Origin of the sequence: Cellulomonas sp. JZ18, assembly GCF_009720485.1 — a bacterium.
GTDB lineage: Bacteria > Actinomycetota > Actinomycetes > Actinomycetales > Cellulomonadaceae > Cellulomonas.
The window spans coordinates 2,697,033-3,619,778 of the sequence record NZ_CP045245.1 but is presented as its reverse complement, the minus strand read 5'-3'; the positions used below and the strand labels follow the sequence as shown (position 1 = coordinate 3,619,778).

General features: G+C 75.5%; 788 protein-coding genes, 7 tRNA genes, 3 rRNA genes, 1 other RNA gene, 48 pseudogenes and 1 riboswitch (2 of these 848 running past the window's edge). Of the genes and pseudogenes, 566 read left to right on the top strand and 281 right to left on the bottom strand.

Annotated elements, in window-relative coordinates; all coding sequences use genetic code 11:
- Positions 1-4,242: the 3' portion of an Ig-like domain-containing protein gene (locus tag GC089_RS16300; RefSeq protein WP_155378520.1), read on the top strand. The gene continues 1,158 nt to the left of window position 1, outside the view; the window shows 4,242 of its 5,400 coding nt (coding positions 1,159-5,400); the start codon falls outside the window, past its left edge; its stop codon occupies positions 4,240-4,242.
- Positions 4,243-4,326: 84 nt separating this feature from the next.
- Here the strand turns inward: GC089_RS16300 and GC089_RS16295 are convergent, their stop codons facing one another.
- Positions 4,327-4,869 carry a GNAT family N-acetyltransferase gene (locus tag GC089_RS16295; RefSeq protein WP_230684894.1) on the bottom strand — a complete coding sequence of 181 codons (543 nt, stop codon included), beginning with the start codon at positions 4,867-4,869 and terminating at the stop codon, positions 4,327-4,329.
- A gap of 80 nt (positions 4,870-4,949) precedes the next feature.
- Here GC089_RS16295 and GC089_RS16290 point away from each other — a divergent pair, with 80 nt between their 5' ends.
- From GC089_RS16290 to GC089_RS16275, 4 genes are all read left to right on the top strand, one after another.
- Complete coding sequence (locus GC089_RS16290; protein ID WP_230684893.1) at positions 4,950-5,282, top strand: helix-turn-helix transcriptional regulator; 333 nt, start codon at positions 4,950-4,952, stop codon at positions 5,280-5,282.
- Positions 5,279-6,001 carry a cation transporter gene (locus GC089_RS16285; protein ID WP_155378518.1) on the top strand — a complete coding sequence of 241 codons (723 nt, stop codon included), beginning with the start codon at positions 5,279-5,281 and terminating at the stop codon, positions 5,999-6,001. The genes GC089_RS16290 and GC089_RS16285 overlap by 4 nt, the downstream gene beginning before the upstream one ends.
- A gap of 104 nt (positions 6,002-6,105) precedes the next feature.
- Positions 6,106-8,394 (top strand): glycoside hydrolase family 3 protein, encoded by a 2,289-nt coding sequence (locus tag GC089_RS16280; protein WP_155378517.1) that lies wholly within the window; start codon positions 6,106-6,108, stop codon positions 8,392-8,394.
- Between the two features lie 112 nt (positions 8,395-8,506).
- Positions 8,507-10,780, top strand: a complete 2,274-nt coding sequence (locus tag GC089_RS16275; RefSeq protein WP_155378516.1) for a glycoside hydrolase family 3 N-terminal domain-containing protein — start codon at positions 8,507-8,509, stop codon at positions 10,778-10,780.
- Between the two features lie 21 nt (positions 10,781-10,801).
- Here GC089_RS16275 and GC089_RS16270 read toward each other — a convergent pair whose 3' ends face one another.
- Positions 10,802-11,725 carry an NADP-dependent oxidoreductase gene (locus GC089_RS16270; protein ID WP_155378515.1) on the bottom strand — a complete coding sequence of 308 codons (924 nt, stop codon included), beginning with the start codon at positions 11,723-11,725 and terminating at the stop codon, positions 10,802-10,804.
- Positions 11,726-12,110: 385 nt separating this feature from the next.
- Here GC089_RS16270 and GC089_RS16265 point away from each other — a divergent pair, with 385 nt between their 5' ends.
- Entirely contained in the window at positions 12,111-12,341 is a 231-nt protein-coding gene (locus tag GC089_RS16265) for a hypothetical protein (RefSeq protein ID WP_155378514.1), read from the top strand.
- 277 nt (positions 12,342-12,618) lie between these two features.
- Here the strand turns inward: GC089_RS16265 and GC089_RS16260 are convergent, their stop codons facing one another.
- Positions 12,619-13,380: a hypothetical protein gene (locus GC089_RS16260; protein ID WP_155378513.1), complete on the bottom strand. Its 762-nt coding sequence runs from the start codon at positions 13,378-13,380 to the stop codon at positions 12,619-12,621.
- A 98-nt stretch (positions 13,381-13,478) separates the two neighbouring features.
- A complete protein-coding gene (locus GC089_RS16255; RefSeq protein ID WP_155378512.1) occupies positions 13,479-13,745 on the bottom strand; it encodes a hypothetical protein in 267 nt (88 codons plus the stop codon).
- Positions 13,746-14,102: 357 nt separating this feature from the next.
- Between GC089_RS16255 and GC089_RS16250 the strand changes: the two are divergent.
- Both GC089_RS16250 and GC089_RS16245 read left to right on the top strand, forming a co-directional pair.
- Positions 14,103-14,930: pseudogene (locus GC089_RS16250) on the top strand (oxygenase MpaB family protein); the annotation flags it as partial.
- A gap of 226 nt (positions 14,931-15,156) precedes the next feature.
- On the top strand, positions 15,157-15,603 hold the full coding sequence (locus tag GC089_RS16245) for an ATP-binding protein (protein ID WP_230685295.1): 447 nt from the start codon (positions 15,157-15,159) through the stop codon (positions 15,601-15,603).
- Positions 15,604-15,711: 108 nt separating this feature from the next.
- On the opposite strand, the gene GC089_RS16240 is transcribed toward GC089_RS16245, so the two are convergent.
- From GC089_RS16240 to GC089_RS16225, 4 genes are all read right to left on the bottom strand, one after another.
- On the bottom strand, positions 15,712-16,458 hold the full coding sequence (locus GC089_RS16240; protein ID WP_155378511.1) for a glycerophosphodiester phosphodiesterase family protein: 747 nt from the start codon (positions 16,456-16,458) through the stop codon (positions 15,712-15,714).
- Complete coding sequence (locus tag GC089_RS16235) at positions 16,455-17,825, bottom strand: ABC transporter substrate-binding protein (protein ID WP_155378510.1); 1,371 nt, start codon at positions 17,823-17,825, stop codon at positions 16,455-16,457. The genes GC089_RS16240 and GC089_RS16235 overlap by 4 nt, the downstream gene beginning before the upstream one ends.
- Before the next feature lie 127 nt (positions 17,826-17,952).
- Complete coding sequence (locus GC089_RS16230) at positions 17,953-18,873, bottom strand: carbohydrate ABC transporter permease (protein ID WP_155378509.1); 921 nt, start codon at positions 18,871-18,873, stop codon at positions 17,953-17,955.
- Positions 18,870-19,841 carry a carbohydrate ABC transporter permease gene (locus GC089_RS16225; RefSeq protein WP_155378508.1) on the bottom strand — a complete coding sequence of 324 codons (972 nt, stop codon included), beginning with the start codon at positions 19,839-19,841 and terminating at the stop codon, positions 18,870-18,872. The genes GC089_RS16230 and GC089_RS16225 overlap by 4 nt, the downstream gene beginning before the upstream one ends.
- Before the next feature lie 386 nt (positions 19,842-20,227).
- Between GC089_RS16225 and GC089_RS16220 the strand changes: the two genes are divergently transcribed.
- Both GC089_RS16220 and GC089_RS16215 read left to right on the top strand, forming a co-directional pair.
- Positions 20,228-20,629: a VOC family protein gene (locus tag GC089_RS16220; protein WP_155378507.1), complete on the top strand. Its 402-nt coding sequence runs from the start codon at positions 20,228-20,230 to the stop codon at positions 20,627-20,629.
- A 112-nt stretch (positions 20,630-20,741) separates the two neighbouring features.
- Positions 20,742-21,374 carry a Rho termination factor N-terminal domain-containing protein gene (locus GC089_RS16215; RefSeq protein ID WP_230684892.1) on the top strand — a complete coding sequence of 211 codons (633 nt, stop codon included), beginning with the start codon at positions 20,742-20,744 and terminating at the stop codon, positions 21,372-21,374.
- A gap of 25 nt (positions 21,375-21,399) precedes the next feature.
- On the opposite strand, the gene GC089_RS16210 is transcribed toward GC089_RS16215, so the two are convergent.
- The 4 genes and pseudogenes from GC089_RS16210 to GC089_RS20240 all read right to left on the bottom strand — a co-directional run bounded on the left by GC089_RS16210 (position 21,400) and on the right by GC089_RS20240 (position 23,817).
- Entirely contained in the window at positions 21,400-22,296 is an 897-nt protein-coding gene (locus tag GC089_RS16210; RefSeq protein WP_155378506.1) for a glycosyltransferase family 2 protein, read from the bottom strand.
- A complete protein-coding gene (locus GC089_RS20250; protein ID WP_370514028.1) occupies positions 22,293-22,703 on the bottom strand; it encodes an adenylyltransferase/cytidyltransferase family protein in 411 nt (136 codons plus the stop codon). Before GC089_RS20250 ends, GC089_RS16210 begins: the two co-directional genes overlap by 4 nt.
- 209 nt (positions 22,704-22,912) lie before the next feature.
- Positions 22,913-23,206, bottom strand: a pseudogene (locus tag GC089_RS20245) (PfkB family carbohydrate kinase); the annotation flags it as partial.
- Between the two features lie 53 nt (positions 23,207-23,259).
- Positions 23,260-23,817, bottom strand: a complete 558-nt coding sequence (locus tag GC089_RS20240; protein ID WP_370514027.1) for a PfkB family carbohydrate kinase — start codon at positions 23,815-23,817, stop codon at positions 23,260-23,262.
- Between the two features lie 168 nt (positions 23,818-23,985).
- Between GC089_RS20240 and GC089_RS16200 the strand changes: the two genes are divergently transcribed.
- The 6 genes from GC089_RS16200 (at position 23,986) to GC089_RS16175 (ending at position 30,628) form a co-directional block, all read left to right on the top strand.
- Complete coding sequence (locus GC089_RS16200; protein ID WP_230684891.1) at positions 23,986-25,143, top strand: glycosyltransferase family 9 protein; 1,158 nt, start codon at positions 23,986-23,988, stop codon at positions 25,141-25,143.
- Complete coding sequence (locus GC089_RS16195; RefSeq protein ID WP_155378505.1) at positions 25,140-26,162, top strand: glycosyltransferase family 9 protein; 1,023 nt, start codon at positions 25,140-25,142, stop codon at positions 26,160-26,162. The genes GC089_RS16200 and GC089_RS16195 overlap by 4 nt, the downstream gene beginning before the upstream one ends.
- Entirely contained in the window at positions 26,143-26,805 is a 663-nt protein-coding gene (locus tag GC089_RS16190; RefSeq protein ID WP_155378504.1) for a histidine phosphatase family protein, read from the top strand. Before GC089_RS16195 ends, GC089_RS16190 begins: the two co-directional genes overlap by 20 nt.
- 600 nt (positions 26,806-27,405) lie before the next feature.
- Entirely contained in the window at positions 27,406-28,533 is a 1,128-nt protein-coding gene (locus GC089_RS16185; protein ID WP_155378503.1) for an iron-containing alcohol dehydrogenase, read from the top strand.
- A 176-nt stretch (positions 28,534-28,709) separates the two neighbouring features.
- The gene (locus GC089_RS16180; RefSeq protein ID WP_155378502.1) at positions 28,710-29,828 is read left to right on the top strand and encodes an ATP-binding cassette domain-containing protein; all 1,119 of its coding nucleotides are present in this window, start codon (positions 28,710-28,712) and stop codon (positions 29,826-29,828) included.
- Entirely contained in the window at positions 29,825-30,628 is an 804-nt protein-coding gene (locus GC089_RS16175; RefSeq protein WP_155378501.1) for an ABC transporter permease, read from the top strand. The genes GC089_RS16180 and GC089_RS16175 overlap by 4 nt, the downstream gene beginning before the upstream one ends.
- Positions 30,629-30,647: 19 nt before the next feature.
- On the opposite strand, the gene GC089_RS16170 is transcribed toward GC089_RS16175, so the two are convergent.
- Positions 30,648-31,208 carry a MarR family winged helix-turn-helix transcriptional regulator gene (locus GC089_RS16170; protein WP_370514026.1) on the bottom strand — a complete coding sequence of 187 codons (561 nt, stop codon included), beginning with the start codon at positions 31,206-31,208 and terminating at the stop codon, positions 30,648-30,650.
- A gap of 70 nt (positions 31,209-31,278) precedes the next feature.
- On the opposite strand from GC089_RS16170, the gene GC089_RS16165 reads away from it, so the two are divergent.
- A complete protein-coding gene (locus GC089_RS16165; RefSeq protein ID WP_155378499.1) occupies positions 31,279-31,521 on the top strand; it encodes a hypothetical protein in 243 nt (80 codons plus the stop codon).
- Positions 31,522-31,554: 33 nt separating this feature from the next.
- Here the strand turns inward: GC089_RS16165 and GC089_RS16160 are convergent, their stop codons facing one another.
- The 3 genes from GC089_RS16160 to GC089_RS16150 all read right to left on the bottom strand — a co-directional run bounded on the left by GC089_RS16160 (position 31,555) and on the right by GC089_RS16150 (position 33,246).
- Positions 31,555-32,406, bottom strand: a complete 852-nt coding sequence (locus GC089_RS16160; protein ID WP_155378498.1) for a hypothetical protein — start codon at positions 32,404-32,406, stop codon at positions 31,555-31,557.
- 79 nt (positions 32,407-32,485) lie between these two features.
- A complete protein-coding gene (crcB, locus tag GC089_RS16155; protein ID WP_155378497.1) occupies positions 32,486-32,860 on the bottom strand; it encodes a fluoride efflux transporter CrcB in 375 nt (124 codons plus the stop codon).
- Positions 32,857-33,246 carry a CrcB family protein gene (locus GC089_RS16150; protein WP_230684890.1) on the bottom strand — a complete coding sequence of 130 codons (390 nt, stop codon included), beginning with the start codon at positions 33,244-33,246 and terminating at the stop codon, positions 32,857-32,859. Before GC089_RS16150 ends, crcB begins: the two co-directional genes overlap by 4 nt.
- A 118-nt stretch (positions 33,247-33,364) precedes the next feature.
- Here GC089_RS16150 and GC089_RS16145 point away from each other — a divergent pair, with 118 nt between their 5' ends.
- Entirely contained in the window at positions 33,365-34,579 is a 1,215-nt protein-coding gene (locus GC089_RS16145; RefSeq protein WP_196250738.1) for a phosphotransferase, read from the top strand.
- Positions 34,576-35,028: a hypothetical protein gene (locus GC089_RS16140; protein WP_155378494.1), complete on the top strand. Its 453-nt coding sequence runs from the start codon at positions 34,576-34,578 to the stop codon at positions 35,026-35,028. Before GC089_RS16145 ends, GC089_RS16140 begins: the two co-directional genes overlap by 4 nt.
- A 58-nt stretch (positions 35,029-35,086) precedes the next feature.
- Here the strand turns inward: GC089_RS16140 and GC089_RS16135 are convergent, their stop codons facing one another.
- The 3 genes from GC089_RS16135 to GC089_RS16125 all read right to left on the bottom strand — a co-directional run bounded on the left by GC089_RS16135 (position 35,087) and on the right by GC089_RS16125 (position 38,984).
- Positions 35,087-36,310 (bottom strand): MFS transporter, encoded by a 1,224-nt coding sequence (locus GC089_RS16135; protein WP_230684889.1) that lies wholly within the window; start codon positions 36,308-36,310, stop codon positions 35,087-35,089.
- Positions 36,311-36,639: 329 nt separating this feature from the next.
- Positions 36,640-37,302 (bottom strand): response regulator transcription factor, encoded by a 663-nt coding sequence (locus tag GC089_RS16130; protein ID WP_155378493.1) that lies wholly within the window; start codon positions 37,300-37,302, stop codon positions 36,640-36,642.
- A complete protein-coding gene (locus tag GC089_RS16125) occupies positions 37,299-38,984 on the bottom strand; it encodes a cell wall metabolism sensor histidine kinase WalK (RefSeq protein ID WP_155378492.1) in 1,686 nt (561 codons plus the stop codon). The genes GC089_RS16130 and GC089_RS16125 overlap by 4 nt, the downstream gene beginning before the upstream one ends.
- A 591-nt stretch (positions 38,985-39,575) precedes the next feature.
- Here GC089_RS16125 and GC089_RS16120 point away from each other — a divergent pair.
- Positions 39,576-42,059, top strand: coding sequence for a glycogen/starch/alpha-glucan phosphorylase (locus GC089_RS16120; protein WP_155378491.1), 2,484 nt, complete (start codon positions 39,576-39,578; stop codon positions 42,057-42,059).
- A 91-nt stretch (positions 42,060-42,150) separates the two neighbouring features.
- Here GC089_RS16120 and GC089_RS16115 read toward each other — a convergent pair whose 3' ends face one another.
- From GC089_RS16115 to GC089_RS16100, 4 genes are all read right to left on the bottom strand, one after another.
- Positions 42,151-43,743, bottom strand: a complete 1,593-nt coding sequence (locus GC089_RS16115) for a methyl-accepting chemotaxis protein (protein WP_230684888.1) — start codon at positions 43,741-43,743, stop codon at positions 42,151-42,153.
- 135 nt (positions 43,744-43,878) lie between these two features.
- The gene (locus GC089_RS16110; RefSeq protein WP_155378490.1) at positions 43,879-44,664 is read right to left on the bottom strand and encodes a LysR family transcriptional regulator substrate-binding protein; all 786 of its coding nucleotides are present in this window, start codon (positions 44,662-44,664) and stop codon (positions 43,879-43,881) included.
- Complete coding sequence (trmB, locus tag GC089_RS16105; protein ID WP_155378489.1) at positions 44,661-45,392, bottom strand: tRNA (guanosine(46)-N7)-methyltransferase TrmB; 732 nt, start codon at positions 45,390-45,392, stop codon at positions 44,661-44,663. Before trmB ends, GC089_RS16110 begins: the two co-directional genes overlap by 4 nt.
- A 47-nt stretch (positions 45,393-45,439) precedes the next feature.
- Positions 45,440-46,003 (bottom strand): VOC family protein, encoded by a 564-nt coding sequence (locus GC089_RS16100; RefSeq protein ID WP_155378488.1) that lies wholly within the window; start codon positions 46,001-46,003, stop codon positions 45,440-45,442.
- Between the two features lie 371 nt (positions 46,004-46,374).
- Here GC089_RS16100 and GC089_RS16095 point away from each other — a divergent pair, with 371 nt between their 5' ends.
- Positions 46,375-47,409: a cation diffusion facilitator family transporter gene (locus tag GC089_RS16095; RefSeq protein WP_155378487.1), complete on the top strand. Its 1,035-nt coding sequence runs from the start codon at positions 46,375-46,377 to the stop codon at positions 47,407-47,409.
- Between the two features lie 9 nt (positions 47,410-47,418).
- Here GC089_RS16095 and GC089_RS20235 read toward each other — a convergent pair whose 3' ends face one another.
- The 3 genes from GC089_RS20235 to GC089_RS16085 all read right to left on the bottom strand — a co-directional run bounded on the left by GC089_RS20235 (position 47,419) and on the right by GC089_RS16085 (position 49,367).
- Positions 47,419-47,931 carry a hypothetical protein gene (locus GC089_RS20235; RefSeq protein WP_370514025.1) on the bottom strand — a complete coding sequence of 171 codons (513 nt, stop codon included), beginning with the start codon at positions 47,929-47,931 and terminating at the stop codon, positions 47,419-47,421.
- Complete coding sequence (locus tag GC089_RS20230; protein ID WP_370514024.1) at positions 47,925-48,428, bottom strand: alpha/beta hydrolase; 504 nt, start codon at positions 48,426-48,428, stop codon at positions 47,925-47,927. Before GC089_RS20230 ends, GC089_RS20235 begins: the two co-directional genes overlap by 7 nt.
- 282 nt (positions 48,429-48,710) lie before the next feature.
- On the bottom strand, positions 48,711-49,367 hold the full coding sequence (locus tag GC089_RS16085) for a histidine phosphatase family protein (RefSeq protein WP_155378486.1): 657 nt from the start codon (positions 49,365-49,367) through the stop codon (positions 48,711-48,713).
- 208 nt (positions 49,368-49,575) lie between these two features.
- Here GC089_RS16085 and clpB point away from each other — a divergent pair, with 208 nt between their 5' ends.
- The 4 genes from clpB (at position 49,576) to GC089_RS16070 (ending at position 53,656) form a co-directional block, all read left to right on the top strand.
- Positions 49,576-52,158 (top strand): ATP-dependent chaperone ClpB, encoded by a 2,583-nt coding sequence (gene clpB / locus GC089_RS16080; RefSeq protein ID WP_155378485.1) that lies wholly within the window; start codon positions 49,576-49,578, stop codon positions 52,156-52,158.
- A gap of 58 nt (positions 52,159-52,216) precedes the next feature.
- Positions 52,217-52,858, top strand: a complete 642-nt coding sequence (locus tag GC089_RS16075; protein ID WP_155378484.1) for a UdgX family uracil-DNA binding protein — start codon at positions 52,217-52,219, stop codon at positions 52,856-52,858.
- 92 nt (positions 52,859-52,950) lie between these two features.
- Complete coding sequence (locus tag GC089_RS19400; RefSeq protein WP_230684887.1) at positions 52,951-53,133, top strand: hypothetical protein; 183 nt, start codon at positions 52,951-52,953, stop codon at positions 53,131-53,133.
- A gap of 37 nt (positions 53,134-53,170) precedes the next feature.
- Positions 53,171-53,656: a DedA family protein gene (locus GC089_RS16070; protein ID WP_230684886.1), complete on the top strand. Its 486-nt coding sequence runs from the start codon at positions 53,171-53,173 to the stop codon at positions 53,654-53,656.
- 24 nt (positions 53,657-53,680) lie between these two features.
- Here the strand turns inward: GC089_RS16070 and GC089_RS16065 are convergent, their stop codons facing one another.
- From GC089_RS16065 to GC089_RS16025, 9 genes are all read right to left on the bottom strand, one after another.
- Positions 53,681-54,295, bottom strand: coding sequence for a hypothetical protein (locus GC089_RS16065; RefSeq protein ID WP_230684885.1), 615 nt, complete (start codon positions 54,293-54,295; stop codon positions 53,681-53,683).
- Positions 54,296-54,301: 6 nt separating this feature from the next.
- On the bottom strand, positions 54,302-55,093 hold the full coding sequence (locus tag GC089_RS16060) for an exodeoxyribonuclease III (RefSeq protein ID WP_155378483.1): 792 nt from the start codon (positions 55,091-55,093) through the stop codon (positions 54,302-54,304).
- Positions 55,094-55,169: 76 nt separating this feature from the next.
- Positions 55,170-55,994: an SDR family oxidoreductase gene (locus GC089_RS16055; RefSeq protein ID WP_155378482.1), complete on the bottom strand. Its 825-nt coding sequence runs from the start codon at positions 55,992-55,994 to the stop codon at positions 55,170-55,172.
- Complete coding sequence (locus GC089_RS16050) at positions 55,991-56,245, bottom strand: hypothetical protein (RefSeq protein WP_155378481.1); 255 nt, start codon at positions 56,243-56,245, stop codon at positions 55,991-55,993. The genes GC089_RS16055 and GC089_RS16050 overlap by 4 nt, the downstream gene beginning before the upstream one ends.
- Positions 56,246-56,327: 82 nt before the next feature.
- Positions 56,328-56,510, bottom strand: a complete 183-nt coding sequence (locus GC089_RS16045; protein ID WP_155378480.1) for an Rv0909 family putative TA system antitoxin — start codon at positions 56,508-56,510, stop codon at positions 56,328-56,330.
- Between the two features lie 156 nt (positions 56,511-56,666).
- Positions 56,667-56,942 carry a DUF1778 domain-containing protein gene (locus tag GC089_RS16040; protein WP_155378479.1) on the bottom strand — a complete coding sequence of 92 codons (276 nt, stop codon included), beginning with the start codon at positions 56,940-56,942 and terminating at the stop codon, positions 56,667-56,669.
- Between the two features lie 589 nt (positions 56,943-57,531).
- Entirely contained in the window at positions 57,532-59,052 is a 1,521-nt protein-coding gene (glpK, locus tag GC089_RS16035; RefSeq protein ID WP_155378478.1) for a glycerol kinase GlpK, read from the bottom strand.
- Positions 59,053-59,103: 51 nt separating this feature from the next.
- The gene (locus GC089_RS16030; RefSeq protein ID WP_155379288.1) at positions 59,104-59,829 is read right to left on the bottom strand and encodes an MIP/aquaporin family protein; all 726 of its coding nucleotides are present in this window, start codon (positions 59,827-59,829) and stop codon (positions 59,104-59,106) included.
- A 177-nt stretch (positions 59,830-60,006) separates the two neighbouring features.
- On the bottom strand, positions 60,007-61,818 hold the full coding sequence (locus GC089_RS16025; RefSeq protein WP_155378477.1) for a glycerol-3-phosphate dehydrogenase/oxidase: 1,812 nt from the start codon (positions 61,816-61,818) through the stop codon (positions 60,007-60,009).
- A gap of 184 nt (positions 61,819-62,002) precedes the next feature.
- Here GC089_RS16025 and GC089_RS16020 point away from each other — a divergent pair, with 184 nt between their 5' ends.
- Both GC089_RS16020 and GC089_RS16015 read left to right on the top strand, forming a co-directional pair.
- A complete protein-coding gene (locus tag GC089_RS16020; protein WP_155378476.1) occupies positions 62,003-62,995 on the top strand; it encodes a sugar-binding transcriptional regulator in 993 nt (330 codons plus the stop codon).
- 9 nt (positions 62,996-63,004) lie between these two features.
- Positions 63,005-63,532: an amino-acid N-acetyltransferase gene (locus tag GC089_RS16015; protein ID WP_155378475.1), complete on the top strand. Its 528-nt coding sequence runs from the start codon at positions 63,005-63,007 to the stop codon at positions 63,530-63,532.
- Positions 63,533-63,538: 6 nt separating this feature from the next.
- On the opposite strand, the gene GC089_RS16010 is transcribed toward GC089_RS16015, so the two are convergent.
- Positions 63,539-64,453, bottom strand: a complete 915-nt coding sequence (locus GC089_RS16010; RefSeq protein ID WP_230684884.1) for an A/G-specific adenine glycosylase — start codon at positions 64,451-64,453, stop codon at positions 63,539-63,541.
- A 244-nt stretch (positions 64,454-64,697) separates the two neighbouring features.
- Between GC089_RS16010 and GC089_RS16005 the strand changes: the two genes are divergently transcribed.
- A complete protein-coding gene (locus GC089_RS16005) occupies positions 64,698-65,246 on the top strand; it encodes a hypothetical protein (protein ID WP_155378473.1) in 549 nt (182 codons plus the stop codon).
- Positions 65,247-65,273: 27 nt separating this feature from the next.
- Here the strand turns inward: GC089_RS16005 and disA are convergent, their stop codons facing one another.
- Both disA and radA read right to left on the bottom strand, forming a co-directional pair.
- Positions 65,274-66,350: a DNA integrity scanning diadenylate cyclase DisA gene (gene disA, locus GC089_RS16000; RefSeq protein ID WP_155378472.1), complete on the bottom strand. Its 1,077-nt coding sequence runs from the start codon at positions 66,348-66,350 to the stop codon at positions 65,274-65,276.
- A gap of 44 nt (positions 66,351-66,394) precedes the next feature.
- Entirely contained in the window at positions 66,395-67,837 is a 1,443-nt protein-coding gene (radA, locus tag GC089_RS15995) for a DNA repair protein RadA (RefSeq protein ID WP_155378471.1), read from the bottom strand.
- Positions 67,838-68,211: 374 nt separating this feature from the next.
- Here radA and GC089_RS15990 point away from each other — a divergent pair, with 374 nt between their 5' ends.
- The 4 genes from GC089_RS15990 (at position 68,212) to topA (ending at position 73,438) form a co-directional block, all read left to right on the top strand.
- The gene (locus tag GC089_RS15990; RefSeq protein ID WP_155378470.1) at positions 68,212-68,781 is read left to right on the top strand and encodes a hypothetical protein; all 570 of its coding nucleotides are present in this window, start codon (positions 68,212-68,214) and stop codon (positions 68,779-68,781) included.
- A gap of 46 nt (positions 68,782-68,827) precedes the next feature.
- Positions 68,828-69,505: a histidine phosphatase family protein gene (locus GC089_RS15985; protein WP_155378469.1), complete on the top strand. Its 678-nt coding sequence runs from the start codon at positions 68,828-68,830 to the stop codon at positions 69,503-69,505.
- Positions 69,506-69,644: 139 nt separating this feature from the next.
- Positions 69,645-70,619 (top strand): phosphatase PAP2 family protein, encoded by a 975-nt coding sequence (locus tag GC089_RS15980; protein WP_155378468.1) that lies wholly within the window; start codon positions 69,645-69,647, stop codon positions 70,617-70,619.
- 80 nt (positions 70,620-70,699) lie between these two features.
- A complete protein-coding gene (gene topA / locus GC089_RS15975; RefSeq protein WP_155378467.1) occupies positions 70,700-73,438 on the top strand; it encodes a type I DNA topoisomerase in 2,739 nt (912 codons plus the stop codon).
- 55 nt (positions 73,439-73,493) lie between these two features.
- Here topA and GC089_RS15970 read toward each other — a convergent pair whose 3' ends face one another.
- Positions 73,494-74,525, bottom strand: coding sequence for a LacI family DNA-binding transcriptional regulator (locus GC089_RS15970; protein ID WP_155378466.1), 1,032 nt, complete (start codon positions 74,523-74,525; stop codon positions 73,494-73,496).
- 237 nt (positions 74,526-74,762) lie between these two features.
- On the opposite strand from GC089_RS15970, the gene GC089_RS15965 reads away from it, so the two are divergent.
- The 4 genes from GC089_RS15965 (at position 74,763) to GC089_RS15950 (ending at position 79,859) form a co-directional block, all read left to right on the top strand.
- Positions 74,763-76,082, top strand: coding sequence for an ABC transporter substrate-binding protein (locus tag GC089_RS15965; protein WP_155378465.1), 1,320 nt, complete (start codon positions 74,763-74,765; stop codon positions 76,080-76,082).
- Between the two features lie 100 nt (positions 76,083-76,182).
- A complete protein-coding gene (locus tag GC089_RS15960; protein WP_155378464.1) occupies positions 76,183-77,133 on the top strand; it encodes a carbohydrate ABC transporter permease in 951 nt (316 codons plus the stop codon).
- Between the two features lie 9 nt (positions 77,134-77,142).
- A complete protein-coding gene (locus GC089_RS15955; RefSeq protein ID WP_155378463.1) occupies positions 77,143-77,964 on the top strand; it encodes a carbohydrate ABC transporter permease in 822 nt (273 codons plus the stop codon).
- Positions 77,961-79,859 (top strand): glycoside hydrolase family 127 protein, encoded by a 1,899-nt coding sequence (locus GC089_RS15950; RefSeq protein WP_155378462.1) that lies wholly within the window; start codon positions 77,961-77,963, stop codon positions 79,857-79,859. Before GC089_RS15955 ends, GC089_RS15950 begins: the two co-directional genes overlap by 4 nt.
- A gap of 57 nt (positions 79,860-79,916) precedes the next feature.
- Here the strand turns inward: GC089_RS15950 and GC089_RS15945 are convergent, their stop codons facing one another.
- A complete protein-coding gene (locus tag GC089_RS15945; protein ID WP_155378461.1) occupies positions 79,917-80,339 on the bottom strand; it encodes a VOC family protein in 423 nt (140 codons plus the stop codon).
- 103 nt (positions 80,340-80,442) lie between these two features.
- Here GC089_RS15945 and GC089_RS15940 point away from each other — a divergent pair, with 103 nt between their 5' ends.
- From GC089_RS15940 to GC089_RS15905, 8 genes and pseudogenes are all read left to right on the top strand, one after another.
- Positions 80,443-81,438 (top strand): YafY family protein, encoded by a 996-nt coding sequence (locus tag GC089_RS15940; protein WP_155378460.1) that lies wholly within the window; start codon positions 80,443-80,445, stop codon positions 81,436-81,438.
- 810 nt (positions 81,439-82,248) lie between these two features.
- Positions 82,249-82,815, top strand: coding sequence for a hypothetical protein (locus GC089_RS15935; protein ID WP_155378459.1), 567 nt, complete (start codon positions 82,249-82,251; stop codon positions 82,813-82,815).
- A gap of 476 nt (positions 82,816-83,291) precedes the next feature.
- The gene (locus GC089_RS15930) at positions 83,292-84,305 is read left to right on the top strand and encodes a Gfo/Idh/MocA family protein (protein WP_155378458.1); all 1,014 of its coding nucleotides are present in this window, start codon (positions 83,292-83,294) and stop codon (positions 84,303-84,305) included.
- Between the two features lie 236 nt (positions 84,306-84,541).
- A pseudogene (gene tmk / locus GC089_RS15925) lies at positions 84,542-85,147 on the top strand (dTMP kinase); the annotation flags it as partial.
- Positions 85,148-85,247: 100 nt separating this feature from the next.
- On the top strand, positions 85,248-86,384 hold the full coding sequence (locus GC089_RS15920; protein ID WP_155378457.1) for a DNA polymerase III subunit delta': 1,137 nt from the start codon (positions 85,248-85,250) through the stop codon (positions 86,382-86,384).
- Between the two features lie 115 nt (positions 86,385-86,499).
- A complete protein-coding gene (locus GC089_RS15915) occupies positions 86,500-88,026 on the top strand; it encodes an alpha/beta hydrolase (protein ID WP_155378456.1) in 1,527 nt (508 codons plus the stop codon).
- A gap of 113 nt (positions 88,027-88,139) precedes the next feature.
- Positions 88,140-88,212: transfer RNA gene (locus GC089_RS15910), tRNA-Thr, on the top strand.
- Between the two features lie 526 nt (positions 88,213-88,738).
- Entirely contained in the window at positions 88,739-88,939 is a 201-nt protein-coding gene (locus tag GC089_RS15905) for a hypothetical protein (protein WP_155378455.1), read from the top strand.
- 88 nt (positions 88,940-89,027) lie between these two features.
- On the opposite strand, the gene helR is transcribed toward GC089_RS15905, so the two are convergent.
- The 4 genes from helR to GC089_RS15885 form a co-directional block, all read right to left on the bottom strand.
- Positions 89,028-91,166 (bottom strand): RNA polymerase recycling motor ATPase HelR, encoded by a 2,139-nt coding sequence (helR, locus tag GC089_RS15900; protein ID WP_230684883.1) that lies wholly within the window; start codon positions 91,164-91,166, stop codon positions 89,028-89,030.
- Between the two features lie 231 nt (positions 91,167-91,397).
- Positions 91,398-91,718: a hypothetical protein gene (locus GC089_RS15895; RefSeq protein WP_155378453.1), complete on the bottom strand. Its 321-nt coding sequence runs from the start codon at positions 91,716-91,718 to the stop codon at positions 91,398-91,400.
- A 1-nt stretch (position 91,719) separates the two neighbouring features.
- A complete protein-coding gene (locus GC089_RS15890; RefSeq protein WP_155378452.1) occupies positions 91,720-91,911 on the bottom strand; it encodes a hypothetical protein in 192 nt (63 codons plus the stop codon).
- A gap of 284 nt (positions 91,912-92,195) precedes the next feature.
- A complete protein-coding gene (locus GC089_RS15885; RefSeq protein ID WP_155378451.1) occupies positions 92,196-93,596 on the bottom strand; it encodes a hypothetical protein in 1,401 nt (466 codons plus the stop codon).
- A gap of 70 nt (positions 93,597-93,666) precedes the next feature.
- Between GC089_RS15885 and GC089_RS18540 the strand changes: the two genes are divergently transcribed.
- Positions 93,667-94,401, top strand: coding sequence for a hypothetical protein (locus GC089_RS18540; RefSeq protein WP_196250737.1), 735 nt, complete (start codon positions 93,667-93,669; stop codon positions 94,399-94,401).
- Positions 94,402-94,406: 5 nt separating this feature from the next.
- Complete coding sequence (locus tag GC089_RS18535) at positions 94,407-94,781, top strand: D-alanyl-D-alanine carboxypeptidase family protein (RefSeq protein WP_196250736.1); 375 nt, start codon at positions 94,407-94,409, stop codon at positions 94,779-94,781.
- A gap of 147 nt (positions 94,782-94,928) precedes the next feature.
- Here the strand turns inward: GC089_RS18535 and ligD are convergent, their stop codons facing one another.
- The 3 genes from ligD to GC089_RS15865 all read right to left on the bottom strand — a co-directional run bounded on the left by ligD (position 94,929) and on the right by GC089_RS15865 (position 99,194).
- Positions 94,929-95,996 (bottom strand): non-homologous end-joining DNA ligase, encoded by a 1,068-nt coding sequence (gene ligD / locus GC089_RS15875; protein ID WP_155378449.1) that lies wholly within the window; start codon positions 95,994-95,996, stop codon positions 94,929-94,931.
- A 91-nt stretch (positions 95,997-96,087) separates the two neighbouring features.
- Positions 96,088-99,009, bottom strand: coding sequence for a helix-turn-helix transcriptional regulator (locus GC089_RS15870; protein WP_230684882.1), 2,922 nt, complete (start codon positions 99,007-99,009; stop codon positions 96,088-96,090).
- Positions 98,991-99,194, bottom strand: a complete 204-nt coding sequence (locus GC089_RS15865) for a hypothetical protein (protein ID WP_155378448.1) — start codon at positions 99,192-99,194, stop codon at positions 98,991-98,993. Before GC089_RS15865 ends, GC089_RS15870 begins: the two co-directional genes overlap by 19 nt.
- 336 nt (positions 99,195-99,530) lie before the next feature.
- Between GC089_RS15865 and GC089_RS15860 the strand changes: the two genes are divergently transcribed.
- From GC089_RS15860 to GC089_RS15835, 6 genes are all read left to right on the top strand, one after another.
- A complete protein-coding gene (locus tag GC089_RS15860; protein ID WP_155378447.1) occupies positions 99,531-99,767 on the top strand; it encodes a PspC domain-containing protein in 237 nt (78 codons plus the stop codon).
- A 104-nt stretch (positions 99,768-99,871) separates the two neighbouring features.
- A complete protein-coding gene (locus tag GC089_RS15855; RefSeq protein WP_230684881.1) occupies positions 99,872-100,312 on the top strand; it encodes an ATP-binding protein in 441 nt (146 codons plus the stop codon).
- A gap of 249 nt (positions 100,313-100,561) precedes the next feature.
- A complete protein-coding gene (locus GC089_RS15850) occupies positions 100,562-102,112 on the top strand; it encodes a chromosome partitioning protein (RefSeq protein WP_155378446.1) in 1,551 nt (516 codons plus the stop codon).
- A gap of 129 nt (positions 102,113-102,241) precedes the next feature.
- Complete coding sequence (locus GC089_RS15845) at positions 102,242-102,829, top strand: RNA polymerase sigma factor (protein ID WP_155378445.1); 588 nt, start codon at positions 102,242-102,244, stop codon at positions 102,827-102,829.
- A 507-nt stretch (positions 102,830-103,336) separates the two neighbouring features.
- Positions 103,337-104,539 carry a hypothetical protein gene (locus GC089_RS15840; protein WP_155378444.1) on the top strand — a complete coding sequence of 401 codons (1,203 nt, stop codon included), beginning with the start codon at positions 103,337-103,339 and terminating at the stop codon, positions 104,537-104,539.
- A gap of 162 nt (positions 104,540-104,701) precedes the next feature.
- Positions 104,702-105,655, top strand: coding sequence for a 5'-3' exonuclease (locus GC089_RS15835; protein WP_155378443.1), 954 nt, complete (start codon positions 104,702-104,704; stop codon positions 105,653-105,655).
- Between the two features lie 76 nt (positions 105,656-105,731).
- On the opposite strand, the gene GC089_RS15830 is transcribed toward GC089_RS15835, so the two are convergent.
- The 3 genes from GC089_RS15830 to GC089_RS15820 all read right to left on the bottom strand — a co-directional run bounded on the left by GC089_RS15830 (position 105,732) and on the right by GC089_RS15820 (position 111,690).
- Entirely contained in the window at positions 105,732-106,577 is an 846-nt protein-coding gene (locus GC089_RS15830; protein WP_155378442.1) for a DUF3806 domain-containing protein, read from the bottom strand.
- 106 nt (positions 106,578-106,683) lie between these two features.
- The gene (locus tag GC089_RS19770; RefSeq protein WP_155378441.1) at positions 106,684-110,826 is read right to left on the bottom strand and encodes a S8 family serine peptidase; all 4,143 of its coding nucleotides are present in this window, start codon (positions 110,824-110,826) and stop codon (positions 106,684-106,686) included.
- Positions 110,827-111,039: 213 nt separating this feature from the next.
- Positions 111,040-111,690, bottom strand: a complete 651-nt coding sequence (locus tag GC089_RS15820) for a protein-L-isoaspartate O-methyltransferase (RefSeq protein ID WP_155378440.1) — start codon at positions 111,688-111,690, stop codon at positions 111,040-111,042.
- 970 nt (positions 111,691-112,660) lie between these two features.
- On the opposite strand from GC089_RS15820, the gene GC089_RS15815 reads away from it, so the two are divergent.
- The 5 genes and pseudogenes from GC089_RS15815 (at position 112,661) to GC089_RS15800 (ending at position 118,584) form a co-directional block, all read left to right on the top strand.
- On the top strand, positions 112,661-113,788 hold the full coding sequence (locus GC089_RS15815) for a D-alanyl-D-alanine carboxypeptidase family protein (RefSeq protein WP_155378439.1): 1,128 nt from the start codon (positions 112,661-112,663) through the stop codon (positions 113,786-113,788).
- A 39-nt stretch (positions 113,789-113,827) separates the two neighbouring features.
- Positions 113,828-114,289: pseudogene (locus GC089_RS19385) on the top strand (ATP-binding protein); the annotation flags it as partial.
- 305 nt (positions 114,290-114,594) lie between these two features.
- A complete protein-coding gene (locus tag GC089_RS19380) occupies positions 114,595-114,999 on the top strand; it encodes a hypothetical protein (RefSeq protein WP_230684880.1) in 405 nt (134 codons plus the stop codon).
- A gap of 116 nt (positions 115,000-115,115) precedes the next feature.
- Positions 115,116-115,556, top strand: a complete 441-nt coding sequence (locus GC089_RS15805; protein ID WP_155378438.1) for an OsmC family protein — start codon at positions 115,116-115,118, stop codon at positions 115,554-115,556.
- A gap of 76 nt (positions 115,557-115,632) precedes the next feature.
- A complete protein-coding gene (locus GC089_RS15800) occupies positions 115,633-118,584 on the top strand; it encodes an FAD-binding and (Fe-S)-binding domain-containing protein (RefSeq protein WP_155378437.1) in 2,952 nt (983 codons plus the stop codon).
- A 10-nt stretch (positions 118,585-118,594) separates the two neighbouring features.
- Here GC089_RS15800 and GC089_RS15795 read toward each other — a convergent pair whose 3' ends face one another.
- Complete coding sequence (locus GC089_RS15795) at positions 118,595-119,008, bottom strand: VOC family protein (RefSeq protein ID WP_155378436.1); 414 nt, start codon at positions 119,006-119,008, stop codon at positions 118,595-118,597.
- A gap of 82 nt (positions 119,009-119,090) precedes the next feature.
- Entirely contained in the window at positions 119,091-119,654 is a 564-nt protein-coding gene (locus GC089_RS15790; protein WP_155378435.1) for a TetR/AcrR family transcriptional regulator, read from the bottom strand.
- A 187-nt stretch (positions 119,655-119,841) separates the two neighbouring features.
- Between GC089_RS15790 and GC089_RS15785 the strand changes: the two genes are divergently transcribed.
- The 4 genes from GC089_RS15785 to GC089_RS19370 all read left to right on the top strand — a co-directional run bounded on the left by GC089_RS15785 (position 119,842) and on the right by GC089_RS19370 (position 123,404).
- The gene (locus GC089_RS15785) at positions 119,842-121,398 is read left to right on the top strand and encodes an MFS transporter (protein WP_155378434.1); all 1,557 of its coding nucleotides are present in this window, start codon (positions 119,842-119,844) and stop codon (positions 121,396-121,398) included.
- Between the two features lie 165 nt (positions 121,399-121,563).
- Positions 121,564-121,860: an MTH1187 family thiamine-binding protein gene (locus tag GC089_RS15780; protein WP_136518424.1), complete on the top strand. Its 297-nt coding sequence runs from the start codon at positions 121,564-121,566 to the stop codon at positions 121,858-121,860.
- 174 nt (positions 121,861-122,034) lie between these two features.
- Positions 122,035-122,745 carry a hypothetical protein gene (locus tag GC089_RS19375; protein ID WP_230684879.1) on the top strand — a complete coding sequence of 237 codons (711 nt, stop codon included), beginning with the start codon at positions 122,035-122,037 and terminating at the stop codon, positions 122,743-122,745.
- Positions 122,746-123,164: 419 nt separating this feature from the next.
- On the top strand, positions 123,165-123,404 hold the full coding sequence (locus tag GC089_RS19370; protein WP_230685268.1) for a hypothetical protein: 240 nt from the start codon (positions 123,165-123,167) through the stop codon (positions 123,402-123,404).
- Positions 123,405-123,429: 25 nt separating this feature from the next.
- Here GC089_RS19370 and GC089_RS15770 read toward each other — a convergent pair whose 3' ends face one another.
- The 6 genes and pseudogenes from GC089_RS15770 to GC089_RS15745 all read right to left on the bottom strand — a co-directional run bounded on the left by GC089_RS15770 (position 123,430) and on the right by GC089_RS15745 (position 129,045).
- Positions 123,430-124,437 carry an alpha/beta hydrolase gene (locus tag GC089_RS15770; protein WP_196250928.1) on the bottom strand — a complete coding sequence of 336 codons (1,008 nt, stop codon included), beginning with the start codon at positions 124,435-124,437 and terminating at the stop codon, positions 123,430-123,432.
- 97 nt (positions 124,438-124,534) lie between these two features.
- A complete protein-coding gene (locus GC089_RS15765; protein ID WP_155378433.1) occupies positions 124,535-125,506 on the bottom strand; it encodes a zinc-binding dehydrogenase in 972 nt (323 codons plus the stop codon).
- 94 nt (positions 125,507-125,600) lie between these two features.
- Complete coding sequence (locus GC089_RS19365) at positions 125,601-125,912, bottom strand: hypothetical protein (RefSeq protein ID WP_230684878.1); 312 nt, start codon at positions 125,910-125,912, stop codon at positions 125,601-125,603.
- 77 nt (positions 125,913-125,989) lie between these two features.
- Positions 125,990-126,328 (bottom strand): annotated as a pseudogene (locus tag GC089_RS20225) (maleylpyruvate isomerase N-terminal domain-containing protein); the annotation flags it as partial.
- Between the two features lie 56 nt (positions 126,329-126,384).
- The gene (locus GC089_RS15750; RefSeq protein WP_230684877.1) at positions 126,385-127,623 is read right to left on the bottom strand and encodes a homoserine O-acetyltransferase; all 1,239 of its coding nucleotides are present in this window, start codon (positions 127,621-127,623) and stop codon (positions 126,385-126,387) included.
- A gap of 102 nt (positions 127,624-127,725) precedes the next feature.
- Positions 127,726-129,045, bottom strand: a complete 1,320-nt coding sequence (locus GC089_RS15745; RefSeq protein WP_155378430.1) for a bifunctional o-acetylhomoserine/o-acetylserine sulfhydrylase — start codon at positions 129,043-129,045, stop codon at positions 127,726-127,728.
- Between the two features lie 434 nt (positions 129,046-129,479).
- Between GC089_RS15745 and GC089_RS15740 the strand changes: the two genes are divergently transcribed.
- Together GC089_RS15740 and GC089_RS19360 are read left to right on the top strand one after the other, a co-directional pair.
- Positions 129,480-130,754 carry a glycoside hydrolase gene (locus GC089_RS15740; protein ID WP_230684876.1) on the top strand — a complete coding sequence of 425 codons (1,275 nt, stop codon included), beginning with the start codon at positions 129,480-129,482 and terminating at the stop codon, positions 130,752-130,754.
- Positions 130,694-131,020, top strand: coding sequence for a C40 family peptidase (locus GC089_RS19360; protein ID WP_370514121.1), 327 nt, complete (start codon positions 130,694-130,696; stop codon positions 131,018-131,020). Before GC089_RS15740 ends, GC089_RS19360 begins: the two co-directional genes overlap by 61 nt.
- Positions 131,021-131,132: 112 nt before the next feature.
- On the opposite strand, the gene GC089_RS15735 is transcribed toward GC089_RS19360, so the two are convergent.
- The gene (locus tag GC089_RS15735; RefSeq protein ID WP_155378429.1) at positions 131,133-131,633 is read right to left on the bottom strand and encodes an inorganic diphosphatase; all 501 of its coding nucleotides are present in this window, start codon (positions 131,631-131,633) and stop codon (positions 131,133-131,135) included.
- A gap of 151 nt (positions 131,634-131,784) precedes the next feature.
- On the opposite strand from GC089_RS15735, the gene dacB reads away from it, so the two are divergent.
- The 20 genes and pseudogenes from dacB (at position 131,785) to GC089_RS15640 (ending at position 157,166) form a co-directional block, all read left to right on the top strand.
- Positions 131,785-133,197: a D-alanyl-D-alanine carboxypeptidase/D-alanyl-D-alanine-endopeptidase gene (dacB, locus tag GC089_RS15730; RefSeq protein ID WP_155379283.1), complete on the top strand. Its 1,413-nt coding sequence runs from the start codon at positions 131,785-131,787 to the stop codon at positions 133,195-133,197.
- A 117-nt stretch (positions 133,198-133,314) separates the two neighbouring features.
- Positions 133,315-134,424 carry a zinc-dependent metalloprotease gene (locus tag GC089_RS15725; RefSeq protein ID WP_155378428.1) on the top strand — a complete coding sequence of 370 codons (1,110 nt, stop codon included), beginning with the start codon at positions 133,315-133,317 and terminating at the stop codon, positions 134,422-134,424.
- The gene (gene tilS / locus GC089_RS15720) at positions 134,421-135,515 is read left to right on the top strand and encodes a tRNA lysidine(34) synthetase TilS (protein WP_155378427.1); all 1,095 of its coding nucleotides are present in this window, start codon (positions 134,421-134,423) and stop codon (positions 135,513-135,515) included. The genes GC089_RS15725 and tilS overlap by 4 nt, the downstream gene beginning before the upstream one ends.
- Positions 135,516-135,518: 3 nt before the next feature.
- Positions 135,519-136,073, top strand: a complete 555-nt coding sequence (gene hpt, locus GC089_RS15715) for a hypoxanthine phosphoribosyltransferase (protein ID WP_155378426.1) — start codon at positions 135,519-135,521, stop codon at positions 136,071-136,073.
- A gap of 131 nt (positions 136,074-136,204) precedes the next feature.
- Entirely contained in the window at positions 136,205-138,250 is a 2,046-nt protein-coding gene (gene ftsH, locus GC089_RS15710) for an ATP-dependent zinc metalloprotease FtsH (RefSeq protein WP_155378425.1), read from the top strand.
- A gap of 76 nt (positions 138,251-138,326) precedes the next feature.
- Positions 138,327-138,929, top strand: a complete 603-nt coding sequence (gene folE, locus GC089_RS15705) for a GTP cyclohydrolase I FolE (RefSeq protein ID WP_196250925.1) — start codon at positions 138,327-138,329, stop codon at positions 138,927-138,929.
- A gap of 83 nt (positions 138,930-139,012) precedes the next feature.
- Entirely contained in the window at positions 139,013-139,951 is a 939-nt protein-coding gene (folP, locus tag GC089_RS15700; RefSeq protein WP_155379281.1) for a dihydropteroate synthase, read from the top strand.
- On the top strand, positions 139,948-141,675 hold the full coding sequence (gene folK / locus GC089_RS15695) for a 2-amino-4-hydroxy-6-hydroxymethyldihydropteridine diphosphokinase (protein WP_155378424.1): 1,728 nt from the start codon (positions 139,948-139,950) through the stop codon (positions 141,673-141,675). Before folP (GC089_RS15700) ends, folK begins: the two co-directional genes overlap by 4 nt.
- Positions 141,672-142,163: a DUF3180 domain-containing protein gene (locus GC089_RS15690; RefSeq protein ID WP_155378423.1), complete on the top strand. Its 492-nt coding sequence runs from the start codon at positions 141,672-141,674 to the stop codon at positions 142,161-142,163. Before folK ends, GC089_RS15690 begins: the two co-directional genes overlap by 4 nt.
- Positions 142,164-142,248: 85 nt before the next feature.
- The gene (locus GC089_RS15685; protein ID WP_155378422.1) at positions 142,249-142,770 is read left to right on the top strand and encodes a PH domain-containing protein; all 522 of its coding nucleotides are present in this window, start codon (positions 142,249-142,251) and stop codon (positions 142,768-142,770) included.
- A 59-nt stretch (positions 142,771-142,829) separates the two neighbouring features.
- Positions 142,830-144,278 (top strand): annotated as a pseudogene (locus GC089_RS15680) (PH domain-containing protein); the annotation flags it as partial.
- Between the two features lie 193 nt (positions 144,279-144,471).
- Positions 144,472-145,530, top strand: a complete 1,059-nt coding sequence (locus GC089_RS15675; RefSeq protein WP_155378421.1) for a Rossmann-like and DUF2520 domain-containing protein — start codon at positions 144,472-144,474, stop codon at positions 145,528-145,530.
- A complete protein-coding gene (panC, locus tag GC089_RS15670; RefSeq protein WP_155378420.1) occupies positions 145,527-146,498 on the top strand; it encodes a pantoate--beta-alanine ligase in 972 nt (323 codons plus the stop codon). The genes GC089_RS15675 and panC overlap by 4 nt, the downstream gene beginning before the upstream one ends.
- Positions 146,495-147,055 carry an aspartate 1-decarboxylase gene (gene panD, locus GC089_RS15665; protein WP_155378419.1) on the top strand — a complete coding sequence of 187 codons (561 nt, stop codon included), beginning with the start codon at positions 146,495-146,497 and terminating at the stop codon, positions 147,053-147,055. Before panC ends, panD begins: the two co-directional genes overlap by 4 nt.
- Positions 147,056-147,099: 44 nt before the next feature.
- Positions 147,100-148,746: an L-aspartate oxidase gene (locus tag GC089_RS15660; RefSeq protein ID WP_230684875.1), complete on the top strand. Its 1,647-nt coding sequence runs from the start codon at positions 147,100-147,102 to the stop codon at positions 148,744-148,746.
- A 210-nt stretch (positions 148,747-148,956) separates the two neighbouring features.
- Complete coding sequence (locus tag GC089_RS15655) at positions 148,957-153,768, top strand: endo-1,4-beta-xylanase (RefSeq protein WP_196250734.1); 4,812 nt, start codon at positions 148,957-148,959, stop codon at positions 153,766-153,768.
- Positions 153,769-153,951: 183 nt separating this feature from the next.
- Positions 153,952-154,869, top strand: a complete 918-nt coding sequence (gene nadC, locus GC089_RS15650) for a carboxylating nicotinate-nucleotide diphosphorylase (RefSeq protein WP_196250733.1) — start codon at positions 153,952-153,954, stop codon at positions 154,867-154,869.
- Between the two features lie 131 nt (positions 154,870-155,000).
- Positions 155,001-156,521: a lysine--tRNA ligase gene (gene lysS / locus GC089_RS15645; RefSeq protein ID WP_155378415.1), complete on the top strand. Its 1,521-nt coding sequence runs from the start codon at positions 155,001-155,003 to the stop codon at positions 156,519-156,521.
- Between the two features lie 25 nt (positions 156,522-156,546).
- The gene (locus tag GC089_RS18530) at positions 156,547-156,720 is read left to right on the top strand and encodes a hypothetical protein (RefSeq protein ID WP_196250732.1); all 174 of its coding nucleotides are present in this window, start codon (positions 156,547-156,549) and stop codon (positions 156,718-156,720) included.
- Between the two features lie 89 nt (positions 156,721-156,809).
- The gene (locus tag GC089_RS15640) at positions 156,810-157,166 is read left to right on the top strand and encodes an Lsr2 family protein (RefSeq protein WP_155378414.1); all 357 of its coding nucleotides are present in this window, start codon (positions 156,810-156,812) and stop codon (positions 157,164-157,166) included.
- An 84-nt stretch (positions 157,167-157,250) separates the two neighbouring features.
- Here GC089_RS15640 and GC089_RS15635 read toward each other — a convergent pair whose 3' ends face one another.
- Both GC089_RS15635 and xylA read right to left on the bottom strand, forming a co-directional pair.
- Positions 157,251-158,684, bottom strand: a complete 1,434-nt coding sequence (locus GC089_RS15635) for a xylulokinase (RefSeq protein WP_155378413.1) — start codon at positions 158,682-158,684, stop codon at positions 157,251-157,253.
- A 178-nt stretch (positions 158,685-158,862) separates the two neighbouring features.
- On the bottom strand, positions 158,863-160,053 hold the full coding sequence (xylA, locus tag GC089_RS15630; protein WP_155378412.1) for a xylose isomerase: 1,191 nt from the start codon (positions 160,051-160,053) through the stop codon (positions 158,863-158,865).
- 99 nt (positions 160,054-160,152) lie between these two features.
- Between xylA and GC089_RS15625 the strand changes: the two genes are divergently transcribed.
- The 3 genes from GC089_RS15625 (at position 160,153) to GC089_RS15615 (ending at position 164,601) form a co-directional block, all read left to right on the top strand.
- Positions 160,153-161,469, top strand: a complete 1,317-nt coding sequence (locus GC089_RS15625) for an ROK family transcriptional regulator (RefSeq protein WP_196250731.1) — start codon at positions 160,153-160,155, stop codon at positions 161,467-161,469.
- Positions 161,470-162,092: 623 nt separating this feature from the next.
- Positions 162,093-163,202: a beta-propeller fold lactonase family protein gene (locus tag GC089_RS15620; RefSeq protein ID WP_230684874.1), complete on the top strand. Its 1,110-nt coding sequence runs from the start codon at positions 162,093-162,095 to the stop codon at positions 163,200-163,202.
- A gap of 64 nt (positions 163,203-163,266) precedes the next feature.
- The gene (locus GC089_RS15615) at positions 163,267-164,601 is read left to right on the top strand and encodes a glycosyltransferase (RefSeq protein ID WP_230684873.1); all 1,335 of its coding nucleotides are present in this window, start codon (positions 163,267-163,269) and stop codon (positions 164,599-164,601) included.
- A 21-nt stretch (positions 164,602-164,622) separates the two neighbouring features.
- On the opposite strand, the gene GC089_RS15610 is transcribed toward GC089_RS15615, so the two are convergent.
- Both GC089_RS15610 and GC089_RS15605 read right to left on the bottom strand, forming a co-directional pair.
- On the bottom strand, positions 164,623-165,135 hold the full coding sequence (locus GC089_RS15610) for an RNA polymerase sigma factor (protein WP_155378410.1): 513 nt from the start codon (positions 165,133-165,135) through the stop codon (positions 164,623-164,625).
- Positions 165,132-165,770, bottom strand: a complete 639-nt coding sequence (locus GC089_RS15605; protein WP_155378409.1) for a hypothetical protein — start codon at positions 165,768-165,770, stop codon at positions 165,132-165,134. Before GC089_RS15605 ends, GC089_RS15610 begins: the two co-directional genes overlap by 4 nt.
- 137 nt (positions 165,771-165,907) lie before the next feature.
- Between GC089_RS15605 and GC089_RS15600 the strand changes: the two genes are divergently transcribed.
- A complete protein-coding gene (locus GC089_RS15600) occupies positions 165,908-166,648 on the top strand; it encodes a phosphoglyceromutase (protein ID WP_155378408.1) in 741 nt (246 codons plus the stop codon).
- Between the two features lie 234 nt (positions 166,649-166,882).
- Here the strand turns inward: GC089_RS15600 and phoU are convergent, their stop codons facing one another.
- Positions 166,883-167,557 (bottom strand): phosphate signaling complex protein PhoU, encoded by a 675-nt coding sequence (phoU, locus tag GC089_RS15595; protein ID WP_155378407.1) that lies wholly within the window; start codon positions 167,555-167,557, stop codon positions 166,883-166,885.
- A gap of 164 nt (positions 167,558-167,721) precedes the next feature.
- On the opposite strand from phoU, the gene GC089_RS15590 reads away from it, so the two are divergent.
- From GC089_RS15590 to pstB, 6 genes are all read left to right on the top strand, one after another.
- Complete coding sequence (locus GC089_RS15590) at positions 167,722-168,939, top strand: cell wall metabolism sensor histidine kinase WalK (RefSeq protein WP_155379279.1); 1,218 nt, start codon at positions 167,722-167,724, stop codon at positions 168,937-168,939.
- Complete coding sequence (locus GC089_RS15585; RefSeq protein WP_155378406.1) at positions 168,936-169,649, top strand: response regulator transcription factor; 714 nt, start codon at positions 168,936-168,938, stop codon at positions 169,647-169,649. The genes GC089_RS15590 and GC089_RS15585 overlap by 4 nt, the downstream gene beginning before the upstream one ends.
- Positions 169,650-169,878: 229 nt before the next feature.
- Complete coding sequence (gene pstS / locus GC089_RS15580; RefSeq protein WP_155378405.1) at positions 169,879-171,009, top strand: phosphate ABC transporter substrate-binding protein PstS; 1,131 nt, start codon at positions 169,879-169,881, stop codon at positions 171,007-171,009.
- A 151-nt stretch (positions 171,010-171,160) separates the two neighbouring features.
- On the top strand, positions 171,161-172,165 hold the full coding sequence (gene pstC / locus GC089_RS15575) for a phosphate ABC transporter permease subunit PstC (protein ID WP_155378404.1): 1,005 nt from the start codon (positions 171,161-171,163) through the stop codon (positions 172,163-172,165).
- Positions 172,165-173,229 (top strand): phosphate ABC transporter permease PstA, encoded by a 1,065-nt coding sequence (gene pstA / locus GC089_RS15570; RefSeq protein ID WP_155378403.1) that lies wholly within the window; start codon positions 172,165-172,167, stop codon positions 173,227-173,229. Before pstC ends, pstA begins: the two co-directional genes overlap by 1 nt.
- A gap of 38 nt (positions 173,230-173,267) precedes the next feature.
- A complete protein-coding gene (pstB, locus tag GC089_RS15565) occupies positions 173,268-174,047 on the top strand; it encodes a phosphate ABC transporter ATP-binding protein PstB (RefSeq protein WP_155378402.1) in 780 nt (259 codons plus the stop codon).
- Between the two features lie 116 nt (positions 174,048-174,163).
- Here the strand turns inward: pstB and GC089_RS15560 are convergent, their stop codons facing one another.
- The gene (locus tag GC089_RS15560) at positions 174,164-174,829 is read right to left on the bottom strand and encodes a hypothetical protein (RefSeq protein ID WP_155378401.1); all 666 of its coding nucleotides are present in this window, start codon (positions 174,827-174,829) and stop codon (positions 174,164-174,166) included.
- 313 nt (positions 174,830-175,142) lie between these two features.
- Between GC089_RS15560 and GC089_RS15555 the strand changes: the two genes are divergently transcribed.
- The 3 genes from GC089_RS15555 to ispF all read left to right on the top strand — a co-directional run bounded on the left by GC089_RS15555 (position 175,143) and on the right by ispF (position 176,951).
- The gene (locus GC089_RS15555) at positions 175,143-175,625 is read left to right on the top strand and encodes a CarD family transcriptional regulator (RefSeq protein ID WP_136518458.1); all 483 of its coding nucleotides are present in this window, start codon (positions 175,143-175,145) and stop codon (positions 175,623-175,625) included.
- Between the two features lie 76 nt (positions 175,626-175,701).
- The gene (gene ispD / locus GC089_RS15550) at positions 175,702-176,448 is read left to right on the top strand and encodes a 2-C-methyl-D-erythritol 4-phosphate cytidylyltransferase (protein WP_155378400.1); all 747 of its coding nucleotides are present in this window, start codon (positions 175,702-175,704) and stop codon (positions 176,446-176,448) included.
- The gene (ispF, locus tag GC089_RS15545) at positions 176,445-176,951 is read left to right on the top strand and encodes a 2-C-methyl-D-erythritol 2,4-cyclodiphosphate synthase (protein WP_155378399.1); all 507 of its coding nucleotides are present in this window, start codon (positions 176,445-176,447) and stop codon (positions 176,949-176,951) included. Before ispD ends, ispF begins: the two co-directional genes overlap by 4 nt.
- Here ispF and GC089_RS20220 read toward each other — a convergent pair.
- Both GC089_RS20220 and GC089_RS20215 read right to left on the bottom strand, forming a co-directional pair.
- A complete protein-coding gene (locus GC089_RS20220) occupies positions 176,932-177,531 on the bottom strand; it encodes a DMT family transporter (RefSeq protein WP_370514023.1) in 600 nt (199 codons plus the stop codon). The genes ispF and GC089_RS20220 overlap by 20 nt on opposite strands.
- A complete protein-coding gene (locus GC089_RS20215; RefSeq protein ID WP_370514022.1) occupies positions 177,450-177,893 on the bottom strand; it encodes an EamA family transporter in 444 nt (147 codons plus the stop codon). Before GC089_RS20215 ends, GC089_RS20220 begins: the two co-directional genes overlap by 82 nt.
- Positions 177,894-178,036: 143 nt before the next feature.
- Between GC089_RS20215 and GC089_RS15535 the strand changes: the two genes are divergently transcribed.
- The gene (locus GC089_RS15535) at positions 178,037-178,276 is read left to right on the top strand and encodes a hypothetical protein (RefSeq protein WP_155378398.1); all 240 of its coding nucleotides are present in this window, start codon (positions 178,037-178,039) and stop codon (positions 178,274-178,276) included.
- Positions 178,277-178,334: 58 nt separating this feature from the next.
- Here GC089_RS15535 and GC089_RS15530 read toward each other — a convergent pair whose 3' ends face one another.
- Positions 178,335-179,315, bottom strand: coding sequence for an NADP-dependent oxidoreductase (locus GC089_RS15530; protein WP_155378397.1), 981 nt, complete (start codon positions 179,313-179,315; stop codon positions 178,335-178,337).
- A gap of 349 nt (positions 179,316-179,664) precedes the next feature.
- On the opposite strand from GC089_RS15530, the gene GC089_RS15525 reads away from it, so the two are divergent.
- From GC089_RS15525 to GC089_RS18525, 5 genes are all read left to right on the top strand, one after another.
- Positions 179,665-180,417, top strand: a complete 753-nt coding sequence (locus GC089_RS15525; protein WP_196250729.1) for a TetR/AcrR family transcriptional regulator — start codon at positions 179,665-179,667, stop codon at positions 180,415-180,417.
- A gap of 88 nt (positions 180,418-180,505) precedes the next feature.
- Positions 180,506-181,930 (top strand): cysteine--tRNA ligase, encoded by a 1,425-nt coding sequence (cysS, locus tag GC089_RS15520; protein WP_155378396.1) that lies wholly within the window; start codon positions 180,506-180,508, stop codon positions 181,928-181,930.
- Between the two features lie 65 nt (positions 181,931-181,995).
- Positions 181,996-183,000, top strand: coding sequence for a 23S rRNA (guanosine(2251)-2'-O)-methyltransferase RlmB (rlmB, locus tag GC089_RS15515; RefSeq protein WP_155378395.1), 1,005 nt, complete (start codon positions 181,996-181,998; stop codon positions 182,998-183,000).
- A 150-nt stretch (positions 183,001-183,150) separates the two neighbouring features.
- Positions 183,151-183,342 carry a hypothetical protein gene (locus GC089_RS15510; RefSeq protein WP_155378394.1) on the top strand — a complete coding sequence of 64 codons (192 nt, stop codon included), beginning with the start codon at positions 183,151-183,153 and terminating at the stop codon, positions 183,340-183,342.
- Positions 183,339-184,328, top strand: a complete 990-nt coding sequence (locus tag GC089_RS18525) for a hypothetical protein (RefSeq protein ID WP_196250728.1) — start codon at positions 183,339-183,341, stop codon at positions 184,326-184,328. The genes GC089_RS15510 and GC089_RS18525 overlap by 4 nt, the downstream gene beginning before the upstream one ends.
- Before the next feature lie 7 nt (positions 184,329-184,335).
- Here the strand turns inward: GC089_RS18525 and GC089_RS15500 are convergent, their stop codons facing one another.
- The 4 genes from GC089_RS15500 to GC089_RS15485 form a co-directional block, all read right to left on the bottom strand.
- Entirely contained in the window at positions 184,336-185,631 is a 1,296-nt protein-coding gene (locus tag GC089_RS15500; RefSeq protein ID WP_155378393.1) for a DUF4032 domain-containing protein, read from the bottom strand.
- Between the two features lie 100 nt (positions 185,632-185,731).
- Positions 185,732-186,859 carry an ABC transporter ATP-binding protein gene (locus GC089_RS15495; RefSeq protein ID WP_155378392.1) on the bottom strand — a complete coding sequence of 376 codons (1,128 nt, stop codon included), beginning with the start codon at positions 186,857-186,859 and terminating at the stop codon, positions 185,732-185,734.
- A gap of 260 nt (positions 186,860-187,119) precedes the next feature.
- Positions 187,120-187,926, bottom strand: a complete 807-nt coding sequence (otsB, locus tag GC089_RS15490) for a trehalose-phosphatase (RefSeq protein ID WP_155378391.1) — start codon at positions 187,924-187,926, stop codon at positions 187,120-187,122.
- Complete coding sequence (locus GC089_RS15485; RefSeq protein ID WP_155378390.1) at positions 187,919-189,400, bottom strand: trehalose-6-phosphate synthase; 1,482 nt, start codon at positions 189,398-189,400, stop codon at positions 187,919-187,921. Before GC089_RS15485 ends, otsB begins: the two co-directional genes overlap by 8 nt.
- Before the next feature lie 112 nt (positions 189,401-189,512).
- Between GC089_RS15485 and GC089_RS19345 the strand changes: the two genes are divergently transcribed.
- From GC089_RS19345 to GC089_RS15460, 5 genes are all read left to right on the top strand, one after another.
- Positions 189,513-191,702 carry a serine/threonine-protein kinase gene (locus tag GC089_RS19345; RefSeq protein ID WP_230684871.1) on the top strand — a complete coding sequence of 730 codons (2,190 nt, stop codon included), beginning with the start codon at positions 189,513-189,515 and terminating at the stop codon, positions 191,700-191,702.
- Positions 191,703-191,836: 134 nt separating this feature from the next.
- The gene (locus GC089_RS15475) at positions 191,837-192,340 is read left to right on the top strand and encodes a hypothetical protein (protein WP_155378389.1); all 504 of its coding nucleotides are present in this window, start codon (positions 191,837-191,839) and stop codon (positions 192,338-192,340) included.
- A 66-nt stretch (positions 192,341-192,406) separates the two neighbouring features.
- Positions 192,407-193,333 carry a thioredoxin domain-containing protein gene (locus tag GC089_RS15470; protein ID WP_155378388.1) on the top strand — a complete coding sequence of 309 codons (927 nt, stop codon included), beginning with the start codon at positions 192,407-192,409 and terminating at the stop codon, positions 193,331-193,333.
- 87 nt (positions 193,334-193,420) lie between these two features.
- A tRNA-Thr gene (locus GC089_RS15465) sits at positions 193,421-193,497 on the top strand.
- Positions 193,498-193,574: 77 nt separating this feature from the next.
- The gene (locus tag GC089_RS15460; protein WP_155378387.1) at positions 193,575-194,846 is read left to right on the top strand and encodes an MFS transporter; all 1,272 of its coding nucleotides are present in this window, start codon (positions 193,575-193,577) and stop codon (positions 194,844-194,846) included.
- A 2-nt stretch (positions 194,847-194,848) separates the two neighbouring features.
- Here the strand turns inward: GC089_RS15460 and GC089_RS15455 are convergent, their stop codons facing one another.
- Positions 194,849-195,520 carry a response regulator transcription factor gene (locus GC089_RS15455; protein ID WP_155378386.1) on the bottom strand — a complete coding sequence of 224 codons (672 nt, stop codon included), beginning with the start codon at positions 195,518-195,520 and terminating at the stop codon, positions 194,849-194,851.
- A gap of 93 nt (positions 195,521-195,613) precedes the next feature.
- Here GC089_RS15455 and GC089_RS15450 point away from each other — a divergent pair, with 93 nt between their 5' ends.
- The 5 genes from GC089_RS15450 to GC089_RS15430 all read left to right on the top strand — a co-directional run bounded on the left by GC089_RS15450 (position 195,614) and on the right by GC089_RS15430 (position 199,764).
- The gene (locus GC089_RS15450) at positions 195,614-196,768 is read left to right on the top strand and encodes a sensor histidine kinase (RefSeq protein WP_155378385.1); all 1,155 of its coding nucleotides are present in this window, start codon (positions 195,614-195,616) and stop codon (positions 196,766-196,768) included.
- Between the two features lie 213 nt (positions 196,769-196,981).
- A complete protein-coding gene (locus tag GC089_RS15445) occupies positions 196,982-197,392 on the top strand; it encodes a hypothetical protein (RefSeq protein ID WP_155378384.1) in 411 nt (136 codons plus the stop codon).
- A 16-nt stretch (positions 197,393-197,408) separates the two neighbouring features.
- Entirely contained in the window at positions 197,409-198,002 is a 594-nt protein-coding gene (locus GC089_RS15440) for a signal peptidase I (protein WP_155378383.1), read from the top strand.
- Positions 197,999-199,141 (top strand): hypothetical protein, encoded by a 1,143-nt coding sequence (locus tag GC089_RS15435; protein WP_155378382.1) that lies wholly within the window; start codon positions 197,999-198,001, stop codon positions 199,139-199,141. The genes GC089_RS15440 and GC089_RS15435 overlap by 4 nt, the downstream gene beginning before the upstream one ends.
- 227 nt (positions 199,142-199,368) lie before the next feature.
- Positions 199,369-199,764, top strand: coding sequence for a hypothetical protein (locus GC089_RS15430; RefSeq protein WP_155378381.1), 396 nt, complete (start codon positions 199,369-199,371; stop codon positions 199,762-199,764).
- A gap of 89 nt (positions 199,765-199,853) precedes the next feature.
- Here GC089_RS15430 and GC089_RS15425 read toward each other — a convergent pair whose 3' ends face one another.
- Both GC089_RS15425 and GC089_RS15420 read right to left on the bottom strand, forming a co-directional pair.
- On the bottom strand, positions 199,854-200,675 hold the full coding sequence (locus tag GC089_RS15425; protein WP_230684870.1) for an SGNH/GDSL hydrolase family protein: 822 nt from the start codon (positions 200,673-200,675) through the stop codon (positions 199,854-199,856).
- Between the two features lie 89 nt (positions 200,676-200,764).
- Positions 200,765-201,442 carry a uracil-DNA glycosylase gene (locus tag GC089_RS15420; RefSeq protein WP_155378379.1) on the bottom strand — a complete coding sequence of 226 codons (678 nt, stop codon included), beginning with the start codon at positions 201,440-201,442 and terminating at the stop codon, positions 200,765-200,767.
- A gap of 244 nt (positions 201,443-201,686) precedes the next feature.
- Between GC089_RS15420 and GC089_RS15415 the strand changes: the two genes are divergently transcribed.
- The 4 genes from GC089_RS15415 to groL all read left to right on the top strand — a co-directional run bounded on the left by GC089_RS15415 (position 201,687) and on the right by groL (position 204,993).
- Positions 201,687-202,016, top strand: a complete 330-nt coding sequence (locus tag GC089_RS15415) for a DUF3263 domain-containing protein (RefSeq protein WP_155378378.1) — start codon at positions 201,687-201,689, stop codon at positions 202,014-202,016.
- 87 nt (positions 202,017-202,103) lie between these two features.
- Positions 202,104-202,718, top strand: coding sequence for a LytR C-terminal domain-containing protein (locus GC089_RS15410; RefSeq protein ID WP_196250727.1), 615 nt, complete (start codon positions 202,104-202,106; stop codon positions 202,716-202,718).
- A 149-nt stretch (positions 202,719-202,867) separates the two neighbouring features.
- The gene (locus GC089_RS15405) at positions 202,868-203,071 is read left to right on the top strand and encodes a cold-shock protein (RefSeq protein WP_155378376.1); all 204 of its coding nucleotides are present in this window, start codon (positions 202,868-202,870) and stop codon (positions 203,069-203,071) included.
- A 296-nt stretch (positions 203,072-203,367) separates the two neighbouring features.
- Positions 203,368-204,993 (top strand): chaperonin GroEL, encoded by a 1,626-nt coding sequence (gene groL, locus GC089_RS15400; protein ID WP_155378375.1) that lies wholly within the window; start codon positions 203,368-203,370, stop codon positions 204,991-204,993.
- 42 nt (positions 204,994-205,035) lie between these two features.
- Here groL and GC089_RS15395 read toward each other — a convergent pair whose 3' ends face one another.
- From GC089_RS15395 to flgN, 6 genes and pseudogenes are all read right to left on the bottom strand, one after another.
- Positions 205,036-205,677 carry a hypothetical protein gene (locus GC089_RS15395; RefSeq protein WP_155378374.1) on the bottom strand — a complete coding sequence of 214 codons (642 nt, stop codon included), beginning with the start codon at positions 205,675-205,677 and terminating at the stop codon, positions 205,036-205,038.
- A 407-nt stretch (positions 205,678-206,084) separates the two neighbouring features.
- Positions 206,085-206,954: pseudogene (locus GC089_RS20210) on the bottom strand (HDOD domain-containing protein); the annotation flags it as partial.
- Positions 206,955-207,024: 70 nt separating this feature from the next.
- Positions 207,025-207,465 (bottom strand): flagellar assembly protein FliW, encoded by a 441-nt coding sequence (gene fliW / locus GC089_RS15385; protein ID WP_230684869.1) that lies wholly within the window; start codon positions 207,463-207,465, stop codon positions 207,025-207,027.
- Positions 207,462-208,349 (bottom strand): flagellin, encoded by an 888-nt coding sequence (locus GC089_RS15380; protein ID WP_155378373.1) that lies wholly within the window; start codon positions 208,347-208,349, stop codon positions 207,462-207,464. Before GC089_RS15380 ends, fliW begins: the two co-directional genes overlap by 4 nt.
- A gap of 5 nt (positions 208,350-208,354) precedes the next feature.
- The gene (gene flgK, locus GC089_RS15375; protein WP_155378372.1) at positions 208,355-209,779 is read right to left on the bottom strand and encodes a flagellar hook-associated protein FlgK; all 1,425 of its coding nucleotides are present in this window, start codon (positions 209,777-209,779) and stop codon (positions 208,355-208,357) included.
- A 16-nt stretch (positions 209,780-209,795) separates the two neighbouring features.
- Positions 209,796-210,290, bottom strand: a complete 495-nt coding sequence (flgN, locus tag GC089_RS15370; protein WP_155378371.1) for a flagellar export chaperone FlgN — start codon at positions 210,288-210,290, stop codon at positions 209,796-209,798.
- Positions 210,291-210,670: 380 nt separating this feature from the next.
- Between flgN and GC089_RS15365 the strand changes: the two genes are divergently transcribed.
- From GC089_RS15365 to GC089_RS15160, 43 genes and pseudogenes are all read left to right on the top strand, one after another.
- Entirely contained in the window at positions 210,671-211,528 is an 858-nt protein-coding gene (locus tag GC089_RS15365; protein WP_230684868.1) for a sigma-70 family RNA polymerase sigma factor, read from the top strand.
- Between the two features lie 603 nt (positions 211,529-212,131).
- Complete coding sequence (locus GC089_RS15360; RefSeq protein ID WP_155378369.1) at positions 212,132-212,635, top strand: glycosyltransferase family 2 protein; 504 nt, start codon at positions 212,132-212,134, stop codon at positions 212,633-212,635.
- Positions 212,569-213,696, top strand: coding sequence for a hypothetical protein (locus tag GC089_RS15355; protein ID WP_196250726.1), 1,128 nt, complete (start codon positions 212,569-212,571; stop codon positions 213,694-213,696). The genes GC089_RS15360 and GC089_RS15355 overlap by 67 nt, the downstream gene beginning before the upstream one ends.
- Before the next feature lie 111 nt (positions 213,697-213,807).
- Positions 213,808-214,911 carry a flagellin gene (locus GC089_RS15350; RefSeq protein WP_155378367.1) on the top strand — a complete coding sequence of 368 codons (1,104 nt, stop codon included), beginning with the start codon at positions 213,808-213,810 and terminating at the stop codon, positions 214,909-214,911.
- 134 nt (positions 214,912-215,045) lie between these two features.
- Positions 215,046-216,452 carry a flagellar filament capping protein FliD gene (fliD, locus tag GC089_RS15345; protein ID WP_155378366.1) on the top strand — a complete coding sequence of 469 codons (1,407 nt, stop codon included), beginning with the start codon at positions 215,046-215,048 and terminating at the stop codon, positions 216,450-216,452.
- Between the two features lie 12 nt (positions 216,453-216,464).
- Positions 216,465-216,920 (top strand): flagellar export chaperone FliS, encoded by a 456-nt coding sequence (gene fliS / locus GC089_RS15340; protein ID WP_155378365.1) that lies wholly within the window; start codon positions 216,465-216,467, stop codon positions 216,918-216,920.
- A 1-nt stretch (position 216,921) separates the two neighbouring features.
- Complete coding sequence (locus tag GC089_RS15335) at positions 216,922-217,275, top strand: hypothetical protein (protein ID WP_155378364.1); 354 nt, start codon at positions 216,922-216,924, stop codon at positions 217,273-217,275.
- Positions 217,276-217,487: 212 nt separating this feature from the next.
- Positions 217,488-217,828: pseudogene (locus GC089_RS15330) on the top strand (flagellar basal body rod protein FlgB).
- Positions 217,828-218,220 (top strand): flagellar basal body rod protein FlgC, encoded by a 393-nt coding sequence (flgC, locus tag GC089_RS15325; protein ID WP_155378363.1) that lies wholly within the window; start codon positions 217,828-217,830, stop codon positions 218,218-218,220. Before GC089_RS15330 ends, flgC begins: the two are co-directional and overlap by 1 nt.
- Positions 218,220-218,528, top strand: a complete 309-nt coding sequence (gene fliE / locus GC089_RS15320; RefSeq protein ID WP_155378362.1) for a flagellar hook-basal body complex protein FliE — start codon at positions 218,220-218,222, stop codon at positions 218,526-218,528. Before flgC ends, fliE begins: the two co-directional genes overlap by 1 nt.
- Positions 218,528-220,126: a flagellar basal-body MS-ring/collar protein FliF gene (gene fliF, locus GC089_RS15315; protein ID WP_155378361.1), complete on the top strand. Its 1,599-nt coding sequence runs from the start codon at positions 218,528-218,530 to the stop codon at positions 220,124-220,126. Before fliE ends, fliF begins: the two co-directional genes overlap by 1 nt.
- Complete coding sequence (gene fliG, locus GC089_RS15310; protein WP_155378360.1) at positions 220,123-221,121, top strand: flagellar motor switch protein FliG; 999 nt, start codon at positions 220,123-220,125, stop codon at positions 221,119-221,121. Before fliF ends, fliG begins: the two co-directional genes overlap by 4 nt.
- On the top strand, positions 221,114-221,800 hold the full coding sequence (locus GC089_RS15305) for a FliH/SctL family protein (RefSeq protein WP_155378359.1): 687 nt from the start codon (positions 221,114-221,116) through the stop codon (positions 221,798-221,800). The genes fliG and GC089_RS15305 overlap by 8 nt, the downstream gene beginning before the upstream one ends.
- Positions 221,797-223,134: a FliI/YscN family ATPase gene (locus GC089_RS15300; protein ID WP_155378358.1), complete on the top strand. Its 1,338-nt coding sequence runs from the start codon at positions 221,797-221,799 to the stop codon at positions 223,132-223,134. The genes GC089_RS15305 and GC089_RS15300 overlap by 4 nt, the downstream gene beginning before the upstream one ends.
- The gene (locus tag GC089_RS15295) at positions 223,131-223,577 is read left to right on the top strand and encodes a flagellar export protein FliJ (protein WP_155378357.1); all 447 of its coding nucleotides are present in this window, start codon (positions 223,131-223,133) and stop codon (positions 223,575-223,577) included. The genes GC089_RS15300 and GC089_RS15295 overlap by 4 nt, the downstream gene beginning before the upstream one ends.
- A 786-nt stretch (positions 223,578-224,363) precedes the next feature.
- The gene (locus GC089_RS15290) at positions 224,364-224,945 is read left to right on the top strand and encodes a flagellar hook-length control protein FliK (RefSeq protein WP_155378356.1); all 582 of its coding nucleotides are present in this window, start codon (positions 224,364-224,366) and stop codon (positions 224,943-224,945) included.
- Positions 224,946-224,956: 11 nt separating this feature from the next.
- Positions 224,957-225,418: a flagellar hook assembly protein FlgD gene (locus GC089_RS19765; protein WP_155378355.1), complete on the top strand. Its 462-nt coding sequence runs from the start codon at positions 224,957-224,959 to the stop codon at positions 225,416-225,418.
- Positions 225,419-225,444: 26 nt separating this feature from the next.
- A complete protein-coding gene (locus GC089_RS15280) occupies positions 225,445-226,623 on the top strand; it encodes a flagellar hook protein FlgE (protein ID WP_155378354.1) in 1,179 nt (392 codons plus the stop codon).
- The gene (locus GC089_RS15275) at positions 226,620-227,330 is read left to right on the top strand and encodes a D-alanyl-D-alanine carboxypeptidase family protein (protein ID WP_230684867.1); all 711 of its coding nucleotides are present in this window, start codon (positions 226,620-226,622) and stop codon (positions 227,328-227,330) included. Before GC089_RS15280 ends, GC089_RS15275 begins: the two co-directional genes overlap by 4 nt.
- Positions 227,331-227,478: 148 nt before the next feature.
- Complete coding sequence (locus GC089_RS15270; protein WP_230684866.1) at positions 227,479-227,766, top strand: flagellar FlbD family protein; 288 nt, start codon at positions 227,479-227,481, stop codon at positions 227,764-227,766.
- On the top strand, positions 227,766-228,557 hold the full coding sequence (locus tag GC089_RS15265) for a motility protein A (RefSeq protein ID WP_155378352.1): 792 nt from the start codon (positions 227,766-227,768) through the stop codon (positions 228,555-228,557). Before GC089_RS15270 ends, GC089_RS15265 begins: the two co-directional genes overlap by 1 nt.
- Entirely contained in the window at positions 228,554-229,453 is a 900-nt protein-coding gene (locus tag GC089_RS15260) for a flagellar motor protein MotB (protein ID WP_155378351.1), read from the top strand. The genes GC089_RS15265 and GC089_RS15260 overlap by 4 nt, the downstream gene beginning before the upstream one ends.
- Positions 229,454-229,498: 45 nt before the next feature.
- Positions 229,499-230,023 carry a flagellar basal body-associated protein FliL gene (gene fliL, locus GC089_RS15255; protein ID WP_155378350.1) on the top strand — a complete coding sequence of 175 codons (525 nt, stop codon included), beginning with the start codon at positions 229,499-229,501 and terminating at the stop codon, positions 230,021-230,023.
- Between the two features lie 150 nt (positions 230,024-230,173).
- Positions 230,174-231,124 (top strand): flagellar motor switch protein FliM, encoded by a 951-nt coding sequence (locus tag GC089_RS15250; RefSeq protein WP_230684865.1) that lies wholly within the window; start codon positions 230,174-230,176, stop codon positions 231,122-231,124.
- Complete coding sequence (fliN, locus tag GC089_RS15245) at positions 231,121-231,822, top strand: flagellar motor switch protein FliN (protein WP_155378349.1); 702 nt, start codon at positions 231,121-231,123, stop codon at positions 231,820-231,822. The genes GC089_RS15250 and fliN overlap by 4 nt, the downstream gene beginning before the upstream one ends.
- Positions 231,822-232,241 (top strand): flagellar biosynthetic protein FliO, encoded by a 420-nt coding sequence (locus tag GC089_RS15240; RefSeq protein ID WP_155378348.1) that lies wholly within the window; start codon positions 231,822-231,824, stop codon positions 232,239-232,241. The genes fliN and GC089_RS15240 overlap by 1 nt, the downstream gene beginning before the upstream one ends.
- On the top strand, positions 232,238-233,098 hold the full coding sequence (gene fliP, locus GC089_RS15235) for a flagellar type III secretion system pore protein FliP (RefSeq protein WP_155378347.1): 861 nt from the start codon (positions 232,238-232,240) through the stop codon (positions 233,096-233,098). Before GC089_RS15240 ends, fliP begins: the two co-directional genes overlap by 4 nt.
- Positions 233,098-233,370 (top strand): flagellar biosynthesis protein FliQ, encoded by a 273-nt coding sequence (fliQ, locus tag GC089_RS15230; protein WP_155378346.1) that lies wholly within the window; start codon positions 233,098-233,100, stop codon positions 233,368-233,370. Before fliP ends, fliQ begins: the two co-directional genes overlap by 1 nt.
- Positions 233,371-233,398: 28 nt before the next feature.
- The gene (locus tag GC089_RS15225) at positions 233,399-234,139 is read left to right on the top strand and encodes a flagellar biosynthetic protein FliR (RefSeq protein ID WP_155379276.1); all 741 of its coding nucleotides are present in this window, start codon (positions 233,399-233,401) and stop codon (positions 234,137-234,139) included.
- The gene (locus tag GC089_RS15220) at positions 234,136-235,287 is read left to right on the top strand and encodes a flagellar biosynthesis protein FlhB (protein WP_155378345.1); all 1,152 of its coding nucleotides are present in this window, start codon (positions 234,136-234,138) and stop codon (positions 235,285-235,287) included. Before GC089_RS15225 ends, GC089_RS15220 begins: the two co-directional genes overlap by 4 nt.
- Positions 235,284-237,347 carry a flagellar biosynthesis protein FlhA gene (locus GC089_RS15215; protein WP_155378344.1) on the top strand — a complete coding sequence of 688 codons (2,064 nt, stop codon included), beginning with the start codon at positions 235,284-235,286 and terminating at the stop codon, positions 237,345-237,347. Before GC089_RS15220 ends, GC089_RS15215 begins: the two co-directional genes overlap by 4 nt.
- A 633-nt stretch (positions 237,348-237,980) precedes the next feature.
- Positions 237,981-238,478, top strand: coding sequence for a hypothetical protein (locus GC089_RS15210; protein ID WP_155378343.1), 498 nt, complete (start codon positions 237,981-237,983; stop codon positions 238,476-238,478).
- Positions 238,479-238,549: 71 nt separating this feature from the next.
- Entirely contained in the window at positions 238,550-238,930 is a 381-nt protein-coding gene (gene csrA, locus GC089_RS19760) for a carbon storage regulator CsrA (protein WP_196250725.1), read from the top strand.
- A 208-nt stretch (positions 238,931-239,138) separates the two neighbouring features.
- Positions 239,139-239,375 (top strand): annotated as a pseudogene (locus GC089_RS19330) (Hpt domain-containing protein); the annotation flags it as partial.
- A 506-nt stretch (positions 239,376-239,881) separates the two neighbouring features.
- Positions 239,882-241,489: a chemotaxis protein CheA gene (locus tag GC089_RS15200; RefSeq protein WP_230684864.1), complete on the top strand. Its 1,608-nt coding sequence runs from the start codon at positions 239,882-239,884 to the stop codon at positions 241,487-241,489.
- Complete coding sequence (locus tag GC089_RS15195) at positions 241,486-241,905, top strand: chemotaxis protein CheW (RefSeq protein WP_155378342.1); 420 nt, start codon at positions 241,486-241,488, stop codon at positions 241,903-241,905. The genes GC089_RS15200 and GC089_RS15195 overlap by 4 nt, the downstream gene beginning before the upstream one ends.
- Before the next feature lie 106 nt (positions 241,906-242,011).
- Entirely contained in the window at positions 242,012-243,661 is a 1,650-nt protein-coding gene (locus tag GC089_RS15190; protein ID WP_230684863.1) for a methyl-accepting chemotaxis protein, read from the top strand.
- A 28-nt stretch (positions 243,662-243,689) separates the two neighbouring features.
- Entirely contained in the window at positions 243,690-244,814 is a 1,125-nt protein-coding gene (cheB, locus tag GC089_RS15185; RefSeq protein ID WP_155378341.1) for a chemotaxis-specific protein-glutamate methyltransferase CheB, read from the top strand.
- A pseudogene (locus tag GC089_RS20205) lies at positions 244,811-245,787 on the top strand (protein-glutamate O-methyltransferase CheR). Before cheB ends, GC089_RS20205 begins: the two are co-directional and overlap by 4 nt.
- Positions 245,784-246,167 carry a response regulator gene (locus GC089_RS15175; protein ID WP_155378340.1) on the top strand — a complete coding sequence of 128 codons (384 nt, stop codon included), beginning with the start codon at positions 245,784-245,786 and terminating at the stop codon, positions 246,165-246,167. Before GC089_RS20205 ends, GC089_RS15175 begins: the two are co-directional and overlap by 4 nt.
- Positions 246,164-246,616, top strand: coding sequence for a chemotaxis protein CheX (locus tag GC089_RS15170; RefSeq protein ID WP_155378339.1), 453 nt, complete (start codon positions 246,164-246,166; stop codon positions 246,614-246,616). The genes GC089_RS15175 and GC089_RS15170 overlap by 4 nt, the downstream gene beginning before the upstream one ends.
- 76 nt (positions 246,617-246,692) lie before the next feature.
- Positions 246,693-247,055, top strand: a complete 363-nt coding sequence (locus GC089_RS15165; RefSeq protein ID WP_230684861.1) for a response regulator — start codon at positions 246,693-246,695, stop codon at positions 247,053-247,055.
- Complete coding sequence (locus tag GC089_RS15160) at positions 247,052-247,543, top strand: hypothetical protein (RefSeq protein WP_230684860.1); 492 nt, start codon at positions 247,052-247,054, stop codon at positions 247,541-247,543. Before GC089_RS15165 ends, GC089_RS15160 begins: the two co-directional genes overlap by 4 nt.
- A 64-nt stretch (positions 247,544-247,607) precedes the next feature.
- Here the strand turns inward: GC089_RS15160 and GC089_RS15155 are convergent, their stop codons facing one another.
- On the bottom strand, positions 247,608-248,846 hold the full coding sequence (locus tag GC089_RS15155) for a pyridoxal phosphate-dependent aminotransferase (protein WP_155378338.1): 1,239 nt from the start codon (positions 248,844-248,846) through the stop codon (positions 247,608-247,610).
- A gap of 260 nt (positions 248,847-249,106) precedes the next feature.
- Here GC089_RS15155 and urtA point away from each other — a divergent pair, with 260 nt between their 5' ends.
- From urtA to GC089_RS19310, 10 genes and pseudogenes are all read left to right on the top strand, one after another.
- Positions 249,107-250,384, top strand: a complete 1,278-nt coding sequence (gene urtA / locus GC089_RS15150) for an urea ABC transporter substrate-binding protein (protein WP_370514021.1) — start codon at positions 249,107-249,109, stop codon at positions 250,382-250,384.
- A 119-nt stretch (positions 250,385-250,503) separates the two neighbouring features.
- A complete protein-coding gene (urtB, locus tag GC089_RS15145; RefSeq protein ID WP_155378336.1) occupies positions 250,504-251,388 on the top strand; it encodes an urea ABC transporter permease subunit UrtB in 885 nt (294 codons plus the stop codon).
- Positions 251,385-251,669 carry a hypothetical protein gene (locus GC089_RS19315; RefSeq protein ID WP_230684859.1) on the top strand — a complete coding sequence of 95 codons (285 nt, stop codon included), beginning with the start codon at positions 251,385-251,387 and terminating at the stop codon, positions 251,667-251,669. The genes urtB and GC089_RS19315 overlap by 4 nt, the downstream gene beginning before the upstream one ends.
- Positions 251,606-252,610 (top strand): urea ABC transporter permease subunit UrtC, encoded by a 1,005-nt coding sequence (gene urtC / locus GC089_RS15140; protein WP_230684858.1) that lies wholly within the window; start codon positions 251,606-251,608, stop codon positions 252,608-252,610. Before GC089_RS19315 ends, urtC begins: the two co-directional genes overlap by 64 nt.
- Positions 252,607-253,386 (top strand): annotated as a pseudogene (urtD, locus tag GC089_RS15135) (urea ABC transporter ATP-binding protein UrtD); the annotation flags it as partial. The gene urtC and the pseudogene urtD, both read left to right, overlap by 4 nt.
- Before the next feature lie 109 nt (positions 253,387-253,495).
- The gene (urtE, locus tag GC089_RS15130) at positions 253,496-254,188 is read left to right on the top strand and encodes an urea ABC transporter ATP-binding subunit UrtE (RefSeq protein WP_155378335.1); all 693 of its coding nucleotides are present in this window, start codon (positions 253,496-253,498) and stop codon (positions 254,186-254,188) included.
- Between the two features lie 56 nt (positions 254,189-254,244).
- Complete coding sequence (locus GC089_RS15125; RefSeq protein WP_155379272.1) at positions 254,245-254,928, top strand: GntR family transcriptional regulator; 684 nt, start codon at positions 254,245-254,247, stop codon at positions 254,926-254,928.
- 255 nt (positions 254,929-255,183) lie between these two features.
- Positions 255,184-258,821, top strand: a pseudogene (gene uca, locus GC089_RS15120) (urea carboxylase).
- Between the two features lie 247 nt (positions 258,822-259,068).
- Positions 259,069-260,364, top strand: a complete 1,296-nt coding sequence (locus tag GC089_RS15115) for an amidase family protein (RefSeq protein ID WP_230684857.1) — start codon at positions 259,069-259,071, stop codon at positions 260,362-260,364.
- On the top strand, positions 260,361-260,657 hold the full coding sequence (locus GC089_RS19310; RefSeq protein ID WP_230684856.1) for a hypothetical protein: 297 nt from the start codon (positions 260,361-260,363) through the stop codon (positions 260,655-260,657). Before GC089_RS15115 ends, GC089_RS19310 begins: the two co-directional genes overlap by 4 nt.
- A 52-nt stretch (positions 260,658-260,709) precedes the next feature.
- Here the strand turns inward: GC089_RS19310 and GC089_RS15110 are convergent, their stop codons facing one another.
- Positions 260,710-261,003 carry a DUF4031 domain-containing protein gene (locus GC089_RS15110; protein ID WP_155378334.1) on the bottom strand — a complete coding sequence of 98 codons (294 nt, stop codon included), beginning with the start codon at positions 261,001-261,003 and terminating at the stop codon, positions 260,710-260,712.
- Positions 261,004-261,279: 276 nt separating this feature from the next.
- On the opposite strand from GC089_RS15110, the gene GC089_RS15105 reads away from it, so the two are divergent.
- Positions 261,280-261,570 carry a WXG100 family type VII secretion target gene (locus tag GC089_RS15105; protein ID WP_155378333.1) on the top strand — a complete coding sequence of 97 codons (291 nt, stop codon included), beginning with the start codon at positions 261,280-261,282 and terminating at the stop codon, positions 261,568-261,570.
- Between the two features lie 56 nt (positions 261,571-261,626).
- Here GC089_RS15105 and GC089_RS15100 read toward each other — a convergent pair whose 3' ends face one another.
- The 3 genes from GC089_RS15100 to GC089_RS15090 are packed head-to-tail and all read right to left on the bottom strand — an operon-like array spanning position 261,627 to position 264,896.
- Complete coding sequence (locus GC089_RS15100) at positions 261,627-262,418, bottom strand: hypothetical protein (RefSeq protein ID WP_230684855.1); 792 nt, start codon at positions 262,416-262,418, stop codon at positions 261,627-261,629.
- A gap of 10 nt (positions 262,419-262,428) precedes the next feature.
- Complete coding sequence (locus tag GC089_RS15095) at positions 262,429-264,171, bottom strand: HAMP domain-containing sensor histidine kinase (RefSeq protein ID WP_230684854.1); 1,743 nt, start codon at positions 264,169-264,171, stop codon at positions 262,429-262,431.
- Positions 264,168-264,896 carry a response regulator transcription factor gene (locus tag GC089_RS15090; protein WP_155378332.1) on the bottom strand — a complete coding sequence of 243 codons (729 nt, stop codon included), beginning with the start codon at positions 264,894-264,896 and terminating at the stop codon, positions 264,168-264,170. The genes GC089_RS15095 and GC089_RS15090 overlap by 4 nt, the downstream gene beginning before the upstream one ends.
- On the opposite strand from GC089_RS15090, the pseudogene GC089_RS20200 reads away from it, so the two are divergent.
- A pseudogene (locus tag GC089_RS20200) lies at positions 264,835-265,434 on the top strand (hypothetical protein); the annotation flags it as partial. The gene GC089_RS15090 and the pseudogene GC089_RS20200 sit on opposite strands and share 62 nt — an antisense overlap.
- 80 nt (positions 265,435-265,514) lie before the next feature.
- Positions 265,515-265,898 carry a type 1 glutamine amidotransferase gene (locus GC089_RS20195; protein ID WP_370514020.1) on the top strand — a complete coding sequence of 128 codons (384 nt, stop codon included), beginning with the start codon at positions 265,515-265,517 and terminating at the stop codon, positions 265,896-265,898.
- Positions 265,899-265,998: 100 nt separating this feature from the next.
- Here GC089_RS20195 and GC089_RS15080 read toward each other — a convergent pair whose 3' ends face one another.
- The 6 genes from GC089_RS15080 to GC089_RS15055 all read right to left on the bottom strand — a co-directional run bounded on the left by GC089_RS15080 (position 265,999) and on the right by GC089_RS15055 (position 274,469).
- Positions 265,999-266,763, bottom strand: coding sequence for a PspA/IM30 family protein (locus GC089_RS15080; RefSeq protein ID WP_155378331.1), 765 nt, complete (start codon positions 266,761-266,763; stop codon positions 265,999-266,001).
- Positions 266,764-266,819: 56 nt separating this feature from the next.
- Positions 266,820-268,886 carry a TPM domain-containing protein gene (locus GC089_RS15075; protein ID WP_196250724.1) on the bottom strand — a complete coding sequence of 689 codons (2,067 nt, stop codon included), beginning with the start codon at positions 268,884-268,886 and terminating at the stop codon, positions 266,820-266,822.
- Positions 268,887-268,984: 98 nt separating this feature from the next.
- The gene (locus GC089_RS15070; protein WP_155378329.1) at positions 268,985-269,548 is read right to left on the bottom strand and encodes a DinB family protein; all 564 of its coding nucleotides are present in this window, start codon (positions 269,546-269,548) and stop codon (positions 268,985-268,987) included.
- Between the two features lie 98 nt (positions 269,549-269,646).
- Positions 269,647-270,069: a TIGR03667 family PPOX class F420-dependent oxidoreductase gene (locus tag GC089_RS15065; RefSeq protein ID WP_155378328.1), complete on the bottom strand. Its 423-nt coding sequence runs from the start codon at positions 270,067-270,069 to the stop codon at positions 269,647-269,649.
- A gap of 229 nt (positions 270,070-270,298) precedes the next feature.
- Positions 270,299-271,945: a DNA repair helicase XPB gene (locus GC089_RS15060; RefSeq protein ID WP_155378327.1), complete on the bottom strand. Its 1,647-nt coding sequence runs from the start codon at positions 271,943-271,945 to the stop codon at positions 270,299-270,301.
- A gap of 58 nt (positions 271,946-272,003) precedes the next feature.
- Positions 272,004-274,469, bottom strand: coding sequence for a helicase-associated domain-containing protein (locus tag GC089_RS15055; RefSeq protein WP_155378326.1), 2,466 nt, complete (start codon positions 274,467-274,469; stop codon positions 272,004-272,006).
- Positions 274,470-274,584: 115 nt separating this feature from the next.
- Between GC089_RS15055 and GC089_RS15050 the strand changes: the two genes are divergently transcribed.
- Positions 274,585-275,817, top strand: a complete 1,233-nt coding sequence (locus GC089_RS15050) for a M20 family metallopeptidase (protein ID WP_230684853.1) — start codon at positions 274,585-274,587, stop codon at positions 275,815-275,817.
- A gap of 63 nt (positions 275,818-275,880) precedes the next feature.
- Here GC089_RS15050 and GC089_RS19305 read toward each other — a convergent pair whose 3' ends face one another.
- The gene (locus GC089_RS19305; protein ID WP_370514120.1) at positions 275,881-276,198 is read right to left on the bottom strand and encodes a TraR/DksA family transcriptional regulator; all 318 of its coding nucleotides are present in this window, start codon (positions 276,196-276,198) and stop codon (positions 275,881-275,883) included.
- 313 nt (positions 276,199-276,511) lie between these two features.
- Between GC089_RS19305 and GC089_RS15040 the strand changes: the two genes are divergently transcribed.
- The 6 genes from GC089_RS15040 to GC089_RS15015 all read left to right on the top strand — a co-directional run bounded on the left by GC089_RS15040 (position 276,512) and on the right by GC089_RS15015 (position 284,503).
- On the top strand, positions 276,512-276,895 hold the full coding sequence (locus tag GC089_RS15040; protein WP_155378324.1) for a cold-shock protein: 384 nt from the start codon (positions 276,512-276,514) through the stop codon (positions 276,893-276,895).
- Between the two features lies 1 nt (position 276,896).
- Positions 276,897-277,916, top strand: a complete 1,020-nt coding sequence (locus GC089_RS15035; protein WP_155378323.1) for a DUF3027 domain-containing protein — start codon at positions 276,897-276,899, stop codon at positions 277,914-277,916.
- Positions 277,913-281,050: a sacsin N-terminal ATP-binding-like domain-containing protein gene (locus GC089_RS15030; protein WP_230684852.1), complete on the top strand. Its 3,138-nt coding sequence runs from the start codon at positions 277,913-277,915 to the stop codon at positions 281,048-281,050. Before GC089_RS15035 ends, GC089_RS15030 begins: the two co-directional genes overlap by 4 nt.
- 44 nt (positions 281,051-281,094) lie before the next feature.
- Positions 281,095-283,383 carry a carbon starvation CstA family protein gene (locus GC089_RS15025; protein ID WP_196250723.1) on the top strand — a complete coding sequence of 763 codons (2,289 nt, stop codon included), beginning with the start codon at positions 281,095-281,097 and terminating at the stop codon, positions 283,381-283,383.
- Positions 283,380-283,610 (top strand): CstA-like transporter-associated (seleno)protein, encoded by a 231-nt coding sequence (locus tag GC089_RS15020; RefSeq protein ID WP_370514018.1) that lies wholly within the window; start codon positions 283,380-283,382, stop codon positions 283,608-283,610. Before GC089_RS15025 ends, GC089_RS15020 begins: the two co-directional genes overlap by 4 nt.
- A 65-nt stretch (positions 283,611-283,675) precedes the next feature.
- Entirely contained in the window at positions 283,676-284,503 is an 828-nt protein-coding gene (locus GC089_RS15015) for a CAP domain-containing protein (protein ID WP_155378322.1), read from the top strand.
- Positions 284,504-284,524: 21 nt separating this feature from the next.
- On the opposite strand, the gene GC089_RS15010 is transcribed toward GC089_RS15015, so the two are convergent.
- Positions 284,525-284,812 carry a DUF2530 domain-containing protein gene (locus GC089_RS15010; RefSeq protein WP_230684851.1) on the bottom strand — a complete coding sequence of 96 codons (288 nt, stop codon included), beginning with the start codon at positions 284,810-284,812 and terminating at the stop codon, positions 284,525-284,527.
- A gap of 22 nt (positions 284,813-284,834) precedes the next feature.
- Positions 284,835-285,413, bottom strand: coding sequence for a low molecular weight phosphatase family protein (locus tag GC089_RS15005; RefSeq protein ID WP_155378321.1), 579 nt, complete (start codon positions 285,411-285,413; stop codon positions 284,835-284,837).
- A gap of 84 nt (positions 285,414-285,497) precedes the next feature.
- Between GC089_RS15005 and GC089_RS15000 the strand changes: the two genes are divergently transcribed.
- From GC089_RS15000 to GC089_RS20185, 9 genes and pseudogenes are all read left to right on the top strand, one after another.
- Positions 285,498-287,372, top strand: a complete 1,875-nt coding sequence (locus GC089_RS15000) for a DUF4012 domain-containing protein (protein ID WP_155378320.1) — start codon at positions 285,498-285,500, stop codon at positions 287,370-287,372.
- Positions 287,373-287,409: 37 nt separating this feature from the next.
- On the top strand, positions 287,410-287,991 hold the full coding sequence (locus tag GC089_RS14995; protein ID WP_230684850.1) for a peptidase: 582 nt from the start codon (positions 287,410-287,412) through the stop codon (positions 287,989-287,991).
- A gap of 166 nt (positions 287,992-288,157) precedes the next feature.
- Positions 288,158-289,732, top strand: a complete 1,575-nt coding sequence (locus GC089_RS14990) for a polysaccharide biosynthesis tyrosine autokinase (RefSeq protein ID WP_155378319.1) — start codon at positions 288,158-288,160, stop codon at positions 289,730-289,732.
- A gap of 1 nt (position 289,733) precedes the next feature.
- Positions 289,734-290,963, top strand: coding sequence for a hypothetical protein (locus tag GC089_RS14985; RefSeq protein ID WP_155378318.1), 1,230 nt, complete (start codon positions 289,734-289,736; stop codon positions 290,961-290,963).
- A gap of 74 nt (positions 290,964-291,037) precedes the next feature.
- Positions 291,038-292,405 carry a lipopolysaccharide biosynthesis protein gene (locus tag GC089_RS14980; protein WP_155378317.1) on the top strand — a complete coding sequence of 456 codons (1,368 nt, stop codon included), beginning with the start codon at positions 291,038-291,040 and terminating at the stop codon, positions 292,403-292,405.
- Positions 292,406-292,419: 14 nt separating this feature from the next.
- A complete protein-coding gene (locus GC089_RS14975; RefSeq protein WP_155378316.1) occupies positions 292,420-293,355 on the top strand; it encodes a glycosyltransferase in 936 nt (311 codons plus the stop codon).
- The gene (locus GC089_RS14970) at positions 293,352-294,167 is read left to right on the top strand and encodes a glycosyltransferase (RefSeq protein ID WP_155378315.1); all 816 of its coding nucleotides are present in this window, start codon (positions 293,352-293,354) and stop codon (positions 294,165-294,167) included. The genes GC089_RS14975 and GC089_RS14970 overlap by 4 nt, the downstream gene beginning before the upstream one ends.
- A pseudogene (locus GC089_RS20190) lies at positions 294,164-295,132 on the top strand (glycoside hydrolase family 99-like domain-containing protein); the annotation flags it as partial. The gene GC089_RS14970 and the pseudogene GC089_RS20190, both read left to right, overlap by 4 nt.
- On the top strand, positions 295,045-295,416 hold the full coding sequence (locus tag GC089_RS20185; protein WP_370514119.1) for a glycoside hydrolase family 99-like domain-containing protein: 372 nt from the start codon (positions 295,045-295,047) through the stop codon (positions 295,414-295,416). The pseudogene GC089_RS20190 and the gene GC089_RS20185, both read left to right, overlap by 88 nt.
- A 1,211-nt stretch (positions 295,417-296,627) precedes the next feature.
- On the opposite strand, the gene pseC is transcribed toward GC089_RS20185, so the two are convergent.
- Both pseC and pseB read right to left on the bottom strand, forming a co-directional pair.
- A complete protein-coding gene (gene pseC / locus GC089_RS14960; RefSeq protein ID WP_155378313.1) occupies positions 296,628-297,764 on the bottom strand; it encodes a UDP-4-amino-4,6-dideoxy-N-acetyl-beta-L-altrosamine transaminase in 1,137 nt (378 codons plus the stop codon).
- A gap of 7 nt (positions 297,765-297,771) precedes the next feature.
- Positions 297,772-298,755, bottom strand: coding sequence for a UDP-N-acetylglucosamine 4,6-dehydratase (inverting) (pseB, locus tag GC089_RS14955; RefSeq protein WP_155378312.1), 984 nt, complete (start codon positions 298,753-298,755; stop codon positions 297,772-297,774).
- An 82-nt stretch (positions 298,756-298,837) separates the two neighbouring features.
- On the opposite strand from pseB, the gene GC089_RS14950 reads away from it, so the two are divergent.
- Positions 298,838-299,587: a cytidylyltransferase domain-containing protein gene (locus tag GC089_RS14950; RefSeq protein WP_230684849.1), complete on the top strand. Its 750-nt coding sequence runs from the start codon at positions 298,838-298,840 to the stop codon at positions 299,585-299,587.
- Positions 299,587-300,993 (top strand): bifunctional UDP-2,4-diacetamido-2,4,6-trideoxy-beta-L-altropyranose hydrolase/GNAT family N-acetyltransferase, encoded by a 1,407-nt coding sequence (locus GC089_RS14945; RefSeq protein WP_155378311.1) that lies wholly within the window; start codon positions 299,587-299,589, stop codon positions 300,991-300,993. The genes GC089_RS14950 and GC089_RS14945 overlap by 1 nt, the downstream gene beginning before the upstream one ends.
- Positions 300,994-301,042: 49 nt before the next feature.
- On the opposite strand, the gene pseI is transcribed toward GC089_RS14945, so the two are convergent.
- On the bottom strand, positions 301,043-302,101 hold the full coding sequence (gene pseI, locus GC089_RS14940) for a pseudaminic acid synthase (protein WP_230684848.1): 1,059 nt from the start codon (positions 302,099-302,101) through the stop codon (positions 301,043-301,045).
- Positions 302,102-302,138: 37 nt separating this feature from the next.
- Complete coding sequence (locus GC089_RS14935) at positions 302,139-303,638, bottom strand: sugar transferase (RefSeq protein WP_155378310.1); 1,500 nt, start codon at positions 303,636-303,638, stop codon at positions 302,139-302,141.
- Between the two features lie 239 nt (positions 303,639-303,877).
- Here GC089_RS14935 and GC089_RS14930 point away from each other — a divergent pair, with 239 nt between their 5' ends.
- Complete coding sequence (locus GC089_RS14930) at positions 303,878-305,383, top strand: NCS2 family permease (protein ID WP_370514118.1); 1,506 nt, start codon at positions 303,878-303,880, stop codon at positions 305,381-305,383.
- Between the two features lie 112 nt (positions 305,384-305,495).
- On the opposite strand, the gene GC089_RS14925 is transcribed toward GC089_RS14930, so the two are convergent.
- Both GC089_RS14925 and GC089_RS14920 read right to left on the bottom strand, forming a co-directional pair.
- Positions 305,496-305,987: a hypothetical protein gene (locus GC089_RS14925; protein WP_155378308.1), complete on the bottom strand. Its 492-nt coding sequence runs from the start codon at positions 305,985-305,987 to the stop codon at positions 305,496-305,498.
- A gap of 29 nt (positions 305,988-306,016) precedes the next feature.
- The gene (locus tag GC089_RS14920) at positions 306,017-306,499 is read right to left on the bottom strand and encodes a VanZ family protein (RefSeq protein WP_155378307.1); all 483 of its coding nucleotides are present in this window, start codon (positions 306,497-306,499) and stop codon (positions 306,017-306,019) included.
- Between the two features lie 106 nt (positions 306,500-306,605).
- Here GC089_RS14920 and GC089_RS14915 point away from each other — a divergent pair, with 106 nt between their 5' ends.
- Positions 306,606-307,931: a UDP-glucose/GDP-mannose dehydrogenase family protein gene (locus tag GC089_RS14915; RefSeq protein WP_155378306.1), complete on the top strand. Its 1,326-nt coding sequence runs from the start codon at positions 306,606-306,608 to the stop codon at positions 307,929-307,931.
- Positions 307,932-307,968: 37 nt separating this feature from the next.
- Here GC089_RS14915 and GC089_RS14910 read toward each other — a convergent pair whose 3' ends face one another.
- On the bottom strand, positions 307,969-308,520 hold the full coding sequence (locus tag GC089_RS14910) for a CAP domain-containing protein (RefSeq protein WP_155378305.1): 552 nt from the start codon (positions 308,518-308,520) through the stop codon (positions 307,969-307,971).
- 81 nt (positions 308,521-308,601) lie between these two features.
- Between GC089_RS14910 and GC089_RS14905 the strand changes: the two genes are divergently transcribed.
- From GC089_RS14905 to GC089_RS14895, 3 genes are all read left to right on the top strand, one after another.
- Positions 308,602-309,048: a MarR family winged helix-turn-helix transcriptional regulator gene (locus tag GC089_RS14905; protein ID WP_155378304.1), complete on the top strand. Its 447-nt coding sequence runs from the start codon at positions 308,602-308,604 to the stop codon at positions 309,046-309,048.
- On the top strand, positions 309,045-310,403 hold the full coding sequence (locus GC089_RS14900; RefSeq protein ID WP_155378303.1) for an MFS transporter: 1,359 nt from the start codon (positions 309,045-309,047) through the stop codon (positions 310,401-310,403). Before GC089_RS14905 ends, GC089_RS14900 begins: the two co-directional genes overlap by 4 nt.
- A gap of 156 nt (positions 310,404-310,559) precedes the next feature.
- A complete protein-coding gene (locus GC089_RS14895; RefSeq protein ID WP_155378302.1) occupies positions 310,560-312,374 on the top strand; it encodes a DUF4012 domain-containing protein in 1,815 nt (604 codons plus the stop codon).
- A 138-nt stretch (positions 312,375-312,512) separates the two neighbouring features.
- Here GC089_RS14895 and GC089_RS19300 read toward each other — a convergent pair whose 3' ends face one another.
- Positions 312,513-312,755: a hypothetical protein gene (locus tag GC089_RS19300; RefSeq protein ID WP_230684847.1), complete on the bottom strand. Its 243-nt coding sequence runs from the start codon at positions 312,753-312,755 to the stop codon at positions 312,513-312,515.
- 66 nt (positions 312,756-312,821) lie between these two features.
- Between GC089_RS19300 and GC089_RS19295 the strand changes: the two genes are divergently transcribed.
- Entirely contained in the window at positions 312,822-313,175 is a 354-nt protein-coding gene (locus tag GC089_RS19295; RefSeq protein WP_230684846.1) for an LPXTG cell wall anchor domain-containing protein, read from the top strand.
- A 72-nt stretch (positions 313,176-313,247) separates the two neighbouring features.
- Here the strand turns inward: GC089_RS19295 and serC are convergent.
- Positions 313,248-314,386 (bottom strand): annotated as a pseudogene (gene serC / locus GC089_RS14885) (phosphoserine transaminase).
- A 193-nt stretch (positions 314,387-314,579) separates the two neighbouring features.
- Between serC and GC089_RS14880 the strand changes: the two are divergent.
- The 4 genes and pseudogenes from GC089_RS14880 to GC089_RS14865 all read left to right on the top strand — a co-directional run bounded on the left by GC089_RS14880 (position 314,580) and on the right by GC089_RS14865 (position 318,326).
- A pseudogene (locus GC089_RS14880) lies at positions 314,580-315,274 on the top strand (metal-dependent transcriptional regulator).
- Between the two features lie 287 nt (positions 315,275-315,561).
- Positions 315,562-315,787: riboswitch (cyclic di-AMP (ydaO/yuaA leader) on the top strand.
- A gap of 2 nt (positions 315,788-315,789) precedes the next feature.
- Complete coding sequence (locus GC089_RS14875; RefSeq protein WP_155378301.1) at positions 315,790-316,572, top strand: C40 family peptidase; 783 nt, start codon at positions 315,790-315,792, stop codon at positions 316,570-316,572.
- 164 nt (positions 316,573-316,736) lie between these two features.
- On the top strand, positions 316,737-317,282 hold the full coding sequence (locus tag GC089_RS14870) for an HNH endonuclease (protein ID WP_370514017.1): 546 nt from the start codon (positions 316,737-316,739) through the stop codon (positions 317,280-317,282).
- 114 nt (positions 317,283-317,396) lie between these two features.
- The gene (locus GC089_RS14865; protein ID WP_155378300.1) at positions 317,397-318,326 is read left to right on the top strand and encodes a universal stress protein; all 930 of its coding nucleotides are present in this window, start codon (positions 317,397-317,399) and stop codon (positions 318,324-318,326) included.
- Positions 318,327-318,372: 46 nt separating this feature from the next.
- On the opposite strand, the gene GC089_RS14860 is transcribed toward GC089_RS14865, so the two are convergent.
- Complete coding sequence (locus tag GC089_RS14860) at positions 318,373-318,846, bottom strand: Lrp/AsnC family transcriptional regulator (RefSeq protein WP_155378299.1); 474 nt, start codon at positions 318,844-318,846, stop codon at positions 318,373-318,375.
- Between the two features lie 152 nt (positions 318,847-318,998).
- Here GC089_RS14860 and GC089_RS14855 point away from each other — a divergent pair, with 152 nt between their 5' ends.
- Entirely contained in the window at positions 318,999-320,315 is a 1,317-nt protein-coding gene (locus GC089_RS14855; RefSeq protein ID WP_155378298.1) for a hypothetical protein, read from the top strand.
- A gap of 122 nt (positions 320,316-320,437) precedes the next feature.
- Here the strand turns inward: GC089_RS14855 and rocD are convergent, their stop codons facing one another.
- The 3 genes from rocD to GC089_RS14840 all read right to left on the bottom strand — a co-directional run bounded on the left by rocD (position 320,438) and on the right by GC089_RS14840 (position 323,166).
- Positions 320,438-321,667 carry an ornithine--oxo-acid transaminase gene (rocD, locus tag GC089_RS14850; protein WP_155378297.1) on the bottom strand — a complete coding sequence of 410 codons (1,230 nt, stop codon included), beginning with the start codon at positions 321,665-321,667 and terminating at the stop codon, positions 320,438-320,440.
- The gene (ddaH, locus tag GC089_RS14845) at positions 321,664-322,491 is read right to left on the bottom strand and encodes a dimethylargininase (RefSeq protein WP_155378296.1); all 828 of its coding nucleotides are present in this window, start codon (positions 322,489-322,491) and stop codon (positions 321,664-321,666) included. Before ddaH ends, rocD begins: the two co-directional genes overlap by 4 nt.
- 156 nt (positions 322,492-322,647) lie before the next feature.
- Positions 322,648-323,166 carry an SRPBCC family protein gene (locus GC089_RS14840; protein ID WP_155378295.1) on the bottom strand — a complete coding sequence of 173 codons (519 nt, stop codon included), beginning with the start codon at positions 323,164-323,166 and terminating at the stop codon, positions 322,648-322,650.
- 33 nt (positions 323,167-323,199) lie between these two features.
- Between GC089_RS14840 and GC089_RS14835 the strand changes: the two genes are divergently transcribed.
- Positions 323,200-324,192, top strand: a complete 993-nt coding sequence (locus GC089_RS14835; protein ID WP_155378294.1) for an aldo/keto reductase — start codon at positions 323,200-323,202, stop codon at positions 324,190-324,192.
- 110 nt (positions 324,193-324,302) lie between these two features.
- On the opposite strand, the gene GC089_RS14830 is transcribed toward GC089_RS14835, so the two are convergent.
- Complete coding sequence (locus tag GC089_RS14830; protein WP_196250721.1) at positions 324,303-325,022, bottom strand: hypothetical protein; 720 nt, start codon at positions 325,020-325,022, stop codon at positions 324,303-324,305.
- Entirely contained in the window at positions 325,022-325,561 is a 540-nt protein-coding gene (locus tag GC089_RS14825; protein ID WP_370514016.1) for an OsmC family protein, read from the bottom strand. The genes GC089_RS14830 and GC089_RS14825 overlap by 1 nt, the downstream gene beginning before the upstream one ends.
- Positions 325,562-325,666: 105 nt before the next feature.
- Between GC089_RS14825 and GC089_RS14820 the strand changes: the two genes are divergently transcribed.
- Entirely contained in the window at positions 325,667-326,173 is a 507-nt protein-coding gene (locus tag GC089_RS14820; RefSeq protein ID WP_155378293.1) for a GyrI-like domain-containing protein, read from the top strand.
- 38 nt (positions 326,174-326,211) lie between these two features.
- Here the strand turns inward: GC089_RS14820 and GC089_RS14815 are convergent.
- The 3 genes and pseudogenes from GC089_RS14815 to GC089_RS14805 form a co-directional block, all read right to left on the bottom strand.
- Positions 326,212-327,593: pseudogene (locus GC089_RS14815) on the bottom strand (GntP family permease).
- A gap of 45 nt (positions 327,594-327,638) precedes the next feature.
- A complete protein-coding gene (locus tag GC089_RS14810) occupies positions 327,639-328,145 on the bottom strand; it encodes a gluconokinase (RefSeq protein ID WP_155379261.1) in 507 nt (168 codons plus the stop codon).
- Positions 328,146-328,233: 88 nt separating this feature from the next.
- Positions 328,234-328,737 carry a class I SAM-dependent methyltransferase gene (locus GC089_RS14805; protein ID WP_196250720.1) on the bottom strand — a complete coding sequence of 168 codons (504 nt, stop codon included), beginning with the start codon at positions 328,735-328,737 and terminating at the stop codon, positions 328,234-328,236.
- A gap of 101 nt (positions 328,738-328,838) precedes the next feature.
- Here GC089_RS14805 and GC089_RS14800 point away from each other — a divergent pair, with 101 nt between their 5' ends.
- Together GC089_RS14800 and GC089_RS14795 are read left to right on the top strand one after the other, a co-directional pair.
- Positions 328,839-329,249, top strand: a complete 411-nt coding sequence (locus tag GC089_RS14800) for a transferase (RefSeq protein ID WP_155378291.1) — start codon at positions 328,839-328,841, stop codon at positions 329,247-329,249.
- 91 nt (positions 329,250-329,340) lie between these two features.
- A complete protein-coding gene (locus GC089_RS14795) occupies positions 329,341-330,009 on the top strand; it encodes an AIM24 family protein (RefSeq protein ID WP_155378290.1) in 669 nt (222 codons plus the stop codon).
- A gap of 101 nt (positions 330,010-330,110) precedes the next feature.
- On the opposite strand, the gene GC089_RS14790 is transcribed toward GC089_RS14795, so the two are convergent.
- The 4 genes from GC089_RS14790 to GC089_RS14775 form a co-directional block, all read right to left on the bottom strand.
- On the bottom strand, positions 330,111-331,517 hold the full coding sequence (locus tag GC089_RS14790; protein ID WP_230685259.1) for a UDP-glucose/GDP-mannose dehydrogenase family protein: 1,407 nt from the start codon (positions 331,515-331,517) through the stop codon (positions 330,111-330,113).
- A 166-nt stretch (positions 331,518-331,683) separates the two neighbouring features.
- On the bottom strand, positions 331,684-332,820 hold the full coding sequence (locus GC089_RS14785; RefSeq protein WP_230684845.1) for a right-handed parallel beta-helix repeat-containing protein: 1,137 nt from the start codon (positions 332,818-332,820) through the stop codon (positions 331,684-331,686).
- Positions 332,807-335,038 carry a right-handed parallel beta-helix repeat-containing protein gene (locus tag GC089_RS14780; protein ID WP_155378288.1) on the bottom strand — a complete coding sequence of 744 codons (2,232 nt, stop codon included), beginning with the start codon at positions 335,036-335,038 and terminating at the stop codon, positions 332,807-332,809. Before GC089_RS14780 ends, GC089_RS14785 begins: the two co-directional genes overlap by 14 nt.
- Positions 335,035-336,390: a glycosyltransferase gene (locus GC089_RS14775; RefSeq protein ID WP_155378287.1), complete on the bottom strand. Its 1,356-nt coding sequence runs from the start codon at positions 336,388-336,390 to the stop codon at positions 335,035-335,037. Before GC089_RS14775 ends, GC089_RS14780 begins: the two co-directional genes overlap by 4 nt.
- A 459-nt stretch (positions 336,391-336,849) precedes the next feature.
- Here GC089_RS14775 and GC089_RS14770 point away from each other — a divergent pair, with 459 nt between their 5' ends.
- Complete coding sequence (locus GC089_RS14770) at positions 336,850-338,202, top strand: MFS transporter (protein WP_155378286.1); 1,353 nt, start codon at positions 336,850-336,852, stop codon at positions 338,200-338,202.
- Positions 338,203-338,269: 67 nt separating this feature from the next.
- On the opposite strand, the gene GC089_RS14765 is transcribed toward GC089_RS14770, so the two are convergent.
- The 4 genes from GC089_RS14765 to GC089_RS14750 are packed head-to-tail and all read right to left on the bottom strand — an operon-like array spanning position 338,270 to position 340,911.
- Positions 338,270-339,097, bottom strand: coding sequence for a hypothetical protein (locus GC089_RS14765; RefSeq protein WP_155378285.1), 828 nt, complete (start codon positions 339,095-339,097; stop codon positions 338,270-338,272).
- The gene (locus GC089_RS14760) at positions 339,084-340,340 is read right to left on the bottom strand and encodes a hypothetical protein (protein WP_155378284.1); all 1,257 of its coding nucleotides are present in this window, start codon (positions 340,338-340,340) and stop codon (positions 339,084-339,086) included. Before GC089_RS14760 ends, GC089_RS14765 begins: the two co-directional genes overlap by 14 nt.
- Positions 340,337-340,624: a hypothetical protein gene (locus tag GC089_RS14755; RefSeq protein ID WP_136518607.1), complete on the bottom strand. Its 288-nt coding sequence runs from the start codon at positions 340,622-340,624 to the stop codon at positions 340,337-340,339. The genes GC089_RS14760 and GC089_RS14755 overlap by 4 nt, the downstream gene beginning before the upstream one ends.
- Positions 340,621-340,911 carry an SAV_915 family protein gene (locus tag GC089_RS14750; protein WP_155378283.1) on the bottom strand — a complete coding sequence of 97 codons (291 nt, stop codon included), beginning with the start codon at positions 340,909-340,911 and terminating at the stop codon, positions 340,621-340,623. The genes GC089_RS14755 and GC089_RS14750 overlap by 4 nt, the downstream gene beginning before the upstream one ends.
- 230 nt (positions 340,912-341,141) lie before the next feature.
- Between GC089_RS14750 and GC089_RS14745 the strand changes: the two genes are divergently transcribed.
- Positions 341,142-341,214, top strand: a tRNA-Arg gene (locus GC089_RS14745).
- A gap of 1,238 nt (positions 341,215-342,452) precedes the next feature.
- On the opposite strand, the gene GC089_RS14740 is transcribed toward GC089_RS14745, so the two are convergent.
- Both GC089_RS14740 and GC089_RS19290 read right to left on the bottom strand, forming a co-directional pair.
- Positions 342,453-343,175 carry a DUF6338 family protein gene (locus GC089_RS14740; RefSeq protein WP_155378282.1) on the bottom strand — a complete coding sequence of 241 codons (723 nt, stop codon included), beginning with the start codon at positions 343,173-343,175 and terminating at the stop codon, positions 342,453-342,455.
- Between the two features lie 335 nt (positions 343,176-343,510).
- Positions 343,511-344,011, bottom strand: a complete 501-nt coding sequence (locus GC089_RS19290) for a site-specific integrase (RefSeq protein ID WP_230685258.1) — start codon at positions 344,009-344,011, stop codon at positions 343,511-343,513.
- Positions 344,012-344,736: 725 nt separating this feature from the next.
- Here GC089_RS19290 and GC089_RS14730 point away from each other — a divergent pair.
- A complete protein-coding gene (locus GC089_RS14730; protein ID WP_155378281.1) occupies positions 344,737-346,980 on the top strand; it encodes a P-loop NTPase fold protein in 2,244 nt (747 codons plus the stop codon).
- Between the two features lie 214 nt (positions 346,981-347,194).
- Here GC089_RS14730 and GC089_RS14725 read toward each other — a convergent pair whose 3' ends face one another.
- Together GC089_RS14725 and GC089_RS14720 are read right to left on the bottom strand one after the other, a co-directional pair.
- Positions 347,195-348,409, bottom strand: coding sequence for a hypothetical protein (locus tag GC089_RS14725; protein ID WP_155378280.1), 1,215 nt, complete (start codon positions 348,407-348,409; stop codon positions 347,195-347,197).
- An 84-nt stretch (positions 348,410-348,493) separates the two neighbouring features.
- A protein-coding gene (locus tag GC089_RS14720) for an IS3 family transposase (RefSeq protein WP_155378279.1) occupies positions 348,494-349,653 on the bottom strand; the annotation gives its coding sequence in 2 pieces (ribosomal slippage) (positions 348,494-349,372 and positions 349,375-349,653; 1,158 coding nt in all).
- A gap of 276 nt (positions 349,654-349,929) precedes the next feature.
- Here GC089_RS14720 and GC089_RS14715 point away from each other — a divergent pair.
- The 10 genes and pseudogenes from GC089_RS14715 to GC089_RS14675 all read left to right on the top strand — a co-directional run bounded on the left by GC089_RS14715 (position 349,930) and on the right by GC089_RS14675 (position 364,060).
- A complete protein-coding gene (locus GC089_RS14715; protein ID WP_155378278.1) occupies positions 349,930-350,958 on the top strand; it encodes a 3-oxoacyl-ACP synthase III in 1,029 nt (342 codons plus the stop codon).
- Positions 350,959-351,002: 44 nt separating this feature from the next.
- Positions 351,003-353,653: pseudogene (locus GC089_RS14710) on the top strand (alpha/beta fold hydrolase).
- Positions 353,650-354,630: an NAD-dependent epimerase/dehydratase family protein gene (locus GC089_RS14705; RefSeq protein ID WP_155378277.1), complete on the top strand. Its 981-nt coding sequence runs from the start codon at positions 353,650-353,652 to the stop codon at positions 354,628-354,630. Before GC089_RS14710 ends, GC089_RS14705 begins: the two are co-directional and overlap by 4 nt.
- Before the next feature lie 80 nt (positions 354,631-354,710).
- Positions 354,711-355,742 (top strand): aldo/keto reductase, encoded by a 1,032-nt coding sequence (locus GC089_RS14700; RefSeq protein WP_155378276.1) that lies wholly within the window; start codon positions 354,711-354,713, stop codon positions 355,740-355,742.
- A gap of 317 nt (positions 355,743-356,059) precedes the next feature.
- Entirely contained in the window at positions 356,060-357,928 is a 1,869-nt protein-coding gene (locus GC089_RS14695) for an endo-1,4-beta-xylanase (RefSeq protein WP_196250719.1), read from the top strand.
- Between the two features lie 484 nt (positions 357,929-358,412).
- The gene (locus GC089_RS14690; RefSeq protein WP_155378274.1) at positions 358,413-360,578 is read left to right on the top strand and encodes a DEAD/DEAH box helicase; all 2,166 of its coding nucleotides are present in this window, start codon (positions 358,413-358,415) and stop codon (positions 360,576-360,578) included.
- A 52-nt stretch (positions 360,579-360,630) separates the two neighbouring features.
- Positions 360,631-361,617 carry an MsnO8 family LLM class oxidoreductase gene (locus GC089_RS14685; protein WP_155378273.1) on the top strand — a complete coding sequence of 329 codons (987 nt, stop codon included), beginning with the start codon at positions 360,631-360,633 and terminating at the stop codon, positions 361,615-361,617.
- A 47-nt stretch (positions 361,618-361,664) separates the two neighbouring features.
- Positions 361,665-362,756, top strand: a complete 1,092-nt coding sequence (locus tag GC089_RS14680; RefSeq protein WP_155378272.1) for an FAD-binding oxidoreductase — start codon at positions 361,665-361,667, stop codon at positions 362,754-362,756.
- Between the two features lie 71 nt (positions 362,757-362,827).
- Positions 362,828-362,992 (top strand): hypothetical protein, encoded by a 165-nt coding sequence (locus tag GC089_RS18510; protein WP_196250718.1) that lies wholly within the window; start codon positions 362,828-362,830, stop codon positions 362,990-362,992.
- A gap of 279 nt (positions 362,993-363,271) precedes the next feature.
- On the top strand, positions 363,272-364,060 hold the full coding sequence (locus GC089_RS14675) for a hypothetical protein (RefSeq protein WP_155378271.1): 789 nt from the start codon (positions 363,272-363,274) through the stop codon (positions 364,058-364,060).
- 12 nt (positions 364,061-364,072) lie between these two features.
- Here GC089_RS14675 and GC089_RS14670 read toward each other — a convergent pair whose 3' ends face one another.
- Complete coding sequence (locus GC089_RS14670) at positions 364,073-364,885, bottom strand: SDR family oxidoreductase (protein WP_155378270.1); 813 nt, start codon at positions 364,883-364,885, stop codon at positions 364,073-364,075.
- A gap of 73 nt (positions 364,886-364,958) precedes the next feature.
- On the opposite strand from GC089_RS14670, the gene GC089_RS14665 reads away from it, so the two are divergent.
- Positions 364,959-365,573 carry a TetR family transcriptional regulator gene (locus GC089_RS14665; protein ID WP_155378269.1) on the top strand — a complete coding sequence of 205 codons (615 nt, stop codon included), beginning with the start codon at positions 364,959-364,961 and terminating at the stop codon, positions 365,571-365,573.
- Between the two features lie 49 nt (positions 365,574-365,622).
- Here the strand turns inward: GC089_RS14665 and GC089_RS14660 are convergent, their stop codons facing one another.
- Complete coding sequence (locus GC089_RS14660; RefSeq protein ID WP_230684844.1) at positions 365,623-366,651, bottom strand: LacI family DNA-binding transcriptional regulator; 1,029 nt, start codon at positions 366,649-366,651, stop codon at positions 365,623-365,625.
- 240 nt (positions 366,652-366,891) lie between these two features.
- Between GC089_RS14660 and GC089_RS14655 the strand changes: the two genes are divergently transcribed.
- The 12 genes and pseudogenes from GC089_RS14655 to GC089_RS14605 all read left to right on the top strand — a co-directional run bounded on the left by GC089_RS14655 (position 366,892) and on the right by GC089_RS14605 (position 379,001).
- Positions 366,892-367,986, top strand: coding sequence for an ABC transporter substrate-binding protein (locus GC089_RS14655; RefSeq protein ID WP_370514015.1), 1,095 nt, complete (start codon positions 366,892-366,894; stop codon positions 367,984-367,986).
- Positions 367,983-368,186, top strand: coding sequence for a hypothetical protein (locus tag GC089_RS20180; protein WP_370514014.1), 204 nt, complete (start codon positions 367,983-367,985; stop codon positions 368,184-368,186). Before GC089_RS14655 ends, GC089_RS20180 begins: the two co-directional genes overlap by 4 nt.
- A gap of 107 nt (positions 368,187-368,293) precedes the next feature.
- Positions 368,294-369,145, top strand: coding sequence for a carbohydrate ABC transporter permease (locus tag GC089_RS14650; protein WP_370514013.1), 852 nt, complete (start codon positions 368,294-368,296; stop codon positions 369,143-369,145).
- A complete protein-coding gene (locus GC089_RS14645) occupies positions 369,142-370,041 on the top strand; it encodes a carbohydrate ABC transporter permease (RefSeq protein ID WP_155378267.1) in 900 nt (299 codons plus the stop codon). Before GC089_RS14650 ends, GC089_RS14645 begins: the two co-directional genes overlap by 4 nt.
- Before the next feature lie 26 nt (positions 370,042-370,067).
- Positions 370,068-371,765, top strand: a complete 1,698-nt coding sequence (locus GC089_RS14640) for a glycoside hydrolase family 13 protein (RefSeq protein WP_155378266.1) — start codon at positions 370,068-370,070, stop codon at positions 371,763-371,765.
- A 179-nt stretch (positions 371,766-371,944) separates the two neighbouring features.
- Complete coding sequence (locus tag GC089_RS18505; RefSeq protein WP_230684843.1) at positions 371,945-373,777, top strand: cellulose binding domain-containing protein; 1,833 nt, start codon at positions 371,945-371,947, stop codon at positions 373,775-373,777.
- Positions 373,778-373,884: 107 nt separating this feature from the next.
- Positions 373,885-374,178 carry a hypothetical protein gene (locus GC089_RS14630; RefSeq protein WP_155378265.1) on the top strand — a complete coding sequence of 98 codons (294 nt, stop codon included), beginning with the start codon at positions 373,885-373,887 and terminating at the stop codon, positions 374,176-374,178.
- A 128-nt stretch (positions 374,179-374,306) separates the two neighbouring features.
- The gene (locus GC089_RS14625; protein WP_155378264.1) at positions 374,307-376,757 is read left to right on the top strand and encodes a molybdopterin oxidoreductase family protein; all 2,451 of its coding nucleotides are present in this window, start codon (positions 374,307-374,309) and stop codon (positions 376,755-376,757) included.
- Complete coding sequence (locus tag GC089_RS14620) at positions 376,754-377,236, top strand: hypothetical protein (RefSeq protein ID WP_155378263.1); 483 nt, start codon at positions 376,754-376,756, stop codon at positions 377,234-377,236. Before GC089_RS14625 ends, GC089_RS14620 begins: the two co-directional genes overlap by 4 nt.
- A complete protein-coding gene (locus tag GC089_RS14615) occupies positions 377,236-377,889 on the top strand; it encodes a hypothetical protein (RefSeq protein ID WP_155378262.1) in 654 nt (217 codons plus the stop codon). Before GC089_RS14620 ends, GC089_RS14615 begins: the two co-directional genes overlap by 1 nt.
- 193 nt (positions 377,890-378,082) lie before the next feature.
- Positions 378,083-378,199 (top strand): annotated as a pseudogene (locus GC089_RS19285) (NAD(+)--rifampin ADP-ribosyltransferase); the annotation flags it as partial.
- A gap of 160 nt (positions 378,200-378,359) precedes the next feature.
- Entirely contained in the window at positions 378,360-379,001 is a 642-nt protein-coding gene (locus GC089_RS14605; protein WP_155378261.1) for a maleylpyruvate isomerase N-terminal domain-containing protein, read from the top strand.
- Between the two features lie 141 nt (positions 379,002-379,142).
- Here the strand turns inward: GC089_RS14605 and GC089_RS14600 are convergent, their stop codons facing one another.
- Complete coding sequence (locus tag GC089_RS14600) at positions 379,143-379,580, bottom strand: hypothetical protein (protein ID WP_230684842.1); 438 nt, start codon at positions 379,578-379,580, stop codon at positions 379,143-379,145.
- 73 nt (positions 379,581-379,653) lie between these two features.
- Between GC089_RS14600 and GC089_RS14595 the strand changes: the two genes are divergently transcribed.
- Positions 379,654-380,529, top strand: coding sequence for a L,D-transpeptidase (locus tag GC089_RS14595; RefSeq protein ID WP_230684841.1), 876 nt, complete (start codon positions 379,654-379,656; stop codon positions 380,527-380,529).
- A gap of 19 nt (positions 380,530-380,548) precedes the next feature.
- Here the strand turns inward: GC089_RS14595 and GC089_RS14590 are convergent, their stop codons facing one another.
- Positions 380,549-381,412 (bottom strand): potassium channel family protein, encoded by an 864-nt coding sequence (locus GC089_RS14590; protein WP_155378260.1) that lies wholly within the window; start codon positions 381,410-381,412, stop codon positions 380,549-380,551.
- Positions 381,409-383,292 carry a glycoside hydrolase family 15 protein gene (locus tag GC089_RS14585; RefSeq protein ID WP_155379256.1) on the bottom strand — a complete coding sequence of 628 codons (1,884 nt, stop codon included), beginning with the start codon at positions 383,290-383,292 and terminating at the stop codon, positions 381,409-381,411. The genes GC089_RS14590 and GC089_RS14585 overlap by 4 nt, the downstream gene beginning before the upstream one ends.
- Before the next feature lie 431 nt (positions 383,293-383,723).
- Between GC089_RS14585 and GC089_RS19280 the strand changes: the two genes are divergently transcribed.
- From GC089_RS19280 to GC089_RS14545, 9 genes are all read left to right on the top strand, one after another.
- Positions 383,724-385,127, top strand: a complete 1,404-nt coding sequence (locus GC089_RS19280) for a proton-conducting transporter membrane subunit (RefSeq protein WP_230684840.1) — start codon at positions 383,724-383,726, stop codon at positions 385,125-385,127.
- A 17-nt stretch (positions 385,128-385,144) separates the two neighbouring features.
- Positions 385,145-386,515 carry a hydrogen gas-evolving membrane-bound hydrogenase subunit E gene (gene mbhE, locus GC089_RS19275; protein WP_230684839.1) on the top strand — a complete coding sequence of 457 codons (1,371 nt, stop codon included), beginning with the start codon at positions 385,145-385,147 and terminating at the stop codon, positions 386,513-386,515.
- Positions 386,512-386,844: a sodium:proton antiporter gene (locus tag GC089_RS14575; RefSeq protein WP_155378259.1), complete on the top strand. Its 333-nt coding sequence runs from the start codon at positions 386,512-386,514 to the stop codon at positions 386,842-386,844. The genes mbhE and GC089_RS14575 overlap by 4 nt, the downstream gene beginning before the upstream one ends.
- A complete protein-coding gene (locus tag GC089_RS14570; protein ID WP_155378258.1) occupies positions 386,841-388,457 on the top strand; it encodes a monovalent cation/H+ antiporter subunit D family protein in 1,617 nt (538 codons plus the stop codon). Before GC089_RS14575 ends, GC089_RS14570 begins: the two co-directional genes overlap by 4 nt.
- Positions 388,454-388,813 carry a Na+/H+ antiporter subunit E gene (locus GC089_RS14565; RefSeq protein ID WP_155378257.1) on the top strand — a complete coding sequence of 120 codons (360 nt, stop codon included), beginning with the start codon at positions 388,454-388,456 and terminating at the stop codon, positions 388,811-388,813. Before GC089_RS14570 ends, GC089_RS14565 begins: the two co-directional genes overlap by 4 nt.
- Positions 388,810-389,067, top strand: coding sequence for a monovalent cation/H+ antiporter complex subunit F (locus GC089_RS14560; protein WP_155378256.1), 258 nt, complete (start codon positions 388,810-388,812; stop codon positions 389,065-389,067). The genes GC089_RS14565 and GC089_RS14560 overlap by 4 nt, the downstream gene beginning before the upstream one ends.
- On the top strand, positions 389,064-389,405 hold the full coding sequence (locus tag GC089_RS14555; RefSeq protein ID WP_155378255.1) for a monovalent cation/H(+) antiporter subunit G: 342 nt from the start codon (positions 389,064-389,066) through the stop codon (positions 389,403-389,405). Before GC089_RS14560 ends, GC089_RS14555 begins: the two co-directional genes overlap by 4 nt.
- Position 389,406: 1 nt before the next feature.
- Positions 389,407-389,616 (top strand): hypothetical protein, encoded by a 210-nt coding sequence (locus tag GC089_RS14550; protein ID WP_155378254.1) that lies wholly within the window; start codon positions 389,407-389,409, stop codon positions 389,614-389,616.
- Between the two features lie 62 nt (positions 389,617-389,678).
- Positions 389,679-390,248 (top strand): DUF4334 domain-containing protein, encoded by a 570-nt coding sequence (locus GC089_RS14545; protein WP_155378253.1) that lies wholly within the window; start codon positions 389,679-389,681, stop codon positions 390,246-390,248.
- Here the strand turns inward: GC089_RS14545 and GC089_RS14540 are convergent.
- A complete protein-coding gene (locus GC089_RS14540) occupies positions 390,245-390,727 on the bottom strand; it encodes a hypothetical protein (protein WP_155378252.1) in 483 nt (160 codons plus the stop codon). The two genes, GC089_RS14545 and GC089_RS14540, sit on opposite strands and share 4 nt — an antisense overlap.
- 111 nt (positions 390,728-390,838) lie before the next feature.
- Between GC089_RS14540 and GC089_RS14535 the strand changes: the two genes are divergently transcribed.
- From GC089_RS14535 to narI, 6 genes and pseudogenes are all read left to right on the top strand, one after another.
- On the top strand, positions 390,839-390,958 hold the full coding sequence (locus GC089_RS14535; protein WP_155378251.1) for a type II toxin-antitoxin system prevent-host-death family antitoxin: 120 nt from the start codon (positions 390,839-390,841) through the stop codon (positions 390,956-390,958).
- A gap of 245 nt (positions 390,959-391,203) precedes the next feature.
- Positions 391,204-392,379: an MFS transporter gene (locus GC089_RS14530; protein WP_155378250.1), complete on the top strand. Its 1,176-nt coding sequence runs from the start codon at positions 391,204-391,206 to the stop codon at positions 392,377-392,379.
- 453 nt (positions 392,380-392,832) lie between these two features.
- Positions 392,833-396,179 (top strand): annotated as a pseudogene (locus GC089_RS14525) (nitrate reductase subunit alpha).
- Between the two features lie 37 nt (positions 396,180-396,216).
- Positions 396,217-397,869 (top strand): annotated as a pseudogene (gene narH, locus GC089_RS14520) (nitrate reductase subunit beta); the annotation flags it as partial.
- Positions 397,870-398,215: 346 nt separating this feature from the next.
- Positions 398,216-398,809: a nitrate reductase molybdenum cofactor assembly chaperone gene (gene narJ / locus GC089_RS14515; protein WP_155379255.1), complete on the top strand. Its 594-nt coding sequence runs from the start codon at positions 398,216-398,218 to the stop codon at positions 398,807-398,809.
- A complete protein-coding gene (narI, locus tag GC089_RS14510; RefSeq protein ID WP_155379254.1) occupies positions 398,806-399,570 on the top strand; it encodes a respiratory nitrate reductase subunit gamma in 765 nt (254 codons plus the stop codon). Before narJ ends, narI begins: the two co-directional genes overlap by 4 nt.
- Positions 399,571-399,704: 134 nt before the next feature.
- Here narI and GC089_RS14505 read toward each other — a convergent pair whose 3' ends face one another.
- The 3 genes from GC089_RS14505 to GC089_RS14495 all read right to left on the bottom strand — a co-directional run bounded on the left by GC089_RS14505 (position 399,705) and on the right by GC089_RS14495 (position 401,278).
- The gene (locus GC089_RS14505; RefSeq protein WP_230684838.1) at positions 399,705-400,226 is read right to left on the bottom strand and encodes a GrpB family protein; all 522 of its coding nucleotides are present in this window, start codon (positions 400,224-400,226) and stop codon (positions 399,705-399,707) included.
- Complete coding sequence (locus GC089_RS14500) at positions 400,223-400,396, bottom strand: hypothetical protein (RefSeq protein WP_155378249.1); 174 nt, start codon at positions 400,394-400,396, stop codon at positions 400,223-400,225. Before GC089_RS14500 ends, GC089_RS14505 begins: the two co-directional genes overlap by 4 nt.
- Positions 400,397-400,564: 168 nt before the next feature.
- Complete coding sequence (locus tag GC089_RS14495; RefSeq protein WP_155378248.1) at positions 400,565-401,278, bottom strand: DUF4386 domain-containing protein; 714 nt, start codon at positions 401,276-401,278, stop codon at positions 400,565-400,567.
- Positions 401,279-401,391: 113 nt separating this feature from the next.
- On the opposite strand from GC089_RS14495, the gene GC089_RS14490 reads away from it, so the two are divergent.
- The 4 genes from GC089_RS14490 (at position 401,392) to GC089_RS14475 (ending at position 404,251) form a co-directional block, all read left to right on the top strand.
- The gene (locus tag GC089_RS14490) at positions 401,392-402,141 is read left to right on the top strand and encodes a TetR/AcrR family transcriptional regulator (protein ID WP_230684837.1); all 750 of its coding nucleotides are present in this window, start codon (positions 401,392-401,394) and stop codon (positions 402,139-402,141) included.
- 55 nt (positions 402,142-402,196) lie between these two features.
- A complete protein-coding gene (locus GC089_RS14485) occupies positions 402,197-402,616 on the top strand; it encodes an ester cyclase (RefSeq protein ID WP_196250717.1) in 420 nt (139 codons plus the stop codon).
- A 35-nt stretch (positions 402,617-402,651) separates the two neighbouring features.
- Positions 402,652-403,026, top strand: a complete 375-nt coding sequence (locus GC089_RS14480) for a nuclear transport factor 2 family protein (RefSeq protein WP_155378245.1) — start codon at positions 402,652-402,654, stop codon at positions 403,024-403,026.
- 154 nt (positions 403,027-403,180) lie between these two features.
- Complete coding sequence (locus GC089_RS14475; RefSeq protein ID WP_155378244.1) at positions 403,181-404,251, top strand: FUSC family protein; 1,071 nt, start codon at positions 403,181-403,183, stop codon at positions 404,249-404,251.
- A 7-nt stretch (positions 404,252-404,258) separates the two neighbouring features.
- On the opposite strand, the gene GC089_RS14470 is transcribed toward GC089_RS14475, so the two are convergent.
- Positions 404,259-405,095 carry a PhzF family phenazine biosynthesis protein gene (locus tag GC089_RS14470; RefSeq protein ID WP_155378243.1) on the bottom strand — a complete coding sequence of 279 codons (837 nt, stop codon included), beginning with the start codon at positions 405,093-405,095 and terminating at the stop codon, positions 404,259-404,261.
- 103 nt (positions 405,096-405,198) lie between these two features.
- Positions 405,199-405,588 carry a hypothetical protein gene (locus tag GC089_RS14465; RefSeq protein ID WP_155378242.1) on the bottom strand — a complete coding sequence of 130 codons (390 nt, stop codon included), beginning with the start codon at positions 405,586-405,588 and terminating at the stop codon, positions 405,199-405,201.
- Positions 405,589-405,834: 246 nt separating this feature from the next.
- Between GC089_RS14465 and GC089_RS14460 the strand changes: the two genes are divergently transcribed.
- Both GC089_RS14460 and GC089_RS14455 read left to right on the top strand, forming a co-directional pair.
- Entirely contained in the window at positions 405,835-407,145 is a 1,311-nt protein-coding gene (locus tag GC089_RS14460) for a helix-turn-helix transcriptional regulator (protein WP_155378241.1), read from the top strand.
- 576 nt (positions 407,146-407,721) lie between these two features.
- Positions 407,722-409,008 (top strand): PP2C family protein-serine/threonine phosphatase, encoded by a 1,287-nt coding sequence (locus tag GC089_RS14455; protein WP_196250716.1) that lies wholly within the window; start codon positions 407,722-407,724, stop codon positions 409,006-409,008.
- 13 nt (positions 409,009-409,021) lie between these two features.
- Here the strand turns inward: GC089_RS14455 and GC089_RS14450 are convergent, their stop codons facing one another.
- Positions 409,022-410,320, bottom strand: a complete 1,299-nt coding sequence (locus tag GC089_RS14450) for a nitrate/nitrite transporter (protein WP_155378239.1) — start codon at positions 410,318-410,320, stop codon at positions 409,022-409,024.
- A gap of 532 nt (positions 410,321-410,852) precedes the next feature.
- Between GC089_RS14450 and GC089_RS14445 the strand changes: the two genes are divergently transcribed.
- Positions 410,853-415,448, top strand: coding sequence for a hypothetical protein (locus GC089_RS14445; protein ID WP_155378238.1), 4,596 nt, complete (start codon positions 410,853-410,855; stop codon positions 415,446-415,448).
- A gap of 28 nt (positions 415,449-415,476) precedes the next feature.
- Complete coding sequence (locus GC089_RS14440) at positions 415,477-415,806, top strand: hypothetical protein (protein WP_155378237.1); 330 nt, start codon at positions 415,477-415,479, stop codon at positions 415,804-415,806.
- Positions 415,807-415,962: 156 nt separating this feature from the next.
- Here the strand turns inward: GC089_RS14440 and mscL are convergent, their stop codons facing one another.
- The 3 genes from mscL to GC089_RS14425 all read right to left on the bottom strand — a co-directional run bounded on the left by mscL (position 415,963) and on the right by GC089_RS14425 (position 417,909).
- Positions 415,963-416,748, bottom strand: a complete 786-nt coding sequence (gene mscL / locus GC089_RS14435) for a large conductance mechanosensitive channel protein MscL (RefSeq protein ID WP_230684836.1) — start codon at positions 416,746-416,748, stop codon at positions 415,963-415,965.
- Positions 416,745-417,161, bottom strand: coding sequence for a hypothetical protein (locus tag GC089_RS14430; RefSeq protein ID WP_155378236.1), 417 nt, complete (start codon positions 417,159-417,161; stop codon positions 416,745-416,747). The genes mscL and GC089_RS14430 overlap by 4 nt, the downstream gene beginning before the upstream one ends.
- 421 nt (positions 417,162-417,582) lie before the next feature.
- Complete coding sequence (locus tag GC089_RS14425; protein ID WP_155378235.1) at positions 417,583-417,909, bottom strand: FmdB family zinc ribbon protein; 327 nt, start codon at positions 417,907-417,909, stop codon at positions 417,583-417,585.
- Between the two features lie 212 nt (positions 417,910-418,121).
- Between GC089_RS14425 and GC089_RS14420 the strand changes: the two genes are divergently transcribed.
- Positions 418,122-420,713 carry a penicillin acylase family protein gene (locus GC089_RS14420; protein WP_155378234.1) on the top strand — a complete coding sequence of 864 codons (2,592 nt, stop codon included), beginning with the start codon at positions 418,122-418,124 and terminating at the stop codon, positions 420,711-420,713.
- Between the two features lie 15 nt (positions 420,714-420,728).
- Here the strand turns inward: GC089_RS14420 and GC089_RS14415 are convergent, their stop codons facing one another.
- Positions 420,729-421,451, bottom strand: coding sequence for a 5-formyltetrahydrofolate cyclo-ligase (locus GC089_RS14415; RefSeq protein ID WP_155378233.1), 723 nt, complete (start codon positions 421,449-421,451; stop codon positions 420,729-420,731).
- A 135-nt stretch (positions 421,452-421,586) separates the two neighbouring features.
- Between GC089_RS14415 and glp the strand changes: the two genes are divergently transcribed.
- From glp to GC089_RS14395, 4 genes are all read left to right on the top strand, one after another.
- Positions 421,587-422,825, top strand: a complete 1,239-nt coding sequence (glp, locus tag GC089_RS14410) for a gephyrin-like molybdotransferase Glp (protein WP_155378232.1) — start codon at positions 421,587-421,589, stop codon at positions 422,823-422,825.
- A 55-nt stretch (positions 422,826-422,880) separates the two neighbouring features.
- Complete coding sequence (locus GC089_RS14405) at positions 422,881-423,483, top strand: GNAT family N-acetyltransferase (protein ID WP_155378231.1); 603 nt, start codon at positions 422,881-422,883, stop codon at positions 423,481-423,483.
- Positions 423,484-423,606: 123 nt separating this feature from the next.
- Positions 423,607-424,818 carry a hypothetical protein gene (locus tag GC089_RS14400; RefSeq protein WP_155378230.1) on the top strand — a complete coding sequence of 404 codons (1,212 nt, stop codon included), beginning with the start codon at positions 423,607-423,609 and terminating at the stop codon, positions 424,816-424,818.
- A gap of 194 nt (positions 424,819-425,012) precedes the next feature.
- Positions 425,013-425,085: transfer RNA gene (locus GC089_RS14395), tRNA-Ala, on the top strand.
- Positions 425,086-425,285: 200 nt separating this feature from the next.
- Here the strand turns inward: GC089_RS14395 and GC089_RS14390 are convergent.
- Positions 425,286-425,555: a GlsB/YeaQ/YmgE family stress response membrane protein gene (locus tag GC089_RS14390; RefSeq protein ID WP_155378229.1), complete on the bottom strand. Its 270-nt coding sequence runs from the start codon at positions 425,553-425,555 to the stop codon at positions 425,286-425,288.
- Positions 425,556-425,743: 188 nt separating this feature from the next.
- On the opposite strand from GC089_RS14390, the gene GC089_RS19270 reads away from it, so the two are divergent.
- The 3 genes and pseudogenes from GC089_RS19270 to GC089_RS19260 all read left to right on the top strand — a co-directional run.
- Entirely contained in the window at positions 425,744-426,091 is a 348-nt protein-coding gene (locus GC089_RS19270; RefSeq protein ID WP_230684835.1) for a glycoside hydrolase family 20 zincin-like fold domain-containing protein, read from the top strand.
- Positions 426,058-426,624: a family 20 glycosylhydrolase gene (locus tag GC089_RS19265; protein WP_230684834.1), complete on the top strand. Its 567-nt coding sequence runs from the start codon at positions 426,058-426,060 to the stop codon at positions 426,622-426,624. The genes GC089_RS19270 and GC089_RS19265 overlap by 34 nt, the downstream gene beginning before the upstream one ends.
- A gap of 112 nt (positions 426,625-426,736) precedes the next feature.
- Positions 426,737-427,240: pseudogene (locus GC089_RS19260) on the top strand (family 20 glycosylhydrolase); the annotation flags it as partial.
- Here the strand turns inward: GC089_RS19260 and GC089_RS14380 are convergent.
- Positions 427,241-429,127, bottom strand: coding sequence for a dolichyl-phosphate-mannose--protein mannosyltransferase (locus GC089_RS14380; RefSeq protein WP_230685257.1), 1,887 nt, complete (start codon positions 429,125-429,127; stop codon positions 427,241-427,243).
- Between the two features lie 93 nt (positions 429,128-429,220).
- On the opposite strand from GC089_RS14380, the gene rsmI reads away from it, so the two are divergent.
- Entirely contained in the window at positions 429,221-430,075 is an 855-nt protein-coding gene (gene rsmI / locus GC089_RS14375; protein ID WP_155378228.1) for a 16S rRNA (cytidine(1402)-2'-O)-methyltransferase, read from the top strand.
- A gap of 70 nt (positions 430,076-430,145) precedes the next feature.
- Here the strand turns inward: rsmI and GC089_RS14370 are convergent, their stop codons facing one another.
- The gene (locus GC089_RS14370) at positions 430,146-430,739 is read right to left on the bottom strand and encodes an isochorismatase family protein (RefSeq protein ID WP_155378227.1); all 594 of its coding nucleotides are present in this window, start codon (positions 430,737-430,739) and stop codon (positions 430,146-430,148) included.
- A gap of 149 nt (positions 430,740-430,888) precedes the next feature.
- Between GC089_RS14370 and GC089_RS14365 the strand changes: the two genes are divergently transcribed.
- The 17 genes and pseudogenes from GC089_RS14365 to GC089_RS14295 all read left to right on the top strand — a co-directional run bounded on the left by GC089_RS14365 (position 430,889) and on the right by GC089_RS14295 (position 448,504).
- Positions 430,889-432,175: a sorbosone dehydrogenase family protein gene (locus GC089_RS14365; protein ID WP_155378226.1), complete on the top strand. Its 1,287-nt coding sequence runs from the start codon at positions 430,889-430,891 to the stop codon at positions 432,173-432,175.
- Positions 432,176-432,283: 108 nt separating this feature from the next.
- On the top strand, positions 432,284-432,451 hold the full coding sequence (locus GC089_RS18500) for a hypothetical protein (RefSeq protein WP_196250714.1): 168 nt from the start codon (positions 432,284-432,286) through the stop codon (positions 432,449-432,451).
- Positions 432,452-432,488: 37 nt separating this feature from the next.
- Positions 432,489-433,616 carry a PH domain-containing protein gene (locus tag GC089_RS14360; protein ID WP_155378225.1) on the top strand — a complete coding sequence of 376 codons (1,128 nt, stop codon included), beginning with the start codon at positions 432,489-432,491 and terminating at the stop codon, positions 433,614-433,616.
- A 9-nt stretch (positions 433,617-433,625) separates the two neighbouring features.
- Entirely contained in the window at positions 433,626-435,419 is a 1,794-nt protein-coding gene (gene metG / locus GC089_RS14355; RefSeq protein WP_155378224.1) for a methionine--tRNA ligase, read from the top strand.
- A 12-nt stretch (positions 435,420-435,431) separates the two neighbouring features.
- Positions 435,432-436,363 (top strand): annotated as a pseudogene (locus GC089_RS14350) (TatD family hydrolase).
- A gap of 244 nt (positions 436,364-436,607) precedes the next feature.
- A complete protein-coding gene (locus GC089_RS14345; RefSeq protein WP_155378223.1) occupies positions 436,608-437,810 on the top strand; it encodes a ubiquitin-like domain-containing protein in 1,203 nt (400 codons plus the stop codon).
- 249 nt (positions 437,811-438,059) lie between these two features.
- Entirely contained in the window at positions 438,060-439,442 is a 1,383-nt protein-coding gene (locus GC089_RS14340) for a resuscitation-promoting factor (protein ID WP_155378222.1), read from the top strand.
- Between the two features lie 140 nt (positions 439,443-439,582).
- A complete protein-coding gene (rsmA, locus tag GC089_RS14335; RefSeq protein ID WP_155378221.1) occupies positions 439,583-440,539 on the top strand; it encodes a 16S rRNA (adenine(1518)-N(6)/adenine(1519)-N(6))-dimethyltransferase RsmA in 957 nt (318 codons plus the stop codon).
- Complete coding sequence (locus GC089_RS14330; RefSeq protein ID WP_155378220.1) at positions 440,536-441,477, top strand: 4-(cytidine 5'-diphospho)-2-C-methyl-D-erythritol kinase; 942 nt, start codon at positions 440,536-440,538, stop codon at positions 441,475-441,477. The genes rsmA and GC089_RS14330 overlap by 4 nt, the downstream gene beginning before the upstream one ends.
- Positions 441,478-441,480: 3 nt before the next feature.
- A complete protein-coding gene (locus tag GC089_RS14325; protein ID WP_155378219.1) occupies positions 441,481-442,932 on the top strand; it encodes a sensor histidine kinase in 1,452 nt (483 codons plus the stop codon).
- Positions 442,925-443,584, top strand: coding sequence for a response regulator transcription factor (locus GC089_RS14320; RefSeq protein ID WP_155378218.1), 660 nt, complete (start codon positions 442,925-442,927; stop codon positions 443,582-443,584). The genes GC089_RS14325 and GC089_RS14320 overlap by 8 nt, the downstream gene beginning before the upstream one ends.
- A 145-nt stretch (positions 443,585-443,729) precedes the next feature.
- A complete protein-coding gene (locus GC089_RS14315) occupies positions 443,730-444,662 on the top strand; it encodes an ABC transporter ATP-binding protein (protein WP_155378217.1) in 933 nt (310 codons plus the stop codon).
- On the top strand, positions 444,659-445,780 hold the full coding sequence (locus GC089_RS14310; protein ID WP_155378216.1) for an ABC transporter permease: 1,122 nt from the start codon (positions 444,659-444,661) through the stop codon (positions 445,778-445,780). The genes GC089_RS14315 and GC089_RS14310 overlap by 4 nt, the downstream gene beginning before the upstream one ends.
- Before the next feature lie 93 nt (positions 445,781-445,873).
- Positions 445,874-446,350: an SRPBCC domain-containing protein gene (locus GC089_RS14305; RefSeq protein WP_155378215.1), complete on the top strand. Its 477-nt coding sequence runs from the start codon at positions 445,874-445,876 to the stop codon at positions 446,348-446,350.
- Positions 446,351-446,357: 7 nt separating this feature from the next.
- A pseudogene (locus GC089_RS20175) lies at positions 446,358-446,823 on the top strand (ATP-binding cassette domain-containing protein); the annotation flags it as partial.
- Between the two features lie 116 nt (positions 446,824-446,939).
- A complete protein-coding gene (locus GC089_RS14300) occupies positions 446,940-448,148 on the top strand; it encodes an ATP-binding cassette domain-containing protein (RefSeq protein WP_370514117.1) in 1,209 nt (402 codons plus the stop codon).
- Positions 448,145-448,504, top strand: a complete 360-nt coding sequence (locus GC089_RS14295; RefSeq protein WP_230684832.1) for a helix-turn-helix transcriptional regulator — start codon at positions 448,145-448,147, stop codon at positions 448,502-448,504. The genes GC089_RS14300 and GC089_RS14295 overlap by 4 nt, the downstream gene beginning before the upstream one ends.
- 22 nt (positions 448,505-448,526) lie before the next feature.
- Here the strand turns inward: GC089_RS14295 and GC089_RS14290 are convergent, their stop codons facing one another.
- From GC089_RS14290 to GC089_RS14280, 3 genes are read right to left on the bottom strand one after another with little or no spacing between them, the layout of a single operon-like run.
- Positions 448,527-449,723: a CynX/NimT family MFS transporter gene (locus GC089_RS14290; RefSeq protein ID WP_230684831.1), complete on the bottom strand. Its 1,197-nt coding sequence runs from the start codon at positions 449,721-449,723 to the stop codon at positions 448,527-448,529.
- A gap of 31 nt (positions 449,724-449,754) precedes the next feature.
- Complete coding sequence (locus GC089_RS14285; RefSeq protein ID WP_155378213.1) at positions 449,755-450,273, bottom strand: MarR family winged helix-turn-helix transcriptional regulator; 519 nt, start codon at positions 450,271-450,273, stop codon at positions 449,755-449,757.
- A gap of 54 nt (positions 450,274-450,327) precedes the next feature.
- Positions 450,328-450,951 carry a TetR/AcrR family transcriptional regulator gene (locus GC089_RS14280; protein ID WP_155379249.1) on the bottom strand — a complete coding sequence of 208 codons (624 nt, stop codon included), beginning with the start codon at positions 450,949-450,951 and terminating at the stop codon, positions 450,328-450,330.
- A 79-nt stretch (positions 450,952-451,030) separates the two neighbouring features.
- Here GC089_RS14280 and GC089_RS14275 point away from each other — a divergent pair.
- A tRNA-Gln gene (locus GC089_RS14275) sits at positions 451,031-451,102 on the top strand.
- A gap of 157 nt (positions 451,103-451,259) precedes the next feature.
- Here GC089_RS14275 and GC089_RS14270 read toward each other — a convergent pair.
- Complete coding sequence (locus tag GC089_RS14270; protein ID WP_155378212.1) at positions 451,260-451,415, bottom strand: hypothetical protein; 156 nt, start codon at positions 451,413-451,415, stop codon at positions 451,260-451,262.
- A gap of 257 nt (positions 451,416-451,672) precedes the next feature.
- Here GC089_RS14270 and glmU point away from each other — a divergent pair, with 257 nt between their 5' ends.
- From glmU to pth, 4 genes and pseudogenes are all read left to right on the top strand, one after another.
- A complete protein-coding gene (glmU, locus tag GC089_RS14265; RefSeq protein WP_155378211.1) occupies positions 451,673-453,340 on the top strand; it encodes a bifunctional UDP-N-acetylglucosamine diphosphorylase/glucosamine-1-phosphate N-acetyltransferase GlmU in 1,668 nt (555 codons plus the stop codon).
- Complete coding sequence (locus GC089_RS14260; protein WP_155378210.1) at positions 453,337-454,320, top strand: ribose-phosphate diphosphokinase; 984 nt, start codon at positions 453,337-453,339, stop codon at positions 454,318-454,320. Before glmU ends, GC089_RS14260 begins: the two co-directional genes overlap by 4 nt.
- 366 nt (positions 454,321-454,686) lie before the next feature.
- On the top strand, positions 454,687-455,292 hold the full coding sequence (locus GC089_RS14255) for a 50S ribosomal protein L25/general stress protein Ctc (RefSeq protein WP_155378209.1): 606 nt from the start codon (positions 454,687-454,689) through the stop codon (positions 455,290-455,292).
- 94 nt (positions 455,293-455,386) lie between these two features.
- Positions 455,387-456,003, top strand: a pseudogene (pth, locus tag GC089_RS14250) (aminoacyl-tRNA hydrolase).
- A gap of 34 nt (positions 456,004-456,037) precedes the next feature.
- Here pth and GC089_RS14245 read toward each other — a convergent pair.
- Positions 456,038-457,033 (bottom strand): DUF6492 family protein, encoded by a 996-nt coding sequence (locus GC089_RS14245; protein ID WP_155378208.1) that lies wholly within the window; start codon positions 457,031-457,033, stop codon positions 456,038-456,040.
- A 109-nt stretch (positions 457,034-457,142) separates the two neighbouring features.
- Entirely contained in the window at positions 457,143-459,902 is a 2,760-nt protein-coding gene (locus GC089_RS14240; RefSeq protein WP_155378207.1) for a PKD domain-containing protein, read from the bottom strand.
- Between the two features lie 797 nt (positions 459,903-460,699).
- Here GC089_RS14240 and GC089_RS14235 point away from each other — a divergent pair.
- From GC089_RS14235 to GC089_RS18495, 5 genes are all read left to right on the top strand, one after another.
- A complete protein-coding gene (locus tag GC089_RS14235; RefSeq protein ID WP_230684830.1) occupies positions 460,700-461,731 on the top strand; it encodes a hypothetical protein in 1,032 nt (343 codons plus the stop codon).
- Entirely contained in the window at positions 461,686-462,228 is a 543-nt protein-coding gene (locus GC089_RS19255) for a sugar transferase (RefSeq protein WP_370514012.1), read from the top strand. The genes GC089_RS14235 and GC089_RS19255 overlap by 46 nt, the downstream gene beginning before the upstream one ends.
- Positions 462,218-463,423, top strand: a complete 1,206-nt coding sequence (locus GC089_RS14230) for a DUF1972 domain-containing protein (RefSeq protein WP_370514011.1) — start codon at positions 462,218-462,220, stop codon at positions 463,421-463,423. The genes GC089_RS19255 and GC089_RS14230 overlap by 11 nt, the downstream gene beginning before the upstream one ends.
- A 16-nt stretch (positions 463,424-463,439) precedes the next feature.
- Positions 463,440-464,207: a CDP-alcohol phosphatidyltransferase family protein gene (locus GC089_RS14225; protein WP_155378206.1), complete on the top strand. Its 768-nt coding sequence runs from the start codon at positions 463,440-463,442 to the stop codon at positions 464,205-464,207.
- Between the two features lie 206 nt (positions 464,208-464,413).
- On the top strand, positions 464,414-465,910 hold the full coding sequence (locus GC089_RS18495) for a hypothetical protein (RefSeq protein ID WP_196250937.1): 1,497 nt from the start codon (positions 464,414-464,416) through the stop codon (positions 465,908-465,910).
- Positions 465,911-465,979: 69 nt separating this feature from the next.
- Here the strand turns inward: GC089_RS18495 and GC089_RS19250 are convergent.
- Positions 465,980-468,043, bottom strand: a pseudogene (locus tag GC089_RS19250) (glycosyltransferase); the annotation flags it as partial.
- Between the two features lie 149 nt (positions 468,044-468,192).
- Here GC089_RS19250 and GC089_RS14210 point away from each other — a divergent pair.
- The gene (locus tag GC089_RS14210) at positions 468,193-469,221 is read left to right on the top strand and encodes a glycosyl transferase (RefSeq protein ID WP_155378205.1); all 1,029 of its coding nucleotides are present in this window, start codon (positions 468,193-468,195) and stop codon (positions 469,219-469,221) included.
- The gene (locus tag GC089_RS14205) at positions 469,218-470,207 is read left to right on the top strand and encodes a glycosyltransferase family 2 protein (RefSeq protein ID WP_155378204.1); all 990 of its coding nucleotides are present in this window, start codon (positions 469,218-469,220) and stop codon (positions 470,205-470,207) included. The genes GC089_RS14210 and GC089_RS14205 overlap by 4 nt, the downstream gene beginning before the upstream one ends.
- On the opposite strand, the gene GC089_RS19245 is transcribed toward GC089_RS14205, so the two are convergent.
- The 3 genes and pseudogenes from GC089_RS19245 to GC089_RS14195 form a co-directional block, all read right to left on the bottom strand.
- Positions 470,171-470,845, bottom strand: coding sequence for a Coenzyme F420 hydrogenase/dehydrogenase, beta subunit C-terminal domain (locus GC089_RS19245; protein ID WP_255449015.1), 675 nt, complete (start codon positions 470,843-470,845; stop codon positions 470,171-470,173). The genes GC089_RS14205 and GC089_RS19245 overlap by 37 nt on opposite strands.
- A 62-nt stretch (positions 470,846-470,907) precedes the next feature.
- Positions 470,908-471,282 (bottom strand): annotated as a pseudogene (locus GC089_RS20170) (coenzyme F420 hydrogenase/dehydrogenase beta subunit N-terminal domain-containing protein); the annotation flags it as partial.
- Between the two features lie 89 nt (positions 471,283-471,371).
- Positions 471,372-472,442 (bottom strand): polysaccharide pyruvyl transferase family protein, encoded by a 1,071-nt coding sequence (locus GC089_RS14195; protein WP_230685255.1) that lies wholly within the window; start codon positions 472,440-472,442, stop codon positions 471,372-471,374.
- A gap of 176 nt (positions 472,443-472,618) precedes the next feature.
- On the opposite strand from GC089_RS14195, the gene GC089_RS14190 reads away from it, so the two are divergent.
- The 13 genes and pseudogenes from GC089_RS14190 (at position 472,619) to GC089_RS19240 (ending at position 494,498) form a co-directional block, all read left to right on the top strand.
- Positions 472,619-473,428 (top strand): hypothetical protein, encoded by an 810-nt coding sequence (locus GC089_RS14190; RefSeq protein WP_155378202.1) that lies wholly within the window; start codon positions 472,619-472,621, stop codon positions 473,426-473,428.
- Between the two features lie 197 nt (positions 473,429-473,625).
- On the top strand, positions 473,626-477,159 hold the full coding sequence (locus tag GC089_RS14185; RefSeq protein WP_230684828.1) for a PKD domain-containing protein: 3,534 nt from the start codon (positions 473,626-473,628) through the stop codon (positions 477,157-477,159).
- A 1,490-nt stretch (positions 477,160-478,649) separates the two neighbouring features.
- A complete protein-coding gene (locus GC089_RS14180) occupies positions 478,650-480,458 on the top strand; it encodes a polysaccharide biosynthesis tyrosine autokinase (protein ID WP_155378201.1) in 1,809 nt (602 codons plus the stop codon).
- Positions 480,459-480,635: 177 nt separating this feature from the next.
- Positions 480,636-482,474, top strand: a complete 1,839-nt coding sequence (locus GC089_RS14175; protein ID WP_155378200.1) for an ABC transporter ATP-binding protein — start codon at positions 480,636-480,638, stop codon at positions 482,472-482,474.
- 127 nt (positions 482,475-482,601) lie between these two features.
- On the top strand, positions 482,602-483,066 hold the full coding sequence (locus GC089_RS14170; protein ID WP_155378199.1) for an adenylyltransferase/cytidyltransferase family protein: 465 nt from the start codon (positions 482,602-482,604) through the stop codon (positions 483,064-483,066).
- A gap of 128 nt (positions 483,067-483,194) precedes the next feature.
- Positions 483,195-486,827 (top strand): transcription-repair coupling factor, encoded by a 3,633-nt coding sequence (mfd, locus tag GC089_RS14165; protein WP_155378198.1) that lies wholly within the window; start codon positions 483,195-483,197, stop codon positions 486,825-486,827.
- 118 nt (positions 486,828-486,945) lie between these two features.
- Complete coding sequence (locus GC089_RS14160; protein ID WP_155378197.1) at positions 486,946-487,569, top strand: dihydrofolate reductase family protein; 624 nt, start codon at positions 486,946-486,948, stop codon at positions 487,567-487,569.
- Positions 487,570-487,683: 114 nt separating this feature from the next.
- Entirely contained in the window at positions 487,684-488,310 is a 627-nt protein-coding gene (locus GC089_RS14155; protein ID WP_155378196.1) for a hypothetical protein, read from the top strand.
- Complete coding sequence (locus GC089_RS14150; RefSeq protein ID WP_155378195.1) at positions 488,307-489,251, top strand: MazG nucleotide pyrophosphohydrolase domain-containing protein; 945 nt, start codon at positions 488,307-488,309, stop codon at positions 489,249-489,251. Before GC089_RS14155 ends, GC089_RS14150 begins: the two co-directional genes overlap by 4 nt.
- Before the next feature lie 146 nt (positions 489,252-489,397).
- Complete coding sequence (locus GC089_RS14145; RefSeq protein ID WP_155378194.1) at positions 489,398-490,960, top strand: Re/Si-specific NAD(P)(+) transhydrogenase subunit alpha; 1,563 nt, start codon at positions 489,398-489,400, stop codon at positions 490,958-490,960.
- 4 nt (positions 490,961-490,964) lie between these two features.
- Positions 490,965-492,355: pseudogene (pntB, locus tag GC089_RS14140) on the top strand (Re/Si-specific NAD(P)(+) transhydrogenase subunit beta).
- A gap of 263 nt (positions 492,356-492,618) precedes the next feature.
- Positions 492,619-494,154 (top strand): endo-1,4-beta-xylanase, encoded by a 1,536-nt coding sequence (locus tag GC089_RS14135; RefSeq protein WP_230684827.1) that lies wholly within the window; start codon positions 492,619-492,621, stop codon positions 494,152-494,154.
- A complete protein-coding gene (locus GC089_RS19240) occupies positions 494,151-494,498 on the top strand; it encodes a cellulose binding domain-containing protein (protein WP_230684826.1) in 348 nt (115 codons plus the stop codon). The genes GC089_RS14135 and GC089_RS19240 overlap by 4 nt, the downstream gene beginning before the upstream one ends.
- A 48-nt stretch (positions 494,499-494,546) precedes the next feature.
- Here the strand turns inward: GC089_RS19240 and GC089_RS14130 are convergent, their stop codons facing one another.
- The gene (locus GC089_RS14130) at positions 494,547-495,350 is read right to left on the bottom strand and encodes a putative protein N(5)-glutamine methyltransferase (protein ID WP_155378193.1); all 804 of its coding nucleotides are present in this window, start codon (positions 495,348-495,350) and stop codon (positions 494,547-494,549) included.
- A gap of 132 nt (positions 495,351-495,482) precedes the next feature.
- On the opposite strand from GC089_RS14130, the gene eno reads away from it, so the two are divergent.
- The 9 genes from eno to GC089_RS14085 all read left to right on the top strand — a co-directional run bounded on the left by eno (position 495,483) and on the right by GC089_RS14085 (position 504,806).
- Positions 495,483-496,763 (top strand): phosphopyruvate hydratase, encoded by a 1,281-nt coding sequence (gene eno / locus GC089_RS14125; RefSeq protein WP_155378192.1) that lies wholly within the window; start codon positions 495,483-495,485, stop codon positions 496,761-496,763.
- A 552-nt stretch (positions 496,764-497,315) separates the two neighbouring features.
- Entirely contained in the window at positions 497,316-497,795 is a 480-nt protein-coding gene (locus GC089_RS14120; RefSeq protein ID WP_155378191.1) for a septum formation initiator family protein, read from the top strand.
- Between the two features lie 88 nt (positions 497,796-497,883).
- On the top strand, positions 497,884-498,462 hold the full coding sequence (locus tag GC089_RS14115; protein ID WP_230684825.1) for a DUF501 domain-containing protein: 579 nt from the start codon (positions 497,884-497,886) through the stop codon (positions 498,460-498,462).
- A 47-nt stretch (positions 498,463-498,509) separates the two neighbouring features.
- A complete protein-coding gene (locus GC089_RS14110) occupies positions 498,510-499,463 on the top strand; it encodes a Ppx/GppA phosphatase family protein (protein ID WP_155378189.1) in 954 nt (317 codons plus the stop codon).
- Positions 499,464-499,844: 381 nt separating this feature from the next.
- A complete protein-coding gene (locus GC089_RS14105; RefSeq protein ID WP_155378188.1) occupies positions 499,845-500,174 on the top strand; it encodes a PadR family transcriptional regulator in 330 nt (109 codons plus the stop codon).
- Positions 500,171-501,367 (top strand): hypothetical protein, encoded by a 1,197-nt coding sequence (locus GC089_RS14100; protein WP_155378187.1) that lies wholly within the window; start codon positions 500,171-500,173, stop codon positions 501,365-501,367. Before GC089_RS14105 ends, GC089_RS14100 begins: the two co-directional genes overlap by 4 nt.
- Positions 501,368-501,448: 81 nt before the next feature.
- Positions 501,449-502,972, top strand: coding sequence for a hemolysin family protein (locus GC089_RS14095; protein WP_155378186.1), 1,524 nt, complete (start codon positions 501,449-501,451; stop codon positions 502,970-502,972).
- Between the two features lie 156 nt (positions 502,973-503,128).
- Positions 503,129-504,604: an NAD(P)/FAD-dependent oxidoreductase gene (locus GC089_RS14090; protein WP_230685254.1), complete on the top strand. Its 1,476-nt coding sequence runs from the start codon at positions 503,129-503,131 to the stop codon at positions 504,602-504,604.
- 128 nt (positions 504,605-504,732) lie between these two features.
- A tRNA-Leu gene (locus GC089_RS14085) sits at positions 504,733-504,806 on the top strand.
- 3 nt (positions 504,807-504,809) lie between these two features.
- Here the strand turns inward: GC089_RS14085 and GC089_RS14080 are convergent.
- Complete coding sequence (locus tag GC089_RS14080) at positions 504,810-505,013, bottom strand: hypothetical protein (RefSeq protein WP_155378184.1); 204 nt, start codon at positions 505,011-505,013, stop codon at positions 504,810-504,812.
- 222 nt (positions 505,014-505,235) lie between these two features.
- Between GC089_RS14080 and GC089_RS14075 the strand changes: the two genes are divergently transcribed.
- From GC089_RS14075 to GC089_RS14060, 4 genes are all read left to right on the top strand, one after another.
- Complete coding sequence (locus GC089_RS14075; RefSeq protein ID WP_230684824.1) at positions 505,236-506,192, top strand: siderophore ABC transporter substrate-binding protein; 957 nt, start codon at positions 505,236-505,238, stop codon at positions 506,190-506,192.
- 79 nt (positions 506,193-506,271) lie between these two features.
- Complete coding sequence (locus GC089_RS14070) at positions 506,272-507,264, top strand: ABC transporter permease (RefSeq protein WP_230684823.1); 993 nt, start codon at positions 506,272-506,274, stop codon at positions 507,262-507,264.
- Positions 507,254-508,258 carry an iron chelate uptake ABC transporter family permease subunit gene (locus tag GC089_RS14065; protein ID WP_230684822.1) on the top strand — a complete coding sequence of 335 codons (1,005 nt, stop codon included), beginning with the start codon at positions 507,254-507,256 and terminating at the stop codon, positions 508,256-508,258. Before GC089_RS14070 ends, GC089_RS14065 begins: the two co-directional genes overlap by 11 nt.
- A gap of 39 nt (positions 508,259-508,297) precedes the next feature.
- A complete protein-coding gene (locus GC089_RS14060) occupies positions 508,298-509,056 on the top strand; it encodes an ABC transporter ATP-binding protein (RefSeq protein ID WP_155378182.1) in 759 nt (252 codons plus the stop codon).
- A gap of 17 nt (positions 509,057-509,073) precedes the next feature.
- On the opposite strand, the gene GC089_RS14055 is transcribed toward GC089_RS14060, so the two are convergent.
- Positions 509,074-509,967, bottom strand: a complete 894-nt coding sequence (locus GC089_RS14055; RefSeq protein ID WP_370514010.1) for a siderophore-interacting protein — start codon at positions 509,965-509,967, stop codon at positions 509,074-509,076.
- Positions 509,968-510,157: 190 nt separating this feature from the next.
- Here GC089_RS14055 and GC089_RS14050 point away from each other — a divergent pair, with 190 nt between their 5' ends.
- Positions 510,158-513,316 (top strand): efflux RND transporter permease subunit, encoded by a 3,159-nt coding sequence (locus GC089_RS14050; protein WP_155378181.1) that lies wholly within the window; start codon positions 510,158-510,160, stop codon positions 513,314-513,316.
- 96 nt (positions 513,317-513,412) lie between these two features.
- Here GC089_RS14050 and GC089_RS14045 read toward each other — a convergent pair whose 3' ends face one another.
- Both GC089_RS14045 and GC089_RS14040 read right to left on the bottom strand, forming a co-directional pair.
- A complete protein-coding gene (locus GC089_RS14045) occupies positions 513,413-514,294 on the bottom strand; it encodes an ABC transporter permease subunit (RefSeq protein WP_155378180.1) in 882 nt (293 codons plus the stop codon).
- Positions 514,291-515,283: an ABC transporter ATP-binding protein gene (locus GC089_RS14040; RefSeq protein ID WP_155378179.1), complete on the bottom strand. Its 993-nt coding sequence runs from the start codon at positions 515,281-515,283 to the stop codon at positions 514,291-514,293. The genes GC089_RS14045 and GC089_RS14040 overlap by 4 nt, the downstream gene beginning before the upstream one ends.
- Before the next feature lie 220 nt (positions 515,284-515,503).
- On the opposite strand from GC089_RS14040, the gene GC089_RS14035 reads away from it, so the two are divergent.
- The 3 genes from GC089_RS14035 (at position 515,504) to GC089_RS14025 (ending at position 519,004) form a co-directional block, all read left to right on the top strand.
- Complete coding sequence (locus GC089_RS14035) at positions 515,504-516,358, top strand: Bax inhibitor-1/YccA family protein (RefSeq protein WP_155378178.1); 855 nt, start codon at positions 515,504-515,506, stop codon at positions 516,356-516,358.
- A 114-nt stretch (positions 516,359-516,472) separates the two neighbouring features.
- Positions 516,473-517,879 (top strand): cystathionine beta-synthase, encoded by a 1,407-nt coding sequence (locus tag GC089_RS14030; protein WP_155378177.1) that lies wholly within the window; start codon positions 516,473-516,475, stop codon positions 517,877-517,879.
- Between the two features lie 129 nt (positions 517,880-518,008).
- Entirely contained in the window at positions 518,009-519,004 is a 996-nt protein-coding gene (locus GC089_RS14025) for an acetylxylan esterase (protein ID WP_155378176.1), read from the top strand.
- A 46-nt stretch (positions 519,005-519,050) separates the two neighbouring features.
- On the opposite strand, the gene GC089_RS14020 is transcribed toward GC089_RS14025, so the two are convergent.
- Together GC089_RS14020 and GC089_RS14015 are read right to left on the bottom strand one after the other, a co-directional pair.
- Complete coding sequence (locus GC089_RS14020; protein WP_196250713.1) at positions 519,051-519,650, bottom strand: TetR/AcrR family transcriptional regulator; 600 nt, start codon at positions 519,648-519,650, stop codon at positions 519,051-519,053.
- Complete coding sequence (locus tag GC089_RS14015) at positions 519,651-520,514, bottom strand: alpha/beta fold hydrolase (protein WP_155378175.1); 864 nt, start codon at positions 520,512-520,514, stop codon at positions 519,651-519,653. It lies immediately after the preceding gene.
- Positions 520,515-520,615: 101 nt separating this feature from the next.
- Between GC089_RS14015 and GC089_RS14010 the strand changes: the two genes are divergently transcribed.
- From GC089_RS14010 to GC089_RS14000, 3 genes are all read left to right on the top strand, one after another.
- Positions 520,616-521,020 carry an FKBP-type peptidyl-prolyl cis-trans isomerase gene (locus tag GC089_RS14010; RefSeq protein ID WP_155378174.1) on the top strand — a complete coding sequence of 135 codons (405 nt, stop codon included), beginning with the start codon at positions 520,616-520,618 and terminating at the stop codon, positions 521,018-521,020.
- 100 nt (positions 521,021-521,120) lie between these two features.
- On the top strand, positions 521,121-522,068 hold the full coding sequence (locus GC089_RS14005; RefSeq protein ID WP_155378173.1) for a transglutaminase domain-containing protein: 948 nt from the start codon (positions 521,121-521,123) through the stop codon (positions 522,066-522,068).
- 65 nt (positions 522,069-522,133) lie between these two features.
- Complete coding sequence (locus tag GC089_RS14000; RefSeq protein WP_155378172.1) at positions 522,134-522,541, top strand: hypothetical protein; 408 nt, start codon at positions 522,134-522,136, stop codon at positions 522,539-522,541.
- Positions 522,542-522,589: 48 nt separating this feature from the next.
- Here GC089_RS14000 and GC089_RS13995 read toward each other — a convergent pair whose 3' ends face one another.
- The 3 genes from GC089_RS13995 to GC089_RS13985 form a co-directional block, all read right to left on the bottom strand.
- On the bottom strand, positions 522,590-523,336 hold the full coding sequence (locus tag GC089_RS13995) for an aspartate/glutamate racemase family protein (protein WP_155378171.1): 747 nt from the start codon (positions 523,334-523,336) through the stop codon (positions 522,590-522,592).
- Between the two features lie 80 nt (positions 523,337-523,416).
- Positions 523,417-524,673, bottom strand: coding sequence for an FAD-binding protein (locus GC089_RS13990; RefSeq protein ID WP_155378170.1), 1,257 nt, complete (start codon positions 524,671-524,673; stop codon positions 523,417-523,419).
- A gap of 66 nt (positions 524,674-524,739) precedes the next feature.
- Positions 524,740-525,591, bottom strand: a complete 852-nt coding sequence (locus tag GC089_RS13985; RefSeq protein ID WP_370514009.1) for a type II CAAX prenyl endopeptidase Rce1 family protein — start codon at positions 525,589-525,591, stop codon at positions 524,740-524,742.
- Positions 525,592-525,673: 82 nt separating this feature from the next.
- Between GC089_RS13985 and GC089_RS13980 the strand changes: the two genes are divergently transcribed.
- Positions 525,674-526,657 (top strand): hypothetical protein, encoded by a 984-nt coding sequence (locus GC089_RS13980; protein WP_155378169.1) that lies wholly within the window; start codon positions 525,674-525,676, stop codon positions 526,655-526,657.
- Positions 526,658-526,716: 59 nt separating this feature from the next.
- Here GC089_RS13980 and GC089_RS13975 read toward each other — a convergent pair whose 3' ends face one another.
- Together GC089_RS13975 and msrA are read right to left on the bottom strand one after the other, a co-directional pair.
- The gene (locus GC089_RS13975; RefSeq protein WP_155378168.1) at positions 526,717-528,282 is read right to left on the bottom strand and encodes an ATP-dependent DNA ligase; all 1,566 of its coding nucleotides are present in this window, start codon (positions 528,280-528,282) and stop codon (positions 526,717-526,719) included.
- Positions 528,283-528,491: 209 nt separating this feature from the next.
- On the bottom strand, positions 528,492-529,169 hold the full coding sequence (msrA, locus tag GC089_RS13970; RefSeq protein ID WP_155378167.1) for a peptide-methionine (S)-S-oxide reductase MsrA: 678 nt from the start codon (positions 529,167-529,169) through the stop codon (positions 528,492-528,494).
- Positions 529,170-529,265: 96 nt separating this feature from the next.
- Here msrA and GC089_RS13965 point away from each other — a divergent pair, with 96 nt between their 5' ends.
- From GC089_RS13965 to ilvA, 3 genes are read left to right on the top strand one after another with little or no spacing between them, the layout of a single operon-like run.
- The gene (locus GC089_RS13965; RefSeq protein WP_155378166.1) at positions 529,266-530,510 is read left to right on the top strand and encodes a cystathionine gamma-synthase; all 1,245 of its coding nucleotides are present in this window, start codon (positions 529,266-529,268) and stop codon (positions 530,508-530,510) included.
- Complete coding sequence (locus GC089_RS13960; RefSeq protein WP_155378165.1) at positions 530,507-531,778, top strand: AI-2E family transporter; 1,272 nt, start codon at positions 530,507-530,509, stop codon at positions 531,776-531,778. Before GC089_RS13965 ends, GC089_RS13960 begins: the two co-directional genes overlap by 4 nt.
- The gene (ilvA, locus tag GC089_RS13955; RefSeq protein WP_155378164.1) at positions 531,775-532,983 is read left to right on the top strand and encodes a threonine ammonia-lyase; all 1,209 of its coding nucleotides are present in this window, start codon (positions 531,775-531,777) and stop codon (positions 532,981-532,983) included. Before GC089_RS13960 ends, ilvA begins: the two co-directional genes overlap by 4 nt.
- Before the next feature lie 72 nt (positions 532,984-533,055).
- On the opposite strand, the gene greA is transcribed toward ilvA, so the two are convergent.
- On the bottom strand, positions 533,056-533,541 hold the full coding sequence (gene greA, locus GC089_RS13950; RefSeq protein ID WP_155378163.1) for a transcription elongation factor GreA: 486 nt from the start codon (positions 533,539-533,541) through the stop codon (positions 533,056-533,058).
- Between the two features lie 317 nt (positions 533,542-533,858).
- Positions 533,859-534,398, bottom strand: a complete 540-nt coding sequence (locus GC089_RS19680) for a DUF4307 domain-containing protein (protein WP_155378162.1) — start codon at positions 534,396-534,398, stop codon at positions 533,859-533,861.
- On the opposite strand from GC089_RS19680, the gene mca reads away from it, so the two are divergent.
- Genes mca through GC089_RS13930 form a run of 3 tightly spaced genes read left to right on the top strand, consistent with a single transcriptional unit; the run spans position 534,363 to position 536,517 of the window.
- A complete protein-coding gene (gene mca / locus GC089_RS13940) occupies positions 534,363-535,250 on the top strand; it encodes a mycothiol conjugate amidase Mca (protein WP_155378161.1) in 888 nt (295 codons plus the stop codon). The two genes, GC089_RS19680 and mca, sit on opposite strands and share 36 nt — an antisense overlap.
- The gene (locus tag GC089_RS13935; RefSeq protein ID WP_155378160.1) at positions 535,247-535,651 is read left to right on the top strand and encodes a hypothetical protein; all 405 of its coding nucleotides are present in this window, start codon (positions 535,247-535,249) and stop codon (positions 535,649-535,651) included. The genes mca and GC089_RS13935 overlap by 4 nt, the downstream gene beginning before the upstream one ends.
- Positions 535,648-536,517 carry a carbon-nitrogen hydrolase family protein gene (locus GC089_RS13930; RefSeq protein WP_230684820.1) on the top strand — a complete coding sequence of 290 codons (870 nt, stop codon included), beginning with the start codon at positions 535,648-535,650 and terminating at the stop codon, positions 536,515-536,517. Before GC089_RS13935 ends, GC089_RS13930 begins: the two co-directional genes overlap by 4 nt.
- A gap of 121 nt (positions 536,518-536,638) precedes the next feature.
- Here the strand turns inward: GC089_RS13930 and GC089_RS13925 are convergent, their stop codons facing one another.
- Positions 536,639-537,373, bottom strand: coding sequence for a hemolysin III family protein (locus GC089_RS13925; RefSeq protein ID WP_155378159.1), 735 nt, complete (start codon positions 537,371-537,373; stop codon positions 536,639-536,641).
- Between the two features lie 157 nt (positions 537,374-537,530).
- Between GC089_RS13925 and GC089_RS13920 the strand changes: the two genes are divergently transcribed.
- The 5 genes from GC089_RS13920 (at position 537,531) to GC089_RS13900 (ending at position 542,802) form a co-directional block, all read left to right on the top strand.
- Complete coding sequence (locus GC089_RS13920) at positions 537,531-538,292, top strand: isoprenyl transferase (protein ID WP_155378158.1); 762 nt, start codon at positions 537,531-537,533, stop codon at positions 538,290-538,292.
- A gap of 349 nt (positions 538,293-538,641) precedes the next feature.
- Positions 538,642-540,018, top strand: a complete 1,377-nt coding sequence (locus GC089_RS13915; protein WP_155379241.1) for a PhoH family protein — start codon at positions 538,642-538,644, stop codon at positions 540,016-540,018.
- A gap of 224 nt (positions 540,019-540,242) precedes the next feature.
- Complete coding sequence (locus GC089_RS13910) at positions 540,243-541,169, top strand: metal ABC transporter substrate-binding protein (RefSeq protein ID WP_155378157.1); 927 nt, start codon at positions 540,243-540,245, stop codon at positions 541,167-541,169.
- On the top strand, positions 541,166-541,912 hold the full coding sequence (locus GC089_RS13905) for a metal ABC transporter ATP-binding protein (RefSeq protein WP_155378156.1): 747 nt from the start codon (positions 541,166-541,168) through the stop codon (positions 541,910-541,912). Before GC089_RS13910 ends, GC089_RS13905 begins: the two co-directional genes overlap by 4 nt.
- Complete coding sequence (locus tag GC089_RS13900) at positions 541,909-542,802, top strand: metal ABC transporter permease (protein ID WP_155378155.1); 894 nt, start codon at positions 541,909-541,911, stop codon at positions 542,800-542,802. Before GC089_RS13905 ends, GC089_RS13900 begins: the two co-directional genes overlap by 4 nt.
- 63 nt (positions 542,803-542,865) lie before the next feature.
- Here the strand turns inward: GC089_RS13900 and GC089_RS13895 are convergent, their stop codons facing one another.
- The 4 genes from GC089_RS13895 to GC089_RS13880 are packed head-to-tail and all read right to left on the bottom strand — an operon-like array spanning position 542,866 to position 550,723.
- Positions 542,866-543,588 (bottom strand): ABC transporter ATP-binding protein, encoded by a 723-nt coding sequence (locus GC089_RS13895; protein ID WP_155378154.1) that lies wholly within the window; start codon positions 543,586-543,588, stop codon positions 542,866-542,868.
- Positions 543,585-544,577, bottom strand: coding sequence for an ABC transporter ATP-binding protein (locus tag GC089_RS13890; protein ID WP_155378153.1), 993 nt, complete (start codon positions 544,575-544,577; stop codon positions 543,585-543,587). The genes GC089_RS13895 and GC089_RS13890 overlap by 4 nt, the downstream gene beginning before the upstream one ends.
- 42 nt (positions 544,578-544,619) lie before the next feature.
- On the bottom strand, positions 544,620-547,424 hold the full coding sequence (locus GC089_RS13885; protein WP_155378152.1) for an FtsX-like permease family protein: 2,805 nt from the start codon (positions 547,422-547,424) through the stop codon (positions 544,620-544,622).
- Positions 547,421-550,723 (bottom strand): FtsX-like permease family protein, encoded by a 3,303-nt coding sequence (locus GC089_RS13880; protein WP_155378151.1) that lies wholly within the window; start codon positions 550,721-550,723, stop codon positions 547,421-547,423. Before GC089_RS13880 ends, GC089_RS13885 begins: the two co-directional genes overlap by 4 nt.
- Before the next feature lie 283 nt (positions 550,724-551,006).
- Here GC089_RS13880 and GC089_RS13875 point away from each other — a divergent pair, with 283 nt between their 5' ends.
- Positions 551,007-553,379, top strand: coding sequence for a methyl-accepting chemotaxis protein (locus tag GC089_RS13875; protein ID WP_196250711.1), 2,373 nt, complete (start codon positions 551,007-551,009; stop codon positions 553,377-553,379).
- On the opposite strand, the gene GC089_RS13870 is transcribed toward GC089_RS13875, so the two are convergent.
- Positions 553,315-554,766 carry a class II fumarate hydratase gene (locus GC089_RS13870; RefSeq protein ID WP_155378149.1) on the bottom strand — a complete coding sequence of 484 codons (1,452 nt, stop codon included), beginning with the start codon at positions 554,764-554,766 and terminating at the stop codon, positions 553,315-553,317. The two genes, GC089_RS13875 and GC089_RS13870, sit on opposite strands and share 65 nt — an antisense overlap.
- Before the next feature lie 105 nt (positions 554,767-554,871).
- On the opposite strand from GC089_RS13870, the gene GC089_RS13865 reads away from it, so the two are divergent.
- The 5 genes from GC089_RS13865 (at position 554,872) to GC089_RS13845 (ending at position 559,921) form a co-directional block, all read left to right on the top strand.
- On the top strand, positions 554,872-556,161 hold the full coding sequence (locus tag GC089_RS13865; RefSeq protein WP_155378148.1) for an extracellular solute-binding protein: 1,290 nt from the start codon (positions 554,872-554,874) through the stop codon (positions 556,159-556,161).
- Entirely contained in the window at positions 556,158-557,135 is a 978-nt protein-coding gene (locus GC089_RS13860) for a carbohydrate ABC transporter permease (RefSeq protein ID WP_230684819.1), read from the top strand. The genes GC089_RS13865 and GC089_RS13860 overlap by 4 nt, the downstream gene beginning before the upstream one ends.
- Entirely contained in the window at positions 557,132-557,968 is an 837-nt protein-coding gene (locus tag GC089_RS13855; RefSeq protein WP_155378147.1) for a carbohydrate ABC transporter permease, read from the top strand. Before GC089_RS13860 ends, GC089_RS13855 begins: the two co-directional genes overlap by 4 nt.
- A 34-nt stretch (positions 557,969-558,002) precedes the next feature.
- Entirely contained in the window at positions 558,003-559,280 is a 1,278-nt protein-coding gene (locus GC089_RS13850) for an ABC transporter ATP-binding protein (RefSeq protein ID WP_155378146.1), read from the top strand.
- 317 nt (positions 559,281-559,597) lie between these two features.
- Positions 559,598-559,921, top strand: coding sequence for a DUF2087 domain-containing protein (locus GC089_RS13845; RefSeq protein WP_155378145.1), 324 nt, complete (start codon positions 559,598-559,600; stop codon positions 559,919-559,921).
- Between the two features lie 50 nt (positions 559,922-559,971).
- On the opposite strand, the gene GC089_RS13840 is transcribed toward GC089_RS13845, so the two are convergent.
- From GC089_RS13840 to xseA, 4 genes are all read right to left on the bottom strand, one after another.
- Positions 559,972-560,637 (bottom strand): carbonic anhydrase, encoded by a 666-nt coding sequence (locus GC089_RS13840; protein WP_155378144.1) that lies wholly within the window; start codon positions 560,635-560,637, stop codon positions 559,972-559,974.
- Complete coding sequence (locus GC089_RS13835; RefSeq protein WP_155378143.1) at positions 560,634-561,626, bottom strand: carbohydrate kinase; 993 nt, start codon at positions 561,624-561,626, stop codon at positions 560,634-560,636. Before GC089_RS13835 ends, GC089_RS13840 begins: the two co-directional genes overlap by 4 nt.
- Complete coding sequence (locus tag GC089_RS13830) at positions 561,623-561,895, bottom strand: exodeoxyribonuclease VII small subunit (RefSeq protein WP_155378142.1); 273 nt, start codon at positions 561,893-561,895, stop codon at positions 561,623-561,625. The genes GC089_RS13835 and GC089_RS13830 overlap by 4 nt, the downstream gene beginning before the upstream one ends.
- Positions 561,896-562,004: 109 nt before the next feature.
- Entirely contained in the window at positions 562,005-563,309 is a 1,305-nt protein-coding gene (gene xseA, locus GC089_RS13825; RefSeq protein WP_155379239.1) for an exodeoxyribonuclease VII large subunit, read from the bottom strand.
- Positions 563,310-563,458: 149 nt separating this feature from the next.
- Between xseA and GC089_RS13820 the strand changes: the two are divergent.
- Positions 563,459-564,495 (top strand): annotated as a pseudogene (locus GC089_RS13820) (4-hydroxy-3-methylbut-2-enyl diphosphate reductase).
- A gap of 13 nt (positions 564,496-564,508) precedes the next feature.
- On the opposite strand, the gene GC089_RS13815 reads toward GC089_RS13820, so the two are convergent.
- Entirely contained in the window at positions 564,509-565,855 is a 1,347-nt protein-coding gene (locus GC089_RS13815) for a DNA recombination protein RmuC (RefSeq protein ID WP_230684818.1), read from the bottom strand.
- A 254-nt stretch (positions 565,856-566,109) separates the two neighbouring features.
- On the opposite strand from GC089_RS13815, the pseudogene GC089_RS13810 reads away from it, so the two are divergent.
- The 6 genes and pseudogenes from GC089_RS13810 (at position 566,110) to GC089_RS13785 (ending at position 574,705) form a co-directional block, all read left to right on the top strand.
- Positions 566,110-566,876 (top strand): annotated as a pseudogene (locus GC089_RS13810) (ABC transporter ATP-binding protein).
- On the top strand, positions 566,852-568,411 hold the full coding sequence (locus GC089_RS13805; protein ID WP_155378141.1) for a hypothetical protein: 1,560 nt from the start codon (positions 566,852-566,854) through the stop codon (positions 568,409-568,411). Before GC089_RS13810 ends, GC089_RS13805 begins: the two are co-directional and overlap by 25 nt.
- An 81-nt stretch (positions 568,412-568,492) precedes the next feature.
- Positions 568,493-569,578, top strand: coding sequence for a redox-regulated ATPase YchF (gene ychF, locus GC089_RS13800; RefSeq protein WP_155378140.1), 1,086 nt, complete (start codon positions 568,493-568,495; stop codon positions 569,576-569,578).
- A 480-nt stretch (positions 569,579-570,058) separates the two neighbouring features.
- The gene (locus GC089_RS13795) at positions 570,059-571,876 is read left to right on the top strand and encodes an ABC transporter family substrate-binding protein (RefSeq protein WP_230684817.1); all 1,818 of its coding nucleotides are present in this window, start codon (positions 570,059-570,061) and stop codon (positions 571,874-571,876) included.
- A gap of 202 nt (positions 571,877-572,078) precedes the next feature.
- Complete coding sequence (locus tag GC089_RS13790; RefSeq protein WP_155378138.1) at positions 572,079-573,599, top strand: ABC transporter permease; 1,521 nt, start codon at positions 572,079-572,081, stop codon at positions 573,597-573,599.
- Positions 573,596-574,705: an ABC transporter permease gene (locus GC089_RS13785; RefSeq protein ID WP_155378137.1), complete on the top strand. Its 1,110-nt coding sequence runs from the start codon at positions 573,596-573,598 to the stop codon at positions 574,703-574,705. Before GC089_RS13790 ends, GC089_RS13785 begins: the two co-directional genes overlap by 4 nt.
- 17 nt (positions 574,706-574,722) lie before the next feature.
- On the opposite strand, the gene GC089_RS13780 is transcribed toward GC089_RS13785, so the two are convergent.
- Positions 574,723-575,337, bottom strand: a complete 615-nt coding sequence (locus GC089_RS13780; protein WP_155378136.1) for a hypothetical protein — start codon at positions 575,335-575,337, stop codon at positions 574,723-574,725.
- Between the two features lie 75 nt (positions 575,338-575,412).
- Here GC089_RS13780 and GC089_RS13775 point away from each other — a divergent pair, with 75 nt between their 5' ends.
- The 9 genes from GC089_RS13775 (at position 575,413) to GC089_RS13740 (ending at position 586,695) form a co-directional block, all read left to right on the top strand.
- Complete coding sequence (locus GC089_RS13775) at positions 575,413-577,233, top strand: ABC transporter ATP-binding protein (protein WP_155378135.1); 1,821 nt, start codon at positions 575,413-575,415, stop codon at positions 577,231-577,233.
- Positions 577,234-577,512: 279 nt separating this feature from the next.
- Complete coding sequence (locus GC089_RS13770; protein WP_155378134.1) at positions 577,513-579,486, top strand: ABC transporter substrate-binding protein; 1,974 nt, start codon at positions 577,513-577,515, stop codon at positions 579,484-579,486.
- 137 nt (positions 579,487-579,623) lie between these two features.
- Positions 579,624-581,555 (top strand): translational GTPase TypA, encoded by a 1,932-nt coding sequence (gene typA / locus GC089_RS13765; RefSeq protein WP_155378133.1) that lies wholly within the window; start codon positions 579,624-579,626, stop codon positions 581,553-581,555.
- Entirely contained in the window at positions 581,552-582,046 is a 495-nt protein-coding gene (locus tag GC089_RS19675; protein ID WP_255449014.1) for a PIG-L family deacetylase, read from the top strand. Before typA ends, GC089_RS19675 begins: the two co-directional genes overlap by 4 nt.
- Positions 581,956-582,522 carry a hypothetical protein gene (locus GC089_RS19670; protein WP_370514008.1) on the top strand — a complete coding sequence of 189 codons (567 nt, stop codon included), beginning with the start codon at positions 581,956-581,958 and terminating at the stop codon, positions 582,520-582,522. Before GC089_RS19675 ends, GC089_RS19670 begins: the two co-directional genes overlap by 91 nt.
- A gap of 9 nt (positions 582,523-582,531) precedes the next feature.
- A complete protein-coding gene (locus tag GC089_RS13755) occupies positions 582,532-582,933 on the top strand; it encodes a hypothetical protein (protein ID WP_155378132.1) in 402 nt (133 codons plus the stop codon).
- Positions 582,930-583,436: a flavin reductase family protein gene (locus GC089_RS13750; protein WP_155378131.1), complete on the top strand. Its 507-nt coding sequence runs from the start codon at positions 582,930-582,932 to the stop codon at positions 583,434-583,436. The genes GC089_RS13755 and GC089_RS13750 overlap by 4 nt, the downstream gene beginning before the upstream one ends.
- A 158-nt stretch (positions 583,437-583,594) precedes the next feature.
- On the top strand, positions 583,595-584,236 hold the full coding sequence (locus GC089_RS13745; protein WP_155378130.1) for a hypothetical protein: 642 nt from the start codon (positions 583,595-583,597) through the stop codon (positions 584,234-584,236).
- Complete coding sequence (locus GC089_RS13740; protein ID WP_155378129.1) at positions 584,233-586,695, top strand: VanW family protein; 2,463 nt, start codon at positions 584,233-584,235, stop codon at positions 586,693-586,695. The genes GC089_RS13745 and GC089_RS13740 overlap by 4 nt, the downstream gene beginning before the upstream one ends.
- An 85-nt stretch (positions 586,696-586,780) precedes the next feature.
- On the opposite strand, the gene GC089_RS13735 is transcribed toward GC089_RS13740, so the two are convergent.
- A complete protein-coding gene (locus GC089_RS13735; RefSeq protein ID WP_155378128.1) occupies positions 586,781-587,053 on the bottom strand; it encodes a hypothetical protein in 273 nt (90 codons plus the stop codon).
- Between the two features lie 103 nt (positions 587,054-587,156).
- Between GC089_RS13735 and fdxA the strand changes: the two genes are divergently transcribed.
- The 3 genes from fdxA to GC089_RS13720 all read left to right on the top strand — a co-directional run bounded on the left by fdxA (position 587,157) and on the right by GC089_RS13720 (position 590,193).
- Positions 587,157-587,483, top strand: a complete 327-nt coding sequence (gene fdxA / locus GC089_RS13730; protein ID WP_155378127.1) for a ferredoxin — start codon at positions 587,157-587,159, stop codon at positions 587,481-587,483.
- Positions 587,484-587,523: 40 nt separating this feature from the next.
- Positions 587,524-588,672: a succinyldiaminopimelate transaminase gene (gene dapC / locus GC089_RS13725; protein ID WP_196250710.1), complete on the top strand. Its 1,149-nt coding sequence runs from the start codon at positions 587,524-587,526 to the stop codon at positions 588,670-588,672.
- Positions 588,673-588,882: 210 nt separating this feature from the next.
- Positions 588,883-590,193, top strand: a complete 1,311-nt coding sequence (locus GC089_RS13720; RefSeq protein ID WP_155378126.1) for a citrate synthase — start codon at positions 588,883-588,885, stop codon at positions 590,191-590,193.
- Between the two features lie 117 nt (positions 590,194-590,310).
- On the opposite strand, the gene GC089_RS13715 is transcribed toward GC089_RS13720, so the two are convergent.
- Entirely contained in the window at positions 590,311-591,174 is an 864-nt protein-coding gene (locus tag GC089_RS13715) for a hypothetical protein (RefSeq protein ID WP_155378125.1), read from the bottom strand.
- A gap of 41 nt (positions 591,175-591,215) precedes the next feature.
- Entirely contained in the window at positions 591,216-592,184 is a 969-nt protein-coding gene (gene dapD / locus GC089_RS13710; protein ID WP_155378124.1) for a 2,3,4,5-tetrahydropyridine-2,6-dicarboxylate N-succinyltransferase, read from the bottom strand.
- A gap of 117 nt (positions 592,185-592,301) precedes the next feature.
- Between dapD and dapE the strand changes: the two genes are divergently transcribed.
- The 6 genes from dapE to GC089_RS13680 all read left to right on the top strand — a co-directional run bounded on the left by dapE (position 592,302) and on the right by GC089_RS13680 (position 598,733).
- Entirely contained in the window at positions 592,302-593,414 is a 1,113-nt protein-coding gene (gene dapE / locus GC089_RS13705; protein ID WP_155378123.1) for a succinyl-diaminopimelate desuccinylase, read from the top strand.
- A 107-nt stretch (positions 593,415-593,521) separates the two neighbouring features.
- Complete coding sequence (locus GC089_RS13700; protein ID WP_155378122.1) at positions 593,522-594,403, top strand: TIGR00730 family Rossman fold protein; 882 nt, start codon at positions 593,522-593,524, stop codon at positions 594,401-594,403.
- Between the two features lie 104 nt (positions 594,404-594,507).
- Positions 594,508-595,428 carry a dihydropteroate synthase gene (gene folP / locus GC089_RS13695; RefSeq protein ID WP_370514116.1) on the top strand — a complete coding sequence of 307 codons (921 nt, stop codon included), beginning with the start codon at positions 594,508-594,510 and terminating at the stop codon, positions 595,426-595,428.
- On the top strand, positions 595,425-596,711 hold the full coding sequence (locus GC089_RS13690) for a hypothetical protein (RefSeq protein WP_155378121.1): 1,287 nt from the start codon (positions 595,425-595,427) through the stop codon (positions 596,709-596,711). Before folP (GC089_RS13695) ends, GC089_RS13690 begins: the two co-directional genes overlap by 4 nt.
- 203 nt (positions 596,712-596,914) lie before the next feature.
- A complete protein-coding gene (locus tag GC089_RS13685; protein WP_013772033.1) occupies positions 596,915-597,082 on the top strand; it encodes a DUF3117 domain-containing protein in 168 nt (55 codons plus the stop codon).
- A 7-nt stretch (positions 597,083-597,089) separates the two neighbouring features.
- Positions 597,090-598,733 carry a M17 family metallopeptidase gene (locus GC089_RS13680; protein WP_155378120.1) on the top strand — a complete coding sequence of 548 codons (1,644 nt, stop codon included), beginning with the start codon at positions 597,090-597,092 and terminating at the stop codon, positions 598,731-598,733.
- Between the two features lie 69 nt (positions 598,734-598,802).
- Here GC089_RS13680 and GC089_RS13675 read toward each other — a convergent pair whose 3' ends face one another.
- Positions 598,803-599,435, bottom strand: a complete 633-nt coding sequence (locus tag GC089_RS13675; RefSeq protein WP_155378119.1) for an O-methyltransferase — start codon at positions 599,433-599,435, stop codon at positions 598,803-598,805.
- 323 nt (positions 599,436-599,758) lie between these two features.
- Between GC089_RS13675 and sigE the strand changes: the two genes are divergently transcribed.
- The 8 genes from sigE to GC089_RS13640 all read left to right on the top strand — a co-directional run bounded on the left by sigE (position 599,759) and on the right by GC089_RS13640 (position 606,298).
- Complete coding sequence (sigE, locus tag GC089_RS13670; RefSeq protein ID WP_155378118.1) at positions 599,759-600,343, top strand: RNA polymerase sigma factor SigE; 585 nt, start codon at positions 599,759-599,761, stop codon at positions 600,341-600,343.
- A complete protein-coding gene (locus GC089_RS19230; RefSeq protein WP_230684816.1) occupies positions 600,340-600,519 on the top strand; it encodes a zf-HC2 domain-containing protein in 180 nt (59 codons plus the stop codon). Before sigE ends, GC089_RS19230 begins: the two co-directional genes overlap by 4 nt.
- Complete coding sequence (locus GC089_RS13665) at positions 600,438-601,268, top strand: zf-HC2 domain-containing protein (RefSeq protein WP_230684815.1); 831 nt, start codon at positions 600,438-600,440, stop codon at positions 601,266-601,268. The genes GC089_RS19230 and GC089_RS13665 overlap by 82 nt, the downstream gene beginning before the upstream one ends.
- 482 nt (positions 601,269-601,750) lie before the next feature.
- A complete protein-coding gene (locus tag GC089_RS13660) occupies positions 601,751-602,947 on the top strand; it encodes a S1C family serine protease (RefSeq protein WP_230684814.1) in 1,197 nt (398 codons plus the stop codon).
- A 111-nt stretch (positions 602,948-603,058) separates the two neighbouring features.
- On the top strand, positions 603,059-603,439 hold the full coding sequence (locus GC089_RS13655; RefSeq protein WP_155378117.1) for a Sec-independent protein translocase TatB: 381 nt from the start codon (positions 603,059-603,061) through the stop codon (positions 603,437-603,439).
- Between the two features lie 127 nt (positions 603,440-603,566).
- On the top strand, positions 603,567-604,628 hold the full coding sequence (gene trpS / locus GC089_RS13650) for a tryptophan--tRNA ligase (protein ID WP_155378116.1): 1,062 nt from the start codon (positions 603,567-603,569) through the stop codon (positions 604,626-604,628).
- Complete coding sequence (locus GC089_RS13645; RefSeq protein ID WP_155378115.1) at positions 604,625-605,224, top strand: 2'-5' RNA ligase family protein; 600 nt, start codon at positions 604,625-604,627, stop codon at positions 605,222-605,224. Before trpS ends, GC089_RS13645 begins: the two co-directional genes overlap by 4 nt.
- Positions 605,225-605,233: 9 nt before the next feature.
- Positions 605,234-606,298, top strand: coding sequence for a YihY/virulence factor BrkB family protein (locus GC089_RS13640; RefSeq protein WP_155378114.1), 1,065 nt, complete (start codon positions 605,234-605,236; stop codon positions 606,296-606,298).
- On the opposite strand, the gene GC089_RS13635 is transcribed toward GC089_RS13640, so the two are convergent.
- The 5 genes from GC089_RS13635 to sdhC are packed head-to-tail and all read right to left on the bottom strand — an operon-like array spanning position 606,238 to position 610,679.
- The gene (locus GC089_RS13635) at positions 606,238-607,089 is read right to left on the bottom strand and encodes an aminoglycoside phosphotransferase family protein (protein WP_155378113.1); all 852 of its coding nucleotides are present in this window, start codon (positions 607,087-607,089) and stop codon (positions 606,238-606,240) included. The two genes, GC089_RS13640 and GC089_RS13635, sit on opposite strands and share 61 nt — an antisense overlap.
- Positions 607,090-607,142: 53 nt before the next feature.
- Positions 607,143-607,928, bottom strand: a complete 786-nt coding sequence (locus GC089_RS13630; protein WP_155378112.1) for a succinate dehydrogenase iron-sulfur subunit — start codon at positions 607,926-607,928, stop codon at positions 607,143-607,145.
- Positions 607,928-609,766, bottom strand: coding sequence for a succinate dehydrogenase flavoprotein subunit (gene sdhA, locus GC089_RS13625; RefSeq protein WP_155378111.1), 1,839 nt, complete (start codon positions 609,764-609,766; stop codon positions 607,928-607,930). The genes GC089_RS13630 and sdhA overlap by 1 nt, the downstream gene beginning before the upstream one ends.
- Before the next feature lie 53 nt (positions 609,767-609,819).
- Positions 609,820-610,278: a succinate dehydrogenase, hydrophobic membrane anchor protein gene (gene sdhD, locus GC089_RS13620; RefSeq protein WP_155378110.1), complete on the bottom strand. Its 459-nt coding sequence runs from the start codon at positions 610,276-610,278 to the stop codon at positions 609,820-609,822.
- Positions 610,279-610,280: 2 nt separating this feature from the next.
- Positions 610,281-610,679: a succinate dehydrogenase, cytochrome b556 subunit gene (gene sdhC / locus GC089_RS13615; RefSeq protein ID WP_155378109.1), complete on the bottom strand. Its 399-nt coding sequence runs from the start codon at positions 610,677-610,679 to the stop codon at positions 610,281-610,283.
- Between the two features lie 212 nt (positions 610,680-610,891).
- Between sdhC and GC089_RS13610 the strand changes: the two genes are divergently transcribed.
- The 13 genes from GC089_RS13610 (at position 610,892) to GC089_RS20155 (ending at position 625,775) form a co-directional block, all read left to right on the top strand.
- Positions 610,892-612,013: a mannose-1-phosphate guanylyltransferase gene (locus tag GC089_RS13610; RefSeq protein ID WP_155378108.1), complete on the top strand. Its 1,122-nt coding sequence runs from the start codon at positions 610,892-610,894 to the stop codon at positions 612,011-612,013.
- Between the two features lie 137 nt (positions 612,014-612,150).
- Positions 612,151-613,407: an amidohydrolase gene (locus GC089_RS13605; protein ID WP_155379234.1), complete on the top strand. Its 1,257-nt coding sequence runs from the start codon at positions 612,151-612,153 to the stop codon at positions 613,405-613,407.
- A 263-nt stretch (positions 613,408-613,670) separates the two neighbouring features.
- On the top strand, positions 613,671-614,789 hold the full coding sequence (locus tag GC089_RS13600; RefSeq protein ID WP_155378107.1) for a BMP family protein: 1,119 nt from the start codon (positions 613,671-613,673) through the stop codon (positions 614,787-614,789).
- 135 nt (positions 614,790-614,924) lie between these two features.
- On the top strand, positions 614,925-616,619 hold the full coding sequence (locus GC089_RS13595; RefSeq protein ID WP_155378106.1) for an ABC transporter ATP-binding protein: 1,695 nt from the start codon (positions 614,925-614,927) through the stop codon (positions 616,617-616,619).
- Positions 616,616-617,860, top strand: a complete 1,245-nt coding sequence (locus GC089_RS13590) for an ABC transporter permease (RefSeq protein ID WP_155378105.1) — start codon at positions 616,616-616,618, stop codon at positions 617,858-617,860. The genes GC089_RS13595 and GC089_RS13590 overlap by 4 nt, the downstream gene beginning before the upstream one ends.
- A gap of 516 nt (positions 617,861-618,376) precedes the next feature.
- A complete protein-coding gene (locus GC089_RS20165; RefSeq protein ID WP_370514007.1) occupies positions 618,377-619,210 on the top strand; it encodes an ABC transporter permease in 834 nt (277 codons plus the stop codon).
- Positions 619,211-619,221: 11 nt separating this feature from the next.
- On the top strand, positions 619,222-619,659 hold the full coding sequence (locus GC089_RS13580; protein ID WP_155378104.1) for a cytidine deaminase: 438 nt from the start codon (positions 619,222-619,224) through the stop codon (positions 619,657-619,659).
- The gene (locus GC089_RS13575) at positions 619,656-620,951 is read left to right on the top strand and encodes a thymidine phosphorylase (protein ID WP_155378103.1); all 1,296 of its coding nucleotides are present in this window, start codon (positions 619,656-619,658) and stop codon (positions 620,949-620,951) included. The genes GC089_RS13580 and GC089_RS13575 overlap by 4 nt, the downstream gene beginning before the upstream one ends.
- A gap of 111 nt (positions 620,952-621,062) precedes the next feature.
- Positions 621,063-621,311: a hypothetical protein gene (locus GC089_RS13570; RefSeq protein ID WP_155378102.1), complete on the top strand. Its 249-nt coding sequence runs from the start codon at positions 621,063-621,065 to the stop codon at positions 621,309-621,311.
- A gap of 22 nt (positions 621,312-621,333) precedes the next feature.
- On the top strand, positions 621,334-622,467 hold the full coding sequence (locus GC089_RS13565) for an adenosine deaminase (protein WP_155378101.1): 1,134 nt from the start codon (positions 621,334-621,336) through the stop codon (positions 622,465-622,467).
- Positions 622,464-623,171: a deoxyribose-phosphate aldolase gene (gene deoC, locus GC089_RS13560; protein ID WP_155378100.1), complete on the top strand. Its 708-nt coding sequence runs from the start codon at positions 622,464-622,466 to the stop codon at positions 623,169-623,171. Before GC089_RS13565 ends, deoC begins: the two co-directional genes overlap by 4 nt.
- A 155-nt stretch (positions 623,172-623,326) precedes the next feature.
- On the top strand, positions 623,327-625,222 hold the full coding sequence (locus GC089_RS20160; protein ID WP_370514115.1) for a DUF6055 domain-containing protein: 1,896 nt from the start codon (positions 623,327-623,329) through the stop codon (positions 625,220-625,222).
- Entirely contained in the window at positions 625,149-625,775 is a 627-nt protein-coding gene (locus GC089_RS20155) for a cellulose binding domain-containing protein (RefSeq protein ID WP_155378097.1), read from the top strand. Before GC089_RS20160 ends, GC089_RS20155 begins: the two co-directional genes overlap by 74 nt.
- An 11-nt stretch (positions 625,776-625,786) precedes the next feature.
- Here the strand turns inward: GC089_RS20155 and GC089_RS13540 are convergent, their stop codons facing one another.
- Together GC089_RS13540 and GC089_RS13535 are read right to left on the bottom strand one after the other, a co-directional pair.
- Positions 625,787-627,652 carry a phospho-sugar mutase gene (locus GC089_RS13540; protein ID WP_155379233.1) on the bottom strand — a complete coding sequence of 622 codons (1,866 nt, stop codon included), beginning with the start codon at positions 627,650-627,652 and terminating at the stop codon, positions 625,787-625,789.
- A 181-nt stretch (positions 627,653-627,833) separates the two neighbouring features.
- The gene (locus GC089_RS13535) at positions 627,834-628,721 is read right to left on the bottom strand and encodes a purine-nucleoside phosphorylase (RefSeq protein ID WP_155378096.1); all 888 of its coding nucleotides are present in this window, start codon (positions 628,719-628,721) and stop codon (positions 627,834-627,836) included.
- A gap of 131 nt (positions 628,722-628,852) precedes the next feature.
- Between GC089_RS13535 and GC089_RS13530 the strand changes: the two genes are divergently transcribed.
- Positions 628,853-630,394, top strand: a complete 1,542-nt coding sequence (locus GC089_RS13530; RefSeq protein WP_155378095.1) for an NAD(P)H-quinone dehydrogenase — start codon at positions 628,853-628,855, stop codon at positions 630,392-630,394.
- A 16-nt stretch (positions 630,395-630,410) separates the two neighbouring features.
- Here GC089_RS13530 and GC089_RS13525 read toward each other — a convergent pair whose 3' ends face one another.
- The 3 genes from GC089_RS13525 to GC089_RS13515 all read right to left on the bottom strand — a co-directional run bounded on the left by GC089_RS13525 (position 630,411) and on the right by GC089_RS13515 (position 633,632).
- Positions 630,411-630,938, bottom strand: coding sequence for an NUDIX domain-containing protein (locus tag GC089_RS13525; protein WP_155378094.1), 528 nt, complete (start codon positions 630,936-630,938; stop codon positions 630,411-630,413).
- Between the two features lie 14 nt (positions 630,939-630,952).
- A complete protein-coding gene (locus GC089_RS13520) occupies positions 630,953-632,764 on the bottom strand; it encodes a biotin carboxylase N-terminal domain-containing protein (protein ID WP_230684811.1) in 1,812 nt (603 codons plus the stop codon).
- A gap of 187 nt (positions 632,765-632,951) precedes the next feature.
- Positions 632,952-633,632 carry a nucleoside triphosphate pyrophosphatase gene (locus GC089_RS13515; RefSeq protein WP_155378093.1) on the bottom strand — a complete coding sequence of 227 codons (681 nt, stop codon included), beginning with the start codon at positions 633,630-633,632 and terminating at the stop codon, positions 632,952-632,954.
- 205 nt (positions 633,633-633,837) lie between these two features.
- Between GC089_RS13515 and GC089_RS13510 the strand changes: the two genes are divergently transcribed.
- The gene (locus GC089_RS13510; RefSeq protein ID WP_155378092.1) at positions 633,838-634,173 is read left to right on the top strand and encodes a YnfA family protein; all 336 of its coding nucleotides are present in this window, start codon (positions 633,838-633,840) and stop codon (positions 634,171-634,173) included.
- A 299-nt stretch (positions 634,174-634,472) separates the two neighbouring features.
- The gene (locus tag GC089_RS13505; protein WP_370514114.1) at positions 634,473-635,036 is read left to right on the top strand and encodes a vitamin K epoxide reductase family protein; all 564 of its coding nucleotides are present in this window, start codon (positions 634,473-634,475) and stop codon (positions 635,034-635,036) included.
- An 89-nt stretch (positions 635,037-635,125) separates the two neighbouring features.
- On the opposite strand, the pseudogene GC089_RS13500 reads toward GC089_RS13505, so the two are convergent.
- The 4 genes and pseudogenes from GC089_RS13500 to GC089_RS13485 all read right to left on the bottom strand — a co-directional run bounded on the left by GC089_RS13500 (position 635,126) and on the right by GC089_RS13485 (position 639,289).
- Positions 635,126-636,696: pseudogene (locus GC089_RS13500) on the bottom strand (DUF885 domain-containing protein).
- Positions 636,697-636,888: 192 nt separating this feature from the next.
- Positions 636,889-637,155 (bottom strand): acyl-CoA carboxylase epsilon subunit, encoded by a 267-nt coding sequence (locus tag GC089_RS13495; RefSeq protein ID WP_155378090.1) that lies wholly within the window; start codon positions 637,153-637,155, stop codon positions 636,889-636,891.
- Positions 637,152-637,694, bottom strand: coding sequence for a hypothetical protein (locus GC089_RS13490; protein WP_230684809.1), 543 nt, complete (start codon positions 637,692-637,694; stop codon positions 637,152-637,154). Before GC089_RS13490 ends, GC089_RS13495 begins: the two co-directional genes overlap by 4 nt.
- Complete coding sequence (locus GC089_RS13485) at positions 637,691-639,289, bottom strand: acyl-CoA carboxylase subunit beta (RefSeq protein WP_155378089.1); 1,599 nt, start codon at positions 639,287-639,289, stop codon at positions 637,691-637,693. The genes GC089_RS13490 and GC089_RS13485 overlap by 4 nt, the downstream gene beginning before the upstream one ends.
- A gap of 152 nt (positions 639,290-639,441) precedes the next feature.
- On the opposite strand from GC089_RS13485, the gene GC089_RS13480 reads away from it, so the two are divergent.
- The 3 genes from GC089_RS13480 to GC089_RS13470 all read left to right on the top strand — a co-directional run bounded on the left by GC089_RS13480 (position 639,442) and on the right by GC089_RS13470 (position 643,519).
- Positions 639,442-640,305, top strand: coding sequence for a biotin--[acetyl-CoA-carboxylase] ligase (locus tag GC089_RS13480; RefSeq protein WP_155378088.1), 864 nt, complete (start codon positions 639,442-639,444; stop codon positions 640,303-640,305).
- 83 nt (positions 640,306-640,388) lie between these two features.
- Positions 640,389-641,576, top strand: a complete 1,188-nt coding sequence (locus GC089_RS13475) for an adenylate/guanylate cyclase domain-containing protein (protein WP_230684808.1) — start codon at positions 640,389-640,391, stop codon at positions 641,574-641,576.
- Positions 641,577-641,911: 335 nt separating this feature from the next.
- The gene (locus GC089_RS13470; protein ID WP_155378087.1) at positions 641,912-643,519 is read left to right on the top strand and encodes a hypothetical protein; all 1,608 of its coding nucleotides are present in this window, start codon (positions 641,912-641,914) and stop codon (positions 643,517-643,519) included.
- An 82-nt stretch (positions 643,520-643,601) separates the two neighbouring features.
- On the opposite strand, the gene GC089_RS13465 is transcribed toward GC089_RS13470, so the two are convergent.
- The 3 genes from GC089_RS13465 to GC089_RS13455 are packed head-to-tail and all read right to left on the bottom strand — an operon-like array spanning position 643,602 to position 645,151.
- A complete protein-coding gene (locus GC089_RS13465) occupies positions 643,602-644,360 on the bottom strand; it encodes an SOS response-associated peptidase (RefSeq protein ID WP_155378086.1) in 759 nt (252 codons plus the stop codon).
- A 42-nt stretch (positions 644,361-644,402) separates the two neighbouring features.
- The gene (locus GC089_RS13460; RefSeq protein WP_155378085.1) at positions 644,403-644,570 is read right to left on the bottom strand and encodes a hypothetical protein; all 168 of its coding nucleotides are present in this window, start codon (positions 644,568-644,570) and stop codon (positions 644,403-644,405) included.
- Positions 644,571-644,608: 38 nt separating this feature from the next.
- The gene (locus tag GC089_RS13455) at positions 644,609-645,151 is read right to left on the bottom strand and encodes a hypothetical protein (protein WP_155378084.1); all 543 of its coding nucleotides are present in this window, start codon (positions 645,149-645,151) and stop codon (positions 644,609-644,611) included.
- A gap of 424 nt (positions 645,152-645,575) precedes the next feature.
- Between GC089_RS13455 and GC089_RS13450 the strand changes: the two genes are divergently transcribed.
- Positions 645,576-646,751 carry a multidrug effflux MFS transporter gene (locus GC089_RS13450; RefSeq protein ID WP_370514006.1) on the top strand — a complete coding sequence of 392 codons (1,176 nt, stop codon included), beginning with the start codon at positions 645,576-645,578 and terminating at the stop codon, positions 646,749-646,751.
- 43 nt (positions 646,752-646,794) lie between these two features.
- Here GC089_RS13450 and GC089_RS13445 read toward each other — a convergent pair whose 3' ends face one another.
- The 4 genes from GC089_RS13445 to adhE all read right to left on the bottom strand — a co-directional run bounded on the left by GC089_RS13445 (position 646,795) and on the right by adhE (position 651,748).
- Positions 646,795-648,024: a pyridoxal phosphate-dependent aminotransferase gene (locus tag GC089_RS13445; protein WP_155378083.1), complete on the bottom strand. Its 1,230-nt coding sequence runs from the start codon at positions 648,022-648,024 to the stop codon at positions 646,795-646,797.
- A gap of 50 nt (positions 648,025-648,074) precedes the next feature.
- A complete protein-coding gene (locus tag GC089_RS13440) occupies positions 648,075-648,200 on the bottom strand; it encodes a molybdopterin oxidoreductase (RefSeq protein WP_155378082.1) in 126 nt (41 codons plus the stop codon).
- 84 nt (positions 648,201-648,284) lie between these two features.
- A complete protein-coding gene (locus GC089_RS13435) occupies positions 648,285-648,821 on the bottom strand; it encodes a hypothetical protein (RefSeq protein WP_230684807.1) in 537 nt (178 codons plus the stop codon).
- A gap of 269 nt (positions 648,822-649,090) precedes the next feature.
- On the bottom strand, positions 649,091-651,748 hold the full coding sequence (gene adhE / locus GC089_RS13430) for a bifunctional acetaldehyde-CoA/alcohol dehydrogenase (RefSeq protein ID WP_155379227.1): 2,658 nt from the start codon (positions 651,746-651,748) through the stop codon (positions 649,091-649,093).
- 486 nt (positions 651,749-652,234) lie between these two features.
- On the opposite strand from adhE, the gene GC089_RS19225 reads away from it, so the two are divergent.
- The 5 genes from GC089_RS19225 to GC089_RS13405 all read left to right on the top strand — a co-directional run bounded on the left by GC089_RS19225 (position 652,235) and on the right by GC089_RS13405 (position 656,656).
- Positions 652,235-654,370 (top strand): SPFH domain-containing protein, encoded by a 2,136-nt coding sequence (locus tag GC089_RS19225; RefSeq protein WP_155378081.1) that lies wholly within the window; start codon positions 652,235-652,237, stop codon positions 654,368-654,370.
- A gap of 10 nt (positions 654,371-654,380) precedes the next feature.
- Positions 654,381-654,644: a hypothetical protein gene (locus GC089_RS20150; RefSeq protein ID WP_370514005.1), complete on the top strand. Its 264-nt coding sequence runs from the start codon at positions 654,381-654,383 to the stop codon at positions 654,642-654,644.
- Between the two features lie 106 nt (positions 654,645-654,750).
- The gene (locus GC089_RS13415) at positions 654,751-655,422 is read left to right on the top strand and encodes a VOC family protein (RefSeq protein WP_155378080.1); all 672 of its coding nucleotides are present in this window, start codon (positions 654,751-654,753) and stop codon (positions 655,420-655,422) included.
- A gap of 83 nt (positions 655,423-655,505) precedes the next feature.
- A complete protein-coding gene (locus GC089_RS13410; protein WP_155378079.1) occupies positions 655,506-655,943 on the top strand; it encodes a MarR family winged helix-turn-helix transcriptional regulator in 438 nt (145 codons plus the stop codon).
- A 38-nt stretch (positions 655,944-655,981) separates the two neighbouring features.
- Positions 655,982-656,656, top strand: coding sequence for an NAD(P)H-dependent oxidoreductase (locus GC089_RS13405; protein ID WP_155378078.1), 675 nt, complete (start codon positions 655,982-655,984; stop codon positions 656,654-656,656).
- Between the two features lie 57 nt (positions 656,657-656,713).
- Here GC089_RS13405 and GC089_RS13400 read toward each other — a convergent pair whose 3' ends face one another.
- Entirely contained in the window at positions 656,714-657,376 is a 663-nt protein-coding gene (locus GC089_RS13400; protein WP_230684806.1) for a response regulator transcription factor, read from the bottom strand.
- A gap of 17 nt (positions 657,377-657,393) precedes the next feature.
- Between GC089_RS13400 and GC089_RS18485 the strand changes: the two genes are divergently transcribed.
- The 7 genes from GC089_RS18485 (at position 657,394) to GC089_RS13370 (ending at position 662,782) form a co-directional block, all read left to right on the top strand.
- Positions 657,394-658,011 carry a hypothetical protein gene (locus GC089_RS18485; RefSeq protein ID WP_196250707.1) on the top strand — a complete coding sequence of 206 codons (618 nt, stop codon included), beginning with the start codon at positions 657,394-657,396 and terminating at the stop codon, positions 658,009-658,011.
- Positions 658,008-658,625 carry a sensor histidine kinase gene (locus tag GC089_RS18480; protein ID WP_230684805.1) on the top strand — a complete coding sequence of 206 codons (618 nt, stop codon included), beginning with the start codon at positions 658,008-658,010 and terminating at the stop codon, positions 658,623-658,625. Before GC089_RS18485 ends, GC089_RS18480 begins: the two co-directional genes overlap by 4 nt.
- A 108-nt stretch (positions 658,626-658,733) precedes the next feature.
- Complete coding sequence (locus tag GC089_RS13390) at positions 658,734-658,916, top strand: hypothetical protein (protein WP_155378075.1); 183 nt, start codon at positions 658,734-658,736, stop codon at positions 658,914-658,916.
- A gap of 117 nt (positions 658,917-659,033) precedes the next feature.
- Complete coding sequence (locus GC089_RS13385; RefSeq protein WP_155378074.1) at positions 659,034-659,561, top strand: PH domain-containing protein; 528 nt, start codon at positions 659,034-659,036, stop codon at positions 659,559-659,561.
- Positions 659,554-661,071 carry a PH domain-containing protein gene (locus GC089_RS13380; RefSeq protein ID WP_155378073.1) on the top strand — a complete coding sequence of 506 codons (1,518 nt, stop codon included), beginning with the start codon at positions 659,554-659,556 and terminating at the stop codon, positions 661,069-661,071. The genes GC089_RS13385 and GC089_RS13380 overlap by 8 nt, the downstream gene beginning before the upstream one ends.
- Positions 661,068-661,970, top strand: a complete 903-nt coding sequence (locus tag GC089_RS13375; RefSeq protein WP_196250705.1) for an ATP-binding cassette domain-containing protein — start codon at positions 661,068-661,070, stop codon at positions 661,968-661,970. Before GC089_RS13380 ends, GC089_RS13375 begins: the two co-directional genes overlap by 4 nt.
- Complete coding sequence (locus GC089_RS13370; protein WP_155378071.1) at positions 661,967-662,782, top strand: hypothetical protein; 816 nt, start codon at positions 661,967-661,969, stop codon at positions 662,780-662,782. The genes GC089_RS13375 and GC089_RS13370 overlap by 4 nt, the downstream gene beginning before the upstream one ends.
- Positions 662,783-662,792: 10 nt before the next feature.
- Here GC089_RS13370 and GC089_RS13365 read toward each other — a convergent pair whose 3' ends face one another.
- The 4 genes from GC089_RS13365 to GC089_RS13350 all read right to left on the bottom strand — a co-directional run bounded on the left by GC089_RS13365 (position 662,793) and on the right by GC089_RS13350 (position 664,498).
- Positions 662,793-662,996: a hypothetical protein gene (locus GC089_RS13365; RefSeq protein ID WP_155378070.1), complete on the bottom strand. Its 204-nt coding sequence runs from the start codon at positions 662,994-662,996 to the stop codon at positions 662,793-662,795.
- A 104-nt stretch (positions 662,997-663,100) separates the two neighbouring features.
- Positions 663,101-663,445 carry a hypothetical protein gene (locus tag GC089_RS13360; RefSeq protein WP_155378069.1) on the bottom strand — a complete coding sequence of 115 codons (345 nt, stop codon included), beginning with the start codon at positions 663,443-663,445 and terminating at the stop codon, positions 663,101-663,103.
- A gap of 241 nt (positions 663,446-663,686) precedes the next feature.
- Positions 663,687-663,762 (bottom strand) — tRNA-Arg (locus GC089_RS13355).
- An 82-nt stretch (positions 663,763-663,844) separates the two neighbouring features.
- Entirely contained in the window at positions 663,845-664,498 is a 654-nt protein-coding gene (locus GC089_RS13350; RefSeq protein WP_155378068.1) for a FadR/GntR family transcriptional regulator, read from the bottom strand.
- A 205-nt stretch (positions 664,499-664,703) separates the two neighbouring features.
- Here GC089_RS13350 and argS point away from each other — a divergent pair, with 205 nt between their 5' ends.
- The 27 genes and pseudogenes from argS (at position 664,704) to GC089_RS13220 (ending at position 690,978) form a co-directional block, all read left to right on the top strand.
- Entirely contained in the window at positions 664,704-666,386 is a 1,683-nt protein-coding gene (gene argS, locus GC089_RS13345) for an arginine--tRNA ligase (protein ID WP_155378067.1), read from the top strand.
- A complete protein-coding gene (gene lysA, locus GC089_RS13340) occupies positions 666,383-667,768 on the top strand; it encodes a diaminopimelate decarboxylase (RefSeq protein WP_155378066.1) in 1,386 nt (461 codons plus the stop codon). The genes argS and lysA overlap by 4 nt, the downstream gene beginning before the upstream one ends.
- A gap of 136 nt (positions 667,769-667,904) precedes the next feature.
- Positions 667,905-669,215, top strand: a complete 1,311-nt coding sequence (locus GC089_RS13335) for a homoserine dehydrogenase (RefSeq protein ID WP_155378065.1) — start codon at positions 667,905-667,907, stop codon at positions 669,213-669,215.
- A gap of 54 nt (positions 669,216-669,269) precedes the next feature.
- A complete protein-coding gene (gene thrC / locus GC089_RS13330) occupies positions 669,270-670,361 on the top strand; it encodes a threonine synthase (protein WP_155378064.1) in 1,092 nt (363 codons plus the stop codon).
- A gap of 3 nt (positions 670,362-670,364) precedes the next feature.
- Positions 670,365-671,339: a homoserine kinase gene (thrB, locus tag GC089_RS13325; RefSeq protein ID WP_155378063.1), complete on the top strand. Its 975-nt coding sequence runs from the start codon at positions 670,365-670,367 to the stop codon at positions 671,337-671,339.
- A 371-nt stretch (positions 671,340-671,710) separates the two neighbouring features.
- On the top strand, positions 671,711-673,804 hold the full coding sequence (gene rho, locus GC089_RS13320) for a transcription termination factor Rho (RefSeq protein WP_155378062.1): 2,094 nt from the start codon (positions 671,711-671,713) through the stop codon (positions 673,802-673,804).
- A 132-nt stretch (positions 673,805-673,936) separates the two neighbouring features.
- Positions 673,937-674,152, top strand: coding sequence for a 50S ribosomal protein L31 (gene rpmE / locus GC089_RS13315; RefSeq protein ID WP_155378061.1), 216 nt, complete (start codon positions 673,937-673,939; stop codon positions 674,150-674,152).
- Positions 674,153-674,290: 138 nt separating this feature from the next.
- Positions 674,291-675,382, top strand: coding sequence for a peptide chain release factor 1 (gene prfA, locus GC089_RS13310; protein WP_155378060.1), 1,092 nt, complete (start codon positions 674,291-674,293; stop codon positions 675,380-675,382).
- Positions 675,379-676,320 carry a peptide chain release factor N(5)-glutamine methyltransferase gene (prmC, locus tag GC089_RS13305; RefSeq protein ID WP_370514004.1) on the top strand — a complete coding sequence of 314 codons (942 nt, stop codon included), beginning with the start codon at positions 675,379-675,381 and terminating at the stop codon, positions 676,318-676,320. The genes prfA and prmC overlap by 4 nt, the downstream gene beginning before the upstream one ends.
- The gene (locus GC089_RS13300; RefSeq protein WP_155378059.1) at positions 676,317-677,132 is read left to right on the top strand and encodes an L-threonylcarbamoyladenylate synthase; all 816 of its coding nucleotides are present in this window, start codon (positions 676,317-676,319) and stop codon (positions 677,130-677,132) included. The genes prmC and GC089_RS13300 overlap by 4 nt, the downstream gene beginning before the upstream one ends.
- A complete protein-coding gene (locus GC089_RS13295; RefSeq protein WP_155378058.1) occupies positions 677,129-678,241 on the top strand; it encodes an MraY family glycosyltransferase in 1,113 nt (370 codons plus the stop codon). Before GC089_RS13300 ends, GC089_RS13295 begins: the two co-directional genes overlap by 4 nt.
- A complete protein-coding gene (locus GC089_RS13290; protein WP_370514003.1) occupies positions 678,238-678,711 on the top strand; it encodes a hypothetical protein in 474 nt (157 codons plus the stop codon). Before GC089_RS13295 ends, GC089_RS13290 begins: the two co-directional genes overlap by 4 nt.
- Before the next feature lie 161 nt (positions 678,712-678,872).
- Complete coding sequence (gene atpB / locus GC089_RS13285; RefSeq protein WP_155378057.1) at positions 678,873-679,658, top strand: F0F1 ATP synthase subunit A; 786 nt, start codon at positions 678,873-678,875, stop codon at positions 679,656-679,658.
- 103 nt (positions 679,659-679,761) lie between these two features.
- Positions 679,762-679,992, top strand: a complete 231-nt coding sequence (gene atpE / locus GC089_RS13280) for an ATP synthase F0 subunit C (RefSeq protein ID WP_089803054.1) — start codon at positions 679,762-679,764, stop codon at positions 679,990-679,992.
- Positions 679,989-680,570, top strand: a complete 582-nt coding sequence (locus GC089_RS13275; RefSeq protein WP_155378056.1) for a F0F1 ATP synthase subunit B — start codon at positions 679,989-679,991, stop codon at positions 680,568-680,570. Before atpE ends, GC089_RS13275 begins: the two co-directional genes overlap by 4 nt.
- The gene (locus tag GC089_RS13270) at positions 680,570-681,382 is read left to right on the top strand and encodes a F0F1 ATP synthase subunit delta (RefSeq protein WP_155378055.1); all 813 of its coding nucleotides are present in this window, start codon (positions 680,570-680,572) and stop codon (positions 681,380-681,382) included. Before GC089_RS13275 ends, GC089_RS13270 begins: the two co-directional genes overlap by 1 nt.
- A 69-nt stretch (positions 681,383-681,451) precedes the next feature.
- A complete protein-coding gene (atpA, locus tag GC089_RS13265; protein WP_155378054.1) occupies positions 681,452-683,080 on the top strand; it encodes a F0F1 ATP synthase subunit alpha in 1,629 nt (542 codons plus the stop codon).
- Positions 683,081-683,082: 2 nt separating this feature from the next.
- Positions 683,083-683,979 carry a F0F1 ATP synthase subunit gamma gene (locus GC089_RS13260; RefSeq protein ID WP_155378053.1) on the top strand — a complete coding sequence of 299 codons (897 nt, stop codon included), beginning with the start codon at positions 683,083-683,085 and terminating at the stop codon, positions 683,977-683,979.
- An 82-nt stretch (positions 683,980-684,061) separates the two neighbouring features.
- Positions 684,062-685,543: a F0F1 ATP synthase subunit beta gene (atpD, locus tag GC089_RS13255; RefSeq protein ID WP_155378052.1), complete on the top strand. Its 1,482-nt coding sequence runs from the start codon at positions 684,062-684,064 to the stop codon at positions 685,541-685,543.
- A gap of 43 nt (positions 685,544-685,586) precedes the next feature.
- Positions 685,587-685,871 carry a F0F1 ATP synthase subunit epsilon gene (locus GC089_RS13250; protein WP_155378051.1) on the top strand — a complete coding sequence of 95 codons (285 nt, stop codon included), beginning with the start codon at positions 685,587-685,589 and terminating at the stop codon, positions 685,869-685,871.
- A 39-nt stretch (positions 685,872-685,910) separates the two neighbouring features.
- A complete protein-coding gene (locus tag GC089_RS13245) occupies positions 685,911-686,330 on the top strand; it encodes a DUF2550 family protein (protein WP_155378050.1) in 420 nt (139 codons plus the stop codon).
- Positions 686,331-686,429: 99 nt separating this feature from the next.
- The gene (nucS, locus tag GC089_RS13240) at positions 686,430-687,125 is read left to right on the top strand and encodes an endonuclease NucS (RefSeq protein ID WP_155378049.1); all 696 of its coding nucleotides are present in this window, start codon (positions 686,430-686,432) and stop codon (positions 687,123-687,125) included.
- 91 nt (positions 687,126-687,216) lie between these two features.
- Entirely contained in the window at positions 687,217-687,708 is a 492-nt protein-coding gene (locus GC089_RS19210) for a TetR/AcrR family transcriptional regulator (protein ID WP_230684804.1), read from the top strand.
- On the top strand, positions 687,648-688,010 hold the full coding sequence (locus tag GC089_RS19205) for a hypothetical protein (protein WP_230684803.1): 363 nt from the start codon (positions 687,648-687,650) through the stop codon (positions 688,008-688,010). The genes GC089_RS19210 and GC089_RS19205 overlap by 61 nt, the downstream gene beginning before the upstream one ends.
- Positions 688,007-689,095 carry a YndJ family transporter gene (locus tag GC089_RS13230; RefSeq protein ID WP_230684802.1) on the top strand — a complete coding sequence of 363 codons (1,089 nt, stop codon included), beginning with the start codon at positions 688,007-688,009 and terminating at the stop codon, positions 689,093-689,095. Before GC089_RS19205 ends, GC089_RS13230 begins: the two co-directional genes overlap by 4 nt.
- The gene (locus tag GC089_RS13225) at positions 689,077-689,658 is read left to right on the top strand and encodes a DUF1990 family protein (RefSeq protein ID WP_155378048.1); all 582 of its coding nucleotides are present in this window, start codon (positions 689,077-689,079) and stop codon (positions 689,656-689,658) included. Before GC089_RS13230 ends, GC089_RS13225 begins: the two co-directional genes overlap by 19 nt.
- Positions 689,659-689,761: 103 nt before the next feature.
- Positions 689,762-690,978 (top strand): annotated as a pseudogene (locus GC089_RS13220) (N-acetylglucosamine-6-phosphate deacetylase).
- A gap of 45 nt (positions 690,979-691,023) precedes the next feature.
- Here GC089_RS13220 and GC089_RS13215 read toward each other — a convergent pair.
- Both GC089_RS13215 and GC089_RS20145 read right to left on the bottom strand, forming a co-directional pair.
- Positions 691,024-693,435: a glycoside hydrolase family 3 C-terminal domain-containing protein gene (locus GC089_RS13215; protein ID WP_370514002.1), complete on the bottom strand. Its 2,412-nt coding sequence runs from the start codon at positions 693,433-693,435 to the stop codon at positions 691,024-691,026.
- A gap of 80 nt (positions 693,436-693,515) precedes the next feature.
- Positions 693,516-694,103 (bottom strand): annotated as a pseudogene (locus GC089_RS20145) (glycoside hydrolase family 3 N-terminal domain-containing protein); the annotation flags it as partial.
- 283 nt (positions 694,104-694,386) lie between these two features.
- Here GC089_RS20145 and GC089_RS13210 point away from each other — a divergent pair.
- From GC089_RS13210 to GC089_RS13200, 3 genes are all read left to right on the top strand, one after another.
- On the top strand, positions 694,387-696,045 hold the full coding sequence (locus GC089_RS13210; RefSeq protein ID WP_155378047.1) for an extracellular solute-binding protein: 1,659 nt from the start codon (positions 694,387-694,389) through the stop codon (positions 696,043-696,045).
- A gap of 123 nt (positions 696,046-696,168) precedes the next feature.
- Entirely contained in the window at positions 696,169-697,074 is a 906-nt protein-coding gene (locus tag GC089_RS13205; RefSeq protein ID WP_155378046.1) for a sugar ABC transporter permease, read from the top strand.
- Complete coding sequence (locus GC089_RS13200) at positions 697,071-698,066, top strand: carbohydrate ABC transporter permease (RefSeq protein WP_155378045.1); 996 nt, start codon at positions 697,071-697,073, stop codon at positions 698,064-698,066. Before GC089_RS13205 ends, GC089_RS13200 begins: the two co-directional genes overlap by 4 nt.
- A gap of 58 nt (positions 698,067-698,124) precedes the next feature.
- Here GC089_RS13200 and GC089_RS13195 read toward each other — a convergent pair whose 3' ends face one another.
- Complete coding sequence (locus GC089_RS13195) at positions 698,125-699,132, bottom strand: LacI family DNA-binding transcriptional regulator (protein ID WP_155378044.1); 1,008 nt, start codon at positions 699,130-699,132, stop codon at positions 698,125-698,127.
- A gap of 278 nt (positions 699,133-699,410) precedes the next feature.
- Here GC089_RS13195 and GC089_RS13190 point away from each other — a divergent pair, with 278 nt between their 5' ends.
- From GC089_RS13190 to GC089_RS13165, 6 genes are all read left to right on the top strand, one after another.
- Positions 699,411-701,468: a beta-galactosidase gene (locus GC089_RS13190; RefSeq protein WP_155378043.1), complete on the top strand. Its 2,058-nt coding sequence runs from the start codon at positions 699,411-699,413 to the stop codon at positions 701,466-701,468.
- Positions 701,465-703,744 carry an alpha-xylosidase gene (yicI, locus tag GC089_RS13185; protein ID WP_155378042.1) on the top strand — a complete coding sequence of 760 codons (2,280 nt, stop codon included), beginning with the start codon at positions 701,465-701,467 and terminating at the stop codon, positions 703,742-703,744. Before GC089_RS13190 ends, yicI begins: the two co-directional genes overlap by 4 nt.
- 211 nt (positions 703,745-703,955) lie before the next feature.
- Entirely contained in the window at positions 703,956-705,407 is a 1,452-nt protein-coding gene (locus tag GC089_RS13180; protein WP_155378041.1) for a GH1 family beta-glucosidase, read from the top strand.
- 97 nt (positions 705,408-705,504) lie between these two features.
- Positions 705,505-705,807 carry a hypothetical protein gene (locus GC089_RS13175; protein ID WP_155378040.1) on the top strand — a complete coding sequence of 101 codons (303 nt, stop codon included), beginning with the start codon at positions 705,505-705,507 and terminating at the stop codon, positions 705,805-705,807.
- The gene (locus tag GC089_RS13170; RefSeq protein WP_155378039.1) at positions 705,804-706,703 is read left to right on the top strand and encodes an HAD family hydrolase; all 900 of its coding nucleotides are present in this window, start codon (positions 705,804-705,806) and stop codon (positions 706,701-706,703) included. Before GC089_RS13175 ends, GC089_RS13170 begins: the two co-directional genes overlap by 4 nt.
- 38 nt (positions 706,704-706,741) lie before the next feature.
- On the top strand, positions 706,742-707,488 hold the full coding sequence (locus GC089_RS13165) for an alpha/beta fold hydrolase (protein WP_155378038.1): 747 nt from the start codon (positions 706,742-706,744) through the stop codon (positions 707,486-707,488).
- Positions 707,489-707,560: 72 nt separating this feature from the next.
- Here GC089_RS13165 and GC089_RS13160 read toward each other — a convergent pair whose 3' ends face one another.
- Both GC089_RS13160 and GC089_RS13155 read right to left on the bottom strand, forming a co-directional pair.
- Positions 707,561-708,007, bottom strand: coding sequence for a hypothetical protein (locus tag GC089_RS13160; RefSeq protein ID WP_155378037.1), 447 nt, complete (start codon positions 708,005-708,007; stop codon positions 707,561-707,563).
- 9 nt (positions 708,008-708,016) lie between these two features.
- Positions 708,017-710,254: a hypothetical protein gene (locus GC089_RS13155; protein ID WP_230684801.1), complete on the bottom strand. Its 2,238-nt coding sequence runs from the start codon at positions 710,252-710,254 to the stop codon at positions 708,017-708,019.
- 276 nt (positions 710,255-710,530) lie between these two features.
- On the opposite strand from GC089_RS13155, the gene GC089_RS13150 reads away from it, so the two are divergent.
- From GC089_RS13150 to rrf, 7 genes are all read left to right on the top strand, one after another.
- The gene (locus tag GC089_RS13150; protein ID WP_155378036.1) at positions 710,531-712,549 is read left to right on the top strand and encodes a hypothetical protein; all 2,019 of its coding nucleotides are present in this window, start codon (positions 710,531-710,533) and stop codon (positions 712,547-712,549) included.
- Positions 712,546-712,689 carry a hypothetical protein gene (locus tag GC089_RS19195; RefSeq protein ID WP_230685294.1) on the top strand — a complete coding sequence of 48 codons (144 nt, stop codon included), beginning with the start codon at positions 712,546-712,548 and terminating at the stop codon, positions 712,687-712,689. Before GC089_RS13150 ends, GC089_RS19195 begins: the two co-directional genes overlap by 4 nt.
- On the top strand, positions 712,686-713,564 hold the full coding sequence (locus tag GC089_RS13145) for a hypothetical protein (RefSeq protein ID WP_230685293.1): 879 nt from the start codon (positions 712,686-712,688) through the stop codon (positions 713,562-713,564). The genes GC089_RS19195 and GC089_RS13145 overlap by 4 nt, the downstream gene beginning before the upstream one ends.
- A gap of 96 nt (positions 713,565-713,660) precedes the next feature.
- Positions 713,661-714,602, top strand: a complete 942-nt coding sequence (locus GC089_RS13140; protein WP_155378035.1) for a tetratricopeptide repeat protein — start codon at positions 713,661-713,663, stop codon at positions 714,600-714,602.
- A 789-nt stretch (positions 714,603-715,391) separates the two neighbouring features.
- Positions 715,392-716,914 (top strand): 16S ribosomal RNA (locus GC089_RS13135).
- 499 nt (positions 716,915-717,413) lie between these two features.
- Positions 717,414-720,521 (top strand): 23S ribosomal RNA (locus tag GC089_RS13130).
- An 81-nt stretch (positions 720,522-720,602) separates the two neighbouring features.
- Positions 720,603-720,719, top strand: a 5S ribosomal RNA gene (gene rrf, locus GC089_RS13125).
- Together the 16S, 23S and 5S rRNA genes form the textbook arrangement of a ribosomal RNA operon.
- A 532-nt stretch (positions 720,720-721,251) precedes the next feature.
- Here the strand turns inward: rrf and glgB are convergent.
- The 6 genes and pseudogenes from glgB to GC089_RS13095 form a co-directional block, all read right to left on the bottom strand.
- A pseudogene (gene glgB / locus GC089_RS13120) lies at positions 721,252-723,431 on the bottom strand (1,4-alpha-glucan branching protein GlgB); the annotation flags it as partial.
- Between the two features lie 62 nt (positions 723,432-723,493).
- Positions 723,494-724,348: a LacI family DNA-binding transcriptional regulator gene (locus tag GC089_RS13115; protein WP_230684800.1), complete on the bottom strand. Its 855-nt coding sequence runs from the start codon at positions 724,346-724,348 to the stop codon at positions 723,494-723,496.
- A gap of 142 nt (positions 724,349-724,490) precedes the next feature.
- A complete protein-coding gene (locus GC089_RS13110; RefSeq protein ID WP_230684799.1) occupies positions 724,491-726,845 on the bottom strand; it encodes a glycoside hydrolase family 2 protein in 2,355 nt (784 codons plus the stop codon).
- 367 nt (positions 726,846-727,212) lie between these two features.
- Positions 727,213-728,034 (bottom strand): carbohydrate ABC transporter permease, encoded by an 822-nt coding sequence (locus tag GC089_RS13105; RefSeq protein WP_155378034.1) that lies wholly within the window; start codon positions 728,032-728,034, stop codon positions 727,213-727,215.
- Entirely contained in the window at positions 728,031-729,005 is a 975-nt protein-coding gene (locus GC089_RS13100; RefSeq protein WP_155378033.1) for a carbohydrate ABC transporter permease, read from the bottom strand. Before GC089_RS13100 ends, GC089_RS13105 begins: the two co-directional genes overlap by 4 nt.
- A 10-nt stretch (positions 729,006-729,015) precedes the next feature.
- Positions 729,016-730,347: an ABC transporter substrate-binding protein gene (locus GC089_RS13095; protein ID WP_155378032.1), complete on the bottom strand. Its 1,332-nt coding sequence runs from the start codon at positions 730,345-730,347 to the stop codon at positions 729,016-729,018.
- A 210-nt stretch (positions 730,348-730,557) separates the two neighbouring features.
- Between GC089_RS13095 and GC089_RS13090 the strand changes: the two genes are divergently transcribed.
- Positions 730,558-731,799 (top strand): ROK family transcriptional regulator, encoded by a 1,242-nt coding sequence (locus GC089_RS13090; RefSeq protein WP_155378031.1) that lies wholly within the window; start codon positions 730,558-730,560, stop codon positions 731,797-731,799.
- Between the two features lie 100 nt (positions 731,800-731,899).
- Here the strand turns inward: GC089_RS13090 and GC089_RS13085 are convergent, their stop codons facing one another.
- From GC089_RS13085 to GC089_RS13075, 3 genes are all read right to left on the bottom strand, one after another.
- The gene (locus GC089_RS13085; protein WP_155378030.1) at positions 731,900-733,201 is read right to left on the bottom strand and encodes a phosphotransferase; all 1,302 of its coding nucleotides are present in this window, start codon (positions 733,199-733,201) and stop codon (positions 731,900-731,902) included.
- A complete protein-coding gene (treS, locus tag GC089_RS13080; protein ID WP_155379222.1) occupies positions 733,198-734,910 on the bottom strand; it encodes a maltose alpha-D-glucosyltransferase in 1,713 nt (570 codons plus the stop codon). The genes GC089_RS13085 and treS overlap by 4 nt, the downstream gene beginning before the upstream one ends.
- A 128-nt stretch (positions 734,911-735,038) precedes the next feature.
- Positions 735,039-737,045 carry an alpha-1,4-glucan--maltose-1-phosphate maltosyltransferase gene (locus GC089_RS13075; protein WP_155378029.1) on the bottom strand — a complete coding sequence of 669 codons (2,007 nt, stop codon included), beginning with the start codon at positions 737,043-737,045 and terminating at the stop codon, positions 735,039-735,041.
- Between the two features lie 364 nt (positions 737,046-737,409).
- Between GC089_RS13075 and glgP the strand changes: the two are divergent.
- Positions 737,410-739,978: pseudogene (glgP, locus tag GC089_RS13070) on the top strand (alpha-glucan family phosphorylase).
- Positions 739,979-739,982: 4 nt separating this feature from the next.
- Here the strand turns inward: glgP and GC089_RS13065 are convergent.
- Complete coding sequence (locus GC089_RS13065) at positions 739,983-741,635, bottom strand: FAD-binding dehydrogenase (protein WP_155378028.1); 1,653 nt, start codon at positions 741,633-741,635, stop codon at positions 739,983-739,985.
- A 15-nt stretch (positions 741,636-741,650) separates the two neighbouring features.
- Positions 741,651-743,861: a glycogen debranching protein GlgX gene (glgX, locus tag GC089_RS13060; RefSeq protein ID WP_155378027.1), complete on the bottom strand. Its 2,211-nt coding sequence runs from the start codon at positions 743,859-743,861 to the stop codon at positions 741,651-741,653.
- Positions 743,862-743,980: 119 nt separating this feature from the next.
- Between glgX and GC089_RS13055 the strand changes: the two are divergent.
- Both GC089_RS13055 and GC089_RS13050 read left to right on the top strand, forming a co-directional pair.
- A pseudogene (locus GC089_RS13055) lies at positions 743,981-744,774 on the top strand (electron transfer flavoprotein subunit beta).
- A gap of 49 nt (positions 744,775-744,823) precedes the next feature.
- On the top strand, positions 744,824-745,804 hold the full coding sequence (locus tag GC089_RS13050; protein WP_155378026.1) for an electron transfer flavoprotein subunit alpha/FixB family protein: 981 nt from the start codon (positions 744,824-744,826) through the stop codon (positions 745,802-745,804).
- Between the two features lie 12 nt (positions 745,805-745,816).
- Here the strand turns inward: GC089_RS13050 and GC089_RS13045 are convergent, their stop codons facing one another.
- Positions 745,817-746,473: a phosphotransferase gene (locus tag GC089_RS13045; protein ID WP_230684797.1), complete on the bottom strand. Its 657-nt coding sequence runs from the start codon at positions 746,471-746,473 to the stop codon at positions 745,817-745,819.
- A gap of 129 nt (positions 746,474-746,602) precedes the next feature.
- Here GC089_RS13045 and GC089_RS19190 point away from each other — a divergent pair, with 129 nt between their 5' ends.
- The 12 genes and pseudogenes from GC089_RS19190 to GC089_RS12990 all read left to right on the top strand — a co-directional run bounded on the left by GC089_RS19190 (position 746,603) and on the right by GC089_RS12990 (position 765,966).
- A complete protein-coding gene (locus GC089_RS19190) occupies positions 746,603-746,854 on the top strand; it encodes a hypothetical protein (protein WP_230684796.1) in 252 nt (83 codons plus the stop codon).
- Between the two features lie 141 nt (positions 746,855-746,995).
- Positions 746,996-748,149: pseudogene (locus GC089_RS13040) on the top strand (cysteine desulfurase family protein).
- Positions 748,149-749,216: pseudogene (mnmA, locus tag GC089_RS13035) on the top strand (tRNA 2-thiouridine(34) synthase MnmA); the annotation flags it as partial. The pseudogenes GC089_RS13040 and mnmA, both read left to right, overlap by 1 nt.
- 1,109 nt (positions 749,217-750,325) lie before the next feature.
- The gene (locus GC089_RS13030; RefSeq protein WP_155378025.1) at positions 750,326-750,697 is read left to right on the top strand and encodes a hypothetical protein; all 372 of its coding nucleotides are present in this window, start codon (positions 750,326-750,328) and stop codon (positions 750,695-750,697) included.
- A gap of 189 nt (positions 750,698-750,886) precedes the next feature.
- The gene (locus GC089_RS13025; protein ID WP_155378024.1) at positions 750,887-752,011 is read left to right on the top strand and encodes a serine/threonine-protein kinase; all 1,125 of its coding nucleotides are present in this window, start codon (positions 750,887-750,889) and stop codon (positions 752,009-752,011) included.
- A gap of 88 nt (positions 752,012-752,099) precedes the next feature.
- The gene (locus tag GC089_RS13020) at positions 752,100-758,069 is read left to right on the top strand and encodes an Ig-like domain-containing protein (RefSeq protein WP_155378023.1); all 5,970 of its coding nucleotides are present in this window, start codon (positions 752,100-752,102) and stop codon (positions 758,067-758,069) included.
- A gap of 31 nt (positions 758,070-758,100) precedes the next feature.
- Entirely contained in the window at positions 758,101-759,066 is a 966-nt protein-coding gene (locus GC089_RS13015; RefSeq protein WP_155378022.1) for a MoxR family ATPase, read from the top strand.
- Position 759,067: 1 nt separating this feature from the next.
- A complete protein-coding gene (locus GC089_RS13010; RefSeq protein ID WP_230684795.1) occupies positions 759,068-760,450 on the top strand; it encodes a DUF58 domain-containing protein in 1,383 nt (460 codons plus the stop codon).
- On the top strand, positions 760,447-763,008 hold the full coding sequence (locus GC089_RS13005; protein ID WP_155378021.1) for a transglutaminase domain-containing protein: 2,562 nt from the start codon (positions 760,447-760,449) through the stop codon (positions 763,006-763,008). Before GC089_RS13010 ends, GC089_RS13005 begins: the two co-directional genes overlap by 4 nt.
- 1,131 nt (positions 763,009-764,139) lie before the next feature.
- Positions 764,140-764,370: an FHA domain-containing protein gene (locus GC089_RS18475; protein ID WP_196250704.1), complete on the top strand. Its 231-nt coding sequence runs from the start codon at positions 764,140-764,142 to the stop codon at positions 764,368-764,370.
- The gene (locus GC089_RS12995; RefSeq protein WP_155378019.1) at positions 764,367-765,185 is read left to right on the top strand and encodes a PP2C family serine/threonine-protein phosphatase; all 819 of its coding nucleotides are present in this window, start codon (positions 764,367-764,369) and stop codon (positions 765,183-765,185) included. Before GC089_RS18475 ends, GC089_RS12995 begins: the two co-directional genes overlap by 4 nt.
- A gap of 169 nt (positions 765,186-765,354) precedes the next feature.
- On the top strand, positions 765,355-765,966 hold the full coding sequence (locus tag GC089_RS12990; protein ID WP_155378018.1) for a hypothetical protein: 612 nt from the start codon (positions 765,355-765,357) through the stop codon (positions 765,964-765,966).
- Here the strand turns inward: GC089_RS12990 and GC089_RS12985 are convergent.
- From GC089_RS12985 to eccD, 3 genes are read right to left on the bottom strand one after another with little or no spacing between them, the layout of a single operon-like run.
- Positions 765,955-767,211, bottom strand: coding sequence for a S8 family serine peptidase (locus tag GC089_RS12985; RefSeq protein ID WP_196250703.1), 1,257 nt, complete (start codon positions 767,209-767,211; stop codon positions 765,955-765,957). The two genes, GC089_RS12990 and GC089_RS12985, sit on opposite strands and share 12 nt — an antisense overlap.
- Entirely contained in the window at positions 767,208-768,581 is a 1,374-nt protein-coding gene (gene eccB / locus GC089_RS12980; protein WP_155378016.1) for a type VII secretion protein EccB, read from the bottom strand. The genes GC089_RS12985 and eccB overlap by 4 nt, the downstream gene beginning before the upstream one ends.
- 3 nt (positions 768,582-768,584) lie before the next feature.
- A complete protein-coding gene (gene eccD / locus GC089_RS12975) occupies positions 768,585-769,919 on the bottom strand; it encodes a type VII secretion integral membrane protein EccD (RefSeq protein WP_155378015.1) in 1,335 nt (444 codons plus the stop codon).
- 280 nt (positions 769,920-770,199) lie between these two features.
- On the opposite strand from eccD, the gene GC089_RS12970 reads away from it, so the two are divergent.
- The 15 genes and pseudogenes from GC089_RS12970 to GC089_RS12905 all read left to right on the top strand — a co-directional run bounded on the left by GC089_RS12970 (position 770,200) and on the right by GC089_RS12905 (position 788,136).
- Positions 770,200-770,514, top strand: a complete 315-nt coding sequence (locus tag GC089_RS12970) for a WXG100 family type VII secretion target (protein WP_155378014.1) — start codon at positions 770,200-770,202, stop codon at positions 770,512-770,514.
- Between the two features lie 22 nt (positions 770,515-770,536).
- A complete protein-coding gene (locus GC089_RS12965) occupies positions 770,537-770,839 on the top strand; it encodes a WXG100 family type VII secretion target (RefSeq protein ID WP_230684794.1) in 303 nt (100 codons plus the stop codon).
- 189 nt (positions 770,840-771,028) lie between these two features.
- Positions 771,029-771,478, top strand: coding sequence for a hypothetical protein (locus tag GC089_RS12960; RefSeq protein ID WP_155378013.1), 450 nt, complete (start codon positions 771,029-771,031; stop codon positions 771,476-771,478).
- The gene (locus GC089_RS12955) at positions 771,475-772,875 is read left to right on the top strand and encodes a S8/S53 family peptidase (RefSeq protein WP_155378012.1); all 1,401 of its coding nucleotides are present in this window, start codon (positions 771,475-771,477) and stop codon (positions 772,873-772,875) included. The genes GC089_RS12960 and GC089_RS12955 overlap by 4 nt, the downstream gene beginning before the upstream one ends.
- Positions 772,876-772,909: 34 nt before the next feature.
- On the top strand, positions 772,910-774,448 hold the full coding sequence (locus GC089_RS12950) for a hypothetical protein (RefSeq protein WP_155378011.1): 1,539 nt from the start codon (positions 772,910-772,912) through the stop codon (positions 774,446-774,448).
- A gap of 282 nt (positions 774,449-774,730) precedes the next feature.
- Complete coding sequence (locus tag GC089_RS12945) at positions 774,731-776,089, top strand: hypothetical protein (protein ID WP_155378010.1); 1,359 nt, start codon at positions 774,731-774,733, stop codon at positions 776,087-776,089.
- Positions 776,086-777,390: an FHA domain-containing protein gene (locus tag GC089_RS12940; RefSeq protein ID WP_155378009.1), complete on the top strand. Its 1,305-nt coding sequence runs from the start codon at positions 776,086-776,088 to the stop codon at positions 777,388-777,390. Before GC089_RS12945 ends, GC089_RS12940 begins: the two co-directional genes overlap by 4 nt.
- Positions 777,391-777,439: 49 nt before the next feature.
- A complete protein-coding gene (eccCa, locus tag GC089_RS12935) occupies positions 777,440-781,342 on the top strand; it encodes a type VII secretion protein EccCa (RefSeq protein WP_230684793.1) in 3,903 nt (1,300 codons plus the stop codon).
- Between the two features lie 66 nt (positions 781,343-781,408).
- Positions 781,409-783,789: pseudogene (gene ligA, locus GC089_RS12930) on the top strand (NAD-dependent DNA ligase LigA).
- Positions 783,790-783,880: 91 nt separating this feature from the next.
- Complete coding sequence (locus tag GC089_RS12925; RefSeq protein ID WP_155378007.1) at positions 783,881-784,204, top strand: hypothetical protein; 324 nt, start codon at positions 783,881-783,883, stop codon at positions 784,202-784,204.
- The gene (locus GC089_RS12920) at positions 784,201-785,961 is read left to right on the top strand and encodes a hypothetical protein (protein ID WP_155378006.1); all 1,761 of its coding nucleotides are present in this window, start codon (positions 784,201-784,203) and stop codon (positions 785,959-785,961) included. Before GC089_RS12925 ends, GC089_RS12920 begins: the two co-directional genes overlap by 4 nt.
- A gap of 76 nt (positions 785,962-786,037) precedes the next feature.
- Positions 786,038-786,439, top strand: coding sequence for a hypothetical protein (locus GC089_RS12915; protein WP_155378005.1), 402 nt, complete (start codon positions 786,038-786,040; stop codon positions 786,437-786,439).
- Entirely contained in the window at positions 786,436-786,777 is a 342-nt protein-coding gene (locus tag GC089_RS12910; protein ID WP_155378004.1) for a hypothetical protein, read from the top strand. The genes GC089_RS12915 and GC089_RS12910 overlap by 4 nt, the downstream gene beginning before the upstream one ends.
- 46 nt (positions 786,778-786,823) lie before the next feature.
- Positions 786,824-787,261, top strand: a complete 438-nt coding sequence (locus GC089_RS19180; RefSeq protein ID WP_230684791.1) for a hypothetical protein — start codon at positions 786,824-786,826, stop codon at positions 787,259-787,261.
- Complete coding sequence (locus GC089_RS12905; RefSeq protein ID WP_230684790.1) at positions 787,207-788,136, top strand: N-acetyltransferase; 930 nt, start codon at positions 787,207-787,209, stop codon at positions 788,134-788,136. The genes GC089_RS19180 and GC089_RS12905 overlap by 55 nt, the downstream gene beginning before the upstream one ends.
- An 88-nt stretch (positions 788,137-788,224) precedes the next feature.
- Here the strand turns inward: GC089_RS12905 and GC089_RS12900 are convergent, their stop codons facing one another.
- Positions 788,225-789,427 carry an ROK family protein gene (locus tag GC089_RS12900; protein ID WP_155378003.1) on the bottom strand — a complete coding sequence of 401 codons (1,203 nt, stop codon included), beginning with the start codon at positions 789,425-789,427 and terminating at the stop codon, positions 788,225-788,227.
- A 123-nt stretch (positions 789,428-789,550) separates the two neighbouring features.
- Between GC089_RS12900 and GC089_RS12895 the strand changes: the two genes are divergently transcribed.
- The 11 genes and pseudogenes from GC089_RS12895 to GC089_RS12840 all read left to right on the top strand — a co-directional run bounded on the left by GC089_RS12895 (position 789,551) and on the right by GC089_RS12840 (position 801,177).
- Positions 789,551-791,092, top strand: a complete 1,542-nt coding sequence (locus tag GC089_RS12895) for a sugar ABC transporter ATP-binding protein (RefSeq protein ID WP_155378002.1) — start codon at positions 789,551-789,553, stop codon at positions 791,090-791,092.
- Positions 791,089-792,143, top strand: a pseudogene (locus GC089_RS12885) (ABC transporter permease). The gene GC089_RS12895 and the pseudogene GC089_RS12885 overlap by 4 nt, the downstream one beginning before the upstream one ends.
- A gap of 52 nt (positions 792,144-792,195) precedes the next feature.
- Positions 792,196-793,251 carry a substrate-binding domain-containing protein gene (locus GC089_RS12880; RefSeq protein ID WP_155377999.1) on the top strand — a complete coding sequence of 352 codons (1,056 nt, stop codon included), beginning with the start codon at positions 792,196-792,198 and terminating at the stop codon, positions 793,249-793,251.
- Between the two features lie 91 nt (positions 793,252-793,342).
- Positions 793,343-794,523: pseudogene (locus GC089_RS12875) on the top strand (Gfo/Idh/MocA family protein).
- A 3-nt stretch (positions 794,524-794,526) separates the two neighbouring features.
- Complete coding sequence (locus GC089_RS12870) at positions 794,527-795,528, top strand: sugar phosphate isomerase/epimerase (RefSeq protein WP_155377998.1); 1,002 nt, start codon at positions 794,527-794,529, stop codon at positions 795,526-795,528.
- A 77-nt stretch (positions 795,529-795,605) separates the two neighbouring features.
- On the top strand, positions 795,606-796,028 hold the full coding sequence (locus tag GC089_RS12865; RefSeq protein WP_155377997.1) for a pilus assembly protein CpaE: 423 nt from the start codon (positions 795,606-795,608) through the stop codon (positions 796,026-796,028).
- Between the two features lie 61 nt (positions 796,029-796,089).
- A complete protein-coding gene (gatC, locus tag GC089_RS12860; RefSeq protein WP_155377996.1) occupies positions 796,090-796,407 on the top strand; it encodes an Asp-tRNA(Asn)/Glu-tRNA(Gln) amidotransferase subunit GatC in 318 nt (105 codons plus the stop codon).
- Positions 796,408-796,423: 16 nt separating this feature from the next.
- On the top strand, positions 796,424-797,923 hold the full coding sequence (gene gatA, locus GC089_RS12855) for an Asp-tRNA(Asn)/Glu-tRNA(Gln) amidotransferase subunit GatA (RefSeq protein ID WP_155379219.1): 1,500 nt from the start codon (positions 796,424-796,426) through the stop codon (positions 797,921-797,923).
- Positions 797,923-799,434, top strand: a complete 1,512-nt coding sequence (gatB, locus tag GC089_RS12850; protein WP_155377995.1) for an Asp-tRNA(Asn)/Glu-tRNA(Gln) amidotransferase subunit GatB — start codon at positions 797,923-797,925, stop codon at positions 799,432-799,434. Before gatA ends, gatB begins: the two co-directional genes overlap by 1 nt.
- Before the next feature lie 205 nt (positions 799,435-799,639).
- The gene (locus tag GC089_RS12845) at positions 799,640-800,185 is read left to right on the top strand and encodes a GNAT family N-acetyltransferase (protein WP_155377994.1); all 546 of its coding nucleotides are present in this window, start codon (positions 799,640-799,642) and stop codon (positions 800,183-800,185) included.
- Positions 800,186-800,235: 50 nt separating this feature from the next.
- Positions 800,236-801,177, top strand: a complete 942-nt coding sequence (locus tag GC089_RS12840; protein WP_155377993.1) for a 2-hydroxyacid dehydrogenase — start codon at positions 800,236-800,238, stop codon at positions 801,175-801,177.
- Between the two features lie 116 nt (positions 801,178-801,293).
- Here GC089_RS12840 and GC089_RS12835 read toward each other — a convergent pair whose 3' ends face one another.
- The gene (locus GC089_RS12835) at positions 801,294-802,670 is read right to left on the bottom strand and encodes a deoxyribodipyrimidine photo-lyase (RefSeq protein WP_155377992.1); all 1,377 of its coding nucleotides are present in this window, start codon (positions 802,668-802,670) and stop codon (positions 801,294-801,296) included.
- A 120-nt stretch (positions 802,671-802,790) separates the two neighbouring features.
- Here GC089_RS12835 and GC089_RS12830 point away from each other — a divergent pair, with 120 nt between their 5' ends.
- Positions 802,791-804,332, top strand: a complete 1,542-nt coding sequence (locus GC089_RS12830; protein ID WP_370514113.1) for a peptide MFS transporter — start codon at positions 802,791-802,793, stop codon at positions 804,330-804,332.
- Positions 804,333-804,432: 100 nt separating this feature from the next.
- Here the strand turns inward: GC089_RS12830 and GC089_RS12825 are convergent.
- A pseudogene (locus tag GC089_RS12825) lies at positions 804,433-805,412 on the bottom strand (LacI family DNA-binding transcriptional regulator).
- 141 nt (positions 805,413-805,553) lie between these two features.
- Here GC089_RS12825 and GC089_RS12820 point away from each other — a divergent pair.
- From GC089_RS12820 to ilvD (GC089_RS12800), 5 genes are all read left to right on the top strand, one after another.
- Positions 805,554-806,855 carry an ABC transporter substrate-binding protein gene (locus tag GC089_RS12820; protein WP_155377991.1) on the top strand — a complete coding sequence of 434 codons (1,302 nt, stop codon included), beginning with the start codon at positions 805,554-805,556 and terminating at the stop codon, positions 806,853-806,855.
- Positions 806,856-806,860: 5 nt separating this feature from the next.
- A complete protein-coding gene (locus GC089_RS12815; protein WP_155377990.1) occupies positions 806,861-807,913 on the top strand; it encodes a carbohydrate ABC transporter permease in 1,053 nt (350 codons plus the stop codon).
- Positions 807,910-808,791: a carbohydrate ABC transporter permease gene (locus GC089_RS12810; RefSeq protein ID WP_155377989.1), complete on the top strand. Its 882-nt coding sequence runs from the start codon at positions 807,910-807,912 to the stop codon at positions 808,789-808,791. Before GC089_RS12815 ends, GC089_RS12810 begins: the two co-directional genes overlap by 4 nt.
- Positions 808,792-808,900: 109 nt before the next feature.
- Complete coding sequence (locus GC089_RS12805) at positions 808,901-811,183, top strand: beta-glucosidase (protein ID WP_370514001.1); 2,283 nt, start codon at positions 808,901-808,903, stop codon at positions 811,181-811,183.
- A gap of 112 nt (positions 811,184-811,295) precedes the next feature.
- The gene (gene ilvD, locus GC089_RS12800; RefSeq protein WP_155377988.1) at positions 811,296-813,158 is read left to right on the top strand and encodes a dihydroxy-acid dehydratase; all 1,863 of its coding nucleotides are present in this window, start codon (positions 811,296-811,298) and stop codon (positions 813,156-813,158) included.
- A 45-nt stretch (positions 813,159-813,203) separates the two neighbouring features.
- Here ilvD (GC089_RS12800) and GC089_RS12795 read toward each other — a convergent pair whose 3' ends face one another.
- Complete coding sequence (locus GC089_RS12795; RefSeq protein ID WP_230684789.1) at positions 813,204-815,642, bottom strand: bifunctional diguanylate cyclase/phosphodiesterase; 2,439 nt, start codon at positions 815,640-815,642, stop codon at positions 813,204-813,206.
- A 170-nt stretch (positions 815,643-815,812) separates the two neighbouring features.
- Between GC089_RS12795 and ilvD (GC089_RS12790) the strand changes: the two genes are divergently transcribed.
- From ilvD (GC089_RS12790) to GC089_RS12770, 5 genes are all read left to right on the top strand, one after another.
- Positions 815,813-817,531, top strand: coding sequence for a dihydroxy-acid dehydratase (gene ilvD / locus GC089_RS12790; protein ID WP_155377986.1), 1,719 nt, complete (start codon positions 815,813-815,815; stop codon positions 817,529-817,531).
- Positions 817,532-817,594: 63 nt separating this feature from the next.
- Positions 817,595-818,176, top strand: a complete 582-nt coding sequence (locus GC089_RS12785; RefSeq protein WP_155377985.1) for a pyridoxamine 5'-phosphate oxidase family protein — start codon at positions 817,595-817,597, stop codon at positions 818,174-818,176.
- An 81-nt stretch (positions 818,177-818,257) separates the two neighbouring features.
- Entirely contained in the window at positions 818,258-819,997 is a 1,740-nt protein-coding gene (locus GC089_RS12780; RefSeq protein ID WP_155377984.1) for an alpha-glucosidase, read from the top strand.
- A gap of 63 nt (positions 819,998-820,060) precedes the next feature.
- Positions 820,061-821,050 carry an ABC transporter ATP-binding protein gene (locus GC089_RS12775; RefSeq protein ID WP_155379216.1) on the top strand — a complete coding sequence of 330 codons (990 nt, stop codon included), beginning with the start codon at positions 820,061-820,063 and terminating at the stop codon, positions 821,048-821,050.
- A complete protein-coding gene (locus GC089_RS12770; protein ID WP_155377983.1) occupies positions 821,047-822,048 on the top strand; it encodes a hypothetical protein in 1,002 nt (333 codons plus the stop codon). The genes GC089_RS12775 and GC089_RS12770 overlap by 4 nt, the downstream gene beginning before the upstream one ends.
- Before the next feature lie 48 nt (positions 822,049-822,096).
- Here the strand turns inward: GC089_RS12770 and GC089_RS12765 are convergent, their stop codons facing one another.
- From GC089_RS12765 to GC089_RS12750, 4 genes are all read right to left on the bottom strand, one after another.
- Complete coding sequence (locus GC089_RS12765) at positions 822,097-822,741, bottom strand: hypothetical protein (protein WP_155377982.1); 645 nt, start codon at positions 822,739-822,741, stop codon at positions 822,097-822,099.
- Positions 822,742-822,813: 72 nt separating this feature from the next.
- Positions 822,814-823,848, bottom strand: a complete 1,035-nt coding sequence (locus GC089_RS12760; protein ID WP_155377981.1) for an NAD(P)/FAD-dependent oxidoreductase — start codon at positions 823,846-823,848, stop codon at positions 822,814-822,816.
- A gap of 7 nt (positions 823,849-823,855) precedes the next feature.
- Entirely contained in the window at positions 823,856-824,377 is a 522-nt protein-coding gene (locus tag GC089_RS12755; protein WP_230684788.1) for an isoprenylcysteine carboxyl methyltransferase family protein, read from the bottom strand.
- A 4-nt stretch (positions 824,378-824,381) separates the two neighbouring features.
- Positions 824,382-825,461 carry a type III polyketide synthase gene (locus GC089_RS12750; protein ID WP_155377980.1) on the bottom strand — a complete coding sequence of 360 codons (1,080 nt, stop codon included), beginning with the start codon at positions 825,459-825,461 and terminating at the stop codon, positions 824,382-824,384.
- Between the two features lie 51 nt (positions 825,462-825,512).
- On the opposite strand from GC089_RS12750, the gene GC089_RS12745 reads away from it, so the two are divergent.
- From GC089_RS12745 to GC089_RS12715, 7 genes and pseudogenes are all read left to right on the top strand, one after another.
- Positions 825,513-826,403, top strand: a complete 891-nt coding sequence (locus GC089_RS12745) for a UbiA family prenyltransferase (RefSeq protein WP_155377979.1) — start codon at positions 825,513-825,515, stop codon at positions 826,401-826,403.
- Between the two features lie 339 nt (positions 826,404-826,742).
- Positions 826,743-828,602: an acetolactate synthase large subunit gene (locus tag GC089_RS12740; protein ID WP_155379214.1), complete on the top strand. Its 1,860-nt coding sequence runs from the start codon at positions 826,743-826,745 to the stop codon at positions 828,600-828,602.
- A 14-nt stretch (positions 828,603-828,616) separates the two neighbouring features.
- The gene (gene ilvN, locus GC089_RS12735; protein ID WP_155377978.1) at positions 828,617-829,141 is read left to right on the top strand and encodes an acetolactate synthase small subunit; all 525 of its coding nucleotides are present in this window, start codon (positions 828,617-828,619) and stop codon (positions 829,139-829,141) included.
- A 51-nt stretch (positions 829,142-829,192) separates the two neighbouring features.
- Positions 829,193-830,221, top strand: a complete 1,029-nt coding sequence (gene ilvC / locus GC089_RS12730; protein WP_155377977.1) for a ketol-acid reductoisomerase — start codon at positions 829,193-829,195, stop codon at positions 830,219-830,221.
- 90 nt (positions 830,222-830,311) lie between these two features.
- A complete protein-coding gene (locus GC089_RS12725; protein ID WP_230684787.1) occupies positions 830,312-830,869 on the top strand; it encodes an ASCH domain-containing protein in 558 nt (185 codons plus the stop codon).
- 76 nt (positions 830,870-830,945) lie between these two features.
- On the top strand, positions 830,946-832,004 hold the full coding sequence (locus tag GC089_RS12720) for a 3-isopropylmalate dehydrogenase (RefSeq protein WP_155377976.1): 1,059 nt from the start codon (positions 830,946-830,948) through the stop codon (positions 832,002-832,004).
- A gap of 156 nt (positions 832,005-832,160) precedes the next feature.
- Positions 832,161-833,269 (top strand): annotated as a pseudogene (locus GC089_RS12715) (branched-chain amino acid aminotransferase).
- An 88-nt stretch (positions 833,270-833,357) separates the two neighbouring features.
- On the opposite strand, the gene GC089_RS12710 reads toward GC089_RS12715, so the two are convergent.
- Positions 833,358-833,897, bottom strand: coding sequence for a DUF6069 family protein (locus GC089_RS12710; RefSeq protein ID WP_155377975.1), 540 nt, complete (start codon positions 833,895-833,897; stop codon positions 833,358-833,360).
- Between the two features lie 391 nt (positions 833,898-834,288).
- Here GC089_RS12710 and cimA point away from each other — a divergent pair, with 391 nt between their 5' ends.
- The 3 genes from cimA (at position 834,289) to GC089_RS12695 (ending at position 837,974) form a co-directional block, all read left to right on the top strand.
- Positions 834,289-835,902 (top strand): citramalate synthase, encoded by a 1,614-nt coding sequence (gene cimA / locus GC089_RS12705; protein ID WP_155377974.1) that lies wholly within the window; start codon positions 834,289-834,291, stop codon positions 835,900-835,902.
- 84 nt (positions 835,903-835,986) lie between these two features.
- Positions 835,987-836,817, top strand: coding sequence for a sensor domain-containing protein (locus GC089_RS12700; RefSeq protein WP_155377973.1), 831 nt, complete (start codon positions 835,987-835,989; stop codon positions 836,815-836,817).
- A gap of 74 nt (positions 836,818-836,891) precedes the next feature.
- Positions 836,892-837,974, top strand: a complete 1,083-nt coding sequence (locus tag GC089_RS12695; protein ID WP_155377972.1) for a lipoate--protein ligase family protein — start codon at positions 836,892-836,894, stop codon at positions 837,972-837,974.
- Between the two features lie 45 nt (positions 837,975-838,019).
- Here GC089_RS12695 and GC089_RS12690 read toward each other — a convergent pair whose 3' ends face one another.
- From GC089_RS12690 to GC089_RS12680, 3 genes are all read right to left on the bottom strand, one after another.
- Positions 838,020-838,349, bottom strand: coding sequence for a DUF202 domain-containing protein (locus GC089_RS12690; protein WP_155377971.1), 330 nt, complete (start codon positions 838,347-838,349; stop codon positions 838,020-838,022).
- On the bottom strand, positions 838,346-838,735 hold the full coding sequence (locus GC089_RS12685) for a YidH family protein (RefSeq protein ID WP_155377970.1): 390 nt from the start codon (positions 838,733-838,735) through the stop codon (positions 838,346-838,348). Before GC089_RS12685 ends, GC089_RS12690 begins: the two co-directional genes overlap by 4 nt.
- Positions 838,736-838,981: 246 nt before the next feature.
- Positions 838,982-839,773, bottom strand: coding sequence for a YggS family pyridoxal phosphate-dependent enzyme (locus tag GC089_RS12680; protein WP_155377969.1), 792 nt, complete (start codon positions 839,771-839,773; stop codon positions 838,982-838,984).
- A 36-nt stretch (positions 839,774-839,809) separates the two neighbouring features.
- On the opposite strand from GC089_RS12680, the gene GC089_RS12675 reads away from it, so the two are divergent.
- Positions 839,810-840,364, top strand: a complete 555-nt coding sequence (locus GC089_RS12675; protein ID WP_230684786.1) for a YqgE/AlgH family protein — start codon at positions 839,810-839,812, stop codon at positions 840,362-840,364.
- Between the two features lie 60 nt (positions 840,365-840,424).
- On the top strand, positions 840,425-840,823 hold the full coding sequence (locus GC089_RS12670; protein WP_155377968.1) for a YccF domain-containing protein: 399 nt from the start codon (positions 840,425-840,427) through the stop codon (positions 840,821-840,823).
- A 9-nt stretch (positions 840,824-840,832) separates the two neighbouring features.
- Here GC089_RS12670 and ybaK read toward each other — a convergent pair whose 3' ends face one another.
- The 4 genes from ybaK to GC089_RS12650 form a co-directional block, all read right to left on the bottom strand.
- Entirely contained in the window at positions 840,833-841,333 is a 501-nt protein-coding gene (gene ybaK, locus GC089_RS12665) for a Cys-tRNA(Pro) deacylase (RefSeq protein WP_155377967.1), read from the bottom strand.
- Positions 841,334-841,416: 83 nt separating this feature from the next.
- Positions 841,417-842,019, bottom strand: coding sequence for a VIT1/CCC1 transporter family protein (locus GC089_RS12660; protein WP_155377966.1), 603 nt, complete (start codon positions 842,017-842,019; stop codon positions 841,417-841,419).
- A 126-nt stretch (positions 842,020-842,145) separates the two neighbouring features.
- Positions 842,146-844,740 carry an RNA helicase gene (locus GC089_RS12655; protein WP_155377965.1) on the bottom strand — a complete coding sequence of 865 codons (2,595 nt, stop codon included), beginning with the start codon at positions 844,738-844,740 and terminating at the stop codon, positions 842,146-842,148.
- Between the two features lie 52 nt (positions 844,741-844,792).
- Positions 844,793-845,605: an aminoglycoside 3'-phosphotransferase gene (locus tag GC089_RS12650; protein ID WP_155377964.1), complete on the bottom strand. Its 813-nt coding sequence runs from the start codon at positions 845,603-845,605 to the stop codon at positions 844,793-844,795.
- An 80-nt stretch (positions 845,606-845,685) separates the two neighbouring features.
- Between GC089_RS12650 and GC089_RS12645 the strand changes: the two genes are divergently transcribed.
- From GC089_RS12645 to GC089_RS12635, 3 genes are all read left to right on the top strand, one after another.
- Positions 845,686-847,386, top strand: coding sequence for an AMP-binding protein (locus GC089_RS12645; RefSeq protein WP_155377963.1), 1,701 nt, complete (start codon positions 845,686-845,688; stop codon positions 847,384-847,386).
- A gap of 76 nt (positions 847,387-847,462) precedes the next feature.
- On the top strand, positions 847,463-847,894 hold the full coding sequence (gene rnhA, locus GC089_RS12640) for a ribonuclease HI (protein ID WP_155379211.1): 432 nt from the start codon (positions 847,463-847,465) through the stop codon (positions 847,892-847,894).
- Positions 847,891-848,643, top strand: coding sequence for an alpha/beta hydrolase (locus GC089_RS12635; protein WP_155377962.1), 753 nt, complete (start codon positions 847,891-847,893; stop codon positions 848,641-848,643). The genes rnhA and GC089_RS12635 overlap by 4 nt, the downstream gene beginning before the upstream one ends.
- Before the next feature lie 13 nt (positions 848,644-848,656).
- On the opposite strand, the gene GC089_RS12630 is transcribed toward GC089_RS12635, so the two are convergent.
- Complete coding sequence (locus tag GC089_RS12630; protein WP_155377961.1) at positions 848,657-849,565, bottom strand: 3-methyladenine DNA glycosylase; 909 nt, start codon at positions 849,563-849,565, stop codon at positions 848,657-848,659.
- Between the two features lie 90 nt (positions 849,566-849,655).
- Here GC089_RS12630 and GC089_RS12625 point away from each other — a divergent pair, with 90 nt between their 5' ends.
- Positions 849,656-850,303, top strand: coding sequence for a pyridoxal 5'-phosphate synthase (locus tag GC089_RS12625; RefSeq protein WP_230684785.1), 648 nt, complete (start codon positions 849,656-849,658; stop codon positions 850,301-850,303).
- Here the strand turns inward: GC089_RS12625 and GC089_RS12620 are convergent.
- Entirely contained in the window at positions 850,252-851,400 is a 1,149-nt protein-coding gene (locus GC089_RS12620) for a heparan-alpha-glucosaminide N-acetyltransferase domain-containing protein (protein ID WP_196250702.1), read from the bottom strand. The two genes, GC089_RS12625 and GC089_RS12620, sit on opposite strands and share 52 nt — an antisense overlap.
- Positions 851,401-851,551: 151 nt before the next feature.
- Here GC089_RS12620 and GC089_RS12615 point away from each other — a divergent pair, with 151 nt between their 5' ends.
- Entirely contained in the window at positions 851,552-852,367 is an 816-nt protein-coding gene (locus GC089_RS12615) for a methyltransferase domain-containing protein (protein WP_155377959.1), read from the top strand.
- Between the two features lie 10 nt (positions 852,368-852,377).
- Here GC089_RS12615 and GC089_RS12610 read toward each other — a convergent pair whose 3' ends face one another.
- From GC089_RS12610 to GC089_RS12580, 7 genes are all read right to left on the bottom strand, one after another.
- Positions 852,378-853,448, bottom strand: coding sequence for a GNAT family N-acetyltransferase (locus tag GC089_RS12610; RefSeq protein WP_155377958.1), 1,071 nt, complete (start codon positions 853,446-853,448; stop codon positions 852,378-852,380).
- Between the two features lie 136 nt (positions 853,449-853,584).
- Complete coding sequence (locus GC089_RS12605) at positions 853,585-853,878, bottom strand: hypothetical protein (RefSeq protein WP_155377957.1); 294 nt, start codon at positions 853,876-853,878, stop codon at positions 853,585-853,587.
- 130 nt (positions 853,879-854,008) lie between these two features.
- Positions 854,009-854,452, bottom strand: coding sequence for an SUKH-3 domain-containing protein (locus GC089_RS12600; RefSeq protein WP_196250701.1), 444 nt, complete (start codon positions 854,450-854,452; stop codon positions 854,009-854,011).
- Positions 854,449-855,150, bottom strand: coding sequence for a GNAT family N-acetyltransferase (locus GC089_RS20140; protein WP_155377955.1), 702 nt, complete (start codon positions 855,148-855,150; stop codon positions 854,449-854,451). Before GC089_RS20140 ends, GC089_RS12600 begins: the two co-directional genes overlap by 4 nt.
- 39 nt (positions 855,151-855,189) lie before the next feature.
- On the bottom strand, positions 855,190-855,645 hold the full coding sequence (locus GC089_RS12590) for an SUKH-3 domain-containing protein (RefSeq protein ID WP_155377954.1): 456 nt from the start codon (positions 855,643-855,645) through the stop codon (positions 855,190-855,192).
- 75 nt (positions 855,646-855,720) lie between these two features.
- A complete protein-coding gene (locus tag GC089_RS12585) occupies positions 855,721-856,161 on the bottom strand; it encodes an SUKH-3 domain-containing protein (protein ID WP_255449065.1) in 441 nt (146 codons plus the stop codon).
- A 208-nt stretch (positions 856,162-856,369) separates the two neighbouring features.
- Entirely contained in the window at positions 856,370-856,801 is a 432-nt protein-coding gene (locus tag GC089_RS12580) for an SUKH-3 domain-containing protein (RefSeq protein WP_155377952.1), read from the bottom strand.
- Between the two features lie 216 nt (positions 856,802-857,017).
- Between GC089_RS12580 and GC089_RS12575 the strand changes: the two genes are divergently transcribed.
- The 4 genes from GC089_RS12575 (at position 857,018) to GC089_RS12560 (ending at position 861,632) form a co-directional block, all read left to right on the top strand.
- A complete protein-coding gene (locus GC089_RS12575; RefSeq protein WP_155377951.1) occupies positions 857,018-857,800 on the top strand; it encodes a fumarylacetoacetate hydrolase family protein in 783 nt (260 codons plus the stop codon).
- Positions 857,801-857,894: 94 nt separating this feature from the next.
- Entirely contained in the window at positions 857,895-859,352 is a 1,458-nt protein-coding gene (locus GC089_RS12570) for a sodium:alanine symporter family protein (protein ID WP_155377950.1), read from the top strand.
- A gap of 34 nt (positions 859,353-859,386) precedes the next feature.
- Positions 859,387-860,886 (top strand): glutamate--tRNA ligase, encoded by a 1,500-nt coding sequence (gene gltX / locus GC089_RS12565; RefSeq protein ID WP_155377949.1) that lies wholly within the window; start codon positions 859,387-859,389, stop codon positions 860,884-860,886.
- Positions 860,883-861,632, top strand: a complete 750-nt coding sequence (locus tag GC089_RS12560) for an HAD family hydrolase (RefSeq protein ID WP_155377948.1) — start codon at positions 860,883-860,885, stop codon at positions 861,630-861,632. The genes gltX and GC089_RS12560 overlap by 4 nt, the downstream gene beginning before the upstream one ends.
- Before the next feature lie 28 nt (positions 861,633-861,660).
- Here the strand turns inward: GC089_RS12560 and GC089_RS12555 are convergent, their stop codons facing one another.
- The 5 genes and pseudogenes from GC089_RS12555 to GC089_RS12535 form a co-directional block, all read right to left on the bottom strand.
- Positions 861,661-862,158, bottom strand: a complete 498-nt coding sequence (locus GC089_RS12555) for a hypothetical protein (protein WP_155377947.1) — start codon at positions 862,156-862,158, stop codon at positions 861,661-861,663.
- Positions 862,155-862,964, bottom strand: a complete 810-nt coding sequence (hisN, locus tag GC089_RS12550; protein ID WP_155379209.1) for a histidinol-phosphatase — start codon at positions 862,962-862,964, stop codon at positions 862,155-862,157. Before hisN ends, GC089_RS12555 begins: the two co-directional genes overlap by 4 nt.
- Before the next feature lie 74 nt (positions 862,965-863,038).
- Positions 863,039-864,112 (bottom strand): ribosome small subunit-dependent GTPase A, encoded by a 1,074-nt coding sequence (rsgA, locus tag GC089_RS12545; RefSeq protein WP_155377946.1) that lies wholly within the window; start codon positions 864,110-864,112, stop codon positions 863,039-863,041.
- Positions 864,113-864,131: 19 nt separating this feature from the next.
- A pseudogene (aroA, locus tag GC089_RS12540) lies at positions 864,132-865,421 on the bottom strand (3-phosphoshikimate 1-carboxyvinyltransferase); the annotation flags it as partial.
- Between the two features lie 70 nt (positions 865,422-865,491).
- Entirely contained in the window at positions 865,492-866,037 is a 546-nt protein-coding gene (locus tag GC089_RS12535; protein WP_155377945.1) for a DoxX family protein, read from the bottom strand.
- 157 nt (positions 866,038-866,194) lie between these two features.
- Here GC089_RS12535 and GC089_RS12530 point away from each other — a divergent pair, with 157 nt between their 5' ends.
- Positions 866,195-866,956 (top strand): sigma-70 family RNA polymerase sigma factor, encoded by a 762-nt coding sequence (locus GC089_RS12530; protein ID WP_370514000.1) that lies wholly within the window; start codon positions 866,195-866,197, stop codon positions 866,954-866,956.
- Complete coding sequence (gene rsrA, locus GC089_RS12525; RefSeq protein ID WP_155377943.1) at positions 866,953-867,282, top strand: mycothiol system anti-sigma-R factor; 330 nt, start codon at positions 866,953-866,955, stop codon at positions 867,280-867,282. The genes GC089_RS12530 and rsrA overlap by 4 nt, the downstream gene beginning before the upstream one ends.
- Before the next feature lie 104 nt (positions 867,283-867,386).
- Here the strand turns inward: rsrA and GC089_RS20135 are convergent, their stop codons facing one another.
- Positions 867,387-867,461: a 50S ribosomal protein bL37 gene (locus GC089_RS20135; RefSeq protein WP_099052597.1), complete on the bottom strand. Its 75-nt coding sequence runs from the start codon at positions 867,459-867,461 to the stop codon at positions 867,387-867,389.
- A gap of 202 nt (positions 867,462-867,663) precedes the next feature.
- Here GC089_RS20135 and GC089_RS12520 point away from each other — a divergent pair, with 202 nt between their 5' ends.
- Positions 867,664-868,749: a type IV pilus twitching motility protein PilT gene (locus GC089_RS12520; protein ID WP_155377942.1), complete on the top strand. Its 1,086-nt coding sequence runs from the start codon at positions 867,664-867,666 to the stop codon at positions 868,747-868,749.
- A 32-nt stretch (positions 868,750-868,781) separates the two neighbouring features.
- Here GC089_RS12520 and GC089_RS12515 read toward each other — a convergent pair whose 3' ends face one another.
- On the bottom strand, positions 868,782-869,381 hold the full coding sequence (locus GC089_RS12515) for a GDSL-type esterase/lipase family protein (RefSeq protein ID WP_155377941.1): 600 nt from the start codon (positions 869,379-869,381) through the stop codon (positions 868,782-868,784).
- A gap of 110 nt (positions 869,382-869,491) precedes the next feature.
- Positions 869,492-869,665 (bottom strand): hypothetical protein, encoded by a 174-nt coding sequence (locus GC089_RS18470; RefSeq protein WP_196250700.1) that lies wholly within the window; start codon positions 869,663-869,665, stop codon positions 869,492-869,494.
- Positions 869,666-869,759: 94 nt separating this feature from the next.
- Here GC089_RS18470 and GC089_RS12510 point away from each other — a divergent pair, with 94 nt between their 5' ends.
- Positions 869,760-870,746: a GlxA family transcriptional regulator gene (locus tag GC089_RS12510; RefSeq protein WP_155377940.1), complete on the top strand. Its 987-nt coding sequence runs from the start codon at positions 869,760-869,762 to the stop codon at positions 870,744-870,746.
- A 141-nt stretch (positions 870,747-870,887) separates the two neighbouring features.
- Here the strand turns inward: GC089_RS12510 and GC089_RS12505 are convergent, their stop codons facing one another.
- The 6 genes and pseudogenes from GC089_RS12505 to GC089_RS12485 form a co-directional block, all read right to left on the bottom strand.
- Positions 870,888-874,754, bottom strand: a complete 3,867-nt coding sequence (locus tag GC089_RS12505) for a multifunctional oxoglutarate decarboxylase/oxoglutarate dehydrogenase thiamine pyrophosphate-binding subunit/dihydrolipoyllysine-residue succinyltransferase subunit (protein WP_155377939.1) — start codon at positions 874,752-874,754, stop codon at positions 870,888-870,890.
- A gap of 234 nt (positions 874,755-874,988) precedes the next feature.
- Positions 874,989-875,810 (bottom strand): ABC transporter permease subunit, encoded by an 822-nt coding sequence (locus tag GC089_RS12500; RefSeq protein WP_155377938.1) that lies wholly within the window; start codon positions 875,808-875,810, stop codon positions 874,989-874,991.
- Positions 875,810-876,352 carry an AAA family ATPase gene (locus tag GC089_RS20130; RefSeq protein ID WP_370513999.1) on the bottom strand — a complete coding sequence of 181 codons (543 nt, stop codon included), beginning with the start codon at positions 876,350-876,352 and terminating at the stop codon, positions 875,810-875,812. Before GC089_RS20130 ends, GC089_RS12500 begins: the two co-directional genes overlap by 1 nt.
- A 98-nt stretch (positions 876,353-876,450) precedes the next feature.
- A pseudogene (locus GC089_RS20125) lies at positions 876,451-876,783 on the bottom strand (ATP-binding cassette domain-containing protein); the annotation flags it as partial.
- A 9-nt stretch (positions 876,784-876,792) separates the two neighbouring features.
- On the bottom strand, positions 876,793-877,908 hold the full coding sequence (locus GC089_RS12490) for a cell wall metabolism sensor histidine kinase WalK (RefSeq protein ID WP_155377937.1): 1,116 nt from the start codon (positions 877,906-877,908) through the stop codon (positions 876,793-876,795).
- Positions 877,905-878,657: a response regulator transcription factor gene (locus GC089_RS12485; protein WP_155377936.1), complete on the bottom strand. Its 753-nt coding sequence runs from the start codon at positions 878,655-878,657 to the stop codon at positions 877,905-877,907. The genes GC089_RS12490 and GC089_RS12485 overlap by 4 nt, the downstream gene beginning before the upstream one ends.
- A 301-nt stretch (positions 878,658-878,958) precedes the next feature.
- Here GC089_RS12485 and GC089_RS12480 point away from each other — a divergent pair, with 301 nt between their 5' ends.
- The 3 genes from GC089_RS12480 (at position 878,959) to GC089_RS12470 (ending at position 882,415) form a co-directional block, all read left to right on the top strand.
- Positions 878,959-880,278 (top strand): hemolysin family protein, encoded by a 1,320-nt coding sequence (locus tag GC089_RS12480; protein WP_196250914.1) that lies wholly within the window; start codon positions 878,959-878,961, stop codon positions 880,276-880,278.
- The gene (locus tag GC089_RS12475; protein WP_155377934.1) at positions 880,278-881,321 is read left to right on the top strand and encodes a hemolysin family protein; all 1,044 of its coding nucleotides are present in this window, start codon (positions 880,278-880,280) and stop codon (positions 881,319-881,321) included. The genes GC089_RS12480 and GC089_RS12475 overlap by 1 nt, the downstream gene beginning before the upstream one ends.
- Positions 881,322-881,545: 224 nt before the next feature.
- The gene (locus tag GC089_RS12470; RefSeq protein WP_155377933.1) at positions 881,546-882,415 is read left to right on the top strand and encodes a M15 family metallopeptidase; all 870 of its coding nucleotides are present in this window, start codon (positions 881,546-881,548) and stop codon (positions 882,413-882,415) included.
- An 83-nt stretch (positions 882,416-882,498) separates the two neighbouring features.
- Here the strand turns inward: GC089_RS12470 and GC089_RS12465 are convergent, their stop codons facing one another.
- The 3 genes from GC089_RS12465 to GC089_RS18465 are packed head-to-tail and all read right to left on the bottom strand — an operon-like array spanning position 882,499 to position 884,982.
- Positions 882,499-883,407, bottom strand: a complete 909-nt coding sequence (locus GC089_RS12465; protein ID WP_155377932.1) for an aldose 1-epimerase family protein — start codon at positions 883,405-883,407, stop codon at positions 882,499-882,501.
- 4 nt (positions 883,408-883,411) lie between these two features.
- Complete coding sequence (locus tag GC089_RS12460) at positions 883,412-883,867, bottom strand: NUDIX hydrolase (RefSeq protein WP_196250699.1); 456 nt, start codon at positions 883,865-883,867, stop codon at positions 883,412-883,414.
- A complete protein-coding gene (locus GC089_RS18465) occupies positions 883,864-884,982 on the bottom strand; it encodes a glycosyltransferase (RefSeq protein ID WP_196250698.1) in 1,119 nt (372 codons plus the stop codon). The genes GC089_RS12460 and GC089_RS18465 overlap by 4 nt, the downstream gene beginning before the upstream one ends.
- Before the next feature lie 224 nt (positions 884,983-885,206).
- Here GC089_RS18465 and GC089_RS12455 point away from each other — a divergent pair, with 224 nt between their 5' ends.
- From GC089_RS12455 to GC089_RS12440, 4 genes are read left to right on the top strand one after another with little or no spacing between them, the layout of a single operon-like run.
- Positions 885,207-886,322, top strand: a complete 1,116-nt coding sequence (locus GC089_RS12455; RefSeq protein WP_155377930.1) for a Gfo/Idh/MocA family protein — start codon at positions 885,207-885,209, stop codon at positions 886,320-886,322.
- Positions 886,319-887,671, top strand: coding sequence for a DegT/DnrJ/EryC1/StrS aminotransferase family protein (locus GC089_RS12450; RefSeq protein WP_155377929.1), 1,353 nt, complete (start codon positions 886,319-886,321; stop codon positions 887,669-887,671). The genes GC089_RS12455 and GC089_RS12450 overlap by 4 nt, the downstream gene beginning before the upstream one ends.
- Positions 887,668-888,501: a formyltransferase family protein gene (locus GC089_RS12445; RefSeq protein ID WP_155377928.1), complete on the top strand. Its 834-nt coding sequence runs from the start codon at positions 887,668-887,670 to the stop codon at positions 888,499-888,501. Before GC089_RS12450 ends, GC089_RS12445 begins: the two co-directional genes overlap by 4 nt.
- The gene (locus tag GC089_RS12440; protein ID WP_155377927.1) at positions 888,498-889,556 is read left to right on the top strand and encodes an HD domain-containing protein; all 1,059 of its coding nucleotides are present in this window, start codon (positions 888,498-888,500) and stop codon (positions 889,554-889,556) included. Before GC089_RS12445 ends, GC089_RS12440 begins: the two co-directional genes overlap by 4 nt.
- On the opposite strand, the gene GC089_RS12435 is transcribed toward GC089_RS12440, so the two are convergent.
- The 3 genes from GC089_RS12435 to GC089_RS19170 form a co-directional block, all read right to left on the bottom strand.
- The gene (locus GC089_RS12435) at positions 889,517-890,587 is read right to left on the bottom strand and encodes a hypothetical protein (protein ID WP_155377926.1); all 1,071 of its coding nucleotides are present in this window, start codon (positions 890,585-890,587) and stop codon (positions 889,517-889,519) included. The genes GC089_RS12440 and GC089_RS12435 overlap by 40 nt on opposite strands.
- 190 nt (positions 890,588-890,777) lie before the next feature.
- Positions 890,778-892,601, bottom strand: a complete 1,824-nt coding sequence (locus GC089_RS12430; RefSeq protein WP_155377925.1) for an ABC transporter ATP-binding protein — start codon at positions 892,599-892,601, stop codon at positions 890,778-890,780.
- Positions 892,598-893,356, bottom strand: a complete 759-nt coding sequence (locus tag GC089_RS19170) for an ABC transporter ATP-binding protein (protein WP_230684783.1) — start codon at positions 893,354-893,356, stop codon at positions 892,598-892,600. Before GC089_RS19170 ends, GC089_RS12430 begins: the two co-directional genes overlap by 4 nt.
- A gap of 647 nt (positions 893,357-894,003) precedes the next feature.
- Between GC089_RS19170 and GC089_RS19165 the strand changes: the two genes are divergently transcribed.
- The 8 genes from GC089_RS19165 (at position 894,004) to GC089_RS12385 (ending at position 899,536) form a co-directional block, all read left to right on the top strand.
- Complete coding sequence (locus GC089_RS19165) at positions 894,004-894,669, top strand: hypothetical protein (protein WP_155377923.1); 666 nt, start codon at positions 894,004-894,006, stop codon at positions 894,667-894,669.
- Between the two features lie 176 nt (positions 894,670-894,845).
- Positions 894,846-896,066 (top strand): CpaF family protein, encoded by a 1,221-nt coding sequence (locus tag GC089_RS12415; protein ID WP_155379208.1) that lies wholly within the window; start codon positions 894,846-894,848, stop codon positions 896,064-896,066.
- A 3-nt stretch (positions 896,067-896,069) separates the two neighbouring features.
- Positions 896,070-896,930, top strand: a complete 861-nt coding sequence (locus GC089_RS12410) for a type II secretion system F family protein (RefSeq protein ID WP_155377922.1) — start codon at positions 896,070-896,072, stop codon at positions 896,928-896,930.
- Positions 896,927-897,856, top strand: coding sequence for a type II secretion system F family protein (locus GC089_RS12405; protein ID WP_155377921.1), 930 nt, complete (start codon positions 896,927-896,929; stop codon positions 897,854-897,856). The genes GC089_RS12410 and GC089_RS12405 overlap by 4 nt, the downstream gene beginning before the upstream one ends.
- 57 nt (positions 897,857-897,913) lie before the next feature.
- Positions 897,914-898,123 carry a hypothetical protein gene (locus tag GC089_RS12400; RefSeq protein ID WP_230684782.1) on the top strand — a complete coding sequence of 70 codons (210 nt, stop codon included), beginning with the start codon at positions 897,914-897,916 and terminating at the stop codon, positions 898,121-898,123.
- A complete protein-coding gene (locus tag GC089_RS12395; RefSeq protein ID WP_370513998.1) occupies positions 898,048-898,497 on the top strand; it encodes a TadE/TadG family type IV pilus assembly protein in 450 nt (149 codons plus the stop codon). Before GC089_RS12400 ends, GC089_RS12395 begins: the two co-directional genes overlap by 76 nt.
- Positions 898,494-899,012 carry a pilus assembly protein gene (locus GC089_RS12390; protein WP_370513997.1) on the top strand — a complete coding sequence of 173 codons (519 nt, stop codon included), beginning with the start codon at positions 898,494-898,496 and terminating at the stop codon, positions 899,010-899,012. Before GC089_RS12395 ends, GC089_RS12390 begins: the two co-directional genes overlap by 4 nt.
- Complete coding sequence (locus GC089_RS12385; RefSeq protein ID WP_196250696.1) at positions 899,009-899,536, top strand: pilus assembly protein TadG-related protein; 528 nt, start codon at positions 899,009-899,011, stop codon at positions 899,534-899,536. The genes GC089_RS12390 and GC089_RS12385 overlap by 4 nt, the downstream gene beginning before the upstream one ends.
- Before the next feature lie 52 nt (positions 899,537-899,588).
- On the opposite strand, the gene GC089_RS12380 is transcribed toward GC089_RS12385, so the two are convergent.
- Positions 899,589-900,665, bottom strand: a complete 1,077-nt coding sequence (locus GC089_RS12380; RefSeq protein ID WP_230684781.1) for a LacI family DNA-binding transcriptional regulator — start codon at positions 900,663-900,665, stop codon at positions 899,589-899,591.
- Between the two features lie 134 nt (positions 900,666-900,799).
- Positions 900,800-901,078 (bottom strand): hypothetical protein, encoded by a 279-nt coding sequence (locus tag GC089_RS12375; RefSeq protein ID WP_155377919.1) that lies wholly within the window; start codon positions 901,076-901,078, stop codon positions 900,800-900,802.
- Positions 901,079-901,215: 137 nt separating this feature from the next.
- On the opposite strand from GC089_RS12375, the gene GC089_RS12370 reads away from it, so the two are divergent.
- The 7 genes and pseudogenes from GC089_RS12370 to GC089_RS12340 all read left to right on the top strand — a co-directional run bounded on the left by GC089_RS12370 (position 901,216) and on the right by GC089_RS12340 (position 908,560).
- Complete coding sequence (locus tag GC089_RS12370; protein ID WP_155377918.1) at positions 901,216-901,593, top strand: hypothetical protein; 378 nt, start codon at positions 901,216-901,218, stop codon at positions 901,591-901,593.
- A 61-nt stretch (positions 901,594-901,654) separates the two neighbouring features.
- Positions 901,655-902,775 (top strand): peptide chain release factor 2 gene (gene prfB / locus GC089_RS12365; protein ID WP_155377917.1). Its coding sequence is split into 2 segments (ribosomal slippage): positions 901,655-902,351 and positions 902,351-902,775, totalling 1,122 coding nucleotides; the frame shifts between segments, so codons are not numbered across the junction.
- A 187-nt stretch (positions 902,776-902,962) separates the two neighbouring features.
- A pseudogene (gene ftsE / locus GC089_RS12360) lies at positions 902,963-903,651 on the top strand (cell division ATP-binding protein FtsE).
- 11 nt (positions 903,652-903,662) lie between these two features.
- Positions 903,663-904,576: pseudogene (ftsX, locus tag GC089_RS12355) on the top strand (permease-like cell division protein FtsX).
- Position 904,577: 1 nt separating this feature from the next.
- Positions 904,578-906,032 (top strand): M23 family metallopeptidase, encoded by a 1,455-nt coding sequence (locus GC089_RS12350; protein WP_230684780.1) that lies wholly within the window; start codon positions 904,578-904,580, stop codon positions 906,030-906,032.
- 130 nt (positions 906,033-906,162) lie between these two features.
- A pseudogene (smpB, locus tag GC089_RS12345) lies at positions 906,163-906,608 on the top strand (SsrA-binding protein SmpB).
- A complete protein-coding gene (locus GC089_RS12340) occupies positions 906,605-908,560 on the top strand; it encodes a DUF2207 domain-containing protein (RefSeq protein WP_230684779.1) in 1,956 nt (651 codons plus the stop codon). The pseudogene smpB and the gene GC089_RS12340 overlap by 4 nt, the downstream one beginning before the upstream one ends.
- A gap of 24 nt (positions 908,561-908,584) precedes the next feature.
- Here GC089_RS12340 and GC089_RS12335 read toward each other — a convergent pair whose 3' ends face one another.
- Positions 908,585-910,018, bottom strand: coding sequence for an NAD(P)/FAD-dependent oxidoreductase (locus tag GC089_RS12335; RefSeq protein WP_155377916.1), 1,434 nt, complete (start codon positions 910,016-910,018; stop codon positions 908,585-908,587).
- Positions 910,019-910,205: 187 nt separating this feature from the next.
- On the opposite strand from GC089_RS12335, the gene GC089_RS12330 reads away from it, so the two are divergent.
- Together GC089_RS12330 and GC089_RS12325 are read left to right on the top strand one after the other, a co-directional pair.
- Entirely contained in the window at positions 910,206-911,801 is a 1,596-nt protein-coding gene (locus GC089_RS12330; protein WP_155377915.1) for a RecQ family ATP-dependent DNA helicase, read from the top strand.
- Between the two features lie 72 nt (positions 911,802-911,873).
- Complete coding sequence (locus GC089_RS12325; RefSeq protein ID WP_155377914.1) at positions 911,874-912,122, top strand: DUF6480 family protein; 249 nt, start codon at positions 911,874-911,876, stop codon at positions 912,120-912,122.
- Positions 912,123-912,226: 104 nt separating this feature from the next.
- On the opposite strand, the gene GC089_RS12320 is transcribed toward GC089_RS12325, so the two are convergent.
- Positions 912,227-912,529 carry a DUF427 domain-containing protein gene (locus GC089_RS12320; RefSeq protein ID WP_155377913.1) on the bottom strand — a complete coding sequence of 101 codons (303 nt, stop codon included), beginning with the start codon at positions 912,527-912,529 and terminating at the stop codon, positions 912,227-912,229.
- A 128-nt stretch (positions 912,530-912,657) separates the two neighbouring features.
- A complete protein-coding gene (locus GC089_RS12315) occupies positions 912,658-913,719 on the bottom strand; it encodes an ATP-dependent DNA ligase (protein ID WP_155377912.1) in 1,062 nt (353 codons plus the stop codon).
- 226 nt (positions 913,720-913,945) lie between these two features.
- Between GC089_RS12315 and GC089_RS12310 the strand changes: the two genes are divergently transcribed.
- The 12 genes from GC089_RS12310 (at position 913,946) to GC089_RS12255 (ending at position 921,849) form a co-directional block, all read left to right on the top strand.
- A complete protein-coding gene (locus GC089_RS12310) occupies positions 913,946-914,350 on the top strand; it encodes a hypothetical protein (RefSeq protein ID WP_155377911.1) in 405 nt (134 codons plus the stop codon).
- A 157-nt stretch (positions 914,351-914,507) separates the two neighbouring features.
- Positions 914,508-914,984 carry a hypothetical protein gene (locus GC089_RS12305; RefSeq protein ID WP_155377910.1) on the top strand — a complete coding sequence of 159 codons (477 nt, stop codon included), beginning with the start codon at positions 914,508-914,510 and terminating at the stop codon, positions 914,982-914,984.
- Positions 914,981-915,430: a hypothetical protein gene (locus GC089_RS12300; protein ID WP_230684778.1), complete on the top strand. Its 450-nt coding sequence runs from the start codon at positions 914,981-914,983 to the stop codon at positions 915,428-915,430. The genes GC089_RS12305 and GC089_RS12300 overlap by 4 nt, the downstream gene beginning before the upstream one ends.
- Positions 915,430-915,960: a hypothetical protein gene (locus GC089_RS12295; RefSeq protein WP_155377909.1), complete on the top strand. Its 531-nt coding sequence runs from the start codon at positions 915,430-915,432 to the stop codon at positions 915,958-915,960. The genes GC089_RS12300 and GC089_RS12295 overlap by 1 nt, the downstream gene beginning before the upstream one ends.
- 515 nt (positions 915,961-916,475) lie before the next feature.
- Positions 916,476-916,772 carry a hypothetical protein gene (locus GC089_RS12290; RefSeq protein WP_155377908.1) on the top strand — a complete coding sequence of 99 codons (297 nt, stop codon included), beginning with the start codon at positions 916,476-916,478 and terminating at the stop codon, positions 916,770-916,772.
- A gap of 100 nt (positions 916,773-916,872) precedes the next feature.
- A complete protein-coding gene (locus tag GC089_RS12285) occupies positions 916,873-917,337 on the top strand; it encodes a hypothetical protein (protein ID WP_155377907.1) in 465 nt (154 codons plus the stop codon).
- A gap of 288 nt (positions 917,338-917,625) precedes the next feature.
- Positions 917,626-918,603 carry a peptidase gene (locus GC089_RS12280; RefSeq protein WP_155377906.1) on the top strand — a complete coding sequence of 326 codons (978 nt, stop codon included), beginning with the start codon at positions 917,626-917,628 and terminating at the stop codon, positions 918,601-918,603.
- Positions 918,604-918,753: 150 nt separating this feature from the next.
- Positions 918,754-919,120: a transfer-messenger RNA gene (ssrA, locus tag GC089_RS12275) on the top strand.
- Between the two features lie 181 nt (positions 919,121-919,301).
- Positions 919,302-920,495 carry a hypothetical protein gene (locus GC089_RS12270; RefSeq protein WP_155377905.1) on the top strand — a complete coding sequence of 398 codons (1,194 nt, stop codon included), beginning with the start codon at positions 919,302-919,304 and terminating at the stop codon, positions 920,493-920,495.
- Positions 920,495-920,944, top strand: coding sequence for a hypothetical protein (locus tag GC089_RS12265; protein ID WP_155377904.1), 450 nt, complete (start codon positions 920,495-920,497; stop codon positions 920,942-920,944). Before GC089_RS12270 ends, GC089_RS12265 begins: the two co-directional genes overlap by 1 nt.
- 27 nt (positions 920,945-920,971) lie before the next feature.
- Positions 920,972-921,262: a WXG100 family type VII secretion target gene (locus tag GC089_RS12260; RefSeq protein ID WP_155377903.1), complete on the top strand. Its 291-nt coding sequence runs from the start codon at positions 920,972-920,974 to the stop codon at positions 921,260-921,262.
- A gap of 74 nt (positions 921,263-921,336) precedes the next feature.
- Positions 921,337-921,849, top strand: coding sequence for a hypothetical protein (locus GC089_RS12255; protein ID WP_155377902.1), 513 nt, complete (start codon positions 921,337-921,339; stop codon positions 921,847-921,849).
- 34 nt (positions 921,850-921,883) lie between these two features.
- Here the strand turns inward: GC089_RS12255 and GC089_RS12250 are convergent, their stop codons facing one another.
- A protein-coding gene (locus GC089_RS12250) for an NAD(P)-dependent alcohol dehydrogenase (protein WP_155377901.1) crosses the window boundary here: on the bottom strand, positions 921,884-922,746 show its 3' portion. It continues 145 nt past the right edge of the window; only the last 863 of its 1,008 coding nucleotides appear in the window; its start codon lies beyond the right edge, outside the window — the gene reads right to left on this strand; its stop codon occupies positions 921,884-921,886.

Below are 922,746 nucleotides of genomic sequence, written 5' to 3'. Positions count from 1 at the left end.
GTCCGCAACGTCGGCCTCGACACCGCCGACGACAGCCGGTTCTTCGACGCGATCCCGACGGGCACCGCGTACGTGCCGGGCTCGCTGCGGGTGGACGGCGTGCCCGTCACGGACGAGCCGGGCGACGACGTGGGCGAGTTCGTCCGCTCCCCCCAGGGGCACGTGGTCGCGCACCTGGGCGCGGGCGCGACGGCGTCGGGCGGCGGTGCCATCCCGATCACGCCGGCCGGTGCGGACTCCCCGCACACCGTGACGTTCCGCGTGCGCGTGGGGTCGGACGTGCCCGACGGTGCCGACGTCGTCAACGCCGCCGCGATGACGTACCGGGGGCACACGACCCGCGCGGCCGCGTCCGCGACGACGAACGTCCTGCTCGACCCGGTGGTGGCGACCCCCGTCCCCGGCGCCACCGCGCCCGAGGCGGTGCAGGACATGGTGACGTTCCGGCCGCTGCCGGGTGCACGCACCACGACGGTCGCGGTCCTGGCGAACGACAGCGACCCGGACCGCGACCCGCTGCGGGTCGTGGGCGTGACGGACGCCGCCGGCGGCACCGTCACGGTGAACCCGGACGGCACCCTGACCTACGCGCCGCGTGACGACTTCGCGGGTCGCGACGTCTTCACCTACACGGTCGAGGACCCCAGCGGCCTGCGCTCGACCGCCGCGGTGCGCGTCACCGTGCTCAACGACGTGCCCGTGCCGGCGGCGGACTCCGCGACGACGGCGGGCGGCAGCGCGGTGGCCGTCCCGGTGCTCGCGAACGACCGGGACGCGAACGGCGACCGGCTCGCGGTCCGCTCCGCCTCGACGCCCGCGGGCGGCACCACGGCCGTCCAGGCCGACGGCACGGTGCTCTACACGCCGCGTGCCGGGTTCCGCGGCCAGGACTCCTTCACGTACGTCGTCGAGGACACGCGCGGCGGGTCGGACGTCGCGAGGGTCACGGTGACGGTCACGAACGCCGCGCCCGTCGCGGTCGCGGACGCGTACACGACGAACGCGGGCACCGCGGTGGACCTGGCCGTGCTCGCGAACGACCGCGACCCGGACGGGGACGCGACCTCGGCCGTGCTCGTCACCACGCCGTCGAACGGCACGGTCCAGCTGAACCCGGACGGCACCGGCCGGTACACGCCGCGCGCCGGCTTCCACGGCACGGACACGTTCACGTACCGCGTGGTCGACGGCTTCACCCCCGCCGCCCAGTCCGCGCCGGCGACCGTGACGATCACGGTGAACGGCGCGCCGGTCGCCCGTGACGACAGCGCGCAGGTGGCGGTGGGCGAGGACTCCGCGGTCGTCGCGGTGCTCGCCAACGACACCGACCCGGAGGGCCGCCCGCTGTCGGTCACGCCGGCCTCGCCGCCCGCGCACGGCGACGCCGTCGTGCTGCCCGACGGCCGGGTGCGGTACACGCCGACCACGGGCTGGGCGGGTGCGGACACGTTCACGTACCGCGTCACCGACGAGGGCGGCCTCACGGCGACCGCCACGGTCACGGTGACGACCGCGAACACGCCGCCCGTCGCGGTCGACGACGTGGCGTCCACCGCGACGAGCACGACGGCCCGTGCGGTCCCCGTGCTCGCGAACGACTCCGACGTCAACGTGGACGCACGCGTCCCGGGGCAGGCGCTGACGGTCGCGTCCGCGACCGCGGACAACGGCGCCACCGTGACCCGCAACGCGGACGGCACGCTCGACGTGACCCCGCGCCCGGGCTTCGCGGGCACGGTGACGGTCCGCTACGTCGTCGCCGACGGTGCGGGCGGCACCGCGACCGGCACGCTGCTGGTCGACGTCGCGAACGCCGCCCCGACGGCGCTGCCCGACGTGGCGGCCACCGACACGGGCGCGGCCGTCCTCGTCGACGTCCTCGTCAACGACAGCGACGCGAACACGGACGACACGCTCACCCTCGAGGGCGTCACCGATCCCGTCGACGCCGACGGTGCGGTGCGCGGCCGGGTGGTCGTCGAGGCCGGCGGCGTCCGCTACACCCCGCCGGCGGGCTGGGCCGGCACGGTCACCTTCGACTACGAGGTCGGGGACGGCCGTGCCGTCTCGACGGCGCGCGTCACCGTGACGGTCCGCAACAGCGCACCGGTCGCGGAGGCCTTCACGGCGACGACCGGCACGGACGCCCCCGTCCGCCTCGACGTGCTGGACCACGTCCGGGACGCGAACGTCCCCGGCAGCGACCAGGTGCTGAGCGTGACCGGTGCGAGCGCGGACCGCGGGGCGACGGTCGTGCGCGACGCCGACGGCTCGCTCACGCTGACGCCCGCGCCGGGCGCGAAGGGTGCCGTCACGGTCACGTACACCGTCTCCGACGGCGTCGACACGGCGACCGGGACCGTCACGGTCACGGTGCGCAACGCACCGCCCACGGCCCCGGAGCTCGTCCGCGCGACGCCCACGGGCACCGCGGTCACGGTCGACGTGCTCGCGCAGGTCACGGACGCCAACGGCGACGACGTGCACGTGGTGACGTACTCGCTGCCGGCCGGTCCGGACGGTGACCTCGCCGGCACGGTGCAGGGCAGCACGGACGGGCTCGTCACGTTCACGCCGGCCCCCGGCTTCGCCGGTCGCGCGTCCTTCCGGTACGTCGTGGCGGACGACGAGGACGAGGTCGAGGGCTGGGTGCGCGTCGACGTCGCCAACGCGGCGCCGGTCGCCGCGTCCGACACCGCGCGTACGGCCACCGGCACGCCCGTGACCGTCGACGTGCTGGCGAACGACACCGACCCGAACATCCCGGGCACGGCGCAGCGGCTGGCCGCCTCCGACCCGGTGGCGAGCGACGGGGCGCAGGCCGTCGTCGAGCCCGACGGGCGGATCACGGTCACCCCGGCGCCGGGCCACCGTGGCCCCGTGACGGTGACGTACACGCTGTCCGACGGCGCGGGCGGCACCGCGACCGGCACGCTCGTCGTGACGGTCGAGAACGCGGTGCCCGTCGCGGGCGACGACGGCCCGGTGAGCACCCCCACGGGCGCGCCGGTCCTGGTCGACGTCCTCGCCAACGACACCGACGCCAACACCCGCGACACGCTCGAGGTCGTGCCCGGCACGCTCGGGGTGCCGCGCGACGCCGACGGCACGCAGCAGGGCACGGTCGCGGTCGAGGGCCGCGCGGTGCGCTACACGCCGCCCGCCGGCTTCGCCGGCACGGTGACGTTCACCTACGCCGTCTCGGACGGCACGGACGCGGTGCGGGGGACCGTCACGGTGGTCGTGGAGAACGCCCCGCCCGTGGCGGTGCCGGACACGGTGCGCGTCCCCGCCGGCGGCACCGCCGTCGTGGACGTGGTCGCCAACGACACGGACCCGAACGTCGGGGCGACCGACCAGCGGCTCACGGTCACCGCCGTGCGCGCCGACCGGGGCGCGCGGGTCACGACCGGTGCCGACGGCCGCACGCTCACCGTCACGCCGGCACCGGGGTTCAAGGGCGAGGTCGCCGTGGCGTACACGGTCGCGGACGGCGCCGGCGGCACCGCCGAGGGCGTCCTGACGGTGACGGTCGAGAACGACGCGCCCGTGCTGCCGCCGGTGCGCGACAGCGTCGCGACGGCCCACGGCACCCCGGCGGTCGTCGACCTGCTCGACGGTGCGACGGACGCGAACGGCGACCCGCTCGAGGTCGTCGAGGTCGGGCAGCCGGTGGACGCCGACGGCACCCCGCGCGGCACGGTCACGGTCGTGCGCGGCGTCGCGACGTTCGCGCCGCCGGCCGGGTGGTCGGGCACGGTCACGTTCCGGTACGTCGTCTCGGACGGCACCGCCACGACCACGGGCACGGCGTCGGTGACGGTGGCCAACGGTGCGCCGGTCGTCGCGCCCGACGCGGCGACGGCCCGGGCCGGCGAGCCGGTGACGATCGACGTCCTGGCGAACGACGCCGACCCCGAGGGCGGTCCGCTGACCCTCGTCGGCGTCACGCAGCCCGCCTCGGGCTCGGTCGCGGTCGTCGGCGGCAGGCTCGTCCACACCCCGGCCCCGGGCTTCACCGGGACCGTGACGTTCACCTACACGGTGGCGGACGCGACCGGTGCGACGTCCACGTCCACCGTGACGGTCCAGGTCGTGGCGGCACCCGTCGCCGCGTCCACCGGTCCGCTGGCCCGGACCGGTGCGCAGCCGGCCGTGCTCGCCGGGGCCGCGCTCGTGCTGACCCTCCTCGGCACCGGGCTCGTCCTCGTGCGACGCCGGCGGGAGGCGGTCGCCCGCTGACGCGGGCGCACCGCGCGGGGCCCGGGGGACGGCACATCCTCCGGGCCCCGTCCCGTCCCCGGGCGGGACGGGCACGCAGGAGGGTCAGTCGGGGTCGTCCGGGCGGCGCCGCTCGAGCAGCAGCACGTCGCGCCAGACGCCCGCGCGCGGGCCGTGCACCATGCGGCCCAGCCGCTCGCGCCGCCCGACCACCCGGAACCCCACGGACGTGTGCAGGGCGATGCTCGCCGTGTTCTCGGGGAAGACGCCCGCCTGGACCGTCCAGACCGCACCGCGGTCCGCCGAGTCGAGCAGCGCGGTGAGCAGCGTGCGCCCGACGCCGCGCCCGTGCGCGTCCGGGTGCACGTAGACGGAGACCTCGACGACGCCCGCGTAGACGGCCCGGCTCGACGTCGGGCTGACGGCGACCCAGCCGAGCACGCGCCCGTCGTCGTCGACCGCGACGAACCGGTGGTCCGCCAGCTTGGCGGCGTCGAACTGGTCCCAGTCGGGCGGCTCCGGCTCGAGCGTCGCCTCGCCGGTGGCGATGCCGCGTGCGTAGATCTCGCGCACCTGCGGCCAGTGCGCGGGCTCGAGGGGGACGACGCGGACGTCCGGCGCGGACGGTCCGGGGGAGGGGGCGCTCACGCGCGCCATGCTGCCGCACCCGCCGGGCGCGGGCGCGCCCGGCCTGGCCGACGGTACAGATTCGGCTGTACTGTCGTGGCGTGGAGACCGTCACCCTCACGCACACGGCGGCGCTGGCCCGCCTCGGGCACGCGCTGTCGGACGAGACGCGCACGCGCGTCCTGCTCGTCCTGCGCGAGGCGCCGGCCTACCCGTCGGACCTCGCCGACGCCCTCGGCGTCTCCCGGCAGACGATGTCGAACCACCTGGCCTGCCTGCGCGGCTGCGGCCTCGTCGAGGCGGTGCCGGACGGCCGCCGCACCTGGTACCGCCTCGCCGACCCGCACCTGGCGCCCGCCCTCGGCGACCTGCTGCGCCTCGTCCTGGCCGTCGACCCGACCTGCTGCGCGACCGAGGGGTGCACCTGCACATGACCACGCTGCCCGTCCGCGCGGGGCTGCCGGCCGCCCGCCGCACCGTCCTCGAGCGGCGCGTGCGCCTCGTCGTGGCCGCGACCATCACCTGGAACGTCGTCGAGGCGGTCGTCGCCCTCAGCGCCGGCCGTGCCGCGTCCTCGAGCGCGCTCGTCGGCTTCGGCCTGGACTCGGTCGTCGAGGTCCTGTCCGCCGCCGCGGTGGCGTGGCAGTTCGCCGCACCCGACCCCCGCCGCCGCGAGCGGACCGCGATGCGGCTGATCGCCGTGTCCTTCTGGGGGCTCGCGGTGCTCGTCACCGTGGACGCGCTGCGCTCCCTGCTGGGCGCCGCCGAGCCGCACCCGTCGCCGGTCGGCATCGCGCTCGCCGCGCTGAGCCTCGCCGTCATGCCGTTCCTGTCGTGGTTCGAGCGGCGCACCGGGCGTGAGCTCGGCTCCGCCTCCGCGGTGGCGGACTCGCGGCAGACCCTGCTGTGCGCGTGGCTGTCCGCCGTGCTGCTCGTCGGCCTGCTGCTCACCGCGGGTCCGGGCTGGACGTGGGCCGACCCGGTCGCCGCGCTCGTCATCGCCGCCGTCGCCGTGCGGGAGGGCGTCGAGGCGTGGCGCGGGGACGCCTGCTGCGCACCGGCGGGGCTGCGCCGCGACGCCCCGGGTGCCGCGGGGGGCAGCGCCCCGGGCACCGCCGCGGACGGCTGCGCCGACGGGTGCTGCCGGACCTGACGCGTCCACGAGCCGCGTCCGCTCTGTACGGATACGTCCGCCACCCCCTAGCGTCGGGCGCGGCAGCACCGGCGGCGCCGCGCCGCCGGCACCAGGGGGGTGCCATGTCCGCCACCGCACGTCGTCCTGCCCGTCGTCCGTCCCGCCACCGGTGGCGCCTGCTCCTCGCGACCGCGTGCGTCCTCGCGGCGGCGCTGCCCGCCGGCGGGGCGTCCGCGGCCCCGGCCGCCGCCCCGCCGCCCTGGCGCGACCCCGCCCTGCCGGCCGCGACCCGCGCCGCCGACCTCCTCGCCCGCATGAGCCTGGAGGAGAAGGTCGGCCAGATGACCATGGTCGAGCGGCGGTACGTGACCGCCGACGCGCTCGCGGGCGGCGGCATCGGGTTCGTCTTCTCCGGCGGGGGCTCGCTGCCGCCCACCAACACGCCGGTCGGCTGGGCCGACATGTACGACGGGTTCCAGCGCGCGGCGCTCGGGACCCGCCTCGGCGTGCCGGTGGTGTTCGCCGCCGACGCGGTGCACGGGTTCGGCAACCTGCCGGGCGCGACGATCGTGCCGCACCAGATCGGCCTGGGCGCCACCGGCGACCCGGCCCTCGTGCGGGAGGTCGGCGACGTCGTCGCACGCGAGCTGACGTCGATGGGCATCGTGCAGAACTTCTCGCCGGTCGTCGCGGTGGTGCGCAACGACCGGTGGGGTCGCACCTACGAGTCGTTCGGCGAGGACCCGGCGGCCGTCTCGGCGCTCTCGGCCGGCCTGGTCGCCGGCCTGCAGGGGACGTCCGTCGCGGCCCGCGACCAGGTGCTCGCCAACGCCAAGCACTACCTGGCCGACGGCGGCACGACCGGGGGCGAGGACCGCGGCGACGCGGCGCTCACCGACGCGCAGGTGCGCGCGCTGCACCTGCCGCCGTTCCGGGCCGCCGTCGACGCCGGGGTCGCGTCCGTGATGGTCACGTACTCCTCGATCCGCGGTGAGCGCGTGCACGGGTCGCGGCACTGGCTGACCGACGTGCTCAAGGGCGAGCTGGGCTTCCGCGGGTTCGTCGTGTCCGACTTCGGCGCCGTCGACTACCTCGACGGCAACAGCCGCGACACCACCGCGTACGACGTGCGCACCGCGATCAACGCGGGCGTCGACGTCGTCATGGTGCCGGAGCGGTGGAAGCACTTCCGCGGGCTCGTCGTGCAGGAGGTGCAGGCCGGCCGGATCCCGCTGTCCCGGATCGACGACGCCGTGCGGCGCGTGCTCACGGCGAAGATCGCGAAGGGCCTCGTGGAGTCGCCGTTCGCGGACCGGGCGCGGCTCGGCGAGGTCGGGTCCGCGGCCCACCGGGCGGTCGCGCGCCGCGCGGTCGCCGCGTCCGTCGTCGTGCTGAAGAACGAGTGGGGCGTGCTGCCCCTGCCCCAGAGCGCCAGCCGCGTCCTCGTCGCGGGCGACGCCGCGGACGACGTGGGCCGGCAGTCGGGCGGGTGGACGCTCGGCTGGCAGGGCCGCACGGGCAACGCGATGCCGGGCACGACGGTCCTCGAGGCGGTCCGGGCGACCGCGCGCGGCACGGTCACGTACTCACCGGACGGCAGCGCCGCGGACGGCAGCCACCAGAGCGCCGTCGTCGTCGTGGGGGAGATGCCCTACGCCGAGTACGAGGGCGACGACCCGACGGGCGACATGCGCCTGTCCGCACGCGACCGCGCGACCATCGACCGCGTCGCCGCGGCCGGCGTGCCGATCACGCTCGTGCTGCTCACCGGGCGTCCCCTCGACGTCAACGAGGAGCTGCACCAGGTGCGGGCCGCGGTCGCCGCGTGGCTGCCCGGCACCGAGGGCGCGGGCGTCACGGACGTCCTGTTCGGCGACGTGCCGCCCACCGGCACGCTGCCGGTGACGTGGCCGTACGACGCCGTGCAGCAGCCGATCAACGCGGGCGACGGCAAGAACGCGCTGTTCCCGCTCGGGCACGGGCTGCGGTTCCCCGCGTCGCAGTCGGCGTACGACACGATCGGCGCCTCGTTCTACGACGACCAGCGCGGCACGCAGGTCGAGACGTGCACCGACACCGGCTGCGGGCAGGCCGTCGCGCACCTCGCCGACGGGGACTTCGTCGGGTGGTTCGACGTCGACTTCGGCGACCGGTCGCCGCGCACCGTGAGCGTGCGCGTCGCGTCGGGCGCCACCGCGTCCGGGACGCTCGAGGTGCGCCGCGGCACGAACCGCGGGCCGCTGCTGGCGCGCGTCCCGATCACGCCGACCGGCGGGTGGCAGGCCTGGGAGACCCGGACGGTCCCGCTGAGCGCCGCGGTCACGGGGGTGCACCGGGTGTACCTGCAGGTGGTCGGCCCGGCGAGCGGCGCCGAGGTCGGCAACGTCGGCTGGCTGCGCTTCGCCCGCTGACGGGCGCAGCACGTCCCAGCACGTCCCGGCGCACGCACGCCGCCCGCGCCACCGCGCCACGCCACGTCACGCCACGTCACGTCACGTCGTCACCAGGTCACCAGGGGGAACCGTGCCCGTCGCCGACCGTCGTGCCCTGCGCACGCGCCTGCTCGTCACCGCCGCCGTCGTCGCCGCCCTCGCCGTGCCCGCCGCGGTGCCGGCGGCGGGGCCCGCGCGTGCCGCCGCCCCACCGCCCTACCGGGACCCCGGCCGGCCCGTCACCGAGCGTGCCGAGGACCTGCTGGGGCGCATGACCCTCGACGAGAAGGTCGGCCAGATGACGCTCGTCGAGCGGCGCTGGCTCACGGCCGAGGCGCTGTCGAGCGGCTGGGTCGGCGTCGGCTTCTCCTCCGGCGAGTCCCGCCCGGCCACGAACACGCCCGCGGGCTGGGCCGACCTGTACGACGGGCACCAGCGTGCGGCGCTGCAGAACCGGCTCGGCATCCCGCTGCTGTACGCCGTCAACGCCGTGCACGGGTTCGGCAACCTGCAGGGCGCGACCGTCGTGCCCCACCAGATCGGCCTCGGCGCGACCGGCGACCCGGCGCTCGTGCAGCAGCTCGGGCGGATGGTCGCGCGCGAGGTCAGCGCGCTCGGCGTCGACGCGACGTGGTCCCCCGTGACCGCCGTCGCACGCGACGACCGGTGGGGGCGCACCTACGAGTCCTTCGGGGAGGACCCCGCAGCCGTCGCCGCGCTGTCCGCCGCGTACGTGCGCGGCTTCCAGGGCGGGTCGGTCGCGGACCGCGACGCCGTCGTCGCCGGCGCCAAGCACTTCGTCGCGGACGGCGGGACCGCCGGGGGCGTCGACCGCGGGGACGCACCGCTGACGCGTGCCCAGGTCGAGGCGCTGCACCTGCCGCCGGCGCGCGCGGCGGTCGACGCCGGGGCGGGCGTCGTCATGGTGTCGTTCTCCTCGATCGCCGGCGAGCGGCTGCACGGCTCGCGGTACTGGCTGACCGACGTGCTCAAGGGCCGGCTCGGCTTCGACGGGTTCGTCGTGTCCGACTACGGCGGCATCGACTTCCTCGACGGCGACGCGGGCGACATCTCGGCGTACGACGTGCGCACCGCGCTCAACGCGGGGATCGACGTCGTGATGGTCCCCGACGAGTGGCGGCGGTTCCACGAGCTGGTCGTGCAGGAGGTGCGGGCGGGCCGGGTGCCGCAGTCCCGGGTCGACGACGCCGTGCGGCGCGTGCTCATCACGAAGCTGCGCAAGGGCCTGTTCGAGGACCCGTTCGCCGACCGGGCGCGCCTGGGCGCGATCGGGTCGGCGGACCACCGCGCGCTCGCGCGCCGGGCGGTCGCCGCGTCGACCGTCGTCCTGAAGAACGAGTGGGACGTGCTGCCGCTGCCGCGCAGCGCGAGCAAGGTGCTCGTGGCCGGGGTCGCCGCGGACGACGTCGGCCGGCAGTCCGGCGGGTGGACGCTGCGCTGGCAGGGGCAGACGGGCAACGCGATGCCCGGCACGACGATCCTCGAGGGGGTGCGCGCGGCCGTGCGCGGGACCGTCACGTACTCGCCCGACGGCAGCGCCGCCGACGGCAGCCACCAGAGCGCGATCGTCGTCGTGGGCGAGGACCCGTACGCCGAGTGGCACGGCGACGACGACGGGGACATGCGCCTGTCGGCGCGCGACCGGGCCGTCATCGACCGCGTCGCCGCCGCGGGGGTGCCGATCACGCTCGTGCTGCTCACGGGCCGCCCGCTCGACGTCAACGCCGAGCTCCACCAGGTGCGCGCGGCCGTCGCCGCCTGGCTCCCCGGCACCGAGGGCGACGGCGTCACCGACGTGCTGTTCGGCACGGTCGCGCCGACCGGGCGGCTACCCGTCACCTGGCCGTACGACGCCGTGCAGCAGCCGATCAACGCCGGTGACGGCAAGAACGCGCTGTTCCCGCTCGGGCACGGCCTGCGCTACCCGGCGACCGCCTCGCCGTACGCCACGATCGGCGCGTCGTTCTACGACGACCAGCGCGGCACGGCGGTCGAGACGTGCACCGACGTCGGCTGCGGGCAGTCCGTGGGCCGCCTGGCGGACGGGGACTACCTCGGCTGGTTCGGCCTCGACTTCGGCGGCACGTCGCCCCGCTCGGTGAGCGTGCGGGTGGCCTCCGGCTCGACGGCGTCGGGCTGGCTCGAGGTGCGGCGGGACCAGAACCTCGGGCCCCTGCTGGCGCGCGTCCCGCTGTCCCCGACCGGCGGGTGGCAGCGCTGGGAGACCCGGACCGTCCCGCTGTCCGCGTCCGTGACCGGCGTGCACCGCGTCTACCTGCAGGTCGTCGGACCGCCGGACGGCACCGAGGTGGGCAACGTCAGCTGGCTGCGGTTCGACCGCTGAGGCCCCGGGGGCGCCGACGGGTCAGACCCGCACGACCACCTTGCCGCGCACGTGCCCGCCCGCGCTGGCCTCGTGCGCCGCGGCGGCGTCGGCGAGGTCGAACACCTCGGCGACGTCGACGCGCAGCCGTCCGGCGTCCGCGAGCGCGCTCAGCGCGTCCAGGTCGGCGGTGCTGGGGCGCACCCACACGTAGTGGCCGCCGAGCTCGTCACGCGCGGCGGCGTCGACGATGGACGCGACCGTGCCGCCCTCGGCGAGCACGGCCCGGGTCGTGGGCACGAGGTCGTCGGAGCCGTAGTCGAGGACGACGTCCACGCCCTGCGGCGCGAGCGCCCGCACGCGGTCGACGAGGCCCTCGCCGTACACGACCGGCTCGGCGCCCAGCGCGCGCAGGTGGTCGTGGTTCCGCTCCGACGCGGTGCCGATCACGCGGGCTCCGCGCGCGGCCGCGACCTGGACCGCGAACTGCCCGACCCCGCCGGCGGCCGCGTGCACGAGCACGGTCTGCCCGGCGCGGACGCCTGCGCGCTCGATGCTCTGGTACGCGGTGAGGCCCGCGAGCGGCACGGCCGCCGCCTCCTCGAAGGACAGCGACGCGGGCTTGCGGGCCAGCGTGCGCACGGGCGCGGCCACCAGCTCCGCGAACGTGCCGCCCTGCACCCAGTCCTTGCGCACGTAGCCATACACCTCGTCGCCAACCTGCAGCTCGGGGGTGTCGAGGCCGACGCGCTCGACCACGCCGGCGACGTCCCAGCCGGGCACGACGGGGAACGTCACGTCCATGACCTGGTCGAGGTACCCCGCGCGCATCTTCCAGTCGACCGGGTTGACCGACGCGGCGCGCACGCGCACCAGCACGCTGTCGGGGCCGACCTTGGGGGTGGGCTGCTCGGTGAGCTCGAGGACGTCGGGGCCGCCGTAGCGGGAGTAGGTGATCGCACGCATACCGGTGGCAACCTCGGCTGGGTGCGCGCTCTTCCCGGCGGTCGCACGCGAGTGGCGCCGCCCTGCGGAGACACCAAGGGGCTCGCGGCCGGACGAGGGCGGGCGCCCGTATCGTCGGCCGCGGCCTGCCCGAAGACCGGGTGGGTCGGTCGTCATCCCGCGCGCCCGTCCCCGCGGAGGGGCAGACGATGTCTCGCATGCGAGAGTTGCGGACCGTGTGGGGGTTGACCGAGGGAGAGGGCGGGCGGGTGCTGCCCGACAGGCCCGGGACCGGTGGGCCGTTTGCAACCCAAGCGGCGGGCAGACGAGACGGTGCTGACCGACGAGCTGCTGACGCGCCTGCAGCAGCTCTCGGACCGGTGCGACCCACCGCCGTGGACCGCCCATGGTCGAGGGCCGGGACCACGTGGCGGGCGAGAGCGTCATCCTGGTCGGTCGGGCCGGGGACCGGGGCGAGGACCTGTACGTCGTCCGCGACAGCGGGCCGGCTGGCCAGGGCGACCTGGACCTGATCGCCGCCGCGCGCACGTACTTGCCGGGGCGCGTCGACGAGGTGCGTACCTTCCGGGCCGCTCTCGACCGGGTCGCTCCGTCTGCGACGGGAGCGGACGAGTGAGGTAGGGCTCGACCCAGCGTGTCGGCCGTGCTCGACTCATCCGGCGGGGACGTGGCGGCTACCGTCCGACGTCGCGGCGGCGCGGCGGCACTCGGTGACCTCCTCGTGATGGAGCCGAGCACCGTCCCGGTCGGGTGCTCGGCACGGGCGTCCTGCACATTTTCGCGTTGATGACTGGTGTGGAACCTCGACGCGTCCTCCGCACGGCGTTGGGGCGCGCGACGTGGCCGTTCGTCCCGGTCGTGATCCGCTGGGCACATCCTGGACCCTCGGACGACTAGAGCGAACCCTCATCTGGGAACTCGTCGAGGATCTTGTCCTGCACGTTCGTGGGGATCAGGGTCGAGTAGATGATCTGGCCGGGAGCTGGCTGCACCCCCGCCGCCCCTCCAGGCTCAGCGAGCCAGTCGTCGGCGGGGATGTCGGGGATGCTCCCGAGTATGTTCGCAATAAGACTCGGGTCGATGAACCCCTCGGTGGCGATCACTAGGTAGGCCTCGCCATCGTCTGCCCGGACGTGCGCGCTGACTGTCGCGTTCGAGAACTCAGCAGTCCACCCCTTGCCCGTCCGGAGAGAGCGAGCGACAAGCCTGCGGACGACGAAGCGGATGGCGAGCACGACGGCAACGCCTTCCTCAAGACGCAGGCGCGTTTCGTCCTGGGAGTCCGGCAGCATCCACGAGGAGTCTGTCTTGGCTTTGGTGCCCTTCGCTTCCCGCTTCGCGATCGTCTCGAGTTCGGCGTAGACGTCGTCAGCGTTGCCGGCGCTGCGTGACCCGGCGGCCCCGATCCACCAGCCGCCGACCGGCTGATGGTCGGCCGGAAGCTCGGTCACTGCAGCGCGGAAGCGCCCGGCGCGCTGCTTGAACCACACCCAGTCATGAAGTGACCTGATGCGCTCCGCGCTCCCGCTGGCGACCTCAGTCGGCGTCCTCTGCGCCTTCGCGATGACCGGGTGGTCAAGGAGGTGCAGGGGGTCGTTGATGGGAGGGAGCGGAAGATCGAGATCATCCCGAAGGCACCGAATCGTGGGCCTCACGGGGGATCGTCGCAGTCACTCATGGTCGGCAAATATAGAGGCGTGCGGCCCGTAGGTGGGATACCCACGGGCCGCACGCCTACTTGGTGTTGACGTCGTCAGCGAGTCTCGTCGATGCCGCCGAGGGCGGCGATCTCCTCCTGCGAGACTCCGGTGAGCACAGAGACGGATGCGCCGAGCGATCCGTCAAGCTGCTTCAGGGCGTTGCTGACGCCCTCCTGGATCGCATCGCGGTGGTTGTCGATGTACTCGCGCACCGCCTGGTCGACGATGTCCTTCTTCGATCGACCGAGGAAATGTGCTGTGTGGCTGATGAGCTGATCGGTGTGAGCGTCAACCTTGATCGGGGCGGCAAGAGTTGCCATGGCGCTGCCCTCCTGGCTGTGGCGTACGCGCAACTTTAGGCACGGTACCCAAGTACCGTCAACCACTAGGTGCGCGCGGTACTTGACACGTACCGCTAGGCTGCTGCGCGAGGTACGAGCATAGGCAGCAGCCTAAGCATGCTTGTCTGGTTCGGTGGCGTCGCTCGCGCAGAAAGATGCAGGTCAGGGCACTAGCGAGCATTGCTTCGCGATGCGAGGCACCGCTTCGGGGTGCCATGGCCCCCAGGCCATGGTCCACAATCTGGACGGTGGTGTGACCTGGAGGCCATCTTGCGGCTCACCGCGTCCGTACGCGCTCAGCCCTTGCTCAGGTCCCGTCCCGCAGCGTGGGGACCCATGAGCGTCACCGACCCGGTGCGCCGGTGGCGCGCCCGCGCCGGCACGGCGCTCTTCCTGCGCGTGGCCGGCCCGCACGGCGAGCGCAGCCGGCAGCGCATCCACCACCGGCCCGGTCCGCGCTGGTTCGCGCCCGACGCCGCGATCCGCGTCGTGCACGGGGACGCGTCGATGTTCGTCGGCGGACTGCGCTCGCTGCTGCTGCAGTCGCTGCACCCGGCGGCGATGGCCGCGGTGGCGGACCACTCCGGCTACCGCGCGGACCCCTGGGGGCGGCTGTCGCGGACCAGCACCTTCCTCGCCGTCACGGTGTTCGGCACGGCCGACGACGCGCAGGCGGCCGTCGACGCGGTCCGGTCCATCCACGCGCGCATCCGCGGCGTGACGGACGACGGCGTCCCCTACGCGGCGGACGACCCCGACCTGCTGCGGTGGGTGCACGTCGCGGAGATCGAGTCGTTCCTCGACGCCCACCGCCGGTACGGGTCGCACCCGCTGGGCCCCGCGCGGGCCGACGAGTACGTCGCGCAGGCCGCACGCGTCGGGTACGCGCTCGGCGCCGTCGACCTGCCCGAGACCGTCGCGGACCTCACCGCCGCCCTCGAGGGGTACCGGCCGGTGCTGCGCGCGACGCCGGCCGCGCTCGACGCCGCGCACTTCCTGCTGCGCGAGCCGCCCGTGCCGGCCGCGCTGCGGCTCGGGTACGGGGCGCTCGCGCAGGCCGCGGTGGCGAGCCTGCCCGCCTGGGCGGTCGACGGTCTGGGGCTGCGGCCCGTGGGTCCGGTCCGCGAGGGGGCCGCGCACTGGGCCGGGCGGCAGGCGACGCGGACCGTGCGGTGGCTCCTCGCCGGGCAGCCGACGGCCGCCCCGGGGCCGCCCCGGGGCCGGCGGCGGCGCCCGCCGCCTGACGCCGGCACACCGCGCGGGCACCGCACGACCACGTCTTCGTCGCACGTCCAGGTCAGGGCCCTGCTCGACGGGCGCTCGGAGCCGGCGACGCCTAACGTGAGTGCGCGCGTGAGACCCCACGCACACACCCCCTCGGAGGAGCCCAGTGAGCGAGCAGCGCACCGACGGTCCACCCGACGTCGACGGGGGGCTGCGCACCTCCCGCCCGCCGGAGGGGTTCGAGCCGGTGCGCACGTGGACGATCGACACCACCGCCGAGCTCTCGCGCCTGCGGCACGAGCTCTCCGCCGCGACCGGCGGCCTCGACCCGGTCGGGGAGCGGATGGTGCTCATCGCCAGCGAGCTCGCGACGAACGCGCTGGTGCACGGCATCCCGCCGACCGAGGTGACGCTGCTGCGCCGGGACGACCAGCTGCTGCTCGACGTCGCCGACCACGACGTGAGCAGCTCCCCCGCCATCGCGGGCGAGCGGCCGGTCGGCATGGGCGGGTTCGGCCTGCAGATCGCCCGTCGCCTCTCGCAGGACGTGGGCTGGTACGCCGACGAGGACACGAAGCACGTGTGGGCCCTGCTGGACGTCGCCGGGCCCTGAGCCCGGGCCCGGAACCCGGGCCGTGGACCCGGTGGCGGACGCACGAACGGCGGCGCGGACCCGGTGGGGTCCGCGCCGCCGTCGCGTGCGGGTGCGGTGCGTGGCCGGTCAGGCCACCGCCACCGGGGTGCGCGCCGCCAGCCAGCCGGCCAGCCGGTCGGGCCGGTCGGTGATGATCGCGTCGACGCCCAGGGCGACCGCGGCCGCCCAGTGCTCCGGCTCGTCGAGCGTCCACACCATGACCTGCAGGCCGGCCGCGTGCAGCCGGTCCACCAGGCCCGGGTCGGCCGCGAGCAGCGGCCCGTACGGGTTGCAGGTCATGACGCCGAGCTCGGCGCACAGGTCGAGCAGGTCGTCGCGGACCTCGAACACGAGCAGGCCCCGGCGCAGCTCGGGGGCGGCGTCGCGCAGGGCGGCGACCGTCTCCGGCCAGAAGCTCTGCACGACGACCCGGTCGGCGAGCCCGGCGGCGAGCACCGGCTCGGTGACCGCCCGCACCTGGTCCACGGTCCACGCGCCCTTGACCTCGAGCAGCAGGTCGATGCCGGGCCGGCGCAGCAGCAGGTCGACGACCTCCGCGAACGTCGGCACGCGCTGCCCCGCGTACGCGGGCGCGAACCAGGCGCCCGCGTCGAGGGACCGCACGCGGGCCAGCTCGGTGGCGCCCACGGCGCCCGTGCCGTCCGTCGTCGCGTCCAGCGTGTCGTCGTGGATCACGACGACCTGGCCGTCGGCCGTGCGCTGCACGTCGATCTCGATGGACCCGGCACCCGCCCGCCACGCCGCCTCGAACGCCGCGAGGGTGTTCTGCGGCGCGACGGACGAGTTGCCGCGGTGCGCGACGACGAGCGTCACAGGTAGGGCTCCACGTTCTCGCGGTACGCGGTCTCGATCTTCGGCGTGATCGACTCGAAGGCCGCCGCGGGGTCGGTGCCCTGCAGGACGATCTGCTCGATGCCCTCGGTGAGGATCGCGTCGGCGCCGGGCACGAACACGCGGATCCAGTCCTGCGAGCGCGCCTTGTCGGCGAGCTGGTCGACCGCGGTGCGGAACTGCGGCGCCTGCTCGTAGACGGCCTTCATCGTGTCGGACTCGACGGCGGACGTGCGGACGGGCATGTAGCCGGTGTTCTGCGAGAAGTACGCCGTCTGGTCGGTGCCCGTGAGGAAGTCCAGGAAGATCGCCGCGGCGAGCTGCTGCTCGGGCGTGCGCGAGGACGGGATCGCCAGGCCGGTGCCGCCGGTCGGGGTGCCGCCGCCGTCCGGGCCGTCGGGCAGGTACGCCGTGCCGACCTCGAACGTCGCCGAGTCGAGGATGCCCTTGAGCGAGCCCGTCGAGCCGATCGTCGCCGCGACCGTGCCGGAGGCGAAGTCGACGGTCGCGTCCTCCGAGACCGTCGCGAGGGGCGCGTCACCGTGGAACAGGCCGCGCAGGAACTCGCCCGCCTCGAGCGCCTCCGGCGTGTCGAGGGTCGTCTCCCACTCGTCGGAGTACTGGCCGCCGTGGCCCCAGATCATGTTCTCGAACCACCACGCGGACCACGAGGTGCCGACCGACATGCCGAGGGGCGCCGAGTCGGCGGGCAGCTGCGGCTGGAGCTGGCCCGTCCAGGACGCGAACTCCTCCCACGTCTCCGGGCCGCGGTCGGGCAGGCCGGCGGCCGCCCACATGTCCTTGTTGTAGTAGAAGAGCGGCGTCGAGCGGGCGTACGGCGCGGCCCAGTGCTGCCCGTCGTACTCGTAGTCGCCGTACAGCGCCGGGACGAAGTCGTCGGTGTCCGAGCCCAGGTGCTCGAACACGTCGTCCAGCGGCATGATCTGGTCGTTCAGGTGGTACCGGAACCACCAGACGTCGGAGGCGATGACGAGGTCGGGCAGCTCGTCCGTCTGCGACGCGGCCTGGAAGCGCTGGGCGACCTCGTCGTAGTTGGCGCCCGCGGTGACGAGCTTGACGGAGATCTCCGGGTGCTCCTCCTCGAAGCGCGCGATGAGCTCCTCCTCGACCGCCTTCGAGGCGCCCGGGTGGTTGCTCCACCAGGTGATCTCGGACGCGGGCTCGACCTGCGACCAGTCGACGTCGGCGGCGGCCCCGCCGGATGCCGACGGGTCGTCGCCCGCGACGCTGGGGGCCGTGCAGGCGGTGAGGGTCAGGGCGCCGACGGCGGCGAGCGCGCCGAGGGCGAGGGCGGACGGACGACGGTTCCGCGCGGTGCGGTGGAACACGGGGTCTCCTCGGGGGTGTGCAGCAGGGGTGCTGTGCGCGGCCGGACGGCGCGCGCGGGGACCGGACCGGGGGTGGTCCGGTGGTCGGGGCGGGTGCCGGGGCGCGGTGCGCGCCCCGGCGGACGGGTCAGCCGGTGACGGCGCCCGTGGTGAGGCCGGCGACGAGCCGGCGCTGCAGGAGCAGGAAGACGAGCAGCACGGGGAGCGTCACGACGACCGTGGCGGCCAGCAGCACGCCCCAGTTCGACATGCCCTCGACGTTCTGCAGGAGCGTCAGGCCCACGGGGAGCGTCATCTTGTCGGGGTCGTCGACGACGAGGAACGGCCACAGGTAGTCGTTCCACTCGGTGACGACGGCGACGAGGCCGACGGCCGCGACCGTGGGCAGCGACATCGGGACGACGAACCGCCACAGCCGCCGCCAGTGCCCCGCGCCGTCGAGCTGTGCCGCCTCGAGCACCGAGGGGGGCAGCGTGAGGAAGTGCTGGCGGAACAGGAACGTGCCGAACGCGCTGGCCAGGCCGGGCACGAGGATGCCCTGGTAGGTGTTGAGCCAGCCGAGGCTCGCGACGAACGTGTAGTTGGGGATGATCGTGATCTGCGGCGGGATCATCAGGGCCGCGATGACGACGAGGAACACGGCCCGCTTGAACGGCACGTCGAGGAAGACGAGCGCGTACGCGCAGCACAGGCCGAGGACGACCTTGAGGCCGGCGCCCGCGACGGTCAGGCCGACGCTGTTCGCGAAGAGCGTGCCCAGCGGGATGGTGTCCGCGGCCTGCGCGTAGTTGGCGACGTCGAACCGCTCGGGCAGCCACTGCAGCGGCACCTGGTAGAGCTCGTCGGGCCGCTTGAGGCTGGCGAGCGCCATCCACAGCAGCGGCATCCCGAGCACGACGGCCGCGACGACCATGGCCAGCACGCCGCCGCCGTCGAGCAGCAGGGCCCGCGGGGAGCGGCCGCGGTGGGCCGGTGCGGGCGGGGACGCCGCGGGCGGCGGCGAGGCGGGCGCCGCAGCCGCCGGGCGTGGGGGAGTCTGGACGCTCATGCGTAGTGGACCTTCCGCTCGACGTAGCGCAGCTGGACCGCGGTGACCGCGAGCAGGAGGAGGAACAGGATCGTCGCGCCGGCGGACGCGTACCCGGCCCGGCCGTTGACGAAGCCCTCCTGGTAGATCTGGTACATCAGCGTCGTCGTGCTGCCGAGGGGCCCGCCCTGCGTCATCGCCTTGATGATGTCGAAGGACTGCAGCGAGGCCAGCAGCATCGTGACGAGCAGGAAGAACGTGGTCGGCGCGAGCAGCGGCAGCACGATCGAGCGCAGCGTGCGCGCGGGCGTCGCGCCGTCGAGCGCCGCGGCGTCCCGCAGGTCCTGCGGCACCGCCTGCAGACCGGCCAGGTAGATGAGCGCGACGTACCCGAGGTTCTTCCACAGGTACACCACGACGACCATGACCAGCGGCCACGGCGGCGTCGTGTACCACTGGGGCGAGGTGGCGCCGAACCAGCCGAGCACGGTCGACATGAGCCCGTACCGGGGGTCGAAGATGAACAGCCAGAGGATGCCGACCGCGTAGCCGGACAGCACGTAGGGGGCGAACGCGACCGTGCGCGCCAGGCCGCGGCCGGGCAGGCGCAGGTTCAGCAGCAGCGCGAGACCGAGGCCCAGCGCGAGCGCCCCGCCGACCGTCGCGAGCGTGAACACCGCGGTCGTGGTGAGGACGCGCGCGGTGGAGTCCGCGGTGAAGAACTCGACGTAGTTGCCGAGGCCCACGAAGCGGGCGACCGGCGAGCCGAGGTTCCACTGCATCGTCGAGAGGTAGAAGCTCTCGACGAGCGGGCGGTACACGAACAGGACGAGCAGCGCGACGTTCGGACCGGCGAGCAGCGCGAACCACGCGAGCGCGCGACGGCGGCGGGCGGCGCCGGTGCGGCGGACGGTCGGTGCGGGCGGGCGGGGTCCGGCGGGGTCCGGTCCGGTGCGGTCGGCCCCGGGCGGGGCGAGCACGGCAGCCATGGGTCTCCAGGCACGAGGGGGCGGTGCGACGCACGCGCGGCCCGCTGCGGCGTGACGGCCGGCGGTGCCCGCGGTGCGGCAGGGGGCGACGTCCCGGGTGGGGCGCCGGGCCCGACCTCGGCCGGACCGCGGACCACGCTAGGGAGCGCGGATACCGCAAAACGGACGCGACCGCGACCGTTGCGAGCGCGTTGGGCGAGTGTTCACGCAGGTCAGCCGCCGTTCGACGGGCCGACGCCGCGCCGGGTGCCCGCGTTCACCGGCCGGTCCCGTGCCGTTCCCGCAGCACCCGGGGCGTCCGCCGGGCGGAGAGGAGGACACGGTCCGTCCGCTTCCCGGAGGAGGGTGGGGAGCGCGGCACAGGGCCGGTGACGGAGGGAGCAGCCATGCTGCGCGGAGTCGCGACCATCTCCATCTACGCCGAGGACCACGCGGCGGCGTCCGCCTGGTACACGCAGGTGCTGGGCCTCGAGCCGTACTACCGGGTGCCGGGGTACCACGAGTGGCGCGTCGGCGACCTCGAGCACGAGCTCGGGCTCATCGACGCCGCCTACGCGCCCCCGAACGCGCTGGGCGAACCCGGCGGTGCGGTCGTGCTGTGGCACGTGGACGACCTCGAGGCCGCGCACGAGCGGCTGCTGGCGCTGGGTGCGACGCCGCGCGAGCCGGTCACCGAGCGCGGTGAGGGCTTCCGCACGGCCGTCGTCGTCGACCCGTTCGGCAACCTGCTCGGGATCATGCAGAACCCGCACTACGTCGAGGTCGTGGGACGCCGGACCGCCGGCTGAGGCGCCTGCCGCCTCGCCGTGCGGGCGCGCAGGTCCCCGACGAGCATGGGGACGACCCTGGCGGGCGGTGCCGTCGCGCGCCGCCCGCCGCACCGAGCGGGAGGAGATGCGCGTGAGCGAGGAACCGGGCAACCAGACGCCGGACACGCCCGACGTCAGCGAGACGGAGCTGCGCGAGAAGAGCGTCGACGAGCTGCGCGAGCTCGCGAAGGAGCACGAGGTCTCCGGCAGCTCCGGCATGAAGAAGGACGAGCTCGTGCAGGCGCTCGCCGGGACGCTGCAGGGCCTCGCCTCGGGCGACGGCGGCGGTGGTGTCGGCGGCGGTGGCGGAGGCGGGGACGGGGACGCGGACGACGTCGGCCCCGGCCCGGACGGCGGGCACGTGCGCACCGGTCCCGACACCTCGAAGTCCCTGAAGTACTCGCAGGAGGTCACGTCGCCCGACGACGAGCCCGAGCGCGCCGGCCGCAGCCTCGTGACCACGAGCCACGAGGTCATCAAGCAGTGGGCCGAGGACCGCGGCGGGCGCCCGGCGACGGTCGAGGGCACCGAGCACGACGACCACCTGGGCGTGCTCCGGTTCGACTTCGGCGACCAGGACGACCGGCTCACGCCCGTGACCTGGGACGAGTGGTTCGAGACGTTCGACGCGCGGCGCCTGAACTTCATCTACCAGGAGGAGCGCAAGGACGGGAAGCAGAGCAACTTCTTCCGGCTGGAGAGCCCGGACCGCGAGGACGGCTGACGCTGCCGCGCGCCGGCCGCGACCGTCAGCGGTCGGCGCGCGCGCGGTCGTTCGGTGCGTCCGCGTCCAGCACGACGTCGAACGCGTCGACGTCCCGCTGCTCGACCGTCGTCGGCGCCTCCAGGTGCACCGCACCGCTCGGCAGCAGCCCCGCCCCGCCGAACCGCTCCATGACGCGCCACTGCACGGCGACGTCCTCGCCCGCGTGGTCGGCGGGCAGCCGGTCCCAGAACCCGAACCCGCCCACGTCCAGCAGCGCCGCGCGCCGGTACAGCACGCACGCGCCCACCCACGCGACCTTGTAGGGCAGCCAGCCGCCCTCGGGCACCTCGACCTCCGCCGCCAGGTGCACGAGGTTCGCCGCGTTGTGCAGGGTCCACCGGTCGAAGCCCGGCTCCCCGCGGCGCACCCGCTCGGGCCGCACGCCGTCGCGCCACGGCTCGAACGGCGTGCGCTCGTGCGGGCGGTCGTCGTCGAGGTAGCTCAGGCCCTGCACGGCCGCGCCGACGAACCCGCACCCCAGCGTCGTCAGGGCGTCGTGCATCCGCGCGAGCATGCCCGGCTCGAGCCACACGTCGTCGTCGAGGAACAGCACGGTGTCCGCGCGGGCCTGGTCGAGCAGGAACTGCCGGTGCTCCGCCAGCCCGCGCCGCGGCAGGTGGCGCAGCACCTCCACCGGGCGGCCCTGGGCGCGCAGCACCCGGACCATCGCCTGCACCGCGGGGTCGTCGGTGCCCGGGTCGCCGGGGGACTGGTCGCTGACGACGACCCGGAAGCCGGGACCGTCCTGCGCCGCGAGCCCCGCCAGCGTGACCGCGAGCGCGCTGGCGCGGCCGGACGTGGGGACGAGCACGTCGACCGCCGGTGCGGGTGGCGCGGCCGGCAGCGGCCGCGCCCAGTCCCCGGACCAGCGGCGCGTCACGACGCGCCCGCGCCGCGCTCGGCCGGCTGCGGCGCGTCCCAGCGGATGCGCTCGACCATCGCGGTCGTCGAGTGGTGCGCGACGTAGTCGAGCATCGCCAGCTCGCCGCCGTACGCGCGCACGGCCTCGGCCTCGGCGAGCATCTCGGGCGTGTAGTCCCCGCCCTTCGCGTAGACGTCGGGGCGGATCCGCTCGATGAGCGGGATGGGCGTGTCCGTGCCGAAGACCGTCACGTAGTCGACGCACGCGAGCGCACCGATGACGGCCGCGCGGTCCTCGGCGCCGTTGATCGGCCGCTCGGGGCCCTTGAGCCGGCGGACGCTGTCGTCGTCGTTGAGCGCGACGACGAGCACGTCACCGAGCTGCCTGGCCTGCTCCAGGTACGTGGTGTGCCCGCGGTGCAGCACGTCGAAGCAGCCGTTGGTGAACACGATCCGGCGTCCGGCGCGGCGGTCGGCCTCGAGGCGCGCGAGCAGCTCGTCGGGCGGCAGGACGGGCCCCGGCCGGGGCGGCCGGTGCGGGTGGCGAGGCGCTCGACGAGGTCCGCGACCCCGCACACGGACGTGCCGAACTGCTGCACGACGACGTCCGCGGCGGCCTGCGCGACCTCCTGGCACACCGGCAGCGGCAGGCCGGCGGCGCGCGCGACCGTGAGCGCGGCGACGAACGTGTCACCCGCGCCCGACGCCTGCTTCTCCGTCGCGGGCTCGGCGACCGTGCGGTGCGGCTCCTCACCGGGCGCGACGAGCACGGTGCCGGCGGCGTCGAGGGTGACCACCGCCGCCGCCGCGCCGGACGCGGCGAGGACGGCGTCGCGCTGCGCGAGCACGGCGGCGGCCCGGTCGGGGCCGCGGGCGGCCAGGTGCGGGACCTCGAGGAGGGCCGCGACCTCGGCGGCGTTGGGCGTCACGAGGTCGGGCCGCAGGTCCGCCCAGCGCCGCAGGTCGTGCGCGTCGACGACGGTCAGGGCCGGACGCGCCGCGGGGGACAGGAGCGCCTCGCGCACCGGGCCGTCGAGCGCCCCGACCCCGTAGTCGCAGACGACGAGCACCCCCGGTCACCCGGTCCGGGCGCCGCGCGCCGCACCGCCGCCGCGACGTCCTCCAGGACCGGGGCGGGGTACGGCTCGGACTGCTGCTCGTCGACCCGGACGAGCACCTGGTCGGCCGCGAGGATGCGGTTCTTCGCCGTGGTGCGGACCCGGTCGCTGACCACGACGCCGCCGGTGTCGACGCCCGCGTCGGCGAGCAGGTCGAGCAGGCGGCGCCCGTCCGCGTCGTCGCCGACGAGGCCGACGAGCCGCACCCGCGCGCCGAGGGCCGCGAGGTTCGCGGCCGTGTTCGCGGCCCCACCGGGCGCGTAGCAGCGCTCGGCGACGTCGACGACCGGCGCGGGCGCCTCCCGCGTGACGCGGTCGACCGTGCCGGTCCACCACCCGTCGAGCACGAGGTCGCCGACGACGGTGACCTCGGGTGCGGCACCGCGCAGGCGCGTCAGCAGGTCAGCGGTCACGACGGACATGCGGGCCCTCCCGGTGGGGTCGACGGTGGTGCCAGAGAAGCACGCGAACCGGGCACCTGCTCGTCGAGCGCTCCTCCGATTGCCGCGCCCCGGCGCGGGCACTAGGAAGGCAGCGGACCTCGCAGCGTCGCAGGCCCTCGTCCCCGACCGACCGAAGGAGCCCCGCCCGTGGTCCTGCCGAGCCCGTCCGCCCCGCTGCCCGCCGTCGGCCCCCTCGGCGAGCGGTTCGCCGACGTGCGGCGCATCGCGGTGCTGCGCGGCGGCGGCCTGGGCGACCTGCTCTTCGCGGTGCCGGCGGTCGAGGCCCTGGCGCACGCGTACCCGGGCGCGGAGATCACGCTGCTCGGCAGCCCGATGCACGCCGCGCTGCTCACCGGGCGGCCCGGGCCCGTGCACGACGTCGAGGTGCTGCCCGTGGCGCCCGGCATCCGGGAGGCGCGCGGCCAGGAGGAGGACCCCGCCGCGACCGAGGAGTTCGTGCGGCGCATGCGCGAGCGCCGGTTCGACCTCGCCGTGCAGGTGCACGGGGGCGGGCGCAACTCCAACCCGTTCCTGCTGCGGCTCGGCGCCCGGCACACCGTCGGCACCCGCACCCCGGACGCCGTCCCGCTCGAGCGGTCGCTGCCGTACGTGTACTACCAGCACGAGATGCTGCGGGCCCTGGAGGTCGTCGGCCTGGCCGGCGCCCCGGCGGTCGCGCTCGAGCCGCGCCTGGCCGTGACCGACGAGGAGCGCGACCGCGCCCGGCGGCACGTCGGCGGCGGCGACCGGCTCGTCGTCGTCCACCCGGGCGCGACCGACCCGCGCCGGCGCTGGCCCGCGGAGCGCTTCGGGGACGTGGCCGCCGCCGTCGCGGCCGACGGCGCGCAGGTGCTCGTGGTCGGGGACGCCACGGATGTCGAGAGCGCGGACGTCGTCGTCGCCCGGGCGCAGGCCGCGCTCCCGCCGGCCGCGCGCGGCCGCGTCGCCTCGCTCGCGGACCGTCTCGACCTGGGGGAGCTCGCGGGCCTGCTGAGCCTCGCGGACGTCGTCGTCGCCAACGACTCCGGCCCGCGCCACCTCGCCCGCGCGGTCGGCGCGCCGACCGTCGGCATCTTCTGGTTCGGCAACGCGGTCAACGCCGGCCCGCTGGGGCGCTCGCAGGACCGCATGCAGATGTCCTGGACGTCGCACTGCCCCGAGTGCGGCATCGACTGCACGCAGGTCGGCTGGACCGCGCCGCGGTGCGAGCACGACCCGTCGTTCGTCGCCGGCGTCGAGGTCGCGCCCGTGCTCGAGGACGTCCGCGACCTGCTCGGCACCGCCGCGCACGAGGCGGTCGCGTGAGCCTCGTCCGCCGCTTCGGCCCCCGCCCCGACGCGCCCGAGCTGCTCGCGCTGCGCGCGCTCAAGCTCGGCGACCTGCTCGTCGCCGTCCCGGCCGTCCGCGCGCTGCGGCGCGCCCACCCGGAGCACGAGCTCGTCCTCGCCGTGCCCGAGTGGCTCGAGCCGGTGGTCGCACTGGTGGGCGGCGTCGACGTGCTGCTGCCCACCCGCGGCCTGGACGACCCGCTGCCGGTCGAGCCCGGCCGCGTCGACGTCGCGGTCAACCTGCACGGCAGCGGTCCCGAGAGCCGCGGGCTGATCGCGCTGCTGGAGGCCCGGCGCGAGATCGTCCACCACGTCGACGGCTGGGAGGGTGGCACCCCGTGGGTGCACGGCGTCCTCGAGCGGGTGCGGTGGACGCGGCTGCTCGCCGACCACGGCATCCCCGCCGACCCGGACGACGTCGGGCTGCTCGTGCCGCCGGTCGAGCCCGTCGCGCGCGGCGCCGCCGTCGTCCACGTCGGCGCGTTCTACGGGTCCCGCCAGTGGCCCGTGGACCGGTTCGCGCGCGTGGCACGGGCGCTCGCCGACGAGGGGCGCGAGGTGCTCCTGACCGGCAGTGCGGCCGAGGGGCCGCGCGCACTGGAGGTGGCCGCGCTCGCGGGCCTGCCGCAGGCCGCCGTCGTGGCCGGCGAGCTGGGGCTGACGGAGTTCGCGGCGCTCGTCGCCGCGGCGTCGCTCGTCGTCTCCGCGGACACCGGAGCCGCGCACCTGGCCTCGGCGTACGGCATCCCGTCCGTCGTGCTGTTCGGCCCCGCGCCCCCGGAGGAGTGGGGGCCGCCGCCCGGCCCGCACGTGGTGCTCACGGACGCCTCGGTACGCCGGGGCGAGACGTTCGCGCCCGACCCCGACCCGGCGCTGCTGGCCGTCACGGTCGACGACGTGCTCGCCGCGGTCCGGTCACTCGACGGCGTCGCGCCGCGTCCGCCGGCGGTGGACCTCGCACCGGCCGCGCCCGGCGCTGCCGTGCCGGCCCCGTGACGCAGCCCGTCGCGGGGGTGGGCGCGGTCCGGTCCGGCTGCTGCTTGTCCGCCACGGCCCGACCGCCTGGAACCTCGAGTCCCGGTACACGAGCCGGACCGACCTGCCGCTGCACGCGTCGGCGGCCGGCGCCCTCGCACCGGTGCGGGAGCGGCTGCGCGGCGCGGGCGTCGCGCGCGTCCTGGTGAGCCCGCTCCGCCGCGCCCGGGAGACGGTCGACCTGCTGGTCGCCGGCACCGACGCCGCCGCCCTGCCCGTCGAGGTGCGCGACGACCTGCGCGAGGTCGACTTCGGCGACTTCGAGGGCCGCACCAAGGACGACCTGCGCACGGGCGACCTCGCCGGCCCGTTCGCGGCCTGGTTCACGCCCGAGCACGACCTGGTCGCCGCACCGGGTGGGGAGTCGTGGGTGTCGGCCCAGGAACGCGCGCGCCGCGTGCTGGACGACGTCCTGGCGGACGGCCGCAGCGCGCTGGCCGTCTCGCACGGCTACCTGCTCAAGGTCCTCGTCGTCACGGCCGTGCCGGAGGTCCCGCTCACGATGGTCCGCGGCGGGCACCTGCCCAACGGCGGCGTGACCGAGCTGGTCCACGACGGCGAGGCCTGGCACCTGCGCTCGGCGGGCTGGACGGCGGCCGCCTGACCCGGCGGCGGCGCGCCGCTCCGACCGTCGGCCGCTGCCGCCCGTGGCACGACGCGACGCCGCACCTGGGCGCGGTGGAGCACCTCCGGCGTCAGGACCCGGCCGGGCGCATCCAGGAGCTGAGGCCGCCCCGCGCAACGCCGCCTGCTCCGCGCTGGGGCCCGCGGAAGGGTCCGCCCGCAGCATGTCGTCACGCTCCCGCCGGGTCCGGCGGGACCGGACCAGCACGGCGGCACCCGGCACGACGACGGCGGTCAGCAGCGTCGCGAGCAGCGCGATCAGCACCAGGGCCTCCACGCCTCGACGCTACCGGCCCCGCAGCGCGGCGGCACGAGGGGCGGTGCGGGTGAGGGGCGTCACGGGAACCGGGCGGAACAGGACCCCGGGCGCCGGCGTTGAGACGCGTGCCGCCCCGGTTCATGACCCCGGGCTCCAACACCAGCCGCTACGAGCGGCCACGCGCCGTGAGGCGTCTGTCGGGGCGGTCGCGCCGGGCCGGTGGGTGATCCCACCGGCCCGTCGTCGTTCCCGGCCCTCGTCCGTCCACCGTCCCCGCCACCGTCCCTGCCTGCCTGCGGGCACCGGCCTAGGGTCGGGGGCATGTGGACCTTCGCCACCGCGGGACGGGTCGTGGCCGGGCCGGGTGCCGCCGAGGGGCTGGCCGAGGTCGTCGGCGGGCTCGGTCGGCGGGTGCTGCTCGTCGCCGGCGGGCACGCGGACGCCGACGCGCTCGCGGGCGACGTGCACGTGTGGCGCCACCGCGGCGAGCCCGACGTCGAGGACGTGCGCGCCGGTGTGGCGCGGGCCCGCGAGGTGCGGCCCGACGTCGTCGTCGGCTGGGGCGGCGGGTCCGTCCTCGACACGGCGAAGGCCGTCGCGGCCCTGTGCCGCGGCGACGGCGACGTGCTCGACCACCTCGAGGTCGTCGGCGCCGGGCGCCCGCTGCCCGCGGACGCGCCGCCCGTCGTCGCCGTGCCCACCACCGCCGGCACGGGCGCCGAGGTCACGGCGAACGCGCCCGTGCGGGTGCCCGAGCACGGGGTCAAGGCGAGCCTGCGGGGGCGCACGCTGCTGCCGGCCGTCGCCGTCGTCGACCCCGTCCTCACGCTCGGCTGCCCGCCGCCCGTCACGGCGTCGTCCGGCGCCGACGCGCTCACGCAGTGCCTCGAGGCGTTCACGACGCCGCGTGCGACGCCGCTGACCGACCCCCTCGCGCGCGAGGGGCTGCGCCGCGCGGCGCGCTCGCTCGTGCGCGCCCACGCGCACGGGGACGACCTCGACGCGCGCACCGACATGAGCCTCGCGGCGCTGCTGTCCGGGACGGCGCTGGCGAACGCGGGGCTCGGCGCCGTGCACGGCCTCGCGGCGGCGCTCGGCGGGCGCCTGGGCGCACCGCACGGCGAGGTGTGCGCCGCCGTGCTGGCGGCGACGACGGCCGCGAACGTGCGCGCGCTGCGGCGCACCGACCCCGACGGCCCGGGGCTGCGCCGGTACGCCGAGGCCGCGCAGGTCCTCACCGGGAGCGCGACGGCCCGCCCCGAGGACGCCGCCGCGTGGCTCGCGGACACGGTCGGGACGCTGGGCCTGCGCGGGCTCGCGGCGCTCGGCCTGGCGGACGACGACGTGCCCGCGGTCGCCGGGGCCGCGCTCGCGGCGTCGAGCACGCGCGCGAACCCGGTGGTGCTGGGCCGGGACGAGGTCGAGGACGTGCTGCGCGCGTCGGCCTGAGCAGCCGGTCCACCCGGCCCTCCCGGATGTCGGTGGGCGGGTGCAGCATGGGTCGGACCGGGACGAACCGGACCTCGACGCCCCCGACGAGTCGCGGCGCCGGCACCGGTCGGTACCCGCGAGCGCACCGGGCGACCGCGTCCGGTGGCTGTCCGGCGACGAGGCGGAGGGCAGGCATGGCGACGGCGACGATCTCGGCCCAGGGGCTGGTGAAGCGGTACGGCGAGGTGGAGGCCCTGCGGGGCCTGGACCTGCAGGTGCCGCAGGGCACGGTGCTCGCGCTGCTCGGCCCCAACGGGGCCGGCAAGACGACGGCGGTGCGCATCCTCACGACGCTGCTGCGCCCGGACGGCGGCTCGGCCACCGTCGCGGGCGCGGACGTGCTGCACGCGCCGGAGGAGGTGCGCCGGCGCATCGGCCTCTCGGGGCAGTCCGCCGCGGTCGACGAGAACCTCACGGGCGCCGAGAACCTCGAGATGATCGGGCGCCTGTACGGGTTCCGCCGGCGGCGGGCCGCGGAGCGGGCGCGCGAGCTGCTCGCGGGGTTCGACCTCGCCGACGCCGCCGACCGGCCCGCCAAGACGTACTCGGGCGGGATGCACCGCCGGCTGGACCTCGCGTGCGCGCTGGTCGCGGAGCCGCCGGTCGTGGTGCTCGACGAGCCCACCACGGGCCTCGACCCGCGCAGCCGGCTGCAGATGTGGGAGGTGATCCACGGGCTCGTCCGCGCGGGCACCACGCTGCTGCTCACGACGCAGTACCTGGAGGAGGCCGACCGCCTCGCCGACGACATCGTCGTGATCGACCACGGCCGGGCGATCGCCCGCGGCACGGCCGACGAGCTGAAGTCGCAGGTCGGCGGTGAGCGCGTCGAGCTCGTCCTCGCCGACGCGGCGGACCGGCCGGCCGCCCGTGCCGCGCTGGCCGCGGTGGCCGCGGGGGACGAGGTGCACGACGGCGGCACCGAGCGGTCGCTGTCGGTCGCCGTGCGCGAGGGGGCACGGTCGCTGCGGGTCGTGCTGGACCGGCTGGAGGCCGACGGGGTGCGCGTGCTCGACGTCGGCCTGCGTCGCCCCACGCTCGACGACGTGTTCCTCACGCTCACGGGTCGCACCGCGGACGACGAGGCCACCCCGGGACGGGCCGGGCAGGACGGGGCCGGGCAGGACGGGACCGGGCAGGACGGGACCGGACGGGACGGGACCGGACGGGACGGCGGTGGCCGGCACCGGAGGGCCGAGGAGCGGGACGCCGTGCCCGCCCGCCCCGACGTCACGTCGGAGGTGCCGCGGTGAGCGCGCTGACCAGGACCGTCGTCGACACGCAGGTGGTGGCGAAGCGCAACCTGCTGAAGATCGTGCGGGTGCCCGAGATCCTCGTGGCCGTCCTCATCTCGCCGATCATGTTCGTGCTGCTGTTCGCCTACGTGTTCGGCGGGGCGATCGACCCGGGTGAGGGCGTCTCCTACCGCGAGTTCCTCATCCCCGGGATCTTCGCCCAGACCGTCGTGTTCGGGGCGACGTTCACGGGCGCCGGGATCGCCGAGGACATGCAGAAGGGGATCATCGACCGGTTCCGGTCGCTGCCCATGTCGCAGTCCGCCGTCCTGGCGGGGCGCACGCTCTCCGACGTCGTCTACAACGTGCTGTCGCTGGCGATCATGGCGCTCACGGGGCTGGTCGTGGGCTGGCGCGTGCGCGGCTCGTTGCTGGACGCCGCGGCGGCGTTCGCGCTGCTGCTCGTGTTCGCGTACGCGGTGAGCTGGATCATGGCGCTGGTGGGTGTGCTCGTGCCCAGCGTGGAGGTCATCAACAACGCGTCGTTCATCGTCATCATGCCGCTGACGTTCGTCTCGAACGCGTTCGTGCCGCTGGAGTCGTTCCCGTCGGCGCTGCGCGTCTTCGTCGAGTGGAACCCCGTGTCCACGCTGACGCAGGCGTGCCGCGAGCTGTTCGGCAACACGAACCCGGCGGCCGCGGTGTCGGACGCGTGGTCGATGCAGCACCCGGTGGCGTACACGCTGATCTGCGTGGCGGTGATCCTCGTGGTGTTCGCCCCGCTCGCGATCGCCCGGTACCGGCAGACGTCGCGGTGACGGCGCGCGGTGCCCGGGCTCAGGCCCGGGCGCCGCGCGGGACGGCGCCGCCGTCGTGCGTCTGCCCGTCGCCGGCAGCGCCCACGTCACCGGCAGCGCCCGCGTCACCGGCAGCGCCCGCGCCGTCGCCGTCCTCGGCCGCGCCGACCGCGTCGACGACGAGCTGCGCAGCACGTCGGATCTCGTCGACCTGCTCGGGCGTCACGCCGAGCCGCTCGACCATGGTGGCCGGGATGTGCTCCGCCCGGTCCCGCAGGGCGCGGCCGGCCGGGGTGAGCTGGATCGCGAGCGTGCGCTCGTCGCCGGCCGCGCGGGAGCGGACGACCAGCCCCATGGCGGCCAGGCGCTTGACGATCGGCGACGTGGTCGCGGGCTCCAGGTGCAGCAGGTCGGCGAGCGCGCGCAGCGAGAGCGTGCCGTGCTGCCACAGCGCGAGCATCGCGAGGTACTGCGGGTGCGTGAGCCCGAGCGGCTCGAGGAGCGGCCGGTAGAAGGCGACGAGCGAGCGTGCGGCCGCCGAGAGCGTGAGGCACACCTGGGCCTCGACCGCCAGGGGGTCCGTCGTCGTCGCGCGCGTCACGGCCCCGATGCTACCGCCACTCCTTCGTGCCCTTATGATGAGTGCGCTCACGAAAGGTGGAGGGGACCGCATGGCGCGAGGACGACGGTTCGACATGACCGACTGGCTCGCGCGGTACCTGCTCGGTCCTGCGTCGGTCGCGCACCCGCGACGTGCGGGCCGCAGCGCCACCGAGGAGGAGCGCCGCCGCGAGTCGGCGCTGCAGGCCGAGTTCGTGCGCGTGCGCGACGCGAGCGGCCGCGTCTACCTCGTCGACCGCGCGACGGCCGAGGCGACGGGCGCCACGCCTGTGGACGAGCCCGGGCGCCCCTGAGCGGCGGTCGGCCTCACCCGCACCCGACGCCGCTCAGCGTGACCGGCAGCCCGGGTCGCGGTACCCGCCGACGCTGACGCCGAACAGCTGCAGCAGCCCGGGGGCCGCGAGGCAGCGCAGGTCCTCGCCGACGCTCGTGCGCAGCACGCTGAGCGAGGGCTGCACGTCGACCGCCGTCAGCGACCCGCCGATGCGCGGGCCCTGCCCGCCGCACGACGACGCCCCGAGCGCGCCGGTGCCGGCCGCGGCGGCCAGGAGCACGTCGCCGCCGACGCCGCCGCCGCACACCCGCAGGTTGGTCCAGCGCGCGACATCCATGTCCCCCTCGACGGTGGTCCACGCGAACGTCATGTCGCCGCCGTGCGCGGCGAGGTCACCGCTCACGGTGCTGTCGACGACCCGCAGCCACGGCTGCTGCACGCTCGTCTCCACCACGACGTCGCCGCGCACGACCGTCTGGTCGAGGATGACGCTGCCGCGCGCCCGCACCGAGCCCTCGAGGTGCGCGTTCGCCGTCGCGAGGCCGGCGCCGCCCGTGAGGTGCACGTCGTCCCGCACGGTGGTCTGGATGAGGTCCACCGCGCCCGCGGACGCCACGACCCCGTCGACGAGCGAGCGGAAGAGGTTCGTGTGCGTGCCGGGCTCGACCCGCACGTCCCCGAGCACGTGCACCCCGCTGACGTCGCAGACCCGCAGGTCCCCGAGCAGGTCCCCGTCGAGGACGCGTCGCCCGCTGTCCGTGACGATCGGCCAGTCCGCCTGCTCGCTGCACCGGTACACGGGCGGGGCCGCCGTCGCGGGTGGCGCCGCCGCCAGGCCCGCGGTCACCGCCAGCGCCGCCGCCGTCAGCACGCGCGCGGGCGTGCCCCGTCCTCGTGCGGTCATGTCCGCCCCCCGTCGCACAGCCGTCGTGCGGCCAGTCTCCGCCGTGCCGCCGGGGCGGACAAGGGTGAGGAACCGGGCGTCAGCGCAGGAGGGTGCCGGCGAGCCCGACGCCCGCGGCCGCGGCCGCGACGCACGCCACGAGCGTCCCGACGGCGTTGAGCAGCGCGCGGCGCACCTCCCCGTCCCGTGCCAGCCGCACCGTGTCGACCGTCGCGGTGGAGAACGTCGTGAAGCCGCCGCAGAAGCCGGTGCCGGCGACGAGGAGCACGTCCGGCCCCAGCGCCCCCGCCGCGTGCCCTCCCGCGACCAGCCCGAGCAGCAGCGAGCCCGCCACGTTGACCAGGAACGTCCCGCGGGGGAACGGGGTACGGGTGCGGGCGGTCACCGCGCCGTCGAGCACGAACCGCGCGGCGGCCCCCAGCCCGCCGGCGAGCGCGAGCAGCAGCACCGTCACGGCCACGTCCCCGTCCGGCGCCGCAGCCGGGAGCCGGTGACGACCCCCGCGAGCGCCGCGAGCACGCCGACCCCCACGCTCACCACCCCGTACCCGACCGCGAGCAGGGCGTCGCCGCCGGCCAGCAGCCGCTCCACCTCGAGCGCGAGCGTGCTGAACGTCGTGAACCCGCCCAGCACCCCGGTGCCCAGGGCGAGCCGCGCGGCGCGCGCCGACGGTGACAGCGGCCCGTGGCCCAGCGCGCCGACGAGCAGCCCGAGCGCGAGCGCGCCCGCCAGGTTCACCACCGTCGTCGCGACCGGCCAGGCGCCAGGCCCGTCCACGAGCTCACCGACGCCGTAGCGCGCCAGGGTGCCGACCGCGCCGCCCGCCGTCACGAGGGCCACGAGCGCGGGGCGCCCGTGCGCGGGCCGGGCAGCACCTGGCCCGTCGTCCGCACGCACATGACAACCCTCTCATCCGGGTGTCACGCGGGCCCCACCCGCACCGGGTCGGATGGCTGCCATGACGACGACCGAGCGCGTGCTCCTGGGCCCCGCCGCCGGCGACGTGCTGGCCGCGGTGCTCGAGCCCGCGGGCCTGCGCGTGGAGCGGTGGGGACGTGACGCCGTGCACGCCCGCCCGGGGGCGGAGACGAGCGTCGGCTACGTCGTCGGCACCCGGCCCGCGGGCGCACCGGCGGCGGAGCCGGTCACGCACCACCTCACGGTCACGACGGCCGACGTCGACGGGCCCGGCGTGGCACGCGTGCGGGTCGGCGACGCCGCGCTCGCGGTGTGGGCCCACCCCGACGACCCGGCGCTGCCGGCCCTGCGCACGGCGAGCACGCCGGACCTGCTCGCGGGCGTGCTCGCTGGCGCGGGGGACGCGACCCGCGTCACGGCCCTGCGCACGGTGGCGTACCGGCCGCTGCGCCGCGCGGTCCTCGCCGCCGGCACCGACACGGGCGACCGCTGGGCCAAGGTGCTGCGCGCGGACCGCTCGACGGGCCTCGTCACGCGGCTGGCGCTGCTGCGCGGGGTCGACGTGCCGGTGCCCGCCACGGTCGCGCACACGCCGGGGCTCGTCGTCCTCGGGTCCGCGGCCGGGCGCCCGCTCGCCGACCACCTGATGGCCGGCGACGCCCCGCACCCGGGCGCGGTCCTCGAGCTGCTGAGCCGCGTCGCCGCCGTCCCGGCGGACGCGCTGCCCGCCCGGCCGCCGTGGAGCGCGCGGCTCGAGCAGTACGTCGCGGCGCTCGTCGACCACGCGCCGGACCTCGCGGACGTCGTCCGGTGGACCGCCGACGCCGTGCACGCGGCCGTCGCCGTGACCGACCCGGGTCCGGCCGGCGTCACCCACGGCGACCTGCACCCGGCCAACCTGTGGTGGGACGGGGCGACCGGCCTCGGCCTCGTCGACGTCGACACGCTCGGGCCCGGCCTGCTGGTGGACGACCTCGCGTGCCTGCTCGCGCACACGAGCGTCCTGCCGACCCTCGACCCCGGGTACCGCGCGGTGCCCGGCTGGCGCGACGCGCTGCTGCGTGAGGCGGACCGGGTCGTCGACCCGGTCGGCCTGCGGGCGCGTGCCGCCGCCGTCCTGCTCTCGCTGGCCGCGAGCCGGCCGGCGGAGCACCTGGTCCGTGCGTGGGCGCTGCTCGCGCGGGACCTCGTCCCCCGCCCCGTCCGGGGCGTCCCGGTGCCGGCCCCCGGCACCACCGAGAGGAGAGCATCGTGAAGAGGAACACCGCCGTCTGGCTCGTGTCCGGCGCCATCGGGATCGGCGGCGTGGCCGCCGCGTCCGCGGCCGCCGCCGCCGGGGACGACGCCCCGCTGCCCGCCGTGACGATCGCGCCCACGGCCGCCCCGACCGGTGCGGCCGTGCCCGGCTCGCCCGCCACGCCGTCCGCGGCGCCCGTGCCCGGCTCGGCGAGCACCCCGGCCGCGCCCGCAGCCCCGGTGCCCGCACCGGCCGACGCGGTCGTCGCGCCGCCGGCCGACCCGACGAACGTCGTGCCGGGCAGCCAGGTCACCACGGTGACGGCCGTCAGCGCGCCGTCGCCGCGGACGGCGGCGAGCACCGCCAGCCCGGCCAGCCCCGCCAGCCCCGCGTCCCCGGCGAGCCCCGTCAGCCCGCAGACGCCGCCCAGCCCGGCCAGCGCGCCGTCGGCCCCCTCGGCGGGCTGACACCCCCGGACCGCACGTGCGCCGCCCGACCCCCCGCGGGCGGCGCACGTGCACCGGGTCAGACCCGGGCGTCCTCCACGGCCGGTGTCGCCGCGTCGGCGTCGGCCTCCGCCATCGCCCGGCGTCCGGACGGCAGCGCGACGGCCACGACGACGACGAGCAGCAGCGCGACGCCGGCCGCGACCAGCAGCGACTCGACGCTGTACCGGTCGGCCAGCGGCCCGAACACCGACATGCCGAGCGGCATCGCGACCGCCATGACGATGCCGACGAAGCCGAACACGCGGCCCTGCCGCTCGGGCTCGACCTTCTCCTGCAGCACGGTCATCGTCGGCGTCGAGAAGAACGGGACGCCGAGGCCGATGAGGAACATGAAGGCGAAGAACACCCACAGGTTCGTCGAGACGCCGAGCCCGATGTTGAACAGCGCGAACAGTGCGGTCGTGCCGACGACCATGGCGATGCGGTTGCGCAGCCCGCCCCACGCCGCGACCGCGATGCCGCCGAGCAGCATGCCGACGCTGAACGCGAGCTCGTTGACCGTCAGCTTCCACACCTCGTCGCCGAACGTGCGCACGACCATGAGCGGGGTGAGGAACGACGGCGCGACGATGAGCACGAACACGACGCCCCACAGCAGCAGCACCCACCGCACGAAGGCGTGCGTGGCGACGTACCGCACGCCGCCGACGAGATCCGCGACGTAGCCCCGGACGCCCGCGACCTGGTCGGTGCGCACCAGCCGCTGGACGGGCACCAGGGCGAGCAGGCCGATGCCGATCAGCGCGGTGACGACGTCGACGAAGAAGATCGTCTCGATCGAGGCGGACGCGTACAGCCCGGCAGCCACGGCCGGGGCGACGAGCATCATCGCGGACTGGATCGTCTGGTTGATGCCGTTGACCCGCATGAGCTTCTCGGTCGGCACGACCTGCGGCAGCAGCGACGACACCGCAGGGGTCTGGATGCCCGCACCGGCCGAGCGGATCGCGGCGACCAGGTAGAGCAGCCACAGCTCGTCGTAGCCGGACAGCATGAGCAGGGCCAGGGCGAGCGTGCTCGCGGCGATCGTCGCGTCGGCGCCGATGATGAGCTTCTTGCGGTCGTGCCGGTCGGCCCAGACGCCGCCGAACACGGAGACGACGGCCTGCGGCAGGAACCCGAACACGGCGTACAGCGCCATGACGGCGCCGGACCGCGTCTCGAGCGTGAGGTGCCACATGATCGCGTACTGGACCAGCATCGAGCCGAGCAGCGACGACGTCTGACCCGCGAGGAACACCGTGACGTCGCGCCGCCACCGCGGCCGCTCGGCCTCGGTCAGCGGTGCGTCCGCCAGCGCGACGTCGACGTGCGCGTCGCCGGCCGGGGCGTCGGGGGACCCGCCGCCGGACGTGGCGTCCGGGGGCGTGCCGGTCGGCTGGTCCGCGGGGTCGGGTCCGGGCGTGGGGCAGACACGGGAGGTCCTCCGGCGGGGTGCGTGGGGTGTCGGTGGTGCAGACCGCCCGGGCGCGAACTCATCGGGTGGGCGTCGGACGACCCCACCCTGGTGCGGACCGCCCCCGCTGTCACGGGCTTTCGTACCCGCCGGCGCCGCCCGGCACGGGTCGGTCAGCGCGCCGCCAGGCGGTAGCCCATGCCGCGCACGGTCTCGACCCGGTCGGCGCCGACCTTGCCGCGCAGGTAGCGCACGTAGACGTCGACGACGTTCGACGACGGGTCGAAGTCGTACCCCCACACCTGCGACAGCAGCTGCTCGCGGCTGAGCACCTGGCCCGGGTGCCGCAGGAACGCCTCGAGCAGCCCGAACTCGCGCGCCGACAGGTCGACCTCGCGGTCGCCGACGCCCGCGCGCCGGGTCCTGAGGTCCAGGGACAGGTCGCCGGCGCGCAGCACGGTCGGCTCGTCGGCGGGGTCGGTGCGCAGCCGCACGCGGATGCGCGCCAGCAGCTCCTCGAACGTGAACGGCTTGGCCATGTAGTCGTCGGCGCCCTCGTCGAGCCCCGCCACGACGTCCCGGACCGTCGAGCGCGCGGTGAGGATGATGACCGGCATGCGGCTGCCGTGCTCGCGCAGCCGGCGCAGGACCGCCAGGCCGTCGCCGCCCTTGAGGCCGAGGTCGAGCACGAGCAGGTCGAACTCCCCGCTCGCGGCGAGGTCCAGCGCCTCGCGCGCGGTCGCGACGGTGGTGCTGCCGTACCCGGCGGCCTTGAGCCCCTTCGCGACGAAGCGGGCGATGCGGGTCTCGTCCTCGGCCACGAGGATCTGGGTCACGGCGTCCCTCCGGAGGTCGGGGCAGCGGCGGTCGGGGCAGCGGCGGTCGGGACGGCGGCCGGTCCCGGGGTGGCGCCGGACGGCGGGCCGGCGAGGGGCACGCGGACGGTGAACGTCGAGCCCCGGCCGGGGGTGGACACGACGTCCGCGGTACCGCCGTGCGCGTGCGCGATGGCCGCGACGATGGCGAGCCCGAGGCCCGCGCCCGGCCGCTCGTCGTCCTCGTCCGCCCGCGCGAACCGCTCGAAGACGCGGCCGACGTCGGCGGGGGCGATGCCGACGCCCTCGTCGGTCACCCACAGCTCGAGGTGGTCGTCCACCACGCGCGAGCCCAGCAGGATCGTCGACCCCTCGTCCGAGAACTTCACGGCGTTCGCCGCGAGCTGCAGCCACGCCTGCGTCAGGCGCTGCGCGTCGACGAGCGCGGTGCCCTCGGCCCGCGCCTCGACGCCCCACCGCCGCCGGCCGAGCGGGCGCACGTTGCCGGAGACCGTGTCGGTGAGCGCGCCGACGTCGTGCGGCGCGAACCGCACGAAGTCCGGGCTGCCGACCGTCGCGAGCGTGAGCAGGTCGTCCATCAGGCGGCCCATGCGGTCCAGCTCGTCGAGCACCAGCTCGCGCGTCTCCTGCGCGTCGGCCGGGTCGGCGGTGTCCATGAGCTCGACGTGCCCCCGCACGACCGTCAGCGGCGTCCGCAGCTCGTGGCCCACGTCGTCCAGGAGCGCCCGCTGGGCGCCGACGGCCGCCTGGATCCGGTCGAGCATCGCGTTGAACGCGCGGGTCAGCTCGGCCACGTCGTCGTTGCCGCGCACGGGCAGCCGCGCCGACAGGTCGGTGTCGGTGATGCTGCGCGCCGTGCGCCCGAGCAGGCGCACGGGGCGCAGCAGGCGTCCGGCCACGACCCACCCCACCACCGCGACGAGCGCGGCCGCGACCGCCGCGACGGCGGCGTAGGTGCCGAAGATGCCGACGAACGCCCCGCGCTCAGCGGTCCGGTCGTAGGCGAGGACGAGCACGGTCGTGCCGTCGGCGGCCGTCGTCGCGTCGGCGGGGCGCACCGGGATCACCGCGACCCGCCAGTCGGTGACCGCGGTCGGGACGCTGAGCAGGCGCGCGCTCGCGGTCAGCGCGGGGTCGGCGAGACGGGCGACCAGCTCGGCGTCGTCCTCCGGCCGCAGCACCACCGAGTCCGCGGCGACGACGGTCACGGCGCCGTCCTGCAGGGCGAGCATGCCCTCGGTGCGCGCGGGGACCGTGCGGGACATCGCGGTGACGACGAGCTCGTGCGCCGACGCGAACGGCCCGCCCGTCTGCGGGTCCACCCCGTCGGCGGCGAGCAGCCGGACCTGCTCGGCGTTGCGCCGCAGGTCGTCGTCGATGCGCGCGTCGACGCGGGCGCCGCCGAGCAGCGCCGCGACCCAGCCGGACACGGCGAGCGCGGCGCAGGTCGCGGCGAGGACGGCCGCGAGCACGCGGACGCGGACGGTGACGACCCGGCGCTCCGGCTCCGCGGACGGTGCGGGTGCCGCAGGCCCCTCGGGCGTCGGCGGTGTCGGGGGTCGGGGCGCGACGTCGACCGCCGGCAGCGGCAGCGTCGTCTCGACGGCGGACGGCGGCGGCACCGGTCGTGCGGCGCGGCGCGGCGGCAGGGCCGGCGGGCGCCGGCCGGTGGCGTCAGTCATCGTCGGCACCCGCGTCGTCGTCCTCGTCGTCACCCGCGTCGTCGTCGCCGTCGTCGTCCCCGTCGTCGTCGCCGTCGTCGTCCGCGGGGCGGGCTGGGGCGGCGCCGGGGCGACCGCGGTCGGCGTCGGTGCCGGGGCGGGGGTGCTGGGGACGCCGGTGCGGTGCCGGGACCACCCACGCCGGGGTCCGGGGTCGCGGGCGCCGGCGTGGTGGTCACGACGACGACCTCGCCGAGGCCGGTGTCCGCCGGTGGCGCGGCGGCGGCGCGCGTGACGAGCCAGCCGGCGAGCGCGAGCACGACGGCGCCCACGAGCGCGACCACGCCGCGTCGGCCCATGCCCGTCCTCCGTCCCCGCGCGCTCGCGCGCTGCGCCCCGCGGCCCGTCCCGGGTCCGCTCCGCGGACGAGGATGCCGCCGCCGGATGAGACGTGGATGAGAGTCTCGGCGTCGCGCGCTGCCCGCGACGGGCCGGGACGGGCCGACACGCCGGGCAGGACGCGCCGATCGTGCCGGGACGTCCCGATCCGTCCCGGGACCGCAGGGACCACCGGCCTGGCCCAACCCCCGGCGGCCGTCTAGCGTTGCGCAAGTGACTGAGAACCGTGTCAACGGCACCGCACCCGTGACCGCCCCCCAGCACTCCGTCGAGGGCTTCGTGAAGGAGTTCCTCCGCGAGCTGCACTTCGGGCAGGGCGTGACCCTGGCGCGCTCCAACGTCAACGACCAGTACCTCGCGCTCGCGCGCACGGTCCGCCAGTACCTCATGGCGCGCTGGCTGGAGACGGTCCGCCGCCAGATGGAGGCGCAGTCCAAGGCCGTCGCGTACCTGTCCGCCGAGTACCTGCTGGGCCGGCAGCTCGACAACGCGCTCATCGCGACCGACATGGCGGAGATCGTCGAGGAGGGCCTCGGCTCGCTCGGCATCGACCTGGCCACGCTGCGCGAGCAGGAGGTCGAGCCCGGCCTCGGCAACGGCGGTCTCGGGCGCCTCGCGGCGTGCTTCGTCGACTCGCTCGCGACGATGAGCGTGCCCTGCATCGGCTACGGCATCCGCTACGAGTACGGCATCTTCCGCCAGACGTTCGTCGACGGCTGGCAGGTGGAGCAGCCGGACACGTGGCTGGAGCTGGGCGCGCCGTGGGAGTTCCCGCACCCCGAGCACGCGGTCACCGTGCACTTCGGCGGGTCGACCGAGACGTACACCGACGAGGACGGCGTCGAGCGCACCCGCTGGAACCCGGCGTGGGACGTGCTGGGCGTGCCCTACAACTACATGGTCCCCGGGTACCAGAACGGGCGCGTGAACACGCTGCGCCTGTGGAGCGCGCGGGCGACGCGGGCGTTCGACCTGCAGATCTTCAACTCCGGCGACTACGCCGAGGCGGTGCGCGCGCAGACGTTCGCGGAGAACATCTCCAAGGTCCTGTACCCCGAGGACTCCACGCCGCAGGGCAAGGAGCTGCGCCTGCAGCAGCAGTACTTCTTCGTCGCGTGCTCGATCCGCGACTTCGTCGACAACGTCCTGCCCGCGGGCTTCGACCTGCACCGGCTGCCCGAGCGGATCGTGTTCCAGCTCAACGACACGCACCCCGTCATCGCGGTGCCGGAGCTCATGCGCATCCTCGTCGACGAGAAGAAGTTCGCGTGGGACGAGGCCTGGGCCGTCACGCAGCAGTGCTTCGCGTACACCTGCCACACGCTGCTGCCCGAGGCCCTCGAGGTGTGGTCGGTCGACCTGCTCGGCCGCCTGCTGCCGCGGCACCTCGAGATCATCTACCGCATCAACGAGGAGTTCCTCGCCCAGGTGCGCGAGCGGTTCCCGAACGACGAGCCGCGGCTGCGCCGCATGTCGATCATCGCCGAGCACCCCGAGCGGTCCGTGCGCATGGCGTACCTCGCGACGATCGCGGGCTCGAAGGTCAACGGCGTCGCCGAGCTGCACTCGCAGCTGCTGCGCGACAACGTCCTGCCCGACTTCGCCGAGGTCTGGCCGGACAAGTTCACCAACGTGACGAACGGCGTCACGCCGCGCCGCTTCATCCGCCTCGCCAACCCCGCGCTGTCGGACCTCGTCACCGACGCGATCGGCCCCGGCTGGCTGACGGACCTCGAGCGGCTGCGGGAGATGGAGCCGCTGGCCGACGACGCCGAGTTCCGCGAGCGGTTCCGCGCGGTCAAGGCGGCGAACAAGCAGCGCCTGGCGGACGTGCTCGAGCGCCGCGACGGCATCACGCTGCGCACCGACGCGATGCTGGACGTGATGGTCAAGCGCCTGCACGAGTACAAGCGCCAGACCCTCAAGCTGCTGCACGTCGTCTCGCTGTACGAGCGCATCACGACCGGCGAGCTCGACCCCGCCTCGATCCAGCCGCGCGTCTTCGCGTTCGGCGCCAAGGCCGCGCCCGGCTACACGATGGCCAAGCAGATCATCGGCCTCATCAACCACGTGGCCCGGACCGTCAACGCCGACCCTCGCGTGCAGGGCGCGCTGACGGTCGTGTTCCCGCCGAACTACAACGTGACGCTCGCGGAGAAGCTCATCCCGGCCGCGGACCTCTCGGAGCAGATCTCCCTCGCCGGCAAGGAGGCGTCCGGCACGGGCAACATGAAGTTCGCGCTCAACGGCGCCCTGACGATCGGCACGGACGACGGCGCGAACGTCGAGATCCGCCGGCTCGTCGGCGACGAGAACTTCTTCCTCTTCGGCCTCACCGAGCCCGAGGTGGAGCAGGTGCAGGCGGCCGGGTACCAGCCCTCGCGGTACTACGAGGAGAACCCGACGCTGCGCCGCGCGATCGACCTCGTCGCGTCCGGCGCGTTCGCGGACGGCGACCGGCAGTGCTTCGCCCCGGTCGTGTCCAACCTGCTCACCGAGGACCGCTTCCTCGTGCTCGCGGACTTCGCGTCGTACCTCGAGGCGCAGGACCGCGTCGACGCCGCCTACCGCGACCCGGAGGCGTGGACGCGCTCGGCGATCCTCAACGTGGCCCGCTCCGGCTTCTTCTCCTCCGACCGGTCGATGTGGGACTACATCGACCGCATCTGGCACACGCAGCCGGTCCTCGCGCGCTGAGGCGCGCGGGCGGCGCACGCACGGGCCGCACACGCACGGGCCCCCGCCGACCAGCCGGTCGGCGGGGGCCCGTGGCCGTCGGGGCCCGGTGTCAGCCCCGCAGCGCCAGCACCGACTCGTGCAGGCGGTCCGCGGTGGTCCGCAGCTCGTCCGCGGCGCCGCGGATCGTGGCGATGCTGCCCAGGGACCGGCGCTGCGCCTCCTCGACGACACCGACGCCCTGCTCGATGTCGCGTCCCTCGGTCGCCGCCTCGGCGACGGCGGCGGCCATGGACGCCGTCGTCACCGACTGCTCCTCGACCGCACCCGCGATCGTCGTCTGGTGGTCCTCGACGCGTCGCACGGCGTCGCCGATCCGCGCGATCTCGTCGACCGCGCGCCCGACCGCGTCCTGGATCGCCTCGACCTGGCCCGCGATCTCGCCCGTCGCGCGGGCGGTCTCCTGGGCGAGCTCCTTGACCTCGCCGGCGACGACCGCGAACCCGCGGCCCGACTCGCCCGCCCGCGCGGCCTCGATCGTCGCGTTGAGCGCCAGCAGGTTCGTCTGCTCCGCGATGCCGCTGATGACCTTGACCACGGAGCCGATCCGCGCCGAGGACGCGCCCAGCTCCTCGACGGTGCGCGCGGTGCGGTCCGCGACCTGCACGGCCTCCCGCACCACGGCGGACACCTCGGTCGCGTTGCGCGAGATCTCCCCGATGGACGCGTCCATCTGGTGCGCCCCCGCCGCGACGGCGTCGATGCGGTCGGCCGCCTGCCGTGCGCTCGCCACGACCTGCCGGGTCTGGGCCGCGGAGTCCTGCACGTCCTCCGAGAGCGACTCGCTCGACCCCAGCAGCGTGCTCACCGCACCGGTGACGGCCTCCGCCGACGCGCTCACCTCGGTCGTCGCCGCCGCGGTGCGGTCGAGCGTCGCGTTGAGGGCGGCGGCGAGCCGGTCGAGCTCGGTGCGACCGCTGCCCGTGTCGAGGCGTGCGTGCAGGTCGCCCGAGGCGAGCGCGTCCGTCGCGCGGCGCAGCGGACGGGTGATGGAGCGGGACACGGCCAGGCCGAGGACGGTGAGCAGCACGAGCGCGGGGAGCGCGACGAGCACGATCGGCACGGTGTCCGCGACCGCCGCCGCGCGGACGTCGTCCACGTAGATGCCGGAGCCGACGACCCAGCCCCACGGCTCGTACCCCGCGACGTACGACACCTTCGGCTGCGGCTCGTCCATCCCGGGCTTGGGCCACTGGTAGCGGACGGTGCCCGCGCCGTCGGCCTCGACGACGTCGACCATCGTCACGAACAGGCGCAGCCCGTCGGGGTCCTCGTGCTCGGTCAGGTCCTGGCCGTCGAGCTCGGGCTTGAACGGGTGCATGAGCATCGTCGGGTGCATGTCGTTGACCCAGAAGTACTCCTCGCCGGCGTACCGCAAGCCGCCGAGGGCCTCGAGCGCGAGCGCCTGCGCCTCCTCGGTGGTGAGGTCGCCGCGGTCGGCGAGGGTGCCGTAGTGCTCCACGACCCCCAGCGCGGACTCGACGACGTGCTGGGTGGCGGTCGTGCGTTCGGCGGTGATGCGTCTCTCGACGCCGGCCACCGCCACCACGGTCAGGAGCGCGAGCGCCAGCGCGGTCAGCACGACGAGGGCGATCATCCGCAGACGGATGGGCAGGGCCTTGAGGCGCAGCACGGGATCCTCCATTGGGTCGGCGTGCGGGTCCGTGCCCTCCGGTCGGCCGCGGACGCCCGGTCCTGAGAGGTCCGCGGCCGGTGACGGCCGCCGACGGGGCGTCGTCACCCGGTCGGGCGTGCCGGTCGCGTCCGTGCGTGATGCTGGTCAGCGCGCGCGACGTCCACGGCCACGGGCGGGACGAGCGCCGCGCGTGCCGGTGCGCGGCGTCCGCGGGGACGTGCCCCGGCCGGCGACCGCCGGCGCGGCCGGGGCCGGCGGTGCGGCGACGTCGCCCCGCGAGCTGCCCGCCGTGCGGCCGCGCACGATGCCCACGAGCTCCTGCACGAGCGGGTGCTCGGCGTCCCGGTGCCACACGAGCGCGACGCGCGAGGCCGGCACCTCGGGCACGTCGCGGACGGCGAACCGCGTGTCGCCGTGCTCGCGCGCGAGCGCGTGGGGGAGGACGACGACGCCCGCGCCGGACGCGACGAGGTCGAGCGCCGTGGGCGTGTCGGGCACCTGCGTGACCTCGGCGGCCCCGACGGCCGCCTCCGCACCGAGCACGTCGTCGGCGGGCACGAGCAGGGGCTCCGCGCGCAGGTCGTCGAGGTCGACGGCGTCGACGACGGTGAAGAGGTGCTCGCGCGGCACGACGACGACCGCGCGGTCCTCCCACAGCGGCACGACCGCCCACCCGTCGCGCGTGCTCGGCACCGGCGACGGCAGGCCGGGCGGCGGCAGGTCCGGCGACGAGGGGCCGGGAGACGACAGGCCGGGCGCCGGGTCCGGGGGCAGCCGCAGCACCGCCGCGTCCACGTCCCCCGCGAGCACGGCGGCGGCCGCACCGGCCGGTGCCGCGCGCACGACGTCGAGCGGCTCGTCGGGCACGCGCTGCGCCCACACGCGCGCCCAGCGGTCCGGCGAGACCCCGGGGACGAGGAGCAGCCTCATCGCACGCGCCGCACGACGAGGTCGGTGACCTGGTGTCCGAGGTCGAGGCCGCGCTGCTCGAAGCGGGTGACCGGGCGGTGCGCCGGGCGGGGCACCACGCCGCCCTCGAGCGCCGGGTCGGCGGCGAGGACCTCCGCCGCCTGCGCGGCGTAGTCCGCCCAGTCGGTCGCGACGTGGAACGTGCCGCCCACGCGGAGCCGGTCGCGCACCAGGTCGACGTGCGCCGGCTGGACCAGGCGTCGCTTGTGGTGCCGCGCCTTGGGCCACGGGTCGGGGAAGAACGCGTGCACCGCGTCGAGCGAGCCGGGGGCGACGGACGCCCGCAGCAGGCGCAGCGCGTCGCCGTGCGCCACACGCACGTTCGTCAGCCCCTCCCGCTCCACCAGGACCAGCAGCGCGGCGACGCCCGGCAGGTGCGCCTCGACGGCGAGCCAGTCCCGGTCGCGGTCGGCGGCGGCCATCGCCGCCGTGGCGTCGCCCATGCCGGAGCCGATCTCGAGCACGAGCGGCGCGGTGCGCCCGAACAGCGCGGCGGTGTCGAGCAGGCCGTCCGCGGTGCGCGGCGGTGCGGCCCGCTCGTCGTCGACCGAGAACCCCCAGCGGGGGAACAGCCGGTCGAGCGCGTCGGCGCGGTCGCGTCCGAGCGCGGCGCGGCGCGGGTGGAACGTGCGCAGGGGCTCGTGCGCCCGCGACGCGCGGTGCGTGAACACGTCCTCCGCCTGGCGCACGGTCACCAGGCTACGCGGCGGCGCGGCCGGGCCCGCCGCCGCCCGTGTCAGGCGACGACCTCCGGCGGTGCCTGCTCGAGCAGCGCGACGACCTCGCCGGCCGGCCCCTGCGCCAGGACGAGCCGGCCGTACGGGGTGTCCTCCGGGCCGCTGACGACGGCGCCGCCGACCTCCGGCACGCGCCGCGCGGCCTCCTCGGCGTCCGTCACCGCGACGTACCAGGTCCACGCCGCGGGGACGTCCGCGCCGACGCCGGCGCCGTAGCCGCCCACGCCGACGGCCGGGGTCCCTCCGACGGCGAGGGAGGTGTACGTGAAGTCCGGTGCGCTCATGTCCGTCTGCTCGTACCCGAACAGGTCCGTGTAGAACCGGCGGGACAGGTCCGGGCGGTGCGACATCTGCTCGGCCCACACGAAGGCGCCGGGCTCGTCCGTGACGTCCCAGCCCGTGTGCGCGCCCGGCTGGTGGAGGCCGACGACCGCCCCCGCGGGGTCCGCGAGCACGGCGACGTCGCCCAGGCCGAGCACGGTCATCGGCCCGGCGAGCAGCTGCGCGCCGGCGGCGACCGCGTGCCCGACCGCGAGCGTCACGTCGTCGGCCGCGAGGTACACGCACCACGCCGCCGCCGCACCCGCCTCGGCCCCCTCGGCCGCGAGCAGGCCCGCGACCCGGTGCCCGTCGACCGACGCCGTGACGTAGCCCCCGCCTCCGCGCGGGGCTCCGAGAACTCCCAGCCGAGCAGGCCGCCGTAGAACCGCTGCGCGGCGGCGAGGTCCGGCACCGTGATGTCGGCCCACGCCGGGACGCCGGCGGGCCAGGAGCTGTCGTGAACCGTCATGCGCGTCGTGCCGCCTCTCGTCCTGGCCGCCCCGGCACCCGGGGCCGGACCGCGGCACAGCCAACCATCTCGGACGCCCGTCCGCATCACGCCGGTCGTCGTCCTCGGGACGCGGCGCCGCCGGCGCTGTGCTACGCCGGACGCATGACGTCCACGCCCGACCGGCGGACCACGGCCCCCGACCCCGCCCGCGCGTCCGGGCGGAGCGACGACCGGGAGGGGCTCGCCGGGGACGAGGGTGCCGGCGGCGGGGAGTCGCTGCTGACGGTCGCGCTCGCGCTCGCGGCCAACGTGCTCATCGCGGTGGCGAAGTCGGTCGCGGCGGTCGTCACCGGCGCCGCGTCGATGCTCGCCGAGGCGGCGCACTCGTGGGCGGACGCCGGCAACGAGGTGCTGCTGCTCATCGCGCACCGCCGCGGCGAGCGGGCCGCGGACGCCGCGCACCCGCTCGGGCACGGGCGCGAGGTCTACGTGTGGTCGCTGTTCGCCGCGATCGGGCTGTTCGGCGTCGGCGCGGGCGTGTCCGTCACGCACGGGATCCAGGAGCTGGTGCACCCCGAGCCCGCGGGCTCGTTCGTCGTCGCGTACGTCGTGCTCGCGATCGCGTTCGTGCTCGAGGGCGTCTCGTTCGCGCAGGCGTGGCGGCAGTCGCGGGGGGACGCGCGACGCCGCCACCGCGGGCTCGTCGAGCAGGTGCTCGCCACGTCCGACCCGACCGTGCGGGCGGTCTTCTTCGAGGACGCCGCCGCGCTCGTCGGCATCGTCATCGCCGCGGCCGGCATCGCCGCGCACCAGGTGACGGGCTCGCCGGTGCCCGACGCGGTCGGCTCGATCCTGGTCGGGGTGCTGCTCGCCGTCGTCGCGCTCGTCCTCATCGCGCGCAACCTGCGCTTCCTCGTCGGGGAGGCGGTCGACCCGGGGCTGCGCGACGCGGCTCTGCGCCGGCTGCTCGCGATGCCGGAGGTGGCGCGCGTGACGAGCCTGCGGCTCGAGTTCGTCGGTGCCCGCCGCGTGTTCCTCGTCGGTGCGGTGGACCTGGCCGGCAACCCGGTGGAGGACGAGGCCGCGCACGTGCTCGCGCTCGTCGAGCGGCGCACGCGCGACGTCCCCGGCGTCGTCGGCGCCGTGCTGTCGCTCGCCGAGCCGGAGGAGCCCGCGCTCGTCCCGGCGGACGGCTGAGCGCCCCCGTCAGCCGCCCAGGCGCGCGGCGAGGAAGCGGCGGACCTCCTCGAGGTAGCGCTCGCGGGCCGGCGCGGGCGAGAGCGCGAGGTCGTGCGCGCCGCCCGACACCTGCACGAACGTCACGTCCGGCCCCAGCAGCGGCGCGCGGGCGGCGATCTGGGCCGGGTCGAGCACGGAGTCCGTCGTGAGCAGGGCGTCGTGGCGGCGGTCGTCGGGGCCGGCGGCGTCGGACGCCAGGACGAGCACGGGGCAGTCGACGGCGAGCCCGCGGGCGACACGTGCGTGACCGCGCCGCACCGTGCGCACGAAGCCCGCCCGCACCGCGAACCCGTGCGGCTTCCACGCGAGGTCGTAGTCCCACTCCCCGCCGGTGGCCGCGTGCAGCGCCTCGCCGTAGTGCCGCCCCAGGTGCGACACGACGAGCCGCGGTGCGACCCCGCCGACGACGTCGAGCACCTGCGTGAGCACGGTCCGCTCGAGGCGGCTGCCGCGCAGGTCGAGCCACGGCGAGTTCAGCACGAGCGCGTCGACGAGCCCGAGGCCCCGGCGCGCGTCCGCCCACAGCGCCGCGACCAGCCCCCGGTCGAGTGGGCGAGCACGACGACCCGCTCGTGCGTCCCGCGCAGCAGGCGCACCGCGGTGTCGATCTCCTCGGTGTACGTGGCCAGGTCGGTGATCTCGTTGGCGGGGCGGCCGGGCCGGATCGAGCGGCCGTAGTCACGCAGGTCGAGCGCCCACAGGTCGTAGCCGTCCTCGGCCAGCGCTGCCGCGACGTGCGGGTGGAAGAAGTAGTCGACGAACCCGTGCAGGTACAGCACGGCCGTGCGGGGCCGCGGCGGGGCCAGGTCCGTGGCCGTGTCCGGCGCCGCGTCGGGACGCCGGTGCACGAGCGTCGCGACCGGGTCGGGCGCACCGCGCCGGGACAGCGCGTCCGGGCGCAGCGGCAGGGTGCGTGCGACCCAGCCGGCGCCCAGCACGTCGTCGGTCTCGGGCGGTCCCACGGCGTCGTCGTCCACGGCGCCGATGCTGCCACCCGGCGCTGCCGACCGCGCCGGCGTCCCCCGCCCGCGCGTCGTCCACGCCGGGGCGTCCGCCCGTCGGGACAGGGCGGGCGACGACCCCGTGATCCGGCGCGTCGTCGCCGCGATGACGCGCCCGATCACGGGGTCGCGGCCGGTGGCGTCCCACGGTGCGGACCCGTGCGGCGGCGTGCTGCGCGGTGCCGGCCTGCTCGTCCCCGGCCGTGGCCCCCCGGAGGGCCGGGGACGAGCAGGCGGCGGTCCGCGGGTGGTGCGGCCTCAGGCGACCGACGGGACCGGGGTCGGCTGCGTCATGGGGCGCGCCGCGACGTGGCCCTGGCCGGCGACGTCGAGCGCGAGCTGCGTGATGCGCGCCGTGCCGTCCGGCTCGATCTCGACGGTCGACACCGACGCGTTCGGCAGCGGGACGAGGCCCACCGGGTCGACCGTCGCCAGGTACGCGCCGAGCGCCAGCCCGTGCCCGACGACGAGCACGTGCCCCTCCGGGTGCTCGGCGGCGATGCGTGCGAACACGGCGCGCGTGCGGCCCATGAAGTCGGCCGCGTGCTCCCCGCCCGGCAGGCCCGGGTGCGTGCCGGCGAGCACGTCGGTGACGAGGTCGGACCACGCGACGACGCCGTCGAGCGTCGACTCGGGCTTCTGCTCGTAGATGCCGAAGTGGTACTCGCGCAGGTCCGGGTCGGTGCGCAGCGGCACGTCGGGGTGGTGCCGCAGCAGCTCGACCGCGGTCGTCACGGCGCGCCCGGACGGCGACGCCCACGCCGCGGTGAACGGCACGTCGGCGAGGTACCGCGCGGTCGTGCGCACGCCCTCGCGTCCGGGGCGGGTCAGGGGCGAGTCGCAGCGTCCCTGCAGGATGCGCCGCGCGTTGAAGTGGGTGCGCCCGTGCCGGACGAGCGTCAGCGTGAGGGTCATCGGTGCCCTTCCTCTCCTGGTGTCACGGGGACGCTAGGCAGGGCGGGTGTCGGCCGGGCGACGCCGACGCGACGGTCCGGTGACGCGTGGACGTCGGCCCGCGCCAGCAGTGGTGAGCAGAGTTGAGCGGAATAGACTCAAGTCTGCGATCCGTTGAGGACGTCAGGAGAAACGACGACGTGCGGGGGGTCCCGCACAGGGAGGTCACGTGGACGCGAAGTTCACCACGCGGTCGCAGGAGGCACTCGGCGACGCGATCCAGCAGGCGAGCGCGGCCGGCAACCCGCAGCTCGAGCCGGCGCACGTCCTCAACGCGCTGCTGCAGCAGGAGGGTGGCGTCGCGAACGGGCTGCTCGACGCGGTCGGTGCCGACCGCACCGCGCTCGGCCGTGCCGTGCGCGGCATCCTCGTCAACCTGCCCTCGTCCAGCGGCTCGACGGTGGCGCAGCCCAGCGCGTCGCGGCAGACCGCCGCCGCGCTCGAGGCCGCCAACGCGGAGGCCCGCAGCCTGGGCGACGACTACGTCTCGACCGAGCACCTGCTCATCGGGCTCGCCGCCGGGCAGTCCGGCGTCGCCGACGCGCTGCGTGCTGCCGGGGCGTCACGCGACGCGCTCGTCGCCGCGCTCCCGTCGGTGCGCGGCAGCGCCCGGGTCACCACGCCGAACCCCGAGGGCACGTACAAGGCCCTCGAGCAGTACGGCGTCGACCTGACCCAGCGGGCGCGCGAGGGCAGGCTCGACCCCGTCATCGGCCGCGACGCGGAGATCCGCCGCGTCATCCAGGTGCTCAGCCGCCGCACCAAGAACAACCCCGTGCTCATCGGCGAGCCCGGCGTCGGCAAGACGGCCGTCGTCGAGGGGCTCGCGCAGCGCATCGTCGCCGGCGACGTGCCGGAGTCGCTGCGCGACAAGACGCTCGTCTCGCTCGACCTGGCGTCGATGGTCGCGGGCGCCAAGTACCGCGGCGAGTTCGAGGAGCGCCTCAAGGCCGTGCTCGCCGAGATCACGGCGTCCGAGGGGCAGGTCGTCACGTTCATCGACGAGCTGCACACGGTCGTCGGCGCGGGCGCCGGCGGCGAGGGCGCCATGGACGCGGGCAACATGCTCAAGCCCATGCTGGCCCGCGGCGAGCTGCGCCTGGTGGGCGCGACGACGCTCGACGAGTACCGCGAGCGCATCGAGAAGGACCCGGCGCTCGAGCGGCGGTTCCAGCAGGTGTTCGTCGGCGAGCCCTCGGTCGAGGACACCGTCGCGATCCTGCGCGGCCTGCGCGAGCGGTACGCCGCGCACCACCGCGTGGAGATCTCCGACGGCGCGATCGTCGCGGCGGCGACGCTGTCCGACCGGTACATCACCGGACGCCAGCTGCCCGACAAGGCGATCGACCTGATCGACGAGGCCGCCTCGCGCCTGCGCATGGAGCTCGACTCGTCCCCGGTGGAGATCGACGAGCTGCAGCGTGCCGTCACGCGTCTGGAGATGGAGGAGCAGTTCCTCGCCACCGCCGACGACCCGGCCTCGCAGGACCGTCTCGCGCGGCTGCGCGCCGACCTGGCGGACCGCCGCGAGGAGCTCGCCGCGCTCAACGCCCGGTGGGAGAAGGAGAAGGGCGGCCGCAACCGGGTCGGCGACCTGCGCGTGCGCCTCGACCAGCTGCGTGCCGACGCGGACCGTGCCCAGCGCGAGGGCGACCTCGCCACGGCCGGCCGCCTGCTCTACGGCGAGATCCCGGCGGTCGAGAAGGAGATCGCCGCGGCGGAGGCCTCCGAGGCCGAGCCGACCGAGGCGCCGATGATCGCCGAGAAGGTCGGCCCGGACGAGGTCGCCGAGGTCGTGGCCGCGTGGACCGGCATCCCCGCCGGCCGGCTGCTCGAGGGCGAGACGCAGAAGCTGCTGCGCATGGAGGAGGTCATCGGGGAGCGCCTGATCGGCCAGAAGGCGGCCGTCGCGGCGGTCTCCGACGCGGTGCGCCGCGCCCGGGCCGGTGTCTCGGACCCCGACCGCCCGACGGGCTCGTTCCTGTTCCTCGGCCCCACCGGCGTCGGCAAGACCGAGCTCGCGAAGGCGCTCGCGGACTTCCTGTTCGACGACGAGCGCGCCATGGTGCGCATCGACATGAGCGAGTACGGCGAGAAGCACTCCGTCGCCCGGCTCGTCGGGGCGCCCCCGGGGTACGTCGGCTACGAGGAGGGCGGCCAGCTCACCGAGGCCGTGCGGCGTCGGCCGTACTCGGTCGTGCTGCTCGACGAGGTCGAGAAGGCGCACCCCGAGGTGTTCGACGTGCTGCTGCAGGTGCTCGACGACGGCCGCCTGACGGACGGCCAGGGGCGCACGGTCGACTTCCGCAACGTCATCCTCGTGCTGACGTCGAACCTGGGGTCGCAGTTCCTCGTCGACCCGCTGCTCGACGAGGGCGCGAAGCGCGACGCCGTCATGGGCGCCGTGCGCACCGCGTTCAAGCCGGAGTTCCTCAACCGGCTCGACGACGTCGTCGTCTTCGACCCGCTGAGCCTGGAGCAGATCGGCTCCATCGTGGACCTGCAGGTCGGGCTGCTGGCCCGCCGCCTGGAGGACCGCCGCCTCACGCTCGAGGTCACGCCCGGCGCGCGCGAGTGGCTCGCGATCGAGGGGTACGACCCGGCGTACGGCGCGCGTCCGCTGCGCCGGCTGGTGCAGAAGGAGATCGGCGACCGGCTGGCGCGGTCGCTGCTCGCGGGCGACGTCCGCGACGGCGACACCGTGCACGTCGACCTCGGCGAGGGCGGCCTGACGCTCAAGGCCACCCGCTGACGTCCGCCCGGGCCTCGCTCGCCGAGCGGGCGGGGCCCGGGGTGGGCAGCCTGGGGGCATGGCGACGACGGACGACGTGGACCGGCCGGGCGCGCAGCACTGGGTGCCCGAGGGCGGCGACGTGGACGCGCTGCGGGACGCCGCACCGGCGTGCCGCGGCTGCGAGCTGTGGGCGCCGGCGACGCAGGTCGTGTTCTCCGAGGGGCCCGCGCAAGCCGCCGTGATGCTGGTCGGTGAGCAACCCGGCGACAAGGAGGACCTGGCGGGGGAGCCGTTCGTCGGGCCCGCCGGCCGGGTGCTGCACGAGGCCCTGGCCGCCGCCGGGCTCGACCCGGAGCAGGTGTACGTGACGAACGCGGTCAAGCACTTCCGGTTCGAGCAGCGCGGCAAGCGGCGGATCCACAAGACCCCGCTGGTCACGCACCTGCGCGCGTGCGTGCCCTGGCTCGAGGCGGAGATCGCCGCCGTGCGACCGCGCGTCGTCGTCGCGCTCGGCGCGACGGCCGCCCGCGGGGTGCTGGGACGCACGGTCGCGGTCGGCACGGAGCGTGGGCGCGTCCTCGACGCCGGCGGGCGGGCCGTCGTCGTCACGGCGCACCCGTCGTCCGTGCTGCGTCTGCGCGAGCGCGCCGAGCGCGAGGCGGCCACGGCCGCGATCGTCGACGACCTGCGCGTGGCGGCGGGCGCCGCTGCCGGCTGACCGTCGTCCCGCCCCCGCTCGGGACCGCCCGAGCACCGACCCGGGGGAAGGCCCACGCGCGACCGGCACACCCCCGTGGCAGCATCGACGGGATGGTCCACCACGCCGCCGCCCTGGCCAGCGCCCCGACGACGTCCGTGCTCGCCGCCGCCGGCGGCACCGAGCTGACCGGTCTGGCCGGCTGGGTGGTGAGCGTGATCGAGTCGCTGGGCCCCGTGGGGTCGGCCTGCTCGTCGCGCTGGAGAACCTCTTCCCGCCGATCCCGTCCGAGGTGATCCTGCCGGTCGCCGGGTACGTCGCGTCGCAGGGGACATGCCGCTGGGGTGGGCGATCGCGGCGGCCGTCATCGGCGCGGTGCTGGGCGCGTGGGTGCTCTACGGCCTGGGGTACTGGGTCGGGCGCGACCGGATCCGCCGCTGGATGCAGAAGATCCCGCTCATGGAGGCCTCCGACCTCGACAAGGCCGAGGGCTGGTTCGAGCGGCACGGCGGTGCGGCCGTGCTCATCGGCCGGTGCGTGCCGGTCGTGCGGAGCCTGATCTCGATCCCGGCCGGCGTCGAGCGCATGCCGTTCTGGAAGTTCACGCTGTTCACGCTGCTCGGGTCGGCCGTGTGGAACGGCGGTCTCGTGCTCGCGGGCTACCTGCTGGGTGCGCAGTGGGAGGACGTCGGCCGGTACAGCGACTGGCTCAACTACGCCGTCTACGTGGCGATCGTGGTGGTCGTCGGCAAGTTCGTGTGGGACCGCACGGGTGCCCGTGGCGAGCGCCGCCGGCACGCCGGTGAGGGAGCCGTCTGACCCGCCGGGCGCTGCGGCCCCGGCTCACCCCTCCTGCGGCACGCTCGACGACGAGCCGGTGACGGGCTCCGGCGGCACCGCGAGGCACAGGCCGGACCGGTCACCGTCGCGCCAGCCCGCCTCGGTCGGCGCCCACGTCACGACCTCGACACCTGCCGCCGCCTCCTCCTCGGTGAGCACGCACGAGCGCGCCACCCGAGCGTGCGCCGCCTCCTGACCGGGCCACAGGGCGTCCGGGTCGAAGCCGTACTCGCCGATCACCTGCGCCTCGTGCTGCTGCGCGCACGGCACCACGCGCACGCGCCCGACCTCGCCGTCGGGCGGCAGCTCGGCGAGGCAGGAGCCGGTGACGAGCTGGACCGACCAGGCGTCGACCGGCTCGGTGACGTCCGGCGGCAGGGGGCGCGTGCGCGCCTCGTCGACGAACCGGGTGACCACGAGCGACCCGCCGACCACGACCGCCAGCGTGACGGCGACGCCGGCGACGAGGCGCAGCCGGCGGCCGCTCAGCCGGGGCCGGCCCGCCCCCGGGCGGGGCACGGCGTCCCAGCCCTCGGCGTAGTGCGTCGGCGGGTTCGGGTCCTCGATCGGCCCGTGCTCGGGCGCGTCGTCGGGGCCGCCCGGGCGGGTCGTGTCCACGGGGCGTCAGTCCGCGATCTCGAGGACGACGGGCACGTGGTCGGAGGGCTGCCTGCCCTTGCGCTCGTCGCGCACGAACGTCACGTCCGTGACCCGCGCGGCGAGCGCGGGGGTCGTGATCGCGTGGTCGATCCGCATGCCCTCGTTCCGCGGGAAGCGCAGCTGCTGGTAGTCCCAGTACGTGTACGTGTGCTCGGCGGGCACGTGCGTGCGGGTGACCTCGGTCCACCCGGCCTCGGCGAACGCGCGGAACGCGTCACGTTCGGCGGGCGTCACGTGCGTGCGGCCGGCGAACCGCTCGATGTCCCACACGTCGGTGTCGAGCGGGGCGATGTTCCAGTCGCCGACGAGCGCGGTCTGCGCGGCCGGGTCGTCGACGAGCCACTTCTGCGCCGCGTCGCGCAGGGCCGCGAGCCACTCGAGCTTGTACGTGTAGTGCGGGTCGCCGATCTCGCGGCCGTTCGGCACGTACAGGCTCCACACCCGCACGCCGCCGCAGGTCGCGCCCAGCGCGCGCGCCTCGACCACGGGCGGGTCGCCCCACGCGGGCTGCCCGGGGAAGGACGTCTCGACGTCGGCGATCCCCACGCGCGAGACGATCGCCAGGCCGTTCCACTGCGAGTACCCGTGCGTGGCGACCTCGTACCCGAGGGCCTCGAACGGCTCCCGCGGGAACGCCTCGTCCTTGACCTTCGTCTCCTGCAGCGCGAGCACGTCCACGCCCGACCGCTCGAGGAAGGCGACCGCGCGCTCGCACCGCGCCCGCACCGAGTTGATGTTCCAGGAAGCCACCCGCACGGGACGGAACGCTACCGGCGCCGGGGGACAGCCCCGGCGCCGGCAACGGCCGTGCGTCCTGCCCGCGGGGGAGTGGTCAGGGGCGGCGCCAGTCGTCCGACGTCATGTGCGAGCCGGCCATCGGGCCCATCCGCAGCATCCCGCCGTCCACCGGCCAGGACGCCCCGGTGACGTACCCCGCCTCGGGGCCGCACAGGAAGCGGACGACCGCGGCGATCTCGCGCGCGTCGCCCGGACGCGCCACGGGGATGCCCGGCCGGTGCTTGCCCTCCAGGGGCGTCTCGTCCTCCTGGCCCGTCATGGGCGTCGCGATCTCGCCGGGCGCGACCGCGTTGACCGTGATGCCGTGCTCGGCGAGCTCGAGGGCCGCCACCTGCACGAGCAGCCCCAGACCGCCCTTGGCGGCGCAGTACGCGCCCGAGCCGACGCGGGGCGCGTGCTCGTGCACGCTCGTGATCGCGACGACCCGTCCGCCCGTGCCCTGCTCGACCATGTGCCGCGCCGCGGCCTGCAGGCAGACGAACGCGCCGTCGAGGTCGACGGACAGCACGTGCCGCCAGTCCTCGAACGTCGTGTCCAGCAGCAGCGTGGAGGTGCCCGTGCCCGCGTTCAGCACCGCCGCGTCGACCCCGCCCATCGCCCGGATCGCCTCGTCCACCACGGGTGCGGCCGCCTGCGGGTCGCCGAGGTCGAGGTACACCACGTGCGCCTGCGCACCGGCCGCCTCGACCTCCTCGGCGGTGGACCGCGCGCCCGCCTCGTCCTCGTGCCACGTGATCGTCACGTGCTCGGCGCCGTCCGCGAGCGCGACCGCGGTGGCCTTGCCGATGCCCGAGTCCGAGCCGGTGACAAGGACGCGCCGCGGGCGTGCGCCCTCGGTGGCGTCGGGCTGCGCGCTCATGCGTCACCGACCGACTGGTCGGGCGCCACCTCCGGGTCGTCGCCCTGCTGGTCGCGCCGGCCCCCGCCCTCGGGCGGGATCGGGGAGCCCGACCTGTCGAAGGTCGTGTCGTCGCCCTTGGGGCCCTGCGGGTTCTCCGCCCCGCCGTCGGTGTCGTCCAGCTCGGCCGCCAGCGTGGCGCCCGGCCCGGCCCCCTCGGTCTCCGCCGGGTCCTGCTCCGTCGCGCCCGTGCCCGTCACGTCCCTGCTCATGCCGCTCCTTCTCGTCCGTGCCGTCCTGGTGCCACCGCGACCCGGGCGGGGCGGACGTGACGCCCGGCCCCGCCCGGCCGGCTCACTGGTCGCCGACCTTCTTGTCGGCGGCCGACTGCGCCTTGTCGATCTGCTCGTCGTGCTTGCCGCCGGTGGCGGACGACGCGGCGTCGGAGCCCTTCTCGAGCGCGGCGTCGCTCGCCTGCTCGCCCTTCTCGCCCTGCATCGCGTCGGACGCCTTGCCCTTGAGGTCGTCGATGCCCATGCGTGTCACCCCTCGTGGTCGTCGGTCGGTGCCGTTCCATGCTGCGGTCCTCCCGCCGGGCCCGCACCCGCACCCGGCATCCGCGTCGGCGTCCCCGGTGGGCGCACGTCAGCCCTCGTCCCGGTCGAGCGCCGCGAGCCCCTCGGGGTCCTGCTCCTAGGCGAGGACGAGGGCGGCGAGGCCGGGATCCTCCGGCAGCCGGGGGTCGCGCACGTACCGCAGGGGGTCCCGGGCGATGGTGGCCATCTGCAGCCGCGCCTGCTGGTCGCGCCGCACGACCTCGCGTGCCGCGTCGAGCGCGGGCCCGAGCACGAACGAGGTGAGGTCCTGCTCCCGCAGCCGTGCGGCCTGCCGCAGCAGCGCCAGGCCGTCCTCGGTCAACCGCATGTGCAGGCGGGCGGTGCGCGGCCCGAACACCTCGTCCCAGCTCATGCCCGCACCGTACGGACGGCCGCCGTGCGCCGTCGGCGCCCGTCCCCAGCTCGCCTCGCGCCCGTCCCCAGCCCGCCTCGCGCCCGTCCCCAGCCCGCCAGGCGGCTCGTTGCGTCCCCAGCACGGCGACCGCCGCCCCGGGTGGTGCCGGCGCCGTGCTCGCGCTGCGCTCCGGAGCAGTCCGAGATCACGACACGGGCCCCGTGCCGTCTGCCCGCGAGGGTGGGGCACCTCGTCCGAGCGTGTGCGCACGGCGTGCGGACGAGCGTGCGCACGGGTGGCGAGGGCCTGCGGACTGCGGCGAGGGGCGTGTCGTCGGACTCCCCGACGCGTCCATGGGGCGCGCGCTGCTACCGGTGGTGTGCCCCCCGCCGCCAGCCGTGCGTACGCCTGTGCGCACCCCGTGCGTACACGCGCGGGAGACGTCTTCTCCCCGGGCCGGTGCGCGTTCGGCCGGCGGGAGCGGTGTGGAGCCTCGGTGTGCGAGGGGCACCGGCCGGGGCACGGCGAGGGCCGGGCGCCTCCCCGCACCCGGCCCTCGCCACCCGGTGGTCGCGGCGTCCCCTCTCGACGCCGCGCTCACCCGTCCTCAGCGCACGTCGTCGTCGACCCAGTCGAACGTGCGGGTGACCGCCTTCTTCCACAGGCGGTATTGACGGTCGCGCTCGTCGGCGTCCATCGACGGCTCCCACCGCTTGTCCTCGGCCCAGTTGTCCACGACGTCCTGCTCGCCGGACCAGAAGCCCACGGCGATGCCGGCCGCGTACGCGGCGCCGAGCGCGGTCGTCTCCGCGACCTTCGGCCGGATCACCGGCACGCCGAGGATGTCCGCCTGGAACTGCATGAGCGCGTCGTTCGCGACCATGCCGCCGTCCACCTTGAGCTCGGTGAGGTCGACGCCGGAGTCCGCGTTCATGGCGTCGAGCACCTCGCGGGTCTGGAACGCCGTCGCCTCCAGGGCCGCCCGGGCGATGTGCCCCTTGTTCACGTACCGCGTCAGGCCGACCAGCGCGCCGCGGGCGTCGGAGCGCCAGTACGGCGCGAACAGGCCCGAGAACGCGGGGACGAAGTACGCGCCGCCGTTGTCCTCGACCGTCGAGGCGAGCCGCTCGATCTCCGGGGCCGACGAGATGATGCCCAGGTTGTCGCGCAGCCACTGCACGAGCGACCCCGTCACGGCGATCGACCCCTCGAGCGCGTACACCGCGTCCCGGTCGCCGATCTTGTACGCGACCGTGGTGAGCAGGCCGTTCTTGCTCGGCACCGGCTGCGTGCCGGTGTTGATGAGCATGAAGTTGCCGGTGCCGTACGTGTTCTTCGCGTTGCCGACGTCGAAGCACGCCTGGCCGAACGTCGCGGCCTGCTGGTCGCCGAGGATGCCCGCGATCGGCACGCCCGGCACCATGCCGCCCTGGCGGCCGGTCCCGTACACCTCGGACGACGAGCGGATCTCCGGCAGCATCGAGACGGGGATCCCCATCTCGGCGGCGATCTCCTCGTTCCAGGTGAGCGAGTCGACGTTCATGAGCATCGTCCGCGACGCGTTCGTCACGTCCGTGACGTGCACGCCGCCGTCGGTGCCGCCCGTCATGTTCCACAGCAGCCACGCGTCGGTGTTGCCGAACGCGAGCCGGCCCGCCTCCGCCTTCTCCCGCGCGCCCTCGACGTTGTCGAGGATCCAGCGGATCTTCGGGCCGGAGAAGTACGTGGCCAGCGGCAGGCCGACGCGGTCCTTGTACCGCTCGGCACCGCCGCCGAGCGCGGCCAGCTCGTCGCAGATCTTCTGCGTCCGGGTGTCCTGCCAGACGATCGCGTTGTAGACGGGCTGCCCGGTCTCGCGGTCCCACACGACCGCGGTCTCGCGCTGGTTCGTGATGCCGACGGCGGCGATGTCGCGGTAGGTGAGGTTGGCGCGGGTGAGCGCGAGGGCGACGACCTCGCGGGTGTTGGTCCAGATCTCCGCCGCGTCGTGCTCGACCCACCCGGCCCTCGGGAAGATCTGCTCGTGCTCCTTCTGGCCGCTGGAGACGATCTGGCCGGAGTGGTCGAAGACGATCGCGCGCGTGCTCGTCGTGCCCTGGTCGATGGCGATGACGTACTGCTCGGACATGCGGGGTCCCTCCTGAGGGGCGTCGTCGGGGGAGTCGGTGGGCGGGCTGCGTCAGCCGATGTAGGCCTGCGCGACCAGGCCGGCGAGGACGCCGCCGACCAGGGGGCCGGCGACCGGCACCCACGCGTAGGACCAGTCGCTGCTGCCCTTGCCGCGGATCGGCAGCACGGCGTGCGCGATGCGCGGGCCGAGGTCACGGGCCGGGTTGATGGCGTAGCCCGTGGGGCCGCCGAGGCTGGCGCCGATGCCGACCACGAGGAGCGCGACGGCCAGCGGGCCGAGCTCGGACGGCGTGCTGCCGAACGCCAGGACGATGAACACGAGCACGAACGTGCCGAGGACCTCGGTGACGAAGTTCCAGGAGTACGACCGCAGCTCGGGGCCGGTGGAGAACACGCCCAGCTTCACCGCCGGGTCCGCGTCCATGTCGAAGTGCTTCTTGTACGCGAGGAAGGCGAGGGTGGCGCCGAGGAACGCACCGATCAGCTGGGCCACGACGTACAGCAGCGCGTTCCCCGCGTTCGCCTCGACCCCCGGCGCGAACTCCTCCGCCCCGCTGGTCCACAGGCCGGCGGTCACCGCGGGGTTCAGGTGCGCGCCCGACTTGAACGCGGCGAAGACGCCCGCGAACACCGCGAGGCCCCACCCGAAGTTGATCAGCAGCCAGCCCCCGCCGAAGCCCTTCGTGCGCGGCAGGATCACGTTCGCGACCACACCGGCACCGAGCAGGAGGAGCATCCCCGTCCCGATGATCTCGGAGACGAACGCCTCCGCCATCGTGTACTCGACTGTCTCCACTGGCAGACCTCTCTCTGTGACGTCGTTGTCGCGTGCGGGTCACGCCCTGCGGCGTGCCCCGGGCCCCCTGCGTGCGGCGGTGCCGCGGGTGACGAAGGTGGTGCGGTGCCGACCCGCCGGGGACCGGGTGCTGCCCGGTCCCCGGCGGGCCGGACGTCAGGTGCCGTACGGCGCGGCGGTGCCCCGTCCGGAGGGGGAGCCCGGCTTCGTGCCCGGGTCGACCTCGCCCCCGATCGGCAGGAGCGGCGTGATGTCCTGCGCGGCGAGCCGTGCGCGCTCGGCGGACTCGTCGTCCGGCTCGGCGGCGGCGGCGTCCTCCGCCTCCGCACGCGCGCGGTACGCCGCGATCTCGCGCTCGCGCGTCGCGTCGTCCCAGCCGAGGACGGGACCGATGAGGTCCGCGATCTCCTCCAGCGCGCCGACGCCCTTGTCCGCCTGCTCGTAGTTGAGCCGCGTGCGGTGCATGAGGACGTCGTCGAGGTGCAGCGCACCCTCGTGCGTGACCGCGTACAGGACCTCCGCCCCGATGTACGCGGGGGCGTTGCGCAGCGGCTCCGCCAGCTCGGGACGCTCGTCGATCATGTCCGTGAGCTCGTGGATCAGGGACCCGTACCGGTGCAGCAGGTGGTCCATGCGCGGGCGGTCCCAGCCGTAGCGCGCCGCGATCGCGCGGGCCTGGCGCTGCACGACGCGCAGCCCCTCCGCGCCGACGAGCGGCACGTCGTCCGTGATCGACGGCAGCGTCGTGGCGCGCGAGCCGATCGCGAAGTCGACGGCGTCCTTCGCCATGACCCGGTAGGTGGTGAGCTTGCCGCCGGCGATGACCGTCAGGCCGGGGGTGGGGGAGGCGACGGTGTGCTCGCGCGACACCTTCGCCGACGAGGTGCCCTCCTTCGTCCCCGGCTGCAGCAGGGGACGCAGGCCGGCCCACGTGCCGATGACGTCCTCGCGCGAGATCGGCCGTGCCAGCACCTGGTTCGCGTGCTCGATGACGTAGTCGATGTCGGCGCTCGTCGCGACGGGGTGCACGAGGTCCTGCTCGTACGGGGTGTCCGTCGTGCCGATCACCCAGTAGCGGGACCACGGGATGATGAACAGGACCGACTTCTCGGTCTGCAGGATCAGCCCCGTGTTGCCCTCGATGCGCGAGCGCGGCACCACGATGTGGATGCCCTTCGACGCGAGCACGCGCAGCCCGCCCTCGGTCTCGGCGAGGGCCTCCGTCTTCTCCGTCCACACGCCGGTGGCGTTGATGACGTTGCGCGCGCGGACGTCGAGGTGCTCGCCCGTCTCCAGGTCGACCAGCTCGGCACCCGTGACCGCGCCGCCGCTGGTGGTGTGCAGGCGCACGAGCTGGGTGCGCGAGGCGGCGTGCGCCCCGTACGAGACGGCCGTGCGGACCAGCGTCTCGACCAGCCGCGCGTCGTCGACGCTCGCGTCCCAGTACCGGACCGCGCCCACGGCGGCGTCGTGCCGCAGGTCGGGGAACAGGCGCTCCATGCCCTTGCGGGTCAGGTGCCGGTGGATCGGCATGGCGCGGCGCCCGCCGGAGACGGACGCGAGCGTGTCGTACAGCGCGACGCCCGCGCCCACGTACGCGCGCTCCCAGACCCGGTTCTCCAGCGGGTACAGGAAGCTCACGGGCTTCACGAGGTGCGGGGCCAGGCGCGTGATGAGCAGGTCGCGCTCGGTCAGCGCCTCGCGCACGAGGTGGAAGTCGAGCATCTGCAGGTAGCGCAGCCCGCCGTGGACGAGCTTGCTCGAGCGGCTGGAGGTGCCGCTGGCCCAGTCCTGGGCCTCCACGACGCCGGTGGACAGGCCGCGTGTGACCGCGTCGAGCGCGATGCCCGCACCCGTCACACCACCGCCGACCACCAGCACGTCGAGCTCGCTGTCGCGCTCCGAGGTGCGCCGCAGCGCCTCGAGGGCGTCCTGCCGTGCCTGCACCGTCAGGGGTGCGGTTCTCATGTGCGGGTCCTCCCCGGAGCCGTCGCGCGGCGTCGTGGTCGTTCGTCGGCTCCCTCGCGAGCGGCCCCCTCGCTCGCCGGATTCGTCGCGGCTATGGTCATCACGTCCAGAACGGACGCGCAACCGGACTGCACGAACGTGCAGCGGTTGACCCGCGCATGACGCACGCAGGGGGCGGTGCTGGATGTACGTGGAGCGGGAGCAGGACGTGCTGCGCGCAGCGTCGATGTACTACCTGCAGGACCTCAAGATGGAGGTCATCGCGCGGCACCTCGGCACGTCGCGCTCGACCGTCTCGCGGCTCATCAAGCGGGCCCGCGAGACCGGGCTCGTCGAGATCACGCTGCGTCCCGCGAGCACCCGTGCACCCGGCCTCGGCCGGTCGATCGCGTCGACGTTCGGCATCGAGACGTACGTCGTCCCCGTGCCTGACTCCGCCGGCACCGTCGAGCGCCTCGACCAGGTCGCGATGACCGCCGCGCGCCTGCTCGCCTCGTGGTTCGACTCCGACATGGTCATGGGCGTCGCCTGGGGGACGACGATCGCCGCGGTCTCGCGCTACCTCGCGCCCAAGCCCACGCGCGGGTCCGCGGTCGTGCAGCTCAACGGGGCGGCGAACATGCGCACGTCCGGCGTGGAGTACGCGAGCGACCTCATCTCCTCCTTCGGCTCCGCCTTCGGTGCCGCCGTGCACCACTTCTCCGTGCCCGCGTTCTTCGACTACCCCGACACCAAGGCCGCCATGTGGCGCGAGCGGTCGGTGCGCCGCGTGCTCGACATGCAACGACGTGCGGACATCGCCGTGTTCTCCGCCGGCGCGGTCGCGGGCGCCGTGCCGTCCCACGTGTACTCCGCGGGGTACCTCGACGACGCCGACGTGCGGCTCCTGCACGACGAGGGCGTCGTCGGCGACGTCTGCACCGTGTTCCTGCGCGCCGACGGCTCCTGGCAGGACGTCTCCCTGAACGAACGTGCGACCGGCCCCAGCCCCGACGAGCTGCAGCGCATCCCCCGGCGGGTCTGCGTCGTCGCCGGCGACAACAAGGTTGCGCCGCTGCTCGCGGCGCTGCGGGCCGAGGTCGTCACGGACCTCGTCGTCGACGAGCTCACCGCGACCGCCCTCGTCGACGCCGCCGCCGGCGGACACCGCGCGGACCGGCGCCGCCGGACTGTCTAGGTTGGGGACGTGAGCGCTCCCCAGGTCGTCGTGCGGCCGGCCCTGCCCGCGGACGTCCGGGCGATCCGCGCCCTGGTCGAGCCCTACGCCGCGCAGCGGATCCTGCTGGCCAAGGAGTGGGTCGGCTACTACGAGTCGGTGCAGGAGTTCGTCGTCGCGCAGGCCGGCGACGAGGTCGTCGGGTGCGGTGCGCTGCACGTGATGTGGGAGGACCTCGCGGAGATCCGCACGCTCGCGGTGGACGAGCGGTGGCGCGGCCGCGCGGTCGGCCACGCCCTGCTCGACACGCTCGTGGACCGCGCGCGCGGGCTCGGGCTGCGCCGCGTCTTCTGCCTGACGTTCGAGGTCGACTTCTTCCGCCGGCACGGGTTCCGGGCCATCGACGGGACGCCCGTGGCGCAGGAGGTGTACGCCGAGCTGCTGCGCTCGCACGACGACGGCGTCGCCGAGTTCCTCGACCTCGCCCGGGTCAAGCCGAACACGCTCGGCAACACGCGCATGCTGCTCGACCTCGCGGGGGAGGACGCCGCCGGCTGAGACGCGTCAGTGCGGCAGGCGGTACGTCGGCGCGTCGTCGACCGAGGCCGCCGGGACCCGCACCACCAGGCCGTCCGCGACGAGCGCGTCGACGCAGCGGACGAGCTGCGCCGCGTCCGGCCACACCGCGTCCACCGCGCTCGCGGGCACCGGGCCGAGGGCCTCGCGCAGCAGCGCCATGACGCGCCCGCGCACCTGCCGGTCCGTGCCGGTGAACGGCTGCGTGCGGCGGCGGTGCGCGTGCACGTCGCCGGGACGTCCCGCGGCCACCCACCGGCACAGCTCGCGCACCGGGCACGCGTCGCAGCGCGGGCTGCGGGCGGTGCAGACGAGCGCGCCGAGCTCCATCGACGCGGCGGCCCAGCGGGCGGCGGTCGCGTCGTCGTCCGGCACGTAGGACGCCGCCAGCCGTGTCTCGGCCACGGTCTGCGCGGGTGCGGGCAGCGCCTCGCCGGCGACCGTGCGCGCCAGCACGCGGCGGACGTTCGTGTCGAGCACCACGGACCGCCGCCCGAACGCGAACGCCAGCACGGCCGCGGCCGTGTACGCGCCGACGCCGGGCAGCGCCCGCAGCTGGGCCTCGTCGGCGGGCAGGTCGCCGCCGTGCCGCTCGACGACCGCTCGCGCGCACTCCTGCAGGCGCAGCGCACGGCGGGGGTAGCCGAGCCGGTCCCACGCCCGCAGCACGTCCCCCGTGGGGGCGGCCGCCAGGTCCGCGGGGCCGGGCCAGCGCGCCATCCACGCGCGCCACGCAGGCTCCACCCGCGCGACCGGCGTCTGCTGCAGCATCACCTCGCTGACGAGCACGCCCCACGGCGTGCGGTCCGCCGAGCGCCACGGCAGGTCCCGCGCGTGCGCGTCGAACCACGCGAGCACGGGGGCCCGCAGCGCGTCGGGGGCGGGGGCGTCGGGCGCGTGCACGCGCCCATGGTGCGGCACGCCGCCGACGTCGCCGACACGCCGCCCGGGCGTGGGCGCGTCGTGCGGCCCGGCACGGCCGCGGCTCGTACGGTGGACGACGCACCGCGGCGACCCGCGGCGACCTGCCCACCGGAGGAACCATGAGCGACCGGCACGTCCCGCAGCGCCTGCCCGCCCGCGTGTACTGGGTGCGGCGGTTCGTCGTGCTGGGGCTGCCGCTGCTGCTCGTCGTGCTGCTCGTCGTGTGGCTCGCCGGGCGCGGCGGCGACGGGGCCCCCACGGCCGCGACGTCCCCGTCGGCGCCCCGGCCGGTGCGGCGGCCGGCGGAGCCGCCGAGGAGCCCGCCGCGGACGAGCCCGCCGCCGAGGAGCCCGCCGGCGAGCAGGAGCCCGAGGGCGGTGTGGCCCCGTGCACCCCGGCGCAGCTCGGCGTCGCCATCACGCCGGGCGCGGAGACCTTCCCCGAGGACGTCGAGCCGACGTTCACCGTCAGCATCACCAACGCCGGCGACGAGCCGTGCCTCGTCGACGCCGACGACGCGAGCCGCGAGGTGCTCGTGACGTCGGGGTCGGACCGGATCTGGTCGAGCCGGGACTGCCTGCCTGCCGAGGTGGAGCCGCTGACGCTGCTGCTCGCCGGTGGTCAGGTGGACGAGCGGGTGCTCACCTGGCCGCGCGTGCGGTCCGCCGAGGGCTGCCCGGGCGGCCTGCCCGAGCCGGGGGAGGGCACGTACTCCGCCACGGTCGCGGTCGGCGGGGCGACGTCGGCCGCGGCGGTGTTCGGCCTCGGCTGACCCCCGGGGCACGCCCGCGGTGGTCGGTCAGACGTAGCGCTCGAGGATGCTCGACTCCGCGAGCCGCGACAGGCCCTCGCGGATCGAGCGGGCGCGCTGCTCGCCGACCCCGTCGACGGCCATGAGGTCCTCGATCGTCGCCGCGAGCAGCTTCTGCAGGCCGCCGAAGTGCGCGACCAGCCGGTCCACCACCGGTGCGGGCAGGCGGGGCACCTTCGACAGCAGGCGGTGACCGCGCGGCCCGACGGCCGCGTCGAGCGCCTCACCGCCGCCGGGCAGGCCCAGCACGCGGCCGATCGCCGCGATGTCGATGAGCTCGGTCGAGCCGAGCTGCGCGAGCTCGTCGAGCACGGACTCCACCGAGCGGCGACCCGTGTCCACGTAGTCGCGGATGACGAGCTCGCGCTCGGTGCCGACGCCGCCGACGAGCTCGTCGAGCTGGAGGGTGAGCAGGCGGCCGTCGCTGCCGAGCTCGACGACGTAGCCGGCGATCTCGTCGGCGATGCGCCGGACCATCTCGAGCCGCTGCACGACCGCGGACACGTCGCGCACCGTGACGAGGTCCTCGATCTCCAGCGCCGAGAGGGTGCCGCTGACCTCGTCGAGGCGGGCCTTGTAGCGCTCGAGCGTCGCGAGCGCCTGGTTCGCGCGCGAGAGGATCGCCGTCGAGTCCTCCAGCACGTGCCGGGAGCTGCCGACCCACAGCGCGATGATGTGCATCGAGGCGGAGACCGAGATCACGGGCAGACCGGTCTGCTTGGCGACCCGCTCGGCCGTGCGGTGCCGGGTGCCCGACTCGCTCGTCTCGATGCCGGGGTCGGGCAGCAGCTGCACGGCGGCGCGGACGATGCGCCCGCGCACGGGGTCGATGACCACGGCGCCGTCCATCTTGGCCAGCTCGCGCAGGCGCGTGGCGGAGAACTCGACGTCGAGCACGAAGCCGCCGGAGCACAGCTGCTCGACGGTCTCGTCCATGCCGAGGACGATCAGCGCGCCGGTCCGGCCACGCAGGATGCGCTCGAGGCCGTCGCGCAGCTCCGAGCCGGGGGCGACGGCGGCGAGGGTGGACCGGAGCAGGTCCTCCTGCGGGGTCTGGTGCGGCACGGCGGAATCGTATCGGGGGCGTGACGTGATGACCGAGACCGTCGTCACGCGTCGTCGTCGGACCGGTCTGCGGACCGGTCCCCGTCGGTGGGCGCCAGGCCCGCGAGGACGGCGGCGGCGAGGTCCGCGACCTCGAGCACGCGCAGCCCGTCGGGGACCGCGACCTCGCCCAGCGTGCCGAGCGGGACCACCGCGCGAGCGCAGCCGAGCCGGGCCGCCTCAGCGAGCCGGCGCCCCACGCCGGACACCGGGCGGATCTCCCCGGCGAGCCCGACCTCGCCCACCGCGACGAGGCCGGGGTGCACCGGCACGTTCTCGCGGGCGCTGACGGCGGCGAGCGCGAGCGCGAGGTCGGCGGCCGGCTCGACGACGCGCGCGCCGCCCACGGTCGACAGGTACACGTCCTGGTCGGCGAGCCGCGCGCCGAGGCGCCGCTGCAGCACGGCGAGCACCATGGCCAGCCGGCTGCCGTCCACGCCGCTCGTCGTGCGCCGCGGGTTCGGCACGACGCTCGGCGCGACAAGGGCCTGCACCTCCGCCGCCAGCGGTCGCCGGCCCTCGAGCGTGACGGTCAGGCACGTGCCCGGCACGTCGCTGGCGAGCCGGGACGTGAACAGGCCCGAGGGGTCCGCGAGCCCCACGATCCCGTGCTCGGACAGGTCGAAGCAGCCCACCTCGTCGCTCGGCCCGAAGCGGTTCTTGGTGGCCCGCAGCAGCCGCAGCCGCGCGTGCCGGTCGCCCTCGAACTGGCACACGACGTCCACGAGGTGCTCGAGCGTGCGCGGCCCGGCCACGGACCCGTCCTTCGTCACGTGCCCGACCAGCACCACGGGCATGCCGCGGGACTTGGCGGCCGCGATGAGCGCACCGGTCACCTCGCGGACCTGGGCGACGCCGCCCGCGGTCCCCTCGACCTGGGCCGAGGCCACCGTCTGCACCGAGTCGAGCACCAGGAGCTCGGGGTCGACCTGCTCGACGTGCCCCAGCACGGTCGCCAGGTCCGTCTCGTCCGCGAGCAGCAGGTGGGGGTCGAGCGCACGGATCCGGCCCGCGCGCAGGCGCACCTGCGCGGCCGACTCCTCACCCGTGACGTACAGGACCCGCCGGCCCGCGCGCGCCGTGCGCGCCGCCACGTCGAGCAGCAGGGTCGACTTGCCCACGCCCGGCTCCCCGGCGAGCAGCACGACCGCGCCGGGCACCAGGCCGCCGCCGAGGACGCGGTCCAGCTCGGCCACGCCGGTCGGTCGCGCCGTGGCCGCCTCCACGTCGATCTCGTGGATGGGGCGCGCGGGGTTGCGCGCGGGCGAGACCGCGACCGTGCGGGGCGCGCCGCCGCCGGGGCCGACGTCCTCCGCGACCGTGCCCCACGCCTGGCACTCGCCGCAGCGCCCGACCCACTTGGACGCGCCCCACCCGCACTCGGAGCAGCGGAAGGCGGGGCGGGCGTCGGCGCCGCGGTCGGCGCGCCGGGTCGTCGTGGGGCTCACGGGACGCACGCTACGGGGGACCACCGACACCGCTCGGTAGGCTGCCCGGGGTCCGGCGGCCGCCGGACAGCGACACGAGGGGGAGCCCGCCCGATGAGCGACACCGGACGACCGGGACCGAGCGGCCCCTGGGAGCCGACGAGCGGACCGGCGTGGGCGCCGCGCCAGGCCCCGCCGGGCAGCCGTCGGGCCCGGCCGGCGGACCCCGTCCGGCCGGCGGACCCGCTCACGCCGGCGCTCCCGGTCCGGCCGGCGGCGCCGCGGGGAGCGACGCCCCGGCGCCCGCTCCGCAGACCGCGTCCCGCCGCCCCGCGTGGCTCCTGCCCGTCGCGGTCGGCGCGGCCGTCCTCGTCGTCGCCGGCGTGGTGACCGGCGTGCTCCTCTCGCGCGGCGGCGCGCAGTCGCCCGCCGCGACCGCGACCACGGTCGTCCTGCCGTCCCCGACCCCCACGGTCGCACCCGCCGCCCGTGCCGCCACGACGGCCTTCGCCACCGCGCTGCCCGCCTCCGTGCTGCAGTACGCGCTCGCCACCTCCGAGGAGGACCCCGAGCCGGTCGCCGCGGGCGCGCTCGAGGCGTGGACGGAGACGTTCACCGACGGCGGCGCCGCGACGCTGACGGTCCGCGCGGCGCAGTTCGAGACGCCGGAGGAGGCGGCCGCGTACGCCGCGTCCCTGGTCGCGACGCTGCCGGCGGCGGCGCCGAGCCCGGCAGCGAGCCCCGCAGCGAGTCCGTCCACGAGCCCGTCCGCCACGGCGGACGACGCGCCCGCCCTGCCCGCGTCGGGCGAGGTCCAGGCCGGCGGCGCGGTCGTCGGCACCTACACGGTGGTCGACGCCGGGGACGGCACCGGCGTCGCCGTGTGGCAGAACGGCACGGCGGTGCTGCGGCTCACGGCCCCGGTCGAGGACGTCGCCGACGCGTACGCGGCCTTCCCGCTCTGACGCCGTCCCACCGGGCTCCCGCGGGGACGCGGGGCAGGATGGGCGGGTGCGCCTCCTCCTCGTCCGGCACGGGCAGACGTCGTCGAACGTCGGTCACCACCTCGACACGGCCGAGCCCGGCGCCGACCTGACCCCGCTCGGGCGGCGGCAGGCGGACGCGCTCGTGCCCGTGCTGGCGGGCCGGGGTGTCGACGCGGTGTACGCGTCCACCCTCGTGCGCACGCAGCAGACGGCGGCCCCGCTCGCGGCCGCGCTCGGCCTCGACGTGCAGGTGCGCGCCGGTCTGCGCGAGGTGTCCGCGGGGACGCTGGAGATGGCGTCGGACCACGCGTCCGTCATGGCCTACCTCGAGGCCGTCCTGCGCTGGGGCACGGGCGACCTCGCCGCGTGCGTGCCCGGCGGTGAGGACGGCACGCGCGCGCTCGCCCGCTTCGACGCGGTGGTCGAGGAGGTCGCGGCGGCCGCCCGCACCGCGGTCGTCGTCAGCCACGGCGCGATGATCCGCGCGTGGGTGGCGGCCCGCTGCGCGGACGTGGGCCCGGAGGGGGCCGCGACGCGGGAGCTGTCCAACACGGGTGCGGTCACGCTCGTCGGGGCGCCCGGCCGCTGGCGGCTGGAGGAGTGGCACACGCGTGCCCTCGGCGGCGTCGACGACCTCGCCGACGACGGCGCCGCGGCGGACACCGTGCCGCCGGCGGCGCTGCGGGGCCCGTCGCCGCGCTGACGGGCGGCGCGCGGGACGCGTCCGCCGTACCGGCGCGCTGTGCCGGTGGTGCGCTGGCCCTGTGAGGAGGCTGAGCGGGGGCGGCGGACCGTGCCCCTCGTCGCCCGGACGGACGCGCCGGTGTCCTACGGTGTGCGTCGTGCACGAGCGCCCGTCCGTCCCGCCCGTCCGGGCTGCGGCGCCCGCCGCGGGTCCCGCCCCGTCCGGCCGCCGCCGCGCGCGCGCCGTCGTGGTCGCGTGGGCGGTCGCCGTCGCGCTGGTCTCCGCACTCGCCGTCGGCGGCCTGTGGCGGCTGTTCGTCGCCACGTGGGCGGGGCAGCGGGTCGAGGACGCCGCGCTCGACGGCGCCCGGTTCGGGCAGGGCCGGCTGTGGACCGTGGCCGAGCCGGTGCTCGACGTCGTCTCCGTCGGGTTCGTCGCGGGCGTCCTGCTGGCGGCCGTGCTCATCGCCGTCGTCCGCCGCCGCTGGTCGCTGGCCGTGCAGGTCGCCGTGCTCGTCGGCGGCGCGAACCTCACGACCCAGGCCGTCAAGCGCCTGCTCGACCGCCCCGACCTCGGGGTCGGCGCGGACTACGGCAACACCCTGCCGAGCGGCCACACGACGGTCGCGGCGTCGGTGTCCGCGGCGCTGCTGCTGGTCGTGCCGCCGCGCGCGCGTCCCGCGGCCGCGGTCGTCGGCGCGGGCTACACGGCGGCGACGGGCGTCTCGACGCTCGTCGGGCAGTGGCACCGCCCGTCGGACGTCGTCGCCGCGGCGTTCGTCGTGCTCGCGTGGGTCGCGGTCGTGTGCGGTGCCATGGCGCTCACCCCCGCGCCCTCGACGACCACGGCGGCGCTGGCACGCGTGGCGGGCGGCGACCGCTGGTGGCGGCGCACGCGTGCGACGATCGTCGCGCTCCTCGTGGCGGGCGTCGGCACCGGCGCGTTCGCCGCGATGCTGCTCGCGCGGACGTGGGCGGTGCGCGGGGACGTGCCGACGGGACGCGGCGAGCTGGCCGCCTACGCCGGGGGCGTCTCGGCCGTCGTCGCGGCGTCCTGCCTGGCCTTCGCGGCCATGCTCGTCCTGCGGCACGCCGCGGGGTCGCGGGACGAGACGGCCGCCGCACGCGCTTGACGCGGGGACGTAGAGTCCCCCGGGTAACCCACCCCCTCCACCCCTCTCGCCCCACCCGTACGGCACGGAAGGCCGGTCAGATGTCAGCAGGGCGCAAGCTCGTCATCGTCGAGTCACCCGCGAAGGCGCGCACCATCGCCGGGTACCTCGGCGAGGGCTACGACGTCGAGGCGTCCGTCGGCCACATCCGGGACCTGCCGCAGCCGTCGGAGCTGCCGGCGGAGATGAAGAAGGGCCCGTACGGGAAGTTCGCGGTCGACGTCGAGCACGGGTTCCAGCCGTACTACGTCGTCGACGCGGACAAGAAGAAGAAGGTCGCCGAGCTCAAGAAGCTCCTCAAGGAGTCCGACGAGCTCTACCTCGCCACCGACGAGGACCGCGAGGGGGAGGCCATCGCCTGGCACCTGCTCGCGGAGCTCAAGCCCAAGGTGCCGGTCAAGCGGATGGTCTTCCACGAGATCACGCGCGAGGCGATCACGCGGGCCCTGCAGAACACGCGCGAGCTCGACGAGCGGCTCGTCGACGCGCAGGAGACGCGGCGCATCCTCGACCGGCTGTACGGGTACGAGGTCAGCCCGGTGCTGTGGCGCAAGGTCCGCCAGGGGCTGTCGGCCGGGCGCGTGCAGTCCGTCGCGACCCGGCTCGTGGTGGAGCGCGAGCGCGAGCGCATGGCGTTCGTCGCCGCCGACTACTGGGACGTCGTCGGGACGTTCGCCGTGCAGGACGCCGGCGAGCCGCGGTTCAGCGCGCGCCTGACGGGTGTCGGCGGGCAGCGCGTGGCCAGCGGGCGCGACTTCGACGACCGGGGGCAGCTGCGCACGCGGGACGCGGTCGCCCTCGACGAGGAGCGGGCGCACGCGCTCGTCGCCGGGCTCGCCGACGCGGACTTCACGGTCCGCTCGCTCGAGACCAAGCCGTACACGCGCCGCCCGGCCGCCCCGTTCACGACGTCGACGCTCCAGCAGGAGGCGTCCCGCAAGCTGCGGATGAGCTCGCGGCAGGCGATGCGCACGGCGCAGTCGCTGTACGAGAACGGCTACATCACCTACATGCGGACGGACTCGCCGACGCTGTCGACGCAGGCGGTGGACGCCGCGCGCCGGCAGGCCGCCGAGCTGTACGGCGCCGAGTACGTGCCGGACGCGCCGCGCGTGTACGCCTCCAAGGCGAAGGGCGCGCAGGAGGCGCACGAGGCCATCCGTCCTGCCGGCGACCACTTCCGCACCCCCGCGCAGGTGGCGCGCGAGCTCTCCGGTGACCAGTTCCGGCTGTACGAGCTGATCTGGAAGCGCACGGTCGCCTCGCAGATGGCGGACGCGCGCGGTCAGACGGCGTCGGTGCGCCTGGCCGCGACGGCGACGCCCGCGGGTGCCGAGCCGGTCGAGACCGTGTTCTCCGCGTCCGGCACCGTCATCACGTTCCGCGGGTTCCTCGCCGCGTACGAGGAGGGCCGCGACGTCGGCCGCTACGACGAGGCCGAGGCGTCCGAGGACGGCGCGCGCTCCGAGAAGGACGCCCGCCTGCCGCGCATGGCGGAGGGTGACCCGCTGACGGCGAGCGACCTCGCCGCCGACGGGCACCGCACGTCCCCGCCGCCGCGCTACACCGAGGCGTCGCTGGTCAAGGCGCTCGAGGAGCGCGGCATCGGCCGCCCGTCGACGTACGCCGCGACGATCGGCGTGATCCAGGACCGCGGGTACGTGACGAACCGCGGCCAGGCGCTCGTGCCGTCGTGGCTCGCGTTCGCGGTCACGCGCCTGCTTGAGGAGAACTTCGACCGGCTCGTGGACTACTCGTTCACGGCCGAGATGGAGGAGGACCTCGACGCGATCGCCGCCGGGCAGAAGGACCGCGTCGACTGGCTGACGGAGTTCTACTTCGGCGACCGCTCCGACTCCCCGGAGCGCGGCGGCCTGCGCGGCATCCTCGAGAACCTCGGCGACATCGACGCGCGCGACGTCAACTCCATCGACATCGGCGACGGCGTCGTCCTGCGCGTGGGCCGCTACGGCCCCTACCTCGAGGTGCCGGGCGAGGGGCCGGACGACGAGCCGCGGCGCGCGTCCGTCCCCGACGACCTCGCACCCGACGAGCTCACGCCGGCGAAGGCGCGCGAGCTGCTGGAGACGCAGCCCGACGGTGACAAGGTGCTGGGCACGGACCCGTCGACCGGCACGCAGATCGTCGCGCGCAACGGCCGCTACGGCCCGTACGTCACCGAGGTGCTGCCCGAGCCCGAGCTCGACCCGAACCTGTCGGCGGCCGCCCGCAAGAAGGCGCTCGCGGCGCAGCCGAAGCCGCGGACGGCGTCGCTGTTCAAGTCGATGTCGCTGGCCACGGTGACGCTCGAGGACGCGCTGAAGCTGATGTCGCTGCCGCGCGTGGTCGGCGTCGACCCGGAGTCGGGCGCCGAGATCACCGCGCAGAACGGCCGCTACGGGCCGTACCTGAAGAAGGGCACGGACTCGCGGACGCTCGCGTCGGAGGAGCAGCTCTTCACGGTCACGCTCGAGGAGGCGCTCGCGATCTACGCGCAGCCCAAGCGCGGCCGCGGCCAGACGGCGACGCCCCCGCTGCGCGAGCTCGGCACCGACCCGACGAGCGGCAAGCCGATCGTCGTGAAGGACGGCCGCTTCGGCGCGTACGTCACGGACGGCGAGACGAACCGCACGCTGCCCAAGGACGTGACGCCCGAGTCGATCACGCCCGAGCAGGCCGTCGAGCTGCTCGCGGAGAAGCGGGCGGCGGGGCCGGCGAAGAAGCGGGGCGCGGCGCGCAAGACGACGACCACCCGGAAGAAGGCGGCGGCGAAGGGCTGACGCCCGACGCCCGGTGCGGCGGCCGCGGCCCTCGTGGCCGCGGCCTCGCGGCCGGTCAGGACGCGCGCGGACCGGTCGAGCCGCGGGGGACCAGCCGGCAGTCCACCTGGTCGACGCCGCTGGCCGGCTCGCCCTCGATCGCCGCGAACAGCCGCGCGGCCGCGCGTCGTCCCAGCTCCTCGAGGTTCAGGTCGACGCTGGTCAGCGGGGGCCGGGCGTTGAGCGCGAGGACCTCCCAGTTGTCGTGGCCCGTGACCGCGACGTCCTCCGGGACGCGCCGGCCGGACTCGCGCAGCGCGTCGAGCACGCCGCGGGCGATCTGGTCGCTGCCGCACGCGATGGCGTCGAGGTCGGGGTGCTGCGCGAGCAGCAGCGCGGCGGCGGTGCGGCCCCACTCCTCGCTCCAGGTGCCGTACAGCGCCTGCCCGCCGACGAGCTGCAGCCCGGCGGACGTCAGCACGGCCGTCACGCCGGCGACGCGGTCGCGCGCGGCGCCGTAGGTCGGGTCGCCCGTCACGACGGCGATGCGCTCGCGCCCGCACGCGACGAGGTGCTCCGCCGCGAGCCGTCCGCCGCCGACGTTGTCGCTGACGATCGACATGTCCCGCGGGTCCTGGGACGGCGCGTACGCGTAGACGACGGGGACGGGCAGCGTCCCGAGGGACGGCCGCGGGTCGGGGCGTGCGCCCACGACGATGAGGCCGTCGACCCGCCGGCCCAGCAGGGCCTGCACGTGGTACTGCTCGCGCAGCGCGTCGCCGCGGGCGTCGGTGAGCATCACGGACATCTTGCCGGTGCCCGCCGCGTCCTCGGCGCCCATGAGCGTCGGGATGGAGAACCGGCCCTCGAGGTCGTGCGTGACGAGGCCGACCGTGCCGGAGCGTCCGCTCAGCAGGTGGCGGGCCAGCACGTTGGGCGAGAAGTTCAGCTGCTCGGCGGCGGACAGGACGCGCTCGCGCGTCTCGGCGCGGACCTGCTGCCGGCCGTTGAGCGCCTTGGAGGCGGTCCCGATGGAGACGCCGGCGAGCTTCGCCACGTCGGCGAGCGTGGTCGCGCGCCGACCGGTGGTCCCTGGCGTCGCCTGCATGTGCACCATCCTCGCGCCCTCGTCCGGGCCGCCCTGCCCGTGACCGCATCGTGATCGTAGCCGGAAAGGTTGCGCACCAGCAGTCCTTGACGCGTGCATCGACGCAGGTCTACCGTCCCGAAAAGGGTTTCCTTCCGATGCAGGAACGGCGACCTCCGGCGGTGCGGGCAGAACCGTCGGCGTGCTCCGGCACGGCACGGACACCACTTCAACGACGAAGTCCGAGGGAGTCTGAAGATGAAGCAGCGCCTGTCCCGGTCGCGGGCGAGCCGCGGTGCGGCCGTCCTGCTGGCCGCCGGCCTGGCCGTCACCGGCCTGGCCGCCTGCTCGGGGTCGGACGACGGCGGTGGCGGTGCCGCCGCCGAGGAGGTCGGGCCCGAGGGCGTCGACGACGGCACCACCCTCACGATGTGGACGCGCGCCCCGCTCGAGCGGCAGGCCCGTCAGCTCGTCGAGGCGTACAACGCGAGCCACGAGAACCAGGTCCAGCTCGAGATCGTCCCCAACGACGACATGGAGGGGAAGGTCGGCGGCGCGGCGACGAACGACGAGCTGCCCGACCTGCTCGCCGGGGACGTGGTCCGCCTGCCGTACTGGGTCGAGAACGGCCTGTTCACGGACATCAGCGAGAACATCGAGGGTCTCGAGTTCGCCGACGACATCTCCCAGGGCCACGTCGACGCGGGCACCAGCTCCGACGGCGCGCAGCACACCGTCCCGTTCGTCATCGACCTGTCCGTCATGGTGTGGAACAAGGCGCTGTACGCGGAGGCCGGGCTCGACCCCGAGCAGGGCCCGACGACGCTCGCCGAGTTCGAGGAGCACGCGAAGGCCGTCGCGGCGCTGGGCAGGCCCGGCGTCTCCGGGACGTACTTCGGCGGCAACTGCGGCGGCTGCGGCGTGTTCACGTGGTTCCCGTTCGTCTGGGCGTCCGGCGAGGAGGTGCTGTCCGAGGACGGCACCGAGTCGCTCATGGCGGGCGACGCCGCGCAGGAGGTCTACGCCACCTACGCCCGCCTGCAGGAGGCCGGTGCGATCGGTGCGGGCTCGCGCGAGGAGACCGGTGCGACCTGGACGGCGCCGTTCAGCAACGGCGAGGTCGGCGTCATGCAGTACCCGAACACGGCCGTGGCGGCCGCGATCGAGGCGGGCATCGACGTCGGCGTCACGCCGATCCCGGGCGTGGACGGCGGGCAGTCGACGTTCCTCGGCGGCGACGCGATGGGCATCTCGAAGGACTCGGAGAACGTCGCCCAGGCGTGGAACTTCCTCGCGTGGATGCTGTCCGACGAGACCCAGCTCGAGGTGATCGCCAAGGCCGGTGACGTGCCGGGCCGCATCTCGCTGCTCGAGAACGAGTACGCGTCCGCCGACCCGATCGCCCTGACGATGAACAAGGTCGTCGAGGAAGGTCGCACCCCCGTCGCCCCGTACTTCGCCGAGGCGTTCAACGCCTCGGGCAGCCCGTGGGTGACGCTCTTCCGGAACGCCGTCTTCGAGGGCTCCGACTCCGTGGCCGAGGACAACGCGGCCATCACCGAGATCCTCGCGCAGTAGCGCGGCGCAGCACCGCGCAGCAGGACCACGCCCGGCGACGCCCCGGCGGGGCGCCGTGACGACGCGGCGCCCCGCCCGGGCCCGGCCCGCAGGAGACCCCATGACCACCCTCGCCACACCCCGCCCGGGGTCGTCCGCCACGGCGGCGCCCGGTCCCGGGCCGCAGCGCCGTCGCCGCGACCGCCGGGCGCTCGCCGGCTGGGCGTACGCGAGCCCCACGGCCGCGCTCGTCCTCGTCTTCTTCGTCGTGCCGATCGGCCTCGTGCTGCTCATGTCCGGCTCCGACTGGAACCTGCTGGGCGGCAACCAGGGCACGAACTTCCCGGAGAACTTCACCGCGGTGCTCGAGCACCGCATGTTCTGGCCGGCCGTGGGCTTCACGCTGAAGTACACGGTGATCGCCACGCTCCTGCTCATCGCGCTCGGCCTCGGCCTCGCGATGCTCGTGCAGGAGTCCACGCGCTGGCGCGGCCTGCTGCGCACGGCGTTCCTGCTGCCGACCGCACTCGGCCTGGCGTCGGCGTCGCTGCTGTTCTACGCGCTGTACTCACCCCAGGTCGGGCCGGTGTCCGGGCTGCTGGACCGGCTCGGGTTCGCCGAGGGGCAGGTGTCGGTGCTCGGCAGCGCCGACGGCGCCCTGTGGGGGACGGTGCTGCTGGTCGTCTGGCGGTTCGCCGGCTTCTACATGCTGCTGCTGCTCGTGGGCCTGCAGGGCATCCCGCACGAGGTCTACGAGGCCGCGCGCATGGACGGCGCGAAGCCGTTCCAGGTGTTCACGCGCATCACGGTCCCGCTGCTGCGGCCGTCGCTCGCCCTGTCGACGATCATGTGCGTCACGGGCTCGCTGCTGGCGTTCGACCAGTTCTACATCCTGACGAAGGGCGGGCCGGACGGGTCGACGATGACCCTCGTCCAGCTGGTCTACAACCTCGCGTTCGAGTCGAAGCGCGACCTCGGCATGGCCGCCGCGCTGTCGGTGGTCGTGCTGCTGGCCCTCGTCGCCGTCAACGTCGTCCAGCTGCGGGCCCTGCGCGGCTCGTCGGCGGACTGAGGGGGCACCGTGCAGTCGTTCCGCGCGCTCTCGCGCACGCCGTTCTACGTCCTCACGGGCGGCCTCGCCGTCCTGTTCCTCTACCCGCTGATCTGGACCGCGATCAGCTCGGTGTCCCCGCAGCCCGGGTCCGCGCAGGTCGACGGCTTCGGGTTCGGCAACTACGCGACGCTCGCCACCTACCAGGCCGGCCTGCCGCACTACCTCGCCAACTCGCTCGTCATCTCCGCGGTCGCGGTCGTCCTGACGATCGTCGTCTCGACGCTCGGCGGCTACGCGTTCGCGCGGTTCCGGTTCCCCGGGAAGGACGCGCTGTTCCTGCTGACGCTGTCGATCCTCATGGTCCCGTACGCGACGCTGCTGATCCCGCTGATGATCTGGCTCAAGCAGCTCGGGCTGGGGAACTCGCTGGTGGGCGTCGGCATCGTCCTCGCGGTGTTCCAGCTGCCGTTCGCGATGTTCATGATGCGCATCTCGTTCGAGGCCGTCCCGAAGGAGATCGAGGAGGCCGCGCTCGTCGACGGGTGCGGCACGTTCACCGCGCTGCGCCGGATCCTGCTGTTCGCCGTCAAGCCCGGCCTCATCACCGTGGGCCTGTTCGCGTTCCTCGCCGCGTGGAACGACTTCATGGTCCCGCTGTTCCTCGTCGGCGGGGACGACCAGCCCCTGCCGCTCGCCCTGGTGAACCTGCGCCAGCAGGTCATGGGCGTCATCGACTACGGCGCGACGCAGGCGGGGGTCGTCGTCCTGACGATCCCGTGCGTCGTGCTGTTCCTCGCACTGCAACGGCACTACGTCAACGGCTTCATGTCCGGGGCCCTGAAGGGATGAGCACCATGGTGGGACGTCAGACGGCACCGATCGCCCCGGTGGCCCCGTCGACCGGTGCGCTGCGGCCCCTGGGCCTCGACGAGGTCCGGATCACCGGCGGGTTCTGGGGCGAGCGCCAGCACGTCAACGGCACGGCGTCGATCCCGCACTGCGACCACTGGGAGACGCGCGTCGGCTGGGTGGGCAACTTCCAGCGCGCGCTCGACGGGACGCTCGAGCACCGCACGGGCCGCGAGTTCGCCGACTCCGACGTGTACAAGATGATCGAGGCGATGGCGTGGGAGGTCGGCCGCACCGGCGACCCCGCGCTGGAGGCGCGCATCGCCGAGCTGACCGCGCTCATCGCGCAGGTGCAGGAGCCGGACGGGTACCTCAACACCCACTTCGGCCGACCGGGGCAGCCGCCGCGGTACTCGGACCTCGCGTGGGGCCACGAGCTGTACTGCGTGGGGCACCTGATCCAGGCCGCCGTCGCCCGGCTGCGCACCGGCCACGACGACGAGCTCGTGGCGGTCGCCCGGCGCGCGGCCGACCACGTGTGCGCCGAGTTCGGGCCCGACGGCCGCGACGGCGTGTGCGGGCACCCGGAGATCGAGGTCGCGCTCGTCGAGCTGGCGCGCGCGACGGGGGAGCGGCGCTACCTCGACCAGGCGCGGCTGTTCGTCGAGCGGCGCGGGCGCGGCACCCTGCCGGACATCGAGTTCGGGCGCGAGTACTACCAGGACGACGTCCCGGTGCGGGAGGCCACCGTGCTGCGGGGCCACGCCGTGCGCGCGCTGTACCTGGCCGCCGGGGCGCTGGACGTGGCCGTGGAGACGGGGGACGACGAGCTGTTCGCGGCCGTGGTGCGCCAGTACGAGCGCACGCTCGCGCGGCGGACCTACGTGACCGGCGGCATGGGCTCGCACCACCAGGACGAGGCGTTCGGCGAGGACTTCGAGCTGCCGCCCGACCGCGCGTACAGCGAGACCTGCGCGGGCGTCGCGTCCGTCATGGTCGCGTGGCGGCTCGCGCTCGCCACCGGCGACCTCGCGTGGGGCGACGTCGTCGAGCGCACGCTCTACAACGTCGTCGCGACGTCGCCCGCCGCCGACGGGCGCGCGTTCTTCTACACGAACCCGCTGCACAAGCGCGTGGCGGGCGAGGCGGCGGACCCCGACGAGGTGAGCGCGCGGGCCCTGTCACGGCTGCGGGCGCCGTGGTTCGAGGTGTCGTGCTGCCCGACCAACGTGGCGCGCACGTTCGCCACCCTCGGCGCGTACGTCGCGACGGTGAGCGACGACGGGCTGCAGGTCCACCAGTACGCGCCGTGCACCATCGACACCGCGCTCGGCGACGGGCGGCGGATCGGGGTGGAGGTGGCCACCGGCTACCCCGTCGAGGGGGACGTCGTCGTGCGCGTGACGACGGCGCCGGAGGGCGAGGCCGAGATCGCGCTGCGCGTGCCGGCGTGGGCCGTGGGGGCGGCGACGCTCGACGGGACGCGGGTGGACGGGCCGGTCGCCCGGGTGCGACGGACCTTCGCCGCCGGTGACGAGGTGCGTCTGACGCTGCCGGTCGGGCCGCGGGTCGTCGCCGCCGACGACCGCGTCGACGCCGTGCGCGGCACGGTCGCGGTGGAGCGCGGACCCGTCGTGCTCTGCGTCGAGTCGACCGACCTGCCCGAGGGCCTGCAGGTCGACGAGGTACGGATCGACCCCACGGCGCCCGTCGAGCCCGCCGGACCCGGTGCGGTCGCGCGCGGTGCCCGGGTCGCCGTCGTCGAGCGGCCGTGGCCGTACGACGACGCGTCGCCGGCACCCGCCGACGAGCCGCTCGACCTCGTGCTCACCCCGTACCACGACTGGGCGAACCGGGGGCCGAGCACGATGCGGGTCTGGCTGCCGACGACCTGAGGCGGCGCACGACGGCCGCGCGCACCGGGGGTCCGGGGTGCGCGGCCGTCGTCGCGCTCAGCCCCCGTGGGTGACCGCGACGTCGAGCACCCACGTCACGCCGAAGCGGTCGACGAGCATCCCGTACAGCGGCGCCCAGCCCGCCGGTGCGGGGTCCTGCACGACCGTCGCCCCCTCCGCGAGTGCGTGCCAGTAGCGCGTGACCTCGTCCGCGTCGTCGCCACGGACGGACACGAAGAAGGCGTTGGTGCCGCGCTCGTAGGGCAGCCGGCCCGGCACGTCGTACGCCATGACGTGGAAGCCGTCCGGCGAGACGACCTGCCCCCACATCACGTGGTCGGCCTCGGCGGGGTCCTGCACCGCGTGCGCGTCGGCGTACGTGACGACGGTGACGTCCCCGCCGAACACCTCCGCGTACAGCGCGAGGGCGGCGCGGGCGTCGCCGCGGAAGTTCAGGTGCGTGGTCGTGGTGACGGACATGGGTGTCTCCTCGGGGTCGGACGGCCGTGGCCGTCGGGGTCGGTGCGACCGTAGGGACGATCGGTGCCAGTTCCTGGCCGCGATGGCGCGCAGACTGGTCCCCATGGCAGTGACGAGCTCACGGACGCTGCGCCTGCTGTCGCTGCTCCAGCAGCGGCGGCACTGGTCGGGAGGGGACCTCGCCGACCGGCTCGGCGTCTCCCTGCGCACGCTGCGCCGCGACGTCGACCGGCTGCGCGAGCTCGGCTACCCGGTCGAGGCGCGGCCGGGCGTCGCGGGCGGGTACGCGCTCGCCCCGGGTGCCGCGCTGCCGCCGCTCGTGCTGGACGACGAGGAGGCGGTCGCGCTCGCGGTCGGGCTCGGTGCGGCCGCGTCCACGGGGGTGACGGACCTCGCGGAGCCGTCCGTGCGCGCGCTCGCGAAGGTCGTGCCCGTGATGCCGGCCCGGCTGCGACGGCGGGTCGACGCGCTGCGGTCCGTCACGGTGCCCGGGACGTGGGGCGCCGGTCCTGGCGGCGCGGGTGCGACCGCGGACGTGCTCACGGCCGTCGCCCTGGCCTGCCGCGACGGCGAGCGGCTCGCGTTCGCGTACACCGCCGCGGACGGCGCCCGCACCGACCGCACGGTCGACCCGTACCGGCTCGTGCCGCTCGGCTCCGCCTGGTACCTCGTCGCCTGGGACGTGGACCGCACCGACTGGCGCGTGTTCCGCCTCGACCGCCTGGACGTCCCGCGCGGGACCGGGCGCCCGTTCGCGCCGCGTCCGCTGCCCGCCGACGACGTCGCCGCCTGGGTGCGCGAACGCGTCAGCGGCGGTCCTGAGCGCCGACGGGTGGAGGCGGTGGTGGACGCGCCCGCGTCCGTGGTGCGCCGGCGCGTCCCGTGGTGGCTGTCGGCCGAGGACGAGCCCGACGGGCGCTGCCGCGTCCGCCTCGACGTCGACGACCTGCTGTGGGCGGTGACCGCGCTCGGGCTGGTCGGCACGGGGTTCACGGTCGTCTCGCCGCCCGAGCTGGTGACGACGCTGGAGCAGGTGGCGGGCCGTCTCGCGGCGGCGGCACGGGCGGGCGCGGCGACGGGCGGTGATCGTGACGTATGAGGGGGGCGACGACGCGTCGGCGTGGGAGGACGTCCTCGCCGGGGCGCGCCACGTGCACCGCGTCGCACTCGAGCGCGCGGTCCGACGGGCGGGACGAGGTGACGGCGACCCCGTGATCGCACGCGCCCCACGCGCGTCGGAGCGTCTGATCACGAGGTCACCGGAGGGCACGTCCCGACCGACGAGACGCGGATGACGACGACCCCGTGATCGCACGCGCCTCACGCGCGTCGGAGCGTGCGATCACGGGGTCACCGCAGGCGCGTCCCGACGGACGAGACGGTGCGGCTGTCGTGGGGGGAGCGGCAGCGCCGGCGCCCCGGCAGGCGCGGTGACCCGCCCACAGGCCGTCGCGCACGGTCGGCGTCCCCGTGTCGCCGCGGTGTCCGTCGACGGTGGGGTCCCGGCGTGCTGGGGTCCCCCCGTGCGTCCACCCACGCCCCTGCCCGCTGCGCTCCTCGGCCTCGCCCGGCGTCAGGAGGGTCTGCTGTCGGCTGCGCAGTGCGACGCGGCGGGCGTCGGGTCCGACCGGCGTCGCCGCCTGCGCCGCGCCGGTGTGCTGGTACAGGTCCTCCGCGGGGTCGACGACGCGGCCACCGCCCTCGCCGGCGCCCCGTTCCCCGCTCTCGAGCGCGGTCCCGCGCACGGGCGTCGGCGCGCCGCCTGGCTCGCGCTGCTCGCGGTCGGGGTCGAGCGCGCGGTCGCCGTGGGGCAGTGCGCGCTCGCGCTGTACGACGTCGAGGGCCTGCCCGCGCAGGTCCGACCGGAGGTCGCGCTCCCCGGGGCCAGCACCGTCGGCCCCGTGGCGGCGTGGTCGTCCGCGCCGGGGAGCCCGGTGAGAGCCCGTGGCAGCGGGCCGGCGCGCACCTCGTCGCCCCGACCGTGGCGCTGGCGCAGGCGGTCTGCGAGCTGCCCCGGGACCACGCGGTCGCCGTGCTCGACTCCGCGCTGCACCGCCGGCTGGTGCGCGAGGACGAGCTCGCCGCCGTCCGCGCGGCGGTGCGGGGGCGTCGCGGGGCCGCGCGCACGGCGGCGTGGTGGGACCTCGCGGACGGGCGGGCGCAGTCGCCGCTGGAGACGTGGGCTCGGCTGCAGTGCCGCGACGCGGGCGTGCCGCCCCACGACCTGCAGGTCGCGGTGCGGGACGGGGCAGGCGACGTGGTGGCGCACGGCGACCTCGGCTGGCACCTCCGGGACGGCCGGCTGCTCGTGGTGGAGGTCGACGGCGCCGGCCCGCACGGCACGCCCGCCGCCGTCTTCGAGGACCGCCGCCGCCAGAACCGCATCGCGACGACGGGTGCGCTGCTGCTCAGGTTCACGGCGCCCGACGTGCGCGCCGGACGGGTGGCGACGGAGGTGCGTCGGCTGCTGACGTGACACGTGCGGCCGACGTGACGCGGGCATCGGGCGCCGTCGCGACGTCCGCATGGCGGGCACCGGCGCGGGCGACCCCGTTATCGCACGCGCGAACACGCTCGGTGCGCGTCCGACGACGGGCTCACCGCGCGCCCGTCCCGGGCTACGAGATGGGGGTCTGCGGCCGGAGTGCGTCCGCTCGCGGGCTGCGTCTGCGTCACGGTGTTCGCAGGGTGGGCACTGGCGCGGGTGGCCCCGTGATCGCACGCGCGACCGCGTTCGGAACGCGTCCGATGACGGGGTCACCGCGCCGCCGTCGTGGGGGAGGGACGACGCGTGGTCGTGACGCGTCGCCACCGCGCGGGGGCGGTGCGCCGCCCGGTGGCGGTGCGATCGGGCGGCCCGTCGGTGCGGCCGGCAGGCGACCACGATGCGGGCGGCGGTGACCGGTGGCCGTCACCCGGACGGGTCCGCGTCCCGGCCGCTAGGTTGGCGCCATGGCTCGCACCGAGGACCCTCGTACCGCACCGCCGATCCGCTGGGGCATCCTCGGCGCCGGCAACATCGCCTCCACGTTCGTGCACTCCGTGCGCGAGTTCACGCGCGCGCAGGTCGTCGCCGTGGGCTCGCGGCACCGCGACCGCGCCGAGCGCTTCGCGACGGCCCACGGGGTCCCGACGACGCACGTCGGGTACCGCGAGCTCGTCGAGGACAGGCAGGTCGACGCCGTCTACGTCGCGACCCCGCACTCCGAGCACCGCGAGCACGCCCTGCTGGCGATCAAGGCCGGCAAGCACGTGCTCGTCGAGAAGTCCTTCACGCGCAACGCCGCCGAGGCGGAGGAGGTCTTCGCCGCCGCGCAGGCCGCGGGCGTGTTCGTGATGGAGGCGATGTGGACGCGCTTCCTCCCGCACGTGTACGCGCTGCACCAGGTCATCGAGGCCGGCGAGATCGGCGACATCGTCAACATCCGCGCCGACCACGGGCAGTTCTTCCCGTTCGACGCCGGCAGCCGGCTCTACGCGCCGGACCTCGCGGGCGGTGCGCTGCTCGACCTCGGCGTGTACCCGGTCTCCTGGGCGCACGACTTCCTCGGTGTGCCGACCGGCGTGCACGCGTTCGGGCAGCTGACCTCGACGGGCGTCGACGGGCAGATCTCCATGGTGCTCGAGTACGGCGACCAGGTGCAGGCCACGCTCAACACGACGCTGTGGGCCAAGACCCCCACGACGTCCTCGATCTCCGGTACCGAGGGGTACATCCGCGTGGCGGGCAGCTTCTACGGGCCGACGTCGTTCCGGCTGGCGCGTCGCGACGGGCGCGAGTGGACGTTCGAGCAGCCGTACGCGCGCGGGCTGCAGTACGAGGCCGCCGAGGTCGCCCGTCGTGTCGCGGCCGGTGACACGGAGAGCCCGCGGATGTCCTGGCAGGGCACGCTCGACGTCATGCGGACGATGGACGAGGTCCGCCGTCAGGTCGGCGTCGCCTACCCCGGCGAGACGTCCGCCTGAGGCGTCCTCCACACCGCAGCGCCCGCCCGCCCCGGCACCCCTGACGGTGCCGGGGCGGCGGTGCGTCCGGCGGCGGTGCGTCCGGCCGCGGTGCACGCCCTGCACGGCGGGACCGGGACGCGTCGTCCCCGACCGCTGGTCGGCGTCGGGGAGAGGCCGCCCGCCGGCGGGAGTGTCCGGGGCGGGCAGTAGCCTGACGCGGTGACCCCCCAGCCCCCGCCGGCGACCCCGCCGGCGTGTTCGTCTCGTTCGAGGGCGGCGACGGTGCCGGCAAGTCCACGCAGGTCGCGCTGCTCGGGCACCACCTCGCCGAGCTGGGGCGCGAGGTCGTCGTGACGCGCGAGCCGGGCGGGACGCCGCTGGGCCGCGAGCTGCGCCAGGCGGTGCTGCACGGCGAGGACCTCGACCCGCGCACCGAGGCGCTGCTGTACGCGAGCGACCGCGCGCACCACGTCGCGAGCCTCGTGCGCCCGGCGCTCGAGCGCGGCGCCGTCGTGCTGACGGACCGGTACCTCGACTCCTCCGTGGCGTACCAGGGCAGCGGCCGCGGGCTCGGCGCGGACGAGGTGGAGCAGCTCTCGCTGTGGGCCACGTACGGGCTGCTGCCGCACCTGACGGTCCTGCTCGACCTCGACCCCGCGGTCGGCCTCGCGCGGCTGACCGGGGACCCGGACCGCCTCGAGTCCGCCGGCGACGAGTTCCACCGGCGCACGCGGCAGGCCTTCCTCGACCGTGCGGCGGCCGACCCGGCACGCTGGCTCGTCCTCGACGCCACGCAGCCCGCCGACGTGCTCGCCGCGGCCGTGCGCGAGCGCCTGGCCCCGCTGCTGGGCGGCACCGCGACGCAGCCGACGGCGGCAGGGCCGGACGGCCCGGTGCCGGCGGGTGCCCGCGCCGCCTCCGCGCCCGCCGCAGGACCCCCGTGGCGGGAGGTGCCGCGACGTGAGCGTCTGGGACGACCTGGTCGGGCAGGAGCCGGCCGTCGCGGTGCTGCGGCACGCGGTGGAGGACCCGTCCGCGATGACGCACGCCTGGCTGCTCACCGGCCCGCCCGGGTCCGGCCGCTCCAACGCGGCACGTGCGTTCGCCGCCGCGCTCCAGTGCGACACCGGTGGGTGCGGGACGTGCCACGCGTGCACCACCGTGCTGGGCGGCACCCACCCCGACGTGACGCTGGTGGCGACGGAGGGCGTGTTCATCCGCGTCGACGCGACGCGGCCGCTGGTCGAGCTCGCGCAGCGGGCCCCGTCGCAGGGGCGCTGGCGCGTGATCGTGGTGGAGGACGCCGACCGGTTCAACGAGCAGAGCGCGAACGTGCTGCTCAAGGCCGTGGAGGAGCCGCCCGAGCGCACGGTGTGGCTGCTGTGCGCGCCGAGCCCCGAGGACGTGCTCGTGACGATCCGCAGCCGCAGCCGCTCCGTCGCGCTGCGGGTGCCGCCCGTCGACGCGGTCGCCGAGCTGCTCGTGCGCCGGGACGGCGTCGACCCGCGGACCGCCGTCGTCGCGGCGCGCGCCGCGCAGAGCCACGTCGGCATCGCCCGCCGGCTCGCCCGGGACCCGCAGGCGCGCGAGCGGCGCGCCGCCGTGCTCGGCATCGCGACGCGCGTGCGGGGCGTCGGGGACGCGGTGCTCGCCGCGGGCGAGCTCGTCGAGACCGCGCAGGCGGACGCCAGGGCGGCGACCGAGGAGCGCGACGTCGCCGAGAAGAACGCACTGCTGCGCTCGCTCGGCGCGGAGGGTGCGACGACCGTGCCGCCCGCCCTGCGGGCGCAGGTCAAGGCCCTGGAGGAGGAGCAGAAGCGCCGCGCGACGCGCGCCCAGCGCGACGTGCTGGACCGGGCGATGGTCGACCTGCTCTCGCTGTACCGGGACGTCCTCGTCGTGCAGCTCGGCGCCGGGGTCGAGCTGGTCAACGTCGAGCAGGAGGACGCCGTGCGCGCGCTCGCGGCGGGCTCCACGCCGGAGCAGACGCTGCGCCGCATGGACGCGGTCGGGCAGGCGCGGACCCGGCTGGCGGGGAACGTCGCGCCGCTGCTCGCGGTCGAGGCCATGGCGATCGCGCTGCGGCCGCAGGGCTGACGCGCCGACGTCCCCCGCAGGGACGGCGGACGTCCCGTGACGGCGTCGCGCAGGGCTCGTGCGGACGGGCGACGGGGCCGCCGGCGACGTCGGTGCCGCGGGATACCGTAGGCGCATGCCGACGCCCCCCGCCCTGCGCCGGTGCGCCCTCGTCGTCCTGGTCGTCCTCGCGCTCGCCGCGTGCAGCCCGGCGCCCCGGCACCAGGCCACCGCGCCCACGTCCGGCGGCGCCACCGCCGGTGCGGACGTCGACCCCGCGCTCGCGCCGTTCTACGAGCAGGAGCTCGAGTGGGCGGCGTGCGGTGCGCATCAGTGCGCGGAGGCGACCGTTCCGCTCGACTGGTCGCAGCCGGAGGGCGAGACGATCACGGTCGCGCTGCGGCGCGTCCCCTCGACCTCGGGCGACCCGGTCGGGTCGCTCCTGCTGAACCCGGGCGGCCCGGGGCACTCGGGCATCGACTACCTGCCCGCCTTCCAGCAGATGGTGAGCGCGAAGGTGCGGGCCGCGTACGACCTGGTCGCGTTCGACCCGCGGGGCGTGCAGGCCTCGTCGCCGGTCACCTGCGTCGAGCCGGCGGAGCTCGACGCGATGACGGCCTGGGTGCCCGACTTCAGCACCGACGCGGGCATCGCGGAGGCGGTCGAGCGCAACGCGGAGTTCGGCCGGGCCTGCCTCGAGCGGACCGGACCGCTGCTGGGGCACGTGGACACCGCGAGCGCGGCGCGCGACATGGACGTCCTGCGGGCCGCGCTCGGTGACGACGCCCTCAGCTACCTCGGGTACTCGTACGGCACGGACCTCGGCGCGACGTACGCGGCGCTGTTCCCCGAGCGCGTGGGCCGCCTCGTGCTCGACGGCGCGATGGACCCGACGCTCGACTCCGGCGAGGTCGCCGCGGGGCAGGCCGCGGGGTTCGAGAACGCGCTGCGCGCGTACGTGGCCGACTGCCAGGCCGCCTCCGGGTGCCCGCTGCGCGGCGACGTCGACGACGGCATGGCCCAGATCGGCGCGCTGTTCGACCGGATCCGGGCGAACCCGCTGCGGACGCAGACCGACCGCGAGCTCACGGTCTCGCTCGCGTTCGCCGGGGTCGCGACGCCCCTGTACGCGCAGCAGTCGTGGCCGGCGCTCACGCAGGCGCTGACGGCGGCGTTCGCGGGCGACGGCTCGCCCCTGCTGCAGCTCGCCGACCAGTACTACGGCCGCCAGCCGGACGGCACGTACGTGTCGAACCAGAACGAGGCGTTCACGGCGATCCTCTGCCTCGACGACCGCGCCCCCGCGGAGCCGGAGGCCATGCGCGCGGAGGCGGCCGAGATCGCCGCCGTCGCGCCGACCGTGGGGCAGTTCTTCTCCTACGGCGGCGCGGGCTGCGCGCAGTGGCCGGTGCCGGAGGTCGGGGCGCTGGACTCGTACGCCGCCGAGGGAGCGGCGCCGATCCTCGTCGTCGGCACGACGAACGACCCGGCGACGCCGTACGCGTGGTCGCAGGCGCTCGCGGAGCAGCTCTCGTCCGCCGTCCTGCTCACGTACGAGGGCGAGGGGCACACCGCCTACGGCCGCGGCAGCTCCTGCGTGCAGGAGACGGTGGACGCCTACCTGCTGACCGGGGCGGTCCCCGAGGAGGGTGCGCGCTGCTGACCCGCGGGGTGGCGCGCACCACCCGCCGCTGACTTTGGAGTCGGGCGCGGCGCCGGGTACAGTGGGCGCGCTCGCCGTTGCGGCGCGGCCTTCGGGTCGGCCGTCACGACAGCGCCGCCTTAGCTCAGTCGGCAGAGCGTCTCACTCGTAATGAGAAGGTCTGGGGTTCGATTCCCCAAGGCGGCTCGCACACGAAGGCCCCGCACCGGTCACCCGGGCGGGGCCTTCGGCGTCGTGGGCGCCACCATGCTGTCGTCGCCCTCGACGCTTGGGGACGACCGCCTCCACGCCGCAGCACGGCGGCGACACGTGGCGTCGCCCGCCGTGCACCGGCCCTTCGGGGCAGCGCGAGCGGCCGTCCTCGCGTGCCCGCAATTCTCGGGACATGTCAACCCCTGTGCCCCGGCCGGCAGAATGCCGAATCGTTTCAGCAAATGTCACCATCGACGCCGCATCGTCGCCCTGATAGCGTCGCAGCGAGCCCACTTACTCGATTAAGTGGCCTCTTCAACCGCCTGCAGGGGAGATGAATGATGCGATCCTTCCGAGCGTCGAGGCTTCGAGCGGTGGCCGCCGTGGCCGGCGCGTTCCTCATGAGCAGCGCCCTGGTCGCGGGACGTCCGCGCCGGCGGACGCAGCCACGTGGCGCATGGTGTCGAAGTACAACTGCTTCGAGATCCTCTACAACGGAACGTTCTACGCCCTCACCAACGTGTGTGCCAACAAGGTCTACAACGGCAAGCCGGTGGCGCTGTACGCCACCGTCTACGTCAACGGGCACAAGATGAAGCTGTGCATGCCGCAGGGCAAGCTGTACACGCTGGGCGTGCGGGGCGAATGGCTCTACGAGGGCGGCAGCTCGTGGCCGGACGGGTGTGACGCGTCGAGCGGCCAGATCTACCGGGTCCAGTAGCCCGCACGCCACTGCGGCGACCGGGTCGCCGACCAGGCGGGCTCCTGCCCGCCGACGGGGAGCACGCCGAGGCCCGGCGTGCTCCCCGTCACCCGGGCGTCAGCACCACCAGCTGCCGCGTCGCCCGCGTCATCGCCACGTACCGGTCGACCGCGCCCTGCACGCCGTCGCCCCAGGATGCCGGGTCGACGAGGACGACGAGGTCGAACTCGAGGCCCTTGACGAGCTCCGGCGGCAGCGAGCGCACGCGCCCCCCGTCGCCGGCGTACCCGGGCGCGCCGACGACGCACGCGGTGCCCTCGTCGTGCTCGGCGAGCCAGGCGCGCACGACCCGGTCGAGCTCGTCCACCGCGCCGTGGCGCACCGGGGGGCCGCCGCGCACCGACGTCGGCACGGTCACGTCGGGCAGTGCCTCGCGCACGACCCGCTCCGCCTCGACCATGACGGGCGCCGGCGTCCGGTAGCCGATGGTCAGCGTCGCGACGCGCACCCGCTCGAGCCCGACGCGGGCGAGCCGCTCCTGCCACGAGCCCGCGAACCCGTGCCGGGCCTGGGCACGGTCGCCGACGACCGTGAGGCTGCGCGACGGGCACCGCGCGAGCAGCATGTGCCACTCGGCGTCCGTCAGCTCCTGCGCCTCGTCGACGACCACGTGCGCGAACGGGCCCGCGAGCGGGTCCCCGTCGGCCGTCGGCCCGCCCGCCCCGGTGAGCAGCGCCGCCTCCAGGTCCGCACCGCGCAGCATCGACATGACCTGCATCTCCGTGTCGTCGGCGGCGAGGAGGTCCGCGACGACGTCGGCCCGCCGCGCACGCTCGGCCGCGACGGCCGCCGCCTGCCGGTGCGCGCGCCGCGGCGCGTCCGCGTCGCCCAGCCGGTGCCGTGCGGCGTCGAGCAGCGGCAGGTCCGCCACGGTCCAGGCGCGCGGGTCGGGGCGCTGGAGCAGGCGGACCTGCTCGGGCGCGAGCCACGGCGCGCAGAGCCGCAGGTACGCGGGGACCGACCACAGGTCGGCCACGAGGTCGGCGGCGTCGAGCAGGGGCCATGCCCGCCCGAAGGTGCGGCGCAGGTCCCGGTCGCGCGCCAGCGCGCGGCGCAGCGGGTCCGCCGGCACGTCGTCGTCGGCGTGCCGGTCGACGAGGGCGTCGAGCAGCGCCTCCCACACCTGGTCGCGCGCCTCGTTGTGGGGCGTACCGGGCTCGGCGGCGTCGAACGCCTCGGCCCAGTCGTCGGGCCCGACGGGGACGTCGACCCACGGGGTGTCGACGACGAGGCGGGCCGTCGGCGGCCGCTCGGAGAACCGCACCGCCGGCTCGATCGCCCGCACCATGTCCAGCGACGCCTTGAGACGGGCCACCTCGGGGTCGGTCTCCTCCACCGCCGTCGCGCCCTCCGGCACGAGGTCGCGCAGCGTGCACGTGCGCACGCCCTCCTCGCCCAGGCTCGGCAGCACGTCCTCGACGTACGCGAGGTACGGCGCGTGCGGGCCGACCACCAGCACCCCGCCCCGGCGGTGGCCCAGGCGCGGGTCGGAGTGCAGCAGGTAGGCGGTGCGGTGCAGCGCGACCACCGTCTTGCCGGTGCCGGGGCCGCCGTCCACCACGAGGGCGCCGTCCGACCCGGCCCGGACGACGGCGTCCTGGTCGGCCTGCAAGGTGCCGAGCACGTCGCGCATCCGGGGGGTGCGCGCCGCGGCGAGCTCGGCGAGGAACGCGGACTGGTCGTCGAGCGCCGCGTGCCCCGTCAGGCCGTCGGGTGTGAACACCTCGTCCCAGAAGTCGGTCACGCGGCCGCCGGTCCAGCGGTAGCGCCGGCGGCTGACGAGGCCCATCGGGTCGGCGTGCGTCGCGCCGAAGAACGGCGCGGCGGCGGGCGAGCGCCAGTCGACGAGCAGGCGCCGGCCGTCCTCGTCGGTGAGCCCCAGCCGCCCGACGTACACGGGCGCGGCGTCGTCCGCGCGGACCATGCGCCCCAGGCACAGGTCCGCACCGAAGCGTCGCAGCGTGCGCAGCCGCGCGGTCAGGCGGTGGACCTCCTGGTCCCGCTCGACGGCCTGCCCGGCCGGGCCCGCGGGGGCGCGTCGGACGGCGTCGAGCCGGGCGGACAGGACGTCGACGGACCGCGCGACGGCGTCGGCGACCGCCGTCAGGTGCTCCTCGTCCTGGGCGACGAGCGCGGGGTCCGCCTTGGCGGCGAGGCGTGCGGGCAGGGCGAAGACGCTGGTCACGGGGTACACGGTGGCGCTCCCATCGGTCGAGGTCGGTCATCCTCGACGACGACGGGGGCCTTGCCGCAAGACCCCGGGTCCGCTATACGTTGAGAGTGGCGGGGAGAGGTCTCTCCTCGCCGTCGTCGTTCCCGGGCACGTCGACCTACCCGGGCACGTCGTTCCCGGGTAGGTCGTTCCCGAGCCCGTCGTCCCCGGCCGGTCCTGTCCGAGCCGGCGCCCTGCCCCGACTCAGCCCTCGACGAACGCCAGCGCCTCCGCGACGAGGCCGCGCCACACGTCCGGGTCGGACGACGCGACGCGCACCCACTCCCGCATGGGCGGGCGGTCGACCGGGAACGGCAGGCCCTCGCCGGACGCCACGAGCTCCGCGACGCGCCGCGCGGGCAGCTTCACGACCAGGTGCTCGTGCGGCGTCATCGCCGCGATCCGCCCGTGCACGCGCAGCGTCGCCGTGCCGAAGTGCCGCGGCCCGGCCGCGGGCAGCACGACGCCCGGGACGTCGGTGAACGCCGCGGCGACGGAACGCAGGCGCTCCTCCGCCTCGGACACCTCAGGACGGGTTCGCCCCGCCGGGCAGGGGCAGGTCGTCCGGGTCCGGCGCGTCCGGCACGGCCGGCGGCGGGTCGTCGCTCGGCAGCGGCTGCTCCTCGCGCGGGTCGTCCGGCTGGGCGTCGTCGCCCGGGACGTCGGTGAACTGCGGCTCGTCGGGCACGGCACCCGGGTCGGGGATCGGGCTGCTCATCGCGCACCTCCAGGCGTGGTCTCGCGTCGGTCGCCGCGGGCGCGGCGGACGGGGACACGGTAGGGCGGCGAGGGAGCCGGCGCGCGGGCACGCAGCCCCGCGCCGGTGCGGGCGCGGGCAGCGACGGTGCGGGGCCGGCGTGGGGCTGTGCGGCGGGACGCACCGAGCCGGCGCGACGAGCGGGCGGGACGAGCCGCGCCGCCCGGACGACCCTGCGGGACGTGCCGAGGGGACGTGCCGACGGGAGTGCCGAGGGGACGAGCCGCCGGGACGTGCCGACGTCGTCAGAGGACGGGTGCCGCCTGCCCGACCACCTCGGGACCGCCCACCTCGTGCCCCCCGTCGGCGTCGTGCACGAAGGCGTGCGCGACGCGCATGCCGGGCTGCCCGGCCGCGGAGGCGTCGACGACGACGCGCGGGTACGGGCGGGTGTCGTCCGCGGGGGACGTCCAGCCGACGGCGGCGGCCGACAGGCGGCAGCGGCGCGCGTGGTCGCGGGCCTCGGCGACGCCCGCCGACCCGTGCGCGAACGTGGTCACGTGGAACCCGTCCTCGTCCTGCACCAGCACGAACGGGGCGACGCCCCGCTCGTCGGCCAGCGCCTGCTCCAGCGCGTGCTCGAGCGCGCGCAGCGCGAGGTCCTGCACGCGCGGGGTCGGGCGGTGCGGCAGGTCCTCGGGCGTGAGGGTCGAGACGGGTGCGACGACCGGCGTGGAGGCGGTGACGACGTCGGCCTCGGGCAGCACCGGCTCCGGCGCGTCGAGCGAGGTCGGCGCCGGGTCGTCGAGGGGGCCGGGGCCCGCCGTCGGACCGGCGTCCGGGAGGAGGGCCGGGGGCGGCGTCGCGTCCGCCGGTGCGGCGACCGCGTGGGCCGCCGGGGCCGGCGGGGCCGGCCGGTCGGACGCGGGAGGGGGCGCGTCCGACCGACCGGTCGAGGGCGCCGGTGCCGCGGACGCGGCGGCCGACGGCTGCGCCCCGCGGCGCCCGCGCGTGGGCAGGACGGGCGCGGGCGAGGAGCCCGTGGGGACGCGCACCGGCTCCCAGCCCGTCGCGGGCGGGGGAGCGGCGTGCCGTCCCGCGGCCGGCGGCGCGACGTCGGGCCGGGTCTGGTCGGCCGTCCCGTCGGTGCCGGGTGCAGCGGGCCGTGCGCTCGTCCCCGTCGCGTCGGCCGCGTCCGACGGGCCCGTGGGCACGGGCAGCGCGGGTGCGGGGAGTGCCGGTGCGGGTGCCGTGAGGTGCGCGGTCGCGCGTCGCACGTAGTCGACCGTCCACGGGGGCGTGCGCAGCCGCCAGCGCGCGTGGGCGTCGAGCACCGCGAGCACCGGCATGTGCACGCGTCCGCCGGCGACGACGCCGGGCGTCGCACCCTCGGGTCCCGGGCACATCATCCACACGGCGTCGGGGACGGCGTGCACGAGCAGGTCGCCGACCGCGATGCCCAGGGCCGCCGTGACCCCGGCCGGTGGGGGCGCGTCGGCGGCGTGGGTCGCCAGCAGCCGTGCCCACCGCGCGTCGAGGGCCTGCGGGTCGCGCACGTCGACGCCGTCGTCGTGCAGCCACGCGCGCAGGCGGTCCAGGTGCGCGGCCTCGGCCGGCGCGAGCGGACGGGCGAGGACGACGGGGCCGGAGCCGGGCGCGACAGCCGGTGCGGTCCCCGCCGGGAGGGTCGGCGAGGCGGTCTGCATGACCTGAGCATCGGCGTCGGCGGGGGGCGCCTTGAGCCTCGGATGTGTGACGGATGTGTGACAGCTCGGCGTGCGCGCCGGTTACGGTGGGAGCCGCCGTCATCCGCCCGTCCCCGTCCCAGCCGGGTCCCGTCCCGTCCCGTGGAGGTCCGACATCCGCCGCGCCGCCGTCGCCGTCGTCACCGCCGCGTCGCTCGCCCTCGGCGGCGCCGCCGGCGGGTGGGCGTGGTCCGCGGGCAGGCACGCGGAGGCCCTCGCCGAGCGTGCGGCCGCCGACGGGCGGGTCGCGGCCGTCGCGGCCGTCGCCGACGCCGACCGGGACGCCGCGAGCGCTGCCCGGGCCGCGCTCGTGGCGGCCGGCACGTCGGCGGTGCTCACCGGACCGCGAGCGGCGCTCGACGCCGTCCTGGCGCAGGGGCGCAGCACGCTGGACGGCTCGACCGGGCGGGTCGCCGACGACGCCGTGCGGCAGGCGCTCGCGGCGGTCCTGGACAGCGCCGGCGCCGAGGCCGGCACGGCGTCGGCCGCGCGGCTGCGGGTGCTCGCCGCGGACGTGGCCACCGCCGAGGCGGTGGTCCGCGACGCGGTCGCCGCGCACGACGCCGCCGCGCAGGAGGCGGCCGCGCAGGAGGCCGCCGCGGCACGCCGCGCCGCCGCGGCGTCGCCGCGCACCGGCCCCGCCGCCCCGGCCCCCAGCCGGCGGGCCGCTCGTGCGCGACGACGTACTCGGGCCCCGCGTTCTACACGTCCGCGCCGACGGACGGCGGCGACGGCAGCAACGGCCGGCTCCCGGCCTCCGCGCTGACGGCCGTGTCGTGGACCCGCGACTCGCGCGGCACGCCCTTCTACCTGCGGCACGACGCGGCGGCGGCGCTCGAACGGCTCAACGCGGCGTTCCGTGCGGACCTCGGGCACGACCTGGCGCTGGACCTGACGTACCGCGACTACGACACCCAGGTGGCCATGCGCGCGGCGCTCGGCTCGGTGGCCGCCACCCCGGGGACCTCGTCGCACGGCACGGGGCTGGCGATCGACGTGCCCGAGCTGCCGTGCGAGTACGGGTGGGGCACCGCCGCGCGTGCGTGGCTCGTGGAGCACGGGCCGTCGTACGGCTGGGTGTCGCCGTCGTGGGCGCGCCAGGACGGTTCCAACCCCGAGTACTGGCACTACGAGTACCGCGGCTGACCGGTCGTCCTGGCGCCCCCTCGCGGCGGCGCGCCGGCCCGGGGCCCGGTCCGGCCGGCGTCGGTCCAGGTCCCGGGCCAGGCCCGAGCCCGGCGCAGGACCGGCCACCAGCGCCCGCAGCAGCGGCACCCGGGCCGAGCCCGGCGGTCACCGGGGCCGGTCGCGGTCCTTGCTCGGCTGCACGCGCTTGGGCTCGCCCGGCATCTTCGGGTACTCCGGCGGGTAGGGCAGGTCGCCGTGCCCCTCGTCGCGCTCCTGCCGGTCGGCCAGCTCCAGCAGCGACTCGAGCCGGTGGCGCGGGGTCGCGTGCGCGACGAGCGGTGCGAAGAGGTCGCCCACCTCGGCGAGCCGTGCCGGCACGGTGCGCACGTCGAAGTCGTCGGGGTGCACCTCGCCGACCTCGTCCCAGGTCAGGGGCGTCGACACCGTCGCGCGGGCGTTGGAGCGGATCGAGTACGCCGAGGCGATGGTCCGGTCACGGGCCATCTGGTTGTAGTCGACGAAGATCTTCTGCCCGCGCTCCTCCTTCCACCACTTCATCGTCACCTGGTCCGGCAGGCGGCGCTCGAGCTCGCGGCCGAACGCGATGGTGGCGCGGCGGGCCTCGGTGAACGACCACTCCGGCTCGATCGGCACGAAGACGTGGATGCCGCGGCCGCCGGACGTCTTGGGCACGCCCTCGAGCCCGTGCTCGGCGAGCAGCTCGCGCACGTGCGGCGCGACCCGGGCGGCGTCGTCGAAGTCCGTGCCGGGCTGGGGGTCGAGGTCGATGCGGATCTGGTCGGGGCGGTCGACGTCGTCGCGCGTGACCGGCCACGGGTGGAACGTGAGCGTGCCCATGTTCGCGGCCCAGGCCACGACGGCCAGCTCCGTCGGCGCGACCTCGTCCGCCGTGCGGCCGCTGGGGAACGCGATGCGCGCGGTCTCGACGTAGTCGGGCGCGCCCTGCGGGACCCGCTTCTGGTAGAAGGCGTCGCCGCTGTTGTCCTGCCGGGTGGACATGCGTGCCCCCTCGAACACGCCCTTGGGCCAGCGCTCGAGCGTCGTCGGCCGGAGCAGCAGGGCGCCGAGGATGCCGTCGCCGACGGCGACGAAGTACTCGACGACGTCGAGCTTCGTCAGCCCGCGTGCGGGGAACACGACGCGGTCCGGGCTCGTGACGCGGACCGTGCGACCGCGCACCTCCAGCTCGACCGCGGGTGTCTTCTGTGCCATGGCTCACACCGTAGGGCCGGGTGCCGACATCCGCCCGGGCCGCCACGGCCACCTCCCGCGCGCGTCGCCCCAGGTGAGGGCCGCGGCGACGTCAGGGCGACGTCGACAGCAGGCCCCGGCGGTGCGCGACCGCGACCGCCTCCGTGCGCCCCGACGCCCCGAGCTTGGTCAGCAGGTTCGACACGTGCACGGACACGGTCTTGCCCGAGATGAACAGCCGCTCGCCGATCTGCCGGTTCGACAGACCCTGTGCCACGAGCGCGAGGACCTCCGCCTCCCGGGCGGTGAGCACGTCGGCGGTGGGCGCCCGCACGCCGTCGACGTCGAGCCGACCGCGGCGCACGAGGTCGCGCACGGCCGAGGCCAGCGGCACCGCACCCATGCGCTGCGCCGCCGCGAGCGCGGCCGCCGCCTGCGCCGACGCGCCCGTCCGGTCACCCGCACCGAGCAGCGCCTCCGCCCAGCGCCACCGCGACCGCGCCTGCTCGTACACGTGCCCGTAGCCGAACTCCTCGACGGTCAGGGCCCACGCCTGCGGGTCCGGCCGGCCGTGCGCGCGTGCGTGCTCGGCACGTGCCCGCGCCAGCCACGCCCGGCCCTCCGGGCCGATGCCGCCCGAGCGCGGCCGCCGGCCCTGCGCGGTGCGTTCCGCACGCTCGAGCCGGGCGTCCGCGTCGAGCAGGAGGTCGGTGACGTCGCCCCCGGTGAGCCGGGCGGCCGCCGCCTCGTCCGCCGTCGCGGCCAGCGCGAGCGCCATCATCCGGATGCCGCCGGTGTACATCTCGGGCCACACGGACCGCATGTGCGCGTCGACCCGGTCCAGGAGCGCCCGTGCCTCGGCCGGCCGGCCCTGCCACGTCAGGGCGTCGACGGCGTTGCCGCCCGCGAGCAGGGCGACGAGCGGGTCCCGGTCCCACCACGGCTCGAGCGCCGCGGCCCGCTCCACGGCGTCGGCGTCGCCGCGCGCGACCGCCGCCCACAGCCGCGCGGCGCCGACGAGCGCGACCGCGAGCCCGGGCGCGTCGCCGCCCTCCACCAGCCCGGCCGCGGGCGCGGCGAGGTCCCCGCGCGTGAAGCGCACCGTGGCGTCGAGCGCGTGCAGGTCCATGCCGTGCGGCGCCCACGTCATGCCGAGCGCGCGGGCACGTGCGAGGCCCTCCGCGGTCGCCGCCGCCGCGGCCTCCAGGTCGCCGACGTCGTAGTGCGCCGCGGCGAGGTTGTACCGGATCCGCAGCTCCGTGGCGCGGTCGTCGCCGGCCACCGCGCGCTCCAGCGCCTCGCCGAGCAGCCGCGTCGAGTGCACGTGGTCCAGGCGCTCGGCGACGGCCAGCGTGGCGAGCGCGTCCGACTCGGCCGCCGCGTCGTCCACCGCCCGGGCGATCTCCACGGCCCGCCCCGCGAGCTGCTCGGCCTCGTCCTCCCGGCCCGCGTTCACCGCCGCCCGCGCGTAGGTCGCGAGCGCCCACGCGCGTGCGGGCGTCGGGGCGTCCGGCAGCTCCGCGACGGCACGCGCGGCCTCGACGAGCGCGGTCGCGACGTCGTCGACCCCGAGCAGGTGCCGCGCGAGGGCCGTGCGCACCGCCGGCACCTCGGCGGACGGCGCGTCGTCCAGGGCCGACCGCGCCAGCTGCACCGCCCGGTCGGACGCGCCCGCCCGGCTCGCGGCGCCGGCCGCGAGCAGCAGCACGCCGGCCCGGTGCTCGGGCAGGTGCGCGGCCTCGTCCGGCACGGCGTCCCACAGCCGCAGGACCACCTCCAGGTGGCGCAGCTCCTCCGTCGGCGCCAGCACCCGGTGCGCCTGCACGGCCGCGTCCCACGACGCCCGCAGGGCCACCGGCAGGTCGGGCGCCCGCACCGCGTGCGCGGCCCGCTGCGCGGCCGTGCCGACGCCCGGGTCCGCGTCGAGCGCGCGCAGGAAGGCGCGGTGCACGCCGCTGAGCTCGCCGGGCAGCAGGTCGGCGTAGACCGCCTCCGCGAGCAGCGCGTGCCGGAACGCGATGCGGCCGTCCTCGACGACCAGGACGTGCTGCGCGACCGCCTCGCGCAGCGCGCGGTCCACCGCGCCCGGCTCGCGCAGCGCCGGGTCGTCGTCCGCCCGCGCGGCGGCGCGCAGCAGCGGCTCGTCGACGCGCCGGCCGGCCGCGGACGCGAGCTGCACCAGCCGCAGCGGCGCCGGGTCCAGCTGCTCGACGCGCGTGCGCAGCACGTCGCCGAGCGACCAGGGCAGCTCGTCGCCGTCGACGCCGGCCTCGAGCAGCTCCTCGGTGAAGTAGGCGTTGCCCTCCGCGCGCTCGCGCACGCGGCGCAGCACCGGGTCGGGCAGGGGGGCGCCCGCCACCGCCGCGGCGAACACGCGCAGCTCGTCCTCGGTGAAGGGGTCGAGCGGCAGGCGCTCCGTGCGCGGGTGGCGCGCCAGCTCCGCCGCGACCGGGCGCCACGGGTGGCGCCGGTGCAGGTCGTCGGTGCGGTACGTGACGACGACGAGCAGGTGCTGAGCCGTCAGGCGGGACACGAGGAAGCGCAGCAGGTCCCGGCTCGACGCGTCGGCCCAGTGCAGGTCCTCCAGCACGAGCAGCAGCGGGTGCGCGGGCGACGCGCACGCGGCGAGGGCCTCGACCACGCCCTCGAACAGCTGCAGCCGGTCGGCCGCGACGTCGCCCGCCGGCGACCCCGCCCCCGGCCCGGCGAGCCGGGCGAGCGCGGGCCGGTCCGCCACCACCGCGCCGACGGCGGCGGGGTCCAGCGCGTGCAGCGCGCCCAGGGCCTCCGCGAACGGCAGGTACGGCAGGCCGATCTCGCCCAGGTCGACGCAGTGCCCCAGCGCGACCCGCGCGCCGTCGGCCTCCGCGCGCGCCGCGAACTCCCGCACCAGCCGGGTCTTGCCGACGCCCGCGTCCGCGCCGAGCAGCACGAGCGCGGGCGCACCGGTACGCGCGCGGTCCAGGGCCTCGGTCAGCCGGGCCACCTGGGCCGCGCGCGCCACGAACGGGGTGCTCATCGGGCCGCGTGCCACGCCCCCGATCCTGGCAGCCCCCACCGACGCCCGGGTGCGCGCACGGTGGTGCGCCGGGCCCCGGCCGCCCGTGCGCGGCGGGCGCCCCGCCGCGTCGCCCGTCCGGCCGCGAGCGCACCCCGGACGCTCTCGCGCCGGTAGGCGAGCTCCGCGTCGAGCGCGGGCCCCCACGTCGTGGTGCTCATGTCGTCCTCCCTCGTCGTGCCTCGCGTGCCGGGCGACGCGCTCCGGCACGGCACCGACGGTCGTCGTGAGGCGGCCCGTCGCGCATCGGTCGGTCGCCGGGTCGTCGCGGGCGGGTGCCGGGGCGTCGGCACTGAGGTGCCCCCGTCCACCGTCTGAGGTACCTCAGGCGGCGCCCCCTCCCGCGCCGCGGGGACGTCGTGGCCCGGGGGACCCCGACCCGGGACGGTCCGCGCCTCCGGGTCGGGTCGGGGTCCGTCCCGGAGGCGCGGCGGCGCACCGCACGGAAGGCTCGTGGTCTCGGGTGCGGAGGGTCCGCACCGGGACGGAGGACACTGATGGACGGGATCCGCGGGGCGTTCGCACGGGCAGGCCTGGTGCGCCCGTACGCCGGACGGATGCTGGCGGGCGTGTGCGCCGGCGTGGCGGCGCGCGCGGGGGTCGACCCGTGGGTGGTCCGGCTCGCCCTCCTCCTGCTGCTGGTCCTGCCGGGCAGCCCCTTCGTCATCTACGCCGCGCTGTGGATCTGCATGCCGGCCCAGGGCTGGGTCCCGCCGGCGCGCACCGGCGTCTGACCAGGGGCGGAGTCGGTCCCCTCGTGCAGGACGGCCGACCCGGACCGGTGTCCGGCACGCGGGCCGACCGGCGCGACGGGCGTCCGTCGGGCACCCTGGGGGGCGTGGGTGACGTCCGGGACCTCCGCAGCGGACGGCGACGTGGTGCGCCGCCGCCCCTCCTCGACGACGAGCTGGTCGTGACCGCCGAGCGCAGCGCGTCCCGTCAGGCGCGGCACTGGGTCATGCGCTCGGTGGCCGCCGTGGGCGTCGGCGGCGCGGCGAACCAGGTCATCGAGCTGCTCGCCGGCGAGCTGGTCTCGAACGCCGTGGTGCACGGCCCCGCGGGCGAGCCGGTACGGGTGGCGGTGCGCGTCGACGGGGCGCTCGTGCGCGTCGCGGTGACCGACCGCGGCGGCGGCACGCCCCGCGTGCGGCACCCCGAGCCGACCGCCCCGAACGGGCGCGGCATGGCGCTCGTCGAGGCGCTGTCGACCTCCTGGGGCTCGGCCCGGCAGCCCGACGGCGGCACGACCGTCTGGTTCGAGGTCGACACCGACCTCTGAGCGCCGCCCGGGCACTCTGCGCCACGTCCCTGCCACGTCCCTGCCGCGTCCCGGCCACGTCCCCGCCACGTCCTCGGCGCGCCCGGGCACCCGCGCCACGGGCCGTCACCGCCCCGCCGTCCGCCCTCCCGACGCTGCCCGTTGTGCGCACATCGGGCAGGAGGGATACGTTCGTCCAGGATTTCAGGGCGGGACGGGCCCCGGCGCGCCACCTGCGGGGCGTCGCGGGCGGGCAGGACGGAGGGGACGATGACGGACAGCGGCGGCGACGTGGCCACGCGCGAGCCCACGACGACCGGGGCGCTGCCCCACATCGTCGCCGAGGTGCGCGAGGACGGCACGGGGGAGATCTCGGTCGACGGCGTGCTCGAGCGCATCGCGGCGGCCGACCTCGCGGAGGCAGGGGCGCAGATGACGGCGCGCATCGCGTCCCTCGCGCAGGAGGCCGGGCGTGCGCTGCCCGTCGAGGTGCGCGACCCCGACGGGCTGTGGGCGCTGCTCATCCACCCGGACGGCCGGGTGGACGAGGCCCCGGACGACGCCGACGAGGCCGCGCCGCTCACGGCTGCCGTGCCCGGGACGGCTGCCGTGCCCGCGACGGGCGCGACCGTCTCGGCGGCGCCCGCCCCGGTCCCCGCGACGCCCGTCGCCGCACCGGGCCCCGTGCCAGGCCCCGTGCCGGCGACCGGCACGACCGACGCGGCTCTCGGGAGCGGTCCCGTGCCGGTCGCCGGCACCGGCGCGACCCCCGCGGTCGAGCCGCCGGCCACCCGCCGCGGCGGCCCGGCGACCGGCGCCACCGCCGCGGTCGGCACGCGGCGCGGCGGTCCCGCGACCGGTGCGACGCCGGCCGTGGGCGGTGCGTCGCTGCCGACCCTCGACGACCTGCTCGCCGCGCGGCACCCCGCGCACAGCGGCCCCGCCGAGCAGGGGTGGCAGGCCACGGTGCGCCGCCTCACGTTCGGCGCCGTGCACCCCGCTCCGGGACGCGCCGAGCGCCTGCGCCGCTCCCAGGTGGAGGCGGTGCGACGCACGTTCGACGGCCCGCGCACCGTGGTCGTCGTCAACCCCAAGGGCGGGGCGCACAAGACGACCGCGACGATGCTGCTCGCCGCCACGTTCGGCCTGCACCGCGGCGGGTACACGCTGGCGTGGGACAACAACGAGACGCGCGGGACGCTCGGCTGGCGGTCCTCGCACGCCGACCACACGCGCACCGCCGTCGACCTGCTGCACGCGCTGCCGGACCTGACGGGCCGCGGCACGCTGCGCATCGGCGACCTGGACTCCTACGTGCGCACGCAGCAGGACGAGCAGTTCGACGTCCTGGCGTCGGACGAGAACGCCGCCTCGGTGTCGAGCGTGGACGCGCAGTCGTTCCGGTCGCTGCACTCGGTGCTCGCGCAGTTCTACCGGGTGCTCGTCGTCGACACCGGCAACAACATGCGCGCCTCGAACTGGCGGGCGGCCGTCGACACCGCGGACCAGCTCGTCGTCGTGTCGACGCTGCGCGAGGACACGGCGCAGTCCGCCGCGTGGGCGCTCGACGCCCTGCGCGCGACCGGCCACGAGGAGCTCGTGCGGCAGGCCGTGACGATCCTGTCCTTCCCCGAGCCGAAGGTCGACAAGGACCTGCGCCAGCGCCTGAGGTCGCACTTCGGTGCGCTCACGCGTGCCGTCGTCGAGGTGCCGCACGACCGCGCGCTGGTGGCGGGCGGCCCGATCCGGCACGCCGCCCTGCGTCCCTCGACGCGCGACGCCTGGCTCCGGGCGACCGCCGTGGTGGCCGACGGGCTCTGACGCACCCGGTCGGCGGGACGTCGCCGGGACCGTGCAAGATCGACGGGCCGTGCGACACCAGGGGGTGAGGGCGTCGCGCGCACGCGTGCCGCCCGCCGTCCGTGCCGACCACACCCGCCGGGAGCCGCAGTGCCGTCGCACCCTCCGCACCTCGACGTCGTCGCCGACGGGCCGGGCCCGGACGCCGGCCCCGACGCCGCCCCCGGCACCGGGCCCACCGCCGGAGTCCCCGCTCCGGCGCACGACGCGGCCTGGTACGACGCGCTCGTCCGCGAGCACGCGACGGCCGTCCACCGGTACGTCGCGCGGCGTGCCGGCGCCGGCGAGGCGGAGGACCTGACCGCGGACGTCCTGACGGTCGCGTGGCGCCGGCGGGACGACGTGCCGGACGGCGCCGAGCTGCCGTGGCTGTACCGGACGGCCGCGTTCGTCGTGGCGAACCACCGGCGCAAGGGTCGCCCCGTACCGGTCGCGGAGGTCCCCGACACCCCCGACGGGGACGACCCGGCCCTGCTCGCGGTCCGGGACGACACCGTGCGCACCGTGCTCGCGGGACTGTCGGCGCGGGACCGGGAGGTCCTGCTCCTGCACGCCTGGGAGGGCCTGACGGGCGAGGCGCTCGCGACGGTGCTCGGCACCGGCCGGGGCGGCGCCGACGCCGCCCTGTCACGCGCCCGCTCGCGGCTGCGCGCCGCGTTCGCCGCGGTCGACGCCTGACGGGCCGCCGCCCCCGGGCGGGACGCCGTGCGCCGGCACCGGCTGCAAGACGGGCGCCGGCGACGACACAGAAGGGTCAGGAGGGCGCACCGCCGGCCGGTCGGCCGTGACGCCGCAGCGTCCCGAGGAGGACACCATGGACGAGCCCCGCGAGCCCCACGAGCCGCACCCCGACGAGCCGCGCCCCCACGAGCCGCGCGCCGACGAGCCGCGGCGCGGCGCGCCGACCGGTGCGGCCGACCCGTCCGCCCCGCGGGCGCGGACGTCGACGTCCTCGACCCCGCGGCCGAGGACGCCGCGGTCGCGCGGGTCCGCGCCGCCGACCCCGCGGCGGACGCGACGCCGGACCTGCCGCGGCTGACGGCGCGCCTGGCGGACGCGACGGGCGTCCCGCTCGCCGCGCACACGGGCGGGGACGTCGCCGTCCCGGACGAGCTCGCGGCGGCACGCGCCCGGCGCCGCCCCGCCCGCTGGCTGCAGGTCGCCGCGGTCGGCGCCGGCGCGCTGGTGCTCGCGGGTGGGGGCTACGCGGCGGGTGCGACGGCCGCGGGCGACCCGGCGGCGCCGCCGATCGCGGTGCAGCAGCAGGCGGAGCGGCTCGCGGAGGGGGCGGCCGCCGCGACGGCCGCGGCGGACGCGCGCAGCATGATCGCGCCCGGGTTCGGCATGCGGACCACGTTCACGGGCGAGGGGCTGCCGACCGAGGCGGGCGAGGCGCGGGCGTGGGCGTTCGACGCGACGTCCGTGGCGACCGCCGACGCGGCGCGCCGCGTCGCGGAGGCGCTGGGCGTGACGGGTGAGCCGCGCGCGGAGTGGGGGCAGTGGGTCGTCGGGCCGAACGACGGCACGGGGCCGACCGTGACGCTGTCCGGGGACGGCCTGGGCAACGTCTGGTTCCACGACCCGACGCGGGACCCGTCGGCGTGCGGCACGTTCCCGGACGGTGCGACGTCGGACGGCGGCCGGTCGGACGGCGCCGGGAGCCAGGCCGTGCCCGAGCCCGCCGCCGTCGACCCCGGCTTCGCCCCGTCGGTGCCCGCACCAGCGGCACCGGAGCCGGCGGACCCCAGCGTGTGCGACGCCGGGTCGACGCCGACGGGTGACGCGGCCGTCGCCGCCGCGCGGGACCTCGTCGAGCGGCTCGGCGTGGACGCCTCCGGGTACGAGTTCTCGGTCCTGGACGACTCCGGGCTGCCCGGCCTCGTGCAGGTGCAGGCCGCGCAGGTCGTCGACGGCACGCAGAGCGGCGTCGCCTGGTCCGTGGGCCTGGTCGGCGACGGCGTGCAGTCGGCGTCGGGCCCGCTCGCGGCGCTCGTCGAGCTCGGCACGTACGACGTCATCAGCGCCGCGCAGGCGGTGGACCGGCTCAACGACCCGCGCTTCGGTGCCTCCTTCGGCGGCGTGATGCCCCTCGCGCGCGCGGCCGACGCCGCCGAGGACCTCGCCGCCGAGAGCGCCGTCGGCATCATGCCCGTCGAGCCCGACCGCACCGAGCCGACGGTGCCGCCGGTCCCGGCCCCGGGCTCGCCCATCGCCTGGCCGGTGCAGCGCGTCACGCTCGTCGACGCCCGCCTCGGCGTCACCCTCCTGACGGCGCCCGACGGCGCGACGGTGCTCGTCCCGGCCTGGGAGCTCAGGGACGCCGACGACCAGACGTGGAGCGTCGTCGCCGTCACCGAGGAGCAGCTGGACCTGAGCCCGGTCGGCTGACCGGGTACGACCCGCCGCCGTGAGCCGCGGCGGCCGCCGGGCGCGGGGGAGGGCCCGCGTCCGGCCCGGGCCGGTCGGCGTCGGAGGGGCGCCGGCCGGCCCGCTCGCGCGCCCGCCGGCGTGCGGCCGCCGCCGTCGGTGGGCATGGGTAGCGTTCGCCCCATGCCCGCCGGACGACTGCTGCTCCTCGACACCGCGTCGCTGTACTTCCGTGCGTACTTCGGCGTGCCCGACTCGGTGAAGGCGCCCGACGGCACGCCGGTCAACGCGGTGCGCGGGCTGCTCGACATGGTCGCGCGCCTGGTCACGGACCGGCGTCCGACCCGGCTCGTCGCGTGCTGGGACGACGACTGGCGTCCCGCGTTCCGCGTCGAGGCCATCCCGTCGTACAAGGCGCACCGGGTCGCGCAGGACGTGCCGGGCACGACGGGTGTCGAGGAGGTGCCCGACACGCTGTCGCCGCAGGTGCCGGTGATCGTCGACGTGCTCGCGGCGCTCGGCGTCCCCCGGCTCGGCGCGCCCGGCTTCGAGGCGGACGACGTCATCGGCACCCTGGTGGCGCGCGAGACGGCCCGGCCGTCGGGCTCGCGCGACGCCGTCGACGTGGTCACGGGTGACCGCGACCTGTTCCAGCTCGTCGACGACGAGGTGCCCGTCCGCGTGCTGTACACCGTGAAGGGCATCAAGGACCTGCTCGTCGTCGACCAGGCGCAGCTGCACGACCGGTACGGCGTGGCGACGGGCCGTGCGTACGCCGACATGGCGACCCTGCGCGGCGACGCCAGCGACGGCCTGCCGGGCGTCGCGGGCATCGGGGAGAAGACGGCGGCCGCACTCCTGCACCGCTACGGCACGCTCGAGGCCGTCCTCGCGGCCCGCGACGCCGGTGACCCCGGGCTCACGGCCGCGCAGCGGCGCCGCCTCACCGAGGCGGCGGACTACCTGGCGGCCGCGCCGCGGGTCGTGCGCGTCGCCGCCGACGCCCCGGTCGCCGACGTCGACGACCGCCTGCCGGCGACGCCGGCCGACCCGGACCGGCTCGTGGAGCTCGCGCAGCGGTGGGGCCTGGCGTCGAGCGTGCGGCGCGTCGTGGACGCGCTCGCGGCGGCGCGCTGACGGCCTGCAGCGACGCGGGTACGGACGGCCCCCGGACGCGCGGGGCGGCGCCGAGCGTGCGTCCGCGGGGGCGAGGTCAGCCCGTGGCCGGCAGCGCGGTCCGGACGGTCTGCACGAGCCGCTCCACCTGGTCGGTGAACCAGCCGGGGCGGGCGTCCTCCCAGTACTGGGCGACCGACGCGAGCGGGTAGACGAGGACCTCGGGCTCGTCGTGCGCGAGCACGATCTCGGTGCCGAACCGGTCGCTGACGGCGGCCCAGCGCAGCGCCGGGGCGCGGGCGACGACGAGGTCGCCGAGCGCGACGCCGAACGCGTCCGCGAGGGGCCGGTGGTCCGGACGCTCCTCGGCCTGCGCCCACTGCGTCCGCACCCGGTCGAACAGCGCGGCCACCGCCGCGGGGTCGGCGGGGTCGTCGCACAGGTCGGCCACGAGGGTGCGCTGCTGGGCGAGCCAGATCCGCTCCGCGGGGTTGAGCTCGTCGACGGTGTGCCCGAGGTCCGTCGCGGGCGGCTCGTCGTCACCGTGCGCCGGGTCGTCGGCGGACGGCGCCCCGGCGCCGTGGTCGGGCTCGTCCCGGGCGAGCGCCGCGGGCACCGGCGGCACGAGCGGGGTGAGGTCGTCCTGCGCCGCCCGTGTGGCCGGGTCGTGCGGACCGCCGGGACGTGCGGGCCACACCGGCGTCAGGACGAGCTCGTCCTCGTCCTCGTCGTCCTGGTCCTCGTCGGTCGCGGGGACGTCGGCCGGGACGTCGGGAGCGGGGGCGTCGAGAGCGGGGGCGTCGGCGTCCGCCCCGGGCGCGTCCGCGGTCGCCGCCGCGCCGTCCGGTCCGGGCTCCTCGACGGGAAGGGGTGCGTCGGCCGGCGCGTGCGGCGTCGGCAGCACGGATCCCTGCGGCGGCGTCCGTCGGTCGAAGAGGCCCATGGGAGGTGCATCGGCCCGCTCACCAGGTCTCTTGACGCACCGGGGGCCGGTGTCGCCCGGACGGACGTCCGTGGCGGCACCGGCCCCCGGTGGGTGCGGTGACGGCTCAGCCGACGCGGATCACCTTCGCGGCGGCACCCGGCAGGTAGCCCTCGTCGCCGCCGTACAGCACGGTGACGACGTTGGTGTGCCGCAGCGCGGGCAGCGTCACCTGCGCCGTGCCGTCGGTGAGCGGCACGACGTCCAGCGGACGCAGGCCGAGCAGGACGCGCACCGCCCCGGTACCGGCCGGCGCACCCTCCTGGCTGCCGCCGACCGTGACGGTCACCGTCGGGGTGCTGCCCCGCGGCACCGTCCAGGTGTCGGCCGAGAGGGTCACGCGCGGCGCGGCCCGCGTGACCTTGAGCTCGGCGCGCCCCTCGGACGCCGCGACGTCCGCGGTCCCCGTGAAGACGGCGACGAGCCGGTGCCGGCCCGCCGCGAGGTCGCGCGGCAGCTCGACGGTCGCGGTGCCGACGAGGCCCTCGACGACGAGCTCACCGCTCGCGACGACGTCGTCGCCCTCGCGGATCTCGACCGTGCCCGCGGGGGCCCAGCTCTGACCGGTCACCGTGACGGTCGCGGTGACGGGGGAGCCGTAGCGGACCGACGTGTCGGACAGCGCGAGCGTCGTGCGGGACGCCGACGGGGCGAACTCCCGCTCGACGACCTCCGAGGTGGACCCGGCGTAGCGCGGGGTGTCCGGCACGTACTCGGCGCGGAACCGGTGCGGCCCGGCGCCGAGCGACTCGGTGCCCCAGACGCCGCTGCCCTCGACGACCTGCGTCTCGCCGAGCAGCGTCTCGCCGTCGTAGACCCGGAACGTGCCCGTGGCCTCGGCCGGGTCGACCTCCATCTCGAAGAGCGTGCCCTCGCCGGCCGTCCACGCGGACTCGACCTCGAGCGTCGTGGTCGTCGGGATCGGTGCGGGCACCATCACGTCGACCAGCTGCGCGCGGTCGCCCGGCGCGTTGAGGTGGTGCAGCGCCAGGATCCGCGCGTCGTCCGCGCCCGGGCCCCGGTGCACGTCGACCGTCGCCCCGTCGAAGGACGCCGAGACGAACTCCGCGCCGATGTTCGACTCGAACCACAGCGGCGGGTCGTACGGGTCGACCGTGAACGGCCCGACCTCGTCGATCACCCCGTCGGCCGGGTACGCGTACTGGCTGTACGTCCGGACCCAGACGCCGAGCTGGGTGCCCGGCTCGACGCCCAGCGCCGCGAGCGGCACCGGGACGGTGATGACGTTGTTGTCGAACGCCCCGGCCTCGACCTCGCCCGCGAACGGGAAGACCAGCTCCGGACCGGCGAGCAGCTCCTCGGTCTCGAGGTCGTACGTCTCGACCACCGTGTAGTCCGCGTCGGCGATCTTGGCGACGATGCTCACGACGTCGGGCTCGCCGTCGCCGTCGGTGTCGACGAGGACGCGCGGCCGCAGGCTGTGGCCGATCACCGCCCAGTCGGCGTCGGTCGCGATGCCCACCCCGAGGTAGCCGTCGGCGGTCGGGTCGCCACCGGCGGCCGCGACCGCGGGCGCCGTGGACGCCCAGCCGACGTGCCGGATGTCACCGGCCGCCACCGTGGACGCCGACGTCTCGGCCTCCGCCGGGAGCGCCTCCAGGCGCGGGCTGTCGGCCGCGTGCACCAGCGGGGTGACGAGTCCGTACCAGCCCTCGGCCACGACGTCGCGGCCGCTGATCGCGAGCTCGGCCGTCTCGGCGCCGGCGTCGGCGAACTCCACCGGCGCGGCCTCGAGGTCGGTCGTGGGGCGGGGTGCCGCCTGCACGGGCAGGCGCCACTCCCGGTCGCCCGAGCTGAGCACGAGACGGCCGGACACCTGCGAGACGAACTCGCGCGCGAGGCCCTCGACCTGCTCGACCTCCTGCGTCGGGTCGATCTGGCGGGCGAGCGTCGCGGGGTCGGCGGTGAACGTCAGCGTGACGATCCCCGTGCCGCCCGCGGGCACGCGCAGGGACGCGGGGCTCGCGGTGATCGAGGCCTCGCCGGACGTGGTGCTCTCCGTCACCGCCGTCGTGTAGGTGCGGGCGGTGCTGCCGAGGTTCTGCACCGTGACGGCCTTGCGGATCGTCACGGGCTCGGCCCCGACCTGCACCACGCCGAACGCGACCGACGTCTGCTGCGGCCGCTCCGCGTTGTACAGGAGCGTGTCGTTCGTGACGGCCGCGAGGGCGTCCACGCGGCCGGAGCCGACGCGCGCGGGGCCGTAGGCCAGGTCACCGCCGGGCTCGACCGTGACGTCGTGGGTCGCGGTGTTCATGATCCCCGCCTTGACCTGCGCGGAGGACCAGCCCGGACGCGCCTCCTTGACGAGCGCGGCGATGCCCGCGACGTGCGGCGCGGCCATCGAGGTGCCGTTGCTCGTGGCGCCCGCGTTGCCGGAGCCGACCCCGGCGGACACGATCTGCTGGCCGGGTGCCGCGACGTCCGGCTTGGCCCAGCCGAGCGAGCCGTGCGCACCGCGGGACGAGGACTCGCTGAGCGTGTCGGCGCCGACGTCCTGCCGCGTGGACAGGGCGAGCGACGGCCCGATGTGCGCGACCAGCGTGCCCGCCTCGATCTCGGGCAGCAGCGCGTCGGTCGTCGCCGCCGTCATCTGGAAGCCCGGGATGGCGGTGTTGCCGGCGATGCCGGCGGGGAAGATGCGCTCCTCGGTGGGCAGCAGCACGCCGACCGCGCCGGCGGCCGCCGCGTTGTTGAACCGCGCGCCGGAGCCGCAGCCGCGGGTCGCGTCGTCGTCGTTCCACCAGAGGTAGGCGATCTTGCCGGCGACCGCGGCCGCCTGCTCGGGCGTGAACGCCGTGCAGCCCTCGAACCTGTCGCCGAGGTGGACGACGGGAGCCGTGACGTCCTCCCCGGTGTAGCTCACGGAGTTCTGGCCCGCGTGGCGGCCGACGAGCGCCGGGTCGGACGCCTCGGTGACCTCCATGGCGTCGAACGCGAGGTCCTTGCCGACGGACCAGGCGACGGTGAGCCCCGCCGGGCCGTTGCCCGGGGAGCCGCCGATGTCCTCGACGTCGCCCTCGTTCCCGGCGGACAGCACCACGACCGTGCCGAGCGCGGTGAGCTCGGCGACCTGCAGGCTCTCCGGGTCGTCCGCGGGGGCGCCGGCGGCGCCGAGCGAGAGGTTGAGGACGTCGAGGCGGTCGGAGAAGTCGCCGTCCCCGTTCGGGTCGGCCGCGTGGTCGAACGCGAGCGGCGTGAGGTTGGTGGACCCCGCGACGTCGCCGAACACCTTCAGCGCGTAGAGCTTCGCGGCCGGTGCGGTGCCCGGGCCGACGGGCCAGTCGATGACCGACTCGAGCGCCGAGTAGTCGCCGCGGAACGTCGTCCCGTCCGGCGTGATGCCGTAGCCGGCGGCCGTGCCGGCGACGTGCGTGCCGTGCCCGTGCACGTCGATCGGGTTCTCGTCCGGGACGGGCACGAGCTGCGGCCCGGTGCCGTCCGCGTCGTAGATCTCGCCGGCGAAGTCGATCCCGCCGAGGAACTTCTCGGGGTCGTACGAGCCCTCGGGGATCGGCCCGGTGCCGTTCTCCCCGTACGCGGCCTCGTAGGCCTCGACGGTGCCGGGACCGCCGAAGTCGGCGTGCGTGTAGTCGATGCCGGTGTCGACGATGCCGACGGTCACGTCGGTGCCGAGCACGCCCGTGTCCTGCCACGTCGCGAGGGCGCGGGTGAACTCGACCTGCGCGGCGTTGTCGAGCCGGCGCTCCGCGACGAGGCGGACCGAGACGACGTCGTCGCGGTCGGCCAGCGTGCGCAGCTGCGCCGCGTCGCCGACGACGAGCGCGCCGGAGACCAGGTTGGTGAGGGTCGCGATGCGCGTCGGCTCGGCGGCGAGCGTGCGCGCCCCGTCGGCGGCGTCGGCGGGGACGACCTCGGCGGCCTTCGCCTCGGTGACCTCGGCGGCGGCGACGACGTCAGCGGGGGCGCCGCCCTCCTCGGCGACCTCGACGCCCGCGGGCGTGTCGAGCTCGACGAAGGCGGTCACGGTGCCCTCCGCCTGGGCGAGGGCGGAGCCGACGCCGTCCTCGGTGTCGGAGCCGGAGGCCGGGACCGCGACGGCGGGGTCGCTGACGAGCAGGCCGGACAGCTCGTCCGGTGGTGGGGCGGCGCTCGCGGGTGGCGCGAGCAGCGCGGTGGTGAGGGCGACGGACGCGGCGGCGATGCCGGCGAGTGCACGACGTGGCATGGGCTCATCCCGGGTGTCGGATGGATGCTGGGCACGACCGGCGCCGTGGACTCACGGCCACGGCGTCATACCCGGTATGGCCCCTGTCACAGTTCCCCCGGGCAGGTGCACGCTACTCACCGGTAGGCGTTTCGTCACCCCTCTGCCGGATTCCGCGGACCGTCCCGGTGCGCCGGGTTCGCCCGACCGTCCCGTGCGCGTGCGCCGGACGGTTCAGCGCAACGGGACGAACACGTACGAACCGTGCGTCGTGACCTCGACCGACCCGTCGGGGTGCCGCACGACGCGGTGCATCGTCCGGACCACGGGGACGACGAGCACGCCGCCCGGTGCGAGCTGGTCGACCAGGGCGACGGGCAGCCGCGGGGCTGCCGCCGAGACGAGCACCCGGTCCCACCCGCCCGGTCGCGGCCGGCCGAGCACGTCGGGGTCCGCGGGTTCGAGGCGGGCCCACGGCGTGCCGGCCGCAGCGAGGTTGCCCGCGCCCCACGCCGCGACCGCCGGCTCCAGCTCGAGCCCGAGCACCTCGCCGGTGGGTCCCACGAGGTGGGCGAGGAGGGCCGTCGTCCACCCGGAGCCGGCGCCGACGTCCAGCACGCGGGCGCCCACGGGCACCGCGAGCAGCCGCAGCATCGCGGCGACGGTGCTCGGCTGGGAGCCGGTGGACCCGTGCCCGAGGGGGAGTGCGCGGTCCTCGTGCGCGTGCCGGCGCTGCGCGGCGGGCAGGAAGGCGGCGCGGTCGAGCGCGCGCATCGCGGCGGCGACGTCCGCCGCGCGCTCGCGCAGATCGGGGGGCGGGCCGTGCGGCGGTCCGGGGCCGTCGTCACCCGGCCCGTCGACGCCGCGCGGCGTCCGGTGCGCCATGACGGCAGCGTACGACCGCCCGGGCGGGTCGGCGCCCGGTCAGGGGGTGGGCGGGCCGGCGCCCGGTCAGGGGTGGGCGGGTTCCCGGCGGAGCGGACGGTGGCCGCGTGGGGCGCGACCACGGGGACCTGGCCCGTGGGTGCCGGCGTGCCCGCGACGTGGCGTCCGGTCTTCACGACGGGCACCTGCCCCGTGGCGACCGGCACGACGGGGATCTGCCCGGTGACCGCGGCGACGGGCGCGACGACGGGGATCTGCCCCGTGACCGCGGCGACGGGGGCGACGACGGGGACCTGCCCGGTGACCGCGGCGACGGCCGCCGGACGCGCGGCGGGGTCGACGACCGGGATCTGCCCCGTCATCGGGCCCGTGCGCGGGACGTCGGCCGCGGCCGGTGCCGCGGTGAACCGGGGCTTGCGGCCGGGGCGGCGGCGGAAGCGCCGCTCCTCGACGCCCTCGAGCGTCGTGGCGCGCCACACCGCGCCGCCGTTGAGCCGGCCGTCGGGCGGCGGCAGCCACGGCACCTTGCGGGAGAGCCAGACCCGGATCGTGGCGTGCTCGACGTCGAGCCGCCGCGCGAGCCGGGCGATGTCGTAGAGGTCGTCGAGCCCGCCGGCGTCGCCGTGCGGGGTCGGCGGCGTCCCCTCCGAGGTGGGGGCGACGGAGGGAGTCGACGGCGCGTCCAGGTCGGGCACGGGGGAAGCCTAGTGCCCGGCGACGCCGTGCCGTGTGACGGTCGCGTAACAGGATGTGCACACGATCTTCGCACCCGTCCGGGCTCAAGTGCACAGGTCGATCGTCCGACTCACCTAACGTGTTGCGCGTGAGTGACAGATTGCCGAGCCGTCGGCGTCGGTCGGGCGGCAGGCATGTCGCTCCGCGCCGTCAGCCGACCCCCCTCCGCCAGACCGCCCGGTGGAGCACGCCCCTGCCCGCGCGCCTCGCGCAGGGCGCCGTCGCCGTGGGCCTCGTGCTGAGCACGGGTGCCGTCGTCGTGACCGCGACCGCCGAGGAGCCGACCGCGACCCTCGCCGACCGGCAGGGCGACGAGACCCGCAGCGCGCCCGCCGTCGACCGCGCGGCGCTCGAGCGCACCGAGCAGCTGCGGTCCGAGGCCGTCGAGGTGGCGTCCGACGTCATCGAGCAGGCCTCCGTGGTGCGCGCCGACGCCGAGCAGGTGGCCGTCGCCCCCGAGGTCCTCGCGGAGCTCGACGCCGCGACCGCGGAGCTGCAGGCCGCCATCGCCCAGGTCGACGTCGCGCCGCTGACCCCGACCGACGCCATCCCGGACCGCGGGCAGGCGGCCTCGCGCTCGTCCGTCGACCGTGAGGCCCCCGCGACCACCGCCGAGCCCACGGCCGGCACGGACAGCGGGAGCGCGGCCACCCCGGCGCCGGAGGCCTCGCAGGGGCCGACGGCGGACCCGGCCGCCGTGCCCGCCGACCCCGCCGCCGAGGACGCGACCCTCCTCCCCGAGGGCGACGCACCGCAGCAGGCCTCCACCGTCCCCGACACCGGCGACCCGGCCACCGAGCCGCTGCGCGAGGCGCTCGACCGCGTCACCCGCGCCGCGGACGCCGCCCGTGCCTCCGCCGAGCAGAAGCGCGCGGAGGCCGCCGCCGCGCAGGCCGCCGCCGACGAGGCCGCCCGCGTCGCCGCCGAGCAGGCGGCCCAGCGCGCCGCGTGGAAGGCCTCGCTGCAGGGCTTCGCGAACGGGCGTGTGCCGGACTCCGCGCTGTGCGGCGTCGCCTTCGACGCGTCCGTGCGCCTGCGCTGCGACGCGGCCCAGGCCCTCGAGGCCCTCGACGCCGCGTTCGCCGCGCACTTCGGCCACCACCTCGACGTCACCGACTCCTACCGCTCCTACTCCGCCCAGGTGGCGTGCCGCGCCAACAAGGGCTCGCTGTGCGCGCGCCCGGGCACGTCGAACCACGGCATGGGCGTGGCGGTCGACATCGCCGGCGACGTGCAGTCGTTCGGCACCGCCGAGCACCAGTGGCTGCGTGAGAACGCCCCGGCGTACGACTGGACGCTGCCCGAGTGGGCGCGCGCCGGCGGCAGCAAGCCCGAGCCCTGGCACTGGGAGTACGTGGGCTGAGCAGGGAGGTCGTGACGTGCCGGTCCTACGATCGGCCGTATGACCGCGACGCCCCCGTCCGACCGGGACGAGCCGCTGGTCGGACGGGCGGGCGAGCTCGACGACCTCGACGCCCTGCTGGCCGGGGCGACGAGCGGGGCGGGCGTCACCGTGCTGCTGGAGGGCGAGCCGGGCGTCGGGCGCACCCGCCTCGTCGAGGCGCTGCAGCGCACGGCGGACCTCCTCGGGCTCGAGGTGCGCACCGGGCGCGCGGTCGGTCCGTCCGCCGGGCCGTACGCGCTGCTCGGCGACGCGCTGCTCGGCCCCGCCCACGGTCGCGGCACGGGCGGTGAGGCGCACGGCCCCGTGGTCGCCGAGCTCGCGGACCTGCTCGAGGTGCTCCCGCGCGAGCGCACCGACGCACCCGCCCGCTACGCCCGCGCCGACGAGCTGTTCGCGGCCCTCGTGCGGCGCAACGGCGAGCACGGTCCCTGGGTCCTCGTGCTCGAGGACCTGCACCTGGCCGACGCGTGCTCCCTGCGCCTGCTCGCCGCCCTCGCGGGCGAGGGCACGCTGCCGCACGCGCTCACCGTCATGACGACCAGGGCCGTCCCGCACCGCGACGAGCTCGCCTCGCTCGTCGCCGCGTGGACGCGTGCGGGCGCCCGCTACCTCGAGCTGCGGCCGCTCGGCGCGGCCGCGACCGTCGAGCTGGCGCAGACGCTGCTCGGCGCCAAGGTCGGCCCGCGGCTGCGCGGCGTCCTCGCGACGACGGGGGCAACCCGCGGCTCGTCGTCGAGGTGGTCCGCACCGCGCAGGCCTGCGGCGTGCTCGAGCAGCGCGACGGTGTCGTCGAGGCGGTCGGCACCGGGTGGCTCGAGGACCTGGACCGCGTGGGCCGGGCGCACGTCGAGCACCTGGGGCCGAGCGTGCTCGCCCTGCTCGGGCGCGCGTCGGTGCTGGGCTCGTCCTTCGTCGTGGGGGACCTGGCCGCGCTCGCGGGGGAGCCCGTCACCGAGTGCTGGCGGACGCTGCGGCACGGGCTCGCCGCCGGGGTCGTGCACGCGCGCGGCGACCGGCTGGTCTTCCGCCACGACCTCGTGCGCGCGGGCCTCTACGCGGGGCTGGAGCCGGAGGAGCGGCGCGCCCTGCACGCACGCGCCGCGTGGGCGCTGCGGGAGGCGGGCGCGCCGACGCACGTCGTCTCCGCCCACCTCGAGCGCGCGCGCTGACCCCTCGCGCGCGCCGCGGTCGGCTCCTAGGTTGGGTCCGGGGCGCGCGCCGCGCGTCCCGCGGCGCGGGCCGCCGGGCGGCGCCCTCGCCTCACCCCGGCACACCGAGGAGTCCCATGCCCACGCGCACCGCACGCACCGCCTGGAACGGTTCCCTGCAGGAGGGCAGCGGCCAGGTCGAGCTCTCCAGCTCCCGCGTCGGCACGTACGACGTGTCGTTCCCGAAGCGGGCCGCGGACGAGGCCGGCGGCACGACGAGCCCCGAGGAGCTCATCGCCGCCGCGCACTCGTCCTGCTTCGCGATGCAGCTCTCCGCGCTGCTCGGCGAGAAGGGCCACGCGCCCGAGTCGCTCGAGGTGACGGCCGACGTCACGCTCGAGCCGGACCCGGCCGGCGGCTTCCACATCTCGGGCATCGCGCTGAAGGTCCGTGGCGAGGTCCCCGGCATCGACGAGGCCGGCTTCCGCGAGGCCGCCGAGGGCGCCAAGGTCGGCTGCCCGGTGAGCAAGGCGCTCACCGGCACGACGATCACGCTCGACGCGCAGCTCGAGTCCTGACCGCCCCGCCCCCGCGCCCGGGGCCGCGCCGGACGCCCGGCGCAGGCCCCGGGCGCGGGGTGGGAGACTGCCGCCCGTGGCTGTGACGACCGAGAGGCCCGGTGCGGACGTCCGGGACGTGGTGCAGGCGCTGACGGGTGTCGTCCGCGGCGTGGTGGACGACTCGACGCGCCGGCGCGCCGAGTACTCCACCGACGCGTCGAACTACCGCGTCGTCCCGCGGGTCGTGGTGTTCCCCCGGGACACCGACGACGTGCTCGCGACCCTGCACGTCGCGCGGGAGACGGGGACGCCGGTCACCTCGCGCGGTGGCGGCACGTCCGTGGCCGGCAACGCCGTCGGTACCGGGATCGTCCTGGACTTCTCCCGCCACGTGAACCGCGTGCTCGAGATCGACCCCGAGGCGCGGACCGCGCGGGTCGAGCCGGGTGTCGTCATGTCCGCGCTGCAGCGCGCGGCCGCGCCGCACGGCCTGCGCTTCGGGCCCGACCCGTCGACGCAGGCGCGCGCGACGCTCGGCGGGATGATCGGCAACAACGCGTGCGGCCCGCGCGCGGTGGCGTTCGGGCGCACCGCGGACAACGTGGTGGACCTCGACGTCGTCGACGGCACGGGCCGGCGCTTCACCGCGCGCTCCGGCGCCGGCGCCCTGGACGTCGTGCCGGGACTGGACGGCCTCGTGCGCGGCGGCCTGGAGGTGATCCGCACCGAGCTCGGCCGGTTCACGCGGCAGGTGTCGGGGTACTCGCTCGAGCACCTGCTGCCCGAGAACGGCACCGACCTGGCGAAGGCCCTGGTCGGCACCGAGGGCACGCTCGTCACGCTGCTCGGCGCGACCGTGCGGCTCGTGCCGGTGCCGTCCGCGCCGGTGCTCGTCGTGCTCGGCTACCCGGACATGCCGTCGGCCGCCGACGCGGTCCCCGCGCTGCTCGCCCACCGGCCGCTCGCCGTGGAGGGCATGGACGCCCGGCTCGTCGACGTCGTGCGGCGGGTCCGGGGCGCGTCGGCCGTGCCCGACCTGCCGCCGGGTGCGGGCTGGATGATGGTCGAGGTCGGCGGCGAGACGCTCGACGAGGCGATGGCGAGCGCCCGCGCGCTCGCGGCCGACGCGGGCACCGACGCGGTCGGCATCTTCCCGCCCGGGCCGCAGGCCGCGGCGATGTGGCGGATCCGCGAGGACGGTGCGGGCCTCGGCGGGCGCACGCCGGCGGGGGAGCAGGCCTGGCCGGGCTTCGAGGACTCGGCGGTGCCGCCGGAGCGGCTCGGGGCGTACCTGCGCGAGCTCGAGGCCCTCATGGCCTCCCACCGGGTGGACGGGCTCGCGTACGGGCACTTCGGCGACGGGTGCGTGCACCTGCGCATCGACATGCCCCTGGTGGAGTCCGGGCAGCCGCTGCGCGCGTTCATGGAGGACGCGGCGGCGCTGGTCGCCGCGCACGGCGGCTCGCTGTCGGGGGAGCACGGCGACGGGCGGGCCCGCTCGGAGCTGCTGCCGGTCATGTACTCCGAGCGCGCGATCAACCTGTTCGGGGCGGTCAAGGACCTGTTCGACCCGCGCGACCTGCTCAACCCCGGCGTCCTCGTGCGGCCGAACCCGCTCGACGCCGACCTGCGCCGCCCGGCCGCCCGCCCGCTGCTCGCGGGCTCCGGCGGGTTCGCCTTCGCGCACGACGGCGGCGACATGACGACGGCCGTGCACCGCTGCGTCGGCGTCGGCAAGTGCCGCGCCGACAACCGCGCGGCCGGCGGGTTCATGTGCCCGTCGTACCTGGCCACCAAGGACGAGCGGGACTCCACCCGCGGCCGGGCGCGCGTGCTGCAGGAGATGGCGAACGGCACGCTGGTGACGAAGGGCTGGTCGTCCCCCGAGGTGCACGACGTGCTCGACCTGTGCCTGTCCTGCAAGGCGTGCTCGTCCGACTGCCCCGCGGGCGTCGACATGGCGCAGTACAAGTCCGAGGTCCTGCACCGCACGTACCGCGGCCGGCTGCGGCCGGTGAACCACTACGCGCTGGGGTGGTTGCCGCGCTGGACGCGGCTGGTCACCGGGCTGCCGGGGCTCGCGTCGCTCGCGAACGCCGTGCTGCGCGTGCGGCCGCTCGCGAAGGCGGTGCTCGCGGCGGGCGGCATGGACACGCGCCGCACGATGGTCTCGTTCGCGTCCGTGCCGTTCCGCGCGTGGTCGCGGACGGCGGGTGCCCGGTCCGGCGACGTGCGGGTGGTGGGGTCGGCGGCGGCCGACGGTCTGCCGACGGCGCCCGAGGGTGCGTCGGCCGGCGGCCGGCGTCCGCCCGTCGTGCTGTGGACCGACTCGTTCAGCGACACGCTGTCGCCGTCCGTGCCGCACGCGGCCGTGCGCGTCCTGCGGGACGCCGGCTACGAGGTGCTGGTCCCGGACCACGACGCGTGCTGCGGCCTCACGTGGATCAGCACCGGGCAGCTCGACGGCGCGCGCAGGCGGCTCTCGCACCTGCTCGAGGTGCTCGGCCCGTTCGCGGTCAACGGCGTGCCGATCGTCGGCCTGGAGCCGTCCTGCACCGCGGTGCTGCGCAGCGACCTGCTCGACCTGCTCCCCGACGACCCACGCGCGAAGGCCGTCGCCCGCGAGACGCGCACGCTCGCCGAGCTGCTCATGGCGCCCGCGCCCGTCGGCCCGGGGGACCGCTGGTCGCTGCCGGACCTGTCCGACGTCACGGCCGTCGTCCAGCCGCACTGCCACCACCACTCCGTCATGACGTACACCGCGGACCGCCGCCTGCTCACGCAGGCGGGCGCGCAGTTCTCCGCGCTGGCCGGGTGCTGCGGGCTCGCGGGCAACTTCGGCATGGAGAAGGGGCACTACGACGTGTCGGTCGCGGTCGCGGAGGCGTCGCTGCTGCCGGCGCTGCGGGACGCGCAGCCGGGCGACGTGTTCCTCGCCGACGGCTACTCGTGCCGGACGCAGGCCGACCACCTCGCGGGCGTGCAGGGCGTGCACCTCGCCGAGCTGCTGGCGGCGCACCTGCCGGAGCGGTCGGCGACGGCCTGACCGGTGCGGCTCAGCCGCCGAGGCCCTGCGCCGCCATCCACGCGGGGTCCGGCTCGACGGGCTGGACGAGCTCGACCACCAGCCCGTCGGGGCCGGCGGCCTGGAACCGGCGCTGCCCCCAGGGCTCGGTGACGAGGTCCTTGAGCACGGTGACGCCGGCGGCGGTCATGCGCGCGTGCTGCCCGTCGACGTCGGGCACGACCAGCGCGAGCATGGCCCCGCCGACGCCGGCCGCCGGTGCCGGCCACGTCGCGTGGTCGCCGCGGACGAAGTCGACGCGGACGTCCTCGCGGTCCGGGTGCTGTGTGCTGACGTACCAGCCGAGGTCGACCAGCGTGCGGAAGCCGAGGTGCTCCGCCAGCCACGCGCCGGCGGCGGTCGGGTCCGTGGCGGCGTAGGCGACGCCGATCTGCTGCACGTGCACGTGTCCTCCTGGGTCCGGGGCTGCGGGCGGGGGCGAGTCTGCCGCAGCCGGGCCGCGCGGGGCGACGAACGGGGGCTGCCGGTCAGTCGCTGCCGGGTCGGTCGCTGCCGGGTCGGGCTGTGCCGGGTCGGTCGCCGCCGGCGACGCGGTCGAGCACCTGGGCGACGACGCGGCCGTCGAGGTCGGCGTCGCCGGACCCGAGCAGCGCGTGCAGGAACAGCCCGTCGCCGACGAGCTGCACGAGCCGGGAGAGGACCGGGTCGTCGATCGTCCGGCGCAGGCCCGCGGCCCAGCCGTCGAGGTAGGCCGCCATGCGCTCCTGCGCGGGCGCGTACGTGCCGAGCAGTCGCAGCGCCGCGAGCATCGTGCGCTCCTCGGGTCCCTCGGCCGTCTGCGAGCCGTCGAGGAACCAGCGCGCGGCGCGGACGGGGTCCGTCGGGGTGGCGGCGTCGGCGGCGGCGGCCTCCGCGGCGAGGCGGTCGAGCAGGCCCGCGAACAGGTCGTCCTTGGAGCGGAAGTGGTAGAGCAGGCCGCCCTTGGAGACGCCCGCGCGCTGGGCCACGACGTCGAGCGTCGCGCCCGCCGGGCCGCCCTCGAGCAGCACGTCCTGGAGCGCGTCGAGGATGCGGTCGCGCGTCGAGGCCATGCGGCGAGCGTAGTGGGGACCGTCACCGTGGACCGGCCGGACGGTGCGGTGCTACTGTACCGGCTGGACGGTATAGCCACGCGGCGCGCTCGACGCTGCCGCGTCCGGTGCGGGGCAGGGACCCGCACCGTGCGCCCGTCCCCCGGGGCCCCGCCCGGTCACGCGGGAGACCACGACAGGAACCACCGTGTCCACGCACACGACCGCACCCACGCCCCCGGCCACCGCGACGACGCCCCGCGCGGGGGCCCGCGAGTGGCTCGCCCTCGCCGTCCTCATGCTCCCCGTGCTGCTGGTGAGCATCGACACGACGGTGCTCTCCTTCGCGCTGCCGCAGATCTCGCTCGCGCTCACCCCGTCCGCCGACCAGCTGCTGTGGATCGTCGACGTCTACCCGCTCATGCTCGCCGGCCTGCTCGTCACCATGGGCACGCTCGGCGACCGCGTCGGGCGCCGCCGCCTGCTGCTGATCGGCTCCGCCGGGTTCGGGCTCGTCAGCCTGCTGGCCGCGTGGTCGTCCGACGCGTCCCACCTCGTCGCCGCCCGTGCGCTGCTCGGCGTCTTCGGCGCCACCCTCATGCCCTCGACGCTGTCGCTGCTGCGCAACGTCTTCCTCGACGACGCCCAGCGGCGCCTCGCCATCGCGATCTGGGCGTCCGGGTTCGCGGGCGGCTCCGTGCTGGGGCCGGTGGTCGGCGGCTGGCTGCTGGAGCACTTCTGGTGGGGCTCGATCTTCCTGCTGAACGTGCCGGTGCTGCTCGTGCTGCTCGTCGTCGCGCCGTTCGTCCTGCCCGAGTCGCGCAACCCCTCGGCCGCGCGCCTCGACGTGCCGAGCGTCGTGCTCGCGACCGTCGGCATGCTGCCGCTGGTGTACGGCATCAAGACGACCGCCGGGCACGGCGTCGGCGCACTCGGACTGGGCGCGCTGGCGGTCGGTGCCGCGCTCGTCGCCGTGTTCGTGCGCCGGCAGGTGCGCCTGGCCGACCCGCTGCTCGACGTCGCGCTGTTCCGGCGGCCGGTGTTCGCCGCGTCGGTCGGCGCCAACTTCACGGCGTCGTTCGCGCTCGCCGGGCTCGTGCTCGTCGTCTCGCAGGTGCTGCAGCTCGTCGTCGGGCTGTCGCCGCGCGAGGCCGGGACGGCGCTGCTGCCGGGCGCGGTCGCGTCGATCGTGTCGGGGCTCGTCGCCGTGCGCCTCGCACGGGTCGCCCCGCGGTGGGCGCTGGTGCCCGCGGGCATGCTGCTCGCCGTCGCCGGGTACGCGCTGGGGGCCGTCGTCGCGCAGGACGTCGGCACGGGCGGCATCGTCGCGGTCTTCTGCCTGGTCGGCGCGGGCGTCGGCCTCGCCGAGACGCTGACCAACGACGCGATCCTCGCCTCCGTGCCACCCGAGCGTGCCGGTGCGGCGTCCGGCATCTCCGAGACGTCGTACGAGCTGGGCGCGTCCCTCGGCGTCGCGGTGCTCGGGTCCGTCCTCAACGCCGTCTACCGCGCCGACCTCGTCCTGCCCGCGGCCGTCGACGGGCCCGACGTCGACGCCGCCCGCCAGACCCTGGGCGGCGCCGTGGCGGTGGCCGACGGGCTGCCCGGCCCGGTCGGTGCGCAGGTGCGCGCGGTCGCCGAGGCGGCGTTCACGCACGGCGTCGCGGTGACGTCCGCGGTCGCGGCGGCCGCGCTCGCGCTCGTCGGCCTGCTCGTCGGCGTCGTCCTGCGCCGCGCGGGCCTGGGCCGCGCCGTCGACGCCTGACCCCACCCCCCGCCGCCCCCGTCCGTCGAGCGCGGTACCTACGGCGCGAGCGCGGGTGATACGACTACCGCGCTCGTCGCGCACCTACCGCGCTCGGCGGAGGGGCCGGGGACGGGGCGGCCGGGCGGGTGGACGTCGGCCCGTGGGGCGCGTCAGGGTGGGGGCATGCTCGTCGCGTTCTCCGTCGCCCCGCTCGGTGCGGGCGAGTCCGTGTCCGAGGCCGTCGCCGACGCGTTGCGCGTCGTGCGCGCGTCCGGGCTGCCGCACCGCACCGACGCCATGTTCACCACGCTCGAGGGGGAGTGGGACGAGGTGATGGACGTCGTCAAGCGCGCCACCGAGGCGGTCGGGCGGCACGGCGACCGGGTGAGCCTCGTGCTCAAGGCCGACATCCGACCCGGTCGCACCGGCGAGCTGCAGGCCAAGGTGGACCGCGTCGAGGCCCTGCTCGCGGACGACTGACGGACCCGTGCGCAGGCGACGGACGTCACCTGTGCGGGGGTGACGACGGGCTGACGTGGCCCGTCCCGGCATGGGACAGTGGTGGCCCGTGAGGCGCGTGCGGATGACGCGCGCCCACGGCGACGGTGCACGGCCCCGGCGCGGGCGCGTGCCCAGAAGGGGCCCGGACGCGACATGCCGATCTTCGAGCTCGACGAGGGGCGCCCCCGTCTCGTCCAGCCGATGCAGCCGCTCGCCGGGTCGTTCGCGCAGGAGGTCGGCGCCCTCGTCACGCACCACCTGGCCGCGATCGCCGGGGAGCCCCTGTTCGTCGTCCGCTCGCGCGCGGGTGCCGCCGACCGCGGCGACCTGCCCGAGCTCCTCGCGCTCGACGCCGCCGGCCGCCCCGTCGTCGTCGAGGTCGCCCAGGTGCTCGACGACGACGCGATCGTCGCCGCGCTGCGCCACGGCGGCGCCGCCGGGCGCATGACGACGTCCGACCTCGCCCGGGCGTACCACGCCGACCCCAGCCGGTTCGCGGTCGACTTCGCGGCGTTCCGGGAGCACGTGCCGGCGGGCGCGCAGACGAGCCGCCGCGACGGCGTGCGGCTGCTGCTGCTCTGCTCGGAGGTCGCCGCGGAGGCGGCGGACACGCTCGGCTTCCTGCGGGGCCGGCGCGGCAGGTCGAGGTGCTGCAGGTCGGCGTCGTGCGCGGGGACGAGCGGCGCCTGCTCGACGTGTCGCCGCTCGCGCTGCACGAGGGCGCGCGCCGCTCGGTGGAGCCGACCGCACTGCGGCTCGTGCGGTCCAGCGAGGGCTTCGCGTCCGTCGCCTACGAGGACCAGCAGCGCGGCCCCACGGCCCCGGTGCGCAAGGCGCCCCCCACGGGGGAGCTGCGCGCGGTGACGCCGCCCGTCCGTCCCGAGCCGCCCGCGCCCGTGCCGATCGGCCGCCGCGGGACGGTCACCGAGCCGACCCCCTTGCCGTTCCGGACCGCCGGACCCACGCCGGAGCCGCCGCCGCAGCGCGAGCCGCTGGACAGCCGCGCCCCGTCCGACCGGCCCGACGCGGGCGCCGGGGCGGCCACGCGCGCGGACGCGCCGACGCTCACGCCCGTCGCCGGGCTGCGTCTGCGGGTGCCCGGCGGCCAGGCGGACGAGGACGCGGACGCCGACACCGCGCCCACGCCGGTGGTCCGCACGCCGGACGCGCTCACCGCGGACCCGCTCACCGCGGCGCCCTCGGCCCCCGCCCCCTCGGGCACGACCACCGGCGCGGAGCGTCCCGCACCCGCGCGCGAGGGGTGGCCGTACCCGCAGCTCGCGATGCTCGCGAAGCGCCGCCGGGCCGTCACCACGCTCGTGTGGGCGCGGGAGCGCCGCGGGCAGCGGTTCACGGCACTCCTGATGCCCGACGGGCTCGTCGAGCTCCCCGACGGCACGCGCGTCGCGTCGCCGGACGAGGCGGCGACCCTCGTCTCCGGCGTCGAGGGCGTGGACGGGTGGCGCGCGTGGCGGCTCGGCGACGGCGGTCCGACGCTCGCGGAGGCGACGGACTCGCTCTGACGTGCGCCCGGGCCGGCCGGCCCCGTCAGCCCCAGCCGTACGCCGCGAGCCAGCGCGTGACCTCGGCGTAGAACCGCTCGCGGGCCGGCCGCGCCGACAGCGTGAGGTCGTGCATGCCGCCGGGGACCCGCACGAGCGTGCTCACCGGGCCGAGGTGGATGGTCCGGCGGGCGATCGCCTCGGTGTCGAGCACGATGTCCGCCGAGCGCATGTCGTCGGTCCAGCGCGGGCTGATGAGCGTGCGCGACGACAGCGCCGTGAGCACGGGGACGTCGATGCCGAGCCCGCGCGCGACCGTCGCGTGGCCCGCGATCACCGCGCGCAGCCAGCCGGCGCGGACGGGGAACGACGGGGTGGGGCGCCACCGCTCGTCGACGGTCCACTCGCCGCCCGTCGCCGCCGCGATCGTGCGCGCGTAGTACCCGGGGTCGATGTTCGGCAGCGGGGCGCGCGGCTGGAAGCGCGCGATCTGGTGGATCGCGGGCGCGCTGACGTGCCGCACGATCGAGGACCCCTGCAGCTCCAGCCACGGGCTGTTGAGCACGAGCCCGCTGACCTGCCCCGGGTGCCGGGCCGCCCACAGGGACAGCGTGAGCCCGCCGGTCGAGTGGCCCATGAGCAGGATCCGCGCGACGGGACCGAGCTCGGCGCGCACGCGTGCGAGGGCCAGGCCGATCTCCTCGTCGTAGGTGCGCAGGTCCTCGACGTACCCGGGGGTCTGGTGCGGGCGCAGCGAGCGCCCGTACTTGCGCAGGTCGAGCGCGTAGAACGCGGCGCCGAGGCCGTGCCAGTAGTGGGCGAGGGGCGCCTGGAAGAAGTAGTCGGACCAGCCGTGCACGTACAGCACGGCGCGTGCGGGCCGCAGGTCGGGGTCGGGCCGGTGACGCACGAGCGTCGCGACGACCGGTCCCTCGTCGTCGTCCGCGAGCGGCAGCAGCCGCGCCTCGAAGCCGTCCCCGAGGACGTCGGGCCGCCACGCGTCGGCGCGCAGGTCGTCCGACGTCCACGCCGGCGGGGCGGACGTGGCGGGCACGTCGGGCGCGGGCGGCACCGGCGCGCCCGGCGGCGGACCGACGGGCGCGCCGGTGCCCGTCGTCGGCTCCACGTGCGCTCCTCCCCGCCGGACGGCGTCAGACCTCGAGGACGATCTTGCCGAACTGCTCCCCGCGCCACATGCGACCCAGCGCGTCGGCCGCGCGCGCCAGCGGGTAGGTCGAGTCGACGAGCGGGCGCACACCCGTGCGCGCGAGGAACGCGAGCACCTGCCCGAGCTCGTCCCGCGTCCCCATGGTCGCCCCCACGACGCTGATCTCCTGGAAGAACACCCGGGTCAGCGACGCGGGCGCGGGGTCGCCGGACGTCAGGCCGGCGACGACGACCCGGCCGCCCGGCCGGACCGAGCGGACCGAGTGCTCCCACGTCGCGCGCCCGACGCTGTCGAGGACGACGTCGACGCGGCCGACGCGCGCACCGGGCTCGACCGCCGCCGCGGCACCGAGCGCGAGCGCGCGCTCGCGGCGGCCCGCGTCCCGGCCGGTCACGACCATCTCCAGGCCCGCCGCCGCGCCCAGCTGGACGGCCGCGACGGACAGCCCGCCGCCCGCGCCCTGCACGAGCACGCGCTGCCCCGGCTGGGCCCCGCCGGACCGGAACAGCATGCGGTACGCGGTCAGGTACGCGGTCGGGACGCACGCCGCCTCGACCCAGCCCAGCTCCGGCGGCTTGGGCACGACGTTCCACGCGGGCACGGCGACGCGCTCGGCGAGCGTGCCCGGGTAGCGCTCGGAGAGCAGCGAGCGCGGCTCGTCCGGGTCGACGCCGCGCCCGTCCGGCCCGCCCACCACGGCGTGCACGACGACCGGGCGGCCGTCCTCGGTCACGCCGGCGGCGTCCGTGCCGAGCACCATCGGCAGCCGGTCGGCGCCCAGCCCCACGCCGCGCAGCGACCACAGGTCGTGGTGGTTGAGGGACGCCGCACGCACCTCGACCGTGGTCCACCCGGCCGGGGGGTGGGCGAGGACGTCCGGCTCGGAGGCGTCGCCGACCTCGAGCCCGGACAGCGGGTCGTCGGCGGAGAACGCGGTGACGCGGGCGCTCAGCATGCCGTCACGCTAGCCCTGCCGTGCCCGCTCACCCGACCCGCACCCCGCGTCGCTGACACGCGGCGTCCGTGCGCCCGCCCCGGGGGCGCCGGCCTCACAGCAGCGGGAGGACGCGGCCGAGGTCCGGCACGGCGTCCGACGTGTAGCGCGCGCGCAGGGCGTCGGCGAGCACGTCGACGTCGTACGTGATGCGTCCCGCCGCCAGGCGCACCCACGTGCGGGCGTCGGTCACCTCGAGGTCCCAGCCGCCGCGCGCGACGACGATCGCCAGCAGCTCGTCGGCCACGAGCCCGAGCGCGCGGGGGTGGACGGGGTCCGGCACGGCGTCGGCGGGGCGGGCGCGGCGGACCGAGACGAGCAGGTCGTCCGCGTGGACGACGAGCTCGACGACGCGGGTGACGACCATCGTCGACAGCCGGACCGGTCCGCGCCGGGCCTGCACGACCGGGTCGCCGGGGCCGAGCGCGTCGAGGCGTGCGAAGGCCGCCCCTGCGCTGCGCTCGACCGCCCGACCGGGTCGTCGGCGTGCTCGGCGGCCAGCCGCCGGGTGGTCTCCGCGATGTCGTCCGCGTGCGCGGCGTACGAGCGCAGGTACTCGGCGAGCGAGAGCGGGGCCGCGCCGGGGGCGGCCGGCGTGCACACCGTCAGGGCCTCCAGCGCGCGGCCGAGGTGGGCCCACAGCTCCCCGACCGTCCAGCCGTCGAGCACGGACGGTGCGGCGGCGAGCGTCGGGTCCCCGACCTGGTCGACCCAGCGGCGCAGGCCGTCCCACTGGTCCTGGAGGGCGGCCCTCGCGGTGGCGACGTCGGCTCCGGTGCGCATCCGCCCATCGTGCCGCGCCGCCCGGCCGCCGGGCATCACCCGCGCGTGCGTCCCGGTCAGCGGTGGCCGGCGCGCTCCCGCAGGAAGTCCGTGACCAGGGCGCCGACCTGGTCCTCCTCGATGAGGAAGCCGTCGTGACCGTGCGCGGAGCGCACGTAGCGCACGGGTCCGGCCCCGGGCACCCCGGCCGCGACGCGCTCCGACTGCGCGGGCGGGAACAGCCGGTCGGAGTCGACCGCGACGACGAGCCCGCGCGCCGTGACCTGGGCGAGCGCCGCCTCCACGCCACCGCGGTCACGCCCCAGGTCGTGCGTGATCATCGACCGCGTGAGCGTCACGTAGGTGTTCGCGTCGAACCGCCGCGCGAGCTTGTCGCCGTGGTGGTCCAGGTAGGACTGGACGGCGAAGCGGCCGCCCTCGAGCGGGTCCTCGGCCCCCTGGGGGATGCGCCCGAAGCGCTCGTCCAGCTCCGCCGCGGAGCGGTACGTCTGGTGCGCGATCTGCCGGGCGATGCCGAGGCCCACGTGCGGGCCGTCGCCGTCGGCGGCGTCGTAGTAGTCGCCGTCGCGGTAGCGCGGGTCGGCGAGGATCGCGTTGAGCTGGGTGTGGAAGCCGGCGATCTGGTCGCCGCCGGTCTGCGCGCACGTCGCGATCGCCGCGAACGACTCGACGCGCTCCGGCGCGGAGGCGGCCCACTCGAGCACGCGCAGCCCGCCCATCGACGCGCCGATGACGAGCGCCCAGCGGTCGATCCCCAGCAGGTCCGCCAGCCGAACCTCCGCGGCGACCTGGTCACGCACGGTCAGCAGCGGGAACCGGCTGCCCCACGGCCGCCCGTCCGGCGCGGTGGAGGCCGGGCCGGTCGAGCCCTGGCAGCCGCCCAGCACGTTGGGCGCGACGACGAACCAGCGGTCGGTGTCGATCGGCGCTCCCGGCCCGACCATCGACTGCCACCAGCCGGCCGTCGGGTGCCCGTCCCCGGCGGGACCGGTGACGTGCGAGTCACCCGTCAGGGCGTGCAGCACGAGCACCGCGTTGCCGCCGTCCGCGTCGAGCTCGCCCCACGTCTCGTACGCCAGGCGCACGGCGGGCAGGCGGCCGCCCGACTCGAGCGCGAACGGGCCGAGGTCCGCGAACTGCCGTCGCCCGACGGGGTCCCCGTCGCGCCACGCCGCGCTCGCGGGGACCGGTCCGCGGGCGGGCAGCGGCCGCCGCGCGCCCAGGGTGGCCCCGCGGCGCGTCCACCGGCCCAGGTCGGGCGCGGCGCCGGCGGCGTCGCCCGCCCCGCCCGGCATCGCCGCACCGGGACGCGCGGGGACGCGTCGGACGGTGCGGGGGTGCCGGGGCGGGGCGGGGCGTCGTCATGCGGGTGGTGCTCCTCGTGTCGCGGTCCGTGCTCAGGCGCCCTTGGCGGCCCGGAAGCCGGCGTCCAGGTCGGCCAGGATGTCGTCGACGTGCTCGATGCCGACCGCGAGCCGCACGAGGCCCGGCGTCACGCCCGAGAGCTCCTGCTCCTCGGGGGTCAGCTGGCTGTGCGTCGTCGACGCCGGGTGGATGACGAGCGAGCGCACGTCCCCGATGTTCGCCACGTTCGAGTGCAGCTCGAGCGCCGAGACGAACGCCTGACCGGCTGCCGAGCCGCCCTCGAGCTCGAACGCGAGGACGGCACCGGCGCCCCGGGGAGCGTACTTCAGCTGGTTCGCGTGCCACGGGCTGGACTCCAGGCCCGCGTAGTGCACCCGCACGACGTCTTCGCGCGCCTCGAGCCACTCCGCGACCTTCTGCGCGTTGGCCACGTGCCGCTCGACGCGCAGCGACAGCGTCTCGATGCCCTGCGCGATGAGGAACGCGTTGAACGGGCTGATCGCGGCACCGAGGTCCCGCAACAGCTGCACGCGCGCCTTGAGGACGTAGGAGAGGTTGACGCCGAACGCGCCGCCGACGCCGAGGTCCCGCGCGAACACGAGCCCGTGGTACGACGGGTCGGGCTGGTTGAAGTTCGGGAAGCGCTCGGGGTGCTGCGCGTAGTCGAACGTGCCGCCGTCGACGATCACGCCGCCGATCGCCGAGCCGTGCCCGCCGAGGTACTTCGTCGCCGAGTGCACGACGACGTCGGCGCCCCACTGCAGCGGGTTGACCAGGTACGGCGTCGCGACGGTGTTGTCCACGACCAGCGGCACGCCGACCTCGTGCGCGACGCCCGCGACCGACTCGATGTCCAGCACGTCGGACTTGGGGTTCGGGATGGTCTCGGCGAAGAAGAGCTTGGTGTTCGGCCGGACCGCGTCGCGCCACGCCTGCGGGTCGTGCGGGTCGGCGACGAACGTCGTCTCGATGCCAAGCTTCGGCAGCGTGTAGTGCAGCAGGTTGTACGTGCCGCCGTAGAGCGACGGGCTCGCGACGACGTGGTCGCCGGCCTCCGCCACGTTGAGGATCGCGAACGTCTCGGCCGCCTGGCCGGACGCGAGCAGCAGCGCGCCGACGCCGCCCTCGAGGTCCGCGATGCGGTTCTCGACGACCTCCTGCGTGGGGTTGCCGATGCGCGTGTAGATGGGGCCGAGCTCCTTGAGCGCGAACCGGTCCGCCGCCTGCTGCGCGGAGTCGAAGACGAACGACGTCGTCTGGTAGATCGGCAGGGCGCGGGCGCCGGTGGCGGCGTCGGCGGTCTGGCCCGCGTGGATCTGGCGGGTCTCGAAGCTCCAGCTCTCGTTGCTCATGGGTGCTGCTCCTGGGGGCGGCGCCGGGGACCGGCGGTCGGGACGGGGGAGACCCGAGGAGCGCGCTGCCGTCGCCCGCCCGCGGGGGTGGTGCGCACGGGACGAGCCGGGGCTCGGCGGCGGCCGCGTGGAGCGACCGGCCGCGGGTACGGCCGAGCGTGCGCTGGTCAGCGACACATTCGGCGGGACATGTGACCGAGCGTACGTGCGGCGTCCCGAGAGGCGGTACGCGCGTCTCGCCCACTGGGACGAACGGCCGGTACCGAAGGGGCCGCGCGCCGACGTCCCGGCGCTCGCGGGAGGGCCCGGACGAGGGGTTCACCCGGTCGGCCGAGAAGGTCTGTCCGGGTTGCTCCCGAACCACACGGATGTGACTTCTGGGACGTGTGTGACAGGTGTTCACCAGAGGGAGAGGCGCGGGTAGCGTGCCGAAGGTGCACGACGACACGACGCCCGCGGCCGCCCCGACGGACGGCCCGGCGGACACCCGCCCGCGCGCTGCCGCCGCACCCCGCGCCGACCTCGCCGCCCCCCGCGCCACCGCCCGGCCGGGCGCCTGGACGCGCCACCGGCGCGTGCTCGCGGTGGCCCCCGTCGGCCTGCTGACGCTGGGCCTCGTCGCGTCGCCCGCGACGCTCGCGGACGCCGCGCCGAGCGACCGGGACGTGCGCGACGCCCGTGCCGCCGTCGGCCAGGCGCAGCGGTCGGTCGCGCAGATGGAGGTGCGCCTCGCGGAGCTCGCCGCCTCGGCGGACGCCGCCGAGGTCGCGGTCCAGGGGGCGGGCGAGGACTACGCGCAGGCGCTCGCCGACGCGGACGCCGCACGGGCCCGTGCGCAGGAGGCCGCGGCCCGGTCCGAGGCCGCCGGCGCCGAGGCGGAGGAGGCGCGCCAGCGGCTCGTCGCGGTGGCCCGGCAGCTCGCCCGCTCGGGCGGCTCGGTCGAGGCGCTGGAGGCCGTGCTGTCGGCCGACGGCTTCCAGGACGTCGCCCGGCGGTCCACGGCGCTCAACCGTGCGACCGGCAAGGCCGACGAGGCCGTCCAGGCGTTCAAGGCCGCGCTGCTCGTCGCCGAGACGATGCAGAAGCGGTCGACGCAGGCCGCGGCCGAGGCCGAGGACGCCGCGGCCGCCGCCGAGGACGCGCTCGCGGCGGCGCAGGACGCGCAGGCGGCCGCCGACGCCTCCCTGAGTGCCGGCCAGGCCGAGCGCGAGGGCCTCATCGCCGCGCTCGCGGCCGCCCGCCAGACGAGCGCCGAGGTCGAGCGCGCCCGCCAGGACGCGCTCGACGCCGAGCGCCGGGCCCGTGCGGAGGCCGCGGCGCAGGCGGAGCGCCTGCGCCCGGCGGCCGCACCGTCCGGAGGCTCCGCGGCCCCGGCCGCACCGGCCCCGGCCAACCCGGCGCCCGCGAACCCGGCGCCCGCCCCCGCGAACCCGTCCCCCGTGAACCCGGCCCCGGCCAACCCCGCACCGGCCCCCGCCCCTGCCCCCGCACCGGCGCCCGCACCGGCGCCCGCCCCTGCCCCCGCACCTGCGCCCGCCCCGCCCCCGCTCCGGCACCCGCCCCGAGCACCCCCTACGGGCTCGGTACGGGCACCTCGCGCGGCTCCGCCGCCGCCGGCGCCGCCGCCGTCGCGTGGGCGCAGAGCAAGATCGGCCTGCCGTACGTCTGGGGCGGCACGGGCCCGAACGGGTACGACTGCTCGGGCCTGACCTCCGGTGCGTGGCGCTCCGCAGGGGTCAACCTCAACCGCACGTCCAGGGAGCAGTACAAGCAGGTCCTCAAGATCTCCTACGACCAGATGCGCCCCGGCGACCTCGTGTTCTGGGGCAGCAACCCGAACAACCCCGACTCCATCACGCACGTCGCCGTCTACGCCGGCAACGGCCAGATCGTCGAGGCGTCACGCCCCGGGGTCCCGCTGCGCCAGGTCGCGATGCGCTGGTCGGGCACCATGCCGTTCGCCGGCCGCCCCTGACCCTGCGGCGTCCCGCCGGCCTCGTCGGTCCCGGCGGGCCCGGACGCGACGACGCCCGGCCACCCTCGCAGGAGGGGGCCGGGCGTCGTCGTGCGCCGCGGCGGGGCGGCGGTCAGTGGCCCGTGTCGTACCCGGCGTCGATCGCCCGCTGGCGCGAGCGCTCGATCTCGGCCTCCGCCTCGGCGCGGCCCACCCAGTGGGCGCCCTCGACGGACTTGCCGGGCTCGAGGTCCTTGTAGACCTCGAAGAAGTGCTGGATCTCCAGGCGGTGGAAGTCCGACACGTCGTCGATGTCCTGGCGCCAGGCGGCGCGCTGGTCGCCCGTCGGGACGCACAGGACCTTGTCGTCGCCGCCGGCCTCGTCGCGCATGCGGAACATGCCGAGCGCGCGGCAGCGGATCAGGCAGCCCGGGAACGTGGGCTCCTCGAGCAGCACGAGCGCGTCGAGCGGGTCGCCGTCCTCACCGAGGGTCCCCTCGATGAAGCCGTAGTCGTCGGGGTAGCGGGTCGAGGTGAAGAGCATGCGGTCGAGGCGGATGCGCCCGGTCGCGTGGTCCACCTCGTACTTGTTGCGCTGCCCCTTGGGGATCTCGATCGTGACGTCGAACTCCACTGTGCTTCCTCCACGCGTCCCCACCCGCCGGCCCTCGGTGCGGACTCAGGTGACCTTGGGCGCGTCGTCTCCCCGGGCGCCGTTGTCTCGGACAGTAGTGTGGCGCACCGGCGGGGCGGTACCGGTACCCGCACGAGCAGGGCGGGTGACGATGACCACAGCGGCGCGCGTGGCGGGCACCGCCGCGCTCGTCCTCGTGCTCGGCGCGGGGGCGTACGCGACGGCGGACGCCCACGACGTCGTCCCCGGGCTGGTGACGCTCGCACCGCCCGTGCCGGACCCGTCGCCGTTCCCGACGGCGCCCGGCGCGACCGAGCCGACAGCCGTCGCGCGGGCCCTGGCGGACCTCGACCCGCAGGTGCCGCCGCCGTCGTCGGCGGGTGTGCAGGCGCTCGTGGACGCGCTCGTCGCGGACCCGCGCCTGGGCCCCTCGGTGGGTGTGGTGGTGGCCGACCAGCTGACGGGCGACGTGCTCGCGGCGCACCAGCCGGACGCGGGCCGCGTGCCCGCGTCCACGGCCAAGCTCCTCACCGGGGTCGCGGCGCTCTCGCAGCTGGACCCCGACGCCCGGCTCGCGACGCGCGTGCTCGCGCTCGACGGGGACCGCATCGCCCTCGTCGCCGGCGGCGACGTGATGCTCGCCGCGGGCGAGGGGGACCCCGACGCCGTGCTCGGGCACGCCGGCATGGCGGACCTCGCGCGTGCCACGGCGGGTGCGCTGGCGCTGCGCGGCACGACGACGGTCGAGCTCGTCGTCGACGACACCCTCTTCAGCGGACCGACCGAGCACCCGGTCTGGGACCCCGACTACGTCGACATGGGCTTCACCGCCCCCGTCACGCCGCTCGCCGTCGACCTCGCCAAGCTCCGCCCCGGCGACTACCCGCCGCGCGCGGCCGACCCGTCGGTCGCGGCGGCGGAGGTCTTCGCGCAGCGGCTCGCCGAGGCCGGCGTCACCGTGCAGGGGAGGCCGACGCGTGCGTCCTCGCCCGCCGAGGGCCCCGAGCTGGCGCGCGTCGAGTCGGCCCCGATCGCCGACGTCACGCACTACTTCCTCGACACCTCGGACAACACGGTCACCGAGGTGGTCGCGCGGCTGGTCGCCGTCGACGCGGGCCTGCCGGGCAGCTTCGAGGGCGGGACGCAGGCGGTGCTGCGCGCGGTGGGGGCGCTGGGCGTCGACGTGACCGGCGCGCGGCTCGTGGACGCGTCGGGCCTGGCGACGACGTCGTCGCTGTCGCCGTCGCTGCTCGTCGACCTGGTGCGCCTCACGGCGGACCCCGCGCACCCGACGCTGCGGGACGTCGGGACGGGGATGCCCGTCGCCGGCCTGACGGGCACGCTGCACGACCGCTTCACGTCCTCGCCCGCACGGGGGCTCGTGCGCGCCAAGACGGGCAGCCTGCCCGCGGTGACGTCGCTGGCCGGCACCGTGCTGGACGCGCAGCGGCGTCAGCTCGCGTTCGTCGTGATGGCGGACCAGACGCCCCCGGGCGGGCAGTGGGCGCCGCGGCAGGCGGTGGACGGCTTCGTCACCGCGCTCGCCGCCTGCGGCTGCCGCTGACCCCGGAGGACCCCGGACGCCGCCGGCCGCGGTGACGCGGGCCGCTCGGTCGACCGGGCCGTGGACCGGGCCCGGCCCGGCCCGCCCCGCGGCCTGCCGCGGGGTTACCGTGACCCGATGGACCCCGCCACCGCCGGACCCGTCGACTGGCACGCCGCCGCCCGCGTCGCCGGACGCCTCGCCGCGCCGGGCCCGACGGCCGGCCGGGACGAGCTCGCGGCGCTCGTCGCCGAGCTGCGCACGTCGGCGGGCGTCGCCGCACGGCACGTGGTGGACGCCACGGGCATGGCCCCCGCGGACGGGCGGCCGGCGGACGTCCTCGCCCGCGTCCACGTCGTCGACCGGCCGCGCTGGGCGCAGGCCAACGCGGAGATGTTCGCCGTCATGGCCGCCCCGCTCGCGCGGCGCAGCGACGGCACCCCGGTCGAGGTCCCGGACGCGGCCCGCCTCGCCGCCGCCGCGCAGGCGGGCGGCGTGCTCGCGCTCCTGGCGGGGAAGGTGCTGGGGCAGTTCGACCCGTTCACGGCGGGTGAGGGGGAGGTCGGGCGGCTGCTGCTCGTGGCGCCGAACGTGCTGCAGGTCGAGCGGGCGCTCGGCGTGGACCCGCACGACTTCCGGCTCTGGGTGTCGCTGCACGAGCAGACGCACGCCCTGCAGTTCGCCGCGGCCCCGTGGCTCGCCGCGCACCTGCGCGCCCGCTCCGCCGAGCTGCTGTCCGACCTCGCCGACCTCGCGCCCCGCCCCGACCGGCCCCGCGACCGCGCGGCGCGGACGGCGGGGCCGCGCCTCGAGGACCTGCTCGGCGCCCTCGTGCGCGCCGTCACCGGCCCGGAGGGGTCGGGGGGCGTGCTCCAGGTGCTCACGCCGCGGCAGCGGACCGTGTTCGACGAGGTCAGCGCGGTCATGGCGCTGCTCGAGGGGCACGCGGACGTGATGATGGACGAGGTCGGCCCCCGGGTCGTGCCGAGCGTGCGCAGCATCCGCCGCGCGTTCGAGCGCCGGCGCGACCAGGCGGCGCGCGCGGGCGGGGTCGAGCGCGTGCTGCGTCGCCTGCTCGGCCTCGACCTCAAGCTGGCGCAGTACCGCGACGGCGCGGCGTTCGTGCGGGCCGTGCGCCGCACGGTGGGTCCCGACGGGTTCAACGCGGTGTGGTCGGGCGCCGCCGCGCTGCCGACGGCCGCCGAGGTCGGCGACCCGGCCGCGTGGGTGCGGCGCGTGCACGGGTGAGCGGACCGGCCCCCGCCGTCGCCGCGGTGCGCACGGCGGTGCGGCGCGCGCTCGCGGACGTCCCGGGCGGCGCGACCGTGCTCGTCGCGTGCTCGGGCGGTGCCGACTCCCTCGCGCTCGCGGCGGGTCTCGCGCACGAGGCGCGGCGCCGCGCGCGCACGGGCAGCGCCCTCGTCGCCGGTGCGGTCGTCGTGGACCACGGTCTGCAGGAGGGGTCGGCCGCGGTCGCGGAGACCGCGGCGCACGCGTGCCGCGCGCTGGGCCTCGACCCGGTGCGCGTGGTGCGCGCCGACGTCGGCGCCGCGGGCGGTCCGGAGGCCGCGGCGCGCGAGGCCCGGTACGGCGCGCTGCACGAGGTGGCCCGGGAGGAGCGCGCCGCCGCGGTGCTGCTCGGCCACACGCTCGACGACCAGGCGGAGGGCGTGCTGCTCGCGCTCGCGCGGGGCTCCGGCGAGCGCGCGCTGGCGGGCATGCGCCCGGTGCGTGGCGTGCTCCGCCGTCCGCTGCTCGCGCTGCGCCGCGCCGACACGGAGGCGGCGTGCGCCGCGCAGGGGCTCGTCCCGTGGCAGGACCCCACGAACGGGCGCGGGGCGGGCACCGGGCCGGACGCCGGTGCGCTGCCGCTGCGCAGCCGTGTCCGGCGGGACGTCCTGCCGCTGCTGGAGGAGGTCCTCGGCCCCGGCGTCGCACCGGCGCTCGCGCGCACGGCCGACGCCCTCGCCGAGTCCGCGGACGCCCTCGACGCGCTCGCGGCCGACCTGCTCGCGGACGCGCTGCGACCGGGGGACGGGGACGTCCTCGCGCTCGACGTCGACGCCCTCGCGGCCGCGCCCGCGGCGCTGCGGCGGCGCGCGCTGCACACCGCGGCGACGCGCGCGGGGGTCCCCGCGGGCGCCCTCGCGCGCACGCACGTCCTGGCGGTCGAGGCGCTCGTCGTCGACTGGCGGGGGCAGGGCGACGCGCACCTGCCGGGCGGACGGGTCGCACGCCGGGCGTGTGGCAGGCTCTACCTCGGCCGGCCCGACGCCACGTCGGGTGCAGCGGCCCGCGCGCGGCGGCGCGACGACGACGAGCACGACGGGCGGGAGTGAGACGTGGACGCGTCGGACATGGGCGACGACCTCGAGCGGGTGCTGCTGAGCGAGGAGCAGCTGCACGCGCGGCTCGACGAGATCGCGGCGCAGATCGATGCGGACTACGCCGGGCGGGAGGTGCTGCTCGTCGGCGTGCTCAAGGGCGCGGTCATGGTGATGGCGGACCTGGCCCGGCGGCTGAGCGTGCCGCTCGCGATGGACTGGATGGCCGTCTCGTCCTACGGGTCGGGCACGAAGTCGTCCGGCGTCGTGCGGATCCTCAAGGACCTGGACACCGACCTCACCGGCAAGAACGTCCTCATCGTCGAGGACATCATCGACTCCGGGCTGACGCTCAGCTGGCTGCTGTCGAACCTGCGCTCGCGCGGGCCGGAGTCCGTCGAGATCGCGACGATGCTGCGCAAGCCGGAGGCCGCCAAGGTGGAGGTGCCGGTGCGCTACGTCGGCTTCGACATCCCGAACGAGTTCGTCGTCGGCTACGGCCTGGACTACGCCGAGCGGTACCGCAACCTGCCGTTCGTGGGCACCCTCGCCCCGCACGTGTACGGCGACTGACCCGACCGGACGCCGGTCCACCGCGCGGCTGTGCCCTGGGCGAACACCCAGGGAACGTCCAGCGCCGCCGTGTACCGTCGAGGCCCGGTGTCCCTGCGAGCGGAGGATGAGGGGCCAGGCCCCGATCGCCCATGAACCTCAAGCGTCTCGTCCGCGGCCCCCTGCTGTGGGTCGCACTGGCCGTCGTCCTCACGGTGGTCGCCTTCAGCATGCTGCGCGTCCCCGCGGTCCAGCAGGTCGACACGTCCACGGGCCTCGAGCTGCTCGAGGACGGCAAGGTCGAGCAGGTCCTCATCACCGAGGGCACGCAGCGCGTCGACCTGACCCTCTCCGAGGCGTACAAGCCCGACGAGGACACGGACCTCGGCACGCAGGTCTACTTCTTCTACGTGACGCCGCAGGGCGAGCAGGTCGTCGACGCGGTGACCGCGGCCGACCCCGCCGAGGGCTTCACGTCGAAGGTGCCGCAGCCGTCCTGGTGGGGCAGCCTGCTCGGCATCCTGCTGCCGTTCGTCATCATCCTGGGCCTGTTCTGGTTCCTGATGTCGAACATGCAGGGCGGCGGCTCGCGCGTCATGAGCTTCGGCAAGTCGCGCGCCAAGCTCGTGAGCAAGGAGTCGCCGAAGGTCACGTTCGCCGACGTCGCGGGCGTGGACGAGGCGCTCGAGGAGCTCCAGGAGATCAAGGAGTTCCTCTCCGAGCCCGCCAAGTTCCAGGCCGTCGGCGCGAAGATCCCCAAGGGCGTGCTGCTGTACGGCCCGCCCGGCACCGGCAAGACGCTCCTCGCGCGCGCCGTCGCGGGCGAGGCGGGCGTCCCGTTCTACTCGATCTCGGGCTCGGACTTCGTCGAGATGTTCGTCGGCGTCGGCGCGAGCCGCGTGCGCGACCTGTTCCAGCAGGCGAAGGAGAACTCGCCGGCGATCATCTTCGTCGACGAGATCGACGCCGTCGGCCGGCACCGCGGCGCGGGCCTCGGCGGCGGGCACGACGAGCGCGAGCAGACGCTCAACCAGATGCTCGTCGAGATGGACGGGTTCGACGTCAAGACGAACGTCATCCTCATCGCCGCGACCAACCGGCCGGACATCCTCGACCCCGCGCTGCTGCGCCCCGGTCGCTTCGACCGCCAGGTCGCCGTCGAGCCGCCGGACCTCAAGGGCCGTGAGCGCATCCTGCAGGTGCACGCGCAGGGCAAGCCGATGGCGCCGGACGTCGACCTCACGGCCGTCGCGCGCCGCACGCCCGGCTTCACGGGTGCCGACCTCGCGAACGTCCTCAACGAGGCGGCGCTGCTCACCGCGCGCAAGAACGCGCAGATCATCGACGACCACGCGCTGGACGAGGCGATCGACCGCGTCATCGCCGGGCCGCAGAAGCGCACCCGCGTGATGAACGTCAAGGAGCTGAAGATCACCGCGTACCACGAGGGCGGGCACGCCCTGGTCGCGGCGGCGCTGCGCTACACCGACCCGGTGACGAAGGTGACGATCCTGCCGCGCGGGCGCGCCCTCGGCTACACGATGGTCATGCCGGTCGAGGACAAGTACTCCACGACGCGCAACGAGCTGCTCGACCAGCTCGCGTACGCGATGGGCGGCCGCGTCGCGGAGGAGCTCGTCTTCCACGACCCCACCACGGGCGCCAGCAACGACATCGAGAAGGCCACCGCGACCGCGCGGAAGATGGTCACGCAGTTCGGCATGAGCGCGCGCCTCGGCGCGATCAAGCTCGGCCAGGAGTCGAGCGAGGTCTTCCTCGGTCGCGACGTGGGCCACCAGCGCGACTACTCGGAGGACGTCGCGGCGGCGATCGACGTCGAGGTGCGGGCGCTCATCGAGCGCGCGCACGACGAGGCCCGCGAGATCCTCGTGGAGTACCGCGACGTGCTCGACCACCTCGTCCTCGAGCTGCTCGAGAAGGAGACGCTGAACGCCGAGCAGCTCGCGCAGGTCTTCGCGCCGATCACCAAGCGCCCCCCGCGCGACGTGTGGCTCTCGGGCGAGGACCGCGCGGTGAGCGACCGCGGACCCGTCATGACGCCGGCCGAGAAGGCGGCGCAGAACGGCCACCCGGTCGTCCCGCAGGACGAGGCAGCCGCGGCGAGCGGCGAGCGTCCGGCGACCGCGGTCGTGGAGGTGCCGCCCGGCCAGACCCCGGACACCGGCGGGCAGCACTGACGTGGGGGAGCGGACGGAGGCGGGCGTGACCGAGCAGGACGTGACCCGGCGGGACCCGGACTCGGTCATCGTGCCGATCGGTGACACGGGCCGCGGCGCCGGCAGGGCCGTCGGTCCGTTCGACGAGGAGCGCGCCGAGCGCGCGGTCCGCGAGCTGCTGCTCGCCGTGGGCGAGGACCCCGACCGCGAGGGTCTGCGCGAGACGCCGGGCCGGGTGGCGCGCGCCTACCGCGAGATCTTCGCCGGGCTGTACCAGGAGCCGCGCGACGTCCTGACGACGACGTTCGACCTGGGCCACGAGGAGATGGTCCTCGTGCGCGACATCGAGGTGTACTCCACCTGCGAGCACCACCTCGTGCCGTTCCACGGCGTCGCGCACGTCGGCTACATCCCCGGCGAGGACGGCCGCATCACCGGGCTGTCGAAGCTGGCCCGCCTCGTCGACGTGTACGCGCGCCGGCCGCAGGTGCAGGAGCGCCTGACGTCGCAGGTCGCGGACGCGCTCGTCGACGTGCTGCAGCCGCGCGGGGTGCTCGTCGTCGTCGAGTGCGAGCACCTGTGCATGTCGATGCGCGGCGTGCGCAAGCCCGGCTCCCGCACCGTGACGTCGGCGGTCCGCGGTCAGATGCGCGACGTCGCCACGCGCGCCGAGGCCATGAGCCTCGTCGCCGGGCGCTGAGCGCGGGCGGCGTGCCCGTGACCGCGCAGCAGCGTCTCGCCGCGTTGCCGGCGCCGCTGCGCGCCCCGGCACGCACGCTCGTCATGGGCGTCGTCAACGTCACGCCCGACTCGTTCTCGGACGGCGGGCGCTGGTTCGACCCCGACGCGGCGGTCGCGCACGGCCTCGAGCTGGCCGCGCAGGGGGCCGACCTGCTCGACGTCGGCGGGGAGTCGACGCGGCCGGGAGCCGCGCGCGTGCCCGTCGAGGAGGAGCGCGCCCGCGTGCTGCCGGTCGTGCGGCGGCTCGCGGCCGAGGGGGCCGCGGTCAGCGTCGACACCACGCGGGCCTCCGTGGCGCAGGCCGCCGTCGAGGCCGGTGCCGTGCTCGTCAACGACGTCTCCGGCGGCATGGCGGACCCCGAGATGGCCGCCGTCGTGGCGCGCACCGGGGCGGCCTACGTCGCGATGCACTGGCGCGGCCACGCCGACGTCATGGACGCGCACGACCGGTACGACGACGTGGTCGCCGACGTGCGCCGCGAGCTCGCCGCCCGGGTCGAGGCGCTGCGGGCCGCGGGTGTGCGCGACGAGCAGGTGGTGCTGGACCCGGGCCTCGGGTTCGCGAAGACGGGGACGAGCAACTGGCCGCTCCTGGCGCACCTGCCCCAGCTCGTCGCCGACGGCTTCCCCGTGCTCGTGGGCGCCAGCCGCAAGCGCTTCCTCGGCCACCTGCTCGCCGGTCCCGACGGCACACCCGCCGCGCCCGCGGCCCGTGACCACGCCACCGCTGCGGTCACGGCGCTGGCCGCCGCCGCGGGCGTGTGGGCCGTGCGGGTGCACGAGGTGGCGGCGTCCGCGGACGCGGTGCGGGTGGCGGCGGCGTGGCGTGCGGCGGGCGGGACCGGCGAGGACGCCCGTGACGTGGGGCGGGACGACGTGGAGGGGCGGGACGACGTGGAGGGCGGGACCGACCGCGGGCGCGCGACGGGGCGCGTCGGGCATGCTGCGGGTCGGACGCCCGGACCGGAGGGAGTGCGGTGAGCACGCAGGACGAGGTGCAGGACGGCGAGGGCCGCCGGCTCGACCAGATCAGGCTCGAGGGGATCCGTGCGACCGGGTACCACGGGGTGTTCGCGCACGAGCGCCGCGAGGGGCAGACGTTCGTCGCGGACGTCGTCGTGCACCTGGACACGCGCCGCGCGGCGGCGAGCGACGACCTCGCGCACACCGTGAACTACGGCGTGCTGGCGGAGCACGTCGCGGCCGTGCTGGCCGGTGAGCCCGCGGACCTGGTGGAGACCGTCGCCGAGCGCATCGCGGCGACGGTGCTCGCCCAGCCGCACGTGCAGGCGGTGGACGTCGCGGTGCACAAGCCGCAGGCGCCCATCACGGTGCCGTTCGGCGACGTCGTCGTGGCGATCCGCCGGGACCGCACGAAGCTGCCCGCTGCGGAGCCGTACCGACCCGCGACGGGGGAGGTGCGCCGGGCCGAGACCGGGCACCGGACGGCGCCCCGGCCCGAGACCGCACCGCTGCCCGTGACGCCCGCTCCCGGCGTGGCGGTGACCACCGAGGCCGCCCACCTGCCGCACGACCCGGCCGAGCTGCCCGTGGAGCTGCCGACGCCCGACGCGGGCCCGGACCGCACGACGCCGCTCGTGGTCGGACCCGCGCCCACCGGTGCGGTGCCGACGGGTGTGCTGCCGGCGGTCGCACCCGGCGCGCCGACCGGCCCGTCGGCGAACGCCTCGTCGCCGACCGGCCCGCTGCCGCCTCCGGGCCCGGTCCCGTCGCCCCACCACGACCCGCTCCGGCACGACCCGCTCCACCACGACCCGGTCCACACCGACGCCCTGCGCCACGAGCCCGACCACGCCGGGCCCGGCGAGGGCGGTACACCGTCCGCCGGCCCGCTCGGCGACGACCGCACGCAGCTCATGCCGCCGGTGCGGCCGGACGACGACGTCGCCGAGGGCGAGGTGCTGACCGACGAGCTCGACCGCGCGCCCGACGCGCCCGTGCAGACCGTCCTCGCGCTGGGCGCGAACCTGGGGCCCGCGCAGGAGACCCTCCGCCAGGCGGTCGCCGACCTCGCGTCCGTCCCGGGGCTCGAGGTCCTGGCGGTCTCGCCGCTCGCGCGCACCGCGTCGGTCGGCGGTCCGGAGCAGCCCGACTACCTCAACGCCGTGGTCGTCGCCCGCACGACGCTCGCCCCCCGCGAGCTGCTGCGCGCGGTGCACGCCATCGAGCAGCGGCACGGCCGCGAGCGGCTCGAGCACTGGGGCCCGCGCACGCTCGACATCGACATCGTGGTGCACGGCAGCACCCTCGCGGTGACCGACGACCTCGAGCTGCCGCACCCGCGGGCGCACCAGCGTGCGTTCGTGCTGGAGCCCTGGGCGCAGGTCGACCCCGAGGCCGTCCTGCCCGGGCTCGGCGGCGGACCGGTGGCCCAGCTCGCCGCGACCGCGCCCGACCGCGACGGCGTGCGCTGGATGGCGCTCGACTGGCTGACCACCCCCGTGCCCGCCGCGAGCCCGGAGCCCGACGGGCCGGAGCCGGCGCAGCCGCCGGCGGCCGACGACGCGCACCCGCAGCGCACCCGCTCGGGCCCGTTCGACCCGGTCGGGTCGGTGGACCCGGCGGGGCCGCCGCCCGAGGGCCCCCGGCCGTTCCTGCCCGTCACGGGCACCACGCCGTCGGTACCGCCGTCCGGACCCGCGCCCTGGGCGGGCGAGGCGCGCGGGGACGCGCCGCGACCGTGAGCGCGACCCGCCGGCGCACGCTCGTCCTGCTCGCGGCCGCCGTCACGGCGGTCACCTGGTGGGTCATGCGGATGACGGTCGCGCGCGGCGCGGCGACCCCGCCCGAGGTGCCGTGGCTCGTCGTCGCGGTCGAGCTCGTCATCGCCGGCGTCGTGCTGGCGCTCGGCTGGTCGGTGCGGCAGTACCAGCAGGGCAGGCGACCCACGCTGAACCCGCTGCGGGCGGCGCGCACCGCGGTGCTCGCCAAGGCGTCCTGCTACACCGGTGCGCTGCTCGTCGGCTGGTACGGCGGGCAGGCGCTGTCGCTGCTCACGGACGCCGACGTGCCCGGCAACCCGACCCGTGCCGCCGCCGCGGGGGTCGCCGCGCTGGGCGCGCTCGTGCTCGCCGTCGTCGGGCTCGTCGTCGAGCACTTCTGCCGCATCCCCCCGCCGGACGCCGACGCCGAGCGGCGCGTCGAGCCCGACGCCGACCCCACCGCGGGCTGAGCGCGCCCCCGTCCGTCGCCGGGCCCGGGCGGCCCACGGTCCGCAGGAGGGACCGCCGGGCTGCCGCCGGTGCCAGGATGAGGCCATGACCACCGACACCCCGGGGCGTGCCCCCGCGCCGTCCACCGGTCCGTTCGACCCGGCGGACGTGACGTGGACGCCCGTGTCGACGCGCCTGGCCACCGTGCGCCTGCTGCTGATCGGCCTGTGGGGCGGCGGGCTGGTCGTCGTCACGGCGGTGGTCGCGGCCCTCGTGGGGGTCGCCTGGCTGTGGGTGCTCCCCGCCGCGCTCGCCCTGCTGTTCGCGTGGTCCGCGGTGCTGGTCCGCCGGCAGGTCCGCGCGCTGGGGTACGCCGAGCGCGCCGACGACCTGCTGATCCGCCGGGGCATCCTGTTCCGCCAGCTCGTGGTGGTGCCGTACGGGCGCATGCAGTACGTGGACGTGAGCGCGGGGCCGGTCCAGCGGCGGTTCGGCATCGCGACGGTCCAGCTGCACACGGCGGCGCCCGGCACCGACGCGACGATCCCCGGCCTGCCCCCGCAGGAGGCGGCGCGTCTGCGCGACCGGCTCGCGTCGCGTGGCGAGGCGCGGCTGGCGGGGCTGTGAGCGCCGAGGTCCGGCCCGTGCCGGAGCAGGCGCCCGAGGAGGCGTACGACTGGCGGCGCATGCACCCGGTCACGCCGGCCCTGCGCGGGTGGAAGGTGTTCGCGGCCGTCGTCGCCGCCATCGGCTTCCAGGTCAGCGACGACCTGCGCAACCTCGCCGAGTGGGTGGGGCCGGGGCGTGCGTGGCTCGTGCTGCTCGGCGGGCTCGCGCTCGTGGCGCTCGTCGGCTTCGTGTACTCGGCGCTCGCGTGGCGGGTGACCCGGTTCGCGGTGACGGACGAGGCGGTGCACCTGCGCCAGGGGCTGCTGTTCCGCCAGCAGCGGCAGGCGCGGCTCGACCGGCTGCAGGCCGTCGACGTGGTGCAGCCGCTGCTCGCGCGCCTGCTGGGCCTCGCGCAGCTCAACCTCGAGGTCGCCGGCGGGACCGGCTCCGCCGTGCAGCTCGCGTTCCTGCGGGAGTCGGACGCGGAGTCGCTGCGCGCGCAGATCCTCGCGCTCGCGGCCGGCCTGCGTCCCGCGGCGGCCCGCCCGGGCGCGCCGGCGGACGGCGGCGCGAGCGCGCACGCGGCGACGTCGGCGGCCGGCGGACTGCGTGCGACGCCCGCCGGGGACGGCGCGACCGCGGACGACGTCCACCCCGGCGCGGGGACCGCCGGCCCCACCGGCGCGGACCTCACGGGTCCGCCGCCCGCCCACCCGGTGGCGCCCACGTTCGAGGCCGCTCCCGAGCAGGTCGTGTACGAGCTGCCGATGCCCCGCCTCGTGCGCTCGATCCTGCGCTCCACCGCGCCGTGGGTGTTCGTCGCCGCCGTCGTCGGGGCGCTCGTCGCCGTGGTCATGACGCGCGAGGTCGGGCCGCTGTTCCTCGTGGGTCCCGGTGCGCTCGGTGTCGGCGGCTACGTGTGGGGCCGGCTCAACTCGGGCGCGACGTTCCGCGCCGCCACGTCCCCGGACGGCATCCGGCTGCGCCACGGGCTGAGCGAGAAGCGGACGCAGACCGTCCCGCCCGGACGGGTCCAGGCCGTCCGGCTCACCCAGGGCCCGCTCTGGCGGGGACCCGACTGGTGGCGGGTCGAGATGAACGTCGCGGGGTACGGGCCGGAGGCGACGAACGCGTCCGTGCTGCACCCCGTGGCGACGCGGCAGGAGGCCGCGGTCGCGCTGTGGCTCGTGCTGCCCGACCTGGGCACCGACGACCCGCTCGGCGCGCTCGACGCGGCCTGCGCGGGCACCGAGGACGACGGCGGGTTCACCCCGGCGCCGCGCCGGGCCCGCTGGCTGGACCCGCTCGGGTGGCGGCGGCACGGCGTCCTCGTCACGCGCACCGCGCTGATCATGCGGTCCGGCCGCTGGTGGCGGACCGTCGTGGTCGTACCGCACGAGCGCACGCAGAGCCTCGCCGTCACGCAGGGGCCGGTGCAGCGCCGCCTCGGCGTGGCGACCTTCGTCGCGCACTCCACGCCGGGCCCGGTGTCGCCGCAGGTGGCGCACCTCGACGGCGCGGTCGCCGGGGCCCTGCTCGACGAGCAGGCGGAACGGGCCCGGCAGGCACGGGCCGTCGCCGGCCCCGAGCTGTGGATGCGGGCGGCGGAGGCGCCGCACGCCCCCGCGTCGATCGGGTCGGCCGCCGGCGCGCCGGTGGCGGACGCCACGTCGCCCCCCGCGTCGGCCCCCACGTCGCCGGGCGCCCCGGGGACGGCCGGTGAGCGCCGACCCCGCCGCCCGTCCGGGCCGGCTCGGGGTCGGCGTCGTCGGGGCGGGGCGCGTCGGCGCCGTCCTCGGCAGCGCGCTCGCCGGCGCCGGGCACCCGGTGGTGGCGGTGAGCGCGGTGTCGCAGGAGTCGCGCGAGCGCGCCGCGACGCTGCTGCCGGGCGTGCCCGTGGTCGACGTGCCGGAGGTCGTGCGCCGGGCGGAGCTCGTCCTGCTGGCGGTCCCGGACGACGCGCTGCCCGGGCTCGTGCGCGGCGTGGCGGAGACCGGTGGGTGGCAGGCGGGCCAGATCGTGGTGCACACGTCGGGACGGTTCGGGGTGGACGTGCTCGCGCCCGCGCGCGCGGCGGGCGTCATCCCGCTCGCGCTGCACCCGGCCATGACGTTCACGGGCACGTCCCTGGACCTGGCGCGCCTGGCCGGCTGCGCGTTCGCCGTGACGGCCCCCGCACCGGTGCTGCCGATCGGCCAGGCGCTGGTCGTCGAGGTCGGCGGTGAGCCCGTCGTCCTGCAGGAGGAGGCGCGCGGGCTGTACCACGCGGGGCTGGCGCACGCCGCGAACCACCTCGTGGTGCTCGTCGCGCAGGCGTCCGACGCGCTGCGTGCGGCCGGTGTGCCCGAGCCCGGGCGCGTGCTGCGCCCGCTGCTGGACGCGGCCCTGGACGGTGCGCTGCGGGCGGAGGACGCCGCCGGCCCGGACGGCCCGGGCGCGATCAGCGCCCTGACGGGGCCGGTGCGGCGCGGCGACGCGGGCACGGTCGGCGAGCACGTTGTGACGCTGGCCGCACTGGGGACCCGGACGGGGGCGGTGGACGTGCCGAGCGGGTACGGTGCCCTGGCCCGTGCGGCGGCGTCCCGGGCGCTGGCGGCCGGGCTGCTCGGGCCGGCGGACGCCCAGCGCGTGCTCGACGCGCTCGCGGGCATCAACGCCGGCCCCGGCGCGTTGGACCCACAGGACGGCCCCGGGCCGGCCCCCGGCCCGGCTGGGCCGGACGACGGGCAGGACGACGGGCAGGACGACGGCGGCACCTCGCCGCAGGAGGACGCATGACGACCAGTCCCGTGCTGGTGCAGGACCGCGCGGCGCTCGACGCGGCGCTGGACGCGCAGGACGAGGCCGCGCTCGCGGCCGCCGACGCGGCCGACTCCGGCCGGCCGTACCTGCGCGCGGTCGTGATGACGATGGGCGCGCTGCACGAGGGGCACCTCGCGCTCGTGCGCCGCGCGCGCGAGCTCGCGGACGCGGTCGTCGTGACGATCTTCGTCAACCCCCTGCAGTTCGGGGCCGGCGAGGACCTGGACCGCTACCCGCGCGACCTCGACGGCGACCTGCGTCTGCTGACCGGACCCGGTCTGCTGGGGGAGGGCGACGTGGTCCTCGCCCCGACGGCCGACGTCGTCTACCCGGACGGCGACCCGGTCGTGCGCGTGACGGCGGGGCGCCTCGGCGACGTGCTCGAGGGCGCTGCGCGCCCCGGCCACCTGGACGGCGTCCTGACGGTCGTGCTCAAGCTGCTGCACCTGACCCGCCCGGACGTCGCGCTGTTCGGCCAGAAGGACGCGCAGCAGCTCGCGGCCGTGCGCCGGATGGTCCGCGACCTGGACGTGCCCGTGGAGGTCGTCGCGCACCCCACCGTCCGCGAGGACGACGGCCTCGCGCGCTCGAGCCGCAACGCCTACCTCTCGCCCGACGAGCGCACGCGCGCGCTCGCGCTGTCCGCCGCGCTCGAGGCGGGCGCCGCGGCCGCGGGGGAGGGACCGGGCGCGGTGCTGGCCGCGGCCCGGCGCGTGCTCGACGACCGGCTCGCACCGCAGGACGCGGTGGACTACGTCGCGCTCGTCGACCCCGCGACGTTCGGGGAGGCCGACGCGACGACGACCGACGCGCTGCTCCTGCTCGCGGCGCGCGTGGGTGCGACGCGGCTCATCGACAACGCGCCCGTGACCCTGCGGGCCGAGACCCCGTCGGTCGACGCCCCGCAGGCGGACGGCCGGCGCACGGCCGGAGGTGCCGTATGACCACGCTCCAGCGCACGATGATGACGGGCAAGATCCACCGCGCGACCGTGACGGCGGCGGACCTGCACTACGTCGGCTCGATCACGGTCGACGCGGACCTGCTGGCGGCGGCGGACGTGCTGCCCGGGCAGCAGGTCGACGTCGTCGACGTGACGAACGGCGCGCGCCTCACCACGTACGCGATCGCCGGCGAGGCGGGGTCGGGCGAGGTGTGCGTCAACGGTGCCGCCGCCCACCTGGTGCGCCCCGGGGACGTCGTCATCGTCATCGCCTACGGCACGATGTCCGACGCGGAGGCGCGGACGTACTCGCCGCACGTCGTGCTCGTGGACGCCGACAACCGGATGGTCGACGTGGACGACGACCCGGGTCAGGTGCCGTCGGAGTGGACGGCCGAGGCGGGCCTCGTGCCCAGCGGGCTGCCGCTCGCGGAGGGTCGCGCGGCTGTCGCCGCCGGTCCGCACGCGCCTGCCGGCGGCGTCGCCGGGCACCCCGGGCAGGTGCCCGCGCCGCACGCGCCCGGTCATCCGGGCACGGGCGCCCCCGGCACCCGGTGACGCACCTCGCGACCCGCCTGGCGGCCCCGGCCCCCGGGTGGACCGTGCACGCCGACGCGGTGGTCGTGGGCTCCGGCATCGCCGGCCTCACGGCGGCGCTCGAGCTGCGTGCGCGGGTGGGTCGCGTGCTGCTGGTGACGAAGGACGTGCTGTCGTCCGGCTCCACGGTGTGGGCGCAGGGCGGGATCGCGGCGGCGCTCGACCCGCGTGACTCGCCCGCGGCGCACCAGCAGGACACGCTCGTCGCCGGTGCGGGGCTGTGCGACCCGCGCGCGGTCGAGATGCTCGTCACCGAGGGGCCCGCGCGCGTGCGCGAGCTCGTCGCACGGGGCGCGGTGTTCGACACCGGCCCCGACGGTGCGCTCAGCCTGACCCGGGAGGGCGGGCACCTCGCCGACCGCATCGCGCACGCGGGCGGGGACGCGACGGGTGCCGAGATCTCGCGCGCGCTGGTCGCGCAGATCGAGGCGGTGCGGCACGACCCGGGCATCGAGGTCGTCGAGCACGCCCTCGTGCTCGACGTCCTCACGGGCGAGCCGGGTCCGGACGGCGCCCCCGGGCCGGTGCGGGGCGTCACGCTGCACGTGATCGGCGAGGGCTCGCGCGACGGCGTCGGTGCCGCGCTGGCGCCGGCCGTCGTGCTCGCCACCGGCGGGATCGGGCAGGTCTACCGGTCGTCGACCAACCCCGCGCTGGCGACGGGCGACGGCGTGGCGGCGGCGCTGCGTGCCGGTGCCCGGCTCGGCGACCTGGAGTTCGTGCAGTTCCACCCGACGGTGCTGTGGCTCGGCTCGGGCGTGAAGGGGCAGCTGACGCTCGTCTCCGAGGCGGTGCGGGGCGAGGGTGCGTACCTGCTCGACACCGACGGCGTGCGGTTCATGCCGGACGTGCACCCGCTGGCCGAGCTCGCGCCGCGCGACGTCGTCGCCCACGCGATCGTGCGGCGCACCGCCGCGACGGGTGCCGACCACGTGTGGCTGGACGCGCGCCACCTGGGCGCCGACTTCCTGCGCCGCCGCTTCCCGACCATCCACGGGCGCCTGCTCGAGCATGGCATCGACCTGACGACCGACCTGGTGCCCGTGGCGCCCGCGCAGCACTACCACTCGGGCGGCGTCGTGACGGACCTCGACGGCCGGGCGTCGGTGCCGGGCCTGTACGCGGTGGGCGAGGTCGCGTGCACGGGTGTGCACGGCGCGAACCGGCTGGCGTCGAACTCGCTGCTCGAGGGCCTGGTGTTCGCGCACCGTGCGGCCCGGGACGTCGCTGCCCGCCTCGAGGGCGGGTTCCTCACCGCCGGTGACCCCGTGGAGCGACCGGGTGACGCGGCGCTCGTCCCGGCGGCGGCGCGCTCGCGCGTGCAGCGTGCCGCGACCGACGGGCCGGGCGTGCTGCGCTCGGGGGAGGGGCTGCGGCGCGCCGCCGAGACCCTCGCGGCGGTGCCCACGGACGCGCACCGCCGGCACGACGACGGCCGCGCGCTGGCCGCGCCCCAGACCGCGGAGTGGGAGACCACGAACGTGCACCAGGTCGCCACGGTGCTCACGCACGCCGCGCTCGAGCGCGAGGAGTCGCGCGGCGGGCACGCCCGGACGGACTTCCCCCGCACGAGCGAACGGTGGCGGGTGCGCGTGGAGGTGGCGCTGGACGGCGAAGGGGCCGTCCGCGTCTCGCAGCGCTCCCACGCGTAGCGCGCGGGACGTCTCCGCCGGATTCGACCGAAACTTTCTGGTCTCGGTTTCGTATCGCCGTTCGGCTGAACCTTCCCTCGGACACTGGTCCGACTTCATCATCGTCCCGTAGTTTCCAGCAGCACTGCCATCTTTTCGCGCAAGGGAGCGTCGATGCATCGGATGCGGAGGACCCGTAGGGCCCTCGAAACTATCGAGACAGGGGCGGCGGTGATCGGGCAGCAGCCCCCGTCGCGGAGGAAGCGGACCTACCGACCCGGGACCGCGAGCCGCTGGGCCTCCGTCCGCACGGCCCTGTCGAGCCGCGAGGGACGCCGCGGCGCCGTCGCGACGGCGGCGGCCGCCGCGCTCGTCGCCGGTGTCGTCGCGCCGCTGGTGGCCACGGCGGCCCCGGGCGACGTCGTCGTGGTGGCCGAGGACTTCGAGTCCGCCACCGCCGCGGCGCCGCAGGGCGTCCTCGTCCAGAGCGGCGGCCCGACGCTCGCGCAGGTGACCGAGGGGACCAACAAGGTCCTCAGCGTCACGGGCCGCGCGAACAGCTACGACTCCGTGTCCACGGCGACCGGCCTGTTCGAGGACGGCGTGGAGTACACGCTGAGCGCCAAGGTCAAGCTCGTCGACGACGTCGCCGGCGCCAGCGCCCGGCTCGTCGGGTACCGCGGCGCGGACGGCACGGGCGCGTACACGTGGGTCGGCAACACGGCCGTCAGCAGCACGGCGTGGACGACGATCCAGGGCACCTACACGCTGCCGGCCGGAGCCGTGCCGGCGAACGCCAAGGTCACGGTCGAGGTCTCGACCGAGTCCGCGTTCCCGAGCTTCCTCCTCGACGACGTGCGGATCACGAAGCCGGGCCCGACGGGCCCGGAGGCGGTCCTCGCCAGCGACTTCGAGACGGGGACGGCCCCGTGGGTCGCGCGCGGCGACGCGAACGTCACGGTCGAGCGCACGACCACGGCCGCGCGCTCCGGGACGGGCAGCCTGCTCGTCAGCGGGCGCAGCGCCAACTGGCACGGGGTGCAGACCCCGATCAACGGCCTCTTCGTCGAGGGCGCGACGTACGACGTGTCGGCCTGGGTGCGCCTCGCCCCGGGGCAGGACGACACGACCCTCAAGTTCTCGGTCGCGGAGCAGCCGCAGGCGTTCGTCCAGGTGAACGCGCCGGTGACCGTCACCGACGACGCCTGGGTGCAGCTCAGCGGCACCTACACCCGCAACGCGGGCGTGACCGGCGGCGACCTCTACATCGAGGCGGCGAGCGCCACGGCGTCCTTCCTCGTCGACGACGTCGTCATCACCGGCCCGCCGGCGGGTGGCGGCGAGGGCCCCGACCCGTCCGTCGTGCCGGGCGGCGCGGTGAACCCGACGACGACGCCCGTCACGGCGGCGCGCGGCACCGGCAAGGTCGCGGCGCTCACGTTCGACGACGGCCCGAACCCCGGCGAGACCGAGGACCTCCTCGACTTCCTCGCCGAGAAGGACGTCACCGCCACGTTCTGCGTCATCGGCCAGAACATCGAGGCGCCGGGCGGCGCGGCGATCCTCCAGCGCATCGTGCGCGAGGGCCACACCCTCTGCAACCACTCCACGGGCTACGCGGACATGGCCGCCATGACCGAGGAGCAGGTGCGCACGGACCTCGTCCGCAACCTGGAGATCATCCGCACCGCCCTCGGTGACCCGCAGGCCCAGGTGCCGTACTTCCGTGCGCCCAACGGCAACTGGGGTCGCACGCAGGCGGTGGCGGTGTCGCTCGGCATGCAGCCGCTCGGCGTGGTCAACACGATCAACGACTGGGCGACGCAGGACGAGGCCACGCTGACCGCGAACCTGCGCGAGGCCGTGCAGGAGGGCCAGATCGTGCTCGTGCACGACGGCGGCGGCGACCGTGCCGGTTCCGTCGCGGCGACGCGCACGGTCGTCACCGAGCTCCTCGAGGACGACTGGACGTTCACCCTGCCCGCGGGCGGTCCGGCGGAGCAGCCGACCGGCGGCTCGGTGTCGGCCGACTTCGAGGACGGCACGCTGCAGGGCTGGGGTCCGCGTGACGCCGGCTCGGGCGCGCCGACGGTCGAGGTGGTCGACGAGGGGCACGAGAGCGACCACGCGGCCCGCATCAGCGACCGCGCGTCGCAGGGCTCGGGCCTGCAGCACCCGGTCGCCGGGGTCCTGACCGAGGGCGCCCAGTACGAGGTCTCCGCCTGGATCAGGTTCGAGGGCGAGCCGGGGGAGGTGACGCTCAGCTACCGCCAGGTGCAGGGCGGCGCCGAGAAGTTCGGCCCGCTGGTCAGCTTCACGCAGGTCCCGGGCACCGACTGGACGCAGGTGACGGGCTCGTTCACGCTGCCCGCCGGTACCCAGGACATCTACTTCGAGACGGCGTGGGAGGGCGACGGGGTCCCGGGCAACACCTCGACGTTCCTGGTGGACGACATCGTCGTGGACGAGGTCGACTTCGTCGTCCAGGACCTGACGCCGCTGAAGGACACGCTCGACGTCCCGGCCGGTGTCGCGGTCGACCCGCGCGAGACGCTCGGCGGCCCTGCGCAGCTGACGCTCAAGCACTTCGACCAGATCTCGCCCGAGAACCACATGAAGCCGTACGCCTGGTACGACGCGGACAAGAACTTCGCGCCGTCCGCCGAGGGTGACGCCCTCATGGCGTTCGCCCAGGACAACGGGCTGCGGGTCTACGGGCACGTCCTCGTCTGGCACAGCCAGAACGCCGGCCAGAACGACGACCCCAACCAGGGCCGCGTCACGCCGGGCTGGATGTTCGAGGACGCCCAGGGCAACGAGCTGACGTCGTCCGCGGCCGACAGGGCGATCCTGCGTGAGCGGCTGCGCACGCACATCTTCGCCGTGGCGGAGCACCTCGCGACCACCTACGGCGAGTTCGGCTCCGAGTCGAACCCGCTCGTGGCCTGGGACGTGGTGAACGAGGTCGTCGACGACGGCGCCGCGTACGAGGACGGTCTGCGTCGCAGCGCCTGGTACCGGATCCTCGGCGAGGAGTTCATCGACCTGGCCTTCCGCTACGCGGACGAGGCCTTCAACGAGGAGTACGCCGCGGCGGGCACGGACCGTCCGGTCAAGCTCTTCATCAACGACTACAACACCGAGCAGGAGGGCAAGCAGCAGCGGTACTACGACCTGGTCCAGCGCCTGCTGGAGCGGGACGTGCCGATCGACGGCGTGGGTCACCAGTTCCACGTCAGCCTGGCGATGCCGGTCGACGCCCTCGAGGCGGCGATCCGCAAGTTCCAGGGGCTGGGCCTCGACCAGGTCGTGACCGAGCTCGACGTGACGACCGGCACGCCGGAGTCCGAGGCGAAGTTCATCGAGCAGGGCTACTACTACCGCGACGCCTTCCGGATGTTCCGGCAGTACGAGGACGACCTGTTCTCCGTCACGGTGTGGGGTCTGACCGACGTGCGCAGCTGGCGCGACTCGTCGGGCGGTCCGCTCCTGTTCGACGACGACGGCACGGCGAAGCCCGCCTACTACGGCGCGGTCGACGAGGAGCTGCCGGCGCGGGTGCGCACCGCGAACGTGTTCGCCGGTGACGTCGCGCTCGACGACGAGGCCACCTCGTCGCTCGAGTGGGAGAAGCTGCCGCTGCACGCGATCGAGTCGAAGGCGGAGTTCCAGCTGCGCTGGGCGGCCGACCACCTGACCGCGTACGTGACCGTGAAGGACGGCTCCGAGCAGCCGACGGACGGCCTCACGTTCGTCGTCGGCGACGAGGAGTACGCCTTCGGCCGGGACGGCGAGGGCGACGTCGAGGGCGTCGTCACGGAGCACGAGGGCGGCTGGTCCGCGGTCGTGCACCTGCCGCTCAGCGGCGCGACGCAGGGCAGCACGCTCCAGTTCGACGTGGCCGTCACCGACGGTGGCACCACGGCCGGCTGGAACACGCCGGGCGTGCTCGGCACGCTGTCCCTGCTCGAGCCGCTGTCGTACGTCGAGGTCGCGCGCGCCGCGGCGACGCCGCAGATCGACGGCGAGGCCGACGCCGCGTGGGCGGAGGCCGCCGTGGTGCGGACCGACAAGCAGGTCGAGGGCACGGCCGGCGCGACCGCCGAGGTGCGCACGCTCTGGGAGGGCGACACCGTGTACGTCCTCGCGGACGTGACGGACCCCGTCGTCGACCTGTCGGGCAGCGACCCGTGGATCAAGGACTCCGTGGAGATCTACGTCGACGCGGGGAACGCCAAGAACGCGGGTTACCGCTACGAGGACATGCAGATCCGCATCAACGCGGACAACGGGGTGTCCTTCGGGGCCGGCGGCACCGAGACCTACCAGCGCAACCGGGTGACGTCGGCGACGACGCGCACGGCCACCGGGTACCGGGTCGAGGCCGCGATCACGCTGGACGACCGCGGCGGCCTGGGGACGTTCCACGGCCTGGACTTCCAGGTCAACGACGCGTCCTCCGGTGTCCGCACGGGCATCCGCAACTGGGCGGACCCGAGCGGCCAGGGGTACCAGAGCCCGGCTCGCTGGGGCGTCGGCCGGCTCGTCGAGGCCGTCGACGAGCCGGGTGGCAACCCGGGCGAGAACCCGAGCAGCAAGCCGACGATCAGCCTCAGCGCGGCGCAGGTGCGCGCCGGCGGGCAGGTCGACGTCGCGCTCGCCGGGTTCGAGGCGGGTCAGAAGGTGGCCGTCTCCCTCGGTGCCGGCGCCACGGCGCGGGCCGGTGCGGCGGTCGCCGCCCCGGCGGGCAGCACGCTGCTCGGCACGGTGACGGTCGCGGCCGACGGCACGGCGACCCTGCGGGTCACGGTGCCGGCGAGCACGCAGGCCGGCGTGTACCTCCTGCAGGCCTCGGACGGCAGCACGGTGCTCGCGAGCACCTCGCTGACCGTGCTGGCCGCGCAGGGCGGTACCGGTGCCGGTCCGGGCGGCCTGGCGGTCACGGGTACGGGCATCGGGATCGGCGTCCTCGCCCTCCTGGTGCTGGCGGCGGGCGTGGCGCTCGTCGTCGCCCGCAAGCGGGGCATGCTCACGCGGCCCTGACGACGTGACCCGGTCGCGGCACGCGCCGCGACCGGGTCCCGCGTCACCGACCTCCCCGGAGGGCGGTGGCGACGAGCCCCACGGGCCGGTCCCCCCCGGCGGCCCGTGGGGCTTCGTCGTCCCCCGGGACCGCGCGCGGACGGCGCCCGGGGCGCGGCGCCCGGCGCGCTAGCGTGGCGCTCCGTGACGACGTCCACAAACCCCTGCCTGCCCGGCGACCCCGGGCCCGACCCCGCGGCGGTCGCGCGGGTCGTCGCCGCCGCGCTCGACGAGGACCTGGGCCCCGCACCCGGCCGCGACGTCACGACGCAGGCGACGGTCGCGGGTGCCGTCGTCGGCACCGCGGACCTGGCGGCACGCGCCGACGGCGTCGTGGCGGGCCTCGTGGTGGTCCCCGAGGTGCTCGCGCAGGTGGCCGCACGGCTCGGCCTGCCCACCCCGACCACCGCCTGGCTCGTGCCGGACGGCACCACCGTCGGCGCGGGCGACGTCGTGGGGCGGCTGACCGGTCCGGTCCAGGTGCTGCTCGTCGCGGAGCGCACCCTGCTCAACCTCGTGAGCCGCGCGTCGGGCGTCGCGACGCACACCCACCGCTGGACGCGGGCGCTGGCCGGCACGGGCGCCCGGGTGCTCGACACCCGCAAGACCACACCCGGCCTGCGTGCGCTCGAGAAGTACGCGGTGCGCTGCGGCGGCGGCACGAACAAGCGCATGGGCCTGCACGACGTCGCGATGGTCAAGGACAACCACGTCGTCGCCGCGGGCTCGGTCGCCGCGGCGGTCGCGGCCGTGCGCGCCGCGTTCCCCGACGTGCCGGTGCAGGTCGAGGTCGACCGGCCCGAGCAGGCCGACGAGGCGCTCGACGCCGGCGCGGACTTCCTGCTGCTGGACAACATGGACGACGCGACGCTGCGCGCCACCGTGGACCGGGTGCGGGCGCGCGAGCCGCAGACCGGGCACGTCGACCTCGAGGCCACCGGCAGCCTCACGCTCGACCGGGCGGCCGCGGTCGCCGCGACCGGGGTGGACTACCTCTCCGTCGGGGCGCTCACGCACTCGTCCCCGATCCTGGACCTCGGGCTGGACCTGCACGCCGGCTGACCGGTGCGCGGCGGCCGGCGAGCGGGCGCCGGACGCGCGTCCCGCGTCCCGGGCCCCGACGTGGCGGGGCGCACGTGCCCGCGCGAGCCCCGGCCGCCGGGAGGGCCCGCCGACGCCCGTAGGATTCGACGGTGACCTCCACGCCCGCCGATCCCACGGTGCCCGCCGACGACGTCCCCGAGCAGATCCAGGTGCGCCGCGCGAAGCGCGAGCGCCTGCTCGCCGCCGGGGTGGCGCCGTACCCGGTCGGCGTGCCCCGCACCACCACGGTCGCCGAGGTCCGGGCCGCGCACCCGGACCTCGAGCCGGGCGCGGAGACCGACGACGTCGTCGGCGTCGCCGGGCGCGTCGTGTTCCTGCGCGTCACGGGACGCCTCGCGTTCGCGACGCTCCAGGACGGCGCCGGCAACCGCCTGCAGGCGATGCTCAGCGAGAAGGAGGTGGGCGCCGACGCGCTCGCGTCCTTCAAGACGGACGTCGACCTGGGCGACCACGTGTTCGTGCACGGCCGCGTCGTCGCGTCCCGCCGCGGCGAGCTCAGCGTCATGGCCGACGAGTGGCGCATGGCGGCGAAGGCGATCCGGCCGCTGCCGAACCTCTACGAGGGTGCGGAGCTGTCGGAGGAGGCCCGCGTCCGCCAGCGGTACGTCGACCTCATCGTGCGCCCGGAGGCGCGCGACATGGTGCGCCTGCGCGCCGCGGTCGTGCGTTCCCTGCGGGAGAACTTCTGGCGCCGGGGATATCTCGAGGTGGAGACCCCGATGCTCCAGGTGCGGCCCGAGGGCGCGGCGGCGCGCCAGTTCGAGACGCACATGAACGCCTTCGACATCGACCTGTACCTGCGGATCGCGCCCGAGCTGTTCCTCAAGCGGGCGGCGGTCGGCGGGGTCGAGAAGGTCTTCGAGATCAACCGCAACTTCCGCAACGAGGGCGTCGACGCGACGCATTCCCCGGAGTTCGCGATGCTCGAGGCGTACGAGGCCTACGGCGACTACGACACGATGGCCGCACTCACGCAGGACCTCGTGCAGACCGCCGCGCGCGACGCGCTCGGCACGACGGTCGTGACCCTCGCCGACGGTTCCGAGTACGACCTCGGCGGCGAGTGGACGTCGCTGACGATGTACGGCTCGCTGTCCGAGGCGCTCGGCGAGGAGATCACGCACGACACGTCGGACGAGCACCTGCTCGAGCTGCTGGAGAAGGCGGGCATCGAGCTCGCACCCGCCCGGCGCAACCACGGCAAGATGGTCGAGGAGCTGTGGGAGCACCACGTGGGCTCGACCTTGTGGGCGCCGACCTTCGTCCGGGACTTCCCGGTCGAGACGTCCCCGCTGACCCGCGACCACCGCACCGAGCGCGGCCTGGTGGAGAAGTGGGACCTGTACGTGCGCGGCATGGAGCTCGCCACGGCCTACTCCGAGCTCGTGGACCCGGTGGTGCAGCGCGAGCGCTTCGAGGCGCAGGCGCTGCTGGCCGCGCGCGGCGACGACGAGGCGATGCGCATCGACGAGGACTTCCTCACGGCCATGGAGCACGCGATGCCCCCGTCGGGCGGCATGGGCATGGGCGTCGACCGCCTCCTCATCGCGATGACCGGTCAGGGCATCCGTGACACGATCCTTTTCCCGCTCGTGAAGCCGCAGGGCTGACGCTGTCATTGCGTCGGAGGTAGCCATGGACAACTGGGGCGGCGTTCTGGCCGCATTGCTGCCGTCGGTGGGCGTCGGCGTCATCTTCTGGTTCTCGATCCGCGCGATCGTGAACGCGGACCGCCGGGAACGGCAGGAGCTGGCGCGCCTGGAGGCGCAGGGCCCCGACGGCGTGCCGCCCGGGCGTGCGGATTCCTGAGGATTTCTGCGAACGTTTGACGGGTGGGAATACCTGGTGCGACGCTGTGCCACGTCACCCACTCCGAACAATTGCCTCGGGAGAACTCCATGGCGCAGAAGGTCCAGGTCCTGCTCGTCGACGACGTCGACGGCGGGACGGCCGACGAGACCGTCACCTTCGGTCTCGACGGTGTGACGTACGAGATCGACCTGACGTCCGAGAACGCCGGGAAGCTGCGCGACGCGCTCGCGCCGTGGGTCGGGCACGCGCGCCGCGTCGGCGGCCGTTCCTCCTCGGGCCGGTCGTCGTCCGGCCGGTCCTCCTCGGGCTCGTCGTCCTCGCGGGCGGCGCGTGCCAACGAGGCGCAGGAGATCCGTGAGTGGGCCAAGGAGAACGGCTACCAGGTCTCCGAGCGCGGCCGCATCTCGGCGGAGGTCCGCCAGGCCTACGACGCGGCGCACTGAGACCGTCCCCGCACGACGAGGGCCCGGCACCGTACGGTGCCGGGCCCTCGTGCGTCCGCGGACGCGGGCGGTCGCGCCGGGACGTCAGGAGGTGCGGTCCACCGTGAGCTCGCGGGCCGCGGCGTACTGCGCGCGCACCTGCGGCTCCACGGGCGCGCTGACGACCTCGGCGTCGGACGCGGCGGACCAGGCCGGGGGCGTGTCCGACCCCGAGAGCACCCACGCGGCCTGGCGCGCGGCGCCGTCGGCGACGTACTCGCCCGGCGTCGGCACGTGCACGTCGAGCCCGAGGACCGTCGGCGCGATGCGGCGCACGGCCTCCGACTGCGCGCCGCCGCCGATGAGGAACAGCCGCTCGACGGGCACGCCGACCTCGCGCAGCGCGTCGATGCCGTCGGCGAGCGAGCAGAGCATGCCCTCGACCGCGGCGCGGGCGAGGTGCGCGGGCGTGGTGTTGCCCAGGCGCATGCCGTGCAGCGCGCCCGTGGCGTCCGGCTTGTTGGGCGTGCGCTCACCCTCGAGGTAGGGGATGTGCACGAGGCCGTCCGCGCCGGCCGGGGCGGACAGCGCGAGCTCGGACAGGCCGGCGTGGTCGACGCCGAGGATGCGGCGCGCGGCGTCGAGGACCCGGGAGGCGTTGAGCGTGCAGGCCAGCGGCAGGTACGCACCCGTCGCGTCGGCGAAGCCGGTGACGAGGCCGGAGCCGTCCGCCGTCGGGGCCTTCGCGACGGCCGAGACGACGCCCGACGTGCCGATGGACACCGCGACGTCGCCCGGCTGCAGGCCGAGGGCGAGCGCGGCACCCGCGTTGTCGCCCGCGCCGGGGCCGAGCAGCGCGCCGCCGCCGGCGAGGCGGGGACCGGCCTCACGAGGACCGAGCACGCGCGGCAGGCGCGGGCGCGAGCCGAGCGCGAGCTCGAGCAGGTCCAGGCGGTAGTCCTCGGTGAACGGCGACCAGTAGCCCGTGCCGGACGCGTCGGAGCGGTCCGTGACCAGGCCCTCCCAGCCGACCTCGGCGAGCCCGCCCGCGAGCTTCCACGTCAGCCAGTCGTGGGGGAGCGCGACGGCCGCGACGCGCGCCGCGTTCTCCGGCTCGGCGTCGCGCAGCCAGCGCAGCTTCGTCACCGTCAGCGAGGCGACCGGCACCGAGCCGATCGCCGACGCCCACGCCTGCGCGCCCGCCGCGACGTCGCCGTCGCCGAGCTCCGCGACCAGGTCGCGCGCCGCACCGGCCGAGCGCGTGTCGTTCCACAGCAGCGCGTCGCGGACGACCTCGCCGTGCTCGTCGAGCGCCACCATGCCGTGCTGCTGCCCGCCCACCGCCACCGCGGCGACGTCGTCGAGACCGCCGGCCTGCGCGATCGCCTCCTGCAGCGCGTCCCACCACGCCGCGGGCGCCACCTCGGTGCCGTCGGGGTGCGTCGCGCGCCCCTGCCGGACCAGCGCGCCGGTCTCCGCGTCGCGCACCACCACCTTGCACGACTGGGTGGACGAGTCCACACCTGCCACGAGCGTCATCGCCTGTGCTCCTCCACGAGCTGGCCCGCGCCGGTCGGCCGCGGGTCGGGGGTCCGGGCGGGGAGGTGAGGCCGGCCGCGCCGCCCGGACGGGGCGCGGGGCCGGGACGGCGACGCCCGCCGGAGCCCCTGGACGGTGCCAGGGCGCTCCGGCGGGCGTGCCGGACGTGCGTGCTGCGTCAGCCGCGCGCGCCGAGCGCGTGCTCGAGCGCGAGCTGGTTGAGGCGCACGAAGCCGAAGCCGTGCGCGCCGACCTCGTCGGCGTCGAAGTCCTCGAACGCCGAGCGGTCGTTCAGCAGGTCGGCGATCGTCTCACCCTCGGCGAGCGTCGGCTCGGCGAGCGAGAGGACGCCGGCCGCCTCGAGGGCCTCCTGGACCTCGGGGTCGGCGCGGAACGCCTGCGCGCGCTCCTTGAGCAGGATGTACGTCGACATGTTCGCCGCCGCCGAGTCCCACACGCCCTGGAAGTCCTCGGTGCGCGAGGGCTTGTAGTCGAAGTGGATCGGGCCGGTGTACTTCGGGCCGCCGCTCGGGAAGCCGTTCTCGAGCAGGTCGACCGTGGCGAACGCCGAGAACAGGTCGCCGTGGCCGAACACGAGGTCCTGGTCGTACTTGATGGACCGCTGGCCGTTGAGGTCGATGTGGAAGAGCTTGCCCTGCCACAGCGCCTGCGCGATGCCGGTCGTGAAGTTCAGGCCCGCCATCTGCTCGTGGCCGACCTCGGGGTTCAGGCCGACGATGTCGCCGTTCTCCAGCGTGGAGATGAGGGCGATCGCGTGGCCGATCGTCGGCAGGAGGATGTCGCCGCGGGGCTCGTTCGGCTTCGGCTCGAGCGCGATGCGGAGCTTGTAGCCCTTCTCCTTGATGTACGCGGCGACGGTGTCGATGCCCTCGGCGTAGCGGTCGTGCGCGGCCTTCAGGTCCTTGGCCGAGTCGTACTCGGCGCCCTCGCGGCCACCCCACATGACGAACGTGTCGGCGCCGAGGTCGGCGGCGAGGTCGACGTTGCGCAGGACCTTGCGCAGGCCGAAGCGGCGCACGCGGCGGTCGTTCGAGGTGAACGCGCCGTCCTTGAACACCGGGTGGCTGAACGTGTTCGTCGTGACCATCTCGACCGTGATGCCGGTCTCGGCCAGGGCGCCCTTGAAGCGCTCGAGGATCTTGTCGCGCTCGGAGGCCGACGAGCCGAAGGGCACCACGTCGTCGTCGTGGAACGTCACGTGCGCCGCGCCGAGCTCGGCGAGCTTGTGCACCGACTCGACCGGGTCGAGCCACGGGCGGGTGTTCGAGCCGAACTGGTCCTGGGCGTTCCAGCCCACGGTCCAGAGGCCGAACGAGAACCTGTCTTCGGGGGTGGGCTTGCGCACCATGGCTCATCTCTCCACGTCGAGGGGTGGTGTTCCGGGCGACCGCCCGGCGGATTTGTTCTCGCGATGAATTTATCCACGGATCTCGGCTAGGGTCAACCCATGGCCGGGGCACCCGAGGACGTGCGCGGCGCCGTGCGGTCGCCGGCGTCCGGTACGTCCGGGCTGCCCGCCGACGACCCCGACGCCGCCCGCCGCACCCGGCACGGACGTGCGGCCGAGCGCGTGCCGGACCCGGTGCGCGCCCGCCGCCAGGAGCACCTGCGCGAGCACAACCTGTCGGTCACCCTGGCCCACGTCGTCGACGCCACGTCCCCACCGTCGCGCGCCCAGATCGCGGCGTCCACCGGACTGGCCCGGGGCACCGTCACCGGGCTGGTCGACGTGCTCATCGAGGCGGGCCTCGTGCGCGAGCTCGACCCCGTGTCCGCGGCGCGCGCGGGACGTCCCGCGGTGCCCCTCGCCCCCGCGCCCGGCCGGATCGCCGGCGTCGGCATGGAGGTGAACGTCGACTACCTCGGCGTGCGCGCGGTCGACCTCGCGGGCGGCGTGCTCGTCGAGCGCGTCGAGCAGGCCGACCTGCGCGGTGCGGACCCGGGTGACGTGCTCGACCGCCTCGCGGCCCTCGCCGGCCCGCTGCTCGCCGGCCTGCAGACCGACGGCGTCCGCGTCGCCGGCACCGCGCTGGCGCTGCCCGGGCTCGTCGACCGGGTCACCGGTCCGCTGCGGGTCGCGCCGAACCTCGGCTGGCGCGACGTCGACGTCGTCGCGCGCCTGGCCGCCGACCCGGTGCTCGCGGCGTTCCCGCCGCGCGTCGCCAACGAGGCGAACCTCGCCGCACGGGCCGAGGCCCACGCGCGCCGCGGCACCGGAGCGCCGTCGTTCCTCTACGTGTCCGGCGAGGTCGGCGTCGGCGGCGCCCTCGTGCTCGACGGCGAGATCTTCCTCGGCCGGCACGGCTGGAGCGGGGAGATCGGGCACGTCGTCGTCGACGGCTCGGCCCCCGACGGACCGGGGACGCTGGAGCGGCTCGCCGGGCAGGACGCCATCGCGGCGGCCGCGGGCCTGCCCGCGGGCAGCCGGTTCGCGGACCTGCTCCGCGCCGTCGAGGCCGGCGACGCGGCCGCCGTGGCCGCGGTCCACGCCGCGGCACGGTGGCTGGGCCTCGCGGTCGCGACCGTGGCCAACGTGGTCGACGTGGGCGCCGTGGTGCTGGGCGGCACCTTCGGGCACCTGTACCCGCACGTCGAGGGCCCGGTGCGCGCCGCGCTCGACGCGCACGTCATCTTCGCGCCGTGGTCCACCCTCGACGTCTCGCGCGCCCGCGCGGGGGAGTACCCGGCGATGACGGGCGGAGCCCTGGCCGTCCTGCGCCAGGTCGTGGCGGAGCCCTCCGTCTGGCTCACCCCCACCCCCTGACCCCGCCCCACATCCCCCCGCCCGCCCGGCCCGCTCCCAGCCCGCCCTTCGCCCCCACCCCGCCCTTCGCCCCCACCCCTCCCTTCGCCCCCACCCCTCCCTCCCGCGCCCTGGCACCTCCCTCCTTTCCCCTCCTCCGTCGCCCCTCCCTTCCTTCCCCTCCCGTATCCCGCCCTCCTCGCCGAGTTCGGCAGTTCTGCGCGAGTTCGGCAGTCGAAGGTCGCGAGCTCGGCAGCGAAGTGCCGAACTCGGCAGCGAAGTGCCGGACTCGGCGGAGGCGGGAAGCGGCCAGGTGTCGCCGAGGGGCGTCGGCGGGGGCGGTGCGTTCGTTCGGTCGCCGAGTTCGGCAGTTCTGCACGAGTTCGGCAGTCGAAGGTCGCGAGCTCGGCAGCGAAGTGCCGAGCTCGGCAGGGAAGTGTCGGACTCGGCGGAGGCGGGAAGCGGCCAGGTGTCGCCGAGGGGCGTCGGCGGGGGCGGTGCGTTCGTTCGGTCGCCGAGTTCGGCAGTTCTGGGCGAGTTCGGCAGTCGCAGGTCGCGAGCTCGGCACGGACCCGGCGGAGTCAGCGGTGGGGTGGGTCGAGGGTGGGGAGCGGGGAGGCGGTCGCGTCCGTAGGGTCGTCGCCGTGGACGACCTGACGACGCAGCCCGCACCCGCCACCGACGCCGAGACGCTCGCGCACGGCCCCGTGCCGCTGTGGGTCGGCACGTACCCGCACGCCGGCATCGGCACCGAGGCCGGTCTCGGGGAGGGGATCTGGCGCGTGGACCTCGACCCCGCGACGGGCGCCCTCGGCGAGCCGCGCCTGGTGGTCGAGACGCCCGCGCCGTCGTTCGTCGTCGCGCACCCGTCCGGGGCGATGGTGCACGCGGTCGCCGAGGACGACCCCGGCACGGTCACCGCGTTCGCCGTGCAGGAGGACGGCGGCCTCGCCCCCACGGTCACCGTGCCCGTCGGCGGCGCGCACCCGTGCCACCTGCTCCTCGCCGACGACGTCCTGCACGTCGCGTGCTACACCGACGGCGCCCTCGCGGTGCTGCCGCTGGCGCCCGACGGCACGTACGCCACCGAGGTGCTCGAGACGGGCACCCCGGCGCAGGTGTTCCGGCACGAGGGGTCCGGGCCGGTGACCGACCGGCAGGAGGGGCCGCACGCGCACTTCGTCGCCGTGACGCCGGACCGCCGTCACGTCCTCGTGGCCGACCTCGGCACCGACGAGCTGCGGCGCTACGCCCGCGCCGCCGACGGCACCCTCACGGCCGACGGCGTCGCCGCGTCCCTCCCGCCCGGCACCGGCCCCCGGCACCTCGCGTTCGCCCCGGACGCCCGGCACCTGTACGTCGTGGGGGAGCTCGACGCGGCCGTGCACGTGCTGGCCTGGGACGCCGCCGCCGCGACCGGCGCCCCCGTCGCCTCGGTCCCCGCGGTCGACCCCGCGCTCACGGGCGGTGCGACGCCGTCGCCGTCGCACGTGCTGCTCGAGGGGGACCGTCTCGTGCTCGGCGTGCGCGGCGCCGACGTCCTCACGACGTACCCGGTGGCCGCGGACGGCTCCCTGGGCGCGGGCACGTCAACCCGTCTCGCCGGCAGGACGCCCCGCCACCACGAGGTCGTCGCCGACTGGACGGTCGTCGCGCTGCAGGAGTCGCACGCGGTCGTCGTCCTCGACCACGACGGCACCGAGGTCGGCCGCGCGAGCATCCCGTCGCCGGCGTGCGTGGCGCGCGTGCGCTGAGCCGGCGGCCGCCCCGGACGGCCCGCGGCGTGCGCCCCTCGTGCGCCGGGCGACAATGGAGCACGTGACGGTCGAGCGAGCACCCCGGGTGGCCATGCTCTCGGTGCACACGTCGCCGCTCGACCAGCCCGGGACGGGCGACGCGGGCGGCATGAACGTGTACGTGCTGGAGCTCTCGCGCGCGCTCGCGGCCCGCGGGGCGCGCGTCGAGATCTTCACGCGCGCGACGTCGTCGGACCTGCCCGAGACGGTCGTGCTCGACGGCGCCGCACCGGACGGTCACCGCATCGCGGGCGCCGAGGCGCGCGACGTCCTGCTCGCGCGGGACGTGCCGGCGGGCGTCGTCCCGCCCGTCCTCGTGCACCACGTGCCCGCGGGCCCGTTCGAGGCGCTCGACAAGAACGACCTGCCCGGCGTGCTGTGCGGCATGGCGGCCGGCGTCCTGCGCTCGGAGGCCGCGCGCCGGCCCGGCTGGTACGACGTCGTGCACTCCCACTACTGGCTGTCGGGCCAGGTCGGCGCGCTCGCGGCGCAGCGCTGGGAGGTGCCGCTCGTGCACACCGCGCACACGCTGGCACGGGTGAAGAACGCGAGCCTCGGCCCCGGTGACAGCCCGGAGCCGACCGTGCGCGTGGTGGGGGAGGAGCAGGTCGTCGCCGAGGCGGACGCGCTCGTGGCCTCCACCGGCGTCGAGGCGCGGGAGCTCGTCGACCTGTACGGCGCGGACCCGCAGCGCGTGCACGTGGTCGAGCCAGGCGTCGACCTGGACCGGTTCGCGCCCGCACCGGCCGGCGGGCGCGAGGCCGCGCGGCGTGCCCTCGGCCTGCCGGCCGACCGGCAGGTCGTGCTGTTCGCCGGGCGCGTGCAGCCGCTCAAGGCCCCCGACGTGCTCGTCCGTGCGCTGGGCGTCCTCAAGGCGTCGGGACGGCCCGTCCCGCTGCTCGTCGTGCTCGGCGGGCCCAGCGGGCGGCCGACGGCGGTGCGCGAGCTGCTCGCGCTCGCCGCCACCGTGGGCGTCGCGGACGACGTCGTGGTGCGCCCCCCGGCGCCGCGTGACGAGCTCGCGCGCTGGTACCACGCGGCCGACGTCGTCGCCATGCCCTCCCGCTCGGAGTCGTTCGGCCTCGTCGCCGCCGAGGCGCAGGCGAGCGGCGTCCCGGTGCTGGCGGCGGCGGTCGGCGGGCTGCGCACGGTCGTCGACGACGGGGTCTCGGGCCGTCTCGTGCGCGGGCACGACCCGGCGCGCTGGGCGGACGTGGTCGCGGACGCGCTCGCGGACGACGCACGGCGCGCCGCGTGGGCCGGTGCCGCGCGGGGCGTCGCCGAGCGGTTCGGCTGGGACGCCGCGGCGGACCAGCTGCTCAAGGTCTACTCGGTCGCCGCCGAGCAGCGCGGCTGAGCAGCCGGCCCGCCGCGCCCGTCAGGAGGCGCGCGCCCCGACGCCGAGCGCCGCGCGCAGCTCGCCCCGCGCCCGCTGGTAGCGGCTGCGCGCCGTGGACGCGGGGACACCGGTCAGCTCGGCTGCCTCCGCCAGGGTGAAGCCGTCCCAGTGCACGAGCCGCACCAGCTCCGCCAGGTCGGGGTCGAGCCGGGCGACCGCGTCCCGCACCTCCGCACCCGCGTCCGCCGCGGGCGCCGTCGCCGCGTCCCCTGCGAGCGCCTCGCGCACCCGGTCCGCGAGCCGGCGCCGGCGCACCTCGCCGCGGTGGTGGTTGAGCAGCGTGTTCCGCGCGATGCCGAACAGCCACATCCGCGCCCGCTCGGGCTCGACCGGCAGGTCGTCGACGCGTCGCCACGCCGCGACCATCGCGTCGGCGAGCAGGTCGGCGGCGTCGGCCGGCCCGACGCGCCGGGTCAGGTAGGCGAGCAGGTCGGCGCCGGACGCGTCGAGCGCGACCGTCAGCCGCTCGTCCGGCGTGGGGCGGCGCCTCACCACTGCGCGCCCGGGCAGGAGATCTGGCCGCTGCGCTCCATCTGGACCTGCTCGAGGTCGAAGCCCTGGCGGACCAGCTCGGCGTCGATCGCCTCGCCCACGGCGCGGTGCACCGCCATCGAGTAGTGCCGGTCGGCGTTCCAGTGCGGGGTGCCGTAGTGGCCGGGCACCTCACGGCCCTGCGCGTCGAGCGCGACGACGTCCAGGTCCGCCTTCATGCGCGCGTACACGCCCTCGACGTCCGCGACCGCCAGCACGTCGACGCTCGCGAGCCACTCCTGCGCGGCCCGGGTCGCGGCCGCGTCCTGCGCGACGAAGTTCCCGATCCGCTCCTCGCAGACCGCGCCGCTGGGCAGCGTGTACGTGTAGGTCGCGGCGGGGGTGCGCGCCCACGGCGACCAAAGGTCGGACGTGGCCGCGGCCGCGCCGGCCCCGCCCGCGAGCAGCGCGACGGCCCCGGTGACGGCGACGGCACGGGGGAGGCGACGCACGACCGCGCTCGGACGGGCGTCGTGGCGTGCCTCCTGCACCATCGTCGCGAGCTCGTCGCGCAGCCGGGCGGACACCGGCGCGACGGCGGGGGCCGACGCGTCGAGGAGGTCGTCGAGCGCGTCGCGCCCGTGGTCGAGGGACATGGCCACTCCTGGGGTCGTGGGGAGCCTGCACCCCGTACGTGTCCGGCAGGTGGCCGGACGTCCACGGGTCCGCGACCACCCGACCGCGGGACGGACGTCCCTGCGCCCCGCCTGCGGCGCTGCGGCAGGATGGGCGCATGACCTACACCCTCGTGCTGCTCCGCCACGGCGAGAGCGAGTGGAACGCGAAGAACCTCTTCACCGGCTGGGTCGACGTCCCGCTGTCGGAGAAGGGCGTCGAGGAGGCCAAGCGCGGCGGCACGCTGCTCACGGACGCCGGCGTGCTGCCGGACGTCGTGCACACGTCGCTGCTGCGCCGTGCGATCACGACGGCGAACTACGCGCTCGACGCGGCCGACCGCCTGTGGATCCCGGTCAAGCGCTCGTGGCGCCTGAACGAGCGCCACTACGGCGCCCTGCAGGGCAAGAACAAGAAGCAGACGCTCGAGGAGTACGGCGAGGAGCAGTTCATGCTCTGGCGCCGCTCGTACGACGTCCCGCCGCCGGAGATCGAGCTGGGCAGCGAGTTCTCGCAGGACACCGACCCCCGCTACGCCGGCGAGCCGATCCCGCGCACCGAGGCGCTCGCGCAGGTGCTGGTCCGCGCGCTGCCGTACTGGGAGTCCGAGATCGTGCCGGACCTGAAGGCGCGCAAGACGGTCCTCGTCGCCGCGCACGGCAACTCGATCCGCGCGCTCGTCAAGCACCTGGACGACGTCGACGAGCAGACCATCGCCGGCATCAACATCCCCACCGGCATCCCGCTGCTCTACGAGCTCGACGAGGAGACGCTGAAGCCGACCGTCCCCGGCGGCACGTACCTCGACCCGGAGGCCGCGAAGGCGGCGATCGCCGCGGTGGCGAACCAGGGGCGCTGACCTGGCGCCCGGAGCCGCCGGCACCCGTGGGGTGCCGGCGGCTCCGTCGTGCCGGGCCGACGTCGGGCTCCCCTCCGGCCCGCGTCGGGTCCCGTCCGCCCCGGGCCGGGGGCGGGAACGACGAGGCGCCCGCCCCCTCCCCGGGACGGGCGCCTCGCGGTGCGAGCCGGGGTCACCGGCTCGGCGGTCGTCGGCGCGCCGGAGGTGTCCGGGCCGACGAGGACGGTGCCGGCCTCAGGCCGGACGGACCGCGGCGGGGTCGAGCGCGTGCGCGGTGTCCCCGGTGACGAGGTAGACGACGCGGCGCGCGACGGACACGGCGTGGTCGCCGAACCGCTCGTAGTACCGGCCGAGCAGCGTGACGTCGACGGTCTCCTGCACGTCGTACGACCAGGAGCCCGAGAGCATCGCCGTGAACGTGTCGGTGTGCAGCTGGTCGAGCAGGTCGTCGTCCTGCTCGATGCTCTCGGCGAGCGCCATGTCACGGGTCTCGAGCAGCGTGGTGGTGCGGCGCGCGACGCGCACGGCGGCGTCCTGCATCTGCGTGAACACGGCCGTGCAGTCGTCGGGCACCGCGACGCGCGGGTAGCGCGCCCGGGCGACCTGCGCGACGTGCCGGGCGAGGTCGCCCATGCGCTCCAGGGACGCGCTCATGCGCAGCGCCGAGACGACGACCCGCAGGTCGGTGGCGACGGGCTGCTGCTGCGCGAGCAGGCGCACGCAGCGGTCGTCCAGGTCCCGCTCGAGCGCGTCGATCGCGAGGTCGTCGGCGATGACGGACTCCGCGAGCCGCAGGTCGGCCGTGAGCAGCGCGACGCCCGCGTTGCTGACGGCCTGCTCGACCCGGCCGCTCATGGCCACCAGGTCCTCGCCGAGCTGCTTGAGCTCGGCCTCGAAGATGTCCCGCATGTGCTCCCTCTCTGCGCGCAGGTGCGCGGTGCGGCCCACACCGTCGCACGGCCCGGTGAACGTCCGCCACCGGGGAGGTGAACACCCGGCGGCCGTCGGGCGTCCGCGGCCGCGCGTGGCCGGATCGTCCCCGGACGTCGGCCTACTGTGGGCGCGTGGAGTGGATGGACGGCCTCGCGCCGCTGGTGGCCGGGGCGCTGGGGGTGCTCGTCGGCGCGTTCGCCGTGGGTGCGTTCCGCTGGAGCGAGCGCGTGCAGCACACCCTGCCACCGCAGCCCGAGCCCGCGCTCGACGACGGCCTGGTCCGCACCCTGGCGGTGCTCCGGTCCGCCGCGATCGTCCTCGACGCCGACGACCACGTGGTGCGCGCGAGCCCGCCGGCGCACGCGCTGGGCCTGGTCCGCGACGGGCGCCTCGTGCACGCCTCGATGCGTGACCTGGTCGCCGCGGTCCGCCGGGACGGCGTCATCCGCGACGAGGAGGTCGACGTGCCGCGCGGCCCCGTGGGTCCCGGTCGCCTGCTCGTGCAGGTCCGCGTGGCGCAGGTGACGCCGGAGCACGTGCTGCTGCTCGCCGAGGACCTCACCCAGGCGCGCCGCCTGGAGGCCATCCGCCGCGACTTCGTCGTGAACGTGTCGCACGAGCTGAAGACGCCGGTCGGGGCGCTGTCCCTGCTCGCGGAGACCGTGCAGGACGCCGCCGACGACCCCGACGCGGTGCGCCGGTTCACCGGGCGCATGCAGGCGGAGGCGCAGCGGCTGTCCGCGCTCGTCCACGAGATCATCGAGCTGTCCCGCCTGCAGGCGACGGGTGCGCTCGAGGAGCTCGCGCCGGTCCGCGTCGACGACGTCGTCGCCGAGGCCCTCGACCGGGCCCGCACGGGCGCCGACGCCAAGCACGTGCGGCTGACCGCGGGCGGCGCGAGCGGCGTGACCGTGTTCGGCGACCACAACCTCCTCGTCACCGCGGTGCGCAACCTGCTCGACAACGCGGTCGCGTACTCGCCCGAGGGGACCCAGGTGGGCGTGGGGGTGGAGCGTCGCGGCCACCTCGTGGAGATCGCCGTCGTGGACGAGGGGATCGGCATCGACCCCGCCGACCAGGAGCGCGTCTTCGAGCGCTTCTACCGCGTCGACCCCGCCCGCTCGCGCGACACCGGCGGCACCGGCCTGGGGCTGTCCATCGTCAAGCACGTCGCCGCGGACCACGGCGGCGACGTCTCCGTGTGGTCCCAGCCGGGCCGCGGCTCGACGTTCACGCTGCGCCTGCCGGTCGCGGACGACCGCACCGCGGGTGCGCCCGCGTCCCCGACCCCGCCGGCGGCGCCGGCGTCCCCGTCCGGCACCGCGCCGGCCCGACCGATGCCCAGGAGCACCACGTGACCCGCATCCTGCTCGTGGAGGACGAGGAGTCCTACCGCGACCCCCTCGCGTACCAGCTGACCCGCGAGGGCTACGACGTCGTCACCGCCGCGACGGGACCGGCGGCCCTCGAGCGTTTCGCCGAGGGCGGTGCGGACCTCGTGCTCCTCGACCTCATGCTCCCCGGGCTGCCCGGTACCGAGGTGTGCCGGCGGCTGCGGCTCGAGTCGGACGTGCCCGTCATCATGCTCACGGCCAAGGACGACGAGATCGACAAGGTCGTGGGCCTCGAGCTCGGCGCCGACGACTACGTGACGAAGCCCTACTCGTCGCGTGAGCTGCTCGCCCGCATCCGTGCGGTCCTGCGCCGCCGGGACGGCGCGCGCCCGGCCGCCGACGGGGACGAGGCGGGGGACGACGGCGTGCTGGAGCTCGCGCACGTGCGCATGGACGTCGACCGGCACACGGTGCACGTCGACGGCACGCTCGTGCCGTTCCCGCTCAAGGAGTTCGAGCTGCTCGAGCTGCTGCTGCGCAACCCCGGGCGGGTGCTCACGCGCGGGCAGCTCATCGACCGCGTGTGGGGGTCGGACTACGTGGGGGACACGAAGACGCTCGACGTCCACGTCAAGCGGATCCGCGCGAAGATCGAGCCGGACCCGTCGGCGCCGACGCTGCTCACGACCGTGCGCGGGCTGGGCTACAAGCTGTCGGACACGCCGGACGAGTGAGCGGCGGCCCGGCGCCGCGCCGGCGGGGCCGGGCGCCGGCCGTGGCGCGCGTCACGGTGACACCCGTCCGGTACGTGACCTGGGTCTCCTGCGCATCCTGGACGGTCGTTCGGTCGACCAGCGTTCATCCGGGGTTCACCGAGCACCGCCGTCGCGGTCACCTCGCGTCCCTACCGTCGGCATCGGCCGCGCACCGACCGGTGCGCGCGGATCGACAGGATGGGTCACAGTGAAGCTCTCCCCTCGCAACCGTCTCGGTGCCGTCGCCCTCACCGGCGCTCTGGCGCTGACCCTGGCCGCGTGCAGCTCCGGTGGCAACGCCGAGGAGCCCGCGGGCACCGCGGGTTCCGGTGACGAGGCTCCCGCCGAGCTGAGCGGTTCGCTCGCCGGCGCCGGGGCGTCGTCCCAGGAGAAGGCTGTCGCCGGCTGGATCGCCGGCTTCAACGAGCAGTACCCCGACGTGGCCGTCAGCTACGACGCGGTGGGCTCCGGCGGTGGCCGTGAGCAGTTCCTCGCGGGCGCCGTGCAGTTCGCCGGCTCGGACGCCGCGCTGAAGGAGGAGGAGCTCGCGCAGGCCGAGGAGCGCTGCGTCGGCGGCGAGGCCGTCGAGCTCCCGCTCTACATCTCGCCGATCGCCGTCGTCTACAACCTCCCCGACGTGGACGCGGAGAACATCAACATGTCGGCGGCGACGATCGCCAAGGTGTTCAACCGCGAGATCACGACGTGGAACGACCCGGCCATCGCCGCGGAGAACCCCGACGTCGAGCTCCCCGCGATCGACATCATCCCCGTCAACCGCTCGGACGAGTCCGGCACGACGGAGAACTTCACCGAGTACCTCGCCGCCGCGTCCGAGGGCGCGTGGCCGCACGAGCCGAGCGGCGACTGGCCGATCTCGGGCGGGCAGTCCGGCCAGGGCACGCAGGGCGTCATCGACACGGTGACGGGTGCCGAGGGTGCGATCGGCTACGCCGACGCCTCGCGCGCCGGTGACCTGGGCACGGTCGCGCTGAAGGTCGGCGAGGAGTACGTGCCGTTCTCCGCCGAGGCCGCCGCGAAGGTCGTCGACGCGTCCCCGCGCGCCGAGGGCGCCACGGAGAACCGCCTCGTGGTCGAGCTCGACCGCACCACGACCGAGGCCGGCGCCTACCCGCTGGTCCTCATCTCGTACCACATCGCCTGCTCGGTCTACGAGGACCAGGCCGACGCCGACAACGTGAAGGCCTACCTCTCCTACGTCGCGAGCGAGGCGGGCCAGGAGCGCGCCGCCGACCCGAGCGTCGCCGGTGCCGCCCCGATCTCGGACGACCTGCGCGCCGAGGTCCAGGCCGCGATCGACGGCATCACCGCGGGCTGACACGAGCCCCACGCATGACCACGACGGTCGGGAGCCGTCCCGGGACGCACGGTCCCGGGGCGGCTCCCGCCCTGCGTGCCGAGGCGGCCGGCGCCTGACGCCGGAGCCCCTCGACCCACCCTCCCCACCCTCCCCACCCACCGGAGAACCCGTGGCTCTCACCACCACTCCCCGCCGGTCCGGGACCTCCCCCGACGGCGAGCAGGTCGACGCCGGTGCGACCGTCCGCGCGGCGTCGACCGGGCGCGTCGGCAGCCGTGTCTTCGCCGGCCTGTCGACCGGCGCCGGCGTCCTGATCCTCCTGACGCTCGCCGCCGTCGCGGTCTTCCTGGTCATCCGCGCCTGGCCGGCGCTCACGGCGTCGTCCGAGGAGCTCGGCGACATCTCGTGGTTCAACGGCGACTCGGTCGCCGAGTACGTCGGGCCCCTGATCTTCGGCACGCTGCTCGCGTCGCTGCTGGCCCTGCTGATGGCCGTGCCGGTCTCGGTCGGCATCGCGCTGTTCATCTCGCACTACGCGCCCCGCCGGCTCGCGCAGAGCCTGGGCTACCTGATCGACCTGCTGGCGGCGATCCCGTCGGTGGTCTACGGCCTGTGGGGCGCGCTGTGGCTGCTCGGCGTCGTCAACCCGTTCTTCGAGTGGCTCTCCGGCGCGCTCGGGTTCATCCCGCTGTTCGCGGACTACCAGGCGCCCGCGAAGAACATCCTGTCGGCCTCGATCGTGCTGGCCGTGATGATCCTGCCGATCATCACCGCGGTCTCGCGCGAGGTGTTCCTGCAGACGCCGCGCCTGCACGAGGAGGCCTCGCTGGCCCTCGGCGCCACCCGCTGGGAGATGGTCCGCCAGGCGGTCCTGCCGTTCGGGCGCTCGGGTGTCATCAGCGCCTCGATGCTCGGTCTCGGCCGCGCGCTCGGTGAGACGATGGCGGTGCTCATGGTCATCTCGCCCGGGTTCCTCTACTCGTTCCACCTGCTCCAGCCGGGGCAGCACCAGACCATCGCCGCGAACATCGCCTCGAAGTTCCCCGAGGCCAGCGGGCTGTCCGTGAGCGCGCTCATCGCCACCGGTCTCGCCCTGTTCGTCATCACGTTCGCGGTCAACTTCGTCGCGCGGTGGATCATCGCGCGCCGCGCCGAGTTCTCGGGAGCCAACTGATGGCCGTCGACACCGCTCCCGCCCCCGCCACCTCGCTGGTCGACCCGTCCCAGGGCCGGCTGCCGCGCTGGGCCACGTGGGCCTTCCTCGCGGGCGGCCTGCTCGCCGCGTTCGTCCTGCTGCTCGTCCTCGGCACCCCGACCGTCGCCGGCGTCGTCGGGCTGGGCGCGGTCCTCTACGCGCTCGCCGCCACGGTGGCGTCGTTCGTCGTCGAGGGCCGCCGCCGCGCGGTGGACCGCCTGGCCACGACGCTCGTGACCGGCGCGTTCCTGCTCGCGCTCATCCCGCTGGTCTCCCTCGTCCTGCTCGTCGTCACGCGCGGCATGACGTCGTTCAGCTGGACGTTCCTCACCACGGACATGGTGGGGATCTTCGGCGACATGACCGAGGGCGGCATCGCGCACGCGGTCGTCGGCACGCTGCTCATCACGTTCGCGGCGGCGGTGATCTCGGTGCCGATCGGCCTGCTCACGGCGATCTACCTCGTCGAGTACGGGCGCGGCCCGCTGGCGCGCGCGATCACGTTCCTCGTGGACGTCATGACGGGCATCCCGTCGATCGTCGCCGGCCTGTTCGGCTTCGCGGTGTTCACGCTCGCCCTCGGGCCGGCGTACCGCGCGGGCATCATGGGCGCCGTCGCGCTGTCGCTGCTCATGACGCCCGTCGTGATCCGCTCGGTCGAGGAGATGCTGCGGCTCGTCCCGAACGAGCTGCGCGAGGCGTCGTACGCGCTCGGCGTGCCGAAGTGGCTGACGATCGTCAAGGTCGTGCTCCGCACCGCGGCCGCCGGCATCGTCACGGGCGTCATGCTCGCGGTCGCCCGCATCATCGGCGAGACCGCGCCCCTGCTGCTCACCGTCGGCCTCGTCACGCAGATGAACACGAGCCTGTTCGAGGGCCGCATGGCCACGCTGCCGGTGTTCGCGTTCCGCCAGTACGAGCAGGGCGGGACCGGCATCGACCGTGCCTGGGCCGCGGCGCTCACGCTCATCCTCATCGTCATGCTCCTCAACCTGCTCGCGCGGCTGATCAGCCGCTGGTTCGCCCCCAAGGGCGCCCGCTGACCCGCCGGCCCTCCCCGGACCACGAAAGGACCCTCCCCATGTCCAAGCGGATCGACGTCTCGGACCTCGACGTCTACTACGGCGACTTCCTCGCGGTCGAGGGCGTCACGATGGCCATCGAGGCCCGCCAGGCGACCGCGCTCATCGGCCCCTCGGGCTGCGGCAAGTCGACGTTCCTGCGCACCCTCAACCGGATGCACGAGGTCATCCCCGGTGCGCGCGTCACCGGCAAGGCCCTCATGGACGGCCAGGACCTCTACGGGTCGGACGTCGACCCGGTGACGGTCCGCCGGCAGATCGGCATGGTGTTCCAGCGCCCGAACCCGTTCCCGACCATGTCGATCGCCGACAACGTCCTCGCGGGCGTCCGGCTGAACAACCGCCGCATGTCGAAGGGCGACCAGCAGGACCTCGTCGAGCAGTCGCTGCGCGGCGCGAACCTGTGGAACGAGGTCAAGGACCGCCTCGAGCGTCCCGGGTCGAGCCTGTCCGGCGGTCAGCAGCAGCGTCTGTGCATCGCGCGGGCCATCGCGGTCAAGCCGCAGGTGCTCCTCATGGACGAGCCCTGCTCCGCGCTCGACCCGATCTCGACGCTGGCGATCGAGGACCTCATCGCCGAGCTGAAGAGCGACTACACGATCGTCATCGTCACGCACAACATGCAGCAGGCGGCGCGCGTGTCGGACAAGACGGCGTTCTTCAACATCGCCGGCACCGGCAAGCCGGGCAAGCTCATCGAGATGGACGACACCGCCACGATGTTCTCCTCGCCCCGCGAGCAGGCGACCGAGGACTACATCTCCGGCCGCTTCGGCTGACCGGCGCCTCGCACCGCCCGCAGGAGGCTCACGGGCGGCCGCACGGCCCGCAGGACGCACGAGGGGCGCCCGCCGTACGGCGGGCGCCCCTCGTCGTGCGCCAGGTGGGCGCGCGGTCAGCCCTCGTCGCCGGTGCCCTCGGTCTGCTCGGGGCCCTGGGCGCCCTCGCCCTCGGGGTCGGAGTCCTGGCCCTGCTCGGGCTCCGAGGCCTCCTGCGTCTGGCCCGGGGTGGGCGAGGGGGTCGGCGTGCCCGACGGCGTGGGCGTCTGGCCGATCGCCTCGAGCAGCGGCGCGTACTCGGCGAGGGAGCCGTCCATCACGGGGACCCGGACCTCGTCGCTGCCGCCGGCCGGCGTCGAGATCGTGACGGTGGTCAGGCCGCCGGGGATGGCGGCGACCTCGGCGACGGGGACCTCGACGGTCCGGTAGCGGCCCGGCGCGCCGACGGCGCCCATGAGCACGGTGCCGGAGCTCGGCACGTCGACCTCGACGGGCTCCGCGCCCTCGACCGCGAGCGTGACGCTCGTGTCCTCGCCGGAGTTGTTGGCGAGCGCACCGACGAGGATGCCCGGCCCGCCCTCCTCCTCGGCGAGCACGAGCAGGTTGAGCGCGCGCACCTCGTCCACCGTGATCGCCACGCCGTCCGACGGCGGGTAGTCGTCGACGGTCGTGATCTGGTTGGTCGCGGAGCAGCCGGCGAGCGCGGCGGCGGACGCGAGCGCCAGGGCGGCTGCGGCCGTCCGGCGGGCCGTGCGGACGGCACGGGGGCGGGGCGTGGTCACGGTGTCTCCTGCTCGACTCTGCGCTTGCTCGACTCGCGCGCGCGGCGTCCGGCCGGTCTCCGGTGGTGCAGGCGAGGCGGCGGCGGGCGGGCGCGGGGGCGGACCCGGTGGCCAGCCTACCGGGGGCGGGGGAGCGGGCGAGCCCAGGGCGCGACGCCGTGCCCCTCGTCACCCCCGCGACGTCCGCAGGTCGCCGTGCGGACTTCTGCAGGCCTCTGACCTGCGCTTTCATCATCCGGACGGTTGCCCGACGCCGGGTTCGGGCGGAATTGGGCGTGATACCATACACGTCTGCGAAAGGGGACACCGGCAGATGACTTTCACTGTTGGGGAGACCGTCGTCTACCCGCACCACGGTGCAGCCAAGATCGAAGAGATCAAGACCCGCACGATCCGCGGCGAGGACAAGATCTACCTCAAGCTCAAGGTCGCGCACGGTGACCTCACCATCGAGGTGCCCGCCGAGAACGTCGACCTCGTCGGCGTCCGCGACGTCGTCGGCCAGGAGGGCCTGGACCGCGTGTTCGAGGTGCTGCGTGCCCCGTACACGGAGGAGCCGACCAACTGGTCGCGCCGGTACAAGGCCAACCTCGAGAAGCTCCAGTCCGGCGACGTCATCAAGGTCGCGGAGGTCGTCCGCGACCTGTCGCGGCGCGACGCGGACCGCGGCCTCTCGGCCGGGGAGAAGCGGATGCTCGCGAAGGCCCGGCAGATCCTCGTCTCGGAGCTCGCGCTCGCCGAGCACACCGAGGAGGAGAAGGCCGAGGCCATCCTCGACGAGGTCCTGGCGTCCTGACGACACGGCCGACGGTCCGGGTGCGCGCGTCGCACCCGGACCTTCTGCTGTGCGCCCGACGCACCCGCCGCGCCGCATGAGCGTCGCCGCCGTCCTCACCGCCGCCGGCAGCGGGTCCCGCCTCGGGCACGCGCTGCCGAAGGCGCTGGTGCCCGTCGCCGGGGCACCGCTCGTGGCGCACGCCGCCCGCGCCCTGCTCGACGCGCGTCCCGCCGACGGGTCCCGGGTCGCCGCGCTCGTCGTCACGGCCCCCGCCGAGCACCTGGCCGAGATCGCCGACGCGCTGGCCGCGGTGCGCGGCGAGGGCGTCCCGGTCACCGTCGTCCCCGGCGGGCCCACGCGGCAGGCGTCGGTCGCCGCGGGCCTCGCCGCGCTGCCGCCGGACGCCGACGTCGTCCTGGTGCACGACGCCGCGCGCGCCTTCGCCCCGCCCGCCCTCGTGGCGCGCGTCGTCGACGCGGTGCGCGGCGGCCACCCCGCCGTCGTCCCCGGGCTGCCGGTGGTCGACACGGTCAAGCGGGTCGCGTCCTGGGGGACGGACGGCGGGCCCGTCGCCGAGACCCCGCCCCGCGACGTCCTGCGGGCCGTGCAGACGCCGCAGGGCTTCGCCCGCGCGGTGCTCGAGCGCGCGCACGCGGGTGGCGCCCACCGCGCCGGCGACGAGGCCACGGCGGCGTCGGACGACGCGGGGCTCGTCGAGGCGGCGGGCGGCCACGTGTGGGTCGTGCCCGGCGACGAGCGCGCCGCGAAGATCACGACCGCGCGCGACGTCGTGCTCGCCGAGGCGCTGCACGCCGCGCCCGTCCCCGGAGGTGCCCCGTGAACCTGCGCACCGGCATCGGCGTCGACGTCCACGCGTTCGACCCCGACCCGGCCCCCGGCGCCGTCCTGCACCTGGCCGGCCTCGAGTGGCCGGGCGAGGTCCCGCTCGCGGGGCACTCCGACGCCGACGTGGCGGCGCACGCGGCGGCCGACGCCCTGCTGTCGGCCGCCGGTCTCGGCGACCTCGGTGCCCAGTTCGGCACGAGCGACCCGCGGTGGGCCGGTGCGTCCGGCGCCGCCATCCTCGCCGAGACGGCGCGCCGGGTCCGCCGCGCCGGCTTCACCATCGGCAACGTGGCGGTCCAGGTCATCGGCAACCGGCCCAAGCTCGGGCCGCGCCGGGTCGAGGCGCAGGCGGTGCTGTCGATGGCGTGCGGGGCGTCCGTCACCGTCACGGCCACGACCACGGACGGGCTGGGCCTGACGGGGCGCGGCGAGGGCGTGGCCGCCATCGCGACGGCGCTGGTCACCGGGCCCGACGTCGTCACCGCGCCGGAGGGCTGACCTCCGCGGCGTCCGGCGTGACGTCGTCCCGGTGCTCCGGAACCGCGCGCTCCCGCGCGGCCGCCGCACGCCTCGCCGGTGCGCTGCCGAGCAGCACGCCCCCCACGACGAGCGCGCCGAGCGCGAGCTCGGCCGGCTCCGTCGGCTCGTGCAGCACGAGCCACGACGAGCCGATGCCGACGACCGGCACGAGCATCGAGAACGGTGCCACCACGCTCGACGGGTGACGCGACATGAGCCACGTCCACACGCCGGACCCCACGAGGGTCGCGACGAGGACCGTGAACAGCAGCCCGCCGACGGCGGCGAGGCCCGTCGGCGTCGTCAGCCCCGTCCACGACGCGCGGATCGCCTCCGGACCCTCGAGGGCGAGCGAGAGCGCGAGCATCGGCAGGGGCGGCACGACCGACATCCACAGCATGAGCCGGAACGGGGAGTCGGGACGCGCCTGGCGGTTGCACAGGTTGCCGAGCGCCCAGCCGAGCCCGCCGCACAGCGTCAGGACGACGGGCAGGAGCGTCGCACCGCCCTCGAGGCCGGCGCGGTGCACCGCGATGCCGGTGAGCCCGAGGACCGCCACGGCGACGCCCACCCCTGCCGGGGTGTCAGGCGCTCGCGCAGCAGCGCGGCCGCCAGGACGACCGTGAACGGCGCGGACGACTGGAGCACGAGCGACGCGAGCCCCGTCGGCATGCCGGTGTCCATCGCCAGGTAGAGGAAGACGAACTGCAGCACCCCGAAGCCCAGGCCGTAGCCGACGAGCCACCGCCACGCGACGCGCGGGCGCGGCACGAGCAGCACGGTGGGGACGGCGACCAGCGCCCAGCGCAGGGCCACGAGGAAGAACGGCGGGAACTGCTCGAGCGAGAGGTGGATCGCGGGGAAGTTCAGGCCCCAGGTCACCGCGACGAGCGCGGCGAGCAGGCGGTGACGGACCGGCACCCCACGAGTGTGCGGGTGCCGCGCCCCGCACGACCAGCGGACGCGGGTGCGCACGGTCGCAGGCGCGTCGGGCGGTGGGACGAGCGGGCCGCCAGTCGGACGGACGTCGCGATCCGGACGAATCGCCGGTACCGTGCGACGGCGTGACGATGCCCACCACCGACGAGCGCCGCCAGGCGCCGGACGCGGGCGCGGGCAACCACGCCGCGCCCCCCGCCCTGCCGCAGCGCACCCCGCCCCTGCCGGTCCGGCAGCGCAACCGCGTGCCGCTGGAGACCCTCGAGGCGGCCTACAGCGGCCTGCAGCAGGTCGACGAGCGGGCGCGGCCCGCCGCACCGGTCGCCCCGCCGCCGGACGTCGTCCTGCCCTGGCTGCAGCGCTGAGGCGTACCGGGCTGCAGCGCTGACGTGCCGGTGCCCGTCCTCGCCGGCGGGCGGCGCGTCAGTGCACGGGGCCGCGGTCGCCCGTCGCGGCCGCTGCGTCCGTGACGAGCACGAGCTTGCCGCCGGCGTGCCCCGCGCGTGACCGCTCGTGCGCGCGTGCCGCGTCCTCGAGCGCGTACGTCCCGGTGACGAGCACGTCGAGCGTCCCGTCCGCCGCGAGCGCGGTGAGCTGGGCCCGGGCGGCCTCCCGCACGTCCGTCCCGGGCTCCGCGCCCGGCCCGTGACCCAGCGCGCGCACCCCGAGCGCGGCCGCGCGGTCGAGCGCGACGAGCGTGGCGACGCGCCGCCGGTCGGCCACCAGCGCGACCGAGGTCTCGAGCGCCTCCGCGGTGCCCACGGCGTCGACCGCGGCGACGACCTCGCCGAGCCCGGCGGCGGCGTCGCGGACGCGGTCGAGCAGCCCTGGTCCGTGCGCGACGGGCACGGCGCCGAGGCGGCTCAGGCAGCTGTGCCAGGCGGGCGACGCGGTCGCCACGACGTGCGCGCCGCGGAGCACCGCGAGCTGCACCGCCATGCGTCCCACGCCGCCGGAGGCGCCGTGCACGAGCACGACCTCCTCCGCGTCGACCTCGGTCGCGACGACGGCGTGCAGCGCGGCCGCACCGGCGGAGAGCAGGCCCGCCGCGGCGGTGGCGGACAGCGAGGACGGCCGCCGCACGAGCACCTCCTGCGGCACCGTCACGAGGTCCGCGTAGCCGCCGCGGACCGGCCACGCCACGACCTCGTCGCCGGGCGAGAACCAGCGCACGCCGGTCCCGACCTCGCGGACGACGCCCGCGACCTCGAGGCCGAGCGCGACCGGTGGCGTCGCACCGGACCCCGGCGCGTAGCTCTTCCAGTCCCAGGGGTTCACGCCGGCGGCCGTCACCTGGACGACGACCTCGCCGGCCCCGGGGGCCGGCGTCCCGCGCCGGACGACCTGCAGCACCTCGGGCCCGCCGAGCGCCTGCGCCACGACGGCCCGACCCGTGTCACTCACGACGGACAGCCTGGCCCTGCGCGGCGCGGGTGGCCACATCGGCTGCCGTCACCCGTTGGAGGGAAGCGCGTGCGGCGTGTCACCCGCGGGGGTGGCGGCGTCGGGTCCGCCTGTGACCCGAGGGGGCGCAGGCGTGCGCACGCGCGCCAGGGCGGCCGCCGGGGACGAGGGCCGCCGTCGGCACGCGGCCTGGCGCTCATCGGCGGGTCGCGCGTCCCGATAGGTGGTTCTGAGCGCGCGTCCAGGACAAGTGCGTGAAATGCTTGACTATCGTCACGCGGGTCGATGAGATGATCCGTGAGCGTACTGCGGGGCCGGGGGGTCGCGCACGCCGTCGCGAGGAGGAGCCATGAACCGACTGCCCGTCGCCGAGCGCCGCGAGCAGCTCATCGAGGCCGCACTGACCGTCGCCAGCCGTGACGGCGTCGACGGTACGACCGTCCGCGCCGTCGCCGCCGAGGCCGGCGTGTCGCTGGGCGTCGTCCACTACTGCTTCCGGGACAAGGACGAGCTGCTGCGCGCGATGGCGCACGCCATCACCGAGCGGAACACCGCGCGCGCCATGGCGGAGATGCCGGAGCAGGCGCCCGTCCTGGACGTGATCCTCGGCGTCCTCGACGGCCTGTGGGCGAACATCCTCGCCACGCGCGGCCCGCAGCTGCTGACGTACGAGCTCACGACCACGTCGCTGCGCCACCCCGAGCTGCGGCAGGTCGGCGTCGACCAGTACGTCAACAGCTGGGCGGCGGCCGAGCACTTCCTCGAGGAGGTCGAGCGCGTCGGCGGCGTGACGTGGAGCGTCCCGCGGCACCTCGTCTCCCGGACGATCATCGCGGCGATCGACGGCTTCTCCCTCGCCTGGCTGGTCGACGGCGACGCGCAGGCGGGGTACGACGGCCTGCGGCTGTTCGCCGAGCACCTCGCCCGCCTGGCCGTGCCGACACCGCGGCTCGAGGCCGTGCTCGACGAGGAGGTCGAGGACGACGGCGCGACGGCCCCGGACCCGGGCGAGGCCAAGGGGACCGACGGCGACACCGCGCCGTCGGCGGACGTCACCCGCCTGGCTGCGCCGGCGACCCCGAACCTGACCGCGCTCGCATGAGACGTGCGGGCGCCGGCGACCCTCAGGGGGCGGGTCGCCGGCGCCCGGCACGGCGGCCGGGGCGTGCGCGCGCCGGTAGCCTGGGCCGGTGACCCTGCGGCTGTTCGACAGCGGCACCCAGACGGTGCGCGACTTCGTCCCCCTCGTCGAGGGCGAGGTCGGTGTGTACCTGTGCGGTGCCACCGTGCAGGCGCCGCCGCACGTCGGTCACGTGCGGTCCGGCGTGGCGTTCGACGTGCTCGTGCGGTGGCTGCGACGTTGCGGCTCCCGCGTCACGCTGGTGCGCAACGTGACCGACATCGACGACAAGATCCTCGCGAAGGCGGCCGACGCCGGCGCCCCCTGGTGGGCCTGGGCCATGACGAACGAGCGGGCGTTCACGGCGGCGTACGACGCCCTCGGCGTGCTGCCGCCCAGCTACGAGCCGCGCGCGACCGGTCACGTGCCTGCCATGCTCGAGCTCCTCACGCGGCTCGTCGAGAGCGGGCACGCGTACGTCGCGGGTCCGGGGGACGTCTACTTCGACGTCCGGTCGTGGCCCGCCTACGGCGAGCTGACGAACCAGCGGCTCGCCGACATGGTGGACTCCCCGGACGAGGCACGTGCCGGGGGCAAGCGCGACCCGCACGACTTCGCCCTCTGGAAGGCGGCGAAGCCGGGGGAGCCGGCGACGGCCTCCTGGGACACCCCGTACGGACGGGGTCGGCCGGGCTGGCACCTCGAGTGCTCCGCGATGGCGCACCGGTACCTCGGCGAGACCTTCGACATCCACGGCGGCGGCCTCGACCTGCGCTTCCCGCACCACGAGAACGAGCAGGCGCAGTCGCACGCCGCCGGGTACGGCTTCGCGCGGTACTGGTTGCACAACGGCTGGGTCACGCAGGGCGGCGCCAAGATGAGCAAGTCGCTCGGCAACGGCCTGCTCGTCTCGGCGGTGCTGGAGAAGGTGCGGCCCGTCGTCGTGCGCTACGCCCTGACCGTCGTGCACTACCGCTCGATGCTCGAGTGGACCGACGAGACCCTGCGCGAGGCCGAGGCGACGTGGGACCGTGTCGCGGGGTTCGTCGACCGGGCGGGCGAGCGCGTCGGGGCCGTGCCCGCGGAGGTCGTCGCGGGCGCGGAGCTGCCCGCGGAGTTCGTCGCGGCGATGGACGACGACCTCAACGTCCCGCGCGCGGTCGCGGTCGTCCACGACTGGATCCGCCAGGGCAACTCCGCCCTCGCGGACGACGCCGCGGACGCCGTGCGGCACCACCTGGTCACGGTCCGTGCGATGCTCGACGTGCTGGGCCTCGACCCAGGCAGCCCGCAGTGGGCGTCGCACGGCGACGACGACCGGTACGCACGCGCGCTCGACGCGCTCGTCACCGCCCAGCTCGAGGCGCGTGCTCAGGCGCGTGCCGCACGCGACTTCGCCACCGCGGACGCCATCCGCGACCGCCTCACCGAGGCGGGCGTCGTCGTCGAGGACTCGCCGACGGGTGCGCGCTGGTCGCTGCGCCCGCACGCCTGACCGGCACGCCGCACCGGGCGTCCGCCACCCACCCGTCCCGCCACCACACCACCGGAGGGCTTCCCATGGCCGGCAACTCCTCGCGCCGCGGCGCGACCCGCAAGGCGGGATCCAAGAAGGGCGCGACCGTCGGCAGCGGCGGGCAGCGCCGACGCGCCCTCGAGGGCAAGGGCCCGACGCCCAAGGCGGAGGACCGCGTCTACCACCCGGCGCACAAGCGCAAGGTCGCCGCGGAGAAGCGCACCACCACCGGGCGCACCACCTCCGGCCGTCCCGCCGCGGGGGCGTCGCGCAGCGCCGCGGGGTCGCGCGGCGGCCGGACGAGCTCGACGCACGAGATGGTGGCGGGCCGCAACTCCGTCCTCGAGGCCCTGCGTGCCGGCATCCCCGTCACCACGGTGTACGTGGCGGCACGCCTGGAGGCCGACGACCGCACGCGCGAGATCGTCGCGACCGCGGCCGAGGCCGGCTACCCGCTGCTCGAGGTCGGGCGGGGAGAGCTCGACCGGCTCACCGACGACGCCGTCCACCAGGGCGTGGCGATCCAGGTGCCGCCGTACGAGTACGCCGAGCCGGACGACCTGCTCGACGCCGCGGAGACGGCGGGCGCCGCCCCGCTGGTGGTCGCGCTCGACGGCGTGACCGACCCCCGCAACCTGGGCGCGGTGCTGCGCTCGGCCGGTGCCTTCGGGGCGCACGGCGTGCTCGTGCCCGAGCGCCGATCCGCGGGCGTCACGGCGGCCGCGTGGAAGGTGTCCGCCGGGGCCGCCGCCAGGGTGCCGGTGGCCCGCGCGACCAACCTGACGCGGGCGCTGCAGGCGTACCGGCAGGCGGGCCTGTTCGTCGTGGGCCTCGACGCCGGCGGGGACGTGCCGCTCGGGGAGCTGCCGTACGCGGGTGACCCGCTGGTCCTGGTGGTCGGGTCCGAGGGCAAGGGTCTGTCCCGGCTCGTGCGCGAGCAGTGCGACGCGATCGCGTCGATCCCGATCGCGTCGGCCGTCGAGTCCCTCAACGCGGGCGTGGCCGCGGGCATCGCGCTGTACGAGGTGGCGCGCCAGCGCGCCTCGTGAGCCCCGGGCTGCCAGGTCGGACCGGCCTGGCAGCCCTGCCGCACGGAGCAGCGGCGTCCGCGGGCCGCCTCGTGCGAGGTGCCCCGTCCCTTGTGGTCGCGGGTGGGGCGGGAGGACCCTGGTCGTCCCACACGAGCCAGGGGGGCACGCATGGCCACGTCCGAGCGGTTCTGCATGCGGGAACGGGACTACGTTCCCGTGGGCGAGTTCTGGAGGGCCGAGGACGGCACCCTCGTCCACCTGCGCGGTGAGCACGCGCACACCGACGACGGCATGCGGTGGCCGGCGACCTCCGAGTTCGACCTCGCCGAGCGCGCCGACGACGGCGGTGAGGAGCGGTGAGCGAACCGTCCACCACGCCGCCCGCAGGGGGCGGCGACCCGCCCGGGGACCACGTCGCGACCACGACCGGCGCGCGCGACAGCGCGGCGGAGGAGGCGGCGGCGGAGCAGGGCGCGGCCGAGGAGGCCGCAGCCGACGAGGCGGCGACGGCGGCCGCGGCCGAGGAGGCGGCGAAGCGGGCGCACGGACGCGAGCTGACGACGCTCGACGTCGAGGCCGACATCGCCTCGCGGCAGGCCTTCGCCACGTCGATGATCACGACGTACCAGGGAGCGTTCGAGCGCACCGCGGCAGCAGCCGAGACCGTGCAGAAGTCCGCCACGGCGATCTTCGCCCTCTACACGGGTGCGCTCACCCTCGCCTTCTCCGTCACCGACAAGCCGTTGCCCCTGCGCGGCGCGCTGCCCGCGATGTTCCTCGGTGCTGCCATCACGTTCGCCGCCGGCTACGTGGCGTACCTCGGGCAGGCCGCCCCGGTGCGGGTCGACCTCGGCGGGGAGTCCACGGCCGACCGCGTGGTCGGCCGGGCAGCCGCCTTCGGCAGGTGGTCGACGGTCACGGTGAACCGGCGCGCGCACTGGATGCGGACGGCGGTGTGGGCCCTGCTGCTGGGCGTGGCGACGTTGCCGCTGCCGTTCCTGACCCTTCCCGACGTGGTGACCACGACGGCCGACTGCGGAGGCGGCACCGAGCAGGACGAGCAGACCGGGGCGTGCCTGCCGACCTGGCCGGCGATCCCGACGGGCAGCGCGGAGGACGTCACGCTGCGCCAGGAGCTCCTGGAGGCGCAGGTCGCGGAGGTACGGGACGCGCGCGAGCGGGCCCAGGCCCTCGCCGGGCGCACCCCGACCGACGCGACGCTGGTCGCCGTCTGCGCCGGCGTGGGCGTGCTCCTGCTCGGGCTGGTGTTCTTCGTGCGGCCGGGCAGGCCCACGGACGACCGGACGAAGGACGCGGCGTCGGCCGCGCAGGTGCGGGAGGTCTGAGCGTGGCTCAGCCGATGAGCTGGTCGGGGTCGTGCTCGGCGTGCGGCACGCCGCTGTCGGCGTCCCGCAGGTCCTCCGCGCGCGTGCCGAGGACGGCCTGCTCGTCCGGCCGGGTCGGCAGGATGTTCTTCACGTAGCTCTTGACGACCTCGCTCATCGGCACGTCGCGGTGGTGCTGCTGCGACAGGTACCACCGGTGGTCGAGCAGCTCGTGGTACACCTGCGCCGGCTCCAGCTTGGTGCGCAGCTCGCGCGGCACGCTGCGCACGGCCGGCTCGAAGACGTCCGTGAGCCAGTCGTGGGCGACGAACGACTCGTCCTCCGCCTGCCGGTCGGTGGCCGCGCGGAACTCGTCGAGGTCGTTGAGCAGACGGCGCGCCTGGTTCTCCTGCACGTCGAGGCCCGTCAGGCGCATGAGCCGGCGCGAGTGGTGCCCGGCGTCGACGACCTTGGGCTGGATGCGGACCGTCGTGCCGTCGATGTCCGTGGTGATGTCGAGCTCGCCGACGTCGAAGCCCAGGTCGTTGAGCCGGTCGATGCGGGCCTGCACGCGCCAGCGCTCGCCGTACCCGAACGACTCGACCTCGGTGAGGGCCTTCCACAGCTCCTGGTACCGCTCGGCGAGGGCGTCGCCGATCGCGACGGCGTCGGCGTCCTCGTCGAGGAACTCGCCCGCCTGCAGGTCCATGAGCTCGCCGATGATGTTGACCCGCGCGACGTCGAGGTCGTAGGCCCGCTGGCCGTCGCTCAGCCGGTCGTGCAGGTCGCCGGTCTCGGCGTCGACGAGGTACGCGGCGAACGTCTCGGCGTCGCGGCGGAAGAGGGTGTTCGAGAGCGACACGTCGCCCCAGTAGAAGCCCGCCAGGTGCAGCCGGACCATGAGCACGGCGAGGGCGTCGATGAGGCGCGTCGCGGTGTCCGGGCGCAGCGACTGGCTGAACAGGGCCCGGTAGGGCAGCGAGAACTGCAGATGCTGCGTGATGAGCACGGCCTCGAGCGGCTCGCCGTCCGGGGCACGGCGCCCTGTGATGACGCCGACGGGCTCGACGCTCGGCACGTCGAGCCGGCGCAGCTGCCGCAGGAGCTCGTACTCGCGGTGCGCCACGGTCTCGCCGATCTCCTTGATCGCGACGACCCGGCCGGACATGCGTGCGAAGCGCACGACGTGCCGCGAGATGCCCCGGGGGAGCGCGGCGAGGTTCTCGGGCGGCCACTCCTCGAGCGGGACGTGCCAGGGGAGGTCGAGCAGCGCCGGGTCCGGGCTGGCCGCGGTGATCTGCAGACGCTGCGACGTGCCGGTCATGCGTCGATCCTCTCAGGTCGCGCCGGACGCGACGAGGCGGGCCCGGTCGGACCGGACCCGCCTCGTCGTGGTGCGTGGTGCGTGGTGCTGCTGCGGAGCGTCAGCCGAGGATGCGCTCGCCCGAGCCCGCGTGGAACAGGTGCTGCTCCTGCGGGCGGATCCGGACGTGGATCGAGTCGCCCTTGGCCGGCACCTGACGCGGGTCGACGCGCACGATGACCTGCGCGTCGCCGGCGCCCGAGTGCACCGCGTTGGCCTGGCCGAACTCGTTCGTCAGCGAGCCGTAGACGAACGCGTCCGAGCCGAGCTCCTCGACGATGTTGACGATCACCGGGAACGAGTCCGGCGTGCCGGCCGGCACGACGTCGAGCGACTCGGGGCGGAAGCCGACCGTGATGTGGCCCTTGTCGTCGTCCGCCAGGCGGCCGATGACGTCGCGCGGGAGCGCGAGGCGCGACTGGCCGACCGACGCGGCGCCGTCGAGCACCGGGAACGTGCCGATGTTCATGGCGGGCGAGCCGATGAAGCCGGCGACGAACACGTTGGCCGGCGTGTCGTACATCTCGCGCGGCGTGCCCACCTGCTGGAGGATGCCGTCCTTGAGGACCGCGATGCGGTCACCCATCGTCAGGGCCTCGGTCTGGTCGTGCGTGACGTAGACCGTGGTGACACCGAGGCGGCGCTGCAGCGACGCGATCTGCGTACGCGTCTGGACGCGGAGCTTGGCGTCGAGGTTCGACAGCGGCTCGTCCATGAGGAACACCTGCGGCTGGCGGACGATCGCGCGGCCCATGGCGACACGCTGGCGCTGACCGCCGGAGAGCGCCTTCGGCTTGCGGTCGAGGTACTGCGTGAGGTCGAGGATCTTCGCGGCCTCCTCGACGCGGGTGCGGATCTCCGCCTTCGGGGTGCCCGCGATCTTGAGCGCGAAGCCCATGTTGTCCGCGACCGTCATGTGCGGGTACAGCGCGTAGTTCTGGAACACCATCGCGATGTCCCGGTCCTTCGGCTGGACGTCCGTGACGTCGCGGTCGCCGATGAGGATGCGGCCGGCGTTGACGTCCTCCAGGCCGGCGAGCATGCGCAGCGAGGTCGACTTGCCGCAGCCCGAGGGGCCGACGAGGACGAGGAACTCGCCGTCCTCGATGTGGAGGTTGAGCGCGTCCACCGCGGGACGCTCGGTGCCCGGGTAGATCCGGGTCGCGTTGTCGAAAGTGACCGTGGCCATGAGCCGTCATTCCCTTCACCGGCAGGTACGTGCCGGACGATCCGTCGTGAAGAGTGTCAACGCGTGGTCCGTCCTGGCACCCCGCTGAGCTCGGTGTCTCCGCTGACACAGGCCGGGAGCGGTCGGGACGACCCCCCTCGGCCGGCGCCAGTATGGCACACGCCACGTCCGGGCTGTCCGGGTCGTCCGGTCCTGGCGGACGTCGCCGCCCGGACGGGCGCGCGGGCCCACCCGGACGGCCGACCCGGCGGGTGCGCTGGTCAGCGCGTCGCGCGCTCGACCGCGGCCAGCACCGCGACGACGTCCTCGGGCGAGCCGACGCGGTAGGCCGCCGCCGTCGCGCCCGCGCCGACCTTGACGGTGAGGTCGTCCGGGCCGAGCGCGGCGAACGCGTGCTCGTCGGTCACGTCGTCGCCGGCGTAGAGGACGACCGGGGCGTCCAGCTCGTGCCGCAGCGCCTGCAGCGCCGTGCCCTTGTCCGCGGGCAGCACCGTGAGCTCGACGACGTCCTTGCCGTGCAGCGTCCCGGCGCCCGTCTCGTGTCCCAGCGCGAGCGCCTCCTGCTCCGCGGGGCCGGCCACGTCGCGCTCCGCGAGGCGCGTGTGCACGACGACGGCCGTCGGCTTGGTCTCCACCCACACGCCGTCGCGTCCCCGGGCCACGGCCGCGGCGCGCGCGCCGAGCGCCGCGAGGCGGTCCGCCTGCTCGGCGGTGAGCTCGACCACGTCGCGGTCCAGGCCGTGGGCGGTCACGCGGGCGCGCTCGGCGCCGTGGCTGCCCACGAGGTACGTGCCCGCGGGCACCTGCGCGAGCGCGTGCAGGTCCGCCATCGCGCGCCCGGACACGAGCGCCAGCACGACGCCGGGCCGGTCGGCGAGCGCCGCGAGCACCTCGACGCCGGCGGGCAGGATCGCCGACGTCGACGGGTCGTCGACGAGCGGTGCGAGCGTGCCGTCGAAGTCGAGGGCGAGCAGCACGGGCCGCGCCGCCGGGTCGGCCAGCACCTGCTCCAGGCGCGCGGTCAGGGCGCCGACGTCCTGGGGCGTGGTCGGCGTCGGCTCAGCCATCGCGCCGGCCCCGCTCGCCCGCGTCGGCCGCGCCCTGCCCCGCGGGCACCGCCGTGAGCGCCGCGAGGAACTGCTGGGACCAGGCGGCCACGTCGTGCCCGAGCACCCGCCGGCGCAGGCGGCGCATGCGCTTGCGCGACTCGCGCGGCTCCATGTGCACCGCGTAGGTGATCGCGTCCTTCATGCCCGCGATGTCGTGCGGGTTCACCAGCACCGCGCCGACCAGCTCGTCGGCCGCGCCGGTGAACTCGCTGAGCACGAGCGCGCCGCGGTCGTCCGAGCGGGCGGCCACGTACTCCTTGGCCACGAGGTTCATGCCGTCGCGCAGCGCGGTGACGAGCATGACGTCGGCGGCCAGGTACAGGGCCGCCATCTCCTCCATCGGGAACGACTGGTGCAGGTACTGCACCGGTGCGTGCCCCACCGTGCCGTGGTCGCCGTTGATGCGCCCCACCAGCAGCTCCACCTCGTCGCGCAGCTGCTGGTAGGCGCCCACGTTCTCGCGGCTCGGGCTCGCGACCTGCACCAGGACGGTGTCCGTGGCGGACAGGCGCCCGTCCTCCAGCAGCTCGCCGTACGCCTTGACGCGGTGGCGGATGCCCTTGGTGTAGTCGAGCCGGTCGACGCCGAGCAGCAGGTGCGCCGGGTCGCCGAGCTCGGCGCGGATCTCCTTGGCGCGCGCCTGCACCTCGGGCGTGCGCGCGAGCTCGTCGAACGCGTGCGAGTCGATCGAGATGGGGAAGGCCGCGGCGCGCACGTGGCGCTGCTGCGGCGTCCCCTCGCCGACCGTGACGACCTGCCCCCGCGTCGTCAGGTCCGTCAGGCGCCGCACGACGCGCACGAAGTTGGCGGCGTCACCGGCGCGCTGGAAGCCCACCAGGTCCGCGCCGAGCAGCCCCTCGACGACCTGCGTGCGCCACGGCAGCTGCGCGAAGATCTCCAGCGGCGGGAACGGGATGTGGTGGAAGTACCCGATGCGCAGGTCGGGACGCAGCTCGCGCAGGTAGGCGGGGACGAGCTGCAGCTGGTAGTCGTGCACCCACACCGTGCCGCCGTGCGCGGCCCGGCGTGCCGCGGCCTCCGCGAACCGGCGGTTGACCCGCTGGTACGCGTCCCACCACTGGCGGTGGAACTGCGGCGGCGCGATGACGTCGTGGTACAGCGGCCACAGCGTGTCGTTCGCGAAGCCCTCGTAGTAGCGCTCGACGTCGACCTGCGACAGCGCCACGGGCACCAGGAGCGAGCCGTCGACGACGAACGGCTCGAGCTCGAGGTCGGGCGAGCCGCCCCAGCCGACCCACGCGCCCTCGTCCCCGGCGCCCGCCATCACGGGGGCCAGCGCGGTCACCAGACCGCCGGGGGACCGCGTCCACGTGGGCTCGCCGGACTCGTCCAGGCTGACGTCGACCGGCAGGCGGTTGGCGACGACGACGAGGTCGTAGCCGTCCTCGGGCACGTCGAAGGGCACGCGCATCAACTCCTCGGGATCGCTGCCGACCCTAGTCGTCCCCGAGGTGGGCCGCCCGGGCTGCGTCGCCCGTGTGGCGTCCCCCACGTGCGGCGACGCGCCCGCTAGCGTGCGGCGCATGGAGCGGATCGGCCTGACGCCGGGGTCGGAGATCGGCGGGTACACGGTGGTCGCGCCGCTCGGCTCCGGCGGGATGGGCACCGTGTACCGGGCGGTCGACGGCGGCGGCACGGCCGTCGCGCTCAAGCTGCTGCACCCGCACGTGGGCGCCGACGCGGCCGTGCGCGCGCGGCTCCTGCGCGAGGTCGCGGCGCTGCAGCGGCTGCGCCACCCGGCCGTCGCGGCCGTCCTCGACGCCGAGGCGGACTCGACCGAGGCGTTCATCGTCACCGAGCTCGTCGCCGGTCCCACGCTCACCGAGCGCGTCCGCACGGACGGGCCGCTCGACCCCGACGCGCTGCTCACGCTCGCGGAGGGGCTGCGCTCGGCGCTCGCGGCGGTCCACGCGGCGGGCGTCGTGCACCGGGACCTCAAGCCGTCCAACGTGCTGCTCACGGACGACGGGCCCGTGCTCATCGACTTCGGTCTCGCGCAGGGCGTCGACGACGACGCGACGCTGACGACCGCCGGGTTCGTGCTCGGGACGCCCGGCTACCTCGCGCCCGAGCTGCTCGACGGCGGCGAGCCCGGCCCTGCCACCGACCTGTGGGGCTGGGCCGCGCTGCTGGCGTTCGCGGCGACCGGGCGCGACCCGTTCGGGTCCCGGCCCGTGGAGGCGGTGCTCGCCCGCGCCCGCTCCGGGCAGGTGGACCTCGACGGGGTCGGCCCGCTGACCGCCGCCGCCGTCGCCGGTGCGCTGCGTCCCGCCCCGGGCGAGCGCACCGACCCCGAGGACGTCGTCGCCGCGCTGCGGGTGGTCGCCGACGAGGGTGAGCTGCCCGCCGGCTCGGACGCGGCGGCCGTCCTGGCGGCCCTCGCCGTCGGCGGTGCCGCGGCGCTGCCGGGCGACGAGCAGGACGCGGACGGTGCGGACGACGAGGACGCGGTGCCGGACGAGGTGCCGGACGAGGACGAGGTGCCGGACGAGGTGCCGGACGAGGACGCCGACCGCGGCCCTGACGGCGCCGGTGCGGACGACGTGGCGACGACCCACCTGGGCCGCGACGACGTGCCGACGACCGCCGTGCCGGCCGACGGCCCCGACGTCGTGCCGACGACGGCGCTCGCGACGTCCGCCGCGGCGGCCGCCGCCCTGGGCGCGCACGCCGCGGGCGACGGGCGCGACCGCGACGACACCGACGAGCGTGACCTCGACGGCCCGGACGACCCGGACGGTGACGGCCGCGACGCCGACGAGCCGGCCGCGACGACGGTCCTGCCGGCGGCGCCGCGCAGCGCCGGGACGACGGCCGTCGGCCCGCCCGAGGCGCCCGTGCACGACGGCCGCACGGTCGCCGTCCCGGTCGGCGCCGGCCGCGTCGACGGGGACGGGCCGGCGACGCCGGCCGGGGACCCGGCGCGCGACGGCGACCGGTGGGACGGCGACCGGTGGGACGACGACCGGTGGGACGACGACGGGTGGGACGGCGAGCGCGACGACGCCGGTGCCGACGACGACCCCGACGGCGTCGGGTGGATCGAGGACGACCTCGACCGCTCCGAGGGCCCGGTCACGGAGGGCTCCGGCTACGTCCGCCCGCCCGCGCGCCGCCGCTGGGGGACGCTGCTCGCGCTCGCGGTGCTCGTGGGCGCCGCCGGTGCGGTGGCACCGGGCGCCACCCTCGTCGTGGTGCTGCTGCTCCTCGTGGTCGTGCGCACCGTCGGGTGCGCGGTCGAGTCGATGCACGGGCGGCGGGAGCGGGCGGGGGTGCGGCGCTCGGACGTGCCGCTGACCGTGGTGGCGACGCCCTGGCACCTGCTGCGCGCGGTCGTGGGGCTGCTGCCGTCGCTCCTGGTCAGCGCGAGCGTCGGCGTGATCGCCGGCGGGGTCGCGTGGTGGCTGCTCGCCTCCGGGCGGTGGGTGCTCGCGGGCACCACGCCGGGGGAGCCGCCGTCCGGGCCCGAGGCGTCCGCCGTCGTCGGGGCGGGCGTGCTCCTCGTCGTCCTCGTCCTGTGGTTCGGGCCGCTGTCGCGGATGACGCGCACCGGTGCCCGGCGCGCGCTGGCGGGTGTCGCGCCCGGCTGGGTCGGTGCGCTGGTCGTCGTCGTCCTGGCGCTCGTCGCGGCCGCCGCGCTCGCCTACCAGGTCCTGCACGGGGCGTCGATCGAGTGGGCGCCGCTCCCGACGCCGGTCCTTCCGCAGCGCTGAGCCGCAGCGCTGAGCCGCAGCGCTCCGCCGTAGCGCCGAGTCCCGGCGCGGAGCAGGGCGGTGGCGGCGCGGTCGGCCCGGCAACGGGACGAACACCCCTCACCGACGGGCGCGGCAGCGCCTACCCTGGGCGCGTGCGTGCGCATCGGGGACCCGTGCCCGGGCACGCGCGCGCCCGCGCGCTGACGCTCGCCGGGTCGCTGCTCGCCCTCACGCCGCTGCTGGCCGCGGCGGAGGGGCGCGTCCTCGTGCACCGGTGCGTCGTCGCCGACGGCCCGGCCGCGGCCCTCGGCCTGCGCCTGGAGCTGCTCGCGTCCGCCGCGCACTGCCCGCAGGACGCGTACGCGCTCGGCGGCACCTCGCAGGGCGCGGTGCTGCTGCTGAGCGTCGCCGTCCCCGTGCTCGCGGGCCACCTGCTGCTCGCCGCGGCGGGGATCGGGCTCGGCGCCGTGCTGCACCGGGCGCGGGGCGTCCTCGCCGCGCTCGCGCGGGCGGCGGGCGTCCGGCGCGTCGAGCCGGTCACGCTGCCCGCCGCACCGCACCTGCGTCTCACCGCCCCCGTGCTGCCCGTGCTCGTGCGCGACGACCGGGGCCTCGTGCTCGTCCGGCCGCGCCGGGGACCGCCCGCGGCCTGCTGACCGGCCCACCGGTCCCGCGCCCGCACGTCCCGCCGGCAGCGCCGGCCCCCGAACCAGGAGCACCCCATGCCCACGAACGACCCCCGTCCCACCAAGGCGGAGCGCCGCGAGGACGCCCGCGCCAAGGCGCTCGCGATGCGCCAGGAGCAGGAGCGGCGCGCCAAGCGCAACCGCCTGCTCGCGGTCGGCGGCCTCGTCGCCGCCGTCGCCGTCCTCGCCGTCGTCGTCGTCGCGATCGTGCGCCAGGGCGCCGAGCGCGCCGAGGCGTACGGCACCGTCCAGTACGGCAGCGGCGACCAGACCGTCGCCCCGTCGCTCGACGAGGTCGAGGCGCCGGCCACCGCCGACGCGGGCGGCATCCCCGTCAGCGCGGCCGGGGTCGGCGAGACCAGCGAGGACGCCACGACCGTCGAGGTCTACTTCGACTTCATGTGCCCCTACTGCGGCCAGTTCGACGCGGCGAACTCCGCCGACCTCAAGGCCCTCGCGCAGGAGGAGGGCATCACGGTCGTGTACAAGCCGATCTCGTTCCTCGACGGGACCTCGCAGGGCACCTACTTCTCGACCCGCGCCGCGAACGCGCTCGCGGTCGTCGCCGACCAGTCGCCGGAGCACGTCGAGGACTTCATCACCGCGATGTACGAGAACCAGCCGGAGGAGGGCTCGTCGGGCCTCACGGACGCCGAGATCGCCGAGATCGCCGAGGGCGTCGGCGTCCCCGCGGACGTCGTGGAGCAGTTCACCGCCACGGTCGACGGCACCTACGAGGCGGCGACCGACGACGGCACCGAGGAGCGCGAGGGCACGTGGCGCACGTTCGCGCCGTGGGTCGCCGCGGCGACCGAGCAGGCGAACACGGACCTCGGTGGCATCAGCACGCCGTCGGTGCGGATCAACGGCGAGAAGTGGCCGGCCGGCCAGAACGAGCAGGGCCTGCTGTACCAGCCCGGTCCGCTCGCCGAGGCCGTGCGCGCGGCGGCCGCCCAGGGCTGACGCCCCACCCGCGTCCGCGGGCGCCCGTCCTCACCGGGGCGGGCGCCCGCGGCGCGTCCGGCGCCGGCCGGTAGGCTGGCGCCACTCGCCTCCTTAGCTCAGCTGGCCAGAGCAGCTGTCTTGTAAACAGCAGGTCGTCGGTTCGAATCCGACAGGGGGCTCCACGGGGCTCCACGGCGCGGCCGTCCCGGTCGGCGGCCCTCCCCGGCGCGGCGGCGCCCGCCCGGCCAGACTGTCGGGGATGTCCCACGACGACGCCCGGCCCACCGCCCGCGGCGGGTTCCTGTCCCGCGCGGCGGTGCTCGGCGTGTACCTGCCCGCGCTCGTGTTCGAGCTCGGCATGGGCGCGGTCGCGCCCGTCGTGGCCGTGCGCGCCGGGGAGCTCGGGGCCGACCTCGCCACGGCGGGCGTCCTCGCCGCGCTGCTCGGCGTCGGGCAGCTGCTCGGGGACGTGCCTGCGGGCGCGCTCGCCAGCCGCGTCGGGGACCGCGCCGCCATGCTCGTCGCGTCCGCGGTCGCCGTCGTCGCGCTCGCCGGCTGCGCGCTCGCCGACCGGGTCGGGCTGCTCGCCGTCGCCGCGCTCGCCCTGGGCGCCACCAACGCCGTGTTCATGCTCGCGCGGCAGTCGTACGTCACGGGCATCACCCCCGTGCTGTACCGCGCGCGGGCGCTGTCGACGCTCGGTGGCGTCGGCCGGATCGGCGTGTTCCTCGGGCCGTTCCTCGGGGCCGCGGTCATGCACCTGACGGACACCACGGGCGCGTTCTGGCTCGCGGTGGTGACGACCGCGCTCGCGGTGGTGGTGCTGCTCGCCGTGCCGGACGTCGAGGGGCCGCAGCACCGGCGCGGCCCGCGCGCCTCGGTGCTCGCCGTCGCGCGCGAGCACCGGCACGTGCTGCTCACGCTGGGCGCGGCCGTGCTGCTCGTCGGGGCCGTGCGCGGGGCGCGGCAGCAGGTCGTGCCCCTGTGGGGCGAGCACCTGGGGCTGGCACCGGCGACGACGAGCCTCGTCTACGGCGTCGCGGGCGCGCTCGACGTCCTGCTGTTCTACCCGGCGGGGCGCGTGATGGACCGGCGCGGCCGCCTGGCCGTCGCGGTCCCGTCGATGCTGCTCGTGGCGGCCGCGCTGCTCGTCCTGCCCACGACGTCCACCGCCGCCGGGCTCGCGGCCGTGGCCGTGCTGCTGGGGGCGGGCAACGGCGTCAGCTCCGGGCTGCTCATGACGCTCGGGTCCGACGTGGCCCCGCCGGGTGAGCGCTCGGCGTTCCTCGGCGTGTGGCGCCTGCTCCAGGACTCGGGCTCGGCCGCCGGGCCGCTGGTCGTGTCGGCGGGGGCCGCGCTCGGCAGCCTCGCGGCCGGCGTGCTCGCGGCCGGGACCCTCGGCGTCGCCGCCGCGGGGGCGCTCGCGCGGACCGTCCCGCGGTGGTCCGTGCACGCGTCGCGGCGGACGCGGCTCGCGGCGGGGCTGCGTCCCGACGGCCGTCCGGCGGCGCCCGGCGGAACGGCCGCCTGACGTCAGAGGGCCGGCCCGGTCTCCTCCAGCAGGCGCAGCGCCGCGCTCACGCGCGGGTTGCGTGCGGGGTCGGCGTCGATGCCGAGCGTGGCGTAGACCGCGTAGACGTGGTTCTGCACCGACTTCTCGGTGATGCCGAGCCGCTCGGCGATCCCCGCGTTGGACAGCCCCTGGGCGAGCAGGCGCAGGACCGCGAACTGGCGGTTCGTGAGCCGTGCGACCGACGACCCGTGCCGCGGGGTCATCTGCTCGAGCAGGGCCGGGTCGAGGACCGTCCGCCCGGCGGCCGCCGCCCGCACGGCGTCCAGCAGCGCCGCCTCGTCCGTCATGCTCGTCTTGGACAGGTAGCCCCACCCGTGCGCCACGTCCTTCGGCAGGTCGAGCAGCAGGTCCATCGCGTCGTGCGCGGAGAGCAGGAGCACCCCGAGGTCCGGCTGCTCGCGGCGCAGCTGCACGCCGAGGGCGATCCCGTTGCCGTCGGGGAGGTCGATGTCCATGACGACGACGTCGGCCACGCCCGGCCGCAGCGTCCGGCGGGCCTCGGCCGTCGAGTCCAGCGTCGCGACGACCTCGAGGTCGGCCGCGTCCTCGAGCGTCCGGCGGAGCATGGCGCGGAAGAGCGGCTGGTCCTCCACGACGGCGACGCGGAGCGGGCGGTCGTCGGGTGCGGTCATCGGGGCCAGTATCGTCGTCCCGCGCCGTTCGTGCGCGCCAGGCACGGCGGGGGTCGGGAGCGGATGACGGGGACGACCGGGGGTGCCACGCCCGTGGCGCACCGCAGGGACACCGTCGTCGACCGCCGCGTGCTGGTGGGCGTGTCGGCGCTCGTCGCCCTCGGCTACGGCACCGGTGCCTCGCTGCAGAGCACGTACATCTACTCCCAGCTGCTGCCGGAGTGGGCCGAGGTGAGCCTGCTGCAGCGCCTGGCCGCCAACGGCGTGGCGGTGGCCACGCTCGCGCTCGCGCTCGTGGCCCTGCAGGTGCACGCGCTGCCGCGCGCCGCAGCGGTGGTCCGCCGCGTCGTCCTCGCCTGCGCGCTCTGCGCCGCGGCGCGGGTCGCGGCCCAGGTGGTCGCGGGCGTGTACGCGCGCGACGACGTGGCGTCCCAGCGCGCCGAGCTCGTGGGTGGCCTCGTGGCCGCGCTGATCTCGGGCGGCGTGGGGACGGGGGCGATGGTGTGGCTGCGCCGCGCCCGGGCCCGCACGCGGGCGGCGGAGCGTGCCGCGGTCGCGGTCGAGCTGGCCGTCCGCGCGCTCGAGAACGAGGAGATCCGGGTCCGCCGGCAGGTCGCGGAGGGCCTGCACGGGACCCTCCAGCAGCGCCTGGTGCTCATCGAGGCCCGGCTCGCCGAGCTCGTGCGGCGCGGCCGCCTCCCCGACGAGGTCGTCGGCGACTTCGGCTGGGTGCGCGAGCAGCTCGCCGAGGCGCGGGACGCCGACGTGCGGCAGATGAGCCGGCTGCTCTACCCGGACCGGCTCGAGCTGGGGCTGGTGCCCGCGGTGCGCGCCCTGCTCAGCCGGCTGCCCGCCACGATCGCGACGAGCCTGCGGGCCAGCGACGCCGTGCGACGCCGCGACGACCCCACGCGCGACGACCTGCTCGTCGCCGACCGGCTGCTCGCCCTGCGCGTCGTCGAGGAGGCCGTGACGAACGCGCTCAAGAACGGGCCGCCCCAGCGCGTCGACGTCGTGCTCGACCTGGTGGACGACGTGCTCCTCATCGAGGTCGTCAACGACGGCGACCTGTACGCGCCGCGCCGGCCCGACCCGGCGTCCGGTACCGCCCGGCTCGCCGAGCGCCTCGCCGTCGTGGGCGGTCGGCTCGCGGTCGGTCCCGGGGCCACGACGGGCGCGCGCGTGGAGGCGCGCCTGCCCCTCGCGCCCGCCGTCGACGGCCGGCCCCGCGCCGGTGACACCGAGTGACGCCGGTCTCAACGGCCGTTCCGGGGGTCTGTCACAGCCGGTGACGACGTGTCGTCCGGTTCCTCCTCCCCGGTCCGGCACGTCCGCTCTCGTTCGGATGAAAGGGCCTGCCCGGCGTGCACGGGTGGGTGCGGCCACCTAGACGCACGTCCAGGAGAACGGGTGTCACGCCTACGGTCGCCCGAGCACCCCAACCCCTGTCGAGGAGTCGTCATGTCCAGCAGCCGCTCGTCCCGCACCCGCAAGGTCGCCGCCGTCTCGCTCGCCGTCGTCGGCGTCGCGGGTCTGTCGATGGCGTCCGCGTCGCAGCTCTCGTTCACGCCCGACTCGCAGCCGCAGATGCAGGCCGGCGTCGAGGTGGCCGGCGCGTGCCAGACGTCGCCGCTCACCGTGACCTTCGGCGAGCCGGCGCTCGCCGGCAGCACCTTCCGCTCCAGCACCGTCACCGTCGGCACGTTCGACGCCGCGTGCGTCGGCGAGTCGGCCAAGATCGCCCTGCTCGACGCCTCCGGCGCGCAGATCGGCACGACGTACACGGTGGCCAGCCTCACGGCCGGCCCCGTCACGGCGCCGATCGCCGGCGACGCGTCCGCCGTCGGGTCCGTCGCCGTCACGATCTACTGACGGTCCCACCGGCACCGTGACGCAGGAGCAGCACGCAGCACCCGACGTCCCTCGCGGGCGTCGGGTGCTGCGTGCTGCCGGCAGCGCCGCGCTCTGGGCGCTGCTCGCCGCCGCCGCCGTGCTGCTCTGGCCAACGAACCTCGGCGGCTGCACCAGCCTCACCGTGGTGTCCGGGCACTCGATGGAGCCCACCTACCGCACGGGCGACCTCGTCCTCGCGCGGTGCGGAACCCCCCAGGTCGGCGACGTCGTCGTCTACGTGCCCGAGGGGTACGGCGGGGCGCGCATCATCCACCGCATCACGGGCGGGGACGGCGACGGCTGGGTGCTGCAGGGCGACAACAACCCCGAGGTCGACCCGTTCGCCCCCACGGACGAGGACGTGGTCGGCGTCGCCCGCGTCCACGTGCCCGCCGTCGGGCGCGTCGGCCTGCTCATGACGAACCCGTGGTTCTGGGCGAGCCTGGTCGTCGTCGGCCTGGGACTGCTGGTGTGGCCCGGCAGGCAGGCCACGGCCGACGACGAGCCTGCGGGGGAGCCAGTCGCGCACGACGAGCCGCGCGGCGCGGGCCCCGTCACCGGGGAGCGCGTGGCCGAGGAGCGGCGGTGAGCCGGTCGCGCACCGCTGCCGTGCCACGGCTGCGGGCCGTCGTCGCGGCGCTCCTCCTGCTCGCGGTCGTGGCGCTCGCCGCCGGCACGAGCGGTGCGAGCGCGGCCGCACTGCCCCTCGAACCCGTGGCGCGTCCGTGGGCGACCACCTCCACGGGGTGCGCGACCGGTACCGCGGTGGTCACGCCGGCCACCGCCCGGGACGCGCACAGCGTCGCCGTCGGCGGGCTCGACGTGTCGCGCTGCTCGCGCACCGCCCGGCTCGAGGTGTGGGTCGTGGCCGCCGACGGCACCACGCGCACCCTCGTCGGCACCGTCGAGGGACGGGCCGCCGTGCCCGCGTCCCCACCGGTCACGGTCGCGCCGGACGGCGCCGTCGTGGTCCGCGTCGACGGGTGGGTCCGTCCTGCGACGCTCGCGCGGCCCGTCGCCCCCGGCGACGAGGCCGTGGTCGAGGCGGTGCCCGGCATCGAGATCACCGGCCGCCGCTGGACGCTCCCCGACGACCGGCAGGCGTGCGTCACCGTCACCGTCCGCGCCACGACCGTCCAGCCCGTCGAGTGGGCGCTCGAGGTCAACCCGCAGGCCGCGCCCTGGTACGGCGACACCCAGCTCGACCACTACGTCATCGAGGCGGACAGCGCGACGGCGCGGATGCTGCGCGACCACCCGAGCCGGGGCCGGCTGCAGGTCCGCGGCCAGTGGCAGTCGTGGGGCGAGTTCGCGCACCTGTCCCTGGACCCGGCGGACGCGTACCCGAGCGAGCGCACCGTGACGTTCTGCAACCGGAACCTGCCGCTCCAGCCGGCCGTCCCGTCCGCGTACGACGTGACGGTCACGCAGACCCGGTGGGACGCGCGCCCCGGGCCGAACGGGGACGTGCAGGTCTGCTACGCGGTGCTCGTGCGCGGCAACGGGACGAGCCCGTTCAACGTGGGCTGGACGGCGAGCGTCGACCTGTCGGCCGCCGTGGCGCACGTGCGCTCGTTCTCCGGCGGCACCTACCGCGTGCGGGCCCCGTCGGACGCCGAGCGCACCTCCGTGGTGTCGGGCACCGTCCTGACGCTGCGCAACGCGGAGTACGGCGCGCTGAAGAACACCGAGTCGCTGACGACGACGGTCTGCGTCACGCGCTGGTGAGCCCCGGTCGGCCGCCCGGGTGAACGGCGCGGCGACCCCTCAGGGCGGCCCCGCCGCGGCCGACATGGGCCGCCGCGGCGGGGTTGCTCCGGGCGGGTGGAGAGTCGGGCGAAACCCTCGGTCGCCTGGTCGGCGAGGCCCGGCGGACATAGCGTGACGGCACGCGCAACGCCGCGCCGGCCCTCCCACGGACGGGAGGGTGCACCCACCCACGGACGGGAGGGGCTGTGGTCGCACGCCACGTCCTCGCACGGCCGACCCCGCGCCGGATGCGCTGGGCGGCGGCCCTCGGCGCGCTCGGCGCCGCGGGTCTCTACTCCTCGGCGAACGCCGCCGACGACCTTCCCGACGCGGCGTCCGCCGCGTGCGCGACCGCCGAGGTCCGGTGGGGCTACGAGGTGGCGCTGGGCCACGACGGCAGCGGCTTCGGCGTGAGCGGCGTCCGCTTCGAGCACGTCCCCGCCGACTGCGACGGGCTGCAGGCCTCGGTGACGTACGTCGACGACGCCGGGCAGCTCGTGCACCGGTCCGCCCTGGCGCTGGGGACCGGGGCGGTCGACCTGCTGCCGGCCGAGGTGCCGGGACCGGTCGCAGCTGCCCGCTGGGTGCTCGCGCAGGGCTGACGCCCCCCGCGGTGAGGCGGACCGGGCGCGGCGGACCGGGCGCTGCGGACCGGCCGCGGCGGTGGCGGCCGCGGCGCGCGGGCGCCGGCTCAGAGCAGAGGCGTCGGGTCCGGCCGCTTGGGCCGCAGGAGGTCGCCCGACGACCGGCCGCGCAGCCGTCGGCGGGCCCACGGGTACGCGTGCTCGCGCAGCCACCGCGCGTCGGCGAGCACCCGGTCCCGGCGCGGGACGGGCGGCAGCGGTGCCAGCGGGTCGTCCCAGTCGTCCCGGTCGGGCGCCAGGCCGAGCGCGACGAGCGCCGCCTGCGCGACGCGCGTGTGGCCGTCGGTCGTGAGGTGGATGCGGTCCTCGGCCCACATGCGCCAGTCCGCGAGGCTGCGCATGCCCCACAGGTCGAGCACGTACGCGCCGTGCCGGCGCGCGACCGACCACAGGTGCGTGTTGTAGACGGCCACCCGCGCGCGGGTGGCCCGCACCAGCGGGCTCTCACGGACGTCGAAGCCCGTGCCGAGCAGCACGTCCGCGCCGGTCGCGCGCACGCGGGCGACCGTGCGCTCCAGCTCGTCCGCCAGCCGGTCCACGTCCACCGAGGGACGCAGGATGTCGTTGCCGCCCCCGATGAGGCTCACGAGGTCCGGCTCGAGCGCGAGGGCCGCGGGCACCTGCTCCTCGAGGATCGGGCGCAGCAGCCGTCCGCGGACGGCGAGGTTCGCGTACTCGAGCGGTGCGAGCCCGGCCGCGGTCCGCCGGGCCGAGAGGTGGGACGCGAGCTGGTCGGCCCAGCCGCGCGGCGGGGCGGCGCGACCGTCCGGGTCGTCCCAGAGGCCCTCGGTGAACGAGTCGCCGACGGCGACGTAGCGCGTCCAGCGGGGTGCGGGGGTGGTCCCCTGATCGGGGTCGGCGGTGCTCACCCGTCCACTATGCCGGGTCCTCCCGACAGCACTGCCCAGGGGCGGGGTGGGAACGGGGTGGAACGAGCGGGTACGTCACCGCCCGCCGGTCAGGGCAGGGTCCAGTCCACGGGCTCGGCACCCTGGGCCACGAGGAGCTCGTTGACGCGCGAGAAGGGTCGCGAGCCGAAGAAGCCGCGGCTCGCGGACAGGGGACTGGGGTGCGGGCTCGCGACCACCGGCACGTCGCCGAGCGCGGGACGCAGCTGCTGGGCGTCGCGGCCCCACAGCACCGCCACGAGCGGTCCGCCGCGCTCGACGAGCGCCTCGATCGCGCGGTCGGTCAGCCGCTCCCAGCCCTTGCCCCGGTGTGAGGCGGGCGCGCCGGGACGCACCGTGAGCACGCGGTTGAGCAGCATGACCCCGCGGTCGGCCCACGGCGTGAGGTCGCCGGTGGACGGCGGCGGGGCGCCCACGTCCGCCGCGAGCTCGGTGAACACGTTCGCCAGCGAGCGGGGCAACGGGCGCACGTGCGGCTGCACCGAGAACGACAGCCCCATGGGGTGCCCGGGCGTGGGGTAGGGGTCCTGCCCGACGACGAGCACGCGCACGTCGGCCAGCGGGCGGCGGAAGGCGTGCAGCACGGCGTCGCCCGCGGGCAGGTACTCCCGCCCGGCGGCGACCTCGGCGCGCAGGAAGTCGCCGGCGGCACGCAGCGCCGGCTCCGCGGGTGCGAGGGCGCGCGCCCAGTCGGGTGCGACGAGGGTGTCGAGAGGTGCGGGGACCACGGCGCCGCAGGCTACCGGTCGGCCGCCGTGCGCGCGGCGGGCCGCCGGACGCCCTGCCCGCGGGCCGGCGGGTGGACGTGCCGGCGGGTGCCGGACGCGCGGTCCCGGCAGCCGGCCGTGCGCCGCGCGGGCGAATGACACCCGTGTCGTTCGGCCCGTACCATGGCGGGGCCGTCCGCGAGGGCGGTGCGCGCCGGCCGCACACCGTGCCCGGCGCGCGAGGGACCGAGGCACCGGAGGCAGCATGGACGCGACGGCGGGCAGCGCGACCGCGACCCTCGACGAGGCCCCGTCCGCCGGGACCACGGCGGTGCCGGCCGGCTCCGGGCTCTCCGAGCGCGACCAGCAGGTCCTCGCCTTCGAGCGGCAGTGGTGGAAGTACGCGGGGGCCAAGGAGCAGGCGATCCGCGAGCTGTTCGACATGTCGGCCACCCGGTACTACCAGCTCCTCAACGCGCTGATCGACGACCCCGCCGCGCTCGCGCACGACCCGATGCTCGTCAAGCGCCTGCGCCGGATGCGCTCCTCGCGCCAGCGCGCACGCACCGCCCGCCGCCTGGGCGCGGACGCCTGAGGGGCGTCCCGGCGCCTGCCCGCCGGGTCACCCGCGCGGGTGCGGCGGTCCCCGCCGCGCACCGGTCCACCCGTTAGCCTTGCGGCCGTGAGCAAGGCCGACTACCCCTACCCGGACGACGAGTTCGACGTCGTGCCGCCCGACGGCCCCCGCGGCGTGCACCGCGCCCCGCGCTCGGCCTGGAGCCGCTGGTGGCCGTTCCTCGTCGTCCTGCTGGTCGTGCCGGTGCTCGCCTACGGGGCGGTCGCCTACCTGTCGCGCACGGGCGAGCTGCCCGTCGTGGGCGGCGGGACGCCGCCGGTCACCGAGGAGTCGCCGGCCGCCGAGGACCCGGCGGCGCCGGACCCGGGCGCCGAGGCGCCGGCCACGGAGGAGCCCCCCGCCGCGGAGACCACGCCGCCCGCACCCCCCGCCCCCTCGCCCGTCCTGTCGACGCCGGTCGAGGTCCTCAACGGCGCCCGCGTCTCGGGCCTCGCGGGCCGCGTCGCGGACGACCTGCGGGCCGCCGGCTTCACGAGCGTGACCCCGGACAACGCGACGACCGGGCTGCCCCGCCAGTCGACGGTGTACATGGCCTCGGAGGACCTGCGCGCGACGGCGGAGCTCGTCGCCTCGACGTCCGGGGTCCCGACGATCGCGGTCGACCCGCAGCGGGCGGGCACCGGGATCGTGGTCCTGCTCGTCTCCGACCCCGAGGCCTGACGCCCGTCGCTGCCGGTGCGGCGAGGCCCTCGCGCACCCACCCGTGCAGGCGGGCGAACCCCCTGGTCGCGCGGATGGGGCCGCCACTAGGCTCCACGCACCGGGGCGACGGCGGAGCGTCCCGGCCCACGGAGGGCGAGGAGCACGGCATGGCGCAGGGCACGGTCAAGTGGTTCAACGCGGAGAAGGGGTACGGGTTCATCACGCCCGACGGCGGCGGCCAGGACCTCTTCGTCCACTACAGCGCGATCCAGGTCTCTGGGTACCGCTCGCTCGAGGAGGGCCAGGCGGTGGACTTCGAGGTCGGCCAGGGCAGCAAGGGCCCGCAGGCCGAGCAGGTCCGCCCCCTCTGACGCACCCCCGGGCCGCGCACGGCGCACCCGACCACCGCGGGCCCGGCCCGCTCCGACCGGCCCGGTCGCGGACGCCGCGACCGGGCCGTCGTCGTCCACCGGCAGGGCCGGTGCTGCTTGCACTCGCAGGGGTCGAGTGCTAACCATTGACTTAGCACTCTCCGGTGGAGAGTGACAGCAGCACCACGGCCGTCAGGTGAGGGTGACCGCGTGCGTGACGTGAGCGCGCGCGGGCGCCCGTCCGTCGCGGGCACCGACCGGCCGACCCACGAACCCGGAAGAAGGATCACAGCCCCATGGCCAAGATCATCGCCTTCGACGAGGAGGCCCGGCGGAGCATGGAGCGCGGGCTCAACGCCCTCGCCGACACCGTCAAGGTCACCCTCGGCCCCAAGGGCCGCAACGTCGTGCTCGACAAGAAGTGGGGCGCGCCGACGATCACCAACGACGGTGTCTCCATCGCCAAGGAGATCGAGCTCGAGGACCCGTACGAGAAGATCGGTGCGGAGCTCGTCAAGGAGGTCGCCAAGAAGACGGACGACGTCGCCGGTGACGGCACCACGACGGCGACCGTCCTCGCGCAGGCGCTCGTCCGCGAGGGTCTGCGCAACGTCGCCGCGGGTGCGAACCCGATCGCCCTGAAGAAGGGCATCGAGAAGGCCGTCGAGGCCGTCACGACGCAGCTCCTCGGCCAGGCCAAGGAGATCGAGACCAAGGAGGAGATCGCCGCCACGGCCGCCATCTCCGCCGCGGACACCCAGATCGGCGAGCTCATCGCCGAGGCCCTCGACAAGGTGGGCAAGGAGGGTGTCATCACCGTCGAGGAGTCCTCCGGCCTGGGCCTCGAGCTCGAGCTCACCGAGGGCATGCGCTTCGACAAGGGCTTCCTGTCGGCGTACTTCGTCACCGACCCGGAGCGCCAGGAGGCGGTCCTCGAGGACGCGTACGTCCTGCTCGTCGAGTCGAAGATCTCGAACGTCAAGGACCTGCTGCCGCTGCTGGAGAAGGTCATCCAGGCCGGCAAGCCGCTGTTCATCGTCGCCGAGGACGTCGAGGGCGAGGCCCTGGCCACGCTCGTCGTCAACAAGATCCGCGGCACGTTCAAGTCCGTCGCCGTCAAGGCCCCGGGCTTCGGCGACCGCCGCAAGGCGATGCTGCAGGACATGGCGGTCCTCACGGGCGGCCAGGTCGTCTCCGAGACCGTCGGCCTCAAGCTCGACTCGGTCGGCCTCGAGGTCCTCGGCCAGGCGCGCAAGGTCGTCGTCACCAAGGACGAGACCACGATCGTCGAGGGCGCGGGCGACGCGGCGCAGATCCAGGGCCGCGTGAACCAGATCCGTGCCGAGATCGAGAACTCCGACTCGGACTACGACCGCGAGAAGCTCCAGGAGCGCCTCGCCAAGCTCGCCGGCGGCGTGGCCGTCATCAAGGCGGGCGCGGCCACCGAGGTCGAGCTCAAGGAGCGCAAGCACCGCATCGAGGACGCCGTGCGCAACGCGAAGGCGGCCGTCGAGGAGGGCATCGTCGCCGGTGGTGGCGTCGCGCTCATCCAGGCCGGCAAGCTCGCGTTCGAGAAGCTCGAGCTCGAGGGCGACGAGGCGACGGGTGCGCAGATCGTGAAGTACGCGATCGAGGCCCCGCTCAAGCAGATCGCCATCAACGCGGGCCTCGAGGGCGGCGTCGTCGCGGAGAAGGTGCGCAACCTCCCCGCCGGCCAGGGCCTCAACGCCGCGACCGGCGAGTACGAGGACCTGCTCGCCGCGGGCGTCAACGACCCGGTCAAGGTGACCCGCTCGGCGCTGCAGAACGCCGCGTCGATCGCCGGTCTGTTCCTCACCACCGAGGCCGTCGTGGCCGACAAGCCGGAGAAGGCCGCTGCGGCCCCGGCCGGTGGCGGCGAGGACTTCGGCGGCGGCTTCTGAGCCTGAGCCGGTCCACGACCGACTGAACGGCCCGAGGGCCGGTCACCCCCACGGGGTGGCCGGCCCTCGGCGCGTCCGGGCGCGGTCAGCGCGGCGGCGCGGGCGGACCCCACGGCGAGGCCGGCGGCTGGGGCGCGGTGCCCTCCGGCGCGGTCGGCGCCGCGGGCGCCTGCGGGACGGCCGGGGCGCCGTCCGCCGGCACGCCCTGGACGGGCGCAGCGGGGGCGGGGGCGCCGTAGGTGGGAGCGCCGTACGCGGGGCGCCGTAGGCGGGGGCGGCCTCCGGCGCGCCGTACGTGGGCGCCGCCTCGGGCGCGCCGTACGCCGGCGCGGCGCCCGGTGCGGCGTAGGCGGGAGCGCCGTGGCCGTACGGGAGGCCCGGACCCGCGTGCCCGTACGGGTCGAGCCCGTCGCCCGACAGGCCGAGCCGCGCCTCGAGCTCGCGCACGCGACGCTCGATCGGCCACTCCTGGAAGGCGAACATGATGATGAACACGAGGTTCGCGAGCGGGACGAGCACGAGCAGGCCGTGCCACAGGGTCCAGCCGGCCTTGCGGGCGACGCGCATGTACAGGTAGACGCCGAACGCGACGATCGCGGCGTAGAGCAGGCCCAGGAAGAGCATCCCGACGACGGCGCCGGCGGCCGCCCCGGAGTCGTAGGAGTCGTACGAGGCGAGCAGCACGGGGAGACCTCCGCAGGGGGTGGGGGACGGACGACCGCCCGGTCAGGCGGCCGCCGCGAGGTTGCTGGCCAGGGCGAGCGCCCGGGGACGGCGTCGAGGTACGCGTGCGCGACCTCGTACTCGTCGAGCCCGCTCGCGCGCACGCCCGCCGCGTCGTTCGCCTCGTGCGCGAGCACCGCGGCGAGCACCGGACCATAGCGCCCCGTGCGGTGCAGGAGGGCGTCGGCGACGTCGGACGAGACGCCCGTGTCGGCGACCACGCTCGTGGCGGGCACCCGAAGGTAGGACGACACCGCGGACAGCAGACCCACGGTGTAGCCGACGTCGTCGCCCGCCAGCCCCGCGCAGGCGGAGGCCCGGGTGAGCAGGTACCACAGCGCCTCCATGGACGCGGGCGTGGCACCGACCAGGGACGCCGTCGCGAGGGCCCCGAGGTGCCGCGGGCCGAGCAGGACGACGGCCTGCCGCACCGAGTCGACCTTGTTCCGCACGCCCATCGCGGAGGAGTTGACGAGGTGGAGCACGCGCACGGTGAGCACGGGGTCGGTCGAGACGACGCGGATGACCTCGCGCTGGTCGACGACCTCCTCCGAGAGCAGGCGCAGCAGCTCCAGGCACTGGACCTCGCTCACACCCCACGCGCGGTCCGTCGTGGTCGGGCCGTTGCCGAGCACGAGCGGCCCCTGGAGCAGCTCGGCGCCGGCGTCGAGCGCCGCCTGGACGCGCTCGCGCGTGGTCGCGCGCTCCGCGATGACGACCGTGCCGGACTGCACGGCGCGCGCGACGAGGTCGCCGAGCTGCGCCGGGTCGGCGGCCGCGTCGACCTTGACGAGCTGGACGTGCGGCAGGAGGGCGTCCTGCTCGGCCGTGCCGGTGTAGTCGGCGAGAGCGACGCGCACGTCCGCCGCGGCGAGCACCGCGAGGTGGTCGTGCAGGCCGGGCAGCGACGCCAGCGTGGGCGTCAGCTCGAGCGCGAGCCCGTGCGGTGCGGCCAGGAACGGGCCGGGGTCGACGAGGAGGCGGTGGGTCGCGCGCACGACGAGCGGGCGCCGACCGGCGACGAGCTCCGGGTCGATGAGGGAGTAGGCGGCGTCGACGAGGTGCTCGGCCGACGCCTCGGGCAGGGGCACGCCGTCCACCCCCAGCACGCGCCCTCGGACCGCGTACGCGTACACGCTGCGGTCGGGGTGCACGATCGGCTGGCGGTGGATGCTCGCCCCGGCGCGCGCGGTCGAGGTCGTCTCGGGCACAAGTCCTCCCAGATGTGGTCCCGTCATCCCATCGGCCGGGAGAGGGCGCACCTGAGTGCTGGCACCCAGACGGTGCCGCCGGCGTGGCCGCGGCGGGTCAGCCCAGCGGGGCGCGCAGCGGGAGGTCGGCGTCCAGGACGACCTGGCGCGCGCGTCCGTGCCGGGGCTCGACGACCACCGGTGCGAGGAGGTTGGCGGAGTGCCGCGCGCGGTCGTCGTCCGCGGGGTGCACCACGGCGAGGAGCACCGGGTCGGCCGCGTCGTCGTCCGGGTCGAGGGTGCGCAGGACGTCGTCCTCGAGCTCGGGGGCGTAGTCCGCGAAGAAGACGTGCGGCGCCACGACGAACAGGCGCACCGCACGCGCACCCTCCGGGGCGCTGCGCAGCGCGAACAGGACGCCCTCGTCGTCGAGCGGCTCCAGGGAGAACTCGTCGTGCCCGGGCAGCCCGGGCAGCTCGGCGACGAGCCGCAGCACGGCCGGCACGTCGCGCGGGCCGTCGGGCGTGCTGACCGCGACGCGGGACACCACGGCGCTCACCGCAGGAAGTCCAGGAGCGTGGGCTGCAGGGCCTTCGCGGTCGCGGCGAGCGCGCCCTGGTAGGCCACCTCCTGCGCCTGCAGCTCGATCAGCACCTCCGCGAGGTCGACGTCCTCGATGGCGGACACCTGGCCCGCGAGCGTGACCTTCTCGCCGGCGAGGGTGTCCGTCGCGTTCTTCACCTGGTTGTGCCGGGCGCCGACGGAGGCGACCTCGCGCAGCATGGTCGACATGCGTGCGTCCAGGGCCTCGATGTCGCTGTCGAGGCTCGTGCCCGCGCGGATCGTGTCCGCCATCTCGTCGAGGAGCGCGAAGACCGACCCGGTGCCCGTGCCGAACACCGCCGCGCCGTCGGAGTCGACGCGGACGGCGACCTCGGGGCCGACCTGCCGCGTGACGGTCGCACCGGCCGCCCCGCTGTGCGTGTAGTCCGGTCCGGGCCCGAAGGCCGACGTCGCGGAGGTGCCGGCGAAGACGGAGCGGCCGGCGTACTGCGTGTTGGCCTGCCCGTGCAGCTGCACGGCGAGAGCCTCCATCTCGGCGGCGAGCGCCTCACGCGCGCTCGCGCCCAGCGCGCCCGACCCGGCGCGGACCGCGAGGTCGCGCGCCTTGCGGACGATCGACAGCGACTCCTGGAGGGCGCCGTCCACGGTGGTCAGCCAGGCGTCGCCGTCGGCGGCGTTGCGCGTGTGCTGCGCGTTGGCCCGCTGGTCCGCGCGCAGCCGCAGGAGGTCGGCGGCGCCGGCGGGGTCGTCGGAGGGGACGGCGATCTTCGTGCCGCCCGACATGCGCGCCTGCAGCTCCGCGCTGCGCTGGAGGTTCGCCTGCAGGTTCGCCATGGTCGAGCGCTGCACGGTCTGCTGGGTGACGCGGCTGATGCTCATCGCCGTCACCGCCCCACGACGCCGGTGCGGTTGATCAGGGTGTCGAGCATCTCGTCGATCGCGGTGAGCACGCGGGCCGCACCCTCGTACGCACGCTGGTACGCGAGCATGTTCACGGTCTCCTCGTCGACGTCGACGCTCGCGTTCGCGAGCTGCTGCTGCTCGGCCGTGCTGAGCGCGACCGCGGCGACCTGCGCCCGTGACGTGGCGCTCGCGGTGCGCACGCCGATGTCGGTGACGGTACGCCGCCACTGCGCGTCGGGCCCGTCGGCGCCCGCGCCGATCTTCGCGATCGCGGCGGCGACCGACCCGTCGTAGGCGCCGAGGCCGTCGCCGCCCGCCGCGATCTGCGCGACGTCGGTGACGGCGACCCGCAGGCCGAGCGCGGCGGGAACCCCCGGCTCGAACCGGAAGAAGTCGATGTCCGTCGCGCCGTCGCGGGTGTGGCCCTCGCGGTGCAGCGCGTTGACCTGGCCGGCGATGGTGCGGGCGAGCTCGTCGTAGCCGGCGGCCGCCTCGGTCAGCACGCCGCCGCCGCCACCGGCGGGCGGGGCCAGGACGGTGAGCAGCCCCGCCACGCGCCCGTCCGCCAGTCCGACCGGCTGGTCCGGCCGGGCCGACCAGACGACCGACACGGCCTGACCGCCCGTCGCGGCGGAGAACGAGGTGGCGCCACGCAGCTCGATGGTGGAGAGCTTGTCGCCGCGCACGAGGGCGTTGCCGCCGACGAACACGTCGACCTGACCGTCGTCGCGCACGCGCGCGGTCGCGCCGACGAGGTCGGCGAGCTCGGTGACGAGCATGTCGCGCTGGTCCGCGAGCTCGTGCGCCTGCCCGCCCGCGTTCTCGATCGCGAGGATGCGCTCGTTGAGGTCCGCGACCTGCCCGGCGGCGACGTTGGTGCGCTCGACGAGCGCGCTCGCCTCGGTGCGCGCCTGCTCCCACTGGGTGCCGGCGGCGGAGTACATCGCGTGCAGGCGGTCGGTCACGGCCACCGCGCGCTCGAGCAGGACCGCACGCGCGGCGTCCTGGTCGCTCGACCGTGCGACGTCCGACCAGCCGGCCCACAGGTCCGACAGCTGGGCGCCGAGCGCGGTCTTGGCGGGCTCGCCGATGCTCTTCTCGAGCCGCGTGTAGGCGTCGGCGACGACGTCGAGCCGGCCGGCGCCCGCGGCGGCGGTGCGTACCCGGTTGTCGAGGAAGACGTCACCCAGGCGCTGGATGCCCGACGCGGTGGTGCCGAGACCGACGCCGTCCGAGGTGGAGAACATCGACGGCACGGTCGAGGCGGGCAGCGACGACAGCACGGCGCGCTGGCGCGTGTAGCCGACGGTGTTGACGTTCGCGACGTTGTTCGCGGCGACGTCGAGGGCGACGCGCTGCGCGACGAGCGAGCTGAGCGCGGTGCCGAGGCCGGAGAAGGTGCTCATGCGCGGGTGGGGTCCTTCAGATCGACCGGTCGAGGAGCTGGGCGGTGCGGGTCTCGCTCGCGCGCTGGCCCTGGCCGTCGTACGTGTCGACGGTGTCCTGCAGGGAGAGCAGCGTCTCCTGCGCGGCGCGGTGCGAGACCGCGAGGAGCTCGCGGTTGCCGTCCGCGAGGGCGGCGATCTCCGACGTGAGGGAGGCGAACGCGTCGCGGTGCGCGCGCAGGATGTCGTCCCACGGCGCGGGCGCGCGCTCGGCGAGCATCGCGAGGCTGGCGCCCGGGTCGACGCCCAGCTCGGCGGCGGCCGCGTCGACCTCGACCGCGCGGCCGACCTCGGCCGTGCGGATCTCGTCGAGCACGGACTCCACCTCGCGGGTCGCGTGGCCGAGCCAGCGGGTGCGGCCGGCGGTGAGGACGAGCTGCTCCTCCTCCAGCTTGAAGAGCAGGAGCTCGAGCAGGTGCCGCTCGCGCCACAGCACCTCGGAGAGGCGCTCGAGGGCGGGGCTGCGCGTCACAGTGTCACCTCCGGGCCGGGATGGGGCCGCCGTCGTCGGCGTATGCCGCCCTATCGGCCGGTCTGCGCCGTGCGTGATGCGTCCGCGGGGAGTTTTCCACGCGTCGGCTGCCGTGCCGCCTCGAGGCGCCGGTGCGCGCGCCGCGCCGGGCGCGGGTGCTCGTGGGTCGGCACGTCATCCTGGGTCGTGAGTGTGATGTCCATCACACCTGCATGCCTGCGCCCCGTCGCGCTCCTCCCTCATCGAACCGCTTCGGGGCGATTTGCGGCCGCCGGGGCTGTGGTGGTCGGTCCGCTTCGAATCGATTCGCGGCCCTTCCAGCGTGGACGCGTTCCCACGTCAAGGTCGGCGTCCAGCTGACCGACGCGGCAGGTGTGAGCGTGAACACGATCGACGAGCTCGTCCGCGAGCACCTCCCGCTCGTCGGCTACAACGTCAACGAGATGCTGCACCGGGTGCCGCCGAGCGTCTCCCGGGACGAGCTGGCGTCCGCCGGTGCCCTGGCGCTGGTCCTCGCGGCCCGTGCCTACGACCCCTCGACGAACGTGCCGTTCGCCCGCTACGCCTCGCTGCGCATCAAGGGCGCCCTCATCGACGAGCTGCGCTCGATGGACTGGGCCAGCCGCGGTGCGCGCCGGCGGGGGCGCGAGCTCGAGGCCGCCGTCGAGCAGCTGCGCGGCGTCCTCGGACGCACGCCGACGCGGGAGGAGACCGCCCACGCGATGGGCGTCGACGTCGCCGCGGTCGACGCCGCACGCGCCGACGCCGAGCGCCGGGTCCTCTCGCTCGACCTGCCCGACAGCACGGTGGCGGACACCGTGCGCGACGAGTCCGCCGGGCCCGAGGACGCCCTGCTCGCCGCGGAGCGCGTGCACTGGCTGCGCGCCGCGGTCGCCGAGCTGCCCGAGCGGCTGCGCACCGTCGTCGTCGGGCTCTACCTCGAGGACCGCTCCGTCGCGGAGGTCGCGGCCGACCTGGGCGTCACGCAGTCGCGGGTCAGCCAGCTGCGCACCGAGGCGCTGGCGCTCATGCGCGACGGCCTCAACGCGGCGTTCGAGCCGGGCCTCGTGCCCGCCGCCGAGCGTCCGCAGGGCGTCGCCGCGCGTCGCCGGCAGGGGTACTTCGCCGCCGTCGCCGCCCGTGCCGCCCTCGCGCCGGCCGTGCACGTCGACGGTCGCCTCGACACCGTCCCCACGCAGCGGGAGCCGCTCGGCCAGCACGCCGACCTGGTCGGCTGACCCCACCGCCGCGCGCGGCCCTGCACCGCCGGGGGAGGGCGCCCCGCCCGCCACGCGCCGCACACCGGCACGCCGACTTCGGCGGCTGACTCTCGAGACCCGCACCTGAACCTGCCGACCTCGGCGCAGACCCGCCGACCGCGGCGCAGACCCGCCGACCTCGGCGCTGAGCTGCCGACCTCGGCGCAGTCCGGTGCCGCGGGCCCTGCCCCGGCGCGTCCCCGGCACGCGCGCACGCCGAGTTCGGCGGTTGTGTCTCGAGATCCGCACCTGGAGTGCCGAACTCGGCGCGAAACCGCCGAACTCGGCGTAGTCCCGTGCCGGCGCCCGCTCACCTCGTCCCCGCGCACGCGCGCACGCCGAGTACGGCGGTTGTGTCGCGAGATCCGTACCTGGAGTGCCGAGCTCGGCGCGGAGCTGCCGAACTCGGCGGTGGGGACGGGGGCGGTGGGGACGGGCGCGGTGGTGGGGACGGGTGCGGTGGGGACGGGGGCGGTGGGGACGGGGCGCGGGGGTGGGAGCGGTGTGCGTCCGGTGGCTCAGCACGTGACCCCGGGTGCCGATGGGCCGAGCAGCACGTGTCCGACCACCCCAGGGGGAGCCATGTCCGCCAAGCGCCGCGCCACCGTCTCGGCCGTCCTCATCGTCAAGGACGAGGAGGCGGTGCTCGAGGAGTCCCTGCGCTCGGTCGCGTGGGCGGACGAGGTCGTCGTCTACGACACGGGCTCCACCGACCGCACGGTCGAGATCGCCCGCGCGCACGCGACCACGGTCGTCGAGGGCTACTGGGACGACGACTTCGGGGCCGCCCGCTCCCGGGCGCTCGCGCACGCGACGTCCGAGTGGGCGCTGGCGGTCGACGCGGACGAGATCGCCGTCGTGGACGCGGACCGGCTGCGGCGCGAGCTCGCCGCGTGCACGGCGGACATCGGGAACGTCATCGTCGTCAACGTGGGCGACCGCCCGCGGCTGCCCCTGGAGCCGCCGGGCGAGCTCGAGATCTTCCGCTTCGCCGGCTCGCGCCTCCTGCGCCGCGAGACGTGCCACTGGGTGGGCGCGCTGCACGAGCAGCCGCGCCTGCGTCCGGAGGTCACCGGCCGCCCCTGACCTCGGCGCGCATCACGAGCCTGGAGGTCCGGCACCGCGGGTACAACGTCGAGGTCGTCGCGGAGCGCGGCAAGGGCGAGCGCAACGTGGCCCTCGCGCAGCGCATGGTGGACGCCGTCGGGCCGGACACCCCACCCGCCGAGCGCGAGAGCCGGCGCGTGCACCTGGTGCGCTCGTACGTGTTCGCGGGGCGGCACGCCGACGCCGTCGAGCTCGCGGAGCAGATCCGCGTCGAGGGCTTCGTCGTCCCGGCGACGGCCGCCAGCCTCGCCCGCACCATGTACTCGGCCGGGCTCGTGATCGGGGACGACGCGCTGGTGCAGCGGTGGCTCGACGTGTGGGAGGAGCAGGACGCCAACCCGGCGTCCGCGCTCGCGGCCCGGGCCCGGTACGCCGCCGACCGTGGCGACGCGCACGCGACCCTGGCCGCCGTGCGCGCCCTGCCCACCACCACGCTCAACGCGCTCGGTGAGGAGGTGCGGCGCATCGAGCTCCTGCACGAGGAGATCTGGGCCCTGGTCCGGCTCGGCGACCGCCGACGTGCCCTCAAGGTGGCGGCGGCCGCGGTCGACGCGGGTGTCGCCCCGGGTGCCCCCGGCGCGCTCGGCGTGCTCCTCGGGCACGAGCGGACGGTCGCCCTCGCGTCCCGCCTCGACGAGCGGCTCTGGGGCGAGTACGTCACGCGCTGCGTCATGGACGCGACCGACGAGACCCGCACCTTCCTGCGCTGGATGCACGAGGCACGCCCGGGGGACGCGAAGGTCCTCGCCGCCGTGGCCCTGCTGCGGCCGACGCTCTCGCTGGAGGAGGCGGTCGAGTGGTCGGTCGACCTGCGCCGGCACGGTGCGGCCGAGCAGTGCCCGCTCGTGGCGTTCGCGGCCGACGTGCGCGTCGAGCCGCGCATCCGGGCGCTCGCCGGTGCACTGGCGTGGAGCGCGTACCGCGACGAGCGCGGCCTCGCGGGCCTGGAGGAGGCGCTCGCGCTCGTGCCCGCCGGTACCGAGGCGGCGCTGCTGGCCGAGCTCGAGGTCGTCGCCCCCGGTCTCGTCGGCGCGGCCTGAGCCGCCGGCAAGGAGGTGCGCGCGAATCCCTCAACCCCCGCACCCGCACCCGATAGGACGGACGTGCCCACGGACGGGCTGTCCTGACCCGACTCAAGGAGGAAGAGAACCATGGGTCTCTCGATCAACACGAACATCGCGGCGATGAACTCGTACCGCAACCTCTCGGCGACGCAGGGCGACCTGTCCTCGTCGCTCGAGAAGCTGTCGTCCGGCCTGCGGATCAACCGTGCGGCGGACGACGCGGCCGGCCTCGCGATCTCCGAGGGTCTGCGTGCGCAGATCGGCGGCACGAAGCAGGCCGTGCGCAACGCGCAGGACGGCATCTCCGTCGTCCAGACGGCGGAGGGCGCGCTCACCGAGACGCACTCGATCCTGCAGCGCATGCGCACCCTGGCGGTTCAGGGTGGCAACACCGGTGGTCTCTCCGCGGACGCGAAGAAGAACATCCAGGACGAGATGGACCAGCTCAACAAGGAGCTGACCCGCATCGCCGACACCACGCAGTTCAACGGCGCCAAGCTGCTGGACGGCAACTACAACGGCACGTTCCAGGTGGGTGCCAACACGGCGCCGGCCGACAAGATCGAGGTCAACCTGACCAAGATCACCGGTGGCGTCAGCGCCGAGGGCCTCGGCGTCGACGGCGTGCGCGTGGCCGACCTGGCCGCGAGCAAGACCTACAGCGCGGTCGCCGCGACGGCTGCCGGCAGCGTGACGATCGACGGTGGCGCCACGATCGCCATCGCCTCGGGCGCGACGCTGGGCGGCATCGCCACGGCGATCAACAACGCGGGCCAGACCGGTGTCTCGGCGGAGGTCGTGAACGGCGAGCTCGTCATCTCCAAGACGGGCGCGACCGGCGCGCTCGGCGTCACCTTCTCGGGCGTCACGGCGACCGAGGACGCCGCGGCGGCCGTCACCGGCGCGGTGGCCGACTCGGACGGCGCGATCGAGGCGATCGACAAGGCCATCACCACGGTCTCGTCGGTCCGCTCGGAGCTCGGTGCCGTGCAGAACCGGTTCGACCACACCATCAACAACCTCAACGTCGCGGTGGAGAACCTGTCCGCGTCGGAGAGCCGCATCCGTGACACGGACATGGCCGAGGAGATGGTGTCGTTCACGCGGGCGCAGATCCTGTCGCAGGCGGGCACGGCGATGCTCGCGCAGGCGAAGTCGCTCCCGCAGTCCGTCCTGCAGCTCCTGCAGTGACGTCCCCGGTCACCGTGAGGTGACCGGTACGAGAGCAGCACCGACCGGCGGTGGGCGGCCCCCGCCCACCGCCGGTCGTCGTATCGGGCCGGGTGCACCGGCCGGCCGGCACGGGACACGGAGGACCACCAGCGATGGCAGCGATCGACGGGCTCGTCAGCGGCATCAAGACCGCCGAGCTGATCGACAGCCTCCTGTACCTCGAGGCGGGCAACCAGCGGCAGCTCGCGACGAAGAAGGCGACCGCGCAGCAGCTCGCGACCGCGCTGCAGGCGCTGACGACGAAGGTCTCGTCGCTGGGCGAGTCCGCGACGACGGCGGCGAAGCCGGAGTCGTGGCGGGCCGTCACGGCGAAGGTCGAGCAGCCGGGGGCGACCAGCGGCGCCGCGCCGGCCGCGACCGCCACCGCGGACGCGACCGCCAGCGCGGGCACGCTCACGTTCCGGGTCGGTGCGGTCGCGCAGTCGCAGGCGTCGCTCGTCACCCTGCCCGCCGGGGACGCCTACGCCGGCGAGAAGCCGACGTTCACGATCACGCGGGGCGGCGAGACGACGACCGTCACCGCGCGCAGCGCCGACGTCCCCGACCTCGTCGACGCGTTCAACGCCTCGGGCACCGGCGTCCGGGCGACGGCGGTGAAGGTCGCCGTGCTCGACGGCGAGGGCCGCCCGACCGGGGAGACCTCCTACCGCCTCCAGCTCACCGGCACGGAGACGGGCGAGGACAACGCGTTCACGCTGTCCTACGCCGGCGCCGACGGCGACGTGGCGGTGGGTCTGGAGACGATCCGGACGGCCACCGACGCACGGATCACCCTCTTCCCCGGCTCGGGCGTGGAGCAGGTGCTCACGTCGTCGTCCAACACGTTCGAGGGCGTCATGACGGGCGTCGACCTCACGGTCGCCGCGGTCACCGCCGCCGACGCCCAGCCGCTGACCGTCACGGTCGCGCGGGACGACGCGGCGCTCAAGAAGCTCGCGTCGGGGCTCGTCGCGAACCTCAACACGGTGCTGTCGGAGATCTCGTCGCGCACCAAGCCGAGCACGACCACCGAGGCGGACGGCCGGACGGTCGTCAGCGGTGGCCTGTTCGCCGGCGACACCCGCATCCGCCTGCTGCAGCAGCAGGTGCTGTCCGAGGCGTCGATGCCGGTGGACGGTGTCGCCCCGGCGGACGTCGGCATCGTCATCGGCCGGGACGGCACGTTCACCTTCGACGACGCGGTGTTCACCGCCGCGCTCGCCAAGGACCCGGACCAGGTGCAGAAGGTCGTCGCCGGTGTCGCCGAGCGGCTCGCCACGACCGCCACGTCGGCGTCGCGCAGCGGCGACGGCACGCTCACGCTCGCCGTCGAGGCGCAGCAGAGCACCGTCCGCGACCTCGGTGACCGCATCTCCGACTGGGACGACCGGCTCGCGATGCGGCGCACCTCGCTCGAGCGCACGTACGCCGCGCTCGAGACGACCCTCTCGCGGCTCTCGTCGCAGTCGAGCTACCTCGCCAGCCAGATCGCCGCGCTCAACGCGCAGCCGACGAAGTAAGCAGGAGGCCCCATGTACGACGCACGCAGCCGCTACGTCGCGGCGGCGGTCGAGACCGCGAGCCCGGCGCGCCTGCTGACCATGCTCTGCGACCGCCTCCTGCTCGACGTCGAGCGCGCGGCGCACGCGCTGGGCGAGGGGCAGCGCCCGCACGCGACCCAGCACCTCGCGCACGCGCAGGAGATCGTCGCGGAGCTCATCGCGAGCCTCGACGTCGACGCGTGGGAGGGCGGGCCGCGCCTGCTGTCGATCTACACGTGGCTGCACGGCGAGCTGCTGGGTGCGGCCGCCGCGGGCGACGCCGAGCGCGTGCGGGCGTGCGCCCGGGTCGTCGAGCCGCTCGCGCGCACCTGGCACGAGGCGGCGGCCGCCGTGGCGGGCACGACGGCCCCGGCCGCGCCCGCTCCCGTGGCCGCCGCGTACGGGGCCGCCTCCGCGCCCGGCGCGGGCCTGCTCGGGGTCGGCTGACGTGACCCCGGCACCGGACCCGGCCGGCACCGTCGCCGCCGAGGGCTGGGACGGGCGCTGGGAGCACGCCCTGCACGAGCTCGAGCTCGACGTGGCCGACGCCGAGCGGCTGCTCGCCGCGGCGCACCTGCCCGACGTCGAGGAGGTCACGGCCCGCCGGTGGCGCCCGCCCGTGGGCCTGGGGCCGCTGCCCGCGCCCCTGCGCGAGCGCGCCCAGGCGCTGCTCGAGCACCAGCTCGACCTGGCGCGTCGCACGGCCGAGGCGATGACGCTCGCCCGGCGCCAGCTCGCCGCCGCGGACGCGATGCGCACCCGCCCGTCGGCGGTGCCGGTGTTCGTCGACACGCAGGCCTGACCTGCTGCCGGACGCCGCACGGGGACGAGTCGGGCCTTCCGCCCGCGCCGTGCGGCCGACCGGGTGAAGGTCGCACCGATACGTGTCAACACCTCTCACGCCCCGCCGGCGGGTGCCGATGGGGCGGTCGCAAGCACGGATGCTGCACAGCCAGGCCACGGATAGGCCGACCCCGCACTCGTCGTCGTCGGTGAGGTGGCCCCCGCATGGGCATGTTCGACTCCGTGAGCTCCCTCGCGCTCACCAGCGCGCTGGACGGCCTCGCGCTGCGCCAGCGCGTCATCGCGGACAACGTCGCGAACCTGCAGACCCCGGGTACCAGGCGAAGCGCGTCGCGTTCGAGGACGCGCTCTCCGCCGCGGTCCGCCGCGGCGACGGCGCCGTGGAGGCGACCGTCGCGCGCTCGCTCGAGCCGACCCGTGAGGACGGCAACAACGTCAACCTCGACGCCGAGACGCTGCTCAACGTCGACACGCAGCTGCGCTACCAGCTCGCGACGCAGGCGATCTCCGGCACGTTCTCCTCCGTCCGCACGGCGATGAGGACGAGCTGATGACGGTCTTCGGCGCGATCGGCATCGCGAGCACCGGGCTCACCGTGCACCGCAAGTGGCTCGACGCGGTCAGCGACAACATCGCCAACGTCAACACCGTCCGCGGCACCGACGAGGAGGCGTTCCGCGCCCGCTACGTCGTCGCGCAGGAGATGGCCGGCGGCGGCGTGCAGGTCGCCGGGGTCGTGCTCGGCGACGCCGAGGGCCGCGTGGTGCACGACCCGGACCACCCGCTCGCGGACGAGCAGGGCTACGTGCGCATGCCCGACGTCGACATGTCCTCCCAGATGACGCAGCTCGTCATGGCGCAGCGCGGCTACCAGGCGAACGCCGCCGTGGTGGACCGCGCGAAGGCGTCGTACGAGGCCGCCCTGCAGATCGGACGCAGCTGATGGTCACCTCCGTCACGCCCGTCACGGGCGTCGCCGGCGTGCTGCCGGTCGCCACCCCCGCCGCCCCCACCGCCCCCGACCCGGCCGCCGGCGCCGCGTTCGCCGGGGTCCTCGGCTCCGTCGAGCAGCTGCAGCAGATGCAGTCGACGTCGCAGCAGCTCGCCGTGCGCGCCGTGACCGGCGACCTCGACGACGTGCACGACTACACCATCGCCTCCGCGCAGGCCTCGCTCGCGCTCGAGCTCACCGCCGCCGTGCGCAACAAGGCCGTCGAGGCGTTCACCGAGATCATGAGGATGCAGGTCTGATGCCCGCCCAGGTGCAGGACGCGTTCGGCCGCCTCGCGGCCGCCGTCAAGCAGTTCTCCCTCGCGCAGCGCACGCTCGCGCTCATCGGCATCGCCGTGCTCGTGCTCGGCGCGGTCGCGCTGTCGAGCTGGATGTCCCGGCCCACGCTGGCCCCGCTGTTCTCGGGGCTGTCCGGCACCGACGCCTCGGCCGTCGTCGACGAGCTGACGTCCGCCGGCGTGCAGTACCAGCTCGCGGACGGCGGCAGCACGGTCCTGGTGCCGCGCGACCAGGTGTACGAGCAGCGGGTCGCGATGGCCGCCGCCGGCCTGCCCGCGGACGCCGACGGCGCCGGGTACTCCCTGCTCGACGCGATGCCCATGACGGCGTCGGAGTTCCAGCAGGAGAAGACGTACCAGCGTGCCCTGGAGGGGGAGCTGGCCAAGACCGTCGGCGCGATCGACGGCGTCGAGGCCGCCACGGTGCGGCTCGCGATCCCCGCGGAGACGGTGTTCGTCGAGGAGCGGCCCGAGCCGACCGCGTCGGTGTTCGTGCGCAGCCGCCAGGGCAGGACCCTCGGCGCGGACCAGGTCCAGGCGATCGTGCACCTGGTGTCCGCCGGCGTCGACGGCATGGACCCGACCGGCGTCGCGGTGGTCGACGCGGACGGCCGCGTGCTGTCCGCGGTCGGCGAGGACGCCACCGCCGGCGGGCTCGCCGACTCGCGGACCGCCGACTACGAGGGCCGTGTGCAGCGCGCGGTGCAGGCCCTGCTCGACCCGCTCGTCGGGCCGGGCAACGCGACCGTGAGCGTCAACGCCGAGCTGGACCTGGCGCAGACCGAGCGCACCACCGAGCAGTTCTCCGCCACGCCGGACACCCCGCCGCTGGGCCGCTCGACCCGCACCGAGGAGTACGAGGGCACCGGTGGCGCGGCCACCGGCGTGCTCGGCCCCGACAACATCGCGGTGCCGCAGGGCCAGGACGGCGGCGCGGGCACGTACTCGACGACGAGCGAGGACGTGACGAACGCCGTGAACAAGAGCACCGAGGTCGTCCGGCAGGCGCCGGGCTCGCTGCAGCGGCAGTCCGTGTCCGTCATGGTCGACCAGGCCGCGGCGGGCGGCCTGAGCATGGCCGACCTCGAGGCGGCCGTCGCGGCCGCCGCGGGCATCGACCCCGAGCGGGGCGACACGCTCTCGGTGCAGCGCATGGCGTTCGACACCACGGCCGCCGAGGCCGCGCAGGCGGCGCTCGCCGCCGAGGACGCCCGGGCGGACGCCGCGGCCCAGTCGAAGCTCGTGCGCGAGCTCGTGATCGGCGGCCTCGTGCTGCTGGTGGTCGTCGTCCTCGCGATCGTGCTCGCCCGGCGCGGGCGCCGTGCACGCCGTGAGTCGCTGGACCTCGGCGAGCTCGACGCCGCGACGGCCGTGCTCCCGCCGCTCGGCCTCGACCGGGACGACGCGATGCCGGTGCTGCCGCCGCCCCCGCCCGCTCCGGTGGTCCCGCCGCCGGTCGAGCGCAAGCGCGCCGAGATCAGCCAGCTCGCCGACGAGCAGCCGGAGCAGGTCGCCGAGCTGCTGCGCGGCTGGCTCTCGACCCCGGCGGGCCGGCGATGAAGCTGACCGGGCGGCAGAAGGCCGCGCTGCTGCTGCTCCAGCTGGGCCGGGAACGGGCCGCGCGCGTCATGTCGCAGCTCGACGTCCCGGAGATGGAGGAGCTGACCGCCGAGATCCTGCGCATGGAGCGCGTCGACCAGAAGCTGGCCGACGAGGTGCTCGAGGAGTTCTACGACGCGTCCGAGATGGGCCCCGGCCTCGGCGGCGGCGTCATGTACGCGCAGCACCTGCTCGAGGCGAACCTCGGCCGCGAGCAGGCGGAGTCGATGATCGAGCGGCTGCAGACGTCCCTCGCGGGGCACTCGTTCGAGTTCCTGCAGCAGGCCGACGCCCGCCAGGTCGCCTCGCTGCTGGACGGCGAGCACCCGCAGACGGTCGCGCTCGTGCTCGCGCACCTGCGTCCCGAGCACGCCTCGGCGATCCTCGCGGGCCTGCCGACGGACGTGCGCGGCGACGTCGCGCACCGCATCGCGCTCATGGAGCGCGCGTCCCCGGACGTCGTGACCGTGGTCGCGGAGTCGCTGCAGCGCAAGGCCTCGACGGTCCTCGCCCCGCGCGAGCTCGCGGCCGTGGGCGGCGTCAAGCCGCTCGTGGAGATCATCAACCGCGCGGACCCGACGACGGAGAAGTCGATCCTCGAGGGTCTGGTGGAGCGTGACGAGGCCCTCGCCGAGGCCGTCCGCAGCCTCATGTTCACGTTCGGCGACGTCGTGCTGCTCGAGGACCGTGCCGTGCAGCTCGTGCTGCGCCAGGTGGAGTCGGCGGCGCTGTCGCAGGCCCTCAAGGGCGCCGGCCCGGAGGTGCGGGACAAGATCCTGCGCAACATGTCCGACCGCGCCCGGGAGAACCTGGTCGAGGAGATGGAGATGCTCGGGCCGGTGCGCCTGTCGCAGGTCGAGGAGGCCCGCGCGGAGATCGTGCAGGTCATCCGCGGCCTCGAGGAGAGCGGCCAGATCGTCGTCCGGCGCGACGCGGAGGACGAGCTCGTTGCCTGACCTCGCCTTCGTCCCCGCGCCGCGCCCCGCGCCCACTCCCGCGCCCCGGCCGGCCCCGGCCGCCGCGGCGGCGCCCGCGCCCGCCCGTCCGGTGCAGTTCGTGCCCCTCGCCGGGGCGCGCACGGCCGACGCCGCCGACCGCGGCGCCGGGTACGCGGCCGGCTGGGCCGCCGGGTACGCGGCGGGAGCGCGCCGCGCCGCGCAGGAGGCCGCGCACGAGGAGGAGCTGCGCCGTGCCGCCGCCGCGGCGGACCGCGAGGCGCGCGCCGCCGCGCACGCCCGCGCGACCGCCGCCCTCGCGCTCGCGGCGGACGCGATGCGCGGGGCGGACGCGCCGGTCCTCGCCTCGGCGCTGGACGCGCTGCGCGCCGGCGCCCTGGAGCTGGCCGAGGCGCTGCTCGGCCACGAGCTGTCGGACGCGAGCGCCGCCGCCCGGGCCGCGCTCGCGCGCGTGCTCGCCGCGCCGGGTCTGCCGGACGAGCTGGTCGTCCGGCTGCACCCGCGCGACCTGGACGCGCTGGCGGCGGACGAGCACGCGGCGGTGCCCCCCGGCCTGCGGCTGGTGGCCGACCCCGCGCTGGCACCGGGGGACGCCGTCGCGGAGCACGCCGACGGCGAGCTCGACGCGCGGCTGGGCACCGCCCTCGCGCGCGTGCGCGCCGCGCTGGGGACCGCATGAGCACCGCGACCCTGCCGGACGCCCCGGCCGACGCGCGCTGGGACGCCGCCCTGCGGGCCGCGCGCCCGGAGGCGGTCGGCCGCGTGCGCGCCGTCGTGGGGCTCTCCGTCGAGACCGTCGGCACGGGCTCCGCCGTGGGCGACCTGGTCTCGATCGGCGACGGCCCCGACCCGCTCGTCGCGGAGGTCGTCGCGACCGCGGCCGGGTCCGCGCGGTGCATGCCGCTCGGGTCCACGGGCGGGCTGCAGGCCGGGATGCCCGTGCGCGGGCACGGCACGGGCCTGCGCGTGCCGGTCGGGCGCGGCCTGCTCGGCCGCGTCCTGGACGGCCTGGGCCGGCCCATCGACGGGCGCGGCCCGCTCGCCGCGGACGCGTTCGTGCCGCTCGACGCCGCGGCACCCCACCCGCTCGACCGGACGCGCGTCGACACGCCGCTCGAGCTCGGCGTCCGGGTGCTCGACTCGCTCGTGACCGCCGGGCGCGGTCAGCGCCTCGGCCTGTTCGCGGGGTCCGGCGTCGGCAAGTCCAGCCTGCTGTCGATGATCGCGCGCGGCACCGAGGCCGAGGTGTCCGTCATCGCCCTGGTCGGCGAGCGCGGCCGCGAGGTGCGCGAGTTCCTCGAGGACGACCTGGGCCCCGAGGGCCTGGCCCGGTCCGTGGTCGTCGTCGCGACGTCGGACCAGCCCCCGCTGGTGCGGCTGCGCTCGGCGTTCGTCGCCACCCGCATCGCCGAGCACCTGCGCGACGCGGGCTCGCACGCGGTGCTCATGATGGACTCCCTGACGCGCGTGGCGATGGCCCAGCGCGAGATCGGGCTGTCGGTGGGCGAGCCGCCCGCGACCCGCGGCTACCCGCCGAGCACGTTCGCGCTGCTCGCGCAGCTGCTCGAGCGCGCCGGCACGGGGCCGACCGGCTCCGTCACCGGGCTCTACACGGTGCTCGTCGACGGTGACGACCACAACGAGCCGGTCGCCGACGCCGCCCGGTCGATCCTCGACGGGCACGTCGTGCTCGACCGCCGCCTGGCGGTCGCGGGGCACTTCCCGGCGGTCGACGCGCTCGGGTCGGTGAGCCGGGTCGCGTCCCGCGTGACGACGCCGCAGCAGCGCGCGGACGCGACGCGGCTGCGCGCGGTCATGGCGGCGCGGCGGCAGGCGCAGGACCTGCTCGACGTCGGCGCGTACGTCGCCGGCTCGAACCCGCTGGTCGACACGGCCGTGGCGCACGCCCCGGCGATCGACGCGTTCCTGCGGCAGGGGATGGACGAGAGCGCGCCGGCGGCGCAGTCGTGGCAGCGGCTGCGGGCGCTGGTGGCGGCGATGGGGGAGTCATGAGCCGACAGTTCCCGCTGGCGGGCCTGCTGCGCGTGCGCGGCATGGCCGAGGACCGGGCGGCCGGTGAGCTGGCCTCGGCGCGGCGCGAGCAGCTGGCCGCGCAGGAGCGCGCCCGCGAGACCGCCGAGATGCTGGGCACGACCGGGCTGCCCGGGGTGCACGACGTCGTCACGTGGCAGGCGACCGTCGCGGGCCGCCTCGCGCTGCAGTCGCTGCTGGTCGAGCGCAGCGACGCCGCGCGGCGCGCCGCGGAGGTGGTCGACGCGCGCCAGGACGCGTGGTCCCGCGCGCGGACCGCGACGCGCACGGTGGAGAAGCTGCGCGACGCGCACGAGGACCAGGTCCGGGTCGAGGAGGACCGCGCCGAGCAGCGCGTCCTCGACGAGGTCGCCGGGCGCGTCCGCGGTGCGGGCGGCCCCGAGCACGAGGAGGAGGGGCGATGAGCGCACCGACCGTCGCCGCCACGGCACCGACGGCACGTCCCGCACCGGCACCCGTCGCGGGGGCGTCCCGCGCCGGCGGGGCAGCGTTCGAGGACGCCCTCGCCGCGGCCGCCGGGGCCCCGGCCGAGCGACCCGGCCCGCGCGACGCCGACCGCGCGTCGCGGGGCGTGGGCGACCGCGGTGCCGGACGTGCCGCCGAGCGCGCCACGGAGCCTGCCACCGGCCGCACCGCCGCCGACGAGACCCCGGCGGGTCCCGACGACACCGCGCCGGCCGGCGACGCGCCCACCGGCACGGGGCGGACGCCACCGGCACCGCGCCCGCCGGGGACGGTGCGGCCCCCGCCGCGCCCGCGCTGCCGCCCGAGCTGGTCGCGCTGCTCACCACCGCGGGTCCGTCGGCCGCGACGGACGCCCCCGCGACCACCGCGCCGGCCGCCGCGGCCGTCCCGGCCACGGCGACCGCGCCCGGAGCCGCCGCAGCGGTCCCGGGGTCCGCCGCACCGACCGCGGGGCGGGTCCCGCCGCGGCCGCCGCGAGCGGGACGGCCCCGGCCGACCTCCTCGTCGAGGTCCCCGCCACCGCCGCGACGACGGCCGGCGGCGCCACGACCGGCACGCCGCCCGCCCCGACGCCCGGCACCACGACACCCGGCACCACCACACCCGGCACGACGACGCCGGGCGCGACGACGGGCACGACGGCGGGCACCGCGACGTCCGGCACGACGCCGGCCGCCGAGACGCCCGTCCCGCCCACCGCCGCGACGGCGGCGGGGGACCCGCCGGTGTCGGCCGGCGCCGGCGCCCCGCCGGCCGGTGCGACGGCCGGGTCCGCACCCGCCGGCGGCGCCGGCGCGACGCTGCCGCCCGCCGTCGCGGTGGTCGCACCCCCGTCGGCCCCGCCGGCGGCGCAGCCGGCGGATCCGGCACCGGACGCGCGCCCCACGTCCTCGCCGGAGCCGCCCCCCGTCGCCGAGCAGCTCGGCGCGCGCGTCCGCAGCCTCGGGCTGGGCCGGCACGTCCTGTCGGTGCCGCTCGACCCCGAGCACCTCGGCGCCGCACGGGTCGTCGCGCACGTCACGGGCGACACGGTGCGGGTCGACCTCGCCGGCGCGACCGACGTGACGCGCGAGGCGCTGCGCGCGAGCCTCGCCGACCTGCGCCGCGACCTGCAGCAGGCCGGGCTGCAGGTCGACGTCGGCCTGTCCGGCGAGCCCCGGCAGCAGGGCTCGGGCCGGCCGGACGCGCAGCAGCGCGACGGCGCGGCCGGCACGCGTCCCGGCGGCACGCCCACGGGCGCCGCCGCACCCGCCACGTCCGCCCCCGCCGTGCCCGCGCACGGCGGCACCCTCGACCTCGTCGTCTGACCGGAGCCCGCATGAGCATCGACGTCTCCTACCTGACCGGCCCCCGCACGCCGGACCCGTCGGGCACCGGCGCGTCCGCCGCGTCCAACGGCGAGCTGGACAAGCAGGCGTTCCTCGAGCTGCTCGTCACGCAGCTGCGCTACCAGGACCCCAGCAGCCCCATGGACGCCTCGGCGCTCATGGCCCAGACCACCCAGCTCACCACGATGGAGCGGCTCGTCGAGCTCTCCGACACCCAGCGCGAGGCGTTCGCGCTGCAGATGCGCCAGTCCGCGGCGGGCCTCGTCGGCCACGACGTCACGTGGACCGACGCCGACGGCACGACCCGGTCCGGCCGGGTCGCGTCCGTGTCCTACGCCGGGACCGTGCCGACGGTGCGCGTCGGGGACGTCGACGTCCCCCTCGACGCCGTCGCCGCCGTCACGGCCGCGGCCCCCGCCGCCGCGCCCGCCGCACCCACGACCTCCGCCTGACGCGGACCACCCGAAGGGAACCGACCATGCTCCGCTCGCTCTTCTCCGGCATCAGCGGTCTGCGCAGCCACCAGACCATGCTCGACGTCACGGGCAACAACATCGCGAACGTCAACACGACGGGCTTCAAGTCCTCGCAGATCCAGTTCCAGGACACCCTGAGCCAGGTCGTGCAGAACGCCGGCGGCGCCCAGGACGGCGTCGGCGGCACCAACCCGGCGCAGGTCGGCCTCGGCGTGCGCGTCGCAGGCATCACGACGAGCTTCACCCAGGGTGCCTCGCAGCTCACGGGCCGCAGCACGGACATGATGATCCAGGGCGACGGCTTCTTCGTGGTCCGCAAGGGGGCCGAGACGTACTACACGCGCGCCGGCTCCTTCGACTTCGACGCGACCGGTCAGATGGTGCTCCCCGGCGAGGGCGCGCTGGTGCAGGGGTGGGCGGCCGTGAACGGCGTCGTCGACACGAACGGCCCGGTGGTCGACCTGTCCGTCCCGGCCGGCGCGGTGATGCCCGCGGTGGCGTCGACGAGCGCGGACTACACCGGCAACCTCGACGCGTCGGCGGCCGTGGGCACGAGCCTGACGCGTGCCATCACCGTGTACGACGCCACGGGCGTGGAGCGCGAGCTCGAGCTCACGTTCACCAAGGACGCGACCGGCTGGTCGGTCGCGGCGACCGACGGCACGACGACGGTCCCGGCCCAGGCGCTGGTGTTCGACGCCTCGGGCGCCCTGACGTCGCCGACGGAGCTGACCGTCGGCGCGGTGGCCGTGGACATCTCGACGATCACCTCCTTCGCCGGGCTGGAGAACGTGCGGGCGCGCGAGCAGGACGGGCAGGCCGCGGGCGTGCTGCAGTCGTTCGCGCTCAACCCGGACGGCACGATCGTCGGGTCGTTCTCGAACTCGCTCAAGCAGGTGCTCGGCCGCATCGCGATCGGCTCGTTCACGAACCCGGCGGGCCTGGAGAAGGCGGGCGGCTCGCTGTTCCGCACGACCGTCAACTCGGGCCAGCCGCAGCTCGGCGCCGCGGGCCAGGGCGGGCGCGGCACGCTGGCCGGCGGTGCGCTCGAGATGTCGAACGTCGACCTGTCGAGCGAGTTCACCAGCCTGATCGTCGCCCAGCGCGGGTTCCAGGCGAACTCGCGCGTCATCACGACGTCGGACGAGCTGCTGCAGGAGCTCGTCAACCTCAAGCGGTGAGCCCCGTCGAGGGCGTCACCGCGCTCGCCGCGCGGGTCGCCGAGATCCGTCAGGTCGTCGAGGGGCGCGCGCTGCCGCGCTCCTCGGCGGCCGGCGGGGCGTCGGGCTTCGCCGCGGTGCTCGCGGCCGAGGTCGGCGCGGCGGGCGGTGTGCTGGGTGGTCCGGCCGTGGGCGGGCTGGGCCCGGTGCTCGGCACGCTGACGACCGGGACGGGCGCGACGGGCGCGGTGTCGTCCGTGCCCGCGGCCGCACCGGCCGTCCCCGTCCCCGCCGGTCCCGACCTCACGCCGTCGTCGGTGCGTCGCATCAACGGCGACGCGCTGCCGGCCGCGCTGGCCGGGTACCAGAACGGGCGCGTGCCGGAGGCGGCGCTCAGCCCGGTCGGCACGGGCGGGCACCGCCTGTTCGCACCGGCGGCGCAGGCCCTGACGTCGATGATCGACGCGGCCGCGCGGGACGGCGTGACCATCGGCATCACGGACACGTACCGCACCTACGAGACGCAGGTGGACCTCGTGCGCCGCAAGGGCCTGTACTCGCAGGGCGGTCTCGCCGCCACGCCGGGCACCTCCGACCACGGCTGGGGGCTGGCCGCCGACCTGCGGCTCGACGACCGCGCGCTGACGTGGATGCGCGCCAACGCGGGCCGGTTCGGCTTCGCCGAGGACACCCCGCGCGAGCCGTGGCACTGGGCCTACCAGACATAGCGGTGCGTGCAGCCGGGCCCGGAGTCCTCACACCGGGCTGTGACCGGCCGATGGGAGGGGCGGTGACGACCCACGGACGGGTCGGCCGGCGGCCGCCACGGCGTCCGCAGCAGCTTGGTGACCAGGGACGGGATGCACCGTGATCGTCGTGACGCGCCTGACCGGAGCGCAGTTCGGGGTCAACCCCGACCTCATCCAGCGCGTCGAGTGCGCCCCGGACACCATCCTCACGCTCGTCGACGGGACGAAGCTCATCGTGCGCGAGTCGCTCGAGGAGGTCATCGCCCTCGTCCACGAGCACCGCGCCTCGCTGCTGGCCCGCTCGCGCGAGCTCGAGGCGCGCGGGCCGCTCGGCGCCGTCCCGGACCCGTCCGACGCCCCCGAGGACGACCACCGCGTGCCCCCGCCCGTGCCGCTCCGACCGAGGAGGCGCTGATGGACCCCGCCGGCCTCGTCGGCCTCGTCGTCGCCTTCGCCGCCATCTTCGGCGCGATGGTGCTCGAGGGTGCCGACCCGACGTCGATCTTCCTGCCCGCGCCGCTGCTGCTCGTCTGGGTGGGCACGCTGGGGGTCGGGCTCGCCGGGCACACCGTGAAGGACGCGCTCGGCGCCTTCGCGGCCGTGCCCCGTGCGCTGCGCAGCCGCGCGCCGCAGCCGGACGCGACGGTCGACGTCGTCGTCGGGCTCGCCGAGCGTGCGCGCCGCGAGGGCCTGCTGGCGCTCGAGGACGCCGCGCGCGACATCGAGGACCCGTTCCTGCGCGAGGGCCTGCGCTCGGCGATCGACGGCACCGACCCCGAGGACCTGCGCCTCATGCTCGAGGACCGCATCGCGAGCAAGCGCGCGACCGACCGCATGCACGCGAAGTACTTCCAGGACATGGGCGGCTACGCACCCACCGTCGGCATCATCGGCACCGTCATCAGCCTGGTGCACGTGCTCGAGAACCTGTCCGACCCCGCGGGGCTGGGCCACTCGATCGCCGCCGCGTTCGTCGCGACGCTGTGGGGCATCCTCTCCGCGAACGTCGTGTGGCTGCCGCTGGGCACCCGCATCCGCCGCATCTCCGACCTCGAGTGCCAGCAGATGGAGGTCACCCTCGAGGGCCTCCTGGCGGTGCAGGCCGGCGCGAACCCGCGCCTGGTGGGGCAGCGGCTGCGCTCGCTCGTGCCCGAGCAGCCGGGCCGCAAGGGCAAGGAGAAGGACAAGGACAAGGCGGCCGCATGAGCGCCGCCACCCGCGTCCACCGCCCGGCCCGCCGAGGCGGGCACGAGGAGGAGCACGTCAACCACGAGCGCTGGCTGGTCTCCTACTCGGACATGATCACCGTGCTCATGGCGCTGTTCATCGTGCTGTTCGCCATCAGCCAGGTCGACCAGCAGAAGTACATCGCGCTGCGCGCGTCGCTCGCGGCGGGCTTCGGCGACCACAGCACGCAGGAGTCGGTGCTCACGGGCAGCGACGGCGTGCTGGACGGGCTGAGCGCGACGGGCACGCAGCAGGCCGACGCGTCGAGCACGGCCGGCATCGTCGACGCCGACGCGGGCCTCGGCGACCAGGCGTCGCAGCCGACGGCGGCGCAGCCGTCCGTCGATCCCGCGGTGCTCGCGGCCGCGCAGGCGGAGGCGGCGCACCTGCAGGAGATCGCCGCGCACATCCGCGGCGCGCTCGCCGGCCAGGGCCTGGACGGCGTCGTGCAGATGCGCGTCGACGAGCGCGGGCTCGTGCTCGGCCTCGTCGCCGACGACGTGTTCTTCGCCCCCGCGTCCGCGCAGCTCACGCCGACCGCGCGGGCCGTCCTGGACGCCGCCGGGCCCACGCTCGTCGCGATCCAGGAGGCCGTGCGCGTCGAGGGGCACGCCAACGTGCTGCCCGTCGGGGGTCGCTACGCGACGAACTGGGAGCTGTCCGCCGACCGTGCGACGCAGGTGCTGCGCCACCTCGTCGAGGCGGACGGCATGCCGCCCACGCGCATCGAGGCCGTCGGCTTCGGTGACGCGCGCCCGCTCGTGGCGGGCATGGACGACGCCGCGCTCGCGGCGAACCGCCGCGTGGACCTCGTCGTGCTGTCCGGCGCGCCCGAGACGGTCCGCGCCCTGCTGCCGGCGGTGGGCGCACCGTGACGCAGCACCCGACCGTGACCGGCCCGACCCCGGGGGAGGAGTGACATGTCGCCCGTCGAGCAGCGAGTCGTGTCCTCGCAGAAGATCGGTGCCCGCCCGCAGCGGCCCATCGGCGCGTCCGCGCCGCCGCCGCCCGTGGAGGAGCCGAAGCCGTCCGGGAAGCGCCGGCGCCTGCTGCTGGTGCTCGGCGGCGTCGTCGTGCTGCTGGTCGTCGCGGCCGCGGCGTGGTTCCTGTTCCTGCGCCCGCAGGGCGGCGAGGCCGCGCACGCGCCCGAGCCGGCGCCCGAGCCGGGCGAGGTCGTGCAGGTCGAGCCCGTGAGCCTCAACCTCGCGGACGGCCACTACCTGCGCATCGGCCTCGGCCTGCAGCTGACCGCCGACGCCCACGGCGCCCCCGACCCGTCCCGTGCCGTCGACGCGGCGATCGCCCTGTACTCCGGGCGCACCGTCGCCGAGGTGCAGGACCCCGCGACCCGCGACGCGCTGAAGGCCCAGCTCGCCGCCACCCTGGCCGAGGTGTACGAGGGCGAGGTGATGGACGTCTACCTGACGAGCTACGTCACGCAGTGACGTGACCTGCCGGGCGCCACGGACGGCGCCCCCGTCGCTCCCTGCGCCGCCGCCCCGCGTCGGCCGCGCGACCGCACCCAGGACGGGTCGGGGGAGATTCACCCGCGCGGGACCGCTCACATCGACCCGGTGGCGGTCGATGGGCCAGTCGTGACAGCCGCCCCGACCACACCCGCGCGCGCCGTCGTGCCCGCGCGCCGGCGGTCGCGCACGACCGACCCGGTGCCGTACGACTTCCGCCGCCCCCTCACGCTCTCGCGCGAGCACGCGCGCCACCTCGAGATGGCGTTCCAGCGGTTCGCCCGCCTGTGGGGCACCCAGCTGACCGCCCGGCTGCGCGCCCTGTCCCAGGTCACGTTCGAGGACCTCGCGCTCATGCCGTACGACGAGTACGTCGGCGGTCTGCCCACCCCGACGGGCCTGTTCCTGTGCACCGTCGAGACGCCCCGCGGCACCGCGCTGCTGCAGCTGCCCGTGGCCGGCACCCTCGTCTGGGTCGACTACCTGTTCGGCGGCACGGGCCGCGGCGACGACCGCGAGGGCCGCGAGCTCACCGAGATCGAGACGACGGTCGTGCGCGAGGTCCTCGACCACGCGCTGGGCGACCTCGGCTACGCGTTCGCGGCCATCGCCCCGCTGGCCCTGTCGGTGCGCTCGGTGCAGTACAACCCGCAGTTCGTGCAGGCCGTCGCCGCGTCGGACGCGGTGCTGGTCGCGACGTTCGGCCTGCGCGTGGGCGAGCGCGTGGACACCGCGACGCTGATGCTCCCGGCCGACCCGCTGATGAACGCGCTGCGCGCGCCCGACCAGGGGCCCGCCGGCGACGACGCCGTCGCCGCGGCCGCCCGCACCGCCCGCGCCGACCTCGAGCGCGCGACGCTCGAGGTGCCCGTGGACGTCGTGGTCCGCTGCACGCCGCGCACCGTCCACCCGCGCGACGTCGTCGGCCTCGCCGTCGGCGACGTGCTCCCCCTGTCCCACCCCGCGAGCAGCCCGCTCGAGGTCGTCGTCGAGGACGTCGTGCTCGCGCACGCCGCCGTCGGCAGCCACGGGGCCCGGCTCGCCTGCCAGGTCGTCAGCGTCGAGGAGAACCGCGCATGAACCCCACCGCCACCGTCGCCGCAGCGGCCGCACGCGCCGCCGCCGCGGCCGCCACGCTCGTGCCGGCCGCCGCCCCGCTGACGGCCGTGCCGGCCGCCGACGCACCGCCCGCCGACTCCCCGGCGGTCGCCGCGGGCGTCGTCGGCCCCCGCGGCGGCGACCTCGTCGTCGTGCTCGGCCCGGCCGTCGTCCAGGCCCTCGCGGACGGTGCCGTCGCCGGCGCGCCGCTCGACCCGGCCGAGGCGCTGCGGCCCGCGCTCGCGGCGGCCGCCGCCGAGCTCGGCGACGGCGTCCTCGGCGCGGCCCGCGCGACGACGGCCGGCGAGGCGCTCGCCGCCGACGCCCAGGTCTTCGCGCTGCAGGCCGACGGCGCGACGCTCGCCTGGTGCGCCGTGCGGGTGCGTGCGGAGGAGCCGGCGGCCCGGACGGCCGTCCCGACGCAGCGCGGCGCGCACCTGCGCGTGCTCTACGACGTCGAGATGACGCTGACCGCCGAGATCGGCCGCACCAAGCTGCCGCTCAAGCAGGTCCTCGACCTCACGCCCGGCGCGGTGCTCGAGCTGGACCGCACCGCGGGCAGCCCCGCCGACATCGTCGTCAACGGGCGTCTCATCGCGCGCGGCGAGGTCGTCGTCGTCGACGAGGACTACGGCGTGCGCGTCACCGAGATCGTCGCCGGGTCGGACTCGGTCGGCTGATGGACGAGCTGCTGGTCGTCGGGCGCGTCCTGGTCTCGCTCGCGGTCGTCGCGGGCCTGATCTGGTACCTGGCCCGGCGGTTCGGCGGCGCCGGGCGCACGCCCGCCGACGACCGCGAGCCGCACGTGCGGGTGGTGGACCGGCAGGCGCTGGGCCGCAGCGCCGGCGTCGCGGTGGTCGCCGTGGGCAGCCGCCGCCTCCTCGTCGGCTTCGGCGAGCAGCAGGTCACGATGCTCACCGAGCTCGGCCCCGTGCACGAGCAGCCCGCGCCGGCCGTGCCGGCGCCGCGCCCGGCGCCCCGCGCCGACGCGCTGCCCGGCGCGCAGCTCCCGACGGGCGGGCTCGCGGGCTCGGTGCTGTCCCCGGCCACGTGGCGCGCGACGGTGCGCGCCCTGCAGGACCGCACGGTGCGCAGATGACGACGGCCGCACCGGTGGGGCGGCCGGCCGGACGCCGCGCCGCGCTCGTCCTGCTCACCCTCCTCCTGCTCGCGCTCCTCGGCGTCGCCGGGGCGGGCGGCGCGCAGGCCGCGGTCGGCCCGACCCCGCCCGCGGGCCCTGCGGCCCCCGCCGCCCCGGCCGCCCCGGCCGCCCCCGGCCTCGGCGACTCCGTGACGGTCGGGATCAACGGCATCAACGGCACCCCGAGCAGCTCGATCGTCGTCCTGCTCGGCATCACGCTGCTGTCGGTCGCGCCGTCGCTGCTGCTGCTCACGACGAGCTTCACGAAGATCCTCGTCGTCCTGTCGCTGACGCGGAACGCGCTCGGCCTGCAGGGCGTGCCGCCCAACCAGGTGCTCGCCGGGCTCGCGCTGTTCCTCTCGCTGTTCGTCATGGCGCCGGTCCTGGCCGGGGTCAACGACGCCGGCGTGCAGCCCTACCTCGACGGCCAGCTGACCTTCACGCAGGCGGTCGACGCGGGCTGGGCCCCGCTGCGCGAGTTCATGCTCGCGCACACGCGCGAGGAGGACATCGCGCTGCTCACCCGCGCGGCCGACGCGCCCAACCCCGCGACCCCGCAGGACGTCACCTTCCAGGTGCTCGCGCCGGCGTTCCTGCTCTCGGAGCTGCGCGCCGCGTTCATCATGGGCTTCGTCATCTTCGTGCCGTTCCTCGTCATCGACCTCGTCGTCTCCGCGGCGCTGATGTCGATGGGCATGATGATGCTCCCGCCCGTCATGGTGTCGCTGCCGTTCAAGCTCCTGCTCTTCGTCCTCGTCGACGGGTGGGGCCTCGTGGTCACCTCGCTCGTCGGCTCCTACACCGGGGCCGGCTGATGGAGCCGAACGCCGTCCTCGACATCGCCCTCGACGCGCTGGTCCTCTCGGCCAAGCTCTCCGCGCCGGTGCTCGTCACCGCGCTCGTCGTCGGGTTCGCGGTCTCCCTGGTGCAGTCGGTGACGCAGATCCAGGAGGTCACGCTCTCGTTCGTGCCCAAGGCGCTCGCGGCCGCCGTCGCGCTGCTCGTGTGCGGGCACTGGATGATCACCGAGCTCGTGTCGTTCACGCACGAGCTGTTCGCCCGCATCCCGGGGCTCGTGGGCGGCTGACGTGGACCCCGCGGCCGTGACCCTGCCCATGCCCGCCGTCGTGACGACGCTGCTCGTCGCGGTGCGGATGATCGCGTTCCTCGTCGTCGCGCCGCCGTTCGCACAGCGCGGCGTGCCGGGGCCGGTCAAGGTGGCGCTCGGCACCGGGCTCGCCCTCGCGGTGGCGCCGGGGCTCGACCCCGTCGAGCCGGCGAGCACGGCCGCGTTCGTCGGTGCGCTCGTCGTGCAGGCGCTCGTCGGCGCGGGCACGGGGTTCCTCGTCTACCTGCTCTTCTCGGCCGTGCAGGCCGCCGGCGGGCTCGTCGACATGTTCGGCGGGTTCCAGCTCGCGGCGGGGTTCGACCCGCTGATGATGACCAACGGCGCCCAGTTCAGCCGGCTCTACCAGCTGCTCGCGGTCGTCCTGCTGTTCGCCTCGGACGGCTACCAGCTCGTCGTGGGCGGGCTCGTGCGCACCTTCGACGCCCTCCCGCTGGGCGTCGGCGTCGACCTCGCCCGGCTGGGCACGGCCGCGGCGACGGGCCTGACGGACATGTTCCTCGCCGCCCTGCAGATCGCCGGGCCGCTGCTCGTCGTGCTGTTCCTCGCCGACGTGGGCCTCGGGCTGCTCACGCGCGTCTCGCCCGCGCTCAACGCGTTCGCGCTCGGCTTCCCGCTGAAGATCCTCATCACCCTCGTCCTCGCCGGGTTCGCGCTGCTCGCGCTGCCGGGGATCGTGCGCGCGCTCGCGGGCGAGGCGCCGACGCTCCTGCCGGGGGCCCTGCGGTGAGCGGCGGCGGGGAGCGCACCGAGAAGGCCACGCCCCAGCGGCTCAAGGACGTGCGGCGCAAGGGACAGCTGGGCCGCTCGCAGGACCTGTCCGCCTGGGTCGCGCTGGGCGTCGCGGCCGCGATGCTGCCGGGCGTGCTCGTGCGCGGCCGCGACGCCGCGCTCGACCAGATGATGCACGTGACCACCGCGGCGCGGACCGCCGACGTGCAGCTCGCGGTCGACGTGCTGCGCGACGCGCTGGTCAGCGTGGGCGCGACGCTCGGGCCGCTGCTCGCCGTGCTCGTCCTCGTCACGGTCGTGGTGGCCGCGGCGCAGGGCGGGGTCCACCCGCGCCGCCTGACGCCGAGGTTCGACCACCTCAAGCCGAAGTCGGCCGTCCAGCGGCTGGTCGGCGCCCAGGCGTGGTGGCAGGGCGCGAAGACGCTGCTCAAGACCTTCGCCGTCGCCGCGGTGCTCGTCGTGGGCGTGCAGCAGCTCGTGCCCACGCTCATGGCCTCGGGCCGGCTGCCGCTGGCCGCGCTGCTCGACGCCGCGGGCGCGGGCACCGCGGCGCTGCTCACCTGGGGCGTCGCGGCAGGTCTGCTGCTCGCGTTCGCCGACCTCGCCGTCGTCCTGCGGCGCAACCGCAAGGCCACGCGGATGACGAAGCAGGAGGTCAAGGAGGAGAACAAGCGCACGGAGGGCGACCCGCTCGTCAAGGGCGCGATCCGCCAGCGCCAGGCGCGCATGAGCCGCAACCGCATGATGGCGGAGGTCGCGGGAGCGGACGTCGTGCTCGTCAACCCCACGCACGTCGCCGTCGCGCTGCGCTACGAGCCCGGCACCGGTGCGCCCCGCGTGGTGGCGAAGGGTGCGGGCGCGGTCGCCGCCCGCATCCGCGAGCTCGCCGGCGAGCACCGCGTCCCCGTCGTCGAGGACGTGCCGCTCGCCCGCGCGCTGCACGACGCGTGCGACGTCGGCACCGAGATCCCCGAGCAGCTGTTCACCGCCGTCGCGCGCGTGCTCGCGTTCGTCATGGCGCTGCGCCGTCGCGGCGCCGCCGCGGGCCGGCACCGCCTGCCCACCGGCTCGGCCCTGCCCGCCGGCACCCCCGTCCCCACCCGCCGCGAGCGCGTCCGCTCCGCACGAGCGAGGAGAGACCCGTGAAGAACCGACCGATCGCGCAGATGGCGGTGCCCGTCGGCGTCGTCGGCGTCGTGCTGCTGCTGGTCGTGCCGCTGCCGCCGCAGCTGCTCGACCTGCTCATCGTCGTCAACATCACCGCGTCGCTCGTCATCCTGCTCACGAGCATGTACGTGAAGCGGCCGCTCGACTTCTCGGTGTTCCCGTCGCTCATCCTCGTGTTCACGCTGTTCCGCCTCGGCCTCAACGTGGCCAGCACGCGGCTCGTGCTGCGGGACGGGTTCGCCGGCCAGGTCATCGACGCGTTCGGCCACTTCGTGGTCGGCGGCTCGCTCGTCATCGGCCTGGTGATCTTCCTCATCCTGGTCGTCATCCAGTTCGCGGTGATCACGAACGGCGCGGGCCGCGTCGCCGAGGTCGGCGCGCGGTTCACCCTCGACGCGATGCCCGGCAAGCAGATGGCGATCGACGCCGACCTCAACTCGGGCCTCATCGACGAGGAGGAGGCGCGGCGCCGGCGCGCGGACATCGCGGCCGAGGCCGACTTCTACGGTGCGATGGACGGCGGCTCGAAGTTCGTCAAGGGCGACGCGATCGCGGGCATCGTCATCACCGTCATCAACCTGGTCGGCGGGTTCGCGGTCGGCATGCTCCAGATGGGCATGAGCGCCGGTGAGGCGATCGAGCGCTTCAGCCTCCTGACCATCGGCGACGGCCTGGTGACGCAGATCCCCGCGCTGCTGCTGTCGGTGTCCACGGGCATCGTCGTCACGCGCGCGACGGCCGAGGGCGACATGGGCACCGTCGCCTCGAAGCAGCTGCTGCAGTCGCGCAACGCGCTGCTCATCGCCGGCGGGGCCGCGGTGGCGCTCGCGCTGCTGCCGGGCATGCCGAAGCCGCCGTTCCTGCTGGTCGGCGCGGGCCTGCTCCTGCTGGGCCAGCGCGTCGGCGCGCGCGAGAAGGCCGCGGACCTCGCCGCCCGGGTCGAGGCGGACCAGGCGCAGGTCGTCGCGGCGCCGAGCGCGGACAGCCCCGAGCAGCTCATCGAGCAGATGCGCGTGCACACGCTCGAGATCCTGCTCGCGCCCGACCTCGTCGACCTCGTCGGCACCGGCCCGGAGCAGGACCTGCTCGCCCGCGTGCGCGGCCTGCGCCGCAAGGTCGCGCTCGACCTCGGCATCGTCGTGCCGCCCGTGCGCACGCGCGACAGCGTGGACCTGCCGCCCGCGACGTACGTCGTGCGGATCGCGGGCGTCGAGGTGGGCCGGGGCCAGGCACCCGCGGGTCGCGTCCTCGCGCTCGGCGACGACCTCGCGGCGCTGCCCGGCACGGCGGTGTCCGAGCCGGTGTTCGGCCTGCCCGGAAAGTGGGTGCCCGCGGAGCTGCGGCACGCCGCGGAGATGACGGGCGCGACGGTCGTCGACCGTGTGTCCGTGCTCATCACGCACCTCGGCGCGCTCATCTCCTCGCACGCCGCCCGCCTGCTGGGCCGCGAGGACGTGCGGGTGCTCACCGAGGGGCTCAAGCAGGTCAACCCGTCGGTCGTCGAGGAGCTCGTGCCGTCCCTGCTGTCGCTGGGCGAGGTGCAGCGCGTCCTGCAGGGCCTGCTCACCGAGCAGGTCCCGATCCGCGACCTCGGCCGCATCTACGAGGCGCTGACGCTGCGCGCCCGCGTCTCGACGGACCCCGAGGGGCTCGTCGAGGCCGCGCGCGGCGCGCTGGGCCCGGCGCTCGCGGCCCCGTACGTGCACGAGGGCGTGCTGCGGGTCGTCACGCTCGACCCGGTGCTCGAGCACCGGCTCGCCGAGAACCTGCGTCCGGGCGACCAGGGCAGCCAGCTGCTCGTCGAGCCGCAGCGGCTCGACGCGATCCTCGGCCAGCTGCGCGTGGCGGTCGCCCGGGCGGAGGCCGACGGCCGTGGGGTCGTGCTCGCGTGCGCGCCCGCCATCCGGCCCGCGCTGCGCCGGCTCGTCGCGCTCGGCGACCCCCGCCTGCCGGTGCTGTCGTACACCGAGGTCACGGCCGCGGGTGCGCAGGTCGACACCGCCGGGGTGGTGAGCGGTGACCACGCGATTGCTGCTTGAGGGGGACGACCTCACCGAGCTGGTCACGCACGTGCGTGCGCAGTTCGGGCCGACCGCGCGCATCGTGCAGGCCGAGCGCGTGCGCACCGGCGGCCTCGCCGGGTTCTTCGCCAAGGAGCGGTACGAGCTGACGGTCGACGTGCCGGACGAGCCGGACCAGCCGCTGCGCCGGTTCGCGCACCGGCCGCCGGCTCCGGTCGTCCCCGCGGACGCCGGCGGCCCGGCCGGGCTCGAGGCGCTGCTCGACGCGGCGGACCGCGCGGAGGCCGGCGCGGGGCCCGGCGACCCGGACGACGCGGCCGCGCCCGCGGGCGCGGCGCTCGCGCGCGCCTCGGACGAGGGGCGCGTGTCGACGTCGTCCCCGGACTTCGCGAGCGTGCTCGAGCAGGTGCGCGCCGGCGTCGGCGTGCCGGCCGCGGACGTCGAGGTGCCGCCCCCGGCGCGGCCGGTACCGGCGCCGTCCGCAGCGCCCGCGCCCGCGGCGGCGGCACCGGGGCCGGCGACGGTCGCCCTGCGTGCCGAGCTCGTGCGCCTCGGCGTCCCCGCCGCCGTCCTCGACGCGGGCCCGCTGACGCTCGCGGCCGTGCTCGCACGCGTCCCGACGCCCCCGCCCCCGCCCGCGGTGCGGGGGACGTGCTCGTCGTCGCCGGGGTCGGCGACGACGCCACGGCGGTCGCCCGCACGCTCGTCGCGCGCTGGCGCCTGCCGGACGACGCGCTCGTCGAGGTGGACCCCGGGCGCGCGCCGCTGCCGGCGCGGCTCACGGGGCCCCGGCGGGCCGGCGGTGCCGCCGGGGCGGGTGCGGCGGGACCGACCGTCGTCGCGCTGCGGGTGGGCCCGGACGCGCACGACCGGTCCGTGGCCGCGACCGTGCTGGGCACGATGCGCGCCGACCAGGTGTGGGCCGTCGTCGACGCCCGCACGAAGCCTGCCGACGCGGCGGCCTGGGTCGGCGCGGTCGGCGCCGAGCGCCCGGCGGACGCGCTCGCGGTGCAGGGGCTGCTGGACACCGCGGCACCGGGGACGGTCCTCGAGCTCGAGCGGCCGGTGGCCTGGATCGACGGTCTGCCGGCGTCCCGCCTGGTCTGGGCCGCGGCGCTCGGCCAGGAGCTCGACGCCGCGCTCGGCTGAGGACGCGGCGCGCCCCGCCGTGCGCCGGGTGCGGCGCGGGGGCCGCGGGACGGCGAGGTAGTGTCGCAGGCATGCTCGTGCTGACCCGCCGCGCCGGTGAGCGCCTCGTCATCGGTGACGACGTCGTCATCACCGTCATCGAGGTGCGCTCCGACGGGGTGCGGCTCGGCATCGAGGCGCCGCGGCACGTGCGCGTGCACCGGGCCGAGGTGCTCGCCGCGGTGGGCGAGGCCAACGCGCGCGCCGCCGCCGCGGACGCCGCCGCGGAGGAGTCCCTGCGCGGGCTCGTCCCGCCCCGCGGCACCCGCGGCCCGGCGCCGGCGTCGGGCGGCGCCGCCCCTGCCGGCCCGGCCCCTGCGGACCCGGCCCCCGCGGACCCGGCGCGTGCGGACGCGGCGGGCGCGGACGTGGCACGGCACGACGAGGGCGAGGGCACGGCCCCCAGCCGCTGAGCGGCGGCGGTCCCGCCCGCCACTCGTCCTCGCGACGCCCGCCCACGCGCACGGCCACGCCCCGCCCGGGCGCACGGCCCGTCGTCCGCGTGACCCAGCGCACGTCGCCGCGCCGCGCCGACGCGCTCGCGACCCCTCAGGTCGCGCCCGGTGCGGCCGATGGGCCCTCCGTGCGGGGCGCAGGTGCTCCGGGAGCGGGGAGGGGTGCATGGACGAGTTCGACGAGATCGTCCGCGAGTTCCTGGTCGAGAGCCTCGAGAACCTCGACCAGCTGGACCGCGATCTCGTGGCGCTCGAGGAGCAGCCCGGTTCGCGTCCGCTGCTGAGCAGCGTCTTCCGGACGATCCACACGATCAAGGGGACGAGCGGCTTCCTCGCCTTCGGCCAGCTCGAGCGGCTGACGCACGTGGGGGAGAACCTCCTCGTCCAGCTGCGCGACGGCAAGCGCTCGATGGACCAGCGCACGACCGACGTCCTGCTCGCGATGGTCGACCGCGTGCGGGACCTGCTCACCGCCATCGAGAGCAGCGGCACGGACGGTGACGTCGCGATCGACGACGCCGTGGCCCTCGTCGAGAGCGTGCTGGCGGACGTCCCGGCGCCCGCGGCGGTCGCCGCCGGCGACGCCGCGGCTCCCGCGCCGACGGCCCCCGCGCCGACGGCCCCGCCCGCTCCCGCGCCGGCCGAGCCCGCGGCGCCGGCCCCCGTGCCGGCCGCGCAGGACGCGGCGGCCGCCGTGCTGCCCGCACCGCACGAGCCCCCGCCGCGGAGCGCGCCCAGTCCGCCCCCGCGGCCACCGCACCCGCCCCGGCCCCCGCCTCCGCCCCGGCCCCCGCGGCCGAGCCGAAGGCCCCGGCCGAGGAGCACGGCCAGCGCGCGGCGGCGGCCGACGCCGCCATCCGCGTCGACGTCGCCCTGCTCGACGCGCTGGTCCGCCAGGTCGGCGAGCTCGTGCTGGCCCGCAACCGCATCAGCCGGCTCGCCGCCGCCACCGACGACGTCGACCTCGTGCGCTCCGCGCAGCGGCTCGACCTCATCGCGGGCGAGCTGCAGGAGGGCGTCATGCGCACGCGCATGCAGCCCATGGAGCACCTGTGGTCCAAGATGCCGCGCATCGTGCGCGACCTCGCCACGGCCTGCGGCCGCGAGGTGCAGCTCGAGCTCGTCGGCGGCGAGACCGAGCTCGACCGCAGCCTGCTCGAGGCCGTCCGGGACCCGCTCACGCACCTCGTGCGCAACGCCGTCGACCACGGCATCGAGCCGCCGGACGTGCGCGTCGCGGCGGGCAAGCCGGCGAAGGGCCGCCTCACGCTGCGGGCCGTGCACGCCGGCGGCCAGGTGGTCATCGAGGTCGCCGACGACGGGCGGGGCATCGACGCCGCCGCGGTCGCCGCCAAGGCCGTCGAGCGCGGCCTGCGCACGCCGGAGCAGGTCGCGTCCGCCTCGACGGCGGAGCTGCTGAACCTGCTGTTCCTCCCGGGCTTCTCGACCGCCGCCAGCGTGACGAACGTGTCCGGCCGCGGCGTCGGCATGGACGTCGTGCGCACCAAGATCGAGGCCGTCGGCGGCACGGTCGACGTCGAGACGACGCCGGGCGAGGGCACGGTGTGGCGTCTGCGCATGCCGCTGACCCTCGCGATCATCCCGGCCCTGACGGTCGAGTGCGCCGGGCGCGTCTACGCGGTGCCGCAGACCAGCGTCCTCGAGCTGGTCTCCGCGGACGGCCGCTCCGGCACCTCCGCCGTGGAGCACGTGCACGGCGCGCCGGTGTACCGGCTGCGCGGGCGCCTGCTGCCGCTCGTGCTGCTCGGTACCGCGCTCGGCGTCTCCGAGGCGACGCAGCCGCCGCCCGGGTCCGTCGTCCTCGTGCTGCAGGTCGACCGGTACCGCTTCGGGCTCGTGGTCGACCGCGTGCTGACCACCGAGGAGATCGTCGTGGAGGCGCTGTCCGCGCGCCTCAAGGGCGTCGGCGCCTACTCCGGCGCGACCGTGCTCGGCGACGGCGAGCTCGCGCTCATCCTCGACCTGCAGGCGCTCGCCCGGCGCAACCTCGCGGGCGACGCGGAGGCCGTGGAGGAGGACGAGCCGGACGTCGCGACGGACGCCGGCGACCCGGGCGAGGAGGTCCTCGTCGTCTCGGTCGACGACCGCCGCGTGTGCCTGCCGTCGCACCTGCTGACCCGGCTCGAACCCGTCCGCGTGGACGACTTCGAGCGCGTGGGCGGGCGGGACGTGCTGCGCTACCGCGGCGACATCCTGCCCCTGGCCCGCGTCGACCGGCTCATCGGGGCCGGCGACGGGCCGCAGGAGCAGATCGTCGTCGTGCTCACGCGCGGCTCGCGCACGGTCGGCCTGGTCGTGCACGGGATCGTCGACGTCGAGCGGGACCACGAGGCCGACCACTCGCCGGTCGCCGACGTGGGGCTGCTCGGCTCGACCGTCATCGGCGGCCGCGTCACCGAGCGCCTCGACTGGCAGGCGGCGGTGCGGGCGGCGGACCCGACGTTCCTCGACGACGAGCCCGAGTCCGCCGACGAGCTCGTGGGAGCCGCACGATGAGCAGGCTGGTGACCTTCGCCCTCGACGACGCCCGCTACGGCGTCGACGTCCAGCGCGTGCGCGAGGTGCTGCGCACCGCCACCGGGCCGCGCGTCCCGCTCGCGCCCGACGACGTCGTCGGCCTGCTCAACCTGCGGGGCCGCGTCGTGCCCGTCGTCGACCCGCGCGTGCCGCTGGGCCTGCCCTCCCGGGCGGTGCCGCCCGAGGCGACCCTCGTCGTCGTGCACGTGCACGACGAGGACGTCGCGCTCGTCGTCGACTCCCTCGGCGACGTCGTCGACGCCGACGAGGAGACGTTCGCACCCGCGCCGGAGACCCTCGACGCGAGCGTCCGCGCGCTGGTGCGCGGCGCCCACGTGCTGCCCGAGGGGCTGCTGCACGTGCTCGACCTCGACGCGACCGTGCCGGCGGCCTGACGTGGCCGCGTCGACGACTCAGGACCCGGTCCCCCCGGCCGATCGGTCGGGGCGGCCGGGCCCGACGGACCCCACCGACCACCCGCTGCCCTCCAAGGAGCCCGCGATGAGCATCATCACCACGGTGTGGCGCCGGCTGCGCCTGCGTGTCCCTCGGCCGCGGCTGCGTCTGCGGCTGCCGCGGGTCGGCGCCTCGGTGCTGACCAAGATCCTCGGTCTCGTCGCGCTCATGGCCGTGCTGACCGGGTCCGCCGGGGCGTACGCCGTCGTCAGCCTCCAGGACGTCGCCGACCGCAGCGCGCAGATCGTCGAGATGCAGGAGAAGACGCTCGTCGGCCTGGAGAACGTGCGCTACCAGCAGCTGCACGCCCAGCTCGTCATCGCCCAGCTCGCCGCGACGAACTCGCCCGAGGTGAAGCAGCGCTGGCTCGACGAGCTGGCCGCGACGGACGCGCTGCTCGCGGAGCAGGTCGCGGCGCTCGACTCCTCCGAGATCGGCTCCTGGGCCAGCTGGCAGGCGTTCTGGGGCGGCTTCAACCGGTGGCAGGACCAGCGCGACACCCTCCTCGTCCCGCCGGCGACGTCGGGCGACAGCGAGGCGTACGACCGGATGGTGCGGGACGTCAGCGAGCCGCTGGTCGCCACGTTCACCGAGTACCTCGACACCACCCGCGCCGAGCTCGAGGCGCACATGGGCACGACGGCCGACGAGGCCGCCGCGGCGGCGGACGCCGCCACGCGCCGGGTCGTCATCAGCTTCCTCGTCGCGATCGTCGGCGGCGTGGCGCTGGCGGTGCTCATGGGCCGCCGCGTCCGCGCCGGTGTCGTCAAGGTCCGCCGCTCGCTCGAGGCGATGGCGGAGGGCGACTTCACGGTGCCCGCCGACGTGCGCTCCCGCGACGAGCTCGGCGCGATGGCCGCCTCGCTCGGCCAGGCCCAGCAGTCCGTCCGCACGACGCTGACGGGGGTCGCCGAGGCCGCCCAGACCGTCGCCTCCGCGGCCGAGGAGCTGTCGGCCGCGTCCAGCCAGGTCGCCGCGGGCTCGGAGGAGACCAGCGCGCAGGCCGGCGTCGTCGCCGCCGCAGCGGAGCAGGTGTCGCGCAACGTGCAGGCGGTCGCCGCCGGTGCCGAGCAGATGGGTGCCTCGATCCGCGAGATCGCGCAGAACGCGTCCGAGGCGGCGCGCGTCGCCCACGCCGCGACGGCGGCCGCGCATAGCGCGAACGACACCGTCACGCGCCTGGGCTCGTCCAGCGCGGAGATCGGCAACGTCGTCAAGCTCATCACCAGCATCGCGGAGCAGACGAACATGCTCGCCCTCAACGCCACGATCGAGGCGGCGCGGGCCGGTGACGCGGGCCGCGGCTTCGCGGTCGTCGCCGGTGAGGTCAAGGAGCTCGCGCAGGAGACCGCGCGGGCGACCGAGGACATCGCGCGCCGCGTCGAGGCTATCCAGCAGGACACGACCGGTGCGGTCTCGGCGATCGGCGAGATCGGCTCCGTCATCGCCTCGATCAACGACTACCAGCTGACGATCGCCTCGGCCGTGGAGGAGCAGACCGCCACGACGAACGAGATGTCGCGCGGTGTCGTCGAGGCCGCCACGGGCTCGGGCGAGATCGCCGAGAACATCACGGGCGTCGCGACGTCGGCCCAGTCGTCGTCGCAGGTCGTCGGGCAGATGACGTCGTCGGTGTCGGAGCTGGCGCGCATGTCGGACGAGCTGCGCCGCCGCGTGGCCGCCTTCACGTACTGACGCGCGACGAGGACGGACGGACACGGACGTGGCACGGACCCGGGTGCTGGTGGTCGACGACTCGGTCGTCGTCCGCCGCCTCGTCACCGAGGTGCTCTCGCGCGACCCGCGCATCGACGTGGTGGGCGTGGCGGCCAACGGGCGCATCGCGCTCGCGAAGATCGAGCAGCTCGCGCCCGACCTGGTGACGATGGACGTCGAGATGCCCGAGCTCGACGGCATCGGGGCGGTGCGCGCGATGCGCGCCGCGGGCCACCGGCAGCCGGTGATCATGTTCTCGACGCTGACGGAGCGCGGCGCCGAGGCGACGCTCGACGCGCTGCAGGCCGGTGCGACGGACTACGTCACGAAGCCCGGCAGCACCGCCAGCATGGCCGCCGCGCTCGCGGAGGTCGCGGCGCAGCTGGTCCCGCGGATCCTCGCGCTCGCACCGCCGCGCGGCGGCGAGGAGGTGCGTGCTCCGGTCCGGCCCCTGCGGGCGGTCACCGCGCCGGCCGTCCCGGTCACGAGGCCCGCACCGGTCCCGGTGCTGCGGCCCGCCGCGCCGCACCACCGGGTCCGCCTGGTGGCGGTCGGTGCGTCGACGGGCGGTCCGGAGGCGCTCTCGCGGCTGGTGGGCGCGCTGCCCGTGCTGCCCGTGCCGGTCGTGGTCGTGCAGCACATGCCGCCCGTGTTCACCCGTCAGCTCGCCCAGCGCCTCGACCGGCTCGGGCCGGTCCGGGTGCACGAGGCGGAGCAGGGCCAGGTGCTCGAGCCCGGGCACGCGTACGTCGCGCCCGGCGACCGGCACCTCGTGGTCCGGTACGCCGCGGGCGAGCTGGTCGCGCACCTGGACGACGGCCCGCCGGTCAACTACTGCCGCCCCGCGGTGGACGTGCTGCTGCGCTCCGCGGTCGACGCGGTGCGCGGCGAGCTGCTCGCGGTCGTGCTGACCGGCATGGGTGCCGACGGCCGCGCGGGTGCGGAGTCCGTCGTGCACGCGGGCGGAACGGTCGTCGTCCAGGACGAGCCGACGAGCGTCGTCTGGGGCATGCCCGGCGCGGTCGCCACGGCCGGCTGGGCACATGCGGTGCTGCCGCTCGGCGAGATCGCCGACGCGGTGACCAGCACCGTCACGCAGGCGCGACGAGCGCCGGTCGGGAGGATCTCGTGAGCATCGCACGGCACACGTTCGCCTACGTGGCGGAGCACGTGCGCCGCACCAGCGCCATCCAGCTGGAGGACGGCAAGGAGTACCTCGTGGAGAGCCGGCTGATGCCGCTCGCGCGGGAGGCCGGCCTGCCGGACGTCGACGCGTACGTCGCGCGCCTGCGCGCCGAGCAGCCGGGCTCCCCGGCGCACGACGACGTCGTCGAGGCCCTGACGACCAACGAGACGTCGTGGTTCCGCGACGTCGCGCCGTTCGAGGCGCTGCGCCGGCACATCCTGCCGGCGCTCGCCGAGCGGGGCAGCCGGCTCGCGCCGCGGATCTGGTCGGCGGCCTGCTCGACGGGCCAGGAGCCGTACTCGATCGCGATGGTCCTGGCCGAGACCCTGGGGCCGGAGGCGCGTCCCGAGGTGCTGGCCACGGACCTGTCGACCCAGGTGCTGGAGCGCGCCCGGGCGGGCGAGTACACGCAGCTGGAGGTCAACCGGGGTCTGCCGGCGGCCATGCTGGTGCGGCACCTGGAGCGGCACGGCATGCACTGGCGCGTCGGTGACGCGCTGCGCCGCACGGTCACGTTCCGCCGGCACAACCTGCTCGACACCCCGCCCACGGGGGCTTCGACGTGGTGTTCCTGCGCAACGTGCTCATCTACTTCGACCTGCCGACGCGGCACGCCGTGCTGGAGCACGTGCGCACGGCGCTGCGCCCCGAGGGGTGGCTGGTGCTGGGGTCGGCCGAGACGACGAGCGGGGTGCACGACGGCTTCGAGCGGGTGCAGCTCGGCTCGACCGTCGCCTTCCGCCCGACGGCCCCGGCGCGGCCGGGTTCGCTCGTGCCGACGCCCTCCGCGGGCAGGTCGACGCCGGTGCCGGTGACGTCCGTCCCGCACCCTGCGGCCCCCGCCCTCGCGGAGACGATCGGGATGCTCCGCGACGCCGCCCCCACGCCGACCCCGACCCGAGGAGCTGGGCTGACATGAGAGCACTGGTCGTCGACGACTCGCGCACGATGCGCGTCATCGTGGCCCGGGCCCTGCGCACGCTGGGGTTCGAGACGGACGACGCCGAGCACGGCCAGGACGCCCTGGACAAGCTCGCCGCCACCGGTCCGGTCGACCTCGTGTGCGTGGACTGGAACATGCCCGTGATGGACGGCCTCGAGTTCGTCACCGCGGTCCGCAAGGACCGCTCCCTGCGGGGCATGACGATCATGATGGTCACCACCGAGAGCGAGCAGTCGCAGATCGTCCGCGCCCTGGCAGCAGGCGCGCACGAGTACCTCATCAAGCCGTTCACCGTCGACGCGATCCGCGACAAGCTCGAGCTGCTCGGCCTCGTCGCGGCCGGGGAGCCCGTATGAGCCAGGTCATCGCAGGCGAGGACGTCTACGCCATCGCGCAGGACATCTTCGCGTCCATGGTCGACGGCGACGTCGGCACGATCGTGCCCTGGGAGGGCGCGGCGCCGGGCTGGCAGGAGCCGCTCACCGCGTGGGTCGACCTGCACGGCGACTGGGCCGGGCGTGCCTCCCTGACGACCGAGACGAGCACCGCGCACGCGCTCGCCCGCGCCCTGCTCGGGTTCGGCGAGGACGAGCCGATCGAGCGCGCCGACCTGGTCGACGCGTTCGGCGAGGTGGTCAACGTCGTCGGCGGCAACGTCAAGTCGCTGCTCGAGACGACGGGTACGCTCGGTCTGCCGCAGGTGGCCGACGTCGACCCGGGTCTGCCGGGCGGGCTCGTGCTCACGGAGATGGTCCTGGCCTGGCACGGGCGGGCTCTGGAGCTCGTGGTGCGGGGCGTGCTGTGACGGCCGAGGCACCCGTGAGGACCAGGGGAGCGTCAGGGGTGGCTGTGCCGAGCCGCCCGGACAGGAGGAGGGACCGATGATCCGCGTGCTCATCGCGGACGACAGCCGCGTCATGCGCCAGATCGTCATCCGCACGCTGCGACAGGCCGGCTACGACTGGGACGTCCGTGAGGCGGCCGACGGGGCGCAGGCCCTGGCCGCCGTGCGCGCGGACGAGCCGGACGTCGTCCTGTCGGACTGGAACATGCCGGAGATGAACGGCATCGACCTGCTGCGCAGCCTGCGGGCCGAGGGCTTCTCGACGCCCTTCGGCTTCGTGACGTCGGAGGGCTCGGACGAGATGCGTGAGCTCGCCGAGCGCGAGGGGGCGCTGTTCCTCATCGTCAAGCCGTTCACGGCGGAGACCTTCCGCGACGCGATCGAGCCGGTGCTGGCATGAGCCTGGAGCCGCAGACGCCGCTGCCCAGCGCCAAGGACGTGCGCGACCTGCTCGAGAACCTGCTCGGGCGTGAGGTCGTCGTCACCACCGGCGGCGACATGGTGGACCCGGAGGCGCCCGGCGGGGCGCTGGTGGGGCTGTTCGTGGACCGGCTGCTGCACCTGCGCGCGATGATCCTCATGGACCTCGCGCTCGCGGCCTACGTCGGCGCGGCGATCGGCCTCGTGCCGCGGCCGGCCGCCGAGGACGCGGCGGCGGGCGGGCTGTCGCCGAACCTGGAGGAGAACGCGCGCGAGGTCATCAACGTCGCCTCGTCGCTGCTCAACGGCCCGGACGTGCCGCACGTGCGGCTCGACTCGGTGTACGCGCCCGGCGAGCCGCTGCCGGCCGACGTGGTGCCGTGGGTCAAGGCGTACGTGCGCCGCACGGACCTGCGGGTCGAGGTGAGCGGGTACGGCCGCGGCGGCTGGTCGCTGCTCGTCCTCTGACGTCCGCGCACGAGGGGCCCGCCGCGCGGCTGCGCGGCGGGCCCCTCGGTCGTCCGGGCGGTCCTCAGACGCGCGCGGGCACCTGCTTGTACGACGCCAGGAAGTTGCCGATCCGCTCGACCACCTCGGCGAGCACGCGTGCCTCCGGCAGCGTGACGAGGCGCAGGTGGTCCGGCGTCGGCCAGTTGAAGCCCGTGCCGGCGACGAGCAGGATCTGCTCGCTGACGAGCAGGTCGTACACCAGCTGCGCGTCGTCGTGGATCTCGTGCACCTCGGGGTCCAGGCGCGGGAACAGGTAGAGCGCGCCGTCGGGGCGCACGCAGTCGACGCCGTGGATCTTGTTCAGGCCCTCCCACGCCACCTGCCGCTGCTCGTGCAGCCGCCCGCCCGGCGCGATGAGCCCCTCGATGGACTGCACGCCGCCCAGCGCCGCCTGGATGGCGTGCTGCGCCGGCACGTTGGGGCACAGGCGCGTCGAGGCGAGCAGGGTCATGCCCTCGATGAACCCCTTCGCGTGCGCCTGCGGACCGGTGATCACGACCCAGCCGGAGCGGAACCCGGCCACGCGGTACGTCTTCGACAGCCCGTTGAACGTCAGGCACAGCAGGTCGGGCGCGACGGACGCCATCGGGACGTGCTGCGCGCCGTCGAACAGGATCCGGTCGTAGATCTCGTCGGCGAGCAGCAGGAGGCTGTGCTCGCGGGCGACCGCGGCGATCTGCTCGAGCACCTCGCGGCTGTACACCGCCCCGGTGGGATTGTTCGGGTTGATGACGACGATCGCCTTCGTGCGCGGGGTGATGCGCGCGCGGATGTCCTCGACGTCCGGCTGCCAGCCGGTCGACTCGTCGCACCGGTAGTGCACCGGCTTGCCGTCGGACAGGCTCGTCATGGCCGTCCACAGCGGGTAGTCGGGTGAGGGGATGAGCACCTCGTCGCCCTCGTCCAGCAGGGCCTGCAGCGTCATCGTGATGAGCTCGGAGACGCCGTTGCCGAGGTAGACGTCGTCGACGTCGAAGGTCGGGAACCCGGGGACGGTCTCGTAGCGCGTGACGATGGCGCGGCGCGCCGAGAGGATGCCGCGCGACTCGGTGTACCCGTGCGCGTGCGGGACGGCCGCGATGACGTCGGCGACGATCTGGTGCGGCGCGTCGAACCCGAACGCGGCCGGGTTGCCGGTGTTGAGCTTGAGGACGCGCCGGCCCTCGGCCTCCATGCGTGCTGCCTCGTCCAGCGCCTTGCCACGGATCTCGTAGAGGACGTCCTTGAGCTTGGCGGACTGGTCGAGGGGTCGCAGGAACATGCGCCGAGCGTAGTCGCCGCGCCACCGCGACCCGGCCGGAACGCGCCCGCCGTGGTACGCGCGCGCGGTGCGTCCCGGCCGGCGGCGGCGAAACCGACTGTTCACACCGGGGGTCGGCCAGCAGAAACACGACGTCCCTAGCGTCCTCGGCCATGGGCGCAGGGCTGTATACGCCGCGGGACACAACGCGGTGCGACGCGGAGCCCCGCCGACCCGAGCACGTCAGGACCTCCCGCTCGTCCCGTCGAAAGGCACCTGCGTTGACCACTCATCCCCTCCCCGTCCGGGCCTCCCGGGGTCGCGCGCTCGCGCTGTCCGCGGGCGTCCTCGCCACCGCGCTCGCCCTGTCCGCCTGCGGCGCCCGCGCCGGCGCCGAGACCGGTGCCTCGTCCTCCGGCGGCGCGTCCTGCGTCGACACGTCGGGCGACACGATCAAGATCGGCTTCCTGAACTCGCTGTCCGGCACGATGGCCATCTCCGAGCAGACCGTCCGCGACTCCCTCGACCTCGCCGCGGAGGAGATCAACGCGGCCGGCGGCGTGCTCGGCAAGCAGCTCGAGGTCGTCGCCGAGGACGGCGCCTCCGAGCCCACCGTCTTCGCGGAGAAGGCCGAGAAGCTCATCTCGTCCGACTGCGTGGCCGCCGTCTTCGGCGGCTGGACGTCGTCGTCGCGCAAGGCGATGCTGCCCGTCTTCGAGGGCAACGACGCGCTGCTGTTCTACCCCGTCCAGTACGAGGGCCTCGAGGCGTCGCCGAACGTCTTCTACACGGGCGCGACGACCAACCAGCAGATCATCCCCGGCATGGACTACCTGAAGGAGCAGGGGAAGACGAAGGTCTTCCTGGTCGGCTCCGACTACGTCTTCCCGCGGACGGCGAACAAGATCATCAACGCCTACGCCGAGGCGAACGGCATCGAGGTCGTCGGCGAGGAGTACGCGCCCCTCGGGCACACCGACTTCTCGACGATCGTCAACAAGCTCAAGGCCTCGGGCGCCGACGCGGTGTTCAACACCCTGAACGGCGACTCCAACGTGGCGTTCTTCAAGGAGTACAAGAACGTCGGCCTCACCCCCGAGGTGGCGCCCGTGGTGTCCGTCTCGGTCGCCGAGGAGGAGGTCGGCGGCATCGGCGTCGAGAACGTCGCGGGCCAGCTGACGGCCTGGAACTACTACCAGACGGTCGACTCCCCGGCGAACGCCGAGTTCGTCAGCGCCTTCAAGGCCAAGTACGGCGACGACCGCCCGACGTCCGACCCCATGGAGGCGGCGTACACGTCCCTCTACCTGTGGAAGGGCATGGTCGAGAAGGCCGAGTCCTTCGACGTCGCGGCGATTCAGGAGGCCGCGGACGGCGTCTCGTTCGACGCGCCCGAGGGCACCGTCACCGTGAACGGCGACAACCACCACATCGCCAAGACCGCGTACGTCGGCGAGATCCGCGAGGACGGCCTCATCTACCCGGTGTGGCAGTCCGACGGCCCGATCGAGCCGGACCCGTTCCTCGAGGGCTACGACTGGGCCGAGGGCCTGTCCTGACCCGACCCGCGCGCTCCGCGCGTCCCTGACGCGGCGGCCCGGCCGGTCCGACCCCTCGGCCGGCCGGGTCGTCGCCCGGCGCGGCGGCGCGTCCCACCCCACGACGGAAGGCGGCGGCGATGGACGCCCTGCTCCCTCAGCTGTTCGCGGGTCTGAGCCTCGGCTCGGTCCTGCTGCTCGCGGCGCTCGGCCTGGCCCTGACGTTCGGTCAGATGGGCGTCATCAACATGGCGCACGGCGAGTTCATGATGGCCGGCGCGTACACCGCGTTCGTCGTGCAGCAGCTGCTGCCCGACGCGGGGGTCTCGCTGCTCGTCTCGCTGCCGCTCGGCTTCCTCGTCGGCGGGCTGCTGGGCCTGCTGCTCGAGGTCACGCTCATCTCCCGCATGTACCGGCGCCCGCTCGACACCCTGCTCGTGACGTTCGGTGTCTCGCTCGTGCTGCAGCAGGCCGCCCGTGACGTGTTCGGCGCGCCCAACGTCGACGTGCGCGCGCCGTCATGGCTGTCCGGGGCGGTGCCGCTGCTCGGCATGGAGGTGCCGAGGAGCCGGCTGTTCATCCTCGCGCTCGCGGTCGCCGCGGTCCTCGCCCTGTCGGTGGTGCTCAAGGTGACGCCGCTGGGCCGGCGGATCCGCGCCACGGTGCAGAACCGCGACCTCGCCGAGACGTCCGGGGTGTCGACCCGGGCGACGGACCGGCTCACGTTCTTCGTCGGGTCCGGCATCGCCGGCGTCGCCGGCGTGGCGCTCACGCTGCTCGGGTCGATCGGCCCGACGCTCGGCACCGCGTACGTCGTCGACGCGTTCCTCGTCGTGGTCGTCGGCGGCATCGGCCAGCTCAAGGGCGCCGTGCTCGCGGCCGTCGGGCTCGGCATCCTGCAGGCCGGCTTCGAGTACTCGACGACCGCGAGCCTGGCCAAGGTGCTGCTGTTCGTCGTCATCGTCGCGTTCCTGCAGCTGCGGCCGCAGGGGCTCGTCTCGGTCCGCACGCGGAGCCTCGCGTGAGCGCCGCGCAGGTGGGCCCCGTGGAGGCGGCCGTGGCCCGCCCCGCCTGGTGGCGGCGCGAGGGCGTGCGCGTGTGGGGCGGCGTCGCGCTCGCGGTGGTGCTGCTCGTGGGCGTCGCGCCCGCGGTGCTCTCGGACTTCCGGCTCAACCTGCTCGCCAAGTTCCTGTGCCTGGCGATGGTCGCGGTCGGCATCGGCCTGGCCTGGGGCGCGGCGGGATGCTCGTGCTCGGGCAGGGCGTGTTCTTCGGCCTCGGCGGCTACCTCATGGCGATGCACATGAAGCTGTCGGACGCAGGGCCCGGCGGCGTGCCGGACTTCATGCTCCTGTACGGCGACGGGGTCGTGCCCGGGTGGTGGGAGCCGCTGCGCTCGCCCGTGGTGACCGTGCTGGCGATCCTGCTGCTGCCCGCCGGCCTGGCCGCCGTGCTCGGGCTCGCGGTGTTCCGCCGGCGCGTGCGCGGGGCGTACTTCGCGATCCTGTCGCAGGCGCTCGCGGCCGCGTTCGCGATCCTGCTCGTCGGCCAGCAGAAGGTCACCGGTGGGACGAACGGGCTCAACGGGTTCCGGTCGTTCTTCGGCTACGACCTCGCCGACCCGGTGAACAAGCGGATGCTCTACTACATCGCCGCCGGCGTGCTCGTCGTCATGGTCGTGGCGGTGCGGCTGCTCATGCGCTCGCGCTACGGCGAGCTGCTGGTCGCGGTGCGCGACCAGGAGAACCGCGTGCGGTTCCTCGGCTACGACCCGGCGGTCGTCAAGGTCGTCGCGTACGCGGTGGCCGCGGCGTTCGCGGCGGTCGGGGGCGCGCTGTTCGCGCCCGTCGCCGGGATCATCTCGCCCGCCGACGTCGGCGTGGTGCCGTCGATCGCGCTGCTGGTCGGCGTGGCCATCGGCGGGCGCGCGACCCTGCTGGGGCCCGTGCTCGGGTCCATCGCGGTGTCGTGGGCCGAGACCAGCCTGTCCGAGCAGTTCCCCTCGTTCTGGACCTACTTCCAGGGGGCCCTGTTCATCGGCGTCGTCGCGTTCCTGCCGAACGGGCTCGCGAGCCTCGGCGGGGCGCTGCGCCGGCGGCGGGCGCGCGGGGCCGCGGTCCCCGCGGTGGGGCCGGCGTCCGACGTGCGGCCCGGTGCGGGCAGCGCGGGCGGCGTCCCGGCGGACCCGCCGGCGGGCACACCCGACGTCACGACCGACACCGTCGACTCCGCCGGGAGGCACGCATGAGCGACACGACACCGGCGGCCGAGGCCGGGCGGCTCGACACCGAGGCGCTCGAGCAGGTGCTCGCCGCACCGGCCGCCCGGTTCCGGCACGACTACCTCGAGGTGCGCGGCCTGCGGGTCGAGTTCGACGGCTTCGTCGCGGTCGACGGCGTCGACCTCACCGTCACCCAGGGCGACCTGCGCTTTCTCATCGGCCCGAACGGCGCCGGCAAGACCACGGTCGTCGACGCCCTCACCGGGCTGGTCGCGGCCGGCGGGTCGGCGCAGTTCGGCGGCGTCGACCTGCTCGGGCGGCCGTCGCACCGCATCGCGCGGTCGGGCGTGGGGCGGACGTTCCAGACCGCGAGCGTCTTCGACGAGCTCACCGTGCTGCAGAACCTCGACATCGCGGCCGGCGCCCGGCGGGGTCCGCTGACCATGCTGCGACGGCGGCGGTCGGTGCCGCCCGAGGTCGAGGCGGCGCTCGAGACCGTGGGCCTGGCGCACGTGCGCGACCTGCCTGCGGGCGTCCTCGCCCACGGGCAGAAGCAGTGGCTCGAGATCGGCATGCTGCTCGTGCAGGACGCGCGCCTGCTGCTCCTCGACGAGCCGGTCGCCGGCATGAGCCAGGCCGAGCGCGAGGAGACCGGCCTGCTGCTGCAGCGCATCGGCGAGCAGCGGACCGTCGTGGTCGTCGAGCACGACATGGAGTTCCTGCGGGCGTTCGCGTCGTCGGTGACCGTGCTGCACCAGGGGAAGGTCCTCGCCGAGGGGACGGTCGCCCAGGTGCAGGCGGACCCGCGGGTCGTCGAGGTGTACCTGGGCACGGGCACGCACGGGCGCGGGTCGCGGACGGCGGCCGGCCCGGCTGCGGGACGGGCACGGCCACGAGCACGGAGGTGGAGTGATGCTGCAGCTGTGCGGGGTGCACGTCGGGTACGGGCGCACGGAGGTCGTGCACGGCGTCGACGTCGAGGTGCCGGCCGGGCAGGTCGTCGCCGTGCTCGGGCACAACGGCGCGGGCAAGACGACGCTGCTGCGGGCCGCGGTCGGGCTGCTGCCCGTGCGGTCGGGGGCCGTGCTGGTCGACGGGGACGACGTCACGCGGGCGCGGCCGCACCAGCGGGTGCGTCGCGGCCTGGCGTACGTGCCGCAGGGGCAGCAGTCGTTCGGGCAGCTGACGGCGCGCGAGAACCTGCAGCTCGTCGCCGACGCCGCCGGGTCGGGTGGGGCGCGCCGCGTCGACGAGGCGCTCGACCTGTTCCCCGCCCTGCGGGAGGTGCTGGGCCGGCGCGCGGGCCTGCTCTCCGGCGGGCAGCGCCAGCAGCTCGCGATCGCCCGGGCGCTGGTGACCGGTCCGCGCGTCATGGTGCTCGACGAGCCGACCGAGGGCATCCAGCCGTCGGTCGTCGCCGAGATCGAGGACGCGGTCGTGCAGCTCGCCGCGGGCGGGCTCGGGGTGCTGCTGGTCGAGCAGCACGTGGGCTTCGCCCTCGCGGCGGCCGCCCGGTACCACGTGCTGGAGTCGGGGCGCGTGACGGCCACGGGCACGGGCGGCGCCGAGCAGCAGGACGTCGTCCGCGCGGCGATGGCCCTGTGACGGGCGTGGTGCTGCCGGCACCGGGGGACGTCGGCGCAGGTCTAGGCTCCCCGGGTATGGGGACGGGGACGGGCGGGTCGCTGCGGGAGGCGGTCTACCACCGGCTGCGCGACGAGATCCTCAACGGCCGCGTCTCCCCGCGCGAGCGGCTCACCGAGCCGAAGCTGTCCAAGGCGTTCGAGGTGTCCCGCACGCCGGTCCGCGAGGCGCTCTCGCGCCTGCTGTCCGACGGCCTGGTGGAGCGCACCGACTTCGGGTACGCCGTCGTCGTTCCGTCCCTGGAGACGCTGCGCAACCTCTACGAGCTGCGCATCACGCTCGAGCTGCGCGGCATCGCCCGCGCCGTCGAGAACCCGCAGGTCAAGCACGACGCGGGCATGCTGCGCGCCGAGCTGGCCCGCTGGGAGGAGATGCGCGACGACGTCCCGGAGCCCGACCCGAGCTTCGTCGTCGTCGACGAGGGCTTCCACCAGGTGCTCTCGCGCGCGTCGGGCAACGCGCAGCTCACCGACGCCCTCGTCACCGTGAACCAGAAGATCCGCGCCGTGCGCATGCACGACTTCGTCGAGGACGAGCGCATCACGGCCACGATCGACGAGCACCTGGAGATCCTGCGGCTCGTGCTCGCCGACCGGCTGCCGGAGGCGCTCACGGCGCTGCACAAGCACGTGGGGGAGTCGCTCGAGGTCGTCATGGACCGGGCGTCGGCGGCGATGGCGCGCATGGCGCTCGCGGGCTGAGGCCGTCACCCGCACCTCTCATCCGCACCCCGTTGGTCAGACCGTCGAGTCGGGCGTCGCTGAGGACCACGACGGCGGTCTCGTCGTCACACGGCCCCGTGCCGCGGTGCCGCCCCACGGGGCCGTCGGTCGTAACGCAGCGTTCACGGCCGGACGCTCGGGGCGAAACACCACCCTCCTACGGTCCCGGATACCGGGGTGTATACAGCCCCGGTCGTCCTCCGGCCCCGCGCCGGACCGACCCGAGGGGCCGCCGTGTTCGACACCCTGCTCGTGGCCAACCGCGGCGAGATCGCCGTCCGGATCCTGCGGACCGCGTCCGCGCTGGGCCTGCGCACCGTCGCCGTCTTCTCCGACGCCGACGCCGCCGCCCCGCACGTGCGACTCGCCGACGAGGCGGTCCGCCTCGGCCCGGCGCCCGCCGCCGAGTCGTACCTGCGCGCCGACGCGGTGCTCGAGGCGGCGCTCGCCACCGGTGCCGGCGCGATCCACCCCGGTTACGGGTTCCTGTCGGAGAACGCAGCGTTCGCGGCCGCGGTCGAGGAGGCGGGCCTCGCCTTCGTCGGTCCGACGCCCGCGCACCTGGAGGTGTTCGGCGACAAGCACCGCGCCCGGGAGGCCGCGCGCGCGGCCGGTGTCCCGCTCATCGCGGGCAGCGGTCTGCTGGACGACGCCGACGCCGCCCTCGCCGCCGCGGACGCCGTCGGCTACCCCGTCATGCTCAAGGCCGTCGGCGGGGGCGGCGGCATCGGCATGCAGGCGTGCGACGGCCCGGACGAGCTGCGCGAGGCGTACGCACGCGTGCAGCGGCTCGCGCAGGCGAGCTTCGGGTCCGGCGGGGTGTTCCTGGAGCGCTTCGTGCGGCGCGCGCGGCACCTGGAGGTGCAGGTGTTCGGCGACGGCGCCGGGAGGGTCGTCAGCCTCGGGGACCGGGACTGCTCGCTGCAGCGCCGCAACCAGAAGGTCGTCGAGGAGGCGCCGGCGCCCGGGCTGCCGGACGCGGTCCGGGACGCGCTCGCGACGTCCGCGCGTGCCCTGACGGCCTCGGTCGCCTACCGCTCGGCCGGGACGGTCGAGTACGTCTACGACGTCGACCGCCAGGAGGTCTCCTTCCTCGAGGTCAACACGCGCCTGCAGGTCGAGCACCCGGTGACCGAGGCGATCACCGGCGTCGACCTCGTCGGCTGGATGCTGCGCCTCGCGCGCGGCGACGCGGACCTGCGCGACGAGCTCGCCGCGCTCCCCGACGACGGCCCGGCGCGCCGCGGCCACGCCGTCGAGGCCCGTGTCTACGCCGAGGACCCCCGCCGCGGCTACCAGCCGTGCGCGGGCCTGCTCACCGAGGTGGTCTACCCCGAGGGCGTGCGCGTCGACGCGTGGGCCGAGACGGGGCAGGAGGTCACGAGCCACTACGACCCGATGCTCGCCAAGGTGATCGTGCACGCGGACGACCGCGACGCCGCCCTCGCGGCCGCCACGGACGCGCTCGCAGGCACCTCGGTCGCGGGTGTCGTCACCAACCTGCCGCTGCTGCGCGCCGCGGTCGCCGAGGAGGCGTTCGTCGACGCGACGCACACGACCGGCACGCTCGCGCACGTCACCGACGACGAGCCGTGGGTCGAGGTGCTGCGTCCCGGCGTCATGACGACGGTCCAGGACTGGCCCGGCCGGCTCGGGCACTGGGACGTCGGCATCAGCCCGTCCGGCCCGATGGACGACCTGTCGTTCCGGCTCGGCAACGTCGCGCTCGGCAACCCCGAGGGGGCGCCCGGCCTGGAGTGCACGCTGCAGGGGCCCCGTCTGCGGTTCAGCCACGCGACGGTCGTGTGCGTGACCGGGGCCGACGCGCCCGTGACGGTGGACGGCGCGACCGTGCCGCAGTGGGAGCCGGTCGAGGTGCCCGCGGGGGCGGTGCTCGACGTCGGCGCCCCGACGGGGACCGGCCTGCGCACGTACGTGCTGCTGCGCGGTGGGCTCGACGTGCCCGAGTACCTGGGGTCGGCGTCGACGTTCTCGCTCGGCGGCTTCGGGGGGTACACCGGGCGGGCGCTCGCCACCGGGGACGTCCTGGTCCCGGCGGCGCCGGTCGGCGACGCGCCGACGCCCGTCGCGGTCCCCGAGGAGGCGCGGCCGCAGCTCGTCCACGCGTGGGAGCTCGCCGTGCAGGAGGGCCCGCAGCCCGCGCCGACGTACTTCACCCCCGACGACATGGACATGCTCTACGACGCCACGTGGCAGGTGCAGACGCACGCCAACCGCACCGGCATCCGCCTGACCGGCCCGAAGCCGCGGTGGGCCCGCCCGGACGGCGGGGAGGCCGGGCTGCACCCGTCCAACCTGCACGACAACCCGTACTCCGTCGGCGCGCTCAACGTCTCGGGCGACACCCCGATCCTGCTCGGACCGGACGGGCCGTCGCTCGGCGGGTTCGCGTGCCCGGTCACCGTGGTCGCCGGGCACCGCTGGAAGATGGGCCAGATCCGCCCCGGCGACACCGTGCGGCTGGTGCCGGTGCCCGAGGCGACGGCGGACGCGCTGCGCACCTCGACGGTCCGGCGGGCGGCGGCGTCCGTGCCCGCCGACCTGGCGACCGGCCCGGACGGCGACGACGGCGTCCTCGCCCGCGTCGCCGGCGACCCCGCCGACCCGCTCGGCCGCCCCGACGTCGTCTACCTGCGCGGCGCCGACGACAACGTGCTGGTCGAGTACGGCCCGATGGTGCTCGACCTCGGCCTGCGGATGCGGGTGCACGCGCTCGGCGAGGCGCTGCGGGCGCGCGCGCTGCCCGGCGTCGTCGACATCACGCCCGGCGTGCGCAGCCTGCACGTGCACGTCGACCCGGCGCTGCTGACCGTGCGTGCGCTCGTCGACGTGCTCGTCGCGCTGGAGGCCGACCTGCCCGCCACCGCGGACCTGGAGGTGCCGTCGCGGCGCATCCACCTGCCGTTCTCGTTCGACGACCCGGTCGTCGCCGACGCGATCGCGCGCTACACGGTCGGCGTGCGGCCCGAGGCGCCGTGGCTGCCGTCCAACGTCGAGTTCGTGCGGCGCGTCAACGGGCTGGCGTCGGGCGAGGACGTGCTGCGGACCATGACGGAGGCCGAGTACCTCGTCCTCGGGCTGGGCGACGTCTACCTGGGCGCGCCGCTCGCGGTGCCGCTCGACCCGCGGCACCGGCTCATGACGACGAAGTACAACCCGGCGCGCACGTGGACGGCCGCCGACACGGTCGGCCTGGGCGGCCAGTACCTGTGCGTGTACGGCATGGACTCGCCCGGCGGGTACCAGCTGGTCGGGCGGACCGTGCCCATCTGGTCCGGGCACCGCCAGCACGGCGTGTTCGAGCCCGGGACGCCGTGGCTGCTGCGGTTCTTCGACCGGATCGTCTGGCACCCCGTCGGCGCCGAGGAGCTCGCCGAGCAGCGCGTGGCGTTCGCCGCCGGGCGGCTCGAGGTGCAGGTCGAGCACGGCACGTTCTCCTACCGGGAGCACCTCGCGCTGCTCACCGAGCACGCGGAGGACATCGCCGCGTTCCGCGCGCACCAGGCCGCCGCGTTCGCTGCCGAGCGCGACGCGTGGGCCGCCGCGGGCGAGCTCGACGCGGCACCCGAGGAGGAGGCGCCCGCGGTCGCGCACGGGGTCGTCGACGCCGAGGTCGAGCTGCTCGACGGGCACGTGCTCGTCGAGGCGCCGATGGTCGGCTCCGTCTGGCGGGTCGAGGCCGCCGCGGGGCGGACGTGCGCGCGGGCGACCTGCTCGTCGCGCTGGAGGCCATGAAGCTGGAGCTGGCGGTGCCCTCACCGTCCGACGGGAGGGTGGTGCGGGTGCTCGTGGAACCGGGGCAGCACGTCGGGCCCGGGGCGCCGCTCGCGGTGCTGGCGGTGGACGCGTGAGCGCCGCGACGTCGACGGCGCGCGTCGTCGACGCGGCACCGGCGGGCGAGGACCGCGCACCCCAGGGCCCGGCGCAGGCGCGGGTGCGCGCCGCGTACGCCCGCATGCGGGAGGTCGACCGGCCCGAGGTGTGGATCGCCGTCGTGCCCGAGGCCGACGCGCTCGCGGCCGCCGCCGCCGTCGACGCCCGCGTGGCCGCGGGGAGGAGCTGCCGCTGGCCGGCCTCGTGCTCGCGGTCAAGGACAACGTGGACGTCGCGGGCCTGCCCACGACCGCCGGGTGCCCGTCCTACGCCACCCACCCCGCCGGGCGTCCCGGACCGGCCGCGCGCACCGCACCCGCCGTGCAGGCGCTGGTGGACGCGGGCGCGGTCGTGCTCGGCAAGACGAACCTCGACCAGTTCGCGACGGGCCTCGTCGGCACGCGCAGCCCGTACGGCGCCGTCCGGCACGCGACCCTGCCCGAGCGCGTGTCCGGGGGGTCGTCCTCCGGGTCGGCCGTCGCCGTCGCGCTCGGTGCCGCCGACATCGGGATCGGCACCGACACCGCCGGGTCCGGCCGCGTGCCGGCGGCGTTCCACGGCCTCGTCGGCATCAAGACGAGCGTCGGCCTCGTGCCGACGGACGGCGTCGTGCCGGCGTGCGCGTCGTACGACGTCGTCACGACGTTCACCCGGGACCTCGCCCTCGGCGCGCTCGCGACGCGGCTCATGGTCGGTGCCGGGGGCGTCGCCCCGCGGACCTGGCCGGCCGACGTGCGCGTCGCGCTGCGGGACGCCCCCGTCGTCGCGGTGCCGCGCGCCGAGGACCTGGCGCCGCTCTCGCCCGCCTGGCGGGACGCGTTCGCGGCCGCCGTCCGGCGCGTGCGCACGGTCGGCGGGCGCACCGTCGAGGTCGACGTCTCCGGCATGCTCGCCGCGGCACGCCTGCTCTACGACGGCGCGATCGTCGCGGAGCGGTACGCCGCAGTCGGGGACTTCCTCGCCACCGGGCCGGCCGACGCCGACCCGACCGTCGCCGCCATCGTCCTCGCCGGTGGCCGCGTCACCGCGGCCGACTACGTGCGCGACCGCCTGCGGCTCGACGCGGCCCGTGCCGAGCTCGCGCGCACGCTCGACGGCTGCGACCTGCTCCTGCTGCCCACCACGACCGAGCACCCGACCATCGCGGCCGTGCAGGCCGACCCGGTCGGGGTCAACCGGCGGCTCGGCACGTACACGAACTTCGTCAACCTGCTCGACCTCGCCGCGGTCGCCGTGCCCGCCGGCGAGGCGGACGGCGGGCCGTTCGGCGTCACCGTGCTCGCCCGCGGCGGCGAGGACCAGCTCGCGCTCGACCTCGCCGCGCGCCTGACGGCCCCGGGCCACGACGACGGTCCGCAGGGGCCGGGGGTGCGGGCGGCGGCGCGGCGGACGAGGTCCCCGTCCTCGCCCCGCTGCTCGTGGACGGCACGGTCGAGCTGCTGGTCGTCGGGGCGCACCTGCGCGGGCAGCCGCTGCAGGGCCAGCTCGCGGACCTCGGTGCGCGCTTCGAGCGGGCCGTGACGACCTCGGACGCCTACCGGCTCGTCGCGCTGGCGACGTCGCCCCGCAAGCCCGGACTGGTCCGCGTCGGGCCCGGTGCCGGCGCGCCGGTCGCGGGGGAGGTGTGGCGGCTGTCGCCCGGTGCGCTGGGCGCGTTCCTCGCCGACCTGCCGGCGCCCATGACCCTCGGACGCGTCGAGCTCGCCGACGGGACGTGGGTGGTCGGCTTCGGGTGCACGGCCGAGGCGGCGGCTGCCGGTGCCGACATCACCGACACCGGTGGCTGGCGGGCTGCCCTCGCGGCGGGGCGGTAGCGGCGCGGACGGCTCGGCCGTGCGGAGCGACACCGCGGAGGGCGGACACCGCTCAGGGGTGGTCGGCGGTCCCCGCGTCCGTCCTCCGGTCGCGCCCCGGCACGCGCAGGCCCGAGGCGCGCAGGCGGCGGACGAGCTCACGGGTCCCCACCGGGACCGCCCCGAGCCGGACCAGCTCGTCCCAGCGCTCGGCGGGCACGTCGTAGTGGTCGCGGTCGAACGCCCGGCGCGGGATGCCCGCCCGGGACGCGAACGCGTGCAGCTCGTCGTAGGACGCGTCGCTGACCAGGTGCCCCCACACGGTGCCGTGGCGGGGCCACAGCGGCGGGTCGAGGAGCACGGTCACCGGGCGAGCGTACGTCGCGTCTGCGCCGACGCCCGCCGAGCCGACCGGAGCCCAGCCGACCACAGCCCGAGCCGACCACAGCCTGAGCCGACCACAGCCTGAGCCGACCGGATCCCAGCCGACCACAGCCCGAGCCGACCACAGCCCGGGCGACGGTCGTGGTGCGCACCGTCCGCCGGCGGGCCGGCGACGGCGGCCCCTCCTGCTCCTAGCGTCGGCGCGTCCGTCGTCGACGGGTCGCCGCCGGGCGGCCGCGACGGGCGTGGAGGAGGTCCCATGAGCAGGTACGAGGTCGACGCCGCACACCTCGACGGGTCGGCCGCGGCGGTGATGGCCCGCGCGGCGACGATCCAGGCGGAGGTCGCCGGCATGCAGCGCCAGCTCACGGAGCTGCAGGCGTCGTGGCGGGGCGGCGCGGCCGGGGCGTTCTCGGCGCTCGTCGCGGAGTGGACCGCGACGCAGGCGCGCGTCGAGCAGTCGCTCGCGCAGATCGCCACCGCGATGCAGTCGGCCGCGCGCACCTACGCCGACGCCGAGGCCCACGCGGCGCGGCTGTTCACGCACTGACGCGGGCCGCCCGGGGCGTGCCGCCCGCGCGACCCGCTGCCCACGCCGGCGTGGCCTCAGCGCGGGTGCGCGGGCTGGGGGGTGCCGACGCCGGGCGGGGTCTGCGGGCCCTGCCCGTGCCCGCCACTGGGTGGGGCCGGGTCGTCCCGGGCGGCCTCCTCGAGGCGCGTCAGCTCCTTCTCCAACCGCTGGAGCTCGGCGGACACGTTCTGCCGCGCCGGCTCCTCCCAGGGCTGGGCGAGCGGGCTGACGAACAGCGAGGGGCGTGCCAGGAGCTTGCGCAGGATGCGGGTCCGGGCACGCACGTAGTCCTCGAGCGGCAGGTGCGCGTACTCGGCCCGCACGTCCTTCAGGTAGGCCTTGTACCGCTGCGGCTCGGCGGCGAGCATCGCGAGGTCCGCGTCGCAGAGGACCGCGCAGTCGATGTCGTGGCGGTCGGGGGAGTGGCGCACCAGCGCGGAGACCAGGTCGGCGACCCGCTGCGCCCGGGCGTCGGGGACCCCGAGCGCCGTGAGCTGCTCGCGGGCGAGCCGTGCGCTCGCGGCCTCGTCCTCCCCGCCCTTGTTGGCGTACGCCTTGCGCTCCGCCGAGTCGAACACGGCCCCGTGGTACCAGGCGGCGAGGCGGACGAGGTCGGGCTCGTGCGCCTCCTCGTCGAGCTCGTCGACGCGCGCGAGCACGTCCACCAGGTGCTTGACGTTGTGGAAGTGGCGCTCGGGACGGGACCAGCGGTCGAGGAGGTCCTCCCCGGTACGCCGGATCTCCTCGGCCGACGCGGTGCCGCCGGCTCCGACCACGCTGCGGGAGAAGGCCGGCAGGAGCCAGGCCGGTGCGTCATGGACGCCCATGGAACATGCCTCACGACGGTGACGTAGGACGCGTCATCGTAGCCACGTCCGACGGCGGAAGGGCATCCGTGGTCCCGCGAGCCGGACGCGCGCCCGGGTCCTCGGCGGCACCCTCGGCGCGCGCGCCCTCACGGCCAGGGCCCGGGGTGCCGCCGGCCGGGCCGTCCACGGGCAGCACCACGTGCACGGTCGTGCCGCCGCCCGGCGTCTGCGAGATGCCGACCTGCCCGTCGTGGGACGTCACGATCGCGGCGACGATCGCCATGCCCAGCCCGGAGCCACCGGACTCGCGCGTGCGCGAGGCGTCCACGCGGTAGAAGCGCTCGAAGACCCGGGCGGCGTGCTCCGGCGCGATGCCCGGCCCGTGGTCGCGGACCTCGAGCACCGCGGTGCGCGGCGCGTCCGCACCCGGCTCGCCCGGTCCGACGCGCACCTCCACGGGCGTGCCGGCCGGCGTGTGCTGCACGGCGTTGCCGACGAGGTTCGCCAGGACCTGCCGCAGCCGCGCCTCGTCGCCCTGCACCAGCACCGGTCCGGACCCGGCCGTCTCCAGCCGCACCGGCCGCTCCGGGTCGAGTGCACGCAGGTCGCTCACGGCGTCGGCGGCCAGCACCGTCAGGTCCACGGGCCCGAGCCGGCCCGGCCGGCCCTCGTCGAGGCGCGCGAGCGCGAGCAGGTCCTCCACGAGCGAGCCCATGCGCGTCGCGGAGCCCTCGATGCGGCGCATGGTGTCGTCCACCTGCTCCGGCGTCGTCGTGGCGCCCATGCGGTACAGCTCCGCGTACCCGCGGATGGTCGCCAGCGGCGTGCGCAGCTCGTGGGACGCGTCCGCGACGAAGCGCCGCATGCGCGCCTCGGAGGTCGTGCGCGCGTCGAACGCCTGCTCGATCTGGGCGAGCATGCCGTTGAGCGCGGCACCCAGCCGCCCGACCTCGGTCGTCGTGGGCGCGGTCGGCACGCGCCGGGAGAGCTCGCCCGCCGCGATGGCCGCGGCGGTGTCCTCGATCTCGTCGAGCGGACGCAGCGAGCGGCGTACCGCCCACGTGCCGGTCGCGGCGCCGAGCAGGACGATCGCGGTACCGCTCAGCAGCAGGATCCGGGAGAGCGAGACGACGGCGCGGTCGAGGTCGCGCTGCGGCAGCGCCACCGTGATGTAGCCGCTGCCGTCCTCGAGGGGGAACGTCACCGTGCGCCAGCGCGACCCGGGCCGGGAGGACGCGACCGTGTACGGCTCGCCGGCGCGGGCGGCAGCCTGCGAGACGGTCAGGTCGGGCACGTGCGGGCGCCCGTACTCGGCGAGCGTCGGCGCGCGGCCGATGAGCGGGACGTCGACGGCGCCGATCCGCGCCTGCACGTAGTAGTCGGAGGGGCCCACGGCGTCCAGCCCGGGCATCCCCGACAGCGCGTCGACGGTCTGCTGCGCCAGCCGGCGGCCCTCGTCCCGCAGCTTCGCGTCCGTCTGCTCGACGAGCGTGCGGCGCAGCAGGGTCGTGCTCGCCGCGCCGGCGAGCACGAGGCCCGCACCGAGCAGCACGACGATGATCGCGACCAGGCGCCGCACGAGCGGCACGGTCGCCCAGGCGGTGCGCAGGCGCGCGAGGGCGCCGGGCCCCGCGGACGGTCCGCCGGCCGGTCGTGCACCGGGCGTCGACGCGGCCGAGGTCGTCCCGCCGGCGCCCGGGCGCGGGTCGCGGTCCTCGCCCGGGGCGGACCCGTGCGGACCAGGTCCGCCCGGCGCACCGGCGGCCGTCACGTCGACTCGCGCAGCAGGTACCCCACGCCCCGCTTCGTGTGGATCAGCGGCGGCAGCCGCTCGCCGTCCGGCCCGGTGAGCTGGTCGATCTTGCGCCGCAGGTAGGAGATGTAGGACTCGACGATGTTCGCGTCGCCGCCCCAGTCGTACTGCCACACGTGGTCGAGGATCTGCGTCTTCGACAGCACCCGGTTCGGGTTGAGCATGAGGTAGCGCAGCAGCTTGAACTCGGTGGGGGACAGGTCGACCAGGTGGCCGGCACGCCGCACCTCGTGGGTGTCGTCGTCGAGCTCGAGGTCGGCGTACCGCAGCACCGAGGAGCCCAGGCCCTCGTCGGGCGCGGTGCGGCGCAGGATCGCCCGGATGCGCGCGACGACCTCCTCCAGGCTGAACGGCTTCGTCACGTAGTCGTCGCCGCCGACCGTCAGGCCCTGCACCTTGTCCGCGGTGTCGTCGCGGGCCGTGAGGAACAGCACCGGCACGTGCTGCCCCTTCTCGCGCAGACGGCGCGTGACGGTGAACCCGTCCATGTCCGGCAGCATGACGTCGAGCACGACGAGGTCCGGGTCGGTGTCGCGCGCGAGCCGCAGGGCGGACCCGCCGTCGGCGGCGGCGTGCACCTCGAAGCCGGCGAACCGCAGCGAGGTGGCCAGCAGCTCGCGGATGTTCGGCTCGTCGTCGACGACGAGGAGACGGGCCTCGGTGCCGCCGGTCGTGGTGCTCATGGCCACAGTCTCGCGCCGCGCGCTGGGAGGCGCCTGGGAGCAGGCGCCGACCGGACGGGCGAACCTGGGAGTTGGCTGGACGCGCCGGTCCGCCGAAACGGACGCGGCGGGACGAGCCGGGCGCCGCCGGGATCGTGATGGACATGTGACCTGGCCCTTCGGTCCCGCGCGGCGACGCGGCTACCGTGGAAGCGTGACCGCATACACCACCGACCGCGTGCTCGCCACCGGCGGTCCCGCGGAGGGCCGCGACGACGGCCCGCGCGACGCGCGCCGACCGCGCGTGACCGTCGTGCAGAGCTCCCCCGACGTGACGCTCGACCGCTTCGCCGACTGGCTGCGGGACGTCGACGTCCACCTCGTCCGCGCCGACCTCGGGGACCCCGTCCCCGGTCCCACCGAGGTGGGCGACGGCCTCGTCGTGCTCGGCGGCCAGATGAACGCCCACGACGACAGCTGTGCCCCGTGGCTGCCCGCCCTGCGCGCCCTGCTCGCCGTCGTCAGCGCCACCGACGTGCCGGCGCTCGGCATCTGCCTCGGCGCCCAGCTCCTCGCCGTGGCCCGTGGCGGTCAGGTCGAGGTCGCGGCGCCCCCGGGCGCGAGGCCGGCGTCGTCGACGTGCGGTGGCGGCCCGAGGCCGAGCAGGACGCGCTCCTGTCGGCCCTCGCGCTCGCGGCGGGCCGCGGCCGCACGACGCCGCAGCCGAGCATGCACGCCGACGCGGTGGTCGACCTGCCGCGCGGGGCCGTGTGGCTCGCGTCGTCCTCGACGTACCCGTTCCAGGCGTTCCGCATCGGTTCGGCCTGGGGCGTGCAGTTCCACCCCGAGGCGAGCCGCGGGACCATGGCGGCCTGGGCCGAGGCCCACGACGACGTCGACACCGCGGCCCTGCTCGCCCAGCTCGACGCCCGCGCCGACGAGGTGGAGGCCGCGGGCCGTGCGCTCGCCGAGGGCTTCGTCGGCGTCGTCCGCGCCCGCGCCGCGGTGCGCGTCCCGGTCTGAGGTCCGGCAGGACGGGCTGCCGCCGTGCACCCGTCGCGCCCGAGACGCACGACGGGCGTGCGACCCCGGTGGGGTCGCACGCCCGTCGTCGTCCGTGGGGTCAGGCCTCGATCTCGGGCGTGACCTGCGTGCCCTCGAGCTGACGCGGGGCGGAGCCCTGCTTGAGGGCCATGAGGCGCGCCTCGATCTCGAGCTGCTCACCGGCGGACTCGAGCTCGGCGAACTGCGAGTCCAGCGAGGACGCCGCGATCTCCGCCTGGCCGAGCGCCATGGCCTCCTCGCGGCGCACCTTCTCCTCGAAGCGGGCCAGCTCGCTCGTCGGGTCGAGGACGTTGATCGAGCCGATGGCCTGCTGCACCTGCTGCTGCGCCTGCGCCGACTTCTGCCGCGCGACGAGCGTGTCGCGACGCTGCTTGAGCTGGCCGAGCTTGTCCTTCATCTGCGCGAGGCCGCTCTTGAGCTTTTCGACCGTCTCGCGCTGCGAGGCGATGATGGGCTCCGCGTCGCGGACCTCCTGCTCGGCGGTGATCTGCTTGCCGATCGCGACCTTGGCCAGGTTGTCGAACCGGTCCGCCTTGACGGTGTCGCCCTGCGCGCGGGCCTGGTCGGCGGCCGACGAGGCGGCCAGCGCCTTCTGCCCCCACTCGCGGGCGGCGCGGACGTCCTCGTTGTAGTCCTGCTCGGCCAGGCGCAGGTTGCCGATCGTCTGCGCGATCGCCTTCTCGGCGTCCGCGATCGAGTTCGTGTAGTCGCGCACCAGCTGGTCGAGCATCTTCTGCGGGTCCTCGGCCTGGTCCAGCAGGGCGTTGATGTTCGCCCGCGCCAGCTGCGTGATCCGCCCGAAGATGGACTGCTTCTCCGTCATCGTCCCGTGCCTCTCGTTCGTACCGGAAAACCGTCTGGCCAGACGCCGCAGCGGCATCAGAAGCCGCCGTCGAAGCCGCCGTCGCCGAACCCGCCGCCGTCGAAGCCCCCGCCGTCGCCGCCCCAGCCGCCACCGCCACCGAAGCCGCCGCCGCCGCGCAGGATCGAGTCGAGCAGGATGCCGCCGAGCACCATGCCGCCGACGCCGGACACCATGTCGCCGGCGCCGCGGCGGCCGTAGCCGCGGCCGCCGTACCCGCCGGGACCGTAGCCGCCCCCGTAGCCCGCCATCTGCTCGGCGTTCTCGACGTCGATCTGCGCGAGCCGCTGCGCCTCCGCGACGAGCTGCTCACCCTGCTGGGCCGTGGCGAGCGCGGCCTCGGGGTCGGTCGCGCGCTGGTCGAGCGCCCGCATGCGCAGCCGGTCCGCCTCGGCCAGGCGCGTGCGCGCCTGCGGGCCGACGGCGCCGCGACGCGTGCTGACGTAGTCCGCCGTGGCGCGCACGGCCGAGTCCAGCCGGCCGAGGACGTCGTCGAGCAGCGCCTGGGCGCGCCGGGCACGCTCGGCGTGCTCACGCATCGGGGCCAGCGCCTCGTCGATCGCCGCCTCGGCGGCGGTGATGCGGCGCAGCGCGGCGATCGGGTCACCCTGGCCGGAGCGGGCCGCCGACGCGACCGCGACCGCCTCGCGGGCCTCGATCGCGCGCGGCTCGACCTGCGGGTTCCCGCGCGCGAGCCGCTGCGCGTCCGACAGGTCGCTCGTGATCGACGCGACCGCCGCGTCGAGGCGGGCGCCGACCGCGGCGAGGTCCTCGCCGGCGCTGTCCACCGCGTCGAGCAGGCGGCGGGCCTGGCCCAGCGCCTCCTCGGCGGCGCGCGCGTACCCGACGGCGGTGCTGCGGTCCCCGGCGGAGACGAGACCGCGGCCCTGGGCCACCGCGTTGCCGACCTCCTCGAGCAGCCGCTCGGCCTGGTCCGGGTTGCCGGAGACCGACGCCAGCGCGCTGGCGGGGTAACGGGCCGACAGCGCGGACAGCGCCGTGCGCGCCGGCTCGACCCGTCCACGCAGCGTCGCCGCCTCGCGCTCGTGCGCGTCGAGCGCGTCGTCCACGCGCTCCTCGATCGCGCGCAGGCGGTCGAACGCCTCCTTCTGCTCGTCCAGGCGCTGCCCGACCTCCCGGCACAGCCGCAGGATCGCCGCCGACGTGGAGCGGACCTGCTCCTCGGTGTCGGGGATGTCGTCGTCCAGCGTCTGGCGCAGGCGGAACGCCTCGGTCAGCCGCTGCCTGCCGTCGGCGAGGACGGCCTCGAACTCGCGCGTGGCCTCCGGGCCGAACTGCGCCTGCGCGAAGCCGAGCTCCTCGTCGGAGGAGCGCAGCGCGTCGTCGAGCCGCACGAGCGCCTGCGCCGAGCGGCGGTCCAGCTCGGGCGTGGGCACCTGGTGGAACTCGTCGGCGCTGCCCGCGACCCGGGTCGCGCCCGCCGTGTCGGGCAGCGGGGCGCCCGCGGGCTTCCTGTTGCGCCGCGTGAACGTCGTGAGCAGGAAGATCCCGCCGATGATCACGAGACCGACGAGCAGTGCGGTCATGAACCCTCCTCCGCCGCCGCCCTGCGAGGAGCCGGCCGACGCGGCCGCGTCCCCGGTGGCGGCGGCCTCGATGGCCTCGGCCGCGGCGACCGCGGCGCCGGCCCAGTCGTCCGTGCGGAGCGCGTCGCGTGCGCCGTCGAAGGCCGCGAGCAGCTCGTCCCGCGTGAGGTCCCCGGTCTGCTCCGGGGCGAACCCGGCACGCCGGGTCTCGGTGGCGACGGCGAGGATCAGGTCCTGCGAGCCGAGGGTGCTCTCCTGCGCCGTCGCCCGGGCCCAGTCCTGGCCCTGCTCGGGGCTCGAGAACTCCGGGACGTAGACGACGTAGAGCTGGTACGCGGTCTCGGCGGCCAGCTGGTCGAGCGCCGCCTGGACCTCCTGCTCCTCGCCCGGGGTGAGGACGTCCGACTCGTCGGTCACCAGGCTCGTCAGCGACGGCGGCGGGACCGCGGCCGCGGCACCCGCCCCGGCCACGAGCAGGGTCGCGCCCAGCGCGACCCCCGCTCCCACGGTGACGACCCGACCTCGCAGCGCACGCACCTGTCGATCCTTTCTCACGCCTGCATCCGTCGCAACGGACCGGACGGCCCCGGGGTTCCGGTGCCCGAGCGTCCGGGTGACGTGCACGGACGTCGGCGTCAGGTGCCCGCGCCGCCCAGGCCGGCCCGGTACAGGTCGCGCAGCACCCCGACCTCACCGCCGTGGTGCATCGTCTCGCGGTGGAGGTGCAGGGCCAGCGCGGCCAGCGGCTGGTCGGCGAAGTCCGCGCCGCGCGGTCCGAGCGGGCGCGCGAGGGCGTCGTCGTGGCAGGCAGACAGCCCGTCGTGCCAGGCCCGGTAGGACGCCTCGAGCAGGACGAGCGCCTCGGCCGCCGTCGACGGCAGCGACGTGGGACGCAGGCGCGGGTCGAACATGTCCGCGCCGTCCGGAGGGTCGCCGAAGAACGCCGCGGCGCGCGTGCCGAGGACGTCGACGGCGACGTGGGAGAGCCGCCACGCGAGCGTGGTCACGGGCGGCGGGTCGGGCTCGCGCGCGTCGACGCCGTCCGCCTGCCAGGTCCCGTCCGCCGTCGGCCGCACGGACCAGCAGCCGGGCACCGGCTCCCACAGGTACTCGTCGTCCGTCAGCCCCTGCACCCGGGGCCAGAGGCTGGTCTCCCAGTAGAAGGCGAGCTGGTCGGTCAGCAGCGGTCCCCAGCGCATGGCGTCCCCCTCGGCCCTCGTCCGCACGCGGGCGGTGCGGCCCCCTTCCTACCGGGAGCCACCGACACGCGTCGGGACGCGAGGCGCCGCCAGCGCCGTCACCACCCGCGCACACGCTCCGGGGTGACGCGCAGGACGACCGAGTAGTCCGCGTGGAAGTCCTCGGCCGTCATGCCGAGGTGGCGCAGCCCGCCCGCGTACTTGGCGTCGAACGCCGCCCGCACGTCGGCGGGGAGAGGGCCGTCCGCCACCGCGGCGGTCCCGGTCAGGACCTGCACGTCGTCGCCACGCGCGTCGGTGTTGAACGACAGCGCGACGGTCGGGTGCGCACGCACGTTGCGCAGCTTCGCCTGCCGGGGGCGGCTCACGACGTACGCCTCGTCGCCGGTCCACCAGAACCACACCGGCGTCGGCTGCGGCACACCGGCGGGGTCGACCGTCGTCAACCACACCACCTGCTCGTCGCCGAGCCGCTGCGCCGCGCGCCGGCCGAGGTGCGTCGTCGGGTCCAGGAGGGTCATGCCGGGGCAACCGTCACGTCGGCGCCGTCATTCCGGTGCGGCCCCACCCTCTCCTTCGCTACGCCCAGGTCCGTGGTGCTCGTGGTCGGATCTGGGCTGCGCTCCGTGCCGGGCGGGTGCGCTGGCGCGCCCCCACCCTCTACTTCGCTACGCCCAGGTCCTCCGTTCCCGTGGTCGGACCTGGGCTGCGCGAAGCGATCGGCGGGTGCCGCTGCGCGACCCCCACCGCTCACTTCGCTACGCCCAGGTCCTCCGCGTCGACGATGGTGTAGGCGTACCCCTGCTCCGCCAGGAAGCGCTGACGGTGGGCCGCGAACTCCTGGTCGACCGTGTCGCGTGCGACCACCGTGTAGAAATGCGCCGTCTTGCCGGACGCCTTCGGGCGCATGATGCGGCCCAGGCGCTGCGCCTCCTCCTGGCGGGAGCCGAACGACCCCGACACCTGGATCGCGACCGACGCCTCGGGCAGGTCGATCGAGAAGTTCGCCACCTTGGACACCACCAGCTTGGTGATCTCCCCGGACCGGAACGCGTCGAACAGCCGCTGCCGCTCCTTCACGGGCGTCTCGCCGGTGATGACGTCGGCGCCGATGTGCTCGGCGATCTCGTGCAGCTGGTCCAGGTACTGCCCGATGACGAGGGTCGGCTCACCGGCGTGCTTCGCGACGACCTGGTCGACGACGCGCTGCTTGCCGTCGGCCGTCGCCGCCAGGCGGTACCGCTCCTCCGGCTCGGCGGTCGCGTAGAGCATCCGCTCGTGGTCGGGCAGCGTCAGGCGCACCTCGACGCACTCCGCGGGCGCGATGTAGCCCTGCGCCTCGATGTCCTTCCACGGCGCGTCGAACCGCTTGGGGCCGATGAGCGAGAAGACCTCGTCCTCGCGGCCGTCCTCCCGCACGAGCGTCGCGGTCAGGCCGAGCCGGCGGCGTGCCTGCAGGTCCGCGGTCATCCGGAAGATCGGTGCGGGCAGCAGGTGCACCTCGTCGTAGACGACCAGGCCCCAGTCGCGCGCGTCGAGCAGCTCGAGGTGCGTGTACACGCCCTTCCGCTTCGTCGTCAGCACCTGGTAGGTCGCGATCGTGACGGGGCGGATCTCCTTGCGCGTGCCGGAGTACTCGCCGATCTCGTCCTCCGTGAGCGACGTGCGCTTCACCAGCTCGTCGCGCCACTGCCGGGCGCTGACCGTGTTGGTGACGAGGATGAGCGTGGTCGTCGAGCTCTTCGCCATCGCGCCGGCGCCCACGAGCGTCTTGCCGGCGCCGCAGGGCAGGACGACGACGCCCGAGCCGCCGTGCCAGAAGTTCTCGACCGCCTGGTTCTGGTACGGCCGCAGCGTCCAGCCGTCCTCGGCGAGCGCGATCGGGTGCGCCTCGCCGTCGACGTAGCCCGCCAGGTCCTCCGCCGGCCAGCCGAGCTTGAGCAGCACTTGCTTGAGGTGCCCGCGCTCGGACGCGTGCACGACGACGTCGGTCTCGTCGATGCGTGCGCCCAGCAGCCCCGCGGTCTTCTTGGACCGCATGACCTCGACGAGCACCGCCGGGTCGAGCGCGTGCAGGACCAGGCCGTGCACCGGGTGCTGGACGAGCTGCAGCCGCCCGTAGCGGGCCATCGTCTCCGCGACGTCGACGAGCAGCGCGTGCGGGACCGGGTAGCGGCTGTACTCGAGCAGCACGTCGACGACCTGCTCGGCGTCGTGCCCCGCGGCGCGCGCGTTCCACAGGCCCAGCGGCGTCAGGCGGTACGTGTGCACGTGCTCCGGCGCGCGCTCGAGCTCGGCGAACGGGGCGATGGCGCGACGGCAGGCGTCCGCGAGGTCGTGGTCGACCTCCAGCAGGAGCGTCTTGTCGCTCTGGACGATGAGCGGGCCGTCGGGCACGCGGTTCTCCTCCGTGGTCGGGGCACCGCCCGGGACGGGGCGGCGGGTCGTGCGGTCGTCAGTCGGGCGCGTCGGCGGGGACGACGGACGCGATGCGGTGCACCGCGACGGTCAGCTCGGCCTCGCGGCGCGGGTCGAGCGCGCGCAGGCGACCGCCCTCGACGCGCAGCGGACGCACGAGCCGCCGGTCCGACCGGCCGTCGGGACCGACCATCTCGACCCAGACGAGCGTGCGGGCCTGGGCCGCCTCGCGCAGCAGCAGCAACGCGTCCGCGGGGTCGGTTGTTCCGCCCGACGACGACCGGGCCGGACCGCTCGTCGTCGTCCGCGCACCGGTGACCGGGGACCGGCCCGGGCCCGACCGCGCGACGCGGGCCCGCTCGGCGACCGCGGCCGCCCGCGCCGACAGGTCGTCGGCGGGGCCCTCGCCGGGCCCGTCCCCGGGCCCGTCGTCGGGGCCGGTCACCGGCACCGCGCTCGCGTCGGCGCGCCGCAGGACGTCCACGACGCGGGCCGCGCGCGCCCGCACGTCCGGCTGGTGCACCGCACCCCCGTCGACCGCGCGCCGCCGGGCCCGCACCGCCGCACGCCCCCGCACCCGCCGGACCGGTGCGGCCGCGTGCACGACCGTGCCGCGGGCGTCCTCCGCCACGGGCGCCAGCCCCCGGGCGCGCAGCACCGCGAGGAGCTCGGCGGTCGTGGCGTCCGCGACGAGGACGGTCGGCGCGAGGGCCCGCAGCCCGAGGTCCGCCAGGCGCGGGTCCTCCGCGAGCCCGGCCAGCAGCGCCGGGTCGTCCGAGCGCACGTACGCGGACGCGGCGCCGGCACGCAGGCGCCCGTGCCGGCGGGCGACGTCCCGGACCAGGTACTCCAGCGGCTGCGGGACGCGGCCGCGCGACGCCGTCCCGAGCCGGGCGAGCAGGTCGTCCGCGGACGCGCCGGCGTCGAGCGCGCGCCGCACGGTCTCGGCGGTGAACCGGACCGTCAGCGCGCCGCCCCGCGACTCCACGCGGGCGGCGGACTCGAGCAGGTCCTCGAGCTCGGGGCTCGGCCGGCCCGGCACGACGCCCGTGAGGTCGCCCTGGAGCAGCACCTCGTCGACGGCGGCCGGCAGGTCCGCGGCCAGGGCGGCCGCCGGGTCGGGGACCGCGACGGCGTCGCCCGCGTCCAGGGCCGCGTCCTCCTCGAGCAGGGCGCGGCCGGCCGACGACAGCGCACCCGCCCCGAGCACGCCCAGCAGGGCGGCCTCCCGCAGCACGGCGTCGACGCTCGTGCGCGGCGGCACCGACCGCGGCGTGCGCCAGCGCAGCAGGGCGTGCACCGACCCGGCGTCGGGCGCCGACCCCGGGGCGAGCCCGGCCGGCACCTCCAGCACCGAGCGGCGCAGCCGCGGCACCCACGGCCGCGCGAGCTCCGGGTCGAGGGCCGCCCGCAGCGCGCCGCGCTCGTCCCGCTCGCCGACCAGCCAGGGCGTGCGCGCCGACAGCAGCCACGCGCGGGCGAGCCGCGCCCACCGGTGCGGCACGTCCTCCTCGTCCCAGACGTCCGCCTCGACGGTCGGCACGAACGACGGGCTCTCCTCGCCGTCGTCGGCGAGCAGGCCCGCCGACGCCGCGGTCTCCACGAGCCAGGCGGCCTCCGCCTCCTCCACGTCCAGCGCCTGCGCGGTGCGCCGCAGGTCGCGCGACCCGAGCCCGCCCGCCCGCAGGACGCCCGGCGGGGACTGCTCCCACAGCTGCAGGAGCTGGCGCACGAGCCGCACGACGCGCTCGGCCGCACCCGTGGACTCCGCGGCGACGAGGGCCGCGGGCCGCACGGGGACCGCGGTGAGGTCCGGCGCGAGCGCGGGGGCCCGGTGCGTGCGCCCGCCGCGCAGCCGCAGGGCGACGTCACGCGGCAGGACGACGTGCCGCTCGTCTCCGCGCGCGAGCACGCCGTGGGTGACGAGCCACTCGACGGCGCGCGCCGCCGGCCCACCGGCGGGCGCCCGGCCGACCGGGGGACCCCACAGGAGCGCGTCGACGACCTGCGCGGCACCCGCCGGGGCGTCCGCGAGCAACGCGCGCGGGTCCGCGGGGGCCTCCGCGACGCGCCGGCGGTCGGCGGCGGACGCGGTCGGGGCGAGGCCCGCGGGCGTGGCCCCGAGGGCGTCGGCGAGGCCCGGTGCGGCGTGCAGCCCGTCGCCCTCGGTCCACAGCAGGGCCAGGTCCACCGCGGCGTCCACGGCCCGCCGGACCGCGGCCGCGTCGTCCGCCCCCTCGGCCCCGACGGCGGCCACGACCTCGGCGCACGACGGTGCCGGCGCCTGCGGGTCCTCGGTCAGCACCACGACCGCCTCGACGACCTGCAGGACCAGCGCGTCCACGCCCGCCAGCGCCCGGTCCAGGCTGGAGCGGCTCGTCGCACGTGCCGCGAGCGACGCGAGGGTCGCCGGGGAGGGCGTGGCCAGGTCGGGACGGCGCGTCAGCAGCGCGACGAGGTCGTCGTCGCTGCGTGCGCGCAGGTACCCGGAGAACGAGGCCATCCGCACCACGATACGAGCGCCGCGCGCCGCGTGGGCGGCGGCAGGGGTCCCGGAGGGCGGCGCAGCCTTGTGTGGGAGGGTGGGAGCGACCGACGGGGCGAGGGGTGGGACGAGCGTGGTGGACGACGGGACGCACGTGGACCGCGACGTGCTGACGGGGCTGCTGGCGGACGCGCGCGCGGACCTGCCCGCGACCGCGGGGCTGCGCCACGCGCTGCACCGCGTCCCCGAGCTCGGCCTCGACCTGCCCGCGACGCAGCGGCTCGTGCTGGACGCGCTCGCGGACCTCGGCCTCGAGGTGCACACGGGACGCGGGCTGTCGTCCGTCACCGCGGTGCTGCGCGGCACGCGGCCGGGTCCGGCGGTGCTGCTGCGCGGTGACATGGACGCCCTGCCCGTCGCCGAGGAGACGGGCGAGGAGTTCGCCTCCGAGCGCCCCGGCGTGATGCACGCGTGCGGGCACGACATGCACGTCGCGGGGCTCGTCGGCGCGGCACGCCTCCTGGCGGCGCGCCGCGACGAGGTCGCCGGCTCGGTCGTCCTCATGTTCCAGCCCGGTGAGGAGGGGTGGCACGGCGCCCGCCTCATGATCGAGGAGGGCGTGCTGGAGGCCGCCGGCCCGCGCGTCGTCGCCGCGTACGGGCTGCACGTGGTCTCCTCGCTGCTGCCCGCGGGCGTCGTCTCGGGCCGCCCGGGCACGATGATGGCGGCGTCGGACAACGTGCGGATCACGGTGCACGGGCGCGGCGGCCACGCCTCGAAGCCGCACCTCGCGCAGGACCCGGTGACCGTGGCCGCCGAGATCACGCTCGCGCTGCAGGCGATGGTGACGCGCCAGTTCGACGTGTTCGACCCCGTCGTCGTCACGGTCGGGCACATCCTCGCCGGCAACCGCAGCAACGTGATCCCGGACGACGCGCACCTCGAGGCGACGATCCGCACGTTCAGCGCCGCCACGCACGCCGCCGCGCCGGAGCGCATCGCGCGCCTGGCCGAGCACGTCGCCGCCGCCCACGGGCTGTCCGCGACCGTCGACTACGAGCGCGGCTACCCGGTGACGTCCAACGACCCCGCGGAGGCCGCCCGCGTCGAGCGCGTCGCGCGGGACCTGCTCGGCGACGACGCGTGGGTGCCGGCGGACGCGCCCGTGCCCGGCGCGGAGGACTTCAGCTACGTGCTGCAGGAGGTGCCCGGCGCGTTCGTGTTCCTGGGCGCCACCCCGCCGGACGCGGACCCGGCGACCGCGCCGTACAACCACTCGCCGCGCTCGCGCTACGCGGACGAGGCGCTCGTACAGGGCTCCGCGCTGCTCGCGGCGCTCGCGCTCGACCGGCTCGCGCAGGGCTGACCGGCTGACCGGCGCGTCGCCCGGGACCGGCCTCCGGACGCGCGCGGCACGACCCGGGCGGCGTCACGACGACGCGTGCCGCACGCAGGTCGTCGCGGTCGGTCGCGCCTCCAGGCGTGCGGCGTCGATGGCCTCCCCGCCGACCGCGCACACCCCGTAGGTGCCGGCGTCCAGGCGGGCGAGCGCGGCGTCGACCTCGGCCACCCGTCGGCGCGCGTCCGCGGCGAGCGCCTCGAGCTGGGCGCGCTCGAACGCGATGGTCGCCCCCTCGGGGTCGTGCTCGTCGTCCACGTTCGCGCCGCGCGCCGCGTCGACGACGTCGGTGCGGGCGGCGCCGAGCGACGCGAGTCGCTCGGCCGCCTCCGCCCGCAGCGCGTGCAGCCGGGCACGGGCGCCGGCCCACGCGGTGGTCCGGTCCGTGCCCGCGTCGGTAACCGCGCCGGTGCCCTCGTCGGTACCCGCGCCCGTTCCCCCGACCGCGCCCTCGTCCGTCCCCGCGTCCGGGCCCGTCGTCGTGCCGCCCCGTCCGCCGTCGTCCCCGCGCGCCGTGTCCACGCCGACAGTCCAGCACCGGGCACCGACGTCCGCCGTCCCCGTCGTGCGCGGACGTCGCACGAAAGCGCGTGCGCGGCCCGGTAGCCTGGACGCTGCGTCCACCGTCCGTGGACGCACGTGTCTTTGCGAGGAGTCGGCGGTGCCTACCGGCAAGGTCAAGTGGTTCGACACCGAGCGTGGCTTCGGCTTCATCGCCGGCGACGACGGTGGCGAGGTGTTCCTGCACGCCTCCGCGCTGCCCGCGGGCGTGACCGCGCCCAAGCCCGGCACGCGCGTGGACTACGGCGTGGCCGACGGGCGGCGCGGCCCCCAGGCGCTCTCGGTGACCGTGCTCGACCCGGTCCCGTCGGTCGTCAAGGCCAAGCGCCCCCGCGCGGACGAGATGGCGGTCGTCGTCGAGGACCTCATCAAGGTCCTCGACAAGGTCGGCAACGACCTGCGCCGCGGGCGCTACCCCGAGGGTGCCCGTGCCGCGCAGTACGCCACGATGCTGCGCGCCGTCGCGGACAAGCTCGAGGCCTGACGTGCCCGCCGCTGTCAAGGACGCCGTCCTCGAGCGCGCGGTCGACCTCGCGCGCGCCGTCGCCGTCGAGATCGCCGAGGAGCCCGAGCACGTCGGCGAGTACCTCGGCGCGGTGCGCGAGTCCGAGCGCCTCGTCTCCCACCGCTTCGCCTGCACGGCGCGCGGGTACCGGGGGTGGGCGTGGACGGTGACCGTCGCGCGCGTGCCGCGCGGGCGCACCGCGACCGTGTGCGAGGCGGAGCTGCTGCCGGGCGAGGACGCGATCCTGCCGCGGCCGTGGGTGCCGTGGTCGGAGCGGCTGCGTCCCGGTGACATCGGTCCGGGCGACGTCCTGCCGTTCCGCCCCGACGACCCGCGTCTCGAGCCGGGCTGGACGCCCACGGGTGACCCCGAGCTGGACGAGGTCGCGATCGACGAGCTCGCGCTCGCCCGCGTGCGCGTGCTGTCGCCGCAGGGGCGCGACGAGGCCGCCGAGCGCTGGTACCGCGGGTCGCACGGGCCGACGAGCCCGGGCGCGGTGGCGTCGAGCGCGGCGTGCGCGTCCTGCGGGTTCCTCGTGCCGCTGCAGGGCTCGCTCGGCACGGTGTTCGGGGTGTGCGCGAACGCGTGGTCGCCGGACGACGGCAAGGTCGTCAGCCTCGACCACGGGTGCGGTGCCCACTCGGAGACGGACGTCGAGCAGGGGCCGTCGGAGTGGCCGTCGCCCGACCCGCTGGTCGACGAGACGAGCGTGGAGATCGTGGACCGCGCCGCCGACGCCCCCGCGCCGGTCGTCGTGGCGGCAACGGCCCCCGCGGAGGACGCCGCGGCCCCGGCCGAGGAGGCCGAGGTCCCCGCCGAGGAGGCCCCGGTCGACGCCGCGGACGACGCCGGCGACGCCGTGACGGGCGAGACCACGCCCGCGCCGGGCACCGACGTCCCCGTCACCGAGGACGTCCCGTCCGACGAGGACGCCGCGCTGCCGCCGGTCCCCGTGGAGGAGGCCGCCGCGCCGGAGGGCGACGGCGACACCTCCCGGTGACCGCCGACGTCTTCGGCACGGCCGCGCTGCGCGGCACCGTGCTGGAGGCGTGGCGGGCCTCGCCCGCACGGCTGCGCGAGGACGCCAACACCGAGGAGGACCACGCCCGCGGGTACTACCGCGACCGGGTCGTCGTCGAGCTCGCGCAGAACGCCGCCGACGCGGCGGTGCGCGCCGGCGTCCCTGGCCGGCTGCTGCTGCGCCTGACCCGGGACGACGCGGGCACGTGGACCCTCGTCGCGGCGAACACCGGCGCACCGCTCGACGCCGCCGGCGTCGCCTCCCTCGCGTCGATGCGGGCGTCCGCGAAGCGCGACGCGGCGCCGACGACGGTCGGCCGGTTCGGCGTCGGCTTCGCGGCGGTGCGTGCGGTCGCGGACGAGGTCGTCGTGGCGTCGACGAGCGGTGCGGTGCGCTTCTCGCTCGCGGCGACGCGGGCCGTCGTCGACGAGACCGCGGCCGCGCAGGCCGCGCAGGGGCGTCCGGAGCTCGCCGCGGAGGTGGCGCGCCGGGAGGGCTCGCTGCCCGCGCTGCGTCTGCCGTGGGACGCGCCCGACCGTCCGCCGACGGGCTACGACACGGCCGTCGTGCTCACGCTGCGCGACGCCGCGTCCGTCGACGAGGTCCGCCGGCAGCTCGCCACGGTGGACGACCCGCTGCTGCTCGCGCTGCCGGGTCTCGTCGAGGTCGTCCTCGAGGACGACGACGCGCCGCCCCGCAGGGTCGCGGACGTGGCGTCCCGGTGGCACCTCGGCACCGCGGAGGGGGAGCTGCCGCTCGCGCTGCTCGCCGACCGGCCCGTCGAGGAGCGCACGGCCCGCCGGTGGCGCGTGACGTGGGCGGTGCCGCGCCCGGGGGCCGCCGTCCGCCCGCCCGGCGTCGTCCACGCCCCGACCCCGACCGACGAGCCGCTGTCGCTGCCCGCGCTGCTCGTCGCGACGCTCCCGCTGGACCCGTCGCGGCGGCACGTCGCCCCCGGACCTCTCGCCGACGCCGTGCTGGACCTCGCCGCCGACGGGTACGCGGCGCTGCTGACCCGCCTCGCGTCGCAGGGGCGCGACGTGCTCGACCTCGTCCCGACGGGTCTGCCCGCCGGTCCGGTCGACGCGGCCCTGCGCGAGCGGGTCCTGCGGCTGCTCGCGGGCGCCCCCCTGCTGACGCCGGCGGCAGGGGGTGGCCTCGTCGAGCCCCGCCGCGCCACGCTGCTGACCGACCTGACCGACGCCCCCGCCGTCGAGGCGCTGGGCGCCGTGGTCGCGGGCCTCGTGCAGGTGCCGGCCGCCGGGCGCGCCGCCGCCCGTGCGCTCGGCGTGGAGGAGCGCACGCTGGCCGAGGTCGTCGACGAGCTGCCCGCGGGCGACGGCCTCGACTGGTCCGCGCTCTACGACGCGCTCGAGCCGGCGGCGGCCGACCCGCGCACGCGCGAGTCCCTCGCCGCGCTGCCGGTGCCGCTGGCCGACGGACGCACGGTCCGCGGCGCCCGGGGGACCGTCGTGCTCGACCCGGACCTCGCCGCCGCGCTCGCGCCCGGCACGCTCGCGGTGCTGCGGGCCGGCGGCCTGCGCGTCGTCGACCCCCGGGCCGCCCGTCCGCTGCTCGTGCGCCTGGGCGCGGACCGGCCGGACGCGGCGGCGCTGCTCGTGCACCGGGCCGTGCGCGCGGCGGTGCTCGCGCAGGCGGACGACGACGACCTCGTGCACGCCCGGGCGGTGACCGACGCCGTGCTCGACCTGGTGGCCGCGCTGCCGGACGTGCGGGACGCGGACGGGCCCGTCGGCGCGGACGTCGCCGGGCACGCGGCGGCGGCGTGGCTCGGGCTGCTGACGCTCACGGCGGCGGACGGGGAGCCGTCGCCGGCGCACGGCCTCGTGCTGCCCGGCTCGCCCGCGGCGGGGCTGCTGGACGACCGGGTGCTGGCGCCGGTCGCGGTGGACGAGCTCGACCGGTGGGGCCCGGCCGTGCTGACCGCGGTGGGCGTCCGCCACGACCTCGTCGTCACGCGGGTGCCCGACGTGGTGACGGGCGTCCTCGCGGACGACGACCCCGACGACCCGGCCGCGCTCGCCGCGGCGTCGCTCGACGGCTGGTCCGAGTACGTCGACCACCTCGCGGACGCCGTGGGCGCGGGGCTGTACGTCGGGGACGTCGACGCCGTCGCCGACCTCGACGCGGTCGTGGAGGACGCCTGGCCGGACGTGCTCGCGCACGTCGCGGCCCGGCCGCACCTGCGCGCGGCGCTGCTCACGCCCGTGCGGGCCGAGGGCTCGTCCGTGCCGCTGCCGTCCTACGCGGCGTGGTGGCTGCGCACGCGCGTGGAGCCCTCCCTGCCGGCGGTGTTCGCGCTGCCCGGGTCGGACGCGCCGGCCGGCCTGCTGCCCGCGGCGCCCGCCGCGTACGCGCACCTGGACCCGGACGTGCTGCGCGCGCTCGGCGGCGTCGGCGCGCTGGCGGAGCTGGGCCCGGCCGACTGGGACGAGGTGCTCGACCGGCTCGGCCCGGCCGGCACGCGCGTGGCGCCGGCCGTGGCGGGTGCGGTGTGGCGCGCGTGGGCGTCCGCGGACGTGGCGGGCACCCTCGCGCCGGACGTCGTCGTCGCCCTCACGGACGGCGCGGACGCGGTCGTCGCCCAGGCGGCCGGTGCGGTGGTCGCGGACTCGCCCGCCTGGTGGCAGCGCCGGGACGTCGGCGCCGTCGTCCCCGTCCCGCCGGGCGCCGCGGCGGACGCCCGCCTCGTGGCCGACCGGCTCGACCTGCCGTGCGCGTCCGACCGCGCGGCGGGGGTGGTCGACGACCCGGGGGAGACCGAGCCGGTGCCCGCCGAGGTCGCGGACCTGCTGCCCGGCGCCCCGCGTCCTGGGAGCGGCACGACGACCTGCGGGTCGACGGGGAGCCGGTCGAGTGGTGGGTCGAGGGCACCGGTGCCGACGCGCGCGTGCACGCCGTGCACCTGGCCGGTCTCGCCGCCGCGCTCGCGGCATCCGTCGGCGCGTGGCACCTGCGCGCGGTCCTCGAGGCGCTGCTCGTGGACCCGGGGCGCGGGGACGCGGTCCTCGACGTCCTGCTCGGCTGACCGCGTCGACCCCGTCCCGGAGCCGCAGGCTCGCTCACCGCGCGCTTCCGCACGCCGTCGTTAGGGTGCGAGACGAGGTGCCGAGGACCGTCTCGAGGGGGAGATGACGTGGCCGGACGTGGGCAGCGCGGTGCAGGGGGCGGCGGGGGAGCGGTGCTGGAGCAGGACCCGGCCCTGCCGCCGGTGGCGCTGGACGAGGCCGCGGTCGAGGCGGAGCACCGCCGGTGGACACCGCTGCGGATCGCGGTCTGGGCGGCGGTCGCGCTGCTCGGCGGGGTCGCGTGGGTGGTCATCGCGGTGGTGCGGGGCGAGACGGTCAACGCGATCTGGTTCGTGTTCGCCGCCGTCTGCACGTACCTCGTCGCGTACCGCTTCTACTCGCGGTACATCGAGAAGCACCTGCTGCGCCCGGACGACCGGCGCGCGACGCCCGCCGAGAGCCAGGCGGACGGCAAGGACTTCGTCACGACCGACCGGCGCGTGCTCTTCGGCCACCACTTCGCGGCCATCGCGGGCGCCGGGCCGCTCGTCGGTCCGGTGCTGGCGGCGCAGATGGGCTACCTGCCCGGGACGATCTGGATCATCGTCGGCGTCGTCCTCGCCGGGGCGGTGCAGGACTACCTGGTGCTGTTCTTCTCGATGCGCCGCGGCGGGCGGTCGCTCGGGCAGATGGCGCGCGACGAGCTCGGCGTGGTCGGCGGCACGGCGGCGCTGCTCGCGACGCTCGTCATCATGGTGATCATCGTCGCGATCCTCGCGCTGGTGGTCGTCAACGCCCTCGCCGAGAGCCCGTGGGGCGTGTTCTCCGTCGCGATGACGATCCCGATCGCGCTGCTCATGGGCGTCTACCTGCGGTTCCTGCGCCCGGGCAAGGTCGCCGAGGTGTCGGTCATCGGCTTCGTGCTGCTGCTGGCCGCCATCGTCGGCGGCGGGATGATCGCCGAGACGGCGTGGGGCGCCGAGCTGTTCACCCTCGACCGCACGACCATCGCCTGGGGCATCGTCGTGTACGGGTTCGTCGCCGCCGTGCTGCCGGTGTGGCTGCTGCTCGCGCCGCGCGACTACCTGTCGACGTTCATGAAGATCGGCACGATCGTCATGCTCGCCGTCGCGATCGTGCTGGTGCGGCCCGTGCTGGAGGTGCCCGCGGTCAGCGAGTTCGCGGCGACCGGCACCGGGCCGGTGGTCGCCGGGTCGCTGTTCCCGTTCCTGTTCGTGACCATCGCGTGCGGCGCACTGTCGGGGTTCCACGCGCTCATCGCGTCCGGCACGACGCCCAAGCTCGTCGAGAAGGAGCGGCAGACGCGGCTCATCGGGTACGGCGGCATGCTCATGGAGTCGTTCGTGGCGATCATGGCGCTCGTCGCCGCGCTGTCCATCGACCGCGGCATCTACTTCGCGATGAACTCCTCGGCCGCGGCCACCGGGGGCACGGTGGAGGGTGCCGTCGCGTTCGTCAACGGGCTCGGCCTGACCGGCGTCGACCTGACGCCCGAGGCGCTCACGCAGACCGCCGAGGACGTCGGCGAGGAGACGATCGTGTCCCGCACCGGGGGCGCGCCGACGCTGTCGGTGGGGCTCGCGCACATCATGCAGCAGGTCGTCGGCGGGTCCGGGATGATGGCGTTCTGGTACCACTTCGCGATCATGTTCGAGGCGCTGTTCATCCTCACCGCCGTCGACGCCGGCACCCGCGTCGCGCGGTTCATGCTGCAGGACAGCATCGGCAACGTCGTCCCCCGCTTCCGCGACACGTCCTGGCGGGTGGGCGCGTGGATCGCCACCGGGGTGATGGTCGGCGCGTGGGGGGCCGTGCTGCTCATGGGCGTGACGGACCCGCTCGGCGGCATCAACACGCTGTTCCCGCTGTTCGGCATCGCGAACCAGCTGCTCGCGGCCATCGCGCTCGCGGTCTGCATGGCGATCGTCGCGAAGCAGGGCGCCGCCCGGTACCTGTGGGTCGTGCTGCTGCCGCTCGGGTTCGCGGCCGCCGTGACGATCACGGCGTCGTTCCAGAAGATCTTCTCGCCCGTCCCCGCGATCGGGTACTTCGCGCAGCACCGCGCGTTCCGGGACGCGCTGGACGCGGGGGAGACGAGCTTCGGCACGGCGACGAGCGTCGAGGCGATGCAGGCGGTCGTACGCAACACGATGATCCAGGGCGTGCTGTCGGTCGTGTTCGTGACCCTCGCGATCGTCGTCATCCTCAGCGCCGCGTGGGCGACGTACGGGTCGCTGCGGCGCGGTGGCGCGCCGAGCGCGGAGCTGCCGCCGACGCCCTCGCGGATCTGGGCGCCCGCCGGGCTGCTGCCGACGCGGCCCGAGAAGGAGCTCGAGGCGGCGTGGCACGCGCACGAGGCCGCGCACCCACGTCCGCGCGTGCGGAGCCACGGGTGAGCGCGGCGCGACGCGTGACGGCGCCGGCGCCCGCCGCTCGCGGGCGACGGCGCGGGGTGCGCTGGTTCGTGCGCGCGCTGCTGGGGGAGGACGCCTACGAGCGGTACCTCGAGCACCAGGCCGAGCACGGCCGGGCGCCGGGGGACCCGGGTGTGCTCACCGCGCGGGAGTTCTGGCGCGACCGCACCGACCGCCAGGACCGCGCCCCGCAGGGGCGGTGCTGCTGAGCCGCGCCGGCTGCCCGACGTGTCCGGTTGACCCCGAAAGGTCACGTTCCGGTAACGTCCCTGTCGTGCCCGACTCCCCCGAGGTCCGCCGACGCGAGATCCGCCGCTGGCAGCAGCGGCGACGCAGGCAGGGGCGGTGGGCCCGGCGGCTCGCACCGCTCGGCGTCGTGGCCGTGGCGTCCGGTCTGGTCGTCGCGGTCGCGCCGGTGGCCCAGGGCCCGGCCGAGGTGGTGACGGCCACCGTCGACCTGGTGGACCGGGACCGCGGTGCGGCGTCGCGCAGCGCGACCCGCGACGAGGTGCCGACCGCCACCCCGGCCGCCACCCCGACCGCCTCCGCGACGGCGGCGCCGACGCCCGCGCCGACGCAGGCACCGGCCGCCGCGCCCACCGTGACGCCCGAACCGGCCGCCGCACCGCCGGCTCCCGACCCCGCGCCCGAGGCCGCGCCGGCACCGGCGGCGGGGCCCGCACCGCGCGCCCAGGAGCCGGCGGCGGCACCGCGGGCGGCGGCGGCCGCCCCGTCGGCGCCGGCCGACGCGATGGCCGCCCGGATCGTCGAGCTCACGAACGCCGAGCGTCGCGCCGCCGGGCTCGGCGACCTCGCCGTGTCGGCCTGCGCGGCGCAGCAGGCGCTGCAGCGCACGGCGGTGCTGGTGGCCCAGGGGCGGTTCGAGCACGACCCGCTGCAGCCGATCGTCGCCGCCTGCGGCGTCGGCACCGTGGGGGAGAACCTGTCGCTCGGCTACCGGACCGCGGAGGCGGCCGTCACCGGCTGGATGGGCTCCTCGGGGCACCGGGCGAACATCCTGCGCACGTCGTACCGGCAGATCGGCGTCGGGTGCACCGAGGGACCGCGCGGCTGGCTGTGCGCGCAGGTGTTCCTGGGCTGAGCCGGGGCGGGACCGCCGGGCTCAGCGGTCGGTGGCGCCGTCCGGGCCGAGCGTGGCGCCCGAGCCGTCGGAGGCGAGGCGGCCGTGCCGGCGGGACCACTCGACGCCCGCCACACCGACGAGGGCGCCGGCGCCGCACACCAGCACGGCGTCGGTCGTCGCGATGTCGAGGGCCCACAGGGCCGTCACGACCAGGAGCGCCACGACCCACAGGCCCGTGCCCCCGGCCATGACCCGTCCCAGGTCGACGTCCAGCGGCGGGGGCGGCGTGCGCTGGGGGTGCAGGAGGACGTCGAGGAGGGCGCGCACGTGCCGATGCTAGCCGCCGGGGTCAGCGCGCGGCCGTGACCAGGGCGTCCGCGACCGCGTCGACGGCCGGTGCGAGGGCCTGGAAGGACGCCCGGTAGACCGCGTCCGACTGGCCGATGGGGTCGACCACGTCGTCCTCGCCGGGCCCCGCCAGGTGCCGCACCCCGGCGGCGAGGGCCGGCAGGGCACGCACCCGCTCGCCCGGGGTCGACCCGGCCGCGGCGAGGGCGGCCGGGTCGACGTGCCGCAGCAGCCGCGCCAGCTCGAGCAGCGTGAACGTGCGACGGACCATCGCGGGCGCGTGCTCGACCACCGCCGAGCGGTGGGCGCGCGTGAGGGTGAGCACCAGGTCGACGTCCCGCAGCACCGCGGGCGTCAGCTGGCGGGCCGCGAACCCGTCGGCGTCCGCGCCCGCCCCGGTGATGAGCGGCACCATCGGCGGGCTCACCGCCGCGCCGACCACGGCCCGCGTGCCCGCCGACTCCACCACCACGTCCGTGCCCGCCAGGCGCAGGCGCAGCAGGCGCTCGACCGCGGGGGAGCGGCAGATGTTGCCCGTGCAGACGGTGAGGACGCGGGCGGGGTCGGGGGGCGTCGTCATGAGGGCACATCCTGCCGGACGGTTAGCATCGCGGGCGGCGCGTGCCCCGTCCGGAGCACGCCGCAGGCGAGGCGTGGGGGACGCGTGGCACATCCCGGGTGGGGCGAGCAGTGGGGGACCCCGTCGGTCCCGGCGGGCGCGCCGCCGGTGCCGACGTCGTCGGGGCGCCCACGTCGCGGGACCCGCGGCGCGCGCTCCCGCCGGCCGCTGCGCGTCGCGCTGCTGGTGACGCTCGGTGTGCTGCTGGTCGTCGTGGCGCTGGGGGCGTGGTTCGTGCGCGACGCGCTGCAGGCCCGGGACGCCCTGATGGCGGCCGCCGACGACGTCTCCCGGATGCAGGAGCTCGTCACCGCCGGCGACGTCGCCGGGGCCGAGGCGGTCGTGCCGGGCCTGCAGGAGCACGCCGCCGAGGCGCGCGAGCGCACGGACGGCCCGCTGTGGTCGGTCGCGCGCGCACTGCCGTGGGCCGGGCCGAACGTGAGCGCGGTGCAGACGGTCGCGTCCGTGGTCGACGACCTCGCGCAGCGCGCGCTCCCGCCGCTCGTGCAGGCGACGGCCGTCGTCGACCCCGCGGCGCTGGCCCCGGTCGACGGACGGCTCGACGTGGCGCCGATCGCCGCGATCGCTCCGCAGGTCACCGCCGCCGACGGCGCGGTCCGCGGGGCGGTGGAACAGCTCGCCGCGATCGACTCCGCCGAGCTGCTCGAGCAGATCGCCGCGCCGGTCGACGAGCTGCGGGACAAGGTCGCCGCCGTCGCCGCGGACACGGCCACGGCGTCGCGCGCGGTGCAGCTGCTGCCCGCGATGCTCGGCGCCGAGGGGCCGCGGCAGTACCTCGTCCTCGTGCAGAACAACGCCGAGCCGCGCGCGACGGGCGGCATCGCGGGCGCCGTGCTGCTGCTGCGCGTGCAGGACGGGGCCATCGAGGTCGTGGAGCAGCGGACGGGCGGCGAGCTCGCGGGTCTGGCTCAGCCCGTGGTGGAGCTGACGCCCGCCGAGCAGGACCTGTTCGGCCCGCTGCTCGCCACCGACATGCGCGACGTCAACTTCACGCCCGACTTCCCGCGCTCGGCGCGGATCGCGCAGCGCATCTGGCAGCAGGAGGTCGGGGCGGAGGTCGACGGCGTGCTGTCGGTCGACCCGGGGACGCTGGCGCTCGTCCTGCGGGCCACCGGTCCCGTCGCCCTCCCGACGGGGGGAGCGCTCACGGCCGACGACGCGGCGGCGCGCCTGCTCAACCAGGTGTACCTCGACATCGAGGACCCGCGAGCCCAGGACGCCTACTTCGCGGCGACCGCAGCAGCCGTCTTCGCGGCCGTCGCCGGTGGGCAGGGGGACCCGGCCGCCGCCGTGGACGCGCTCGCCGAGGCGGCGCGCCAGGGGCGCCTCATGGTGTGGTCCGCGGCCGAGGACGAGCAGGCGCTGCTGGAGGGCACCGTGCTCGCTGGCGAGCTGCGCGGCTCCGCGGCCGACTCCCCGGTCGTCGGCGTCTTCCTCAACGACGCCACGCAGGCGAAGGTCGGGTACTACCTCGACGTGGCCTGGGAGGCCGAGGCGGTGGAGTGCCGCCCGGACGGCTCGCAGCTCGTCCAGGTGCGGGGGACATATCGCTACGCACCGCCGGAAAACGTCGACGACCTCCCGGAGTACGTCCTGGGGCCGGCGCGCATCGTGCCGCCGGGGCAGCTGCGCGTGAATGCGCTCGTGTACGTCCCGGAGAATGGGCACCTGGAGTCCCTACGGGTGAACTCCGAAGAAACGCCGGTCCACGCGCAGATCCACGACGAGCTGTCGGTCGCGGCCCTGACCTGGACGTTCGAACCCGGACAGACCCGGACACTCGTGGTCGACCTGGTCACTCGTTCGGACCAGAAGGGGGACGTCCTGATCCGGTCGACCCCTCTCGCGCATTCGGGCGGGAACGTGACTGCGGTTTCCTCCTGCGCTGCCAACGGTTAGTGTTCGAACCGACACCCGCCTGCGTCGACGGTTCGACGTGAGCGGGATCCAGGTCCACACCCCGGGGGGGAACATGAAGTACCGCCGTTCGGCTGCCGCGGTGGCGCTCGCCGCCGCGCTCGCGCTCGCGCCCACCGCTGCCTTCGCCTACGGGGCTGCGGACTACACCAACACCGGCACCGTGTCGGACACGACGCCGGCCCTCGGCGACGCGTTCACCGTGACGGTCCAGGGCCCGGCGAACACGCCGGTCAACCTGACGATCACCTCGAACCCCGCCTCGATCCCGGACTCCGCGATCTCCATCGCGGGGACGCGCGTCGCGACGAAGACGACGAACGCCTCGGGTGTCGCGACCTTCTCCGTGACCCTGTCCCAGGCCGGCTCGTTCACGCTCGTCGTGACCGACGGTGTCTCCGGTGCGGTGCTCAGCACGCAGGCCGTCACGGTCGCGGCCGGCTCGGGTGCCGGCGGCACCGCGAGCGGCGGTTCCGGTGCCCTCGCGGTCACGGGTTCCGACGCCGCCCTGCCGCTCGCGCTGGGTGCCGGTGCGCTGGTGCTCGCCGGCGCCGGTGCCGCGGTGTACGCGAACAAGCGCCGCCAGGACGCGCGCGTCTGAGTTCTTCCGGGCGTACCGCCCGCGATGAGGGCCTCCCACGAAAGCGGGGGGCCCTCATCGGTTCGTGCAGAATGCGCCGTCCGGCAGCGCCCGGACGGTGACGGTGTTCGGCGCACGGCACAATGGAGTACGTAAAGCCTGTCCGAGCGAACCGGGGGAAGCGCGCGTGGAGTTGCAGGACTATCTGGGCGTCGTCCGCAAGCGATGGGCGACGATCGCGGTGCTGACCCTCCTGTGCGCGCTCGCGAGCGTCGTCTTCTCCTTGACGCGCACGCCCATGTACTCCGCGACCACGCAGTTGTTCGTGTCCGTCCAGGGCAGCATGTCGAGCAATGACCTCCTGCAGGGCGCGAACTTCACGCGTCAGCAGGTGGCCTCCTACCGGGAGCTGGTCACCTCGCCGCTCGTGCTCGCACCTGTCGTCGACGACCTCGCCCTCGCCCAGCGGACGGAGGACCTGGCGGCGCGCGTCTCCGCCGAGGCGCCGGTCAACACGTCGCTGATCAACATCTCGGTGTACGACGAGGACGGTGCGCTGGCGGCAGCCAAGGCCAACGCGATCGCCAACGAGTTCCGCGAGGTGGTCTCCGAGCTCGAGACGCCGGACGGGGCCGAGGCCTCCCAGGTGAAGATCTCGATCGTCCGGGAGGCCACCGTGCCCACCGGGCCGGCAAGTCCGAACACCAGGCTGGACCTCGGCATCGGCCTCGCGCTCGGGCTCGTGCTCGGCCTCGCGGTGGCGCTCCTGCGAGAGGTGCTCGACACCCGGGTCCGTGGAGAGGACGACGTGGCCCGGGTGACCGACTCGTCGGTCGTCGGGGCCATCGTCTACGACGAGGACGCGCCGAAGGCTCCGCTGATCGTCCAGTCGGACCCGCACAGTCCCCGTGCCGAGGCGTTCCGTCGGCTGCGGACCAACGTGCAGTTCCTCGAGATCGCGGATCGACCGCACTCGATCATCGTCACCTCGTCGGTTCCGGCCGAAGGGAAGTCGACGACCGCCATCAACCTCGCGATCGCGCTGGCAGACTCCGGAACGCGGGTCGCGCTCGTCGACGCCGACCTGCGCCGACCGGCTGTAGGCAGGTACATGGGCCTCGAGAGCGCCGCCGGCCTCACGACGGTCCTGATCGGACGCGCGACCCTCGACGACGTCGTCCAGCCGTGGGGGAACGGGTTCCTTCACGTCCTTCCCTCGGGGCAGATCCCGCCCAACCCCAGCGAGCTGCTCGGCTCCGCCGCGATGGCGCAGGTCCTGCGCGACCTGACCGCCCGCTACGACATGGTCCTCGTCGACACACCGCCGCTGCTCCCCGTCACCGACGCCGCGATCCTCGCCAAGTTCACAGGCGGGGCCCTGGTCGTCGTCGGGGCGGGCACGGTGCACCGCGGGCAGCTGGCGGAGTCGATCAAGGCCCTCGAGACGGTGGGGGCGCGCGTTCTCGGGCTCGTGCTGAACCGGGAGGCGCGCAAGGCGAGCAAGTCGTACGAGTACTACCGCTACGAGTCCGCTCCGGCGGCGCCGTCGCGCGGTGCTGCACGGTTCTGGCGGCGGCGAGGAGGGTCCGTGAGTGCGCCCGTGCCCACCGCCCAGACGCCCACCGTGGCCCCAGCGTCTGCTGTCGACGACGCGGTTCTCGCCGGCGCCGGGCAGTCGGCGAGGCTGTGGCCCGGCGAGACCTTCACCGAGTCCCAGCTGCGCGGGCAGCAGGCGGCTCTGCCTCCCCAGCACCGCCGCTGACGTGCTGCACGACCACGGGGGCCTCACGGGCGCCGTCCCGAGGTCCGCCCGGCTCATGGGCGCGGCGGCGATGTCGCGCGTCATGCTGGTGTGTCTCGCTGCTCTCGCGGTCAACGCCGTGCTCATCCAGACGGTCGTGCCGGAGGAGTCGTCTCTCAAGCAGCTGGTGCGTGGGTCTGTCCTCGCGCTCGTCGTCTTCGCGATGATGCTCAACAACACCCGCGTCGCACTCCCGATCGTGCTGCTGGTGCTCTCGTCGGCCGTGCTCCTCCTGGTCGCCAGGAACACGGACCAGTTCTCCTATGTGTTCGTCCTGTGCATGGTCGCCGCGCTCATGGCGGTACCGGAGCAGCAGGTCGAGCGTGCGGTGCTGCTCGGCTCTCTCGGGTCGCTGGCGCTCGTCCTCGTGTTCCTGGTCCTCGGGATCACACACAACGAGGTCCTCGACCACAGGAATCGGGCGACCTTCGGGACGAACGGGGCGCCGTTCTTCTACAACCTCGTGTACGGCGCCTGTGCGCTGCTCGTGCTCGTCGCCACGAAGCGGTTGCGCCGCGGTACCGCGGTGCTGGCCTGGGTCGCCGCCGCGGCGGCCGCCACGTACTTCTTCGTGCGCACCGACCTGCGCGGTGGGTACGTCTCCTTCCTGGCCTTCCTGTTCCTGATGCTCGTCACGCCCCGGCTCGGCCGGTCGGCGATGTTCCGGTGGATTGCAGGGTCCCTGCCCGTGATCTTCCTGGCGCTGTCGTTCTACATCGGCAGCCTCAAGCACAGCGAGGCGGCGAACGTCCTGCTGAGCTACCGCCCGATGCTGATCGGCGAGTTCCTCGAGCACGTGCGGCCGGTGGACTACCTGGTCGGCACGTCGGTCAAGCAGTTCGACGAGGTCGTCAGCTCGGTGACCACCGTCGACAACTCCTACCTGCACCTCCTCGTCGGCGGTGGCGTGCTGCTGTGCGCCGCCTTCGTGGTGCTCTACTGGCGGGCCGTGGGCGCGCTGCTCGACGGCCACCAGTACGCGGACGTCGCGTTCCTCGCGGCGACGATGCTGTACTTCAACACCGAGAGCATCCTGCTGAGGATCGAGAACCTCTTCGTCGTCTACACCTGGTACCTGGTGGTCAGGCACGGACTGGTGACGAGGCGACGGCAGGAGGACGTGGTCGGCGCGGACCGGACGGCGAGCGCGACGAGGGCGCGGACGGTGGCCCCGCGGCCGACGGTGGCATGACGGCCGCCGCTGCCTCGCCGCGCGGGGGCATCCTGGGCGACGGCCTCCTCTACACAGCCGCAACGGTCGCGCCGATGGTCAGCGCCGTCGTCGTGACGCCCCTCGTCACGCGAACGCTCGGCGGTGCCGAGTACGGCGTCGTCGCACTGGGCGTCGCGGCGTACCAGGTGCTCGGTGTCGTGCTCGCGCTCGGGCTGCCCGCGGCGATCACGCGCAACGCGCTGATCGAGGCCGCGGGCACGCGCGGAGCCGCGGGCACCGTGGTCCTCGGGTCCGGAGCCGTGGCTGTCCTGTCGGCGTTCGGCGTCCTCGGGGTCTCGGTACTGCCGATCCGCGTCGGCGGGCTCCCGGCCGACGTCCTGCGGCTCGCGCTCCTGTCGGGCGCGGGGCTGGCCGTCGTGACGTTGTGCCAGGCGCAGCTGCGTGCCGAGCGTCGCGTGGGCACGTTCGTCGCACTGGGCATCGGCACGGCCGTCCTGCCACCGGTGGCAGGGCTCGTGACGGCGTCGGCGACGCTCGCGCACGCGGACCGCTACCTCGGTGCCGTCTCCGTCGGGCAGCTCGCCGTGGCGGTGGTGGCACTCGCCGTGGTCGTGGCCTCCGCCCGTCCCGCCCCCACTCGCCGTGGGTGGGAGCACGCGCTGCGGATTGCCCTCCCGACCGTGCCGCACCAGCTCGCGACCGGCGGTGTGGTGGGGTGCCTCGTGCTCCTCGTAGGGAACGCGGCCGGCCCTGTCGTCGCCGGCCAGAGCCAGCTCGCACTGCTCGTCGGTACCGTCCCGGTCCTTCTCGTCGGCGCGTTCAACAACGCGTGGGCTCCGCACGTGTACGCCGTGCCTCCCGCGGACCAGGCGGCGTTCGTGGCACGGACCGCGCGGCCGGTGCTGCGGGTCGCCGCGTGCCTGGCCGTCGGGCTCGCTGCGGTCGCGCCGTGGGTGCTGCACCTCCTCGCCCCGCCGGAGCTCGCGCGACCGAGCGGCTGGGCAGCAGCCGGTCTCGCGGCCCTGGCAGCGCCGGTCTCGGTGCTGTACCTGTCGAACGTCCACCTCGTGTTCGCGTCGGGACGTACGGGACTGCTGGCCGTCACGTCACCGGTGTCGCTGCTCCTGGCGCTCGGCGCGTTCGTCGCGGCGAGCCGCGCGGGCGTCGTCGCCCCGGTCGCGGCGGCCTGCGCTCTCGTCGCCTTCCACGTGCTGCAGTCCGTCGCCGCAGAGGTGCTGCGCCGCCGCACAGGGCGCCCCTCGGTGGGCACGGCGCACCGCCTGCCCGTGGTCGGCGGCACGGTCGCGGCGGTCGTCGCCCTCGTCGCCTGGGACCCGCCCCACGAGGTGCGCGTCGTCGTGGCGGTGCTGGTCGCCCTCGCAGGCGCGGTCGCGCTCCGAGGGCTGGAGACCGCGGCCCGGCCCCGGCGGGCCGTCCCCGAGAGGACGGTCGGCAGGTGAGCGGGGTGATCTGCATGGCCGTGTACAGGCCGGATCCCGAGCTCCTCCGGCGTCAGCTCGTCTCCCTGCGCGAGCAGACGCTGGCCGAGTGGGAGTGCGTCGTCGGAGTCGACGGCAAGGACGACGAGGTCGTCGCGCTGGTCGCCGGGACGGTCGGGGACGACGAGCGCTTCCACGTGCGCGTCGACGAACCGCGGGTCGGGCACTACCGGCAGTTCGAGCGACTGCTCGAGCAGGTGCCCGCGGACGCGTCGTGGGTGGCGCTGAGCGACCAGGACGACGTGTGGGCGCCCGACAAGCTCGCTCGCCTCGTCTGCAGGCTGGGCCCTGCGGCGCTCGTGCAGGGGGAGGCGTGGGTGGAGTCGGTCGACGGGACGCAGCCGCGTGGGCGTGCCGTGCGACGACCCGTGAGGCGCCTCTCGGCGCTGTTGGCGGACAACCAGGTGACGGGCAGCTTCGCGGTGCTCAGGCCGGACGTCCTCGGGGCGGCGCTGCCGTTCCCCGCACCGACGCCGGCGGCCTACCACGACCACTGGCTCGCGGTGTGCGCACACCTCGCCGGAGGTGTCGTGACGGTGCAGGAGCCGCTGCAGACGTACGTGCAGCACGGGGCGAACGTCCTGGGGGAGCAAGGGGGGCGGTCCATGACGTCGCGCTGGCGGAGCCTCGTGCAGGGGGCGTCGGGGCGCCGCACGAGCCCGCTTCAGGTCGTCGCCGACGAGAGGTGGGCCTGGCGGGTGCGGATGGCCCGCGCCGCGGTGGAGCGGTTCGACGACGTCGACCCCGAGGACCGGGCGACCCTCGAGGCCTTCGCGGCCGGGGCGGCGTCGGTGCCCCTCGCACGGCTCGTCCTCGCGGACGTCGTCCGCGGTCGGGTCTCCCGGACGCGCGCCCTCGCGCTGCTGGCCGGCGCGCTCTGGGTGTCGGCCCATGGTGGGAGGACGGCATGAGCACGGACTGGACCCTGGTGACCGTGACGTACAACAACGCGGCGGAGCTGAGGCAGTTCTGGTCCGACGTCGACCTGGCCGGCGCGAGGTGGATCGTGGTCGACAACGCCTCGGCGGACGGCTCCGCGGACGTCGCTCGCGCCCTCGGAGCCGACGTCGTCGCCCTGGAGCGCAACGTGGGGTTCGGTGCCGCGAACAACGTCGGCCTCCGCGTGGCGGAGAGCGAGTGGCTCGCGTTCGTCAACCCCGACGTGCGGGTCGATCCGGCGTCGTTCGCTCAGCTCGCCGCTACGAGCAGGCGGTACGGGGCGCTCGTCGCGCCGGCGCTGCGCGGGGTCGACGGGAGCGTGCAGCCCAACGGCCGGGGACTGCCGTACCCCACCGCCAAGCTCGCCCACCGGGGCCTGTGGCCGGGCAGAGCCGCCCGGAGTGCGTACGTGGTGCCGCCCACGACTGAACCGGTGTTCGTGGCATGGGTCATGGGGGCCGCCGTGGCCGGTCCGACGGCGGCGCTGCGTCGGCTCGGCGGATGGGACGAGCGCTACTTCATCTACTACGAGGACCACGATCTCGGGCTGCGCGCCTGGCGGCACGGCATGCCCGTCGTGGTGGACCCCCACGCCGCGTGGACGCACGAGTGGAAGCGTGCGACCACCGGGCTGTCGTGGCTGCACTGGAAGCACGAGCTGCGCTCCGGCCTCGCGTTCTACCGGGCCTACCCCGAGCTCCTGCTGGGACCGCGTTCCGCCCGACGGCGGAACCAGGACGCAGCCCGCTGGACCGGACGCAAGACCGAGGAGCGTGCGCAGTGAGTGCCTCGAGGCAGCGCGGGGAGCTCGACGGGCGCCAGGACGGCGGCCGGGGTCGTCCCCGGGACGGTCTGCCGCGCACCGTCGCGTTCTACCTGCCCCAGTTCCACGCGATCCCCGAGAACGACCGGTGGTGGGGCGAGGGCTTCACCGAGTGGACCAACGTCCGCCGCGCTCGCCCGCAGTTCGCCGGGCACGACCAGCCGCGCGTGCCGACGGACCTGGGCTGGTACGACCTGACCGACCCGGAGGTGCTCGCGCGCCAGAGCCGCCTCGCCCTCGACCACGGCGTCGACGCGTTCTGCTTCTACTACTACTGGTTCTCGGGCCACCGGCTGCTCGAACGACCCGTGGACGACTTCGTGGCCGGCGGGGTCCCGATGCCGTTCTGCCTGTCCTGGGCGAACGAGAACTGGACGCGGCGCTGGGACGGCAAGGCCCGCGACGTGCTCATGGCGCAGGAGTACACGGCCGAGTCCGAGGCCGCGGTCTTCGCGGACCTGGCCCGGTACCTGGCCGACCCGCGCTACCTGCGTGTCCGCGGCGCGGCCGTGCTGCTGGTCCACAAGGTCGAGGACCTTCCCGACCCGCGCCGCCTCGCTGCCACGTGGCGGGCGGCCGCCGACGCCGCGGGGGTCGGGCCGCTGCACCTCGTGGCGACCGAGACGGTGCGCGGGCTGCGCCCGCACGACCTGGGGTTCGACGCGGTCGCGGAGTTCCCCCCGGTCGGGTCGAACACCCTGGGTGTCGCGCGACTGCGCCCCCTGGACCACGGCGGGGTCGACTTCCGGGGGCGGCTGCTCTCCTACCCGCGGGTGGCGCGGCGCTTCGCGCGTCGTCGAGACCCCGACTTCGTCCGCTACCCGGGCGTCATGCCGGCGTGGGACAACACGGCCCGCCGCGGCGAGCGCGCGACGATATTCGTCGGCAGCAGCCCGGAGCTGTACGCGCGGTGGCTCCGTGCCGCGCGTCGGCGGGAGGCGTCGGCACGGGGGCGGACGGCCTCGTCTTCGTCAACGCGTGGAACGAGTGGGCCGAGGGGGCGTACCTCGAGCCCGACCGCACCCACGGCGACGCGTACCTGCGCGCGACGGCCGGCGACGAGCCGGTCACCGGCGGAGCCGCAGCGGACGTGCCCACGGGTCGCGTGTCGCTCGCCTGGGCCGGGTCGCTCGTGCGCGCTGCGGCCTCGTCCGCCCTCAGCCGCTGGCGCCGCGTGCGCCGCGCCGCCCGCTCGCGGGGGCGCAGGTGACGGTGCCGGCGGATCCCGCGGCGGAGGAGGTCGTCGCGTCGCTGGCCGTGGGGGACCACGACCGTGGCGTCGCCCCCGCGCGGGCGGCGGTCGCGCTCGCGCTGCTCGCCGCCGGCGCCCTGCTCCGGAGACCGCGCCCCGTCCGGGGCCGGACGACGCGGACTGGTTGTTCGCGGCCGCGAACCCGGTGGCGCACGGCGCGGGGCTCGTGCGCGCCGTGGTCGCGGCGACGCGGGCCTCCGGCCCGCGGCTGGCCGTCGCCGCCGACGCGCGCCTGGCCGACGGCGTGGCTGTCGACCTGGACCTGCCCGGGATCGGCGTGCGCTCGGTGTGGCGGCACGCGCGCTGGCGCGACCTGGTAGCGGCGGTGCGGGCGAGCACCGTCCGCGACCCACGCTTCGGCCGGCTCGCGTGGGCTTACCTGGTCGCGGCCCAGACCGCCCGGTACCGCGTGGTGGACGAGGCGCTGTGCGCCTGGCGCGGCCGGCCCGCACTGCTCGTCGACTACGACCGGCACGCGTACACGCGTCCGGTGGTCGCCGCCGCCCGACGGCGCGGGTGGCGGGTCGTCACGCTCGTGCACGGCTCGCCGTCGCGGCAGACGTACCTCCCCGTGCTGGCCGACCACGTGCTCGTGTGGGGCGGGGCGCAGCGGGACTTCTTCGCCCACCACCAGCCGGCGGTCGGCACGACGGTCGTCGGCCGCGTCGACGTCGACGGGGAGCCGAGCGGCAGGCGTCAGGGTCGGCGGCACGTGGTGCTGTGCTCGTCCCTCGAGCGCCTGACGCCCACCGAGACCGACCGGCTGCTCGCGCACGTGGAGGCCAGCGCAGCCGACGGGGCCGTGTGCGTGCTGCGCGCCCACCCCCGCGGCGGGGAGCCCGGCGACGGCTGGGACCGCCTCGCGACCGCGGTCGAGCGCGTCGAGACGGCGCGAGGACCGCTCGTGGAGGCGGTGGGTGAGGGCGACGAGGTCGTGGTGGTCACGTCGACGGCCGCGGTCGACGCGCTGCTCGCGGGCTGCGACGTGCACGTCCTCGCCGACCACGACCGCCCGTTGCCGGCGGACCTCGCTGCGATCCGGGACGCCCGCACCACGGGCGACGCCGTCGACGCCGACACGCTGCGGCGCCGGGTGGTCGCGGCGGTCGGGGACGACGCGCGTCGTCGGCTCGCCGACGCGCTGACGGCGCTCACCCCGACCGCCCCGGTCAGTCCGCCGTCCCGGTGACCGCGCGGCGCACGGCCCCGATCACCCGGTCCACGTCCGCGTCCGTGAGGTCGGGGAAGAGGGGGAGCGAGATCTCCTCCGCGTAGTACCGCTCGGCGTTCGGGCACATGCCCCGGCGGTAGCCGAGGTCCTCGAAGACGGGGTGCCAGTAGGCCGGGATGTAGTTCACCTGCACGCCGATGCCGTCGGCGCGCAGCGCCTCGAAGACCTCGCGTCGGCGGCCGTCCAGCACCCGGAGCGGGTACAGGTGCCAGGCGGGAGCCGCACGCTCCGACCTCGCCGGGGTGCGGACTCCCGCCAGGTCGCGCAGCCCAGCGTCGTACCGGTCGTGGATCTGCGCACGCCGCTCGACGAAACGGGGCAGCCGCGCCAGCTGTGACGTGCCCAGCGCCGCCAGGACGTCGGGCAGGCGGTAGTTCAGCCCGAACGTGTGGACCTCCTGGTGCCACGGGCCCTCGTCGGGCGTGCGCTGGTGGGCCCTCTCGCGGACGAGCCCGTGGTTCTTGAAGCGGCGCGCGGCGAGCTCGAGGACCGGGTCGTCCGTCACGACGGCGCCGCCCTCGGCGGTCGTGAGGTTCTTCGTGGGGAAGAACGAGAACGTCGTCAGGTCGGCGAGCGACCCGACCGGACGTCCGTCCCAGGTCGAGCCGATCGAGTGCGCTGCGTCCTCGACCAGCAGCGCCCCGTGCGCGTGCGCCATCTCGGCGAGCTCGACGGGGCTGGCGGGCAGCCCGGCGTAGTCGACGGCCGTGACGACGCGCGTGCGGTCGGTCAGGGCCGCACGCGCGGCGTCGACGTCGAGGTTGCCCGTCGCGGGGTCGACGTCCGCGAAGACCACCCGTGCCCCGAGCAGCGCCGCGGTCGCAGCGGTCGCCACGAACGTCAACGGCGACGTCACGACCTCGTCCCCCGGTCGCAGGCCGGCGGCGGCGTACGCGACGTGCAGGGCTGCGGTGCCCGACGTCGCGCTGACCGCGGCCCGGGTCCCCGCCACACGCGCGATCGCGTCCTCGAAGGCGTCGACCGCAGGCCCGGTGGTGAGCCAGTCCCCGCGGAGCACGGCGGAGACGGCCGCGATGTCGGACTCGTCGATCGACTGACGACCGTAGGGGAGCATGCGGGCCTCAGCCGAACGTCGCGATCAGCTCGCGGAGCTGATCCGGGTCGAGCCAGAGGTCGTTCGTGTCCGAGCGGTACGTCCAGCCCTCCGGTACGGACTCGCCGTCGGCCGGCGGCTCGTAGCCCCAGCCCGAGACGTACGGCATGACGACGTACCGCTCGCCCAGCCGGATGGTCCGGCGGGAGTCGTCCGGCGCGATCATCTCCTCGTGCAGCTTCTCGCCCGGGCGGATGCCGATCTCGTGCGTACGGGTGCCCGGGGCGACGGCCTCTGCGAGGTCGACCACGCGCATGCTCGGGATCCGCGGGACGTACAGCTCTCCGCCGGTCATCAGCTCGAAGGAGTCGATGACGAACTTCACGGCCTGGGGCAGCGTGATCCAGAAGCGCGTCATCCGGTGGTCCGTGATCGGCAGCGACTCACCGGCCTGCGCGAGGCGCCGGAACATGGGGATGACGGATCCCCGTGACCCCATGACGTTCCCGTACCGGACGACGCAGAAGCGCGTGTCGCCGCTCGCGGCGTAGTGATTACCGGAGATGAACATCCGGTCCGCGCAGAGCTTTGTCGCGCCGTACAGGTTGATCGGGCTCGACGCTTTGTCGGTGGAGAGCGCGACGACCTTCTTCACGCCCACGTCGATCGCGGCGTCGATGACGTTCTGGGAACCGTCGACGTTCGTCCGCACGAACTCGAAGGGGTTGTACTCGGCGGTGTCGACCTGCTTCAGCGCAGCGGCGTGGACGACGAGGTCGACACCCGTCATCGCCCGGGTCAGGCGCTCGCGGTCCCGCACGTCGCCCAGGAACCAGCGCAGCCGCGGGTCGTCGCCGAACGCCTGGCGCAGCTCGTACTGCTTGAGCTCGTCCCGGCTGAACACCACGACGCGGCGCGGGTCGTGGTGGTCGAGCACCTCCCGCAGGAACGCCTTGCCGAAGGACCCTGTCCCTCCCGTGATCAAAAGGGACGAGCCGGACAGCATCGACATGTGGCACTTCTCCAGGAATCGTGACGGTGCGCCGCCCCCCAGGTGGACGTGCCGTGCCGCTTCATCATGACACAATGCGCGGGTGGCGACGGGGGTGGGTAGGCCGCGCGTCGTGGCGGTGGTGCAGGCGCGCGCAGGATCGACCCGCTTCCCCGGGAAGGTCCTCGTACGGCTCGGCGAACGACCTGTCCTCGCGTGGGTCGTGCGGGCGGCGCTCGCCGCCTCCGGCGTCGACGAGGTCGTCGTGGCGACGTCCGACACGGCGGCCGACGACGCGGTGGCGGCGCTCGCGGAGGAGCTTGGCGTGCGGGCCGTGCGCGGGCCCGAGCTCGACGTGGTCGAACGGTTCGCGATCGCCGCGGAGGTGACGCGTGCGGACGCGGTCGTGCGCCTGACGGCCGACTGCCCGCTGCTCGACCCGACGCTCGTGCAGGCCGTGGTGGGCGCGTGGCGCGCCGACCCGAGCCTGGAGTACGTCGCTTCGACGCTGGTGCGCACCCTGCCGCGAGGGCTGGACGTCGAGCTGCTCTCGCGGCCCGCGCTCGAGCACGTCCGGTCGGTCGCGACCGGGGCCGACCGGGTGCACGTGACGTCGCGTCTGTACGCGGTGCCGGGGGAGCATCGCACGCTCGGTCTCGTCGAGCAGGACGACGCGAGCGACCTGCGTGTCACGCTCGACACGCCGGAGGATCTGGCACTGCTGCGCGCGGTCGTCGACGAGCTCGGCGACCAGGCACGCGAGCGGCGCGCGCTCGTCGCGCTCCTGCGAGCGCGTCCTGATCTCACCGCCCTCAACGCGCACGTCCGGCAGAAGCGGCTCGAGGACGGATGATGCGGGTCCTGCTCCGCTGCGATGCGCGTCCCTCGACCGGCATCGGCCACGTCGTGCGCGCCGTCGCCCTCGCCGGAGCGGTCCGGCGACGCGGTGGCGAGGCCACGCTGGTCGGGACGGTCGACGTCCCGCTCGCGCGCCGGATCGTGACGGCGGCAGGTCTCGACCTGGTTCCGGCCGGCGAGGGACCTGCGGGAGTGCCGACCGAGGTGCTCCGCAGTGCGGACGTGGTGCACCTCGACACCTACGACACCATGTCGACGCCCTCGGACGTCCTCGTCTCCTCCCTCGAGGACGGCGTGTTCGGCCGTCGTCGCGCCGACGTCGTGGTGGACCCGTCCCTAGCTGCCTACGCGCAGGCCCGGCCCGAGGACGGCAGCGGCCTGGTCCTGGCCGGACCGCGCTACTCGCCCCTGCGCGCGCAGGTCCGGCGCGCCCGTCGCGTGCGTGCGCAAGGGGCGGGTGGGCACGTGGTGGTCGTGATGGGCGGTACCGACGCGGTGGGTGCGGCGGGCGCCGCGGTGCGGCTGGCGCTGCGAGCAGGCGCTACGCGTGTGACCGCGATCGACCCCGCTGGGACCCTGGGACCGGACGAGCCGCGCGTCACGGCGTTGCGCGCCGTCGACGACCTCGCGCAGCTGGTGGTCGACGCGGACGTCGTGGTGAGCGCCGCTGGTACGACCGTGCACGAGCTGGCGTGCATCGGCGTACCGATGGCGCTGGTTCCGGTCGTGGCCAACCAGGCCGAGTCGTACCGGTACGCCGTCGAGGCCGGCATCGCCCTGGGGCTGGGGCCGGTGCACGCGCTGCTCGCCGACGCCGCGGTGGCCGCTCGCCTGCGGGCCCTGGTGGCCGATCCCGGACAGCAGGAGAGCCTCGCCCGGCGCGGGCGGCAGCTGGTCGACGGTGCCGGGGCCGACCGGGTGGTGGACGCGTGGGCCGCGGCGCTCGGCGCCGGGCCGCGCGCCCGTCCGGCCGGTCGCGACGACGCGGCGCGGCTGCTCGCGTGGCGGAACGACCCTGTCACCCGCGCGGCGTCGCGATCCACCGAGCCCGTCACCGTGGAGGCGCACGAGCGCTGGCTCGACGGCGTCCTCGCCGACCCCTCCCGCACGCTGCTCGTCGTCGAGGACCCCACAGGGCCGCTGGGCACGGTGCGGTTCGACGCGCGCGGGAACGAGGAGGTGGAGGTGTCGCTGGCCCTCGCGCCCGAGCGGCGCGGTGGCGGCCTGGCGGTCGCGGTCCTCGCGGCCGCGCTCGCGCACCTGCGGGCCACCGCGAGGCCGATGCCGAGCGTCCTCGCCTACGTCCGGCCGGACAACGCCGCGTCGCTACGCCTCTTCCAGCGCGCGGGCTTCCGGCACGCCGCGGACGAGGACGGGATGCGCCTGCTCGCTTTGGACTGACGGTCCACGGTCGTGGCGACGGCCTGGCGACCGTGAGGTCCGGGACCCGTCAGACGTGCTCCCAGCGCAGGGGCGTGCCACGGCGGACGTCAGCGCGGAACGTGCGGCCCAGCACGGTGTCGAGGTGTGCGGGCTCGAGCCCTCCGGCAGGCCGGATCGACCGGACGTTCTCGCGCGTCACGGTCTCGCCGGCGCGGACGTCGGTGACGACGTAGAGCGACCGACGCAGCCGGCGGCTCTCGTCCTCGCCGGGTGTCGGCGCCAGGACCACGTCACCCAGGGCCTGCCAGGCTCGCTCGCTCTCCACGGCGAGCGCCGCCAGCTCGGCCGGCTCGAGCGAGAACGCCGCGTCGACCCCACCATCGGCTCGGGAGAGGGTGACGTGCTTCTCGACGAGCGAGGCGCCGAGCGCCACGGCGGCGATCGCCGCGCCGATCCCCGGCGTGTGGTCCGAGAGCCCGACGACCACGTCGAGCGCCGCCGCGAGTGCAGGGATCGAGCGCAGGTTCGACTCAGCGGGAGAGGCGGGGTAGGACGACGTGCACGCGAGGACGACGACCTGGTCGTTTCCCTCGGCGCGGATCGTGCGCAGTGCCCGCTCGACGTCGGAGAGGTGTGCGGCGCCGGTCGAGAGCACCACGGGCTTGCCCGTGCGCGCGACGAGGCGGAGCAGCTCCAGGTCGCCGATCTCCAGGGAGGCGATCTTGTACAGCGGCGCGTCGAGGTCCTCGAGCAGCCGGACGGCGGTCGCGTCGAACGGGCTGGAGAACGGCACCAGGCCGTGCTCGCGTGCCCGGGCGAACAACGGCTCGTGCCACTCCCACGGGGTGTGGGCCTCCTCGTACAACGAGTAGAGGGTCCGCCCGCCCCACAGCCCGTGCGCGTCCGAGACCCGGAACGGGGGCGTGTCCACGTCGATGGTGATCGTGTCCGCCGTGTAGGTCTGGAACTTGACCGCCTGCGCGCCGGACGCGGCGACGGCGTCCACGATGGCGAGCGCGCGCCCCAGGTCGCCGTTGTGGTTGCCCGACACCTCGGCGACCACGAAGGGGCGGCTGCTCGGGCCGATCTCGTGGTCGCCGGCCACGACGGAGCGCTGCACGTTCACCCGCACGATCCTAGGGCGGTCACGCGGTGGTCCCGCCTCACCGCGCGCCGTCGCGGCCGACGACAGCTCGCAGGGTGCGGGCGAGCAGCATGACGTCCCCGAACAGCGTCCAGTTCTCGACGTAGGAGACGTCGAGGCGCATCGCCGTCTCGGGCGGGAGGCTCGAGCGCCCCGAGACCTGCCACAGACCGGTGAGGCCGGGCTTGACGAGAAGTCGCCGATGAGCCGCCCGGTCGTACGTCGCGACCTCCGCCTCGATCTGCGGTCGCGGCCCCACCAGGCTCATCTCGCCGCGCAGCACGTTGAACAGCTGCGGGAGCTCGTCCAGTGAGTACCGCCGCAGCACCCGCCCCACGGGAGTGACCCGCGGGTCGTTCCTCGGCTTGTAGAACGCGCCGAGCTCCGTCACGCCCTCGGCTGCGAGCACCTCCTCGAGCTTCTCGTGCGCGTCCACCTGCATCGAGCGGAACTTGAGCATGTGGAACGGCTGCCCGTCCTTGCCGATGCGCTCCTGCTTGTACAGCACGGGCCCGCGGCTCGTCGCCTTCACGAGGACGGCGAGGACGAGCAGCAACGGGGAGACGAGGACGGTGATGACGAGCGCCCCGACCCAGTCGAACAGGGACTTCACCACGTACTTCGACCCCGTGAACCGCGGCTCGTCGACGTAGACGAGGGGGAGCCCGTTGACGGGGCGCATGAGCACGCGCGGCCCGGCGACGTCGGTGAGCGACAGCGTCAGCGCCATGTCCACCCCGGTGCCCTCGAGGTCCCACGCGAGCCGCCGCGCGGCGTCGGCGGTCATGGCGTCGGACCCGGCGACCGCGACGGCGGCGACGCCCCGCTCGCGGGCTACACGGGCGGCGTCGTCCTGCGTCCCCAGCACCGGGACGCCGTGCACCTGGTGGCCGCGCGGCGGGGCGACGCCCGAGACGCACACGCCGACCACCTCGTACCCGGCGCGCGGGTTGCGGTGGAACTCCTTGATGAGCGCGCCGACCTTGTGCAGCGGACCGACGACGAGCACGGGGGAGCGGTCGAGGCCGCGGTCGCGCCGCCGGTGCAGCTGCCGCCGCCACAGCAGCCGGCCGAGGAGCACGAGCCCGAGCCCCAGCGGCGCGGCGATGGCGAGGTAGCCGCGACCGATCTCCATGCGGAACATGAACGCGACGATCGCGACGCCGGCGAACAGGTGCCACGTGACCTCGAGGACGCGGGCGTACTCGCTGGGGCCGGCGCCGACGAGGCGACGGTCGCGCGTCCGGCCCACGGTCAGGGCGGTGAACCACGCGGCGAAGAGGACCACCGACACGCTCATGTAGGTGGGGGAGAACTCCCCGGAGACGACGGCGTCGACGCGGCCGTCGAGCGGGAAGCGGACGGCGTAGGCCAGTCCGACCGCGAGCGCGAGCGCGACGGCGTCGGTCAGGGCGATGCGGTCGGCGTACGACCGCGCCCAGTGCGTCGAGGACGCGGCCGCGCTCGCCGCGTCGGCCTCGGTGAGGTCGCGCGCGGTGACCCCCACCATGGCGCTCATGCTCCCCTCGCGTGATACGAATGGCATTCCACATCAGCCGGCGCGCAAATGCCAATGGGTCGGCGGTCCAGTTCGCAGGAACAAAACCGGACATTCCCCGCCATAGATGGCATCGTGCAGGCAAATGCGGGGTGAAATCGCCGTGCACGTGCGGGCGCGTGTGCGGAGCCGGGCCGTCGCCCCTGCGCGTCCCGGGCCCTGATGCCGATACGGACGGGCGCCGTGCCCGTGGCCCGGCTCTGCCAGACTTCGCCCATGGCGACAACTCCCCCGAGGAGAAGTCGGTCGCGACCTCCGCAGCCCCCCGCAACGCGGTCGACCGCTTCTTCAAGATCACCGAGCGCGGCTCCACCATCGGCGCCGAGGTCCGTGGCGGCCTCGTGACCTTCTTCACGATGAGCTACATCATCGTGCTCAACCCGCTCATCCTCGGCTTCGTGCCGGACGGCACGGGCCAGTTCCTCGGCGGCGGCACCGGGGACGGCAGCAACCTCCCGCTGATCGCGGCGGCGACCGCCCTGGTCGCGGGCGTGCTGTCGGTCCTCATGGGTCTGGTCGCCAACTTCCCGCTGGCGCTGGCGGCGGGCCTGGGCCTGAACGCGGTCGTCGCGTTCACGATCGCGTCGCTGCCGGACATGACGTGGGCCGACGCCATGGGCGTCGTGGTGCTCGAGGGTCTGATCATCCTCGTGCTCGTGCTCACCGGGTTCCGCACCGCGGTCTTCCGGGCGGTCCCCCGTGAGCTCAAGACCGCGATCGGCGTCGGCATCGGCCTGTTCATCGCGCTCATCGGCTTCGTCAACGCCGGCTTCGTGCGCCAGGGCGGCGGCACGCCGCTCGAGCTCGGCATCGGCGGCTCGCTCGCCGGCTGGCCGTCCCTCGTCTTCGTCGTCGGCCTGATCACGGCGATCGTGCTCATGGTCAAGCGCGTGCGCGGCGGCCTGCTCATCGCCGTCGTCGCCACCACCGTGCTCGCGGTGGTCGTCGAGGCGATCGCGAAGGTCGGGGGCTCGGACAACGGCGAGAAGCCCACCGGCTGGCACCAGAACGTGCCGGCGCTGCCCGACTCGCCGGTGTCCGTGCCGGACCTGTCGCTGCTGGGTCAGTTCTCGCTGTTCGGCGCGGTCGGCAAGATCGGGATCCTCGCGGTCGCGCTCCTCGTCTTCGCGATCCTGCTCGCGGACTTCTTCGACACGATGGGCACGATGGTCGCCGTCGGCTCGGAGGCAGGGCTGCTCGACGAGACCGGCAACCCGCCGCGGACCCAGCAGATCCTGCTCGTCGACTCGCTCGGTGCGGTCGCCGGCGGCATGGGCTCGGTCTCGTCGAACACCGCCTACGTCGAGTCGACGTCGGGTGTCGCGGAGGGCGCGCGCACGGGTCTGGCGTCCGTCGTCACCGGTGTCGCGTTCCTGCTGTCGACCCTGCTCTCGCCGCTCGTCGCGATGGTGCCGTCCGAGGCGGCCGCGCCCGTGCTCGTCGTCGTCGGCTTCCTCATGGTCACGCAGGTCGCGGGCCTGGACTGGAAGTCGCCGGAGATCGCGATCCCGGCGTTCCTCACGCTGGCGCTCATGCCGTTCACGTACTCGATTACCACGGGCATCGGCGCGGGCTTCATCGCGTTCGTCGTCATCAAGATCGCTGTGCGCAAGGCGCGTGAGGTGCACCCGCTCATGTGGGTCGCCGCGGCGGCGTTCGTCCTGTACTTCGCGCTCGGGCCCATTCAGGACGCTCTCGGCGTCTGACCGACCGCGCCGGCCCGCTCCCCTCGGCCGGCACGCCCTCCACCCGGCCCGGGTCCGCGCTCGCGGACCCGGGCCGCGTGCGTCCGGACGTCCCCGCCCGCGTCGTCCTCGGTCAGGACCGCGGGGCGCCCGTGATCTTCGGCTCCGGCTCCGGCTCCGGCGCGGGCTCGGGCGTCGGCTCCGACCCCGGCTCGCACGGCGTGACGGTGGCGGTCGGGCGCGGCCGGTCCGGACGCGGCCCGAACGTGTCCGACCGGTCGCCCATGAGCAGCGTCGCCCGCTGGTCGCCGTGGACGAGGACCAGGCTCGAGTCCGTCGTCCTGCGGCCCTGCCAGAGGATCTCGCTCACCTGCCGGACGACGCAGCGGACCTCCGGCTCGGACAGGGCGGGGTCGGCGACGATCTCGCCGGCGTACCGCTTGCCGCGGGTCCAGTCGCTGCGGTACTCCAGCGTCACGGACGTGACGCCGGGGATCTCGCCGATCTGCTCGGCCAGCACGTCGTCGGGCACCCCGCTGCCCGGCGGGAGCGAGCACGCACCGAGCGCGAGGCCGGCGACGAGTGCGGCGGTCGTGGCCGCGAGGGCGCGCCGAGGGCTCTGCATCCGCCGGACCTCCTCTGCCTCGTCGGGGATCAGAGGGTACCGGCCGGGGCGACGGCCGGCCGCCGTCGCGCGCGCCGGGCCAGCCACCACGCGAGCACCGCCACGCCCACCGCGGCGCCCAGCGTGTTCATGACCACGTCCTGCACGGTGGAGAACCGCTCGGGCACGACGCGCTGCACGGTCTCGATGACGACGCTCGTCGCGAAGCCGAGCAGCACGACCACCCACCACCGCCGCACCCCGAGCAGCAGCCCGACGAGCACCCCGAACGGCACGAACATCACGACGTTCGCGACGGCCTCGACGGGCTCGAACGCCAGCGGGACGCCGCGGTCGGCGAGCCACGCGAGGACCGTGCGCACGAGTCCGAGGGAGGTGTCGTGCGCGTGCCCCGGCGTGAGCGTGACCGCCGCGACGGCCGCGAGGTAGACCACGAGCGCGGGGACCACGACGCGCCGCCGCACCCGCAGCGGCACGGCGCTCGACGAGGGCGGGTCCACGGGGGCGGGCACCGGCACAGCATGCCGCGTCCCGCGGGGCGATCTTCACCCCGTCCACCCCGACCGCCCGCTACTAGAGTCGCGCAGGACCTCGACCCCGACGGCAGGCGGAGCACTCGTGCGCATCTCGGTCATCGGCTGCGGCTACCTCGGAGCGGTGCACGCGGCGAGCATGGCGTCCCTCGGGCACGACGTGGTGGGCGTGGACGTCGACGCGGACAAGGTCGCGCGGCTCGCGGCGGGCACGGCGCCGTTCTACGAGCCGGGCCTGCCGGAGCTGCTCGCGCAGGTGTCCGGCACGGGCCGGCTGCGGTTCAGCACCGACGTGGCGGACGTCGCGGGTGCGCAGGTGCACTTCGTGTGCGTCGGGACGCCGCAGAAGCACGGCGAGTTCCGCGCCGACCTGTCGTACGTCGACGCCGCGGTGGACGCGCTGCTGCCGCACCTGCGCCCCGGCGACGTGGTGGCCGGCAAGTCGACGGTGCCGGTCGGCACCGCGGAGGAGGTCGCGACGCGGCTGGCGCCGACGGGCGCGACGCTCGTGTGGAACCCGGAGTTCCTGCGCGAGGGCTTCGCGGTGCAGGACACGCTGCACCCGGACCGGCTGGTGTACGGCCTGCCGACGGACGGCGACGGTGAGCCGACCGCCGCGGGCGAGGCCGCGCGCACGCTGCTGGACGAGGTCTACGCGACCCCGCTCGCGGAGGGCACCCCGCTCGTCACGACGGACTACGCGACGGCGCAGCTGGTCAAGGTCGCGGCCAACTCGTTCCTCGCCACGAAGATCTCGTTCATCAACGCGATGGCCGAGCTGTGCGAGGCGACGGGGGCCGACGTCACGCGCCTCGCCGACGCGATCGGGTACGACGCGCGCATCGGCCGCCGCTTCCTCAACGCCGGCCTCGGCTTCGGCGGCGGCTGCCTGCCGAAGGACATCCGTGCGTTCATGGCGCGCGCCGGCGAGCTGGGCGTCGACCAGGCGCTGTCGTTCCTGCGCGAGGTGGACTCGATCAACATGCGCCGGCGCGTGCGCATGGTCGACCTGGCGCGGGAGGTCTGCGCGGGCTCGATCGTCGGCCGTCGCGTCGCCGTGCTCGGCGCGGCGTTCAAGCAGGACAGCGACGACGTGCGTGACTCGCCCGCCCTGTCCGTGGCCGCGCAGATGCAGCTGCAGGGCGCCCACGTCACCGTCACCGACCCGCAGGCCGTGGAGAACGCGCGCACCAGGTGGCCCGACCTCAAGTACGCCGCCACCGCGCTCGAGGCCGCGCAGGACGCGGACGTCGTGCTGCTGGCGACGGAGTGGGCGGAGTACCGCGAGCTGGACCCGCAGGCCCTCGGGGCCGTCGTGGCGCGGCGCACGGTCGTCGACGGGCGCAACGTCCTCGACCCGCGCGCGTGGCGCGCGGCGGGGTGGACCTACCGGGCGCTCGGCCGGCCCTGACCCGTGCGGCCGGGGCCGCGGACCGCCGACCCGCGCGTCACGGGCCGACGAGGACGAGCGAGCACAGCATCTGCCCGTCGTCGCGCGTGCACGCGACGGTCGCGGCGTCCAGCCCGGGGTCGACGACGTTCGCGCGGTGGCCCGGGGACCCCATCCACGCCTCGGCGACGTCGCGCGGGTCGGCCGCCGCGCGACTGAGGTTCTCCGCGGCGACGCTGCGCGGGGCGCAGGCGGCGAGCACGTCGTCGAGGGGCGCGTGCTCCAGCTCGCGGCCGACGAGGGCCTGCGCGCGCGTCCGGGCGACGTCGGCCGCGCAGGTCGCGGCGTCCCACGCCGGCAGCCCGGCGGTCTCGCGCTGCGCCGTGGTCGCCGCGAGCAGGTCGCGCGCGTAGTCGTCCGGGTCGACCCCGGTGAGGTCGACGACCGTCGGCGAGGTCGACGCGGTGGGCGCCGGCGGGGCGTCCGTCGGGGCCCGGGCGAGCAGCACGGCGCCCACGCCGAGCGCGGCGGCCAGCGCGAACAGCGCCGCGGCGAGCGGGGACGGCGCCCGCGTGCCGCGTCCCTCGCGGGCCGGGAGGTCACGTGCCACCCCCGCATGGTTCCACGAGGCGGCGCGAGCAGGTCGTTCGCCCTGCTAATGACTGCAGGTAATGAGGTAAGGTAATGACCTGTGACCACGACCTCCTCCGCACCCGCGGCCGCCGACCTCGCGCTCGCCGCGGAGCTGCGCGTCTCGCTCGGGCGTGCGACGCGGCGGATCAAGGGCGAGCGCGGCGACGCCGGCCTGTCCGACCCGCAGTTCAACGTCCTCGCGATCCTGCTCCGTGAGGGGCCCATGTCACCGGGGCACCTCGCGGACCTCGAGCGCATCCAGCCGCCGTCGATGACGCGCACCGTCAACTGCCTCGTCGAGCGCGGGCTCGTCCGCAAGGAGGAGCACCCCACCGACGGCCGTCAGGTCGTCGTGACGCTCACCGAGGCGGGGGAGGCCGAGGTCGCCGAGACGCGTCGCCGCCGTGACGCGTGGCTGTCCACCCGCCTCGCCGGCCTCAGTGCCGACGAGCGCGCCACCCTCGTCCAGGCCGCCGAGCTCCTCCGGAGGATCGCCGCCTCGTGAGCGCCACCTTCTCCTCCCTGCAGTTCCGCAACTACCGGCTGTGGTTCGCCGGTGCGCTGGTCGCCAACGTCGGCACGTGGATGCAGCGCGTCGCGCAGGACTGGCTCGTCCTCACGCAGCTGACGCAGGACTCCGGCGTCGCCGTCGGCGTCACCACCGCCCTGCAGTTCGGGCCGACCCTCCTGCTGTCCGCGTGGGCGGGCCTGCTCGCGGACCGCTTCGACCGGCGCAAGCTGCTCGTGATCACCCAGGTCGCGCAGGGCCTGCTCGCGGCAGGTCTGGGCGTGCTGGTGCTCGGCGGGCACGCCGAGCTCTGGCACGTCTACGTCTTCGCGGGGCTCCTCGGGTGCGTCACGGCGGTCGACGGGCCCGTGCGCCAGACGTTCGTCGCCGAGCTCGTGCCCGCGGGCCGGCTGTCCAACGCGGTGGGGCTCAACAGCGCCTCGTTCAACGCGGCGCGCCTGGTCGGGCCCGGTGTCGCCGGTCTGCTCATCGCCGCGATCGGCACGGGCTGGGTGTTCGTGCTGAACGCGGTGACGTTCGCCGCGACGATCGCCTCGCTCGCCCTCATGCGCCGTGCCGACCTCTACCCGATGCCGCACGCCAAGCGCGCCAAGGGGCAGATCCGCGAGGGCGTCGCGTACGTGCGCAACCGCACCGACATCCTCGTCATCATGGTCGTCGTCGGCGTGGTGTCGACGTTCGGCCTCAACTTCCAGCTCACGAGCGCCCTCATGGCGCGCCTCGAGTTCGGCCGCGGCGCCGAGGAGTACGGGATCCTCGGCTCGGTGCTGGCGGTCGGCTCGCTCACCGGCGCCCTGCTCGCCGCGCGCCGCGAGCGCCCGCGCGTGCGCCTCGTGATCGGCGCGGCCTTCGCGTTCGGCGTCACGACCGGCGTGATGGCGCTGATGCCGACGTACGTGACGTTCGCGATCGCGTGCATCCCCGTCGGCCTCGCGTCGCTCACGATGATGACCGCCGCCAACTCCGCGATCCAGATGAGCACCGACCCGGCGATGCGCGGACGCGTCATGGCGCTCTACATGATGGTCTTCCTCGGTGCGACGCCGGTCGGCTCGCCCATCGTCGGGTGGATCGGCGAGACGTTCGGCGCCCGCTGGTCGATCGGCGTCGGCTCGATCTCCGCGCTGCTGGTCTCGGTCGGGGCGGCCTGGTGGGCCCGTACGCACTGGAACGTGCGCGTGCGCTACCACGTGACGAGCCGGCCCCACGTGGAGGTCGTGCACCTCGGCCTGCCGGGCGAGGCGGGGACGGGCGCCGGCGGACGCCGGGCCGGTACGGCGCCCGCGCGCGTCGCCGCGCAGGAGGCGGCCGACCAGCAGCACGCGGCCTGACGCGAGGGGGACGGGCGTCGCGCCCCGACGCGGCGCGAGGCCCCGCGTCCCGGTCGGCCGCGGGTGCCGGCGCGGGTGACGGGGCGGGTGACGCTGCGGGTGAACCTGCGCCGAGGGCCGGTGCCCGATACGTCCGCGATGTCAGCATCGTGGACCGTGGAGCACACCGGACCGGCGGCGCCCGCCGCGAGCGACGACGTCCGTGCCGGCGCTGCGCCGGCAGCCGCCGGGCACCCGCTGCCGCCGCCCCGTCGGCGCCGCCGCACGGTCCTCCTCGTCGTCCTCGTGCCGCTCCTGCTGCTCGTCGCCGCGGCCGCCTGGGTCGGCGTGCGCGTGGCGCAGGCCGCGGACGCCCTCCAGGACGCGCGCGCCGCACTGGCCGGGGTCGAGGTCGACCCGCGCGCGGCCGGTGCCCTCGCGGACGGGCTCGCGGACGTGCGCACCCACACGTCGCGCGCCCGCACCGCCGCGTCCGACCCGCTGTGGCGTGCCGCGGAGGTCGTGCCCGTCGCGGGCGACCAGCTCACGGCCGTGCGCGTCGTGGCGACCGCCGTCGACGACCTCGCGCGCGACGCCCTGCCGGCGGTCGCCGAGCTCGGTGCGCTGCTCGACGGGGGCCTGCGCCTGCCCGACGGGCGGGTCGACGTCGCGGCCGTCGACCGCGGTGCGGCCGCGCTGGGTACCGCCGCCGCCACGACCGCCGCCGCGCACGACCGGCTGGCCGCGCTCGACCCGGACCGCCTGCTCGCGCGCCTCGCCGACCCGGTGCGCGAGGTCCAGGCGACGGTCGCGCGCGCCGACGCCGCGCTCGGTCCCGCCGCGCGCGGCGTCGCCGTGCTGCCGCAGCTGCTCGGTGCGCAGGGGCCGCGCACGTACCTCGTCCTCGCGCTCAACTCCGCCGAGCTGCGCGCGCCCGGCGGCATCGTCGGCGCCGTCACCGCCGTGCGCGTCGAGGACGGCGCCGTGACGGTCGTCGACCAGCGCAGCACCCTGGACCTGCGCTCGCTCGACGCGCCCGTGCTGCCGCTGAGCCCCGAGGAGGTCGCCACGCACACCGACCGTCTGGGCCGGTGGGTGCAGAACGCGGCCCTGACCCCGCACTTCCCGCGCACGGCCGAGCTCGTCGCGGCGCGCTGGGTGCGCGACGTGGGCGGGCCGGTCGACGGCGTCGTGGCCACCGACCCGGTCGCGATCGCCGGTCTCGTCGACGTGGTGGGTCCCGTGCCGCACCCGGACGGCGGCGAGCTGGGGGCCGACGGCTTCGTCCGGGCCCTGCTGCGCGACGTCTACCTGCGCCACCCGGAGAACGTGTCCGACGCCGTGTTCGGGGCCGTCGCGGCCGGCGTGGTGGCCGCGGTCGGGGAGGGGCGGGGGAGCGCGCCGGACCTCGTGGCCGCGCTGGCCCGGGCGGTCGACGAGCGGCGGCTGCGGGTGTGGTCCGCGCACCCGCCCGAGCAGGACGTCCTGGCCGCCTCGGTGGTGGGGGCCGCGTTCCTCGACGCGCCCTTCGCGGCCGACGCGGGCCTGTTCCTCGACGACGCGAGCCAGGGCAAGCTCGGCCTGGACCTGAGCACGGCGGTCACGTTCCGCGACGCGCGGTGCGAGGGGCCCGCCCCGCGGGTGACCGCGGTCCTCTCGCTGGACTTCCGGCCGCCCGCGGACGTCGCGTCGCTGCCCCGGGGCGTCGTCGGCTCGCCGGACCTCGGCGTGCCGCCGGGGACCCTCACGACGATCGTGTCGGCGTGGTCGCCGGCCGGCGGCGACCCGCTCGCGCTGCGCCGCGACGGCACGGCGGTCGGCGGCACGAGCACGACGCTCGGCGGGCGGCACGTGCAGCAGGTGCGCTCCGTGCTCGCCCCCGGCGCGCAGCAGGAGATCGCGGTCGACCTCCCGCTGCGCGACGGCGCGGTGACGGTGTGGACGACGCCGACCGTGACGTCGCCCGGCGTCGCGTCGTTCCGCTGCGGGTGAGCGACCCGCACGGCGTGCCGCGCCCGGGTGAAAACGGACAGAACGGACGGAATCACCCGGACGACTGCTCCCGGTGCGCCCTCCCCGGGACGACGATGAGCCCGATATGTCCGTATCGACGTCGGGAGTCGCCATGCGTCAGACCGTCCGGGCCGCGGGTGTCGCGGCCGTCCTCCTCGCGTCGGCCGGACTCGTCCCCACCGCCGCCTCGGCGCAGTACACCCCGCCCGCCGACGACTGCACGCGCGGCGTCGACGAGTACGGCGCCCCGCTGCCGTGCGAGGTGCGCGTGACCGTGCTGAACCCGATCTGCGACGACGACGTGCCCCGGCTGCGGTACGCGATCGAGGCCGTCGGCAGCAGCAGCACGACCGTCGACATCACCTGGGTCGACCCGGTGGGCGACGACGTCGTGCTCGCCGACCAGCCCCTCAGCGGCACCGTGCTGTGGCCGGGCGCCGTCGTCGGGCCGGGCGGGAAGGGGTCGACTGGCCGGGGTGGCGCCTCGAGAACGGCACGTGGGTCGAGGGCGACGAGTACGACTGGGTGCGGCCCGAGGTCACCGTGCGCTTCGACGTCAACCCCTCCAGCACCGTGACGGTCGCCTACCCGCCGTCGTCCCCGCAGTGCCTGACCTCGCCGCCGCGCACGGAGGTGCTCGCCGCGGCCGACGAGCCCGCCGAGCGGTCCGAGGTGCTCGCGGTGACCGGTACCCAGGCCGGCCTGCTCGCGGCCGCCGCGGCCGCGCTCGTGGCGCTCGGCGCCGGTGCCGTCGCGCTGCGGCGCCGCCGGCACGGCTGACGCGGCAGGCCCGTCGCCACGACGCCCGCCGCCCGGGCCCGCGCCCGGCGGCGGGCGTCGTCGTGCCCGGGCTCAGCGCAGGTGCTCGACCACGTGGTCGACGCACGCGGTGAGCGCGCGGACGTCGTCGGGGTCGACGGCCGGGAACATGCCGACGCGCAGCTGGTTGCGGCCCAGCTTGCGGTAGGGCTCGACGTCGACGACGCCGTGCCGGCGCAGCACCGCGGCCACGGCCGCCGCGTCCACGTCCTGCGCCAGGTCGACCGTGCCGACCACGGGCGAGCGCAGCGCCGGGTCGGTGACGAACGGCGTCGCCCACTCCCGCTCCTGCGCCCAGGAGTACAGGTGGCCCGACGACTCGGCGGTGCGCGCCGCCGCCCACGCCAGCCCGCCCTGGCCGAGCAGCCACTCGACCTGCTCGGCGAGCAGCACGAGGGTCGCGATCGCGGGGGTGTTGAGGGTCTGGTCCGCGCGCGAGTTCGTCACGGCGGCGGTGAACGAGAGGAACTCGGGGACCCAGCGCCCCGACGACTCCACGGCGGCGGCCCGCTCCACCGCCGCGGGGGACGCGAGCGCGAGCCAGAGGCCGCCGTCGGCCGCGAACGACTTCTGCGGGGCGAAGTAGTAGACGTCCGTCTGCGCGACGTCGACCGCCACGCCTCCCGCGGCCGACGTGCCGTCCACGAGGACGAGCGCGCCGGCGTCCTGCGAGCCGGGCACCCGGCGCACGGGCGCGAGGACCCCGTCGACGTCTCGTTGTGGGGCCACGCGTAGACGTCGGCGTCCGCCACGAGGTCCGGCACCGCCGCGCTGCCCGGCTCGGCGGTGACGACGTGGGGGTCCGCCAGGAACGGTGCCCGCGCGGTCGCGGCCGCGAACTTCGCGCCGAACTCGCCGAACCGCGCGTGCGCCGCGCGCTCGCGCACCAGGCACAGCGTCGCGACGTCCCAGAAGGCCGTCGACCCGCCGTTGCCGAGCACGACCTCGTACCCCTCGGGTGCGCCGAACAGCTCGGTCAGCCCGGCCCGTACGCGGGCGACCAGCGCCCGCACGGGCGCCTGCCGGTGGGACGTGCCGAGCAGCGACCGCCCCGCCGCGGCGAGGGCGTCGACCTGGGCGTCGCGCACCTTGGAGGGGCCGCACCCGAAGCGGCCGTCGCGCGGCAGCAGGTCGGCGGGGATCGTGACGGCGGGAGCCTGGGCGTCGGGCACGCGCCGAGGATAGGACGGCCCCGTGCGTCGACGCGGGGGCGTCCGCGCCGACGCGCGGGGGCGACGCGGGCGGGGCGCCGGGCACCGAGGGGGAGTCCGGGGGCTGCCCGTGCGGTCGCACCGGACGACTACCCTGGGAGCGGCACGCGGCGGGTCGACCTGCCGTGCGGAGCGCGACGTGGGAGGCCGAGCGGTGAGCGACCTGATCGACACGACGGAGATGTACCTCAAGACGATCTACGAGCTCACCGAGGAAGGCATCACCCCCTGCGCGCGCGCATCGCCGAGCGCCTCGGCCACTCCGGCCCGACGGTCTCGCAGACGGTCGCGCGCATGGAGCGCGACGGCCTCGTCGTGGTGACCGGCGACCGCCACCTCGAGCTGACGGAGGCCGGGCTGTCGAAGGCGGTGCGCGTCATGCGCAAGCACCGGCTCGCGGAGCGGCTGCTCACCGACGTCATCGGCCTGGACTGGCCGCACGTGCACGAGGAGGCGTGCCGCTGGGAGCACGTCATGAGCGAGCGCGTGGAGAAGCGGCTCGCGGCGCTGCTCGACCACCCGCACTTCGACCCGTACGGCAACCCGATCCCGGGGCTCGACGAGATCGGCGAGGAGCGCGCGCCCGTGCGGTTCCTCGACGGGGTCGTCCCGCTCACCGCGGCGGACGGCGTCGCGGGCGGCACGTCGGCGGTGGTCGCCCGCATCGCCGAGCCGCTGCAGGTGGACGTCGAGCTCCTCGAGCGGCTCGCGGAGGCCGGCGTCCGGCCCGGTGCGCAGGTCGCGGTCGAGCGCGCCGGCGGCGTCGTGACGGTCGGTGCACCGGGCTCCGAGACGGTGGTCGACCTGCCCCCGGAGATCGCGCGGCACATCTTCGTCGGGGCCGTCTGACCCCCGCCCCGCCCCGTCCACGGCGGCCCCGGACGTGCGTCCGGGGCCGCCGTGCGTGTCCCACGGGCGGGTGAACTCGCGCACACCGGGCCGCGCGCGGAGCGCTCCCACACGGGCGCTCCCGGTGCGGCCGTGCACGTCAGAGCGGGTTCCGCGGTGCGGCGACCGGGTGACCCCCGGACGGGCGTCCATGACCGTTCCGAGATCGTCGTGACCGGAGCGTGACAATCGCGGAAGGGGTCATGTACGTTCGTCCTGCTTCTCGGAACCCTCCTCCGTGGAAGCCCTTGAGCGGAACGCCGAACCCTGCCGCCGCCTCGAGGTTCCGTACGACTCGCCGGCAGGGGCGGGGGACCCAAATCGTGGGTACCGGAGACGGTGCCCTTGGGGTGAAGCCGGGCGGACGGACCGACAGCACGCACTCCGGTGCGCGCAGGTCGGCACGGACGACCGGCCGGGTGTTCTCCCACCCGAACCCGACAGCTCACCTCGCAGGCGCCAAGGAGAGGCACACGTTGTCCGAGAGCACCACCCGGGCGCGCCATCGCGCCGCGCGTCGTCCGTCGACGCCGCTGACCGAGCTCGCGAGCGTCGCCTCCGAGCAGATGGGGACCGTCGGACGTCGTTCCGCCGTCGTCGCCGCGTCCTCTGGCCTCATGGTCTCCATGCTGGCCCTTCCCTCCAGCGCCGCCCCCGGTGAGTCCGGTGGCGCCCTCGCCGCGGTCGACACCGCGGCCCTGACGGCCTCCGCGCGGGCCGTCCTCAACACCTCGCCGGTCGTGTCGGCGCCCGCGGAGGCCGTGTTCACGGTCGACGCCCCGGCGGTCACGGCCGTCAAGCCGACCCCGCCGCCGCCGGCCCCGGAGCCGGTCCGCACCCAGACGCGCGCGGCGTCGCGCACCGCGGAGCGTGCCGCCGCCACCCCGGCGGCGACGGCGAACAACCCGGTCCCGCAGAGCGTGTCGGGCAACGCCGTCCTCGAGGTCGCCGCGCGCTACGTCGGCGTCCCGTACGTCTCGGGCGGCACGACGCCCGGTGGCGGCTTCGACTGCTCCGGCTTCACGTCGTACGTGTACGCGCAGCTCGGCATCTCGCTGCCGCGCACGTCGTCGGCCCAGCGCAACGCCGGCACCGTCGTCTCGCGTGCGGACGCCCGCCCCGGCGACCTCATCTGGAGCCCCGGCCACATCGGGATCTACGCGGGCGGCGACATGATGATCGACGCCCCCCGCCCGGGGAAGACGGTCCAGTTCCGCTCGATCTGGCAGAGCTCGCCGACGTTCATCCGGATCGGCTGACCGGCCACGCCGATGTCACGAGGCCCCGACGACCACCACGGTCGTCGGGGCCTCGTCGCGTCCGGCGCAATGGGCGTGCGCGTACCCTGGTCCCGCATCGACGCTGTTCCTTCTCGTCCCGGTCCGGCAGCCAGCCGGCCCGACCACCGAGGTCAGGAGTGCACGTGCTGACGACCGTCCCCGCGCAGGGCCCCGCCGGTCCTGCCCCCGCGCCCGTGCCGACCCGCACGCTGCTCCTCAACGCCAGCGGTGAGCCCCTCTGCGTCGTCACGATGCACCGCGCCGTCGTCCTGGTGATGACGGGCAAGGCGACCGTCCTCGAGTCCGACGGACGGGTGCTGCACTCCGCCCGCGAGCAGATGCCGCTGCCCGTGGTGCTGGTGCTCCGCCGCTACGTGCACGTGCCCTCGCGCCGGCCCGTGCCGCCGACGCGCCGCACCGTGCTGCAGCGCGACGACCACCGCTGCGCGTACTGCGGGGGCGGTGCCGACACGGTCGACCACGTGCACCCGCGCTCGCGGGGCGGTCGCCACGAGTGGACCAACGTCGTCGCGGCGTGCGCCCGGTGCAACCACCGCAAGGCCGACCGGACGCTCTCGGAGCTCGGCTGGGAGCTGCCCTTTCGGCCCCGCGCACCCCGGTGGTCCGTCACGGTGGGCGGCGCCGCGGCGCGCACCGAGCCGGCCTGGTCGCCCTACCTGGTGGCGTGAGCCGTCCGGGGCGTCCGGCGTCCCCGCGAACGGTCATGGTTGTGCCACGATGGGGTCAGGAAAGCACCTGATGACCGTCGCGACGGGGCGGCGGTCACCGACGCGGAGGACGGCATGACGCGTGAGCACGGGATCCTCGTCGGGGTCGACGGGTCGGCGGCCAGCCTGCACGCCCTCGACTGGGCGACGCAGGAGGCACGGGTCCGCGGACGCGGGCTGCACCTCGTGGTCGCCTACGCGCTCCCGTCGTTCACGGCCGCGAGCCTCGACGGCGGCTACGCGGCCCTCGACGACGACACGATCCGGGCCGGCGCCCAGTCCGTGCTCGAGGAGGCCATGCTCCAGGTCGAGCGCGCCGGGGTGCCCGCCGAGGGGCGGGTCGTCACGGGCGACGCCGCGGCCGTCCTGGTCGAGACGTCCCGCACGTCCGACCTCGCCGTCGTCGGCACGCGGGGCCGTGGCGGTTTCGCCGACCGCCTGCTCGGCACGGTGTCGTCGGCGCTGCCCGCGCACGCGCGGTGCCCCACGGTCGTCGTGCCGCTGCGCGACGCCGAGGGGCACCCCGTGGACGGCGACCCGCCGGCGGTGCGCCCGGTCCGGCGCATCGTCGTGGGGGTCGACGGGTCGCCGCCGGCCGAGGCGGCGCTGCGGCTGGCCATCCGCGAGGCGCAGGTGTGGGACGCCGAGCTGTTCGCCGTCTCGGGCGTCCCGGTCGGGGCGATGACGGGCATGCTGGCGTGGCTGCCGTCGGCGGTCGACCACGAGCAGGTGCTGCGCGACGTCGCCGAGGGCCTGGACGTCGTCGTCGACCGCGCGCTCGCCGGCCACGAGGGCGTCCAGGTCAAGCGGCACGTGCTCGACGGCACGGGTGCGGAGCTGCTCACGGAGTTCTCCGCCGCGACGGACCTCATCGTCGTCGGCTCGCGCGGGCGGGGCGGGTTCGCCGGACTGCTGCTCGGCTCGACGAGCCAGGCGGTCCTGCACCACGCGCGGTGCCCCGTCATGGTGGTCACGTCGCGGTGCGCGGAGGACCTGACGCGCTGACGTGGCGGTCGCGTCGACCCGCGGCCCTCGGGGCGGCGGCGGGCGGTCAGGCGTCGCCGCCCGCCGGCGGGACGTCCGGCCGGCGGACGAGCGCCGAGAGCACGACGGTCGAGCGCGTGCGGGACACGAACGGCTCCGCCGCGAGCCGCTCGACGACCTGCTCGAGGTGGCGCATGTCCCGCGCCCGCACCTGGACCACCAGGTCCACGTCGCCGGTGACCGTGCTCGCGGCGACCACCTCCGGGTAGTCCTCGACCGCGGCCCGCATCGTGGCCGGGCTCGTGCGGCCGTGGCAGAACAGCTCGACGAACGCCTCGGTGTGCCAGCCGAGCGCCGCCGGGTCCAGCCGCACGGTGAAGCCGCGGATGACGCCGCGCTCGCGCAGACGGTCCACCCGGCGCTTGACCGCGGGGGCCGAGAGGGCGACCTGCGCCCCGAGCTGTGCGTACGTGGCGCGCGCGTCGTGCGCGAGCGCGCGCAGGATCGCGGTGTCGAGGTCGTCGAGGCGGTCGGCGTGCACGCGCCCATCCTCGCGCGTCGGGCGTACCGGTCGTGCACGGGCGTGCAGGACCAATGAGCACATGTGCCACCGATTGCGACACACCCGCTCAGGTCGGACGCTGCACGTGCCGATGGGGTCGTGACACCGACCTCGCCGAGGGGGACACACGCATGAGCGGACGGCAGGACTCCGGCGCGCGCCCGGACACCGCAGCAGGGACGGGCACGACGGGGGTACCGGGGCTGCCGACGCAGGCGGGGCCCGTCGCCTCCGCACCGGCACCCGTGGTGCCGACGCAGGCGGGACCCGCGGTGTCCGCACCGACGCCGCTGGTGCCGACGCAGGCCGGACCGGTGGCGTCGGCACCCACCCCGGTGGTGCCGACCCGGGCGGCGCGACCCGCGTCCGCACCGCCCGCCGCACCGCGCGCCGGCGACCTCGGGCACGTCCCGCAGCAGCGGCCCGCCGGGGTGCCGCCGCGTCCCCAGCGCGCGCGCCGCGCCACCGCGCTCGTCGCCACCGCCGCGGTGCTCGCGACCGCGGGCACGGTGTGGGCGGCCGACCAGGACCACCGGGCACGTGCCGCGGCGGAGGCGGCCGCCGACGCACGCGTCGCCGCGGCCGTCCAGGCGTCCGCCGCCGACGTCGCCGCCCCGCGTGCCGACACCGCGCACGCCGGCGCCGCCGTCGCGACGGGCCAGCGCGCCGACGTCGCCGCGGCCACGAGGGCGGCCGCCGACCGCGCCGTCGCCACCCTGGCCGCCTCCGCGCAGGCCGGGGACGGCCCGCGCGCGACGCTGCAGCAGGCCGTCGACGCGGCCTCGGGCGCCCTCGGCGCCCCGGCCGTCTCGCTCACGACGCTGCGCGCGACCACCGCAGCCATCGCCGCGCCGGAGCAGGCCGTCGTCGAGGCGCAGGCCGCCTGGCAGGCCGCCGAGGACGCGCGCCTCGCGGCCGAGCGGGCCGCCGCCGAGCAGGCCGCCGCCGCCGCGGCTGCCCGCGCGTCCGCCCGTGGCAGCGGCACCGCCGCACGCGCCCCGCGGGCCTCGGCACCGCGTCCCGCGGCCCCGCGCGCCGCGGCGCCGGCCCGGCCGGGCGCGGCCGCCGCACCCGCACCCGCACCCGCGGCGGGCCTCCCGGTCGCGGGGTCGGTGGTCGGCGTGGGCGACGTCGGTGCGGCGCTCAACGCGCACCGCGCCGCGAACGGGCTGGGTGGGCTCAGCATCGTCTCGTCCGGCGCCCGCGCGGAGCACGCCATGCAGATGGCCGCCTCGGACAGCATCTGGCACTCGGGTACGCGCGCCGGCTCGCCCAAGGCCCGGCCCGAGATCGTCGGCCGCGTCTCGCCGGCCAGCGCGAGCCGCATGATCGCGGCCTACGCGGCGTCGGACGGTCACAACCGGCAGATGCTCGGCAGCTACTCCACCGCGTACATCGGCGTCGTCCTGCACGACGGCTGGATGTACACGTCGATCACCTTCGGCTGACGCACCCGCGGCGCGTGCACCGGCGCCGGCCCGTCCGGACGGGCCGGCGGCCGGTGCACGCGGGCCGGTGCCGACACGCGGACGGGCGCCGGGCGTGCCGGTCCCCGGTCGCGGCGTCGACGTCACGGCGCGGTGAGCGCCTCCGTCAGCGCGTCGACCGCCCGGTCGAGGTCGTCCGCGTCCACCGTGAGCGGGGGAGCCAGGCGCACGGTCGCCCCGTGCGTGTCCTTGGCGAGGACCCCGCGCCCGAGCAGGCGCTCGCACAGCTCGCGCCCGGAGGCGGGGCCGCCGGGCAGCCCGGGCGCCACGTCGACGCCCGCCCACAGGCCGATCGTCCGCAGCCCGTGCAGGAGCCCGTCGTCCACCAGGGCCGCGAGCCGGTCGCCGAGGTGCTCGCCGAGGGTGCGGGCGCGGGCCTGCAACGTCCCCGGGGCGAGCAGGTCGACGACGGCGATCCCGACCGCGCACGCGAGCGGGTTGCCGCCGAACGTCGAGCCGTGCGTGCCGGCGGTCAGCACCTCGAGGACGTCGGCGCGGCCGACGACGGCCGAGACGGGGACCAGGCCCCCGCCCAGGGCCTTGCCGAGCGTGACGAGGTCCGGGCGCACGTCCCACCGCTCGCACGCGAGCGTCGAGCCGGCGCGGCCGAGGCCGGACTGGATCTCGTCGGCGACCAGCAGCACGCCCGCGTCGTCGCACACCCGCCGCACGGCGGGCAGGTAGTCGTCGGGCGGGACGACGACGCCCTGCTCGCCCTGCACCGGCTCGAGCAGGACGGCGACGGTGGTCGCGTCGACGGCCCGGGCCAGCGCGTCGGCGTCCCCGTACGGCACGGTGACGAACCCGGGGGTGTACGGGCCGAACCCGCGACGGGCGTCGGGGTCCGTCGAGAACGAGACGATCGTCGTGGTGCGGCCGTGGAAGTTGCCGTCCGCGACGACGATCGTCGCGCGGTCGGCGGGGACGCCCCGCACCTCGTAGCCCCACTTGCGGGACGCCTTGATCGCCGTCTCGACGGCCTCGGCACCGGTGTTCATGGGCAGCACGAGGTGCGAGCGCCCCGCGAGCAGCGGTCCGACCAGCCCGGTGAGGGCCTGGGCGAACGGCTCGAGCAGCTCGTGGTCGAACGCCCGCGAGGTCAGCGTGAGCCGGTCCAGCTGCGTCTGCGCCGCCGCGACGAGAGCGGGGTGCCGGTGCCCGAAGTTCAGCGCCGAGTACGCCGAGAGCAGGTCGAGGTACCGCCGCCCGGAGGTGTCGGTGACCCACGCCCCGTCGCCGCGCGCGAGGGTCACCGGCAGCGGGTGGTAGTTCGGGGCGAGGGCCGACGCCGTGCCGGCGGCGGCGGTGCTCATCGCCGCAGCTCGAGCGTGCAGCACTTCGCCCCGCCGCCGCCCTTGAGCAGCTCGCTCGTGTCGACGGGGACGGGCGTGTACCCGCGCTCGCGCAGCGCGCCCGCGAGGTGGGTGGCCGCCGGGGCGACGACGACGTTCTCGCCGTCCGACACCGCGTTGAGGCCCAGCACGGCCGCGTCCTGCTCGGTCGCGAGCACGGCGTCGGGGAAGAGCTGCTCGAGCACCGCGCGCGAACCGGGCGAGAAGGCGGGCGGGTAGTACGCGATCTGCGGGTCCTCGGGGTCCGCCGAGAGCACGGCCAGCGCGGTGTCGAGGTGGTAGTAGTGCGGGTCCACGAGCTCGAGGGAGATCACGGGGTGCCCGACGAGCTCCTGCAGCTCGGCGTGCGCCGCGCGGCTGGTGCGGAAGCCCGTGCCGGCGAGGATCAGCCGCCCGACGACGAGCATGTCGCCCTCGCCCTCGTTGACCTGCTCGGCGGTGTGGGTGACCCAGCCGCGGTCGGCGAACCACTTCTGGTACGCGGGGCCCTCGGGCTGGCGCTCGGGGTGGCGGAACCGCGCGGAGTACACGACGCCGTCGACGACGGTCGCGCCGTTCGCCGCGTAGACCATGTCGGGCAGGCCGGGCAGGGGGTCGATCGTCTCCACGGTGTGCCCGAGGTCGAGGTAGGTGTCGCGCAGACGGCGCCACTGGCGCACCGCCAGGTCCGCGTCCGTGTGCCGCGTGCGGTCCATCCACGGGTTGATCTCGTAGGAGACCGTGTAGTGGGTGGGCTCGCACATGAGGTACTGGCGGGCGGTGCGGCCGGGGGCGTGCGCGGTCATCGGGCTCCTCGTGGGTGCGGGTGGCACCGCGCACCGGTGGGCGCACGGTGCTTCGAGGGTACGAGCGCGCGCGGCGGCGGTCGGGCAACGGCACGTGCGCACCCGTGCCCGATCCGTTGCGTCGGACCGCGGGCGGCCGACGATCTGTTGCGCGGGTCAGCCCGCGAGCTCGCGGGCCGCGCGGGCCAGCACGACGCGCAGCATGACGGCGAGCGCCGGAGCCGTCAGCCGCGAGGACAGCGCCGCGGGCAGCGGCCCGGCCAGCGGCACGTGCTCCTCCCACGTGACGCGGCACCGTCCCGGCCCGGTCGGCCGGACGACGATGGACGCGCCGCCCAGCAGGAGGGGCCCGTCCTTGCGGTACACCGCGACGCCCGGCGCCGCTCCCGCCTCGTCACCGGCGGGCGGCTCGTACGTCGTGATCGTCATCCGGTCCGGCAGGCCCGGCGCGCCGAAGCGCGCGAGCGGACCCGAGACGGCCTCGATGCGGGTGCCCGCACGGGGGTCGCCGTCGGTGCTCACCCGCGTCTGCGGCACCCACCGGCCGTGGTTCCGGGCGTCGGTCAGCACCGCGAAGGCGACCCGCGCGGGCGCCTCGACGTCCCGCGTCACGCGCGTGCCGGCGACGCCGTCGGGGGCGGCGGGGCCCGCGGCTCGCGCGGTGGGCGTCGTCATGCACCGATCCTCCCCCGGGGTACGGTCGGGGGCATGCGGACGAGGGTTCTGGGACGGACGGGACGTGAAGTCGGGGTCGTCGGGCTGGGCTGCTGGCAGCTCGGCGGCGACTGGGGGACGGTCGGCGACGACACGGCGCTCGAGGTGCTCGACGCGGCGGTCGACGCCGGCGTGACGTTCCTCGACACCGCCGACGTGTACGGCGACGGCCGGTCGGAGAAGGTCATCGGCCGGTTCCTGGCCGAGCGGCCGGAGGTCGCGCAGCGCGTGACGGTCGCGACGAAGATGGGCCGCCGCGCGAACCCGCACGAGGCCGACGCGTACACGGCCGACGCGTTCCGCGCCTGGACGGACCGCAGCCGCGAGAACCTCGGCGTCGACACGCTCGACCTCGTGCAGCTGCACTGCCCGCCGACGGCGGTCTACTCCCGCGACGACGTGTACGACGCGCTCGACGCGCTCGTCGAGGAGCGCCGCGTGGCCGCGTACGGCGTCTCGGTCGAGACGGTGGACGAGGCGCTCACGGCGATCGCGCGCCCGAACGTCGCGACGGTGCAGATCATCCTCAACGTCTTCCGCCGCAAGCCGCTGGAGCAGGTGCTGCCGGCGGCCGCCGAGGCGGGCGTCGGCATCATCGCGCGCGTCCCGCTGGCGTCCGGCCTGCTGAGCGGCAAGTACGACGAGTCGACCGAGTTCGCGGCCGACGACCACCGCACCTACAACCGCCACGGCGAGGCGTTCGACGTCGGCGAGACGTTCTCCGGCGTGCCCTACGAGGTCGGCGTCGCTGCTGCCCGCGAGGTCGCCCGGCACACGCCGCAGGGCGCGACGACGGCCCAGCTCGCGCTGCGCTGGATCGTCGACCAGCCGGGCGTCTCCGTCGTCATCCCCGGCGCCCGCAACCCCGAGCAGGCGCGCGCGAACGCCGCCGCGGAGCAGCTCGCGCCGCTCGACGACGCGACGCTCGACGCGCTGCGCGACGTGTACGACCGCCGCGTCCGGGAGCACGTGCACGACCGCTGGTGACCTGCCTGGCCCCGGACGACCGACGGGACCCGGTGCGCGGCGAGGACGACCTCGCCCGTGCACCGGGTCCCGTCGCGTCCGGGGCCGGGGGCCGGGGGTGGGGGGCCGCGTCAGCGGCGGCCGGGCAGCGCCGGCAGCCGCGAGTACAGGGAGCGCGGCTCGACGTCGCGCGCCGATCCCTCGACCACCTGCGGGAACCGCTCCGGCGGGGGCCCGAACACCCGGCGGGCGCTCTCGACGACCGTGCGCCCGAGCGCCCGCCCGCCTGCGACGCCGACCGCCGCGCCGATGCCGTAGGGGGCCAGGCGCCCCAGCGCCAGACCGGCCATCTTGGCCGCCTGCTTCTGCAGCAGCTTGCGGGTGAGCGTGCTGTTCACCCTCTTGACCGTGTTCCGCGGCATGCGCGTCAGCAGCACCCGTCCCAGCTGCAGCGACGACGCGTCGGCGGCGCTGGCGACGGCCTTCGCGCCGTCCTCGCCCAGCACGCTCGCGAGCAGCAGCGCCTTGCGCCGCTCGGTGTCCTCGACGTCGATGCCGTGCACCGACGCGACCGCGAGGGAGAACGCCGCGGAGGCGGCGAAGAACGTGGCGACGTCGCTCACGGTCAGCGCCGTCGCGACGCCGGTCCCGACGACGGGGGCCGCGGCCGCCGCACCCACGGCGCCGCCGGCACCGGCGACGACCAGCAGGTACTCCTTCTCGAGCATCGTGACGAGCTGCGCCGGCGTGGCGTGCGGGTTGCGCCGGCGCAGGCTCTCCACGTGCGCGTGGATCGTCGTGGACGGGATGGTGACCGCCTTGTCGAGGGCGGCCGCGATCACCTTGGGCATCAGCGCTCCCCTGTCACGTGGAGGGTCGTGGTCGCGCCCGTGTGCAGCGTGCGCCCCACCGTGCAGTGCTGGTCGACGGCGCGGTGGACGACGGTGAGCAGGCGCTCGCGGGCGGCGGGGTCGAGCGCCGAGAGGTCGACCTCGAGCTCCTCCGTCAGGTGCGGGTAGCGGTCCTGCGCGGGGTCCGACGGCCCGCCCACGCGGATCGTCACGCGCACGTCGTCGCCGAGCCGGCGCGCCAGCGCGGCGTCGCTCGACAGGCCGGTGCACGCGCCGAGCGCGATCTTCAGCAGCTCCCCGGGCGTGAAGGCGCCCTCGTCGCCGACGGAGCCGACGAGCACCTCGGCGCCGCGGGAGCTGCGGCCGACGTACCGGCGGGTGCCGGTGCGCTCGAGCCAGAGCTTCGTGTCGCCGGCGTTGGCCATCGGGTCGGCGGGGTCGGAGGCGGCGGTCGCGGTCGCGGGAGCGCCGAGGGTGGTGCCCTCGGCGGCCGGCGCCGGGTCGCCCGCCAGGTCGCGCGCGTCCTGCTCGGTCGTCATGCGGCCGATCCTCGCACGCGGGCCCGACGCGCGCGCGTGGCGACCGGGCCGGTCGGCGCTGGCCCGTCACCGGGCGTGTCGCAGGGTCCGGCTACGGTGCCCGTCATGTCGCACGCCGCCCCGCCCGTCCTGCTCGTCTCGGAGCCGACGGTCCGCGTCGCCGCCCTGCGCCGCACGGTCCCCACGGACGCCCTGGCCTCGTTCTTCGACGCCGCGTTCCCGGCGGTCGCGACCGCGGTGGCGGCCGCCGGCGCCCGCCCCGCCGGTCCGGCGATCGCCTGGTACGCCCGGGTGCCCGACGCGACGGCGGAGCTCACGGCCGCCGTCCCGGTCGCGGACGCGGACCTCGGACCGCTCGGCCGGGTGGGCGACGACGCCGTGACCGTCGTCGACCTGCCGGGCGGGCGCGCGCTCGCCACCGAGCACGTCGGCCCGTACGACGGCATCGGGGGCGCGTGGGACCGGCTCGTCGCGCACTGGCGCGCCGAGCACGGCGGTACGGGGCGGGGCGACTTCTGGGAGGTGTACCTGACCGACCCGGGCGACGGCGCCGACCCGGCGACGTGGCGCACGCGGCTCGTCCTGCCGCTGGACCCCGCGCCCACGCGCTGAGGCGGCGGCGCGGGGCGACGTCCCCGGCCGACCCGGGGTCAGCCCAGCACGAAGAAGACCAGCGCGATGCCGAACCCCATGAGGCCGATGAGCGTCTCGAGGACCGTCCACGTCTTGAGCGTCGTCCGCACGTCCATGCCGAAGAACCGGCCGACCAGCCAGAACCCGGAGTCGTTGACGTGCGACGTCATGACGGACCCGGCTGCGACGGCGAGCACGATGGCGGCGAGCTGGACGCCGCTGAAGTCGCCTGCCGCGACGGCGGGCTCGATGAGCCCTGCCGTCGTGATGAGGGCGACCGTCGCGGAGCCCTGGGCGATGCGCAGGATCGTGGCGATGAGGAAGCCCGCGACGATGATCGGCAGGCCGAGGTCGCCGAGCGCGTCCTCGAGCGCGCCGCCGATGCCCGACGCGCGCAGCACGGCGCCGAACATGCCGCCCGCCCCGGTGATGAGGATGACCGAGGCGACCGGGCCGAGGGCCGACTCGAGGAGCCGCTCGATCGCCGTCTTGTCGCGGCCGCGCCGGCGGCCCATCACGTAGGCCGCGACCAGGACCGCGATGAGCAGCGCGACCGGGGTCGCGCCGATCGCGCGGGCGACGGCGACCCACGGGGCGTCCTCGACCACGCCGGCCGTGGTCAGCAGGTCGAGGCCGGTGTTGACGAAGATGAGCAGCAGCGGCAGCAGCAGCACGCCGAGCACCGTGCCGAACGACGGCGGGTTGGCGGGCTGGTCCTCGTCGGAGGTCCGGCCGAGCAGCTCGGGCACGGGCAGCACCCAGCGCCGGCCGGCCCACACGCCGTAGAGGTACGAGGTCACGTACCAGGTGGGGATCGCCACGACCAGCCCGAGCAGCACCACGAGGCCGGGGTTGGCGCCGAGCAGCTCGGACGCCGCGACGGGCCCGGGGTGCGGCGGCACGAAGACGTGCATGACGGAGAACGCGCCCGCGGTCGGCAGGCCGTACGTCAGCACCGACCCGCCCAGCCGTCGCGCGACCGCGAAGACGATCGGCAGCATCACGACGAGGCCCGCGTCGAAGAAGATCGGGAAGCCGAAGATCAGCGAGGCCAGGCCGAGCGCGAACGGCGCCCGCCTCTCCCCGAAGCGCCGCACGAGCGTGTCCGCCATGACCTTCGCGCCGCCGGACGTCTCGACCATCCGCCCGAGCATCGCGCCGAGCCCCACGAGCAGGGCCACCGAGCCGAGCGTCGTGCCGAACCCCGTCACGAGCACGTCGACGACCGCCCCGCGGGCACGCCCGTCGCGAACGCCGTGACGAGCGAGACGAGGATCAGCGCGACGAACGCGTGCAGCCGCAGCCGGATGATGAGGAACAGCAGCAGGGCGATGGCGGCGGCGGCGATGCCGAGCAGCGGCCCGGCCCCGAGCGTCTGCTCCCAGTCCTCCGGTGGCACGGGTCCTCCTGCGGGTCGGGCGTCCGCGGCGGTCCGCGGCCGCGGTCAGTCGACGGTCAGCCGGTCCTCGGCGGTGAGCCCGAGGGCGCGCAGGGTGCGGTCGGCGACCACGTCCGGGGGGACGTCGACGACGACGGTGACGCCCTGCTCCTCCTCGGCGAGGGGCTCGAGCGTCGCGAGCTGCGACGGCAGCAGGGTCTGCGGCATGAAGTGCCCGGCGCGGTGCGCCATGCGCCGCTCGATGAGCTCGGGCGGGGCCGTGAGGTGGACGAAGCGCACGCGTCCCTCGGCCGAGCGCAGGACGTCCCGGTACGTCCGCTTGAGCGCCGAGCACGTGACGATCGAGCTCTGCCCCGCGTGCGTCTGGGCCGTCAGCCAGTCGCGGATCGCGTCGAGCCACGGCCACCGGTCCTCGTCGGTCAGCGGCGTGCCGGCGGTCATCTTCGCGATGTTGGCCGGCGGGTGGAACTCGTCGGCCTCGGCGTACGGCCACCCGAGTCGCTGCCGCAGCAGGGACGCGAGGGTCGTCTTGCCCGACCCGGCCACACCCATCACGACGAGGTGCTGCACCGGCCTGCGCTCCACACCCCGGACCTCCGCCTCGTCCCCCACGCGCCACACCCTGCCGGAGGTGCGGCGATCAGGCCACCGGTACGGCGGTGAGGGCGAGGCGCTGCGGCCCGCCGGCGTCCGTGTGCTCGTCCCAGCGCCACCCGGCGGTGTCGAGCGCGGCGAGCAGGGCGGGGCGCACGCGGGCGTCGACCGGGTCCGGCGTCTCGAGCACGAGCACGAGCGTGCCGCCGGGACGCAGGTGCCCGCCCACCGCCGCGAAGGCGTCCGCCGGCACGCCCGTCCAGAACGCGTTGAGGTTCACCGCGACGACGACGTCGGCGGGCGTGAGGTCGCCCCGCTCCGGCAGGTCCGCCAGGTCACCGGTGGCGACGTGCCACGCGTCGTCCGGGCGGTGCTCGGTCAGCCACGCGGTGAGGGCGGCCGTGGCACGGGGGGAGCGGTCGAGGGCCTCGTAGCGGCGGACTCGGCCGGCGAGGAGCGGCGCGAGGCCGCGCGGTCCGCTGCCGAGCTCCAGGACGGCGCCGCCCGTCAGGCCGGTGACCAGGAGAGCGGCGGCGGTGTGCCGGTCCACCGGCACCTCCTCGCAGGACCCGGACGCGCGCGGACGTGTCCCCGCTCACCATACCGCCCGGCGGGAACATCCCATGACCCGCCCGCGTTGGGACGGGTGTTATGAGGAAGCGATACGAGGATCTCGAGACCGACGACGGCCGGGTCGTCCGCTACTTCCGGCACTCGAACGGCGGCGGCATGGTCGCCAAGGGGGCCCGCGTGGCCGACGACGCGTACGTCGCGGACGGCACGTGGGTGGACCCCGGCGCGCAGGTGGAGCCCGGCGCGCACATCGGACGGCACTGCTGGGTGGAGCCGGGCGCGGTCGTCGCCGCGGACGCGCACCTGGCGACGTCCGTGCACGTGGGACGTGACGCGGTCGTGGGCCGCGCCGCCCGCATCGGCTCCCGTGCCGCGGTCGGTGCCCGCGCCCGGCTGGAGGACGGCGTCGTCGTCGCCCCCGAGGCGCACGTCGACGAGGGCGCCGAGGTGCACCGCCGCGGCTTCCCGCCGCACGTCCTCGCGGCCTGACCCGCAGCCCGTACACCGCACTCCCGGACGCCCCGGCGGTTCACCCGTCGGGGCGTCCTGCCGTCCCCGGCCGACCGGCAGGATGGCTCCCATGCGCAGCGAGATCTTCGACCAGTCCAACCTCGAGGTGCCGGGCACCAGCCGCTTCGTCCTGCAGAACCGCAAGATGCTCAAGGTGACGCTGGGCGAGCCGGTGATCGCCGCCAAGGGCGTCATGGTCGCCTACCAGGGCGCCGTGCAGTTCCAGCACAAGGGCGCCGACAGCCTCGCGAAGTTCGTCAAGCGGGCCATCAGCAGCGACGACCAGGCGCTCATGACCGTGCACGGGCAGGGCGACGTGTTCTTCGCCCGCTACGCGCACGACGTGTTCATCCTCGAGCTCGAGGGCGACGCGATCAGCATCGGCGGCAGCAACGTGCTCGCGTTCGACGCGAACCTGCAGTGGGACCTGCACCGCACCCGCGGCGCCGGGATGATGACCGGCGGGCTGTTCTCGACGCTCATCCACGGGCACGGCGCGGTCGCGCTCACGTCCGACGGCACGCCCGTCATCCTCGACTGCTCGCAGCAGCCGACGTTCGTCGACCCGAACGCCGCCGTGTGCTGGTCGGCGAACCTCTCGCCCGAGATCGTGTCGAGCATGAACGTGTCCTCGCTGCTGCGCGGCGGGACGGGTGAGGCGTTCCAGTACAAGTTCCACGGGCCGGGCTTCGTCATCGTGCAGCCGTCCGAGGGCTTCCCGGTGGTGACCCAGGGCTGACGCCGGCGGAGGCCCGACCCGGCACGCCGGCACCACTAGGGGCGTGAAGCGTTGTGGACGCGATGTGACCACAACGCTTCACGCCCCTGGTGCGTGCGCCGTCAGCGCGTCGCCGAGACCGCCTGGCCCGCCAGCGCCAGGGCCGTCGCGAGGTCGACCTCGTCCGCCGCGGACGACGTGAGCTCGACCGTGCGCGGCAGCAGCGGACGGCCCAGCGCGCGGTAGTCCCAGCCCGCGGCGCGGTACGCGTCGGCGTCGAGGGCGTGCCGGCCGTCGACGACGCGACGGTGGGCGACGAGCCAGCCCATCATCTCCGGGTCGGCGGTGCGGAACTGCGCCCACTCCGTCAGCAGCACGACGACGTCCGCGCGGTGCACGGCCGCGGGCAGGCTCTCGGCGTAGGTGAGCTCGGGGTAGGCGCGGCGCGCGTTGCCCATCGCCTCGGGGTCGTACACCTGCACGATCGCGCCCTCCTCGTGCAGCATGCGGGCGACGTCGAGCGCCGGGGCGTCGCGGATGTCGTCGGAGTTGGGCTTGAACGCCGCGCCCAGGGCCGCGACGCGCACGCCCGCGAGGGAGCCGCCGGCGACCTCGCGGACGAGGTCCACCGTGCGCTGCCGGCGGCGGGTGTTGATGGCGTCGACCTCGTGCAGGAACGACACCGCCTGCCCGACGCCGAGCTCCGCCGCCCGCGCGGCGAACGCGCGGATGTCCTTGGGCAGGCAGCCGCCGCCGAAGCCGAGACCCGGCTTGAGGAACCGGCCGCCGATGCGGTCGTCGAACGACAGCGCCTTCGCCAGCAGGTTCACGTCGGCGCCCGTGGCCTCGCAGACCTCCGCCATCGCGTTGATGTAGGAGATCTTCGTCGCGAGGAACGAGTTCGCCGCGACCTTCACGAGCTCGGCGGTCGCGAGGTCGCACTCCACGAGCGGCGTGCCCCGGTCGAGCACCGGGCGGAAGGCCTCGGCGAGCTGCGCCGACGCCCACGCGGACGACGTGCCGAACACGAGCCGGTCCGGCGTCAGCGTGTCCTGCACCGCGTAGCCCTCGCGCAGGAACTCGGGGTTCCACGCGAGCTCGACGTCGGTGCCGGCCGGCGCGGACGCCTGCAGCCGCTCGGTGAGCGCCTGCGCGGTGCCGATCTGCACCGTCGACTTGCCGACCACGAGCGCGCGTCGCGTCAGGTGCGGCGCGAGCGCGTCGACCGCCGCGTACACGTACGACAGGTCCGCGGCCAGGGAGTCCTTGCGCTGCGGCGTGCCGACGCACACGAAGTGCACGTCGCCGAACGCGCCCGCCTCGGCGTAGTCCGTGGTGAACCGCAGCCGGCCGCTCGCGAGCGCCTCCACCAGCAGCTCCTGCAGGCCGGGCTCGAAGAACGGCACCTCGCCCGCGGCGAGGCGTGCGACCTTCGCCGCGTCCACGTCGACGCCCAGGACGTCGAAGCCGAGCGCCGCCATGCACACGGCGTGGGTCGCGCCCAGGTAGCCGGTGCCGATGACGGTCATGCGGGGGCGGGTGACGACCGGGTGGCCGTCGACCACGGTCGGGGTGTCGCGCGGCGTCTCGTTCATGACGTCCTCCAGGGTGTGCTCGGCCCGCCCACGGCGGTGCGCGGGCCGGGCGGGTGGGGTGGGGGAGTGGGCGGTGCGGGGTCGGCGGCGGACCGACCGGTCAGGTGCAGCCGTCGGGGCTGACGCCCCCGACGCCCGTGAGCAGGGCGTTCGAGCAGGCCACGACGTTGTCGCGGGCGGGTCGCGGGGCGACGAGGAAGCCGTCCGGGGAGTCGAGCTCGCCCTGGTTGCGGCGGAACACGTTGTCGGTGCCCCAGCCGTCGATGATCTCGTGCGTCTGGAAGCCGTCGAGGGTGCTGTGCCGGCCGGTGTTGTCCTCCACCGTCCAGGCGCGGCCCTTGACGTCGACCCAGGAGTCCGCCTCGACCAGGCCGCTGCCGTCGAACGCGTTGCGGGCGACGAGCCCGTCCTGCGTGCCCTCCTTGATGTCGACCGCCTCGCTCGTCGTCGCCCAGAAGGCGTTCGCGACGACGCGGTTGCGGTCGCTCGCGTCGGGCTCGCAGTCCGTGACGTCGCAGAAGTTGGACTCGGCCGTCCCGACGTAGACGCCCTCGCCGAACTTCGGCTTGCGCAGCCCGGTGTCGCTGACCGCGTTGCCCGTGACGAGGTTGTCGGTGCTGACGCGGCGCAGGTGGATCGCCTCGTCCCCGATGTGGTGGACGCGCAGGCGGGAGACCGTCGTGCCGACCGTCCCGTCCGCCATGAGCCCCTTCTGCGCGTTGCGGATGGTGAAGCCGTCGACGTGCCAGTGCTGCGCGCCGTCGAGGTGCAGGGCGTAGCCGCCCTTGATCCCCTCGCCGTCCAGCACCGCCCCGCGGCCGCCGCACAGGGCGATCGGCTGCTGGGCCGTGCCCGACGCGCGGGCCACGAACTCGCCGGCGTACACGCCGTCGGCCAGCCCGATGACGTCGCCCGGGGCGGCGCCGTCGAGCGCGGCCTGCAGCCCGTCGGCGTCGCTGACCGTGACCGTCGGCGCCGGGCACGCGGGCGCCTCGGCGACCGGCTCGCTCATCCAGTCCGGCATCGGCGTCGCGCCCTCGGCCGACGCGTCCGCGTCGTCGTCCTCGTCGTCGTCCCCCGACGGGACGGGCGGCGGGGAGGGGACGACCGGGGGTGGGGTGCGCGTGCTCGTCGGTGCCGCCGTCGGCGCGTCGTCCCCCGACCCCGGCGCGCACGCGGCGAGGACCGCCAGGCCGAGGACGAGCAGGGCGGCGCGGACACGGTCAGCGCGACGCACCGTGCACCTCCCCGGTCCGGCGCTGGCGCACCTCGTGCTGCGGCAGCGGAGCGTCGTTCGCGGGGCGGCCGACGATCTCCGCCATGCGGGCCTGCGCCGCGTACGGGTGCCGGCGCTCGCGGGGACGGCCGAGGCCGCGCAGCGCCGTGACCAGCACCAGCAGCCCGAGCAGCACCCACATGACCGTCAGCGGCTGGGCGGCGTTGCGCACCACGGTCCAGAACGGCTTGGTGCTCGTCCAGCCGCTGGTGTCGTTGTCCGCGACCTCGGCACCCGTCGCGCGCTTGGCGTCGACGGCGCTCGGGCCGCGGCCCGCCAGGTCGTTCTCCCGCACGACCGCGCCCTCGGTGGCACCGACCAGCGTGACGCCGTGCAGCGTCATGCCCGACATGGTGTTGCGCCGCACGTCCGCGACCGCGTCCCGCAGGTACACGCCGTTCGGCCCGTCCTCCACCACGTTGCCGCTGACCGTGGCCGACAGCACGCCGTCCCGCAGCGCGATCGCGTGCCGGGCGTTGCCGCGCAGCCGGTTGCCGACGATCGCGACCTCCGACGCGGGGTCGCGCACGACGATCCCCATGTCGTTGCCGGACACGTCGTTCGCGGTCAGGCTCACGTTCCGGCCGCCGACCACCTCGATGCCGTGGCCGCCGTTGTCCGACGCCGTGCTGTTGGAGACCGAGTTGTTGCCGTAGTCGCCCACGGGGGAGCCCGTCGCGCTCGGGCCGTCCGCGAGGGACTCGCCGCGCAGCTCGATGCCCTCGTCGGCGTTGCCGGTCGACTCGACCTCGCTGAGCACGATGCCCGTCGTCGCGCGGGACAGCACGATGCCGTCGCCGCCGTTGTCGCTGACGACGGTCGCGCTGATCGCGGCGTTCGCGACGAAGCGGTGCAGCACGAGGCCGTCGACGAGGCTGCCGGTGACCACCGAGTCGGTGATGTCGACACCGTTCGCGCTCGACAGGAACAGGCCGAACGCGTTGCCCGCGAACGTCACGTCGTCGACGCTCGCGGCGACGTAGCTGAACGTGGGGTCGTCGAGGTCCACCTCGGGCAGCGGCAGGTCGCCCGCGGGCAGGATGCCGTCGACGAGGCCGCCGGCCGGCGGGGCGGCGGGGTCGGGGGCGGCCGAGGCGGCCGCCGCCTGCTGCTGGGCGCGCATCGCGTCGACGTTGTCCCGCAGCTCGCGGCCGAACGACTCGAGCGCGCCGCCGGTGGGGCGGTCCGTGCCGGTCAGTGCGACCCCACCCGTGCGGCCGCTCCAGAACCCGAGGTCCCGGAACTCGGTGCCCCGCAGGTCGACCTGGCCGCCGATGGAGCGCACGTACGCGCGTCCGTCGTCCGTGAGCAGGTCGGGGGCGCCCGTCGAGCGGTCCCAGCTCGTGACGACCACCGGGTCGGTGCTGGTGCCGCGGGTGACGAGCTTGCCGCCGTAGTTGACGATCGAGACGAACCGCTCCGCGTCGCTCGCGAGCCGCAGCGTCAGGCCGCCGGGTGCGGTGAGGGCGAGCGTCGCGCCCGGCTGCACGACGAGGTTCTCGGTGAGCAGGAACGCGCCGTCGGGCTGCCGCACGAACGTCTGCGGGGCCAGCGCCAGCAGGTCCGTCACCGTGTAGTCCGCCTCGCGCTTGGTCAGCACCAGCGTGTACGTCGAGCCGTTCGTCAGGCGGTACGGCGTCGTCATGTCGAGCTGGCGCCAGCGGACCATCGAGCTGACCGTGCGCACCTCGTCGAGGCGGTCGTCCTCGTCGGCGACGAGCACGGCCTCGGTCGTCGGGTCGCCGGGGTAGGGGCGGCCGCCGGCGGAGGCGTCGGCGTCCTCGGCGTCCGTGCGGTCACCGGTGTCGCGGGCCTCGGCGTCGGCGCTCGTCGCCGTGCTGGTGCCGGTCGCGCTGGGCGTGCCGGTGCCGGTCGCCCCGGGGGTGCGCCTGCCCGCGCCCGTCGTCGTGTCCGCGGCCTGGGCGGTGCTGCCCGCGCTCGCCGGCTCGGTGCCGGCCCCGTCCGCCGGCGGCGCCTCGATGTCGCCGAGCGCGGCCGCGACGACGGCGAGCACCACGCCCATCGGCCCCGTCAGGAAGGAGGAGTCCGACGTGGTGGGCGACGCCGCGCGCGGCGCAGCGGAGGCAGGGGTCGCCGCGAGCGTCGTCGCGAGGACGACCGCCAGGGTGCAGGCCGCGACGCGGCGTCGGCGCCGGCGGAGCAGCGGCGCGCGGTTCACGCGGTCACCTCCGCGGTCCGGTGGGCGACCGCGCCGACCGGCACGAGGGCGGGGGAGGGGGCAGGGGCGGGAGCCGGCGTCGGGGTGGTGGGCCTCGCCGGCGTGCCCGTCAGCGTGCCCGCCGTCTGGCCGTCGCCGCCGATCTGGTCCGCGTGCCGCGTGAGCCACCCCTGCTTGTTCATCGTGAGGAAGGCGTAGAGCTTGATGGGCAGCGCGATGAAGATGACGACGAGCGTGACCAGCGGCAGCAGGACGACGTCCTTCGGGTGCCGGCGCAGGTAGGACAGGCCGCGGATGCCGCGCCCCAGCAGCAGCCACACGACGACGGCGGCGACGCTGCCGGCGGTCGGCTCGAGCCGGGAGAACGCGAGGTACCCGAGGGTGATGCCCATGGTCACGGGCGTGAGCAGGATCTGCAGGACGGTGATCTTGGTGACGAACGGGACCCGCCACAGCCAGCCCTTGTACGCGGCGGTGAGGTAGCAGCGGTAGGAGTTGCGGCTCCACCGCACGCGCTGCTTGACGAACGCCCGGAACGACGCGGGGAACATCGACAGCGCGCGGGCCGACGACTGGTGCACCGTCGTGTAGCCGGACGCCAGGACGAGCCAGGTGAGGCGCCCGTCGTCACCGGCGATGCAGCGCCGGCCGAGGAAGAACTCGTCCTCGAGGTTGGGCAGCACCGGCAGCACGGCGGCCCGCCGGTAGGCGGCGGTGCGGCCGGACACGCACGCGACAGCACCGGCGCGGCCCATCGCCGGCACGTAGTCGTAGTAGCGCAGGCTCACGAGCCAGTCGGCGACGCGGCGCCACACGCTCGAGCCCCGGTCGTACACGTTCTGCTGCGTGCTGACCGCGCCGACGTCGGGGTCGGCGAACGGCATCTGCACGGCCTCGAGCAGCCCCGGCTGCCAGGACGTGTCCGAGTCCGTGAGCACGAGCAGCTCGCCGCGGGCGTGCCGGATGCCCTCGCCCAGCGCGGACCGCTTGCCGGCGTGGCGGAACAGGATCGGCCGGATCACCGGGTCGCCCAGCGCGCTGATGCGCTCGTACGCCTCGGTGTCGGCCAGGTCGAGGACGACGATGATCTCCGTCGGGTCCTGCGACCGCCACGACGCCAGGCAGCTCATGAGGATGTCCGGGTCCTCGTGGAACGAGGGCACGACCACCGACGTCGTCGCGCGGAAGTCCGACGTGATCGGCCGGGCCATCCGCGACAGCACCACGCGGTACAGCCACAGGCCCCAGACGACGATGCCGGCCAGCGCGAGCGGGAACAGGTCGCGCAGGTTCTCGAACGTCAGGGCGCTCGTGTCGAGTGCGGGCAGGAAGGACGTGGCGGCCGAGGGCATCGGGGGGCTCCCGTCGGTTCGGTGCGGCGTCTCCGTTGACCTGGCGAGGCCGAAGGTAGGCGCGTGGGACCAACGCCGTGAATAGTCCGATCGGGGGCGAACCGGACACCTGTCCGACTCCCGGGTGAACCGTCGCGGCGGTCGCGTCCGTGGTCGTCGGGGCTGTGACTGCGTCCGGCCGGGTGAGCGGAGACCACGTCGCCGCAGGTGGGAGCGGGGCGGTCCGCCGTCGCGTCGGCGGCGGCGACGGCGAACGCAGGCGATTCCGTCATATAGGACGAAACACCCCTCCGTCCGACCGGTTCGTCCACCATGTGGGCGACCCGGCCCTGCCCAACGTGCCCGGCGTGGACCGCTCCCCGCAGGCGGGCGCGCGCGCCATGATCGTCGGATGGCGTCGAGCACACCGTCCCGGGCCCCCGCGGACGCCTCGCCGTCGCCACGCTCGCGCTGTCCCTCGTGCTCGTCGAGTTCCTCGCGGGCATGCAGCGCTACCTGTCGCAGACCGTGCTGCCGCTCGTCGCGGACGAGCTGGACGGCGCCCACCTGTACGGCCCGCTGGACGCCGCCGCGCAGGCGCCGACGTTCCTGATGATGCCCGTCGGCGCGTGGCTGCTCTCCCGGTTCCGCGTCGGGCGGCTCCTGGTCGTCTTCACGGTCGTCACGGCGGCCGGTGCGGTGCTGTGCGCGGTGGCCACCTCGATGCCCGCGTTCGTCGTGGGCACGGCCGTGCGCGCGCTCGCCGCAGGGGCGCTGGCGACGGTGAGCATGGGGGCGATCAGCCGTGGGCTCCCGCCGCGGTACCGGCAGCTCGTGCTCGCGGGGATGTCCGGCGTCTGGCTGTTCTCGTCCGTGCTGGGCCCCGTGTACGCCGTCGCGGTCTCGACGGCGTTCGGGTGGCGGTGGGCGATGGTGCTGTACCTGCCGCTGCTGCTGCTCGCGCGGCTGCTCGTCGCGCGGTCCATGCCGGAGCGCACCCAGCCGGCCGAGGCGGAGCCGGCGCCGTGGGCCTGGTCGGTCGCGCTGGCCACCGGTTCCGCGGTGCTGTCCCTGCCGCTGGGTGCGTGGTCCGCGCTCGCGGTCCTCGTGGGCGGCGGCCTCATGCTGCGGGCCGCCGCCGCCGTGCTGCCCGACGGGACGTTCCGTGCGCGCAGCGGGCGACGGGCGGGGCTCACGGCGCTGCTGGTCGTGGCGGCCGTGTACTTCGGGGCGACCATGGTGCTGTCGGTCGTCGCGCACGACGCGTTCGGGCTCGGCGCGGGGCACTTCGGGTTCGTCATCGCGGCCCCGGGGTTCGCGTGGGCCGCCGCGGCGCTGTGGACCGGGTCGCACCCGGCGCTCGACGACGCCGGCTTCCGGCGGCGGGCGCTGCGGGCCGGCGTGGTCGTCGCCCTGGGCGTGGCCGTGGTGCTGGGGACGACGCTGCTGGCGCCCGCCGGGGACCGGCCGGCGTTCGTCGGGCTGCTGGTGGGGGCCGCGCTGCTGGGGCTCGGGATGGGGACGGTGTACCCGGACCTGCTCGGCCGCTGCCTGAGCCGACCCGAGCAGGGGGACGGGATCTCCGAGGACCGCATGGCGGCGGCGGTGGTCGTCGCGGAGTCTGTGGGCCTGGCGCTGGCGAGCACCGCGGCGTACGGCTGGCTCGGCGGGGGCCTGGGGCTGGTGGAGGAGCCGCTGCAGCGGGCGCAGGTGCTGTACGCGGTGCTGCTGGCGCTCGCGGTGGTCATGCTGCGCGTGCTGGTGCGGGCGGGACGGTCGGCGCAGGTGGGGGCCGAGGGGGAGCGCGGCGCGGTGCGTCCGCGAGGGCGGTAGGCGGCGAGTCCTCGGCTGGCGCGCAGTACCGGGCGGGCCGGCCACCGGCTCGGCCGGGTTCGGTCGGTCAGCGCGGGGGCCGGACGTGCTCCGCGAGCCGCGTGCGGGCCCTGCCGTCCGCGATCTCCGCCCGCGCCGCCGGGTTCTGCGCGTAGTGCAGCAGCGTGCCGGCCAGGAACCGGACGTCGACGTCGACGGCGGGGGCCGGCACGTCGAGGTGCGGCCCGCGCGGGGCGGGTGCGAACAGCACGCGGGGCCTGCGCCGCCAATCGAGCGTGGCGCCGGGGCGGCCCATGAGGCGCAGGGACGTCCAGGCGCCGGCGTCCACGAGCGTCGCGCCGACGACGTCGTCCCACGCGAGGGCGCCGTCGCCGTCCCACCCGTGCAGCTCGACGCCGTGCGGGGTCAGGACGAGCCGGGCGCGGCGACGCAGGCGCAGCAGGCTGTCCGGCAGCAGCAGCGCCAGCAGCAGCGCGAGGGCGCCGGTGAACCACGCGGCGGCCCCGGCGTCGCCCTCCGCCGCCTGCAGCACGGTGGCGGCGGCGAGCAGGACCACGAGCCCGGCGACGGTGAACGCCGGGACGGCGATGATCGTGCGCGCCCAGGCGAGCTCGACCGCAGGGCGGCCGTCGTCCGTGGTCGTCGTCGTGACGCGGGCGCCGTCGAGGCGGGGGCGGCGCAGGTACATGCGGTGGAAGCCGACGGCGCCGGCGGCGACCCAGTGCAGGCCGGCGGCCGCGGCGACGAGCGACACGGCCGGCGACCAGGTCCCCGGCTGCGTGAGCATCCCCAGCGACACCACCGTGAGCACGGAACCCAGGAGCGCGTTCCCGACGACGACGAACCACAGGAAGCCGCGCCCCATGCCCCGTCTCGGCGCGTCAGAAGAGGGCATCCCACGCGTCCTTCACCGTGCCGCCGACCGCTCCCGCGGCGTCGCCGATCATCTCGCCGGCGTCGCCGACGGTGCTCGTCATCTCGTCCCAGCCGTCGGCGATGGCGTTGCCGACGTCGCCGAGGGAGTCGACGCCGTTCTCCCACATCGAGTCGACGGCGCCGGACGTGATGAGCCCGACCGTCGTCCCGACGACCGTGCCGACGACCGCACCGGCGACCGTCCCGACAACAGGGACGGGCACGAAGGACCCGACGATCGCGCCGGTCGCCGCACCGGCACCGGCGCCCGCGAGCAGGGACGCGGCGAAGCCCGCGCCGTTCGACACGGCGGCCTGCGCGGGGGACTCGCCGTCCTGGATGTCGTCGTAGATGCCGTACCCGGTGGCCGCGACGCCGAGCACGAGCAGCCCGCGCCCGAGCGCGACCGGGACCTTCGCGTTGGAGGCTGCGCGTGCGGCGTCGTCGGCCAGCGCCGTCTCGGCGCGCATGCGGTCGTAGAGGTCGTACCAGTGCGACGGGGTGGTGACCACGCGGCCGTCAGGGGCGAGCTCGGACACGTGCCGGGCGAGCGAAGCGGCCTCGGCGGCGTGCATCTGCGCGCCGGAGGAGGCGAACCGCGACACCGCGGTGATCGCACCCACCTCGGCACCGGCCGCGAGCAGGTCCCGCGTCAGCCCGACGAGGTTGCCGGAGTTGCCGGTCCACGTGCGGGACGCGTCGTCGAGGGCGGTGCGCCAGCGGCTCCGCGCGCGGTCGACGATGTCGACGACCTCGTCCCAGGTCCGGATCTTCGCGACGGCGAGCGCGTGCGCCTGCATCGCCCGTCCGTGCGCCTGCGCCTGCTCGGGGGTGGCGCCGGACGGCAGGTCCGCGACGGGCTGCGCCGCCGGGGGTGAGTGCACGACCGTGCCGTCCACCTGCAGCCCGCCGCTGCGCGCGACGCCGAGGGCGCGGTCCATCTCCGCCTGCTCGGCCTCGAGCGCGGCGGCGAGGGTGTCGAGGCTGCGGGCGGTGTCGGACACGGTGGTGCCCAGCTGCGTGGTGCGCGTCGAGAGCGTCGCGATGCGACCCTGCGCAGCCTCGGAGGCGGTGCCGTCCCAGGCCTCCGCGGCCCGGTCGCGCTGGCTGCGGCTGGTGTTGGCGGCCTGCGTCGCCGCCGGCACGAGCGTCCCGGAGAGCCAGGACGACACCGCGCGAATCGATGCCGGCTCACCCTCGATCCGGGCGTCGACCGTGCTCATCCGAGCTCCCCGACGATCGCCGCGAGCCGCTCGTCCGCGCCCGAGTCGGTCGCTGCCAGCGTCTGCTCGCACTCCGCGACGCGCTCGCCGAGCAGGTCGGCCTCGTAGGCCAGGTACGCGACGGTGCCCGAGACGGTCGTGAGGATGCCGGCCAGCAGGGGAGCGGCGTCGCCCGTCCCGGTCGACGCCGGGATGGACCGGCACGCGCCGTCGAGGTCCTCCCCGGCCGCCCGCAGCGCGGACGCGATGCCGTGCAGCGCCGTGAAGTCCGCGCCGATGCTCATGCCGTCGCCACCGTCCGGTGCTCCTCCGGCACGAGCATGTCGAGCAGCACCAGGTCGAACGGCCGGACGTCGTAGAGCTTCTGCAGCTCCGACGTCGGCAGCGTGAACCACGGCTGGTCGGGACCGGCGCCGGCGTGCAGGCGGTCGAGCGCCGAGTAGACGAGGAGGGCCGTGCGCCCGTCGCGCGTGGTGCGGTAGACGACCTCGAGGTCGGCGGGGTCGGTGACCGCGCGGACGCAGGGGATGTAGAGGATCGGCGGGTAGTCCGCCGGGAGCGGTCGCGTCAACGTCTCTCCTCGTGCCGGGCATGGACGGCGGGGCTGCGGTGCGGCCGGCGCGATGCGTCGACGGACCGCGGTCGTTCGGGACATTACCGTCGAGCGGCGACAGAAGGGGTGCCGCGAGCCGCGAGCGGCGGGGCCGCGTGCCGGGACGCCAGGCCGGTAGGCTGGGCGACGGTCCAGCCGAGCGCTCAGCCCGGTTGTGTCCGCCCGGGCCGCGCGACCGCGGGGCCCGAGCGCCTGTAGCTCAGGGGATAGAGCACCGCTCTCCTAAAGCGGGTGTCGGCAGTTCGAATCTGCCCAGGCGCACATAGATGTTGTTGCAGGCCAGGGGGCGATATGGACGCCGCGGCCGCGACGGGGTCTGTGTCCGATTTGCTGGGCATTGGGCAGGTGTGGTCAGCGATTTGTCTCAGGACGTGGACGGCCTGTCGAGGACGTGGACGGACGCCGGCGGACGCCAACGGCTGATATTCGTAAGCGGCGACCTCCGATGCGGTCTGGCCCGCGCCTGCGCCATCCCGGAATGAGGACAGCGCTCGGCGCTCCACTGAGTTGAAGGGGCCGCTGCGGGTCCATCCTGGCGATGACCATCTGCCGCGTTGGGGCGGTACCGGTGATCCCGGCGCGCCTCTCGTGCTCCGCGGGAAGTACTCGAAAGATGGTGGCATGGAGGAGTCGACGGGTGAGCAGGTGCGCCAGCACTAGCCATGCAGAGATTAGGAGCACCTACAGGTCGCTTGACCGCTGGCGGGCTCGCTCCAGAACGGTTGAAGAGCCGCAGCCGGCAGCGAGTTGCACGTCGACGCGGTGGCACGGTCCCGATTCCCCGTTATCAGGTGGCTCGTCTGAGCCTGATTGCAGGCGTGCAAAAGCTCAACCTTTCTCGGGTGCCGCTTGAGCAACGCGAGGGCTTCCCGATTGCTCACCTCACGGTGCTTCGGGGGCGCTTCTTGGCGCGGTGCGTGCGGTCTGGCTCCTTGCTCCTGACGACCGGCATGATCGTCAGCAGAATGCCCTCCGCACCATCCACGAGGTGCACCGGCGCCTCCACCAGTTCATCGCGTCCGGCGCGGCGGGCCTCGCCCCTGACGAACAAGTACTGGCGTTGAGCGAACTGCAGGGCAGGCTCCAGGCGATCAGGGCGCGATGGGCAGCGACGCCGAGCCTGACGGCAAACCAGGCGCCTACCGAGACTCAAGTGGTGACGTCGGCAGCCCGGGCGGCCTTCTCCGATGCGAGGCAGCGGTCCGCGATCCCCGGGCTCTGGATGCAGCTGAGCGGGGACGCGCACGGCCTAGGTTGGCCCGTGCTCACGCGGCCAAGCACTGAGATGGTCTCGCTCCGGCGGCGCGCTGGTTACTCCGCTCGAATGGCCGAATTCCGATCAGGCGCCGACCTCTTCGAGATCGCGGAGTCGTTCATGGCTGCGTTCACCATGTTGCGGCGCGGCTGGAGCCTCTTCGATCACCGATGCGAGGCTCCGCGGGCTCAGTCTAGCTAGCGCCTGAGGGAAAAGGCGGCTGCGGCGTGCTTGAGGCTGGAGGTTAGGGCCCCTCGTCCCGGTACGTGACGTACTGGACGGTGATCGAGTCGATGTCGTCCCCTGAGAGAAGTACAACCTGCCATGCCGAAGGAAGGGGCTTCGGAGGCGCATCTGGCGGCCCAACCGCCAGTGGCCTCTGCAGCACGAGCTCGCGCCCGGAGGTCTCAAGATCAGTGCTGAACGGTCCGGCTCGCCCGAGCCACACTGTCCCGCTCTTCAGGCGTACCCGCAGATGGGCAAACTGACCTTCGGGAACGTTCTCCGCGAGGATCAGCTTCCAAGTGGAGACGGCGCGGATGCGGCCCGGTCTCTCCCCACTGCGCCACCAGGTCTTGGTCAAGAGGTCCCGCCAAGTTGATGCGGTGAGCGGAGAACGACGGCGACGATTCAGCCACAGGTTGGAGCCCCACGCTGCACCGAAGGCCATCAGGGTCTGGGCGCCGAGTGTCGCGGCGAGTCGAGCGGAGCCGTACTGCTCCACCGGGTCGTCGGCCTCGAGGGCGGCGAAGGGCCACACCAGGACCTCTGGCAGGGCCGCCGCGAGCGCACAGACGAGCAAGAACGCCGCGCCGCCGAAAATCAGAGAAGCGAGCGTGATACGGCCTGCCTCGCGGAGGGCCGTCTCCTTCACCTGAGCACGCCGACGATCGGCGAGCAGATCAAACAGGACGCCAGGTGCGATCAGGAGGAGGAAGAGAAGTGCACCGCCCCAACTGGTCGGCATCAGTCCTCGAAGTTGTCTGCCTCAGGGGCGGGATTGGCCATGTTGACGATGTTGCCCGGTGCCGGTGGGGCCAGCGGCACCATCTCGAGGCCACGCTGCTCCGAGAGTTCGACGTACTGACGGTTCTCTGAGCCAGACCGCTCCGAGCCAGCGCTCTCCGACATCCTCGTTTCCTTTCGTCGTGGGGCTCCAGTCTGCCAGCCGGCACGGACACACATGGGCTGAACGCGGTCCCTGAGCGCCATTCAGCGATGCGAGCGGGAAGTCGCGGGCGGCGGCTCGATCCCACGCGGCGCCTGCATCAGCGGGATCACCGGCAGCCGCTCCATCGCCTGCTAGGTGGCCTCGCTGAACAGGTGCCCGTACAGGTCCACCGTCATCGTCGCGGTGGAGTGCCTGAGGATGACCTGCACGGCCTTCACGTCAGCCCCAGCCGCGATGAGCAGCGACGCGGCGATGTGCCGCAGGTCGTGGATCGTCGTCCCCTCGACGCCCGCGGCCCGAGTCGCGTTCATCCACCGCGATCGTGCGCGGAAGTTCGTGTTCGTCCACACGCCCCCGGTCGGGCTCGGGAAGAGGCACCCTCCCGGCGCCGTCCCGGCGACCCGCGTCCGCACGTACTCATCCAGCGCCGCAGGCACCGGCACCGTCCGGGTCTGGTGGGTCTTCGTCGGCCCGAACACCGCGCCGCTCGTCCGCTTCGACTGGGTCGCGGCGCGGTGCACCCGGACGCCGAGCCCGTGTGGCGTCTGCACGACGTCGTCGACCCGGAGCGCTGCCATCTCCGAGAATCGGCACCCCGTGGTCCCGAGGAACAGCACGACGGGCTGGCACAGCGGCGGGACCGCCGTGACGAGCCGGCCGAGCTGCTCGGGCCGCAGCCAGCGCGGCTCGCGCTTGGTACCGCCACGCGGGCAGCGACACCATCCGCGCGACGTTCACCGAGAGCCGTCGGTCGCGGATCGCGTAGTCGAACACCAGCCGGATCATCGACAGCGCCCGACGCCGCGTCGCCGTCGCAAGCCCGCGTGCCGTCAGCGCCGACATCACTCGCTCGACGTCGGCCGCCGAGATCCCGGAGATCGGGTAGGCGCCGATCTCCGGGATCACGTACTTGTCCAGCAGGAACCGCGTGTTCTCCTGGCTCCGCACCGCCAGGTGACCACGCGAGGCCTGCCACTCCTCGGGCAGCGCCGCGAACGTCATCCGCCCGCGCGCCGGGTCGATCCACGAGCCGGCGTCCAGCTTCGCGAGCTGGTCCGCCTCCCAGCGCTTGGCGTCGACCCGGCGCCCGAACGACCGCTGCGCGATGACCCGGCCCTCGAAGAACACCTTCGCGCGCCAGGTCACCTTGCCTGTCGGGTGTGCCCGCCTGGTGACGGACATCAGCGCCGCTTGACCGGCATCGTCGGCTCGCGCTCGACCCACGCCGCCGGGAGGAGGATCACCGTGCCCAGGCGCCGGCACGGGATCTGCTCGCGCCCGCGCCCCGCCTGCGCGACTCGAAGGCATCGGGTACGCCTTCGGACCTGCTCGCCCGTCGCGGCGCTACGGTCGCGCCATGGAACGAGCCGAGGCGGCAAGCGCTGAGCCAGTCAGCATCAACCTGCTCAGCGACGACCCTCGCGATGGGTCACCTGAACGGCCCGATGATTTGGGACGTCACTCGTTCACGACCTATCTCGCCTCGCTAGTAGACACCGTGAGGGCCCAGAGCGAGTCGAGCGTGATGGCGCTCATCGGCGACTGGGGCTCCGGGAAGACGTCGATTCTTGAGCTTCTCCGCAAGCACTTGACCTCCAGGCGCTCGGACTCGTGGCTGTTGGCGGAGTTCAACCCTTGGACCTATCCGGACGCCCCCAGTCTTCAACATGGCTTCTTCAACGAGCTCGCCGCAGCGTTGCCGAAGGGCAGCCGGCCGAGCGGGGCGCGAGCGAAGGTGGGTGACCTCGCACGTACCATTAGTCCGATTGGGAAGCTCGGCGGAATCATCGGTGTCGACGCCGAGGGCGTGATTACGACCATTGCGGACCTCGTCAGTGGCGATACGAGCGCCTCCGCCGCGAAGCGCTCCGCCGAGGCGGCGCTTCGGCGTCTCCAACGTCCGGTGTTGATGGTGGTGGACGACCTGGATCGCTTGACCCCGCAGGAACTTCTCGAGGTGCTCAAGCTCGTTCGGCTTGTAGGGCGTCTTCCCCATGTTTATTACCTGCTCGCTTACGACGAGCGGACCCTTCTAGATGTCCTTCAGAACACACCGATCGCTGGGGGCAACGAGTCGCGCGCGCGCGCATACTTGGAGAAAATCGTGCAGGTGCGCCTGGACATGCCTGTGCTCCGGGAGTCGCAGCGATCTGTCTTGCTCAACCGTGGGCTGACATCGATTCTGACCAGCAATAGCGCACCGCTGACGGCCGCTGACCAACGACGGCTCAGCGAGATCTACTTCGAAGTGCTCGACCGTCGCCTGGCAACTCCTCGCGCGATCAGCCGCTTCCTCGGGCAGGTGCAAGCCTTCTTCGGGCCCCTGCGCGGCGAAGTGGATTTCGTCGACTTCCTTCTCATGACCTGGCTCCGAACGCAGGAACCGGGTGTCTACGCGATGGTGCAGCGAGAGCGCGATGCGCTCCTTGGCCGCGCCTCCACTTCCTGGCGCTTCGGCGGCCGGGATGCCACCGCAGCCAAGGAGCGGCAGAGGTTCTGGAGCGACAGGATCGAGCGAGCGCGCGTTGATAGTGATCACCGCGACGGCGTCATACGCGTACTCTCCGACCTTTTCCCCGAGATTCAAGCCGCATTCGCGAGCGCGAGCTCCTTCACGACGGCTGGGCAGCGGTCGACGCCCAAGGCGGTGTCTCACGCCGACTACTTCGACCGCTACGTTAGCTTTGGCGTGCCCGAGGACGACTTCCCGGACTCGCTGCTCAGCCAGTCCTTGGGCGAACTCGCGCGAGGGATCGAAGGTCGGCCGGTTCAGCGCCTCAAGGCCGAGATCCGAGACAACACTGCGCGGGCGGCGCGAAAGATTGAGGGACTTCGTGACTCAGGCGAGACCCTGCCTGAGGTCGCGATCTTCGAGTTGTTCGGAGAGTTGTGGCCGCAGCTCGATGATACGCCTCGCGAGATATTCGACGACCCACGGCGCTCGGCGGAGCACGGCGCGGCACTCGCGCTTGTGCGAGCGGGTAGCGAGGCGGCCGCAGAGGCGGTAGCGCGGAGGTGTGCGCAGCCGGAGACTTTCCGATTCTCGGTGAACGTTGTCCGAGCGCTGCACCGGAACGCGCGCTCGCCGTACGGAAGTTTCGTGCCACCCGGTTTTGATCTCGAAGGGCTCGTCGACATAGTCAGGTCTGCACTCAGCGCTTGGCATTCCGCAAATCGATTCGATTCCCCATTCGCCGACGGCGCGATGAGCGGCTTTTGGCCGTGGGTCGAACTTGACCCTGCGGCCGCCCATGGTTGGCTACGCGAGCGCGTCGATTCGGGCGCCTGGCCTCTCGTTGAGGTTGTCGGGGCTCTCACCTCTCTGACGGTGCCGATCGGTGTTCCGGGAGCGTCACCGAACATCGGTGAGTTCGCGAGCTCGACCGCAGACGATGTATTCGGTTTGGAACGGGTTCTTGCGGAACTTTCTGCAGAACTCGACGCAGTGGCGCCCCTGGAAGGTGACGTGTTGCGAATCCCCGCAACTCGTGAGAACCGGATCAGTTACGCGTTGTCCGCGCTCCGTCGGATGCGGAAGGATAGGTCGCCGGATGAAGTAGGGGAGGCGCGGCCCATGTCGGGGGTGTCCGACGAGTCGTAGCTCGGAAGCGATGCGGCGCGATTTCTGAAAGGCTACGAGTCGATCGGGGCGCACGGTCCTGGTGGCGGCGGCGTCCAGCATGCGGCCCACGACGACGTCGTCGAGGAGCACACTCCGCCACGGTTCTTGCTCGCGAAGGCGTCAGGGGAGCCGTCGTTATGGGTGTCCAGGGCCAGGTGCGTGCGCCGTACCCCGGCAGCGACCAGATTCTGGGCTAGGGGCGAAAGACCTGTTCGTGGTGCCAGGAGAAGTACGGAGCTCGCCTCGCGTAGTCATCGACGGGGCGACCTTCAAGTGCGCGTACCCGCTGACCGAGTGCTGATCCGACGTCCACCGCCGTGGTCCCTACAAACGTCCCGTCGCGTACGGCGATGTAGCCATCCTCGAAGAGCGCATCGCACCCGAGGATGCAGGCGAGCATCGCGATATAGGGAAGGTCCCGCACTTCATCTTCCGTCGCGACTGAGCGGCGCTTGATGTGTGACGCCCAAAGGAACCGCGCCGGGAAGATGTCTCCGCACACCGCACAAGGCGCTTCGTCCCGGCCTGCCAAGAGGGCTCTGCGGAGCTTGCGTTGCTCTCTGCGTTGACGCGCCGTGATCGGTCGGTCCAGGTCGCCCTGGAAGGGTCCCGGCGCCGGCGTTCGTGACGTCTCGTCGCTAGTGGGATCTGTGGCGTGACGGTGACGGGGGTCGTAGACGATCCGCGGCGGGGAGGAGTGCTCGATCCTCGTGTCAGGCAACTCGCGAAGCAGGGCGCCGATGAACCCGCTCCTGTAGCCCACGGCCTCCGTGCTGAGCTCGACCGAGCCTTCCTCGTTTAGCGTCTCAAGCGCGCCGGCCACGTCGGCAACCTGCACGGCCGCGCCCTCTGGCGAGCGGCCTGTCGCCACCAAAGCGATTGGTGGCCGGACGCCGAGTATCCTGTTGACCTGTCCCCTCACCGTGGTGAGCTCCACCCCGATAAAGTCTCGGAGGAGGTCGGCTGCATCGACCTCGAACAACTTGGACACTCCAGTCGGACGCGCCAGGGTCTCTTCGAGCCGATCTGCGTCAGACGAACCGAAGCCTGGGACCTCAACCGCCAAGCGGAGGCGCTTTGTGGGGTTGCCAGGGCCGCTGGCGTTGGGTCGGCGACCGACACGCGCCGCCGCCGTGGTCAAACGAGTTCGGAGCCTGGCGGCGTCGAGGCTTGGGTCGAGGCGCAGTGGCCCTTCGATGACTCGACGCGCCTCCGGCGCCAGCTGGCGTGTCACCCGGGAATCAACCCAGGCGTCGATCAGCCTCGTGTCGAGGCGAGCCAGGCGACTGAGTATCAGGTCGAGCGCGTGGCTGTAGTCGGGATTCCGCTGTGGCCCCCGACTCTCCAGTACGACGGTCAGTCGGTCGTCGGCCGGCTCGACGAAGAACACTGCGTCGACCAACTTCATCGCGTTGTCGTATGCACGCACAGCCCAGTCCCTCCTCAGTGGCCGATCGCAAGGGCCTGGTGCACGAGTGGGTGACAGTTCGACTCAGGCGGCGAGTGCGACCTGAGTGGTCATGATGGTCTCGAACTCGATGGGTGTCAGCCGGCCGAGTCGGGCTTGGCGTCGGCGGCGGTGATAGGTCCTCTCGATCCAGGTCACGATCGCGATTCGCAGGTCCTCGCGGGTGGCCCAGCGTCGCCGGTTCAGGACGTTGTTCTGCAGCAAGGAGAAGAACGACTCCATGGCCGCGTTGTCGCCTGCGGAGGCGACTTGCCCCATCGACCCGACGAGGTCGTGGAGCGCCAGGACTCGGGCGACTTTCCGGCTGCGGAACTGACTGCCGCGGTCGCTGTGGACCACGCAGCCGGTCACGTCCTGGCGTCGCTGCACGGCGCTGACCAGAGCGTTCACCGCGATGCGTGAGGTCATGCGGTCGCTGATCGAATAGCCGACGATTCGGTTGGAGAACACGTCTTTGATCGCGCAGAGGTAGACCTTGCCCTCGGCCGTGGGGTGTTCGGTGATGTCCCACAGCCACAACCGGTTCGGCGCGTCGGCCCGGAACTGGCGCAGCACGAGGTCGTGGTGGGCCGGCGGACCAGCCTTCTTGCCACCCCTGACCCGTCTCTTGCCGAACGCCGACCACCAGCGGTTCTCGGCGCAGATTCGCCACACACGCCGGTCACACGCCTGATGCCCCGCGCGGGCGGCCTCGTCGGCCAGGAGCCGGTAGCCGAACTCCGGGTCATCCCGGTGAGCGTCGAACAACGCATTGGCCAGGTGCGCCTCGTCGAACTCGCGGGCACCGACCGGTGCCGCGAGCCAGCGGTAGTAGGGCTGTCTGGAGAGCTTGAGGACCCGGCACGTCACCGCGACGGGGATGCCGTCGGCGGCGAGCTCGCTCACGAGCGGGTAGAGCCTTTTCCCGGCAGGTGCGCCTGCGACAAGTACGCCGCCGCGCGACGCAAGACCTCGTTCTCCTGCTCGAGCAGCCGGATCCTTCGGTTCGCCTCACGCAGCTCGGCAGACTCGGTGCGGGGCACGCCCGGACGGTTGCCGCCCTCGACGTCGGCGTCACGCAGCCAGTTGCGCAGGCACGACTCGGCGATCCCGAAGTCGGCTGCGACCTGCTTGATCGGAGCGTCCCCGCGGCGAGCCACGGCCACGACGTCGTCGCGGAACTCCTTGGGATAGGGCCTGGGCACGGTGCACATCGTTCCAGCGACGCCCACGGCGCCACAGGTGGGTGTCACCTACTCGTGCACCAGGCCCCTCCCGGACGCGGGGGGACGTGCACCGTGCGCGCCCGATCTCGCCGGGACGCACCGCCGGCAGCAGATGCTCGCCGGCACCCCGCTGACGGGGCACGACCGGACTTCTGGAACGCGCGCACCCCGCTCGCCGTTGCCTCGGAAGGCGCCGCCGCCCAGGCAGGTGCACGATCGTGCGGTCGGCGCGGCCCGGTGCGCGCCACGGGAGGGGTGGGTGTGAGGGGCAACGCGACGTCGGTCCACCGCAACGCGGCACTGCTGTCCTTGGCGACGACGGTGGCGGAGCGCGTGACGACGTCGGCGGACATCGACCGTCGCCTCGCGCCCGTGCTGGACCGCCTGCGGCTGCCCACCGGCCTGCTCCAGCGGGTCGCCGGTGTGCACGAGCGCCGCAACTGGGCCGAGGGCCAGAGCTTCGACGCCGCCGCGGTGGCGGCGGGCGAGAAGGCCCTCGCAGAGGCGGGCGTCAACCCGGGCGACGTCGGGATGCTCATCAACACCTCGGTCACCCGTAAGCACCTCGAGCCCTCGGTGGCGGTGCGTCTGCACCACGGCATGGGCCTGCCGCCGTCGGCCGTCAACTTCGACCTCGCGAACGCGTGCCTCGGCTTCGTCAACGGGATGACGCTCGCGGCGCAGCTCATCGACGCGGGGCAGATCCGCTACGCCGTCGTCGTCGACGGCGAGGACGCCGACGAGATCCAGGACATCACGATCGACCGGCTCAACCAGCCCGGGGTGACGCGCCGGGACTTCATGCGCGAGTTTCCGAGCCTGACCCTCGGCTCCGGCGCTGTCGCCGCGGTGATCGGGCCGGCCGACGCCCACCCCGAGGGCCACCGGATCCTGGGCGGGGTGACGCGCGCGGCGACGCAGTTCAACGAGCTGTGCGTGGGCAGCGTGAACGGGATGTTCACCGACGCCAAGGCACTGCTCAAGGGCGGGCTCGACCTCGTCATGGCCGCGTGGAAGGAGGCGAGGAAGGACTGGAGCTGGGCGTCGATGGACCGCTACGTCCTCCACCAGGTCTCCGACGTCCACACGGACGCGATCGTGAAGGCCGCGGGCCTCGACCGCAGCCGTGTGCCGCTCACCTACCCGCGGTACGGCAACGTGGGTCCTGCCTCGATCCCCATGACCCTCGCGGAGGAGGCGCGGCACCTCGCGCCCGGCGACCGCGTGCTGCTCATGGGTGTGGGCTCCGGCATCAACACGGCGATGACGGAGATCGCCTGGTGATCGGCGCGCTGCCGGCCGCAGCCGGGGCGACCGCACCCGCCTCGCTGCCGCCGCGGGGCCTCGACGGCCTCGACCCGTCCTTCTCGCGCCTCGTCGCGGCGGGCCCCGACAGCCGCACGTGGCACCTGCTGGACAACGCCGACCACCTCGCCCGGCTCGGCGTCGAGCCGGTCGGCACCCTGCTGTGCGTGCACGGCAACCCCACGTGGTCCTACCTGTGGCGTCGCCTGCTCTCGGCGGCGACCGACCGGGCCGCGGCCGGGGGACAGGTGTGGCGGGTGGTGGCCGTCGACCAGCTCGAGATGGGCTTCTCCCAGCGCACCGGGTCGCCGCGCGGGCTGCCGCAGCGAATCGCGGACCTGGACGACCTCACGACCGCGCTCGGCCTCGCCGGCCCCGTCGTCACGGTGGGGCACGACTGGGGCGGCGTCATCAGCCTCGGCTGGGCCGTCGACCACCCGGACCTGCTCGCGGGAGTCGTCCTGCTCAACACCGCCGTGCACCAGCCGGCGCACCTGCGGGTGCCGGCCCCGCTGCGGCTCGCGCTGCGCCCGGGGGTCCTGGGTGCGGCGACCGTCGCGACGCCGGCCTTCCTCGAGACGACGCTCGCGCTCGCCCGCCCGCGCCTGCCCCGACCGGTCCGCGAGGCCTACCGCGCGCCGTACCGGGGGCCGAGCGCCGCGGGGGCATCGGCGGCTTCGTCGCGGACATCCCCGTGACGGCCGCGCACCCCAGCGCCGCCGAGCTCGACCGCGTCGCGGCGGGGGTGCGCGGGCTGGACGTCCCGGCGCTGCTGCTCTGGGGCCCGAGCGACCCCGTCTTCGGCGACCAGTACCTGGACGACCTCGTCGACCGCCTGCCGCACGCCGACGTGCACCGGTTCGAGGGCGCCGGGCACCTCGTCGCCGAGGACGTCGACTACGCGAGCGCGGCGCTCGACTGGCTCGCCGGCGCGACGGCCGGCACCGGCGCCCCGGCCGGCTCCGACGCCCGGCCAGCCGACGTCCCGCCTGTGGACCCCCCGGCAGCCACGTCCGCGCCGCTCTACGAGCCCCTGTGGCACCACCTCGACGAGCAGCGCGACAGCACGCAGACGGCCCTGGTCGAGATGGCGCCGCCCGGCGGCGCGGGACCGCGCGTCGTCACCTGGTCGCTGCTTGCCCGCCGCATCCGCGAGCTGGCCGCCGGTCTCACCGCCGTCGGCGTGCGGCCCGGGGACCGCGTCTCCCTGCTCGTCCCGCCCGGTGCGGACCTGACCGCCGTCCTGTACGCCTGCCTGCGGATCGGCGCCGTCGTCGTCGTGGCCGACGCCGGCCTGGGCGTGAAGGGCCTGACGCGGGCCGTCCGCGGTGCCCGGCCCGACCACGTCGTCGGAGAGCTGCGCGGTCTCACGGCCGCCTGCGCCCTCGGCTGGCCCGGCCAGCGGATCTCCACCACGCCGCTCCCTCCCGCGCTCGCCCGCGCGCTGGGTGTCGATCACGCTCTCGTCGACCTCGTGGACGCCGGGCGCGGCGTCGACCTCCCCGCCGAGCCGAGCCCCGACGCGACCGCCGCGGTGCTGTTCACCTCCGGCTCCACCGGCCCGGCCAAGGGCGTCGTCTACACCCACCGCCAGCTCGCCGCGGTGGCCGGCGCGCTGCGCGCGCAGTACGACCTCGGCCCCGGCACGGGCCTCGTCGCGGGTTTCGCGCCCTTCGCGCTGCTCGCACCGGCGCTGGGCGCACGGTCGGTGACGCCGGACATGGACGTCACCTCCCCGCGCACGCTCACCGCCCCGGCCGTGGCGGCCGCGGCCGCGGCCGTGGACGCGACGGTCCTCTTCCTGTCCCCGGCGGCGCTGGCGAACGTGGTCGCGACGGCCGACGACCTGACCCCCGCGGACCACGCCGCACTCGCCCGCGTCCGGACCTTCCTCTCGGCGGGCGCCCCGGTGCCCGAGCACCTGCTCGCCGCCGCCGGCCGCCTCATGCCGAACGCGGAGCCCCACACGCCGTACGGCATGACCGAGGGGCTGCTCATGACGGACGCGACCCTCGCGGGCATCCGCGAGGCGACCGCCGCCCGGGCCGACGGCTACCCGGGCGGGGTCTGCGTGGGACGCCCCACCGCGACCACGCAGGTGCGCATCAGCCCGCTCGACGACGACGGCGCCGCGACCGGCGAGCCGACCACCGAGCCGGGTCGGACGGGCGAGATCCTCGTCAGCGCCCCGCACCTCAAGGACGGCTACTTCCGCCTGCACCTGACGGACCGCGCGGCGGCCCGGGACGTCCCCGGCGACCGGTGGCACCGCACGGGCGACGTCGGCCACCTGGACGCCGGGGGCCGGCTGTGGGTCGAGGGACGCCTCGCCCACGTCGTCACCACGGCCGACGGCGTGGTCACCCCCGTGGGCCTCGAACAGCGGGTCGAGCGGGTCCCGGCCGTGGAGCGTGCGGGCGTCGTGGGGATCGGGCCCCGGGGGACGCAGCTGCTCGTCGCCGTCGTCGAGACCCGGCCGCGGACGCGTCGCCCGGGTCTGGCGCCCGCGGAGCTGGCCGACGCCGTCCGCGCCGCGGTGGACGCGCCGCTCGCCGCGGTCCTCGTGGTGCCCGACCTGCCCACGGACGTGCGGCACAACTCGAAGATCGACCGCACCCGGCTCGCGCGCTGCGCTGAGGACGTGCTGTCCGGGGGAAAGGTGCGCCGGCCGTGAGAGTCCTGGTGACGGGCGCGAGCGGGCTCCTCGGCCGCGCGGTCGCCGCGCGCGTGCTGGCCGCGGGCCACGAGGTGCGCACGTTCCAGCGTCGCCCGAGCGCCGTGCCGGGCGTCGAGGACGTGCGCGGCTCGGTGACGTCGGCGGACGACGTCGCGCGGGCGGTCGCCGGCGTCGACGGCGTCGTCCACCTCGCCGCCAAGGTCTCCCTCGCAGGTGACCCGGCCGACTTCGAGCGCGTCAACGTGCACGGGACCGAGCGGCTCCTCGGTGCCGCCGCCCGTGCGGGTGCCACCCGTTTCGTGCAGGTGTCCTCGCCGTCCGTCGCGCACAGCGGCCGCTCGATCGTCGGCGACGACGCCCGGCCGGCGGACCCCGAGCGCGCCCGCGGCGACTACGCCCGGACGAAGGCGCGCGCGGAGCTCGCGGCCCTCGCGGCGGACGGCGACCGCATGCGCGTCGTCGCCGTGCGCCCGCACCTGGTCTGGGGTCCGGGCGACACCCAGCTGGTCGCCCGCATCGTCGCGCGGGCCCGGGCGGGCCGCCTGCCGCTGCTCGACGGCGGCCGCGCGCTCATCGACACCACCTACGTCGACAACGCGGCCGCCGCGATCGCCGCGGCGCTCGAGCGGGCCGACGACGACGCGGTGCACGGCAACGCCTACGTCGTGACCAACGGCGAGCCGCGCCCGGTGGCCGAGATGCTCGCGGGGATCTGCGCCGCCGCCGGGGCGCCGGCCCCGCGCTGGAGCGTCCCCGCCGGGCTGGCGCGCGCCGCAGGCGGCGCGGTCGAGGCGGTGTGGCGGGTGCGTCCGGGGCAGGACGAGCCGCCGATGACGCGGTTCCTCGCCGAGCAGCTCTCGACCGCCCACTGGTTCGACCAGCGGCGCACGCGCGCCGACCTGCGGTGGCGCCCCGAGGTGACGATCGACGAGGGCCTCGCGCGGCTGCGCGCGGCGGCGGCAGGCGGCCGCTGAGCCCCCGCCCGCTCGCCGCCGGTACCCGGCGGTGGTGGAGTGGGCAGGGTCGGCACCCGCGCCCACCCAGGAGGACTCCCATGCAGTACCGCACGCTCGGCTGCAGCGGCACCGTCGTCTCCACGCAGACGCTCGGCACCATGACGTTCGGCGCGGAGGCGGACGAGGAGACGTCGCACGCGATCCTCACGCGGTTCGTCGAGGCGGGCGGCACCCTCGTCGACACCGCCGACGTGTACAGCGCCGGCGTCTCGGAGGAGATCATCGGCCGCTGGCTGGCGCAGCACCCGACGGAGGCGCGTCAGGTCGTCCTCGCGACCAAGGGCCGGTTCCCGATGGGGGAGGGGCCCAACGACCTGGGCCTCTCGCGCCGCCACCTGCGCGACGCGCTCGACGCGTCCCTGCGCCGCCTCGGCGTCGAGCACGTCGACCTCTACCAGGTGCACGCCTGGGACGCCCTCACCCCGGTCGAGGAGACTCTGCGCTTCCTCGACGACGCCGTCACCGCCGGCAAGATCTCCTCCTACGGCTTCTCCAACTACCTCGGCTGGCAGCTCACGAAGGCGGTCCACGTCGCCCGCGCCCACGGCTGGGCGCCGCCGGTGACGCTGCAGCCGCAGTACAACCTCCTCGTCCGCGACATCGAGCACGAGGTCGTCCCCGCGGCGCTCGACGCCGGCCTGGGCCTGCTGCCGTGGTCGCCGCTCGCCGGCGGCTGGCTCACCGGCAAGTACCAGCGCGACGTCGACCCCACGGGCGCGACGCGCCTCGGCGAGAACCCCCAGCGCGGGATGGAGGCGTGGGCCGCCCGCAACGCCGACGAGCGGACGTGGCAGGTGGTCGACGCCGTCCGCGAGGTCGCCGACGCGCAGGGCGCGTCGATGTCGCAGGTGGCGCTCGCGTGGCTGGCGCAGCAGCCGGCGGTGACGTCGGTGATCCTCGGCGCCCGGACCGTCGACCAGCTCGACGACAACCTCGGCGCGGCGGACCTCGTCCTCGAGCCCGAGGCGGTCGCGCGGCTCAGCGAGGCCAGCGCGCCCCGGGTCGACGACTACCCGTACGGCGCGGCGGGCGTGCAGCAGCGGCACCGGTCGATCACGGGCGGCCGGTAAGCACCTGCGCACGGGGCCCCGGCGCGAGAGTTGCGGCCCGCGCGTCGCAACTCGTCCCTGGGACGAACGCCCCGACTCCTTGACGTCCCCCGGCCCCCTCCTTACGTTGTGACCCACGCCTCAAAGCGGCGTTCACGGCAAACCAGACGCCCCTACAACGTTGCAGGGGCACGAGCAGGGGTGGGGTCCGCGCGCCTCGTCCGCCAGCGTCGGCGGCACGGGCGCCGCGGACGAGCATGCACAGGGACGTCGGCGGCGGACCGCGCTCGGGCGCGGCCACGCCGACTTTCGGAGCCGCAGTCGAGAGGAAGCGCAACATGAGATGGCGTGCCACACAGCGTCGTGACGGTGCACCAGGAGGGGCGGACGCCCGCAGGGCTCCGCGCAGGATCGGGGCGGCCGTCGCGCTCGCCCTCGCCGCGGTCGGCGTCACCGCCCCGGCGTACGCGTACGTCGACGACACCTTCGACGTCGAGATCCGCGTCCACGGCAAGGGCAAGGTCACCGGGGCCGGCAGCTACGAGGCCGGCGAGACGGTCGAGCTGACGGCGACGCCCGGCCGGCACCAGGTGTGGGGCGGGTGGACGTCCGAGGAGCTCGGCTGGATCGGCGCCCGGGTCGACTCGTTCACCATGCCGGAGGGCGACGTCGTCCTCGAGACCACGTTCCGCCACGAGATGGCCTCGCTGAAGAAGGCCTACCGGGACTACTTCGACGTCGGCAACATCTGGTCCGGTCTCGACACCTACGCGGAGGGCTCGCCCAGCTCGGCGACCATCGCCAAGCACTACAGCGTCATGACGGCCGAGAACGCCATGAAGCCGGACCAGCTGCTGCCGAACGACAACATCGACCCCGTCACCGGGGAGTTCACCTTCCGCTGGGACGAGGCCGACGCGTTCGTCGACCAGACGCTCGCGCGCGGCATGGACGTGCACGGGCACGTGCTGGTGTGGCACGGGCAGTCGCCGCCGCGGATCAACAGCGGGCCGACCGGCGGCACCCGCGAGCAGGCCCGGGCCAACATGGAGCGGTACGTCCGCGAGGTGCTGACGCACTTCCAGGGCCGCGCCGTCTCCTGGGACGTCGTCAACGAGGCGTTCGTCGACGGCCTCGCCGAGTTCGACCCCGCGACGCAGGACTGGCGCGACTTCCTGCGCGGCGGCCCGAACGGCGGGTTCTCGAACTGGTACAGCGCCTACGCGAACGGCGCCGACGCGGCCGCGGGCGAGCACCCGTCCGACTTCCTCTACGACGCGTTCGTCCTCGCCCGCACCTACGACCCGCAGACGCGGCTGGAGTACAACGACTTCAACGTCTTCCAGTCCGAGGGCAAGGCGCAGGCGATCATCGCGATGGCGACCGACCTCAACGCCCGCTACGCCGCCGAGCACCCGGAGGACCCGCGCCCGCTCGTCGAGGCGATCGGGATGCAGTCGCACAACTACATCAACCAGACGCCGGCGTTCGCCTGCTCGAGCCTCACGCGGCTGCCGCGCCTCGTGAACGACGCGGCGGAGGAGTGGCAGCCGGGCGCGTGCTCCGACGAGGCGTCGGTGGAGCGGTCCATCCAGCTGATCATCGAGGCGGGCTTCGACGTCAGCATCAGCGAGCTCGACCTGCAGGTGTGGGAGGCGTGGAACGGCCAGCCCGAGGGCGACGACCGGTCCCAGTACCGCGACCTGACCGACCCGTCGGTGAAGGACCGCATCTCCCGCGGCGAGTTCGACTACTGGGTCGGCAAGATCAGCAACCGCGCCGAGCTGGAGGCGATCCAGGCGCAGCGGTTCGCGGAGTACTTCGCCGTCTACAAGAAGTACTCGACGGACATCCACCGCGTCACGTTCTGGGGTCTGACGGACCAGCGCAGCTGGCGGTCCACCCACAACCCGCTGATCTTCAACAGCGACTTCTCCGAGAAGCTCGGTGCGGCCGCCAGCGCCGACCCCGAGCGCTGGCTCGGGCTGCGCCGGTCCATCGTCGACACCTCGCGGCTGGAGCGGACCGTCGCCGAGGCGGCCGCGCTCGACCTGCGGGGCAAGGTCTACACCGGCAGGAGCGTCGCGGCGGTGAAGGCGGCGCTGGCGAAGGCGCAGCACGTCCTGCGCAAGGACGGCCGGCAGGCGGACGTCAGCGCGGCGACCGACCGTCTCGTCGCCGCGGTGGCGGCGCTCGAGCGGAGGTGACCGACCGGACCGGGCACGGTCCGCGACGGACATGACGGCAGGGGCCGGGGAGGTCGGACGATCTCCCCGGCCCCTGCCGTGTGCGCGTCCGCGGCCCGGGTGTGCTCGTGCGCCGGTGGCGAGGGCCGCCTCCGCGCCGCCGGCGACCCCGTCCCGGAGGTCCGCGCGCGCCCGTGCCGGGCGGACGGGTGGCGCGCGCAGGGGTGGAGCGCCCGCGCAGGTACTCGGCGGTAGGCTGCACACCAGCCGGTGCCGGACCAGGCCGGATCGTGCCGACGCGCTGTGCGCCGGACGTCCGGCGGCGTGGCACCACCGGCTCGGCACGGACCTGCGCCCGACGCAGAGGCGGAGCTGCGACGTCGCACGTCGCGAGCCCGAGCGCGCGTCCGAGACACGGGACGCGACCCGGGGCGACCGCTCCCGGCCGCCGTTTCACGGCCCGCCGCACCGCGTGCGCGGGGCGGCCGGGTGCGAAGGAGGAGATGTGGCAGGAGCTGGCCAGCGCCGGTCCGGTCGCGCGCGCCCGGCCGGCGGTGGCCGGGGCGAGAACGGCGCCGCACCGCGCCGCCGCGCCCGGCGACGCGACGAGGAGGGGATCATCCCCGTCCTCGCCGGCATCGCGCGCGAGGTCGACGACGTCGTGCGGCGACCGCCGACGCGCCCCGCGCTGCGTACGAAGTTCCAGGTCGTCGCGCTGCTCGTCCGTGAGGAGCGCGCCCGCGTCATGGCGGACGACGAGCTGACCCAGGCCAAGCGCAGCGAGCAGCTCAAGCGGCTCGACGGCGTCGCGACGATGCTCGCCCGCATCGCCGCCCGCGACACGTCGCTGCTCGCGCTGCTCTCCGAGGACGCCCGCGTGTCCGACGCCGCCCGCGCCTACAAGGCGACCGTGATGCGCGAGGGCGGGCTGGAGTCGCCCCCGGAGCCCGAGCCCACGCCCCCGCCCGAGCCGGTGCCCGGCGTCGAGAAGCGCGTCGTGCCGCGGTCCGCGATCGCCCGGCAGATGGCGAACCCGTTCCTCGCACCGGACTTCGAGGCCGCCGCCGAGCGGTTGGCCAGGCCCCGTCGGCTGGCCGGCTGGGAGCTGCTGGAGCCGCTGTTCCGCTCCTTCGAGGACGCGAGCCCCGGCGCACCCGCGTGCATGGAGCTGCCCGAGCCGCGGCACGTGCCCGTGCCGCTCGGTCGCGAGCTGATGCCCCACCAGGCGAAGGTCGTCGCGGCCGCCGCCCGCGGCCACCGCACGTTCCTGCTGGCCGACGAGCCCGGGCTCGGCAAGACCGCGCAGGCGCTGCTCTCCGCCCAGGCGGCCGACGCGTTCCCGCTGCTCGTCGTCGTGCCGAACGTCGTGAAGACGAACTGGGCGCGCGAGGTCGGCCTGTGGACGCCGCTGCGCCGCGCGACGGTCGTGCACGGCGACGGCGACGAGGTCGACGCCTTCGCGGACGTCGTCATCGTCAACTACGACATCCTCGACCGGCACGTCGGCTGGCTGGGCGACCTCGGCTTCCGCGGGATGGTCGTCGACGAGGCGCACTTCATCAAGAACAAGACGTCCCAGCGCTCGCAGCACGTGCTCGCGCTCTCCGAGCGCATCCGCGAGCGCACCGCACGGCCGCTGCTCATGGCGCTGACCGGCACGCCGCTGATCAACGACATCGAGGACTTCCGCGCGATCTGGCAGTACCTCGGCTGGATCGACGACGAGAAGCCGCTCGGCCGGCTGATGACCGCCCTGGAGGACACGGGGCTGACCCCGGCCGACCGCGGCTTCTCCGCCGCGGCCCGGGCCGCCGTCATCGACATGGGCATCGTCCGCCGCCGCAAGGCCGACGTGGTGGCCGACATCCCCGCCCGCCGGGTCGCGGACCTGCCCGTCGAGCTCGACGGCGCGGCCGGTCGCTCGGTCCGCGCCGCGGAGGAGGCGCTGGCCCGCCGGCTCGTGTCCCGCTACCGGGCGGCGCTGGAGGCGCGGGACGGGGGCGGCGCCGTCGTGCACGGGGTGGACCGCGAGCTCGCCCGGCGCGTCGCGGCGGCCGAGCTCAAGGACTCGAGCTCGAAGACCGGCGGCGACAACGTGTTCACCATGGTGCGCCGCATCGGGCAGGCGAAGGCCGGGCTGGCCGCGGACTACGCCGCCCAGCTGGCGCGCAACGTCGGCAAGGTCGTGTTCTTCGCCAAGCACGTCGACGTCATGGACGCCGCCGAGCAGACGTTCGCCGACCGCGGCATCCGGTACGCCTCGATCCGCGGCGAGCAGACGACGCGCGTGCGGGAGAAGAACATCAAGGCCTTCGTCGAGGACCCCGAGGTGCAGGTCGTCGTCTGCTCCCTCACCGCCGCTGGCGTGGGCCTCAACCTCCAGGTCGCGTCCAACCTCGTGCTGGCCGAGCTGTCCTGGACCTACGCGGAGCAGACGCAGGCGATCGACCGCGTCCACCGCATCGGCCAGGCCGAGCCCGTCACCGCGTGGCGCGTCATCGCCGCCCAGACGATCGACGCGAGGATCGCCGAGCTCATCGACAGCAAGTCCGGGCTGGCCGCGCGGGCGCTCGACGGGGCCGCGGAGGAGGACGTCACGTCGTCCGCGGACGTGCAGGTCGACGCGCTGGTGGGGCTGCTGACGGACGCGCTGTCCGACGGCGTGGCCTGACGCCGACCGGGCCCGGCGGAAGATCCGCCGGGTCCGCGACGCTGCACGTGGCGTGACCGACCAGCCGCGCCTCTCCCTGCTCGACCGGTCGCGCACGCGCGCGGGGGAGGACGACGCCGCGGCGCTGCGCGGCACGGTCGCCCGCGCGTCCCGCGTGGAAGGGCTCGGCTACGACCGGTTCTGGGTGGCCGAGCACCACGGCGTGCCCGGTGTCGCGGGGTCGGCGCCGGCCGTGCTGCTGGCGGCGGTCGCCGGGGCGACGACGAGGATCCGGATCGGGTCCGCCGGCGTGATGCTGCCGCACCACCAGCCGCTGGTGGTGGCCGAGCAGTTCACGACGCTGGCCGCCTTCGCGCCGGGTCGGGTCGACCTCGGCCTCGGGCGCTCGCCCGGGTTCACCGCGCCGGTCCGTCGCGCCCTGCGCCAGGTGGACCGGGACTTCGCCGCCGACCTCGCCGAGCTGCGCGCCTACCTGGACGGGACCGCGGAGATCACGCTGCGGCCGCAGCCGGTGGCGCCCGTGCCGATGTACGTCCTCGCGACCGGCCGCGGCCTGCAGGTCGCGGCCGAGCTCGGCCTGCCCGTGGTCGTCGGCGGGCCGGTCCTCGGCGTCGCGGGCGACCCGGAGCCGGGACTCGCGGCGCTCGCGGGGTACCGACGCGACTTCCGCCCCTCGGCGCAGCTCGCGGAGCCGTGGGTCGCGATCAGCCTCGACGTGCTCGTCGCCGACACCGACGCCGAGGCGGCCGACCTGCTCCTGCCGGAGGCGTGGGCGATGGCGCTGAGCCGGACCACCGGGGAGTTCCCGCCGCTGGAGCCGGTCGCCGCCGTGCGCGCCGCACGGCGCACGGCGCGGCAGCAGCAGTACCTCGACGAGACCGCGGCGGCGGCCGTCGCGGGCTCGCCGGCGCACGTCGAGGCGCGGCTGGCGGAGCTGCTCGAGCGCACCGGGGCCGCCGAGCTCGTGGCCGCGGGCAGCACGTACGACCGGTCGGCGCTCGCGGCGTCCGACGCCGCGCTGGCGCGGCTGCTCGGCTAGGACGACGACCGCGGGCGGCTCACCCGGGTCCGTGGTGGGCTGACCACATGCCACGAGTCGCAGTCGTCGGTGCCGGGATCATCGGCCTGTCCACCGCCTTCGCGCTGCAGCGCCGCGGTGCGCAGGTCACGGTGCTCGAGTCCGGGCCGCCGGGCGGCGGCCAGTCGGCCGGGCAGGGTCGCATCTTCCGGCACGCGCACGCCGACCCGCGCCTCGTGGCGCAGGTCGTGCGCAGCCGCGCGCTGTGGCGCGAGTGGGAGGACGAGCTGGGCGTGGAGCTCGTCGCCCCCGACGGCGCGGTGGTGATCGGCGACGGCGTGGCCGACAAGCTCGCGACGCTCGCGCAGTTCCCGGACGCGCCCGCGCGGCCGCTCACGCGCGACGAGCTGCGCGAGCGGCTCCCCGTCCTCGCCGCGTACGACGGGCCGGCGATGCTCGACGTCCACGGCGGCGCGATCGGCACGCGCGCCGCGGTCGGGGCCCTGACGGCCCGGCTCGCGGACGCCCTCGTCGCCGACCACGTGCTCGCGGTGCGCCGCCGCGACGACGGCTCCGTCGAGGTCCGCACCGGGACCGGCGTGCACGTGTACGACCACGTCGTGCTGTGCGCGGGACGCGGCACGGCCGCGCTCGCCGGCGCGCTCGGCACGCAGGTCCCCGTCGAGCTCGGCGCGCACGTCCGGCTGACGTTCGAGCGTGCGGACGGCGCCGACGGGCCGCTGCCGACGTTCCAGGACGGCAGCGGGCGGTTCGGCGAGAGCGGCGTGTACGCGTCGCCGTACCCGGGGTCACGCCACCTCGCGGTGGGCCTGAGCGGGCACGTACCGGCCGAGCCGGGGGGCGCCGTCGCGCGTCCTGACGAGCTCGCCGCGCTCGCCGACCGCACCGTCGCCTACGTCCGGCGGGCGCTGCCGGGGCTGCGGCCCGAGCCGGTCGACCACGTGCACTGCTGGGTCACCGCGCTGCCGTGGGGCGACGACGGCGTCGGCATCTGGAGCGCGGACGGCGTCACGGCCGTCGCCGGGCACAACCTGTTCAAGCAGGCGCCGGTGCTCGGCGAGGCGCTCGCGACGACGGCGCTCACGGACGAGGTCCCGGCCGACTGGCACCCGAGGGCCGAGCTCGGCCGGGACGCGTGACCGCCGTCCCCGCCGCGCGCCCGCGCCCGACCCGACGTACCGTCGTCGCACCCGCCGACGAGGAGGCACACATGGGATTCCTGGGCAAGGCGATGAAGAGCGGGCTCGCCCTCAAGGCGGCCCAGATCGCGAAGCGCGAGATGGCGAAGCCGGAGAACCAGCGCAAGGCCAAGGAGCTGCTGAGCAAGGTCACGCACCGCGGCGGCGGCTCGTCGCGGCCGCCCGCGCGCCCCTGAGGCCGGCCCGCACGGGGCGCCCCGCACCGGAGGTCGGTCGTCGGAGCGGGGCGCCCCGGCGCGTCCCGGGCGTGCCCCGGCCGGACCGTCCGGGATCCTGCCGCAGGGGACGTCGTGCCTGCCGGGACCGGGGCGGCGCGGACGACCGCGCGCCCGGCAGGGCGTTGGGCCGTCCGGGGCACGTGCGGCTCCGCGTGGCCGTGCCGCGCGGTATCTTCCGCGGAAGATATCGCGCCGGACCGGCGCGAGCAGAGCACGCGCACCCGAGAGGACCTCCGCATGTCGTCGGCCCCCGTGACCGTTCCCGCCTCGCCCGGCGTCGACGCCGCACCTCAGCTCGGTGGTGCGCCGTCCGGCCGTCAGGTCCTCACGATGCTCCTCCTGCGCCTCGTCGCGTTCGCGGCCGCGCAGGCCGTCGTCGCGCTCCTGCTCGCGGCGGGCGGCTCGGTGTCGCCGTGGGCGGACTCGGCGGCCTGGTGGCCGCTGACGGCGACCGCGGCGAACGTCCTCACGCTGACGCTGCTGGCGCGCCGGATGCGGGCGGAGGGGGCGTCGCTGCGCGACCTCTACCGGCCCGACCGCGCGCGCGTGCGCCGGGACGTGCCCGCCGCGCTGCTCGTCACGCTCGCCGGCGCCGCGCTCGCGGCCGGCCCGAACATGGGCCTGGCGACGCTGCTCTGGGGTGACCCGCAGGTCTCGCTCGACCTGCTCGTGCGCCCCCTCCCGCTCGCGGCCGCGGTCACCTCGGCCGTGCTGTTCCCCGTGACGACGGCGCTCGCGGAGCTGCCGACCTACTACGCGTACGTGCAGCCGCGACTGGCGGCCCTCGGCCGGGGGACGGCCGTCGTCGTCGCGGCGCCCGCGCTGCTGCACGCGCTCCAGCACGTCACGCTCCCGCTCCTGCTCGACGCGCGGTTCCTCGTCTGGCGTGCGCTGATGTTCCTGCCGTTCACGCTGCTGCTCGCCGTGGTCCTGCGCCGGCGGCCGTCCCTGCTGCCGTACCTGCTGGTGGTGCACCTGCTGCTCGACGCGCAGATGGGCGTGCTGGTGCTGCTCGCCGCCTCGTGACGTGACCGTGGCTCAGGTGGACGCCCCCAGGAGGCGGTCGCCGGAGATCCGCGCCATCGCCCGCAGCGCCGTCCGCCGCCCGAGCAGGCGTGCGAGCGCGACGAGGGCGCGGTCGCCGCGGCGTGCGGTCGTGCTCGGGCCCGGGTCGCGGCCGCTCTCGAGCGCGCGGACCAGGGCGGCGGCGACGTCGTCCGGCGTCTGGTAGCGGCCGCGGTAGCCCTCGGTGCCGATCTCGTCGAAGAACTCCGTGCGGGTCAGGTTCGGCGCGAACGCGAGCGTGCGCAGCCCGGTGCCGCGCGTCTCCCACCACAGCGCCTCGGTGAGGCTGAGCACGAACGCCTTGCTCGCGGCGTACGCGGCCATGCCCGGGGACGGCTGGTACGCGGCCATGCTCGTGACGTTGACGAGGGCGCCGGTGCCGGCCGCGACGAGGTCGGGCAGGAAGGCGCGCGTGACGTCGACCACCGCCGCGACGTCCACCGCGACGAGCTGCTGCAGGCGGTCGGGGTCCTCGGCGGCGAACGGCCCGTCGAGCCCGAACCCGGCGTTGTTCACCAGGCTCGTGACGCGCAGGCCCCGACGTGCGACCTCGGCGGCGAGCGTCCGGCCCGGGCGCGGCGCCGACAGGTCGGCCGCGACGACCTCGACGCGCACGCCGTGGGTCCGGCGCAGCTCGTCGGCGAGCGTGTGCAGGCGCTCCTCGCGGCGGGCGACGAGGACGAGGTCGGACCCGCGTGCGGCGAGGGCGCGGGACAGGGCGGCGCCGATGCCGGCGCTGGCGCCGGTGACGAGGGTGGTCTGCAGGCGAAGGTCGAGGGCTCCCATGTCGGCACCGTACGCCGCAAATGGCACCTAGTGCCAGGTCTGGCATCGCCCGCCGTCCCCGTACCATCGGCGCGTGACCAGCGACGCCCGCCCGCCCGGCCTGCGCGAGCGCACCCGCCGCGCCGTGCACCGCGAGATCGCGCAGGCGGCCGCGACCCTCTTCCTCGAGCAGGGCTTCGACGCGACGACGGTGGACCAGATCGCCGCGGCCGCCGGCATCTCCCGCCGCTCGTTCTTCCGCTACTTCGCCACCAAGGAGGACGTCGTCCTCGGGGACATGGTCGAGCGCGGGCAGGTGCTGCACGCGGCGCTCGCGGCGCGCCCCGCGGGCGAGGACCCGTGGGAGTCGCTCGCCGAGGCGTTCCGGGTGCTGCGCGCGAGCGTCGGCGACCCGCGCCCGGAGGAGGTGGCGCTCGGGCGTCTCCTGCACGAGGAGCCGGCGCTGCACGCCAAGCGGCTCGAGAAGCAGCTGGCCTGGCAGGCGGTGCTCGTGCCGGAGCTGGCCCGCCGGCTCGAGGCCGACGGCGTCGCCGCCGGCACCGCGCGGCACCGGGCCGGCGCGCTCGTCGCCACCGCGCTCGCGTGCCTCGACGTCGCCGTCGACACGTGGCTGCGCGGCGGCGCGACCGAGGACCTCGAGGCGCTGTGGTGGGACGCCGTCGCGACGGTGCGCGGTCGGGCCCGCTGAGCCGCCACCGGGCGGGCCCGTCGTCAGTGCCCGGCGTCAGCGCCCGGCGTCAGCGCCCGGCGTCGGCCTGCCGCGGTGGCCCCGTGCTGCCCCGCACGACCAGCCGCGTCGGTACGGGCGCCGCCGGTGCCACCTGGCGCCCGGCGACGAGGTCCACCACCAGCTGCCCCGCCGCCTCGCCCTGCTCGCGCACCGGCTGGGCGACCGTCGTCAGGTCCAGCAGCGCGGCGACCGGGTGGTCGTCGATGCCGATCACGGAGACGTCCTGCGGCACGCGCAGCCCGGCGCGGCGGATCGTCGCGAGCGCCCCGGCCGCGACCTCGTCGGAGTGCGCGTACACGGCGGTGGGCGGCACGCGCAGCCCGAGCAGCCGGGACATGGCGTCGGCGCCGTGCTGCTCGCCCCACGGCACGGTGACGACGAGGTCGGGGTCCGGCGCGACCCCGGCCTCGGCGAGCGCCTCGTGGTACCCGGTGGTGCGGCCCATGCCGTCGCGCCACTCCGCCGACTCGGGGTCCACCGCCTCGATCATCGCGATGCGGCGGTGGCCGAGGAACAGCAGGTGGTCCACGGCCTGCCGCGCGGCCGCGTGGTCGTCGATGCAGACGTGGGGGAAGGCGGCCACCTGGCCGCCGGCGGCGACGATGCCGACGCCCATCATGGCCAGCCGGGCCTGCTCGTGCTCGGAGACCGGGAACGCCAGCACGACGACCGCGTCGACCTTGCGCCGGGCGGGCAGCCGCTCGAAGAAGTCGTGCCGGTCGCGGCGCGTGGGCACGTGGTACAGCAGGACGTCGAGGCGGGCGCGCCGCAGCCGCGCCTCGAGCCCCTCGAGCAGCGCGCCGAAGAACCAGCGGGACAGGTGCGGCACGACGACGGCGACCCGGCCGGTGGTCCGCGAGGCGAGGCCCGACGCCTCGGGGGACGCCACGTAGTGGTGCTCGCGTGCGACCGCCAGGACGCGGGCGCGGGTCGCCTCGGCCACCTCCGGGCGGGAGTTCAGCGCGCGGGAGGCGGTGGCGGGGGAGACGCCGGCGAGGCGGGCGACGTCGGCGAGGCTGAGGTGCGCGAGGCCCACCGGTCGACTGTAGTCCGGAAGCGATTGCACCGAGAGAGCCGCCGGCCGGCCCGGGGCTCTCGGCTTGACAGCCCCTCGGAGCGGCGGGAGGGTGAATCGTCCGGAAACGCTTCCGGCTCGAGGTGGACCGATCCCGGGTGACGACGTCGTCATCCGCACAGCGCGCACGTCGCGCGACCCCGACGTCCGGCGCCCGCAGGCGCGTGGCCGTCGGCCCTGCCGACCACCCGAGGAGACGACGTGCCCTCCCTCCCGCCTCCGGTCGCGCCCGGCGTCACGCGCCGGACCTTCCTGCAGGGACTCGGGGTCGCCGGCGCGACGCTCGCGCTCTCGTCGTGCGCCGGCAGGTCCGCGTCGGGGGCCACCGAGATCACGTTCTACCAGTCCAAGCCCGAGGTCATCGGCTACTTCGACCAGCTCATCGAGCAGTTCCACTCCGAGCAGTCGGCGGTGCGCGTGCGGCACGACGCGACGTCGAACCTCGCGGGGTCGTTCGTGCGCGAGTCCCCGCCGGACCTCGGGTGCCTCAACTACAACTTCGAGATCTCCCGGTACGTCGAGCGCGGCGTGCTCAGCGACCTGTCCGACATGCCGGAGGCCGACCGGGTCCTGGAGGACCTGCAGCCGCTCATCGACGTGACCGCCACCTACCCCGGCCGCACGAGCGTCATCCCGTACTCGCTCATGGCGGCCGCTGTGCTCTACAACCGGGAGATCTTCGCGCAGCAGGGCGTGCAGCCGCCCACGACGTGGTCGGAGTTCGTCACCCTGTGCGAGACGCTCACCGCCGCCGGGGTCACCCCGATCTACAGCACGTTCCGCGACCCGTGGACCATCGCGCAGGGGCACTTCGACTACTCCGTCGGCGGGCTGCTCGACACCACCGAGTTCTTCACCGAGCTCAAGGAGCAGGGCGACGAGGTCGGGCCGGGCTCGCCGGTCGCGTTCCAGAAGCAGTTCGTCGAGCCCGTCGAGCGCATGACGCAGCTCGTCGGCTGGTCGAACCCCGACGCGGCCAGCCGCGGCTACGGCGACGGCAACCTGGCGTTCGCGAACGGCGAGGCGGCCATGTACCTGCAGGGACCGTGGGCCCTGACGGAGATCGCGAAGACGAACCCCGACCTGGACGTCGGCGCGTTCCCGCTGCCGATGACCGAGGACCCGGACGACCGCAAGGTGCGCGTCAACATCGACCTCGCCCTGTGGATCCCCGAGGGGTCGCGCAAGAAGGAGGCCGCGCGCGAGTTCCTCGCGTTCCTCATGCGGCCCGACGTCATCGACGCCTACAACGCCCAGGCGCTCGGCTTCGGCGTGACCGAGGGGCGGCCCCGGTGACGAACACGACGCTCGTGGAGCTGAAGGAGTACTACGACCGCGCCGCGTTCTACCTCGGCGCGTCCCAGCTCATCCCGCAGTCGATCCCGCTGCAGAACTACGCGCAGTCGATCGCGACCGGCGCGGACCCGCTGCCGGTGCTGCGCACGCTCGACGCGGACTGGTCGCGCCTGGCCTTCCGCTCGTCCGTCCCCGAGTGACCGCCGGCAGACCGGAGACCGCACATGGCCACGACCACCGCCCCGTCCACCGGCGCCCGGACGCGCGGCGGTGCCCCGCCCCGCCCGAGCGCACCGGCCGGCGCCGCGTGGGCGCGACGTTCTACCTGTTCCTCGTCCCGTCGCTCGTGCTGTTCACGCTCGCGATCACCGTCCCGGCGGTCATGGGCATCACCCTGAGCTTCACCGACTCCGTCGGGTTCGGGGAGTTCCGGTTCATCGGGCTGACGAACTACGTCGCGATGGTGTCGGACCCCGCGATCCTCAGCTCGTACGGGTTCACCATCGGCTTCGCGCTCGTCACGGTGCTCGTCGTGAACGTCGTGGCGTTCCTGCTGGCCGTGGGGCTGACGTCGCGGATCCGCGCCAAGGTCGCGCTGCGCACCGTCTTCGTCCTGCCGATGGTGATCTCCGGGATCATCATCGCCTACGTCTTCCAGTTCCTGTTCTCCAACTCACTGCCGCAGCTGGGCGCGCGGATCGGCTCGGACGTGCTCGCGCAGAGCCTGCTCGCGAACGAGGACCTCGCCTGGACCACGATCGTCTTCGTCACCGCGTGGCAGGCGATCCCGTCCGCGCTGCTCATCTACATCGCCGGCATCCTGTCGATCCCCGGCGAGGTCTACGAGGCCGCCGCGATGGACGGCGCCTCCTCGTGGCGCCGCCTGGTGTCGATCACGCTGCCGCTCGTCGCGGGGTACGTCGTCATCAACGTCATCATCGGCTTCAAGAACTTCCTCAACGCGTACGACATCATCGTCGGCCTGACCAACGGCGGTCCGGGCACCGCGACCCGCAGCGTCGCGATGACGATCTTCTCCGGCTTCACCGGCGGCGACTACGCGTACCAGATGGCCAACGCGACGATCTTCTTCCTCATCGCCGTCGTCCTGGCCCTGCTCCAGCTGCGCGTCACGCGCGGGAAGGCGTCGGTCTCATGACCCAGCAGACGTTCGCCACCACCGGCCCGGCGCAGGTGCCGGTGCGCCGCCGCCGGCGGCTCGTGTGGCAGGGCACGGAGGAGCACCCGAACCGGCCCGGCACCGTCGTGCTGCTCGTGTGCACGGTCGCGGTGCTGCTGCCGCTGTACGCGACGGTCACGATGGCCTTCAAGACGACCGCGCAGTCGGTGAACGGGCAGGTGTTCTCGCTGCCGTCACCGTTCAGCGTCGAGGGGTTCGTGGAGGCGTGGCGGCTGACGAACTTCCCGCGCGGCTTCGCGATCTCGGTGTTCGTCACCACGGTCACCGTCCTGGGGACGGTCGCGCTCGCCTCGATGGCGGCGTACGCGATCGCGCGCAACTGGGACCGGCGGTTCTTCCGGGCGTCGTTCTTCTACCTGCTCGCCGCGATGTTCCTGCCGTTCCCCGTGCTCGCGCTCTCCCAGGTGAAGCTGACGGGGATGGTGAACCTCGACAACCCGGTCGGGGTCGCGCTGCTGCACGTGATGTTCCAGCTGTCGTTCAGCGTGCTGCTGTTCACGGCGTTCGTGCGCGGGCTGCCCGAGGAGCTCGAGGAGAGCGCGAAGCTGGAGGGCGCGTCGACGTGGACGGTGTTCCGGCGCATCGTGTTCCCGATGATGGCGCCCATGGCCGCGACGGTCGCGATCTTCGCGTTCCTCGCCTCGTGGAACGACTTCATGATGCCGTCGCTCATCACCGCGGACTCGACGCTGCAGACCCTGCCGGTGCTGCAGAGCGTGTTCCAGACGCAGTTCAGCAGCAACTACAACGTCGCGTTCGCGTCCTACCTCATGGCCATGGCGCCGGCGATCGTCGTCTACCTGTTCACGCAGCGCTGGGTGATGGCGGGCGTGACGCAGGGCGCGATCAAGTAGCGGCGGCGACGGGACCGGGGGCGGACGTGGGCCGGCCGGCGGACGCCGCGCCCTGGTGGCGCGACGCCGTCATCTACCAGGTCTACCCCAAGTCGTTCGCGGACTCCGACGGCGACGGCGTGGGGGACCTGCCCGGGATCGTGCAGCGCCTCGACCACCTGGTGCGCCTGGGCGTCGACGCGCTGTGGCTATCGCCGTTCTACCCGTCCCCGCAGGCGGACGGCGGGTACGACGTGGCGGACTACTGCGACGTCGACCCGGCGCTCGGGACGCTCGCGGACCTCGACGCGCTGCTGGCGCGGGCCCACGCGCGGGGGCTGCGCGTCATCGTCGACCTGGTGCCGAACCACACGAGCGACGCGCACCCGTGGTTCCGCGACGCGCTCGCGGCACCGGTCGGCAGCGCCCGGCGCGGCGTCTACCTGATCCGCCCGGGCACCGGCCCGGACGGCGGGGAGCCGCCGAACAACTGGCAGTCGGTGTTCGGCGGGCCGGCGTGGACGCGCGTCGACGCCCTGACCGGCCGCGGCGAGGACGCCGGCCAGTGGTACCTGCACACGTTCGACGCCCGGCAGCCCGACCTCGACTGGGACAGCCCGCTCGTGCGCACCCGCTTCGAGGACGTGCTGCGGTTCTGGCTGGACCGCGGCGTCGACGGCTTCCGCGTCGACGTCGCGCACGGGCTGGTGAAGGCCGAGGGCCTGCCGGACTGGGACGGCGGCGCGACCGCGATGGTCATGGGCGGCAGCGCGCACGCCCCCGGTTCGGAGGTGGTCGACCTCGGCCCGATGTTCGACCAGGACGGCGTGCACGAGATCTACCGGTCGTGGAACCGCCTGCTCGCGTCCTACCCGGGTGACCGGGCGATGGTCGGCGAGGCGTGCGTGGAGCCCGCCGAGCGCGCCGCGCGGTACGTCCGCCCGGACGAGATGCAGCAGGCGTTCAACTTCCCGTTCCTGCAGTGCCGGTGGGACGCCGAGGCGCTGCGCCGCGTCATCACGGTGTCCCTCGAGGCCGACGGCGCCGTCGGCGCGCCCACCACCTGGGTGCTGTCGAACCACGACGTGGTGCGGCACGCCTCGCTGCTGGGGTGGATCGACACCGGCCGCTCGCCCAACGGCATCGGCGCGGACGACCCGCAGCCCGACGCCGCCCTCGGCCTGCGCCGCGCGCGGGCCGCGGCGCTGCTCATGCTCGCCCTGCCCGGGTCCGCGTACCTCTACCAGGGCGAGGAGCTCGGGCTGCCGGAGCACACGACCCTGCCGGACGCGCTCCGTCAGGACCCGATGTGGTTCCGCTCGGGGGGCCGCGAGCGGGGGCGCGACGGGTGCCGGGTGCCGCTGCCGTGGGAGGCCGGCCGGCCCGGGTTCGGCTTCGGGCCGACGGGCCGCACGTGGCTGCCGCAGCCGGACGACTGGGCGGCGCTCGCGGTGGACGTCCAGGACGAGGACGCGTCGTCGACGCTCGCGCTGTACCGCGACGCGATCCGGTGCCGGCGCGAGCGGGCGCTGGGCCGCGGGACGCTCGCGTGGGCGCAGGTGGACGGCACGGACCCGCGGCACGTGCTGGCGTTCCGCAACGGCGACGTGCTCGTCGTCGTCAACCTCGGCGAGGGGCCCGTCGCCGTGCCGGAGGGTGCGACGGTGCTGCTGCGCAGCGACGCGGACGGCGCGGCGGCGGGCGTCGTCGGGCCGGACTGCGCCGCCTGGCTCGCCGTCGCGTAGCGCCGCACGTGGCGCACCTCACCTCGGGACGAATCGGTACACCCCCTTCAGCTGCCGGATTCGCCCGGTTACCGTGACCGCGCGAGTCGGTGCTCAGCGGGGGGCGACCCTGTGCACGACGAGTCGGTGACGCCCGGAGCGCGACACCGATCCTCCTCACGAACCAGGGAACTCACCGCATGTCCATGCCTTCCGGCGTGCGACCGCGCCGTCGCGCCGTCGCCGCACTCCTCTCCCTCGCCGCCGTCACCGCGACCGCGGTCGGGGTCGTCACCGCCACGGGCGCGCAGGCCGCCGCCGCGTGCCGTGCGTCGTACACCGTCACCGCCCAGTGGCCCGGCGCGTTCGTCGCGAACGTCGCCGTGACCAACACCGGGGACGCGCTCCGCTCGTGGACGCTCGGCTGGACCGCGGGTGCCGGCCAGCGCGTCCAGCGGGCCTACGGCGGCGTCGTCGCGCAGGACGGCGCGCGCGTCACCGTCCGCAACGCGTCGTACAACGGCGCCCTCGGCACCGGCCGGACCGCCTCCGTCACGGTGAGCGGCACGTGGACCGGCAGCAACCCGCTGCCGACCGCCGTCACGCTCGACGGCACGGCCTGCACGACGACGGCGACGCCCGCGCCGACGTCGCCGTCCGTCCCGTCCCCGGCGCCGACGTCGCCCGCCCCGGCTCCGCGACCGACGTCGCCGGCTCCGGCACCGACGGCTCCCGCGCCGACCACGCCGGCTCCCGCGCCGACGACCCCGGCGCCCACCGCTCCGGTCCCCGGCACGCTGCCGCCGGTGACGCCGCCGTCGGCACCGGGCTGGGGCACGTCGCTCCCGCCCGCGGGCGCGACGCTGAGCCACGCGTACACGATGCTGCAGACGGCGTCGGCATCGGGCTACAACCCGCGGGCGGGGGAGTGCTCGGTGGAGGTGCACGCCCGGTACTGGACCTACGGCCCGGACGGGAAGGTGTACCCGACGTGGCACCCGGCGCGTGACGCGAGCGGCTGCACGTTCGGCCACGAGCACGGCGACGACCCGCGCACGTCCGTCCTGTTCCGCGAGACCGGCTGGCCCGCGTTCGCCTACACCAGCGAGGTCCTCGCCCGGACCGCCACGTCCTCGCACCGGCACGAGGACCACGTGGGGCACAAGGTCTTCGCGGCCGACGACGTCGCGGTGATCGAGGGCGACACCGGCATCGCGGTGGACGCGCCGTCCGGTGCCACGGTCGGCACCTGCGACGTCCTGCTGAAGTTCCACCAGGGCACGCACTCGCCGGACGCCTTCACCAACAACCTGCACGAGCTGCTGCTCGCCGCCGACTGCACGCAGGGCGGGCAGACCTCGCAGGTGCGGTACAGCGCGCTGATCCCGCTGGGCCGTCCGGGCGGCTTCGGCAGCACCGACTGCCCGGGCCCGCTCGGCGGCACGTTCACCCAGGTCGGCACCGCCACGCCCGCCGACTCCCCGTCGGACACCCGCTCGCTGGGCCGGCTCATCACCGACGCGTCCTGCGTCGACGCGATCCTCGGCGGTGCGGCGTTCGACGCGTTCGACCTGCACGAGTTCTGGTTCTCGGACGTGCGGCTGTCGACGCCCGAGGTGACGTTCCGGCTGTCCCCGCTGTTCTACGTGCTGAACCCGAGCCGGTACCACGACGCGAGCAGGCCGAACCGGCTGGCCCGCACGGTCGACGCCTGCTACCTCGGCGTGCCGGGCGCCTTCTGCGACATGGCGCGCCGCACCACGCAGCGGACGGGCGCGCAGGTGGCGTGGGACGACGTCGCGTCGCCGTTCAAGGGCACCATCCGCCAGATGCGGCCGGGCACGTTCTCGGTGCGGACGACCGCCCCGACGACGGTGTACACCGACGCCCTCGGGCAGAACGCCTCGACCACGCCGTTCGCCGGGTCGATCGCGCAGCGGTTCGCGGGCAGCACGCCGTCGTCGATGTACGTGCGCGGCGCCACGCGCGACCACGGGTCGAACCCCGCCGACGGGGTGCACGCCCCGAACTGAGGGGGCGTCCGGTCACGCGCCGGTCGCGCCGGGGCACCACGACGAGGCCCCGGCGCGACCGCGACCGGTTAGGGTCGCGCCACGACGCGCCACGACGAGGAGGCACCGTGCACCAGGACGGCGGCGGGAGCACGACGACGGCGGCGGGCGCCTGGGCGCGCTGGGCGCGCCGGTGGGCGTGGCGCTGGGTGTCGCCGGGCGGGATCGTCACGGCCGTCGGCCTGGGCAACCTCGTCGCGGCGCTGAACTGGAACGCGATCGCGAAGGGGCAGGCGGCCGCCACCCAGTCGTTCGCGCAGGCCTCGGCCGCCTCCGACCGGTACGCGCTGTGGGGCTTCGCGCTGCTCGTCGTCGGCCAGGCGATGGTCACCCGGCGGACGCTGGACGAGCCCGCGGACTGACGAGGGCGGCGGTGCGCTCGCGCTCGCCGGTGGCGGGCACGCCGTCACGGGTGCAGCGTGGGACGGCGCCGACCCGCACGGTCGTCCGGGCCGCGGGCGTGCCAGCCGTCCACCACCGGGAGGATCCGATGGCTCACGTCGACCGCATCGCCGACCCCTGGGGCACCCGCACCCCGTACGCGCCCGGCACGCCGTGGCCGCAGCGCGTCGACATGCACCTCGCCGAGGGCGTCGCCCCGCAGGACGTCGACCGCTGGGTGCAGACGGCCTCGATCCTGCACTCCAACGGCGACGCGCTCGACATCGCCGTCAAGGACGGCCGGGTCGTCGGCGTGCGGGGGCGGGCGGTGGACCGGGTCAACCGCGGTCGCGTCGACGTGAAGGACCTGTTCGGCTGGCAGGCCAACGGCTCGCGCGACCGGTTGACGCGGCCGCTGGTCCGGGTGGACGGCGAGCTCGTCGAGACCGACTGGGACACCGCGATGGAGCGCGTCGTCTCACGGACGAAGGAGCTGCTGGCCGAGCAGGGCGCGAGCGCCGTCGGCTTCTACACGACCGGTCAGCTGTTCGCGGAGGAGTACTACACGCTCGGCGTGATCGCGCACGGGGGCCTGGGCACCAACCACGTCGACGGCAACACCCGGCTGTGCACCGCCACGGCCGCGGCCGCGCTCAAGGAGTCGTTCGCGTGCGACGGGCAGCCGGGGTCGTTCGCCGACATCGACCACGCCGACGTCATCGCGCTGTTCGGCAACAACATGGCCGAGACGCAGTCCGTGACGTGGATGCGCGTGCTCGACCGCCTCGCCGGCGACGACCCGCCCGCCGTCGTCTGCGTCGACCCCCGGCTCACGCCCGTCGCGCGCGCCGCGACGGTGCACCTCGCGCCGCGGCTGGGCACCAACGTCGCCCTGATGAACGGGCTGCTGCACGAGGTCCTCGCCAACGGCTGGGTCGACCGGGAGTACGTCGACGCCCACACGGTCGGATTCGAGGAGCTCGAGAAGGCCGTGCGGGAGTACCCGCCCGACGTGGTCGAGCGCATCTGCGACGTCCCGGCCGCCCGCATCCGCGAGGCCGCGCGCCTGCTCGGCACGGCCGAGCGGCTGACGTCCACCGTCCTGCAGGGCTTCTACCAGTCCCACCAGGCGACGGCGGCGGCGGTCCAGGTGAACAACCTGCACCTCGTGCGGGGCATGCTCGGGCGGCCCGGGTGCGGCCTGCTGCAGATGAACGGCCAGCCGAGCGCCCAGAACACGCGCGAGTGCGGGGCCGACGGCGACCTGCCGGCGTTCCGCAACTGGTCCAACGACGCGCACGTCCAGGATCTTGCGCGCGTCTGGAACGTCGACCCGATGGACATCCCGCACTACTCGCCGCCGACGCACGTCATGCAGATGGTGCGGTACGTCGAGGAGGGGTCCATCCGCATGATGTGGGTGACGGGCACCAACCCCGCCGTCTCGCTGCCCGAGCTCGCGCGCATCCGCTCGGTCCTGTCGCAGGAGCGGCTGTTCCTCGTGGTGCAGGACCTCTTCCTCACGGAGACGGCGCAGCTCGCCGACGTGGTCCTGCCCGCGGCGACGTGGGGCGAGAAGACCGGCACGTTCACGAACGCGGACCGCACCGTGCACCTGTCGGAGAAGGCGGTCGACCCACCGGGGGAGGCGCGCGCCGACCTCGACATCCTCGTCGACTTCGCGCACCGCATGGACCTGCGCGACAAGGACGGCCAGCCGCTGGTGAAGTGGCACGACCCCGAGTCCGCGTTCGAGGCGTGGAAGGAGTGCACGCGCGGACGGCCGTGCGACTACACCGGCCTGACGTACGCGAAGCTGCGCGGCGGCAGCGGCATCCCGTGGCCGTGCGACGACGAGCACCCCGACGGCACCGAGCGCCTCTACGCGGACGGCCGGTTCTTCGCCCACCCGGACGTGTGCGAGAGCTACGGGCGCGACCTCGTCACCGGCGCACCGGTCGAGCCGACCGAGTACAAGGCCATGAACCCGCAGGGGCGTGCGGTCATCAAGGCGGCGCGGTACCTGCCTCCGCACGAGGTGCCGAGCGAGGACTTCCCGCTGCAGCTGGCGACCGGGCGGACGGTCTACCACTTCCACACCCGCACGAAGACGGGCCGGGCGCCGGAGCTGGCGTCGGCCGCGCCGGACGTCTGGGTGGAGGTGTCGGAGCACGACGCGGACGCGTTCGGGCTCGCGGAGGGCGACCTGACGGAGGTGTCGACGCCCCGCGGGTCGGTGCGGGCCCGCGTACGCGTGTCCGGCATCCGTGCCGGCGTGCTGTTCCTGCCGTTCCACTACGGCTACTGGGACACCCCGGGTGGGCACGAGCCCGACGGGCAGGGGCGTGCCGCCAACGAGCTGACCATCACCGAGTGGGACCCGGCGTCGAAGCAGCCGATCTTCAAGACGGCCGCGGCCGCGATCCGGCTCGTGGAGCGCGCCGACGGGACGGCGTCGCCCGCGCCGACGACGACGGCGTCGTCGCCCGTGCGGGCGTCGCTGCCGCCGACCCGGGGGCCGCGCACCGTCGTCGAGCACGTGCTGGAGGAGGCGCGATGAAGATCGGACTCGCCCTGCGCGAGCTGCACCGCTCCGAGGACGACCTCGGGCACGAGCTGCTGCAGGTGGCGGACCGCCACCGCGTCGACCACGAGATCTTCCACGTCGCGCAGGACCTGGCCCGGTGGTCCCAGCAGCACGTGCGGGAGATCGCCGCGGTCGCCGGCCGCTACGGCGAGGACCTGGACCCGGAGCCGCACGGCATGCCCAGCCTGGCGAAGCGGGCGCTCGAGCGGTCCGCCGAGCTGGTGGGGCGCACCTCGACCGCCGACCTGCTGCTGCTGCGCGACCTGCGCGGGCTGTACCTCAAGGCGGCGGGCGTGTCCGTCGACTGGGAGCTCGTCGCCCAGGCGGCGCAGGGCATCCGGCACACCGACCTGCTCGGGCTCGCTCAGCGGTGCCACCCGGAGACGGTGCGGCAGATGAAGTGGGCGAACGGCAAGCTCAAGGAGTCCGCGACGCAGGCCCTGGTGAGCTGATGTCCCACGTGCGCGTCGTCGTCCGCCCGATCGGCACGCCGCTGCCGCTCGGCTTCCTCGGCCTGTTCCTGGCGACCACGGCGTTCGCGGCCGTGCAGCTGCAGTGGGTGCCGGCCGACCAGGGGCGCGTCGTCGCACTCGGGGTGCTGGCCGCGACGGTGCCGGTGCAGCTGCTCGCGTCCGTGCTCGGGTTCCTCGCGCGCGACCCGGTCGCCGGCACCGGCATGGGCGTGCTGGCGGGGACGTGGGGTGCGGTCGCGCTCGCGACGCTGACGAGCCCGCCCGGTGCGGCGAGCGCGGGCCTCGGGGTGCTGCTGCTCGCGGCCGGGGTCGCGATGCTCGTCCCGGCGGCGGCCGCGACGACCAAGCTCGTGGCCGCGTCGGTCATGGCGCTCGCGGGTGTGCGCTTCGCCGTCACCGGCGTCGCGGAGCTGACGGGGGACCGGACGTGGTTCAGCGCCGCGGCGGTGGTGGGGCTCGTGCTCGCGGCGCTCGCGCTGTACGGGGCGTTCGGGTTCGAGCTCGAGGACGTCCGGCACCGGACCGTGCTGCCGCTGGGGCGTCGCGGGGCGGGCCGGGTGGCGCTGACCGGGTCGGAGGAGGACGAGCTGCGCGCGCTCGCGCACGAGGCCGGGGTCCGCCGCCAGCTGTGATCGACGGACGGCCGTCGCGACCCGCCGGACGTGGAGCCGGGACGTCCTTCGCGCGTGTGCGCACGGCGTGCGTACGGCCGCGACGAACATCCCGGCCCGCCTGCTCCCCGTCGTCCCTGCCGTCGACGCCCCTGCCGCCGGGTGCCCAGGGTCGAGGACGTCCGCAGCGGGACCACCGGGACCTGAGGTGCGCATGAGCGAGCGAGCGACGGGTGTCGACGACCCCTGCCCCTTCTTCCACGGCACCAAGGCGGATCTGCAGGTCGGCGACGCGGTCGTGCCCGGCCGGCGGTCGAACTTCGGCACCGGCCGCACGGCGAACCACGTCTACCTGACCGCGACGCTCGACGCCGCCACGTGGGGCGCCCGCCCGAGGTGCTCCAGCACATGCGCGACCACCTGGCCGAGCTCGACCGCCAGGGCGTCGAGGCGATCGACGGCTGACGCACGTGCCCGGCACACTCCGGTCCATGACGACATCGCCGCGGTCGGTCTACCGGAAGGGGGTCGACGTCGCCGTCGGCCTGGTGGGCAGCGAGGCAGTCGCGGACGCCTGGGACGCACCCTCCGCGCTCGTGGGCATGACGGTCGGGGAGCTCGCCGCGCACCTGGCGCGCAGCGTGCTGCAGGTCGAGTGGTACCTCGACGGGCCGCTGACACCGGACGCCCCGCTCGTCACGGCGGTGGCGTACTACGGCGACCTCACGGGCACGGCGGAGCCGACATCGGAGCTGAACACCGGGGTGCGCGAGCGCAGCGCGCAGACGGCGGCGCACGGACGGGACGCACTGGTGGCCGCGGTCGTGGCCGCGTCCGACCGCCTGCGGGAGCGGCTGCCGCACGAGCCGGCCGACCGGCGTCTGACGGTGGGCCACCGGGGGCACACGCTGCTGCTCGACGAGTACCTGCGCACCCGCTGCGTCGAGCTCGCCGTGCACACCGAGGACCTCGCGCTGAGCGTCGGCAGCGACGTGCGCGCACCGGCGTCGACGACCGCGGTCGCGGTCGACGTCCTGGTCGGCGCGGCTCGCCACCGCCACGGCGACGTCGAGGTCCTCCACGCCCTGTCCCGCCGCGAGCGCGCCACCACGGACGCCCTCCGCGTCCTCTGACCCGCGGCCGCCCTCCCGCCCGCTGCGCCCACCCGTTCGGGCGTCGAGCTCGGCACGTCGGTGCCGAGTCCGACGGCCACGAGGCACGATCTCGGCACAGAGGTCGCGAAGTCGGCGCGGCGGTGCGGGAACGGGGGGCGGTCAGGACGGTGCGTCGTCCAGGAGGTCGCGGAGCCAGCCCGCGCCGCGGGTCTGCGCGCCGAGGGCCTCCACCCGGCGGCGCAGCTCGCGGTCCGAGGTGACGACGAGGACGTCGGCGCCCGCTGCCGCGACGACGTCCACGATCGTGCTGTCCCCGTCGCGCTCCGCACGGACGACCTCGATGCCGTCCCACGTGCCCTCGACGGCGGCGGCCCGGCCCTCCAGCACGACGACGACCCGCCGCCCCCCAAGCTCCGCGTGACCGAGGGCCGCGGCGACGCCGTCGAGCAGGCGCGCGGCTGCTCCGGCGCGGTCCTTCCACCAGCCGTCGGGGCGTGCGCCCACGACGTTCGCGGCGTCGACGACGAGCGTGCTCCCGGCGTGCGGGGCGCCCGACGAGGGGGAGGGGCCGGCGTGCTCGGGGTGCTCGGCGGTCACCGGTCCAGCGAACCACCCCGACCGGTCGGCGGGCGGTCTGGCACGCCCCGCGTCGAGCGCGCACGATGGACGGGTGCTGACCCGGGTGCGGACCTGCGTGACGGTCGCGGTGACGGCGTGCGTCGTCGTGCTGCCGACGGCGTGCGCGCCGTCGCCCCCGCCGGAGCCGGTCGTCGTCGAGGCGTCGGTCGCGGCCACCAAGGCACCGGCACCGGCGCCCGCCGCGCCGGCGCCGGTCGACCTCGCCGCGCTGCCGGTCGTCGACCCGGTCACGGTCGTGCCCGGGCTGCCCGGCACGGACGGCCTCGAGCAGCGGCGCAACGACGACCCCGCGCTCGGGACGTGGCAGACGGCGACCGTCGTGCGGGACACCGCCGGGTACGACGCGGTGGACGGCACGCCCGTCGGGCGGGTCCCGGCCGTGACGCTCGACGTGCCGACGGTGCTCCCCGTGCTCGACCAGCGCGGCGGGTGGCTGAGGGTGCTCGTCGCGAGCCGCGGCGCCCTGCCGAGCCAGGACCCGGCGCAGGTCAACGGCCGCACGGCGTGGATCCGGGCGGAGGACACCGCGCCGTCCGGCACCGACTGGCGCCTGCACCTCGACCTCGCTGCGCGGACCCTGACCATCGAGCAGGGCGAGGCGACGCAGACGGTCCCGGTGATCGCCGTCGGCGCACCGGACACGCCGACGCCCCCGGTGCCGCAGTTCGTCGTCGGCTCGCAGTGGGAGCAGCCCGGCACGTACACGCCGCGCGTGCTGCTGCTCTCGAGCCAGAGCGAGACGATCGACGCCTACGACGGGAACACCGGCACGTCCGCCACCGCGATCCACACGACGCCGTTCGCCCGGACCGGCGCGATCTCCAACGGCTGCATCCGCGTGAGCGACGAGGTCCTCGACCTGCTGTGGGACAAGGTCCCGGCCGGGACGGTGCTCACCGTGTCCTGACGGGCCCCGGGGGAGGCCGTCAGGGCGCGTGCCGCTGGTCCTGCGCGTACCGGCGCAGGACGGCGTCCCGGTCGCCGCCGGTGTGCAGGTACTGCTCGTCGAGCAGGCCGACGAGGTCGTCGAGGGCGACCCGCAGCGCGGACGCGGCGGCCCGCACGCCCGTGTCGTCCTCGGCGGACGCGCGCTCGGCCAGCACGTACAGGTGCGGGAGCGCCGTGGCGAGCGCGGCCCGCGGGTCCTGGTCGCGGAAGTAGTACGTCGGCGTGGTCTGGTACAGGTCGACGTGCATGGCCGCGACGTCCTCGGTGAGCCGGGTGAGCAGCGCGATCGACGGGACGGCCTCCTCGGCGTCGGCGCGGCGCAGGCCGTGCACGACGCGCGTCGTGGTCCGGCGGCGCACCAGCGCCGACTGCACCTGCAGCACCCACGACACGGCGGCGGTCAGCAGGCTGAAGCCGATCAGCCCCTGCAGCCCGACGACGACCTGCAGCCACCCGCCGCGCGGCACGATGTCGCCCAGCCCCAGGGTGCTCAGGACGACGGCCGACAGGTACAGCGCGTCGAGGAACGACGAGCGCTCGTCGGGGCGCAGTCCGGTGCCGTAGACGAACTGGTCGGAGACGTGCGGCCAGTAGACGAGGGCGGCGCCGAGGATCACCAGCGCGGCCCAGGTGACGACGACGCCCACCAGCCCGGCCGGCCCTGCGAGGTTGCGCGCCCTCGGTCCGAACGGGCCGGTCGCGTGCCAGGCGGCGCGCATGACGGTGCGGCTGACGACGCCCTCGCCCTCCGGGTGCCAGAGCGTGTGGAAGACGTCCCGCAGCGCGAAGGCGGCGAGCAGGACGCCCCCGACGGCCGCCGCCCACGCTGCCGGGCCGCTCACGTCGCCGCCTCCCGCTCCCGTGCCGCCGCGATCGCGTCCGCCGCCCGGATCAGCCCCAGGTGGCTGAACGCCTGGGGGAAGTTGCCGATGAGCCGCCCCGCCTCCGGGTCGTACTCCTCGCTGAGCAGGCCGAGGTCGTTCGCGTACCCGGTGAGCTGGTCCATGAGCGCCTCGGCCTCCTCCAGCCGGCCGCTCATCGCGTACTGCTCCACGAGCCAGAAGCAGCAGATGAGGAACGGGTGCTCCTCGCCCTCGAGCCCGTCCACGCCGGTGTCGGTGCGGTAGCGGTGCAGCAGGCCGTGGTCGTCGCGCAGGTCCTTCTCGATGCGGGCGACGGTGGAGAGCATGCGCGGGTCGTCGTAGGCGAGGTAGCCGGTGTGCGGCAGCTGCAGCAGGGACGCGTCGACCTCGGTGGTGTCGTAGGCCTGCGTGAAGCTGTCGATCTCGCGGTTGAAGCCGCGGGTGTCGATCTCCTCGCGGAGGCGGTCGCGCAGCTCGCGCCAGCGCTCCACCGGCCCGTCCAGCCCGTGCTCCTCGACGGCCCGCACCCCGCGGTCGAAGGCCGCCCACATCATCGCCCGGCCGTGCGTGAAGTAGTGCAGGTCGCCGCGCATCTCCCAGATGCCGTGGTCCTCGCGGTCGAAGTTGACCTCGCAGTACCGCAGCAGGCTCTTCTGCAGGCCCCACGAGTACTGGTCCTCCTCGACGCCGGCGTCGCGCAGCATCGCCAGGGCGATCATCACCTCGCCGACCACGTCGGCCTGGTACTGGTCCGCGGCGCCGTTGCCGATCCGCACGGGCCGGGAGTCCTCGTAGCCGGCGAGGTGGTCGAGCTCCTTCTCGTCGAGCTCCCGCTCCCCGCCGATGCCGTACATGATCTTGATGTCGTCGGCGTCGCCCGCGACCGCCCGCAGCAGCCAGTCCCGCCACAGCCGCGCGCCGCGGGTCAGCCCGTGCGCGATCGCGACCTCGATGGTCAGCGCCGCGTCCCGCAGCCACACGAACCGGTAGTCCCAGTTGCGCTCACCGCCCAGGCCCTCCGGCAGGGACGCCGTGGGTGCGGCGACGATGCCGCCCGTCCGCTCGTGCGTGAGGGCCCGCAGGACGAGCAGCGAGCGCAGCACGATCGGGTCGTGGTCGGTGTGCACGGTCAGCCGCGACGACCACTCGGCCCAGTACTCCAGCGTCTCGGCGAGCGCGCGGTCGGCGTCGATCCGGTCGGGCAGGTCGTCCCAGGACGGGAACCACGCGAGGTCCCAGTCGAGCACGTCGCCCTTCTCGAGCCGGAACCTGCCGGTCAGCCGCGGGGCGCGCGCACCGCCCTCGCCGTCCTGGCCGGCGCGGAACGCCCCCGGCTGCTCGGCGGCGTCGTGCCCCTCGTCGTCCTCGTGGTCGTCGACGCCCGCCCAGGTCAGCAGCGGACCCGTGACGAGCACGCCGTCAGGGCCGGCGAGCGAGAGCAGCGCGGGGGCGCCGTCGTGCTCGACGACGCGCACCCACGGCGTCGCGCGCGCGTAGTCGAACCGCAGGCGCAGGTCGTGCTCCACCTCCGCCGTGCCGTCGAGGCACTCGACGCGCCGGACGACGTCGTCCCGGTCGCCGCGCGGCGGCAGGAAGTCCGTGACGCGGACCGTGCCGGTCGGGGTGCGCCACGTCGTCTCGAGCACGAACGTCTGCGGCAGGTACCGGCGCTCGACGACCTCACCGTCGACCGCCGACAGCTTCCACCGTCCGTCGTCCGGGCCGCCGAGGATCGCGCAGAACACCGCTGCGGAGTCGAAGCGGGGCAGGCACAGCCAGTCGATGCTCCCGTCCCGGGAGACCAGGGGTCCGGTGCGCAGGTCGGACAGCAGGGCGTAGTCCTCGAGGTGGGTGCTCACCTCGTCCTTTGTACGTGCGACCGGCGCCGCCCGCAGCGCGGACGCCGCGCCGGCGAGGTGGTCGCCGCCGCACGGGGTCAGCGTGACGAGGACCACACCGCACCGCCACGAGCCACAGGACGGCGCGAGTCCCGGCCGCCCCGAGCGGTCGCACCGGATGCCGGTGCAGGTCCGCGGCCTGCGTCGTGCCGTCCACCCGCGCAACGTCCGACGACCGCGCGCCGGCCCGACTGCGCCCTCGGCGGCGCCGCCCCGTCCCGACCTGCGATCCGCAGGCTCGCCGGTTAGCCTGGATCGCGGAGTGCCGGGAAGACGGGTCGGCGACGTAGCCGACCGACCCCTGGAGCCACCACCATGCCTCGCCGCCGCTGCGGCGCGCCCTCGGCGCGCCGCCCCCGCCTCCGCCTGCCCGCGATCCCGTCCCCGCGGTCGTGAGCCTGCTGCTCGCGGTCGGGCTGAGCTGGGCGCTGGTCGCCCTCGGCCCGCTGCTGACCCGTGCCCTCGGCCGTCGCGCGGGCTACGCCTGCGCCGCCGTCCTGCTGGGCGTCGCCGGCGTGGTGACGGCCGCGTGGGCGACGGGCGGCGAGACCCGCGTCGACGTGCCCTGGATGCCCGCGCTCGACGTCGGGCTGCGGCTGCGCCTCGACGGGCTCGGCTTCCTGTTCGCCCTGGTCGTCCTCGTGGTCGGCGCCCTCGTGATGGTCTACTCCGCGGCGTACGTCCGTGCCCCACGGCCCACCGCGTTCTACGTCCTCATGACCGCGTTCGCGGCGGCGATGCTCACGCTCGTCCTCGCCGACGACCTCGTCGTGCTGTTCGTCGCGTGGGAGCTGACGACCGTCTGCTCCTACCTGCTGATCCTGCGCTCCGGGCCGGACGCCGGCCCGCCGGCGACCCGGACGTTCCTCGTCACCGCGGCCGGCGGCCTGGCGCTGCTCGGTGCCGTCGTCACGGTCGCGGTGCGCACCGGGACGACCGACCTCACGGCGGCCCTCGCGGACCCGGCGTGGCAGCAGGACCCGGTGTTCGCGGGTGCCGTCGCCTCGCTCGTCGCGTTCGCGGCGATGACGAAGTCGGCGCAGTTCCCGTTCCACGCGTGGCTGCCGGACGCCATGGTCGCGCCGGCGCCGGTCAGCGCGTACCTGCACGCCGCTGCGATGGTGAAGGCGGGCATCTACCTGCTGCTGCTGTTCGCGCCCGCGGCGTCCGCGTCGGCGGTCTGGCCGGCCGTGCTCGTCACCGTGGGGCTCGTGACGTGCGTGATGGGCGCGCTGTTCGCGCTGCAGCGCACCGACCTCAAGGAGCTGCTCGCCTACTCCACGGTGAGCCAGCTCGGCCTGCTCGTCGCCGTGATCGGCGTCGGGACGCCCACGGCCATGCTCGCCGCGGTCGTGCACGTCGTCGCGCACGCGCTGTTCAAGTCCGCCGCGTTCATGTCCGTCGGGCTGATCGAGAAGCGCACCGGCACCCGGGACCTGCGCGAGCTGCGCGGGCTCGCGCGGTCGATGCCGTGGGACGCCGCCCTGCTCGCGATCGCGGTGGTCAGCATGGCGGGGGTCGCGCCGACGCTCGGGTTCGTCAGCAAGGAGACGGTGCTCGAGGCGTTCTTCTCCGCCCCCGACGCGGGCGTGCTGGGTCTGCTCGCGGCCGGCGCCGTCGTGGTCGGCGCGGTGCTGACCGCCGCGTACAGCGCGCGGATGGTCGTCGGCACCCTGCCTGGCCCGCGCCGTGACGTGGCGGAGCCGCGCCCCACCGCGCCGATGTCGGTCGCGGTCGGTGCCGCGGCGCTCGGGGGCTCGGCGCCGGGCTGGCGGTCGCGTCGGTCGGCACGCTGACCGCGCCGGCCGTCGCCGTGGCGGCGGGCGTCGACGTCGACGAGGTCGGCTACCTGAGCCTGTGGCACGGCGTCAATCCGGCGCTGCTCGCGTCGCTCCTGGCCGTGGCCGCAGGTCTGACGATCGTGCTGTGGCGGCGGGGCCCGGTCGACGCGCTGCTCGTCGGCCGCCGCCTGCTGCCCGTGGTGGGCACCGAGGTCGTCCAGCGCGCGCACGACGGCGTCATCCGCCTCGGCCGCCGGGTCGGGGACCTGACCCGTTCCGACGCCCCTGCCCGGCACCTCGCCGTGCCGGTGGTGCTGCTGGCGGCGGGCGGCGTCGTGGCCGGCACGCTCTGGCGCGGACTGCCCGAGGGCAGCGCGCCCGGGCCGTTCGACATCGGGCTGCTCGTGGTCGTCGTCGCGGGGATCGTCGCGACGGTCCGTGCCCGCTCGCGGCTGACCGCCGTCGTGGCGGTCGGGGTCGTCGGCTTCGGCGTCGTGCTGTGGTTCTTCGTGCTGGGGGCCTCCGACGTGGCGCTGACCCAGCTGCTCGTCGAGATCCTCACGGTCGTCGTGCTCGTGTTCGTGCTGCGCCGCATGTCGAAGCGGCTGCCGCGGGTGCGTCGGCGCCGCAGCGTCGCGACCGCGGCCGCCGCGGTCGGCGCCGGCGTCGCCGCGACGCTCGGGACCCTCGTCTTCACCGGTCACCGGCCGGCGTCGGAGGTCGGCGACTTCTTCCTGCGGGAGGCCCAGGCGCTGACCGGCGGCACCAACGTCGTCAACACGATCCTCGTGGACTTCCGCGCGCTGGACACGCTCGGCGAGCTCGTGGTGCTCGCGGTCGCCGCCGCCGCGATCGCGGCCCTGCTCGACGCCCGACGGGCCGTCGACGGGCCGCAGGTGCCGGAGCCGCGGACCGTCGTCGCCGACCCCGGGCGCAACGCGGTCTTCCTGCAGGCGCTCGACCGGCTGCTGGTCCCCGTCATGCTCGGCGCCTCGCTGTACGCGCTGCTGCGCGGGCACAACGCCCCCGGCGGCGGGTTCATCGCCGCCCTCATCGGTGCGTGCGCGCTCGTGCTGGCGTACCTCGCCGCGCCGACCGACGACGTGCCCCGCGTCGAGCGGCCGTACCTGGCCATCGCCGGGGTGGGCGTCGTCGTCGCGGTCGTCACCGGCCTGCTCGGCTTCGTCGACGGGGCGTTCCTGCGGCCCCTGCACGCCTACGTGCTCGGGGTGCACCTGACCAGCGCCCTCGTCTTCGACGTCGGCGTCTACCTCGCGGTGCTCGGCGTCATCCTCGCCGCCGTCAACCGGCTGGGCCTGTCGCCCGCCGGCGACGACCGGCGCGAGGCGGACCCGCGCGACCAGAGGGCCGATCTCGACCGGGAGGAGGTGCGGGTCCCGTGACGCTCGCGCTCACCGTCGGCGCCCTCGTCGCCGGCGCCGCCTACCTGCTGCTGCAGCGCGACCTGCTGCGCGTCGTGCTCGGCGCCGTGCTGCTCAGCCACGCCGTCAACCTGCTGCTGTTCTCCTCCGGCGGCGTCCTGCGCCGCGACGAGCCGCTCGGCGCCGACCTCGACCCGGCGACCACCGCCGACCCCCTGCCCCAGGCGTTCGTGCTGACGGCCATCGTCATCGCCTTCGCCATCACCATCTACCTGCTCGTGCTCGCGGTCACCGGCCGACGCCAGGACGTCGCCGGGCCCGACGACGACGGGCGAGAGGAGGACGCATGAACCCCGACGTGCTCCCCCTGCTCGTCGCGGTGCCGCTCGTGGCTGCCGGCGTCGCGCTGCTGCCCGTGCGCGGCGGCACCGGCGCACGCGTGCTGCTGATGACGCTGCTCACCGCGAACCTGGCGGCCGCCGTGGCGCTGGTCGCTGCCACCCGCGACGGCTCCGTGCTCGTGCACCAGGTCGGCGGCTGGGACGCCGGCATCGCGATCCCGCTCGCCGCGGACGCGCTGTCCGCGCTGGTCATGACCGTCGCGGCGCTGCTCACGCTCGCGTGCTCCGCGTTCGCGCTGGCGTCCGGCACCGGACGGCTGCGGCTGTTCGCGCCGTTCGTGCTGGTGCTCACCGCCGGCGTCAACGGCGCGCTGCTCACCGCGGACCTGTTCAACCTGTTCGTCTTCATCGAGGTCATGCTGCTGCCGTCGTACGGGCTGCTCGTGCTCGCGCGGGAGCGGCGCGGCACCGAGGCGTCCGTGCGGGGCTCGCGACTGTACGTCGTGTTCAACCTCGTCGTGTCGACCGTCCTGCTCGCCGGCGTCGCGCTCACCTACGGGGTGACGGGCACGGTGAACCTCGCCGCGCTCGCGGGCGCCGCGACGGACGACCCGGTCGTCGCCGCCGCGGTGGGCATGTGCCTGGTCGCGCTCGCGATGAAGGCCGCCGTCGTCCCGGTGCACGGCTGGCTGGCCCGCGCCTACCCGTCGACGTCGCCGGCCGTCACCGCGCTGTTCTCCGGCCTGCACACCAAGGTCGCCATCTACGCGATCTACCGCGTCTACGCCGTCGTCTTCGAGGGCGACCAGCGGTACCTGTGGATCGGGCTCGTCGTGTTCAGCGCGACGATGGTCGTCGGCGTGCTGGGCGCCGCCGGGGAGCAGCGCATGCGCTCCGTGCTGGCGTTCCACATGGTCAGCCAGATCGGCTACATCCTGCTCGGGGTCGCGCTGTTCACCCCGGCCGGGCTCACCGCCGGCATCTTCTACCTGCTGCACCACATGGTCGTGAAGGCGTCGCTGTTCCTGTCGACGGGGGCGATCGAGACCCGGTACGGCACCGACGTCCTCGACGACCTGAAGCCGCGGATGCGCCGTGAGCCGGTGCTCGCCGCCGCGTTCGGCGTCGCCGCGCTGTCGCTCGCCGGGCTGCCGCCGTTCTCCGGGTTCGTCGCGAAGCTCTCGCTCGTCCTGGCCGCGCTCGCCGCCGGGCAGGTCGCCGTGGTCGTCGCCGCGCTGGCCGTCAGCCTGGTGACGCTGCTGTCGATGCTCAAGCTGGTCAACGCGGTGTTCGCGCCGGCGCTGGTGTCGGGGGCTGCCGGGCCGGTCCGTGCGGACGGCGGGACGACGGACGGCACGGCGCGGGACGGCACGGCCGGCGACGACGCGCGGGACGGCGCCGCCGGCGGTGCCGCCGTCGCGACCCGCACCGCCACCGCGCGGACGTCCGAGGTGACGTGGACGCGCCGGTCCCGCGCCGCGCTGGCGGCACCCGCCGTCGCGCTCGCCGCGGTCACGGTCGTGCTGGGGCTCGGCGCGCAGGGCCTCCTGGACCTCGCCGGCGTCGCGGCCGACGGCCTGCTCGACACGACGACCTACGTGACGGAGGTGACGGGCCGATGACCCGCGTCCTGCTCCTGCCGCTGCGCGCCCTGGCCTTCGTGCTGTGGTTCACCGGCGCGATCGTGCGGTCGTCCGGGGCGGTGCTGGCCGACATCGCGACACCGGCGCCGCGGGGTGCGCCGCGCGTCGTGCGCCTGCCTCTCGGCGCCGGCGGGGACGCGCACCTCGTGGCGCTCAGCGTCTGCATCACGCTCACGCCCGGGACGCTCGTGCTCGGCGTCGTCCCCGACGGCGACGACGGCCGTGCGCTGCTCGTGCACTCGCTCTACCACCCGGACGCCGAGACCGCGCTGGCCGACCTGCGGGACACCTCGCACCGGCTGCGCGCCGTCGTACGACCGGAGGGACGACCGTGATCGCCGTCGACATCGCCATCGTGGGCTGCGCCGTGGCGCTGCTCGTGTCCGCGTACCAGGTCGCGCGCGGGCCGGAGCCCGCGGACCGGGTCGTCGCCGCCGACCTGCTGACGTTCAGCCTCGTCGCGCTCGTCGCGCTGGTCGGCACCCGCCTCGGCCGGGCCGGCACCTTCGACGTCGTCATCGTCGCCACGCTCGTGGCGTTCCTCGCCGCGGTGTCGCTGAGCCGCGCGCTGACGGGAGGCCGCCGATGAGCGCCGTGTGGAGCGTGCTCGGCCAGGTGCTCGTCCTGGCCGGCGCCGCGATCTTCCTGCTGGCGGCCGTGGGCCTGCGCCGGTTCGCCGACGCGTACGGCCGGACCTCGGCCGTCGCCACGGCCGCGGCGCTGGGCGTCGCGTTCGTCACCGTCGGCGCCGCGCTGCTCGACCCGCGGCCTGCCGACGTCGTCAAGGTCGTCCTCGCCGTCGTGCTGCAGCTGCTCACGTCGGCGGTGGGCGCCATCGCCATCGCCCGCGCGGCGGTGAACTCCGGCCACGCGTTCAGCGACGAGACCGACGTCGCCGAGCTCGCCACCCACCACGAGGAGGACTGACATGTTCATGCGCGCCCCCGCCGCACCGCCGGGCCCCCGCTGGCAGCGGCACGGCGGCACCGTGCTCGCCGCGGCCGCCGCCACCATGGCCCTCGTCGCGTTCGCGATGCGCCAGCTCGTGCACCCGCTCGGCGACGAGGACGTCGCCGGGGCGCCGCTGCCGCTCGGCGAGGGCGGCGACGCCGGCCCGGTCGTCACCGCGCCGCGCTGACGTCACGCGTCGTACCGTCGAGGCGGACGGGCCGGCCCGGGCTCGGGTGGCGAGGAGGCGCGGTGGACACGCTCGGACCCGAGGAGGCGCGTCGCCGCCTCGCCGCCCTTGCCGGCGGGACCACGCCGGACGCGGCGCTCGCGCTGTTCGACCCCCTGCCACCGGTCGCCGTCGAGGACCTGCTGGGCCGGTGGCGGGGGACCGGCGTGCCGACGGGCCACCCGTTCGACGGCCTCCTGGAGGTGCTCGGCTGGTACGGCAAGCGCATGGTCACGCCGGACGTCGTGCACCCGCTGGTGTTCCGCGGTGCGGGCGGGCGGCTCGTCGCGATCACGCCGACGTGGCTGCCGCTGCGGGCGGCGCTGCGCCTGGCGCCGGTCGTCCCGCGCGCGCTCGCGGGCCCGGTGTTCGCGCTCGTCCGGCCGCTCGTCACGACGTCCCGGCCGCAGGCGCGGCTGCGCGAGGTGACGTACCGCGGGGTGCCGTCCGGGGCGATGGTCTACGACCGGCTGCCGGTCGTCGACGCCTTCCGGCGGGTCGACGACGAGACCGTGCTCGGCGTCATGGACATGCGGTGGCAGCCGCAGCCGTACGTGTTCGCGCTGCGACGGGAGCGAGACGCGAGTGGCTAAGGGCGCCGACGGTCGCCCAGCAGCCGTGCGAGGCAGACTGCACCGCAGACCAGCGCAGCGACCAGCAGCACCGGCTCGACGACCGTCGGGTCGCGACGGAAGTGGTCCACGTACGTCGGGTCGCTGACCGCGGCCGCGATCACGAGCCACCACTGCGTGACGGCGAAGCCGTACCAGGTCAGGAGCATCAGCGTCGCCCAGGCGAGCCGCACGGTCACCACGCGACGCACGTCGCGCAGGTCCGGACCCTGACGACGACCGGAGAGTGCCGTCGCCGCCCACGCCACCGCGAGCACGACGCCTGCTCCGAGCAGGCCCGTCTCCAGGGCGGTCGACGAGCGGACGTCCCTCGGCGTCATGAGCCGGCTCCAGGTGAGGAGACCCTGCGCAGCGGTGACGGCCCAGCCGCCGAGCGCGGTGAGCGCTCCGACCGCGGCGAGGCGGGCCGCCGCCGGCCGCAGGGCGGCATCGGTCGTCACGTGCACACGGTAGCGGCGCGCCGAGCCGCCATCCGTCGCGCGCCGAGGGGGACGACGACGCGCGATCCTCACCGAATCTGAGATCGAGCCCCATCTGGCGGCACGCGCACCGTGACGGCCACCCACGCCTCGCGCCTGTTCTCCGACCTCCTCGACGCCGTCGAGCGCGGCGAGACGGTCGCCATCACGCGCGCCGGCACGTCGTCGCGGCGGTGCGGCCCGCCGCTCTGACCGCTCCGACTCCGGAAGCCCCGCACGTCCCTCGGCACGCCCGCAACCTCGCTGCTACGGTCGCCTCAGGCGACCGATGTCCCTGATGTCGGTCTTCGTGGCGACGCGAGGGGGCCGACGTGGCGACGTCGGAGCGTGGATCACACGGTGCCGGTGCCGGCCGGGGCAGCACGCGCGCGCCTACGGGCGCGACGGCGGCCACCCCGCCGACGGCGGCCACCACGGCCCCACCGCAGGCCACCCGGATGCTCGTCCTCGCGACGGTCGGGTTCCTCGTCAACTTCTGGGCGTGGGCGCTCATCAGCCCGCTGGGCTCTGCCTACCGTGACCGGCTCGACCTGACGGGGTTCCAGCAGTCGGTGCTCGTGGCCGTGCCGGTCATCGTGGGCTCGCTCGGGCGCATCCCGGTCGGTGCCCTGACGGACCGCATCGGCGCCCGCGTCATGTTCCCCGTCGTCAGCCTGCTCACGGTGCTGCCCGTGCTGTTCATCGGGCTCGTCGCGGAGTCGTTCGCGTCGCTCATCGTCGGCGGGTTCTTCCTCGGCCTCGGCGGCACGACGTTCGCGATCGGCGTGCCGCTCGTCAACGCCTGGTACCCGCCGGCCCGGCGCGGCACCGCGCTGGGGCTGTTCGGCATCGGCATGGGCGGCACGGCGATCTCGGCGTTCACGACCGTGCGCCTCACCGACAACCTGGGCGCGGAGGCGCCGTTCCTCATCGTCGCCGGGGTCCTCGTCCTCTACGCGGCCGTCGCGGCGGCTCTCCTGCGGGACGCCCCGAACCGGACCCTCCCGCAGGGTTCCTTCCTCGCCCGCACCTGGGCGACGGCCAAGCTCCCCGCGACGGGTCAGCTCTCGTTCCTCTACGCCGTCGGCTTCGGCGGGTTCGTCGCGTTCAGCGTCTACCTGCCGACGTACCTGGGCAACGCGTTCGACCTCACCCCGGAGGACGCCGCCTTCCGCACTGCGGGCTTCGTGGTCCTGGCGGTCGCGATGCGGCCCGTCGGCGGCGCGCTGTCCGACCGGATCGGTGCGATCCCGGTCCTGGTGGTCTCGTTCCTCGGCATCACCGTCCTCGCGGCGCTCGCGGCGCTCGAGCTGCCGCTCATGCCGATCGGCACGATCGCGTTCCTCGGGCTCGCGGCCCTGCTCGGTGCGTCCTCCGGCGCCACCTTCGCCGTGGTGGGCCGGCTGGCACCCCCGGAGAAGGTCGGCGCCGTCACCGGCCTCGTCGGCGCGGCCGGCGGCCTCGGCGGGTTCGTCCCGCCCCTGGTCATGGGTGCGGTCTACGACCGGCTCGGCGACTACTCGCTCGGCCTCGCGCTGCTCGCCGTCGTCTCGCTCGGCGCGGCGCTGTTCACCCGCGGGCCCGTCGCCCGCTCCGCCCGCGGCGACGCCCGGGACGAGCCCCACCGCACCTGAACCGCACGACACCGGCCCGACCGCAGCGCCCCCACGCGACGAGAGGCAGCCCCCGTGACGACCCAGGACTCCCGCCCCGGCCTCGACGGCCCCGCCTCCGACGCGATCCTCCGGCTCGGCCGTCACCTGCGCCGCGGCGAGGTCAGCGAGGACCTGCGGACCCTGCACCAGAGCGGCGGCCGCGACGCCGACACCTTCTACCGGGACCGCTGGAGCCACGACAAGGTCGTCCGCTCGACGCACGGCGTCAACTGCACGGGCTCCTGCTCGTGGAAGGTGTACGTCAAGGACGGCATCATCACGTGGGAGGCGCAGCAGACCGACTACCCGTCGGTCGGCCCGGACCGCCCCGAGTACGAGCCGCGCGGCTGCCCCCGCGGCGCCGCGTTCAGCTGGTACACGTACTCGCCGACCCGCGTCCGCTACCCCTACGTGCGCGGCGTGCTGCTGGAGATGTTCCGCGCCGCGAAGGCCCGGCACGGCGGCGGCCCGGTCGCGGCGTGGGCGAGCCTAGTCGACGACCCCGAGACGGCCCGCCGCTACAAGAGCGTGCGCGGCAAGGGCGGGCTCGTGCGCGCGACGTGGGACGAGGCGGTCGAGATCGTCGCGGCGGCGCAGGTGCACACGATCCGCCGGTACGGGCCCGACCGCATCGCCGGCTTCTCGCCGATCCCCGCCATGTCGATCGTGTCCCACGGCGTCGGCGCCCGGTACCACGCGCTCCTCGGCGCCCCGATGCTGTCGTTCTACGACTGGTACGCGGACCTGCCGGTCGCCTCCCCGCAGGTGTTCGGCGACCAGACGGACGTGCCGGAGTCCGGCGACTGGTGGGACGCCGCCTACCTGATCATGTGGGGCTCGAACCTGCCCGTGACCCGCACGCCGGACGCGCACTGGATGGCCGAGGCGCGCTACCGCGGGCAGAAGGTCGTCGCCGTCGCGCCCGACTACGCGGACAACGTGAAGTTCGCCGACGAGTGGCTCGCGGTCGCACCCGGCACGGACGGCGCGCTCGCGATGGCGATGGGGCACGTGCTTCTCAAGGAGTTCTACGTCGACCGGCGGCCGAAGTACTTCGCCGAGTACGCCGCCCGCTACACCGACCTGCCGTTCCTCGTCCGCCTCGACCCGACGGAGGACGGCGCGTACGCCCCCGGCAAGTTCCTCACCGCCGAGGACCTGCCCGGCGCGGAGGCCCGCAGCGAGAACGCCGCCTTCAAGACGGTGCTCGTCGACGCGGAGACCGGCGCGCCCACGGTCCCGAACGGCTCCCTCGGCTTCCGCTACGGCGATGCGGGCGAGGGCCGCTGGAACCTCGACCTCGGCAGCGTCCGACCCGCGCTGAGCCTGGCCGACGAGGGCGGCGGCGCGACCGAGGCGGTCGAGGTCGCCCTGCCGCGCTTCGACTCCGCCGACGGCGCGGCCGGCACCGTGGTGCGCGGCGTCCCCGCTCGCCGGGTCGGCGGCCACCTGGTCACCACGGTCCTCGACCTCATGCTCGCCCAGTACGGCGTCGCCCGCCCCGGCCTCCCGGGCACCTGGCCCACGGGCTACGACGACGCCTCCCAGCCCTGCACCCCGCCTGGCAGGAGCAGTTCACGGGCGTCCCGGCCGCCAAGGCCGAGCGCATCGGCCGGGAGCTCGCGCAGACCGCGGAGGAGTCCCGCGGCCGCGTCATGATCCTCATGGGCGCCGGGACCAACCACTGGTTCCACTCCGACACGATCTACCGCGCCTTCCTCGCCCTCACGACGCTGACCGGCTGCCAGGGCGTCAACGGCGGCGGCTGGGCGCACTACGTGGGCCAGGAGAAGGTGCGCCCGGTGACGGGTCAGCAGATGTACGCGACGGCCAGCGACTGGGCGCGGCCCGCGCGCACGATGATCCAGACCGCGTACTGGTACCTGCACACCGACCAGTTCCGGTACGACCCGTTCTCCGCGGACACCCTCTCGGCCGGACGCACCGGCAGCGGTCAGCTCACCGGCAAGTCCACCGCGGACGTCGTCGCGCAGTCCGCGCGCTCGGGCTGGATGCCGTCGTACCCGACGTTCGACCGCAACCCCCTCGACCTGGCCGACGACGCCGCAGCCGCCGGCGAGGCCCCGGGCGAGCACGTCGTCCGCCGACTGCAGGACGGGACCCTGCGCTTCGCCGCGGAGGACCCCGACGCGCCCGAGAACTTCCCGCGCGTGCTCACCGTGTGGCGGGCCAACCTGCTCGGCTCGTCCGGCAAGGGCAACGAGTACTTCCTGCACCACCTGCTCGGCGCGGACTCCAACCTGCGCGCCGCCGAGGCGCCGCCCGAGCACCGGCCGCGGGACGTCGTCTGGCGGGACGAGGCGCCGACGGGGAAGCTCGACCTGCTCGTCAGCCTCGACTTCCGGATGACCAGCACGACCGTCTACTCCGACGTCGTCCTGCCGGCGGCCACCTGGTACGAGAAGCACGACCTCAACACGACGGACATGCACCCGTTCGTGAACTCGTTCAGCCCGGCCATCGCGCCGCCGTGGCAGACCCGCACGGACTTCGACATCTTCCACACGCTCGCCCGCACGTTCAGCCGGCTCGCGGAGACGCACCTCGGCAGGCGCACGGACGTCGTCGCGGTGCCGCTCCTGCACGACACCCCCGACGAGCTCGCGGTCCCGCACGGGCGGGTCCGGGACTGGAAGGCGGGGGAGTGCGACCCCGTCCCCGGGAAGACCATGCCGAAGATCGTCACGGTCGAGCGCGACTACCCGGCGGTGGCGGCCCAGCTCGCGACGCTCGGGCCCGTCCCGGACACGGCCGGCCTGACGACCAAGGGCGTGACGTTCGGCGTCGGCCCGGAGATCGAGTTCCTGCGGCGGCGCAACGGCGTCGCGCGCGTCCCGGCGGGCCGGCCCGGCGCGGCGGCCGACGGGCGCCCGCGCCTCGACCGGGACGTCCACGTGTGCGAGGCGATCCTCACGCTGTCCGGCACGACGAACGGACGCCTCGCCGTGCAGGGGTTCCAGAAGGCCGAGCGCCGCACCGGCACCCGCATGGCCGACCTCGCGGCCGAGCACGAGGGCAAGCGCGTCACGTTCGCCGACACGCAGGCGGCCCCCGTGCCCGTCCTGACCTCGCCCGAGTGGTCCGGCACCGAGGCGCACGGGCGCCGCTACTCGCCCTTCACGGTGAACGTCGAGCGGCTCAAGCCCTGGCACACGCTCAGCGGGCGCCAGCAGTTCTACCTGGACCACGACTGGATGACCGAGATCGGCGAAGGGCTGCCGGTCTTCCGCCCGCCGCTGGACATGCAGTCCCTGTTCGGCGAGAACGCGCTCGGCTCGACCGACGAGGACGGCGTCGGCCTCGGCGTCACGGTCCGGTACCTGACCCCGCACAACAAGTGGTCGATCCACTCCGAGTACCAGGACAACCTGTTCATGCTGTCGCTGTCCCGCGGCGGGCCCGTCATCTGGATGAGCGACCGCGACGCCGAGCGCATCGGCGTCGCGGACAACGACTGGGTCGAGGCCGTCAACCGCAACGGCGTCGTCGTCGCCCGCGCGATCGTCTCCCACCGCATGCCCGCCGGGACGGTCTACATGCACCACGCCCAGGACCGGCTCATCGACGTGCCGCGCACGCGCACCACCGGCCGGCGCGGCGGCATCCACAACTCGCTGACGCGGCTGCTCATGAAGCCCACCCACCTCGTCGGCGGGTACGCCCAGCTCACCTACGCCTTCAACTACCTCGGCCCCACGGGCAACCAGCGGGACGAGGTCACGGTCGTGCGGCGCCGGACGCAGGAGGTCGAGTACTGATGGCGACGACGACGCCGACGGCGGCAGGGGGTCCGCGATGCGCGTGATGGCCCAGATGGCGATGGTCATGAACCTCGACAAGTGCATCGGGTGCCACACCTGCTCGGTGACGTGCAAGCAGGCGTGGACGAACCGCACGGGCACCGAGTACGTCTGGTTCAACAACGTCGAGACCCGGCCCGGGCAGGGCTACCCGCGCACGTACGAGGACCAGTCCCGGTGGGAGGGCGGCTGGACCCTGAACAAGCGCGGGCGCCTGCAGCTCAAGGCCGGCGGGCGGCTGAAGAACCTCATGACGATCTTCGCGAGCCCCAAGCAGCCGTCGATCGACGAGTACTACGAGCCGTGGACGTACGACTACGAGAACCTCACGGACGCCCCGCTGCAGGAGCACACCCCGGTCGTCCGGCCGAAGTCGCTGCTCAGCGGCCAGGACATGAAGGTCTCGTGGAGCGCGAACTGGGACGACGACCTCGGCGGCGGCCCGCAGCTGCTGCGCGACGACCCGGTCCTGGCGCAGGTGTCGGACAAGGTGAAGCTCGAGTTCGAGCAGACCTTCATGTTCTACCTGCCGCGCATCTGCGAGCACTGCCTCAACCCGTCGTGCGCGGCGTCCTGCCCGTCGGGGGCCATCTACAAGCGGTCCGAGGACGGCATCGTCCTCGTCGACCAGGACGCGTGCCGCGGCTGGCGCAAGTGCGTCACGGGCTGCCCGTACAAGAAGGTCTACTTCAACCACCGCACCGGCAAGGCCGAGAAGTGCACGTTCTGCTTCCCGCGCGTCGAGGTCGGCCTGCCGACGGTCTGCTCGGAGACGTGCGTCGGCCGGCTGCGGTACATCGGCCTCGTCCTCTACGACGCCGACCGGGTCCTCGAGGCGGCGAGCGAGCCGGACGAGACGAAGCTGCTCGCGGCCCAGCGCAGCGTCCTGCTCGACCCGCACGACCCGGCCGTGCAGCGGGAGGCCGAGCGCGCCGGCATCCCGCGCGACTGGGTCGAGGCCGCGCAGCGCTCGCCCGTGTGGGACCTCATCGCCCGGTACGAGATCGCGCTGCCGCTGCACCCGGAGTACCGGACGATGCCGATGGTCTGGTACGTCCCGCCGCTGTCGCCCGTGGTCGACGTGGTCGCCGAGACGGGCGAGGACGCGGAGCGCGCCGACAACCTGTTCGCGGCGATCGAGCACCTGCGCATCCCGGTCGAGTACCTGGCCGGCCTCTTCACGGCCGGCGACACGGCGCCCGTCACCGGCGTGCTGAAGCGGCTCGCGGCGATGCGCTCCTACATGCGCGACATCAACCTGGGCCGCGACGCGGACCCGTCGATCCCGGGATCGGTCGGCATGGACCCCGACGAGATGGACGCGATGTACCGGCTGCTCGCGCTGGCGAAGTACGACGAGCGGTACGTCATCCCCTCCGCGCACGCCGAGCAGGCGCACGCCCTGGAGGAGCTGGCCACGGAGTGCGCGCTGGACTACGACGGCGGCCCGGGCATGGGCGGGTCCGGCCCGTTCGGCGAGGGCTCGGGCGGCGCGTACCTCAACGACCCGATCGCGGTCGAGAACTTCCACATGCTCCAGCAGCGCCAGACGACGGACACGGTCGCCGACCCGGCGTCGCGCAAGGCGCGCGTGAACCTCCTGAACTGGGACGGCAAGTCGACGCCCGGCGGCCTGTTCCCGCCCGGCCGGGGCCTGACGGGGCGGACCTGCGCGAACCGGCGTCGGACGACTCCGCCGCGGTCGTGCAGCCGCGACCCGCCGGCGGGCAGCCCTGGGGACCGGCGGGGGCCGGGACCGCCGGGGGACCGCTCGAGCCGGGCGTCGTGCCAGGGGAGCCCGGGGCGCGCTCACCCGGCGACGCGTCCCGCGGCGGCGACGAGGGCCCCGCGGACGGCTCCGGCACCGGGGGAGGCGCACGGTGAGGCTGTTCGCCCGCTCCCGGCCGCCGCACGCCGCGACCGGCCGCGAGACCGCGGTCGTGCACCGGATCGCGTCCCTGCTGCTGGAGTACCCGTCCGAGGACCTCGCCGCGATGCTGCCCGTGCTGCGCGCCGCGGCCGCCGAGGTCGCCGGGCCGGGGCGCGAGCCGCTCGACCGCCTGCTCGACCACGTCGCGGCGACCCCGCTGCCCGACCTGCAGGCCGACTACGTCGCCACGTTCGACCTGCGCCGCCGCTGCTCGCCGTACCTGACGTACTACGCGCACGGCGACACCCGGAAGCGCGGCGTGGCGCTCGTCGAGTTCAAGGAGGCCTACCGGGCCGCCGGCATGGAGCACGTCGGCGAGGAGCTGCCCGACCACGTGGCCGTCGTCCTGGAGTTCGCCTCGACGGAGGGGTCGGCGCAGGAGGCGGGCCTGCGCCTGCTGCTCGACCACCGCGCCGGGCTCGAGCTGCTGCGCATGGCCCTGCGCGACGGCGGCTCCCCGTGGGCCGACGCGCTCGCGGCCGTCTGCGCGACCCTGCCGCCGCTCGGCGCGGACGAGGCCACCGCCGTCGCGCGCCTCGCCGCTGCCGGTCCGCCCGGCGAGGACGTCGGCCTCGAGCCGTTCGGCCCGCCCACGACCATGGAGGCCGCGCAGCCGGCCGGACCCGTCTTCCTGCCGACCCCGGGAGTCCGCCGATGACCAGCACCCTCGACGTCGTGCTGTGGGTGGTCGTGCCGTACGTGTGCCTGGCGGTGTTCGTGCTGGGGCACGTGTGGCGGTACCGGTACGACAAGTTCGGCTGGACCACCCGCTCGTCGCAGCTCTACGAGTCCCGCCTGCTGCGCTGGGCGAGCCCGATGTTCCACTTCGGGATCCTGTTCGTGTTCCTCGGCCACGTCATGGGCCTCGGCATCCCGAAGTCCTGGACGCGTGCCGTGGGCATGAGCGATGAGCTGTACCACGTCCTCGCGATCTCGATCGGGACGGTGGCGGGGGTCTGCACGGTCGTCGGCATGGCGCTGCTCATCTGGCGGCGGCGCACCGTCGGGCCGGTCTTCAGCGCCACGACGCGCATGGACAAGGTGATGTACCTGGTCCTCGCGGTCGTCATCGCCCTCGGCATGTGGAACACGATCGCCGGGTCGATCCTCAACCTCGGCGGGCACTACGACTACCGCGACGGCGTCTCGGTGTGGTTCCGCGGCATCTTCCGCTTCGACCTGCACCCCGAGCTCATGGCCGAGGCGCCGATCGGGTTCCAGCTGCACGGCATGTCGGCGATGCTGCTGTTCGCGCTGTGGCCGTTCACGCGGCTCGTCCACGTGTTCAGCGCACCCGTCGGCTACCTGTGGCGCCCGTACGTCGTCTACCGCTCCAAGGGCCCGAACCGCCTGGGCACCCGCGCCGACCGCCGCGGCTGGGAGCGCGTGGGCGCCGGCGACCGCCCGACCGACCGCTGACCCGACCCTCCCACCCACGCCCCGCCCCCACACCGCGGCCCCGACGAACCCCGCCGAGTCCGCCGCTCCCGTGTCGAGCTCGGCACCATCAGGTCGCGAGGTCGCCACGAAAGTGCCGAACTCGCGGGAGCTCGTCAGACGTCGCCCGCGAGGAGGCGGTCGACGAACACGGACTTGCGGTCCTCGTAGTCCGCGTCGGCGGCGCTCGTCTTCATCGCGTTGTACGCCGCCAGCAGCCGCGGGTCGGTGCGCAGGAGCTCCCACGTGCGCGTGAAGCGGACGTCGTGCTCGGAGCCGACCGGCGTGACGGCGAGACCGGCCGGCACGGGCGCGTCCACGGCGAACGTCGCGAGCGTGGCGCACCAGATCTCCGGGTGGACGACCGCGTGGTCCTCGCGCAGCAGCGCGACCGCCCGCGCGAACTCCTCCGGCGCGACGCGCAGGTGCAGGTCCACGTCGCCGCGGGTCAGCGCGCCGGGCACGCTCGACCCGCCGGTCCACACGAGCTCGCCCGGGACGCCGCGGGCGCGCAGGGCGGCGCGCTCGGCCTCGACCACGGCGACGGCGGCGTCGTGGATCTCCTCGCCGGGACGCAGTGCGGGCGGTGGCCCGGCGGGGGCGTCCGCCGGGCCACCGTCGAGGTCCTGCGGGCTCACCCCGCGTCGAACCGCCCCTCCTCGTCGGGGTCCTCGGCGGCGGTGCCGACGCCCTGCTGGTTCACGTCGGCCTCGTTCGGGCCGGTGCCGGTGGCGACCGGTGCCGACTCGTCCTCGGGGCCGTGGGGCGTGCTCTCGTCGTCCGGACGCGGGCCGGGGCTCTGGCTCATGACGCTCCCTTCCGTCGGGCCGTGCCGGCGGGCGCGGGTGCGCCGGCGCCGGTCGTCGGCGTCCTCCGAGCCTCGTCCGGGCGGCGCGGGGTCGCAACCGGGCCCGCCGCGCGTCCGGCTGCGACCGGGGCGCCGCGCGTCCGGCCGCCCCGCGCGTCGGACGGGCGGTCAGACCACGGACGCGGCGGGTCGGGCGGAGGCGGGCGCGGACGCCGCCGGTGCCGCCCGGAACCCGCGGACCAGCAGGTACCCGGCCAGGCTCATCTCCCACACGAACACGGGCAGCGCCGCCAGGCCGGCGAAGGCCGACACCTGCGTGTACGCACCGAAGAGCACGGCGGTCGAGGACGCGAGCACCAGCGGGCCGCCCACCAGCCCGACGACGGGGATCCAGCCGGCGACGAGCCCCGACCGGCGCACGAGCCAGGCGAGCAGCGTCGTGTTGACGCCGATGATCAGCCCCGGGCCGACGAGGAACGTCGCGTCGTGCACGGCGACCAGCGCCCGGGCCACCGTGACGAGCGCGTCGGCGTCGCCGCCGCTCGTCGCGTGCACCTGCCGCAGCGTCACGACGGCGAGCACCGCGACGACGCCGACGAGGATGACGAGTGCCTCCGCCAGCCGTCCCAGCGCGTACCCGAGCGCGGTCGCCCGGCCGTACCGGGCCATCACCGGGTACAGCGCGACGCCCGTCCCGACGACGCTCGCCGCGAGCAGGACCTCGAGGGCGACGCCCGTGAGCACGGCGGCGTCGGCGCCCGCACCGAGGACGTACCCCGGGTCGGTCAGCGCGGGCTGGTAGAGCGCGAGCGCCACGACGGCGGTGACCGCCGCGACGACGAAGAACACGCCCGTGAGGGCGGCGGTGCGACGGGTGGGCATGGCAGGTCCTTCCGACCAGGGTGTACGGCGTACACCTCTCGTCGGAGAACCTAGGTGTACGGTGTACACCTGTCAAGATCGTCACCGGCGGAGCGGGCAGCAGGGGAGGCGGCGTGGTGCGGGCGGACGAGCGACGGCGCGAGCCCCTGACCGCGGCGCGCGTGCTGCAGACCGCGGTCGCGCTGGCCGACGCGCAGGGCCTCGCGGCCGTGAGCATGCGCAACGTGGCGCAGGAGCTCGGGGTCGTCCCCATGGCCCTCTACAAGCACGTCGCCGACAAGGAGCGCCTGGTCGACGGCATGGTCGACGTCGTCGTGGGCGAGTTCGAGCCCGCCGACGCCGCCCTCGACTGGCAGGAGGCCGTGCGTTGCCGCGTGCTCTCCGCGCGGCGGGCCGTCCAGCGCCACCCCTGGGCCCGCCAGGCGATCGAGACGCGGACCCGCCGGACCCCCGCCGTCCTCGGCTACATGGACTCGCTCGCGGGCACGTTCCTCGCGGGTGGCCTGTCGCCCGACCTCGTCCACCACGTCATGCACGCCCTCGGCAACCGCATCTGGGGCTTCAGCCCGGAGATGTTCGACGAGGCGCCACCCGCGGACGCGCCCGTCCCGAGCCCCGAGGAGCAGGCGGCGGTCGCAGCGGAGGTGGCGCGTCGGTTCCCGCACATCCTCCGGATCGCGACCGCTGCGACCGGCGGTGACCCGTCCCGGGCCGGCCAGGGGTGCGACGAGGACTTCGAGTTCGTCTTCGCGCTCGACCTGCTGCTCGACGGCGCCGCTCGTCTGCACGGCGCGGGCTGGGCGTCGGTCGGTCGTCCGACCGGGGACGGACAGGACGTACCGGACGTCCCGGACGCCGGGTAGCGTCGAGGCGTCGACCGGGTGGGGGCCGCGGTCGACGACCATGGGGAGGTCCGCGATGTCCAGCGACGGACGCGTCAGCATCGAGGCGACGCGTGCGGTGGTCGAGGAGTACCTGGCGAGCGAGCGCCGTGCCGAGACGGCGGCACTGGCTCCCGACGTGGTCTTCCGGTTCATGGCCACGGGGGACGAGCACCGCGGCCCGGAGGCGGTGCGGGCGATGCTCCGGTACTTCTACCGGGAGGCCTTCGAGGCCCGGACCGAGCGGCGGCGCCTCGTCGTGGGGGAGGGCACCGCCGTGTTCGAGGGCGTGTTCGTCGGCCGGCACACGGGCGAGTTCGCGGGTGTGCCGGCGACCGGTCGGGACGTGCGGGTGCCGCTGGCGGTCGTGTACGACGTCGACGACGGCGCGATCGTGGAGGCGCGCCTCTACTTCGAGCTCCCGGCGTTCCTGACGCAGGTGACGACCACGGCATGAGTGCCGGCCCGGGCGGCGCGACGACGAGGAGGGGCATGGACGCCGACGACGTCATGACGTGGGTGCGGGAGTACGAGCGGGCCTGGCGCGAGCAGGACGTCGCGGCCGTCGAGCGCCTCTTCACCGAGGACGCCCTGTACCTGCGCGGTGCCTACGACGACGGGCTGCGCGGGCGCGCCGCGATCGAGGACTTCTGGCTCGACCCGACGCCGTTCACCATGACGGCCGAGCCCGTCGCCGTCGACCCGCCCACCGCGGTGCTGCGCGTCGAGGTCCACTACCTCGGCGACGAGCCGCACGAGTTCCGCGACCTGTGGGTCGTGCGGTTCGCCCCCGACGGGCGCGCCGAGCACTTCGAGGAGTGGGCGCACTGGCCCGGCCTCGAGTACACCGGCCCCGGCGCCGACTGAGCCACCGCCGCCCGGGGGCGCGGGACGGGCCCCGTCGACCGTGACCCGCGCCACCACGGGCCGCACCCGGGCGGGGACCTCGGGACGACGTGCCTACCCTGGACGTCCCGCCGGCCGGCCCACGCGGCCCGCGGAGGCAGCGGAGGAGGGGGTCGTGCGGGTCGCCGACGTCGTGCAGCGGGTCGCCGGCGCCGACCGCCCGTGGCGCTCGCTGGACGTGGAGACGGCCCTGCGCGTCGCGGTCGCGAACGCCGTCCCGCTCGCCCTCGTCGTCGCGACGGGCGAGACCCGGCACGCGGCGTTCGCGATGTTCGCCGCGTTCACCGCCATCTACGGCCGTGCGGAGCCGTACCGCCGCCGCGTGGTGACGGTCACCGCGGTCGCCCTGCTCATGACCGCCGCCATGGCCGCCGGTACCGCCCTCGGCCTGCTCGACGCACCGGTGTGGGCGGCGGCCGTCGGGCTCGTCGTGGTCCTGGTCGCCGGGGTGTGCGTGATCGGGTGGCTGCAGGGCGTCCCGCCGCAGCCGATCTTCCCGGTGTTCGCCTACCTGACGCTGCTGCAGGTGCCGCTCGCCCCGCACGAGCTGCCGCGTGTCGCGGCGATCACGCTCGGGTCGGTCGCGTGGGCGTGGGGTGTCAGCCTCGTCGGGTACGTCGTGCGGGCCGTGCTCGGTGCGCGGCTGCCGGGGCTGTTCGCACCGCTGGGCCGCGGTGCAGGACGGACGGCGGCCGTCCTGCGGGACCCCGCGCTGTGGCGGTCCGCGGCGCTCGTCGTCCTCGGGGCGCTGACGGCGGGTGCGGTCGGCACCGCGCTGCGGCTGCCGCACGTCGCCTGGGCGGTCGTCGCGGTCGTCGCGACGCTGCCCGCGTACGGGCGCCCGCCGGACGCCTGGCGCTCGGTGCGGCGGCTCGTCGGGACCGTGGCCGGTGCGCTCGTCGCGGGCGCGCTGCTCGCGGCCGAACCGCCGGTGGCCGTCGTCGTCGCCGTCGTCGTCGTGTGCGCGGCGGGCGCGGAGGTCGTCATGGCCCGCAGCTACGCGCTCGGCCTCGCGTTCGTCACACCCGTCGCGCTCCTCGCCGTGCACCTGTCGGCCCCCGGCGACCCGACGGCCCTCGCGGTCGACCGCGTCGTCGAGACGGCGCTGGGCGCGGCGGTGAGCCTCGCGCTGCTCGGTGCGGCACGGCTGGCCGCGGGCCGCAGGGCGGGCGCCGCACCGGCCTGAGCGCGGCTCAGATGCGCGCGGCCGTGCCCGTCACCGTCACGCCGCCGGCCTCGGGCACGTCGACGACCAGCACGCTTGGCCGGCCGACGTGCCGGCCCTGGTGGACGCGGACCCGTGCCGGCGGGGCGAGCAGCCCGAGCGCGCGCAGGTACGCCCCCGTCGCGGCGGCCGCCGAGCCGGTCGCCGGGTCCTCGGTGAGGGTGCCGACCGGGAACAGGTTGCGCGCCTCGTACTCGTCGTCGCCGCGCCGGTGCAGCACCGTCACCGTGCCGGCCCAGCCCTCGCGGTCCATGAGCGCCCGCACGGCCGCGGGGTCGAAGCCGAACGCGTCGAACGCGGCGGCGTCGCGCAGCACCACCACGGGGTGCACGTTGCCCGCGTCGGCGGTGCGGGGCGGGTGCGTCGGGTCGAGGTCGTCGCGCGTCAGCCCGAGCAGCCCGAGGAGCTCGTCGAGGACCGCCGGGTCGAGGTCGGCGACGCGGGGCTCGACGCTCGTGAACGACGCGCTGAGCACCCCGCCCGCGTCCCGGGTCGTGACCGCGACGGGACCGACCGGGGTGCGCAGCAGCAGGTCGCCCGGGCCCCGCGCCGCGGCGAGCGCGACCGCCGTGGCGACCGTCGCGTGCCCGCAGAACGGCACCTCGGCCACGGGGGAGAAGTAGCGCAGCGTCAGTGTCCCCGGATCGGTGACGAACGCCGTCTCCGCGTACCCGACCTCGGCCGCCACCGCCCGCATGCGCTCGTCGGACCAGCCCCGCGCGTCGAGCACCACCCCGGCGGGGTTGCCCCCGCCCGGCTCCGCCGCGAACGCGGCCCAGCGCTGCACGTCGTCGAGGTCGCTCATCGTCCTGCCTCCGTCGGGGGTGGGTCGTCGGTGCCGGGGGCGCACCGGCCGCTGACCGCGAGGGGCGCCCGCACGGCGACGACCGGCCGGGCCCCGTGCCGGCTCAGAACCCGCCGGGCCCCGCGTCGAGGACCGAGGGGTCGCTCGCGTACGGGCGCAGCGTCGCGGGGGCCGGGAACGGCAGCGTCCACGTGCGCAGCTCGGCGCTCACGTCGCCGAAGTCGTCCCGCTTGACCACGACCCGCTCCGGGCTGACCTCGACCAGGCGCACGCGCGTCGTCGAGCCGTCCTCGAGCTCCAGCTCCCACAGGTCGGCGAGCCAGTGCAGGCCGCGCTCGTCGAGCGCCGCCTCCGCGACGTCCCAGTCGACGGCGTCGGTGAGCGCGCGGCCGAGCCGGTCGATCGCGACGAAGCCCTCGCCCTCCGGGCGCAGCCAGCCCACGAGCTCGCGGTCGCCCGCGCGACGGTGGTCGATCCAGTCCTGAGGGAGCACCCGGCGAGCCTAGGGACCGCCGCCCGCCCGCGGCACGAGGTTTGCCGCCGTGCGCCCGCCACGTGGGACGCGCCGTCCCAGTGCGCGTCCAGGTCGGACGTCCAGTCATGGGACGACACGGCGGGGTGCTGACACCCCCGCAGATGTCCTCCGTGACCTGATTGCCCGGTCTGTCTGCACGATCGTGACTGACGGTGCCCCCGGTCCCCCTTCCGTGTGGCCGGATGCGTGCCTATCGTGAGAGCCGTGCACCCTGTCAGTGAGAGGCTCCGTGACGCCCGTGAGCGGTCCGGACTGAGCCAGGCCGACCTCGCCCGGGCGGCGATGATGCACCCCAGCTACGTGTCGCACCTCGAGCGCGGCATCCGGGGTCCCGGGCCCGCCGCGCTGGAGCGGCTCGCGTCCGCGCTCGGCATCACCGTGACCTACCTCGAGCAGGGGGAGCGGTCCCCGGCGTACCAGGCGTCCGAGGCCGCCGTCGTCCGCGCGCGCCAGCTCGTGCGGTCGGGGCGGCCCGGAGCGGCCGCCGCCGAGCTCGCCGCCGTCGACCTGGACGCGCTCGACGTGGACCAGGCGGGGCGCGTCCTGCTCGCGCACGCCGAGGCGCTGGACCGCGTCGGGGAGCTCGAGGAGGCCGGCCGCCTGCTGGCCGACGCCGCCCGGCGGTTCACCGAGGGGCACCGCCCGCTGCGCGCGGCCCAGGCCGCCGCCCGCCTCGTCATGGCCCTCACCGAGGCCGGCGAGCTGACGGAGGCGGTCCGGACGGGCGAGCACCACCTCGCCGCGCTCGAGGGCGTCGCCGGCGGCACCGAGCAGCTGCTGCGGCTCGAGTCGACGCTCGTGTGGGCGTACGTCGCCCGCGGCGACATCACGTACGCGCTCGTGCGCGGCAAGGACCTGCTGGCCCGGGCGCTGCGCGAGGGCTCGGCGCGCGCCGTGTCGGCCGTGCACTGGAACCTGGCCTTCGTCGAGGACGCCCACGGCAACGGCGAGGCGGCCCTCGGCCACCTGCGCTCGGCGCTCGCGGTCGTCGGCGGCGAGGAGGGCGAGAACGACGTCCCGCTCCTGCGCCTGGACCTGGCGCAGCTGCTCATCGAGGTCACGCCGCCCCGTCCGCGGGAGGCCCTGGCGGAGCTCGACGCAGCCCGGCTCGCGCTCGAGATCAGCGAGTCCCAGGTGGACCTCGCGCGCGCGGCCACCGTGCGCTCGCGCGCCCAGCTGATGCTCGGGCAGACCCGCGCCGCGCTGACGTCGGGGCTGAAGGCCGTCGAGCTCATCGGTCCCGGTGAGCGCCGCGACGGCGCCGCGGCGCACGAGGCCCTCGGTGACGCGCTGCTGGTGTCCGGCGAGCGCGCCGCCGCCCTCAAGGCCTACCGGGAGGCGGCCGCGCGGCTGGCGTCCATGCCGGCCGGACGTCCGGCCGCGGCGGGCTGGCGGCGCATCGCGGACCGGCTGCGCGCCGCGGGCGACAGCACGGACGCGGTGGTCGAGGCCTACGGACGCGCACTCGCCGCGCTCGGAGCACGCACGACGCTGCGGCTGCCCACCGCGCGCTGACGGCGACAGCACGGTCGCACCCGACGGCGGTCCCCTGCGGGGGGCCGCCGTCCGTCGTCTGGGCGACACGCCCGAGTGACCGGTTTTCAGGGAGTGTCTATACCAGTATTCCCGGAGTCATTGCGGGCACGACACGCGCTTGGGGAACATCTGCGCTGTGCCGGAGGGGCCGGCACACCACGCCGGAGGTCTCGCCATGAAGAAGAAGCTCGTCGTCGCCGTCGTCGTCGCCCTCACGACCGTCACCGGGGTCACCGGTGCGGCCATCGCGCAGGCCGACTCGACCATCGCCGCGCCCTGCTGCAAGTACTGACGACACACCCGCGCGCGCCGCAGCCGGCCGCGCCGAACGCGCCGCACCCGGCCGGGGGAGACCCGGCCGGGGCGGCGCGTCGTCGTTGCCGCGGTGCCACGTGGCCCAGCCGTCCGGCGTCCCCCGGACGGCTCCGTCGCCCCCCGAGGGCCGGTGCCCGTCCAGCGGCTCACGGTGCCGGGATGTGCGGGCACCCGCCGGGTGATATCCAGGCGGAGCGGTCGCGCGCGCCGGGCGCGCACGCGCGGCAGGGGAGGTGGGCGATGGACGACGTGCACGGCGGTGCCCGCGCGGCACCCGGGGGCGTCGACTACCACGCGGTGTTCGACGCGCTCAGCTCGGCCAAGCTCGTGCTGTCGCCCGACCTGGTGGTGCTCGACGCCAACGAGGCGTTCCTCGAGACGGTGGGCCTGCCGGGGTCCGTCCTGCTCGGGCGGCACGTGCTCGACGCGTTCCCCGTGCCGCCCACGGCCGGCTCCGGCCCCGGCGAGGACGGTGAGCCGCCCGTCGTCGCGTCGCTGCGCCGGGTCGCGCGCACCGGGCGGCCCGAGGTCATGGGCCCCCACCGCTACGACCTGCGGGACGACGGGTCCGGTGGCTGGCAGGAGCGGTGGTGGATCACCACGCACGTCCCGGTGCTCGACGCCGGGGGGCGGGTGACCCACCTGCTCGAGCGCGTCGAGGACGTCACGGACATCGTCGTCACGGCGGGGCGCCCCGCGCCCGGCGCGGAGCGCCACCCGGAGGTCGTCGAGCACGCGATGGCGGTGACCTCGACGCTCGAGCGGTTCTCCGCCGCGTTCCAGCGCGAGCGGGAGGCCGCGATCGAGCTGCAGGAGTCGATCCTCACGCCGCCGCCCGACGCGCCGGGCCTCACCGTGGCGGTGCGGTACCGGCCGGCCGCGCGCGAGGTGCGGGTCGGCGGCGACTGGTACGACGCGTTCGGCGCGCCCGACGGCTCGACGGTCGTCGTGGTGGGCGACGCCACCGGGCACGACATCCGCGCGGCGGGGCACATGGACCAGCTGCGCGGCACGCTGCGCGCGGTGGCGTACGCGCACGACGCGTCCCCGGGGCCCGCGCTCGACCTCACCGACCGGACCGCGCTCGGCCTCGGGCTCGACGCCACGGCGACCGTGCTCGTGGCGCGGGTCGGCACCGCCGCGGACGACGGGTCGCGTGCCGTCGTGTGGTCGTCCGCGGGGCACCCGCCGCCGCTCGTGCGCCGCGCCGACGGGACCACCGCGCCGCTGCCCGGCCGCACCGGCGTCCTGCTGGGCCTCGGCCTGGGCGCGCCTCGCCCCGAGCACGCGGCCACGCTGCGCCCCGGGGACATGATGCTGCTGTTCACCGACGGCCTGGTCGAGCGGCGGGGCACGTCGCTGAGCGCCTCGCTCGCGGGTCTCGCGGACCTGGTCGGGGCACTGCCCGCGTGCACCGCGGACGAGCTGCTGGACGCCGTGCTGGCGGCGCTCGTCCCGTGCGGCGCCGAGGACGACGTCGCGATCCTGGCGCTGCGCGTGGAGGACCCGCACGCCCCGGAGGGATGACGTCGGGCGCCGGTCAGGCGCGACGGCGGCGCAGCACGTCCCGGATCGGCGGCACCACCGTGCCTGCGCGGGCCATGTCCGCCCGTGCGAGCCGCCGGTTGCGCAGGACGCCCAGGACGCCGACGAGCCACAGCACGGCCAGCGCCGAGAACGCCAGGCGGTAGGCGTCGAGGGTGTAGGTCGTCGCCCCGGGCGGTGACGCCAGCTGCAGCACGACGCCCACGGCCAGGATCGCGCCGATCGACGACGTGAACCCGCCGGTGTTGACGAACCCGGTGGCCGTGCCGAGACGGTCGGCGGCCGTGAACGTCCGCGCGAAGTCGATGCCGACGAGCGAGACGGGGCCCCCGGCGCCGATGACGACGACGAACAGCACGAGCTGCCAGAACGGCCGCGGCGTGTCCGGCACGAGCAGCCACACCCAGGCGACGAGGGTCGAGACCGCCGACGCGAGCACCGACCAGCTGCGCCGCAGCGGGTGCCGGCCCGTCCACCGGCCCACGATCGGCCCGCTGACCATCGCCGAGACGGTGAGGGCGCTGAGCAGCGCGCTCGCCTCGGCCGGCGAGCGGCCCTGCGCGGTGACGAAGAACGGGACGCCCCAGAGCATCGCGACCACGTTCGCGCTGAACGGGGTGAGGAAGTGGGACCAGAAGCCGAGCCGGGTGCCCGCCGGCCGGGCGGCCTCGCGCACGGCGTGCACGAACCGGGTGCGCACGGCGGACGCGACGACCGACGCGTGCGTCGGCGCGGGGGACCGCACGCCGAGCCACGCCACGGCGGTGACGAGCAGGCCGGCCAGCGCGAGCGCGCCGAACGTCGTCCCCCACCCGGCGCCGTGCAGCACGAGAGCGACGGCCACGGCGGAGACGATCTGCCCCGCCTGCCCGATCATCCCCGTGAGCTGCACGAGCAGGGGCACGCGCGGGGCCGGGAACCACTCCGCGACCAGCCGGCACGCGCTGATGAAGATCCCCGCGTCGCCCGCGCCGACGAGCACGCGCGCGACGATCGCGGTCGGGACGTCGTCGGCCCACGCCAGCAGCCCCTGTCCGACGGCCATGACGAGGGACCCACCGGCGATGAGCGTGCGTGCGCCGAACCGGTCGAGCAGCTGCCCGGCGGGGATCTGCAGCGCCGCGTAGACGCCCAGCTGGACCACGGAGAAGGACGCGAGGCCGGTGGCGGAGAGGCCGAACCGCTCGATCGCGTCGACGCCCGCCACACCGAGGGCGGTCCGGTGCACCACGGCCGCCAGGTAGGCGAGGACCGCCGCCGTCCACACCAGCGCGGGCCCGCGCCTGCCGGTCATCGCGTCCGTCCCTCCCGGGCCGTCGTGCGCCGGCCCCACCCAGGGTAGGCGCACCACCGGCCGTGCCCGCCGCGGCGCCTCATGGGCGACCGTCCTGGACGACCGCTCGATTTCACCCGCGCGGGCGCTCTGGACGTTTGACCAACGTCCGTCGATGAGCAACACTCGTACCCGACGGTGCGCATCGCCTGCCCCCTGCGCGGTGCGCACCGTCTCTCACTCTCCCGCCGTCCGGCGGTCACGCGAGCGGGTCGGTGCCTACCGGCCCGCTCTCGTCGTCCCCGGGACCGGCAGGGCGTGCGCGCGCCTCCGGTCGAGGCCCCACGGTCGTGCGGACCGCTCGCGCCGTGCACGTCCCCGGCCTGGTGAGAGCGTCGCGCAGGGCCACGGAGCCCGTCCGCGCGGGGCACGGCGAGCACCCCGGCGCGGGCCGGGAGGCGCCCGTGCGGCCCGTGATCACGCGGCGGACGGGTCCGACCGCCCTCGGCGTGGCCGCCCGGAGGATCGCCCCCGCCCGGTCTACCGTTCCAGGGTGACCGTCCCCGCCCGCACGCCCGCTCCGGGGCCGACCCCGGCCGGTCCGGCCCAGCCCGCAGCCCCGTCCGACGCGCCCGCGCCGGACGCCGCCGCCACCGACCGCACCGCCGACCGCACCGCCGACGGCACCGACGCCGCACCGGTGGCCCTCGTCGAGCCGCCGTCCCCCGCGGAGGTCCTCGAGGGCGCGGTCGCGACCTGGCGGGGCGCGCTCGTCGAGGCCGCGGGCGCCTCCACGCTCTCCGACGTCGACCAGCTGGGCGAGGCCGCGCTCGACCTGTCGGCCGCGCACCCGTCGGGCATGGCGCAGCTGTTCGCCGGCCGCTCGACCCGGCTGTCCAACCTCGTGCGCGAGGCGGGCGCGCTGTCCAGCGCGCGCCGCCGGGCGCGGGCCGTCAGCGCGCGCGCCGCCACCTACACCCAGCGCTACGGCATCGCACCGACGTCGCTCGCCATCGGCGTGGCGACGTGGACCGACCGGTCGTCCGCCGACCTGGCGTCGGACGACGTGGGTGCCCTCGCGCACGTCACCCGCCGCAGCCCCGACCCGCGCGAGCACCGCCCCGACCGGTCCGGCGAGGCCGTGCGGACGGTCCGGGCGCCCGTGCTGCTGCGCCCCGTCACCCTGCGCGCCCGCGGCTCCGGCGAGGGCGACTACGAGCTCGCGCTCGAGCCGTCCCTCGAGGTCAACCCCGTGCTCGCGCGCGCCCTGCGCCGGCACGGTGCCCTGCTCGACCCGGCCGCCGTGGCACGCGGCACGTTCACCGCCGCCGGCTTCGACCCGCGTGGCGCGCTGCAGCGTCTCGCGTCGCTCGGCGAGGCCGTGCTCGAGGGCTTCTCGCTCGTGGAGAAGGTCGTCGTCGGCACGTTCGTCCACCCGGGTCAGGTGCTCGTGGACGACCTCGACCAGCTCGCGGGGACGCTCGACCGGCACGAGGTGGTCCGCGCGCTCGCCGGCCTGGACGACGCGCGCGACGCGCTCGCCGTCGCGCTGCCCGATCCCGTGCCCGGCGACCGCGACCCGGCCGCCGAGCGCGGCGTGGGGGACCTCGACCCCGCGCAGCAGCACGTCCTCGACGTCGTCGCGTCGGGGGCCCACGTGTTCGTCGACGCCCCCACGGGCGCCGACGTCACCGGCACGCTCGCCGCCCTCGTCGCCGACGCGGCCGCCGAGGGCCGCACGGTCCTCTACGTGCCGGGGCACCGGCGCGCCGCGACCGCCCTCGTCGACCGGCTCGAGGAGCTGGGCCTGGGCGAGCTCGTCCTCGACGTCGAGCCGCACGCGGGGTGGCGCACGGCCGTCGGCCGTCGCCTGCTCGGGGCGATGACGACCGAGCCGCCCGTCGTCGACACCACCGCCGTGCACACGCTGCGCGGCCGGCTGCTCGACCACCGTGAGCGGCTGCGCGCCTACGTCGACGCCCTGCACACGGCCCGCGCGCCCTGGGACGTGTCCGCCTACGACGCCCTGCAGGAGCTCGCGCGCCTGACCTCCGCGCGCCCCACGCCGCGCACGACGGTCCGGCTCGACCCCGAGGTCGCGCGCGTCCTGGACGCCGAGCGCCGCGGACGGCTCGCGCGCGACCTGGTGCGCGCCGGCGAGCTCGGCGCGTACACGCTGCGCCCGCAGGACACGCCGTGGTTCGGCGCGAACCTGCGCACCTCCGCCGACGCGCAGGTGGTGCGCCGCCGCCTCGACCGGCTGCTCGACGTGTCGCTGCCGGTCCTGGTGGACCGTGTGGCGCAGGTCGCCGCGGAGACCGGGCTCACCCCCGCGACCACGCTCGACGGCTGGACCGAGCAGCTGCGCATGCTGGACGGCGTGCGCGCGTCGCTCGACGTGTTCCAGCCGCTGGTCTTCGAGCGCACGGCGGCCGACCTGGTCGCCGCGACGGCGACCAAGGAGTGGCGCGAGCAGCACGACGTGCCAATGGGGTTCTGGGTGCGGCGCCGGCTGCGCAAGCAGGCCAAGGACATGCTGCGCCCGGGCCGTCCCGTCGCGGACCTGCACGCCGCCCTGCTCGCGGTGCAGGCGCGTCGCGAGGTCTGGCAGGCGCACTGCCCGGCGGGTGGCTGGCCGCGCCTGCCGGACGCCCTCGAGGTCATCGAGGACGAGCACCGCGCGGTGCGCGAGGACGTGGAGGCGCTCGCCGCCGTCCTCGCCGCGACGCCCGGTGGCGGCGCCCTCGCCTCGACGCCGTTCCCCGAGCTGCGGGAGCGGCTCGGGCGGCTGCGGGACACCGTCGACGCCCTCGACACGCTGCCGGAGCGCACGCAGCTGCTGCACGCGCTGCGGACCGCGGGCCTCGGTCGGCTGGTCGACGACCTCACGGAGCGTCGTGTCGACCCCGCGCTCGCCCCGGCGGAGCTGGACCTCGCGTGGTGGAGCACGGTGTTCGAGCAGGTGCTCGCCGCGGACCCCGCCCTCGCCGGGTACGACGGGACGGCGCTCGGCGCGCTGTCCGCGACGTACGCGGACCTGGACCGCGCGCACGTCGCGAGCCGGACGGCGCCCGTCCTGGCGTCGGCGCTGGCCCGTGTGGCCGCGGCCGTGCGCCAGCACCGCGACCAGGCCGAGGGGCTGTTCGCCGAGCTCGTCGAGGAGCGGCTGACCTCCGTGCGCGAGACCGTCGCGCGCTACCCGGACGTCGCCCGCCGCCTGCGCCCGGTCGTGGTCGCGGGGCCGATGCTCGTGTCGCAGGTGCTGCCCGCGTCGCGCACGGTCGACCTCGTCGTCGTCGACGCCGCGGCGCACCTGCCGGTCGAGGCGGCGCTGCCCGCGATCGCGCGGGGCCGCCAGGTGGTCGTCGTGGGCGACGCGCGGTGCGCCTCCGGGTCCGCCGTGCGCGAGCTCGCCGACGCCCTGCCGTCCGTCGCGCTGCACGCCGACGCGTCCCGCCGCGACCCGTACCTCACGGCGTTCCTCGCCGAGCACGGCTACGCCGACGTGCTGGTCCCGACGCCGCTGCCCACGTCGCAGCCGCTCGTGCACCTCGAGGTCGTCGACGGCACCGGCATGCCCGACCCCACCAGCGGCACGGTCGACTCCACGCGGGCGGAGGTCGACCGCGTCCTCGAGCTCGTCGTGGAGCACGTGCTGCGCCACCCGGACGAGTCGCTCGCGGTCGTCACGGTGACGCCGCGGCACGCGGACGCCGTGCGCGAGGTCGTGCTCGCCGAGGTGCGGGACAACCCGGCCCTCGCGTCGTTCTTCGACGCGGGGCGCAGCGAGCCGTTCGTCGTCGTCGACGTCGGCAACGTCGCGGGCCTGCGGCGCGAGGCCGTCATCGTCTCGCTCGGCCTGGGCCGCACACCGCACCGGCGCGTCCTGCACTCGTTCGGACCCGTGAGCCGGGCCGGCGGCGACGCGCTGCTGCTGGACGCCCTCGGCTCGACCCGGCACCGGCTCACCGTCGTCTCGTGCTTCGGCGCCGAGGACCTCGACCCCGACCGCGTGCGCGGCGCCGGTCCCCAGCTCCTGGCCGACCTCCTGCGGTTCGCCGCGGAGCGGGGCGCCGCCGACGGGCGGGCGGCCGACCCGCAGCGCGAGCGGCCGACGGGCGGCGCCGACCCGGACCGTCTCGTGCTGGACCTGGCCGAGCGCCTGTGGCAGCACGGGCTCGTCGTCGACGTCGACCACGGCGTGCCGGGCGGTGCCCGCATCCCGCTGGTCGTCGGTCACCCCGACCTGCCCGACGAGATGCTCGTCGCGGTGCTCACCGACGACGAGGACTACGTCCGCGAGCCCAGCGTGCGGGTGCGGGACCGCCTCGTGGCGGACCGCCTCGCGCGGCTCGGCTGGTCGGTGGTGCGCGTCTGGTCGGCCGCCGCGTTCCTCGACCCGCAGGCGGAGGTCGACCGCATCCGCCGGGCCGTGCACGCGCGCCTCGTCGAGCGCCGGCCCGAGGCCGCCGCGCCGCCGTCGCGTCCCGTGCCCGTGGTCGTGCAGGAGGCGCCGGAGGAGGACGACGTCGAGGCGCCGGTCCGGCCGTACGTCAGCGCCCGGCCGGCGACGGGTGCGACGCCGGTGGTGCGGCCGGCGACGGGTGCGACGCCGGTGGTGCGGCCGGCGACGGGTGCGACGCCGGTCGTGCGGCCCGCGACGGGTGCGACCCCGGAGGTGCGGCCCGCGACCGGTGCGGTGCCGGCTGTGCCGCCTGCGACGGGTGCGACGCCGGAGGTGCGGCCCGCGACCGGTGCGACGCCGGTGGTGCGCACGCCGACGGGCGTGCAGCCGACCGTGCCGCCGCCGGCGGGAGGCCGGGGTGCGGGCGCGACGGGCTCGACCGGAGCCGTCCCCGGCGTGCCGGCTCCCGAGGGACGCACGCCGGCGGAGCCGGGGGCGACGACGGGGGAGCAGCTCGTGCTCGCGGTGCGCACGCAGCCGCGGCCGGACGCGCGTCCGGGCCTGCCGATCGGTGCCTACAGCGACGACCAGCTCGACGACCTGGTGCGGTGGCTGCGGTCCGACGGGCAGGAGCGCTCGCGCGAGGCGCTCGCCGACGCCCTGCGCGCCGAGCTCGGCATCACCCGCCGGAGCCACCGCGTCGACACGGTGGTGCGGGGCGCCGTCGCGCGCGCGTTCGCCTGACGGGCGTCCGGCGCGCGACCATCGAGGCATGACCACCGACGAGCAGCCCGTACCGCGTCGTCGCGGGCCGCGCCGCGCGGTGCGGCAGTCCGGGACGGTCGGCACCGACGAGTCGGTGCTCCGCTCACGTCACCCCGCCGCGTCCGCGGCCGGCGGCGCCCCAGCCGAGGTCGGCGCCGGCGCGGCGCGCGACGCCGACCCCGACCCCGCCTTCGGGCGGCCGCGTCCCGTGCCGGTGGCCGAGCCGGACCCGTGGACCGCGCTGCGCTCCGCCGACGACGGCGACCGTGGCTGGGGACGTGAGGAGCCCGCCTCGAACGACGACCGGCTGCGCCGCGAGCGACCGCCGCACTGGTGAGCCGCACTGGTGAGCCGCACCGGTGAGCCGCACTGGTGACCGGCAGGGCGCGTCGACGCTGACGACGTTCCCCGATGTGTCCCGACGTGCCCCGACGCGGTCCGGAGCACCGGCCTCGACGACCGGCGCCGGGGCCGCGCAGCCGTCGCCCAGACGTCAGGCCGGTCCGCTGCCGGGCGGGATGGTCGGGGGCATGCCACCGGACGGCGGCGGGACGGGCGGCGTCCCCCGCGTGCCGCGCTCGCCTCCCGCACCGGCCGCTCCGTGTTCGTCCCCGGTCGTGGCGGTGCCGCCCGCCCCGCCAGTCGCGGTGCCGCCAACCGCAGTGCCGCCAACCGCAGTGCCGCCGGTCGCGGTGCCGCCAGTCCCGCCGCCGGCCCCGACGTCACGGGCGACCGCGGGCGTGAGGCGCTGCGCGAGCAGGTCGCGGATCTCCTGCAGCAGGAGCACGTCCTCGCTCGGGGCCTGCGGCTCCTCCTCCTGCCCGCGCTTGCGCCGCGCCGCGAGCGCGTTCAGCGGCAGGACGATGAGGAAGTAGATCGCGGCGGCCGTCAGCAGGAACTGGACCAGCGCCTCGAGGATCACGCCGACGCGGATCGGCTCCACACCGTCGCGCCAGGAGTACGGGCCGAGGTCCCACACGCCCGCGAGGTTCGGCTTGCCGAAGATCCACCCGACGAGCGGGCTGATCAGCGCCTCCTGCAGGGCGGAGACCACGGCCGTGAACGCGGCGCCGACGACCACGCCGACCGCCAGCTCGACCGCGTTGCCGCGCGAGACGAAGTCCTTGAACCCCTGGAGGACCTTCGCCATGCCCTTCACCTGGCTGCTCCCGCCGACCGCGCGCAGCCGGTCCCCGGCGCCGCGCAGCCCGTCCCGCATCCCGTCCGTCATCCCCTGCTCCCGCTCGTCCGTGGCCGGTGCTGCCGTCGGCGCGATCATGGCACGACGACCGCGACCAGCCGCGCCGAGGCCGACGCCGCCGCGATCCGCACGGCCTCCTCCGGCGTGACGGCGACGAGCACGGGCGCACCGCCGTCGTCGCCGCCGGGAAGCAGCCCGTCGCCTCCGCCGGGCGAGGGCACGGGCGCGGGGAGCACCAGGGCGCGGCGGGCGACGGTGTCGCCCGCGCCGCCCTCGGGCCGGGCCGCCACGAGGTCGACGTGCGTGCCGGGGGCGAGCAGGGCCGCGACGGCCGGGTCGTCCAGGCGCACGGCGGCCACGACCGTGCCCGGCGGGCCCGTCGGGGTCCCGGTGGCGAGCAGCGAGGGCGTGAGCACCTGGCGCGCGGGCAGGTCGACCACGGGTGCCGCCCCGGTCGCGTCGGCCGGCGAGGTGAGCGCGCCCGCGGGCACCGCCCCGGGGCCACGCGGGCGACCACCACCCCCGCGGCGGTCAGGGGCACGCCGGCCGGGGCGTCCCCGGCGACCACGAGCACGGGCACGGTCACGGGCGGGGGCGGGCGCAGCGCGTGGACGACCACGCCGGCCGCGGCGCCGAGGCAGGCGGCGGCGACCGCGAAGCGCCAGCGCCAGAGCGCGCCGCGCAGCCGGACGGCGGCCGGCGCGCGCACGGGGGCGAGCGGTGCAGGACGCAGGTCGGCGGACGGGTCGAGGGGGAGCACGCCGGCGACGCTAGGGCCGGGACGTGCACCGTCCCCGGGCCCGGGGTGGCGCCGGGGGAGTGCGCCCGCTCCGCCCGGGGCTGGGGACGGCTCGCCGCACTCGCCGGTGGGTCGAGCCGCCGCCCCGGGTCGGGCCGGAGGTCGGACCGGCGTCAGGCCGAGGCGGCCTTCGGCGCCGAGGACGACCCGCCCGACGCCGCCGTCGACGGCGACGCGGCGGAGGAGGACGAGCCGGTCGACGACGACGAGGACGAGCCGGACGACGTGGTCTTGCCGGTCGTCGAGGCGGTGGTCGACCCGCCCGCGCGCGCGTCCGTGCGGTAGAAGCCCGAGCCCTTGAAGACGACGCCGACGGCGGAGAAGACCTTGCGCAGGCGCCCCTCGCACTCGGGGCAGACGGTCAGGGCGTCGTCGGAGAAGGACTGCTGGACCTCGAAGGCGTGCTCGCAGGCGGTGCACCGGTAGGCGTAGGTGGGCACTGGCCGACTCCCGTGGAACTCGTGCGCCGGACCTGCGCCCGGCGGGTGGTGTGTGGTGGCCCCGGTGGGGCGGTCGCGTGCCGGTGGCGGGTGGCGCGCCCCACGAGGACGACGCCGCCGGGCCCGGCACGAGGCGCGCTGGCACTCTCGAGGGCCGAGTGCCAACTCTACCGCGAGCGTCAAGCACACCCCGGCAGGGCTACCCTGCGACCGTGCCCCGCCGCCGCCCTCGCCTGCGCACCGCGCTCGTCGTCGCCGCCTCCGTCGTCGTGGTCGCGCTGCTGGCCACCACGCTCGTCGGGGCGGTCGTGCTGCGCCGTCCGCTGCCGGAGCCGTCCGGCACGCAGAGCGTCCCCGGGCTCGGGGAGGAGGTGCGCGTGACCCGTGACGCGCGCGGTGTGCCGACCATCGTCGCGCGCAGCGCGAGCGACCTCTTCGCCGCGCAGGGCTACGTGTCGGCGCAGGACCGGTTCTTCGAGATGGACTACCGCCGGCACGTCGCGTCCGGCCGGCTCTCGGAACTCGTCGGGGCCCAGGAGGACGCGCTCGCCGCCGACAAGGTGGTCCGGACCCTCGGCTGGCGCCGGGTCGCCGAGCAGGAGTGGGACCGGATGCCGGCGCAGGCGCGGGAGTGGCTCGAGGCGTACGCGAGCGGCGTCAACGCCTGGCTCGACGGACGCGACACCGGCGCCATGGCGATGGAGTACACGGTGCTCGGCCAGCGCGTGCCCGTCGAGCGTCCCGAGCCGTGGCACCCGGTCGACTCCCTCACGTGGCTCAAGGCGATGGCGTGGGACCTGCGCTCCAACTACGACGCCGAGCTCGCCCGCGCGCTCACGTACGCCTCCGTGGGTGACGTGGCCCGGGTCGAGCAGCTCTTCCCGCCGTACCCGCAGGACAGGAACGCGCCCGTCCTCGACGCCACGGCCGTCGCGCCCCGCAGCGCGGTCCCCGTGCCGGTGGCCGCGGAGCCGGACCTCGGCGCGCTGCTCGCCGGTCCCGACCTGCAGGAGGCACTCGAGGCCGCGGACCGCGCGATGGCGGCCGTGCCGCACCTCGTGGGGGAGGGCGACGGCATCGGGTCCAACTCCTGGGTCGTGGCGGGCGAGCACACGGCGTCCGGCGCGCCGCTGCTGGCGAACGACCCCCACCTGGGCATCTCCGCGCCGGGCATCTGGTCGCAGGTCGGGCTGCGCTGCGCGACGGTCGACGACGCGTGCCCGTTCGACGTCGGCGGCTTCGCGCTCGCCGGCGTCCCCGGCGTGGTCATCGGCCACAACGACCGCCTGGCGTGGGGCCTGACGAACCTCGGCGCCGACGTCACCGACTTCTTCCTCGAGCGGGTCGAGGGCGACGAGGTGGTCGTCGACGGCCGCCGCGAGCCCGTCGACGTCCGGACCGAGACCATCGAGGTGGCGGGCGGCGACGACGTGGAGCTGCCGGTGCGCAGCACGCGGCACGGCCCGATCGTCTCGGGCGTGCTCGACGTGGGCGCCGCCTCGCGGGCGCCCGTCCCGGAGGGGGCGCCGGGCCGACGGTTCGAGGTCGCGCTCGCGTGGACGGCCCTGGAGCCGGGCCGCACCGTCGAGGCGATCCTGGCGATGATGACCGCCGGCGACGCCGAGGACGTCGCCGCCGCGGCCGCGCTGTTCGACGTGCCGTCGCAGAACATCGTCTTCGCGACGACGGACGGCCACATCGGGTACCAGGCGCCGGGACGGATCCCCGTGCGCGCGAGCGTGCCCGGTGCGCCCGTCCCCGCCGACGGCACCTGGCCCCGACCGGGCTGGGACTCGCGCTACGACTGGCAGGGCTGGGTCGACGCCGCGGACATGCCGCGCGTCCTCGACCCCGCCGAGGGGTTCGTCGTCGCGGCCAACCAGGCCGTCACGCCGGCCGGGCTCGGCCCCTTCCTCGCCCGCGACACCGACTACGGGTACCGCGCGCAGCGGGTCCGCGACCTGCTGACCGCGGAGATCGAGGCCGGCCGGCCCGTCGACGCGGAGACGACGGCCCGCATGCAGACCGACCAGCACAACCCCTACGCGGACGTGCTGGTGCCCGCGCTGCTCGAGGTCGACGTCGACGAGCCGTTCGTGGCCGAGGGGCAGGAGCTGCTGCGCCGCTGGGACCACGTGTCCTCCGCCGACTCGGCGGCCGCCGCCTACCTGGCCGCCGTCTGGGCCGACCTGCTGCGGCTCACGTTCGCCGACGACCTCCCCGACGGTCACGCGCCGTCCGGGGACTCGCGCTGGCTGGAGGTCGTGCGCACGATCCTGCAGGACCCGACGTCGCCGTGGTGGGACGACCGCTCGACGCTGGGCGTCGTCGAGGGGCGCGACGAGATCCTGTCGCGCGCGCTCAGCGAGGCCCGGTACGGGCTGACCGCACAGCTGGGCAGCCGCACCGAGGACTGGGCGTGGGGCCGGCTGCACGTGGCCGCGCCGCGGCACCCCGTGCTCGGCGGCGAGGGCGTGCCCGCCGTCGTGCGCGGCGTCGTCAACCCGCGCCCGCAGGCCGTCGGCGGCGGGTCCGCGATCGTCGACGCGACCAGCTGGGACGCGGCGTCCGGCTCGTACGCGGTGCGCAACGCACCGTCCATGCGCATGGTCGTCGACCTCGGCGACCTCGACTCCTCGACGTGGGTCAACCTGACCGGCACGTCCGGGCACCCGGCGAGCGTGCACTACGACGACCAGCTGCCGGCCTGGGCGCGCGGCGAGCAGTTCCCGTGGCCGTTCTCGGCGGCGGCGGTCGAGGCCGACGCGGTCGACCGGTTGACGCTCGTCCCGGCGGACGACTGACGGGACGCGACGGCGTCAGCGGGCGTCCGGCCCGTGCGGCCCGCCGTCCGCCCCGACCAGCCACCACCGCTCGGGCGTCGCGACGGCCGTGACGGGGCGGTCGTGGGGTTCGCGCGGCAGCGGGTCGTCCACCACCTCGTCGGCGTGCACGAGCGCGACGACGGGTGCGCCCGGGCGCACGTGCGCGAGGACCCGGTCGTACCAGCCGCCGCCCTGCCCGAGACGCGTGCCGGTGGCGTCGACGGCGAGCGCCGGGACGAGGACGACGTCGGCCTCGGCCAGCGCCTGCGCACCCAGCCCGGGGCCGCCGGGCTCGGGCGGCCGCCCGGGCGCCCGCTCGCGCAGGTCCTCGGCCCCCGCGTACTCCGCCCAGTCGCGCTGCAGGCCGGTGCCGAGCACCGGCAGCAGGAGCCGGACGCCGCGGGCGGCGAGCGCCTCCACGAGGGGACCGGTGCCGGGCTCGGTGGGCCGGGACGCGTACACGCTGACGCAGCGGGCGTCGGCGACCGCGGGGATCGTCAGCACGACCTCGGCGAGCCGGCTCGCGGCCTCCTCGCAGAGCCGCGGCGAGCGCCGGGCCCGCTGCGCGCGGACGCCGCGACGCAGGGCGTCCTTGGTCTCGGCCGCGGACGGGCGCCGCACCGGCACCCGCTCCTCGACCCGTCCACCGCCGGCCCGGCCCCCGTGGCCCGGGCCCTGCGCAGGGCTGTGCCAGGACGGCTGGGCGACGGCGCTCATGGCACCAGTGTGGACCAGCCGGGCCGCGTCGTGCTGCGGGCCGCGCGGCGCGCCGCCGGCCGGTGCGCCGGCGGGGTGGGCGGCCGGGTGCGCCCCTCGGTCGGCGGCGTGCGCACCAGCAGGCAGAATGCGCGCATGAGATCGGTGCAGGACCACCTCGCGGCCGTCCTCGCGGCGGTGGGTCCGGTGGCGCCGCTGGACGTCGTGCTGCACGACGCGACGGGCTGCATCCTCGCGGCCGATGTCGTCGCGCCCGTCGACGTCCCGGCCGTGCCGGCGGCGGCCCGCGACGGCTACGCGGTCGCGGCCCACGACACGGTGGACGACGCGGGGCGGGTGCGCGACCTGCCCGTCGTCGACGACGTGCACGCGGGGTCGCCCGCCGGGCTGCGCCACGTCGCGGGCACGGCGGTGCGCGTCGCCTCGGGCGGGCCGCTGCCGCTCGGCGCCGACGCCGTCGTCCCGGTCGAGGAGACGGACCGGGGGACGGCCCGCGTCGCGCTGCAGCGTCCTGCGATGCCGGGGCAGCACGTGCGCCCGGCGGGCGCCGACGTGCGCGCCGGCGAGGTCGTGCTCACCGCGGGCACGCGCCTGGGGGCGCGCCAGGTGGCCCTGGCCGCGGCGATGGGGCGCGGCCGTCTGCCGGTGCACCCGACGCCGCGCGTCGTGCTGCTCTCGGTGGGCGACGAGCTCGTGGAGCCCACCACGCCCGCCCGTCCCGGCACCGTCTTCGAGGCCGACGGGCACGCGCTCGAGGCCGCGGTGCGGGACGCCGGCGCCGCGGCGGTGCGCGTGGGCGTGGTGCCGGACGAGCGGGCCGCGCTGCGCGAGGCGCTCGAGGACCAGCTCGTGCGCGCGGACCTCGTGGTGCTCACCGGCGGCCTGTCCGAGCTCGCGCACGACACCGTCAAGGACGTCCTCGCGCCGCTCGGCACCGTGCGCCTCGACCAGGTCGCGATGACGCCGGGTCTGCGGCACGGCTTCGGCACGGTCGGGCGCGGGGTGGGCGCACGCGACGACGAGCACGGCGTGCCGGTGTTCGCGCTGCAGGGGCACCCGGTCGCCGCGCAGGTCTCGTTCGAGGTGTTCGTGCGGCCGGCCCTGCGGGCGATGGCCGGGCACGCCGAGCTGTTCAGGCCCTCGGTCGCGGCGGCCGCGACGCACGGCTGGACGTCCCCGCCGGGGCTGCGCCAGTTCGTGCCGGCGACCGTCCTCGGCTCCCCCGAGGAGGGCTACCGCGTGACACCCGTGGGTGACCCCGCCGCGCCGTCGACGACGGCGCTGGCGCAGGCGAACGCCCTGGCGGTCGTGGGGGAGACGGACATGAGCGTGCACGCCGGGCAGGTCGTGCACTGCCTGGTGCTCGAGGGGTGAGCGCCGTGCCGGTGGAGCAGGACCGCGCCGCCGTCGTGGGAACGGAGGGGTGAGCGTGGCGCTGGGATGGCCCGTCGAGCTCGTGGACGGTGACGTGCGCCTGCGCCCGCTGCGCCGGCGCGACGCGGACGCGTGGATGTCGCTGCGCGCGGTCAACGCGGGGTGGCTGGAGCCGTGGGACGCCACCAGCCCGGAGCCGGTGCGCGGTGCGCGGCCCACGTTCGGGCAGTTCGTGCGGGCCCTCGCCGCGCAGGCGCGCGACGGCTCGGCGCTGCCGTTCGCGGTCGACTACGGCGGCGAGCTGGTCGGCCAGCTCACGGTGTCGTCGATCCAGTACGGGTCGCTGCGCTCGGCGTCGATCGGCTACTGGGTGTCGCAGCACGTGGCGGGCCGGGGCGTGATCCCCACGGCGGTCGCGCTGGCCACCGACCACTGCTTCGGCGTGCTGCGCCTGCACCGGGTGGAGATCAACATCCGCCCGGAGAACCGGCCGTCCCTGCGGGTCGTGGAGAAGCTCGGCTTCCGCGACGAGGGGCTGCGCGAGCGGTACCTGCACATCCAGGGGCAGTGGTGCGACCACCGGTCGTTCGCGCTGACGGTCGAGGACGTGCCGGAGGGCCTCGTCGCGCGCTGGCACGCCCGCCGCGGACGGGTCTGACGGGAGGCCCGACGCAGGCCGTGGGCGGCCTACCACGCGCGTCACCGCCGGTTCGGGCGTGTCGTGGCGCGACACGCCGCCTCCCTCCGGCGGTGAGGGGCGCGGCGCCCCTACCGTCGATCCGTGAACGGACTCGCAGGCCTCGTGGCGCTCGCGCTCGTCGGCCTGTGGGTGGCGTATCTGGTGCCGCACCACCTGCGGCACCGTCAGCGGCTGCTGGAGGCACGCGCGGACGACCGGTTCTCGGCCAGGCTGCGCGTGGTCGCGGTGGCGCGGGGCGTCGGCCGGACGGTGCGTCCGGCGGCCCCCGCGGCGGCGGGGCCGAGCACGACGGCGCTGCTGACCCCGGGGACGGGTGTGCCGGCGGTCGGCGCCGGCACGGCGACAGGAGGCACGACCGTGGACCGACCGCACGCCACACCCGAGCGCATCTCGGCCGAGGCGGCGCGCCGTCTCGCGCAGGCGCGTGCCGCCCGTGCGGCCGCGGCGGCACGGCGAGGAGCAGCGGCACGCCGCCGGGGCCTGCTCGCGGCGCTGCTGCTGGTCGCCGCGGTCGTGGGCTGGGTCGTCACCGCGGTCGTGCCCGCGGCGACGTGGGCGGTCGGCGCGGTGCCGACGGCGCTGCTCGCCACCGTGACGGTGCTCGGCCGCCGGGCGGTCGTCGCGGGCCGTCGCGCCGACGAGGACTGGGCGGCGACCATCGAGCGCGAGGAGCGCCTGGCGGCGCGTCCGCGGACGGGGGCGACGCACGTGGTGCGGCCGTCGTCGGCGCCCGTGCCGGTCGTCCGCACCGGCGCGGCCCCCGCGCAGGTGCCGGTGCCGCTCGTCACCGGCCACGCCGTGCGGCCGTCCGACGCGCACACGGAGGTCTTCGAGCGGATCGTCGCCGACGGGGGCGAGACGAGCGGCCCGGCGCGTCACGCGACGGGTGCGACACCGGTGGTCCGCCGCTCGGCGATGACGGCTCCGACGGCGGCGGTGCCGGCCGCTGTGCCCGGCGCGGCACCGGCCACGGTGCCGGCTGCCACGGCCACGGGGGAGCCGGCCGAGGGCGAGGACGCCGAGGCGTGGTCCCCGGTCCCGGTGCCGCGCCCGACGTACACGATGAAGGCGCCCGCGCCGCGCCGGACGCCGGCGCCGCTGTCGGAGGAGGACGCCGAGGCGTCGACCACCCGCCGGCCGGCCGAGCGCGCCGACCAGGGGACGGCGGACGAGGCCGCGGCCGAGACCACGACCGCCCCGGAGCCGGCCGCGACGCTCGAGCCCGCCCCGGAGACGACGGGCAGCATCGACCTGAACGCGGTGCTCGCGCGCCGCCGCGCCGCCGGGCAGTAGCGGGCGCCGGCGGCTCCGGGCGGCGGCCCGCGGGCGGTCCCTGCGCGGCGTCGGAGCGGTCACGTCGCGGCCGTCCCGCCGACCGTCGCACCGACCGTCCGCGCCGGTCAGACGCCCGCCGGACCCGTGAGCGCCGCCACACCGAGCCGGTTTTCACCACGGGCCGCGAGGGTGCTAACGTGTTCCTCGCTCAAGGGGCTGTGGCGCAGTTGGTAGCGCGTCTCGTTCGCAATGAGAAGGTCAGGGGTTCGAATCCCCTCAGCTCCACCGCAGAAGGGCCCGTCCGGTCAGGACGGGCCCTTCGTCGTGCTGGCGACGCCCGCAGGGCGGCTGCCGTACCGGCGCGCGGTGTGCGGACGCCGGCGCCTCGTCGCGGCGCCGCCGGCCGCACCGCCCCGGGACGACGACGGGCCCCCTCCCGCAGGAGGGGGCCCGTCGTCGGTGCGGCCGGGGGCCGGGTGCGTGCGTCAGACGCGGCGCTTGCCCGCCCAGCCGGCGTACAGGCTCACGAAGATCGCCGCGAGGCCCACCTGGAAGACGAGCTCGATCCAGTCGATGCCGTCCGTGGTCTCGACGCCGACGATCTGCGCGAGCCAGGTGCCGATGAGGGCGGCGATGATGCCGATGACGATCGTGGCGAGGATCGAGATCCGCTGCTTGCCGCGGACGACGAGGCGGCCGAGCGCCCCGATGATCGCGCCGATGACGATCGCACTGATGATGCCTCCGATGCCCATGCACACTCCTCGGGTCGAGTCAAGGGTCAATCCGTGACGTGAGCAAACTAGGGCAGTTCTGTCCGCGGCGCGCGTCGAACGCTGCCGACCCTCGTGTGAGACGGGCAGGACCTGGACACGCGTCCGGGCGCGCGGGGGCCGGGACCGGTAGGTTGCCGGTGCCGACCACCGACCCGCGAGGAGTGCTCGTGTCCGACGTCATCGCCGTGGTGCCCCAGCCCCTCGTGGTCGAGCCGGAGGACGCCGCCCCCTACGTCGTCACGGCGGCCACCGTGGTCGTCGTGCCCGCCGCGGACGCCGACGACCCCGCGGTGCCGGCCGCCGTGCTCGCGGCGGACCTCCTGGGCCGGGCGGCCGGTCACGCGGTGCAGGTGCGGTTCGACGACCCCGGGGTGCCCGGTGCGGTGCACGTGCGCCTGGTCCCCGCCGGGTCCGCCGGGCTGCCCGCGGGTGACGAGGCCTACCGCGTGCTCGTCGGCCCGGACGCGGTCCGGCTGGAGGCGTGCGCCCCGAGGGGCTCGTCCACGCCGTCGTGACGCTGCGCCAGCTGCTGCGCGAGCTGCCCGGCGGTGGCGTCGAGGTGCCCGCCGTCCGGGTCGAGGACGCGCCCCGCTTCGGCTGGCGCGGCCTGACGCTCGACGTCGCGCGCCACTTCGTGCCCGTGCCGGACCTCAAGGTCGTCATCGGGTTGATGGGCCACTACAAGCTCAACGTCCTGCACCTGCACCTCACGGACGACCAGGCGTGGCGCATCGACCTGCCGTCGCGCCCGGAGCTGGTCCGCCGGTCCAGTGCGCACGGCGTGGGCGGGGACCCGGGCGGGCACTACTCCGCGGCCGACTGGGAGGAGCTCCTGGCCTTCGCCCACGCCCGCGGTGTCCGCGTCGTCCCGGAGGTCGACGTCCCCGGGCACGTGAACGCGGCCCTGCACGCCTACGGCGAGCTCACCCGAGCGGTGCGCCCGCCGACGAGTACACCGGGATCGGCGTCGGCTTCTCGCGCCTGCACGACGACCTGCCGGCCACGCGGCCGTTCCTGCACGACGTGTTCGCCGACCTCGCGGCCATGACCCCGGGCGAGCACGTGCACGTCGGCGGGGACGAGGTGCTGACGATGGACCACGACGAGTACGCGCGCCTGGTGCGCGTCGCGCTCGAGGCCGTCACGGCGCAGGGCAAGACCCCGTGGGCTGGCAGGAGCTCGCCCACGTGCCCGACCTGCCGCCGGGCACGGTCGTGCAGTTCTGGGACGACCGCGAGGACCCGGCGCCGTTGGTCGCCGCGGCGCACGCGGGGGCCCGGATCGTGCTGTCGCCCGCGTCGCGCGTGTACCTCGACATGAAGTACGACGCCGACTCGCCGCTCGGGCTCGAGTGGGCGGGCCACGTCGAGCTGCGCGACGCCTACTGCTGGGAGCCCGCGGACGTCCTGCCCGGGCTGCCCGACGGTGCGCTGCTCGGCGTCGAGGCCGCCCTGTGGACGGAGACGCTGCGCACGCTCGACGACCTCACGACCATGCTGCTGCCGCGGCTCGCGGCCGTCGCGGAGGTCGCGTGGAGCGCGCCGGGGCGCCGCGACGTCGACGACCTCGTGCGCCGTCTGACCGTCCACGGGACGTTCTGGGACCGCCTCGGCCTGGCCTGGTACCGCTCGCCGCAGGGGCGCTGGCAGGAGCGCGTCGGCTGATCAGCGGCCGGCGGGTGCGCGGTCCGGGTCGTCGCCCGGGTCCGGGTCAGATCCAGGTGGGCAGCCACATGCGGATGTGCCACTGCTGCCACGGCACGACCCAGCCCGCCCACACCGGGTAGAAGAAGGCCCCGCGGCCACCACGAGGACGACGAAGACCCCCACGCCGACGATCGCGCGGCGACGTCCGCGGCGGTCCCGCTCGGTGTCCTCCGGGCTGACGGGCCCGACGAGCAGCCCGAGCACGTACACGAGCGTCAGCACGACCCACGGCGCGAACGCCACCGAGTAGAACGTGAAGATCGTGCGGTGGGCGTAGGCGAACCACGGCACCCAGCCGGCGACGATGCCGGACAGCGCCGCCCCCGCCCGCCAGTCGCGGTACCGGATCAGCCAGAACAGCGCGACGAGCACTGCGGCGGCGCCCGCCCACCAGATGACCGGGTTGCCGACGGCGAGGATGGCCTGGGAGCACGAGTCGGCGCCGCACGCCGCCTGCGCCTGCGGTCCCGTCAGACCGGAGATCTCCGAGGGGTAGTAGTACGAGGTCGGCCGCCACTGCACGATCCAGCCGATCGGGTGCGCCGCGTAGGAGTGCGGCGTCTCGAGGCCGTTGTGGAAGCGCCACATGTCCTCGTGGTACTGCCACCACGACCGCAGGGCGGGCGGCAGCCAGCCGACGCCCTGGCCGGGGTTCTGCTCCGCCCAGTGCCGGTTCCACGCGTTGTCGGAGGCGAACCAGGACGCCCACGAGGCGACGTAGGTGAGCGCGGCCGAGCCCACGAGGACGACGAACGCGACGAGCCCGTCCTTGACCGCGCCGGCGACGTGCCACGCCCGCACGCCCACCGCCCGCCGGGCCGCCATGTCCCACAGCACCGTCATGACGCCGAACACGGCGAGGAAGTACATCCCCGACCACTTGGTGCCGACGGCGAGGCCCAGCAGCACGCCCGCCGCCAGGCGCCACCACCGGAACCCGAGTCCCGGACCCCAGCGCAGCGTGCCGCCCGCGTCGAGCACCGCGGCGGCGCGGTCCGCGAGCCGACGCCGCGCCTGCTGGCGGTCGAGCACGAGCGCGCCGAACGCGGCCAGCGCGAAGAACATGAGGAACGGGTCGAGCAGGCTGATGCGGGAGTGCACGATCGCCAGGCCGTCGACGGCGAGGAACAGCCCCGCGACGGTCCCGAGCGCCGTCGAGGCGAACAGCCGCCGGCCGATGCGCGCGACCATGAGCACGGCGAGCGTGCCGACCACCGCGGCCGACAGCCGCCACGCGGCGGAGCTCTCGACGCCGCCGCCGAGCTGCATGCCGAGCGCGATCATCCACTTGCCGACGAGCGGGTGGACCACGTACTCCGGGTCGGTGCCGAGCATGCTGGTGTCGCCGGCCTCGAACCCGGGGTTCGGGTCGTCGCCCCACGCCGCCTCGTAGCCCCGCGCGAGCAGCGAGAACGCCTGCTTGACGTAGTAGGTCTCGTCGAAGACGAGGGCGTGGGGGCGTGCCAGGTCCCAGAACCGGAGCACGCCGCCCAGCGCGGTGACCGCGAGGGCCCACAGCCAGCCGTGCAGCCGGTCGCGCGGCGTCGCGTCCAGCGCGAGCGCGTCGTCACCCAGCAGGCGGCGCAGGAAGGCGGTACGGCGCGGCTCGGCCGGCTCGCCGGGCTCGGCGTCGGCGGGTCCGTAGGGCGAGGCGTCCGGGTCGGTGCCCGTGCCCTCGTCGGGGTCCCGGGCGGGGTCGTCGACGACCGTCGTCGCGCGTGCGCCCGTCGCCGCACCCGCCTCGCCGGTGCCAGGACCGGCCGCGCCCTCGTCGGGCGGGGCCGACCCCGCCCCGCCGGGCACGGTGGTGCCCGGCGCGTCGTCGCGCTCGGCGTCGTCTCCCATGGGCGGCACGCGGTCATCGTAGAGGTCCTGCCGCCGAACGTGTGACGCCGGTCACCGTCCGGTGGACGGCCGGGCGGGTGCGAGGCTGGGGGCGTGAGCACCGACCACCCCACCGGCCTCCTGGTCCTGGCCGCCACCCCCATCGGGGACGCGGAGGACGCGTCCGCCCGGCTGCGCCGCCTGCTGGCCGAGGCCGACGTCGTCGCCGCCGAGGACACCCGCCGCACGCGCGCCCTCGCGGCGCGCCTCGGCGTGACGATCGGCGGCCGGCTGGTCAGCCACCACGAGCACAACGAGGGCGAGCGCGTCGCCGAGCTGCTCGACGTCGTCGCGGGCGGCGGGACCGTGCTCGTCGTGAGCGACGCCGGCATGCCGGCGGTGTCCGACCCGGGGTTCCGCGCCGTGCAGGCGGCCGTCGCCGCGGGGCTGCCCGTCACCGTCGCCCCCGGCCCCAGCGCGGTGCTCACCGCGCTCGCGCTGTCGGGGCTGCCGACCGACCGGTTCTGCTTCGAGGGCTTCCTGCCGCGCCGCCCGGGCGAGCGCGGCCGCGCGCTCGCCGCGCTCGCGGCGGAGCGGCGCACGCTCGTGCTGTTCGAGGCGCCGCACCGCGTGCCGGAGACGCTCGACGCGATGGTCGAGGCGTTCGGGGCGGACCGTCCGGGCGCCGTCTGCCGCGAGCTCACCAAGACGTACGAGGAGGTGCGCCGCGGACCGCTCGCGGAGCTGGCGGCGTGGGCCCGCGCCGGCGAGGTGCGCGGCGAGGTCGTCCTCGTCGTCGGCGGCGCCCCGGCCACCGGCCCCGCGGACGTGGCGGACCTCGTGCCCGAGGTGCTGGCCCGCGTCGACGGCGGCGAACGGCTCAAGCAGGCCGTCGCCGAGGTGGCGGAGGCCGCGGGCGTGGTGAAGCGGGACCTCTACGCGGCGGCGCTCGCGGCGCGAACGCGCTGACGACGCCCCCGCACGCGCTGACGACGCCCCGGCACGCGCCGAGGACGCCCCGGCGCGCGCGGGCGCGGGCTCAGAGCGAGGCGGAGTCGACGAGCTCCGCGCCCGCCTCGCGCATCGCGGCGCGCGCCGCCTCGCCCTGCTCGGGGGTGACCGGCACGGTGAGGTCGGTGAGCACGCGCGCGCCCAGCCCGAAGGCGAGGGCGTCGAGCGTCGTGGCGCACACGCAGTGGGACTCGGCGATGCCGACGACGTCGACGTCCGTGACGCCGGCCTCGCGCAGGATGGCGCCCAGCGCCCGCCCCTCGTGGTCGTGCCCCTCGAAGCCGGAGTACGCGGCGGCGTACTCGCCCTTCTTGACGCTCACGTCGGGGCGCAGGTCCGCGAGGGCCGGGTGCAGCTCGGCCTCGGGCGTGCCCACCACCGCGTGCGGGGGCCAGCTGTCCACGTAGTCCGGCGTGTCCGAGAAGTGCGCGCCCGGGTCGACGTGCCAGTCCTGGGTCGTGACGACGAGGTCGTACCGGGCCCGGTGCTCGGCCGCGTACGCGGCGATCCGGCCGGCGACGTCGTCCCCGCCCGCGACGGCGAGCGCGCCGCCCTCGCAGAACGTCGGCTGCACGTCCACCACCAGCAGGGCGCGTCGGCCCTGCGTCCGCTGCTCGGTCATGCGTCCATTCTGGGCGCGGCGCCGGGCCGCGTCCCGCGCTCGCCGCGTGGGTCCGGACACAGTGGGCGACCCCACACCCCCGTTGCGCGCGGGCGCGGTGGCGCGGACGCTGGGGACGGGACCCGGGCGGTGCGACGAGGAGGTGCCGGGTGGACGCTCGCAGCACGTGGTCGGCGCACCGCGCGGGCCGGGCCGGCGCGGACCCGCGCGGCCGGCGGCGCCGCGCGGCGCTCGTCGCTGCGGCCCTCGTCACGGGGCTCGTCGCCGCCGGTTGCACCGCGGACGGGCCGCAGGCACCGGGCGCGCCGACGACGACCGGCACGACGACACCCGGCACGACCACGTCCCCGGCGGCGACGCCGGCGCCCACGCCGACGTCGCCCGTGCGCGACGTGCCGACCGTCGCGGTCACCTCGGTCGAGGAGGTCGCCACGGGCCTGGACGCGCCGTGGGGACTGGCCCTGCTGCCGGACGGGCGCGCGGTCGTCACGCTGCGCGACCGCGCCCGCGTCGTCGTCGTGGGCACCGACGGTGCCGTGACCGAGGTGACGGGCCCGGGTGCGCAGGCCGTCGCCGACGCGACCGTGCCGCGCGGCGAGGGCGGCCTGCTCGGTGTCGCCGCCGTGCCCGGTGCGACGCCCGGTGGCCCGGTCGACCTCGTCCTCTACCTCACGGCGGCGCGCGACAACCGGGTGCTGCGGGCCACGCTCGACGGCACGACGCTCGGGCCCGCGCGCGTCCTGCTCGAGGGGATCCCGAAGGGCGCCAACCACAACGGGGGACGCGTCGCGTTCGGCCCCGACGGCGCCCTGTACGTGACGACCGGCGACACGTACGTCACGGAGCTCGCACCCGACCCGGCGAGCCTCGGCGGCAAGGTCCTGCGCCTGACACCCGACGGTGCGCCCGCACCGGGCAACCCCGACCCCGCCTCCCCGGTGTGGACCCGCGGGCACCGCAACGTCCAGGGCATCGGCTGGGCGCCGGACGGGCGCGTCTTCGCCGCGGAGTTCGGGCAGGACACGTGGGACGAGCTCAACGTGCTGCGCCCGGGCGCCGACCACGGCTGGCCGTCGGTCGAGGGCACGGGCGGCGCCGCGCAGGGCCTCGTCGACCCCGTCGCCCAGTGGTCGACGGACGAGGCGTCGCCGAGCGGGCTGGCCGTCACCGACGAGGGCGTCTACCTCGCCGGTCTGCGCGGACGCACGCTGTGGCGCGTCCCCCTGCGGCCGCTCCCGCCGGACGCGCTCGCCGACCCCGCGCGCGACCGCGAGGGCGTCGGCACGCCGCAGCCGCTCCTGGCCGGCGAGCTGGGCCGCCTGCGGGCGGTCGAGGCGGCCCCGGACGGCTCGCTGTGGGTGCTGACGAACAACACCGACGGTCGCGGGGACCCGCGTCCCGGTGACGACCGCCTGGTGCGCGTGCAGGTCGGCTGAGCACGGCCACCCGCAGGGACGCGCCGTCCGCGCCCGCGTGTCCGCCTCGCCCGGTTCGCCCCGATCGGTACTGTGTGCGCCGATCACGCGGACCCGGAGGGAGCGGTCATGCCGGCGAGGGCCAAGAGCATCGTCATGTGGGTGGTCGTCATCTTCCTCGTGTACGCGGTGGTGACGAACCCCGACCGGGCGGCCGACGTCGTCCGGTCGATCTGGGACTTCCTGTGGGGCGCCATCCAGGGGTTCGGCGAGTTCTTCCGCAACCTCGCCGAGTAGCGGGACGTGACGGCACGGCCCTGGGGGAGGTGACGGCGTGGGTGCGGACCGCGCGACGCGGATCGTCCTGGCGCACCGGCTGCTGCGCCGGTACGTCCTCCCGGGGGAGCGCGTCGTGCTCGCGACCCGGCGCCACTGGGCGAAGCTGCTCGAGCCGGCGCTGACCGCGCTCGCGGTCCTGGTGCTCGTCGCGTGGCTGACGGTGCTGCTCCAGCCGGCGCTCGGCGACCGCGCGCTGTGGCTGTGGTGGCTGTGGCTCGCGGCCCTCGCGCGGCTCGGCTGGCTCGTGCTCGTGTGGCGGGTCGAGTGGTTCGTCGCCACCGACAAGCGGATGCTGCTGCTCACCGGGCTGGTGACGCACCAGATCGGCATGATGCCGCTGATGAAGGTCACGGACATGCGGTACTCGCGGTCCGTGCTGGGCCAGCTGCTGGGGTACGGGCAGTTCCTGCTCGAGTCGGCCGGCCAGGACCAGGCGCTGCGCAGCATCGACTGGGTCGCGCGTCCGGACGCGACGTACCGCGACCTGTGCGCGCTGATCTTCACGCCGGTCGACGGGCCCCGCCGGGACGGCGAGGACGGGCCGGTGCGGCCGGCCGCCGCGGGCCTCCCGCTCCCGACGACCTGGCCTCCGACGACCTGGCCTCCGACGACCTGGCCTGCGACGACCTGGCCCTCGACGACCGGACCCACCACGACGGCACCCACCACGACGGGGTCGCGCCCGCCCGCCCTGCCGCCCGCGCGCGTGCCGCGGCCCGCGGGCGCACCCGGTCCCGGTGAGGCCGACACGCAGCCCGTCCCGACCGGCCCGGCCCCGGGCCGCCGCGGACGCGGACACCGGTGCACCGCCCGTGCCCTCCGCCGTGCCGCCCGCCGACGCGGCGCTGCCGCCCACGCTCGCCGAGGCGGCGGCGTCCCCGCTGGTGGTCGAGGCCGAGGCCATCGCCGGCGAGGACGCGCTGCGCGCCGCGCAGGAGGACGCCGACGAGCGTGCCTGGGACGTCTCCGAGCCGACGGCCACGTTCGTGCGCCTCGGGCCGCGCGCGAGGGGCCGGGGGCGGCCGGAGGGGTCCGGGCCGACGTCGTCCACGACCCCGCCGCCCCGCCGTCCGCCGGTCCGGACGCCGGAAAGGGCGCGGGGCAGGGCAGCGGCCCCGCCTAGGATCGGCGCATGTCCCGCATCCTGTCGGCCGTCGCGTGGCCCTACGCCAACGGCCCCCGTCACATCGGTCATGTCGCCGGGTTCGGCGTCCCCTCGGACGTGTTCAGCCGGTACATGCGCATGGCGGGGCACGACGTCCTCATGGTGTCGGGCACGGACGAGCACGGGACGCCGATCCTCGTGCAGGCCGACAAGGAGGGCGTGAGCGCCCAGGAGCTCGCCGACCGCTACAACCGCGTCATCGTCGAGGACCTCACGCAGCTCGGCCTGTCGTACGACCTGTTCACGCGCACCACGACGCGCAACCACTACGCGGTCGTGCAGGAGATGTTCCGCACGGTCCACAAGAACGGGTACATGGTCGAGCAGCGCACGATGGGCGCGGTCAGCCCGTCGACCGGCCGCACCCTGCCCGACCGGTACATCGAGGGCACGTGCCCGATCTGCGGGTACGACGGCGCGCGCGGCGACCAGTGCGACAACTGCGGCAACCAGCTCGACGCCATCGAGCTGAGGAACCCGCGCAGCCGCATCAACGGCGAGACGCCGAAGTTCGTCGAGTCCGAGCACTTCTTCCTCGACCTGCCGGCGTTCGTCGACGCGCTCGGCGACTGGCTCCGCACGCGGACCAACTGGCGGCCCAACGTCCTGAAGTTCTCGCTCAACCTGCTCGACGACGTGCGCCCGCGCGCCATGACGCGGGACATCGACTGGGGCATCCCCGTGCCGCTGGACGGCTGGGAGCAGAACCCGAACAAGCGCCTGTACGTGTGGTTCGACGCCGTGATCGGGTACCTGTCGGCGTCGATCGAGTGGGCGCGCCGCAGCGGCGACCCGGACGCCTGGCGCGGGTGGTGGAACGACCCGTCGGCCCTGTCGTACTACTTCATGGGCAAGGACAACATCACGTTCCACAGCCAGATCTGGCCGGCCGAGCTGCTCGGCTACGACGGCAAGGGCGCGAAGGGCGGCGAGCCGGGACCGTACGGCTCGCTCAACCTGCCGACCGAGGTGGTCTCCAGCGAGTTCCTCAACGTCGAGGGCAAGCAGTTCTCGTCCTCGCGCGGGGTCGTCATCTACGTGCGCGACATGCTCGCGCGCTACCAGCCGGACGCGCTGCGGTACTACATCTCGGTCGCGGGCCCGGAGACGCAGGACGTCGACTTCACGTGGCAGGAGTTCAAGCGCCGCACGAACGACGAGCTCGTCGCCGGCTGGGGCAACCTGGTCAACCGCACCGCGAGCATGGTGCACAAGAACTTCGGCGCGATCCCCGAGCCGGGGCCGCGGCAGCCGGTCGACGAGGCGCTGCTCGCCGAGGTCACGACCGCGTTCGGCCGCGTCGGCGAGCTCGTCGGGACGCACCGGCAGCGGGCGGCGCTCGGCGAGGCGATGCGCGTCGTCGGCGAGGCGAACCGGTACGTCTCCGAGACCGAGCCGTGGAAGCTCAAGGAGGACCCGGAGCGCCTCGCGACCGTGCTGCACACGACGACGCAGGCCGTGAGCGACCTCAACACGCTGCTCGCGCCGTTCCTGCCGTTCGCGGCGCAGCAGGTGCACGAGACCCTCGGCGGCACGGGCACGTTCTCGCCGTCGCCGCGCATCGACGAGGTGACGGACCTCGACGACGAGTCCCGGCACTACCCGGTCATCACGGGCGACTACCGCCTCGGCGAGACCGTCGCCGCCTGGGAGCCGCGCGCGGTCGTGCCCGGCACGCCGATCGGGAAGCCGACGCCGGTGTTCACCAAGCTCGACGACGCGATCGTCGAGGAGGAGCTCGACCGCCTGCGCAAGGCCTGACGGGCACGGCTGATGGCACGCAAGCAGCGGGAGCGGGGCTGGCCCCCGCTCCCGACCCGCTGCCGCTGCCCGTCGTCGACGACCACACCCACCTGGAGTCGGTCGTCGACTGGCGGGCCGACGGCTGGGACCCCGCGGACCCCGACGTGCACCCCGACCTGGCCGCGCACCTGGAGCGCGCGGCGCAGGTCGGGGTGACGCGGATGGTGCAGGTCGGCTGCGACCTGGACGCGCTCGCGTGGACGGACGCGGTGGTGCGCGCGCACGACGCGCTGCTCGGCGCCGTCGCGATCCACCCCAACGAGGCCGTCCTGCACGCGGGCGTCCGCGAGGTGGCGCCGGACGGGCTCGACCCGGACCCGCAGCCGCGCCACGACGTCCCGCTGGACGAGGCGCTCGCCCGGGTGGCGGCCGTGGCCCGGGACAACCCGCGCGTACGGGCGGTCGGCGAGACGGGTCTCGACTTCTTCCGGGCCGGGGACGCCGGGCGCGCGGTGCAGCGGGAGGCGTTCCGCGCGCACGTGGCCCTCGCCAAGGAGCTCGGGCTCGCGCTGCAGATCCACGACCGCGACGCGCACGAGGACGTCGTCGACGTGCTGCTGTGCGACGGCGCGCCCGAGCGCACCGTCTTCCACTGCTTCTCCGGCGACGCCGCCCTGGCGGAGGTCGCCGCACGGCACGGCTGGTTCTGCTCGTTCGCCGGGCCCGTCTCCTTCCCCGCGAACGAGGACCTGCGCGCCGCGCTGCGCGTGCTGCCGCCCGAGCTGGTGCTCGTGGAGACCGACGCGCCCTACCTCACCGTCCACCCGTTCCGCGGCCGGCCGAACGCGCCCTACCTGCTGCCGGGCACGGTGCGCACGGTCGCCGAGGTCACGGGCCGGCAGCTCGCGGACGTGTGCGCCCAGGTCTCGGTCGCGGCGGAGCGGGTCTACGGGCCCTGGTGAGCGCTGCGCCCGTGCGCGTGCGGCCCGACCCCGGGCCCTCCGGGCGGGCGGACGGGTGGCCGGAGGCCGGTCGGGCGGTGGTCGTCGGGTCACGGATCGGTTACGGTCGTGGGCGGCGTCGCGCCGGACGGCCGTCAAGGTGGTCGGCGACGGTGCCGATGAGACAGGTGCCGACGAGACACCAGCACGACCCGACCACGCACGACCCAGGGCACGCGACCCTCCCGCCGACCCGAAGGACACCGTGACCGGTCCCGACCGCTCCCGCCGCCGTGGCGACGGCACCGCGCCGCGCCCGCACCGGTTCTCGCACGTCGCCGCGCAGGCGGGCGTGCTGGCCCTCGTCGTGGGCGGCACGACCGCGTTCGCCGGGCTGCACAAGGACGTCACGGTGGACGTGGACGGGCGCGAGGTGGCCGTGCAGGCGTTCGGGCGCACGGTCGGCGACGTGCTCGCCGCGGCGGAGATCGAGGTGGGGGAGCGGGACCTGGTCGCGCCGTCCCTCGACGCCCCGGTGGGCCGCAGCGGTCAGGTCGTCGTCCGGCACGGGCGCGAGATCGACGTCGAGGTCGACGGCGAGCAGCGGACCGTGTGGACCACGGCGCTCACGGTCGGCGAGGCGGTGGACGCGCTGGGCCTGCGGGACGGCGTGCGGCTGTCCGCGTCCCGGTCTGCCGAGGTCGGGCGCGACGTGCTGCGGGTGTCGACGCAGAAGACGGTCCACCTCGTGGTGGACGGCCAGGTCATCGACGGCGTCAGCAGCGGCGCGACGGTCCGCGACGCGCTGCGCGACATCGGGCTCGTCCTCGAGGAGGGCGACCACGTGTCCGTGCCGCTCGACGCGGCGGCGGTCGACGGGCTCGTGGTGCTCGTGACCCGTGCGGCGAGCTCGGGCGAGACGGTGACGGAGACGGTCCCGTTCGCCGTGCAGGAGGTCGAGGACCCGTCGCTCGTGACGGGTACCCGCAAGGTCCAGACGGCGGGGCGGGCGGGCCAGCGCGTGACGACGTACGCGCTCGACGTCGTCGGCGGTGCCGTCGTGGGGCGCACCCCGGTCGCGTCGGTCGTGACCGTGCCGCCCGTCGACCAGGTGATCAAGGTGGGCACCGCCCCGCTGCCGGACCCGTCCGAGGTGGCGGTCGAGCCGGGCACGGCCCAGGCGATCGCGAAGGAGATGGTGGCGCAGCGCGGCTGGGGTGACGACCAGTTCGCGTGCCTGCTCAAGCTGTGGCAGAAGGAGAGCGGCTGGCGCGTCGACGCCGACAACCCGACCTCCAGCGCCTACGGGATCCCGCAGGCCCTGCCGGGCTCGAAGATGGCCAGCGCGGGTGCGGACTGGCGCACCAACCCGGCGACCCAGATCACCTGGGGGCTGGGCTACATCGCGGGCCGGTACGGCACGCCGTGCGCCGCGTGGGCGCACTCCCAGGCCAAGAACTGGTACTGACCCACGCCGGGGCGCGCACGTGACGTGCGCCTCAGGGGGTTGGCACCGGGGTCACAATTCCGTTACGGTCGCGTGTCGCGTTTGACCGGCGGTGCCCTCAGGGCGGGCCGCCGACGTGACCGAGCGGCCGCACCGGTGGTCGCCTGACGGCCGGATCGGGGATCCGGGCCGGTGGGGTCGTGACCCGCCCGTGCTGCCCAGGCGCACGGACGTGCGCGCCCACCGGGCGCCTGCGGCGCACCGCTCCCCGTGCCCGGGCACGACGACGGCTGGAGCACCGTGCAGTTCTCGACCCGCTTCCTCGGTCCGACCTCGCGCAGCGCGCAGGAGTCCGCCCCCACCGCGGCGGTCACCGCCCCCGACCCCGGACCGGAGCAGGGTCCGACGGCCCGTTCCGCCACCACGGCGCCCACCCCGGTCGTCGCGGACGAGGCCGGCGACGACCGGCCCACCGCCACCACCACCGCCACCGCGGGAGCCCCGCGCCGCCGGCGCTGGCTCGTCGTCACGGGTGCGGCCGCCGCGCTCGTCGTCGGTGCCGGCACCGCCGGGTACGCCCACGCCCACAAGAGCGTCCTGCTCGACGTCGACGGCACGACCCGTGAGGTGTCGACGTTCGCCGGCTCCGTCGAGGGCCTGCTCGAGGACCAGGACGTGACGGTCGGCCCGCGCGACACCGTCTCGGCATCCGGCGCGCTCACCGACGGCCTCGAGGTCGTCGTCCGGCACGCCACCTCGGTGACCGTGCAGCTGGACGGCGAGGAGCAGGTCGTGTGGACGACCGCGCTGTCCGCCGAGGAGGCGCTCGAGACGCTCGAGTCCCGCGCGGCGAGCGTCGCGCTCGTCGCGTCGCGCTCGGCCGCGGACGGCCGTCCCGAGCTGGACCTCGACCTGGCCCTGCGCGGCCCGGCCGAGGTGCACGTCGACGGCACCGTGCTCACCGTGCCGGACGCCGACGCCACGGTGGCCGACGTGCTCGCCGAGCTCGGCGTCACGCTCACGCCGCTCGACCGCGTGCAGGTCGTGCGCGGCGACGACGGCCGCGTGGACGTGCTCGTCCGGCGCGTCGTCGTGCAGGACGTGACGACGACGCACGAGGTGCCGTTCACGTCCCGCACGCAGGAGGACCCGGCCCGCTACACCGGCGAGCGCGCCGTGGCCCAGGCCGGCGTGCCGGGCGTGCGCACGGTCGTCGAGCGCGTGACCACGGTCGACGGCGTCGAGGAGGCCCGCGTCCCCGTCTCGGACGGCGTCACGCAGGCGCCCGTCGAGGAGGTCGTCGCGGTCGGCACGAAGGCGCGGCCCGCGCCGAAGCCCGCCGCCCGTCCCGCGGCCCCCGCCGCGAGCGCCGCGAGCGCCGCGCCCGGCCCGATCGCGGCCGGCGGCAGCGCCGACTCGCTCAACTGGGCCGCGCTGGCGAAGTGCGAGTCCGGCGGCCGCGTCGACGCCGTGTCGTCGACCGGCAAGTACCACGGCCTGTACCAGTTCTCCGTCGCCACCTGGCAGTCGGTCGGCGGTGCCGGACTGCCGTCGCAGGCGTCCGCGGAGGAGCAGACGGCGCGCGCCAAGATGCTCTACAACCGCTCGGGCGCCGGGCAGTGGCCGCACTGCGGCAAGAACCTGTTCAGCTGACGCCCCCGCGTCCCGCCGCGGCCCCGTCCCCGTTCCCGGGGGCGGGGCCGCGGTGCGTCGGCGCCCCGACGGGCACCGACCGAGGGCCGGCCGCCCGCCCCCGGTCGGGGCCGGCCGGTGCGCTCGTTAGGCTCGGTCCCGTGCCAGCCGACGTCGCGCTCCTCGGGCCCGCCGAGATCCGGGCCCTCGCCGAGCGCGCCGGTGTGCGCCCGACCAAGACCCTCGGGCAGAACTTCGTGCTCGACGCGGGCACCGTCCGCAAGATCGTGCGGCAGGCGGACGTGCGCCCGGGCGAGCGTGTCGTCGAGGTCGGTCCCGGCCTGGGCTCGCTCACGCTCGGGCTGCTCGAGGCCGGTGCGGACGTGGTCGCGGTCGAGATCGACCCGGTGCTCGCCGGCCTGCTGCCCTCGACCGTGGCCGCGCACATGCCGGGGCTCACGGTCGGGCCCGTGCGGGACGACGGCACCGTGCGCGAGGTCCGCCTCACCGACGCCGACGGCCGCGACCGGCTGACCGTGCTGACCGCCGACGCGCTCGACGTGACCACGCTGCCCGCGCCCGCGCCGACCGCGCTCGTGGCGAACCTGCCCTACAACGTCTCGGTGCCGGTGCTGCTCACGTTCCTCGAGCGCTTCGACGCGCTCGAGCGCGCCCTCGTCATGGTGCAGGCCGAGGTCGCCGACCGGCTCGCCGCGCCGCCGGGCAGCCGCACGTACGGGGTGCCGTCGGTGAAGGCCGCCTGGTACGCCGCTGCCCGGCGCACGGCGACCGTGGGACGCGCGGTGTTCTGGCCCGTGCCGAACGTGGACTCGGCGCTCGTCCGGCTCGACCGGCGGGAGCCGCCGACCACCACCGTCGCACGCCGGGACGTCTTCGCCGTCGTCGACGCGGCGTTCGCGCAGCGGCGCAAGATGCTGCGCTCGGCGCTCGCCGGCCTCGCGGGCTCGTCCGCCGCGGCCGAGCAGGCGCTGCGCGCCGCGGGCCTGGACCCGCAGGCCCGCGGCGAGCAGCTCGACGTCACCGCGTTCGCCCGCGTGGCCGAGGCGCTCGCCGCCGAGCGGCCGGTCGTGGGGCGACCTGGCACAGTGGCACCGTGACGGTGAGCGGCGTGGACGACCTGCCCGAGCGCGCGGTGCGCGTGCGCGCGCCCGGGAAGGTGAACCTCTCCCTGCGCGTGGGCCCGCTCGGCGCGGACGGCTACCACCCGGTCTCGACGGTCTTCCAGGCGGTGAGCGTCTACGAGGAGGTCGTCGCCCGTCCGGCGGAGGACTTCCGGGTCAGCGCCGAGGGGCCGCAGGCGGGTGCCGTCCCCACCGACGAGTCCAACCTCGCCCTGCGTGCCGCGCGCGCGGTGGCGGCGCACGCCGGTGTCGACGACGCCGCGCACCTGCACCTCGTCAAGGGCGTGCCCGTCGCCGGCGGCATGGCCGGCGGCTCCGCCGACGCCGCCGCGGCGCTGCTCGCGTGCGACCAGCTGTGGGGCACGGGCCTGTCGCGGGACGAGCTCGTGGCGATCGCCGCCGAGCTCGGCTCCGACGTGCCGTTCGCGCTGGTCGGCCACACCGCCGTCGGGACCGGCCGCGGCCACCTGCTCACGCCCGCGCTGAGCCGGGGCGAGTTCCACTGGGCGTTCGCGGTGCAGGACCGCGGCCTGCCCACGGCCGACGTCTACCGCGAGCTCGACGAGCTGCGCGGTCCCGCCGCCGGTCCGCTGACGGACGAGGACGACGTGCCGCTCATGCAGGCGCTGCTGGCCGGCGACGCCGCCGCGCTCGGGGCCGCGCTGCACAACGACCTGGAGCCGGCCGCCCTCGAGCTCGACCCGGGCCTCGCCGAGCCGCTCGCGGTGGCGACCGACGCGGGTGCGCTCGGCGTCGTCGTCTCGGGCTCCGGACCCACCGTGGCGGCGCTCGCGCGCAGCCGCCAGCACGCGCTCGCGATCGCGGCCGCCTTCACCGCCTCGGGGGTGGCCGACCGGGTCCTCACGGCGTCCGGACCGGTGCCCGGCGCCCGCGTCGTCGGGGCGGGTGACTGACGGGTGGTCGTGGTCCCCGCCGGCACCCGGGTGCCGGGCACGCCGACGCACGCCGTCGCGGCGGCGCAGGACCCCGACACCCCGGGCTGGCACCGCCGTCCGCCGACGGACGACGAGCTGCGCTGGGACGTCGTGCTCGGCGTGGCGCTGTTCGTCGGGGCGATCCTCAGCTCGGTCATGTGGCGCGTCACGGGGCTGGTGCCCGACCCGGCCGCGGGCTGGCTGTCCGTGCTGCTGCTGGCGCTGCAGACGCTGCCGCTGACGGTCCGCCGCCGGTGGCCGAGCGCCGTGGCGGTCGCGGTGGGTGCGGCGTTCATCGTCGCCCAGTACCTGCTGGTCCCCGAGCAGCTCTTCAGCAACATCGCGCTGTTCATGGCGCTGTACACGGTCGGTGCGTGGGAGCGGTCGCGCGCCCGCGCGTTCTGGGTGCGCGCCGTGGTCGTCGTCGCGATGTTCACGTGGCTGCTCGTGTCGATCTTCCTCGCGGCGACCGACCCGGACGAGGACCTGGGCCTGGACCGCGCCGGCGCGTTCTCGCCCTTCGTCGCGTACATGCTCATCCAGCTGCTCACGAACCTGCTGTACTTCGCGGGCTCCTGGTGGTTCGGGGAGCACGCGTGGACGTCGGCGCGCGAGCGCGAGCGGACCGCGTGGCGCACGCGGCTGCTGCAGGTCGAGCGCGTGCGCGCCGAGGCGCAGGCGGTCGCGCTCGAGCGGCTGCGCATCGCCCGCGAGCTGCACGACGCGGTCGCGCACCACGTGTCGCTCATGGGCGTGCAGGCGGCCGCCGCCCGGACGGTGCTCGGCACGGACCCCGCGCGCGCCGCGGCCGCGCTGGGGCACGTCGAGGAGTCGGCCCGCGACGCGGTCGCCGAGCTGCAGGGCCTGCTGGGCACGCTGCGCGAGGGGGCGGCCGCGGTCGCGGGCGAGCCGGTGCCGGCCAGCGCGCCGTCCGAGGCCCTCGCCTCGCTCGACGTCGCCCGGCTGCCCGAGCTGGTCGAGCAGGCGCGCGCGGCGGGTCTGCACGTGACGTACCAGGAGGTCGGGGACGCGGCGCGGCTGTCACCGCTGACGTCGCTCAACCTCTACCGCATCGCGCAGGAGGCGCTGACGAACGCGCGCAAGCACGCCGGGCAGGGTGCGCGCGTGGACGTGCGGCTGCGCTGGCTCCCGGGCGAGGTGGAGCTCGAGGTGTCCGACGACGGCGGGACCGGCCGCCGCTCGGGCGTCGTGCCGTCGACCGGGATGGGTCTGGTGGGCATGCGGGAACGCGTCGCGTCCGACGGCGGGACGCTCGAGGTGGGGCGTCTGCGGCGCGGCGGCTTCCTCGTGCGGGTGCGCGTGCCGGTCGCCGGGTCCGACGGCGCCCCGGTGGCCGGCACGGAGGCGGGTGGCACAGGGGCGGGCGTGGCGGCGGGTACGACGACGACGGGACGGGTGACGGGTGATGGGTGAGCGCGTGCGGGTCGTGCTCGTGGACGACCAGGCGCTGCTGCGCGCCGGCATCGGGACGATCCTCTCGGCCCACCCGGACCTGGAGGTCGTCGGCGAGGCGAGCACCGGGACCGAGGCGCTCGAGGTCGTCCGGGCGACGCGTCCGGACGTGGTGTGCATGGACGTGCAGATGCCGGACATGGACGGGCTGGAGGCGACGCGGCGCATCGTCGCCGACCCGGACGTGCACGCGGCGGTGGTCGTGCTGACGACGTTCAACCGGGAGGACTACCTGCTCGAGGCGCTGCGTGCCGGTGCGGTCGGCTACCTGCTGAAGACGTCGCGGCCGGAGCAGCTGCACGAGGCGGTGCTCAGCGCCGCCGCGGGGGAGGGCCTGCTGGCGCCCGAGGTCACGCGCGCGGTCATCGCCCGAGCGGTGGACGCGCGGCCGCCCGCACCGGCGACGTCCGCGCCCCTCGTCCCGCTGACCGAGCGGGAGACCGAGGTCCTCGTGCTCGTCGCCCGCGGCCTGAACAACGACGAGATCGCGGCCGAGCTCGTCGTGAGCCGGGCGACCGTCAAGACCCACGTCTCGAACGTGCTCGCCAAGCTCGGCCTGCGCGACCGCGTCCAGGCGGTCGTGTACGCGCACGAGCACGGCCTCGTGGGCTGAGCCGCACCCTCCTCACGCGTCCCGGCTCCGTCCCGGGGACGAGCCGCAGGATCGGCCGCGGGCCCGAGGCCCGCGCACCCCCTCGCCGCCTAGGTTCGACACCAGGTGGTCCGGCACGGCGCCGGACGGGCGAGGAGGGATGGCGATGCTCGAGCTGCAGGGCGTGAGCAGGTCGTTCGGGGACCGGCGCGTGCTCGACGACGTGAGCTTCACGGTGGGTCGTGGCCGGCTCACCGGGTTCGTGGGCGGCAACGGCGCCGGCAAGACGACGACGATGCGGATCATCCTCGGCGTCCTGGCGGCGCACGCGGGCACGGTCCTGATGGACGGCCGGCCGCTCGACGGTGCGCGCCGGGCGCGGTTCGGGTACATGCCGGAGGAGCGCGGGCTCTACCCGAAGATGAAGCTGGCCGAGCAGCTGACGTACCTGGCGCGGCTGCACGGGTTCGACAAGGCGTCCGCGGCGGACCGCGCGCACGACCTGATCGACCGGCTGGGCCTGACCGAGCGCGCCGACGACCCGGTCGAGAACCTCTCGCTGGGCAACCAGCAGCGCGCCCAGGTCGCGGCGGCCCTCGTGCACGACCCCGAGGTCCTGGTGCTGGACGAGCCGTTCAGCGGGCTCGACCCGATGGCGGTCGAGGTCGTGCAGGGCGTCCTCGCCGAGCGTGCCGCCAGCGGCGTCCCGGTGCTGTTCTCCTCGCACCAGCTGGACGTCGTGGAGCGCCTGTGCGACGACCTCGTCATCATCGCCGGCGGCCGCATCCGCGCCGCGGGCTCCCGCGAGGAGCTGCGGCAGGCCCACGCCAGCGAGCGGCACGAGATCGTCGTCGCCGGCGACATGGGCTGGCTGCGCGACGAGCCCGGCGTCCGCGTCGACGAGCTCGCCGCCGGGTCGGCGGTGTTCGAGGCGGACGAGGTCACGGCGCAGCGCGTGCTGCGCGAGGCGCTGAGCCGGGGCCCGGTGCACTCGTTCGCGCCGCTGCGCCCCTCCCTCGCGGAGATCTTCCGTGAGGTCATCACCGACGAGGAGCCGGCGGACGCCGGCCGCACGCAGGACATGGAGGCCGTCCGATGAGCACGCCCAGGTCGCACCCCGCCCCGCAGTCGCCGTCGCTCGGGCGCGCGACCCTGCTGGTCGCCGAGCGCGAGATCACGTCGCAGGTGCGCTCGAAGTCGTTCCTCATCTCGACGGCCGTGCTGCTCGTCGCGATCCTCGCCGGCATCGTCATCAGCGGGCTGATGAGCGACCGCGAGCCGGGCGCGACGCCGGTCGCCGTCGTCGCGTCGGTCGCCGACGTCGTCGCGGGCGCCGAGCGGCTCGAGGTCACGGAGGTGACGGACCGGGCGGCGGCCGAGGAGGCCGTCCGCGCGGGTGACGTCGACGCGGCGGTCGTCCCGGGTGCGGAGCCGCTCGGGGTCCAGGTGCTCGCGCTCGACTCCGCGCCGGACGCGGTGGTCCAGGCGCTGACGGTCACGCCGGAGGTGGAGCTGCTGGACCCGGCCCCCGCCGACGAGGGCCTGCGCTACATCATCACGTTCGCGTTCGGCCTGGTGTTCATGACGTCCGTCATCGGCTCGGGCTCGATGATCGCGCAGAACACGGTGACGGAGAAGCAGTCCCGCATCGTCGAGATCCTGCTGTCCGCCGTGCCGGCCCGGGCCCTGCTCGCGGGCAAGATCCTCGGCAACTCGGCGGTGGCGCTCGGGCAGACGGCGGCGATCGCGGCGGTGGCCGTGCTGGGCCTCGTGGTCACGGGGCAGGACGACGTGCTCACCCTCATCGGGATGCCGCTGGCGTGGTTCGTCGTCTTCTTCGCGATCGGGTTCGTCCTGCTGGCGGGCATCTTCGCGGCGAGCGCGTCGCTCGTCTCCCGGGTCGAGGACACCGGGTCGGTCCTGCAGCCGGCGATCTGGCTGACGATGGTGCCGTACTTCCTCGTGGTGTTCTTCAACGACAACGAGCTGGTGCTGCGGATCATGTCGTACGTGCCGTTCACGGCGCCGGTGGGCATGCCGGTGCGCCTCTTCCTCAACGAGGCGTCCTGGTGGGAGCCGCTCGTCGCGCTCGTGGTCCTCGTCGCGGCGACGGCCGCGATCACCGCGCTCGCGGCACGGGTGTACGAGCGGTCGGTGCTGCGCATGGGCGGTCGCGTCGCGGTCCGCGAGGCGCTGGCCCGCTCGGTCGACGCCTGACCTCTTGACCGCGCTCGACGGCCGGGCCAATACTTAAGCGAACGCCTAAGTATTGGCCCGGCCGTCCGCGTCGGGCCGGACCAGGAGGACGCGATGACCGGTACGACGCAGACCCGCCCCCGTTCCGTCGCCCACGCGACGTTCGTCGTCGAGCGCACGTTCGACGCGCCCGTCGCGCGCGTGTGGCAGGCGTTCGCCGACCTCGAGCAGAAGCGCGCCTGGTTCGGCGCGGGCGACGGCTGGGAGAAGACGGAGGAGAGCGACGACTTCCGGGTCGGCGGCACGGCCGTGGACGAGGGCGCGTTCCACGGCGGGCCCGTCAGCCGCTACGTCGCGACCTACACCGACGTCGTCGAGCACGAGCGGTTCGTCCTCACGTACGACATGTGGCTCGACGGCCACCACATCTCCACCTCCGTCGCGACGTACGAGCTCGAGGCCGACGGCGACCGCACGCACCTGCGGTACACCGAGCAGGGCGTCCACCTGGACGGGCACGACACGGCCGAGGGACGCGAGGAGGGGACGCGAGGCATCTTCGACGCGCTGGCGGTGCACCTGGGAGGATGAGCCCACGATGGCTCATCTGCTCGGCGCGGACCGCGTCCGCCTCACGCTCGGCACCCGCACCCTCCTCGACGGCGTCAGCCTCGGGGTCGACGACGGCCAGCGCATCGGGGTCGTCGGCCCCAACGGCGCCGGCAAGTCGACCCTGCTGCGGGTCCTCTCGGGGCGCCAGAGCCCCGACGACGGGCGCGTGACACGTGCGGGCGGCACGCGGGTCGCCCTGCTCGACCAGCGCGACGACCTGGGTTCCGGCACGGTGCTGCAGGCCGTGCACGGCACCGCCGACGCGCACGAGTGGGCGTCGGACCCGCGCATCCGCTCGGTGCACGCGGGGCTGCTCGCGGACGTCGACCCGGGGGCCGACCTGGCCACGCTCTCCGGCGGGCAGCGCCGCCGCGTCGCGCTGGCGGCGCTGCTCGTGCGCGACGACGAGGTCCTCGTGCTCGACGAGCCGACGAACCACCTCGACGTCGAGGGGGTCGCGTGGCTCGCCGCGCACCTGCGCGAGCGGTACGCGCGCGGCTCCGGTGCGCTCGTCGTCGTCACGCACGACCGGTGGTTCCTCGACGCGGTCTGCACGCGCACGTGGGAGGTGCACGACGGCGTCGTGGACCAGTACGAGGGCGGGTACGCCGCGTACGTCCTGGCGCGCGCCGAGCGCGCGCAGCAGGCCGCCACCGCGGAGACGAAGCGGCAGAACCTGCTGCGCAAGGAGCTCGCGTGGCTGCGCCGCGGCGCACCCGCGCGCACGTCGAAGCCCCGGTTCCGGCTCGACGCGGCCGCGGCGCTCATCGCCGACGAGCCGCCCCCGCGCGACTCGCTCGAGCTGGCCCGCACCGCCACGGCCCGGCTCGGCAAGGACGTGCTCGACCTCGAGGACGTCACGTACGCGCTGCCCGACGGCCGGGTGCTGCTCGACCACGTCACGTGGCGGCTCGGCCCGGGCGACCGGTACGGCGTCGTCGGCGTCAACGGCGCGGGCAAGTCCACGCTCCTGCGTCTGCTGACCGGCCGCGCCGAGCCGACGTCCGGCCGCGTCAAGCGGGGCAAGACGGTGCAGGTCGCCGAGCTGCGCCAGGACGTCGAGGACCTGGACGAGGTCGCCGACCTGCGGGTGACCGAGGCGGTCGAGCGCGAGCGCCGCACCACCGTCGTCGGCGGCAAGGAGCTCACCGCCGCGCAGCTCGTCGAGCGGCTCGGGTTCAGCCGCGAGCGCGCCCGCACCCCGGTGCGCGACCTGTCGGGCGGCGAGCGCCGCCGACTGCAGCTGCTGCGCCTGCTCGTCGGCGAGCCGAACGTGCTCCTGCTCGACGAGCCGACCAACGACCTCGACACCGACACGCTCGCGGCCGTCGAGGACCTGCTCGACGGCTGGCCGGGCACGCTGGTCGTCGTCTCGCACGACCGCTACCTGCTCGAGCGCGTCTGCGACCGGCAGGTGGCGCTGCTCGGGGACGGGCAGGTGCGGGACCTGCCGGGCGGCGTGGAGGAGTACCTCGAGCGGCGTGCCGCGGCGCTCGCGGGGGACGGCGGCGACGCGCGGCCGACCGCGGAGCCGGCGGCGGACGCGTCGTCCGGCCCGTCCGCCGCCGACGTGCGCGCCGCGCGCAAGGAGGTGACGCGCATCGAGCGGCGCCTCGAGCGCATCGCCGCGCTCGAGGCCGACCTGCACGACCGGATGGCCGCCCAGGCGACCGACCACCAGGCCGTGCTCGCGCTCGACGCGGAGCTGCGCGCCCTCGCCGCCGAGCGCGAGGAGCTCGAGGCGGCGTGGCTGGAGGCCGCCGAGGTCGTGGGGTGAGCCCCGTGCGGGCCGACGCCGGGGACGGCGCGAACGACCCCGGGCGCGACCTCGACCGGCTGTTCGCGGCGCTGTCCGACGGCACGCGCCGCGCCCTCGTCGAACGGCTCGCCCAGGGTCCCGCGTCCGTGAGCACGCTCGCCGAGCCCCTGCCCATGTCCCTGCCGGCGGTCACCCAGCACCTCGGCGTGCTCGAGCAGGCGGGCGTGGTCACCTCGGCGAAGACGGGGCGGGTGCGCACGTACCAGCTCGTGCCGGACGCGGTCCGTCCCGCGCTGCGCTGGCTGGACCGGCACCGCCTGCCCGCCGAGCAGCGGCTCGACCGGCTCGCCGCCCTGCTCGAGCCGCCCGACTGACGTCTCCCGCGGCGGCACGGGCTCAGCCGCGGCGCAGCGCCCCGACGGCGGTCGTGTGCGCCACGGCCATCATGGTCAGCAGGCCCGCGACGACGAGCAGCGGCGCCGCCCAGCCGCCCGTGGCGTCGTGCACGGCCCCGAGCGCACTCGGGGTGACGGCGGCCACGGAGTAGCCGACGGTCTGCACGGTCGCGGACATGCGCCGCGCCGCGGCGGGGGAGCCCGCGACCGTGGCGACGACCGTGAACACGACGACGAAGTTCGCGGCCTGCGCCAGCCCCGCGAGCGTCGACCACGCGGCCCAGCCGGCGGGTGCGAGCAGGAGGCCCAGCGGCAGGCTCAGCCAGCACGCGGCGATCGTGACGACGACGGCGCGCGGTGCGACCCGCTCGCGCGCCAGCAGCGGCGGGACGACGAGACTGCCGACGACGCCGAGCACCTGGAACAGCGCCGCCCCCACGCCCGCGCCCGCCCGGGTCAGGCCGGCCTCGTCGCGCAGCACGGACGGCAGCCACGCCGTCAGGCCCATGTACCCGGCGGACTGCCCCGCGAACGCCACGACGAGCAGCCACGTGACGGGGCGGCGCAGCACGGAGGGGACGGGTGCGGACGCGGCGGTCACCGGTACGGAGGCGTCGGGCACGGCCTCGTCGGCGACCGGCACCCGGGGCTCGCGCGCCGCGGGGGCCGACGCGCGCAGGTGCACGCGCGTCCACACGGCGAGCGCGACGACGACGAGCAGGCCCCAGGCGGCCAGCGCCCAGCGCCACCCCACGAGCGCCGCCAGCGGGGCCGTGCCGAGCGTCGTGAGCGCGGCGCCCCCGTTCATCACCGCGGAGTACAGGCCCATGACGCGCGGGACCCGGGTCGGGAAGTCGCGTCCGATGACGAGCGGCACCCCGACGTTGCACACGGTGATCGCCGCGCCGAGCACGACCGTGCCGGCGAAGGCACCGGCCGTCCCGCCGAACGAGCGCAGCAGCGTGCCGGCGAGGATCGCGAGCAGCGCCGCGGCCAGCATGCGCGTCGTGCCGGCGCGGGAGAGGGCGACCGCGGCGAGCGGGGTCACGGCCGCGAAGCACAGCACGGGCACGCCCGTGAGCAGCCCCGCGGCGGCCGGGGTCAGCGCGAGGTCGCCGCTCACGAGGTCGACGACCGGCGCGAGCGCCGTGATGGGTCCGCGCATGTTCAGCGCGACGAGCAGCAGCGCGGCGAGCACCGCCCGCCGGCGGCGTGCCGCGCCCGGGAGGTCACGAGCGGTCGAAGAGCGTGAGCACGTCCCGCAGCAGGTCCGCCAGCCGGTCCCGGTCGGCCTCGGGCAGGTCGCCGATCAGGTCGCGCTCCACGTCGAGCAGGTCGGCGAAGGCCTCGTCCACGCGCCGCAGGCCTGCGGGCGTGAGCTGCACCAGCACCCCGCGCCGGTCGTCGGGCGACGGCTGGCGCTCGACCAGGCCCTGCTCGGCGAGCCGGTCGATGCGGTTGGTCATCGTCCCGCTCGTCACGAGCGTCTGCGTGAGCAGCGCGCCGGGGGACAGGCGGTAGGGCGCGCCTGCGCGGCGCAGGGCCGCGAGCACGTCGAACTCCCACGTCTCGAGCCCGTGCCGGGCGAACGCGCCGCGGCGGGCGAGGTCGAGGTGGCGCGCGAGGCGGCTGACGCGCGAGAGCACCGTGAGGGGTCGCACGTCGAGGTCGGGCCGCTCCCGCTCCCACGCGAGCACGATGCGGTCGACCTCGTCCTGGGGCGCGCGGCCAAGGTCGGTCTCGGCCATGGACGAAGGGTAGTCGCCGCGGCGGCGTGCCCGTGCCGGGGCGCGGGGGCCGACCTACGGTCGCGCGGCGGCGCGCACGTCGGTGGGCTTCGTGAGCGACGGCCGCCGCTCGAGGCCGGACAGGCCGTTCCAGGCGAGGTTCACCAGGTGCGCCGCGACGTCGGCCTTCTTGGGGCTGCGCGCGTCGAGCCACCACTGCCCGGTCAGGGCCACCATCCCGACGAGCATCTGCGCGTAGATCGGGGCGGTCCGCCGGTCGAGGCCCTGCTTGGTGAACTGGTCGGCGAGCAGGTGCTCCACCTGCGTCGCGACGTCGCCGATGAGGCTGGAGAACGTGCCCGTGGCCTGCGCGACGGGGGAGTCGCGCACGAGGATGCGGAAGCCGTCCTCGGACGTCTCGATGTACGACAGCAGCGCGAGCGCGGTGCGCTCGACCAGCACCTTGGGGTGCCCGCCGCCCTCCAGAGCGCCGGTGAGCGCCCCCGTCAGGGCCTGGATCTCCCGGTCCACGACGACGGCGTAGACGCCCTCCTTGCCGCCGAAGTGCTCGTACACCACCGGCTTGGACACCTCGGCGCGAGCCGCGATCTCCTCGACGCTCGTGTTGTCGAAGCCCTTCTCGGCGAAGAGCTTGCGCGAGACGTCCAGCAGCTGGGCCCGGCGCTGCACCCCCGTCATCCGCGAGCGGGGGCTGCGCTTGCTCTCCGAGGCCATGGCGCCCATTGTGCCGTGCGGCACTGGCAGACTGGGCGGCCGGTCCGCCCTGGTGTAACGGCAGCACGCAGGCCTTTGGAGCCTCGCGGTCCAGGTTCGAATCCTGGGGGCGGAGCCCGGACGGCCGTCGCGAGCGGCACGCCGCGTGGACGCGCGGTGACCACGACGACCTGCCCGGACCCGACCCGTCCTGACGCCACCTCGTCCGCCGGGTCCCGTCGGTCCGTCCCGCCCGCCGCGCGCCCACACGACCCGCCCGCACGACCCGCCCGTCAGGCGTCGGTGCGGCAGCCGCAGACCTCCGCTCCGCGGCACGACGGCTCGTGCCGCCGGTGCCCGGCGGGCGGCCCACCGGCGGCCGACGCCAGGACCAGGACCGCGGCGGCGGCGACCGCCGCGACGACGGCGAGGGCGAGCAGCGTGAGCATGGCCACAGGCTCGTGCGGGGGACCGTCCGCCGGGGAGTGGCAGACGTGCCAACGGGCGCAGTGATCCTGCCGTCGTCAGCCGCGTCGGTGCAGCGTGCGGGCTCCTCGGGGGCGGCGACCGCGCCCACGCGGTCGCCCCACGGGCCCGGCGGCGTCCTGCGCGGCAGCCGCCGGAGCGCCCCGCGCGCGGCGGTAGAGTCCCAGTGACGCACGACGACCCGGCCCGTTCCCGGGCACGACGCGAGGAGCACCCACTGGTGGACGTCCCCCGCCCCGCAGCCGTCATCGTCCTCGCAGCGGGTGAGGGCACACGGATGCGCTCGGCAACACCGAAGGTCCTGCACACGCTCGCCGGCCGCTCCATGGTGGGCCACGCGCTCGCCACGGCGCGGGCCCTCGAGCCCGAGCGGGTCGCCGTGGTCGTCCGGCACGAGCGCGAGCGCGTCGCCGCGCACGTGCTCGAGGTCGACCCCGGGGCGCTGCTCGTGGACCAGGACGACGTGCCGGGCACCGGCCGCGCGGTCCAGGTCGCGATGACGGCGCTCGACGCCGCCGCGCAGGCGGCCGTCGCGCAGGTCGCGGGGGAGGCCGCGGACGCGGACGGCGGGTCCGCCGCCGACTCGGTGCTCGACGGCGCCGTCGTCGTCGTCGCGGGCGACGTGCCGCTGCTGGACGCCGGCACGCTCGGCGAGCTGCTCGCGGCGCACGCCGCCGACGGCAACGCCGTCACGGTGCTGACCACCGAGGTCGCCGAGCCCACGGGCTACGGCCGCATCCTGCGCGAGCCGGGCACGGGCGACGTGCTCGGCATCGTCGAGGAGAAGGACGCCGACGACGAGCAGCGCGCGATCACCGAGATCAACACCTCGGTGTACGTGTTCGACGCCGCCGTGCTGCGGGCCGCGCTCGCGCGCCTGGGCCGCGACAACGCGCAGGGCGAGGTCTACCTGACGGACGTGCTCGCGATCGCGCGGGCCGACGGCGGCCACGTGCGCGCACTGCGCACGGACGACGCGATGAGCGTCGAGGGCGTCAACGACCGCGTGCAGCTCGCGGTGCTGCGCGCCGAGCTGAACCGCCGCCTGCTCGAGGACTGGATGCGCGCGGGCGTGACGGTCGTGGACCCCAGCACCACGTGGGTCGACGTCGACGTCGAGCTCGAGCGCGACGTGACCCTGCTGCCCAACACGCAGCTGCACGGCGCGACGCGCGTCGCCGAGGGCGCCACGGTCGGCCCCGACACCACGCTCACCGACGTCGAGGTGGGCCCGGGCGCGACCGTCGTGCGCACGCACGGCTCGCACGCGGTCATCGGCGAGGGGGCGACGGTCGGTCCGTTCGCCTACCTGCGGCCGGGCACGGAGCTCGGTGCCGGCGGCAAGATCGGCACCTTCGTCGAGACGAAGAACGCGCAGATCGGCACGGGGTCGAAGATCCCGCACCTGTCCTACGTGGGCGACGCGACGATCGGCGAGCACTCGAACATCGGGGCCGCGTCCGTGACCGTCAACTACGACGGCGTGAACAAGCACCGCACGGTGATCGGCTCCTACGCCCGGACGGGCTCGGACAACATGTTCGTCGCGCCGGTGGTCGTGGGCGACGGCGCCTACACGGGCGCCGGGACCGTGGTCCGGCGCGACGTGCCGCCGGGCGCGCTCGCCGTCAGCGCCGGCTCGCAGCGCAACATCGAGGGCTGGGTGCAGCGCTCGCGTGCCGGGACCCCGGCGGCGGAGGCCGCCGCCCGGGCACGCGGGACGCTGGACGTCGGGGCGCTGTCCCCGCAGGCGCGCGCCGAGCGCGAGCGCGCGGCCGCGGCGGGTACGCCCGTCACGCCGCCGCCGGACCTGCCGGGGCAGCCCGCCCGGCTCGCGGACGACGCTGCGACGGGCAGCACGACGACGGACGAGGGAACGACGCGATGACCGGGATCACCACCACGGACGGCGAGAAGCGCCTGGTCCTCGCGTCCGGGCGCGCGCACCCCGAGCTCGCGCAGGACGTCGCCGAGCACCTCGGCGTCGAGCTCCTGCCGACCACGGCCTACGACTTCGCCAACGGCGAGATCTACGTCCGGTTCGGGGAGTCCGTCCGCGGTGCGGACGCGTTCGTCCTGCAGTCGCACTGCGCGCCGATCAACCAGTGGATCATGGAGCAGCTGCTCATGGTCGACGCGATGAAGCGCGCCTCGGCGAAGACGATCACCGTGATCGCGCCGTTCTACGGCTACGCCCGGCAGGACAAGAAGCACCGCGGCCGCGAGCCGATCTCGGCCCGCCTCATGGCGGACCTGTTCCTGACGGCCGGCGCCGACCGGATCATGAGCGTCGACCTGCACGCCGCGCAGACCCAGGGCTTCTTCGACGGGCCGGTCGACCACCTGTGGGCGCAGCCGATCCTCGTCGAGTACGTGCGCACCCGCGTCGACACGTCGAACGTCACCGTCGTCTCGCCGGACGCCGGCCGCATCCGCGTCGCCGAGCAGTGGGCGGCGAAGCTCGGGGGCGGCCCGCTGGCGTTCGTGCACAAGACGCGGGACATCCACAGCCCCAACAAGGCGGTCGCGAACCGCGTCGTGGGCGACGTCGAGGGGCGCTCCTGCGTCATCGTCGACGACCTCATCGACACGGCGGGCACCATCGCCGGCGCGGTCCGGGTCGTGCTCGAGGCGGGCGCGAAGGACGTCATCGTGGCGGCGACCCACGGCGTGCTCTCGGACCCCGCGATCGAGCGGCTGCAGTCGTGCGGCGCGCGCGAGGTGATCATCACGGACACGCTGCCCGTCGCGGAGGAGCGCCGCTTCCCGCAGCTCACGGTGCTGTCGATCGCGCCGCTGCTGGCGCGCGCCATCCGCGAGGTCTTCGACGACGGCTCCGTGACCTCCCTGTTCGACGGCAACGCCTGACCGCCGTCCCCGACGCGGGCCCCACGACGCCCCGGCACCACCGGTCCTCGGACCGCGGGTGCCGGGGCGTCGCGCGTCCGGCCCGGCCCGTGTCCTGCGCACCCGGTCGGGCCGGGTAGACTCCTCAGGTTGCCTCGGCGAGGGACGACGGACGGTCGGCGGAAGCACCACTCCCGCAACGGCCCCCGGCTCCGTGATCGACTGGGTGGACCCGCCTCCGCGTGCCCGTCCTGCGTCCCGCGTCGAGGCCACCGGGCCCCGTGCCCGATCCGGCCGGCTCCGCCGGCCCCCAGTCCGTCCGCCCGTACACATCGCGCGCCCGCCCTCCCCGGCGTGGTGCGCCACGTCCACGCACGAGGAGTTGCAGTGTCCGACGTCAAGCTCGCCGCCACCGCCCGCACGGAGTTCGGCAAGGGCGCCGCCCGCCGCCTGCGCCGCGCCCACCAGATCCCCGCCGTCCTCTACGGCCACGGCACGCAGCCCGTGCACGTCGCCCTCCCGGGCCACGACACGATGCTGGCGCTCAAGCACACGAACGCGCTGTTCGAGATCGACCTCGACGGCGAGACGACGCTCGCGATCGTCAAGGACGTCCAGCGCGACGTCGTCCGCCAGGTCATCGAGCACGTCGACCTGCTGGTCGTCCGCCGCGGCGAGATGGTCTCGGTCGACGTCCCGGTCGTGGTGACCGGCGAGTCCGCCCCGGGCACCATCCACGTCGTGGAGACCCAGACGCTGTCGCTCGAGGCCGACGCCACGAAGCTGCCGTCGTCCGTCGAGGTCACGATCGACGGTCTCGCCGCCGGCTCGTCCGTCACGGCCGGGCAGGTCGTCCTGCCCGAGGGCTCCACGCTGATGAGCGACGCCGAGCAGGTCGTCGTCGCGATCTCCGAGCCGCAGGCCACGGCGGACGACCTGGCCGCGGACGCCGCCGCCGCGGAGCAGTCGGCCGCGTCGGCCTCCGAGGGCTGAGACCCCGCACCGTCCGCCCGACGCCCGGTACCGTCCGACGGTGCCGGGCGTCGGCGCGTCCGCGTCCCTGCACGACCCCACGGAGGACACCCCCATGACCGACGGACCCTGGCTCGTCGTCGGCCTCGGCAACCCCGGTGACCGGTACGCCGGCAACCGGCACAACGTCGGGCAGATGGTGCTCGACGAGCTGGCGGCGCGCGCCCGGACCTCGTTCGGCGGCCGCGTCGGCTCGCTCGGCCGGCGGCCGCAGGCGACGACCGCCGAGGTGCGCCTCGGGACCGGACCGGGCGGGGTGCCCGGGCCGCGCGTGCTGCTCGCCAAGCCGACCACCTACATGAACGAGTCGGGGGGCCCGTCGCGGGCCTCGCGAAGTACCTCGGCGTGCCGCCGGAGCGCGTCGTGCTCGTGCACGACGAGCTCGACATCCCCTTCGCCGACGTGCGCCTGAAGAAGGGCGGCGGCGAGGGCGGCCACAACGGGCTGCGCGACACCACGAAGGCGCTCGGCACGAAGGACTACGTCCGCGTGCGCGTCGGTGTCGGACGTCCGCCGGGGCGCATGGACCCCGCGGACTTCGTGCTGCGCGACTTCAGCGCGACGGAGCGCAAGGACCTGCCCTGGCTCGTCGACCGTGCGGCCGACGCGGTCGAGGCCGTCGTGCTGGAGGGCCTCGAGGCCGCGCAGCAGCGGTTCCACACGAAGGCCTGACCTCCCGCGCCGGCGGGGCGGTGCCGCCGCGTCGTCAGGCGGCGGCGCCGCGCCGCGCCGTGCGGGCGCGGCGGGCGAGCGCGAGCGCACGCGGCACCACGTCCCGCACCTGCTGACGCCGGCGCTCGACGGCGTGCCGGCGCGCCATGCGCTCGAGCAGCGCGACACCGTCCGCGGCGCTGTCCACGAGGTCCCGCTCGGCCCAGAACGTCGCGAGCGCGCGCCGCGCCGCCGGGTCGAGGCGGGGCACGGCGTTGCGGTGCACCCCGAGCACCGGCAGGTCGTGGGACGCCACGGTCGCCAGGGTGGCCCGCACGCCGTCCGCGGTGGCGGCGCGCGGCCAGACCGTCGCGCTCGGCTCGTCGGTGAGCTCCATGACGCGGGCGAGCGTCCCGTCGCGCCGGGCGACCCACCCCGCGTAGAGGAAGAACTCCGTGAGGTCCGCCGCGACGAAGGCGTGGGCGAACGGGCGGCCGCTCTCCTGCTCGACCTCGTGCAGGAGCGCACGCACGACCGCGGTGTCGAGCACGAACGGCGTGACCGTCGCCGCGAACCGGTCGACGTGCGCGTCGGGGTCGAGCCCGAGGTGCGTCAGCACGTGGGTGAACGCCGGACGCAGGGGGTGGTCGCGGTAGCCGTAGCCGCGCACGCGTGCGCGTCCGTCGGCGGTCACGAACGCCGTCGCGGCGGGCGGTGCCACCAGGTGGTTCTTCGCGTCGAGGACCACGTAGTGCGCCGTCGCCACCGACCGCGCGACCGCCAGCTTCAGCGCCTGCTGCCGTCGCCAGCCCGAGGCGCGCGGCACCGGGCACACGTCGGTGGGACGCAGCAGCCGGACGCGGGCGGCGTGCGCGCCGTAGGCGTCGAGCAGCGCGGCGCGGTCCCGTTGCCGCAGCCCGCGCGCCGTGTTGTCCAGCACCACCACGTCCGCGACGTCGTGCGCCGGCACGTGCCGGGCGAGCGAGCGCGCCTGCAGGTGCAGCAGCGGGACCTCCGCCTCGAAGACGGGCGTCACCCAGGTCAGCGCCACGCGGTGCTCCTCCCCCTCGGCGGCAGGCGGAGCATATCGGGCGCAACGGACGCCGCGGGGCGCCGGACCGGGTGGTCCGACGCCCCGCGGCGCGTGGGTGGAGCGGTGCTCAGATGTTCGTGCGCTTCACGGCCACCCCGTCGGGGTAGACGTTGTCGCGCATGTCGAGCGCGTAGCTCGTCGGGACGCGCACCGAGCAGTTCTTGTACTGCGTGTTGCGGCCGAACGTGTTGCCGGCGATCGTCACGCCCGTGGGGGCGCCGATCGACGCGTTCTTGATGTTGATCGTGCACGCGCCGCCGTCGATGAAGTTGCCCGTGACCGCGACCTTCGACACCGCGCCCGCGTCCTGGGTCAGCATGAGCGCCGCGTTGTGCGAGCCCTCGATCGTGTTGTCACGGATCGTGATGTTGCTGCCCTTCTGGAGCTGGATCGAGTCGTCGTGGCTCGGCGTCCCGTTCCAGTTCGGGTCCTTCTCGTAGTGCGCGTTGTCGTGCAGCCACGACCGCTCGACGAGCACGTTGCTGCCGTGGATGTGGACCGGGTCGATGACCTTCGCGATCTCGACGCGCCGCAGGGTGAAGTTCCAGCCCTTCACGCCGTCCTGGTTCGCGGACATCGTCTGCGGGATCAGCGTGGAGTCCTCGATCGTCAGGGAGTAGGCGTCACCCTGCACGCGCACCAGGTCGGCCGCCTGCGGGGTCGCCGTGCCGCGGATGTAGGAGTTGCGGATGACGACGTTGCTCGCCTTGACCGTGACGTAGCCGCGGATGTCCCACCCGTCGATGACGGTGCCGGGCTGGGTGATGACGAGGTTGCCCTCGTGCACCTTGCTGAACGTCGTGCCCGCCGGGACGCCGGTGTTGTCGGCGTTCGGCCGTCCCGTGGCGACCGTCTTGTCGGGGGCGGGGGCGGGGGCGGGTGCCGGCGCGGGCGTCGTGCTGCCCGGCGTGGTGGCGACCAGGTCGCGGTAGGAGACGGTCATCGGGGCGTTGGTCACGCTGCCGGACAGGTAGGAGCTCAGGGCGACCGAACCGGCCTTCTGCAGCGCGGCGTCGGAGTCCTTCGCCGTGACCTGCCACGTCGTGGGCTCGGTCGTGCCCGTGCGCCAGGCGCGGGCCTGGACCGTGGTCGGCGACGTGCCGGTCACCTGCAGGCGGACCCGCAGCTGCGTCCCGGGCGACACCGCACCCAGGTCCGCGGTGCTCAGCGCGGTGGAGCCGCGCATGGCGGCGAGCTGGACGGTGCCGTCCTCGAGGTAGCGCAGGCGCGCGGAGTAGGCGGCCGTGCCGACCTGGCGCCCGATCACCGACACGTACGTGCCGGTCCCGGTCTGCGCCTTGTCCACGCTCGTCGTGACCGCCAGGTCGATCGCCTTCGACGAGACGGAGGTGAGCGACGAGGTGCGGGAGGAGCCCGCCTTCGTGATGGTCTGCGTGGCCGCGCCGGAGGCGACCTTGTAGTCCGAGGCCGTGCCGGCGTGCGTCCAGGTGCCACCGGTCTGCGCCGTGCCCCAGCCGCTCGTGCGCGCGGTCGCGAAGGTGTCGCGCACGATCGTCGTCGCCGACGCGCCCGTGGTGGCGGTGGGCGCCGGTGCCGGGGCGGCCACCGTGACGGTGCGCGACGCGGTGGCGGTGGCGCCGTCGTCGTCGGTCACCGTGAGCCGGACGGGGTAGCTGCCGCCGGTCTTCCAGGTGTGGCGCGCGGTGGCGCCCGTGGCGGTGGTGCCGTCGCCGAAGTCCCACGCGTAGGCGGCGACCGTGCCGTCGGCGTCGGCCGAGGCGCCCGCGTCGACCGACGCGGTGAGGCCGTCGACCACGGGCGCCGCGAACGCGGCGGTCGGCGCGACGTTCGGCGCCGTCACGGTGACGGGGCGCGTCGTCGTGGCCGTCGCGCCCTCGTCGTCCGTCACCGTGAGCGTCACGGTGTAGGTGCCGGGGGTCGCGTAGGCGTGCTCGGCCGAGCGGCCGCTCGCCGTGGCGCCGTCGCCGAAGTCCCACGCCCACGCGCTCACGGCGCCGTCGGCGTCGCTCGAGCGGGAGCCGTCGACGCGCGCGACGAGGCTCTTGCGGGCGGTCGCGGCGTCGATCGCGGCGACCGGCGCCGTGTTCGGCACGACGACGGGGTTCGCGGTGGTGACGCGCAGGTCGTCGAACCCGAACGCGACGGGGGCGTTCGTGACGTTGCCCGCGAGGTAGGCCCCGACGCCGACGGCGCCGGGTGCCTGCAGCGCGGCGGTGGTGCTGGTCGCGGAGACGGTCCAGTCGGCCGGCTCGGCCTGGCCGGCGCGCCAGGCCTTGGCGCGCAGCGTGGTCGGGGAGGTGCCCGAGGCCTGCACGCGCACGGCGATCCGCTCGCCCGGCGCGACGGTGCCCGGCAGCGCGACGCCCGGCAGCACGGTGCCGGCGTCGACGAGCGCGATCGTCGCCGTGCCGTCCGCGAGGAGACGGAGCTTGGCGCCGTACTCCTGCGACCCGACGCGGCGGGCGGTGACCCCGATGTGGGCGCCGGAGCCGGTCATCGCCTTGTCGGCGGCGACGGTCAGGGAGACGTCGGTGTCGGTGGACGCCACCGTGGCCAGCGTCGACTGGATCGTCGAGCCCGCGCGGGGGACGACGAGCGAGCCGACCCCACCGGCGACGGTGTAGCTGCTGGCGGGACCGTTGTGGGTCCAGGCGCCGCCCGCGTCCGCGGAACCCCACGCACCGGGCGTGGTGCGGGAGAAGGCGTCGGCGGCGAGGACGGGCCACTCCTGCCGGGGGACGGCGGTGGCGGCGGTGGGGGACAGGACGACGACCACACCGGCCGTCACCGCGGCGGCAGCGACGGCCCGGACGGGTCCGCGCGTGCTGCGGAAGAACGAGTGCATGGGGAAGTGGCTCCGAGGCGTGTGGAGGATGTGGGCAGGGTCACAAAATGCAGGCGAATGCCGCTCTGCATTTCTCGAGGAGTGCCCTGGGCAGCCGGACCCGGCTGCGGCGCTGACACCATGCTAGGAAGCGTTCACTCGTTCGTGAAGAGGGCGATCAGTGCCCGATTTGCACGCTATAAGCCGGATCGGGCCGCCGGAGACTAGGCCAAACCGGGACAACGTGGGGCATGAACCGGTCATATCGGTGATACGTATCACCAGTATTCACCCACTCCCTCACCCGTCGTGACAAAGGGGTGAAACGGGCATTGTCTCGCTGACCTGCGGCGTCATCCGCGCCGCCGTGCACGGCGGTCGGTCCGGCGCGGTCGGACGACGTCGTCCCGCAGGGCCGGACCGGTGGTGCCCGCAGGCCGGAGCTGATCTCCGCGCCGCTCTCGACGCCACTGCCGACGTCGCTCCCGTCGCGCCCGACGTCGCTCCCGTCGTGCCCGACGTCGCTCTCGGCGCGCTGCCGAGGTCGCCCTGGGCGCACCGGGGTACCGGTGCGCGCGTCCTGCCGGCGCGCCTGCGACCCGCCTCTCACGCCGTGGCGCAGCGGCCCGCGGGGCGGTGCGCGCCGTGTGCGACCACCGGGTGAACAGGGTGAGAACACCAGATGCCGGGTGAAATCGGACGGAACATGATGAAGCGGGCGCACGGCCGCTCCTACCCTTCGGGGGACGCCGACGACGCGCACCCCTTCCGGGAGGTGCCGAGGCGTGTCACGTATCGATCCGCCGGGGGGAGGACCTGTGACGCTGACGGCAGACCGCGGCGAGGTGTCGTCCGAGGACGGGGCGGAACGCCGCGCGCCGGCGCTCGGTCCGCGTCGCTCGTGGGCCTCGCGTGAGCCCTTCGAGCGGCGGAGCACCCCGTTCAACACGGACGAGGCGTCCCGGGAACGCGCCTGGCGTGCCGTGGGACTGCGGCACGCGCTGACGGCGGCGGCGCTCGACGCCGGAGCCGCGCTCGTCACGGCGGCCGTCGTGCTGTCCGGCCGCGGCGACGCGGTCTCCCGCGCTGCGGTCGCGGGCCTGGCCGCCTCCGCGTTCGTCGCCCTCGTGGCTGCGTGCGGCGGCTACCGCCGCAGCGTGCTCGGCGACGGGCCCGGGGAGTTCCAGGCGGTGCTGCGCGCCGCGGGCCTGGGGGCGGTGCTGTCGATGGCCGTCGCGTTCGCGTTCGGCGTCGACGTCCCGCGCCTCGCCGTCCTCGCCGGCCTGCCCACCCTGGCGCTCGCCGCGTGCTGCGCCCGGTACGCGCTGCGCCGCCGCCTGCACGAGCGCCGGGTGCGCGGGGTGGGCATGCGCAGCACGGTCGTCCTCGGGGACCAGGCGTCGGTGCGCCGCGTCGTGGCGGACCTCGCGGCGACCCCGCACCACGGCTTCCGCGTGGACGGCGTGTGCCTGCCGGCCGTCGACGAGGCGGAGCTCGTGGCCGGGGTGCCGGTCGTCGGCGCCGTCGCCGACGTGGTGCAGGTGGTCGCCGACCTGGCGGGCGAGGTCGTCATCGTCACCGGCAACGTCCTGAGCGGCGAGGCGCTGCGGCGGCTGTCCTGGGCCCTCGGCCGGGCGGGGGCCGACCTCGTCGTCGCGCCCGGGATCGTCGAGGTCGCGGGCCCGCGGCTGTCCGTGCGGCCCACGGCGGGGCTGTCCCTGCTCGAGGTCGAGGTGGACCCCCGCGGGGACGCCTGGTCGCGAAGAGCGTCCTCGACGTCACGCTCGCCGCCCTGCTGGGCGTCGTGGTGCTCCCCGTGGTCCTCGTCGCGGCGGCGGCCGTGGCGCTGACGTCGCCGGGGCCGGCGTTCTTCCGCCAGACCCGCATCGGCATCGACGGCCGCCCCTTCACCATGTGGAAGCTGCGCACGATGCGTACCGACGCCGAGGAGCAGCTGGCCGCGCTGCGCACCGCGGACGAGGGAGCCGGTGTGCTGTTCAAGATGCGCGAGGACCCGCGGGTCACCCCGGTCGGGCGCGTGCTGCGCCGGTTCTCGGTCGACGAGCTGCCCCAGCTCTGGAACGTCGTACGGGGCGACATGTCGCTCGTCGGGCCGCGGCCCCCGCTCGCGCGCGAGGTGGACGCGTACGAGGACCAGGTGCACCGGCGCCTGGCCGTCAAGCCCGGCGTCACGGGGCTGTGGCAGGTCAGCGGTCGGTCCGACCTCGACTGGGACGAGTCCGTGCGCCTCGACCTGCGCTACGCCGACAACTGGTCCGTGGCGATGGACCTCATGATCCTGTGGAAGACCGGACGGGCCGTGCTGCGGGGCGCCGGTGCCTACTGACGCGGGCGTGCCGGCCGGCGGCCGGGACGGCGGTGCGCTGCGCATCGCGATGGTCGGCACCCGTGGCGTGCCCGCGCGCTACGGCGGCTTCGAGACGGCGGTCGAGGAGGTCGGGCGCCGCCTCGCGCGCCGCGGGCACGACGTGGTCGTGTACAGCCGTGCCCACGAGGCGGACGCGGGCGTGCGGGAGCACCTGGGCATGCGCCGCGTGGTCGTCCCCGCCGTGCGGCGGCGGTCCCTGGAGACGCTCAGCCACACCGCGCTGTCGGTCGGGCACCTGGTCGCGGCCCGGCGCCCCGACGCCGCGTTCGTCTTCAACGCCGCGAACGCCCCGCTGCTGCCGGTGCTGCGCGCGGCGCGCGTCCCGGTCGCCACGCACGTCGACGGCCTGGAGTGGCAGCGCGCGAAGTGGGGGCCCACGGGGCAGCGCTACTACCGCCGGGCCGAGGAGCTGGCCGTCCGCTGGTCGGACGCGCTCATCGCGGACGCCCCGGGCATCGCGGCGTACTACGCCGAGGAGTTCGGGGTGCCGACGACCCTGCTGACGTACGGCGCGCCCGTGCTGGGCGACATCGGCGCCGACCGGCTCCCCGAGCTCGGCCTCGAGCCGGACGGCTACCACCTGGTCGTCGCGCGGTTCGAGCCCGAGAACCACGTCGACGTGCTCGTCGCGGGCTACGTGGCCAGCGCCGCGCGGCTGCCGCTCGTGGTCGTCGGGTCCGCCCCGTACGCCGACGCGTACACCGCCCGGGTGCGCGCCGCCGCGGGCGACGACCCCCGGGTGCGGCTCGTGGGCGGGGTGTGGGACGCGCCGCTGCTGGACCAGCTCTACGCGCACGCCCGCACGTACCTGCACGGGCACTCGGTCGGCGGCACGAACCCCTCGTTGCTGCGCGCGATCGGTGCCGGCACGGCCACGGTCGCGTGGGACGTCTCGTTCAACCGGGACGTGCTCGGGGACGACGGCGTGCACGTCGCCGACGCCGGCGGGGTGGCCCGCGCGGTGGAGGACGCGGAGCGCTCGCCCGTCGCGGCGCACGCGCGGGGCGGGCGCTGCGGGAACGGGCCCGCGCGTACGACTGGGACGACGTGGCCGCGGGGTACGAGACGCTCGCGCGGGACCTGCGTGCGGGCCGCGTGCCCGGCCCGCAGCGCCGGGCGCGGCGCGTGCCGGCCGTGCAGCGGCCGGGCGTGACGACGGGAGAGCGACGATGACCGGGACGGCGACGAGCAGACCGGTGGGCCGTGAGCCGTACCGCGTGACGCTGGGGCGGCTGCAGGCAGCGCAGAAGCAGGCCGCCCGCAGCGCGCCCGCGTACTCGCGCTTCGTGAACCGGCGCCTGGGCCGCCACCTCGCGGCGTGGGCGTACGGCGCGCGCCTGACGCCGGACCAGGTCACGGGCCTGAGCGCGCTCGCCACGTTCACGGGCGTCGCGCTGCTCGCCGTGCTGCAGCCGGGGGTCGTGCAGGCCCTGGCCGTGACGGCGTGCCTGGTGCTCGGCTACGCGCTCGACTCGGCGGACGGTCAGCTGGCGCGGCTGACGGGGACGGGCAGCAGCGCGGGCGAGTGGCTGGACCACGTGGTCGACGCGGTCAAGATCGTGACGCTCCCGGTCGCGCTGCTGGTCGGGATGCACCTGCACGGCTGGGCGGACCCGGCGTGGTCGGCGGTGCCGCTCCTGCACGTCGTGGCCGGCTCGGTCCTCTTCTTCGCGATGATCCTCACCGAGCAGCTGAGACGGGCCCACGGCGTGCGCAGCACGGCGGCGCAGGGCGGGCGTGCGCCGTGGCTGCGCTCCCTGCTCGTGGTGCCCACGGACTACGGCGTGCTGTGCCTGTCGTTCCTGCTCCTGGCGGTCCCGGACGCGTTCCTCGTCGTCTACGCCGTGCTCGTCGCGTGCACGGCGCTGTTCACGGCGGCCGCGGCGGTCAAGTGGTACGGCGAGATGCGCACGCTGTCCAGGAACGCAGACGTGTGACGAAGATCACAGTACCGCCACGGTTGCGTCACGAACGGGTGACGTTCCTGGTGAGCGGACCGGCCGTCGCAGCGGCCTCGGAAGGCGTCCACGACTGACACGTGTGGGTGACGTTCGCCCCGGTTCACCCGATTGGTCCGCTGTCCTAGTGTCGCCTCCCGTATCCGGGACCAACGGTCCCGCCACCGACGGGGGAGTACCGAGACATGACGGCAACGCGAGCTGACCGGCGACACCACGCCCGCAGGCGACGGCGCCTCCGGCTCCTCGGCGGGGCAGCCCTCACCGCGCTCCTGGCGACGGGTCTGGCCGCCGGGCCGGTCCCGTTCCGCGAGGCGCCCGCGCACGCCGCGGGCACGTTCGTCGAGCTCGACCGGCGCGTGCTGACCCGTCACGTCGTGGGCCCGGGCGGCACGCACGTGCTGCGGCTGCCGGTCCCGGCCGCCGCGACGAGCGTCAAGCTCTCGGTCACCGGTCAGCTCGCGTGGCGCCCCACCAAGGTCTCGGCGTGCCCCGGCGACCGTGCCACCCGCGCCTGCCTGGCCGACCCGGCGATGACCACGCCGACGCGCCGCGCGAAGAACACGCACGTGACCGTCGACCTGCGCGGGGCGGACCGGGAGGTCGCGCTGCACAGCTCGGCGGCGAGCGTGAGCCTCACGGTCCGCGTCGTCGGCTACACCGTCGACGGCGCGACGCCGCGTCCGACGAGCACCGGCAAGCCCACCGCCGCGCCGACGCCGTCCCGGACGTCCACGCCGGCCCCGACGGCCACGCGCGCGCCCGCGCCGGCCCCGACGGCCACGCGCGCGCCCGCGCCGGCCCCGACCCCCACGCGCGCGCCTGCGCCGGCCCCGAGCCCGACGCGCACCGCGACGCCCGCGCCGGCGCCGTCGGCACCCGCGTCGCGCCCGCCGGCCGGCACGCCCGGTCCGGACACCACGGGCGTGCCCGCGGGCACGCGCCTGACCGTGCACGAGGGCGACATGCGCATCACGAAGGCCGGCACGGTCGTCGACTCCATGGACATCCGCGGCATCGTCCGCGTCGAGGCGCCGAACGTGACGATCCGTCGCTCCGTGATCAGCGGCCGTCCGTCGGACACGAGCGTCGGGCTCGTCATGGTCCTCGAGGGGGCCCGCAACGTCACGATCGAGGACTCCGAGCTCTACTCCAAGCACCGCTCCCCGAACGTCCGCGGCGTGATCGGGCAGAGCTTCACGATGACGCGCGTCGAGGTGCACTCGGTCACCGACCAGCTCATGGTCACGGGAGGCGACGTGCTGGTCCAGGACTCCTGGCTGCACGGCAACCTGCACTGGGAGAACGACCCGAACTTCGGCGGCGGTCCCACGCACGACGACAACGTGCAGATCGCCGCGGGCTCGAACATCCGCCTGCTGCGCAACGTCCTGGAGGACACCCGCAACGCGGCCGTCATGGTGACGCAGGACCGCGGGGCCGTGCGCGGGCTCGAGCTGCGCGGCAACCGCATCGGCGGCGGCGGCTGCTCGGTCAACCTCGCCGAGAAGTCGCACGGCCCGCTGTCGGGCACGGTGCTGGCCGACAACACGTTCGAGCGCGACCAGGTCCACAAGGGCTGCGCGATCATCGCGGACGCGGGGACCATCCCGCTGCTGCAGATGCGCGGCAACCGCTGGGCGGACGGCGCCGCCACGACGGTCACGCAGCGCGGGAGCTGAGCGCCGGCTCGGCCACCCGGTCGAGCTGGGCGCGCACGTCGGCCGCGTACCGCTCGGGGAGAAGCGCGCGAGCGCGTCCGCCCGTGCGGCGGCGGCCAGCCGGGCACGCAGCGCGGGGTCCTCGGCCAGCCGGGTGATCGCGTCGGCCAGCGCCGACGCGTCGCCCGGCGGCACGAGGAGCCCCGTGCTGCCGTCCCGGAGGATCTCCGCGAGCCCCTGCACGCCGGACGCGACGACCGCACGGCCGGCGAGCATCGCCTCCACGGCGGTGTTGCCGAACGGCTCCACGCGGGAGGGCACCAGCACGACGTCGGCGTCGGCGAGCAGCGGCCACGTCGGGTGCACGAACCCGAGCAGCTCGACGCGTCCGGCCAGGCGCGGGTCCTCGAGCCGCGCGCGCAGCTCGGCCTCGAACCACTCGTAGCCGGTGAAGGTGCTGCCCGCGACGCGCAGGTGCACGTCGTGCCCGCGCTCGACGACCCGCGCGACCGCGTCGAGGGCGACGTCGGTCCCCTTGCGCGGTGACAGGCGCCCGACGAGCACGAGCCGCAGCGGCCCGTCCGCGGGTGCCGGCGCGGCCGCGGGTGCCTCGGCCGGCCCCGGCACGCCGTTGTGCACCACCACGGCGCGCTCGGCCAGGGACCGGAAGACGAGACCCACGCTGCGCCGTGCGGCGGCCGAGTTCGTCACGACGCGGTCGGCCAGGAGCAGCGGCGCCGTCAGGGCCGCCGTCACGACGCGCGGCTGGTCCTCCTCCGCCTCGTGCACGTGGCACAGCACCGGGACGCGGGCGAGCCGCGCGGCCAGCACCCACCACGGGATCGTCAACGTGCTCACGTACACCAGGTCCGGACGGGTGCGGCGCAGCGTGCGGACCGTGCGCACGACGCAGCCTGCGGCCGCGGCCGCGAGCGGCAGCAGCCGGGCCGGGTGGAGCAGCGCCTTGCGCAGCACGGGCACGTCGGCCTGCGTCACCCGCACCCCGAGGGCCGCCGCGCGTGCGGTCAGGGGGCCGTCACCGGGCAGCACGAGCTCGACCTCCCACCCGCCCGCGCGTGCCGCGCGCAGCGTCTCCAGCATCTGCAGGTCGGCGCCGTAGAGCTCGGTCGACGGGTGCGCGACGACGAGGCGGCGTGCAGGGGCGTCGGTGCGCCCGGTGCCGGTGCTCGCGGGGGCGCCGGTGCTCGCGGCGGTGCCGGTGTCTGCGGCGGTGCCGGTGTTCGCGGGAGTGCCCGTCCGTGCGGGCCGCAGGGCCGCGCGGACGCCGCCCAGCGTGCCGCGGACGACCGACAGCAGGGGCCGCGGGCTCTGCAGCAGCTGCCGCCGCCCGCCGCGCAGGAGCACGCGCCGCGCCCACCACGGCGACCACAGCACCCAGCGCCACCGGTCCGCGGCGTCGAGGTGGCGCGCTGCGAACAGCAGGCGGTTGCGGCAGTTCTGCTCGTAGTAGAGGTCCGAGCGGCGCCGGCTGCCGGCGTGCTCCTGCGTCCCCCCGACGTCGTGCGTCGCGACCACGTCCTCGCGCACCGTCAGGTGCAGACCCGCCCGCCGCGCCCGCCACGACAGGTCGACGTCCTCCCAGTACATGAAGTACCCGGTGTCGAAGCCCCCGACCCGCCGCCAGGCCGCGGCGGAGGACGCGAGGCAGGCACCCGACAACCAGTCGACGGGACCGCCGGCGACGGCACCCGCGCCGGAGCGGGTGCGCCCGCGGCGCAGGTCCAGCGTGCCGCCGCCGAACCAGACCCGGCCCGCGGCGTCGTGCACGACCGGGGAGACGAGCGCGTCCGGGTCCCGCTCGGCCGCGGACAGCAGCGCCACGGCGTCCTCGGGCGTCAGTGACAGGTCCGGGTTGAGCACCAGGACGGCGCGCGCACCGCGTGCGAGCGCGTGCGCGACCCCGCGGTTGACGCCGCCGCCGAACCCGTCGTTGGGCGCCGCCAGGAGCGTCCAGCCGTGGGCCTCGGCGACGTCCCGTGCCCGGGCGCGGTCGTCCGCCCCGGGCGAGTTGTCGACGACCACGACGACGACGTCCTCGAGCCCGGCCACCGTCGCCGCGAGGTGCCGGCGCAGCAGCTCCGCCGAGCGGTGGTTCACGACGACCACGCCGTGGCGGGGAGCGCGGTCGGGCATGCGGGCACCTCCGGGAGAGCGAGGGCGAAATCGGGACGAACCGCCTGTGTCGAGGCTAGTGGAGCGGGTAGCGTCGCGAGCCTGGCCCCCGGGTGAACCGGCCGGTCGTGTCCGTGGCCGGGGTGGACGGGGTGGAACGGGAGGGTGGCGTGGCGAGAGGCAGGACGGCGCGCCTGCGCGTGCTCCAGTCGTTCCGCGAGCCGCGCACCACCACGAACCCCTACCTCGTGCAGCTGCGCGACGCGCTCGCGCCGCACGCGGACGTCGCGACGTTCCGCTGGTCGCGCGCGCTCGCGGGCCGGTACGACGTCCTGCACGTGCACTGGCCCGAGGTCGTCGTGGACCGGGGGACGCGCGTGCGGCGCTGGGCGGCGACGGCCGCGTTCGCGCTGGTCGTGCTGCGCGCGTCGACGGGGGGCCGGGTGCTCGTGCGCACCGTGCACAACGTCCAGCCGCACGAGCGCCCGCACCGCGCCACCGCCGCGGTGACGCGCTGGTGCGACCGGCGCACGGGCTGGTGGATCCGGTTGAACGACCGCACGCCCGTGCCCGACCCGGCGCGCGCGAGCACGGTGCCCCACGGGGACTACGCGACGTGGTTCGCGTCGTACCCGGCTGCGCGGCCGGTGCCCGGCCGGCTGGTCTCGGTCGGGCTCGTCCGCGCGTACAAGGGGGTCGAGGACCTCGTCGCCGCGGTCCGCGCGACGCCGCCGGACGGTCTCGACCTCGTCGTCGCGGGGCGTGCCGCGACGCCGGCGGTGGCCGACGCGGTCCGGGCGGCGGCCGGCGACGACCCGCGCGTGCGCCTGGACCTGCGCCACGTCGACGACGAGCAGCTCGTCGCGGAGGTCACGGCGGCCGAGCTCGTCGTGCTGCCGTACCGCGCGATGCACAACTCGGGTGCCGCGCTGCTAGCGCTCTCGCTCGCGCGGCCCGTGCTCGTCCCGGACGGCGAGGTGGTGGCGGACCTGGCGGCCGAGGTCGGGCCGGCCTGGGTGCGCCGGTTCACCCCGCCGCTGACGTCGCAGACGCTGCGCGAGGAGGTCGCCGCCCTCCGCGCCGACCCGCCGGCGGGGGCGCCGGACCTGCGCGCGCGTCGCTGGGACCGTGTGGCCGAGGGGCACGTGCGGGCGTACGAGGCCGCGCTCGCGGCCGCCCGGGGGAGGAGCCGGTCATGACCGCCGTCGTCGCGATGCTCACCTACCGCCGGCCGGAGGACCTGCGCGTCGCCGTGCCCGCGTTCCTCGCCGCGACCTCCCGTGACGGGGCCGGCCTGCTCGTCGTCGACAACGACCCCGCCGGCTCGGCCCGGGCGTGGGTCGAGGGGCTGCGCGACCCGCGCGTGCGCTACGTGCACGAGCCCCGGCCGGGCATCGCGGCGGGACGCAACCGCGCGCTCGACGAGTGCGCGGACGCGGACGTCCTGGTGTTCGTCGACGACGACGAGCGGCCGGAGCCCGGCTGGTGGGAGGCGCTGACGGCGTGCCACCGCGCGACGGGTGCGACCGGCGTGGTCGGCGCGGTGGTGTCCGAGTTCGTGGCGGAGCCCGAGCCCTGGGTACGTGCGGGCCGGTTCTTCGAGCGGCGACGGCTGCGCACGGGCACCGACGTCGACGTGGCGGCCACGAACAACCTGCTGCTCGACGTGGCGGCGGTGCGCCGGCTGGGCGTGCGGTTCGACGAGCGGTTCGGCCTCAGCGGCGGCAGCGACACGCTCTTCACGCGGGACCTCGTCCGGCGCGGCGGGCGGCTCGTGTGGTGCGACGAGGCGGTCGTCGTGGACCGGGTGCCGCCCGACCGCACGACGCCGGGCTGGGTGCTGCGCCGGGCCCGTCGCAGCGGCAACTCGGCGAGCCGGGCCGAGCTCGTGCTCGCCGCGGACGCGGCGGAGCGCGCCCGGGTGCGTGCGCGGTACCTCGCCCGCGGCGGGCTGCGCGTGGCCGGGGGAGGCGTGCGCGTCGTGCTCGGTGCGCTGCGCCGCGACCCGGTGCTGCGGCTCGTGGGACGGCGCAACGCGGCCCGCGGGCGCGGCATGGTCGCGGGAGCGCTCGGCCACGTCGTCGTCGAGTACGGGCGGCCCCCCGAGCAGGGCGACCCGGCGGGAGCGGCGCTGCCGGTCGGCGCCGGTCAGGACCGCGCGGCGCCCGAGCGCACGCGGCGGTAGGTGCCCCGTGCGGTGCGCAGCGTCGCGCGCAGGTCGCGCAGGGCCAGGCGCACCAGGCCGAAGCCGCGGTAGCGCGGCGCCCGCGCGCCGGCCAGCCGCGCGCCCGCGATGCGGCCGGCGAGCGTCCGGCGGCGCGTCGTCTGCAGGGGCTGCACACCCATGACGTCGTCCGGGTCGACCGGACGCACCGTGAGCACGCCGGCCGCGACGGCGCGCTCCACGACGTCCCGGCCGCGCGGCGTCCGTGCCACCAGCGCGCTCCACCCGTCGGACTCGGTGAACACCGGGTACCCGCGCGCGTCCGTGCGCCACAGGTCGCCCGCGACGACGTCGGCGCTCTCGCCGACCCCGTCGGGGCACGTCTTGCACCGCCACTGCACGTCGCGGCCCAGCACCTCGCCCCACGACTCGTGGTACGAGGTCGCCACCTGCGACCCGTCCGGCCGGACGGCGGTGAAGCTGCCCGGCCAGCCCCGGCCGCGGTACCAGAGCGCGGCGAGGGGCTCGCCGGGCGCCACGCCGAGGCGGTCGAGCACGGCGTCCGTCGCGCGTGCGGACGGCGTCCCGGCGCAGAAGAAGGACAGCAGCAGGGGGCGGGGCCACCGTCGGCGAGCGCGCGCAGGGCGGCCGCCTCGCACGGCTTGCCCGTCGTGACGGAGGACGGGTCCGCCGCGTCGGGGTGCGCGCAGACGCTCACGGGCGCGTACCGGGACCCGGCCGCGTCCAGCGCCTGCGCACGCGAGCGGATCGTCACGGGCACGGTCCGCCGCGGCTCGCCCGGGTCGCGCGCCGCACCCACCCCACGCACGGCCTCGCCCTGCTCCACGAGCCACGTCGTCAGCGCGGTCAGCACACCGCCGCTGCTGCCCCGTCGCCGTGCCTCCGGGTCCGCAGCGCACGCCTCCCAGCAGCCGGCGACGGGGCCGAGCAGCGGGTGCCGCGCGGTGCCCGGCGGACGTGCGGCGCGCACGGTGCGGCCCGGGCAGGAGCGCTCGAAGGCGGCCACCGTGGACGCGTCCGCGGTCGACGGGCCGGTGCGGACGGGGCGGGCGAAACCGGCCTCGTCGAGCGTCATCGTGAGCCCCGCGTCGAGCCCGGCGCACAGCCCGCACCCGGAGCAGGCGCCGGCGGCCACGACCCGCCCGACCAGGGCGTCGAGCGTCGTCACGGCACCCGGGCCAGCGCCGTGGTGGCGCCCGCGAGCAGCTCGTCGGCGCGCGCGTTGAGGCGGGCGACGTCGGCCGTGAGGTCCGCGTCGGCCAGCGCGAGCACCGCGGCGGCCGGGTCGCCGTCGGCGCGCAGGTCGAGGGTGCGGTGCCAGCCGAGGTCGGCCAGGAGGGGCGCGAACTTGCGGGAGTAGGCGAGCGGGACGGCCGGCGTCCCGGTCGAGAGGGCGTTGAGGCACGCGTGCATCCGGGAGCCGACCACGAGCCGCGCCGACGCCGTGGCCCGACGGACGTCCTCGAGGTCGGCGGGGACGACGACCTCGACGTCGCCGTGGTCCAGCAGGCGCGCGACCTCGTGCACGGCCGGCACGTCGTTGTCGGCGACGGGGGAGTCGAGCACGTGCGCGAGCAGGCCGACGCGGCGGCCGCGGGCGAGGAGCGTGCGGGCCAGCCCGAGGACCACGGACCGGTAGCGCTCGTGGTCGACGTGCGGGTTCGGCGCCCAGAGCAGACCTGAGACGTTGAGCAGCACGTCGCGCGTGCGCGGCACGGCGGGGCGCGGCAGCGCGAACACCACGTCGGTGGTCACGACGTCCACGGGGCGGCCCAGCGCGCGGGCCGCCTCCGCGCTGACCCCGTCGCGCGCCATCGCGAGGTGCGCGTGCCGCAGCGTCGCCCGCGCGAGCGTCCGGCCACGCCGCGAGCCGAAGGGCCCGATCGTCTGCGGGGCGAGGACGACGGGGACGCCGACCCCGTGCGCGAGCCGGGCCAGCAGGCTCTGCGTCACCAGCCGGCGCAGCCCGTAGATGTCGGCGAACGAGTCACCGGCGCGCGTGTCGACGGCGAGGTCGAAGCCGGTTAGCCAGTCCCGCAGCGGCACCCGCGGGTCGAGGCGGGCGCGCACGAGGGGGCGCCAGTCGCCCACGGGCGACGGTGCGGTGCGGCTGCGGTAGTGCACGTGCACCACGTCGGCGTCCGGGTGGACGCGCCGCACGAGCGCGGCGCTGCCCTGGGCGAGTGCGCGCACCCCCAGGTTGGAGGACCGGTCGTCGGCCCACATGACGAGCACGCGCAACGGCTCTCCTCCCCCGGGTGGTCCGGCTGGCCGCCGGACGCGGTGAGTCTAGGGGCCCTTTGGGGTGATTCGTCCGGCCCTCGACGGTTATCACCCGGTCGCCCCCGGTCGGTCCCGGGGTGTCCCGGTACCGTGCCGGAGCCGGTGCGAGCGACAGCGGGAGGCGTCCGATGGGCGAGCGGGACCACGACGACGCGGGCGACGCAGGGCGGCGGGCTGCCGGCGAGGGCCCGGCGGGAGCGGCCCACGGCCCGGCGGGGGCGGCGGACGTCCCCGCGGCGGACGGCCCGGCCGGGGCGCGCCGCCGGCGGGCCCTCCTGGTGGCCGCCCTCGTCGCGGCGGTCGCCGTCGTCGCCGTCGTCCTCGCGCTGACCGCGCGGGACCGGGGCGCCTCGGCCGGGCCCGTCACGTCCGGGGCCACGCCCACGGTGACCGCGCCCACCACGACGTCGCCCGCGGTCCCGTCCGGGACCGCGTCGAGCGCCCCGGACGCCCCGCCGCCCGGCCCGGCGACCGCGGACCCCGCCGCACCGGGGTCCGTGCCGCCGGCGGCCGACGCCCCCGTGCCGGTGCCCCCGCTCGGCGACGTGGCGCCCGTGGTGGGCTCGGGCACCGCTCCCGTGGACGCGGCCGGGCTGACCGTCGCCGTCACCGGCGTCGAGGCGGTCCGGACGCAGGCCGAGGGCGTCGGCGAGGTCGCCGCGCCGGGCGTCGCCCTCACGGTCGAGGTCCGCGGTCCCGCCGGCCGGCGGCTCGACGCCGCGGCCGTCTCCGCGCACGCCGGGGCGGAGGGTGCGCCGCTGCGCCCGGCGGAGTCCGACGAGCGCAACGCCCCGCTGCCGGCGCAGCTGCCCGGGGACGGGGTCGCACGCGGCACCTACGTGTTCGCGGCGCCCGCTCCCGGCACGCCCCTCGCGCTCACGGTCCTGCTGCGGCTCGACGTGCCGCCCGTCGTCGTCCAGGGGCTGCTCGCCCCCTGAGCAGGCCCCGCCGGGCGGTCGTGAGACCCCCGACCCGGACGACTGTCCACTGTGACTGCCGACCGCCCGGGTGAATCCGGCTCCGGCGCTGGGTGAAGTGGTGGACGGAGCGGGTGCACCGGGCGGATACGCGTCTAACGTCCCCTTCGCACCATTTCCGGCCGGCCGCGGCTGCGCGACCAGAGTGCGAGGAAGCCGTGTCCCTCACCGACCGCCTGCACCGGGGATCCCGAGCCGTCGCCGTCCTGGCGGCCGCCGCCCTCGTCGCCGTGGCGGGGCCCGCGCACGCCGACTCCGCCCCCGCCGACCCCGAGCGCCCGGGGCTGCCGACGACCGTCACCGCGGACGCCCTGCCGACCGTCCAGATCGACGGCGTCGTGTGGTCGCAGGTGGTCGTCGGGAACACCGTCTACGTCGCCGGGGAGTTCACCACCGCCCGGCCCGCCGGCGCCGCGCCCGGCACGAGCACGGTGCCGCGCGCGAACCTGCTCGCCTACGACATCCGCACGGGCGTGCTCGACCCGACGTTCGCACCGGTCCTCGACGGTCAGGCGCTGGGCGTCACCGCCTCGCCCGACGGCCGGCGCGTCTACGTCACGGGCGACTTCAACAAGGTCGACGGGCAGTGGCGGGTGCGCATCGCGGCGTTCGACACCGCCACGAAGCAGCTGGTCGCCGGCTTCCGCCCCACGCTCGCGTCGCGCGGCGCGGCGGTCATGGCGACGAACGACACGGTGTACGTGGGCGGCAACTTCACCTCCGTCGCGCCGGTCACGGGTGCGACGCTGCAGCCCCGGCGCCACGTGGCGGCCTTCGACGCCGCGACGGGCGCCGTGCGGCCGTTCTCGGTCGACCTGTCGGCGCCGGTCACGGCGATCGCGCGCCAGCCGAACGGCGAGCGGATCGTCCTCGGGGGCCGGTTCCAGACCGTGAACGGCGTGTCCGCGATCGGCCTGGCGTCCGTCGACCCGACGACGGGGGCGACGATCCCGTACCCGGCCTCCGAGCAGATCCGTAACGGGAGCACCAACTCCGCGATCCTCAGCCTCTACGCCGACGAGACCGGCGTGTACGGGACCGGCTACCACTACGGGCGCGCGGGCAACCTCGAGGGCACCTTCCGGGCCGACCCCGTGACCGGCGAGACCGTCTGGATCGCGGACTGCCACGGGGACAGCTACTCGGTGACGCGCATGGGCGGCATCGTCTACACGGCCAGCCACTCGCACTACTGCGGGAACATCCCCGACGGCTTCCCCCAGACCGAGCCGTGGGGCCACCACCACCTCAACGCGTTCACGACCGAGGCCACCGGGACCAACACCCCGGACATCTACGGCTACCCGCACTCCGCGGGGCAGCCGGCGCCGAGCCTCCTGCACTTCTACCCGGACTTCTACACCGGCACGTACACGGGGCAGGGCCAGGCCGGCTGGTCGGTCGCGAGCAACGCGGACTACGTGACGATGGGCGGGGAGTTCCCCGGCGTGAACGGGCGGGCGCAGCAGGGGCTCGTCCGCTTCGCCCGCAGCGACATCGCGCCCGACGACCAGGGTCCGCGCCTGTCCGGGACGGGCTGGGACGTGCGGGCCACGTCGACCGCGGCCGGCCAGGTCCGGCTCACCTGGAGCGGCAACTACGACCGGGACAACGAGACGCTCACGTACCGCGTGTACCGCGGCTCGAGCCCGTCGGGCACGCCCCTGCACACCCGCACCGTGACGCACCGGTACTGGGAGACGCCGACGCTCGGCCTCACCGACCACGGACGCGCACCGGGATCGACGCAGACCTACGTCGTCACCGCGACGGACGCGTTCGGCAACCGCGCGGTCTCGGCGCCGGTGTCGGCCACCGTCGCGGCGTCGGGGACCACGAGCCCGTACCTCACGGCGCTGCGCGCCGACGAGCCGCTGGCCCACCACCGGCTGAGCGACCCCGCGGGCACGACGGTGCGCGACGACGCCGGGTTCCTCGACATGCGCACGGTCGGCAGCGGGATCGTGCGCGGCGTCGCCGGGGCGCTCGCGGGCGACGGCGACACGGCCACCGACTTCCCGGGGACGTCCGGGTCGTTCGCGGTGCAGACGGAGCCCACGAACGCGCCGGACCGGTTCTCGGTCGAGGCGTGGGTCCGCACCACGACGACCCGCGGGGGCGCGGTGGTCAACTTCGGCAGCTCCGCCACGGGGCTGTCCGGCACGTCGACCGTCGACCGTGCGCTGTACCTCGACAACGCGGGACGCGTGAACTTCGGTATCTACGGCACGAACCGCCTGACCCTGCGCTCGCCCGTCGCCGTGAACGACGGCGCGTGGCACCAGCTCGTGGCGACCTACGAGGGTCCGGTCATGCGGCTGTACGTCGACGGCTCCCAGGTCGCCGAGCGCAGGGACGCCGGGTGGGTCCGCCCGTACTGGGGCTACTGGCGCATCGGCGGCGACCGGATGTCGAGCTTCGCGAACGCGCCCTCGTCCAGCTACCTGGACGGCGCGATCGACGAGGTGTCGATCTGGACGCGGGCGCTCAGCCCCGCGCAGGTGGCCGACCACCACGACGCCGCCCGGACCGGGACGACCACGAACCGCCTGCCCACGGCGGCCTTCACGCCCGCGGTGAGCGGCCTGCGCGTCGACGTCGACGGCTCCGCGTCGAGCGACGTGGACGGCGTGGTGACGGCGTACGCGTGGGACTTCGGCGACGGGACGACGGGCACGGGGCCGACCGCCTCGCGCACGTACGCCGAGGCCGGCACCTACACGGTGCGCCTCACCGTGACGGACGACGCGGGCGACACCGGGACGGCCGAGCAGTCGGTCACGGTCACCGCACCGCCCAACCAGCTGCCGACCGCCGCGTTCACGTCGTCGCTGTCCGGGACCGTGCTCGCGGTCGACGGCTCGGGGTCCTCCGACCCCGACGGCGCGGTGGCGTCCCACGCCTGGGACTTCGGCGACGGCGGGACGGCGACGGGTGCGACCGCGTCGCACACGTACTCGGCCGCCGGCACCTACACGGTGCGCCTGACCGTCACCGACGACGACGGCGGGACGGCGACGACCACGCAGGTCGTCACGGTCGCCATCGTGCCGGCGGCGCTCGTGGCCGACGCGTTCGGGCGCACGAGCGCGAGCGGCTGGGGCGTCGCCGACCAGGGCGGCACGTGGCTGGGCACCGGGTCGGCGGGCCTCTACCAGGTGCAGGACGGCGCCGGCCGCGTGACGCTCAACGCCGGCTCCACCCCGCGCCTGCGGGTGGACTCCACGGCGGTGCAGGACGCGGACGTCACCGCGACGGTCACCCTGGACCGCCTCTCGGACGCCGGGACGACGACGCTCTGGCTCGGGGGACGCTCGAGCGGCTGGGACTCGCAGTACGAGGTCGCGGTGCGCGTCGCCGCGAACGGTGCGACGACGGCCCAGGTCGTGCGTCGTCTGACGTCGGGCACCACCGCGCTCGCGAGCGCGGCGGTGCCGGGCGGCCCGACCACCGCCGGCACGCCGCTGCGGCTGCGCCTGCAGCTCGAGGGGTCGGGCACGACCACGGTCCGCGCGAAGGTGTGGCCGGCGTCCGCGCCCGAGCCGGCCGCGTGGCTGCTGCAGACGACGGACGCGACGCCCGAGCTGCAGGACGGCGGCGGCGTCGCCCTGGGCCAGTACACGGCGTCGGCGACGACGAACGGTCCGCTGCGCGTGGCCTGGGACGACCTGTCGGCGACGGCGCTCGGGTGAGGTCCGCGCCGGCCGGCGCGGCGCGGGCGTCGACATCCGCCGGTCCCGTCGCCAGACTGGGGCCGGTGGGGGCGGCACGGGGGCGAGGCGTGGCATGACGCTGTCCGCGCCCGCCGTGGACGAGCTGGCGGTGCTGGTCGTGGTCGCGGCGCTCGGCCTCGCGACGCTCGCCGTGGTGCGCGCCCGTCCCCTGCTCGGGCTCGTCGGGTACCTCGTGCTCCTCGCGTTCGTCCCGGCGTGGTTCGGCATCCAGAAGGTCGTCTTCCTGACGCCCGCCGCGGCCGTGGGCCTCGCGCTCGTCGTCGCCTCCTGGCGCCGGGTCGACCTGCGGCTGCGGGCGTTCGACCTCGTGCTGCTCGGCGTCGTCAGCGCGGTGGTCACGTCGTTCCTCGCGGGGTACGTGCCGCTGCCGTCGGCGTACGCGGTCGTGCTCGGCTGGGCCGCGCCGTACGTCGTGGGCCGCGTGGTCTCGGTGCAGCTCGCGCCGGAGGTGGTCGCGACGTGGGTCGCCGTCGTGCTGGGCCTCGTGGCGCTCGCCGCGGTCGCGGAGTACCTGACGGGGACGAACCTGTTCGTCGGGTTCGGTGCGGGCACGCCGTTCGTCGAGCGGTCCGGGTACACGCTGTGGTCGCCGATCCAGGTCCGCGGCGGGCAGGCGCGTGCGGAGGCGGCGTTCGGGCACTCCATCGCGCTGGGCGCGACGCTCGGCATGGCGGTGCCGTTCGTCTGGGTGAGCGCGCTGCGCCCGTGGCTGAAGGCGCTCGCGCTGCTCGTGCTCGCCGCGGCCGCCGTGTTCACGTTCAGCCGCATCGGCATGGTGAGCGTGGGCGCCGCCCTCGTGCTGTCCCTGCTGTTCCTGGGCCGCCACGTGACGCGCCGGTTCCGGGTCGGGGTCCTGGTGCTGCTCGCGGCCGGTGCGGCCGTCGTCGTGCCGGTCGCGCTCGAGGTCTTCACCAGCGCCGGGGACGAGGCGTCGGGCTCGGCGCAGTACCGCGGCGACCTGCTGCAGCTCGTGCCCGAGCTCGCGTGGGTGGGGGAGTCGCCGGCGGCGGCACGGGACGCGTCGGGTGCCCGCTCGTTCGGCGGCTTCGAGTCGATCGACTCGGCGATCGTGCTCGTCGGGCTGCGCTACGGGCTGCTGCCGCTCCTGCTGCTGCTGGCCGGTGCGCTCGCGGGCCTCGCGGCGCTCGTGCGGGGCCGCCGGGACGCCGCGCTCGTCGCCGCGCTGGCGACGCTGCCCGCGCTCACGTCGGTCGCGTTCATCACCCAGTTCACGACGTTCTTCTGGTTCGTCGTGGGGCTCGCGGTCGCGGGCCCCGTCGGGGGCGCGGTGGTGGGCCGGGCCGGGGGCGCGGTCGGGGCCGGGTCCCGGGCGCGACCAGGTCGGCCGTGCCGTCCGGCGCGGGTGACGTGCACGAGGTCCACCCATCTCCGCCCGTCGCGTCCGCGGGGGCCGGTGGTTCAATCGAACGAGGGACGAAGGAGGCCGGATGACGCTGCGCGACGTGCTGGCGGCGGTGCGCAAGCACTGGGTGCTCATGCTGCTGCCCGTGCTGGTGCTCGCGGGCGGCATCGGCTACCTGTCCGTGACGGCGGTGCCGCAGTACCGCGCGCACGCGGCCGTGTACGTCACGATCGCGGCGGCCGAGGACCCCGGCGACCTCAACCAGGGCACGAGCTACACGCAGGCGCAGATGCTGTCGTACGCACGGCTGGCGTCGCTGCCGGTCGTGCTCGACCCCGTGGCGGCCGAGCTCGGGCTCGACGAGACGGGCCGCGAGCTGGCCGGTCGCGTCACCGCGAGCACGTCGGGGGACGTGTCCATCCTCGACGTGAGCGTCACGAGCGCCTCCCCGGACGAGGCGGCCGCCGTCGCGAACGCGGTCGTCGACCAGATGCGCGTCGCGATCGAGGACCTGGCGCCCGCGACGGCGAGCGGGGGCAGCGCGGTGACCGCGCGCGTCGTCGAGGAGGCCGTGCCGCCCTCGGCGCCCTTCGCGCCCAGCACCCGCCGCAACGTGCTCGCCGCGGGGTTCGCCGGCCTCGTCCTCGGCGTCCTCGCGGCGTGGCTGCGCGAGGCCCTGGACACGCGCGTGCGCCGGCCGGAGGACGTCGAGGCCGCGGCCGGCCTGCCGGTCCTCGGCACGCTGCGCGCCCTGCCGCGCTCGGCGCCCGAGCTCGCGGCCCCGCTCACGGCGACCGGGCCCGCGGCGGAGGACGTCCGGCGCGTGCGGGCGAACCTGCAGATGATCGGCCGCGCCGGCCGCCCGGCCGCGTTCGTCGTCGCGTCCGCCGTGGCGGGCGAGGGCAAGACGCACGCCGCCGTCCGCATCGCCGCCTCGTTCGCCGCGGCGGGCGACCGCGTGCTCCTCGTCGACGCCGACCTGCGCCGGCCCGCCGTCGCGGACCGCATCGGCATCGAGGGCGCGGTCGGGCTCACCGAGGTCCTCGTCGGGCGTGCCGCGTTCGACGACGTCGTGCAGGACGTCGGTGACGGCCTGTCGGTCCTGCCCTCGGGTGCGATCCCGCCGAACCCCAGCGAGCTGCTGTCCTCGCGCGAGCTCGAGGACCTCCTCGCGCAGGCGGGCGAGCGCTACGACCTCGTCCTCGTCGACGCGCCGCCCGTCCTCTCGGTGGCGGACGCCGTGCTCGTCGCACGGCGCGTGGTGGGCCTGGTCGTCGTGGTCGACGCGCGGCGGACCCGGCGGCCGCAGCTGCGCGAGCTCGTCGACCAGGTCCGCCTCGGAGGCGGGCGGGTGGTGGGTGCGGTCCTCAACCGCGCGCGCGTGCCGGCGTCCGCGGCGTACGAGTACGTGGCGGCACCGCCCCGGCGCGCCGGGTCACGCAGGGCGGCCGCCCACGGGCGGCGCGGCGTCGCGTCCCGGTGGGAGGCGGGCCGTCCGGAGGGCAGCGCGGACGTGCGACGCGCCGACCGGCGGTCGGGACGCGGGGACGCCCCGGCGCCCGTCGACGTGCGCGACGGGGACGACCGGCCGGTGCGGGTCCCGGCCGCGGGGGTGGCGCGCGGCGGGTCCGGCCAGGACACGCGCGCCGCAGAGGTGCCACCGGACGCGCCCGCCGCGGAGGTGCCACCGGACGCGCCTGCCGCGGAGGCGGCCCCCGACGCGCCGGCGGCCCCCGGCACCCCCGCCGGGGCCGGGCCCGACCGTGTCGACGACGGTCGCGACGCGACCGTCCCGCGGGCCGACGACGACCTGCCCGGCGCCGACGCGGGGGCGCCCGCCGACACCTCCGCCGAGGTGGAGGACGTCCTCGCACCGGACGCCCCGCGCCGCTGAGTCGCCGGCGCGCCCGGCCGTTCGCGGGGCGCGCCGCGGCCGGGCCGGTCCCGCGCCCCGTGCTCGCGGACGGCCGATCCGGACTTTTCATCCCGTACCCGTGCAGACGGCACCAGACCGCTCGGCTACGGTCGGGCGAGGTGCCGGCGCACGACCCGGCGGATCGGGGGCGGACGCGTGGCGGGGAACGACGGGTCGGGGGCACGGCGCGGGCAGGGCCCGTTCGGGGCTGCCCGGCGGGCCGCCACGGCGTGGCGTCGGCTGGCGCCGTTCTTCGCGGCCTCGCGCGGCCAGGTCGTCACCATCGCCGTGGTCTCGGTCGTCGCCGGTCTCGCGGAGGCCGGGCTGCTCGCGCTCGTCGCCGCGCTCGCGCTCTCGCTGTCCCAGGGCCGGGACACCGTGCGCGCGGACCTCGGGCCGGTCGCGCTCGACTCGGCCCTCGACGTCGCGCTCGTCGTCGCGCTCGTGCTCGCCCTCGTCCGCGGCGGGCTGCAGCTGTGGCTCGCGTACCTGCCGGCGTCCATCAGCGCGTCGGCGATGGTCGGCCTGCGCCGTCGGCTGTTCGACGCGTTCGTCGCCGCCACCTGGTCGGTGAAGGCGGCCGAGCGGGACGGGCAGTTCCAGACCTTCATGAACGTGCACGTGAACCACACGACGCAGGCGATCATCCAGATCGCGTCCGTCGTGACGAACGTGCTGATGTTCCTCTCGCTGCTCGTCTCGGCCGTCGCGCTCAGCCCGGTCGCGGCCGCGGTGCTCTCGGTCGCCTCCCTCGGGCTGTTCCTCGCGCTGCGTCCGCTCGCGCGCCGTCTGCGCCGGTACTCGCGGGAGCTGAGCGAGGAGAACGTCGAGTACGCCAACGGCGTCCAGGGCGTCGCGGCGACGGCCGAGGAGATGCAGGTGTTCGGCGCCTCGCCGCGCTTCGTCGGGCAGTTCTACACGCTGCTCGACGACGTGCGCCGGCCGCTGCTGCGCTCGCGGTTCCTCGTCGGCGCGATGCCGTCGCTGTACCAGAGCGTCGCGCTGCTCCTGCTCGTCGTGGCGCTGGGCGTCGTCTCGTACATGGACGTCGGGCAGATGACGACGCTGGGCGCGGTCGTCCTCATGCTGGTCCGGGCGCTGTCGTACGGGCAGCGCGTGCAGTACTCGATCACGGGGATCGACGAGAAGCTGCCGTTCATGGACCACCTGGCCGAGGCGATCGAGACCTACCGGGCGAACCGGCAGGTCGACGGCGGGCGTCCCCTGGGAACGGTCGAGAGCATCGGCATGCGCGACGTGCGGTTCGGGTACGAGCCCGGTGCGGACGTGCTGCACGACCTCACGTTCGAGGTCTCGCGCGGGGAGGTCGTCGGCGTCGTCGGGCCGTCGGGCGCCGGCAAGTCCTCGCTCGTCCAGGTCCTGCTGCGGCTGCGCGAGCCGACGTCGGGGGTGCTGACCGTGAACGGCGAGGACGCCTGGCAGGTGGACCGCGCCCAGTGGCAGCGGCGCGTGGCGTACGTGCCCCAGCAGACGCAGCTCGTGTTCGGCACCGTCGCCGACAACATCCGCTTCTACCGCGACGACCTGACGGACGCGCAGGTGGAGCAGGCCGCGCGCTGGGCGCACGTGCACGACGAGATCGTGCGCTGGCCCGACGGCTACGCGACGACGGTCGGACGGCGTGCGCAGGGCATGTCGGGCGGGCAGCGGCAGCGGCTCGCGATCGCCCGCGCGCTCGCGGCGGAGCCGGAGGTGCTGGTGCTCGACGAGCCGACCAGCGCGCTCGACGTGCGGTCGGAGGAGCTCGTCCAGGAGACGATCCGGGGCCTGCGCGGCCGCGCGACCGTGTTCCTCGTCGCGCACCGGCTCTCGACGCTGTCGGTGTGCGACCGGGTGATGGTGGTGCGCGACGGGCGCATCGAGGTGTTCGACACCCCGTCCCGCGTGCTCGAGGGCAACGACTTCTTCCAGGAGGTCCACGAGATCACGCGCCGGCAGGCGGTCGTGGACGCGGGGACGGGCCCCGGCGACTGACGGCGCCGACGCCCCGAGACGGCGCCCGTTTCACCCGGAACGCCCTGGTTCCTGCCGTCTCGTCCCCGTACCGTTGCTCCAGCGGCCGGGGCAGGGGCACCCGGCACCGAGCGGGGGAGGGTGCCGCGTGGGTCGACGGCTCATCGGGTACGCGCCGGGCGCGTACGACCTGTTCCACGTGGGGCACCTCAACCTGCTGCGCCGGGCGGCGGCCCGTTGCGACTACCTGATCGCCGGGGTCGTGAGCGACGACATGCTCGAGCGCGCACGCGGTCGCCGGCCCGTGGTGCCCCTCGCCGAGCGGCTCGAGATCGTGTCGCACATCGACGTCGTGGACGAGGCGTACCCGGAGACGCTGCCCGACAAGCTCGACACGTGGGCGGCGCTGCGGTTCGACCTGTTCTTCAAGGGCTCGGACTGGCAGGGCACGCCCAAGGGCCTCGCGCTGGAGCGGCGGTTCGCCGAGGTCGGCGTGGAGGTCGTCTACGTGCCGTACACGCTGCACACGTCGAGCACGGCGCTGCGCCGTGCGCTGGCCGTGCTCGAGGGCGGGGTCGGCGCGGAGCCGGCCGTGGAGGCCGCCGGCGGCTGACCCGCCCGGCGGGCCGTGTCGGTCCCGCTTCGTAGACTGAGGGACGCACCCCGCCCCCACCCGGACGCGGGGCGCTCGTGCTGCGCGTGCCGCGCACGGCCGTGCCTCCTCGCCGTACGAAGGACCCCATGGACCTCACCGGACTCCTGCCCGCCCTGCTCGCCGACCCCGCCGCGGCCGAGGCGGTCGCGTCGGTGCGCGCACGCGGCGAGCTGGACGTCGTCGGCCCCGCCGGCGTGCGCCCGCCGCTGCTCGCCGCGCTCGCCGGGGCGCACGCCACCGGCCGCGCCGCCGGCGCGGCCGGCCGTCCCCTGGTGGTCGTCACCGCGACCGGCCGGGACGCCGACGAGCTCGCGGCGGCGCTGCGCTGCTACCTGCCCGACGACGACGTGGCGGTCCTGCCCAGCTGGGAGACGCTCCCGCACGAGCGGCTCAGCCCGCGCGCCGACACCGTCGCCCGCCGGCTCGCGGTGTTCCGCCGGCTCGCCCACCCGGACCCCGAGCCCGGTCCGACGGGTCCGGTGCGCGTGCTCGTCATGCCGGTCCGCGCGCTCCTGCAGCCGGTGGTGGACGGGCTCGGCGAGCTCGTCCCGGTGGAGATCCGCCCGGGTCAGCAGGTGGACCTCGACGACGTCGCGCAGCGCCTCGTCGACGCCGCGTACTCGCGGGTCGACATGGTCGAGCGGCGCGGGGAGTTCGCGGTGCGCGGCGGCATCCTCGACGTCTTCCCGCCGACCGAGGACCACCCGCTGCGCGTCGAGCTGTGGGGCGAGGACGTCGAGGAGATCCGCTGGTTCTCGGTCGCGGACCAGCGCAGCCTCGAGGTCGCGGAGCACGGCGTGTGGGCGCCGCCGTGCCGGGAGATCCTGCTCACGCCGGCCGTCCGGGAGCGGGCGCGGGCGCTCGCCGAGCGTCTGCCGGGTGCCGTCGACATGCTCGACCGGCTGGCCGAGGGCATCGCCGTCGAGGGCATGGAGTCGCTCGCACCCGTGCTCGTGGACCGGATGGTCCCCGTGGTCGACCTCGTGCCCGACGAGTCCCTGCTCGTCGTCGTCGACCCCGAGCGCGTGCGCCGGCGCGCGCACGACCTCGTCGCCACCACGGAGGAGTTCCTCGCGGCGGCGTGGACGTCGGCCGCGGCGGGCGCGCAGGTGCCGCTGGACCTGTCGTCGGCGTCGTTCGGCACGTTCGCCGACGTCCGCGGGCGGGCGCAGGTGCGCGGGCTGGGCTGGTGGACCCTCAGCGGCTTCACGCTGGACGCCGGCGCGGCGGACGACGCGACGGTGCCGGACGACGGGCTGGGCCACACCGACGGCGTGCGGACGCTCGTCGTCGCGGCGCGGGACGTGGAGCGCTACCGGGGCGAGGTGGAGCGCGCCGTCGCGGACGTGCGCCGCCTGCAGCAGGAGGGCTGGCGCCTGCTGCTCGCGACGGAGGGCCACGGCCCGGCGCAGCGCATGGTCGAGCAGCTGCGCGCGTCCGACGTGCCCGCGCGGCTCGTGGGCACCGTGGACGACGAGCCCGAGGGCGGCGTCGTCCTGGTGACGCCCGCGCCCGTGGGCCCGGGGTTCGTGCACGAGGACCTGCACCTGGCGGTGTTCAGCGAGGCCGACCTCACCGGGCGGGCCGGGTCGAGCACGCGGGACATGCGGCGCATGCCGAGCCGGCGCCGCAACGTCGTCGACCCGCTGCAGCTGCGCCCGGGCGACTTCGTCGTGCACGAGCAGCACGGCGTCGGGCGGTTCGTCGAGCTGGTGCAGCGCACGGTCGGCACGGGCGCGAACGCCGCCACCCGCGAGTACATGGTGGTCGAGTACGCGTCCAGCAAGCGGGGGCAGCCGGGCGACCGCCTGTTCGTGCCGACGGACCAGCTGGACCAGGTGACGAAGTACGTGGGCGGGGAGGCGCCGACGCTCAACCGCATGGGCGGCGGCGACTGGGCCAAGACGAAGAGCCGCGCCCGCAAGGCGGTCAAGGAGATCGCCGCGGAGCTGATCCGCCTGTACTCGGCGCGCATGGCGACGCCGGGGCACGCGTTCGGGCCGGACACCCCCTGGCAGCGCGAGCTCGAGGACGCCTTCGCCTACGTCGAGACGCCCGACCAGCTGGCGACGATCGACGAGGTCAAGCAGGACATGGAGAAGCCGATCCCCATGGACCGCCTCGTCTGCGGCGACGTCGGCTACGGCAAGACGGAGATCGCGGTGCGCGCCGCGTTCAAGGCCGTGCAGGACGGCAAGCAGGTCGCGGTGCTCGTGCCGACGACGCTGCTCGTCCAGCAGCACCTCGACACGTTCACCGAGCGCTACTCGGCGTTCCCCGTGACCGTGAAGGCGCTCTCCCGGTTCCAGACACCGAAGGAGAGCAAGGAGATCATGGAGGGGCTCGCCGACGGGTCGGTCGACGTCGTCATCGGCACGCACCGCCTCATCACGGGCGGGGTGCGGTTCAAGGACCTCGGGCTGGTCATCATCGACGAGGAGCAGCGGTTCGGCGTCGAGCACAAGGAGACGCTCAAGGCGCTGCGGACGAACGTCGACGTGCTCGCGATGAGCGCGACGCCGATCCCGCGGACGCTCGAGATGGCCGTCACGGGCATCCGCGAGATGTCGACGCTCGCGACGCCGCCGGAGGAGCGCCACCCGGTGCTCACGTTCGTCGGGCCGTACGAGGAGAAGCAGATCGGCGCGGCGATCCGGCGCGAGCTGCTGCGCGAGGGCCAGGTCTTCTACGTCCACAACAAGGTGGAGACGATCGAGCGCACGGCGCAGCGGCTGAGCGAGCTCGTGCCGGAGGCCCGCGTCGCGGTGGCGCACGGCAAGATGAACGAGCACCAGCTCGAGCGCGTGATCATGGACTTCTGGGAGAAGAAGTTCGACGTCCTCGTCTGCACCACGATCGTCGAGACGGGCCTGGACATCTCGAACGCGAACACGCTGATCCTCGAGCGCGCCGACCGGCTGGGCCTCTCGCAGCTGCACCAGCTGCGAGGGCGCGTGGGCCGCGGGCGCGAGCGCGCGTACGCCTACTTCCTGTACCCGCCGGAGGTGCCGCTCACCGAGACGGCGCACGACCGCCTCCAGACGATCGCCGCGCACACCGACCTCGGCGCCGGCATGGCCGTGGCCATGAAGGACCTCGAGATCCGCGGTGCGGGCAACCTGCTCGGCGGCGAGCAGTCCGGGCACATCGAGGGCGTCGGGTTCGACCTGTACGTGCGCATGGTCGGGGAGGCCGTCGCGAGCTTCCGCGGCGACCAGCCGGAGGAGCTGCCGGACGTCACGATCGAGCTGCCGGTCGACGCGCACATCCCGCACGACTACATCGCGCACGAGCGCCTGCGCCTCGAGGCGTACCGCAAGGTCGCGGCGGCGGCCGACGAGTCCGCGCTCGCCGAGGTGCACGCGGAGCTCGCGGACCGGTACGGGGCCGTCCCGGCGGCCGTCGAGAACCTGTTCGACGTCGCCCGCTTCCGCCTGCACGCGCGGGCGGCGGGGCTGTCCGACATCACGGCGCAGGGCCGGTTCGTGCGCTTCGCACCGGTCGAGCTCGCGGAGTCCGCGCAGCTGCGCCTCAAGCGGCTGTACCCCGGTGCGGTGCTCAAGCCCGCGGTGCGCACGGTGCTCGTGCCGTTCCCCACGACCGCGCGCATCGGCGGCAAGCCGCTGCACGGCAAGGAGCTGCTCGCGTGGGCGCGCCAGTTCGTCGACGCGGTCGTGCGCGGTGACGTGTCGGTCGCCGCGCAGGTGGGCACGCGCTGACAGGCTCGGACGACCGGACCCGGGCGGGCCGACGAGTTCGGCGGCCGGCCCGGGTCTGACCCGTCGACCCCGCACCACCGACGCCGCGGCGCGGCGCCCGACCCCCCTGGAGCTCTCGATGGCCTCTGTCGTGTCCACGCTGTTCGTCTCCCTCGACGGCGTCGCCGAGATCGACCCCGACTGGCACTTCCCGTACTTCGACGAGCACATGGGTGCCGCCGTGGACGAGGACTACGCCGGGGCGGACGTGCTGCTGCTCGGCCGCCGGACGTACGAGAGCTTCGCGGGGGCGTGGCCCGAGCGGGAGGCCGCCGGCGGCGAGGACGCCCCCTTCGCCGCGCAGCTCGGCGACACCCGCAAGCTGGTCGCCACGCACGGCGACCAGGACCTGGGCTGGCGCAACGTCGAGCGCGTCGAGGGCGACCTCGTCGAGGCGGTCCGGGCGCTGCGCGCGGACAGCGGCGTGCGCACGGTGCTCGTGCCCGGGTCGCTGTCGGTCGTGCGGCAGCTGCTGGCCGGCGGGGTGCTGGACGAGCTGCGGCTGCTGGTCCACCCCGTGCTCGCGCAGAAGGGCGAGAAGCTCTTCACGGACGAGGGCCCGGTCGTGCCGCTGACGCTGCGCGACTCGCAGGCCTACCCGACGGGCGTCGTGCGCCTGGTCTACACCGCGGCCACCCGTGCGCCCGCGGCTGCCGGGTACGAGGACGTGACCGCGCACGTGCCGGGCGCCGGCGGGTCCTGAGCCGCCGTCGGTGCCCTCGCCGGGGCGGGCGCCCGACGCGTCGGCCCGCTCCCTCGGCCGCGACCCCTACGATGGCCGCGGTCGAGGGACGACTTCCGACGACGGGAGGCTCTGGTGACGGTGCGACGAGGCACGTGGACGACCCGGCGGGCGCGGACCCGCGGGACGGTGGCGCTGGGTGCCGCCCTGCTGGTGGGCGGTCTGCTGACGGCGTGCTCCGGGCACCCGGGCGCCGCGGCGGTCGTGGACGGCGAGCCGCTCGGCACGGACGTGCTCACGACGGCGTACGAGGAGCTGAGCCCCGTCTTCCCGGGCGTCACCACGGCGGACCTGCTGACGATCCTCGTCACCGAGCCGCTCCTGTCCGACGTGGCCGCCGAGCGCGGGCTCGGGGTGAGCGACGAGCAGGCGCGCACGTTCCTCGAGGAGGCGGCGACGCAGCAGCTCGGCGAGGCCGCCGGCGACGTGCGGTTCGGCGACGCCGCGGTCGCCGTCGCGCGGTACTCGCTCGCGGCGCAGGGACTGCAGGGTGCGCAGGACGCGCAGGCCGCGGCCGACGAGTTCCGCCAGCGGGTGCTCGACGCGGACATCGAGGTCAACCCCCGGTTCGGCACGTTCGAGGACACGGCCGTCGCCCCGCCGGCGCGGCCGTCGTGGGTCGTGCCCGAGGGCGGGCGCACGGCCGAGGGCGGGCAGGACTCACCGGAGGGCACCCCGGTCCCGGCCCCGACGGCGCGATGACCGCCGACGGGCGGTCCGGACCCGGCGGGCCGGCGGCGCGCGGACCCGTCCCGGCGCCCGCGCTCGCCGCCGACGCCCCCGCCGGTGCGGGCACGGACCGGGCGGCCGCGGCGTTCGGCCGCCTCGTCGCCGTGATGGACCGCCTGCGCTCCCCGGGCGGGTGCCCGTGGGACGCCGAGCAGACCCACTCCTCCCTGGTGCCCTACGCGCTCGAGGAGGTGCACGAGCTCGCCGAGGCCGTCGACGCGGGCGACCGCGACGGCCTGCGCGAGGAGCTCGGGGACGTGCTGCTGCAGGTGGTCTTCCACGCGCGCGTCGCCCAGGACGACCCGGCCGACCCGTTCGACGTCGCGGAGGTGGCCGAGCGGCTCGTCGCGAAGCTCGTGCGGCGCCACCCGCACGTGTTCGGTGAGCCCGCGGACGACCTGGCGGCCGGTGACCTGGCACCCGGTGACGTGCACCGCCGCTGGGACGACGCGAAGCGTGCGGAGAAGCCGGCGCGCGCGTCGGCGCTCGACGGCGTGCCGGCGTCGCTCGGGGCGCTCGCGCGCACGCAGAAGGTGGCGGGCAAGGCGGTGCGGGCCGGGCTGCTCGCGCTGCCCGCCGGACCGGACGAGGACGGGCCGGTGGTGCCGGACGACGCGGGCCCCCGTGCCGACGCGTCCTCCGCGGGCGCGCCGGCGGAGGCCGTGCCGTCCCCGGAGCCGCAGGACGTGCCGGACGTCGACGCGGCCGTCACCGCCGTGACCGGGCCGGAGGACGCGCACGGCGACGAGCGGGACTCGGCGCTCGGCGCGCGCCTGCTGGCGCTGGTCCTCGAGGCCGAGCGGACGGGCGTCGACGCGGAGGGCGCGCTGCGCCGGGCGGGGGCGGCGTGGGAGGTGGGCCTGCGCGCGGCCGAGCGCGCCGACGCACGGGGCGAGGCGGCTCCGTGGGCGTGAGCACCCGCTGAGGCGCGCCGGGGACGGCCTCGCCTACCCCGCTCCCGCCCGGCCCACCCCGGACCGAGGTCCGTACCGTCGTGCGGCCCCGTGCACCACGATGGGACGACCGCGCGGCGACCGCCGCGGGCGGGGAAGGAGCGGGCATGAGGATCGGCGTCCCCCGCGAGCACCGACCCGGGGAGCGGCTCGTCGCCGCCACGCCGCGCACGGTCGCCGCCCTGCGCGACCTGGGGTACGACGTCGTCGTCGAGACCGGCGCCGGGGCGGGCGCGACGTTCGGCGACGACGCGTACGTCGCGGCCGGCGCGCGCGTGGTCGACGCGGCCGAGGTGTGGGGCAGCGACGTGGTCACCGCGGTGCACGGGCCGCGCGAGCGGGACCTCGACGCGATGCGACCGGGCGGCACGGTCGTCGCGATGATGGCGCCGCAGCTCGACCCGGGCGTCGCGGACCGCCTCGCGGCGCGCAAGCTCACGGGCCTGGCGCTCGACGCGGTGCCGCGGATCTCGCGCGCGCAGGCGCTCGACGTGCTCTCGACGTTGTCCAACGTCGCCGGGTACCGGGCCGTCATCGAGGCGGCCGAGGAGTTCGGCGGGATGTTCACGGGCCAGGTGACGGCCGCCGGCACGACACCGCCCGCGCGCGTGTTCGTCATCGGGGCCGGCGTCGCGGGTCTCGCGGCGATCGGCACGGCCGTGAGCCTCGGTGCGCAGGTGCGCGCCTTCGACGTCCGCCCCGAGGCCGCGGAGCAGATCGAGTCGATGGGTGCCCAGGTCGTGCGCGCCGAGGGCGCCGCGCAGGAGGTGTCCGCCGACGGGTACGCGCGCAGGCTCACGCCCGAGCAGGAGCGCCTGACCGCCGAGATGTACGCCGAGCAGACCGCGTGGGCGGACGTCGTCGTGACGACGGCGCTCGTGCGGGGGACGGCGCCGCGCACGATCACCGCCGGGATGGTGGCGGCGATGCGGCCGGGGTCGGTGATCGTCGACCTCGCCGCGTCGGGCGGCGGCAACTGCGCGCTGACGGTGCCCGGGGAGCGGGTGGTCAGCGGGAACGGTGTCGTCGTGCTCGGCTGGACGGACCTGCCCAGCCGCATGCCGCAGCACACGTCCCAGCTGTTCGGCACGAACGTCGTGCACCTCGTGGCGCTGCTGACGCCCGGCAGGGACGGCGTCCTCACGCTGGACCTCGAGGACCCGGTGCAGCGCGGGCTGACCGTCGCGCACGACGGTGCGGTGCTGTGGCCGCCGCCCCCCGTGGCGGTGTCGGCGGCCCCGGCACCCGCCGCCGCGACGCCCGTCGAGACGCCCGAGCAGGCCGCCGCCCGCGCGGCGGCCGCCGCCGAGGACGCGCGCCGGCGCGCCCGGCGCCGCAGCGTGCTCTACGGGCTGGGGGCCGTGCTCGCGGCGCTCGCGCTCACGGTGGCCCCGGCGTCGTTCGTCGGCCACGCGACCGTGTTCGCGCTCGCGGTCGTCGTCGGCTACTACGTCATCTCGCACGTGAGCCACGCGCTGCACACGCCGCTCATGGCGACCACGAACGCCATCAGCGGGATCATCCTCGTCGGCGCGCTGCTGCAGATCGGGGACGACTCCTGGGTGGTCACCACCCTCGCGTTCGTCGCGGCCACGGTCGCGGCGATCAACATCTTCGGCGGCTTCCTCGTCGCGAACCGCATGATCACCATGTTCCGCAAGGAGGCCTGACGCCGTGCTGACGTCCCTGGCGCAGGCCGTGTACCTGGTCGCCGCGCTCCTGTTCGTGCTGTCCCTCGCCGGGCTGAGCACGCAGGAGACGGCCCGCCGCGGCAACCTGCTCGGCATGGCCGGCATGGGCCTGGCCCTGCTCGCGACCGTCCTGCTCGCGGCCGACGTGTCCGAGCGACCCGTCGCCGTCACGCTCCTGCTCATCGCGATGGCGCTCGCGGTCGGCGCGGTCGTCGGCACGTGGCGCGCGCGGCACGTCGAGATGACGCAGATGCCGGAGATGATCGCGATCCTGCACTCGTTCGTCGGGCTCGCGGCGGTGCTGGTGGGCTACAACTCGTACCTCACGCAGGAGCCGGACGCGCTGCACCTCGTCGAGGTGTTCCTCGGCGTGCTCATCGGCGCGGTGACGTTCACCGGCTCGGTCGTCGCGTTCCTCAAGCTGTCGGCGCGCATCCGCTCCGCGCCGCTCACCCTGCCCGGGCGGAACCTGCTCAACCTCGCCGCGCTGGCCGTGTGCGGCGGCCTGCTCGCGTGGTTCCTCGCCGTGCCGTCGGTGCTGCCGCTGGCGCTCATGACCGTCGTCGCGCTCGCGCTCGGCTGGCACCTCGTCGCCGCCATCGGCGGCGGCGACATGCCGGTGGTCGTCTCCATGCTCAACTCGTACTCGGGCTGGGCGGCCGCCGCGGCCGGCTTCATGCTGGGCAACGACCTGCTGATCGTCGTCGGCGCGCTCGTCGGCTCGTCCGGCGCGATCCTGTCCTACCTGATGTGCCGGGCCATGAACCGGTCGTTCGTGTCCGTGGTCCTCGGCGGGTACGGCGCCGGGGCGGCACGGTCGCCGCGGGCGACGCCGCTCAGGGCCAGCATCGCGAGGTGACCGCCGCCGCGGTCGCGGACATGCTGCGCGAGGCGCGGACGGTCGTCATCACCCCGGGGTACGGCATGGCCGTCGCGAAGGCCCAGTACCCCGTCGCGGAGCTGACGTCGCGCCTGCGGGCGCAGGGCGTCGACGTGCGCTTCGCGGTGCACCCCGTCGCGGGACGCCTGCCCGGCCACATGAACGTGCTGCTCGCCGAGGCCAAGGTGCCGTACGACATCGTGCTCGAGATGGACGAGATCAACGACGACCTCGCCGACACGGACGTCGTCCTCGTCATCGGCGCGAACGACACCGTGAACCCCGCCGCGCTCGACGACCCGTCCTCGCCGATCGCCGGCATGCCGGTGCTCGAGGTGTGGAAGGCCCAGCAGGTCGTCGTGTTCAAGCGGTCGATGGCCACGGGGTACGCCGGCGTGCAGAACCCGCTGTTCTTCCGGGAGAACACCGCGATGCTGTTCGGCGACGCGAAGGACCAGGTGGAGCGCATCCTGGCGGCGGTCCCCGTCGGCTGAGCCGCCGGGGCCCGACGAGGGCGGAAACGGTTCACCCCTGGGCGCGCCCCGCCGCGCACGCCTAGCGTCCGCGGCATGCCGCACGTCACCGCCGCCGGGCGCGCCCGCACCCTCGTCGCCGCCGTGCTCGTCGCCGCGGGCGTCGCGGCGCTCGCGCTCGTCGCGCCGCTCGCGCAGCCGTCGGGCGCGCTGTCGCCGGCGGTCGTGCTGAGCGCGGACTTCGAGTCCGGCCCCGAGGGGTGGGGGCCCGCGGTGCGGCGAGCGTGGCGCGCACCGCCGAGCACGGCCCGCGCGGCACGCACAGCCTGCTCGTCACCGGCCGCACGAACCCCTGGGACGGCGCCGCCGTCGACGTCACCGACGCGTTCGAGCCGGGCACCTCGTACACGATCGGGCTCTGGCTGCGCCTGCCGGCGGGGGCGGCGCCGGCGGACCTGCGTGTGTCCGTCCAGCGCGACACCGGCGGCACGTCGTCGTACGACACGGTCACCACCGTCGCCGGGGTGACGGGCGACGCGTGGACGCAGGTGCTCGGCACCTACGTGCCGGGGGAGTTCGACACCGCGTCCCTCTACGTCGAGTCGACGTCCTCGCTCACCGACCTGCTGGTCGACGACGTCCTCGTCAGCGGGGTCCGCCACACGCCCGACCTGTCGCTGCCGTCGGTCGCGGAGGCGCTCGCGGACGACTTCCCGTTCGGCATCGCGGTCGAGCCGGTCGACCTGCTGGGCGGCCGCGGGGACCTGCTCGCGCACCACGCGGCCCAGATCACCCCGGGCAACCAGCTCAAGCCCGACGCGGTCCAGCCCACCGAGGGCACGTTCACGTTCGACGCCGCCGACCGGCTGCTCGACTGGGCCGTCGCGCACGGCGTGCGCGTGTACGGGCACACGCTGCTGTGGCACCAGCAGACGCCCGCGTGGTTCTTCCAGCGGCCCGACGGCACGCCGCTGAGCACCTCCGCCGACGACCAGGCCCTGCTCCGGGACCGGCTGCGCGCCCACGTCGAGGCCGTCGCCGACCACCTGCGGGACCGCTACGGCGAGTTCGGCACCCCCGGCAACCCGGTGTTCGCGTTCGACGTGGTCAACGAGGTGGTCGACGAGACGCAGCCTGACGGGATGCGGCGCAGCGAGTGGTACCGCGTGCTCGGGCCGTCGTACGTGGCTGACGCCTTCCGGTACGCGCGGGACGCGTTCGGACCGCAGGTGCAGCTGTTCGTCAACGACTACAACACCGAGTACCCCGACAAGCGCGCGCCGTACCTGCGGCTCGTCACGGACCTGCTCGCGCAGGGCGTGCCCGTCGACGGGGTCGGCCACCAGCTGCACGTCGAGGTCGGGCGGTCGATCGCGATGGCGGAGGCGACGATCACCGCGTTCGAGGCGCTGGGCGTGCGGCAGGCCGTCACCGAGCTCGACGTGTCGACGTACCGGCACGCCGGCGAGTCGTGGGCCACGCCGCCCGCCGACCGGCTGCTCGAGCAGGGGTACTACTACCGCGACCTGCTGGCGATGCTGCGCCGGCACGCGGCGGCGCTGGAGTCGGTCACGGTGTGGGGGCTCGAGGACAGCCGGACGTGGCTGCGGGCGGGGCGGCGCCGCTGCTGTTCGACGGGGCGCTGCAGGCCAAGCCGGCGTACTGGGGGCTCGTCGACCCGTCGCGGATCGGGTCGACGCCGACCCCCACGCCGACCCCCACGCCGACCGCCACGCCGACCGCGACGCCCACGCGGACCGCGACGCCCACCCCGACGGCCACCACGACCCCGATCCCGCCGCCACCCAGCCCGTCCGTGACGACACCGCCGCCGCGGCCGCAGTTCGCCGCGTGCCGCGTCGCCTGGCAGACGCACAGCTGGCAGGCCGGGTACACGGCCCTGCTCCGGGTCACCGTGATCGGCGGCTCGGTCGACGGCTGGACCCTGCGCTTCACGACGCCGCGCAGCGACCAGCGGCTCGTGCAGGGGTGGAGCGCGACCTGGTGGCAGACGGGGATGGACATCTCCGCGCAGGACGCCGGCTGGAACGCGCGCATCCCGTCCGGCGGCTCCGTCGACATCGGCTTCAACGGCAGCCACCAGGGCGAGGTGGGCCGCCCGAACGCCTTCGTGCTCAACGGGGTGGTCTGCGAGCAGGTCTGACGGGTCCCGAGCGCCCGGGCGCGCCCCGGCCGCGCGGCCCGGTCGTCGTCAGCCGGGGCGCCGACCGACGACGACCGTCGCGTCGACGTCCTCGTCGCGCAGCACGCGGACGTCCCAGCCCGGCGGGAAGGCCGCGGCCGTCACCGGCGCCTGCTGCTCGCCGGTCTCCACGGCCGCGTGCCCGCCGGGGCGCACCCACGCCTCGGCGCCCGCGAGGAGCCGGCGCTGGACGTCGACGCCGTCGGCCCCGCCGTCGACCGCGACACGGGGCTCGTACGCGCGCGACTCGACGGGCATCGTCGCGACCGCGTCGCTCGGCACGTACGGGGCGTTCGCCACGAGCACGTCGACCCCGCCGCGCAGGTCCGGCGGCAGGGCGTCGAACAGGTCGCCGGCGGTGACCGTCCCGCGCCCCGCCAGGTTCACGGCCGCCCAGCGCACGGCGGCCGGGTCGACGTCCGCCGCGTGCACGCGCGCTCCGGGGACGTCCTGCGCGACGACCGTCGCGACCGCCGCGACGCCGCAGCACAGCTCGACCACGACGGGGGCCGGCCCCGAGTCGCGCGCGAGCCGCACCGCCGTGCGGGCCAGCAGCTCGGTGCGCCGGCGCGGGACGAACACGCCCGGGCCCACGGCCACCCGGCGTCCGGCGAACGCGACCCAGCCGAGCACGGTCTCGAGCGGCTCACCGGCGACGCGGCGGTCGGTGAGCGCGTCGAGGTCCCCGCCCTCGCCGGCCGCGGCGCGCAGCAGGTCCGCCTCCTCCTCGGCGAACACGCAGCCCGCCGCCCGCAGGCGCGCGACGAGCGGGTCCGGACCGGGTGCCGTGCCGCGGCCGGCGGAGGAGGTCATCCCCGGATCGTCCCACCGGGCGTCGCGCCTGGTCACGGGCGCGCCGTCCGCCAGCCGAAGGTCCCCCGGGCGCCGCTGCGGGTGCCCACTAGGCTGAGGTCGCATACCCACCCGTCTGTCGAAGGAGCACCCATGGCCAGCATCGAGGCCGTCGGCGCCCGCGAGATCCTGGACTCGCGCGGCAACCCCACTGTCGAGGTCGAGGTCGCCCTCGACGACGGCACCCTCGCCCGTGCGGCCGTCCCCTCGGGCGCCTCCACCGGCGCGTTCGAGGCGGTCGAGCGCCGTGACTCCGACAACCCCCGCTACGGCGGCAAGGGCGTCGAGGGTGCGGTCAACGCGGTGATCGACGACATCGCGCCCGAGCTCATCGGCTTCGAGGCCTCCGAGCAGCGCCTGGTCGACCAGGCGCTCATCGACCTCGACGGCACGCCCAACAAGGGCAAGCTCGGCGCGAACGCGATCCTCGGCGTCTCGCTCGCCGTGGCGAAGGCCGCGGCCGACTCGGCCGAGCTGCCGCTGTTCCGCTACGTCGGCGGCCCGAACGCGCACGTGCTGCCGGTGCCGATGATGAACATCCTCAACGGCGGGTCGCACGCCGACTCGAACGTCGACATCCAGGAGTTCATGGTCGCCCCGATCGGCGCCACGACGTTCCGCGAGGCGCTGCGGACCGGCACCGAGGTGTACCACTCCCTCAAGTCCGTGCTGAAGGGCAAGGGCCTGGCGACGGGTCTCGGCGACGAGGGCGGCTTCGCCCCGAACCTGGGCTCGAACCGCGAGGCGCTCGACCTCATCCTCGTCGCGATCGAGAAGGCCGGCTTCGTGCCCGGCCAGGACGTCGCGCTCGCGCTCGACGTCGCGTCGACCGAGTTCTTCAAGGACGGCGCGTACCAGTTCGAGGGCGCCGCGAAGACGCCGGCCGAGATGATCGCGTTCTACGAGCAGCTCGTCGCGGACTACCCGCTGGTCTCGATCGAGGACCCGCTGTCCGAGGACGAGTGGGACTCGTGGGCCGAGCTCGTCGGCAACGTCGGCGACAAGGTGCAGATCGTCGGTGACGACCTGTTCGTCACGAACCCCGAGCGCCTCGCCAAGGGCATCGCGCTCAAGGCCGCGAACTCGCTGCTCGTGAAGCTCAACCAGATCGGCACGCTCACCGAGACGCTCGACGCGGTGACGCTGGCGCAGCGCTCCGGCTTCACGACGATGACCTCGCACCGCTCCGGTGAGACCGAGGACACGACGATCGCCGACCTGTCGGTCGCGACGAACGCCGGCCAGATCAAGACCGGTGCGCCCGCCCGCGGCGAGCGCATCAACAAGTACAACCAGCTCCTGCGCATCGAGGAGGAGCTGGACGACGCCGGTGTCTACGCCGGTCGCAGCGCCTTCCCGCGCTTCCAGGCCTGACGTCCCGCGACGCAGCCCGCACCGACGCCCGGTCCGCCCTCGTGGCGGGCCGGGCGTCGGCGTCCGCCCCCGGACGTCGCGCCGCGCGTGCAGGTGCCGCGCGTGGAGGTGCTGCGTGTGGAGCTGCTGCGCGTCGAGGTGCTGCTCGTGGAGGTTCCGTGCCGACGCGACCTGCCGGGCGCGGCGTCCGCGCGGACGGGACGGCCCGGCGGCACAATCGACGCCATGCCCGCGCCCCGTCGTCCCGTCGTGCCCGGCGGCCCCGCGCGCCGGCCCGGGCGCGAGCCGACGCCGTCGGGTCCCGTCCCGCACGCCGGGCGCTCCGCCGGTCGTCCCGCCGTGCCGGGCCGCGCCGGCGCCGCGCGCACGGGGCGACCGGCCGCACCGCGGTCCGGACCGGTGCCGAAGGTCGCACCCGCTGCCGGGGCGTCCAGCAGGTCCGCGGGGACCCGTCCCGCCGGCCGACCCGGCAGCTCCGGCTCCGGCCCGCGACCGGGCACGCCGCCGCGGGGGACGCCGCGCGCGGCCACGTCGCAGCTGCGCGTGCCGCGCATGTTCACCGTGCGGACGATGGTGTTCTCGCTCGTCGTCCTGCTCGCCTTCGTGCTCGTGTACCCGACCCTGGACTCGTTCCTCCAGCAACGTGCCGAGGTCGACCAGCTGCGCGCCGAGCGGGACGCGGCCCGCGAGACGAACGAGGACCTCGAGGCCGAGCTGCGCCGGTGGGACGACGAGGCCTACGTCATCGCCCAGGCGCGCGAGAGGCTGTCGTTCGTCATGCCGGGGGAGACGGCGTACCGCGTGGTCGACCCGGAGTCGGCGCCCGCGGCGCCCGTGCGCGAGACGGGCGTGACGGGCACGGCCGCCGAGGGCTCGACACGGCCCTGGTACAGCACCGTCTGGGACTCGGTGCAGCAGGCGGGGACGGCGCCGGCGGACGTCCCGGCCGACGGCACCCCTGCTCCGGGTGGCACCCCGGCCCCGGGCAGCACGCCCACGTCCGGCACGAACACCGCGACGCCCGCCCCCTGACGCCGCCCGTCCCCGCCGCGTCCCCCTCCGGCGCCGGTCGGCGACAATGGACCTGCCTCCCGCACCACCGCGACGACAGGACCGCCCCGTGCCCGCTGCCTCCCCGCTCCCGGACCCGACCGCGCACCGCGACACGCCCGGTCCGTCCGCCGGCACCGCGCCCGCGCCCGCGCCGGTCGCGACCGACGTCACGGACCGCGACGTCGAGGTCCTCACCGAGCAGCTCGGCCGTCCGCCCCGCGGTGTCGTCGGCGTCGCGGCCCGGTGCGTGTGCGGACGCCCGCTGGTGGTGCGCACGGCGCCGCGTCTCGACGACGGCACGCCGTTCCCGACGACCTACTACCTGACGAGCCCGCAGGCGGTGGCCGCGGTGAGCACGGTGGAGGCGGGCGGGTACATGAAGGAGCTGACCGCGCGGCTCGCCGAGGACGAGGGGCTCGCGGCGGGCCACCGTCGCGCCCACGAGGCGTACCTGGCCGACCGCGAGGCGATCGCGCACGTGCCGGAGATCGCCGGCATCTCCGCGGGCGGCATGCCGCACCGGGTCAAGTGCCTGCACGTGCTCGTCGCGCACGCGCTCGCCGCCGGGCCGGGGGTCAACCCGGTCGGCGACGAGGTGCTCGCGATGATCGCCGACCGGTGGCGCCCGGACCGCTGCACCTGCTGACCGCGCCCGCGCACGCCGCACCGTGGACGGGGTGACACGATGTCCGCGTGACGCGTGTGGCTGCCATCGACTGCGGGACCAACTCCATCCGTCTGCTCGTCGCGGACGTCGACACCGAGGCGGGCACGCTCGTCGACCAGGTGCGCAGCAACGAGGTGGTGCGCCTCGGGCAGGGCGTCGACCGCACGGGACGCCTGGCGCCCGAGGCGCTCGCCCGCACGCTCGACGCCGCCCGCCGGTACCACGACGTGTGCACCGACCTCGGGGTGGAGGCCGTGCGCTTCGTCGCGACCTCGGCCACCCGCGACGCCCAGAACCGGGCCGAGTTCGTCGACGGCGTGCGCGAGGCGCTCGGCGTGGAGCCGGAGGTCGTCGGCGGCGACGAGGAGGCGCGGCTGTCGTTCCGCGGCGCCACGGGCGTGCTCGCCGGGCGCTTCGACGCCCCGTTCCTCGTCGTCGACCTCGGCGGCGGCTCGACCGAGCTCGTGCTCGGCACGGACGCGCCCGAGGCGGCGCTCTCGATGGACGTCGGCTCGGTGCGCATGACCGAGCGGCACCTGCACACCGACCCGCCCGCGCCGGACGAGGTGGCGGCGGCCGAGGCCGACGTGCGCGCCGCGCTCGACGCGGCCGCCGAGGTCGTCCCGCTGGGGCGCACGGTGACGCTCGTCGGGCTCGCCGGCTCCATCACGACGGTCACGGCCCACGCGCTGCGGCTGCCGAGCTACCAGCGCGAGCACATCGACGGCTCGCTCCTGCCCGTCGACGACGTCCTCGCCGCGTGCGACGACCTGCTGCACCGCACGCGCGCCCAGCGGTCGGAGCTGCCGTACCTGCACCCCGGCCGGGTCGACGTCATCGGCGCCGGTGCGCTCGTGTGGCGCGAGGTGGTCCGCCGGGTGCGCGACGAGGTGGCCGCCGCCGGCGGTGCCCTCACCCACGTCGTCACCTCCGAGCACGACATCCTCGACGGCATCGCCTGGAGCATCGCGGAGCGCTGACCCCGGGACACCCGCACCCGCGGAACCCCCACGTACCGAGGCTCGCCGACCTCGGCATCTCCCTGCCGTGTCCGCCCGCCCCCGCGCCCGCCCGCCCCGCGTCCGCCGCCCCGCGCCCGCCCGGCCCCCGCGCCCGCCGCCCCCGCCGAGTTCGGCAGTTCCGTGCCGAGTTCGGCAGTCGTAGCCGTCGGACTCGGCGCAGAACCACCGAACTCGGCGGGGTGGGGGCTCGGGGGCGGGCGCGGGTCGGCGCGGAGGGTCGAGGAGGGGCGGGTGTTGTCTGCTGGACGGTAGTGCGGATCACGCAGTAGTGTGCGGTGCGCGGGCGCTGGAGGGGCGCCCGCACCACACGTCCCGCGCGAGCGGGGGAGCGGAGGTCGCGTGGACACCACGCAGCTGCTCAAGGGCGTCCTCGACCTGGCCGTCCTGGCCGTCGTCGCCGAGGAGGACGGGTACGGCTACGACGTCGTGCGCCGGCTGCGCGCCGCGGGCATCGAGGAGGTCGGCGACGCGTCGGTCTACGGGACGCTGCGGCGCCTGTACGCGTCCGGCGCCCTGACGTCGTACGTCGTGCCGAGCGACGAGGGCCCGCACCGCAAGTACTACGGCATCAACGCGCAGGGGCGGGCGCTGCTCGACGCGCAGCGCAAGGACTGGGACGAGTTCGCGGGCACGATGTCGCGCCTGCTGGGGACGGAGGCAGGACGATGAGCGTGCTGGACGCCGGTGTCGCGCGGGACGTCGCGGACTACGCCGCCCGGGTGCGGTCCGCCCTCGCGGACCTCGAGCCGGACCAGGTGGACGACCTGACGGACGGGCTCGAGGCCAACCTGACCGACGCCCTCGCCGACGACGGGCGGACGCACCACGGGGGGCTCGCCGACGAGTTCGGTCCGCCCGACGCGTACGCGGCGGAGCTGCGGTCCGCGGCGGGTCTCGCGCCGGCGGCGGCGCGCGAGGGTGCCGCCCGGGCGGCGGTCACGGCCCCGTGGCGCGCCGTGCGCGAGCTCTGCCGCGCGGTGCTCGTCCGGCTGCGCAGCACCCGGTGGTTCCCCGGGGTCGAGGACCTCGCGCTCGCGCTGCGCCCGGCCTGGTGGGTCCTGCGCGGGTGGACGGTCGCCCACCTGCTCCTGCAGCTCACGTCGGTGGAGCCGTACCCGGCCTTCTGGCTCCCGTCCACGTTCGCCGGATGGGTGGTCCTGGTGGTCGCCGTCGTGGCGAGCGCCCAGTGGGGGCGCGGACGGTGGCGCGCGGGCCCGCGGGGGCAGGCGGTGCTGCGGCTGGTGAGCGCGGCGGCGGCCGTCGCGAGCGTCGTGCTCGTGCTCTGGGTGCCGGCCGCGCAGCGCAGCGACCTCGCGTGGATGCGGGCGGTGATCGACGCGCCGCTCGAGGACGGCGTGGTGGTCGCCGGCGAGCGCGCCGCGAACCTCTTCGTCTACGACGCGGACGGTCGCCCGGTCGACGGCGCGCAGGTCGTCGACCAGGACGGGCGCCCCGTCACCACGGAGCCGTACGGCGGCGACCCGTGGGCGCAGCAGCAGTACTGGCCGGACGGAGCCGCCGGGCCCCGGTTCCACACGGGCGCCACCGGCGACGAGGGGGAGGTGCGCTGGAACGTCTTCCCCCTGCGGAGCGCGCCGTCGGAGGCGTTCACGCACGACGACGAGGGCGTGTGGCGGCTGCGGGAGGACGCGGACGAGCTCGTCGCCGAGCCCCGGTGGCCGTTCGCCGCGGCCCGGCCGGTGACCGTGCCGGGGGCCTCGGCGACCGCCGCACCCGACGCCGCAACCGACGCCGCAACCGACGCCGACCCGGGCGTCGAGGACGCTGCCACGGCGGAGCCCGCACCGACGGGCGACGCCGCGCCGACGCCCCCGAGCGGGACCGCGCCCCCGGCGGGCTGACCCGGTCGGAGGTAAAGGGAACCGGAGGCGGACGGGGCGCGTTCTCCCTATGCTGCCAGCACCCCCACCCCCGGAAAGGCCATGACCGCCGACACCTGGGCCGACATCGGCCTCGTCCTGCTGTTCATCCTCGTCGGCGGCGTGTTCGCCGGCACCGAGCTCGCCCTGGTCTCGCTGCGCGAGTCGCAGCTCGTCCAGCTCGAGAAGCAGTCGGCACGCGGGGCGCGCGTCGCCTCCGTGGCGCGCAACCCGAACCGCTTCCTCGCGGCCGTGCAGATCGGCGTGACCGTGGCCGGGTTCTTCTCGGCCGCGTTCGGCGCCTCGACGCTCGCACCGTCGGCGGCGCCCCTCTTCGAGGCCCTCGGCCTCAACCGGGGGACCGCCGAGGGCGTCGCGCTCGTCGTCCTCACGCTCGTCATCGCGTACCTGTCGCTCGTGCTCGGCGAGCTCGTGCCCAAGCGCATCGCGATGCAGCAGAGCCAGCGGGTCGCGCTCGCGGTGGCGCCGCCCCTCGACAAGTTCGCCGTGGCGATGACCCCGGTGATCTGGCTGCTGTCGAAGAGCACCGACGGCGTCGTGCGCCTGTTCGGCCTGGACCCGAAGGCGACCGGCGAGCAGATCACCGACGAGGAGCTGCGCGACCTGGTGCGCAGCCACCCTGACCTGCCGGAGGACGAGCGCCGGCTCATCGACGACGTCTTCTCCGCCGGGGACCGCTCGCTCGTCGAGGCGATGCGCCCGCGCGGCGACGTGCAGTTCCTCGCCGCCGACGCGCCGATCGCGGAGGCCGCGCGCACGGTCGGCGACCTGCCGTACTCCCGCTACCCGGTGACGGGCGAGGACTTCGACGACATCGTGGGCTTCGTGCACGTGCGGGACCTGCTCGCGCCCGTGGCGCGCGCCGTGCGCGAGGCGGACGAGGACCCGGACGCCCACGGGCGCGCGGGCGTCGTCGAGGCGATCGTCGAGGTCGCGGCGACGACCGTGCGGGACGTCACCCGCCCGATCCTGTCGCTGCCGGGCACGAACGCGGTGCTGCCGACCCTGTCGCTCATGCGCCGCACGGGCTCCCACATCGCCGTCGTCGTCGACGAGTACGGCGGCACGGACGGCATCGTGACGCTCGAGGACCTGCTCGAGGAGCTCGTGGGCGAGATCGTCGACGAGTACGACCTGGTGCCCGCGACCGTCGTCGGCAGCGAGGCGGTCGACGCCGGGCTCACGCTCGAGGAGTTCGCGTCCCGCACGGGCGTCACGCTGCCCGAGGGGCCGTACGAGACCGTCGCCGGGTTCGTCCTCGCCGCGCTCGGCCGCATCCCCGACGCGGGTGCGGCGGTCGACGTGCCCGCCGGGGACGGCGGTGACCACCGCGACGACGAGGCCGAGGTGCGGCCGGCGCGCGTGCGCCTCGTGGTCGTCGAGGTCGACCGGCGCCGCATCACGCGCGTGCGGGTCGAGCGGCTGACGGACGTCGAGGGCGGGGACGCCCGGCAGCCCGGGACCGCCGGGACGTCCCACGACGACGAGCCGGGGACGGCCGAGCAGGTCCTCCCGGAGACCGCCGTGGCCCGCAGCGAGGCGGACGGCAGGGGTACCGCCGGCTGACCGGCGGCGCCGCCCACCTCACGGCGCCCGGTGCTCGGGTGTGCGCACCGTCACCGGGCGCCGAGGAGGTGGGACCCGGCCTGCGCCTCTACCGTTAGCCCTATGGCTCAGACGTCCACTTCCGAGGTCGGTGCGCCGTCCGCGTCCGGCAAGCTGATGCCGGCGCCCGAGGGCAAGCCGCGCAAGGTCCCGCGCGTCGTCATCCTCGGCGGGGGCACGGTCGGCCTGTACTCCGCGCGCCGCCTGCGCAAGCGCCTCGGCAAGCGGGACGCCGCGATCGTCGTCGTCGACCCGCGCCCGTACATGACGTACGCGCCCTTCCTGCCCGAGGCCGCGGCCGGCTCGATCGACCCGCGCAACGTCGTCGCGCCGCACCGGCGGGCCCTCAAGGGCATCGACGTCCTGCAGGGGCACGTCACGCACATCGAGCACGCGAACCGTCGCGTGGAGATCACGCCCGTCGAGGGCGACCCGTACTGGGTCACCTACGACCACCTCGTCGTCGGCCTCGGGTCGGTCGCCCGCACGCTGCCCATCCCGGGCCTGGCGGAGCAGGGCATCGGCTTCAAGAACGTCGAGGAGGCCATCGCGCTGCGCAACCACGTGCTGGGCCGCATCGACGTGGCCTCCAGCACCTGGGACCCCGAGCTGCGTCGCAAGATGCTCACGTTCGTCTTCGTCGGCGGCGGCTTCGCGGGCATCGAGGCGCTCGCCGAGATCGAGGACATGGCCCGCTACGCGGTCGAGCACTACAAGCAGATCGAGCAGGAGGAGCTGCGCTTCGTCCTGGTCGAGGGCAGCCCGCGCATCCTCCCCGAGGTGAGCGAGGAGCTCGGCGGCTACACGCTCGAGCAGCTGCGCAAGCGGAACATCGAGATCTTCCTGTCGACGTTCCTCAACTCCTGCGTCGACGGGCACATCGTGCTGTCGAACGGCACGGAGTTCGACGCCGAGACGGTCGTGTGGACCGCGGGCGTCAAGGCGAACCCGGTGCTCCGCGAGTCCGACCTGCCCCTCGACAAGATGGGCCGCGTCATCGCCAACGAGTACCTGCAGGTGACGGACGAGAACGGCACGGTCGTCGCGGACGCGTACGCGGCGGGCGACTGCGCCGCCGTGCCGGACCTGTTCAACCCGGGCAAGACCTGCCCGCCGAACGCCCAGCACGCGCTGCGCCAGGGCAACCACATCGGCGACAACCTCGCGGTCGTGCTGCGCTCGGGCCAGCCGACGCCGTACAAGCACAAGAACGTGGGCGCGGTCGCCTCGCTCGGCATGTACAAGGGCGTGGCGCAGATGTTCGGCCGGATCAAGGTGCGCGGGTTCCTCGCGTGGGTGCTGCACCGCACGTACCACGTGTTCGCGATGCCGACCGTGAACCGCAAGATCCGCATCATGGCCGGCTGGACCGGTGCGCTGCTGCTGCGCCGCGAGGTCGTGGCGCTCGGTTCGCTGCACGACCCGCGCGCGGAGTTCCGCGCCGCGGCGGTGCCGCCGAAGCCGAAGGTCGAGCAGACGACGCAGGACACGCCCCCGACGGACGGCGCGAAGCCGCAGGAGTCGCTGCCGTCCTACAAGGCGGAGCCCGGCTCGCCGGCCGAGAAGCGGGACGAGCACGCCGAGAAGAAGTGACGCCGGCGCCGTGACGACGGCGCACCCGACGTGACGACAGCCCCGTGACCGTGCGACGGTCACGGGGCTGTCGCACGTCCCGGCCCGCGCCGCGACGGACTGGCACCATGGCGTGCGCACCGTGGTGCGCCCCCGTAGCCCAACCGGCAGAGGCAACCGGCTTAAACCCGGTCCAGTCCGGGTTCGAACCCCGGCGGGGGCACCGTCACATGTCGCAGTCGCACACGAGGTTGTACTCGACGACCTGCTCGCCGTCCTCGGGGCGCGCCCACCGCTCGGCCTCCGTGCGGGACGCGAAGCGACGCCCGGCGAGGCGGCCGTTCGGCAGGAGCACGCCGACCTCGACGTGCTCGCGGGGGTCGTCGTCGGCCGCGGCCTGCGGACCGCGGGACGGGGTGCGGGTCGCCATCGGCGGACCTCCTGACGTGGTCGACGCGCTGCCGTCGACGGTACGCCCCACGGGCGCGGGCGTCAGGCGGCGTCGCGCCGGACCGCCGCGGCCTGCGGGCGCGACGTGGTGCGGGTCACGGTGCCGCGGGTTATGAGGTTAGGCGTGCCTTTGTTAGGTTCACCTGTGTGGCCGGGGCGCGCACCGGGCACGGCCTCGTCCCACCCACCCCAGGAGACCCTCGTGTCCACCCGCCTGCGCGGCACGGCCCTCGCCGTCGCCGCCGTCCTCGCCCTCGGCGCGTGCGCCGGAACGGCCGGCGCCAGCGACGACGCCACCGCGACCACGGACGCGCCCACGACCGTGACGGTCACCCACGCGCAGGGCGAGACGGAGGTGCCGTTCCAGCCGGAGACCGTCGTGACGTTCGACCTCGCGTCGCTCTCCACGCTCGACGCCCTCGGCGTCGAGGTGGCCGGCCTGCCCAAGCAGAACCTGCCGGGCGACCTCGCCTCCTACGCGAGCGACGAGTACACCGACGTCGGCACCCTGTTCGAGCCCGACTACGAGGTCGTCAACGCGCTCGAGCCGGACCTCATCATCGTCGCGGGCCGCTCGTCGGAGGCGCTGCCGGAGCTCGACACGATCGCGCCGACGATCGACCTGTCGAACGACTGGGCGGACTTCCACGCGTCCGTCGTCGCCAACAGCGAGGTGCTCGGGGAGGTCTTCGGCCTCGAGGACGAGGTCGCGCAGATGGTGGCCGACCTCGACGCGTCGATCGAGGAGGTGCGCGCCGCGGCCGCGGACGCCGGCACGGGCCTCATCCTGCTCACGGCGGGCGGCAAGGCCACCGCGTACGGACCGGGGTCGCGGTTCGGCTTCCTGCACGACACGCTCGGCGTCGTGCCCGCCGTCGAGGACGTCGAGGCGGCGACGCACGGCGAGGCCGTCTCGTTCGAGTTCGTCGCCGAGGCCGCGCCCGAGTGGCTGTTCGTCCTCGACCGCGACGCGGCGGTGGGCGAGGAGTCGCAGGCCGCGGAGCAGGTGCTCGACAACCCGCTCGTCCACGGCACGCCCGCGTGGCAGCAGGACCACGTCGTCCACCTCGACGGCGCGGCCTGGTACGTCGTCAACGGCGGCCTGCCGACGCTCCAGGGCATGACCGAGGAGATCGCGACCGCTCTCGGCGTGCAGTGACCGCGACCACCCCCGCCACGCGGCCCGTCCCCGGTGCACCCACCGGGGCGGGCCGCGGCGTGCCGCCGGCCCCGCCCGCGTGGCGGCGCCGGCACCGCGCCGCGGGCGGTGGGTGCTCGTCGCGGCCGCGTGGCTGCTGCCGGTGCTCGCGGTCGTCAGCCTCTTCGTCGGCGTCGCGGACGTCCGGCCCGCGGACCTGCTGCGCCTGGACCCGGACGCGTGGGGACTCGTGGCGGTCAGCCGCGGCCCGCGCACGGCGGCGCTGCTGCTCGCGGGGGCGTCGACGGCCGTGGTCGGCACGATCATGCAGATGCTCGCGCGCAACCGGTTCGCCGAGCCCTCGACGATCGGCACCGTGGAGTTCGCCCTCCTGGGCCTGCTCGTCGTCACGATCGTCGCGCCCGCGCTGCCCGTGGCGGCGAAGATCGTCGCCGCGACGGTGTTCGCGCTGGCCGGGACGGCGCTGTTCCTCGCGGTGCTGCGCCGCGTGCCGCTGCGCTCGCCGCTCGTGGTGCCGCTCGTCGGCATCGTGCTGGGCGGTGTCGTCTCCGCCGTCGCCACCTTCATCGCCTACCGCACCGACCTGCTGCAGGCGCTCGGCGCGTGGTCGACCGGTGACTTCTCCGGCGTCCTCGCCGGGCGCTACGAGACCCTGTGGGTCGCCGGTGCGCTCGCGGTCGCCGCGTACGTCGCCGCCGACCGGTTCACGGTCGCCGGGCTCGGCGAGGCGTTCACCACGAACCTCGGCCTCGATCACCGGCGGACCATGACCCTGGGGCTCGTGCTCGTCTCGGTCGTGTCGGCCGTCGTGGTCGTCACCGTCGGCGTCGTGCCGTTCCTCGGGCTCGTCGTGCCGAACGTCGTGAGCCTGCTGCGCGGCGACGACGTGCGCCGCACCCTGCCGTGGGTCGCGACGCTCGGCGCCGCGCTCGTGCTCGGGTGCGACCTGGTCGGGCGGCTCGTGCGGTACCCGTACGAGGTGCCGGTGGGCGTCGTCGTCGGCGTCGTCGGGTCGGTGCTGTTCCTCTGGCTGCTGCTGCGCCGTGACACGGGGGCCGGTCGTGTCGGCTGACCTCGCCGCGCGCACCGGCACCGCGCTGCCGACCGCCCGCACCCGTCGCCGTCCGGGCCTCGTCCTGGTCGTCCTCGCCGTCCTCGTCCTCGCCGCGGCCGCCGCGTTCCTCACGGTCGGCGCCACCGGGTCGTGGTCGTTCGTGCTGCCTTTCCGCGCGACGAAGCTCGCGGGCCTGGCCGTCGTGGGCACCGCGGTCGCCGTCGCCACCGTGCTCTTCCAGACCGTCACCGCCAACCGCATCCTCACGCCGTCGCTGCTGGGCATGGACGCGATGTTCACCCTCGTGCAGACCGTGCTCGTGTTCGTGCTCGGCGGTGCGGCGCTGGCCGCGCTGCCCGCGACCGGCATGTTCCTCGCCCAGGTGGCCGTCATGGTCGGGTGCGCCGTCGCGCTGTTCGGGTGGCTGTTCGGCGGGCAGCGGCGCTCGCTGCACCTGCTGCTGCTCGTCGGCGTCGTGCTCGGCACGCTGCTGCGCAGCGCGTCCGGGATGCTGCAGCGGATCATGGACCCGAACGAGTTCGCGGTCCTCACCAACCGCCTGTTCGCGTCGTTCAACGCGATCGACGACACCCTGCTCGGGATCACGGCCGCGCTCGTCGCCGCGGGGTGCGCGTTCGCGTGGCACCGCCGGCACGTGCTCGACGTGCTCGCCCTCGGGCGCGAGTGCGCGACGGGACTCGGCGTGCCGTACCGGCGCGCGGTGCTCGAGGTGCTCGTCGTCGTCGCCGTCCTCGTCTCCGCGTCGACCGCGCTCGTCGGGCCCGTGACGTTCCTCGGCCTGCTCGTCGCGAACGTCGCGTACGTCGTGCTCGGCACGCACCAGCACCGCTGGGTGCTGCCGGGGGCCGCGCTGGTCTCGACGCTCTTCCTCGTCGCCGGGCAGGTCGTGCTCGAGCGCGTGCTCGGCTTCGACACGAGCCTCGGCGTCGTGGTGGAGCTCGTCGGCGGGGTGCTGTTCCTCGTCCTGCTCGTCCGCGGGGCGGCGCGGTGACCGTCCGCCCGTCCCCGTCCGTCCCCCGAAGGAGCACCCGTGATCGAGGTCCGCGGCGTCACCAAGCGCTACGGCGCCACGACGGTCGTCGACGACGTCTCGCTCGACGTGCCCGACGGCGGGCTGGTCGCGCTCATCGGCCCGAACGGCGCCGGCAAGTCCACGCTGCTGTCGATCATGTCCCGGCTGCTGCCCGCCGACGCCGGCACGGTCCTCGTCGACGGCATGGACGTGACGACGACGCGCAGCGACGTGCTCGCACGCCGGCTGGCGATCCTGCGGCAGGACGCGCACGTCGGCTCGCGCCTGACGGTCCGGGACCTCGTGACGTTCGGGCGCTACCCGCACAGCAAGGGCCGGTACACCGTCGAGGACCGCGCCCACGTCGAGCGCGCGCTCGACTTCCTCGACCTGCAGCCGTTCGCGCACCGGTTCCTCGACGAGCTGTCGGGCGGGCAGCGCCAGCGCGCGTTCGTCGCGATGGTGCTGTGCCAGGACACCGACCACGTGCTGCTCGACGAGCCGCTGAACAACCTGGACCTGCGGCACGCGGTCGGCATGATGCGCCTGCTGCGGCGCGCGACCGACGAGCTCGGCAAGACGGTCGTCGTCGTGCTGCACGACATCAACGTCGCGTCGTGCTGGTCCGACCGGATCGTCGCGATGAAGGACGGGCGGGTCGCGCACGACGGGCCCCCGGCCGAGGTCGTGCGGCCCGAGGTGCTGTCCGACGTCTACGACCTCGACGTCGCCGTGCACGAGCTGGACGGGCAGCTCATCGGCACGTACTACCGCTGACCGCCCGGCCCGGTGGGTCAGTCCAGGCCTGCGGCGGCCTCCGCCGCCTCGATCTGGGCCGCCCAGTCGCGCTTCGCGGCGCGCCAGCCCTCGTCGTCGGCGCCGAGGCGCCAGTAGCCGGAGATGGACAGGTCGCCGCGCGCGACGCGACGCTCGGCGCGCAGGTAGGCGCGCAGCTCCTTCACGGCACCGGCCTCGCCGTGGACGAACGCGCACACCCGCTCGGTCGGCCAGGTCCACGCGCGCACGGCGTCGACCAGGGCGACGCCGGGCACGCCCGTGCCGGTGTGCACCCAGCGCACCTCGACGCCGGCGGGGGCGTCGAGCGCGATCTCCTCGCCCGCGTCGTGCACCTCCAAGACGGCGAGCCCGACGGCGTCGCGCGGCAGCCGCTCGAGCGCCACGGCGACCGCCGGGAGCGCGCTCGCGTCGCCCACGAGCAGGTGCCACGCCGCGGTGGGGTCGGGCGACCACGCGCCACCGGGACCGAACACCAGCACGTCGTCGCCCGGCTGCGCGGCCACCGCCCAGGGACCGGCGAGGCCCTCGTCGCCGTGCACGACGAAGTCCAGGGTCAGCTCGTGCGTCGCGGGGTCGTAGGCGCGCACGGTGTAGGCGCGCAGGCGCACCTCCTCGCCCGGCGGGAGTGCCGCCCTCAGCGCCTCGCCGTCGATCCGGCCGTCGGGCCCGAGGGGACGCGGTCCGGGCGGGGCGAAGCCGAGCTTCACGTAGGAGTCGGCGTGCTCCGGGGTGTCGAACGGTGCCATGCCGGGACCGCCGAGGACGACCCGCGCGAGGCGGGGCGTGAGCCGCTCCGTGCGCACCACCTGCGCCAGCACGGGTGCGGGACGCCGACGGGGCGCCGTGGGGGAGGCCTGGGGCGTGGTGGTCGGGGCACCGGGGAGCGTCACGTAGGTGAGCCTAACCTCCGTCGCGACGGGAACGTACGGCGGTCCGTCATGCGCGGCGGCAGGCGTGCGACGATGGCGACGCAGGTCACACCCGCGCTCCGGGAACCTGTTGCCGCAGGCACACGTTCCGCGATCGACCACCCCGTCCCAGCCCGGTCCGGCGCGCGTGCCGGCCGCCCCCGGAGGACCCATGTCCCGGCTCGCCCGGCTGTCGCTCGCCAACCGGTCCGTCGTCGCGCTGATCACCGTCGCGATCGCGGTGTTCGGCTGGATCAGCCTCGGCTCCCTGAAGTCCGAGCTCATCCCGTCGCTGCAGATCCCCACGGCCGTCGTCGTCGCGGTCGACCCGGGCTCGTCGCCGCAGCTCGTCGAGCAGCAGCTCACCGAGCCGATCGAGCAGGCGATCTCGGCGGTCGACGACGTGGAGTCGGTGACGTCGACGTCCGCGACGTCGGTGTCGACGACGACCGTCGAGCTCACCTACGGCATCGACGTCGAGGCTGCGGCGGGCGACGTCCAGCGCGCCGTCGACCGCATCCGCTCGCAGCTGCCCGAGGGTGTCGAGCCGACCGTGATCACCGGCTCCATCGAGGACCTGCCGGTCGTCCAGCTCGCCGTCGCCGGCACGCCCGACGACGTGGCCGACGGCGAGGACCCGCAGGCCGCGCTCGCCCGCGTGGTCGAGGAGACGGTCGTGCCGCGCCTCGAGCAGGTCGAGGGCGTGCGCGACGTGACCGTCTCGGGCGTCGCGGACGAGGCGGTCACCATCACGCTGGACCTGCCGGCGCTCACCGCCGCCGGCCTGGCGCCCACCGCGGTGCAGTCCGTGCTGCAGGACAACGGGGTGGTCCTGCCCACCGGCACCGTCGCGGACGGGGACCTGACGCTGTCGGTGCAGGCGGGCTCGGAGATCACGTCGGTCGAGGACCTCGAGGCGCTGCCGCTGCTCGGCTCCGCCACCGGCGCGCCCGTGGCGCTCGGCGACGTCGCCGACGTCGTCGTCGCCCCCGTCCCCGCCACGTCCTTCTCGCGCCTGGACGGCGAGCCGGCGCTCGCCGTCGCCCTGACGAAGACACCCGCGGGCAACACCGTCGACGTGTCGCACGGTGCGCAGGCGGCGGTCGACGAGCTGCGCGCCCAGCTCGGTGACGGCGTCGACGTCGAGGTCGTCTTCGACCAGGCGCCGTTCATCGAGGAGTCCATCGAGGGCCTGGCCACCGAGGGCGGTCTGGGCCTCGTGTTCGCGGTCGTCGTGATCCTGCTGTTCCTGCGCTCGCTGCGCTCGACGCTCGTCTCGGCCATCTCGATCCCGCTGTCGCTGCTCGTCACGTTCATCGGCCTGCGGGTCGGCGGGTACTCGCTCAACATCCTCACGCTCGGCGCCATGACCATCGCGATCGGGCGCGTCGTCGACGACTCCATCGTCGTCATCGAGAACATCAAGCGGCACCTGTCGTACGGCGAGCCGAAGCGCGAGGCGATCACCACGGCCGTGCGCGAGGTGGCGGCGGCCATCACCGCCGCGACGGTGGCCACCGCGGCGGTGTTCCTGCCGATCGCGCTGGTCGGCGGCATGGTCGGCGAGCTGTTCCGGCCGTTCGCCGTGACCACCGCGGTGGCGCTCGGGGCGTCGCTGCTCGTGTCGCTGACGATCGTCCCGGTCCTGGCCTACTGGTTCGTGCGCGCCGACGGCGCGCACGCCGCGCAGGCGGAGCAGCAGCGCCACGCGGCGGAGGAGAAGGAGCGGCGCGGCCTCCTGCAGCGCGGCTACCTGGCGACCCTGCGCGGCTCGCTCGCGCACCCCGTGCTGACGGTCCTCGCCGCGGTCGCGGTGCTCGCCGGCACCGTGGGGCTGTCCACGCGCCTGGAGACGAACTTCCTCGGGGACGCCGGCCAGGACACGCTCACCGTCACCGAGACGTTCCCCGCGGGCACGTCGCTGGAGGCGCAGGACGCCGCGGCCCGCGAGACCGAGGAGGCGCTGCTCGGCGTCGACGGCGTGGAGACCGTGCAGACCACGGTCGGGTCGGCCGGCGGGCTGGAGGCGGCGTTCGGCGGCGGGTCCACCCCGCGCGCCACGTACGCCCTCACGCTCGCGCCCGACGGCGACAACGCCGCCGTGGAGGCGGACGTGCGCGACGCCGTCGGCGGACTGACGGACGGCACCCACGGGGAGGTCGTCGTGGCGGGCGCCGACGCGGCCTTCGGCTCGTCCACGGTGGACGTCGTCGTGCAGGCCGACGACACCGACGAGCTGGCCGACCTCGCCGCGCGGGTCGAGGAGGCCGTCGAGGGCGTCGAGGGCACGACCGACGTCACGAACAACCTCTCCGCGGCCCAGCCGACCGTGCAGGTGACGGTGGACCGCGCGGCGGCCGCCGCGGCGGGCCTCACCGAGACGGCGGTCGTCGGCACGGTGGCCGGGCTGCTCAGCCCGCAGCCGGTCGGCACGGTCGACCTCGGCAACGGCCCGCTCGACGTGACGGTCGTGGCGACCGCGGCCCCGGGCACCGTGGACGAGCTCCGGCAGCTCGTCCTGCCGACGCCCGCGGGCGTCGTCCCGCTCACCTCCGTGGCGAGCGTCGAGACGGTCGAGGTGCCGGTGTCCGTGACCCGCATCGACGGGCGTCGCGCCGCGACCGTCTCCGCGACGCCCGAGGGGCAGGACCTCGGCGCCCTCACCGAGCGCCTGCGCACCGCGCTCGAGGACGTCGACGTGCCCGCCGGGGCGAGCGTGGAGGTCGGCGGCGTGGCGGCCGACCAGGAGGAGGCGTTCGCCGACCTCGGCCTCGCGCTGCTCGTGGCGATCGCGATCGTCTACGTCGTCATGGTCGCGACGTTCCGGTCGCTGCTGCAGCCGGTGATCCTCATGGTGTCCGTGCCGTTCGCGGCGACGGGCGCGCTGATCGGCCTGCTGCTGACGGGCACCCCCCTCGGCGTCCCGGCGCTCATCGGCGTGCTCATGCTGGTCGGCATCGTCGTGACGAACGCGATCGTGCTCATCGACCTGGTCAACCAGTACCGGGAGCGGGGCCGTGACCTGGACGACGCGGTCATGGAGGGGTCGCGCAAGCGCCTGCGGCCGATCGTCATGACCGCGGCCGCGACGATCTTCGCCCTGCTGCCCATGTCGCTCGGGCTCACCGGCGGCGGCGTGTTCATCTCCCGCCCGCTGGCGATCGTCGTCATCGGCGGCCTGTTCACCTCGACGCTGCTCACCCTCGTGCTCGTGCCCGTGCTCTACACGCTCGTGGTGCGGGCGCAGGACCGGGGGCGCGACCGCCGGCAGGAGCGGGCACGGCGGCGCGCGGAGGCGAGGGGCGGCGCGCACGCGAAGCACGCGGCCTGACCCGGCACGACGACGGCGCGCCGCCACCCCCCTCCGGGGTGACGGCGCGCCGTCGTGCTGCACCGGGTGCCGGCCCCTCCGGCCGGCACCGCGGGGTCAGGCGTCGCGCGTGCGCAGCCGCACGGCCGCGGCGACGAACAGGACCACCACCCAGCCGAGCAGGATCCCGTAGCCGCCCCAGGGCGAGATCTCGAACGCCCGGGGGAACATCTGGCCGGCCGCCTCGATCTGCGCCTCGGTCGACGCGACGCTGATGCCGGCGGTCGACGGCAGGAGCGGGCGCACGTACTCCAGCGGCTCCCACGGGATGGCGTTGAGCGCGTTCTCGACCACGAGGACGAGGCCGATGACGAGCGACACGGTGGCCGCCGTGTTGCGCAGCAGAGCGCCGGCGGCGAGCGCGAACAGCGCGAGCGCCGTCACGTACAGCGGTCCGCCGAGCACGACGCGCACGACCTCGGGAGCACCCCAGTCGGGGGCGAGCTCGGGCACCACCGCGGCGCCGACGAGGAGTGCGAGGCCCGTGCCGATCGCCGTGGCCAGGAACACCACGACCGCGACGACCAGCGCCTTCGCGGCGAGGATCGGCAGGCGGGCGGGCACCGCCGCGAGGCTCGAGCGGATCGCGCCGGTGGCGTACTCGCCGGTGACGGTGAGTGCGGCCAGGACGACGAACGCGAGCGGCCCGATGATGAGGCCCGGCTGCAGCAGGATCGACACCAGCGCGGCGGAGCCGTCCGCGGCGTCGCCGAGCTGCTCGGGGAACTCCCGGACCGAGATCGCGCCGATGAGCGCGAACCCGACGAGGACCACGAGGGCGACGCCGAGCGTCCAGTACGTCGAGCGCAGCGTCCAGAGCTTGACCCACTCCGCGTGCACGACCCGCGGGAACGTCACGCGTGCGGCGGACTGGCCGGACCGGTGCGACGCGGGTGCGGCGGCGGCGCGGGCGGGGGGCGTGGTCGTGGGGGCGGTCATCGGGCCACCTCCGTGGCGGTCGTGCGGGTCGTGTCGGTGCCGGTCGCTGTGCCGGTCGCTGTGCCGGTCGCTGTGCCGGTCGAGGTGCCGCCGGAGCGGTACTCGACGACGTCGGCGGTGAGGTTCATGTAGGCGTCCTCGAGCGACCCCGTCACCGGGGTGAGCTCGTGCAGCACGAGGCGCGCCGCGGCGGCGACCTCGCCGACCGCGGCGGCGGTGGGGCCGTGCACCTCGAGCAGGCCCGCCTCGACCGCGTCCACGGTCACGTCGGGTCCCGCCAGGAGCGCGGCCAGCTCGGTCGCGTGCGGCGACCGCACGCGCACGGTGGTGCGGGTGGCGCGGGCGACGACATCCTGCACCGGACCGTCCGCGACGATCCGCCCGCGGCCGATCACGAGCAGGTGGTCCGCCGTGACGGCCATCTCGCTCATGAGGTGGGAGGACAGGAAGACGGTGCGGCCCTCGCGCGCCAGGTGCTTGACCAGGGTGCGGACCCACGCGACGCCCTCGGGGTCGAGCCCGTTGACCGGCTCGTCGAGGATCAGGGTGTGCGGGTCCCCGAGCAGCGCGGCGGCGATGCCGAGGCGCTGGCCCATGCCGAGCGAGAAGCCCTTGACGCGCTTGTTCGCGACGGACCCGAGGCCGGCGAGCTCGATGACCTCGTTGACGCGCTTGGTGCCGATGCCGTGCGTCGCGGCGAGCGTGCGCAGGTGCTGGCGGGCGGTGCGGCCGGGGTGCACGGCCTTCGCGTCCAGCAGCGCACCCACCTCGGTGAGGGGTGCGCGCAGGTGCCCGTACGGGGTGCCGGAGACGGTGACGGAGCCGTGGCTCGGACGGTCCAGCCCGACGACCATGCGCATCGTCGTGGACTTGCCGGCGCCGTTGGGGCCGAGGAAGCCCGTGACGGCGCCCGGGCGGACGGTGAAGGTGATGTCGTCGACGGCCGTCGTGCGGCCGTAGCGCTTCGTGAGTGACTGCGCCTCGATCATGGCGCCGGGCTCCCTGGGTCGACGGTGTGCGGATGCGACGACGGTAGGTCGGGGCAGCGCGGCGCCGGCACCGTCCGGGGAACCATCCGTGCAGGTCGTCTCTCATCCCCGGGGACGAGAGCCGGTCAGGGTCGGATGGGTGACGGGAACGAGGCGGGGAGGTCGTGCGTTGAGTACGTTGTCGACAGCACACCCCGGCCGGTCACGACCAGGAGCACCCATGGCGAATCCCGTCTTCAACAACAGTCCCGTCTTCACGGACCCGCGTCAGCAGCGCCGCGGCGGCCGCCCGGCGCCGCAGGCGCCCGTGTTCGGCGCACCGGTCGCCGACGCCGCCTCCCTCGAGGCCATGTACGACGCACCCGCCGCCACGACCCGCGAGACGGGCCGGCTGACGTACGACGACGTCATCATCAAGACCGGCGGTCTGCTCGCGATCCTCGTCGCGGCCGCCGCGGTCACGTGGTTCGTCGCGCCGGGCCTGTACATCGTCGGCGCGATCGTCGGCCTCGTGCTCGGCCTCGTCAACGCGTTCAAGCGCACGCCCAGCCCGGCGCTGATCATCGCCTACGCCGTCGCGGAGGGCGTGTTCCTCGGCGGCATCAGCTTCGTCTTCCAGAACCTGCTCGTCCCCGCGGGCGGCGGCGAGGTCGTGTCCGCGCAGCCGATCGTGCTGCAGGCCGTCCTCGCGACCGTCGCGACGTTCGCGGCGTCGCTGTGGCTGTACCGCTCGGGCCGCGTGCGCGTCACCGCCAAGTCCACGCGCTTCCTGCTCATCGCGCTGATCGGGTACGCGCTGTTCTCGCTGGTCAACGTCGTGCTCATGTGGGTCCTGCCCAGCACGGAGATGTTCGGCCCGCTGCGCAGCGGCCCGATCGGCGTCATCGTCGGCCTCTTCGCCGTCGGCCTCGCGGCCTTCAGCCTCATCGTCGACTTCGACGCGATCAAGCGCGGTGTCGAGCAGGGCGCGCCGCGCAGCTTCGCGTGGACCGCGGCCTTCGGCCTCGTCGTCACGCTGGTCTGGCTGTACCTGGAGTTCCTGCGCCTGTTCGCGATCTTCAGCAGCAGCGACTGACGCGGCGGCTCCGCACCGCCCCTCGTCACGACGCCCCGTCGGCCGCCCGGCCGGCGGGGCGTCGGCGTGCCGGGGCGGCGCGGGTGCACGTCCGGGGGGTGGGACCATGGTGGGGTGAAGTACGCGCAGCACATCTCCGAGCTCGTCGGCGGCACCCCGCTCGTGCGCCTGACGTCCGTGACCGAGGGCCTCGCCGCCACCGTCCTGGCCAAGGTCGAGTACCTCAACCCCGGCGGGTCGGTGAAGGACCGCATCGCCCTGCGCATGGTCGAGGCAGCCGAGGAGGCCGGGCTGCTGCGGCCGGGCGGGACGATCGTGGAGCCGACGTCCGGCAACACCGGCGTGGGGCTCGCCCTGGTCGCGCAGCGCAAGGGCTACCGCTGCGTGTTCGTCTGCCCCGACAAGGTCAGCCAGGACAAGCGCGACGTGCTGCGCGCGTACGGCGCCGAGGTCGTCGTCACGCCGACCGCGGTGCCGCCGGACCACCCGGACTCGTACTACTCGGTCTCGGACCGGATCGCGCGCGAGACGCCGGGCGCCTGGAAGCCGGACCAGTACTCCAACCCGAACGGGCCCGCGAGCCACTACGCCACGACGGGCCCGGAGATCTGGGCCGACACCGAGGGGCGCATCACCCACTTCGTCACGGGAGTCGGCACGGGCGGGACCATCACGGGCACCGGCCGCTACCTGCACGACGTGTCGGCGGACCGCGCCGAGGCGGACGGCGGCCGCGTCGTCGTGGTCGGGGCCGACCCTGCGGGGTCGGTGTACTCCGGCGGCGACGGGCGTCCCTACCTCGTCGAGGGTGTCGGCGAGGACTTCTGGCCCCGCGCGTACGACCCCTCGGTGCCGGACGAGATCGTCCCCGTCTCCGACGCCGACTCCTTCGCGATGACGCGGCGGCTGGCGCGCGAGGAGGGCCTGCTGGTCGGCGGCTCGTGCGGGATGGCGGTCGAGGCGACGCTGCGGCACGCGCGTGCGCTGCAGGAGCGCGACCCCGAGGCCGCGGCACGGGCGGTGTACGTCGTGCTGCTGCCGGACGGCGGGCGCGGCTACCTGTCGAAGATCTTCAACGACTCGTGGATGCGCTCGTACGGGTTCCTCGCCTCGGACCAGGGGGCGACCGTGGCGGACGTGCTGCGGACCAAGGCCGGCGGGCTGCCCGCGCTCGTGCACACCCACCCGAACGAGACCGTGCGCGACGCGATCGAGATCCTGCGCGAGTACGGGGTGTCGCAGATGCCCGTCGTCGGCGCCGAGCCGCCCGTGATGATCGGGGAGGTGCAGGGCGCGGTGAGCGAGCGCGCGCTGCTCGACGCGGTGTTCTCCGGCTCCGCCTCCCTCGCCGACCGCGTGGACCGGCACATGGAGGCCGCGCTGCCGATCGTCGGGTCGGGGGAGTCCGTGGACGCGGCGCGTGCGGCGCTGGAGAAGGCGGACGCGCTCATGGTCGTCGACGACGGCAAGCCCGTCGGCGTGCTCACGCGGCACGACCTGCTGGGGTTCCTGGCGCGCTGACGCCCCTGCTCGGCAGGCCGCGGGCTCGCGGTTACGATCGCGCGCGGTCGGCCGTTCGGCGCCGGCCGACCCCTCCGCCGGGCCGCCGCGCGTGCGCCGCGCCCGGCGGCCGCGCGTGGAGGACCGACGATGGCGTTGTTCGACCTGCCCCTGCCCGAGCTCGAGCGGTACGTGCCCGAGCTCGACGTGCCCGCCGACCTCGACGAGTTCTGGTCGTCGACCCTCGCCGACGCCCGGACGCACGACCTCGACGTGCGCCGCACCCCGTACGACGCGCGTCTGCGGCTCGTGGACGTCGAGGACCTCGAGTTCTCCGGGTTCGGCGGGCACCGCGTGCGCGCCTGGGTGACGCGGCCGGCGGGTTCCGCGTCCGACGGCCGGGCGCTGCCCGCGGTCGTCGAGTTCCTCGGCTACGGCGGTGGGCGGGGCCGGCCGCAGGAGCGCCTGGCGTGGGCGGCCGCCGGTTACGTGCACGTGCTGATGGACACCCGCGGCCAGGGCTCGGCCTGGGGGACCGGCGGGGACACGCCCGACCCTGCGGGCAGCGGCCCGGCCGTCCCGGGGTTCATGACCCGCGGCATCCTCGACCCCGCGGAGCACTACTACCGCCGTCTCGTCACGGACGCGGTGCGTGCGGTCGAGGCCGCCCGCGCGCTGCCGGGGGTCGACCCCGCGCGCGTCGCGGTCGCCGGCATCAGCCAGGGCGGCGGCCTCGCGCTCGCGGTCGGCGGCCTCGTCGACGGGCTCGTCGCGGTGATGCCGGACGTGCCCTTCCTGTGCCACTTCCCGCGCGCGCTCGCGATCACCGACCGGGACCCGTACGGCGAGGTCGTGCGCTACCTGGCCGTGCACCGCGACCACGAGGAGCAGGTCCTGCGCACGCTGTCGTACCTCGACGCGGTGCACCTGGCGCGCCGCGCCACCGCGCCGGCGTTCTTCTCGGTCGCGCTGCGGGACATGACGTGCCCGCCGTCGACGGTCTACGCCGCCTACCACCACTACGGGACGCTCGGGGGCGCCGAGCCCGCGAAGCGCATCGAGGTCTACCCGTACAACGACCACGAGGGCGGGCAGGCGGTGCAGGTGGAGGCGCAGCTGCGCTGGCTCGGTGACCTGCTGGCCTGACCTGCGCGGCGCGCGGGGGCGCCGGCGGTGCGCCGGCGCCCCCGCGTCACCGCTCCTCGGGGACCGTCGCGGTGGTCGTGAGCCCGTCGACCAGGCCGTCGACGAGGTAGGCGAAGCTCGCGTCCACGTCGTCGGCCATGCCGAACCCGCCGGCCAGCTCGAGCGCGACGAACCCGTGCACGGCCGCGCGGACCGCGCGGACGGCGTCGACGTGCCGCCGCGCCGGTACCCCGACGTCGGCGACGAGCGCGGCCAGGCGTGCCACGACGGCGGTGGCGGCGGTCTGCAGCGCGTCCGCGTCCGGGTGGTCGCGCCAGTCCTCCTGCACGGCCTGGTAGCGGCCCGGCCGGGCGTGCGCCCAGGCGCGCAGCGCGTGGGCCACGGCGCGCAGGCGCTCGCGCGGGGCCTCGGCGCGGGCGGCCGCCGCCGCGACGACGTCGTCCAGCTCGGCGATGCACCGCAGCGCGACCTCGCGCCGCAGCCCGGGCAGCCCGGCGACGTGCTTGTACAGGCTCGGGACGGCGACCCCGGCGCGCGTCGCGACCGCGGCGAGCGTCAGCCCGCGGAAGCCGTCGGGGCCGCCGGCGTCCACGGCGTCGAGGGCGAGCGCTGTGACGGCGTCGCGGTCCAGGCCGGCGCGCGGCACTCAGGCCTGCCCGGCGTCGGCGGCGGCCGGCAGCCCGGCGAGCAGCTCCAGCACGGCGGCCGTCACGACGTCGGCGCGCTGGTGCTGGGGGTAGTGGCCGGCCGCGGGCACGAGGAGCCCGGTGACGGGTGCGCGGTGCGCGGTCGCCACGACGGCGGCGTGCGCGGCTGCGGGGTCGGACGTCTCCGGGTCCTGCGCGCCGGTGACGACGAGCACGGGGCACGTGACACGCTCGAGCAGCGTCTCGTGACCGCCCGCCACCAGCGCGAGCGCGAGGGCGCGCAGCTGCTCGAGGTACCCCGGCCGGCGCAGGGCCGTGCGCATCGCCCGCAGGTGCTGGGCCGTCCACGTCGCGCGCCGGCCGCGCAGGAGCGACCGGTAGAACCAGGTCCACGCCAGCGGGCCCCAGGGGCGGCGCAGCAGCAGCGAGACCTGCGCGCGCACGGCCGGCGAGGCCGCGGCGTCGTTGGCCGCGTACGCGACCAGCACCACGGCACGCACCCGGGCCGGCTCGAGCGCCGCGACGCGGGCGACGGCGCCCGCCGCGAAGGAGGCGCCGACGAGCACGGCGGGACGCGTGGCGGCGGCGCCCAGCTCGTCGAGCAGCGCGGACACGTCCTCGGCGGTGGCCGTGACGCCGTGCCGGTCGAACGTCGGGTCGCTGTCGCCGTGCCCCCGCACGTCGGTGACCACGACGCGGTGCCCGGAGGCGACGAGCCCGGCGGCGACGTCGCGCCAGGAGGAGCGCAGGTCGCCCATGCCGGGGACGAGCACGACGAGCGGCCCGTCCTGCGGCCCGCGGGTCTCGTACGCCACGCGCCCCTCGGGCGTGGCCAGGTGCTGCAGGGTCGAGGAGGAGGTCATGGCTCGAAGCTAATGCCATTAGCCAACGGTGGCAAGAGGTCGACGCGCTCTCGGCAGGGCAGGATGGGCGGGCACTGTCGTCCCACGAAGGAGAGCACGTCATGGCCGCAGCACTGCCCGAGGTCTCGGGCTCCTACGGCACCAAGCCCACGCTCACGTTCCCGGACTCCGCCGCGCCGGACGAGCTCGAGGTCGTGGTGCTCAGCCGCGGCGACGGCGAGCTCGTCGAGGCGGGCCAGGACATCGAGGTGCACTACCTCGGGCAGTCGTGGCAGGGCGGGGTGTTCGACAACTCGTACGACCGCGGCTCGTCGATCAGCTTCCCGATCGGCGTCGGCGCGGTCATCGCCGGCTGGGACGAGGGCCTCGTGGGCCAGCAGGTCGGCTCGCGCGTCCTGCTGTCGATCCCGTCGCACCTCGGCTACGGCGACCGCGGCGTCCCGCAGGCCGGCATCAAGGGCGGCGACACGCTCGTGTTCGTCGTCGACATCGTCGGGGTCTCCTGACCCGATGAGTCCGCGCCGCGCCGCCGGTCGACCCGAGGAGGGCGCCGGCGGCGCGGTCGCGAGGACCGCGGGACGACGACGTCCCGGGACGGAGGAGCGGATGGGCGGCACGGAGGTCGCGGACCCGGCCTGGTGGGCGGAGCACTCGGCGTACAGCGACCCCCGGGAGCACGCCGGCCTGCTCGCCGGTCTGTGCACCCGGCCGCAGGACGTGCAGGCGGCTGCGACGGGACTGATCGCCCACTACCGCGCCGACGCCGAGACGCTCGACCCCGCGCGCCTGCCGACGATCGACCTGCGCTGGCTCGACCGCATCCTCGCCGCCGGCCTCGAGGCGTCGCCGGCGCCGCTGCCGGGGCGGCCGCACGCGGACCGCATCGCCGGCTGCTGCCGGGACCACACGCTGTTCGCGGTCGGGCTGCTGCGCGAGCACGCCGTGCCGGCGCGGTCGCGCATCGGCTTCGCGCGCTACTTCGAGCCCGGCTTCGGCGTCGACCACGTGGTCGTCGAGCGCTGGGATGGGCAGCGGTGGGTGCGCAGCGACCCGGAGCTCGGCGCGGAGTTCGGCGCCGCCCCCGCTGCCGGCGACCCCTTCGACCCGTTCGACGTGCCGACCGGCCTCGACAGCCCGTTCCCGACGGCGGCGGAGCTGTGGTCGGCGCACCGCCGCGACGGCCTCGACCTGACGGACTACGGGGTGGCCGACGTGCCGCAGCTGCGCGGCCGCGACTTCGTCCGCCACTACGTGTTCCTCGAGGTCGCGCACCGCCGCCGCGACGAGGTGCTGCTGTGGGACGTGTGGGGCGCGGCCCTCGACGGTGCGACGGCCGAGGAGACGGACGCGACCGCGGACGAGCTCGCGGACCTGCTGCTGCGCGCCGACGCCGGGGAGCCCGGTGCCGAGGAGGCGCTCGCGCGCCGGTACGCCGAGGACCCGCGCCTGCGTCCCGCCGGACGCGTGCGGACCCTCTCGCCGCTCGGGCGGGAGGGCTGGACGGACCTGGAGGCCCGCACCACGACCTGGGACGGCACGACCCGCGACGGCTGACCGGCGTCGGCGCCGCCCCGTCGTGGCAGGCTGACCGGGTGCGACCCTTCCGTCACCGCCCGCCCGTGCCCGCGCACGTGGGCGAGGGCTTCCTCGCCGCCGAGGCGCCCGCGCTCCAGCGGTCGTTCCGTGCGGCGCTGCACGCGACCGAGCGCGCGGCCGGGCAGCCCGTGCCGGCCGACGTCGAGGTGTCCCGGGGAGCCGGCGACCGCGTCGTGCTGGCGTGGCGCAACGTGCTCGTGGGGTTCGTCCCCGAGTCGCACCGCGCGCTGCTCGCCGCGCAGGTGGACGCCGCCCGGCCCGCCGCGCTCACGGCCCCGGGCGTCGTGCACCGCTCGGGCGACCTGTGGCGCCTGTGGGTCGGACCGGGGCCGGACGGCGGCTTCCCGCCCCCGGAGCCCGGGCTCGACACCCTGCCCGAGCCGGAGAACACGATCCTGGGGATCCGCCTGCCCCGCCCCGAGGGCCACTGACGACGGTTCCGGAAGGGGCCGGGGACCTCCCGGGCGCCCCGGACCCCGTCAGGCGTCGGCGCCTCCCGTGCTGACGAGGTCCGGGGCGGGCGAGGCAACGGGTGCCTCCGCGAGCGCGTGCTCCGCCGCCGCGAGCGCGTGCACGCGTGCCGAGTCGACGAGCGGCACCGGCCCGCCGGCGGCCGGGAGCGCCAGCTCGAGCTCCGTGCAGGCCAGCACGACCGCGTCCGCGCCGGCCGCCCGGAGCCCGTCGACGACCGCGAGCAGCCGGGCGCGCGAGTCCTCGCGCACCTCGCCCTGCGTGAGCTCGTCGAAGATGATCCGGTCGACCTCCTCCTGCTCGGCGGCGGAGGGGACGAGCGCACCGATCCCGTGCCGGGCGAGGCGGTCCGCGTAGAACGTCTCGGCCATGACCCAACGCGTGCCCACCACGCCGAGGGTGCGGTGGCCCGCGGCCGTCGCGACCCCCGCCACCGCGTCGGCGATGTGCAGGAGCGGGACGCCGATCGCGGCCTCCACCGCCGGCGCGACCTTGTGCATGAGGTTGGTCGCGATGAGGACGGCGTCCGCCCCGGCCGCCTCCAGGCGCCGTCCGGCGGCCGCGAGCAGCTCGCCCGCGCCGTCCCAGTCGTCGGCGAGCTGCAGCTCCCGGACCGCCGCGAAGTCGAGCGACTCCAGCAGCACGTGCGCGCTGTGGTGCCCGCCGAGCCGCTCCTGCACCGCGGTGTTGAGCACGCGGTAGTACTCCGCGGTCGAGTACCAGCTCATGCCGCCGATGATCCCGATGGTGCGCATGCCGGGACGCTACGGGCGCAACCTGGACGAGGGCTGGACGCCGTGCGGACGTTCGGCGGCGGACGTCCGGCGGCGGACGTTCACCGCAGCCCCACCCGCCGCAGGAAGTCGTTCGCGAACCGGCCCTCGGGGTCGTGCCGCTCGAGCAACGCACGGGCGTCGTCCCACCGCGGGTACAGGTCCTGCCACGTGCGGCCGGCCCCCGGGCCGGAGAACAGCTTGCCCCAGTGCGGGCGGGCGTCGAAGGGTGCGAGCGCCTCCTCGATGACCGGCAGCGCGGCGTCGACCTGCGCGCGCAGCGGCTTCCACGTGAAGTGCAGGCCGATGCGGTCGCCGCCGTGCGCGGTGGACAGCCACAGGTCGTCCCCGGCGATGGAGCGGATCTCGCTGATGAGCAGCAGCGGCGAGACGAGGTCGCGCAGGCCGCGCAGCGCCTGGACCGCCGCCACGGCGTGCTCGCGGGGGACCAGCCACTCGGACTGCAGCTCGGCACCGGCGCTCGGCGTGAACTCCAGGCGGAAGTGGGGGAGGCGCTCGTGCCAGGGGCCGGGGACGCCGCCCTGCTGCGTGCACGCCGCGGGGTCCTGGCCGGGCACGGGGTGCATCGGCCCGGGGGCGGGCCGGGCGCCGGCGACCTCCGGGCCGAGCGTGCCGGCGTCGACGCGGTGCTTGCGCCACACCTGGTCGACGGCGTCGCCCGTCCAGTCGGTGAAGAGGCTGACCGACCACGCCGAGCCCATGATCTCCTCGAAGCGGTCGAGCGCCTGCGACCACGGCAGGTCGGTCCACACCTCCTGCGCGACCTCGTACGTCGGCTCGATCGCGAGCGTGACCCGCGTGACGACGCCGAGCCCGCCCAGCGCGACGACCGCACCGGCCAGCTCCTGGTCGTCCGGGCCCAGCGTCCGCACGGTGCCGTCCGCGCCCACGAGCTCGAGGCCGCGGACCGCCGCCGACAGGTTCGCCGCGTGGTCGCCCGACCCGTGCGTGGCCGTCGCGACCGTGCCCGCGACCGCGATGTGCGGCAGCGACGCCATCGTGTGCAGGGCCCAGCCCTGCGCGTGCAGGTGACGCGCCAGCTCGCCGTAGCGCACGCCGGCGCCGACCGTGACCGTGCGGGCGTCGGCGTCGATCGTCGTGGGGACGTCGAGGCGGTCGAGCACGACGAGCGTGCCGGGGGAGTCCGCGAGGTCGTGGAACGAGTGCCGCGAGCCGAGGGCGCGCACGTGCCGCGCGTCGGCGACGACCGCGGCCACCTCCTCGACCGTCGTCGGGCGCACCACGGGCCCGCCGCGGAACGTGTGGCTGCCGGCCCAGGTGGTCAGGGTGTCGGTCATGCTCGAGCCTCCTCGCTCGTCGGGGTCGTGCTCGTCGGAAGGTCTGTCGGCGCGCACGGCGGGACGTCAGCCGGTGCGCGCGGGCGCGGTGACGAAGATGTCGAACAGCTCGGGCGTGTGCGCGTGCACGAGCACCATGAACACGACGGCGTCGAACAGCAGGTGGACGACGAGCACGTACGTCAGCGACTTCGTCAGAGAGAACGTGAAGCCCTGGATCAGGGCGAACGGGATCGTCAGCAGCGGGCCCCACTCGCGGTAGCCGAGCTCCCACAGGAACGACACGAACACGACGGCCTGGAGGACGTTGGCACCCCACAGCGGGAAGTGCCGCCGCAGCAGCGCGAACACCGTGCAGACGAAGAACAGCTCGTCCCACGTGCCGACCGCGTTGACGCCGACGAACAGCCGCGCGACCTCCTGCCCCTCCACGACCGTGGGCCAGTTGCGGTACGCGCCGGACGACAGGAAGTAGTACGGCAGCAGCAGGTAGCCCGCCGCCTGGACGCCGATGAGGTACGCCCACTGCGTGCGCGTCCAGCGCCGACCCGTCCGCCAGGGGAAGCGGATGACGTCGTCGCCGAGCACGTGCCGCGACAGCACGTAGGGGATGACGACGGCCAGCCCCAGCGCGACCGTGAACCGCACCATGCTGGCGTCGGACAGGTCGGCGCCCAGCGGGATCGTGCTGACGATGCCCATGCCGGTGCCGATGATGAGCAGGTCGCGGCCGAGCACGCGGTCGGCCGCCCAGCCGACGACGATCCCGACGACGAGCGGCAGGTACGCCAGCGGGCGCACGTGCAGCGCGAACAGCAGCACGGCCGACCCGCACACGAGCGCGGCCCCGACCCAGCGCCACGCGCCCGGCAGGGACGCGTCCGGGCGCGCGGGCAGGACGTCGGCGGTGGCGGTCACCCGCACACGATGCCAGGCGCGGCGGTGCGACGCCCACGGGCGCGCGCCGGGCACGTGCGGGCCCTGCCCTACGCTGGCGCCCGTGCTCCGGCCCACGACGACCCGCGCCGGCGGGGTGCTCCTGCTCGCGACCCTGCTGCTGACGGGGTGCTCGGCGAGCGCCGAGGACGTCGCCCACAGCCGTGCCGAGGTGCGCGGCGCCGCCGAGGACGAGCTGCCGCGGCTGGCGGACGCCCTGGACGTCGGGGTCGTCCGTGCGACCGGCAGGTTCAACCTGTACGGCATCAAGACCGCGACGATCGGGTACCGCGTGCAGGTCGTGCTCGCCGGGGACGAGGCCGTCACCCAGGACGAGCTGGCGGCCGCCGTCGAGGACCTCGGCTACGACGTGACGCAGTACTCCGAGTTCACCGAGACCGTCGCGGGGGAGCGGAGGGACGTCGTCCTGTCGGCCGTCGCCGACGACCGCGGTGAGGTCCGGATGACGTACTCGGGTCCCGAGCTGCACGTCCCGAAGGACCGGTGGCCGTCGCGCGACCCGGAGGACCTCGACCTGCCGTCGTCCCTGTTCGTCCCGGCGATCCCGCCGCCTCCGGGGGCGCCGGGCAGCGCGGAGGAGATCGCCGAGGTCCGCACGCAGGCGCGCGCCGCGCTGGAGGAGGAGCTGCCACCTCTGGTGAAGGCCCTCGGGGTGGCGGTCCTGCGGGCGGACGGCCGGTTCTGGTCCGAGGACGGCGCCGACCCGGTGGTGTCCGGCTACCGGGTCACCGTGCACCTGGTCGGGGAGGGGCCCGCGTCGCTGGACGTGCTCGCCGACGCGCTGCGGGACCTCGGGTACGACGTCGAGGTCGAGAGCCGCTCCTACGGCGAGGTCCTGGAGGGGGCCCGCGGCGACCTCACCGTGTCCGGCGAGCTCGACGACCGCGGGGACATCCGCCTCTCCTACCGGAGCCGGGACATGCAGGTACCGCCCGACGCCTGGCCGGAGCGGGGCCGCGAGGCCGAGGAGCTCGACCTGCCCGAGGAGCTGTACGTCCCGGGCGGGGACGTGGAGATCGGCGGGTAGCACCGGAGGACGAGCCGCCGGACGGTCCGACGGCCCCCGGCCCGGTGTGCGGCCCGGCCCTAGACGACCAGCCCCCGCACGGTGTCGATCGTGTCCGCCTCCGACGCCGGCTTGTCGTCGCGGTACCGCAGCACGCGCGCGAACCGCAGCGCGAGCCCGCCCGGGTAGCGGGTCGAGCGCTGCAGGCCGTCGAACGCGATCTCGACGACCTGCTCGGGCCGCACGACGACGCCCCACGGCTCTCGCCGCTCGGCGAGCTCCGTGAACCGCTCGGTCTGCCACGCGAGCATCTCGTCGGTCATGCCCTTGAACGTCTTGCCGAGCATGACGAACCCGCCGGCCGGGTCGCGCGCCCCGAGGTGGATGTTCGACAGCGTCCCCTTCCGGCGCCCCGAACCCCACTCGACGGCGAGCACCACGAGGTCGAGGGTGTGCCGCGGCTTCACCTTGACCCACGCGGCGCCGCGCCGGCCCGCCTCGTAGGGCGCGTCGGACGCCTTGACGACGACGCCCTCCTGGCCGTCCGCGACGACGGCGCGGAAGTGCTCGGTCGCGACGGCGGGGTCGCTCGTGACGACCCGGTGCACGACGTGCGGGGAGGCGACCTGGTCGAGCACGGCGAGCCGCTCGCGCAGGGGCGCGTCGAGCAGGTCCCGCCCGTCGACGTGCAGCAGGTCGAAGAAGAACGGGGTCAGCGTCGCGGAGGACGCGAGCTCGGCGTCGCGGGTCGCGCTGCGGGAGGCGGTCTCCTGGAAGGGTCGCGGGCGGCCCTGCTCGTCCAGGGTGAGGGCCTCGCCGTCGAGGACCAGCCGCTGCGCGGGCAGCAGGCGCACGGCCCCGACGATCTCCGGCACCCGGCTGGTGATGTCGTCGAGCGAGCGCGTGTAGACGCGGACCTCGTCGCCGTCGCGGTGCACCTGGATCCGGATGCCGTCGAGCTTCGTGTCGACGACGACCTCGCCCGCGGGCCCGTCGGCGTCGCCGGTGCGCTCCGCGAGGCCCGCCAGGGCGGCCGGGACGTCGGGTGCGGACTGCGCGAGCATCGGCCGCACGGGCCGCCCCACCGTCAGCGTGAACGCGTCGAGCGCGGCCACGGCCTCCTCGGGTCCCGCGGCCCCCAGCGCGGCCACCGCGACGGCCTCGGTCTCGCCCGCCAGCATCGCGGCCCGTCGCACGCTCGCCGCCGGGACGCCCGCCGCCTCCGCGACCGCGTCGAGCAGCAGCGCGTCCAGCGCCCCCTGCCGCAGCTCACCGGTGACGAGCCCGCGCAGCAGCCGCTGCTCGTCCCCGGTCGCGGCGCCGAACAGCGCGGCCGCGGCCGCCGTCCGGGCCCCCGCGGACCCCGGCCCCGAGAGCCCGGCCATGGCCGCGAACGCGGCGTCCACCTCGGCGACCGTCAGCGAGGGCTCGTCCGCCGGCCCGGGCAGCGCGCCCAGCGACCGCCAGCCCAGCCCCGTCCGCCGCTGCCGCAGCTCACCGCCCAGGTACCGGGACACGATGGCCACGTCCTGCGGCCCGTCGGCCGCCGCGCGCCGCAGCACGTCCACGAGCACGGCCCGCTTGGCCAGCCGCGACCGGGTCGCGGCGACGGCGGTGGACGCGGCGGCGACGTCGGCGAGCAGCATGCGCCTCATCCTGGCCGCGCCCACCGACAGCCGCACGGGGACGGTGCCGCCTCCCGCGGACGGGGTGCCGTGAAGCGTTGCGGACACCAGGCGTCCACAACGCTTCACGTGCCGGACGCGCGTCTCCCGGACGCGGCACGTCGGCCGGACGCACGAGGGCCCGCCCCGCGCGCGGCGGGACGGGCCCTCGGACCAGGTGGTGCCGTGCGTCAGGCCGACGGCACCGGGCAGGCGACGCCCGTCGAGTGCACCGGGCAGTAGCCGTTCGGGTTCTTCTGCAGGTACTGCTGGTGGTACGCCTCGGCGTAGTAGAACGGGCCGGCCTCCTCGGCGGGACGGATCTCCGTCGTGATGTCGCCGTAGCCGTTCGCCTTCAGGCGCGGGCCGTACTCGGCGGCGGTGGCGCGGGCCGCCTCGCCCTGCTCGGGCGTCGTGAAGAACACCGCGGAGCGGTACTGCGTGCCCACGTCGTTGCCCTGGCGGAAGCCCTGGGTGGGGTCGTGCTCCTCCCAGAAGTGCCGCACGAGGTCGACGTCGGACAGGACGGTCGGGTCGTACGCGACCATCACCGTCTCGGTGTGGCCGGTGCGGCTCGTGCACGTCTCCTCGTACGTCGGGTAGGGCGTGTAGCCGCCCATGTAGCCGACGGCGGTCGTGACGACGCCCGGCAGCTGCCACGCCTCCTTCTCGGCACCCCAGAAGCACCCCGACGCCAGGTACAGCACGCGCGTGCCCTCCGGCCACGGGCCCTGCAGCGGCGTGCCGAGCACGGTGTGCGTCTCGGGGATCGCGTACGCGTACCCGTCGCGGCCCTTCAGCGCCGTGTCGGGCTCGACCATCTGCGTGCGCAGCGACGAGCCGAGCAGCGTCTCGAACAACGAGGCCATGACCGTCTTCTCCTTCTCCCGGGGGACGCCTGGCACAACCCGTCCGGACGCCCGCGTGTTCCCCGCCGCGGGGGTCCCACGGCCTAGCCTGGGACCGTGACGAGCCACCCCTTCGCCGAGCCCCACGACTGGTCCACGACCGGCTTCTCGACCCGCGCGATCCACGCGGGTCAGGACCCCGAGGCGCGCACGGGCGCCGTCGTGCCGCCCATCCACCAGGTGTCGACGTACAAGCAGGACGGCGTCGGAGGCCTGCGCGAGGGCTACGAGTACTCGCGCTCGGGCAACCCGACCCGGCACGCGCTCGAGGAGGCCCTCGCGGCCGCCGAGGGCGGCGCCGCCGCGTTCGCGTTCGCCTCGGGTCTCGCGGCCGAGGACGCGCTGCTGCGCTCGGTCCTGCGGCCCGGCGACCACGTCGTGATCGGCAACGACGCGTACGGCGGCACGTACCGGCTGATCGCGCGCGTGCTCGGGCCGTGGGGGATCGACCACACGCCCGTCGACATGCTCGACCCGGACGCGGTGCTCGCGGCGATCCAGCCGGGGCGGACGAAGGCGATCTGGGCCGAGACGCCGACGAACCCCCTGCTCGGCATCGCGGACGTCGAGGCGATCGCGGTGCACGCGCGCTCCGCGGGCGTCGTGCTCGTCGTCGACAACACGTTCGCCACGCCCTACCTGCAGAACCCGATCGCGCTCGGCGCGGACGCCGTCGTGCACTCGACGACCAAGTACATCGGCGGGCACTCCGACGTGGTCGGCGGCGCGGTCGTCGTCGCGGACGGCGCGCAGCTGCCCGCCGGCATGGAGGGGCCGACCGGCACCACCACGCTGCGGGACGCGGTCGGCTTCCTGCAGAACGCGTCCGGCGCGGTCGCCGGCCCGTTCGACGCGTGGCTCACGCTGCGCGGCCTGCGGACCCTCGCCGTGCGCATGGACCGCCACCAGGCGAACGCCGGGCGCGTCGCACGCTTCCTGCTCGACCACCCCGGCGTCACGCACGTCCTCTACCCTGGCCTGCCCGACCACCCCGGCCACGACGTCGCGGCGCGGCAGATGAGCGGCTTCGGCGGCATGGTCGCGTTCCGCACGGGCGACGCCGAGAAGGCCGTGGCCGTGTGCGCGCACACGCGCGTGTTCACGCTCGCGGAGTCGCTCGGCGGCGTGGAGTCGCTCATCGAGCACCCGGGCCGCATGACGCACGCCTCGGTCGCCGCCACGGCGCTCGAGGTCCCGGACGACCTCGTGCGCCTGTCGGTCGGCATCGAGGACGTCGAGGACCTGCTCGCGGACCTGGCGCAGGCGCTCGAGGCGGCCGGGCTCGGGGGCGGCGCCGCGTGACCGAGCAGGAGACGTCGACGAGCGTCGTCGTCGCGGACCGGCCCGCGCACCCCGTCCCGCCGTCCGTGCAGGCCGCGGCCTCGTGGTCGTGGCGGCTGCTGCTCATCGGCGCGGCCGTGGCCGTGGGCCTCTGGCTCCTCGCGGTCACCAAGGTCATCGTGGTGCCGGTCGCGGTCGCGCTGCTGCTCACGGTGCTGCTCGCGCCGTTCGTGACGTTCCTGCAGCGGCGTGCCCGCCTGCCGCGGGCGCTGGCCGCGGCGGTGGCGCTCGTGCTGATGCTCGGCGTGGTCGGCGGGCTCCTCACGCTCGCGGGCCGCTCGATCGTCGCGGGCATCGCCGCGCTCGCGGACCAGGCGCGCGAGGGCGCCGACACGCTGCTCACGTGGCTGTCGGACGGGCCGCTGGGCCTCGACCAGGCGCAGCTCGACGGCTACGTCGACCAGCTGCAGGAGACGGTGGCCGGCAGCAGCCAGCAGATCGCGACCGGGGCGCTGTCGGTCACGGTCACCGTCGGGCACGTGCTCGCGGGCACGCTCGTCGCGCTGTTCTGCACGCTGTTCTTCCTCATCGACGGCCGGCGCATCTGGGCGTGGGTCGTCGGCCTGCTGCCGCGCGGGTCGCGCGAGAGCGTGCACCAGGCGGGGCGCCGCGGCTGGGTGACGCTCGGCGCGTACACGCGCACCCAGATCCTCGTCGCCGGCGTCGACGCCGTCGGCATCGGGCTGGGCGCCGTCCTGCTCCAGCTGCCGCTCGCCGTACCGCTCGCGGTGCTGGTGTTCTTCGGCTCGTTCATCCCGTTCGTCGGCGCGATCCTCACCGGCACGATCGCCGTGCTCGTCGCGCTCGTCACGCAGGGCTGGGTCTCCGCGCTCGTCATGCTCGTGATCGTCCTGGCCGTGCAGCAGCTCGAGGGGCACGTGCTGCAGCCGTTCCTCATGGGGCACGCCGTCTCGCTGCACCCGGTGGCCGTGCTGCTCGTCGTCGCGACCGGGTCGTTCGCGGCCGGCATCGTCGGCGCGCTGTTCGCGGTGCCCGTCGCGGCCGTGCTCAACACGGTCGTGCTGTACCTGCACGGGCACGACAAGTTCCCCCAGCTCGGCACGGGCGACCACGTGTCCATCCGGCCGCGCGCGCACCCCGTGCTCGCACGTGCGCTCGCGGCGGCGGCGGAGGCCGAGTCGGCCGTGCGGGCCGAGCGCGACGGCGACCGCGGCACCCGGCCGGCGGACCCGCCCACGGCCGCGACGCACGGCCCGGCCGCGCCGTGATCGGAGCCGACGACGTCCGGGCGGCGGCCGCGCTGCTCGGGGGCGTGGCGGAGCGCACGCCCGTGCAGCGCAGCCGCGCGCTGTCCGAGCTCGTGGGGGCCGACGTCTGGCTCAAGTGCGAGAACCTCCAGCGCGCCGGTTCGTTCAAGATCCGCGGCGCGTACGTGCGCATGGCGCGCCTCTCGGGCGCGGAGAAGGCGCGCGGCGTCGTCGCGGCCAGCGCGGGCAACCACGCGCAGGGCGTCGCGCTCGCGGCGCGCCTGCTCGGCCTGACCGCGGTCGTGTTCATGCCCGTCGACGCCGCGCTGCCGAAGGTCGCCGCCACCAAGGGCTACGGCGCGCAGGTCGAGCTCGTCGGGACGTCGGTCGACGAGGCGCTCGTGGCCGCGCGTGCGCACGCGGACCGCACGGGTGCGGTGCTCATCCACCCGTTCGACCACCCGGACGTCGACGCCGGGCAGGGCACCGTCGCGCTCGAGGTGCTCGAGCAGGTGCCGGACGCCGGGACGCTCGTGGTGCCCGTGGGCGGCGGCGGGCTCGCCGCCGGCATGGTGGCGGCGCTGGACGACCGGCCGGACGTGCGCGTCGTCGGGGTGCAGGCGGCGGGTGCGGCGGCCTACCCCGCGTCGCTCGCGGCGGGGCGGCCGGTCCGCGCGCCCGAGCTGCGCACCATGGCGGACGGCATCGCCGTCGGGACGCCCGGTGAGGTGCCGTTCGAGCTGCTCGCGCACCACCGCGTGCCGGTGCGCACGGTCTCCGAGGAGGACCTGTCCCGTGCGCTGCTGCTGGTCGCGGAGCGCGCGAAGCTGGTCGTCGAGCCGTCGGGCGCGGCCGCGGTCGCCGCGCTCATGGCCGACCCCGCGGGGTCCGCGGCCGACGGGCGGCCCGTGGTGTGCGTGCTGTCGGGCGGCAACGTCGACCCGCTGGTGCTGCTGCGCGTGGTCCGCCACGGCCTGGCGTCCGCCGGCCGGTACCTGCACGTGCACGCGCGGGTGGAGGACACGCCGGGCGCGCTCGCGGGCCTGCTGCAGGACGTGGCCGCCCGCGGCGGCAACGTCATGCACGTCGCCCACACGCGCACCGGCGGCGACCTCGCGCTGAGCGAGGTCGCGGTCGACCTGCAGATCGAGACGAAGGGGCCCGAGCACTGCGGCGAGCTGCTCGCGGGCCTGCGCGCGGCGGGCTACCGCCTGGGCGACGGCTGACCCTGCCGCCGCACGCCGACGGCGCCGGACCCGGGGCGGGTCACGGCGCCGTCGTGCGTGCGTGGGCGGGCGTCAGCCCGTGAACGGGCGCGCGTCCGTGATCTCCACCGGGATCTGCCGGCCGTTCGGCGCCTCGTACGTCGTCGCGTCGCCCACCTTGCGGCCGTAGATGGCCGCACCGAGCGGCGACGTGGGGGAGAAGACGTCGATGTCGGCGGTGCCGGCGATCTCGCGCGAGCCCAGCAGGAACGTCATCTCGTCCCCGGCCACGACGGCCGTGACGACCATGCCGGCCTCGACGACGCCGTCGTCCGGCGGCGTGCCGATCTGGACGTTGCGGAGCTTCTCCTTGAGCTCGCGGATGCGGGCCTCCTGCTTGGCCTGCTCCTCGCGGGCGGCGTGGTAGCCGCCGTTCTCCTTGAGGTCGCCCTCGTCGCGGGCCGCCGCGATGCGGTCCGCGATCTCCTTGCGGCCCACCGTCTCGAGGTGCGCGAGCTCCTCCTTGAGGCGGTCGTAGGCCTCCTGCGTCAGCCACGTGGCCGCAGTCGTGTCGGTCACGATCGCTCCTTCCCTTGCCTCGGGTCCACCGCCTCGCGGCGGCGGGTCGTGCCCGCCCCGGCGCGCACGGGTGCGACGCGGTGCGTGCGGGACGGGGTGGTGTCGCCGTCTCAGCGCGGCCGCGTCGACCTGTCGTACGACGCCGGACCGGGGCGGCGTAAACGTCCATGGTAGCCGGGAGGCCCGCCGCGCGGTGGACGCGCGACCGGAACCACCCGCCCGCCGGGCCCGGCGCCGGGGTGCGGGCGTCGCGCGCCGCGGGCTGCGGTGCAGGTCAGCGGCAGGTCAGCGGCAGGTCAGGGCAGGTGAGAGACAGGTCAGGGCAGCGGCGCGCAGGAGTCCACGACACCGCTGACGCCCTCCCCGACCGTGGAGACGGTGACCGTCACGCGGCGCGTGCGCTCCTGCGCGGGCGGCACCTCGACGTCGAGGACGCCCACCTGCGCGTACGACTCGGACAGCACCTGGACGCGGCACGTCGCGGCCACCCCGGGGTCCGTCGTGACGTCGAACGTGACGTCGGTCGACGCGGGTCCGTCCACCCGGAACCCGACGGTCTTCCACTGCACGGGGTCGCGCAGCACGCCGCTGCCGATCCACCCGAGCACGAGCATGGCGAGGACCACGAGCGCGGCGAGCCCCCACCGCTGCAGCCGGCGCGCGGCGTCGGTGGGCTCCGGTCCGTAGCGCCCGACGGGCGTGCGGGGGCCGGTGCGACCACGGGACCTCCTGGGGCGGGACGAGCGGCTCGTCGTGCGGGTGGCGGGCGTGCGTAGGGGATCATTGTCCCTCGTCCGACGACCTGTGACGGGAGGCCCTGGGTGAGCACGGAGCGGCTTCGGCTCATGGCGGTGCACGCGCACCCCGACGACGAGTCCAGCAAGGGTGCCGCGACGACCGCGCGGTACGCGGCGGAGGGCGTCGACGTCCTCGTCGTGACCTGCACGGGTGGTGAGCGCGGGGACGTGCTCAACCCGCACTACGGCCCGGCCCCGGCGGGGCTCGAGGAGATGCGCGCGGTCCGCCGCGAGGAGATGGCGACGGCGGCCGCCGCCCTCGGCGTGCGCCAGCACTGGCTCGGCTTCGTCGACTCGGGCCTCCCGGAGGGCGACCCGCTGCCCCCGCTGCCCGACGGGTGCTTCGCGCTCACGCCGCTCGAGGAGGCCTCCGCGCCGCTCGTCGAGCTGGTCCGCGAGTTCCGCCCGCACGTCATGACGACGTACGACCCGACCGGGGGCTACCCGCACCCGGACCACATCATGTGCCACCGCGTCTCCGCCGAGGCGTTCGCCGCCGCCGGCGACCCCGAGCGCTACCGCGGGCGCGGCGAGCCGTGGGCACCGCTGAAGCTCTACTACAACCACGGGTTCTCCCTGGAGCGGATGCGCACGGTGCACGACGCGATCGTCGCGGCCGGCGGCGAGTCGCCGTTCAGCGACTGGATCGACTCGCGCCAGGCCCGCGAGGTGCCCGAGCGGCCGGTGACGACACGGGTCGAGTGCGCGGACTTCTTCCCCCAGCGGGACGCGGCCCTGCGCGCGCACGCCACGCAGATCGACCCGGAGGGCTGGTTCTTCGCGGTCCCGCGCGAGGTGGAGCTCGCGCACTGGCGCACCGAGGAGTTCGAGCTCGCGGAGTCGCGTGTGCCGACGACGGTGCCCGAGGACGACCTGTTCGCCGGGATCCGCGGGACGGAGGCGGCCCGGTGAGCGGCGCCGTGCACGGGGTCCTGCTCGCGGCGGTGGTGCACGCCGAGCGGCTGCCCGGACCGACCATCGAGTCGCCGGAGGAGGGCTCGCCCGGGTTCCTCGGCTTCGTCGTCACGTTCCTGCTGGCGGCGGCGGTGATCGCCCTCGCGGTGTCGTTCAGCCGGCGGATGCGCCGTGCGGACCACCGGGCCCGGCTGCGCGCGCAGGAGGAGGAGCAGCGCGGCGCCGCGGCGGGGCCCGCTCCCGTGACCGCGGAGGAGGCCGTCGCCCAAACCGAGCTCGACGCCCGGACCGAGGCGGGGCGTCCCGCGGCACCCGCCCCGGACGCGTCCGCGGACGGGGACGCGGACGACGGCGGCGGCCAGGACACCCCGGGCCGCGACGTCCCGCGGGCGCCGTGAGCGACGGTCGGGGCGCGCCGGTGCGCCCCGCGGTGCGGGTCACCGTCGCGCAGCTGCAGGTGGGCACGGACCGCGCCGCGAACGTCGAGGTCGCGCGCGACGCCGTGCGCGAGGCCGCGCGCGTCCGCGCGGACGTCGTGGTGCTGCCCGAGTACGCGTCGGCGTTCGACCCGCGCGGCGTCGGGCCGGACCTGGCCGAGCCGCTCGACGGCCCGTTCGTCACCGCGCTGCGGGAGGAGGCGGCGCGCGGCGGTGTCGCGGTGCTGGCGGGCACGACGCTGCCCGGTACGACGCTCACGGGCACGACGCCCACGGGCCAGGACGGTGACGGCGCCGCCCGCGCGGTCAACGCCGTGGTGGGGGTCGCCGCCGACGGGTCCCTGGCGGGCGTCTACCGCAAGGTGCACCTGTACGACGCGTTCGGCCAGCGCGAGTCCGACCGCTTCGTGGCCGGCCCGGCCGACGCACCGCCCCTGGTGCTCGACGTCGCCGGGCTGCGGTTCGGCGTCATGACCTGCTACGACCTGCGCTTCCCCGAGTCGGCGCGTCGCCTCGTGGACGCGGGTGCGCACGTGCTCGTGGTCCCCGCCGCGTGGGCGCCCGGTCCGCACAAGGCGATGCACTGGCGGACGCTCGCCGCCGCGCGCGCGATCGAGAACACCGCGGCGGTCGTCGCGGTCGGCCAGGCCGGGCGCGGCGTCGTGGGGCGCTCGCTCGTCGTGGGGCCCGACGGCGTCGTCGGCCTCGAGCTCGACGAGACGCCGCAGGTGCGCACCGTGGACCTGGACGCGGCGGCCCTGACGGCCGTCCGCGAGCGCAACCCGTCCCTCGCGAACCGCCGCTACACGGTGGTCCCGCGCACCTGAGCGCCCCACCGCCGACCGCGCCGGTCGTCGGGCGAGCGCGGCGGTCGTGACCGGTGCGCTCGCCCGGTACCCGGTGCCCTCGCGCGGTACCCGGCGCGCTCGGTGGGGCGAGGGAGCGGGGTCAGGCGGCCCGGGCGGCGGCGATCCACACGGCGGCGTAGTGGCAGCCGTACCCGACGACCGTCAGGGCGTGGAAGACCTCGTGGAAGCCGAACCAGCGGGGGCTGGGGTTCGGGCGCTTGAGGCCGTAGACCAGGGCGCCGACGGTGTACGCCAGCCCGCCGGCCGCGACGAGCCACACGATCCCGGGCCCGCCGGTCCGCCAGAACTGCGGCAGGAACCCGACGGCGACCCACCCCAGCGCGACGTAGATCGGCACGTACAGCCAGCGGGGTACGTTGAGCCAGAACACGCGCGCGAGCAGGCCCACGAGGGCCCCGGACCAGACGACGGCGAGCAGCACCCGCGCGGTCGACGACGGCAGCAGCAGCACCGCGAGCGGCGTGTAGGTGCCCGCGATGATGAGGAAGATGTTCGTGTGGTCCAGCCGCCGCAGGACGGCCGCGACGCGCGGTGACCAGCGGCCGCGGTGGTAGACCGCGCTGGTGCCGAAGAGCAGCACGGCGGAGACCCCGAAGACGGCCGTCGACCAGCGTGCGGCGGCGGTGGGGGAGACGGCGACGAGGACGACCGACGCGACGAGCACGAGCGGCGCGACGCCGGCGTGGATCCAGCCCCGCAGTCGCGGCTTGACCTGCTCGACGACCTGCTCGACGGCGTCGCCCACGGCGTCCGCCGCGCGCTGGACGCCGCTGTCGCCGCTGCCTCGCTCGTGCCCTGCGGGGGTGCTGCTCATGCGTGCGTCCGCCTCCGTCCCTCCACAACCTACGTCACCGTAGGTTACGCGCCCGTAGGGTCGCTGTCGACGCGGTGCGGCCCCGCACGGGCCCGCGCGCGGGGTCCCGGCGAGTAGCGTGAGCGCGTCCCCGCCTCGTCCCACCGGGAGGATCCGCGTGCGCCTGCCGCACCCGCTGTACGGACTCTACGAGCGACGGCTCGCGGCGTCGCTGCCGGCCGCGCAGATGCCGCGGCACATCGGGGTCATCCTCGACGGCAACCGGCGGTGGGCGCGCAGCAGCGGCCTCTCGTCCGCGCACGGGCACCGGCGCGGGGCGGACAAGATCAGCGACCTGCTGCACTGGAGCGAGGACGTCGGGGTCGAGGTCGTGACGCTCTGGATGCTCTCCACGGACAACCTCGCGCGCGACCCGGAGGAGCTCGAGCCGCTGCTCGCCGTCATCGAGGACGTCGTGGGCGAGCTCGCGGCCGAGCGGCGCTGGCGGATCCAGGCCGTCGGCGCGCTGGAGATGCTGCCGCCGCGCACCGCGGCCGCGCTCAAGGCGGCGGAGGAGGCGACGGCGGACGTCGAGGGGCTGCACGTCAACGCCGCGGTCGGGTACGGCGGGCGCCGGGAGATCGCCGACGCCGTCCGCTCGTTCCTGCGGCACCACGCCGAGGCGGGCACGAGCCTCGACGAGCTCGCCGAGGGCTTCGACGTCGAGCACATCGCCGAGCACCTGTACACGAAGGGTCAGCCCGACCCCGACCTGGTCATCCGCACGTCGGGCGAGCAGCGGCTCGGCGGCTTCCTGCTGTGGCAGAGCGCGCACTCGGAGTTCTACTTCTGCGAGGCGTACTGGCCCGACTTCCGCCGCGTCGACTTCCTGCGCGCGCTGCGCGCGTACGGGCAGCGGGAGCGCCGGCTCGGCCGCTGACCGGCGGCCCGTCGAGGCCCCGGCGACCGCCGGGTGAACATCGCGTGACGGCACGAGCGTGTCGTGCGTCACGTGCGCAGCCGCCCCCGGGCGCGGGGTTACGTTCCTGCCCGAGGACGACGCCCGTCGTCCCGGGAGGCCAGCCCATGGAGCCAGTGCTCCGGGAGGAGGGCCGGACCCGGCCCTCGGCCGGCCGACCCCGTCCCGTCGCCGACTGCCGGACGCGGTACGCCGCGTGCCCGTGCAGGAGGCGCCCGACCAGGCGCTGACGCGCCGGAGGGAGCCTGCCGTGGACCACACCTCGCAGCACGACCCGGGGGACGCCCGCACACCGCGGACCGACGCCCACCTGGGTGGCACCGCTCCCGACCGCGCCGCCCCCGACGACGCCACCCTCGACGACGGCCGCCTCACGTACGTGCTCGACACGTCGGTGCTGCTGTCCGACCCGCGCGCGATCCGCCGGTTCGCCGAGCACGACGTCGTCCTCCCGGTCGTCGTCATCACCGAGCTGGAGGCCAAGCGGCACCACGCCGAGCTCGGCTACTTCGCGCGCACCGCCCTGCGTCTGCTCGACGACCTGCGGGTGCGCCACGGCCGCCTCGACGCACCCGTGCCGGTGAGCGACGAGGGCGGCACGCTGCGCGTCGAGCTCAACCACGTGGACGACCGGGTGCTGCCGGCGGGCTTCCGGCTCGGCGACAACGACACGCGGATCCTGTCCGTCGCCGCGAACCTGGCGGCGGAGGGGCGCGACGTCACGGTCGTCTCGAAGGACCTGCCGATGCGGATCAAGGCGTCGGCGGTCGGCCTGCGCGCCGAGGAGTACCGCGCCGAGCTCGCCGTGGACTCGGGGTGGACGGGCATGGACGCCCTCGACCTGACCGAGCAGCAGATGGCCGCGCTGTGGGAGCACGAGTCGCTGCCGCTCGCCGAGGTGCCGGTGCCGGCGTCCGCGCTCGCGGGCTCGCCGCAGGACCTGCCGTGCCACACGGGCCTGGTGCTCCACAGTCCCCGCGGGTCGGCGCTCGGCCGGGTCACCGCCGACAAGCACGTGCAGCTCGTGCGCGGCGACCAGGACGTGTTCGGCGTGCACGGCCGCTCGGCGGAGCAGCGGATCGCGATCGACCTGCTGCTCGACGAGTCGGTCGGGATCGTCTCGCTGGGCGGCCGGGCGGGGACGGGCAAGTCGGCGCTGGCGCTGTGCGCGGGCCTCGAGGCGGTGCTCGAGCGGCGTCAGCACCGCAAGGTCATGGTGTTCCGGCCGCTGTACGCGGTGGGCGGGCAGGACCTCGGGTACCTGCCCGGCAGCGAGGCCGAGAAGATGAACCCGTGGGCGCAGGCGGTGTTCGACACGCTCGGCGCGCTCGTGAGCAAGGAGGTCGTCGAGGAGGTCCTCGACCGGGACCTGCTCGAGGTCCTGCCGCTCACGCACATCCGCGGGCGGTCCCTGCACGACGCGTTCGTCATCGTCGACGAGGCCCAGTCGCTCGAGCGCAACGTGCTGCTCACGGTGCTGTCCCGGATCGGGCAGTCCTCGCGGGTCGTGCTGACGCACGACGTCGCGCAGCGCGACAACCTGCGCGTGGGCCGGCACGACGGGGTCGCGGCGGTGATCGAGGCCCTCAAGGGGCACCCGCTGTTCGCCCACGTGACGCTCACCCGCTCCGAGCGGTCGCCCGTCGCGGCGCTCGTCACCGAGCTGTTCGAGGGCATCGAGGCGTAGCGCCGCCCGTCCCGCGACGAGGGCCGTCCCCCCACCGGGTGGGCGGCCCTCGTCGCGCGGTCCCGGGTCGGTCCGCCGGCGCGCGAGGACGCCCGCCGCGCTGGCTGCGGGCAGCGTCGGCCGCTCGCCGGGCGGGGCGACCGGTGCGCCTGCACGATGCGAGGGACGGCCGCGCCGTGGGTCTGCGCTCGCCCTGCCCGGCACTCCGAACTACAGTTTTCGGTATGCCGAACTTCGTCCGCAGGGCCGCTCCGGTGCCCGCCCTCGTGGTCGTCCTCGCGCTGCTCGCGGCGTGCGTGCCGGCCCGCGCGCGCGGTGCGGACGACGGCCGTCCGCTCGTCCTGACGACGTTCACGGTGCTGGCGGACGTCGCCCGCAACGTCGGCGGCGAGCACGTGCGCGTCGAGTCGCTGACGAAGCCGGGCGTCGAGGTGCACGGGTACGAGCCGACCCCGGGCGACCTGCGCCGTGCCGCCGGCGCGGACCTCGTCCTCGACAACGGCCTCAACCTCGAGGCGTGGTTCGCGCAGTTCGTGCAGGACGCGGACGTGCCGCACGTCGTCGTCTCGCAGGGCGTCGAGGTGATCGACATCGCCGACGACGCGTACGCGGGCACGCCCAACCCGCACGCGTGGATGAGCCCGGCCAACGTCGAGCTCTACGTCGAGAACATCGCCGACGCGCTCGTCGAGCTCGTGCCCGAGCACGCCGACGACGTGCGCGCGAACGCCGACGCCTACCGCGCCGAGCTGCGCGAGGTGCAGGCCGAGCTCGTCGACGGGCTCGCCGCCGTGCCCGAGCCGCAGCGCGCGCTGGTCACGTGCGAGGGCGCGTTCTCCTACCTCGCCCGGGACGCCGGGCTGGCCGAGCGCTACGTGTGGCCGGTCAACGCCGAGCAGCAGGCGACGCCGCAGCAGGTCGCCGCCGTCATCGAGTTCGTCCGCGAGCGCGACGTGCCCGCCGTCTTCTGCGAGTCCACCGTGTCCGACGCCGCGATGCAGCAGGTCGTGGAGGCCACCGGCGCACGGTTCGGCGGCGTGCTCTACGTCGACTCCCTGACCACCGAGGACGGGCCCGTGCCGACCTACCTCGACCTCGTCCGGCACGACGTGCGCACGATCGTCGACGGCCTCACGGGCGGGGCGTCGTGACGTCCGCGCTCGACGTCGCGCACGTCACCGTCCGCTACGGCGACGTGCTCGCGCTCGACGACGTCTCGCTGCGGCTCGCCCCGGGGCGGGTCTGCGGACTGGTCGGCGTCAACGGGGCGGGGAAGTCCACGCTCCTGAAGGCGGTCACCGGCACCGTCCGGCCCGGCACGGGCGACGTCCGCGTCCTGGGGGAGGACCCGGCCCGCGCGCGGCGGCGCGGCGCGATCGCGTACGTGCCCCAGCAGGAGGCCGTGGACGTCACGTTCCCCGTGAGCGTGCGCGACGTCGTCGCGACGGGCCGGTACGGGCACCTGGGCCCGACCCGGCGGCTGCGCCCCGCCGACCATGCCGCCGTCGACGCCGCGCTCGAGCGGGTCGGGCTCACGGCACTGGCGCAGCGGCAGGTCGGCCGGTTGTCCGGCGGTCAGCGGCGGCGCGCGTTCGTCGCGCGCGCGATCGCGCAGGAGGCGGACCTGCTGCTGCTCGACGAGCCGTTCGCGGGCGTCGACAAGGGCTCTGAGGCGACCGTGGTGCGTCTGCTGCGCGAGCTCGCCGCCGACGGCCGGACGGTGCTCGTCTCGACGCACGACCTGCACGCGCTGCCCGACCTCGCCGACGAGGCGGTGCTGCTGCACCGCTCGGTGGTGTTCCACGGACCCGTCGCCGACGCGCTGCGGCCCGACACCCTCGCGCTCGCCCTCGGCCTCGCGGCGGGACCGGGCACGACGGGGGAGGCGGCATGACCCCGCTCGACCTGCTCCTGGAGCCGCTCGGCTACGAGTTCATGGTCCGTGCCCTGGCCACGACGGTCCTCGCGGCGGTCGTCTGCGCGCTGCTGTCGTGCTGGCTCGTCCTCGTCGGCTGGTCGCTCATGGGGGACGCGGTGTCCCACGCCGTCCTGCCGGGCGTGGTGCTCGCCTACGTCGTCGGCGCGCCGTTCGCGGTGGGGGCGCTCGTCTTCGGGCTGCTCGCGGTGGTCCTGGTGGGGGCGGTGCGCGGGTCCGGCCGCGTCAAGGAGGACGCCGCGATCGGCATCGTCTTCACGACGCTGTTCGCCCTCGGGCTGGTGCTCGTGTCGGTGACGCCGAGCGACACCGACCTGAACCACATCGTGTTCGGCAACGTGCTCGGCGTGTCGACGTCGGAGCTCGTCCAGGTCGCGGTCCTCGCCGCCGTCGCGGCCGTGACGCTGCTGGTCAAGCGGCGCGACCTCGTGCTGTTCGCGTTCGACCCCACGCACGCGCACGCGATCGGCCTGTCGCCGCGGCGGCTCGCCGCGCTGCTGCTCGGCGTGCTCGCGGTGACGGCCGTCGTCGCGCTGCAGGTGGTCGGGGTCGTGCTCGTCGTCGCGATGCTCGTCATCCCCGGTGCCACCGCCCGCCTGCTCACCGACCGCTTCGGGCGGATGCTCGTGCTCGCGCCCCTGCTGTCGGCGACGTGCGCGGTCCTCGGGCTGTACCTCAGCTACTGGTACGACCTCGCGTCCGGCGGCATGGTCGTGCTGGTGCAGGGCGTCGTGTTCGGGGTGGTGCACCTGCTCGGACCGCACGGGGTGCTCGCACGCCGGCGCGCGGTGCGCCCGGGGCGGACGGCGGACCGGGAGGGCGCCGTCGCACCGGCGGTGCCCGCCTGACGTCCGGTCCGCGGGCCGCGGCTGCGCGACCTCCCGCCGGCGGGACCGGACGGCGTCGGCGGGTCAGCCCTCGACGAGCCGCCCGTCCGCGAGCCGCACCACCCGGTCCGCCAAGGCGACCATGACCGGGTCGTGCGTCGACACGATCGCGGTCATGCCCTCTGCCTCCACGACCGCGCGGATCAGCGCCATGACCGCCCGCCCGGTCTCGGAGTCGAGCTGGCCCGTCGGCTCGTCCGCGATGAGCAGGCGGGGGGAGTTCGCGAGCGCGCGGGCGAGCGCGACACGCTGCTGCTGCCCGCCCGACAGCTGCCCCGGGCGCTGGCGCGCGTGCGGCCCGAGCCCCACGAGGTCGAGCAGCAGCGCCACGCGCGCCTCCCGCTCGGCCACCGGCGTCCGGCGCATCCGCAGCGGCACGCCGACGTTCTCGGCGGCCGTCAGGACGGGCACGAGGCCGAAGGTCTGGAAGACGAACGACACGACGTCGCGACGCAGCGCCACGAGGCCCCGCTCGTCGAGCGACGACACCTCGCGGCCCGCCACGAGGACGCGGCCCTCGTCCGGCCGGTCCAGGCCCCCGATCGCGTTGAGCAGCGTCGTCTTGCCGGAGCCGGAACGTCCGACGACCGCCACGAGCTCACCGGGCCGGACCTCGAGGGAGACGTCCTGCAGCGCGTGCACGCGGGCGCGGCCCGTGCCGTAGCTGCGGTGCAGGTGCTCGACGCGCACGAGCGGCTCGGCGGCGTCCGGGCGCCCGGGGGTGGTGCCGGCGGTGGCGGCGGTCATCGGGCGTCCTCCGGTCCCGCGGCGCGCGGACGGTCGGGGTGGATCTCCACGTGCGAGCGCTCGAGGGCGAGGCGCACCCGCCCCACCAGGTCGAGCGTCTCGCGGTACTCGCGCGGCAGCTGGACGCGCCCGGCGCGGTCCAGGACCGCGAACTCCTCCGCGACCACGTGCTCGCTGCCGTCGTCGCGCGTCGCGGTGCGGCGCAGGACCTCGGTGCTCGTGCGGCCGTCGCGGATCTCGACCGTGCGCTGGACGTGCTCGCTGACGCCCGGGTCGTGCGTGACGACGACGACGGTCGTGCCGAGCTCGCGGTTGACGGAGCGCAGCGCCCCGAGCACGTCGGCCGAGGTCGCCGTGTCCAGCTCGCCGGTCGGCTCGTCGGCGAACAGCACCTGCGGGGAGTTCGCGAGGGCCGTCGCGATGGCCACCCGCTGCTGCTCGCCGCCGGACATCTGCGCCGGACGGCGGTCCGCGCAGTAGCCGACGCCCAGCACGTCGAGCAGGCCGGTCGCGTCCGCGCGGCGCGCGCGCCCGGGCCGCCCGGCCAGCGCCATCGGCAGCGCGACGTTCTCCGCCGCGGTCAGGTACGGCACGAGGTTGCGGGCCGTCTGCTGCCACACGAACCCGACCATCGAGCGGCGGTACTGCACGCGCTCGCGGGCGGTCATCGTCATGAGGTCCCACGGGCCCACGCGCACGCGTCCGGCCGTCGGCACGTCCAGCCCCGACAGCACCGACAGCAGCGTCGACTTGCCCGAGCCCGAGGCGCCGACCACCGCGACGAGCTCGCCCGCCTCGACGAGCAGGTCCAGGCCCTGCAGCGCCTGCACCTCGATGCCCTCGGCCTGGTAGATGCGCACGAGCGACTCGCACACGATCAGCGCCGTGCGCCCGAACTCCTCCGGGCGCGCGCGGGCCCGCTCCTCGAGCGCCGACAGCGTCGTCGTCGCAGGCGCGTCCTGCACGCTCAGCTCGTCCACCGGGTCCATGCCGGCTCCCTCCTCGTGGTCCGCGTCATCGTCGTCCCTGCCTCACCGCTCGCCCACGCGCAGCACCTCGCCCAGCCGGTCGCGCCGGCGCACCGCCTGCTCGACGGCGACCGCGACGACCAGGGCCACGAGCAGGGCACCGCCCGCCACCGCGACCGACCACGGGGCGGGGACCGTCCGCGCGGCCGGACCGCCCGTCAGCGACTCCAGCCCGAGGCTGTCGGTGACGAGCCACGGCACCACCAGGCCGATCGCGGTACCGCCCAGGAACCCGCCGAGCACCAGGGGCGCGAGCTCGCCGAGCGTCGCGGCGCGCGCCGCACCGGCGTCGAGGCCCAGGGTGCGCAGGGTCGAGAGCGTGCGGCCCCGCTCCCGCGCCGTGGCCACGACGACGAGCACCAGCGCGAGCACCAGGAGAGCGACGAGCACGGCGATGCCGAGCGCCTGGAGCCCGAGCAGGGCCCCCGTCAGGGGTTCCGCGGACCAGGCCCGCCACCACCCGTCGCGCGTGGTCACCGTGACCCCCGACCACGTCGGTGCCGCGAGGCCGAGCGCGGCGACGGCCTCCGCCGCTCCCGGCCCGGCCACCCACGCGCGGTCCGTGGCGGGCAGCTCCATACCCGCGGCCACGAGCGTGCGGCGGTCGAGCACGACCACGCCGTCGTCGGCCGCGCCGACGGGGACGGCCGCGCGCGCGTCGAGCGGCGGCGCACCGGCGTCGGCCGGCATCGCGGTCGTCCCGCGCACGTCGAGGACGACCTTCTCCCGCAGGTACGACACGTCGGGGGGCCCCGTGACGCCGTGCTCCGCGAGGCGGTCGAGCAGCTGCGCGCTCACGAGGGCCGGCACCCGCCCGCCGGCCGCCTCCTCCTGCGCGAGGCCCGCGAGCCCCGCGTCGACCGGCAGCCCGCGCGCGGTGCGCGCCGCGGCGAGCTCGGCGCTGTCGACGACCAGCAGCGTGACCGACAGGCCCGTGCCCTCGCCGAAGCGGCGGTCGGTGAGCTGGCTGCCCGTCGCCACGGTGTCGACCCCGTCGGCCTCGCGCAGCGCGGCGAGCGCGGCGCGCCCGGCCGGCCGGTCGAGCGCGCCGTCGAGCCGGGCGTCGGCACCGACGAGCCGGTCGGCCGCCTCCACCTGCCCCGTGCGCACCGACTGCGCGAGCGTGCCGGAGAGCACCACGAGCGCGACGGCCACGGTGACCGTGAGCAGCGGGACGACGGCCGTCGCGGCCCCCTGCGCGCGCGCCGCGGCCAGCGGTGCCGCGATCCCGCGGGAGCGCGCGGCCAGCCGCCCGGCGACCCGCACGAGCGCGGGCGCGACCCGGACGACGACGAGGGACGCGGCGGCGGCGACGAGCACCGGCGCCGCCGCGAGCAGCGGGTCGACCTCACCCGCGCCGACCGGGACCAGCCCGCGCGTGCGCACCGAGGCGAGCGCCGCGACGGCGAGGACGACCACGAGGGCCTCGCTCGCGAGCCGCCGCGCGCCGCGCTGCGCGGCGAGGCGCGCGCGCTCGCGGCGGTCGGCGGGGACCCGGCGTCCCGCCCACGCCGCGCGCGCGGCCCGCGCGGCGAGCACGGGCGGAGCCAGCGCGGCGGCGACGGCGACCACGACGGCGACCGCCGTCGTACCGCGGTACGTCCCCAGCGCCCACTCCACCGCGCCGTACGCGACGCCGCCGACGGCGAGCGCGACGGGGACGGTCTCGACGAGCGCGCGCAGGACGACCGACGCGAGCGACGCACCCCGGGCCCGCTCGGCGGCCAGGAAGGCCCGCCGCCGCTCGACCAGCAGCCCGGCGGCCAGGACGAGGCAGAGCGCGCCGGTGGCGGCGGCACCCACGACGACCAGCGAGGCCTGCGCCCGGGCGGCCACGAGGCGCGTCTCGAACGCGTCGACCACCGCGGGCAGGTCGCTCACGAGCACGCCGCTCGAGGCGGCGAGCGCGACGACGTCCCGCCGCATCGCCCGCGCGTCCTGGAGCGTCAGCCCTGCGGTCTCCACCTGCGCGCGGACGGTCGCCTGCAGCAGGGCGGTCGGGATGACGCGCTGCAGGTCGGGGGCGTTGTCCGGCGGCACGTACAGGCCGTGGACGTCCCCCCGGTCGGCGTCCGTGCCGCTGGCGGCGACGGGTGAGACGAGCCACGGCGCCTCGCGCCACATGACGGAGTCCGGGTCGACGGGCTCGTACAGCCCGGTCACCACGTACTGCGTCTCGCCGCCGACGTCCTTGACGCCCCGGGCGAGGACGAGCGGGCCCGCGTCGAGCGTCACGCCCAGCCGCTCCGCCGACTCCGCCGGCATGCCCACCTCGACGCGAGGCACGAGGTCCGGCTGCGTGGGCCCGGCCTGCTCGGTGTCGGGGACCGGGCGCGGCTCCTGCCCCGCGACCCACCGCACGGCGTCCTGCGGCTCGTCGCCGTCGCCGACGGTGGCGACGACGCCCACCCGGGCGGCGAAGCTGCCGGACGGGAGGCGCGCGGTGAACGCGCTCGACCGCACGGTGAGCACGGGCACGCCGATGCGGTCGCCGAAGGAGTCCAGGAGGAACTGCGCGGACTCCTGCACGACCGACCCCGCGCCAAGGCTCATGCCGGTGGTGGGCAGGGTCGGCACGGCCACCACGTCCGCGGTGGTGCCCGCGTTCTCGACGGCACCGCGCACGCCGAGGTCGCCCGCACGCTCGACGAGCCGGGGGAGCGCGAGCGCGAGCACGAGCGTGCCGAGCAGCAGCACGGCGGACCCCACGAGCAGGGCCCGGTCCTGCGCGGCGCGGCGGCGGGTGACCAGGACGGCCCCCGCGGTCGTCGCGCGCGCGGCGGTCCGCAGGGCGGTGGGTGCGGTCACCGGTCGTCCCCCAGTCGCAGGAGGGCCCCGGACGCGCGCCGGACGAGGAGCCCGGCGACGACGCCCACGGCGAGGCAGGCGCCCACCGCGAGGGCCGCGGTGAGCAGGATCTGCCCGCCCCAGGGCCAGGCGACCCCCGGTGCGGGCACGGGTCGCAGCCCCTCGCCCGAGACGGTGAGCACGGGGGCGACGGCGTGCGCCAGCCCGAGGCCGATGGCGAGGCCGGCGAGGGCGCCGACGGCCACGAGGAGGGCGTGCTCGCCGAGCAGCCCGCGCACGAGCGAGCCGCGGTCCGACCCGAGCGCCTGGAGGCGGGCCAGCTCGAGGCGGCGCGAGCGCACCGCGACGCTGGCGCTCGCGCCCAGGCCGACGACGACGAGCAGCCCGGCGCCCAGACCGACCAGCGAGAGCGCGACGGGAACGCTGACCCGCAGCGGACCGCGCGTCGCGGTGACGCGCTCGTCCGCCCGCACGGTGACCTCCCCGAGGCCCTCGGTACGCAGGTCGGCCGCGAGCGCGCGTGCCGTCGCGTCGTCGGGCGGTGCGAACCACCAGCCGTCGAGCAGCGTCTGCGGGGAGCCGACGTCGACCAGCAGACGGGTGAGCGCGTCGGAGTCGACGAGCATGCCCGGTCCGCGCGGGGTGCCCGGCAGGTAGGGGACGACCGCCTGCACGCGGGCGACGACGTCCAGACCGCCGACGGTGACCAGCACGCGGTCGTCGGGCCCGACGAGGGCCTCCTCGGCGAGGTCCGCCGTGAGCACGGCGCGCAGCTCGTCCGCGCTCTCCCACGCCGCGATCGTCGTGTGCCCGCCGATCGTGGGCTCGGACAGCGCGTACGGGTCCGTCTCGGCCGCCACGGTCAGGTCGGTGCCGGAGACCGCGACGTCCACCGGGAACGGGACCGACCCGCTGAACGCCGTACCCGACCACCCGGCGACCTCCGCCAGCGCCAGCGGCGTCGCGGGCGCGCTGTCGTCGAACGAGAGCGCCTGCGCGGAGCGGTCGACGGCGCGGGCCGACGCGAGCGTGACCGCCGTGCGGCTCGTCCCCTCGCCCCGTTCCTCCGCCGCCGCCCAGTCGGCGGGCAGCTCGGCGAGCCGCACGCGCGCGGACACGCCCACCACCGTGACCGGGAGCGCCAGCTCGGGGACGCGGAACCAGGCGCTGCCCGGCTCGGCGAGCGAGGGCACGTGCGAGCTGAGCCACGTCCGGACGCCGTGGGCGTCCTCGACCACGAGCGACAGGCCGACCTCGCCCGGCGCGGGGTACTGCTGCTCGACGCGCACGTCGGCGACCACCCACTCGGTGTCGCCCGGGAGCGGGACGCCCGGCAGGGCCTCGGCGGGGGCGAGCGGCGCCACGACCTGCGCCCAGGGGACGTCGGCACGCCCGCGCAGGACGTCCGGACGTGTGGTGTCCACCGCGAGCAGGCGCGTGTCCTGCGCGGAGGACCGCGTGAACGAGTCGATGGCCAGCCCGATGCTCGCGGTGCGGTCGACGACGGGCGTCCCGAGCACGTCCGGGTGGGCGGCCAGGACGGCGCCGGTGCGCCGCGCACCCGGGACGCCGTCGCCCTCGAGCCCGTCCAGGCGCACGTCGGTGCCGACGGCCAGGTCGACCTGCTCCTGCTGGGACGCGCGCCAGGTGGCGAGGAAGGACTGGGAGAACGTCGCGGAGGCGACGGCCAGGACGAGCACGAGGACCGCGCCGGTCGCGGCGGCCGGCCGCCGCGCCACCTGCCACGCCGCGAGCGGCGCGACGAGGGAGCGGCTGCGTCCGGCCACCGCGTCGGCCGCGCGGCCCACCACGGGGACCAGGCGCAGGGCGAGGACGGCGGCGCCGAGCGCGACGAGCGCCGGGGCCCCCGCGAGGACGGGGTCGACGGTCGCCGCGGCCGACGGCACCGCGAACGGCGCGCCGTACGTGAGCAGCTGCCAGAGCGCGACGCCGGCCAGGGCGACGAGGGCGAGGTCGGCGCCGGCCCGCACGAGGCCGGCGTGCGCGGAGGGCGCGGACGAGCCGGCCGCGTGCCACTGCGGGACGACGAGGGAGACGGTGAGGACGGCCCCGACGAGCGCGCACGTGGCCACGAGCAGGACGGGGACGCCCGCGGGCACCGCGAAGCCCGCCGCCCCCAGCAGCTCGCCGCCGACGAGGAGCCCGTACAGCGCCCGGGACGCCCACGGGGCGAGGAGCGTCACGGCGACGAGGAGCCCCACGGCCTCGAGGACCGCCAGCGAGCGCAGCTGCCCCGGGGCCGCGCCGCGGGCGGCGAGCAGCTCGCCCTCGGCGGCGCGCCGCTCGCCGAGCAGGCGGGCGGCCAGGAGCATGACCGTCGTCGCGAGGACCGTGAGGAGCAGGCCGACGACGACGACGCCGGCGCGCGTGACCGCGAGCTCGCGCCACGCCCCGTCGATCGTCCGGTCGACGCGCGTGCGGACGGCGCCGCGTGCGTCGGTGGGGCGCAGGTCGGCGGCGAGCGCGACGTGCATGTCGGGCACGGCGGCGCGCAGCCGTGCCACGGCGCCGCGGGGTGCGTCGAGCAGCCGGGGCACGACGACGAGCTCCACCGACTCCACGGAGCCGGGTGCCGCGAGCGCCGCCGGGTCGACGAGGACCGGTCCCCACGCGTCGGTGGTGGACATGCCGGCGGATCCGGGCACCGGGAACGCGGGGTCGTGGCCGCGGCCGTCCAGCCGGTCCCGGTCCCACGTCCCGCGCGGTCCCTCGAGCTCGTGGACGCCCACGACGACCCACTCGTCACGGCTCTCGCCGTGCTCCGTGCCGACCGGTACGACGGTGCCGACCTGCCACCCGTACGCCTGCGCGGCGACGGCCGGGACGGCGACGGGCAGACGCCCGGAGCCGTCGCGGGCGCCGTCCGGCCAGGTCCCCGCGACGAGCCGCGCGTTCTCGTCGAGGCCCGGGTACGCCGCGGTGTAGGCGAGCGGGACGGCGCCCGCCGCGGTACGGCCCGGCAGCCGCACGAGCGGTCCGCTGCGCCACACCTCCTCGTCGCCGGGGATCCCGCTCAGCGTCTCCTCGACGACGTCGCGCGCGATCCCGATCGCGACCTCGGGGTCCTCGTCGTTCGGGCGGACCGTGGCCAGGAAGCGGACCGACTCGTCGTCGGCGCGGTGCAGCGCCTCGTCGAGCGCGTCGTTCTGGGTGCCGTCGAGCAGCAGGGCGAACGTGCCGAGCAGGGTGGTGGCGACGAGCGCGACGACCGCGACGGTCGCGAGGACGGCGCCCTGGTCGCGCACGCGTCGCGTGAGGACCCGCCATCGCCAGCCCATCGGCACCTCCTCGTTCCGGCCCGCGACGTCGCGGGTGCCGCCGGGAAGCCACGCTAGGGAGGCGCACGAGGGCTTGGGACCGCTTCCACGTCACGGAACGGAAACGGTTCACACCCTCCTCGTGCGCACGGGCGGCCGCCGGCGGTGGCGCCGCACGTCGCCCGGCTGCGTGGTGACGTCGCCATTCCTCCTCAGCCACGGCCCGCGCGAGCCGATGGGCCGTCGACGCCACCGACGGCCGGGGGCGTCCCCGGGCGTCGACGCCACCGACCCGGGAGCTCTCGTGACCTCGCCCGCCGCCACCGGCGCCCCTCGCACGTCCACCGCCGCAGCGGTCCCCACGCCGCGGCCGCCCGCCGACGCGCCGGCTCCGCGGCGCACCCGTCCGGCAGCGGCCGCACCCGCCGACCGCAGGCGCGTCCCCGGGCTGCGCGCCCGCCTCGTGGTCGCCGGCGGCGGCGCCGTCGTGGCGACCGCGCTCGTCCTGTCCGTCGTCGGCGGCGTCCTCACGTCGAACCTGGCCGAGCGCGCCGCCGACGAGGTCGCCGGACTCGTCGGCACCTCGCTCACCGAGTCGGCCGACAACGCCGTGACCCTGGTCGGCACGCAGGTCGACACGGTGGGGGCGCACGTGCTGGCCCAGCTGCGGGTCGCCGAGCAGCTGGTGGAGCAGCGCGGGGGCGTGGGCTTCGGCGAGCCCGTCGCGTGGACGGCCACGGACCAGGTCACCTCGGCCCGCCGCGACGTCGAGCTGCCGGCGCTGGAGGTCGGCGGCGAGTGGCTCGGCCAGAACCGCGACCCGGCCGCACCCACGCCCGTGGTGGACGAGGTCGCGGCCCTGCTGGGCGGCGCCGTCACCGTCTTCCAGCGGGTCGACGAGGCGGGGGACATGCTGCGCGTCGCCACCACCGTCCCCGCCGCGGACGGGAGCAGGGCCGTCGGCACCTCCATCCCCGCGGTCGGCGCGGACGGCGTCCCGACGCCCGTCGTCGAGGCCCTGCTCGCCGGCCAGACCTACAGCGGCGTGGCGACCGTCGTCGGCACCCCCTACGTGTCGGCCTACTCGCCGCTCGTCGTGGACGGTCAGGTCGTGGGTGCGCTGTTCGTCGGGGTCCCGCAGGCGGACGTCGACGCTCCGCTGCGGGCCTCGCTGGCCGACGCGCACGTGGGGGAGGGCGGCGGGCTGACCGTGCTCGCCGCGGACGGCTCCACCGTGGTGCCCGACGCACCCGTGCTCGGCGACGCCGACGCGGCGGACGTGGTCGCCGAAGGCGCGAGGCTCGCGGAGGGGGACCACGCCGTGCGCACGCTGACGGTGGACGGTGCGCCCGCCCGGGCCGTCGTGACCCGCGCGCCGGCCTGGGGCTGGACGGTCGTGGCCTGGGCGCCGGAGGCGGAGGTCGGCGCGGTGGCCGCGGAGCTGCGCGCCGGGTCCCGCACGCTCGTCACGACGCTGCTGCTCGTCGGGCTCGGGGTGGCGCTGCTCGCGGTGGCCGCCGTCGCCCTCTACACCCACCGCCTGGTGGGACGGGTCCTGCGCCTGACCCGCGCGCTCGAGCGGGTCGCCGCACGTGACCTCGGCGTGCAGGTGCGGGCCGAGGGCCGGGACGAGATCGGCGCCATGGGTGCCGCGCTCGCCGTGGCGGTCGAGGGCATGCGCGGCGCGGTCGCCCGCATGCGCGAGGGCGCGGCGGACGTGCGCGGGACCGCGGACCGGCTCGCGGAGTCCAGCGCGGCCCTCGCCGCGGCCGCCCGTGAGTCCGCCACCGGCGCCGCCGGCGTCTCGGAGAGCGCCGGTGCCGTGTCCGCCGAGGTCGCGGCCGTGACGGCGGCGACGACCGAGATGCAGACGACCATCGCGTCGGTGGCGCGCGACGTCTCCTCCGTCCGGCAGCAGACGGGCGACACCGTCGCCCTCACGGGCGAGGCCGCCCTCGCCGCGCAGCGCCTCGCGGCGTCGTCGTCGCAGATCAAGGACGTCGTGGCCACCGTGACGGCCATCGCGGGGCAGACCCACCTGCTGGCGCTCAACGCGACCATCGAGGCCGCCCGCGCCGGGGAGGCCGGGCGCGGCTTCGCCGTCGTCGCCGGTGAGGTCAAGGAGCTGGCGGAGCAGACCTCCACGGCGCTGGGCACGATCGCGCCCGTGCTGACGGCCGTCGAGCGCGACGCCGGGGACGTGGGCGGCGCGGTCGAGCGCATCGCCGGTGCCATCCGCGCCGTCGACGACCACCAGTCGTCGATCGCCGCGGCGGTCGAGGAGCAGGCGCTGACGACGGCCGAGGTCGAGCGCAACCTCGTCGCCGCCGCCGGGGCACGCAGGACATCGCCGCCGCGATGCAGCAGGTCGCGGACGAGGCGGCGCGCTCGCAGGCCGAGGCCGACCAGGTGCACGACGCGGTCGGCGGCCTCACCGGGGTCGCCGCCGTGCTGCGCGAGGAGGTCGAGCGCTTCCGGCTCGACGGGGCGCCGGCGGCCGGCTGAGCCCTCTGTGCCGGCCCCGTCGTGCTGGCCCCGTCGTGCTGGCCCCGTCGGGCGCACGACGACCGCGGCCCGCCCGGTGGGACCGGGCGGGCCGCCGTGGCGTGGTGTCAGGCCTGCGGGGGACGCGTCATCGACAGCACGTCGAGCGCGGCGTCGAGCTGCTCGAGCGTGATCTCCCCGCGCTCGACGTGGCCCAGGTCGAGCGTCGCCTGCCGGATCGTGACGCCGTTCTTCACGGCGTGCTTGGCGATCGCGGCCGCGGCCTCGTACCCGATCACGCGGTTGAGCGGGGTGACGATCGACGGCGAGGACTCCGCCAGCGCGCGGGCGCGCTCGACGTTGGCCGACAGGCCCGCGACGGTGCGGTCGGCCAGCACCCGTGACGCGTTCGCGAGCAGGCGCACCGACTCCAGCACCGCCGACGCGATGACCGGGATCTGCACGTTGAGCTCGAACGAGCCGCTCGCCCCGGCCCACGCGACCGTCGCGTCGTTGCCGACGACGCGCGAGCACACCATGAGCACGGCCTCGGGCACGACCGGGTTCACCTTGCCCGGCATGATCGACGAGCCCGGCTGCAGGTCGGGGATCGCGAGCTCGCCCAGGCCGGTGTTCGGGCCCGAGCCCATCCAGCGCAGGTCGTTGCAGATCTTGGTCAGGCTCACCGCGATCGTGCGCAGCGCGCCCGACAGCTCGACGAGGCCGTCGCGCGAGCTCTGCGCCTCGAAGTGGTCGCGGGCCTCCGTCAGCGGCAGGCCGGTGTCCTCGACGAGCAGCGCGATGACCCGCTGCGGGAAGCCCGCGGGCGTGTTGATGCCGGTGCCGACGGCGGTGCCGCCGAGCGGGACCTCCGCGGCGCGGGGCAGCGCGGCCTGCAGGCGCTCGACGCCGTAGCGGACCGTCGCGGCGTACCCGCCGAACTCCTGGCCGAGCGTCACCGGGGTCGCGTCCATCAGGTGCGTGCGCCCGGCCTTCACCACCTCGGCCCACGCGGTCGCCTTCTCCTCGAGTGCGCCCGCGAGGTGCTCGAGCGCCGGCACGAGGTCGCGCACGACGCCGGCGGTCGCGGCGACGTGCACGGACGTCGGGAACACGTCGTTGGACGACTGGGAGGCGTTGACGTGGTCGTTCGGGTGCACGTCGCGGCCGAGCCGGCGCGTGGCCAGGGTCGCGATCACCTCGTTGGTGTTCATGTTCGAGCTCGTGCCCGAGCCCGTCTGGTACACGTCGACGGGGAAGTGCGCGTCGTGCACGCCGCTCGCGACCTCGTCCGCGGCCGCGACGATGGCGTCCGCCACGTCCTGGTCGAGCACGCCCAGCTCGGCGTTCGCGCGCGCCGCCGCCTTCTTGACGCGGGCGAGCGCCTCGACGTGGCCGCGCTCCAGCGTGCTGCCGGAGATGGGGAAGTTCTCGACCGCGCGCTGCGTCTGCGCCCGGTAGAGCGCCTGGGCGGGCACGCGCACCTCGCCCATCGTGTCGTGCTCGATGCGGAACTCGGCCGGGGGCACGGCGGACCCCTCCGGGCCGGCCGCGACGTCGGGTCCGGTGCTGGAAGTCATGCGTCGCATCCTCCCACTGGTGGACCCGCGTCCGCTCCGGTGGCGCGACCGGCCGACTGGTAGTCGGATAAGTCCCACCCACCCCCTGGAAGGGAGGCAGCGACGGTGCGACGACGAGCAGCGCTGCTCGCCGCGGTCGTCCTCGCGGCGCCGCTGGCGGCCTGCGCCCCGGCCGAGGCAGGACCGCCGACCCTCACCTGGTACATCAACCCCGACTCCGGCGGGCAGTCGCGCATCGCGCAGCAGTGCACCGACGAGTCGGGCGGCGCCTACCGCATCGAGACCGCGCTGCTGCCCCGGGACGCCCCGGGCCAGCGCGAGCAGCTGATCCGGAGGCTCGCGGCGAACGACGCGTCGATCGACATCATGAGCCTCGACCCGCCGTACATCCCGGAGTTCGCCAACGCGGGCTTCCTGGCCCCGATCCCCGAGGACGTCGCGCAGGCCGTGACGCAGGACGTGGCCGAGGGCGCGATCGCGGGCGCGACGTTCCGCGACGAGCTCGTGACCGTGCCGTTCTGGGCCAACACGCAGCTGCTCTGGTACCGCAAGTCGGTGGCGGAGGCCGCGGGGCTCGACATGACGCAGCCCGTGACCTGGGACCAGCTCGTCGAGGCGGCCGCGGGCCAGGACAAGACGGTGGCGGTGCAGGGCGTGCGCGCCGAGTCGCTCATGGTGTGGGTGAACGCGCTCGTGGAGTCCGCGGGCGGTCACGTCCTGGAGGACTCCGAGGCCGACGAGGGCGAGGACGTCACGCCCGACCTCGACTCCGACGCCGGGCGGCGCGCGGCGGAGGTCATCCGCACCCTCGCCGACGCGGACGTGGGCGGCCCCCAGCTCGCGAACGCGAACGAGGACATCAACGCGAGCATGTTCGAGAACGACGAGACCGCGGGCTTCATGGTCAACTGGCCGTTCGTCTGGCCCCGCGCGAACTCCGCGGTCGAGGCCGGCACGCTCGACGCGTCGGTCGTCGAGGACTACGGCTGGGCGCTGTACCCGCAGGTGGACGAGGGCCAGCAGTCCCGTCCGCCGTACGGCGGGATCAACCTGGGCGTCGGGGCGTTCAGCGAGCACGTCGACCTGGCCTTCGAGGCCGTGCAGTGCATCGTCGACCCGGCCAAGCAGGCGGAGTACTTCGTGACGGACGGCAACCCGCCGTCCAGCCTGGTCGCGTTCGACGACCCGGAGGTCCAGGAGGCCTTCCCCATGGCGGACGTCATCCGCGAGTCGCTGCAGAACGCGGCGCCCCGCCCGCAGACGCAGTTCTACAACGAGGTCTCGTCCAGCGTGCAGCGCACGTGGCACCCGCCGCGCGGCGTCGGGCCGGACACGAGCCCCCGTGAGGCGGACGAGCTCATCGCGGCCGTCCTGAGCGGGGAGGCCCTGCTGTGAGCAGCGTCGCCGGGGCGCCCCCGGCCCTCGCCGAGGACGACCGCCCGCGCGGCCGCTCCGCGCGCAGCGGCGCGCCGCGGCGCTCGGACCGTGCCCGGCAGGAGGCACGCCTGGGCATGCTGCTGTGCGCGCCGGCCGTGCTCGTGCTCGTCGCGGTCGTCGGCTACCCGATCCTGCAGGCCGTCTGGGACTCGCTGTTCAGCTACCGACTGACGAACCCGGACGCGCGCGAGTTCAACGGCCTCGCGAACTACGCGCTGATCCTCACGGACCCGATCTGGTGGCAGGCGCTCGGCGTGACGGTGCTCATCACGGTGATCACGGTCGCGATCGAGCTCGTGCTCGGGTTCGGGCTCGCGCTGGTCATGAACCACGCGCTGAAGACGCTCCGGCCCGCGCTGCGCACGGCGATCCTCATCCCGTACGCGATCATCACGGTGGTCTCGGCGTTCGCGTTCCTCTACATGTTCGACCTGACCAGCGGGTTCGTGAACAGCTGGCTGCCGTTCGTCGCCGACGGCAAGGACTGGTTCGCGACGTTCGGCTCCGCGGTGAGCGTCATCATCCTGTCGGAGATCTGGAAGACGACGCCGTTCATCTCGCTGCTGCTGCTGTCGGGCCTGGCGCAGGTGCCGGGCGACCTGGCGGAGGCCGCGAAGGTCGACGGCGCGACCGCGTGGCAGCGGCTGTGGCGCGTGACGATCCCGAACATGAAGGCCGCGATCATGGTCGCGCTGCTGTTCCGGACGCTCGACGCGTTCCGCATCTTCGACAACATCTTCATCATGACGAACGGTGCCGCGGGCACCGAGTCGGTCGCGTTCCTCGCGTACCGGCAGACCATCCAGCGGCTCGAGATCGGCGTCGGGTCGGCGGTGTCCGTGCTGCTGACGATCCTCGTCGCGCTCATCGCGCTGCTGTTCGTCAAGGGGTTCAAGGTGAACCTCGCCGCGTCGACGAGGGGTGGCCGATGAGCGGCTCGCGCACGAAGGTCTGGTGGTGGGTCGGCGGCCTGCTGATCATCCTGTACTGCCTGTTCCCGGTGGCCTGGATCGTCTCGCTCAGCCTCAAGGCGCCGTCGGACCTGGACAACGGCTCGTTCCTGCCCACGCAGGTGACGTGGCAGAACTACCAGCTCATCCTCACGGGGCAGGCGTCGGACCTGTTCCTGCCGGCGCTGCGCAACTCCGTGGGCATCTGCCTCATCGCGACGCTCATCGCGGTCGTGCTCGCGGCGCTGACGGCGTACGCGATCGCGCGGCTCGACTTCCCCGGCAAGGCGTTCGTGCTCGGCCTGTCGCTCGCGGTGTCGATGTTCCCGGTGATCTCGATCGTCACGCCGCTGTTCAACATCTGGCGCTCGATCGGCCTGTACGACACGTGGGCCGGCCTGGTCATCCCGTACCTGTCGATCACCCTGCCCCTGTCGATCTGGACGCTGACCGCGTTCTTCCGCGAGATCCCGTGGGAGATGGAGCAGGCCGCGCAGGTCGACGGCGCCACGACGTGGCAGGCGTTCCGCAAGGTCATCGTGCCGCTGGCCGGACCGGGTGTGGCGACGACCGCGATCATCGCGTTCTTCCTCGCCTGGAACGACTTCGTCTACGGCATCTCGCTCACGTCGACCGAGGCCGCGCGGCCCGTGCCCGCGGCGCTCGCGTTCTTCACCGGCGCCTCCCAGTTCGAGGAGCCGACCGGCGCGACGTCCGCCGCCGCCGTCATCGTCACCATCCCCGTCGTCGTCCTCGTGCTGCTGTTCCAGCGGCAGATCGTCGCCGGGCTGACCCAGGGCGCGGTCAAGGGCTGACCGCCCGCCGCCCGTCACGCGAAGGAGTGCGCAGATGGCCGCGATCACGCTGAGCCACGTGGTGAAGAGGTACGGCGACGGGTACCCCGCCGTGAACGACGTCAGCCTGGACATCAAGGACGGCGAGTTCGTCATCCTCGTCGGCCCGTCGGGGTGCGGGAAGTCGACGCTGCTGCGGATGGTCGTCGGCCTGGAGGACATCTCCGACGGGGAGATCGTCATCGACGGCGACGTCGTCAACGACAAAGCGCCGCGCGACCGGCGCCTGGCGATGGTGTTCCAGAACTACGCGCTGTACCCGCACCTGACGGTGTTCGAGAACATCGCGTTCCCGCTGCGCCTGGAGAAGGGCAAGTTCTCCGAGGAGGAGATCCGCACCCGCGTCGAGAAGGCCGCCGACACCCTGGAGCTGCGCGAGCACCTCGACCGCAAGCCGGCGAACCTGTCCGGCGGGCAGCGCCAGCGCGTCGCGATGGGCCGCGCGATCGTGCGCGACGCGCGCGCGTTCCTGTTCGACGAGCCGCTGTCGAACCTCGACGCGAAGCTGCGCGGGCAGATGCGCACGGAGATCTCGCGCATGCAGCGCCGCCTCGGCACCACGACCATCTACGTGACGCACGACCAGACCGAGGCGCTCACGCTCGGCGACCGCGTCGCGGTGCTGAAGAAGGGCGTGCTGCAGCAGGCCGCGAGCCCGCGCGCGCTGTACGAGCAGCCGGTCAACCTGTTCGTCGCCGGATTCATCGGCTCCCCGCCGATGAACTTCCTGCCCGGCGAGGTCACCGGCGACGTGCTGCGCCTGCCGCTGGCGGACGTGCCGCTGTCGGCCGACCTGCGGTCCCGCATCGGGGACCGGTCGCTGGTCATCGTCGGACTGCGCCCCGAGCACCTCGAGGACGCGGACACCCTCGACGACGACACGCGTGCCAGGGGCGTGACGTTCGAGGCCGACGTCGACGTGGTCGAGTGGCTCGGCGCGGAGCTGTACGCGTACGTGCCGTTCGAGACCCGCGCCGAGGTGGCGGGCACGCTCGAGGAGCTCGACCGCGACCTCGACGGCGAGGGCATGCGCACGCAGCTCGTCGCCGCGCTGGGCGCCGAGAGCCACGTGCGCGACGGCGACGTGGCGGACCTGTGGTTCGACCCGGGCCGGCTGATGATCTTCGACCCGGAGACGGGGGAGAACCTCACCTACGACGCGGAGGCGGCGCGGGCCGCGGACGAGGAGAGCGAGACGGAGCGGCGACGCGCGGTCGAGCGGGCGCACGCCCGCGAGAGCCGGCGCGCGCAGCGCAGCACGCCGGCGGCCTGACGGGCGCAGCGGGCGGACCGGCCGTGCCGACCACCCGCCCCCGGCGGACGCGTCACGGGTCTGCGGGCGCGTCGCGAGGGCGGACCCTCATCCGGGCTGTCCGCACGCCGTCCGCACGGCTGTCCGCACGCCGTCCGCACGGCCGTCCGCACGGCTGTCCGCACGCCGTGCGGACGGCCGCGGAAGAGGTGCCCCGCCGCCCCGTCCGGCGCGCGGCCCGTCGCCGGCGAGCCGGAGGCGGGCCGAGGCGGTGGCTCGTGGGGCGCCACCCGCGCAATCACGTGGCCGCGCGGGTGCGCGCCGCGGACCATGAGGGCATGCACCCGTCCACCCCCGAACCGGTCTGCGACGCCGCCCGCTTCCTCGTGCGCGGGCGCTTCGTCACCACCCCGCGGCGCTCGCGGGACCGCGACGCGCTGGTCGAGCACGTCGCGGCGATGCTCGTGGCCCCGGGGGAGGAGCTCGACGAGGCCGAGCTCATGGCCCGGCTCGCGCCCGTCGCCGACGACCCCGTGCGCCTGCGGCGCGAGCTCGTCGAGGCGGGCCTCGTCGGCCGGCGCGCCGACGGCTCTCGCTACTGGCGGGAGCGGCTGACCACGCACGACGACGAGCCGGACGCGCGCGGGCGCCCGAGGGCCTGACGCGACGAGGGCGCCGCACCGGTCGTGGTGCGGCGCCCTCGGCGTGCGCGTCAGGCGCTGACGGCCTGCCCCGGCTCGACGCCGATGTCGCCGATGACGTGCGCGAGCTTCGCCCGCCCGTCGGCGAGCGTGTACTCGACGGCGACGATCGCGCAGCGGCCCTCGGCGACCGCGTCGGCGAGCGACACCGAGTACCCGTGCAGCTGGTTCGCGGTGTGCAGCACGTGCTCGTGACCGAGCTCCGCCGCGTCGAACGTCCCGACCGCCCGGCCGTGCTGCGACAGCCCGATGATCGACGGGATGACGCGGTCGACGACGGCCTGCACGAAGCCGGCCGGCACCGTCCCGCCGTTCAGCGCCTCGGACGCCGCCGCGACCGCGCCGCAGCGGTCGTGCGCGAGCACCACGACGAGCGGCGCGCCGAGCACCTCGACGCCGTACTCGATGGAGCCGATCACGGTCGTGTCGAGCACGTGCCCCGCCGTGCGCACGACGAACAGGTCGCCGAGCCCCTGGTCGAAGATGATCTCCGCCGCGACGCGGCTGTCGGAGCAGCCGAAGACGACGGCGAACGGGTGCTGCTCGGCGCTGATCTCGGCCCGCCGGTCGATGCCCTGCGAGGGGTGCTCCATGCGGTCCTCGACGAAGCGCGTGTTGCCCGTGGCGAGGGCGGTCCACGCCTCGGCAGGCGTCAGCGGCTGGGTGGTGGTGCTCATGCGGGACCTCCGTCGGGGGCGTCGGCGAGGACGGCGGCGAGCAGCGACGGGTCGTCGAGCTCGGCCGCGGTGGGCGGGTTCGCGCCGTGGCGCGAGACGGTGAGGGCGGCGATGCGCACGCACCGCGCGAGCACGTGCTCGGCGGTCGCGGCGTCGATCTCGTGCAGCGCGTCACGGCGGTCCGCGCCCAGCAGGCCCGCGGACCACAGGCCGTCGACGAGACCCGCCATGAAGGAGTCCCCGGCCCCCACCGTGTCCGCCACCCGCACGTGCGGCGCCGCCACCTGCAGGCGCGCCCCCGCGTCCGTGCACGCGAACGCCCCCTCGCCGCCGTGGGTCACGACGACGAGCGCGGGGCCGCTGCGCGACCACTCCTCGGCGATCTCGGCGGGCGCCACACCGGGCAGCAGCCACGCCAGGTCCTCGTCGCTGACCTTCACCACGTCGGCGGTGCGCACGAGCCGCTCGACGACGGGGCGCACGTCCTCGGCGCTGCCCATGAGGGCCGGGCGCAGGTTCGGGTCGTAGGTGACGGTCGACGTGGCGCGACGTCCGTCGAGCAGCTCGGCGACGCGGGGGCCGCCCGGGCGCAGCACGGCGCCGATCGAGCCCGTGTGGACGACGAGCGGCGCGTCCGCGTCCTCGTCCCAGGCGTCCGGCAGGTCCCACTCGAGGTCGAACTCGTACGTCGCCGCACCCTGCGCGTCGAGCCGGGCCGTCGCGACGGGCGTGCGCACCGGGGAACGGTCGCCGGCCAGCACGCGCACGCCCGAGCCCTCCAGGTGCCGGCGCACGAGGGCGCCGTGGGCGTCCGGCGCCAGCCAGGTGAGCAGGTCCGCCCGCCGGCCGAGCCGTGCCAGCCCCACCGCGACGTTGGCCGGGCTGCCGCCCGCGATCTCCTCCCGGCTGCCGTCGGGCCGCTCGACGACGTCGACCAGCGCCTCGCCGACGACGAGGGCGCGCGACCGCTGCGGGGCGTCGGCGGTCACGACGCGTCCCCGTCGACGTCCCGCCCCTGGCCGCGGGCGGCCGCGAGCCGCTCGCGCGCCCCGTCGAGCCACTCCTGGCAGCGCGCCGCGAGGGCTTCACCGCGCTCCCACAGCGCGAGTGACTCCTCGAGCGTCGCCGCGCCCGTCTCGAGCCGGTCGACGACGGTGACGAGCTCGTCGCGCGCCTGCTCGTACGTGAGGGTCGCGGGGTCGGGAGCGGCCGCGGGGGAGTCCCCGCCGGCGGCCGCACGGTCGGTCGGGCGTGCCACGCGCACAGTCAACCAGCAGGGCCGGGCAGCGGCGCGGGGGTGTCCGGGGGACGGGAGCACGGCACGTCCCGACCGCGACGGCCGGCCGCGGGGGACGCCGCGGGCCTCGTCAGGTCGACGCGCCCGCCGGGCCGCCGTCGCCGACCGTCGCGCCGATCTCGCCCTCCGCCAGGCGCACGCGCAGCGCGTCCCCCTGCGCGACGTCCTGCGGGTGCCGCACGACGGCGCCGTCGGCACGCTGCACCACGGCGTACCCGCGCTCGAGCGTCGCGGCGGGCGACAGCGCGCGCACCTGGGCGGCGAGGCGCCCGACCTCGCCGGCCGCCCGGGCGAGCGAGGCGTCGAGGAGGGTGCGCCCCCGGTCGACGGCACGGTGCAGCCGTACCTCGTGCGGGTCGACGAGCGTCCACGGCTGCGCCAGCACCGGGCGCGAGCGCAGCTGGGCCAGGTGGTGCTCCTCGCGGGCCAGCCGGTGCTGCAGCGCCGCCTGCCCACGGGCGCGCGTCTGCGCCAGCCGGGCCCGCTCCTCGGTCACGTCCGGCACGACGCGCTTCGCGGCGTCCGTGGGCGTCGAGGCGCGCAGGTCCGCGACGAGGTCGAGCAGGGGCGAGTCCATGTGGTGGCCGATCGCGCTCACGAGCGGCGTCCGGCAGGCGGCGGCGGCCCGCACGAGCGTCTCGTTGCTGAAGGGCAGCAGGTCCTCGAAGGACCCCCCGCCGCGCGCCACCACGACGACGTCCACGCGCGGGTCGGCGTCGAGCTCCGCGATCGCGGCCGTGACCTCCGGGACCGCGGACGGGCCCTGCACGGTGACGCGCCGGACCTCGAACTGCACGGCGGGCCAGCGGGCCCGTGCGTTCGACACCACGTCGTGCTCCGCGTCGCCCTGCTGGGCGCAGACGAGCCCGATCACGCCGGGCAGGAACGGCAGCGGCCGCTTGCGGAACGCGTCGAACAGGCCCTCGGCCGCGAGCACGCCCTTGAGGTGCTCGATGCGCGCGAGCAGCTCGCCCAGCCCCACGAGCCGCACGCGGTCCGCGGCGAACCCGAGCGAGCCCTTCTTCGGCTGGAACTGCGGCCTGGCGTGCACGACGACGTGCGCACCGTCGTGGAAGCGGTCGCCGAGCGACATCGCGGCGACCGCGGGCAGCGTCACGGACAGGGACATGTCCAGGTCGGTGTCGCGCAGCGTGAGGAAGAGCAGCGAGTTCCAGCGGCGCAGGTTGAGCACCTGCCCCTCGACCCACACGGGCGGCATCCGCGCGACGTACTCGGCGACCTTGGGGGCGAGGTGGCGCACCGGCCACGGCCGCTCCGGCGTCGTCTCGGCCGCCTTGAGGGGCAGCGGCAGGCGCTCGGGCGCGGGTGCCCCCTCGTCCGGCGCGGGCCCACCACCCACGGCGCTGCCCCGCATGCTGTCGACGTCCACGTCCCCAGCCTGCCGCACGGCACCGACGCCGCCGTGCACGGCCGTGCCCGGGGGGCGTCCGTCCGCACAGGATCACCACGTGGCGCCCACCACGTGCCCGGGAGTGCGGCCCCCGCGCGACCTAGACTGGCGCGGTGACCTCCCTCGCGACCGACCGGACCGACGTGCGCCGGCGTGTGCTGCTCGCCGCGCCCCGCGGCTACTGCGCCGGCGTCGACCGTGCGGTCGTCGCCGTCGAGAAGGCGCTCGACCACTACGGCGCCCCCGTGTACGTCCGCAAGGAGATCGTGCACAACAAGCACGTCGTCGAGACGCTCGCGGCGCGCGGCGCCGTCTTCGTCGACGAGACGGACCAGGTGCCGGAGGGGCGCGCGTCGTGTTCTCGGCGCACGGCGTCTCGCCGGCGGTCCGCGAGTCCGCCGCGGCGCGCAACCTGCTGACGATCGACGCCACGTGCCCCCTCGTGACGAAGGTGCACAAGGAGGCCGTGCGGTTCGCGGCGGACGACTACGACATCCTCCTCATCGGCCACGACGGCCACGAGGAGGTCGAGGGCACGCAGGGCGAGGCACCGGAGCACATCCAGGTGGTCAACTCGCCCGACGCGGTCGACGACGTCGTGGTGCGCGACCCGGAGCGCGTGGTCTGGATCTCGCAGACGACGCTGTCGGTCGACGAGACCATGGAGACCGTGCGCCGCCTGCGCGAGCGGTTCCCGCACCTGCAGGACCCGCCGAGCGACGACATCTGCTACGCGACGCAGAACCGCCAGGTCGCGGTGAAGAAGCTGGCGCCCGAGTGCGACGTCGTGCTCACCGTCGGCTCGGCCAACTCCTCGAACTCGGTGCGCCTGGTCGAGGTCGCGCTCGACGCGGGCGCCCGCTCCTCGTACCGCATCGACGGCGCCGCCGAGATCGACCCGGCCTGGTTCGAGGGCGCGACGACGGTCGGCGTGACGTCGGGCGCGTCGGTGCCCGAGGTCCTCGTCGACCAGGTGCTGGCCCGTCTCGCCGAGCTGGGCTTCGGCGACGTCGAGGAGGTGCGCACGGCCACCGAGGACCTCATGTTCTCGCTGCCCCGCGAGCTGCGCGCCGACCTCAAGGCCGCCGGCAACGGCGACCCGCGCCCCCGCCGCGAGGGCCGGCGGGCGCTGGACGTCCAGCCCGTCTGACCGGCTCCGCCCGTCACCGCGCGCCGCTGCGCGCCTGCTCCTCCACCGGGTCGGTGTGGCCCGTGCGCTCGTCGAGCACGACCGCCTGGGCCGTGGAGAACGCGACGAGCTCGGGCGCGCTGACGGTCGCCAGGCGCGGGTCGGCGGGGGGAGGGGTCGGCAGGTCGGCGTCGACCACGTGCAGGTCCGCGAACCGGCGCGCGCTGACCAGCACCCGGGTCTCGAGCGACGCGACGGTCTGGTTGTAGGCCCCCGCGGCGGAGTCGATCGCCCGGCCGAGCCGTGTCAGGTGCCCGCCGAGCGTCGCGAGCCGCCCGTGCAGCTCCTTGCCGAGGGTGAGGACCTGCTGGGCGTTCGCGGCCAGGGCGTCCTGCTTCCAGGCGTAGGCGACCGTGCGCAGGAGCGCGAGCAGCGTCGTCGGCGTCGCGAGCACGACGTTGCGCTCGAACGCGTGCTCGACCAGCCCGGGGTCCTGCTCGACGGCCGCGTGCAGGAACGACTCGGCGGGCACGAACATGACGACGAACTCGGGCGCGGGCGCGAACTGGTCCCAGTACCGCTTGGCGGCGAGCGCGTCCACGTGCGCACGCACGTGCCGGGCGTGCGCCGCCATGCGCTCGGCGCGCACGCGCTCGTCGCTCGCCTCGCTGGCCTCGAGGAAGCCGAGGAACGCGACCTTCGCGTCGACCACGACGTTCTTGCCGCCCGCGAGCCGCACCACCATGTCCGGTCGCAGCACGCCGTCGTCCGTGCGGACCGACGCCTGCTCGACGAAGTCGACGTGCGCGAGCATCCCCGCCGCCTCCACCACGCGCCGCAGCTGCACCTCGCCCCAGCGGCCACGCACGTGCGAGGACCGCAGCGCGGTGACGAGCTGGGCGGTCTGGCCCCGCAGGTGCTCGGACGCCTCCCGCATCGCGCGCACCTGCTCGCCGAGCGCCGCCTCGCCGGCGGCGCGCGCCCGCTGCGCGGAGGCCAGCTCCCCGCGCACCTGCTCCAGCGTGCGCGCGATCGGCTCGACCATCGTCCGCACGGACTCCTCGCGCCGCGCCAGCTCCGCCGCGCTGGTCTGGTGCTCGGCCGCCATGCGCTGGTGCGCGAGGGCGAGGAACTGCTCGCTCGTCGCGCTCAGCGCGTCCGCCGCCAGCGCGCGGAAGCGCTCGTCGTCGCCGTCCCCGCGCGCCTCGAGCAGGGAGCGCGCGCGGGTCGCCTCCAGCTCCGCGGCGCGCACGCGGCGCTCCGCCGCCCGGGCGGCACGCGCACCGGCGGCGACCCAGGCGGACCCGCCGCCGAGCAGCGCGCCGACGAGGACGCCGGCGAGCAGCGTGAGGACGAGCGTCGCGACGGACATCTGCACCATGGTCCGGCAGCCTGCCAGCGGGCACCGACAACGCCCCGCGCCGACGCCGCGCGCGACCCCCGGCGCACGAGTGCGCTCGCCACGGGCGGGTCGCGGCGTGGCGAGGGCGTCAGGACCTGCACCTATGCTGGCCGGATGGTCTCAGAGCACCCGCCGAGCCCGTCCCCGCAGCCTCAGCCCCAGCAGCTCCCGGCCGCGCCCCCCGTCGCCGTGCCGACCGCCACGGCCCCCGCCGGCTCCCCGGCGCCGGCCCCGTGCCGTCGGCGCCCGCGCTGGAGCTGCGCGGGCTCTGGCGGCGCTTCGGCGACAAGATCGCGGTCGCCGGCGTCGACCTCGCGATCCCGGCGGGCTCCTTCTACGGGCTCGTCGGGCCGAACGGCGCCGGCAAGACGACGACGCTGTCCATGGCCACCGGTCTGCTGCGCCCCGACTACGGCACGGTGCTCGTGCAGGGCGTCGACCTGTGGGCCCACCCGGTCGAGGTCAAGCGCGCGCTCGGCGTGCTGCCCGACGGCGTCCGCCTGTTCGACCGCCTCACGGGCGCGCAGCTCATCACGTACGCGGGCCTGCTCCAGGGGCTCGACCGGCCCACCGTCGAGGCACGCACGCGCGACCTGCTCGCGGCCATGGACCTCACCGCCGACGCGAGCACGCTCGTCGTCGACTACTCGGCGGGCATGACCAAGAAGGTCGCCCTCGCGTGCGCGCTCGTGCACGCGCCGCGCCTGCTCGTGCTCGACGAGCCGTTCGAGGCGGTCGACCCCGTCTCCGCGGCCAACATCCGCGAGATCCTCGCGCGCTACGTCGCGGGCGGCGGCACGGTCGTCGTCTCGTCGCACGTCATGGACCTGGTCCAGCGCATGTGCGACCACGTCGCGGTGATCGCGGGCGGGCACGTGCTGGCCGCCGGCACCGTGGACGAGGTGCGCGCGGGGCGCTCGCTGGAGGAGAGGTTCGTCGAGCTCGTCGGCGGTCGCGTCACGGGGAGGGGCTGGAGTGGTTGGGCACCTCGTCGGTCTGAAGCTCGCGCTGCTGCGCAACGGGCTGCGCCGCAGCGCGTGGCAGCTCGTGGGTCTGCTCGTCGGGGCGCTGTACGGGCTCGGCGTCCTGGTGCTCGCGGCGGCCGGTCTCGTGGCCCTGTCGTTCCAGGACGCGGCGCTGCGGGAGACGGTGCTCGTGCTGCTCGGGTCCGCGGTGGTCCTGGGCTGGTGGGTCGTCCCCCTCGTCGCGTTCGGCGTCGACGCCACGCTCGACCCCCGCCGGTTCGTCACGTTCGGCGTCCCCCGCCGGGACCTGCTCGTGGGGCTCACGCTCGCCGGGCTGATCGGCGTCCCCGGCGCGGTGACGGCCCTGCTCGCCCTCGGCACCGCCGGCACGTGGTGGCGCGAGCCGCTCGCGGTGCCGGCGGGTCTGGTCGGTGCCGCGCTCGCCCTCGCGGCCTGCCTCGTGGGGGCACGTGCGAGCACGGCCGCCTTCGCCGGGGTCGTCGGTCGCCGCCGCGTCCGCGAGCTCGTCGCCGTCCTCGCGGTGCTCCTGCTCGCGATGACCGGCCCGATCGTCGGCGGCCTCACGGACGGCGTGGCGGCGCTCGGCGCGGGTGGGCTCGCACGCGTCGTCGACGTGCTGGCGTGGACGCCCCTCGGGGCGGGCTGGGCGGTGGCCCCGGCCGTGGCCGCCGGTGACGCCGGCGCCGCGGCGCTGCGCCTGCTCGTCGCCCTCGCGACCGTCGCCGTCGCCTACCTGGTGTGGGACCGCGCGCTCACGCGCACGCTCGTGGAGCCCGTCTCGGCGTCGCACGAGGTGAAGGCCCGCGGGCTGGGCTGGTTCGCCCGCTTCCCCGCCACACCGGCGGGGGCGATCGCGGCGCGGGCCGCGACGTACTGGGTGCGCGACCCCCGGTACGCCATGGCCGTGGCGATCGTGCCGGTCGTGCCGCTGGTCATGGTCGTCTCCGGTGCGGGGGACGTCGTGCTGGCGGCGGGACCGCTCACGGGCATGCTCGTGGGCTGGAGCGTCTCGGCCGACGTCGCGTACGACGGCACCGCGTTCTGGACGCACGTCGCCGCACCCGTGCGGGGCGCGGTCGACCGCCGCGGCCGCGTCGTGGTGGCCGGCGTCCTGGGGGTGCTCGCGACGGTGGTGGTCACGGTGGGCACGGCCGCGTGGGCGGACGCCCTCGAGCACCTGCCCGCGCTGCTCGGCGCCGGGCTCGGTCTGCTGCTGACAGCCCTGGGGGCGGCGTCCGTGGTCTCCGCGATGGTCGTCTACCCCGTGCAGCAGCCGGGGGAGAACCCGTTCTCGACCAAGCAGGGGACGAGCGCGGTCGCGTTCACGTCGCAGCTCGTCGGCGGCACGGCGGTGTTCGTGCTCACGCTGCCGGCGATCGTGCTCGCGGTGCTCGCGATCGTGCAGGGGTCGGCGGTGCTGGGCTGGACGGCGTTCGCGGTGGGCCTGCTGCTCGGTGCCGCGCTGCTCGTCGGCGGCGTCGTGCTGGGCGGGCGGCAGCTCGACCGCCGCGCTCCCGACCTGCTCGCGCGCATGCGCTCCTTCCCCTGACGCGCTCCTGACCCGGCCCGGCACGGCCACCGGCGGTGCCCGGGCTGGGCGGGGCGCGCGCCCCGCGTAGAGTGGAACCCCGTGGCGCTCACCATCGGCATCGTCGGACTGCCCAACGTCGGCAAGTCCACCCTCTTCAACGCGCTGACGCGCGCGCAGGTCCTCGCGGCGAACTACCCCTTCGCGACGATCGAGCCCAACGTCGGCGTGGTCCCGCTGCCGGACCCGCGCCTGGACCGGCTCGCGGAGATCTTCGGGTCCGAGCGGGTCCTGCCCGCCACGGTGTCGTTCGTCGACATCGCCGGCATCGTGCGCGGCGCGAGCGAGGGCGAGGGCCTGGGCAACAAGTTCCTCGCCAACATCCGCGAGGCCGACGCCATCTGCGTCGTGACGCGCGCGTTCGCCGACCCCGACGTCGTGCACGTCGACGGCCGCGTCTCGCCGAAGGACGACATCGAGACGATCCACACCGAGCTCGTCCTCGCGGACCTGCAGACGCTGGAGAAGGCGGTGCCGCGCCTGGAGAAGGAGGTGCGGGCGAAGAAGGCGGACGCCGCGGAGCTCGCCGCGGCGCAGAAGGCGCTCGCGGTGCTCGAGCAGGGCACCACCCTGTTCCAGGGTGCGGCGGCGGCCGGCCTGGACCTCGCGGACCTGGCGTCCTTCCAGCTGATGACGACGAAGCCGTTCATCTACGTCTTCAACACCGACGACGCCGGCCTCGCGGACACCGCGATGCAGGACGACCTGCGCGCGCACGTCGCCCCGGCCGACGCCGTGTTCCTCGACGCGAAGTTCGAGTCGGAGCTCGTCGAGCTGGAGCCGGACGAGGCCCGCGAGATGCTCGAGGCGAACGGCCAGGAGGAGGCGGGCCTCGACCAGCTCGCCCGCGTCGGCTTCCACACCCTCGGCCTGCAGACGTACCTGACGGCGGGCCCGAAGGAGTCGCGCGCCTGGACGATCCGGCGCGGCTGGACCGCGCCGCAGGCGGCCGGCGTGATCCACACCGACTTCCAGAAGGGCTTCATCAAGGCGGAGGTCGTCTCGTTCGACGACCTCGTCGAGGCAGGGTCGGTGGCCGCCGCCCGCGCGGCCGGCAAGGCGCGCATCGAGGGCAAGGACTACGTCATGGCCGACGGCGACGTCGTGGAGTTCCGCTTCAACGTCTGAGCCCGGGCTCTCCCGTCCGCCGGTGGACGCGGCAGCCGTGGCCCAGCAGCAGCGACCCCGGCCCGAGGCGGAGCCCTCGAGGGACCGCGTCCCGCGCCGCCGAGGGGGCGGCAGGCACGGTGGTCCACCGCCGGATGCTCGCCGGCCTGCGCGCGGGGGCCGTCCTCGCGCGCCCGTGTGGCGCACGGCACACGTCCGTGGTAGGTGTCAGCCGTGTTACGCGGCTGTTTCGCTTGCAGTCGTCTCGTATGATGGACGGTACTCACCAGTATCAATCAGGTAACGATCGATCTGGTCACCTGTCCGTGCCCGGTTTGTCCGTTGGGGCGGGGCTAGCGTTGGCGCAATTCCCGGCGGGCGTGTACGCCCACGGGACCCTCCGTGCGACGCGCCGGGGGACCCGTGCAGGGCCACGCCCACCACGTCACAGGAGGAACATTGAGGATCACACGCAAGGCCGCGCTCGCGTCGGTCGCTTCGGTGAGCGTCCTCGCACTCGCGGCCTGCTCCGGCTCGGACGGCGGCAGCGGCGGCGGCGACGACAACGCGGGCATCAACACGAACACCGCGGTCAACATCGCCTGGAACCAGCCGATGTCCTCGTTCAACGGCGAGAGCATCACGGGCAACGCGACGGCCAACAACATCATCACGTACATGGCCAACTCGCGCTTCAACGACTACAACCTCGACCTCGAGCTGGTCCAGGACGAGTCGTTCGGCACGTACGAGAAGGTCTCGGACGACCCGCTGACGATCAAGTACACCTACGCCGACACGGCGAAGTGGTCGGACGGCGTCCAGGCCGGTCCCGCGGACCTCCTGCTCGAGTGGGCTGCCCAGAGCGGCAAGTTCAACACGGTCGCGCCGGAGACGAACGAGGAGGGTGAGGTCACCAACGAGGAGGCCGTCACCGCCGGCGTCTACTTCGACGCCGCCAACCCGGCCGTCGCCCTCATCACCGAGACGCCGGAGATCGAGGACAACTCGATCACGCTCGTCTACTCCAAGCCCTTCGCGGACTGGGAGACGGCGATCGACAACAACCTCCCCGCGCACATCGTCGCGCAGCGTGCCCTCGGCATCGAGGACCCGGAGGAGGCCACCGAGGCCCTCGTCACGGCGATCCAGGACAACGACACCGCGGCGCTCTCGAAGATCTCGAAGGTCTGGAGCGACGACTGGAACTTCGCCTCGCTCCCCGAGGACGAGGACCTGCTGGTCACCTCGGGCCCGTACACGATCACGGAGTTCGTCGAGGAGCAGTACCTCACGCTCACCGCGAACGAGAACTACGAGGGTGACAAGACCCCGGTCTTCGAGCAGGTGACGGTCCGCTACAACGGCGACCCGATGGCCCAGGTCCAGGCGCTGCAGAACGGTGAGGTCGACCTCATCAGCCCGCAGTCCACGGCCGACGTCCTGACGGCGCTCGAGGCCATCGACGGTCTCGAGGTCGAGACCAACGTCGAGGGCACGTACGAGCACGTCGACCTGCAGCAGGGCAACGGCGGCCCGTTCGACCCCGCCACCTACGGCGGTGACGCCGAGAAGGCCAAGGCGATCCGCCAGGCGTTCCTCAAGACGATCCCGCGCGAGCAGATCGTCGAGAACCTCATCAAGCCGCTGAACCCGGACGCCGAGGTGCGCAACTCGTTCACGCAGGTCCCCGGCTCGCCGATGTACGACGGCATCGTCGAGGCGAACGGCCAGGCCGACCAGTACGGCGAGGTCGACATCGCGGGCGCCCAGGCGCTGCTGCAGCAGGCCGGCGTCACGACGCCGGTGCAGGTCCGCATGCTGTTCGACCCGAACAACACGCGCCGCCAGAACACCTTCGAGCTCATCAAGGGCTCGGCGGCCGAGGCCGGCTTCGACGTCGTCCCCTACACGGTCCAGACCGACTGGGGCACGGACCTGTCGAACGCGACGACGTTCTACGACGCGGCCCTGTTCGGCTGGCAGTCCACCTCGACCGCCGTCACCGAGCCGGACGCCAACTACCGCACGGCTGCGACGAACAACTACTTCGGCTACTCGAACCCCGAGGTCGACGCGCTGTTCGACGAGCTCCAGACGGAGACCGACCCCGCCGAGCAGGAGCGCATCCTGGGTGAGGTCGAGAAGCACCTGGTGGACGACGCCTTCGGCGTGACGATCTACCAGCACCCGGGCATCACCGCGTACAACCCGGAGAAGATCACCAACGTGCAGAAGCTCGGCATCGCGCCGACGATCTTCTACGGCTTCTGGGAGTGGTCCGCGGGCGACGCGGCCACCCAGGACGCGGGCGAGTGAGTCCTCGGGTCCCCGGCGCGCTCACCGCGCGCCGGGGACCCGGCACCGTGCACGCACGACGGAGGGCGCCGAGGGTCCGCCCACGGCGCCCTCCGTCGTGCGCGTACGCTGCCCCCTCGTGATGTCCTCCACCACCTCAAGCGGAGGCCGGCGGGATACGATCCCCGACGACCGGCTTCCCGTCCCTGCGAGGTAGCCCTCCGTGCTCAACTTCCTCCTGCGCCGCCTCGCGGCGGGAGTCGTCACGCTCTTCGTGGCGCTCTTCATCATGTACATCCTGGTCGACGCGGCCATCGACCCCCTGGCCGACCTCGTCGAGAGCACTGCTCCCAACAAGGAGCAGCTCATCGCGCAGCGCACGGCCGAGCTGAACCTCGACACCAACGTCGTGATCCGCTTCTTCTGGTGGATCGGTGACGTCGTGACGGGCGACCTGGGCGAGGCCTGGCGCTCCGGCCAGGACGTGAGCGGCCTGCTCACCCGCGCCATCGGCTCGACGCTCGAGCTCGTCGCCGCCGCGACGGTCCTCTCGCTGCTCGTCGGCGTCACCGTCGGCATCGTGTCGGCGCTGCGCCAGTACAGCGCGTTCGACTACGTGATCATCTTCCTGTCGTTCCTGCTCTACTCGCTGCCCTCGTTCTGGGTCGCGGTGCTGCTCAAGCAGTGGGGCGCGATCGGCTTCAACGACTTCCTGCGCGACCCGGTCATCGGCTGGGGCGTGGTCGTCGCGCTGTCGCTCGTGGTGGGCCTGCTGTGGTCGCTCGCCGTCGGCGGCTCCGCGCGCCGCCGCGTGCAGGTCTTCGCGATCGCCGCGGCCGCCAACGTCGCGCTGTTCGCGTACATCCAGCTCACCGGCTGGTGGGACCGCCCGCAGATCGGCCCCGTGCTGCTCGCGCTGCTCGGCGCCGGCACGGCCTTCGCGGTCGCCGGCGTGTTCGCGGGCCTGCACAACCGTCGCGCGCTCTACACGGGTCTGACGGTGGTCGTCCTCGGTGTCGTCCTCTACTTCCCGATGCAGGTCGTGTTCGACTCGATCGACGAGTCCCACCTGCTCATCGCGGGCCTCGCGCTCCTGACGGTGGGCGTCGGGTACCTCGTCGGACGCCTGTTCGGTGGCCCGGACTGGCGCACGTCGGCCCGCACCGGCGCGGCCGTGGCGCTCGTCATGGGCACGCTGATCTTCATCGACCAGGTCATGCAGGTCTGGGGGCCGTACTTCCAGGCGCTGAGCGGCCGCCCGATCCCGACGTTCGGCGACCGCACGCCGAACCTCGGCGGCAACTACTGGGTGCAGGTGCTCGACTCCTACACGCACCTCGTCCTGCCGACGGCCACGCTCGTGCTGATCGCGTTCGCGTCGTACACCCGGTACTCGCGCTCGAGCATGCTCGAGGTGCTGAACCAGGACTACATCCGCACGGCGCGCGCCAAGGGCCTGCCGGAGCGGCTCGTCGTGGTCCGCCACGGGTTCCGCAACGCGCTCATCCCGCTGGCGACCATCGTGCCCATCGACGTCATCACGCTGCTGGGCGGCGCGGTCATCACGGAGAACGTGTTCGCACGTCCCGGCATGGGCCAGCTGTTCGTGCGGTCCCTGATGGACGCCGAGCAGGCACCGGTCATGGCGTACCTGATCGTCGTCGCGACCCTCGCCATCATCGCCAACATCGTCGCGGACATCGTCTACGCGGCGATCGACCCCCGGATCCGGTTGGACGCATGAGCACCCCCACCACACCCCAGCCCACCGGCGAGCCCGAGGAGCGGCTCGAGAACGCGATCGAGCTGCAGGAGGTCGCCGGCCTCTCCCAGGGGCAGATCGTCCGCCGGCGGTTCTTCCGCCACCGCGGCGCGATGGCGGGTCTCGCCGTCCTCGCCCTCACCACGCTGCTGGCGTTCACCTCCGTCGGCGTCGGGCCGATCCCCGGCTGGTGGTCCTACACGCCCTACCAGACCGGCTCCGTCGTCAACGCGGGCGGCGCCCCGACGCTGTCGCTGCCCACGTGGCTGGGCGGCGACGGCTTCGCGATCGGCTCGCACCCGTTCGGCCAGGACGAGCTCGGGCGCGACATGTTCGCGCGCGTCATGGCCGGCGTGCAGACGTCGCTCATGGTCATGGTGGTCATCGGTGTCGTCGCCGCCGTGATCGGTGTGCTCGTCGGGGCCGCGGCCGGGTTCTTCCGCGGCCGCGCCGACACCCTGCTCATGCGGGCGACCGACCTGGTCATCACGGTGCCGACGATCGTCATCGGCGCCGTGGTCGGCAAGATGGCCGGCACGGTCAGCGGCGTGGTCTTCGCCGTGGCGCTCGGGCTGATCCTGTGGACGACGCTGGCCCGGCTCGTGCGCGGCGAGTTCCTCTCGCTGCGCGAGCGCGAGTTCGTCGACGCCGCCCGCGTCGCTGGCGCGAGCAACCTGCGGATCATCTTCAAGCACATCCTGCCGAACGCGATCGGCACGCTCATCGTGGCGGTCACGCTGCTCATGAGCTCGGCCATCCTGCTCGAGACCGCGCTGTCCTACCTGGGCTTCGGCATCGTGCCGCCCGAGATCTCGCTCGGTCAGCTCATCAGCCTGTACCAGCAGGCGTTCTCGACGCGGCCGTGGCTGTTCTGGTGGCCGGGCCTGTTCATCGTGCTCATCGCGCTGAGCGTCAACTTCATCGGCGACGGCCTGCGCGACGCGTTCGACCCGCGGCAGAAGCGGATCCCGTCCGAGCGCAAGATGGCCAAGGCGATGGCGGCCGACGGCACCGCCGAGCGCGGGCGCGTCAGCACGGTGCGCCCCGACCTCGACGGCCGGAACGCCGGCACGGGCGGCGGCGCGTGACCTGCACGCGCGACCGCTCACGCGGTGACGAGCACCGCCACGGCGGCGGCCGCGAGGGCCACCGCCGTGGCGATGCCGGCCACGTGCACCCGACGCACCGGGCGCAGGCCGTGCTCGGTGCGCAGCCGCTCCGCCCCGTCGAGGTGCCCGGCGCGCACCAGCGCGTCGTGCCGGGCCTCGACGGCGTCGCCGACGCTCTCGGCCGTCGCGTGCAGCGAGCGGACCGGGCGGCCGTCGGCGGGCACCGGACGCACCCCGTCGTCGTCCCGGCCCCGGCGCACCCACTGCGCCGTGGCGCTGGAACGCGGTGCGGCGAAGACCTGCACGTCGCCGTCGGTCGTGTGCAGCACGAGGGACCAGCCGCGGGTGACGCCGCGGTAGGTCGGCCAGGGCACGTGCACGGTGCTCAGCACGTTGCGCACGACGACCTCGCCGTCCGCGACCTCGACCCCCGGGCGCCAGAACAGCGCCCACACGACGAGCACCACGAGCGCGACGAGCGGCAGCACGCGCAGCGCCGCCACGGCGCCGTCCTGCGCCGCGACCGCGACGAGCGCCGCGGCGCCGGCCGCGGCCGCCGCGACGGTCAGTCCTCGTCCGTACCCCGATGTGAACTCCTGCGTGGCACCCACGGCGCCATGCTCGCAGACCCGCACCCCGCCGCCCCGACCGGGCCAGCGGACCGCGTGCAGGAAGGACGCTGAACGGTGGCCCTCGACACGAACCACGCCCCGACCACGACGCCCGTGCTGTCGGTGCGCGACCTGAACGTCGACTTCTACGTCGACGGGCGCTGGCACCCGGCCGCCGTCGACGTCAGCTACGACGTGCGCCCGGGCGAGGTGCTCGCGATCGTCGGTGAGTCCGGCTCCGGCAAGACGCAGTCGTCGATGGCCCTGCTCGGCCTGCTGCCGCCCAACGGCCGCGCCCGCGGGTCCGCCCTGCTGGGCGACCGCGAGCTCGTCGGCATGCCGGCCAACCGCCTGCGCCGCATCCGCGGCCGCGAGGTGTCGATGATCTTCCAGGAGCCGATGACGGCCCTGAACCCGGTGTTCACGATCGGGTTCCAGATCATCGAGACGCTGCGCGCGCACTTCGAGATCGGCCCGACCGAGGCGCGCGAGCGCGCGGTCGAGCTGCTGCGCCTCGTCGACATCCCGAACCCGGAGAAGCGGGTCGACTCCTACCCGCACCAGCTGTCCGGCGGGCAGCGCCAGCGCGCGATGATCGCGCAGGCGCTCGCGTGCGACCCGACGCTGCTCATCGCGGACGAGCCGACGACGGCCCTCGACGTCACCGTGCAGGCGGAGATCCTCAAGCTCATGCGGGACCTGCGCGAGCGCATCGACGCGGGCATCGTGCTCATCACGCACGACATGGGCGTCGTCGCCGACATGGCGGACAACATCATCGTCATGAAGGACGGGCGGGTCGTGGACCAGGGCCCGGCGCTCGAGGTGTTCCGCAACCCGCAGCACGCGTACACGCAGCGCCTGCTCGACGCCGTCCCGCACCTCGGCCGCTCGGCGTCCGACGTCCCCGCCCGTGCCCGGGTGAGCGAGCCCGCGCCCGCGTCCACCCCGGTGGACGAGCGTGAGCTCGTCCTCGAGGCGCGCGACATGGTCATCGAGTACCCGGGCCGGCGGCGCACGCCCGCGTTCCGGGCCGTCGACGGCGTCTCGCTGGAGATCCGTCAGGGCGAGGTCGTCGGCCTCGTCGGCGAGTCCGGGTCGGGCAAGACCACGATCGGCCGCGCCGCGGTGGGCCTGCTGCCGGTGACCGGCGGCTCGCTGAAGATCGTCGGGCACGACATGGTCGGCGCGACCATGAAGGACCTGAAGCCGCTGCGCACGAAGGTCGGCATCGTCTTCCAGGACCCGGGCTCCTCCCTGAACCCGCGCCTGCCGATCGGCGAGTCCATCGCCGAGCCGCTCCTGCTGCACCGCGGCGTCAAGGGCGAGGCGCTGCAGCGCGAGATCGAGCGCCTGCTCGACCAGGTGCACCTGCCGCGCGCGATGCGCAACCGCTACCCGCACGAGCTGTCGGGCGGGCAGCGCCAGCGCGTCGGCATCGCCCGGTCGCTCGCGCTGGAGCCGCGCCTGCTCGTCGCCGACGAGCCGACGTCCGCGCTCGACGTGTCCGTGCAGGCGGCCGTGCTCGACCTGTTCCAGGAGCTGCAGCGCGAGCACGGCTTCGCGTGCCTGTTCATCAGCCACGACCTCGCGGTCGTGGAGATCCTGTCCGACCGCATCGCGGTCATGCGCAACGGCCGCCTCGTCGAGGTCGGCCCGGCCGCGCAGGTCGTCAACGCGCCGCAGGACCCGTACACGCAGCGCCTCATCGCGGCCGTGCCGGTGCCCGACCCCGAGGCGCAGCGCGAGCGGCGGATCGCCCGTGACGCCCTGCTCGAGGCGCAGCACGCCGAGCTGCTCGCGGAGGAGGCGCGCCAGGCGGAGGAGGCCGGCCGCGCCGACGCGCTCGGCGTCGACGAGATCGACAACGAGCGGATCCAGCGCCCGGGCATCTGATCCGGCCGTCGCGTCGCAGCGACGAGAGCCCGGTCCCGCACGGCGGGACCGGGCTCTCGCGCGTCCCGTCGCGTGACGCGGTCCGGCCGTCGGTGCGCGTGCGTCCTGCTCGCCCCGGTCCGCTACGGTCCGACGGGATCCGTCCGATCTGCCACTTCAGTCCGGGCCGGTCCCGGCCGATGCACGGGTGGAGCGGCGGACGGGTGACCGCCGGACGGGTGGTGGTCCGGCCGGGGCGAGGTGCGGTCGGGTCGAGGCACGAAGCGGAGGACGGTGCGGATGGACGGGACCGGTCGGGTGCGCGGGAGCGGGACGTACGTCGTCGCGGGGCTGGTGGCGGCGGTGCTGGCGACGGCGGGCTGCACGCAGGACGCGGCCGACCCGGCGCGTGCGGGCACGGTCGTGGTCGCGGCCGACCTGCCGTTCACGTCCCTCAACGGGGGGACGGTCGCGGGTCGGGCGCCCGGCAGCGTCCTGGTGCGCGGCCTCGTCCAGTCGGGCTTCGTCACGCTCGAGGCCGACGGGTCGGTCTCCACCGACCCGTCGTTCGGGACGGTGGAGAAGGTCGGCGACGCGCCGCTCACCGTCCGTTACACGATCGCGCCGACGGCACGGTGGTCGGACGGCGTCCCCGTGACCCCGGCCGACCTGCTGCTCGAGTGGGCCGCCCGCAGCGGGCAGCTCGACGAGGTGGTCCCCGAGCTCGGTGCCGACGGCCGCCCCGCCGACCCGGCGGCGCTGGACGCCGTCGTCGCGTTCGCCGCGACGTCGCCGGTCCTCGCGCACGCGTCGGCCGTACCGGTGGTCGACGGTGCGACCGTGACCGTCGTCTACGACCGGCCCGTCGCGGACTGGCAGCTCGCGCTCGACGTCAACCTCCCCGCGCACGTCGTGGGACGCCTCGCGCTCGACCCGTCCGCGCCCGCGCTGCCGGGCGCGCAGGCGACGCCCGCCGCCACCGCGGGGGCGAGCGCGACGGCGACGGAGACGGCGACGGCGACGGCGTCCCCGACCGCGACGTCGACGCCCGGTCCCGCCGCCTCGTCCGCGACGCCCGCACCGCCGGCGGGTGGCGACGACCCCGAGGCCGCCGCCTGGGCCGCCGCGGTGACCACGGCCGTGCAGCAGCAGGACCGCGCGGCCCTGCTCGCGATCTCGCGCGTGTGGCGCGCGGCGGGCACGGCGGCCGACGTGGCGGCGGACCCCACGCTGACGACGACGACCGGCCCGTACGTGCTCGACCGCGTCGGGGACGACGGTGTCGAGGTGGTCCGCAACGACGCCTACGCGGGCGCGCGCCCGGCGCGCTGGGACCGGGTGCGGGTACGCACGGACCTGGCCCCGCTCGCGCAGGTCGACGCGCTCGAGGACGGGGATCTCGACGTCGCGGCACCCCTCGCGACGGCGGACGTCCTGGAGGCGGCGCAGGACGCGGACGACGTGCGCACCCGCGCGGGCGGTGACGCGGTGCTCCAGCTGGTGCTGCGGGCGGGTGCCGGCAGCCCGTTCGACCCGGCGTCGTACGCGGGCGCGTCGGACCCGGCGGCCGCCGCGGCCGCGGTGCGGGCCGCGTTCGTCGGTGCGGTGCCCCGGGGCGAGGTGGTGGCGGAGGCCGTCGCGCCGCTGCGGTCCGACGCGGAGCCGTCGGACGTCGTCGCGGCCCAGGTGGGCCCGGACGCGCCGCCGGCCGACGTCGACGCGGCGCTCCCGCCGGCCGACGGGGCGCCGGAGGGCGCACCCGTCACGGTGCGGCTGCTCGCGGCGACGGACGACCCGGTGCGGGGCGCGGCTGCCGCGGTGCTCACGGACGCCGCGGCCGACGCGGGCTTCGAGGTCGTGCCCGCGGACGTCGACGACCCGGTGCCGGCGCTGCGCGCCGAGCCGGACGCGTGGGACGCCGCGCTCGTCCCCGTCACGCAGGGGGACCTGCCGGTGGCGTCGTGGGTCGCGCGCTGGCGCAGCGGCGGCGCGGCGAACGTGAGCGGGCACGCGGACCCGGCGCTCGACGCCGCCCTCGACAACCTCGCCGGCACGGTCGACCCGGCAGCGGTGCCGGCGCTGGTGGAGGCGACGTCGGGCGACCTCGTGGCCGCGGGTGCGGTGCTGCCGCTCGTGCGGGTGCCGGTGCTGACCCTGACGGCCGACCGCGGCGCGGACGACGACGCGCTGCCGCGGGTGGGGGACGTCGCCGTGCTCGAGCCGGCGCGGGCCGACCTCACCTCGTGGTGGGACTGGGCGCGGGCGGACGGGTGACGTCGGCGCCGGCCTGCAGCGCGTCCCCGCGGGAGCGGGGAGACCGGCGTCACCGCCGCCGGTGCGGCCCGGACCGGTAAGATGGAGCCGCGCCGCCGTCGGCGCCTCCCCCTCTTCCTCGTGAGATGAGCACCCGCATGCCCGCAACCGGCCAGGCCGCCGCCGTGCGTTCCGACCTGCGCAACGTCGCGATCGTCGCCCACGTCGACCACGGCAAGACCACCCTCGTCGACGCCATGCTGTGGCAGTCGGGCGCGTTCGGCGCGCACGACCACGTCGACGAGCGCGCGATGGACTCGGGCGACCTCGAGCGCGAGAAGGGCATCACGATCCTCGCGAAGAACACCGCGATCCGGTACTCCGGACCCGCGGCCGCGGCGGTCGGGCAGCCCGACGGCATCACGATCAACGTCATCGACACCCCGGGGCACGCGGACTTCGGCGGCGAGGTCGAGCGTGGCCTGTCGATGGTCGACGGCGTCGTCCTGCTCGTCGACGCGTCCGAGGGTCCGCTGCCGCAGACGCGGTTCGTGCTGCGCAAGGCGCTCGCCGCGAAGCTGCCGGTCATCCTCGTCGTCAACAAGGTCGACCGCCCCGACGCGCGCATCGACGAGGTCGTGCACGAGGCGACCGACCTCCTGCTCGGGCTGGCGTCGGACCTGCACGAGGACGTCCCGGACCTCGACCTCGACGCGATCCTCGACGTGCCGGTCGTCTACGCCGCCGCCAAGGTCGGCCGCGCGTCGCTCGAGCAGCCCGCGGACGGCGGGCTGCCGGACAGCCCGGACCTCGAGCCGCTGTTCGCGACGATCCTCGAGAAGATCCCGGCGCCCACGTACGACCCCGAGGCGCCGCTGCAGGCGCACGTGACGAACCTCGACGCCTCGCCGTTCCTCGGTCGTCTCGCGCTGCTGCGCATCCACAACGGCACCCTGCGCAAGGGGCAGACGGTCGCGTGGGCCCGCCAGGACGGCACGACCCAGAACGTGCGCATCACCGAGCTGCTCGAGACGAAGGCCCTCGAGCGCGTCCCCACCGAGCAGGCGGGCCCCGGCGACATCGTCGCGGTCGCCGGCATCGAGGACATCACGATCGGCGAGACCCTGACGGACCCGGACGACCCGCGGCCGCTGCCGCTCATCACGGTCGACGACCCGGCGATCTCGATGACGATCGGCATCAACACCAGCCCGCTGGCCGGCAAGGGCGGCAAGGGCCACAAGGTCACCGCGCGCCAGGTCAAGGACCGCCTCGACCGCGAGCTCATCGGCAACGTGTCGCTGCGCGTCCTGCCGACCGAGCGTCCCGACGCGTGGGAGGTGCAGGGCCGCGGCGAGCTCGCGCTGGCGATCCTCGTCGAGCAGATGCGCCGCGAGGGCTTCGAGCTCACCGTCGGCAAGCCGCAGGTCGTCACGAAGAAGGTCGACGGCCAGGTCCTCGAGCCGACCGAGCGCATGACCATCGACGTCCCCGAGGAGTACCTGGGCGCGGTCACGCAGCTGCTCGCGCAGCGCAAGGGCCGCATGGAGACGATGAGCAACCACGGCACCGGCTGGGTGCGCATGGAGTTCGTCGTCCCGGCGCGCGGCCTCATCGGCTTCCGCACGCGCTTCCTGACCGAGACCCGCGGCACCGGCATCGCGTCCTCCATCGCGGAGGGCTTCGAGCCGTGGGCCGGCCCGATCGAGACGCGCACGAACGGCTCGCTCGTCGCGGACCGCGCGGGCGTCGCGACGCCGTTCGCCATGCTCAACCTCCAGGAGCGCGGCACGTTCTTCGTCGAGCCGACCTCCGAGGTGTACGAGGGCATGGTCGTCGGCGAGAACGCGCGCAACGAGGACATGGACGTCAACATCACCAAGGAGAAGAAGCTCAACAACATCCGCTCCTCGACGGCGGAGTCGTTCGAGAACCTGGTGCCGCCGCGCAAGCTCACGCTCGAGGAGTCGCTCGAGTTCGCGCGCGAGGACGAGTGCGTCGAGGTCACGCCCGAGATCGTCCGCATCCGCAAGGTCGTGCTCGACCAGACCGAGCGCGCCCGCATCACCGCCCGCAACAAGCGCGCGTGACCCACCCGACCGGCGGCCTGGTCGCCGTCCACGCCCACCCGGACGACGAGTCGCTCGCGACCGGCGCCCTGCTGGCGACGTGGGCGGCGGCCGGCCTGCCGGTCGCCGTGGTCACGGCGACGCGGGGGGAGCGCGGCGAGGTCATCGGCGAGCGGTGGGCGCACCTCGAGGGCGACGGCCCGGCGCTCGCCGCGCACCGCGTCGAGGAGCTCCGCGCGGCGCTCGCGGCGCTGGGCGTGCGTGACCACGTCTTCCTCGACGAGGTGGCCGGGACGGACCGGCGGTACGAGGACTCCGGGATGGCGTGGGTCGCCGGTGCGCGTGCGGGTGCCGCCGAGGACGTCCCCCGGGTGCGTTCGTGCGCGTCCCGGTGGGCGACGCGGCGGAGGCGCTGGCCCGCGTGCTGCGCCGCCGTCGCCCCGACGTGGTCGCGACGTACGAGCCCGGCGGCGGCTACGGGCACCCGGACCACGTGCGCGTGCACGAGGTGACCACCCGCGCGGTGGCGCTCGCGGCCACGGCCCCCGACGAGGGCGCCGCCGCCCACACGGTGCCCGTCGGGCTGTGGTCCGCGCAGGGCAGCGACGCGCTGCGTCGCGCCCAGGCTGCCCTCGCGGGCGGCGCGGTGCGCGCCGCGCTGGGTCCCGACGGGGCGGGCCTCGCGCTGCCCGACCCCGCGCAGGAGCCGGCCTCGGTGGCCGTGCCCGACGACGCGGTGGACGTGGTCGTCGACGTCGCGCCCGTGCGCGAGCGCGTGCTCGCGGCGCTGCGTGCGCACGCGACCCAGGTGCAGGCGGTGCGGGCGGTGGACGGCGAGCCGGCGCTGGTCGGGTGCTACGCGCTGAGCAACCGGCTGCTGGCACCGGTCCTGCCGGTCGAGTCCTACCGTCACGCCCCGGCAGCCCGCGTGCGCACGCCTCCGGCGCCGCGGCGCCGCTCGCCTGGCCCGCCGGTGCGCGGCCGGTAGCCTGACGCCGTGCAGCCGCCCACCACCGCGCTCCTCGGGCGCGCCGCCGTGACGTTCGTGCTGGGGGCCGTCGTCGGCGTGCTGGGCACCGTGATGCACCGCGCCGTCCGTCCGTGGGGTCTGGTCCTGTGCCTCGCGCTCGTGCTGGCGGCGCTGCTGACCGCGCGCGCGTGGCACGGCTGGGCGACGTACGTCGGGGCCGTCGGCGGCCTGTTCATCGCCGCCACGACGCTGGCGGGGGAGGGCCCGGGCGGCGACGTGCTCGTCCCCGGCACCGACCTGTGGGGCTGGGGCTGGATCCTGGGCGCCGCGGTCGCGGTCGTGCTCGTCGCGCTGGTGCCGCGGCGCTGGGTCCAGGACGACCCCGTCCGCACCGCGCCGGCGCCGCCCCCGGACCCCGCCACCCCGTGACCGACCCCGCCGACGTCCGCGCGGACGAGGACGCGTTCCGCGCCGCCGTCGGGCGCCTGCCCGCCGGCGTCGCCGTCGTGACGGTCGTGCGCCGCGGCATCGCCCACGCCACGACCGTCAACTCCGTCGTGTCGGTCTCGCTGGACCCGCCGCTCCTGCTCTTCTGCGTGCACGCCGACTCGCGGCTGCGCGACGTCCTCGACGAGGTGGACACCTGGGCCGTGAGCGTGCTCGGCGACGACCAGGCGGACGTCGCGGACTGGCTGGCGTCACCGGGACGTCCCGCCGTCGGCCAGCTCGACCGCGTGCCCCACGTGCCGGCACCCGTCTCGGGCGCGCCGTGGCTCGAGGGCGCTGCGGCGTGGTTCGACTGCCGCACGTCGGCGCTGCACCCCGCCGGCGACCACGACGTCGTCGTCGGGGACGTGCTCGCGGTCGCGCAGGGTGCGCCGGCCGCCGGCGGGCTCGTGCACCTGCGCGGCCGCGTGCGCCCGGTGCGCTGAGCCCACGGCGCGCACGGCGCCCGCCGGCCCCGTCCCGCGACCGGTCGGCGCGCGGGTGATCCTCCCGCGCGCCGCCACCGGCACCCTCGGAGCGGTGGTGGCGCACCGTAGACTCGCCCGGGCGCGGTCTGCGCGCTGCAGAGCACGACGGGGGATCGATGACGCACGGCACCGAGCGCGGCACCACGGCCGACGGGACGACGCAGGACGGCGGGACGCCGGACGGCGCGACCGGTGCGCCCGCCACGGGCGAGGCGGCGGGCGTCCCGGCGCCGCGCGTGCCGTCGTCGGTCGCGGACGGCGACGCCGACGCCGCCCGCACACCGGCCGCCCCCACCCCGGCCGCCGACGCCGACGCCGCCGGGCCGCAGGGCGCCGCGCAGGCGCCTGACGCCGACGAGGCCCGTGCCGCTCACGCGGGTCGTGCGGACCAGGCCCCCGGCGGCGGCGCGGCCGCGTCGCCGCGCACGCGTCCTGCCGACCGGCCGCGCCCGCTGCGGTCCGGCCCCGCGCTCGCCGCCTGGCCCTCGTGGGAGGACGTGGCCGTGACCGCACCGCCGGCGACCCCCGACGACGCAGCGGCAGAGCCCGCCGCGGCGGACGCCCGCGGGGCCGCGGAGGCGGGGTCGTCCGCGAGCGCGGGCGCACGTGCCGCCGACGCAGCCAGGGACGAGCAGGGCCGTGACGAGCAGGGCCGTGACGAGGACGGCTCGTCCGGGACCCCGGGCGAGGCCGCTCTCGGCGAGGCCGCGCGCCGACCCGCCCCCTGGACCTCGGCGGCCTGTCCGCGCTCGCCATGACGGCTCTCAACGCCGCTGCCGTCGGCGTCCCCGCGCACGCCCTGCGACGCGAGGAGGGCGAGCCGTCCGCGGCCGCCCCGGCGTCCGGGAGCGCACCGGCGTCCGCGGTGACCCCGTCCGACGGCGCCCCGCGCGAGGCGGCCGAGCCGTCCGCCGGTCCGGCGCCCGCCGACGACGCGGCACCGGGCTCGGACGACGCGGCTGCCCCGGTCCCGGCCAGCGCCGCCCCGTCCGACGTCGACCCCGCGGACACCGACGCCGACCCCGACGCCGCCGACGACGCCGACGCCGACCCCGCCGACGCCGACCCCGCCGACGCCGCCGGCCCCGCCGACACGGTCCCGGCCGAGGTCGTCCCCGCAGCCGCGTCGGACGGCACCACCCCGGACGGCACCACCCCGGACGGCACCACCCCGGACGACACGGCGCCCACGGGCACGCCCGCCGTGGCCGGCCCTGCCGACGGCCCCGCACCCGGCGCCGCGCCGGCCGCCGCGGCCGCCGCGTCCGCAGCAGCCACCGGCCGCGCCGCCGACGCCGCCCCCACGCAGGCCCTGCCGCCGGTCGACGACGCGACGCCGACCCCGGCGGACGCTCCCGACCGCGTCGCCGCACGCGACGACGCGGAGGGGCCCGCCACGCGCACGTGGCCCACCACCGACGCGGGTGCCGGCGCCGCCCGCCCCGTGCCGGGCGGACCGGTGCCGCACACGCCCGAGGCGGAGCGTGACCCCTCGCCGCTCGACGTGTTCGAGCCGGACGACGGCCGGCGACGCTGGCCGCGCACCCTCGCGGTCGTGGGCGGGGTCGTCGTCCTGCTCGGCGGCGCGTACGTCGGTGCGTCCTACGCGCTGGCGGACCGCGTCCCGCGCGGCGCGCACGTGGCCGGCGTCGAGATCGGCGGCATGACGGCCGACGAGGCGCGCAGCGCCCTCACCGCGGGCCTGCAGGACCGCGTCGACGCACCCCTGCCGGTCGTCGCCGAGGACGCGCAGGCGGAGCTGGACCCGGCAGCGGCCGGCCTGGCGTTCGACGCCGACGCGACGGTGGCACGCCTGACGGGGGTGGACCTCACCGAGCCCGTGCGCCTGTGGCGGCAGGTCGTCGGCGTGGACGCGCAGCCCCCCGTGACGCAGGTCGACGAGGACGCGCTCGAGACGGCTCTGGCGTCGCTGTCCGAGACGGTGCGCCTCGCCCCCGTCGACGGCACGGTCGTCTTCGCGGACGGTGCCGCCCACGCGACGGACGCCGTCGAGGGCTGGGAGCTCGACCTCGCCGCCGCGGCGACCGAGGTCCAGGAGGAGTGGCTCGTGGGGGAGCGGCCGCTGCCGCTGCCGACGACGCCCGTCGAGCCGGACATCACGCAGGAGGAGACGCAGCAGGCGCTCACCGAGGTGGCGCAGCGGCTCGCCTCCGCGCCGGTGACGGTGCAGGTCGGGGACCGGCAGGCGACGCTCGACGTCCCCACGCTCACGGCGAGCGCGAGCATGGTGCCGGTGGACGGCGCGCTGCAGCTGCAGCTCGACGGCCAGGCGCTGACCGAGGCGGTGCTCGCGCAGGTGCCGGACGTCGTGACGGCGGCGGCGGACGCGCGGTTCGAGTTCCAGGGCGACGCGCCGGTGATCGTCGGCGGCGAGCCCGGCACGACGATCGACCCGGCCGCGCTGGCGTCGTCGGTGGCGAGCGCCGTCACCGCGGAGCAGCGGCTCGCACCGGTGGAGCTGGTGCAGTCCGACCCCGCCCAGACGCGCGCCGCCCTCGAGGCGCTCGGCGTCAAGGAGGTCGTGTCCGAGTTCTCGACCCCGCTGACGAGCGAGCCGCGCCGCACCCAGAACATCGCGACCGGCCTCGCCAACATCACCGGCACGCTGGTGCGCCCGGGCGAGACGTTCTCGCTGACCGAGGCGCTCGGCCCGGTGGACGCCGCGCACGGGTTCGTCCAGGCGGGCGCGATCGTCAACGGCGAGCACACCGACGCGTGGGGCGGCGGCCTCTCCCAGGTCTCCACCACCGTCTTCAACGCCGCCTACTTCGCGGGCTTCGAGGACGTCGAGCACACGCCGCACAGCGAGTGGTTCCAGCGCTACCCCGAGGGTCGCGAGGCGACGATCTTCACCGGCGTGCTCGACATGAAGTGGAAGAACAACACGCCGTACGGGGCGCTCGTGCAGGGGTTCGTCGCCGACGGGCGTGCGCACGTGCGCATCTGGGGCACGAAGCACTTCACGGTGGAGACGGAGAAGAGCGGCCGCTCGGGGGTCGTCGCGCCGACCACGGTCTACTCGCAGTCGGCGACGTGCTCCCCGCAGAGCGCCGGCAACCCCGGCTTCACGGTGACGAACACGCGCCGGGTCTACCTGAACGGGGAGCTGGTCGACACCGAGTCCGACACGTGGCGGTACAAGCCGCAGAACCGCGTGGTGTGCGGCGCGCCGCCCGCGCCGACGCCCACGCCCTGACGCCGCCGACGACGCCCGCCCGGTCCGCCCGGGCGGGCGTCGTCGCGTCCGGCGCGTCCGTCGAGGGGCCCCGCGCCGCGGGCGGTCAGACGGGCGGGGCCGGGCGCGGGCGGCGCACGGGTGCGGGCGGGACGACCTTGCCGAGCAGCACGTCGGCGGCCGGCACGTGCACGTCGCCGCCGCGCGTGCGCACCGTGAGGCCGGCGTCGTCGACGGCGAGCAGGTCCCCGAGGACGTCCGTGTACGGGGGCTCGCCGAGGGTGCCGCCGTCCGCCGGGAGGTCGTCGCGCCGACGGCGGACGACGACGCGCACGCCCGGTGACCAGGCGCGCCAGGGAGCGTCACGGGGGCCGTTCATGCCGTCCGCCGGTCCCGCACCGTGTCGGACCATGGACGTCGGGTCGTCGTCGCCGCCACGTGGGGGATACTAGGTCGACCGCTGCACCTGTGGAGGACGAGCCGTGACGTATGTGATCGCCGAGCCCTGCGTGGACGTCAAGGACAAGGCGTGCATCGAGGAGTGTCCGGTCGACTGCATCTACGAGGGCAAGCGCTCGCTCTACATCCACCCCGACGAGTGCGTCGACTGCGGTGCCTGCGAGCCGGTCTGCCCCGTCGAGGCCATCTACTACGAGGACGACGTCCCCGAGCAGTGGTCGCAGTACTACGAGGCGAACGTGCACTTCTTCGACGAGATCGGCTCGCCCGGCGGTGCCGCGAAGATGGGGGAGATCGAGCACGACCACCCCATCATCGCGACCCTGCCGCTGCGCATCCACGGCGAGTGAGCCGCGCGCTCGCGCCCGCGCCGGTCGAGGGCTGACCGGCGTGGGCCTGCTCACCGGCGCCCTGCCGGACTTCCCGTGGGACACGCTCGCGCCGTACGCCGAGCAGGCGCGCCGGCACCCCGGCGGCATCGTCGACCTGTCGGTCGGCACGCCCGTCGACCCGACGCCGCCGCTCGTGCGCGAGGCGCTCGCCGCGGCCGCCGACGCACCGGGCTACCCGACGACCCACGGCACGCCCGCTCTGCGCGAGGCCGTCGTCGCCTGGTTCGCGCGTCGGCGCGGCGTGCCCGGGCTCGATCCCGCGGCGGTGCTGCCCACGGTCGGTTCGAAGGAGCTCGTCGCGCTGCTGCCCGCCCTGCTGGGGGTCGGCGCGGGTGACGCCGTGCTGCACCCGGCGACCGCCTACCCGACGTACGACGTCGGTGCGCGGCTCGCGGGGGCGGCCCCCGTGCCGACCGACGACCCGGCCGCCGAGCTCGCCGCGCGTGACGACGTCCGGCTCGTGTGGCTCAACTCGCCGGCCAACCCGCACGGGGCCGTGCTGGGCGTGGACGAGCTGCGCGCGGTGGTCGAGGCCGCCCGCGCGGCCTCGGCGCGCACCGGCCGTCCCGTCGTGGTCGCGTCGGACGAGTGCTACGCGGAGCTCGCGTGGGACGAGCCGTGGGCGTCGGCGGGGGTGCCGAGCGTGCTCGACCCGCGCGTCACGGGCGGTGACCTCACCGGGCTCCTGGCGGCGTACTCGCTGTCCAAGCAGTCGAACCTCGCGGGGTACCGCGCGGCGTTCCTCGCGGGCGACCCCGCGCTCGTCGCGCGCCTGCTCGAGACCCGCAAGCACGCGGGCATGATCGTGCCGGCTCCGGTCCAGGCGGCGATGACGGTCGCGCTCGGCGACGACGACCACGTCGCCGAGCAGCGCGAGCGCTACCGCCGCCGCCGGGCGGTGCTGCGCGCCGGGCTCGAGGCCGCCGGCTACGTCGTCGACCACTCGAGCGCGGGCCTGTACCTGTGGGTGCGCCCGCAGGGGCCGCGGCAGGACTCCTGGCGGACGGTGGCCGACCTGGCGGGCCTCGGCGTCCTCGTCGCGCCCGGTGCGTTCTACGGCGCCGCGGCGGCCGGGCACGTGCGCGTCGCGCTCACCGCCTCCGACGAGCGGGTCGCGGAGGCCGCTGCCCGCCTGCAGGGGGCGTAGGCGCGGCACACCGCAGCGCCGTACAGTGGTCACCCCGTCGTGTGAGGCGCCTCACACGGCGGCCAAGGGACGGTCGCTCATTCGTCAAGAGCGGCGTGCCGCGGGTACCGTCGCAGCGGGCCGACGGGGGTCATCCCTCGCGTCGGTCGTCGAGGAGCCCGGCCACCGCCGGGGCTGCTGCTCCCGTTGGTCGACGCAGGAAGGAACACCATGTCGGACGTCGTCACCGCCCCGGTCCAGGCCCCCGTGCAGCTCGTGGTGGGCGGGCAGGCGCGCGACCTGCCGGTCGTCCCCGCCACCGAGGGCAACGACGGGATCGTGGTCTCCTCGCTGCTGCGGGACACGGGCATGGTCACCGTGGACCCCGGGTTCATGAACACCGCCGCGTGCGAGTCGCAGATCACCTACATCGACGGTGACGCGGGCATCCTGCGCTACCGCGGCTACCCCATCGAGCAGCTCGCCGAGAAGTCCTCGTTCCTCGAGGTCGCGTACCTGCTCATCCACGGCGAGCTCCCGGACGCGGCGACGCTGTCGGCGTTCGAGGAGCGGGTCAACCGGCACACGCTCGTGCACGAGGACTTCCGCACGTTCCTCGGCTCGTTCCCGCGGCAGGCGCACCCCATGGCCGTCATGGCGTCCGCCCTGAACGCGCTGTCGACGTTCTACCCGGAGTCGCTCGACCCCTTCGACCCCGCGACGGTCGAGCTCGCGACGGTCCTGATCCTGGCGAAGACGCGCACGATCACGTCCTACGTGCACCGCACGTCCAAGGGTGAGCCGCTGCTGTACCCGGACTACTCGCGCGGGTACGTCGAGGACTTCCTGCGCATGACGTTCGCCGTGCCCTACCAGCAGTGGGACCCGGACCCGGTCGTCGTCAACGCGCTCGACAAGCTGCTCATCCTGCACGCAGACCACGAGCAGAACTGCTCCACGTCGACCGTGCGGATCGTCGGCTCGAGCCACGCGAACATCTACGCCTCGGTCGCCGCGGGCATCAACGCGCTCTCCGGTCCGCTGCACGGCGGCGCCAACGAGGCCGTCCTGGCGATGCTCGACGAGATCCAGGCGAACGGCGGTGACGCCACGGACTTCATGCGGCGCGTGAAGGACAAGGAGGACGGCGTCCGCCTCATGGGCTTCGGCCACCGGGTCTACAAGAACTACGACCCGCGTGCCGCGATCGTGAAGCAGAGCGCGCACGAGGTGCTGCAGGCGCTCGGCAGCAACGACGAGCAGCTCGACATCGCGATGCGCCTTGAGGAGATCGCGCTGCACGACGACTACTTCGTCTCGCGCAAGCTGTACCCGAACGTGGACTTCTACACGGGTCTGATCTACAAGGCGATGGGCTTCTCGCCGCGCATGTTCACGCCGCTGTTCGCGCTCGGGCGCATGCCCGGCTGGATCGCGCAGTGGCGCGAGATGATGAACGACCCGCAGACGAAGATCGGCCGGCCGCGCCAGGTGTACACGGGTGCGACCGAGCGGGACTACGTGGCCGTCGAGGACCGCTGAGCCACCCTCGAGCGCGCTGACCCCGCGCTGAGCCGCCGCCGGACCAGGGCGGCACGCACACGCACCGGAGCCGGTGCCGCCCCCTGGGGTGGCACCGGCTCCGTCGTCGTACCGGGCTCAGCCGGCGAGGGTGACCCGCACCTGACCGGCGGGCAGCGGTGCGGGCGCGGGCTCCCACGCCGGCTCGTCGCGGGACCAGGTCCGGTCGCCCACGGCCACCGCGTCGACGTCCACCTCGTCCGCCACGGCCACCGCCCAGTGCGCGACGACCCAGGCGGCGCGGTCCGGCGCGTCCGCCGCGAGGGCGTCGGCCGTGACGTCGACCGTGGCGGGTGCGCCCTCCGCGGCCGGGGTGAGGGCCACCGGGAGCTCGCCGAGGTCGCGCACGAGGCGGGCCAGGGCGCGGTCGGGGTCGGCGGGACCCTCGGCCGGGCGCAGGCTGCACGTGACCGTCGCGGGGGAGAAGCCCGTGAGGCCCGACGCCCAGGCACGGGCGCGCACCTCGTGCTGTGCGTACGCGTCGGGGAACCCGGAGCGCTGGACCGCCTGCGCGGCCACGGTGATCTCGAGCTGCTCGTAGCCGGACACCCGCACGAGCCCGTCGTAGAACCGGCCCGTCGAGTAGACGGGGTCCATGATCTGCTCGACCGTGCCCCAGCCCTGCGAGGGCCGCTGCTGGAACAGCCCCACCGAGTCGCGGTCGCCGTAGTCGATGTTCACCAGCCTCGACTCCTGCAGCGCCGTGGCGAGCCCGATCGTGACCGCACGTGCGGGCAGGCCGCGGCGCACCGCGACGGCCGCGACCAGCGCGGCGTTCTGCGCCTGGTCCGGCGACAGGGTCCAGTCCGTGCCGTCGAGGTGGGCGGTGCAGCGCTCGGCCAGCGGCGACGCCGGGTGCGTGCGGTCGAGCAGCGCGACGACCCCGGTGACGCCGAGCGCGAGCAGCGCCAGCACCGCGACGGACGTGACGAGCGCGGGCACGCAGCCGCCGCGGCGGCCGCGTCGTCGGCGGGCCGCCACCGTCAGTTGCTGTGCAGGGCGGCGTTCAGGTGCACGCCCGCGCCCGAGCGGGCCACGGCCTCGACGGCGCCGGTCGTGGAGTTGCGCCGGAACAGCACGTTGTCGGCCCCCGCGAGGTCGCGCGCCTTGACCACGCGCGCGCCGTCCTCGGTGGTCGTGGCCGTGGGCACGTCGAAGCCGACGAGGCGCACCTTCGTGCCGGCCGTGACGTACAGGCCCGCCTCGACCACGCAGTCGTCGCCGAGGGGGATGCCGAGACCGGCGTTCGCGCCGAGCAGGCTGCGCCGGCCGACCGAGACGACCTCGCGCCCGCCCCCGGACAGGGTCCCCATGATCGAGGCACCGCCGCCGATGTCGGACCCGTCGCCGACGACGACGCCGGCCGAGATGCGGCCCTCGACCATCGAGGTGCCCAGCGTGCCGGCGTTGAAGTTCACGAAGCCCTCGTGCATCACGGTCGTGCCGGCGGCCAGGTGCGCGCCGAGGCGCACGCGGTCCGCGTCGGCGACCCGCACGCCGGCCGGGACCACGTAGTCGACCATCCGCGGGAACTTGTCGACGCCGTAGACGGTGACGGGTGCGCCGGTGACGGCGCGCAGCCGCAGCCGGGTCGCCTCGAAGCCCTCGACGGCGCACGGGCCGTGGTTGGTCCACACGACGTTCGGCAGCACCGCGAACACGCCGTCGAGGTTCTGGCCGTGGGGGGCGACGAGCCGGTGCGAGAGCAGGTGCAGGCGCAGGTAGGCGTCAGCGGTGTCCGCCGGCGGCGCGTCGAGGTCGACGACGGTCGTGACGGCGCGGACGCGGACGTCGCGGACGTCGTCGTCGCGCTCGGCGGCACGCAGGTCCGCCGGGACGGCGGCGTCCGCGGGCGGCGCGCCCAGCGCGGGCGCCGGGTACCAGACGTCGAGGACGGTGCCGTCGGGGGTGAGGGTGGCCAGGCCGTGGCCCCAGGCCGTGCGGTCGGTCATGGTCGCCAAGCCTACGGTCTGGGCGCCGCCCGCCCGTCCCGGCGCTCCACGGCACCCGCCGGCGCGGCCCGGGCTCCGGCCCGGGCCCGCAGCGGTCCGCGGCGTAGGGTCGGGCACGTGGCCGTCGACACCCTGGACCTGTCCGCCGACGTCGTGACGCTCGCGCGCGAGCTGTGCGACATCCCGTCCGTCTCCGGCGACGAGACCCGTCTGGCGGACGCCGTCGAGGCGGCCCTGCGGGAGCACCCGCACCTGGAGGTCCTGCGCGACGGGGACGCGGTCGTCGCCCGCACGCGGCGCAACCGTGCCCGGCGGGTCGTCGTCGCCGGCCACCTCGACACCGTGCCCGTCACGGACAACCTCCCGACCCGGCTCGAGGACGGCGTGCTGTGGGGGCGCGGCACGGTCGACATGAAGGCGGGCGTCGCGGTGCAGCTGTCCCTCGCGGCCGCGCTGGACGAGCCCGTGCACGACGTCACGTGGGTGTTCTACGACCACGAGGAGGTCGACGCCGCGCTCAACGGGCTCGGCCGCGTCGCACGCCACCACCCGGACTGGCTGGCGGGGGACTTCGCGGTCCTGTGCGAGCCGACGGCCGGCGGCATCGAGGGCGGGTGCAACGGCACGCTGCGCGCCGAGGTGCGCCTGCACGGCGTGGCCGCGCACTCCGCACGCGCCTGGACGGGCGAGAACGCCGTGCACGCGGCGGGCGAGGTCCTGCAGCGGCTCGCGGCCTACCGGCCCGCGACGGTCGAGGTGGACGGCCTGACCTACCGCGAGGGGCTCAACGCGGTGCTCATCGCCGGCGGCCGCGCGACCAACGTCATCCCCGACGAGTGCGTCGTCACCGTGAACTACCGCTTCGCGCCCTCGCGGTCGGTGGAGGAGGCGTCCGCGCACGTGCGCGAGGTCCTCGCCGGGTACGACGTCGAGGTCGTCGACGCGGCCCCCGGTGCGCGCCCCGGCCTCGACGACCCCCTCGCGCAGGACTTCGCCGCCGCGGTCCTCGCCGTGACGGGCGGTCGCCCCGCCGCGAAGCAGGGGTGGACCGACGTCGCGCGGTTCACCGCCCTCGGGGTGCCGGCCGTGAACTTCGGCCCGGGCGACCCGCTGCTCGCGCACACGCAGGACGAGCGCTGCCCGGTCGACCAGGTCGTGCGCAGCCGCGACGCGCTCGCCGCGTGGCTCACCGGTGCCCGGCCCGAGGACCTGCCGCTCGGGCTGTCCTGACCCACCGGCGGGCCGTGCGACGTGCGCGCGACCCCGCCGCCTCGTCCTGCGCACACGTCCTGAGCGCTCGTCCTGAGCCCGCGGCACGGACGACCTAGAGTCGGCGCATGACCCACGACGACACGTCGGCACCGGCGCCGGAGTACCGGCGCGGCCCGGTGCTCCTGCGCGGCGACCAGATCCCGGCGACCACCTCGGACCAGGGGCTGCTGCGACGCGGCGAGGGCGCCGCGTGGCTGCACGAGGACCCGTGGCGCGTCATGCGCATCCAGAGCGAGTTCGTCGAGGGCTTCGGCGCGCTCGCGGAGATCGGTCCGGCGGTGAGCGTGTTCGGCTCGGCGCGCGTCAAGCCCGAGGACCCGTACTACGCGCTGGCGCGGGACGTCGCGAAGGGGCTCGTCGCGGCCGGCTACGGCGTCATCACGGGCGGCGGGCCCGGTGTCATGGAGGCGGCGAACCGCGGCGCGGCCGAGAGCGGCGGCCTGTCGGTCGGCCTCGGCATCGAGCTGCCGTTCGAGCAGGGCATGAACCGCTGGGTCGACCTCGGCGTCAACTTCCGCTACTTCTTCGCGCGCAAGACGATGTTCGTGAAGTACTCGGAGGGGTTCGTCGTGCTGCCGGGCGGCTTCGGCACGTTCGACGAGCTGTTCGAGGCGCTCACGCTCGTGCAGACGCACAAGGTGACGGGCTTCCCGATCGTCCTGCTCGGCGGGGACTACTGGACCGGCCTGCTCACGTGGCTGCGCGAGAGCGTCCTGGCGCACGGCATGATCGGCGAGGCGGACCTCGACCTGCTCCAGGTCGCCGGCAGCGCGCAGGAGGCGGTCGACATCGTCGTGCGCCGCGGGGCCGAGCTGCGGGCCGAGGAGCAGGCCGCCGTGCGCGCGGCGCAGCGGGCGCAGGCGGCGGCCGCCCGGGCGTCCGACGGCACGCCGGTGGCGCATCCCGTGGACGGGCAGCCGGCACCGGACGCGGACGGGGGCTGGTGAGCGGCCCCGACGCGAGCCCCCACACGAGCACCGACGCGAGCGCCCGCGCCGCGCCGGGGGCGCCCGATCCCCGCGCCGCCGCCGCGCGGCCGCCGGACGGGCCCCTGCCCGGGGTCCCCGCCGGTGCCGCCCCGCTGCGCCTGCGGGGACGCGCGTTCGGTCCCGACCACCCCGTGGTCATGGCCGTGGTCAACCGCACGCCCGACTCGTTCTACGCCGCGGCGCGGCACGACGAGCGGGGGATCGACGCCGCGGTCGACCGCGCGGTCGCGGAGGGGGCGGACCTGCTCGACGTCGGCGGCGTCCGGGCCGGACGGGGTCCGCGCGTCGACGTCGACGAGGAGGTCGCCCGCGTCGTGCCGGTCGTCGAGCGCGTGCGCCGGCGGCACCCGGACCTGCTGGTCAGCGTCGACACGTGGCGCGCACCCGTCGCCCGCGCCGCGGCGGACGCCGGGGCCGACCTCGTCAACGACACGTGGGCGGGCCACGACCCGGAGCTGGTGGAGGTCGCGGCCGAGCGGGGCCTCGGCGTGGTCTGCTCGCACACCGGCGGCGCCACGCCGCGCACCGACCCCTGGCGGGTGGCGTACGCGCCGCCGGCGGGCGACGAGGCCGCGGACCCGCTCGACGCCGTCGTCGCGGACGTCGTCGCGACGCTGACCGCGGCCGCCGCGCGCGCGGTCGCGCTCGGCGTGGACCCCGCCTCGGTGCTCGTCGACGCCACGCTGGACTTCGGCAAGACCACGTGGCACTCGCTGCACCTGCTGCGACGGACCCCGCGGATCGTGCAGATCGGGCACCCTGTGCTCATGGCAGTGTCGCGCAAGGACCTCGTCGGGGAGACCCTGGGGCTGCCGCCCGAGGAGCGTCTCGAGGGCACGCTCGCGGCCACCGCGGTGGCTGCCTGGCTCGGCGCCCGCGTCTTCCGCGTCCACGACGTCGCGGCCACGCGCCGCACGGTCGACATGGTCGCCGCCGTGCGCGCCGAGCGGGCACCCGCGCTCGCGGTCCGGGGCATGGTGTGAGCGGGCGCGACGGGGCGGTCCGCGCCGAGGGCACCGACGCGGCGGACGCGGACCCCGCCGTCGCGCGGCCGCCGTCCCCCTGGGAGCGCGTCCGGGCGTGGCCGTGGTGGGTGCACGTGCTGCTGGTGCACGCCGCGACGCGCGTGCTGGCCGCCGTGGCCTTCGTGTGGACCGCGCAGGTGCAGGAGGCGAACCTGTGGACCGGTGCGCGCCCGGACTACCTGTCGTCCGTCGCGCTCATGTACGACGGCTCCTGGTACCGGCAGATCGCCGAGGACGGCTACCCGGCGCAGCTGCCGCGCGGGGCGGACGGGCTGGTGCAGCAGAACGCGTGGGCGTTCTTCCCCCTCTTCCCGATGCTCGTGCGCGGGCTCATGACCGTCACGGGCGGCACGTGGGTCGTGCTCGCCCCGGTGCTGGCGCTGCTGCTCGGCGCGGCCGCCGCCCTCGTCGTGCACGAGGCGGTGCGGCACGGTGCGCCGCGGGCCGTCGCGGCGCGGCCCGGTCTGCCGCTGGCCACGGTCGCGCTCGTGTGCGCGTTCCCGACCGCCGCGGTCCTGCAGGTCGCCTACACCGAGTCGCTCGCGCTGCTGCTCGTGGCCTCGGCACTGCTGCTGCTCGTGCGGCGGCGCTACGCGTGGACGGCCGTCGTCGTCCTCGCGCTCGGCTTCACGCGCGCGGTCGCGCTGCCGATGGCCGCGGTCGTCGCGGTCCACCTGGCCGTGCGGTGGTGGCGGACCCGGCGCGGCGAGGACGACCTGCGCCCGGCGAGCGCGGCCGGCCTGGTCGGCCTCACCGCCTTCGCGGGCCTGTCCGGGTTCGCCTGGCCCGCGATCTGCGGGTGGGCGACGGGGGTCCCGGACGGGTACCTGCAGACGCAGGAGGCGTGGCGCGGCGTGCGCGAGGTCGTCCCGTTCTCGGGGTGGACCTACGTGCCGCAGTTCTGGTTCGGCGCCTGGGGGACGTGGATCACGGTCGCGGGGTTCCTGCTGGTCGCCGCCGTCCTGCTGGTGCCGGCGGCCTGGCGGCTGGGGCCGGAGCTGCACGCCTGGGGCGCCGCCTACGTCGTCTACATCCTCGCGGTCATCGAGCCGGGCAGCAGCCTCGCGCGGTTCCTGCTCCTGGCCTTCCCGCTCGGGGCGGTGACGGCCGGGGCGGTGACCCGCCCGGCGTGGGCGCGCCGCGCGTGGTTCACCGCGGTCCTGGTGCTCATGCTCGGCCTGCAGGTGCTGTGGGTGCGGCAGATGTGGGAGTTCAACCCCGGCGGCGACTGGCCCCCGTGACCCGTGACCGGTGCGCGCCGCGGTCCGTCGACCGGCCCGGACCACGCCCGTCCGGGCGTCACCGCCACCGGCTCCGCCCGCCGCCGTGCCCGGGTGAACTAGGATGGTCGGCGGACAACCGGCTGATCAGGGACTGATCCAGCGAGGGTCGGGCCTGCCCGGCGCCCGTCGGCCGGCCACGCACGAGGCGAAGGAGAGGCCGCATGGCCGCGATGAAGCCGAGGACCGGCGACGGACCGCTCGAGGTGACCAAGGAGGGGCGCGGCATCGTCATGCGCGTGCCGCTCGAGGGCGGCGGACGGCTGGTGGTCGAGCTGAACGCGACCGAGGCCGCCGAGCTCGGCGAGGCGCTGACCTCCGTCGTCAGCTGACGACCGCATGACCCCGCGCACCCCTGCGCGGCGCACCGGGGCGGACCGCGCCCCCGGGGCGTCCGCCGCCCGCGGCTCGGCCTCGGGTGTCGGCCGCACGCCGCCGACCGTCGTCCTGCACGGCGCCACGGTCGTCGACTCGCCCCTCCTCGAGGACGGGTCGGTCGACGCCGTGGCGGTGCAGGTCGCGCCGGCGCGCCCGGGCGACGACGTGCTCCAGCCGCGGACCGGGACGCCCGAGGCCGCCGCGCGGTACGGCATCGACCTCGCCGAGCTCGCCGAGCGGGCCGGCCTGACCGGCGCGGCGGGTGAGGCCTTCACCGTGCACCTGCCGCAGCCCGTGGGCTCGTCGGTGGTGCTGCCGTGGGCGGGCCTGCCCGCGCGCATCGTGCTCGTCGGCGTCGGCGACGAGAGCCCGACCGCCCTGCGGCGCGCCGGTGCCGCGCTCGCGCGGTCGACGCGCGGGCTGCGCCGGGTGGCGGCGACCGTCGGGGCGCAGACGCACCACGTGGTCCCGGCCGCCGCCGACGCCGCCCGGGCGGTCGTGGAGGGCTACCTGCTCGCGTCCTACACGGTGCCGCGCATGGCGTCGTCCTCGGACGACAAGGCCCCCGCGGAGCTCGTGCTCCTCGGACGGGACGCGCCCGAGGTCGCCGCGGCCGTCGACGCCGCGCGCGTCGCGGCCACCGCCACCTGGCTCGTGCGCGACCTGGCGAACACGCCCTCGAACGTCAAGGACCCCGCCTGGATGGCGGAGCGCGCGCGCCGCCTGGCCGGCCGCGCCGGCCTCGAGGTCGAGGTGCTCGGTCCGCGCGAGCTCGCCGCGGGCGGCTTCGGCGGCATCCTCGCCGTCGGTGCGGGCTCGGCCTCGACGCCGCGCCTCGTCCGCGTCTCCTGGACCCCGGCGGCCGGGCCCGGCCGGCACGTCGTCGTCGTCGGCAAGGGCATCACGTACGACACGGGCGGCCTGTCGATCAAGCCGCGCGAGGCCATGGTGCCGATGAAGACGGACATGGCCGGTGCCGCCGTCGCGCTCGCGACCGTGCTCGCCGCGGCGCAGGCCCGCGTCCCGCACCGCGTCACGGCGGTGCTGCCGCTCGCGGAGAACCACGTCGGCGCGGCGTCGTACCGGCCGGGCGACGTCCTGCGCCTGTACGGCGGGACCACCGTCGAGGTCGCGAACACCGACGCCGAGGGCCGGCTCGTGCTCGCCGACGCCCTCGCCTGGGCGGACGCCACGCTCGACCCCGACGTCCTCGTCGACGTCGCCACGCTCACGGGCGCGGCGACCCTCGGCCTGGGCAAGCAGCACGCCGCGCTCTACGGCACCGACGACGCGGTCGTCACGGGCCTGCTCGCCGCCGCCGAGCGCACGGGCGAGCTCGCCTGGCACATGCCCCTCGTCGACGACTACGAGGAGGCGGTCCGCTCGAGCGTCGCGGACCTGCGCCACGTGCCCGTCGACCGGCACATCGGCGGCGGCTCGATCACCGCCGCGCTGTTCCTGCGCCGGTTCGTCGGCGCGCGCGCCTGGGCGCACCTCGACATCGCCGGGCCGGGGCGCGCCCCGGCGGACAAGCACGAGGTGACCGAGGGGGCGACGGGCTACGGCGCCCGCCTGCTCCTGGACTGGCTCACGCGGCTCGACTGACGGCTGGTGCCCGGCCCGCGCGAGAGCGTGGGCCGGGTGACCGCGGCGGGCGGCCGGACGCCGGCTGCGTCAGCGGCGGACCGCGACGAGGAGCCCGTCGCCGGCCGGCAGGAGCGCCGGCACGAGGCGGTCGTCGGCGCGCACCTGGCGTCCCACGTCCCGCATCGTCGTCGTCGCCTCGTCCCGGCGGGCGGGGTCGGCGACACGGTCGTGCCAGAGCGCGTCGTCGACCGCGAGCACGCCCCCGCGGCGCAGGAGGCGGACCGCCTGCTCGACGTAGCCCGGGGTGCCCTCGACGTCCGCGTCGACGACGACCATGTCGTAGCCGCCGTCCGTGAGGCGGGGGAGCACGTCCGACGCGCGTCCGGAGATCGTGCGGGTCCGGGTGCTGCGCACGCCGTCCTCGGCGAACGCCTCCTTGGCGGCGCGCTGGTGCTCGAGCTCGATGTCGATCGTCGTGAGCACGCCGTCCGCCGGCATGCCCCGCAGCAGGTACAGGGACGCGACCCCCGCACCGGTGCCGATCTCCACCACCGCGCGCGCCTGCGCCGTCGCCGCGAGGACCCGCAGGGCGGCCCCGGCCCCCGGGAGCACCGGGGTGCAGCCGAGGTGGGACGCGCGCTCGCGTGCGCGCAGGAGCACGTCGTCCTCGGCGAGGAACTCCTCGCAGTAGACCCAGCTCTGGGCCTTGTCGGTGGAGATGGCGTCCTCCTGCTCGATCGTGCGGTGCGGTGCGGTGCGGTGCGGTGCGGTGCGGTGCGGTGCGGTGCGGTGCGTTGCCAGGTGGTCTGGCCTGGCCTGGCCCGGCGTGGCGCGGTCCGTGGCGGACCACGCCCGACGGGCGCGGACCTGCGCCGACGCCAGCGTAGTGCCGCGGGAGCGCCGGTCCCGGGAACCGGTCGGCCGCGCCGGTCGTTCCGCCCACGACGAACACGGGTCGAGCCCGGGGCGGGGACCTGGGAGACTGGCGGCGCACGTCCCGGCGGGACCGTCCCGCCGGCACGCGAGGAGACGATCACCGACCGATGAGCACCCCGCCCGCCGAGTGGCAGGTCCCGTCGTGGGAGGAGATCGTCCGCACGCACTCCGGACGCGTCTACCGGCTCGCCTACCGCCTCACCGGCAACCGCCACGACGCGGAGGACCTCACGCAGGAGACGTTCGTCCGCGTCTTCCGCTCGCTGCACACGTACAGCCCGGGCACGTTCGAGGGCTGGCTGCACCGGATCACGACGAACCTCTTCCTCGACATGGCGCGACGCAAGCAGCGCGTGCGGATCGAGTCGATCGGTGACGACACCGAGCGCTGGTCGTCGCCCGACGCGCTGAGCACCCCCGAGCGTGCCTTCGAGGCGGCGAACCTGGACCACGACGTGCAGCGCGCGCTCGACGCGCTGCCCCCGGAGTACCGGGCCGCGGTCGTGCTGTGCGACATCGAGGGCCTGTCCTACGAGGAGATCGCGGTGACGCTCGGCATCAAGCTCGGCACCGTCCGCTCGCGCATCCACCGCGCCCGCGCGCGGCTGCGGGACGCGCTCGAGCACCGGCGCCCGTCCGTCCCGCAGCAGACCGCGGGGGAGCCCGCACCGTCCGCCGTGGAGGTCGGGTGACGCACCTCGGGTCCTGGGTCAGCGCGCTCGCCGACGGCCAGCTGGACGCCGCGGCGACCGAGCGTGCGCTCGCGCACGTGGCCGTGTGCCCGCTGTGCGCGCGCGAGCTCGCGGCCGCGCGGGCCGCGCGTCGTGCGCTCGCCGCGGCCGACGAGGTGCGTCCCCCGAGGACCTGACGGCGCGGCTGCTGTCCCTGTCGCAGCAGGGACCGCCGGCCCCGGCCGTCCCGCCGGCCCGCGACCCGTTCGCCGTCCCGCTCGCCGGCGCCGGCCCCGCACGTGCCCTGCCGCACGACGCCACGCGCGCGCTGCGCGGCGACGTCGTCGCCCGCCGCTCCTCGCGCCGGCTGCTCGTCGGGTCGGTCGCGGGCCTCGGGGCCGTCGCGGCGATGCTGTTCACGCTGGGGGAGCGTCCCGTGGTCGCCCCGTCCGCGCACCCGGCGACCGTCCTCGGTCTGCTGACGCACGACGAGCCCGGCGCGGCGGTCGAGGCGGTCCCGGTCTCCGACGACACCGTGGCGTGGCTGCGCGCGCACGGGTGGACGTTCCCGCGCGAGCTGCCGGCCGACTGGCGCGTCCGCGCCATCCGGTGGAGCGGCGACGACCGGCGCGTGCTGGAGGTCGAGCTCGCGGCACCGTCGGGCACCGTCGTCGTCACCGAGCAGCAGGGCCGCCTCGACACCGACGCCCTCGCCGGCGCGCCCGTGCGCACCGTGGGCGGCCGCGAGGTCCGGGTGCTGTCGACCGAGCCCTGGCTCGTCGTGTGGCAGTCGGAGTCGACCGTCGTCCAGGTCGTGGGGACGGAGGGGGTGGAGGACGTCGACGCGATCGTGGCCGCCTTCCCGTCCGGCGGGTACGACGACACCGTCGCGGGCCGCATCGGCCGTGGGTGGCAGACCGTGACGAACGCGGTGGACGGCCGGTGACGGACGAGCGCCCGCCCGCCGACGGGCCGGGGCCGGACCTGTTCGCGCGCCCGTCGTCGTACCGCCGCGCACCCGAGCCGGCGGAGCCGCCGTCCGCCGACGCGGGCGCGCCGTCCGGCGCTCCTGCACCCGCGGCCGCCGGTCCCGCGCCCGGCGCTCCTGCACCCTCGCCCCGCGACCACGGTCCCGCGCCCGGCGCCTTCTGGCCGACCACGGGCGCGTCCGCAGCCGCGCCGGTGCCTGCCGCACCCGCGCCGGTGCCCGCCGCAGCCGCGCCGGCCGACGCGGCGCGCCCCGCGCCCGAGCCGCCCGTACCGTCGCCCGGCGCCCCCGCACCCGCCTCGGCCACGCCGTGGCCGTCGCCCAGCCCGCGACCGACGCACCCCGTCCCAGCGCAGCACGTCCCGCCGCAGCACGTCCCGCCGCAGCACGTCCCGCCGCCCGACGCACGCCGGGCGGCGGCCGCGCCCGGCACGCCTGGCGTGCCCGGCCCGGGCGGGCCCGGCCACGGCGAGGGTGCGGCGCAGCACCTCGGGGCCGGCTGGCCGGCGCCCGCGGCGCACCCGCGCCGGCGCCCGCGGCCGCAGCGCGTGCTGTCGCTCGCCTGGGTCGCGCCCCTGGTCGTGGTCGCGCTCGTGGCCGGTCTGGTCGGGGGCGTGGTCGGCTCCCGGACGTGGGGCGAGGACCGGCGCCCGGCGACTGCCGACCTGCCGCCCGCCCCCTCGGCCGCGGCCCCGGTGCAGCGCGACCCCGCCTCGATCGCGGGCATCGCCGCCGGCGTGCTGCCGAGCGTCGTGTCGATCGAGGTCGAGAGCGCGGAGGGCTCCGGCTCCGGGTCGGGGTTCGTCCTGCGCGAGGACGGCTACGTGCTGACGAACAACCACGTCGTGGCGGGAGCCGGCGAGGGCGGGCTCGTCGTCGTGTTCGCCGACGGCACCGAGCTGCCCGGGTCGGTCGTCGGCGCCACGAGCGAGTACGACCTCGCCGTCGTGAAGGTGGAGGCGACCGGGCTCACACCGCTGACGCTCGGCGACTCGGACGCCGTCGTCGTGGGCGACCCGGTGGTCGCCGTCGGCGCCCCGCTGGGGCTGGTCGGCACGGTGACGACCGGCATCGTCAGCGCCCGGAACCGTCCCGTCGTGGCGGGGGAGGGCACCGACCAGACGTTCATCAACGCGATCCAGACGGACGCCGCGATCAACCCGGGCAACTCGGGCGGGCCGCTCGTGGACGCGGCCGGCCGCGTCGTCGGCATCAACTCGGCGATCGCCCAGCTGCCGGGCGGCCTCGGCGCCGCCGGGGGCAGCATCGGCCTGGGCTTCGCGATCCCCTCGAACCAGGCGCGCCGCACCGCGGAGCAGCTCATCACGACCGGCCGGGCGACGTACCCGGTGATCGGGGTGCTGCTCGACGAGGCGTACACGGGCGAGGGCGTGCGCGTGCGCGGCGAGGACGTGCAGGGGCGCCCCTCCGTCACCCCGGACGGACCCGCGGACCGCGCGGGCATCCGGCGCGGTGACGTCATCCTCACGATCGACGGACGGCCCGTGACCACCTCGGAGGAGCTGATCGTCGCGATCCGCGCACGGCAGGCGGGCGACACGGTCGAGCTGCGGGTGCGCACGGACGGGCGCGAGCGTGACGTGCGGGTGCGCCTCGACGAGCTCCCCTCGGACTGACGGCCACCGGGCGCGGCCGCGTCCGGCCCGTCTCCGGCGCCCGCCGCCACCGCAGTCCGGCGCCCGCCGCCACCGCCGTCCGGCGCCCGCCGCCGGGGGTACCCTGTCGGGGTGCTGGGCATCAACGGTGGCGAGCTGCTCGTGCTGCTGCTCGTCGCCGCGCTGGTGATCGGGCCGGAGCGCCTGCCGGCGTACGCCGAGCAGCTCGCGGGGTGGGTCCGGCGCCTGCGCGACGTGGTGCGGGACACCCGCCGCCGCGTCGACGACGAGCTCGGCGACGCCGCGCGCGACGTCGACTGGGCCGCGCTCGACCCGCGGCGCTACGACCCCCGTCGCATCGTCCGCGAGGCGTTGCTGGAGGACGTCGGCACGACCGCCCCGCCGCGCGCGGGACGCGCTGCCGCCGGCGCCGCGACCGGCGCCCGGACGGGCACCGCGCGCACGCCCGGGGGCCTGTCCGGTCCCGCGCCGTTCGACGACGAGGCGACCTGAGAAGGACTGCACCGCGCGTCACCCCGCCCCACCCGCACGACCCGCGTCCCGCGTCGGCCCGCCGCCGCCGGACCGGCCGGTACCGCCCGCTGGACGTCCCGCTCGTCTCTCCCCAGGAGGCCCTCGCATGACCCAGGTGCTGCCCTCGTCGTCGCCGCGGAGCACGGCGCCGGCCGCGAGCCGGATCTTCTCCGGCATGCAGCCGACGTCGGACTCGCTGCAGCTGGGCAACTACCTCGGCGCCCTCACGCAGTGGGTCGCCCTGCAGGACAGCCACGAGGCCATCTACTGCGTCGTCGACCTGCACGCGCTCACGGTCGCGCCGGACCCGCGGGTGCTGCGCGAGCGGACGCGGCGGACGGCCGCGCAGTACCTGGCGGCGGGTGTCGACCCGGCGCGGTCGGTGCTGTTCGTCCAGTCGCACGTGCCCGAGCACGCGGAGCTCGCGTGGGTCCTGTCGTGCCTCACGGGCTTCGGCGAGGCGTCGCGCATGACGCAGTTCAAGGACAAGTCGGCGAAGCAGGGCACCGAGGGCACGACCGTCGGCCTCTTCACCTACCCGGTGCTCATGGCCGCGGACATCCTGCTGTACGACACGGCGCTCGTGCCGGTCGGTGAGGACCAGCGCCAGCACCTGGAGCTCACCCGGGACCTCGCGCAGCGGCTCAACTCGCGCTTCGGCGCCGGCACGGTCGTCGTCCCGGAGCCGTACATCGTCTCCGCGACCGCGAAGATCTACGACCTGCAGGACCCGACGTCGAAGATGAGCAAGTCCGCGGAGAGCCCGAACGGGCTCATCGAGCTGCTCGACGACCCGAAGGTCGTGGCCAAGCGCATCCGGTCGGCCGTCACCGACACCGAGCGGGAGATCCGCTACGACCCGGTCGCCAAGCCGGGGGTGTCGAACCTGCTGACCATCCTGTCGGCGCTCTCCGGACGCAGCGTCCCGAGCCTCGAGGCCGACTACGCCGGCAAGGGGTACGGCGACCTCAAGAAGGACCTGGCCGACGTGGTCGTCGACTTCCTGACGCCGTTCCAGGAGCGCGTGCACCACTACCTGTCGGACCCGTCCGCGCTCGACGACGTGCTCGCGGACGGGGCCGAGCGGGCGCGCGACCTGGCGGTGCCCACGCTCGAGCGGGTGTACGACCGCACCGGCCTGCTGCCCCGGCGGCGGACGCGCCCGTGAGGCTCCCGGCGTGCGGTCCCGGCGAGCGCCTCGTCGGCGTCGCCGTGACCCTCCCGGAGCCGTACCGGGGGGAGCTGGCCGACGCACGCGCCCGGACCGGAGACCCCGACGCCGCGCACGTGCAGCCGCACGTCACGCTCGTGGGCCCCCTGCCCGTGCCGGCCGCGCGGACCGCCGCGCTGGACGACCACCTGCGCACGGTCGCCGCCGCGCACGGCCCGTTCGAGGTGCACCTGCGCGGCGCCGGCACCTTCCGGCCCGTCACCCCCGTGGTGTTCGTGCCGCTGGTGCGGGGCGCGGACGAGTGCACCGCGCTCGAGCGGGCGCTGCGCACGGGTCCGCTCGCGCACGAGCCCCGCTACCCGTACCACCCGCACGTCACCGTCGCGCACGCGCTCGACGACGCCGCGCTGGACGCCGCGCAGGCGGCGATGGGCGGCTACGAGGCGTCGTTCCTCGTGACGCACCTGCACCGGTACGTCCACGACGGGCGCGCGTGGCGGCAGGAACGTGCGTTCGCCCTGTCCGGGGACGTCCCGGCCGACGGCCGGACCCCCCAGGGGCGTCCGGATGCCGCGGCGGTGCGGCCGACCTAGATTCGGGCCATGACGCGCCCCCGCACCCCGACGGAGCGCACCGTGGTGCGCCCGGCCTCCGGGGCGGGTGCGGCGCACCGGACGGCGGCGGCGGCCGCACCCGACCCCCCGACGGAGCGGCGCTGGGCGCCCGGCCTCGCCGGGCTCGTCGCGCGCGGGCAGGCACTGCTCGCGTGGTGGAACCACACGCGCCCCGCGCGCGCCAACGCCCGCTTCGGCCGGGCGGGCGGCGGGGTCCTCACGGGCGGGATCGCGTACGCTGCGCTGTTCTCCATCTTCGCGGGCCTGACGATCGGCTGGACGGTCTTCACGGCCGTCCTCGGCCGCAACGACTCGCTGCGGTCGACCGTGCTCGAGACGGTCGACGCCTCTCTCCCCGGTCTGGTGGACACCGGCGGGGGCGGTCTGCTGAAGCCCTCCCAGCTGCAGCTGTCGACGGGCCTGTCGTGGGCCGGGATCGTCGCGACCGGTGTGCTCGTGTTCACCGGCATCCGCGCCATCGCGGCGCTGCGCACGGCCGTGCGGGCGATGTTCGGCGTGCACCCCGCGGAGAACGTGGTGCTCGGCAAGCTGCGCGAGCTCGGCGGGTTCGTCGGCATCGGGCTCGCGGTGCTGCTGTCCGCGGTGGTCACGCTCGGCGTCACCACCGCCGCGGACTGGCTGCTCGACGTCGTGGGCTGGGACGAGGGCTCCGGCGTCGTCGTGCGCGCGCTGGGCATCGCCGTGGCGTTCGTCGTCGACGCCGCGCTCTTCGTCATGCTCGTGCGCGTGCTCGCCGGCCAGGCGCCGCCGCGGCTCGACCTGCTCGGGGGTGCGGCGATCGCCGCGACGGGCCTCGGGGTGGTGCGGGTGCTCGGCACCTCGGTCGTGTCCGGGTCGGTGCAGGAGGACCCCGTGCTGGCGTCGTTCGCCGCGGTCGTCGTGCTGCTGCTGTGGGTCAACCTCATCGCCCGGATCGTGCTGCTCGCCGCCGCGTGGACGGCCGACCCGCCCTTCGTCGACCCCGCGCAGGCTCAGCCCGGCGAGGAGGCCGACGCCAGCGCCGCGAGGAGGGCCGGCAGCGCGTCGGCGTAGCGGTCGACCTGCGCGGCGGTGCGGGCGGGCTCGCCCACGCGGGCGAGGTTGAGCATCCCCGGGTCGCCGGCGGCCTGCCCCGCCGCGATGCGGGCTCCCGCAGCGCGCATCCGCACGACCACGTGCCGCGCGACGTCGTCCACGGCCGGCGGCACGCCACCGACGCGGGCGGCCTGGCCCGCGTACGCGTCGACCAGGAGCCGCAGCCGGCGCGCCCCCTCGGCCGGGCCGGGGTCGGCGTAGAACGGCACGCCGCTCCACGCGAGCATCGCGAGCTCGTCGAGCGGCACCCCCGGCCCCGCGACGTCCCAGTCGACGACGCCGACGACCTCGTCCGAGCCGGGCGCGGCGACGAGCATGTTGTAGAGCGTCGCGTCGTGGTGGCAGACGATCTCGTGGGGGAGCAGGTCGCGCTCCTCGAAGCGCCACCGCACGGGCCCGGGCCGGAGGTCCGCGACGGCGGCGTGGTACCGCGCGAGCCAGGCCGCCGCGGACGCCAGGCGCCCGTCCGTCACCTCCGCGAGGTCCACGGGGACGCCCGGCAGGTACGTCAGCACCTCCCGCCCGGCGTCGTCCACGCCGAGGGGCTCGGGCACGCCGTCCAGGCCCCGTGCGCGCACGTGGCGCAGCAGCGCGTGCACGGCGGGCGTCCAGGGGCCGGTGGGGCGGCGGACGGTGCCACCGACCCGTACGGCACCGCCGACGTTGCCGCCCGGCAGCGGCGTCCCGGGGACGGCGGGCTCGGGCTCCACCCAGCGCGGGGGAGGGGGTGGGAACACGTCGGCGGGCACGCGCGATCCTCTCGCGCGTGCCCGCCGACGGTCGAGCGGAAACGGGTCCCGCGTCAGAAGGCGCGCGTGATCATCGCGCGCTTGACCTCCTGGATGGCCTTCGTCACCTCGATGCCGCGGGGGCACGCCTCGGTGCAGTTGAAGGTCGTGCGGCAGCGCCACACGCCCTCCTTGTCGTTGAGGATCTCGAGGCGCTGCGCACCGCCCTCGTCGCGGCTGTCGAAGATGAACCGGTGCGCGTTGACGATCGCCGCCGGGCCGAAGTACTGCCCGTCGGTCCAGAACACCGGGCAGGACGACGTGCACGCGGCGCACAGGATGCACTTCGTGGTGTCGTCGAAGCGCTCGCGCTGCTGCGGCGACTGCAGGCGCTCCTTGGTCGGCTCGGTCCCCGTGGTGATGAGGAACGGCATGATCTCGCGGTAGGACGCGAAGAACGGCTCCATGTCGACGACGAGGTCCTTGACCACCGGCAGGCCCTTGATGGGCTCGACGACGATCGGCTTGCTCGGGTCGAGGTCCTTGAGCAGCGTCTTGCACGCGAGGCGGTTGCGGCCGTTGATGCGCATGGCGTCGGACCCGCAGATGCCGTGCGCGCACGAGCGGCGGAACGTCAGGGAGCCGTCGTGCTCCCACTTGATCTTGTGCAGGGCGTCGAGGACGCGGTCCGTGCCGTGCACGGTGACCGTGAACTCGTCCCAGCGGGGCTCGGCCTGGAAGGACTCGCCGAAGGCCGGGATGTCCTCGTCGGACGGGAGGAAGCGCCGGATCTTCAGCGTGACCTCGAACGACGGGACGGCACCGACCTCGGCGGCGGGGGCTTCGGCTGTGGCGGTCATCAGTACTTGCGCTCCATCGGCTGGTAGCGGGTCATGATCACGGGCTTCGAGCCGAGCACCACCTGGTACCCGTCGAACGGCTCCGCGTGGGCGAACGCACCCTCGGCGTCGCCGCCCTCGGCGGCGGCGCCGTCCAGACCGACCGGGCGGCGGTAGGCCATGGTGTGCCGCATGTAGCCGGCGTCGTCGCGGTCGGGGAAGTCCTCGCGGAAGTGCCCGCCGCGCGACTCCTTGCGGTTGAGGGCGCCCACGACGACGGTCTCGGCGATGTCGAGCAGGAAGCCGAGCTCGACGGCCTCGAGGAGGTCGGTGTTGAACGTGCGGCTCTTGTCCTGGACGCTCACGGCCGTGTACCGCTTGCGCAGGGCACGGATGTCGTCGAGCGCGGTGCGCAGGGAGTCCTCGGTGCGGAACACCTGGGCGTTCGCGTCCATCGTCTCCTGCAGCGCGCGGCGGATGTCCGCGACCCGCTCGCCGTCGGGACGCGTGCGGATCCCCTCGAGCTCCGCCGTCACGACGCCCGCCGGGTCCTCGGGCAGCTCGACCCAGGACGCGCCGGCGGCGTACGCGGCGGCGGACCGGCCCGCGCGCTTGCCGAACACGTTGATGTCGAGCAGCGAGTTCGTGCCGAGCCGGTTCGAGCCGTGCACGGACACGCACGCGACCTCGCCGGCGGCGTACAGGCCCTTGATGACGTCGGTGCTGTTGCGCAGCACCTCGCCCTCGATGTTCGTCGGGATCCCGCCCATGGCGTAGTGCGCGGTCGGGTAGACCGGCACCGGCTCGGTGTAGGGCTCGATGCCGAGGTACGTGCGCGCGAACTCGGTGATGTCGGGGAGCTTGGCGTCGATGTGCGCGGGCTCGAGGTGCGTCAGGTCGAGCAGGACGTAGTCCTTGTTCGGCCCGGCGCCGCGGCCCTCGCGCACCTCGTTCGCCATCGACCGGGCGACGATGTCGCGCGGCGCGAGGTCCTTGATCGTGGGGGCGTAGCGCTCCATGAACCGCTCGCCGTCGGCGTTGCGCAGGATGCCGCCCTCGCCGCGTGCGGCCTCCGAGAGCAGGATGCCGAGGCCCGCGAGACCCGTCGGGTGGAACTGGAAGAACTCCATGTCCTCGAGCGGGATGCCGCGGCGGTAGGCGAGCGCCATGCCGTCGCCGGTCAGCGTGTGCGCGTTCGACGTCGTCTTGTAGATCTTGCCGGCGCCGCCCGTGGCGAGCACGACCGACTTGGCCTGGAAGACGTGGATTTCGCCGGTCGCGAGCTCGTAGGCGACGACGCCGGAGACGTTGACCTCCTCGCCCTCGGCGACGGGGGACGCCGCGAGGTCGTGGTCGACGAGCAGGTCGAGCACGTAGAACTCGTTGAAGAACTCGACCTCGTTCTTCACGCACTGCTGGTACAGCGTCTGCAGGATCATGTGACCCGTGCGGTCCGCGGCGTAGCAGGAGCGGCGGACCGCGGCCTCGCCGTGGTTGCGGGTGTGCCCGCCGAACCGGCGCTGGTCGATGCGGCCCTCAGGCGTGCGGTTGAAGGGCAGGCCCATCTTCTCCAGGTCGAGCACCGCGTCGATGGCCTCCTTGGCCATCACCTCGGCCGCGTCCTGGTCGACGAGGTAGTCACCGCCCTTGACGGTGTCGAACGTGTGCCACTCCCAGTTGTCCTCCTCGACGTTGGCGAGGGCGGCGCACATGCCGCCCTGGGCCGCGCCGGTGTGGGAGCGGGTGGGGTAGAGCTTGGAGATGACGGCGGTGCGCACGCGGGTCGACGACTCGAGCGCGGCGCGCATCCCGGCGCCGCCCGCGCCGACGATGACGACGTCGTACTGGTGGGTCTGCATCGAGGGCGATGCCTTCCTGGGTGTGGGGGCGACGGGTGCCGGGGGCCGGCCGGTCAGGCCGTGCAGAACGACGGCAGCAGGTCCGTCGGGCTGTTCGGGGGGCACGGGTCGAACGTGAAGATGACGAGCGTGCCGAGCACGACCACCACGACGGTGGCGACGTAGAGCAGGCTCTTGAGGACGATCCGCGTCGAGTCCTTCTCGGCGTAGTCGCTGATGATCGTGCGGACGCCGTTGGCGCCGTGGATCATCGCGAGCCAGAGCATGAGCAGGTCCCAGACCTGCCAGAACGGCGACGCCCACTTGCCGGCGACGAAGCCGAAGTCGATGGCGCTGATGCCCTCGCCCTGCACGAGGTTGACGAACAGGTGCCCGAAGATCAGCACGACCAGGATCACGCCGGACACGCGCATGAACAGCCACGCGATCATCTCGGTGTTGCCGTGCGTGGAGCGGCGGGTCGGGCCGGGGCGCGAGGGCCGCGGGGCCTTGGGGTCCGCGATCGTCGTCATGGTCAGTGGCCTCCGAACACGTTCATGAGGTGACGGGGCAGGAAGCCGGCCATCGTCACGACGACCAGGCCCATGACGACCCAGAGCATGACCCGCTGGTACCGGGTCCCCTGCCACCAGAAGTCGACGAGGATGATCCGCAGGCCGTTGAAGGCGTGGAACACGATCGCCAGCACCAGACCGGCCTCGCCGAGCCCCATGACCGGGTTCTTGTACGTGCCGATGACGTCGTTGTACGCCTCCGGCGAGACGCGCACGAGCGACGTGTCGAGCACGTGCACGAGAAGGAAGAAGAAGATCGCGAAGCCGGTGACCCGGTGCGCGACCCACGACCACATGCCTTCGCGCCCGCGGTAGAGCGTTCCGGCCGGCCGCGCGGGCGCGGTGGGCGCAGTGGACACGGTGGTGCCTCCTGGGGCGAGTCGGCGTGGACGACGATGTCCGGGGGTGAGCCTCACTGTAATGACCCCTGCGACCGCCCACGCGGCCGTCACGGCCCCCACGACCCGTGCGACCGGGACTTTGTGACCAAGTCCACAGCCTGAGACGGTGCTACGCGAGGTGCGGCCCGGACGGGCCCCGGCGGGACAGCCCGGCTCGCTAGCGTCAGCGCATGCCCACCGCCGCCGCGTCGCCGATCCCCGACCTCCACGCCGTCGTCCCCGCCGGCGGCGCCGGCACGCGCCTGTGGCCGCTCAGCCGCGCCGGCCGCCCGAAGTTCCTGCTCGACCTCACGGGCAGCGGGCGCACGCTCCTGCAGGCGACCGTCGACCGGCTGCTCCCGCTGACCGGGCCGGGGCACGTGCTGGTGGTGACGGGCCGGCGGCACGCCGACGCGGTCGCCGCGCAGCTGCCCGAGCTGGGCCCGGACGACGTGCTCGCGGAGCCGAGCCCGCGCGACTCGATGGCCGCGATCGGTCTCGCGGCGGCCGTGCTGCTCGAGCGGCACGGGCCGGACGTCGTGCTCGGCTCGTTCGCCGCCGACCACGTGATCACGGGCGCCGACGCGTTCGGCGCGACGGTGCGCGAGGCCGTCGAGGCGGCGCGCGCGGGCTACGTCGTGACCGTGGGGATCGAGGCGACGAGCCCCTCGACCGCCTTCGGCTACGTGCGCGCCGGCGCGCCGCTCGGGGTCGACGGCGCACCCGCCGCGCGGCACGTCGAGGGGTTCACCGAGAAGCCGGACGCGCAGACCGCCGCGGAGTACCTCGCCACGGGCCGCTACAGCTGGAACGCGGGCATGTTCGTGGTGCGCGCGCGCGTGCTGCTCGACCACCTGGCGGCCCAGCTGCCCGCGCTGCACGACGGCCTGCGCCGGGTCGCGGCCGCGTGGGACGGGCCGGAGCGCGAGGCGCGCCTGGCGGACACGTGGCGGGGCCTCACCCGCATCGCCATCGACCACGCGATCGCCGAGCCGGTCGCCGCCGCGGGCGGCGTCGCCGTCGTGCCCGGCGGGTTCGGCTGGGACGACGTCGGGGACTTCGCGTCGCTGGGCGGGCTGCTGGCCGACGCGGCGGGGGAGGCGACGCTCGGCGAGCCGGGCGCCGTGCTGCGCGTCGACGCCCCGGGCAGCGTCGTCGTGGCGGGCGGGCGCACCGTGAGCGTGGTCGGGGTGCCGGACGCGGTCGTCGTCGACACGCCGGACGCGGTGCTCGTCACGACGCGCGCGCACGCCCAGCGCGTCAAGGAGGCCGTCGACGCGTGGCGCGGACGGGGCCGCGAGGACCTGCTCTGAGGGGACGGATTACAGTCGAGGACGTGCCCGCCGCTCCCTCCGACCGCCCACTGACGTCCGACGCACCCGCCACCGGCGACCTGCGGCCCCCGGTCCCGGTGGGGGACGGCGGGGGCGGGACGGGAGCCGTCGAGCAGGTGGTCGCCCCGCTGCGCTCGCTCGCGCCGGCACCGTCGGACCCGGAGGCGGCGGAGCTCGCGCACGTCGTCGCGGGGCTGCGCGACCGGCTCGTGGCGATCCGCCGGGACCTGCACGCCCACCCCGAGCTCGCCCGGACCGAGGAGCGCACCACACGGGTCGTCGCCGAGGCGCTGCGGGACGCGGGCCTGCACCCCCACCTGCTGCCGGGGTCCGGGCTGTGGTGCGACATCGGACCCACCGTCGGACCGCGCGGGGCGCGCCGGGTGGCCCTGCGCGCCGACCTGGACGCGCTGCCGGTGCCCGACACGTGCCGCCTGCCGTGGTCGTCGTCGGTCCGCGGCGTCGCGCACGCGTGCGGCCACGACGTGCACACGGCCGTGGTGCTGGGTGCGGGCCTCGCGCTCGCCCGCGTCGCGGACCGGCTCGACGCCGGCGTGCGCCTGGTCTTCCAGCCTGCGGAGGAGGTCCAGCCCGGCGGGTCGCTGGACGTCATGGCGGCCGGCGGCCTCGACGGCGTCGAGCGGATCTTCGCGGTGCACTGCGACCCCAAGCTCGACGTGGGCCTGGTCGGCACGCGCATCGGCCCCATCACGTCCGCGTCGGACGAGGTGACGGTGACGCTCACGGGTGACGGCGGGCACACGTCGCGCCCGCACCTGACCGGTGACGTGGTGTTCGCGCTGGGCCAGGTCGTCACGCAGGTCCCGGCCGTGCTGGGCCGGCGGCTCGACCCCCGGTCCGGCGTCAACCTCACCTGGGGCGCGGTGCGCGCGGGCACGGTGCACAACGCGATCCCGTCGACGGGCACGGTCATGGGCACCCTGCGGTGCCTGGACGTGCGGGCCTGGGAGCACGCGTCGCGCGTGCTGGAGGCGGCGGTGCACGACGTCGTGCGGCCCCTGGGCGTCGAGGTCGAGGTCAAGCACGCGCGGGGCGTCCCGCCGGTGGAGAACCGCGCGGGTGCGACGGCGGTGCTGGAGGCCGCGGCGCGCGACGTGCTCGGGCCGGATGCCGTGCGGCTCACCGAGCAGTCGCTCGGGGGCGAGGACTTCGCCTGGTACCTGCAGAAGGTGCCCGGGGCGATGGCGCGGCTGGGCACCCGCACGCCCGGCGGGCACACCTACGACATCCACCAGGGGGACCTGCGGGTGGACGAGCGGGCCGTCGAGGCCGGGGCGCTGCTGCTGGCGCGCACCGCGCAGCTCGCCGGCCGGGCCGCACCGGACCCCGCGGAGCGTCCGGTCCGCGCCTGACGCCTTCGTCCGGTGCGTCCCGCTCCCGCCCGGGCGCGGGTGTGTCTCATGCCACGGACGCCCCGTCCGGGACGCGGGAACAGGTTGCGAATCGATCACGGTTGCTGCGCGGATACCCGCTGGTAACGCCCCGGTCACGTCGGCGGGCCTAGTGTCCACGGTGATCCTGCCGACCGGTCCCGTACGCCTGCGCCGCAGCGCCGCTGCGCAAGGGGTGCGGGTCGCCGTGACGCGCGACGACGAGTAGTGGGAGCAGAACCACCGTGAAGAACATCATCCGAGTGGCGGCGCTGAGCGGTGTCGCGGCGCTCGCCCTGGCGGCGTGCGGCAGCGCGCCCGAGGAGGGCGGCGCGACCGGCGGCGCCACCGCGACCGGCGGCGCCGGCGTCGACTTCACCGCCTGCATGGTGTCCGACGAGGGTGGCTTCGACGACGCCTCGTTCAACGAGTCCGGCTACCAGGGCCTCGAGCGGGCGCAGGAGGAGCTCGGCATCGAGATCAAGACCGCCGAGTCCGCCGACCCCAGCCAGTACACGCAGAACGTGGACTCGATGGTCCAGCAGGGCTGCGACCTCATCATCGGCGTCGGCTTCGCGCTCGAGGACGCCATCCAGGAGGCCGCCGAGGCCAACACGGACGTCGAGTTCGCGCTCGTCGACTCGGCCTTCCAGGACGACGAGTTCAACCCGGTCGAGATCGAGAACGCCAAGCCGCTGCTGTTCAACACGCAGGAGGCCGCGTACCTCGCCGGCTACCTGGCCGCGGGCATGTCCGAGACCGGCACCGTCGCGACGTTCGGCGGCCAGCCGTTCCCGTCGGTCACGATCTTCATGGACGGCTTCTCCGACGGCGTCACCGCGTACAACGAGGAGAACGGCACCCAGGTCCGCCTCCTCGGCTGGGACAAGGAGGCGCAGAACGGCTCGATGATCGGGAACTTCTCCGACACCGAGGCCGGCCGCACGACGACCGAGCAGTTCATCGCGGACGGTGCGGACGTCATCCTCCCCGTCGCCGGCCCGGTCGGCTCGGGTGCGCTCAACGCCGCCAGCCAGGCCGAGGGCACCAAGGTCATCTGGGTCGACTCCGACGGCTACGAGCAGCCGCAGAACGACCAGTACCGCTCGCTCATCCTCACCTCGGTCATGAAGCAGATCGCGACGGCCGTCTTCGACACGGTCTCCGCCGCGGTCGACGGCGAGTTCTCCAGCGAGCCGTACGTCGGCACGCTCGAGAACGGCGGCGTGGACCTCGCGCCGTTCCACGACTTCGAGGACCAGGTCCCCGAGGAGCTCTCCGCGAAGCTCGACGAGCTGCGCATGCAGATCGTCCAGGGCGACCTGGAGATCGAGTCGCCGTCGGCCAACACGGTCACGGACTGACGCAGCGGCAGGACGGACGGTGGCCCGGGGCGCAGGTCCCGGGCCACCGGCGCGTCGGGGCGCAGGCGCCCCGGCGGGTTAGTGTCGGCGCGTGCGACGCGTCGACGGGACAGCACGACGGAAGGGCGTGGTGACGTGAGGCTCGAGCTGCGCGGGATCACCAAGAGGTTCGGGCCGCTGGTCGCCAACGACGGCATCGACCTGGTCTTCGAGCCGGGGCGCATCCACGCCCTGCTGGGCGAGAACGGCGCCGGCAAGTCGACGCTCATGAACACGCTGTACGGGCTGTACCAGCCGGACGCCGGCGAGATCCTCGTCGACGGCGAGCCGCGCACGTTCGCCGGTCCGGGCGCGGCGATGGCCGCCGGCATCGGCATGGTCCACCAGCACTTCATGCTCGTCCCCGTCTTCACGGTGGCCGAGAACGTCGTGCTCGGTCACGAGCCCGTGCGCGGCGCGGGGCTCCTGGACCTCGGCCGCGCCCGCCGCCTGGTGAGGGACATCTCCGACCGCTTCGGGTTCGACGTCGACCCGGACGCGCTCGTCGAGGACCTGCCGGTGGGCGTGCAGCAGCGCGTCGAGATCATCAAGGCGCTCTCGCGCGACGCCGAGGTGCTCATCCTCGACGAGCCGACGGCCGTGCTGACGCCGCAGGAGACGGACGAGCTCATCGCCGTCATGCGCCGCCTGCGCGAGGCGGGCACGTCGATCGTCTTCATCACCCACAAGCTCCGCGAGGTCCGCGCCGTCGCGGACGACATCAGCGTGATCCGCCGCGGCCGCGTGGTCGGCACGGCCACGCCCGACGCCTCCGAGGTCGAGCTCGCGTCGCTCATGGTCGGGCGGTCCGTGTCGCTGGCGGTCGACAAGACGGCCGCCACCCCCGGTGAGGCGACGTTCCGCGTCGACGGCCTCACGGTGCTCGACCCGACCGGCGTGCCGGTCGTGGACGACGTGACGTTCGAGGTCCGCCGCGGCGAGATCCTCGCGATCGCCGGCGTGCAGGGCAACGGCCAGACCGAGCTGACCGAGACGATCCTCGGCCTGCGGGCGCCGACGGCGGGCTCGCTCACGCTCGACGGCGTCGACCTCGCCGGGCGCCCCGTGGCGGACGTGCTGCGCGCGGGCGTCGGCTTCGTGCCGGAGGACCGCACGACCGACGGGCTCGTCGCGTCGTTCTCGATCGCCGAGAACCTCGTGCTCGACCTGCACGACCAGGCTCCGTACGCGCGGCGCGCCTCCCTGTCCCCGGCCGTGCTCGCCGAGAACGCGGCGAAGCGGGTCGAGGAGTTCGACATCCGCGTGACGAGCGTGCAGGACCCCGTGAGCACCCTGTCCGGCGGCAACCAGCAGAAGGTCGTCCTGGCGCGCGAGATGTCGCGGCCGCTGCGGCTGCTGGTCGCCTCGCAGCCGACGCGCGGCCTCGACGTCGGGTCGATCGAGTTCGTGCACAAGCGGGTCGTGGCCGAGCGCGACGGCGGCACGCCCGTCGTCATCGTGTCCACCGAGCTCGACGAGGTGCTCGCGCTCGCCGACCGCATCGCCGTCATGTACCGGGGCACCATCGTCGGCGTCGTCGACGGCGGGCCGGGTGCCGACCGCGACGTCCTCGGCCTGATGATGGCCGGCGTCCCGCTGGAGCAGGCCCGCGCGCAGGCGGCCCGCCACCACACCGCGCTCGGCGCGGCCGACGCCGAGGCCGCCGGGCCCGAGCCCGCGACCGGTGGGTCCGACGGCGGTGCCGCCCCCGCCGACACCGCCGCCGCCGGCACCACGCAGGCGCCCGCGGCCGCCGGTGCCCGCGTCACCGACAAGGAGGAGCAGGCGTGAGCGCCACCCAGGCCCCGCCCGAGCAGCCGGCGACGCCGGCCGCCCCCGCCCCCGCGCGGCAGAGCGCGCACGGCTACCTGCAGCGCGTCCTCGACTCGACCACCGCGACGGTCGTCGTCGCGATCGTCATCGCGCTGCTCGTCGCGGCCGTGCTCGTCGTCGCGGCCGACCCCGCGTCGCAGCGCGCGGCGGGGTACTTCTTCGCGCGCCCCGGCGACTTCCTGTCCGCCGCGTGGGACGCCGTCTACTCGACCTACTCCGCGCTCTTCCGCGGCTCGATCTTCGACTACGAGGCCGAGGGGGCCCGCCGCATCCGGCCGATCACCGAGACGATGGTCGCGTCCGTGCCGCTCATGCTCGCGGGCCTCGGGCTCGCGATCGGCTTCCGGTCCGGGCTGTTCAACATCGGCGCGCAGGGCCAGGTGCTCGTGGGCGGCGGTGCGGCGGCCTGGGTCGGCATGACGCTCGACCTGCCGGTCGGCGTGCACGTGCTCGTCGCGTGCGTCGCGGCGGTCGCCCTCGGTGGCGTGTGGGCCGGCATCGCCGGGTTCCTCAAGGCCCGCACCGGCGCGAGCGAGGTGATCGTCACGATCATGCTCAACTCCGTCGCGGGCTACCTCGCGGCGTACCTGCTGACGACCGCGGTGCTGCGCCAGCCCGGCTCGACCCGCCCGATCAGCGCGCCCGTGCAGGACACCGCGGTGATGCCGCTGCTGCTCGGCGAGCAGTTCCGGCTGCACCTCGGGTTCCTCGTGGCGGTCGCCGCGGCCTTCGGCGTGTGGTGGCTGATGGAGCGCTCGACGCTCGGCTTCCGGTTCCGCGCCGTCGGTGCGAACCAGGACGCGGCCCGCACGGCCGGCATCCGGGTCGAGCGCATGTACGTGCTCGTCATGCTGGTCGCCGGCGGCCTGGCCGGGCTCGGCGGGGCGATGCAGATCCTCGGCACGGACCGCACCTTCCAGGCGTCGAGCGCGGGCGCGATCGGCTTCGACGCGATCACGGTCGCCCTGCTGGGACGCTCCCGTCCGCTCGGCACCGCGCTGGCGGCGCTCCTGTTCGGCGCGCTGCGCGCCGGGTCGCCGCTCATGCAGACGGCGGCCGGCACCCCGATCGACCTGGTCCAGGTGATCCAGGCCGTGATCGTCCTCCTCATCGCGGCGCCGCCGCTCGTGCGCGAGCTCTCGCTGGCGCACCGCACCGCGGCGCTGTTCGGCTACGACAGGAAGAAGGCGACGGCGTGATCCCTCCCCACGCGTTCGCTCGCTGCGCTCACGACCGCGCGGGGGCCCCGGAATGAGCACGACCTCGACCCCGACCGCCGCGCCGACGTCGGCCGAGCACCTCGTCCCCGCCGTGCAGGCGCCCGTGCGCTGGCGCGGGCCCGTCGGCGCGGCGGTCGTCGCGCTGCTGAGCCTCGTGTGCTTCGGGCTGTTCACCTCGGGCGCCGCGAGCACGACGTTCCAGGTGGCCACGCGCGGCGACCTGTTCCAGATCGGCGCGGTCACGGTCCCGTCGCGGACCACGGCCGTCGTGCTCTCGCTCGTCGCGCTCGCCGCCGCGGTGCTCGCGGTCGTGCGCGCCCGCGCCCGCCGCCGCGTGCCGGTGTGGGTGTACGCCGTCGTGGGCGTCGCGGCGTTCCTCGCGCTGCTCGTGTGGGTGATGGCGGGCCGGGAGGCGGCGTTCCCGCTGACGCTGCTGCTCACGAACGCCGTGGTGCTCGCCGTGCCGCTGGTCTTCGGGGCACTCGCCGGCCTGCTGTGCGAGCGCTCGGGATCATCAACATCGCGATCGAGGGGCAGCTGCTCGCGGGGGCGTTCCTCGCGGTCGTCGTCGCGTCGACCACCGGCAACCCCTACGCGGGCCTGCTGGCCGCGCCGTTCGCGGGTGCGCTCGTGGGCCTGGGGCTCGCGCTGTTCGCCATCCGGTACCGCGTCGACCAGATCATCGTCGGCGTCGTCCTCAACGTGCTCGTCATCGGCCTCACGAACTACCTGTTCTCGACCGTCCTGACGAACAACCCGCAGGAGCTGAACTCCCCGCCGCGCCTGCCGAACCTGCCGGTGCCGCTGCTGGCCGACATCCCGGTGCTCGGTCCCGTGCTGTTCGACCACCCGCTGACCGTCTACCTCATGTACGTCGGCGTCGCGACGCTGCAGATCATGGTGTTCCGCTCCCGCTGGGGGCTGCGCATGCGGGCCGCGGGCGAGCACCCGAAGGCCGCGGACACCGTCGGCATCAAGGTCAACCCGACCCGCTGGCGCTCGACCGTGCTCGGCTCGGCCGTCGCCGGTCTCGGCGGTGCCGCGCTGGTCTCCGCCGGCCTCGCGTTCACCAAGGAGCTGACGTCGGGGCGCGGGTACATCGCGCTGGCCGCGATGATCCTCGGCCGGTGGAGCCCCAAGGGCGCGCTCGCGGCGTCCCTGTTCTTCGGGCTCGCCGACGCCCTGCGCCGCGTGCTCAACAACACCGGTTCGCCCATCCCCAGCGAGCTGCTCGCGATGCTGCCGTACCTGGCGACGATCTTCGCCGTCGCCGGTCTCGTCGGCCGCGTCCGCCCGCCGGCCGCCGAGGGCGTGCCCTACCCGAAGTGAGGAACCACCCGATGACCGACCTCCAGGTCGACTGGGACGCGCTGCGCGCCGCCGCCCGCGACATGCTGGCACGGGCGTACGTGCCCTACTCGAAGTTCCCCGTGGGCGTCGCCGCGCTCGTGGACGACGGCCGCGTCGTGACGGGCTGCAACGTCGAGAACGCGTCGTACGGCGTCACGCTGTGCGCCGAGTGCAGCCTCGTGTCGATGCTGCACGTCACCGGCGGCGGCCGCCTGGTCGCGTTCACGTGCGTGGACGGGCACGGCAACGTGCTCGCGCCGTGCGGGCGCTGCCGACAGCTGCTGTTCGAGCACGGCGGGCCGGACCTGCTCGTCGAGACGGTCCGGGGCGTCCGGCCGATGAGCGAGGTGCTGCCCGACGCGTTCGGGCCGGTCGACCTCGTCGAGCGGGGGAGCGCGACGGGCGCCGCCGGGGAGGAGCAGGCGTGAGCGAGCCGTTCGACGCCGTCGACGTCATCGTCACCAAGCGCGACGGGGGCCGGCTGTCCGAGGCCCAGATCGACTGGGTGCTCGACGCGTACACCCGCGGCGTCGTCGCCGACGAGCAGATGTCCGCCCTCGCGATGGCGATCCTGCTCAACGGCATGGACCGCGCCGAGATCGCCCGCTGGACCGCGGCCATGATCGCCAGCGGCGAGCGCATGGACTTCTCCGGGCTGTCGCGACCGACCGCGGACAAGCACAGCACGGGGGGCGTCGGCGACAAGATCACGCTGCCGCTCGCACCGCTGGTCGCGGTCTTCGGCGTCGCGGTGCCGCAGCTGTCGGGCCGCGGCCTGGGGCACACCGGGGGGACGCTCGACAAGCTCGAGTCGGTGCCGGGCTGGCGCGCGTCGCTGTCGAACGACGAGATGATGCGCCAGCTCGAGGACGTCGGTGCCGTCATCTGCGCGGCCGGCTCGGGCCTGGCGCCCGCCGACCGCAAGCTCTACGCGCTGCGCGACGTCACGGGCACGGTCGAGGCGATCCCGCTCATCGCCAGCTCGATCATGAGCAAGAAGATCGCCGAGGGCACGGGCTCGCTCGTGCTCGACGTCAAGGTCGGGTCGGGCGCCTTCATGAAGGACGCCGAGCGGGCCGGCGAGCTCGCCCGGACCATGGTGGAGCTGGGCACGGACGCCGGCGTGCGGACGGTCGCGCTGCTCACCGACATGTCGACGCCCCTCGGCCTCACCGCGGGGAACGCCCTCGAGGTGCGCGAGTCGGTCGAGGTGCTCGCGGGCGGCGGCCCCGCCGACGTCGTCGAGCTCACGGTCGCGCTCGCGCGGGAGATGCTCGACGCCGCCGGCCGCCCCGACGCGGACCCGGCCGCGGCCCTCGCCGACGGCCGCGCCATGGACGTGTGGCGGCGCATGATCGCCGCGCAGGGCGGCGACCCGGACGCCCCGCTGCCCGTCGCGCGGGAGACCGAGCAGGTCGTCGCCGAGCGGGACGGCGTGCTGACCACGCTCGACGCGTACGCGGTCGGCGTCGCGGCGTGGCGCCTGGGTGCCGGCCGGGCGCGCAAGGAGGACCCGGTGCAGGCCGGTGCGGGCGTCGAGCTGCACGCCCGCCCCGGGGACCGGGTGCGCGCGGGGCAGCCGCTGCTGACCCTGCACACGGACACCCCGGAGCGGTTCGGCCGTGCGCGCGAGGCGCTCGCCGGGGGCGTCGTCGTGTCGCCCGACGCGCCGGCCCCCGCGCCGCGGCCGCTCGTCCTGGACCGGGTCGCCGCGGACTGACCCCCGCACCCTGCCCGCCCCCCGCCCGACCTGCCCGGCTGCCTCCCGTGGCAGCCGGGCGGGGCGGCCTGCACGATGGGGACGTCCCACCCGCCTGTCCGAGGAGGAGCCATGAGCACCGTGCCCGGGAACGACGCCTGGCGTGACGCGGGGCTGGTCCCCGTCGACCCCGACGCGCCCGCGCGGCTGACCGACCCGGCGGACGAGCCGGAGCGGGACGCCCTGCCCGAGCGCCCGGACCCCGAGGAGCACACCCCTGGCGTGCCGCGCCCGGACCTCGACGACGCCGCGAACGAGGCCGACGTGGTCGAGCAGGCGGCCGAGGTGCCGATCGACGAGGACGAGGTCCAGGAGGGGTGAGCAGCCCCGCTACGGTGGTGGCATGACCGCGCTCCCCTCGGCGGCGGGCACGCCCGGCGCCGACCTCGGCGCGGCCGTCCGCGCACTGCCCAAGGTCCTGCTGCACGACCACCTCGACGGGGGTCTGCGACCGGCGACCGTCGTCGAGCTCGCCGCGCAGGCCGGCCACGCGCTGCCCACGACCGACCCCGACGCGCTGGGGCGCTGGTTCGTCGAGTCGGCGTCCTCGGGCTCCCTCGAGCGCTACCTCGAGACGTTCGCGCACACCGTGGGCGTGCTGCAGACGGCCGACGCCCTGCACCGCGTCGCGCGCGAGGCCGTGCTCGACCTGGCGGCCGACGGCGTCGTGCACGCCGAGGAGCGGTACGCGCCCGAGCAGCACCAGCGCGGCGGGCTGTCGCTGCAGGCCGTCGTCGACGCCGTCCGTGCCGGCCTCGAGGACGGCATGGCGGAGGCCCGCGACGCGGGCCACGAGATCCGGGTGACGCAGGTCCTCTCGGCGATGCGCCAGGCGGACCGCGCCGAGGAGGTGGCGGCGCTCGCGCTGGCCAACCGGGACGCGGGCGTCGTCGCGTTCGACGTCGCCGGACCCGAGGCGGGCTTCCCGGCGTCGCGGCACGCCGCGGCGTTCCGGACGCTGCGACAGGAGAGCTTCCCGGTGACCGTGCACGCCGGCGAGGGCGCGGGTCTCGACTCGATCGCCGACGCGCTGCACGGCGCCCTGGCGCTGCGCCTCGGGCACGGCGTGCGCATCGCCGACGACGTGCAGCTCGGCGGCGACGGCGCACCGCGGCTCGGCCGGCTCGCGCACTGGGTCCGTGACCGCCGCGTGCCGCTCGAGGTGTGCCCGTCGTCGAACCTGCAGACCGGCGCCGCGGCGTCCGTCGCCGACCACCCCGTCACGCTGCTGCTGCGCCTCGGCTTCGAGGTCACCGTCAGCACCGACAACCGCCTGCAGTCGGGCACGTCGCTCTCGCGCGAGCTCGAGCTGCTGGTGCGCGAGGCCGGCTGGACCCCTGACGACGTCGTCGCGGTCCAGGTCGCCGCGGCCCGGCACGCGTTCCTGCACGAGGACGAGCGCCGTGCGCTCGTCGACCGCATCGTCCGCCCGGCCGCCGCGCCGGGCACCGCACGGCCCGGGAGGCACCGCGCATGACCACCGACCCCACCGCACCCCTCGACGCCGTCGCGCTCGCCCGGCACGTCGACCACACCCTGCTCAAGCCCGAGGCGACGCGCGCCGACGTCGAGGCGCTCGTCGCCGAGGGCGTCCGGCTCGGCGTGTACGCCGTGTGCGTGTCCCCCTCGTTCCTCCCGCTGGAGGTGCCGGTGGGGCTGGACGGGGAGCCGGACCTGCTCGTGGCGACGGTCTGCGGCTTCCCCTCCGGCAAGCACCACAGCGACGTCAAGGCCGCCGAGGCGGCCCGCGCCGTGCGGGACGGCGCGGCGGAGGTCGACATGGTGATCGACGTCGGCGCGGCGAAGGCCGGGCGGTTCGCCGACGTGGCGGCCGACATCGCCGCGGTGCGCGCCGCCGCACCGGCGCCGACCGTGCTCAAGGTCATCATCGAGTCCGCGGCCCTCAGCGACGACGAGATCGTCGCGGTGTGCGAGGCGGCCGAGGCGTCGGGCGCCGACTACGTGAAGACCTCGACGGGCTTCCACCCCGCCGGCGGGGCGAGCGTGCACGCCGTGCGGCTCATGGCGCGCACGGTGGGCGGGCGGCTCGGGGTCAAGGCCTCGGGCGGGATCCGCACGGCGCAGGACGCCCTCGCCATGGTCGAGGCGGGGGCGACGCGCCTCGGGCTGTCGGGCACCGCGGCCGTGCTGGGCGGGCTCACGGCGGACGCAGGCTACTGACGGACCCCGACGACGCGCACCGTCCCGCGGCCGCGGGCGGGCGTGAGAGGGCGATGAGAATGCGGGGCTCGGCCGGGTGAATCCGCCCCGGACCGGACCTTCCGGGCGTTGACTCGGCGCCGACCGCGCGACGATGGTGGACACCTGTCCGACCCGTGCGGGACGGACGACGACAGCACGGCAGGGCGCGGTCCGCCGGACGCGTGCGCACCCGGCGGGAGGAGACGCACGCGGATGGGGAGGATCGGCCGCAGCACCCTCGCCCTCGTGCTGCTCGTCCCCTTCGTCCTCGGCGCGGTGCTCGCCGGTGCGCTCGGCAGCACGGTCGGCAGCGCACCGGCCCTCGTCGTGCCCGCCGCGTGGGGTGCCGTCCGCGACGCGGCGCACGTGCGCGAGGGGGAGCACGTGGCGCTGCTGTGGGGTGCCCGCGCGGGGGCCGACCCGTCCGCGTCCGACGGGGACCTCGCGTTCGACCCCGACGCCGCCGTCGCACGCCTGGAGTCGCTGCACGCGCTGCACGTGACGGCCCTGGGTCTGGGCGCCCGCGACGGCCCGGCAGCCGGCCGCAAGGTGCTCGTGGTCGTCGACGGGACGTGGGCGTCGGGCCCCGGGGTGCGGGCGGCGCCCCCGGGGGAACCCGTGCGCGGGGCCACGAGCCGCGCGGAGGCGGTCGACGGCGTCGGCGTCCTGCGTGTCACGCCGGCCGTGCTCGCCACGGCCGGCACGGAGGACGAGGACGCGCCCGGCACCGCGGAGCCCGGCACCGCGGAGCCCGGCATCCCGGAGCCCGGCGCCCTGGGAGCCGGCGCGTCCCCCGCGACCGCGGTCGCGGAGGGCACGTCGTGGGAGCTCGCGCGCGGGTACGCCGAGGTCGCGATCCTGCTGGCCGCCGAGGGGCGCGGCGGGGGCTCGGAGGGTCGGACGCCGCGTCGTTCCGGGCCGCGAGCGCGGCGTACCTGGCGACCCTGGCGGTGCCGGCCGGGCACGCCGACGTCAGCGACCTGCTGCGCGCGCCGCACCTCGCCTGGGGCAGCGCCCGGCACGGCGCCGCCGGCTGGCTGCTCCTCGACTCGCTCGTGGCCCGCGCGGACCCGGGCCTCGTCGCCGACCTGTGGACGCAGGCGCACGACGGCGAGACGGTCCTCGGCGCGTACGCGCGGCTCACCGGCTCCCGGCCGGAGGACGTGAACCGGCGCGTCGCCCAGTACGCGATGCGCGCGGCCGCCGGCGACGGGGGCGGACGCGCCGCGGCCACGCTGCTCGACGACGTCGACCCCGTGCTGCTCGCGGACCGGACCACCCCCACCGAGCCGGTCCCGGGTGATCCCGCGCACCACCGCGTCCTCGGCACGTTCGCGCCCGCCGCGTACGGGTTCACGGTCGTGCGGCTGGTGCCCGACGGGTCGGGGGGCGACGTCCGGGTGCGGGTGCGTGGGCACGCCGAGGCGTTCCCGGCCGGTGCCGCCGGGTGGAGCGTCGGCATGGTGGCGCTCGGGCCCGAGGGACCGCGGTTCGGACCCGTGACGGCGACCGTCGACGGGGAGGTCGTCCTGACCCCGCGCGCGGGCGAGGACGCCGTCCTCCTCGTCGTCACGGCCACCCCGCCGGAGGTGCCCGCGGGCACGGGGGCACGTTCGCCCGCACGACGCGCTACCCGTACGAGTTCCGGGTGGCCGGTGCGGTGGTGGCCGACCCCGCCGCGGCACCGCCGGTCGCGGGCGGGCACCGCCACCCCCACGGCGGCGGCTGGGTCGACGACGCCGCCACCGTCGACGCGACGGCCTGGGTCGGGCCGCAGGCGGTGGTCCGCGGCGCGGCGCAGGTGCGCGGCACCGCCCGGCTGGAGGGACGCGCGTGGGTCGAGGACGGTGCGGTCGTCGAGGACCGCGCCGTCGTCCGGGACTCCGCCGTCGTCCGCGGCGGTGCGCACCTGTCCGGCGACGTCGTGGTCGGCGGTGACGCCGTCGTGGCCGGCGCGTGCGCGTCCGGCGTGCACACGACGTTCCGCCCGGACGGCTCGTGCGGTCCGGACGAGCCCGGCGCCGACGTGAACCCGCCGGTCGCGCCGTTCGCGGCCGAGGACGTCGCGCTCACCACGGCCCCCCCGCCCCCGCGCCCCCGACCGCGCCCACCGACCCGCCGGTGGAGGCACCCGGCGGACCTGCCGGGCCGTCCGCCCCGGCCCCGCCGGGGAGCGGGACGACCCCGGCGCCGGGCGGAGCCGCGCCGCCGTCCGCCGCACCCCCCGCACCGGCGTCCCCCGGGGTCGTCGCCCCGCCGCCCGCGGTGCCCGCCGGCGCGTGCACCGCGCGCTACGAGCTGCTGACGTCGTGGCCGGGGGGGTACCAGGCGCAGGTGACGGTGACCGCGACGACCGCCGGCGTGCACGGCTGGCTGGTGCAGTGGACCGCCGTGCCGGGCCTGGGCATCAACGAGCGCTGGGGCGCGGACATCGGCACGGACGGCGGCACCGTGAGCGCGGAGAACCTGTCCTGGAACGGGTCGGTCGCGAACGGGCAGTCGGTCGTCTTCGGGTTCACCGGCTCCGCCGAGGGCGACGCCGCACGCACGGTCCCGCAGCTGCGCTGCACCCAGACGCGCTGACGCCCCGACCCTCAGACGGTCAGGCCGAGGGCCGCGCGCACGTCGTCGCCGAGCACGCGCAGGCGCTCGCGGGCGTCCCGGTGCGCCGCGTCGAGCGCGTCGCGGGACGCGTCGGCGGCGACCGGCACGACGACCTCGAGGTACGCCTTGACCTTCGGCTCGGTGCCGGACGGGCGCACGACGACCCGGGTGCCGTCGGCCGTGAGCAGCCGCAGCCCGTCCGTCGGCGGCAGCCCCGCGCGCTCGTCCTCGGTCCCGGTCGCGAGGTCGACGACCTCGACGACGTCCGAGCCCGCGAGCGCGCGCGGCGGCTGCGCGCGCAGCCGGTCCATGGTGTCGCCGATGCGGGACAGGTCCGCGAACCGGGCGCTCACCTGGCCGCTCGCGTGCAGGCCGTGCGCACGGGCGAGGTCGTCGAGGGCGTCGACGAGGCTGCGTCCCTCGCCGGCCAGACGCGCGGCCAGGTCGAGCACGCGCACGGCCGCGGAGATGCCGTCCTTGTCCCGCACGTGCGCGGGGTCGACGCAGTAGCCGAGGGCCTCCTCGTAGCCGAACACCAGCCCCTCGACCCGCGAGAGCCACTTGAAGCCGGTGAGCGTGGGGGCGAACTGCAGGCCCGCCGCCGCGGCGACCGACGCGAGCAGGCGCGAGGAGACGATCGAGCACGCCAGCGTCGGCGGCGCGGACGTCGCGGCCGTGCCGTCCGCGCGGTCGGCCGTGACGCGGGCGGCGGCGTCGGCGCCGAGCAGCGCGCCCACCTCGTCGCCGTGCAGCATGCGCCAGCCGTCGGCCTGCGGCGTCTGCGGTGCGCCCGCGACCCGGGAGCGGACGTCGACGAGGGCCACGGCGCACCGGTCGGCGTCCGGGTCGAGCGCGATGACGACGTCGGCGCGCGTCGCGCTCGCGTACGCGAGCGCGAGGTCGATCGCCCCCGGCTCCTCGGGGTTGGGGAAGGCGACCGTGGGGAACTGCGGGTCCGGCTCGGCCTGCTCGGGCACGACGGTGACGTCGGTGAAGCCGGCGCGCGCGAGGACGCCGCGGGCGACCGCGCCGCCCACACCGTGCAGGGGCGTGAGCACGACCCGCAGGGACGCGCGCGCACGGGCCGTGGCGGCGTCCTGCGCGGCGGGGACGACCGCGGCCGCGTCGCGCGCGTAGCCCTCGACGACGTCCTCGTCGAGCACCCGCCAGCCGCCGTCCGCGCGCGGCACCGACGCGACGGACGGCACCCGGGCGATCTCCGCCGCGATGGCGGCGTCCGCGGGCGGCACGATCTGCGCCCCCTGGCCGGCGTCCGTGACCACGCGCCCGCCCAGGTAGACCTTGTAGCCGTTGTCCCGCGGGGGGTTGTGCGAGGCGGTCACCATGACGCCCGCGTCGGCGTCGTACCGGCGCACGGCGGACGCGAGCACGGGGGTCGGCAGCGGCCGGGGGAGCAGCAGCACCTCGATGCCGACGGCCGTCATGACCGCGGCGGTGTCGCGCGCGAAGACGTCGGAGTTGCGCCGCGCGTCGTACCCGACGACCACGCGCGGCGGGCGGGCCTCGCCCTCGAGCTCGCCCAGCAGGTGCGCGGCCAGCCCGGACGCGGCGCGGATCACCACGGCGCGGTTCATGCGGTGCGGTCCACCGCCGAGCTCGCCGCGCAGCCCCGCGGTGCCGAACTGCAGGAGCCCCGAGAAGCGGTCCGCCAGCTCCTCGCGGGCGCGCGCCGAGGCCTCGCGGTCCTGCCGCTCCTGCGGGTCGAGCTGCGCGTCGTCGCCCGCGGGCCCCGCGTCGACGGGGTGCGCCCGGGCGGTGCGCAGCAGCGCGTCCAGCTCGTCGGCGGTCTCGGGGTCGGGGTCGTCGGCGATCCACGCCTCGACCCGGCGCTGCAGGTCGTCCCAGCGGTCGGCGTGGTCCTCGTCCGGCGTCGGGCGCACCGCGGCGCGCGGCGCGTGCTCGGGTGCGCCACCGGCGCGGACGTCCTGGGGGTCGTTCTCGGCACTCACCCGTCCAACGTACTGGGCGGTACAGCCCCGGCACGCGGGACCGGCGGGGACTGCGCGCCCCGCCGGGTCAGAGGCGGCGGACGACGTCCGCGAGCAGCGCGCTGATCCGCGGCCCCGCCGCACGGCCCGCCGCGAGGACCTCCTCGTGCGCCAGCGGCTCGGGGCTGATGCCGGCGGCGAGGTTCGTCACGAGCGAGATCCCGAGGACCTCCAGGCCCGCGTGGCGTGCTGCGATCGCCTCCAGGGTCGTCGACATCCCGACGAGGTCCCCGCCCAGCCGCCCGGCCATCGTGACCTCGGCCGGCGTCTCGTAGTGGGGGCCGCGGAACTGCACGTAGACGCCCTCGTCGAGGGTGGGGTCGACCTCGCGCGCCACGGCGCGCAGCCGGGCCGAGTACAGGTCCGTCAGGTCGACGAACGTCGCGCCCTCGAGCGGCGACGTCGCGGTGAGGTTGATGTGGTCGTTGATGAGCACCGGCGTGCCCGGTCCCCAGGCCGGGTTGAGCCCGCCGCACCCGTTCGTCAGCACGACCGTCGACGCGCCGGCGGCCGCGGCGGTGCGCACCCCGTGCACGACGCGCCGCACCCCGCGGCCCTCGTACAGGTGCGTGCGCGAGCCGAGCACGAGGGCGTACCGCTCGCGGCGTCCGTCCGTGCCCGCGATGCGCACCGAGCGCAGCGTGCCGACGTGGCCGACGACCGCGGGCGCGGAGAAGCCGGGGACCTCGTGGCTCGGCAGCTCGGCGACGGTCTCGCCCAGCAGGTCCGCCGCACCGCCCCAGCCGGAGCCGAGGACGAGCGCGACGTCGTGGCGCGCGACCCCCGTCCGCTCGGCGACGACCTCCGCGGCGCGGCGGGCGACCTCGAACGGGTCCGTCGCCGGGTCGTCGAGGTCCGGCACGGCGGCGCCGTCGGAGGGGAGCTGGTCGGTGAGGTCGCGGGCCGCGTCGGTCATGGCCCCAGGCTAGCCGCGGGCCGGAGGGGTCCCCGTCCGGTCGGCGCGCGCCGCCCCGTCGGGCAGGATGGGGGCGTGATCCTTCCCCACCCGATCGCTCGCTGCGTCCACGATCGCGCGGGGGCCCCGGAATGAGCAGCCAGGACCCCGCCACGTCCGCCGCCCCCGCCCAGCCCGCCGTGCCGGCACCGGCCGCCGCCTCCACGGTCCGCCCCGCGGCGGACGCGCCGCCGGCCGGTCGCGTCGTCGTCGTCGGCGGCGGCCCCGGCGGCTACGAGGCCGCGCTCGTCGCCCGCCGCCTCGGTGCGCACGTCACCGTCGTCGAGCGCCAGGGCCTCGGCGGCTCCGCGGTGCTCACCGACGTCGTGCCCTCCAAGACGCTCATCGCGACGGCCGAGTGGATGACGATCGCCGACCGCGCGCCCGAGCTCGGCATCCGTCTCGACACGCTCGCCGCGGGCCTGGCGCCGGCCGAGGGCGCCACCGGGTCCGCGGTCCGCGACGCGCTGCACCACCGCATCGACCTCGACGCGGTCAACCTGCGCGTCAAGGCGCTCGCGGCCGCGCAGTCCGCCGACATCCGCACGCGCCTGGAGCGCGAGGGCGTCGACGTCGTCGTGGGCACCGGCCGGCTGAGCGACCCCGAGCACGTCGAGGTCCGCACGCCCGACGGGCGCGAGCACACCCTCGACGCCGACGTCGTGCTCGTCGCGACCGGCGCGACCCCGCGCGTGCTGCCCGACGCCGTGCCCGACGGGGAGCGCATCCTCACCTGGACGCAGATGTACAACCTGACGTCGCTGCCCGAGCGGCTGGTCGTCGTCGGGTCCGGCGTCACGGGCGCCGAGTTCGCCGGCGCGTACACCGCGCTGGGTGCGGACGTCGTGCTCGTGTCCAGCCGCGAGCGCGTCCTGCCGGGGGAGGACCAGGACGCGGCGGAGCTCATCGAGCGCGTCTTCACCCAGCGGGGCATGACGGTGATGTCGCGCTCGCGGGCGTCGTCCGCGCGGCGCACGGCCGACGGGGTCGTCGTCACGCTCGAGGACGGGCGCGAGGTCGAGGGGTCGCACGTGCTGCTCGCGGTGGGCGCGGTGCCGACGACGCGCGGGCTCGGGCTCGAGGAGGCGGGCGTGCGGCTGACGCCGTCCGGCCACGTCGAGGTCGACAAGGTCTCGCGCACCAACGTGCGGGGCGTCTACGCGGCCGGTGACTGCACGGGCGTGCTGCCGCTCGCGTCGGTCGCGGCGACCCAGGGCCGCATCGCCATGTCGCACGCGCTCGGGGACGCCGTGCGGCCCCTGTCGCTGCGCGGCATCTCGGCCAACATCTTCACGGCGCCCGAGATCGCGACCGTGGGCTCGTCGGAGAGCGCGCTGCGCGAGCGCGGCGTGCAGTACCAGGTGAGCATGCTGCCGCTCGCGCGCAACCCGCGCGCGAAGATGCTGGGCGTGCGCGACGGCTTCGTGAAGATCTTCGCCCACGCGGGGACGGGCACCGTGCTGGGCGCGGTCGTCGTCGGGCCGCGCGCGAGCGAGTCGATCTTCCCGCTGACGCTCGCGGTGACGCACCGGCTCACCGCCGACCAGGTGGCCGACGCGTCGACGGTGTACCCGTCGATGTCGGGCACCATCGGCGAGGTCGCCCGGATGATGCACCACCGCACGGAGGACTGAGCGGGCGCGCGGCGCGTCAGGCGTCGGGGGCCGCGTCGGGCCGGCCGGCGGGCGCCGGCCGCTCGACGCGTGCCCGCAGCTGCGGCCAGGCGTCGGCGAACGCGGGCAGCAGCGGCCGGTCCGGGACGTCGTCGAGGGCGACCCAGGCGACCTCGACGCTCTCCGCGTCCGTGACGGCGGGCGTGAACGGCACGAGCGTCTCGGCGAGCACGGTGGTGTAGGACCAGCCCGGGTGCTCCAGCACGTGGCTGCCGAGCACGCGCACGCCCGCGGCGTCGACGCCCGCCTCCTCGTGCGCCTCGCGCAGCGCCGCCTGCTCCGCGGACTCGCCCGCGCCGCGTGCGCCGCCCGGCAGGGCCCACGTGCCGCCCGCGTCGCTCCACGGCGCGCGGTGCTGCAGCACGACGTGCGTCGCGCGCCCGTCGTCGTCGCGCCGCACGAGCAGCAGCCCGGCGGCGCCGTGCAGCCCCCAGTGCCGGTGACCGCAGCCGCACTCCACCCAGCCGTCGCCCTCGACGCGGTGCCGACGGGCCGCCGGCGGCACACCGTCCTGCCCGCTCAGCCGACGATCTCGCAGATCGCGGTGCCGGCGCTCACGCTCGCGCCGACGCCTGCCGTGAGCCGCTGGACGGTCCCGGCGCGGTGCGCGACGAGCGGCTGCTCCATCTTCATGGCCTCGAGCACCACCACGAGGTCCCCCTCGGCGACCTGGGCGCCCTCGGCGACGGCGACCTTGACGATCGTGCCCTGCATGGGGGAGGCGAGCGTGGTGCCGTTGCCCGCGGTGCGGGTGGTGCGGGCCCGGGCGGTCCGGCGGGGCGTGGCGCCGGGGCGGGCACCGGCACGCGCGGCGGCTGCGCCCCGGCCCAGCCCGAGCGCGGCGGGCAGGACGACCTCGAGACGCTTGCCGCCGACCTCGACGACCACGCGCTCGAGCGCGGCCTCGGCCGTCTCCTCCTCGGTCGTGGCGGCCGCGGGTGCGGCGCCGAGACCGGCGACCGTCTCCGCGAACTCCGTCTCGATCCACCGCGTGTGCACGCGGAACGGCGCCGCCGGGTCCGCGGGCACGAACGCGTCCGCCTCGAGCACGGCGCGGTGGAACGGCACGACCGTGGGGATCCCGACGACCTCGAGCTCGGCGAGCGCGCGCCGTGCCCGCTCGACGGCCTGCCGGCGGTCGGCGCCGGTGACGACGAGCTTCGCGATCATCGAGTCGAACATGCCGGAGACGGTGTCGCCCTCGACCACGCCGGAGTCGACGCGCACACCCGGCCCGGCCGGGAAGCGCAGGCGGGTGATCCGGCCCGGCGCCGGCAGGAAGCCCGCGGCGGGGTCCTCGCCGTTGATCCGGAACTCGATCGAGTGCCCGCGCGTGGCGACCTCGGTGTAGCCCAGCGGCTCCCCGGCGGCGATGCGCAGCTGCTCGCGCACGAGGTCGATGCCGGAGATCTCCTCGGTCACGGGGTGCTCGACCTGCAGGCGCGTGTTGACCTCGAGGAACGAGACCGTGCCGTCCGCCCCGACGAGGAACTCGCACGTGCCGGCGCCCACGTAGCCGGCCTCGCGCAGGATCGCCTGCGAGGCGGAGACGAGCGTCGCGCGCTGCTCGTCCGTGAGGAACGGCGCCGGCGCCTCCTCGACGAGCTTCTGGTGGCGGCGCTGCAGCGAGCAGTCGCGGGTCGAGACGACGACGACCGTGCCGTGCGCGTCGGCGAGGCACTGCGTCTCGACGTGCCGCGGCCGGTCCAGGTACCGCTCGACGAAGCACTCGCCGCGTCCGAACGCCGCGACCGCCTCGCGCACGGCCGACTCGTACATCTCGTCGATCTCGTCGACGGTGCGCGCGACCTTCAGGCCGCGGCCGCCGCCGCCGAAGGCCGCCTTGATCGCGACCGGCAGTCCGTGCTCGGCCGCGAACGCGTGGATCTCGGCGACGTCCTGCACGGGGTCGGGGGTGCCCGCGACGAGCGGCGCCCCGGCGCGCTGCGCGATGTGGCGCGCGCTGACCTTGTCGCCCAGCTGCTCGATGGCCGCCGGCGGCGGCCCGACCCAGACGAGGCCGGCCGCGGTCACCGCGCGCGCGAAGTCGGCGTTCTCCGAGAGGAACCCGTAGCCGGGGTGGACGGCGTCGGCGCCCGACCGGCGGGCCACGTCGAGGAGCTTGGCGATGTCGAGGTAGGTCTCGGCGGCGCGGGCGCCGTCGAGGGCGTACGCCTCGTCGGCGACGCGCACGTGCAGGGCCTCGCGGTCCGTGTCCGAGTACACGGCGACCGAGGCGAGGCCGGCGTCGCGGCACGCGCGGGCGACGCGGACCGCGATCTCGCCACGGTTCGCGATGAGGACCTTGCGCAGGGGGGTCGAGTCGGGCACGGCTCACCGTAGCGCGGCACCCCCGCGCCGCCGCCGCGCGGTCCGGGGCCCGCGTCCAAGATTGGGGAAGGGACCAAGGCCCTGCGGGCGGACCTTGTAGGAAGTCACCAGGGCGCCGCCGGGCGCAGCCGCCTCCACGGGGTCGCGGTTGTCCGGGTCGGACAACCGCCGCGCGTGGTCGCGCCGGTCAGCGCCGCCAGAGGTCGGTGACCCGGAGCCCGATCTCGCCCAGCAGCGCGCGCAGCAGCGGCAGGCTGACGCCGACGACGTTGTGGTGGTCGCCCTCGATGCGCTCGACGAACGGCCCGCCGAGGCCGTCCACCGTGAAGGCGCCGGCGACGGCCAGCGGCTCCCCGGTCGCGACGTAGGCCGCGACCTCCTCGTCCGGCACGTCCGCGAAGTGCACGACCGTCGAGGCGGTCGCCCCCAGCGTGCCGCCCGTGCCGGGCCCGTCCGCTCCCGAGGGACGGTCGTCGACGAGCCAGTGGCCCGTGTGCAGCACCCCGGAGCGTCCGCGCATCGCGCGCCAGCGGGCGACGGCGTCGTCGGCGTCGCGCGGCTTGCCGAGGACCTCGCCGTCGAGCTCGAGCATCGAGTCGCAGCCGAGCAGCACGAGGTCCTCCTCGCCGTCCCAGCCCGCCACGTCGAGCGTCTCGTCGGAGGACAGCCGGCGGGCGACGTCCTCGACCTTCGCCTGCGCGAGCACGAGCACCGCGTCGGCCGGGTCGAGGTCGCCGAACCGCTCGCGCGCGGCGGCGAGCGCGGCGTCCTCGTCGACGCCGGACACGGCCACGAGCGGGTCGAGCCCCGCGGCGGTGAGCGTGGCCCGGCGGGCGGGGGAGGCGGAGGCGAGCAGCAGACGGGTCACGTGGTCCGACCCTAGCCGCCGCGGCCGCGTCGCACTCCCGCGCGCGCCCACCCGGCCGCCCCCGCCGGCCCACGTCCCACGAGCGCGCCAGCCGTCGGTCGAGGGCGCCAGTCGTGTCCGGTGCGGTCGAGCGACGTGTGGCGCGCTCGACGGGCGTGGGTGGGCGGGTGGACGGGTGGGGGCGTGGGGCGGTTGGGTCGGCGGCATGACGCTGACCCGCTCGCTCGTGCTGTTCGCCGTCGCCGCGCTGTGCGAGATCGGGGGTGCGTGGCTCGTGTGGCAGGGCGTGCGCGAGCACCGCGGGTGGGCGTGGATCGGTGCGGGCGTGCTGGCGCTCGGGCTGTACGGGTTCGTGGCGACGCTGCAGCCGGACGCGCACTTCGGGCGGATCCTGGCCGCGTACGGCGGCGTGTTCGTCGCGGGCTCGCTGGCCTGGGGCATGGTCGTCGACGGGTACCGGCCGGACCGGTGGGACGTCGCGGGCGCGCTCGTGTGCCTCGTCGGCGTCGGGCTCATCATGTACGCGCCGCGCCCGGCGTGATCGGGGCACCGCGCATCAGCGCCGGCGTCGTCCGCCCGGGACGATGGTCTGCCGCACGCACAGGTCCGCGTGGCACCATGCAGGTCCCGACCACGTCCGCCGGTGACCCGCGCAGGAGGACACCCGTGAACCGACCCAGCGCCCCGACGGGCCGGACGGCGACGACGCCGCCCGCCCCGGACGCGGACGACACCCACGACGACGACCTCGACGACCTCGACGTCGACGACGGCGCACCCGCCGACCCGCTCGACTCCGGTCCGGCACCGCTCGCGTGGCGCCGGCGCACCGCGATCGAGATGGTCGTGTCCGGCCTCATCGGCCTGTACGCGTCGTTCGTGCTCTCGATCGAGGCCGTGACGCTCGCCGCGAACCCGAGCGCGACGCTGGGGTGCGACCTCAACGCCGTCATCAGCTGCGGCAAGGTCGCCCAGACGTGGCAGGCGAACCTGCTGGGCGAGCACTTCCCCAACGCGTTCCTCGGCATCGCCGCCGAGGCGGTCGTGCTGACCGTCGCCGTCGCGATGATCGGCGGCGTGCGGTTCCCGCGCTGGTTCATGCTCACCGCGCAGGTCGTCTACACGCTCGGCCTGGTCTTCGCGCTGTGGCTGTTCCAGCAGGCCTACACCGAGATCGGCGCGCTGTGCCCGTGGTGCCTGCTCGTCACCGTGACGACGACGCTCGTGTGGGCGGGCCTGACGCGCGTCAACGTGCGCGACGGGCACCTGAGCCTGCCGGGCGCCGCCGGCCCGTGGGCGCGCCGGTTCGTCGCGAGCGGCAACGACTGGTTCGTCACCGTCGCGTTCCTCGTGCTGCTCGCCGCGGTCGTCATGCTCAGGTACGGCTGGGCGATCATCGGCTGAGCCCCGAGGGGACCGCGCACCGGAGCCCGGCGGCCGTGCGGCCGCCGGGCTCCGTGCTGCTCGGGCCGAAGCCCGGGTCGGCGGAGGGGTCAGGCGCCGAGCGACGTCGGCAGGATCTCCAGCGGGACCGACCCGAGCCGCAGGGCGCGCGCGTGGAAGTCGCGCAGGTCGAACGCCTGCCCGCGCTCGGCGGCGGTGCGGCGCGCGGCGTCGCGGGTCTGCTCCCACAGCCGCTGGCCGACCTTGTACGACGGCGCCTGCCCGGGCCACCCCAGGTACCGCGTGTACTCGAACCGGACGAACGAGTCCGACATGTTGACGTTCGCGTCGAGGAACCGGAACGCGCTCTCGGGCGTCCAGACGCCGCCGTACTCGGCCGGCGCCGGCAGGCCGAGGTGCACGCCGATGTCGAACACGACGCGCGCGGCCCGCAGGCGCTGCCCGTCGAGCATGCCGAGGCGGTCGCCCGGGTCGTCGAGGAACCCGAGGTCGGCCATGAGCCGCTCGGCGTACAGGGCCCAGCCCTCGCCGTGCCCGGAGGTCCACGACGCGAGGCGGCGCCACTGGTTGAGCGTCGCCCGCTCGTGCACGGCCTGCGCGATCTGCAGGTGGTGGCCCGGGACGCCCTCGTGGTAGACGGTCGTCAGCTCGCGCCAGGTGTGGAACGTCGTCTCGCCGGCGGGCACGGACCACCACATGCGGCCGGGGCGGCTGAAGTCGTCGCTCGGGCCGGTGTAGTAGATCGCGCCGGTCGCGGACGGGGCGATGCGGCACTCGAGGACGCGCACGGGCGCCGGGATGTCGAAGTGGGTGCCGTCGAGCGCCTCGATCGCGGCGTCGGAGGTGCGCTGCATCCAGGTGCGCAGGGCGTCGACGTCGGTCAGCGTGCGGGCCGGATCGGCGTCGAGGACGGCGACGGCCTCCTCGACGCTCGCGCCCGGGCCGGCGATCTCGGCGGCGAGCGCGGTCTGCTCCGCCTGGACGCGCGCGAGCTCCTCGAGCCCCCACGCGTACGTCTCCTCGAGGTCGAGCGTCGCCCCGACCCAGTGCCGCGACCACAGGGCGTACCGGTCGCGTCCCACGGGGTCGGCCTCGGGCGCGCGCGGCGCGAGCTCGTCGGCGAGGAACGTGGCGAGGTCGGCGTAGGCGGCGCGGGCGTCGGCGGACGCGCGCTCCAGGTCGGCGCGCAGCGGGTGGTCGGTGCCGAGCACGGCCTCGGCCTCGGGGCTGCGCACGAGCCGTGCCAGGGCGGACTCCTCCGCGTCGGCGAGGCGACGCGCCTGCTCGACGACGGCGCGGACCTGCCGGACCGCCGCGACGTGACCGCGCTCGGCGGCGTGCCGCAGCGACGCCGTGTACCCGGCGAGCGCGCCGCGGACGCTGCGCAGCCGCGCGGCGACGTCGTCCCAGGCCTGCTCGCTGTCGGTCGCCATGAGGTCGAACACCTCGGCGACGCGCTGCGCGGGGACGCGATGTTGTTGAGCTTGCGCTCGTCCTCGCCGGCCTCGTGCAGGTCCAGGGCGCCGCGCAGCGCGAACCGCATGGCGGCGAGGGTCACGGTGTCGACGTCGTCGGCCGGGGCGAGGGCCTCGAGCGCGAGGAGGGTCGAGCGGCGCTCCTCGGCGCGGGCGGCGTGCCCGTCGGGGGAGAGGTCGGGCATCTCGCGCTCGTGCCCGGGCACGCCGAGCGCCGTGGCGTCGAGGGGGTCGAGGCGCGCCACGGCGGCGACGTGCGCGTCGGCGACGGCGTCGACGGGCGTGGGGGTGCGGGTGGGGACGGACGGGGGCAGCGTGCTCACCGGGGGAACCCTACTGGCCGGTACGCACCGCACCACGAGGCGGTCACGCGGCGGTCAGGGGTGCAGGCTCCAGCGCCACGCGTCGGGTCCGGGCTGCGGGCGCACCGCGCCGCGCAGGCGTCCGGGGGCGGTCCAGCGTGCGCGGGCGGCACGCTGCGCGTCCTCGCGCCCGGCGGTGTGCGCGTCGCCGTGGTCGTCCTGCCCCGAGGCGGCCGCGACCAGCCCGGCGACGAGCGCGGCGAGCTCGACGTCGTCCGGCGCGCCCCGCACCACCTGCACGTGCGGGTCCACCGGCAGCGGCTCGGTCCCGGGCTGGCTCACTCGTCGTCCTCGTCGTCCTCGTCGAGCAGCACCGGCGCGCCCCGACCCGCGCCCCACTCACCCACGACGTACCCCCGGTCGAGGAGGGTCTGGGCGATGTGCGCACCGCCGTCGTCGACCACGTCGAGCACCGCCTCGAGGGTCAGGTCGGTGACCCCGCCCGGCAGCTCGACGACGAACCCGAGGTGGAACGTGTCGCGCTCGCCCGGGCCGGCGTCGTCGTCGCTGCGGTCGTCCCAGGTCATGCCCGTGAGGTCCGCGTGCAGGCCGAGCCGGCTGTGCAGCAGGTCGTACAGCCCGGCGTTGAGCCCGCCGACGCGCGCCTCGAGCGCGAGGACGCGGGGGTCCTCGTCCGCCTCGCGCGCCCCGAACTCGGCCCGCACGCCGACCGCCGTCTCGACGTAGGCGTGCAGGGCCTCCGCGAGCGCGTCGACCGCCCCGTGCAGGTCGGTCGCGTCGACGCCCTCGAGCGGCTCGCGGCCGTGCGAGGCGGGGTCGTGCTCGTCGGGGTCGCCCACGGGGCCCGGCTCCGTGCTCACAGCGGGATGTTCCCGTGCTTCTTGGGCGGCAGGCTCGCGCGCTTCGTGCGCAGCAGCCGCAGGGCCTTGACGATCTCGCTGCGCGTCTGCGAGGGCGCGATCACCGCGTCCACGTAGCCGCGGTCCGCCGCCTCCCACGGGTGCACGATCGCGTCCTCGTACTCGGCCGTGAGGCGACGGCGCTCGGCCTCGACGTCGCCGCCGGCGTCCGCGACGGCCTTGAGCGCGCCCCGCTGCAGGATGTTCACGGCGCCGCCGGCGCCCATGACCGCGATCTGCGCGGTCGGCCACGCGAGGTTCACGTCGGCACCCAGCTGCTTGGAGCCCATGACGATGTACGCGCCGCCGTACGCCTTGCGCGTGATGACCGTGACGAGCGGGACCGTCGCCTCCGCGTACGCGTAGATGAGCTTCGCACCGCGGCGGATGATGCCGTTCCACTCCTGGTCGGTGCCCGGCAGGAAGCCGGGGACGTCGACGAACGTCAGCACCGGGATGCCGAACGCGTCGCACGTGCGCACGAACCGCGCGGCCTTCTCCGCGGCGTTGATGTCCAGCGTCCCGGCCATCTGCTGCGGCTGGTTGGCGACGACGCCGACGGGCTGCCCCTCGACGTGCCCGAACCCGACGACGACGTTCTGGGCGTACAGCGCCTGCACCTCGAGCAGGGCGCCGTCGTCCAGCACGTGCTCGAGCACGGTGTGCATGTCGTACGGCTGGTTGTCCGAGTCCGGCACGAGGGTGTCGAGCGCGAGGTCGTCCTCGGTGACCTCCGTGGGCGACTCGTGCGGGTAGACCGGCGGGTCGGAGAGGTTGTTCTGCGGCAGGTAGGACAGCAGCGAGCGCACCCAGTCGATCGCGTCGTCCTCGTCGGAGGCCATGTAGTGCGCCACGCCGGACCGCGTCGAGTGCGTCGTCGCGCCGCCCAGCTCCTCGAAGCCCACGTCCTCGCCCGTGACGGCGCGGATGACGTCCGGCCCGGTGATGAACATGTTCGACGTGCCGTCGGCCATGACGATGAAGTCGGTGAGGGCGGGCGAGTACACCGCGCCGCCGGCCGACGGGCCGAGGATGAGGCTGATCTGCGGGATCACGCCCGACGCCGCGACATTCCGCCGGAAGATCTCCGCGAACTGCGTCAGCGCCGCGACGCCCTCCTGGATGCGGGCGCCGCCGCCGTCGCTGATGCCGACGAGCGGCACACCCGTGCGCAGCGCGAGGTCCATGACCTTCGCGATCTTCTGCCCGTGCACCTCGCCGAGGCTGCCGCCGAAGACCGTGAAGTCCTGCGAGTACACGGCGACGGGACGCCCGTCGACCGTGCCGTGCCCGACGACCACGCCGTCGCCCGGCACCCGCCTGCGGTCCAGGCCGAAGTTCGTCGAGCGGTGCCGCGCGAACGCGTCGATCTCCGTGAACGAGCCGGGGTCGAGCAGCTGGTCGATGCGCTCGCGGGCCGTCTTCTTGCCGCGGGCGTGCTGCTTCGCGGCGGCGGCCTCCTCGGGCGCGTCCACCGCGGCGGCGCGGCGGGCCTCCAGGTCGGCGAGCAGACCCGCCGTCGTGCGGACGGGTGCGTCGGGGTCGGTCGAGGTCACCCGAGGAAGGCTAGTTGTCGGTGTCCACCACCCGCCTGCACACGAGGGACCGTGTTGCCCCCGGTCGCCTGTGGGGTCCCCACAAGCCAGGACCGGGGGGCACGGCGTGACCGGCCCCTGCCGCGCGTCCCGCCCTGCGCCATGATGAGCCGGTGACGCCCGACCGCCCGCCGCTCGAGGCCTCCGCGCTGCGCGCGCTCCTGCTCGCCCCCGCCGGACCGCTCGCCCGGCTCGACGTCGTGGACGCGACCGCGTCGACGAACGCCGACGTCGTGGCGGCGCTGCGGCGCGAGCCCGGGGCGTGGCCGCACGCGAGCCTCCTCGTGGCCGACCACCAGACGCAGGGCCGCGGTCGCGCGGGCCGCACCTGGCAGACGCCCGCCCGCGCCGCCCTCACGTGCACCTTCGTGGCCCGGCCGCGGTCCGGCCCCGAGACGTTCGGCTGGCTGCCGCTGCTGGCCGGCCTCGGCACGGTGCACGCGCTGCGCGCCACGACCGGCGTGCGTGCCGTCCTCAAGTGGCCGAACGACGTCCTCGTCGAGCTCGGCCCGGACGCCGAGCCGGTCGAGGGCTGGGGCACGGCCCGCAAGGTGGCGGGCATCCTCGCGGAGGTCGTGCCGGACGCGGGCCCGGGGCCGGCGGTCGCGGTGGGGGTGGGCGTCAACGTGCACCAGGACGCCGCCGAGCTGCCCGTGCCGTGGGCGACCTCGCTCGCGCTCGCGGGTGCGCGCGACACCGACCGGGCCACCGTCCTCGTCGCGCTCGTCGACGCGCTGCACGGTCTCGCCTCGCGCTGGGCGGACGGCGGCGGCGACGCGCTCGGCACCGGCCTCGCGGACGAGGTCGCCGCCGTGTGCAGCACCCTCGGTGCTCCCGTGTCCGTCGCGCTGCCCGACGGTCGCACGCTGCGCGGCACCGCCCGTCGCCTCGACGACGACGGGGCGCTCGTCGTCGTCGACGACGCGGGCGCCGAGCACCTGGTGCACGCCGGCGACGTGCGCAACGTCCGGGCCTGACCCCGGGCCGCCCCGCGCCGGCGCCGGCCCGTCGCGAGCCGCCCGCACCGTGACGGCCGCGGCCGGTGATCTAGGCTCGTGACGTGCACGACGGCGTCGGCGGTGCGCCCGGAGCCCGGGCGGTGGAGCCCCAGCGGGCCCAGGACCCCGGCGACCCCGCGCGTCCCCCGGCCGCCGCTCCGGCCCCGGCTCCCGCCCCCGCTCCCACCTCCGAGCCCCGCCGCACCGGGACGACCGGCGAGCTCGACGACGTGCTGCTCGGTGGGCCGCGCACCCTGACGGCGCGCGACCTGGCGACCCGCTACGACATCGACCTCGAGCTCGTGCGGATGTTCTGGCGCACGCTCGGCCTGCCCGCGGCCGACGACGACGAGCCCCGGTACACCGAGCGCGACGCGGAGGCGGTGCGCCTGGCCGGCACCCTGCTGCGCCGGCACGGACTGGCGCTGCCGACGGTGACGACGGTCGTGCGTGCCCTGGGCCACACGTCCGACCGGCTCGCGCTGTGGCAGGTCGAGGCCCTCGTCGAGGACATGGCCGCGCGCTACGGGCTCGACGACACGAGCGCCCGCCTCCTGGTCCTCGACCGGCTCAAGGACCTGGCCCCGGTGCTCGAGCAGCAGCTGCTGCACTCGTACCGCCGACAGCTGGCGGCCGTCGCCGACCGGTACGCCGCGGAGTTCGGCGAGGTGCGCGGCTCGGTGGGCGACGCCGGTCAGCTGCCGCTGGCCCGGGCCGTGGGGTTCGCGGACATGGTGTCGTTCACGCGCCGGACCGCGGGCCTCGGCTCGACCGACCTGTCGCAGTTCGTGCAGCGCTTCGAGGCCGCCGCGCGGGACGTCGTCGTGGGCGCCGGCGGGCGCGTCGTCAAGACGATCGGGGACGCGGTGCTGTTCATCGCGGACACGCCCGGCGTCGGCGCGCGCGTCGCGCTCGGGCTGGCCGACGCGTTCGGCGCGTCGCTCGACGTCGACGCCGAGCGGGGTGCCGGCGGGCTCGTCGAGGGTGCGCGCGGGGTGACGCCCGTGCGGGTCGGCATGGTGTGGGGCCGCGTGCTGTCGCGGTTCGGGGACGTGTTCGGGCCGGTGGTGAACCTGGCAGCCCGGCTGACCGACGTCGCGGAGCCGAGCAGCGTCCTGGTGGACGCGAGCACGGCGGCCGTGCTCGGCGGCGACCCGCGGTTCGTGCTCGAGCGGCTGCCCGTGCGCGACCTCGCCGGCGTCGGGGAGATCACGCCGTACCGGCTGTCGTCGGCGTCGTCGCCGCGCTGATCGGACACGTCCGCCAGGAGGTCGCGGTGGCTTCCCGGCAGGAACCACGAGCGCGTCCCCGGCACCGCGGGCAGGCAGCGGCGCGCACTGCCGCACGATCGAACCGGACGAAATGCCCCGCGGTGCATGTCAATACTGGTATTTCCCCGCCGAATCGGCCACATGAACCGGTGGTGGCGGATAGCATCGGAAAACCACGGCCGGCACCTGCGGTCGTCGATGTCTTGTGCCTGTTGCTGTTCTGACGCGCGGGCCTTTGTCGGCGACACCTGGCGACGCCGGTGACGAATCGACACGCGGCGCCATGGCGGTGCGCGCGGAGAGGTGGAGTGCCGATGGCTCGCACGAACTCCAGGAGCCGCTCGAGCGGTCGGGCAGGAACATCAGCCGTCCTCGCCCTGCTGCTGGCGATGATCGGACTGGTCGCAGCGTCCACGCAGGCCACGGCCGTCTCCGTGCGCGGCGGCGAGATCAGCCGGGCCGAGATCATCGCCCGGGCGCAGTACTGGGTCGACCACCAGCCCGGCCCTTACGACCAGGGCAGGTTCTCGCCGGGGCCGGGGCCAGCGGGCGAGCTCTACCGGCGCGACTGCTCGGGATACGTGGCGATGGCGCTTCACCTGAAGGATAGCCCGAACAGCAGCACGTTGCGGAACTATGCGCACCCCATCGACTGGCCGGACCTTAAGCCGGGCGACTTCCTGACGATTCCGGGCGTTCACACCATCCTCTTCCACCAGTGGCTCGGTAACGGCCAGTTCACCTACTACTCGTTCGGCAGTACGCCGGTCAAGCACGCCACGTCCAGCACGTCGGCGCGCACGATCGACTCCCACGCTAGGGCCCGCTACGAGCCGTACCGGTACAACAAGGTCGTGGAGCCGGACGGTTCGACGCCCCCGGTGCCGGTGACGCCCGTCGTGGCGGCCGACGCGCCGAGTGCGATCATCGACGCGGACCGGATCTCGTTGTACGCCATCCGATCGGACGGCAACGTGTGGGGCGCGAGCCAGGCCGCTGCCGGTGGTTCTCTGGGGGCCTGGCAGACGCTCGGGTCGGGCGGCGGCTCGTTCGTGGGTCGTCCCGCAGTCCTGAGGCTCAGTGACGGCAGGATCGCCCTTTACGCGCGCACCACGGGCGGAGTCGTCCTGGGGACGAACCAGAGCGTCGTCGGCGGAACCTTCGGTCCGTGGATGGCGATCGGCACCTCCGGCGCCGGCGTCACGGGAGACCCGGTCGCGGTTCAGCTCTCGTCCGGGGTGATCGCCGTCTACGCGACGACGCAGTCCGGGACTGTCGCGGGCGTGTCGCAGTCTGTGCCGGGCGGGGTCTTCGGCTCCTGGACCACGATCGGCAGCGCGGCGACGAGCCTGGTCGGGCGGCCGGCGCTGGTGCGCTTCTCCGACGATCGCATCGGGCTGTACGCCCAGGGCGCCGACTCGTACGTCTACGGGACGGAGCAGGCGACCCCGGGCTCGGCGTTCCGTGCATGGGCGCGACTGGGGTCGAACGGCGCCGGCGTGACCACGGAGCCGGTCGCCGTCCTGGAGAACGACCGGGTGACCGTGTTCGCCGGCGCGGGCGGTACTGTCGCGAGCGTCACGCAGGCCGGACCAGGTGCAGCGTTCGACTCCTGGCTGAACCTCGGGTCGGGGCCGACACCGCTCGGTACCGCGACCCCCACCGTAATCGCGTCTCCAGGGGCCTACTCGGTGTACGCGCGTGGCGCGGACGGGACGGTCTGGGGATCGACGGTGCCGAACCACCCGGAGCCCTCCGTGTGGGCCCCGATCGGGAGCGGCGCCTCGATCGTCACCGCGCTGACCGGTCTGCGGACGTCGGGTGGCGTGAACTGCGTGTACGGCGCGAACAGCGGTGGGGCGATCGCCGGCACCTGCCAGTCCGTTCCGGGCGGCGGGTTCGGGACCTGGTCGAACCTCTAGTCGGCTGCACGGACGTGGAGGTCGGGTCGCCCTGCTGCGGCAGGGCGCCCGGCCGCCACGCCTGTACTCGGCGCCGCGGGCGTCAGCGCGGGTGCACGTCCTCGCCGACCGGCTCGACCAGGTCCGGGCCGTTGTTCGCGACCGCGTTGACCCGCGTGGAGACCGGGGTCGCGACGAGGTCGGGCGGCGTGGTCGCGAGCAGGTCCCGCGCGTCGTCCGCGCCGACGGCCGGGTCCAGCCAGGCCGACCACAGGTCGCGCGGGAGCATCAGGGGCTGCCGGTCGTGGATGGCGGCGAGCTCCTCGGTGGCGGCGGGCCGCGTGACGACCGTGGCGGACACGACCCAGCGCTCGGGGTCGTCGTCGGCCTTGGTCGGGTCGCGCCAGAACTCGTAGAGACCCGCGAGCGCGGCGACGTCGCCGTCCGCCGGGTGGATCCAGTACGGCTGCTTGGCGGTCCGACGGCTGCGCGGCGCACCCTCGGGCGCCTCCAGCCGCTTCCACTCGTAGTAGCCGTCCGCGGGCAGGAGCGCCCGGCGCACCGCGAAGGGCTTGGCGAAGGCGGGCTTGTCGGCGATCGTCTCGACGCGCGCGTTGATCATGCGGGCCCCGACCGACGGGTCCTTCGCCCAGGACGGCACCAGCCCCCACCGCGCGACGCGCAGCTGGCGGGAGATCTCGCCGGTCTCGCGGTCCGCGCGCTCGACGACCATCCGGACGCCGTCGGTCGGCGCGACGTTCCACGACGGGGGGAGGAGCCGGACGTCGTCGGCGATCGTCGCGACCGCGAACTCGTCGGCGATCTGCTGGTCCTCGCGGAAGGAGGCGTACCGGCCGCACATGGGCCCACCTTCTCACCGACCGCCGACACCGACCGCCGACGCTCAGCCGTCCCCGCGGCCGCCGTGCGCCGGCGTGACCCAGCGACGCGACACGACCAGGCCGACGGTGACGTTGAACGCCCCGAGCGCCAGCAGCACCACCGCCCAGGCGGGGCGGCCGTCCGTGACGAGGTTCGCCACGCCGCCGACGAGCGCGAGCGCACCGGCCACGAGGTACCGCAGGGCGCGGGCGCGCTGGTCGCCGTCGGTCAGTGGTCGGCGTCCGGCGGGAGCGCGCTCGGGCGCGGGCTGCCACCCGTCCGTCGCCCCGTCCGGCACCGGGGGACGGCCGAGGCCGGGACGTCGTGCACCCGGCCGCCGTACCCCGCGGCGATCGCCGCGCTCCCGGCCACCCCCGTGCGGTCGTCGACGTGGCCGTCGAACGGGGCACCCGCCTGCGGGTCGTAGGCCTCCAGCCCCGTCTCGCGCACGACGAGCGCGACGACGGCGGTGACGAGGCGGTGGAACGCGGCGGGGTCCTCGTGCGCCCAGTACGGGTAGGCGACGGCGCCCTGGTCGGCGAACAGCTCCACCTGCAGACCCGTCGCGTCGTGCGCCAGCTCGGCGTGCCCGGCGTCCGCGTCGACGTGCACGTGGACGTCGCCGAGCAGCGCGCGCAGGCCGGTCTCGATGCGGGCCCACTGCGCGAGGCGCTCCGGCCCGAGCGGTCCGCCGCCGTGCGGGCCGTCGTGGAGGGCCTGCTCGAAGGTCTGGCCGGGACGCCGCGCGACGAGGAGGAGGTCGTAGCTCACGTCCGCGCATCGGTGCGTCGGTCGTCCGCCTGGAGCGGCGGCGGGGGAGGGCCCGGGGTGCGTCACCCGGACGGCCCCGTGACCGGCGTCCGGCGGGGGCCGGTGCCGACCGGGGGTGCGGCCCCGCCCGAAATGTCGAATCGATTCGCGCCTCGTCCCGGCGCGGTGCGACCATGAAGGGGATGTCACCCCTGGACGACCCCGCCGGGCGGGCCGCCGCGAGCGCCCCGTCCGCCGCCGTGCCCACGCCGCACCGCACCCCCGCCCCTGCTCCCCACGCACCCGCGCGCCCCGACGCGCAGGTCTCCGCACCCCCGAGGCGCGCGCGGCCACGCCGCCCGACGCGCGCTCGGCCGACGCGGGTCGCACCACGACCGACGGTGCGGCACCGGCCGCACCCGCCCACCGGCCCGACTGGCGCTACGTGCTCCTGCTCGGGTCGATGACGGCGCTGCCGGCGGTCTCCACCGACATCTACCTGCCGTCGCTGCCCGACGTCGCGCGCGACCTCGGCACGTCCGCCGCCGCGGCCCAGCTCACGATGACCGGGATGCTGCTCGGCGGCGCCGTCGGTCAGCTCGTGATCGGGCCGCTGTCGGACCGGTTCGGCCGGCGCGCGCCCGTGCTGGTCGGCGTGGCGCTGCACGTCGTGACCTCCCTGCTGTGCGCGGTCGCGCCCGCGATCGTGCCGCTCGTCGCGCTGCGGATGCTCCAGGGCTTCTTCAACGCGTCCGCCTCGGTCGTGGCGATGGCGCTCATCCGCGACCGGTTCGTCGGCTCGGACGCCTCGCGGCTGATGTCGCGGCTCATGCTCGTCATCGGGGTCGCACCGCTGTTCGCACCGTCCGTCGGCGGGCTCATCGCCGGGCAGTGGGGGTGGCGCGCGGTCTTCCTCGCGCTCGCGCTGTTCGGCGCGGGCCTGTGGGTCGTCGTCCTGACGAAGATGCCGGAGACGCTGCCGGCCGAGCGCCGACGCGCCGGCGGCTTCCGCACCGCCGTGTCCGGGTACCGCTCCCTCCTGCGCGACCGGCACTTCGTGGCGCTCGCGGTGCTGCCCGGCCTCAACATGGCCGTCCTCATGAGCTACGTCGTCGCGTCGCCGTTCGTGCTGCGCGAGGGGTACGGGCTGTCCGAGCACGAGTTCTCGCTGGTCTTCGCGGTCAACGGCATCGGGCTGGTGATCGGCGCCCAGATCAACGCCGCGATCGTGCGGCGCGTCGCGCCGATCCGGATCCTGCGCGCCGCGCAGGTCGGCGTCGTCGTCCTCGCCGGGGTGCTGCTCGCGCTCGCGCTCACCGGGGCGGGCGGCCTGTGGGCGCTGCTCGTCGTGCTGTGGTTCGTGCTCGCGCTCGTGAACTTCGCCCCGCCGAACGCCTCGAGCATCGCGCTCGGCCGGCACGGGGAGATCGCGGGCACGGCGGCCGCGTTCATCGGCGCGTGCCAGGCCGGCGTCTCGGGCCTCGTGTCGCCGGTGTCCGGCCTGCTCGGCGGGGACGCCGTGGCGATGACGGCCGTGATGGCCGCCGCGTCCGTGCTCGCGCTGCTCGTGCTCGCGCTCGCGACGCCGGCGTTCCGCCGCGGCGGGGCCTGGCAGCTCTGACCTCCCCGCACATCCGCCGGCACCGCGCGGGCACGTCGTCGTCTCAGGGCCGCAGGCGCCGAAGCCGGGCCACCGCCTCCTCGAGCACCTCGCGGCGCTTGACGAACGTGAACCGCACGTACGAGCGCAGGGCGGTGCCGGCGGGCGAGCCGGGGCGCGTGAACGCGCGCACCGGCACGGCGACGACGCCCGCGAGCGCCGGCAGGTCGTGGCACAGCGCCACGCCGTCGTCGTACCCGAGCGGTGCGGCGTCCGCCAGCACGAAGTAGGTGCCGTCGGGCGGGACCACGTCGAAGCCGGCGTCGCGCAGGCCCGCCGTGAGCAGGTCGCGGCGCGCGGCGAGCGAGGCGACGAGGTCGTCGACCCATGCGAGCGCGGCGGGGTCGGTCAGCGCGGCGGCCACCGCGGGCTGGAACGGCGCGCCCGACACGTACGTGAGGAACTGCTTGACCGTGCGGACGGCCGTGACCAGCTCCTCCGGGCCGGTCACCCACCCGATCTTCCAGCCGGTGAACGAGAACGTCTTGCCGGAGGACGAGACCGTCAGCGTGCGCTCCGCCATCCCGGGGAGCGTCGCGACGGGCACGTGCTCGACCCCGAACACGAGGTGCTCGTACACCTCGTCGGTCACCACGAGCAGGTCGTGCGCCACGGCCAGGCGTGCGACCGCCTCCAGCTCGTCCCGGCGCAGCACGGCGCCGGTCGGGTTGTGCGGGGAGTTGAGCAGCAGCAGCCGGGTGCGCGGCGTGACGGCGGCGGCGAGGGCGTCGACGTCGAGCCGGAACCCGTCGGGCGTGGCGCGCAGGGGAGCCGTCGTGTGCCGGGCGCCCGCCATCGCCACCACCGCGGCGTAGGAGTCGTAGTACGGCTCCAGCGTGAGCACCTCGTCGCCCGGACCCGCGAGGGCGAGCACGGCCGCCGCCAGGCCCTCCGTCGCCCCGGTGGTGACCAGGACCTCGCGGTCGGGGTCGAGCGTGACGCCGTAGCGGGCCGCCTGGTGCGCGGCCACCGCCGCACGCAGCGCGGGGACGCCCGGCCCGGGCGGGTACTGGTTGTGCCCCGCGAGGATCGCGTCGGCCGCCGCGCGGGCGACCGCCGGGGGCCCGTCGACGTCCGGGAAGCCCTGACCGAGGTTGAGCGCGCCCGTGCGTGCGGCCAGCGCCGACATCTCCGCGAACACGGTCGCCCGGACGCCCCCGTCGGGGTCCAGCAGCCCCGCGGCGGCGGCGACCCGGCGCCAGCGCGGCGCGGACGGGTCGACGTCGGTGCTCACGGACGTCGAGGATAGGTCGCCGCGCCGCGCCGCGCCGCGCCGGCGTGCGCTCAGACCACGCCGGCCGCGGCCAGCAGCCCGCAGACGACGAGCAGGCCGAGCGACGCCCACGCCGCGACCACCCACCACTCCACGCGGTGGTGGCGGACCTCGCGCACCGGCTGCCGTGCTGCCATGCCTCCACCATCGGCACGTGCGCGGCGACGACGAAGGCCCGGGGCGGCGCGGCGCACGAAATCACCCGCGCGGCGGCGGACGCGTCAGCCTGCGGTGGCCTCCTGCAGGTCCTGGCCGAGCGTGTCGAGCTGGTCCGCGAGGGACCGCAGCGCGTCGCCGCCCTCGGCGCCGGCGTTCGCGGTGGCGGCGTCGAGCTCCGCACGGGCGGTCTCCACGCGCTCGCGGGCGCTCGCGACGGCCTCCTGCGACGCGGCCTGACCCTGGTCGCGCGCCTGCGCCAGCGCAGCCTCGGCCTCGTCGACCGCGGACTGCGCGGAGGTCACCGCGGCGTCCGCCTGCGCCCGCGCCTGCTCGTCGAGCCCGCCGAGCGCCGCGCGCGCCTCGTCGACGCGGGCGCGGGCCTCGTCGGCGTGCGCCTGCGCGTCGGCGAGCGCCTGCTGCAGCGCGTCGCCCGCGCCCGTGACGTCGTCGGCCGCGCCCTGGGCGGCCTCGGCGACCTCGTCCGCCGCGCGGTCGACGTCGGCGTCGGTGCAGGCGGCGAGGCCGAGGGCGAGCACGCCGGCGGCGGCCAGGCGCAGCGTGCGGGTCGTGAGGGGGACGGACGTGCGGTGCGCTGCCACTGGGGACCTCCCGGGTCGTGGACGTGCGTCGGCGCCGCCGGAAGGGGGAGGGCGGCGGCGCCACAGTCTGCCGCCCTCGCCGGTGCCGCGCCCGTCGGCCTCATCGCGTTCTCATCCGCCCTGGTCCGGCCGGTGCTGGCGCCGGCGTGCCGGGTCCCGTGCAGGGCCCGGGCGCGGCGACGCCCCCGCCGTGGGGCAGCGGGGGGCGTCGGGCGAGCGCCGACGGAGGCCGCCCTCGGGGAGGGGCGCCGGGACCGTCGGGGAGTCGGTCAGTCCTCCGTGCGCTCGCGGCGGCCCCGCACGTCCTCCAGCGACGTGCCGTAGTAGGCCGCGGTCATGAGGTCCTTCATGTCGTCGATCATCGGCATGCGCGGGTTGGCGGGGGCGCACTGGTCCTCGTAGGCGCCCATCGCGACCTCGTCGAGCCGGCGCAGGAACTCCTGCTCGTCGACGCCCTGCGCCTGGAACGACGCGGGGATGCCGACGTTCGCCCGCAGGGACTCCACCGCCCGCGCGTAGGACTCGACACCCTCCTGCGGCGTCGTGGCCGGCAGGCCGAGCACCTGCGCGATCTGCTGGAACCGCTCCGGGGCCACGTACCGCTCGTACTTCGGCCAGCTCGTGAGCTTGGTCGGGACCGTGCCGTTGTAGCGGACCACGTGCGGCAGGAGCGTCGCGTTCGTGCGCCCGTGCACCAGGTGGTACGTCGAGCCGATGACGTGGGCCATCGCGTGCACGATGCCGAGGAACGCGTTGCCGAACGCCATGCCCGCGATCGTCCCGGCGTTGTGCATCTTCTCCCGCGCGTCCTTCGTCAGCGGGTCGGCCGGGTCGCCGTTCACCGACTGCGCGAGGTTGTTGAAGATGAGGCGGATCGCCTGCAGCGCCATGCCGTCGGTGAAGTCGTTGGCGTAGACGGACACGAACGCCTCGGTGGCGTGCGTGAGGGCGTCGAAGCCCGAGTCGGCCGCCAGGCTGCGCGGCATCCGGGAGGTCAGGACCGGGTCGATGATCGCGACCGTCGGCGTCAGCGCGTAGTCCGCGAGCGGGTACTTCTTGCCCGCGTCGGGGTCGGAGATGACGGCGAACGGCGTGACCTCGGCACCGGTGCCGGACGTGGTCGGGATGCACACGAGCTTGGCGAGCTCGCCCAGGACGGGGAACTTGAACGCGCGCTTGCGCACGTCGAAGAACTTCTGCTTGAGGTCGGAGAACACGATCTCGGGGTGCTCGTAGAGCAGCCACATGACCTTCGCGGCGTCCATGGGCGACCCGCCGCCGAGGGCGATGATCGTGTCCGGGCGGAAGTGGCGCATCTGCGCCGCGCCGGCCTGCACGGTACGCACGGACGGCTCGGGCTCGACCTGGTCGATGATCTGCAGCGCGACCCGGTTGCCGCGTCGGTTGAGGACGTCGATGACCTTGTCGACGAAGCCGAGGGTGGTCATGGTCGCGTCCGTGACGATCGTGACGCGCTCGACGTCCGCCATGTCCGCGAGGTAGCGGATCGCGTTCGGCTCGAAGTACGTCTTGGCCGGCACCTTGAACCACTGCAGGTTGTTGTTGCGGCGCCCGACGCGCTTGATGTTCACGAGGTTGACCGCCGACACGTTGTTCGAGACGGAGTTGCGGCCGTAGGAGCCGCAGCCCAGCGTCAGGGACGGGATGAACGCGTTGTAGATGTCACCGATCCCGCCGAGGGAGGACGGCGCGTTGCAGATGACGCGGATCGCCTTGACGCGCCGGCCGAACTCGACCGTCAGGTCGTCGTCCTGCGTGTGGATCGCGGCGGAGTGGCCGAGGCCGTCGAACTCGACCATCTGCTCGGCGAGGCTGATGCCGTGCTCGGTGCTCGTGGCGCGCAGCACCGCCAGGACGGGGCAGAGCTTCTCGCGGGTGAGCGGCTCGGCGGGGCCGACGGCCGAGACCTCGGCGAGGATGACCGACGTGTCCGCGGGGACGGTGAAACCGGCCTGCTCGGCGATCCACACCGGGCTCCTGCCGACCACCGCGGGGTTCAGCCGCGCCCCGGCGCAGTTCTCGCCGTCCGCCTCGACGCCGAAGACGAAGCGCTCGAGCATCGCCTTCTCGGCCGCGTTCGCGCGGTAGGCGTGCAGGCGGGCGAACTCGGCCATCGCCGCGTCGTAGATCGCGTCGTCGAGGATGACGGCCTGCTCCGACGCGCAGATCACGCCGTTGTCGAACGCCTTGGACAGGACGATGTCGTTGACCGCGCGGCCGAGCTTCGCCGACTTCTCGACGTACGCCGGGACGTTGCCCGCGCCGACGCCGAGCGCCGGCTTGCCGCACGAGTACGCCGCCTTGACCATCGCGTTGCCGCCGGTCGCGAGGATGGTCGCGACGCCCGGGTGGTTCATGAGGGCGCTCGTCGCCTGCAGCGACGGCGTCTCGACCCACTGGATGCAGTGCTCCGGCGCGCCGGCCGCGACCGCGGCGTCCCGCACCACGCGGGCGGCGGCGACCGAGCACCGCTGCGCGCTCGGGTGGAACGCGAAGACGATCGGGTTGCGCGTCTTGAGCGAGATGAGGGCCTTGAAGATCGTGGTCGACGTCGGGTTCGTCACGGGTGTGATGCCGGCGACCACGCCGACGGGCTCGGCGATCTCGGTGATGCCGTTGAGCTCGTCGACCGCGATGACGCCGACCGTCCTGAGGTTCGCCATCGAGTTCGTCACGTGCTCGCACGCGAAGATGTTCTTCACGGCCTTGTCCTCGAAGACGCCGCGGCCGGTCTCCTCGACCGCGAGCCTCGCGAGCACGCCGTGCTGGTCGAGCGCCGCCACCGCGCCCTTCTTGACGAACCGGTCGACGTCCTCCTGCGTCATCCGCTCGAACTCCGCGAGCGCCTTCGTCGCGTTGGCGACGAGCTGGTCGACCGCCGCGGTGACACCGGTCTCGTCGGACACGCCGAGCGCGGCGCCGGGGGCGGCGGGGGCGGTGGCGACGGCGGCGCCCGCGGCCGTCGCCGCGGTCGTCTTCCTGCTGGGCTGGGACACGAGGTCCTCCTGGTCGGTGGGGCGGGGGGCGGACGCTGGAGTCGTCCGTCGCTGTCTCCGACGCTAGGAACGCGGTGCCGCGCAGACATGGGATGAAAGTCCTCCGCGGTGCCACCTGCGCTTCGTCACGGGGGCGCGGGAGGGGCGCCCTGGGACCTGCGTCCCGCCCGCGGGGCGAGGAGGTGCGGGGCGCGCCGGTACGGACGCGGGCCCCCGCCCCGTGCTGCGGCACTCGTGGGACGCACTCCCGCGTGAGCGCCGGCGCCCTCTAGGGTGCGAGGACCGCCACCGCCGCCGGGCACCCGGCGCCGGTGGTGCGTCCCCGGCGGCACGGGCCCTGCGCCTGCGCCGCGCCCACCCGCCCCCGCCCCGCGGGGTCCTGCCTGGAGGAGTCCCATGGAGCTCGCCGGCACGCTGGCGCTCGTCGTCGTGGCCGTCGTCGTCCTGATCGTCCTCGGCGTCGTCGGCGCCGTGTACGCGAAGGTCCGGTTCAAGATCGCGACCCCGGACGAGGCGCTCATCATCACGGGCCGCAAGAGCGGCACGCCCGTCATCAACCCGGAGACGGGCGAGGAGACGACCGACCTGTCGGGTCAGCGCGTCGTCATCGGCGGCGGCACGTTCGTCAAGCCGATCTTCGAGCAGGTGATGCGCCTGTCGCTCGCCTCGCAGAGCTTCCCCGTCGCCGCTGAGGACGCGACGACGAAGAGCGGTGTGGGCGTCACGCTGCGCAGCATCGCGGTCGTCAAGGTCGGCGGCACCGAGCGCATGGTGCGCGCGGCGGCGCAGCGGTTCGCGGGCCGCAACCAGGAGCAGGTCATCGAGCAGCAGACGAGTGAGGTCCTCGTCGGTGTGCTGCGTACCATCGCGGGCACGCTCACCGTCGAGTCGATCCTGTACGAGCGCCAGGAGTTCTCGAAGGAGGTCAAGGACATCGCCGTGCCCATGCTCGCCGAGCGCGGGCTGGTGCTGGAGAACTTCGAGATCCAGACCGTCGAGGACTCCGGCGACTACATCCGCAACCTCGGGCGTCCGCGTGCCGCCGCGGTGGCGCGCGACGCCGAGATCGCCGAGGCGCAGGCGCGCCAGGAGAGCACGCAGCGCTCGAACGAGGCGGCCGTGCAGATCGCGGAGTCGAACAAGGCCGTCGCGCTGCGCGAGGCGCACATCGCGCAGGAGACGGCGACGGCCCGGGCTGAGGCGGAGGCCGCGCAGGAGCGCGCCGAGGCCGAGGCGCAGCAGGCCGTCCTCGTGCAGCAGGAGCAGGTCGCCCTGCGGCGCGCCGCCCTGCGCGAGCAGGAGCTGCAGACCGAGGTCCGCAAGCCCGCCGAGGCGCGCAAGTACGAGGCGTCGCAGGAGGCCGAGGCCCGCCGGTACGCCGCCGAGCAGGAGGCGGAGGCCGCGCGCACGGCGGCGATCCGCAAGGCGGAGGCGGAGGCGCAGCGGATCACCGCGCAGGCCGAGGCGGAGGCGGCGGCGGCGCGTGCACGTGCCGACGCCGCTCTCGTCGAGCAGCAGCGACGCGCCGAGGGTGCGCTCGCGCTGGCCCGGGCCGAGGCGGACGGCGCCCGTGCGCGCGGTGAGGCCGAGGCCGCCGCCGAGCGCGCCAAGGGCGAGGCGCGCGCCGCCGCGATCAAGGCCGAGGCGGACGCGTACCAGACGTTCCCGGAGTCGGCGCGGCTGCAGATGGTCCTGGACGCGCTGCCGAAGGTCGCGCAGCCGTACGCCGACGCGCTCGGCGCGATCGATGGCATCACCGTCATCGACAAGGGCGGCGCGTCGAACGTCGCCGGCAACGTGGCGACTGGCGTGCAGGAGCTGACCGCGCTGCTCAAGGCGCAGACCGGCATCGACCTCATGGAGATGGTCCGCGGCCGCGCCGGTGACGGCGGCGCCGAGGAGCGGGATAAGTCCTCGCGTCCCGTCCCCGCGGTGGCCGCCGCCCCCCGGCAGGACGGCGCCGAGCCCGACGAGGGCCCTCGGCCTGACCCCGCACGGCCTGGTCCCGCACGACCTGGTCCCGCACGGCCCGACGGCCGGCACCCGGCGGTGGTCCCGCCGGGTGCCGGCCGTCGGCGCGTCGGCTGCGGCGCGCCGGCGGGCCGACGCGCATGTCGGTGGTGCGCGGGACGATGGCGCCACGGACGACGGAGAGGCGGAGCGATGCGGATCACGAAGCAGGTCGTCGTGCTCGACGCGGCGGACGTGGGCACCGAGAGCGCGTTCTGGGCGGGTGTGCTGGGCGGACAGGCGTCGAGCGGGGCGGACGAGGACTGGCACGACGTGCTCGTCGACGGCGAGCAACGCCTGGCGGTGCAGCTCGCGCCGGACCACGTGCCGCCGCGCTGGCCCGACGGCGCGCACTCGCAGCAGGTCCACCTCGACCTCTACGTCGACGACCTCGCCGACGCGCACGCGCACGTGACGCGGCTGGGGGCGCGCGTGCTGAAGGAGGCGGAGGACGCGTCCGCCGCGTCGGGCTTCCAGGTCTACGCGAGCCCGGCCGGCCACCCGTTCTGCCTGTGCTGGTGACGAGCGTCCGGTGACCTTCTTCGCGGGCTTCGAGGAGTGGGACGTGCGCGTCGCGGACGTCGTCGTGCACGGCCGGAGCGGGGCCGTCGGTGGTGCTGCTGCACGGGCACCCGGGGACGCACACGACGTGGCACCGCGTCGTCTGCCCGGACCTGCGCGGCTACGGGCGGTCGTCGGCGCCGCCGCCCTCGCGGAGGAGGTGCCGCAGGAGCTCGCCGCCCTGCTGACCGGGCGGTTCGCGGAGCACCGGCCGGCGGAGCGGCCGGGCGCCTGACTCCTGCTGAGGTCCGCCGCCGTGCGTCGGCACCTCGCGGGTGGGGCTGCCGCCCGGCGTGGACAGGGGCTGGGCGGACGTCGGTGGTGGCTGGCACCGTGAGGCCATGGCCGACGCCACCGACCTCCTCCCGCACTCCGTCGTCACCGACGCCGTCGACGCGCGGCACTGGCGCGTGCTGCTCGGCACGCTGCGCGCCACGTACCGCACGCCCGACTTCGCCACCGGTGCCGCGTTCGTCGCGCGCGTGGCGCAGGCCGCGGACGCGGCGAACCACCATCCCGACGTCCTGCTGCGCTGGGGGCAGGTGACCGTCACGACCTCGAGCCACGACGTGGGCGGGCTCACGCAGCGCGACGTCGACCTCGCGGCGACGGTCACGGCGCTCGCGGACGAGCTGGCGCTGGAGCCCGCCGTGCCCGCGAGCGAGGTGCTCGAGATCGCGGTCGACGCGCTCGACATCCCGGCCGTGCGGCCGTTCTGGAAGGCCGTGCTGGCCTACCGGGACGTCCCCACCGACCCGGACGCGCTCGTCGACCCGGCCGGCACCGGTCCCGCCGTCTGGTTCCAGCAGATGGACGCCGCGCGCCCGCAGCGCAACCGCATCCACGTCGACGTGACGGTGCCGCACGACCTCGCCGAGGAGCGGGTCGCGGCCGCCATCGCCGCGGGCGGCCGGCTCGTCAGCGACCACGCGGTGCCGGCGTTCTGGGTGCTCGCCGACCCGGAGGGCAACGAGGCCTGCGTGTGCACGTGGCAGGCGAGGCCCTCGGCCTAGCCCGGCGCGCCCACCGTGCTGGGCGCCCCTGCGCGACGGTCTACCTGTTGACAACCTACCTGTCAACCTGTTGACTCGTCGCCGTGTCTGACCGTCTCGTCCCCACGCTCCACCACCTCGTCGACGCCCTCGACGACTACGCGGACCGGCTGCTCGCGACTCACCGGTACGAGGTGACGTTCAACCAGGTCGTCTTCCTCGCCGTGCTCCAGGACGTGCAGCCGCAGGACGTCACCCGGCTGGCGGAGTGCCTCGGCGTGTCGAAGGCGGCCGTCAGCAAGCGGGTCCCGGGCCTGGTCGCGCGCGGCCTCGTCGCGTCGGGCGCCGACCCCCGGAACGCACGCCGCGTCGTCCTGAGCCTCACCGCCGAGGGGGCGCGCGTCGTGCACGAGGCGAGCGAGCTGCTCGACCGCGAGCTCGGCCGCCTGTTCGCCGGACGCGACGGTCTCGACGTCGCGCGTACGCACGCGGACCTGCGCACCATGCTCGAGCTCGTCCGCGCGCAGGACGCCGACCGGTGACGGCGACGTCGCTCGCCCGACGGGAGCCGCGGGCCACGGTGCCTGCCCCGCGCGTCCTCGTCGTCCTCGGGCACCCACGCACGGACAGCCTCTGCGGGGCGATCGCGGCCGAGTACGCCCGGGGCGCGCGCGCAGCGGGCGCCGAGGTCGAGCTGCTCGCGCTGGGGGAGACCGTGTTCGACGTCGCGTCCCGCGACCCCGCGACCCTGCGGTGGCAGGGGCCGGACCAGGACCTCGAGCGCGACGTCCACGCCGCCGTGGCGTCCCTGCGCCGCGCGGACCACGTCGTGCTCGTGTTCCCGCAGTGGTGGGGCACGTACCCGGCCCTGCTCAAGGGGTTCGTCGACCGCGTGTTCCTCGCGCAGCTCGCGTTCCGCCACCGCGGCGCGGGCCTCGGCTGGGACCGGCTGCTGACCGGCCGCACCGCGCGTGTCGTCATGACGATGGACAGCCCGGTGTGGTGGGACCGCCTGCGGTACCGCAGCGCGGCCGTGCACTCCCTGGTCCACGCCACGCTCGGCTTCTGCGGCATCCGCACGGTCGGCGTGACGCGGTTCGCACGGGTCCGCACGTCCAGCGAGGCGACGCGCCGGCGGTGGCTCGCGACGGCCGCGGCGCTCGGGCGGTCGGACGCGCGCCGCCGGGTGCGGACGGGCGCCCGCGGTCGCGCGCGGGCGAGCGGCACGGGCGACAGGGCGACCGCTCGGCGCTGAGGGCGACGAGAGCCCGTCGTGAGGGTGCGCCGCGCGCGACGGTGCGGACGTTCTCCCTCAGCCCAGCCGCACCAGGGCGGCGCGCACGGCTCGGATGAGCACCTGCACCCTGTCGCGGGCCCCCCACTTGCGCATCACGTGGCCGAGGTGGCTCTTCACGGTCGTCTCACCCACGTGGAGGTGCCGCGCGATCTCGGCATTCGACATGCCCTGGGCGAGCAGCTGCAGGACCGCGAGCTCGCGTTCCGACAGCTGCTCGTCCTCCTGCAAGGGCTCGGGGCACACGGCCGCGTCCAGGCTCCGCACGGCGGCGACGAGGCTCGATGCAGCGCACGGGGAGAACGCGTGCCCGCCGCCGTGCACCGTCCGGATGGCTACGAACAGATCCTCCGGCTCGGTGTCCTTGACCAGGAAGCCCGACGCGCCCGCGCGCAGGACCGGCACCAGCGAGCGTCCCGCGGAGTAGGTGCTCAACGCCAGGACACGGGTCCCGGGACGCTGCTCCACGATGTCCCGCGTCGCGTGCACCCCGTCCTTGACGGGCAGCTTGACGTCCATGAGCACGACGTCCGGCCGCAAGGAGATGCACCGGTGGACGGCTGCCTCGCCGTCGGCTGCCTCGCCGACCACCTCCATGTCGTCGACGTCGTGGAGGAAGGCGATGAGTGCCCGACGAATCAGCGTCTCGTCATCGCCGACGACGACCCGGATCGGAGCCACGTCGATACAGTAGCGACATGGGGGCGACAAACCAGGATAACTGGGATCATGCATGTCTGCGAACGGATCTGCGGAGGGGCGGGGATCGCGCGGGCGGGGCGAGGGAGCAGGGCGAGCGCGGTCCGCTGACTGCTCTGGCAGAGCGTCCGCTCGGGGAGCGGACGACTGCCGCCGGGCTTGCCGACCGCGGGGACGGCGGCGGTGTCGACGCCGTCCCGCTCGGGAGCGCGGCCGCCGCCGCCCTCGCGTTCCTGGCGCTCGGCGCCGCAGAGCCCCACGCGTCCCCGTTCCTGCACGGCCTGCTCGTCGTCGCGGCCGTGGCGGCGGTGTGGTCGATGTCGCAGGCCCGGTGGCGCCTCGACCAGGTGTGGAGCATGCGGGGAGCGGCTGTGCTCGGTGCCGCCGTCTCGAGCGTGGTCCTCGTCCGTGCGTGCCCCGTACCCCTGGCCGCGGCACTCGTGGTGGTGGTGGTCATGGCGTGCTTCGTCGGACTGCGCGTGCTGCCGGCGGACCCGGTGCTGGGCGAGACGGGACCCCCGGGGACCGGGTGCCGCCGTGCTCTCCCGAACGGCATCTGCGACGTCTCCGCGAGGCGGTCGCCGAGCAGCTCCACGACATCGTCGCGCACGAGATGACGGTCGTCGCACTGTCCGCCAGGACGCTCGAGGCGCAGGGGGACTGCGACGGCAGGGCCGCCACGCGCAGGGCGATCGGCGACGCCGCCATGCGTGCGGTCGCGGACGTGCGCCACGTGCTGCGCACGCTGCGCGGCGACGCCGAGTGCGGGCCGGAGTGCGTGCCGCGCCGCGAGGGGATCGCCGCAGCCCTCGGGCGGGTCGCCGAGCACCTGCGCGTCGCGGGTGTCACGGTAAGCGTCTCGGTGCCCGACGCCGTGGAGGTGCCGCCGCGGCAGGAGGCCGCGCTGGTCATGAGCGCGCGGGAGGCGGTGACGAACATCCTGCGGCACGGCGTGGACGTGACCCGGGCCGACCTCGTGCTGACGGTCGACGAGGGTCTCGTGACTCTCCTCGTCGAGGACGACGGGACGGTCCGCGACACGGGTGCCCCGCCCCCCGTCGGGTTCGGCCTCGCCCGGATGGGCGAGCGGGCCCGCGAGCTCGGCGGGGCGTGTAGCGCCGGGCCGAGCGCGGGCGGATGGGCCGTGCGGCTCACCCTGCCGCCGGTGTACCTGCGACCGGCCGAATGGCCAGGTGGCCCTCCGGCAAAGGTGCCGGCATGTCCGACGTGAGGGCGGAAGCGGACGAACGGGGGCGATTCATAGCGTCGCTCACGCAGCGTCAACGGTCGCGGCACTCGGTCGCGAGCAGGGGAAGGCGCCGCAGGAAGAGAGAACGCCATGGCGATTCTCCGGTTCATCGCGTGGGTCGTGGCCCAGGCCGTGCGGCTCGGCAAGAAGGTCGCCGACGCCGTCGTGGCGTGGGTGCGCAACAACCGCGACACCGTGCAGAAGTGGCTCGAGCGGGGCGTGACCTGGGGCACGATCCTTCAGTGGATCCTCGAGTCCCTCGGTCTCGCGTAGGTCGACCGGCTGGGTCCCGGGGCGGTCGTGGACTACGAGGTCCACGATCGCCCTCACCAGCGCCGTCGGCCCTGGTCCCTGCCGGGTTCGCCGGGCTGCGCCGGCACTCCGGCGCGCATGGGAAGGAATGTGAAGATCGTCTCCGACCACATCGACGTCCCGCCGCTGCCCGGGGCGCCCGGGCGGGAGCGCCTGGCGCCCCGTGCGCTGGCCTACTTCCACGTCCGGTCCGTCCTGGAGGTGGTCCTCGTGGCCGTCGGGGTCGGTCTCGCCCTCCTCGCAGCGACGGGTTGGCGCCCGAGCGGCTGGGTGTTCGCGGCGCTCGTCGGCGTGACCGCCGTCGGGCTGGCCGTGGAGGTGCCCCTTCTGGACCGGCACAAGATGGCGACCACGTCCTACACGGTCGACCCGAACCTGGTGTACATCGCCCGTGGCCGGTGGTGGCGGCGCACCGTGAGCATCAGCACCGCACAGATCATCAACGTCGAGAGCGTGCAGGGTCCGATCCTGCGCCGGTTCGGGCTCGTCATGGTGCGGTTCACCTGCCTCGCGGACGTCGAGGCCCTGGGACCCCTCACCCCCGAGGTCGCGGAACGAGTCCGGGAGACGGTGCTCCGAGCCGCCCGCGGTGACGCGGATGGCTGACGCGGCGATGACGCCCGCGCAGCGGCTGCCTCGCGCCTACGTCGGCGCCGCGTACCTCGAGCGTGTCCCGGTGATCGTCGGGCTCCTGGGCGGAGGGGTGCTGTGCCTCCTGCGGCCGGATCGGTGGCCCGGGCCATGGGCGTGGGTGGTCATCGGGCCACTGGTCGTCCTGCGCCTGGCCGAGCCGCTGTACCGCATGGCGACAGTCCTCTGGGAGGCCTCCGAGCTCGACCTGCGACTGACGACCGGGCATGTCCACCGGCGCACACGGACGGTCCCGTGGTCGGAGGTCCGTGCACTCGACGTCCAGGTTCCGTGGGCCTACCGCCCTTTCGGCCTGGCTCGTGTCGTGGTCGGGCAGACGGGGGACGCGTCCGCGCAGCTGGTCCTCCCGGCCGCCGACGCCGGGACCCAGCAGCGGATCAAGCACCTCGCGCAGCAGGGCACTCGTCCTGCGGTAGCGGCGCGGGAGCCTGCCCGCGGCCCGGAGGCTGTCGACGGCAGGGAGGGCGTCGACATCACTGAGGCCGGCGATGCGGGCCCAGGGCGGCTCCTCTACCGCGCCACGCTCGCCGACCTGCTGCTCGCGACCCTGGTGTACGGCCAGTTCGCCGTCGCGGGCGGGGCGGTGGCCATGAGCGCGTGGGACCTGCTCGACACGGCCGGCCTCGGCGACGACGCCGGCCGTGTCTTCGGAGCGGCCGTCGGCGCCGCCGTTGTGCTGCTCGTCGTCGTGGTCGGCTTCGTCGTCACCGTGGTCCGGTTCGCCGGCTTCGAGGTGCGCACCTCCGCCGTCGGTGCGGTGGAGATCCGGTTCGGGTCGGTCGCACGCCTCGAGCGGTCGGTCGACCGTCGAGCGGTCGCCGGTGTCGTGCTGCAGCAGAACCTTGCCGAGAAGCTCTTCGGCCGCGTACGGCTCGCGCTGCTCACCACGGACTCCGCGGTCCAGCTGGGCGCGAACCTCGTGTTGCCGTCACTTCCGCCGGTCGTGGTGGCGCGAGTGCTGGATGACGTGCTCCCCGACGTGCCGACGTCGGAGGTGCTCGCCCGGATCGCCGAGCGGCGGCTGCGCTCGGCTGTTCAGGTGGCCCTCGTGACCGCCCTGCCTGCGGTGCTCGTCGCGCTGGCGCTGCGTGCGGCGTCCGCACCGCGCGCGCTCGTCGTCCTGGGGGCGCTCGCGGTGCTCGTCGCCGTGGTGGCGGCCGGGCGGCTGGCGTCGTCGCGGCTCGTGGTCGGCCCCGGCGCGTCGTCGGTGGCGCTGTGGACGTCGCACGTCTCGGATCGTGTCCGCGTGCTTCGCGCCGAGGCTGTCCATGTCGTGTCGCTGACCGCGCTGCTGGGCCTGCCCCTGCTCGTCCGTGCGTACTACCACGCCGGTATGCCACGCACGCTGACCGCCGTTCGGTTCCGCCCGTCCGAGCTCGAGTCGTTGCAGGCCGGCGCGGGTGCACGAGGCCTCGCGCAGGCGCGCGGTCGAAGAGCGTCGTCGAGAGGAGAAGTGCTGCCGTGATCGAGGTCGACGGGGTGTCGAAGCAGTACCCCGGCAAGCTGGCGTTGGACCGCGTGTCGTTCGAGGTACCCGACGGCGCCGTGACGGGTTTCGTCGGACCCAACGGTGCGGGGAAGTCGACCCTCCTGAAGATCGTCGCCGGGGTCGTCGAACCTACCGGTGGGTCGGTGCGCGTCGACGGCGCGCCGTACGCCGCGGCGTCCGACCCGGGCGCGGTGCTCGGCACGATGCTCTCCGCCGAGTGGATCCCGGGGCACGTCACCGCGGGCGCCTACCTGGGGTACGTCTGTGACGTACAGGGCGTGCCGCGGACGGAGATCGACCGAGCGCTCGAGCGTGTCGGACTGGCGGGCGAGCGGCGGCACCGCGTGCGCACGTTCTCGCTCGGGATGCGGCAACGCCTCGGCATCGCGGCTGCACTGCTCGGCAGCCCTCGGAACCTCGTCCTGGACGAGCCCGTCAACGGGCTCGACCCCGACGGGATCGTGTGGCTGCGGCGGGTCGTGACCGACGCCGCGCGCGCAGGTACGGCCGTGCTCCTCTCGTCCCACCTCATGAGCGAGCTGTCCATGGTGGCCGACGCCGTCGTGGTCCTCGTCGACGGGCGCGTCGTGCGCCAGGGGCCACTCGAGTCGCTCGTCGCCGGGCGGGAGCGGGTCGTCTACGTCGAGTCCGAGGACCTCGCCGAGGTCGTCGTCGCCCTCGACGTGGCCGGCTTCCGGCACGAGCCGTACGCCCAGGGCGCAGTCGTCCACGGTGCCTGCGCGCGCGACGTCGGTCGGGTCGCCTTCGCGACGTCCGCCGGCTTGTCCCACCTCAGCGTGCTGACCCGCACGCTCGAGGAGACGTACTTCGACGCCGTCGCGCAGACGGCGGGCGGCCAGGGAGGTCAGCGGTGAGCGCAGAGGCTGTCGCGCGCGCGAGGCGCGAGCAGGGGCTGGGGCAGGTGGTCGTCGCCGAGCTCCGCCGCGCCATGGCGGGTGGGGGGATGCGGACCAGCGCAGGGGTGGGGGTGGTGATCGGTGCCGCGGCCGGGTTCGGCACGTCGATGCTCGTCGGCTACTTCGCGCAGGGTGCCGAGGGCAGCTCGCTGTCCGTCACGCTGCCGATCGAGGTGGCCGCCGTCGTGTCCGCGCTGTGGATCGCGGTCGCGACCGTGCTGCACCTCGCGCGCGACCTCCCGAGCGGCATGCTGGCGACGTCCCTGCTGCTCGTCCCCGATCGGCGTCGTCTGCTGGTCGCCCGCCTCGCCGCGCCGACGGCGATCGGCGCCGTCGGCGCCCTTGCTGCCGCCGGGTTGCCCGCGGCGATCGGGCTCGTGCTGCACGGGTCGGTGCCGGGGGCTGTCGGCACCGCGATCCTGGGGCTCGTCGTCGCCGCGTGCGCGTCCGGGCTCTTCGCACTGTTCGCGGCGCTGACGGCGACCGTGGCTCGCCGGCCGACCTCCGCGGCACTCCTGTTCGTCGCGCTGACCCTGCTCGTGCCGCTCGCGCTGGCGGTCGTGCCCGTGGTGGCGCCGGCTGCGATGGCGACGGTGAGCGAGCGGGTGTCCTACGGCCTGCCGAGCTCGCTGTTGATGCAGGCCGCCGGCGCCTCCACGGTTCCCGCCACGGGGCTCGGCCGCGTGCTCCTGGGCTTCGCCGGCCTCGCGGCCTGGTGCGTTGCGGCAGCCGCGCTGGCCGTCCCGCTGTTCCGCCGCCAGGACTGCTGACGACTCCGCCTCAGTCGCGGCCTGCGTTCCTGCGCCGGTTCACCAGCGCGAAGGTGACACCCGCCGCGACGATGCCGGCGGCGACCGCGACGACCCCGCGCGCCACGGCGTTCAGGTCGCTCACCACGGCCAGCACCACGCTGACGAGGAGGATGACGACGAAGAGCGCGATGGTGGCGGCAGCGTCGGCGCGAGACTTCCCTGGCTCACTCATGGGCTCACCATAACGGTGCGTTCGGCGCATGTACCGCGAATCGGGCGCGCGCCACGTGTGCGCGGGGGCCCGGACCGGTCTGCCTGCGTCGTGCTCGAAGCCCTTCAGGGAGTGCGCAGGACGGCGAGCGGGTCGCGCAGCGCGGCCGCGAGCGCGGGCGGCATCGTCGCCGCGAGGGTGGCCAGGACTGCCAGGGTCGCCGTCGCAGCCGTGAAGGCGAGTGGGATCGGCGCGCCCCACGCGTTCGCGGCCATGCTCGCTGCTGCGCAGCCGGTCACGATGTCCGCCGTGACGGCGTAGAGGCTGCGCAGCAGCACCAGCGCCGTCAGCGCAGACCGGGAGCACCCCAGGGCCCGACGACGCCCGAGGGCAGCCCGTCGGATGAGGACGTCCGCCAGGACGACAACCGCCGTCAGGCCTGCCCCCGCCCCGATCGCGAGGACGAGCATCTGACGGCCGTAGGCTCCCAGGTCGGCTCTCAGCTGACCTTGGAGCTGAGCGAGCGTCGCTGGGGAGTCGACGCTCAGCGCGTCGGCCGGTGCCGCCACCAGGGACAGGAGAAGCTGCTCGGCAGGAGCCACCTGCTCCTCGGACAGCTCGGCGACGTCGGTGACTCCCGCCCCTCCGGTCGGGCTGGCCCCGGGACGCCGCGAGCCGCCCTGCTCGCGGGAGCAGGACGGCTCGTGGCGCTGGTGCGCCCGAAAGGATTCGAACCTTCGACCTTCTGCTCCGGAGGCAGACGCTCTATCCGCTGAGCTACGGGCGCGCGGCGTGCGCCGGCACGAGGCCGTCGACGCGATCCCCGAGACTACCAGCACGCTGGCGTGCTACGTCACGACGACGCCGGCTCAGCGGTCGCCGACGAGCGCGGACAGGTACCCGGACGTCTCGGCCACGGCCCGCGCCTCGTCCCCGGCGACGATCGCCTCGACGAGTCCGTCGTGCGAGTCGTGCCCGTGCGCGTCGGTGACGAAGTTGAACCGGATGTTCTCGCCGATCGCGTCGAGCAGGTTGTCGTAGAGCGAGCGCAGGACGGGGTTGCCGGCGGTGCGCACGATCGTGCGGTGCAGCGCGAGGTCGGTCGCGACCATGCGGTCGAGGTCCCCGGCCCGGTACGCGTCGGCGCGCGCGTCGCGGTGCCGCAGCAGCTCGGAGACGTCGGTCGCCGTGCGCCGGTGCGCCGCCAGGCGTGCCGCCTCGATCTCGAGCGCCCGGCGCACCTCGACGACGTCGCGCTGGCGCGCGTCCGCGATCTGCCGGCTCATCGTGACCGCGAGCTCGGACGCCGACAGCACGTACGTCCCGGAGCCCTGCCGGCGCTCGAGCAGGCCGGCGTGCACGAGCGACTGCACGGCCTCGCGGACGGTGTTGCGGCCGACCCCGAGCAGCTCCACGAGCGCGGGCTCGGGCGGGATCCGCGAGCCGACCGGCCACTGCCCGGAGGCGATGCGGGACCGGAGCGCGTCGACGGCGGTGTCGATGAGTCCGGTGCGACGCGCCATCGGCGGCGGCCTCCTCGTGGGGGTGCGGACGGGAGCCGACGACGGCGCCGGCGGGGGACCCGGAGGTGTGGGGTTGCAGTCAACACGTCCGACCGGGCGCAGACCAGACCCCCGTCCGGGGGGCCGCCCGGGCGTGCCCCGCGTCACCGTCCGCCGGGGGCGAACCGGCTCGGGTCCGGTCGGACGCCCTCGGTAGGATCCGGGGGTGACTCCCGACCAGCTCGCCGACGCCCTGCGCGGCGCCCTCGTGCACGCCGTCGACGACGGCACGTTCGCCCTCGACCCGGCGGCGGTCCCGGACCGTGTGCACCTCGAGCGCCCCCGGCAGCGCGAGCACGGGGACTGGGCGACGAACGTCGCGCTGCAGCTGGCGAAGAAGGCCGGCACGAACCCCCGCGCGTTCGCGGAGGAGCTGGCGCGCCGGCTCGCGGACGTGCCGGGCGTGGCCGCGGTCGAGGTCGCTGGCCCGGGGTTCCTCAACATCCGCCTCGACGCCGCCGCCGCGGGCGAGCTGGCGCGCTCGGTCGTCGAGCAGGGCACCGCCTACGGGCGCAACGCGTCGTTCGACGGCGTCAGGGTCAACCTCGAGTTCGTCTCGGCGAACCCGACGGGGCCGATCCACATCGGCGGCGTCCGCTGGGCGGCCGTCGGCGACAGCCTCGCCCGCGTCCTCGAGGCGTCGGGTGCCCAGGTCACGCGCGAGTACTACTTCAACGACCACGGCGCGCAGATCGACCGGTTCGCGCGCTCGCTGCTCGCGCGGGCCCGCGGCGAGGAGGCGCCCGAGGACGGCTACGGCGGCCAGTACATCGCCGACATCGCCGAGCGGATCCTCGCCGACGCGGCCGCGGCGGGGGAGCCCGACCCGCGCACGCTCGACGACGCGGCGGCGGTGGAGGCGTTCCGCGCCCGCGGCGTCGAGCTCATGTTCGACGAGATCAAGGCGTCGCTGCGCGAGTTCGGCGTCGAGTTCGACGTCTACTTCCACGAGGACTCGCTGCACGAGTCGGGCGCCGTCGAGCGGGCGATCGCACGGCTGCGCGCGTCCGGCCACATGTACGAGGCCGACGGTGCCACGTGGCTGCGCACGACCGACTTCGGCGACGACAAGGACCGCGTCGTCATCAAGTCCGACGGCCAGGCCGCCTACATCGCGGGCGACATCGCGTACTACCTCGACAAGCGCGAGCGCGGCTTCGACCGCGTCGTCATCATGCTCGGCTCCGACCACCACGGGTACGTGGGCCGCATGATGGCCGTCTGCGCGGCGTTCGGCGACACCCCGCACGTGCACCTCGAGCTGCTCATCGGGCAGCTCGTCAACCTCGTCAAGGACGGGCAGCCGGTGCGCATGAGCAAGCGCGCGGGCACGGTCGTGACCATCGACGACCTCGTCGACGCCGTCGGCGTGGACGCCGCCCGGTACGCGCTCGCGCGCTCCTCGAGCGACCAGCAGATCGACCTCGACCTCGACCTGCTCACGCGTGCGACGAACGAGAACCCCGTCTACTACGTGCAGTACGCGCACGCGCGCACGGCTGCCGTCGCCCGCAACGCCGCCGAGGCGGGCGTGCGCCGCGAGGACGGGTTCGACGCGTCGCTGCTCGACCACGAGTCGGAGTCGGTCCTGCTCGGCCTGCTCGCGGACTTCCCGCGCGTCGTGGCCCAGGCCGCGGAGCTGCGCGAGCCGCACCGCGTCGCGCGCTACGCCGAGGACGTCGCCGGCGCGTACCACAAGTGGTACGACCAGAAGCGCCGCGTCGTGCCGTTCGGCGACGAGGAGCTCACCGACGCGCACCGCACGCGCCTGTGGCTCAACGACGCCACGCGCCAGGTGCTCGCGAACGCCCTCGCGCTGCTCGGCGTGAGCGCGCCGGAGCGGATGTGAGCGCCGCCCCCGCCGCACCCTGGTCGACCGGTGCGCGGCGCGGCGACGACGGCGCCCTGGCCGTCGCGGGCGTCGACGTGCACGCGCTCGCGGCCGAGCACGGCACGCCCGCGTACGTGCTCGACGAGGCCGACCTGCGTGCGCGCGCCCGGGCGTACCGGGAGGCGTTCGAGGCGGCCGCCGCGCGCGCCGGCACGCGCGTGGACGTCTACTACGCCGGCAAGGCGTTCCTCTCCCGGGCCGTCGCGCGCTGGGTGCACGACGAGGGCCTGGGCGTCGACACGGCCAGCGGCGGGGAGCTCGCGGTCGCGCTCGCGGCCGGCGTCCCGGGCGCGCACGTCGGGCTGCACGGGAACAACAAGTCGGACGGCGAGCTGCACGCGGCCCTGGACGCCGGCGTCGGCCGGATCATCGTCGACTCGCTCGTCGAGGTGGACCGCCTCGCCGACCTCGTCGCCGCGCGCCGTGCCGACGGGCGCGACACCCCCGCCGCGCCCGTGATGGTGCGCGTGACGACCGGGGTGCACGCCGGGGGGCACGAGTTCATCTCCACCGCGCACGAGGACCAGAAGTTCGGGCTGTCCGTCGCACCCGGCCCGGACGGCGGCGACAGCCCCGCGCTGACGGCGCTGCTGCGCGTGCTCGCGCGGCCCGAGCTGCACCTGCTCGGCCTCCACTCGCACATCGGCTCGCAGATCCTCGACGCCTCCGGCTTCGCGGCCGCCGCGCACCGGGTGCTCGCGCTGCGCGCCGAGCTGGCCGCGCGGTCCGGCGTCCTCGTGGAGGAGGTCGACCTCGGCGGCGGGTACGGCATCGCGTACCTGCCCGGTGACGAGGCGGTCGACCCCGTGCGCGTCGCGGACGAGGTCGTCGGGGCCGTGGCCGCCGCGGCGCAGGAGCTCGGCACCGACGTGCCGCGCCTGTCGATCGAGCCCGGCCGCGCGATCGTCGGCCCCGCCGGCCTCACGCTGTACCGGGTCGGGACCGTGAAGCCCGTGCGGCTCGACGACGGCCGCGTGCGCACGTACGTGTCGGTCGACGGCGGCATGAGCGACAACATCCGTCCCGCCCTGTACGGCGCGGCGTACCACGCGGAGGTCGTCGGCCGCGCGTCGGACGCCGAGCCGGTGCTCGCGCGCGTCGTCGGCAAGCACTGCGAGAGCGGCGACATCGTGGTGCACGAGGTGCGGCTGCCGGGCGACGTGCGGGCGGGCGACCTGCTCGCGGTCCCCGCCACGGGCGCGTACGGCCGGGCGATGGCCTCGAACTACAACATGCTCACGCGCCCGCCCGTCGTCGCCGTGCGCGACGGCGCCTCCCGTGTGCTCGTGCGGCGCGAGACCGTCGAGGACCTGCTCGCCCTCGACGTCTGCCCGGACTGAGCCGGCCGCCCTGGACACCCGGACGGGCCCGCGCGCGGCACCCCTATCCTGAGGACCGCCCGGGCCGGGCCACGCCCGCCCGCGCGTCCGGGGCGCACCCGCGTCCGTCCCGTCCGACCACCGAGAGGCAGCAGACGTGCCGCACCCGTCGTCCGCCCACCCGTCCCTGCGCGTCGCCGTCCTCGGCTGCGGCGTCGTCGGCACGGAGGTCGTGCGCCGCCTGGTGACGGAGGCGGACGAGCTCGCCGCCCGCGTCGGCGCGCCGCTCGAGCTCGTGGGCGTGGCCGTGCGCGACGTCGACGCGCCGCGCGACCCCGTGGTGGACCGCGCGCTGCTGACCGCGGACGCCTCCGCCCTCGTCGAGAAGGCCGACGTCGTCGTGGAGCTGATGGGCGGCGTCGAGCCGGCGCGCGCCCTGCTGCTGCGGGCCGTCGAGCACGGCGCGTCGGTCGTCACCGCGAACAAGGCCCTGCTCGCCCAGGACGGTCCGACGCTGTACGCGGCGGCGGACGCCGCGGGCGTCGACCTGTACTTCGAGGCCGCGGTGGCCGGGGCGATCCCCATCGTGCGCCCGGTGCGCGAGTCCCTCGCGGGCGACACGGTGCAGCGCGTGCTCGGCATCGTCAACGGCACGACCAACTACGTGCTCGACCGCATGGCCACGGACGACCTGGACCTCGACGCGGCGGTGCGCGAGGCGCAGGCGCTGGGCTACGCGGAGGCCGACCCGACCGCCGACGTCGAGGGGTACGACGCCGCCGCGAAGGCCGCGATCCTCGCCTCGCTCGCGTTCCACACCCGCGTCGGGCTCGACGACGTGGACCGCACCGGCATCACGGGCGTGACCGCCGAGGACGTCGCGTGGGCCGCCCGCACCGGGCACGTCGTGAAGCTGCTCGCGGTCGCCGAGCGCGCCGCCGACGGTGCCGGTGTGCTCGTCCGCGTGCACCCCGCCCTGGTGCCGGCCGCCCACCCGCTCGCCGGTGTGCGCGGTGCGTACAACGCGGTGTTCGTCGAGGCCGAGGCCGCGGGCGAGCTCATGTTCTACGGCCGCGGGGCGGGCGGTGCGCCGACCTCCTCCGCGGTGCTCGGTGACCTGGTGTCCGTCGCGCGCCACCGCGTGCTGGGCGGCAAGGGGCCGGTCGAGTCGTCGTACGCCGCGCTGCCCGTCCTCGACGCGGGGGACGCCCGCACGCGCTGCCAGGTCCGCCTCGAGGTCGCCGACCGGCCGGGCGTGCTCGCACGCGTCGCGGCCGAGCTCGCCGCGCAGGACGTGTCGATCGAGGCCGTGCGCCAGACGCCGCCCGCCGACGCGGACGCGGACGGCGTCGCGACGCTCGTCATCACGACGCACACGGCCCCGGAGCGCGCGCTGCGCGCGACCGTCGAGGCCGTCGCCGCGCTCGACGTGGTGCACCGCGTGGTGTCCGTCCTGCCCGTGCTCTGACCCTCCGCACCTGCGAGCCCCCGACAGCGACCGGGGGAGAACCGAGGACCGTCCATGGCCCACCAGTGGCGCGGCGTCATCGCCGAGTACGCCGACCGCCTGCCCGCCCACGTCCAGGAGCGGGTCGTCACGCTCGGCGAGGGCGGCACGCCCCTCGTGCCGGCGCCGGTGCTGTCGCAGCGCACGGGCGCCGAGGTGTTCCTCAAGGTCGAGGGGATGAACCCCACCGGGTCGTTCAAGGACCGCGGCATGACGACCGCGATGTCGGCCGCGGCCGCGCGCGGCGCGCAGGCCGTCGTGTGCGCGTCGACGGGCAACACGTCCGCGTCGGCGGCGGCGTACGCCACCCGCGCCGGCATGCTGTGCGCGGTGCTCGTGCCGGACGGCAAGATCGCGATGGGCAAGCTCTCGCAGGCCATCGCCCACGGCGCACGGCTGCTGCAGGTCGACGGCAACTTCGACGACTGCCTGATCGCCGCGCGCAAGCTCGCCGAGGCGTACCCGGTCGAGCTCGTGAACTCGGTCAACCCCGACCGGATCGAGGGGCAGAAGACCGCCGCGTTCGAGGTCGTCGACGCGCTGGGCGACGCGCCCGACGTGCACGTCCTGCCCGTCGGCAACGCGGGCAACATCACCGCGTACTGGAAGGGGTACCGCGAGTACGCGGGCCTCGACGCGGGGGCGTCCCTGCCCGCCGTGGCGACGCGCACGCCGGTCATGTGGGGCTACCAGGCCGCGGGCGCCGCGCCGATCGTCGCGGGGCACCCGATCGACCACCCCGAGACCATCGCGACGGCGATCCGGATCGGGAACCCGGCGTCCTGGCAGCAGGCCGAGGAGGCCCGCGACGTGTCCGGCGGTGTCATCGCCGCGGTCACCGACGAGCAGATCCTCGCCGCGCACCGCGTGCTGTCCGCCGAGGTCGGCGTCTTCGTCGAGCCGGCGTCCGCGGCGGGCGTCGCCGGTCTGCTCGCGCGCGCCGAGGCGGGCGAGGTGCCCGCCGGTGCCCGCGTCGTCGTCACGGTGACGGGGCACGGGCTCAAGGACCCGCAGTGGGCCCTGCGCACCGCGGACGGCGGCGAGGTCGTGCCCGTGCGCGTCTCGGCGGACGTCGTCTCGATCGCCGACGCGCTGGGCCTGGGCTGAGCCGTGCGTCTGCGCGCGGCGCACGTGCGGGTGCGCGTCCCCGCCACGTCCGCGAACCTCGGGCCCGGTTTCGACGCGCTCGGCATGGCCCTGGCCCTGCACGACGAGCTCGAGGTGCGGGCCGTCGCGTCCCCCGGTGCGCGCGTCGAGGTCGAGGGGGAGGGCGCCGGTGAGGTGCCGGACGACGAGCGGCACCTGGTCGTGCGTGCGCTGCGCGCCGCGCTCGACCACGTCGGCGCGCCGCAGACCGGTCTGCACCTGCGCTGCCGCAACCGGATCCCGCACGGGCGCGGGCTCGGCTCGTCGGCCGCGGCCGTCGTGGCCGGGGTGCTCGCGGCGCGCGGGCTCGTCGACGACCCCGACGTGCTGGGCGACGACGACGCGCTCGCGCTCGCCACGCTGCTCGAGGGCCACCCGGACAACGCGGCCCCCGCGCTGCTGGGCGGGCTGACCCTCGCGTGGACGGCGGACGGCGGTGCCGGCGGCGAGGGCGTCCGTGCGGCCCGCCTGCCCGTGCACCCCGACGTCGCGCCGGTCGCCGTGGTGCCTGCGCAGCACCTGTCGACGCACGCCGCGCGCGGCGTCCTGCCGGCGCAGGTGCCGCACGGGGACGCCGCCTGGCAGGCGGGGCGCGCGGCGCTCCTGGTCGAGGCGCTCGGCCGGCGGCCCGACCTCCTGCTGGACGCGACGGGGGACCGGCTGCACCAGGGCTACCGCCGTGCGGTCATGCCGGAGTCGCTCGCGCTGGTCGACGCCCTGCGCACGCGCGGCGTGGCGGCGGTGGTGTCCGGCGCGGGGCCGACGGTGCTGGCCCTCGCGCGGCGCACCGACGCCCCGGGCGGTGCCGGGCAGGACGGCCTGCCGACCGACGCCGACGCGGCGGTCGCCGACGCGTTCGGCGGCGTCATGGCCGGCTGGCGCGTCCTGCGGCTGGCGGTGGACCCCGGCGGCGCGACGGTGCGCACGCTGCTCGACTGACGCCGCCACCCGGGCCCGTGCGCCGGGGTCACCCGTGGGGCGGGCTCACCCGCGAAGGGCGCGGTGGTAGCATCGAGCCGTTCCCCCGGACCTCGTCCTCCGGCCCCCTGTGGCTCGACTGCGGAACCTCGACTCCCGGAACACGACCCCACGCCACCCGGCCCCGCTGCGGTGCCGACGGTCGCCCGGACGTCGCCGCGATCGGCGCCAGACGGTCGAACGAGTCGACGACGAGGGGGACGTCCCGCCCGCGTGAGCAGACGCCGTCGTACGCGGCGCGCGTGGCACACCGCCGTCCGACCGCAGCGGCCGGACGCAGACCCCCGCCCGGGAGGACCGGGAGGGGCCCCGCCGAGGGGGAAGGATCCTTCGTGACAGACACCATCGACGCCGCGGCGACCACCGGCACCATCTCCGCGATGCGGCTGCCGGAGCTCCAGGCGCTGGCCGTGCAGCTCGGCGTCAAGGGCACGAGCAAGATGCGCAAGGGTGACCTCGTGCAGGCGATCTCCGCCGCGCGATCGGGCGACCGTCCCGCCGCGAGCGCGCCGTCGGCGCCCGCCGCCGAGGCCGGCGCCACCGCCTCGCGCACCGAGGACGACGGCGCGCAGGCGCCCGCCCGCGCACCGCGCCGTGAGCGCGCCCCCCGTGCCGAGCGGGTCCGCGCCGAGCGGCCGCAGGGTGAGGACGCCGCGCCCGCCGACGCGCCGCAGGCCGACGCCCCCCGCACGGACGCGGCGACCGCCGCCGCGCCGGCCGGTGCCGGCGCCACGCCGACCGACGCGCCGCCGGCGGAGCCGCGGCAGGCCCGGCGCACCCGGGGCGACCGCTCCGAGCAGGGTGAGGACGACCGCCCGGCGCGCGGCGACCGTGACGCGCTCGCCGGCCTCGAGGCCGCGCTGGACGCGCGCATGGGTGCCGGCGACGAGCGCGACGACCGCGCCCGCGCCGGCGAGAGCGGCGGGCGCCGCTCGCGTCGCGCCGGCCGTGACGCCGGGGCGCCCGTCGACGCCGCACCGCGCGAGGAGCAGGGCGAGCGCCCCGCGGATCTGCGGCGTGGCGACCGTCCGCAGCAGGTGCGCGACGCCCAGCCGGCGCAGCAGGAGCGCGCCGACCGGCAGGGCCGGCCGGACCGTGACGACCGCCAGGACGAGGGCGACGAGCGCGGTGGCCGCCGGCGCCGCTCGCGCGACCGGTACCGCGAGCGCGACCGCAAGCGCGGCCGCGGCCGTGGCCAGGGCGAGCTGGCGGGTCTCGACGAGGTCGAGCTCGACGAGGACGACGTCCTGCTGCCCGTCGCGGGCGTGCTCGACGTGCTCGAGTCCTACGCCTTCGTGCGCACCTCCGGCTACCTGCCCGGTCCGGGCGACGTCTACGTCTCGCTCAACCAGGTGAAGAAGTACGGCCTGCGCCGCGGCGACGCCGTCGCCGGGGCGGTGCGCCAGCCGCGCGAGGGCGACCCGCAGCCGCAGGGCAACCGCCCGAGCAAGTTCAACGCGCTCGTGCGGCTCGACTCGGTCAACGGCATGAGCCCGGAGGAGGCGCGCCAGCGCCCGGAGTTCACCAAGCTCACGCCGCTGTACCCGCAGGAGCGCCTGCGCCTGGAGACCGAGCCGGGCCGGCTCACGCCCCGCGTCATCGACATCGTCGCCCCCATCGGCAAGGGCCAGCGCGGCCTCATCGTCGCGCCGCCCAAGGCGGGCAAGACGATCGTCATGCAGCAGATCGCGAACGCGATCACCGCGAACAACCCCGAGGTCCACCTCATGGTCGTGCTCGTCGACGAGCGCCCCGAGGAGGTCACGGACATGCAGCGGACGGTGAAGGGCGAGGTCATCGCCTCGACCTTCGACCGGCCCGCGTCCGACCACACGATCGTCGCCGAGCTCGCGATCGAGCGGGCCAAGCGCCTGGTGGAGCTCGGCCAGGACGTCGTCGTGCTGCTCGACTCGCTGACCCGCCTCTCGCGGGCCTACAACCTGGCCGCGCCGGCGTCCGGGCGCATCCTGTCCGGTGGTGTGGACGCCTCGGCGCTCTACCCGCCGAAGCGGTTCTTCGGCGCCGCGCGCAACATCGAGCACGGCGGCTCCCTGACGATCCTCGCCTCGGCCCTGGTCGAGACGGGGTCGAAGATGGACGAGGTCATCTTCGAGGAGTTCAAGGGCACCGGGAACATGGAGCTGCGCCTGTCGCGCCAGCTCGCCGACAAGCGCATCTTCCCGGCGGTGGACGTGAACGCGTCCGGCACCCGCCGCGAGGAGGTGCTCATGAGCGGCGACGAGCTGAAGATCGTCTACAAGCTGCGCCGCGTCCTCGGCGCGCTGGACCAGCAGCAGGCGATCGAGCTGCTGCTCGGCAAGCTGCGCGAGACGAAGTCGAACGTCGAGTTCCTGCTCCAGGTGCAGAAGACGACGCCGGGCACCAACGGCCACGGGCTCGAGGAGGGCGTGGGCAAGGTCGTCTGACCGCTCGCCGCCGGGGGCGCCGGGATGATTTCGGCGCCCCGCGGCGTTCTGGCACAATGGTCCGCTGGTCTGCGGTTCACCGGCGCGAACGGCGCGTCCGGACCCGGAGACACCCCCCGCTAGGAGAGAACAGTGAAGTCTGGCATCCACCCGGAGTACGTGGTCACCGAGGTCACCTGCACCTGCGGCAACACGTTCACCACCCGGTCGACCGTCCCGAACGGCAAGATCCACGCCGACGTCTGCAGCGCCTGCCACCCGTTCTACACGGGCAAGCAGAAGATCCTGGACACCGGTGGCCGCGTGGCCCGCTTCGAGGCCCGCTACGGCAAGAAGTCCGGCAAGTAGCTCTTCCGCCAGCGCCGGTGCACGGCGCGGACGACGGCCCTCCATGGTCGTGCCCGCGCCCGTGCACCGGCGCTGCGTCGTTCCCGGGCGCGGCCAGGCCCGCCCGACCCCGCACCGCACGTCCGACCCAGGAGACCCGTGACCCACGACGGCACACCGCCGGCGCTCGCCCCGCTGCTCGCCGAGCACGCGGACATCGAGACCCAGCTCGCCGACCCCGCCGTCCACCAGGACACCGGGCGCGCGCGGCGGCTGGGACGCCGCTACGTCGAGCTCGGGCCCGTCGTGCAGGCGTACCGCGCCTGGCGCACGGCGCGCGACGACGCCGAGGCGGCCGCGGAGCTCGCCGCCGAGGACCCGTCCTTCGCCGCCGAGGTGCCCGCGCTGCGCGCCGCCGCCGACGAGGCCGCCGAGCGCCTGCGCCGCGTGCTCGTCCCGCGCGACCCGGACGACGGCCGCGACGTCATCCTCGAGATCAAGGCGGGGGAGGGCGGCGAGGAGTCCGCGCTGTTCGCGGGCGACCTGCTGCGGATGTACACGCGCTACGCCGAGCGCATGGGCTGGAGCGTGCAGGTGCTCGAGGCCACCGAGTCGGACCTCGGCGGCTACAAGGACGTGCAGGTGGCGGTGAAGGCGCGCGCCGCGGGCGCCCCCGAGGACGGCGTGTGGGCGCACCTGAAGTACGAGGGCGGCGTGCACCGCGTGCAGCGCGTGCCCGTCACCGAGTCGCAGGGGCGCATCCACACGTCCGCCGCCGGCGTCATGGTCTTCCCGGAGGCCGACGACGAGGGCGAGGTCGAGATCGACCAGAACGACCTGCGCATCGACGTCTACCGCTCGTCCGGACCGGGCGGTCAGTCGGTGAACACGACCGACTCCGCCGTGCGGATCACCCACCTGCCCACCGGCATCGTCGTGTCGATGCAGAACGAGAAGTCCCAGCTGCAGAACCGCGAGCAGGCGATGCGGGTGCTGCGCGCCCGGCTGCTCGCGGCCCGGCAGGAGGAGGCGGCCGCCGCGGCGAGCGAGGCGCGCCGGTCGCAGGTGCGCACGGTCGACCGCTCGGAGCGCATCCGCACCTACAACTTCCCGGAGAACCGGATCGCCGACCACCGCACGGGGTACAAGGCGTACAACCTCGACCAGGTGCTCGACGGCGACCTCGGCCCCGTCGTGGCGTCGGCCGTCGAGGCGGACGAGGCGGCGCGCCTGGCCGCCGCGGGCGCGTGAGCGCGCCCGGCGTCACGCCCCCGGACGGCCCGGACGCGCCCGCGGTGACGCTGCGCGCCTACGTCGACGGCGCCGCCCGCGTGCTCGCGGAGGCCGGCGTCGGCTCCCCCCGGCACGACGCGCTCGCGCTGGCCGCGCACGCCCTGGGCCGTGACCGCGTCGACCTCGTGCTGCCGCCGCCGCTGCCCGCGGGGTTCGGTGCGGCCTACGCGGCGCTCGTGGAGCGCCGCCGCGCCCGGGAGCCCCTGCAGCACATCATCGGGCGGACCGTGTTCCGCTGGCTCACCCTGCACGTCGAGCCGGGCGTGTTCGTCCCCCGTCCCGAGACCGAGACGGTCGCGCAGCCCGCGGTCGACGAGGCGCGCCGGCTGCGGGCGGCGGGACGCACGCCCGTCGTCGTCGACCTGTGCACGGGCACCGGGGCTATCGCGCTGGCGGTCGCGACCGAGGTGCCCGGGGCACGGGTCGTCGCCGTGGACCTCTCGGCCGCCGCCGTGTCGCTCGCCCGGCGCAACGCGCAGGCCGTGGGCGCCGCCGACGTCCGCGTCGAGCAGGCGGACGTGCGCGACCCCGACCTGCTGGCCGACCTCGCAGGGACGGTCGACGTGGTCGTGTCCAACCCGCCCTACATCCCGCCGGACGCCGTCCCCACCGACCCGGAGGTGCGCGACCACGACCCGGACCTCGCGCTGTACGGGGGCGGGGCCGACGGGCTCGACGTGCCGCGTGCCGTCGTCGCCGCCGCGGCGCGCCTGCTCGCGCCGGGCGGCCTGCTCGTCATGGAGCACGCCGAGGTGCAGGACGGACCCGCGCGCGACGTCGCGACGGCGACCGGGGCGTTCACGGACGTCGTCACCGCCGCCGACCTGTCCGGCCGCCCCCGCACCCTGGTGGCCCGGCGAGTCGCCCCGGCGGGCGTGGGAGACTCGCCCGCGTGAGCCTGATCCGCATCAAGGACGCGACCGACCCGGGCACCTGGGGCCCCGCCCTCGACGAGGCCGTCAACACGATCAGCCGTGGCCAGCTCGTCGTCCTGCCGACCGACACCGTGTACGGCATCGCGGCCGACGCGTTCTCGCCGCGCGCCGTGCAGTCCCTCCTGGACGCCAAGGGGCGCGGGCGGCAGATGCCCCCGCCGGTGCTCATCCCGGACGTGCGCACGCTCGACGGCCTGGCGACCGACGTGCCGGACGGCGTGCGCGCCCTCGCCGACGCGTTCTGGCCCGGCGGCCTGACGGTGATCGTGCGCGCCCAGCCGTCGCTCGCCTGGGACCTGGGGGAGACGCACGGCACGGTCGCCCTGCGCGTCCCGGACCACCGCGTCGCGCTCGCGCTGCTGCGCCGCACCGGGCCGCTCGCGGTCTCGAGCGCGAACCGCACGGGCCGGCCCGCGTCGACCACCGCGCAGGAGGCGTACCGCCAGCTCGGGGCCCACGTGCCGGTCATCCTCGACGGCGGCGTCGCGCCCGGGGGCGTCGCGTCCACCATCGTCGACGCGACGGGCGACGTGCTGCGGGTCGTGCGCCTGGGCGCCATCGACCTCGCCGCGCTCGCCGCCGTCGCGCCGGTGATGGCACCGCCGCCGGCCGCGCCGGCCCCGGCGCCGCCCGCCGACGGCGCACCCGCCGACAGCGCGTCCCCCGACACCGCACCCGCCGGCACCGCACCCGCCGACGACGCACCCGCCGGCACCGCACCCACCGACAGCGCGCCCGCCGGTGACGGCACCCCGGAGGCCCCGGCCCCGTGAGGGTGTACGCGCTCGTCATGCTGATCGCGGCGGTCGTCACGTACCTGCTGATGCCGCTCGCACGGTGGTGCGCCCTGCGCTGGGGGGCGATCACGGCCGTGCGCGACCGTGACGTGCACGCGATTCCCACCCCGCGCCTGGGGGGCATGGCGATGTTCGGCGGCCTGCTCGTGGCGGTGCTCATCGCGAGCCGGCTGCCCTTCCTGTCCGGACTGTTCGACAACCCACGTCCCGTCATCGGCATCGTGGGCGGCGCCGCGCTCGTGTGCGCGCTGGGCGTGGCGGACGACATCTGGGACCTCGACTGGCTGACCAAGCTCATGGGGCAGGTGCTCGCCGCCGGCTTCCTGGCCTGGCAGGGCGTGCTGCTCTACCAGCTGCCGATCGCGGGGGTGCTCGTCGGCTCGACGCGCACGTGGGTGTTCGTCACCGTCGTCTCGGTCGTGGTCGCCATGAACGCCGTGAACTTCGTCGACGGGCTCGACGGCCTCGCGGCCGGGGTGCTCGCGATCGGCGGCGCCGCGTTCTTCCTCTACGCCTACCTGCTCACGCGCGGCACGAGCCAGGGCGACTACTCGAGCCTCGCCGCGCTCGTGCTCGCCGTGCTCGTCGGGGTGTGCGTCGGCTTCCTGCCGCACAACGCCTACCCCGCGCGCATCTTCATGGGCGACTCCGGGTCGATGCTGCTGGGCTTCGTCATGGCCGCGGCCGCGATCGTCGTCACGGGGCAGATCGACCCGAAGGCAGTGGTCGACCGTGTGCAGTTCCCCGCCTACGTGCCGATCCTGCTGCCCGTCGCCGTGCTCGTCCTGCCCCTGCTCGACATGGGGCTGGCCATCGTGCGGCGCCTGCTCAAGGGCAAGAGCCCCTTCCACCCCGACCGTCTGCACCTGCACCACCGGCTGCTGGCCCTCGGGCACAGCCACCGCCGCGCGGTCCTCATCATGTACGTGTGGACCGCCGTGCTGGCGTTCGGCGTCGCCGCGCTGGCCGTGTGGTCGACGACCACGGTGCTGGTCGCGACCGGCGTCGGCGTCCTCGTGGCCACCCTGCTCACCCTCGGCCCGCTGCGCGGGCGCACCCCGACCCCCGTGGAGGCATCCCCGTGACGACCGACCCGACCGGACCCGTCGAGCCGGCCGACCCGACCACCCGTCCGGCCCAGGAGGCGGCGCGCGCCGTGTTCCGCCGCGCCCTGCGCGACACCGTCGTGCTGCTGGCCGTCCTGGCCGTGCTCGGCGTCGGCGTGGGCGCCCTCGTCGCCGGCGTGCCCGGCGTGTGGGGCGCGCTCATCGGGGTCGGCCTCGCGCTCGTGTTCTCCGCCACGACCGTGGTGGCGATGCTGCGCACCCTCGACTCCTCGCCGAACACCATGGCGGCGGTCGTCATGGGCACGTGGCTCGCCAAGGTGCTCGTCGTGATCGTCGTGCTCGCGCTGGTCAGGGACCTGGAGTTCTACTCGCGGGGGGTCCTCGCAGCGGTCCTCGCGCTGGGCGTGGTCGGCTCCGCGGTGCTCGACTTCCGGGCCGTGAACGGCGGCCGCGTGCCGTACGTGGAGCCGGGCGGCACGACGCGCTGAGCCGTCACCCGGGCGGGTGGGACCGGGCGTCCGGAACCGCCCGGGTGATGGGTTAGGCTTCACTCCATCCACGACGGCCAGGTGTCACCGGTGTGCCCGCGACGAGGCGGCACCGTGCATCACGACCACAGGAGACCGCTCTGTCCAGCATCGCGACGACCATGCCGCTCGCCGCGGAAGAGGGCGGCTTCCACGCGCCCACCATCGCGGACTTCTTCCCGCACCCGGTCCTGTTCGAGGGCACCTTCGCCGAGTTCAACCGCATGCAGCTCGTCCGCATCATCGCGGCGGTCGTGCTCGTGGTCCTCATGGTCGTGGCGGCCCGCCGAGCGAAGCTCGTGCCGAGCCGCGGGCAGAACGTCGCCGAGCTCCTGCTCGACTTCGTGCGGGTCAACGTGGCCGAGGACATCATCGGCAAGGAGAAGGCGCACAAGTACGTCGCCCTCCTGACGACGATCTTCTTCGCGATCCTCGCGTTCAACCTCACGGGCATCATCCCCGGCCTCAACATCGCCGGGACGTCGCTGATCGGCCTGCCGGTCATGCTCGCGCTGTGGGTGTACGTCATGTACCTCGGCGCCGGCATCCGCCACCACGGCCTCGGCGGCTTCCTCAAGACGAGCCTGTTCCCCCCGGGCGTCCCGCCGTTCCTGTACGTGCTGCTGACGCCGGTGGAGTTCCTCACCGTCTTCATCCTGCGGCCGGCGACGCTGGCCATCCGACTCATGGCGAACATGGTCGCCGGGCACCTCATGCTGGTGCTCTGCTTCTCCGCCACGGACTTCTTCGTCCGCTCCATGTCGGGCATGACCGTCTTCGCGGTCCCGAGCCTGCTCGGCGGGTTCGCCATCACCCTCTTCGAGGTGTTCGTCGCCGCGCTGCAGGCGTACATCTTCGTCGTCCTCACCGCCGTGTACATCAGCCTGTCCATCGCGGACGAGCACTGACACCACCGACCACCGCCCGGCTCGCGCCCGGCGGTCCCACGAGCCCCCGGCCGACCGGCCGGGGACCCAACGGAAGGAACGAGCCACCGTGGCAGACACCAGCATGATCCTCGCCGCCGCCGACGCCGTCTCCGGGAACATCGCGACCGTCGGCTACGGCCTCGCGGTGCTCGGCCCGGGTATCGGTCTGGGCATCCTCATCGGCAAGACCGTCGAGGGCATCGCCCGCCAGCCCGAGGTCGCCGGCCAGCTGCGCACCACCATGTTCATCGGTATCGGCTTCGTCGAGGTCCTCGGCCTCCTCGGCCTCATCACCGGCTTCCTCTTCACGTGAGCACGGCCGCGTTCGCGGCCGTCGTGACGGCCGCCGAGGGAGAGGCCCCGAGCGGGATCCAGCTGCTGATCCCGGCCGGGTACGACATCTTCTGGTCGATCGTCGTCCTCGTCGGCATCGCCGTGCCGTTCTACCGGTACGTCCTGCCGAAGTTCCAGGCCGTGCTCGACGAGCGCACGCGCCGCATCGAGGGCGGCATCGCCCAGGCGGAGACGGCGCAGGCCGAGGCCGCGGCAGCGCTGGCGGAGAACCAGCAGCTGCTGGCCGACGCCCGTGCCGAGGCGGCGCGCATCCGCGAGGAGGCGCGCGCCGAGGGCAGCCAGATCAAGGCCGAGGCGCGCACCGCCGCGCAGGAGGAGGCCGCGCGCATCCTCGAGAACGCGCAGCGGCAGATCGACGCCGAGCGTCAGCAGGCGGCGGTGTCGCTGCGCGCCGACGTCGGCGCGCTCGCGACCGAGCTCGCGTCGAAGATCGTCGGCGAGTCGCTCGAGGACGAGGCGCGTCGGTCGCGCGTCGTCGACCGGTTCCTCGACGACCTCGAGGCCACCACGACGACGAGCGCGGGCAAGGGGAGCTGATGCGCGGGACGAGCAGGGCCGCGCTGCAGGCGGCCGAGGACCGGTTCACCCCGGTCCTGCAGGCCGCCGGCACGCAGGCCCGCAGCCTCGGCGGCGAGCTGTTCGCCCTCGTCGACGCACTCGACGCGTCGGGGTCGCTGCGGCGCACGCTCGCGGACCCGTCGCTGCCGGGCGACGCCAAGGCGGCGCTCGCCGCGCGGCTGCTGGACGGCGCGGACGCCCGCACCGTCGACGTCGTGCAGACGCTCGTGCGGGCCCGCTGGTCGTCGGACGACGACCTGGCGGACGCGGCCGAGCGGCTCGCGTTCCAGGCCCTGCTGCAGTCCGCCCAGGCGGACGGCGCGCTGGGCACCGTGGAGGAGGAGCTGTTCGCCGTCGTGCGCGGGCTCGCCGGTCAGCGCGAGGCGCGCCAGAGCCTGGTGGACCCGGCGTACCCGGCGCAGGCGCGCGGCGACCTCGCCGAGGGCCTGCTCGGCGGCGCGGGCAGCCCGGCCACGCGCGCGGTCGTCCGCCGTGCGGCCGTCGCGCCGCGCGGACGCCAGTTCGTGACGACGCTCCAGCACGTCGGCGACCTGCTCGCCGAGATGCGCAACCGCGAGGTCGCCGTGGTCACCTCGGCGGCGCCGCTGTCCGACACCCAGCGCGAGCGCCTGACCGACCTCGTGGGCCGTGCCCTGGGCCGTGCGGTCCAGCTCAACGTCGTCGTCGACCCCCAGGTCGTCGGCGGCCTCCGCGTGCAGGCCGGGCCCGACGTCATCGACGCGACCGTCCTCGCCCGACTCGCCGACGCCCGCCGGCAGCTGGCCGGCTGACACATTCGCCGGAGCACCGGCCCACGACACACCGCACGCGCGCCGCGTGCGTCAGATGAGGAGAACGCCATGGCTGAGCTGACGATCCGGCCGGAGGACATCCGCGCCGCGCTGGACAGCTTCGTGAAGTCGTACGAGCCGAAGGGGGCCGCGACCGAGGAGGTCGGGCGCGTGACGCTCGCCGCCGACGGCATCGCCCGCGTCGAGGGCCTGCCGGGTGCGATGGCCAACGAGCTGCTGCAGTTCGAGGACGGCACGCTCGGCCTGGCGCTCAACCTCGACGTCCGCGAGATCGGCGTCGTCGTGCTCGGTGAGTTCACGGGCATCGAGGAGGGCCAGGAGGTCCGCCGCACGGGCGAGGTCCTGTCGGTCGCCGTCGGCGACGGCTACCTCGGCCGCGTCGTGGACCCGCTCGGCCAGCCGATCGACGGCCTGGGCGAGATCGCCACGGAGGGTCGCCGCGCGCTCGAGCTGCAGGCCCCCGGCGTCATGGCCCGCAAGTCGGTCCACGAGCCGCTGCAGACCGGCATCAAGGCCATCGACTCGATGATCCCGATCGGCCGCGGCCAGCGTCAGCTGATCATCGGCGACCGCCAGACGGGCAAGACGGCGATCGCGATCGACACGATCATCAACCAGAAGGCCAACTGGGAGTCGGGCGACCCGACCAAGCAGGTCCGATGCATCTACGTCGCGATCGGCCAGAAGGGCTCGACCATCGCCTCGGTGCGCTCCGCGCTCGAGGAGGCCGGCGCGCTGGAGTACACGACCATCGTCGCCGCCCCGGCGTCCGACCCGGCCGGCTTCAAGTACCTCGCGCCCTACACCGGCTCGGCGATCGGCCAGCACTGGATGTACGGCGGCAAGCACGTCCTCATCGTGTTCGACGACCTGTCGAAGCAGGCCGAGGCGTACCGCGCCGTCTCCCTCCTGCTGCGTCGTCCGCCGGGCCGCGAGGCCTACCCCGGCGACGTCTTCTACCTGCACTCCCGCCTGCTCGAGCGCTGCGCCAAGCTCTCGGACGAGCTGGGCGGTGGCTCGATGACCGGTCTGCCGTTCATCGAGACGAAGGCGAACGACGTCTCGGCGTACATCCCGACCAACGTCATCTCCATCACCGACGGCCAGATCTTCCTGCAGTCCGACCTGTTCAACGCCGACCAGCGTCCCGCGGTCGACGTCGGCATCTCGGTCTCGCGCGTCGGCGGTGCCGCGCAGGTCAAGGCGATGAAGCAGGTCTCGGGCACGCTCAAGCTGGACCTCGCGCAGTACCGCTCGCTCGAGGCGTTCGCGATGTTCGCGTCCGACCTCGACGCGGCCTCGCGCGCCCAGCTCACGCGTGGCGCCCGCCTCATGGAGCTGCTCAAGCAGGGCCAGTACCAGCCGTTCCCGGTCGAGGACCAGGTGGCGTCGATCTGGGCCGGCACCAAGGGCAAGCTCGACGACGTGCCGGTGGAGGACGTGCGCCGGTTCGAGTCGGAGATGCTCGAGCACCTGCGCCGCAACACCGACGTGCTCACGACGATCGCGACGAGCGGCAAGCTCGAGGACGCGACCGTCGAGGCCCTCGAGAAGGCGATCGACGAGTTCCGGCTCGGCTTCCTCACGTTCGACGGCAAGCCGCTGGTCGGCGACGCCGAGCAGGACGCGGACGTGGACGTCGAGCAGGAGCAGATCGTCCGCCAGAAGCGAGGCTGAGGGTGGCCGGTTCCCAGCGGATCTACAAGGCGCGCATCCGGAGCACGCAGTCGCTCAAGAAGATGTTCCGCGCCCAGGAGCTCATCGCGGCCTCGCGCATCGGCAAGGCGCGCGACCGGGTGGAGATGGCGACGCCGTACTCGCGCGCGATCACGCGGGCGGTCTCGGCGGTCGCGACGCACTCGGACGTGACGCACCCGTTCCTCGTCCAGCGCGAGGACACGCGGCGTGTCGCGGTCCTGCTCATCGCGTCGGACCGTGGCCAGGCCGGCGCCTACTCGGCGAGCGTCATCCGGGAGACCGAGCGCCTGGTACAGCGGCTGGAGGGCGAGGGCAAGCAGGTCGCCCTGTACGTCTCCGGCCGCCGCGCGGTCGCCTACTACACGTTCCGCCGGCGTGAGCTGGCGGGGCAGTGGACCGGCTTCTCCGAGGCACCGACCCCGGAGGTCGCCGACGAGATCGCGGACACCCTCCTGGACGCGTTCCGCGCGCCCGCGGAGGAGGGCGGCGTGGGCGAGGTGCACCTCGTCTTCACGCGGTTCGTCAACATGGTGACGCAGCGCCCGACGGTCGTCCGGATGCTGCCGCTCGAGGTCGTCGAGGGCGTCGCGCCCGCCGGTGAGAACGACGCGCTGCCGCTGTACGAGTTCGAGCCGAGCCCGGAGGAGGTGCTGGACGCGCTGCTGCCGCGCTACGTGCGCACGCGCATCTACGCGAACCTCCTGCAGGCGTCGGCCTCCGAGCTCGCCGCCCGGCAGCGCGCCATGCACACCGCGACGGAGAACGCCGAGGACCTCATCCGCACCTACACGCGCCTGGCGAACCAGGCGCGTCAGGGCGAGATCACGCAGGAGATCAGCGAGATCGTCTCCGGCGCCGACGCGCTCGCGTCGGCCTGAGCGGCCCGCCGACACCACCTTCCGCACGACACCGACCCCATCCGGGCCACGGACCCGCCCGGACGAGCGAAGCGAGGCAGACATGACCGCCACCACCGTCGACGCGACGGCCGCGAACGCCGGCACGCCCGGCGTCGGCCGGGTCGCGCGGGTCATCGGGCCCGTCGTGGACATCGAGTTCCCGCCGGACCAGATCCCCGACATCTACAACGCCCTCGAGGTCGACATCGACATGTCGGCGCAGGGTGAGGGCGAGGGCGCCTTCACGATGACGCTCGAGGTCGAGCAGCACCTGGGCGACTCGCTCGTGCGTGCGATCGCCCTCAAGCCGACGGACGGTCTCGTCCGCGGCGCCGCGGTGCGCGACACCGGTGCGCCGATCACGGTGCCCGTCGGCGACGTGACCAAGGGCAAGGTCTTCAACGTCATCGGCGAGGTGCTCAACGCCGCGCCGGGCGAGCAGATCGAGATCACCGAGCGCTGGCCGATCCACCGCAAGCCCCCGGCCTTCGACCAGCTCGAGTCGAAGACGCAGATGTTCGAGACCGGCATCAAGGTCATCGACCTGCTCACCCCGTACGTCCAGGGCGGGAAGATCGGCCTGTTCGGCGGTGCGGGCGTCGGCAAGACCGTCCTCATCCAGGAGATGATCCAGCGCGTCGCGCAGAACCACGGCGGTGTGTCGGTGTTCGCCGGCGTCGGCGAGCGCACGCGTGAGGGCAACGACCTCATCGTCGAGATGGAGGAGGCGGGCGTCTTCGACAAGACGGCCCTCGTCTTCGGCCAGATGGACGAGCCCCCGGGCACGCGTCTGCGCGTCGCGCTGTCGGCGCTGACGATGGCGGAGTACTTCCGCGACGTCCAGAAGCAGGACGTGCTCCTCTTCATCGACAACATCTTCCGGTTCACGCAGGCCGGTTCCGAGGTGTCGACGCTGCTCGGCCGCATGCCGTCCGCGGTGGGCTACCAGCCGAACCTCGCCGACGAGATGGGCCTCCTGCAGGAGCGCATCACCTCGACGCGTGGCCACTCGATCACCTCGCTGCAGGCGATCTACGTGCCGGCGGACGACTACACCGACCCGGCCCCCGCCACGACGTTCGCGCACCTCGACGCGACGACGGAGCTCTCCCGTGAGATCGCCTCGCGCGGTCTGTACCCCGCGGTGGACCCGCTCGCCTCCACGAGCCGCATCCTCGACCCGCGTTACGTGGGTCAGGAGCACTACGACGTCGCGACGCGCGTGAAGTCGATCCTGCAGCGCAACAAGGAGCTGCAGGACATCATCGCGATCCTCGGTGTCGACGAGCTGTCGGAGGAGGACAAGACGGTCGTGGCGCGTGCGCGCCGCATCCAGCAGTTCCTCTCGCAGAACACCTACATGGCCGAGAAGTTCACCGGCGTGGTGGGCTCGACGGTGCCGGTCGCGGAGACGGTCGAGGCCTTCAAGAAGATCGCGGACGGCGAGTTCGACCACATCGCCGAGCAGGCGTTCTTCAACATCGGTGGCCTCGAGGACCTCGAGCGCAACTGGGCCCGCATCCAGAAGGAGTACGGCGTCTGACGCCTGACGGCGCGCGACGACGGACTCACGAGAAGGGAGCACGGTGGCACAGCTCGAGGTGGACCTCGTGGCGGCGGACGGGAAGATCTGGTCCGGCGCCGCACGGCAGGTGTCCGCGCCCGCGGCCGACGGCGACATCGGCATCCTCGCCGGGCACACGCCGATCCTGTCGGTGCTCCGGCCCGGCCCGGTGCGCGTGACGCCGGCGGACGGCGGCGCGCCGCTGCAGTGGTACGTCGACGGCGGGTTCCTGTCCGTCGACTCCGACCAGGTGACGGTGGTCGTCGACGCGGTGACCGAGGGGTCGGCCGCGCCGACGGGCCACTGACGCAGGCGACGGACGGGAGGGCGGCGTGAGCGGTGCGGCATGGGCCGTGGTCGTGGGCGCCGCCCTCCTGCTCGTCCTGGGGGCCCTGCTCTGGGGTCCCGGACGGCGTCCCTGGGCCGGCGCGTCGGGTCGTTCGACTGCGCGCTGGCGGACCGGCGTGACGGACCCTGGGTCCGCGGCGTGGCCCAGTACGGCGCCACGCGGCTGTACTGGTGGCGACGGGTCTCGTTGCTGCCCCGGCCCGCGCGCGTGTGGACGCGGGCGGGCATCACCGTCGTCGAGCGGCACGTCGTGACCGTCGACGACGTGCCGACGGGCGTGGTGCTCGCCCGGTGCCGCGTGGTGCCCGAGCGGCACGACAGCGTGCACGAGGTGCACCTGCGCATGTCGGCGGAGGCGTACGCCGGGTTCACGTCGTGGATCGAGGCGACCCCGTCGCGCGTGGGCACGGTCATCTGACCGGTCCGGCGGCGCGGAGGTCCGTCCGGCCGCCCTGCCCGCGCCCCGGCCCGCCCCGGTGGGCCGCCGACCCCGAACCGAAGGACGAGTGAGACCGCCATGCGCCTGGTCGTCGCCGACTGCGCCGCCCGCTACACCGGCCGCCTCTCGGCCCACCTGCCGCGGGCGACGCGCCTGCTCGTGGTCAAGGCGGACGGGTCCGTGCTCCTGCACTCGGACGGCGGCTCGTACAAGCCGCTCAACTGGATGAGCCCGCCGTGCGCCATGGCGGTCGCGGAGCCGGACGCCGAGCAGGCGGCAGCGGGCGTCACCCAGGTGTGGACGGTGCAGCACGCGAAGTCGGACGACCGCCTCGTCGTCGACCTGTACGCGGTGCACCACGACTCCTCGCACGAGCTCGGCGTCGACCCGGGCCTGGTCAAGGACGGGGTGGAGGCGCACCTGCAGGAGCTGCTCGCCGCGCAGATCGCGCTCCTCGGCAGCGGGCACGTGCTGGTCCGCCGGGAGTACCCGACGGCCATCGGGCCGGTGGACATCCTCGCGAAGGCCCCGGACGGCGGCACCGTGGCCGTCGAGATCAAGCGGCGCGGCGACATCGACGGCGTCGAGCAGCTCACGCGCTACCTCGAGCTGCTCAACCGGGACCCGCTGCTGGCCCCCGTGCGCGGCGTCTTCGCCGCGCAGGAGATCAAGCCGCAAGCGCGTGTGCTGGCGACGGACCGCGGGATCTCCTGCCTCGTCCTCGACTACGACGCCATGCGCGGGGTCGACGACGTGGACTCGCGCCTCTTCTGACGTCCCGACGTCGGACCGCCGGTGCCCCGGCCGGCAGGCCTTCGCGCACCTGTTACTTGAACATGTTCAACTGAACGTGTTCAATAGGATCGTGCCCCGCCGCTCCGCCGCAGAGACGCGCGACCTGATCCGCACCACCGCCCTGCGCCTGTTCGCCGAGCGCGGCTACGACGCGACCACCATGCGTCTGGTCGCGCAGGAGGCGGGCGTGGCGGTCGGGAACGCCTACCACCACGCGGCCTCGAAGGACGCCCTCGTGCAGGAGCTGTACCTCGAGGTCAACCGGGCCCACGTCGAGCTCGCCCGCGCCCGGCTGCGGCCGGGGGACCTGGGGGAGCGGCTGCGCACGACCTGGCACGCCGCGCTCGACGTCTTCGGGCCGTACCACCGGTTCGGGGCGGAGTCGATCGGCGTCGCGGTCCGGCCGGGGTCGCCCGCGAGCCCGTTCTCACCCGCCTCCGCCCCGAGCGCCGCCCTCGCCCGCGGCCTGCTGCGCGACGTCGTGCTCGGGCCACGCCGCCCGTGCCGACGGACCTGCGGGACGACCTGGTCGACGCGCTGTGGCTCGTGCACCTGGCGGTGACGGCGGCGTGGGTGCACGACGACACGCCGGACGCCCGGCGCACCCGTGACCTTGTCGACGCGGCGGCCCCGCTCGTCGCGCGCCTCGTGCGGCTCGCCCGGCTGCCGGTCGCGCGGGGCCTCGCGCAGGACCTGCTCGCCCTCGCGCGGCGGGTGGTCCCGACGCCACCGCACGTCCTCGCGCAGGGCGAGGCGGGCGGGGGCGGGACCGGCGCGGCCGAGCGGGGGCTGCCGCACACCGCCGACCCGGCGTCGCCGGTCGCACCCCCTCGCACCGTGCGGGCCCCGGGAGCCGTCACGTGAGCGGCGACGCCCTGAGCCCGGCGGCCCTCGCGGGCGTGCAGGCCGCCGTCGGGCTGGGCGGGACGGTCGTCCTGCCGCTCGGCCTGCGCCTGCTCGACGACGCGCGCCTCGTACCCGTGCCGCGCCCGCGGTCGCCGCTCTGGCCGGTCGCGGGCGGGCTCGCGGCCGTCGCCCTGCTCCTCCCGCGCGGCGCACCGGCGGTGGCCGTGGCGCTGCCGTTCGTCGTCGCGAGCGCTCTGCTGCTCGTGGCCTCGGTGCGCGCGCTGGCCGCGACGCTGCTCCGGCGGCCGACCGCCGGGACCGGCGCGACGTCGGCGTCCGTCGCGGCCGCGGTCGCCCCGGGCACCCTGGCGGTCGGGGCGCTCGCGCTGGTCGGCGACCGGGCCGGCTGGTCCGTGCTCGGGTTCGAGGGGGACATCCTGCTGCTGACCGTGCCGCACATGCTGTTCGCGGGCTTCGGCGCCTGCCTCGTCGCCGGTCTCGCGGCGGTGGCCGAGCGCGCCGCCGCGTCGCGTGCCGCGTCCGTGGGCACCGCCTCCGTGGGCACCGCGTCCGTGAGCACGCCGGCCCCCGGTACGGCACCGTCGCGCCTCGCACGTGCGGGGGCCGCCGGCGTCGTCGGCGGCGTGCTGGCGGTGCTCGGCGGGTACCTGGTGTCGGACGAGGCGGAGCTCGTGGGGACCGTCGTCCTGACCGCGGGGCTGTGGTGCGCGACCGCCGCTGCGTGGCGCGCGGCACGCGGGGGCACGGACCGCACGGGCGCGGGATGGGCGGCCCTCGCGGGTGTCGGGGCGGTCGCCGCGATGGTCCTCGCGCTCTGGTGGGCCGTGGGCCAGGTGACCGACGTGCCGCACCCGGACCTGTCGTGGATGGTGGCGACGCACGGGGCGCTCAACGCGCTGACGGTGGTGCTGGCGTCGCTCGTGGGCCTGCGCGTGCGTGCGATGACGACGGCGCGGGCGGCGCAGACGGGCGGGGCGGGGTCACCCGGCGCGGCCCCGGCGGGCGCCGGTGCGCGCCCGCGCGCCCCGCACGGGCGGGGGACGGCCGAGGGAGGAGCCGGGACGTGGACGACGCAGGGCTGACGTACGAGCCGGTGGGCGTGACGCGCACGCGCGCCGGGGACGGCACGGCGTGGTGCCGGGCGGGCGTGGACCGGCGGTACCGGGTCATGGTCGCCCGCCACCGGGTGGTGCGCGGCGCCGACGAGCGGGACCGTGCCGCCCTCGTGGACGACGTGCTGACGTGGCGCCTGCATCGCGCGGCCGGCGTGCGGGTCGAGGCCGACGGGCCGGCCGCGGCCGGTGCGCACGTCGTCTCGCTGCTGGGTGCCGGTCCCCTCGTGCTGCGGGCGCCGTGCCGGGTCCTGTGGGCGGACGACGAGGGGTTCGCGTACGGCTCGCTCCCGGGGCACCCGGTGGCGGGGGAGGAGGCCTTCCGCGTCACGCGCGACGACGCGGGGGACGTGTGGCTGGAGGTCGAGGCGTACAGCCGGCCCGCCGTGCCGCTCACGCGCGTGGCCGGGCCGCTCGTGCCCGTCGCGCAGCGCCTGTACGTCGCGAACCTGGCCCGGGCCGCGCGCCTGCTGCACGGGCGCCGCGCGCGTCCCGGCGCGGGGGAGGGCGCCTCTGGGACGATGGGCGTGTGAGCGGTCCCGCACGCCCCTGTCCGCACGACGCCCGCGCCGCCGACGCGGCCCCGACCGCACCCGCCGGGGCAGCGCACGCCCTGCACGGCCGTGTGCCCGCGCGCTGCGCGGGCGCGTCGTCACCCCGGCGGGCGTCCTGCCCGACGGTGTGGTGGTCGTCGAGGACGACACGATCGCCTGGGTGGGACCGGCGGCCGACGCACCGGGTGGACCGCCGCCCGCGACCGGGCGAACGCTGCTCCCGGGGCTCGTCGACCTGCACTGCCACGGCGGCGGCGGCGCGGGCTTCCCGGACGCCGTCGACGCCGCGCAGGTGCAGCGCGCCGCGGACGAGCACCTGCGGCACGGGACGACGTCCCTCGTCGCGTCCCTGGTCACCGCGCCGCGCGACGTGCTGCTGGCCCGGACCGCCCTGCTCGCCGACGCGGCCGACGCCGGGGTGGTCGCCGGCATCCACCTCGAGGGCCCGTTCCTCTCCCCGGCGCGCTGCGGCGCGCAGAACCCCGGCGACATGGTGCCCGGCGACCCGGCCCTCGTGCGCGAGGTGGCCGCGGCCGCGCGCGGGCACCTGGTGACGATGACGGTCGCACCGGAGGTCCCGGGCGTGGCCGACGGGCGCGCGCCGGGGACGGACGACGTCGTGGGCGCGCTCGTCGCCGCCGGGGCGGTGCCGTCCGTCGGCCACACGGACGCCTCCGCCGAGCTCACCGAGGCCGCCCTGGACCGCACGTTCGACCTGCTGGCGGCCACGCCGGCGGCGCGCTCCACCCGGCCCACCGCGACGCACCTGTTCAACGGCATGCGCCCCCTGCACCACCGCGACCCCGGCCGGTGGCCGCGTGCCTCGCCGCCGCGGCCGCGGGACGGCTCGTCGTCGAGCTCGTCGCGGACGGGACGCACCTGGCGCCGGCGACGGTGCGGACCGTGCTGGACCTCGTCGGGGCGGACGGGGTCGCGCTCGTCACCGACGCGATGGCGGCCGCGGGCATGCCCGACGGCGACTACCGGCTGGGTCCGCTCCCGGTGCGGGTGGTCGACGGCGTGGCGCGCACGGTGGGCGACGACGGCGCGCCCGGTGCCATCGCGGGGGGCGTCGCGCACCTGCTGGACGTCGTGCGGCACGTCGTGGACGGGGGCGTCCCGCTCGCCGACGCGGTGCGTGCGGCAGCGACGACGCCCGCGTCCGTGCTGGGCCGCGGGGACGTCGGCGCGCTCGTCGCGGGGCGGCGGGCCGACCTCGTCGTCACCACCGCCGACCTGCGCGCGGTCGCCGTGGCGCGCGCGGGCCGGTGGGTCGCCGGTGCGCCGGACCCGGCCTGACCGCGCGCGGCGCCACCGCGTCCGGCGCGGACCGCCCGGGTCCGCTCAGTCGAGCCGGATGCTCGCGAGCCGCGCCGGCCCGGCCAGCGCGACGCGCAGGTCGAGCACGTCGGGCAGTGGCCCGGCGAGCGGCACGGTGACGGTGCGCCAGTCGTAGCGGCCGCCGTCGGCCGGGACCTCGAGCCGCGCCAGCTCCCGGCCGGACGCGTCGTCGAGCAGCGTCAGGACCGCGTCCCCGGGACGCGTCCGGGCGACCTCGGCGGTGAGCGTCGTGGCGCCGCCCGTGGCGCAGGTCCGCAGCACGAGGTGCCCGCTGCGGTGCCCCCGCCGCACCTGCACGGCGTCCCCGGCCTCGCGCGTGCGGTCGGTGAGCGCGAGACCGTCGCGCTCGTCGGCGTCGGCCGCCCGGACCGCGCGGCCCACGACCTGCCGCGGCGGCACCGGGGGCCCGGTCACCTCGACGCTCGCCCGCAGCGGGAGCCGGGCACCCGAGGGCCCGACCCCCAGCACGTAGGTGCCCGGCTCGACGACCCAGCGGTCCCGCGTCACGTCCCACACCGCGAGCTCGCGGACCGGCACCCGCAGCGTCACGTCCGCGGACGCGGCGGGGCGCAGCGTGACGCGCGCGTGCGCGACGAGCCGGTGCGGGAACGGCAGGCGGTGCGCGGGCGCGTCCACGTGCACCTGGACGAGCTCGTGCGCGGTGCGGCGGCCGTGGTTGGCGACCGTCGCGTGCACCTCCACCACGGGCTCGTCGGCGGTCGCCGGCCAGCCCGGCCCGCGGGCGACGTCGAGTCCGGAGACGTCCAGCCCGGTGACGTCCAGCACGGCGGGCGTCGCGGCCGCGGCGACGTACCGCACGTCCCCGTACGTCAGGCCGTGCCCCAGGGCCCAGCGCGGCGGGCGCGGGCAGAACCAGTCCGTCGTCCGCGCGCCCACCACGTCGTAGTCGAGCAGGTCGCCCGGCTGCTCCTCGTCGGCGGGCCAGGACTGCGCGAGGCGGCCGGTGGGCTCGACGTCGCCGACCAGGACGTCGGTGAGGCCGGGGCCGAGCTCCTGCCCGCCGTGCGAGGTCCAGACGACCGCCGAGGCGGAGTCGGTCTCGGGCGGCAGGACGTAGGGGTAGGAGGACACCACGAGCAGCACGGCCCGCGGGTTCGCGCCGGCGGCGGCCCGCCACAGCGCGCGCTGGGCGGCCGGCAGGCCGAGGTGCGGACGGTCCTCGGTCTCCCGCCCGTGCAGGTGCGGGTCGTTGCCGGCGGTGACGACGACGACGTCGGCGTCCGCCGCGACGCGCGCGACCTCGGCCTCACCCGACCGCACGAGCCGCACGGCGAACCGCTCCGCCCCCGCGGCGTCGTGCGCCTCGGCGACGAGCGTGCCGGCCTCGTCGTGCTGCACGCGCAGCCAGCGCCCGGAGCCGACGTGCCGCAGCGACCACGTGCCGTCGTCGTGCCGGTGCGCGCGGAACGACTCCTGCGCGACCCAGCCGCCGACGCGTGTCGCGTCCGCGCGCACGACCCAGCCGCCGCCGCTCCACAGCCGGTCGGTCGCCACGTCACGCAGCGTCAGGAGGCCGTCGCCCCAGTCGACGACGTCGACGAGCGCGTCCGCGTCGGTGGTGCCGTCGGCGACGAGCGTGCCGTCGGCGAGCGGGTGCACGCGGCCGCCCGTGCTCGTGCTCACGAGGGCGACGCGCGTGGCGCCGTCGGCGACCGTGACGCGGTCGGCGCCGAGGCGGTCGGCGAGGGCCGTCCCGAGACCGGTGAGGTAGGGCGGCGTGCCGGAGTACCAGTCGTGCAGCACGCGGTCGGCGTGCGGGCCGACGACCGCGACCGACGCGCCCGACACCAGCGGCAGGACGCCGTCGTTCTCGAGCACGACGACGGAGCGCGCGACGGCCTCGCGCGCGAGCGCCCGGTGCGCGGGCAGGTCGATCGCGTCGGGGCCGACCACCCACGGGTCGCGGTCCGGGTCGAGCTCGCCGGTGCGGATGCGCAGCTCGAGCTGGCGCAGCACGGCGCGGTCGACCTCGGCCTCGTCGAGCAGGCCGGCGTCGAGCGCGGCGGTGAGGCGCTCGACCGTGGGTCGCGCGTCGGCGTCGTTGTCGGTGAAGGAGTCGACCCCGGCACGGACCATCGCCGCGTGCGAGGCCACGTGGTCGTCGACGTACCGCTCGAACGTCACGACGTTCCCCGGCGCCGCGGCGTCGGACACGACGAGCAGCGGCAGGTCCGTCCACGAGCGCAGCTCGTCGAGCAGCTCGCGCGCGACGTGGTTCGGGCGGCCGTTGACGAGGTTGTACGAGGGCATGACCGCCCCGACGACACCGGCGGCCACGGGTCCGCGGAACGCGGGCAGCTCGTACTCGCGCAGCACGCGCGGCGGCACGTCCATGCTGACCACGGCGCGGTCCGTCTCGGCGTTGTACGCCAGGAAGTGCTTGAGGGTCGGCACCGTGCGCCAGTAGACGGGGTGGTCCCGCGCAGGCCGCGGGCGTAGGCGGTGGCGAGCCAGGCCGTCACGTGGGGGTCGCTCGAGAAGCCCTCCTCGTTGCGACCCCACGCGGGGTGGCGCAGGGGGTCGACGACCGGCGCCCAGACGTTGAGGGACACGCTCGGGTCGGCGGCGTGCTTCGCGCGCAGCTCGGTGCCGACGACGGCGCCGACGCGCTCCACGAGGTCGGCGTCCCACGTGGCCGCGAGCCCGACGGGCTGCGGGAAGACCGTGGCGCGGCCGAGCCAGGCGACCCCGTGCAGGACCTCGGCGCCGGTGTGGAACGGCCCGAGGCCGAGGCGCTCGACGGCCGGCGCGTGCTGGTGCAGCAGCGCGACCTTCTCCGCGCGGGTGAGCCGTGCGAGCAGCGCGCGGGCCCGCTCCGCGACGGGCCGGTCCGCGTCGAGCCACGGGCGGTCGGCGCTGCCGGTGCGGCCGTGGGTGCGGTCGTCGGTGCGGTCTGCCGTGCGGACGTCGTCGGCCACGTCGCTCCCAGCGTCGTCGGTGGGGTGCCGCGGGCGGGCGCCTGCGGTGGGAGGGGGAGGGCGCGACTGACGCCCTGGTGATCGAACCGGTTCGACTGCGCCGAGGCGCACGGGTGCGCCGCGAGCCGAACCACGACCGGTCATCGTGGTGCATCTGCCCGATCGTGACAAGTGCCGGCCGTGTCTTGCCTCACACCGATCGTGTGTCCTAGATTGCCGCACGTCGAACCGCTTCGACTGCTCTTCCGGCCCTGCCGCGGTTCCTGGGGGAGGGCAGCACGACGCCACCGGGTCACCGAGGACCCGGCCGTCGGCGGTGGGACGCGAGCAGGACCCGTACGCCGGCCGGGCCGGCGCAGCCGGGGCACACCGAGCACGTCACGTCACACCGAGCACGTCCACATCCACGAGGGAGTGAAGGACGCTGATGAACACCACCACGACCACCCGCCGCGTCGGCGACGTGCCGGTCCGTCGCCGCTCGTTCCTCGGCATGGTCGCCGCCGGCGCCGCCGTGGCCGGCGTGCCGTCGCTGCTCACCGCCTGCGGGTCCGAGGGCGCGGGCACCGCGACCACGCCGGGGGCCACCGCGTCCGCGGACGTCCTGCCCGCGTACGTGCCCGTCGACTACGTGGAGCCCGACTACCCGAGCGTGAACGGCTCGACGCCGGGCTACGAGACGATCCCGACGGACCTCGTGCAGTCCGTGCCGGAGGCTCCCGGCAGCGGCACCACCTTCACGGCGATGACGCCGCTGTGGGGCACGATCCCGCCCACCAAGGGCAACCAGTACTACGAGGCCGTCAACGGGCTGCTCGGCTCGACGATCGAGTTCCAGATCACCGACGGCAACACCTACGGCGACAAGCTCGCCACCGTGCTGGCGTCCGCGCGCGACGTGCCGGACTGGGTGACCGTGCCGACGTGGAACATCCCGCCGCGCTTCGGCTCGGAGATCGTGCCCAACCTGTTCCAGGACCTGTCCGACCACCTCGGCGGGGACAGGGCGAAGGACTACCCGAACCTCGCGAACATCCCCACGGACGTGTGGCGGTTCTGCACGTTCAACGGGCGCCTCTACGGTCTGCCGTTCCCCGGCGAGGTCATCACCGATGCGATCTTCTACCGCAAGGACGTCCTCGACGGGCTCGGCATCACGCCCGACGTGCAGGACGGCCAGGACCTGCTGGACCTCGCGAAGGAGCTCACGGGCGGCAACCGCTGGGGTGCCGAGGACCTGTGGAACACCGCGGCGATCATCCACGCGGTCCCGCCGAAGTGGACGCTCGACGGCGACAAGCTCGTCCACCGCGTCGAGACCGACGAGTACCGCGCGGCCCTCGAGTGGAACGCCGCCCTGTTCGCGAGCGGCGCGGTGCACCCCGACGCCGTCGCCGACCAGTCCGGCGACGCGAAGACCCGCTTCCAGTCCGGGCAGTCGCTCATCATGAACGACGGCGTCGGTGCCTGGCACGAGGCCCTGCGCGACAACCTCGGCAGCAACCCGTCGTACTGGCAGCAGCCGTTCGCCCCGTTCGCGGCGGACGGCGGCACGCCGGTGCTGTGGAAGGGGCAGCCGGCGAACATCTTCTCCTTCCTCAAGAAGACGGACGACGAGGACCGCGTCCGCGAGCTCCTCGCGCTCGCGAACGTGCTGGCCGCGCCGTTCGGCACCACCGAGTTCGACGTCGTCAACAACGGCGTCGAGGGCGTCCACTACACGCGCGGCGCCGACGGCCTGCCGGTCCCGACGCCGCTGGCGGCGACCGAGCTCCAGCCGACGTACGTGTTCCTCGTCAGCCCGCCGCTCGCCAACACCCGCGTGCAGTACCCCGGCTACGTGAAGACGTCGTCGGAGTGGCAGCAGCAGGCGGCGGAGTACCTGACCGAACCCCTGTTCTACGCGCAGCAGATCGTCGAGCCCGCGCAGTACGCGGCGATCGCGCAGCCGTTCGTCGACCTCGAGAAGGACATCTCGCGCGGCCGCAAGTCGATGAAGGACCTGGACCAGGCGGTCGAGACGTGGCGCTCGTCCGGCGGTGAGGAGCTGCGCTCCTTCTACCAGGAGATCCTGGACGCGCAGTGACGAGCCTCGGCCAGACCCTGCGCAACCGGGGCCGGGACGCCACGCCCGCGCCCGACCCCGCCGCCGAGGGGGCGGTCACCCCGCCCCTCGCGGCGGGGCCGCCCGCCGGTCCGCAAGCTCTCCTTGCGCACCCGGCTGCGCCGCGACGGCGCGCTGCTCCTCATGGTGCTGCCGGCCGTCGCCCTGCTCGTGGTGTTCGCCTACGTCCCGATGCTCGGCAACGTCATCGCGTGGCAGAGCTACTCGCCCTACACGGGCTTCGTCGACAGCCCGTTCGTGGGCTGGGCGAACTTCGTGCGGGTGTTCTCCAACCCGCTGTTCCTCGACGCGGTGCAGAACACGCTCGTCATCACGGCGTTCCAGCTGGTGTTCTTCTTCCCCGTCCCGATCGTGCTCGCGCTGCTGCTCAACAGCATCGTGACGCCACGCGTGCGCACGACGATCCAGTCGATCGTCTACCTGCCCCACTTCTTCTCGTGGGTGCTGGTGGTCACGGTCTTCCAGCAGATCTTCGGCGGCGCGGGGCTGATCAACCAGACGCTGCGCGAGGCGGGGCTCGGGTCCGGGTTCGACCTCATGACGAACCCCGACACGTTCCTCGTGCTCCTGACGATGCAGTCGGTCTGGAAGGACGCGGGCTGGGGGATCATCATCTTCCTCGCGGCGCTGTCGACCGTGCCCACCGAGCAGTACGAGGCGGCCGCCGTCGACGGCGCGAACCGGTGGCGGCGCATGTGGCACGTCACCCTGCCGGCGCTGCGGCCCGTCATCATCCTGCTGCTCATCCTGCGCCTCGGCGACGCGCTGACCGTCGGGTTCGAGCAGCTCATCCTGCAGCGGGGGGCCGTCGGCGCGGACGTCGCCGAGGTCATCGACACCTACGTCTACTACCAGGGCGTCATCTACGGGGACTGGAGCTTCGCGGCGGCCGCGGGCCTGGTCAAGGGCGTCGTCAGCCTGCTGCTGGTGCTCGGCGCCAACAAGCTGGCCCACGTGTTCGGCGAGTCGGGGGTGTACCGGAAGTCATGAGCGAGCAGACCGGACAGGGTGGTCCCCACATCGGCACGACGGTGGTGGCGGTGCCCACCGACGTCGCACCGGCGCGCACCGCGCGCCGGCGCCGCTCGAAGCACCGCGCCGCGTGGGAGGAGCCACCGGGCGTCGCCGGGCAGACCGTCAAGGTCGTCGTCCTGGCGGCGGTCGTCCTGGCGATCGTGTTCCCGCTGTGGACGGTCGTCATCACGAGCCTGTCGACACAGGCGGAGACGATCCGCGCGGGCGGTCTCGTGGTCGTGCCGGGGGAGCTGACCCTCGGCGCCTACACGCAGATCCTCTCCGGCGGCATCGTCACCCGGGCGGCGCTCGTGAGCACCGGCGTCACGGCGGTCGGCACGGTCATCTCGACCGTCGTGTCGGTGCTCGCGGCGTTCGGCCTGTCGCGGCCGTCGTCGCTGTGGCACCGGCCGATCCTCTTCGTCTTCCTCATCACGATGTTCTTCGGCGCGGGCATGATCCCCACCTACCTGCTGGTGAGCTCGCTGGGGCTCATCGACTCGTACTGGGCGCTGATCCTCCCCGGGGCCGTGTCGGCCTTCAACGTGCTGATCCTGCGCAACTTCTTCATGGGCATCGACCAGGGGATCCTCGACGCCGCCCGCATCGACGGCGCCGGCGACTGGCGCATCCTCGGCCGGATCGTGCTGCCGATGTCCAAGGCGGTCACCGCGGTCGTCGCGCTGTTCTACGGCGTCGGGTACTGGAACGCGTTCTTCAACGCGATCCTCTACATCAACGACAACGCGAAGTGGCCGCTGCAGCTGGTGCTGCGCTCGTACGTGCTGCAGGGCGTCACGCTGCCCGGCAGCGGCGTCGGCCAGGTCGACGTGGCGTCGGGGCAGGTGACCGGCCTGCCGGTGCAGATGGCGGTGGTCGTGCTCGCGATCGTGCCGATCCTGCTCGTCTACCCGTTCGTGCAGCGCCACTTCACCAAGGGCGTCATCACGGGCGCGATCAAGGGCTGAGGCCGTGCTCGACGGCAGGGGGCAGGACGGGCGCGCGGACGGCGCGCCCGCGCACGGGTCAGCGCACGGCCGCCGCGGTGCTCTTGCGCTCCACGAGCACGGGGGCCAGCAGCCGCGTCTCGGCGGGCTCGTCGCGGTCGACGCGGGCCATGGCCATCTCGACGGCGACCTTGCCGATGGTGTGGGCGGGGATGTCGACGCTCGTGAGCGGCAGCGGCTGGTTGGTGGCGACGTCGGGCGGGCAGACCGCGACGACCGAGACGTCGTCCGGCACGTGCCGCCCGCGGTCGCGCAGGGTCGCGACGACCCACGGGAGCGCGACCTCGTTGTGCACGACGACGCCGGTGACGTCCGGCAGCCGCTCGAGGACGCGGTCGACGGCCTCGACCGCGCCGGCCATGGACGACTCGCAGGGCTCGACGACGCCCTCGAGCCCGGACCCGGCGACCTCCTGGCTGAAGCCGCGCAGCATGCGGTCGGCGTAGGACGTGTGCCGCTCGAGCACCGCACGGGGCGAGCCGAGCAGGGCGACGCGTCGGTGGCCGCGGCGCGCGAGGTGGCGCACCGCGAGGCGTCCCGCGGCCTCGAAGTCGAGGTCGACGCACGACAGGCCCTCGGGGTCGCGCGGCAGGCCGATGAGCACGGCCGGCTGGCGCAGGCCGACGAGCACGGGGATGCGGGGGTCGTCGGCCTCGATGTCCATCATGACGAGCGCGTCGACCATCGAGCCGGAGGCGACCCGCTCCATGCCCGCCACCTCGTCGGCCGTGAGCAGCAGGACGTCGTGGTCGAAGCTGCGCGCGGCGGTGACGACGCCGGTGACGAACTGCATGATGACCGAGACGTTGACGTCGACGCGCAGCGGCGCCATGAGCGCCAGCACGTTGGTGCGGCTCGACGCGAGCGCGCGCGCACCGGCGTGCGGCCGGTAGCCGAGGTCCCGGATGGCGCGCTCGACGCGCTGGCGCGTGGGCGCGGAGATGGGTCGCTTGCCGGACAGGACGTACGACACGGTGGAGGTGGACACCCCCGCCGCGCGCGCCACGTCGTCGATCGTCGTCGCCACGGTGCTCCGTTCGTCACGTGCTGCGCGTCCGGGGGCACACGCCCGCACCTCGTGATGGCGCTCACCCTAGCGCGCGCGCCCCGTCCGGCGGGGGCGGCACGGGACGGCGGCGTCACGGGTAAGCGCTTCACCTGTGCTGGTCCTGGAGGGGTGGACGGTGCGTCCTGGGGGCCTGCCCGGCCTGCGGGTACGCTCGGCGCCAGGGCATCGAACCGCTTCGACGCGCGATTCCCGCTCCTCCGCCCGCGCCCTCCGGTCCGTACCTCGGGAGACCTGCCGTGACCACCACCGACCCCGGCGTCGCGCCCGCGCCGCCGGACGCCGCCGGCGCGCGTCCCGGCCTCGCCGCGCTCACCGCACGCGCCGGCATCCTCTACGGGGCCGACTGGAACCCGGAGCAGTGGCACCCGGACGTCTGGCGCGAGGACGTCGCGCTCATGCGGGCCGCCGGGGTCAACCTGGTGACCGTGGGCGTCTTCTCCTGGGCGCAGCTGGAGCCGCGGCCGGGCCGCTACGACCTCGGCTGGCTCGACCGTGTGCTCGACCTCGCCCACGAGAACGACGTCATGGTCGACCTCGCGACCCCCACGGCGTCCCCGCCGGCCTGGCTCGGCACGCTGTGGCCGGGCACGCGCCCGGTGACGGCCGACGGCGTGCGGCTCTCGCACGGCTCGCGCAACCACTTCTGCCCCTCCTCGCCCCAGTACCGCGAGCGCGCCCTGCAGGTGGCGCGCGTGCTGGCGGACCGGTACGCGGACCACCCCGCCGTGCGGATGTGGCACGTGGGCAACGAGTTCGGCCAGGTGTGCTGGTGCGAGCACTGCGCGCAGGCGTTCCGCACCTGGCTGCGGGCCCGCTACGGCAGCCTCGACGAGCTGAACCGGGCGTGGGGCACCACGTTCTGGAGCCAGCGGTACGACGAGTGGGCGCAGGTGGTGCCGCCGCGCGCGGCGCCGTACCTCATCAACCCGACGCAGAGCCTCGACCACCGGCGGTTCGCCTCCGACCTGCTGCTCGAGCTCTACCGGGAGCAGGCCGCGGTGCTGCGCGCGGCGGCGCCCGCGACGCCCGTCACGACCAACCTCATGGGCTTCCACCCGCTCACCGACTACTGGCGGTGGGTGCCCGAGCTCGACGTCGTCGCCGACGACGTCTACGGGGACCCGGCCGACCCGGCCTCGCCCCTGCGCCTCGCGCTCACCCACGACCTCGCGCGCGGGCTGGCCGGCGGCGCGCCGTGGATGGTCATGGAGCAGGCCGCGGGCGCGGTGAACTGGCGGGCCCACAACGTGCCGAAGACGACGGCGCAGATGCGCCTGGACTCGCTGCGTGCCGTCGCGCGCGGGGCCGACGGGTCCTGCTTCTTCCAGTGGCGCGCGTCGGTCTTCGGGGCAGAGCGGTTCCACTCCGGTCTCGTGCCGCACGCGGGGCCCGACACGGCGCTGCACCGCGCGGTCGTCGCACACGGCGCCGAGCTGCGGCGGCTGCACCGCGTGGTCGGCACGCGCGTGCCGGCCCGCACCGCGCTGGTCGTCGACTGGTCGAGCTGGTGGGCGGCCGAGGAGCCCGCGCAGCCGTCGGACCGCCTGCGCGTGCTGCCGCAGCTGCTCGCCTACTACGAGCCCCTGTGGCGTGCGGGGGTCGCGGTCGACGTGGTGCCGCCCGGTGCGGACCTGAGCGGGTACGACCTCGTGGTGGCGCCGCAGCTGTACCTCGTGGAGGACGAGCACGTCGACGGTCTGCGGGCCGTCGTGGAGCGCGGCGGCGTGCTGCTGCTCGGCCCCTTCTCCGGCGTCGCGGACCGCGACGGCCACGTGCGTGCCGGGCGGTTCCCCGTGCCGTTCGCCGACCTCGTCGGCGGCTCCGGCGAGGAGTACGTCCCGCTGCCGGACGCCGGTGTGCGCGTCGTGTCCGACCTGCTCGGGGAGCACGTCGTGCACGACTGGGCCGAGCGTGTCCGGGTCGACGACGGCGAGGCCGTCGCGACCGTCGTCGGCGGCGACCTGACGGGCTGCGCGACCGTCGTGCGGCGCCGGCACGCGGGCGGCGGCGAGGGCTGGTACGTCGCCTCCACGCCCCCGGCGGACGTGCTCGCCCGGGTCGTCGGCGCCTGCGTCGCGGCCGCGGGGGTCAGCGGACCCGCGGGCGTCACCGCCGACCGTGACGTCGAGACCGTGCGCCGCGGCGACGTCACCTTCTGCCTCAACGCCGCCGACGCGGACCGTGCCGTCACCCTCGCGGGTGCGTGGCACGACCTGCTGACCGGCACCGACGTCGCCGGGCGGGTGCCGCTGGCCCCGCACGGCGCCCTGGCCCTGATCGAGAGGACCCCATGAAGTTCACCGACGGTTACTGGCAGCTGCTCCCCGGGGTCACCGAGCTGCGCCCGCGCCACGTCGACGACGTCGTCGCGGGGGACGACACCCTCACGGTGTACGCGTCCACCGCGCCGATCACCTCGCGCGGCGACACGCTCAACCGCCCGCTCGTCACCGTGACGTTCCACAGCCCGATGGACGGGGTCGTCGGCGTGACGATCGAGCACTTCCAGGGCGGGCTCGACCGGGGCCCGTCGTTCGCGCTGCGGCGCGAGGTGGGCGACGTCAAGATCGCGACGCCGCAGCTGACGGGCGCTCCCGTCGCGACCTTCCGCTCCGGCGGGCTCGAGGCGCGCGTCGCGACCGAGGGGGACTGGCACGTCGAGTTCGTCGCGGACGGGCGCACCCTCACCTCGTCGGTCGCGCGCAGCGTCGGCGTCCTCAGCGACGCGGACGGGCGGCACTTCGTCCGCGAGCAGCTGACGATGGGTGTCGGCGAGCACCTGTACGGGCTGGGGGAGCGCTTCGGCGCCCTGGTGAAGAACGGCCAGACCGTCGACATCTGGAACGCCGACGGCGGCACCGCGAGCGACCAGGCGTACAAGAACGTGCCGCTGTACGTGAGCGACGCGGGCTACGGCGTGTTCGTCGACCAGCCCGAGCGCGTCTCGTTCGAGATCGGCACCGAGGTCGTCTCGCGCGCGCAGTTCTCCGTCGAGGGGCAGTCGCTGACCTACTACGTCATCGCTGGGCCGACGCCCAAGGACGTCCTGCGCCGCTACACCGCGCTCACCGGCCGGCCCGCCCGGGTGCCGGACTGGTCGTACGGGCTGTGGCTGTCGACGTCGTTCACGACGAGCTACGACGAGGCGACCGTCACGCACTTCGTCGACGGCATGGCCGAGCGGGACCTGCCGCTGTCGGTGTTCCACTTCGACTGCTTCTGGATGCGGCAGTTCCACTGGAGCGACTTCGTGTGGGACCCCGCGACCTTCCCGGACCCGGAGGGGATGCTGCGGCGCCTCAAGGACCGGGGCCTGCGCATCTGCGTGTGGATCAACCCGTACGTCGCCCAGCGCTCCGTGCTCTTCGCCGAGGGCAAGCGCCTGGGCTACCTCGTGAAGAACCCGGACGGCTCGGTCTGGCAGTGGAACATGTGGCAGGCCGGCATGGCGCTCGTGGACTTCACGAACCCCGACGCGGTCGCCTGGTACCAGGGCAAGCTGCGCACGCTGCTCGACCAGGGCGTCGACTGCTTCAAGACCGACTTCGGCGAGCGCATCCCCACCGACGTGGTGTGGCACGACGGGTCGGACCCGCAGCGCATGCACAACTACTACACGCACCTGTACAACCAGGCGGTGTTCGAGCTGCTCGTCGCCGAGCGGGGCGAGGGCGAGGCGGTCCTGTTCGCTCGCTCCGCCACGGCCGGCGGGCAGCAGTTCCCCGTGCACTGGGGCGGGGACTGCGAGTCGACGTTCGTCTCGATGGCGGAGTCGCTGCGCGGCGGTCTGTCGCTCGCGATGTCGGGGTTCGGGTTCTGGAGCCACGACATCGGGGGCTTCGAGGGGACGCCCGACGCCGCCGTGTTCAAGCGCTGGCTGGCGTTCGGCCTGCTCTCGTCGCACAGCCGCCTGCACGGGTCGAGCTCCTACCGCGTGCCGTGGGCGTTCGACGACGAGGCGGTCGAGGTGACCCGGGCGTTCACGCGCCTCAAGCTCTCGCTCATGCCGTACCTCGCGCAGGCGGGGCTCGAGGCGCACACCGACGGTGTGCCGGTCATGCGCCCGATGGTCCTGGAGTTCCCGGACGACCGGGGCGCGGCGACCGTCGACACGCAGTACATGCTGGGGCCGTCGCTCCTGGTGGCGCCCGTCTTCTCCGCCGACGGCGACGTCGACGTGTACGTCCCGGAGGGCACCTGGACGTCCCTCCTGACGGGCGGGCAGGTGACCGGGCCGCGCTGGGTGCGCGAGCGGCACGGGTTCGACTCCCTGCCGCTGTACGTGCGTCCGGGCACCGTGCTGCCGGTGGGCGCGCGGACGGACCGGCCGGACTACGACTTCGCGGACGGGGTGACGCTGCACCTGTACGCGCTGCCCGACGGGCACCGGTCGACGACGCACGTGCCCGGCCCGGGTGGTGCCCGCGGCGCCGTCTTCACGGTCACGCGCGCGGGCGACCGCGTGCGCGTCGAGGCGTCCGGGGCGAGGAGCCCCTGGGCGGTGCAGGTGCACGGCGGTGCACGGGCGGACGCGGCCGCGGGTCAGGACGCGGTCGAGGTCGCGCTCTGAGGCCCGTCGTGCAAGCGGGTCCGCGGGGGTGGACGTCCCCCGCGGGCCCGCGCCCCCGGTGCGTGGGACCCTCGTCCCGGAGTGCTGCCGCACCCGTGTGCCCGAGGGGTGCGGGAGCGATCCCACGACGTGTATCGTATCGATTCGACCCGCGCGGCACCGAGGCTGCGCAGCACCGGGCCACGCCCGGACCGAGCTCGAAGGGCCACCCATGATCGAGACCACGCGGCCGTCCGGCCGCCCGTTCCCCGCGGACTTCCTCTGGGGCTCCGCCACCGCCTCCTACCAGGTCGAGGGCGCGGCGCACGAGGGCGGGCGCGGCCCGTCCATCTGGGACACGTTCTCCCGCACCCCCGGCAAGGTCCTCAACGGCGACACGGGCGACGTCGCCGTCGACCACTACCACCGCCTCGAGCAGGACGTCGCGATCATGGCCGACCTCGGCCTGCAGGCGTACCGCTTCTCCATCGCCTGGCCGCGCATCCAGCCGACCGGCGCCTCCGGCGAGGCGAACGCCGAGGGTCTGGCGTTCTACACCGAGCTCGTCGACCGCCTCCTCGCGGCCGGCATCAAGCCCGTGGTCACGCTCTACCACTGGGACCTGCCGCAGGCGCTCGAGGACGCGGGCGGCTGGACCAACCGCGAGACCGCCTACCGGTTCGAGGAGTACACCCGCGTCGTCGCGCGTGCCCTCGGCGACAAGGTCCACCTGTGGACGACGCTCAACGAGCCGTGGTGCTCGTCGTTCCTCGGCTACGGCTCGGGCGTGCACGCGCCCGGCGTGCAGGACGCGGCCGCCGCGCTCGCGGCCGTGCACCACCTCAACCTCGCCCACGGCCTGGCGGTCCGTGCCCTGCGCGAGGAGCTCGGTGCGGACACGCCCGTCTCCGTCACGCTCAACCTGCACGTCACGCGCGCCGCGTCCGACGACCCCGAGGACGTCGACGCCAAGCAGCAGATCGACACCATCGCCAACGAGGTCTTCGTCGGCCCCATGCTCCAGGGCGCCTACCCGGAGCGCGTCTTCGCCGACACCGCGTCGATCAGCGACTGGTCGTTCGTGCAGGACGGCGACCTCGAGATCATCCACCAGCCCCTCACGGTGCTGGGCGTCAACTACTACTCGACCGGCCGCGTCAAGCGCGGCACCCCGCCGAAGGGCGACGGCTCGCCGGGGCCCGACGGGCACCGGTCGTCGGAGGTCAGCGCCTGGGTCGGCGCCGACCGCGTCGAGTGGCTGCCGCAGCCCGGCCCGCACACCGCGATGGGGTGGAACATCGAGCCGCAGGGTCTCGTCGACCTGCTCCTCGAGCTGCACGAGCGCTTCCCGGGGCTGCCGCTGGCCGTGACGGAGAACGGCGCCGCGTTCTACGACACCGTCTCCGAGGACGGCCGCGTGCACGACCCGGACCGCGTCGCCTACCTGCACGACCACATCGACGCCGTCGGCGAGGCCCGCGACAAGGGCGTGGACGTGCGCGGCTACTTCGTCTGGTCCCTGTTCGACAACTTCGAGTGGGCGTACGGCTACGACCGTCGCTTCGGCGTCGTGCACGTCGACTACGACACGCAGGTGCGCACCGTGAAGGACTCGGGCCGCTGGTACCGCGAGCTCGTCCGCACGGGCGTCATCCCGACCCCGGGGTCCGCGGCGACCCTCTGACGCACCGGTCCGACGGCCGGGCGGCGTGGCACGCGCCACGCTGCCCGGCCGTCGCCGTCGGGGCGTCCCGCCCGCCGCGACGCGCGAGGATGGACCCGTGCCCCGCAGCCGTCGCTCCAGCCGCCGCCCCTACGGCGCCGAGCACGTCCCGCTCGACGTCGGTCGTGCCACGGGCGGTCGGCGGGCGGAGACGGCAGCCGACGGCGAGTGGGTCGTGCAGCACGTGCGCGGCTCGGACCGCGAGTACCGCTGCCCCGGCTGCGACCAGGTGGTCCCGCCCGGCACGGCGCACGTCGTCGCGTGGCGCACCGACACGTGGCGGGACGGGCTCGAGGACCGCCGGCACTGGCACGCGTCGTGCTGGCAGGCGCGCGGACGTCGCGGGCCGACGCGGCGATGACGTCGCGCGGCCCGGCCGTGCCGGCGGGACGGGCGGCGTCGCCGCGGCCGCCCGCGATCGTCGCGAGCGACCTCGACGGGACGCTCCTCGCACCGGACGGCACCGTGACGCCCCGCACCGTCGACGCGCTGGCGGCGTGCGACGAGGCCGGTGTCGTCGTCGTCTTCGTCACCGCGCGACCGCACCGCTGGCTCACCGAGCTCGCCGCCCACGTCGCCGGCCACGGCGTCGCGATCTGCGCCAACGGCGCGTCGGTCGTCGACGTCGGCGCGCAGCGCGTGCTCGAGGAGCACGGCATGGAGCGTGCGCGCGTCGCGGCGGTCGCCGCACGGCTGCGGGCGGTCTGGGGGGCGCACGTGCACCTCGCCGCCGAGAGCGCGCGCGGCTTCGCCGCCGAGCACGGCTTCGCGTCCGCGCACGAGCAGCCCCCCGGCAGCCCCGTCGCCGCCCGCGTCGAGGACGTCGCCGACCCGGTGACGCTCAAGCTCCTGGTCCGCACGAGCGGCCCCGCGCACCCCGGCGGGCCGGACGGGTTCGTCGCGGACCTGCAGAGGGCCGTCGGCGACCTCGCCCACGTGTCGACGTCCGTGACGGGCGCCGGGGCCGCGCTGCTGGGGGAGGTCGCCGCCCCGGGCGTCACGAAGGCCGCGACCCTCGCCCGGTGGGCCGCGGGCCGCGGCGTCGACCCGGCGGACGTGTGGGCCGTCGGCGACGCGCCCAACGACCTGCCGATGCTCACGTGGGCCGGCCGCTCCTTCGCCGTGGCGAACGCGCACCCGCAGGTGCGCGCCGCCGTCGACGAGGTCGTCCCCTCGCACGCCGAGGACGGCGTCGCACAGCTGCTCGAGCGCGCGGCCGCGCTCGCCCGTCGCGTCGCGCCGCGACCGCGTCGTTAGGGTCGGGGCAGACGGCCCCCGAGACCCGAGGAGCGCCCATGCCCGGCACCCCGATCGTCCTGCTGCACGGATTCCCGCTCGACCACCGCATGTGGACCGACGTCGCGGCGCGGCTCGGCGGCGAGCGCCGCGTGCTGCTGCCCGAGATCCCCACGTCCGCGGACCGGCTCGCCGAGGTGGGCCCGACGCTCGACGACGCGGCCGACCGCATCGCCGACCAGCTCGCCGCGGCGGGCGTGCGCCGCGCCGTCGTCGCCGGGCTGTCGATGGGGGGCTACGTCGCCCTCGCGCTGCTCGACCGGCACCCGGACCTCGTCGCCGGCCTCGCGCTCGTCGACACCAAGGCCACCGCGGACGCGCCCGAGGCGCGCGAGCGCCGGCTGGCCGTCGCCGCCGAGGTCGAGCGCTCCGGGACCGTCGACGCCGTGCGCGGCATGGTCGGCAGCGTGCTCGGGGAGACGACGCGGACCGCGCGCCCGGAGGTCGGCGAGCGCGTGGCGGCCTGGATCGACGCGCAGCCCCCGGCCCGCGTGGCCTGGAGCCAGCGCGCCATGGCGGCACGCGTCGACCGCACGGAGGTGCTGCGGCGCTACCGCGGTCCCGTCACGGTGGTCGTCGGCGACGAGGACACCGTGACCGGGGTGGACGCGGCCGAGGAGCTCGCGCGGGTCGCGGACGCCCAGCTCGTCGTGGTGCCGCGCGTCGGGCACCTGTCGGCGGTCGAGGACCCCGGGTCGGTCGCGGCCGCCCTGGCCGAGCTCGCGCAGCGCGTCGACCGGGGCTGAACGACCGGGCTGAACCGACCGGGCTGAACGACCGGGCTGGACGACCGGGCTGGACGACCGGGGCCGTGGCCCTCAGGCCTCGCCCGCGAGCACGCGGCGCAGCGCGTCGGCCATGTCGATCGACTCCCCGTCCTTGCCGCCCGCGCCGATCACCAGCGGCGGGTCCTGGGGCGTCGGCCGCACGCCGCGGAACCGCGCCGAGAGGCTGGCGGGCGCCGTCAGCACGTAGAAGGCGCCGTCGGTGCCGACGCCGACCGTCTCGTCGCGACGCAGGTACCAGCCCTGCAGACCCGTGCGGTAGCGCGCGCGCCCGTCGTAGCTGCGCACGTGCAGCGGCACGGGCGCGGGACCGCCGGCGCGCGCGGCCACGAGGAACTCCTCGATCAGCGCCCGCGCCCGCGCGGACTCGGCGCGCTGCCGCGCCGCGAGCGCCTCGGCGTGCGCACCTGCCGCCTCGCGCCGCCGCTCGCGCCAGCTCGCCGCACCGTCCGCCGCGGGCGGCTGCGACGTCCCGCTCACGGCCGGACGTCAGCGGGCGCCGGCGTCGTCACGGTCGGCCCGGGCGTCCCCGGCCTCGGCCCCGCGGCCGGTCCCGTCGGTGCGCGTGGCGTCCGTGCCGGCGTCGCCGCCGTCCGGACCCGGGGCGGCGTCGGCGGCGCCGGCGGACGGCGTCGACGCGCTCTCCGCGTCCTCGGACCCGCCGCGCGCCGCACCGGCGGCCGCGGGGGAGGGCACCACCGGAACCGCTGCGGAGACGGGGGCGGGCCGTGCCTTCGACGCCCGCGCGGGGCGGGCGGGACGGGACGGTGCCGGCCGGGCCGCGGCCGCCGGGCGGCGCTCCTGCGGCGCCTCCTGCCCGTCCTGCGCCTGGGCGCGCGACTGCTGCTCCTGCTCCTGCTCCTTGCGGAACGCCGCCTCGATCCGGCCGGCCTGCTCGAGCGCCGCACGGTCGGGGTTCGTGCCGAGCAGGTTGCGCAGCTCGTCGAGGTACGACGTGATCGACTCGCGCTGGCGGTGCAGGTCCTCGACCTGGCGCGCGGCGGTCGTGCGCTCGCGCTCGGCCTCGGTGAGCGCGTCCGACAGCTGCTTCTCGGCGTGCTCGCGGGCCTCGGCCACGACCCGGTCCGCGTTGCGGCGCGCCTGCGACAGCAGCTCGGCCGCCTGCCGCTCGGCGTCGGTGCGCACCTTCTCGGCGTGGGCGAGCGCCTTGGCGACGCGCTCCTCGGCCTCCGCCGCGTGCGCCTCCGCGTCCGCGACGAGCCGCTCGGTCTCGGCGCGTGCGGCGTCGTGCCGCTCGGCGTCCTGGCGCTCGGCGATCTCGTGCTGCGAGGCGATGGCCAGCTCGGCGTCGGCCAGCTGCTGCTCGGCCGCACGCACGAGCTCGTCGGCGCGCGCACGGGCGTGCGCGACGGCCTCCGCGATCGCGCGGCGCGACTCCGTCTGCAGCCGGTCGACCTCGAGCCGCGTGCGCTCGCGCAGCTCGCGGGCCTCGCGCTCCGCCGCGGCACGCACCTCGGCGGCCTCGCGCTCGGTCGTCTCCCGCAGGTCGTCGGTCTCGCGCTGGGTCGTCTCCCGCAGGTGCGCGGTCTCGTGCTGCGTGCGCTCGCGCAGCTCGCTCGTCTCCCGGTCCGCCAGGGCGCGCAGCTGGGCGGCGTACTGCTCGGACTCCGTGCGCAGCGTCGCGACCGCGTCCTCGGCCTCCGCACGCATCCGCGCGACCTCGTCGGACGCGGTCGCCCGCAGCTCCGCGGCCTCCCGCTCGGCGGTGGCGCGCACGTACGCGGCGTACTGCTCGGCCTCGGTCCGCAGGGCCGTGACCTCGGCCGTCACACGCTGCTGCAGCGCGGCCGCGTCGCGGTCCGCAGCCGCGCGCGTCGCGTCCGCGTACTCGGCGGCGGCCGCGCGCAGCGCCGTCGTCTCCTCCGCCGCGCGCTGGCGCCACGCGGCGACCTCGGCGCTCGTCTCCGACCGCACGCGTGCGGCGTACCGCTCCGCGTCGCCGCGCAGCTGGGCCGCCTCCGCCTCGGTGCGCTGGCGCAGCTCGGTCGTGTCCTCGTCGGCGCTCTGGCGCAGGTCCTGCGCGTAGCGCTCGGCCTCCTCCCGCAGCGCGGCGGTCTCCGCCTCGGTGCGGCTGCGCAGCTCGGTCGCGGTGCGCTCGGTCGCGACGCGCAGCTGCGTCGCCTCGTTCTCCACGCGCGCCCGCAGCGTGCCGAGCTCGCGCTCGAGCGAGGTGCGGCGCTCGCTCTCCTCGGTCGTGATCGCGCTCTGGATGCGCGCGGCCTCGCGCTCGGCGGACCCGACCAGCTCCTCCGCGCGCCGCTGTGCGGCGAGCAGGGCGCTCTCCGCCTCGGCGGCGGCGGTCGTGCGCACCTCCTCGGCCTCGCGGCGCGCCGTCGCGAGCAGCTCCGCCACCTCGTTCTCCGCCCGCGCGCGCAGCTGGCCGGCCGCGAGCTTCGCGCGCGCCAGGGCGTCCGCGGCCTGCGCGTTCGCCTGCGAGACGACGTCGGAGGACTGCTCCTCGGCCGAGCGCAGCAGCTGCTCGATCCGCGACCCGAGCCCCGAGTACGTCGGGCGCTCGGCCTCCCGCAGGTGGCGCTTCGCCTCGGACAGCTCACCCGCGACCTGCAGCTTCTCGGCGTCCAGCGCCTCGACGCGCGCACGGGCCTCGGCGAGCGCCTGCTCGAGCGACGCGACGGCCTGGTCGACGGCCTCGCGGTCGTAGCCGCGGAAGCTGACGACGGGGAACGGGGTCCGGGCATCGGGCACGGGGGCATCCTCCAGGGGTGGGGGCCCGGCGGTCGCGGATGGCCGAGGACGTCCTCGGCGGGGCCGGTGCTCCGGGGCCAGGATACGCGTGGACGGGCCCCGGGCCAGGGCCGCGGGGGTGCGTCGGGCGCGTCCGGTCGGGGGACCGCCGGACGTCCGTCGGGCGCCGCTCACGGCCCCGGACGCGACGGCCCGTCCCGGGCCGACCCGTCCCGGTTCGCCCGGTCCGGCACCTCCCGGCCTATCCTGGATCGTTCGTCGGCGAGAGGATCCTGCGTGCTCAAGCGACTGCTGGTCGCCCTGGTCGGCGTCGTCGGCGTCGTCGTGATCGCCCTCGGCGTCGCCTCGGCGACCCTCTGGCGCGCCGACGACGTGCTCGTCGCCACCGTCGTCGGGGACGAGCACGTCCTGGTCACGGACCCGGGCGTGCTCGAGCTCGCGGCCACCGAGGTGACGGTGCGCGTCGAGGCCGAGGACGACCAGCCGGTCGTGCTCGCCGTCGGCCGCGACACCGACGTCACCGGCTGGGTCGGCACCGACCCGCACCAGCGTGTGACCGGCCTCGCGGACTGGCACGAGCTCGCGGTCGCGGACGGCCCCGGCCCGACGGCGGAGCCCTCGGCGTCCGCACCGGCCGACGCGGCCACCGAGCCCGTGGACCCGGCCGCGCCCGCACCGGGTGCGGACGAGGGCGCGGACGCCGCGGCGGCCGCCGTCCCCGACCCCACGGGCTCGGACCTGTGGGTCGCGGAGACGTCGGGGGCCGGGGAGGCGGAGCTGACGTGGCAGGCCCAGCCCGGACGGTGGAGCGTGCTGGCCGTCGGCACGGGCGAGGCGCCCTCGCGGCTCTCCCTGGCCTGGCCGCAGGAGGTGACCACACCGTGGCTCGTGCCGTGCGTGGTCGTCGGGTCGCTCCTGCTGCTCGCGGCGCTGGCCCTGCTCGCGCGGGACGTGCTGCGCGCCCGGCGGCGGCCGGAGCCGGAGTGGACCCCGGTGCTCACCGGACCGCTGCCGGTCGTCGACGCCGACGGCGCACCCGTGCAGCTCACGCGGCGCCAGCTGCGCGAGCTGCGGGAGCGCGGTGCCGCGCTCGACGCCGGCGTGCGGGCCGCGCGCGACGAGTCGACGCCCGCCGTGGCGGCGACGCACGACCGGCCCGGCGCTGACCGACCCGGGCCCGAGCACCCGGCGCCGGCGCCGCCGCGGACCGCCGGCGCGGGCGGTCCGGCCGACGTCGGTACCCGTGCCGCCGACGCGACCGCGACGACGTCGCTGCCCGCCACCTCGCCGCAGACGCCGGCGGCCGACGCTGCCGCCGGCGCGGTCGCCGCGACCCGGAGCGCGCTGCGCGGGCTGGTGCGCCGTGGCGGGGAGACCCAGGAGCGGTCCGCGCGGGGCGAGGTGCGCCCGGACGCGCCGTCCGCGGCGGCTCCCACCCGGGACGACGCGCCCGCCCGCGGCCCCGTGCCCACGACGGAGCGCCCCGACGCGGCCGCCGCCCGGACCGGCGGACCGACCGCGTGGGCTCCGCGCCCGGGGACGCCCGGGCGTCCCGGCGGCGCGCACGCCCCGGCGGGCCCGGGCGCTCCCGTGCCGCCCGGCACGCAGGTCCCGGGCGCGCGCACGGGCGGCGCGCAGGGCGCCGACCCCCGCTCCCCGGCGTCCGCGACGCCGCAGGGCCCGTCGGCCACCGGTGCTGCGCCGGCCGGACCGCGGACGCCCGGCACGGCACGTCCGGCCTGGCTGCCCGGCGCACCGGCCGGGCCCGGCTCCCCGGACGCCCCGGGGCCCGGGGCGCCGAGCCCGCGCCGGGTCGGCCCTCCCGGCGGGACCCCGCCCTCGCGCTCCGGGACGCGCGGCCCCGCCGCGCCGCCGCCGTCGGGCACGCGCGGTCCGGTGCCGTCGCCCGGCGGGCCCACGGACCCGTCGTCGGCAGCGGCCGGCGGCCGGCAGGGGTGGACGCCCGTGCCGCCGCCGCCGGGCGCGCTCTCGTCGGCCCCTGGTGCGTCGCACCCGGACCACCCGGGCCGGCAGGCCCCGGGCGCAGGGGCGCCGACGGCCCGCCCCGCCTGGGTGCGCGACCCGGGCCAGGCCGGTGGCGCGGGCGCTCCCGGTCGGCCGCCCACGGACCGGCCCACGCACCGACCCGCGGACGCACCGGCCGCGCAGGACGCCTCGTCGCGCGCCGACGCCTGGCGCCGCGCCTGGGGGCTGCCCCCGCTGCCGTCCGACGCCGCGAGCGACCGCACCGACGACCGCACCGACGACCGCACCGACCGTGAGGAGGGCCGATGACCCGCGACCAGCGCCGCCGCGCCACCCGGGGGGTACGGCCGGCCGTCGTCGTCGCCGCCGCGCTCGCGCTGACGGGGTGCGCCGCGCCCCTTCCCGAGCCCAGCCCCGAGCCCGAGCCCGCCGTCCCGCCCCCGCCGTGACCGTGGACCAGACGCAGCGCGTGCTGGCCTCGGTCGGCGAGGTCCTCGCGGCGGCCGACGCGGCGTCGGACCCCACCGGCCTGCCGGCGCGGCTCGTGGGGCCGGCACTCGCTACGCGCACCGCCGAGTACGTGTGGGCGACCGCCACGGCCGGCGCGCGCCCGCCCACCGCGCTGCCCGTCGACGAGCAGGCTCTCGTGGTGCCCGAGACCGACACCTGGCCCCGCACCCAGCTCGTCGTCTCCGAGCAGCCGGACGACCTGCAGGCGCCGCGCGTGCTCGTGCTGCAGCAGGCGTCCGCGCGCGAGCCCTACAAGCTCTGGGGCTGGGCGCGCCTGCTGCAGGGCGTGCAGATGCCGCCGACCGCCGCGCCCGAGGAGGGCAGCCCCGTCCTCGCGCCCGACGAGGGGGGCCTGCTCGTGCCGCCGGCGGAGGTCGGGGCGCGGTACGCCGACGTCCTGACCAACGGCGACGCGTCGGCGCACGCGGCGACGTTCCAGCCCGACAGCTTCCGTGCCGCCGTGGAGCAGTCGCGCAACACGCTGGCGACGAGCCTGCAGGGCGCGGGTGCCGGCGGCCTCAGCGAGACGTACGTGGCCGCGGCCGCCCCGGTGGTGACCCTCGGGACGGCGGACGGCGGTGCCCTCGTCGTGACGGAGCTGACGACGACGTCGACGGTCACGCTCACAGGCGGGGCGACGATCCCGGTGGAGCCGTTCTACGCCGCGCTCGCGGGAGGCGTGTCCACGGCGGGCACCAGCTTCAGCCGCGTCTTCACCGGCGTGCTGGTGGTGTACGTCCCGCCCGCGGACAGCGGCGCCCAGGCCCAGGTCCTGGCGGCCGAGCACGTCGTGACGTCCGCAGCGGCGCAGTGACGTCCGCCCGCCGCCGCCCGGGTGCGCCCGGAGCGGCACCCGCGTCCCCGACACTGGTCCCGTGACCGTCCGCCGACCCGAACCGAGGAGCTCGTGATGTCGCAGCAGTCGCCCCAGCCGCGCCCGCGGCTGGACGTGCGTGGTGCCGTCGACCTGTCCGCCCTGGCACGTCCCGCCACGCCGCCGCCGGGAGCCCCCGGTGGTCTGCCGGTGGCCACGTCGTGGGTGCGGGACGTCGACCAGTCCACCTTCGGCGACGTCGTCCAGGCCTCGACGCAGCACCCCGTGGTCGTCGCCCTCTGGGCGTCCTGGAGCGAGGTGAGCCAGCAGGTTGTCGCCGACCTCGCCGCGCTCGCCGACGAGGACGGGGGCCGGTGGCTGCTCGCGCGTGTCGACGCCGAGGCCAACCCGCAGGTCGCCGCGGCCTTCCAGGCGCAGTCCGTGCCGACGGTCGTCGCGGTGCTCGCCGGGCAGCCGCTGCCGCTGTTCCAGGGCGCCTACCCGCGCGAGCAGGTCCGCGCGGTGCTGGACCAGCTGCTCGCCGCGGCCGAGGCCAACGGCATCACGGGCCGGGTGGCACCGGCCGACGCGACCGCGGCGCCGCAGCCCGAGCCCGAGCCGGCGCTCCCGCCGCTGCACCAGGCCGCGTACGACGCGATCGAGCGGGACGACCTCCCGGCCGCGCGCCAGGCGTACGAGCAGGCGCTGCGCGAGAACCCCCGTGACGACCTGGCACGCGCCGGGCTCGCGCAGGTCGGCCTCATGGAGCGCACGGCGGGGCTGGACCTGCGGACGGTCCGCGAGGCGGCCGCCGCCGACCCGGCGGACGTGGACGCGCAGCTGGCCGTCGCCGACCTCGACGTCTACGGGGGCGCCGTGGAGGACGCGTTCGCCCGGCTCGTCGACGTCGTGCGCCGCACGCGCGGCGACGAGCGCGAGCGGGTCCGCCAGCGCCTCGTCGAGCTCTTCGAGGTGGTCGGGCCGGAGGACCCGCGGGTGGCCGCGGCGCGGCGGGCGCTGGCGTCGGCGCTGTACTGAGGCCGGCAGGCCGTCCGGGAGAACCGCGAGGAGAACCGCGAGCCGGCGGAGCGGGTGCGACCGGCGGACGGTGTGCCCACGGCGAGGGCGTCGGGGCGCCGCGGGCGCGGGTCTCCCCGGGCGACCGACGGTGTGACGCAGGACGCGCGTCGGCGACTTGCATCGCTGCGGGGGGCTGCGTAACTTACTCGAGGCCGCCCGGCAGGGAGGAACGGACACCAGGTCAGCACGACCCGGTGGACGGTCCCGCGGGACGGTCCCCGGACTTCCACAGCACCGGCTTCGCGCCGGTGTCGAGGAGCGCCCGGGAGCGGTTGGTGCGCCCGGCTGGTCCGAGCGTCGCGGGTACCCCGCACGGGGAGCGCGACGCGGGACTTGACCGAGCGGGACGGGATCGCTAAGTTAGAACGGTTGCCTCCGGGCAGGCGGGACTGCGAAGGACGCCACGACTCGTGGCGGGAACACGCAGCCTCACCTGCTGGTCGAGGCAGACGTCGGCGGAGCTCGGGACCGGCCACCACGGTGGACAGGGCACGAGAAATGCTCCGCTAAACTGGATGAGCCTCCTGCGGGAAGCCCGAGAGGGTGGATCGAGGATGAGCGTCTGTTCCTTGAGAACTCAACAGTGTGCCAAGTAGTCGATGCCATTTGTTTGGTGTCGAGCCCAGATCGTGATCCGCGTCCCCGTGGTGATGGTCTGGGGTAGAGACCAGTTTCGGCCCTGCTTCGTGTGGGGTTTCTTTGTGTGTCTGTTGCCTGCCGGGTTCGCCTGGTGGGTGGCGTGTGACATTTACGGAGAGTTTGATTCTGGCTCAGGACGAACGCTGGCGGCGTGCTTAACACATGCAAGTCGAACGGTGAAGGTCAGCTTGCTGACCGGATCAGTGGCGAACGGGTGAGTAACACGTGAGCAACCTGCCCTCCACTCTGGGATAAGCCTTGGAAACGAGGTCTAATACTGGATACGAGGCGCCCGGGCATCTGGAGCGTCTGGAAAGATTTATCGGTGGGGGATGGGCTCGCGGCCTATCAGCTTGTTGGTGGGGTGATGGCCTACCAAGGCGACGACGGGTAGCCGGCCTGAGAGGGCGACCGGCCACACTGGGACTGAGACACGGCCCAGACTCCTACGGGAGGCAGCAGTGGGGAATATTGCACAATGGGCGCAAGCCTGATGCAGCGACGCCGCGTGAGGGATGACGGCCTTCGGGTTGTAAACCTCTTTCAGCAGGGAAGAAGCGCAAGTGACGGTACCTGCAGAAGAAGCGCCGGCTAACTACGTGCCAGCAGCCGCGGTAATACGTAGGGCGCAAGCGTTGTCCGGAATTATTGGGCGTAAAGAGCTCGTAGGCGGTTTGTCGCGTCTGCTGTGAAAACCTCAGGCTCAACCTGGGGCTTGCAGTGGGTACGGGCAGACTAGAGTGCGGTAGGGGTGACTGGAATTCCTGGTGTAGCGGTGGAATGCGCAGATATCAGGAGGAACACCGATGGCGAAGGCAGGTCACTGGGCCGCAACTGACGCTGAGGAGCGAAAGCATGGGGAGCGAACAGGATTAGATACCCTGGTAGTCCATGCCGTAAACGTTGGGCACTAGGTGTGGGGTCCATTCCACGGATTCCGTGCCGCAGCAAACGCATTAAGTGCCCCGCCTGGGGAGTACGGCCGCAAGGCTAAAACTCAAAGAAATTGACGGGGGCCCGCACAAGCGGCGGAGCATGCGGATTAATTCGATGCAACGCGAAGAACCTTACCAAGGCTTGACATGCACCGGTAACACTCAGAGATGGGTGCCCCGCAAGGTCGGTGCACAGGTGGTGCATGGTTGTCGTCAGCTCGTGTCGTGAGATGTTGGGTTAAGTCCCGCAACGAGCGCAACCCTCGTCCCATGTTGCCAGCGGGTTATGCCGGGGACTCATGGGAGACTGCCGGGGTCAACTCGGAGGAAGGTGGGGATGACGTCAAATCATCATGCCCCTTATGTCTTGGGCTTCACGCATGCTACAATGGCCGGTACAAAGGGCTGCGATACCGCGAGGTGGAGCGAATCCCAAAAAGCCGGTCTCAGTTCGGATTGGGGTCTGCAACTCGACCCCATGAAGTCGGAGTCGCTAGTAATCGCAGATCAGCAACGCTGCGGTGAATACGTTCCCGGGCCTTGTACACACCGCCCGTCAAGTCATGAAAGTCGGTAACACCCGAAGCCGGTGGCCCAACCTCTTTGAGGGGGGAGCCGTCGAAGGTGGGACTGGCGATTAGGACTAAGTCGTAACAAGGTAGCCGTACCGGAAGGTGCGGCTGGATCACCTCCTTTCTAAGGAGCATCTGGCACGTGCCTGCGCCTGTCATGGGTGTGGGTGGGTGTCCAGGCCCATGCCTCCACCGCCAGTGTGTGGGGGGTGGTGCTCGAGGGTGGAACGTCGACTACGGCCGGCTTCGCGCTGGCAGATGGCCTAGTACGCCTCGTCGTGCTGCTGGGGAGCTTGTCTTCCTGGGGGTGTGGTGGGGGAGGGAACGGTTGGTCTGCTGGTGGTGGGGTCGGCCTGGCACGCTGTTGGGTCCTGAGGGAACAGCCCGCTTGTCGGGGTGTTGCTTCGGGGTCGCGAAGGTCTGCTGCTGCGGGTCCTGGTCCTGGTGTTGTGCCGGGGTGGGGGTCGGGTGGTGGGCTGGGTGGGCCTTCGGGTCTGTCGGTGGGTGTCGAACCGCCTGTGCACGCCAGTGGTGTGTGGGGGTAGGCGTGCCTGGTGCCGGCGGGGTCCGGTGGTTGCTTGAGAACTGCACAGTGGACGCGAGCATCTTTGAATGATCTTTGTGGTCAAGTTTATAAGGGCACAGGGTGGATGCCTTGGCACCAGGAGCCGAAGAAGGACGTAGTAGCCTGCGATAAGCCTCGGGGAGTTGGCAAACGAACCGTGATCCGAGGATGTCCGAATGGGGAAACCCCGCCACAGTCATGTGTGGTGACCCGCACCTGAATATATAGGGTGCGTGGAGGGAACGCCGGGAAGTGAAACATCTCAGTACCGGCAGGAAGAGATATTCCGTGAGTAGTGGCGAGCGAAAGCGGATCAGGCCAAACCGTGCGTGTGTTCAAGCCGGCAGGCGTTGCACGTGCGGGGTTGTGGGACCCGTCAGCTGATACTGCCGTGTCAGCAGGGAGTCAGAAAGTCGCGTCATAGTCGAAGGGCATTGAAAGGCCCGGCACAGAGGGTGGTACCCCCGTAGACGAAATGGCGTGGCCTCCCGATGGGGATCCCAAGTAGCTCCGGGCCCGAGAAACCCGGAGTGAATCTGCACAGACCACTGTGTAAGCCTAAATACTACCTGGTGACCGATAGCGGACAAGTACCGTGAGGGAAAGGTGAAAAGTACCCCGGGAGGGGAGTGAAATAGTACCTGAAACCGTGTGCCTACAATCCGTCGGAGCCTCCTTAGCAGGGGTGACGGCGTGCCTTTTGAAGAATGAGCCTGCGAGTTAGTGGTACGTGGCGAGGTTAACCCGTGTGGGGAAGCCGTAGCGAAAGCGAGTCCGAACAGGGCGTGTCAGTCGCGTGCTCTAGACCCGAAGCGAAGTGATCTAGCCATGGGCAGGGTGAAGCGCGGGTAAGACCGCGTGGAGGCCCGAACCCACCAGGGTTGAAAACCTGGGGGATGACCTGTGGTTAGGGGTGAAAGGCCAATCAAACTTCGTGATAGCTGGTTCTCCCCGAAATGCATTTAGGTGCAGCGTCACGTGTTTCTTGCCGGAGGTAGAGCTACTGGATAGCCGATGGGCCCCACCAGGTTACTGACGTTAGCCAAACTCCGAATGCCGGTAAGCCAGAGCGTGGCAGTGAGACTGCGGGGGATAAGCTCCGTAGTCGAGAGGGAAACAGCCCAGACCACCAGCTAAGGCCCCTAAGCGTGTGCTAAGTGGGAAAGGATGTGGAGTTGCACAGACAACCAGGAGGTTGGCTTAGAAGCAGCCACCCTTGAAAGAGTGCGTAATAGCTCACTGGTCAAGTGATTCCGCGCCGACAATGTAGCGGGGCTCAAGCACACCGCCGAAGCTGTGGCATTCACACATCGTGACAAGCCTTCGTGGTTCAGTCGTGTGGATGGGTAGGGGAGCGTCGTGTGGGCGGTGAAGCCGCGGGGGAACCCAGTGGTGGAGCCCACACGAGTGAGAATGCAGGCATGAGTAGCGAAAGACGGGTGAGAAACCCGTCCGCCGAATGACCAAGGGTTCCAGGGCCAGGCTAATCCGCCCTGGGTAAGTCGGGACCTAAGGCGAGGCCGACAGGCGTAGTCGATGGACAACGGGTTGATATTCCCGTACCGGCGAAGAACCGCCCATACCGAGCCCGGTGATGCTGACCGTCCGAGCCGGTGCACCGTCCCTTCGGGGACACCGCACCGGGGAGCACGGGACCCGAACCGGTAGTAGGTAAGCGTGTTAACAGGGGTGACGCAGGAAGGTAGCCCAGCGTGGCGATGGTAGTCCACGTCCAAGGCCGTAGGGCGAGGTGCAGGCAAATCCGCACCTCACGTAGCCTGAGAACCGACGGGTACCGCGTATGCGGGAAATGGGTGATCCTATGCTGCCAAGAAAAGCCTCGACGCGAGGTTCTAGCCGCCCGTACCCCAAACCGACTCAGGTGGTCAGGTAGAGAATACCAAGGCGATCGAGAGAATCGTGGTTAAGGAACTCGGCAAAATGCCCCGTAACTTCGGGAGAAGGGGGGCCTCAAGCGTGTACCGGTTCGCCCGGGAAGCGTGGAGGGCCGCAGAGACCAGGGAGAAGCGACTGTTTACTAAAAACACAGGTCCGTGCGAAGTCGCAAGACGATGTATACGGACTGACGCCTGCCCGGTGCTGGAAGGTTAAGAGGACGGGTCAGCACGCAAGTGCGAAGCTCAGAATTTAAGCCCCAGTAAACGGCGGTGGTAACTATAACCATCCTAAGGTAGCGAAATTCCTTGTCGGGTAAGTTCCGACCTGCACGAATGGCGTAACGACTTCTCCGCTGTCTCAACCGCGAACTCGGCGAAATTGCACTACGAGTAAAGATGCTCGTTACGCGCAGCAGGACGGAAAGACCCCGGGACCTTTACTATAGCTTGGTATTGGTGTTCGGTGCGGCTTGTGTAGGATAGGTGGGAGACTGTGAAGCCGGCACGCCAGTGTCGGTGGAGTCATCGTTGAAATACCACTCTGGTCGCTCTGGACATCTAACCTCGGTCCGTGATCCGGATCAGGGACAGTGCCTGGTGGGTAGTTTAACTGGGGCGGTTGCCTCCTAAAATGTAACGGAGGCGCTCAAAGGTTCCCTCAGCCTGGTTGGCAATCAGGTGGCGAGTGCAAGTGCACAAGGGAGCTTGACTGTGAGACTGACAGGTCGAGCAGGGACGAAAGTCGGAACTAGTGATCCGGCGGTGGCTTGTGGAAGCGCCGTCGCTCAACGGATAAAAGGTACCCCGGGGATAACAGGCTGATCTTGCCCAAGAGTCCATATCGACGGCATGGTTTGGCACCTCGATGTCGGCTCGTCGCATCCTGGGGCTGGAGTAGGTCCCAAGGGTTGGGCTGTTCGCCCATTAAAGCGGTACGCGAGCTGGGTTTAGAACGTCGTGAGACAGTTCGGTCCCTATCCGCTGCGCGCGCAGGAAACTTGAGAAGGGCTGTCCCTAGTACGAGAGGACCGGGACGGACGAACCTCTGGTGTGCCAGTTGTTCCGCCAGGAGCACGGCTGGTTGGCTACGTTCGGAAGGGATAACCGCTGAAAGCATCTAAGCGGGAAGCCTGCTTCAAGATGAGGTTTCCACGCCCTTCGGGGTGAGAGGCTCCCAGATAGACCACTGGGTAGATAGGCCGGATGTGGAAGGCAGGACCAACGACTGCCGCAGCTGACCGGTACTAATAAGCCGACAACTTGACACACTTCATTCTTTGCTACGCGTCCACTGTGCGGTTCCCGAGAAATCAACGGGTCCACGACCTGCTTGACAATCTCGACCGTGTTACGGCGGTCATAGCGAAGGGGAAACGCCCGGTCCCATTCCGAACCCGGAAGCTAAGCCCTTCAGCGCCGATGGTACTGCACTCGCCAGGGTGTGGGAGAGTAGGACGCCGCCGGACAACCATTCCACGAAGGCCCACCCGACACCGGGTGGGCCTTCGTGCATTCCCGGCACCTTTCGCCCGCGCGCCGACCGGCCCTTCCGCACCGCGCGGGCGCCGCCAGCAACCGCCGGCACGGCAGGAGGTGCGCCCGCGCACGGGCGCAGGAGGACGCGGTCGCGGCCGCCACGACGCCGGCTGCACGAGGGCCCGGTCGTCCAGGCCACCGGACGACGCGGCGCGGCGACAGGGCGAGAGAACCGCCCGGAAGAGGGGGGCGGCGCCGCCACGGTGCTCCCCGGTGCGCGCACGAGAAGGCCCCGCACGCCGCAGCGTGCGGGGCCCCGTCGTGCTCGAGGTGCTGCGCCCGTCAGCCCTGCTCGGGTGCCTCGGGGGCCGCGTCCAGGTCCGGTCCGGTGCCGAGGACGGTGCCGGCGGCGGGCGCGGGCCCGGTCGCCGGGTCGGCCACGGTGGCCACCGCCGCCGTGCGTGCCGCGTCGACCTCCTCCGGGTCGGGGGCGCTCGCGTCGCCCGTGCTGCCCGGCACCAGCTCCTCGGCGACGAAGACGACGGCACCGAGCGGGGGCACGCGCACGGAGGCGGAGTACGCCCGGCTGTAGTGCTCGACCGGCTCGGCGTCGACGCCGCCCAGGTTGCCGACACCGGAGCCGCCGTACTCCGCGGCGTCGGAGTTGAAGGCCTCGCGCCAGCGGCCGCCGTGCGGGAGCGGGAGACGGAAGCCCTCGTGCGGCACGCCGGCGAAGTTGACCACCACCGCGACGGCGGGTGAGTCCGTGCCCTTGCGCAGGTACGCGAGCAGGTTGAGGTCGGCCTCGTCGGACGCGAGCCACTCGAAGCCGTCGGGCGTGTGGTCGAGCTGCCACAGCGCCGGCGTCTGCCGGTACAGGGCGTTCAGGTCCTGCACCGCACGACGGACGCCCGCGTGCGCGTGGTCGTCGAGGGCGAACCAGTCGAGAGAGCGCGCCTCCGCCCACTCGCCCTGCTGCGCGAACTCCTGCCCCATGAACAGCAGCTGCTTGCCGGGGTGCGTCCACTGGTACGTCAGCAGGGCGCGGACTCCGGCGAGCTTCTGCCAGTGGTCGCCCGGCATGCGCCCGTACAGGGAGCCCTTGCCGTGCACGACCTCGTCGTGGCTGATCGGCAGGACGAAGTGCTCGGAGTACGCGTACACGAGCGAGAACGTGATCTCGTGGTGGTGGTAGCGACGGTTGATCGGCTCCTCGCGCAGGTAGCGCAGGGTGTCGTTCATCCAGCCCATGTTCCACTTGAGACCGAATCCCAGGCCGTTGCCCGAGGTCGGCGCGGTGACGCCCGGCCAGGCCGTCGACTCCTCCGCGATCATCATGATCCCCGGCGTGCGCCGGTACGACGTGGCGTTGGCCTCCTGGAGGAACGAGATCGCCTCGAGGTTCTCCCGCCCGCCGTAGACGTTCGGGCGCCACTGGCCGGGCTGACGCGAGTAGTCGAGGTAGAGCATCGAGGCGACCGCGTCGACGCGCAGGCCGTCGACGTGGAACTCCTCGAGCCAGTAGGTGGCGTTCGCGACGAGGAAGTTGCGCACCTCGGCACGGCCGAAGTTGAACACGTAGGTGCCCCAGTCCGGGTGCTCGCCGAGCAGCGGGTCCGGGTGCTCGTACAGCGGCGTGCCGTCGAACTGCGCCAGCGCCCACTCGTCCTTCGGGAAGTGCGCCGGGACCCAGTCGAGGATGATGCCGATCCCGGCGCGGTGCAGGCAGTCGACGAGGTAGCGGAAGTCGTCGGGGTGCCCGAATCGCGCCGTCGGGGCGTAGTACGACGACACCTGGTAGCCCCACGAGCCGCCGAAGGGGTGCTCGGACACGGGCAGCAGCTCGACGTGCGTGAAGCCCATCTCGACGACGTAGTCCGTGAGCTGGTGGGCCAGGTCCCGGTAGGACAGGCCCTTGCGCCACGACCCCAGGTGCACCTCGTAGATGCTCACCGGTCCGGCGTGCGGGTCGTGCGACCCGCGGTGCGCGAGCCACTCGTCGTCACTCCACGTGAACGTGGACTCCACCACGACGGACGCCGTCGCCGGCGGGACCTCGGTCGCCTTCGCCATCGGGTCGGCCTTCTGCCGCCAGGACCCGTCGGCGCCGAGGATCTCGAACTTGTACCGGGCGCCCGCGCCGACGCCCGGCACGAAGATCTCCCACACCCCGGTGTCGCCGAGCGAGCGCATCGCGTGCGTGGCGCCCTGCCAGTGGTTGAAGTCGCCGACCACGCGCACGGCCCGCGCGTTGGGCGCCCACACGGCGAAGGCCGTGCCCGTGACCTCGCCGAGGGTGCCGGGGTAGGTGTGGATGTTCGCGCCGAGCACGCGCCACAGCTGCTCGTGCCGCCCTTCCCGGACGAGGTGGCGGTCGAGCTCGCCGACGGTCGGCAGGAAGCGGTACGGGTCGTCGACGGTTCCCGGCCACCCGTCGTACGTGACCTCGAGGCGGTAGTCCGGGACCTCCGTGCCGGGCAGCACCGCCACCCACACGCCGTCCTGCTCGTGCCGCGCCTCGACGCGGGCGTCGCGCGTGACCACGACGACGCCGTCCGCCATCGGGCGCAGGGTCCGGATCGTGACGCCCCCGTCCCCACGTGCGGGCCGAGCACACCGTGCGGGTCGTAGTGGGTACCGCTCGCGACGGCGCGGAGCGTGCCGGCGTCGACGGGGACGGGGGTGGGGGCAGCCGCACTCATGTGCTTACCCAACCACTGCACGCACGTCCTCGCAGGTGGGGGCGAGAACGTGCGGCGAGGGGTCAGGGCCGGCGGCGCGCGGTGCTGCCGCGGGCCACCAGGCGGGGCAGCGGGGCGGTCGACGTCGTCGGGTGCCCCGACGCGAGGAGGTTGAGGACGGAGTCCGCGACCTGCACGCCCATCGCGTGCACGTCGAGGCTCATCGCCGACAGGGGCGGGTGGGCGAGGCGGCACAGCGCGGAGTCGTCCCACGCGAGCAGGGAGACGTCCCGCGGCACGGCCAGCCCCAGCTCGTGCGCGACGCCGATGCCGGCGACCGCCATGACGTCGTTGTCGTACACGATCGCCGACGGCGCGTTGCCGTTGCCCCGCCCGAGCAGCGCGCGCGTGCAGCGCGTGCCCGACTCCTCGCCGTAGTCGCCCTCCAGGACGACGCCCCGCGCACCCAGCGCGTCGCACTCCTCGAGGAAGGCGACCGTGCGGACCTGCGTGTGCGTGAGCGTCGCCGGCCCCGACACGCGCCCGATCGTCATGTGCCCGAGGCCGACGAGGTAGCCGACCGCGTCGCGCATGGCCTGGCCGTTGTCGATCCACACGTGCGCGACGTCCCGCAGGTCGCGGTCCGGGCCGCCGACGACGACGGTCGGGATGGCGAGCTCGCGCAGCACCGCCAGCCGGGGGTCGTCCTGCACGATGTTCACGAGCACGACCGCGTCGACGAGACCGCCCTCGCCCCACCGCCGGTAGGCGCGGATCTCGGCGTCGTGGTCGGGCACGACGTGCAGCAGCAGCGAGCGCCCGTCGGTCGAGAGCGTCTCCTCGATGCCCGCGATGAGCTCCATGAAGAACGGCTCGAGCCCGAGCATGCGGGCCGGGCGGGCCAGCACGAGGCCGATCGCGTCCGAGCCCTGGGTCACGCCCGTCAGCGTAGTGGCCGCCGTCCCGCCGCCCGTGCCCCTCGCACCGCCGTCCGCACCGCCCCCCGCACCGCCGTCCGCACCGCCGGCCGCACCGCCGACCGGGCGATGCCCTACTGCCGGCGCGCGGCCGGCCACGCGCTCACCGGCCGACGGCGGCGCCGTGCCGTGCGGGCACGACGACGTCGTTGGCGGTGCGCAGGACCGGTGCACGCAGCAGGTCGCGCGGGTCGAGCGGCGCCGCGGTGCGCACCCGGAACCGCGCCCGCGCGCCCGCCGGCAGCGTCACCAGGGCGTCGTCGACACGGGCCTGCGGGTCCACGTGGTCGACGAGGAGGGTCACGTCCCGGGCGAGCGAGCGGGCGACGACCTCGACCTCGAACCCGTCCTGCGTCGGGGTGGCCGTGGCGTCGAGCGGCTGCGGGTCCAGGTCGAGGTCGACGTCCTCGACCCACGTGTGCACCGTGCGCGCGTGGTCGAGCGTCACCACGAGCACCTCGCGCGCCGGGTCGACGGGGGTGCGCAGGCGCTCGGCCAGCGCGAACGTGCCGACCGACCACGCCCCGACCGTGAGCGGCAGGTCGGCGGCCGCGAGGACGGTGCCGTCCAGGCGCTGCCGCTCGAGGCGCGCGACGCCCTTCCACAGGGTGGGGGTGTCGTTCACGGCCACGAGCGCGTCACGGCCCTCCCGCGGCTGCACGGTGACGAGGCGCTCGGCGAACGCGGCGCGCATCGCGTACCAGAGCGGCTTGGGCCGCTCGTCCCCGTCGACCGCCGCCCACGAGGTCACCGGCCAGCAGTCGTTGAGCTGCCACACGACCGCGCCGGCGGTCGTGGGCCACCACGACCGGTAGTGCTCGACCGCGAACCGGATCGCCCGGGCCTGGTTGAGCTGTGCAGCCCAGTGCCAGTCGACGAAGTCGTCGGGGACGCCGAGGTGGGGTGCCATGCCACGGTCGAGCTTGCCGTTGCCGTCGTCCGCCTTCTGGTGCAGCAGGAAGGTCGGGTGCTTCTTGCCCGCGACGTCGCCCCGCTCGTCGCGGACCGCGCGCCGCAGCGTCGCCCACGTCGGCGGGCCCTGGAAGCCGAACTCCGAGCAGAACCGGGGGACCTCGTCGCGGTAGACGCGGTAGTCCACCCGGTTCCAGACCTCCCACTGGTGGTGGGTGCCGTGGTCGGGGTCGTTGGGGTGGACGTCGTCGGGGTCGAAGCCGGGGGAGGTCGGGCTGTTCGCCACGTAGGGGCGCGTGGGGTCGAGCTCGGCGACGACCGCGGGCAGGACCTCGAGCGCGTACGCCCGGCCCCACGTGCGCCCGTCGAGCTCGTCCTTCCAGCCCCAGTCCTCGTGGCCCCACAGGTTCTCGTTGCCGCCGTTCCACAGCACGAGGGAGGGGTGCGGGGTGAGCCGCGCGACGTGCTCGCGGGCCTCCGCCTCGATCTCGTCGCGCAGCGGCTGCTCCTCCGGGTACGCCGCGCAGGCCAGCAGGAAGTCCTGCCAGACGAGCAGCCCGCGCTCGTCGCACAGCTCGTAGAAGTCCTCCGACTCGTACACGCCGCCGCCCCACACCCGCAGGAGGTTCAGGTGCGCGCCGAGGGCCTGGTCGAGCCGGCGCGCGACGCGGGCACGCGTCAGCCGCGTCAGCAGGTGGTCGTCGGGGATCCAGTTGGCGCCCTTGACGAAGACGGGACGGCCGTTGACGCGCAGCGTGAACCCGGTGCCGGCCTCGTCCGGCGACGTGTCGAGCTCGACCGTGCGGAAGCCGATCCGGCGGGTCCAGGTGCCGAGCGCGGGGCCGGTGCCGCGGGCGGCGGCCGGTGCGCCGAGGTCGGCGGCGCGCAGCTCGACCGTGAGCGCGTGCAGCGGCTGCGCTCCGTGGCCGACCGGCCACCACAGCGGGACGTGCGGCACCTCCAGCCGCAGCACGGCGCCGGTGGCGCCCGCGTCGACCCGTGCGACGGCGTCGACGCCCGCGACGGCGGCGCGCACGACGAGCGGGACGTCGCCACCGGGCAGGCCGGACCGCTCGACGTCGACGTGCAGCGTCACGACGCCGGTCCCGTCGGGGTCCACGGTGACGAGCGGACGCACGCCGGCGAGCCGGGCGGTGCGCCAGCGCTCGACGCGCACCGGTCGCCAGAGCCCCGCGGTCTGCAGGTCCGGCCCCCAGTCCCAGCCGAAGGAGCACGCCATCTTGCGCACCATGTTGAACGGCTGCGGGTAGGCGAGCGGCCGCGGCCCGAGCCGGGCCGCCTCCGACTCGGCGTGCGCGAGGGCCGACGCGACCTCGACGCGCAGCCGCTGCGTCGCCGGTCGCACGCGGTCGCGCAGGTCGACCCGGTACGAGCGGTGCATGTTGCGCGTGCGGAGCACCTCCTCACCGTCGAGCAGCACGGTGCCGACCGTGTCCACGCCCTCCAGCACGAGGTCGACCCGCTCGTCGGCGGCCGGCAGGTCGAGGACGAGCTCGCGCTCGTACGCCCAGTCGACGTGCCGCATCCACGCGAGCCGGCGCTCGTTGTCGTCGACGTACGGGTCGTCGACGAGCCCGGCGTCGAGCAGGTGCGTGTGCGACGTGCCGGGGACGCGGACCCGCAGCCCGCCGTGCAGCCGGTCGGCGAGGTCGGGGGGACCTCACCACCGGTCGCGGTGAGCGTCCAGCCGTCGTGCAGGTCGGTGCGGTTCACGGGTCTCCTCGTGGTGGGGCGGACGGCGCGGGGCGGACCGCGAGGCGCGCTCGCGCTGCGTGGTCGTGCGACGACGGGCGGTCGTACGACGGGGCGGTCGTGCGACGGGGCGGTCGTGCGACGGGCGGGCCGTGCGGGCGGCCGTGCCGGGCGCCGTCGTCAGCGGCGGGGGAGCGGGGTCACTTCGTCGCGCCGGACGTGAACCCGTTGTAGATGTAGCGCTGCAGGAACAGGAACAGCACCAGGATCGGCACGATCGTGATGATCACGCCCGCCGAGATGACGTGCCATTCCGACCCGTACGGCCCCTTGAAGGCGAACAGGGCCGTCGAGATCGGCCGCAGGTCCGGGTCCGGCAGGTACAGGAACGGCAGGAAGAACTCGTTGTAGATGCCGATGCCCTTGATGATCACCACGGTGGCGATCGCCGGCTTGAGGTTGGGCAGGATGATCTGGAAGAAGATCCGCAGGTGACCTGCGCCCTCGATCATCGCCGCCTCGTCGAGCGAGCGCGGGATGGCCCGCATGAACTGCAGGAAGATGTACACCGAGATGATGTCAGTGCCCATGAAGAGCAGGACCAGCGCCCAGCGGGTGTTGTACAGGCCGAGCCCGTTGATGATCTGGAACGTGGCGACCTGCGTGGTGACACCGGGCACGAGCGTCGCGAGCAGGAACAGGTTGAGCACCGCGCCGCGACCGACGAACCGGAACCGGTCGATCGCGTACGCGGTGGCGGCGCCGACGAGGATCGTGCCCGCGATCGCCGCGGCGAAGACGAGCACGGTGTTGAGGAACCCGAGCGCCATCCCGCCGCGCGTGAACGCGGTGACGTAGTTGTCGAGCGTCCAGCTCTGCGGCAGCGCGAACGGGTTGGTCGCGAGGAACTCCTGCCCCGTCTTGAAGGAGCCGAACAGGATCAGCCCGAGGGGCAGCAGCGTCACGACGGACGCCACGACCAGCGAGGCGTACTTCAGCGTCCCGGTGATCGCGCGCGTCATGTCAGGTCCACCTCTCGCTCGGGCACCAGGCGGCGCTGCAGCCACGTCACCAGCAGGACGATCACGAGCAGCACGACGGCCATCGCCGACGCCAGCCCCACGGTGTTGCGGTTGAACGCCATCCAGATCGTGCGGATGACGAACGTCTCGGTGCCGTTGCCGCCGTTGGTCATGACGAACGGGATCTCGAAGACCGACAGGGCGCCGGAGATCGCGAGGATGAACGACAGCCCGAGGATCGGGCGGATCGACGGCAGGATGATGTGCCAGAACTGGTGCCACCGGGTCGCGCCGTCGATCTCGGCGGCCTCGTAGATCTCGCTGCTGATGGACGAGATCGCCCCGAGGAACATGACGAAGTTCAGCCCCATGTAGCGCCACACGGACACGGCCGCGAGCGAGTAGTTCGCGACGTCCGGGTCGCCGGTCCACTGCTGCACCAGGCTCTCCAGCCCTGCCGTCAGCAGGACGGTGTCCAGGCCGCCGCCGGGCTTGAGGAAGTTGAGGAAGATGAGGCCGATCGCGACGCCGTTGATGAGGTAGGGGAAGAACAGGATGCCCTTCCACAGGTTCTTCGCGCGGACCTTGAAGGACAGGATCGTCGCGAAGTACAGCGCGAGCGCCATCTGCACGAACGACGCGCCGAAGTAGTAGAGGGACACCCAGAAGACCCGCACGTTGTCCGGGTCGGTGAAGACCTCGACGTAGTTCTCCGGGCCGACGAAGTTCTTGACCTTGTCGAGGCCGTCCCAGTCGGTCACCGAGTACCAGAACATGTTCGCCACCGGCACGTACGTGAGCAGCACGAGCAGGGCGAGCGGGACCAGCAGGAACAGGTAGGGGGTCAGCCGGCGCGACCAGGTGGGGGCGCCGCCCGTACCGCCCGGCCTGCGCCGGGCGGTACGGGCCACGCCGTCCGCCGCCGTGGCCGCCGTGGTCGAGGCCTGCAGGCTCGACGGAGCGGTGGTCATGGCGTGGACCTCAGTCGCCGACCTCGGCGCGGCCCTCGGCCCACGCCGTGTTGAGCTCGTCGAAGATCTGCTGCTTCGTCTTCGCGCCCGAGCGGGCCGCGTCGATCGTCGCCTGGCGGAACTTCGGGTCGGTCGTGACGATGCCGGAGGCGGTGTCGATGTCCGCGAAGAGGGACTCCTCGCCCTCGGGCGCCGGGTTGAGCGTGATCAGCTCGACCTGCTCCATGAAGCCCTGCAACGCCGCGGGGACGGGGCCGCCCTTCAGCGGGGACAGGCCCACCTGCGACTCCGAGTAGCCGGACTCCTCGTTGAACCAGTCGATCCAGGCGCGCGCGGTGACCTTGTTGTCGGAGTTGACGTTGATCCCGAGGTTGTAGTCGCCGCCGGCGACCGCGTGGAACTTCCCGTCGACCTGGACGGGGACCGGCATGTAGGCGATGTCGTCGGCGCTCGCACCGGCCTCCTCCGCCGCGGCCTGCATCTGCGGGATCGCCCACGAGCCGAGGACCATGGTCGCGACCTGGCCCGTGCCGAGCAGCCGCTTGGACTCCTCCCAGTTCGTGGTCGTCGGGTCGGCCTCGACCAGGTCCTGCGCGACCGCGTCGTAGATCGTGCCGTCCACCACGCCGTAGTCGGTGCCCTCGGCCCACGGCTCGTCGGACTCGACCATCGCGTTCTTCCAGTCGGGGTCCGCCGTCACGGCGCCGAGCCAGCCGTCCCACTGCGAGAGCGGCCAGCCGTCCTTGTAGTTCGTGTACAGCGGCGCGACCTCGGCGACACCCGCGTCCTTGATCGTCTGCAGGTCGGCGAGGAACTCCTCCGGCGTGGTGGGGAAGTCGGTGACGCCGGCCTCCTCCCAGACGCGCTTGTTGTAGACGACGCCCTGCACGTTGCCGACGACGGGGATGCCGTACGACTGGCCCTCGTAGGACTTGTCGTTGATCCAGCTGTACCTCTCCGCCATCTCCTCCTGGCTGCCGAGCGGCTCGAAGAACTGCTCGTACTGGTCGGGCGTCACGGAGCCGGGGATGGCGAGGACGTCGCCGTACTCGTCGGTGTTCATGCGCGTCTTGACCTCGCCCTCGTAGTCGGTGAGGGCCTCGACGGTCACGTCGGTGACGTCCGGGTACTTCTCCGTGAACTGCTCGACGTACTCGTCGAACGTGCCGTCCTCCACCAGGTCGGTGCGCCAGGTGAGGACGGTGATCTCGCCGGACGGCTCGCCGTCGGCGGCCTGCTGGCCCGAGCCCGAGCCGCCGCCGGAGCACGCGGCCGTCAGGGCGAGGACCGTGAGTGCCGCGGACGCCGCGGCGACGCGCGCACGTCGCTGGGGAAGGAACATCGTTGATCCTCTCGTCGTGGCCGGCACCTCGGTGTGCCGACGGCAGGTGCGGGAGGACCTCGAGGGCCCGTCCGCGCGCCGTGGTAGATTCTTAGGCCGCTGAACAAAGTAAGTCAACGGGTGAGCGTCGTGCCCGTCCGTCGCCCCGGTCCGTATCGTGAGGAGCCGCCCGTGAGACCTCGCGACGGCGCCACCAGGACGGGAGGACGCGTGAACGGTGCGCAGCCGGGCCTCGGCGCTGCCCATGCCAGCAGCCGGGCGGCGATCCTCGACGTGATCCGCGCCGCCGGCACCATCAGCCGCGTCGAGCTCACCCGTGCGACCGGCCTCACCGCGGCCACGGTCTCCACGGTCGTCCGCCGCCTCATCGACGAGGGCCTCGTCGTCGAGGCCGGACGCGCGGAGTCGACCGGCGGGAAGCCGCGCATGCTCCTGCAGCTCGACCCGTACGCGCGGTACGCGGTGGGCGTGCACCTCGACCACGCCGGCATCACCTACGTGATCGCCAACCTCGGCGGCGCCGTCGTCGCCCGCTGGCGCCGGCCGGGCGCCGGTGCGGACGACCCGCGCGACGTCGTCGCGCGCATCGCCGCCGAGATCGCCACGACGATGACGCGGATCGGCATCGAGCCCGCCGTCGTGCTCGGCGTGGGCGTCGTCTCGCCCGGGCCGATCTCCACGTCGACCGGCATGACGCTCACCCCGCCCGTGATGCAGCACTGGGCCGAGTTCCCCCTCGCCGCCGCCATCGAGGACGCGACCGGCCTGCCGGTCCTACTCGACAACGACGCCACCGCCGCCGCGGTCGGCGAGTACTGGTCGGGCGGCGTCGCCACCGGGGCGGCGTGCGCGACGCTCTACATGGGCACGGGCATCGGCGCCGGGATCGTCGTCGACGGGACGGTCTACCGGGGGCGCAGCTCGAACGCCGGCGAGATCGGGCACGTGTGCGTCGCGCTCGACGGGCCCGAGTGCTGGTGCGGCAGCCGCGGCTGCGTCGAGGCGTTCGCCGGCCCCGCCGCCGTCGTCGCGCAGGCCACCGCGGCCGGCGTCGCGCTTCCCGGCCGCGGCGTGTCCGAGGACTTCGCCGCCCTCGCGCGCGCCGCCGCCCGCGGCGAGGCCGAGCCGATGCGCCTGCTGCGCGCGTCCGCCGAGTACCTCGGGGTCGCCGCGCAGACGCTCGCGAACGTGCTCGACCTCGACCTCGTCGTCCTCACGGGGCCGTCCTTCGCGCTCGCGGGCTCGCTGTACCTGCCCGCCGTGCAGGAGCGGCTCGCGCGCGGGTTCTTCGCGCGCGGGGCGCACCCGGTGCGCGTCACCATCTCGACGCACGCGTCGGAGGCGGCGGCCGTCGGCGGGGCCGCGCTCGTGCTGCAGAGCGAGCTCGCACCGCGCCAGGTCGGCACGCGCATGGTCGTCGAGACGCTCACGGACCTGCCGACCGGCGCATGAGAGCCCCCGCTCCGCGTGCCGCGCCGCCCTCGGCCGGCGGCAACCCGGGCGGCATCCCGGGCGGCAGCGGGGGCGGGTCGGAAGGTCGGGCGGGCGCTGCTCAGGGCAGGAGCCGGTCCAGCCCCGCCTCGGGGATGGGTGCCCACGTCGGACGGTTGCGCGCCTCGTAGACGACCTCGTACAGCGTCTTGTCCAGCTCGAGCGCGCGCAGCAGCAGCGCCCGCGTGGCGTCGTCGACGCCCGACGGCGCGGCGGCCGCGTAGCCGGCGAGGAAGCCGTCGCGCGCGTCCGCCGTCCACGCCTGCGCCGGCGGCCCCGTCAGGCCGCCCACTGCCGCCGCGTAGTCGAAGGACCGCAGCACGCCGGCCACGTCGCGCAGGGCGAGGTCGGGGCGCGTGCGCTCGGCGAGGGGGGCGAGCGGCTCGCCCTCGAAGTCGATGACGAACCAGCGCCCGCGCGAGCGCAGCACCTGCCCCAGGTGCAGGTCCCCGTGCACCCGCTGGCGCGGGGGAGCGGTGGGCAGCGCCGCGACCTGCGCGGCGACGGCCCGCACGGCGTCGGCCCGCTCAGCGACCCGGGGCACCGCCGCGGTGGCCCACGCGAGGCGCGTCGTCAGCGCACCGGCCACCGTCGCCGGGCCCGCGGCGTCGTCCGTCGTGCCGAACGCCTCGGCCAGCGCCGCGTGCATGCCCGCGACCACCTCCCCGAGCTCGCGCGCCGCCTCGCCGAACGGCCTGCCCTCGCGCGCCCACGCGCACGCCAGCTCGAAGCCGTCCTCCGCACCGGGCACGAACGCGCTCATGACGCCGAGGTAGCCCACGGCCGGTCCGCCGTCCGCGGTGGTCCAGCGGACCTGCGCCCACGCGAGCGGCTCCGGCACGCCGTCCCAGCCCTGCTCCGTGAGGCGTCGCGGCACGTCGATGTCCGGGTTCTCGCCCGCGGCGACCGTGCGCAGGACCTTGAGGATCCCGAGGGGCGCGCCGGTGGCCCGGTCCGGCAGCACCACCGACGTGTTCGACTGCTCGCCGGTGACGACCCGGGCGGCCGTGACGTCGACGTCGGCGCCGGGCCCGTCCGCGTGCGCGAGCCAGGCCGCGAGGAACGACGGGTGCCCCGCGCCGTCGAGCACCGTGCTGTCGCCGAGCGCGCCGACGACCGACGCCGGGCCCCCCGCCGCACCGGGCACGAGCACGACCGGGACCTGGAGCACGACGTCCACCGACCCGGCCCGCGCGCGCACGAGGAGCACGCGCACGTCGTCCGCCAGGTCGACCGTCGCGACGCACGTCAGCTCCGCCTCGGCGCCCTTCACGGGGTACCAGCGCCGCTCGGGCAGCCAGTCGCGCAGCAGCGCGACCACGGCGTCGTCGTGGGCGTCCGGGCGGCGGGCGTCGAGGATCACGGTGCGGTCAGCTCCAGCCAGTAGAAGTCGCGCGAGCCCAGCGTGAACGTCGCGGTGCCGTCCGGCCGCACGTCGGGGAACGCCGCGCCGCCGAACACGTCGCGCAGGTGCCAGCCCGCGTGCTCCGGCAGCGAGACCGTGGTCGCGCGCGCTGTCGCGGCGAGGTTCGCGACGACGAGCATCGTCTGCTCCTGCGTGCGGCGCAGGAACGTGAGCACGGCGTCGTTCTCCGAGGGCACGATCTGGAACGAGCCGAGCCCCAGCGCCCGGTGCCGCCGGCGCACGGCGAGCATGCCGTGCACCCAGTGCAGCAGCGACGTCGGCTGCGCGAGCTGGCTCTCCACGTTGATGTTGCCGTAGTGGTAGACGAGCGACTGGACCACCGGCAGGTAGAGCTTGCCGGGGTCCGCGACCGAGAAGCCCGCGTTGCGGTCCGGCGTCCACTGCATCGGGGTGCGCACCGCGTCGCGGTCCGGCAGCCAGATGTTGTCGCCCATGCCGATCTCGTCGCCGTAGTACAGGCAGGGGCTGCCCGGCAGCGAGAGCAGCAGCGCGTGCGCGAGCTCGATCTCCTTGCGCGAGTTGTCGAGCAGCGGGGCGAGCCGGCGGCGGATGCCGACGTTCGCGCGCATGCGCGAGTCCGGCGCGTACCACCCGTACATCGACGCGCGCTCCTCGGTGGAGACCATCTCGAGCGTGAGCTCGTCGTGGTTGCGCAGGAAGGTGCTCCACTGCCCGCCCGACGTCGGGATCGGCGGGGTGTCGGCGAGGATGTCGACGATCTGCGTCGCCCGCTGGTCGCGCAGCGCGTAGAAGATGCGCGGCATGACCGGGAAGTGGAAGCACATGTGGCACTCCGGCGCCTCCTCGGTGCCGTAGTAGTGCACGACGTCCTCCGGCCACTGGTTCGCCTCCGCCAGCATGATCCGGCCCGGGAACTCGGTGTCGATCATGCGCCGCAGGTCCGCGAGGAACCGGTGCGTCTCGGGGAGGTTCTCGCAGTTCGTGCCCTCGGCCTCGAACAGGTACGGCACGGCGTCGAGGCGGAACCCGTCGACCCCGAGGTTCAGCCAGAACCGCGCGACGTCGAACATCGCCTCCACCACGCGCGGGTTCTCGAAGTTCAGGTCCGGCTGGTGGGAGAAGAACCGGTGCCAGAAGTACTGGCGGCGCACGGGGTCGAAGGTCCAGTTGGACGTCTCGGTGTCGACGAAGATGATCCGCGCGTCCTGGTAGCGCGTGTTGTCGTCGCTCCACACGTAGAAGTCCCCGTACGGGCCCTCGGGGTCCGAGCGCGACGCCTGGAACCACGGGTGCTGGTCGCTCGTGTGGTTCATGACGAGGTCGACGACGATCCGCATGCCCCGCCGGTGGACCTCCTGCACGAGCGTGCGGAAGTCGTCGATCGTGCCGTACTGCGGTGCGACGGCCGTGTAGTCGGACACGTCGTACCCGCCGTCGCGCATGGGCGAGGGGTAGAACGGCGGCAGCCACAGGCAGTCCACGCCCAGCCACTGCAGGTAGTCCAGGCGCTGCACGAGGCCCTGCAGGTCACCGCTGCCGTGCCCCGAGGAGTCGGAGAACGTGCGCAGCATGACCTCGTAGAACACGGCCGTGCGGTACCAGTCCGGGTCGTCGTCGCGGCCGTCGCGGCCGGCCGGCTCCGGCACGGCCGGCTGGCGCCGCTCGGGCAGGCCCCGCAGCGCGATCGCGCCCGTGGTGGGCGGCGGCTCGCGGTGCGGGGCCGTCGCGACGCCGGCACGGGCCGAGGTCCCGTCCGCGCGCGCGGTCGTCTCGCCCGGGGCCGGACCGCTGCCGGCCGGGCGGGCGTCGGTGCTCACGCGACCTCGCCGGGGTGCTGCAGGTGCACGACGTGGGCCACGCGGACGGACGGGTCGAGCCGCACGTACGGGTGCGACGTCCAGGCGTACGTCTCCTGCGAGAGCACGTCGTGCGCCACCACGGCGCGGTCCGTCGGCAGGCCGAACGCCGCGAGGTCCAGCTCGACGACGCCCTCGCGCGCGTTCCACGTGTCGAGGTTGACGACGACCACGACCGTGTCGGCCCGGCCCGTGGGGGAGTGCGCCGCGTCGAGGTGGCGCGAGAAGCACACCAGCGCGTCGTCCGTCGTCGGGTGCACCCGCACGTCGCGCAGCTGCTGCAGCGCGGGGTGCGCCCGGCGGATCTCGTTGAGGCGGCCGATCAGCAGCGCGATGCCGAGGTCGTCGCCGCGCGACCAGTCGCGCGGCCGGAACTCGTACTTCTCGTTGTCGATCTGCTCCTCGACGCCGGGGCGCGGCACGTTCTCCACGAGCTCGTAGCCGGAGTAGACGCCCCACGTGGGCGACCCGAGCGCGGCGAGCACCGCGCGGACCGCGAAGCCCGTCGTGCCCGTCGCCTGCAGGTACGGGGGCAGGATGTCGTGCGTCGTGGGCCAGAAGCTCGGCCGCATCCACGCGCCCTGCTCGCCGCCGACCTCCGCGAGGTACTCCTCGAGCTCGGCCTTCGTGTTCCGCCACGTGAAGTACGTGTACGACTGGTGGAAGCCGATCTTGGCGAGGGTGAGCATCATGGCCGGCCGCGTGAACGCCTCGGACAGCCAGATCACCTCGGGGTGGTCGCGGTGGACGTCCGCCAGCAGGCGCTGCCAGAACGACAGCGGCTTGGTGTGCGGGTTGTCGACCCGGAACAGCGTCACCCCGTGGTCGATCCAGACCTGCACGACCCGGCGGATCTCGGCGTAGATCCCCTCGGGGTCGTTGTCGAAGTTGAGGGGGTAGATGTCCTGGTACTTCTTCGGCGGGTTCTCGGCGTAGGCGATGGACCCGTCGGCCCGCGTCGTGAACCACTCGGGGTGCTCGCGCACCCACGGGTGGTCCGGCGACGCCTGCAGCGCCAGGTCGAGCGCCACCTCCATGCCGAGCCCGCGGGCGCGCGCGACGAACGCGTCGAAGTCCTCGAACGTGCCGAGGGACGGCTCGATCGCGTCGTGCCCGCCGTCGGGCGAGCCGATCGCGTACGGCGAGCCGGGGTCGCCGGGCTCCGCCGTGAGCGCGTTGTTGCGCCCCTTGCGGTGCGCGGTGCCGATCGGGTGGATCGGCGTCAGGTACACGACGTCGAAGCCCATGGACGCGATGCGCGGCAGCTCCTCCGCGGCCGTGCGCAGCGTCCCGGAGCGCCACTCGCCCGTCGCCTCGTCGTAGGTCGCGCCGTGCGAGCGCGGGAACATCTCGTACCAGGCGCCCGCGAGCGCGAGCGGGCGGTGCACCGTCAGCGGGTACGCGCGCGAGGACGTCACCAGGTCGCGCAGCGGGGTCCGGGCCAGGGCGGCCCGCACCTCGGGGGCGAGGGCCGCCGCGAGCCGCGCCGCCGGGGGACGGCCGGTGTCCTCGAGCGCCGCGACGGCGTCGAGGAGCGTGCGGGCGTCGGCCTGGGGCATCGCGTCGTCCCCGGCGCGGTCCGCGGCGCGGCGCAGCACGCGTGCGCCCTCGGTGAGCATGAGCTCGACGTCGACGCCGGCCTCGACCTTGATCGCGGCGTCGTGCGACCACGTGCCGTAGGGGTCGGACCAGCCCTCGACGCGGAACGTCCAGTCGCCCTCGGCGTCGGGCACCAGGCGGGCCTCGAACCGGTCGAGCCCGGGTGCGACGTCGACCATGCGCGCCCAGGAGTGGTCCGTGCCGTCGGGCCGCGTCAGCACCGCGGTGGCGCCCACGGCGTCGTGACCCTCGCGGAAGACGGTGGCGCGCACGACGACCGCCTCGCCCACGACCGCCTTGGCGGGGAAGCGCCCCTCCTCGGCGACGGGGGACACGTCCACCACCGGGATGCGGCCGACCGGCAGCGCGGGCGGGACCCCGACCCGCGACGCCGACGGTGCGGCTGCGGTGCCGGGCGCCGCGGCGGACGCGGGGGTCCCCTCGGACGCGGCGGCGGCAGCGGGCTGGCCGGCGGCGGGCTGGTCGGCGGGCTGGTCGGCGGGGGTCGGGCCGGGGCTCGGCGGGACCGGCGCGGAGGCGCGGGGACGACCGGGGCGGTGGCCGGCGACGTGCGACGCGGACGCTGGGGACTCCTCACGCTCCTGAACCTATCCGCCACCTCCCGGCCCCGGCATCCGCAGGGGCGCGGCCCGCGGCGAGCCGGACGCGTGTCCGGTTCGCCCCGTCCGGAGGGCTGTGCGAAACGTCCTGAATGCGTAGTCTGCGCGCGTGAGAGCGATCCGCCGGTTCACCGTGCGCACCGTCCTGCCCGCCCCGCTGGCCGGCCTGGACACCCTGGCCCGCAACCTGCGCTGGTCCTGGCACCCCGGCACGCGCGCCGTGCTGGCCGACCTGGACCGCGCGCTGTGGGACGAGGTCGAGGGCGACCCGGTCGCGTTCCTCGGCGCCCTGACGCGCGAGCGGCTCGACGCGCTCGCACGCGACGAGCGCGTCGTCGCCCGGGTCCGGGCCGCGATGGCGGACCTCACGTCGTACCGGCACGAGCCGCGCTGGTACCAGCGGCAGGGCGGGGCGGCGCTGCCCGCGTCCGTCGCGTACTTCTCGCCGGAGTTCGGCCTCGCGGCCGCGCTGCCGCAGTACTCCGGCGGGCTCGGGATCCTCGCCGGCGACCACCTCAAGAGCGCGTCCGACCTCGGGGTCCCGCTCGTCGGCGTCGGCCTGCTGTACCGCTCGGGGTACTTCCGCCAGGCGCTCGACCGCGACGGGTGGCAGACGGAGACCTACCCCGTGCTCGACCCCGACGGGCTGCCGCTGACGCTCCTGCGCGAGGACGACGGCGCACCGGCCGCCGTCCGGCTCGCGCTGCCGGGCGCCCGCACGCTCGAGGCGCAGGTCTGGGTCGCGCAGGTCGGGCGCGTCCCGCTGCTCCTGCTCGACTCGGACGTGCCCGCCAACGACGACGCGGGCCGGCACGTGACCGACCGGCTCTACGGCGGCGGCGGGGAGCACCGGCTCCAGCAGGAGCTGCTGCTGGGGTCGGGGGCGTGCGCGCGCTGCGGGCCTGGTCGCGGCTGACCGGCGCCCCGGCTCCCGACGTCTTCCACACCAACGAGGGCCACGCGGGGTTCCTGGGCGTCGAGCGGATCCGCGAGCTCGCCGCCGAGGGAGCCGACGTCGCGACCGCGCTCGAGGTGGTGCGCGCGACGACGGTGTTCACCACCCACACCCCGGTGCCGGCGGGGATCGACCGCTTCGAGGCGGGCGTCGTCGAGCAGTACGTGCAGGCGCTGCTCGAGGACGAGCCCCTGCCCGTCCCGACCGTCCTCGCGCTGGGTGCGGAGGACCACGAGGGCGGCGACCCGCTCACGTTCAACATGGCGGTCATGGGGCTGCGGCTCGCCGGCCGGGCGAACGGCGTGTCCGTGCTCCACGGACGCGTCTCGCGCGAGATGTTCGCGCCGCTGTGGCCCGGGTTCGACCCCGCCGAGGTGCCGATCGGCTCGATCACGAACGGCGTGCACGCCCCGACGTGGGTCGCGCCGGAGCTCACCGAGCTCGCGGCGGGGCGCATGACGGCCCAGGAGCTGGCGACCGGCCGTGGCTGGACGAGCCGGCAGGCCGTCACCGACGAGCAGCTGTGGTCCCTGCGCGGGCGCCTGCGCGCCCGTCTGGTCGAGGACGCCCGCGCCCGGGTGCGCGCGTCCTGGCGGCAGCGCGGCGCGGCGGACGTCGAGCTCGGCTGGGTCGACGACGTGCTCTCGCCCGACGTCCTCACGATCGGGTTCGCGCGCCGCGTCCCGACGTACAAGCGCCTCACGCTCATGCTCGCCGACCCCGACCGCTTCCGGTCCCTGCTGCTGCACCCCGAGCGGCCGGTGCAGGTCGTCGTCGCCGGCAAGGCGCACCCGGCCGACGCGCCCGGCAAGCGGCTCATCGCCGACCTCGTCGCGTTCGCGGACCAGCACGACGTGCGGCACCGCATCGTGTTCCTGCCCGACTACGACATGCGGATGGCGGCCACGTTGTACCCGGGCTGCGACCTGTGGCTCAACAACCCGCTGCGCCCGCTGGAGGCGTGCGGGACCTCGGGCATGAAGGTCGCGCTCAACGGCGGCCTCAACCTCTCCGTCCTCGACGGCTGGTGGGACGAGTGGTACGACGGCGAGAACGGCTGGGTCATCCCGACCGCGGACGGCGTCGAGGACCCCGAGACGCGCGACGCGCTCGAGGCCGCCGCGCTGTACGACGTGCTGGAGCACCAGGTGGTCCCGCGGTTCTACGACCGCGACGAGCGGGGCGTGCCGCGCCGCTGGCTCGACATGGTGCGTCACACGCTCGCCACGCTCGGACCCAAGGTGCAGGCCACCCGCATGGTCGCCGACTACGTCGCGCACCTGTACGTGCCGGCGGCCGCGACCGGCGCACGCCTGCGCGAGGACGACCTCGCCGGGGCGCGCGAGCTGGCCGCGTGGAAGGCCCGGGTGCGTGCCGCGTGGCCCGCGGTGCGGGTGGACCACGTCGACTCGGGCGGCGTGGGCGACTCGCCGCAGGTGGGGGACCGCCTGCACGTGCAGGCGTGGGTCGCGCTCGGCGACCTGACCCCGAGGACGTCGAGGTGCAGGTGCTGCACGGGCCCGTCGACGCCGAGGACCGGCTCACGTCGTTCACGACGCGCGCGCTCGCGGTGACGGACACGTTCGAGGCCGGCCGGTACGCGTTCGCCGGGGACGTCGACCTGGAGACGACGGGGGCGTTCGGCTACACGGTCCGGGTCGTGCCGCGGCACGAGGCGCTGACCTCGCCCGCCGAGCTGGGGCTGGTCGCGACGGCGGGCTGACGCGTCACAGCACGTCGACGAGCGCGCGGCCGGTGACGCGCCCCGTGAACAGGCACCCGCCGAGGAAGGTGCCCTCGAGCGCACGGTGGCCGTGCACGCCGCCGCCGCCGAAGCCCGCCGCCTCGCCGACCGCCCACAGCCCCGGCAGGACCTCCCCGTCCGGCCGCAGGACGCGCCCCTCGAGGTCGGTGGCCAGCCCGCCGAGCGTCTTGCGGGTGAGCACGGACAGGCGCACCGCGTACAGCGGCCCGTGCGCCGGGTCGAGGAACCGGTGCGGTGGCGCCACCCGGACGAGCCGGTCCACCGGGTAGCGGCGCGCCATCGCGCTCGCCGTCACCTGCAGGTCCTTGCCGAGACCCGTCGCGACCTGCGCGTCCCGCGCCGCGATCGTGCGGGCCAGGCGGTCGGCGTCGACCCGTGCCGTGCCCGTCAGCGCGTTCATGCCCGCGGCGAGCCCGGCCGGCGTCGTCGCCGTGACGAACTCCGGCGAGCGCCGGGCGAACTCCTCGACCGGTCCGACCGCGCCGGGCAGCACGCGCTGCAGCAGCTGCCGCACGCTGCGCCCGGTGAGGTCGGGGTTCTGCTCGGACCCGGACAGCGCGAGCTCCGCGCCGAGGACGGTGCGGTCGAGCACGAACCACGAGTGGTCGTCGCCCCGCCCGGTGACGTGCCGCAGCGCGCCGTGGGAGTCGAAACCGGGGAACAGCGGGACCGGCAGCCGCTCGCCGTCGGCGTCGAGCCACAGCGAGCTCGGTCCGGGCAGGATGCGGATGCCGTGCCGCGACCAGACCGGCGAGTGGTTCGCGATCCCCTCGGGGTAGTGCCACATCCGGCCGGCGTGCGCGACGTGCGCCCCGGCGTCCCTCGCCGCCGCGATGCCGGAGCCGTCGACGTGGTCGGGCACCCCGGAGAGCATGCGCTCGGGCAGCCGGCCCGCGTCCGCGGGCCACGTCGCGCGCACGAGGTCGTGGTTCGCCCCGATGCCGCCCGTCGCCACCACCACGGCGGGGGCGGGCAGCTCGAAGGGGCGCAGGACCGAGCGGCCCGACGGCGCCCCGCGCGGCGCCGGGTCGGGCGCGAGGACGTCCCCGCGCACCCCGGTGACGCGCCCGTCCGTCAGGACGAGCCCGGTGACGCGGTGGCGGAACCGCACCTCGACGTGGCCCGCCCGGTGCGCGTCGAGCAGGGCCCGCACGAACGGCTCCAGGACGCCGGGCCCGGTGCCCCACGTGACGTGGAACCGCGGGACGGAGTTGCCGTGGCCGTCGGCGAGGTACCCGCCGCGCTCCGCCCACTGCACGAGCGGGAACCACCGCACGCCCAGCCGGTGCAGCCAGTCGCGCATGCCGCCGGCCGCGAAGTCGACGAACCCCTCGGCCCACGCCCGGCCCCACCGGTCCGACCCGTCGTCGGCGAAGCCGGCGGACCCCAGCCAGTCGGCGAGCGCGAGCTCCGCCGAGTCGCGCACGCCCAGGCGCCGCTGCTCCGGGGAGTCGACGAGGAACAGGCCGCCGAACGACCACCACGCCTGCCCCCCGAGGCTCGCGGGCGGCTCCGCGTCCAGCAGGAGCACGCGCCGCCCGGCGGCGAGCAGCTCGGCGGTGGTGACCAGGCCCGCGAGGCCGGCACCGACGACCACGACGTCGTGGTGGCTCATGGGGCGCACTGTAGGTCAGGCGAGCACGTAGACCCGCATGCTCAGCGGCTCGAGCGTGGCGACGTCACCCGCCGCGGCGTGCGGCGGGCCGCCCGAGGTCGCGCCCTCGCCGGGGTGCTCCCACAGCGAGTCCCAGGCCAGGCGCCACGGTCGGTCGGCGTCACCCGCGAGCGTGACGTCGACCGCCGCGAGCGCGCCGTTGACGACCAGCAGCACGCGGTCGTCCTGGGTGCCGGGCGCGACGCGCAGCATCTGGAAGGTGCGGATCGAGGCGTCGTGCCACCGCCCGTGGTCGAACTCCGCCCCGTCCGCGCCGTACCAGGCGAGGTCGCGCGGTCCCCCCTCGCGCACCGGGGTGCCCGAGTAGAACCGGTGCGGCCGCAGCGCGGGGTGCTCGCGGCGCAGGGCGAGCAGGTGCCGCGCGGTCGCGAGCTGGTTGGCGCGCCAGTCGCTGAGGTCCCAGTGCACCCAGGAGATCGGGCCGTCCTGGCAGTACGCGTTGTTGTTGCCCTGCTGCGTGCGCCCGATCTCGTCGCCCGCGGTGATCATCGGCGTGCCGGCGGACAGCACGAGCGTGGCGAACAGGTTCCGGATGGAGCGCCGGCGCAGCGGTGCGACGTCGGCCGCGGGGGAGTCCGGGGTGACGGGTCCCTCGACCCCGTGGTTCCACGACCGGTTGTCGTCCGACCCGTCGCGGTTCTGCTCGCCGTTCGCCGCGTTGTGCTTGTGGTCGTAGGCGACGAGGTCCGCCATCGTGAACCCGTCGTGGGCGGTCACGTAGTTCACGGACGCCTGCGGGCCGCGCAGCAGCGGGGGCGTGCCGTGGCCGAACAGGTCGACCGACCCGGCCAGACGGGTCGCGAGGTCGCGCACGCGGTGCCCGGGCAGGCCGTGCGCCGCGCGCCCGGGGTCGGCGAGCCAGAAGGAGCGCACCGCGTTGCGGAAGCGGTCGTTCCACTCCGCGAACGGCGGCGGGAACTGGCCCGTGCGCCAGCCGCCCAGGCCGACGTCCCACGGCTCCGCGACCAGCTTGAGGTGGCCGAGGGACGGGTCGCTCGCGACGGCGACGAGCATCGCGTGGTCCGCGCGGTACCCGTCGTGGCTGCGCCCGAGCGTCACCGCCAGGTCGAACCGGAAGCCGTCGACGCCCACGACGTCGGCCCAGTAGCGCAGCGAGTCCAGCGCCGTCGCGACCACGCCCGTGCGGGAGAAGTCGAGGGAGTTGCCGGTGCCCGTGACGTCGTCGAGCGCGGCCGGCACCCCGCCGAGGTGCCGGTAGTAGTACGCGTTGTCGAGGCCGCGCCACGCGACGTGCTGCCCCGGCAGGCCGCCCTCGCACGTGTGGTTGTAGACGACGTCGAGGAGCACCTCGATGCCGGCCTCGTGCAGCGCGTGCACCGCGGCGCGCACCTCGTCGAGGACGGCCGCCGGGCCGGCGGCGCGCGCGGCGGCCGTCGCGTAGGCCGCGTGCGGGGCGAAGAACCCCAGCGTGCTGTAGCCCCAGTAGTTCGTGAGCCCCTTGGCGACGAGGTGCGGCTCGGACGTGAACGCGTGCACGGGCAGCAGCTCGAGCGCGGTCACGCCGAGGCTCTGCAGGTGCGCGACGACGGCCGGGTGCGCGAGACCGGCGTACGTGCCGCGCAGCTCGGGCGGCAGGTCGGGGTGCAGGTGGGTCAGGCCCTTGGTGTGCGCCTCGTAGACGACCGTGCGGGACCAGGGGGTGCGCGGGCGGTTCGCGGCCGGGTCGGGGCCCGGCAGGGCCCGCGTGTCGACCACGACGGCGTGCGGCACGTGCGCCGCCGAGTCACGCGGGTCCGCGGGCCCGTACGGGTCGCCCACGAGGTCGTCGCCGACGACGTGGCCGTACGTCTCGGGCCCGTACCCCAGCTCGCCGACGAGGCCGCGCGCGTACGGGTCGACCAGCAGCTTGGCGGGGTTGAACCGCAGGCCGCGGGCCGGCTCCCACGGCCCGTGCGCGCGGAACCCGTAGCGCTGCCCCGGCCGGACGCCGGGCACGGAGGCCGTCCACAGCCCGAGCTCGGGACCGTCGAGGCGCACCCGCCGCTCCGCGGGTGCCTCGGGTGGGCCGTCGAGCAGGCACAGCTCGACGGCGGTCGCGTGCGGCGCCAGCACGGCCACGTCCACGCCCGCGTCCGTGACGTGGACGCCGAGCCGGTGCGGCGGCCGTGCCGACGGGGTGGCGGGGGGAGCGCTCACACGGCCCATGGTGCCAGGACGCGCGTCCGGACGACGGCACGGCCCGGGTCGCGCGGGCGGCCGGGACGCCCGTGCCCACGGTGCGGTCGGCCGCCCGGGCGGGGTCGCGCAGCGGTAACGTTCGGCGCGTGAGGATCGTCGTCTGCGTGAAGTTCGTCCCGGACATCCAGTCCGACCGGCAGCTCGGCCCCGACGGACGGGTCGTGCGCGACGGGGGCGACGGGACCCTGAACGAGCTCGACGAGAACGCCGTCGAGGCCGCCCTCGCGCTCGTCGAGGAGCACGGGGGCGAGGTCGTCGTGCTGACGGTCGGCCCGGACGACGCCGTCGACGCCGTGCGCAAGGGCCTGCAGATGGGCGCCGACGAGGCCGTGCACGTGCTCGACGACGCCGTCGCCGGCTCCGACGCGATCGGCACGGCCGCCGTCCTCGCCGCGGCGGTGCGCCACCTGTCGGCGTCCGCGCCCGTCGACCTGGTGCTCACGGGCATGGCGGGGCTGGACGGCCTGACGTCGCTGCTGCCGACCGCGCTCGCGGAGGTCCTGGACCTGCCCGCGCTGCCGCTCGCCGCGGAGCTCGCGGTGGACCCGGCGGCGGGCACCGTCACCGTGACCCGGAACCTCGACCACGCGACCGAGGTGCTCACCGCGCCGCTGCCCGCGCTGGTGGCGGTCACCGACCAGACCAACGAGCCGCGGTACCCGAACTTCAAGGGCATCATGGCCGCCCGCAAGAAGCCGGTGACGACCCTCGCGCTCGCCGACCTGGGCGTCGACCCGGCGACCGTGGGGCTCGCGGGGCACGCACGCAGATCCTCGTCGCGGCCCCGCGCCCGCCGCGCGAGGACCGCGTGCTCGTCCACGACACCGGGGACGCCGGCACCCGCCTGGCCGCCTGGCTCGTCGACCGCGGCCTCGTCTGACGCGCCGCCCCTCCACCGTCGCCCCACCGAGAAGTCCGAGGACACCGCCGTGACCGCCACCCCCGTGCTCGTCCTGCTCGACCACGCCGCCGACGGCACGCTGCGGCCGCCGGTGCGCGAGCTGCTCACGCTCGCCCGCACGCTCGCGGACGGCGCCCCCGTCGAGGGCGTCTGGGCCGGTGCGCAGGCACCCGACGCGGCGCTGCCCGTGCTCGGCGAACAGGGTGTGACGACGGTGCACCGGCTCGTCACGGACGCCGACCTGCACGTGTCGGCCGTGCTCGCCGACGGCCTCGTCCAGGTCCTCGCGGCGACCGGCGCGACCCTGCTGCTCGCGGTCTCCTCGTTCGAGAACAAGGAGGCCGTGGCGCGCGTCGCCGTGCGCACCGGTGCGGGCGTCGTCACGGACGCCGACGGCGTGGTGCTCGAGGACGGCCGTGTCGTCGCGCACAAGACCGTGCTCGCCGGCACCTGGTCGACCCGCTGCGCCGTGACGGCACCGGTCGCGCTCGTGACCGTCAAGGCCAACTCGGTCGCCGCGCAGGACGCGGCGACGCCGACGCAGCCGGCGGTCGTGGAGCACACCGTGGACGTCTCGGACGCGTCGCGCCGCGTGCGGCTCGTCGAGCGGACCGAGCGCGCGGACTCGGGCCGGCCGGACCTCGGCTCGGCGCACGTCGTCGTCGTGGGCGGGCGCGGCACCGAGGGCGACTTCTCGCCCGTCGAGGAGCTCGCCGACGTGCTCGGTGCCGCGGTCGGCGCCACGCGCGTCGCGACCGACGAGGGCTGGATCGGGCACGACGCGCAGATCGGCCAGACGGGCGTGACGATCTCCCCCCGCCTCTACATCGGCGCCGGCGTCTCCGGCGCCGTGCACCACCGCGGTGGCATGCAGGCCTCCGGCACGATCGTGGCGGTCAACTCCGACCCGGACGCACCGATCTTCGAGATCGCCGACTTCGGCGTGGTGGGCGACCTGTTCACGGTGCTGCCGCAGGCCGCCGCCGAGCTGCGCCGGCGGCAGGGCTGACGCCGGGCCGCGTCAGGTGAGCTCGCGCAGCCACTGCAGCGTCGCGGCGGCCTGCGCCGCCTGGAACGGCCGCAGGTTCGGGATGCCCGGCGGGGCGGGCTGCCCCGAGGCCCAGGCGAAGTAGCCCGCCAGACCGGTCAGGCCCGCGCGCAGGTCCGCACGGGAGACGCCGTCGGAGACGGGCCGCTCGGCGAAGATCCGCGCCGGGTCGCCGCCGCCCTGCAGCGCCACGCTCGGCAGCATGAACGCCAGGTCGAGCCACGGCGCGCCGACGGACGCGTGCGGCCAGTCGATGAGCCACACGCGGTCGTGCCCGTCCTCGACCATGACGTTGTCCGCGCGCAGGTCGCCGTGCACGAGGCTGTCGCCCGCGCACACCCGCAGGGCGTCCTGCTCGAAGCGCACCAGGTCGTCCAGGTGCTCGAGCGCCCACCGTCCGGGCTCCCCGACGCCCGCGACGACCTCGGCGCGGTGCTGCGGTGCGAGCCGGTGCAGCGAACGCCACCCGGTGAAGTCGGTCGCGAGCCGGTCGTCCGTGCGCGGCAGGTCGTGCCGGGGCAGGGGCTCGGCCTCGGCCAGCGCGTCGACGGCCGCGAGCACGAGCTGCAGGTCGTCCGACCGCCACGGCAGCTCCGGCTGGCGCCCCTGCACGGCGTCGAAGCCCAGCACCACCCACTCGCCGTCGTCGTCCCACCAGCGCAGCCGGGGGCGGGCACCTCGGGCGGCAGGGCGCGGGCCGCGCGGATCTCGGCACGCGCGAGGTCCGGCGACTCCGGGTTCTGGTCCGGGGAGACGGCCTTGACGAAGACCGCCCGGCCGTCGGTGAGCTCCAGCACGGCCACGAAGCCGGGGGAGAAGCCGCTGGTCGGCGTGCTCTCGGCGGTGACGCGCGCGCCGGCCAGCGTCTGGATCCGCTCGCGCACGCCGCGCGGCAGGTCGCGCCAGTCGAGCCGCTGTCCGCCGAAGGCGAGCGGCAGCGCGATGACGTCGTCGGCACTCACGCGCCACATCCTGCCAGGAACGTCCGGCCCGGCACGGGTGAACAGGTGATCGCGACGCCGCGTGCGCAGGTCCTCCCCAGGTCGTCCCCACGTGCCCCGCGCGGGTCCGTGCGACGGGCGTTCGTAGACTGGGGCGGTGAGCGCACCCCGCCGTCGCGCGGTCTACCTGGACCACGCGTCCACCACACCGATGCTCCCCGCGGCCGTCGAGGCGCTCACGGCCGCGCTCGCGCACGTCGGGAACCCGTCCTCGCTGCACACCGCGGGGCGCGCCGCGCGGCGCACCGTCGAGGAGGCGCGCGAGCGGCTCGCGGCGTCCCTGGGCGCCCGGCCGAGCGAGGTCGTGTGGACGGCGGGCGGGACCGAGGCCGACAACCTCGCCGTCAAGGGCCTGTTCTGGGCCCGCCGCACGGCCGACGCCCGCCGGCGGCGGCTGCTCGTCTCCGCGGTCGAGCACCACGCCGTGCTGGACCCCGCGTTCTGGATGGCCGAGCACGCGGGGCCGAGCTCGTCCTGCTGCCCGTCGACGGCGACGGCGTGCTGGAGGTCGAGGCGCTGCGCGAGGAGCTCGAGCGGCACCCCGACGCCGCGGCGCTGGTCTCGGTCATGTGGGCGAACAACGAGGTGGGCGCGCTGCAGCCGGTCGAGGAGGTCGTCGCCCTCGCGCACCGGCACGGCGTGCCCGTGCACGTCGACGCGGTGCAGGCGGTGGGGCAGGTGCCCGTCGACCTCGCGGCGTGCGGCGCGGACGCGCTCACGGTCAGCGGCCACAAGCTCGGCGGGCCGGGGTCGACCGGCGCCCTGCTGGTGCGGCGCGGGCTCGACCTCACGCCCGTCCTGCACGGCGGCGGCCAGGAGCGGGGCGTGCGGTCCGGGACGCTCGACGCGCCGCTGCTCGCGTCGTTCGCCGTCGCCGCGCAGGCCGCCGTCGCGGAGCAGGAGGCGTCCGCCCGCCGCGTCGGCGCGCTGCGCGACGACCTCGTGCGGCGCGTGCTCGCCGCCGTGCCCGGCGCCGTGCTGCGCGGCCCGGCGGACCCCGCGCGGCGGCTGCCGGGCAACGCGCACCTGACGTTCGCGGGCTGCGAGGGCGACTCCCTGCTGTACCTCCTCGACGCCGCCGGCGTGGAGGCGTCCACGGGCTCCGCCTGCCAGGCCGGGGTGCCGCGTCCGTCGCACGTGCTGCTCGCGATGGGCGTCGGCGAGGACGACGCGCGCGGCGCGCTGCGCTTCAGCCTCGGGCGCACGTCCACGCAGGCCGACGTCGACGCCGTGCTGGACGTGCTGCCGGGCGCCGTCGAGCGCGCGCGGGCCGCCGGCCTCAGCTCGGTGGCGGTGGGCGCCTGATGCGCGTCCTGGCCGCCCTGTCGGGGGGCGTCGACTCCGCCGTCGCCGCGGCGCGCGCCGTCGACGCCGGGCACGACGTCGTCGGCGTGCACATGGCCCTGTCCCGCACGCCCGCCCAGGAGCGCACCGGGTCGCGCGGGTGCTGCTCCATCGAGGACGCCGGCGACGCGCGCCGCGCGGCTGACGTGCTCGGCATCCCGTACTACGTGTGGGACATGTCGGAGCGGTTCGAGCGGACCGTCGTCGCCGACTTCCTCGCCGAGTACGCCGCGGGCCGCACGCCCAACCCCTGCGTGCGGTGCAACGAGCACGTGAAGTTCGCGGCCCTGCTCGACAAGGCGCTCGCCCTCGGGTTCGACGCGGTGTGCACGGGCCACTACGCCCGTGTGGTCGAGCACCCGGACGGACGGCGCGAGCTGCACCGGGCGCGCGACGCCGGCAAGGACCAGTCGTACGTGCTGGCCGTCATGGGCCCGGACCGCCTCGCGCGGTCGCTGTTCCCGCTCGGCGACGCGGTGTCCAAGGCGGCGGTACGGGCGGAGGCGGCCGCGCGCGGCCTGTCCGTCGCGGCGAAGCCGGACTCCTACGACATCTGCTTCGTCGCCGACGGCGACACGCAGGGCTTCCTGCGCGAGCGCCTGGGGTCGCAGCCCGGGGACGTCGTCGACGAGTCCGGTGCCGTCGTGGGGCGGCACGACGGCGCGTACGCGTACACCGTCGGGCAGCGGCGGGGCCTCGCGCTCGGGCGGCCCGCCGCCGACGGGCGCCCGCGGTACGTGCTGTCCGTCGAGCCCGTGCGGCGCCGGGTCGTCGTGGGGCCCGCCGACCGGCTGCTCGTCGCCCACGTGCAGGCCGACGACGCCGTCTGGTACGGCCCGGTGCCCGGCCCCGGGACCGACTGCGAGGCGCAGGTGCGTGCGCACGGGGCCCCCGTCGCCGCGCGCGTCCTGGCCGCCGACGCCGGCGGCGTCACGGTCGACGTGGGCGACGGCGGGCTGCGCGGCGTGGCACCGGGCCAGTCGCTGGTCCTCTACGACGGGAGCCGCGTGCTCGGTCAGGCGACGGTGCGGACGACGGTCCCGCCCACGGGGACGGCCGGTGCTGCGGGGCGGCCGGTGCAGGCGAGACGGCCGGTGCGGCCGGGACGAGCGGAGGACGTGCGTGACGGCCGTGACGGGTGCGGGCAGCTGGCCGGGGACCGACGCCCTGGAGGCGGCCACGACCGTCGTGGGCGACCTCGCGGACACCCCTCGGAGGTCACCGGCCTGCCGTTCGCGCCCCTGCTGGCCGCGCGCGGTCCCTGGGGCGACCGCACCGGTGCCGCGCTCGCCCTGCTCGAGGAGGTGCCCGCGGAGCTCGGGCCGCACGGGTGGAAGCTGGCCGACCGGCCCGGCGGCGACCTGACCCGCGCCCGGTCGCTCGCCCGCGAGGACCTCGACGCGCTCGCGGTGGCCGCGCACGGGTACGCCGGCCCGCTCGTGCTGCCCGTGCTCGGACCGCACTCGCTCGCCGCCGAGGTGTGGCTCGCACGCGGCGACCGCGTGCTGTCCGACCGTGGCGCGCTGCGCGACGTCGTCGCGTCCCTGGCGGTCGGCCTGGCCGGACGCGTCGCGGACGTGCGCCGGGTGGTGCCGGGGGCCGCGGTGCGCGTGCTGCTGCACGAGCCGCTGCTCGCGGCGGTCGTGGCGGGTGCGGTGCCGACCTTCTCCGGCCGCGACCGCCTGCGACGCGTGCCCGGACCGGTGGTCGCCGAGGGCCTGTCGACGCTCGCCGACGCGGTCCGCGCGGCCGGGGCGGAGGCGGTCGTCGTGCACGGCGGCACGGCGTGGGCGGCGGTGCCCGCGGTCCGCGCGTCCTCCGCCGACGGCGCCGCGCTCGCGGTCGCCGGCCTGGGGGAGCGCGGCTGGGAGGAGGTCGCCCGCCTCGTCGAGGACGGCCGGACGTTCTGGCCGGAGCCGCCGCCGCAGGCCACCTCGCAGTGCGCCGGTCCCGACGTCGTCGGGCAGGCGGACGCCGTGACCCGCCCGTGGCGCACGGTCGGCCTGCCCGTGGCGGGGCTGCGCGACGTCGTGCTGGTCGCCGCGTCGCCCGATGCGGCGGCGACACCGGACGAGGCGCGGGCGGCGCTGGCGGGGCTCGTGCGGGCCGCGGCCGTGGTCGCCGAGCGGGCGGAGGCGTGAGCGCGACGGACGCGCGCCGGCGGACCGCGCGCGCGCTCGCGCTCCTGGTCGCGTCCGGCCTCGCCCTCGTGGGCGTCCTCACGCTCGGCGTCGTCTACGCCGGCCTCGGCGTGCGGGCGCTCGGCTCCTCGGTGGAGGGCGCCCAGCCGTGCGTCGCCGCCGTCGAGGAGGACGGTGCGGCACGCGTCCGGTGGAGCGTGCTGCCGCCGCGGGCGGTCTGCGCGTGGGAGGTGGACGGTCGCCGCGAGGAGGTGGTCGTGGCGTCCGCGCCGGCGCCGCTCGTGCTCGTCGCGGCCACGCTCGCGGTCGCCGGCACGGCAGGGGCCGCCGTCGTCCTGGTGCGGGGGCGCGCTCGCCCGAACGGATGACGGCACCAGGCCCGCGACCGGTCCCGCCGCAGGTCACGCCCGCCCCGGCGGGCGTACGCGCGTGGTGGCGGACCCGGCCCGAGCGTGCGAGCAGGTAGGCTCTCGCGTCGGTCCGGCCGGACGCTCGTCCACGGCGGCCGGCGCGCGCGAGTCGGTCGATCCCGGGGGAGCCAAGCTGTGGCACGTCGTGTGGCGGGGACCCCTCCGGTGCTGCCCGGCTACACCTACGTGCGCCCGCTGGGCGTCGGCGGGTTCGCCGACGTCTTCTGCTACGAGCAGGACATGCCGCGCCGCGTCGTCGCGGTGAAGGTGCTCGCCGAGGGGCTGCACGACCCCGTCGCGCAGCGTGCCTTCGAGGCCGAGGCGGACGTGCTCGCGCGGCTGAGCGTGCACCCCTCCGTCGTCACCGTGCACCAGGCGAGCGTCTCCGCCGACGGCCGCCCGTACATCGTCATGGAGTACTGCCTCGACACCTACGGGGCCCGCGCCCGCCGCGCCCCGCTGCCGGTGCCCGAGGTGCTCGACGTGGGGGTGCGGCTCGCGTCCGCGCTGGAGACCGCGCACCGCTCCGGCGTCCTGCACCGCGACATCAAGCCGTCGAACGTCCTGCGCACGTCCCTCGGGACGCCCGCGCTCGCGGACTTCGGCATCGCGGCCGCCGTGTCCGGCTCGACCGGGGTGCCGGCGATCGCCATGTCGGTGCCGTGGAGCGCGCCCGAGGTGCTCGAGGAGCGCGTTGCCGGCTCGGTCGCCGCCGAGGTGTGGAGCCTGGGGGCGACGCTCTGGACCCTGCTGACGGGGCGAGCGCCGTTCGAGGTGGGCGACCGCGCGCGCGACGGGCGCGAGGAGATGGCCGGGCGCATCGTGCGGGCGAAGCTGCGGCCGATGGGGCGCGAGGACGTGCCCGAGCGTGTGGAGCAGGTCCTGGCGCGGGCCATGTCGAAGGACCCGGCGCACCGGCACCCGTCGATGCTCGCGCTCGCGGAGGAGCTGCGCTGGGCGCAGTACGACCTGGGCCAGCCGCCGACGGCGCTGGAGGTCCCGTCGGCCGAGTGGGCCGCGGGTGCCAGCCCCGTCGAGGTCGCCGACCGCGGTGCGCGGGGGCCGGTGGTGTCGCGCGTGCGCGAGCGCAGCCGTGCGGAGGCCCGCGCCGAGCGCGCGGCGGCCGAGGCCGCGGTCGACCGGGACGGGCTCGTGGTGCACGGGCCGGCCCGGCGCGCGGCGTGGCAGGCGGGCGTGGTCGGGGCCGTCGTCGGCGCCGTCGCGGTGGCCGCCGTCGTCGTGGTCCTCGCGCTGACCGGGGTGCTCGGGTGAGCGCCGCCGCCCGGGGAACCGGCCCGCACCCGCGCCGGCCGCCCCCGCCGTCCGCCGCCTGCCCGCGCGCCTGCGTGCGGCCGCGGTCGTGGTGGTCGCCGCGCTCGGCGTCACGGCGGCCGTGCTCGCCCAGGGGTACGACGCGCAGCGCACGCCCGCGGTCGAGACCGCCGTGTGGGTCGCGCGCGACGCGGGGCAGTACGCACGCTTCGACACCGAGCTCGGCGAGATCGACACCGTGCGGTCCGTCGACGACCCGACGACGGTCGTCCAGCACGGCGCGCGTGCCGCCGTCGTCGCCCAGGGCATGCAGCAGCTGTGGACCGTCGACCCGGCGCTGCCGGCCGACCTGCGCCAGGACGGCGGGGACGGCGAGGAGGGCGCCGAGGCGCTCGCGACGCCGGGCGGCACGCAGCAGGTCGCCGCGTCGGGCGACTGGATGGTGTTCCTCGACGACACGGGCACCGCCTCGGTGCGGCGCCTCGACGCCGACCCGACGACGCCCGCCACGCCGCTCGACCCGGAGGGGCTCGACGCGGCCTCGGCCACGCCGCAGGCGCAGGACGAGGAGCCGGCGGAGCCGTGGGCGGCCGACGCGGTGAGCGTGGACGACGCCGGCCGCGTGGCCCTGTACGGGGCGTCGGACCGCACCGTGCGGGTGCTGGACGCGGCGACGGGCGCGCTGCTCGAGGGGCCGGTCGAGGTCGCGGACGGCCCCGAGGAGGTCGTCGACGTGCGGCTCACGCTCGTCGGGGGCGACTGGGTGCTGCTGGACGCGTCCGACGGGCGGCTGTGGACCGCGGCGCGCGAGGCGGCCGTGCAGACGGACGCCGGCGCCGGGGCGGTGCTGCAGGAGGCGACGAGCACGGGCTCGACCGTCCTCGTGGCCGACCGCGACGGGCTGCTCGAGGTGCCGCTCGACGAGGGCGACGCGCGGCGCACGCAGGAGGCCGAGGGCACGCCCGCGTCGCCCGTGCGCCTCGCGGACGGCACGCGCGTGGCCGCCTGGCTGACGGCGACCGCGGGCACACTGTGGACGTCGGGGGCGGAGCCCGTCGCGCTCGAGGTGGACGCCGAGGCCCTCGAGACGCTGCCCGACCTGCACCCGGTCGTGCGCAGCAACGGAGGCCGCGCCGTGCTGGAGGAGACCGGCTCGGGTGCCCTGTGGACCGTGCCGGACGGACGCGCGGTCCCGCTGTCGCAGTGGACGGCGACGCAGGAGGACGACCGCACGACGGGCACGAGCGCCGTCGAGGAGGTCACCCAGCAGATGCCGCCCGTCGCCACCCCGGACGCGTTCGGCGTGCGACCGGGGCAGGACGTGCGGCTGCCGGTCCTGCTCAACGACCACGACCCGAACACGGGCGACGTCCTCACGGTCGACGCCGAGTCGCTCAGCCCGATGTCCGACCCGGCCTTCGCGTCGCTGCGCCTCGCGCACGACGACCAGGTCGTCGTCGCGTCCGTCACCGCGCTCGAGGGCTCCGCGACGTTCACGTACGCCGTCACCGACGGCACCGACCGCTCCGAGCCGGTCACCGTGACCCTGACGGTCGTGCCCGACGACGCCCAGGGGCCGCCGGCCTGGTGCGAGGTCGAGGGCTGCACGCAGACGTGGCCCACGGCCGTCCTCGCGCCCGGCGGCACCGCGCGCATCGGCGTGCTCGACGCGTGGGTCGACCCCGAGGGCGACCCGTTCGTGCTGCAGTCGGTCGAGGTGGCCGACCCGACCGCGCCCCTGCAGGTGGCCGCCGGCCCCGACGGGTCCCTGACGATCCGGCACACGGACCCGAACGCCGCGGCCGCCTCGACCGCGCTCACGGTGGTCGTCGCGGACTCGCGGGGTGGCACGACCGAGCGCACGCTCGACGTCGCCGTGCAGTCGGCGCCCGACCTGGCCGTCGACGGGACGGTGCTCGTGGTGAGCGAGGGCCGCACCAAGACCATCGACCTCGCGCCGCAGGTGACGTCGGGCTCGGGGCGCTACCGCCTGCGCGACGTCGTGCCGGTGGGCGTCGACGGCGGCGCGGGCGTGACCGTCGCCGCCACCGGCGCCGGCATGCGCGTCCAGGTCACGGCGAACACCGCCGGCGAGCACCCCGTCACCTTCACCGTGCACGACGACCTCACGGGCGTGGAGCGCAGCGCGCTGCTGCGCGTGCGGGTGCCCGCGGACGACCGCGCGGTCGTGCTGCCGCCGACCACCGCGTACGTGTGGGCGCACGAGGACACGACCGTCGACGTCGTCTCCGCGGTGCAGGGCGCCGCGCGGCACGTCCTCATGGTGTCGTTCGCGACGTCCGACTCGCCCGCGCTCGGCGTCGACGTCATCGACGCGACCGCCCTGCGCCTGCGGGCGACGAGCGCCGACGCGCAGCCCGGTCTGCTGGGCACGGTCACCGTCACCGTCACCGACGGTGCCGACGTGCGGACGCAGGGCAAGGTCGCCGTCTTCCTCGTGGGGCCCGTCACCGGGCAGGGCGTCGTCGCCCAGCCCGACGTGGCGACGGTCCGCGTGGGCGGCACCGTCGACATCCCCGTGACGGACAACGACGTGGCCCCGATGGGCGGCCGCACGACGCTGCTGCCGGACCTGGTCACCTCCGGCACGCCCGGTGAGCTCGCGTTCGTGTCCGGCGGCACCGTGCGGTACGTGGCCCCGGAGACGCCCGGCACGTACACGGTCGGGTACGACGTCGCCTGGAGCCAGGACACCTCGCGGACGTCCTCGGCGACGGTCACCGTGACGGTCGTCGACGCCACCGCGAACCGCCCGCCCGTCGCGCCCGTCCTCGAGGGCCGCGTCGTCGCCGGCGGCACCGTGCGCATCCAGTTCGACCCGGCCGGGACGGACCCCGACGGGGACGCGGTCACGCTCGTGGGCGTCGGCCGGCCCGAGCCCGGGCAGGGCGCGGCGACGGTCGCGGAGACGGGCGACGGCCTGCGCTTCGTCGCGCCGTCGACCCTGACGCCCGGTCAGCAGGTGACGTTCACCTACCTGCTGCGCGACAGCCGCGGCGCGACGTCGACGGGCACCGTGCGGGTCGGCGTGCTGCCCGCGGGCGCGCGCAGCGGTGCCCCCGTGGCCTACGTCGACTACGTGCGCGTCACCGCGAGCCAGGACGAGCCCGTGACCCTCGAACCGCTCGCGAACGACCGCGAGCCGGACGGCGGTCCGCTGACGCTGACCGCGCTGCGCTCGGACGCCCTGCCCGGTACCCCGGAGGCCGCGCGCCTCGACGCCCTCGTCGACGAGGCGGGCACGTCCCTCGAGGACGGCGTCGTGGTGCTGCGCGCGGGCGACGTGCTCGGCGTGCACGCGTACGTCTACACGGTGACCGCCTCCGACGGCGTGAGCACGGCCGAGGGCCTGGTCGTCGTCGAGGTGGTCGCCGACGCCACCGGCGAGCAGCCGTTCGTGGCGGACACCGTGGTGACGCTGCGCGACCGCGACCAGCTCTCCGGGGCCGGCGTCGACGTCGTCGAGGGCAAGGTCCGCTGGGCCAACGGCCGCCCGGGGGACCTGCGGCTGTCCGTGTGGGGCGACGCCGCGGCGACCTGGACCGCAAACGGGACCCGGATCAGCGGGCCGCTGCCGCGCGGCGGCGCCGTGGTGCCGTTCGTGCTCGAGGGCACCGACGCGCGCGGCACGCAGGTGCGCGCGTACGGGCTGCTGCGCGTGCCGGCGTTCGACGACATGCGGCTGACCACGTTCGACGACCTCGACCCGCTCGCCGTCGACGAGGACGCGACCGCCGAGACGCGGCTGTCGTCGGTCGTGCAGGCGGGGCGGGGCGACCGCCTCGAGGTGCGCACGGACCCGGCGCCCGTCGCCCAGCGCTCGGCCGCCCGGTGCACCGTCACCGCCGACGGCACGCTGCGCTACGCGGCCGGGTCCGGTGCGCCGTGGCAGGACACCTGCACGGTCGCGGTGCGCGTGGTCGGGCAGGAGACCTGGACGGACGTGCTCGTGCCCGTCGAGATCCGGCCCGCCGCGCCGCAGGCCGTGCTCGCACCCGTGAGCCGCACCGTCGCGCCCGGTGCGACCGAGACCATCGACCTCGGCTCCATGCTGTCGTGGGAGGGCGGCCGCGTCGGTGACGAGGGCTCCATCGTCTTCACCACGTCGCTGTCCGGCGCCGGCGGCACGCTCGAGCTGCAGCAGGACGGCCGGACGCTGGCGGTGACCGCACGGGCGAACGCCGTGCCGGGCACGCGCGCGACCGTCACGGTCCGCGTCGCGCAGTACGGCGGGCTGCAGTCGACGGTCGACCTGCTCGTCGGCGCGGCGCCGACGGACGCCCCGCGCGGTGCGACGATCGCCGCCACCTGCAACGTGGCGGACGGCTCGGGCTGCACCATCCCGGTGGTCGGCGTGGCGGGCGAGTACGACCCGTTCGCGGGGCGGCCCGGCGCGGGCCTGGAGCTGGCGCAGGTCGGCTCGGCGGGCACCGTGGCGTGCGCGGTGGCGACCGTCAGCGCGGGTGACCGCGGCACCGTCCGGGTCTCGTGGCCCGCCGGCAGCCGCCCGGCCGGCGGCACCTGCGCCGTCCCGTTCACGGTCCGTGACGCGCAGGGGCGCCTCGGCGCCGGCCGCGTCGACCTCGACGTGCTGGGCTACCCCGCGCAGCCGGGCTCGCTGACGCTCGCGTCGTACACCGCGTCCTCCGTGGTCCTCGACCTCGCCCTCGGCGAGGCCGGCCGGGCGCACCCGGCCGTCAGCGGCGTGACCGTCTACCAGGACGGGCAGCCGGTGGCGGCGTCGTGCTCCCCGGCGGGGGCGAGCACGTACCGCTGCACCGTGGGCGGGCTGCGCAACGGCGAGCCGCACGGGTACACCGCACGCGTGCGCAACGCCGTCGGCGAGTCGCCCGACAGCACGCCCGTGCAGGCGTGGGCCTACGCGGCGCCCGCCGTGGCCGGCGTGCGCGCCGAGGCCGTCTACGACCCCGCACGCACGAGCCCGACACAGGGCGTGGCGCGCGTGACCATCGCCGCGGCGGACGACGCCCGCGCCTTCCGCGTCAGCGGGCTGGACGCGGAGGTGCCGCGCTCGGGTCGCGGCGAGACGACCGTCGACGTCGTGCTGCCGGTCGGCGCGCAGACGGTCACGGTGGTCCCGCTCAGCCGCTTCGTGCCCCCGAACGGCGGCACGGACGCGTCCGGGAACCCCAGCCAGGCGAGCGTGACCGTCGCGGGCACCCCCCTCGTGACGGGAGGCACGGCCGCCTCCGGCGACCGGTCCATCACGGTCAGCGGCGCGTCGGTCGACCCCAACGGCAGCGCACTGGGCACGAGCCTGCTGTACGGCGCGTTCCCCCGCGGGGTGGAGCCGACCTGCACGATGGGCGGTGACCGTCGTGCGCACCTGTCGGGGCGCGGCGGGGCGGTGACCGAGGCGCCGACCATCGGCGGCCTGGAGAACGACGAGCGCTACGGGGTGTACGTCTGCGGCTCCAACGGGTTCGGCACCGACCTGAAGTTCGTCGGGGAGGTCATGGTCTTCACGCCGTTCCCGTCGCCGTCGGTCGAGTCGGGCTGGGGCGTGCGCAACCAGCCGGCACCGCCGCAGGACGGGCGGTACGTGTGGGCCGACGTCAAGCAGCCCTCCGTCCGTCACGAGCCGTTCCTGAACCTGCAGTTCCAGGTGAACGGCGGCGGGTGGCGCAGCGGCTTCGAGCTCCCGGCCGGCGTCGTCGACCCGCGGGTCGAGGCGCGCCAGTGCAGCTACCGGAACCCGGACAACTGCTCGCCGGCCGTCGTCGTCCCGCGCGACCCGGCACTGGCGCCGAGCACGGTCACGGTCCAGTTCCCCGTGCGCACCTGCACCGTCGACCCCACGGGACGTGACGTGGTCGTCTCCGGCGGTGCCCAGGACGCGGCGCGCGTCGCCGTCGAGCAGGTGGAGGAGGGCGGGCGGCTCGTCACGCGCTGGACCCTCACCTGGACCGGCGCGTTCGCCGGCCTCAGCCCGGTCACGCACGACAACCGCGGGGAACGGTGCCCCGTCCCGCAGCCCGAGCCCACCCCGACCCCCACCACCCCCACCGCGCCCTGAGCGCCCCAGCACGAGAGCGGGACAGCCCCCGATGCCCCTGACGCCCGAGCAGACGACCTGGTTCGCGAACTCCTTCCGCGCGCTGGTCGACAACGTCGAGCACGCCGTCCTCGGCAAGCGCCACGTGGTCGAGCTGGTGCTCGCCACGGCCGTGGCCGGCGGCCACGTGCTGCTCGAGGACTTCCCGGGCACGGGCAAGACGGCCCTCGCGCGCGCCGTCTCGCAGACGATCCGGGGCACCTCGACGCGCATCCAGTTCACCCCCGACCTGCTGCCCGGCGACGTCACCGGCATCACGGTGTTCGACCAGAAGTCCGGCGAGTTCGAGTTCCACGCCGGGCCGGTGTTCGCGAACGTCGTCCTGGCGGACGAGATCAACCGGGCGAGCCCCAAGACGCAGGCCGCGCTGCTCGAGGTGATGGAGGAGGGCAACGTCACGGTCGACGGCGTCACCCGGTCGGTCGGGCGCCCGTTCCTCGTCGTCGCGACGCAGAACCCGGTCGAGTCCGCCGGCACGTACCGGCTGCCGGAGGCGCAGCTGGACCGCTTCATGATCAAGACGTCGCTGGGGTACCCCGACGACGCGTCGACGATGCGCATCCTGCAGGGCTCGGCCCACCCGCGGCGCGACGTGCCGGGCATCGCCGACGCCTCGACGCTCGTGCAGATGGGGGAGCTCGCGTCGCAGGTGTACGTCAACCCGATCGTGCACGACTACGTGCTGCGCCTGGTCAACGCGACCCGGCACGCGGCGGAGGTGCGCCTGGGCGTCAGCGTGCGCGGGGCGATCGCGCTGTCCCGGATGGTCGTCGCGTGGGCCGCGGCCCAGGGGCGCGACTTCGTCACGCCCGACGACGTGCGCACGCTCGCCGAGCCCGTGCTGGCGCACCGCCTGCTGCTGGAGCCCGAGGCCGAGTTCGACGGCGTGACCCCGAGCGCCGTCATGGGCCAGATCCTGCTCGACGTCGCGGCACCCGCGGAGAACGGCGCCGCGTGACGTGACCGGGCAGGACACCTCCCGCGAGCGGCGCACGCTCGAGAGCACCGGCACGTGGGCCGCCACGCGCACGCACGGCATGACCGTGACGCGCGTCGTGGAGACGCAGCGCGGGCCGTGGGCGAGCACGTGGTTCGTGGTGCGGCGGGCCGCCGAGCGGCTGCGGCGCGCCCTGGTGCGCACCTGGGGCGCGGTCACGCGCACCCTGACGCCCGCGGGGTGGACCGTGCTCGGGGCGGTGCTGCTCGGGCTCGTCCTCGGCCCGCTGGCGGGCTGGACGGCGGGGTGGGTGCTCGTCGTCGCCGGCGCCGTGCTGCTCGTGCTGTCCGCGCCGTTCCTGCTCGGCGGGCACGAGTACGACGTCGACCTCGTGCTCGACAAGGACCGCGCCGTGGCCGGACGGGAGGTCACCGGCGCCGTGCGCCTGGTGAACACGGGCGGACGCCCCGCGCTGCCCGTGCTGGTCGACGTGCCCGTGGGCGAGGGGCTCGTCGAGGTGCAGGTGCCCCTGCTCGGCCCGGGCCGTGCCCACGACGAGCCGCTGCGCGTGGCGGCCCACCGGCGCGGCGTCATCGACGTCGGGCCCCTCACGCTGACCCGCTCCGACCCGGTCGGCCTGCTGCGCCGCGAGGTCCGCTGGCCCGTCACCCGGACCATCCACGTGCACCCGGTCACGACGGTCGTCCCCTCGACGAGCGCCGGCGTGGTGCGCGACCTCGAGGGCATGCCGTCCGCGAAGGTGGTCGCGTCCGACCTGGCCTTCCACGCGATCCGGGAGTACCAGCCGGGGGACTCGCGCCGGAACGTGCACTGGCGCTCGACGGCCAAGGTCGGCCGGCTCATGGTGCGCGAGTTCGAGGAGACGCGGCGCTCGCGCCTGGCCCTGCTGCTCGGCCTGGCCGCCGGGGACTTCGCGGACGAGGAGGAGCTCGAGCTGGCGGTCAGCGTCTTCGCCTCCCTCGGCGTCCAGGCGCTGCGCGACGGGCAGGACGCCTACGTCGCGACGAGCGAGGAGGCGCCCCGCGTCACGCGCGGTGCCGTGGTCTCGCTGCGCACGCTGCCCACCGCGACACCGCGCGCCCTGCTCGACGCGACGTGCACCCTCGGCGCGGGGGAGCGGGCCACGCCGCTCGAGGACGTCGCGTCCCTCGCGGCCGGCACGTGCCCGGAGATGTCCGTCGCGTTCCTCGTCGTCGGGTCCGTGCCCGGCGCGGACCGCCTGCGTGCGGCCGCGCACGCGCTGCCCGCCGGCACCACCGTGATCGCGCTTCGCTGCGAGCGGGACGCCGACCCCGGGGCACGCACCCTGCGCGAGCTCACCGTGGTGACGGTCGGCGCGCTGGGCGACCTCGGGCCGCTGGTGCACCGGATGGCCCGCGCATGACCGCCGTCGTCGACGCCCCCGTCCGCGGGCCGGCGCCCCAGCCGGCGGCCGCACCCGCCGGCGCGCCGCGCGGGTCGTCCCGCGGGCGCAGGCCCGGGCGGCGCGGCGGGGCCGAGCGCGTCCTCGGGGTGCTGTGGCTGCTGGGCGCGGTCGCGGTCGCCGTGGTCCTGGCGTGGCCGGTCTGGGCGACGCCGCGCCTCGCGGTGGTCGCCGCCGCGGGCACGCTCGTCGGGGCCGGCGGGGTGCTGCTCGGCGCGGCGCGGCGCTGGGGGCCGCTGCGGCGCGCGCTCGTCGTCGCGGCGGGGTTCCTCGTCGTCGCGGTGCCGGTCGCGGTGCCGTGGCGCGCCGACCTGCGTGGCTGGCCCGCGGGGCTCGTCGAGGCCGTCGCGGGCGTCGTCGTCGGGTGGAAGCAGCTGCTCACGCTCGAGCTCCCGGTGGAGGAGTACCAGGCCGTCCTCGTCCCGTTCCTCGTCGCCGTCGTGGTGACGACGGCCGTCGGGGCGCCGCTCGCCGTCCGCCGGGACTCCCGCGCGGTGCTCGCCGTGCCGGTGCTCGCCCTGCTCGCGCTGCTCGGACCCGCCCTCGGGCCCGTCGCACCGCAGCCCGCGCTCGAGCTCGGCCCGGTGCGGGTGCCCGACGGGCGCACGACGCTCGGGCTCGCGGCGCTCGTCGTCTGGTCGGTCCTGTGGGCGGTCGTGCGCGCCGCCGTCGCCCGCCGGCGCGCGGTGCGTGTGGGCAGCGGCGGCCAGGCCCGCCGGCGGCGCCGGGGCGTCGCGACGACCCTGGGGCGCGCGGTCGCCGGTCTCGTGCTGGTCGGGCTCGCCGTCGGCGCCGCCGCGTGGGTGGCGCCCGGGACGCCCGGCTGGGCGCAGCGGCACGTGCTGCGCGAGGACGTCGAGCCCGTGCTCGCCGTGCAGCGGCAGCCGAGCCCCCTGACGTCGTACCGCGCCGCGTTCCGGTCGGAGGCGTTCGACGAGGAGATGTTCCGCGTCGCCGTCGACGGCACCGGCGTGGAGCGCCTGCGCACCGCGGTGCTCGACGCCTACGACGGCGCCGCGTTCCGCGTCGGCGCGGACGGGCCGGCCGGGCGCTTCCTGCGCCTGCCGCGCTCGTCGACCACGGGCGCGACCGCGCAGGTGGAGGTCGTGGTCGGCGAGGCGTGGTCGGGCATCTGGGTGCCCGTCCCGTCGGGCGTCGTCGCCGCACCGCGCTTCGCGGGCCTGCGCGCGGACGCGCTGGCCGCGTCGTTCTACCTCGCCCCGGACGACGGCTCCGCGGTGACGGTGGCCGACGGCGGGCCGGCCGGCCGCGGGCTCGCCCCCGGCGACTCGTACCGGGTCGCCGCGGCGCCGTCGTCGGGGACCGGGGCGCAGGACCTCGGCCCGCCGGGCGAGGTCGACGACGAGCAGCTGGCCGCGCTGCACCCGCAGCTCGCCGCCTGGGTGGACAGCCAGCAGGTCGGCCGCGACGCGGACGCGCTCGTCACCCTGGTCGAGCGGCTCCGCGCGCGCAGCTACCTCAGCCACGCCGTCGCGGACGACGCCGCGGCGGACGCGTGGATCTCGGCGCTGCAGGCGCAGGGGCCGTACGTGTTCCAGACCAGCTACGCCGGGCACTCGCGCGCCCGGGTGGAGGAGCTGTTCACGGACCTCGTGGAGCAGGAGGAGGCGCTCGGGCCGGGTGCCGACGACGCCGCCCTCGTCGCCGCCGTCGGCGACGACGAGCAGCTCGCCGCCGCGGCGGCGCTCGTCGCGCGGTACCTCGGTTACGAGTCGCGCGTCGTCATGGGCGTCCGGCTCGTGGACGTCCCCGGTGCGACCGTGCCCGCGTGCACCGAGGTGTGCACCGGCGCCAACCTGGCCGCGTGGGTCGAGGTGCGCAGCCCGGGCGGCGACTGGGTGACCCTCGACGTCGACCCGCAGGTGGCCAACCCGCCGGTCCGCGTGGAGCAGGGCACGCAGGCCCCGCAGAACCCCACGACGGTCGAGCCGCCGGAGCTGCCCGTCGTCGACCCGCCGGTCCTCACGCGCGACGGCGCGGGTGACGACCAGGACGCGGCCGACGAGGAGGCGCGCTTCGGGGACAGCCCCTGGCTGGCGGTGCTGCGGACGGTCGGCCTCGTCGCGGGCGGGCTCGCGCTGCTCGTCGCACCGCTGCTCGTGCTGCCGGTGGCCAAGGCCGTCCGGCGGCGGCGGCGTCGGCGCGCGGCCGTGCCGGAGGTGGCCGTGGTCGGGGCCTGGGCCGAGCTCGTCGACCGGTCCACCGACCTGGGCGTGCCCCTCGAGGGGCCGACCCGCGGCGCGGCCGCGGCGGCCTCCGGGCGCGAGGGGACCGTCCACCTCGCGGCGCTCGTCGACCGTGCCGTGTTCGCGGCGGTGCCGCCGAGCCCGCAGGACGCGGCGGCCGCCTGGGACGCGAGCGACGCGGAGGTCGCGGCGCTCGCGCAGGAGCAGCCGCCGTGGCGGCGCGTCGGTGCCGCCCTGAGCGGCGCGTCGGTGCTGCGGTCGCTCGCGCCCGGCCGGCGCCGCACGGCTGCCGCCGCCGCGGAGGAGGAGTGAGCGTGGCCGTGTGGTCGTGGGTGCCGTCCGCGACGCCCGCCGAGGAGGCCGCGGCCGCGGAGGCCGCGCGCGCGACGGCCGTCGTGCTCGGCGGCGTCGGGCTGCTCGTCGCGCTGCTGTGCTGGGTCTGGTACTGCGCGGCCCTGGCGGCGCTGTTCCGCCGGCTCGGCGCCCCGTCGTGGAAGGCCTGGACGCCCGTCGTGCAGGAGGTCGAGCTGTTCGAGCGTGGCGGCCTGCCGGGCTGGTCCGTGCTCTACCACGTCGTGCCCGTGGTCCAGCTGTGGGGGCTCGTGCTGCGGGCGGTCGCGGCGCACCGCGTGGGGCGCGCCCTCGGGCGCGGGCGGGGACGACCGTCCTGGCCGTCCTGCTCCCGCCCGTGTGGGCGAGCGTGGTCGGCTGGGGCCGCACGCCTGCGCGGGTGGACGTGCCGGCAGGTCAGCCCGGGCACGCCTCCGCAGGCCTCGACGAGCACACGGGGACCGGCCGGACCGGTCCCGCACCGGGCCCCGGCGCCCGGCACGGTGCCCTCCCGGGGCACGGGTCCGCGCCCGCCGCGGTCGGCGTGGCCGCCGGCGCCGGTGCGGCCGGCCCGTCCGGCGCCGCAGCGGCGGCCGTGCTGCCCCTGCCCGTGTCCCACGCGGCGCCTGCGCCTGCTCCGGCTCCCGCTCCGGCGCCTGCGTCCACACCGCTCGCCGTGCCCGCACCGGCGCCGGCCCCCGCACCGGTGCCGGCTCCCGCGCCGCTCGCCGCTCCCGCTCCCGTGGCAGCCGCGGCCCCGCCCGCGGCGCACGCTCCCGCGCAGCCCCCGGCGGCGGTCCCCGCGCAGCCCGCGGCGCACGCCGCCGCGCAGCCCGCGGCGCACGCCCCCGCGCAGCCCGCTGCGGCCGCCCCCGTGGCGCCTCCGGCGGCCGCCCCGCCCCCGCCCCCCGACGTCGAGGACGTGCCGACCACCCTCGGCGCATCCCGCGCCGCGGAGGCGGACGACGACGCCGAGCGCACGGTCGTGCGCGCGGCGCGTCCCCGGGCCCGGCACTGGCGGCTGCGGCTCGACGACGGCCGCGTCGTGCCGCTCGAGCGTCCCGTCGTCGTCGTGGGGCGCCGCCCCCGCAGACGGAGGACGGGGCGCAGGTCGTGGCCCTCGCCGACGCGACCCGCACCCTGTCCAAGACGCACGCACGGCTCGAGCTGCGCGACGGCGGCTGGTGGGTGACGGACCTCGGCTCCACCAACGGCGTCGTGCTCGCCGACGCCGGTGGTGCCGAACGGCTGATCGCGGCCGGGGAGGCGCAGCGCGTCGCCGGGCGGGTCCGGCTCGGGGACGTGGGCATGACCCTGGAGCGGCGCGAGGAGGCGACGCGATGAGCGGCCGGCACGAGGTCGGCGGCGTGGTGCTCGTGACGGCGGCGGCCACGGCCGCGCCGACGGGCGCCGGCCGGCCGGGCTCGCACGCCACCGACGCGCGCGTCGCGCCGCCGGTGTTCGTGCTGGCGGAGGGCAGCGGACCGGACGGCACGGGCGCCGCCGCGAGCGCCGCGGTCGTGCACGCGTTCGCCGCGGAGGTACCGGCCGGCGAGCCCGCCACGGTCGGGCACGTCCGCCGCGCACTGGAGCGCGCGCACGTGGAGGTCGGTGCGCTCGCGCGGGACACCCGAGGACGCGCCGGCAGCACCGTCACCGGCGCGGTCCTGACCGTGCACGACGGGCGCCCGCACTGGCTCGTGCTCAACGTGGGCGACTCGCGCGTCTACCGGCTCCTGCGCGGGGAGCTGCACCGCCTCACGGTCGACCACGCGGTCGCTCACGGCGACGACGCGCGCGGCGCACGGCGTGGTGCCGCGCCGGGCACCCTGACCCGCGCGGTCGGCGCGCCGGGCGCGACCGCGGACTCCTGGCTGCTGCCCGTCGTGGACGGCGAGCGCCTGCTGCTGTGCACCGCCGGTCTCGTCCACCCGCTCGCGGACGAGACGCTGCAGGCGGTGCTCGCCCTGAGCGGCGCTCCCGCGACGGCGGCGTCGGCGCTCGTGGGCCACGCGACGCGGGCCGGTGCGGGCCGCGACGTCACCGTCGTCGTGGTGGACGTGCTGTCCGGCGGGCGCTCGCCGGGCCTCGACGACACCTCGCGCGGCACCGCCACCCGCACCGACTCCGCCGACGACACCAGGGTGGTGCGCCGATGAGCCTGTTCCGCCGACGCCCGCGTGCTGCGGGCACGCCGGGTCCCACCGACGCGGTGGACGTCCCGCCCGTTCCCGGGCCGACGCCCGCACCCGGTGACGACGAGGGGCCGGACGACCGGACGGTGGTGCGCGCGCCCGCCGTGCCGCCCCGGACCTCGACGACCGGACGGTGGTGCGCCCGGGCACGTCCGTGCTGCCCGGCCCGGACGGGCCCGACGGGCTCGAGGGGCTCGACGAGCGCACGGTCGTCCGTCCCGGCACCGCTGCCCACCCGTCCGGCGACGACCTCGACGAGCGGACGGTCGTCCGGCCGCGGGTGCCCGCGGGCCCCACCGGCGAGGACCTCGACGACCGGACGGTGCTCCGGGCGGCGGCGTCCCCGACGGCGTCCCCGACGACCCCGGCACCGGCGGACGCCACGGTGCTCCGCGCCCGTCCGGCGGAGGCGCCGGGGGACGCGCCCGACGAGCGCACGGTCGTGCGCGCACCCCGCACCGACGCCTCGCCGGCGCCGCAGCCCGCCGCGTCGCGGGTGTGGGCGCGTCCCGCGGACGCCCCGCCCGCCGAGCGCGAGCGCTACCGGCCGCGCCCGGTGCCGCCCCCGCCGGCGGAGGTCGCCGCGGTCGAGGGCACCGCGGCGCTGCGCGGCGAGGCCGCGGCCATGCGGTCGGTGGCCGGGACTGCGCGCCGGTGGGCGCGGGCGGCCGTGGTCGCCGTCGTCGTGGTGTCGGTGACCTGCGTCGCCGGGCTGGTGCTGGTGGTGCGGGCGCTACTCGGCTGACGTCGGCGCGTCGGCGTCCGCCGGTGGCGCGTCGGCGTCGGCCCGGCGGGTGCGCAGCACGACGACGGCGCCGAGCACGCCCGCCGTGCTCAGCGCGAGCACCGTGACGAGCGCGCCCATGTCGCGCGCCGGGGCCCACGGGTCCTCGGACGGGCGCACGCGCGGTGCGGCGACGGCCGGCCGCACCGCGACCGGCGTCGCGCCCGTCACCGGGTCCACCGGTCCCCGGATCGAGGCGTCGGGCACCAGGACGATCGCCTCGTACGGCTGCACGACGCCCCAGCCGACGACGTCGTCCCGGTGGTCCGGGTCCGGGCGCGCCGCGGTCGCCTCGAGGCGGTGGGCCCACCGGGCGGGCGGCTCGTCGGGGTGCGCCGCGGCGACCAGGGCGGCCGCCCCCGCGGCGTACCCCGTCGCGAAGCTCGCCCGGGGCTCCTGCTGCGCGTACATGCAGTCGCCGGCGCCGACGGCGCTCGTGAGCACCTGCTGACCCGGTGCGGCGACCCGCACGTGCGGCCCGTGGGACGTCGCGGCGGTGCCGTTGCCCGCGGCGTCGACGGCGGTGACACCGAGCGCGCCCGGCGCGGCGGCCGGGTAACGGGCGGCGGACTCCCCGCCGGCGTTGCCCGCGCTGGCGACCACGAGCGCGCCGCGCGCCTGCGCGTACGCGACGGCGTCGACGAGCGCCGGGTCGTCGGCCGGGCTCGACATCGCGACGGCGACCACCTTCGCACCGGCGTCCGCGGCGGCACGGATCCCGTCCGCCAGGCGCTGCGCGGTCGGGCCGAACCCCGCCTCACGCGCCTTGTCGTCGTCGGAGGCGAACACCCGCACCGACAGCAGCCGCGCCTCGGGGGCGATCCCGACGACGCCCGAGCCGGCGACCTCGCGCGCGGCGATCGTGCCCGCCACCGCCGTGCCGTGCCCGTGCAGGTCCGCGTAGCCGTTCGCGCCGAGGCCGTCCCCGACCAGGTCGATCCCGCCCGCGAGCGCGTCGGTGAGGTGCGGGTTGGAGGCGTCCACGCCCGAGTCGACGACCGCGACGAGCACGCCGGCCCCGCGCGTGATGCCCCACGCGAGGTCGGTCTGCAGCCGGTCGAGCGCGGGCGGCGTCTGCGCGACCAGCTGCACGTCGCCGGGGCGGCAGCCGGTGGTCGCCGCGACGGCCGGCGCGGTGGGGACGAGCGCGAGCAGCGCGGCCGTGCCGAGGCCGGCGAGCGCAGCGGCGGCGGTCGCGCGCCTCACCCCGCGTCCGCCTGCGCGGTCGCGTCGGGGTCGGGCGCCGTGATGCCGCGCGTGGCCGCGTCGACGGAGAGGGCGGGACCCGTCGGCAGGAGGTCGACCCACGCGTCGGTCACGGCGCCGAGGTCCTCGGCGGCGTAGCCCAGCCGTGCGAGCGTGTCGGCGTCCCCGATGACGGGGAAGGCCGTGCCGGTCGCGTCGACGAGGTATACACCACCGCTCGACTGCGCCCCGCGCCCCGCTGCGCGCACGAGCGCGCCGGCACCGTGGTCCACGCGCACGCCCGGGCTCGCGGCCACCGCGTCGTCGGACGCCACCGCGAGGACCGTGCCCGGGCCGTCGTCGGTGGTCGCCAGGGCGCACGGGACGTCGGCGTCCGGGACCGGTGCGATCTCCTCGCGCGGCCAGTCCGCCGCGCCGGCGGGCGTGGGCGAGTTCGGCTGGGACGCGAAGTCGGCGGGGGAGACGTCGACGGCCTCCCCGAGCTGGGACCCCGTGCCCAGCAGGTAGAGCTGGTACGCCAGCGGGCTGAGCTGCGCGAGCGAGCCGTCCTCGCGCACGAGGAACCGCGTCGTGGCGGGGGAGCCGGCCGGGTGCAGGACCTGGCCGACCCGCAGCCCGGTGCCCTCGACGGGGTCGCCGGCGTCGCGCACGACGATCGCCGCGAGCTCCGAGCCCGGCGTGAACAGCCGCAGCCACGCGGCGGTCACGTCCCGCACGACGGCGTCGCCGAGCCCGATGGCGCGCAGGACCGCGTCGGTGCCGTCGGGGTCGACGGGGAAGGCGGTGCCACCGACCAGCACGGCCGTGCCGGCCTCGGTCCGCACCACGGCGGCCTGGTCGGTGGCCACGGCCGGTGCCGTCGCCGACAGCGTCGTCGCGACCTGGGCGGGGCCGTCCTCCGCGTCGTCGAGCACGAGGCACGCGGCCCAGCCGGTGCCGAGCAGCCGGTCCGCGGGCGGCAGCTGGTCGGGCGCGCCGACGATCCCGACGGGCTGTCCCAGCGGGGCGTCCGCGAGCCGCTGGGCGTTGGTCGTGATCACGTCGAACTCGCCCGCGGGCACGATGAGCCGGGCGGACGTGGCGTTGGCGACGGGGTGCAGGGTCCCGGCGACGCTCACGTAGCGCGCACCGGTGTCCTCCGCGACGACCAGCCGGTTGTTGTCCCAGCCGGTGGGCAGGCCCGGGCGCAGGAAGCCGTAGAAGAGGCCGCCCACGACGACGAGCGCGGTGAGCGCGAGTCCCGCGACGACGCCGCGCAGGGGCTTGGCGGGCTCGAGCTCCTTGCCCCCGGGCGCGCCCGACGTGAAGGCGGTGAGCAGGCGGCGACGGCTGAACGTCTGCGCCTCGATGAGGTCCTTCTTGCTGGCCACGGGTCAGACGAGCCCTGCCGTGAGGGCGCCGAGCGGCAGCAGGAGGGCCAGTGCGGCGAGCTCGACCGTGTCCGCGAGGCGCACCATCCGCATGCGGGCGCGCGGGCGCAGCATCGTCAGGCCGACCAGCGCGGCGACGGACGTGAGCAGGACGATCGTGAGCACCGCGGGTGCGACCGACCCCGAGACGGCGACGACCGTCCCGGTGAGGGTGAGCCCGGCGGCGCCGCAGGCCATGAGCGTCAGGACGCCCGACCGGGCGTGCACCTGCCGGGACTGGAACAGCAGACCGACGAACGCGAGCGCGCACAGGGCGGCGCCGCTCACCCCCGAGGACGCGACGAGCGGGGTCGCGACCGCGACGCAGACCGCGGCCGCGACCCGCAGCGCGAGCAGCAGGCGCTGGCCCTCGAGCGCCCGGCGCGCGACGTCGGGCCCGTCCACGGGCGGCGGCGGCGCGAGCACCTCCGCATCGCTGTGCGGCGAGACGACGTCGAGCCGCGTGGAGGACAGCGCGAGCCACGGCGCGAGGTTCGCGAGCGTCGCGGCGACGGCCACGAGCACGGCCCACGGCGCGACGTCGCCCGGACCGAGCAGCGCCGCGGCCAGGCCCGTGAGGGCGACGGCACCGCCGGCCGCGACCGGGACCACGTGCACCTGCGGCGCGGACGCGACCGCCGCGAGCGCGAGGCCGCCGGTCACCATCGCGGCGAGCCCGGCGGCCGCGACCGGCCACCCCCACAGCTCACCCTCGGGCACGAGCAGGTACGCGCCCACCGCGGCCCACACGGACGCGGCCAGCCCCAGCCCGTGGCCCGCCTCGGCGGCGCCGGTCCGGGTGAGGACGGCCCCGGTGGTCACGAGGACGACGGCCGCCCCCAGCGCGACCACCGACCCGATCCCGAGCCCGTGCGGCGAGGACAGCAGGAGCCCCGCGCCCAGCGCGAGCAGCAGCAGGCTCACCGCGAGGGCGGTGCGCGCCTGGTCCGCGGGCGTCCAGGGCGCGCGGTCACGGGTGGCGTCGACGACGGCCTCGACGACGTCGTCGTACCGCCGGTGCTCGGCGACGAGGCCGCCGCGCACGAGGGTGAGCAGCTCGCCGTCCTGCACGCCCTGCGCCGCGCAGCTCTGGGCGGGGTCCAGCAGACCGCCGTCGGAGCGGCGCAACGCGTAGCCGGCGTGCACGAGGGTCGGGTCGAGCACGCCCAGGCTGCGCACGACGCCGGGCATCAGCTCGACCAGCGGCAGCTGTGCGGGCACGCCGAGGTCCAGGCGACGGTCCTCGCTCGTGATCGTCAGGTGCAGCAGGGCGCGGGCGGCGGTCGTGGTCTGAGGCATGGGTCCCCCGGGTGGGCGCACCGGTGGCGCGCGGCGAACGCAGGTGAGGTTAGCGCGGCACGGAGCCGCCACCTCGCCGTGGCCCCTCCTTCGGGACCGCGGCTGGCGGGTCCGGCCCCGGGTTCACCCGATCGGGCGCCCGGCGTGAGGCCCATCACGCCGGTATCACCCGCCGGTGTCCGGTTGCTCCGGGAACCTGTCGGACGTCCGCGCTACTCTGACCGCCGTGCCGTCCGTCACAGGGCGGCACGACACACGGCGTCGAGTGAAGGAGTGTGACGTGGCAGAGAACATCTCCGCCGAAGAGGGGGCCCTCGCGCGGGGTGCGCAGGCCGTTGCCGACGCCCGTCAGGGCATCGACAACCGGGTCGCGCAGGTCCGCCGGGAGATCGAGACCGTCGGCGGCATGTGGACCGGCCCGGCCGCGTCGCGCTTCACCCAGCTCATGGCCGAGTGGGACTCGAAGACCAAGAAGCTCAACAGCGTGCTCGACCAGCTCGAGGCGTCGCTGACGGGCACGGCCCGCGACCAGCAGGCCACGGACGAGCAGACGCAGCAGACCATCGCCGGTCTCAACTCGATGATGGGCGCCTGAGGGCGCGCGCGGAACAGGGAGCATGACGATGTCGCTGGGTTCGTTCTCCGTCACCCCGGAGCAGGTCATCGCGCTGTCCGGGAACATCCGTTCCGGTGCGCAGGGCATCCGTGCCGAGCTCGACGAGCTCGACAGCAAGGTCGCCACGCTGCGCGCCAGCTGGTCCGGCCAGGCGCAGGAGTCCTACTCGCTCGCGCAGCGCCAGTGGACGCAGGCGCTGACCGACCTGCAGCAGCTGCTCGACCGCATCGCGACGAGCACGAACGAGATCGCGCAGAACTACACCGCTGCGGACCGTCAGTCGGCGGGTCGCTTCGGCGCCTGACCCGACCGGGTCGCACGTGACGTGGCGGGGGCCGACGGCCCCCGCCACGCGCACGACATCAGCAGCCCGCGCACGCCGCAGCGCACGCGGCGGGCCCGGCAGCCGGCACCGGACGCGCGCGCAGCGCGCACGGCGGCCCCGCGGCGAGCGCCGCGGTGGCCCCACGAGACACGCACGAAGGAGCCACGGATGCCCGCACGGATGCTGAGGGCCGACATCGAGACCCTCCAGGGCGAGGCGAAGCGCCTCCAGCGCGTCGCCGACCTCCTGCCGGAGCCGGCGACCCTGCGGCCCGTGCTGGGCCCGCGCGCCGGCCAGTACGCCGCGGTCCAGCCCGTCGCCCACGTCATCGACCAGGCGCCCGGGGTCTTCAACCAGCTCCGGGAGGAGCTGCGGGCCATCCTGCTCGACTCCGCGACGGCGTTCGAGCAGGCCGCGCAGATCCTGGCCGGCACGGAGCAGGCTGCCGCGGACGAGGTCACCCGCGTGAGCCAGATGTTCGAGCGGCAGGTGAGCGTCGACGACCAGGCGATGGCGTCCGGCACCGCGGCGCCGGACGGTGCGGCGGCGGGTGCCTCCCCGGCCACGGTGGCGCCGGCGACGACGGCGGACGACCCGAACGCGCGCGCAGGCCTGTGAGGTCCCGCAACCGCGCGGCCGCGGTGGTGCTCGGTGCGCTGCTGCTCGCCGGACCCGTCGCCACCGCGTCCGCCGTGACCGCGTCCGCCGCGACGCAGGACGGCACGTGGTGGTACACGGGCATGGGCGTCGCCGAGGTCAACGCGGCGGGGGCGGACGGGCGAGGGGTGACGGTCGCGGTCATCGACGACGCGATCAACCCCGACCTGCCGATGTTCGCGGGCGCCGACCTGCACGTGCACGAGCCCTCGTTCTGCACCGACCACGACGGCCAGCCGCTGCCCGCGGCCCGCCCGGACATCGCGCAGTCGGCGCACGGCACGGCGGTCACCGGGTTCGTCGTCGGCAACGGTCAGGGCTTCAACGGCGAGCGGTCGCAGGCGGGGGTCGCGCCGCGCGCCCGTGTGCTCTTCTACTCGCAGGAGGGCACGGAGGGCCTCGCGTGCGGCTCGGGCGGCCAGGGGCCGGACGCGCCGTCGGCGACGGCGCGGGCCATCCGGCAGGCGGTCGACGACGGTGCCGACATCATCAGCATGTCCTTCGGCGGGGCCATCAGCTACGAGGAGCCCGTCCAGGACGTGATCGCGTGGGCGCTCAAGGAGGGCGTGGTGGTCCTCGCGGCGCTCGCCCAGGACAGCTCGTCCAACGACACGAGGGTCAGCGTGAGCGACGACCTCGCGCGCCTGAACGGCGTCGTCGCCGTCGAGGCGTGCGACGTGAACCTCGATCCGCAGGTCGGGCGCGACGGGAAGCAGTTCGAGCACGAGAAGATCACGGTGTGCGCACCGGGCGTCGACCTGCTCGTCCAGGGCTCGCCGAGCAACGGGAGCTGGGAGCCCAGGCGCCTGGACTCCGGCACGTCCCTGGCCACGCCGGTCGTGGCGGGCGCGCTCGCCGCGGTCTGGTCGGCGTACCCGGAGGCGACCGGCAACCAGATGCTGCAGACGCTGATCCACGACACCGGCTCGGAGGAGCACGAGCTGGGGTACGACGAGATGCGCGGGTACGGGATGGTCGGACTGCGGCACATGCTCCGGGAGGATCCCGCGCGCTTCCCGGACGAGAACCCGCTGCTGGTCGACATCGGCGAGGGCGAGGAGGCGCGCCTCAACCAGATCACCCTCGGTGAGGTCGCGGCGGCCGAGCGCCCGGTGTGGCCGGGGGACCCCGAGGCCACGTCCGCGCCGGAGGCCTCCGCGACGGCCACGGGTGACGCAGCACCCCCGGCGCAGGACGCGCCCGAGGACGGGCAGGACGTCGGCGCGGGGTGGCTCTGGCCGGCCCTCGGCGGCGCGGCCGCCGTCCTGGTCGCGGTGGTCGTGACCGTGCTCCTCCTGCAGCGCCGCCGTCGGACCGCAGGTCCGGCCCCGGCGCCCCTGACCGACCCCGGCCGTTGACCGGCCTTCACGACACGACGAGAGAGGTGCACCCGTGACGGACGGGAAGACGTACTCGGACGCCGAGGCGCAGCTCGCCGAGCTCGCGACCTACTCCCAGGTGCCGCCGTGGGAGCTGCCCGGCGCCGAGGCGCTGCGTGCGGCCTACGGCGAGGTCGTCGGCGCCATCGCGCGCGTCGCGGACGTCCTGGACGGCGAGGGGGCGTCGGGGGCGACGGCCGACGCGGCGCGCGCGCAGCTCGCGGCGATCAGGACGCGGGTGCAGGAGTACGACCGTCGCATGGGCGACGTGCAGCGAGCGGTCGGCGACGCCAACGCCGCCCGGGTGGGCTCGGCGGCCCAGCGGCTGGCCGAGGTGCAGCAGATGCCCGTCGAGCTCTCGTTCTTCGAGAAGGCCGCCATCGTCGCGCGGCACGAGGCGGCGGCGCTGGCCAAGCTGCCCCTGGGCGTCATCCCCACGGGCATCGCGGCGACCGCCGCGGCGCGCCGTGCGGAGCAGGAGATCGCCGACGACGAGGCGGCCCTGCGGGCGGCGCGCGAGGCGGCGGCGGCGAACGCGCTGCAGCAGGTGCGCAAGGACCTCGTGCCCCCGGCCGCCACGCTCGGCCAGACGCTGGGACTGGACGCCGACCGGACCACGGGCGAGCCGGAGAAGGGGGTGCCGTCGGACGGCACGACCACGCCCGGGTACTCGGGGGGCACCGCCGGGGGGTACTCCTCCGCCGGTGGCGGCCCCGCCCGCGTCGGCGGGGGTGGCGGTGCGGCGCCGTCCGGCATCGGCCACGCCGCCGGCAGCGGGATCGCCGGGGGCGGCGGCGCCGGCTGGGTCGACGTCCCCCCGCCGACGCCCGGTGGTGGCGGGTCCCACGGTCCCATCGGTGTCGGGCCCGGTGGTCCCGTCACGGCGGGGCCGGTCGTCCCCGGTACGCCCGGGACGTCCCCGTGGGTCGACGTCGACGGCGGTATGGAGGGCAGCGTGCCCGGCAGCGGCGGCAGCGGCGGTGCCGGGGTCGGCGGTGGCGTCGGCGCCGGTGGCGCCGGAGGCTGGTCCTCCGGGTCGTCGGGCCTCGTGGGCGGTGCGGCGGGTGCCGCGGCGCTCGCCGCGGGGTCGCGCCTGACGGGCAGCGGTGGCGGCATGGCGGGCCTCGGTGCGAGTGCGGGCATGGGCGGCTGGGGCGGTGCGTCCGGCGGCTACGCCGGTGCCACCGGCGGCGCCGGTGCGGCCGGCGCCGGCGCGCGCGGTCTCGGTGCCGGTCTCTCGTCCGGTGCGGGGGCCGGTGCCGCAGGCGGCAGCGGCGCGTCGGGTACGGGCGCCGGTGCTGCGGGAGCGGCCGGGGCACGCGGTGCGGCGGGTCTCGCCGAGGGGGCCGGCGCGGCCGGTGCCCGCGGCGGGGCGGCCGGCACCGGCGGTGCCGGGGGCACGACCGGGATGATGCACGGCGGTGCCGCGGGTGGCGCGGGTGGCAGCCAGCGTGACCGGCGCAAGGGCCTCGGCGGCCCGCTCGCGCCGCGGCTGGAGGACGAGGAGGAGATCGCTCCCCGTCCGCTGTCCGCCGGCCCCGGCGAGCGCTGAGGCGGGAGCACGGGCGACCCGTCGCCGGACCGCGGTCGCGGTCCGGCGGCGGGCGGCGTCGCCGCGTGCGCGGGGGCCCGGCCTGCCGTCGGCACCGGCACGCGGACGCCTCCAGTCGGCGGTGGCGGATGCCGATACCCACGAGGACGTACGGTGTGCTCCGTCGCGCGCGCGAGCGGCGCGACGGCAGACGACGAGGGGTGAGCGGATGAGCGGGACGGACCGGGAGCACGCGCGGGCCGGTGCCTGCGCGGACCCTGCCCGGGGGCGGTCGCCGCGCTCGTGACCACCGCACCTCCGCGCCGGATCGCCGTGCTCGACGGCGAACGGCGGCTCGACGTCGCCCTCCCCGCGACCGGCACGCTCGCCGAGGCCCTCGGCGCGGTCGGCGTCGCCCTCGACGACCCGGGGCTCACGCTCCTGGTCGGCGACCGCCGCGCGGAGGCCGGTACGCCGGTGGCCGACCTCGAGGACGGTGCGCTCGTCACGGTCGTCGACCGTGCCGCCGAACCGGCGGACCCGCGCCGTGCCGCTCGCGAGCGGCGGGTCGCCGGGCGTGGCGGCATCGCCCCGGCGTGGTGGGCACTGCTCGCGCTCGGTGCCGTGGCCGCGGTGCTGGACCTCGTCGCGCCGGGGCTGCTCAGCGCGCGGTGGACCCCGCCCGCGGCGGTCCTCCTCGCCGTCGCCGCGGTGGTGACCGCGGTGCTGGCCGCCCGGCGCACCGAGGACCTGCCCGCCGCGCTGCGCGTCGCGACCCCGGTGGCGCTCGCCGCCGCCGCGGCGGTCACGGTCGTGCCCGACGGGTGGACCGGCACGGACGTGCTCGGCGCCGTCACGGCGGCGGCCACCGTCGCCGTGCTGGGGCTGGCGGGCGTCGCGCTCGCCGAGCCGGGTCCGTGGCGCGCCTCGTTCGCCGCGGTCGCGGCCGTCGCCGCCGGCGTCGCGGCGCTGTGGGGCCTGACGCTCCTGCTGGCCTGGCCGGCCCAGGCCGCCGCGGCACTGACCGCCGGCGCGGTCCCCGTCGCGCTGCGGGCCCTGCCCGCGGCGCTGCTGCAGGTCGACGAGGGGTACTTCATGGACTACGGGCGCTACCTGCGCAACCGGTGGTCGGTGCGCGGCGCGGTGCCCGCCGACCCCGGCCCGGTGGACGGGGACGAGGTGCGCGCGCACGTGGTCGCCGCGTCCGCGGCGCGGGTCACCGCCACGGTCGTGCTCGCCGCGGTGGGGGCGCTCGCCCTGCCCGCCGCCGTGCCGCCGCACCCCGCCGGCGCGCTCGTGGTGGGCGGCACGGTCGCGCTCGTCCTGTGCTACCTCGTCGGGCTGCTGCTGCTCGCGCGCACCGAGAACGTGCCGGGCCTGCGCTGGGTGGTGCGCGGGTCGGCCGCCGTGGCCGCGGTCGTCGGCCTGCGGGCCGTCGCCGCCACGACCGGCCCGGACTCCGCGACGCTGGTCGCGGGCCTGCTCGCGCTCGTCGGCGTCGCGTCCGCCGTCGTGGCGGTGCCCCTGGGGCGCGGTGCGCGCTCGCTGGGGCTGTCCCGGACCGGGGACGTCCTGCAGGGGATGGCCACGGTCCTCGCGCTGCCGGCCGCGCTGCTCGCGGCCGGCGGCCTGGAGCTCGTGCGGACGGCGGTGTCGGGATGACGACGGTGACGACGACGTGCTGGTGCTGCGGCGCCGCCGCCCCCGCGGACGGACCCTGCCCGAGCTGCGGCGCGCTGCCGCGCGGTGCCGGCGACGCCGCGGGCGGAGCCCCGTCGCGCGGCGAGCGGCGGCGCGCGGACGGCGGCGACCTCGGTCCGCGGCTCGCGGGTCGTGCGGCGGGCGTGGGCGCCCGGCTGGCCGCGTTCACGGTCGACGTCCTCGCGCTCGTGCTCGTCGTCGCGGCGGTCTGGCTGCCGACCCGCTCGCCGGTGCTCACGGCCGTCGTCGCGGTCGAGGCCGTCGTGGCGCTGTGGGTCTGGCAGGCGCGCACGGGCCTGACCGTCGGCAACGCGGTGCTGCGCCTGCGCACGGCGCGCGACGACCGGCCGTGGTCGCCCGGCGCCGGTCCGGCCTTCGTCCGCCTGCTCGTGACGGGCCTGGGCGCGCTCGTCGCGGTCGTCGGCGCGTGGGGTGTCGTCGCGTCCGCCGCGCTCGACCGCAGCGGTCGCCGGCGCTCCTGGGCCGACCGGGCCGCGGGGACCGTCGTCGTCGCCGTCCCGCGGCGGCGAGCGACCCCGACGGTGGCCGTCCCGCCCGTCGCGCCGGGCCTCACGGTCATGGCCGCCGGCCCCGCCGCCGCGACGCCCGACCTCACCCTGCCGTGGCAGGACGGCGCCGGAGCCGAGCACGCGGGTGCGCTCGCGTCGTCCCCGCCGTCCGCAGGCCTGCCCCCCGTCGCCCCGGCGGGCGTCCGGCCCGGTGCGCCCGCGGTCCCGGCGGCGCCCTGGCAGGCGCCCGGCGACCGTCCCGGCGTGCTCGCCGAGCCCCTGGTCGTGCCGGACACGTCCGGCCCGCGGGTGCCCGAGCGCACCGACGCCCCGCCGGCCGGTCCGCAGACCGGGGCCCTGCCCGCCGTCGTCGGCCGCCCGGGTGCGGGCGCTCCGGTCCCGGTCGCCGGTGCGGCGGTGCTGCTCGTCGTCGACACCGGTCAGCGCGAGCTCGTGCCGCTCGGGGCGGCGGTCGTCCTCGGCCGCTCGCCCGAGGCCGTCGTCGCCGGAGACCGGCCCGTGGTGCTGCAGGACCCGGAGAGCACGGTCTCGCGCCGCCACCTGCGGCTGGAGCACACGCGTGACGGCGTCCGCGTGACCGATCTCGGCTCGGCGAACGGCACGGCGGTGCTGGGCGACGACGGCGAGGTCACCGTGCTGCCGCCGCACACCACCGTCCTGCTCGTCGAGGGGGACCGCGTCCGGGTCGGCCGGCGCGTGTTCACCGTCTCGTCCGTCGTCCCGGAGGCCTGACCCCGTGCCCGGATCCCGTCTCGCCCCGCCTCGCGTGCCCTCGGGGAGCGTGACGCTCCAGCCACCGCCCGAGCTCGCGGCGGCCGACGACACGTCGTCGGTGCTCACCTCCCTGCTGCCCATGCTCGGGTCCGTCGGCGCCATCGCGATGGTGACGATCTCCAACGCCGGTCCCACCGGCTTCCTCACCGGCGGCATGTTCCTGCTGTCGTCCCTCGGCTTCGTCGCCGCGAACGGCTGGCGGCAGCGCTCGCAGCGGGCGGCCCAGCTGCTCGACGCGCGGCGCGAGTACCTCGCCTACCTCACCGAGCTGCGCGCCACGGTGCGCACGGCCGCACGTCAGCAGCGCCGCGCCGCGCACTGGCAGTACCCGGCGCCCGCGACGCTGCCGTTCCTGGCGGAGGAGCGCACGCGCGTGTGGGAGCGCGGTGCGCAGGACGCCGACTTCCTCGACGTGCGGCTCGGCGTGACGGACCAGCCGGCGGCCATGGTGCTGGAGGCGCCCGAGCTGCCGCCGCTCGCGCAGCTGGACCCGGTGGCGGCGTCCGCGGCGCACCGCTTCATGCTCACGCACGAGCAGGTGCCCGACCTGCCGTTCGGCGTGCGCCTGGACGGCTGGGCGCGGCTGGAGGTGACGGGTCCCGAGGACGACGTGCGGGCGCTCGCGCGCGCGGTCGTGATCGGCGCCGCGACGCTGCACCACCCGGAGGACCTCGTGGTCGCGGTGGTCGCGGAGGAGTCGGCGCTGCCGCGCTGGGAGTGGGTGAAGTGGCTGCCGCACGCGCACTCGCGGCGCGTGCAGGACGGCGCGGGCCCTGCCCGCATGGTGGTCCGGTCGTTCTCCGACCTCGACGAGCTGCTGCCCGCCGACGTCGCGCAGCGTCCGCGGTTCGCGCCCGGCGGGGGGCAGACGCCGCACGTGCTCGTGGTCGTCGACGGCGTCCCGCTGCACACGGCGCACCCCGCGCTGCGCGAGGGCGTCCAGGGTGTGACGGTGCTCGACCTGCCGGCGCGCTGGGGTGCGCTGGAGGACGAGGCCGCCGCCCGCGTCGCGCTCTCGCGGACCGGCGACCGCCTCGTCGCCGAGGTGGTGCAGGCGCGCGGTGCCGGTGCGGCGTTCGTCCCCGACGCGTGCACCGAGGTGGAGGCGGAGGCCGCCGCGCGCCGGCTCATGCCGCTGTACTCCGGGCCGACCGCGGTCGAGGCGCGGGGCTCGGGGCAGGAGGAGCTCGTCGACCTGCTCGGCCTGCCGGACGTGCGCGACATCGACCTGGACGTCGCGTGGCGGGGGCGCCTCGAGCGCGACCGCCTGCGCGTGCCGATCGGGCAGGACACGACGGGTGCGCCGCTCGTGCTCGACCTCAAGGAGTCCGCCCAGCAGGGCATGGGCCCGCACGGCGTGCTCATCGGCGCCACCGGCTCCGGCAAGTCGGAGGTGCTGCGCACGCTCGTGCTCGCGCTCGCGCTGACGCACTCCCCGGAGGAGCTGAACTTCGTCCTCGTCGACTTCAAGGGTGGCGCGACGTTCGCCGGCATGGCGGGCATGCCGCACGTGTCGGCGATCATCACGAACCTGTCCGACGAGCTGTCCCTGGTCGACCGTTTCCAGGACGCGCTGACCGGTGAGATGACGCGCCGGCAGGAGCTGCTGCGCGCGGCGGGCAACTTCGCGAACGTCGGGGACTACGAGAAGGCGCGCCGCGGCGGCCGCACCGACCTGGAGCCGCTGCCCGCGCTGCTCGTCGTCGTCGACGAGTTCTCCGAGCTGCTGTCCGCCAAGCCCGAGTTCGTCGACAGCTTCGTCGCGATCGGCCGCGTCGGCCGCTCGCTGCACGTGCACCTGCTCATCGCGTCCCAGCGCCTGGAGGAGGGGCGGCTGCGCGGGCTCGACACGTACCTGTCGTACCGCATCGGCCTGCGGACGTTCTCCGGCGCCGAGTCGCGCGCCGTCCTCGGCGTGCCGGACGCGGTCGACCTGCCGCGCGAGCCCGGCGTCGGCTACCTCAAGGTCGGCACGGAGGGCATGACACAGTTCAAGGCCGCGTACGTGTCGGGCCGGCCGCCCCGCCGGCAGGAGGTCACCCGGCGGTCGGACGGCGGCGGCGTGCGCGCCGTCACCTCGTTCACCGCCGCGCGCGTCGCGGCGCCGGTCGAGTCCGAGCAGGTCGAGGCGCTGGACCCGGCCGTGGTCGCCGCCGAGGGCGCCGACGAGCGCGTGACCTTCGACATCGCGGTCGACCGCATGACCGGCCGCGGTCCGCAGGCGCACAAGGTGTGGCTGCCGCCGCTGGAGACGCCGGACTCCCTCGACGCGCTGCTGGGCGACCTCGCGCCGGACCCGCAGCTCGGGCTGGTCAGCCGGCGCTGGCGGGACGCGGGCACCCTCACGGTGCCGGTCGGCGTCGTGGACGTGCCGCTCGAGCAGCGCCGCGAGCCGCTCGTGGTGTCGCTGTCGGGCTCGGCGGGGCACATGGCGGTCGTCGGCCGCCCGGTGTCCGGAAAGAGCACGCTGCTGCGCTCGACCGTGGCCGCGCTGTCGCTGACCCGCACGCCGCTCGAGGTGCAGTTCTACGTCCTCGACTTCGGCGGCGGCACGTTCCTGGGCCTGCGCGACCTGCCGCACGTGTCGGGGGTCGCGACGCGCACCGAGGCGGAGGCGGTGCGCCGCACGGTCGCCGAGGTCGTCGGCGTCGTCGACCGGCGCGAGCAGTACTTCCGGGAGCAGGGCATCGACTCGATCGAGACCTACCGCGCGCGCCGCGCCGCCGGCACGGCGGACGACGGCTGGGGCGACGTGTTCCTCGTCGTCGACGGCTGGGGCACGCTGCGCCAGGAGTTCGAGGCGCTGGAGGCCACGGTCCAGCAGGTCGCCGCGCGGGGCCTGTCCTACGGCGTGCACGTCATGATCTCCGCGACGCGCTGGATGGAGGTGCGGCCGCAGGTCAAGGACCTCATCGGCACGCGCCTGGAGCTGCGGCTCGGCGACCCGGGCGACTCCGAGGTGGACCGCCGGACCGCCGCCAACGTCCCCGCGGCGATGCCGGGCCGCGGCCTGACGCCGACGAAGCTGCACATGCTCGGCGCGCTGCCGCGCGTCGACGGCTCGGGGGACACGTCCACCCTCGCCGACGGCGTCGCCGACCTCGTGGCCCGCACCCGCGCCGCCTGGCGCGGACCGCAGGGCCCGCGGCTGCGGCTCCTGCCGACGATGCTCCACCTCGACGAGCTGCGCGCCGCGGCCGGTCCGGACGACCGGCGCATCCTGCTGGGCGTCGACGAGGACGCGCTCGCGCCGTTCGGGCTGGACCCGGTGGACGAGCCGCACCTGTTCCTCTACGGGGAGTCCGACGCCGGCAAGACGTCGCTGCTGCGCACCTTCGCCGCCGAGGTGCAGCGGCTGTACACGCCGCAGCAGGCGAAGATCTTCGTCGTCGACTACCGCCGCGGCCTGCTGGACGAGATCCCGAAGGACTACCTGGGCGCGTACCTGACGACCGCGGAGATGACGCAGGGCGGCATGGAGGACCTCGCCGGGTTCTTCCGCACCCGCGTGCCGGGGCCGGACCTCACGCCGGAGCAGCTGCGGACCCGCTCGTGGTGGTCGGGAGCGGAGGGCTTCATCCTGGTCGACGACTACGACCTGGTGGCCACGTCGCAGGGCAACCCGCTGCTGCCGATCGTCCCGCTGCTCGCGCAGGCCGCGGACCTCGGCCTGCACGTCGTGATCGCGCGGCACACCGGTGGTGCCAGCCGCGCCGCGTACGACCCGGTGCTGCAGCGCCTGACGGACCTCGGCACCACGGGCATCCTGCTGTCCGGCAACCCGGACGAGGGGCAGCTGATCGGCCGCGTCAAGGCCGTGCAGGCGCCCCCCGGACGCGTGCAGGTGGTCAGCCGCGACCGCGGCCTCTTCCAGGGCCAGCTGGCGTTCCAGCCGTCGCGGCACGGCTGACGGGTCGCCCGCCGGACGGGTGCGTCCGGTGGGCGGCCTGTCGGTGGCGTGCGCCAGGATGGGCACGTGGACGACGCACGCACCGGCACGGACCTGACCAGCGAGGACGCGGCGGCCCCCGCCCCCGCCGAGGCGCGCCACCGCTGGAGCGAGCTGGCGGCGTCGATCGAGGCGGACCAGTTCGCCTACTACGTCCGGGACGCCCCGACGTCGTCGGACGCGGACTACGACGCGCGCATCCGCGAGCTCGCCGCCCTGGAGGACCGGTACCCCGACCTGCGCACGCCGGACTCCCCGACGCAGCGCGTGGGCGGCACCTTCTCCACGGAGTTCACGGCGGTCGACCACGTGGAGCGGATGATGTCGCTCGACAACGTCTTCTCCGCCGAGGAGCTGAGCGCGTGGGCGGACCGGGTCGTGCGCGACCTGGAGACGCAGGACGTGCACTGGCTCTGCGAGCTGAAGATCGACGGGCTGGCGATCGCGCTGCTGTACGAGCGTGGCCGGCTGGTGCGCGCCGCGACCCGCGGGGACGGCCGCACGGGGGAGGACGTCACGCTGAACGTCCGCACGATCCGGACGATCCCGCACGTGCTCGCCGGCGACCCGGCGACGCACCCGGAGCTCATCGAGGTCCGGGGCGAGATCTTCTTCCCCGTCGAGGCGTTCGAGGCGCTCAACGCCGCGCAGGTGGCCGCCGGCAAGGCCCCTTCGCCAACCCGCGGAACGCGGCGGCGGGGTCGCTGCGCCAGAAGGACCCGCGGGTGACCGCGTCCCGGCAGCTGCGCATGTACGCGCACGGCGTCGGCGCGGTGCGCGGGGGTCCGGAGATCACCCGCCAGTCCCAGGTGTACGAGCTGCTGGCGGGCTGGGGCGTGCCCGTGTCGCCACACACGCGCGTGCTCGACGCGTTCCCGGACGTCCAGGCGTTCGTGGCGCACCACGGCGAGCACCGGCACGACGTGGAGCACGAGATCGACGGCGTCGTCGTCAAGGTCGACGAGCGCGGCGCGCAGCGCCGGCTGGGCGCCACCAGCCGCGCGCCGCGCTGGGCCATCGCCTACAAGTACCCGCCCGAGGAGGTGAACACCCGCCTGCTCGCGATCGAGGTCGGCATCGGCCGCACCGGCCGCGCGACGCCGTTCGGGGTCATGGAGCCGGTCGTGGTGTCGGGCTCGACGGTCCGGCAGGCGACGCTGCACAACCAGGAGGTCGTCGCCGCCAAGGGCGTGCGGATCGGCGACATGGTGGTCCTGCGCAAGGCGGGCGACGTCATCCCGGAGATCGTCGGCCCCGCGCCCGCCGCGCCGGACGACGACGTGCCGCGCGTGACGTGGCAGATGCCGACCGAGTGCCCGGAGTGCGGGACGCCCCTGCGGCCCATGCGCGAGGGCGACATCGACCTGCGCTGCCCGAACGCCCGCACCTGCCCGGCGCAGGTGCGCGGGCGGGTCGAGCACATCGGCTCGCGCGGCGGCCTCGACATCGAGGCGCTCGGGGAGGTGACGGCCGCGGCGCTCACGCAGCCCGAGGTGCCGGCCGACCCGCCCGTGCCGAACGAGGCGTACCTGTTCGACCTGGTCGGCTACCCGCTGGACGCCCCCGCCGAGGAGGTCGCGCGCGTCCGTGAGCGGTCGACGGCGCTGCTGGCCCGGGTCGAGGTCGTCGTCCGCGACCCGGAGACCGGTCTGCCGCGCGAGGACGAGGACGGCCGGGTGCGGCGCCGCGCGCCCTTCCGTCGCACCCTCAAGCACACGAAGGCGGCGCAGGCGGCCGCGGCGGCCGAGGGGCGGACGCTGCCCGACTGGGAGCCGTCGGAGTCCGCGCGCACGCTGCTCGACCAGCTCGACGCGGCGAAGACGAAGGACCTGTGGCGCGTGCTGGTGTCGCTGTCGATCCGCAACGTCGGTCCCACCGCGGCGCGCGCCCTGGCCACGCGCTTCGGGTCGATGGAGGCGCTCCGGGCGGTCGTCGAGGGCGACCCGGCCCAGGCCGTCGCGGACCTCTCGCAGGTCGAGGGCATCGGGCCGGTGATCGCCGAGTCGCTGGTGCAGTGGTTCACCGGGCCCGAGGGGGACTGGCACCGCGAGGTCGTCGACCGCTGGGCGGCCGCCGGCGTGCGGATGCGCGACGAGCGCGACGAGACCGTCACGCCGACGCTCGAGGGTCTCACGGTCGTCGTCACCGGCTCGCTCGAGGGCTTCAGCCGCGACGGCGCGAAGGAGGCCATCATCGCGCGCGGCGGCAAGGCGTCCGGCAGCGTGTCGAAGAAGACGGACTACGTGGTCGTGGGGGAGAACGCCGGGTCGAAGGAGGCGAAGGCGATCGAGCTCGGGCTGCGGATCCTCGACGAGGCCGGGTTCGTGGCGCTGCTCGCGGGCGGGCCGTCGGCGGTGGGGGACGCCGCGGGCGGCGGCGGGGACGAGCCGACGGAGCCGGTCGGATGACGGCGGCCGGCTCGCGCACGGGCGGACCTCGCGCCGTGCCGGCTGCTCGCACGGACACGGCAGTGACCGTCGTCGTCGACGTGACGGCGACGTGAGCGCCGACCACGCGCCGGCGCCCGAGCTGGTCGCCCTCAAGCAGGACGCGGAGCGGCGCGGCTACGCGTACGGCATGGACTTCGTCGTCCGGGGCTTGCCCACGATGGCGAGCAGCGAGGTCGTCGTCGTCGGCAGGCAGGGCGACGACTACGTCGTCACGTACCGCGACATGGGGCGGGACCGTGAGCGCGTCCGCACGCGCGACCTGGAGGCCGCCCGTGCCGTGTTCTTCGAGGAGCTCGAGCGGCTCGGCCGCCCCTGGGCACCGGCCCCGGCGGACGACGTGCCCCCCGGGGGACCGCCGGCGCCGAGCCGGTGACGCGGTCGCCCCGGGAGGCGTTCGAGCAGGCCCAGCGCGAGGGTCTGTTCGCCGGCGTGACGTGGGACGAGGTCGAGGCGCGGGCCGCCGCGGCGGACGCGGACGCGGCGGTGGGGGAGCAGGACGTCGCCGCGGACGGTGCTGCGGCTGCGGGGCGGCCCGCTCGCCCCGGCGACCTGTACCGGCTCGTCGCGACGCCCGAGCGGGTCCGCGGCGCCGTGGTGACGTCCGGTGCGGTGAGCGACGACGGCACGACGTTCGAGGGCGAGCTGTTCCACGCCCTCCCGTTCCGGGTCCGGCTCGAGGACGGGGCCGCCACCGGCAGCGTGACGACCGGCTTCGGGCAGGTCGTCGACCTGCGGCGGGTCGAGGGGCCGTGGCCGACCGCGGCGGACGCCGTCGTGGCGCAGGCGCTGGAGCTCGCGCGGGCACGGCTCCCCGAGCGGTACCTGCGCTGGCTCGAGCGCCGTGCGGCCAGGCCGCGCGCGGACGCCCGGCGCGGCGGGGGCGACCTGACGTCGCTCGACGAGGTCGAACGCCTCGTCCGGGCCGAGTTCGGGAACGCCGTCGACGCCCCGGTGCCCCTCGCGGACCCCTCCTTCGAGGCCGTGCGTCACCGCGTCCACGGCGCGCTGGACCTGACCGTCGGGTTCGAGCTGCCCCGGCGGAACGTCGTGGCGGGGCTGACCTTGCCGACGGGCGCGGGCGTCAGCGTGCTGCCCGGGGAGTACCTGTGGGGCGGGTCGGACCTCGAGGCGGTGCGCCACCGGCTCGCGGTGCTGCACGAGTTCTGCCGCGAGCTCCTGGACCTCGCCCCCGAGCCCGCGACCACCTTCCACCTGCCGCAGGCGGCTCGAGTGCGGGCCGAGCAGGACCTGTCGGTGGACCAGTACGTCGACGCGTACGTGGTGCCGTTCGTCGAGGACGCGGTGGCGTCGGGGAAGCCGGTCACGTTCCCGGTGGACCCGTGCACGGTCCCGGACGACGGCGTGCTGGCCCGCCAGCTCGAGGTGCTGACCGCGCACGGGCTGCTCGTGGACCGCGACCGCCACGGCGACGGCCTGTGGCACGCGGTGCGCCCGCAGGGCCGGACGGCCTCGGCCGCGCTCGAGTGGGCCGGGTGGTGCGCGGACGCGATGGTCGCGGTGCTGGGCGACGACGTCGCCGAGCCCCGGCTGCGCTCGGCGTCGGCGGCGGCGGAGGGCGTGCTGCTCGGTGCGTACGTCGTCACGGTGGGGGTGCGCACGGGCGCCGCCTGGGCGCGGCTGGACGGGTTCGGGACGCAGCCACTGGAGCTCGAGGCACAGGGCGACGACCCCGCCCGGGTGGTCCGGGACGTGCTGGTGCGGGCGCGGGACCGTGCGTCCTCGACGCTCTCGGACGCCTACCTGGCGCGGTACCGGCGCGACCCGCGGGGAGCGAGGGCCGCCCTGCGGGGGCACGCGCAGGACCCGGGACTGGCCGGGGTCGAGCAGGCCCTCGCGCGCGTGCTCGGCACGGACTGGGCGGTGCTCGGACGCCGGCAGGACGAGGACGTCGAGGGCCTCGCGCTCGGCATCCGCCGGCGGGTGAGCGCGCACGTCGCCCTCCGCGGTCCGGAGCGTGCGCTCGCCCGGTCGGTGGAGATCGGCGCCGGGCGCCACCTGTACGCGCTGTTCGGCGCACGCGTCCCGCTCGACAGCGCACCGGCGTCGGTGGACCGCGCGGTCGCCGAGCTCGCGGAGTGGGTCGCGCTGCGGGTGGGTACGGAGGACTGAGGGGCGGGCCGACGAGGCCGGCGCCTGCGGCATGCTCGTCCTCGCGGACGGGGCGACACGTGGAGGAGACGGACGGATGGGCATGCTGTGGGGAGTACTCGGCCTGGGAGCCGTGACCGGCGTGGCGCTCGTGCTCGGCGGCCTGTGGGTCGTGCGGACCTGCCGGGCGCGAGAGCTGCGGCTGGCGCCCGTGGCGGCGACGGTCCTGGGCGTCGAGGGCCGGCACCTCGACCTCGGGTACCACCTCGACGGGCGGCCGTTCCGGTACCGCGGCCGAGCCGCGCGCTTCGTGCAGGGTCCGCTGCCCGCGGTCGGCGCGAGCATCCCGGTGCACGTCGACCCCCGGCGGCCCGCGGTCGCGCAGACACCCGGGGAGCTGCGGGTCGCCGGAGCGCTGGGCTGGGTCTACGTCGGCTGCGGGGTGCTCCTCGTCCTGGTCGTGGTGGTCGCCGCCGTCGTCGTCGCGCAGGGCTGGTGAGGACGGGTCCGGGCGCGGGGGAGCGCCCCGCGCTGCCCACCGAGCTCGTCAACCGAGCCGTGGTGGAGTACGTGGGCCGCGGCAGCGCGGCACGCCCGACGACACGTCCCGACGTGCTCGCCCGGCTCGCGCCCGTCGGTCGGGCGGACGAGCTGCGCACGGTGGTCGACCGGCTGCTCGCCGAGGCGGAGGCGATCGACGTGGCGCCCGACGAGAGCGTCGACCACAGCGTCGTGCCGGCGTTCGCGGCGAGGATCCGCGTCCGCCACCCCGGGCTGGACGACGCGGCGGTCGACGCGCTGTGCTGGGCGTCGCGCCACCGGCGGGAGTACGAGTGACGCCGGGACCGGACCCGGTGCGGCACGACGGACGAGGAGGACGACGGTGACGGACGAGGTGCTCTCCGCGGCCACGGCCACGGCCACGGTCGCGCCCGGCGCGAGCACGGGCCTGCGGGTGCGCCGCGCCGGGCTCCAGGACGCCGACGCGCTCGGCGCGCTCGTCGCCGACGTGTACCTGGCGGACGGCCTCGTCCCGGCCGGGTCGCCGTACCTGGCGGAGCTGCGGGACGCCGCCCGCCGGATCGCGCAGGCCCACGTCCTCGTGGCCACGACGCGGGGCGAGGGCGGCGCGGAGGAGGTCGTCGGGACGATCACGCTGGCCGCCGCCGGGGCGCCGTTCACGCACATCGCCCGCGACGGCGAGGTCGAGCTGCGGATGCTCGCGGTGCGCCACGACGCGCGCGGCCGGGGGTGGCGGCGGAGCTCGTGCGTGCCGCGCTCGCGGAGGGCGCCGCGACCGGTGCGCGCCGTGCGGTGCTGACGACGTTCGAGGCGATGCGGACCGCGCAGCGGCTGTACGAGCGGCTCGGCTGGGTGCGCACGCCCGCGCGGGACTGGGCGGTCGGCGAGGTGCCGATGCTCGTCTACACGTGGGACGTGCCTGCCGCGCCGGGCGCGCGCACGGAGGCGGCGACGTGGCCGCCGGTGCGGGTCGAACGGGTCGGGCCGTGGCGCGTGGGGCTGTCCGACGGGCTGACGCAGCGGGCGAACTCCGCGCTGCCCCTCGGCACCCCCGACGACCTGGCGGCCGCGGTCGACGCGGTCGAGGCGCTGTACGCCGCCGCGGGGCAGCCGGCCGTCTTCCGCGTGGGCGACCCGGACACCGCACCCGGCCTGGTGGCGGAGCTCGACGCACGCGGCTACGACGCGGGCGTCGTCACGGACGTGCTCGTGCGGGACGACGTCGACCCCGGTGCGCCCGCCGCCCTGCCGGGCGGGGTCGCCCTCGCGGTGTCCGACGTCCCGGACGACGTCTGGCTGGACACCTGGCTCGCGGTGAAGCGCGGACCGCGGGACGTCGGCCGCCGCCTCCTCACCGGGGCGCCCGCGGCGTACCTCACCGCGACGGACGGCGCCGGTGCGCCCGTCGGGATCATCCGCGCCGCGCTCGCGGACGGCTGGGCCGCGCTGTCGTGCCTCCAGGTCGCCCCGGCCGCGCGCCGTCAGGGCCTGGGCCGTGCCCTCACGCGCGCGGCGCTGGAGGCAGCCGCACACCGGGGCGCGTCCCGCGCGTTCCTGCAGGTCGAGACGGACAACGACGCGGCCCGTGCGCTGTACGCGGGCCTCGGCTTCGTGCCGGCGCACCGCTACGCCTACCGGCGGCAGCCGACGGGTGGTGGCGCGGGCACCTGCTGAGGGCGGGCGGCCCTCACCTCACCACCGGCGCGGCGCCGGTAAGGGCCGCGCGCCGCGCCGCACCGGCGGACGCTGCGTGGAGCCGTCGTCAGCGCGCCACGGCCACCGGGGACGCGGCGAGCCGCGCGTCGACCGCGGCGGGGGACAGCACGTGCTCCGCGGCCATCGCCGACGCGCCCAGCACGCCCGCCCGCTCGCCCGTGCGGGACGCGACGATGCGCAGGTGCTGCGTCGCGAGCGGCAGGGACCGGGCGTAGACGACCTCCCGGATGCCCGCGAGCAGGTGCTCGCCGGCCTCGGCGACGCGCCCGCCGATGACGATGACGGACGGGTTGAGCATGCTCACCGTCGCGGCGAGGACGGCGCCGATGCTGCGCCCGGCCTCGCGCAGGGCGGCCGAGGCGGCGAGGTCGCCGGCGCGGACGAGCCCGACGACGTCGCCGCTGGTGGCGGTGGGCAGCCCGCGCGCCGCCAGGTCGGCGGCGAGCGCCTGACCGGACGCGACCGCCTCGAGGCAGCCGGTGTTGCCGCAGCGGCACGGACGGTCGGAGCCACCGGGCACGGCGATGTGCCCGAGGTCCCCGGCGGCCCCCTGCGCACCGCGCCGGATCCGGCCGTCGGTGATGATGCCGGCGCCGATGCCGGTGGCGACCTTGACGAACAGCAGGTCGGCCACGCCGGACCAGCAGGTGCTGTGCTCGCCGACGGCCATGATGTTGACGTCGTTGTCGACGAGCACGGGGGCGTCGAGCAGCCCGCCGAGGACGCCCGGCACGTCGGCGTCGTCCCAGCCGGGCATGATCGGCGGGTTGATGGGGCGTCCCGTGGCGTGCTCGACGGGGCCGGGCAGCCCGACGCCCACGGCGGCGAGGTCGCTGCCCGGACGGTCCGCCTCCTGCAGCAGCCGCCGCCCGAGGTCGGCGACGTGGTGCAGCACGGCGTCCGGGCCGTCGGCGATGGCGATGGCCTCGCCGTGCTCGGCGAGGACGGTGCCGGCGAGGTCGGTGACGGCGAGCCGGGCGTGCGTCGCACCGAGGTCCACCGCGAGCACGACCTCGGCCGCGGGGTTGAACGCGAACGTGGCGGGCGGGCGGCCGCCCGTCGACGAGCTCGCGCCGGCGGGTGCGACGAGCCCGGTGGCCAGCAGCGCGTCGACGCGTGCCGCGACGGTGGACCGCGCCTGCCCCGTGACCGCCGCGAGGTCGGAGCGCGTGCGGGGGCGGCCGTCGCGCAGGAGCTGCAGCAGGTCGCCGACGCCGGGGGAGCGGGTCGTCCGCAGCGGCTCGTCCATGCCCACAGTGTCGCCTCCTCGTCGCCCCCGCCGTGCTTCGGCGCGTCACGGTGAGATAACTCTGCCACTCGGTGGTCATCTTTTGCTTGACCGTCGGCAGAAGTCCGCCGTACGGTCCTCGACATGGTCAACGACGACCCCGCGGCGGCCGCCGCCGCACCCACCGACGCGATCCTGCGCATGCGCGGGATCGTCAAGCAGTTCCCCGGCGCCCGGGCTCTCGACGGCGTCGACCTCGAGGTCCGCGCGGGGGAGGTGCACTGCCTGCTCGGCCAGAACGGGGCGGGCAAGTCCACGCTCATCAAGGTGCTCGCGGGCGCCCACCAGCCGGACGAGGGCGAGATCCTCCTCGACGGCACCCCCGTGACGATCGCGCACCCCGTCGCGGGCCTGCGCCTCGGCGTCGCGACGATGTACCAGGAGCTCGACGTCGTCGACGGGCTCTCCGTCGCGGAGAACGTCTACCTCGGGCACGAGGTCGCGTCCGGCGGGTTCACCCAGCGCCGCACCGCGGCCCAGCGCACGCGCGAGCTGCTGCGGCGGCTGGGCCACGGCGACCTGTCGCCGCACCGCGAGGTCGGCACGCTGTCCGCGGCCGGCAAGCAGGTCGTCAGCATGGCGCGCGCGCTCTCCCACGACGCCCGCGTCATCGTCATGGACGAGCCGTCGGCCGTGCTCGACAGCGAGGAGGTCGCCAACCTCTTCCGCGTCGTGCGCGAGCTCACCGCGCAGGGTGTCGCCGTCGTCTACATCTCGCACCGCCTCGACGAGATCCGCGAGATCGGCGACCGCATCACCGTGCTGAAGGACGGCCGGACCGTCGCCCAGGGCCTGCCCGCCGCGACGACGCCCACCGCCGACCTCATCCGGCTCATGACGGGCCGCACGGTCGAGTACGCGATCCCGCGCCGCCCGCCGGTCCCGCACGACGCACCCGTCGTCCTGCGCGTGGAGGACCTCACCGTGCGCGGCGCGTTCGCGGACGTCTCCTTCGACGTGCGGGCGGGGGAGGTCGTGGGGCTCGCCGGCCTCGTCGGCGCCGGCCGCTCCGAGGTCCTCGAGACCGTCTTCGGCGCGCGCCGCCCCCACGCGGGACGCGTCAGCGTCGACGGACGCCCCGTGCACGCCGGCTCCGTCGGTGCCGCCGTGCGCGCCGGCATCGGCCTGTGCCCGGAGGAGCGCAAGAGCCAGGGCCTGCTGCTCGACGAGCCGGTGTACCGCAACATCACCCTCTCCTCGTTCGGCCGCACCGCCCGCGGGCCGTTCCTGGACGAGCCCGCCGAGCGGCGCGTCGCCGACGAGCAGATCGGGGCGCTCGACCTGCGCCCGGCGGACCCCGACCGCGCCGCCCGCACCCTGTCCGGCGGCAACCAGCAGAAGGTCCTGCTGGCCCGGTGGCTCGTCCACGGCTGCCGAGTCCTGCTGCTCGACGAGCCCACGCGCGGCGTCGACGTCGGTGCCCGGGCCGAGATCTACGCGCTGATCGCGCGCCTCGCCGCGGCCGGCACCGCCGTCGTCGTGGTCTCCAGCGAGATCGAGGAGGTGCTCGGCCTCGCCGACCGCGTCCTCGTCCTGTCCGAGGGGCGTGTGGTCCACACCGGCCCCGCGTCCGAGATCGACGAGCACCGCGTGCTCGACCTCGTCATGGAAGGAAGTGCCGCGTGAGCGACCAGCACCTGGCGGCCCCCGTCCCCGCGGACGAGTCCGCGCGCGTGGAACGGGCGAGCGCCACCACCGCACGCCCGCGCCGCAACCCGCTGCGCGGCGCCGCGGGCCGCAACCTCGGCCTCGTCATCGCCCTCGCGCTCGTCTGCGCGGTCGGCGTGGCGACCGCGGGGAGCGGTTCGCGAGCGTCGACAACCTCATGACGATCCTGCGGCTGGCCGCCGTCATCGGCGTGCTGTCCGTCGGCATGACGTTCGTCATCACCGGTGGCGGCATCGACCTGTCCGTCGGGTCCGTCCTCGGGCTCGCGTCCGTCTGGGCCTCGACGCTGGCCACGCAGGCGATGGCGGAGCAGTACCACTGGGTCGTCATGGTGCTCTGCGCGCTCGCGGTCGGCCTCGGCGCCGGCGTCGTCAACGGCGTGCTGGTCGCGTACGGCAAGGTGGTCGCCTTCATCGCGACCCTCGCCATGCTGGTCGCGGCGCGCGGCCTGGCGGAGATGATCGCGAACCGGCAGACGCAGGTCGTCCGCGTCGACGGGTTCCTCGACTTCTTCCGCTCGAGCGTGCTCGGCGTGCCGATGCTCGTGTGGATCTTCGCCGTCGTCGCCGCGGCCGGCTGGGTGCTGCTCAACCGCACGACGTTCGGGCGGCGGACCGTGGCGGTCGGCGGCAACCCCGAGGCCGCACGCCTGGCCGGCATCGACGTGCGCCGGCACACCATGTACCTCTACGCGCTGGCGGGCCTGGCCGCCGGCATCGCCGGCGTCATGATGCTCGGCCGCACCACCGCCGGCAGCTCGACCAACGGCCAGCTCTACGAGCTCGAGGCCATCGCCGCTGTCGTCGTGGGCGGCACGCTGCTGGCGGGCGGCCGCGGCACCATCGTCGGCACGGTCCTCGGCGTCCTCATCTTCACGACGCTGACCAACGTGTTCACGCAGAACAACCTGTCCATCTCGGCGCAGGCGATCGCCAAGGGCGTGATCATCGTCGCCGCCGTCCTGCTCCAGCAGCGCCTCGCCGAGCGCTCCCGCGCCCGCACCACCTGACGCGCGCCGTCACCCGCACACCCCTGCAGCACCCCGATCGAGGAGGATCGTCATGTCTGCACCCCTGCGCCGCCGCTGGCTCACCATGGCCGGCACCGCCGCCGCGCTCGCCCTCGTGGTGACCGGCTGCACGTCCAACGAGCCCCAGGACACCGCCGACGAGGGCTCCGGTGGTCAGGCCGCCGTGCCCGGCACCGAGAACGACGAGACCGGCGAGACGGTCACGATCGGCTTCTCCGCCCCGGCCGCCGACCACGGCTGGATGGGCGCGATCACGCGCGCCGCCGTCGCCGAGGCGGAGAAGTACGAGGACGTCGAGCTCGTCCAGGCCGAGGCCACGAACGACGTCAACCTGCAGATCAGCCAGATCGAGCAGTTCATCAACGACGGCGTCGACGCCATCGTGCTGCTGCCGTTCGACGGCGCCGCGCTCACCGAGGTCGCGCTGCAGGCGATGGAGGCCGGCATCGTCGTCGTCAACGTCGACCGCGAGTTCGACGACCCGAACGCCGCGCGCACCACGGTGCTGGGCGACAACTACGGCATGGGCGTCAGCGCCGGGCAGTACATCTGCGAGCAGCTCGGCGACCAGCCCGACGCGAAGGTCGCCGAGATCGCCGGCATCGACTCGCTGCCGCTGACGCAGGACCGCAGCCGCGGCTTCGCCGACGCGCTCTCCGAGTGCGGCCTGGAGGTCGGCAACCGCGTGGCCGCGGACTTCACCGTCCAGGGCGGCGAGGCGGCGGCGGCCAACCTGCTGCAGGCGGCGCCCGAGCTCGACGCGATCTGGAACCACGACGACGACCAGGGCGTCGGTGTCATGGCGGCCATCGAGAACGCGGGCCGTGACGAGTTCATCATGGTGGGAGGCGCCGGCTCGAAGAACGTCATGGAGGCGATCAAGGCCGACGACTCCGTGCTCAAGGCGACGGTCATCTACCCGTCGACGCAGGCGGCGGACGGCGTCAAGCTGGCCCGGCTGCTGGTGCAGCAGAAGGCGATGAGCGACCTCGTCGAGGTGGAGGTCCCGCGCACGATCCAGCTGTACGCCCCGGTCGTCACCAAGGCGAACGTGGACGACTACCTGCCCACGGCCTTCGAGTCCTGACCCCCTCGCCGGGCGGGCGACCGCGCCCGCCCGGCGGCCCGACCCACGAGGAGGACCCGTGGCAGACACCCGCCCGCGCCTGGGCATCGGCATGGTGGGGTACGCCTTCATGGGCGTCGCCCACTCGCACGCCTGGCGCACCGCCCCCGCTTCTTCGACCTGCCGCTCGCCCCGGACATGGCGGCCGTCGCCGGCCGCGACGAGCAGGCGGTCCGGGCGGCCGCGGACCGCCTCGGCTGGCGCGACGCCGAGACGAGCTGGAAGGCGCTCGTCGCCCGCGAGGACGTCGACCTGGTCGACGTGTGCACGCCGGGGGACACGCACGCCGACATCGCCGTCGCGGCGCTCGAGGCCGGCAAGCACGTGCTGTGCGAGAAGCCGCTCGCCAACTCGGTCGAGGAGGCCGAGGCGATGGTCCGCGCCGCCGAGGCGGCCCGGTCGGCGGGGGCGCTGGCGATGGTCGGCTTCACGTATCGGCGGGTGCCGGCCGTGCAGCTCGCGAAGCGGCTCGTCGACGAGGGGCGCATCGGCACCGTGCGGCACGTGCGGGCCCAGTACCTGCAGGACTGGATCGCCGACCCGCAGGCGCCGCTGTCCTGGCGGCTGGACCGGACGAAGGCCGGCTCGGGCGCGCTCGGCGACATCGGCGCGCACGTGGTCGACCTCGCGCAGTTCGTCACGGGCGAGCACCTGACGGGCGTGTCGGCGGTGCTGGAGACGTTCGTGCGCGAGCGGCCGCTCGCGGCCTCGTCGTCGGGGCTCTCGGGCACCGGGGCGGCGGACGGCGCGACCGGACCGGTGACGGTGGACGACGCGGCGGTGTTCCTCGCGCGCCTGTCCGGCGGGGGCCTGGCGACGTTCGAGGCGACCCGGTTCGCGTACGGCCGCAAGAACGCGATCCGCCTCGAGGTCAACGGCTCCGCGGGGTCGCTCGCGTTCGACTTCGAGGACATGAACGTCCTGCACTACTTCGACGCGAGCCAGCCCGCGTGGGAGGCGGGGTTCCGGCGGATCGTCGTGACGGAGCCGGAGCACGCGTACGTGGGCGCGTGGTGGCCGGCCGGCCACGGGCTCGGGTACGAGCACGCGTTCACCCACCAGGCGGTGGACCTGGTGCGCGACGTGGCGGCGCACCGCCAGCCGCGGCCGTCCTTCGCGGACGGGCTGCAGGTGCAGCGCGTCCTCGACGCGGTCGAGCGCTCCGCCGCCGACCGCAGCACCTGGACCGAGGTGCCGGCGCCCGCCGGCGCGTCCGACGACCCGGAGGAGTGAGGCATGGCCCGCCCGATCACCCTGTTCACCGGCCAGTGGGCCGACCTGCCGTTCGAGGAGGTCGCGCGCCTCGCGTCCGGCTGGGGCTACGACGGTCTGGAGATCGCCTGCTGGGGCGACCACCTCGACCCCTGGCGCTGGGACGACGACGAGTACGTCGCCGGCCGCCTCGCGATCCTGGAGAAGTACAACCTCAGGGTCTGGGCGATCTCCAACCACCTCAAGGGCCAGGCGGTCTGCGACGACCCGATCGACGCCCGCCACCGCGACATCCTGTCCGACCGGGTGTGGGGCGACGGCGACCCCGAGGGCGTGCGGCAGCGCGCCGCGGAGGAGATGAAGCACACCGCGCGCCTGGCGGCGAGGCTGGGCGTGAGGACCGTCGTCGGCTTCACCGGCTCCTCCATCTGGAAGTACGTCGCGATGTTCCCGCCGGTCTCCGCCGAGCTCGTCGACGCGGGCTACCGGGACTTCGCCGACCGCTGGAACCCGATCCTCGACGTCTTCGACGAGGTGGGCGTGCGGTTCGCGCACGAGGTGCACCCGTCCGAGATCGCCTACGACTGGTGGACCACCGTCCGCGCCCTGGAGGCCATCGGCCACCGCGAGGCGTTCGGCCTCAACTGGGACCCCAGCCACTTCGTCTGGCAGCAGCTCGACCCGGTCGACTTCCTGCTCGAGTTCTCGAGCCGGATCTACCACGTCGACTGCAAGGACGTGAAGCTGCGCCTCGGCAACGGCCGCAACGGCCGGCTGTCCTCCCACCTGCCGTGGGCGGACCCGCGCCGCGGCTGGGACTTCGTCTCCACCGGCCGCGGCGACGTGCCGTGGGAGCCGTCGTTCCGCGCGCTCAACGCCATCGGCTACGACGGGCCCGTGTCGGTCGAGTGGGAGGACGCCGGCATGGACCGCCTCGTCGGCGCGCCCGAGGCGCTCGCGTTCGTCCGCGCCAACCTGTTCGACCCGCCGTCCGCGGCGTTCGACGCGGCGTTCAGCACCCGCTGACCCGCGCGAGCAGGCGCCGCCGCGGGGAGGAGGGGCCCCGCGGTGGCGCCGTCGGACGGGGCGTCGATACTGGGCAGATGATCTCCACGGACCTGGCCATCGCCCTGCAGGCCGCGGGCCTGCGCTGGCAGCCGCGTCCCGGCGACCGCTTCGCGATCCAGGGCGCCGACCTCGACGGCGAGGTGTTCACGATCTCCGACATGGTCGTCGAGCCGCACGAGTACCCGACGGGCACGATCCTCGGCTTCAACGGCACCACCGAGTGGGCGCTGGACTCGGTGCGCCAGGAGGACGCGCTGTGGCTGCCGCGCGAGGACCAGCTGCGCGAGCTGCTCGGCCGCGCGTTCCGCAGCCTCGCCCGCTCGACGGACGGGTCGTACCAGGTGCTCATCGAGCTCGTCGGCCAGCCGCCGCGGGTCTTCACGGCGGACACCGCCGCGGACGCGTACGGCGAGGCGCTGCTCGCGCTGGTCACGGCCGCGCTCGAGCGCACGGCCTGACGCGTACGGGCTGACGTCCGCCCGGGTCGGGCGCCGGGGACGCCCGTCTAGACTCTCCGGCATGTCCACCCTCTCCCGCGACGAGGTCGCGCGCGTCGCCGCGCTCGCCCGGATCGACCTGACGCCGGGCGAGCTCGACCGCCTCGCCGGCGAGCTCGACGTCATCGTCGAGTCGGTCGCCCGGGTGTCCGAGGTCGCGACGCCCGACGTGCCCGCCACCAGCCACCCGCTGCCGCTGACCAACGTGTTCCGCGCCGACGAGCCCGTCGCGCCGCTGGACCGCGACGAGGTTCTCGCCCAGGCGCCGGCCGCGCAGGACGGCAAGTTCCTCGTCCCGCAGATCCTGGGGAGGAGGCGTGAGCGCGGCGACCGGGGCTGACAGCCCCCTGACCCACATGCCCGCGTCCGAGCTGTCGCAGCGGCTCGGTGCGCGCGAGATCAGCAGCGTCGAGGTCACCCAGGCGCACCTCGACCGGATCGCCGCCGTCGAGCCGCAGGTGCACGCGTTCCTGCACGTGTCCGCGGACGAGGCGCTGGCCACCGCGGCCGACGTCGACGCCCGCCGCGGCGCCGGCGAGGAGCTGCACCCGCTCGCGGGCGTGCCGATCGCCGTCAAGGACGTCGTCGTCACGCGCGGCCTGCCGACGACGGCCGGCTCGCGCATCCTCGAGGGCTGGGTGCCCCCGTACGACGCGACGCTGGTCGAGAAGATCAAGGCCGCGGGCCTGCCGATCCTCGGCAAGACCAACATGGACGAGTTCGCCATGGGCTCCTCCACCGAGCACTCGGGCTACGGCACCACGCACAACCCGTGGGACCTGGACCGCATCCCCGGCGGCTCGGGCGGCGGCTCGGCGGCGGCGATCGCCGCGTACGAGGCGCCGCTCGCGATCGGCACCGACACCGGCGGCTCGATCCGCCAGCCCGCGGCCGTCACCGGCACCGTCGGCGTCAAGCCGACGTACGGGTCGGTCTCGCGCTACGGCCTGATCGCGCTGGCCTCGTCGCTCGACCAGGCGGGGCCCTGCACGCGCACCGTCATGGACGCGGCGCTGCTGCACGAGCTCATCGGCGGGCACGACCCGCGCGACGCGACGTCCCTCACCGACCCCGCGACGGGCTACGTCGCCGCCGCGAAGGAGGGCGTGAGCAGCGACCTGCGCGGGATGCGCGTCGGCGTCGTGCGCGAGCTGCAGGGCGAGGGCTACCAGCCGGGCGTGCTCGCGCGGTTCGAGGAGTCGCTCGAGGCGCTGCGCAACGCGGGCGCCGAGATCGTCGAGGTGTCCTGCCCGCACTTCACGTACGCGCTCGCGGCCTACTACCTGATCCTCCCCGCGGAGGCGTCGAGCAACCTCGCGAAGTTCGACGGCATGCGCTTCGGCCTGCGCGTCGAGCCCTCGGAGGGGCCGGTGACGGCGGAGCGCGTCATGGCCGCCACGCGCGGCCAGGGCTTCGGCGACGAGGTGAAGCGCCGCATCATCCTCGGCACGTACGCCCTCTCGGCGGGCTACTACGACGCCTACTACGGGTCGGCCCAGAAGGTCCGCACGCTCATCCAGCGCGACTTCGCCGCCGCGTTCGAGCAGGCCGACGTCCTCGTCTCGCCCACGGCGCCGACGACCGCGTTCAAGCTCGGCGAGAAGCTCGACGACCCGCTCGCGATGTACCTCAACGACGTCGCCACGATCCCCGCGAACCTCGCGGGCGTGCCCGGCATGTCGCTGCCGAACGGCCTGTCCGACGACGGCCTGCCGGTCGGCTTCCAGATCCTCGCGCCCGCCCGCCAGGACGCCCGGCTGTACAAGGTCGGCGCGGCGCTCGAGGCGCTGCTGGAGTTCGGGTGGGAGGGGCCGCTGCTGCGCCGCGCGCCCGAGCTGACCGGAGGGGTCGCCTGATGAGCACGACGACGAGCGTCGACCTGGTCGACTACGACGACGCGGTGGCCCGGTTCGACCCTGTCATCGGCATCGAGGTGCACGTCGAGCTCGGCACCCGCACCAAGATGTTCGACGGCGCCGAGCAGACGTTCGGCGAGGAGCCCAACACGCAGATCACGCCCGTGAGCCTCGGCCTGCCGGGCGCGCTGCCGGCGGTCAACGGCACGGCCGTGGAGTACGCGATCCGCATCGGTCTCGCGCTCAACTGCTCCATCGCGGAGTCGTGCCGGTTCGCGCGGAAGAACTACTTCTACCCGGACGTGCCGAAGAACTTCCAGACGTCGCAGTACGACGAGCCGATCGCGCACGACGGCTGGGTCGACGTCGAGCTCGAGGACGGGACGACGTTCCGCGTCGAGATCGAGCGCGCGCACATGGAGGAGGACGCGGGCAAGAACACCCACGTCGGCGGCTCCACCGGCCGCATCCACGGCGCCGAGTACTCCCTCGTCGACTACAACCGCGCCGGCGTGCCGCTCGTCGAGATCGTCACGCGCCCCATCACGGGCGCGGGCGAGCGGGCGCCCGAGGTGGCGCGCGCGTACGTGCAGACGCTGCGCGACCTGTTCCGCGCGCTCGGGGTGTCCGAGGCCCGCATGGAGCGCGGCAACGTCCGCGCCGACGTGAACGTGTCGCTGCGGCCGACGCCCGAGTCCGCGCTCGGCACGCGGACCGAGACGAAGAACGTCAACTCGTTCCGCTCCGTCGAGCGCGCCGTGCGCTACGAGATCAGCCGCCAGGCGGCCGTCCTCGACGGCGGCGGCACGGTGGTGCAGGAGACCCGGCACTGGCACGAGGACACGGGCGTCACGACGTCCGGCCGCGTGAAGTCCGACGCCGAGGACTACCGGTACTTCCCCGAGCCCGACCTCGTGCCGATCGTCCCCGACCCCGCGTGGGTCGAGGAGATCCGTGCGTCGCTGCCCGAGCTGCCCGCCGCGCGGCGGCGCCGTCTGCAGGGCGAGTGGGGCTACGCCGACGCGGAGATGCGCGACGTCGTCAACGCCGGCGCAGTCGAGCTCATCGAGGCCACCGTCGCCGCGGGCGCCACGCCCGCCGCCGCCCGCAAGTGGTGGATGGGCGAGCTGGCCCGCACCGCCAAGCAGCGCGAGGTCGAGCTCGCGGAGCTGCCCATCACGCCGGCGCAGATCGGTGCGCTGCAGCAGCTCGTCGACTCCGGGCGGATCAACGACAAGCTCGCGCGCCAGGTGCTCGAGGGCGTGCTCGCGGGGGAGGGCGACCCCGAGGAGGTCGTCGTCGCGCGCGGTCTCGAGGTCGTCTCCGACGACGGCCCGCTGCTCGAGGCGATCGACGCCGCGCTCGCGGCCCAGCCCGACATCGCCGAGAAGATCCGCGGCGGCAACCTCGGGCCGGTCGGCGCGATCATCGGCGCCGTCATGAAGGCCACCCGCGGCCAGGCGGACGCGGGCCGCGTCCGCGAGCTCGTCCTGGAGCGCGTCCAGGGCTAACCCGCTACCGGTCAGCCGGTCACGGACGGCGCCGGCACCTCCCGGGGTGCCGGCGCCGTCGCGTGCCCGGACCGGTGCACGCTCCGCGCCCCGCCGGCCGGCACCGTCGTGCAACACCCGGGTCACACGCCGGTCCTACGATGACGCGACGGCGCCGGCCGTCGCAGCGACGCCCGGACGGGCGCACGAGGCGCGGAGGTGCGCGATGCAGAAGCCCACGTTGCAGGGGGAGATGATCGTCCTGCGGCCCGTCCGCGGCGACGACGCCGACGCGATGTGGGACATGCTCACGGACCCCGAGGGCAACCGCCTGACCGGCACGACCCGGACGTTCACGCGGGAGCAGGTCGAGGAGTGGTGCGCGAGCCGCGAGGCCGCGCAGGGGCGCTACGACTTCGCCGTCACCGCGAACGGGTCGGACGAGTACCGGGGCGAGATCGTCCTGACCGACGTCGACGAGGACGTGCGCTGCGCGGGCCTGCGGCTCGCGATGCGCCCGGCCTACCGCGGCCGCGGCTACGGCACCGAGGCGATCGAGCTCGTGCTCGAGTTCGCGTTCGAGGGCCTCGGTCTGCACCGCGTCGAGCTCGAGGCGCTGAGCATCAACACGCGCGCGGTGTCGCTGTACGAGAACATCGGGTTCCGCGTCGAGGGTCGCCGCCGCGACGGCTACCGCGACGGCGACGGCTGGTGCGACGCGATCGTCATGTCGATGCTCGAGGACGAGTACCGCGCGCGACAGCCCGACTGACCGCGGCGCGCCCGCGCAGCACCGCACCGACCGAAGGACCCGTACCGCACGTGCTCACCGTCACCGTCCCCGACGACGACCTGCTGACCCGTCTCGCCGACCTCGCCGCGGCGCACGGCGACGACCTGCGGCTCGTCCCGTGGGACCTGCGGGCCCCGCTCGACCCGGCGGTCGCGGCGGACGTCGACCTCGTCGTCGTGCCGCACTACTTCGTCGCCCGCGAGGGGTTCCGCGTGCTGCACGACCTGCCGGGCCTGCGGTGGGTGCAGCTGCCCAGCGCGGGGTACGAGCACGCGCTGCCGCACCTGCCGCCGGGCGTCACCCTGCTCAACGGCCGCGGCGTGCACGACGCCGGCACCGCCGAGCTCGCGCTCGCCCTGACCCTCGCGGTGCAGCGCGACCTGCCGCGTGCCGTGCGGGCGATGGACGCCGGCCGGTGGGACAACCCGTTCGGCCCGTCCCTGGCGGACCGGCGCGTGCTCGTCGTCGGGCAGGGGTCGGTGGGCCGGGCGGTCTGCGCGCGGTTCGCGCCGTTCGAGGTCGAGCTCGTGCGCGTCGCGACGACCGCGCGCGACGACGCCGACGGGCACGTGCACGGCGTCGACGAGCTCGGCGACCTGCTGCCGGACGCCGACGTCGTCGTGCTCGCGATCCCGCTGTCGCGCACGTCCTACCACCTCCTCGACGCCGAGGCGCTCGGACGGATGAAGGACGGCGCGGTGCTCGTCAACGTGGCGCGCGGCAAGGTCGTCGACACCGACGCGCTGCTCGCCGAGCTCGCGGCGGGCCGCCTGCGTGCCGGGCTCGACGTGACCGACCCGGAGCCGCTGCCGGCCGACCACCCCCTCTGGCACGCGCCGAACGTGCTGGTCACCGCCCACCAGGGCGGCAACACGGACGCCACCTACCCCCGTGTGGCCGCACTGGTCCGCCGCCAGCTCGAGGCCCTGCTCGCGGGCGAGGACCCGGACAACGAGGTCGCCCGCACCTGACCCCGGGGCTGCTGCAGGCCGCGCGCGGCACCTCCCGCCGGCGCGGCAGGTGCGGCTGCCGCACGCGGCGTCCCCTGCCGCACCCGGCGTCCTGCCGCTCGGCGGCGGTGCGACCGTCAGGTGGGGCGGCGGGCGTGGTCGGCCAGGGCGACGCGCCGCTCGTGGGCGTGGTCGACCATGGGCGGCGGGTAGTCCGCCGGTGCCGCGAGGCCGAGCGTCCACGGCTCGTGGACCGCCGACGCGGGCACGTCCCGCAGCTCCGGCACCCACCGGCGGACGTAGCGCCCGTCCGGGTCGAACGTCTTCCCCTGCGTCACCGGGTTGAACACGCGGAAGAACGGCGCGGCGTCCCGCCCGGTCCCGGCGACCCACTGCCAGTTGAGCTGGTTCTGCGGCACGTCCCCGTCCACCAGCCAGGCCATGAAGTGCGCCGCGCCCCGCTGCCAGCGCACGTGCAGGTCCTTGACCAGGAACGACGCCGTCACCATGCGCATCCGGTTGTGCATCCAGCCCCGTGCGCGCAGCTGGCGCATCGCCGCGTCGACCACGGGGTAGCCCGTGCGTCCGTCGGCCCACGCGGTGAAGGCGGCGTCCGCCGCCGGCCCGTCCGCCCAGGCGTCCTCCGGGACGGCGGGCCGCAGCGACTGGTGCGCGGCGGCGGGCACGTGCCACAGGACGTCCGCGTGGAACTCCCGCCACGCGAGCTCCGACCGGTAGGTGGCGACCGACTCGGCGAGGGGACCGGCGGCGCCCCGCCCCGCCTCGGCGAGGTCGGCGAGCAGGGTCCGCGGGTGGATCTCGCCGTACTTCAGGTGCGGGGACATGACGGACGTGGTGTCCAGGTCGGGCCGGTCACGGTCCGCCCGGTAGGTCTCCAGGTCCTCCCGCAGGAACGCGCGCCACCGCGCACGTGCGGCGGCCTCGCCGGCGGCGGGCAGCCGCACGTCGGTGCCCGGCGCGTCCGGCACACCCTCTCCCCGGACGTCCGCCCAGGGCACGGACCGCGGGCGCGCCGCCGGTGACGCCCACCCGTGGTCGAGCCACGCGTTCCTGAACGGGGTGAACACCCGGTAGGGCGCCCCGGAGCCGGTGGCCAGCAGTCCCGGGCCGACGGTGTACGGCGACCCGGTGGCCACGAGCGGGACCGCACCGAGCGCGGCGGCCGCCGCCGCGTCGCGCCGCCGGCCGTACGGCTCCGTCGCGGCGCTCACGTGCACCGCCGGCGCGCCCACCTCGCGCGCGAGCGCCGGCACGACCTCGACGGGTCGCCCGCACCGCACCACGAGACGGCCGCCCGTGGACTCGTCGAGCGCCCGCAGGCTCGCGGCCAGGTACGCCAGCCGCGGCGCCCCCGACGACGCCCACAGCGAGGGGTCGACGACGAACAGCGGCACGACCTCGTCGCCGTCCGCGCGCGCCTGCTCCACGGCCGCGACGAGCGCGGGGTGGTCGGCGAGGCGCAGGTCGCGGCGGAACCAGAGCACGGTCGGCACCCGGCACGCTCACCCGCGCCGGGGACCCCGGCGACCGGGCCGTCGCGGTGCCGGGTCCGGGCGGGTGTGCCCGGGCCCACGTCCCCGCAGGGCGCGCACCCGGGGGTGGGCGGGGTGAGCATGGAGGTCATGAGCAACGCCGCCGACCTGCCCGCGCGCGCCACGCCGACGGCGGGTCGCACCGTCCTCGGTCACCCGGCCGGGCTGTTCACGCTGTTCGGCACCGAGCTGTGGGAGCGGTTCAGCTACTATGGCATGCGGGCGATCCTCTTCTACTACCTGACCGACACGGTCGAGAACGACGGCCTCGGGATCGACGAGGCGACCGGGCTGGCGCTGGTCGCGGTGTACGGCTCGGCAGTGTACCTGCTGACCGTGGTCGGCGGGTGGGTCGCCGACCGCATGATCGGCGCGCGGCGCTCGACCCTCTACGGGGGCGTCGTCATCGCTGCCGGGCACGTGTGCCTCGCGCTGCCGTCGGCGGCGACCGCGTACCTCGGGATCGTGCTGGTGGCCGTGGGCACGGGCCTGCTCAAGCCCAACGTGTCGAGCATGGTGGGGGACCTGTACCGCCGCGACGACCCGCGGCGCGACTCCGCTTTCTCAGTCTTCTACATGGGCATCAACATCGGCTCCCTCGGGGCGCCGCTCGCCGTCGGGCTCGCGCGCAGCATCGGCGGCTACCACGCCGGGTTCGCGGTCGCCGCGGTCGGCATGGCGCTCGCGCTCGTCGCGTTCGTGCTGGGCCGTGGCCTGCTGCGCGGTGCGGGGGAGACGCCGCCGAACCCGCTCACGCCGGCGGACCGCCCCGGCGTGGTGCGCATGGTCCTGCTGCTCGTCGTCGCGGTGCTCGCGGCCGTCGCGCTCGGCTGGCTCGTCACGACGGTGACGGACCGCGACGAGGGCCCGCTCGACGTCGTCATCAACGGGCTGTCCTACCTCGCGTTCGCCGCCCCCGTGGCGATGTTCCTCGTGATGTTCCGCTCGCCGAAGGTCAACGCGGCCGAGCGCTCGCGGCTGACGGCGTACGTGCCGCTGTTCGTCGCGGCGACGCTGTTCTGGATGATCTTCGAGCAGGCGTCGAGCACCCTCTCCGAGTACGCCCGGGACCGCACCGACCTCCGGGTGCTCGGCACGACCGTCTCGCCCGAGCTGTACCAGTCGGTCAACCCGGCGGCGATCATCGTCCTCGCCCCGCTCTTCGCGTGGCTGTGGCTGCGCACCGGGGACCGGCCCTCGACGGCGCTGAAGTTCGCCCTCGGCCTCGGGCTGGCGGCGCTCAGCTTCCTGTTCCTCGCCGGCGCGACCGCGGTGGTGGGGGACGGCAGGGCGCCGTGGTGGGTGCTCGTCGTCGTGTACGTCCTGCAGACCCTGGGCGAGCTGTGCCTGTCGCCGGTCGGCCTCGCCGCGACGACGCTCCTGGCGCCGCAGGCGTTCCGCGGCCAGGCCATGGCGCTGTGGTTCCTCGCACCGGCGGCGGGCAACGCGATCACGGCGCAGCTCGTCGGGGCCACGCAGGACGTGCCCGTGGTGACGTACTTCGGCGGCATCGGGCTCGTCGCGCTCGTGCTCGCCGGCGTCATGGCGGCGCTCGCGCCGTGGGTGACACGGCACGTCGAGGCGGGGGCGGAGAGCGACGAGGAGGTCGCCGCCCGCCTCTGAGGCGGGGACGGCCCGCGGCCGGACCGCGCCGGACCGCGGCCGGACCGCAGATGGACCGCGGCCGGACCGCAGATGGACCGCGGCGGGGTGGCTCGGGGCGTCAGGCGGCGGGCGGCGCCGTCGTCGCCCGCACGACGAGCTCGGTGGGCAGGCGCAGGTGCGACTCGCGCTCGCGGCCGGCGACGAGGTCGACCAGCAGGCCGAGCGCGGCCGCGCCCATGCGCTGCAGGGGCTGGCTGATCGTCGTCAGGGGAGGCGTGCACAGCGCCGACTCGGGCACGTTGTCGAACCCGATGACGGACAGGTCGCGCGGGACGTCGAGGCCCAGGTCCTGCGCGACCTGCAGCAGCACGATGGCGGAGAGGTCGTTGGCCGCGAACACGGCCGTGGGTGCGTCGGCGCGGTCGAGCAGCTGCCGGGCGGGACCGGCGGCGGTCTCGGGCCGGTAGCCGCCGTTGAGGACGAGCGACTCGTCGACCGGGACCCCCGCCTGCGCCATCGCGTGCCGGAAGCCGCGCTCGCGCTCGCGGCGGACTCCAGGTCCGGGCGCCCGCCGAGCAGGCCGATCCGCCGGTGCCCCAGGGAGAGCAGGTACTCGGTCGCGGTCACGGCGCCGGCGAAGCTGTCGGCGTCCACGGTCGGCAGGCCGGAGGGGCCCGCGTGCGGGTCGACGGCGACGACGGGGATGCCCGGGACCGCCTCGACCACGGTGGGGGTCACGATGATCGCGCCGTCGATGAGCGTGCCGGAGAGGCGGGACAGGTACCGGCGCTCCCACCCGACGTCCGCGTGGCCGCCGCCGCCGGAGTAGGCGAGCAGCTCGTACCCGGTGGGGCCGACGGCGCCCGACGCGCCCTTGAGGAGCTCGGTCGAGAACGGCTCGAACTCCGCGACGAGGATGCCGAGGACGTTGGTGCGCGAGCTGCGCAGGGACCGCGCGCCGAGGCTCGCCTCGTAGCCCAGCTGGGCGATGACGCCCTGGACGCGCTCCAGGGTCGTCTGCGACACGCCGTAGCGACCGTTGACGACCTTGGAGACGGTCGCGACCGACACCCCGGCAGTTCGGGCGACGTCGGACATCTTCACGCGAGGAGCGAGGCCCACGACGGGGATCGTAGCCCAACCGTGTCGATAACGTTATCGACATCGATTGACACCGCTTCTGGACGGCTGATTACCTATCCGGCGTCCCTCCCTCTCAAGGACGACGAGGAGTTTCAGATGAAGAGGACGACCGCCCTCCGCGCCGTGGCGCTGGGCGCAGGACTCGCCATGCTCGTGACCGCCTGTGGTTCCGGCGGTGCCGGTGGCGGCGACGCCACGGGTGGCAGCGACGGCGACGTCGTTCTGCAGTGGTGGCACAACTCGAACACCGGTGCCGGCAAGGACTACTACGACCAGGTCGCCGACCAGTTCGAGCAGGACAACCCGGGCGTCACGATCGAGGTGAGCGCCCTGCAGCACGAGGACATGCTCACCAAGCTCGACGCGGCGTTCCAGACCGGTGACACGCCGGACGTGTTCATGGAGCGCGGTGGCGGCGAGCTCGCCACGCACGTCGAGGCCGGGCTCGTGAAGGACATCACCGAGTCGGCGGCGGACACGATCGCCAACCTCGGCGGCTCCGTGAACGGCTGGACCCAGGACGACAAGGTCTACGCGCTGCCGTTCTCCCTCGGCGTCGTGGGCTTCTGGTACAACAAGGCGATCTTCGAGCAGGCCGGCATCACCGCGACGCCGACCACGATCGACGAGCTCAACGCCGTCGTGGAGCAGCTCAAGGGTGCGGGGATCGAGCCGATCTCCGTCGGCGCCGGTGACAAGTGGCCCGCCGCGCACTACTGGTACTACTTCGCGATGCGCCAGTGCTCGCAGGAGGTCCTCGCGGACGCGGTGACCTCGCTCGACTTCTCCGACCCGTGCTTCCTCAAGGCGGGCGAGGACCTCGAGGAGTTCGTCGCGACGAACCCGTTCAACACCGGCTTCCTCGCCACCCCGGCGCAGTCCGGCCCGACGTCCGCGTCCGGCCTGCTCGCCACCGGCAAGGTCGCGATGGAGCTCGCCGGCCACTGGGAGCCCGGCGTCATGCAGGGCCTCACGGAGGACGAGCAGGGTCTCGGCGAGAACACCGGCTGGTTCCCCTTCCCGGCGGTCGACGGCGGCCAGGGTGAGCCGACGGCTCAGCTCGGCGGCGGCGACGCGTGGGCCTGCGCGCAGGACGCGCCGGACGTCTGCGTCGACTTCATCGAGTACCTGCTGTCCGACGAGGTCCAGAAGGGCTTCGCCGAGCTCGACATGGGTCTGCCGACGAACCGCTCCGCGAGCGCCTTCGTCGCCGACCCGGCCCTCGCCGGTCTGCTCGCCGTCCGTAACGACGCGCCGTACATCCAGCTCTACCTGGACACGGCGTTCGGCGAGAACATCGGTGGCGCCATGAACGACGCGATCGTCAACATCTTCGCGGGCCAGGGCTCCGCGCAGGACGTCGTCGACGCCATGACGGCTGCAGCCGCGAACGAGTGAGCGACGTGGCCAGCGACCTGACCCCCCGTACGCAGGGGACGGGACCCAGGGGCGCAGCCGCGGGAGCACGCACCGCCGCCGCCGGCCAGGCATCCGCCTGGCCGGCGGCGGCCGGTCCGCGCGACCCGGACGCCCGACCCCGCTCGCGCCGGCAGTGGCGCCAGCGGCTCGAGATCGCCTTCTTCGTCACGCCGGCTCTCGTGCTGTTCGCGGTGTTCGTCGTCGTGCCGATCGTCCAGGCCGGCCGCTACTCGCTGTTCAAGTGGAACGGCCTGGGCCCGATGGACGACTTCGTCGGGTTCCAGAACTACGCGAACGCCCTCGGGGACGCGATCTTCCAGAGGGCCGTCACGAACAACCTCCTCATCGCGGTGCTGTCCATCGCGATCCAGCTGCCGATCGGCCTGGGCATCGCGCTGCTGCTCAACCGGAACTTCGCCGGCCGTACGGCGATGCGCGTCATCGTCTTCGTGCCCTACGTCATCGCCGAGGTCGTCGCCGGTGTCGTGTGGTTCCTCCTGCTGCAGCCGAACGGGCCGCTCGACGCGTTCCTCGACACGATCGGCCTCGGCTTCATCAAGCAGGTCTGGCTCGGCGACCCCTCCTTCGCCTTCTGGACCGTCATGGGCGTCCTGACGTGGAAGTACGTCGGCCTCGCGATCGTGCTGCTGCTGGCGGGTCTGCAGGGCGTGCCGGAGGAGCTCAACGAGGCCGCGCAGATCGACGGCGCCTCGTGGTGGCAGGTGCAGCGCAAGATCACGATCCCGCTGCTCGGCCCCACCATCCGCACCTGGGTCTTCCTGTCGATGATCGGCTCGCTGCAGCTGTTCGACATGGTCTGGATCCTCACCAAGGGCGGTCCGGCCAACGCGACGGTGACGATGGCGACCTACCTGATCAACCAGGGCACCGAGCGCAGCCAGTACGGCTACGCGTCGGCCGTCGCGGTGATCCTCTTCGCGATCTCCTTCATCCTCGCGATCCTCTACCAGACGTTCGTCCAGCGCGGTGACGCATCCGACACCAAGATCGTCCGGCGCAGGAAGGTGTCCCGATGACCACCGCCGCCGCCCCGCCCCGCGGTACGCGACCCCGCCAGGCGGCGCGCGTGCGCGCCGACCGTCGCCGCGTCGGGCCGCTCGTCTACGTCGCGGCCGTCGTGGTCGCCCTCGCGACCCTCACGCCGGTCGTGTACGCCGCGCTCAGCGGCTTCCGCTCGAACGCGCAGCTCGCCGCCACGCCGGTCAGCCTGCCGAGCCCGTGGATCGTCGACAACTACATCCGCGTGCTCACGTCGGACTCGTTCTGGCGGTACGCCCTGAACTCGTCGATCATCGCCCTCATCACCACCGGCGTGGTCGTGGTGTTCGGCGTGATGGCCGCCTACCCGCTCGCGCGCTACCGGTTCAACGGGCGCGAGGGCCTGTACATGGTGTTCGTCCTCGGCCTGCTGTTCCCGGCCACCGTGGCGATCATCCCGCTGTTCCTGCAGATCCGTGAGCTCGGCCTGGTCAACACCTTCTGGGGCGTGGCGCTGCCGCAGGCGGCCTTCGCGCTGCCGATCACGGTCGTCATCCTGCGCCCGTTCCTCATGGCCCTGCCGCAGGAGCTGGAGGAGGCCGCCTCGATCGACGGCGCCTCGCGCATCGGCTTCTTCTGGCGGATCCTCGTGCCGCTGTCGGGTCCGGGCATGGTGACGGTCGGCGTGCTGGCGTTCGTCGGCTCGTGGAACGCGTACCTGCTGCCGCTGCTGATCCTCAACAACCCGGCGATGAAGACGCTGCCGCTGGGTGTCGCGGACTTCAACACGCAGTACGCCTCCGACACCGCCGGTGTGCTGGCGTTCACGACGCTCGCGATGGTCCCCGCCCTCGTGTTCTTCCTCACGATGCAGAAGCGGATCGTCAACGGCCTCCAGGGCGCCGTCAAGGGCTGAGCGCCACCACGCACCGCGCCCGCGCGGTGCCGCACCAACCACCGCCGGCGGGCGCACGCGTGATCGCGTGCGCCCGCCGTGCTTTCGCACCATCGAAGGAGTGGGATCCGTGACGGATCTGCAGGTGTCCGCCCAGGCGGCCACGAGCCGCACCGCGGAGGACCTCCTCGCGCAGATGACGCTCGAGGAGAAGCTCGCCCAGATCGTCGGCTTCTGGGAGAAGGAGGACGGCGAGGCCGTCGCACCGCTGCAGGGCGAGTTCGAGACGCCCCGGGGGTACGACGAGGTCACGAAGAACGGCCTCGGCCACCTCACGCGCGTCTACGGGACGCGTCCGGTGGACGCCGACGACCAGGCCCGCCGGCTCTGGGCGCAGCAGCGCCGCCTGGTGACCGGCACCCGTCTCGGCATCCCGGCGATCGTGCACGAGGAGTGCCTCACCGGCCTCTCGGCGTGGAAGGCCGCGACGTTCCCGACGCCGCTGGCCTGGGGTGCGTCGTTCGACGCCGAGCTCGTCGAGGAGATGGCCGCCCTCATCGGTGCGTCGATGCGGGACCTGGGGATCCACCAGGGCCTGTCCCCGGTGCTCGACGTGGTCCGCGACCCGCGCTGGGGCCGGGTCGACGAGTGCATCGGCGAGGACCCGTACCTCGTCGGCACGGTCGGCACGTCGTACGTGCGGGGCCTGCAGTCGACCGGCGTGCACGCCACGCTGAAGCACTTCGTCGGCTACTCGGGCTCGCAGTCCGGCCGCAACTTCGGGCCGGTGCACGCGGGTCCCCGCGAGGTCGCCGACGTGCTGCTGCCGCCCTTCGAGATGGCCGTGCTCGACGGCGGCGTCCGCTCGGTGATGCACTCGTACGCGGAGATCGACGGGGTGCCCGTCGCGTCGGACCCGCGCCTGCTGACCGACCTGCTGCGTGGCGAGTGGGGCTTCGACGGCACCGTCGTCGCCGACTACTTCGGCGTCGCGTTCCTCCACCTGCTGCACCACGTCGCGGGCGACCTCGGCGAGGCGGCCGGCCTGGCGCTGAACGCCGGCGTCGACATCGAGCTGCCGACGGGTGACGCGTACCTCGACCCGCTGGCCGAGGCCGTGCGCTCGGGCAAGGTCGACGAGGCGCTCGTCGACCGGGCGGTCCTGCGGGTGCTGCGGCAGAAGGCCGAGCTCGGGCTGCTCGACGCGACGTTCGACGACGAGCCGCCGAGCGGGGTGGACCTCGACAGCCCCGAGCACCGCCGCGTGGCGGCGCGCCTCGCCGAGGAGTCGCTGGTCCTGCTGAGCAACGACGGGACGCTGCCGCTCGCGCAGCCGCGTCGGGTCGCCGTGGTCGGCCCGAACGCGGACCGTCCGGAGGCCCTGTTCGGCTGCTACTCGTTCCTCAACCACGTGCTCGCGCAGCACCCCCAGGCGGAGGTCGGCCTCGAGATCCCGACCGTGCGCGAGGCGCTGGCGGCGGAGCTCGCGGGCGCCGAGGTCGTCGCGGTGCGCGGCTGCGCGGTCGACGACGAGGACCGGTCCGGCTTCGACGAGGCCGTCGCGGCCGCGTCGTCGGCCGACGTCGCCGTGCTGGTCATGGGCGACCACGCCGGCCTGTTCGGCCGCGGCACGGTCGGTGAGGGCTGCGACCGGGACGACCTCGACCTGCCGGGCGTGCAGCGCGAGCTGGTCGAGGCCGTGGTCGCGACGGGCACGCCCGTCGTGCTCGTGCTGCTCACGGGTCGTCCGTACGTCGTCGACTGGGCGCTCGCGTCCTGCGCCGCGGTCGTGCAGGCGTTCTTCCCCGGCGAGGAGGGCGGCCGCGCCATCGCGGGCGTGCTCTCCGGCCGGGTGAACCCGTCGGGCCGTCTGCCGGTGAGCCTGCCGCGCTCGTCGGGCGCGCAGCCGTACTCGTACCTGCACCCGGCGCTCGGCGGCGACGGCGACGTGACGAACCTCAGCACGGTGCCGGTCCGGCCGTTCGGCTTCGGCCTGTCGTACACGTCGTTCACGCACGCGGACCTGACGGTCGACGCGGAGGCCGCGACCGGCGGGACGTTCACGGCGCGCGTGCGCGTCACGAACACCGGCGACCGCGCCGGCGCCGACGTCGTGCAGCTGTACGCGCACGACGTGGTCGGCAGCGTCACCCGTCCCGTCGCGCAGCTCGTCGGCTACCGCCGCGTCGAGCTCGACGCGGGCGAGTCGGTCGAGGTCGAGCTCGTCGTCCCGACGACGCGGGTGGCCTTCACGGACCGCACGGGCCGCAAGGTCGTCGAGCCGGGCGAGATCGAGCTCTGGGTCGGCGCGTCCTGCGCGGACAAGGAGACCTCGGCGCGCACGACGCTCACGGGCGACGTGCACGTGGTGACGACGGCCGACGCCCGCTGGACGACGACGAGCGTGCGCTGAGGCGCACGGACCACGAGGCGGACGCCCGTCCGACCTCCGCGGTTCCCGACGTAGTGTGACGGGGCCCCACCGGCAGGTGGGGCCCCGTCCGCCTTGAAGGAGCAGTGCCACGATGAGCCGTCCCCTGCGCTCTCGTACCTCGACCCACGGTCGCAACATGGCCGGCGCCCGTGCGCTGTGGCGCGCCACGGGCATGACGAGCGAGGACTTCGGCAAGCCGATCGTCGCGATCGCGAACTCGTACACGCAGTTCGTCCCGGGGCACGTGCACCTCAAGGACATGGGTGACCTGGTCGCGTCGGCCGTGCGCGAGGCGGGCGGCGTCGCCAAGGAGTTCAACACGATCGCCGTCGACGACGGCATCGCGATGGGCCACGGCGGGATGCTCTACTCGCTGCCGAGCCGCGACCTCATCGCCGACTCCGTCGAGTACATGGTCAACGCGCACTGCGCGGACGCGCTCGTGTGCATCTCCAACTGCGACAAGATCACGCCGGGCATGCTCAACGCGGCGCTGCGGCTGAACATCCCGGTGATCTTCGTCTCCGGCGGGCCGATGGAGGCCGGCAAGGCGGTCGTCGCCAACGGCGTCGCGCGCACGCACCTCAACCTCATCAACGCGATCAACTACTCGGCCGACGACGCCGTGGACGACGAGGCGCTCGCGAAGGTCGAGGAGAACGCGTGCCCGACGTGCGGCTCGTGCTCGGGCATGTTCACGGCGAACTCGATGAACTGCCTGACGGAGGCGCTCGGGCTGTCGCTGCCGGGCAACGGCTCGACGCTCGCCACGCACACCGCGCGCCGCGAGCTGTTCCTCGAGGCCGGGCGCACGATCGTCGACCTCGCCCGTCGGTACTACGACGAGGAGGACGACTCGGTCGCCCCGCGTGCGATCGCGACGAAGGCCGCGTTCTCCAACGCGATGGCCCTCGACGTCGCGATGGGCGGCTCGACGAACACGGTCCTGCACATCCTCGCCGCGGCGCAGGAGGCCGGCGTGGACTTCACGCTCGCGGACATCGACGCGATCAGCCGCCGCGTGCCGTGCCTGTCCAAGGTGGCGCCGAACCACCCGGACTTCCACATGGAGGACGTGCACCGGGCGGGCGGCATCCCCGCGCTGCTCGGCGAGCTCGACCGCGGCGGGCTGCTGGACCACGACGTCACGAGCGTGCACACCCCGACGCTGCGCGCGTGGCTGGACGACTGGGACGTGCGCGGCGGCAAGGCCACCGAGCGGGCGGTGCAGCTGTTCCACGCCGCGCCCGGCGGTGTGCGGACCACGCAGGCGTTCTCGACGTCGAACGTGTGGGACTCGCTGGACACGGACGCGGCGAACGGCTGCATCCGCGACGTGGCGCACGCCTACACGGTCGAGGGCGGGCTGGCCGTGCTGCGCGGCAACCTCGCCGAGGACGGCGCGATCATCAAGACCGCCGGCATCGACCCCGACGTCTTCCACTTCGTGGGCCGCGCGCTGGTGTGCGAGTCGCAGGACGAGGCCGTCGAGAAGATCCTGCGCAAGGAGGTCCAGCCGGGCCACGTCGTCGTGGTGCGGTACGAGGGCCCCGCGGGCGGCCCCGGGATGCAGGAGATGCTCTACCCGACGTCCTTCATCAAGGGCCGCGGCCTGGGCAAGGTCTGCGCGCTCATCACCGACGGCCGGTTCTCCGGCGGCTCGAGCGGCATCTCCGTCGGGCACGTCAGCCCCGAGGCGGCGGCGGGCGGCACGATCGGCCTGATCGAGGACGGCGACGAGATCGAGATCGACGTCGAGACGCGGCTCATCCGCGTCAACGTCCCGGACGAGGTGCTCGCCGAGCGTCGCGCCAAGATGGAGGCGCGCGAGAACCCGTGGCAGCCGGTCGACCGCGACCGGTACGTCTCCCCGGCGCTGCAGGCGTACGCCGCGATGGCGACGAGCGCCGACCGCGGTGCCGTGCGCGACGTGAGCCGCATCCGCCGCGCCTGACACGCACGACGCCCGGCCCGGTCCGCGGCCGGGCGTCGCACGCGCCTACACCCGGCGCGGCGTCCTGCCCGGGGAGCGCGGCTGCGGCACGGTCGACAGGCGCTCGGGGCGGCCCAGCAGGTCCGTGATCTCGTCGCGCGGCGACGGCCGCCCGAACAGGTAGCCCTGCCCCTCGGGGCAGCCGATCGCCCGCAGCGCCTCCGCCTCGTCGGCGGTCTCGATCTGCTCGGCGACGGCCGGCAGGTCGAGGCTCGCGCACAGGTCCACGATCGCGCTCGCGAGGGCGCGTCGACGGCGTCCCTCGTCGCCGGGTTCGGCGGCGAACCGGGTGAAGGCACCGTCGATCTTGACGAGGTCGACCGGCAGGCGCTGCAGGTAGGCCAGCGACGAGTAGCCGGTGCCGAAGTCGTCGATGGCCACGCGCACGCCGTGCTCGCGCAGGCGCGACAGGTGGGCGACGACGTGCCCGGCGTCCGGCTCCTCGGCCGCGAGCAGCTCGGTCTCGGTGATCTCGAGCACGAGGGCCCGGCCGGGCAGGCCCGCATCGGCCAGCGCACCGAGCACCTGGTCGACGATCTCGGGGCGGCGCAGCTGGCGACCGGACACGTTGACGTGCACCGCGACGCCGTGCGCCTCGAACCAGGGGCGCGCGTCCGCGCACGCGCGGCGCAGCACGTGCTCGCCGACGGGCACGATCAGGCCGGTCTCCTCCGCGACGGGGATGAAGGCGTCGGGCATGACGAGCCCGGCGGCCGACTGCCACCGCACCAGCGCCTCGACGGAGTGCACCCGTCCGCTGCGCAGCGACACGACGGGCTGGTAGTGCACGACCAGCTCGCCGCGCTCGACCGCGTGCTGCAGCCCCTCCGCGATCGCGGACCGGCGGTCGTGCGCGACGCGCATGCCGGGTTCGAAGACGCAGACGTGGTTCTTGCCCGCCGCCTTCGCCGCGTACAGCGCGAGGTCCGCGTCGCGCAGGATCTCCCGTGGCTCGGTGGACGGCTCGACGACGCGCACCCCCACGCTCGACGTCACCCGGACGGTGTGCCCGTCGACGAGGAAGGGCTCGGCGAGCGCGTGCACGACGCGCCACGCGACGTCGCGCGCATCCGCCTCGTCGGCGTCCTCGAGCACCACGGCGAACTCGTCACCCCCGAGCCGCACGAGCGTGTCGTCCTCGCCGACGGACCGGCGCAGGCGCCGGGCGACCTCGACCAGCAGGTCGTCGCCGGCGTGGTGGCCGTGGTCGTCGTTCACCGTCTTGAAGCCGTCCAGGTCGAGCATCAGCACCGCGCGCCGGCCCGACCCGCGCCGGCGCGGCGCGGCGAGCCGCTCGGTGAAGCGCGTGCGGTTCCCCAGGCCGGTCAGCGGGTCGTGCAGCGCCTGGTGGCTCAGCCGCAGCTGCAGCTCGCCCTGCTCGCGCAGCGCCTGCGAGAGCTCCGCGGCCTGCCGGTCGAGCTGGATCGCGCGCAGCTGCGCCGTGCTCGTGCCGACGACGAGCCGCGCGACGAGGAACGCGGTGAGCGCGGTGACGGTGAGCAGCGGGACGGCGAGGTCGGACCAGGCCATGGTCACCGCGCCGCCGACGTGGGAGGACAGCAGCAGCGTGGTGGGGCCGATCGACGCGGTCAGGAAGAAGATGACGCCGCGCGCGACCGTGAACGAGTGGGACGGTGTGGCGTCGGGCGACGCCGCGACCACGCCGGGGTGCAGGGCGGCGGCACCGAACAGCACGAACCACACGAGCCAGCCGGCGCTGCCGACGCTCTCCACCAGCGACGTGTCGAACACGGAGATGCCCGGGGCGCCGTCGCCCGTCAGCGTCACCGTGTACACGACGTCACCCACCATCGACGCGGCGACGCCCCAGCCGAGCAGCAGGTAGGCGCCGTTGTCGTTGCCGTACCGGAACCACAGCCGCGACACCATGAAGGCGACGCCGAGGCCCATCGCGAGCGACAGCACGGCCACGACCTGACCCGGGTCGGCCGGCACGCCCTCGCGGAGGACGCCGCGGAACACGAGGGACCAGTACAGCAGCGCCGCGCCCACGACGACGACGACCGCGTCCATGGTCGCCGTCTCGTGCCGGTCGCGCAGGGAGTTGCGGGGGAGCCGCGCGAGCCCGGCGGCCAGCAGCGGGTACGCGGCCATGTAGACGACGTCGTACCACCACGGGATCTGCTCGCCGTCGCCGCCGACGAGCACGTACCAGGTGGTCCACACGAGGTCGCTGAGCGCCCACCAGGTCACGCCGGCCGTCAGCCACCACCACGCCCGTACGGCGGGTCCGCGGTGCCGGCGCAGCCCGACGACCATGGCGGCGCACGACAGCACGGGCACCGCGTCCCACAGGATCTCGCCCGGCCAGCCGGGCAGGACGAGCACGACGCCCGTGAGCACCAGCCCCGCGACGAGGAACCGCTGCCACGTCACGGCGGTGAGCAGCCGGTCGCGGCGCGACGGCGGTGCGTGCGCGGTCAAGGGGCCTCCCCGGTGGGCTGGGGCACCTGCAGCCACGTGCGACCGGCACCACTCCTCGGAGCCCATCGGCAGCCCGGCCCGTCGCCGTAGGGATCCGGCGCCGCGACACCCGGCCGGACGCAGCGCGCGGGCCGGATGCCGCGCGTGCCCGCGCTGCCTACTCTCGGCTCATGACGAGCACCCAGCCCGGGACGCCCCCCGGCGTCGACATCAAGCCCCGCTCCCGGCAGGTCACCGACGGCCTCGAGGCGACGGCGGCGCGCGGCATGCTGCGCGCCGTCGGCATGGGCGACGAGGACTTCGCCAAGCCCCAGATCGGCGTCGCGAGCTCGTGGAACGAGATCACGCCGTGCAACCTCTCGCTGGACCGGCTCGCGAAGGCCGTCAAGGACGGCGTGCACGCGGGCGGCGGGTTCCCGATGGAGTTCGGCACGATCTCCGTCTCCGACGGCATCTCCATGGGCCACGAGGGCATGCACTACTCGCTGGTGAGCCGCGACGTCATCGCGGACTCGGTCGAGACGGTGATGATGGCCGAGCGCCTCGACGGCTCCGTGCTGCTCGCCGGGTGCGACAAGTCCCTGCCGGGCATGCTCATGGCGGCCGCGCGCCTGGACCTCGCGAGCGTCTTCCTCTACGCCGGCTCGATCATGCCGGGGTGGGTGCGGCTGTCCGACGGCACCGAGAAGGACGTGACGATCATCGACGCGTTCGAGGCCGTCGGCGCGTGCGCGCGGGGGCTCATGAGCGCCGAGGACGTCGACCGCATCGAGCGCGCGATCTGCCCGGGCGAGGGCGCCTGCGGCGGCATGTACACCGCGAACACGATGGCCTCGGTCGCGGAGGCCATGGGCATGTCGCTGCCCGGGTCCGCCGCGCCGCCGAGCGCCGACCGGCGCCGCGACCAGTTCGCGCGCCGCTCCGGGGAGGCGGTCGTCGAGCTGCTGCGCCGCGGCATCACGGCGCGGCAGATCATGACGAAGGAGGCGTTCGAGAACGCGATCGCCGTCGTCATGGCCTTCGGCGGCTCGACGAACGCCGTGCTGCACCTGCTCGCGATCGCGCACGAGGCCGAGGTGGACCTCACCCTCGAGGACTTCAGCCGCGTCGCGGCACGCGTGCCGCACCTGGGCGACCTCAAGCCCTTCGGCCGGTACGTCATGAACGACGTGGACCGCATCGGCGGCGTGCCGGTCGTCATGAAGGCCCTGCTCGACGCGGGTCTGCTGCACGGGGACTGCCTCACCGTCACCGGCCGCACGGTCGCGGAGAACCTCGCCGCCGTCGCGCCGCCCGACCCCGACGGGAAGATCCTGCGCGCCCTGGACGACCCGATCCACCGCACCGGCGGCATCACGATCCTGCACGGCTCGCTCGCGCCCGAGGGCGCGGTCGTGAAGTCGGCGGGCTTCGACTCAGACGTGTTCGAGGGCACCGCGCGGGTGTTCGAGCGCGAGCGTGCCGCGCTCGACGCGCTCGAGGACGGGACGATCCAGGCCGGGGACGTCGTCGTCATCCGGTACGAGGGCCCCAAGGGCGGACCGGGCATGCGCGAGATGCTCGCGATCACGGGCGCGATCAAGGGCGCCGGCCTCGGCAAGGACGTCCTGCTCGTCACCGACGGCCGGTTCTCGGGCGGGACGACGGGGCTGTGCGTCGGGCACATCGCGCCGGAGGCCGTGGACGCCGGGCCGATCGCGTTCGTCCGCGACGGCGACCGCATCCGCCTCGACGTCGCGCACGCGACGCTCGACCTGCTGGTCGACGAGGCGGAGCTCGCCGCGCGGCGGGAGGGCTGGCGGCCGGTGGCGCCCCGGTACACGCGCGGCGTGCTGGGCAAGTACCAGAAGCTCGTGCAGTCCGCGTCGAAGGGGGCCGTGCTCGGCTGACGGTCGGGTCCTGCCGTGCCCCGGCCCCGCCCGCTACGGTCGGGGCCGACGCGAGGAGGGCGCATGGCCACGGTCCACGAGTGCATCGACGCGAGGATCCGCCGGTTCGTCGAGGCGCAGCACGTGTTCTTCGTCGCGACGGCCCCCGACGGACCGGACGGGCACGTCAACGTGTCGCCCAAGGGCGTCGGCGGCACGTTCGCCGTCCTGGACGAGCGCACCGTCGCGTACGCGGACCTGACGGCCAGCGGCGCGGAGACGATCGCGCACCTGCGCCAGAACGGCCGGGTCACGCTCATGTTCTGCGCCTTCGACGGGCCGCCGAACATCGTGCGCCTGCACGGCCGGGGCCGGTTCGTCACGCTCTACGACGAGGGCTTCGCGGACCTCGCGGTGCACTTCGCCGAGACGCGCGGGGTGCGGGCCGTCGTCGTGGTGGACGTCGAGCGGGTCTCCGACTCGTGCGGGTACGGCGTGCCGCTGATGGACTACCGCGGCGAGCGGGACCTGCTGCCGTCGTTCATGGACCGCAAGGGTGCGGACGGGCAGGCCGAGTACCGCCGGCGGAAGAACCGCACGAGCATCGACGGCCTGCCGGCGTTCGACATGGACCCGGAGCCGGAGGGCACCGGCGCCACGGCGTGACGTGGGCGCGCGGCGTGCGGCGGCCGTCGCCGGGTGCGAAGGTCGGGGGACCGGCAGGCAGCAGCGCCCGAGAGGACCGACGTGACCTTCACGCGCGAGGACGCACCGTGGTGGACCACCGCGGTCGTCTACCAGATCTACCCCCGCTCGTTCCAGGACGGCGACGGTGACGGCGTCGGCGACCTGCGCGGCGTGCTGCAGCGCGTCGACCACCTCGCCGAGCTCGGCGTCGACGTCGTCTGGTTCTCCCCGCTGTACCGCAGCCCGCAGGACGACAACGGCTACGACATCAGCGACTACCAGGACGTGGACCCGCTGTTCGGCACGCTCGAGGACCTCGACGAGGTGGTCGCGGCGCTGCACGCGCGCGGGATCAAGGTCGTGATGGACCTCGTCGTCAACCACACGAGCGACGAGCACCCGTGGTTCGTCGAGTCCCGCTCGTCGACGGACAACCCGAAGCGGGACTGGTACTGGTGGCGCCCGCCACGGCGCGGGATGACGGCCGGCGAGCCCGGCGCCGAGCCCACGAACTGGGGCTCGTTCTTCTCCGGCCCCGCGTGGGAGCTCGACGAGGCGACCGGCGAGTACTACCTGCACCTGTTCAGCCGCAAGCAGCCGGACCTCAACTGGGAGAACCCCGAGGTGCGCCAGGCCGTCTACGCGATGATGCGCTGGTGGCTCGACCGCGGGGTCGACGGCTTCCGCATGGACGTCATCAACCTCATCTCCAAGGTCGTGGGCGAGGACGGGTCGCTCAAGGACGGCCCCGTCACGCACGGTGCCCTGGGCGACGCGGGCCCGGGCACGAACAACGGGCCGCGGCTGCACGAGTTCCTGCACGAGATGCACCAGGAGGTGTTCGCCGGCCGTCGCGAGTCCCTCCTGCTCGTGGGGGAGACGCCGGGTGCCACCGTCGAGGACGCGGTGCTCTTCACCGACCCGCGCCGCGAGGAGCTCGACATGGTGTTCACGTTCGAGCACGTGGGCCTCGACCACGGTCCGGGCGGCAAGTTCGACCCCGAGCCGCTGGACCTGCGCGACCTGAAGGCGACCATGGCGCGCTGGCAGGCGGGCCTGCAGGACGTCGGGTGGAACTCCCTCTACTGGGACAACCACGACCAGCCGCGGATCGTGTCCCGGTTCGGCGACGACGGCGAGTACCGCCGCGAGTCCGCCACGATGCTCGCGACCGTGCTGCACCTGCACCGCGGGACGCCGTACGTCTACCAGGGCGAGGAGCTGGGCATGACGAACGCCCACTTCACGTCCCTGGACCAGTACCGGGACATCGAGTCGCTGCGGTACGTCGAGCACGCCCGGACGCTCGGGCACGCGAGCGAGGACCAGCTGCTCGCCGGGCTCGCCGCGATGGGCCGGGACAACGCCCGCACGCCCGTGCAGTGGGACGCCTCGCCGAACGCGGGCTTCACGACGGGCGAGCCGTGGATCGCCGTCAACCCGAACCACCGCACGGTCAACGCCGAGGCGGAGCGCGCGGACCCGCGGTCGGTCTTCCACCACTACCGCCGGCTGATCGAGCTGCGGCACACCGAGCCCGCGGTGGCCCTCGGCGACTTCCGGATGCTGCTGCCCGACCACCCGCACGTGTACGCGTTCACGCGCACGCTCGACGACGTGCAGCTGCTGGTCCTCGGCAGCTTCTCCGGCGAGGAGCAGACGGTCGACGTGCCCGAGGGGTGGGACGAGACGGCGGAGCGCGTCCTCGGCAACTACGACGCCGGGGCCGCGCTCGGCGGCGGTGCCGTGACGCTGCGGCCGTGGGAGGCGCTGGTGCTGCGCCGCCGCACGGCGGGCTGAGGCGGGCACGCCCGCACGGGTGACGACGTGCCCGCGCGGTGCGGAGCGGCGCCCGGCGTGCCGATGGGGACCGTGCACGAGGAGGTCGACATCGGCACACCGGGAGAGCCCGCGGTCCGCGTCCGCGGGCTGCGCAAGACGTACCGCACGTCCACGCTGCGGCAGGTCGTCGCGGTCGACCACCTCGACCTCGAGGTCCCGGCGGGCGGTGTGCACGCGTTCCTCGGGCCCAACGGCTCCGGCAAGACCACGACCATCCGCGTGCTGCTGGGCCTCGCCCGCCCCGACGCGGGCACCGTGGAGCTGTTCGGCACGCGCGTCCCCGCCCGGCTGCCCGACGTGGTGGGGCGCGTCGGCGCCATCGTCGAGAACCCGCGGTTCGTGCCCGGCTTCTCCGGCCGGCGCAACCTGCGCCTGCTCGCCACGGCGGTCGGCGTCCCGGACGCGCGCGTCGAGGAGGTGCTCGAGCGCGTCGGCCTGCGCGAGCGCGGCGCGGACCAGTTCCGCCGCTACTCGCTCGGGATGAAGCAGCGCCTCGCGATCGCGGCGACCCTCCTCAAGGACCCGGACCTGCTGGTGTTCGACGAGCCGACCAACGGGCTCGACCCGGCGGGCATCCGGGACCTGCGCGCGACGGTCCGCGCCCTGGCCGACGAAGGGCGGACCGTCCTCGTCTCGAGCCACGTCCTGGCCGAGGTCGCGCAGGTCGCCGACACGGTCTCGATCGTCGCGGCCGGGCGCCTGGTCGCCGAGGGCACGGTCGCCGACGTCCTCGCGGGCGGGCACGGCGCGCAGGTGCGGGTCGGCGTGGGCGACCGTGCGCTCGCCGCGCAGGTCGTGACGGCCGGCGGCTGGTCGGCCGTCCCCGACGGCCCCGACGCGCTCGTCGTGTCCGGCGCGCCCGGGCCCGCGGAGGTCAACGCCGCCCTCGTGCGGGCCGGCGTGGCGGTCCACGCGCTCGGCACGGCGGGCGGCGACCTGGAGTCCGTGTTCCTCGAGCTGACGGGCGGTGCCGCGCCGGCGCCGACCGCGCGTCCCCGGGGCGCCGCGTGAGCCGGCTCCTGCGCGCCGAGCTCGCCCGGGCCCGCGCCCGCCCCGCGGTCTGGGTCGTCGCCGGCCTCGTCCTGCTGGGCGTGCTCGGGCTCGTCGTCACCGCGTGGTGGGAGACGCGTCCCCCGTCCACCACGGAGCGGGCAGAGGCCCGCGTGGCCTACGAGGCCGCGGCGGCGGACTGGCGGGAGACCGGCGACGAGCAGCTGCGGGCCTGCCGGGACGCGCAGCGGTCGCTGCCGCCGGGCGACCCGGGGGCGTACGACTGCGCCCTGCTGGAGCCGGTGCCCGAGCGCTTCCTCCCGCTGCGCCCCGGGCTCTGGCAGCTGCTCGAGGAGCGCGTCGAGACCACCGGCACGGTGCTCGCGCTCGGCGCGCTGCTGGTGGGCGCGAGCCTGGTCGCCGCCGAGTTCGCCTCCGGCGCCGTCGCGACCTGGCTGACGTTCGCGCCGCGGCGCGGGCACGTGTTCGCGAGCAAGGTGGCGGCCGCCGTGCTCGTGTCCGTCCCGGTCGTGGTCGCGGCGTTCGTCGTGCTCGCCGGCCTGCTCGCGGCCGTGGCGCACCTGCGCGGGGTGGAGACGTTCCCGCCGGGGGTGCCGGAGACGGCCTGGACGGACGTGCTGGGGCGCGCGGGGCGGTGGGCGGTCGTCGCGGTCGGCGCGGCGCTGCTGGGCGCGGGCCTCGGGTTCGCGCTGCGCCACGTGGGCGCCGTGCTCGGCGTGGTCGTCTGGTGGGCCGCGGCCGTGGAGAGCGCGCTGCGGCTCGTCTGGCCCGCCGCGGGCTGGCTGCCGCTCTCGGTGAACCTCGCGGCCTGGACCTGGGGGTCGTCCGGCTACGGGGTGCCCGCGTGCCGGCCCGACCCGGCCGCACCCGGCCTGGAGGTGTGCGAGGAGGTGTGGCACGTGGTCGGCGCGGGGCAGGGTGCGGCCGTCGCGGGCACGCTCGTCGTGCTGGCGCTCGTGCTCGGCCTGGTCTCCTTCCGGCGGCGCGACGTCCCCTGACGGCCCCGGCGGACCCTCAGTGCGCCGGGGGGCGCCGCGACGGGGAGGTCACCCCTCGTCCTGCACGTCGACCACGACCCGCACCGGGTCCTGCAGCAGGAACACCCGGAACGGCCGCGGCCCGTCGTCGACGCCCACGAACGACTGGGACCGCCCCTCGAAGGTCAGCGGCCGCGTGACGTGCTCCACGTCGCCGTCGTCGGGTCGCACGTCCTGGGCGAACTCCTCGTGCCCGGTCTCGAACGGGTAGGACGTCCCGGTCAGCCACACCCGCAGGATCGCGTCGCCGTCGACCGCCACCACCTCGTCCGAGGGGTCGTCCACCGCCTGGTCGACGTACCCCACCCGCCACCCGGGCAGTCCCTCGCCGGCGAGCTCGTAGACGACGCGGTCGTACCCGTCGTGCTCACCCGTGCGCACCGCCACCACCGTGAGCCGCCCGTCGGCGGGCTCGGCGGTCAGCTCGGTGCCCGGTGCGGTGAACCCCTCGAGCCCCGCCGTGGGCTCCGGCGCGACCGTGGTCGGCGACGCCGCGGGGGAGGTCGTCGGGCTCGCCGTGGGCGAGGCGGTCACCGTGGCCGTCACGGTCGTCGTGGCCGCCTGCCCCGGCGCGTCACCGGAGCAGGCGGCCACCGCGAGCACCGCGACCGCGGCCCCGACCGCCCCCGTCGTCCTGCGTGCCGTCGTCCGCATGGCGCACCACCCCTCGTCGTCGGTCCGCCCACCGTAGGCACGGCACGCGGACGCGTCGCGCGTCCCACGCCGTCAGCGTGCGAGGCGCTCGACCACGGCCGCGAACAGCGCGGGCGACCGCCGGGCCACGGGGACGAGCGCCGGGCGCGCGGGCGACGTCGCCCACGCGACCAGCGCGGACGTGAGCAGCCGGTAGTCGCGCGTGGCGGCGCGCCACGCGCGCTCGTAGGCGTCCGGGTCGTCCAGCGTCGCGACGGCGGCCCGTGCCTGGGCGAACCCCACCCGCAGGCCCTCGCCGGTGAGCGCGTCCACGTAGCCCGAGGCGTCGCCGACGAGCCGCACGGGGCCGACGGCGCGACGCGTGCTGCGCTGGCGCAGCGGACCCGCGCCGCGCAGCGGGCCGGCGGCCGGGGCGCCCTCCAGGTGGGCCGCGAGCTCGGGGAGCGCCGCGAGCGTCGCCGGCAGGTCCGCGCCGCGTGGCCCCAGCACGGCGACCCCGACGAGGTCGGGCGCGACGGGTGTCACGTACGCCTCGGCGAGCGGGGACCAGTGCACCTCGACGAGGTCGGTCCACGGCGCGACGCGGAAGTGCCGGCGCAGGCCGTACCGCCTCCGGTCGCCCGTCCCGGCACGGGGACGGCCCGCCGGCTCGAGGCCGAGCCGGCGCCGCACGGTGGAGTGCAGACCGTCGCAGGCGAGCAGGTGCCGTGCGGACACGCCGCCCGCCACGGCGCCGTCGGCGCTGACCCGGACGTCGTCCGCGCGCCCCCGCACCGTCGTCGCCCCGAGGTCCGCCGCACGCCTGCGCAGCGCGTCGTGCAGGACGGTGCGCCGCACACCCCGCCCGGCCGGACCGCGGAAGCGGTGGTCGACGTGCCCGCCGGGTGAGCGGTAGCTGATGCCCGCGAGCGGGTGGCCGGCCGGGTCGAGGTCCCACCCCTGCAGGAGCCGCAGCGCACCCGGCATGAGGCCCTCGCCGCACGCCTTGTCGACGGTGCCGGTGCGCGGCTCGAGCACGACGACCTCGAGCCCGCGCAGCCGCGCCTCGACGGCGGCGGCGAGCCCGACCGGGCCCCCGCCCACGACGAGCACGTCCGTGTCGGGCACGGCGCGCCTACGCCGCGGTGGCGGCCTGCAGCGCGCGCTCCTCGGCGGGGATGCGGAACCGCAGCAGCAGCACGGCGTTGAGGACCGTGAACACGAGGGCCGTCACCCAGGCCGTGTGCACGAGCGGCAGGGCGATCCCCTCCACCACGACGGCCACGTAGTTGGGGTGGCGGAACCACCGGTACGGGCCGCGGGCGACGAGCGGCAGCCCCGGCACCACGATGACGCGCGTGTTCCAGCGCGGCCCGAGCGTGCCGATGCACCACCAGCGCAGCGCCTGGCTCGCCACGACGAGCACGAGCGCCGGCCAGCCGAGCCAGGGCACGAAGGGCCGGTCGGCGACCAGCACCTCCACGACGCACGCGACGAGCAGGGCGGTGTGCAGCAGCACCATGGCGGGGAAGTGGCCACGGCCGCTCTCCACGCCCCCGCGCTCGAACGACCAGCGCGCGTTGCGGGACGAGACGACCAGCTCGGCCAGGCGCTCGACGGCGGTGAGCGCGACGACGACGACGTAGAGCGTCAGCACGGTGTCAGCCTGCCGTGGACCAGCGCAGCAGCACCATCTCGGCGCTGACACCGGGACCGAACGCGAGGAGCACGCCGGGCGACCCGCCGGGCGGCGGGTCCTCGCGCAGCGTCCGGTCGAGCACGTCGAGCACCGAGGCGGACGAGAGGTTGCCGACCGCGGCCAGCGACGCGCGGCTCGCCGCGAGAGCGTCGGCGGGCAGCGCGAGCGACTGCTCGACGGCGTCGAGGATCCGGGGCCCGCCGGCGTGCACGACCCAGCGGGTCACGTCCCCGGTCTTGAGCCCGTGCGCGGCGAGCACGCCCTCGACGTCCGGCGCGAGCTCGGCCCGCACGACGTCCGGCAGCCCCGCGGACAGCACGATGCGGAAGCCCGTCGCGCCGATCTGCCAGCCGAGGTCGCCCTCCGTGCCCGGGTACAGCCGGCTGCGCGTCGCGACCACGGCCGGTCCGGGCGCCCGGTCGGCCGACGGGTGCGCGTCGCCCACGAGCACGGCCGCCGCGGCGCCGTCGCCGAACAGGCCGTTGGCGACGAGCGAGGCCGGGTCGGTGTCGCCGTGCTGGAGCGTCAGCGAGCACAGCTCGAGGCAGACCAGCAGCGCCACGTCGTCGGGGTGGCCCGCGAGGTAGTCGTGCACCCGGGCGAGCCCGGCGGCCCCGCCGACGCAGCCCAGCCCGAACGACGGCAGGCGCTTGACGTCCGAGCGCAGCCCGAGCCGGCCGACGAGCGCGGCGTCGACCGAGGGCGCGCCGATCCCCGTCACCGAGGTGAAGAGGACGAAGTCGACGGCCTCGGGCGCGACGCCGGCACGCGTCAGGGCGTCCGCCGCGGCCCGTGCGGCCAGGTCCGTGCCGACCCGCAGGTAGAGGTCGTTGGCCTGCCCGAAGTCCCGCACGCCCGCGTACTCGTCCGGGGCGAGCGCGAGGTGGCGCGTGCGCACGCCGCTGTTGCGGTGCAGCCGGCGCATGAGCTGGCCGGCACGCTCGTCCTCGCCCGTGACCAGCGGCGCGATCACCTCGGCGATGGCGTCCTGGGCGTGCGGCGGGCCCGGCAGGGCGGGGGCGACGGCGAGGACGCGGGACATCTCGGCATCGTGGCACGGGCGCCGCCGGACGGCGCGGGCTACCGTCCAGGTGTGCCCGACGCCCCTGCCGCCGCCCCGGTGCGCGACCCGCACGCGCGCCGCGGCCCGGCCGCGACGGCGGTCGCGCTCGCGCGTGCGTCCCACCTCGGTCCGACGGTGGTCGTCACCTCCTTGTGCACCGCGCTCGCGGTGGGCGTCGGCGCCCCGGGCGGGACGGTGCTGCTCGTGCTCGGCGTCGTGCTGGCCGGCCAGCTGTCCATCGGCTGGTCCAACGACTGGCTCGACGCGGCCCGCGACCGTGCCGTGGGCCGCACCGACAAGCCGGTCGTCACCGGGGCCGTCGCGCCCGGCACGCTGCGCGGCGCGGCGGTCGCCGCGGTGCTCGCGTCCGTCCTGCTGTCGCTGCCGACCGGGCTCGCCGCCGCGGCCGCGCACCTGGGCGCCGTCGCGATGGGCTGGGCGTACAACGTGCGCCTGAAGTCGACCGCCGCGTCCTGGCTGCCCTACGCGGTGGCGTTCGCGCTCCTGCCGGCCTTCGTCGTGCTGGCGCTGCCGGGGGACGGGCGCCCCGCCGCGTGGCTGCCGGCGGTGGGTGCGCTGCTGGGGGTCGGCGCGCACCTGGCCAACGTGCTGCCCGACCTCGAGGACGACGCGGCGACGGGCGTGCGCGGCCTGCCGCACCGGCTGGGACGCCGGGCGACGGGTGTGCTCGCGCCCGCCGTGCTCGCGCTCGCGGTCGTCGTCGCCGTGCTCGGCCCGCCCGGGGCGCCGCGCCCCGTGCCGGCCGTCGTGGCCGTGCTGGCGGTGGGCACGGGGGCCGTGGCGGGCGCCGTCGGGCTCGTCCGGGACCGCAGCCGGCTCCCGTTCACCCTCGCGATGGTCGTCGCGGTGCTGTGCGTCGTGGTGCTCGTGGCGTCGGGGGCGCGCGGCGCCGTCACCTGACCGCCGCACGCCGGCCGGCGCCGGCGGCGGGGCGGTGACCCCGGCGGCGCGTCCGTGATCCGGTCTCGTGAACCAGGATGTGAGACGCGGGAGGGGCGAGGTGACACGTCCGCGTGACGGGCGTAGTGTCACGGCCGTGCAGACGATCCTCGTAGTACTTCCTGAGCGCGCCGGCTGAGGCCGACACCGCCAGGTCTCGTCCGCGCGCGCTCGCCCCTCGTCCATCCCGGTGCCCGGGTCGAGGGGCTTTTTCGTGCCCGGCGTGCCTGTGCGCCGGGGACCGCACCGGACGTGCGCACGCCGCACGACGACAGCACCGAGCAGCACCAGGAGACGACGATGGTCCAGGGTCCCCACCCCGCACCGCCGCGCACGCCGGTCCGCCCCGTCCGGCCCGCGGGTGACGCGGCCGCGCGCCCGGCCGAGACGGAGACGCGCCGCATCGGCCCCGAGAAGGTCACCGGCGCCCAGTCGATCGTCCGGTCGCTCGAGGAGGTCGGCGTCGACGTCGTCTTCGGCATCCCCGGCGGTGCCATCCTGCCCACCTACGACCCGCTCATGGACTCGAGCCGGGTGCGGCACGTGCTCGTGCGGCACGAGCAGGGCGGCGGCCACGCCGCCGCCGGCTACGCCTACGCCTCGGGCAAGGTCGGCGTCACGATGGCGACCTCCGGCCCGGGGGCGACGAACCTCGTGACGGCGATCGCCGACGCGAACATGGACTCCGTCCCGATGGTCGCGATCACGGGTCAGGTCGGCACCGCGCTGATCGGCACCGACGCCTTCCAGGAGGCGGACATCGTCGGCATCACGCTGCCGATCACCAAGCACAACTTCCTCGTCACGGACGCGGACGACATCCCCCGCACGATCGCCGAGGCGTTCCACATCGCGTCGTCGGGCCGTCCCGGGCCGGTGCTCGTCGACATCACGAAGTCGGCCATGCAGACCGACACGACGTTCAGCTGGCCGCAGGAGGTGCAGCTGCCCGGCTACCACCCGGTGACGCGTCCGCACGCGAAGCAGGTCCGGGAGGCCGCACGTCTGCTCGCGACGGCCCGCCGGCCGGTGCTGTACGTCGGTGGCGGCGTCATCCGCGCCCGCGCCTCGGAGCTGCTGCGCCGGCTCACCGACCTGTCGGGCGCGCCCGCGGTGACGACGCTCATGGCCCGCGGCGCCCTGCCCGACAGCCACCCGCAGCACCTCGGCATGCCGGGCATGCACGGCACGGTGGCCGCCGTGGCCGCGCTGCAGAAGGCGGACCTCGTCGTGGCGCTGGGTGCGCGGTTCGACGACCGCGTGACCGGCAAGCTGTCGAGCTTCGCCCCGAACGCGACGGTCGTGCACGCCGACATCGACCCGGCCGAGATCGGCAAGAACAAGCGCGTCGACGTGCCGATCGTCGGCGACCTGCGCGAGGTCATCGCGGACCTGCTCCCCGAGCTCGAGCGCGAGCACGAGCAGCAGGGCAAGCCGGACCTCGAGGCCTGGTGGCGCCAGCTCGACGCGTGGCGCGAGACGTTCCCGCTGGGGTACGACGAGCCGACGGACGGCCACCTCGCGCCGCAGCACGTCATCAGCCGCATCGGCGAGCTGACCGGCCCCGAGGCGATCTACGCCGCGGGCGTGGGCCAGCACCAGATGTGGGCCGCGCAGTTCATCCGCTACGAGCGCCCGAACTCGTGGATCAACTCCGGCGGCCTGGGCACGATGGGCTTCTCGGTGCCGGCGGCCATGGGTGCGAAGGTCGGTGCGCCGGACCGCACGGTGTGGGCGATCGACGGCGACGGCTGCTTCCAGATGACCAACCAGGAGCTGGCCACCTGCACGATCAACGAGATCCCGATCAAGGTCGCGGTGATCAACAACAGCTCGCTCGGCATGGTGCGCCAGTGGCAGACCCTGTTCTACGAGTCGCGCTACTCCAACACCGACCTGCACACCGGTCACGGCACGGTGCGCGTGCCGGACTTCGTCAAGCTGGCCGACGCGTACGGCGCGGTGGGCCTGCGCTGCGAGACGAAGGCCGACGTGGACGCGACGATCAAGCGGGCGCTCGAGATCGACGACCGCCCCGTGGTCGTGGACTTCACCGTCTCGCGCGACGCGATGGTGTGGCCGATGGTCGCCGCCGGCGTGAGCAACGACGACATCCAGTACGCCCGCGGCATCAGCCCCGCGTGGGACCGCGAGGACTGAGAGGAACCGCTGCGATGACCCGCCACACCCTGTCCGTCCTCGTCGAGAACAAGCCCGGTGTGCTCACGCGCGTCGCGGGCCTGTTCGCGCGGCGCTCGTTCAACATCCACTCGCTCGCGGTGGGTCCGACCGAGCACGAGGAGATCAGCCGCATCACGGTCGTCGTCGACGTCGACGCGCTCCCGCTGGAGCAGGTGACGAAGCAGCTCAACAAGCTCATCAACGTCATCAAGATCGTCGAGCTCGAGGACGCCGCCTCCGTGCAGCGCGAGCTGCTGCTCGTCAAGGTCAAGGCCGACGTGTCCCAGCGCACGCACGTGCTCGAGGTCGTGCAGCTGTTCCGCGCGCACGTCGTGGACGTCGTTCCCGACACGGTCGTCGTCGAGGCGACCGGCAGCCCGGGCAAGCTCGACGCCCTGCTGGCGGCCCTCGAGCCGTTCGGCATCCGTGAGATCGTGCAGTCCGGCACGGTCGCCATCGGCCGCGGACCGCGGTCCATCACCGACCGCGCGCTCGAGCGCGTGAGCCGGTCCGCCTGACCCACCCCACCTGCTCCGTCCCCTACGCACGACACATCGAGGAGATCCACCGTGGCTGAGCTGTTCTACGACGACGACGCCGACCTGTCGGTCATCCAGCAGAAGAAGGTCGCCGTCATCGGCTACGGCAGCCAGGGGCACGCGCACTCGCTGAACCTGCGCGACTCCGGCGTCGACGTCACCGTCGGCCTGCGCGAGGGCTCGCCCTCGCGGGAGAAGGCCGAGAACGAGGGCCTCGCGGTCGCCACCGTGGCCGAGGCCGTCGCCGGGGCCGACGTCGTCGTCGTCCTCGCGCCGGACCAGGTGCAGCGGATCGTCTACCGCGACGAGATCGAGCCGAACCTCAAGGACGGCGCCGCGCTCGTCTTCGGCCACGGCTTCAACATCCGCTTCGGCTACATCAAGCCCGCCGCGAACCACGACGTGCTCATGGTCGCCCCCAAGGGCCCGGGTCACCTCGTGCGTCGCGAGTACGCGGACGGGCGCGGCGTGCCGGTCATCGTCGCGGTCGAGCAGGACGCGTCGGGCTCGGCGTGGGACCTCGCGCTCTCGTACGCCAAGGCGATCGGCGGCCTGCGTGCCGCGGGCATCAAGACGACCTTCACCGAGGAGACCGAGACCGACCTGTTCGGTGAGCAGGCCGTCCTCTGCGGTGGTGTGTCGCAGCTCATCCAGTACGGCTTCGAGACGCTGACCGAGGCGGGCTACCAGCCCGAGGTCGCGTACTTCGAGGTGCTGCACGAGCTCAAGCTGATCGTCGACCTCATCTTCGAGGGCGGCATCACCAAGCAGCGCTGGTCGGTCTCCGACACGGCCGAGTACGGCGACTACGTCTCCGGCCCGCGGGTCATCACGCCCGAGGTGAAGGAGAACATGAAGGCCGTCCTCGCCGACATCCAGAACGGCGAGTTCGCCCGCCGCTTCATCGCCGACCAGGACGCGGGCGCGCCCGAGTTCCAGGCGCTGCGCGAGAAGGGCCAGAACCACCCGATCGAGCCGGTCGGCCGCGAGCTGCGCCAGCTGTTCGCGTGGGTGAAGCCCTCGGACAGCGACTACCGCGAGGGCAGCGCGGCGCGCTGACCCCTCCTCGGCCGCGGGCCGTCACGCCTCGTGCGTGGCGGCCCGTCGCCGTTCCTGCTCCGGTCGCCGGTCGGGTGGGCGGAGGGCAGGATGGCGGCGACCCGAGCCGAGGAGGAGCCGATGGACGAGCCGCGGACGACGGCGCGCGAGCGCGCGGACGTGCAGGACGACGACGGGCTGCTGGCGTTCTGGCAGGCCGCACAGGGGCACCTCGGGTTCGGCCGGCTCGGCGTCGTGGTGGGCGAGCAGTCGGACGACGTCGTCGTCCCGCCGGCGTGGACGTTCGGGGTGACCGCGGAGGAGGCCGACGCCGAGGTCGAGGCCGTGCTCGCGGGGCGCAAGACGGCGACGTCGGGACCGCGCGCCGCGTTCGCGGACCTGCCCGAGGTGGGTGACGTGGGCATCGTGCTCGACGGGGCGCACAGGCCGCGCGCGCTGGTGCGCGTCACGGCGGTCGACGTGGTGCCCGGGTCGCTCGTCTCGACGGGGCACGCGGGCGCGGAGCTGGGCGTCGCGCCGAGCGAGGACGCGCTGGAGCGCTGGCGGGCGCTCAACGCGGGCGTGTCGGGCGAGGTCGCCGACGAGGTCGTGGTCGAGCGGTTCGAGGTCGTGTACCCGACGGACGGGCCGGCGCCCGCGGTGGACTGACCTGCCCGGACGCCCGCCGTGTCCACGTCGTGGAAAGCGCCGGTCCGACAGGCAGGACGGTCGTAGGGTGGCGAGCATGTCGGACAGCACGCGCACCCTGGACCTCGCCGTCGTCGCCGGGGACGGCATCGGCACCGAGGTCGTCGAGCAGGGTCTGCTCGTGCTCGAGGCGGCCCTCGGGTCGGCCGGGCCGCGCCTGACGAGGACGGACTTCGACCTGGGCGCGCGCCGCTGGCACGCGACGGGGGAGACCCTGACCGACGCCGACCTCGACGCGATCCGCGGTCACGACGCGATCCTGCTGGGCGCGATCGGCGACCCGAGCGTCCCGTCGGGCGTGCTGGAGCGCGGCCTGCTGCTCAAGCTCCGCTTCGCGCTCGACCACTACGTGAACCTGCGCCCCGGCCGGCTGTACCCGGGCGTGCGCTCGCCGCTCGCCGAGCCGGGCGACGTGGACTTCGTGGTCGTCCGCGAGGGCACCGAGGGCCCGTACGTGGGCAACGGCGGGGCGATCCGCACGGGTACGCCGCACGAGGTCGCGAACGAGGTGAGCGTGAACACGGCGTTCGGCGTCGAGCGCGTGGTGCGCGACGCGTTCGCCCGGGCCGCCGCCCGCCCGCGCAAGAAGCTCACGCTCGTGCACAAGCACAACGTGCTGGTGCACGCCGGCCACCTGTGGCGCCGCACGGTCGAGGCCGTCAACGCGGAGTTCCCCGACGTGACGGTCGACTACCTGCACGTCGACGCCGCGACGATCTTCCTCGTGACGAACCCCTCGCGCTTCGACGTGATCGTCACGGACAACCTGTTCGGCGACATCCTCACGGACCTCGCCGCCGCCATCACCGGCGGCATCGGCCTGGCCGCCTCGGCGAACATCAACCCGGACCGCACGGCGCCCTCGATGTTCGAGCCGGTGCACGGCTCGGCGCCCGACATCGCGGGCCAGGGCAAGGCCGACCCGACGGCGACCGTGCTGTCCGTCGCGCTCCTGCTCGACCACGTCGGCGAGACCGCGGCCGCGCGCCGCGTCGAGGCGGCTGTCGCGGCCGACCTCGCCGAGCGCGGCACGGCCGAGCGAGTACGGTCGACGGCCGAGGTGGGCAAGGACCTCGCCGCCCGCGTCGCCGGCTGACGCGCCCCTCCCGGGCGCTCCACCGCGGCGCACGCGCCGGCCCCGAGTCCTGTCCCGCAGGTGCCGCCCGCGTGCGCCCGCACGCCCGCGCCGCACCTGTCCACCCGGCCGTCCGCACCGGTACCGTCGACGTCGACCCTGGTGAAAGGCCTCCCGATGAGCACCCTCGCGACCCCCACGACCGCGCCCTCCTTCGCGATCCACGCGTCCCCGCACCCCGCGCCGGACGCCGAGCGCGCGGCCGCCCTGGCGGCGCCGAAGTTCGGCACCGTCTTCACCGACCACATGGCGCGCATCGGCTGGTCGCAGGCGACCGGCTGGCGCGACCACCGCGTCGAGCCGTACGGGCCCCTGCAGCTGGACCCGGCGACGGCGGTCCTGCACTACGCGCAGGAGATCTTCGAGGGCCTCAAGGCGTACCGGCACCCCGACGGCACGGTGTGGACGTTCCGCCCGGAGGCGAACGCCGCGCGCTTCCAGCGGTCCGCGCGTCGCCTCGCCCTGCCCGAGCTGCCCGAGGCCGACTTCGTCGGCGCGATCCGCGCTCTCGTCGAGGTGGACCGCGCGTGGGTGCCCACGGGTGAGGAGACCAGCCTGTACCTGCGGCCGTTCATGTACGCCTCGGAGGCGTTCCTCGGCGTCCGCGCGTCGCTCGAGGCCGAGTTCCTCGTGATCGCCTCGCCGGTGGGCCCCTACTTCGCCGAGGGCGTCAAGCCGGTGTCCATCTGGGTGTCGCGCGAGTACCACCGCGCGGGTGCCGGCGGCACGGGCGCGGCGAAGGCGGGCGGCAACTACGCCGCGAGCCTGCTGCCGCAGCAGGAGGCGTACGCGAAGGGCTTCGAGCAGGTCTGCTTCCTCGACGACCGGACGGGCACGCAGCTCGAGGAGCTGGGCGGCATGAACGTGTTCGTCGTCCACGCCGACGGGTCGGTGGCGACGCCGCCGCTGTCGGGGACGATCCTCGAGGGCGTGACGCGCTCGTCGATCCTGCGCCTGCTGACCGACGCCGGCCACGAGGTCTCCGAGCGCCCGATCCTGCTCGAGGAGCTGCGCGCGGGCCTCGTCGACGGCAGCGTCAGCGAGGTGTTCGCGTGCGGCACGGCCGCCGTGATGACGCCCATCGGGCGGCTCGCGAGCGACGACTTCGACCTCGTCGTGGGGACGGCCAGGCCGGACCCGTCACGACGCGCATCCGTGCCGAGCTCACGGACATCCAGTACGGCCGCGCGGCCGACCGGCACGGCTGGATGACGCGGCTCGTCTGACCGGTCGCGCACCCGCCGACGACGGCGGCTCCCGGGAACGGGCGCCGCCGTCGCCGCGTTCAGCGGCACGGGGCGCGCCGTCGTGGGGTCAGACGAGCACGCGCCGCACGGTCCAGCCGAGGACGCCCGACAGCAGCGACCAGATCGACACGCCGACCAGCAGGTGCAGCACCGCGGTCGCGATGCCGGCCCCGCGGTCCGAGGGTCCCGTGAGCGGCAGGAGCACCGCGACGAGCGTCGCGAGCGCGAGGATCCAGCCGAAGAACGCCCCGGGGCGCGGCGTGGTGACGACGAGCGCCTGCAGCAGCGCCGCCGCGACGAGAGCGGCGAGCGCGCTGCCGAGCACGGTGGGGGCCATCGCCGACCCGGCGTCGTCGAGGACGAGGTCGAGGTCCATCACCCGCTCCAGCAGCAGGACGCCGACGGCACCGACCAGACCCGCGACCAGCGCGGTGGCCACCGCGCCGGCCCAGAAGCGACGCGCCTCCACCGTGAGCCGTGCGACCGCGCGGGTGGGCGCCACGGCGTCCACCACGGCCGGCACCACGGCCGGCGACACCGCGGGCGGCACCGTCGGCGGGGCGCCGGCGCCGCCGGCCGCGTCGTCGGAGGGGGAGGGGTGCGACATGGCCGTCTCCTGTCTCGCGCCCGTCCGGGTCCCCGGTCGCGGGCGCAGGACACGCTAGTGCGCGCGGTCCGGTTCGGCACGGTACGCCCCGTTCCGCTCACCCGGACGGGCGGGGCGCGCACGTCCCGGATCGTGGACGGTGCACCGTGGCGGGCGGACCTGTGCCACCATCACCCCGTGACCTGCTTCACGCTCATCATCGTGTAGCGCGTCGGCCCATCCCGCCGACGCGCAGACCTCCCGTACCCCGGGGGTCTTTTTGTTGGTCCACCGCCGTGCCGGCTCCACCCCCGCCGGCCCGGCACGTCGACGCGGCACCCGGCACCACCCCCGCCGGTCCGGCACCTGAGCCGCTGCGCCGACGCACGCCCGCACCGCCCGAGGAGCACCCGTGACCGACCGCTCGTTCCACGTCTACGACACGACCCTGCGCGACGGCGCCCAGCAGGAGGGCATCAACCTCTCCGTCGCCGACAAGCTCGCGATCGCGCCCCTGCTGGACGAGCTCGGCGTCGGCTTCATCGAGGGCGGCTGGCCGGGCGCCGTGCCGAAGGACACCGAGTTCTTCCAGCGCGCCGCGAAGGAGCTCGACCTGCGCAACGCCGAGCTCGCGGCCTTCGGCGCCACCCGCAAGGCCGGCACGCGCGCCGCCGACGACCCGCAGGTGCGGGCGCTGCTGGACTCCGAGGCGCCGGTCGTCACGCTCGTCGCCAAGAGCGACCTGCGGCACGCCGAGCGCGCGCTGCGCACGACCGGCGAGGAGAACCTCGCGATGATCGCGGACACGGTCGCGTTCCTGCACCGCGAGGGACGGCGCGTGTTCGTCGACGCCGAGCACTTCTTCGACGGCTTCGTGTTCGACGCGTCCTACGCCCGTGCCGCGGTGCTGGCGGCGTTCGAGGCCGGGGCGCAGGTCGTGGCCCTGTGCGACACGAACGGCGGGATGCTCCCCGACCAGGTCCGCGACGTCGTGCTCGACGTGCGCGCCGCGGTGGGCCCCGGTGCGGTGCTCGGGATGCACGCGCACAACGACTCCGGGTGCGCGGTCGCCAACACGATCGCCGCGGTGGACGCGGGCTGCACGCACGTGCAGGGCACCGTGAACGGGTACGGCGAGCGCACCGGCAACGCGGACCTGCTCGCGGTCGTCGCGAACCTCGAGCTCAAGCGCGGACGTGCCGTGCTGGCGCGCGGGGAGGACGGGGCGGGCGGCCTCGCCGACCTCACGCGCATCGCGCACGCGATCAGCGAGATCACGAACATCTCGCCGTTCGCGCGCCAGCCGTACGTGGGTGCGAGCGCGTTCGCGCACAAGGCGGGCCTCCACGCGTCGGCGATCAAGGTCGACCCGGACCTCTACCAGCACACCGACCCGGCGCTCGTCGGCAACGACATGCGCATGCTCGTCTCCGACATGGCCGGGCGCGCGTCGATCGAGCTCAAGGGCCGCCAGCTCGGCATCGAGCTCGCCGCGCACCCCGACGTGCTCAGCCGGGTCACGAGCCGCGTCAAGGACTCCGAGGCCAACGGCTACACGTTCGAGGCCGCGGACGCGTCCTTCGAGCTCCTGCTCGTCGAGGAGCTGGAGGGGGCGCGGCCCGCGTACTTCCGGGTGGAGTCCTGGCGGACGATCGTCGAGCGCAACGGCGGGCGCGGCACGCCGGCCACCGCCGAGGCGACGGTCAAGCTCAACGCCGGGGGCGAGCGGATCGTCGCGATCGGCGAGGGCAACGGCCCCGTCAACGCGCTGGACCAGGCGCTGCGCAGCGCGCTCGTGCGCGTGTACCCCGAGCTCGAGGCGTTCGAGCTCATCGACTTCAAGGTGCGGATCCTCGACCAGAGCCACGGCACGGACGCGGTCACGCGCGTGCTGATCGAGACGACGGACGGCCAGACCTCGTGGAGCACTGTCGGCGTCGGGCCCAACATCATCGAGGCGTCCTGGGAGGCGCTGACCGACTCGGCGATCTGGGGTCTGCGCCACCACGGCGTGACGCCGCGCTGACGGACGCGCGCGCGGACGTCGGCGGGACGTCCTAGCCTCGGGGGTGGCCCCGCGACGGGCCCCGGCGACCCGGAAGGAGGGCCCGTGCCCGGCAGGGACCCACAGCGCCGAAGGCCGTGGTGGCCGTGGCTGCTCGGGGCGGTCCTGGTCGCGCTCGTGCTCGCCGTCGTGCGTCCGTGGAGCGACGCGGCGCCCGCGGCCGACCCGACCGCCACCGCGACCCCGCCGGCCCCGGCGCCCACGGCGAGCGTGACGCCCGCCCCCGCCACGTCCCCGGCCGCCCCGCCCGGTGCGGACGCGGTGTTCGACGCCACCACCCTGCCCCGGCTGCTGCTGACGCGTGGCGACGTGGAGTCGGCCGTGCCGGCCGCGGAGGCGGGCGTCACGCAGGGGCTCGCACCGGGCGCGACGCCGTGGGGGCTGCCCACGGGCGGGACGGTGGACCCCCCGGCGTGCACGACCGCCGTCACGGTGGTCGCCGGTCCGCCGGTCGCGCACGACGCGCTGGCGTGGGCCAACGAGGAGGTCCGGGTCGCCCAGGACGTGGTCCTGCTGCCGGACCCGGCCACCGCGCGCGAGGCCTTCCGCACGCTGGTGACGACGGTGGACGGGTGCACGTCCTACACCGTGCGCGACGCCGCGGGCGGTGCCGTGCGGTGGGTGACGCAGCCGGCGATCGAGGGGCAGGGTCTGCTGCCGGAGATCGTGCAGGAGGTCACCGTGCAGGGCGGTGACGGCGAGCCGCGGGCGCGGTACGTGGGGCACACGCTCGTCGGCAACGCGATCGTCACCTGGACCGCGACGGCGCTGGACCCCGCGGCGCGCGAGCAGGCGTCCGACGTGCTCGGCACGACCGACGAGCTGAGCCGCATGGTCGAGGAGCGCGCGCTCACCGCGGTGCGGGCGCTCGCCTGAGCGCGGCACGGGCGACGGCCCCGGTCCCGGTCCCGGCGGGCAGGTGCCCGTCGCGGGCCACCTAGGGTGGACCCGTGCACGGTGAGTACAAGGTGCCGGACGGCAAGCTCGTGGTGGTCGACCTCGACGTGCGGGAGGGCCGGCTGCGCGACGTGCGGCTGTCCGGCGACTTCTTCCTCGAGCCCGACGAGGCGCTCGAGGTCCTGGGCGCCGCGCTCGAGGGCGTCCCGCGCGACGCCCCGGTCGGCTCGCTGGTGCAGGTGCTCGACGAGGCGCTCACGCTCGCGCAGGACCAGGGCCGCCTCGCCGGACCGGTCGCGATGGTCGGCTTCGACACGCGCGCGGTGGCGGTCGCCGTGCGCCGCGCCCTGGGGCTGTCGACGGCGTGGGGGGACCACGAGTTCACCGTCCTCGACCCCGGCGTCATGCCGCCCGCCATGCACACGGCGCTCGACCAGGTGCTCACCGAGGAGCTCGCGGCCGGCCGGCGCGGCCCCACCCTGCGGTTCTGGGAGTGGGAGGAGCCCGCGGTCATCATCGGCTCGTTCCAGTCGCTCGCCAACGAGGTGGACCAGGAGGCCGCCGCCCGCCACGGGATCACGGTGGTGCGCCGCGTCAGCGGCGGCGGCGCGATGTTCATGGAGGCCGGCAACTGCATCACGTTCTCGCTGGTGGTGCCGCCGTCGCTCGTCGACGGGATGTCCTTCGAGGACTCGTACACGTTCCTCAACCAGTGGGTCCTGGGCGCGCTCGCGGACGTCGGCGTGCAGGCCACGACCACCGGGCTGAACGACATCTCCTCACCGGCCGGCAAGCTCGCCGGCTCCGCGCAGAAGCGGTTGGCGAGCGGCGGCGGCGCGGTGCTGCACCACGTGACGATGTCCTACGACATCGACGCCGACACGATGCTCGAGGTGCTGCGCATCGGCCGGGAGAAGCTGTCCGACAAGGGCACGCGCTCGGCGAACAAGCGGGTCGACCCCGTGCGCTCGCAGACCCGCATGGCGCGCGAGGACGTCATCGAGGCGTTCCTCGCGCACTTCCGCGGCCGGTACCGCACGGTCGACGGCGCGCTGCGGCCGCAGGAGGTCGAGCGCGCGCGCGAGCTCGTGGCGACGAAGTTCACGGACCCCGCGTGGACGGCGCGCGTGCCCTGAGCGGAGGGCGTGCTCCCGACGGGGGCGCGGCCCGTCGGCCGGACGTCACCGGGGCCAGGTCAGCACCACCGCGCACGCGGCCACGCCGACCACGACGAGCCCGGCCGCGCACGTCGTGACGAGGCGGCCACCGGGTGCCCGGGTCACGCCGTCCTCGTCGTGACGTGCGGCGCTGCGGCGCTCGTGCGACGCCACCACGAGGAGCACGGCCAGCACGGTGCCGCCGACCGCGACGGACCAGCCGGCCGGGCCCCACGTCTCGCCCAGCAGGCGGCCCGCCGCGAGCGAGCCGGCGAGCAGGGCGGTCGCCGTGCGCCGCCACGCGAGCGCCGTCCGCTCGCCGGCGAGCGTGTCGGCCGCCGGGCGTCCGCTCACGCCCGGACCAGCCCCACGAGGACCAGCACGCCCGCGGCGACGAGACCGACCACGAGCAGCCCGAACGCCGACGGGGCCGGCAACGGCTCGGAGCGCCGCATCGCACGCTCCGCACGTGCCCAGCCCACCCACGCCAGGACCGGGGCGAGAACGCCGAGCGCCACGAGCACGACCGCCGCCGCCATGCGCAGGCCCGGCTCCACGGGCGGGTCGAGGGCCTCGAGCGCGACCCCGGCGGCGAGCAGCGCGAGCGCGGTCCGCGCCCAGGCGAGGAACGTCCGCTCGTTCGCGAGGGAGAAGCGCGCGTCCGGCTCGGACCCGGTGGCGTAGACGCGGGCGGGGAACCGACGGCGCGTGCGGGGCGCGGGGGCGTCCATGGCGCCCATCCTCCCAGCGCCGCGCGGTGGACGTATCAGGACGCCCCCTGCGCGCTCCTGCGACGTGCCGGTGCCGCCGGTGCGGACGACGACGCAGGGGGACGCCGTCCGCACCGGCGGCACGGACCACGACGGGCACGGGTGCGGGAGGACGCGGGTGGCGGAGGACGAGCGGGCACGGCGCCGCCTGGACGTGCTGGCCCGGCGCGCGCTGCTCACGGAGCCCGACGTGCGCCGGCGGGCGGCGGCGCGCGCCTACCGGGCGGGGGCGCTGCCCGTGCCGGTCGCCGCGGGCCGCGCGCCGAACACCGCCGTGCCGATCCGCACGACCGTGGCGCCCTCGGCGACGGCGGCCTCGAGGTCGCGGCTCATCCCCATCGAGAGACCGTGCGCCTCCGCGGTGCCCGGCGCTCCCGACGCCACCACGTCGTCCCGCACGCGTCGCAGGAGCGCGTAGCCGGACCGGACGACCGCCTCGTCCGGGGTGTTCGCGCCGACGGTCATGAAGCCGGCCAGACGGAGCCCGGGCAGCGCGGCGACCTGCAGGGCGAGGTCGTGCGCCGCCCCCGGCGCCACGCCGTGCTTGGTCGGCTCACCGGAGACGTTGACCTGGACCCACACGTCCAGCGGGACGGTCCGCTCGCGCACGCGCTCGCTGAGGCGGCGCGCCAGCGTCACGTCCGCGACGGACTCGACCGCGTGCGCCCAGCGCAGGACCGCGGCGACCTTGTTCGACTGCAGCGGCCCGATGAGGTGCCAGGTCGGCGCCAGGTCCGCCAGGACGGGCGCCTTCGCCACGAGCTCCTGCACCCGGTTCTCGCCGAGCAGGACCGGGGCGGTGCCGGAGCCGGCCGCCCGCGCGTCGGCGTCCGCGAGGAGCGCCGCGCGCACCGTGGCCGCGTCCATCGTCTTGCCGGCGAGCAGGACGCGCACGGCACCCGGCTGCCGTCCGGCCGCGCCCTCCGCCCGGGCCACGCGTGCGCGCAGCTCCGCCAGGCGCGCGGCGACGTGCCGTGCGCGGTCCTCGGGGTCGTCCGGCCGCTCCACGGGTCCCGACGGTACCGCCGGGCCATGATGGGCCGCATGGACGGCTCGACCGGACGACTCCTCGTGGCCACGCCGGGCCTGCGCGACCCCAGCTTCCGGCGCAGCGTCGTGCTCGTGCTCGAGCACACGGGAGGCGGGGCGCTCGGCGTCGTCCTCGACCGTCCGCTGGACGTCGACGTCGCGGCCGTCCTGCCGGCCTGGCGCCCGCACGTGACGGCGCCCGGCGTGCTGTTCGGCGGTGGTCCGGTCGGGCGGGACGCCGCCCTGGGCCTCGCGGGCCTGCCGGGTGCGGTCGACCTGCCGCCGGGCGTCCGTCCGCTCACGCCGGGGCTCGGGCTCGTCGACCTCGACGCGCCGCCGGAGGTCGTGGCGCGCGGCGTGCGGGGGCTGCGCGTGTTCGTCGGGTACGCGGGCTGGGCGGCGGGCCAGCTGGACGAGGAGGTCGCGGCGAAGGGCTGGATCGTCGTGGACGCGCTGCCCGACGACCCGTTCGCGGTCGACCCCGCGGGCCTGTGGCGGCGCGTGCTGCGCCGTCAGCCGGACGAGAACGCGCTGCTGTGGACCGCGCCGGACGACCCGGCGCTGAACTGAGGGTCGGCTCCGGGGCGTCCCGGATGTCGCCGTCGCCGCAGACCGTGCGACCGTGGTGGGGTGACCACCCTGCTCAACGTCATCTGGCTCGTGCTCGCCGGCGCCTGGCTCGCCCTGGGGTACGTGGCGGCGGGCGTCCTGTGCTGCCTGCTGATCGTCACGATCCCGTTCGGGATCGCCTCGTTCCGCATCGCGAGCTACGTGCTGTGGCCGTTCGGCCGCACGGTCGTGGACAAGCCCACCGCCGGGGCGTGGTCGACCATCGGCAACGTGATCTGGGTCGTCGTCGCCGGCATCTGGCTCGCGATCGGGCACGTGGCGACCGCGATCCCGCTGTTCCTGTCGATCGTCGGCATCCCGCTGGGCATCGCGAACCTCAAGCTGATCCCCGTCTCGCTCGTGCCGCTCGGCAAGGACATCGTCCCCACCGACCGGCCGTTCGCGGCGTACGGGCGCTGAGGGCGGCGCTCAGCCGGCCGCGACCGCCGCGACGACCGCCCCGGTGAGGCGCACGAGGTCGTCGGGCGCGAGCTCGACGTCCAGGCCGCGGCGGCCGCCGGAGACGAGCACGGTGTCGAACAGCCACACGGTCTCGTCGACCACGGTGCGCAGCCGCGTGCGCTGGCCGAGCGGCGAGATGCCGCCGACGACGTAGCCGGTCGCGCGCTCCGCGGCGTGCGGCTCGGCCATGACCGCGCGCTTGGCGCCGACGGCCTGTGCCAGGGCCTTGAGGTCGAGGCGCCCCGTGACGGGAACGACGGCGACCGTGAGCGTGCCCTCGACGTCCGCGACGAGGGTCTTGAAGACCTGCTCGGGGTCGACGCCCAGGGCCTGCGCGGCCTCCAGGCCGTAGCCGAGGTCGGAGGCCGGGTCGTGGACGTACGTGTGCGCCGTGTGCGGCACGCCGGCAGCGGCGAGGGCCACGAGGGCCGGTGTGCCGGACGTCGACCGCGTGCCGCTGCGCGCCATGGCGACAGGGTAGGGCCCGAGACGTGCCTGGTCGGTGCCCGCGGTCCCTGGTCGAGTGCCGCTGGACCCCTGGTCGGGTGCCGCTAGACCGCGACCCCGACGAGCGCGCCGATGCCGAACGTCACGGCCATCGCCACGGACCCCCCGACGACGTTGCGCAGCACGACGCGGCCCGTGGCGGCACCGGTGAACCGCGCGGACGACCACCCGAGCGCGACGAGCGCGGCGACGACCGCGGCGACGGTCACGGGGACGCGGGCGGCGACCGACCACGGCGCCAGCACGACGAGCAGCGGCACGAGCCCGCCGAGGGTGAAGGCGACGAACGACGCGAGCGCGGCGTGCCACGGGTTCGTGAACGCCTCCTCGTCGTCGGCCCCGCCGATGGGACGCCCCTCGGCGGCGGCGACGCGCTCGGCGTCCCGCTGGCTGCTCACGGACACGTACTCGCCGGCCGCCATCGAGAGGGCACCCGCGACGAGGGCCGCGCCGCCGGCGAGGGCGATGGTCCGCGTGGAGGTCGAGGCACCCGCGACGCCGACCACGGTGGCCGCGATCGAGACGATGCCGTCGTTCGCGCCGAGCACACCGGCGCGCAGCCAGTTGAGGCCCCGCGCGGAGTGCGTGGGGCGGGGTCCGCCGGGGCTCTGCACGAGACCCGTGAGGTGTCCGCCGAGCGTGGTCATGTCCCCACGCTAGGCCGGTCCGCGATGCCTGTCATCGCAGGAAAGGCTGCCCTGACCTGCGCATATGCAGGACAGCCTCACCTCACCGGAGGGGCCCGGGTGCGGCCGCGGCCGCCGGGGCGCGGGTCAGAGCGGCCCCACCTCGAGCACCCGGAGACGCACCTCGCCGGCCTCGTCGGACGCGGCGAGGTCGACGAGCGCGTCGATGCGCCAGTCGTGGTCCCCGGCCGGGTCGTCGAGGACCTGGCGCACGTGCCACGTCCCGGCGGCCGGGCCCCGGCCCTGCGACGGCGTGACCTGGAACAGCGCCGGCCCACGCGCCGCGGGCCCGGTGAGGACCTCGTCGTGCAGGTCCCAGTACGGGTCGATCGCGTCGGCCCACCGGTCGGCGTCCCACGGGCGGCCGTCGCCGTCGACGTCGCCCAGCGCGGCCAGCGCGCCCCACGCCTCGCGGGCGACGAGCTCGACGCGGCGGAACAGCGCACCGCGCACGAGCGCCCGGAAGACGCGCGGGTCCGCGGTGACGGGCGGAGGTGTGTCGTCGTCCTCGTCGGCCGCCGCGGCGGGGTCGTCCGTCGGGTTCGCCAGGCGCTCCCACTCGTCCAGCAGGCTGGAGTCGGTGCGGCGCACGAGGTCGCCGAGCCAGGCGACGAGCTCCTCGAGCTCCTCGGTGCGGCGGTCCTCGGGCACCGTGCGGCGCAGCGCGCGGTAGGCGTCGGCGAGGTAGCGCAGCAGGACGCCCTCGGTGCGGTCGAGGTTGTACAGCGAGACGTACTCCGCGAACGTGGCGGCCCGCTCGTGCATGTCCCGCACGACCGACTTCGGCGACAGGGCGAGGTCGGCGACCCACGGGTTGGTGCGCCGGTACGTCGCGAACGCGTGCTCGAGCAGCTCGGCCAGCGGGCGCGGGTACGTGACGTCCTCGAGCAGGGCCATGCGCTCGTCGTAGTCGAGGCCCTCGGCCTTCATGGCGGCGACCGCCTCGCCGCGGGCCTTGTTCTCCTGCGCCGCGAGCACCTGGCGCGGGTCGTCGAGCGTCGCCTCGATGACGGAGACGACGTCGTGCGCGTACCCGGGGTCCTCGGGGTCGAGCAGGTCGAGCGCGGCGTAGGCGAAGGGGGAGAGTGCCTGGTCGAGGGCGAACGTCGGCGGCAGGTCGGCCACCAGCGCCACGGTGCGGCGGCGCCCGCGCGGGGCGTCCGGGTCGTCCACCCAGGGGCGCTCGACGACACCGCCCGCGCGCAGCGAGCGGTAGACGTCGACCGCGCGGCGCACGTGGCGGGCGCGCGCGCCCTCGGGCTCGTGGTTGTCGGTGAGCAGGTGCGTCATGACCGCGATCGGGTCGGCCCGCCCGTCGCGTCCGCGCTGCAGCACGTGCAGCACCATCGCGTGCGACACGTGGAAGCTGGACGTCAGCGGCTCGGGCGGGGCGTCCCGCAGGCGCTCGAACGTCTTGTCGGTCCAGTTGACGTGGCCGGCCGGCGCCTGCTTGCGGACGATCTTCTTCTGCTTCTTCGGGTCGTCGCCCGCCTTGAGCAGCGCCTTGCGGTTCTCGATCACGTGCTCGGGCGCCATGACGACGACCTCGCCGACCGTGTCGAAGCCCGCCCGGCCGGCGCGGCCGGCGATCTGGTGGAACTCGCGCGCCGTGAGGTGCCGCATGCGCTGCCCGTCGTACTTGACGAGGGACGTCAGCACGACCGTGCGGATGGGCACGTTGATGCCCACTCCGAGCGTGTCGGTGCCGCACACGACCGGCAGCAGGCCCTTCTGCGTGAGCCGCTCGACGACCCGCCGGTACTTGGGCAGCATCCCCGCGTGGTGCACGCCGACGCCGTGCCGCAGCAGGCGCGAGAGCGTCTTCCCGAACCCGGGTCCGAACCGGAACGCGCCGAGCTCGGCGGCGATCGCGTCGCGCTGCGCGCGGCTCGCGAGCGTCGAGGACAGCAGCGCCTGCGCGCGCTCGACCGCCTCCTTCTGCGTGAAGTGCACGACGTACACGGGTGCGCGGTGCGTCTGCACCAGCTCGTCGAGCAGCTCGTGCAGCGGCTCGACGACGTACGAGAACGTCAGCGGGACGGGCCGCTCCGCGTTCGCGACGACCGCGACCTCACGGCCCGTGCGGCGCCGCAGGTCCTCCTCGAAGAACGTGACGTCGCCGAGGGTGGCGGACATGAGCAGGAACTGCGTGCGCGTCAGCTCCAGGAGCGGCACCTGCCACGCCCAGCCGCGCTGCGGGTCGGCGTAGTAGTGGAACTCGTCCATGACCACGAGGCCGACGTCCGCGTCGGGGCCGTCGCGCAGCGCGAGGTTCGCCAGGATCTCGGCCGTGCAGCAGACGATGGGGGCCTGGGCGTTGACGGCCGTGTCGCCCGTCATCATCCCGACGTTCTCGGAGCCGAAGACCTCGACGAGCGCGAAGAACTTCTCGCTCACGAGGGCCTTGATCGGCGCGGTGTAGAACGACCGGCGGCCCTGCGCGAGCGCGACCGCGTGCGCCGCGACGCCCGCGAGCGACTTCCCGGACCCGGTCGGCGTCGACAGGATGACGTGGGAGTCGGAGACGAGCTCGAGCAGCGCCTCCTCCTGGTGCGGGTACAGCCGCAGCCCCTGGTCGGCGGCCCAGGTCGTGAACGCCTCGTACAGCGCGTCGGGGTCGTGGGCGTCGGCGCCCCGGGGCAGGCGGGCGGTGAGCGGGCCGGTGCCCGTCGTCGCGGTCATGCCGGGGTCCCCGCGGGATCGTGAGCGTGGCGTGCGATCGCGTGGGGAGAGGTCACGAGGCGTCCCAGAGGAGTCGGTAGTAGGCGATGCGGTCGGGGTCGGGCTCGATCCCGTAGCCGTCGTAGACGTGCCGGTCGTACCCGAGCCCGTGGTTCCAGTCGATGCTCCACGCGGCGACCGCGAGGTCCGCCCAGCGGTCGGCGACGCCGAGCCGGCCCAGGTCGACGTGACCGGCCACCGTGCCGTCGTCGGCGAGGAGCGTGTTGGGCGCGCAGGCGTCGCCGTGGCAGACCACGAGCCGGTCGGGCTCCGGCGGGTCGGTGAGGCGGTAGCGGGCCTCCGCGGCGCTCATGCCGCGGTGCTCGGGCGACCAGGCCGCGGGGGTGTCGCCGGCGTCGAGGTGCTGCAGCGCACGGGTGAGGCGGTCGTGCGCCGACCAGGCGAACGGGCACTCGCCGACCGGCAGCGCGTCGTGCAGCGCCCGCAGCCCGCGGCCGATCGCGGTCGCCGCCTGCTCGGGCCGCGCGAGCCACAGGGGGTCGACCGCGCTGCGGCCGTCGATCGCGGCGGTGACGAGCCACGCGCCCTCGTCGTCCGCGCCCTGGTCGAGCACGCGGGGGACGGTGGTGAACGGCGCCGCCCACGCGAGGCGGGCGGCCTCGGCGGCCAGGTCGATCTCGGGGGTGCCCGCCGCGACCCACTTGACGTAGCGGTCACCGCCGAGCCGGAACGTCAGCCCGCCGAGCTCGTTGACCCACACGGGCGTGAGCGGTGCGCTCCCGGCGAGCCGGGCGACGGCGGCCGGGACGTCGACGGGGCCCGCCGGCACCTGGGCGGCGGGGACGTACGTCGCGGGGTCGGGCACCGGACGATCCTCCCACGCCCGGCCGCGGCGGCCGGGCGCCCGACGAGAAACCTACGGTCCCGTAAGTTACCGTGACCCTCGTGAGCAGCAGCACCCCGGACGCACCCCTCCCCGCCGCCTGGCCGGCCGGCGTCCCGCGGGACGTCGACGTCCCGGACGAGGCCCTCACCGCCACGCTCGAGCGCACCGCACGCGAGCACCCCGACCGTCTCGCCGTCGACTTCCTCGGCAGGACCACGACGTGGTCGCAGGTCGCCGACCAGGTCGCGCGCGGCGCCGGCGTGCTGCGCGACCTCGGCGTCGGCCCCGGCGACCGGGTCGCGCTCGTGCTGCCCAACTGCACGACGCACCTCGTCGCGTTCTGGTCGGTGCTGCGCCTCGGCGCGGTGGTCGTCGAGCACAACCCCACCTACTCGGCCGACGAGCTCGCCCACCAGCTCGCCGACAGCGGCGCCACGGTCGCGGTCGTCTGGGAGCAGGCGGTCCCGCGCGTGCTGGAGGCGCAGGACCGGACCCAGGTCCGGCACGTCGTCGCGGTCGACCTCAGCGCCGACCTGCCGCCGCTCGCGCGGTTCGCGCTGCGGCTGCCCGTCCCGACCGCGCGCCGCACCCGCGCCGCCATGCGCGGTCCGGTGCCCGCCGGGGTGCCGCACTGGCACCGCCTCGTCGCGGCGGCCCGTCCGCTCGACGCGTCCGTCCCCGGCCCCGCGGCGGCCGACGTCGCGCTCCTGCAGTACACGGGCGGGACCACGGGCACGCCCAAGGGGGCCGTCCTGACCCACCGCAACCTGCTCGCGAACGCGATCCAGGGGCAGGCGTGGACGCAGGCCGACCCGGGCACGGAGGTCGTCTACGCGGTCCTGCCGTTCTTCCACGCGTTCGGCCTGACGCTGTGCCTGACGTACGCGACGCGCATCGCGGCGACGCTCGTCGTGCTGCCGAGCTTCGACCCGGCACGCGTCCTGGCCGCGCAGAAGCGCCGCCCGGGCACGTTCCTGCCGGCCGTCCCGCCCATGCTCGACCGGCTCGCCGCGGCCGCGGAGGAGAGCGGTGCGGACCTGACGTCCTTCCGCTACGCGATCAGCGGCGCGATGGCCCTGCCGCGCGCGACGGCCGAGCGCTGGGAGCGCGTCACCGGGGGCCTCGTGATCGAGGGCTACGGCATGACGGAGACGTCGCCGGTCGCGCTCGGCAACCCCATGACGGCCGACCGCCGCCCCGGCGCGCTCGGCCTGCCGTTCCCGTCCACCCACGTGCGGGTCGTCGACCAGGAGGACCCCACCCGCGAGGTGGCGCCCGGCGAGCGCGGCGAGCTGCTGGTCCGCGGTCCGCAGGTCTTCGCCGGGTACTGGAACCGGCCGGAGGAGACCGCCGAGCAGCTGCTGCCCGGCGGGTGGCTGCGCACCGGGGACGTCGTGCAGGTCGAGGAGGACGGCTTCGTCGTCCTCGTCGACCGCATGAAGGAGATGATCATCAGCGGCGGGTTCAAGGTGTACCCGTCGCAGGTCGAGGACCACCTGCGCGGCATGCCGGGCGTGCGCGACGTCGCGGTCGTCGGTGTGCCGGCCGGCGACCTGGGGGAGAGCGTCGTCGCGGCCGTCGTGCTCGACGAGGGGGCCACCGGCGTCGACCTCGCCGCCGTCCGCGCCTGGTGCGAGACCCGCCTCGCCCGGTACGCGCTGCCGCGGCGGGTCGTCGTGCTGCCCGACCTGCCGCGCTCCCAGGTCGGCAAGGTGCTGCGCCGGGTCGTGCGCGAGACCGTGCTCGCGACGCCGGCGTGAGCGGCCGCGCGCACCCCGTACGGTGTCCGGCGTGAGCGACGACCTGCTGCCCGGTGACGACCTGCCCCGCGTCGAGATGTGGACCGACGGCGCCTGCAAGGGCAACCCCGGCGTCGGCGGCTGGGGTGCGTGGATGCGCTCCGGCACGCACGAGCGCGAGCTGTTCGGCGGGGAGAAGGTCACGACGAACAACCGCATGGAGCTGACCGCCGTCATCGAGGGCCTGCGCGCGCTCAAGGGCCCGTCGGTCGTCCGCCTGCACGTCGACTCGACGTACGTCATGAACGGCCTGACGAAGTGGATGCACGGCTGGAAGCGCAACGGCTGGCTCACCGGGGACAAGAAGCCCGTGAAGAACAAGGATCTGTGGCAGGCGCTCGACGCCGAGGTCGCGCGGCACCACGTCACGTGGGTCTGGGTGAAGGGGCACGCCGGGGACCCCGGCAACGAGCGCGCCGACGCGCTCGCGAACCAGGGCGTCGCGGCCGTCCGCGCCGGGACGCTGTGAGCGACGCCGACCTCCCAGCGGCGCTCGAGGGACGCGTCACGGTCGTGCCCGCCGACGCGGCCGGCCCCCGCCCGCTCGTCCTGGTGCTGCCGGGCGGCGGGTACCGCCGGACCGCCGACCACGAGGCGGAGCCCGTCGCGCAGTGGCTCGCGGGCCTCGGCCTGCACGCGGTCGTGCTGCGCTACCCGGTCGCGCCCGAGGGAGCCACCGCGCCGCTGCACCCCGCGCCGCTCGACGCCGCGGCGGCCGCGGTGCGCTGGGTGCGCGCCGGCGGCACGGGTCTCGACGTCGACCCCGCGCGCGTCGCCGTGCTCGGCTTCTCCGCCGGCGGGCACCTGGCCGCGACCCTGTCGACGGTCGACGACGACGCCGCCCGCCCGGACGCGACCGTGCTCTGCTACCCGGTCGTCTCGTTCGGCGCGGACGCGCACGAGGGGTCCGTCAAGGCCCTGCTCGGGCCGGGCGCCGGGGAGGACGAGCGGGCCGTCCTGTCCGCCGAGCTCCGCGTCACGTCCGCGACGCCGCCGGCGTTCGTGTGGCACACCGCCGACGACGCCACCGTGCCCGTCTCGAACGCCGTGCGGTACGCGCAGGCGCTGTGGGGCGCCGGCGTGCCCGCCGAGCTGCACGTGTACCCGTCCGGGCGCCACGGCCTCGGGCTCGCGGACGAGGAGCCGCACGTCGCGGCCTGGACGCACGCGTGCGCGGCGTGGTTCGCCCACCTGGGCTGGCGCCGGGCGCAGGCCTGAGACCCGCGGCCGCTCAGGCCGCGACGAGCGCGGCGCAGATTTCCAGCAGCCGGGCCCGCAGGGCGTTCGCCCGGACCGCGAACCCCCGCTGCCGGCGCACGTAGTCCGCCTTGCCGTCCGCGGTCTCGATCGCGATGGGCTCCAGGCCGTACGGGCGGACGTCGTACGGGGACGCCCGCATGTCCACCAGCCGGATGTCGTGCGCGAGGTCGAACGCGTCGAGCAGCAGGTCGCCGGGGACCGCAGGACCCAGCTTCAGGCACCACTTGTAGACGTCCATGTTGGCGTGCAGGCAGCCCGGCTGCTCCATCGCCACCTGCGTCGCCCGCGTCGGCTGCAGCGTGTTGCGCGGCACGGCCGCCGGCGTGAAGAACCGGAACGCGTCGACGTGCGTGCAGCGGATGCGGTGCCGCTCGACGACCGCGTCGGTGCCGTCGCGGCCCAGGCGCAGGGGGAGCGGGTGCCGGTGCTCGTCGTCGCGCTCGCGGTAGACCATCGCCCACTCGTGCAGCCCGAAGCAGCCCGTCGCCGCCGGGCGGGCGGCGGTCGCACCGACGAGGCCCGCGACGAACCGCACCGCGTCGCCGCGGTCCGCGAGGAACGCCGGCACGTCGAGGGTCACCGTGCCGTCGTCACCGGTGCGGTACCAGCGCCAGGCGCCCTGCGGGGCCGGCCCGTCGGCGTCCGCGGCGAGGGCGACGCCGGTGCCCGGGTGCCAACGCCGCAGCTGCGCGGGTCGGGTCGGGTAGTACTCGTAGAGGAAGTCCTCGATCGCGTGCCGCTCGTGCCGGGAGCGGCGCTCGCGGTGCCCGGCGGTCATGGCGTCCGCACGGTCCGCGTGGGCCGCCGCCGCCGCGCGCCACGCGTCCGGGGGCAGCACGACGACGTCCGCGGGTGCGGTCGCCGGGGTCGTCGTGCTCACCGCACCAGGGTAGGTCGCGTGTGCGGGCGCCCGGCCGGGCCGTGCCGTCCGGGGATGGCGCGCGGCCGGTGCGCGCGGGAGGGTGGGCGCGTGCGCGAGCTGCTGCGGTCCCTGCCCGCCCTGTCCGGCACCGTCCTGCCGTTCGACCCGGGCACCGCGCCCGACGACCCCCTCGCGCTGTTCGAGGACTGGTTCCGGGCCGCGCTCGACGCGGGCGTCCCCGAGCCGCACGCGGTGACCCTCGCGACCGCCGCGCCCGACGGCCGGCCCGCCGCGCGCGTGCTCGTGCTCAAGGACGTCGGACCCGACGGCTTCGCGTTCGCGACCGACGCCCGCAGCGGCAAGGCCGGCGACCTGGCGGCGAACCCGCAGGCTGCGCTGACGTTTTGGTGGCAGCCGGTCGTCCGGCAGGTGCGCGTCACGGGTGCCGCCCGCTACCTGGGGGAGGAGGCGTCCGCGGCCGACTACCTCGCGCGGTCGCCGTCGTCGCGTGCCGCCGCGCTCGCGGTGCGTCCGGGGGAGCCGCTCGGCTCGGTGGACGAGCTGCGGGGCGCGATGGCGGCGGCGCGCGCCCGCGTCGACGCCGAACCCGGCCTCGTGCTGCCCGCATGGCAGGCGTGGCTGGTGGTGCCCGACGCCGTCGAGTTCTGGCAGGGCAGCCCCGACCGCGCCCACGTGCGCCTGGTCTACCGGCGCTCGGGCGACGGCTCCTGGACGCGGTCGCTCGTCTGGCCCTGACGCTGCGCCGGCTCGTCCGCGGGGCCGGGCAGGGCGTCCGTCCGCGGCGCGGCGGTGCCGTCGTCGTCGGCCCGCGGCAGGAGCCGGTCGGGAGCGACGTCCGCGGCGCGTGTCGACACCGCGTGCAGGACCCACTCCAGCGGGCCCCGCGCGACCGCGGCGTGCCACGCCCAGCACAGGGCCACGACCACGACCGTGAACCACAGCCAGGTGGCGGTGGTCGGCGCCCACACGACGTCGGTGCCCAGCGCCGCGATGACCAGGAGGTGGCCGGTGTAGGCGGTGAGCGCGAGCGCGCCGGTGGCGCTCACCGGTGCCAGCGCCCGCGGCCACCGCGCGCCGACCGCGAGGCACGCCGCGAGGACGAGCAGCGCCACCCCGGTGTTGCCGGCCACCTCGAACAGCGACGACGAGTGCGGCTCCGACGTGGTGAGGTCGCTCGTGCGGCCGAGCGCCGCGGTGAGCGCCGCGCTGCCGCCGTGCCCGGCGACGACCAGCGCGGCGCCGAGGCCCGCCAGCCACGCGTGCACGCGGCCGGAGCGCAGGTCGCTGCGACCGACGGCCAGCCCCGTCAGGACGTACGACATCCAGACGACCGCGGGGTAGTAGTGCCCGAGGAGCACGGTCAGCGGGTCGACAGGCCGTTCGGACACGATCGCGGCGTCGTCGCCGAGCGGGAGCAGGAGCGGGCCCAGCAGCGCGACCGCGGCGGACGCCGCGACGAGCACCGGGCGCGGCCACCGCAGGGCGAGCGTCCCGGCGGCGAACATGCCGCCGTAGACGACGAGGATGACGACGACCGGCGTGCCGAGCTGCACGAGCGCCGCGCCGAGGACGACGAGCAGCGCGGCCCGCACGAGGATCCGCAGCCGGGCCTGCACGAGCCGCGTCCCGGTCACGGGGTGGTCGCCGCCCGACAGCAGCGCCAGCCCGACGCCGGCGAGCACGACGAACAGCGCCGAGGGGCGTCCGTCGGCGAGCTGGGCGAAGCCGCCCGGCGGGACCGTCCGCCACGTGTCGTCCGGCCCGACGTGGGCGGCGACCATGCCGAGCACGGCCAGCCCCCGGGCGGTGTCCACCCCCACGATGCGTCGCACCCTGGGCAGCCTAGGCGCGGTCGGCAAGGGCGGCCGGGGCAGTCGGACCCCGGGCGTGGGCGGCGCCGCTGGGAGCCACCTCACCGCCCAGCATGCGGACGATCACGTACCGGGTGATGAACTGGACGCCTGTGCGGATCTACAGTGCCGTGTGACCTCGCGATCCGACGTCTACACCCACGGCCACCACGAGAGCGTGCTGCGCTCGCACCGCTGGCGCACCGCCGAGAACTCCGCGGCGTACCTGCTGCCGCACCTCGCCCCCGGGCAGTCCCTGCTCGACGTGGGCTGCGGCCCCGGCACCGTGACCATCGACCTGGCGGGACGCGTCGCCCCGGGCGAGGTCGTCGGCGTCGACACGTCCTCGGCCGTGATCGAAGCGGCAGGGAAGGCCGCGGCGGACGCCGGGACGCCGAACGTCCGGTTCCACGTGGGCGACGCCTACGCGCTCGACTTCCCCGACGACACGTTCGACGTCGTGCACGCCCACCAGGTGCTCCAGCACCTGTCCGACCCGGTCGCCGCGCTGCGCGAGATGCGCCGCGTGGCCAAGCCGGGCGGTGTGGTCGCGGTGCGGGACGCCGACTACGACGGCATGGCCTGGTACCCGCCGTCCGAGGGGCTCGACGACTGGCTGACGCTCTACCACGAGGTCACCCAGGCGAACCGCGCCGACGCCGACGCCGGCCGCAAGTTGCTCTCCTGGGTGCGCGAGGCCGGGTTCGACCCCGCCGGCATCGCGCCCAGCGCCAGCGCGTGGTGCTACGCCGGCCCCACCGACCGGGTCTGGTGGTCCGACCTGTGGGCCGACCGCTGCGTGCGCTCGAACTTCGCCGCCCAGGCCATCGAGCACGGGCTCGCCGACGAGGTGGGGCTCGAGCAGCTCGCCGACGCGTGGCACGCGTGGGGCACGCAGGAGGACGCCTGGTTCTCGATCCTGCACGGCGAGGTCGTCGCCCGCGCCTGACGTTGCGGCCCTACGCGTCGGCCACCCGGACGTCGCGGTGCCACGACTGGGTGGTCACGGCCGTGCGGAACCCGAGCGCCTCGTAGAGCCGGTCCGCGCCCGTGGGTGAGTCCGCGTCGACCTCGAGGGAGACGTGCCCGCGGCCGCGCCGTGCCGCGTCGGCCACCGCCGCGTCCAGCAGCGCGCGGGCCGCACCACGGCCGCGGGCACTGCGCAGCACGCCGAGGTAGGCGACGTACGTGCCGTCGGGCGCGCCGTCGTGCCCGGGTGAGACCGTGGCGACGAGCGCGCCGACGGGCCGCGACGGCCGGTCGGCGTCGACGGACTCGGCGAGCCACCAGTGGTCCCAGCGGTGGCCGGGGTCCGCGCGCAGGCGTGACACCAGGTCGTCGAACGGCTCAGGGTGGTAGTTGAAGTGGTCGGTGAACGACTCCTCGAGCACCACGTGCACCGCCATCAGGTCGGCGCCGTCGGGCATGCCGTCCTCGCCCCGGCGGACGCGGCGCACACGGACCCGGGCGGGCGGGGGAGCGTCGGCACCGGCGCTGGCATCGGCGTCCCGCGGGCTGGTCGGGCGCACCATCTGCAGCCACGACCGCGCGTGCCGGTAGCCCGCCGCGGCGAGCCACCGCTGCTGCCGCTCGTCCGCCTGGAAGGCGCCGCTGTCGGCCTGCGTCACCTCCAGGCCGCGCGCCCTGGCGATCGCGCGCGCGGCGTCCTCCACCCAGGCGAACCCGGCAGCGGCCACCGTGTCCGCGGTCGCGTCGTCGAGGTCCGGGTCGACGAGCACCTGGGCGACGACCCGGCCGACGGCCCGGTCGTACGCCGACGCCCACGCCCGGACCCGGCCGTGCTCGTCGACCGCGAGGACGTGCCGGCGCGCGTCCGTCCTGGGGACGAGGAGGGCGTCGACGGCCGACCGGTGGGTCGAGGCCGAGCCCGTCACGGCCACCTCGTGCGACGTCAGGAGCGCGTGCAGGGCGGGTGCGTCCTCCGCATCCGGCCGGCGCGCCGACCAGCCGGGCGGCAGGTCGGCGAGCGTCGGACCGTCGGGTGGGGCGGGGCGGGAGGTGTCGGTCATCGCCCTTCATCGTGACCCGGGCGAGACCGGACGGCCCGCCGAACGACCCGCGCTGACGCCGCGCCCGTGGGCATCGCGAGCTCCGGCGACGGGAAGGCACCACGGCCGCCGGGTTCCTGGTCCGGGCAGCCGCGTTCTACGCCTGCCACGGCACCCGCATCCAGCGCGTCGTCAGCGACAACCCGGAGGTCCGGAAGCAGTAGTTCACCACCTCCTGCACCCCCTCGCGGACGACGTGCGTCTCCACCTTGATCAGACCGCGCACGCACTCCCCGGTCGCGGACGGCTCGAACAGGATGTGCCCGTCGCCGGTGTGGACCTGCAGTCCGTGCTCCGCCAGGAGGACGTCCGCGCCCGGGTACGCGAAGTCCTCCACCAGCGACGTCTGCACCTCGTCGTCGGCGACGGCGCCCCCGGCGCCCGTCGCCACGGCGACACCGACCGCTGCGACAGCCAGTCCGATCCCGCCCCACACGTGCTTCAGGCGACTCTCCTCTTGCTCATGGGTCTGGGTCGGCCAGGTCGATGCAGATCAGGCTCGCGATGCCCGAGTTGTCGCTCTAGTCGGGGAGCCGACGATCGAACATGTGCATGGTCGCCGGATCGATGAGAATCCACTGGACGGCCTGCTCGATGTTCTTGCCCATGTATCCGTAGTCGAGGTCCAGAGCCGCCCAGAACTCTCCGGCCGCGTCGATCATGATGATCATGTCCGAGTGAACGCCGACGGGTGTGACCGGTCGGCCGATAGCGTCGCCATACTCATTGCAGAATTCGGCATCGGTCAGGTGCTCGACCGAGTCGAGATCGAAGGTGATCGACTTGCTGCCGTCTTCCGAGGTGATCACGAGCCCGAAGAACTGGGTGAGAAAGTCTCGAAGCGGCGGGACCGCGGTGTAACCGGAGGCGCGGAGCCGCTGGACGACGGGGTCGGCATCGATCTCGCGGTCGTGCCGCCAACCAGCCCGTTCGAGAAGGTCGAGCGCGTTCAGTGCCATGGTCATCTCACCCATCTCTGGCAGTTGTTGCACGGGGCCGCGATCATCCCGCCCCGCGTGAAGACCGTGATCATCTCCAGTCGGTCGAGGATCGCACGTTGCTCCACGATGTCGGTCACTCCGTCGAGCTGCCTGGTGCAAGCGGCGACCTCGCCGCAGTTCTCCACCACCCAGATGTGCAGCGACTCGCTGGGAAGGCGCTCGCGCAGGCCCGGCGGCGGGTCGAGGCGCTCGCCCGAGAAGCCTGTGGTGACTCTGCCCGTCACCGGGTCGACCGCTGCCGTCGTCTTGTGCGGAAGCTGGCGATTGGCGAATACTCTCGCGTCTCGCATCGCGAGCGCGTCGCGCGCCGTGCGGAACCCGAGCGCCTCGTAGAGCCGGTCCGCGCCGGTGGGCGAGTCCGCGTCGACCTCGAGGGAGACGTGCCCGCGGCCGCGTCGTGCCGCATCGGCCACCGCCGCGTCCAGCAGCGCCCGGGCCGCACCGGTGCCCGTCGCCGGTGTGGACCTGCAGGCTGTGCTCCACCAGGAGGGCGTCCGCGCCCGGGTACGCGAAGTCCTCGACGAGCGACGTCTGCACCTCGTCGTGGGCGACGGCGGCGCACCGCCTCCCAGCGCCACGACGACGCCGATCGCTACGGCAACCAGGCCGACGCAAATCACCACGCGCTTCAGCTCGTTCTGTTGTCTCGGTGCGTCGTCCACGGTGCCGTGCGGCTCGGTTCTGTGCAGGGACGCATGTCTCTAGTCGGGAAGGGAGCGGTCGAGCTTGTGCGAACCTGGCTGATCGATGAGGAGCCACTCTATGGCCTGGAGGATGTCACTCCCCTTGTAGCCGTAGAGATCGTCGTAGGCTCCCCAGAATCCTCCGGACTCGTCGAGAAGAAGTGCCAGGTGTGGGTCTTGGCGCGCCACGGGGGTAACGGTCTGATCGATCTCTTCGCTGTACTGCGTGCACCAGTCGGAATCGGTCAGAACGAGAGCTCGGTCGATGTCGAACTCAAGGGCCCGCTTGCCGTCTTCTGATCTGATCACGAGACCGGAGAACTGTGCCATGAGGTCTCGGAACGGTGGGACGACGTCGTGGCCATGGTCGCGAAGGCGACTCATGAGGTGGTCGACCGGCACCCGGCGGTCAGGGCTCCAGCCGGCGCGCCTCAGCAGTTCAAGAGCACTCAGTGCCATCAGGACCTCCAGCACTTCTCACAGTTTCCGCACGGTATTGCGGGAAGACCGTTGCGTGTATGAACGGTGGCACTTTGCAACGATGTGGTTTCAGTCGGGCAGGCGGCGGTCGAGCTCGTGCGTACCCGGCGGGTCGATGAGAAGCCGTTCGACGACCTGCACGATGTCCCTTCCCATGTAGCCGAAGAGATCGTCATATGCTCCCCAGAATTCTCCGGACTCGTCGATCAGGAGTGCCATGTGTGAATCGTGGCGCGCTACGGGGGTGACAAGCCGGCCGATTTCCTCGCCGTACGCCTCGCACCAGCCGGGACCAGTGATGACAAGCACGTGGTCCATCTCGAAGTCGAGGGTCCGATCAGTGTCGTCGGAACCGACTATGAGGCCGGAGAACTGGGCCATGAAGTCGCGGTACGGCGGCACGACATCGTGGTCGTCGTCGCGAAGTCGAGCGATGAGGTCGTCGACCGCCACTCGACGGGCGGGAGTCCATCCTGCACGTGACAACAGCTCGAGAGCGCCATGCGACATGATCAGTAACTCCACCACTCTCGGCAGTTGGGGCAGGGGATTGCGGGAGAGCCGTTGCGGGTCCCGGGCGAGACCGCGCGGCCCGCCGAACGACGCACGCTGACGCCGGGCACGTGCACATCGCGAGGTTCGGTGACGAAGAGGGCACCCGACGGCCCGTTCGCCCACCGCAGCTCGCGGGACCTCCAGCGCGTCGCAGACTGTCGCTCTAGTCCGGGAGCCGGCGATCGAACAGGCGCGGCGGGTCGATGAGGATCGATCGGACGGCCTGCTCGATGTCGTCGCCCTTGTACCCGTAGTCGAGGTCGAACGATCCCCAGAACCCTCCGTGCGCGTCGATCATGACCACCATGTGCGAGTGGGTGCCGACAGGGGTGAGGGGGCGGCCGATCTCGGCGGCGTACTCCCTGCAGAACTCGGCATCCGTCTGGTGCTGGACCGACTCGAGGTCGAAGGTGATCGCCTTCGTGCCGTCCTCCGAACGGACGACGAGCCCGTAGAACTCCTTCAGGAACTGCTCGAGCGACGGAAAGACGGGGTAACCGAGGCCGAGGAGCCGGTCGACCACGGGGGCGACGTCGATCTCCCGGTCGGGGCTCCAGCCGGCCCGTCGAAGAAGAGCTCGCGCGCTCGATGCCATCGCTACGTCACCCACTTCTCGCAGTCGGCGTGCGGAACGCAGACCATGCCGTCCCGCGTATGCGCCGTGATGATCTCCCGGCGGTCGAGGATGGCACGTTCTCGGCGACGTCGGTCGGGCCCGTCGCACGGCCACCGGGCCCGCCCCGCGAACTGCCCGGTCGGCGCGCGCTGTGCGTGGACGGCCCGCCGAACGACCCGCCCTTACGCTGGGCCCGTGCGCATCGCGAGGTTCACCACCGGCTCCGACCCCCGCTACGCCCTCGTCGAGGGTGAGCCCGGCCGCGAGGAGCTCGTCGTCATCACGGGCGACCCGATCTACACGCCCGTGCAGCCGACGGGCGAGCGGGTGCGGCTCGACGACGACGGCGTGCGCCTGCTCGCCCCCGTGATCCCGCGGTCCAAGATCGTCGGCGTCGGCCGCAACTACGCGGACCACGCGCAGGAGCTCGGCAACGAGGTGCCCAGCGCGCCCCTGCTGTTCCTCAAGCCCAACACGTCCGTCATCGGCCCGGACGACCCGATCGTCCTGCCGGACTGGACCGAGCGCGTCGACCACGAGGCCGAGCTCGCCGTCGTCATCGGCAAGGTGACGAAGGACGTCACGCCCGAGCGGGCGCTCGACCACGTCTTCGGGTTCACGGTTGCGAACGACGTGACCGCGCGGGACGTGCAGAAGTCGGACGCGCAGTGGACGCGCGGCAAGGGCTTCGACACCTCCTGCCCGCTCGGGCCGTGGGTCGTGCCCGGGCTCGACGTCGACGACCTGCGCGTGCAGGCGCGCGTCAACGGCGAGACCCGGCAGGACGGGCGCACGTCGCAGATGATCTTCGACACCGCGTACCTCGTGTCCTACGCGTCGGAGGTGTTCACGCTGCTGCCCGGCGACGTCATCCTCACCGGCACGCCGGCCGGCGTCGGGCCGGTCGACCACCGCGACGTCGTCGAGGTCGAGGTCGAGGACATCGGCGTCCTGCGCAACCCGGTCGTGCGCCGCTGACCCCGCGGGGGCTCCCGCCGGGGTCAGCCCCTGACCCTGCGCGGTCCTCGCCCTGCTCCTACGCTCGCGTGATCGGGCGGACCGGGGGTGGGGCATGCAGGCGGTCATCGACTGGCTGACGGACGCGCTGTACTCGTACTGGCTGGTCTACCTGCTGGTCGGCGTGGGGCTGTGGTTCACGGTCCGCACGGGGTTCGTGCAGGTGCGGCTCTTCCCCGCCATGCTGCGGCAGGTGCTGTCCTCGCGGTCGGACGCGCAGGGCGGCATCTCGTCGTTCCAGGCGTTCGCGGTGGGTCTGGCCTCGCGCGTCGGCACCGGCAACATCGCCGGCGTCGCGGTCGCGCTCACGCTGGGTGGCCCGGGCGCGATCTTCTGGATGTGGGTCGTCGCGCTCGTCGGCATGGCCACGGCCTTCGTCGAGGCGACGCTCGCCCAGGTCTTCAAGGTGCGCGCCGACGACGGCTCCTACCGGGGCGGGCCGGCGTACTACATCGAGCGGGGGCTGGGCTCACGCCGGTGGGGGGTCGTGTTCGCGCTGCTGCTCGTGTTCACGTTCGGCTTCGCGTTCAACATGGTGCAGGCCAACACGATCGCGGTGACGTTCGAGGCGAGCCACGGCGTGCCCGTGGCGTGGACGGCCGTCGTGCTCGTCGTCCTCGCGGCGCCCGTGCTGTTCGGCGGGGTGCGGCGCGTGGCGCGGGTCGCGGAGGTCGCGCTGCCGCTGATGGCCGGCGCGTACCTGCTGCTCGCGCTCGTCGTCGTGCTGCTCAACCTCGGGGCCGTGCCCGACGCGTTCGGGCAGATCCTGCGCGGCGCGTTCGGCCTCGACAGCGCGCTCGCGGGCACGGCCGGCGGCATCCTGGCCGCTGTCCTCAACGGCACGAAGCGAGGCCTGTTCTCGAACGAGGCCGGCATGGGCTCGGCGCCGAACGCCGCCGCGACGGCGACCGTGTCGCACCCGGCCAAGCAGGGCCTGATCCAGTCGCTGGGCGTGTTCGTCGACACGATCCTCGTGTGCTCGGCGACGGCGCTGCTCGTGCTGCTCGCCGGCCCCGAGGTCTACGTGCCCGGGGCTACCGGCGGGGCCGAGGGGGCCGCGCTGACGTCGGCGGCCGTCGCGCACGAGCTCGGCGGCTGGACGACCTGGCTCATGAGCGTCGTGGTGTTCACGTTCGCCTTCTCGTCGGTGCTGGGCAACTACTCCTACGCCGAGGTCAACCTGACGTTCCTCGGCATCCGGGGACGCGCCCTGACGGCGTTGCGCACGCTCGTGCTCGCCGCGGTGGGGCTCGGCTCCCTGCTGGCGCTGACGACGGTCTGGTCGCTCGCCGACATCGCGATGGCGCTCATGGCGACCGTGAACCTCGTCGCCATCCTGCTGCTGTCCCGGTGGGCCCTGGGCACGCTCGCCGACTACCGCGCGGCACGGGCCGCGGGCGCCGACGCGCGCTTCGTCGGGCACGGCAACGCGCTGCTCCCGGGCGACGTGCCCGGGGACGTCTGGGCGCCGGGCGTGCGGGACGGGGCGCTGCCCGCGCGCTCGCTAGGCTGAGGACGACCCCGCCCGTCCCACCCCGAGGTGACCCGTGCCCAGCAGTGCCGTCCGCGTCCGCTTCTGCCCCTCGCCGACCGGCACCCCGCACGTCGGGCTCATCCGCACCGCGCTGTTCAACTGGGCGTACGCGCGGCACGTCGGCGGCACGTTCGTCTTCCGCATCGAGGACACCGACCCGGCGCGCGACTCGCAGGAGAGCTACGAGCAGCTGCTCGACGCGCTGCGCTGGCTCGGCCTCGACTGGGACGAGGGCGTCGAGGTCGGCGGGCCGTACGAGCCGTACCGGCAGTCGCAGCGCTACGACCTGTACCGCGAGGTGACGCAGAAGCTGGTCGACGGCGGGTACGCGTACGAGTCGTTCTCGACGCCGGAGGAGATCGAGGCCCGTCACCGCGCCGCGGGCCGCGACCCGAAGCTCGGCTACGACGGCTACGACCGCGACCTGACCGAGGAGCAGAAGGCGGCGTACCGCGCCGAGGGGCGCGAGCCGGTGCTGCGCCTGCGGATGCCGGACGAGGACGTCACCTTCACGGACCTCGTGCGCGGCGAGGTGACGTTCAAGGCCGGCTCCGTGCCGGACTTCGTCATCGTCCGCGCGAACGGCCACCCGCTGTACACGCTGGTGAACCCGGTGGACGACGCGCTCATGGGCATCACGCACGTGCTGCGCGGCGAGGACCTGCTCTCCTCGACCCCGCGCCAGGTCGTGCTGTACCGCGCGCTGGTCGAGCTGGGCGTCGCGCAGGTGGTGCCGCAGTTCGGGCACCTGCCGTACGTCATGGGGGAGGGCAACAAGAAGCTGTCGAAGCGCGACCCCGAGTCGAACCTCTTCCTGCACCGCGCGAACGGCTTCACGCCCGAGGGCCTGCTCAACTACCTCGCGCTGCTCGGCTGGTCCATCGCGCCCGACCGCGACGTGTTCTCCGTCGAGGAGATGGTCGCCGCGTTCGACGTCGCCGACGTCAACCCGAACCCGGCCCGGTTCGACCAGAAGAAGGCCGAGGCCATCAACGCCGCGCACGTGCGCCTGCTCGCGCCGGAGGACTTCCGCGCGCGCCTCGTGCCGTACCTGCACGCCGCGGGCCTGGTCCCCGCGGCCACGTACGCGGAGCTGTCCGACGAGCACCGCGCCCTGCTGGACGCGGGCGCGCCCCTCGTGCAGGAGCGCATGACGCTGCTCGGCGAGGTCGTCGGCATGCTCGGCTTCCTCTTCGTCGCCGACGACGCCCTCGAGGTGGCGGACGACGCGCGTGCGGCGCTGCGGCCCGAGGCGGCGGACGTGCTCGACGCGTCGGCCCGCGTGCTCGGCGACCTGCCGGCCGACGGGTTCACGACCGAGGCGACGCAGGCGGCGCTGCAGGAGGCGCTCGTCGACGGCCTCGGCATCAAGCCGCGGTTCGCGTACACGCCGCTGCGCGTCGCGCTGACCGGCCGCCGGGTCTCGCCGCCGCTGTTCGAGTCGATGGAGATCCTCGGCAAGGACACGACGCTGGCCCGCGTCGCCCGCCTGCGCGGCACGCTCGACGCGTGAGCGGCGAGCGGCTCGTCGACGGCGTCCTGCTCGACATCGACGACACGCTCGTCGACACGCGCACGGCCTTCCGGACGGCGATCGAGGAGGTGCTGCGCGCGTACGCGGGCGACGTCGACGAGGCGACCGTCGACGCGGCGCTCGCCGCGTGGCGCGCCGACGTGAACGGCCACTACCGCGCCTACACCCGGGGCGAGGTCGACCACCGGACGCAGCGCATGGCCCGCGCCAACGAGCTGCACGCCGCGTTCGGCGGCCCCGTGCTCGACGACGCGGCGTACGAGGAGTGGGACGCCCGGTTCGACGCGGCGTTCCGTGACGGCTGGACGGCCCACGCCGACGCCGTCGCCGGGCTCGCCGCGCTGCTCGACGCGGGCGTCGTGGTCGGTGCGCTGACGAACGCGGCGAGCGGCTACCAGACCGACAAGCTCGTCCGCGCCGGCCTCGACGGGCACCTCGAGGTGCTGGTCGGCGTCGACACCCTCGGCGTCGGCAAGCCCGACCCGCGCGTCTTCGTCGAGGCGTGCCACCGGCTCGGCACGGACCCGGCGCGCACCGCTTACGTGGGCGACGAGCTGGACGTCGACGCCCGCGCCGCGGTGGCCGCCGGCCTCGTCGGCGTGTGGCTCGACCGCCCGGGGCCGCGGCGCGTCGACGTGCCGGAGGCCGATGTGGCGGCGGCGCGCGCCGCGGGCGTGCACGTCATCACCGCACTGTCCGAGCTGCCGGACGTGCTCGGCCTCTGACGCCGCAGCAGCGACGGCCCGAGCCGGCTCACGGGCGCGGTGCCGGTACCACCGCCTCCGCCCGCGAGGGCCCGGGGCAGCGAGGCCCGTGCGGCCGCTCGACGACCTGCGTCTCGAACGCGACGTCGGCCCGGTGCACCACCGCGCCGTCGCGCACCACCTCGACCCGCGCGCTGCTCGGGGAGGACAACCCCTGACCTGTCCACGTCGAGCCCTGCGCGCCGCCCCCGGTGACGTCGGTGCCCGCCGGGAAGCGGACCTGGAGCACGTGCGCGTCGCGGTCCGGCCACGCGTCGTCGAGCCGCACCTCGACGTGCGTGGACCACCCGATGGCCGGGCACGTCGCCGGTCCCACGGGCAGCGCGCCGCGCGGCACCAGCACGAGCGCCGTCGCGGAAGCGGCGAGCACGACGGCCACGACGACGCGCCGGCGGCCGCGCGGCGCCCGACGGTGCAGGGTCGGCGGCGCGGCCGGCGGCTCGTCCGGGTGCCGGCCCTCACTCGTGCCGGGCTGCGCGCCCGTCATGCGTCGGGTGCGTCGGTCCCGCCCGTCGCGAGCGTCGCCAGGACCTCGTCGTGCAGGAGCCCGTTCGTCACGAGCGCGTTCCCGCCGTGCGGGCCGGGGACGCCGTCGACGGACGTGAACCGGCCGCCGGCCTCGGTGACGATCGGCACGAGCGCGGCCATGTCGTGCAGCGCGAGCTCGGGCTCCAGCGCGACGTCCACGGCGCCCTCGGCGACGAGCGTGTAGGACCAGAAGTCGCCGTAGGCCCGGGTGCGCCACACCCGGCGCGTCAGGTCGAGGAACCGGTCGAGCCCGCCGCGCTCCTCCCAGCCGGTCAGGGACGAGTACGACAGGGAGGCGTCCTCCAGCGCGCCGACCGACGACACGCGCAGCCGCGACGCCGACGCGAGCGAGCGCCCGCTCCAGGCACCCGAGCCCGTCGCGGCCCACCAGCGCTTGCCCAGCGCCGGCGCGCTGACGACGCCGACGACCACCTCGTCGCCGTCCATGAGCGCGAGCAGCGTCGCCCACACCGGCACGCCCCGCACGAAGTTCTTCGTCCCGTCGATCGGGTCGACGACCCACCGCCGCGGCCCGTGGCCCGTGTCGCCCATCTCCTCGCCGTGCACGGCGTCGCGCGAGCGCGCCCGGCCGAGCTGCGTGCGGACGAGCTCCTCGGCGGCGCGGTCCGCGTCGGACACCGGCGTGAGGTCCGGCTTCGTCTCGACGCGCAGGTCCTGCGCCTTGAACCGCGCCATGGTCACCGAGTCGACCTGGTCGGCGATCACGTGGGCCAGGCGCAGGTCGTCGTCGTACGCGGTCGCCATGGTGCTCCTTCGTCGGTGGTCGCGCGCCACCGTACCGGTGCGCACGCCGACAGGGGCGCCACCGGCGGGTCGCGTCAGCGGACCGGCTCCTCGGGCTCGGCCGTCCCGAGCCGGCTCACCAGCAGGCGGCGGAACGAGTCGACCCGCGCCGTGCGGGCGTCGCGCGTCGCGTCGTCCGGCGCGGCGGCGACCCAGTCGTCGAGCGCGCAGTCGGGGGAGTCCGCGAGGTGGGTGCACCCGCGGGGGCAGTCGCGGGCGACGTCCGCGAGGTCGGCGAACGCGCCGACGAGCCGCTCGGGCTCGACGTGCGCGAGCCCGAACGACCGCACGCCGGGCGTGTCGACGACCCACGTGGGCGACGACGTCCCCGGCACCTCGAGCGCGACGGCCGACGTCGACGTGTGCCGGCCCCGGCCCGTGACGTCGTTGACGACGCCGGTGGCGCGGTGCGCGTCCGGCACGAGCGCGTTGACGAGCGTCGACTTGCCCACGCCCGAGTGCCCCACGAGCACGGACACGCGCCCGTCGAGGGCCGCGAGCAGCGCGTCGAGGCCGACGACGCGCCGCTCGCCCGTCACCGGGTCGTCCTCCCGCCGCGTCACGACGACGTCCACCCCGATGGGCGCGTACATCGCGACGAGCTCGTCGGGGGACGCCAGGTCGGCCTTGGTCAACGCGAGGAGCACGTCCATCCCGGCGTCGTAGGCCGCGACGACGCACCGGTCGATCATCCGGGTGCGCGGCTCCGGGTCGGCGAGCGCCGTGACGACCACCAGGCGGTCGGCGTTGGCGACGATGACGCGCTCGACGGGGTCGGTGTCGTCCGCCGTGCGACGCAGCACGGTCCGGCGTGCGCCGATCCGCACGATCCGCGCGAGGGTGTCCTTCGCGCCCGTGGTGTCGCCGACCACGTCGACCCGGTCGCCCGGCACGACGCGCTCGCGCCCCAGCTCGCGGGCCTTCATCGCGACGACGCGCGTCTCGTCCGGCGTCCCCGGCTCGACCAGGACCGTGTACCGGCCGCGGTCGACCGCGACGACCATCGCGGAGCGGGCGTCCTCGTGCGCGGGGCGCTGCTTGGTGCGGGGACGCGACCCACGGCCGGGACGGACCCGCACGTCGCGCTCGTCCCAGCGCCGCTCGGGCATCAGGCGGTGGCCCCGCGTGCGCCCCGGCGAGCATGCCCGACCACAGGTCGACGAAGCCGGGCAGCGTCTTGGCCGTCGTCGCGACGTCCTCGACGCGGACGCCGGGCACCCGCAGGCCGACGAGCGCGCCGGCCGTCGCCATGCGGTGGTCGGCGTAGGACCGCCACGTCGCGGCGTGCAGCGGGCGCGGCGTGATCACGAGCCCGTCGGCGGTCTGCTCCGCCTGGCCGCCGATCCTCGTGATCTCGGCCGCGAGCGCCGCCAGCCGGTCGGTCTCGTGCCCGCGCAGGTGCCCGATGCCGCGCAGCCGCGTGGGGGAGTCCGCGAGCGCCGCGAGCGCGGCGATCGTCGGTGCGAGCTCGCCCGCCGCGTGCAGGTCGAGGTCGACGCCGCGCACCTCGCCCGTGCCGGTGACGGTGAGCACGTCGGCGTCGAGCGAGGCGACCGCGCCCATGCGCGTGAGGATGTCGGGCAGGAGCGCACCCGGCTGCGTCGTCGCCGCCGGCCAGCCCGGCACGCGGACCCGCCCACCGGCCACGAGCGCGGCGCACAGGAAGGGTGCGGCGTTCGACAGGTCGGGCTCGACGCGCACGTCGCGGCCCGCGACCGGACCCGGCTCGACGCGCCAGATCTCGGGGCGCGAGTCGTCCACGGCGACGCCGGCGGCGCGCAGCACGTCCACCGTCATGGCGATGTGCGGCAGGCTCGGCAGGGTCGCGCCGGTGTGCCGCACCGTCAGCCCCTGCTCGTACCGCGCGGCGGCGAGCAGCAGGCCGGAGACGAACTGGCTCGACGCGGACGCGTCGACGTCGACCTGGCCGCCCCGCAGGCCGCCGCGGCCGTGCACCGTGACGGGGAGGAAGCCGGGCTCGCCGTGCCACTCGAGCCGCACGCCGAGCGCCTGCAGGGCGGCGAGCACCGGGGCCATCGGACGCACGCGCGCGTGCGCGTCGCCGTCGAACCGGACGGGCCCGTCCGCCAGCGCGGCGACCGGGGGGAGGAACCGCATCACCGTCCCGGCCAGGCCGCAGTCGACCTCGACACCGCCGCGCACGGGCCCGGGGACCACCGTCCAGTCGGCGCCGTCCTCCTCGACGCGCGCCCCGAGGGCGCGCAGCGCCGCCGCCATGAGGTGGGTGTCGCGGCTGGCGAGCACCCCGCGCAGCCGGCTCGGGCCGTCCCCGAGGGCGGCGAGCACGAGGTACCGGTTCGACAGCGACTTGGAGCCGGGCACCTCCACCGTGGCGTCGAGCGGTCCGGACGCCGTGGGGGCGTCCCAGAGGGCGGGCGCGGGGGTGGAGGAGGTCATGACGGCAGGCTAGCGGCGCGCACCCGGGCCGTGCCGGGGCGTCCGGGCGCGGGCGTCGGGGCCGCGGCCGTCACGCGTCGGCGTGCCTGGCCGTCCACCGGGCGCGCGCCTCGCGCAGGTGCGCACGGTCGGCGCGCGCGTGCTGCACGCGCCAGCCCAGGCCCGGCCGCCCCTCGAGGTCGGCGCCCGCGAGCAGCGCGCCGCCCGTGAAGCCGACGGCCCGCACGAGCCGCTCGGTGCGCTCCCGCTCCTCCTGCTCCGAGCGCTTGGGCCCCAGCGGCAGGTTGACCAGCACGACGGGCAGCGTGAGCGCGGCGAGCGCGAGGGACGCCGCGCGCGGTGCGCGGCCGACGGCGAGCGCGGCGGCCGCGACGACGAGCGCGGCACCGTGCACGCGGGCGACGGTGGCGAGCTGCTCGTCGCTCACGCGGCCCTCGAGCGCGTCCCCGACGGGGCCGGACACCCGGGCGGACGCGTCCTCGGGGAGCCGCGAGCGCAGCCCGTCGAGCGCGTCGCGCACGATCCGGGCGTGGCCGTGGGGATGGCGCAGCGCGTCGAGGCCCTGCGAGACGAACCAGGTGGCGAACATCGGACGGGCGGCGCGGCGCAGCAGCACGGGTTCCTCCGGGCGCAGGGACGGGTGGACGTCCTCACGCTAGCCGCGCGTCCCGCCGACGGCGCGTCGGACGAGCGCGGGCCCGGCGGCGGCCGGTCGGCGGGCCCGGCGTGCACGCGCGGGAATGTGCGCGGCGGTGGGCGGCGTTGACCCGGGCATGAGCGTGCTCCTCCAGGCCGGTGCGACGGGACCCGTCGTCGTCGGCCCGCCCCTGCCCGTGGCGGGTCACCCGTTCCCGTCCCTCCCGGGTGCCGCCCGGGACGGAGCACTAGGCTCGTGGACGATGAGCGACGACACCGCGGGCACCACCAGGGCGCCCGAGACCGAGGACGACGCGGCTCGCACCGACCGGTTCGAGGCCGAGGCGCTGGTCCACCTGGACCAGCTCTACGGCGCTGCCCTGCGCATGACGCGCAACCCGGCCGACGCGGAGGACCTCGTCCAGGAGACCTTCACGAAGGCGTTCGCGGCCTTCCACCAGTACCGGCCGGGCACGAACCTCAAGGCGTGGCTGTACCGGATCCTGACGAACACGTACATCAACTCCTACCGCAAGAAGCAGCGCGAGCCGCAGCAGTCCCGGTCGGAGGAGATCGAGGACTGGCAGCTCGCGCGGGCGGAGTCCCACACGTCGACCGGGCTGCGCTCGGCCGAGGCCGAGGCGCTGGACCACCTGCCCGACTCGGACGTCAAGGACGCGCTGCAGCGCATCCCGGAGGACTTCCGGATCGCGGTGTACCTCGCCGACGTCGAGGGCTTCGCCTACAAGGAGATCGCGGAGATCATGGGGACGCCGATCGGGACCGTGATGTCCCGGCTGCACCGCGGGCGCTCGCAGCTGCGCGAGATGCTGTCCGACTACGCGCGCGAGCGCGGGCTGGCCGGCGCGGCCCCTGCGGGACCGGAGGGCGCACGATGAGCACGTTCGAGGACGAGCGCGCCGAGGCCCCGGCGCCGCCCGCGGCACCGTCCGCCGACCCGTGCGGCGGGGACGTGCGCTGCAGCGAGGCCGTGGCCCGGCTGTGGGAGTACGTGGACTCCGAGCTCGGCGAGCTCGACCACGAGCGGATCGCCGCGCACCTCGCGGAGTGCCGCCCGTGCCTGGAGGAGGAGCACGTCGAGGTCGTCATGAAGCAGTTGGTGCGCCGCTGCTGCCAGGAGGAGGCCCCGGCCACCCTGCGGCTGCGGATCCACGAGCAGATCACGGTGCTGCGCCTGCGGGCCGCCGCGGGCCCCGACGCCTGAGAGCGCGTCCCCCGGAGGACCGCCGCCCGCGCGACCGCACCCCGGCACGACGAGGGCCCCGGAGCACGTGCTCCGGGGCCCTCGTACGTCGTGGCGTCGAACGCTCAGGCGTTGGGACGCTTGCCGTGGTTCGCGGCGTTGCCCTTGCGGGAACGGCGCTTGCGGCCGCGCTTGCTCATCGCTGGTCTCCTCGGGTCGTGCGGGCGCGCGCACGCGGGCACGCACCATGGGTCGGCCCATCGTCCCACACCCCGCGCCCCGTCCGCGCCGCACCCGTGCCGCGCTCGCGCGGGGAGGGGGCAGCGGGGGCGGGCCGGCGCGCGCCGAGCGCCCCCGCCGGCCGGGCTCAAGTGCGGCCCCCGACGGCCCGATGACACCTGCGTGGCAGAGACCCAGTCCGTGATCCCGTTCCTGCACGCGCTGGTCAGCACGAACGGCTCCGACCTGCACTGCAAGGTCGGCTCGGCGCCGCGCGTGCGCGTCGACGGCCGCCTGCGCAAGCTGCAGGCCCCCGACCTGCGGCCCGCCGACACCGAGCGCATGCTCGACGAGGTGCTGCCGGACGACCTCGTGGAGACGTTCCGCACCACCAAGGAGGCGGACTTCGCCTACTCGGTGCCCGGCGTGGGGCGCTTCCGCGTCAACGCCTACCAGGCGCGCGGTACGTACGGGCTGGTCTTCCGCCGCGTCGGCGTCGGGGCGCAGTCGCTGACCGAGCTGGGCCTGCCGGAGGTCGTCGGGGAGCTCGCCCTCGAGCCGCGCGGCCTCGTGCTCGTCACGGGCCCCACGGGCTCGGGCAAGACGACGACGCTGGCGTCGATGGTCGACCTCATCAACACGCTGCGCGAGGTCAACATCGTCACCATCGAGGACCCGATCGAGATCCTGCACGCGGACAAGCGCGCCATCGTGTCGCAGCGCGAGGTGCGCCAGGACACCGAGAACTTCACGGTCGCGCTGCGCGCCGCGATGCGCCAGGACCCGGACGTGATCCTCGTGGGCGAGATGCGGGACGTGGAGACGGTGCGGGCCGCGCTGTCCGCCGCCGAGACGGGCCACCTCGTGCTGTCGACGCTGCACACGATCGACGCCGCCGAGACCGTCAACCGCATCGTCGACTTCTTCCCGCCCCACGAGCAGAAGCAGGTGCGCATCGCGCTCGCGCAGGCGCTGCGGGGCATCGTGTCCCAGCGTCTGCTGCGCCGCGCCGACGGCACGGGCCGGGTGTCGGCCATCGAGGTCATGGTCAACACCGGCCGGACGGCCGAGGCGATCATCGAGCCGCAGGAGAACCCCCCGATCACGGAGCTGATCAAGGAGGGGGACTTCTACAAGATGCAGACCTTCGACCAGCACCTGTTCACGCTCGTGCGCGACGCGGTCGTCACGTACGAGGACGCGCTGGCCGTCGCGTCGAACCCGCACGACCTCACGCTGGAGCTGCGCTCGGCGGGGCTGGTCGGCTGACCCGGCGCGGGGCGGGGCCGCGCCCGGCGGCGTCAGGCGTCGTCGGGCAGGCCCAGCCAGGCGTGCCAGCCCGTGTGCAGCACGAGCCACGCCATGAGGCCGTAGCCGGCCTGCCCGGGCAGGTGCGCGGGCGAGGTCGCCATGTCCGCGAGCCACTGGTCGTGGGCGGCGAGCGGCGTGTACATGTCCACGTAGGGGACCCGGCGGCGCGCGGCGACGTCCCCGAGCGCGGCCGAGAGCTCGGCGATCTTGTCGCCGTCCTCCGGTGCGCCGGGCGGCGGGCCGACGACGAACGCCGGGATGCGGCGCTGCTCGGCGACGTCGAGCACGTTGGCGAGGTTGAGCCGGCTGCGCGCGAGCGAGAGCCCGGCGGTCACGTCGGCGCGTCCGATGCCCACGACGAGCCGGTTGTCGGCGTCCGGCGCCAGGCGCCGCGAGACCTCCGGGTCCCAGCGCACGCCGAGCTCGGTGCTGTTCTCACCGGGCACGGCCAGCGTGAGCACGGTCAGCGGGTGGTCCGGTGCCGGCGTGCGCGCGGCCACGCGGCCGACCCAGCCGAGACCCCGGGGGTCCCCGGCGCCCGCGACCAGCTCGTCCCCGATGACCGCGAGCCGGAGCGGCAGCTCACCCACGTCCCGTCCTCCTGCCTCGTCCGTGCGCGCGACGACCGCCGGCGCTGCGGGACAGTCTCGCAGCAGCGCGGGCCGGGTGCGTGCTCGTCCGGGCGGGGCGTGTCCGCGGGTCAGTCGCGCGTGCCCACCGGCACGGACGACCAGCCGTCGCGGTGGTCGGCCCAGGCCTCGTGGGAGGCGGGCGGGCGGCGGTCGCCGAGGCCGTCGCGCGTGACGAGGCGCCAGAGCCAGCCGAGCCAGGCGGCGAGCGCGAGGAGCGAGAGCACGAGCCAGAGGATGTCCATGGCAGAGATCCTGCGACCGTGCATGATGCTGCCACGAGTGGCGGGAAGGACGTCGACCGTCGACATCCTGCCAACGTCGTGCGACCCTCGTCACGTGCTGCACTCCGTCGCCGTCCTCGCGCTGCCGAACGCCGCCCCCTTCGAGCTGGGCACCGCCTGCGAGGTGTTCGGCATCGACCGCTCCGACACGGGCGGGCCGACGTTCGACTTCCGGGTCTGCGGGCCGACGCCGGGCGTGCCGCTGCCGACCAAGGGCGGGTTCTCCGTCGTGGTCGAGCACGGGCTCGAGGCGACGCGCGACGTCGACCTCGTGGTCGTGCCGGCCTACGGCGCCGAGCCCGCCCGGCTCGGCGAGGACGTGCTGCAGGCGCTGCGCGACGCCCACGACCGCGGTGCCTGGCTGCTGAGCATCTGCAGCGGGGCGTTCGCGCTGGGGGAGGCGGGGCTGCTCGACGGGCGTCGGTGCACCACCCACTGGATGCACGCGGCCGAGCTGGCCGCGCGCTTCCCGACGGCCACGGTCGACCCGTCCGTGCTGTTCGTGGAGGACGGGCGGGTGATCACCGGGGCGGGCACCGCCGCCGGCATCGACGCCTGCCTGCACCTCGTGCGACGCGAGCTCGGCGGTGCCGCCGCGACGGCGATCGCCCGCCGCATGGTCGTCCCCCCGCAGCGCGACGGCGGTCAGGCGCAGTACATCGACATGCCGCTGCCGGAGGCGGACACCCTCGCGCCGCTGCTGACGTGGATGTCGGAGCACCTCGACGCGGAGCTGACCGTGCCCGTGCTCGCCGCCCGGGCGCTCATGTCCCCGCGCACCTTCGCGCGCCGGTTCCGCGCGGAGACGGGGACGACGCCGGCGGCCTGGCTCGCGCGCCAGCGCGTCGCCCGCGCCCAGGAGCTGCTCGAGCGCACCGACGTGCCGGTCGACGAGGTCGCCCGCCTGTGCGGCCTGGGGTCCGCGGCCCAGCTGCGCCACCACTTCGCCCGCACGCTGGGCACGAGCCCGCAGGCCTACCGCCGGCGCTTCGCGAGCACCGCCGACGCCCCGGCGCCGCACCGCTCGCTCGTCGACGCCTGAGCGCGCAGGCCCGGGGCACGCCGGCCCTCGTCCGGCGCCCGGTACGACGATGCCCGCTACGACGACGCCCGGTACGACGACGCCCGGTACGACGACGCCCCGGCACCCGCGGGGAGCGGGGCCGGGGCGTCGGTGCGTCGGTCAGCGGCGGAAGGCCGCGTCCACGAGCTCCTTCTGCTCCGCCGCGTGCTTCTTGGCCGACCCGGCGGCGGGCGACGCCGACTCCGGGCGCGAGACCACGCGCAGCGGGCGCTCGGCGAGCTGCGGCAGGTGCGAGGACATGTACGTCCACGGGCCCTGGTTCTGCGGCTCGTCCTGCACCCACACCAGCTCGGCGCCGTCGAACGGGGCCAGCGCCTCGCGGATCGCCTCCGGCTCGAGCGGGTAGAGCTGCTCGAACCGCACGATGGCCGTCTGCTGGTCGCCCGACGCCGCGCGGTGCGCGAGCAGGTCCCAGTAGACCTTGCCCGAGCACAGGAGCACGCGGGTCACCTGGTCCGCCTTCGCCGCCGCGAGCTCGTCGCCCACCACGGTGCGGAACGTGCCGGACGTGAAGTCCTCGACCTTCGAGGTCGCCGACTTCAGGCGCAGCATCGACTTGGGCGTGAACACCACCAGCGGACGACGCGGGCGCCGGTACGCCTGGCGGCGCAGCAGGTGGAAGTACGACGCGGGCGTCGACGGCTGGGCGACCGTCATGTTCTCCTCGGCCGCGAGCTGCAGGAAGCGCTCGATGCGCGCGGACGAGTGGTCCGGCCCCTGGCCCTCGTAGCCGTGGGGGAGCAGCAGGACGACGGACGAGCGCTGGCCCCACTTCTGCTCGGCGGACGAGATGAACTCGTCGATCACCGTCTGCGCGCCGTTGACGAAGTCGCCGAACTGCGCCTCCCACAGCACGAGCGCGTCCGGACGCTCCACGGAGTAGCCGTACTCGAAGCCGAGCGCCGCGTACTCCGACAGCGACGAGTCGTACACCCAGAACTTCGCCTGGTCGCCCGACAGGTACAGCAGCGGCGTCCACTCGGCACCGGTCTCGCGGTCGTGCAGGACGGCGTGCCGCTGCACGAACGTGCCGCGGCGCGAGTCCTGCCCGGCGAGCCGCACGGGCGTGCCCTCGACCAGCAGCGAGCCGAACGCGAGGATCTCGCCGAAGCCCCAGTCGATGCCGCCCTCGCGGCTCATCTGCTCGCGCTTGGCGAGCATCTGCGCGAGCTTCGGGTGCACCGTGAAGCCCTCGGGGGCCCGCACGTGCGCCTGGCCGATGCGCTCGAGCACCGACGCCGGCACGGCGGTCTGCCAGCCGACCATGACGCCGGCGTCCTCCTGCTGCGACTCCGGCCGCTCGAGCCCCGCGACCGTCTCGACCTCGCCCTGGGGCGCGGTCCAGCCGTCCTCACGGGTCTCGGTGAACACCCGCTCCAGCTGGGCCTGGTAGTCGCGCAGCGCCTGCTCGGCGTCCTCCAGCGTGATGTCGCCGCGGGCGACGAGGGTCTCGGTGTAGAGCTTGCGGACCGAGCGCTTGGCCTCGATGAGGTTGTACATGAGCGGCTGCGTCATCGACGGGTCGTCGCCCTCGTTGTGGCCGCGACGGCGGTAGCAGACCATGTCGATGACGACGTCCCGCGCGAACTGCTCGCGGTACTCGAACGCGAGCTCCGCGACGCGCACGCACGCCTCCGGGTCGTCCCCGTTGACGTGGAAGACCGGCACCTGCAGGCCCTTGACCACGTCGGTCGCGTACTGGGACGAGCGCGAGGACGACGGCCCGGTCGTGAAGCCGACCTGGTTGTTGACGATCACGTGGATCGTGCCGCCCGTGCGGTAGCCGCGCAGCTGCGCGAGGTTGAGCGTCTCGAAGACCACGCCCTGGCCCGCGAACGCCGCGTCGCCGTGGATGAGGATCGGCAGCACGGAGAAGCCGTCCCCGCCGAGGTCGATGCGGTCCTGCTTGGCGCGCACGATGCCCTCGAGCACCGGGTCGACCGCCTCGAGGTGCGACGGGTTGGCCGCCAGGTACACCGCGGTCGTCGCCCCGGACTCGGCGGTGAACGTGCCCTCGGTGCCGAGGTGGTACTTCACGTCGCCCGAGCCCTGCACCGACTTCGGGTCCTGGTTGCCCTCGAACTCGCTGAAGATCTGGCCGTAGGACTTGCCGGCGATGTTCGCGAGCACGTTGAGGCGGCCGCGGTGCGCCATGCCGATGCCGACCTCGTCGAGGCCGCCGTTGGCCGCCTTCGACAGGATCGCGTCGAGCAGCGGGATCAGCGACTCGCCGCCCTCGAGCGAGAAGCGCTTCTGGCCCACGTACTTCGTCTGCAGGAACGTCTCGAACGCCTCCGCGGCGTTGAGGCGGCGCAGGATCCGCAGCTGGTCCTCGCGCGGCGTGCGCGCGTAGCCGGACTCGAGCCGCTCCTGCAGCCAGCGGCGCTGGCGCGGGTCCTGCAGGTGCATGTACTCGACGCCGATGGTGCGGCAGTACGAGTCGCGCAGCAGGCCCAGCACGTCGCGCAGCGTGGCGCGGTTCCTGCCCGTGAAGCCGCCGGTCGGGAACGTGCGGTCCAGGTCCCACAGCGTCAGGCCGTGGTTCTGCACGTCGAGGTCCGGGTGCTTGCGCTGGCGGTAGGCCAGCGGGTCGGTGTCGGCCATGAGGTGGCCGCGCGAGCGGTAGGCGTGGATGAGCTCGGCGATGCGGGCCGGCTTGATCGCCTCGGCGTCCGGGTCGTGGTCGGCGTCCCGGACCCAGCGCACGGGCTCGTACGGCACGCGCAGCGCCGCGAAGACGCGGTCGTAGAAGCCGTCCTCGCCGAGGAGCTTGCGCCCGAGGATGCGCAGGAAGTCGCCCGACTGCGCGCCCTGGATGATCCGGTGGTCGTACGTCGAGGTGATCGTGAGGACCTTCGACACGCCCATGCGGTTGAGCTGCTCGGCGGACGTGCCGGCGAACTCCGCCGGGTAGTCCATCGCGCCGACGCCCACGATCGTGCCCTGGCCCTGCATGAGGCGCGGCACCGAGTGGACGGTGCCGATCGTGCCCGGGTTCGTCAGCGAGATCGTCGTCCCGGCGAAGTCCTCGACCGTGAGCTTGCCGTTGCGCGCCCGGCGCACGACGTCCTCGTAGGCCGTCCAGAACTGCGCGAAGTCGAGCGTCTCCGCCTTCTTGATCGACGGCACGAGCAGCTGGCGCGAGCCGTCGGGCTTGGCGAGGTCGATCGCGAGGCCGAGGTTGACGTGCGCGGGCTGCAGCACGCCCGGCTTGCCGTCGACCAGCGTGTACGAGGCGTTCATCGCCGGCATCTCGCCCAGCGCCTCGACGAGCGCGAACCCGATGAGGTGCGTGAACGACACCTTGCCGCCGCGTCCGCGGGACAGGTGGTTGTTGATGACGATGCGGTTGTCGACCATCAGCTTGGCCGGCACCGCGCGGACCGACGTCGCCGTCGGCACCTCGAGCGAGGCCTCCATGTTGGTGACCACGCGGGCGGCGGGGCCGCGCAGCTTCTGCACGTCGTCGACCGGCTCGACCTCGTCGTCGGTGCGCCGCGTCGCCGCGACCTCGGCGTACGGGGCGGTGGCGGGCTGCGCCGTCGCGACGGGGGAGGGGGTCGCCACGACGTCGCGCGGGGCGGCACCGGGCGTGCGGTCGACCTGCCGGGCCTGCGGCTCCGGGGCGGCACCGGACGGCTGCCTGGGCCGCGACGGCGTCGCCGGCGCGGCGGGAGCGGCCGGCGCGCTCGCGGCGGGGGCGGGCGGTGCGGCAGGGGCGGCCGAGGTGCCGTTCGCCGGGGTGCCCGGCGGCGCCGCGGGGGCGGAGGAGCCGTCGGCCGCGGGGGCCTGCCGGCCGTCGCCCGCGGGGGACGGCGTCCCCGGCTGGTAGCCCTCGAAGAAGTCCCACCACGCGGGGTCCACCGCGTTCCGGTCCTTCTTGTACTGCTCGTACAGCTCGTCCACGAGCCACTCGTTCGCGCCGAAGTCGGCACGGGTGGGGTCGGACTGCGCCTTCTGGGTCACGCTGGGATCGCCCACTTCCGGTGCGCGGTACCGGGACCGCGCCGTCGCCAGTTCTGTTGACGACAACACTACGTGCTCCCGGCACCGGCGACCGAGCCGGCGAGGCCCGTCCGAGGGGATCTGCGCGACCTCTTCACCCGGCTGCCGGGCGGCGGTCAACGACCGGGAAAGCGCCGGTCCCTGGGGACCAAAGACCCGGTCGGAGACGCACCAGGAGCGGTCCGGCGAGCGTCGTCAGCCGACGTCGCGGCGCAGCGTCGTCAGGCGTCCGAGCGCCGCCAGGACGACCGCGTAGCCGAGCAGCACGAGCAGCCCCTGCCACGCCGGCAGCAGGGGCACGCCCGCGGCCTCCGAGTAGAAGCTGCCGCCCGAGATCGCCTCGCCCGCGGCGCCCGGCAGGTAGCGCGCGACGTCCTGCCCCCAGCTCGTGAGCCCGAGCACCACGCGCAGCACGGGCTCGAGGAACTGCGTGAACGCGAGGATGACGACGACCGCGGCGACCTGGTTGGTCAGCACGGTGCCCAGGGCGACCCCGACGACGGCCCAGACCGCCAGCGCGAGCGCCGACAGCGCGAGCGTGCCCCACGTGCCGGCGTCGTCGAGACCGGTGGGCTCGCCGAGCAGCCCCAGCACGAGCGCGCCCGTCCCGGCGGACGCCGCCGTGCCCACCACGCCGAACAGCACGCCCGCGGCCGCGCCGACCACGAGCTTGGCGACGAGGACGACGTCGCGGCGCGGCTCGAGCAGGAACGTGGGCGTGACGGTGCGGTGCCGGAACTCGGTGGTCACCGCCAGCGTGCCGACGACCAGCGGGAACGCGTACCCGAACGTGACCGCGATCGTGTACACGGTGCGCACGACGCCGGACGGGTCGAGGCCGCCCTCGGCACCGCCGGGCCCGCCCGGCACCGCCGGACCGGTCCCGGCGCCCTGGGACACGGCCCACGCCATGACGGCCGAGAGGAACGCCATGTAGACCACCATGACGAGCAGCAGCACCCACCACAGGCGGGTCGTGACGAGCTTGCGGTACTCGGTCCGCAGCGCCGCCCCCATCAGGCGGCCCGCCCCGTCGCCGGGGCGCCGGCCGCGGCGGGCGGCTGCTCGACGAGGTCGAGGAAGAGCTGCTCGAGCCCCGCGCCGACGGCCGCGAGCTCGTGCAGCTCCACGCCCGCCGCGAACGCCGCGGCACCGACCTCCGCGGGCGTGACGTCGTGCACCTCGACCGTGAGCGGTCCGGCGGTCGTCGCGGTCGGTGCGGCCGTCGACCAGCCCGCGCGCACCACCAGGTCCGCGAGGCGGGCGCCGTCGGGGGACGTCGCGCGCACGCGCGGGCGCGCCAGGCGGGCGAGGTCGGCGAGCGACGAGGCGTGCACCAGGCGGCCGCGGGCGATGACGACGACGTCGTCCACGGTCTGCTGCACCTCCGAGAGCACGTGCGAGGACACGAGCACGGTCCGGCCCTCGGCCGCGAGCGCGCGCAGGAAGCCGCGCAGCCACGCGATGCCCTCCGGGTCCAGCCCGTTGGCGGGCTCGTCCAGCAGGAGGACCGGCGGGTCCCCGAGGAGGGTCGTGGCGAGCGCGAGCCGCTGCCGCATGCCGAGGGAGTACCCGCCGACGCGCCGGTCGGCGGCCCCGAGAGGCCGACCAGGTCGAGCACCTCACGCGCACGGGCGTCGCCGACGCCCGCCTGCGGCGCGTACACCCGCAGGTGGTCCAGACCCGTGCGCCCGGGGTGGAAGCTGCTGGCCTCGAGGGCGGCGCCCACGACCGTGGCCGGCCGGCGCAGCCGCCGGTACGGGACCTCGCCGATCGTCGCCGTGCCGGACGTGGGGCGGACCAGGCCGAGCAGCATGCGCAGGGTCGTCGTCTTGCCGGCGCCGTTCGGCCCGAGGAAGCCGGTGACGCGGCCGGGCAGCACGTCGATCGTCAGGTCCTCGACGGCGCGCACCTGGCCGAAGTGCTTCGTGAGGTGGCGCAGGCGCACCGTCCGGTCGTCCGCAGACCCGGCGGGGGCGGCGTGGCTCATGCGCCGACCCTAGCGGCGTGCCCCCGGCCGGGGCAGGGTGCGCCGGTCGCGGCCCGACGGCAGCGTCACGCGCATCGTGCAGCCGGTCGCGGTGTCGGCGACCTCGACGTGCCCGCCGTGCAGCTCGACCGCCCACCGCACGATGGACAGCCCCAGCCCGGTCCCGCCGGTCGAGCCCTGGCCCGTCCGGGCCGGCGTGTTGCCGCGCACGAACCGCTCGAAGACGTGCGCGCGCTGGTCGCGCGCGATGCCCGGGCCGTGGTCGACCACGTCGATCCGCACGTCGGAGCCGACCCGGCTCGCCTCGATGCGGATCTCGTCGCCCGGCGGGGAGTGGCGCGCCGCGTTGTGCAGCAGGTTGGCGACGACCTGGTGCAGGCGCTCGGGGTCGGCCGGCACCGTGAGGTCCGGCGGGTCGACGTCGACCGCGAAGGTCAGCGACTTCTGCGCACCGACGAGGCTCGCCTCGTCCGCGGCCTGCCCCAGCAGCTGGGCGAGCTCGACCTCCTCCACCCGCAGGGGCACCGCCCCCGCCTCGACCCGGGACAGGTCGAGCAGCGACGACACCAGCCGGGACAGCCGCTCCGTCTGCGCGAGCGCGGTCTGCAGCGTCGCCGGGTCGGGCTCGCTCACGCCGTCGACCATGTTCTCCAGCTGGGCCTGCAGCGCCGTGACGGGCGTGCGCAGCTCGTGCGAGACGTTCGCGACGAGCTCGCGCCGGAACGTGTCGAGCTGCTGCAGGTCGTCCGCCATCGTGTTGAACGCGTCGGCGAGCTGGCCCACCTCGTCCCGGCTGGTCGACCGCACCCGGCGGCTGTAGTCGCCCGCGGCCATCGCGCGGGCCGCCGCCGTCATCTCGCGCAGCGGGGACGTCATGCCCCGCGCGAGCAGCTGGGTGAGGGCGAGGGAGAGGACGATCGCGATCGGCAGCGTCCGGCTGGGGCCGAGGGCCTGGCGGTAGCCGATCCAGATGATGAGCGCGGCGAGCGTCACGGTGGCGGCGACGAGCACGCCGAGCTTGATCTTGATGCTGCGCAGGCGGTCGAGCGGGCGCACGTCGGGCAGCTGCCAGCCCCGCGCGCCGTCGCGGGCGTGGCGCGCCTCGGGGCCCGTCGGCCCGCTCACGCGTCCGGCGGCCCGTCGGCCGCGTCGTCGCCGGCGGGCTCGAACGCGTACCCGACCCCGTGCACCGTGCGGATGAGGTCCGCGCCGAGCTTGCGCCGCAGCGCCTTCACGTGGGAGTCGACCGTGCGCGTGCCGCTCGCGTCCACCCAGTCCCAGACGTCGGCCAGGAGCTTCTCGCGCGTGAGCACGGTGCGCGGGGTCTGCGCGAGGGTCAGCAGCAGGTCGAACTCCGTCGGCGTCAGGTGGACCTCGCGGTCCGCGCGCAGCACGCGCCGCTGCGCGCGGTCGATGGTCACGTCGCCCGCGACGAGCGGCGGGTCGGGCTGCTGCGCCGCCGCGAGCTCGGCGGCGCGGGCGGCCCGCTCGGTGCGCCGCAGCAGCACCTTGGTGCGGGCCACGAGCTCGCGCATCGAGAAGGGCTTCGTCATGTAGTCGTCCGCGCCGACGCCGAGACCGACGAGCATGTCCGTCTCGTCGTCGCGCGCGGTGAGCATGAGCACCGGGACCGGCCGCTCGGCCTGGATGCGGCGGCAGACCTCCAGCCCGTCGATCCCGGGGAGCATGACGTCGAGCACGACGACGTCGGGCTGCAGCCGCGCGGCCGCGGACACACCGGCGAAGCCGTCGCCCACCGACTCCACGTGCCAGCCCTCGGCCGACAGGCGGTGCACGATGGCCTGCGCGATCGCCGGCTCGTCCTCCACCACGAGGACCGTCGTGGCGCCCGGCTGCTGCCCGCTGTTCACCATGGGGTCAGGGTGGCACACGCGTGCGCGCCCTTCCCCGCGGGACGGCACGCGCGGCGCGTCCGTAGGATGGTCGCCACCATGAGCAGCTCAAGTCGCTGCCGGCGTCGCGTCACCCCCCACCCCGCACCGCCCCGGGTCGTCCCCGGGCACCGCGGACGACCCCGTCCCGGGGTCGGGGGCGGGACGCGACCGTGCCGGCCACCCCCGCCCCGCCGCGCGCGTACCTGCGCGGCCCCGGCACCGCCACCCGGTGCCCCGTCCCGGCCGCGCCGCCGGGACCCGCACCCCTGCGGGGGTGCCCGTGCTGACCGACTGGCTGCTCGTCGGCCTGGGCGTCCTGCTCACGGTCGGCACCGCGGTCTTCGTCGCGGCGGAGTTCGCGCTCGTCACGCTCGACCCCAACCTGGTCGAGCAGCAGGAGGGGCAGGACGACGCGCGGGGCCGCGCGGTCGTGCGGGCGCTGCGACGCCTGTCGACCCAGCTGTCCGGTGCGCAGGTCGGCATCACGCTCACCACCGTCCTGCTGGGCTACACGACGCAGCCGGCGGTCGTGCGCCTGCTGGGGGCGCCGCTCGAGTCCTCGGGCCTCGACCGCGCCGTCGCGGGAGCCGTCGCGGGTGCGCTCGCGATCCTCCTCGTCAACGGGTTCTCCATGCTGTTCGGCGAGCTGGTGCCGAAGAACTTCGCCATCGCGAGCCCGCTCGGCACCGCCCGCCTCGTCGCGCCGCTGCAGGTCGGGTTCACGACCGCGCTGCGCGCCGTCATCGCCCTGACGAACGGGACGGCCAACGCGCTGCTGCGCCGGGTCGGCGTCGAGCCGCGCGAGGAGCTGTCGGGGGCGCGGTCGCCCGCCGAGCTGGCCTCCCTCGTGCGTCGCTCGGCGGAGCAGGGGACGCTCGACGCGTCGACCGCGACCCTGCTCACCAACTCCATCGACTTCTCGCGCCTGACGGCGGTCGACGTCATGACCGACCGCACCCGCATGGTCGCGGTCCGCCGGGACGACGACACGGCGGCCGACGTCATGGCCTTGGCGCGGCAGACGGGCCACTCGCGCTTCCCCGTCATCGGCGACTCCGCGGACGACGTCGTCGGTCTCGTGCACCTGCGCAAGGCGATGGCCGTGCCGCACGACCGCCGCGCCGAGGTGCCGGCGGCGGCGCTCATGGTCGAGGCGCCGCGCGTGCCCGAGACCGTGGGCCTCGGCCCGCTGCTCGTCGAGCTGCGCGCCCAGGGCCTGCAGATGGCGGTGGTCGTCGACGAGTACGGCGGCACGTCGGGCGTCGTGACGCTCGAGGACGTCGTCGAGGAGCTCGTCGGCGAGGTCGCGGACGAGCACGACCGCACCCGCAGCACGCTCGCGCGCCGCGCCGACGGCGCGTGGGTGCTGCCGGGCGTGCTGCGCCCGGACGAGCTGCACGAGGCGACCGGGCTGCGCGTGCCCGACGAGGGCCCGTACGAGACGCTCGGCGGCCTGCTCATGGCCCGGCTGGGTCGCATCCCGGTGGAGGGGGACGAGGTCGTGGAGGGCGTCGTGCGGCTGCACGTCGAGCGGATGGACGGGCGGCGCGTGGAGCGCGTGCGCGTCGAGGCCGTCGCGACCGAGGAGGCGGGGGCCTGATGGACAGCACCCTGGCGCTCCTGCTCGCGGTCGTGCTGCTCGCGGCCAACGCGTTCTTCGTCGGTGCCGAGTTCGCGCTCATGTCGGCGCGGCGCTCGTCGGTCGAGCCGCTCGCCGAGGCGGGGGACAAGCGCGCCGTCACCGTGCTGTGGGCCATGGAGCACGTGTCCCTCATGCTCGCGGCCGCGCAGCTCGGCATCACCGTGTGCTCCACGAGCCTCGGCCTCGTCGCCGAGCCCGCGATCGCGCACCTCATCGAGGACCCCCTGCACGCCCTCGGCGTGCCGGACGCGCTCACACACCCGATCGCGTTCGTCATCGCGCTGCTCGTCGTCGTCTACCTGCACGTGGTGCTCGGCGAGATGGTGCCGAAGAACCTGGCCGTGGCGGGCCCCGACCGCGCCGTGCTGGTGTTCGGCCCTGCGCTCGTGTGGGTCGCCCGCGTGCTGCGCCCGGTGATCTCGACGCTGAACTGGCTGGCGAACCACGTGCTGCGGGCCTTCCGCGTCGAGCCGCAGGACGAGGTGTCCTCCGCGTTCACCGCGGAGGAGGTGCAGCACATCGTCGAGCGGTCCCAGGCCGAGGGGCTGCTGGCCGACGAGCAGGGCCTGCTGGCCGGTGCCATCGAGTTCTCCGACCGCACCGCCGCCGAGGTGATGGTGCCGGTCGACGAGCTCGTGACGGTGACCGAGGGCAGCACGCCCGACGACATCGAGCACCTCGTCGCCCGGACCGGCTTCAGCCGGTTCCCCGTCGCGGACGCCGCGGGGACGCCCACGGGCTACCTGCACATCAAGGACGTGCTCTACGCGGACGACGTCTCGCGCACCCTGCCGGTGCCGACGTGGCGGGTGCGCACCCTCGCCGTCGTCGCCCCGGACGACGAGGTGGAGACCGCGCTCGCCGCCATGCAGCGCTCGGGGTCGCACCTGGCGCGCGTGGACGCGGACGGGCGGGCCGTCGGCGTGGTCTTCCTCGAGGACATCCTCGAGGAGCTCGTCGGCGAGGTGCGCGACGCGATGCAGCGCGGGCAGCTGCACTGACGCGGGGTGCCGGCACCGCGCCCGACCCGCGGGCGGTGCCGGCACCCGGGCGTGTGACCTTCGTCCGTGGGGCCCGGCGTGTCGTCCGGCGTGTCGTCCGCTGTGTCCGGTTCTGGGTCGGCATGCCCCCGGATCGGGGCCTTGGACGCCGTGCCGACGGGCCGTTATGGTTCCGTGACCGCACAGCCAGGTGCAGGTGAACGGTGGGGACGGACGGAGGTGTCGTGGGGTCGCACGCAGCGGAGCCGACGACCCGGACCCGCCGTTCCCTCCGTGAGCAGGAGGCCTCCCGCAGCCGTTCGCGCCGCGTCGAGGTGCCGGCCGCGCAGGCGCCGGTCGACGCCCTCCCGGTGGCCGCGCACGGCGACGCGTCGCCCGCCCGCCGCCGGTCCACGACGGTGGTCGGCCGCCTCGGGGTCCTCGCCGCGCTCGTCGGCGTGACCGTGGTCGTCCCGGTGTCGCAGAGCGTCGCCGAGGGCGAGATCGTCATCGGGCCCACCGCCGACCCGGACTACCCGACCACCGTCAGCGCGCTCACCGCGCTGCCGCTGTCGGACCTGCCGCCGTCCTCGCTCATGTCGGCCGACGGCTCGGTGCGACTGCGCTCGCAGCTGGACGTCTCGCGCGCGGCCGAGCGCTCGTCGCTGCCCGGCTGCGACGGCACGGCCCGCCCCACGGGGGCGAACGGCCAGCTGTCCACCGAGGACCTGTGCACCCTGTGGGACGGCGTGACGCAGATCCGCGCCGACGCGGCCGTCGCGCTCGCGGACCTCAACCAGGCGTACGTCGCCCGCTTCGGCACCGACATCTGCCTCACCGACGGCTACCGCACGCTCGCGGAGCAGCGGGCCGTCAAGGCGCAGAAGGGCGGCCTCGCGGCGACGCCCGGCAAGAGCAACCACGGCTGGGGCCTGGCGGTCGACCTGTGCGGTCTGCAGAACAACAGCACCCGGTTCGCGTGGATGAACGAGAACGCGCCCGTGTACGGGTGGGAGAACCCCACGTGGGCGAAGCGCGGCGGCTCCGGCCCGTACGAGCCGTGGCACTGGGAGTACATCAAGGGCGTCAAGGCCGACGGCGAGTTCTACGGCTGACGCCTGCGCCCCCCGACGGGGACGGACGTGACGAGGGCCGGCGGTGCAGGTGCACCGCCGGCCCTCGGTCCGTCCGGGTCGGGTCAGACGAGCCCGACGCCCCAGCGGGCCTCGTGCGCCGTGCCGGGCTCGAGCTCGACGAGCAGGTCGCACGTGCGGAACGCGTCGGCGATGCAGGACATCGGCTCGGCGGCGACGCCGCCGCGCTCGATGCCCTCCAGGCCGTCGCCCGTGCACACCTGCCAGGCGGGGAGGGTCTCGTCGGCCCACATCGCGACCGTGCGGCCGTCGGCGCCGGTGAGGCGGATCCACGACAGGCCGTCGGCGTCGCGGATCGGCTCGAGCCAGGCGTCGTCCAGCACGACACCCGCCAGCGGCTTCGGCTCGCGCAGGTCGAAGACGCCGGCGACCGCCTCGCTGCCCGTGGGCAGGAGGCGGTTGTCCACCGTGACGTGCCGCGCCGCGTCGACCTGGAGCGTGCACTCGTCGACGGTGCCGGGGCCGGGGGAGAGCCACGGGTGGAAGCCGACGCCGTACGGCGCGACGTCCTCGCCGAGGTTCGTGGCGACCGTGGTGACGTCGAGCCCGCGCTCGGTGAGCCGGTACGTCACCTCGACGCGCACGGGCCACGGGTAGCCCGGGGTCGGCACGAGGTCGTGGCGCAGCGTGAGCGCCTCGGCCGACTGCTCGACCGCGTCGAACCGCGCCCACGCCACGAGGCCGTGGATCGCCACGCCGCGCGGCGGCTCGCTCAGGTGCAGCTGGTAGGTCTTCCCGCGGTAGCCGTAGACGCCGTCGCGGACGCGGTTGGGCCACGGGGCCAGCACCGCGCCGGAGAAGGCCGGGGCGAGGGACTCGGCGGCGAACGGCAGGACGACGTCGCGGTCACCCACGCGGTACTCGCGGATGCTCGCGCCGACGGACGTGATGACGGCGACCTGGTCGCCGAGCCGCAGCTCGTGCTGGTCGCCGGTGGGGTAGGGACTGGTCACGGGTTCACCGTAGCGGGGGGCGCTGCTCCTGCCGCGCGCCGAGCCACGCGAGCGCGGCGCCGGCACTCCGGACGAGGACGTCCCCGTGGCCCCGCCGACGGTTGTCCTCGACGAACGCGTCGAGCGCCGTCACCAGCGCCACCGCGTCCGCCTTGCCCGGCTCGGCGCGCGGTACGCCCGGCCCGACCCGCGTGATGGCGCCGAGCTCGCGGCAGGCCCGCCCGTCGCCGTCCTCGAAGCGGACGTCGCTCACCCACGGGCCCACCTCGGTGGCGACGAGCCCCGTCTCCTCGAGCACCTCGCGCCGGACGGCGTCCTCGAGCGACTCGCCGGCCTCGACCGCGCCACCCACGACGTCCCAGGCCCCGGGGAGGAACGTCCGCGTCGCGGCGCGCCGCTGCAGGAGCAGCGCACCGTCGAGCACGACGAGGGCGGCGACGTGCGTGACGGCGCCGCTCACCGCACCGCCCCGGTGGGGAGCGGGTCCGACGGCCGGGACGCCGCGGACGGCACCCGCGCGACGTCGCGCACGCGGGACCATGCGCGCCGCGGGGTGTACTGCGCGTACTCGGCAGCCAGTGCGTGGGCGCGCTCCCGCACCGAGGGGTCGGCCAGCAGGGCGTCCAGCGAGCGCCGCACCGCGACGACGTCGGCGGCTCCGGCGGACGACGTCTGCGCCTGCCATGTCAGCCGGGACACGTCGATGCCGTCCAGGACGGCGCGCATGGAGCCGAGGCGCGCCGCCTTGTGCGCGTTCGCGTACCGCTCCGGGCTCAGGTCGGGCACCACGAGGCAGGGCACACCGGCCTGCGCCATGTGCAGCAGGGTGCCGTGCCCGCCGTGCACCACCGCGGCGGCGGGGAGCGGGCCTCGCGTCCCCGTGACGTCCCAGCTCTCGGCGACGTGCGCCCCCTGCAGCTCCGGCGCGGCGGCGAGCGCGCGGGCCTCGGCGCGCGAACCGGTGGCGACGTGCACGCGCGGGAGCAGGTCGGCGAACGCCGCGCGGAACGCCGCGAGGTCGCTGCGGGAGGAGAGGGTCTTGTAGAACAGCAGGGCGTCCGGCGCCGGCGCCTGCGCCGCCGACCCGGCACCGGAGAACCCCGTGAGCGGACCGACGAACGTCACGTGGTGCCGGAACGGCTCGGGCACGTCGTCGGACTCGGGCGTGCCGGGGACGACGACCCCCGCGTCGACGACCACCTCGCGCGGGTCGTCGTGCGCCCACGTGAGCCCGTGCTCGCGCAGCGCGGTCGTGAGCGCGACGCCGACGTCGTCCCACAGCTCCTCGCGGCGCGCGCGGCCGGGGTAGACGTACCCCGGGAAGTCCATGTCCTGGACCACCGCGGTGGCGCGCCTGCCCTCCATGCCGGCGGCCACGGTCATGCTGAGACGGCTGTCGACCACCACGAGGTCGGCCTCCGCCTCGCGCAGCGCGACGCGGTCGTGACCGATGGCGCTCAGCCAGTACCCGGGGTCCGACCACACGAGCCACGGGTCGAGGGCGGCGTACCAGTCCGCGTAGCGCATCGTGCGCAGCCCCCGCGTGCGGACGAGCTCCTCCTGCTCGTCGTCCATCACCAGAACGCACGCACGCGCACCCGCGGCCTCGGCGTGCGAGGCCAGCACGGCCATTCGTACGAGGTGCCCGACGCCGTTTCCCCACGGGGCGAACAAGACGTTCTCGGGTCGCTGCCCAATTGTCATGATGCTAGCCTCCAGGACTCGTCAGCGGCACATTACACCGGAGTAATAAGCATCGCCCGTCAGCAGGTCGGCGGGCGGCGAGAGGCGGCAGGGGCATGCTCTCGACCACGATCACCGGCACGACGTCGAGCACGGCGCGGGGACCGGGCGCACGGGTCCGCGCCCGGCCCGTCACGCTCGCGTGCGTGGGCTACCGGGGGCACCAGGGCTCCGAGTACGTGTGCGCCGCCGACACCCTCACCGGCGTGCGCCTCACCGGGCTCGTCGACCCCGTGGAGGGGGAGCCGCCGCGCTTGCGCCGGCACGCGCCGCGGACCTTCCGCAGCATCGACGCCCTGCTCGCGGACCACGTGCCCGACGTCGCGCTCGTCACCGTGCCGCACGGCCAGCACTACGAGACCATCGCGCGACTGGTCGACGCGGGCTCGCACGTGCTCGTCGAGAAGCCGCTCGTGCCCGACGTCGCGTCGGCGGCCCGCCTGCTCGACATCGCCACGGCGAGCGGTCGGAGCATCGTCACGCTCACGCAGCGGCCCACGCGCCCCGAGTTCCGGTACCTCCAGCGGGCGCTCGAGCTCATCGAGGAGCCCTACTGGGCCGAGTGGTCGTACAGCATGGCGTTCGACGCACCGACCCGGGGCTGGCGCTCCGAGTGGTCGCAGGCGCGGGGCGGCGTGCTGCTCGACATGGGCTACCACGCGCTCGACGTCCTCACCCAGGTGTTCGGCACGCCGCGCGTGCTGGGCGCCAGCAAGCACTTCCGGTACGCCGAGTCGCGCTCGGAGGACCTCGAGGACCTCGTGTCCGCGTCGCTCGAGTTCCTCGACGGCGCCGTCGGCGGCCACCTGTTCGTCGCCCGGCACGCGCGCGAGAAGCGCGAGGTGCTGGAGGTCCACGGCACCCGTGGGGTCGCGTCCGTCGACGTCCGCGGCGCCCGCGTCGACGTGCACGCCGCGGACGGCACGCTCCTCGACCGCTACCAGGGCCCGGCGCGGTGCACCGACTCGCCTGCGGTCGTCCTGAGCGCGTACCTCGACCTCGCGGCCCGCCCCGAGCGCGCGGCCGAGCACCTGCGGCACCACCTCGCGGTGGTGCGCAGCTGCGAGGAGATCTACCGGGCCGCCGCGCACGCCGGACCCACCGGCCTGCGCGGCGCGGCCCGTTCCGAGCACCACCGACCCGACGCGCCCGAGGAGACGACGACCCGATGACCCGGCTCGCCCTGCACGGCGGTGCACCCGCCGTCACCACGCCGCACCCGCACGAGCCCTGGCCGCCTCCGCCCTCGCCGGACGAGCTGCGTCGCCTCGCCGACCAGCGCCTCACCGACATCGGGATCCGGGGCAACGCCGGGCCGATCGGCGAGCTCGAGCGCGCGTTCCGCGACGCCCTCACGCCCGGCAGGCGGCACAGCGTCGCGTTCAACTCCGGCACGTCCGCCATGCTGGCCGCGATGATGGCCGTCGGCGTCGGACCGGGCGACGAGGTGGTCGCCCCGGTGCTCACGTACCACGCCGCGGTGAGCCCGGCACGCGCCCTGGGCGCCGCCGTCCGGTTCGCGGACGTCGAGCTGGGGTCGCGGTGCCTCTCGCCCGAGGCGCTGCGCGCGACGATCACGCCGCGCACGCGGGCCGTCGTGGTCGTGCACCAGTGGGGTCGTGCCGCGGCGATGGACGAGATCCTCGCGATCGCGCGGCAGCACGGCGTCGCCGTCATCGAGGACGGGTCGCACGCGCACGGCAGCAGGTACGGCGGCCGCCCGGTCGGGACCCTCGGGGACGTGGCGATCTTCTCGCTGCAGGCGAACAAGGCGGTGTACGCGGGCGAGGGGGGCGTCCTCGTGACGGACGACGACGAGCTCGCCGACCGGGCCGTGCTCGCCGGGCACTACCGGGACCGTGCGAAGGCCGACGTCCGGCACCCGAGCCTGCGGGCGTTCTGGGAGTCCGGGCACGGCCTGAAGCTGCGGATGTCACCGTTCAACGCGATCGTCGCGCTCGGCTCGCTGGCGCGTTTCGAGGCCCTGGCGCGGCAGCGGCAGGCCGCGCTGGCGTACCTCAACGACGCGCTCCGGGAGTCGGCCACCGTGGTGCCCGTGGAGGTGCCGGACCCGGGCGACATGGGCGCCTGGTACGGGTACAAGCCGTACCTGACGCCTGCGGCGGTGCGGGTCGGGCGGTCGCAGGTCGTCGCGGCGCTGCGCGCCGAGGGGGTCGAGGTGGACGCCCCGTCGGGGCGTCTGCTCGCGCGGCTGCCGCTGTTCGCGGACGACGACGCGCCGTGGCGCACCCGCACCGGGGACGTGCCGGCGCCCCCTGCGGACGCGGAGCTGCGCGACCGGTTCCCGCACGGCACCTTCCTCGAGGAGAACGCCCTGTCGCTGCCGACGTTCTACCGCTGGCCGGACGACCGGGGCGTGGTGGACCAGTACGTCGAGGCCTTCGCGAAGGTCGACCGGGAGCTGGACGCGCTCGCGTCCGGTCCCGCAGCGGACGAGAGGGAGCGCGAGGCCGCCGTCGTCGGCCCCGCTCCTCGTGACGCGGCGAGCCACGGTCGATGAGCTCCCACGGCACCGCCGACGCGGGCGGGTCCGCGTCCGGGGCGGCGCCCCGGCCCGCGCCGGGCCCGCCGCCGCTGTACGTGCTCGGCGTGACGGCCCTGACGGCGCGCTGCGTCGCCTTCGTGCACACGTCGGGCTGCGCCCGGCTCGAGGCCGTCCTCGTGCCGCCCGCGGGCGCCGGCGCGCCGCCGGACGCCGACCTCGTGCGGGCCGCCGCCGACGCGGGCGTACCGGTGCGCGAGATCGACGACCTGGTGGAGCCCGTGGACGCGGCGGCGGTGGCGGTGGGGTACCCGCGCATCCTGCCGGCACGGGTCCTCGCCCTGTTCGGCCGCGGCGCCATGAACCTGCACCTGGCGCCGCTGCCCTGGTACCGCGGCGCGCTGACGTCGCTCTCGTTCGCGGTGCTGCGCGGCGAGCGGGAGTTCGGCGTCACCCTGCACGTCATGGACGAGGGCATCGACACGGGTGACGTGCTGGCGCGCCGGGACTTCCCGCTCCCCGACGACCGCACCGTCGCCGACCTCCTGCCGCTGCTGCTCGACGAGGCCTACGCGCTGTTCCGCTCGGCGTTCCCCGACGCGGTGGCAGGGCGCACGACGCCCGTCCCGCAGTCCTCCTGGCCCGGGTACGAGCGCACGCGCTCCGTGCTGTACGCCCGCAACGCCCTGGACGGCATGCAGGAGCTCGACGGCCTCGACGACCTGGAGGCCGTCGACCGTGCCGTGCGGGCGCTGTCGTGGCGCCCCGGGAGCGAGCCCTTCGTGCGCGCCCCGAACGGCAACCGCATCGCGCTCCGGCTCCTCCCTCCCGACGCGGACGCACCGTGACCGGGGCGCACGACGACGTCACGCCGCGACCGGTGCCCGGCGTGGCGGACACCGTGGGCCTCGGCGGTGTGCACGTCGACCCCGTCTGGCGCACGAGGACCGCGCTGCGACCGGTGGAGGCCGCGCTGCTGCGGACGTGGCCCGTGCGTCGGCTCGGCCTCGTGGCGCACGCCGGCGCGGTCGCGACCGTGACGACGCAGACGTACTCGAGGCTCGAGCACTCCCTCGGGGTGCTGGGACTCGTCGCGCACCTCGCGGCGGACGACGCCACGACCCGGGTTGCCGCGCTGCTGCACGACGTGGGGCACGCCCCGCTCAGCCACACCCTGGAGGGGATCGGCGGGATCGACCACCACCGCACGGGCGCGCGGCGGGTCCGCGGACTGGGCGCCGTCCTGGCCGACCACGGCCTGGACGCCGAGGCGGTCCTGGCGACCGTCGCGGGGGAGCGCCCGTCGGTGCTGGCCCCGCGTCCGGGCCTGATGACCCTCGACCACCTCGACTCCTACGTCCGCAGCGCGCACGCGCACGGCCGCGCGATGCCCGCGCCCGCCGACCTGCTCGGCGACCTGACCGTCGACGACGGTGCGGTGCGCACGAGCGCCGCGACCGCGAGCGTGCTCGACGGGCTGGTCGAGGCGGAGGTGGCGTACCACCGGTCGGAGCTCAACGTCCTCGCCGTCGGCGTGGTGCGTCACCTCGTGCGGCGCTGGGTCGGCGACGGGGGAGCCGACGCGGTCGCCCGGGTCGGCGCGATGACCGACGCCGAGCTGGTGGCCGCGCTGCTGGCCCACCCGCGCACGGCCGACGACACCCGCCGGTTCCTCGCCGACCCGCTGGCGTGGCGCGTGGTGCCCGCGGGTCCGGGCGCACCCCCGGACGGCGCCGAGCCCGTCCCGGCGGTGCGTCCGTACCTGACGCGGGCACTGGTGACGGGGCAGCCGACGCCGCGCGCCGTGCCGGCGCCGGCCCTCGGGCACGACCACTGGGTCGTGCCCGAGGGCGAGGCGCGGGCTCAGCCGCGGACGGACCCGGCCGCCCACGTGTGGGTCTGAGCCAGCTCGCAGAGGTCGAGCGACGGCAGCAGCTCGTCCTCCACGCGTGCGGCGACGCGCACCATTGCTTCGCCGATCCGTGCCCAGTCGACGGCGCCCTGCGGGTCGAGCGTGCGCAGCCCGCCGGGCGCGACCGTCCGTGCGGCAGCCGCCGCGGCGGCGTCGGCGGTCGCGGCGTCGGCCGGCGCCGCGCCGGCTCCGCGGCGGCCTGCCCGCAACGCCCGGGCGACCGCGAGCTGCGCTGCGGTCGTCACGGCCACGTCCGGCAGCACGGCGCCGACGGGCCCGTCGACCGGTGCGCGCAGCGCCGACCGCAGCATCGCGTGCACGCGCGCCACGACGTCCTCGTGCGCGTCGCCGAACGTCCGCTGCGTCGGCGCGACGACCCAGGGTGCCGCCGGTCCGGGCCCCTGCTCGTACGACGACGGGGTGGCGTGACGCCAGAAGACGCTCGGCACGCGGCGGAGGGACGTCAGGGCGTCACCGCGCCACCACGTGGCGCTCGGCGGCGCGGACGCCGCCAGCGGCACGGTGGCGCGCCGGGCGCCCATCGCGCCGTTGCCGACGACGCTCGGCCGGTCGTCGTGCTGGACGAGGTTCGGGCTGCTCACGAGGTGCTCGATCCCGGCTCCGGTGACGTACCGGTGCACCGCGTGGTCGTCGGGCTCGTCGAGGTCGGCACCGGCGAGCAGGTGCGCGAGTGCGTCCGCGTGCCCGACCGGGAGGACGAGCGCCTGGGTCGCGAGGTAGGTGTCGGGCTGGCGGACCCACGGGTAGCCCGCGTAGGCGCCGACCCGCAGCGCGTGCGACGTGAACGACCCCCACTCGCTGAAGAAGCTGAGGGCCGCGTCCGGGCGGGCCGCCACGGCTGCCGTCACGTGCCGGCCGAAGTCCGGCGGCAGTGTGACGTCGTCCTGGAGCAGGAGGTGGTGGGTCGCGGAGGCGTGCCAGGGACGCCACGCACGCCGGGCGGTCCGGACGGTGCTCGGTGGGCCGTCCGGGTCCGGGTCGAGCACCACGCGCACCGGCATGCCATCACACGAACGGGTGAGAGAATGTGCGGGCCCAGCGCGGCGCGGATGTGCCATGACAGAGACGCTGACGCGCGGCTGTGTCATTCGTGCCCCCTTTCTCGCGCGCTGCCGGGCCCCCGTCCGGAACGATTTTCGGAGAAATGCCGGGCGACGGTCGACCGGGGACGTCCGCGCATTCTTCGGCGATTCACGGGGCGCGTTCCCCCGAGCCGCCCGCACCCGCACCGGGGCCGTCGTGGCTGTACGCGCGCGCCTGCGTCGCCCAGAGCTCGGCGTACCGGCCCCCGCGGGCCAGGAGCTCCGCGTGCCCGCCCTGCTCCGCGACGCGGCCGTCGGCCAGGACGACGATCCGGTCGGCGAGCCGGACCGTCGACAGCCGGTGGGTGACGAAGACGGTGACGCCGCCCGCCCGTGCCGCGAGCTCGGCCGCCGTGGCCTGGTAGGCGTCGACGAGGCGCTGCTCGGCCAGCGCGTCGAGCGCGGACGCCGGCTCGTCCAGCACGAGCAGCCGGGCGTCGCTGCGCATGAGAGCGCGCGCGAAGCCGAGGTCCTGCCACTGGCCGCCGGACAGGTCCCGGCCGTCGCCGTACCCCAGCCCCACGAGCTCGTCGGTGCGCAGGGCGTCCCGCAGGGGCGACCGTGCGCGGGCCAGCGCGTCCCGGACCGCGTCCTCGTCGTCGACGCGCTCGAGCAGGCCGACGCCCACGCTGTGCTGCAGCGAGAGCTCCACGCGGGCCGCGTCCTGGTGGAGCGCCGCGGTCCGGGCGAACCAGTCGGCCGGCGGGGTGTGCGCGAGGTCGACCCCGTCGACGAGCACGCGTCCCGACGTGGGGCGGTACAGACCGACCAGCAGCTTGAGCAGCGTGGTCTTGCCTGCGCCGTTCTCGCCGACGAGCGCCACGGACGATCCCGCGGGCAGGTGCAGGTCGACCCCGTGCAGCACCGGTGCCGCAGCCCCCGGGTAGCGGAACGTGACCTGCTCGAGGCGCACACCGTCCCCGGGGTGCAGCGGTGCGGGCGCCGGGCCCGTGGCGACGTCCGCGTCGTCGACCTCGCGTGCGAGGGCGTCGAAGCGCCGCAGACCGGCGGCGGCGCGGTGCACCGTGCCGAGCTGCTCCAGGCCGGCGGCCATCTGGAGGCTGAGCTGCGTGGCGAGGGTGATGGTCAGCACGACGTCGCCCGCGCTCGCCTGCCCGCGGCGCGCCAGCACGAAGACCCACACCACGGCGGCCGCGTACGCCAGGCCGAAGGTGAGCTGCCCCGCGGTCCGCAGCGCCGCGTACCGGACGTCGGCACGCCGCATGGCGGTCGAGTACGTCGTCAGCAGCGCGCGCTGCCGGGCGACGACGAAGTCCGCAGCCCCGCTGAGGCGGACCTCCGCCTGCGACGTCGGGCTCGTCGCGAGCCGGCGCAGCGCGCGGACGGCGCGCGTCGTGGGGGCCTGGTCCTCCCGGGCGCGCTGCAGCGTCTCCTCGGCGCGGCGGCCGGCGAGGACGGGCAGGGCCGCCGCCGCGGCGAGCAGGAGCAGCGCGGGTGACACGGTGGCGAGCACGACCGCGGTCAGGAGCAGCTGCACGGACGTGGCGCCGAGCTGGAGGCCGGACTGCATCGCGCCGCGCATCTGCATGACGTCCTGGCGGAGCAGGTCCGCACGGTCGGCGAAGGCGGGGTCGTCGCTCGTGTCCAGACGCGGGTGACCGTTCACCAGCCGCAGCAGGTCGCGGTTGAGGCGCTCCTCGGTGAGCTCGGCGAGCTCGAAGTACGACAGGTGCGCGAAGTGGCCGAGCATGAGCTCGCCGGCCAGTGCGGCCGCCACGACGAGGGCCCACACGGCGGCGCGGTCCGGGGCGCCCGCCACGACGTCGTCGACCAGGCGGCCGACGCCCACGGCGACGACCGGGGTCGCGACCGCGCCCAGCAGGAGCAGCCCGGCGCCGGTGGCGAACCGGCGGCGGTCGAGAGCCCACCCGAGGGCGAGCAGGCGGCCGAGGCACCGCAGCACGTCCCTCATCGCGGCGCCCCTCCCGCGGCGGCCCGGAACCGGCGGGCCTGGACCTCGAACATGCGCCCGTAGCGGCCGTCGAGCTCCACGAGCTCGTCGTGCGTGCCGGACTCCACCACGCGTCCGCCGTCGAGCACGACGATCCGGTCGGCGCGGCGCAGGGTCGCGAAGCGGTGCGAGATGACCAGGCTCGTGACGCCGCGCGTGAGCTCGAGGAACCCGTCGTAGAACTCCGCCTCGCCGCGGGCGTCGAGCTGGGAGGTCGGCTCGTCCAGGACGAGGACGGACGCGCCGTGCCGGACGGCGAACAGCGCCCGCGCCAGGGCCAGGCGCTGCCACTGCCCGCCCGACAGGTCGCGCCCGCCGGGCACCGCGCGCGTGAGCGGCGTGTCCAGCCCCTGCGGCAGCTCGTCGAGGAGCGCGCCGAGGCCGACCCGGCGCAGGCAGTCGCGCAGCCCGGCGTCGTCGTCCCGGTGGGCGACGGCCCCCATCGCGACGTTCTCACGCAGGGGGACGGGGTAGCGGAGGAACTCCTGGAAGGTGACGGCGAAGGCGGCCTGCCAGGCGTCGCGGTCGAGGGTGCGCAGGTCGGTGCCGTCGACGGTGACCCGCCCCTCGTCGGGCACGTAGGTGCCGGTGAGCACCTTGACGAGCGTCGTCTTCCCCGCGCCGTTGACGCCGATGAGCGCCGTCGACGAGCCCACCGGCAGCTCCAGGTCGAGCCCGTCGAGCACCGGCCGGTCGGGTCGGTACCCGAAGCGCACCCCTCGAGCCGCACGGCGCGCCGGGGGACGACCGCGTCCACCGGCGCGGCGACGCGGTCCTCGACGCGGAAGACGCCGTGGGCGCGGGCCGCGTCGTGGCGGTCCTCGTCGCTCAGCGGCTCCCGGCGCCGCGGCTGCTCCGCGTGGGCGCGCCGCTCCTGCGGTGGCCGCCCCGGCGCGGCGGAGGCACCCGGGGCGACCGCGCCGGAGCGCCGAGCGATCTCCTCGAGCTCGAGGAGCGCCGTCCACGCGCTGCGCCCGTAGACGAGCTTGACGTCCGACTCCGGGAAGACGACGCCGAAGCGTCCGCACACGAGCACGGCCTGCACCGCCATGCTGGTGCTCGCCACGTCCGCGCCGGCACCGCTGCGCGCGACGAGGAGGAGGGCGACGGCGGAGCCGACGAGCGCGATCACGAGGTAGCCGAGGAACGGACGCCCGTACACGCGCCTGCGCCACGTCCACAGCGCGTCCAGCACGACCCTGTTCTCCGCCACGTACCGCTCGTCGAGCCAGTCGAGCAGGCCCAGGGTCCGGATCTCCTTCGCGGCGCGCGTGCCGGTCGCCAGCTCCCGCACGTAGGTGACGCGACGCCGCAGCGGTGCGAACCGTCGGACGAGCCCGCCCCACCGCCGGAACGCCTCGGCGTGGCCCAGCCGCGCGACGAGGGCGACGAGCGCGCCGGCGAGCGCCGCGCCGGGACCCGCGACGACGCCGAGCAGGACCACGGCGCCGACGAGCTGGGTGTAGCGGGCGGTCAGCGCGAGCGCCCCCTCGACGGCCGCGCCGGGGGTGAGGGTCCACTGCTCGAACGCCTCGTCGGCCTGCGCGAGGCGGTCCGCGACGTCGGGCCGCTCCAGGCCGCTCAGCTCCGCCTCGTGCAGGGCGAACGTGGTGAGGCGCTCGATGCACGCCGCGTCGACGCGGCGTGCGACCGTGCGCGACAGCAGCAGCTGCACGGGCGCGAGCGCCTGCTGGAGGAGGAAGGCGGCCACGGCGACGGCGAGCCAGCGTGCCGCTCCCTCGTTCGCGAGGTCGCCCAGCGCACGCCCCGTGGCGACGAGGAACACGACGGGTGCTGCCCCCGCGACGGCGTGCACCGCCAGCGTGCCGGCGACGAGGGGCAGGCCGGCGTAGGGGAGGAGCGCGCGGAGCTGTGCCGCCGCGGACCGGCGTTGCTGGTAGCGCTCCCACAACGACGGCGTCGCCGTTGGTCCCGTCTCGTCACCGGTCCTGTACGGACCGCGTGGCGTGGCCATCCGCATTCCCCCTGCACGTGCGCCGTGTCACACCGTCGTGGGGCGCCACCGTAGCGGCGTCGGGGCCGCCGGGCGACCCGTCCGAGTGGTGCTCGTCACCCGGCGGGGAGCGCGTCCTGGCCCGGCGACGCGAGCGGACGTCTGTGGACGGGGGCTGCGACCGGCGGCCGAGGTGCCCTACCGTGACGCCCCGAACGGGACGAATCCGACATCGCGGAGCGGGGGTGGGCATGGACGGCGTGGCGATCCTCGAGGGCGAGGTGCGCGAGCTGATCCGCCGGCGCGGCGTCGACCCCGTGCGGGACCGCGCCGGCGTGCACGCCCTGGTGCAGGCGGCGATCGCGGACTACGACGAGCGGTCGCTGCTCGGCGCGGTGCCGCCGCTCGCCGACGCCGCCGCCGTGCACAAGGCCGTGGTCGACGCGGTCGCCGGCCTCGGTCCGCTGCAGCGCTACCTCGACGACGAGGTCGAGGAGATCTGGATCAACAGCCCGACGCAGGTGTTCGTCGCCCGCCGCGGGGAGCCGGAGCTGACCACGACGATCCTCACCGAGGCGCAGGTGCGCGACCTCGTGGAGCAGATGCTCAAGGTGTCCGGGCGGCGCCTGGACCTGTCCTCCCCGTTCGTCGACGCGTCGCTGGCCGGCGGGGAGCGGCTGCACGCCGTGATCCCGGACGTCACCCGGCGGCACTGGTCGGTGAACATCCGCAAGTACGTCGTCCGGGCGACGAGCCTCGACGACGTCGTGGCCCTCGGCTCGCTCACGCCGGCGGCCGCCGCCTTCCTCCAGGCCGCCGTGCGCGCCGGGCTCAACGTGCTGGTCTCGGGCGCGACGCAGGCGGGCAAGACGACCATGCTCAACGCGCTCGCGGGCGCGATCCCGCCGCGCGAGCGCGTCGTCAGCTGCGAGGAGGTCTTCGAGCTGCGTCCCGCGCTGCGCGACTGGGTGGCGATGCAGTGCCGGCAGGCGAACCTCGAGGGCACGGGAGAGATCAGCCTGCGCCGGCTCGTCAAGGAGGCGCTGCGCATGCGCCCCGACCGGATCCTCGTCGGCGAGGTCCGCGAGGCCGAGGCCCTGGACCTGCTCATCGCGCTCAACGCCGGGGTGCCCGCCATGTGCACGATCCACGCCAGCTCCGCGCGCGAGGCCCTGACGAAGCTGTGCACGCTCCCGCTGCTGGCGGGCGAGAACATCTCCGACCGGTTCGTGGTGCCCACCGTCGCGTCGGTGGTCGACCTGGTGGTCCACCTCGAGCTCGACCGGCAGGGCCGGCGCCGCACGCGCGAGGTCGTGGCGGTGCCCGGCCGCGTGGAGGCGGGGGTCGTCGAGACCGCCGACGTGTTCACGACCCGCGACGGCCACCTCGTGCGGGCCGACGGCTTCCCGCCGCACGTCGAGCGCTTCGCCCGCGCCGGGATCGACGTCGTGTCCCTCCTGCGGCAGGGCTGACGGGTGGGTGTCGTCGCAGGGCTCCTGCTGGGGGCCGGCCTGGCCTCCGTGTGGTGGTCGTTCTGGCCCGTGGTGCCCCGCCCGGAGGGGCCGGGTGCCCGCTGGGCGCAGCGCGTGCGCGACACCCTCACGCAGGCGGAGGTCACGGGGGTCAGCCCGGCGGGCTTCGTCGCCGTGAGCGCGGTCGTCGGTCTCGTCGTCGCCGGTGTCGCGCTGCTGCTCGTGCCCGTCCCCGCCGTCGCCGGGTGCTTCGGCGGGTTCGGCGCCGGCGCGCCGTGGGCGCTCGTGCGGGGCCGGGCGCGGCGACGGCTCGCCCGCACGCGGGCGCTGTGGCCGGACGTCGTGGACCACCTGGCGTCGGGCGTGCGAGCCGGGTTGTCGCTGCCCGAGGCGGTGGCCCAGGTAGGGGACCGCGGACCGGCCGAGCTGCGCGCGCCCTTCCGGGCGTTCGCGGAGGACTACCGGGCGACGGGCCGGTTCGCCGAGTGCCTCGACGCCCTCAAGGACCGGCTGGCGGACCCCGTCGCGGACCGCGTGGTGGAGGCGCTGCGGCTCACCCGGGACGTCGGCGGGACCGACCTGGGTCGGCTGCTGCGCACCCTCTCGTCGTTCCTGCGCGACGACCTGCGGACCCGGGGCGAGATCGAGGCGCGCCAGAGCTGGACCGTCTACGCGGCCCGGCTCGCCGTCGCCGCGCCCTGGGCGGTGCTCGCGATGCTCGCGACGCGCCCCGAGGCGCTGCAGGCCTACGACTCCACCGCGGGTGCGCTGGTCCTGCTCGCCGGCGCCGTGGCGACGCTCGTCGCGTACCGGCTCATGCTGCGGGTCGCGCGCCTGCCCGACGACCCGCGGGTGCTGCGGTGAGCCCCGCGGTGGCCGGCGCGCTCATCGGGCTGCTCGGCGGCACCGGCGCCGCGCTCGTCGCGTGGGCGCTGGGCTCGCGCCGCACGACCCTCGACCAGCGGCTGGCGCCCTACCTGCGGGTGCGGGGGACGTCCGCGCTGCTGCGCGCGCCGGCGCCCCGCGGCCCCTGGGGCGTGCTGGAGCGCCTGGTCGCACCGTTCCTCGCCGACGCGGTGCGCCTGCTCGCGCGGGTCGGCTCGCCCGCCGCCGAGCTGCGGGGGCGGCTCGAGCGTGCTGGCCGGCGGGAGACCGTCGAGCAGTTCCGCGCGCAGCAGGTCGTGGGGGCGGCCGTCGGGCTCGCCGTCGGGCTGGCGCTCGCGCTCGTGCTGGCCGCGAGCCGCGGGGGTGCGCTGCCGGCGCTGCTCGCGCTCGTGGCGGTCGTCGGGCTGACGGGCGCGCTCGTGCCCGACTGGCTGCTCGGGCGCCAGGTGCGCCGGCGCGAGGAGCGGATGCTCTCGCAGATGCCGACGGTCACCGAGCTGCTCGCCCTCGCCGTCAGCGCGGGCGAGGGGGCCGTCGGTGCACTCGAGCGCGTGGTGCGCCAGACGCGCGGCGAGCTGACCGACGAGCTCGCGCGCACGCTCGCGGAGGCGCGGGCGGGAGCCCCGCTCACGCTCGCGCTGCACGCGCTGGCGGACCGGACGGGCATGCCGGCGCTCGCCCGCTTCGCCGAGGGCGTCGCCGTCGCCGTCGAGCGCGGGTCGCCGCTCGCCGACGTGCTGCGCGCGCAGGCGCAGGACGTGCGCGAGGAGGGGCGGCGCGCCCTCATGCAGACCGGTGGGCGCAAGGAGGTGCTCATGATGGTCCCGGTGGTCTTCCTCATCCTCCCGGTGACCGTCCTGTTCGCCGTCTTCCCCAGCGTGGTGGTCCTGCGGGTCGGCCTGTGACCCGCGCGGTGCACGGGGGACGCCCGTCGGGGCGTCCGCAGAGGACGGGAGTGGACGATGGCGGACTGGGTGCGCGCCTGCGCGGTGCGGCTGCAGCAGCGGTGGTGCGCCGTGGCGGCGCAGGGCGACCGGGGGGACGTGCCGGGCTGGGTGCTCATCACGCTCATGACGGCGGGCATCGTGTCCGTGCTGTGGGTCGTGGCGGGCAGCGCGCTCACGGAGCTGTTCGAGAACGCGGTCCGGTCGGTCTCGCCGAACGCCGGCTGAGGCGCGGCGACCACGGGTCCGCGGTCGTCGACTTCGTGCTCGTCGGTGGCCTCGTCGTGGTGCTGGCGATGTCGGTGCTGCAGCTCGCGATCGTGCAGCACGTGCGGAACACGTGCATCGACGCGGCCGCGGAGGGCGCCCGGTACGGGGCGCACGTCGGCCGCGACGCGGACGACGGCGCGGCGCGCACCGTCGTGCTGCTCCGGGCGTCGCTCTCCGAGGCGTACGCGCAGGACGTGGCCGCGCGCGTCGTGGAGGTCGACGGGCTGCCGCTCGTGCGCGTCACGGTCCGGGCGCCGCTGCCGCTGGTGGGGCTGCTCGGGCCGGCGGGGACGCTCGAGGTCGACGGGCACGCGCCCGTGGAGGCGGCGTGAGACGCGTACGGGTGCGGGTCCGCGGCGTGCTGCGGGTGGTGCGGGCCCGGCTGCGGGGCACGGGCGGCCAGGGGCGCGGCGCGGGACGGGACGAGGGGAGCGCCCTGGTCGAGTTCCTCGGCGTCGCGCTCGTCCTGCTCGTGCCGGTCGTGTACCTCGTCCTCGTGCTCGGGCGCGTCCAGGCGGCGACGTTCGCGGCGGAGGGCGCGGCCCGGGAGGCCGCCCGCGTCTACGTCGCCGCACCCGACGCGGCCGCCGCCGAGGGGCGGGCCCTCACGGCCGTGGGTGTGGCGCTGCGTGACCAGGGGTTCGACGACGCCCCGGCCGACGCCCTGGTGCTCGCCTGCTCGGTCGACCGGTGCCTCGAGCCGGGGGAGCAGGTGACGGCGGCCGTCGAGATCCGCGTGCCGCTGCCGTTCGTGCCCACGTTCGTGCGGGACGCCGTGCCGCTCGAGGTGCCCGTGCGCGTCGAGCGGACGGCGGACGTGGACGCGTACCGGGTGGTGGGGCGGTGACCGGGACGGCGCGGTCCGTACGCGCGGACCGCGGCACGGCGAGGCGCACCGCGGGGCTCAGGCTCGGGCTCCGCGCACGTGCGGGCGTCCGCGGCGACGACGGGCAGGTCACCGTCCTGGCCCTCGGCACGGCGGTGCTCGTGCTGCTGCTCGTGACGGTCACGGTCTCGGCCACCGGTGTGCACCTGGACCGCAAGCGGCTGCTCGCGACGGCCGACCTCGCCGCGCTCGCGGCCGCCGACGCGGTCTCCGACGACCGGTACTTCGGCGGCTCGCGCGGACCGGCGGGCGTCCCGCTCACGGACGCGGGCGTGCGCGCCGCGGTGGAGGAGTACGTGGCCGCGCACCCCGAGACGGCGGCGCGCTGGGACGGTGTCCGGGTGCTGGAGGCGTCGACGCCGGACGGGCGCTCCGCGGTCGTCCGGCTCGGTGCGGTCACCCGGCCGGTGCTGCTGAGCTGGGTGATGGCGCCGTGGTCGGACGGGATCGCGCTGGAGGCGGAGGCGACGGCGCGCGCGTCCTAGCCCGACCGTCGGCGCGTCGTCGCCGGACCCGCAGCGCGTCCTGGCCGGACCGTCAGGAGGTCGTACCGGCGGGCGGCGCCGTGCTGTCGCGCAGGACGAGCTCGACCGGGATGCGTGCGAGCGGCGGCTCGTACGGCTCCTCCGCGTCCTCGGCACCGGCGCGCGACCGGCTGATCGCCTCCGTCAGCGCGGACGCCGCCAACCGGCCCTTCGCCGCGAAGTCCTGGCGGACCGTCGTGAGGGCGGGCCGCACGGTGTGCGCGTGGACGCTGTCGTCGAAGCCGACGACCGAGAGGTCGTCCGGGACCGTGAGCCCGGCCGCCTGCGCGGCGCGCACGAGGTGCGCGGCCATGAGGTCGGAGAAGCACACGACGCCCGTGGGCCGCCGCGGCCCGGCGACGAGGTCGGCGACCCCGGGGGCGATCAGGTGGTCGTGGTTGTCGACCACCTCGTACACGCGGCCCGGCAGACCGGCCGCGTCGAGCGCGTCGAGGGCGCCGGCCGCGCGCTCACGGGCGACGTGGTTCGAGCCGCCACGGCGCGGGTCGTCCGCCCAGCCGGGTGCGGTGCGGTCGCTGTTCATCGTGAGGACGGCGACGTCGCGGTGCCCGAGCGCGAGCAGGTGCTCCACGGCGACCCGTCCGCCGGCGCGGTCGTCGAGCAGGACGCCGGCGGAGCCGGGCACGGGGTCCTGGTCGACGAACACCAGCGGCAGGCGGCGCCTGCGCAGCCACTCGACCGCCTCGGTGTCACCCGCGCACGCGTAGACCACGGCCCCGTCCAGCGCGAGGTCGCGCGCCGGCACGTGCCCGCCGACGTTCTCGGCCGGGACGAGGGAGACCGCCAGGCCCGTCGGCGCGAGCGACTCGGCGAGCGAGCCGAAGAACGCGGCCGCCACCGGGTCGAGGAACGCCTCGCCGAGGGAGTCGGTGAGCACGACGCCCACGGCACCCGCGCTGCGGCGGGCGAGCGCCCGCGCGGCGGGGTCGGGGCCGACGTAGCCGAGCTCGGCGGCCGCCGCGAGGATGCGCGCCCGCAGCGCCTCCGACAGCTGGTCCGGCCGGGAGAACGCGTTCGACACCGTCATCCGGCTGACCCCGACCTTGTCGGCCACCGTCTGCAGCGTCACGCGGCCCACGAGACCCCCGTCCGGTACGTCATGCGCACCAGGGTAGGTCGCCGCGCTCGCGCCGAGCCGCGGCCGCGTGGGTGAGGGGCGGACCGTGGCGTCGCGGTCCGCCCCCGTCACGCCCGGGGTGCGCATCAGCGCACCGGCTGACCGACGTGCCCGCGCCCGTGCGGCTCGGCCGGGGCCAGGGTGTCGGCGAGCCGGTGCAGCGCGTGCGCCGCCACCCGCCGCGGCGCGGCGACCCGCACCGGCGCGTGCCCGGCCCGGGCCACGCGCTCGGCGCGTCGGGCGGCCCGCTGCGCGACGCGACGCTCGTGCGCCGTCTCGTCCACCTGGGGGGCCCACGGCTCCGCGCTCTCGGACTGCAGGCGTGACAGCCGCACGCCCAGGACGCCGAGTCCCATCGTCTCCATGTCGCTCACCTTCGTTCCGCTCTGTACCGCTCCAGTGCCTGTACCGCTACAGTGCCACCCGTTCTCTGGACCGGTCAAGTGCTCGCGGTGCGTCAGCGGTCGCCGCCCCCGGGCGGCGCGTCTGCCACGCTGCTCCGATGACCGAGCCATCCCCCGACGGCCCCGCGCCCGTCCCCGACCGCCCGGGAGCCCGCGGGCCGGTGCGCCCGCCCCGCTCGCGCACCGCCACCTGGGCGCTGGTCGTCGCGGCGGCCTCCGTGCTCGCGTTCGTGGCGACCGTCGCCGCCGTCGCCGCGGGCATCGCCGCCGCGCTCGCACCCGAGCGCCCGCCGACGAGCGCGCTCGGCGTCGTGCTGGCCGGCGTCTGGCTCGCGCTCGTCCTCGTCGCCGTGGTGCTCGGCCTGCGGGCCCGCCGGGTCGAGAGCGAGCGTGGCCGGGGGACCGCCGCGGTCGTCGTCGCCGCCGTGCCCGTGGCCCTGGTGGTGGGCGCCCTCGGCGCCGCCCGCCTCGCCTGAGGGCCCTCCCGCCGCGGCCCCGGCCCGGTCCCGTTGCCTCCAGCGGGTACCCTGGACGGTCGTGGCCACCACCGACTTCCCCGCCGAGATCCGCGAGCTGCGCAGCACCCTGGAGTCCATCCAGTCGGTGAGCGACCCCGCCGCGCTGCGGGCGAAGATCGCCGAGCTCTCCGAGCAGGCGTCCGCCCCCGACCTGTGGGACGACCCCGAGGCGGCGCAGAAGGTGACGAGCGCCCTGTCGTCCGCGCAGTCCGAGCTCGACCGGGTCACCAAGCTCGGCGGGCGCATCGACGACCTCGAGACGCTCGTCGAGATGGCGGCCGAGGAGGACGACGCCGACACCCTCGCGGAGGCCGAGGCCGAGCTCGTCGGCATCCGCAAGGACCTCGGCGAGCTCGAGGTGCGCACGCTGCTCGCAGGGGAGTACGACATCCGCGACGCCGTCGTGACGATCCGCGCCGGCGCCGGCGGCGTCGACGCCGCCGACTTCGCGGAGATGCTCCTGCGCATGTACCTGCGCTGGGCCGAGCGGCACGGCTACCCGACGTCGGTGCTCGACACCTCCTACGCGGAGGAGGCGGGCCTGAAGTCCGCGACGTTCGAGGTCAAGGCGCCGTACGCGTTCGGGCACCTGTCCGTCGAGGCCGGCACGCACCGCCTCGTGCGCATCTCGCCGTTCGACAACCAGGGCCGCCGGCAGACGTCGTTCGCCGCGGTCGAGGTCATCCCGCTCATCGAGCAGACCGACCACATCGAGATCCCGAGTCGGAGATCAAGGTCGACGTGTTCCGCTCGTCCGGGCCCGGCGGGCAGTCCGTCAACACGACCGACTCCGCGGTCCGCATGACGCACATCCCCACCGGCATCGTCGTGTCGATGCAGAACGAGAAGTCGCAGATCCAGAACCGCGCCGCGGCCCTGCGCGTCCTGCAGTCCCGCCTGCTCCTGCAGCGCCAGGAGGAGGAGCGCGCCGCCAAGAAGGAGCTCGCGGGCGACATCAAGGCGAGCTGGGGCGACCAGATGCGCTCGTACGTGCTGCAGCCGTACCAGATGGTCAAGGACCTGCGCACCGAGCACGAGGTCGGCAACCCGGCCGCGGTGTTCGACGGGGACATCGACGACTTCATCGAGGCCGGCATCCGCTGGCGCCGCGCACAGCAGGTGGCACCGGCCGACGCCTGAGCCGCCGTCCCCGGACGTTCCGGGACGAGCCGGGCATCACCCGCTCGGGCGTACCGATTCACAGGGAGCGCGGCGGCGTGTCCTGCCCCGGGGGCCGCTCGGCGCTTCCTACCCTCGACGGTGCCCGTGAGTCCGCGGGTGGCCCGCCGCGCCCGCGACGAGCCCGACGACAGACGAGGTCCGCGCCGTGATCCGGTTCGAGAACGTGACGAAGGTCTACGCCCGGGGTGCCCGCCCGCGCTCGACCGGGTGTCGCTCGACGTCGAGCGCGGGGAGTTCGTGTTCCTCGTCGGGGCCTCCGGCTCCGGCAAGTCCACGTTCCTGCGGCTCGTGCTCCGCGAGGAGCGGGCGTCCGCCGGCCGGGTGTTCGTCGCCGGCAAGGAGCTCGGGTCGCTGTCGAGCTGGAAGGTGCCGCACATGCGCCGGCAGATCGGCGCGGTGTTCCAGGACTTCCGCCTGCTGCCCAACAAGACGGTCTTCGAGAACGTCGCGTTCGCGCTGCAGGTCATCGGCAAGCCGCGCCACCACATCCTCACCACGGTGCCCGACGTGCTCGACATGGTCGGCCTCGCCGGCAAGGAGAAGCGCCGCCCGCACGAGCTGTCCGGCGGTGAGCAGCAGCGCGTCGCGATCGCCCGCGCGTTCGTCAACCGGCCGTCGATCCTGCTGGCGGACGAGCCGACCGGCAACCTCGACCCGACCACCTCCCTGGGGATCATGCGCCTGCTCGACCGCATCAACCGCACCGGCACCACCGTGGTCATGGCGACGCACGACGACGAGATCGTCGACCAGATGCGCAAGCGCGTCGTCGAGCTGAGCACGGGCGAGCTCGTCCGTGACCAGTCGCGCGGCGTGTACGGCTCGGACCGCTGAGGGGATCGACCGTGCGCCTCCAGTTCATCCTCTCCGAGATCGGCATCGGCCTGCGCCGCAACCTGTCGATGACGGTCTCGGTCGTCCTCGTCACGTTCGTCTGCCTCACCTTCCTCGGCGCCGCGGCCCTGCTGCAGACGCAGATCGGGAAGATGAAGGACGACTGGTACGACAAGGTCGAGGTCTCCGTCTTCCTCTGCCCGGCCAACTCCGCCGAGCGCACGTGCGCTGCCGGCGAGGTCACCGAGGAGCAGCGCCAGGACATCCTCGGCGCGCTCGAGGCGCCCGAGGTCGCGCCGTACATCGAGGAGATCTACACCGAGACCAAGGAGGAGGCGTACGAGTCGTTCCAGCGGCAGTTCGGCGACCAGTTCTGGGCGTCGGCCGCGACGGTGGACGACATGAACGCCTCGTACCGCATCAAGCTCACGGACCCGAGCAGTACCAGGTGGTCGCGGACGTCGTGTCGGGCAGACCCGGTGTCGAGGACGTCGAGGACCAGCGACGGCTGTTCGACAACCTGTTCCTCGTGCTGGACCGCGCGACGTGGGCGGCGGGCGGCATCGCGGCGATCATGCTGCTCGCGGCGGTCCTGCTCATCACGACCACGATCCGGCTGTCGGCACTGAGCCGGCGCCGCGAGACCGGCATCATGCGCCTCGTGGGCGCGTCGACGCTGTTCATCCAGCTGCCGTTCATGCTCGAGGGCGCGATCGCGGCGACGATCGGCGCCGCGCTGGCGGTCACCGGGCTGTGGTTCGGGGTCGAGTACCTCGTCACCGACTGGCTCGGGCAGTCCGTCACGTGGGTGCCGTACGTGAGCACCGCCGACGTGCTGGCCATCGCCCCGCTCCTGCTCGTGGTCGCGATCGTGCTCGCCGCGATCTCGTCCCTCGTCACCCTGAGCCGCTACACGAAGGTCTGACATGCGACGACGCCACGACCGGACCCCGCGACCCGCCGACGCCCCGGCGCCGCACCCGATGCGCTCCGCCCTGCGGGGGCGCGGTCCCGGGGGTGCGCTGGTCGCCTTCCTGGCCGCGGCGGCCGTCGCGCTCCCGGCGCTGCTGGGGGTCGCCGGCCCCGCCGTCGCGGACGACCTGTCGAACCGCCGCGCGGCCGCCGAGCAGCGCCGCGCCGCCGCCGACCAGCGCGCCGCCGACCTCGCCGCGGCGATGGAGGAGCTCGACGGCGCACTGGCGACGGCCGTCGCGGAGCTCGCGGCCGTCGAGGCGCAGCTGCCGCAGGCGCAGGCGGCCCTCGACGCGGCCGTCGCCGCCGCGAAGGCCGCCCAGCGCGAGGCGGACCTGCAGGCCGCCCGGCTGGCCGCGGCCGAGGACGAGGAGACGGCGATCGCCGAGCAGATCGTCGTGGACGACGCCCGCGAGGACGAGATCCGCGCCGCCATCGGGCAGATGGCGCGCGAGGCCTACAAGGGCGGGCGGGACGTATCCGGCATGAGCGTCATGCTCGACGCCGAGAGCTCGCAGGACTTCGTCCAGCGGTACGGCATGGTGTCGACGGCGATGCGCACGCAGGCGCAGGTGCTCGACGAGCTGCAGGAGATCGTCGCCAAGAACAAGAACGCGCAGGCCCGTCAGGCCGCCGTGCGCGACAAGGTCGCCGAGATCAAGGCCGCGGCCGACCAGAAGCTCGTCGAGGCCGAGCAGGCGCAGGCCGCGGCCGAGGCCGCGAAGGTCGAGGTCGAGCGGCTGCTCGCCGAGCAGCAGGCGAAGAAGGCGTCGATCGAGGCGCAGAAGGCCGAGGCGGCCGCGCAGGCGGCGGCCGTCGACGCCGAGCGGCAGGCCGTGGCGTCGGAGCTCGCGCAGATCATCGAGCAGCAGCGTCAGCAGCGCGCCGCCGAGGAGGCGGCGCGGGCCGCGGCCGGGCAGAAGCCGAGCACCGGGGGCGGCGGTGGCGGCGGTGGCGGTGGCGGCGGGACGAGCGCCCCGCCCGGCGGTGCGAAGCCCGGCGCGCTGTTCGCGAACCCGACCGCGCACAACCCGATGTACGTGACGTCGAAGTACGGCATGCGCCTGCACCCGGTGCTGGGCTACTACCGCATGCACGCCGGCATCGACCTGCGTGACCGGTGCGGCGAGCCCGTGTACGCCGGGCGGGCGGGCACCGTGCAGTGGACCCGCTTCCGCAGCGGCTACGGCAACCAGGTGATGATCGACCACGGCTGGGTCAACGGCTCGTCCCTGATGTCGAGCTACAACCACATGTCCTCGTTCCGCGTCGGCGCCGGGCAGAGCGTGCAGGCGGGTCAGCTGCTCGGCTACGCGGGCAACACGGGGACGTCCGCCGCGTGCCACCTCCACTTCGAGGTGTACATCGACGGCGCGACGCGCGACCCGGCGCCGTACCTCGGCCTCTGACGGACGCCGTTCGCCCTGGGCAATCACCTGGGGCGCGTCGGACAGGCGCGGGTAGGCTCGTGCGGCACCCCAGCACAGCGAGCACCAGGAGGACCGAGCCGTGGCCAAGGCGACGACGACCGGGCGCACCATGGTCGCGGCCAACCGCAAGGCCCGGCACGACTACGTCATCGAGGACGTCCTCGAGGCGGGCATGGTGCTGTCCGGCACCGAGGTGAAGGCGCTGCGCGCCGGGCGTGCCTCGCTCATCGACGGGTGGGTGGAGGTCGACGGCGGCGAGGCGTGGCTGCACGGCGTGCACATCCCGAGTACTCGCAGGGCACGTGGACCAACCACGCGCCGCGCCGCAAGCGCAAGCTGCTGCTGCACCGCCAGGAGATCGACCGCCTGGAGGCGCGGACCCGCGAGAAGGGGCAGACGATCGTCCCGCTCGCGCTCTACTTCCTCGACGGGCGGGCGAAGATCGAGATCGCGCTGGCGCGGGGCAAGCGCGAGTACGACAAGCGCCAGGCGCTGCGCGAGCGCCAGGACAACCTGGAGGCGCAGCGCGCCATGCGCGAGAAGCGCGACCGGTGAGGCGCGGGGACGCGGCCGGCGGTCCGGACGCGCCCGTGCCGGACGACGACGTCCGCGCGGTCGTCGGGGCGGTGCGACGCCTCACGGTGCTCGCGCTCGTCGTCCTCGTCGCGCTCGGCGTGATCCTGCTCGCCCCGTCGTCGGCCCGCGCGGTGGCGCCCGCCCGTCCGGGCGACCTCACGTCCGGCCGCGAGATCACCCGCTACGAGGCCCGTGCGGACGTCGCCGACGACGGCGCGGTCCGCGTCGAGATCGAGCTCGACTTCGACTTCGGCGACGACCCGGGGCACGGGCCGTACCTCACCTACCCGACGCGGGTGCCGTACGACGACGAGCTCGACCGCGTCTTCGCGTACTCCGACGTCACCGTCTCCAGCCCCACCGGCGCTCCGGCCGACCTGCACCGGGAGGACGAGGGCGCCGCCCTCGTGCTGCGCATCGGCGACGAGGACGTCGACGACGTCTCGGGCGTGCAGACCTACCGGGTGGCGTTCACGGTGCGGGGCTGGCTCAACCCGGCCAACGCGCAGCACTCGGGCGACGAGCTGTACTGGGACGTCATCGGCGGCGGGTGGGAGGTGCCGCTGTCGGACCTGCGCGTCACCGTCACGGGTCCGGCGGCCGTCGAGGGCGCGGCCTGCTTCGCGGGGCCCGAGGGGGCGACGACGCCCTGCGGGTCCGCCTCCGCCGACGGCACGTCCGCGACGTTCACGCAGGACGTCGTGCCCGTCGGCGACCGGTTCACGACCGTGACGGGCTGGCCCGGCGGCACCTTCACCGGCGCCGAGCCGATCCTGCGCGAGAAGCTCGACCCGTTCGCCCCGGTCCGGCCCGCGAGCGCGGGCGGCGCCGCCGCGGCGGGGGTGCTGGCGCTCGGCACGGCCCTCGCGGTGCGCCGGGTGCGGCGCACGGGGCGCGACCGCGCGTACCTCGGCCTGACCCCGGGGCTGCGCCCGGTCGCGGGGCAGGAGGCGGCGATCGGGCACCGCGACCGGCGCGACGCCGTCACGGTCCGGTTCACGCCGCCGGAGGGGGAGCGGCCGGGTGAGGTCGGCACGCTCGTGGACGAGAAGGCCGACCCCGTGGACGTCACGGCCACGATCATCGACCTCGCCGTGCGCGGGTGGCTGCGCATCGAGGAGGTGCCGCCGGCGCGCGAGGGCCGCAAGGCCGACGACTGGACGCTCGTGCGGCTGCGGCACGACACCGAGGGCCTGCTGCCGTTCGAGGCGCTGCTCGTGCGCGAGCTGTTCCAGGGGCGGGACGAGGTGCGCCTGTCGGAGCTGAGGACGACGTTCGCCGCGTCCATGGGCAAGGTGCAGGACCTGCTGTACGAGCACGTCACGGAGGCCGGGTGGTTCCGTGCGAACCCGAAGGCGGTCCGCACGGCGTGGGGCGTCACGGGCGTGCTGCTCCTCCTCGTGGGCGTCATCGGGGTGGTCGTGCTGATGGCCGCGGGCGTCCAGTCCGCGCCGGGGCTCGCGCTCGTCCCGGCGGCGCTGGGGCTCGTCGGCGTCGTCGTCCTGGCCCTGTCCGGCGCGGCGCCGGCGCGCACCGCCGACGGCACGGCGGTGCTCGCGCAGACCCTCGGGTTCCGTCGCTACCTGGCGACCGCCGAGGCCGAGCAGCTGCGGTTCGAGGAGGGCGAGGACCTGTTCTCGCGCTACCTGCCGTACGCGATCGTGTTCGGCCTGGCCGAGCGGTGGGCGCGCGTCTTCGCGGACCTCGCCGCGCAGGGCCGTGACGTCGCACAGCCCGACTGGTACGTGGGCTCGTGGACGACCGGGCCCTACTTATGGGGCACGGGCTTCGCGGGCGCGATGGACCGGTTCCAGACGGTCGCGACGGACGCGATCAGCGCGCCGACGCCCGGCTCGTCGGGCGGGTCCGGCTTCTCGGGCGGGGGCTACTCCGGCGGTGGCGTCGGCGGTGGCGGCGGGGGCGGCTGGTAGGCGACCGACCCGGTCGTCGGCGCGTCAGGTCCCGCGTGCGTCCTGGTCCCCGCGGTCGGTCACGCGGGCCTCGTCGTCGGCTGCGTCCGCACCCGACCCGGACCGCGCCCCGGGCGCGAGCTCGCGGGACCCGAAGGTCGTGCCGCCCTCGCGCCGCAGGGCGTTGCGGCCGATGACCTGCTGCCACGTCGCGGCGCGCTCGGCGCGGCCGCGGCCGACGAACGACACGGCCCAGTGCAGCAGGGTGGTCACGCGGTTCTTGAAGCCGACCAGGTAGAACAGGTGCACCCCGAGCCAGAGCAGCCACGCGGGGAACCCGGAGGTCTCGACGCGGCCCACCGTCGCGACGGCGAAGAAGCGGGACACCGTCGCCATGCTGCCCTTGTCGTGGTACTCGAAGGGCCGGCCCGTGGGGCGGCCGTCGACCCGTCGGCGGATCTGCTCGGCCGCGTGCTCCGCGCTCTGCATGGCGACCTGCGCCACGCCCGGCAGCCCGTCGAGCTTCATGAGGTCGCCGATGACGAACACCTCGGGATGCCCCCGCAGCGTGCAGTCCGGCTCGACGGGGACCCGTCCGGAGCGGTCGGCCTCCACGCCGGCCCGCTCGGCGAGCACTCGCCCGATCGGCGCGCCCTGCACACCGGCGGCCCAGATCTTGCACGACGACGGCAGCCTGCGCCGCTCACCGTCGCCGTTCTCGACCTCGACGCCCTCCTGGTCGACGTCGACGACCTTCCAGCCCGTCCAGATCTCCACGCCCTGCTCCTCGAGCTCACGCGTCGCGGCGCGGCTGAGGCGCTCGGGGTAGCCCGGCAGCACGTGGTCGACCGGGTCGACGAGCAGCACGCGCGTGCGGCGCGGGTCGACGTGCCGGAACTGCCCGGGCAGCACGCGGTGCGCGAGCTCGGCGACCTGCCCGGCCATCTCGACGCCGGTCGGACCGGCCCCGACGACGACGAACGTGAGCAGCCGCTCCACGGCCGCCTCGTCGCGGGTCACCTCCGCCAGCTCGAACGCGCCGAAGATGCGCCCGCGGATCTCGAGCGCGTCGTCGAGGCTCTTCATGCCCGGCGCGTGCTCGGCGAACTCGTCCCGCCCGAAGTACGACTGCCCGGCGCCCGCCGCCACCACGAGGCTGTCGTAGCGGGTGCGCGTCACGCCGGCGGGGGAGCGGTGCACCACCTCGCGCGCGTCGAGGTCCACGTCCTCCACGACGCCGAGCAGCACCCGCGCGTTGCGCTGACGGCGCAGCACGTCGCGCGTCGCGGGTGCGATCTCGCCCGACGACAGCACGCCCGTCGCCACCTGGTACAGCAGCGGCTGGAAGAGGTGGTGGTTGGAGCCGCTGACGACGGTGACGCGCACACCGGGTGCGCTCGCGAGCGCACGCGTCGCGAACAGGCCGCCGAACCCGGAGCCGACGACCACGACGTCGTGGGGACGCTGCGACGGGCTCATGGGGGACCTCCGGGGTGGGGGCGGACGGGACGAGTCGACCGTACGTGCGCCCCGCCGGACCCGCGCGACGGCCGCGTGACGCTCGTCGCAGCGGGTGCGGGGAACGGGCGTTCACCGCGCGCCGGGGGCCGGCGGTGGGTAGGACGGTGCGGGGCCGCCGCACCGGCGCGCCGGACGGAGGTGGCGGGTGGACGTCGACGCCGCGGTGACGCGCGTGCTGGGTGAGGGGGTCGAGCTGCGGGAGTCGCAGCGCGACGCCCTCGCGGGACTGGCGGAGCACGACACGCTCCTCGTGGCCCGCACGGGGGCGGGCAAGACGGCGGTGTACGCGGTGGCGACGCTCGTCGCCGAGCGGCTGACGGTCGTGGTCTCGCCGCTCCTCGCGCTGCAGCGCGACCAGGTGACCTCGCTGCGCGAGTCGGGGCTGCGGGCGGCGTCGGTCAGCTCCGCGCGGACCGCCGCGCAGCAGCGCGAGGCGCTCGAGGCGGCGGCGTCCGGCGACCTCGACGTGCTGCTGCTCGGACCGGAGCAGCTCCAGCGGGAGGTCGTCCTCGACGCCCTCCAGCAGGCGGACGTGGGGCTCGTCGTGGTCGACGAGGCGCACTGCGTGAGCGAGTGGGGGCACGACTTCCGGCCGGACTACCTGCTCGTCGGCTGGGCCGTGCACCGGCTCGGCGACCCCCGCGTGCTGGCGCTCACCGCGACAGCCTCCGCGCACGTGCGCGAGGAGATCGTCGCCCAGCTCGAGATGCGCGACCCGCGCGTGCTCGTGCACGACGCCGACCGCCCGAACATCTGGCTCGGCGCACGCCCCGCGGCCAGCGAGGACGAGCGCGACGCGTACGTGCGCGAGGCCGTGCTCGACGAGCCGGGCGCCGTCATCGTCTACGCACGCACCCGCGCGCACACCGAGGCCCTCGCGGGGGCGCTCGCGGAGGACGGGCGCCCCGCGCTCGTCTACCACGCGGGCCTGCCGGCCAAGGAGCGCTCCGCGGCCCAGGACCGGTTCCTGTCCGGGGACGCCGACCTCGTCGTCGCGACCTCGGCGTTCGGCATGGGCGTCGACCGGGCCGACGTGCGCCTCGTCGTGCACGCCGGGCCGCCCACGACGCTCGACTCGTACTACCAGGAGGTCGGCCGCGCGGGCCGTGACGAGGAGCCGGCGCGTGCGCTCGTCGTGCACCGCCCCGAGGACCACGGCCTGGCCCGCTACCAGCGGGCGAGCGGCGGGTCGCGCCCGCAGACGCTGACCTCCGTCGTCCGTGCGCTCGAGGAGGGACCGGCCGACCAGGCGACGCTGGCGGAGCGCACCGAGCTCGCGCGCCGCACGGTCGCGCGCGCCCTCGGCGAGCTGCAGCGCGTCGGGGCCGTCCGGGACGACGACGGGAGGTTCCGGACCGTCGAGGGCGCTCGGGTCCGCCGCGTCCTCGCCGACGTCAAGGCCGAGCGCGAGCGCCGAGCACGGCTCGAGACGTCCCGCGTCGACCTCGTCCGCACCTACACCGACACGACGGACTGCCGCCGGCGGCTGCTGCTCGAGCTGCTGGGCGAGGAGCGCCGCGACGTGTGCGGGCACTGCGACTCGTGCGACGCCGGGACTTCGGTGCGGGCGTCGGAGGACCGCGTGCGACCCGGCCAGGCCGTGCGGCACCAGGAGTTCGGGCCGGGCGTCGTGTCCGTCGTCGAGGCGGACCGTCTGACGGTGCTCTTCGAGGACCGCGGGTACGTCACGCTCGACACCGACGTGGCGCTGGACGCCGAGATCCTCACGGTGGAGGGCTGACCGGCGCCTCCGGTTGCCGTCCGGGTGGCCGGGGGCGACGGTGGAGCGAGCAGTCCGGAGAGAAGGGGACGCATGAGCCAGTCACCCGGGGCGAGCACCCCCGACCCGCAGCCCGACGACACGCCCGGCCTGGAGGCCGGCGGAGGCGTGAACCCGGGGGACACCCCGCCCGGGGAGTCGTCGACCACGTCGGGGCTGTCCGCGCACCAGCCGAAGGTCGGGTCCACCGGGTCGAACTGGCTCGTCTACGCGATCGTCGGCGTGGTCGTCGTGCTGGTCGGCCTGTACTTCGTCGGCTACGCGATCGGGATCGGCGACTGACCGAGGCGCGACCACGTGTCGAGCGCACCACGCGTCGCACGAGCGCACCGGAGACGAGTGGTGCGCTCACCCGATGACCGGTGCGCTCGCGGTGCGGGCCGTGGTCAGCGGACCTCGACGTCCGGGGAGAACGCGACGTAGCCGCTGAAGTCCGCGCCGACGCGCTCGAAGGCGCTGGGGTACGGGTGCGGGTAGGACCAGGCCTGGTCCGCGCGCAGCTCGTCCCCGTCGCGGACGGACCAGTACTGGCACTCGCCCTTCCAGGGGCAGACGTACGGCGTGGGCGACGTCTCCAGCAGGTCCGTGCGGACGCTGGCCGGCGGGAAGTAGACGTTCCCCTCGATGTGCAGCACGTCGGACTCGGCGGCCTCGGCGAGGACGGTGCCGTTCAGGGTGGCGGTGGGCATGGCGACCTCCGGGTGACGTGGGGGGCGGCGGTCTGCCGTCCTTCCGCACGGTAGGCCGGGGACGGGCGTCCGTCGAGGTCCGGGTGCGCCGGCGGTCGAGGTGGTGCACCGGCTCGTCCGACGGGCGCTCAGCCGCCGAGGATCTGCGCGAGTTCGAACCGCACCGGCTCGTCGAGCTGGGCGTAGGTGCACGAGCGCGGGTCGCGGTCGGTGCGCCAGCGGCGGAACTGCGCGGTGTGCCGGAACCGGTCGCCCTCCATGTGGTCGTACGCGACCTCGACGACGAGCTCGGGGCGCAGCGGGACGAACGACAGGTCCTTCTGCGCGTTCCAGCGGCTGACGGCACCGGGCATGCGGCGGTCGGCGTGGGCCGACTGGTCCGCCCACGAGCCCCACGGGTGCTCGGCCAGGTCGACGTCGCGGTAGGGCGCGAGGTCGTCGAGCAGGCTCTTGCGGCGTGCCATCGGGAACGACGCGCTCACGCCGACGTGCTGCAGGTGCCCGTCGTCGGACCACAGCCCCAGCAGCAGCGAACCGACCACGTCGCCCGTCTTGTGCCACCGGAAGCCCGCGACCACGCAGTCGGCCGTGCGCTCGTGCTTGACCTTGAACATCGTCCGCTTGTCGGGCTGGTAGGTGCCGTCGAGCGGCTTGGCGACGACCCCGTCGAGGCCGGCGCCCTCGAACTGCGTGAACCACCGCTGCGCCTCGTCCATGTCGCCGGTCGCGGGCGTGACGTGCACCGGCGCCTGCGCGTCGGCCAGCGCCTCGACCAGCCGCGCGCGGCGCTCGCGGAAGGGCGTGCGCATGAGGTCCTCGTCGCCCAGCGCCAGCAGGTCGAACGCGACGAACGACGCGGGCGTCTGCCCGGCGAGCAGCTTGACGCGCGAGGCCGCGGGGTGGATCCGCTGCTGGAGGGCATCGAAGTCGAGCCGGTCGCCGGTGACGACGACGATCTCCCCGTCGACCACGCAGCGCTCCGGCAGGTTCTCCTTGAGCGCCGCGACGAGCTCGGGGAAGTAGCGCGTCATCGGCTTCTCGTTGCGGCTGCCCAGCTCCACGTCGTCGCCGTCGCGGAAGACGATCGTGCGGAACCCGTCCCACTTCGGCTCCACGTGCCCCACGTCGGGGATCTCCTTCACCGACTTCGCGAGCATCGGCGCGACGGGCGGCATCACGGGCAGGTCCATGGGGCCATCGTGGGCCAGACCACCGACAGCCGCACAGGTGGTGCGTCCCCAGGGCGGACGGAGATCGCACGTTCTCTCCGCGTCCCCGACAGGAGATATTCGCGAGAGTCATGGTGGGCATGGCCTCTACGGTTGCCGGCAGGCGAAACGAGACAGGCGCGCGGGTCGTGGTTGCGCTCGACGCGCGCGTGATCACGGCTCACTCGGAGAGGATCGGCACGAGTCGATGCAGTTCCACCACGAGGGCATCGACTTCTCGGAGCTGGGGGGCGATCTCGTCACGGACTACCTGGTGTCCGTCCAGGCAGATCTCACCATCGTCGATCGAGACGTGGTCATCTACGACGAGCCGTGCTTCCCGGTCGCGGAGCTGGCGTGGAGTCTGACCCGGTGGCTGCGCGCCGTCGAACGCCAGGACTTTCGGCTCGACTCCCTGTCGTCCTCCCTCATCGGGCTGGTCACCATCGCGCGAGAAGGCAACGGGTGGGTCGTCTTCTCCGAACAGTCCTCTCACGTGCGGAGCGGACCGGTGTCGGACGACGTCATCGAGGCATGTGCTCGTGACTTCATCTCCAGCGTCTCGCGGGATCTCACCGCCTACGGCGTCGATCCCGACCGGATCATCGGCTGATGGTGGACCCCACGGTGCTCGTCCACCTGGAAGGAGCGCCCATGGACAGGACCCGCGAACGCCCTGCAGGTCCTGCGCGAGCGGGCGCCGCCCGGCACCACCGCGAGTCCCGACGCACGGACGACGCCGGGACGTTGCCGAGCACGACGGAGGAACGATGATGGAGCACGTCCTGGTCGAGAGCGTGCGCGACGGGTTCTCGCTCGACCCGCGCCCCTACCTCGAGCGGCTGCCGGTGCTCGCGGAGCGACTGCCGCCCGGGGCTGCCGCGTTCGCCCTGGACCCCGACCACTACGACTTCGGCTCGGTCCGCTGCGTCAAGGACCTGCGCCTGTCCGCCCTCGTCGTGCGGGACTCCCGGGACCGGCTCGCGGTGGAGCTGCAGCTGGGTCCCCACCGCTTCAAGCACGACGCCGGCCTGGTCATCACCTACCGCGACGTGACCGGGCTGGTCGTGGAGCCGGGCGACCGCGGCGCGCTCGACGGCGGCTGGGCCGACACCCGGCTCGGCAGCGTGCAGCTCGACGAGGTCGTCCCGCACGCGGACGGGTGCAGCCACGAGATCGCCCTGACCGACGGACGCATCCGGGTGACGGCGGCCGACCTCACCGCGCGCTGGCAGGAGCCGGCGTGACCCTGGAGTGGGAGGGGGCCGTGACGACGGAGCCCGCCCCCGTCCCGAGCGCCGGCAGCGGGTGCGTGAGGGGAGCGGAGGCGTCGCCGGCGCACGCCGCGGTCGAGCACGAGGACCTGCCGCGCCTGCGGGACCTGCTCGACGCGGGGACCGACGTCGAGGAGGTGGCGGGCGGCCTGACGCTGCTGCAGCACGCGGTGGACGTCGAGATCGACGCGCACGTCCAACGGGGCGCGCCGCTGCACGTGGACACGACGGCGTACCTGCTCGCGCGCGGCGCGGACCCCCTTGCGCGGGGTGCGCACGGCGCCGGGTCGGCGCTCCAGGCGGCGCGCCTGGGCGGGCACTGGCTCGCGGTCGCGCTGATCGAGTCCCACCTCGCGGCCGGCGGTCGTGCCGGTGCGCCGGGCTCGGCCCGGCCGGCCGAGGCACCGAAGGGCGCGTGATGGACGTCGAGCGGCTCGCGGGACGCGACCTGCACGATCTGGTGCGGGCGCTGGCGGAGCCGCCCGCGCCGGCGGACCTCGGCGCGGGACGGTGGCGGGCCCTCGTCTGGCTGCTGACGCACGCCGTCCAGACGGACGGCCCGACCCTGGACGAGCAGGCCTGGGTCGTGTGCAGCCCGGTGGTCGTCGACGTGCTGGCGCGTGCGGTCGAGGCGGGGGCGCTCGGGTCCGACGACGCGCTCGTGCGGCGCCTGCACCTCACGGCGTTCGCGCTGGCGTGCGCCGGAGGGCCCAGGCCCGGGGTGGCGCTGCTCGACGCACGGGCCGCGGTCGACCTCGTGCTGGCGGCGCTGCCCTCCGACCCGGCGCAGCTCGCGGCCGACGCCGCGCGCTGGCGGGACCTGCCGCGAGACCGGATGCACCGCCTGCGGCAGGTGAAGAACCTCCTGGCGCCCGCCCTCGTCGTGAGCGAGCGCGCCGGGGACCCGCGGCTGGACGACTGGCGCGCGGTCCACGCGGTCCTGCCCTGAGCCCCGGCCGGGGCCCCTGCGCCCGCGGGAGCGCCCGCGTGGGAACTGCGGCCCCGCGAGGGCGGTCGTCGGGCAGGATCGTCGGCATGGTCACCGCAGGGGACGGGTGGGTCCCGCGCAAGCACGGCCGGCCCCGCCCGCGCCCCGAGCCGCGGCGGTGACGTCGTCGGCCCCCGGTGGACCCGCACGCGGGCTGGACGGGCGACCGCGCGGCCGGGCGTTGCACGGCACGGTCATGGCCGTTCGAGGGGAGGACGCCCCTCGTGGGCGGAGAGCCGCTACCGTCGACGCGCGAGAAGTACTGCCTCGTACGGGCAGCGTCGCGCCGGCTGGTGACCCCCGGCCGAGCGGTGCTGCGTCGGCGCGCACCGAGCTGTCCGGGGGACGTCGTGGGGCTTCCCCTGCGCCTGTGGGTGCGCGGCGCCGTCGGACCGTGCACCGCGCGTCCCGGTCCGGTGGCGTCGTGGTGGTCGGCCTCGGCATGTGAGGGGGTCCGGTGGCTCTGGAGGTCTGCGGTGGGTCGGAACCTGCACCTGCACAACATGGTCCACGCCCGTGTGCACGCGGACGTGGCTCTCGACGGCGAGCTCGACAGGGTGGCCGACGCCACCGCCGGCGGTGGCGGCCTCCTGGGTGACATGAACCTTCACAGCGACACGATGTTCAACTCCTTCCAGCTTCAGCGCGTCATCGACGAGCTCGACGTGCTGGCGCGGGACCGGCCCGATCTTCGCGACGACGCGAACAAGCTCCGGGAGGTGGCGCTGCTGATGGCGAGGAGCGGTGGGTACTTCTGGATCGTCGGTGACTGAGCCGGCAGGTCCACCGGGGGAGCGCGGTCGGGTCGCTGGCGCGGCGGACGGGCTGCGGGCGGACGGCGTGGCACGGTCCGCCGCGACGCGGCGTCCGCCCGTGCGTTTCGTCGTCGGGGTCGGCAACGCCGAGCGCTACCGCCAGGTCGTCGCCGGGCTCGACCCGGACTACCCGTACGAGGTGCGGCAGGGTGGCGTCGCCGCCGTGGGGGCCGGCTGCGACGCGCAGCTGATGATGTTCCCCCTCGCGGCCGAGCGGTACGCGGGGGCCGACCCCCGCAGCCGCGCGGCGCAGGTGCTCGTCAACGACCGCGGTGACGGTGGCACGCCGGTCGTCGTCGCGCTGCCCACCCTCGCGCTCGACGCCGACCTCCGGCCGGTGACGCACGGACGCACGCACCGGGAGCACGTCACGTGGGCGATCACGTCCGCGCTAGCGGCGCTGGAGGACGCGTGCGGGGACCTCGACGGCCTGACGGTGCTCCTGCACCTGGAGGCGGCCGCCATGGACGCGCGTCCGCTCGAGGTGCTCGACGTGCTGCGCACGGTCGGGGCCGGGCTGTGAGCGGCCGCGCCGCACCCGGCGTCCGGCGGAGGACCTGCCGCGCCTGCGGGACCTGCTGGACGCGGGAGCGGACGTCGAGGCGGTGACGGGCGGCCTGACGTTGCTGGAGCACCCGGTGGACGTCGAGGTCGACGCGCACGTCCGGACGGGCGCCCCGCCGCACGGACGGCCCCGGCCGTGCGGTGGTCCCGGTCGCGCAGGGGCCGCTCGGGTGACGTCGCGGACGCGGGCGGCACCCGCCGGTGCGCCGCGCTCACGGTCCGGTGCGTGCCGGTCGATGATGCCGGGATGAGCACGCCGGACGACCTGCCCCGCGCGCCGTCGGGGCGCATCCCGCAGTGGGTCGTGGACGACGCGCGACGCGCTGACGACGCGCGGCGCGGTCCGGGCGCGCCGGCGTCGCCACCGACGTCGTGGGGCGTGCAGGACGCCCGGCGGGCCCGCGGACGACGCCTGGTGCCGCTGCTCGTCGCCCTGCTCCTGGCCTCGCCCCTCGCGGTCCAGCTGGTGCGCTGGGTCGAGGCGCACCCCGACCTCGGGTCGGTGTGGGAGTCCCTGACCGCGTCGCCCGGCGAGCTGCGGGCCCTCGGTGGACCGCCGCCGGGGCAGGGCGAGGCGCCGGTCCCGATCGGTACGCCGCCGTCGGTCGACCCCGCGGGCGGCGCGTACGCGTTCAGCGCGACGCAGGTCGTCGACGGCGTGGAGGTCCCCGTGGCGTGGTCGCCGTGCCGCCCCATCCGCTACGTGGTGAACCCCGCGGGTGCGCCGGACGGCTTCGCGGCCACGGTCGGGGCGGTCATGGCCGAGGTGACGGCGGCGACGGGCCTGCAGGTCCTCGACGTCGGCAGCACCGACGAGCCCGTGACGACGGACCGTCCGGCCTACCAGCCGGACCGGTACGGGGAGCGGTGGGCGCCCGTGCTGCTCGGGTTCGCCGACGAGTCGACGGAGCCGCTGCTCGCCGGCGACGTCGCGGGCCTCGGCGGTCCGGCGACGGCCGAGCGGCCCGACGGCGTGCGCGTGCACGTGAGCGGCGCGGTCGTGCTCGACGCCGCGACGCTCGCCGACCCGCCCCTGCCGGACGGCACCCCGTCGTGGTTGCCGACGCTGCGCCACGAGGTCGCGCACGTCCTGGGGCTCGACCACGTGGACGACGCGACACAGCTCATGCACCCGCGCCGGTCCCACGCCGTGACGACGTTCCAGGCTGGCGACCGCGCGGGGCTGGCGGCGCTGGGGCGCGGGGTGTGCGCACCGGACCTGTGACGGCCGTGCACCGCCGTGCACCGGGCGGCGGACGTGGCCCCGCCGGCGGGAATGCCGGGGACGCGGGGCACGTTGTGCCGTACGCTGGACCTCACCGACCGTCCCCCCGCGAGGGGTGCGGCACGGTGCTTGACAAGTGAACACACCCCTGGGGGTGATCGGTTTCGACGGTGGTCGTCGATCCAGGAGAAGCGGGTCGAGGACGCACGGTTATCTCGTAAACGCTCCGTGCGACTCATAGGTGCCGATAACAAGCGCACCGACTTCGCCCTCGCCGCCTGAGCGAGCCTCGAAGTCCGTCAGCCTAAGCATGCTCTCGGCTTAGTCACTGGCGTCATCTAGAGAGCCACTGCTGTCCGTCCTCGTCGGTGGGGCGGGCGGGACTCCTAGCCGACTGGGCCTGTCCACGTCTTGTCCGTGTGAACGTGGGGGCCGAGAAACTCGCTAGCGGACTGCACCCGGAGAATCCCTGGTTCCACGTCATCGGACGCGGGTTCGATTCCCGCCACCTCCACTCCCAGCCCCCGCCGCACGTCGGCGCGGACCGAAGGCCGTCGTCCCCGCGCGGGGCGGCGGCCTTCGTCGTGCCCGGGCCCGGGAGCGCCCGGCCCGTGCGAGAGCCGTCCGACCAGGTGACGCGCCGTCCGGGGCGTCCGGTCCGCCGGTAGAGTCCCGCTTCGGCTTCTCCGGGAGGGTGTGTGGACGTCGACTTCGCGAACCTGGGCCTCGCCCAGCAGGTGCTGGACCGCCAGGAGGGGCACGCCCGGGCGACCCGGGACCACCTCGAGCAGTACGCCCGCCTGGACGGCGACCTCGGGCTGATCCTGCAGCTGCTGCTGCCGGTCAACGAGGCCCTGGTGGACGGCGCGTGCCAGGTGCTCGACCTGTCGGCGCAGGTCTACGGGACCGCCGCCGAGCGGATGGGGCAGACGCGCGAGGCGTACGTGGAGGCCGAGCGCACCGCCGCGGCCGCCGTCGCGGAGGTCGCCGGTCTCCTGGGCACGCACACCGCGCCGTACCGGGAGCCCGAGACCCCCCGGCTGGGCGCGGCGCAGCAGGGTGCGCCGGAGCGGTACGGCGAGCCGGACGGGAACCTGTTCCACCAGGCGTTCTGGGACGGGTACAACGCCGCCGCGTGGGCGCACCGCACCGGCGGGGACGTCGGGCAGCGGCTGCGCGACGGCCTGGCGTCCCAGCGCTCGGTGACGGAGGCCGTCGCCGTGCGGGAGTTCCTCGTGGCCCCGCAGGCGGACGACCCGGAGATCGAGTCGATCCGCTGGAAGGCGGGGCTGCTGCTGGGCAGCGTCGACTGGGTGTTCGAGAAGCTGTTCGGCTACTCGCTGCTCGAGGAGATCACCAAGCCGTTCGCGGGCAACTGGGTCCGCGTCCGCGAGGCGTCGATGGCGTGGCGGCACACCGGCGACGCGCTCGGCGGCATCGCGTCGAACACGACCGGGCTCGTGCCGCCGATGGCGAGCTGGACGGGTGCCGGGTCCGAGGCGTTCCTGCTGGCCGCTGCGGCGGTCGGGCGCGCGCACGAGGCCGTCGCCGGCGTACCGGGCACGGTCGCGACGATGCTCACGGGGCTCGTGGTCGTGTGCAAGGAGATCGCCTCGCAGATCATGAAGGTGCTGCGCCGCGTCAGCGAGAAGCTCATGCGGATGGCGGTCGAGGCGGCCGTGCCCGTCGCGGGCTGGATCGTCGCCGGCATCGAGGCGGCCGTCATGGTGCAGGAGATCGTCGACGACGTCCTGTGGGCGTACAAGTGGGTCAACATCGCCTACGACCTGGTCTCCGGCATGGTGCAGGGCCAGACGGCGGTGGTGGACGCGACGATGCGCATGGTCGACCTGGCCGAGGGCTTCGCCCGCGCCGCGGCGGCGAGGGTCTGATGGCGACCGGAGCCGCGGACGGGGGCACGCCCGACCTGCCCGAGCTGTTCGACCGCGTCCTGCGGGCGCTGCGCGAGGGGGGCGCCGCGCTCGACGCCCGGCTGGCCCGCGAGGCGGAGGAGGACGCCCGCGCCGACGAGGAGCGCGCGCAGGCCGCTCGCAGCGGCGCCCTCGGGCGGGAGTGGCAGGTGGTGCAGCAGCGCGTCGACCTGGGCCGCACGACCCTCGCGGACGTCTTCTCGGGCGTGGACACCTCGCCGCAGGCGCGTGCGCTGCGCGAGCTGTCCGCACAGCGCCTGGCCGAGGTGCACGACCAGTGGCGCGCGCAGGACGAGGACGAGACCGAGCCGGAGCCCAGCCCGGCGCGCGTGGTGACCGGCGCGGCGGAGCAGTCGCGGCGGCACCACGACGAGCTGGCGCAGCGGATCGCGCGGGAGCTGCGGCGGTGACGGGGACGACGAGGCGGGAGGTGCGCCGTGGCTGACGTGACGGCGGAGTACGAGGAGCTGCTGCGGGTGGCGGGGACCGTCGAGGCGGGGAGCGCCGGGATCGGCGACGAGCGCGCCCGGCTCCTCGCTGCGGCTCGCGACCTCGGCGGCCGCTGGACGGGTGCGGCCCAGCGGGCGTTCGGCGGCGCGCACGGCGCGTGGGACGGCGAGATGGCGCACCTCGAGCAGGTGCTCGCCGCCGCGGCGGACGCCGTGCGGACCTCGTCGGCGGCGTACCGGCGCGCGGACGAGGCGGTCGCGCGGGCCTGGTCGCTGTGAGGGGACGCGGCGCGGACGCCGGCGGCGTACGCCTCGTCGGCACGGGCCTGCTGCCGCGGGCGCACCGTGCACTGGTGCGTGAGGCGCCCGAGCACGCCGTCGCGCGGGCGGTCGACTCCCTCCTCGCGCAGGGGTTCGTGCCGGGGGCGCCTGCGCTCGAGGCGGAGCTCGCGCGGCTCGCGCCGACGTGGACGACGCGGGTCGTCGAGATCGGCGACGACGCGGCCACCTGGCGCCGCGGGCTGGTCTCGGACGTGGTCGACGTGGTGACGCTCGGCCTCGCGGGCCGCTTCGTGCCGCGGAAGGTCGAGAAGACCTGGGTGGTCGTCACGGCACGCCCCACGGCCGACGGCACGGACGTCGTGCTCGCGCCGCTCGCCGGGCGCTGGGGACAGGCGGACACCGGCGGCACGACCGCGAAGCCGTGGGTCGACGCGGCCGCCGGCGCCCTCGTGCAGGCGTGGCGCGCGGGCGGCGTGCTCCTGCGGGAGCCGACGACCACCCCGTTCGTCGGCGACCGGGACTGCCCCGCCTACCCGCGCACGTTCCGGCGCGCGCAGAAGGAGGTCCGCGCCCGGCGCGCGTGAGCCTGACCTCGCCGTGCGCCGGCCCCTGCCGGGCTCACGGCAGGACGAGCAGGACGTTCCCGCGCTTGCGTCCGGTGTCGACGTACCGGTGCGCCGCGACGACGTCGTCGAACGCGAACGTGCGGTCCACCACGGGCCGCAGCACGCCCTGCTCGGCGAGCGCGACGAGGCGGCGCAGCCGCTCGGGGACACCGGGGCCGGCGCCGCGGAACGTGACGAGCCCGCCCAGCCGGCGGCTGTGCCACGCCGCCGTCGCCATCCCCGCCAGGTCGCCGACGACCATCAGCAGGGTCCCGCCACGCCGGAGCACGGGGGCCACCCGGGCGTACGGCGCGTTGCCGACGCACTCGACGACGACGTCGTAGCGCTCGTCCTCGCGCGCGAAGTCGGTCGTCCCGTAGTCGACGACGCGGGCGGCCCCCAGGCCGCGCACCAGGTCCGCGTTGGCGCCGCTGCACACCCCCGTCACGTGCGCCCCCGCGGCGGCGGCCAGCTGGACGACGGCCGTCCCGACCGCCCCCGACGCGCCGTTGACCAGGACGCGCGTGCCCTCCCGCAGGTCCACGTGCGCGAGGAACGACAGGGCCGTCATGCCGCCGAACAGCAGCGCGGCGCCCTCGACGAAGGACAGCGCCGCCGGCTTGCGGACCGCGTGGTTGGCACGCACGGTGACGAGCTCGGCGTGGCAGCCCATCGCGAGGTCGCGCACGACGAGCACCTCGTCGCCGACGCCGAGGTCCGTGACCCCGTCCCCGAGCGCCTCCACCACGCCCGCGCCGTCGACCCCGAGGACGGGGTGGCGCGGACGGCGCCAGCCGAGGAACGGGATCGTCGCCAGGCGCATCCCGCGGGGGACGTCCCGGGCGCGGATGCGGTGGTCGGCGACCGTGACGGACG

Bases quoted from the DNA above. Each gene is read 5' to 3' on its own strand.
- GC089_RS14800 (WP_155378291.1), top strand. From the start codon at position 328,839: ATGAGGAAGCGATACGAGGATCTCGAGACCGACGACGGCCGGGTCGTC.
- GC089_RS16085 (WP_155378486.1), bottom strand. From the start codon at position 49,367: ATGACCCTCACGCTGACGCTCGTCCGGCACGGGCGCACCCACTTCAAC.
- GC089_RS16255 (WP_155378512.1), bottom strand. From the start codon at position 13,745: ATGGCAACTCTTGCCGCCCCGATCAAGGTTGACGCTCACACCGATCAG.
- GC089_RS12740 (WP_155379214.1), top strand. From the start codon at position 826,743: ATGGTCCAGGGTCCCCACCCCGCACCGCCGCGCACGCCGGTCCGCCCC.
- GC089_RS13530 (WP_155378095.1), top strand. From the start codon at position 628,853: ATGAGCAGCCAGGACCCCGCCACGTCCGCCGCCCCCGCCCAGCCCGCC.
- GC089_RS14380 (WP_230685257.1), bottom strand. From the start codon at position 429,127: ATGGGAGACGACGCCGAGCGCGACGACGCGCCGGGCACCACCGTGCCC.
- glp (WP_155378232.1), top strand. From the start codon at position 421,587: ATGAGATCGGTGCAGGACCACCTCGCGGCCGTCCTCGCGGCGGTGGGT.
- GC089_RS16030 (WP_155379288.1), bottom strand. From the start codon at position 59,829: ATGGCGGAGGCGTTCGTCTCCGAGATCATCGGGACGGGGATGCTCCTC.
- phoU (WP_155378407.1), bottom strand. From the start codon at position 167,557: ATGCGGGACATCTTCGAGGCCGAGCTCAAGCAGCTCGGCGAGGACCTG.
- GC089_RS16265 (WP_155378514.1), top strand. From the start codon at position 12,111: ATGGTCGAGGGCCGGGACCACGTGGCGGGCGAGAGCGTCATCCTGGTC.
- GC089_RS15510 (WP_155378394.1), top strand. From the start codon at position 183,151: ATGGCCACGTCCGAGCGGTTCTGCATGCGGGAACGGGACTACGTTCCC.
- GC089_RS13180 (WP_155378041.1), top strand. From the start codon at position 703,956: ATGATCGAGACCACGCGGCCGTCCGGCCGCCCGTTCCCCGCGGACTTC.
- GC089_RS14270 (WP_155378212.1), bottom strand. From the start codon at position 451,415: ATGCTCACGCTGCTCGCCCTCGCCGTCGTCGCGGCGGTCGCCGCCGCC.
- fliL (WP_155378350.1), top strand. From the start codon at position 229,499: ATGTCGCCCGTCGAGCAGCGAGTCGTGTCCTCGCAGAAGATCGGTGCC.
- GC089_RS13140 (WP_155378035.1), top strand. From the start codon at position 713,661: ATGTCGCAGCAGTCGCCCCAGCCGCGCCCGCGGCTGGACGTGCGTGGT.
- GC089_RS12685 (WP_155377970.1), bottom strand. From the start codon at position 838,735: ATGGGCGCCATGGACGCCCCCGCGCCCCGCACGCGCCGTCGGTTCCCC.
- topA (WP_155378467.1), top strand. From the start codon at position 70,700: ATGTCAGCAGGGCGCAAGCTCGTCATCGTCGAGTCACCCGCGAAGGCG.
- GC089_RS13855 (WP_155378147.1), top strand. From the start codon at position 557,132: ATGAGCGGCTCGCGCACGAAGGTCTGGTGGTGGGTCGGCGGCCTGCTG.
- GC089_RS12870 (WP_155377998.1), top strand. From the start codon at position 794,527: ATGGCCCGCCCGATCACCCTGTTCACCGGCCAGTGGGCCGACCTGCCG.
- deoC (WP_155378100.1), top strand. From the start codon at position 622,464: ATGACCACCGACCCCACCGCACCCCTCGACGCCGTCGCGCTCGCCCGG.
- GC089_RS14980 (WP_155378317.1), top strand. From the start codon at position 291,038: ATGGTCAGCGCCGTCGTCGTGACGCCCCTCGTCACGCGAACGCTCGGC.
- GC089_RS14145 (WP_155378194.1), top strand. From the start codon at position 489,398: ATGAGGATCGGCGTCCCCCGCGAGCACCGACCCGGGGAGCGGCTCGTC.
- GC089_RS14150 (WP_155378195.1), top strand. From the start codon at position 488,307: ATGACCGCCGACGGGCGGTCCGGACCCGGCGGGCCGGCGGCGCGCGGA.
- GC089_RS12725 (WP_230684787.1), top strand. From the start codon at position 830,312: ATGGCGGCGACCCGAGCCGAGGAGGAGCCGATGGACGAGCCGCGGACG.
- GC089_RS15930 (WP_155378458.1), top strand. From the start codon at position 83,292: ATGGCTCGCACCGAGGACCCTCGTACCGCACCGCCGATCCGCTGGGGC.
- GC089_RS15405 (WP_155378376.1), top strand. From the start codon at position 202,868: ATGGCGCAGGGCACGGTCAAGTGGTTCAACGCGGAGAAGGGGTACGGG.
- otsB (WP_155378391.1), bottom strand. From the start codon at position 187,926: ATGGCTGAGCCGACGCCGACCACGCCCCAGGACGTCGGCGCCCTGACC.
- GC089_RS15805 (WP_155378438.1), top strand. From the start codon at position 115,116: ATGCCCACGCGCACCGCACGCACCGCCTGGAACGGTTCCCTGCAGGAG.
- GC089_RS14825 (WP_370514016.1), bottom strand. From the start codon at position 325,561: ATGACGACCGAGCAGGACGCGCGCGACCTGGCGGGCGACCCGGCGCCG.
- GC089_RS14700 (WP_155378276.1), top strand. From the start codon at position 354,711: ATGCAGTACCGCACGCTCGGCTGCAGCGGCACCGTCGTCTCCACGCAG.
- GC089_RS15100 (WP_230684855.1), bottom strand. From the start codon at position 262,418: ATGGGCGTCCATGACGCACCGGCCTGGCTCCTGCCGGCCTTCTCCCGC.
- GC089_RS14775 (WP_155378287.1), bottom strand. From the start codon at position 336,390: ATGCCCTCGGCCGCCACGTCCTTCCTGCCCGCACTCGACACGAGCGCC.
- GC089_RS12995 (WP_155378019.1), top strand. From the start codon at position 764,367: ATGAGCGGCCGGCACGAGGTCGGCGGCGTGGTGCTCGTGACGGCGGCG.
- GC089_RS14090 (WP_230685254.1), top strand. From the start codon at position 503,129: ATGCCGGCGCCCGAGGGCAAGCCGCGCAAGGTCCCGCGCGTCGTCATC.
- GC089_RS14795 (WP_155378290.1), top strand. From the start codon at position 329,341: ATGCGCAGCGAGATCTTCGACCAGTCCAACCTCGAGGTGCCGGGCACC.
- GC089_RS13365 (WP_155378070.1), bottom strand. From the start codon at position 662,996: ATGAGTGAGCCAGGGAAGTCTCGCGCCGACGCTGCCGCCACCATCGCG.
- GC089_RS13640 (WP_155378114.1), top strand. From the start codon at position 605,234: ATGACGCGCCCCCGCACCCCGACGGAGCGCACCGTGGTGCGCCCGGCC.
- rlmB (WP_155378395.1), top strand. From the start codon at position 181,996: ATGGCCGGCAACTCCTCGCGCCGCGGCGCGACCCGCAAGGCGGGATCC.
- GC089_RS16045 (WP_155378480.1), bottom strand. From the start codon at position 56,510: ATGGGCATCGACGACCTCAAGGGCAAGGCGTCCGACGCGATGCAGGGC.
- dacB (WP_155379283.1), top strand. From the start codon at position 131,785: ATGACCACAGCGGCGCGCGTGGCGGGCACCGCCGCGCTCGTCCTCGTG.
- GC089_RS13975 (WP_155378168.1), bottom strand. From the start codon at position 528,282: ATGCTGCTCGCCGACGTCGCCGCCGCGTCCACCGCCGTCGCCGCGACC.
- GC089_RS12500 (WP_155377938.1), bottom strand. From the start codon at position 875,810: ATGGGGGCGGCGCTGCGGACCGAGTACCGCAAGCTCGTCACGACCCGC.
- GC089_RS13385 (WP_155378074.1), top strand. From the start codon at position 659,034: ATGGGAAGGAATGTGAAGATCGTCTCCGACCACATCGACGTCCCGCCG.
- GC089_RS12655 (WP_155377965.1), bottom strand. From the start codon at position 844,740: ATGACCGCGACGACGGGCACCGGCCCGCTCACCGCCCGCCTGCCCCGG.
- GC089_RS13880 (WP_155378151.1), bottom strand. From the start codon at position 550,723: ATGGGCTGGCGATGGCGGGTCCTCACGCGACGCGTGCGCGACCAGGGC.
- GC089_RS15160 (WP_230684860.1), top strand. From the start codon at position 247,052: ATGAGCCTGGAGCCGCAGACGCCGCTGCCCAGCGCCAAGGACGTGCGC.
- GC089_RS15635 (WP_155378413.1), bottom strand. From the start codon at position 158,684: ATGACGCTCGTGGCAGGTGTGGACTCGTCCACCCAGTCGTGCAAGGTG.
- fliQ (WP_155378346.1), top strand. From the start codon at position 233,098: ATGGAGCCGAACGCCGTCCTCGACATCGCCCTCGACGCGCTGGTCCTC.
- GC089_RS14100 (WP_155378187.1), top strand. From the start codon at position 500,171: ATGAGCGTGCTGGACGCCGGTGTCGCGCGGGACGTCGCGGACTACGCC.
- GC089_RS13685 (WP_013772033.1), top strand. From the start codon at position 596,915: ATGGCCGCGATGAAGCCGAGGACCGGCGACGGACCGCTCGAGGTGACC.
- GC089_RS14315 (WP_155378217.1), top strand. From the start codon at position 443,730: ATGCTCGAGCTGCAGGGCGTGAGCAGGTCGTTCGGGGACCGGCGCGTG.
- GC089_RS19400 (WP_230684887.1), top strand. From the start codon at position 52,951: ATGGTCCACCACGCCGCCGCCCTGGCCAGCGCCCCGACGACGTCCGTG.
- GC089_RS14945 (WP_155378311.1), top strand. From the start codon at position 299,587: ATGCGGGTCCTGCTCCGCTGCGATGCGCGTCCCTCGACCGGCATCGGC.
- GC089_RS15265 (WP_155378352.1), top strand. From the start codon at position 227,766: ATGGACCCCGCCGGCCTCGTCGGCCTCGTCGTCGCCTTCGCCGCCATC.
- glgX (WP_155378027.1), bottom strand. From the start codon at position 743,861: ATGGGCCGTGTGAGCGCTCCCCCCGCCACCCCGTCGGCACGGCCGCCG.
- GC089_RS16160 (WP_155378498.1), bottom strand. From the start codon at position 32,406: ATGACCGCACGAGGACGGGGCACGCCCGCGCGCGTGCTGACGGCGGCG.
- GC089_RS16070 (WP_230684886.1), top strand. From the start codon at position 53,171: ATGCCGCTGGGGTGGGCGATCGCGGCGGCCGTCATCGGCGCGGTGCTG.
- GC089_RS12435 (WP_155377926.1), bottom strand. From the start codon at position 890,587: ATGCCGGTGCGCGTGGTGCTCGACCCGGACCCGGACGGCCCACCGAGC.
- GC089_RS13910 (WP_155378157.1), top strand. From the start codon at position 540,243: ATGCCGAACTTCGTCCGCAGGGCCGCTCCGGTGCCCGCCCTCGTGGTC.
- GC089_RS14810 (WP_155379261.1), bottom strand. From the start codon at position 328,145: ATGGGTGTGGCCGGGTCGGGCAAGACGACCCTCGCGTCCCTGCTGCGG.
- atpD (WP_155378052.1), top strand. From the start codon at position 684,062: ATGACCGCCACCACCGTCGACGCGACGGCCGCGAACGCCGGCACGCCC.
- GC089_RS15830 (WP_155378442.1), bottom strand. From the start codon at position 106,577: ATGGGCCTCTTCGACCGACGGACGCCGCCGCAGGGATCCGTGCTGCCG.
- GC089_RS15360 (WP_155378369.1), top strand. From the start codon at position 212,132: ATGTCCGCCAAGCGCCGCGCCACCGTCTCGGCCGTCCTCATCGTCAAG.
- GC089_RS16125 (WP_155378492.1), bottom strand. From the start codon at position 38,984: ATGACTGACGCCACCGGCCGGCGCCCGCCGGCCCTGCCGCCGCGCCGC.
- fliS (WP_155378365.1), top strand. From the start codon at position 216,465: ATGTACGACGCACGCAGCCGCTACGTCGCGGCGGCGGTCGAGACCGCG.
- GC089_RS14025 (WP_155378176.1), top strand. From the start codon at position 518,009: ATGGCGTTGTTCGACCTGCCCCTGCCCGAGCTCGAGCGGTACGTGCCC.
- ispD (WP_155378400.1), top strand. From the start codon at position 175,702: ATGAGCGTCGCCGCCGTCCTCACCGCCGCCGGCAGCGGGTCCCGCCTC.
- GC089_RS16185 (WP_155378503.1), top strand. From the start codon at position 27,406: ATGTGGACCTTCGCCACCGCGGGACGGGTCGTGGCCGGGCCGGGTGCC.
- mscL (WP_230684836.1), bottom strand. From the start codon at position 416,748: ATGATCGCGCCGACGGCAGCACCGGCCACGGACGAGCGGGAGCAGGGG.
- GC089_RS12895 (WP_155378002.1), top strand. From the start codon at position 789,551: ATGGTCAACGACGACCCCGCGGCGGCCGCCGCCGCACCCACCGACGCG.
- GC089_RS13840 (WP_155378144.1), bottom strand. From the start codon at position 560,637: ATGAGCACCACCACCCAGCCGCTGACGCCTGCCGAGGCGTGGACCGCC.
- GC089_RS14730 (WP_155378281.1), top strand. From the start codon at position 344,737: ATGGAACGAGCCGAGGCGGCAAGCGCTGAGCCAGTCAGCATCAACCTG.
- GC089_RS12485 (WP_155377936.1), bottom strand. From the start codon at position 878,657: ATGGTGAACAGCGGGCAGCAGCCGGGCGCCACGACGGTCCTCGTGGTG.
- GC089_RS14480 (WP_155378245.1), top strand. From the start codon at position 402,652: ATGGACGCCGACGACGTCATGACGTGGGTGCGGGAGTACGAGCGGGCC.
- fliD (WP_155378366.1), top strand. From the start codon at position 215,046: ATGGCAGCGATCGACGGGCTCGTCAGCGGCATCAAGACCGCCGAGCTG.
- GC089_RS13210 (WP_155378047.1), top strand. From the start codon at position 694,387: ATGAACACCACCACGACCACCCGCCGCGTCGGCGACGTGCCGGTCCGT.
- GC089_RS12475 (WP_155377934.1), top strand. From the start codon at position 880,278: ATGGACAGCACCCTGGCGCTCCTGCTCGCGGTCGTGCTGCTCGCGGCC.
- GC089_RS12785 (WP_155377985.1), top strand. From the start codon at position 817,595: ATGGCCACGGTCCACGAGTGCATCGACGCGAGGATCCGCCGGTTCGTC.
- atpA (WP_155378054.1), top strand. From the start codon at position 681,452: ATGGCTGAGCTGACGATCCGGCCGGAGGACATCCGCGCCGCGCTGGAC.
- eno (WP_155378192.1), top strand. From the start codon at position 495,483: ATGGCCAGCATCGAGGCCGTCGGCGCCCGCGAGATCCTGGACTCGCGC.
- GC089_RS14495 (WP_155378248.1), bottom strand. From the start codon at position 401,278: ATGCCCACCCGTCGCACCGCCGCCCTCACGGGCGTGTTCTTCGTCGTC.
- GC089_RS12530 (WP_370514000.1), top strand. From the start codon at position 866,195: ATGAGCGTGCTCCTCCAGGCCGGTGCGACGGGACCCGTCGTCGTCGGC.
- GC089_RS13270 (WP_155378055.1), top strand. From the start codon at position 680,570: ATGCGCGGGACGAGCAGGGCCGCGCTGCAGGCGGCCGAGGACCGGTTC.
- csrA (WP_196250725.1), top strand. From the start codon at position 238,550: ATGCTCGTGCTGACCCGCCGCGCCGGTGAGCGCCTCGTCATCGGTGAC.
- GC089_RS15725 (WP_155378428.1), top strand. From the start codon at position 133,315: ATGGACCCCGCCACCGCCGGACCCGTCGACTGGCACGCCGCCGCCCGC.
- GC089_RS14935 (WP_155378310.1), bottom strand. From the start codon at position 303,638: ATGAGCGCCATGGTGGGGGTCACCGCGCGCGACCTCACCGAGGCCGAC.
- xylA (WP_155378412.1), bottom strand. From the start codon at position 160,053: ATGGTGCGCAAGCCCACCCCCGAAGACAGGTTCTCGTTCGGCCTCTGG.
- GC089_RS15860 (WP_155378447.1), top strand. From the start codon at position 99,531: ATGGACGGGATCCGCGGGGCGTTCGCACGGGCAGGCCTGGTGCGCCCG.
- GC089_RS19365 (WP_230684878.1), bottom strand. From the start codon at position 125,912: ATGGTCGTCACCCGCGTCGTCGAGCTCGTCGTCCACGCGGACGACCTG.
- GC089_RS12610 (WP_155377958.1), bottom strand. From the start codon at position 853,448: ATGACCGACACCTCCCGCCCCGCCCCACCCGACGGTCCGACGCTCGCC.
- ftsH (WP_155378425.1), top strand. From the start codon at position 136,205: ATGAACCTCAAGCGTCTCGTCCGCGGCCCCCTGCTGTGGGTCGCACTG.
- ddaH (WP_155378296.1), bottom strand. From the start codon at position 322,491: ATGACCGCGCACGCCCCCGGCCGCACCGCCCGCCAGTACCTCATGTGC.
- GC089_RS13850 (WP_155378146.1), top strand. From the start codon at position 558,003: ATGGCCGCGATCACGCTGAGCCACGTGGTGAAGAGGTACGGCGACGGG.
- ligD (WP_155378449.1), bottom strand. From the start codon at position 95,996: ATGGCACAGAAGACACCCGCGGTCGAGCTGGAGGTGCGCGGTCGCACG.
- atpE (WP_089803054.1), top strand. From the start codon at position 679,762: ATGATCCTCGCCGCCGCCGACGCCGTCTCCGGGAACATCGCGACCGTC.
- ilvD (WP_155377986.1), top strand. From the start codon at position 815,813: ATGACGAGCACCCAGCCCGGGACGCCCCCCGGCGTCGACATCAAGCCC.
- GC089_RS14035 (WP_155378178.1), top strand. From the start codon at position 515,504: ATGGCGAATCCCGTCTTCAACAACAGTCCCGTCTTCACGGACCCGCGT.
- GC089_RS15105 (WP_155378333.1), top strand. From the start codon at position 261,280: ATGAGCAGGTACGAGGTCGACGCCGCACACCTCGACGGGTCGGCCGCG.
- GC089_RS13735 (WP_155378128.1), bottom strand. From the start codon at position 587,053: ATGAACGGCCCCCGTGACGCTCCCTGGCGCGCCTGGTCACCGGGCGTG.
- GC089_RS14005 (WP_155378173.1), top strand. From the start codon at position 521,121: ATGGGCGGCACGGAGGTCGCGGACCCGGCCTGGTGGGCGGAGCACTCG.
- GC089_RS15080 (WP_155378331.1), bottom strand. From the start codon at position 266,763: ATGACGGAGAAGCAGTCCATCTTCGGGCGGATCACGCAGCTGGCGCGG.
- GC089_RS18505 (WP_230684843.1), top strand. From the start codon at position 371,945: ATGTCCATGCCTTCCGGCGTGCGACCGCGCCGTCGCGCCGTCGCCGCA.
- GC089_RS12820 (WP_155377991.1), top strand. From the start codon at position 805,554: ATGAAGAGGACGACCGCCCTCCGCGCCGTGGCGCTGGGCGCAGGACTC.
- yicI (WP_155378042.1), top strand. From the start codon at position 701,465: ATGAAGTTCACCGACGGTTACTGGCAGCTGCTCCCCGGGGTCACCGAG.
- GC089_RS12295 (WP_155377909.1), top strand. From the start codon at position 915,430: ATGGACGTCGAGCGGCTCGCGGGACGCGACCTGCACGATCTGGTGCGG.
- fliG (WP_155378360.1), top strand. From the start codon at position 220,123: ATGAAGCTGACCGGGCGGCAGAAGGCCGCGCTGCTGCTGCTCCAGCTG.
- GC089_RS14790 (WP_230685259.1), bottom strand. From the start codon at position 331,517: ATGACCGTCATCGGCACCGGCTACCTGGGCGCGACCCACGCCGTGTGC.
- GC089_RS16230 (WP_155378509.1), bottom strand. From the start codon at position 18,873: ATGAGCGTCCAGACTCCCCCACGCCCGGCGGCTGCGGCGCCCGCCTCG.
- GC089_RS12900 (WP_155378003.1), bottom strand. From the start codon at position 789,427: ATGGACGAGCCGCTGCGGACGACCCGCTCCCCCGGCGTCGGCGACCTG.
- ilvN (WP_155377978.1), top strand. From the start codon at position 828,617: ATGACCCGCCACACCCTGTCCGTCCTCGTCGAGAACAAGCCCGGTGTG.
- GC089_RS16075 (WP_155378484.1), top strand. From the start codon at position 52,217: ATGGCGACGACGGACGACGTGGACCGGCCGGGCGCGCAGCACTGGGTG.
- GC089_RS13870 (WP_155378149.1), bottom strand. From the start codon at position 554,766: ATGACTTCCAGCACCGGACCCGACGTCGCGGCCGGCCCGGAGGGGTCC.
- GC089_RS12580 (WP_155377952.1), bottom strand. From the start codon at position 856,801: ATGGCATCGAGCGCGCGAGCTCTTCTTCGACGGGCCGGCTGGAGCCCC.
- sigE (WP_155378118.1), top strand. From the start codon at position 599,759: ATGAGCACCCCGCCCGCCGAGTGGCAGGTCCCGTCGTGGGAGGAGATC.
- GC089_RS16280 (WP_155378517.1), top strand. From the start codon at position 6,106: ATGTCCGCCACCGCACGTCGTCCTGCCCGTCGTCCGTCCCGCCACCGG.
- GC089_RS13170 (WP_155378039.1), top strand. From the start codon at position 705,804: ATGACGTCGCGCGGCCCGGCCGTGCCGGCGGGACGGGCGGCGTCGCCG.
- GC089_RS12310 (WP_155377911.1), top strand. From the start codon at position 913,946: ATGCAGTTCCACCACGAGGGCATCGACTTCTCGGAGCTGGGGGGCGAT.
- pseC (WP_155378313.1), bottom strand. From the start codon at position 297,764: ATGCTCCCCTACGGTCGTCAGTCGATCGACGAGTCCGACATCGCGGCC.
- GC089_RS12400 (WP_230684782.1), top strand. From the start codon at position 897,914: ATGGCGGACTGGGTGCGCGCCTGCGCGGTGCGGCTGCAGCAGCGGTGG.
- GC089_RS13610 (WP_155378108.1), top strand. From the start codon at position 610,892: ATGCCCACCGCCGCCGCGTCGCCGATCCCCGACCTCCACGCCGTCGTC.
- GC089_RS20130 (WP_370513999.1), bottom strand. From the start codon at position 876,352: ATGCGGCAGCGGCTCGCGCTCGCCACGACCCTCCTCGGGGACCCGCCG.
- GC089_RS14320 (WP_155378218.1), top strand. From the start codon at position 442,925: ATGGGTGAGCGCGTGCGGGTCGTGCTCGTGGACGACCAGGCGCTGCTG.
- GC089_RS15260 (WP_155378351.1), top strand. From the start codon at position 228,554: ATGAGCGCCGCCACCCGCGTCCACCGCCCGGCCCGCCGAGGCGGGCAC.
- GC089_RS15600 (WP_155378408.1), top strand. From the start codon at position 165,908: ATGACCTACACCCTCGTGCTGCTCCGCCACGGCGAGAGCGAGTGGAAC.
- GC089_RS12455 (WP_155377930.1), top strand. From the start codon at position 885,207: ATGCTCTCGACCACGATCACCGGCACGACGTCGAGCACGGCGCGGGGA.
- GC089_RS15965 (WP_155378465.1), top strand. From the start codon at position 74,763: ATGAAGCAGCGCCTGTCCCGGTCGCGGGCGAGCCGCGGTGCGGCCGTC.
- GC089_RS12600 (WP_196250701.1), bottom strand. From the start codon at position 854,452: ATGACCATGGCACTGAACGCGCTCGACCTTCTCGAACGGGCTGGTTGG.
- GC089_RS15500 (WP_155378393.1), bottom strand. From the start codon at position 185,631: ATGACCGGCACGTCGCAGCGTCTGCAGATCACCGCGGCCAGCCCGGAC.
- GC089_RS14555 (WP_155378255.1), top strand. From the start codon at position 389,064: ATGAGCGCCGTGTGGAGCGTGCTCGGCCAGGTGCTCGTCCTGGCCGGC.
- GC089_RS14455 (WP_196250716.1), top strand. From the start codon at position 407,722: ATGGACGACGTGCACGGCGGTGCCCGCGCGGCACCCGGGGGCGTCGAC.
- ilvD (WP_155377988.1), top strand. From the start codon at position 811,296: ATGAGCCGTCCCCTGCGCTCTCGTACCTCGACCCACGGTCGCAACATG.
- GC089_RS19345 (WP_230684871.1), top strand. From the start codon at position 189,513: ATGGAGCGGATCGGCCTGACGCCGGGGTCGGAGATCGGCGGGTACACG.
- GC089_RS14310 (WP_155378216.1), top strand. From the start codon at position 444,659: ATGAGCACGCCCAGGTCGCACCCCGCCCCGCAGTCGCCGTCGCTCGGG.
- GC089_RS12375 (WP_155377919.1), bottom strand. From the start codon at position 901,078: ATGGAGACGATGGGACTCGGCGTCCTGGGCGTGCGGCTGTCACGCCTG.
- GC089_RS13245 (WP_155378050.1), top strand. From the start codon at position 685,911: ATGGGCCGTGGTCGTGGGCGCCGCCCTCCTGCTCGTCCTGGGGGCCCT.
- GC089_RS12585 (WP_255449065.1), bottom strand. From the start codon at position 856,161: ATGTCGCATGGCGCTCTCGAGCTGTTGTCACGTGCAGGATGGACTCCC.
- groL (WP_155378375.1), top strand. From the start codon at position 203,368: ATGGCCAAGATCATCGCCTTCGACGAGGAGGCCCGGCGGAGCATGGAG.
- folP (WP_155379281.1), top strand. From the start codon at position 139,013: ATGGGCGTCGTCAACGTCACGCCCGACTCGTTCTCGGACGGCGGGCGC.
- GC089_RS15685 (WP_155378422.1), top strand. From the start codon at position 142,249: ATGACCACCGACACCCCGGGGCGTGCCCCCGCGCCGTCCACCGGTCCG.
- GC089_RS14605 (WP_155378261.1), top strand. From the start codon at position 378,360: ATGACGACATCGCCGCGGTCGGTCTACCGGAAGGGGGTCGACGTCGCC.
- GC089_RS15850 (WP_155378446.1), top strand. From the start codon at position 100,562: ATGACGGACAGCGGCGGCGACGTGGCCACGCGCGAGCCCACGACGACC.
- GC089_RS13440 (WP_155378082.1), bottom strand. From the start codon at position 648,200: ATGGCAGCACGGCAGCCGGTGCGCGAGGTCCGCCACCACCGCGTGGAG.
- GC089_RS16115 (WP_230684888.1), bottom strand. From the start codon at position 43,743: ATGGAGGATCCCGTGCTGCGCCTCAAGGCCCTGCCCATCCGTCTGCGG.
- GC089_RS14565 (WP_155378257.1), top strand. From the start codon at position 388,454: ATGACCCGCGTCCTGCTCCTGCCGCTGCGCGCCCTGGCCTTCGTGCTG.
- urtE (WP_155378335.1), top strand. From the start codon at position 253,496: ATGCTGCAGCTGTGCGGGGTGCACGTCGGGTACGGGCGCACGGAGGTC.
- GC089_RS14415 (WP_155378233.1), bottom strand. From the start codon at position 421,451: ATGAGCGCCGTCGCCCAGCCGTCCTGGCACAGCCCTGCGCAGGGCCCG.
- pstB (WP_155378402.1), top strand. From the start codon at position 173,268: ATGTCCAAGCGGATCGACGTCTCGGACCTCGACGTCTACTACGGCGAC.
- GC089_RS13535 (WP_155378096.1), bottom strand. From the start codon at position 628,721: ATGACCGACGCGGCCCGCGACCTCACCGACCAGCTCCCCTCCGACGGC.
- GC089_RS14550 (WP_155378254.1), top strand. From the start codon at position 389,407: ATGTTCATGCGCGCCCCCGCCGCACCGCCGGGCCCCCGCTGGCAGCGG.
- rocD (WP_155378297.1), bottom strand. From the start codon at position 321,667: ATGAGCACCGCCGCCGCCGGCACGGCGTCGGCCCTCGCCCCGAACTAC.
- GC089_RS15460 (WP_155378387.1), top strand. From the start codon at position 193,575: ATGTCCCACGACGACGCCCGGCCCACCGCCCGCGGCGGGTTCCTGTCC.
- GC089_RS15280 (WP_155378354.1), top strand. From the start codon at position 225,445: ATGCTCCGCTCGCTCTTCTCCGGCATCAGCGGTCTGCGCAGCCACCAG.
- trpS (WP_155378116.1), top strand. From the start codon at position 603,567: ATGACCCAGGTGCTGCCCTCGTCGTCGCCGCGGAGCACGGCGCCGGCC.
- GC089_RS14130 (WP_155378193.1), bottom strand. From the start codon at position 495,350: ATGACCTCCTCCGCCGGCCGCGGCACGGCACCCGGTCCGGACCCGCTC.
- GC089_RS15950 (WP_155378462.1), top strand. From the start codon at position 77,961: ATGAGCACCATGGTGGGACGTCAGACGGCACCGATCGCCCCGGTGGCC.
- sdhD (WP_155378110.1), bottom strand. From the start codon at position 610,278: ATGACGACGATCGCGGACCCCAAGGCCCCGCGGCCCTCGCGCCCCGGC.
- GC089_RS13165 (WP_155378038.1), top strand. From the start codon at position 706,742: ATGCCCGGCACCCCGATCGTCCTGCTGCACGGATTCCCGCTCGACCAC.
- GC089_RS13630 (WP_155378112.1), bottom strand. From the start codon at position 607,928: ATGACCGCCACAGCCGAAGCCCCCGCCGCCGAGGTCGGTGCCGTCCCG.
- GC089_RS14725 (WP_155378280.1), bottom strand. From the start codon at position 348,409: ATGAAGTTGGTCGACGCAGTGTTCTTCGTCGAGCCGGCCGACGACCGA.
- GC089_RS14045 (WP_155378180.1), bottom strand. From the start codon at position 514,294: ATGACCGCCCCCACGACCACGCCCCCCGCCCGCGCCGCCGCCGCACCC.
- GC089_RS14675 (WP_155378271.1), top strand. From the start codon at position 363,272: ATGTCGTCGGCCCCCGTGACCGTTCCCGCCTCGCCCGGCGTCGACGCC.
- GC089_RS19770 (WP_155378441.1), bottom strand. From the start codon at position 110,826: ATGCCACGTCGTGCACTCGCCGGCATCGCCGCCGCGTCCGTCGCCCTC.
- GC089_RS13095 (WP_155378032.1), bottom strand. From the start codon at position 730,347: ATGTTCCTTCCCCAGCGACGTGCGCGCGTCGCCGCGGCGTCCGCGGCA.
- GC089_RS15055 (WP_155378326.1), bottom strand. From the start codon at position 274,469: ATGGCCTCGTTCTCCGGGTACCTGCGCGCACGCAGCGACGACGACCTC.
- GC089_RS13200 (WP_155378045.1), top strand. From the start codon at position 697,071: ATGAGCGAGCAGACCGGACAGGGTGGTCCCCACATCGGCACGACGGTG.
- dapD (WP_155378124.1), bottom strand. From the start codon at position 592,184: ATGACCGACCGCACGGCCTGGGGCCACGGCCTGGCCACCCTCACCCCC.
- GC089_RS13565 (WP_155378101.1), top strand. From the start codon at position 621,334: ATGACCGCGCTCCCCTCGGCGGCGGGCACGCCCGGCGCCGACCTCGGC.
- GC089_RS12305 (WP_155377910.1), top strand. From the start codon at position 914,508: ATGATGGAGCACGTCCTGGTCGAGAGCGTGCGCGACGGGTTCTCGCTC.
- GC089_RS12315 (WP_155377912.1), bottom strand. From the start codon at position 913,719: ATGGACCTGCCCGTGATGCCGCCCGTCGCGCCGATGCTCGCGAAGTCG.
- GC089_RS12430 (WP_155377925.1), bottom strand. From the start codon at position 892,601: ATGAGGGACGTGCTGCGGTGCCTCGGCCGCCTGCTCGCCCTCGGGTGG.
- GC089_RS14975 (WP_155378316.1), top strand. From the start codon at position 292,420: ATGGCCGTGTACAGGCCGGATCCCGAGCTCCTCCGGCGTCAGCTCGTC.
- GC089_RS13745 (WP_155378130.1), top strand. From the start codon at position 583,595: ATGACGCACGGCACCGAGCGCGGCACCACGGCCGACGGGACGACGCAG.
- GC089_RS14840 (WP_155378295.1), bottom strand. From the start codon at position 323,166: ATGACGACGCCCACCGCGCGAGCCGCGGGCCCCGCCGCCCCCGACGGC.
- gatB (WP_155377995.1), top strand. From the start codon at position 797,923: ATGAGCACGACGACGAGCGTCGACCTGGTCGACTACGACGACGCGGTG.
- GC089_RS12555 (WP_155377947.1), bottom strand. From the start codon at position 862,158: ATGACGGGCGCGCAGCCCGGCACGAGTGAGGGCCGGCACCCGGACGAG.
- GC089_RS15745 (WP_155378430.1), bottom strand. From the start codon at position 129,045: ATGAGCAACGAGAGCTGGAGCTTCGAGACCCGCCAGATCCACGCGGGC.
- GC089_RS13895 (WP_155378154.1), bottom strand. From the start codon at position 543,588: ATGACCGCCGCCACCGCCGGCACCACCCCCGGGCGCCCGGACGCCGCC.
- GC089_RS14080 (WP_155378184.1), bottom strand. From the start codon at position 505,013: ATGGCGACCCGCACCCCGTCCCGCGGTCCGCAGGCCGCGGCCGACGAC.
- GC089_RS15885 (WP_155378451.1), bottom strand. From the start codon at position 93,596: ATGCAGACCGCCTCGCCGACCCTCCCGGCGGGGACCGCACCGGCTGTC.
- GC089_RS12450 (WP_155377929.1), top strand. From the start codon at position 886,319: ATGACCCGGCTCGCCCTGCACGGCGGTGCACCCGCCGTCACCACGCCG.
- GC089_RS14015 (WP_155378175.1), bottom strand. From the start codon at position 520,514: ATGACCTCCTCCTCGACCCTGCAGCACCTGGCCACGCCCGAGGGGCGC.
- GC089_RS14470 (WP_155378243.1), bottom strand. From the start codon at position 405,095: ATGAGCGACCTCGACGACGTGCAGCGCTGGGCCGCGTTCGCGGCGGAG.
- GC089_RS15165 (WP_230684861.1), top strand. From the start codon at position 246,693: ATGATCCGCGTGCTCATCGCGGACGACAGCCGCGTCATGCGCCAGATC.
- xseA (WP_155379239.1), bottom strand. From the start codon at position 563,309: ATGCGGGGCAGCGCCGTGGGTGGTGGGCCCGCGCCGGACGAGGGGGCA.
- fliE (WP_155378362.1), top strand. From the start codon at position 218,220: ATGGTCACCTCCGTCACGCCCGTCACGGGCGTCGCCGGCGTGCTGCCG.
- GC089_RS18495 (WP_196250937.1), top strand. From the start codon at position 464,414: ATGACGGCAACGCGAGCTGACCGGCGACACCACGCCCGCAGGCGACGG.
- rnhA (WP_155379211.1), top strand. From the start codon at position 847,463: ATGTGGACCGACGGCGCCTGCAAGGGCAACCCCGGCGTCGGCGGCTGG.
- GC089_RS13110 (WP_230684799.1), bottom strand. From the start codon at position 726,845: ATGCGGCACGTCGACTGGGCGTACGAGCGCGAGCTCGTCCTCGACCTG.
- GC089_RS12370 (WP_155377918.1), top strand. From the start codon at position 901,216: ATGACCGAGCCATCCCCCGACGGCCCCGCGCCCGTCCCCGACCGCCCG.
- GC089_RS14740 (WP_155378282.1), bottom strand. From the start codon at position 343,175: ATGCCGACCAGTTGGGGCGGTGCACTTCTCTTCCTCCTCCTGATCGCA.
- GC089_RS12570 (WP_155377950.1), top strand. From the start codon at position 857,895: ATGCAGGCGGTCATCGACTGGCTGACGGACGCGCTGTACTCGTACTGG.
- GC089_RS13580 (WP_155378104.1), top strand. From the start codon at position 619,222: ATGACCGACCTCCAGGTCGACTGGGACGCGCTGCGCGCCGCCGCCCGC.
- GC089_RS16050 (WP_155378481.1), bottom strand. From the start codon at position 56,245: ATGAGCAGGGACGTGACGGGCACGGGCGCGACGGAGCAGGACCCGGCG.
- GC089_RS14680 (WP_155378272.1), top strand. From the start codon at position 361,665: ATGCCACGAGTCGCAGTCGTCGGTGCCGGGATCATCGGCCTGTCCACC.
- metG (WP_155378224.1), top strand. From the start codon at position 433,626: ATGTCCCGCATCCTGTCGGCCGTCGCGTGGCCCTACGCCAACGGCCCC.
- GC089_RS15225 (WP_155379276.1), top strand. From the start codon at position 233,399: ATGCCCGCCGTCGTGACGACGCTGCTCGTCGCGGTGCGGATGATCGCG.
- GC089_RS13360 (WP_155378069.1), bottom strand. From the start codon at position 663,445: ATGCTCGTCCTCGCGATCGGGGCGGGGGCAGGCCTGACGGCGGTTGTC.
- fliN (WP_155378349.1), top strand. From the start codon at position 231,121: ATGAACCCCACCGCCACCGTCGCCGCAGCGGCCGCACGCGCCGCCGCC.
- GC089_RS14260 (WP_155378210.1), top strand. From the start codon at position 453,337: ATGACCGGGATCACCACCACGGACGGCGAGAAGCGCCTGGTCCTCGCG.
- GC089_RS13380 (WP_155378073.1), top strand. From the start codon at position 659,554: ATGGCTGACGCGGCGATGACGCCCGCGCAGCGGCTGCCTCGCGCCTAC.
- flgC (WP_155378363.1), top strand. From the start codon at position 217,828: ATGACGGTCTTCGGCGCGATCGGCATCGCGAGCACCGGGCTCACCGTG.
- GC089_RS14390 (WP_155378229.1), bottom strand. From the start codon at position 425,555: ATGGGCATCGGAGGCATCATCAGTGCGATCGTCATCGGCGCGATCATC.
- GC089_RS15300 (WP_155378358.1), top strand. From the start codon at position 221,797: ATGAGCACCGCGACCCTGCCGGACGCCCCGGCCGACGCGCGCTGGGAC.
- GC089_RS15470 (WP_155378388.1), top strand. From the start codon at position 192,407: ATGCCCACGAACGACCCCCGTCCCACCAAGGCGGAGCGCCGCGAGGAC.
- GC089_RS16225 (WP_155378508.1), bottom strand. From the start codon at position 19,841: ATGGCTGCCGTGCTCGCCCCGCCCGGGGCCGACCGCACCGGACCGGAC.
- GC089_RS12675 (WP_230684786.1), top strand. From the start codon at position 839,810: ATGGACGGCTCGACCGGACGACTCCTCGTGGCCACGCCGGGCCTGCGC.
- GC089_RS12325 (WP_155377914.1), top strand. From the start codon at position 911,874: ATGAGCCAGTCACCCGGGGCGAGCACCCCCGACCCGCAGCCCGACGAC.
- thrC (WP_155378064.1), top strand. From the start codon at position 669,270: ATGGCCCACCAGTGGCGCGGCGTCATCGCCGAGTACGCCGACCGCCTG.
- GC089_RS13785 (WP_155378137.1), top strand. From the start codon at position 573,596: ATGAGCACCCCCACCACACCCCAGCCCACCGGCGAGCCCGAGGAGCGG.
- GC089_RS16025 (WP_155378477.1), bottom strand. From the start codon at position 61,818: ATGAGAACCGCACCCCTGACGGTGCAGGCACGGCAGGACGCCCTCGAG.
- GC089_RS13465 (WP_155378086.1), bottom strand. From the start codon at position 644,360: ATGTGCGGCCGGTACGCCTCCTTCCGCGAGGACCAGCAGATCGCCGAC.
- GC089_RS13350 (WP_155378068.1), bottom strand. From the start codon at position 664,498: ATGGCGCGTCGCACCGGACTCATCGACACCGCCGTCGACGCGCTCCGG.
- hisN (WP_155379209.1), bottom strand. From the start codon at position 862,964: ATGGCGACCGCGTACGACGACGACCTGCGCCTGGCCCACGTGATCGCC.
- GC089_RS14695 (WP_196250719.1), top strand. From the start codon at position 356,060: ATGAGATGGCGTGCCACACAGCGTCGTGACGGTGCACCAGGAGGGGCG.
- GC089_RS12660 (WP_155377966.1), bottom strand. From the start codon at position 842,019: ATGACCACGCTCGGCGGACACCTCACGGGTCTCGTGCAGAGCCCCGGC.
- GC089_RS12265 (WP_155377904.1), top strand. From the start codon at position 920,495: ATGGCGACCGGAGCCGCGGACGGGGGCACGCCCGACCTGCCCGAGCTG.
- GC089_RS15820 (WP_155378440.1), bottom strand. From the start codon at position 111,690: ATGGCGCACCGGACGCCGCGCGGCGTCGACGGGCCGGGTGACGACGGC.
- GC089_RS14205 (WP_155378204.1), top strand. From the start codon at position 469,218: ATGACCGCCGTCGTCGCGATGCTCACCTACCGCCGGCCGGAGGACCTG.
- GC089_RS15960 (WP_155378464.1), top strand. From the start codon at position 76,183: ATGACCACCCTCGCCACACCCCGCCCGGGGTCGTCCGCCACGGCGGCG.
- GC089_RS13770 (WP_155378134.1), top strand. From the start codon at position 577,513: ATGGACGGGACCGGTCGGGTGCGCGGGAGCGGGACGTACGTCGTCGCG.
- GC089_RS14830 (WP_196250721.1), bottom strand. From the start codon at position 325,022: ATGCCCAAGGTGATCGCGGCCGCCCTCGACAAGGCGGTCACCATCCCG.
- GC089_RS13995 (WP_155378171.1), bottom strand. From the start codon at position 523,336: ATGCGCACCATCGGGATCATCGGCGGCATGAGCTGGTACTCGACCGCG.
- GC089_RS13815 (WP_230684818.1), bottom strand. From the start codon at position 565,855: ATGGTGCAGATGTCCGTCGCGACGCTCGTCCTCACGCTGCTCGCCGGC.
- GC089_RS13890 (WP_155378153.1), bottom strand. From the start codon at position 544,577: ATGGACCCGGTGGACGAGCTGAGCGTGCAGGACGCGCCTGCGACGACG.
- GC089_RS15625 (WP_196250731.1), top strand. From the start codon at position 160,153: ATGGCCGGGGCACCCGAGGACGTGCGCGGCGCCGTGCGGTCGCCGGCG.
- urtC (WP_230684858.1), top strand. From the start codon at position 251,606: ATGCTCGTGCTCGGGCAGGGCGTGTTCTTCGGCCTCGGCGGCTACCTC.
- GC089_RS14370 (WP_155378227.1), bottom strand. From the start codon at position 430,739: ATGACCGAGCAGCGGACGCAGGGCCGACGCGCCCTGCTGGTGGTGGAC.
- flgK (WP_155378372.1), bottom strand. From the start codon at position 209,779: ATGAGCACCTTCTCCGGCCTCGGCACCGCGCTCAGCTCGCTCGTCGCG.
- GC089_RS13900 (WP_155378155.1), top strand. From the start codon at position 541,909: ATGACCCCGCTCGACCTGCTCCTGGAGCCGCTCGGCTACGAGTTCATG.
- narI (WP_155379254.1), top strand. From the start codon at position 398,806: ATGACCAGCACCCTCGACGTCGTGCTGTGGGTGGTCGTGCCGTACGTG.
- GC089_RS14620 (WP_155378263.1), top strand. From the start codon at position 376,754: ATGAAGATCGGACTCGCCCTGCGCGAGCTGCACCGCTCCGAGGACGAC.
- GC089_RS15970 (WP_155378466.1), bottom strand. From the start codon at position 74,525: ATGCAGGCGACGCCAGGGACCACCGGTCGGCGCGCGACCACGCTCGCC.
- pstA (WP_155378403.1), top strand. From the start codon at position 172,165: ATGGCCGTCGACACCGCTCCCGCCCCCGCCACCTCGCTGGTCGACCCG.
- GC089_RS14865 (WP_155378300.1), top strand. From the start codon at position 317,397: ATGACGCGTGAGCACGGGATCCTCGTCGGGGTCGACGGGTCGGCGGCC.
- GC089_RS15495 (WP_155378392.1), bottom strand. From the start codon at position 186,859: ATGGCCACGGTCACTTTCGACAACGCGACCCGGATCTACCCGGGCACC.
- GC089_RS20240 (WP_370514027.1), bottom strand. From the start codon at position 23,817: ATGTCCGTCGTGACCGCTGACCTGCTGACGCGCCTGCGCGGTGCCGCA.
- GC089_RS14160 (WP_155378197.1), top strand. From the start codon at position 486,946: ATGGCCTCTGTCGTGTCCACGCTGTTCGTCTCCCTCGACGGCGTCGCC.
- GC089_RS18485 (WP_196250707.1), top strand. From the start codon at position 657,394: ATGGGGGCGACAAACCAGGATAACTGGGATCATGCATGTCTGCGAACG.
- GC089_RS15090 (WP_155378332.1), bottom strand. From the start codon at position 264,896: ATGAGCACCACGACCGGCGGCACCGAGGCCCGTCTCCTCGTCGTCGAC.
- GC089_RS13925 (WP_155378159.1), bottom strand. From the start codon at position 537,373: ATGAGCAGCACCCCCGCAGGGCACGAGCGAGGCAGCGGCGACAGCGGC.
- GC089_RS13065 (WP_155378028.1), bottom strand. From the start codon at position 741,635: ATGAGCCACCACGACGTCGTGGTCGTCGGTGCCGGCCTCGCGGGCCTG.
- GC089_RS14760 (WP_155378284.1), bottom strand. From the start codon at position 340,340: ATGAGCACGGTCGACGCCCGGATCGAGGGTGAGCCGGCATCGATTCGC.
- GC089_RS15790 (WP_155378435.1), bottom strand. From the start codon at position 119,654: ATGGCCTCGACGCGCGACCGCATCCTCGACGCGCTCCAGGACGTGCTG.
- GC089_RS15525 (WP_196250729.1), top strand. From the start codon at position 179,665: ATGAACCGACTGCCCGTCGCCGAGCGCCGCGAGCAGCTCATCGAGGCC.
- typA (WP_155378133.1), top strand. From the start codon at position 579,624: ATGCCCGCAACCGGCCAGGCCGCCGCCGTGCGTTCCGACCTGCGCAAC.
- rsgA (WP_155377946.1), bottom strand. From the start codon at position 864,112: ATGCCCGAGCGGCGCTGGGACGAGCGCGACGTGCGGGTCCGTCCCGGC.
- GC089_RS14010 (WP_155378174.1), top strand. From the start codon at position 520,616: ATGGCCGCAGCACTGCCCGAGGTCTCGGGCTCCTACGGCACCAAGCCC.
- GC089_RS12415 (WP_155379208.1), top strand. From the start codon at position 894,846: ATGGACGGCGTGGCGATCCTCGAGGGCGAGGTGCGCGAGCTGATCCGC.
- GC089_RS12960 (WP_155378013.1), top strand. From the start codon at position 771,029: ATGCCCGCACGGATGCTGAGGGCCGACATCGAGACCCTCCAGGGCGAG.
- GC089_RS14970 (WP_155378315.1), top strand. From the start codon at position 293,352: ATGAGCACGGACTGGACCCTGGTGACCGTGACGTACAACAACGCGGCG.
- GC089_RS13510 (WP_155378092.1), top strand. From the start codon at position 633,838: ATGACGCTGACCCGCTCGCTCGTGCTGTTCGCCGTCGCCGCGCTGTGC.
- GC089_RS19370 (WP_230685268.1), top strand. From the start codon at position 123,165: ATGCTCGCGAAGCGCCGCCGGGCCGTCACCACGCTCGTGTGGGCGCGG.
- GC089_RS18470 (WP_196250700.1), bottom strand. From the start codon at position 869,665: ATGGACATCCTCTGGCTCGTGCTCTCGCTCCTCGCGCTCGCCGCCTGG.
- GC089_RS14450 (WP_155378239.1), bottom strand. From the start codon at position 410,320: ATGACCGGCAGGCGCGGGCCCGCGCTGGTGTGGACGGCGGCGGTCCTC.
- GC089_RS12335 (WP_155377916.1), bottom strand. From the start codon at position 910,018: ATGAGCCCGTCGCAGCGTCCCCACGACGTCGTGGTCGTCGGCTCCGGG.
- GC089_RS14095 (WP_155378186.1), top strand. From the start codon at position 501,449: ATGACCGCCGACACCTGGGCCGACATCGGCCTCGTCCTGCTGTTCATC.
- GC089_RS14765 (WP_155378285.1), bottom strand. From the start codon at position 339,097: ATGCCCTCTTCTGACGCGCCGAGACGGGGCATGGGGCGCGGCTTCCTG.
- panC (WP_155378420.1), top strand. From the start codon at position 145,527: ATGACGACCAGTCCCGTGCTGGTGCAGGACCGCGCGGCGCTCGACGCG.
- GC089_RS14755 (WP_136518607.1), bottom strand. From the start codon at position 340,624: ATGAGCATCGGCGCGGACTTCACGGCGCTGCACGGCATCGCGTCCGCG.
- GC089_RS14050 (WP_155378181.1), top strand. From the start codon at position 510,158: ATGTCCCGGCTCGCCCGGCTGTCGCTCGCCAACCGGTCCGTCGTCGCG.
- GC089_RS16145 (WP_196250738.1), top strand. From the start codon at position 33,365: ATGACGACGACCGAGCGCGTGCTCCTGGGCCCCGCCGCCGGCGACGTG.
- GC089_RS14285 (WP_155378213.1), bottom strand. From the start codon at position 450,273: ATGGCCGAGACCGACCTTGGCCGCGCGCCCCAGGACGAGGTCGACCGC.
- GC089_RS13005 (WP_155378021.1), top strand. From the start codon at position 760,447: ATGACCGCCGTCGTCGACGCCCCCGTCCGCGGGCCGGCGCCCCAGCCG.
- GC089_RS14040 (WP_155378179.1), bottom strand. From the start codon at position 515,283: ATGATCGAGGCGCAGTCACTCACGAAGCGCTACGGCCGCACGACGGCC.
- GC089_RS14240 (WP_155378207.1), bottom strand. From the start codon at position 459,902: ATGCACTCGTTCTTCCGCAGCACGCGCGGACCCGTCCGGGCCGTCGCT.
- GC089_RS16095 (WP_155378487.1), top strand. From the start codon at position 46,375: ATGACGTCCACGCCCGACCGGCGGACCACGGCCCCCGACCCCGCCCGC.
- GC089_RS18480 (WP_230684805.1), top strand. From the start codon at position 658,008: ATGACGGTCGTCGCACTGTCCGCCAGGACGCTCGAGGCGCAGGGGGAC.
- GC089_RS12710 (WP_155377975.1), bottom strand. From the start codon at position 833,897: ATGTCGCACCCCTCCCCCTCCGACGACGCGGCCGGCGGCGCCGGCGCC.
- atpB (WP_155378057.1), top strand. From the start codon at position 678,873: ATGCCGCTCGCCGCGGAAGAGGGCGGCTTCCACGCGCCCACCATCGCG.
- GC089_RS15380 (WP_155378373.1), bottom strand. From the start codon at position 208,349: ATGAGCATCAGCCGCGTCACCCAGCAGACCGTGCAGCGCTCGACCATG.
- GC089_RS13740 (WP_155378129.1), top strand. From the start codon at position 584,233: ATGACGGCTCTCAACGCCGCTGCCGTCGGCGTCCCCGCGCACGCCCTG.
- GC089_RS19765 (WP_155378355.1), top strand. From the start codon at position 224,957: ATGAGCATCGACGTCTCCTACCTGACCGGCCCCCGCACGCCGGACCCG.
- GC089_RS14820 (WP_155378293.1), top strand. From the start codon at position 325,667: ATGTCGCACGCCGCCCCGCCCGTCCTGCTCGTCTCGGAGCCGACGGTC.
- GC089_RS12350 (WP_230684780.1), top strand. From the start codon at position 904,578: ATGCGACGACGCCACGACCGGACCCCGCGACCCGCCGACGCCCCGGCG.
- GC089_RS12810 (WP_155377989.1), top strand. From the start codon at position 807,910: ATGACCACCGCCGCCGCCCCGCCCCGCGGTACGCGACCCCGCCAGGCG.
- glpK (WP_155378478.1), bottom strand. From the start codon at position 59,052: ATGTCCGAGCAGTACGTCATCGCCATCGACCAGGGCACGACGAGCACG.
- GC089_RS14625 (WP_155378264.1), top strand. From the start codon at position 374,307: ATGGCTCACGTCGACCGCATCGCCGACCCCTGGGGCACCCGCACCCCG.
- rsrA (WP_155377943.1), top strand. From the start codon at position 866,953: ATGAGCACGTTCGAGGACGAGCGCGCCGAGGCCCCGGCGCCGCCCGCG.
- GC089_RS15240 (WP_155378348.1), top strand. From the start codon at position 231,822: ATGGACGAGCTGCTGGTCGTCGGGCGCGTCCTGGTCTCGCTCGCGGTC.
- GC089_RS12775 (WP_155379216.1), top strand. From the start codon at position 820,061: ATGGGGACCGTGCACGAGGAGGTCGACATCGGCACACCGGGAGAGCCC.
- GC089_RS14485 (WP_196250717.1), top strand. From the start codon at position 402,197: ATGTCCAGCGACGGACGCGTCAGCATCGAGGCGACGCGTGCGGTGGTC.
- fliF (WP_155378361.1), top strand. From the start codon at position 218,528: ATGCCCGCCCAGGTGCAGGACGCGTTCGGCCGCCTCGCGGCCGCCGTC.
- GC089_RS14190 (WP_155378202.1), top strand. From the start codon at position 472,619: ATGGGCGAGCGGGACCACGACGACGCGGGCGACGCAGGGCGGCGGGCT.
- GC089_RS14120 (WP_155378191.1), top strand. From the start codon at position 497,316: ATGTTCACCGTGCGGACGATGGTGTTCTCGCTCGTCGTCCTGCTCGCC.
- GC089_RS15640 (WP_155378414.1), top strand. From the start codon at position 156,810: ATGGCGCAGAAGGTCCAGGTCCTGCTCGTCGACGACGTCGACGGCGGG.
- GC089_RS15170 (WP_155378339.1), top strand. From the start codon at position 246,164: ATGAGCCAGGTCATCGCAGGCGAGGACGTCTACGCCATCGCGCAGGAC.
- GC089_RS14570 (WP_155378258.1), top strand. From the start codon at position 386,841: ATGAACCCCGACGTGCTCCCCCTGCTCGTCGCGGTGCCGCTCGTGGCT.
- GC089_RS15590 (WP_155379279.1), top strand. From the start codon at position 167,722: ATGGACGGCCTCGCGCCGCTGGTGGCCGGGGCGCTGGGGGTGCTCGTC.
- GC089_RS12940 (WP_155378009.1), top strand. From the start codon at position 776,086: ATGACGACGGTGACGACGACGTGCTGGTGCTGCGGCGCCGCCGCCCCC.
- GC089_RS15865 (WP_155378448.1), bottom strand. From the start codon at position 99,194: ATGAGCACCACGACGTGGGGGCCCGCGCTCGACGCGGAGCTCGCCTAC.
- GC089_RS14440 (WP_155378237.1), top strand. From the start codon at position 415,477: ATGACCACCGACGAGCAGCCCGTACCGCGTCGTCGCGGGCCGCGCCGC.
- mfd (WP_155378198.1), top strand. From the start codon at position 483,195: ATGGACCTCACCGGACTCCTGCCCGCCCTGCTCGCCGACCCCGCCGCG.
- GC089_RS14670 (WP_155378270.1), bottom strand. From the start codon at position 364,885: ATGGGAGCCCTCGACCTTCGCCTGCAGACCACCCTCGTCACCGGCGCC.
- GC089_RS13990 (WP_155378170.1), bottom strand. From the start codon at position 524,673: ATGACCGACACCCTGACCACCTGGGCCGGCAGCCACACGTTCCGCGGC.
- pseB (WP_155378312.1), bottom strand. From the start codon at position 298,755: ATGTCGATGCTGTCCGGCTCGTCCCTTTTGATCACGGGAGGGACAGGG.
- GC089_RS18465 (WP_196250698.1), bottom strand. From the start codon at position 884,982: ATGGACGACGAGCAGGAGGAGCTCGTCCGCACGCGGGGGCTGCGCACG.
- GC089_RS15455 (WP_155378386.1), bottom strand. From the start codon at position 195,520: ATGACCGCACCCGACGACCGCCCGCTCCGCGTCGCCGTCGTGGAGGAC.
- GC089_RS19375 (WP_230684879.1), top strand. From the start codon at position 122,035: ATGCCGATCTTCGAGCTCGACGAGGGGCGCCCCCGTCTCGTCCAGCCG.
- GC089_RS16110 (WP_155378490.1), bottom strand. From the start codon at position 44,664: ATGAGGCTGCTCCTCGTCCCCGGGGTCTCGCCGGACCGCTGGGCGCGC.
- GC089_RS13700 (WP_155378122.1), top strand. From the start codon at position 593,522: ATGACCCACGACGACACGTCGGCACCGGCGCCGGAGTACCGGCGCGGC.
- GC089_RS16055 (WP_155378482.1), bottom strand. From the start codon at position 55,994: ATGAGCGCGCAGCCCGACGCCACCGAGGGCGCACGCCCGCGGCGCGTC.
- GC089_RS15070 (WP_155378329.1), bottom strand. From the start codon at position 269,548: ATGCGCTGGGGACCGCTGCTGACCGACCAGCTCGCCTTCTACTGGGAG.
- sdhA (WP_155378111.1), bottom strand. From the start codon at position 609,766: ATGCAGACCCACCAGTACGACGTCGTCATCGTCGGCGCGGGCGGCGCC.
- GC089_RS12845 (WP_155377994.1), top strand. From the start codon at position 799,640: ATGCAGAAGCCCACGTTGCAGGGGGAGATGATCGTCCTGCGGCCCGTC.
- GC089_RS15175 (WP_155378340.1), top strand. From the start codon at position 245,784: ATGAGAGCACTGGTCGTCGACGACTCGCGCACGATGCGCGTCATCGTG.
- GC089_RS15190 (WP_230684863.1), top strand. From the start codon at position 242,012: ATGAGCATCATCACCACGGTGTGGCGCCGGCTGCGCCTGCGTGTCCCT.
- GC089_RS12280 (WP_155377906.1), top strand. From the start codon at position 917,626: ATGAGCACGCCGGACGACCTGCCCCGCGCGCCGTCGGGGCGCATCCCG.
- GC089_RS15940 (WP_155378460.1), top strand. From the start codon at position 80,443: ATGGCAGTGACGAGCTCACGGACGCTGCGCCTGCTGTCGCTGCTCCAG.
- GC089_RS12320 (WP_155377913.1), bottom strand. From the start codon at position 912,529: ATGCCCACCGCCACCCTGAACGGCACCGTCCTCGCCGAGGCCGCCGAG.
- GC089_RS14855 (WP_155378298.1), top strand. From the start codon at position 318,999: ATGAGCGGACGGCAGGACTCCGGCGCGCGCCCGGACACCGCAGCAGGG.
- GC089_RS12750 (WP_155377980.1), bottom strand. From the start codon at position 825,461: ATGTCCCGCGTCCTCGCCGTCGCCCCCGCCCTGCCGGGCCCGCCGCAC.
- GC089_RS14925 (WP_155378308.1), bottom strand. From the start codon at position 305,987: ATGCAGAGCCCTCGGCGCGCCCTCGCGGCCACGACCGCCGCACTCGTC.
- GC089_RS18500 (WP_196250714.1), top strand. From the start codon at position 432,284: ATGCCGGCGAGGGCCAAGAGCATCGTCATGTGGGTGGTCGTCATCTTC.
- GC089_RS12445 (WP_155377928.1), top strand. From the start codon at position 887,668: ATGAGCTCCCACGGCACCGCCGACGCGGGCGGGTCCGCGTCCGGGGCG.
- panD (WP_155378419.1), top strand. From the start codon at position 146,495: ATGACCACGCTCCAGCGCACGATGATGACGGGCAAGATCCACCGCGCG.
- GC089_RS19195 (WP_230685294.1), top strand. From the start codon at position 712,546: ATGACCCGCGACCAGCGCCGCCGCGCCACCCGGGGGGTACGGCCGGCC.
- GC089_RS14615 (WP_155378262.1), top strand. From the start codon at position 377,236: ATGTCCCACGTGCGCGTCGTCGTCCGCCCGATCGGCACGCCGCTGCCG.
- GC089_RS13390 (WP_155378075.1), top strand. From the start codon at position 658,734: ATGGCGATTCTCCGGTTCATCGCGTGGGTCGTGGCCCAGGCCGTGCGG.
- urtB (WP_155378336.1), top strand. From the start codon at position 250,504: ATGGACGCCCTGCTCCCTCAGCTGTTCGCGGGTCTGAGCCTCGGCTCG.
- GC089_RS12865 (WP_155377997.1), top strand. From the start codon at position 795,606: ATGATCTCCACGGACCTGGCCATCGCCCTGCAGGCCGCGGGCCTGCGC.
- msrA (WP_155378167.1), bottom strand. From the start codon at position 529,169: ATGGCCTCGTTGTTCGAGACGCTGCTCGGCTCGTCGCTGCGCACGCAG.
- GC089_RS15915 (WP_155378456.1), top strand. From the start codon at position 86,500: ATGCCGACGCCCCCCGCCCTGCGCCGGTGCGCCCTCGTCGTCCTGGTC.
- GC089_RS14180 (WP_155378201.1), top strand. From the start codon at position 478,650: ATGACGCTGCGCGACGTGCTGGCGGCGGTGCGCAAGCACTGGGTGCTC.
- GC089_RS14225 (WP_155378206.1), top strand. From the start codon at position 463,440: ATGACCGGGACGGCGACGAGCAGACCGGTGGGCCGTGAGCCGTACCGC.
- GC089_RS13720 (WP_155378126.1), top strand. From the start codon at position 588,883: ATGTCGGACGTCGTCACCGCCCCGGTCCAGGCCCCCGTGCAGCTCGTG.
- GC089_RS15350 (WP_155378367.1), top strand. From the start codon at position 213,808: ATGGGTCTCTCGATCAACACGAACATCGCGGCGATGAACTCGTACCGC.
- GC089_RS12965 (WP_230684794.1), top strand. From the start codon at position 770,537: ATGACGATGTCGCTGGGTTCGTTCTCCGTCACCCCGGAGCAGGTCATC.
- GC089_RS19300 (WP_230684847.1), bottom strand. From the start codon at position 312,755: ATGTCGACGGTCGTGCTGCTGCTGCCGACGGCCTCGATCGCGTACCGC.
- GC089_RS15945 (WP_155378461.1), bottom strand. From the start codon at position 80,339: ATGTCCGTCACCACGACCACGCACCTGAACTTCCGCGGCGACGCCCGC.
- gatC (WP_155377996.1), top strand. From the start codon at position 796,090: ATGTCCACCCTCTCCCGCGACGAGGTCGCGCGCGTCGCCGCGCTCGCC.
- GC089_RS12830 (WP_370514113.1), top strand. From the start codon at position 802,791: ATGGAGGTCATGAGCAACGCCGCCGACCTGCCCGCGCGCGCCACGCCG.
- GC089_RS12765 (WP_155377982.1), bottom strand. From the start codon at position 822,741: ATGCGGACGACGGCACGCAGGACGACGGGGGCGGTCGGGGCCGCGGTC.
- fliP (WP_155378347.1), top strand. From the start codon at position 232,238: ATGACGACGGCCGCACCGGTGGGGCGGCCGGCCGGACGCCGCGCCGCG.
- GC089_RS16270 (WP_155378515.1), bottom strand. From the start codon at position 11,725: ATGCGTGCGATCACCTACTCCCGCTACGGCGGCCCCGACGTCCTCGAG.
- GC089_RS12915 (WP_155378005.1), top strand. From the start codon at position 786,038: ATGGGCATGCTGTGGGGAGTACTCGGCCTGGGAGCCGTGACCGGCGTG.
- GC089_RS16165 (WP_155378499.1), top strand. From the start codon at position 31,279: ATGGCGCGAGGACGACGGTTCGACATGACCGACTGGCTCGCGCGGTAC.
- GC089_RS16285 (WP_155378518.1), top strand. From the start codon at position 5,279: ATGACCACGCTGCCCGTCCGCGCGGGGCTGCCGGCCGCCCGCCGCACC.
- GC089_RS15765 (WP_155378433.1), bottom strand. From the start codon at position 125,506: ATGCTGAGCGCCCGCGTCACCGCGTTCTCCGCCGACGACCCGCTGTCC.
- ybaK (WP_155377967.1), bottom strand. From the start codon at position 841,333: ATGGCGCGCAGCGGCACGCGGTCGACGTCCGGCACACCGGCCCTCGTG.
- GC089_RS13470 (WP_155378087.1), top strand. From the start codon at position 641,912: ATGGCTCGCACGAACTCCAGGAGCCGCTCGAGCGGTCGGGCAGGAACA.
- GC089_RS13105 (WP_155378034.1), bottom strand. From the start codon at position 728,034: ATGACGCGCGCGATCACCGGGACGCTGAAGTACGCCTCGCTGGTCGTG.
- GC089_RS15445 (WP_155378384.1), top strand. From the start codon at position 196,982: ATGTCCAGCAGCCGCTCGTCCCGCACCCGCAAGGTCGCCGCCGTCTCG.
- eccD (WP_155378015.1), bottom strand. From the start codon at position 769,919: ATGCCTCAGACCACGACCGCCGCCCGCGCCCTGCTGCACCTGACGATC.
- GC089_RS16180 (WP_155378502.1), top strand. From the start codon at position 28,710: ATGGCGACGGCGACGATCTCGGCCCAGGGGCTGGTGAAGCGGTACGGC.
- GC089_RS19225 (WP_155378081.1), top strand. From the start codon at position 652,235: ATGGAGCTCGCCGGCACGCTGGCGCTCGTCGTCGTGGCCGTCGTCGTC.
- GC089_RS14530 (WP_155378250.1), top strand. From the start codon at position 391,204: ATGCTCGTCCTCGCGACGGTCGGGTTCCTCGTCAACTTCTGGGCGTGG.
- GC089_RS18510 (WP_196250718.1), top strand. From the start codon at position 362,828: ATGGGATTCCTGGGCAAGGCGATGAAGAGCGGGCTCGCCCTCAAGGCG.
- GC089_RS14305 (WP_155378215.1), top strand. From the start codon at position 445,874: ATGACCGGTACGACGCAGACCCGCCCCCGTTCCGTCGCCCACGCGACG.
- GC089_RS15065 (WP_155378328.1), bottom strand. From the start codon at position 270,069: ATGACCCTCCTGGACCCGACGACGCACCTCGGCCGGCGCGCGGCGCAG.
- gatA (WP_155379219.1), top strand. From the start codon at position 796,424: ATGCCCGCGTCCGAGCTGTCGCAGCGGCTCGGTGCGCGCGAGATCAGC.
- GC089_RS15415 (WP_155378378.1), top strand. From the start codon at position 201,687: ATGGACGCGACGGCGGGCAGCGCGACCGCGACCCTCGACGAGGCCCCG.
- GC089_RS15295 (WP_155378357.1), top strand. From the start codon at position 223,131: ATGAGCCGACAGTTCCCGCTGGCGGGCCTGCTGCGCGTGCGCGGCATG.
- GC089_RS13570 (WP_155378102.1), top strand. From the start codon at position 621,063: ATGAGCACCGTGCCCGGGAACGACGCCTGGCGTGACGCGGGGCTGGTC.
- GC089_RS13415 (WP_155378080.1), top strand. From the start codon at position 654,751: ATGGCCGACGCCACCGACCTCCTCCCGCACTCCGTCGTCACCGACGCC.
- GC089_RS14835 (WP_155378294.1), top strand. From the start codon at position 323,200: ATGCGGACGAGGGTTCTGGGACGGACGGGACGTGAAGTCGGGGTCGTC.
- GC089_RS16020 (WP_155378476.1), top strand. From the start codon at position 62,003: ATGTACGTGGAGCGGGAGCAGGACGTGCTGCGCGCAGCGTCGATGTAC.
- GC089_RS15555 (WP_136518458.1), top strand. From the start codon at position 175,143: ATGACTTTCACTGTTGGGGAGACCGTCGTCTACCCGCACCACGGTGCA.
- GC089_RS13680 (WP_155378120.1), top strand. From the start codon at position 597,090: ATGACCCCGCGCACCCCTGCGCGGCGCACCGGGGCGGACCGCGCCCCC.
- GC089_RS16040 (WP_155378479.1), bottom strand. From the start codon at position 56,942: ATGAGCTGGGACGAGGTGTTCGGGCCGCGCACCGCCCGCCTGCACATG.
- GC089_RS15155 (WP_155378338.1), bottom strand. From the start codon at position 248,846: ATGTTCCTGCGACCCCTCGACCAGTCCGCCAAGCTCAAGGACGTCCTC.
- GC089_RS14500 (WP_155378249.1), bottom strand. From the start codon at position 400,396: ATGAGCCAGAGCCCCGGCCCGCGTCCGGACGACGAGAGCACGCCCCAC.
- GC089_RS15890 (WP_155378452.1), bottom strand. From the start codon at position 91,911: ATGAGCAGCCCGATCCCCGACCCGGGTGCCGTGCCCGACGAGCCGCAG.
- GC089_RS15485 (WP_155378390.1), bottom strand. From the start codon at position 189,400: ATGCGCGTGCCCTTCGACGTGCCCGAGGACGGCTACGACCTCGTCGTC.
- GC089_RS13015 (WP_155378022.1), top strand. From the start codon at position 758,101: ATGCCCCTGACGCCCGAGCAGACGACCTGGTTCGCGAACTCCTTCCGC.
- nucS (WP_155378049.1), top strand. From the start codon at position 686,430: ATGCGCCTGGTCGTCGCCGACTGCGCCGCCCGCTACACCGGCCGCCTC.
- GC089_RS13100 (WP_155378033.1), bottom strand. From the start codon at position 729,005: ATGACCACCGCTCCGTCGAGCCTGCAGGCCTCGACCACGGCGGCCACG.
- GC089_RS12880 (WP_155377999.1), top strand. From the start codon at position 792,196: ATGTCTGCACCCCTGCGCCGCCGCTGGCTCACCATGGCCGGCACCGCC.
- GC089_RS15835 (WP_155378443.1), top strand. From the start codon at position 104,702: ATGCCCGCCGGACGACTGCTGCTCCTCGACACCGCGTCGCTGTACTTC.
- narJ (WP_155379255.1), top strand. From the start codon at position 398,216: ATGCTGCCCGTGCTGCGCGCCGCGGCCGCCGAGGTCGCCGGGCCGGGG.
- GC089_RS12720 (WP_155377976.1), top strand. From the start codon at position 830,946: ATGTCGGACAGCACGCGCACCCTGGACCTCGCCGTCGTCGCCGGGGAC.
- GC089_RS15195 (WP_155378342.1), top strand. From the start codon at position 241,486: ATGAGCAGGCTGGTGACCTTCGCCCTCGACGACGCCCGCTACGGCGTC.
- GC089_RS15750 (WP_230684877.1), bottom strand. From the start codon at position 127,623: ATGCCGGGCGGGGCGGGCGACGCCGCCGGCGCCGCGCCCGACCTGGGC.
- GC089_RS18530 (WP_196250732.1), top strand. From the start codon at position 156,547: ATGGACAACTGGGGCGGCGTTCTGGCCGCATTGCTGCCGTCGGTGGGC.
- GC089_RS14645 (WP_155378267.1), top strand. From the start codon at position 369,142: ATGACCCAGCAGACGTTCGCCACCACCGGCCCGGCGCAGGTGCCGGTG.
- GC089_RS15780 (WP_136518424.1), top strand. From the start codon at position 121,564: ATGCTCGTCGCGTTCTCCGTCGCCCCGCTCGGTGCGGGCGAGTCCGTG.
- GC089_RS13505 (WP_370514114.1), top strand. From the start codon at position 634,473: ATGGTCGTGTCCGGCCTCATCGGCCTGTACGCGTCGTTCGTGCTCTCG.
- GC089_RS14280 (WP_155379249.1), bottom strand. From the start codon at position 450,951: ATGACGGGGGTGCAGCGCCGGGCCCAGCTGCTGGACGTCTCGCGCAAG.
- GC089_RS15005 (WP_155378321.1), bottom strand. From the start codon at position 285,413: ATGACGACGCCCCCCGACCCCGCCCGCGTCCTCACCGTCTGCACGGGC.
- GC089_RS13845 (WP_155378145.1), top strand. From the start codon at position 559,598: ATGCACCCGTCCACCCCCGAACCGGTCTGCGACGCCGCCCGCTTCCTC.
- GC089_RS15605 (WP_155378409.1), bottom strand. From the start codon at position 165,770: ATGTCCCTCGACCACGGGCGCGACGCGCTCGACGACCTCCTCGACGCG.
- GC089_RS16220 (WP_155378507.1), top strand. From the start codon at position 20,228: ATGCTGCGCGGAGTCGCGACCATCTCCATCTACGCCGAGGACCACGCG.
- GC089_RS15125 (WP_155379272.1), top strand. From the start codon at position 254,245: ATGGGGACGGGGACGGGCGGGTCGCTGCGGGAGGCGGTCTACCACCGG.